We start from the raw sequence: 904,951 nt of genomic DNA, 5'->3' as shown, positions 1-904,951 counted from the left end.
CCAGACCGAGCCGAGTTCCAGGCCGATGACGCCGCCGCCGATGACGACCATGTGCTCCGGCACCTTTTCCAGCGCCAGGGCGCCGGTCGAGGTCACGATCTTCTTCTCGTCGATGGTGAGGCCGGGCAAGGGCGTGGAATCGGAACCGGTCGCAATGACGATGCTCTTGGCACTGACCGTCTGATTGGCCTCGCCCGTCACCTGCACCTTGCCGCCGCCCAGCAAAGCGCCTGCACCTTTGAGATAGGTCACCTTGTTTTTCTTGAACAGGAACTCGATGCCCTTGGTGAGTTCGCCCACCACCTTGTCCTTGCGGCCCATCATGGTGGGGAGATCGAGCGCGACCTTGTCGACCTTGATGCCATGGAGCGCCAGATGATGGCCGGCTTCCTCGAATTTCTCGGACGAAGCCAGAAGGGCCTTCGAGGGAATGCAGCCGACATTGAGGCAGGTGCCGCCCAGCGCGCCGCGCTTCTCCACGCAGGCCACTTTGAGCCCCAATTGCGCCGCCTTGATGGCGCAGACATAGCCGCCCGGACCACCACCAATGACGACGAGATCGAATGCTTCTTCCGCCATAACCTTACTCCCTTCGGGCCGGACGCCCGTTCACTTGCTGTCTAGAGATGCGGTCCCCGGATGAGGACCACGGCGCGCTCCTGGCGCTTGCCATATTTGGACATGTCGATGAAAGCCGCATGGCTTGCAGCACGGCCGGTCTGGGTACGCGCGGTCTGGCCCTTGTCGCGCGAGATCCAGGGATCGTTCAGATACACATTTTTATCGTCGGCGCCCGCAAAGACCAGCCAATGCGGCGTGTTGTCGCCGTGGAATGGCTTGGTCGTCACCAGCACGATGGGTACGGCGCCACCAGCACGGGCGGCGGCAAGATCAGCGACGCCCCATTTGCGCGTCGTGATCGGCAGGCCGAGTTCGGCAACCTCGGCGGCGTCCGCCTCCTGCACCAGCTTGCCGGCCTTGCGCCAATCGTCACGCGCTTGATAGTCGAGCAGGATGGCGCCTTTGTGGCTCAGCCAGATCTCCGGCACGAAGCCGCGCCGCCAGGCGGCAAGCGCGATGCCATAGGGCGACGATCCGGCATGTCCCTTGCCCATATAGACCGTGTTCGCCTCGCGCCAGACCTGCAGTTCATGAAGGCGGTCGAAGGGGGTCTCCGGATCAAGCCCCTTCATCGCCATCAGCAGCGAGGCAGCACCACAGGTGAAATCGGTCGACTGGTTGTAATAGGGCAGTCGCTGCCGCTTTGATTTCTTCGCGGCAGCCGCCTTTGCCTTGGCCTTCGTTGCGCGCGCCATCGGCTGTTAGAGCTCGATGAGCAGGCGCTGCGGATCCTCGAGGCATTCCTTGATGCGCACCAGGAAGGTGACCGCCTCGCGCCCATCGATGATGCGATGGTCGTAGGAGAGGGCCAGATACATCATCGGCCGCGCCTCGATCTTGCCGTCGACCACCATCGGGCGCTGCTGGATCTTGTGCATGCCGAGGATGCCCGATTGCGGCGGGTTGATGATCGGCGTCGACATCAGCGAGCCGTAGGTGCCGCCGTTCGAGATGGTGAAGGTGCCGCCGGTGAGGTCCTCGATGGAGAGCTTGCCGTCGCGGGCGCGCTTGCCAAGCTCGGTGATGCCGGATTCGATCTCGGCAAAGCTCAGCGCATCCACATTGCGCAAGACCGGCACGACCAGGCCCTGCTCGGTGCCAACGGCGACGCCGATATCGTAATGGTTCTTGTAGATGAGGTCGTCGCCGTCGATCTCGGCATTGACGGCGGGGATTTCCTTCAGAGCCTGCAGGGCAGCCTTCACGAAGAAGGACATGAAGCCCAGCTTCACCTTGTGCTTCTTCTCGAAGCCTTCCTTGTAGCGATCGCGCAAGGCCATCACGGCCGTCATATCCACCTCGTTGAAGGTGGTGAGGATGGCGGCAGTGTTCTGGGCCTGCTTCAGACGCTCGGCGATACGGCGGCGCAGGCGCGACATCGGCACGCGCTCTTCGCGCTCGGTGAGGTTGCGCGGAACGTGCGGCACAACCGGCGCCGGGGCAGGGGCCGGTCGCGCGGCGACTGGTGCCGCAGCCGGCGCCGCTTTCTGCTTCTCAAGATGCTCCAGCACGTCGCCCTTGGTAAGACGCCCGTCTTTGCCCGTACCGGCAATGGCGCCAGGATTGACGCCGCTCTCATCCACCAGCTTCTTCACGGCGGGGGAAAGGCGGTCGTCGCCATTGGCGGTCGGTGCGGCGGCTTTCACGGCTGGTGCCGGGGCGGCGGCTGCGACGGTCGATTTGGCCGCCGGTGCCGCGGCGGCACCGCCGGCGGCGATCGAACCGATGACGGCGCCGACATTGACGGTGGTGCCGGCCGGTGCGCTGATTTCACCCAGCGTGCCGGCGGCACTGGCAAAGACCTCCACGGTCACCTTGTCGGTTTCAAGCTCGACCAGCGCCTCGTCCTTTTTGACGGGGTCGCCGACATTCTTCATCCATTTGGCGATCGTCGCTTCCGAGACTGATTCGCCAAGGGCGGGGACCGTGATCGGGGTTGTCATTTCATTCTTCTCCCAAATACCGCTGATCGTGAGACTTTGCCGGTTGAAGCGACTCAGCTGATGCTGAGCGCTTCGTCCACCAGCTTTGCCTGTTCCTTGATGTGACGTTTATAGAGGCCCGTGGCCGGCGACGCCGAAGCCGGGCGCCCCACGTAACGCACGCGCCGCTGTTTGGTGTCCAGTTCTTCCATCACGGTGTCGATTTCCGGTGCAACGAAGAACCAGGAACCCATGTTCTTGGGCTCTTCCTGGCACCAGACCACTTCGGCGCCGGGGAAGCGCTTCAGCTCGGCCGCCAGCGCTTTGTCCGGGAATGGATAGAGCTGCTCGACGCGCATGATGTAGACGTCATCGATCCCGCGCTTCTCACGCTCCTCATAGAGGTCGTAATAGACCTTGCCGCTACACAGGACGACGCGCTTGATTTTCTTGTCGACCAGCTTGGCATTGTCGTCCCACAGCAGGCGGTGGAAGGTCGTGCCGGGGCCGAATTCGGCAAGCTTTGAGACCGCCAGCTTGTGACGCAGCAGTGATTTCGGCGTCATGATGATGAGCGGCTTGCGGAAGTTGCGGTGCAGCTGCCGGCGCAGGGCGTGGTAATAGTTGGCCGGCGTGGTGATGTTCGCCACCTGCATGTTGTCCTCGGCGCAAAGCTGCAGATAGCGCTCAAGACGGGCGGATGAATGCTCAGGTCCCTGGCCTTCATAGCCGTGGGGCAGCAGCATGACGAGGCCCGACATGCGCAGCCATTTCGATTCACCCGATGAGATGAACTGGTCGATGATGACCTGGGCGCCGTTGGCAAAATCGCCGAACTGCGCTTCCCACAGCACCAGCGTCTTCGGCTCAGCCAGGCTGTAGCCGTAATCGAAGCCGAGCACGCCGGCTTCCGAGAGCGGCGAGTTGATGACCTCGAAGAAGGCCTGGTCCTTGCGAATATGATTGAGGGGTACGTATTCCTCCTCGGTCTCCTGGTCGGTAAAGACCGCATGGCGCTGGCTGAACGTGCCGCGCTTGCAATCCTGGCCGGAGAGGCGGACGCCGAAGCCCTCATCCAGCAGCGTGCCGAAAGCGAGCGCTTCGCCGGTCGCCCAGTCGATGCCCTCGCCGGATTTGAACATCTCTTCCTTCTGGGCGAGCTGGCGGGCGATCTTGCGATTGAGATTGAAGGTGCCGGGCACCGTCGTCATGGCCTTGCCGATCATCTGCAGCTTGTCGGCCTCGACCGAGGTCTCGCCGCGGCGCTCGTCGCCCGAGGCGATGGCAAGACCCGCCCAGGCGCCTTCCAGCCAATCGGCCTTGTTGGGTTTGTAGGAAGTCGAGGCTTCGAATTCGGCATCGAGGCGCGCCTGGAAGGCGTTCATGATGCCGTCGACTTCGTCCTGGGTGATGCTGCCTTCTTCGACCAGCTGCTGCGCATAGATCTGGCGCACGGTCGGGTGCGTTGCGATCTTCTTGTACATGATCGGCTGGGTGAAGGCCGGTTCATCGCTCTCGTTATGGCCGTAACGGCGATAACAGAACATGTCGATGATGACGTCGTGGTTGAACTCGTGGCGGAAATCCATGGCGACGCGCGCCACATGCAAGGCCGCTTCCGGATCGTCGCCGTTGACGTGGAAGATCGGTGCCTGGATGGCCTTGGCGATGTCCGAGCAATAGGGGCCGGAACGCGAGGCCGTCGGGCTGGTGGTGAAGCCGATCTGGTTGTTGATGATGAAGTGGATGGTGCCGCCGACTTCGTAATCGAACAACTGCGACAGCTCGAGGCATTCCGGCACCAGGCCCTGGCCGGCAAACGCCGCGTCGCCATGGAGCAGCAGGCCCATCACCTGTTCGCGGTTCTTGTCCTTGCGCTGGTCCTGCTTGGCGCGAACCTTGCCGAGGACCACGGTGTTGACGCATTCAAGATGCGACGGGTTGGCGGTCAGCGACAGATGCACGATGCGCCCATCGAACTCGCGGTCGGCCGAGGTGCCGAGATGGTATTTGACGTCGGCCGAGCCTTGGACGTCCTCCGGGCTCGAGGCGTTGCCCTGGAACTCCGAGAAGATGGCGGCATAGGGCTTGTTCATGAAATTGGCGAGCATCGAGAGGCGTCCACGATGCGCCATGCCGATGACCACTTCCTTGATGCCGAGCTGGCTGCCGCGCTTGATGATCTGTTCGAGGGCGGGAATCGTCGTCTCGCCACCATCGAGGCCGAAGCGCTTGGTGCCGGTATATTTCTTGTCGAGGAAGTTCTCGAACATCTGCGCTTCGGTCAGTCGCTCGAGGATCGCGCGCTTGCCACGATCCGTGAAGTCGCGCTGGTTGCGGCTGCCTTCCATGCGCTGCTGCAGCCATTTGCGCTGGTCGGAATCCTGGATGTGCATGTATTCGACGCCGATCGACCCGCTATAGGTCTGGCGCAGGGCGTGGATGAGCTGGCGCAATGTCGCCGTCTCGAAGCCCATGGCACCGTCGAGGAAGATCTCGCGGTCGAGGTCGGCTTCGGTAAAGCCATGGGTGCGGTAGTCGAGTTCGGGATGCTTGGCGCGGGGCTTCAGATCCAGCGGATCGAGATTGGCCTCGAGATGCCCGCGCACGCGATAGACGCGCACCAGCATGATGGCGCGAAGGGAGTCGCGGGCGGCCGCGCGCTGCTCGGCAGCGCTGACATGACCGCCGGCAAAGGCGCGCCGGCCGGCATCGCTGTGGGTAAGGTCGGTGGCGCCGGCGGCCATGCCATTGCCGATCTCGACATCGCGTTCGCGCGGCGCCCAGCTGGCGCCGTGCAGATCCTTCAAGGCCGCGGCCGCTTCTTCCTTCAAATCGGCGAAGAAGGCCTGCCAGGAATCATCGACCGAATTGGGATCGGTCAGATATTTGGCATAGAGCTCTTCGATGAAGGGCGCGTTGGGGCCGGAGAGGAAGTTGGGGACCGGCTGAAGGTTCGGATTTGGCTGGTTCATGATTCACCCGTTTGGGCCGCTGCCCAGAAGAGGTCAAGCCACCAAAAAGTCTAGCATCGCTCGGTCCTGGCCCCTGCTCCAAGTCCTGACGCCACGATATCTCGGCGGCAATTGTCGTCGACGGTTGTTATGGTCGGTTTAGCCAATGTCCGGCGGATCTTCCGCCCGTCCGGTCATTGCAGATGTGTCGGGGAAGGGGCCAACACAGCCCATCGAAGGGGCGGTCTCGGCAACTTCCCCGACACATCCTGCTGCTCATTTGCGCATGGGATGGTTACCCAATGGTTACCGTTTCCCGCAGCTACTGGCTGGGGAAGGATTTTCTGGAGATAGCAACCGGGTCCCAGGATATCAACCCGGAACCCGGTAGGGTGTTTATGGACGCAAAAAAGAGCCCGTTTTGGGGGAACCCCGTCACTGGCTACTTGCCCATCGCCTTCAGCATGGAGGAGCCCAGCGCGGCCGGGGAATCCGCGACGACGAAGCCCGAGGATTTCATGGCCTCGATCTTGTCGCCCGAACCGCCCTTGCCGCCGCTGATGATGGCGCCGGCATGGCCCATGCGCCGGCCCGGAGGGGCCGTGACACCGGCAATAAAGCCGACAATGGGCTTTTTCTTCTTGGCTGCCTTGTAGAATTCGGCCGCGTCTTCCTCGGCATTGCCGCCGATTTCGCCGATCATGACGATGCCCTGTGTCTCGTCGTCGGCAAGGAACAGTTCCAGGCAATCGACGAAATTGGTCCCATTGACGGGATCGCCGCCGATGCCGATGCAGGTGGTCTGGCCAAGGCCCGCCGCCGTGGTCTGGGCAACGGCTTCATAGGTCAGTGTGCCGGAGCGCGAGACGATGCCGATCTTGCCCTTCCTGTGAATGTGGCCCGGCATGATGCCGATCTTGCATTCTTCCGGCGTGATGATGCCGGGGCAGTTGGGGCCGATGAGGCGGGTGGCCGATCCGGCCAGCGCGCGCTTCACCTTCACCATGTCGAGCACTGGAATGCCTTCGGTGATGCAGACCGCAAGTGCCACCTTGGCGTCGATCGCCTCGAGGATGGCGTCGGCCGCGAAGGGCGGCGGCACATAAATGACGCTGGCATTGGCGCCGGTCTTGGCGACGGCTTCGGCGACGGTGTCGAAGACCGGCAGATCGAGATGCTTGGTGCCGCCCTTACCCGGGGTGACGCCGCCCACCATCTTGGTGCCATAGGCGATGGCCTGTTCCGAATGGAACGTGCCTTGCGCGCCGGTGAAGCCCTGACAGATGACTTTGGTGCTTTTGTTGACGAGTACGGACATGATTCCTCAAGCCTCCTTCACGGCTTTGACGACCTTTTCGGCCGCGTCCGCGAGGTTGTCGGCGGACAGGATGGGCAGCCCGGATTGCGCCAGGATCTTCTTACCCAATTCGACATTGGTGCCTTCGAGACGCACGACGAGCGGCACGTGGAGGCTCACTTCGCGGGCGGCGGCGACCACACCCTCGGCAATGACATCGCAACGCATGATGCCGCCGAAGATGTTGACCAGAATGCCTTCGACATTCGGGTCCGAGAGGATGATCTTGAAGGCTGCGGTGACGCGTTCCTTGGTGGCACCGCCACCGACATCGAGGAAGTTCGCCGGCGATCCGCCATAGAGCTTGATGATGTCCATGGTCGCCATGGCCAGGCCCGCGCCATTGACCATGCAGCCGATCGAGCCGTCGAGCTTGATGTAGTTGAGGCTGTGCTTGGCGGCTTCCAACTCGGCCGGATCTTCTTCATCCGGGTCGCGCAGATCTTCGACATCCTTGTGACGGAAGAGGGCGTTGTCGTCGAAATTGATCTTGGCATCGAGCGCCAGCACGTCGCCGGCACCGGTCACGACCAGCGGGTTGATCTCGACGATCGAGCAGTCGAGGTCGACGAAGGCCTTATAGAGCGCCATGATGAACTTGGTCGCCGAGGCGATCTGGGTGCCGGTCAATTTCAGGAAGAACGCGATCTGGCGGCAATGAAAGGCCTGAACGCCGGTCACTGGATCGACCGCGACTTTGAGGATCCTTTCCGGGCTCTTGGCGGCGACCTCTTCGATCTCCATGCCGCCTTCTTCGGAGGCCATGATGGTGATGCGCGACGTGGCACGGTCCACCAGCATACCCAGATACAGTTCGCGCTTGATGTCGCAGCCGGCTTCGACATAGACCCGCTTTACGACCTTGCCCACCGGGCCGGTCTGATGGGTCACCAGTGTCATGCCGAGCATGGTTTTGGCGAGGGAGCGCACGTCGTCGGTGGTCTTGGCGACCTTGACGCCGCCCGCTTTGCCGCGGCCGCCGGCATGGATCTGTGCCTTTACGACACAAAGCCCGCCACCCAATTTCTGTGCTGCGTCGACCGCCTCATCGGCGGAGTAGGCGACGTGACCGTCTGGAACGGCGACGCCAAACTTCCTGATCAGGGCTTTGGCCTGATATTCATGGATGTTCATCCGGGCTGACCCGCTTGCTGCGTTGCGAAGGACTGCACCCCGGCGGTCGATTCGCGAGCTACCGGGCCGCGCGATTGTTTCCTAGGAAGTCTTTAAGAACTCTTTAGAAAAAAAGCGGGCGACAGCGACAGCCGACGATATGCTGTGGTGCAGCAGATCGCACTCTATCACCGTGCCGGGCGGGTTCAAGCCAATTGAACTGAAACCCGTCGGAACACAGAAATAGGACTGTCGCCGTCGCAGGCCGTTTTGAGCTTCTAATTAGAAGCCCAAACTTACTTCTTGGCCGACTTCTTGGCGGCCTTCTTCGCGGTCTTCTTCGCTGCCGGCTTCTTGGCAGCGGCCTTCTTCGTGGTCTTCTTAGCCGACTTCTTGGCGGCTTTCTTGGCAACCTTCTTGGCCGCCAGTTCGATGGTCTTCTTCATTGCTTCTCTCCTCTTTGAAGCTTCCTCACCACATCGATGAGGCCCCTTACGGCCGCGACCGACTTATCAAACATGGACTTTTCAGCCTTGTTGAGGTCGATCTCGACCACTCTCTCTACCCCGCCCGCACCGATGACAACCGGTACGCCGACGTAGAGTCCCTTAACCCCGTACTGGCCCGTCAGATAGGCCGCGCAGGGAAGCACGCGTTTCTTGTCTTTGAGATAGGATTCAGCCATCGCGATCGCGGAACTCGCCGGCGCGTAGAAGGCAGACCCCGTCTTCAAAAGATTGACGATTTCGGCACCGCCATCGCGGGTGCGCTGGACGATGGCGTCGAGCTTGGCCTGGGTGGTCCAGCCCTTCTTCACCAAATCGGGCAGCGGAATGCCGGCAACGCTGGAGTAACGCACCAGCGGCACCATGGTATCGCCATGGCCGCCCAGGACGAAGCCGGTGACGTCTTCGACCGAAACCTTGAATTCCTCGGCGAGGAAATAGCGGAAGCGCGCCGAATCCAGCACGCCCGCCATGCCGACCACATGGCTTTCCGGCAGGCCGGAGGCCTGCTGCAGAACATAGACCATGACGTCGAGCGGATTGGTGATGCAGATGACGAAAGCCTTCGGGGCATACTTCTTGATGCCCTTGCCGACCGCGTCCATGACCTTCGCATTGGTGGCGATGAGGTCGTCGCGGCTCATGCCCGGCTTACGCGGGATGCCGGCGGTGACGATGATGACGTCGGCGCCCTTGATGGCCTTGTAATCGGAGGCGCCGGAAAAAGTTGCGTCGAAACCTTCAACCGGCGAGGCTTCCGCGATGTCGAGCGCCTTGCCCTGGGGAACGCCGTCGACCACGTCGAACATGACGACGTCGCCGAGTTCCTTGATGCCAGCCAGCAGCGCCAACGTGCCGCCGATCTGACCCGAGCCGATTAGGGCTATCTTCTTCCGTGCCATTCTGTAATCCTGATGTCTCTTACGCATTGCCACGATTTTGCTTAGGCAATGTACCTGCGCTTGTAGCGCACTCCTCTAGATGTTGAGTTAATAACCTGAATTTGCCACAAGGGCAAGAGGCATTAACTCTTCTCGCGAAAATTCCCCCTCACCTCACGTCAAATGCGGTCGCGTCAGATAGTCGACCGACTGCATTTCGTTGAGCCGGCTCACCGTGCGTTCGAATTCAAAGGCACCATCGCCGGCGGGATAGAGACGTTCGGGTTTGTCGGCGGCGGCGATGATCGTCGTCACCTTGTGTTCATAGAGTTCGTCGATCAGCGTCATGAAGCGGCGCGCTTCGTTGCGGCGATCGGCATTCAAGCTGGGCACGCCATCCAGCAGCACGACATCGTAATGCGTGGCGATGGCGAGGTAGTCGGCGGCGCCCAAGGGTTTGGCGCAAAGCTCGTCGAAATCGAACCAGGCGACGCGGCCATGGGCATTGGCGACCTGGCGCGAGATGTCGAGGCGGCGCCCCTGCACCGTGAGATGACTGGCGATCGGCGGCTCGTTGTCGGTGAGGCGCGCGAATGCCTCGCGCATCTGGCGCGCCGAAAGGTCGCTCAAAGGGTAATGATAGACGCTCATGTCCTTGAGGCGCGCCAGGCGGTAATCGCGCCCGCCATCCAGTTCGAGGACGTCGAGCTTCTCTTTCAGAAGCGCGATGAAGGGCAGGAACTGGTCGCGCTGCAGGCCGCCCTTGTAGAGGTCGTCCGGCGCCCAGTTGGAGGTCGCCACCATCACCACGCCGCGCTCGAACAGCGCACTGAACAGGCGCCCCAGGATCATCGCGTCGGCGATATTGGTGACGTGGAATTCATCAAAGCAGATCAGCGAAACTTCATCGGCAAGCTTCTCGGCCAGCGCCGGGATGAGGTCGACTTGCTTGGGTTTTTCCTGGCGCCATTGATGCAGCTGCTCATGCACTTCCAGCATGAAGGCGTGGAAATGGACGCGGCGCTTCTTCTCGACCCGGACATGGGCGAAGAACAGGTCCATCAGCATCGACTTGCCGCGACCGACGCCGCCATAGAGATAGAGACCTTGCGGTGCCGGTTCGTCGCGATGGCGGCTGAGGCCGAGGCGATCGATCCAGGCGAACAGACCTGAGCCGTTGTCGCCTTCGAGGCGATAGTCCTTCAGCGCATTGTAGAGCGATTGCAGCTTCTCAGCGGCAAGCTCTTGCGCAGGATCATGGTGCAAGCGACCGCCACGCTGCATCGCGCGATAGGCGGGGAGCGGCCCGTCATCACTCATGGATGCGACCAACACATCGGTCGTTGCTGAAATCGCGACTCGGTCAATATGCATGTCACGCATATCACAACATATTTTTTTGCGCTTATCCACTGCGAAGTGATTCTTGCGTGGCATGACGACCACAGATTTCGCGCTCGGTGAGTCATCGGCGCAACAGTTCGCACATCATCGCATCGCATGTCGCAGGCCTCGGCCACGCCGTCGACGCGACAAAAAGAAACCGCGCCGATCACGTTCGATCGGCGCGGTTCTAACATCACGAAGGTGAAGAAAGGGTTCACATACCCGATAGCGACATGCCGTTGACCTTGGCATCGCCCGCGGCATCGATCTCCAGCTTCAGCTTGTCGACGGGCTTGCCGTCGCCGCCGGTTTCGCGCTTGGCCATCGACTGGATCATGGCAAGACCGCCGACGATCTGCGCCGCATTGGGCGAGCCCTGCGCCGCTTCATTGGCGAGTTTCATGGCTTCATCGAGGCCATGGAGCGCCACATCGAGGGCGCCGACGACGCCCAGGGTCGCTTCCGGCTTCACATCGAAATTGCCGGTGGCATCGAGCTGCATCACCTCGGAATTGAGGCCGGACGGGGCGACGGTGAGCTTCATCGGCGCCTTCTGCAGCAATTGCTGCAAAGCAATGAGCATGACGCCTGCCGCCGCATCGGAGCGCGCGGGGTCATTGGAGACGAGGTTGGGGAAGTTGTCGCCGACCAACGCCCAAAGCTCCTTCGACGGTACCTCAGTGAGGTTGATGTCGAGCTTGCCGGAGGCCGGCAGCAGCTTGGCAAAGAGCGGATCCTTGGCGAAATCCGGATCGTTGATGACGAGGCCGGCATGGGAGAGGCCCAGATTGACGGTGGCCTTTTCCTGGTCGAGACCCGTGAAGCCGAGGTTGAATTTGCCTTCGCCGAGATTGAACGGCGCGCTGCCATCCTTGTTCTTGAACGCCGCATCGGTGAGGGTGACGTCATAGGTAAGCCCGCCGATAAGGCTCGCCATGTCCTTGATGAGGCCGCCGAACTTCTGGGCCTGGGCGTCGTTGAGGCCGGTGGGTTGGGTCGGCGTCGCGTTGGTGGCGTCGCTGGTCGCCGCAGTCTGGGCGGCCTTTTCAGCTTTGGCGGCTTCTTCCGCAATCTCGCCCATCAGGCCCTGCAACGCGCGGGTCTTGGCCACATATTCCTTCAACTTGATGCCGGTCATCAGGCCATTGCCGCTGAGCTTGCCGATCTCGAAGCTGCCGCCTTCGGTATCGGTGGCCTTGAAGCCGGTCAGTTCGAAGATGCCGTTCTGATCGAAAAGACCATTGCCCTTATCGGCACTGGTCAGCTTGGTCCCGAAACCGGTCGCCGTGAAATTGCCGCCATGGGGCGTGCTGTCCTTGGCCGTGATGTCGGCCGCCTGCCAGTCCAGCGACAGGAAGGTCTGCAGGCTGCTCGACCATTCGCCGCTGAAGGCCTTGGTGGTGATGGAGAGCGATCCGACCGCCAGATTGTCCTTGTCCTTGGCCGGAATGAGCGTGGCGTGGGTCAGGTCGCTGGCGGTGAAGCCGTCCGTGCCCTTGGGCGTCAGCTTGTAGCCGATGGTGCCGATGTCGAGATAGGTGCCGTCCTTCTCACCGATGAAGACGCCGTCGATGGCGACGGCAAAGGAATCTGTGCCTGGGGTCACCTTGACGGCGGTATGGTGGATGATCCGCTGATCCGCTGGCCCCTCGGCCACCTGCAGGTAATCCTCGATCGCCTTCTGGATGACGGGTGCCTGGGCGGGATCGATGGCGGCAACAGGTGCCGCTGCCGAGGTCGCGGCCGCATTGCCGCCGCTGGCGGCGTTGTCTTCCTTGTCACCGCAGGCGGCGACCAGCAGCAGGGCTGCGACACTGCCGGCGGCAAGGCTGCTCTTGCAGACCGTGACGAGCCGGTCTGACTTCCACCATTTCCCCATCTTCCAAAACTCCTTCATGTGATCATGCCGCGGTCATGCTGACGCGCGCTGCGGCGAAACTTCTTTCGCAAAGCACCCGAACAAAGCGGGTGATTGCGGCCGAAACACGGCAGACCTGCGACCATCGCCGGCCCATCCCAGTTTTCGTGTCGCGCCGCCTATAACAGATAGCAAGCAGCGCGGTCATGTCCCGCTGACGATTATGTGATCGCCCGCACAGCGCGGACGCCGAATGCCGGACCCCTAGCGCGCTGTCGTCAGGGCGTCGGCACAAAGGGCTTGGGCGCCGGCTGTGCGAACGGGTCGGAAAGCGGGTCGGCCAGCGGATCCAGCGGCACCGTCGTGGCCGGCGTCGATTTCGGCAGCGGCACGGCCACAGCGGGCGCCGCGTCGCTGACGGCTGCTGCCGGGGCGGGTGTTGCTGCTGCTGGTGCTGGAACCGCGGCGGCCGGAAGTGTTGCAGCTGGCGCCGTTGCCGGCGCTGTTGCAGCAGGTACCGCCGCTGCGGGCGCCTGTTCCTCGAAGAGTGGCGGCAGATCGGGTGCCGGCGCTGCTGCCGGTGCCGCACTGGGTGCAGCAACTGGCGTTGCGGCGGGTTCCGCTGCCACGGGAACCGCTGCCGGCGCGGGCACAGGCGGTTCAGTCGCTGCCGGTTCAGTCGCAGCCGGTGCCGCGACCTCCTGGCCCTTGGGCTGCCAATTGTCGTGCAAGGTGATCGCCGAGGCGAGTTCCTGCGGCGTCATCCCTTGCGCGAGAGCCGCTGCCTTGGCACTGCCTTCCGCTGCGCCGTTATCGGTGGCAAGGCTGTACCAGGCGTGGGCCTGCACCTTGTCGGCGGGAACGCCCTGGCCGGTGGCATAAAGATCGCCCAGCGCCAGCATCGCCCGCGGGTCCTTCGCGTTGGCGCCGCGTTCGAAATGCTCGACCGCGCGCACAAAATCCGGCTGGCCGCTGACGCCGTTCTTGTAAAGCGTGCCGAGGCCGTATTCGGCGCTCACCGCACCACCCGCCGAGGCGATCTCGAACCACTTCACCGCTTCTTTGGGGTTCGGCGCCGTGCCGATCCCCGCCTGATAGGCGCGGCCAAGCTCGAGGGCGGCCGGGATCGAACCCATTTCCGCCGCGCGCTGCAGCCAGCTGGTCGAACTGGCAAGGTCAGGCGGAATGCCGGGCAGGCCTTCACGCTGGACGACGGCCAGTTTCAGCATCGCCTTGATGTTGCCAAGATCAGCCGCGCGCGTGTACCAGCCGATGGCCTCGTTATAATCCTGCGGCACGCCCTTGCCGGTCTCGTAGAGCCGGCCCAGTTCATACTGCCCATACATCTGGGCGGCGGAAATGAGCTGCGGCCCTTGGGCGCCGAGGGCTGCGCCATTATAGCGCGGTGCCGTGTCGATTTCGGCGGCGATCCTGAAATAGGTGGCAGCCTGGGTGAAATCCGGCGCACCGGCGGCACCGTCCAGATAGATCTTGCCGAGGTTGAACGCCGCCACCGGATTGCCGAGCTTGGCCTCCTCGGCCAGCAGCGGCACGGCGCCCGCGACATTGCCGGCCTGAAGGGCTGCTTCCGCGGCGGCGTAATCGGCCCGGGCGGGTGCGCTCATCAGCATCTGCGCTGAGACAAGGAGGGCGGCGGTCGAAAGCAGCAGGCGGCGCATCATCATCTCATATCGGGTGGATCCGGGCCGCAATCTACAGAAAGAGCTTGAAAATTGCCAGCTTGGGCCCGACCTTGCGCCGCCTTTACCTCGTTGGGAACCCTGAACCTTGAGCCATACGCTGTTCGTCTGCACCACCTGCAAGCGCGGGGCCGGGGATGCGCCGTTGGGGCCGGGCTTCATCGACGCTTTGGGGGCGGCCGATCTGCCGGCGGATATGGCCGTCATCGGGACGGCCTGCATGTCGAACTGCGCGCGGCCCTTGAGCGTTGCTTTGGCGGCGCCGGGCAAGGCCACCTACATGCTGGCGGAAATCGACCCCGCCGCCGATCTCGAACCGCTGGTCGAACTGGCAAAACTCTATGCCGAGAAGCCCGACGGCCAGACCAAGCTGCTGGAACGCCCCAAGGCGATCCGGCGCAAGATCATCGGGCGGATACCGGGAATCCTTATCGAATAGAGATCATCGTCATGCCCGGGCTTGACCCGGGCATCCACTCTCTCAAGCGGCACCAGTGGATCCCCGGGTCAAGCCCGGGGATGACGTCACAAGGGGGCGCGTTTTAAAACGAACTGCCCGGCGTTTTCAGGAACGCGATTTCATTCTCGGTCGAAGGCCGGCCCAGTGCCTCGTTGCGGTGCGGATAGCGGCCGAAGCGCTTGATGATGTCGCGGTGACGATGGGCGTAATCAAGCTGAACCTCGGCCTCGGCGCGTTCGGCCGGCGTTGCTGCCTCGAACAACTGGGTGAACAGCATGATCGAACGCTCCTGATGGACCATGTCCTCGGCGTGCTCGAATGGGATATAGAAGAAACGCCGCTGGCTGAACGGCAGTCCTTTGTCGAAATCGCGGGCGATGGCGGCGTCGGCGATGGCAAGCGCGCGCGGATCACCCAGGAACGCCTTCGCCGCGCCACGATGGATATTCCGCGCCATCTGGTCGAGCAGGATGAGGAGGGCAAGGCAGCCGGTCGGGCTTTCCTCCCAGGCCCGCAGCCCACCCATCTGCGCCTCATGGATGGCCGCGCCAAAACGCACCCGGATCTCCTCGTCAAAGGCGCGGTCCTTTTCGAACCACACCGCCTTGGCGCGGGGCGAGAACCAGAAATCGAGAACGGCGCGGGGATCGGTCATGACGTGCTCGGTGTAAGTTTGGCTCGCTCAGCGTCGATCTGCCTCACCAGATCATGTGCCTTGGCAACATGATCAGGATGAATTTCGAACTCTGCAGCCTGACCCGTGTTATCGGAAAGCCTCAAAATGGTCCGTTGCTTCAGCGGCCGGCCAAGAATTCGCTGCAGCGAATTCGAGATGCCTCGCGTCGGCGTGCTCAAAAGCGCGATCTGAGGCGCCATCTCCAGCCCGAAAACATTGTCGATCCACAACTCGTCGCGGAGCGGATTTCGCTGCACGTAGCGCGCAAATTGGCCCTTTGGATCCATTCCAATTGCGATTCCGCCTTGCTTCAACCAAATCGCGCCGGCCGGGTGAAATTCGCCTTTCTGCCCATTGGTAAATGCAAGTCCGTTGGCCGGGCTGCCGGCGCGTTCCAAAATCTGGCTCCTGAGCCGCTGTCGGCGCCGGGAAGCGCGATGTATGTCCAGATACCAATAGACTCCGACGAAGACGCCAATTCCCAGGATATAGATAAGCAGCGAGTCTTCGATCAATTGCCAGGAGCCGAGCGCGAGAACGATGGCGACGGCCAAGGCAAGCGATGCGCACATGAAGATGGTTGTGCGAAACAGCATCGTCAGAACATGTCTGATGCCTAGCCATCGCGACGGTCGTTCAGGCTCTATCAGCGAGACTGTACGAACCGAGTCTGCTTCAGTCGCGGCAAGAGGGGCGAGTATTTTCGTTTGGCTCACGCGGCGACTGGTCCCACCTCGTTCAGCTCCGCGACGCGGGCGATTGCTGGACGGGCGCGGACCTTTTCCGCATGACGCCGGACGCTGAGGAAGCGCTTGTAGAGGTCGGGGCAGCATTCCTGCCAGGTGGAGAGCATATAGAGGAGCGGGTCGGCGGCCGAGAAGGTATTGCCGAGGAGGTAGGGGCCGCTCTTGGCCAGGTGATCGTCGATGCGCGACCAAAGCATGGCGATCTCTTCCTTGGCCTTTTCCTGGACCGCCCCGGTACCGGCGGCCTCGGTCGTGATGCGGTCGGGGTAGTAATAGCGCAGCATCGCCGGCTGCAGCGTGTTGTTGAGGTGGAAGAGCCACATCAGAAAGGCGCCGCGCTTGGGATCATCGGCGGCGGGGGCGAGGCCCGATTGCGGGAAGCGGTCGGCGATGAGGAGGGTGATCGCCGCGCATTCGCTGATGATGCTGCCATCGGGCAGCTTCAAGGCGGGCAGCTTGCCGGCCGGGTTTACTTTGAGGAAGTCGGGCTTCTTATGTGCTTCCTGCGCCATGTCGACCAGGATCAGGTCGTAGGGTGCGCCCGCCTCTTCCAGGCAGTAATGCGACACGATCGATGCCGAATTGTGCGACCAATAGAGCGTGTACATGGCTGTTTCCTCCCCAAGATTTCGCACGGCGTTGCACCGCGTTTTTTCCGGAAGGTTTATAGCCCGGGCGAGGCGCCTGCGCCAATGCCCAGCATGCATGATCGCAATACCTAGGCGGCGGGCTTCTGTCCGCGGCGCAGCAGGAATTGCGACCCGATCAGCATGATGAGCGAGACGACCAGCACCGCCGTGCCGATGGCGTTGATCTCCGGCGTCACACCGCGCCGGATCGAGGCGAAGACATAGATCGGCAAGGTGACGCGGCTGCCGGCCACGAAGGAGGCGATGACATAGTCATCCAGGCTGAAGGTGAAGCTCAGCAAAAAGCCCGCAAGGATGCCGGGCAGGATCTGCGGGAAGGTCACTTGCCGGAACGTGCCCCAGGGATCGGCATAGAGATCCATCGAGGCTTCGATGAGGCTGCGGTCCATGCCCATCAGGCGTGCCCGCACGATGACGATGATGAGTGCCATGGCAAAGAGCGAATGGGCACAGATGAGAGAGCCGAAGCCCAAGCCCAATTGCGGCGCCGATGCCGGGTCGCCCGGCCAGAAGGCCAGGATCTGCGGATTGATGAAATTGAAGGCCGTGACCAGCGCAATGAGGGTCGAAATGCCGATGACGATGCCCGGCACCATGATGGCGACATAAGTAAGGCCGTCGAAGATGATGCGCGGGATGCCCTTGACGCGCGGCAGCATGATGGCCGCGGCCGTGCCGAAGACCGTCGCCAGTGCCGATGACGTAAACGCCACCAGCAGCGAATTCATCAGGGCTTCCTTGACCAGGCGATTGTTCGCGGCCGTTTCATACCACTGCAGCGAGAAACCATGGAAATCGCTGGCGCTGCGCCCCGCGCTGAAGCTGAACAGCGCGATGATCGCCAGCGGCGTGTAAAGGAAAATATAGACGCAGAATGCATAGAGCCGCATGGCGCGCCGACCCCTTTAAACCAAAGACTGGTCGCGGAATCCGCGACGGTTGAGGGTCAGGCGCAAATAGAGCGTCACCGTCACCAACATGATGGCGACGAGGCTGACGGCAACCGCCGAACCGAACGGCCAGTTGCGCGATTGCAGGAACAGGTCCACCAGCGCATTGCCGATGAAGAACACCTTGCCGCCGCCAAGCAGAGCGGGGATGAGGTATTCGCCCATCAGCAGAATGAAGACCAGCATGCAGCCGGTGGCGACACCCGGTGCCGAGAGCGGCAGCGTCACCTGGCGGAAGGTCGCCCAGGGCGAGGCGCCGAGATCTTCCGAGGCTTCGAGGAGGCGCTTGTCCAGTTTTTCGAGGCTGACGAAAATCGGGAACACCATCAGCGGCAGATAGGCATAGACGATGCCGAGCAGCACGGCGAAGGGCGTGTTGATGAGCCGGACATCGGGAATGCCGACCCAGTCGAGGAGAGCCGGAATGCCCTTGCCGCCAAGGATGAAGATCCAGGCATAGGTGCGGATGAGAAAACTGGTCCAGAAAGGCACGATGACCAGGATGAGGAGCAGCAGCTTGCTGCGCGGGCTGGCCTTCACGGCGAGGAAATAAGCCAGCGGATAGGCGGCGAGGAGACACAGGATGGTGCCCGTCGGCGCCAGCGACAGCGTGTTGCGGAACGCCGCCCAGCGGGCCGGCAGGTTGGCGTATTGGGCTAGCGTGAAGGCCGCTTCGTAACCGCCGGCCTCCGCGCGCTCACCGAAACTTAGGACCAGGACGACAATGATGGGCAGCACCAGCAGGGCCAGGAAGATGGCAAAGGACGGCGACATCAGAAGAATTGCCGTCCAGTCCCATTTCCTTGCCCGTGCCATGTGCTGCCCGTTCCGATCGATGGTCTATTAAGCGGCTTTGAAGCGCGCCAGGATTTCGGCACGCGCCGGGTTTGTGAAGGTCGCGGCCGAGCCGAACTCCAGCGCCGACAGCAGATCGGCCGCCGGATACATGATCGGATCGTTCAGCATTTCAGCCGGCAGCAGCTTATTGGTGCGGCTGTCGGTCGAGGGCTGGCCGTGGAACTGCACTTCCGTCGCATTGACGGTCGGATCGAGCAGGAAGTTGATCAGCGCATAGCCGCCTTCGCGGTTGGGCGCCGATTTCGGGACGGCGTAGAAATCGGTCCAGACCTCGCCGCCTTCCTTGCCGAGCACGTAGACGATTTCCGGAATATCGCGGTGCAGCTGCTTGCCGTCGCCGGTCCAGCAGATGCCGAGCCACGCATCGCCGTTGCGGAAGGCCGGCTGATAATCCGAGGTGATGGCGAAAAGATGGGGCTTCGCCTCGAGCAGCAGCTTCTCGGCATCGGCCAGTTCCTTCTCGTCATTCGAGTTGAAGGAGTAGCCGTAGTATTTCAGCGCATTGCCGATGGTGGTGAGCTGGTAGTCATGCACCGTGACGCGGCCGCTATAGGCACCGCGGGTCAGGTCCCAGAATTCCTTCCATGTGGTCGGGTTCTCCTTGACCTTCGCCGTGTTGACGGCAAAGCCCGTGGTGCCCCAATCCTTGGCGGCGCCATAGACGGTGCCCTTCACGGTGCCTTCGCCGATCAGCTTCGCATCCTGCGCGGCGATGTCGTAATTGGGGATCTTCGAAAGATCCAAGGGCTCGATCAGGCCGAGATCGGCATGGGTGGAGACGGTGTAATTGGTGGGGACGAAGACGTCCCAGCCGGTGCCGCCGGCCTGGAGTTTCGCCAGGAATTCTTCATTCGAGCCGAAGACGCTGACCTCGACATCGGCGCCGGTCAGTTCCTTGAACTTCTCGAAGTTCTTGGGGTCGTGATAGTTCGGCCAGGTCGCCAGCGACACCTTGTCGCCGATATTGCCGGCATAGGCCTTCCTGGGCAGCAGGCCGGGCATGGCGGCACCCATCACCGCCATCGCGGTGCCGAGGCCGGTAACGCCGAGGAAATGGCGGCGCGAGATCGAGCCCATCTGGTAGCGACGCAGCTGGGCCATGAACTCCTTGCGTGGATCGATCATCTTGGTCTCCTTGAAAGACGTGAAAGCCTCAAAACCTGTTGGCGGCGTTGTTGTCATTCTAAGAAGGCGTGTCCGCCACCGCCGGCGGCACGTCTGAAAATTCTGTTCCGTCTCAGCCTTCGGCGAGAGCCAGCGCGCGGTCCTGCTGCCAGCCCATGATCACCTGATCGCCAGGCTGCAACGCCTGGCCCTCGGTCGAATGCTTGGGCAGGCGCACCAGCACGGCACCCAGCCCCTCGGCCTCGACCTGGAATTCGCTGTGGTCGCCAAGATAGATGCGGTTGAGGAGGCGTGCCGGACAGGCGATGTCGAGCCCGGCCGGCTGCCGGCCCGGCTGCCACAGGCCGATGACCTCGGGGCGCACGGCGATGATGCCGGATTCGCCCGGCTGCAACTTGGCGCCGAGCCGGCTGAAGGGCGCCTGCAGGGTCAGGCCGCCGGCCGTGGTGATGGCGGCACCGCGCGCATCAGAACTGGCGACGGCACCCCTGAAGAAATTCGACTCGCCGACGAAATCGGCGACGTAGCGGTTGACCGGGGCGTCATAGAGTTCTTCCGGCGTGCCGAATTGCACGACCTTGCCGTCCTTCATGATGCCGATCGTGTCGGACATGGAGAGGGCCTCTTCCTGGTCATGGGTGACGAGGACGAAGGTGATGCCGACTTCGCGCTGCAGGTTCTGCAGTTCGATCTGCATCTCGCGCCGCAGCTTGCGATCGAGTGCTGCCAGCGGTTCATCGAGCAGAAGCACGGTCGGCCGGTTGATCAGCGCCCGCGCCAGGGCCACACGCTGCTGCTGGCCGCCGGAAAGTTCCCAGATGCGCCGCTTGGCCAGTTGCGGCAGGCGCACCAGTTCCAGGGCCTCGGCGACACGCTTGGCGATTTCCGTGTCGTCGGGGCGGGGTTTTCGTTGCCTGAGGCCGTAACCGACATTCGCCGCCACATCCATATGCGGGAACAGGGCGTAATGTTGGAAGACCATGTTGACCGGGCGCTTATGGGCGGGGACGCCCACCACCGATTGACCCGCGATCTCGACAGCACCGCTATCCGGCTGCTCGAAGCCGGCGATGAGGCGCAAGGATGTGGTCTTGCCGCAGCCGGACGGGCCTAAGAAGGAATGGAACGACCCTTGCCGCAGGCCGAAGCTGACGTCGTCGACGGCTTTGACGTCGGCGAAATGTTTGACGACCGATCGAAACTCGACGTCGAAGGCCTTCTCGGATGCGTTTGCCACCAAGATCGCCGTACTCCCTGTTCCCGTGGCGGTCGTGTCGGCACCCATTGGATGCCGCTGCCGCCTTAACAGGGAGTCTTACTGCGTTTGGTTCGCAATGAAAAGGACCGATCTAATTTTCATTCTGGGACGGGCGCAAAAAGAAACGGCGGCATCACCAGGATGCCGCCGCAGGCTGAAAGTACTCGAAAGAACTGGGCTTAACGGCGGTCGCCGACGAAGCGCAGAAGCATCAGGAACAGGTTGATGAAGTCGAGATAGAGGGTGAACGCACCCATGATCGACTTCTTGGCAGCGATATCGGCGCCATCGGCATCCCAGTACATCTCCTTGATCTTCTGGGTGTCGTACGCCGTGAGGCCGGTAAAGATCAGCACGCCAAGGACCGAGATCGCAAAGCCAAGGCCGCTGGAGCCGAGGAAGATGTTCACGATCGAGGCCAGGATGATGCCGAACAGGCCCATGATCAGGAAATTGCCCATGCCGGTGAGGTCACGCTTGGTGGTGTAACCCCAAAGGCTCATCGCAGCGAAGGTGCCGGCCGAGATGAAGAAGGTCCGGGCGATGGATTCACCGGTATAGACCATGAAGATCGGCGCCAGGCCGAGCCCCAGGATGAAGGCATAGGTCCAGAACAGCGCCTTGGCGGTGCCGACCTGGATGGCATGGATGCGGAAGCTCATGAAAAAGGCGACGCCCAGCGCCACCAGCATGAGAATGAGGTTGTTGCGGATGATGCCCTCGAACAGGGCCGGCGCGAATTCGGCGCTGCGATAGACGCCAAAGGCGACGCCGCCGGTAATGCCGAGGCCACCCGCCATATAGGCGTAGACCTTCTGCATGTGGGCGCGCAGGCCGGCGTCGATTTCGGCCGACTGGGCTTGGGCATAACCGCGCTGGATTGTGCGGTTTACATTGGGTCTATCGACCATCTCGTTCACTCCCCGTTCTAGATCCCTGCCGCGAGGTGTCGCGGATGGTAGAGAATTTAGGACAGAAGGGCCCCGTTTCAATAGGGGATACGTGCATCCGTAAAAGGATTCTAAAGGGGAAACCCATTGCCGAACGGGCTTTTAGAAGCCATAAACCCGGCCGACCTCTGCTTAAGGGAATTAGGGGACCATGAAGGGCCGCATTTTTTCCGGCGTCCAGCCGACCCACACGCTGCATCTCGGCAATTATCTGGGCGCCGTCCGCAATTGGGTGCGGATGCAGAAGGAATATGAGTGCATTTTCTGCGTCGTCGACATGCACGCCATCACGGTGTTCCAGGATCCCGCGGAACTGACCAAGAACACGCGCGAAGTGACGGCGGCGTTCATGGCCTCCGGCATCGACGTTTCGCATTCGATCATCTTTGCCCAGAGCCAGAACCGCGTGCATGCGCAGCTGGCCTGGATCCTCAATTGCGTGGCGCGGGTGGGCTGGCTCAACCGCATGACCCAGTTCAAGGAAAAGGCCGGCAAGGACCGCGAGAACGCCTCGGTCGGCCTCTACACCTATCCGGTGCTGATGGCGGCGGACATTCTTGGCTATCAGGCAACGCATGTGCCGGTCGGCGAAGACCAGAAGCAGCATCTGGAACTGGCCCGCGACATCGCCCAGAAGTTCAACACCGATTTCGGTTCCGATTTGCTGGTGCCGCCCAATCCGGTGATCGGCGGTCCGGCGGCGCGCGTCATGTCCTTACGCGATGGCGCGAAGAAGATGTCGAAATCCGACCCCAGCGATTACAGCCGCATCAACATGACCGACGATGCGGACACCATCGCCTTGAAGCTGCGGAAGGCCAAGACCGACCCCGAGGCCCTGCCCGGGCCGGAAGTCCTCGACGAAAAGGGCCAGGTGAAGGCCGAGGAAGACGCCAAGCGGCCCGAGGCCTATAACCTCCTCGCCATCTACGCGGCCCTCTCAGATAAAGAGTTGGCGCAGGTCATTACCGAGACGGCCGGCAAGGAGTTTTCGGCCTTCAAGCGCGACCTCACCGATCTCGCGGTGTCGGTCCTGGGCCCCATCGGCGGCGAAATGAAGCGCCTGCTCGATCATCCGGCCGAAGTCGACGCCGTGCTCAAGGCCGGTGCTGAAAAGGCCCGCGCCATTTCCGAGCCGATCCTGAAGAAGATCGAAAACGCGGTGGGTTTCCTGTCGGCCTAGGGAATCCTGAAGGCCGAAGGACGAGAGCCCAGCCATACCTGATCCCCGGCTCAAGCCCCGGGGCGGACGGTGTTGTGCCGGGGAACACCCGCGCAGAGTCATTGTTTTGTGCGGGGAGATTGCTTATCTCCTGAAGCATCGACCACGCCGCAATGGCCAGCCGGGGATTGCCAGTCCATGAGTGACGATTTCGACCTTGAGCCCCAGCCCCAACCGGTGGCCAAGACCGGATGGCGCCGGTTTGTGCCAAGCTGGCCGCGCAGTGGCAGCAGCGATCTTGATGACGGACCGAGCTACACAGCGGCAGAAAGGTCGCGTATTGCCACTGCCCTGCGCTGGGGCGGTGGCGTGCTGCTGGTCCTCATCCTGCTCTATTACCCGATCGGCGCCGTCATCTCGCACAAGATCAATGACGATCCCGCTTTCACGGCACCGGCCATCCCGGCCGAGGCCAGCCAGACCGTGGCGATGGCATCGGCCCTGCTCGACCGCGAGGTGAACGGCACCACCTGGCCTGCCAATTCGCCCTGGTTCTTCCCCGGCGCCATTCTCGACAACATGCCGAACTTCCAATCGGGCGAAATCCAGGCGCTGCAGCGCGTCGTGACCGAGTTCCGCGACCAGATCGGTCGCGCGCGCGGCACCAGCAGCGCCGACCGGGCGCTGCAGGACGCTGCCGCCTATCTCAATAACCAGCCGGATATCTGGTATATCGACCTCAGCCGTTCCTGGGCGCCGATGAAGCCGTCGGAAAGTTATTACAACGACGCCATCAAGGCCCTCAATGACTTCAACGGCCGGCTGACGCGGGGCGATGCCGTGTTCGAGCGGCGCGCCGATAATCTGCTCTCGACCCTCGACCGCATCGGCAAGGATCTGGGGGCCGCCTCCGACGACATCGACCGCGAGATCGACGAGCAATCCGGCTCGTGGTTCGATCTCAACGCCGATGACGTGTTCTATCGCAACAAGGGCGAGCTCTATGCCTATGGCCTGCTCCTGAAGGCGCTCGGCCAGGACTTCCGGCAGGTGCTGACCGAGAAGGGCGCCGTGCGCATCTGGGACCGCATGGTTGGCTCAATGATGGAAGGGGCCGTGTTGCAGCCCTGGTTCGTCATCAATGGCGAGACCGCGTCAATGATGCAGCCCAATCACCTTGCCGAGCAGGGCTTCTATCTGCTGCGCGCCCGCGCCCAGCTGGAGGAGATCACCGACATCCTCCAGAAGTGAGAATTTTCTGGGCCCAGGCGGAAATGTACGATCCGTCACTTTCCCTTGGAATCGCTGTGATTTAGAGTGCCCAAAGTGCCGCAGCATCCCGAGTCGCGGTGCCGAATGAGCGAGCCTAAGCGGCGGCGGCGTAGATAGATCAGGGTTTCGGTCACGCTCCCGTCCATGAAGGGGAAAGCGGTGACCTGGGCGACAGCCATCCTCGATTGGTTTCTGGGCCTCCAGATCTATCTGCCGATCGCGGAAGTGGCGCTCAATGTCTTCCTGCTGCTGGGCCTTGGCGCCGGTGTCGGCGTGCTCTCAGGCTTGTTTGGCGTCGGCGGCGGGTTCCTCCTCACTCCCTTGCTGATTTTCGTCGGCGTGCCCCCGGCGGTGGCGGTCGCCACGCAATCCAACCAGGTCGTTGCCTCATCCGTCTCTGGCGTTCTCGCCCATTGGGCGCGTGGCAATGTCGATGTGAAGATGGGCGCCGTCATGCTGACGGGCGGCATGCTGGGCTCCAGCATCGGCGTGCTGCTGTTCACCCTCCTGAAGACCCTTGGCCAGATCGACCTCGTCATCGCCATTGCCTATGTCATCACGCTCTCCGGCATCGGCATCATGATGGCGGTGGAATCGATCCGGGCACTCAGGCGCGTGCGCCGTTCCATGGCGCCCAAGAAATTGCATCAGCACAATTGGGCGCAAGGCCTGCCGTTCAAGATGCGCTTCAGGAAGTCGCGCCTCTATATCAGCGCGCTGCTGCCGGCCGGCATCGGCTTCATCGTCGGCATCATGTCGGCCTTGATGGGTGTGGGCGGCGCCTTCCTGCTGGTGCCGGCGATGATCTATCTCCTCGGCATGGCGACCGGCGCCGTCATCGGTACCTCGCTGTTCCAGATCATCTTCGTCCAGGCCTGGGTCACCTTCTGGCAGGCCAATACCAACCAGACGGTCGATGTCCTCCTCGCCCTCATCCTTACCATCGGCGGTGTCGTCGGCGCTCAGGTCGGTGGGCGCTTGGGCGCCAAGCTGCCGGGCGAGCAGCTCCGCTTCCTGATGGCGATCGTCATCCTCACCACCGCCGGTGGCCTGCTCTACCAGCTGGTGGCGCATCCGGCCGATCTCTACACCATCGTCATCGCCGGAGGCGGGCATTGAGAGGCGTCCGACTCCTCTTCGCGCTGGCCATTCTTGTGTTGGCCGGACTTCGTCCGGCGGGGGCGCAGGCACCGCTCATCGCCGATCTCGACGACCATCTCATCGCCATCACCACGGGGTTTGCCGGGGCCGATGTGCTGCTCTTCGGCACGACCGATGGGCCGGGCGATGTCATCGTCGTGGTGGAAGGCCCGGTGGGCGAGGTGGATGTGCGGCGCAAGGAGCGGGTGGGGGGTATCTGGATCAACCGCAAAACACTCGGATTTCAGAACGTGCCTGCGGTCTACATGCTGGCGGCCTCGAAGCCGCTCGACCAATTGCTGCCAGCCGATCAGCGCGCCTATTACCAGATGGGCATCGAGAACATCCGCTTGGTGCCGGTCGACCCGCGCGATTCCGACCTCAAGACGTTCACGTCGGCACTCGTGCGCGCCAAGCAGCAAAGGGGTCTGTTCTTCGATCAACCAGCGCGCATTCTGTTCATTAGCGACCGGTTGTTCCGCGTGAATTTGCGCGTCCCTTCGACTGTGCCGACCGGGACCTATCTTGCCAAAGTATTCCTCGTGCGCGAGCAGAAGGTCGTCGGGGCCTTTACCACGCCGCTGGTCATCAGCAAGATCGGCTTTGGCGCCGATATTTACGACTTTGCGCACCGGCACAGCGCTGCCTATGGTGTCATCGCGATCCTGGTCGCACTCTTTGCCGGCTGGATGGCGCATCTCGCCTTCCGCCGTCGCTAAAGGTTGTTTTGGGGAGTTGTTTGGGATGAGCGACGAAAAACCCGTGACCGAGAAGCCAACCTTGGGCCGCGTCTTCCTGGTCATCGTCGATGAATCGGCCGAACTCAAAATCGCGCTCCGCTATGCCTGTCGCCGTGCCGCCAAGACCGGCGGCCGTGTCGCCATGTGCTATGTCATGGAGCCGTCGGACTACCAGGAATGGGTCGGCGTCTCGAATCTCATCCGCGACGAAGCGCGTACCCAGGCCGAGGCCATCATGCAAAAGATGGCGGGCGAGGTGCAGAAGCTCTCGGGCAATTTCCCGATCCTCTATTTCCGCGAAGGCGAGCGGCAGGAGGAGGTGATGAAGCTCATCGACGAGGAGCCTACCATCTCGATCCTGGTGCTGGGTGCCGCCACCGGCGCCAAGGGCCCTGGCCCGCTCATTTCGGCCCTCACCGGCAAGTCGATCGGCAAGCTGCGCATCCCCATCACCATCGTGCCGGGCAACCTCACCGAAGCAGATATCGAAAATATAGCGTAAGGCCTCTCAAGCCGCCGCGGCTCCAGCACATCAGGGTGATAGGGGGCATTGGGGCGGTGTGACGATCGTCATTGCTGCGCTGTGCCGGCCGTCCCATTATCATGTGCAATCTGTTTTGAAAGGATTGTCCATGCCCGCCACGTTTAGCCGCCAGCAATTCCTGCATCTTGGCCTCGCCGGGATGCTGGCGCCGTTGGGGTTTGCGGCGCCTGGTTTCTTTAGCCCTGCCTTCGCCGCAATCGCTGCGGTGGGCTCGGTGGCCAAAGTGCGCGGCACCGCATCCCTGTTGCGGGATGGACAGCAGATCGTGCTGCAGGGTGGTGAGGAGGTGGCCGCCGGTGACGTCGTTACGACGCTGGCCGAAAGCCGCCTGCGCATCGCCTTGAAAGATGGCTCGCAACTCAATCTGGGCGAGCTTACCAAGATGACCATCGCCGCCTTCGACTTCACGCCGGAAGACATGAAACGCGCAGCGACCTTCGATCTGACGTCTGGCTTGGTGCAGGCCATCACGGCAAAGGCAGCACCCGGTTCCAGCTTCGTCATCCGCACGCGCAATGCGGTGGCGGCGACACGTTCCACGGAATGGATCGTGACGGCCGAGAAATCGCAGACCGGCGTCTATGTCACCGAAGGCAAGGTTGATGTGGCGCAATCCGCGCTGGGCTTTCGCAGCCTCTCCAGTGCCGAACAGGACAAGGCCATGCTGCTCAGCGCCGGCCAGTCGACAATCGTTGGCAAGATGACGCTGGGGGCCACACTCGCGCCGCAGCCGACCGACGCCAAGAAGCTGAAGGCGCTGAAGGCGGCGCTTGCTTTCGATTGAGGGTGGAACTCTTCAATCTATCGTCGTCCCCGGGCGAAGACCCGGGGATCCGCTGATTGCCTTGAGAGAGTGGATGCCCGGGTCAAGCCCGGGCATGACGAATGAAGGGGCGGGCCATGTAGCCCACTTTCGTCATGCGAATGAATATGGCCCCGGATAATTGCCGATCATGATGTGATGGGTGACGAGGCCGGTGTCCCCCTTCCAATGGTGCAACAGCAATGCCGGCGGCTCCAGATAGGTGGCGTCCGTCGCCGCCCTATCAAGCTGCAGGGCGATGGTGGTGGTCGTGCTGGGTGCCGTGCACAGTAACGTCCCACCGAAACGGATCTGCATCGCACGGTGCAAGTGGCCGCAGACGATGCGCTCTACATTCGGATACCGCGCCACGATCTCCGCCATCCTTGCCCCGTTGCGGCAGGCATAGGGATCCATATAGGGGATGCCGGTGTCGAAGGGCGGCTGGTGCATGACGATCAGCGTTGGCCGATCGGGTTCCGCCGCCAGCACCTGTTCCAGCCAAGCGGCGCGCTCGTCGTCGATGATGCCGTGATGGGCACCGGGAATCGTCACGTCGAGGGCCACGATCCGGACCGGTCCCCGGTCGCCAATCGTATAGCTGAGCGGGCCGGATGGCGGCAGATAGGCGTGATCGGCAAAGGCCGCGCGGAAGGCGTCGCGTTCGTCATGATTGCCGGGAATGACGCAGAGCGGCATCGGGATCCCCGCCAGAATCTCACGCGCCACCTCGTATTCCGCAGCCTCGCCCTTTTCGACGATGTCGCCACTCAAGATCACCAGATCCGGCCGTGGCGTCATGGTGTTGAGATGGCGGACAGCCGCCATCAGCATCGCGTTGGAATCGACAATGTCGTGATAGAGCACGCCGCGCGGCCGCACATGCGGGTCGGAAATCTGCGCAATCAACATCGGGTTGGTGGTCCGTCGTTATGGTCAAGCAATGCATGGTGCATGGCAGGGCCGCTGCTGTCACGCCTCAGATCGTGGTCAGGCTCGCCGGGTCGACATTGCCGCCACACAGGATGACGGCGATCTTCTCGCCCACCGCCGGTTTGTAGGCGCCGGACAACAACGCGGCCAATGCCGTGGCACCGCCGGGTTCGGAAGCGAGGCGCAATTCGCGCCACAGGGCGCCTTGCGCCGCGACGATCGCGTCATCCTCGACCAGAACGACGCCTTCGACGAAATCCTTGGCGATGGCAAAGGGCAGGGTGCCGATGCGCTTCGCGCCCAGCGAATCCGCGGCGACCCCGCCAACCTCGACATCGACCGGCGCCTTGGCGCGGAAGGCGCTTTCCAGCGTCGGGCAGTTCTTCGGCTCGACACCGACGACATTGACGCGGCCGCCGAACCAGGCAGCGATGCCGCCGATAAGGCCACCGCCACCCACCGCCACCAGCACGGTATCGAGCTGCGTCATCTGCGCATCAAGCTCGCGCGCCAGCGTCCCTTGGCCGGCGATTGTCGCCGGGGCGTCATATGCGTGGATGCCAATGGCGCCGGTTGCTGCCTGATGCGCCTCGGCGGCCTTCAGCGCATCGGCATAGGCGCCGGGAATGATATGGACCTTGGCACCAAAGGACTCGATGCGCGCAATCTTGGCCTTGGCAGCCAGGCTGGGGACGAAAATCTCCGCCACGTGGCCCAGGCTCTGTGCCGCGAAAGCAACGGCCGCCCCATGATTGCCGCCGGATGCCGCGACGACGCCGGCCTTGGGCACATCCATCGAGAGGAGCGCGTTGAAGGCGCCGCGCGCCTTGAACGAGCCGCTGTGTTGCAGCAGTTCCAGTTTCAAGGTGAGCTGGGCATGGCTGCCGAAGGCGCCGAGTTCCAGGGGCAGGATCGGTGTCCGCCGCACATGGCCGTGAAGCCGCCGGGCAGCTGCCTCGATATCGGGTCCGGTAACGCTCAAGCGCGCCGCTCGACCACCGTCGAGAGCAGGATCGACGACGTCGTGCGCTGCACACCAGGCAAATGCCCGATGCGCGTCAGGATCTCATCAAGATGGGCGGCGTTGCTGGCGCTGACGATGGCGATGGCGTCGAACGAGCCAGAGACGGTATAAGCCGATTGCACTTCGGGGAGCTTCTTCAGGGCGCCGATCGCCTGGTCATGCGCCTTGGGGTCGACCGAGAGCAGCACATGGGCGCCCACACCCGGCGCCTCGCCATCCTTGCCAACCACCAGCGTATAGCCGGCAATGATGCCGTCGCGCTCCAGGCGCTTCAGGCGTTCCTGCACGGCGCTGCGTGAAAGGGACAGTTGGCGGCCCAATGCCGCCGTCGGCGTGCGCGCATTGTTGCGCAGCAGGGAGAGGAGTTTTCGGTCGATATCGTCCAGGCTGCGTTTCGCCATTTTGTCCGTCGAAGTGCCGGTAAGTTTATTTCTTGTCGCCTTTTTGCGCGCGGAAGGCAAGCCGCTTTGCGCGCGTCTCTGTCGCTGCCCCGCAGCGCACAATTTCGCGCGGGGATTGCCGGTGCCAAGGCGCCCGTCAATGGCCGCTCCGCCCGTTTGTCACCCAAGCGTCATGCCGAATTGGACTCAAGCCATGCCGCTTCCGCTCGGGTGCCGGCCGCGGTGACATGCTATTCAATATGTATCGCCGCACCCCAAACACTCCCGCCCGCATCCCCTGATGGCCATCGAAACACCCAACGTCCCACTGGCCGGCCGCAAGCCCGGGGCGATGGTGTTTGCCATCCTCTACATGCTGGAATCGACGACGCGCGCCCTGGTGCTCACCGTCATGCCGCTGCAGGCCAAGGAGATCTTCGGTTCCGACGCACGTGTCACCGCGATCTATCTCTGCGTCACCATCTTCGGCCTCATCGCCGGCTTTGCCGTGCCGCTGCTCATTCATCGCTACCGGCGGCGCTGGGTCTATTCGATGGGCCTCGTCGTCGGCGGCTTGGCCGTGGTGGCGTTGGCTTTCGACGACCCCATCGGCCAATTCACCGGCCAGGTCCTGCGCACGCTGTCGGGCACCGCTTGCATCGTGGCGCTCACCCTCTATGTGCTCGACTTCATCCCGCGCGAAGACCTAGTGCGCTATGAGCCGCTGAAGCTGCTGCTGGGATGCCTCCCCTGGGGCTTCGGACCGATGCTGGGGATCTATCTCTATAACACTTTCGGCACGTTCTCCGTGGCAGCCGTCGGCATGGGGGTGGCGCTCGTCGCCGTCAGTCTCTTTGCCTATCTGCGCCTCACTGAAAACCCGGCCGTGGCCGCCGCCACCAAGCCGCCGCCCAATCCGCTGCACAGCATCGGCCGCTTCTTCGGCCAGCCGCGCCTGCGCCTCGCATGGACCATTGCCTTCGGTCGCTCCGGCTGGTGGTCGCTGTTCTTCGTCTATCCGGCACTCTATTTCCGCGACCGTGGCGTCGACGATTTCTGGTCTGGCTTCGTCACGGGTGCCGCCAACGTCCTCCTTATCCTGGCGCCGCTTTTCGGGTGGATTGCCCGCCGCGTCGGGGTACGGCTCCCCATCATGGTGGCCTTTTTCGGCGCTGGCCTGACGACCTTGGTCGTGCCCTTTGCCTTCGGCAGCCCCTTGGCGGTCGGCATCCTGCTGCTGATCGCCGCCTTCTTCGTCGTGATGCTGGATTCGCTCGGCAACATTCCCTTTCTGCGCGCGGTGCGACCGCTGGAGCGGCCACAGATGATGTCGGTCTTCCGCACCTATATCGATATCGGCAATCTGCTGCCCTTTGCCGTGTTTACCGCTCTGCTGCAATTCTTCGACCAACGCGTAGTATATATCGCCTATGGCCTCCTCATGTTGGTGGTGGGTTTCTTCGCGCGTTACTTGCCGCGGCGCCTTTAACGGACCCGGCTTGGCACGTAACCTCTAGGAGAAATCGGGCGAGGCGGTTAAGATAAGCCGTTGATTATCTTGGGAAGGACCTCTCCGCATGGGCGGGGCAGTACGGCGCGGATCACGGGTCAGATGAACGAAGACAGTAAAGAAAGCGAGATGGCGCGCCGTCTCGCGCGGGCCGAGGCGGCCGTGGCGGATCTCGCCAAAAGCTATGTCACCTGGGCCAGCGCCGATGTCGACAAATGCACCGAACACCTGGCGACCGCCCGGGCGGTCCAGCCCGTGGCCAATATTCCCGAAGGCGCCGTCGACGACCGCATGATCGCCGTCCAGGCCCTCTATGCCATCGCCCATAACATCAAGGGGCAGGGGTCGTCCTTCGGCTTCCCGCTAATGACGCGTCTTGGTGATTCGCTCTGCCGGCTGACACGGGCGAAACGCCCGATTCCCGATGCCGATCTCAATCTCATCCAGGCCCATCTCGACGCCATGCGCCTGGTGCTGGCGCAGAACATCCGCGGCGATGGCGGGGCAATCGGCGACAAGCTGGCCCAGCGCCTGGAAGCGATGGTGATGGAGATTGTCGGTCCCGTCCCGCAGCCGGACGCCGACCTCATCCGCTAGGCGTTCAGAACCGTTCTGCGAGCCAGATGGCCAGGCGCGAGCCGGCCTTGATGGCGCTGCTCAGCACCGGATAGGCCGGGGCCTGTTCGGCCCCGTGGGCGAGGCCCGTGTCGCGATGCTCGACCTCCTCGGCGCGGAAGACCTCGATCTTCTCGGTGAGGCTTGGTTCGGCTGTGCCGAGCTTTCCCAATTGCTCGCGGTAATGCTCGTCGATGACTTCTTCGACGGCGACGGTGCAGGCCATGGCGGCCTTCGGCCCCATCAGCGCCGTGGCGGCGCCGAGGGCAAAGCCCGCCACATGCCAGATCGGCAGCAAGACCGAGGGTCTGGCACGCCGCTCGACCATGAACTTCTCGAAGGCGTCGAGATGTTTGAGCTCCTGCTCCAGCATGTGCCGGATGACCGGCCCCTCATGCTTGCGCCCCAGGATTGCCAGCTGGCCCTCATAGATGCGCTTGGCGCCGTATTCGCCGGCATGGTCGACGCGGATGACGCGGTCGAGCAATGCGGCTGGCGTCGGGTCGCCGGGCAGGCGACGCGCCGTTGCGGCCCCTGGCGGGGTCGTTTGCGGCGTCATCGCGGATGGCTGATCGTCGGCCGACATCGAAATCCTTTAAGCCTTCAGCGCGCGCTGCGCCGGAAACCCCAGAAGGTGAAGACGCTGAGCGCCAGCGACAGCAAGCCATTATAGCCTGCCATGGAAAGCCCCAAGAATTCAAAGGACGCTTCGTCGCAGCGCGTGATCGGCGCATTCATGATGGCGTTCTCGAGATCGGCGCCGGTGAGGCCCGCCATGGCGCCGACACAGCTCTCGGCACCCACCCACCATTTCTGCTCGACGCCGACGTGATAGAGCGCGATGCCGGCACCGACCAGAAACGCAAGGCCGACCAGCCCCACCAGCAGCCGGCGGAATTTCGAACGTGCCCCGAGGGCGATGGCGATGACGGAGAGGGCGATCGCCGCCCAATAGGCGTCGCGCTGCAACAGGCACAGATGGCAGGGCGCCAGGCCGAAGCCGTATTGCGCCAGCCAGGCGACGCAAAGCGCCGCAAGGCTCATGCCGGCGGTCAGCCACGGCGTGTGGCGCGGGTCGATGAAGCTTTCCTGGGGGCGGGCCATGGCTGGACCTAGAACAGATATTTGAGGGCGATGAAGCCGCCGACGACCAGCACGACGAAAAGGGTCGTGACCAGGGTCAGGCGCTTCTCGATGAAAGCACGGATCGGCTCCCCGAATACATAGAGCAAACTGGCGACCAGGAAGAAGCGGGCGCCGCGCGTCGCGATCGAGGCCATGATGAAGATCTTCAGGTCGAATTCCGCCATGCCGCTGGCGATGGTGACAAATTTATAGGGGATCGGCGTCAGGCCCTTGATCAGGATGATCCACAGGCCCCATTCGGCGAACATCTTCTGGAACTCGGCCATCGCCTCCGGGTGGCCGTAGAAGGAGAGGATCGAGGTGCCGAGGCCCTCCAGCCCATAGCCGATGAAGTAACCCAGGATGCCGCCCAGCACCGAGGCCAGCGTGCAGATGGCCGCAAAGGTGAAGGCGCGGCGGCGATTGGCCAGCACCATCGGCACCAGCATCGGGTCCGGCGGAATGGGAAAGAACGAGCTTTCGGCGAAAGCAACCAGGAAAAGCGCCCAGAGAGCCTTGGGGCTTTCCGCGAGGCGCATAATCCAATCGTAAAGGCGACGCAGCAAAGGGCACCAATTTCTTGTCCAGCGGCCTAACCCTCTATCAGGTCGCCGGGACCTCCACAACCGGGCCTTTCCGCGCTGCAGCGAAGGTGGCGGAATGTCATCGGGCCAATGCCAATGGCCGCGGGCCACTGGCGTTCCGGCTTAGCAGGACGTGGGACTTTTTTGTCGCGGGCAATGTTCCGGCCCACTTTCCAGCGCAACCTTGTGGGGAAGTGCGTCGCTGCTTGCAACTGCGTGGACGATCGTTAAGTTAGGAAATGTATCCCCAACGCGTTGGAAGCGACCCGCTGCAATGAACTACGACGCCCAGAACCGTATTTTCCGGAATCCGAGCTACAAACGACATAACAGCCGCCGCCAGGAGCATCTCGCCACACTCGATCTCGACGTTTTCGCCCGCACGGTTCTGGAACTCGGGGCAGGCGTCGGGGACCACACGACGTTTTTCCTGGACCGCGGATGCACGGTCACCAGCGTCGAGGCACGCGCGGACAATTGCGATATGTTCGCCAAGATCATGACTTTCGTGGGTGAAAATGGATATGCGGCGGCCAGCCGCAGCCGCTTGATCCAGGCGGACGTCACGAAATTGCCGCCGGAGCTTGGCCGATACGATATCGTCTATGCCTATGGGATTCTCTATCACCTGTCGGATCCCGAGAAGGCCCTGCAAAGCTTCGCATCGCACACAGAAGATCTGCTTCTTTTGGAAACCTGCGTCTCCGTTGGCGACTACGAATCCCCGAACTATGTCGCGGAGGTTCAGAGCCATCAAAGCCAGTCGTTCCAAGGCATTGGTTGCCGGCCGACACGCCGGTGGCTGTTCAACAAACTAAAGACGTTGTTCCCCTTCGTGTATGTGCCGACCACGCAGCCGGTGCACGAAGATTTTCCGGTCGACTGGACGGTCGCTCCCAAGACCGAGTTCACACGCGCGGTCTTTATCGGTTCGCGCAAGCCGATCGCCAATAGCAGGCTGCTCGATCATTTGCCCGAGAAGCAGAGCTACCGTTAGCCAAGCGGCAGGCTTGATTGCACTGACGCGGCCTTCAACCGCGCCTATGGCGTCCCACCGGCCGCTTGGCGCCAGGCCGCTCAGCGCAGTTTAATGGTCGTTAGTGAACGCTGATCAGGGCCTCGGCGTGCCGCCATTCGCCCGGCGTGATGATGGACGACTTGGCGAGCTTCACCGAATGCAGCTTGCCGTCGAGGTTACGGGTCCAGAAATCGAGGAATTTGTGGAGGACGGGCAGGCGCGGGGCGAGGTCATAATCCTGCCAGAGGTAGCTCTGCAGCAGGCCGGGATGGTCCGGCAGGTGATAGAGGATTTCGGCGGTTACCAGGCGGTAGTCGCGTAGTTGAAGGTTGAGTGCGTTCGTACCCATTTACCCTCCTCTTCTTGTGTTGGCCGATTGATTTGGCAGGTCGGCCGTCGGTGAACCTTTGCTGATGGTTTGAAGTCCGATTCGTTAACGCCATGATGCCGCAACAGCTGCTAACGAAAAATAAAAATCTTCGTGATTACAGCAGCTTAGCACTCATATCGAGAGATTGCTGCCAGTGGGGTGGGCTGCGGGACAGGCTTGCTGCACGACCCAAGTACTTGCGGCGATTCGACTTTGTGGTGCGGACAGCGACAAATCCCGCCATGCCGCCCTTGACGGATAGGGGTATTGGGCCTAACTAGCTGGCACTCGTTTGCCTCGAGTGCTAACAGCCGCGTTAAGCGGCGCTGGTCCCAAGGCAGGCGCGCTAGGGAAACCATATTCGTTTCAGATATTTACGGAGGATCACCATGAAGTTCCGTCCGCTCCACGACCGCGTTCTCGTGCGTCGTATCGAGGGCATCGAAAAGACCGCCGGCGGGATCATCATCCCGGACACCGCCAAGGAAAAGCCGCAAGAGGGCGAAGTCATCGCCGCCGGCGCTGGCGTGAAGAACGAAGACGGCAAGATCACGCCGCTCGACGTGAAGGCGGGCGACCGCATCCTGTTCGGCAAGTGGTCGGGCACGGAAGTGAAGGTCGACGGTGAGGACCTCCTCATCATGAAGGAAAGCGACATCCTCGGCATCATCGAGGGCACCGCTTCCGGTTCGAAGAAGAAGGTCGCCTAAGCCGTTCCGGCTGGCGCCGCTTTCGTCGAAAACCTAACAGGAGTTATTCCACATGGCTGCTAAAGACGTACGTTTCTCCGCCGACGCCCGTGACCGCATGCTCCGCGGCGTCGACATCCTCGCCAACGCCGTGAAGGTGACCTTGGGCCCGAAGGGCCGCAACGTCGTCATCGATAAGGCCTTTGGTGCCCCGCGCATCACGAAGGACGGTGTCACCGTCGCCAAGGAAATCGAGCTTGCTGACAAGTTCGAGAACATGGGCGCCCAGATGGTCCGCGAAGTGGCTTCGAAGACCAACGACCTCGCCGGTGACGGCACCACCACCGCGACCGTGCTCGCCCAGTCGATCGTCCGTGAAGGCGCCAAGGCTGTGGCCGCCGGCATGAACCCGATGGATCTGAAGCGCGGCATCGACCTCGCCGTCGAAGCCGTCGTCGAAGACGTCAAGAAGCGCGCCAAGAAGGTCTCGACCTCGGAAGAGATCGCCCAGGTCGGCACGATTTCCGCCAATGGCGAAAAAGAAATCGGCGCCATGATCGCCAAGGCGATGCAGAAGGTCGGCAACGAAGGCGTCATCACCGTTGAAGAAGCCAAGGGCCTCGACACCGAGCTCGAAGTCGTCGAAGGCATGCAGTTCGACCGTGGCTATCTCTCGCCGTACTTCATCACCAACGCCGAGAAGATGATCACCGACCTCGACAACCCCTACATCCTTCTCCACGAGAAGAAGCTGTCGAACCTGCAGTCGATGCTCCCCGTTCTCGAAGCCGTGGTGCAGTCGGGCCGTCCGCTCCTCATCATCTCGGAAGATGTCGAAGGCGAAGCGCTGGCGACCCTCGTCGTCAACAAGCTGCGCGGCGGCTTGAAGGTCGCGGCCGTGAAGGCTCCGGGCTTCGGCGATCGCCGCAAGGCCATGCTGGAAGACATCGCCATCCTCACCGGTGGCCAGGTCATCAGCGAAGATCTCGGCATTAAGCTCGAGACCGTGACCCTCGACATGCTCGGCAAGGCCAAGAAGGTCGTGATCGAGAAGGAAAACACCACCATCGTCGACGGCGCCGGCAAGAAGAAAGAGATCGAAGGCCGTTGCGCCCAGATCCGCGCCCAGATCGAAGAGACCTCGTCGGAATACGACAAGGAAAAGCTCGCTGAGCGTCTCGCCAAGCTCGCTGGCGGCGTCGCGGTCATCCGCGTCGGCGGTGCGACCGAAGTCGAAGTGAAGGAGCGCAAGGATCGCGTTGACGACGCCATGCACGCCACCCGTGCGGCGGTCGAAGAAGGCATCGTCGCCGGCGGCGGCGTGGCCCTTCTCTATTCGATCAAGGCGCTCGACAAGGTGAAGGTGGACAACGACGACCAGAAGGTCGGCGTCGACATCATCCGCCGCGCGCTGCAGGCTCCGGTCCGTCAGATCGCCGAGAATGCCGGCGTCGACGGTGCGGTCATCGCCGGCAAGCTCCTCGAAGGCAAGGGTGCCAACTGGGGCTACAACGCGCAGACCGGTGAGTTCACCGATCTCGTGAAGGACGGCGTCATCGACCCGGCGAAGGTCGTGCGTTGTGCTCTGCAGGATGCCGCCTCGGTGGCCTCGCTGCTGATCACGACGGAAGCCATGATCGCCGACCGTCCGGAAAAGAAGCCGGCCCCGATGGGCGGCGCCCCGGACATGGGCGGCATGGGCGGCATGGACTTCTAAGTCCAGCCTACCCAAGCTTCTTCAAGCTAACGAAGACCCCGCGGCAGCGATGCCGCGGGGTTTTTGCTTCTGGACCCTATCGCGGAGAATTGACGGGTTGTATTCGTTATGTTCTATTCCTCCAATAAGAGCACGACGAATGAACCTGAACCCATCGGCCCTGCCGACAGACAAAAGCTCAAGATCAACGCGTCGGACCCATCCATGCCTATCCTCTCACTTGCCATTCTCGCCCTCGACATCTTCATGGCCGTGCATGTGATCCGCACCGGCCGGACCTGCTGGTGGATCAGCATCATTCTGATCGTGCCGCTGATCGGCAGCCTCGCTTATTTCTTCGTCGAGATTTTCCCGACGCTCGACTTCCAGGCCAAGCCCAAGGTCGTGCGGATGCAGAAGGCGCGCTGGCAGCGCGCGCAGGCTGAGTTGCGCCAGGAGCGGGAGGTTGGCGGCCGGCGCATCGACGATGTCGTCGATAGGGGCTCGATCAACGACAAGATCGCCTTGGCCGAAACCTGCATGGCGCGCGATCTCTTCGGTGACGCGGTGCGGCTTTATGAAAGTGCGCGCGAGGGCTATTTCGTCAACGCGGCCGATGTGCTGATCGGCCTCGCCCGGGCGCAGCTGGAGAACGGCGACTTTGCCAAATGTCGCCAGACGCTACGTGAGTTGGCCGAGGCACATCCCAGTTCCTTTGCCCAGGAGCGCGCCATCCTGACCGCCCGGGCGCTCGCCGGCGCCGGCGATTTCGCCACCGCCACGGCCGAGCTGGAATCACTGCTGGAACGCAAGGACAGTCTCGAAGCCCGGCGCCTGGAGGCCCGCTATTACTACGCCGAGTTCCTCTGGAAGCAGGGCATGAAGGACCGCGCCGTGGCCCAGCTCACCGAGATCGTCCGCCATGGCAAGCTCTTCAACATGACGGAAGAGGAAGAACGCTGGGTGCTACGCGCGGGCGAGGTGCAGGCGGCGTTGCGCTAGCCTTCTGTAAATCGAATTCGTCATCCCCGGGCTTGGCCCGGGGATCCACGAGTTACTTCGTTCAGATGATGACACACTCGCGGATAGTCAGCCTTCGCCGACTATGACGGGCAATATCGTGGCGATTCCTAATCACTCCACCCGGTGTACGTCGTGGGTCACGACGGCACGGCCGCCGCTGGGCCGGGCGAGGAACTCGGGGTGGGTGAGGGTGTCCTTGATGTCGTCCAACCCCTGGCGCCAATGTTCGCGCATGTTGAGGATGCTGAACTCGTAATCCTTGGCATGGGTCTCGTATTGCTTGTCGCGATAGATGAGCTGGACTGTGTTGTAGACCTTGGAACAGGCAAGTTCCTTGATTTTCACGACCTCAGGATCGTCCTGCAGTTCCGCCGGAATCTTGTCGATGGCCTTGCGCAGCGAATTCCTGAGATGCTGGATATAGCCGGCGACATCGGTGACCAGGCGCGTGCGGCTGGAATAGACGATGTCCTTGCGGCGCTCGTCTACGTCGAGCAGGTTCTGCGGCAACGGTCCCTTGGCCGACCACAGATCGACCTGGAAAGCCAGCGTGTCGCGCCGTGGCGGGCGGGACAGCACTTCCATCAAGGGCGTGTTGGAAACCAGCCCGCCATCCCAATAGAAGCGTCCGTCGATCTCGACAGCCGGAAAGCTCGGTGGCAACGCACCGGAAGCCATGAAATGCTCAGGCGCGAGCTTCCGGTTGGCATTATCGAAATATTCGAAATTGCCGGTCTCGATATCGACCGCGCCGACCGAGACGCGCTCGATCTTGGCATTGATGCGGTCGAAATCACACAAGCGCTCCAGCGTCTCCTTGAGCGGTGCCGTATCATAGAAGCTGCTGGCGACTGGCCCCGTCGCGGTGTTGAGGAAGGGTGTGGGGATTCGCGGCACGAAGAAGCCGCGCTGGCCCTCAACGATTGCCCGCATCGATGACCAGGCACCGGCCAATGTGCGCATGTCGCCATCGCCCAGCAGGCTGGCGACTTCGGCGCCCAAAGTGAAGGCCGGGAACAGCGCCGATTGGCAGATCGTGTCCCAGAATTCAGTCAGGCGCTCCAACCGCTTTTCCGGCGGATTGCCGCCGAGGATCGCAGCGTTCAGGGCGCCAATCGAAATGCCGGCGAACCAATTGGGCTCGATGCCGGCTTCGTGGAGGCCCTGATAGACTCCGGCCTGATAACTGCCGAGCGCTCCGCCGCCCTGCAGGACCAGGGCGACGGTCTCGTAGGGCGGCAGCTCGATTCTCGCGGCCATCCGGGGCTACTGCATATGCCAGCCATGGCTGACCGTGATCGATTGGCCAGTCAGGGCGGCACTCGGGAAGCTCGCCAGGAACAGCGCCGTCTGCGCGACGTCCTCAACGGTCGTGAAGATGCCGTCCACGGTCTCCTTCAGCATGATGGTCTTGATCACCTGTTCCTCGGTGATTCCGAACTGCGCCGCCTGTTCCGGAATCTGCTTCTCGACCAGCGGCGTGCGCACGAAGCCGGGGCAGATCACGTTGACGCGCACATTGTATTCGGCACCTTCCTTGGCGGCGACGCGCGCGAGGCCCAGCAGGCCGTGCTTCGCGGCAACATAAGGGGCTTTGAGCTTCGAGGCTTCGTGGCTGTGCACCGAGCCCATATAGATGATCGACCCGCCCTTTTTGTCCTTATACATGTGGCGCATGGCGGCGCGGGTGGTGAGGAAGGCGCCGTCCATATGGATCGCCAGCATCTTGCGCCAATCGGCAAAGGCGAATTCGACAATGGGTTTGACGATCTGGATACCGGCATTCGAGATCATGATGTCGAGCCCGCCCAACTTCTCGACGGCCAAATCCGTGCCCTTGTCGACAGCGGCCTCGTTGGTGACATCCATGGCGATGCCGATAGCCTTGCCGCCTGCGGCCACGATCTCGGCGGCGGCCGCATCGGCGCCGGCCTGGTTGAGATCGGCGATGGCAATGGCGGCACCCGCCTTGGCATAGGTTTCGGCGATCGACTTGCCGATCCCGCTCGCCGCCCCGGTGATGAGGGCCACTTTTCCGTCAAGACGCATCATGTTCTCCTGTCTCTATATCGGCGCTGTACCTTCTAGACTGCCATGGCGGCAGGGCGATGACAGCGCGAAAATCGGTGATAAAGCTTCACCCCACAACCACGTGGGCATCGCGGATAATGCAATCCTTGCCGTTGATCGGCAGCAGGTCCATGGGGCAGGCGGAAAAGACGGCGACGATGTCCATGTCGGCGCGGAAGGTCACGGCATCGCCGGCCATGCTCATCGGCTCGTTCCAGAAGAGATCGCCATTGGGCTCCCAGGGAATATTCATGAAAAGATTGAGTGGAGCCGGCGTTTCCGTGGCCTTGAGGCCCAGGGCGGCGAGTGCATCCCTGAGATTATCGGTGCAATTGTCGTGGTGCCCTTGATGGCCCAGCTGCTGGTAGCGATAGACGTCACAGGCGGCAACCAATGTGTCATGCCGCCCCGGCGAGGTATCGTCGGTCACGGTCACGATTGGCCGGCGTTTATTGGTGAGATAGGTGTCGCCGATCCGGCTGACAAGGCGGCGGAAGCCGGCGCGGCTGTGTTCCAGGGACATGAACTCGGCCATGTCGGCGGCATTGAACGCCCAGGTATCGACCACTTGGCTGCCATGGGTATTCACCACGCTGAAGGTGCAGCCCTTGGCCACTTTCACCGCAAGGCCTTTGCGCGCGGGAATGGTCCATTTTGTCGCAGCCATCGATCTCTTCCCATCTTCAGCCATCCGGGCTTGATTTGAATCAAGAACTGCCAGGCGGTCAACACTTAGCCTTGGGGCCATGATGATCACGGACCACCTCATCTCCGTCTACGATCGCCCGGTGCCGCGCTATACGTCCTATCCGACGGCACCGCATTTCCATGACGGTATCGATGCTGCGGTGATGACGGGATGGCTCGGTAACCTGCCTGCCGACGAGCCGCTTTCGCTCTATCTGCACATTCCCTTCTGCCGCAAGATGTGCTGGTACTGCGGTTGCAATACCCAGATCGTGGCGCGCCATCAGCCGATCGCCGATTTTGCCGCGATGCTGCTGAAGGAAATCGGCATGGTGGCCGACATCCTCACCTCCGGCAGCCACCGGCGGCAGGTAACCTCGGTCCATTTCGGCGGCGGTACGCCCAACAGCCTGGCGCCTGGTGAGTTCGAACGCATCATGGCGGCACTCGACCATCACTTCGCGCTCGATGCCGATCTCGACCTTGCCATCGAACTCGATCCGCGCACGCTGGATGCGGAATTCCTGGCCGCCATGCGCCGAACCGGCGTCAATCGCGCCTCGCTGGGCGTGCAGGATTTCGACGCCGTTGTGCAGACGGCGGTCAACCGGGTGCAGCCCTACGATCTGGTCGAACGCTGCGTCGCCGATCTGCGCAGCGTCGGTATCCGGGCGCTCAATCTCGATCTCATCTACGGCCTGCCGTTCCAGAGCGTCTCGGGCCTGCGGCGCACGGTGACACAGGCCGTGACATTGGCGCCGGACCGTATCGCCCTTTTCGGCTATGCGCATGTGCCCTGGATGAAGCCGCATCAACGCCTCATCGACGAACAGAGCCTGCCCGATGGGCATGCCCGCTTCCGCCAGTTCGAAGCGGCGTCGCAGGCATTGGCAGCCGCCGATTATGCGCGGATCGGCCTCGATCATTTTGCAAAGCCCGGCGATTCCTTGCGTGTGGCACGCGACAACCGCACGCTGAAGCGCAATTTCCAGGGCTACACGGTCGACCGTGCCGATACGCTGATCGGCTTCGGTCCTTCAGCAATTTCTGCGCTGCCGCAAGGCTATGTGCAGAACGCGCCGGATCATACGCCCTGGGCTCGCGACGTGGGGGAGGGCAGGCTGGCGGCGGTCAAGGGGGTGGCGGTGAGCCACGAGGATCGCCGTCGCCGCGCCATCATCGAGCAGATCATGTGCTTCGGCCGCGTCGACCTTGCCGATTTCGCGTTCGACGCCGGACAGGTGATGGAGCCACTGGCGCCGCTCTTGGAAGACGGCCTCTGCCATCTCACCGGCACGGTGCTCACCGTGACCGAACGCGGCCTGCCGTTCCAGCGCGTCGTGGCGGCGGTTTTCGACGCCTATCTGGTCCCCGCCGCCAAGCGGCACAGCCGCGCGGTCTGAAGGCCCCTCACCCCAACCCTCTCCCCACTTCGTGGGGCGAGGGAGTTTCGACCGAGGCCTTGCTTTAAGCCCCTCGCCGCGCTTGCGGGGAGAGGGGCGCTTGATTACTTCCTGAAACAGCCTTCAACGAACAGGCGGAAGGCCACGGCGCGGTGGCTCATCTCGTGCTTTTTTTCCGGCGCCATCTCGCCGAAGGTCTCGGTGTAGCCGTCGGGGCGGAAAATCGGGTCATAGCCGAAGCCGCGCGTGCCCTTGGGTGCGTCGACAATCTGCCCCCAGACATCGCCCTCGAATTCGTCGCAATGCCCGTCGGGCCAGGCCAATGCCAGCGCCGAGACGAAACGCGCGCTGCGATCGCTCTTGCCTTTGAGTAGATCAAGCACCTTCGCCATCGCCATGGCGAAATCCTTGGTGGGCCCCGCCCACCGCGCCGAATAGATGCCGGGATCGCGACCCAAGGCCATCACCTCAAGCCCCGAATCATCGGCGAGTGCTGGCAGTCCACTGGCGGTCGCCGCGGCTACCGCTTTCAATCGCGCATTGCCGATGAAGGTCTTCTCGGTTTCTTCCGGCTCCGGCAGGCCAAGCGCCCCTGCCGAGACGACATCGACCTTGTAGGGCGCGAGGAGTTCGGCGATTTCCTTGAGCTTGCCGGGATTGTGGCTGGCGAGAACCAGCTTTCCGCCGGTAAAGACCCTGGCCATTACTTCTTCTTTTTCTCGGCCGCGGCGGCCAGGGCCGCGCGCTGCATCTCGAATAATTCGGACGTTCCCTTACGCGCCAGGCTGAGCAGCTCGGCAAATTGCGGATCGGTGAAGGCTTCCTTTTCTGCCGTCGCCTGCACCTCGACCATGCCGCCCTTGGCGGTAAGGACGAAATTGGCATCTGCCTCGGCATTGGAATCTTCCGGGTAATCGAGATCGAGCACGGCATGGCCTTCGTAAAGGCCGCAGGAGATTGCCGCCACCTGGTCGCTCAAGGGAATCTGCTTGATGGCGCCCAGATCCTTCATCAGGCGGAAGCATTCGTGGAGCGCGATATAGGAGCCGGTGATGGCCGCCGTGCGCGTGCCGCCATCGGCCTGGATGACGTCGCAATCGATCTTGATCTGTTTTTCGCCGATGGCTTTGAGATCGGTCACGGCGCGCAGCGCCCGGCCGATCAGGCGCTGGATTTCCTGCGTGCGGCCCGATTGCTTGCCCTTCGCGGCCTCGCGATCGCCGCGGGTATGGGTGGCGCGCGGCAGCATGCCGTATTCGGCCGTAACCCAGCCCTTGCCGGAGCCTTTGAGGAAAGGCGGCACCTTCTCGTCCAACGAGGCGGTGCAGATGACATGGGTGTCGCCGAACTTGACGAGGCACGAGCCCTCGGCATGGCGGTTGAAACCGACGATGAATTCGATGTTGCGCAGCTGGTTAGCGGCACGGCCGGAAGGGCGCATAGGGGTCAACTTTCCTAAGATTTGGTTGCGCGGAACCTAACGCTGTCGCCCGCGCGCGGCAATGCTCCTGTTGTGGAGCCAAAGGGCGCGCCTTCACGGCCGCCGCCGCGCCCGGGACCATCTGCTGCGGTCCTGGTAATGCGCTGGTCGTTTTTTCACCCAGGCAATGAAGCGCGCGAGGGCCGGATGCGCGCGCAAGGCGTCGACGGTGCTGAAGTCGCGCGCCAATTCCGCCTCGCTCAGCAGGGCATGGATCGCCTGGTGGCAGATCTTGTGCAGTTCCACTTGCATCCTGCCGCCACGGCTGCGCGGCACCAAATGGTGTCGATCGGTGCTGCCATCCTGGGGGAGGGCGCGATCGCAAAGCGGGCATCGTTTATCGCTCATCGCCCGGAAACGGTACCGCCGCCAAGCGCGCGCCGCCACGAGAATTGGCAGCCCCTGCCGGATCGTGTAGACTGAATTCCTAGTCTCGTCATCGTCCGGACGGCCGGTGAAAACACCCGGATTTCGGCGCCCCAGCAGCAGCGAGGGCTAAGAAATCCTTAGCAACTTGGGTTCTATGGTCGATTTCCGGGCGATCCCCGGCAATTCATGAACCGGGACGCGAAGTCGGCATGTCGAGAGCGATGCAGAAGGCAGATCGAAATATCGGAGGCGGACAGTCTCCGCCGGCAGCGGTGCCGATGAGCGCCCATGAAGAGACCGCGTGTCTCTTCCAAGCCATTTTCGAACAGGCGTCGGTCGGCATCTGCTATTCCGATTTCGACGGCGTCTTCATCCGTGCCAATCCGCGTTTTTGCGAACTGACCGGTTACGTGGCCGAGGAGCTCGAAGGCCGCAGCTTTGCCGAGATCACGCATCCCGACGACGTCAGCATCGATGCGCGCCTTGGCGATGAGTTGATCGCCGGCACGCGCGGCCCCTACACGCTCGAGAAACGCTATGTCCGCAAGAACGGCGAGATCATCTGGGTTCGCCTCACGGTGGCCCTGTCGCGCCTGCCGGACGGGCGGCCCCATCAATTGGTCGGCATGGTCGAGGACATCAACCAGATGCTCCTCACCGAACAGGCCCTGCGCGCCAGCGAGGCGCGCCTGCGCGAGGCGCAGCGCACGGCGCGGATCGCCTCCTATGAAATCGATCACAGGGACGAATCGCGCAACTGGTCTGACGAGCTTTTCTCGATCCTCGAGGTCGAAGCTGCAGTACAGCAACCCACCTTTGACCTTTTCGAGCAGCGCGTTCACCCCCAGGACCGGGCGCTGATCCAGAAGACCAGTGCCGAGGCATTTGCCAATCGGCTGCCCTACGATCTCACCCACCGCCTGGTCATGCCGGACGGCCGCACGAAATATGTCGAGGTGCGCGGCAACACGACCTTTGCCGATGACGGCACACCCTTGCGATCATTCGGCACGGTGCAGGATGTCACCAGCCGCAAGCAATCCGAAATCGCCTTGCGCCAGGCCAAGGAAAGCGCTGAAAGCGCCAACCGCGCCAAGATGGATTTCCTGGCCAATATGAGCCACGAACTGCGCACGCCGCTTAATGCGATCCTCGGATATGCGCAGCTGCTGGAAACGGAGCACGCCGGGCCGTTGGAGCTCAAACAGCGCGAATACTTGCGCGACATCATGACCGGCGGGCGCCATCTCCTCGAACTCATCCAGGACATTCTGGAACTCGCCAAGATCGATGCCGGGCGCATCGGCCTGAAGATCGAGCCGATCGACGCCCTGGCCGTCATCACCGATGCCCTGCCGCTCATCGAGACCATGGCGACAGCGCGGGCGGTCACCTTGCATGTCGCCAGGCCCGCTTTGCCGCTGCCGCAGATGCTGGCCGACCGCGTGCGGCTGCGTCAGATATTCCTCAATCTGCTCAGCAACGCCATCAAGTACAACAAGATCGGCGGGCGTATCGACGTGACCTGCACTGAAATTCGGCCCGGCTATCTGCGCCTTTCCGTGCGCGATACCGGCATCGGCATCAGGCCAGATCGCCAATCGGAACTCTTCGTGCCCTTCAGCCGGCTGGGTGCCGAGACATTGGCGATCGAGGGCACGGGCATCGGCCTGTCGCTCACCAAGAAGCTTACTGAACTCATGGCCGGTAAGATCGGCTTCCAGAGTGTCCCGGGTGAAGGCAGCACGTTCTGGATCGATCTGCCCATCGCCGGTGCCGTCGCCGCCATCGAACCGGCAGCGGCACGGGATTATCCGGAAGTGGCCCCCGCGCGCGGCCGCGTCAAGCGCGAGCAGCGGCACATTCTTTATGTCGAGGACAACCCGGCCCATGTCCGCTTGATGGAACGGGCGTTGGCGCAGATTCCCCATGTCTCATTGACGACGGTGCATACGGCGGAGCTGGCCCTCGTCGCCATGCGCGCCGTGGTGCCGGACCTCATCCTGATGGACCTTGGCGACCCGGACCCGGCGCGCCAAGAATCACAGCGCCGGCTTGTGGCGGTGGCCGAGCAGCGGCGCATCGCGGTGCTCGATTTGGGTGCCGCCCAGCCGGGCGACCGCATGGCCGGGGGTGGTGATGCGATCGACCTGCCGCAACTGCTCGCCGAAATCGAGCGCCGCGTCGGCGGCACCCGCTAAACCCTGTGATTGCAAGGGTTTCCGTGGCGGTGGCAATTCGCCGCCCAGCGTCCTATATCTTACTGGCGTCCTAAATCCTGCTGACGCGCTTTTGCCCCAGACGCCTTCCGGAGCTTCCGCCCATGTCCAATATCGCCACCACCGATACCCTGTTTTTCGAACGCGCCGGCCTCGACCAGCGCAAGACCGAGACCCTGGTGGCCGATGCCTTGAACGGCGCCGATGACGGCGAACTCTATCTGGAATACCAGCAATCGGAGGCGCTGTCCTTCGATGACGGGCGCCTTAAAAGCGCCAGCTTCGACACCACGCAGGGCTTTGGCCTGCGGGCGATTTCGGGCGAAATCTCCGGCTATGCCCATGCCAGCGACCTCTCGGAAGGTGCCCTCGCGCGTGCCGCGCAGACGGTGAAGGCGGTCCATGCCGGCCATGACGGCAAGCTCGATGTGGGCCCCGTCGGCACCAACCGCCAGCTTTACGCGCCGGATAATCCGCTGGGTCTTCTGCCCTTCGAGAAGAAGGTGAAACTGCTCGAGGAAATCGACGCCTATGCCCGCGCCAAGGATCCGCGCGTGCGCCAGGTGATGTGCTCGATCTCAGGCTCCTGGTCCGCGATCCAGATCATCCGCGGCGACGGCCAGCGCATGGCGGACATCCGCCCGCTGGTGCGCCTCAACATCTCGGTCATGGTCGAGGAGAACGGCCGCATGGAAACCGGCTCCTTCGGGTCCGGCGGCCGCGTCACCTATGACGGCGTCGTCGACCCGGCGCATTGGCAGCATGGCGCCGACGAGGCGCTGCGCCAGGCCATCGTCAATCTCGCGTCGATTCCGGCGCCCGCAGGCGAAATGCCGGTGGTGTTGGGGCCGGGCTGGCCGGGCATTCTGCTCCATGAAGCGATCGGCCACGGGCTCGAAGGCGATTTCAACCGCAAGAAGACGTCCGCCTTTGCCGGGCTGATGGGTGAGCGGATTGCCGCCCCCGGTGTCACGGTCGTCGATGACGGCACGCTCACCGATCGCCGCGGCTCGCTCACCATCGACGACGAAGGCACGCCGACGCAGTGCACGACCCTCATCGAAGACGGCATCCTCAAAGGCTATATCCAGGACCGGCAGAACGCGCGCCTCATGGGCATGAAGCCCACCGGCAACGGCCGCCGGCAGAGCTTTGCCCATAACCCGATGCCGCGCATGACCAACACCATCATGCTGGGCGGCAAGCACGACCCGGCCGAGGTGCTGGCCAGCGTGAAGAAGGGCCTCTACGCCGTCAATTTCGGCGGTGGCCAGGTCGACATCACCTCCGGCAAGTTCGTCTTCTCGGCCTCCGAAGCCTATCTCATCGAAGACGGCAAGATCGGCCCGGCGGTGAAGGGGGCGACACTCATCGGCAACGGCCCGGATGTGCTGACCAAGGTCGGCATGATCGGCAACGACATGAAGCTCGACACCGGCGTCGGCACCTGCGGCAAGGAAGGCCAGGGCGTCCCCGTCGGCGTCGGCCAACCGACCCTGCGCATCGACGCCCTCACCGTTGGCGGCACGGCGGCCTGAGTTCCGCAGCCTGAGGTTCGCTGACTAGCTATTGCCATCGACAGTCCTGGGTGGCATCAAGGCATTTCGTTCGATGCCACCCAGGTTGTTTAATTGATGGACTCCGTCCTCTACCGGCGCAATGCTGCGCTCACGCCCAGCATGTTCGTGCCGGAATCGCGTTTCGGTGTCTGGTTCCTGAAGACCGAGACCTGGGCGGTGCATGTGCTGGCGCGGGCGCTCAAGGATCTGGAGCGGCTGATGCCGGAGCCGCCTCCGCAGGATCCGACCATTGTCGATGTCGGTTGCGGGCGCGGTCGATCGTTCAAGCTGCTGCAGGACAGATTCCGCCCCAATCGCATGATCGGCATCGATGTCGACGCGGCGATGCTGGAGATCGCGGCAGAGGAGACGGCGGCGGCAGGGCTGCGGGTTGAATTCCAGCAAACGACATCATCGCGCATGATGCTCGACGATCAATCCGTCGATATCGTGTTTTGCCATCAGACCTTCCATCATCTGATGGATCAGGAAGCGGCCCTCAGTGAATTTTACCGTGTGCTGAAGCCCGGTGGCCTGTTCCTGTTTGCGGAATCGACGCGCAAATACATCCATTCGCCGATGATCCGCCTGCTGTTCCGCCACCCGATGGATGTGCAGCGCTCGGCCGATGAGTATCTCACCATGATCCGCGCCGCCGGTTTTCGTGTCGACGAGGCTGCTATCTCGCTCCCTTATCTGTGGTGGAGCCGCAACGATCTTGGGCTGCTGGAACGCTGGTTCGGCATCAAGCCGCCGCGGAATCGCGAAGAGACGCTGCTCAACTGCGTCGCGGTGAAGGCTTAAGAGCCGGACATCAAGTCCTGCGGCGCAATTGCGGCGCCACCAGCACCAGGAACAGGGCCAGCACGACCAGCGCCAAAGACAGGATCTCGTCCCAGCCAACGGCATCGCCCGTGATCAGCGCCGATGAGATGATGCCAACCACCGGAATGGCCAGCGTGCCGATGGCGGCGACGACGGCTGGATAGATGCCGACGACCCTGAACCAGGCCCAATGGCAGAAGATCATCGGGATGAGGGCGGCATAGGCAACCGCACCCCAGCCGAGCGCGCTCACCGCGCTGGGATCGAAGCTGCCGTCGAACAGTGCCGCGCCGATGAAGATCGGCAGCCCGCCCAGCAGCATCTGCCAGGCGACCAGCGAGGTGGTGGGCATGCCGTAGCAATGCGTCTTCAAGGCGACCGTACCGAAGGCCCAGGAGATCGCGGCGAGCAGCATGAAGACCGGCCCCAGGGGCGCCGCGCTGATATTGGCGAGGTCGGGAACGACCAGGACGAGCAGGCCGATCATGCCGACGCCGAGCCCCGCCAGCCGCAATCCGTCGATCTTTTCTTTCAGCCAGAGCGCGGCAATGGGGGCAGCCCAGAGCGGCATGGTGAAGGCCAGGATCGAGGCACGGCCGGGCTGCATGTGCATCACGCCCAACGCCGAAAAGAGGTGCCAGCCGGTGATGTTGCCCAGGGCGGCGATGAGCAGCGGTCTGAGATCTTGTCGCGGGATGCGCAAGGGCAGTTTGGCTGCCGCCGCAATGGCAAAGAGACCGCCCGCCCCCGCCAACAGGCAGATAGTGCGGAAGGCCCAGACAGGCACTTCGTTGACCGACAGCTTGATCGCCGGCCAATTGACGCCCCAGAACAGTGTGATAAGCACGAGGAGGACGATGCCCGTCGTGGCATTATCCCCGGCAGGACGTTCAGCCGGCAGGCCGCGCTCGCTCATCGGTTCTTACCTTTCCGCGGCCTTGGCGCGACGTTCGGCGATTTTTGCAAGAATGGCGTGACGTTCGTCCGGGTTCGAGATGATCCAATCGCGGATCTCGTCGATGGTGCGGGTGCAGCCGATGCAATAGCCCGTCATCGGGTCCATCTGACAGACGCTGATGCAGGGCGAAGGCGGGCCGGAGGCGAGGAGACGCATGCGTTCCTCGCGCCGCTTCTGCCGCGCCAAACGATCGGCCGTGAGCTTGTCGTCGCTCATGCCGGCAGTACCGTTTCGGGTTTGATGCCCACCAGTTTTTCATAGAGTACGGGGTCGGTGGCACCTTCGCTGCCGATGATCAGCACCTTAGACTGCGGATCGAGCAGCAGCGCATCGCGTGCCGGCGCATCGATTGCCGCCGCGATCAGGCCGGCAAGGCCGCCCACACCGGCTTCGCCGCCTACCACGCGTTCATCACCGCCGATGCCTCTTGCCAAGGTCTTCATCGCAAAGACCGCGGCATCGTCCGGCACGGTCATGAAGGCAAAGCTCGCTTTATCAAGCAACGTCCAGGCGAGTGGCGAAACCTCGCCGCAGGCGAGGCCCGCCATCAGCGTGTCCAGCTTGCCGGTGACAGCGGTGGGCGTGCCCGCCTTGGCGCTCTGGTAATGGCAATCCGCCTTCTCCGGCTCGACCACCACGACCTTGGGGCGCAGCGCATCATATTCCAGCCACAGATAGCCGGCCGCGGCCGCCGGCAATCCGCCGACACCTGCCTGGATGAAGATATGCGTCGGCAATGCGCTGTCCGGCAATTGCGCCAGCATCTCGCCCATCATCACGCCATAGCCGTGCATGACGTGGCGCGGGATCTCCTGATAACCTTCCCAGGTCGTATCGGAGATCACCTGCCAGCCGTTCTTCGCGGCGTCCGCCGCACAGGCGCGGACCGAGGCGTCATAATTGTCAGGGATCCGGCGCATCTCGGCGCCGAAGGCAGCAATCGCCTGTTCGCGCCCGGCGCTCACCCCGGCATGGATATAGATCACCGCGCGGCAGCCGAAGAGCTTGGCACCCCAGGCGACCGATTTGCCGTGATTGCCGTCGGTCGCGGTACAGACGGTGATGTCCTTGGTCCGGTCGCGATACCTGCCGGCCAGCAGATCGCCGACACTCACAGTGCCCCCGGATTCGTGGGCAAGCTCGTTCTGCAGGTGCCGCAGCACCGCATAGGCGCCGCCGACGGCCTTGAAGGCGCCGAGGCCAAAGCGGCCGCCCTCGTCCTTGTAATAGATGCGTCCCAACCCCAGCTGGGCGGCCAGCCCGTCGAGGCACCGCAACGGCGTCGGCTGGTAACCGGGCCAGGCCTTGATCTCGGTGGCGGCACGGGCAAAGCCGTTGGCATCGACGACGCCGGGTGCTGCTTTTCCCAAGCTTTCCTCGGCCGGGCTGAGGCGCGGATTAACGAAAACATGGGGGGTGAGGCGGGGCGGTTTCCAATCGGTCATGGAGGCGACTATTATCAAACCGGCGAAACCGACGCAAACGACGCCCACGCGCGCGACCCATCCCGGAGAAGCATAGATTGCCCTCAACTCCTTCCTTCTTCGCCCTGGCCGCAGCCCGCGGCAATCGCTGGCTGGGGCGCGTGCGGCTGGTGACCGGTCTTATTCTCTTTGCCTATGTGCTGACACATAACCTCAATCATGCGCTGGGTATTGTCTCGCTGCGCTGGCTGGAAGCGGGCCGCTATGTCTTCCTCGCCTTCTGGCGCTTTCCGCCGATCGAATGGGCGCTCTTCATCGCGGTATTCCTGCATCTCACTGTGGCCCTCATCGCGCTTTATCGCCGCCGATCGCTGAAGATGCCGTTCTGGGAAGGGGCGCAACTGGTCCTCGGCCTCGCCACGCCGCCGCTCCTCATGCTCCATGTGCTGGGTACCGCCTATGCCAGCGAGCGTTTCGATTTCGAGGATTCCTACGCCTATGTGCTGCTCTCGCTCTGGGTGTTTCTGCCGGGCTATGGTGCGCTGCAGGCCCTGGCGGTGCTGACCACCTGGATTCATGGCTGCATCGGCATGGGCTATTGGCTGCGCCTCAAGCCCTGGTTCCCCAAGGCACGGCCTTGTCTTTTTGCCTTTGCCGTCGTCCTGCCGGTGCTCGCGCTCATCGGCTTTGCCGATGCCGGCCGCGCCGTGGCCGAGAAATTGGAAGATGAAACCTGGCTGCCGGCCTTGAAAGAGCGCGACCGCTGGCCAGACGCCACTGCCGCCACCGACGTGCACCAGCTCCAGATCATGGGCTTCTGGATCTGCGGCGCGTTGCTCGGCGGCGTGCTGGTGGCACGCGTCATCCGCGATCAGATCGGCCGCGCCCGTGCCATCGAGATCCAGTACGAGAACGGCGCCAAGGTCCGCATCCAATCCGGCATGACGGTGCTGGAAGCCAGTCGCAGCGCCAACATCCCGCATGCCTCGGTCTGCGGCGGGCGTGGGCGCTGTTCCACCTGTCGCGTCAAGATCCTCAAAGGTGCTGCACAATTGCCGATCCCCAGCGATGACGAGCGGCGCGTGCTGGCGCGCGTGGGGGCCGCCCCCGATACGCGCCTCGCCTGCCAGCTTCGCCCCAACGCCCCCCTCACCGTGGCGCCCTTGCTGCCGGCGCAGGCGGGACCGCAACAGGCGCATGCCCGGGGCGACTATCATTCGGGACGCGAGCTCGAAATCGCCGTGCTCTTTGCCGATCTCCGCGGCTTCACGCAGCTTTCCGAACAGCGCCTGCCCTATGACGTCGTCTTCCTGCTCAACCGCTATTTCAAGGCGATGGGCGAGGCGGTCAGCGGTGCCGGCGGCCATCTCGACAAATTCATCGGCGACGGCGTCATGGCGCTGTTCGGCATCGAAAGCGGTATGGCCGGCGACGATGGCCAGCGCGCCTGCACCCAGGCACTGGAAGCCGCGCGCCGCATGTCGGTCAATCTCGAAGAACTCAACCGGCATCTGGTGAGCGATCTCAAGCAGCCCTTGCGCATCGGCATCGGCATCCATTTCGGCCCCGTCATCGTCGGTGACATGGGCTACGGTGCCAACCAGCATCTGACGGCCATCGGCGACACCGTCAACACGGCAAGCCGGCTGGAAACGGCCACCAAGGAATTCGGTGCGCAGCTGGTGATCTCCGACCTGGTGGCGCGGCGCGGCGGCCTTGCCTTTGACCTGATGTCGCTTCATCAATTGCAGCTGCGCGGGCGGGAACAGACCCTGGGTGTCCTCGCCTTCCCCTCGGCGCAGGTGGAACGGGCGGACGCCGCGGAATAGGATGATGGTTGAAATCGACGCGACACCGGTGGAACGCGAGAATTCGGCCCAGGCGCTCAAAAACCTGGTGACGCGCAGCGATGCCGCCGGCCTCACGCAGCTTGCCCGTCATGCGGTGGTCCTCGTCGTGACGGCGACACTGATTATGGCGGCACGCCATTCCCTCTGGCTGTGGCCGGCGATGTTCGTCCATGGCGTGGCGCTGGTTTTTCTCTTTGCACCCTTGCACGAAACCATTCACCGCACGGCCTTTGCCACGCGCTGGCTCAATGACGCGGTGGCCTTCGTCATCGGCGTGCTGCTGGTTTTGCCGCGCGAATATTTCCGCGCCTTTCACTTCGCCCATCACCGCCACACCCAGGATCCGGCGCGTGACCCGGAACTCAGCACACCGCGCCCGGCCACCCGCCGGCAATGGCTGCTCTATGTCAGCGGCTTGCCCTATTGGTATTGGCAATTGCGCGGCTTGGTAACACGCGCCCTCGGCCAAGTGCCGGAAGATTTCTACGGCAATGACACGCAGCGGCAGAAGGTCATCGCCGAATCGCGCCTGATCATCGGCATCTATGGCGCAATTCTCACCCTATCGCTCGCCGCCGGATCGGATATCGCGCTCCGCTATTGGCTCCTGCCGGTCCTGCTCGGCCAGCCGATGCTGCGGCTCTATCTGCTGGCGGAACATTGGGGTTGCCCGCTCGCCCCCGCGCCGATGCTGCAGCGCTCGCGCACGACCTATACCCATCCCATCGTGCGCTTCCTTGCCTGGAACATGCCCTATCATGCCGAACATCACGCCAATCCGGCGGTCCCATTCCATGCTCTGCCCCAGGCCAATGCCTTGCTGGCGGGCGAGATCGGCACGACCAGCCCGGGCTATGTCGCGGCATCGTGCTGGATCTATGAAAGGCTCAGCTGATGGACAGCCCGAAGATATCAACGCTCTCGCGGCTCGCTACCGACAATGATTATGTGCGGCGAAACCCGGCGCCGAATTTCTGGGCGCTGATGCCGCATCAGCTGCACCAGCACACCGATTCATCCTGTTCGTTGGCCAGTGCCGTCATGGTGCTCAATGCTGCCCGCGGAGTTGAAGGGCAGAACCGCATCAGCGGCCTGGTGAGCGAGAAGCGCCTGCTGGATCTCTTCGACCACACCGATTGGCGCGCCGGCATCGCGCCGGAAGGCGGCGGGCGCAAATTGCTGGAGCTTGCCGATCATCTGGAGCAGGCGCTGGCGTATTACGCGCTTGCCGGTTGGCGCGTCGAGCGTAGGCCCGTGGCCCGCGCGGATGCCGCTGCTCTTGCCACCCTGCGCGCCGATCTCGCGGCGATGGAAGCAGGCGCCGGCAGCTTCCCCATCGCCAATTTCCATCTTGACGATTTCTACGGCGACGGCAGCGATATCGGCCATTTCTCACCGCTCGGTGCCTATGATGCAGCGACCGATCGCGTGCTGGTGCTCGATGTCTACAAGGCCGATTACGAGCCCGCCTGGGCACCGCTCCCGCATCTCCTCAAGGCCATGGCGCATCCTTGCGAGGATGGGATGCTGAGGGGCTATCTGGTGGTGACGCGGGGATAGTTTGCAGAATGCGTCATCCCCGGGCCCTGTCGGCGTATGCCGACATGCGTCGGCGAAGACCCGGGGATCCACATGTGACGCTTGTGAGAGTGGATGCCCGGATCAAGTCCGGGCATGACGATCTTTTTTGGTGGCAGCTGCGAGCCTGAAGCTAGCCCTCAATTGATGTTGTTGTCGTCCTTGTAATCGTCGATCGCTTCTTCCAGTGTGTCGAACTCGTCGCAATCGTCGCAGGCGGCCTTCAGCACCGCGAGCTGCTTCTCGGCATTGGGCAGATCCTTCTGCTCCAGATAAAGCTCGCCCAGATATTCATTGGCGCCGAGATGCTTGGGCTCCAGCGCCAAGGCTTTCAGGTAATATTCCATGCCGGCCTTCCAATTGCCCATCTTGCGGTTGGCAAAGCCCAGCTGGTTGAGCGCGTCGGCATACTCGCCCTTTTCCTTGATCGACTTCTGCAGCAGCGGAATGGCCGCCGCGTATTTCTCGTCATCGATCAGATCGACGGCTTTCTTGTAGTCGTCGGCCTTGGCGGCGGGTGCCGTCGAATCCGACCCCATGGAAAAAGCGTGGCTGGCGACGCCTAAGCTGAGGCCCGTCATCAGGGCGATCAACGTCATGCGGGTGAAGGATGGGCGGATGAAGGTTGGGCGCTGGCTTGTCATTTCTATCTCCTCTTCTCTCTCGTAAACGTCTTGATCCGGTTGATCATCTGTCGGGCGTCGTCGGACCTACCCAGTTCCCCGCGCCGTCCTGCCGATAATGGGCAGCTTCCGGACGGCACGCTGTGAACCGGGTCACACGGCACTTCAGCCAGCGGGTCAGTCTCGTTCTTCTTGTGGCGGGCAAGTATTTGGAAAGGCCCGCCAAATGTCTAACCACGAATTCGCGAGCGAGGTTGCGATTGTTACCCTACAGATAAGATACCCTGCAGCGCAGCAATCGCCTGCCTGCGACGGGAAAGCCCTTGCGCGCAATTGTTTGTGTACGAATAATAACCCCCGAGTGAGCCACCTAAATGCCGCGCGTTCAGTGTGTTATGAAGGAAGCCACCTGATGGATGATCTGGCGCTGCCGCACGGCCTGCGTTTCGACGATCTCTACGACCCCGCCGGCCTTGCCCGGCTGGATGACGCCTTTCTGACATATCTCGGCGATAGCGACCCGGCCTTGCTGGGCCGGCTTGGCGCCGCGCGGGCAACGCCCAGCGCGCTGGATGCCAAGGCGCACTCCCAGCTGATCCTCGATCTCGCCCCCTGGCTTGAGGATTTCATCGGCACGCTGTTCGGCATCACGCGCGAACTTCAAGCGCTGCAGGGCGCGCACAACCGCCTGGCGCCGCTCTATACCTGCAAGCGCCTTTTCGTTCAGCGCCGCGCCTTGAAGGCCTATGGCGCGGACAAGATCGCGCGAATCGATGCCGATGCCTTGCGCGTAGAATTGACGCCCCTCATCGGCGGCACCTTCGATGAACTGGCCTTTGCCACGGCCGTCGACGGCTGGTGCCAGGACGAAGCGGCGCATGCGGTGCCCATCGACCTTGCCCTGCAATACGCCGCCTGGGCGACGCAGAGCGAGGCGGGGAAAGAGCGCCATCGCGACGGCATCCTCTTCAAGGCACCACGGAAGATCGATCCGCTGCATCTGCTGCATCTCGAGACGGAAACGCGGGACGGTGTCACATCCTATAAGCTTGGCGCCGACAAGCTGCGCCACCGCGAAGGCTTCGCCCTCACCGATCACGGCACCGATCTCAAAGGGGCGCTCGATCACGCCAATTACTGCATCTGGTGCCACAACCAGGGCAAGGACAGCTGTTCCAAGGGCCTCCATGAAAAGGACGGCACGTTCAAGAAAAGCGTCTTCGGCGTGACGCTCGCCGGCTGCCCGCTCGAAGAAAAAATCTCCGAGATGCATGCGGCCAAGGTCGCCGGCCAGCCCTTAGGCGCGCTGGCCATCATCGCCATCGACAACCCGATGGTGGCGGCGACCGGCCACCGTATCTGCAACGATTGCATGAAGGCCTGCATCTATCAAAAACAGGAACCGGTCGATATCCCCCAGGCCGAAACACGGACGCTGAAGGACGTGCTGGCGCTGCCCTATGGGTTCGAGATCTACAGCCTGCTCACGCGCTGGAACCCGCTCAATTTCCATCATCCCGTCGCCAAGCCATCTTCGGGCAAGAAGGTGCTGGTGGTGGGCCTCGGCCCGGCCGGTTATACCCTGGCGCATTACCTGATGAATGACGGCCATATGGTGGCGGCGATCGACGGGTTGAAGATCGAGCCGCTGCCGCCTGAGATTTCCGGCGTCACGGCGACGGGTGCGCGCGTGCCCTTCCGCCCCATCCGCGACATCGCCGATCTTAGGGAAGAATTGGGCAGCCGCGCCATGGCGGGGTTCGGGGGTGTCGCCGAATACGGCATCACCGTGCGCTGGGATAAGAATTTCCTCAAAATCATCCGCCTGCTGCTGGAGCGGCGGCGGAGCTTTGCCATGTTCGGCGGCGTGCGCTTCGGCGGCACGATCACCTTAACCCAAGCCTGGGCGATGGGCTTCGATCATGTGGCCCTCGCGATGGGGGCGGGGAAGCCGACTTTGCTCGACATGCCGGGGGGCCTCGCCAAGGGTGTCCGCATGGCGTCGGATTTCCTGATGGCGCTGCAATTGACCGGTGCGGCCAAGGCCGATTCCATCGCCAATCTGCAATTGCGCCTGCCGGCGGTCGTCATCGGCGGCGGCCTCACTGCCATCGATACGGCGACCGAGGCGATGGCCTATTACCCGCTGCAGGTTGAAAAATTCCTGACGCGCTATGAGACGATTGCGGCCGAGAAAGGCGAGGCGGCACTGCGGGCTTCGTGGAACGCTGTTGAATTGCCCGTTGTCGATGAATTCCTCACCCATGGCCGCGCCATCCGCGCCGAACGCGCGCGTGCGGCCGCCGCAGGAACGCATCCCCGCATCTCGGAAATGCTGCAGGAATGGGGCGGCGTGACACTCGCCTATCGCCGGCGCCTCATCGACGCGCCGTCCTACACGCTCAATCATGAGGAGGTGGAAAAGGCGCTGGAGGAGAACATCCGCTTTGCCGAAAATCTGACGCCGACCCGCATCGATGTGGATGAGAATGGCTTTGCGACACGCATCCATTTCACCCATGCCGATGGCACGGCGCATGACCTTCCGGCCCGCGCTGTGCTGGTGGCGGCAGGGACGCGGCCCAACACGGTGCTGGCACGCGAAGACGCTGCCCATTTCGGCCTCGACGGGCAGTATTTCCGCGCGCTTGATGACGCGGGTGCCGTGGTGACGCCGGAAAAACTCGCCAAGCCCAACGAGGTCCGCGTCATCACGCTTGCCAAGGATGATGGCCGGGCAGTCAGCTTCTTCGGCGATCTGCATCCGAGCTTTGCCGGCAATGTGGTGAAGGCGATGGGCAGCGCCAAGCAGGGCTGGCCCGCAGTCGCCACGGCGCTGGAAAAACGCACGCGGCAAGACGATGCCGCCGCTTTCCTGGACGGCTTGAACAAGCGCCTGCGCGCGCGCGTTCGCGTCGTCAATCGCCTGACGCCCACCATCGTCGAGGTGGTGGTTGAGGCGCCCCAGGCCGCGGCCAATTTCCAGCCCGGCGAATTCTATCGCCTGCAGAATTTCGAAAGCCTCGCCCCCCGCAGTGGCGACACCGTGCTCGCCATGGAAGGTCTGGCCCTCACCGGCGCCTGGACCGATCCCGATGCGGGCCTGGTCGGCCTCATCGTCCTGGAGATGGGCGGCTCGTCATCACTTTGCACCGAGCTGGCCCCGGGCGAGCCGGTGATCCTGATGGGCCCGACCGGTGCGCCCACCGAAATTCCTGCCGGCGAAACCGTGCTGCTGGCCGGCGGCGGGCTCGGCAATGCGGTGCTGTTCTCGATCGGCCGCGCGTTGCGGGCGGCGGGGTCGAAGGTGCTCTATTTCGCTGGCTACAAGAAGCTGGAGGACCGCTACAAGGTCGCGGACATTGAAGCTGCCGCCGATATCGTCATCTGGTCATCGGATGAGGCGCCGGGATTTGCGCCGACACGGCCGCAGGACAAAACCCATGTCGGCAACATCATCGACAGTATCGTCGCCTATGCCGATGGGAGGCTTGGTCCCGTCCCGATCCCGCTCGGCGATGTCGACCGCATCATCGCCATCGGCTCCGACGGCATGATGGCGGCGGTGCAGCGCGCAAGGCATGAGGTGCTGAAACCCTATCTGAAACCCGCGCACTGCGCCGTGGGCTCGATCAACTCGCCCATGCAATGCATGATGAAGGAAATCTGCGCCCAATGCCTGCAGCCGCATAAGGACCCGGTGACGGGGAAGGAAAGCGTCGTCTTCTCCTGCTTCAACCAGGACCAGGACCTCGACCGCGTCGATTTCGCAGGCCTCAGGCAGCGCCTGGGTCAGCAATCGGTGCAGGAAAAACTGACCCGCCACTGGATCAGTCACACGCTGCAAAACCTCGATCGCGACAAGGCGGCGGAATAGGGGAAAGGCTGGGTCGTCTGCGCCAGCCCACCTTTGCCGGTCAGTACATCCGTGATCCGGCGAAAGGGTTGGGCGGCGGGCTGAAGCGCGCTTGCAAACGGGGTTGCAGTTGCGGGCCTTTCGCCTATTTCGACCAGGACGGCCACTGGGGTGCGGCTCCATCCGTCATGGAATTGAGATGGGGTTCAGCCCATTCCTTTTCAATGTGTCGCGTGCCACATTTTGTGCGTAACACAAGCACGCGCGCGTAAAGAAATGCCGCTTAGTAGAGGCGGATACGGGAAAAGGCGACCGGATCGATGCCGACGCGGCGCAGATCGGCAGGTGCTGGCTGGCGACCGAATTCCAAGGCGCTGGCGCAGGCACGGGCCGCGGCCCAAGCGCCAAAAACAGCCGCTATGGTGCTCCAGGGGCTCGGCGTGGCGGCATCGCCACTGAGGGATTGGAGTAACATGTGGCTCATATCCGGTCTCCTAGATTGATGGACTGGATATGGGTTTCATGCTGCGGCGCAACCAGGTGACATTGCGCCGCAGCACGGATGCCTCAAAGGCTGCGCACCTTGTGCAGGAAGGTATCGACCTCGCGCTTCAGGCGTTCGCCGTTATGGGCCAGTTCGCTGGCGGCGCTCAGCACCTGGGTCGAGCCGGCACTGGTCTGCTGCGAGGCTTGTGTCACACCGACGATGTTGCTGGAAACCTCGGCGCTGCCGGCTGCCGCCTGCTGGACGTTGCGTGAAATCTCCTGGGTGGCAGCCCCCTGTTCTTCCACGGCCGACGCGATGCCGGTCGAGATTTCGTTCACACGGCCGATGGTCTGGGTGATGGTGCCGATGGCTGTCGCCGATTGATCGGTCGCCTCCTGGATCGAGCGGATCTGTGCGGCGATCTCGTCGGTGGCGCGTGAGGTCTGTGTCGCCAGCGTCTTCACCTCGGACGCCACGACGGCAAAGCCCTTGCCGGCCTCACCCGCGCGCGCTGCCTCGATGGTGGCGTTGAGGGCGAGGAGGTTTGTCTGGCCGGCGATGTCGTTGATGAGGTTCACGACCTCGCCGATCTTCAGCGCGGCCTCCGACAGGCTCTTCACTTTGGCATTGGTGTCGTTGGCCTGGTCCACGGCGTTGCCGACGATCCGGGTCGATTCCGAAACCTGACTGGAGATCTCGCTGATCGAGGCCGAGAGCTCTTCGGTGGCCGAGGCCACGGTCTGCACGTTCTGCGACATTTCTTCGGTGGCGGCAGCGACCGCGGTCGATTGCTGCGCCGTTTCCTCGGCTGTGGCGGAGAGGGTCTGCGCCGTCGATTGCAGCTCAGTTGCGGCGGCGCTCACCACGGCCACCACTTCGGTGATCACGGTTTCGAAGGCGGTAACGGCCAGTTCCACTTGACGACCGCGCTCGGCCTGGCGTTCGGCCTCCTGCTTGGCTTCCTGGTCCAGCTTGCGCGCCTTGATCATGCCTTCCTGGAAGACAAGGCTCGCTTTGGCGATATCGCCCATCTCGTCGCGGCGATCGGTTTCTGGCACCTTGATGTCCAGGTTGCCGGTTGCCATGGTCTGCAAGGTGCTGGCGATGGCGGTGGCCGGGCCGCTGATGCCCCGTACCAGGACGACGGCGGCGACGACGCCGAAGAGGATCGCCACGACCAGACTGACGATGACGATCATGCGCGACGAGGCATAGATGGCATCGCCCGTGGCGCTGGCGGCGCTGGCACCATCCTTGTTGAGCTTGGCGAGGGCCGTCAGCGTGGTGGAGGCATCGTCAAAATGCTGGCGCGCCTCACCCTTGAAGAGCGCCGACGCTTCGTCGTTCTTGTTCTGGCGCGACAGTTCGATGACTTGCTTGCTCTTCTGCAGATACTCATCCCATTGCTGGCCGAACTTGTCGTAGAGCGCTTTCTCCTCGGGCGAAGAAATCAGCGGTTCGTAGATCTGGCGATTATCGGCGATGATCTTGTTCTGCGCCTCAATATCGGCTTCCGCCTTGGCCATTTCTTCATCAGTCGTCGACATGATGTGGGTTCCCTGCGCGATGCGCAGATCCGACGTGTTCATGTTGAGCTTGTCGGTGATGTCGACGCTGGGCAGCCAGTTTTCGGCGATGATGGTCGACTGGTCGTTGACGGCGGCGAGACGGCCAATGGAAAGCACACCCATCGCCGCCATGATGACAAGCAACAAGCCCATGGCCAGCGAGAGCTTCACGCCGATGCGAAGATTCTTCATGATTTTCTCTTTCGATCTTTCAGTGTCCGCGATCACAAAGGACCGGCCCCTGCCGGAATTTCTCCGAATATTTCAATGACAGCCGCGTAAACAAATTGCTAAACCCGCGCTGCCTTCTACCAATGCGTGGGCGGTGATATACCTTCGTATAGTCCAATGCCGATTGCTGTGCGGATTGCTGTCTTAGCAAAGGCCAAATGTCCTATCTCGAACCTGCTGCCGCCTGCCGCAAATGACGGCTAGGCGCGCTGCGACAGGCTGTTCAAGAATCCCTCGACTTCATTTTCCAGCGCATGGGTCTGTGCCATCAGATCGGTAATCTCATGCGAAACGCTGTCGGCGATCCGGTTGGCGACACCGATGGAACTGGCCACCGCCGCCATGCGGTTGGTGACATCCGTCGTGCTGCGCGACACGGTCTCGACACTGCGCGCGATCTCGGTCGTGGCGGCACCCTGTTGTTCGACGGCGGCGGCAATCGCTGTCGTGGTATCGCTGATGCGGCTGATGGTGCTGGCGATGGTATGGATGGCCTGCGCCGATGTGCCGGTGGCGGATTGCATGGCCTTGATCTCGCTGGAGATCTGGTTGGTCGCCTCCGCAGTCTGGCGCGACAGGCCCTTCACTTCGGCAGCGACAATCTGGAACCCGCGGCCCGCATCGCCGGCGCGCGCCGCTTCGATGGTGGCGTTGAGGGCCAGCAGGTTGGTGTGGCCGGCAATGTCGTCGATGAGCCGCACCACATTGCCGATATGGCCGGCAGCCTGCTCCAGCGTCGCCACGGATTCGTTCGAACTGTTGGCTTCGCCGACAGCCTGCAAGGCGATGGTGCTGGCGCTGGCGGTCTGGCGCTGGATCTCGTTGATCGCGGCCGTGAGCTCCTCGGCGGCAGCCGAGACGCTTTCGACGTTCTGGGCGGTCACCAGCGAGGCTTGAGAGACGGCCTCGGCATCGGCAGCGGCCGAATGCGCGCTGCTGGTGAGCTCGGTCGATCCGGACTGCAGATGCTCGGAGACTTTTTTGAGCGCCACGATGACGCTACCGACCTTGCCGCGAAAATTCTCGCCGATGCGTTCGATGTCCAGACCGTGTTGGCGTTGCAATTCCTCGAAATAGGCCGAGACGGCGATGTCCATGTCGAGCATGGCAAGCTGGGTCATGGCCGAGACGATATCGCCGAGCTCGACCGTCGCGCGGTGGGCATGAAGGCGCGAATAGCAGGCGATGACGGCGCGACGGATGAGGTGGGACAGCGTGCGGTGATAGGCGGCGATGTACCAGCGCGGCTCCAGGCCGATCTTGGCGTGGATGAGGCCGATCTTCAGGGCAGACTCGAAATAGGCTTCATCGAGCGTGCCAGAGAACAACCGCTTCCAATGCGTCGTCTGGGCCGCTTTGGCATGTTCGATCCGCGCCGGGCTGGAGAACATGCCGGTGAGCTGCGGCCAGTGCGAAAGATGGTCATAAAAGGCGGCGACGGCACCAGGCAGGATGGCTTCGATTTCGCCACGGAATGAGCCGATGACACCAAGGACGTTGGCGTCGATTCCTGAAAAAGCGAGACGTTCGGCGATATGGAGATCAGGCTTGCGCTCGCTCATTCAAATATCCCCTCGATCACTATTGTTTTATGGCGGAATACATCTCAGCGTTGTGGGCCGTGTTGGAAATCTAGCAGGATGAAAACGAGCGAAATTTGATCTAGATCAGATTAAACCTAAAAAATGACTATATTTCAATGGATTAAGAAAAGATTAATGCTCCGACCGGTGTCCTATTCTCTCGGCCATTTAGGCTCTATAGACCATTAATACGAGGAAATGTGACAGATGACCTAGGCGGCACTCTGCGGACGATCATGACCCGACCTCACCTGGGCGTGAGAAAAGTTCAGTTTGCGACATGACGGCTAGTCGTTAATCGACTATCTGCAGTCGCCCCAATTGCAGCCATGTATGGGTAGAGGGCCTAGCAATAGGCCGATTGTTGGAGTGGGAATGTGTCGAACGCGGCCAAGTCGGGTTGCCTGATCATTGCCTGCGGCGCGCTGGCCAAGGAATTCGTGGCTGTGCGCGACGCGAACGGCTGGTCGGATGACCAATTGGCGGTGACCTGCCTGCCGGCAATCTGGCATAACCGCCCGGACAAGATCCCGGACGGCGTCAGGACAAAAATACGCTGGGGCAAGAAGCGCTTTAAAGAGATCTTCGTGCTTTATGGCGATTGTGGAACGGGCGGCTTGCTCGACGAGGTGCTGAAGGAGGAGGGGGTCGAACGGATCGAAGGGCCCCATTGCTACGATTTCTTCGCCGGGCATGCGGTCTTCGACGGGATGATGGAAGAGGAGTTGGGGAGCTTTTTCCTCACCGACTACATCACCCGCCATTTCGACCGGCTGATCTGGCAAGGGATGGGCCTCGACAAGCATCCGGAGTTGCGCGACGCCTATTTCGGCCATTACCGCCGTGTCGTCTATCTGGCGCAGATCGACGACCCGGCATTGACAGAGAAGGCCAAGGCCGCCGCCGCGCGACTGGGCCTCAGTTTCGAGCGGCGATATACGGGTTACGGCGAGATGGCCAGCTTCATGAAGCAGGCGGCCGCTGCGCAAAAACAGGATTGAAGAACGACATGGCTCAGCTGGTCACCGTCTACTGGCGCGATATCCCCGCCCAGGTCATCGTCAAGAAGGGGCGCGACAGCGCCAAGAAACAGCTCGACGAGCGCTTTGAAAAGGCGATCGACCGCGCCGCCATGCGCGCCAATCTGCGCGACACGGATTCATACCTGGCCGAATGGCGCCGTGCCGCCCCGGTCGAGGTGAGCGACGATCTCGAAGCCGAGGTGGCCAAGGCCGCGGCGGCGCTTGAAGCCGCGTTTCCGGAGGAGAAGCTGAAGGAACTCGTTGACACCGGCGGCGTTGCCGCCGCGAAAGCATAAGGGCGTCATCCCATGTACGCAGTGCGCCTCTGGTCGGTGCGCCACGCAAAGGGCCTCAACCGCTTTTATAAAGCCTTCGAGCGCGTCATCGTGGCCTTGCATCCGCTGTGGAACAAGATCGGCTATGAGAAGATCGAGCGGCCGTTCCAGGTGATGGAAAAGGCCACCAAGGGCCTGCTGTTCGATTGCCAGATGTGCGGGCAATGCGCGCTCTCATCGACCGGCATGTCCTGCCCGATGAATTGCCCGAAGACTCTGCGCAACGGCCCTTGCGGCGGGGTGCGCCCCAACGGCCATTGCGAAGTGAAGCCCGAGATGAAATGTGTCTGGGTCCAGGGCTGGATGGGTGCCGAGAACATGGGCGACCTCTCCAAGATCCAGGACGTGCAGCTGCAGGTCGACAACAAGATCAAAGGCCGTTCCTCGTGGCTGCGTGTCGTGCGCATGGAGAAGAAGGTCGGCGAGTTCGCGCCGAAACCACCCAAGGCACCGCCCGCCAAGAAGCCGGAAGCCGCCAAGCCCGATGCGGCAAAGCCCGCGACCCCGGGTGAGGGGAAGGCGGCATGATGGACCCGCAGATCGATCCAGCGGCACCGCTGCCCCATCTTCCCGGTCATTCCTCGGGCGGGCGCCTGGAGCGCATCCTGCGTGCTGGCAAGTTCGCCGTGACGGCCGAGCTCAACCCGCCGGATTCCGCCGATCCGCGCGATGTCTATGACCGCGCGCTGGTGCTCTCCGAAGTCTGCGACGCCATCAACGCGACCGACGCCTCCGGCGCCAATTGCCACATGTCGTCGGTCGGTATCTGCTCGCTGCTGACGCGGGCCGGCTATGCCGTGATCATGCAGATCTCCTGCCGCGACCGGAACCGCATCGCCATCCAGGGCGATGTGCTGGGGGCGGCCGCCATGGGTGTGCAGAACATCCTGTGCCTGACCGGCGACGGTGTGCAGGCCGGCGACCAGCCGGAAGCCAAGCCGGTCTTCGATTTCGATTCGACCTCGCTTTTGAAATGCATCCGCGGCATGCGCGATGAGGGGAAGTTCCTTTCTGGGCGCAAGATCACCGTGCCGCCGCGCGTATTCTTAGGTGGTGCCGCCAATCCCTTCGTGCCGCCGGTCCATCAGCGCGCCGTCCATATCGGCAAGAAGATCGCCGCCGGCGCGCAGTTCATCCAGACGCAATATTGCTATGACGTGCCGATGCTGCGGTCGTTCATGGACAAGGTGCGCGCGCAGGGCCTGCACGAGAAGGCCTTCTTCCTCATCGGCGTGGGGCCCTTGCCGTCTTCGAAGACGGCGCGCTGGATGCGCTCCAATGTGCCCGGCGTCCATATCCCCGACGCCGTGATCGAGCGAATGGAAAAGTCGAAGAACGAGAAGGCGGAAGGCAAGCAGCTCGCCATCGACCTCATCCAGGAGATCAAGGAGATCGAAGGCGTGCATGGCGTCCATGTCATGGCCTATCGCCAGGAAGAATTCGTCAACGAGATCATCCACGCCTCGGGCGTGATGAAGAATCGCCAGCCGCGACGTGCTCCGCGCCCAGCAGAGCCCGCGAGCGTCGTGGCATAGCCAACAACAATTGCTTCTCTAGAAAGGACTACCCGTTATGACCGATACCGTCGTCAGCTCGGCCACCAAGGAAATCGTGATCGGTTTCGATCGCCCCTTCTGTGTCATCGGCGAGCGCATCAACCCCACCGGCCGCAAGCTGCTGGCTGCGGAAATGGCGGCGGGCGATTACAGCCGCGTGAAGTCGGATGCCCTGGCCCAGGTCGAAGCCGGTGCGCATATGCTCGACGTCAATGCCGGCATCCCGATGGCCGACGAGCCGCGCATCCTCGCCGAAGCCATCCAGCTGGTGCAGTCCCTGACCGACACCCCGCTCTCGATCGACAGCTCGATCGTCGCCGCCCTCGAAGCCGGCCTCTCGGTCTATAAGGGCAAGGCGCTGGTCAATTCGGTGACCGGTGAGGAAGAGCGCCTCGAAGTCGTGCTGCCGCTGGTGAAGAAGTATGGCGCCGCCGTCGTCGCCATCTCGAATGACGAGACCGGCATTTCGGAAGATCCCGACGTGCGCTTTGAAGTGGCCAAGAAGATCGTGCAGCGCGCGGCCGATTACGGCATCCCCTATAAGGACATCGTCGTTGATCCGCTGGTCATGCCGATCGGCGCCCTTGGCAATGCCGGGAAGGCCGCCTTCAGCCTCATTCGTCGCCTGCGCGAGGAATTGAAGGTCAACACGACCTGCGGCGCCTCGAACATCAGCTTCGGCCTGCCGAACCGCCACGGCCTCAACCAGTCCTTCCTCGCCATGGCGATCGGTGCCGGCATGACCTCGGCCATCATGAACCCGCTGCATCCGGAAGAAATGACGGGCATCTGGGGTGCTGACGTGCTGATGGGCACCGACGCGCATTGCGCCCATTGGATCAAGCGCTTCCGCGAACCGGCCCCGGAAGGCGATGCCGGCGGCCGCGGCCGCCGCGAGCGCTCGGGCCGTCGCGGTGGCGGCGGTGCCACCGGCGGCAGCACCCCGGAAGCGGTGGGCGCGTAACGAGAAAGGCCCCCTCTCCCTAACCCTCCCCCACGTTGGGGGGAGGGGACTTGAGCAAGCCTGAGCGCGATCTTGATTGCGAACTCGGTGAGCTCCCTCCCCCCTACGTGGGGGAGGGTCGGGGAGAGGGGGAGCAACTGCACGACCTCTCCCTGAAGAGAGGAAACAGAAGACTTCCCCATCCTTGAGCCCGAGGATGGGGTTTGGCATTTTCAGGGCCTGTTAAAACCATACGAGCATTGCAGGAATACCCATCATGGCGGATGTCGGCACGGCCTCACTGGAAAATGGCAACGGCGCGGAGACTGGCGATCAGGCTTGGCTTGTTTTCATGCCGTCCGGCAAGCGCGGCCGCTTTACCAAGGGCACGCCGATTCTCACCGCCGCGCGCCAGCTTGGCGTTGATATCGATTCGGTCTGCGGTGGGCGCGGCATTTGCGGTCGCTGCCAGGTGGTCGTCTCGGAAGGTGAGTTCGCCAAGCTCGGTGTCACATCCGACGCGCATCACCTCTCCGATTTTTCCAGTGTCGAGCAGCGCTATGCCGACAAGCGCGGCCTGAAGCCCGGCCGGCGTCTTTCCTGCTCGGCGCAGCTCCTCGGTGATCTCGTCATCGACGTACCGGCCGACAGCCAGGTCCACAAGCAGGTGGTCCGTAAGCGCGCCGAGATGCGCGAAATCCGCCTCGATCCGGTCATCCGCCTGCATTACGTCGAGGTGCAGGAGCCGGACATGCATGATCCGACCGGCGATCTGCAGCGGCTGGAGAAGGCCTTGAAGGCGCAATGGAACCTGGAAGGGCTCGATTGCGACGTGCGCGCCATCCAGGGCCTGCAGCAGGCCTTGCGCAAGGGCGAGTGGAAAGTCACCGTCGCGGTGCATATGGGCCGGCAGATCACGGCGGTGTGGCCGGGCTTCCAGGACAAGATCTATGGCTTTGCGGTCGATGTCGGCTCCACCACCATCGCCGGGCATCTGTGCGATCTGGCGACCGGCGAGGTCGTGGCGTCCTCGGGCCTCATGAACCCGCAGATCCGCTTCGGCGAAGACCTGATGAGCCGAGTCTCCTATGTGATGATGAATCCGGGCGGCGATGCCGACATGACCAAGGCGGTGCGCGATTCCTTGAACGACCTGGCGCAGGCCGTTGCCAAGGAAGCCGGCTGCACGGTGCATGACATCCTGGAATGCACCTTTGTCGGCAACCCGATCATGCACCATCTGCTGCTCGGCATTAACCCGATCGAGCTCGGCTGGGCCCCCTTTGCCCTGGCGACCGACGGGCCGGTGCAGATCTGGGCGACGGAAATCGACCTCAAGGTCCATCCCAACGCCCGCATCTATGTGCTGCCCTGCATCGCCGGCCATGTCGGCGCCGATACCGCGGGCGTGATCCTGTCGGAGACGCCCTACGAGACGGAGGAGATGACGCTCATCGTCGATGTCGGCACCAATGCCGAGATCGTGCTGGGCAACAAGCACAAGCTGCTGGCGGCGTCATCGCCGACCGGTCCCGCTTTCGAAGGTGCGCAGATCTCCTGCGGCCAGCGTGCCGCCCCCGGCGCCATCGAGCGCGTGCGCATCGACCGCGACACGTTGGAACCGCGCTTCAAGGTGATCGGCTGCGATCTGTGGTCGGATCATCCGGATTTTGCGAAGGAAACGGAAGCCTTCGGCGTCACCGGTGTGTGCGGTTCCGGCATCATCGAGGCCCTGGCCGAGATGTTCCTGGCCGGCATCTTGACGCAAGACGGCGTCATCGATGGGGCGATGGCGGCGAAGAGCCCGCGCATCCAGGCGGACGGCCGCACCTTCATCTACATGCTGCATGACGGCCAGCCGCAGCTGAGGATCACCCAGAACGACATCCGCGCCATTCAGCTCGCCAAGGCGGCGCTCTATGCTGGCGCGCGCCTGCTCATGGACAAGCTCGGCGTCGACAAGCTGGACCGCATCACGCTGGCCGGTGCCTTCGGCAGCCATATCGACGTCAAATACGCGATGGTGCTGGGCATGATCCCGGATTGCGATCTTGCCAAGGTAACCAGCGCCGGCAATGCCGCCGGCACCGGCGCCCGCATCGCGCTCCTCAACCGCTCGGCGCGCGACGAGATTGCCCGCGTGGTGAAGCAGGTCGAGAAGATCGAGACGGCGGTCGAGGCGAAGTTCCAGGAACACTTCATCGGCGCCATGGCCCTGCCGCACAAGACAGCGCCCTATCCGCATCTCGCCAAGGCGGTGAACCTGCCTGAGCCCAAGATAGCTGCCGCCCCCGAAGGCGATGACGGCGGCCGCCGCCGGCGTCGGCGGGGGTAATTACTGGCCGCCCCCTCACCCCAACCCCTCTCCCGCGAGGGGAGAGGGGCTTCGTCACGCGGCGGAGTTCACATCTCTTTGCCACACCGCGTATTGCGGGCATAAACTCATTCCCTCTCCCCTCGCGGGAGAGGGTCAGGGTGAGGGGGTGGTGCAGTGGCAAAAACGGCTCTGGCAAGAGCGCTGCGGCGCAGTTCGACCGAAGCAGAAAAGAAGCTTTGGAACTTGCTGAGAGATAGAAGACTTGAAGGCTGGAAATTTCGTCGCCAAGTCCCTTTGGGAAGCTACGTCGTCGACTTCTATTGCGCGCAAGCAAAGCTGATCGTCGAGGCGGATGGCGGTCAGCACGCCGAATCGGCATCAGACGAAAACAGGACGGCATGGCTCGCCAGGAACGGTTATCGCGTGAAGCGCTACTGGAACAATGAAATCCTGGCGAACCCGGAAGGCGTATTCATGGATCTCCTCGAGAACTTGACGTGACCGAAGATCCCCGCGGTTTCGGCATCTATATCCATTGGCCTTTCTGCAAGGCCAAATGTCCTTACTGCGATTTCAATTCCCATGTGCGGGAGCGGATCGAGGAGGAGGTTTGGCGGGACAGCTACCGCAAGGAACTCGCGCATTACGCGGCGATGGTGCCCGGCCGGACCGTCAGCAGCATCTTCTTCGGCGGCGGCACGCCATCCCTGATGAACCCGGCAACGGCCGAGGCCGTGATCGATGCGGTGGCGCGGCACTGGCGCGTGGCCAACGATATCGAGGTGACGCTGGAGGCCAACCCGACCTCGGTCGAAGCGGAGAAGCTGCGGGATTTTCGCCGGGCCGGGATCAATCGCGTCTCCCTCGGCATCCAGGCGCTCGATGACGCCGATCTCAAATTCCTCGGCCGCCAACACAATCAGAGCGAGGGGCTCAACGCGCTGGCACTCGCCGCCAACACGTTTGAGCGCTTCACCTTCGATCTCATCTATGCGCGGCCGGGCCAGACAATCGAGAAATGGCGGGCGGAACTGCGACGTGCGCTGGGTTTTGCCGCAGATCATATTTCGCTCTACCAGCTGACCATCGAAACCGGCACCGTGTTCGAGCAGGCCTATGCCCGTGGCGATTTCGTCCTGCCGGAGGAAGACGTGCAAGCCGAGTTGTATGAAATGACCGCGGCGATTCTGGGCGATGCCGGCATGGCCGATTATGAAATCTCGAACTACGCCAAGCCCGGCTCGGAATCGCGGCATAACCTCACCTATTGGCGCTATGGCGATTATGTCGGCATCGGGCCGGGTGCCCATGGCCGCCTCACCATCGGTGGCAGCAAGTTCGCGACGCGCCAGCACCGGGCGCCGGAGCGCTGGCTGGAGATGGTGGCGGATGGCGGACATGCCACGCGCCAGCACGAGCGCGTAGACGTTGCGGCGCGCATTTCCGAGCTGACGATGATGGGCCTGCGCCTGGCCGAGGGCATTCCGCTGGCGCGGTTTGAAGCGGAAGCGGGACGGCCCTTTGCCGACTGCCTCGACGGTGCCGCCTTAAGACGCCTCGGCGAAGGTGGATTTCTTGAGGTGCAGGAAGGCCGCCTGATCGCCACTGCCGCCGGCCGCCAGCGGCTCGATGCCGTGCTCGGGGACTTGCTCGGCTGACGGGGGCCGCTGCAACTCGCTGCAACTGGGCGCCAGCATCTTGAGCCGCGTCGCCATGGCAATGGCGATTGCCTCATCGGAATAGGAACAGGCCCCGGCACTGGGTGTGAACGTGAATTCGCCGAAATAGACGCCTTGCGGCGTGTCATAGAGATCGATGCGCACGAAGTCGAAGCCGCGCGAGAGCTGGGCGGCGATCTCGATCATCTGCTCCAGATGTGGCGGGCGTTCGATATGTTCCGGGAAATCCAGCCCGCCACAGCGCACCGGGATGATGTTGAAATCCGGCACGGTGAACAAGGCGCGCCGATGCTGCGGCGTGAAACGGTCGACATCAAGCCTCCCGTGCAGCACATAGCCGTCGGAGCAGGCGAACTTGTAATCCTTGATGCGCTGGTCCGGGGCCAGGTTCTGTTCGACGATCAGTTTCTTTTCCAGATTCCGGTACTGTGCTTCGCGCCGGGCATGAAAGAAGTTCCGCTTGGCATAGCGCACGAATTGCGCCAGATCCCGCATGCTGATCGTGTCGTCGAGATAGAGAATGGCGCCGAAGCTGTGGGTGGGCTTCACCACCAGTTTGTGCCCGAGGAACGGTCGCAGCCAATCGGCCACATCGGCGACGGTGGTGGAGCGCTTGAGATGCAGCACGCTTTCGGTCATCGGAACCTTCACCTGGGGTGCCTTGGCGGTTGCCAGCTCCTTGGCGAATTCCTTGTCGATCGAGGCCTGCTGCAGCACCGACCACTCGTTGCGGATCATGCGGTGAAAGATGATGTCGTTGAGGGTCGCGCGCGGATCGGATGAGAAGCGCGGCATGCGGCCATTGCCACCGTAGAAGCGCGGCAATGCCAGGCAGTAATTGAAGAAAAGATGGCTCGGCAGCATTCGGCTGACCTGCCGATGAACCATGCCAAGTCCACGCTGCAACAATGCGTCTGTCGTAACAACCATCTCGAAATCCGCCTACCCGTCGGAAAAAACTGGGAGCGACTCTAGGTTGCGGAGGGTGAAATGCCAAACGAAAATAAGTGAACGCCGTGTCCGCCGGCGTTTTCGGGCAAAGAGATAGGAGAGCCTATAACGGCTGGGTTTTTGGCGCTTCGACCGTATGCCTGCGCGGCGCCTCACAACCCGGTATGGTTTAATTCCCCGTCTGCTGTGAAAAGCCCGTCTGCTGTGAAAAGAAGGTGGTGCTTTCACATCCGCGCGATTGCGGCGATCACGTCACCGCAGAGCTGGCGCAGCTGACCGACCTCGTTGGCGGTATCGTTGGCGGGGCTTACGGGCGCGCCGATGCGAACCAAGCCGCCGACATCAGGCCAGGCTGCAAAGCAAGTCTGTATCGCTTCCGTCGCGTGAAACGAATGAATGATGAGGCGAAGGCTGCAGAAGGGGGCGGATCCTCGGGGTTATTTCCTCATCCCGGCTGATTTGCCGGGACGACCGGTGCCGTGGCCGCAATGGCCCTGAGGCGCCTCGCCAGATCGATCGGCAGGCGTTCGTCGGAATAGGAGGTCGAGCCGGCGCAGGGTGTGAACGTCAATTCACCGAAATAGACGCCATCCGGCGTGTCGTAGAGATCGACGCGCACGAAATCGAATCCGCGCGACAGGGCCTCTGCGATCTCGACCATCTCGGCAAAATGCGGCGGCTTTTCGATCGCGGCGGGAATCTCCAACCCGCCATAGCGCACCGGGATAATGTCGAACGCCGGCACGGTGAAGAGGGCACGCTGGTGCCGCGCGGTGAATCGCCCGACATCCATCCGCCCATGCAGGATGTGGCCATTGGCACAGGTGAATTTGTAATCGTTGAGGCCGCTCGCAGGGGCGATGTTCTCCTCGACGATCAGCTTCTTCTCCAGGCCGTCATATTGCGTTTCGCGCGCGGCGTGGAAGAAGTTGCGCTTCGAGAACTGCACGAAAGCACCAAGGTTCTGCTCGGCCAGCGGCCGGTCGAGATAGAGGATGACGCCGCAGCTATGGGTGGGTTTCACCACCAGGCGTTGGCCAAGAAACGGCGTCAGAAAAGCCATGACGTCTTGGGCCGTTGTCGTTGCGGCAAGCGGCAGCACAGCGACGGTCCGGGCGACCTTCACCTGCGGCACCTTCTGCAGCACGATTTCTTTGACATGCTCCTTGTCAACGCAGGCGCGCTGCAAGGGCGACCAGTCGTCTTGGATCATGCGCCGGAAGATGAAGTCGTTGAGCGAGGCGGACGGATCATTGTCCCGACGCGGCAGGCGCTTGTTGCCGTGCCAGAACTGCGGCAAGGCGAGAAGGTAGTTGATGCCTCGGTGATTGGGCAGCGTCCGGCACAACACGCGATGTGCCCGCCGCAGCCCCCGCTGCGGGAAACTTGTCCCTGATCCGATCATGATCCGCTCGGCTTCGCCCTGGTATCGATAGCTACAGTATTGATACCAATAGGCTAGGGCTCATGTGACGACTCACGCAATCGCGGCCGTCACAATCGGGTGTGGTATTTGAGATTTATTTGCCCGAAAACCCCGCGATGCGGAAAAGAATCCTGTAGGGGCGCGTGGATAGCAGGATGCGGGGGGGATCAGTTGATCGCCGCGGCGAAGGTCGTCGGCGCCGGATCCTTCACGTTGAACGTTCCGCCACCCACCTCGAGCACGGCAAGGCCGCGCTCGGTCTTGCCGCCGGCATCCAGGCGGAAGACGCCGGTGACGCCGGCAAAACCTGAGGGATCCGTGATGCGGGTCTGGCTGAAATCGCCGCCTTCCTTCGATTGCGCCAAGGCAACGGCCAGGGTCACGGCGTCATAAACGATGGCCGCGCGGGGGTCGGGGGCGGTCCCATAGAGGCTGGTATAACGCTGCGCGAAGCTCTGGAATCTCTCGGGTGCCACGGCGGCAAACCAGCCACCGGCGAGGGCAGGCTCGGTGGCGATGGCCGGGTCCTGCCATTGCGCGGTGCCCAGCAGGCGGACCAGGCCAGTCGGCATTTCGAAGGCCGGCAGCATGGCGGCAAAGGCGCGGAGCTTCTGCCCGCCTTCGGGAATCATCAGCGCATCGAAGCCGCTGCGCTTATAGGCGTCGGCCATCTCGCGCACCGGCTGGGTAAGATCGAGCGACTTCGGGTCGTAAAAGGTGACCTGCGAAATCGTGCCGCCGGCCTTCACCGCCGATTCCTGATAGGCAGCCAGCACAAGCCGGCCATAGGCATTGTTGGGCGTCATGATGGCAAAGCGCTTGACGCCCTGGCTCGCGGCATAGGCGACGACGCGGGCGACCTGGCTCTCCGGCGTGATGCCGAGGATATAGACACCGGATTGGGCCTGGGAATTGTCGTTGCTGAAACTCACCATCGGTACGCGCGCCGCGATGACCGGGGCGGTCGCCTGCTTGAGCTCCGCGCCAAAAAGCGGGCCCAAGACGATGTCGGCCTTGTCGGCCAATGTCTCGCGCGCGGCGGCAGCCGGTCCGCCAGGGGTCGCCGTGTCGCGCGGGATCAGCTTGAAATTGTCACCGGCCACGTCGAAAAGACCCATATCGGCGGCCTGCAGCATGGCGCGCCCCAGGCTGCCCTGCTGGCCGGAAAGCGGCAGCAACAGCCCCACCTTGATGTCGGTATCGATCGGCTCGGCCGGGGTGGTGGGCGCCTGGACGACGGGCGGGGTGATGACCGGGGCCGGGGTCGGCTGGCTAACCTTGGGCGGGGGCGCTACGTTGGGGGCGCAGGCGGCCAGGGCCAGGAAAGCGAAGCTCGACATCAGGGCGCCCGCCAAGGCAGAAATGCGGCGCGTCGGCTTCGGTGCTGCGATCATGATAACTCCGGCAGATTAATCTTAGAGATTCGATGACAAAGCCTAACGATAGCGGCCCGGCAAGTAAACCTGACGCAGCGCCGGAAAAGGGCGAAACGGCGGCATTCTCGCGCAAACCCCGTGGCGAATTGGGTGGCGAATTGGGTGGCGAATTGGGCCTGGTGGCGACGCCGATCGGCAATCTGGGCGACCTGTCCCAGCGCGCGGCGGAATATCTGAAGGCGTCCGATGCCATCGCCTGCGAGGATTCGCGCATCACCATCCGCCTGCTGCAGCATCTGGGGATCAAGAAACCGCTGCTCAGCTATCACGACCACAATGCCGACGAGATGCGGCCCAAACTGATTGACCGCGTGACGCGCGGTGAGAAAATCGCCCTGGTATCGGATGCCGGCACGCCGCTCATCTCCGATCCCGGTTTCAAGCTGGTGCGCGAGATGGCGGCCCAAGGCCTCAGGGTCACGGCGCTGCCTGGGCCGTCGGCGCCGGTGATGGCCCTCATTCTCTCTGGCCTGCCCACGGACCGCTTCCTGTTTCTGGGTTTTCTCGATGCCAAATCGGCGGCGCGGCGCTCGGAGCTTGAGGAGGTGGCCGCTTTGCGCGCCTCGCTCATTCTTTTTGAGACGGCACCGCGTCTGGTAACGGCTCTCAGCGATCTGCGCGCGGTGCTGGGCGACCGGCCGGCGGCGGTGGCGCGGGAACTCACCAAGATGTTCGAAGAAGTGCGCCGCGGCTCGCTGCAGGAATTGCTCGACCATTACACGCAAGCCGGTCCGCCCAAGGGCGAGATCGTCATTGTCATTGGCCCGCCTTTGGCAGATGCCGGGCCCAGCGCCGACACGCTCGACGATGCCTTGCGCAAGGCGCTCCGAGCCATGCGCGTCAAGGAAGCCGCCGAGGCGGTGGCGGCAGCGACGGGTTTGCCCAAGCGCCAAGTCTATCAGCGTGCATTGGAACTGAAGCAGGAAACCAGCGACGATGCGTGACCGGCGCCAGCGGGGCTCGAAGGCGCGCCGCCGCGGGCTCTGGGCGGAGAGCCTCGCCGTCGCTTATCTGCGCCTTAAAGGCTATCGCATCGTCGAGCGCAATTGGCGCTCGAAGCTTGGCGAGATCGACATCCTGGTCCGCAAGGGCCATGTCCTGGCCCTGGTCGAGGTGAAGACCCGGGGCGATGCGGCGCTCGCCCGGGGCGCCGTCATGGGCCCGCAACAGCGCCGGCTCGCCCGGGCGCTGGGCCATTACCTCAAGACCCGGCCGGAACTGGCGGGGTTGGATCTGCGCTGTGATGTGGTCGCCTTTGCCAAGCTGGGCTGGCCAATCCATCTGCTGGACGCCTGGCGCCCAGAGGCCTTTTGAGGGTCGATGTCGCTTTCTGACTCAAATCTCACAAACACTTAGCGCCAATCGTTAAGACTTCTCTTGAGCCCGAGTCGGAGTTCGGGCATGATTCGCCCCATGACCCCGGTCTTGCCGCGATTTGCTGGTTTTATGCCGTTACGCCCGTTGCGCCTGGTCGCCGGGGGGGTGGCCGGGCTGTTTCTCGCCGCTTTGCTGCCGGCCTGTTCCCCCGTGGGTACCGCCGTCGGTGTTGCTGCCACCACCATCAATCTGGCGACCCAGGAACGTGGCCTGGTGACCGGCGTCGACGACAACCTGACTTGGGTCACCATCAACGAACGGCTGCTGCGCCACGACCAATACCTGTTCCAGAAGGTGAGCCTCCAGGTGCATGAGGGGCGCGTGCTGCTGACCGGCTTCGTGCAGAAGCCGGAGGACAAGCAATTGGCGACCGAGCTGGCCTGGCAGCCGAGCGGCGTGCGCGAGGTCAGGAACGAGATCAAGATCGGCCGTTCGCTCGATCTTGGCGATTACAGCGAGGATGCCTGGCTGATCCAGCGGCTGCGCTTGAAGCTGATGGCAGACCGACAGGTCCGCGCCAACAATTTCTCGATCGATTGCATTCGCTCGACCGTCTATCTGACGGGTATTGCACAGAACGACGTGGAGCGGCAGCGCGTCATCGATCACGCGCGCGACATTGCCTATGTGCGCCAGGTGGTGAGCTATGTGCGCCTGGTGAGCGACCCGCTGCCGCCCGTGCCGGCCACGAAGCCATATCCCAATCCGCCGCCTGGCCCGGCCAAGAAGAAGGCGGTCGAACAACCCGTCGTCGCCGCGACGGTCGACCGCCTGCCGTCCTCGCCGGCCGCATCGGCACCGGGTCAGCCGGCACCCGCCCAGCCGGCTTTGGTTGAAAAGACCGCCAGCGCCGAGGTGCCACTTTTACCGCGTTCCACGCAACCGGCGACATCGCAGAGCGTTCCGGTTACATTGCCTTAAAGAACGCCCCGCAACCGCCCCCGCGTCGCCCATGCCAGAAACGAATTCCCGCGCCGAAATCGAAGCGGATCTCAACCGGGTCGGCGCGTTGCCCGATGCCGAGATCGATCTTGCCGATACGGCGCTCGGTCTTGCGGCCAGCGATCACCTGGAAACGTCGCGCCATCCCTATCGCCTGCACCTCGCCGCCATTGCCGATGCGATGAAAATGGCCGCAGGCCTCCCTTCGCTCAACATGGCCGGACCCGAAGGGCTCGAGGCACGCTGCCGGCTGCTTGCAGACGTGATGGCCGGCGAATTTGCCTATCGCGGCGACCGCATGAATTATGACGACCTGCAGAACGCCGATTTGATGCGCGTCATCGATCGTCGCCAGGGCCTGCCGGTGGCACTCGCCATTCTCTATATCCATGCCGCGCGCAGCCAGGGCTGGCAGATCGAGGGCGTCAATTTTCCCGGCCATTTCGTCATCTGCCTGTTCCACGACGGGCGGGCCGCCATCCTCGATCCCTTCGACGGTGGCCAGATGCTGGAAACCGGCGATCTCAGGCAGCGGCTGAAGACGACCTTGGGCGAGAGCGCGGAATTGCAGCCCGGCCACTATGCCGGTATCGGCAACCGCGACATACTTTTGCGGCTGCAGAACAACATCAAGGTGCGCCTCATTCAGGAAGGCAATCTGCCGCGCGCGGCCGCCGTGGTCGAGCGCATGCTGATGATCGCTCCCGATGCCGCGGCCTTCTGGCGCGAAGCGGGCCTCATCCATTCGCGTCTTGGCAATCTGCTGGCCGCCAAGCATGCTCTGGCGCGCTTTCTGGAAACCGCCGACAATGACGCCCAGCGCCATCAAGTCGCGCGCCTGTTGCAGGACATCAATCAGCGCCTGCAGTGATATCCTTCTTTCGTCATCCCCGGGCGAAGTCCCGCGGATCCACTGGTGCGGATGAAAGACTGGATCCCCGGGTCAAGCCCGGGGATGACGTGGCATGAAGGCATTGCGTCAGCGCCAGCCGTCGTTACACTGCCCGCCAACCGACATTTTGCTTTGAGAGATTTTCATGAAGCTTGCCGTTGCCATTCAGATGGATCCCGTCGAAACGATCGATATCGACGGCGATTCCAGCTTCGTCTTGGGCCTTGCCGCACAAAAGCGCGGCTACACGCTCTATCATTATCATCCGCGTCAGATGTCATGGCGCGACGGCAAGGTGACGGCGCGGGCCCGGCCCGTCACGTTCCGTCGCGAGCGTGGCAATCATGCGACGCTGGGTGCCGAAGAGGTGCTGGATCTATCGACACTCGACGTCATCCTGATGCGCCAGGATCCGCCCTTCGACATGGCCTATATCACCGCGACGCATATCCTGGAGCGCATCCATCCGGAGACGCTGGTGGTCAACGACCCTGCTCATGTGCGCAACGCGCCGGAGAAGCTGTCGGTCACCGAATTCAAGAACGTCATGCCGCCGACCCTCATCACCAGCGACCGGCATGAGATCCTGGCTTTCCGTGCCGAACACAAGGACATCATCCTGAAGCCGCTCTTTGGCAATGGCGGCGCCGGTGTGTTCCATGTGAAGCCGGATGACGAGAATCTGGCATCGCTCCTCGAGATGTTCACCCAGTTCTACCGCGAGCCGATCCAGATCCAGCGCTATGAACCCAAGGTGCGCCTGGGTGACAAGCGCATCATTCTCATCGACGGCAAGGCGGTGGGCGCCATCAACCGCGTGCCGGCGCAGGGCGAAGCGCGTTCCAACATGCATGTCGGCGGCCAGGCGGTGAAATCGACGCTTACCAAGCGCGAAGAAGAAATCTGCGAGATCATCGGGCCGGAGCTGAAACGCCGCGGCCTCATCTTCGTCGGCATCGACGTCATTGGCGACTATCTCACCGAGATCAACGTCACTTCGCCCACTGGCTTGCAGCAGATCAACCGCTTCGACGGCGTGTGTCTTGAAGACCAGATCTGGGATGCGATCGAAGCGCGACTCTGAGAGAGTTCCCCCTCACCCCAACCCCTCTCCCGCGAGGGGAGAGGGGCTTGGTGCGTTAACTGCAACAGTCTTCAGTTTTGATAAATGCGCCAAGCGGCGCCTCATTCCCTCTCCCCTCGCGGGAGAGGGGAGAGGGTGAGGGGGCCTTCGCTCAAGCAAACTCGAAATTGGCCGAAGTCAGTCCCGGCGTCTCCACACCGAAACGCGTGATTGCCACGGCGGCCTCCGAGCCGGTGCCATCCGCATCCCACCAGACCGCACCTGTTGAGACCAGGAAGTAGCCGTGATCGGCGCCTGGTGCCGTGGGCAGGGTCTTGCTCGATGAGAACAGCACGTAATCCTCGATCGCCGCGTCGTCGCTGATTCCGAAGGCGGCGCGGTTGAAGGCGATGCTGTCTTCCGCGACGCTGAAGTCCTTGATCGTGTCGATGCCGGCGTCGTGTTCGAAGGTGAAGGTGTCGGCGCCTGTACCGCCGGTCAGCGTGTCGTTGCCGGCACCGCCGATGAGATTGTCATTCCCGGCATCGCCGAAGATTCGGTCATCGCCTTCGAAGCCCCACAGCAGGTCACCATCATTGCCGCCATAGAGCGAGTCGTTGCCGGCCTCGCCCACCAATTGGTCGGCGCCGTCGCCACCGGTCAGGCTGTCATTGCCGGTGCCGCCCAGCAGAATGTCATCGCCGGTGCCACCATCCAGCGTGTCATGGCCGTCATTGCCTTCCAGCCAATCATTGCCGGCATCGCCATTGACCTTGTCGGTGCCGTCTGATCCCCAGAGGTAGTCGTCGCCATCGCCACCCGACAGCGTGTCATTCCCGGCGTCGCCGACCAGGCTGTCATTGCCGGTACCGCCGGTGAGCGTGTCGATTCCGTCGCCACCCCACAGGCCGTCATTGCCCTCGCCGCCATCCAGCGTGTCATTGCCGGTGCCGCCGGACAGTTCGTCATTGCCGGCCTCCCCATACAACTTGTCGTCGCCGGCGTCGCCCCACATATGGTCGTCGCCATTGTTGCCATAAAGCTTGTCGTTGCCGGCCTCGCCGATCAGCTCGTCATTGCCCTCGCCGCCGGACATCTGGTCGTTGCCCTCACCGCCATAGAGCGCGTCCTTGCCGGTGCCGCCATTGACGAAATCGTCCCCGGCGCCGGCGGCGATGAAGTCATTGCCGTCATCGCCCCGCAGCGTGTCGACGCCGTCGCCGCCCCACATGTTGTCATTGCCGGACCCGCCGGAGACATAGTCGTTGCCGTTGTCGCCATAGAGCTGGTCGTCACCGGCATCGCCGCGCAGGGAATCGTTGTCGTCGCCACCCCAGAGGCCGTCATTGCCGTTGCCGCCGGAAAGCGTATCGGCGCCGATATCGCCGATCAGGAAGTCGAGGCCGTTGCCGCCGTTGATGATGTCGTTGCCGGCGTAGCCGAAGATGGTGTCGTTGTCGTCGACCGGTCCGTAATTGCCGGCCGCATTGCCGATGGCCCAGCCATTGATCGTGTCGGCCTCATTCGTGCCGTCGATCTGTTCCGGGCTGTTGGTGCCGAAAATTGTCGCCATTTTCACAATCTCCCCAAGACAGTTTGAATAGCCGAACCGTCAAGAAGTGTAGGAAATACGGGACTTTTCGTGCAAAAAATAAGTTGGCACTGATTCCTTTCGGAAAGTGCCGCGAAGCTTTGGTTTATGGTGTGGCCCGCGCAAGAAATGCACGGTCGGCAGCCCATTGCTTCCTATTCGACGACAGGAAGCGAGGGTAACGCCGCCTTGCGTCGGCGCGCGCGCGCCAGCACGGTCTCGCGGTGGATGATGTAGATGCCAGAGGCGACGACGACAACGCCGCCGGTGATGAGATATCGGTCCGGCGATTCACCGAAGACCAGGAAGCCAATCAGGAAGCCATAGACCAGCGCCATATAGTCGAACGGCGCCACGATCGAGACGGAGGCGCGGCGGAAGGCAGTGGTGAGGGCGATTTGCGCCGCCCCACCCATGGTGCCGATCAGCAGCAGCAGGCCGAACTCGACGCCACCGCTCGGCATGCGCCAGGCGAGATCGGGATTGAAATGACCGAAGGGCAGGGTGATGAGCGAGGCCAGCATGGCAAAGGCGGTGAAATAGAAGACGATCGTGGTCGGCGGCTCGTTGGCCGACATCTTGCGGATCGAGATCATGGCCAGCGCATAGAAGATGGCCGCGGCCAGCGGTATCAAAGCGTAGGGGTCGAAAACGCCGGAGCCCGGCCGGGTCATGATCACGACGCCGACGAAACCGACGACGACGGCGCTCCAGCGGCGCCAGCCGACTTTCTCGCCGAGCAGCGGTACAGAGAGGATGGTGAGGAAGATCGGGCCGGAGAGGCCAAGCGCAATCGCATCCGACAGCGGCAGCAGCTTATAGGACAGGAAGTAGCAATACATCGCCGACACGCCGAAGACGCCGCGCCAGAAATGCCCCCAGGGCTGAGTGGTGCCAAGGCGCAGGCGTTTCTCAACCACCAGCATGTAGCTGAGGAGCGGAATGAAGGCGAAGAGGTTGCGCACGAAGATCAATTCGCCGGTCGGGTAGCCATAGGTGTCGGAGGCATATTTGATCAGCCCGTCCATCGAGGTGAAGACCAAAACGGCCAGATTCATCAAAAGGATGGCAAATACCGGGCGGTCCGGGGCGCTGGCGGGGGCGGTCATGGATGGGGGCGATCTGATGAAATTGTGCGGGAAGAAGGTGAGCATAACGGGTCGGCGGCGAGAGAACCATCGCGGAAAACACGGGTCGGGTGCGCGCTGTCACAGGGCGCCCCATGGCCAAGGAACCGGCTTTCGCGCTAAGGAAGAAGGACCGGTGGGACGGCGGGCTCTCGTAAATGCAGGCTCTCACGAATAAGGGGTGGGTCGAGATGCTGTTTCTGTCACGCAATCCTTGGCACGTGCTGGCGACACTTGCGGCTGCGGCTCTTTTGCAACTTGTCGATCTTGCCGGTGCCGCAGCTGAGCCACGCATTGCACTGGTCATTGGCAATGCCGATTACGGCGGCGACCTGGGGCGCCTTGCCAACCCGGTCAACGATGCCAAGCTGATGGCGAAATCGCTCACGGCCGTCGGGTTCGACGTCATCACCGTGACCGACGCCGACCAGAAGGACATGAAGCGGGCGATCGGTACGTTCGGCGAGAAACTCACGGCTGCCGGTTCGGACGTGACCGCGCTGTTCTATTACTCCGGCCACGGCCTGCAGGTGGGCGGCGAGAACTATCTCATTCCGGTTCATGCCGACATCACGCGCGAAGCCGACGTCGATCTCGAGGCGGTGTCGGCCGATACCGTCTTGAAGCAGATGCAATTCGCCGATGCGCGGGTCAACATCATCATTCTCGATGCCTGCCGCAACAATCCATTGCCGCGCAGCTTCCGCTCGGCGCAGATGGGCCTGGCGCGGATCGAGGCGCCCCGCGGATCCTTCGTCGCCTACTCGACCGCACCGGGCGATGTGGCAAGCGACGGTCAAGGCAGCAACAGTCCCTACACCGCTGCCCTGGCCCAGGCCGTCACGACGCCCGGCCTCAGCATCGAAGAGGCGTTCCGGGACGTGCGTGGGAGCGTGCTGAGCGAAACGGGCAACGCGCAGACGCCGTGGGAATCCTCCTCGCTCACCGCGCCGTTCTTTTTCATGCCGGCCAAGACCGCAGGCGAGGGCGCGGCACAGGCCACGCCACTCGCCGGCGCCGCGGCGCCGGCCGGGGCCGATCAGGGCGCGCGTGAAGTCGAGCTTGCCTTCTGGAATTCGGTCAAGGACAGCAAGGATCCGGCCGATTTTGTGGCCTATCTGGAGCAATATCCCAAGGGCAATTTCGCACGGCTGGCGAGCAACAAGCTCAACCTGCTGACTGGCACGACCGCGCCTGCGGCAGCACCCCGCGACGCGCATGCGGCCGATGCCGGCGGCGCTGAAAGCACGCCCGAACAGACGGCTGCGGCACCGGCGGCGCCATCTGCAGACACACCCCAAGACCCCGCCGCCGCGGCCGCCATGTGCCGCGATGACAAGGTGCCGGCCGATACCCGCCTCGCGGCATGCCAATCGGCCCTGAGGGCAAGCGGGCTCGATGCGGCGGCCCGCGCCGATCTCAACAACGAGGTCGGTCGTGCGCAGAATGAACTGCAGCGGTATGACGCGGCCGAAGCCGCCTATCGCGAAGCCGTGAAAGACGATTCCGCCAACCCGACCTATATCGGCAACCTCGCGGCGCTGTTGCTGGACACCAGCCGCTATGACGAGGCGATCGCTGCCTACACCAAGGCCATTGCGTTGGAGCCCAAGAACAACTGGCATTACTACAATCGCGGCAATGCCTATCTCTATGCCGGCGAGCCGGCCAAGGCGGGTGCGGATTTCGATGCGGCGCTGGCCATCGACGAGAATTTCGACACGCTGGCCACGCGTGGCTATATCGCGCTGGCCGAGGGCAATGACAAGGCGGCCGTCGAGTTCACCAACCGCGCTATTGCCTATGACGGGTCACAGAACAGCCTGCAAAGCATCGCCGTCCTCTATCTTTCGGGCCGCGACAAGGATGCGATCGACATGGCCGACCGGATGATCGCCGAAGACGATGGCTATGGCTATGGCCAGATCTGGAAGGCGATGCTGCTCATGCGTGACGGCAAGTCGGGCGCAGCGCGGACCCTGCTTGGGAGCACATTGGAGGATCATCGCGAGGACTGGCCCGGCATGCTGATCAAATGGATGCTGGGCAAGTTCGATGACGAAACCCTCATCACCAAGGCAGGTGAGGGCGCGGAAGAAGACGTCCGCAACCAGCTCTGCGAGGCGCATTTCTACATGGCGGCGCGGGCCTTCGACCAGGGCGACAAGGATAGTGCCTTGAGGCATGTCAAGGCGGTGCTGGAAACCGGGGTCTACCATTACATCGAGTATTACGCCGCCGCTGCTCTGGGACGGTTGGCGGAGGCCGGGCAATAAGGGTCTGCGATGCTGTCCCGATCGCGGTCTTGAGTGATTTTAGAATTCGGCTTTTCACCCTGATCGGCTTGGATTAAGATTCTTCGCATGGAAACCCAGCGCCCGTTCACCTCGATCCTGGCCAAGCTGAAGGAAGCCGGCCTGCGGCCGACCCGTCAGCGTCTGTCGCTCGCCAAGCTGCTGTTCGAAGGTGGCGACCGGCATGTGTCTGCCGAGGATCTCCATGCCCAGGCGCTCGCCAGCCGCATCCAGGTGTCGCTGGCCACCATCTACAACACGCTGCACCAGTTCACGACGGCCGGCCTGCTGCGTGAAGTCGTGGTCGAGCCGGGGCGTTCCTATTTCGACAACAACGTGACACCGCATCACCATTTCTTCGTCGAAGGCGAAGGGCGGCTGATGGATATTCCGGCCGACAAAGTAGCCTTGAGCCAACTGCCCGAACCACCCAAGGGCATGAAGGTGGCGCGTGTCGACGTGATCGTGCGGCTTGCGAATAACTCTTAAAATCCGCATTGTGATCAGTCACTAAACAATCTCATTAAAACTATTCCAATCTGTTGACAGGCCCGAGTGGCGAGGCCTAGCATCGCCGTCAATAACGAGCTTGTCCGCGGCCCTTCCTTTCTGCCGACGGCAGTGACCGAGGCGCCGTACCAAGAAGCCCACGCAACCCATTTAGCTAGGGAGACGAAAATGGCTGCTTTGAAAGGCTCCAAGACGGAAGGCAATCTGAAAGACGCCTTCGCTGGCGAAAGCCAGGCTAATCGCCGCTACCTCTATTTCGCACAGAAGGCCGATGTCGAAGGTTATAACGATGTCGCCGCCGTGTTCCGCTCGACCGCGGAAGGCGAGACCGGCCATGCCCATGGCCATCTCGAATTCCTCGAAGAGGTGGGTGATCCCGCCACGGGCCTCCCCATCGGGTCGACCGCGCCGAATTTGAAGGCCTCGATCGCCGGCGAGACGCATGAATATACCGACATGTATCCCGGCATGGCGCGCACCGCGCGCGAAGAAGGCTTCGACGAGATCGCCGACTGGTTCGAGACGCTTGCCAAGGCCGAAAAATCCCATGCCGGCCGCTTCCAGAAAGCGCTCGACACGCTGGGCTGATCGACTGGCCTGAAAGAGACGGATCGCAGTCACTGGTCTCCCATGGGGCCGGCGGCTGCGATCATTGATTGCGATCGTTCCTGCAACCCAGCGTACGAGGGACATCGATGCGCGAAGGCAGCCTGGAAGCCCCGACCCGCCACAAGATCGACTGGCGCAACCCCGATTTCTACGACATGGACAAGATCAATGCGGAGATGCATCGCGTCTTCGACATCTGCCATGGCTGCCGGCGTTGTTTCAATCTGTGCGATTCCTTCCCGCGCCTCTTCGACCTCGTGGATGCCAGCCCCGATGAAGTGGCAGGGGTAAAGACCGAAGACTACAAGCAGGTCGTCGACGCCTGCACGCTGTGCGACCTCTGCTTCATGACCAAATGCCCCTATGTGCCGCCCCATGAATGGGCGCTCGATTTCCCGCATCTGATGCTGCGCTACCGGGCGGCCGAGCTCAAACAGGGCAAGAACGACAAGGTCTATGCCCAGCTCACCGAGACGGACCGCAACGGCAAGGTCGCCGGCATGGTGGCGCCCATCGCCAATGCCGTGGCCGGCAATGGTGCGGCGCGCCAAGTGATGGAAAAGGTCGTCGGCATCGACCACCGCGCCCATCTGCCGAAATTCCATGGCCGCACGCTGGTGCTGCGCGCGATGGAGAATAAGCCAGAGGTCAACACGGCGGCCCCTGCCTATGGCCGCAAGGCGGTCATCTATGCGACCTGCTTTGCCAATTACAACAATCCCGATATCGGCATGGCGACGCTCAAAGTGCTGGCCAAGAACGGTGTCGCGGCCGAGGTCGTCTATCCGCGCTGCTGCGGCATGCCGCAATTGGAACAGGGCAATGTCGCGCGCGTCGCCGAGCATGCGCAATCGGTCACCGAGGCGCTGCTGCCTTATGTCGAGCAGGGCTACGATGTCATCGCCCTGGTGCCGTCCTGCGCCTTGATGCTGAAATTCGAATGGCCGCTGATTTTACCCGAGGATGCCAATATCAAGCGTCTTTCCAACGCGACCTTCGATGTCGCCGAATATGTCGTCGACATCGCCAAGCGCGAAGGCCTGGCGCCGGGGCTGCAACCGCTCGACGGCGGGGTGGCCCTCCACATCGCCTGCCATGCGCGCGCCCAGAACATGGGCCAGAAGGCCACCGAAATGCTGAAGCTCATTCCCGGTGCCGATCTTGCCGTGATCGAGCGGTGTTCGGGGCATGGTGGCGCCTGGGGCGTGCTGGCCGAGAATTTCGAGGTGGCGTTGAAGATCGGCAAGCCCGTGGCGCGCCAGGCGATCAAGGCCGCGAAGAAACACGTGTCGTCCGAATGCCCATTGGCCGGCGCCCATATCCTGCAAGGGATGGGTGCCCTTGAACCGGGTGAGCAACCGGACGCACAGGCACCGCACCCCATTGAACTCTTCGCCCGCGCGTATGGATTTTAAGGGACGTCATCCCCGGGCTTGACCCGGGGATCCACAATTCGCCTGGAGAGAGTGGATGCCCGGGTCAAGCCCGGGCATGACGTCTAGCAAAAAGACAAGGATCGCGACCATGACCGCAACACGCAAAAGAGAAATCACCAAGGCCGACGTGTTGCCGGCGGCGGACTATGCCAGACAGCGCAAGGAGAAGCGCCAGGCCGTCGTTGCCTTGAAAAAGAAGCGCCGCATCGAGGTGGGGCCGGTCGCCACCTTCTATTTCGAGAATTTCGACACCATGCTGCAGCAGGTGCAGGAGATGCTGCATATCGAGAAGGGTGGCGACGCGCAGCTGGTCGATGAACTGCGCGCCTATAACCCGCTCATTCCGCAGGGTCGCGAATTGGTGGCGACGGTGATGTTCGAGATCGACGATCCGGTGCGGCGCGCGAATTTCCTGAGCCGCCTCGGCGGTGTCGAGCACACGGCCTTCATCAAGATCGGATCCGAGACGGTGAAGGGCGTGCCGGAGGAAGACCAGGACCGTACCAACGAGGCCGGCAAGGCCTCATCGGTCCAGTTCATCCACTTCCCCTTCAGCGAGGCGGCGGCAGCGGCCTTCAAGCAGGCCGGCGCGCAGGTCATCCTGGGGTTCGAACATCCCGCCTATGGCCATATGGCGGTGATGAGCGAGGAAACGCGCACGGCGCTAGCGGGGGATCTCGACTAGTCTTCCAGCATTTCCTGCGGATAGACGCCCCAGAACTCGGTCTTCATCATCCAGCCCTTATAGCCCTGGACCTCCAGGCGGCACCAATCGGCGCTGCATTCCAGAACCTTGAGGACAACGCCGGGATCGACCAAGGCCACCGGTTTGGCGCCGGCCTCGGCCGAGGCGCGCAAGGGGCGCTGGCTGTCGCGCACGATGACATGGCGCTTGCCCACCAGCAGGGTCGATTTCACCCAGCCGACGACGCCGTCATGGTCGCGGATGCGGCGCCAGATATCGAATTCCTCGATGATCTCGACCGGCAGGCCCGCGCGCTGATAGGTCCACATGATGGGATAGGTCTCGCCGGGCCCAGCACGCATGTTGACCTCGCCCGATTGCAGGCTGGCAAAGCGCGGCAAGGGCAGCTTGTCCTCGGCTGCAGCAAGGCTGCTGCCAAGCCCGAGCAGGGCCAGGAACGTGAGGATGACGGTCCTCTGCAAAACGCTCGAAAATGTCATGACCGGTCCGATTCGCATGGTTCTTCACGCGATATAGGGGCAAGCGACCCTGGTCAAGCCATTGAAACCCCGGGACCTCTTGCAAACGGCGCCTTTGCGTCAATTGCCGCCGCATTTGGGCCAGGAAAGCCCCGTCGCTGCGACGCATCCGCGCCTTGATGGCTACGTTCCAGACCACCCCCTCGACAACGAACCCAGCGGCTTGGTACGACTTGCACCAAGAAACGGAGGCCCCGAAAAGCGGGCGACCCGTGCCGGGAGAAAGCAAAAGCGATGAGCAACAAGCCTTTGGTGGTGGTGACGCGGAAACTGCCCGATGTCATCGAGACGCGGATGATGGAGCTGTTCAATGTGAAATTGAACCTCGACGACCATCCGCTCTCTCAGGCTGAGCTGATCGAGGCGGTGAAGATTGCCGATGTGCTGGTGCCGACCGTCACCGACCGCATCGATTCCGGCGTGCTCTCCCAGGCGGGTGAAAAGCTGCGCCTCATCGCCTCCTTCGGCACCGGTGTCGATCATATCGATCTGGCGACTGCCCGCCAGCGCGGCATCACCGTCACCAACACGCCGGGCGTCCTCACCGAGGATACGGCCGACATGACCATGGCGCTGATCCTCGCCACCGCCCGCCGCGTCTCGGAAGGCGAACGGCTGATCCGGTCGGGGAAGTGGCAGGGCTGGGGTCCGATGAGCATGCTGGGCCACCGCATCTATGGCAAGCGCCTCGGCATCATCGGCATGGGCCGCATCGGCCAGGCGGTCGCGCGGCGCGCCAAGGGCTTTGGCCTCTCGGTCCATTATCACAACCGCCGCCGCGTCAACGCCTCGGTCGAACAGGCGCTGGAGGCCACCTATTGGGAAAGCCTCGACCAGATGCTGGCGCGGATGGACATCATCTCCGTCAACTGCCCGCACACGCCGGCCACCTATCATTTGCTCTCGGCGCGGCGCCTGAAATTGCTGCAGAAGCATGTCTATATCGTCAACACCGCGCGTGGCGAGGTCGTCGACGAGAATGCGCTGACCCGCATGCTGGACAAGAACGAGATTGCCGGCGCCGGCCTCGATGTCTTCGAACATGAACCGGCGCTCAATCCGAAACTCTTGAAGCTCGACAATGTCGTGCTGCTGCCGCATATGGGCTCGGCCACCATCGAAGGCCGCACCGATATGGGCGAGAAGGTCATCATCAACATCAAGACCTTCGTCGACGGCCACAAGCCGCCGGACCGGGTGCTGGAAGCTCTGCTGTAATAGCCTATCTGTTGCGTCATCCCCGGGCGAAGACCCGGGGATCCACCGATTGCCTGCAGATAGAGTGGATGCCCCGGTCAAGCCCGGGCATGACGTATCGTTGCGTAGGCTCCCGCGTCAGTTCAACGCCACCGCGATATCGGTCTCGATATTCAGCGCGACCGTCTGGCCGTTTACCTGCGTTACGTAATGGTCGAAATTGTGGCCATTCTCCTGGATGCTGCCCTGGAGCGTCCAGCCGAAGCCGGTAGAACTCACGTTGTCATCCGCGCCGCCCAGGATGAAGAGGCTGCCGTCATCGGTCATGTCGAGAATATCGGCAGCATCAAGCTTGATGTCCATCGGCGCGAAGCTGGCGTCGATTTTCTCGATGCCGTGGATATGGCCGGCCTGTTCGTGAAGATCGAGCGCTACCTGGGCGGTGAGGACCAGCGTGTCCTCCCCGGCACCACCCTCGATCTTGTCCTCGACCAGGTCATTGGCGTTTACATAGATGCTGTCGTCGCCGGAACCGCCATCGACCGTGTCGTGGCCGGATCCGCCATAGAGCTGGTCTTGCCCGAAACCGCCACCCAGGATGTCGTCGCCATCGCCGCCAAAGAGCGTGTCCCAATCGGCGCCACCTTCCAGCTGGTCGTCACCGGTGCCGCCGATCAGCGTGTCCTCGCCGAAGCCGCCAAATAATTTGTCATTGTCATCTTCGCCGTTGAGGCTGTCATCGCCGTCGCCGCCAAAGAGCGCATCATCGCCGGTGCCGCCGGCCAGCGTGTCGTTGCCGGTGTCGCCAAAGAGCTGGTCGTTGCCCGCGCGACCTTCCAGATAGTCACGCCCCTCGCCACCATGCAGCTCGTCATCGCCGGTATTGCCAAAGAGCCAATCATTGCCACCGCCACCTTCGATATAGTTTCGCGTGATGCTTTCGCCGGCGATGCTGTTGTCGGCCGCGTCGCCGTAATATTCCTTCGGCCAGAAGATAATGGCCGGTCGCATGAAGCTGAACATCGGACCCTCCTCGTTAACCTGGCCGGCGGGCGATATGCCCGTCGCTCTGCAAGTTCCGTCGTGGTGGCGGGAGCGATCGTTGCGGAGGAAATCGGCTTTTGTGATGCGCTGTGCCTCGTTAACCGATTTCGCACAACCCGGTGTTTCTCGCTGGCATGAGCCGTTAGGCAGCGGGGGCTAAAAAGGCGGCAAATGAGGCCCAACCCACGGCCAGAAAGGTGCCGCGCCCTGACCTATTCTTCGCCGCTAGGGCTGTGATCGACGGCACGTTTCACCGCATCTATCTGACGATTGCGTGACCGGGTCGAACGCACCGCGCAGACCCAGCGACTGCTCCCTGAACCGATCCGCGCCTTGCCCGGGAATCCTCCCGCCAGGGCGGATCGATAGGAGGCAGGTCATGTTGAAGTATCGACTTCTTGCGCGTACCGCCACCACAGCTCTCTTCTTCTTTACCGCCGGTGCGGCGGCTTTGGCGGACATCTATACGCCGACCTCGGAATCACTGTCCGATCCGAAGATCGGCCCCGCCCTCGATGAGCAGGCGGCAGCATTGGGCACGCAGAACGGCATCATCGTCGTGCCCGACAAGAACGATTACGCCTTCGCCAAGCCCGGGAGTCTCAATTTGCCGTTTCACCTCCGTACCGAGGTCAGCAAGGACAAATGGCGGATCAAGGAATCCTACATCGTCATCGGTATCGCCCCGATCGAATCTGGCGGGCAGACCGGTTCCTGTTGCGGGGCGCTGAACGAGTTCGACCCCGCCAACTTTGCAAGCCCGGTTGCGCACGCACCCAAGAAGAAGATCGACATGGATGGCTGGTGGACGGCCGCCGTCGGCAATAACAGCCTCGGCACGCGGGCGCGGAATGCCTGCCGCAACCTCCGTCAGGATCTGGCACAACAGGGGCTCAGCCACGACGAAATATTCGGCCAGGATCGCCAGACGATCCTGCCGACGTCCTTCCGCTATGTGGCCCGGGTCGGGCACAAGAACGACACCCACGACGTGACGGAGATGGGAACGGCCTCGCGCGAATGGAAACAGTCGCAGGAGACCTGGTACAACATCGCGGTCATCTGCCAGCATGAAGCAACCCGCGATGTTGCTGGCGATCCGACACGGGTCCCGACCGGTAGCGACGACATCGCCCTGGGTTTCCAGGTGAGCCAGGCAGCCCTTGCCATCACGCCCAAGGCTTATGAAGCGAGCTGCCCGGCCAAGCTGCATCTCAATCCGACCATCGAGGCCACTGGCAAGGGTGTCGTGCGCTATCGCTTTGTGAACGAACTGGGCCACCACTCACAGGAGTTCCAGGTCAACTTCACCAAGCCGGAGGTGAAATTCCTCGATCATGTCATCAGCATCGATGCTCAAGGGAAACCCACCGATCTCGGCTTCAAGGCGCCCAAGGCCCAGGGCGGCGCCTTCGGCTTGGTGGCGCCGACTGACCCGAACCTCAAACAGGGCTATTTCCAGCTGGAGGTGCTGTCACCACACAAAAAGCTCTCCAACATCGCCGACTATTCGGTGAAATGCGTGGCGGAGACGGTGGGCGATCTCGCACCCAAACCCGATCTCGCCGATCTGGTGGTCGAGGACGTGCAGCCGGCCGGCAATCTCCTCAGCAAGGTCTTTGTCAAAGTCACCAATGTCGGTACCGGCCCGTCGACGCCGACCAATCTGAAAGCGACCAGCTTAAAGAACGGGCAGACGATCATCCGCGGTACGCTGGTGCCGGCGGTGGAACCCGGCCAGTCGCAAGTCGTGATGGCGCAGCTTGGCACGACGATCAGCTCAGCCGAACAGATCGCGATCCAGGTCGACAGCCCCAACCGGATCAAGGAAGCCGACGAGAGCAATAACGGCTTCCAGTTCAAATAAACGGCTGAACTTCTGGGGTGCCGCTCGACTCATGGGCCGGGCGGCACCTTCAATCCGTCTCGCATGCTGGAGGTTGTGGACTGCGGGTCGCGATTGACGCACCATCGTTTCCAATTCCCTGGCGTACCGCTTCAATCTTCGCAAGATTTATCAATCGTCCTGGCGCTATTCTGAGCAGCAACGGATGGAAGGGTTAGGGATGGCGAAAAGCTGGAACGACAAGCGGACCGATCCGGCGCCGCATCAGGTGAAGGTTATGGACGTCACCCGTGCCGGGGTCGAGAAGGGTGGGCGCATGCTGCTCCCTTCCGTCCGGCTCATCGACGATTTTATCCGCGCCGTGCCGACGGGGCGCTCGATTGGCAATGCCGAGATGCGCGCGGCACTTGCCAAGCGCCACAAGGCCGATGGCTGCTGCCCCGTCTATACCGGCTATCACTTGCGCACCTGCGCCGAGGCAGCCATTGAAGATCACGAACGGGGCGTGCCGGTGGCGAAGTTGACACCTGTGTGGCGCGTTCTCGACGACAATGCGCCGACGCTGAAGAAGCTGAGCGCGCGGGGGCGCGCCTTTATCGAAGCGCAGCGGAAGAAGGAAGGGTTGTGATCAATGCCCGCAGGTCGGGCAGTGCGGGTCGCGCTTGAACCTCACCTCGCGGAAGGCCATCGAAAGCGCATCGAATAGCACGAGGCGACCGGACAGGGTGTCGCCGATGCCCAAGATCTCCTTCAGCACTTCCGTTGCCTGCAATGACCCCATGACCCCTGCGACGGGGCCAAGGATGCCGGCCGTCTCGCAGCGGGGAATGAGGTCTTCCGGCGGCTGTTCGGGGAAGAGGCAGCGATAGCAGGGGTGGGGTTCCCCGAGATGCGCCTTGAAGGTCGATATCTGTGCCTCGAAGCGCAGGAGTGCCGCCGAGACCAGCGGCTTCTTCAGCAGGTAGCAGAGATCGTTCAAGAGATAGCGCGTGGTGAAATTGTCGCTGCCATCGGCCACCAGATCGAAGCGCGCGATAATGGCTTCGGCGTTATCGGCGTTGAGGCGCGCGGCGATGGGCTCAATGACGATATCGGGATTGAGGGCGCGGAGCCGCCGCGCGGCACTTTCGACCTTCGCCTGGTCGACAGAGGCATCGTCATGAATGACCTGGCGCTGCAGATTGGTGACGTCGACCGTGTCGTTGTCGATGACGCCGATGGTGCCGATGCCGGCCGCCGCCAGATAGAGCAGCAGCGGCGCACCCAGGCCCCCGGCGCCGACCACCAGCACCTTGGCAGCGAGCAGCTTCAACTGCCCTTCTTCACCCACTTCATCGAGGATGACGTTGCGGGCGTAGCGTTCCAGCTGGCGGTCGGTGAGTTCGTCCATAAGCGTCTCGTCTTTCTAACGCCCCCTCTCCCCGACCCTCCCCCACCGTCGGCGAATGCCGACATTCGTCGGCGGGCGGGGGGAGGGAGCTCACCGAGTTCGTTGCGGCGTCTAGGACAGGTAGGCTCTAGTCCCCTCCCCCCAACGTGGGGGAGGGTTAGGGAGAGGGGGCTTCCTTACTCCAGCCCCTCGAACAGCGCCGTCGACAGGTAACGTTCGGCGGAGGAGGGGAGGACCACCAGGATGCGCTTGCCGTCATGGCCGGGGCGCTGGCCGATCTCGATACCGGCGGTGAGCGCCGCTCCCGACGAGATGCCGACCGGCATGCCTTCGATCTTGGCCACTTTGCGTGCCATGGCGAAGGCGTTGGCGTTGGAGATGCGCAGCACCTCGTCGATGATGCCGCGGTTCAACACTTCCGGGATGAAGCCGGCGCCGATGCCCTGGATCTTGTGCGGGCCGGGCTGGCCGCCGGAAAGGACCGGGCTGTCCTCGGGTTCCACGGCGATAATCTTCACGCCGGGAATTTCCTTCTTCAGGATCTCGCCGACACCCGTGATGGTGCCACCGGTGCCGACGCCCGAGACGAAATAGTCGAGCTTGCCGCCACAATCGGCGATGATTTCCTGCGCCGTGGTGTGGCGGTGCACTTCCGGATTGGCAAGGCTCTTGAACTGCTGCGGGATGACGGCGCCGGGGGTGGCGGCCGCCAATTCCTCGGCTCGCGCGATGGCGCCCGACATGCCGCGGGCGGCCGGCGTCAATTCAAGTTCGGCGCCCAGCAGGCGCAGCATCTTCCTGCGCTCCAGCGACATGCTTTCCGGCATGGTGAGGATCAGGCGGTACCCCTTGGCGGCGGCCACGAAAGCAAGGGCGATGCCGGTGTTCCCCGAGGTCGGCTCGATGAGCGTACCGCCCGGCTGCAGCTTGCCCGAGGCTTCCAGCGCCTCGATCATGGCAAGGCCGATGCGGTCCTTGACCGAGGAGAGCGGGTTGAAGAATTCCGCCTTGCCCAGAAGGTCGGCCTTCACCCCTTCGGCGCGCGCCAGCTTGCCCAGGCGCACAATCGGCGTCGCGCCGATGGTGGCGAGGAAGTTGTCATAGATCTTGCCGCGGAAGGTAGCTTTGCTCATGGGTCTTGTCCTTGTCTAGCAGTCGAGAGCCCGTTTGCCGGGCCGTTATTGGGTGGCCGTTTATTGGGTGGCCGTTTGTTGGGTATCAGATGCTGAAATCGAGACGCTGCAGCGCGTCGGTCTGGATGCCGGCGGCCTGCGCCTTCTGGCAGAGATCTTCCAGCGTCACGTCATCGAGCTTGGAGAGCATTTCCTGCTGCAGTTCGCGCCAGACCGGTCGCACGATCTCCAGCGCCACGCGCGAACCCGAGGCCGTCTGCACAGGGTCGGGCGAACCTTCGAACTGCCGCACGGCGCGCACGATCTCGCCCAGATTGATGCGGCGCTTCTCGCGCGCCAGCAGATAGCCGCCTTTGGGGCCGCGATGGCCGGCCAGGATGCCGGAGCGCACCAGATGCTGCAGCACCTGTTCCAGATAGCGCCGCGGGATCCCCTGGCGCGTCGAGATATCGCCCGATTGCACCGGCTGCGAGCCACCGTAATAGGCGATGTCGAGCACGGCCTCGATGGCGAACAGCAATCGCTTGGATGGATGGAGCACGAAAGCTTCCCCGTCTCTGTTTGAACGTCTCTGTTATGAACCCTTCGCGGCAACACCCGTCGAGCCGAAGCCGCCGGCACCGCGCGATGTTGTTGGCAAAGCCGCGACCTCGTCCCAGGCAAGCCGCTCCACCCGCGCCAGCAGCAGCTGCGCGATGCGGTCGCCGCGCTGCAGGGTTACGGGCGTGTCCGACAGATTGACCAGGATGACGCCGATCTCGCCGCGGTAATCGGCATCGATCGTGCCTGGCGCATTGAGCACGGTGACGCCCTGTTTCAAGGCAAGGCCCGAACGGGGACGCACCTGCGCTTCATAACCCGCGGGCAAGGCGATGCTGATGCCAGTTGGAATCAGCGCGCGGCCCAGGGGCTGCAGCGTGACCGGAGCCGCAAGGGCTGCAACCAGATCGAGGCCGGCTGCCTGGTCGGTCGCATAGGCCGGCAGCGGCAGATCGGCGCCATGCGGCAAGCGGGTCACGGCAACGCGCACGGCGCTCATTTGCTCTTGTCCTTCAGGGTTGCCGCAATGCGCGCCACCAGGCGCTGGGCGAGATCGGTCTTGGCCAGGCGCGGCCATTCTTCGGCGCCATCGGCGGTGATGAGATGGACCTTGTTGTCGCTGCCGCCGAAGGTTCCGGTCTCGGCCGAGACATCATTGGCGAGAATCCAGTCGCTGTTCTTCTTCTGGCGCTTGGCGGTCGCGTATTCCACGACCTTCTCCGTTTCGGCGGCAAAGCCGATGACGAGTCTCGGCCGCTTTGGTCCGGGCGCTGCGATCGTCGCCAGGATGTCCGGATTGGTGGCAAGGTCGATGCGGGGTGGTTCGCCACCGTCGCGCTTCTTCATCTTTTGCGCGGCCTCGGCGGCGGGGCGCCAATCGGCCACCGCCGCGGCAGCGACGAAGATGTCGGCCGGCAGGGCTTTCTGCACGGCGGCCAGCATCTCGGCAGCACTTTCAATGCGGACCGTCTTGCACCCCGTCGGGTCGGCCAAGGCCGTAGGCCCCGCCACCAGCGTCACCTCGGCACCGGCGGCGGCGAGCGCCAACGCAATGGCATGGCCCTGCTTGCCGGAGGAGCGGTTGCCGATGAAGCGCACGGGGTCAATCGCTTCGTAGGTAGGTCCGGATGTGACCAGCGCTTTCAGCCCTTTGAGCGGCCCATCGCTTAAGATGCGCAAGGCGGCGTTGACGATGTCGAGCGGCTCGGCCAAGCGCCCGTCGCCCACTTCGCCGCAGGCGAGATCGCCAGCACCTGGGCCGACGGTGGCAACGCCGCGCGCCCGCAGGGTCGCGACATTGGCCTGCACCGCCGGGTTCAGCCACATCACCGCATTCATGGAAGGGGCAATCAGGACTGGCCGGTCATTGGCAAGGAGCGCGGTCGAGGCAAGGTCGTCGGCAAGGCCGTGGGCCATCTTGGCGATGAGGTCGGCCGTGGCCGGCGCCACCAGCACCAGATCGGCCTCCCGCACCAGGCGGATATGGCCCATCTCGGCTTCGTCGGTGAGGGAGAAAAGCTCGGTATAGGCCTTGGAGCCAGCGAGCGAGGCGACCGAGAGCGGCGTTACGAATTCGGCCCCACCCCTGGTCAGGATGACACGGAAATCGAGCCCACGCTCGCGCCCACGCCGGATGACATCCAGCGCCTTATAGGCGGCGATCCCGCCCGCGATGATGAGAAGAACCCGTTTTCCGGCGCCCACGGCCCCAAATCCACTGCAAGGTTATTCCACAGTAAGCCATAGTATTTACTGTTTGCAGTGGAGAAATTCAAGGCGGGGACGGCCCCAAGCCGCCCCCGCCCGCTCTAAAGTCTCGCGCCGTCAGAACACGAAAACGTCGTCCGCGCTGAGTTCCTGCGGCATGTTGGAGAGCGTCGCCACCAATTGGGCGTCGTCATGGGCGCCACCCGTGGCGTCGTAATAGAGGTTACCGGTCGCCTTGTCGTAAAGAACATGCGTATCGGCCGTGGCGGTGCCGCTCCAGCTGCCGAAATTCGCTGCCGACAGCTTGCCGATGGCCAGCGTGTCGAAGACCGCGTGATCGAGGCGGATCGTGTCACCGGGCACCGAGAAATCGCGGATGAAGTCGGCATTGGCGGCGGAGGGCGTCTGGTCGAAGACGAAGCTGTCATTCCCCGCACCGCCATACATGATATCCGTGCCTTTGCCGCCGCTGATGGTGTCGTTGCCATCCTCGCCATAGAGGTAGTCGTTGCCATCACCGCCATTGAGCTGGTCGCTGCTGACGCCGCCATAAAGCTTGTCGTTGCCGGTGCCGCCATAGAGCGTGTCACAGAGATTGTCGCCATAGAGCGTGTCGTTGCCGGCACCGCCATTGAGGACATCATTGCCATCCCAGCCATGCAGGCTGTCGGCGCCGGTGCCACCCGTGATGGTGTTGGCCAGCGAATTGCCGGCACCGGTGAAGCCGCTGGTGCCGGTATAGGTCAGGTTCTCGACATGCGAAGTGAGGGTATAGCTGGTGAGGCTGGTCTTCACCGTGTCGATGCCGGAATCGACCGTTTCCGTCACCACATCGCCCTTGTTGTCGACGGTATAGGTGTCGTCGCCGGCAAAGCCTTTCAGCGTGTCGGCGCCGGTGGTGCCCTTCATCAGATCGTTGCCGGCGGTGCCGTTGCCGCCTTCGATCATGTCGCGGACCGAGATGGTGAAGGTTTCGCTGTGGGCGAGGCCACCGTTATCGGTGGTGGTGATGGTGAGGTCGTGATGAGTGGTGGTCTCGAAATCGAGCGATGCACCGGCCTTCACATGGATTTCGTTGCCGACGATCTCGAAATAATCGGCATGGGCGCCGCTCAAGGTGAAGGTATGGGTGTCGGCGGCATCCGGATCGATCGCCGTGAGCGTCGCCACCACCGTGCCGGCCGCCGCATTCTCATCTACCACACCACCGCTCAAGGTAATGCCGGTGGGTGCTGCGTTGCTGGGGGTGACGACCTGCTCGATGACCGAGCCGTTGAGCAGCCAGATCAGGTTTTCATAACCGGTCGGAATGGTGGTGTCGACCAGCGTCAACGTGGCGCCGCCCTTGGAGAGGTCGAACAAGGTTTGCGGGGTGAGGCCGTCGCTGAAGTGGAAGTTTTCCAGCGTCGCGGTGGCGCCGGCGCCCAGCCAGACATGGGCCGTCCCCGCATTGCCGCCGGCGTGGGTCGGGTTGAGGCTGATGCTGTCCTGCAAGGTAATCGAGTCGCTCCACAGGCGGAACGAGCGGTTGTTCTCTTCCGCGACCGCATTCACCAGCACCGTGTCGCTTGATTTCAGATCATAGCCGGCATCGGTATTGCCGCGTGCCACCGTATTCTCGAAGCGAATGTTGTAGGTGTTGCCCTCCGTCGTGAAGCCGTCGCCGTTCCAATAGCTGTTGGCGGCACCCACCGCCTTGCTGTTCGACACCTCGACATCGCGCAGGATGATGTCATGGGCCGTGCCTTCGATCAGCACGCCGGAAATATAGGGGTCGGTGGTGGCGACATTGCCGTCGGCTGTGACGCCCTCAATCAGGATGTCGTGGCTGTTATAGCCGATATGGATCGCATTCTTGGAATAGCCGGCGATATCGACATCGCTAATGGTGAGACCGCTGACGCTGGCCGACGTGTTGGTACCCGAAACCAGCGTATCAACGAAGCGATAGACGTTGGTGGCATCGACATGATCGATGGTCAGGTTGGAAATATCGGCGCCGATGCGGAAGGCGCCGTTGCCGACATTGCTGATGTCGAGATCCTGGAAATGGAGATTGTTGGCGCCGCCCAGCAGGCGGAACAGTTCCGAACCCTCGCTTTGGCCCGTCGACCAGTTCTCCGGCCGCGTGCCGCTGATATCGGCATCCATCGCATTGCCGGCGCTGTCGACGCCGCGAATCGTGACCGGGTGGCCGTCCGTGCCGCCGGTCGTGATCGAGATCTGCCCCGTGGGGTTGTAGCTGCCCTGATCGGCGATGAGCCGCACCTCGCCATCCGGACCCGCCTGGCCGATGAATTTCGACAGGCTGGTGAGCGTGCCGGCATTTTCCGGGGAAGACCCGTCCATGAGACCGGAACCGGTGGGCGAGATATAGCGGACAGCCATGAGCGCTTTTCCCTGTCTGGGGCAGGCGACCGGCCCATCCGGTTGCACTGCGTCATGACAAGAAAATGCGCCTGCAAGTCTTAACGAAATCTAATCGTGAATCAAAATTCGTATTTTATATCAATGAGTTATAAGGCTTTCGCGCTAAATGTCTGCGGCATTTGATGTAGCCTGTAGCGGCAGTAAAAATCCCCGATACCGCACGACCAGCGGACCCCAGGGCAGGGCAATCTCGACGTCGAAGGTGAAACGCCCCTCTGCCACGCGCTCCTGCGCCCGCACGACCGGGGCGAGGCTTCGGGGCAGCGGCAATCCGATTAAGCGCCAGCCGCGGATATGCATGTCGAGTCCATCTGCCGCGCCATCGAGGTCGAAATCGAAGGTGAAGGGCCAGAAGGTCTCGGTGAGGATGGGCCGCCCGTCCTTGATGCGCGACGACAGGCGGCTGCCAAAACGATGACCGCCGAAATCCCGTCGCCAACTCTCGGCACCGGGACGGATATCGAAGGTAACGGCGACGGGGATATCCGATCGGACCGGCGGGAAGCGGAACAGGTATCCAACCAAGCGTGCCAGCGGATGATTGCCGCGGCTGACGCTGCCCCGCCCGACCACTTGCGTCGACGCCGGGTGGCTGTGCATCGCCTGCACCTCGGGCGGCATCGCTGCAAAGGCTGCACCCATCACCTGTGCATATAAAGGCTCCGGCAGCACGCCGTGCCGCGTCTCGGTGAAAAGATGGAAGCGCTGCGGAAGATCGGTGAAATCGGCGAGTTGCAGTACATCGCTTGCGGTAAAGGCGCCGGCCGGCATGTCGCCCCGCAGCAACTTCCCTGCGGCGATCACCGCGGCAAAGCTCGGGACCCAGGGGCCATGGCCACCCTCGGCGATCAGTGTCCAGATGGCTTGCCTCGCCGTGCCGGTCTTATCGCGTCCGATAACAGTGACCGACATCGCCGACCGGTCGGTGCCGAGCCGGCGGAAAAGCCGCTGCAGCCGTGTGAGGAACGGACTGAGCGCGCTCAAATCACGAATAAGGCGCCAGCGCACGGCAAAGCTCAGCAGCCACAATGCCAGATTCTGGATAGCCAGTTCGGCACCGGCGCGAAAGGTCACGTTGGCAAGTGTGGGATAACGGCGGGGCAGCAGGTCCAGATCCGGCACGTCGCACAATCCCACCCAGCGATTTTGGATGCTGGTTCGGCCCGTGACCTCGAACGATTTTCGCACCAGTTCCTGCCAGCCATAGCCTTGCCGCCAGGTGCCGCTTTTCTGCAAGCCGATCGGCTTGCCGACATAGCTGAGGATCGCCTGTGTCACATTGGGTCCTGCCGTCGCCCGGTTGCTGGCGGAAAGCGCGATATCAATGGCGTCGATGGTCTCAAGCTCCCGTGCCAGTTCCGCCACGACCGCCATGCTCAGCCCCGGCACGCTGCTGGCCCCGCTGATGACGGTAACCTCTGCATCGCGCGCGGCATCCTTCAGCGCCCCGATGTCGGCCACAAAGCGGCGGCTGTCGGCCAGATCAACATAGTGAATGCCACGGGCGATGCAGGCCCGGGGCACCGCATAGGGTTGCACATCGTCGAATTGGAAGGGGCCGGCCGCATCGATCACCAGCCAGGGCTGGATCACGCCAAGCTGGGCGGCGACGTCCTTCACGCGATCAAAAGGCTGGAAGCGGGCCTTGTCCCCCAGTTCTGTCAGCAAGGCTGCGGCGCGCGCCGGGTTACGCCCGCCGACAAGGATGTGGCAGTCATCGCGCGCAGCCAGCAGGCGCACCACGCGCGCGCCGAAGGTGCCGGCGCCGCCGATGACCAGAATCTTTCTCATACGCTCAAGAACCGGTCGGCAAGGGCTGGGTCCGGCACGGCGCAATAGGCGTGCTGCCCGAACCAGCGATAGCGGTTCGCGGCAATGACGTCATAAAGGCCGTCGCGCCAGGAGCGCGGGAGGGCGCGCAACACCCGCAACAAGCGCCACAGGCCGCCGAAACGACTGATGATCCCGATGGCCGCCTCGCTGCGCAAGAAAAGCTGGCCATCGGCGATCAGCAGGTTGCTTTCCCAGTTTTCGGGATCGAGGCCGTAATGGCGATAGAGCGCTGTGCCCAGCGCCGATTGCGCCGGGGCGAAGCGGAACTGCCCTTGCGGATCGTGCCGCAGAACGAAGCGCACGAAGCCCGAACACAGGGCGCAGACACCGTCGAATATGACGAGCGGCCGGTCATCGGGAAAGGACGGAACGGCGGGATCGTCGCGATAGCTGTAGGCCGGCGCTGTCAGCATGGCCCCGTTTTAGCATGCACCAGCAGGCCACGCCAATCAGGCGGCGGCAGCCAGCGTTGCCCAAGCGAGCACGCCGTAGCGCGCCGCCTTGCCGATGAGGATGAGGATCAGGCTGGGCAGGAAGCGCGCGCGCAACACGCCAGCCGCCAAGGTGATCGGATCGCCGATGATCGGCAGCCAGGACAGCAGCAGCAGCGGATAGCCGTATTTCTGAAAGAGCCGGCTCGCTTGGGCGAGATGCTTGGCGCTGACCGGAAACCATGTGCGATCCTGCCAATGCAGCAGGAAGCGCCCCAGCACCCAATTGGCGATGCCACCCAGCGTGTTGCCGGCCGTGGCGACGATCATCAGCACCGGCCAATCCTGCGGTGATTGCAGCAGCAAGGTCGCGAACGCCACCTCGGAAAAGCCCGGCAGGATCGTGGCCGCGCCAAAGGCGGTGAGGAAGAGTGTCAGATAGGCGAGGTGGGTCATGGTCGGGTGGACTATAGCTGCGACCAAAACCGGTGGGAAAGACCCGCTTCCCACCGGTGCGTCAGCGACGGATCAGAAATTGTTGGGATTGCCGGGCACAATCGTACCGCTCCCGCCAGACTTGCCGTCCTTCAGCCATTTCACCTGGTCGCCGGAAATTTCAACCGACCAGCAATCCTTCGGCGTGCCGTCATATTCAAAGCACATGGTGTCGCCCTCGATCGTCCACTTGCCGGCGTAATCCTTGCCCTTGATCACGCCGTCTGCCTGGTAGAATTCGGCATAGGGGCCGCTTGAATCCATGTTGCCCTGCACGCTGTTGCCGCCGATCGCGGCTTTGATGGCATCCCCCGTCGCTGGGGCCGCATTGGCGGTGCCGATGGCCATCATGGCGACGGCGGCGGCGAGGCAGAATTTGCGCATGATCATGGTCGGTTCCTTCCCTGCGGTTATCGTTTGGTGGCTCTCAGATACGAGATCGGCGGTGGCTTGGATCGTTGTCAAACGAGGCGGTCTCGCGGAACAGCAGCCGCCAGTCACGCGAAACGGGCGAGGGTCGCCAAGAGATCCGCCGGGCGCTGGCACAAATCATCGGCACCCGCGGCAAGCAGCTCGGCTTCATCGCCATAGCCATAGAGCACGCCGATACTGCGCAACCCGTTCTTGCGCGCACCGATGATGTCGTGCTCGCGGTCGCCGATCATGATGGCGCGGACGGGATCGACGCCATGGCTGGCCAGGACATGGGCGATGACCTCGCCCTTGTCGGAGCGCGTGCCATCGAGTTCGGCACCTTCCACGGCGATGAAATAGGGATCGAGGCCGAAATGCGCAACGATGGGTCGCGCAAAGACATGGGCCTTCGATGTAGCAACGAAAAGCCGGATCCCCTCGCCCTGCAGCGTGGCAAGGGTCGTATCGATGCCGGGAAACATCTCATTCTCGAACATGCCGCCGGCCGCGTAGCGCTCGCGGTAGAGCCTGACGCCCTCGACCGCGTTGTCCGGCCCCAGCAGGCGCTCGAAGCTGCGCTGGATCGGCGGGCCGATGCACCAGGTGAGATCGTCCACCGGATCATGAACGACCCCAAGCTTATCGAGCGCGTAGCGGATCGAGGTGGTGATGCCGACCTTGGGGTCGGTCAGCGTGCCGTCGAGATCGAAAAGAACGGTATCGAAGCCGGCCATCAGCGGAACAACAGGGCCGCCGTCAGCACGGCGATGATCAGCCACAGCCACCAGTTCGATCCCTGCCGGTTGATGACGCGCAGGGCTTCCGGGTCGAGCTTCAATCCACCATCAGCGAGATGGCTCACCAGCCGGTCGACATTCTTGAGGACGCCTGGCCCGCGCTCGATCACGTCGAGGAAATCGGTGACGCCCTGCTCGATGCGGGCGCGGGGCCCGCGGTTTTCGATCATCCATTCTTCAATGAGCGGCCGGGCGAGGGTCCAGATGTTGAGCGTCGGGTTCAACTGGCGCGACACGCCTTCGGCCATCAGCATGTTCTTCTGCAGCAGCAGCAATTGCGGCTGCACTTCCATATCGAAGGTCTCTGCGATGGCGAAAAGCTGGCCCAGCATGCGGGCAAAGCTGATCTCATGCAGGGGCCTGCCCTGGATCGGCTCGCCGATCGAGCGCAGGGCCAGCGCAAATTCATCGATCGACTGCGTCTGTGGCAGATAGCCCGCCTCGATATGCATCTTGGCGACGCGGATATAGTCCCGCTCCAGGAAGCCCAGCAGCATGTCGGCCAGATAGAACCGGGTCTTCTTTTCCAGCCGGCCCATGATGCCGAAATCGACCACCTGGATGGCGCCGTCATAGCCGACGCTCATATTGCCGGGATGCTGGTCGCCATGGAAATAGCCGTCGCGGAACGCCTGGTTGAAGAAGATGTTGGCGGCCTTGGTGAGGACGTCGTCGACATCAAGGCCGGCCGCACGCATGGCCGGGCCGTCATCCATCGGGATGCCGGTCATGCGCTCTTGCGTCATGATGCGCTTGGCGGTGCGTGCCCAATCGATTGCCGGCACGCGGTAGGTGGGATCGCCTGCGAAGTTATCGTGGAGTTCCGAAGCCGATGCAGCTTCCAGGCGCAGATCCATTTCGATGCGTACGGTGGCGGCGAAGGTGCGCACCACCTCGACCGGCTTCAGGCGCCGCAGTTTCGGCTGCGTGCGCTCGATGATCTCGGCGATCCACAGCAGCAATTCGATATCGGCCTGGAAGGCCTCCTCGATGCCCGGGCGTAACACCTTCACCGCCACCGGCCGGCCATCGGGCGCGTCGTATTCCGGCGTCGTGATGGCGAAATGCACCTGGCTGATCGAGGCTGCCGAAACCGGCTCGTCATCGAAGCTGGAAAAGAGGCTGGCAATCGGCGCACCCAATTCCGCCTCGATGCGCGATTTGGCGGCGAAGGAGGAGAAGGCCGGCAACTGGTCCTGCAATTTCGCAAGATCCGCCGCCACCTGCTCGCCCAGGAGATCGGAACGGGTGGAGAGCACCTGGCCGAGCTTAATGAAGGCCGGGCCCAATTCGGAGAGGGCTGCAGCCAGGCGCTCGCCCGGCCGCTTGCCGTCGACCTCGCGGCCGAACAGCACGCGGGCGAAGAACAGCAGCACGGGGGTAAGGCCGGCATTGGAGAGGGCCGATTCGAAGGGTGTCAGCGCACCATGGCGCGCAAAGACCCGGGCGATGTCGAACAGGCGATAGATTGAACGCAGCGATCGGAACATCTAGACGCGCCAGCCCGAATGAATGGCGGCGATCCCGCCCGTGAGATTGCGATAGGAAACGTTCTGGAACCCGGCCTTCGCCATCATGCCGGCCAGATTGTCCTGGGTCGGGAATTTGCGGATCGATTCCACCAAATACTGATAGGAATCGCGGTCCTTGGCGACCACTTCACCCAGCCAGGGCAGCAGCTTGAACGAATAGACGTCATAGAGCTTGGCCAGCGCCGGCAAGGCCACATGACTGAATTCCAGGCACAGGAACCGCCCGCCCGGCCGCAACACCCGATAAGCTTCCTCAAGCGCCCGCTGCTGGCGCCCGACATTGCGCAAGCCAAACGCGATCGTATAGCTGTCGAACTTCATGTCCTCGAAGGGCAGATCCTCGGCATTGCCGCTGACCCAATCGAGGCCGGTGAGGATGCCCTTGTCGATCGCGCGGTCGCGGCCGACTTCCAGCATGGCCGGGGTAAGGTCGCAGACCGTCACATGGGCGGATGGTTGCCGCTCCAGGAGGCGAAAGGCGATGTCACCGGTGCCGCCCGCCACATCCAGGCTGTTCCAGTTGGCGCGCGGATTCAGCCAATCCAGCATCGCGGCCTTCCACAGGCGGTGGATGCCGCCCGACATCAGATCGTTCATCAGATCGTATTTGCCGGCGACCGAGGAAAAAACCCCCTGCACCAGATGCGCCTTGTCCCTGGCCGCGACTTCGCGGAAGCCGAACCAGGTGGTCTCGGCGCTGTTGTCCTTGGGGGCGTGGGAGGTCTCGACAGGCATCTAAATCTTTCCTCTTTTGCCGGGACTTTAGCCGTTGCGGCGCGGGGATGCCAGCGTTGTAAGATCAACAACTTGACGACTTCCCTGCGGCCCATTACCGCTAGTCACATGCCCGAATTACCTGAAGTCGAAACGGTCTGCCGTGGTCTTGCCCTGAAGCTTTTGGGGCGGCGCCTTGCCGCCGTCGAGCAGCGCCGGCCAAACCTGCGCTTTCCCTTTCCGGAAGGGTTCGCGGCGCGCCTCACCGGCCGGCGCATCGATGCCATCCGCCGGCGCGCCAAATACATCGTCATCGACCTTGATGACGGCACCATCCTGCTGGTCCATCTCGGCATGTCCGGCTCGATGGTGGTCAATGAGAGACGCCCGACGCTGCTCGACCGGCATGATCACGTCGTCTTCGATATCGACGATGGCACCTGCGTCCGCTTCAACGATGCGCGCCGCTTCGGCCTCATGGATCTGGTGGCGGCGGATGCCTTTGAGGAACACAAGCTCATCAGGGGCCTGGGGTTGGAGCCGCTCTCCGACGCCTTCGACGGACCGGCCTTGGCGGCCATGCTGAAGGGCAAGAAGACCTCGGTGAAGCTTGCCATCATGGACCAGCGCCTGGTGGTAGGGGTCGGCAACATCTATGCCTCCGAAGCCCTGTTCCGCGCCGGCATCAGCCCCAAGCGCCGCGCCGGCACGATCACCGGCGAGCGCGCCGTCAAACTCGCTGCCGCGATCAAGAAGGTGCTCACCGAAGCGATCAAGGCCGGCGGTTCCTCCTTGCGTGATTACGTCCAGGCCAATGGCGAACTCGGCTATTTCCAGCATCGCTGGAAAGTCTATGACCGCGAAGGCGAAGCCTGCCGGAAATGCGGCGGCCCGGTAAAGCGCATCACCCAAGGCGGCCGCTCGACCTTCTATTGTCCGGCGGATCAGAAGTAAGCCCCCTCTCCCCGACCCTCCCCCACAGCCGACGAATGTCGGCATTCGCCGACTGTGGGGGGAACTCTATCCAGCCTGAACGCTGGCATCACAGCGAGCTCAGTGGAACGCCCTCCCCCCAACGTGGGGGAGGGCCGGGGAGAGGGGGGCGGTTCGACCGGGTTCGATGACACATCCGCGTCACTCCCGTGACGCCCCCATGAAATCATTCACAGATTCGCCCTGGCGCCTCCCGCGTCATCATCCTGCAATCGCTTCATCGCTATTGAGCGGCCAACTGAACGAGGCTTCTCGAGTCGAGTCAAAGGCAGCAGATGAACGCGATGTCCCAGATGAGCCATGAGACCGCACGCTACCGCGCGATCTTCATCTCCGACGTCCATTTGGGCACGCGCGGCTGCAAGGCCGCATACCTGCTCGACTTTCTGCGCGCCAATGAAGCGGACTATGTCTACCTCATTGGCGACGTCATCGATTGCTGGCGCCTATCCAAGGGCTGGTTCTGGCCGCAAAGCCATAACGACGTGGTGCAGAAGCTGCTCCGCAAGGCGCGCAAGGGCACCCAGGTCATCTATGTGCCCGGCAATCATGACGAACCCTTGCGCGACTATGACGACCACGCCTTCGGCGATGTCATGGTGATGAACGAGGCTGTGCACGAAACCGCCGACGGCAAGCGCCTGCTCATCATCCATGGCGATGCCTTCGACGGCATCGTGCGTTATGCGCCCTGGCTCGCCAAACTGGGTGATTCCGCTTACACGATGGCGCTGACGCTCAATCACTGGTTCAACCGGGCGCGTATCGCCTTCGGCTATCCCTATTGGTCGCTCTCGGCCTGGCTGAAATCGCGCGTCAAGGACGCCGTCAAATTCATCGGCGATTTCGAGAACACGGTTGCGGCGGAAGCCAAGCGCCGCGGCTTCGACGGTGTCGTCTGTGGCCATATCCACCAGGCGGCCTTGAAAGAGATCGACGGTGTCATCTACGCCAATGACGGCGATTGGGTGGAAAGCTGCACGGCGCTGGTCGAGCATCGCGACGGAAGGCTCGAGATCATCCACTGGGCGCAGCAGAACCAGCTTTCCATGCTGCCGGTGAAGAAGCTCGAAGCGGTGCCCAGCCTGTGAGCGCCTCGCTCAACATCGCTATCGTGACCGATGCCTGGGCACCCCAGACCAATGGCGTCGTGCGCACCATCGGCCGCACCATGGACGAACTGACCGCGGCCGGCCACCGACCGACCATCCTGTCGCCACAGAGCTTCCGCTCGGTCGCGTGTCCCACCTATCCTGAAATTCGCCTGGCGGTTTTTCCCTATCGGCGCCTCGCCGCGCGGCTCGACGCATTGGCGCCCAATGCCATCCATATCGCCACCGAAGGGCCGCTGGGGATTGCCGCGCGCCGCTATTGCATCCGACGCGGTCTCCCTTTCACGACAGCCTATCACACGCGTTTCCCGGAATATGTGGCGGCCCGTTTCGGCCTGCCCGTCCGGCTGACCTATGCCTGGCTCCGCTATTTCCATTCGGCGGCCCAGGCCACTATGGTGGCGACGCCGTCGATCGAAGCGGATCTCCGCGCCCGTGGCTTCCAACGCATCAAGCGCTGGTCGCGCGGTGTCGATACCAGGCAGTTCCGACCGCGCCCACAGACAAACGCGGCACCGCCCTTTGCCGACCTGCCAAGGCCCGTCCATCTCTATGTCGGGCGCCTCGCCGTCGAGAAGAACATCGAGGCCTTCCTGGCGCTCGACCTGCCGGGATCGCAGGTCGTCGTGGGTGACGGGCCGCAGCATGCCGATCTCAAGGCGCGTTTTCCCAAGGCGGTCTTCCTGGGGCAGAAAGTCGGCGAGGATCTGGCGCAGCTTTACGCTGCCGCCGATGTCTTCGTCTTCCCCAGCCTCACCGACACATTCGGCCTGGTGATCCTCGAAGCCCTGGCCTCCGGCGTGCCGGTCGCGGCCTTCCCGGTGGCAGGGCCAAAGGACATTCTGCAGGAAGGCGTCTCCGGCGCCCTCGACCGCGATCTCGGTCGCGCCATCGCGCGCGCCCTCAAGATCCCGCGGAAGCAATGCCGCAATGAGGCGGAGCGCTTCTCCTGGCGCGCCGCCACCGAGCAGTTCCTCTCCAACCTCGTCCTGATCCCGGTCCGGCTCTTTACCTAAAGCGCCAGCACGCGCCGCGTATGGCGGGCGATCATCAGCTCTTCGTCGGTCGGGATCATCAGCACGCGCGGACCCGTGGCTGACTTGCTGAGATCGGTCCGGCGCGCCGCATTGGCATCGGCGTCCAGGCTCAACCCCAGCCAGCTGGACGCCGCGACGATGCGAGCGCGGAGATCGGCCCCGTTCTCGCCGATGCCGGCGGTGAAGACCAGGGCATCGATACCCTGCAGGACCGCCGCCAGCGCACCGATTTCCTTGGCGATGCGATAGACGAAATGGTCGAGGGCAAGGCGCGCCTGCGGTTCGGTGCTGGCTTCGAGCACGCGCACATCGTTGCTGATGCCGGACATGCCTTTGAGGCCGCATTGGTGATAGAGGAATTTTTCCAGCGCCGCCGCATCCATGCCCTTTTCCCGCATCAGGTACAGCACAACACCAGGATCGATGGCGCCGGGGCGCGTGCCCATCGGGATGCCGTCAAGCGCCGTAAAGCTCATCGTGCTGTCGACACTGCGCCCGTCCTGCATCGCGCAGAGCGAGCAGCCATTGCCGAGATGGGCGACGATGACGCGGCCCCTGGCGATGGCGGGCGCGACCTCGGTCAGCTTCTCGGCAATGAATTCATAGGAAATGCCGTGGAAGCCATAGCGCCGCACACCTTCCAGGTAGAGCGCCTCGGGGATGGCGAAACGCTCCGCCACTTCCGCATGGCCGCGATGAAAAGCGGTATCGAAACAGGCGATCTGCGGCAGGTCCGGCCGTCGCTGTCGCCAGGCGAGAATGGGCGCGAGGTTCTTGGGCTGGTGCAGGGGGGCGAGATGGGTGAGGGCGGTGATGCGTGCCAGCACCGCGTCGTCGATCTGCGCCGCAGCGCTGAAATCGGCGCCGCCATGAACGACGCGGTGACCGATGGCGCCGATCGGGCCGCCGATCAGCCTGGCTGCATCGTCGCTCTGTAGCCAATCGCCCACGATGCCTTCGCCGGCCTCGACGCTGGGAGCCGCTGCCTGGCTGAGATTGTCGTTGCGCAAGGTCGCACCCGCGCCGTCCTTGATGAGCAGGCGCGGCTGGCTGCCGATCCCCTCCAGCAGGCCCGAGACGCGCCGCTCCAGATTGTCCCCGGCCCCGACCACGCCTTCTGTCGCAAAGGCCTGGAACTTGATGCTGGACGAGCCGGCATTGATGGCAAGGATGACGCGATTCATGGTGGGGCGATCCTAGTCCATGTCCGACCACCTCTGGCAAGGGCCAATGGGCGGGTGCGCGCCGGGCCAGGAAAGAGGCCAGAGGGGCGGCCGGTTGAGGCAACTCGGCCTATCCGCCCCGACGGCCCTTCGGCTAGGATGCGGGCCATGCGAATCACGACCCTTCCCGACCTTGCCGATTGGCGCCGCAGCTGGCCGCAGGCAACGGCCGCCGCCAAGGTGCTCGATGCCCTGGCGGCTGCGGGCGGCGAGGGGCGGTTCGTCGGTGGTTGCGTGCGCGATGCGCTGCTGGGGCGCGGGATTCGCGACATCGACATCGCCACCAATCTTGCCCCGGAAAAGGTCATCGCGGCGCTGGCCGCGGCGTCGCTGAAATCCGTGCCGACCGGCATCAAGCACGGCACCGTGACGGCGATTGCCGACCATGTCGGCTTCGAGGTAACGACCCTGCGCCACGATGTCGAAACCGATGGGCGGCATGCGACCGTCGCTTTCACGGACGATTGGCAGCAGGATGCGGCGCGCCGCGACCTCACCATGAATGCGCTGTTCTGCGATGCCGCCGGCAACATCCACGATTATTTCGGGGGCCTCGCCGATCTGAAGGCCGGCCATGTGCGTTTCGTCGGTGATCCGGCGCAGCGCATGGACGAGGATTACCTGCGCATCCTGCGCTTCTTCCGCTTCCATGCCGATTACGCAGCTGGCGATTTCGACGCGGCGGCGATTGCTGCGGCGACGCAGCGCCGGCACGAGCTGAAGCGCCTTTCCGGCGAAAGGCTGCGCCAGGAGACGCTGAAGCTGCTCACCGCGCGGCGCGGCGTCGCGGTCTGGGGTGAGATGCTGGGCCGCGATTTTGCCGGCGCCTATCTGCCCTGGGCCACCACGCAGGACCGCCTGGTCAAAGTGGCAGCCCTCGAGACGCGTTTGAAGCTTGCCCCCGATGCCGTCCGCCGTCTCGCAGCACTCACCCTCACCGGCAGCGGCAATGACATCGCCGAGACGCTGAAGCTTTCCAATGCCGATCGTGATCGCCTGCTCAGTGCCAGCGACGCCCGGCCGGTCTTCGATGTCGCCGGCGATGCGGCGGTCCGACGCCAGGTCTACGCCCTTGGCAATGACCGGGCGCGCGACCGCATTCTTCTCGATTGGGAACCGGGTGCCGATGACGGCCAATGGCACCGGGCCTTCGACATTGTCGAAAGCTGGCCGCGCCCGGCATTCCCGCTTGCCGGCCGCGATCTCATCAAGCTAGGGATCGCCGCCGGGCCTGAACTTGGCGCCAAGCTCGCGGAGTTGGAAAATTGGTGGGTCGCTGGTGATTTTGCGGGCGATGCCGCTGCCTGCCTCGCCGAGGCGAAGCGGCGTCTTAGCAAAAACTAACCGTCATGCCCGGGCTTGACCCGGGCATCCACTCCCTCAATCGCACCTGTGGATCCCCGGGTCTTCGCCCGGGGATGACGAGGGAGAACGCTACGCCTCAACCAGGTCCAACAACTCGCCCTTGGGGTCGAGGAGCGCCGCCACGGCCTTGCCGCCATAGCCGCAACCGCCATCGAGAGTCATGGTGAAGGCGCTCATGGCGGGGCCGCCATGCTGGCGGTCATAACCGCGGATGACCTTGAGGAACTGGCCGTAAGGGTGATCCATGTTGCCAAAGGCGCTGCCGCCCCACCACAGGCTGTCGCCCTGCGCCGAGAGCGGACGTTCGGGGTCGATCCCGGCATGGACGAACAGCAACCCCAGATCATCGGTATAGGCGGCGCGGCGGATGGCGGACATCAAGGCCGCGTGGCCCGGCCGCGCCTGCTGGGCGGCGCGCAGCGAGTTGGTCCAGCGCGTAATCGCCAGCGCCCCTTCGCGGCAATGGATGATGCCCTCCGCCGGGTCACCGCCATAGGCCGTGATGGTCGGGCCGACGCCCTGCTGCAACAGCCAAGGCAGCACCTCGCGCGGGTTGGGCGCGAATTGCAGCTGCAGCAGCTTCATCCACATTTCTTCCTGCTGGCCGCGCAGGAAAACGATGTCCTCGGGGAACATGCAGCGCCGCGCCAGGATCTGGCGGCGGAAGGTGATCATCTCGTCGAGGGTACCGGCAACGTCCGGCCCGCGCCCCAGGAAGCCGCCCAGATAGACGATGCGGTCCATCGGGTCGAACTGTTCGTCGATATAGGCGTGCAGCGCGCGCAGGCGCGGCATGTCGCCATGAACGGGAGAGATCGCCCAGATGCGGCTAGGCTTCTTCAGAATGGCGAATTTCTCTCGTTCTTGCATGGGCACTGATGTTTGCGCGACTCGGAACCTCTCGCCGGATCATAGCATGTGCGACAAAACGATGACGCCCCGGCCAGCTTGTTTGGGTCAAGCCGGCCGGGGCGTCGCGTCGGTGCTGATAAAAGTCCGGTTCAGTTGACCACGGTGTAGTCGATATTGAACCCGGCATTCTGCAGATCCTGGATCGACGCCCAGCCCTGGTTGTGGACGCCGTCCAGTTCGACCGTGCTGGAACCGAAGGTGATCATCACGTCGCCATCAGCGCTGGTGCCGACACCGACATTGGGCGAACCGTTGCCATAGGGGTCGAGCAAGTCGAGTGCGTCCTGGAGCGGGTCGAAATCGGTGATGATGTCATGGCCGTTCGCCACGTCGACCTGCCAGTGGAAGGTATCGGCGCCCGAACCACCCGTCACAACGTCCTTGTAGTTGCCGGCACCGGCATGGATGTGGTCGTCGCCATTGCCGCCATCGATGATGTTGGCGCCTGTGCCGCCGAACAGATAGTCGTTGCCGTCCTCGCCGTAAATCGTGTCATTGCCGGCACCGCCCCAGAGATTGTCGTTGCCGTCGCCGCCCTTCATCAGATTGGCGTCGTCGCTGCCGTCGATATCGTCGTCGAAATCGGAGCCGATGAAATCCTCGATGCCGCTGACATTGTCATTGCCGCCGAAGTTTCCATCGCTCATGTCGATATAGATGCCGTGAGTCGATTTCGAATAATCGACCGTGTCATGGCCGGCGCCGCCGACCAGGGTGTCGTAGCCGGCACCGCCATCGAAATAGTCGTCGCCGTCGCCGCCCAGCAGCGTGTCGTTCCCGTCACCGCCGAACAATTTGTCGTTGCCAGTGCCGCCATCCAGCTTGTCATTGCCGGTGCCACCGTCCAAAAGGTCGTTGCCTGCATAACCGTTCAGCGTGTCGTTGCCGCCATTGCCATAGATCGCATTGGCATGGGACTCGCCATCCAGCACGTTGGAGGCATCGCTGCCCTGGGTGGTGCTGTAATACTGCTGGCGATAGACCTGCCCGAAATTGAGCGCGCTATCCAGTGTGTTGAGGTTCGTCAGGCGCTTGGTCGGATCTTCGAGCATCGTCGTTTCCTCAGGCTAGTTCGGTTGCTGCGGGATCGCATTGACCGGTAGTCGTGAGGAAAGCGCGGATGGTTCGCTTAAGGGCGCCACTCTGTGATCTGGCGCACCCGCTTGCCGGGGCAAATGACAGAAATGCTCGGGTTCTTTTGAAATGCAGCCCGGAAGGGGAAGGGCGGGGCTATGAGAACACCCCCGACGGATGGACCGGAAGGGGATCCGGGGACCATCCGTCGTTAGCGGTCGATGCCGCTCGGGGAGCCTCTCTGAGGAGAGAGCTGGTGTGCGAAGGTGGCGCCTTACGCCGCCTTCATGACCTGGTGCAGGCGCTCGGTCGCGGCCTGTTCGTCCATGCCTTCGATGGCGGCAAGTTCGCGGACCAAGCGGTCGAGGGCGGCCTGATAAATCTGCCGTTCGCTGTAGGACTGGTCCGGCTGGTCGGCATTGCGGTGCAGGTCGCGCACCACTTCGGCGATCGAAACCGGGTCGCCGGAATTGATCTTGGCTTCGTATTCCTGGGCCCGGCGCGACCACATGGCGCGCTTCACGCGCGACCGACCTTTAAGGGTCTGGAGGGCGGTTTCCATCACCTTCTTGCTGGACAGCTTGCGCAGGCCCGAATTCTTGGCCTTGGCGACGGGGACGCGCAGCGTCATGCGGTCCTTGTCGAACAGAATGATGATGACCTGCAGCGCGTGGCCCGAGATTTCCTGGCTTTCGATGCCCATGACCTTGCCCACGCCATGGGTCGGGTAGACGACGAAGTCACCCTTCTTGAAGCCCAGATCCTTGTCCTTGGCGACAACCGGCTTCTTCGCAATGATTTTCTCGACAGCTTTCTCGACCACAGTCAGCTCCATTTCATCCGATCACGTCACATCACAAATCCGGTCTCGAACCCCAGGACCCCGTGCGGGGACCGCTCAAGGGGCGAAATGGGATCACTTACCGTGCCCGTCCCAACAGGAACGAGGTCGCACTTCCCGGAAAACAACCTCAAATCATGAGGAAGTTGCTCCACAAACCTCGCCTGCCAGGGCTCTCATTTATCTCACTCCAGATCCTGGAGTGCCGCCGCTGGCTTTCCCCGCTTTAGGTCCTTCTGGCGGGACCCGAAACCGTCGCAATTCCTGACTCAAAGCCGCAACAAACCTTTCCCGGCTCCATGGAGATTCCGAGTCTGGTCCGATATTAACTTTTAGGCTTGGGCGGGACTGAAAAGATTAATCTTTCCAATGGATTCCGCCCCAACGACCTTCCCCATTTTTATAGCAAAAATCGGGCTCGAATTCAAGGAAAGGCAGTCATGCGCTGGACGCAGTGACATTAACCACCGGGTGTAGCGCTCTGGCTCAGGTGGCCATCAAAATATGGATTCACCAGCGCGACATGACGTCGCGTTAGGACAAATAACCCAAGAACAAACATGGAATTCGGATTCTAAGCCCGCATTCGGCTCACGACCAGCACAGGAATTTGCCGATCTTAATGCTTTCCCGCTGTCAGGCGCCGCGCCTTAAGACTTTCCGGGCGCCGGGTCGAAATGCTTCTCGAACTTGTCGGCCACACCCTTCCACTGATCGGCATCGGCCGGGGATTCGCCCTTGCGGGTGATGTTGGGCCAGATCTGGGCGTATTGCCGGTTCATTTCCAGCCATTTTTCCGCCTCGGGCTCGGAATCGGGCAGGATGGCATCGGCCGGGCATTCCGGTTCGCAAACGCCGCAATCGATGCACTCATCCGGGTGGATGACCAGGGTATTGGCGCCAACATAGAAGCAATCGACCGGGCAGACTTCGACACAGTCCATATACTTGCACTTGATGCATGCCTCGGTAACGACATAGGCCATGGCGACTGCTCCTGATGGCGTAAATGTTTCTTCCGCTTTCGGGCTAGCTACCATAGGCCGAGGGAAGGGTGCAACTGGCCCTACCCGCGCAGACAGCCGGTAGGGTTTTTTTAAAGGCCCGTGGTGCTAATCGGTCTCATCCTCATTCATCAGGTGGTCGAGGGCCCGGCGCTCGCGCTTGGTGGGGCGGCCGCTGCCGGCTTCCCGCTGCGGCGGCGCACCGTCCGGCGCCGCCTTGGCCCCCTTTTCACGGGGTGGCGGCGGCGACAGGTCTTCATAAAGGGTCTGCGCCTCTGGCGCCGGGCCGCGCCTGGTGCCCGGGTCGAGCACCTTGATGACGCGGATATGTGGCCCCAGCGGAAAGGTCAGCACGTCGCCGGCCTTCACCTGTTGATGTGCCTTGGCGATGAGCTGCCCGTTGAGGCGCAGCCTGCCGCTGGCAGCGAGCGTGGTGGCGAGCGACCGGCTTTTCAGGAACCGGGCGAACCACAGCCACTTGTCGATGCGCTGCGTCTCGCTCATGTCGCATCCGGCTTCTGCGGCGCGTTCGCTGTCGGCGCACGATGGCGGCGACGGCGCCGCTTGGCTGGCCGCGCCGCCGGCACGTCCTTGGCGATGAGGCGGTCGTGCAAACCGGCCAGTGCCGCGAAGGGCGAGTTGGGATCGATCTTGGGTTCAGGTCGCGGTGGTTTTGGCGCCGTGTTTGGCTTGCCGCGCTTGGGCCGCGCCGGTGCGCGCACGCCCCCTGGCAACGTCGCCCGCACGCCCAGCTGGCGCATGGTCTGGCCGAGTTCTTCTGGCGTCATGTTGAATTTCTCGGCATTGGCGGCGTCGGCGGAGAGCGACTTCGCCTGGGCCGCCTCGCGCAATGTGAGTGCCAGCCGTTCCAATTCGCCAAAGGCATAGCTTCTGCCGGCCACCACGCGTTTGCCGCCGGCCATCTGCCAGGCTTCAAGGCCCGTGGCGTCGAGGCGCGCCGGATCGGGCTTGCCCTCGGCATCAACCGCCAGGCGCTGCCACAGAGAGGCAAGGAGGCCAAGGAGCCGCCGCTGCCGCCGGTCCTCCAGCCGCGCCATCCAGATGGTGACGGCGCCGATGCGGACGCCGAGTGCGGCCAGCGCCTTGCGGTCCTCGCTGCTGAGCGCGCCGAGCTGCCCCCGCACCGCCTCGCGGTTGAGCGCGCCAAGGCCCTCGCCCAATTGGTAGACCAGCCCGCGCGCCGCCGGTTCGAGCTTGGCGCCCTGCGCCATGAAAATAGGCCGCAGACGATGGCGCAGCAGGCGGTCCAGCCAATGCCGCAAGCGCTGCTCGATCGCTTGGCGCTGGCGACCGTCGATGAGGTCGATCGATTTCAGCTCGATCATCGGCCGCAACGGCTGGTCGCCGCGGATGAGGCGGGCAAGCGGCGTCTCGCGCCAGGTGATGGCGCCGACGGCATCCAGTTTGAAATCGCCATCGGGCGAAGCGACGAGATCGGTGACGCGCTGGCGCAGCGCCGGGCCCAGCACGCGTCTCGCCGCGGCCAGCAACGGCCGCGCGTCTTCGGCATTCGCGTCAACGGCCGGGAAGAAGTCGAGGCCTTTCAGCTGCCCGACCTCATGGCCCTCGACCGTGACGCTGCCATCTTCGCCGAAGACGGCGTCAAGCTTGGTCCCATCCGTCATGCGGCGGTGAAGGGCGGCATGGCGCCGGTCGACGAAGCGCTGGGTGAGGGCCTCATGCAGCGCGTCTGACAGCCGGTCCTCGATCTCCTGGGCGCGGCCCTGCCAATGCGGCGCGTCGCTCAGCCATTCGCTGCGTTGCGCGATATAGGACCAGGTGCGGATATGGGCGATGCGCTGCGTCAGGTGATCAATGTCGCCATCGACGCGGTCGAGGCGGCTCATCTGGTCGGCGATCCAATCCGTGGGGATGCGGCCGATGGCGATGCCGCCGGTCGCGAGATGCCGAAAGATCTGCGCCACAAGCCGCAGATGCGCATCGGTCATCAGTTTCCTGAAATCGGGGATCTGGCACACCTCCCACAGCAGGGCGACGCGGCCCTTGCCCTGGGTGAGGGCGCGGATCTCATCGTCACGGGCGAGGGCCGCCAGCGATTGGTGGTCGATCGCCTCCTGCTGGCGCACCAGCCCCGGATGCGGCGGTCGCGCGTCGAGGCTCTTCAAGAGCCCGTCGATGCTGCGGAAGTCGAGATCGGCATTGCGCCACATCAGGAAGTGGATGGGATCGACGCGGTGGTTCTCGACCGCCTCGATGAGATCGGGGTCCATTGGCCCGACATCGGCCGTTGTGCCAAAGGTACCATCGGTCATGTGCCGCCCGGCACGACCCGCGATCTGCCCGATCTCGGCCCGCGACAGAGCGCGTAAAGATCGGCCGTCGAACTTCTTCAAGGCGGCGAAGGCGACATGCCCCACATTCATGTTGAGGCCCATGCCGATGGCGTCCGTCGCCACCAGGTAATCGACCTCGCCCGCCTGGTAAAGATCGACCTGGGCGTTGCGCGTCCGTGGCGACAAGGCGCCCATGACGATGGCGGTGCCACCCCGTTGCCGCCGAATGAGGTCGGCGATGGCGTAGACGTCAGCTGCCGAGAAGGCGACCACGGCCGAACGCGGCGGCAGGCGGGTGATCTTCTTGGTGCCGGCATAGGAAAGGGTCGAGAAGCGCGGCCGGTTGACGATCTCGATCCCCGGCGCCAGCAGCTTGACCCAGGGGGTGGCGGCATCCGAGCCCATGAACATGGTCTCGTCCATCCCCCGCGCGCGCATGAGGCGGTCGGTGAAGATATGCCCACGTTCGGTATCGGCCGCCAATTGGATCTCGTCGACGGCGATGAAGGCCACGGGGCGATCGAGCGGCATGGATTCGACGGTGCAGAAGAAATAGCGCGCCCCCCGTGGGACGATCTTCTCTTCGCCCGTCACCAAGGCGCAGGCTTCGACGCCCACCGATTTCACAGCCCGGTCGTAATTCTCGCGCGCCAGCAATCGCAGGGGAAAGCCGATCATCCCCGAGCGATGGCCCAGCAGCCGTTCCATGGCCATATAGGTCTTGCCGGTATTGGTAGGCCCAAGGACTGCAGTAAGGCGTTGTGCGCTCATGATCCAACCAGAATTGGCCAGGGACGGGGCGGATTGCAAGGGCGCTCAAAGAACTCCGATATGCCAGGAAATGACTCTCCTCCCTCTCCCCTCGCGGGAGAGGGTCGGGGTGAGGGGGTGCCGGCGCCGAATCCGCTCAATCGACCCCCTCACCCTATCCCTCTCCCGCGAGGGGAGAGGGGATGAGTGTGTCTGGCAGTAATCGCGGGCTTGCCCATTTGACCTTGCCCCCGATCGGTCTTAGATAAAACTCATGATGAAACTTTCCGCGCAACGCGACATGAACAACCGCGCCATTCCGCTCCATGATGCGGAGGGGTTTGAAGGCATGCGCCGGGCCGGGCGCCTCGCCGCCGAGACATTGGATTTCATCGGCCCGCATGTCCGCCCCGGTGTGACCACCGCGGCCCTCGACAAATTGTGCGAAACCTTCATGCGCGATCATGGCGGCGTGCCGGCGACGATCGGCTATAAGGGCTATCAGCACGCCAGCTGCATCTCGGTGAACCATGTCGTCACCCACGGCATTCCCTCCGACAAGAAGGTGCTGGCCGAGGGCGATATTCTCAATATCGACGTGACACCCCTGGTCGACGGCTGGCACGGCGATTCATCGCGTATGTTCATTGCCGGTTCCCCCAGCGTGAAGGCGCGGCGGCTTTGCGACGTCACCTACCAGTCCCTCATGGCGGGTATTGCCATGGTGAAGCCTGGCAATACCTTGGGCGATGTCGGTCATGCCATCGAAACCCTGGCGCACAAGAACCGTTTCTCGGTGGTTGAGGATTTCTGCGGCCATGGGGTGGGGCGCGTGTTCCACGACGCGCCGCAGGTCTTGCATTACGGCAAGCCCGGCACCGGTGTCGTGCTGGAGCCCGGCATGATCTTCACCATCGAACCCATGCTCAATGCCGGCAAGGCCGACGTGAAGATCCTGGGCGACGGCTGGACCACGGTGACACGGGATCAATCCCTCTCCGCCCAGTTCGAGCACTCGGTGGGTGTGACGGAGACGGGCGTCGAAATCTTCACGCTGTCGCCGAAGGACATCTACTGGCAGCTGGCGGCGTGAACCAAGAAAAGCAGCCGAGCTTCAGGGAAATCCTGCGCGCCATTTCCACGATTGCTCTCCCAACTCGACGCGACTGGATCAAGCTTCTCGCTAATACAATTGCGCTGGCCGCAGTCTTTATTTGGATCTTCTGGGAGAGAGTCTCGTCGTGGCTTTTGTCCTCCCTAGCGAGTATCGGGATTTCCTAGTTTCTTGGAACATCAGACCCGCTTGAACCTGAAGTAATGCGGCACGCGGCCTTGGCGGATGGCTTTCTGCTCGTAGCGTGAAGCGGGCCAGTCGTCGGGGCGGATGGCCCAATCGGCGGCGCTTGTCGCCAGCCATTGGAACGCCTTGTGGCGCGTGGTGTGGGCCAGCGACCAGCCGATATAGACGGGATCGTCGCTGCCGATGCGGAACTCGCCGCCGGGCTTCAACAGGTTTGCCACGATATCGAGATTGGCCTGATTGACGAAGCGCCGGCCCGCGTGGCGCGCCTTGTGCCAGGGGTCGGGGAAGAGCAGGAAGATCTTGGTGAAAGACTGCGGCTTCAAGGCCGGCAACAGATCGCGCACGTCTTCGGGATAGATGCGCACATTGTCCAGCTTGTCGGCATCGATATGCGACAGCGCTGACGCAATCCCATTGAGGAAGATTTCGCAGCCGATGAGGCCGGCCTGCGGATTGGCCTTGGCCTGGGCAGCCAGATGCTCGCCACCGCCGAAGCCGATCTCCAGCCAGTACTCGTCCTTCGGCGATGTGAACAGTGCTGCTGGATCGATCGTCTCGTTCGGGCGCACGGCGACGGTGATGGAAGGCAGCAGCGTTTCCATCAACTTCTTGCGGTTCTCGCGCAAGGGCCGGCCCTGGCGGCGGCCATAAAAGTTTCGCCGCGGCCCGGTGGTCTCCGGTGCCGCGGCGTCTTTGTCGGTCATCGACGCTGGTCTCGTCCTGGTTACGCCATCGCCGCCTGGAGCTTGGCGACGAGGTCGAGCTTCTCCCAGGAGAAGCCGCCATCGGCATCCGGCTCACGGCCGAAATGGCCGTAGGAGGAGGTGCGGGTGTAGATCGGCTTGTTGAGGCCGAGATGCTGGCGGATGCCGCGGGGGCTGAGATCCATCACCTCGCCGATCGCGCGCACCAGCTTCTCTTCATCGACATTGCCGGTGCCATAGGTGTTCACATAGACCGAGAGCGGCTTCGAGACGCCGATGGCATAGGCCACCTGAATCACGCACTTCTCGGCGTAACCCGCAGCTACCACGTTCTTGGCCAGATAGCGCGCGGCATAGGCAGCCGAACGGTCGACCTTGGTCGGATCCTTGCCGCTGAACGCACCGCCGCCATGGGGCGAGGCGCCGCCGTAGGTATCGACGATGATCTTGCGGCCGGTGAGGCCGGCGTCGCCGTCCGGGCCACCGATCACGAACTTGCCGGTCGGGTTGACGTAGAACTCGTCTTCCTTCGGGAACCAGCCCTTGGGCAGGACCTTCTCGACATAGGGGCGCACCAATTCGCGCACCTGTTTCTGGTCCAGGTTCTCGGCATGCTGGGTTGAAACGACGACCGACGTCGCCTTCACCGGCTTGCCGTTCTCGTATTGCAGGGTCACCTGGCTCTTGGCGTCGGGGCCAAAGCCCTTGACCTTGCCGCTGTGGCGATCGTCCGCCATGAACTTCAGGATCTGATGCGAATATTGCAGCGGCGCCGGCATCAGCTCCGGCGTTTCCTTGCAGGCGTAACCGAACATGATGCCCTGATCGCCGGCGCCTTCATCCTTGTTGCCCGCGGCATCGACACCCTGGGCGATGTCGGCCGATTGCGAGTGCACGTAGCATTCGATGTCGGCGTTCTTCCAGTGGAAACCTTCCTGCTCGTAGCCGATTTCCTTGATGGCGCGGCGGGCGGTTTCGACCAGCTTCTCATGGGTGATCGAGGCGGGCCCACGTACCTCGCCGGCAAGGACGACCTTGTTGGTCGTGGCCAGCGTTTCGCAGGCGACGCGGGCGTCGGGCTGGGCTGCCAGATAGAGGTCGACGATGCTGTCCGAGATGCGATCACAGACTTTGTCCGGATGGCCTTCGGACACACTTTCGCTGGTGAAAAGATAGGAGGATTTCGACACGAGGCTATTTCCCGCAAAGATGAAAGGTTCGACAAGTTCACGTGCTGCGGGAGGGGGCGTTCGAGGGGTTTATCCCCGGGGATAAACCCCTGAGTCGGACAGCAAAAAACCCGGCCGCGGTGCGGCCGGGATCATGGTTGAGCGGGATTCCCCGGTCAAGCGGGTTTTATTGCTTACCAAAGTGTGAAAAGGCCCAAAACGGGCCTTTTCCGGTCTTCCGAGAGGCGGTGGACGCCCTTATTCGGTCTATCGCTTGCGCCAGACTTCAGTCTTCATCCGAGGTCGAGCTCTTGGCCAGCGACTTGGTCAGTTCGAAGATGCGCTTCCTGACCGAGGCCTGGGGAATCTTGTAGTAGGCGCGGACCAGTTCCAGCGTTTCGCGCTTGGCCATGGGATCGGGCTCGTAATCGACCGGCGCCGGCGTGGCGACGCCCATCAACTTGGAGGGGCTCTTCTCCTGGACCGCATTCGGCATGTCTTCGAAGAAATAGGAAATCGGCACATCGAGCACACGGCCGAGATCGAAGAGGCGCGAGGAGCCAACGCGATTGGCGCCACGCTCGTATTTTTGAACCTGCTGGAAGGTAAGGCCGATGGCCTCGCCAAGCTTCTCCTGGCTCATGCCGAGCAACGTGCGGCGCAGGCGGATGCGCTGACCCACATGCACGTCGATCGGATTGGGGAAGCCCTTGCTGGCCATGCGGCCGGACGATTTGCGTCCCTTCGGGGCGCTCCCTTGCTTGGTCGATTTAGCCATTTTCTCTCATTCTCCTCGAACCAGCGATGTCGATCATTCTGGCGAGACCAGATTTACATCGCCGCAGCTTGTTTCGCGATTTGCAATTCGCCACCGGGCAAATGTATGCCGCGGCCGTTGTCCCGGCGTTTCGCATTTTCTACCGTCATGCTGACGGTTTTGTCTTGTCATACCAAACAAGGCGGGTCAATTGCTTCGTCCGGTCCTTTACGCGCAGGCATTTCTGCCGCTCAACCCACGGGCGAAGAAGTGGTTCATCTTACGCAGATCGGCGCCACCGGACCATAGGAATGAGTCCAATGAGTGCAAGTAATACCGGGATTACCAAACCGAAACGCGCGAAATAAGTCGGCGCCAGCGCCAGCGGCAGATCTGCGTCGATGACAGCGGTTTCACCGAGGCGCGACTGTGTCTCGATGCGTCCATAGGCATCGACAACGCCAGATATACCTGTATTTGCAGCACGAACCAGAGGAATGCCTTCCTCCACGGCGCGATACCGCGCCGAGGCGAAATGCTGATAGGGACCTGTCGAATTGCCGAACCAGCCGTCATTGGTGATGTTGACGAGCCACGCCGGCCGCTTGGTCTCGTCTACAACCGCACCGGGGAAAATCACTTCGTAGCAAATCGATGGGCCGACATCGGGTGCGCCCGGTATCGGAATTGTCACAGGGCCAGGTGCTGCGGAAAAGTCCATGGCACCCGGTGTCAGCTTGCTGATGAAGGGGAACAGCTTGCGCATCGGAACATATTCGCCGAGCGGCACCAGATGCGATTTGTCTGCCGTCGCGCGAATGCTGCCAGTGGCGTCGAGGACGACCAGCGAATTCCAGACCTGTTCCAATTCGCCGCTCGACGGTTCGCCGCGGATGGTGCCGGCGAGCAGCGCCCCGTTCGGCGGCACAATGGCTGCGGTCATCTGACGCAGGGCCGGTTCGCGGTCGATCAGGAAGGGAATTGATGATTCCGGCCAGATGACATGGGTGATTTTATCAAGCCCCGGTGTGTCGCGTGTGAGTTCCAGATGTTTGAGGAAATGCTGTTCGCGAAAACCGCCATCGAGCTTTTCCTTCTGGCTGACATTGGCCTGCACGATGCGCAGCTTGATGCCGGGCACATGTTCCCCGGTGTCGCCCGACAAGCGCCACTGGCCGCCGGCAAACAGGATGACGAGTCCGACGAGGGCGCCGATGCACGCGCGGCAGGCGCGCTTCTTTTCAGTTGCAGCAAGAGACGCAGGCAAAGTGAAAATGGCGGTGGTGACCAACCCCAGGCCCCAGCTGCCCCACAGCGCCGCCGATTGCATCATGGCCGGGCTCCAATCCCAGACATAAGCGGTGAGGTTCCAGGCATAGCCGGTGAGCACATGACTGCGCAGCCATTCGCCGATGGTCCAGATGGCGGCAAAGGCCACGATGCGGCCGGGCGACAGGTCCCCGCGGCGCCACACGACCAGCCCGGTCAGGGCGGCATAGAGGGCGAGGAAGGCAGCAAGGCCGGAAATGACCGGCGGCATCATCCAGCCGAAGCGGGCCGCATCGATCATGAAGGAATTGGCGATCCACAGATTGCCGGCCATGAAATGGCCGAAGCCCCAGAACCACGCGACGTTGAAGGCCCGGCGCCGCGTCGGTGCCGCCTGGATCAGCCAATAGAGGCAGATCAGCGACACCAGCATGGCCGGCGCGAATTGCACCGGCGCGAAGGCGAGGCCCGAGAGGGCGCCGATGATGGAAGCAAAGCCACGCCGACGCCAACCCTCAAGCCCGCCGACCCAGGCGTTCAGCCGCGCCATCATCTGCATGGTGGATTAGTCCTTTGCGGCCGCTTCGGGCGCTTTCGTGGTGTCGGGAACATTGCGCACGCGCAGACGCTTGATGCGCCGGGGATCGGCATCCAGCACTTCGAAGGTGATGCCGGAGGCATGCGTCACCAATTCGCCGCGCAGGGGCACGCGGTCGGTCAGCGACATCACCAGGCCGCCCAGCGTATCGATATCCGCCTCGCGCTCTTCCTCGGTCAGCACGGGGCCGACTTTGTCTTCGAAGGTCTCGATCGTGGTGCGGGCATCGGCCAGCAAGGTGCCATCGGGGCGGCTGACCAGATGCGGGCCCTTGACCACGTCATGCTCGTCCTCGATCTCGCCGATGATCTCCTCGACCAGATCCTCGATGGTGACGAGGCCGTCGATGCCGCCATATTCGTCCACCACCAGCGCCATATGGGCGCGGCTGTGGCGCATCTGCAGCAGCAGATCGAGCACGGGGATCGAGGGCGAGATGAACATCGGCTCGCGCAGGATCTTCTTCAGCTGGAACTTCTCAGGGTCCGGAAAAAAGGTCAGCACGTCCTTGGCGTGGACGATGCCGACGATATCGTCGAGATCCTCGCGGTAGATCGGCAGGCGCGAATGGCCGAATTCGCGCACCATCTGGATGATGCCTTTAAGGTCGATATCCTCGGGTGCCGCCTTGATGTCGGCGCGCGGCACCATGACGTCATAGGCCGTAAGGTCACCGAGTTTGAGGACGTTGAGCAGCAGCGACGATTCATTGGAATCGAGCGGCGCTTCGCCATCATCGCCGGATTCCGATTCCTCGATCAATTCCTCGATGGCGTCGCGCAGGGCGTTTTCGCTGGATGCCTTCTTGCGGAAGAGCCGCATCAGGCCCTTGAAGCCGAGGCGCGGCTTGCCGTTGTCTTCAGCCGCGCCGCTTCTAGATGGTATGTCGCTCATGACCTTCTCAAACTCATTTCAGGTGATATGGATCGGGCCAGCCAAGGCCGGCCAGGATGTCCCGTTCCAGTTTCTCCATGGCGCGGGCCTCGCGATCGTTTTCGTGATCGAAGCCCAGCAAATGTAGCACACCATGGACGACCAGGTGGCAATAGTGCTGGGACAAGTCTTTCCCCTGTTCCTTGGCTTCGCGCTTGACCGTGCCGAGGGCAAGGACGACGTCGCCCAGGGCCCAGGGATAGCTCGGCGGAACGCCCTTTGGCGGCAGCCCGGCATCGAGCGCCGCGAAGGAAAGAACATTGGTCGGCTTGTCCTTGCCCCGATAGTCGCGGTTGAGATGGCGCACGCCCCGGTCGTTATCAAGGGTGATGTCGAGAACAAATTTTCCCGCTTCCTTCAAGCGCTTGCGTGGCAATGCACGCGCTGCGAGGGCGCCCAAGATCGCCCGTCTCGTTACCTTGCGGGCGATCTTGGCGGCATCGGGCAGGGCCTTTTCCCAGGCCTTGTCCGCGACGACGATGCCGATCTTCAGCGAAGGGGCGGCGCTGGTCACCCTTTGCCGGCCGCTTTCCGGTCGCGGGCGTCATAGGCGCCGACGATGCGGGCAACCAGCGGGTGGCGCACGACGTCCACTTCCGAGAAACGCGCGACGCTGAGGCCGTCAATGCCCTCGACCGCTTCCAGCGCGTCCTTGAGGCCGGATTTGGTGCCGCTGGGGAGATCGATCTGGCTGAGATCGCCGGTGATCGCCATGCGCGAGCCTTGGCCGAGACGCGTCAGAAACATCTTCATCTGCATCGGCGTCGTGTTCTGCGCCTCGTCGAGAATTACGAAGGAATGGGCGAGCGTACGACCGCGCATGAAGGCAAGTGGCGCCACCTCGATTTCACCCGAGGTCATGCGCTTGACGACCTGGTCGCCCGGCAGCATGTCGTTCAAGGCGTCATAGAGCGGGCGGAGATAGGGATCGACCTTCTCGCGCATGTCGCCGGGCAAGAAGCCCAGCTTCTCGCCCGCTTCGACCGCGGGGCGCGACAGGATGATGCGATCGACCGCCCCCTTGGTCAGCATCGCCACCGCGACGGCGACGGCGAGGTATGTCTTGCCGGTACCGGCCGGCCCAAGCCCGAAGACCAACTCATGCTCATGCAGCATGCGCATGTATTTGGCCTGCATCGCCGAGCGCGGCGTGATGTGGCGCCGCGCCGTGCGGATCGCCATGCCGTCCTTGCCGTTGCCGCCCTCGAACAGATTGGGCTCCAGCCGGTCATCCTCGCGGGTCATCCGCAAGGCCGCATCGACCTCGCCGGCATCGACCTCCAGCCCGCGTTTCAAACGCTGGTAGAGGCCGGTGACGACCTGCTTTGCCGTGGCGACGGCATCGGTCGGGCCGGATATCGCCAGCTGGTTGCCGCGCGGGACCATGGATACGCCCAGTTCCTGCTCGATGCGGGCAAGGTTCTGGTCGTGTTGTCCAAAGAGCTGCGGCAGCAGCCTGTTGTCTTCGAATTGCAGGTGAATGGGTGCGGCGATCGGGGCGAGGGGGGTGGCACTCACGCGATGGCTCTCTCCGGTTGAAGCTCAGCGACGTTCCCCGCCGCCGGGTGGGACGCGGCGGCCTTGGCCGCCAGGATACCGCCCAGGGTGTAATGCCCGAGGTCGGTGATTTCGACATCGGCCACCGTGCCGATGAGATGATCCGGCGCATCGACATGCACCGCCTGCAAATAAGGCGATTTCCCAACCAGCTGGCCCTCGTCGCGACCGCGACGTTCAAGGAGAACCGGCACGGTTTTACCAAGTGTGGCGCGGTTGAAATCGATCAGCTGTTTCTCCAGCAGTGCCTGAACTTCCTGGAGGCGTGCGTTCATCACATCCTGCGGAACTTGTGCCGCCATCACGGCGGCGGGCGTTCCCGGGCGCGGGCTGTAATTGAACGAGAAGCTCTGGGCGAAGGTCACATCCTCGATGAGCTGCAGCGTCGCCTTGAAATCGGCATCGGTCTCGCCGGGAAAGCCAATGATGAAATCCGACGACAGCGCGATATCCGGCCGCGCCGCTTTGAGCTTGTCGATGAGGCGCCGATAGTGATCGGCCGTGTGCTGCCGGTTCATTTCAGCAAGAATACGGTCCGAACCGGATTGCACCGGCAAATGCAGGAACGGCATCAGGCTGGGCAGGTCGCGGTGTGCGGCAATGAGGTCGTCATCCATGTCACGGGGATGCGAGGTCGTGTAGCGCAGGCGCGTGATCTGCGGCACCTTCTCGGCCAGATGGTGGCAAAGCCGCGCCAGATTCCAGGTGCCGCCATCGGGGCCTTCGCCGTGATAGGCGTTGACATTCTGCCCCAGCAATGTGAGTTCGCGCGCACCGCCTGCTGCCAGCCGCTTTGCCTCGGCAACGATCTGTGCAACGGGACGCGAGAATTCGGCGCCGCGGGTATAGGGCACGACACAGAAGGTGCAGAACTTGTCGCAACCTTCCTGGATGGCGAGGAAGGCCGAGATACCCTGCGATCCCGTTTCATCCGGCAGATGATCGAATTTCGATTCGGCCGGGAAATCGGTGTCGAGGACGCCGGCACCTTTATGCTTGCGGATGAATTTGGCACCGCGCCGCTGGTCGCGCGCACGCGTCGCGCGCGCCACCATTTCCGGCAGGCGGTGATAGGTCTGCGGCCCCAGCACGATGTCGATCTCAGGCACGCGGCGCATGATCTCCTCGCCCTCGGCTTGCGCCACGCAGCCGGCGACGGCGATGATCATGTCGGCGCCTTCGGCCTGGCGCCGCGCCTGTTCGACGCGCAGGCGGCCGATCTCGCTGAAGGTCTTTTCCGAGGCCTTCTCGCGGATATGGCAGGTGTTGAGGACGACCATGTCAGCCTCGGTTGGGTCGTTGGTCGGGCCATAGCCCAAAGGCGCCAGGACATCCGCCATGCGGGCGGAGTCATAGACGTTCATCTGGCAGCCATAGGTCTTGATGAAGAGCTTCTTAGCCAAGGCGGATTCCGGTCCTCAATGTCTTCGGACCATGGCGCGCGATCGGCAGGGCATTACTCAATGCGGCTCGATTCATGAAGAAAGGATAGCACGGTCCAGCAGCCTGGGTGTACCCAATTCCGGGCGTCTGTGCAAATGTCACTAATGCATTGAAATAAAAATGAAATATCGGGCGATTGCAGGGCCATCACGGCATCGTTAATGTGCCCGCCATCATGACCGAGCAAATCCCCTATCTCAGCCCCGAAATCATCGACCGGAATCTCGACTATAAGAGCCTGGTCGGTGCCCTCCGCGACGCCTTTGCCGGCGATTGGACGGTGCCCGTCCGCCACCATCACGGCATTCCGGTGCCGGGCGAGGAGGACCAGACCCTGCTGCTCATGCCCGCCTGGGATGCGGGCAAATCGGTCGGCATCAAGATCGTCACCATCACGCCGGGGAATGGTGGGCGCAATCTCCCCGCCGTCCAGGGCATCTATCTGCTGCTCGATGGCCTGACCGGTGCGCCCAAGGCGCTGATGGACGGCAAATGCCTCACCGTGCGCCGCACGGCTGCGGCCTCTGCGCTCGCCGCCTCATACGCGGCACGCCAGGATGCCAAGGTGCATCTCATGGTCGGTGCCGGGGCACTGTCACGGCCCTTGATCGAAGCGCATCGCGCGGTGCGGCCCATCACACGGTCGCTCCTCTGGGCCCGCGATTTCGGCAAGGCCCAGGCGGCCGTCGCCGACATGGGAAAGGCCGGGATAGCCGTCGAAGCGGTTAAGGACCTCGAAGCCGCCGTGCGGCAGGCCGACATCGTCAGCACCGGCACCCTCTCGCGCGAAGCCCTGGTGAAAGGCGCCTGGCTGAAGCCCGGCACCCATCTCGACCTTGTCGGCGCGTTCCTGCCCGAGATGCGCGAAAGCGACGACGAAGCGGTGAAGCGCGCGACGGTCTTCGTCGATACGCGTGAAGGGGCGCTGAAAGAAGCAGGCGATATCGTGCTGGCGATCAAATCCGGCGCACTCACCGCAGATCGCATCGCCGCCGATCTCTTCGACCTCGCGCGGGGCAAGCATAAGGGTCGCCAGAGCGATGACGAGATCACCCTCTTTAAATCGGTGGGGACGGCGATCGAAGATCTGGCCGCGGCACGGTTGCTGATGGAGCGGGTCTGAAACGGCCCCCCACCCAACCCTCCCCCCTGAAGGTGGGAGGGCTTGGAAGCTGAGTTGGATCGATCAACCTCGCTCTCATCCCCTCCCACCTTCAGGGGGGAGGTCGGGAGGGGGGCGCCAAGTGACGGGCGCTACTTACTCAAATCCAGCTTCAGCCCTTCATGGCTCGCCTTGAAGCCCAGCGATTCGTAGAAGCGCAAGGTGTCGGTGCGCGTCTTGTCCATGGCGAGTTGCACCAGCTCGCAGCCCTTGGCCCGGCATTGCGCGATGGCCCAATCGAACATCTTGTGGCCAAGGCCGCTGCCGCGACGTGATGTCTTGATGCGGACACCCTCGATCTGCCCACGCCACATGCCGAGCCGCGCGATGCCGGGAATGAAGGTGAGCTGCAGCGAGCCCACGATCTCACCGTCCTCTTCGACCACGGCCAAGAACTGGTTCGGATCCGCCTCGATCGCCGCGAAGGCGGCGACGTATCTCGCATTCAACGGCCGCGACCCGTCCTCACGCTTGGCGCCGATATAATCATCGACCAACATGTCGACGATGGCTTCGAGATCGGCGCGCGTGGCGCGGCGGAAGATGAGTTCAGGCATGCGCGGCCTCTCTCTTATCGTCATGGTACGCGAAGGCGTACCATCCACGAGTTTGCTCGCCGCTGATGGAAGCAACTCGTGGATGGTCGGCCTTTGCCGACCATGACGGGTAAGAGACGGGTAGAAAAGCCCCTAAATCGCCTTCGCGAGCAGCGTATTCAGCCGCTTCACGAACAGCGCCGGATCCGCCGGCGGTTCGCCGTCCTGGATCTTGGCCTGGTCGAGCAGCAGCCAGGCGGCTTCGGCAAGCTCATGCCAATCACCGTCCTTGGCAGCCTGCTTGGTCATGGCGGCGACCAGCGGATGGCGGCCGTTGATCTCGAGAACGCGCGGCAGGCTCGCTTCCAGGCGTTTATGTTGCCGCAGCAGGCGCTCGAGATGCATGTCCATGTCGCCCGAATCCGCCACCAGGCAGCAGGCGCTGTCGGTGAGGCGTTCAGAGAGGCGCACATCCTTCACGCTGTCCTTCAGCGTGATTTTCAGGAAGGAGATGAGGCTGTCGACATTCTCGGCGACCGGCTTCTTCTCTTCCTCTTTCTCACCTTCGGATGCCTTCACTGTATCGAGATCGGATCCGCTACGCGTGACCGAGCGGAACTCCGCCTCGCCGAATTTCTCGACCGCCGGGATCCAGAACTCGTCGATGGGGTCGGTCAGGAGCAGGACCTCGATGCCCTTGGCCTTGAAGCCTTCGAGCTGGGCCGAGCGCGCCACCGTGTCGAGGCTGTCGCCGGTGATGTAATAGATCGACTTCTGCCCTTCTTTCATGCGGGCGACATAATCGGTGAGGCTGACCCAGCCATCGCTCGCGGTGGTGCGGAAGCGCACCAGCTTCAATATCTCGTCGCGCTGGGTGACGTCCTCATAAAGGCCTTCCTTCAGCACGGGGCCGAAATTGTCCCAGAAGCTTTCATAAGCGGCCTTGTCGTCGTCATTGGCGCGTTTGTTGAGGTCGGAGAGGATGCGCTTCACGAGGGCCGCGCGGATCTTGGCGATGACCGGGCTTGCCTGCAGCATCTCGCGGCTGATGTTGAGCTGCAGATCCTCGCTATCCACCAGGCCTTTCACGAAGCGCAGCCAGCCGGGCAGGATCTCGTCCGACTGATCGGTGATGAAGATGCGCTTGGCGTAAAGCTTCAGCGATTGCTTACGCTCCGGCGTGAAGAGATCGATCGGCCGCTGGCTGGGGATGAAAAGCAGGGCCGTGTAGTCGATCTTGCCTTCCGCCTTGAAATGGATCGTCGCCCAAGGCTCGTCCCAGGCATGGGCGATGTGGCGATAGAAGTCGCGGTACTGCTCGTCGGTGATCTCGGATTTCGACTTGGTCCAGAGGGCGGCCTGCTGGTTGACGTGGCGTTCCTCGGCGCCATCCTTCAAATGGATCGGCAGGGCGACATGTTCCGAATGCTTGGCGATGACATGCTCAAGCCGCGCCGCCTCCAGCCATTCGCCCTCTTCTTTCTTGAGGTGCAGGACGATGTCGGTGCCGCGGCTGGGCTTGTCGACCGCTTCGACCGTGAACTCGCCCGTCCCGTCGGAGACCCAGCGCCAACCTTGGCTTTCGCCGGCCTTCCTCGAGATGACCTCGACCTTGTCCGCCACCATGAAGGCCGAATAGAAGCCGACGCCAAACTGCCCGATAAGGCTGACCTTCTGCTCCTGCGTCTTGGCATTGCTGAGCTCTTCGGCGAACTTGGCCGAGCCAGAGCGGGCGATGGTACCGAGATGGCTGATGAGATCGTCCTTGTTCATGCCGATCCCGTTATCGGCGATGGTGAGCGTCTTCTTCTCCTTATCGGTGGTCAGCGTCACCGCCAGATCGCCGCCGCCTTCCAGCAATTCCGGCTGGGTGAGCGCCAGATAGCGCAGCTTGTCGCAGGCGTCCGAGGCGTTGGAGATGAGCTCGCGCAGGTAAACGGACTTATCGCTGTAAAGCGAATGCGCGACGATGTGCAGCAGGCGCGAAACCTCGGCCTGAAAACCATGGCGTTCCAGCGTCATGATGACTGGTCTACTCCCAACTGAATTGTCCCTTTGGCCGCTCATATGCGGCGAGTCGGGGGGAGAATCAAGAGGGACACTGAGACTGCGGCCACCCCCCTCTCTAGCTCTCCCCCTCAAGGGGGGAGAGGACTGGAGCGAGATTGTCTTCGACGTTGCAGCAAACCCGCTCTAAACCCCCTCCCCCCTTGAGGGGGAGGGTCGGGGAGGGGGGTGTCAGCGAAGATGATCGCCCCGATAGAACGCGGTCATGGTCGGCGAAGGCCGACCATCCACGAGTTTAGCGGCGGCGCGAAGAAAGCAACTCGTGGATCCCCCGCCTGCGCGGGGGATGACGAACGAGATTCAAAGCCCCTCACCCTGCTTGCGGGGTCAGGGGTTGGGGTGAGGGGCGCCTACTTCCGCAATTCCCCGCCGGTCGCCTTGTTGACCGCCGCCACAACCTTCGCCGACAGTGCCTCGATCTCGGCATCGGTCAGGGTCTTGTCGCGGGGCTGCAGGGTTACCGAGAGGGCCAGCGACTTCTTATCCGCCGGCAGGGATCCGCCGGCGAAGAGGTCGAACAGCTTCACCTCGGTGATGAGCGCCTTGTCGGCGCCCTTGGCGGCCTTCACCAGTTTTTCCGCCGGCACGTTGGCATCGACGATGAAGGCGAAGTCGCGTTCCAAGGGCTGCAGGGCCGAGGCGTTGAGCAGCGGCCGGGCCGTGCCTTTCGACCGCGGTGCCGGCAGGCGTTCCAGGAACACGTCGAAGCCGATTGCGGCGCCTTTGACACCCAGCGCCTGCGTCACCTTCGGGTGGATGGTGCCGAACTGGCCGAGGATCGTGGGGCCCAAGCGCAGCACGGCCGATTGGCCGGGATGGTAATGCGCCGGCGCCGTCGCTTCGAGCTGCAGGTTCTCGACCGGCACGCCGAAGGCAGAGAGGATCGCGAAGGCATCGGCCTTGGCGTCGTAGGCATCCAAGGGCCGCTGCTTCACCTGCCAGTGACGGGGCGTGTTGCCGACGCGCAGGCCCGTGGCGGTGAGCACCTGATCCTTCGCGGCCTCGCCGAGATAGGTGGGGCCGACTTCGAACAGGGCGATGTCGCTGAAGCCGCGCGCGGCGTTGCGCTCCGCCGCCATCAGCAGATTGCCGAGGATGGAGGGGCGCATCACGTCGAGATCGGCGCTGATCGGGTTGGCAAGCGGCACCAGGGCGTTGCTGCCGGCGAACATCGCCGCCACACCGCTCGGCATGAAGCTGAAGGTCACGGTCTCATTGAGGCCGCGCACTGCCAGCAAACGCTTGGTCTGCTGGACGCGCTTTTGCCCCAGGGTGACCGCCACCGGCGGCATGGCGCCGACGCGCGGCATCGACGTCGCGGGGATGTGATCGAAGCCATGCACGCGCATGACCTCTTCAACAAGATCGGCCTCGCCTTCGACATCGGCGCGGAAGCTCGGTGTGGTGACGTTCCAGCTCTCACCGTTCGTCTCGACAACCTTGAAACCAAGATCCACCAGGATCTGCTTCTGCTTGGCGGGTGCCACCTCGACACCGCCCAGGGCCAGCACACGGGCCGGACGGAAGGTGATCTCGCGGGTACCGCTCGGCAAGGTGCCGGCGCTGGTGATTTCCGACGGCTCGCCGCCGCAGATCTCCAGGATCAGGCGCGTTGCCACATCCATGCCCCACAGCTCCGATTGCGGGTCGAGCCCGCGTTCGTTGCGATAGCGCGCATCGGAGAGGATGCCGAGCTTCCTTCCCGTCTTCGCCGTCACGGTCGTATCGAAGAGGGCCGCTTCGAGGAAGACATTTGTCGTTGCCTCGGTGCAGCCGGAAGCCTCGCCGCCCATGATGCCGCCGATGGCCTCGGGCCCCTGATCGTCGGCGATGACGACCATGCCGGGCTCAAGGTTGTAGGTCTTGCCGTCGAGCGCCAGGATCGTCTCGCCAGCCTTGGCCTGGCGCATGGTGACATGGCCCTTCACCTTGTCGGCGTCGAAGACGTGCAAGGGTCGGCAGAGATCGAAGGTCACGAAATTGGTGATGTCGACCAGCGCCGAAATGGGTCTGAGGCCGATCGAGGTCAGCCGGTCCTGCAGCCATTGCGGGCTGGGACCGTTCTTGACGCCTTTGAAAAAGCGGCCGGCGGTATAGGGCACCAGATCCTTGGCACTTTCGTCGATCTGCCATTGGATCGGGCTCTGATAAGTACCCTTCACCGGCTTCTCGGCAATCGGCTTCAGCTTGCCCAAGCCCGCTGAGGCCAGATCGCGTGCCACGCCGAAAACGCCGAGGCAATCGGCGCGGTCCGGCGTGATCTTGATCTCGATCACCGGGTCGCCGAGCTTCCGATACTCGACGAAGCTGGCACCCACCGGCGCGTCCTCGGGGAGCTCGATGATGCCGTCATGATCCTGCCCCAGACCCAGTTCGCGGGCGGAGCACAGCATGCCGTTCGAGGCTTCGCCGCGGATATTGCCGGCTTTCAGATCGAGGCCGGTGCCGGGCACATGCGTGCCGACCGGGGCAAAGACGCCTTTGAGGCCCGTGCGCGCATTGGGGGCGCCGCAGACGACCTGCAGCACGCCCTTGCCGGTATCGACCTGACAGACGCGCAGGCGGTCGGCATTCGGGTGCTGCTTGGCTTCGACCACATAGCCGACGACGAAGGGCTTCAGGCTTTCCGCCTTGTCCTCGACGCCTTCGACTTCGAGGCCGAGATCGGTGAGCTTCTTGGTGATGGTCGCAAGGTCCGCATCGGTGTCGAGATGCGTCTTCAACCAGGAGAGCGTGAATTTCATCGTGTCAATCCTCCCACAGCGGTGGGGATGTCGAGGGGTACGAAACCGTAATGGCGCAGCCAGCGCAGATCGGTTTCGTAGAAGGTCCGAAGATCGGGGATGCCGTATTTCAGCATGGCGATGCGCTCGATCCCCATGCCGAAGGCAAAGCCCTGGTATTTCGCAGGATCGATGCCGCAATTCTTCAGCACGTTGGGGTGCACCATGCCGGAACCAAGGATTTCCAGCCAGTTCTTGGCATTGCCGTCCTTGTCGCCGCCGAGCTTCAACTCACCGCCCGAGCGGTCGCAGCCGATATCGACCTCCGCCGAGGGTTCGGTGAAGGGGAAATAGCTGGGGCGGAACCTGACCGGCAGATTGTCGATGCCGAAGAAGGCGCGCACGAAATCCTGCAGGCAGCCTTTGAGGTGACCCATATTGGTATGCGTGTCGATCACCAGGCCTTCGACCTGGTGGAACATCGGCGAATGCGTCATGTCGCTATCGACGCGGTAGGTGCGCCCCGGGCAGATGACGCGGATGGGGAGATCGCCCTTCAGCATGGTGCGGATCTGCACCGGCGAGGTATGCGTCCGCAAGACCATCTGGCTGCCGTCTTCCTTCTGCGGCAGATAGAAGGTGTCCTGCATCTGGCGCGCCGGGTGGTCGGCCGGGATGTTGAGCGCCGTGAAATTGTGGAAATCGTCCTCGATATCCGGCCCTTCCGCGACCGAGAAGCCCATCTCGCCGAAGATGGCGATGATTTCGTCGATGGTCTGGCTGATCGGGTGGATGCGGCCCTCGTATTCCGGACGCACCGGCAAAGTGAGGTCGAGCGTTTCGCGCGCCAGCTTGGCGTTCAAGGCCGCGTCGCCGAGATTGGCCTTCTTTGCATCGATGGCGGCGGTGACCTCATCCTTCACGACGTTGATCTTGGCGCCGAATTCCTTGCGGGCGTCCGGGCTCATGGTGCCTAAGGTCTTCATCAACCCGGAAATCTCGCCCTTCTTGCCCAGCGCGTCGACACGCACCTGTTCCAGCGTTTCGATGCTGGCGCTGGCAGAGACGGCGTCGAGCCATTTCTTCTGCAGCGCTCCAAGATCCTGACCACTCTCACTCATCGTTCGATCCCTTTTGATCGGCGGTTTCTTTTGATCGCTTTTTGGGCGGAAACAAAAAAGGAGGCTCGGGATGAACCGGCCTCCTGGCATGTATCGCCTTATCGGCGTAACAGGAGCCGGTTAGTCCAATTGCATCATAAACAAGGCCAAGGCGCCGCCCAGCAGGGTTTGCGGCTTGCCGTCGATAGTGGCCTGCTCGAACGCAACCTTGCGGGTTTCGCGGTTGTTGACGAATTCCAGTTGCACTTTGTGCGTGGCGCCCGACTGGCCGACGCGCTCGATATCGGCGGTCACCAAGGCGATGGCGTCGTTGTTGTAGCGCGCGGCCTTTTCGCCCTTCCAGGCGACCGAGCCACGGGCACCGGCGATCTCGCGCGCCACGGCATCGTTCGTCTTGCCGGGGACGACGCTTTCGGCGGCCTGCACCGTCGCCACATCTTCCTTATAGGAATCGCAAGCCGTCACCGCTGGCAAGGCCAGGGCGACGGTTGCAATCACGTAAAGAGTTTTCAGGCGAAGTGCCGGCATGGCCGTGCTTACTTCGCCAGCGCCTCTTGGGCCTGCTTCACCAGCGCCGCAAAAGCGGCCGGCTCGTGGATGGCGAGATCGGAGAGGACCTTGCGGTCGACTTCGATGCCGGCCTTCTTCACGCCGTTGATGAACTGCGAATAGGTGAGGCCGTGCTCACGGACACCGGCATTGATGCGCTGGATCCACAGACCGCGGAAATCGCGCTTCTTGGCGCGGCGGTCGCGATACGCATACTGCAGGCCCTTTTCGACCTTCTCGATGGCGATGCGGAAGTTCGTAGAGGAACGCCCGACATAGCCCTTGGCCATCTCGAGCACTTTTTTGTGGCGGGCGTGCGATGTAACGCCCCGCTTGGTACGTGCCATTTTAGTTCTCCGTCAAAAAGCGTCTTAAAGACCGTTGGGGATGAAGAATTTGATGACCTTCTTGGCATCAACATCGGCCATGACCTCGCCGCGGCGGGCCTGGCGCTTCATCTTCGTCGGCTTGCTGATAAGGCGGTGACGCTTCTGGGACGGCTTGAACTTGACCAAACCAGAGGCAGTGAGCTTGAAGCGCTTTTTGGCGCTGCTCTTCGTCTTCATCTTGGGCATTTCAGTATCCTATTGAAATGATTATGCTTTCGGCTGCGTTTGGGCATGCCCTATGGTTCGCCTTGGACGCATTCTTAGGCCGTGCGGGGCGGGTTATATAAGGGTGGCCCGCGGATGACAAGTCCCCGCCAAGTCCTGTAACCGGCAAAACCGATTTAGCCGGTTACAAATCCACAGGCCTGCAACGCCCGGATCATGTGGGCGGGGGGCGGCGCCTCGACCCGGATCGGGTCCTTTTTCGGATATAAAGGGACAACCAGGGCGCGGGAATGGAGGTGCAGTTTGGCCGTGGGCTTCGCCGAGCCTTCGGGCAGGTATTGCGGCTCACCTAATATAGGGCATCCCAAATGGGCGAGGTGGACGCGGATCTGGTGCGTCCGCCCGGTCTTGGGGTTGAGCTCCAGCCACCAATAGCCGCCCCCCGATCCCAGCACCTTATAGTAGGTGACCGCCTTCTGGGCGTCCTTCTCATCGTCGCCGACAACGATCATGCGCCAGCCGCCGGCGCGGGTGGTGAGCTTCTTCAAGGCCGCCGATATCGTGCCGGAGGCCTCGGGCGGGGCCGCGCTGGTGATGGCCCAATAGGTCTTGCCGATGCGGCCTTCCTGGAACAGCTTCCCCAGCTTGGAGAGGCCCTTGTGCTGGCGACCCAGCGCCAGGCAGCCGGAGGTATCGCGGTCGAGGCGGTGCGCCAAAGCGGGCGGCTTGGGCAGGCCGAAGCGCAGATGCTCGAAGCTGCGCTCCAGATTGGGCCCGCCGCCGGGACCGGCATGGACCGGCAGCCCCGCCGGCTTGTCGATGACCAGCATCAGCGCATCGCGGTAGAGGATGCGGGCCTGGATCTCCTGGGCGTTCATGGCGCCTTCGGTTCGGGCGCATCCGCGATGTTGGATTCGACCAGCGCGCCCAGCGCCCATTCGCGAAAGGCGGCGATGCGGGCAAGGTCCGTCTCGTCGGGACGGCAGACCAGTGTATAGGTGCGCCCTGTCATGATGCTGATATCGAAAGGGGCCACCAGCTGGCCGCTCTTGACCTCGTCGGCGCAAAGGCGCGGGTCGACCTCGGTGACGCCACCCCCCGATAGCGCCACTTGTACCGCCTGATCGGCGGTTTCCACCACCACGCCGCGTTCGACGGGGACACCGGCAAAGCCCACCTGGCGCGCCAGCATCCGCCAGTCATGCCAGGAATCATTCCCCTGGCGGATATGGAGCAGCGGCGCCTTGGCGATCATGGTCTTCACATCCGGCCAGGCCGATTTCTTGAAGAGATCGGGGGCGCAAAGCGGCGAGGAGCGCTCGCGCATCAGCACGTCGGCGATGAGACCGTCGGCCTCTATCTCGCCAAAGAGGATGGCGAGGTCATGGCCGGAATTGCGGAAATCGGGATTGACCGGCGGCGTTTCCAGCCGGATCTCGAGATCCGGATTGGCGCGCTGGAATTCGGGCAGGCGCGGCAGCAGCACGCGCCGGGCAAAGGTCGGCGGCACAGCCAGGCTCAAGGGCGGCTTCTTCGATTGGCGCCGGAACGAGCCGATGATGCCGTCCATGCGATCGAAGCTGTCGGTCAGCACGGGCAGCAGGCGCTTGCCTTCCTCGGTTAGCTCCAGCTGCGCTTTCCGCAGAATGAGGGCCACACCCAGGATGTCTTCCAGGTTCTTCACCTGGCGGCTGACGGCGCTTTGCGTCACCAGCAATTCGTCGGCGGCCTTGGTGAAGCTCAGAAACCGCGCCACGGCTTCGAAGGCGCGCAAGGCATTCAAGGGCGGCAATTGCCGTCTGTTCTTGTTTCGGTTCGTGCTCATCGATGGGTCCGCAGGTGCCGGTAATATGTCATGCGGCGCGCAATCTAACAGTGTCGCCCGGAAAACGCGCTAGCGATCTCGTTTGCGCTCATTGACCGAATGGATGGAGTTCCGAAAGCGCGCAGGTTCGTTCGCGCGCCACCCGAAGGCCAATCGAAACCGCAACAGGCCGAAACATCGACGGGGGAACTCGATCATTGGATTGCGCGTCCTGGGCGTATGCAGATGCATGCTGTGATGAAAACAGGTCAACAAATTTCACTTTTGTGCAACGCCGCGATTGACCTTGCCACCCGAATGCCTAATCTTGGCGCCGCGCAAAATCCTGGCCGGATAAGGCCGAGCCCACGGAAAGCCCCATGTAGAAGGGCTTCATAAGGGGTGTGTGGCGGATGGCGCAAACCAGGACGGGGGCTATCTATCGTGTCAGCTGCTGTAGCTGTCGAAGCTAAGAACGTAAGCAAGATTTTCGGGGCGCCCGGCGCGGAAGTTCGCGCCCTCGACAATGTCTCGGTCACAATCCGCCAGAACGAATTCTTCACGCTGCTGGGCCCGTCGGGATGCGGCAAGACCACCCTGCTGCGCCTCATTGCCGGGTTCGAGATGCCGAGTGACGGCTCGATCCTCCTGGAAGGCGAAGAGGTGGCGCATCTGCCGCCCTATAAGCGGCATGTGAACACGGTTTTTCAGTCCTACGCCCTGTTCCCGCACATGACCGTGGCGCAGAACATCGCCTTCGGCCTCGAAATGCTGGGCAAGCCCAAGGCCGAAGTGCAGCAGACCGTCACCGCCATGCTGAAGCTGGTTCGCATGGAGGAGCTCAAAGACCGCCGCACCAGCCAGATTTCCGGCGGCCAGCAACAGCGCGTGGCGCTGGCCCGCGCGCTGGCGCCCAAGCCGAAGGTGCTGCTGCTCGACGAACCGCTTTCGGCCCTTGATTTGAAGCTCCGCAAGGAGATGCAGATCGAGCTGAAGCGCATGCAGATGGAAACGGGCATCACCTTCATCTTCGTGACCCACGACCAGGAAGAAGCCCTCACCATGTCCGACCGCATCGCGGTCATGTCGAAGGGCAAGATCCTGCAGATCGGCTCGCCTGCCGAGATCTACGAGCATCCGACCGTCCGCTTCGTCGCCGATTTCATCGGCGAGACCAATTTCATCGAAGCCGAAGTCACCCAGCGCATCGCCAATGAAGGGCAGATCAAGCTGCCGTCCGGCATCGTCATCAGCCATCCGGTGGCCGAGAATGTCGGCGTCGGTGCCACGGTGACCTTGGCAATCCGGCCGGAACGCATCGATCTGGTGCGGCCCGACGCGGAAGCGCATCTCAAGGGCAAGATCTCCAACGTCGTCTATTTCGGGACCGACACGACCTTCCATGTCGAGATCGACGGCACCAGCAAGCATGTGACGGCGCGCGTGCAGAACCGCCGCGGGCACCAGGAAGTCTTGAAGGCCGGCGACGCCGTTGGCCTGCGCATCGCCCCCGAAGCCATGCAGATCCTGAAGGATTAAGGGATCATGGCGGACGGGAAATCAGTTTCAAATCCGGCCGCTGCGGCAGCTGCGGCGGCGGACAGGCGCGACACGCGCAACCGTTGGCTCCTGTCGGCGCCGGCCCTCATCATCCTGCTCTTTGCGGCGATCGGGCCGCTCATCATCGTCGTCATCTATTCCTTCCTGAAGAAGGGCGATTACGGCGGGGTGGAATGGCAATTTTCGACCGACGGCTGGTACAGCGTCATCCTGCAAAAGGATATCTTCACGGACGCCGTGAGCATCGCCGATGCGCACATCTCAATCCTGTTGCGCTCGGTCAAGTTGTCCTTCTTCACCACCATCCTGGCCTTGCTGTTCGGCTTTCCGACGGCCTATTTCATCGCCACGCGGAATGAAAAGTCGCGCGAATTGTGGCTGTTCCTCATCACCATCCCGTTCTGGACCAACCTCCTCATCCGCACCTTCGCGGTGATGGAAGTGATCCGCAATGAGGGTATCGTGAACTCGCTGCTCCTGGGCCTCGGGATCATCGACACGCCGCTGCAGATCATGTTCACCGATTTCGCGGTCATGATGGGCCTGCTCTATGTCTATCTGCCGCTGATGGTGCTGCCGCTTTACGCCAGTATGGAGCGTATCGACTTCCGCTTGGTCGAGGCGGGATACGATCTTTATGCGACGCGCTGGCGTGTGCTGCGGCATGTCATCTTCCCGCTGGTGAAGCCCGGCGTCATTGCCGGTTCGATCCTGGTCTTCATCCCCTCGCTCGGTGCCTATGTGACGCCGCGCGTGCTGGGTGGCGGGCGCAATCTGATGCTGGGCAACCTCATCGAGATGCAGTTCGGCCAGGGCCGCAACTGGCCGCTGGGGGCCGCACTCTCGATCACCTTGATGGCCATCGTCATGATTGCGCTGCTGTTTTATGTCCGCAACGCCTCGAAGACGGAGGCACGTCATGGCTGATATCGCGCAAGGGAAAAATCAGGCGCCCGTCCGGAAAAAATGGGGCCGCGGATTCGACGTCAAGCAGCAGAACGGCTTTACCACCATCGCGATGATCTGCTTCGTGATGCTCTATGCGCCGATCCTCACGCTTGTGGCCTATTCCTTCAACGCCGGCACTTCGGTGGCGATCTGGGCCGGGTTCTCGTGGCGCTGGTATGAATCGGCCTGGGCCAACCAGCAGGTCTATGACGCCTCGGTCCGCTCGCTCACGATCGCCGCGTTCGCGGCGGTGGTCTCGACCATCGTCGCCACCATGGCGGCACTGGCGACGACCCGCACCAAGCCTTTCCCGGGCCTCACCTTCATCTACGCCTTCATCAACCAGCCGCTGATGGTGCCGGAAATCGTCACCGGCATCGCGCTCCTGATCTTCTTCGCGGCGATCAAGGTGGCGACCGGCTACACCGGTCTTGGCTATCTGCTGATCGCCCATACGGCCTTCTGCATCCCGTTCGCCTATCTGCCGATCCGGGCGCGCCTCGAAAACATGGATCTCAGCCTCGAGCGGGCGGCGGCCGATCTTTATGCGACGCCGTTCAAGACGTTCCGCTACGTCACGCTGCCTTTGCTGTGGCCGGGGGTGCTGGCCGGCGGCATGTTGGCCTTCGTCATCTCGCTTGACGATGTTGTGATCACCGAATTGGTGAAATCGGGCGGGCAGGATACGCTGCCGACGTATATGCTGGGGCAGTTGCGGCGTGTCGTGACGCCGGAAATGAATGCCATCTCGTCGGTCTTCCTGGCGATATCGATCGTGATGGTGACGATCTTCTTCCTGCTCAACAGGAAGAAAACATGACCGACCGGCCGGCTCGGTAGCGGGCCGGTGACCAGGTCGGCGCCAGAATTTGGACTGGTTGGGTTTGGACGACGAAGACGCTCTGAAGCCGGAAAATCTGGCGGGGCAGTGCAGCAGCAAGTTGGAGGATCAAGTGACATATCTACAGGCATTCAAGAGCACGGCCATGGCCGTCACCATCATGCTGGCGCTGAGCGCCTGCGGCGAGAAGAAGGAAGAAGCCGCCTCGGAAGGCGCTTCGACGGCGACCAGCGAAGCTGCTTCGACCGCCACCAGCGAAGCGGCGCCCGCCGCATCGACGGCGACCAGCGACGCGGCCGCTGCCGCAGCACCGGCCGGCGGTTCGCTCAACATCTACAACTGGGGCAACTACACCAACCCCAAGCTGATCGAGAAGTTTGAGAAAGAGAACAACGTCAAGGTGACGGTCACCGATTACGACTCGAACGACGTTGCCCTCGCCAAGATCAAGGCTGGCGGCCATGGCTTCGACATCGTCGTGCCCAGCAACAACTTCGTCTCGGTCTTCATCAACGAAGGCCTGCTGGAAGAGACCAAGCCGAACACCATGTCGAACTTCAAGAACATGGATCCGCGCTGGGTCGATGTCGATTTCGACAAGGGTCGCAACTACACGGTTCCCTGGCAGTGGGGCACCACGGGCCTGACCGTCAACACCGGCGCCTATAAGGGCGATCCCAATACCTGGGCGATCCTGTTCGACACCCCGGCCGAGCTCAAAGGCAAGACCAACGTCGTTCCGGAAATGAACGATGTGATCGCGGCCGCTCTTGCGTATAAGGGCTTCAGCCCGGTCTGCAACGGCAACAAGGACGAGCTGAAGCAGGCCCGCGACTTGCTGATGGCCTCGAAGCCGAACTGGATCTCGATGGATTACGGCAATGTCGAGAAGTACGCCAAGGAAGACATCATGGCGGGCCTCAACTGGAACGGCGCTTCGATGCGCGCGCGTCTCCAGAACCCGAAGATCGTCTATGGCTATCCGAAGGAAGGCGTCGCCGTCTGGATGGATAACGTCGCGGTCATCAAGGGTGCTGCCAATATCGAGAACGCGAAGAAGTTCCAGAACTTCATCATGGACCCGGAAAACGCCGCGCTGATTTCGGACTTTGCGAAATACGCCAACGGCATCGCCGGTTCGGAGAAGTTCCTCGACAAGGAATTTGCCGCCGCGCCGGAAATCAACCTGCCGGAAGGCCAGAAGACCTTCATCCAGGCGGCCTGCCCGCCGGAAGTGACGGAACTCTATACGGCTATCTGGACCGAACTGACGAAGTAAGCTGAGTTGAGCCGGCTGCAGTGCTCGTTAGCCTTAGGGCGCGGCGCACTGTGGCCGGTTTTCTTTATCGTCATCCCCGGGCTTGACCCGGGGATCTGGTGCGACGGGGCTCGGCATCTATCAGTCGCCAGCTGACCCCGGGTCAAGCCCGGGGATGACGGCCTGACATATGGCGATAACGCTATGACGACCGCAGCACCGCATTCCCCACGCATTCCCCGCGCCGATTGGGATCGGCCGCCCCATAATCGCTGGGCTTTCCACCACATCCGCGAAATCCTGCCGACCGCCGAGGTCTGGCGTGGGTCTGGCCCGGTGAGCGCTCTGCCACGGCGTCCCTTCCGCCTCGACGATGTCCGTTTCCAGGCGGCACGCGGCGAACTCACCATCCGCCAGTTCCTCGACGACAGCTTCACCGATGGATTCATCGTCCTCAAGGACGGCGCCATCGTGTTCGAGCGCTACATGAACGGGATGACCGAGCGCTCGGCGCATCTGTCGCAATCGGTCGCCAAATCGCTGACCGGGGCGCTGATCGGCATTCTCAGCCATCGCGGCGCCCTTGATCCCAACGGTTTGGTCACCGATTACCTGCCGGAGCTCAAGGCCACCGGTTATGACGGCGCCACCTTGCAGCAAATCCTCGATATGAGTTCGGGCGTCGCTTATGACGAGACCTATACCGATCCCTTCTCCGATGTCGGGCAGACCGATGTGGCGTCGGGCTGGAAGCCGAAGCCTGCCGGCGACACGCGGGCCTGGCCCAGATCGATCTGGCAGCAGATCCTGGGACTGAAGCAGTGCAACGCCGAACATGGCGCCCGCTTCAACTACCGCTCGATTGAAACCGATGTGCTGGCTTTCGTCGCCGAACGCGTCACCGGGCAGCGATTGCCGCAGCTCATCTCTGCAGAGATCTGGCAGAAACTGGGCTGTGAGGAGAACAGCTACTACACCGTCGATGCCGAAGGTTATGCGCTGGCCGATGGCGGTTTCAACGCGACATTACGCGACTATGCGCGCTTCGGCCTGATGATTGCACAAGATGGCGTGATTGACGGCCGTCAGGTCGTGCCGGCCGCGTGGATCGCCGAAACGCGCCGCGGTGACCCCGATCAATTCGATGCCGACTACCGTGCCACCATGCCGTTCGGCGCCTACCGTAACCAGTTCTGGCTGCCGGACTATCGCGGCCGCGCCACCAACTGCCTCGGCGTGTTCGGACAGTGGATTCATGCCGACCCGGACACAGGCATCGTCATCGTCAAACTGTCGTCCTGGCCCGATTTCCTGGATGATGCGCGTTTCGTCGAACAGGAGGCCGCCTGCGCCGCCGTGAAGAGGGCCCTCGTTCATGCTTGATCACAGCAATCTCAACTATCCGCCGCGCGATGGATGGGACCGGGCGCCCTGGAACCGCTGGTCGTTCCGGCATGTGCGTGAGATGGTGCCGACCGCCGAGGTCTGGCGCGGGCGCGAGGCCCCCAGCCGTTTCACGCGTGAACCACGCCAGCTCGATGCCATCCGCTATCGCGGCGAGAACGGCGAGAAGTCCATCGGCCAGTTCCTCGACGAGTCCTTCACCGACGGCTTCATCGTGCTGCACAAAGGCGCCATCGTGCTCGAGCGCTATATGAACGGCATGAATGAGCGCACGCTGCACCTCTCGCAATCGGTCGGCAAGTCGCTGATCGGCATCCTGGTCGGCATCTACCAGGCGCGTGGCTGGATCGATATCGCCTCGCCGATCACGCGCTATCTCCCCGAACTGGCAGCGACCGCCTATGCCGGTGCGACCGTGAGCCAGATTCTCGACATGCAATCCGGCGTCGCCTTCGATGAAACCTATACCGATCCCTTCTCGGACATCGCCAAGATCGATGTCGCCTGCCAGTGGCGGCCGCGCCCCAATGACGGTCGCGACTGGCCGGAGACCTGCTGGGATGTGGTGCTGAGCTTGAAGAAGCGCGCCTTCGATCACGGCGCGCAATTTTCCTATCGCTCAATCGAAACCGATGTGCTGGCCTTCGCGCTCGAACGCATTGCCGGGCGGCGCCTGCCCGACATCGTCAGCCGCGACCTGTGGCAGCCCTTGGGTGCCGAAGAAAGCGCCAACTACACCGTCGATGCCGCCGGCTATGCGCTGGCGGATGGCGGCTTCAATGCAACCTTGCGCGACTACGCCCGTTTTGGCGAGATGCTCACGAATGACGGTCTCTTCAACGGGCGGCAGATCGTGCCGGCGGAATGGGTGCAGGCCTGCCGCGTTGCCGAGCATGACAAGTTCACCGGCGATTATCGCATCGCCACACCGGAAGGTGCATATCGCCGCCAATTCTGGCTGGAGGATCACCGCCGGCCCGTGCTGATGTGCCGGGGGGTTTTCGGGCAGCTCATTTATTCCGATCCGGCCTATGCCTTCACCGCCGTGAAGCTGTCATCCTGGCCGGATTTCAGGAACAATACGCTGCTCAAGGAAACATTGGCGGCCCTGAACGCGCTGAAGCGTGCGGTGAATGTGTGAACTAAACGCGTCGTCATCGCCGGGCCTTGTCGGCGGATCCCGACATGCGTCGGCGGGACCCGGGGATCCACTGGTGCTGTTGAGGGTTTGGGTGCCCGCGTCAAGCGCGGGCATGACGGTGGAAAGAGTAAACAAGGGGGAACACCATGAAGAACGATGATCTCATTTATATGAGCGCCACCGAAGCGGCGGCACTCTTCCGCAAGCGCAAGCTCTCGCCGGTCGAGCTGATGTCGGCCGTGATCGAGCGCGCGGAAACGGTCGAGAAGAAGATCAACGCCTTCACCTTCAAGCATTATGACGAGGCCATGGACCTTGCCAAGCAGGCGGAAGCGAAATTCATGAAGCGCGACGGCAAGGTCGGTGCCCTGGAGGGCCTGCCCATTGCCATCAAGGACGAAAGCTGGATCGCGGGCAAGCCAACCTCCTACGGCTCTTTGACCACCAAGGATTTCGTCCCCGACAAGACCTCGGCCAATAACGAGCGCATCCTCAAGGCCGGCGGCATCGTCCATGCCCGCACCGCGACGCCGGAATTCTCCTGTGCGTCCTGGACCCATTCCAGGCTTTGGGGTGTGACGCGCAATCCGTGGAACCGCAAGTTCACCACCGGCGGCTCCTCGGGTGGGTCTGGTGCCTCGCTCGCGGCCGGCACAGCACCGCTCGCCATGGGTTCCGATATCGGTGGCTCGATCCGCATCCCGGCCGCGGCCTGCGGCGTCGTCGGCTTCAAGCCGCCTTATGGCCGCAACCCGGACGATCCGCCCTTCAACCTCGATCCCTATTGCCATACCGGACCGATGACGCGGACGATCGCCGACGCCATTCTGCTGCAGAACGTCATCTCCGGGCCCAGCCCGCTCGATATCGCCTCGCTGCGGCCCAAGCTGCGCCTGCCCACCGATTACAAGCCGATCAAGGGCTGGAAGATCGCCTATTCCTTCGATCTTGGCCTCTATGAGGTCGACAAGGATGTGGTCGCCAATCTGAAAAAGGCGCTGCGCGTATTCAAGAGCCTCGGCGCCACGGTCGAGGAAGTGGATCTGGGGTGGACGCGTGACGCCATCGACACCGGCATGCGCCATCTCGAACATCTCTTCGGCACGCAGCTCAACCAGACGGCCAAGAAATACGGCCATCTCATGACCAATTATGCCCGCAACTTCGCCCGCAAAGGGGCGAAGTCGACCGCCGACCAGTATTTCAAGTCGATGGAAGGCGCGGTGAAGATGTACGCGACCTTCGGCCCCATGATGGAGAAATACGATCTCTTCATCTGTCCGACGACCGCGCTCCCGGCCGTGAAGGCCGATTTCAACGAGAACAAGGACGTGGTCAGGATCAACGGCAAGGTCTCGCCGCTGCCCAAGGTGCTGGCCTGGTGCATGACGACACCGTTCAACACGCTCAGCCGCTGCCCGGTGCTTGCGGTGCCGACGGGGCATGCGACGAATGGTGTCCCCACCTCGATGCAACTCATCGGCCGCACCTATGCCGATGCCGACGTCTTCCGCGCCGGCATGGCCTTTGAGACGGCGGTGGGTGGCTGGTACAACGCGCGCCGCTCGCGCCCGGATCTCTGAACGATCATGCGTACGGTTTACAGCGAAGATCATCGCCTGCAGGACGGCAAGTTCGAACTGCTCGAAGGGCAGTTCATGAAGGCCCATGAGATGCCGCGTCGGGCCGAGATCGTCATCGACCGGGTGCGCTCGACCAAGCTCGGCGAGGTGCTGGGGCCCCAGGACTTCGGCCTCGATCCGATCCTGAAAGTGCATGACCGGGGCCTGGTCGAGTTCCTGCGCGTTGCCTGGGACGAATGGGCGGCGACGGGCCGTACCTTCGATGCCCTGCCGCATGTCTGGCCGGTTCCCGGCTTGGGGCGCCGGCTTTCCGACAGCATCGATGGCAAGCTCGGCTATTACGCCATCGATGCGGGGACGCCGATCACGCCGGGGACCTGGCGCGCCGTACTCTCATCGGCCAATGTGGCTCTCACCGCGCAGAAGCTGGTGGCGACCGGCGAGAAATCGGCCTTCGCCCTTTGCCGCCCGCCGGGACACCACGCCGGCAGCGACTTCTATGGCGGCTATTGTTTCTTGAACAATGCCGGCATCGCGGCACAAGCCTTCCGCGACCAGGGGGCAAAGCGTGTCGCCATCCTCGATGTCGACTATCACCATGGCAACGGCACCCAGCAGATGTTCTTCGCGCGTGACGACGTGCTCACCATCTCGCTCCACGCCGATCCGAAGCAGGAATTCCCCTATTTCCTCGGCTATGCCGATGAGATCGGCGCGGGGGCCGGCGAGGGTTATCACATGAACCTGCCGCTGCCCTGGGGCACCGATTGGCAGCGCTATACGGAAGCACTCGACCATGCCTTGAAGCGGATCGCGCAATATGGCGCCGAGGCCCTGGTCATCTCGCTCGGCCTCGACACTTTCGAGCATGACCCGATCTCGCGCTTCAAATTGGCCGAGGCGGATTACCATCGCCTTGGCGAACGCATCGCGTGGGCCGATCTGCCCACGCTTTTCGTGATGGAGGGTGGCTATGCCGTCGAAGCCCTGGGCGTCAACACGGTGAATGTGCTGATGGGTTTCGAGCAGCGCTAGAGGTGAGGGGATGGCTGGCAGGGCAATGATCGACTGGCTGCGGCGGCCTGGTGTCCTTCTGGTGCTGGTGGGTCTTGTCCTGCCCAATGTCGCCTTCGTCGCCCTGTCGCTGGCCGGCATCAGCGTGCCGCCCAGGTCGCTGCCGATCATCCTTTACCTGCTGGCGGCGATCAGCATCCGCTTCCTGCCCGGCTGGGCCGTGGTCGCGGCCTTCATCGCCGCCTTTTCCTTCGATGTCATGTTCTGTGCGACACAGCTTTTCGGGCTGACCCTGACCGAGGCGGTGTTCGCCCTGCGCTTCATCAACGAACTCGATATCCTCAGCTCGAAACTCTATATCGTCCTCATCCTGCTCCTGGGCGGTATTTTCGCGCTCATCTCCTATCTGTTGCTCAAGCAAGGCGCCACGCTGCGCCGCGCCCGGGCGACGATCATGCTGTGCCTGGGAATCGTGGCGCTGCCCGTCGACCTCTGGCTCAACACACCGCGTGATTCGACCGTGTGGCTGAAGCTTGGTCAGGATCTGCCCTTCGATTCCGCGATCGGCAATTCCGGTTTTATCAAGCTGGTCGAACAGCCCAACGGCCGGCACATGCTGGTCGTCATTGTCGAGGCGATGGGGCATTTTGCGGATCCAAAAATGCAGGGCCTGTTGGAGCAGGCGATCCGTGCCGGCGGCGTCGAGCAGCGCTATACCGTCACCAGCGGCACCAACGGCTTCATCGGTGGCACGACGTCGGCCGAGATGCGCGAGTTCTGCCAGACGCGCGACTCCTATCTCGACAACCTCGACCGGCCCCGGCCCGATTGCCTGCCGTTCAAGATGTCGGCGGCCGGCTATACCACCGGCGGCTATCACGGCTTCTCCGGCGAGATGTTCGAGCGGTCGAAATGGTGGCCGCATATCGGCTTTACCCAGCGCCATTTCGGCGAGGACCTGATGCAGCCCGGCGACAAGCTGTGTGGCGACGTCTTCGTCGGCATCTGCGACCCGAAGCTGGTGCGCGATCTCGCCGCACAGTTCAAGGCGGCCACGAGCCCGCAATTCAATTATCTGCTGACCTTCAACACCCATGTGCCGGTGATCGTCGACCAGGGCTATCACCACCTCGATTGCAGTCGGCGCGGGTCAGTGGTGCCGGAGCGCGAGGTCTGCATCATGACCGATGCCTGGATCGAACTGCTGGAAACCATCGCCAAGGCGTTTGCGGCGGCGGACGTACCACCGACCGAGATCCTGATCGTTGGCGACCACGCCCCGCCGCTCTGGTACCGCAAGGCGCGCGATCTTTTCACGCCGCGCCAGGTCAGCTGGTTCCGCCTCAGCCCGAAGGGCTGAATCCCGCAAAGCTGTGCCCGAAGGGCTGAATTCCTTAAAGCTGTGCCCAAAAAGCTGATCTGCTATCAGCCCTTGACGTAGCTGTCGCCGCCCAACCGTTCCAGGAAGATGCGGGCGAGGTTGTATTCCAGGAACTGGCGCATGTCGGTGTCGACGACATGCTGGAAATAAGTCTTGGCCTTCTTCTTGTCGCCCTGCAGCATGGCCTGGGCACCGAGATAGAAATGCCAGTCGAAATCCTGGTATTTGCGCAGCACTTCGGTGCCCGCCATCGCCGCCTTCTTCAGCTCCGCTTCCGAATTCTCACCGAGCAGATGTTCGGCAAGCGGGCTCGGCCATTCGGTGGTCGGCCAGCGCTTCAGCAACTGGCGCAGTTCTTCCTTGGCCTCGTTCATCCGCCCGGCTTCGCCCAGGGCGATATAGAGCATCAACGCGTCGAAGGGCTCGGTCGGATTGAGTTTCTCCGCCTCGCGGTAATCGGCGATCGCGGCGTCGAGATCGCCCTTGATGTGGTGAATCGTGCCACGCAACGCGATGTGGCCGCTCGACGGATCCGGGTCGAGGCCGATCGTGCGGTTGGCATCGATCAGTGCCTTGTCGATCTCACCCAGATCGAGATGGACGATGGCGCGGGCATTCAACGCCGTCGGCATGTCCGGCTCGATCTTCAGCGCGGCCTCGATGTCGTCGAAGGCGCGTTTGTGATCGCCGGCCCTTAGCTGATAATTGGCGCGCTCGACCAGCAGATAGGCATTGTCGGACCGGGCCGCGATGGCGGCGTCGAAATCCGCCTTCGCCCCCTTCATGTCGCCCAGCTCCACCCGGGCATTGGCACGGGTCAGGCGGGCCGAGATGTTGCTGGGGTCGAGCTTCAGGGCGGCATCGTAATCGACCAGTGCCGCACGATAATCATAGGCGCCGGACAGCAGGGCGCCGCGGGTGATACGCAGGCTGGGATCATCCGGAAAGCGCTTGATGAGCACCTCGAGATCGGCAAGGGCCGCCTTGGCATCGCCTTGCATCTTGTCATCGCGATAGCCGCGGAGCTGCGCCCGGGCATAGAGCGCCGGCGCGAATTTGGGATCAGCGCGCAGGGCCGCCGAATAATCGACCAGTGCCGCCGCCTCGTCCTTGGCCGCCTCCAGCCACGAGCCGCGCAAGGTCAACAGCAAGGCCGAGCGCGGCTTCTTGGCAATGGCCGCGGTGAGGTCGGCAATCGGCTCCTTGGTGTTGTCGATGCTGTAGCCGCGATCGGCATTGGGATGCTTGGCAAGATAGGCGGAGACCACCGGGTCTTTCGGGAGATAAGGCGCGATCTTGTCGATGAAGGCGGAAACCGGCACGGCGGTCGGCAGATTGCCGAGATAGTCAGGCGCCTCCGGGTCGTTGATCATCGGCTTCAATTCTTCCGGATGCTCGCTGGTCGAGATCACGGTGATGCCCATGACCCGCGGCCATTTCTCATCACCCTCCGGCTTGGCGGCAAGGATCGGCCCGCCGGAATTCCCCGGCATGCTGGTGCAATCATGCTGCCAGCCGGTGCTGTCGACCTGGCCGAAGAGCGTGCAGGCCGGGTCGATGGTGAGCTTCTCGTTGTTGTGGTCGGCCGGCAGGCCGATCGAGGTGATCGGCCGGGTATTGCCGTCACGCGTGAAATCCCTGGTGGCGATGGGCAGCAGGTTGAGATAGCCGTAGCCCTCGTCGCCCAGGCATTTGTCGAGCTTGAGGAGCGCCCAATCGTCCCAGCCGGCCTTCTGCCAGGCTTCGCGCCGGTCGGCGGTCGATCCCTTGTGCAGCTGCCGGGATTCGCCCCAGACCACGGGGCGCGCCGGGCTCAATTCGGCAAAGGAATTGGCTTCGTAATATTCCGGCCCCAGATTGCCGCTGCCGATGAAGAACAGCAGCACCTGATCTGCCGAAATGCCTTCCGGCTCCGAGACGACATGGGCGGCGGTCAGCACATGGCAGGGCGATACCAGGAAACCGGTGCCAAGCGCCGAGCCATCGGCACCCAGATGCAGCACCATGCCAACAGCCCCCATCGGCGTGCCTTTTTCGCGCGGCAGGGTGACCCGGTCGTCGGCCACCTTGGCCGTGGCTGCATGGCACAGCATGAACAGGCAAGCGAGGGTGGTCAGGAGGGCGCGGGGAAGGGTTGTGGGGCGCATCTAGGTTTCCGGTGTCTGGCGTTGAGGCGGAATCGTGCCCTGGTTTCGTGGCAGAATTGGGGCTGCCTTGTTGGGCCAAGCGCGCATCAGCCCCGCTTCTCGGCCATGAAATAGCGCCCGGGTCGAACACCCTCGGGCAAGGGGAGTGCAGCAAGGTCCGGTGCCTCGACCGGCTGGTCACTGACCAAGACCGCCCGTGGCGCCATCAGGGCGGCGATATCCGGGGCAAGGCGCGCGGCCAGCGCCAGGCTTGCTGCCGCATCGCCGCTGCCGAGATCGACATGGATCATGGCGGCGGCGTTGTCGCCCAATTTTGCCCGGGCATCTTTCAGCGTCTGGGTAAAGTCGCCAAGGAACATCCGGTCGGGCGCCGGGATGCAATCGGGATGGGCAGCGACCTGGCGGTCGAAGACATAGATGTCACGCCCAGCGCAGATTTCGCGCAGATGATCGAAGGTGCGGCCATTGCCGAGGCCGAGTTCGAGGACAACACCCCTGGTCTCCCGTGACCGCCTGGCGGCATCGGCGAGGCAGCTGCGCTGCGCTTCCAGGCGGCGGATGAAACTGTCCAGGCGGCTCATCCTTCCAGGCCCTCCCGGCCGAATCCAGGCCCGCTCACTTCCTGGCCGCCACCGCTTCGCGCAGCTGGACGTTCATATGCTCGATGCGTTGTGCAAGGACGCGCATGACCTCGATGCCGATCGAGGGGAAATCCGTCACCATGCGGAAGAACAGCTCCTTGGTGATCTTGAGGACGGTCATCTTCTCGGTAGCGCGGATGGTGGCGGTGCGCGGCACATCCATCAGGATGCCGATCTCGCCCACGAAGGCGCCGGTGCCAACATCGGCCACCTTCAGCGGGCCGTTCTCGGTCTCGACCAGAATGTCGGCGGCACCGGCCAGGATGATGTAGGCGGCATCGGCCGTATCGCCTTGATGGAACAGCAAATCGCCCGGCTGATATTGCGCGCGCTCGCTGGCGAAGGCCATCAGCTTCAACTTGGCCGGCTCCACCTTGGCGAAAAGCGGTATGCGCTTTAGCGCCTCGACGTCTTCCTGAATACTCATCGCATCCATCCCGATAGCAACGTAACACGTCAATCTAACCCGGCAGTCCCGATAAGGATGCCGGCGCGAATTATCCCACGGCCTCCGGCGCACCCAACAGCGCCTGGAATTTTGAATTTGCCCGATCGAGATCGGCGGGCTTGCCCGTTTCGACGATGCGCGCGTTCTGCATCACCACGATCCGGTCGAAGCTGCGCGCCAGGGCCGCCGTATGGGTAATAAAAACCAGGGCGGCGCCCTTTAGATCCGCGCGGATCCCAACCAGAAGCCGGCGCTGGCTCGCCTCGTCAAAGGCCGACAATGTGTTGTTGAGAATGACAAGCTGCGGGCGTTTCAGCAAGGCGCGGATCAGCCCCGCCTTCTGGCGCTGGGCAAAGGACAGTTTCTTGCCGGCGGCCCCCACATTGAAGGTCAGGCCCACGGCGATCACTTGGGGTCGCAGGTCCAGGCTGTCGATGACCTCGGAAAGCACCGCGCCGATCTTCTGTGCGGCCTGGGCCTGGCCGTAAACCAGACGCCCGAAGAGGATGTTGTCCTGTACCGTTGCGGCGGCGTTGTAGCGGTCCGGGCCATAGAATTCGATCGCCTCGGCCTGGGCCTTGGGCAGCAATTCCCGGAACAGCTGGCGCGCCTTCAGCAGCTTTCCCTCCAGCGCGTCGTCAATGAGCCCCAAGCGGTGCCGCGCCTCGATATAGGGGAAGGTGAGGGCGATCAGCCGGCTCTTATCCTCCGCCGTTGCGGCTTCAACGCCAGTTCGCTGCAGGCGTGTCACCAATTGCTGGAAGTGCGGCAGATCCTCGGCCGAGATGAAGCTGAACTGCTCGAAGAAGGGATGACCCGCCGGCAGGTCGGCAAAGAGTTCCACCATGGTCGAGGCGATCTGCTGGCCAAGGGCGATGAGGTTGTTGGTCACCTCCGCGGCACTCAGCACGCCGGAAAGATGGGTGTTCGTGGCCAGTGCATCCGGTGCGAAGGTCGCATCGAGCGCGGTGCCGAAAAGGATATTCTCGGCCACCGTCATGTTGCGGTTGTAGTGCGCTGGGTCGAAGGGCTCGACCAGGCTGGCAAATTGCGGTTCGGCAAGACGCGCACGCACCGCAGCGCGGGCTTCCAGGAACTGCCCCGTCAACCCGTTATGGCTCTTTGATTCGATCCGGCCGCGCAGGCCGAACTGATAGACATCTTCCTCGAACTCGACCGTGATCAGCAGGGCGCGGACGCGCTCCTCCAGCGCGGCGCGGTCGGCCACGCCTGCGCCGTCATAATCGATCCAATCGGCGAAATAGTCGAAAGTCGGGCTACCGGCGCGCTTGGTCTCGTAAAGGCGCCGTTCATAAGCCACGAGATCGGCGCCTTCATAGACGGCTTGGCGCACTGGCCGATGCTTCAGGCTGTAAAGGAGGTTTTCCTCCAGCGACACCGGCAGCAGGTAGGTCTCCTCGCCAAGATAGGCAAAGCGCCGGCCGGTGATGGATTCGGGAAGATCGAGCAGGTCCCGCTCGCCATACCGCAGATTGCCGCTGAATGGGCGCACCAGCCGCGCCAATAGGGCGGCGACCGCCTCCTTGCCGCTGTTGTTGCCACCGACGATGGCCAGATGCTCGCCCGGCGCAATTTCCAGCGAGATGTCCTCGGCGAGTGCTGCACCACTTTCATCATGATAGGTGACGCGCTCCAGCTTCACCGGCGCGGGGTCGATCGCGTTCTCGTTGTCGATGTGCTGCAGGCGCGCGTCCATCATGCCCGGCGGCGTGAACTGCTCGATCACCTGGTCATATTTGATCTGCACATCCTGGCGCTGCTGGTCCCAATCGATCAGTTCCTTGATCGGTGACGGCAGGTCCTTATAGGCGCTGATGACGGCCAGCAGCGTACCGACATCGAACTCGCCTTTCAGCGCGTAATAGCCGCCGATCAGGAAATAGAGAAACGGCGTCGTCTGCGCCAACATGTTGTTGATGTATTTGACGAAGAACTTCCGCTGATAGAGCTCGAAGCGGATCTGGAAGATGCGGCCCAGGCGATGAATGATGTCGGCGCGCTCGTAGTTCGACGTGTCGTTGGCATGGATCTCGATGGCGCCGTCGACGCTTTCGGCAATACGACCGGCCAGTTGGCGTGCGGTGATCTGGCGCTGCTTGCCCAGCATCAGGATTTTGACGCGCAGTTTCGGGATGACGACGATCTGCACCGCCAGCATGGCGATGGTCACAAAGCCCATCGACATGTTCTGCATGAAGATGAACAGCAATGCCGTGGCGGCAAGACCGCCGAGATAGGCCGGGGTGATGAAGGCGTCGCCGATGAAGCCGCCCAGCGGCTCCACCTCATCCTTGATCATGGTGGCGATCTCGGCCTGTTTCACCTTGCGGAATTGCAGCAGCGGAAAGTGAAGGACGCGGTCGAACAGTTCGAAGCGCAGGCGGCGCAGCATGCGCTCGCCCAGGCGCCCTTTTTCCGTGTTGACCGTCTGCTTCAGCCAGCCATTGAGGACGACGAAGAACAGGTAGGAAAAGCACAGCGCGAAAAGGTAATGGAGCTGGTCGAACTGAAATCCGGAGAAGAGGCGCACCGGCCCGCCGAGGAAATCCGGCAAGGGCAGGGTGAGTTTCAGAAAGTCGGCAACCGCTTTGCCCTCGAAGGCCTTGCCCTGGATGGCATCGTTCACAATTCGCTTGGGCAAATCGAGTGAGACGAGATACATCACCTGCGCAACGACGACGATTGCCAGGATGGGGATCTGATCGCGCCAGGAATGGCGCCAGATATATTTAAATAGTTTTGGCTCCATGACCCCGGCTTTTCCCCGAAAGATGTCCCCAGCCCACCCCGGCCATCCAGCAATGGAGCCGAATTATCCCGCCATGTCAATGTCTTGGGCTGCGCGACCATTCGCGTGCAGTCACCAAACTTTGCCTTTCGAGGCTTATTTCTCCTGTGCCATACTCGCCCCGTCGGGTGGGTTGGTGCCCGAAAACACGGCGCACAGTGTTCGGGGGGATCGGGCCGCGTGCAAATGGAAGACGCCATGACCAGGGGCGCCCGCGTCCTTATTTATTCGCATGACACGTTCGGTCTCGGCCATTTGCGCCGCTGCCAGACCATTGCCCATTGGCTGGTCGAGCAGAACAAGGACATGTCGGTCATCATCCTGACCGGGTCGCCCATCATCGGCAGCTTTAATTTCCGGGCGCGCGTCGATTTCGTCCGCATTCCCGGGGTCATCAAGCTGCGTTCTGGCGATTACACCTCGCTGTCGCTCCTGATCGATACCGAAGAGACGCTGGCCCTGCGTTCCTCCATCATCAAGCATACCGCCGAAATCTTCGATCCGGACATCTTCATCGTCGACAAGGAACCCCTGGGCCTGCGCGGCGAGGTGACCGAGACGCTGGAAATGCTCAAGGAGCGGGGCACGCATCTGGTCTTAGGGCTTCGCGATATCATGGACGAACCGGCCGCCCTGGTGCCGGAATGGCGGCGCAAGAATGTCGTGCCGGCGCTCCGCGACCTTTACGACCAGATCTGGATCTATGGCCTGCCGCAGATATGCGAGCCGCTGGAAGGGATTGATCTCCCGAAATCGGTCCAGCGCAAGATGATCTATACCGGCTATCTGCACCGCTCGCTGCCGCAAGGCCCGGGTGCGCCCATGCCGCTGCAGAAGATTGACGCCCCTTATCTGCTGGTCACGACCGGTGGCGGCGGCGATGGCGAGGACGTGGTCGATTGGGTCATCCGCGCCTATGAAAACGACAAGCGCCTGCCTTATCCGGCCCTCCTCGTGCTGGGGCCGTTCATGCATTCCGACCGCCAGGCGGAATTCCTGGCGCGCGCCGCCAAGCTCGACAAGGTCGAGGCCATCACCTTCGACGCGCAGATGGAACATGTCATGGACCGTGCCATCGGCGTCGTCGCCATGGGCGGCTACAATACCTTTTGCGAGATCGTGTCGTTCGACAAGCGCGCCCTCATCGTGCCGCGCACGCGCCCGCGCATGGAACAGTTTATCCGCGCTGCCAAGGCCGAGGAACTGGGCCTCGTTGGCATGCTGGAAGACGACGGGGTGCGCGACTGGCGCAAGATGGCGACGGCTCTGCGGCAATTGCCGCAGCAATCGCTCCCGTCCGAGGTGGTGGTCCCGGGCCTGCTCGACGGCCTCAACAACGTCAACCGCCTCGCTCAGCAGGCACTCGAACGCGGCCGCCGCCCGGCCTCGCTCCGCCTCGCGCAACGCAAGCGCTAACTTTCGACTGATCCTGTGACCGGCAAAATCCTTTTCCTGCTGAAAGGCTATCCGCGCCTTTCCGAAACCTTCATCGCGCAAGAGATCAAAGCGTTGGAGCAACGCGGCATTCCATTGGAAATCTGGAGCCTGCGCTTCCCGACCGACAAGTACCGCCATCCGGTTCATGACGAGATCAAGGCAAAGGTCACCTACCTGCCGGAATATCTCTATCAGGAGCCGGGGCGCGTCTTTCGTGGACTGTTGCGTGCCGTGCGTCTCCCTGGATTTGGCCGCGCCCTGTGGCAATGGCTGAAAGACCTCATCCGCGATCCGACACCCAATCGCGGCCGCCGTTTCGGCCAGGCCTGCGTGCTGGTGGCGGAAATGCCGGCCGATACCGTGCGCCTCCATGCCCATTTCATGCACACGCCGGCGGCGGTCGCCTATTACGCCCATCTGATGGCCGGCACCCCCTGGTCCTGCTCGGCCCATGCCAAGGATATCTGGACCTCACCCGAATGGGACAAGCGCGAAAAGCTCCAAAGCCTCGACTGGCTGGTGACCTGCACGGCCAGCGGGCATGCCCATCTTGAGACCCTGGTCGACGACAAGGCCAAGGTGGCGCTGGTCTATCACGGTCTCGATTTCCGCCGCTTCCCGGAACCGCCGCCGCGCGATGCCCGCACAGGCCCGGTCGAGATACTGTCCGTCGGCCGCCTGGTCGAGAAGAAGGGCTATCCGACGCTGCTCGATGCCCTGGCGCAGCTGCCGCCGACAAGCGATTGGCGCCTCACCCATATCGGCGGCGGTCCACTCGATGGAGCGCTCAAGGCCCAGGCCGAGACATTGGGCATCGCCGCGCGCATCCAGTGGCTGGGCGCCTTGCCGCAGGAACAAGTGCTCGCCGCCTATCGCCGCTCCGATCTCTTCGTGCTGGCCGCCCAGATCGCCGCCGATGGCGACCGCGATGGCCTCCCTAATGTCCTGATGGAAGCGCAAAGCCAGCGCCTCGCTTGCATCGCCACCAATATCTCCGGCATTCCCGAACTGATCCGTGACGGCGAAACCGGCCTCCTCGTGCCGCCGGAAGATCCGGCAGCTCTTTCAAACGCGCTGCAATCCCTCATCAGCGACCCCGCGCGGCGCCAGCACCTTGCCGATGCCGGCTTTGAGCGCCTCCACGCCCATTTCGCCATGGATGCCGGCATCAACGATCTCGACCGGCGCTTCTGCATGGACCTCCGCTAATCACTTTTTCCTGGACCCTGGCCGCATCGCAAGGGCACCATCCGGGCCATGAAAATCGCCTTTTATGCGCCTTTGAAGGCCCCCGATCATCCCGATCCCTCCGGTGACCGTACCGTGGGGCGGCTGCTGTTGGCGGCATTGCGCCGGGGTGGCTTCACGCCGGTTATCGCCAGCCGCCTTCGATCACGCCTCAGTGGCGACAGCCTGGCCGAGCAGAAGAAATTCGCCGCCAAGGGCAAGGCCACGGCGGCGCGGCTCATTGCCAAATACAGGAAGCTGCCCAAGGCGGCGCGGCCCCGGGCCTGGCTCACCTATCATCTCTATTACAAGGCGGTGGATTGGATCGGGCCAGAGGTCGCCTCCGCCCTCGACATTCCTTATCTGGTGGCCGAGGCAAGCCATGCGCCAAAGCGCGCTAAGGGCCCGTTCCTCTTCTCGCATGACGCCGCCGAGGCAGCGATGAAGCAGGCCGCGGCGATCTTCTGTCTCAATCCCGTCGACAAGGAATGCCTGCACGGCATTGTCGCTGCCAAGAAATTGATCGACCTGCCGCCCTTTCTCGATATCGATGCCTTTCTTGCCGGCAATCCGCGCGGGCCGGACCGGGGACTGGGGCGCCTCAAACTCTCGCAGCAGTACCGGCTCGATCCCGATATGCCCTGGCTGCTGGCCGTGGGCATGATGCGCAAGGGCGACAAGCTCGCCTCCTACCACGCATTGGCCGAGGCATTGCGGCATGTGACCCGGGCCTATCAGGTGCTGGTGGTGGGCGACGGGCCGGCAAGGGCCGAGGTCGAGGCGGCTTTCACGCCGATCGCCAAGCGCGTGGTCTGGCTGAGGCAGAAGCCGGCTGAACACCTTCCCGAGATTTATGCCAGTGCCGATCTCTTCGTCTGGCCGGCGATCAACGAAGCCTTCGGCATGGCGCTCCTTGAGGCGCAGGCCTGCGGCACGCCGGTCATCGCCGGTGCCTCCGGTGGTGTTCCCGGCATCGTGGCGGATGGCGAGACCGGCTGGCTGTCGGCACCCGGCGACACCACGGCCTTCGCCGCCGATGTCGATTTCGCGCTGGAGCGGGAAATGGCCCCCATCCGCCTGGTGACCGCCGCGCATGCGCGCAAGTTCCACGATATCGCCGCGGCCGCCGCGACGCTGAAGAAGACGCTTGAGAAAGTCACTGGTGAAAAGGTGACCACATGAGCGTGCGCTGCGCGATCATTCGCCATGCGCCGACCAAATGGAATGTCGAGAAGCGCTTGCAGGGGCGGACCGATATCGGCCTCGGCCCGGAAGGGCGCATCGCTGCCGCCAGCTGGTCCGTGCCGGCGGACTGGCAGGATTGGCGCGTGCTCACCAGCCCCTTGACCCGCGCGCGGGAGACGGCGGCGATCCTCTTTCCCACCGCAACCGCCGAGATCGAACCGGCCTTGCGCGAGATGAGCTTCGGCGATTGGGAAGGACAGAGTCTCGATGCCCTGCGCGGGGCACCGGGGTCCGACGCCGAAAGTCGCGAGGCGATGGGCCTCGATTTCCGTGCGCCCAATGGAGAAAGCCCGCGCGAGGTGCAGCAGCGTCTCTTGCCCTTGCTCTCGCGTCTTTGCGGGGAGGGACGCGATGTCGTGCTGGTCAGCCACAAGGCGGTGCAGCGGGCGCTCTATGCCCTTGCCACCGGTTGGCAAATGACGGAAAAGCCGCCGGTCAAATTGAAGGACGGCCGCGCGCATCTCTTTCACCTGGGTAGTGACGGCAGGCCAGATGTCGTCGAACTGAATATCGATCTGGGTCACCATGGCTGAGGCACCGCGCATCGCCCTTTATGTCCAGCACCTGCTCGGCATCGGTCATCTGCGCCGGGCGGCGGCGCTGGCCCGCGCCTTGAGCGGGGTCGGTGCCAAGGTCCTGGTCCTCTCCGGTGGGATCAAGGTCGCCGATGTCGATTTCGGCGCAGCGCAGGTGCTGCAGCTGCCGCCCTGTCTTGCCGCCGATTCGGCCTTTTCCGCGCTGCTCGACGAAAGTGGCCGCGTCATCGACAGCGAGTGGAAGGACCGGCGCCGCGAATTGCTGCTGAAGGAGACCGCGGCCTTCAAGCCCGATGCGCTCATCATCGAAATGTATCCCTTCGGCCGCCGTCAATTCCGCTTCGAGCTGCTGCCGCTGGTCTATTGGGCGCAGAATGGCGGCCTGTTGGTGGTGAGCTCCGTGCGCGACATCCTGGTCGACAAGGGCCGCGACGACCGCGTGCTCGAGGCGGCGGATCTGGTGCGGCGCTACTTCGACCTGGTGCTGGTGCATGGCGATCCGCGCCTGGTGCCGTTCGAGCGTACCTTTCCGCGCGCCCCATCCATTGCCGACAAGCTCACCTATACCGGTTATGTGGTCGAAAGACCGGCAGCGGTCCCGGCGGCCGATCGGGCCAATGGCGAGGTGCTGGTCTCGGCCGGTGGCGGCGCCGTGGGCGGCCCGCTGTTCAAGGCGGCCCTGGCGGCGCGGCGTCTCTCCACTTTGAAGGAACGGCCCTGGCGCTTCGTCGCCGGGCGCAACCTGCCAGATGCGGATTTTGCGTTGCTCGAGGAAGCGGCGCGGATCGATCCCGGCATCGTCGCCGATCGCTTTCGCGCCGACTTCACCCTATTGCTGGCGTCCTGCCATGTATCCTTGAGCCAGGGCGGCTACAACACGGTGATGGAGTTGCTGGCATTGCGCACGCCGGCGGTCATCATCCCCTTTGCGGAGGGGCAGGAAAGCGAGCAGGCCTTGCGCGCAGCGCTGCTCGCCGAACGCGGTGCGCTCGACATGCTGGATGGCGACAATCTCGACCCGGCCCTGCTGGCGGCAACCCTGACGCGCCGGGCGCAGGCGGGGGCGCTGCCGATGGACCTCGATCTCGACGGAGCGCGGCATTCGGCCGAGATCACGCTGGCCGCCCTGGTGAAAAAACGTGGTCAGCATGGCGGATAAGCCCGTGGCGGATTGGGATGCGCTGGCCCGTGAATGGGACCTGTGGCGCGCGGATGATCGTCAGCCCACCCTGTGGTGGCGGGATGACGACGCCGTCGATGTAACCCCGGCCCTCGATGAGTTGCGCCGCGTGGCGCGGGTGCCGCTGGCATTGGCCGTCATTCCGATGGCGCTGGAGCGGCCCTTACAGGAACGGCTCGGCCCCTATCTGCGGAACTGGGGGCAGGTGCGGGTGCTGCAACACGGCGTCGGGCATCTTAACCATGCCCCGGCAGGCGCCAAGAAAAGCGAGTTTCCGGCGACCCGCGCCTTGGGCGAGATCGAACTGGCCCTCACCGTCGCCGCCACCTTCCTGCGCGACACCTTGGGGCCGGACGTGCTGCCGGTCCTGACCCCGCCCTGGAACCGGATTGGCGCGCCTGCTTTGGAATTGCTGCTGCGCCTGGGCTTTCACGGCGTGAGCCGGTTCGACGCGTTTCCCTATGTGGCAAAGACCCCGGAACTGCCGCGACTTCCCCCGTTTCGCGAAATTAACACCCAGATCGATGTCATTGACTGGCGCGGCACCCGGGGCTTCGTGGGCGCGGAGCCGGCTTTGGGTTGGCTGGTGGCCCATCTGTCGGCACGGCGCCAGGGCGTCGTTGACCCCGGCCTGCCCACCGGAATCCTCACCCATCACCTCGTTCATGATACCGCCACTTGGCGATTTCTTGAGAACCTGCAAGATTGGCTCGCCCGGCGGGGGGAACTGGGTGTATTCCAGGATCCCCGCGCCTTGTGGCCGTTGCCTTGAAGCGGCGAAAATGGGGTTAGGGGTTGGCGTTCCATGCTTGAGTTCCGGTATCCGCTCTCGGCATTGGTCAAGGATTACCTTCTGGGAGTTCTGGGCCTTGCCGCATCCGTCCAGATATTGTCCGCCACCGAAATGGGTACCGGCATCTTCTGGTTTTTCTGCGGTCTTGCGGCCTTCTTCGTCATCGTCACCGGCAACGCGGCCAATCGGCATGTGACGCGCATCACAGTCGGTGAAGATGGCATCCGTTCCGGGCCCTGGATGTCCCGTTTCATCGCCTGGCAAGACCTCAAAGGGTTGAGTTTGCGCTTTTACGCGGTACGATCCGTGCTGGGGCGCAATAAGGGGGGCTGGATGACGTTGAAGCTGAAATCGGGGAATGGGAGCACCATCAGCGTCGATTCCGATCTGCCGCATTTCCAGAGCCTGGTCACCAAGGCGGCCCTCGTCGCCAAGCAAAACGGCGTCCTGGTCGATGCCTATACGGCGCATAACCTGCTGTCGCTGGGAATCGAGGTGCCGGCATGACCGATCTGCTCTCCGTCCGCAATCTGGCGGTGGATTTTGCGCTGGAAGGCGGCAACGTCCATGCCGTGCGCGGCGCCAGTTTTCGCGTGCCCGCCGGCAAGACCGTGGCCCTGGTGGGCGAATCCGGCTCCGGCAAATCGGTCTGCGCGCAGGCGATCATGGGCCTGCTGCCGAAATCGGCCGCGATCCGCTCGGGCGAAATTCTGTTCGACCGGCGCGCTGGCAGCGGCGGCGATTGGGGCGCCAAGGGCGGCATCGTCGACATCGCCAAGCTTGACCGCAACGGTCCGGAGATGCGCGCCATTCGTGGCGGCTCGATCTCGATCATCTTCCAGGAACCGATGACCTCGCTCTCGCCCGTCCACACGATCGGGCATCAGATCTGCGAGGCGCTGCACCTGCACTCGAAAATGTCCGACGCCGAAGGCAAGGAGCGCGTCGCCGCGATGCTGCGCGCGGTCGGCTTCCCGGACCCGGAGCGGGCGCTCAAGACCTATCCCTTCGAGCTTTCCGGGGGCCTGCGGCAGCGCGCGATGATCGCGATGGCACTGGTGTGCAAGCCGGCCTTGCTCATCGCCGACGAGCCGACCACGGCGCTCGATGTCACCATCCAGGCGCAGATACTGAAATTGATGGCCGATCTGCAATCCGAACTCGGCATGGCCATGCTGATGATCACGCATGATCTCGGCGTCGTCGCCAACATCGCCGATGAAGTGGTGGTGATGTATCAGGGCGAGGTGATGGAATCGGGATCGGTCGAAGATATTTTCCGGGCGCCGGAACACCCCTATCTGAAGGCGCTGCTCCACGCCGTGCCGCGCTTCGGCATGCGCGCGGACGAGCGCCTGGTCCCCATTCGCGAGATCAAGAGCGAAGCCGGGCCGCTCTTTGCCGACAAGAAACCCTGGCCGCAGAATGCCGACGAGGCCGGGCCGCTGCTCAGCGTCAGCCATGTGTCCAAGGCTTTTACGATACGCAAAAGCGGCTTCTTTTCCGGACCGTCGCAAAAATCGGTGATGGCCGTCTCGGATGTCAGTTTCGACGTGCAGCGCGGCGAGTGCTTGGGGCTCGTGGGTGAATCCGGCTGCGGCAAGACCACGCTTTCCAAGATCATCATGAAGGCGCTGTCGCCCGATAGCGGGGAGATCCGCTTCAACGACCGCGGCCGCTCGCTCGACGTGCGGCACATGAAGGCCGCGGACCTCGCCGAATACCGCAAGCGCGTGCAGTTCGTGTTCCAGGATCCGATCGGCTCGCTCAATCCGCGCATGACGGTGTTTGATATCATCAGCGAGCCATTGGTCATCCATAATGTCGGCACGCCGGAATCGCGCAAGGAGATGGTCAAGGAGTTGATGGCACTGGTCGGCCTCGATATCCGGCATCTGCGCCGCTATCCGCACAGCTTCTCCGGTGGCCAGCGCCAGCGCATCGGCATCGCCCGCGCGCTGGCCCTCAGGCCCGATCTCATCATCTGTGACGAGCCTGTCTCGGCACTCGACGTCTCGATCCAGGCCCAGGTCCTCAATTTATTGCGAGATTTGAAGGCCAAGCTGGGCCTCACCTACATCTTCATCTCGCACAATCTGGCGGTGGTCGATTACGTCGCCGACCGCATCATGGTGATGTGCGCCGGGCGCGTGGTGGAACTGGCGCCCACCGCCGAATTGTTCCGCAACCCGGTCCATCCCTATACCAAGGCGTTGCTCGCCGCCGTGCCCAACCCGTCGCTCGACAATCCGCTCGATTTCAACCGCGTCATGGAAGGCAAGACCTCGCTGCCATCGGCTTGGGCCGCACCTTTCACGATCGACGCCGACAATCAGCCGACCCTGGTCGATATCGGCAATGGGCATTGGGTGCGCGCCGCGCTCTCGATCCGGAGCATTGCAGCATGAAGAGGATCCTGCTGACGGCCGGTCTCGCGGCTGCATGGGCGTTGATGGCACCGCTGGCATCCGCGGCGGAAGTCGGCAGCTATGTGAGCCCGCCTTACTTCGCGGACGCCGAGGCCAAGGGCGACCTGCCGCCGGTGAACGAACGCCTGCCAGATCACCCGTCCGTCGCCACGATGGACGAGCCTGGCCGCCAGGGCGGCGAGATGCGCATGTTGATGGCGAGCCCCAAGGACAGCCGCATCCTCGTCGCCTATTCCTACGCCCGTCTCGTCGGCTATGACCGCCAGTACAAGATCGTCCCGGACCTGCTGGAAAGCTACGACGTCCAGGAAGGCCGCATCTTCACCTTCCATCTCAGGAAGGGCCACAGATGGTCCAACGGCAAGGCCTTCACCAGTGAGGACTTCCGCTTCTGGTGGGAAGATGTCGCCAACAACGCCGATCTGATGCCGGCCGGCCCGCCGCGCATCCTGCTGGTGGATGGCGAGAAGCCCAAGGTCGAAATCATCGACGAAACGACGGTGCGCTATAGCTGGTCCAAGGCCAACACGGATTTCCTGCCGGCGCTTGCCGCCGCCGGCCCGCTCTACATCTACGCGCCGTCGAAATATCTCAAAAAATTCCATCAGAAATATGCCGACCCGGCCGAGCTTGAGGCCGCGGTGAAGGACAGCGGCCAGCCGAGCTGGGCAGCGCTCCTCAACCGGCGCGGCAATCAGTACCGCAACGACAATCCAAAGCTGCCGACACTCGATCCATGGGTCCTGCGCGTGAAGCCGCCGGCGGACCGCCTGGTCTTCGTGCGCAATCCCTATTACTACCGGGTCGATGCGCAGGGCCAGCAATTGCCCTATCTCGACCAGGTCGTCTTTGATGTGGCCGAGGGCAAGCTCATTCCGGCCAAGGCCGGTGCCGGCGAAACGGATCTCCAGGCGCGCTACATCCGCTTCGACAACTATACGTTCCTGAAACAGGCGGAAAAGAACGGGCGCTTCAAGCTCTATCTGTGGGACGACAGCCGCGGCTCCAATTTCGCGCTCTACCCCAACCTCAACTGCAACGATGAGGGCTGGCGCGCGGTCAACCGCGATGTGCGTTTCCGCCGTGCCCTCTCGCTGGGTATCGACCGTCACGAAATCAACCAGGCCATCTATTACGGTCTGGGCAAGGAAAGCGCCAACACGATCCAGTCGCTGTCGCCGCTGTTCAAGCCGCATTACCAGACGGCGTGGTCGAGCTATGACGTCTCGACCGCCAACCGCCTGCTCGACGAGATGGGCCTGACCCAGCGCGACGACGAGAATTTCCGCACCCTGCCCGATGGCCGGCGGATGACAATCATCGTCGACACGGCGGGTGAGTCGACCGAGGAATCCGACATCCTCGAACTCATCAAGGACAGCTGGCGCGAGATCGGCATCGACATGTTCGTGAAGCCGTCGCAGCGCGAAGTGTTCCGCGATCGCGTCTTTGCCGGCGACAGCGTCATGTCGGTCTTCTTTGGCGTCGATAACGGCCTGCCCACCCCCGACATGAGTCCGCAGGAATTCGCCCCCTCGACGCAGCAGCAGCTGATGTGGCCAAAATGGGGCCAGTATATCGAGACCGGCGGCATGAACGGCACGGATATCGACCTGCCCGAGGCGCAGAAGCTGGCCGCCTTGCTAAAGGCATGGCGTGAATCGACCGACACGCAGGCCCGGGCTGGAATCTGGGGCGAGATCCTGCAGATCTGGTCCGAGCAGGTCTTCACCATCGGTACCGTCGCCAATATCCCCCAGCCCGTGATTGTCGCCAAGGGCTTCCACAACGTTCCGGCCAAGGGCATCTGGTCCTGGGAGCCGGGGGCGCATTTCGGCCTCTACAAGCCGGACAGTTTCTGGGAAGAGAACCCGAAGGAACTGAGCCCCGTCGAAAACCGGCTGCAATAGGAAACCGGCACTCATGCTTCGCTATCTCATTCAGCGCGTGCTGGTCATGGTTCCGACCCTGCTCGTCATCAGCATGCTGGTCTTCGCCATCATCCAGGCCCCGCCCGGCGACTTCCTCGAGACCATGATGGCCGAGATGCAGTCGCGCGGCGAGAACATGGACCAGGACAAGATGGATTTCCTGCGCAAGACCTATGGCCTCGACGAGCCGACATATGTGCAATACGTGCATTGGATGTTCGGCCGCTGGGAAGGCTTCGAGCACAAGAGCGGCGGTCTGCTGTTCGGCGACCTTGGCTATTCCTTCGAGCACAACCTGCCGGTTTCCGAAGTGGTGGGCGACCGTCTGATGCTCACCGTCGTCGTCTCGCTGGCGTCGATCCTGTTCGTCTGGATCGTCTCATTTCCGATCGCCGTCTATTCCGCGACGCATCAATACTCGATCTTCGACTACGTCTTTACCTTCCTCGGCTATATCGGCCTCGCGACACCCAGCTTCCTCATCGCCCTGGTGCTGCTCTATTTCGCCAATATCTATTTCGGGACGTCGATCGGTGGCATGATGGATGCGGCCTATGTCGGCCAGCCCTGGTCGCTGGCCAAGGTGATGAGCGTGCTCGAGCATATGTGGATCGCCGTGCTGGTGATCGGCCTGCCCGGGACTGCCGGCATGATCCGGCGCCTGCGCGCCAACCTGCTCGATGAACTCAACAAGCAATATGTGACGACCGGGCGCGCCAAGGGCCTGCCGCCGCTCAAACTGCTGTTGCGCTATCCGCTGCGCATTTCATTGAATCCCTTCATCGCCGATATCGGCTCGCTGCTGCCGGAACTGATTTCCGGCTCGGTCATCGTCTCGGTGGTGATGTCGCTGCCCATCACCGGGCCGATGCTGCTCTCGGCCTTGCGCTCGCAGGACATGTATCTCGCCGGCTCGTTCCTGATGTTCATGGCGTTCCTCACCGTCATCGGCATATTCGTCTCCGACGTGCTGCTGGCCTTGCTGGATCCCAGAATTCGCTTGGGCGCGGGGGCCGAAAAATGACCGACCTTACCAACCGCTCCGGCGCGCCTGCGGGCGGCGGCCTGCCGCATTTCGTCAGCCAGGCGCCGTTCGACCCTTACGCCATCGACAGCGTCAATCCGGCGCTCGAGAAGATCTACATGGCGTCGCAATGGCGCATGATGTGGCTGCGCTTCCGCCGCCACAAAGTGGCGGTCGCTGCCGGTCTCGTGCTGGCCGTCATGTATGCGGCCATTCTCTTCGTCGAATTCCTGGCGCCCTATGGCCAGCATTCGCGCAATGTCGACTATATCTATGCGCCGCCGCAGAAGGTGCATTGGGTGCATCAGGGCGAATTCGTCGGCCCCTTTGTCTATGCGCTCGACTACAAGCTCGACATGGAGAATCTGCAGCGCATCTACACCGAAAACGTGGTCGAGCCGCGGCCGCTCCGCTTCTTCTGCGAAGGCGATCCTTACAAATTCTGGGGCCTCATCGAGGGTAATACGCATCTCGTCTGCCCGCCGGACAAGTACACGCCATTGTTCTTCTTCGGCTCCGACCGTCTCGGGCGCGACATGCTCTCGCGCGTTCTCTACGGCATGCGCATTTCGCTCACCATCGGCCTTTTTGGCGTGGCGGTCAGCTTTATCCTCGGCATGACCTTCGGGGGTCTCGCCGGCTATTACGGCGGCTGGGTCGACGATCTGCTGCAGCGCTCGATCGAGGTGCTGCGCTCCATCCCGCATCTGCCGCTGTGGCTGGCGCTGGCGGCGATTCTGCCTGTCACCTGGTCGCCGATGTTGGTCTATTTCGGCATCACCATCATTCTCGGCCTCATCGATTGGACGGGCCTGGCGCGGGCCGTGCGCTCGCGGCTCCTCTCCTTGCGCGAAGAAGATTTCTGCGTCGCGGCACAATTGATGGGCGCCTCGCCCGGCCGCATCATCTTCCGCCATTTGATGCCGAGTTTCATGAGCCATCTCATCGCCTCGGCCACGCTGGCCATTCCCGGCATGATCCTCGGCGAGACCGCGCTGTCGTTCCTGGGGCTCGGCATCCGCGCGCCGATCACGTCCTGGGGCGTGCTCCTCAACGAGGCGCAGAACATCAATGTGGTGGCGCTCTATCCCTGGCTGATGCTGCCGATCCTCCCCGTCATCATCGTGGTGCTGGCCTTCAACTTCCTCGGCGACGGCCTGCGCGATGCGGCGGATCCCTATCGCTGATCACAGCAGCAAAAGCGCTTGGCAGGCTGCGCGGAAAATGCGAGCGTCCCATGGGTAACTAAACCAATGGGGCGCAAGAATTGACGAAAATTGCATTGATCGTTGCCATGCTGGCGACAGCGGTCGCCGGGTGCCAGCCACAGGAAGGCCGCGTCCAACTGAAGCCCGATGAGAAGTTCGTTATCGCGCGCGGGACCTGGGACTATTACCAGAAGTATCTGCAGGACATCGCCGGCGGCGGCCGTGGTGCCTTTGCCGTATCCGAGGATGGCTATTATGCCACCTATCACTACTGCGTCATGGCGCAAGGCTGCTACTACAACATCAACTATTCGAACGAAGCGATCAAAAGCTGCCAGTCCAAGGGCTATAAATGCATCGTCTTCGCCAAGGACGACGACGTCGTCATTCCCTTTGAGATCGCGGAGTAGCACGTCATGGTCCTGACGCGATCAAGCCGCCTCCTGCCAATCATGGCCCTGATCTGCGGCGCAATGCTCGCTGCCTGCACGCCATCGCCAACGCGCGTCAATGTGGCGAATGACGAGACGCTGCGCATCGCCCATTCGGTGTGGGAGAATTTCGAGGCCTACAAGCTGAAGCTCGGCCGCGGCGGCGGCGTCTTCGTCGTCACCGAAGACGGCCTCGCCTCGGGCTATTCCTATTGCCCGGGCGATCGCTGCCGTCCCGGCAGCTTCACCCAGCATGCGCTGCAGCTGTGCGAAAATGCCGGCATGAAATGCATCGTTTTCGCCTTCGGCACCACGATCAAGGTCGATTACGAAATCGTCGATTGAGGCGCCGTCTCAATCCGTGATGCGGATGTGGCCGGGCTGCGCGGCCACGCGCTTCAGCCAAGCGCCGATCGCCGGATAGCGGCCGAGGTCGAAGCCGCCCTCATGCGCCACGTGGCTGTAGGCATAGAGCGCGATGTCGGCGATGGTATAGCTGTTGCCAACGAAATAGTCGCTGCGCTGCAGCTGGTCTTCCATCACGTCGAGGGCCAGGTAGCCAGCGGCGATCTTGGCGGGCAGGGCCGGCTCGCTCTCCGGCGTCTTCCCCAGATGCGCCACCCAATGCCGCACCACGGCGATGGTCGGTTCGTGGTTGTACTGCTCGAAGAACATCCATTGCAGCACCCGCGCGCGACCCAGCCTGTCGCTTGGCCAATAGCGCGTACCCTCGGCGAAGTAATAGAGGATGGCGTCCGATTCCGAGAGCGCTGTGCCATCTTCCAGCACGATCGCCGGCACCTTGCCGTTGCGATTCACTTTGAGGAAATCCGGCGTGCGGGTGGAACCATCATCTACATTCATCTCGATGCGCTTCAGGGGGATGCCGAGATGGCTGAGAAGCAGCCTGACCTTATAGGCGTTCCCTGAAATGGCACTGTCGTAGAGCGTCAGCATCGCGTTCCCTCGTTGGCAAGATCACCGCGCGCCGTTCATGGCGTGTCGCGCGCGGAGGTGCAACCGATCAAATGGAACAGCAGCTGTGAATCCTGCTCACAGCTGCTGGCAGTGACTCAGTGCGGCAGGCTCAGAAGCGGCCCCAAACGCTGGCCGCCTAGCAGATGCAGGTGGTAATGCGGCACTTCCTGATGGCTGTCGGCGCCGCTATTGGCGATGGCGCGGTAGCCTGTGACGGCCACCCCCAACTCGGCCGTGATCTTCGGAATGGCGCGGTGAAAGGCGACGATTTCCGCCTCGGAGGCGCGGGCCGAAAAATCCTCGAGCGACACATAGGGGCCCTTGGGGATCAGCAGCACATGCACCTTGGCATGGGGGCGGATATCGCGGAAGGCGAGGACATGGGAATCCTCATAGACCTTGTCGCAAGGGATTTCGCCGCGGAGGATGCGGGCGAAAATATTATTGCTGTCATAGGCCATGGTGGGCGCCTTCCATCAGGTGAATTCCGTCGAAACTGGCCGATTCCGAGCCGTGGCGTCAAGTCCCGACCAAACTAACCCATTGCAGATGCGTCTTTTTATCGGGTTCATCAAGCTGTAACATTAGTGTCGTACTCAGCCGGCAATGACAAGGGAGAGAGCTTCCATCATGTTGCCAGCGCGGGGGGCCCAAGGACGGGCCGGGTTGGGTTTGCCGACCGTTTCAGCGGTCGTCTTCGGAGCGGTTTTGGCGCTGGGTGCCCTGCTGCCGCAGGGGGCGGCGGCGCGCGAACAGCTGCATATCGTCGGCTCCTCGACCGTCTATCCGTTTGCGACTGCGGTCGCCGAGCATTTCGCCCAAAGCGGCTTCAAGGCGCCGGTGGTCGAGGCGACCGGCACCGGCGGCGGCCTGAAGCTCTTCTGCGGCGGGGTCGGCGAAGGCTTCCCTGATATCGCCAACGCCTCCCGCCCGATCAAGGAAGGCGAGGTCGCGACCTGCAAGCAGAACGGCGTCACCGACATCGTCGAGGTCGAGATCGGCTATGACGGCATCGTTCTGGCGTCCGGCAAAGGCGGCGCATCGCGCGCCCTTAGCGTGCGCGATCTCTATCTCGCGCTGGCCAAGGAAGTGCCGGTCAACGGTGTCCTTCTCGCCAACCCCTATCAGCTGTGGTCGGAAGTGAACCCCAGCCTGCCGGCCCAGAAGATCGAAGTCCTCGGGCCGCCCCCCACCTCCGGTACGCGTGACGCCTTCCTGGAACTGGTGATGGACAAGGCCTGCCACACCTTCCCGGAAATCACAGCACTCACCGACGACAAGGTGAAGAAGGCCAAGTGCCAGACCCTGCGCGAAGACGGCGCCTATATCGATGCCGGCGAGAACGACAATCTCATCGTGCAGAAGCTCGCCGGCAATCCGGATGCCTTCGGCATCCTCGGCTATTCCTTCCTCGCCGATAACCAGGACATGCTGCAGGGCAGCGCCATGGATGGCGTGGCGCCCACGGAAGAAAACATCATCAACGGCTCCTACGAAGTCGCCCGCAAGCTCTATCTCTATGTGAAGAAGCAGCACAGCGACGTTGTGCCGGGCCTCGCCGAATTCGTCGCCGAATTCATGAGCGAGAAGGCATCCGGCACCCAGGGCTATCTGACCGACAAGGGCATGGTGCCGATGCCGGAGGCCGAGCACGCCGCCGTCTCCACCGCGGTCCTCGCCGCTTTGCCGATCGCCAGCTCGCTCGGTGCCGGCATCGATCTTGGCGCCACCTCGGCGCTCCTTCCCTGGATCGCCGCCGGCCTGTTGCTGCTCTTGAGCTCGGTCGGCTTCCAGCTCGGCCGCCGTCGCGCCTTTGCCAGCGTCCGCGGTGCCACGCGCGAGCTGCATTCGCTGCCCAGCTATCACGGCGTCTATGTGGGCCTCGGCGCCTTCCTGCCCGGCGCCCTGGCACTGCTGCTCGGTGCCGTCATCGCCCATTTTTTGCCGGGCGATCCCAAGGCCGGCCATGACGTGATCTGGGCCGCCATTGCCGCGGCCACGCTTGGCGCTGCCGCCATCGGCCTTGGCTGGGCGCAGCGTCATATCAGCGCCAATTTCCGCGCCCGCAACGCGGTCGAACGGATGACCATGGTGCTGCTGGTCGTCTGCTCGCTGCTCTCCATCCTCACCACCGTCGGCATCGTCCTGTCGCTGGTGTTCGAAGCCATGCGCTTCTTTGCGCAGATCTCGCCCTTCGAATTCCTCTTTGGCCTGCAATGGTCGCCGCAGATGGCGATCCGCGCCGACCAGGTGGGCCAGTCGGGTGCCTTCGGCGCCATCCCGGTCTTTGCCGGCACCATGCTCATCACCGTCATCGCCATGGCGGTCGCGGTGCCCGTGGGCCTCATGTCGGCGATCTACCTCTCCGATTATGCCAGCCGCAAGACCCGCGCCTGGGCCAAGCCGCTCATCGAAATCCTCGCCGGCATTCCGACCGTGGTCTACGGCTTCTTCGCGGCCTTGACCGTCGCCCCGCTGATCCGCGGTGCCGGTGCCGCCGTGGGCCTCGACGTGGCGTCCGAATCGGCGCTCGCCGCCGGCCTCGTCATGGGCGTCATGATCATCCCCTTCATCTCGTCGCTCTCCGATGACGTGATGAACGCGGTGCCGCAGGCGATGCGCGACGGTTCCTTCGCGCTCGGTGCCACCAAATCCGAAACAATCCGCCAGGTGGTGGTGCCGGCGGCACTCCCCGGCATCATGGGTGGCGTTCTGCTGGCCGTCAGCCGCGCCATCGGCGAAACCATGATCGTGGTGATGGCGGCGGGTCTGACCGCCAACCTCACCGCCAATCCGCTGGAAGCGGTCACCACCGTGACCGTGCAGATCGTCACCCTGCTGGTGGGCGACCAGGAATTCGACAGCCCGAAGACACTCGCGGCTTTCGCCCTGGGCCTTGCCCTCTTCGTCGTGACGCTGATCCTCAACATCGTCGCCCTGCGCATCGTCAAGAAGTATCGAGAGCAATATGAGTGATACATCGACACAGGTGATCCGTCGGCCCGATCTCAGCGAAGCGCGCATCCGGCGTCGCTACGGGGCCGAACGCCGCTTCCGCTTCTACGGCATGTTTGCAGTGGGCCTCGCCATCGCCATGTTGGGCGTGCTGCTGGTCTCTGTCTGCGGCAAGGGCTACAGCGCCTTCTTCCGCACCGAGATTGTGCTCGATGTCGTGCTGGACCCGGCCGTCATCACGCCGGACGGCAAGACCGATGCCGATACGCTGGCCGCCGCCGACTATCAGGGCCTGGTGAAGGAAGCGCTGAAGACCGCCTTCCCGGAAGTGACCAGCCGCGGCGACCGCAAGCTGCTCTATGCCCTGGTCAGCAACGGCGCCGGCGACGTCATTCGCAAAGCGGTGCTGGCCAATCCGGCCATCATCGGGCAGACCCAGCGCTTCTGGGTCGTGTCCTCCGACGACATCGACATGCTGAAAAAGGGCTATATCAAGCGCGACCTGCCGGAAGCGGAGCGCGTGGTGCCTGACACCCAGATCGCCTGGTTCGACAAACTCGTGGCCAACGACCAGGTCAAGACCACCTTCAACAGCACCTTCCTCTCGGCCGGCGACAGCCGCGAGCCGGAACAGGCGGGCATCCTCGGCGCGCTGATGGGTTCGATCTTCACCATGCTGGTGACGGTCATCCTCGCTCTGCCTTTGGGTGTCATGAGCGCCATCTATCTCGAGGAATTCGCCCCGAAGAACCGCCTGACCGAGATCATCGAGGTCAACATCAACAACCTCGCCGCCGTCCCCTCGATCGTCTTCGGTCTGCTGGGTCTCGCGGTCCTCCTCGGCGTCTTCGGCCTGCCGCGCTCGGCGCCGCTGGTGGGTGGCATGGTTCTGGCTTTGATGACCTTGCCCACCATCATCATCGCCACCCGCGCCGCGCTCAAAGCCGTGCCGCCCTCGATCCGCGAGGCCGCCTATGGCATCGGTGCCTCGCCCCTCCAGGTGGTGACGCACCACGTCCTGCCGCTCGCCACCCCGGGCATCATGACCGGTGCCATCATCGGTCTCGCCCGCGCCTTGGGTGAATCGGCGCCGCTCTTGATGATCGGCATGGTCGCCTTCATCGTCGACGTGCCGCATGGACCGACCGATCCGGCGACCGTGCTGCCGGTGCAGATCTATCTCTGGGCCGACAGCCCGGAACGCGCCTTTGTGGAAAAGACCAGCGCCGGCATCATGGTGCTGCTCGCCTTCCTCATTTCCATGAACGCCATCGCCATCTTTGTTCGTCGCCGCTTCGAGCGGCGCTGGTAGGAGTTGCCATGAACGCCATCTCTCCCTCACTCGCGAAAATGCATGGCCGCAAGGTGACCGTGCATTACGGTCAGAAGCAGGCCCTGTTCGACGTCGATCTCGACGTGCCGGAACGCATGGTGACCGCCCTCATCGGCCCGTCGGGCTGCGGCAAATCGACCTTCCTGCGCTGCCTCAACCGCATGAACGACGTCATCGACGGCTGCAAGGTCGGCGGCGAGATCACGCTCGATGGCCAGGACATCTACGACCAGAAGCTCGATGTCGTCATGCTGCGGGCCCGGATCGGCATGGTGTTCCAGAAGCCCAATCCCTTCCCGAAGTCGATCTATGATAACGTCGCCTATGGCCCGCGCATCCACGGCATGGCCGGCACCAAGGGCGAGCTCGACGAAATCGTCCGCTCCAGCCTTGAAAAAGCGGGTCTGTGGAACGAAGTGAAGGAACGCCTGGATCAGCCGGGTACCGGCCTTTCCGGCGGCCAGCAGCAGCGTCTGTGCATCGCCCGCGCCATTGCGGTCAGCCCCGAAGTGATCCTGATGGACGAACCCTGTTCGGCCTTGGATCCGATCGCTACGGCCAAGATCGAGGAATTGATTGACGAACTCCGGGAAAACTTCACCATCGTCATCGTGACCCATTCGATGCAGCAGGCTGCCCGCGTCAGCCAGAAGACCGCCTTCTTCCATCTCGGTCATCTGATCGAATGGGGCGATACGGAACAGATTTTCACCAGCCCGAAGGACGAGCGGACCCAGGGCTATATCACCGGCCGGTTCGGCTGAGGAGTAGAGCAGCATGCCCCAGAAAGCCACCGACCACATCGTCAAGAGCTTCGACGAAGAACTCCGGCGCTTGCGCGACCAGATCCTCGCCATGGGCGGCCGCGCCGAAGCCCAGCTTGGCGACGCCATCCAGGCCTTGGCCAGGCGCGATTCCGACAAGGCGGTGCGCGTCATTGAAAGCGACAAGGGCATCGATGCGCTGGAAATGACGGTCGCCCAGGATTCGCTCAAGATCCTGGCGCTGCGCCAGCCGATGGCCAAGGACCTCCGCGAAGTCATCGCCGCCATCAAGATCTCGGCTGATATCGAGCGCATCGGCGATTATGCCAAGAACATTGCCAAGCGCACGCTGCAGCTCAACCAGCAGGCGCCGCTGAAGCCCACGGGGTCGATCCCGCGCATGGGCGAACTGGCGATCAAGCTCATCAGCGCGGTTCTCTCGGCCTATGCCAATGACGATGCCGAAGGGCTGATCGCGGCCTGGCGCTCGGATGAGAGCATCGACGAGATGTACAACTCGCTCTTCCGCGAACTGCTCACCTATATGATGGAAGACCCGCGCAATATCGGCGCCTCGACCCATCTGCTGTTCATTGCCAAGAACATCGAGCGTATCGGCGACCACGCCACGAACATCGCCGAAACGGTCCATTTCCTGGTGCATGGCAAGCCGATCGACGAGACCCGACCCAAGGGAGATACGACCAATGTTGCGATCCATGGCTGAACGCACGCGCCGCGCCGACATGCCGCGCGGTGACGCAGCAACTGACGGGCGTGCCAAGCCCGTCGTGCTGGTGGTCGAAGACGAACCGGCCCTGCTGACGTTGCTCAAATACAACCTCGAAGCCGAAGGCTACCGGGTTGTGGAGGCAATGAATGGCGAGGAAGCGCTGGTGAAGGCGCGGGAAGAAACGCCCGACCTCATCCTCCTCGACTGGATGCTGCCGCTGGTCTCGGGCATCGAAGTGTGCCGCCAGATCCGCCGCACGCCGGATTTGAAATCCGCCGCCATCATCATGCTGACGGCTAAGGGCGAGGAAGCCGACAAGATCCGCGGCCTCGAGACCGGCGCCGATGATTATGTGACCAAGCCCTTCAGCCCCTCCGAGCTGATGGCCCGCGCCAAGGCGGCCCTGCGCCGTGCCCGGCCGCAATCGGGTGACGAGAACCTCACCTACGCCGATCTCGAAATGGATCTCGCGACCCACCGTGTCCGCCGCGACAACAAGGATCTGCATCTGGGGCCGACGGAATTCCGCCTGCTGAAGTTCCTGATGGAAAACCAGGGCCGCGTCTTCTCGCGCGAGCAGCTCCTCGACCATGTCTGGGGCCGCGACATCTATGTCGAGCCGCGCACGGTCGACGTCCATATCCGGCGCCTGCGCAAGGCCATCAATGTCGACGGCCTGCCCGACCTCATCCGCACGGTGCGGTCGGCCGGTTACGCCCTCGATATCGAGGATTAAGTACCCCTCACCCCGACCCTCTCCCCACTTCGTGGGGCGAGGGAGTTCTGACCGAGTGTGGCACTAAGCCCCTCGCCCCGCCCGTCGGCAAAGGCCGACATTCGTCGGCGGCGGGGAGAGGGGTTGGGGCGAGGAGGCCTTCGTTTACCCACCCTTCGTCATCGCCACATAGACGCCGTCCCAATCTTCGGGTGGCGGATTGGCGGCGTATTCGGCGATGCGGGCTTCGTACATGTCATAGAAACGGCCGAGCGATTCTGGTGCCGCCTCGCGTGCCAGCGCCAGCGACGCCTTGGCCGATGACCAGGACTGGTGGCGATAGGCCGCCAGCATCGCGTCGTGCAGGCTCTTCAAGGCGACGAAGCTGTTGGACTGCGCCACCTTTTCATCACCCAAACCGGTATAGATGCGCACCGGCACGTTCTTGCCTTTGACACGCACCTGATCCAGCTCCAGCAGGGCGAAATCGGGCGCCGCCGCTGCGGTTTCCTCGCCCAGCACCAGATCGACGAAATAGGCCGGTGACAGGCTCTCCAGGCGCGAGGCGGTGTTGACCGTGTCGCCCAGCGCCGAATAGCCGAAGCGCTGCTTCGACCCCATATTGCCGACGCAGGCGATGCCGGTGTTGAGGCCGATGCCGATCTTGATCTCGATCTTCTTGGCGCCCGTCGCCGCCGCCTCTGCCGCCAGCGTCTCGTTCAATCGCACCAGTTCGCTGCGCATGCCATAGGCGGCCAGCACGGCTTTGCGCTCATGCTGCGGAATGTCGAGCGGGGCGTTCCAGAACGCCATGATGCAATCGCCGATATACTTGTCGATCGTGCCGCCATTGGCCTGGATGATATCGGTCATGGGGGTGAGGAACTGGTTGATCACATGAGTCAGCTGCTGTGGATCCAAGCCTTCCGACATTTTGGTGAAGCCGCGGATATCGCAGAACATCACAGTGAGATCGCGATTCTCGCCACCCAGCTTCAACTGCTCGCGGTTCTTTGAGACCTGGTCGACCAGCACCGGCGACAGGTAAAGCGAAAACGCCCCGCGCACCTGCGCCTTCTCCTGCTCGGTGCGGACATAACCGATGAGCGTCGCGGTCACGAAGATCAGGAAGGCAGCCCCGGCGGGATAGAGCGGGTCGAGCAGGAACCCCTGATACTGAAACATGTAATAGGATGCGCCAAAGGATCCGAGGATGCCGAAGGCCGCTATGCCGAAGCCAACAAGTGCTCGCCGCAACTGCGCGAGGATTGTGAGAACGGCACCAAGAACGGTGAGGGTGACCCATTCCAATCCATCCGCCCAATCTGGTCGCTGCAGATATTTGCTGCTGAAAATCTGCTCGGCAATCTGGGCATGGATCTCGACCCCGGTCATCGACTCGTCGTTGGGTGTCGGTTTGTAATCCTTCAAACCTTCGACCGAACTGCCGATGAAGATGATCCGGCCAGCGACGATGCTGGGATCGAAATCCGGCGACATCAGATCGGCCAGCGAAAAGAAACGCTCGGCCTGATGGCCGGAATCATAGAGAATTACAGCGCCCTGGGGCGTGGTCGGCACCAGGGCCTGGCCGATTTTCACGACCGAGATCCCGGTGTGTTCGCCGAAGGATATCACCCCGCTGGCACCAGAGGATTTGATGGCATAGGTCGTCTGCCCTTGCGCGATGCGCAGCGTTTCGGCGGCCATCGACGGATAGTAAGGCGTCGGGTTGCCCGGATCCGGCAGCTTCAGGAACAGCGACACCTGGCGGATGATGCCGTCCGGGTCCGGGTCGGCATTCACCGAGCCGATGCCGGCGGCGGTCTTTTCGAGTTCCGGCAGCGACGACACCCAATACCGCCAGGGCGCGATGAATTGATCCGGATTGTCGCCCGCGAAGGCATAACCCGCTTTGCGCAATGGAAGCATCTGCGGCCGTTGCGGATCGGCACCGAGGGCCGCGAAGGGAACCACCGTCGGAATCTGTGCCAGCGACTGGGCGAGATCCTGGTCGGGATCCGGCAGTTTCAGCAGCATCTGCTTGGCTGCGTCGAAGCTGCCGTCATCCGGCAGGTTCTTGGCGACCGCCGCGGGTGCGGTGCGATCCGATTCGGCATAGATGATGTCGAGTGCCACAACGGCGGCGCCAAGCTCGCGCAGGCGATCGATGATGCGCGCCATCTGCGAGCGCGACCACGGCCATTGGCCAAAGATATTGAGGCTTTTTTCGTCGATATCACCGATGCGGATTGGCACGGTCGGGTCATAAGGGCGCGGCGTGATGCGCTGATAGTTGTCGAACACGATATTGCGCATCTGCTGAACCATGGGCGGGTCGTAGGTGCGCAAGGTCAGCGCCGCCATCAGCAGGGCAATGGGGATGATGATGCCTTCAATACGGCCGAATTTCGCGCGCGCGATGCGCCCGAAGAAGCTGCCGATGCTGTTCACGAACCCCATGCGCCGTCTTCCCCCGGAAAGGACGGGCGAACTCTAGCATTACGGCTCAGAGTCTTGAAAGGCCGCCTTATTTCAAGGCCTTGGTAATGAGATCGACGGCCGCCATGCCGCTGTTATAGGCGCCGTGCGCGGTCGAGAAGCCGTCGCTGGAGGCGGCCTCGCCGGCAAAGAAGACGCGGTTCTCGATCGGCTGTGCGAGTTCCGCCCGGGCCTCGCCGCCATGGGGCGAGAGGACCGAATAAGCGCCAAGGATATAGGGGTCGTTGACCCAATTGGTGGCGCAGGCGGTGACGATCTCCTTCTGGATGTCGGCGCCGAAGACCTTGGTGAGCAGGGATCTGGCCTCCGCGATGGCAGCATCGGACCCTTGCGCGAAAAGATCGCGCGCAAAGGGGCCGCTCGCGAACATCGTCACCATGGGCCGGTCGAAGGGCTTGCACAGGAAACCGGCGGTGGGGGCGTCTTCCCAGTTCAGCATGGCGAAATGCGGATCCATGCCGGCAAAGATATCCCGCTTCAGCCAGAAGCCGGCCTTCTCCGCATGGCCCATCTGCAGGCGGTCGAGCGCATCCAGCTTCCAATCCGGTAGCAGCGGGAAAAACTTGATCCGCTCGGCCTTCAGCACGGCAATGGACACCGTGACCAGCACAGCCCGGCAGAAGATCATGCCGCGCGCCGTGCCGACCATCACCTCGTTGCTGCCCCAATCGATCGATTTCACCGGGCAGTCGAGATTGACCTCGATATCGGCACCTTCCGCGGCGATGAGCGCGCCATAGCCGTCCTCGACCGGCCAGTCCTCATCGGTGAAATGGAAGCGCGAGGTGTCGTAGGTCGAGACCTCCTCGGGCGGCCAGGCCATGTAACCGGTATAGGCGCGGCGGAAGAGGGGGGCCCAGTCATCCGCCGGGTCGATGGAACGGGCCGCCGGTCCGTCATCTCCGGCAGCACCCGCGGCGGCGATGCGGTCATAGGTGGCGGCGAGGCTCTGACCGAATTCGTCGACAAGCCGCTCGTTCAGCCACCATTTGCCGTCATGGATGCGGTAGTTGAAATTGCTCTTGCGGTAGCGGAAGCCGAGGCGGTCGGCGGCCTTGGTATAGGGGTTGATCGTCGCGGCATGCAGCCATTGGCAACCCAGGTCGAAGGGTGCCGGAAACGTGGTCAGGTCGGTATACCCGCGCCCGCCGATGCGCGACGCGGCTTCGACGACTTCGATATTGAGCCCGGCGTCGCGGGCGGCTCTCGCGGCGGCCAATCCCGCAGCACCCGCGCCGATGATGACCAAATCACATGAAGATTGCATGGCGTGAGATTAGCGGAGGGAGATGGTGCGGGCTAGTCCGGACCTTCAATTGGATAACGCCGCCACGATGGTGTTGACGGCGTCGATACCGCTCTTGCGCGCGCCATGAGCGGTCGTGAAGGCATCCGGCGAGGTAGCTTCGCCGGCAAAGAACAGGCGGTTGTCGACGGGCTTTGCAAGATCCGCTCGCGCTTCGCCGCCGCCGGGCTTCAGTGATGAATAGCCGCCGCCCACCCAGGGATTGGCAACCCATTGCGTTGCCTTAGCCGCGGCGATATTGCCGGCAATTTCGGCCCCGAACGTATCACCCAGTAGTTTTCTCGCCGCGACGATAGCCGCCTCTTCGCCCTGAACGAACAGGTCGCGGGCATAATCAGCGCCGGCGAAGAAGGTGATCATCGGTCTTCCATAGGGCTTTACCAGGAAGGCGGCGTCGGGTGCTTCGGGCCCGTTCAGCATGGCGTAATGCATGCCGATGTCGGGGCAGGGGTCGCGCTTCAGCCAGAATCCCACCTTTTCGGCATAGCCCATCTCGATACGCTCGAGCGCGTGGCACTTCCAGCCGGGAAGCTGCGGGAAGAATTTGAGGCGGCCGGCTTTCAAAACCCGGATCGATACCGTCACGAGGACGGCGCGACAGAGGATCTTGCCATTGGTCGTGCCCACCATGATCTCTGTTCCGCTCCAGTCGATCGACTGCACGGGGCAGTTGAGGTGGACCGGTACATGCGCGTAGGTGGCGGCGATGAGGGCGCCATAACCGTTTTCGACCGGCCAGTCCTCGTCGGTGTCGGTGTAGCGACCACTGTCATAGGTCGCAGAACGCTCCGGCGCTACGGCGAGAATGCCGGCGTAATTGCGTGCAAAGAGCTGTGCCCAGGGATTGTTCCGGTCGATGAAGGCCGCCGCCGCCCCATCGTCACCGGCCAAAGCGGCTGCATCAATCTTGTCTGAGGTCGCATCGGAAAAGGCCGCGTATCGCTGGTTCGCGTCATCGTTCAGCCATCCGTTACCGTCATGGATGCGGATCGGCAACGGGTCGGTCCAGTAGCGGAAGCCGCGCTTGTCGGCCTCCTGCCGGAACGGATTGATGCCGGCCGAATGCAGCCACTGACAGCCATGGTCGAAAGGGGCTGGGAGGCTCAGGGTGTCGGTAAAGGCACGGCCGCCGATGCGGTCCATCGCCTCCAGCAGCTCGACATTGAGCCCGGCCTTGCCCGCAGCATCTGCCGCGGCAAGCCCCGCAGCCCCGGCGCCGACGATGACAAGATCACAGGTCGATTGCATGGGGCGAGATTATCGAAGACGACTGTGCTCGGCTAGAGCGCGCGGTGCGGCCCCTCACCCCAACCCTCTCCTCGCTATCGCGGGGCGAGGGAGTTTTCACCGAGTTCGCTATAAAGCCCCTCGCCCCTCCGGGGAGAGGGGTTGGGGTGAGGGGCCGCTTTCTCACCCCACCACATTCGTCCACACCACCGTGGTCTCGGTATCGGTGTTGTTGGCGAAGCGATGCGGCGTCTGGCTCTTGAAGCGGAAGGAATCGCCGGTCTTCAAGGTGAAGACGCGGTCTTCGACCTCCAGCACCATCTCGCCGGCCATCACATAGCCGCCTTCCTCGCCCTTATGGGTATAGAGCTCCGGCCCCGACGAGCCGCCCGGCGCGATGGTGACGAGATAGATTTCAAGTGCCCCCGAGACGGCGGGCGTCAGCAATTCCTTCTGCACGCCGGTGGTGTTGAGGCTGAGCACCCGGCGACCTTGCGCCCGCACGATGCGGCCCAACTCCTCGACCGGCGGATATTCGCCCTCGTGGAAGAGCTGCGACATCGGCACGTTGAAGACCTCGGACAGGCGCCGCAGCGAGCGCATGGTGGGCGAGGTGATGCCGCGCTCGATCTGCGAGAGCGCCCCCACCGACAGGCCGCAACGCTCGGCCAGCTGTTCCAGCGACAGCTCATGCATCTTCCGGAGGCCGCGCAAATGCTGGCCCAGCCACAGATCGGCGATCTTGGTCGCCGGCACGGCTTCCGGGCTGGATTTCGGTGCCTTGGCGGCTCTCTGGGTAGCTTTTGGCATGCCTGACTGGAGACTCGTTCGCTGAACTAGGATCGAGTTCAGAACATTTCAGTGAAATTAGTCAATGGATTTTTCATTTTTCTATTGACGGCCTCCGGGGCCAGCCGTGATGCTGATGGCTCGCACGCGATGGTGCTGGGAGCGCCGCGCGGGCCAAACAGGGAGGTCAAAAATGATCCGGAAGACATTGGCCCTCACCATGATGCTGGCGCTCGGCGCCTGCGGTGAGAAGAAGGAAGAAGCGGCCTCGGAGGGCGCTGCCCCCGCAGCAACCAGCGAAGCGGCCTCGGCTGCCACGAGCGAAGCGGCCCCGGCGGTGACCAGTGAGGCGGCGGCCACCGCGCCCGCCGGCAAGAAGATCGTCATCTCGAACTGGGACGGGTACATGCCCAAGGACCTGCTCGAGAATTTCACCAAGGAGACCGGCATCCAGGCGGAAATGACCGTCCATGCCACCAATGAAGAAATCATGGGCAAGGTCGTGGCCTCCGGCGGCAAGGGCTATGACGTGCTGTTCGTCTCCGGCCAGTTCGGCGAGGCGCTCCATAAGCTCGGCCTCGCCGCCGAACTCGATCATGCCAAGATCCCCAACCTTGCCAATCTCTACCCCGAGGCGATGAAGCTCAGCCATGACGAGGGGCTGCACTACTCGGTCCCCTATGCCTGGGGCACCACCGGCCTGTGCTATCGCAGCGATATCATCAAGGAGGCGCCGACCTCCTGGAACGACCTCCTAAAGCCCGCCGATGCGATCAAGGGCAAGACCACGATGCTCGCAACCGATCGCTGGCTGATGATGCCGGCGCTGCTGGCCGCGGGCTATTCCGTCAACACCGTCAAAGAAGACGAGATCGCAGCCGCCAAGGCGCAGTTGATCGAGACCAAGAAGACCCTTCTCGCCTATGACGACACCACCTTCTACACCAAGCTGGTCAATGGCGAGGCCGTGATGGTCGAGGCCTGGGATGGCTGGTGCAATTACGGCATCACCGAGAAGCCGGAGATCAAATATGTCGTGCCCAAGGAAGGCAGCGACATGTGGGTCGACACCATGGTCGTGACCAGCGCCTCCGAGAACAAGGAAGCGGCCGAGGCCTTCATCAACTACGTGCTGAAGCCCGACGTGCACCGCTGGGTGGCCGAGAACATCCTCTACAAGGTGCCGAACAAGGCGGCCATGGATGCGCTCGACCCCAAGCTCATCGCCCAATATCCCAATCTTGGCATCACGCCAGCGGAGTTGCTGAAATATGAGCAGCTGCGCGATCTTGGCGACGGCCAGAAGCTGTGGTCGAAGACGGTAACCGAGATCACCAGCTCGAACTGATCGACTCGTTCAAGCATGGCGGGGCCGGCCTCGGTCCCGCCATTTCTGCGTCTTACTATAAGGTCGTCATGGTCGTTTCGCGCCGCATCGTACTGACGGGCCCAGGCATCTGTTGGATCCTGGCGCTGCTGGTCGTCCCTTGCGCCCTGCTGCTGGTGAACTCGTTCTTCGAGCGCGGCGTCTATGGCGGCATCGACTACGTCTTCACCGCCGAAAACTATATTCGTGCGCTGGACCCGCTCTATGCCGAGATCTTCTGGTCATCGGCCCGCGTGGCGCTCATTACCACACTGGTTTCCTTGGCCCTGGGGTACCCCGCGGCCTATTGCATCGCGCTCATGCCCAAGCGCCGGCAACTCGCCTATCTCATCCTCGTCATGCTGCCGCTGTGGTCGAATTATCTCATCCGCACCTATGCCTGGATGGTGCTCCTCAACAGCGAAGGGCTCATCAACAAGACGCTGCTGGCGCTGGGGTTGATCGATGCGCCTTTGCCCCTGCTCTATAACGACTTTGCCATCATCATCGGCCTTACCTACGCCTATGTGCCGTTCATGATCCTCGCCCTCTTCAGCTCGATCTCGAAGCTGGGGCCGGAACTCCGTGAAGCCTCAACCGATCTCGGTGCCTCGCCGCTCATGACCTTCTGGCGGGTGACCCTGCCGCTGACCCTGCCGGGCGTTGCTGCTGGTTCCGTCTTCGTCTTCGTCCTCTCGGTCGGCAATTTCGTGACGCCCGATCTCTTAGGCGGCGGCAAGCGCACCATGCTCGGCAACCTTATTTACGATCAGTTCCTGACCGCCCGCGACTGGCCCTTCGGCTCGGCCATCGCCGCCATCGTCATCGGCATCATGATGCTGCTCCTCACCGTGCAGGCCATCCTGGTCAACCGCCGCGACCGCGAGGGGCCGGCCGCATGAACGGGTCCCCACTCAAAAGCTGGCTCGGCGCGCATCTGGGCCTGGTCTATGTCTTTCTTTACGGCCCGATCCTGGTGCTGGTCGTGCTCTCCTTCAACAAGGCCGGCATGCCCACGGTCTGGTCCGGCTTCTCGCTCGAATGGTACGGCAAGCTGTTCGAGAACCAGAAGATCCTCCATTCCGTCGGCAATTCCCTCTTCATCGCCGCCGTGGCGACCGTCATTTCCACAATCATCGGCACGCTGCTGGCGATGGGCCTGGAAGAACGCCGCCCGCGCGTCGCGACCGAGGCACTCATCGCCGCACCCATGATCATCCCGGACATCGTGATGGCGATCAGTCTTTTAAGCTTCTATTCGCTGATCAAGCTCACCCTGGGTGCCCATTCGGTGATTTTGAGCCACTCCGCCTTCATGATTTCCTTCGTCTGTGCCGTGGTCCGGACGCGTTTCAAGCATTTCGACCGCTCGATCATCGAAGCCTCGATCGATCTTGGCGCCAGCGAGATCACGACCTTCCGCCGCGTGACACTCCCCGTGATCGCGCCGGGCGTCATCGCCGCCGCCTTGCTCGGCTTCACGCTGTCCTTTGACGAATTCATCATCGCCTATTTCACCAGCGGGCCTAGCTCCGCTTCCATCACCTTTCCCATGCAGATTTACGCCATGATCCGCTTCGGTGTGACGCCGGACGTCAATGCGGTGGCCACCATCGTGATGCTCGTCTCCTTCTTCCTCATCTTCCTCTCGCAACGCATCAACCGCGAGGTGGAGGCATGACGGCCCTTCTCGAAGTCGTCGGCGTCACCAAGGCCTTCGGCCCGATCAAGGCGGTCGACAACCTCTCCATCTCCGTGGGCGGCAATGAATTCTTTGCGCTGCTCGGCCCCTCCGGCTGCGGCAAGACCACGCTCTTGCGCATGATCGCCGGTTTCGAGAAGCCCGATCAGGGCCGCATCCTGCTGGATGGCATCGACATCACCGATATGAAGGCCAATAAGCGGCCGATCAACCTGATGTTCCAATCCTATGCGCTGTTCCCGCATATGACGGTTGCCGGCAACGTCGCCTATGGCCTCGAAATGGAAGGCCTGCGCGGCGCCGAGCTCAGCCGCCGCGTCGACGAAGCCTTGGCATTGGTGCAGTTGTCGTCGCTCAGCGCCCGCAAGCCCGCCCAGCTCTCCGGCGGGCAGAAGCAGCGCGTGGCGCTGGCGCGGGCCCTGGTGAAGCGGCCGAAACTGCTGCTCCTCGACGAACCCTTAGGCGCCCTTGATAAGAAGCTGCGCGAGCAGATGCAGATCGAACTGAAGCGCCTGCAGCAGGAAACCGGCATCGCCTTCCTGGTCGTGACCCATGACCAGGAAGAAGCGCTCACCATGGCCGACCGCATCGCCCTCCTGCGCCAGGGCTATATTGCCCAGCTGGGCGAGCCGCGCGCCCTCTACGAACGGCCCGATAACCGCTTCGTCGCCGATTTCATCGGCCAGATGAACTTCTTCGAAGGGCAGCGCGGGGCGAATGGCTTCGAGGTGCCGGGCCTCGGGCTCTTCGATGCCGCCAATATCGCCGCCATTCCGCTGGGCACCAAGGCGGCGCTGGCCGTGCGCCCCGAACGCGTCGTGATCAGCGAAACCGAACAGGCCGGGGCGCTGCCGGCTGAAATCGACGGTCTCGCTTATCTCGGCCAGGACCTCATCCTGCATCTCAAATTGCCCGGCCAGGCCAAGCCGCTGGTGGCGCGCATGCCGGCCGCCAACCCGCTCACCACGCATATCGCGCGCGGCAGCCAAGTCTGGTGCGGCTGGTCTGCGGCAAATTCTTTGATTCTGTCCGAATAAGCTGACCTGTTCAGGGAGACAAAAATGAGCAAAGGCAAAACCATCGTCCTCTTTCCGGAGGCGGCCTTCGGCCCCGCCCTCAATTGCGTCGGCATCGCCCAGCGCTTGAAGAGCATGGGCCACAACCCGGTCTTCGTCTGCGACAAGGGCTTCAAGGGCGTCTTCGAGAAATACGGCTTCGAGGAGAACCTGGTCGATATGTCCGGCGGCATGTCGGATGAGGAGATCGCCAAGTTCTGGGCCAATTTCATCGCCGAGAAGCAGCCGCATTTCCGCCTGTCGCCGATCGACCAGCTGCCGACCTATGTCATCCCGGTCTGGGAAGCGATCGTCGATTCCGCGATCATCGCCGAAGACGGTCTCAAGAAGCATCTCGACCGCATCAAGCCCGATCTGGTGGCCGTCGACAACGTCATCCTGTTCCCGGCCATCAAGAAGGCCGGCTGCCCCTGGGTGCGCATCATTTCCTGCTCCGAGAACGAGATTCCTGACGAGGATATCCCGCCGCATCTCTCCGGCTGCCACGAGAACGACAAGGCCGGCTTCAAGGCCTTCGACGACCGCTTCCTCGAACTGGTGAAGCCCACCCACGCCCGCTTCAACGAATTCATGGTGAAGCAGGGCGAGAAGCCCTATCCACTGGGCCAGTTCTTCGAAGCCTCACCCACCATGAACCTGCTGCTTTACCCGAAGCCCTTGGCCTTCAAGCGCCGCGTGCCGCTGAGCCCGGCGCAGTTCCAGTATCTCGAAGGCTGTGTGCGCGACGAAGGCACCTACACCGTGCCGCAATTCAAGGCGCATAACGACAAGCCGCTGATCTATGTATCCTACGGTTCACTGGGTGCGGCCGATGTCGATCTCTACAAGAACCTCATCAAGGCCTTTGCCAAGCTCCCCTACCGCTTCCTGATGAATGTCGGCGACTATATCGGCGAATACAGCGACGTGCCCGGCAACGTGCATCTCGAAAGCTGGTATCCGCAGCCGGCCGTCATCCCACATGTCGATCTCTTCATCCATCACGGCGGCAATAACAGCTTCAACGAGGCACTGTTCTTCGGCAAACCCGCCATCATCATGCCCTTCTGCTGGGACGGCCTCGACAACGCCGCCCGCATCCACGACACGGGTTATGGCGATCAATTGCCGCGTTATACCTGGACCGAAGAGCAGTTGAGCGCGATGATCGCGCGCTTGCTTGCCGACAAGGCGATGAAACAACGCCTCAACGAGGTGGCCAAGCATATGCAGGCTGCCAAGGGCACCGAGAAAGCCGCCAATATCCTCGCCGAGATTGCCGAGACGGGAAAGTTCAAGCCGTGAGCAACAAATCGAACCTCGCGTCCTCGGCGCCGCATATCTACGACGCCACCAACTTCAACGACCTCGCCGATTGGGGCGAACAGCCGGATTGCCTGGCCAACCATCCTGTCGGCCCGTCGAAATCCTCCGGCCGCCTGCTGTTCAAACGGCCGGATGCCAGCGTCGGCGGCAACTCGCCGGAAACCGGCCTCTGGGTGGTGACGCCCGGCAAGTGGCCGCTGTCGATCCCGCGCGACGAGTTCTGTCACTTCATTGCCGGCCGCGCGACCTATGTCCGCGACGACGGCGAGGTGATCGAGGTTCGCCCCGGTACCTGTGTCCATTTCACCGCCGGCTGGACCGGCATCTGCACGGTCCACGAGACCCTGCGGAACGTCTATATGCTGCGATAGGAGTGCATGCGCCATGACGACACCCGTCATCTACAACCCGAAATCCGTGACCGAGGTGAAGGATTGGGGCCCGATACCGACCATGATCGAAGGCCAGTCCATGACCTCCGGTGTGCTCCTCCACAAAGGCCCCAATGGAGAGAACGAGACCGGTATCTGGATCTGCACGCCGGGCTTCTGGAACTGCCACGTCACCCGTGACGAGTTCTGCCATTTCATGCTGGGCCGCTGCACCTACACCCATGAAAGCGGCGAAGTGATCGAGATCTACCCCGACACCATCGCCTTCTTTCCCCAGGATTGGAAAGGCACCTGCCGCGTCCACGAGACCGTGCGCAAGGTCTATATGATTCGATAAGTTCTTCTACGCCGCGCAAATAATTCTCGTCATGCCCGGGCTTGACCCGGGCATCCACTTTCGAAAGCGGCACCAGTGGATCCCCGGGTCAAGCCCGGGGATGACGTTTCAGAGTATCAGGTGATGCCCATGCCAGCCTTCGACCCAACCCTCGGCCAGATCTTCCTCGGCAACGATCACGTCGCTGCACCCGGCGCAGCGCTCGCCGCGGTGAAGAACCCGGCCGATCTCTCGACCGTGGGCCACGTGGCGCAGTGTGGGCAGGCGACGCTCGACGCCGTGCTAACCCAAGCCAAGGCCGCGCAGAAGGATTGGGCGAAGCTCGACGGCAAGAGCCGCGCGGCCGCCCTTCACCGCCTCGCTGACGCCATGGAGCACGCGACGGCCGGCCCCGCTGCCGAGCTGATGACGCGCGAGATGGGCAAGCCCTTCACCGAATCCGTCGGCGAGCTCCTCAATGTCGGCCCGATCTTCCGCTACTACGCCGAATTGGCACGGGAAGATGGCGGCTTCGTCGCAGCGCCCACGGTGCCGGGGTCCCTCCAATATGCGCGCTGGTACCCCTACGGCGTCACCGCGCATATCGTCCCCTACAACTTCCCCATCATCCTGATGGCCTTCACGGTGGCGGCGTCGCTCGCCGCCGGCAATGCCGTGGTGATCAAGCCGGCACCGGCGACCTCGCTCTCGACACTCGCTTTCATGGAGCACTTCAAGGCGCTCCCCGCCGGAATCGTCTCCTGTGTCACGGGTGGCGTTGAGACGGCCAAGGCCCTCATCAACGACGCGCGCATCGCTGCCGTGGCCTTCACCGGTTCGGTCGAGGCCGGCCGCGACGTGGCGGCTGCCTGTGGTCGACTGCTGAAGCCCTGCGTCATCGAGGCGGGCGGGTCCGATCCCATGATCGTCATGGACAGCGCGGACCCTGAGATTGCCGCCGCCGCTGCGGTCACCGGCGCCTTTCATCTCTCCGGCCAGATCTGCACCTCGACCGAGCGCATCTTCGTGCATGAGAAAGTGCATGACGCCTTTGTCGGCGCCATGGTGAAGCGCACGCAAGAACTCCGCATCGGCCCCGGCCTCGGCAATGTCGAGCTGGGCCCCCTGGTCTCCGAAGCCGCGCGTGCCAAGGTGATGCGCCTGGTCGACCAGGCGGTGGCGCAGGGCGCCAAGATCGCGTACGGCGGTCGCATTCCGCCCGCCCACAACACCGGCTGGTTCTACGAACCCACCATCCTCACCGGTGTGACACCGGATATGGATTTGATGCAGGCGGAAATGTTCGGTCCCGTCGCACCCATCATCCGCGTGCGCAGCTTCGACGAGGCCATCGACCTCGCCAACGCCTCGCGCTTTGGTCTCGGCGCCTCGATCTTCACAGCGAAGCTCGATGAAGCCATTGCGGCAACGGACCGCCTTGAGGCCGGCATGGTCTGGGTCAACAATGTGCTGGGCGACAACGACGCGCTGCCCTTCGGCGGGTGGAAGCTCTCCGGCCTCGGGCGCTCGTTAAGCCGTCTGGGCCTCAACGCTTTCCGCCAGTCGAAGATGATCATGCTGGACCCGAAGGCGGAACTGCAATCCTGGTGGTATCCTTATTCCGAGGATTTCTATACTGAGCGCGGCGGCCGCTGGGCTTAAGGACGGACATATCATGAAGCACCTCTACCATCCGAGCGCCCTCGACCCCAACAATCCGGTCAAGAGCTGGTGGCGCGACTCGAAGACGGATTTCCCCGACTACCCGCAGCTCGAGGCCGAGATCGAAACCGATGTCGCCATCATCGGCGGCGGCTTCACCGGTCTCTCCGCCGCCTATCACCTACAGCGCGATCACAATGTAGAGGCCGTGGTGCTGGAGCGGTCCTATATCGGCTGGGGTGCCTCGGGCCGCAATGGCGGCTTCTGCTGCATGGGCTCCTCGAAGATGCCGTGGAGCAAGATGATCGAGAAATTCGGCCTTGAGGAGGCGCAGACCTTTTGGCGCAGCCAGAAGGCGTCGGTCGAACTGGTGGCCGACATCGTCGAGCGCGAGAATCTGGACATCGACAAGACGGGTGTCGGTGAAATCTCGCTCGCCCACAAGACGACGCTGGTCGATGCGCTGAAGGAAGACGCCGCCTTCATGGCGAAGAATTTCGGCGCGCAAGAAGTTTTCGTCAGTAAGGAGGAACTGGTCGAGCGCGGCCTCAATTCCCCCGGCCTGCATGCCGGCGTCGCCAATCCGGTCGGCTTTGGTCTCAACCCGTGGAAATATGTGAACGGCCTCGCCGCCGCCGCCTCTCGCGCGGGCGCCAGGATCTACGCCAGGAGCGAGGTCATCAACTGGTCGCGCGAGGGATCGAAGCATGTCCTCGTGACCCCGCGCGGCCGCGTGAAAGCCAACAAGGTGCTGATCGCCACCGCCGCCTATACCGCGGAAGACCTCCATCCCGATTACGGCGGCCGCATCATGCCGGCCCTGTCGTCGATCGTGGTGACGCGGCCGATGAATAAGAACGAGCTGGGTGCGCAGGGCTGGACCAGCACCACGCCGGTCTACGACATCCGCTATCTGCTGCATTACTTCCGCCTGTTGCCCGACGGCCGCATGATGTTCGGCGGCCGCGGTGGCTTGTCGGCTGAACCCGGCGCCCTCGATCGGCAGTTGGACAATATCGAGGCGGCCTTCCGCGCCTATTACCCGGAATGGCGCCATGTCGAGATCACGCACCGCTGGTCGGGGCTGCTGTGCCTGGCGCAGGATCTGGTGCCGCATGTGGGTAGCTGGGACGAGCAGCCGGGTGTCTATTTCGCCATGTGCTATCACGGCAATGGTGTCGCCATGGGCACTTGGTCGGGGCGTGCTGCCGCACGCGCCATGGTCGGCGGGGTGGAGGAGCGGCCGAACTTCATCCGCCGCCCGCCGCCCAAATTCCCGCTGCCCTTCCTGCGCCCGCTCTATTTGCGCGGCGCCTATCTAACCTACGGCATAAAGGACGCGCTTAAGTAACCGGCGGGGTGAACCCGGCATCTTGTGAGGGCGACCAAGGCGTGACACCCTTCGTTTCAGGGGACAAGCCATCCATTCACAAGGTGCCTTATGCGCAAGCTCATCCTGGCGGCCGCCCTCCTGCTGCCGCTGCCCGCGTTCGCGGACCCACTGGTTCAGGAATCCGCGCCCTCGACCATCTCGGTCGACAGGCAAGGCGAGAATTTCCGCGTCGTCAATGACAGCCGCCGCTACCAGACCAATATCCTCGCCTCGGTGCAGGCGAAGAACCTGCTGCTCTATCAATTGCTCGAGATCGAGCAGCACCAGGTCTCGACCGAAGGGCCGCAGACCGAACAGTCGTTCGAGGAATCGACCGCCAAGGTCACGGTCTATCCGCTGACCGAGAAGGGCAAGGGTGCCGCCGCCTTCACCATCGAAGGCAAGGCCGACGCCGTCACGGCGATGGGCAATTACCTCACCCTCACGCGCTATGGCTGCTGCGTCGAGATGCCGACTTACGCCGTCTATTCGCTGGAAAGCGGCAAATACCTCTTCAACGCCACGGGCGAGGGCCAGTCGGGCCAATGGACCACGATGGGGGCCCAAGGCGGCTGGGCGTTCGAGCGCATCTTCGCAATCCACGCCCGGATCACCGCAGCCGATGACGATCTGTTCGGCGACGAGAAGAACGGCGCCGTCATCCTCACCTATGCAAAGGAGAACGAGCCGCTGCAGCGCGTGATGCTGATCGCGAGCGCGGACGACATGGCACACGATCAGCCGCTGGAATGGATGCCGAAGATCGACCTGGTGAGTGCCGCCTACCCGAAGGGCATCGACCGCATCTTCATCGACCGCTTCGACAAACCGGAAAACCTCTTCACCGACGCGACGCTGCGCCTGACGTTGGATGAAGGAACGGTGGTGGAAATCCCCCTGGTCGCCGACAAGCTCGACCTCAAAGCAGCCAAGCTGCCCCAGGGCTACAGCCTCAAAGAGATAAAGCTGTAGCAGGCTTCACGCCTTCGCGGAGACACCCCTCACCCCACCCTCTCCCCACTATCGTGGGGCGAGGGAGTTTCAACCGGGCTAGATGGATAGCCCCTCGCCCCGCTTGCGGGGAGAGGGGTTGGGGTGAGGGGTCTGCCCCTACCGATCGTTCGCCGGGCGCGGCATCAGGCAGCTGGCCCGCACCGAGCGGAAGCCGCTCTTGATTTGCGCCAAAGGCTGGAAATACCAGCCGCGCACGCCGATCAACACCGGCTTCACACAGACGTCATCACGTTTGGCGGCGACGCTCATGACTGAACTCTTGATCGTTGGATCTGCATCATTGGCGACAATCATTGCCGGATCTTTCTGGCAACAACATGACGGCTCGGTGACGCTTTTGCGGGGAAGGACATCTGCGAGGGGAGGAAAGGGGTCGCCGGCGGGTAAGGTTGGGGGGCATGAAGTCCCGCCGGCGGGGTGTTTGAGGGGTGGGGCATCAGGGCCCTGTCCGATAACACCCAAAGTCATATTCAATCGCAAACTAAGGGAAACTCTCGACGGGTGCCCTTAGGGGAAGGGTAGCGCCGTCGACCGACTAGATATTGGGACGACGGCGCCGGTTTTGCAGTGATTGGGGTCACATGGTCGCGCCAAGGCCCGAAATGACCTAATGCACTGGAATCGGCAGGGGATTCGGCAGGGATGCGGAATCGGGGGGGCGGGAACCCGAAAAAAGAGGGGCTGCCGGGGCCGCTATTGCGCCTTGACGATCTCGCCATTGCCGGCAAAGCCGGCTTCGGCGAGGGCCACGAAGGGGGCCATGATCTCGTCCGGCGTCTTCAGGCTCATCGGGTCTTCCCCGGGATAGGCCTTGGCGCGCATGCGGGTGCGGGCGCGGCCGGGGTCGATGATATTGGCCCGGACCTTGGTCTGCAGGATTTCTTGGGCATAAATGCCCACCATCATCTCCAAGGCCGCCTTGGAGATGGCATAGGTGCCCCAATAGGCCCGGGGCCCCCGGGCGGCACCCGAACTGACGAAGATGGCGCGCCCCGCCTCCGACTGGCGCAGCAAGGGGTCCATGACCCGGAGCAGGCGCCAATTGGCGGTGAGGTTGAGGTCGATGACCTCCTGGAATTCCTTCGGGGAAATATGACCGAGGGGCGAGAGGGTCCCGAGCACGCCGGCATTGCCGACCAGGATATCGAGGCGCCCATAGCGCTCGTAAAGAGCAGCGCCCAGCCGGTCGATGGCGTCAAAGTCCTTGAGGTCGAAAGGCACCAGCAGGCTGGTCTTGCCGCTGATCTGCCGGATCTCGTCGTCGATCTCTTCCAGTCCGCCGGTGGTACGGGCGGTCAGGATCATCTCGGCCCCTTCGCTCGCATAGGCCCGGGCGATGGCGGCACCGATCCCGCGCGAGGCGCCGGTCACAAGCGCAATTCTCCCGGCCAACCGGCCGGTTCCGGCGATGTCGGTCATGATCTACGCGCTCTTTTCGGCCAGCAGTGACAGCTGCGTGATCTTGTCGTTGTTCTGGTCGGTGAGCTCGGTCGGGTAATCGCCGGTGAAGCAGGCATCGCAATATTGCGGATTGGCCTTGTCCCGGCCCTCATGGCCCATGGCGCGATAGAGGCCGTCCAATGAGATGAAGGCGAGGCTATCGCAGCCGATGAAATCGGCCATTTCCTGGACCGTCATGTTGGCAGCGAGCAGCTTGCTGCGCTCCGGCGTGTCGATGCCATAGAAGCAGGAATAGGAGGTGGGCGGGCTGGAAATGCGCATATGCACTTCCGTGGCACCGGCCTGGCGCATCATCTCGACGATCTTCTTCGAGGTGGTGCCGCGCACGATCGAATCGTCGACCAGGATGATGCGCTTGCCGGCGACCTTCGCCCGGTTGGCATTGTGCTTCAGCTTCACGCCGAGATGCCGGATCTGGTCCGTGGGCTCGATGAAAGTGCGCCCGACATAATGGTTGCGGATGATGCCGTATTCGAACGGGATGCCGGACCCTTCGGCATAGCCCAGTGCTGCCGGCACGCCGGAATCCGGCACCGGGATCACGACATCGGCCTCGACGCCGCTTTCCTTGGCAAGCTCGGCGCCGATGCGCTTGCGCGCATCATAGACGCTGACACCCTCCATCACCGAATCGGGCCGGGCGAAATAGATGTATTCGAACACGCAGAAGCGATGCTTGGTCGGCGAGAACGGGCGCATCGAGGTGACGCCGTTCTTGTCGAGAATGACCATCTCGCCCGCTTCGACGTCGCGGATATACTCGGCGCTGACGATATCGAGGGCGCAGGTTTCTGAGGCAAGGATATAGCCGTCGCCGAGCTTCCCCAGCACCATCGGCCGGACCCCTAAGGGATCGCGCACGCCGATCACCATGTCCTTGGCGATGGCGACGATCGAATAGGCGCCTTCGACCTGGTGCAGCGCGTTGATCAGGCGGTCGACCACGCCACCGCGCAAATGCGTCGCCATCAGGTGCGGAATGACTTCGGTGTCTGAGGAGGCCTGGAAGATCGAGCCGCGCTTCACCAGCTCGCGGCGAATCGCCGAGGCATTGGTGAGGTTGCCGTTATGGGCGACGGCGATGCCGCCGAAGGCGAGCTCGGCAAAGAAGGGCTGCACATTCCTGAGCGCCGTTTCACCGGTGGTGGAATAGCGCACATGGCCGATGGCGGCGCGGCCCTTCAGCGGCCCCACGACACTTTCGGCGGAAAAATTGTCGGCGACATGGCCCATCGCGCGGTGGGCATGGAAGTCCTCACCGTCATGGCTGACGATGCCGGCTGCTTCCTGACCGCGATGCTGCAGGGCATGGAGTCCGAGAACGGTGCGGGTGGCGGCTTCTTCGACACCAAATATGCCAATAATGCCGCACTCCTCCTTCAAATGGTCGTCATCGAAGGGGTGTGTCGTAAGCATCGGCAGTTACCTTTTTCCGGCCGGGTTATTCGGAACCCTGGATTAGTCGGTTTAGGTCGTTGCGTTCGGCGTCCTTATACCCCGATCCGGCGTCTTGTCCACCCGGTTCTTGGGCACCAGCACCTCCGTTTGTGCTGCTAGGCTCTGTGCCCTGCGCATTGGTGCTATTCGAGGCGCCGTTCGGCGCGATCGTCTGCAGCGCATTGCCCAAGGCCTGGCCTTGCTCGACCGCATCCAGCGAGCGGTTGATGGCGTCCTCGCCGGTCTTGAGAATATCGTCGGGCAACAGCTTCAGCATGAAAGCCGCCCCTCGTTCCACAACCGGCAGGAACCGCGCTTCGTTCACCATATCTGGGCGCTCGGTCGGGTTTGGCAAGGCCCAGACCATCAGGATATAGGCGGCGCAGACGACGACCGAGCCGCGCACCAGGCCGAACACCAGGCCCAGCGACCGATCGAGGGCACCCAGGCCATTGCCGCGCACCTGGGCGGAAATCCAATGATTGAGCATGCCGCACAGAACCAGCGTCACCACGAAGATGCCGATGCCGGCGGCGATGTCGGCCAGCAGCGGCTCCGCGATGTATTGCCGCACGACGGCCCGGGCCGGGGTGAAGAAGGCGACGGTCGCGATCACCGCGCCGATCCAGCCCAGAATCGACAGCAATTCCTTGATGAAGCCGCGCGAGAAGGCGAGCAGCGTCGAGAGCCCGATGACACCCAGGATGATGAGGTCGAGGAAGTTCAACGCGTTTTCTCTCCTGCCCGCCCCTGATGTTGCTGTCCCTGATGCTGCTGCCGGCTGGCCGTCACGGTTGCGGCCAGCGCATTGGAACGCACTTCATTATAGAGCCAATCGATCATCTCTTGCAGATGCCCGATTTCAATCAGCTCGATTCCCGGAACTTTCAGTGGCTTGCCGCCGGCCTGGCTGAGGCGCTTAGGGAGAATCGCCCGCTTGAAGCCCAGCTTCGCCGCTTCTTTGAGGCGCGTTTCCGCCTGCGCCACCATGCGCACCTCGCCCGAAAGGCCGATCTCGCCAAAGGCGATGAGGTCCGAGGGCGCCGGCCGGTCGGAGAGCGAGGAAATGAGAGCGAGAGCGACCGAGAGATCCGCGGCCGGCTCCGAGATGCGCAGGCCCCCGGCGATGTTGAGATAGACTTCGCTGCCGGCCAACCCTAAGCCGCAGCGCGTCTCGAGGACGGCGAGAATCATCGCCATGCGGGCGCTGTCCCAACCCACCACGGCCCGGCGCGGTGTGGCGAGCGGCGAGGGCGAGACCAGCGCCTGCACCTCGACCAGCACGGGCCGCGTGCCCTCGATGCCGGCAAAGACCGAGACGCCGGAGATATTGCCGTGGCGCTCGGCGAGGAACAGGGCCGACGGGTTGGGCACTTCGGCCAAGCCCCGGTCCGACATCTCGAAGACGCCGATCTCATTGGCGGGGCCGAAGCGGTTCTTCACCGAACGCAGGATCCGGAAATGATGTCCGCGCTCGCCTTCGAAATAGAGCACCGTATCGACCATGTGCTCCAGCACGCGCGGACCGGCGATCTGGCCTTCCTTGGTGACATGGCCGACCAGCAGCAAGGTGAAACCGCGCGATTTGGCGAGGCGAATGAGTTCGGCCGAACAGGTCCTGACCTGCGCCACGGTGCCGGGTGCCGAATCGAGGCTGTCGAGATAGAGCGTCTGGATGGAATCGATGACGACGATCTCCGGGCAATCCGGCCGGTCGAGGCTCGCCATGATGTCGCGCAAGGATGTAGCGGCGGCGAGTTCCGTGGTGATATCGCTGACCTTGCGGTTTTCGTCGACGCCGACGCCCAAACGCTTGGCGCGCAGCTGCACCTGCTCGATCGCCTCTTCGCCCGAGATATAGGCGACGCGCACATCGCGCAGCATCGTCGCCACCTGCAGCATCAGGGTCGATTTGCCGATGCCGGGATCGCCGCCGATGAGGACCGCGGAACCGCGCACCAACCCGCCGCCGGTGACGCGGTCGAACTCCGCCATGCCGGTCGGCCGCCGAATGGTCTGCGGCACGTCGCCATCGAGGGCGACGAAGGTGACACCCTTGCCACGCCGCCCCGACAAGCCCTTCGGCACATCGCCGCCGGAGACCGGCTCCTCGACGATCGAATTCCACGCCCCACACGCCTCACACTTCCCCGCCCATTTCGGGAAAGCGGAACCGCAGGACTGGCAGACATAATTGCGAACGGGCTTAGCCATGCAAGATACCCCTCACCCCCGCCGACGCATGTCGGCATTCGCCGACTGGCCTCTCCCCACTTCGTGGGGCGAGGGAGTTTAGAGCGAGACCGGCCTCAAGCCCCTCGCCCCTCTGGGGAGAGGGGTTGGGGTGAGGGGAAGCCTTCAGACAGATTCCCACCGTCCGCCTCAGAGCGGCCGGACGGGCATGCGGATGGGACCCTCAGCGCGGCCTTGCACGAATTGCTCGACATGGGCGTTGCCGGAATGATCGACCGATTTCGCATCGCCCGACCAGATGATGCGGCCCTCATAGATCATGGCGGCATGGTCGGCGATGGCGCGCAAGGAATGCATGTCATGCGTGATGGAGAGCGCCGTGGCGCCCAGCGAGCGCACGCATTTGACGATGAGCTCGTTGATCACCTGCGCCATGATGGGATCAAGGCCGGTGGTCGGTTCGTCGAAGAAGATGATCTCCGGCTCGACCGCGATGGCACGCGCCAGCGCGACACGCTTCTGCATGCCGCCCGAAAGCTCCGCCGGAAACAGTTCGCCCACTTCCGCGCCAAGCCCCACGGCGGCCAGCTTGCGCAAGGCCACGTCCTTCGCCGATTTCCGGTCCATGCCGCGCCCGGAGATCAGGCCGAAGGCGACATTCTCCCAGACCGGCAGGCTGTCGAACAGCGCCGAACCCTGGAACAGCATGCCGAACTTGCGCATGATGTCTTCGCGCTGGCTGGTCTTCATGCCGACCACTTCCTGGCCGTCGATCTCGATCGAGCCCGAATCCGGCTCGATGAGGCCAAGGATGCATTTGATGAGAACGGATTTGCCGGTGCCGGAGCCGCCGATGATCACCAGCGACTGGCCCCGCGGCACGTCGAGATCGACGCCGTTCAAGACCTGCTTGGCCCCGAATGCCTTCTTTAACCCGCGCACCTTGATCTTGAGATCGGTCATCGGCTGAAGAAGATCCCGGTGATGATGAAGTTGGCGGCGAGAATGAGGATCGAGGCGCTGACCACCGCATCTGTCGTCGCCTTGCCCACACCCTGCGCACCGCCCTTGGATTGGAAGCCGTTATAGGTGCCCATCAGTGCGACGATGAAGCCGAAGGCCGCGGCCTTGACGAGGCCGGAGACGATGTCGATCGTCTCGACGAAATCGACCGTGTTCTTCAAGTAGATCGACGGGCTGAAATCCAGCTTGTAGACGCTGACCAGATAGCCGCCGAAGACGCCGATGATATCGGCGATGCCGACCAGCACGGGCAGCATCAGAACGGCGGCGATAAGCCGCGGGGCAATCAGGTATTTGAAGGGGTTGGTCGAGAGCGTGCGCAAGGCATCGATCTGTTCAGTGACGCGCATGGTGCCGATCTCGGCTGCCATGGCGGCGCCGACGCGCCCCGCCAGCATCAGGCCGGCCAGCACCGGGCCCAATTCGCGGGTGAGCGAAATGACGACGACATAAGGGATCGTCGCCTCGGCGTTGAGGCGCGACACGGCGACATAGGTTTGCAGCACCAGCACCATGCCGGTGAAGACCGCGGTCATGCCGACAACCGGCAATGAATAGAAGCCGATCTCGATCATCTGCCGCACGATGAGGCGCGGATAGATCGGCGGCGTCAGGCAATGCAGCAGCGATTTCAGCGTGAAGAGCGCCAGGCGCCCGATCGATTCCAGGCTCCCCAGGAAGGTCCGCCCGACCGGCTGCAGGACCGGTACGGTCATGCCCACATCCTCATGCCGGACACCGCGCTCATTGCGCGCCCACATAGCGGCGCTGGAAGCGTGTGCCCAGATTGGTGAGAATTTCATAGCCGATCGTGCCGGCATCGCGCGCCACGGCGTCGACATTCTGCTCCGGGCCGATCAAATCGACACTCATGCCCGGAGAAACGCTCCCCCGCGGCAAGTGACCGACATCGATTGTGATTAGATCCATCGAGACGCGACCCACAATCGGGGCCCGCTGGCCAGCCACGAAGACCGCACCCCGATTGCCCAGTGACCTGAAAATCCCGTCCGCATATCCGGCCCCGATCGTGGCCAGGACGGACGGCCCCCGAAACTGATGCGAGGCACCATATCCAACGGTCATATTCAAGTCAACCTCGCGTAATTGCAGGATTTTTGCCTGCAACCGCACGACTTGACGCAGGGGGTTTTCAGCCCCCAGAACCGGGTTGATGCCATAGAGCGCTGCCCCCGGCCGGGCGAGGTCGAAATGATAGTCGGCGCCGAGGAAGATCGACGAGGAGGCGGCCAGCGATCGCAAGGTCCGGCCAATACTGCCCACGCGCGGGGGCAGTCGCAGGCTGCCGGTGATTTCGCGGAAGCGCCGCAGCTGCGCCCGGTTCTGCGGATGCTCGGGATCGTCGGCGCAGGCGAGGTGGCTCATGATGAGGACCGGGTCGATGCCGTCGAGGAGATGCGGGTCGGCAATGAGCCGCACCGCTTCGTCGTGGGAGAGGCCCAACCGGTTCAAGCCGGTGTCGAATTGCAGCCCGGCGGGCCTTGCCCCCATGCCGCGGCTGGTCGATTGCCAGCGCTCGATCTCCGCCATGGAATTGAGGATGGGGATAAGCTCGTTTCCGGCCACATCCCGCTCCGATCCCGGCGGCAGGCCGTTCATCAGATAGATCCGGGCCCCCGGCAGCAGCGGTCGCAGGCCGAGGCCTTCATCGACCGTCGCCACGAAGAAGTGGTTGCACCCGGCCCGCCTGAGATGCGGGGCGATCATGGCGGCCCCTAGGCCATAGCAATCGGCCTTGACCGCCGCCCCGCAGGCGGCTGGCGAAAGGCGGCCGGCCAGCAGCCGGTAATTGGCGACGATCGCGCCGATATCGATGGTCAGCGCCGCAGAATAGGAATCGGGCATCTTGGGTTGGGCCCGCCTATTCGGATTGTGCCGGGACGTAATCGCTGCGCAGCAGATCGCTGAACTTGGTCAGCATGCCCTCGAACTGCAGCGGCACGGTGCCGATCGGGCCATGGCGCTGCTTGGCGATGATGACTTCGGCGACGTTATGGACGCGCTCCATTTCGCGCTGCCATTCCATCATCTTGTCGGTCTCGTGGTCCCCGGGCTTCTTGCGCTCGTGATAGTACTCTTCGCGATAGACGAACATGACGACGTCGGCGTCCTGCTCGATCGAACCCGATTCACGCAGATCGGCGAGCTGCGGGCGCTTGTCGTCGCGTTGCTCGACGGCACGGCTGAGCTGCGACAGGGCGATGACGGGAACGTTCAGTTCCTTGGCGATGGCTTTGAGGCCGCGGGTGATTTCCGAGATTTCCTGGACCCGGTTCTCCGACCGCGCGTTGGCCGAGCGCATCAGCTGCAGGTAATCGATGATGATGAGATCGAGCCCATGCTGGCGCTTCAGGCGCCGGGCGCGGGTGCGCAGGGCCGGAATGCTCAAGGCCGGCGTGTCGTCAATGAAGAAGCCGGCCGAGCTCATCTCATTGGCGGCCTCGACGACGCGGATGAATTCCTCGTCCCCCTTGATGTCGCCACGGCGGATGCGGTCGGACGCGACGCCCGACTTTTCCGCCATGATACGCAGGGCCAGCTGTTCCGATGACATTTCCATCGAGAAGAAGGCGACCTTGTAGCGCGTGCCGGTATTCTCTTCCTTGAAGGCGGATGCGGCGTTGAAGCCCATATTCGTGGCCAGCGCCGTCTTGCCCATGGAAGGACGGCCGGCAAGGATGATGAGATCGGAGGGCTGCAGACCGCCGAGCTTGCGGTCGATATCGGTCAATCCCGTCGTCACACCGGTCAGATGGCTGTCGCGTTTGAAGGCGGCTTCGGCCATCTGCAGCGCCGAGACGACGATGGTCTTGAAATCCTTCGGGCCGCCCTCGGTCTGGCCGGTTTCGGCGAGCGCAAAGAGCTTGCCTTCGGCGGCTTCGATCTGCTGCACCGCGCTGACGTCGGTGTCGTGGATATAGGCCTCGTTGACCGTGATCTCGCCGAGGTCGATCAACTGGCGACGCAGATACAGATCATGGATCGTGCGGCCATAATCCTCGGCATTGATGACGGTGACCACGGATTGCGCCAGCTGCACCAGATAGGTAGCGCCGCCGATTTCGGAAAGCGCCCCATCCTGATCGAACAGGTTCTTCAGCGTCACCGGGTTGGCGATCTGCCCGCGTTCGACCAGCTTTCCTATGGCGGCATAGATGCGGCCATGCAGCGGATCGGCGAAATGCTCGGGCCGCAGGAATTCGTTGACCCGGTCATAGACCAGATTGTTGGCCAGCACCGCACCCAGCAGCGCCTGTTCGGCTTCGAAATTGACGGGGGGGGTGCGCGTCGGCGCATTACCGCTGCCGGGCAACCTGGTGACGTTGTTTGTATTCGTGGCTTCCATGGCGGCGACCCTAGCAGAGTATCGCCCACGATCATCTGTGGAACGCTGTGGATAACGTGGATGATAGCATTATCTTATGATTCGCCACGCGCTCCTCGTCGTCATGGTCCGCGCAGGCGGACCACCCACGAATATGTTTCTAACTAACGGATATCGGCCAGAAACTAGTAGGTCCTCCGCCTTCGCGGAGGATGACGAGAGAGGGCGTATTGGTGCCTAAAGCCTCAGTGTTCCTCGCCCATATCGTCGACCTTGCCGACGACGATCTGCAGTTCCACCTTGCCGGCCTTGGCGAAGGTGAGGGTGACGGGGAAGGTGTCGCCCTCGGCCAGTGGCTTCTTCAATCCCATCAGCATGATATGGAGGCCATGGGGTTTCAGTTCCACAACGCCATGCGGGGGAATGTCGACGGCGCCGGCCGGTGCCATCTTCATCATGTCATTCTCCATCGACATCTGATGGACCTCCGTCATGGCGGCAATGTCGGAGGAGGCACTCAGCAGCTGGTCCGGCGAATCGCCGGTGTTCTCGATCTTCACATAAGCGGCACCGGTCTTGGCACCGGCCGGCGTCGCCCGCGACCAGGCGTGATGGAGGATGAGCGCACCCAGCTTCTGTTCATGGGCTGCGGCAAAAGTCGTCAGGGCACCGGTGGCGATCAGCGCGGCGACGAGGAGGGAGATAAGTTTCTGCATGATGATCAAGCTCCTTGAGCCAGAAGTTCTTTGAGCCGGGTGACCATTTCATCCGGCTGCATGTTGCCGGCGAGAACGCCGGCGTATTCAAAATCGGGGTTCATGACGATGATCGCCGTGCTGTGATCCATCAGATAGAACTCGCCCTCGCCCTGTTTGGCGTAATAGACGCGGAATTTCTTCGCCGTTTCGGCGATCTCTTCCGGCGTGCCGGTGAGGCCCATGATGCGCGGATCGAAGGAGGTGAGGTATTCCTTCAAGACCGCCGGCTTGTCGCGCTCGGGATCGATCGAGACGAAGACCGGCTGGATCTTGTCGGCATCGGCCCCAAGTTTCGACAGCACCAAGGTGAAGGTGTTGAGCGCTGTCGGACAGGCATCCGGGCAGAAGGTGAAGCCGAAGAAGAAGAGCGAATATTTGCCCTTCACCGCGGCTTCCGTCACCTCTTGTCCGTCGGTGCCAATGAGCTTGAACGGCCCGCCGACGGCGAGGCTGTCGGCGACATGGCGGTTGTTGAGAACGTAACTGGCGCCGAGCCCGCCCAGGGCCGCAACGGCCACAGCGGAGACCAGCAGAGCGCGCCGGTTCATGGGATTTCTCCTGATGGAATTCAGATCAAACGCAAGGCCGGTTGGGCGGTGCGTCAGCAGCAAGCGATGGATCAGGCGATGAAAGCCGGCGGTGCCTGCGGATAAAAGGCGCTCCCGTCGGTATCTGCTGGGGCCGATATCTCGGCGAGCGGTACCGGCAGGGCCCGGGTCCAGGCCGTGACAACGCTGAAGGCCACATCGGGTGCCGCGAAACCATGCGACTGGGCGAGGGTGAAGCAGACCGGGCAGGAAGCGTGCTGGCCCGGCTTGGCAGGCTCGCCTTTCGCCGGCATGCCGAAGCCAAGGCAGGTCGCGGCAAAGCTCTGCGCTTCCTCAGAGGTGAGGGCAGCCGCGCGCATGGCGCCTTGCATCGCCTCGGCCGGCATGATTTGGGCGCCAAGCTGCAGGCAGAGCGCCAAGAGCCCCGCCGCGAGGGCGATCCAGCGGCGCTTGAAACGCAACGATGAGGGGCGGCTCGGCATGGGGGCAGTCTAACCTCTGTACCGGCCGGGCGCCAGTTGGGGGAGCGGATTGCGACGCATCGCCCCAGTCCCTCAAAAGAAAACGGCCGCCCTGGTTAAGGGGCGGCCGTTCCGATCACGCTGAAAGTTGCGTGACTTACTCTTCGGTCTTCGCTTCGTCGGTCGCTTCCGCGGCCTCGGCGAGGAGCTTGTCGAGATCGGGCGTATCGTCGTCGTCCGTCTTGGCGACGAAGCCGCCGGCCTTCTCCTGCATCGCTGCTTCGTCTTCCGACTTGGCAACGTTCGCCGTCACGGAGACGACGACTTCCGGATGCAGGGCAACGCGGACCGGGTGCAGGCCCAAGGTCTTGATCGGCTTGTCGAGGACCACCTGACGGCGGTCGACGGTGAAGCCGGCCTTGGTGACACCTTCGGCCACGTCACGACCCGAAACCGAACCGAACAGGATGCCGGTTTCCGACGCCTGGCGGATGAGGACGATCTTCAGACCATCGACCTTGCCGGCAATCTTCTGCGCTTCTTCTTTGAGCTTCAGATTGTTGGCTTCGATCTGGGCGCGCTGGGTTTCGAAACGCTTCTTGTTCTCTTCGGTGGCGCGGAGCGCCTTCTTCTGCGGCAGAAGGAAGTTGCGGGCGAAGCCCGGCTTCACATTCACCACATCGCCGATGTGACCAAGCTTTTCGACGCGCTGGAGCAAAATGATTTCCATGGTGAAGTACTCCTTACTTCAACACGTAGGGCAGCAGGCCGAGGAAGCGGGCGCGCTTGATCGCCTGGGCGAGAACGCGCTGCTTCTTGGTGCTGACCGCGGTGATGCGGCTGGGGACGATCTTGCCACGCTCGGACACGAAACGGCCGAGGAGCTTGACGTCCTTATAGTCGATCTTCGGGGCATTCGGGCCCGAGAACGGGCACGACTTGCGGCGACGGAAGAACGGACGACGGCCACCGCCGGCGCCACCACGGCCACCTTCGCGGCCACCCTCACGACCACCTTCGCGGCCGCCTTCACCACCACGACCGCCTTCGCGGCCGCCACGATCAAACTCGCTCATGAACGGTCTCCTTCACCTTCGGCAGCAACAGCCGGGCGTTCGCCACGGTCACGACCACCAAAACCACCTTCGCGGCGCGGGCGATCGTCACGATCGCGACCGCCGAAACCACCTTCGCGACGCGGACGATCGTCACGGCCGCCTTCGCGGTCGCGGCCCTTGGACTGCAGCATGGCGCTGGGGCCAGCTTCCAGTTCATCGACGCGCACGGTCAGGTAACGCAGCACGTCTTCGTTGAGGCGCATGTTGCGCTCGACTTCGACGATGGCGGCAGCCGGGGCATCGATGTTCAGGAGAACATAATGGCCCTTGCGGTTCTTGTTGATGCGGTAGGTGAGACCCTTGAGGCCCCAATATTCCTTCTTAGTCACCGAACCGCCCTGGGCGGTAATGATGCCGGTGAAGGTTTCGGCCAAGGTGTCGACCTGCTGGGCCGTGACATCCTGGCGCGCAATAAAGACGTTCTCGTAGAACGGCATTAAGCAACTCCCTTTGGCTCTTAGCGGCCCGCTGCTGGTCTGCCGGGAATCGGCAACGCATCAGCTGAACTGGTTGGAAAATCCAATCATTTCACGGGCCTAGCCGATCCCCTCGCACCGTCAGCGGGTGGCACTCGAAAGAGTGACGGAGGGTCGGCAGGGCTATGGACGGGCGGGTTATACACAGGGGGTGCCGGTTGGGCAAGGGTCGGGGCAATGGCCCCTCAGGTCTTCCGGCCATCATAGGGGATGCGGGTAACCTTCGTCAGGTCGATTCCTTCCAGGCAGCGGACATTGATGGCGGCCGTTGCCGTCCCATCCGGCGCCGTACCGAAGCCGAAGGGGGCGCAGCCACAGGTCGGGCAGAAATGGTGGTCGATGACGTGCTTATTGAACTTATAGGTCGCCATCTGGAGCTCAGGCGCGCCAAGGCGCAGCTTGGCGCGCGGCACGAACCACAGCAGATAGCCTTTGCGGCTGCAATGCGAGCAATTGCACTCGATGACGTCGCCGAAGCTACCTTCGACCTCGAATCTGATCTGGCCGCAATGGCAGCTGCCGTTTTGGATGGTTTTGTCCATGATTTGTTCCTTCCGTGAACTTGTTGTATCGCGCCCCGACAGGTCGGCCCGGTGCTTGACGAGCGGGCCGGTCCTGGGCTCTAAGCCCCGCACTCTATCTCCCCAAGATCTCCCAGAGGAGGCAAACCTGATGCGCGCTTTCGTGTTCCCGGGCCAGGGGTCGCAGGCCGTCGGCATGGGCAAGGCTTTGGCCGAGGCGTTCACTTCCGCGCGGCTCGTCTTCGAGGAAGTCGACGACGCGCTGGGGCAGAAGCTCTCCAAGCTGATGTTCGAAGGGCCGGAAGGCGACCTTACCTTGACCGAGAATGCGCAGCCGGCGCTGATGGCGGTCAGCCTTGCCGTGTTGCGCGTGCTGGAGACGGAAGGGAAATTCCGCCTCGCCGACAAAGCGAGCTTCGTCGCTGGTCATTCCCTGGGCGAATATTCGGCGCTGGCCGCTGCCGGCGCCTTTACGCTCGCTGATACGGCGCGCCTCCTTAAACTGCGCGGCCAGGCGATGCAGAAGGCCGTGCCAGTGGGCGAGGGTGCCATGGCAGCGCTCCTCAATTTCGATCTCGAGCGCGCGCTGAAGGTGGCGGCGCAAGCGGCGGAGGAAACCAAGCTGGTTTGCGCGGTCGCCAATGACAACGATCCAAGCCAAGTCGTCGTCTCCGGCGCCAAGGCCGCGGTCGAGCGTGCCGGTGCCTTGGCGCTGGAAGCCGGCGCCAAGCGCTCGGTCATGCTGCCGGTCTCTGCGCCCTTCCATTGTCCGCTGATGCAGCCGGCGGCCGACGCGATGGCGGAAGCCTTGGGCAAGACCGATATCAAGATGCCGGTGGTGCCGGTCATCGCCAATGTGACGGCGGCACCCGTGTCCGATCCTGCCACCATCCGCCAGCTGCTGGTCGACCAGGTCACCGGCACCGTGCGCTGGCGCGAAAGCGTCCAGAAGATGAAGAGCCTCAATGTGTCTCACGTCTTCGAGCTGGGCGCCGGCAAAGTGCTGAGCGGCCTGGTGAAGCGCATCGACAAGGAAATCGAGGCGCAATCGGTCGGTCAGCCGGCCGATATCGAAGCGGCGCTGAAAGTCTTGATATAAGAGCGCAAGCCGCGCTTGCGGATACACCCCTCACCCCGACCCTCTCCCCGCCAGCGGGGCGAGGGGGTTTCTACAGGAGTTCACGAACATGTTCGATTTGACCGGCAAGACCGCGCTCGTGACGGGCGCTTCGGGTGGCATCGGCGGCGCCATCGCCACGGCGCTGCACGCGCAGGGTGCCACGGTGGCGCTCGCCGGTACGCGGCGTGACGCCCTCAACAAGCTCGCGGGCGAACTCAAAGACCGCGTCCATGTCTTCACCGCCGATCTTGGGGATGCCGCCTCGACCGAGGCGTTGCTCAAAGATGCCGAGGGCGCCATGGGCAAGCTCGACATCCTCGTCAACAATGCGGGCCTGACGCGCGACAACATCGCCATGCGCATGAAGGACGAGGAATGGCAGAAGGTGATCGACGTCAATTTGACGGCCGGTTTCCGCCTGGCGCGCGCCGCCATGCGCGGCATGATGAAGCGCCGCTTCGGGCGCATCATCGGCATCACCTCGGTCGTGGGTGTCACCGGCAATCCGGGCCAGGCCAATTACGCCGCCGCCAAGGCCGGCATGATCGGCATGTCGAAGGCGCTGGCCCAGGAACTGGCCAGCCGTTCCATCACGGTCAATTGCGTGGCGCCGGGCTTCATCGAAACGGCGATGACCGATGCCCTCACTGACGACCAGCGCAACCAGATCCTGCCCAAGGTTCCGGCCGGGCGCCTGGGCCATGCGGGGGAAATCGCCGCCGCCGTGGTCTACTTGGCCAGCGACGAGGCCGCCTATGTGACTGGCCAGACGCTGCATGTGAACGGCGGTATGGCCATGATCTGATTACATTTTTATGTGATCGGGTCGGAGAGCATTGGGGCTACTGGTCAAGTCCACGAGAGTTGTGTTAAGTGACCGCTGACTGACACTTTCTGATTCACTCGAAAGCGGGGCGAAAGCCGGGCCGAAGGCCAGAACGGAACCGTTCGTCGGGTGCGGAATTCGGGTAACAATTGCAAGGACCGTCGGCCGAGGAAAACGGCCGGCTCAAACAAGGGAAGACATAGAGATGAGCGACGTTGCTGAGCGCGTGAAGAAGATCGTGATCGAGCACCTCGGCGTGGAAGAAGCCAAGGTCACCGAAGGTGCGAATTTCATCGACGATCTGGGCGCGGACAGCCTCGATACGGTCGAGCTGGTGATGGCGTTCGAAGAGGAATTCGGTTGCGAGATTCCGGACGACGCCGCCGAGAAGATCCTGACCGTCAAGGACGCCATCGACTATATCAAGTCGAAGTCTGCCTAAGATTTTTTCCGGCCGATGCTGTTGATCAAGTATTTGATCACCAAATATTTGATCTCTGGCGGCGGCCGGAACGATTGAGAAATCACGTGCGGGCCCCGGTTTCGGGGCCCAAACGATTTCTAGCGATGAGCATTTTCGGGACATTTGCGTCGCTTGTGGCGGCGCATGCGTGGACCGAGGCGTGAAGTTAAACGGCAAAGAGTGAGCGAGGACATCATGCGTCGCGTGGTCGTCACCGGAATGGGTATCGTATCGCCCCTGGGTGTTGGTGTGGAACATGTCTGGAAGCGGCTATTGAATGCCGAATCCGGTATCAGCGGCATCCAGAGCTTCGATGTCTCCGACTTACCCTGCAAGATCGGCGGCCAGGTGCCGCTCGGTGACAAGTCTTCGGGCAAATACAACCCGGACGAATACGTCTCCACCAAAGATCAGAAGAAGATGGAGCCGTTCATCATCATGGGCATCGCCGCGGCGACCGAGGCGGTGGCGGATTCCGGCTGGGCACCGACCGAGCAGGAAGACCTGGACCGTACCGGCGTCCTCATCGGTTCGGGCATCGGCGGCCTCAATGGCATCTACGACACAGCGCTGATCCTCAAGGAAAAGGGCCCGCGCCGCGTCAGCCCGTTCTTCGTGCCGTCCTGCCTCATCAACCTCGTCTCGGGCCACGTCTCGATCAAATACGGCTTCCGCGGTCCCAATCATTCCGTGGTCACGGCCTGTGCCACCGGCACCCATGCCATCGGCGATGCGGCGCGCATGATCATGCTCGATGATGCCGACGTGATGGTTGCCGGGGGTGCCGAAGCCACGATCGGCCGCATCGGCTATGCCGGCTTCTGCGCCGCGCGTGCCATGTCGACCTCGTTCAATGACGACCCCACCGCTGCCTCGCGCCCCTGGGACAAGGACCGCGACGGCTTCGTCATGGGTGAAGGTGCCGGCATGGTCGTGCTCGAGGAATACGAACACGCCAAGAAGCGCGGCGCCAAGATTTATGCCGAGGTCGTCGGCTATGGCCTCTCGGGCGATGCCTATCACATCACGGCGCCGTCGGAAGACGGCAATGGCGGCTTCCGCGCCATGACCGCCGCCCTGAAGCGCGCCAAGATGAACCCCGAGGACATCGACTACATCAACGCCCATGGCACCTCGACGCCGCTCGGTGACGAGATCGAGCTTGGGGCGGTGAAGCGGCTGTTCGGCGATTCCGCCTATAAGCTGACCATGTCGTCGACCAAATCAGCGACCGGCCATCTGCTGGGGGCCGCCGGTGCGGTCGAAGGGATCTTCTCGATCCTCTCCATCCGCGACCAGGTGGCGCCGCCGACCCTCAACCTCACCAACCCCAGCGAGGGCTGCGACATCGATCTGGCACCCAAGCAGGCCAAGCCGCGCAAGATCCGCGCCGCCTTGTCGAATTCCTTCGGCTTTGGCGGGACCAATGCCAGCGTCATCTTCACCGGTGTGAACTGAGCCGGCGGCCTTTGGGGCGCACGCCATGACCGGCCACCTGCCGATGCTGGCACCCGTCATCGTCCTGGTGATGATGATGCTGTCGGTGTTGTCATGAGATTGAGCGGCAAGACGCTGGCGGAGATCGTCGGCGGGTTGCTGTTCCTCGTTCTGCTGGTGGGCGGCGGCGGCGTCGCCTGGTTCTGGAACGCCTTCAACGCCAACGGCCCGTTGCAGGACGAGACGGTCCTGGTCATCCCCAAGGGCAGTGGTGTCGGCGCCATTGCCGATCTGCTGGCCAAGGAACGCGTCATTGAGAGCGCGCTGGTCTTCAAGATCGGGGTCAAATTCTTCTCCGACAACCAGCCGCTCCATGCCGGCGAATTCCGCTTCCCGACCGCGGCCTCCCCGCGCGGCGCCATGCAGGTGCTGATCGACGGAAAATCGGTCCTCCACCGCATCACCTTTGCCGAAGGCTGGACGGTGAAGGAAATCTTCGACGTCCTTGAACAATCACCGCTGCTCGATGGCCCGCTGCCGCCCATGCCGGCCGAAGGCACGCTGCTGCCGGAAACCTATTTCTTCGTGCGGGGCGACAGCCGCGGGGCGCTCGTCGATCGCATGAAGACCAACATGACCGACACGCTGGCAGCCCTCTGGGCCAAGCGCGACGAGGGCCTTGCGGTGGAGACGCCGAGCGACGCCGTCATTCTGGCCTCGATCGTCGAGAAGGAAACCGGACAGAAGGACGAGCGCGCGCGCGTCGCCGCGGTGTTCCACAACCGCCTCAAGAAGGGCATGTCGCTGCAGTCGGACCCGACCGTGATCTATGCGGTGACGCTGGGCAAGGCGCCCTTGGGCCGCGACCTTACCTATGCCGATCTGAAGATCGACAGCCCCTATAACACCTATGTCGTTGCCGGCCTGCCGCCGGCGCCGATCGCCAATCCGGGTGTCGCGGCCCTGACCGCCGTGCTGCACCCCAAGAAGACCAAAGAGCTCTATTTCGTTGCCGACGGCTCGGGCGGCCACGCCTTTGCCGAGACCATGGATGGCCACGTCAAGAACGTCGCCAAATGGCGCAAGATCCAGAAACAGAACAAGCAGGCCAATTGATGTCGACCCAACAAGATCCGAGCCCGGCCAGGGACGCAAGCGCCGGTGCCGATCAGAATCCGATCGCCAACCGCATGGAGCCGGTCATGAATGTCGGCAAGCAATGCGCGCTCTATCTGGGTATCGTCGCGGCCCTGGCGGCGGGTGTTGCCTTCTTCGGCCCGTTCGATCATGTGCCGGCGATCGCCCAGGAACAGACCAGCACGACGCTTGAGGGCGAATTCGATATGCTGGCGCCGCTCGATGCGCCGGACGGCGCACCCAAGGATATCGCGGTCTTCTATGTGACCGGCGATGCGGCGCAGCGGATGTGGGATGCTTTCCCGATGCAGCCGATCGAGGATGAATGCGTGGGGCGCCTCTCGAAATACGGCAACGGCATTGTCTGCTACGGAGCCAATGGCGATGGCTCGCCGGCGGAGCATCCCTATGAGTGCAGCTTCGGCATCGACATGAAGAAGCAGTCGCTGACCCTGCCGCAGGATTGCTGAGGCAACGTTTCAGCTCGTCGGCAAGACGACCACAGGCATGATGAGCAGGAACAGCAGGCTGCGCGACAGCGCAAAATCGACGATGGCGATCAGTCCGGCGCCGACATAACCGACTCCAATGACGACCTGCAAAAGAAAGACCTCATAGATCAATGAGATGATGATAATGGGCCATGTCAGGTCGTCTATGAGGCTGCCGATTTGCGGCACCAGCGACAGCAATGTCAGCGTACAGGACAGCAGCCCAAGGAAGAAATTGTACCAGATGAACGGCGTGATCGCGCCGATCGTCTGCGATTCACGACGGATGGCTTGGCCGATCACGATCAAGATGAGCGGGAACATGACCCAGCTCAGCACATACCAGACGAGAACATGGGCGATGACCGCAAGCCAGCCATCGTCCAGCTTGGCATCAAGCGGCACAAATAGATTGAACAGGGACATCGGCAGCATCGGCAGCATCAGCCAGAATGCGCGCCGGGCGCCACTCGGTCTGCCGTCGAACCAGTTGACGAAGCCGGCGTCGAAGCGCAGGAGCCGTTTCAATCCAGTGATTGCCGCCTGCGCTTCGATCCAGCTAGGCATCTAGGTAGCAATCCAAGACGCGCTCATAGATGCGGCTCAGCGCCTCGATATCGGCCACCGGCACATGCTCGTCGACCTTGTGCATGGTGGCGCCAGCGAGGCCGAATTCGATGACCGGGCAGTAATTCTTGATGAAGCGCGCATCCGAGGTGCCGCCGGTGGTCGAAAGCTCCGGGGTCAGGCCGGTTTCGGCCTCGACCGCCTCGACCAGCAGGCGGGAGAGATCGCCCGGCGGCGTCAGGAAGGATTCGCCCGAGCATTCGCAGGTGAGGTCATAGCGCCCGCCCACGGTGTCGAGGCGGCGGCGGATCTCCGTCTCCAGGCTCGCCGCCGTATAAAGATCGTTGAAGCGCGCGTTGAAGACGGCCTTGGCTTCGGCTGGGATGACGTTGTTGGCCGGGTTGCCGACATCGACGGTCGCAAACTGCAGGGTCGTCGCCGGGAAATGGTCCGAGCCGTTGTCGAGGGGCTGGGTCAGGACCGCGATCATCTGGCCCAAGCGATGAATCGGGTTGTCGGCGAGATGCGGATAGGCGGTGTGGCCTTGGATGCCATGCACAACGAGGCGCCCGGTGAACGACCCGCGCCGGCCGATCTTTGCCATCTCACCCAGCTTGGTGGGATTGGTCGGCTCGCCGACGATGCAGGCGTCGAGCTTTTCACCCTTCGACTGCAGCCAATCCAGCACCGGTTTCGTCCCATTGACGGCCGGGCCTTCCTCATCGCCGGTGATGAGCAGCGAAATGGCGCCGGCGAACTTGCCGTTCCGCTTCGCCGTGAAACGCGCCGCCGCAGCCGCGAAGGCCGCGATGGCGCTCTTCATGTCCGAAGCACCGCGGCCATAGAGCTTGCCGTTCTGGATCTCGGCCGCGAAGGGATCGACGCTCCAATTCTCAACGCGGCCCACCGGCACGACATCGGTGTGGCCGGCAAAGCAGATGTTCTTCCCCGGCCGGTCGCCCTTCCGGACGGCGTAGAGATTCTGAATCTCCGCCGTGCCGGGGGCGGCGAAGGCCAGGCGGTGATTGGTGAACCCGGCTGTCTTCAAGGCCGCCTCCAGGACACCGATGGCGCCTTCGTCCTTCGGGGTGACGGAAGGACGGCGGATGAGGTCTTGGGCAAGCTTGACGGGGTCCACGATGCTTTAGTCCCGCAGCAGATCGTTGATCGAGGTCTTGGAGCGGGTCTTTTCATCGACGCGCTTGATGATGACCGCGCAATAGAGGCTGGGGCCGGGTGTGCCGTCGGGCAACGGCTTGCCCGGGAGCGAGCCGGGGACGACGACCGAATAGGCCGGCACGCGCCCGTAATGCACCTCGCCGCTCACGCGGTCGATGATCTTGGTGGAGGCGCCGATGAAGACACCCATCGAGATGACCGAGCCGGTCTCGACGACGACACCTTCGACCACTTCCGAGCGGGCGCCGACGAAGCAATCATCCTCGATGATGACAGGGCCGGCCTGCAGGGGTTCGAGCACGCCGCCGAGGCCGACGCCGCCGGAGATGTGGCAGTTCTTCCCCACCTGTGCGCAGGAACCGACGGTCACCCAGGTATCGACCATGGTGCCGGAATCCACATAGGCGCCGACATTGATGAAGCTCGGCATCACGACGACGCTGGGGGCGACATAGGCGCTCTGGCGCACGACGGCACCGGGCACGGCGCGGAAGCCCGCGGCCTTGAAGCGCGCCTCGTCCCAGCCGGCGAATTTCGAGGGCACCTTGTCGAACCAGGCGGCGTCACCGCCCGGGAAATCGCCGCCGCCCGGCACCAGATAGGAATCATTGAGGCGGAAGCTGAGCAGCACGGCTTTTTTGAGCCACTGGTTGGTCTGCCACTTGCCGTCGATCTTTTCGGCCACACGGCGCTTGCCGGCATCGAGATCGGCCAGCGCCTGGGTCACCGCATCGCGCACTTCGCCCTTGGTGGCGCTGCTGATGTCGGCGCGCTTTTCCCAGGCGGTGTCGATGACTTGGATGAGATCACTCATTGAATTTCCCCCTTAGATTTTGGCCGTGCCGAAGGGGGCGAGGAAGCTCGCCAGATCCTCGGTCACGTGATGGATATAGGTTGGATCGCCCGCGGGACCTGCCCATTCATCGTCGGTCTTGACCAGCACCGTGGTCATGCCGAGGTCATGGGCCGGTACCAGGTTGCGCGGCATGTCGTCGATCATGACAGCGCGGCTGGGGTCGATTTGGTAGGTCTCGCAGAGGCGCCGGTAGACGCCGATATCGGGCTTCGGCACGAAATCCGAGGCGACGATGTCGAAGACGGCCTCGAAATGATGGCCGATGCCGACCTTCTTCATGACGCGTTCCGCATGCGGGACGGAGCCGTTGGTGAAGATCACCTTCCGGCCGGGCAACGCGGCAATGGCCGCATCCAGCGCCGGATTGGCATGGAGGCCGGAAAGATCGATTTCATGGACGAAATCCAGGAAGTGATGCGGATCGATCCCGTCATTGACGATGAGGCCACGCAAGGTCGTCATGTGCTCTTGGAAATAGCGCTTCTGCAGGGCCAGGGCTTCCGTCTCCGAAAGCCCTAGATTTTCGCGGATATACTGCCGGATGCGGAGCTGCACCTGGTCGAACAGCCGACACGAGGCAGGATAGAGCGTGTTGTCGAGGTCGAAAATCCAGGTACCGACCGCTTTTGTCCCCAGTCCCGCATTTTTCGCCGCTAACGACATGACGCCCAAAGACTTTCCACAGGATTCCCAGGGCATCCCTTGCCCGGATCGGACCTTATGGCCTCACCGCTTTGCCTGCAAGCGCGCGGGGCCGGAACGGGCGCGGTTTAACACCCTATTAATCCTAAACGCGGCAATCTGCCGGCCATCATGGCCAGCTCGTCCGAACCGCCATCCGACCTCGACCGCACGCCCTTCGGCGCGGCGCTCGCCCTGTTTGCGCCTGAGGGTCCCTTGGCGCTCGATCGCAACCCGGCCTTGCTGGTCGGACCCGATGGCGCCGTCGCCGCCGCCAATATGGCGGCGGCACCGCTCCGCGCGCTGCTGGCGGGGTCTGCCGGGCCGGATCTCCGGGCGGCCATAGCCGGGGCAGCCGAGGGAAATCCCGGGCGGATCGCCGCCCTTGAGGCCACCGGCGCCGACGGCAAGCCGCAATTCCTCGATATCACCTTGCTGCCCTGCGGCCCGGAATCGCACCGCGGCGTGCTGATCCTCGGGCGCGATATCAGCCTGGAACGGGCCTTGCGCGGTGCCCTCATCGATTCCCGGCAGCGCTTCAAGGAACTCATCGACGCTGCGGCCGACTTCACCTGGGAGGTCGACGCGGCGGGGAAATTCTCGTTCGTCTCCGGCCCGCTTGCTTTGGGCTATCCGCCCAGCGACCTCATCGGCCGGGCACCCCAGGATTTTGCCCTGGCGGAAGGTGCCGACATCATCTTCAACGGCAGCGGCCCCCATGGCGGCGCCGAGCTGTGGATGCGCGATGCGACCGAGCGGCCGGTCTGCCTCCTCGTCCAGGGCCAGCCACTGACACCCGGCGGACCTTTCCGTGGTGCAAGGGGGCTGGCACGCGACATCACGGCCCAAAAGGCGCGGGAGACCGAACTGGCCGAGGCGCGGCATCGCGAGCGGCTGGTGGTGCATCTCCTGCGCTCGCTGCGGCGCGCGATCGACCCGGCCGAGGCGATCGCCATGGCGCTCAACACCGCGATCCAGGCAGTCGGCGCCGATATCGGCCGCGTCGCTGAGCTGTCCCCGGACGGCTCGGTCAAGGCGCTGGGCGGCGAGGTGACACCGGCCGACCCGGTTCTCATCCAGGCGGCCAGCACGGCACCCGAAGGTGTCGCCATCACCCAGGACGGCCATCGCTTAGGCCTCGCGTTCATCTGCCGACATGAGACCCGGCGCGTCGGCCTCTTGATGCTGTGGCGCGACATGGCGCGGGGCGATTGGCTGGCCGATGATCTTTTCCTGCTCGGCGAACTTGCCGAACAGCTGGCCGTGCTGATCGAGCAATTGAAGGGCCATGAGGCGCTGAAACATCTTTCTACCACCGACGCGCTGACCGGGCTCCTCAACCGGCGCGGCTTCGAGACAACATTGGCACGCGTGGTCGAGCGTGCGCGCCAGGAACAGCAGGGTGGCGCCCTGGTCTATGTCGATGTCGACAATTTCAAGCAGATCAACGATCACTTCGGCCATGCCCAGGGCGACGCCGCCCTGGTCGCCACCGCCGACATCCTGCGCGGTCAGCTCCGCGCGCGCGATCCGGTGGGGCGCCTAGGGGGCGATGAATTCGTGGCCTGGCTCGACGGCATCGACCGCGAGGAAGCAGTGGCGCGGGCAAAGGCGCTGCAGGCGGCGGGCCGGGATCTGACGCGCTTTGCGCCGGGCACCGAGAAACCGGTTGGCTTTTCGATCGGCATCGCCATGCTGCGCCGGGATGAAGCCGACAGCCTCGATGCGCTGATGACGCGCGCCGATGAAGCGATGTACCGCATCAAGCATGGCGGCAAGGGCAGTTACGTGGTGGTGGATTAGGGGCATGGAATACGAAGAGGCAAAACGCCTGGCAGCGGCCGGCAGCGACGCACAGCGCCGGGCCCTGGCCGCCAGCAAGGATGCACGGCCGGAAATTCTCTATTTCCTGGCCGAGGACAAATCCGCCGATGTGCGCCGCGCCATCGCCGGCAATGAGAAGACGCCACGCCAGGCCGATCTGTTGCTGGCCCGCGACAGCGACCTCAGTGTGCGCGAATTGCTGGCGCAGAAGATCGCGCATCTCGCCCCGCAGCTGTCGCAGGAAACGCGCGCGCAGATTCGCGACCTCACCATCGAGGTGCTGGAGACGCTGGCGCGCGACGAAGCCATGAAGGTCCGGCGCATCGTTGCCGAAGCATTGAAGGATCTGACCGACGCGCCGCCGCATATCATCCAGGAACTGGCGCGCGATCTCGAGATCAAGGTCGCCGGCCCGGTCCTGCAGTTTTCGCCCATCCTCACCGATGACGATTTGCTGGAAATCATCAGCAGCGGGCCCATCCGCGGTGCGCTCACCGCTATCGCCAAGCGGCGGCGGGTGGGCGACCGGCTGGCCGACGCCATCGTCTCGGCAGCGGTCGAGGTGCCGGAGGAAACGGGCACGATCACCGATCTCCTCAACAACCGCTCGGCCCAGATCCGCGAGGAAACGCTGGACCTCATCCTGGAAAAGGCGCCCGCCATCGAAGAATGGCAGGAACCGCTGGTGAAACGGCCGCTCCTGCCGATGAATGCGGTGAAGCGCCTCGCCGAGTTCGTCTCGACATCGCTCTTCGATCTCCTCACCTCGCGGCCCGATCTCGACAAGTCGACGGCGAAGGCCGTGGCGAAGGCCGTGAAGAAGCGCCTTGCGGCCGAGGCCAAGCAGAAAGCGACGGCTGACAGCCCGGCGGCACCGCCACCCGGCGATGAGGAAGCGATGAACGCCGCCATCGCCGGCGGCAAGCGCGAGCAGGTGATGGAAGCGCTGGGGCGCGATGCCAAGCTCGACGGCGTCATCGTCAAGAAGATCATGACCTCGATGAGCGCCAAGGCGGTCACGGCGCTGGCATGGAAGGCGAAGCTCAGCATGCGCCAGGCGCTGCAATTGCAGTTGAAGATCGCCGGCATCCCGCCGCACCAGGTGCTCAACCCGCGCGGCGGCACAGACTACCCGCTGACCGACCGCGAGATGGAGTGGCAGCTGGAGCTGTTCACGGGGTGAGTGCGGGCTTGATTGACCCCTACATCTCTTGCGGGTAGCATCGTCCTCAGCGCGGGGGAAGCGACATGAGCGTTGCTGGAGAGATGATGCGTCCGGTCGGCCAGCCCTGGCTGGCGCCGCTTCATCTTTGGCGCGAACTCCTGGTTTCAATGCTGATGGCAGGCATGAGCTTTGCGCTTGGCCTTGGGCTGATCCGGTTGGGCTTCCATCCATCCCTGTTGGATGTGGCACTCATCGTGAAGGACAAGCCGCTGATCGCGGCTTATCTTTTCAACGGGGCCTTTGCCCTCCTGATTCTCGACGCGGGCTGGAGTGCCAGCCTGCTCGGTGCCAAATGGCGCGACCTGCTGGTCTCGCCGCTGCACCCTCGTTTCTGGCAGTTCGCTTTTGCCTGGATCCTCATTGACCTGCTTTTCATCGGCGCCTTCATCCTGATCTCGCATACCTTCGATGGGTATCAGAATGATGAAAGCCGGCCGTTCGAGTTGGCTCCGTTCATTGTCGTGTGCTTGATCGGTGCGCCTGCTTTTCTCCTGGGCTGGATACGCTATCGCCTGGTGTTGTGGCCGATCCATGTCCTCGCCACGGGCCGTCTATTGGACCTAGAGACGGCTTGGCGGGCGACGGCAGAACGCAACAATGCGCTCTTTGATATGTCGCTCGGCATCGGCGTGTTATGCGTCGGGGTGCTTGTCGTCGGTATCGCAGTCTTCGCCGTGGTGACGGATTTCGCGGCACTCCTTGCTGCGGCACTGGGTGTCGCTATCTTGCCGCTTATCTTCCGCCTGCTGCAGCTCGCTGCCTTCGTCGATCAGTATCGGCGCGCGGGCGAAGGCGCCTGACGGCCGCTTAGAACGTCGTGCCTTTCAGCAGACTGAGCAGGCGATAGCGGCGGCCGGTTTGCATCGGTGTGGCTTCGGCATCGTCTTTCGCCGATTCGGCCAATGGCAGCGGATGATGCTTCTGCTGCTGCTGCTGCTCGGCGCGATGGCCTGTGAGGCCGAGGCCGACCATGCCGGCCACGAAGCTGATGCGTCCTGAAATCATGTTTCCCCTGTTTATAGCTCGCCGCCGGACGGGCGGTTCGTGCGATCGGTCTAGGGGCATCGGCCGAATAGGTCAGTGACGGCGCGCACAGGCGATTCAGGCGCTGTAGCGCTTAGCGTTCTTTTAGGGTCGCTTGCTGCCGGCGGGTGCGAGGAAGCGCGCCAAATCCGGCGCCTTGGCGTCTGCCGGCATCTTGCCGTCGATATAGAGATGGGCAAAGCCGTGGGCGTTGGACCAAATGAGGCGCTGCAGCGCGGCGCGGTCCGCGTCGCTCTTCAGGCCCAGCTGGTCGGCGAACGGTGCCGTGATATCGGTGAGCTGCTGGAAGCTGGCCGTTGCCGCGTCTTTAAGTGCCGCATCGGACCAGTCGAGCTGGCTGGCCGCGAACATCAGGCGAAAGAGGGCGGGGTTGGCGCGCGCGAATGCCAGATAGCCGTCGCCCGCGGCCCGAACCTGTGCCGCAGGATCCGCTGGGGCCGCCCGACGTGCTGTTGCCATGGCATCGTGAAAACGCTCGAAGGCAATGGCGGCCAAGGCGGTTTCCAACGCCTTGATGGTCGGGAAATGATGCGCGGGTGCGGCATGGGAAACGCGCGCCTTCGCCGCCACCTTACGCAAGGTGAGGCCCGACAGACCCTCGCGCTCGAGGATCGCCAAGGCGGCATCGAGCAGGGCTGCTCGCAGATTGCCGTGATGATAGCTGGCCTTTGCCGCCGGTTTCCTGGCCATGATCCTCTCCATTCCCAGCCCGGCATAGCGCGGCGACCGGATTCCGGTCAAATGGTATCTTGACACTGACTAGATTTCTCGATAGATGATCTAGTCAGTGTCAAGATATCGAGCGAGGCCGCCATGGATTGGAATATCGTTTTCAAGGGGGCGAGCAGCCTGGCGCTGGTGGCCTGGGGCGCCCTCGTCCTGCTGCCGCGTTGGCGGAGGTTGGTCGACATCTTGCGTTTCGGTGTTCCGGGCGTCCTGGCGCTGCTCTATGTGACGCTGATCTTTGGCTTCTTCTTCGGCGTCGACGGTGGCGGATTCCAGTCGATTGCCCAGGTCCGCGCCTTGTTCGCCAGCGACCCGGTGCTGGTCGCCGGCTGGGTCCATTATCTCGCCTTCGATCTCTTCGTCGGCATCTGGATCGCACGCCGTGCCGATGCGATGGGCCTCAACCGCTTCCTGCAGGCGCCGATCCTGATTGCCACCTTCATGTTCGGGCCGCTCGGCCTCGCCCTGTTCTATGCCGTGCTTGCCGCCGACCGCGTCGGTCGGCGTGGCGCTGCCCTCGCTTGATGGAGAAATCCCGATGATCTCGATGCTGGCCGCGCCGACGCGGGCACAAGTCCCGCAGCCAAGCGCACAGAACGATGCCCGCCTCTTGGCCCTGCAAGGTGTTGCCTTGATGCTGGTCTTCCTGTTGCCGGCCCTGGTGCTGCAACAACTCGACCCGCGTACGCTTAACGATATCAGCGTCTGGGTGAAGCCGACGAAATTCGCGCTGTCGCTGACACTGCATTTTGCCACGCTGGCCTGGGCCGTCGGCCTGCTGGCCCCGGAATGGCGGCACGGCATCTATATGCGGCGCAGTTTCCTGCTGGCGCTTGGCGCCGGCATTTTCGAGATGGCCTATATCAGCCTGCAGGCCGCGCGCGGCCGCGCTTCGCATTTCAACCACGCCACGCCCACAGAATCGATCCTTTACGCGGTCATGGGCGTGGGCGCCGTCCTGCTGGTGGCGGTCAGTTTCGATCTGGGGTGGCGAATCCTGAAATCGCCGCGGCCGGGCTTGGGGCTGGGTGTGCGCCTTGGCGCCGGCATCGGCCTCACACTAGGATCCGCAGCCACCCTGGTGACGGCGGGACTGCTGGGTTCCGGGGCCGTGCCGCTGGCCTTGGGCTATCCGGAAGGCCATTGGGTGGGCGGCAGCTTGAGCGATGCCGGCGGCCTGCCGCTCCTTGGCTGGTCCACCAACGGCGGCGATCTGCGCGTTCCGCACTTCTTTGCCACCCATATCATGCAGGCCTTGCCACTCCTCGGCTGGCTCGCGGACCGGTGGCGACCCCATGACGCGCGGCGCCTGGTCTGGGGCGAGGCGGTCCTTCTGCTGGCATTGGTCGCAGCGACCCTCGCCCAGGCGGCCCTTGGCTATCCCTTTCTCCGTCTCTCCTGATGTGCGCCGAAAAGGAATTCTGTCAGCACACACTATAATATAGGCACGTTAATCTCTGATTCAGATTCGGTTGGCTATAAAACGGGACCCGATCCTTTCCGACCGGGGAAGATTCGTATCTTGGGACACCCTGATCAGGCCAAGCATGTCGCCGCTCTTCGAGACGATAGCTGCCGAACCGTTGGTTCCGGCCCTCTGTTTGGCGATCATCCTCGCGATCGTCGCGGTGTGCTGCCTGCTTGTCCATTTCATGCTGCGTTCGGCGCAAGCCAAGGCTGAGACCGCGGCGTTGCGCGAAAGCGAGGCGCGGCTGCGCTCCAGCGAAGGCCGGTTCCGGCAATTGGCCGACGCGACCTTCGAGGGCCTCATCATTCACCGCGATGGTATCGTGCTGGACGCCAACACCGCGATGGCGGCGATCACTGGCTGGCCGCAGGCATTGCTGATCGGGCGCAGCCTCTACGACCTCTGCCCGCCGGCGACCCATGACGCGCTGCGCGCCGAGCTCTTCGAAATCCGGTGCGGGCGCGGTCCCGAGGCCGGCGACGCGCCGGTCGAGTTTCAGCTGCGCCACGCCGATGGCAGCACCATTCCGGTCGAAGTCCATGCCCGCACCCTGCCGTTCGAGACGGGCGATGCGCGCGTGATCGCCGTGCGCGACATCCGCGAGCGCAAGGCCGCCGAGGAACGCATCCTGCATCTGGCGCATCACGACGCGCTGACGGGCCTGCCCAACCGCAACCTCTTTCGCGATCGCTTGGCGCAGGCCATGGCACGGGCGCGGCGCAGCGGCTCGACCGTTGCCGTTCTGTGCCTCGATCTCGACCGCTTCAAGCCGGTCAACGATCTGCTGGGGCCGGAGATCGCCGATGAACTGCTGCGCCAGGTAGCACTCCGCCTCACCCAATCGACCCGCGCCGACGACACCGTGGCGCGTCTCGGCGCCGATGAATTTGCCCTCATCCAGGTGGGGCTCGCCCATCCCGATGGTCCAGCCTTCATGGCCGACCGGCTGGTGAAAGCGATCTCGGAACCCTTCGTCATCTGCGGCCATCACATCAACATCGGCACCAGCATCGGCATTGCGCTCTTTCCCAGCGACGGCATGAGCGGTGACGAATTGCTGCGCGCTGCCGACACGGCACTGGGCCGTGCGAAGGAAGCCGGCGGCAGCGCCTATCGCTTCTTCGAATCAGAAATGGACCTGCGGCTGCAGGAACGCCGTCGGCTCGAGCGCGATCTCAGGCATGCGGTCAATAACGACCAGCTTGAGCTCCACTACCAGCCGCTGGTCGATTGCGCGCATCTCACCGTCACTGGCTGCGAGGCGCTGTTGCGCTGGCACCATCCGGAACGCGGCCCCATCTCGCCATGCACGTTCATTCCGCTGGCGGAAGAATGCGGCCTCATCATGCAGCTCGGCGAGTGGGTATTGCGCACGGCCTGCCGCGAAACGGCCAGCTGGCCCGACGACAAGATCGTCGCCGTCAATCTGTCGCCCATACAATTCCGCCAATCCGATCTCGCCGACCAGATCCTGGGGATCCTCGCCGAGACCGGCCTCGCGCCCCATCGGCTCGAGCTTGAGATCACCGAAGGCGTCCTCATCGAGGATACCGAGCGCGTGCTGGCGACGCTGAAGGCCCTGAAGGCCCACGGCATCCGCATCTCGCTCGACGATTTCGGCACCGGCTATTCATCCTTGAGCTATCTGCACCGCTTTCCGTTCGACAAGATCAAGATCGACCGCTCCTTCATCTGGGCGATGGAGGAGAACTCGGATTCGATGTCGATCGTCCGCGCCGTCATCGCGCTTGGCCGGTCGCTGCGCATCACCGTCACGGCGGAGGGTGTCGAGACACCCACCCAGCTTGCCTGGCTGCAGGCGGAAGATTGCGACCAGGCCCAGGGCTATCTGCTCGGCAAACCGATGTCGCGTGCCGACATTGCAACACTCTGGGCCAATGCCCAGGGCCGCGCCCAGGCCGAACTGCCGCTCATCCAAGTGAAAGCCGCCGAGTAAGCGGACCGCCGCGGGATGCGCCCCGGACGGCATCTGCCGCCCGGGGCTCCCGCCCGTCAGGCCGAGACCGGGTCCAGAAAGCCGGTGACCTGTGCGATCCGGCCGTCATCGCCGAGGGTGACGAAATCGGTCCCGTGCGCGATCGCCGCACTCCCCGGCGCATTGTTGTCGCCAAGGCTCCAGGAAAAGCGCACACGGCCGTTATGACCGTCGGCGCCGTCCTTCAACGTGAAGCTGTGACCGGGAAAGCGTGCCTGCACGGCGGCGATGAGGGCGTCGATCTCGAGGAGATTGCGCCCCACCATCAGCGGATCGACATAGCCCGCTTCGGCCTGCCAATGCGTTTCAAGGAGGGCGCGGCGGCGGTCGATATCGATCTCGTTCCAGCAGGCGATATAGGTGCGGGCAACGTCCAGGGCGTTCGTCGTCATCGTATCTCTCCATTCACAGGAAGGTTGGACGAGAGGGAAGATGTGCCGGAAGGGGAGGCGGGTCGATTACGTCGGAGGTAATGGCGGCGCTTATTTGCACCCGCTATGATCCCGCCATGCAGATAGCAACGCTCCCCCGCACCACCGGCGATCACCTGCGACATTGGCGCCAGCAGCGGCGCCTCAGCCAACTCGACCTCGCGCTCGATGCCGAGATTTCCGCCCGGCATCTCTCGTTCATCGAGACGGGACGCGCCATGCCCAGCCGCGAGATGCTGCTGCGCCTGGCCGAGCGGTTGCAGATTCCCTTGCGCGATCGCAACCGCCTGCTGTTGGCGGCGGGCTTTGCGCCGCTTTATCCGGAGCGCGGGCTCGACGATCCGGCGATGGCGTCGGCCCGCTCTGCCGTCAAGGCGCTACTCACGGCGCATGCTCCTTTTCCAGCCCTCGCCATCGACCGCCATTGGCAGATCGTCATGGCCAATGACGCCGTGGCGCCGCTCCTTGCGGGCGCGGCGCCCCACCTCATGGCGGGGCCAGTCAATGCGCTGCGCGTCAGCCTGCATCCGGACGGGCTGGCGCCGCGCATTCTCAATCTTGGTGACTGGCGCCATCATCTGCTGGAACGGCTCAAACACCAGATCGCGGAGACCGGCGATACGGTTCTTGGCGCCTTGCTGGCTGAATTGACCGCTTATCCGGCGCCGGCACCTCATGCGTCACCGACTGAAAATGCCATCGCCGTGCCGTTGCGGCTGCGCACGACGGAAGGCGATCTCTCCTTCCTCAGCACCACGATGGTCTTCGGCACGCCACGCGATATCACCCTGTCGGAATTGGCGATCGAGACCTTTCTGCCGGCGGATGCCGCAACCGCTGCGGCCCTGCACCGCCTGTCCGCAATGTGAATCACTCTCCCACTCGTGCTCTTCAGCACGCGCTGGTTGGCCGCCATACTTCCTTCATCGCCAAGGCTATGGAGGAAACGATGCCGTCGACCGAGGGTGGGATCATCTCGATCATCCTGCAAGGATACGCCGCCTGCTGGCCGGCAACGCTGATGTTGGCGCTGGGCCTCATCGGCAGTGCCATCGTGGCGCTGCGCTGTTTCCTGCGCGACCATCACGCCCGCCGCGAGGTGATAGACTATCGACAGCTGAAACGACCAGACCGCCGCTGAGCGCCCCTTACCCGTGCCGCTTCAGGCCCTTCACCACCTAGACGTGTTTTATCTGCGCGCGGCCTCGATATAGGTGCGGGCGGCCTTGTCGAGCGTCTGCCATTGCGGCAGCAGCGCGCTGGGGAAGAAGACGCGGTAGCCATACCGCGGTCCGGGATCGGGGCGCAGGGCGCAATAGGCGCCGACATTCTTGGACGGTGGCACGTCTGCGCGGCATTCGATGACGCGGTCGACGGTGTTGCCGTCGAGATGAAGGAAGAAGGACGGCGCGTCGGCACCGCCGGTCGGCAACAGCGCGATGAGGTCCGCCGGTCCCATATCGCGCCGATACGTCTGCCGGCCGCCATTGGCTTTCAGCTTGGAGCGGGGGTCGTAATGGTAACCGCTGCCGACGGGCGCTGCCTCGCGCCCGCGCCAATCGGTGAAGACCGCTGCGAGTATGCCGGAGGGGAGCGGACTTTGCTGCGGGCCAAGGACATCGATCTGGATCGGTCGGGCTGCCGTGAGGGCGGGATCCAGCGCATCTGCCGGCATCTGCAGGGCGATGCGCGCATAGCGCAACGGCTCCTGCCGGGGCATGAGCGGCCAGGTCTGGAGCACGGCGCCCGGCACAAAGGTGAACGCCGTCTCGCCGACCAGATAGGTCTGGTCAGGCCCGAAGGTTGCGGCGGCCGCGGTGGTCCGCTGCGGCGCATTTTCGGCGCAGCTGCCAAGCGCGAGCAGGCAGGCGGCGAGAACAATCCGATGTTGCAGGCGCATGGCGTAGCCTCTCAATGGGAGAAGCCCGATCCTAGCACGAATGGGGGCGGTTACAGCCCGCGATAGCGCTCGAGGCCGAGGCCGCTGATGTCCACCTCTGGTCGCCGGCCGGAAAGGAGATCGGCCATGATGCGGCCCGACCCGCAGGCCATGGTCCAGCCCAGGGTGCCGTGGCCGGTGTTGAGATAGAGGTTGGCGTAGCGCGTGCCACCGATAATGGGTGGGCCGTCCGGCGTCATGGGACGGAGGCCGCACCAGAAGGCGGCCTCGGCGGCATTGCCGCCTTGCGGGAAGAGATCGCTCACCACATGGGTGAGGGTCTCGCGCCGGCCATCGCGCAAGGCGAGGTTGAAGCCAGCGAGTTCCGCCGTGCCGCCGACACGGATGCGGTCACCCAGGCGCGTGATGGCGACCTTATGCGTTTCGTCCATCACGGTCGATTGCGGGGCGCCACCATCATCCCGCACCGGCAAGGTGAGGGAATAGCCTTTGACCGGATAGACCGGCAGCTGCAGTCCCAATGGGCGCAACAGCTGCGGCGAATAGCTGCCAAGGGCCACGACATAGGCGTCGCCGGTAACGCGGCCGCCGGTGGTGTCGACGGCGGTGACGCGGTTGCCGTCATGCACCAGGCCGTTGATCGTCACCTGGTAACGGAAGACGGCGCCGGCTTGTTCGGCGAGCTGCCGCAGGCCTTGCGTGAACTTGAAGCAATCGCCGGTCTCGTCCATCGGCAAACGCAGTCCACCGACGAATTTCTCGCGCACATGCTTCAGGCCTGGCTCGACCTTCAAGCAGCCATCGACATCGAGCACTTCGTAAGGAATGCCGGTCTGCGCCAGCACGGCCGTGTCGGCGGCGATGCCGTCCATCTGCTTGGGCAAACGAAAGAGCTGCAGTGTCCCCTGCATGCGCTGGTCATAGGCGATGCCGGTGTCGCGGCGCAGTTCCTGGAGCACGTCGCGGCTGTAATGCGCAATGGGCAACATCAGGCTCTTGTTATGGGCGTAGCGCGCGGCGGTGCAGTTCCGCAGCATGCGCAGGCCCCACAGCCACATGGCGGGGTCGAGCTTGGGCCAGATCACCAGCGGCCGATGGCGCATGAACAGCCATTTCAGGGCTTTCACGGGAATGCCGGGCGCTGCCCACGGTGCCGAATAGCCAGGCGACACCTCACCCGCATTGGCAAAGCTGGTTTCGAGGGCCGGGCCTTCCTGCCGGTCGAGCACGATGACCTCATGCCCCGCTTGCGCCAGAAAATAGGCATTGGCCACGCCAATGACGCCGCTCCCTAAGATGATGATCTTCACGACACGGAACTCCCGTCGATACCCATAACGATCGAGCGTGTTTTAGCCGATCGCATTGCCAAGGCCCAGGGGGCCAAGCCGTCGCCACCGGCATGACAGGCATGCCGCGAGATGAATTGTGGCAACCCGCCGCATCCGCTACCAAGGTGGGCAAAATATCAGGGGATAAAGTCACATGACCATCGGTTATGACAGCCGCTATGCCTGGGGCCGGCTGCTGGCCGGCCTGGTCATCGCCACCATCGGCGGCGTCGGCCTGTGGTCGCCGGTGGCGGTTCTGCCCACCATCGAGGCCGAATTCGGCCTGGGGCGTGGTGGCGCGTCGCTGCCTTATACCGCCACGATGATCGGATTCGCCGCGGGCGGCGTCTTGATGGGGCGCTTGGCCGACCGGCGCGGCATCATGGTGCCGCTGGTCTTGGGCAGTTTCATGCTGGCCCTGGGCTTTGTTGCCGCGTCCCTCTCGCAGACCTATTGGCAGTTCATCCTGGCGCAGGCATTGCTCATCGGCATGCTGGGCTCGTCCAGCACCTTCGGGCCGATGGTGGCCGATATATCGCTCTGGTTCATGCGGCGGCGGGGCATCGCGGTCGCCATCGTCGCCAGCGGCAATTACCTTGCCGGCGCCATCTGGCCGCGGCTGCTGTTGCCGGCGATCGAGGCTTACGGCTGGCGCGTCGCTTATGCAGGCATCGGCATCATCTGCCTCGTCACCATGCTGCCGCTTTGTTACCTGCTGCGCCGGCGCCCGACTTTCGAGACGGCCGTGCCGCGCGACACGCCCGCCGCCAAGCCGATCGGTTCAAAAAAAGAAGCGCCGTTCTACTTGCAGGGCCTCCTCATGTTCGCCGGGATCGCCTGCTGCGTCGCCATGTCGATGCCGCAAGTTCACATGATCGCCTATTGCGGCGATCTCGGTTACGGTGCCGCGGCGGGTGCCCAGATGCTCGGCATCATGCTGCTGACCGGCGTCATCAGTCGCCTCGCCTCCGGCATGATCGCCGATCGGATCGGTGGGCTCGGTACCCTCATCCTGGGTTCCACCCTGCAATGCCTGGCGCTCATCTTCTATCTGCCCTTCGATGGGTTGATGTCGCTCTACATCGTCTCGGGGCTGTTCGGCCTCAGCCAAGGCGGCATCGTGCCGAGCTATGCCCTCATCGTGCGCGACAATTTCCCGGCCCATCAGGCGGGCGTGCGCGTCAGCCTGGTGCTGATGGCGACCGTCGTCGGCATGGCACTGGGTGGCTGGATGTCGGGCGCCATCTACGATCTGACGCATTCCTATCACATGGCTTTCTTGAACGGCATTGCCTGGAACGTGGTCAACATGGCGATCGCCTTGTGGCTGCTCATGCGCCGCTCGCCAGGGCGGCTGGTCGCGGCTTAGGATAACCACCGACCAGATCAACCAGAAGGGTTTGCACGATGGCGACCGCACCATTCGATTTCCGCAGCGCCGATGGCCATCATCTCTCCGGCCGGCTCGACCTTCCGGATGGCGCGCCACGGGCCTATGCGCTTTTTGCCCATTGCTTCACCTGCACCAAGCAATCGATTGCCGCCGTGCGCATCGCCCGGTCGCTGACCCAGCGCGGCATTGGCGTCCTGCGCTTCGATTTCACCGGATTGGGCGAGAGCGAGGGCGATTTTGCCGACAGCACCTTCAGCGGCAATGTGCGCGACGTCGTGGCGGCGGCGGCAGGCATGGCTGAAAAGGGCATGGTGCCGCGTCTTCTCATCGGCCACAGCCTGGGCGGCGCCGCAGTCCTCGCGGCAGCCGGCGATATCGCCAGCGTCGCCGCAGTCGCCGTCATCGGCGCACCCTTCGACGTCAAGCATGTGACCTTGCAGTTCGGCGACCGGTTGCCGGAGCTGATGGAGAAGGGCGAGGCGGAGGTCGATCTCGGCGGCCGGCCCTTCAACATGCGCCGATCGTTCATCGACGATCTCGATCGGCACGACCAGAAATCCCGCATCGCCGACCTGCGCCGTGCCTTGCTGGTGCTGCATTCCCCGGTCGACCAGACGGTTGGTGCGGAGAATGCCGGCGCCATCTTCCAGGCCGCCAAGCATCCCAAGAGCTTCGTCTCCCTCGACACGGCCGATCACCTGCTGACCAGGCCCAGTGACGCGGCTTACGCAGCCGATGTGATTTCGGCCTGGGCCTCGCGCTATCTCGGCGCCGATCTGGCCACCGGTTCAGAATGGGCGGAAGAGATGCCGGAGAAGAACGTGGTGGTCGAAGAGACCGGCGGCGGCAAATTCCAGGTGGCGGTCAAGACCGGCCACAGCCGCTTCATCGCCGACGAGCCGAAGGATGTGGGTGGCTTGGGCTCCGGGCCCAGCCCACATCAATTGGTGGCGGCGGGGCTCGGTGCCTGCACCACCATGACCCTGCGCATGTATGCCGAGCGCAAGGGCTGGCCGGTGGCGCATATCCGGACCGAGGTCAGGCATGTGACAGAGAAGGGGACGACACCGCCCGATCTTTTTACGCGCGACATCACCATCAGCGGCGATCTCGATGCGGAGATGCGCCAGCGCCTCATCGAGATCGCCGAGAAATGCCCGGTGCACAAGACATTGACGGCCGGCGCCCGCATCACCACGCGCGAATCTGGACGCAATTGATGACGGATCAACGCCTGCAGGCCCCGGCCGTCCAACGCAACCGCGATCCCATTCTCGATGTGCTGGGGCGCGTGCTGCCCAAAGACGGCACTGTGCTGGAAATCGCCAGCGGCAGCGGCGAGCATGTCATTCATTTTGCCCGTGCCTTGCCCGACTTGACCTTTCAGCCGAGCGACATGTCGCTCGAGAGCTTGAAAAGCATCGCCGCCTGGGTCGCCTCCAGCGGCGTCCCCAATATCTTGCCACCGCTTCATCTTGACGTGACGCAGGATATTTGGCCGGTAGATGCCGTGCAGGCGGTTCTGTGCATCAACATGATTCACATTTCGCCCTGGGCCGCGACCGCAGGACTGATGCGCGGCACAGCCAAGCTGTTGTCGGCGGGCGGCGTGCTTTACCTCTATGGCCCCTACAAGCGCGGGCAGCTACACACGGCCCCCAGCAACGCAGCCTTCGACGCGGATTTGCGCGCGCGGGACCCGGCATGGGGCGTGCGGGATCTCGACGATGTTGCAGCTTGCGCCGCATCTGCCGGGTTTTCGGTACCGGACGTCTTGGAGATGCCGGCCAATAATCTCAGCGTCGTGTTTCGCCGCCGTTAGTGACTTGCCGGCCGTCCGAGGCGATAGAGCACATGCGGTCGCAGCCAATGGCCGGCATCGAAGCGCGGATCCTCGAAATCGCCTGCCAGATCGCGCCGCATGCCGAGTTTTTCCATGACGCGGTGCGAAGGGGTGTTTTCGACATGCGCTGCCGCAACGATTTCGGCGGCGTCCGTGCGCGACCAGCTTGCGGCGATACAGGCTCTGGCAGCCTCGGTGGCATATCCTTGCCCCCAATAGGCGCGGCCGATGGTCCAGCCGGCTTCGAGCGCCGGGGCGCCGCGCATGACGGCCCGGCTGGCATCGTCGATGACGCCGACGCCGGCATCGCCGATCAGCGCGCCGTCCGATTTGCGTATGATTGCGCGCCAGCCCAGGCCGGTCGCGTCAAGCGTGTCGATATAGCCGTCGATCCAGGCGGATGCGGTGGCCGCGTCGATCACGCCGCGAAAAAATTTGCGCAGGATGGGATCGGCCAGAAAGGCGGCGTAGGGCGCGCGGTCTTCATCCCGCCAATTGCGCAACAGCAGTCGCGCCGTTTCGATGGGCTGGAGGGGCAACGCCTTCAGCGCGCTTCGCCGATCAATCGCTCGACCGAGGTGAGGACCATCAGCGAACGGCGATGCATCTTCCAATCGCCTTCGCCCTCGAACTGCGCAACGCGGTTCTTGGCGATCATCAAGGCGCTTTCGCGATAGCGAGCAATCAGTTCTGCGGCGGCCTTGTCATAGGTCTCGACGGTGTCGATGCTCATATCCCTACCCTTTGTCTGACACTGATCTGTGTCTTTGCACGCGCAACGCCCAGTCATCCCCTACTGGTTGTCATCATCGCTTGTGCTTGGCCGGATCTTTTTTCGGAACGCACGGTCCCGTTTCAGGTGCCATTCCCGGCTCATGGCCTCGCGTCGTGTCGCATATTGTTCGTGATAGAGCAATGTCCAAACGTGGCCGCGGGTCGACTTGGCGCCGCTGCCGTTATTATGTTGCGCGAGACGCCGTTCCAGATCGAGCGTCCAGCCGACATAGGTTCGGTAGCCACGTGGGGTCTCGCAGCCTAGAATATAGACGAAACAAGGCGATGGCTCTTTGACGGCAACCATGATGCAATCTGCGGACCTGGACCTGTGGATAACATCTAGCGCGTTTTGCATGGCGCGCACCAGCTTGATGCATGGCTGGCCGGAACCGGCGGCAGTCGATTCCGTTATGCACGCGGTGCAGCAAGGATGACCTGTCTCATGGCGGACTCGGCGGTGCGCCAGCACCTCCCGCAGCGCGACGCAGCGGCGCTGGCGGAAGCGAATATCGAAAAACTTCTGGCGCGACTGCCGTCTTGGCTGGCGCGCGCGATCCGTGGTCTGCGCCGCCCGCATGCGCGCTGGGTGCGCTTGCCTGTTGCGGCGCTGCTCATTCCCGGCGGCTTCCTCAGCTTCCTGCCTGTGTTCGGATTGTGGATGCTGCCACTGGGGCTGCTGTTGCTGGCGGTCGACATTCCACTGCTCAAACACTTGCTCTATCGCTTCATCAACTGGCTCGCGGTGAAGCGGCCGCAGTGGTTCCCATGAACGATCAGATTTTTCGCAGCATCGGCGAATGGCTCTCGGTGGTGCACATACCGCTGGCGCTGATCGTCACCTTTCATGTCCTCCTCTATAAACGCGACGTGCGCTCTGCGGTGGGGTGGATGGGCCTTGCCTGGCTCTCACCCATCATCGGCTGTCTGCTCTATGCGCTGTTCGGCATCAACCGGGTGCAGCGCAAGGCCTTCCGCATCAAGCGACGGCGTCGCCGCGCCTTGCACAAGCATCCCTATCTCGAGTCGCCGCCACGGCGTGACTATCTTGCCCCACTCCAGCAGGCGGTCGCCCGCATCACCGAGCGGCCCACCCAATCTGGCAATAATATCAAGCTGTTAAGGAATGGCGACGAAGCCTATCCAGCGATGCTGGCGGCGATCAACGGCGCCAGCAGCAGCATTGCGCTGTCCAGTTACATCTTCGATGACGATGCGATCGGGCGGGCTTTCATTGCCGCCCTTTCGGACGCAAAACAGCGCAAGGTCGATGTGCGCATCATCGTTGACGGCGTCGGCAGCGGCTACCTGTTGTCACCGGCCTATCATCGCATGCGGGCCGAGGGCCTGAAGGCCGCGCGCTTCCTGCATTCCTTCGTGCCGTGGCGCATGGCCTTCCTCAATCTGCGCAGTCACCGAAAGATTCTCGTCATCGACGGCCGCCAGGCCTTCATCGGCGGCATCAACATCAGCAGTGACAATCTGCTGGCGCACCAGACTGACAATCCGATCCGCGACGAACATTTCTCGGTCGAGGGTCCGGTCGTGGCGCAGATCATGGAAGCCTTCGCCACCGATTGGATCTTCACGACAGGCGAAGAGTTGAAAGGCCCGCTGTGGTTTCCGGTCATCGATCCCGCCGGCCGCGCCGAGGCACGTGTCGTCACGTCAGGCCCCGACCAGGATATCGACAAGATCGAATTCATGTTCCTGCAGGCGATCAGCACCGCGCGCGCCTCGATCAAGATCGTAACGCCCTATTTCCTGCCCGAGGACCGGCTCATCACCGCGCTTTCACTTGCCGCCATGCGGGGCGTTTCGGTCGATGTCGTCATTCCGGCGGAATCCGACCATGCCTTCATCGATTGGGCGACGCGGGCGCATGTCGAGCCGCTGCTGGTGTCGGGTGGGCGGCTGTGGCGGGCGCCCAAGCCCTTCGAACATTCGAAGCTGCTGACCATCGACGGCCGCTGGTCGCTGATCGGCAGCGCCAATTGGGATGCGAGGTCCATGCGTCTCAATTTTGAAATCAATCTCGAGATCTACGACCGCATCTTCGCCCGCCAGATCGAGGCGGAGTTCGAACGCAAGCGCGGCAAGGGCTTCACCCTGAAGCAATTGCGCCGGCGGCCGTTCCTTGTCCGATTGCGGGACAGGGCGGCGAGGTTGCTGCTGCCGTATCTTTAATTTCGCCGCTTCTTGCGCAATCCAGTCTTGTCATCCCCGCTTTCGCGGGGATGACAAATAAGCGGGGATGACAAGTAGCGGCCGTAGTGACAGAGAAAAATGTCGCTAAGCCCGGCTTAGCAGCACCTCGATCGGGTGATGATCAGAGGGACCCCGTCCCAGCACGCGGGCCTGGGTGCAATGCAGGTCGCGGATGAGGCAGCGGTCGAGACGGGTTTTAAGCTTGTGTGTCGGGTTGCGCGGGCCCACTTCGGCAAATCCACCCAAGGCGATCGGCCCCACGGCATTGCAATCGCCGATGATGACCGTGGGGCCATGCGTCGCCTCGGCTATGGCCTTGAGCTGCCGGCGATTGAGCACCTGCCCATGGGAAAGATGCACATTGGCGATGGAGATGCCGTCGAGTTTCAGAATCTGCGCCAGACGTGGCGGCACACGGATGGGAAAGGGTGAGATGGGCAAGGGAATGGAGTAGCCCTCACCCAGTTCATGGCGCGACCAGAAGGCCAGGCCATAGACGCGCTTCTGCATTTCCTGCCAGTGGAAGTGGCCGCCGACCAGCTGCGGCAAGGCCTCCAGCGGGCGCTTGGCCTCCTGCATCAACAGCAGGTCCGGCTGTTCCGCCTCGATGAGGCTGGCAAGGTCGCCGACCAGCGCGCCCCCGCGATGCCACAGATTCCAGCTGATCACCTTGATGGGCTTGGACATTCTTTGGGATGGTCCTCCTGCTTGCCGATTCTAGCAAGGAATGCGCCGGACGCGACCCCGTTCCTTCGCTCACAAGGGTCGCCTTCAGTCTTTTTCTGTTCTAGAAGATGGAAGCTCGCGGCCAGCCGGCCCGCTATCCCTGGAGTCCTATCGCATGACCCCCATGGCGCTGCTCATTTTTTCCGGCGTTTATGCCCTGGCTGTTCTCTCGCCGGGACCGGGCGTCGCTGCCGTGGTGGCGCGGGCACTAGCCACCGGGCATCGCCGCACCATGCCCTTCATCGCCGGCATCGTCTGCGGCGATCTGTTCTGGTTCGGCCTGGTGGTGAGCGGCCTCACGGTGCTGGCACACAATTTCTATTACGTCTTCGCCGCCATCAAATATGTCGGCGCCGCCTACCTCCTCTATCTCGCCTGGAAGCTGTGGCGGGCGCCCGCCAAGATGCCGGAAGACCAGGATTATGCCCGCGGCGAGGGCCTGCGCCTGGCGCTCTCGGGCTTTTCCATGACCGTCGGCAATCCGAAAACCATGGTGTTCTTCCTCGCCATCCTGCCCCAACTCGTGGTGCTGGAAGAGATGCGCTGGCCCGCCATCCTCGAGCTCTGCGTGCTGATGCCGCTCATCCTCTTTGCCGTCATGATGGTCTATGCCGTGCTGGCGGCGAAGGCACGGGCCTTCATCGCCTCGCCCAAGCAGATGAAGATCGTCAACCGCACGACCGGCGGCGTCATGGCCGGCGTGGCCGTCGCCGTGGCCACGCGCTGACATCATGAGCCTGCGCCCGATAGCCGAGATCGCCAGCTACCACGCCCACATCTATTTCGACGGGCCGGAACAGCGGGCCATTGCGATGGATTTGCGTGACCGCATCGCCGAGCGCTTCACGGTGGCACTGGGGCGCGTCCATGACCGCCGCATCGGTCCACACGCCCGCGCGATGTATCAGGTCAGCTTCGACGTGCCGACCTTTGCCCTGTTCGTCCCCTGGCTGATGCTGAACCGGCAGGGCCTTGCCGTGCTGGTCCACCCCAATACCGGCCGCGAGCGCATCGACCATCTCGAGCAAGGCCTGTGGCTCGGCGAAATCCTGCCGATCGTCAACCAAGACATGTTGCAGGAAGAGACTGAGGCGGAAGAAGCGCGCCCGCCCAATACCGCACCCACGCTGGTTCCCTAATAATCGCGCATCTCGTAATCGGCGACGATTTCATCGCGCACGGCGAAGATCACGCAGTCTCGGCTGGGCGGCGAGATATCCTCGCAGCGCTTCAATGCCTCTTCACGGGTGGCGCCGGCCTTGCCCGCACTGGGCAGGCATTTGGTCAAGGCGCAGCCCGACGGCGCACCGCCTAGTCCATCCTCGGTCACCGCATAATAGGCTTCGTCGCTGCCAAGATTGTTGAGGTAGATCTGGTAGTCTGCCCAGATGGCGGGGGCGAGGTCGACCTTGTCGTCGCCGGCATCGGCCGGCAAGGCGGCAATCCCTACAACGACGGGTGAGAACCACAACAAGGCGATAATGCCGTCGGCGATCCAGCGCATGACTAGCTTCCCTCATGGGTGGGACCCGCATCCCGGGCCACGCCAATCAACGCCCGGAAAATCCCCCGGTTCCCGGCCTCAGGGGCCATTATGCCATTTCCAGCAAGACTGACTTCCCGCCAGCGCGGCTACAGCGCGCAGGGCCCCATCCCTTACTCATGGAACACCACCACCCACGCCATCAGGAGAACCGATCATGAGTGAGAAAGTCATTGTCATTACAGGCGCTTCGCGCGGCATCGGTGCCGCTTTGGTCGCGGGGCTTCAGGCCGATGGCCACCGCATTGTCGCCAATTCCCGCAACCTGCAGCCGGCCAACGATACCCATATCCTCAGCATCGCCGGCGACGTTGCCGACCCCGCCGTGGCAGACCGTATCGTGGCGGCGACACTGGAGCGCTGGGGGCGCATCGACACGCTCGTCAACAATGCCGGCATCTTCATCGGCAAGCCGTTCGTCGACTACACGGCTGAGGATTACAACGCCGTCATGTCGACCAATGTCGCTGGCTTCTTCCACATCACCCAGCGCGTGGCGCGCCAGATGCTGAAACAGGGCAGCGGCCATATCGTCAACGTGACGACCTCGCTGGTCGATCAACCGATCGGTGCGGTGCCCACGGGTCTTGCCGCGCTCAGCAAGGGCGGGCTCGCCGCCATCACCAAATCGCTCGCCACCGAATATGCAACCAAGGGCATTCGCGTGAATGCCGTCTCGCCGGGTATCATCAAGACGTCGATGAACGAAGGTGCGGACCGCAACTTCCTGGCCAAGCTCCAGCCCATGGGACGGCTTGGCGAAACGGACGAGATCGTCGAAGCTGTGCGCTATCTCGACCGCGCCGCTTTCGTGACCGGTGAGATCATCCATGTCGATGGCGGCGCCCATGCCGGCCAATGGCAGATCGCCAGCTAAAAGAAGAAGGGGAGAATGTGAATGCCTTACGTCAACGTCAAGATCACGCGCGAGGGTGGCACCACGCGCGAACAGAAGGCCCAGGTGATCAAGGGCATCAGCGAAGTCCTGCGCGATGTCTTGGGCAAGCCGCTCAGCGCCACCTTCGTCGTCATCAACGAGGTGGAGCTTGAGGATTGGGGTGTGGGCGGCCTGCCGGTCGAAGACTATCGCCGGCAGGCCGGCGAAAAGAGCTGACCCCGCGCCTCAGAGCTTTGCCATACGCGCCAGATCCGCCTTCAGCCGGGGCACGGCGAAGTCGAAGAAGGCGCGCACTTTGGGAACGCCGAGGCGGCCCTCCGGTGTCAGGAGATGCACCGGCAGGGCCGCTTCCGGCGGATCGACCAGCACATGGACGAGCCGGCCGGCGCGGACCTCCTCGGCGACCTGGTAGGAAAAGACCCGTGTCAATCCATGCCCTTCGACGGCGGAGGCCACCGCCGCCTCGACCGTGTTGACCACGAGGCGGGGGGCGATATCGATGCTTTCAGCCTTCCGCCCTGGCCTCCCTTGCGGAAAGGCCCAATTGTCGGCGCCGAACACCGTCATGGCGATGCATTGATGGTCGGCCAGATCTTTGGGCAATCGGATCCTGGGGCGGCCCTGCAAATAGGCAGGCGATGCCGCCACGACCCGCCGCACCTCGCCGAGCCGGATCGCGATCAAACTCGAATCCGGCAGATGCGCGATGCGCAGTGCCACGTCGATGCCTTCCTCGATCAGCGACACTTTCCGGTCCATCAGATGGAGCCGCGCGCGGATCTCCGGATGTGCGTCCAAGAACGCATCGAGCACTGGGCGCAGCACCGTTCCGCCGCTGGACAGCGGACCGGTCAGTGTGAGGAGCCCGCGTGGCGCGGCACCTTCGCCGGATGCCAGCAGATCGGCCTCGTCGAGTTCAGACAGCACGCGGCGGCAGGCGGCGGCATAGCGCTCCCCCGCTTCGCTGAGGCGAATGGAACGTGTGGTGCGGTGCAGCAGCGGCGTCCCGACATGGCTTTCCAGGAAACCGATGGCACGCGTGACAGCCGCCGCCGAATGGCCGAGCTTACGGCCCGCCCCCGCAAGACTGCCTTCATCGAGTGCCGTCACGAAGACGCGCATCGCATCGATCCTGTCCATCCGGCGCTCCCGCTTGTCGTTCCTGCGGCATTATGGCGAAAGTTGATATCTGCGCCAGCGCAAGAGCCCCCGCACAAGAACCCCAGCACAAGAACCGGAGTGCGTGTCGATCGCCCGTTCGCCAGATTAAGGTCCATCACCTTCGCGACTGAAAGGACGAGCGATGACCAGGACCGAAAAGACAGATCGCGCTGCAGCGACCCTCAACGATCCGCGCTGGGCCGCTGTCGTGGCGCGCGATGCCACGGCCGATGGCCGTTTCTTCTATTCCGTCAAGACCAGCGGCGTCTATTGCCGGCCGGGCTGCAAGGCCCGACCGGCGCGCCCGGAGAATGTCGCCTTTCACGACCATGCGGCGGCGGCCGAGGCTGCCGGCTTTCGCCCCTGCAAACGGTGCAAGCCGGATTTGCTGCGGGCAGTGACGCGCTATGCGACGGCACAGATCGATCTTGGCATCTTGCTGGTGGCTGAGAGCGACAATGGCATCTGTGCCTTGACCCTGGGCGATGACAAAGCCGCGTTGATTGAGGACCTGCAGCAGCGTTTTCCGAAAGCGCAGCTGGTTGAGACGCTTGGTTCGGCATCGCTGGCGCTGGCGCTGGCCTTGCTGGCCGATCCAGCGGGCACGGCGATGGGGCGGCTCGATCCGCAAGGCACGCCCTTCCAGCGCAGGGTGTGGCAGGCATTGCTGGCGATCCCGGCTGGCAGCACCGCAAGCTATAGCGAACTTGCCGCCGCCATCGGCCGGCCGCGCGCGGTGCGGGCCGTGGCACGGGCCTGCGGTGCCAATCCGATCGCCGTCGCCATTCCCTGCCACCGTGTCATCGGCAGCAATGGCGCGCTCACGGGTTATCGCTGGGGTGTCGCACGCAAGCGCGCGCTGCTGGCACGAGAGTGGGCTTCATGAAGCGCATTGACTGGCAGGCGGTCGGCACTGCGCTCGATTCCGACGGCCATGCCGTGCTGCCTGGTTTCCTGGCGGCGGCAGATTGCGCCGCCCTCATCGCCGGCTATGACGATGAGCGGCATTATCGCAGCCGCGTGGTGATGGAGCGGCATGGCTTTGGCCGCGGCGAATACAAATACTTCAGCTATCCGCTGCCGCCGCTCATTGCGCAACAGAGGGCGACGCTCTATGCCCAGCTGGTTCCCATCGCCAACCGCTGGAACGCGGCGATGGGGCTGGGTCTGCGCTATCCGGAAACCCATGCCGATTTCCTCGGGCAATGCCACCAGGCCGGGCAGGTGCGGCCGACGCCGCTCATCCTGCGCTACAACCCTGGCGACTATAATTGCCTGCACCAGGACCTATATGGTGCGCTTGCCTTTCCGCTGCAGATCGCGGTCCTGCTGTCGCAACCCGGTGCCGATTTCGAGGGCGGCGACTTCGTGCTGACTGAACAGCGCCCGCGCCAGCAATCCAGGCCGATGGTCGTGCCGCTGCAAAAGGGTGACGCCGTGCTCTTTGCCGTGCATCATCGGCCGGTGGCGGGTACGCGCGGCACCTATCGCGTCAACCTGCGCCATGGGGTGAGCCGTGTCACCGCCGGGCAACGTTATACGATGGGCATCATTTTTCACGACGCGACATGATCCAGGACCTTTTCTCCGACAGCACCGAACAGCTCGACGACGGCGCCTGGCTCCTGCGCGGCTTTGCGCTGGAGAAGGCCGTGCCGCTCATCGCGGCGATCGAGGCGGTGGCAAAGGCGGCACCCTTTCGCCATCTGGTGACGCCGGGCGGCTTTCGCATGTCGGTCGCGATGACCAATTGCGGCGCCTATGGCTGGGTCTCGGACCGGCGCGGCTATCGCTATGACGCGGTTGATCCCGACACGGGTCGGGCCTGGCCGGCGATGCCGTCTTCCTTCCTCGATCTCGGGCGGGAAGCGGCGCAGGCCGCCGGCTATGCCCAGTTCAATCCGGATGTCTGCCTGGTCAACCGCTACACCCCCGGAACAAGGCTGACCTTGCACCAGGACCGGGACGAGGGCGATTTTGCGCATCCCATCGTTTCCATCTCCCTCGGCGTCCCCGCCACATTCCTGTGGGGCGGCTTGGCGCGCGGCGACAAGACCCGGCGTTATGCACTCTACCATGGCGATGTCGTCGTCTGGGGCGGTCCGTCCCGGCTGCGCTTTCACGGTATCGCCCCGCTCAAATCGGCGGATCATCCGCTCACCGGCAATCTCCGCTTCAACCTCACCTTCCGTCGGCAGGGTTCTTAAGGACGGCACTGGCGCCAGCTACAGGGTCCGCATGGCCCAGATGAAGGCGCCGCTGGCCGCGAGCGACGCCACGGTCCGCACATGGTTCCACATGACCCAATCCTTGAGATAGCGGGGCCAGAACAGGGCGGCATCGGCGCTGTCGGGTTGGAGCGGGACCAGCGCCTCGTTCAGCGGCACATTGCCGAAGACAGTGACGGCGAAGCTGCCGATCACGTAGAGCACGCTCCCCAAGGCGACATAGCCCATGCCTGGCATCGACAGGTGGCTGAGCGCATACCCCGCCACCAGCAACGCCAGCAAGGCCGTGCCCATGAAGACGCCGAGGAAGATCGGATTGATGACGACGACATTGATCGATTGCATCGCGGCGATGCCCTGGGCTGCCGGCAAGCGGCCGAGCGCGCCCATGACAAAACTCGAGAATGCGAAGAACACACCGGCGATCAGGCCGGACCCCAGGGCCAGCAGAAAGGTGAGGGATGTGGTGAGCCAATCCAACATGGTCGTTATCCACCCGTTCAAGGTTGCAGGGTTTTGAGATAGGCGATGAGGTCGGCCCGGTCTTGTGCGTCCTCGACCGAGACATTCATGTCCTGGCCCGGCAGCAGGGCTTCGGGGTCGGCAAGCCAGGCATCGAGCAATTGGTCGCTCCAGATAAAGCCTGCACCGCGCAAGGCATCCGAATAATCGAAGCCGGGGACCGAGCCGGCTTGCCGGCTGAACAGGCCGCGATGATGCGGCCCGCGCTGGTCCGTGTCTGCCGCGTGACAGGCGCTGCAATCCTCGGCGTAAAGCGCGGCGCCGCGCGCCGGATTGCCCGCCGCTTCAGCCGACGGCGCCTGCAAGGCCATGAAAAGGAACAAGATTGCCGCCAAAAACGCCCGTTTCATCAGTCTCTCCAAAATATGAGCAATCCTCATATTGCAGAAAGTGATAAACCCTCATATTATTCCCGGCAAGCAGAATCTGGAGACGGGCGATGAGCGACGCGATGACGACGGCAGGACGGCGCCAGCCGACGCAGGCCCGGGCCAAGGAGCGGGTCGAGCTGATCTTGTCGATCGCGCAGGCGCGCATCGCGGCATCAGGCAGCGATGCGCTGCGCATGAGCGACATCGCGGCTGAGGCCGGCATCTCGATCGGCTCGCTCTACCAATACTTCCCTGACAAGGCCGCCATCATCGGGACGTTGGCCGAGCGCTATAACGCCGAAGGGCAGGCCTGCGTGGCGGCGATCTTCGCTGGCGTCACGGAGCCTGCCCATCTTGAAGCGGCGCTCGTTGCGACACTCGACGGCTATTACCGCATGTTCTGCGCGGAGCCGGTGATGCGCGACATCTGGTCGGCGACCTTGGCCGACAAGGCGCTGCAGGAAATCGACGCCGCCGATTGCCGTGCCCATGGCGAACAGCTGGCCGATCTGCTGCACCGCCTGAAAAGCGCCAAGCGGCAGCGCGACGAACGCGACCGCGCCGCGTTTCTCACCATGCAGCTGATCGCGGCCATCGTGCGTGCGGCCATCGCGCAGCCGCGGCAAGAAGGCGACGCCCTGATCGAGACGGCAAAGCGCCTGCGTCCCTGGGCCGGGCTCGTCGATCAGATCGTCGCGCAGTAGTTTTGTCCCCGCGCGACGTTTGACAACCGGTCAATATGTTGATATCAACCTTTTATCGCAGCGGCAGGCCGCCGACCGCGGACGTGCAACAGACCGCCCAAACCCAAGTCGGAGGAAACGATGCGTTACATCGAAGCTTTCGTGCTGCCCGTGCCGAAGAAGAACCTCGCCGCCTATCAGAAACTCGCCCGCAAGACGGCCAAGATCTTCAAGAAGCATGGTGCGCTGGAGGTCTACGAATATGTCGGCGACGATCTTGATGTCACATACGCCGTTCCCTTCCCAAAGCTTGCCAAGATAAAAAAAGGCGAGACCGTGATCTTCTCCTGGATGGTCTTCAAATCGAAGGCGCATCGCGACAAGGTCAATGCCGAATTCTTCAAGGATCCGCTGACGTCCGGCATGGACATGTCGAAGCTGCCCTTCGACGTGAAGCGCATGTGCATGGGTGGCTTCAAGCTCCTCGTCGCGGGCTGATCCGATTCACGATGCTGCTGCTTCTAAGCGCCGCCGCGCGGCAATCCTGCAACAAGACCGCTAAATGGGAGACGATGATGAAGCTCAACCCCTATCTGACCTTTCACGGCAATGCCCGCGAGGCGTTCGAGTTCTATGCCAAGGTCCTGCGCGGCAAGATCGTCATGATGCTGACCAATGGCGAAACGCCGATGCGCGACCAATGCTCACCCACCGGCCTCGCGCGCATTGCGCATACGCGCCTTGTCATCGGCGACCAGGTGCTGATGGCCTCCGACAGCCCGGAAGGCATGGAGTGCCAGACCCAGGGCATGATGGTGTCGCTGAATGTCGACACGCCGGCCGAGGCGACGCGGATCTATAACGAGCTCGGCGCGGGCGGGAAGGTGACCATGCCGCTCGCCGAGACCTTCTGGTCGCATGCCTTCGCCATGTTCACCGACAAGTTCGGCATTCCCTGGATGGTGAACTGCGAAAAGCCGATGTAGGCGCCCAGCGCGCCTAAGGCTGGTCGAGCCGGCCCGCGCGCATGATGTGCCAGTACATGAGATCGGGGTAGCGCGTCTCGCTGAGCGGTGCCCGGTGGCAGCGCTGGATGATATCGGTGTCGGAGGCGGCGTTGCCTTCGATGATGACGAGACCCTGGTCGGTCAGCGCCACGTCCCAGCCGATGATGGCGCGGTCGGCGAAGGCTTGATGGGCATCGAGGACCAAGGCCAACATCTCCGGCCAGTGCGGCAGGACACGGTCCTTGATCAGGGCGCCCGAAACCGGATGCCGGTCGACCCAGCCGACGCTTTTCAGGAAACCCTTGTCTGTCGCGGCACCCAACCTGCCGGTCGTCAGATCGACGGCCGCGGCAATGCCGCCGGCATGATAATTGTCGACGATGCTGCCCTTGCGGCTCGGCATGCGAAAGACCGCGCGAATGGCTTCCGCGGCACCCTCCTCGTTGATCGCCGTCACGACGCGCACGGTGGCCAAGGCATCCTGGGCGAGGTCGCGCAAGGCCGGGTCGTTCACCAAGCGCTCCTGCACCAGATAGGGTTCGCGCTTTGACAGTGTCGAAAGACGCGACAGCAGGCCCGCCGCGTCGCATTCCAACCCATCCTGGTGCCGATAGCGGCCATCGGCATAGCGCCATAGTTCGGCCCGGCTGCCACCCCGCCCGCGCGTGCGCTTGATGAACAGATCTTTGGGCGGCAGGTCGCGGCTGGTGCCGACGATGCGACCCTTCGCAAAGGCCGCAATCACCGGGGCCACCTTGATGCCCTTGCTGGCGGCATATTGGGCAAAGCCGACTTTGTCGCTGAGCGGGGTCGTTGTGCCAGCAGGCGGTTTCAACAGACGATAGAGCGTGTCCTTGGTCGCAAAGCGATGCACATAGCCGGCGGCGCGCGCATAGCATTGCGGCAGATAGAGTTCCAGCTTGTAGTAATAGTCCGGCCGAAAGCCGAACCGTGCCGCCAGCACCAGTTGCTCCCAGGCCTGGCGCAGGATGCCCTTGCCGCTTGCCGCCCGTGCCATGCCGGCATGGGGAACGGTCGCGAGGATGATGCGCACCAGCGTGAAGACCGGCCACAGGGCCAGCAGCGCCACGATCATCAGACGATCGAAAATTCCCCGACTTTGCCAGATGGCGCGGTAATGCGCGTGATGCAGGGCGTCGACCGTGCCGGTGGCGTTGGCCAGCGGCACCCAGGCCAGCGGTAAAGGTGGCGGCATCATCTGCGCCGTGATCTTCGTGCCGTTCAGTATCTTCGTCGTCATGGCAGCCCTGGGCGGTTAACGCGGTGTCGATGTGAGGGCCGCCAAGATATGGAGGTTATGTGGCACTTTTGGGTCTGCTGTCCTGATTTGAACTGAACGAAACCCATGTATTTAACAGAACCTTAGATATTTAGTGGTAAATCCCCCTGAGCATTCATTCTTTCGTCCCTGAGGTCACGCTCATGAAGTCGCTCACCATTCGTACCGCCTTGCTGGCTGTTTCATCGGCAGTCCTGCTGCTGTCGCTCGCTGTGGGCGGCATCGTGATGACAAGCATCAAGACCCTCAATGACGGCGCCAACACGCTCTATGACGATATTCTGCCGGGCATCCAGGCGGCCGAGGAAATGAATGTCGCCTTCGGCGATCTGCGCATCGCCGGCGCCGAGCATCTGATGGCCTCGACCGATGCCGAGCAGGACACGGCCGAAAAGGACATCACCGCGGCCGGTGCCACCTTCGACGAATGGGCGAAGAAATATGAGGCGACCCTCACCGGAGACACCGCCGCTGCCTCGGATGCGGCCGATCTCGCCGGCGAAAAGGCGACCCTCGATAAAATCACCGGCGGCTTCGAAACCTATGAGCAGCTGAATGAAAAATTTGTGGCGTTGTCGCGTGCCAGCAAGGACGATGAAGCCGGCGCCCTGTTTCGCGGCGAGATGAAAAAGATCTACGATGAAGTCGGCACCGAACTTGACGGCCTCATCGATGACAACAATGGCGATGCGGACGGCGTCAACGATGACAACGACGCGACCTATGCCAGCACCTGGTGGACCGTCGCTGGCCTGGTGGGCGCGCTGATCTTGCTCGTTGCCGGTCTCATCATCTTTGCCATGGCCGGCGTCGTGAAGCCGATCCAGCGCGTTGTCCGCGCCATGGGTGATCTTGCCGGCGGCAACAAGCAGGTCGCCATTCCCTATACCGACCGCCGCAACGAATTGGGATCCATGGCAGCCGCCATCCAGGTCTTCAAGGACAACATGATCGAGGCCGATCGCCTGCGCGCCGAACAGGAAGAGGCGAAGGCCCGCGCCGAAGCCGAACGGCGCCGTTCCATGCTGGAGATGGCCGACAAGTTCGAGGCCAGCGTGGGTGGCGTCGTCAGCGCCGTGACCGCCGCCGCCACCGAACTGCAGAAGACGGCACAAACCTTGTCGGCGACGGCCGAGGAGACCTCGCGCCAGTCCGGCGTCGTCTCCGCGGCGGCCGAGGAAATGACTCAGAACGTCCAAACCGTGGCATCCGCCACCGAGGAGCTTTCCGCCTCGATCCACGAGATCAGCGGCCAGGTGACGGAATCGACCCGCATCGTCGGCGACGCCGTCGCCCAGGCCGACGAAACCAATGCCAAAGTTCAGCTGCTCTCAGCCGCCGCGCAGAAGATCGGCGAGGTGGTGACGCTCATCAATGACATTGCCGGCCAGACCAACCTGCTGGCGCTTAACGCGACCATCGAGGCCGCCCGTGCCGGTGATGCCGGCAAGGGCTTCGCCGTTGTCGCCTCCGAGGTGAAGAATCTCGCCACGCAAACGGCCAAAGCCACCGACGACATCGCCGAACAGGTGCGCTCGATCCAGGATTCGACCGACAGTTCGGCCCAGGCCATCCAGGGCATCACCCAGACCATCGGCCGCGTCTCGGAAATCGCCACCACCATCGCCTCGGCGGTGGAGGAGCAGGGGGCGGCGACGCAGGAGATTTCCAGGAACGTGCAACAGGCGGCGACCGGCAGCACCGAGGTTTCCACCAATATCGCCGGTGTTACCGAAGCCTCGCAGCAGACCAGCGCCGGTTCGACCCAGGTCTTGAGTGCCGCCAGCGAATTGGCGCGCAATGGCGCGTTGCTGCAGCAGCAGGTCAGCGACTTTCTGCGCCAGATCCGCGCCGGCTGACGATCAATCTAGAGCTTGCGTGCAGCGAGGATGTGCCCGCCAGGGCCATCCTGCACCAGGATGGCGCCGGCTAATTCACGCCCTTCCTGCGCCGGCGGCAGATCGAGGCTCAGCGCAGCACCTGACCAGGTGCCAAGACGCGTCAGTTCCCGCACCGCATGGCCGATCTGCAGCACGCGCCGGCGATTCTCGCCGCGCGCCACGGGTACCTCGGCAATGCCAGGGTCGTAACGCACCAGCCACACATCGGCGGCCCGTGCCGGCGATGCCGCAGCCGCGACGACGATCTTCTCGCCCGCCACATCGATCGCTGGTTCACTTGATTGCGCAGCGGCGGCGCGGGTGACCAATGCTTCCACTTCAGACAAGTCATGGCCAACGCTGTCGGCAGTCCCATCGATCACCATCTGCGGCGTGTAGGCGCTCTGGCGGCCAAGCGGCCCTTCATAGGCGAATTGACGGTCGGTGAAGGCCTGCTTTGAGAATGTGTCGTCCCAACCCAGATCGTTCCAATAGGTGACGGCGAAGCTCAGCGCCAGGATATCCGGCCGGTCCATCAAGCGGATCAGATTGGCATCCGCCGGCGGGCAGGACGAACAGCCCTGGCTGGTGAACAACTCGACCACCACCGGGCGTGTCTCGGCCACGGCCGGGCCAGCGAACAACCCCGCAAAAGCCAGGGCCATCAACACTTGCGCCCGAAACACCTGCCTTTGCCACATGGCAAATCTCCCTGATGCATGCCTGATGGCGGTTACGTGTCGTTGTCGGGCTTTGTTACGTGGCCTTGCCCGGGCCGTGCTTGGCGCTGGGTTGATCCGGGGCCCGCTTCGCTCATAAGATGCGCCCCTTCCGCACCGGGGCGATGGCGCCCCGCTGCTGCCACCTCGTTCCATGTGATTTTCTTGACCGACGCGACTTCCCCGAACGGCCATGCCAAGCCCGGCCGCCCCGAACAATTGGCGACCCGCCTGTCCTTCTTTTTCATTGGCGTGACGCTGGCCAATTGGGCGGCGCTGGTCCCCTTCGCCAAGCTGCGCACCGGGCTTGACGATACGTGGCTGGGCTTCCTGCTGCTGTGCCTGGGTGCCGGGTCGATCATCGCCATGCCGATTTCGGGGGCGCTTTCCACCCGCTTCGGCTGCCGTGCGGTGATCCTGGTGTGCGGCTTGGCTGTTGCCCTGCTGCTGTTGCCGCTCAGTTTTCTTGCCAGCGGCGTGCTGATGGCGGTCTCGCTCTTTGCCTTCGGTGCCGCGGTCGGTGCCTGCGAGGTGGCGATGAACATCCAGGCGGTGATCGTCGAAAAGGGCGCCGACCGGCCCTTGATGTCGGGCTTTCACGGCTGCTTCAGCCTGGGTGGCTTTGCCGGTGCCGGCAGCATGAGCCTGCTGCTCTCGCTGGGTGTGGCACCTTTCACCGCGACCTTGGCGATCGTCATCGCCCTCATCGTCATCCTGGCGCTGGCGCATCGGCGCAACATCGCTTACGGCAACGAAGGTGGCGGCGGTTCACCGCTCTTCGTCCTGCCGCATGGCATCGTCCTCTTCATCGGCTTCCTCTGTTTCGTCATCTTCCTCGCCGAAGGGGCGATGCTGGATTGGAGCGGCCAGTTCCTGGTCAGCCAGCGCGGCTTCGAGGCGACGGCCGCTGGCACCGGCTACAGTGCCTTCGCCATCGCCATGACCGTGGGGCGCTTCGCCGGCGATTGGATCGTGGCGCATCTCGGGCGCTCCCGAATTCTGCTGCTGGGCGGCTGCGGCGTGACGCTGGGTTTCCTCCTTGCCGTGCTGGCGCCCGTCGACGAAGCCGCCTTGCTCGGCTTCGTGCTCATCGGGCTCGGCGCCTCCAACATCGTGCCGGTGCTCTATACCGCCGCCGGCGCGCAAAAGGTGATGTCGCCAAGCCACGCGGTCGCTGCCATCACCACCATCGGCTATGCCGGCATCCTGGTGGGGCCGGCGGCGATCGGCCCGGTTGCCGACTGGACCAGCCTCAGCTTCGCCTTCGGCCTGATCGGTGCGCTGGTTCTGGTCGTTCCGCTAAGTGCCCGGGTCATTGCCGCGCAGATGCGCTGAGGCGGCAAACGCTGGAACGATAGGATGGGGACAATTCCCCATTTTAGCCTGCTGCCATTTACGATGCAGCCGCTGCGGCATAGGGTCGCGAACGACAGCCACGTCCCCATCTCCCGGAGTTTTCCGCGTGCCCGTCCCGACCACGCTTACCTGGCGCATCGCCTGCCTTGCGAACGTCGCCATGCTGGCCTTTGCCGCCAATTCGCTGCTGTGCCGCTTGGCGCTGGGCGCCGGCAGCATCGATGCCGCGAGCTTTGCCAGCCTGCGCATGGTTTCAGGTGCCGCTGTCCTGGCGCTCATCCTGCGCCTGCGTGGTGGCTCGGTGACGGCGGGCGGCGTCATGGCATTGCGCGCTGCCGCGCGCCCGGCACTGATGCTCTTTCTCTACATGGCCTGTTTTTCCTTCGCCTATCTGTCGTTGGGCGCCGGCACGGGCGCCCTCATTCTCTTTGGCGCCGTGCAGCTCACCATGTTCTCGGTGGCGCTGCTCGGCGGCGAACGTTTCTCCGCCCTCTCCTGGGGTGGCCTTGCCCTGGCCTTTGCCGGCCTCGTCTATCTGGTGCTGCCGGGTCTCCATGCGCCCGATCCTCTTGGCGCGCTGCTGATGGTCATCGCCGGCCTCGGCTGGGGTTTCTATTCGCTGCTCGGCCGCCACGCCGCCGATCCACTGCTGGCGACCGCGCGCAACTTCCTCATGGCCGTGCCGCCGGTGCTTGCCGTCAGCCTGGCAAGCCTGCTGCTGGCGCCCGGCATAGCGCATGCCCAAACGCGGGGCGTGCTGCTGGCATTGGCGTCCGGTGCGCTCGCCTCTGGCTGCGGCTATGTCGTCTGGTACGCGCTGCTGCCGCATCTCAGCGCCATGCGCGCCGCCACCTTGCAGCTCTCGGTGCCGGCCATCGCCGCCCTGGGCGGCGTGCTGTTCCTGGGCGAGATGCTGACCCAGCGCCTCATCTTCGCCGCCATGGCCACCTTGGGCGGTGTCGCCATCGTCCTCATGCAGCGCCATCGGCCGAGGGGCTGACGCAAGGCACGACAGACCGGCATGGCGCCTTGTCGGCACGCATCTCAACCCTGTACGATAGCGGGTAGGCGCTGGGCAACACGCGAAGCGAGGGCCATGAACAGCTGGTATCTCCCGGCAGGCGACGAGGTCGACCCGCGCATTGCCTCAGCGCGCGTCCGCGCGCTGTTCAACTATTGGCGCAGCCTGGGCGTGCCCGGCACCGTCCCCGCCCGCTCTCTGGTCGATCCGGCGGCAATCAAATCGCTGCTCCCCAATCTGATGATCGTCGACCTCAGCCCGGAACCCTTGCGCATCCGCTATCGCCTGGTCGGCACCGAGGTCGTGCGCTTCACCGGCATCGAAATCACCGGCCACTATCTTGACGAATTGGAGATCGACGACTTCAGCGAAGCGGAACTGCTCGCTGTCTACCGGAAGCAACGCGACGATGGCTGGCCGGTCCAGGGCGTTGCCGAATATGCGATCCAGGGCAAGCGCCTGCTGCGCACCGAATACATCATCTGCCCGCTGCTCGATGCGCAAGGGAAGCCCAGCCAGGCCATTGTGCTGGAGGACTACCTCCTCTCCCACGGCATCGACCTGCGCACATTGCCAACGGCCCGACTGCGCGGCTGACCCCCAGAAATCGCCCAGCGCATCCAGGCCCACGCATGGCTCACGCGCCGGATCGGCATGGCCCTTGGCGCCACTCTTGCCCTAATATTCCGCCCCGGAAAGCGGCAGGAGCGACAAGGACATGGGCAAGGGTTCGGATCTGTTGGTGGCGGCGCTGGAGAATGAGGGTGTCGAGCGCATCTTCGGTGTGCCGGGCGAGGAGAATCTCGATGTCGTCGAGAGCTTACGCAAATCCAAGATCCAGCTGGTCCTCACCCGCCACGAACAGGCGGCGGCCTTCATGGCGGCAACCTATGGGCGCCTCACCGGCAAGCCCGGCGTCTGCATCGCGACCCTGGGTCCCGGCGCCCTCAATTTCACCACGGCTGCAGCCTATGCGCTGCTGGGCGGCATGCCACTGGTGATGATTACCGGGCAGAAGGGTGTGAAATCCTCGCGCCAGGCGCGCTTCCAGATCGTCGATGTGGTGTCGGCGATGCGTCCCTTGACCAAGCTCACGCGCCAGATCGTCTCGGTGCGCACCATACCCACCACCGTGCGCGAAGCCTTCCGTGTCGCCATGGACGAGCGCCCGGGCCCGGTACATCTGGAACTCCCCGAAGACGTGGCGGCGGAGGAGGCGGATGCCGCCATCATCCCGCCCCATGCGCTGGAACTGCCCGTGGCCGGCGCAGAAGCCCTCGACCGCGCGGCGGCGATGATCAAGGCGGCGAAACGCCCGCTGGTGATGCTGGGGGCCGCGGCCTCGCGCCCGCGCGCCACAGCCGATCTCGCGCAATTCGTCATCCGCACGCGCATTCCCTTCTTCACGACGCAGATGGGCAAGGGCACCGTCCCCGGCGGGACCGAACTCTATATGGGGACGGCCGCCTTGTCGGAACGCGACTATGTGCACGACGCCATCGACCGCGCCGACCTCATCATCACCATCGGCCATGACACGATCGAAAAGCCGCCCTTCATCATGGGGCCGCAGGGACCGCAGGTCATTCACGTGGGCTACCAGCCGGCAACTGTCGAGCAGGTCTATTTCCCGCAAGCCGAGGTGGTGGGCGATATAGGCCCCAGCCTGCGCCTCCTCGCCGACCGTCTTGAGGGCAAGCTGCCGCAGGCCGGCGCGCTATTGCCCCTGCGCCAGACGATTCTGGCACGCCTCGCCGACCGCGCGACCGAAGATCGTTTCACGCCGCAACGCATCGTCCATGACGTGCGCCAGGTGATTCCGGCCGACGGCATCGTCGCCCTCGACAACGGCATGTACAAGATCTGGTTCGCGCGCAACTACCGCACGACCATGGCGAACACGCTGTTGCTCGACAATGCGCTGGCCACGATGGGCGCGGGGCTCCCCTCGGCGATGATGGCCGCCATTCTCTATCCCCAGCGCCGGGTGCTCGCGGTCTGCGGCGATGGCGGCTTCATGATGAACAGCCAGGAAATGGAAACGGCTGTGCGCCTGAAGCTCAACCTTGTCGTCCTCATCCTCGAGGACGGCGCCTATGGCATGATCCGCTGGAAGCAATCGGTCGACGCCTTCCCCGATTTCGGCATGACCTTCAACAACCCGGATTTCGTGCGCTATGCCGAAAGCTATGGCGCCAAGGGCCACCGGGTGACGGCGATTGGCGATTTCGTGCCGACTTTGGAGGCGGCCTTCAAGGCCGGCGGCGTGCATCTTGTGACGGTGCCGATCGATTACAGTGAGAACACCCGCGTCCTCAATCAGGAACTCGCCAACCACGTGCCGGCCAGCCTCGACTAATCATCCCGCGCAGAAAGTTGTCCTGATGCCCACCGCGCCGCAAAAGCCCGGCTTCTTCCTGCCGATTCTCGCCGGGGCCACCTGGCGCGACCGCGTCATCGCCTGCCTCGGTGCGTTTGCCGGCATCTGCGTCACCTATCTGCTGTGCCGCCTCACCCCGGGCAGCCTCACGGGTGACATGGCGCATCTCCCTTACCTGGTGGCGCCGATGGGGGCCAGTGCCGTGCTGCTCTTTGCCGTGCCGGCCAGTCCCCTCGCCCAGCCCTGGCCGATCATCGGCGGCAACACCATCTCGGCCGCCATCGGCATTCTGGTGGCGCTTCTCCTGCCGGATCCGATCCTCGCTGCCGGCATCGCCGTGGCACTGGCCATCGCCGTCATGTCGCTTTGCCGCTGCCTGCATCCGCCGGGCGGGGCGGCAGCACTCCTCGCCGTGCTGGGCGGGCACAACGTCACCGATGCCGGATTGCTCTTCGCGCTCGATCCGGTGGCGATCAATGCGGTGCTGATCACGCTGGTGGGTCTTGGCTATCACCGGCTGCTGAAGCACAACTATCCGCACAAGCCCTTGGCGGCGCCGGTCAACACCCATGGTACCACGGATGCCGTACCCGGCCTGCGCATCGGCTTCACCGCTGGCGATATCGACGGGGCATTGGCCGATCTCGGCGAAGCCTTCGACATCGACCGCGCCGATCTCGACCAGCTGCTCTCGCGCGTGGAACTGCGGGCTCTCGAACGCAGCCATGGCAACCTCACCTGCGCCGATATCATGTCGCGCGACATCGTCCATGTGGCGCCGACGACAGCGATCGACGAGGCGCGCGCCTTGCTGCTGCAGCGGAACCTGCGCATGCTGCCGGTCGTCGATTCTGCGGGAAAGGTCTTAGGCACCGTGGGCCTACGCGAATTGCTCAAGGCAGATGCCGATGTCGCTGCCGTCATGTCGGCGGCCTGGACGACAACCGCGGAAAAGCCGGCCATCGACCTCATCGCCCCCTTGACCGATGGCAAGACCCACGCCGCCGTCATCACCGATGCGGCGCATCATCTGGTCGGCGTGGTGACGCAGACCGATCTTCTGGCCACCCTCGGCCGTGTGCCAGTCGCCGACTGAACAGCTTAGACCCAGGAACCGATCCATGACGCATCCCGCTCTCACATCCGATTCCGTCGCCGTCATCACCGGCGGTGCTGCCGGTATTGGCCTCGCTATCGCCAAGCAGTTTGCGCAACTGGGCCTGCGCATCGTCATCGCCGATCTCGGGGCCGACAAAATCGCCCGCGCGGTTGCGACGATCGCGGCTGAGGCGCCCAAAGGGACCGCCGCCGTGCTGGGTGTCGAGACGGACGTCTCGAAGCTCCCCGATGTGCAACGTCTTGAGGTGCGGGTGAAGGCGGCCTTCGGCGGCACGGATGTGCTGGTCAACAATGCCGGCATCCAGCCCGGCAGCACGATCCTGGACGGCACCGACAACTGGCAGCGGATCCTCGGGGTCAATCTCTGGGGCGTCATCCATGGCGTGCAGACCTTCGTGCCGGCGATGATCGCGCGTGGCCGCCCCGGCCTCGTCATCAACACCGGCTCGAAGCAAGGCATCACCACGCCGCCGGGCGATCCCGCCTACAACACCTCGAAGGCCGGCGTGAAGGTGGTGACGGAAGCGCTGCAGCACCAGCTGCGCAACACGGCCGGCTGTCGCATCAGCGCACATCTCCTCATCCCCGGCTTCGTCTTCACCGAACTTGCTGCGCAAGGCCGCACCGAAAAGCCGGCCGGCGCCTGGACGCCCGATGAACTCGCTGCCTTCATGATGACGCGCCTCGCGGCCGGCGATTTCTACATCCTCTGCCCCGACAACGACGTCCCGCGCAGCCTCGACGAACGCCGCATCCTCTGGGCCGCCGGCGACATCGTGGAGAACCGCCCGCCGCTCTCACGCTGGCACCCTGATTACGGCGCGGCGTTTGCGGAATTTGCCAAGAAGGGGTGATCACCCCACCAGCACCTCGTCGAAGAGTTCCAGCATCGCGGCCCAGGACCGGGCGTCGGCGGCGGCGTCATAGCGGACGACGTCGGGCAACTGGCGTTTGGCGGCCTGTTTGTTGGTGAAGCTGTGGACGGTGTTGCCGTAGAGGTGCATCTGCCAGTCGGCACCGCAGCTGCGCATCTCGGCTTCGAATTCGGCGCGTTCTGCCGGGGGAATGAAGGGGTCGTCCGCGCCGATACAGGCGAGGATGCGCGCCTTGACCCCGCCGGGCGCGGCCGGCGCCTTGCTCTCCAGGCCGCCATGGAAACAGACCGCCGCCTTGATATCGGCGCCGGCGCGCGCCAGTTCCAGCGACATGGTGCCGCCGAAGCAAAACCCGATCGAGGCCATCCGTGCTGGGTCGACATCCGGTCGCGCAGCGAGGGCCGCCAGCGCTGCAAGCCCGACCCCGCGGAAATGCGCGACGTCGTCGTAGAGCGGCTGCAGCTTATCGACCGCGGCATTGATGTCGTCGAACAGGAAGCCCTCGCCATGAATATCGCAGGCCAGCGCCACATGGCCCAGCTTGGCGAGGCGTTCGGCGCGCTCGCGCACATGATCGCCCAGCCCGAAGACGTCGGGGAAAACAAACACGGCCGACTTACGGCCGGGGCCTGCCGGCAGATAAAGCTCGCTGCGCAGGTTCAGCCCGCTACCCGTATAGTTGATGATTTCGCTCGGCATCGCCTCATCTCCTCAAGCCACGGTTTTATCTTAAGGCCGGGGCGCTGCCCGGTGAAGGTTCGCTAGACCGCCCCCAGCACGGGCGCATGCGGGCGGCGGAGTTCGGCGAGGATGTGGCCGAACAAGGCCACCAGCACGATGGCGCCGCCGATGAGGGTCGCTTGTGACGGTGCGTCATTCATGAAGATCCAGGTCCAGAGCGGCGTGAAGGGCACTTCGAGCGCGGTGATGAGGCTGGCGGAGGCAGCCGAGATGCGCCTTGCACCCACCACATAGAGGGCGAGGCCGCAGGCATTCTGCACGATGCCGAAGAGGAGGATGAGGCCGAAATCGGTCGGTGTCACGGAACCCAGATGGATGAACGGCACCGCCGCCAGTGCGCAGATGAACGATCCGCCGGCCATGGCGGGGAGCATCTGGATGTTGCGGTAGTGGCGCATGACGGTGGCAAGGCCCGCAACGGCGAGCGACATCAGCACGGCGAGGATCTTGCCCAGGAGTGAGCCGCTGCCGCCATCGCCCGTCACCATGAAGAGGACGCCGCAGACAGCCACACAGCTGGCGATGAGCGTGGCGAGGCTCGCCTTCTCGCGGATGAAGAGATAGGCGATGCCGGCGGTCATGAAGGGCGCGGTGGCATAGATCACCATCGCCTCGGCCACCGAGGCATAGTGAATGGCGCTGAGGCCGAAGATCATGCTGGCACCGGCAAGAACGGCTGCCGCCAAGGTCGGCCCGCGCATCGCCTTCAGTGTAGCAAGGGCCTGGCGCTTCTCGACCAGGGCGAAAATCGCCATGATGGCCGTGCCGGAAACAAGACCACGCAGGAAGATGATGGTCATGAGGTCGGCCTTGATCGACAGCATGAAGAGGCCCGAGAGCGACCACAGCAGGGCCGAAAGGGCGACATAGGCGAGGCCCAGCCGGTGCTGCCTGGCGTGGTCGGTGGTCATGATGGATCCTGGATCGGCCGATCTTGCGCGACATCCACTAGCATTCATTGGCGCATAAGAAAACGGTCAGCAAAGAAACGGCCCGCGCGCCGAAGCGCTGCGGGCCGTCTCCCACCCAACCTGAAACGAAGGGCTTTATTCGGCGGGAACCGTGTCGGCTTCCGGGACGTAATCGGGCTCTGCGTCACCCTGGCGTCGGCTCAGCCACAGCGAGAAGAGGCCGGTGAGGCAGGCGGCGAGGGCGACGATGGCGCCGACCCAGGGGATCGTCTGGTAGCCCAGGCCATATGAGATGGGGAGGCCGCCGAGGAACGCCCCCGAAGCGCAGCCGATATTGAAGCCCGCATGATTGAGGACCGAGACCAGGTTCGGCGCCCCCTTGGCTTCCTTCACCACATGCATCTGCAACGGCGCCACCACGGCAAAGCCCGCCATGCCCCAGACGATGAGGGTGGCGATCGCTGCCGCCGGATAGGCCGAGGTGACGGTGAAGAGCGCCAGCAGGCCGGCGATGAAAAGGAACAGGCCAATGAGCGAGGGCATCAGCTTCCAATCGGCAAGACGCCCGCCGATGAGATTGCCGATGGTGAGGCCGATGCCAAACACCACCAGCACATAGGTGACCGAGCTGACGGCGATGCCGGTGACATCGGTGAGGATGGGGCGGATATAGGTATAGACCGCGAACATCGCTGCCGCCGACATGGCGCTCATCGCCATGCCGATAACAACCTGCGGCCGCTTCAGCACGGCAAATTCGCGCAGCATCGACTGGGCCTTATGCGCCTTCATCTTCGGCACCATCAGTGCCACGGCGAGGGCGGCGATGCCGCCGATGACGGCAACGGCGACGAAGGTGAAGCGCCAGCCGAAGGCCTGGCCGAAGGCCGTGCCGCCGGGAACGCCCAGCACATTGGCGACGGTGAGGCCGGCCATGGTGAGTGCCATCGCCTGGGCGCGTTGATGCGGTTCGGCAAGATCGGCGGCCACCACCGCGGCGATGCCCATGAAGGCCGCATGCGCAAAGGCGGTGAAGACGCGGGCGGCCATCATCAGCTCATAGCTCGGTGCCAGCGCGCAGAAGATGTTGCCGAGCATGAAGATGCCCATGAGGCCGAGGAGGGCGCCCTTCCGGGGCAGGCTGGCGGTGAGGATGGCGAGGATCGGTGCGCCGATGATGACACCCACGGCATAGCCGGTGACCAGCAGGCCCGCCTGCGGGATGTCGACCTGGAGGTCCCGCGCCACATCGGGCAAGAGTCCCATGACCACGAATTCGGTCGTGCCGATGCCGAAGCATCCGGCGGAAAGGGCGAGGATGGAACGCGGCAGGGCCATGGCGGGTCGGCACTCTTAAAGGGGTGCTAGGGAGCAGAACATAGATTTCGCATGTGCAGCAAAATTGGAAAAGTTAATTCGTCATACCAAAGCTGCGGGGTGCCCTGCAAAGCGCGCAGATTGTTAGCTAACCACTTGTCGCTTGCGACCGGGGACGGGTTATGAAAAAGTCCGGCAAAACGTATAGCTAATCGATTAGCTATACGATTAGCTGGCGAAAAACAGCCATTTCGGGAGAGACGCGGATGTACACCAAGAGGGCCCTTCACAGCCTCGGCGTCACGGGCGCCGATTTCACGGAATCGGAACGCCGGCAGCTCGACGAACAGGGCTTCTATCTGCGCACCAACATGTTCACCCCGGCCGAGTGCCGCGAGATGGCCGAGGCCTTCGACAAGCTCTCGGCCGCCGAGGGCGAGCAGGGCGGGCATGAGGTCCATATCGAACCCGGTGCTCCCCGCGTCTCCAACATCTTCAACAAGTCGACCGCCTTCGACCGTTGCCTCGAGATCAAGCCGGTGCTGGCCTCGGCCGCCTATCTCCTGGGCGAGATCAAGGTACATGGGGCCAATCTGCGCGAGCCGTTGCAGGGCAAGGGCCAGCAGGATCTCCATGTCGACGTGCCCAAGCATTTCGACGGCGATTGGTGGGTCCTCAACGCCATCATCTGCTTTGATGACATGACGCTCGACAACGGTCCGACGCGCGTCGTGCCCGGCTCGCATCACTGGGCGCCTTTGAACTGCTCGATCGTCAACCGATTCGACTGGCAGCCGCAGCCCTTGTCGGCGCAAGACCAAGCGCGTGTGCCGCAGGATGCCGGGGCGCCCTATCCCGGCGAGGTGCTGGTGACCGCCCCGGCGGGTTCGGTCATCATCTGCAATTCATCGATCTGGCATTCGGGCACGCGCAACAAGGATGGTGCGCGCCGCCGCGTGCTGCACTTGACCTATACCCGCCGCGATCTGCCGCAGCAGCTGGTGCAGCGCGAGCATCTCCTCCCCGCGACCTATGAGCGGATGAGCGACGTGCACCGCTATCTCCTCGACATCGAGCCGATGGCGCCCGGCGCCATCCTGCAATCGGCGCGCGCCCCCGGCGCCTCGAAGGATTGGTGGGCGTAAGAGCAACTCATGGCAACGATGCGCGATGTGGCCCAAGAGGCCGGTGTCTCGGTGGCGACGGTCTCGGCCAGCCTCTCCGGCCGCCGCTTCGTCAGCCCGGAGCTGAAGGCCCGCATCACGCAAGCGATCTCGAGCCTCGGCTACCGTCCCGATGCGGTGGCGCGGTCATTGCGCACCGGCAGCACCGATCTCCTAGGGCTGGTCATCCCCGATATCAGCAATCCCTTCTTCACCGAATTCGTGCGCGAAGTGGAGCTGATGGCCAAGGCCTATGGCTATGCGACGATCCTGGGCGACAGCGGCTATGACGTGGCGACCGAACGCAAGATGCTTGATCTGATGCGCCAGCAGCGCGTCGACGGCGTCGTGCTGTGCCCGGCAGGCGGACGCGACGACTATCCCTTCGACGACTGGCCGGAAAACTTCCCGCTGGTCGTCGTCGACAATGCTTGGAACGACACGCCCTTCGACACGGTGGCCCTCGACAATGCCGGCGCGGGGCTTGCCATCACGCAGCACATCATGGGCCTCGGCCATGCCGAGATTGCCATCATCGCCGGGCCACGAGGCAATTTTGCGAGCGATGATCGCCTCAATGGTTTCCTGCAGGCGCTGCGCAAGGGCGGCCTAAACGCTCCCGCCGATTTCATCCGCCATGCCGACTTCCGCGAAGCCGGTGGCTACGATGCCGCCAACGCGCTCCTCGACCTGCCGCGCCGGCCCAGCGCCATCTTCGTTGCCAACAACAACATGCTGATCGGCGTGATGCGCGCCCTCCATGACCGCCGGTTGAACGTGCCGGATGACATCTCGGTCGCCAGCATCGACGACTTCCCCTGGGCCGGTGCCTTCCGCCCCGGCCTCACCGTCGCGCGCCAGCCGGTGGCAGCCTTCGCCCAGCATGCGCTGCGCCTCATCCGCAAGCGCCTGGCGGAAGAAGAGGAAACAGCGCGCGAACAGGTCAAGCTTGCGGCCGAATTGGTGATCCGCGAATCCGTGCGCAAGCGCTGACGATGCGCTAGGATCCCGCGCCGGTCCGCACCACCAGTCGCGCAAGGGGATATCATGACAAGAAGGTTGGAGAGCAAGGTCGCGCTGATCACGGGCGCCACATCGGGCATCGGTCTTGCCATCGCCGAGAAGTTTGCGGCCGAGGGTGCGAAGCTCATCCTCACCGGGCGCAATGCGGCGGCGGGCGAAGCCTTGGCGGCAAAGACCGGCGGCATCTTCGTGGCCGGCGACGTGACGCAGAAGGGCCTTGCCGAAAGAATCACGGCGCTGGCTGTCGACAAGCTTGGCCGTCTCGACATTCTCGTCAACAATGCCGGCATCGTCCATCGGGGCAACATCCTCGAAACCACCGACGATGATTTCGCGCGCGTCATGGGCGTCAATGTCGACGCCGTGTTCCGCTTCAGCCGAGCCGCCGTGAAGCAGATGGTGGCGCAGTTCGATGTCGGCGGCAAAGGCGGCGCCATCGTCAACATCGCCTCCGACTGGGCCTTCGTGGCAGGGCGGGGTGAACTTGCCTATTGCACCTCGAAAGGGGCCATCATCATGCTGACCAAGGCGATGGCCATCGACCATGCCAGGCAAGGCATCCGCGTCAATGCCGTCTGTCCGGGTGACGTCGAGACGCCGATGCTGGTCGGCGGGATCTTGCATCGCGGCGATGAAAAGCAAGCGGGCCTCCAGAAAAACGGCGAAGGCATTCCCATGGGCCGCGTCGGCCAGCCCCACGAAATCGCCAACGCCGTCACCTTCGTCGCTTCCGACGAAGCCAGCTTTATCACCGGTCACGCCATGCTGGTCGATGGCGGGAATACGGCACAGTAGGGCGCGCAGGGATTCCGGTTTCGCGGCGTGACATACTTCAAGTCGTACCATTCATCACTCAGGGGACAGGCCTGATGAAACCGCTTTGTGCCGCATTTCTCGCCGCTTTCCTGGGCCTTGCCGCCCCGGCCCTGGCAGACAATCTGCCGGCCGGCGCCAAGCTCGAGAAGGACATCGCCTACGGCACCGACCGGGCGCAGAAACTTGATGTCTATCTGCCGGCTCATGCCAAGAATGCGCCGATTCTGTTCATGGTGCATGGCGGTGGCTGGCGCAGAGGCGACAAGGACATGGACCGCGTCGTCGACAACAAGGTGGCGCGCTGGTTGCCGAAGGGCATCATCTTCGTCACGGTGAACTACCGCATGGACGAAACCGTGACGCCCGTGATGGAAGCCGACGATGTCGCGGCGGCGCTGGTCAAGGTGCAGCAACTGGCGCCGGGTTGGGGTGGCGATCCCGGCAATGTCATCCTGATGGGACATTCCGCCGGCGCCCATCTGGTGACGCTGATCAACAGCGCGCCCGAGATCGCCACTGCGAAGGGCGCGCGGATGTGGCGGGGCACCATCTCGCTCGACAGCGGCGCCATGAACGTGCCGGAGATCATGCAGGGGCGCCATTTCAGGCTCTATGACGACGCCTTCGGCAAGGACCCCGCTGCGTGGGAGGCCGCCTCGCCCTATCACCGCCTCAAAGGGCCGACACAGCCGCTGCTCGGCATCTGCCGCCAGCGCTCGGCCGATGCCTGCCCGCAGAACCGGCAACTCGCCCGCAAGGCCGTCCAATTCGGGGGCAAGATGGAGGTGCAGCCAGAAGCCATCACCCATGGCGAGATCAACAGCACGCTCGGCCTCCCGGGTGCCTATACCGAGCGCGTCGAGGCCTTCATGCGCGCGCTGGGTTGGCCGGTCTGAGGCGGTTCGCCCGCGGCATCCATGGCGGCCAATCTTAAGTCGCGCTGTTGAGCGCCGCGATGGGCAGCGAGACGATCGCTTTGGTGCCGACCCCATATTCGCTTTCCAGCCAGATCTTGCCGCCATAGGCTTCGACCAGGCGCCTGGCATTGACCAGGCCAAGGCCGACACCGCCATACTGGCGGCTGATGGCCTTTTCGACCTGGCCGAACGGCTGGAAAAGTTCCGCCATCGATTCTGGCTTGATGCCGATACCTTCGTCCGCGACGGTGATCTGCAGGTCTCCCTTCGGCGTGACGACGGCCGAGACATCGATACGGCCACCGGCATGGGAGAATTTTATCGCATTGCCGATGAGGTTTATGATGACCTGCCGCAGATGGACCGGTTCCATCCGGACAGGCGGCAGGTCCGCCATGTCGCCGCACACAATATCGATGCGCCGTTCCGCCGCCTTGCCGAACAGCAATCTCTGGCAGGCCTCGATATTCTCGCCGATATCGGCCGGCGTCTGCGTATCGGCAAGCGTTCCTGACTCGAGCTTGGCCATGTCCAATATCTGCGTGATGATGCCCAGCAGGTGGTGGCCGGCGTCGGTGATGTCCTTGGAATACTCGCGATACTGCGTGACGCCCAAGGGGCCATAGATCTCCTTTGAAATGACTTCCGAGAAACCGATGACGGCGTTGAGCGGCGTTCGCAGCTCGTGGCTCATATTGGCCAGGAACTGCGACTTCGACTCGTTGGCGGCCTCTGCCTTGACGAGGGCTGCTGACAGCTCTGCCGATCTGCGCGCCTGACTGACCATCAGCTTCATGACCCAGCTTCCCAGCAATGCGATGACGATTGTCGTCAGGCATGCCAGCAGCGTCGGAAATGCCAGTGTAGCCAGGAACAGCGCGTGGAGGTCAGCGCGCTTGATCGCGGCGAAGACGTGAAGCGGCTCTTCCGGTACGGGCCCGAACGCGGCCAGCATTTCCCCGGAGCCATCCGGCGACGGCAAACTGGCTGCCATCAGATCGGTCTGGTTCTTCACGATCACGTCGCTGAACCCCGCGATGAGGTTTCCTCTTTGCGCGTCATTCGGCGGCCAAACGAACAGGATTCTGCCGTCGCTCCGCGTTATGCCGACCACGGCAGGCGCAATATCTGTGAGATGCGAAAAGGCGTCGTTGAAGGTCTTTTCGGTGATATAGGCGCCGATATATTTGACCCCCGCGTCATTTGGCTGGGCCCGCATGGCAATGGGTACGGTCCTCAATCCACCGCCACGACCAAGGATGGGCAAGCCGATGAATTCCTGGCCGGCCGGCTTGTCGCGCAAGGCCTCGATGTAATCGCGATCCCCCAGATAGATCCTGTCGGCAAAGACCTTGCCCAGGGTCAATCGCCAGAATCCGTGATCCTCTGCGTCAACCAGGCCAAGGGTGACGAGTTGCCGGCCGTTGCCCTGAAGCTTGGCGAGAAGATTGCGAAGCTCGTCGAGCGGATGTTGCTGGGCGATCGAGAAGTCTTCCGCGAGCCAGTGATCCGTAACGCTCTGCATGGTACGCGCGGCTCGAAACACAGCGTTGGTATGGGCACCCATGACGTTCTTGGCGCCATAGAGTTCCTGATTGGCCTCATCTTCGATCGAGTACCAGACATTGATCGCGTAGGAGGCGAACGTCACCCAAATGGCGACCAGGACGGTGAGGGTGAAAACGGCTGCGGGTCGTCCCGGCTTGCGCCACCACTCAACGCCGGCAAGCCGATAGAGAAGTCGGTACGCCAAGATGCCTCCTCCGCCCGACCCTATCCACGCATCGGCGATTGCCCCGCAAATGGTCGGTGTGGAAAGATTTTTATAGTCTCGTTCCGTTAACGGCGCCTTACTCTCGACATCGCGGCCTTGGCGCCGCGACGCGCTTCGCCTGCCGCCAGCATGCGATGTGCGTGTTAGGAGCAGTATCCTGTTGTTGTTGCGATCGGCCGCCAGACGAGGTCTTCCCCAACGCATATCCCTGGGCGTGCATGCGCCACGAAGATGCAAGACCCATGGTTGAAGAGGTCGGTCGGCGGGCTTATCCTTCGAACAAGAATCGAAGGGATGACAACTGGACGGGTGTATGGGCGGATTTGATGCCGATGCGTTTGCTGCGGGAATCCACCATCCGCATCTCCAAAGATTCTTTGCCTATTGGCGTGCCAAGGCCGGCGGTCGCGACATGCCGACGCGCGCCGATCTCGACCCGATCGATTTCCGCTACGCCCTCGGTTATGTCGTGCTGGTCGATGTCGAGCGGCACCCGTTGCGCTTCCGCTTCCGCCTCTATGGCAGCGGTCTGGTGAATTATTTCGGCGATGGCGACTATACCGGCAAATATGCCGATGAATTGCTGCCGGCCGATTATGCGCCTTTCGTGGTGGAGGCCTACACTGCCGCCGTCGAAGGTCGCGTACCGCGTTACGCGGCGCGCGACCTGGTGATGAACCAGCAGCGCCTCATCTATAAAGTGCTCACGCTGCCGCTTGCCGATGCCAAACAACCCGACGAGATCGGCATGCTTGCCATCGTCATGCTGCCGATCGAACGCAAGCCCGTGACGGCGCCCTAGCGCCGCTTCTCGGTGGCGAAATAGAGCATGGCCGCGACCGGCAGGCCGAGGCCGATCCAGGCGGTCAAGGACCAGCCGCCTTGCGCGAAGGCCCAGGCACCCAGCGCCGAGCCTGCCGCACCTCCCATGAAGAAGGTCGCCATATAGAGGCCGTTGAGGCGGCCGCGATATTCGGCACCCAGGCTGTAGATCATGCGCTGGCCCAGCACGACATTGGCGGTGACACCGAAATCGAGCACGACCGCCGCCGCAACCAGAAGGCCCAGCGACAACGTGCTGCCGGGCGCCACGATCTCGGTCATCAGGAAAGCGATGGCGACGGATGCCATGGCGCAGGCGGTGGCCGGCCGCGTCAATCCGCGATCAGCGAGGCGCCCGGCAATGGGAGCCGCCACGACGCCGGCGACGCCGGCCAGGGCAAAAAGCGCGATGCCGGCCTGGCTGATGCCGAAAGCAGGGCTCGCCAGCAGCAAGGGTGTCGCCGTCCAGAACAGGCTGAAGGCGCCGAACATAGAGGCCTGATAGAGCGCGCGGCGCTGCAGCACCGGCGTCTTCAAGGCGAGATGCGCCATCGAGAGCAGCAAATCGCCATACTTCATCTGCGAGGCCGGGAAGCGTTGCGGCAACGCGCGCGAGAGGAGGAGGCCGAGCGCCACCATCACCGCGATCGAATAGAAATAGACCACATGCCACGAGCTCACTTCCGTGATGAAGCTGGCAATGGGCCGCGCCAGCATGATGCCGAACATCAGCCCGCTCATGACATTGCCGACCACCTGGCCACGCTTGGCTTCAGGTGCCAGATGGGCGGCAAAGGGCACCAGGATCTGCACGGCGCAGGAGCCGATGCCGATAAAGAGCGCCGCCGGCAGGAACTGCGCCGCATGGGTCGAGAAGGCAGCGGTGACCAGGGCCAGCGTGCCCAGCGCCATGACCCCCAGGATGAGGCGCCGGTTCTCGATGAGATCGGCCAAGGGCACGATCAGCAGGAGGCCGATGCCATAACCAATCTGCGTCATGGTGACGAGGAAGCCGGCGATATGCGGCGACAGGCCAAGGCTCTCGCTGATCGGCTTCACCAATGGCTGCGCGTAATAGAGATTGGCGGCAATGAGCCCGCAGGACATCGCCATCAGGAACGTCATCCAGCGCGAGATGCCGGTGCCGTCCTTATGTGACGTCAGGTCATTGGTCGCGTGAGTTGGCGGTTCCGGGCGCATCGCTGACTGTTCCATCCTTGGATGCGCTGCAACATAGGTGGCGATGCATGCTGGCGGAACCCACGCCAACGCATCGCTTGCATGCCGAAACGAGGGAACCGGCGCCTTGCCGGTGTGAAATGGGGCGCCGGCGTAACCCCGCCGCTCAATCCTTGGGCGCGGCAGCGTCCTTCACCGGGTCTTGCGTCGGGATGCCGTCATCGGCGATATCCGGCGGGAAACCGGAATAGTCCTCAATGGCGAGGCATTGCTCGATCTTCTCGCCAACGCGCAAGGGGAACATGCCAAAGCGCACCTCCAGCGTATAGCCGGCCCGGGTCGGCCAGGTATAGCTGCCAAAGACCGGCGCGCCGGTTTCGAAGGCGCGTTGATAGCAGGCGAGCAGCGTGTGGTTGGCGCTGTTGCGATCGACCGGCAGGAACTCGTCGAGATAACGCCCCGTCAGGCTGAGGTCGTTCCACCGGTCGGCCTCGGTGCCGACCAGCATGTAGCGCACGCGAAAAGGATCGGTCTCGAATTTGACGATGTAGAGATAGGGCAGCAATTGCTTGATCGCCGTCGGATCGACATCGCTGCGTTGTGGTACCGCGCCACCGGCGAGGCTCCGCCAATAGCTGTGCAGAGCTTCGATGCTGCCGGCAAGAATGCGCACAGTCGCCATGTCCCCAGCATGACCTCAGTCACTGACTCTGTCGAGGGTCGGGGCGTGGGAAAAATACCCGAAGGAGCGCAAGCGGCGTGTGCGCGCTGGATGGCCGCAGCCATCCAGCCTCTAGCGGTCCGGCGTCATCTGGTCGAGGATCGTCTCCGCCACCAGATGCCCCGCCTTGGCACGGAAGGCGGCCAGGGCCGGTGCCTTCATGTGGTCCTGCCACAAATCGAAGCTTTCCCAGCTTTCGACAAAGATGGTGCGGCCCTTTTTCTCGTTCGAGACATGGAGCTCATAGCGGATGCAGCCCGGCTCCTTGACGACGCCGGCCACCAGCTCCCGCTGGGCGGCGAGCAGTTCGTTTTCCTTGCCGGGATGGGCCTGGACCTGGGCGATGATGGTGAGGGGTTTTTGCGCCATGTGTTCTTACTCCGCGTAGAGGTGGGACAGCTTGTCGTAGCCCCAATCGATGTCGGCGATCTGCCAGCCCTTGGCCGTCTTCTGCAGCATCAGCGTCAGGTTCTTCTCTTCGCCGTAGCTTTTGAGATGGACCTTGGCAGTGGTCGTGTCAGGGGTCGATGACTTGCCGACGGCGGTCGCCAGTTCGGTGATCTCCCAATCCTGGGAATCGACGAAGGGATCGCCATCGAGGGCCGGTATCTCATTGGCGGCGGCAGCCTTGGCATCGTCGGCCACGATCTTGGCCGCCAGTTCCGGCGTGAAATATTTTTCGATCATCTTCTGGTCGCCCAGATCGACACCACTGCCGGCGGGCTTGCCGGCGTAATGGCCATAAAGTTCCTCGAGCAGCGCCTGCGGGCTGTCGAAGCCTTCCTCGGCAACACTGGCGGCACAGCCGGCGATGAGAAAGGCGGCGGCGATGAAAACGGGACGCAGATTGAACGACATGGCGGGATCCTTGCGACTTGAATGACGAGTCAGCGGCCATTCTAGCGGCAGTGACGTGCGCAACACTAGGGCGAGCGCGACGTGAAGTGGGTTGCTGGTGATGGCCGTCACGCGCCACCAGCCCTCCTCCCTATCCTCCCCCTGAAGGGAGAGGGTTTTCTAGCGAGGGTGTTCGATCAAGCTTGGCGCCAACGCCCCTCTCCCTTCAGGGGGAGAGGTTGGGGAGGGGGGCGCCGAGTGACGGGTCCCGCCGCTACACCCCGATCCTCTCCAGCGCTTCCACTGCAAGCTTCCGTGTCAAATCCGCCGCACCCAGCGGCTGTTGCGGTCTCTTTCCCAGGGCCACCGCCTGCCCCGCCCAGAGCGAGCCGAAATCGCCGGAACCGGCCGCTTCCGCCTTGGCCTTGAGCGGCGTCAGGGCGCCGCCCGCCAGCGGAAATTCCGGGACGTCGCGGCTCAACGGCCCCAACTCGCGCATGGCGCGGTTCATGAGGCCCCGCGCCGGGCGCCCGGTGAAGATGTTGGTGAGCGCCGTCTGCCCGTCCTTGGCACCCGTCAATGCCGCCCGGTGCGGCGCGCTGATGCGCGCTTCCGGCGTGAAGAGATAGGCGGTGCCGATCTGTACGCCGGATGCGCCCAACGCAAAGGCCGCGGCGATCCCGCGCGCATCGGCGATGCCGCCGGCGGCGATCACCGGCACTTTCACGGCATCGACCACCTGCGGCACCAGGGCCATGGTGCCGGATTGCGTCAGCGCCACGTCGAGCGGATCGCCGTTCAGGAACATGCCGCGATGGCCGCCGGCCTCGGCTCCTTGCGCGATGACGGCATCGGCGCCCTGCGCCTCGATCCAGAGCGCCTCGTCGACCGAGGTGGCGGAGGCAATGACTTTGGCGCCCGTTGCCTTGACGCGCGCCAGCAGCGCCTTTTCCGGCAGGCCGAAATGGAAGCTCACCACCGCGGGGCGGAACTCCTCGACCATGCGGCAGAGGCCGTCATCGAAGGGCGTGCGGTTGCTGGTGGGAATGGGGACAGTGGGATCGATGCCGAACTCCCGGTAATAGGGTGCCAGCCGCTGGCGCCAGGCCGTTTCCCGCGCGGCGTCGACTTTCGGTGCCGTGTGGCAGAAGAAATTGAGATTGATCGGCTTATCGGTCTGCTGACGGATGATCTGCCATTCCGCGCGGGCCTGGTCGGCGCTGAAGGTCGCCGTCGGCAGGGAACCGAGACCGCCCGCTTCCGCGACCGCAATCGCCATGTCGGCATAGCACGGCCCCGCCATCGGACCCTGCAGAATGGGGTGCTCGATGCCGAACAATTGGGTGACGCGCTGATCCGGCCAAGTCTTGCCAGCGTCGGGCTTGCTCATGTCACGCCGCCTTCTCCGGTTGCAGGTCGAAGTGAAACACCTTCGCCATGATCTGCCAACGCCCATCGAGCTTCACGAAGGTGAGGAGATCGGTGAAGAATTTGGGGCCGATGGCGCAATTGACGGTGGCGAGCGCGGTGACCGGCCCGGCAAATTGGATCGAGACAATGCGGTCGGCGCGCGGCGCGTTGCTGGCCGCGGGCGCCGGCCTGGCGGCAACGATCGGGAAATAGCTCGCCATCGTGTGATAAGTGAGCGTGCCATCGGTGGCGCAGGCATAGATCGCCTGCGGGTGGAAGACCGCGCCCAGCCGCTTGATGTCGGAGTGATAAAGGCCGTCGAAATAGGTCTCTAAGGCGGCGGCGACTTCCTGAAAGCGCGGATCCATTTTGACAAAACTCCGACAGGGCTGTTGCTGAAAAAGAGAGCTTAGAGGGATATGGTAACCGATGTATACTATGTCACCACCGCGGTCTCATTTTCAGGTAACCGAACGGTAACCGCGCCAACATCGCCCGAGGCCCGCCATGGCTTTGAAACAACGCCGCAGCACTGCCGCACCGGTTCCGGAAAAATGCGCGGTCGGTGAATGCATGGCGCTGCTGGGCGGTGCCTGGACGCCCAATGTCGTGTGGCATCTCTCCGGCGGGCCGCGCCGCTTTGGCGAACTCCGGCGTGATATGCCGCCGATCTCGCCCAAAATGCTGAGTGCGCGCTTGAAGGATCTCGAAGCCAAGGGGGTCGTCACCCGCATCGCGCGCCCGACGTCGCCGCCCTCGGTCGATTATGCGCTGACCGATCTCGGGCGCGAATTGGTGCCGGCGATCGAGGCCATCGTCGCCGTCGGCCACAAACTGAAGGCGCGCGGCCATGCCCTGCGCCCGGCGGCGGAATGATGCGCGCCGCTGTCATCGCTGCCTGCGCGCTGATGCTGGTGTCGTTGCCGGCGCAGGCGCGCATGTATCCGCCGATCTTCAATTCCAAGGAATTCGCCAACCAGGGCATCAAGAAATTCCCCAAATGGGGCGATATGCTCAAACGCTGGAACAACGCAGCACCCTGCGACGACGATGAATGCACGGTCGACGGCTGGGCGGATCTGCTCGACGAATTGAAGGGCAAGGATCGGATGACCCAGATCAAGGAGGTCAACCGCTTCTTCAACGGCGAGCGCTACATCATCGACATGAAGAACTGGGGCATCGAGGATTACTGGGCGACACCCTACCAGTTCCTGAAGATGGACGGCGATTGCGAGGATTACGCCATCGCCAAATTCATGGCGCTGAAGGCGCTGGGCGTGCCCACGGAAGACATGCGCGTGCTGGCCCTGCGCGACCTCAATCTCGATGTCGGCCATGCCGTGCTCATCGTCTATGACGGCGACACGCCCTTGCTGCTCGACAACCAGATCAAGACCGTGGTGCCGGCCAACAGCGTCAAACACTACATGCCGATTTTCTCCTTGAGCGAAACCGGCTGGTGGCTGCACCGGAAGTGAGGGGGGTGAGAGTCGTGCCCCCCACCCAACCCTCCCCCCTAAAGGTGGGAGGGCTTTGGATCGGGGACCGGTCGAACTCCCTCGCGTCAAACTCCTCCCACCTTTAGGGGGGAGGTAGGGAGGGGGGCAGAAGCGACGGGTTTCACCTCACCTCACCGCCGCCACCAACTCCACCAGCCGGTCCACTTCCGCTTCCGTGTTGTAGTAATGCGGGCTCGCGCGCACCAGCATGGGCAGGCGGCGGCGTTCGGCGTCGATGCGGGTGCTGGCGGGGTCCGAGGCGCCGATGATGATGTTGTTTGCGGCCGCCTGTTTCACAATATCGGTCGCCTCCACCTTGTCATGGGTGAAGCTGACAATCGCCGACGGGTTCGGCCCCAGATCGCGGACCGTGACGTGGGGGATCGCCTGCAGGCCATCGCGCAGGCGGGTGCTGAGCAGGCGGCAGCGCCGCTCGATTGTCTCGAGGCCGATCGCCAGCGCATAGTCGACGGCAAGGCCGAGACCCAGCCTCGCTGCATAATTGTTCTCCCAATTCTCGAAGCGGCGCGCATCGGGGCGCAATTCATAGCGATCCCGCGCCACCCATTCGGCGGCAAAGTGATCGAGCATCGGAGGCTCGAACGTCTCCATGAAGGCGCGCCGGATATAGAGGAAGCCCGACCCGCGCGACCCGCGCAGGAACTTGCGTCCCGTCGCCGACAGCATGTCGCAACCCAGGGCCTGCACATCGACCGGCATCTGCCCCACCGCCTGGCAGGCATCGAGCAGATAGGGGATGTTGTGGGTGCGGGTGATGCGCCCGATCGCTGCCGCCGGGTTGGCAAGGCCGCCATTGGTGGGGACCCAGGTGACGGCAATCAACTTTACCCGGTTGTCGATCATCCGCTCCAGCGCCGCGACATCGAGCGCGCCGCTGGCATCGGAGGGCACGACATCGATGACGACGCCACTGCGCTTGGCGATCTGCAGGAACGCCACGTAATTGGCGCCGTATTCGGCTTCCGCCGTGAGGATGCGGTCACCGGCCTTGAAACTTTGCGCCAGGCCATAGAAGGCCATCTGCCAGGCCACCGTCGCGTTCTCGACCAGCGCGATCTCTGCCGGGGCCGCATTGAGGAGGCGCGCCACCGAGGCATAGACGCCGTCGAGCCTTGGCGCTTCGCGCGTTGCCGCGGCATAGCCGCCGATCTCGGCCTCAAGGTCGAGATAATCCTTCATCGCGGCGACGATGGGCGCGGGGGTGAGGGCGGCGCCGGCATTGTGGAGATAGGCGCGACGGGAAGTGGCCGGCGTCTCGGCGCGGATGCGGTCAAGATCGAGCATGTTCTTCCATCCCAGCGGTCGTTTTTCTTGGCATTCTTCATAGCGAGGCCGACCCGCCTTGCATATTCGGATTTTCCGGCACGACCGGTTAACGTCTTGGCAAGCGACCACCCCCGACAATGTCACCGCATTCCGCAGCGGTTCCCCGGGGGAAGGATGCGTGTATACCGTCGACTGGCAATGGCGTTACTCCTTGGCACCGTGGCATCGTTGCCGCTGGCCGAGGGCCGCCTATATCCATCGCTCTTCGGCTCGCAAGAGTTTCAAGGGCCGGACCTCGGCAAGTTTCCGAAATGGGTGTCCATGCTGTCGCGCTGGCGCAAAGGCGCATGTGAAGCGCCCGATTGTGCCGTGGCCGCTTGGGATGCGATAACCGCGTCTCTGCTGGGAAAGGACCGCGCCGCGCAGCTTCGCACGGTCAATGCCGCCTTCAACCAGCGCCGCTATGTCGGCGATGCCAGGAATTGGGGCCGCGACGATTACTGGGAAACACCCTATGAATTCCTCGCCCGCAACGGTGATTGCGAGGATTACGCCATCGCCAAATTCATGGCGCTGAAGGCAGCGGGCGTGCCGTCATCCGAGATGCGCATTGTCGCCGTGCGCAACATGGCCCTCGGTGGCGAGGGCCATGCCGTGCTGGTGGTCTATGACGGCGGCACCGCTTATCTCCTCGACAACCAGATCAAGGATGTGGTGCCGGCGGACCTGGTCACCGCCTACCAGCCGGTCTATTCGATCAACGACCAGGCCTGGTGGCGGCACCGGAACGGGCAGATGCCCGAGATCAAGCCGGCACAAGTGCTCCCGGCGTCGCCTTGAGCCGGTTGGCGTCGCGCAAAGGCGGCGCACCGAAGAGCCGGCTGTATTCGCGGCTGAATTGCGAGGGCGATTCATAGCCGACCTGGTGCCCCGCACTCGCTGCATCCGATCCCTGGATGAGGATGAGTCGCCGCGCTTCCTGCAGGCGCAGCTGCTTCTGGTATTGGAGCGGACTCATCGCCGTCACCTGCTTGAAATGGTGATGCAGTGCCGAGGCGCTCATGCGCGCTTCCGAGGCGAGGAGTTCGATCGAGAACGGCTCGGTGAAATGCTGCTTGATCCAGGCGATGGCGCGGGTCACACGCTGCAGCTTGCTGTCGACCTGGGCGATCTGGCGCAGGCGCGCGGCATCCGGGCCGTTGAGCAGGCGATAGAGAATCTCCCGCTCGGCCAAGGGCCCCAGCACGGCGATGTCGCGGGGCTTGTCCAGCAGGCGCAGCATGCGCATGACGGCATCGAGCAGTTCCGGCGTCACGGTGGCAAGGCTCAGCGATGTGCTCAGCGTCCCACCCGCCCCCTCGCGCTCGATCTCGTCGGTGAGGCCGGTCTCCAGGATCAATTCGCTGATGAGATGCGGATCGAGGTTGAGCTTGAAGCTCAGATAAGGCTTCTCCGGCGTGGCCTCGACCACTTGGCCCACCACCGGCACGTCGACCGAGGCCACCAGATATTGGCTGGCGTCATAGAAATAGATGCTGTCGCCCAGGATCACCTGCTTGCGCCCTTGCGCAATGATGCACAAGGCCGGCTGGTGAACGCCGTGCATCGGCTCGGACGGTTTGCTCAATTTGGCCAGGGCCACCCGGGGCAGGGCGGTCTCCAGCATCCCGTCTCCGCTGGTGTATTGTTCAATCAAGGCGGCGAATTCGGCCTGTCGGTCCATGAATATGGTCCTTTTAGATCTAATAATTTTACAACAAATCAGTAGGTAAGAGCCCGACGGCTCCCTAAACCATATAGGGCGCTCCCTTTGGGGGAGAAGTGACAATTCTCAATCCTGGAGGATTAGGCAAGAACGAAACAGTTCTGGTCTACCGCTTGGGCCCTTGCCGCCCCCATCTTCCCAGCCATAGGGCGACCCGACCCCGGTCCCGTCGACCCTGATCCCCGAAAAGATGGTCCCCACGTGAAGGAGAACAAGATGGCTGGCAAAGAGAATGTGCCCGGTAAGGAAAATGTCCTGGGCAAGGTCGTCCTGATCACGGGGGCCAGCAGCGGCATCGGCGAGGCCACTGCGCGCGCGTTGGGGGCAGAAGGCGCCAAACTGGTGCTGGGTGCCCGCCGCACCGACCGGCTGGAGAAGATTGCAGCGGAGATCAAGACGGCCGGCGGTACGGTGGAATGGCGCAAGCTCGACGTCACCGACCGCGCCGATGTGGCGGCCTTCGTCGATTTTGCCAAGGCCACGTTCGGCCGGGTCGATGTCATCGTCAATAATGCGGGGTTGATGCCGCTCTCGCCCTTCACCGCCCTCAAGGTCGATGAATGGGACCGCATGATCGACGTCAATCTGAAGGGCGTGCTCTATGGCATCGCCGCCGTCTTGCCGCTCATGAAGGCGCAAGGCATGGGGCATATCATCAATATTTCCTCCATGGCGGGCCGCCGGGTGATGGCGACGGCTGGCGTCTATTGCGCCACCAAATTCGGCGTGCATGCGCTGTCCGAGGCGCTGCGCATCGAAAACAATGACATCCGCGTCACCGTCATTTCGCCTGGCGCTACAGAATCGGAACTAGCCGACACCATCACCGATCAGGCTACAAAGGCGGCGATCACCAACCTGCGCAAACAGGCGATGGGGGCCGATGCCGTGGCGCGGGCGATTGCTTTCGCCATCGCCCAGCCGGACGACATCGATGTTGGCGAGATCATGGTGCGACCGACCATCACGACTCACTGACGGCTGGCAGATCGCCGTCACGCAAACTCAAGGAGATGACACATGGCAGTTCATGCCGAGGCTCGCTTCGAGCCGATGCCGACACCGCTCATAGACAACCCGGCCGTCGAGCCGAGCGGTGAATGGATCAGCCTGCGCAACACCGGCGTGCGGCTGTTCCTCACCAGCGACGGTCGCTATGCCAAGCACCAGGGCGTGCGCATGGCGACCCATAGCGGCCGCTACAGCCGCCGCGGCCGCGAAATCCGCTTCGTCGATGAATTCGACTTCATCATGGTGGGCGAAATCAGCAACGACACGCTTAAGATCGGCGAATACGTCTATCGCCGCGGGTGAGGCGAGCGACCCAACCCCCCGTGCCGGGGTTACTTCTCGGCGCGGGGGTGCGTTGCCACGAAATGGTGAAGGACCGCCTCCAGCACGGCGGCATGGCGCTTGTCGCCACGGCGCTTGGCCGCGGCGATGTCATCCAGGATATAGCGGCGAATGCAGCGCTCGCCGGCCTCGTTCTCGCACAGATAATTGGCAAGTTCCGCCGCCGCCATTTCCGGGATGTGCTCATGTTCGGCGATGGCGGCGACGACGCCGCGGCTGGCACCGCACAGGGCCTGGCAATCCTCGAATGTCAGCATGCCAACCTCCATCCCGTGCGGGCCAAGTGCAGCGCCGATTCAGGTCACCGACACCACCTTGAATGGCCGCGTGATGCCGTCATGCTCGGTGATCGAGACATATTCGCCGACGGCAAAGCGATGCTTGTCGAACTTGAACGCCGGCTCGTCATCGTCCTTGCCCGGCGCATAGGAAAACACCCAGCGGTCGGGACCCAGATGACGCAAGATCCCCTGCTGGTACTTTTCGCCCGTCCAGAAGCGCCGCACGGTGCAATCAGCCTTCACCGCCTTGAAGGCTTCCGCGTCGAGATGCCCGTCGGTGGTGAGGGGTGCCGTGAACTCATAGCCGCACCCCGCATCCCCTTCCGGGCGCTCCTTGGTGCGGCCGAGTTCCAGCCGGATAACCTTCAGTGCCGTCATCTCGGTCAGCCGTTGGCCGCGCGCGGTGCGCTGAAGCCCGGTTCCATCGCGGCGACATTCTTGTGATAGACGCTGTAGACGAAGACCGGGATGTCGAGCCCGCCCAGATGCTTCTCGACCAGCAATTTCACATCGCTCCAATCCAGCCCACCGACGCCGGTCGCAAGACGCGGCAGTGCCAGGCTCTGGACCTTCTCCTTCACCACCAGCTTGGCCAGCGCTTTCAAGGCATGGTGCACGTTCTCCAGGGTCGCCTTGCCGGGGCGGTCGCCCGGACGGGCGGCTGGTTCCTGCACCATCAGATTGATGATTTCCGGGCCACCGGCCCCGGCCCAGAACCAGATCGAACCGGCTTCCGGATGGGTCGTCTGGCAGTAATGGCGGAAGTCCTTCACCATCGCCGGCCAGCGTTCGCGCAAGGCCAAGGCGAGGCCGCTGTCGAAATGGTCGCCCGGCGCCACGCCATGGGCCACCACCTGGGCCTTGGAGAGCAGGATATCGCCTTCGACGTCGCGGATCATGATGTTTCGTCCTCAAATACGGTGGCTGAATGGGATGGATCCCGATGAAAGCCTAGACCTGTGACAGGCGCCGTCTTTGATTTAGGTCAAGACCCGCTGCGGTCCGGCGTTTTCGATTTCCAGCACCGGCGATTTGTGATCCGCTTCACCGCAACGACGACGCGCCGGCGGTATGAAGCGCCGGGCGCTGCGGCAGGAGGGAGATGATGATGGGATGGCGGTCTGGCGGCACAAGATGGGGTTATCCCTGGCAGGTATTGGCGTTGCTCGCCGGCTTCTGGCCCGTGCCCGCATCGGCCGACGCGGATTGCGTCGCCGTGCCGGGGATATTGGGCCAGGTTGAAAGCTTCCTCACCCATTCCGCCACGGCCCAGGCCGCAGGCAGCGGCGCGATGCCGATCCGCGAGGTGCTGTTCGGCGTCACCGATATCGATGCCGAAGACAATGGCAAACTCGACGCGCGCCAAGAGGTGCAAATGACGCGGCGCACGGCCAATGGCGGCGACTACAGCAACCAGGGGCCAAAGAAGGTCACAATCGAAGGTATCTTCGCCGGGCGCGAGACGCTGTTCCGCCTGCCCAAGCGCATCGCGGGCAGCTACCGCCTCGATGACACGGGGGCCACACTCACCTATGACCCGGACTTCGCCGTCGATGTCGGCGAACGCATCATCGGCATCCCGCTTTTCATGTCCGTCCACCGCATGACCGTCTCGCGCGAAAAGCTCGCCTTCTATTTCGCCGGCAATGACGGCACCGACCCGGACCGCTGCTATCTGGTCCAGTGAACCATAAAATGGAGAAGATGATGATGAGCGGAAAATTCGCCGCCGGCCTGCTGCTGTGCCTGTGGTCAGGCGCTGCTTGGGCCGAAGACGCAAAACCGGTCACGGTGACGCCGATCCTCGCCACGGAATCGACCGCCAGCGGCCAGCCGATCACCTTCCCATCCGGCCACCTCGCCTTCACCGCCAGCGCTTACGACATCGCCCCGGGCGCCTCCTTGCCCGAACACAAGCACCCATTCCCGCGCTACGCCTATGTCGTCGCCGGCACCATCGCCGTCACCAACACGGTCACAGGCAAGACCACCACCTATAAGGCCGGCGATGTCATCATCGAAGCGGTCGACCAATGGCACAAGGCCGCCAACACCGGCAGCGATGCCATCAAACTCATCGTCTACGACTTCGCCCCGAAGGGCGCACAGAACGTGGTCCGGAAATAGCCACTGTCACATCAGGCGTGTGCCCGTGGTCCAGCGTCTTTGTCAGCGACAATCATAGTGGCGGCCATCGTTGTGATGTGATCTCCTCGACGATAGCTATCGCAGCCAAGAAACCTATGCGTTCCTGACAGCCGAGGACCCCGAACGGCAAAAACAGGTTTAGTTCGTGAAGAATGACGATGTTCCTGATCTGAATTTGACGTTCAACTCTTAGGAATCCGTGGAGATAACATGGACCTGACTGCCGCACTCGTAGCGTTGGTCGAACGAACGGAGCCGGACCCTGGCCCGGAGCCGGGCGCGACAGAACACACCGACGCAGATTTTGCGCAAATGGCGGACGATCTGCTGGCGCAGTTCAATGCCGATGACCTTTGGGTTTTCGCCTACGGATCGCTGATTTGGAACCCGGAGTTCGAGGTCGTGGAGCAGCGCCGCGCTGTCGCAAGAGGATGGCATCGGGCTTTCTGCCTGACCCTGACACGATGGAGGGGCACGCGCGAATTGCCCGCGCTGATGCTGGCGCTCGATCGGGGCGGAACCTGCGTTGGCATCGCCTATCGTCTTCCAGCCGGCGATACCCATGGGCAGGTCGTCCAGTTGTTGCGCCGTGAGATCGACGCCAACCCTCCCACCAATGTCCCGCGGTGGATCAGCGTGGCGACCAGCGATGGGCCGATACGGGCGCTGACGTTCGTGGCGCTGCCGACGGGCAATGCCTATGCCGGACGACGCCCCCTTCCTGAGGTCGCCAACGTACTGTCACGAGCTGCGGGTCATTGGGGATCCGCTGCGCAGTATGTTTTCAATACCGTCAGCAAGCTTGAGGAGCATGGCATCCGTGACCGGAATCTCTGGCAAATTCAGAAGCTGATGGCGGCCGAAATACGCGCCAATCACGCTATGCCCCGAGACGCCAACGTCGACTGATATCCGTCGCTGTAAGAACACGGGGGGCGCCGATCGGGAGGCCCGGCCCACATCGCGACATGGTCACAAAGGGCGAAAAAAGAAAAACGGCCCGCTAAGGGGCCGTTTCTGGCGACGTCTTCGGCCAAACTGGAGCGGGCGAAGGGATTCGAACCCTCGACCCCAACCTTGGCAAGGTTGTGCTCTACCCCTGAGCTACGCCCGCACTCCGTTTGGTCCGCCCGCTTCGGCCTTGGCCTCACGAGCGCGGCGCATCATACGCATCAGCGCCGCATTTGCAAGCGTGCATATTATCTAATCTCGACAAATATTTAAGCTGAAAATGGGGCATCGCCGCAAATCGGGAATCGGCGCTCTTTCGCCGATATCGCGGCCCCGACCGTTGCCGCCGGGTGGCTTCCCCGGCTATACCCGGCGCCGACCGCGTTAACGAGAGAAATGCCCCATGCCAGCCGATTCCGCGACACCCGATATCCAGGCCGCCCAGGCTGATGCCCAGGCCGCAGCCCTGGCCGCTGCCCTGACCGCCCAGGCCAATCTGCCGACCAGCCCCGACCAGTTGCTGGCGCGCCTCGCTGAACTGGGGATCACCACCCAGACCAAGGATCACGCGCCGGTCTTCACGGTCGAGGAAAGCCAGTCTTTGCGGGGCGAACTGCCGGGCGGGCATATCAAGAACCTGTTCCTCCGCAACCGCAAGGAAGACATGTGGCTGGTGACGGTCGAGGAAAGCCGCCGCGTCGATTTGAAGGCGCTGGGCGAGAAGCTCACCGGTGAGACGGGCGGGGCGGCAAAGCTCTCCTTCGGCTCGGCCGACAGGTTGATGACGTATCTGGGTGTCGTCCCCGGTGCCGTCACCCCCTTTGCCGTGATCAATGACAAGAACCGCCGCGTCAAGATGGTCCTCGACAAGCATTTGCTCGATTGCCATCCCGTGAACGCGCATCCCCTGGTGAATTTCAAGACCACGGCGATTGCACCGCAGGATCTCCTCAAATTCCTCGAAGCCGAGGGGCATAAGCCGCAGCTTCTGGATTTTGCCTAAGACCTTCTGCGGGCAGGGGGTTTTTCCGGGAACGCGCCGGACCCCGCGGCTGTTGATTTGATCGCCGGAAAGGCCCATCTATAGGGCCAAATCCGGGTTTTTGGGAGTTCGAGAATATGGACAATCTGATCGGCGCAAGTCTTGCCGGGAATGCCGCCGCCGCGGCCGACCTCGTGAAGGACGGCAGCCAGCAGACGTTCAAGGCCGATGTCATCGATCCCTCGATGCAGGTGCCTGTCATCGTCGATTTCTGGGCGCCCTGGTGCGGCCCCTGCAAGCAGTTGGGGCCGCTCCTCGAAAAGGTCGTCAAGGAAGCCCATGGCGCCGTGCGCATGGTGAAGATCAATGTCGACGAGAACCAGCAGCTCGCCGGCCAGCTGCGCATCCAGTCGATCCCCGCGGTCTTTGCCTTCTTCCAGGGCCGTCCGGTCGACGCCTTCCAGGGCGCACAGCCGGAAGGCCAGTTGAAGCAGTTCGTGGCGCGCCTCACCAAGCTCGGCGGCGAAGCCCCGGCAAACCCCATCGACGAAGCGCTGGAACATGCCGAAGCCGCTATGGAAGCGGGCGATCAGGCGACCGCTGCCGACATCTTCGGCCAGATCATCGAGCACGAACCCGGCAATGTGAAAGCCATCGCCGGCATGGTGCGCTGCCTGGTGGCGCTTGGCGAGTTGGAGCAGGCCGCCGAATTCCTGGGCCAGGCGCCCAAGGACAAGCAGAACGATCCCATCATCGCCGCCGCCAAGGCGCAGCTCGAGGTGGCGCAGAGCGGTCAAAAGGCCGCCGGCCAGTCGGAGGCGCTGAAGGCGCGCGTCGCCGCTGATCCCAAGGACCACGAGGCGCGTATTGAGTTGGCTCAGGCCTTGTTCGCCACCGGCGACAAGGAAGGGGCGATGGACCAGTTGCTGGAAAGCATCCGCATCAACCGCGCGCATAACGAGGAAGCGGCCCGCAAGCAGCTCGTCACCTTCTTCGAGGCGCTGGGCCCGATGGATCCGCTGACCCTGAGTGCCCGGCGCCGGCTTTCCTCGCTGCTCTTCTCGTAAAACAAACGTCGCGAGAGGTTTAAAGATCATGCGCTCAGGCCCCAGCCATCTCGGTCCCTTCGATCCGGGTTTTGCGGAACTCCCCGCCGAACTGCCGATCTTCCCGCTGACCAATGCGCTGCTGCTGCCGGGCGGGCGCTTGCCCTTGAACGTGTTCGAGCCGCGCTATCTCGCCATGGTGCGCGCGGCGCTCGCCACACCCGAACGCCTCATCGGCATGGTGCAGCCGATCGACGCCAATGCCGATCGCAAGCTGCAGGCCGATTTCGTCCCAGCGGTGCATCGCGTGGGCTGCGCCGGCCGCATCGTCTCGTTCGAGGAAACGCCGGATGGGCGCTACCAGCTCATCCTCTCTGGCCTTATCCGCTTTCGCATCCACCAGGAACTGCCGCTCGACCAGCAGGGCTTCCGCCGCGTCGTGCCGGATTTCGATGTCTTCGCCCACGACATGGCCGAGCATGAATTCCAATTGGCCGACCGGCCGCGCTTCCTCGCCGTGCTGCAGGAATATCTGAAGACGCGCCAGGCGCGGCTCGACTGGAAGGGTATCGAGGAAGTGGCCGATGACGAGTTGGTCGTCGCCATGGCGCAGATGTCGCCGCTCGACCCGGAAGAGAAGCAGTCGCTCCTCGAATGCGAAGACCTCGATGCGGTGGTCGAAATGATGACCGCGATGTTCGAGGTGCATGGCGCCACCGCTGCCGGCGGCGAGCATCGCCTGCACTGATCAAGGGGATATGACTTGGGCGACAACGACAATCTCATCGACCCGAAGCTGCTAGAGATTCTGGTCTGCCCGATCAGCAAGACGACGCTGATCTATGACCGGCAGAAACAGGAACTGGTGAGCAAGGCGGCGGGTCTTGCCTTCCCGATCCGCGACGGTATCCCGATCATGCTGGTCGATGAAGCGCGCCCGCTCGAGGTCGAGGAATGAGCGCCGAGACATTCGGCACCGAGCATTGGCCGGTCGAGATCCGCCACAAACAGGCGGAAAAGCTGCTCGAAATCGAATTCGATGACGGCAAGACCTTCCGCTATCCGGCGGAACTCCTGCGTGTCGAAAGTCCGTCGGCCGAAGTGCAGGGTCATGGGCCGAACCAGAAGACCATCGTGCCGGGCCGTCAGCATGTCGGCATCATGAAGATCGAGCCGGTCGGCCATTACGCCATCCGCATCGAATTCGACGACATGCACGATACCGGCATCTATTCGTGGCGCTATCTCTATGATTTGGGACGCGACCAGGATCAGATCTGGCAAGGCTATCTCGATGGCCTCAAGCAACACGGCCTCAGCCGCGATCCGCGTGCAGCGAAAACACCCAAGCCGCATGATCACGGCGGTTGCGGCTCCGGCGGCTGTGGCTGTCATTGATTGTCGCTTAGCTAACCAACCTCTCTCTTCGCTTACCCCCTCTCCCCGACCCTCCCCCACGTAGGGGGGAGGGAGTCCGCCCGTGTCTGCCTCATAGATTGCGCTCATGCTCGCTCCAGTTCCCTCCCCCCTACGTGGGGGAGGGTTAGGGAGAGGGGGCTTCGCGGAACCAACTTGCGCTCGCCGCATTCCTTTCCCCGCAATCATCATGCGGAGAGAAAGATGGCGCGCATTCTGTTGGGGGTGGCGGGGCTCTATTTCATGCTGGGCGCGGCGCTGGCCCTTCATATGGGCCTCATCGCCGATTATCGCTTAGGGGTGGTCTATGCCCATATCGGCGGCCTTGGCTTCTTGGCGCTCGGCCTCGTCGGCGCCATCTATCTCGCCCGCCCCGATCTCGGCAGCGGGATCTTTGCGTGGGCGCATTTCTGGCTGCACATGATCGGCCTGCCCGTGCTGCTCATCGGCCTCACGATGACCCAGCTCGACGCCTTCATGACCGGCCACACCATCGCGATCATCGGCATGGTGCTGTTGCTCGTCGGCGCCGTGGCCTTCACCATCAATGTCGTAACGCGCACGCGGGTGGATGTCAGAGTCTAGCTTCTTTCCCTGCGCTCCCTCGTCATCCCCGGGCGAAGACCCGGGGATCCACCAGCGCGGTTGATGGACTGGATGCCCGGGTCAAGCCCGGGCATGACGTCGAAAGGGCGGTGCAGGCCTCACCCGTGCACGCTGACGCTGTCCTCAGGTGCCTGCGCGCGCTCGGTCATGCCGTAATCGCGTGAGACCGACGCCACCCGCAGCCGGTAATTGGCAAAGAGCCCACCGCGCCCCGCCTCTTGCGCGCGGCGATGGGTGGCGAGGTTGCGCCAGGCCTGCACCGCCTGCTCGTCGCGGAAGAAGGAGAGGGACAGCATCTTCCCCGGATGGGTGATGCTCTGGAATCGTTCGACCGAGATGAAGCCGTCGATCTTCTCCAGTTCCGGCTTCAGTTTGGCGGCGATGTCGAGATAGGCGTCGCGATGTTCAGCGACCGGTTCCACTTCGAAGATGATGGCGATCATGGCTGGCTCCCGGGATTTGGCGGCTGGTGATGCGTTCTCGTGAGGTCTCAGAAGGATGTCTCTTCCGCGCGCCGGTTGAAACGCCTTTCCCCGCGCCATCGTGACATGACCCCTTTTTATGGTGCCAGGCGGGATCGATGCTTCGTCGGGGCGCGAAATATGCCATCTTCGCTGTGACCGCGGTCACTGCCGGGGAGGGCAGGCGCGGGCTAAGACAGAGCTATCCACCGCCAACCGCCAAAGGGGATCGCAAAATGGCGCACCGCTTGCTCAAAATTGCTGCCGTCTATTTCGTCATCGCCGTTTGCATGGGCACCTATATGGGTGCCGCGCAGGATTTGAGCCTCGTGCCTGTCCACGCCCATCTCAACTTGCTGGGCTGGGTCAGCCTGGGGATCATCGGGTGCCTCTATCTCCAGAAGCCAGCGCTTGCCACGACCCGCCTCGCCAAGCTGCATTTCTGGCTGCACAATATCGGCACGCCGCTCATGATGCTGGGCGTCTGGCTGCTGCATAGCGGCGTCAATCCAGAACTGGGCGAACCCTTGGCCGGCATCTTCTCGATCGTCACTGTCATCGGTATCATCGCTTTTGCCGTCAATCTGTGGCGCGGGATCGATCGCGCCTGAAGGGGGAAGTTTCATGATTACTGCCGATCTTTCCGGCAAGGTGGCCTTCGTCACCGGCGGGGCCTCGGGCATCGGCCTTGCCGTGGTGGAACGCCTGGTTGCCAACAAATGCCGGGTGGCGATCAACGATCTGGCCACGTCGCCGCGCCTCAACGCCGAGGTCGAGCGGCTGACAAAAGCCGGTCACGACGTCATCGCCTGTCCCGGCGACGTCTCGCAACAGGCGGATGTCGACGCGGCCGTGGCGCTGGCGGTCAGTCATTTCGGCCGCCTCGATTTTCTCGTCAACAATGCCGGCACGCCGGGGACGTCCGCGCCGATTCCGGTCGACGACTTTGCCCGCATGGACGAGGCCTTCTGGCAGAAGCTGGTCAGCATCAACCAGATCGGCCCCTATCGCTGCCTCAAGGCCGCGGCACCGCATTTGAAGAAGGCCGGCGGCGCCGTCGTCAACGTGGCCTCGACCGCGGGGCTCGGCTATGGCGGCTCCTCCAGCGTCTATGCCTCGACCAAGGCCGCGATCATCCTCCTCACCACCGAATGGTCCTATGCCATGGGCCCGGAGGTGCGCGTCAACGCCATCGCTCCCAATGTGGTCGATGGCTCCGGCTGGGATTGCAAATTCGATCCGGCCCAACTCAAGGACTATGTGGGCAAGCTGCCGCTGCGGCGTGCCGGCAAACCTTCGGAATACGCCGAGGCGATCTTCTATCTGCTGGCCGGCGCCCCCTACATCACCGGCCAGACCATCGTCATGGATGGCGGCGGGGCAAGGTGATGGTGAAGTGAAAAGCCCCTCTCCCCTCGCGGGAGAGGGTTACTTGGTTCAATCCCGCTCGCTGTCATAGGGGTTGTCGGTGCGGCGCATGACGATGCGGATGGGCGTGCCAGGGAGATCGAACACGTCGCGCAAAGACTTCACCAGATAACGGTGGTAGCTGTCGGGCAGGTCATCGGCCTTCGAGGCGAACAACGCGAAGGTCGGCGGCCTGGTCTTGATCTGGGTGATATAGCGGATCTTGATGCGGCGGCCGGCGACGAGGGGCGGCGGATGCATCGCCGTCACTTCCGAAAGCCAGCGGTTGAGCTTGGCGGTCGAGACGCGGCGGTTCCACGTTTCGTAGATGTCGAGCACCGCCTTCATCATCTTGTCGAGGCCGCGCTCGGTCATGGCGCTGACGGTGAGGATCGGCACGCCCTTGATCTGCGGCAGCGACCAGTCGATACGGTCGTTGAGTTTCTTGATCGCGGCGTTCTTGTCCTCGACCGCATCCCATTTGTTGGCGACGATGATGAGGGCGCGGCCTTCCTCGACGATCTGCCTTGCGATGGTGAGGTCCTGCTTCTCCAGCATGTCGTTGGCATCGAGCACGAGCACGACGACATGGGCGTATTGGATGGCGCGCCGCGTATCGGCGCCAGAGAGGCGCTCCAGCTTTTCAGTGACGCGCGAATGGCGCCTGAGGCCCGCCGTGTCGATGAGGCGGATCGCCTGGCCCTGCCAGCTCCAGTCGATGGCGATGGAATCGCGGGTGATGCCGGCCTCGGGGCCGGTCAGCAGCCGATCTTCGCCGAGCAGCGCATTGACCATGGTCGACTTGCCGACATTGGGCCGGCCGACAATGGCAAGCTGCAGGTGCTTAGGGGCAGGCGGCGCCTCGACCACGTCTTCCTCACCCGCATCTTCGTCAAGATCGAGCGAGGTGACTTCCTCGAGATCGGCATCGAGCTGTGCCGCTGACGCTTCGCCCGCCTTCTTGAGCGCGAATGGCTCCAGCGCGTCGTAGAGGTCGCCCAATCCCTCGCCATGCTCGGCCGAGAGCGGCAGCGGCGTGCCGAGGCCCAAGGAGAAGCCTTCCCGCGCCGCATCGAGGCCGGCACGTCCCTCGGCCTTGTTGGCGATGAGGATGACGGGCCGCTTGGCCTTGCGCACGATGCGGGCGAAATGCTCGTCCATCGGGGTGATGCCGGCGCGGGCGTCGAACACCATCAAGGTCACGTCGGCAGCGGCGATGGCGGCATGGGTCTGCTGGCGCATGCGCCCTTCCAGACTATCGTCGATACCTTCTTCGAGGCCGGCCGTGTCGATCACCGTGAAGGTGAGATCGCCCAGATGCGCTTCGCCGTAGCGACGGTCACGCGTCACCCCAGGCGTGTCGTCGACGATGGCGAGACGCTTGCGGATGAGGCGGTTGAAAAGCGTCGACTTCCCCACATTGGGGCGGCCGACGATGGCGACGGTCAAAGACATCGTTGGTTCAAGCCAATTTCTGGCGAGGTGCCACGCGGGCACCCGCTTTCTGTTACTTCAGGGCGATCAGGTCGGCGTCATCCGACAGCATATAGACCATCTCATTGGCCACGATCGGCGGCAGATGCGAGCGGTCGGGAAGTTCCTGCTTGCCGAGCAGCGCCCCGGTATAGGGCGAAATCGACAAAGCGAGGCCGTTGGAACCGGTGACCAGCAGGCGGTCGCCGACCAGCACCGGGCCCGACCAATAAATCGGATCCTCGCGCGTCTCCATGTCCTCGAACGGCGGCAGCGGCGTCAGCCATTTGATCTTGCCGTCATCGCGGGTCAGGCACACGACCTCGCTCTGCGAGGTGACGACGTAGATGTAATCGCCGGCGGCCCAGGGCATTTGCGTGCCGCCCAGATCCTTGTCCCAATAGCGCTCGCCGCGGCGCAGCTCGATGGCCGCCATCACGCCGCCATTGCCGATGGCAAGGACGCGGTCGCGGTCGATGACCGGCTTGCCGCGAATGTCGGTGAGTGCGGCGACGGAGGAGGTGCGGGCCTTGCCGGCCAGGCTGTCGGTCCACAGCGAATGGCCGTTGACCACGTCGAAGGCAAGGAGCTCGCCCGAGGTATAGGCGGCAACGACGACATTGCCGAGGACGGCCGGGGTCGATCCGCCAAGGAGGCCCGCCGCTTCTTCGACGCCCGCATTCGACCACAGCCGGCGCCCGTCATCGACGGCAAAGGCCACCAGCTGGTTGTCGATGGTGGTGGCAAAGACGCGGCCATCGCTCACGGCTGGCGCCGCGCGCATCGGTGCCGGGGCCTTTGCTTCCCAGATGAAATTGCCGGTCTTGGCATCGAGCGCATAGACCTTGGCATAAGGGGTGGTGACGAAGATCTTGCCCTCGGCCACCGCCATGCCGCCGCCAAAGAGGTCGTCGTCCTCATCGTCCGGCGTGAAATCCGCCTGCCACAGGCGCGCACCCGTATTGGCATCGAAGGCGCGCACCAGGGATTCGGCATCGAGCGTGTAGATGATGCCATCGGCCACGACCGGTTCCGCGAGCAGCCGGTTGGCGGAATCGGCTGACGAACCGATATCGGCCGACCACACTTCGGTGAGCACGTCCGAGCTGACCTGCAGATGATACATCGCATGGGCCTGGTTGCCGCCGACCTGCGCCCAATCCTTGTTCACGTAGGGCTTGGGCAGGCGCACGGCCATTTCGGTCAGTGTCGGATCGGCCGCGTTCTCGCTGCTCTGCTGCAGCACCGAGACGCGCTCGCCGGGCAGCGGCACCTTGGTCTTGTCGCAAGCGGCGATCAGCACGCAGGCAGCGGCACAAAGCAGTGCCGCACCACGCCGCGCCGTTGCCAATGTCGTTTGGGTGCGGGTGCCGTGCTGCGCCATCATTTTCTCAAGACTGTCCATTGGCATGACCTGTGGCCGGATTGTTCGCAACTACCCAGCCAGGCGGTCGAGCATGATGGAGACGCGGTTCTGCAGATTGGCGGGGACGCTGGTCGTCCCGGCTTCCGCCGCCTTCTTCAACTCTTCGTCGAGCTTGGTGAAAATTTCCTTGGCCTTCGTCTTGTCGCCGCTGGCATAGGCGGCAAGGCCGGTGATCTCGGCGGCCGACAGGCGATAAGGCTGGCCGTCGCCGGTGAGCGGCGTTGCCAAAGCGAGGGCGGCGTCCGCCTTGCCGAGGTCGAGGGCGACATAGCCACCCATCAAGGCCGCGGCACCTTTGAGCGGCGCTTCCAGTTTCGCGTCACCGGCCATCGCGCTCAGCTGCGCCAGGGCACCTGCCTTGTCGCCGGCCTTGATCGCCTGATGCACCAGGTCGAAGCGGGCGAGGCCCGCAAACGGACCACCTTCATGGATAAGTGTCCCCAGCACGTCGCCGGCGGCCTTCGGATCCTGGTCGGCGCGCTGCAGCGCCTGCAGGTACTCGATCCCGGCCTTTTCCCGCGCGTTGCGGTCATAAATCTGCCAGCCGGTCACACCGGCCGTGCCCAGGATGACCAGCGCCACGGCGCCGTAAACCAGATTCTGGTATTTCGCCCACAAGGCAGCCGCACTGTCTCGGCGCAGATCCTCGTCGACTTCTTCAAAAATATCAGCCACTTATGACCCCTGGAGCCCGTCGGGTAATTTTATGCGGACCCGGCCTTTGGGCGGCCGGACCTTGGATTGCGGGCTAACATACAGGCAAGGCCCGCGCCTTGCCAACCAAGCCTTTGCCGCGGCTTTCCCAGGCCTGGCAGGGTGTTGGAACGGGAATTGCTTGTATCCTGCCCAGCTAGGCCTGGTTGCGAGGATCGACGATGAGGACGCTGTGGATGAGGCGTGGCCGCTTGGCGGCTCTGACGGTGGCGGCCATGGCCCTGGCCGGCTGCAACACGACGACCATTCCTACCTGGATTTCCGGCACGACCGCCTATGCCGCGGTCGAGGGCATCTCGCTCAACCAGACCGGCAAGACGGCGTCCGACCACCTCGCTTCGCTGGCGACCGGCGACGATTGCTCGATCCTCGATTACACCAAGACCGGCAAATACTGCCGGACCGCCGCCGAAATGGCGCAGGAGCAGGCGGAAAAGAACCGCCCCTATCCGGGCTATTGCTACCGCCAGCGGGCCAGCGTCGTCTGCTACAAGACGCCCGATCCCACCGCCACCGACCCGCTCGAGATTTATCCCGAGGCCAAGGGGTATTAAGGGCGCCATCCGACGGGCCCGGGGCTGGCGATCCGCGCTTTACGGATTCATGAAGTTGGGCGACACTTTCCCCAAGGCTTGGGGGCGACCCGAGTCGCCCCATGTGATCATAGGACCGAATGGCGCAGCTCGTTCTTCTTAATGATTACCGCCGCCAGGGCCGCCGGGTCTATTTCAACCGCGACGAACTCAATCTTCTGCTCGGGATCTACAGCCGCAAGGTGGCGCACGCCGTCTGGCGCGACTACGCCATCGACCATCGCTCCAACATGGCGATCTTTTCGGTCTATCGCCGGGCACAGGAGCAGCCGACCTTTGCTGTGACCAAGGTCCTGCTGCGCGGCGATAAGGATGCCAACTACATCCTCCTCGCCGGCAAGCGGCAGCTGAAATCCTCCCGGCGCCTGCCCGAACTCATCGACTTCCTCGACCGGCAGCTGAACTTGGTGGACTAAAGCCCGCATCGTCCGGGTGGGCGCTGATGTCGCGCCGGGCTTCGCGAAGTTCGGCTGAGCACCCGATTATGTGCATGACCACTATATGTTCCGATAGAATCTGCTTTTATCCACAACATTTTGAGTTTTCCCTGTTGCCTCCCCGCATCTTGTAGGGTGAAATAATCCTCACTCAACATCTTGAGCCGGCGCCGCCTTTGTGGCTTATGGCGCCAGCCAAATCGCCAGCAAAGAACCGGTGGGGAGAAGACATCATGGAATGGACCGAACAGCGGATTGAGATGCTGCGCAAGCTCTGGGGCCAGGGCCAGACGGCAAGCCAGATTGCGACCCTTTTGGGCGGCGTCACCCGCAACGCGGTGATCGGCAAGGCACATCGTCTGGGCCTCACCGGCCGCCCCTCGCCGATCAAGCGCGAAGGCACCGAAGCTGCGGCACCGCGCCGCAAACCCGCCGCCCAGCGCCGCCAGCAGCCGGCCGTTGCCGCCATGCCGGCGCCGCGCCATGTGGCGCCACAGGCCAGTGCCGCGCCGGCACCGACCGCCCAGGCCGAACCCCGCTATGCAGCGCCCGCTCCAGATCGCGGCGAAATCCGCGTCGAAGCGCAGGTGGCGGCCCCCAAGGCGCCGAGCGCACCGCGCGTTGCCGCCCAGGCGGGGTCCAAATCCTGCTCCTGGCCGGTGGGTGACCCCAAGCAGCCGGGCTTCCATTTCTGCGGCGATGCCGCCGAAGCGGGCCGGCCCTATTGCGCCCATCACTGCGGCATCGCCTATCACCGCAAATCCGAAGCGGCGTAAACGAAGACCCAAGCCATCAGGGGACGGCAGCCGGCAACAGGCGCCGATCCGGTGGGGGCCAACCTGGGGCGGTTCGCAAGGCGGACCGCCCCTTTTGCTGTCTCAAGTTCGGTCCCAATCGCGCGGACCGCGTTTCCCAGGCTCACGTGGCCGGCAGGATGAAGCCGCCGTTCTTGATCAGGCGCGGATTGTCGGGTTCCAGTTCCAGCGCCTTGGTCAGCCAGTCGCGCGCCAAGTCGGGCTGCCGATTGTAATAGGCGCAGATGCTGCCGATGTCGTAGGGGCCGATGCCCCAGGCCTTGGCATCGCGCGTATGGTCGGTCGGCACGACGGTGATGGCCAGTGCGCGCGTTACCGCCCAGATGCCGCCGGTCCAGTCCTGCTCGTCCAGGCAGAATTTGGCCAGGTCATGCCAGGGTTCGCGCGCGTCCGGCATTTCTGCGCAGGCCTGCAAGTAAGCGCTCCTCGCCTCGCTCTTGCGCCCCAGCGATTTCTGGCAACGGCCGATGAAGCGCAGCGATGCCGATCGCTCGGCCTTCCAGGTGGCGCGCGGCAGGCCAAGATGCCGCCGCAACTCCACGATCGCTGCCTCATATTCATGCCGGAACATCAACTCGCGGCCATAGTAATGCGCCAGCCGGTCGTCATCGGGGGCCTCGGCCGTGGCCGAAGCCAGCATCGGCAGATATTGCGCGCGCGATTTCGCGTCATCGGGCAGATGCCGGATGCGCAGCCGGTCGCAAAGGACCGTCTTCTCCACCGTCCCGGGTGCCGCGGACAGCAATTCATGGATCGGATATTTCCACTGATAGCCGAAGCGCTGGTGAATGCGGCTGGAATAGAAATAGCGCCGCGCCACGCCATCGGCGCCGATATCGATCTCCAGCGGATTGCGCAGTCGCGTCGTTCCCGGTGCCCAGGCGTCGAGCAGCGCCTCGCGCCAGCCCGGCTGCAGCACCTCATCCATGTCGACCGAAATGCAGATGTCGATATCCGTCGGCAGCAAGGCCAGGGCGGCATTGCGCGCATGGTCGAAACGCCAGGGCTTGATGGCGATGCTGCTGACGGCGACACCGGCGGCGATCAGTTTCTCGACCGTGTCATCGCTCGAACCGGTATCGGCCACCAGGCGATAATCCGCCGGTGCCGCGGCCGCGGCCCAGCGTTCGACGAATTGTGACTCGTTGAGGGCGATGGTGTAGACGGCGATCTTCATGGCGCACAATCTATCCAGCACGCGCGGCACTGGCAAAGGGAACGCGCGTCAAGCGGCAAGCGCCTCGGCAAGGGTCTCAAGCGCGCTGGCGAGGCGCGCCGCGATTTCGGCATCGGCCAGGATCGCGGCAGGATCCCCATGGGCCCCCGCCAGTGGGACCGTCACCGAAGCGGGTTCGACGATCTCCATCGCCATGGTTGTCAGCACCAGGCGCAGGGCATCTTGCGCCGCCGTGGCGCGGGCTGAGGCATTGAGGAGCGCCACCTTCTTGGCGCCGAAATCCTCGCAGCCTACCAGCCAGTCGAGTGCGTTCTTGAAGGCACCTGGAATCCCCCGCGCATATTCCGGGCAGGCGATCAGCAGCGCATCGGCTTGCGCCGCACGGATGAGGAACGCCGTCACGTTCGGGAAGGCACGCGGATCGAGATCGGGATTGAACAGCGGCAACGCGCCAAGCCCCTCATATATCTCGATCGTCATGCCGGCCGGTGCCAGCGCTTGCGCCGCGCGCAGCAAAGCCGTGTTAAGCGACGCGGCCCGCAGGCTGCCGGAGAGTGCGAGAATGTCGAGCATCGATGATCTCAAAATTGCCACGCGCAGCGGACCTGATTCGCTGTCGGATGGCAAGGTCACGACGGGCGATGTGCGCGCTCTTGAGCGACCCGTCTACTTCCCCGCGTCCATTTCCAGCAGCCATTCGGCGTGGCGGATCAATGTGGCGATGGGGCGGCTTTCATGGCCGATGGTCTGCAGCGAGACGCCGGCGCCATCGAGCAGCAGCAGCAGCTGTTCGCCGATCATCTCGGCCCGCTTCAATCCGGCGCGTTTGGCGTTCTCGGCAAAGCGGCGGCGCATGCCGCGCTTGTGTGCCTCGATCACCTGGCGCCCGGGATGCGTGGTGTCGGGGAGCTCAATGGCGGCATTGGTGATGGGGCAGCCGCGGCTCTCTGGGCGCTCCATCTGCCGCCCCATGTCTTTGAGCCAGGCGATGATGTGGCCCTTGGGGTCGTCCGCATGCTGCCGGCCGATCTTCTCCCAGCTTGCCTCGATCTCGGCGGCGACGTCGCGCAAATATTCGGCGACCAGCTCGTCCTTCGAACTGAAATGGCGATAGAGCGTCATCTTATTGGTGTCGGCGGCGGCGGCCACCGCCTCGACGCCAACGCCGCGGATGCCGTGGCCATAGAACAGGTCATGCGCGGATTTGAGGATGCGGGCCCGCGGCGGCAGTTCCGTCGCGGTTTCGGCGGGGTCCGCTTTCCTGTTGATCGCGCGCGTTTTTCTCGTGCTCATGAAATGTCACTTGACGAAATGTTACCGGTCGGTAACATAGCGAACGTTACCGATCGGTAACATACATCATCTGTGCGGGCAGGCGAAGCCTTTTTCCGCATTCTTTCATGGAGCGAAGTCATGACCATCGGCGTCACGGGTGCAGGCGGACAATTGGGCGGCCTGGTATTAGATAGCCTGCTTGCCAAAGGTGTTTCCCCAAAGGACATCGTGGCGCTGACGCGCGATCCGGCGAAGCTTTCAGGGTATGCCGCCAAGGGCATCACCGTGCGTGCCGGCGATTTCGACAAGCCTGTGGAACTTGAGGCATCGTTGAAAGGCGTCGAACGCCTCCTCATCATTCCGGCCTCGGATCTGCGCCCGGGCATCCGCACGCCCCAGCACAAGAATGCGGTCAACGCCGCCAAGGCCGCGGGCGTCGGCCACGTCATCTACATCTCGACCACCGGCGCCCATCGCGGGCAGGATCTCTTCGCGTCGCATTTTGCGACCGAGCAGGCGATCTTCGCCTCGGGCCTCGCCTGGACCATCCTGCGCATGGGCATGTATTACGACAATCTGTGGATGGGCGGCATCGCCTATGCCCTCAGCCAGGGCGTCTATGCAGCGACCGGCCCAGCGGGCGAGGGCAAGGTCGCGCGCAGCGATGTGGCCGCAACCGCCGCGGCCCTGCTCGCCGCCAAGGGTCATGACAGCCACATCTATCACGCGACCGGCCCGGCTTCGCTCACGCCTGCCGACGTCGCCAAGGCAATCGGCGATGTGTTCGGGAAAAAGGTCGACGCCGTCACCGTGACCCAAGCTGATTACAATGGCGGCCTTGCGGCGGCGGGCCTGCCGGATTTCGTGGTCGACGCCATCGGCGGCATCGAAGCCGCCCGCGCCAAGGGCCTGCTCGATGTCGTCACCCACGACGTCGAACACCTCACCGGCAAGAAGGCGCTGACCCTTACCGACTACCTCACCGCCACCAAGCATCTGGCGACGGCGAAAGCGGCGGCGCATTAACCGAGTACGACCCCTCACCCCCGCCGACGCATGTCGGCATTCGCCGACTGCCCCTCTCCCCACTGCGTGGGGCGAGGGGCTTAGAAGCAAGCCTCGGTCGAGACTCCCTCGCCCCGCTTGCGGGGAGAGGGGCGGGGTGAGGGGCTAACTGAAAAACCTATCCAAGAAGCCTACCGCTCCCAATCTCTAAAATTCGCTCCGGCCTTGACCGCGCGCCAGGCGGCGATGATGGCGTCGGCGGCGATCTCGGCCTCTGCCTCGGTCGTGTACCAGGAGATGACCGAGAGCCGCATCACCTGCGACCCGCGCCAGGCGGCACCGCCGGCAAAGCAGATGCCGTCGGCCTGCAGGCGGGCGATGGTGCGGCGGGTGAGGTCGTCGGCACCCGCCCCGTCGCCGCCGAAGCGCAGCAGCATCTGGTTGAGCGTCACCTCATGGAGCACGGCAATGCCGGGCTCGGCTACAACGCGCGCGGCGATGATCCGCGCCACGCGGCAATGGCGCGCCACCATGGCGGCAATGCCCTGGCGTCCCAGATGCCGGATGATGGCATAGGTGGCAAAGCCCCGCGCCCGGCGCGACAGTTCCGGCACATAATGGCTGGGGTCGCGTTCACCGGCCTGTGCAGGCGGCAGGTAGCTCGCGGCGATCGTCATGGCGCGGCGATGCGCCTCCGGGTGCCTGACGATGGCATAGCCGCAATCATAAGGCGTCTGCAGCCATTTATGGCCGTCGGTTGCCCAGGAATCGGCTTGCTCGATGCCACCGGTCTGCCCCTTCAGCTCCGGCTCGGCCCGCGCCCACAGGCCGAAGGCGCCGTCGACATGCACCCAGGCGCCTTTCGCCCGCGCCAGCGCTATGATCTCGGCAAAGGGATCGAAGGCCCCGGTGTTGATCTGCCCGGCCTGGCAGATGACGATGATGGGACCGCTGAGTGGTGCGATCGCGTCACGAAAGGCATCGGCGCGCATGCGGCCCGCCGCATCGGTCGCCACACGAATGACGCGGTCATGGCCCAGGCCCAGAAACTGCAGCGCTGAAAAGACCGTGGTATGCGCATCGTCGCCGATCATCACCGAGATCGGCGGCGCCCCGAACAGACCCTGCGCCTCAACGTCCCAGCCGGCGCGCCGCAACACCTCATGGCGCGCGGCGGCAAGGCCGACGAAATTGGCGACCGTGGCGCCGGTCACAAACCCGACCGAGCATTCGCGCGGCAGATCGAGAAGGTCGAGCAGCCAGCCGGCGGCCACCGCCTCGACCGCCGCCGCCGCCGGTGTCGCCACATGGTTGCCGGTATTCTGTCCCCAGGCGCTGGTCAGCCAGTCGGCGGCGACACCCACGGGATGCGAGGCACCGATGACCCAGCCGAAGAAGCGCGGGCCGGTCATGGCATGGAGGCCCGGCTCCGCATCGCGCGCGAGCTGGTCGATGATCGCCGGACCTTCCGCGCCCGTCTCGGGCAGCGGTGCGGCAAAGGTCGCCAGCATCGCCATGAAATCGCGGCTCGGCCGCTGCGGCGCCTCGGCCACATGGGAACGGTAGCGCAGCGCATGTGCCGCCGCGGTTTGAAACAAGGGTCCGAGTGCCACGTCGCGCATCGGCTCGGGTGTCGTCTTGCCGGAATTCATTCGTGCCTCCCTGGGATGGCGTATCGCATAGCATCCTGGGTACCCTCCCCGGCAAGGGCAAGAAAGTCCTGGAACTGTAGCGCTGCGTCAATTGGCGACGATGCGGCGGATGTTGCGCAGGTCATCGAGAAATTCCGCATACGCCGCCTTCTTGGCCGCTGCTTCTGGAATACGCAGCAGATAGGAGGGATGCACGGTGATGAACCCTGGCCAGTTCTCAAATTTGGCCGGCCCGCGCGCCCGTGTCACTGAAACGGCATGACCGGAAAGGGCCGCCGCCGCCGTGCCGCCCAAGGCCACGACCAGGCGCGGCTTGACCAAGGCCAATTCCTTCATCAGCCACCAGCGGTAATGTTTCACTTCGCCCATGGTCGGCTTTTGGTGAATGCGCTGCTTGCCGCGCGGCTCGAACTTGAAGTGCTTCACCGCATTGGTGAGGTAGACCTCGCCGCGGTCGATGCCGGCTTCTTCCAGCGCGCGCGTCAGCAACTGCCCGGCCGGACCGACGAAGGGCCGCCCCTGCACATCTTCCTGGTCGCCCGGCTGCTCGCCGACAAAGACGAGTTCGGCATCGGCCGGCCCTTCGCCCAGCACCGCCTGGGTGGCACCCGGCACCAGCGGTGCCGATGCGGCGATGATCTTGTTCAGCGCCTCAAGCGTGGTCGGGTCCTGATCGCCCATCGCGGCCACGGCCTTTTGCGGATCGCGCTTTGTCGGCACGCTCGCCTCCTTCTCCACCATCGCTGCGACGCGCTGCGGCGCCGCGCGCAGCAGGCCGGCGATCGCGCGCGCTTCCGGCATGTTCTGCCAGTACTTCTTCGGCATCTCCTGGCGCATCATGCGCGGGTTGGCGCGCGCCGGGTTGAAGGTGCTCTCGTAATAGCACAGCCAGCCCGCTTCAAAGGCGTCGCTTTCCGGCACATCGCCGCGCCGGCCCGCTGGTCCGACGGTTAGCGTGTCGCGATCCCAGTGCAACGAGCCGACCGGGGTGATGATCGACCAGTGCAGGGCTTCGAAACGGCGCACGAAGAAATCGGCGACCGCCTCCAGGATGAAATGCTCCGGCTCGAACCAGGCAGCAAAGCGCTCGGTTCCATCGCTGCTGTCGATGCGGCGAAACCGCACGAAGGCGTGCATCTTGTGAATGTCGCGGCTGACCGATTTGCGCAGCATCGTCAGGCGGTGCACCAGCGGATCGGCGGCCGCCGCCAATAGCGACCGCTCGCCATTGACGATGCGCCACACCAAGCTGTGAAGCAGCGTGAAGCGCTCCGGATCGCGGTGGCAGATGACGTCACCGATCAAGTCGCTCACCGCGCGGGGCAGGGCGACAGGCGGCGCCTCAGCTGGCGGCGCGGCACCGAAAAGCGCGTCCTGGCCGCCGGCAATCCAGGCGACATCCGTGGGCCGGGCGCGCACGGCGATGAGGCGCCGCAACGCGGCGCGGAAACCGTCGAGATCGGCGCCTTCCCGCAGGGTGACGCGATACATCAGAAGAGGCTCAGCTGCTGCGCCGGGGCGACCAGCAAGGACCTCAGGTCGTCGGCGTCGAACTGGCGCGCCGGCCGGTAATCCGGCGTCACCAGGAAAGCGCGGGCGCGCTTCAAATGCGGGCTGAGGCGGATGAGATCGCCGTAACGCAAGGTGGCATGCCGCCGGGCCGCGATCAGCTTGTCGACCACCCGCACACCCAGACCCGGCACGCGCAGCAGCATCTCGCGTGGTGCCGCATTCACATCCAGCGGAAAGAGCTGCCGGTTCTTCAATGCCCAGGCGAGCTTGGGATCGATCTCGAGATCGAGCATGCCAGCTTGCGCACCTTGCGCGATCTCAGGGACGGTGAAGCCGTAAAATCGCAACAGCCAATCGGCCTGATAAAGGCGGTTCTCGCGCTGCAAAGGCGGCGGCTTCACCGGCAGGACGGCGCTCGCCTCCGGAATGGGGCTGAAGCCCGAATAATAGACGCGGCGCAGACGGTACCCCTTATAGAGATGATCGCTGGTCTCGAGGATGCCGGTATCGGTGGTGGCATCGGCCCCGACAATGAGCTGCGTGCTCTGCCCGGCCGGCGCAAAGCGCCGTCTCTCGGCCTTGGCTTCGACGATGCGCTCGCGCATCTGATCCATGGCGCCGGCGATGTTGGCGCCGTCCTTTTCCGGCGCCAGCCGCTTGAGGCTCGCGCGGTCGGGGAGTTCCAGATTGATCGAGAGACGATCGGCAAACAGTCCCGCCTGTTCAATCAGCCAAGGACTGGCCTCGGGGATCGTCTTCAGATGGATGTAACCGGCAAAGCCGTGATCCTGCCGCAGCTTCTTTGCCACCAACATCATCTCCTCCATCGTGCGGTCAGGCGAGCGCGCGATGCCGGAGGAGAGAAACAGTCCCTCGATATAATTCCGCTTATAGAACGCGATGGTCAGCGCCACGACTTCGTCGACGGTGAATCGCGCCCGCGCGACGTTGGACGAGCGCCGGTTGATGCAATAGGCGCAATCGAACAGGCAGTAATTGGTCAGCAGGATTTTGAGCAGCGAGATGCAGCGGCCATCCGGCGTATAAGCATGGCAGATGCCGTTGCTGGTCGAGCCCAGCCCATTCTTGCCGGCCGATCGCTTCGGCGCGCCGGAGGAGGCACAGGACGCGTCATATTTTGCGGCATCCGCCAGGATGCGCAGCTTCCCCACCAGTTTCTTGTCCATCGCCGCGCCCTCCCGCTCGTTCATGATATGTTCTATTACTTCGCGGAGCAATGACGCGGCGGGCCGATTTTGCGGCGAGAGATCGGAGCCGATGCGCGCAGATTCCGCTTGAAATACCGCCTAGGAGTATTCAAACTACAACCAGTTGCAAAAGAAAATCAGTTTCTGGGAGTTGAATATGACCCTCTCGCTCTTCGCGCATCCGCTGTCGTCCTATTGCCAGAAGGTGCTGACCGCCCTTTACGAGAACGGCACGCCCTTCACCTATCGCCAGCTTTCCTTCGACGACAGCCAGACCGGGGCCGAATTCGCAGCTCTCTGGCCAATCCAGCGCATGCCGTTGCTGCGCGATGGCGCGACCAGCGTCATGGAATCCACGGTCATCATCGAGCATCTCGACCTCTATCACCCGGGGAAGACGCGGCTGCTGCCGGCAGATGCGAAGGCCGCGCTGGAGGCACGATTCCTCGACCGCGTCTTCGATTGCTATGTCATGACGCCGATGCAGAAGATTGTCTTCGACGCCATCCGGCCCGCTGAGAAGCGCGACCCCCAAGGCGTCGCCGACGCGCGGGCGTTGATCGAGAAGAGCTATGCCTGGCTCGAGGAAAAGCTCAAAGGCCGCGCCTGGGCGGCGGGTCCCGACTTCAGCCTGGCCGATTGCGCGGCGGCACCCTCGCTCTTCTATGCCGATTGGGTGCAGGAAATGGGCCTGCGCTATCCGACCCTCAAGGCCTATCGGCAGAAACTCCTCGCGCGGCCGAGCTTTGCCCGCGCCGTCGATGAAGGGCGCCCGTTCCGCCACCTCTTTCCCCTGGGCGCGCCTGATCGCGACTAAGGACTATTTGAAGAGGGCCGCATATTCCTCGGGCTTGAAACCGGCCAGGCGTTTCTTCGGCGTCTCCAGGATCGGCCGCTTGATCATCGAGGGCTGCTGCTGCATGAGCGCAATGGCCTTGGCCTCGCTGATATTCGCCTTGTCGGCCTCGCTCAGCGCGCGGAACGTCGTGCCGGCGCGGTTCAAGACCTTCTCCCAGCCGAGCTCCTGGCACCAGGCGGTAAGATGCGCCTTGTCGATCCCCTCAGCCTTGTAGTCATGGAAGCGATAGGCAACGCCATGTGTATCGAGCCATGTCCGCGCCTTCTTCATCGTGTCGCAATTCTTGATGCCGTAAAGGGTGATGCTCATCTCTTCCTGCTCAGGCGGGTGGAATGAAGGGTTGCGCGATGTCCTTGAAGACCGGCAGCGCTTCGCACGTGGCGGCATGGGTCTTGAGCTTCGGATAGGCCGTCATGTCAACAAGGCCCGGGTGCGCCTCGCCGATGAAGCGCAGCACCGCTGCCACCGCGATATCGGCATGACCGATCGTGGGCCCGAACCAATAGGTACCCGCTGGGCGTTCCCGCTCCAGCACATCGAGCACGGCACCGATCTGGGCGCGGCAACGCGTCACCCAGACATCCGACGCCACGTCATGAAGGCGCTTCTCATAAAAGAGGCTCACCGCCTTGTCGCCCAACCCGCAGGCGAGGGCCGCGATGCGCAGCGCCTTGTGCCGGGCCGGCTCGGCGCGCGGGAACAGGGCCCGCTCTCCCGGCATCAAGCCGTCGAGGTAATCAAGGATGATATGGCTCTCGATCAGCGCCGTGCCGTCATCCAGCACCAGCGTCGGAACACGGGTCAGCGGGTTATAGGCGCGCAACTTGTCGGCATCGCTGAAGGCCGACCACGGGCGATGCTCGAAGGGCAGGCCGTAAAGCGCCAGCGCAATGCCGACGCGCCGCACGAAGGGGGAATCATACTGGCCGATGAGAATCATGGGGAACCGCCTCAGCATCTCGACCCAAACCGCATAGCGCAAACCGGGGCGCCCTGTCACCCGGTCCGGATTCCGTACCGCGCCCTCCTGCCCGCCGTGCTAGACTGTTGCCATGACCGGATACGGACAATTCTGCGCGATTGCGCGCGCACATGAAGTGCTGGGCGGACGCTGGACGCTGCTGATCGCGCGCGAACTGTTGATGGGCAGCCGCCGCTTCAACGACATCCGCCGCGGCATCCCGCGCATCTCCAAGACCGTGCTCTCCGAACGGCTGCAGGAACTGGTCCATATCGGCGCGGTGACGCGCACCGATGGGACCCATGGTCCCGAATACGACCTCACCCCGGCGGGCCATGAACTCTTCGACGTCATCGCCGCCTTGGGGCGATGGGGCCAGCGTTGGCTCGGGCGTCAGGCGTCGCAGGAGGACGTCGATCTCGATCCGCTCCTTCACGACATGGCGCGGCGGGTCGAGGTCAAGCACCTGCCTGCCGAACCCACCGTCATTCGCTTTGCTCTCGAGCGCCAGCCCCTGCGCTTCCTCCTCCTCAAGGCTGGCGAGGTCTCGGCCTGCGGCGAAAATCCCGGCTTTCCGGAAGCCCTGACACTGCGCGGCAAGTTTGCCGCTCTCGTCGCCTGGTGGCGTGGTGACTGCGACCTGGCATCCGCGAAGCGGGCGGGACTGCGCCTCGAAGGATCGCGGGCCGCGATCCGCGCCTTTCCATCCTGGTTCCAGCTTTATCTTCTGGCCGGCATCAAGCCCGCCGCCGCGATCAAGGGGAAATCATGAGCGCCCATATCGTCCGCCTCGGCACAGCGCGCCTCAAGAACGAAGGCACCCGGATCGGTACCGTGCGGCGACCGCCCCGCGGTGTCGCCAAGGCGCGTTTCGCTGCCGACAATTGGTACGATGTCTGGTATCCGGAGCTTTCACCCAGCGCCGATCTCGTCGCCAAGGCGCTCGGTGCCGAGACGCCGAAGGACTGGGCGGCGTTTGAGCGCGCCTACCGCGCCGAGATGAACGCGCCCGCAGCCAAGCGCACGCTGGAGCTCCTCGCCGCCCTCTCGCAGCACGCCGATTTCTCGGTCGGCTGCTATTGCGAAGACGAATCCCGCTGCCACCGGTCGATCCTGCGCGCACTCTTGCAGGAGCACGGCGCCAGGATGGCGTGATGCGTTAGCCGAAGGTGAAGGCATAAGCCCGCACACCCGGTTCCTCGAACGCGATCCGGAAGGTGCGATCCGTCACCTCAGCTGATTGCCGGACCAGCTGATAGAGCCGGTCGGCATCGAGCGTGCCCCAGCCTTGCGGATCGGTATCGGCACCGTGATCGGCACCCGGCGCCTTCCCGTCCAGCGTGACGCGGAAACGGATCGGTTTCTCCGGGCTTGCCGGCGCCATCACCAGATGCAGATCGCGGGCATGAAAGCGATAGGCGATGCTGCTCTGCGGCGCACTCGATGTCGCGAATTCCGCCCCCACCAGCCAATCGCCGCCAAGGCCCCATTCGTTGACCCAGGGATTGTCGGGGAGCGTGTACGTGCGCGTCCGGTCGCTGGCAAAGCTCTCGGGGCTCGCAAAGCCGCTTGCCTGGCCGTAGCCGATATAGGTCTCACCGGAGCCGAGTGTGGCAAGATCGGGCGCCGCCTGCGCGCCGCTGCCGGCGATGGGCGTGATGGGCAGGGCGACCTTCAGGCTGCCGGCCTCTTTCAGCAGTGCCTGGATGCGCGCTTCTGACGCCTCGTAATCGCCTTCGCCCAGCTGTTCATGCGCCACGGCCCCGTCGGCACCGATGAAATAGAAGGCCGGCCAGCCGCGATTGCCAAAGGCGTGCCACAGGCGGAAGTCATTGTCCTGCGCCACCCGGTACGGCACGTCCAGCTGATGCAGTGCGCGGGTGACATTGTCCGGCACTTTCTCGAAGGCGAATTCCGGCGTGTGGATGCTCACCACCACCAGCCCCTCTGCGCGGTACTTCTCCGCCCAGGCGCGCAAGTAAGGGAGTGTGCGCACGCAGTTGATGCAGGAATAGGTCCAGAAATTGACCAGCACGACCTTGCCGCGCAGATCCTGCGGGGTGAGCGGCGGCGCGTTCAGCCATGTGGTGGTTTGAAGGAGGGCGTTGAGCGGCGGCGACAGCTCCGCCGCCTCAGAGCGCGCGATGGCAGGGGACATCGAAAAGCTCCCGGGTTTGTCGCTGAGGGTAACGGCGATCGCGGCACCGGCCGCCACCACCGCCAGGCCCAGCACAAATTTGAGTTCGCGGCGTTTCATCATCTCACCTCACATTGCGTCCACGTCGATGACGGCCTGTGCGAAGTCGCGCGGCGCTTCCTGCGGCAGGTTATGGCCGACGCCCTTCAGGATGCGGTGCTGGCGCGGCCCCGCAAAACGCTTGGCCTGGCCGCTGCCATCGGTCGCCGGCACGACGCCATCCGAATCGCCGTCGATGGTGATGCTCGGCACCGTGATCGCCGGCCCGGCGGCGAGCTTGGCCTCGAGATCGTCGAGTGCCGGGTCGCCATCGGCAAGGCTGAGGCGCCAGCGATAGTTATGGATGACGATCGCGGCATGGTCCGGGTTCTCGAACGACGCCGCCGTGCGGGCGTAGGTATCGGCGTCGAATTTCCAGCTCGGCGAGTTGTTGCGCCACATCAGCTCGTTGAAGTCGCGCGTGTTCGCCGTGTAGCCCGCCTTGCCGCGCTCGGTCGCGAAATAGAACTGGTACCACCAGCCATGCTCGGCCTTGGGCGCCAAGGGCAGCTGGTTGCGTTGGCGGTTGTTGATGAGATAGCCGTTGACCGAGACCATGGCTTTGACGCGTTCCGGCCACAGGGCGGCGATGATGTTGGCCGAGCGCCCGCCCCAGTCATAGCCGGCGAGGATGGTCTTCTCGATTTTGAGCGCGTCCATCAGCGCCACGACGTCCAGCGCGATCTGCCCCTGCTGGCCGTTGCGCATCGTCGCGTCGGAGAGGAAGCGCGTCGTGCCGAAGCCGCGGTTGTGCGGCACGATCACGCGGTAGCCGCGCGCGCTAAGCATCGGTGCCACGTCGACATAAGAATGGATGTCATAGGGCCAGCCATGGAGGAGCAGCACCGGCTGGCCATCCGCCGGCCCCATCTCGGCATAGCCGACATTGAGGAGGCCGGCATCGATCTGCCGGATCGCGCCCAGCGACGTGCCCGCCTGCGCCTGCGCCTGCGCTTGCGCCTTGCGGGTGAAGCCCACCGACAGGGCCGCGGCGGTCAGGGCGCCGAGGCCCAGGAAGCCGCGCCGCGTGGGGTCGATTTGGGGCAGGGCGGTGGTCTCGCGCATGTGTTCCTCCTCGTTACGCATTCGATTAGATCGGATACGATGTAAATAAGCATGCGTGGCAAAGCTGTCAAGGCCTTCCGATTTAATCGCATCCGACTTATATAAGGGAGAAAGCGAAAGGATGACGGCCATGAAAGCCCAAGCAACGCCCCAACCCCGCGAACCTCGCACCCCGCAAGCCGGCGATCCGCGCCTCGCCGACTTCCTCTGTTTCGCGATCTATTCGGCCAACCTCGCTTACGGCAAGGCCTATAAGCCGATCCTCGAGGAACTGGGCCTCACCTACACGCAGTACATCACCATCGTCGCCCTCTGGGAGAATGACGCCCAGACCGTGAGCGGGCTCGGTGAAAAACTGTTCCTCGAATCCAACACCCTCACCCCCATCCTCAAGAAGCTCGAGGGGCTGGGCTACCTCACCCGCCAGCGCGACCCCAAGGACGAGCGCCAGGTGGTGGTGACCCTGACCGATGCCGGCCGGCATCTGCGCGAAAAAGCCCTGCCGATGAATCTGGTGAAGGAATCCGGCCTGCCGCCGGAGGATTTCAAGAAGGTGCAGAAGATGATCACCACGCTCCGCGACAATCTCTTGAAGGCCGCCGCGCAGCAGGCCTGATCCGGTCCGGATTCCGGACCGGTCTTCCTTCCCGACGCACGCTAATCATCACGCGGCGCCACCACCATGCATCGGCGGGTGGGGGCGCCGCGTGACGGCTCTCGCGGAAAGGACACGCCCATGCCCAATATCCTCGACCATATCGGCAACACGCGCCTGCTGCCGCTCAACCATATCGGCCGCATGACCGGCGCCCGCATCGCGCTCAAGATGGAAGCCGAAAATCCGACCGGCAGCATGAAGGACCGCATGGCGCTCGCCATGATCGACGCGGCTGAAGCGGACGGCCGCCTCAAAGCGCACGGCACGGTCATCGAATATACCGGCGGCTCCACCGGCATCTCGCTGGCGCTCGTCTGCGCGGTCAAAGGCTATCATTGCCACATCGTCACCGCCGACGCGTTCGCGCCAGAGAAGCTCGCGCATATGCAGGCACTGGGCGCCGAGCTGACGGTGCTCCAATCCGATAACGGCCGTCAGACCGAAAAACTGGTGAAGGACATGATCGCCCGCGCCGAAAGCATCGCCGCGGCGACCGGCGGCATGCTTACCCACCAGATGCAGAACCGCGACCAGCTCGTGGCCTATACGAAAATGGCGGATGAGATCTGGGCGCAGACGAATGGCCGCCTCGACGCCCTCGTCCAGGCCGTCGGCACCGCCGCCAGCATCAGGGGGATGGCCACGCGTCTGCGGCAACTCAAACCCGACATCCAGATCATCGCCGTCGAACCGGCGGAAAGCGCCGTCCTCTCAGGTGGTGCCACCGGCGCCCACAAAATCGACGGCATCGGCGCCGGCTATGTGACACCGCTCTGGCAGGAAGGGTTGGCCGATTCCATCGAACCCGTCTCAACCGCAGACGCCAAGGCGATGGCGGCACGCCTCGCCAAAGAAGAAGGCATCCTCCCCGGCCCCTCCACCGGCGCCAATGTCACGGCAGCGTTGCGCGTGGCCGAGCGGATGGAGGAGGGTGCGGAGATCGTCACGGTGATGTGCGATGCGGGGGTGAAGTATTTGAAGGAATGAGCTAGCGAGACCGCGACAATTAGAGCTACTGGTTGGGTAAGTAAAATTCTTCAAATATGTCTATAAAGCGCTTCCAACTGCCAAAGACACTCTCATACATGTCTCTACCAAACAGAAGGCCCCGATCAACATCCTTCTTTGTCGGCATTCGGTCAAGCCGACGTCTCAGCCTCTCATATTGGTAGATGAGAATTCGAGAGATGTTTTGTCTAGTGGCTGTTCGAGGGTCCAACCCCTCACGAGCGAAGATATCGAGAACTCTATCCTCGAATTCAACTTTGCAACCGATCGGCAAGTCTAGAATCTCCCGAAGACTGCGCAGACCGCCTACCCGCGATTCTGTCTCTTCCGGCCGCAAGCCATGGAATTCGACCAACCTATGCGCATTTCTGAAATTGCCGATGAAATCTATGACTATGCACTGTGTCTTCCCCACGTCTTTGCGCAGCCCGCGACCCAATTGCTGAAAGAATATGCGCTTCGACTCTGTCGGACGCAGGAAGAGCAGGCATTCAACAAAACGAATATCAGCTCCTTCATTTAGAATGTCGACCACGCAGAGCACCTTGGTTTTGCCTCTTTCCAAAGCGCTGACCATTTGTTTCCGCCGAATGCTCGGGGTTGACGAAATGTATACTTCGGCTCTGATACCTTGGTTATTGAACTCTTCAGCCACCTTCTCAGCATGTCTGTGAGAGCAACAAAAAGCCAAACTCGGCTTGCCGTCAGCCTTTTCTCGCCACTTTCGAACTATTGCTTCGTGGCGCTCCTTGATGATTAGCTTTCGCTCCAAGTCACGCACGCTGTATTTTCCGTTGCTGAAGCTCAGACTACTGTAGTCCACATCATCGAAGCAGCCGTAGTAGTGATATGGTGAGAGAATGCCTGCATCCACGCCGGCTCTCAGCTCATAATTGACTACGACATTTTGATTGCATATCTGCGCAATGTCTTGCCTGTCTGACCGGAATGGAGTTGCCGTTAAGCCAAGTAGGAACCCAAAATTCAATCGATCGATGGTTGCTTGGTAGGATTTCGCAGCGGCGTGGTGAAACTCATCTATCACTAGATAGTCAATCGGTTTCGCTGATAGCTCATCGAGATGTCGTGCCAAATACTGAATCGTAACCAGTGAGACAGGCGCTTCTCTCGTCTCAAGAGACACTTGCTCCACACCGAAGATAGCGGAAAACTCAGACTCGGCGACCTCTAGAATCTCATGAGTATGTGCAACGTATAATACGCTTTTCGCGTCCACATTTCGCGCATCATTAGCCGCTATGCGTGTCTTTCCGGTACCTGGTGGCAGTATCACCAGCCCCCTTGGTTGCCGCAGCTCGTGTACTCGCGACAACTCCTTCAGCGCTTCAGTTTGAAGAACGTTTAAGTTAGCTGATTTTGGTGCATACCCGCACGTACACCGACCACCGGAAATGCGACGCCCATCCCTCGGGCAAAGAAATCCGTAAGCCCAGAACAACCGGGCGAAATCGTCAACGTCCATAAAGCAGTACTGAACGCCGAGTCTTTCGCACGTAGAGGAAAACTGTTCCTTTACTCCATCGAGGACGACGCCAGTTGCTCCCAGAATGGCGACCTTTAGGCCCGCGATCTTCTCGATCCGATAAATCTGATGCGAGATATCTGCTGGTCGCACTGTCTTAAAAGACCGTCCCTTCAGTATGAAAGCTGCCCAACCGGAGGTGCCCGAAATTTCAATTCTGTGTGTGAGGATGTCCACAATTTCCGCGGGCCCATGTGGCGTCGCAGCTCTATCGCTTAGAATGGCGCGGACGAATTCTTCGATATCTTCGCTTTCATGAAGCGCCTTCACCGAAGCGCGAAGTTGGTCGGTGACTTCGTTCGGAGAGATGTCGCCAGCCTTGGCGAACAGGGGAATTTGCTCAAGTCCTATTAGCTGCGCAGTCATATGAGCTACGACGCAATCTCTGTTTGAGACGAAATTATTGTCAACATACATGAGTAGCCGTTAAGCATCAATATTCACTAAAAAGTTGATGCACTTTTACGACTGGAGGGATAACGCACAACAGTGAAGTTTAGGCTGAAGTCACCCACAAACCTCCCGCACCACGCCCCGCAGCCACCGATGCGCCGGGTCGGCGTCCTGCCGTGGATGCCACAGCATTGAGATCGTGATCTCCGGCGCCTTGAAGGGGAGCGGGAAGCGGATGAGGCCTTTGGCGAGGCTCGCGGTGTAGCGTTCCGGCACGGTGGCGACGAGGTCGGTGTGGCGGGCCAATGCCAGCGCCGCGCTGAAGCCGCCGACGATGGTGGCGATGTCGCGGGTGATGCCGATCTCTGCCAATATGTCGTCGATGGGGCCGCGCTCCAGCACGCGGCGTGAGACGAAGATGTGGGATTGCGCGGCATAGCGCACGGGCGTCACCTTGCCCTTCGTGAGCGGATGGCCCTTCCTGACCACGCCCACCAGCCGATCGCGGAAGAGGGCTTGGACGCGGAGCTCCGGGCCTTGCGCGGCACCCACCACGCCGGTCTCGAGATCGACCGAGCCGTCGCGCAAGGGGCCAGAGTCCTTGGCGATCTTGGGGATGAATTGCAGGCGCACATTGGGTGCCTGTTTCTTCGCCCGGGCGATGAGGGCGGGGCCGAAATTTTCCACGAACCCGTCCGAGGCGCGCAAGGTGAAGCTGCGCGTGAGGCTCTTGATGTCGAGCAAGGCAACCGGGCGCAGCAGGTTCTGCGCCGCCGCCACCAGCGGCGCCACTTCCGCCTTCAATTCCGTGGCACGCGGTGTCGGCACCAGCCCGCGCCCGGCGCGCACCAGCAGCGGATCGCCCGTCGCTGCGCGCAGCCGTGCCAATTGCCGGCTCATGGCGGAGGGGCTGAGGCGCAGGCGCCGTGCGGCCGCCGCCACGGAGCCTTCCGAGAGCAGCACGTCGAGCGTCACCAGCAGGTTGAGGTCGGGCAGGTTGAGGTGAGCATTCGCCATGGCGCGATGGTAGCACGGCGGGATATGGCGTCAAATGCACGAATAAAATGCAAATGCTGCGTCTTCCGCCATGGGTGGGTTTGGGGGCACGCTGGGGGCAACTCAGCTATCCCCCGAGGTTATGCCATGAACCAGATCGTCCCACCGCCGCGCGGAACCGAACCCAGACCAGCCCCCCTCCCGGCCTCCCCCCTGAAGGTGGGAGGAGAGGCCGCCATCACCACCTCGCTTCAAAGCCCTCCCACCTTCAGGGGGGAGGGTGGGGTGGGGGGCCGCAGCGAGTCCGTTGCTGGAAAACGAAACCCCCGCCTCGCCCTCGCCGCCCTCTCGCTCTCCATGCTGATGCCCTCGCTCGATGCGTCAATCGCCAATATCGGCCTCCCCGCGCTGAGCCATGCCTTCGCAGCGCCCTTCCAGACGGTGCAATGGGTGGTGCTCTCTTACCTCCTCGCCATCACCTGCCTCATCGTCAGCGCCGGAAGGCTCGGGGATCTCATCGGGCGGCGGCATCTGCTCCTCATCGGCATCGTCCTCTTCACCGTCGCCTCGCTTGCCTGCGGCCTTGCCCCGACGCTCCCCATCCTCATCGCCGCCCGTGCGGTGCAGGGCATCGGTGCCGCCATCATGATGGCCCTCACCATCGCGCTGGTGAGCGGCACGGTGCCGAAGGAACGCACCGGCCGCGCCATGGGCCTCCTTGGCACCATGTCGGCCATCGGCACGGCGCTGGGGCCGACCCTGGGCGGGCTGCTCATCGCCGCTTTCGACTGGCGCCTCATCTTCCTGGTCAATGTGCCGGTGGGGCTCATCAATTTCGCGCTCGCTTACACGTCGCTCCCCGCCGACAAGCCGGCGGCGACGGCGAAGAAAGGCCCGCGCTTCGATCCCATCGGCACGGTGTTGCTGGCCGCAAGCCTCGGCGCCTATGCGCTGGCGCTGACATGGGGCGAGGGGCATTTCGGCGCGCTCAATATCGGCCTCGTCATCGCCGCTTTCATCGGTGGCGCCGTCTTCATCCAGTCGCAGCGCCTGGTCGCCGCCCCCTTGCTCCGCCTTGCCATGTTCCAACGGCCAGGCCTCGCCTTGAGCCTTGCCTTGAGCATCGCCGTCGCCGCGACCGTGATGGGCGTCTTCGTCGTCGGGCCGTTCTATCTCGGCCACGGCCTTGGCCTCTCGGCGGGTGCGGTGGGTCTCGCGCTCTCAGCAGGACCGGCCGTCTCGGCGCTGGCCGGTGTGCCCGCCGGTCGCCTGGTCGATCGCTTCGGCACGCGGCGCATCATGCTTCTGGGCCTCGCCGGCATGGTGCTGGGCCTCACCGGCCTCTCGACCTTGCCGATGCTGTTCGGCGTCGCCGGTTACGTCGCACCCTTGATGCTGCTGACCGCCCATTACGCGCTGTTCCAGGCCGCCAACAACACCGGCATCATACAGGGGATCGGTGCCGATGAACGCGGGGTCGTCTCCGGCATGCTCAGTCTCTCGCGCAATCTCGGCCTCATCACCGGGGCGGCCTTGCTCGGCGCCGTCTTCGCCTATGGCGCCGGTGGTGCCGTGACCGAGGCGGTGGATCCGGCCGCCCTCACTCATGGCCTGCGCCTCACCTATGGCCTCATCGGCGGCGTGCTGGCTCTCGGCCTCATCGCGGCGCTGCGCGCCAAGCCCGTAAAGGCGTGAGTTCCCATTTTGTTCTTGACAAAAGCCAGGGCGATGGCTAGGATGAAAATTGGGCGCCTTCGCCGCCGATACGGGGCAACCGGGACGCCGGTCTCGATGGCGTGAAGGACTCAAACCCAGCACCACATCTGCAATCGCTTGGCTGTCTGATCGGCGCAGGCTCTCGATGTTTCGAGGGCGCAGGCCGATGGATCGTGCGGGATCACGCCTGGTCCCCGTCCGGTCGGCTGCGTGAAGCCGGCCCCCCGGATCGTCAGGGTCACGCGATCCCCGCTTGGAATGGGGCGGTAGGCGCCATCCCCCGTGCGCCGTCCTGGGGACATACCGGCGCTCCGAGCGGCGCGTTGGATCAGCGCCGTCCCGTGTCGGCCGGGTGACGCCGCCACTGCCAGCCGTCAGACATACGGTCGGCGCCCATCGGGTGGTTCGTTGCGCCTAAATCCACCCAAGCTGCTCAAGCGATTGCAGATGTGGCGCTCAAGGTTGAACGACGGAAGGGTTTGAAGGTGAAGGCCATGATGGTGGCGCCCAACCCCATGCCCCAGGCCCCGATATAGAGCCAGCTATAGCTGGCAAAGGTGTCGTAGATGAAACCGCCCGCCACGGGTCCCAACGCCATGCCCAGGCTCCCGGCCATCGCCGTGCCGCCGATGACGGTCCCCATCATCTTCAAGGGGAAGTTTTCGCGCGCCAGCACGGCATAGAGCGGCATGACGCCCGCATAGATGAAGCCGAAGAGGGCCGCCACCACATAGAATGCCGCGAGTTGGCTGACGAACACATAAGCGAGTGCCCCGAAGGCTTGGGCGAGCAGGCCCGCGACCAGCACGCGCTTGGCGCCGAACTTGTCGCCAAGGATTCCAAAGGCGATGCGCCCGCCCATGCCGGCCAAGCCTTCGACGCTGTAGATCGAGACCGCCATCAGGAGCGGGATGCCGCAGGTCACCGCATAGCTCACGGTATGGATGATCGGCCCCGAATGTGTCGCACAGCAGAAGAAATTGGTGGCGCAGAGGACAAGGAATTGCGGCGACTTCATCGCCTGCGCCATCGACATCTCACCATCCGCAGTGCTGCTTGGCGTGGCGACTGGCATCGCTGCCTGTGCGGCGAGCGCCGGCGGGCGCCGGATGAGGAACGAGACCGGGATCATCACCGCCGCCGTGACGGCGGCGATGATCATCATCGATGTGCGCCAGTCATGCCGCTCGATCAGCCAGGCGGCCAAGGGCGACATGGTCATCGGCGCCATGCCCATCCCGGCCGAGACCAGCGAGACGGCGAGGCTCCTCTGTGTCTCGAACCAGCCGGTCACACACGCCATCATCGGCGCAAAGATCGCGGCAACACCGATGCCGACGAAGAGGCCGAAGATCACCTGGAAGGCGATGAGCGAGGTGGCGTGGGCGGCAAGGGCAAGGCTCCCCGACAGCAGCGCCGAACCGATCAGCACCACGGGGCGCGGGCCGATGCGGTCGGAGAGATTGCCCCAGGCCATGCTGCCGAAGGCCATGGCGAGGAAGCCGATGGTCATGGCGCTCGAAATGCCGGTCATCGACCAGCCGGTCTCGGCGGCGACCGTGCGCAGGAAGACGGGGAGGGCGAACATGCCGCCGACCGCCATGCAGCCCAGCAATCCGCCGGCCGCGACGATCACCCAGCGATACCGTGGTTCCGACATGTCTACGCTCCCCGTCTTATCCTACTTGCACTTTGCAATCAGATTATGTTGATATCAACCATAAGGTCAATCGGGCATTTTCTGAAAGGCCGGTAAGCCCGAATCGAGCCTGTCCCAGAGCAAGGCGCGCGCGGCATAGGTGATTGCCTGCGCCCTGAACCGCGCCGGTTCATCGAGGCTCCCCGCTGCCACGGTAAAGATGTCCGGCATCGCCGCAAAGGTGAGGTAGACCGGCGAGCCGCAGATGGGGCAGAAGCCCCGCGTCTTCTGCTGCCCGCTATCGGCGACGCTGCTCCACAAGGTGGCCTCGCCTTTCAACGTCACCGCCTGCTTGCTGGGAAAGGTCAGGTACGAGCCATGCCCCGTGCCGCTCACCGCCTGGCAATCCAGGCATTGGCAATGGTTCATGAACATCGGTTCGCCCGCGATCTCATAGCGGATGCGCCCGCAGGCGCAGCCGCCGGTATAGGCCTTCGTCATCTCATAGCTCCTGAAGTTTGTGAGGCACAGCAGGCACATCAAGCGGCGCCGTATTCATCGTGACGCCGGAACCAGGGCCCCGTTTCATTCCGCCCCAAGGGTGCCCGGTCGAGCCATTGATAGCTGCCCCACAACACGTCGAGCCCGCGGGCATAGGTTGAATAGGTGTGATAGACGGCCCCCTCGCGCATCACGAACGCACTCATCCCCGGCCGGTCGCGCGCGTAGGACGGTCCCGTGGTGCCGCAGGATTGCGCGAACTGCACCACCGGCCCCGGCAGCGGCTCCATATCCATCGCATGGCCTTTCTTGAGGTAATTGTACTCGATCCCCTGGCGCTGCTGTTCCTCGGTGAAGGAAACGTTGAAGTCGAAGTTGAACGCACCATCGCCGGATGAGGCCCAGGGGAAGGACCAGCCCATGCGCGCCTTATAGCGATCGAGTTTCTCAAGCCGCGCGCGTGAGACCGCCATCAAGGTCACGTCATGATTGGCCAGATGCACATGATAGCCATCGAAGCCATCGGCGATCATCGAGCAGGACGGGCAACCCGCCTGCCAATCCGGCCCGAACATGAAGTGATAGACGAGAAGCTGCGAGCGGCCCTGGAAGAGATCGGGCAGCGACGCGATCCCTTGCGCCGTTTCGAAGCGGTATTCCTTCTCGACCCTGACCCAGGGCAGCGCCTGGCGCTGGGCAGCGAGCGCATCGCTCTGCCGCGTCAATTCCTTCTCGGCGCGATAGAGCGCCAGCCGCGCCTGCAGCCATTCCTCGCGCGTCGCCACGGCGTGGCCGACATCTTGCGCATCCGACTTCGCTTTGAAACCTACCGGCATGTCATGTCCTTTCGGGTTGATGGCTAGGCGTCGCTGCCTGCCCTGGGTTAGATTGGCGCCGCTCCCGCGCCAGGTGGGAGTGACAAGTGTGTCGGGATTTGCCATGGACTCGCTCATCACCGCAGCAGCGCGTGCCCTGGCGACCGGTGATCCGCTGGGGGCGCTCAACCGCGTTGCCTTGCGCGATGATGCACCGGCGCTGGCACTGCGCGGCATTGCCATGGCGCAGCTCGGCGATCTCCCCCGCGCCAAGATGCTGCTGCGCCGCGCCGCGCGCGCCTTCGGCCCTAGGGAAGCGGTTGCCCGCGCCCGCTGCGTGGTGGCGGAGGCGGAGGTGGCATTGGCTGCCCGCGATCTCGCCTGGCCGGCCAAGTCGCTCGATGCCGCGCGTGCCGTGCTCGATGATCATGGCGACCGTATCAACGCCGCCCATGCCCGCTATCTGGAGCTTCGTCGCCATCTGCTGCTGGGGCGCCTCGATGATGCCGAGCGGTTGTTGCACTCCCTCGATCCCACGGCGCTCCCGCCGGCCTTGCGCGCGGCGCATGAATTGATCAGTGCCGGCATCGCGATGCGGCGCCTCCAGGCCAAGCCCGCGCACGAGGCTCTCGCGCGGGCGGCCCGTGCTGCGGACGCAGCGCGCATTCCGGCCCTGGCGGCGGAGGTCGCGGCCGCCCAGGCATTGCTGGCGGCACCGGCGGCTAAGCAAGTGACGCCGCAACCGGAACGCCTGCTCGATCTCGCCGGTGTCGAGGCGGTGCTGGCCTCGAAGGCGCTGGTGATCGATGCCTGCCGCCTCATCGTGGTGCAGGGAACGACGCGCGTTCCCCTGGCGCGGCGGCCGGTGCTCTTTGCCCTCGTGCAGGCGCTGGCTGAAAGCTTCCCCACTGCCGTCGCCCGCGATGTGCTGGTGGCCCGCGCGTTTGGCGGCCGCGAAGCCGACGATTCCCACCGCGCGCGTTTGCGGGTCGAGATCGGACGCCTGCGCGCACTGCTCAAAACCCTTGCCGACATCACCGCCACGCCGGACGGCTTCGCCCTGCAGCCCAAGGCCCGGCGCGTCGTGGTGCTGGCGCGCCCGGTCGCGGAGAAATACGCGGCCGTGCTGGCCTTTCTTGCCGATGGCGAAGCCTGGTCCAGCTCGGCCCTCGCCTTGGCGCTGGGCGCCAGCCAGCGCACAGTGCAGCGCGCGCTCGATGCCCTGAGCGCCGAGGGCAAGGTGCAATTTTTCGGATCGGGGCGCGCCCGGCGCTGGCTCACGACACCCATGCCCGGTTTCACGACAACCTTGTTACTCACCGCCCCGCTGCCCGGCGATTAAGTTCGTGGCACACACCGAGATTTGAGGAGAGCGAGATGAAGCGCAAAGCTGCCGAAGTCACCCGCGAATACGGGCCCTTCCCGGGCGTCGAGAAGATTCATGGCGTGAGCTTCGACGGAAAGGACGTGTGGTTCGGCGCCGGCGACAGCCTGCATGCCATGGACCCGGCGAGCGGCAAGCCGCACCGAAAGCTCGACGTCGCCGCCCATGCCGGCACGGCCTATGACGGCAAGCATCTCTTCCAGATTGCCGAGAACCGCATCCAGAAGATCGACCCCGCCAGTGGCAAGATCCTCCACAGCATTCCCGCCCCCGGCAACGGCACCGATTCCGGCCTCACGTGGGCCGAAGGCACGCTGTGGGTCGGCCAGTACCGCGACCGCAAGATCCATCAGATCGATCCCGAGACGGGCAAGATCCTGCGCACGATCGAGAGCAACCGCTTCGTCACCGGCGTCACCTGGGCCGATGGCGAACTGTGGCACGCCACCTGGGAAAACGAGGAGAGCTCCTTACGCCGCGTCGACCCGAAGAGCGGCGAAGTCCTTGACCAACTCGACATGCCCCAAGGCCTCTTTATCTCCGGCCTCGAGATCGGCGGCGACAGCTTCTATTGCGGCGGCGGACCGAGTGGGAAGATCAGGGCGGTGAAGCGACCAGCACGGAAAAACTAGGCCAAACGCAGACGCCGCTGGGGAAGAAGAGTCACCCAGCGGCGCGCGTTTGAGTCCGCTCAGTGACCGAGCGGGATCGGGTTGTCGACGACGCTCTGGTTGAAGCCATGGACCAGCGCGTGTTCGTTGGCGCCGGGATTGTCGCGCAAGGCCTTCACCCCTTCGACGATCACCTCCGGCGCGTCGCTGGCAAGGGCCGCCATCGTCTCGGCGATGAAGGCATCCAGCGGCATCGCCCGCGGATCGCCGCTCTTATAGATGAGGTCGGTGTCGACCCAGGGCGGCGCAATTTCCTGCACCCGGACGCCGGTGTTGCGCAGCTGGAAGCGCTGCGACAAGGCATAGGAGTGCAGCGCCGCCTTGGTCGCCGAGTAGACCGCGTTGCTGGCGAGCGGCACGAAAGCCAGCACGCTGCTGGTATAAAGGATCGTCGCTGCCGGCTGCGCCTTCAGATGCTCGATGAGGGCCGAGGTCATGCGGATGGGGCCGAGCAGATTGGTGGTGATGACCGATTGCGCGGCGGCATCGTCGATGGCCGAGGCCGCATCATCGAACGGCATGATCCCCGCATTGTTGAACAGCACATTGGTCTTGGGGAAATCGCGGCGGAGAATCCGCGCCGCCGCGTCGATGCTGGCCGGGTCGGTGATGTCGAGCGGGATCGCGGCCATGCCCGGATTGGCGGCCGTCACGTCATCGAGCAAGGCGCGGCGGCGCCCGGAGATGATGACCTTGTTGCCGCGCTTGTGCAGGGCTTCGGCAAGGCCGCGGCCGATACCGCTGGTGCCGCCGGTGATGAAGATCGTATTGCCGGTGAGTTTCATGGTCTCTTTCTCTCGGGTGTCGGTGACGGGGAAAGCGGGGCGAGGTCTGGCCGGCAAACCGCTGGGGACCGCCGGCAAGGCCCTCGCTTCGAGACCAGATTTAGCGCTGGTGCCTCGTGTCTTAAATGACGTATAACATACGTATTCAGGACACGGATCACAGGCGAGGCCCACCCATGCCCCATGTTGCGATGGTACTGACGCCGGGCTTCCAGTTCCTGGCGCTGGGTATCCAGGCCACGTTCGAACTGGCCAATCTGGTGACGGGCGACAAGTTTTATTCGCTCGGCCTCTATTCCGCGGGCGGCGGGCCGATGCTGTCGTCGAGCGGCTTGCCTGTGCCGACGGCACCCCTTGCCGAGTCAGGACCCATCGACACGCTGCTGCTGATGGCGGGCTTGACGCCGCCGGCGCCGCAAAGTGCCGCGGATCTGGCAGCCCTTCGGACGGCGGCCCAGACGGCGCGGCGCGTGGCCGGTCTTTGCACCGGCGCGTTCCTGGCGGCACAGATGGGGCTCCTCGATGGGAAGCGCGCCACGACGCATTGGGTTCACGCGCCGCGGCTGCGCGCGGCCTTTCCAGCGGTTCGCGTCGAGGAAGACGCCATCTTCATCAATGAGGGAAACGTCTGGACCTCAGCCGGGCTGAGCGCCGGGCTCGATCTCGGCGTCGCCTTGGTGGAACAGGATCTCGGCCCCGAGGTCGCCCGTTCCGTGGCCAGGCGCATGGTGATGCATCACCGGCGTGCTGGCGGCCAGTCGCAGCATTCGGAACTGCTGCAGCTTGGCCCCAGCAGCGACCGCATCCAGAAGGCCTTGATGCACGCCCGCACGCATCTTACCAATCTGCTGTCGGTCGAGGAACTGGCGGCCGTCGCCGCCCTCTCACCGCGCCAGTTCAGCCGCGCCTTCCGCGCCGAAACCGGCCAATCGCCCGCCAAGGCGGTCGAGCGCTTGCGCCTGGAGGCGGCAAGACTTCTGCTGGAGGATTCACGCCACAGCCTGGAAACCGTGGCGCGCGAAACCGGGTTCATCGATCTGCGCCGCATGCGCGAAGCCTTCATGCGCCAATACGGCCAGCCCCCCCAAGCGCTGCGCCGCCTGGCGCGGGCGGGGTGAAGTAATGGCGGTGCCGCCGGCAGCGGCGAGGTCCTCGACCAGTTCGACATGCCACAGGGCTTCTTCATCTCAAGATTGCCGATCGGCGGCGACAGTTTCTATTGCTGCGGCGGCCCGAGTGGGAAGATTAGGGCAGTGAAGCGGCCGAAGAGGTAGCTCTGTCGGTCTTTTATCCCCCTCGGCCACTGGATTTTAGGACAAGTCGAATGAAGGAAAACAATCGACCAAACATGTAGTCAATTTGCTCTGCGCTAGTCAGCAACTCCTGACTGGCTTCGGAGTGACGAATGCGAAATGTATTCCCGATCTTTGTCAGTACTACGGCTTCGTCTGCCATCAGCTGCCTTAGCTTTGAGCCTGCCGGCGCTACTCGATCAAGAAGCGCATCCGCCTGCCGCTTCTTATCGGCGCCGGGTTCCAGCGTTTTTATTCGCTCGAAGGCGTCCCATAGCTTTTCAAGCGCATCTTGCCGATCAATCAATCTGGGAGAGGTGATACGAGTACGAGCTAGTTCAAGAAGTCGGTCGGTTTCACCATCACCTGTAGCAAATAATGCTGACGCTAATGCATCGGTCATGGGTTGCGGTAGTAGCCTTCGAATTCGACCTGTCGAATCTAGCTCGTACGCCAATCCATTTCGGGCAAAGAGTAGATTTACGTCTCTGCAGAAACGCCGCAGGCCCTCCTCTCTCTCCCAGTCCAAGTGGTAGTGTCCGAAGTATGAATGGTATGTGCCATTGACGGGTTGACCTATGGCTGATGCACAGAACTCTAGTAGGTCCAGGATCGCTGGCGTGTCGAGAACGCGATCGGCCGATAGCGGCCAGTCAACGCCATGGATCTCTGCAACAAGCGTTCGCCTAAATGCTTGTCTGTCGCATCCGCATGGCCCCATACGATCCGGACACTGTTCGGGAAAGCGATATCCAAAAGAGCCATCGTCTATTCGTGCCACAATCAGCGAATAGATGCCTCCCCATAAACGCTCGTCAACAACCTCGAGAGTCCTGGCACGTGTACCGAACTCACGATCAGTAAAGTAATCCTTCATTGGTTATCGGCCTGGCTTCTAAGTTGCGGATACGATTCCTGCTTCGGGTTCATCTGAATTGCATTTTCTTGCCGACCATCAATTCGTCAAGTTCTGTACCCTTTTTGCTAACGACGAGATAAGCAATGTTTAAAGGCATTGGCGTCTTGTCGACCCATGCAGGATTGAGAACATGTGTGTTGCGGAATGCAGAATGAACAACCGCATCTGCTTCTCGGATTGCGTGGAGGAGCTCATCAATACAGCGATAGGCATCAAGCTTCTGACTTGCTGAATAGCAGTCATCAAAGTCCCCGTACTCGCGCAAGAAATCGAACAGCTCGGCAGCAGCAGACTTGGCTTCCGTACTTAGATCTTCATCCCACTGAAAGTTGCTTGCGTTGCAATTCTCTGCCATCAATCCAAGTTGCTCGCCGCTTCTTACGGACGCGGCTGGCAGCTTAATCATGTGGGGAAAACGATTGGATATAGTTTCATTATTGATATGTTCAACGTTCTTGCGAAGCTCAGAAATTGAGTGAATGAAATTCGGATCCTCAAATACATCCGGATCGTCATACCCCAGGCCCACAGACAGCAGGCGACGGGTCAAGATTGTTGTAGATTCAGCCGACTCTATGCGCTGTATCGTGCGGATATTTAATCCGGCGTTTGCCGCTAGCGCATCTTGAGAAAGGTTGGACGTCTCGCGAAGAAGCTTAGTCCACCAAGCCAGGATATGAGGAGACAGGCGTTGCATCGCTACTGCACTCTAGTTTGTTGCCGCTAGCGATAAATCTAGGAGTTTGGCTGACACTTCGCTACGGCAGCATAATGACAGTAGCCCGACAGAAACCAGCTATCAGCTGTCTTGGGTAGTGAGCACTGATGTAAAAATTAAACGAATCAATATGTTATGAAATCGTGCCTGCCATTTACGGAAAGCGGGATGCAGTCCTGTAGATATAGGCATCGGTAAAGCGCCACCGTTCGGGCTATCCCCTCACTCCACCATCTTCGCCAGCTGTGCGGCACAGGTGCCCCAGCCTTCTTGGAAGCCCATCTCGTTGTGTTGGTCGCGGTCGCCGGCGTTCTTGTGCATGACGTGGGCGGTGTAGTCGGTGGCGCCATCCTTGTCCGATAGCGTGATGATCGCGGTGAGGGCGTTGGGGTAGTAGGTTTCCGCTGGGCGCCAACCGGCGGTGAGGGCGTTGGTGAAGACGATCTTGTGTCCCACCTCGATCGCGAGGAAGCAGGCGTTGATGTGGGGCGTGAAGGTCTTGCCGTCTTCGCTCATCTCGGTGATGAAGGCGCCGCCGGGCTTCAAGTCCATCTCGATGACGCGGCAGTGATAGGGTGCGGGGATCCACCATTGCTCGAATTGGCGGGGATCGGCAAAGGCGTTCCAGACCTTGGCGCGCGGTGCCTTGATGAGGCGGGTGAGGGTGAGGTCGAGATCGGGCTTCACGGTGCTGGCCATCATCACTTGTCCTTATTTCGCGTGGGCGGCTTGCGGGTGCTTCGCCCACGTGCATTGGCGGGCCGCGCGGTGACGAAGGCTTCGAGGCGGTCGGCGCGGCCTTCCCAGATGGCGCGCTGGGTGGCGAGCCAGGCATCGGCGGCGCGGAGCGCCTTCTTCTCAATGGAACAGGTGCGCACGCGGCCCTGCTTTTTAGTGACGATCCAGCCGCTCGCCTCGAGCTGGTGGATATGCTTCATGAAGGAGGGAAGGGCCATCTCGAACGGGGCTGCCAGCTCGCTGATGCTGGTGGGGCCCTTGGCAAGGGCGCCGAGGACCGCGCGCCGGGTGGGATCGGCGAGGGCCTGGAAGATGTCGTTCAAGCGTTCCGGATACTGTTCCATAAGGCTAAGTATTCCAGAACGGGACACTTAGCGCAAGGGCTAAGTGTCCGTTGGCAAGTCAGCCTTCGAAGTAATGCGGCTGATCGAGATCGGCCAAGAGGCCCGGGTGCTGCGGCTGCCAGCCGAGCTTGGCGCGGGTGAGGGCGCTGGAGGTCGGGTTGTCGAGCGCGGCGAAATGCGCGAACCAGCCGAAATGGGCGGCCGCTTCATCGCCGGATTGACTGACGACGGGAACCCCTAAGCGCTTGCCGATGACGGTCGCGATGTCGCGGAAGGGGACGCCTTCCTCGGCATTGGCGTGATAGTGCGGCATCTGGGCGCCGCTCTCCAGCACCAGGCGATAGGCCCTGGCTGCATCGAGGCGGTGCACCGCCGGCCAGCGATTGGCGCCATCGCCGATATAGGCGGCGACACCTTTCTCGCGCGCAAGATTGATGAGGAGCGGCACGAAGCCGTGATCGCCGGCGCCGTGGACCGAGGGCGGCAGACGCATCACCGAGACGCGGACACCCATGGCGGCGACGGATGCTGCCGCCTCTTCCGATGCCACGCGCGGCAGGGCCGTCTCACCCGTCGGTGTCACCAGCGCTTCGGTGGCGAGGGCGCCCGTTGCCGGCACCTGGCCGCTCACCAGCGCCGTGCCGGAGGTGACGATGAGCGGGCGTTCCGTGCCGCGCAGGGTTTCGCCCAAGGCTGTCACCGCGCGCCGGTCGATCTCGCACACTTCCTTGAAGCGCGCGAAGTCGTGGATGAAGCCGCAATGGACGATGCCGTCGCAGCTTCCAGCACCCGCCTGGAGGCCGGCGAGGTCGGTGAGGTCGCCGCGATGCACCTTGGCCCCCATGGCTTGCAAACTTTCGGCCGCCGCATCGCTGCGCGCCAGGCCCAGCACCTGATGGCCGGCCTCGATGAGATCGCGCACCACGGCGGACCCCACGAAGCCGCTGGCACCGGTCACGAATACACGCATGTTTCTCTCCTCTCGCGTTTGGAACGAGGGGAGAGATAGGCGATGGCGCACAGACGATCTATGCGCTATCGTCTGCAATATCTTCGCGATCGTCCGGGAATGCGACCCTATGGATCCTCTCTCCGACCTGCTGGCGCTGCTGCGCCCGCGCAATTACATGTCGGCCGGCTTCGATGCGGGTCCCAGCTGGTCGGTCCATTTCCCCGACCAGACCGGTACCATCAAGACCGGGGCGCTGATCGCCGGCTTCTGCTGGCTCGCCGTCGAGACGGTGGCCGAACCGGTGCGGCTGGCGCCAGGCGATTGCTTCCTGCTGCCGCGCGGGCTGCCCTTTACGCTTTCCAGCGATCTCACGCTGACGCCCACACCGGCGCGGGAACTTTTGCCGTCGCCCAGCCATGGCCGCATCCTCACCATCGATGGCGGCGGGGAGACGCTGATGGTGAGCAGCCGCTTCGCGCTCGACGGGCCGCAGGCGGAGATGCTGCTGGGCCTCCTCCCACCGATCGTGCATATCCGGCCAGATGCTGGCCGCGGGAATGGCGAGGCGGCGCTGCGCGGTGCCATCGAGCGGACGATGCAGGAGTTGCGCGATCCGCAGCCGGGCAGCACGCTGGTCATGCAGCATCTGGCGCATATGATGCTGATCGAGGCGCTGCGTCTGCATCTCGCGCAAGCGAGCGCCGAAAGCGGGTGGCTCGCCGGGCTTGCCCACCGGCAGATCGGTGCCGCACTCCGCGCCATGCATGACGACCCGGCGCAGCGCTGGACGCTGGAGGCGTTGGCGGCAAAGGCCGCCATGTCGCGCTCGACCTTCGCGCTGAAATTCAAGGAGACCGTCGGCATGCCGGCGATGGATTACCTGACGCGCTGGCGCATGCTGCTGGCGGGTGACCGGCTGATGCATTCGGGGCAATCTGTTGCCAGCATCGCGCTGGGCCTCGGCTATGAATCGGAAGCGGCCTTCGCCACCGCCTTCAAACGCGAAATGGGCCTGACCCCCCGCGCCTATGGGAAGCAGCGCCTGACGGCGGCGCAGTGAAAAAGGCCCGGCCCGGCGCCTCTGCAACCATCCGGCTACGCCTTGAACCTTGCCGTCTCAGCGCGCGTTCTGCGGCCGCAGCAGCAGTCGCACCAGCGGATTGGGGAAGCGCCGTGCCATGGTGACCGCATGGAAGGTCTCGACGATGCCCGGCAATTGATCGCCGGCGACCAGAACACCGCCGGCGATCTCGTCCTTGACGACGATGGGCGGCAGGACGGCGAGGCCGATATCTTCGCGGGCGAGAAGACGCATCATTGCCATGTCCTCCACCTCGGCCACGATCTGCGGCCTGACACCGAGGCGGTCGGCCATCGCGTCGAAGCCGATGCGGATACTGCTGTCCACCGTCGGCAGGATGATGGGGTGCTTGCGCAGCCGATCGGCGAGGCTGGCGGCATCACGCAGGCGTTTGGGTGTTCCGACCAGGCTGACCGAGCGCTCGGCGAGGCGATGGGTGACAAGTGAGGTGAGGGCGTCACCCGCCGGCGCCTGATTGAGGAGCACGACGTCGAGATTGAGGGCTTCGAGTGCCCGCAGCAATTCGCCGGCGCTGCCGGAGCGGAGAATGAGATCGATGTCGGTGCGGCCCAGCACCGGTCGCAGGAACTCCATCTGGAAGTTGCGCGAGAGGGTGGCGAGCGAACCGACGCGCAACGCCTGGCGTGCCGCGCCCGACTGGCGGAGCGTCCCCAGCAGTTCATCGCCGGTGGCAAAGATGGCGTCGGCATGGTCGAGAACGATCTTGCCGGCTTCGGTGAGGTGTAGCTGCCGACCCCGCCGCTCGAACAGGGCATGACCAAGCTGCGCCTCGAGCTTGCGGATCTGCACCGACAGGGCGGATTGCGTGAGGTTCAGCCGCTCAGCCGTGCGGGTGAGGTTGCCGTCATGGGCGACCGCCCAGAAATAGCGCAAATGGTTGTAATTGAGCGCTGCCATAATGTTCGATAATAACGAACGATTTAGCGCAAACAATGAATTTTTGTCGCGATCCCCGGCTTGCTACCTAAGGCATCGGCCCCTGCCATCGATCCTGAGGACTTGCCGTGTCGCTTTACCTGCTCCCGCTTTCCGCCCCGCTCCTGCTGCTCCTGGCGGCCCTTTTGGGATTTCTGCGCCAGGGTCGGCGACCCGCCTTGGCGCCAGCCTTCGCCGAGGGCGCGGCGCTGGGCGCGCTGCTGATCGCGATGGCTTCCTTCGCCATCCTGATCCAGCGCGGTGCCGGCGATAGCGGGCTCATCGGCTGGGGTGGCGTCGGCCTCTCGGTGCGGCTCGATGCGGTGAGCGGCACGATGCTCCTCCTCGTCGCCTTCATCGGTTGGATCGTGCTGCGCTATGCCCGCAGCTATCTCGATGGCGAGGCGCGGCAGGGCTATTTCATCGCCTGGATTTGCGTGGCGCTGGCGGCCGTTCTTCTTCTCGTCCAGGCCGGCAATCTCGTCCAGCTGGTCGCCGCCTGGATCGCCACCAGCTATGCGCTGCATCGCCTGCTGCTGTTCTATCCAGAGCGTGTCGCGGCCCAACGTGCCGCAAGCAAGAAGCGCCTGTTCTCGACCCTTAGCGCCAGCGCCCTGATCCTTGCCGCTGGCCTCATCTGGATGAGTGTGGGCACGAGCGACATCGCCACGATCAACGCGCTGGCCAGGAGCGGCGATGCATCCTTGCTGATCATCCTGGCCGCCGCTTTGCTGGCGATCGCCGCGGTGCTGAAGTCGGCGCAGTTCCCGACCCATGGCTGGCTGACCGAGGTGATGGAGGCGCCGACGCCGGTCTCGGCCCTGCTGCATGCCGGCGTCATCAATGCCGGCGGCTTCCTGCTCATCCGTTTTGCCGATGTGATGCTGCTGGCCCCCGGCGTGCTTGCGGTGCTGGCGATGGTGGGCGGCTTTACGGCGCTGTTCGGGGCGCTGGTCATGCTGACGCAGCCAGCGGTCAAGACATCGCTTGCCTGGTCGACGGTCGCCCAGATGGGATTCATGATGCTGCAATGTGGGCTGGCGCTCTTTCCGTTGGCGCTCCTCCACATCGTCGCGCACTCGATCTACAAGGCGCATGCCTTTCTCGCCTCCGGCGGGGCGGTCGAGCAGGTGGCGGCCATCGGCCGGCCCGGCCCCGTTGCCGTTCCCAACGGGTCGGCGGTGGGCCGCGCCTTTCTGATCGCGCTTGCGATCTATGCCGGGATCGGCGCGGCGTTTGGCGTCACCTTCGGCTTTGACCACAAGTCGCCGCAGGCGCTGGCGCTGGGCGCCATCCTCATTTTCGGTGTCGCCTATCTGCTGGCCCAGGGGCTTGCCGATGCGGCACCGCGTCCCCTCACACGCCGGACCGCGCTTTATGCCAGTGCCACCGCTATCGGCTATTTCGCGCTGCAGACGGCGGCCGAATGGCTGACGGCCGGCATTCTGCCGGCGACACCGGCGCCGGGTCGGCTGGAGTGGACGCTGATGGCGCTGGCGGTGCTGAGCTTCGGGCTGGTGGCCGTGGCCCAGGCGCTGTTCCCGCTCTGGGCGACGCATCCGGCGGCGGCTGGACTGCGCGTCCATCTTGCCAATGGTCTTTACGCCAACGCCACGATGGATCGCCTGCTCGGCGGCTGGTCCGTTCGCAAGGCACCGTGAGCAGATGAGAGCAAGGATCACGCCATGCTGATGACCGCCATCAAAGCGCCGCTCATGACCCCCAGCGCCATCGCCGAGGCGGCAGATTGTGCCGCGCGCGCCATTCCCCCGCTGTGGCCGCTTGCCGCAAGCGTCGCGGTCAATCCCTTCCTGGGCCAAACGGGCGAGCCGCTGGCGGTGGCGGCAGCACGCCTGCGCCGCGCGGCCGGAATATCGCTCACCATGCCGCGGGCCTGGTATGCCGCGCGGCTGCGATCGGGCGAGATCGCCGAGGCCGATCTGCACGCGGCCTTCTTGAGCGCTCCGGCAGCACTTAGGCCGGCGAGCTTGGCGGTACTGAAGCACGCCATAGAAGTCGAACGCCCCGCGCCGCAAGCGCTGCCCACCGTCGCCGATCTGGCGCGCGATGTCTCCGGGACCGACTGGGGAGGCATCGTTGCCGAGCGCATCGGCCATTGGGCGTCCGGCTATTTCGACCAGGGCCAGGCGCTCTGGGCCAGTGGACAATCGCGCAATGCCTATGCGGCCTGGCGCACGGTCGCCAGCCACGATTTGACGCCGGAGATCGCCGGTCTCGCGGGGTTCGCCCAAAGCGTGGCGGATGCGCCGGATGCAGCCGAGGCCGCATTGGTCGCCTGTGTGGCGCGCCTCGGTCTCCCCGAGGCGGCGCTCCAAGGCTATTTCCACCGGCTGCTGACAACGCTTGGCGGCTGGGGCCAGGTCGCGCGCTATCGGCTCTGGCAGGCGGAGCTGGGCGGCGGGACCGATGCGAGCGTGACCGACCTTTTGGCGATCCGCATGATGTGGGAGGTGGCGCTGCTGCGCCAATATGGTTCCGTCCTCGAGCCGGCGTGGCAGGCGGCACTCGCTGCCTATGCCGAGCCGGTTTTTGCCACAGCGGATGATGTCGTCGACAGCATCCTCCAGGAGGCTGCCGAACGCGCGGCCCAGCGGCGGCTCAGCACGCTGTTTTCCGCAGCGTCTGCGACGGCTGCAGTACCCGGTCGTCCCGCTTTACAGATGGCCTTCTGCATCGACGTTCGCTCGGAAGTCTTTCGCCGGGCGTTGGAAAGCGTCGATCCCGGCATCCGGACGTTGGGCTTTGCCGGTTTCTTCGGGCTGGGCATCGGCCATCGCCGCTTTGCCTCGGATGTGGTCGAGGCCCGCCTGCCGGTCTTGCTGACGCCGCGTCTCTTCACCGCATCGGGCGCGGCGACGCTAGCAACGGAACGGGCGGATCGCTCAGCACGGATCAGGGCGCGCGCGACGCGGGCCTGGGGCCGCTTCAAGCTTGCCGCCATCTCCTCCTTCGCCTTCGTCGAGGCGACGGGGCCGATCTATGTGGCAAAGCTGCTTTGTGATGGATTGGGCCTGAAGCGCCATGCCGCACCGAACGATCCGGCGCCGCGTCCGGCCGAGACCCTCGATCTCGATGCGCGGATCGGGATGGCTGAGACCGTGCTGAAGGCGATGTCGCTGACGGCGGGCTTTGCGCGGCTCGTCCTCCTCACCGGCCATGGCGCCAATGTGGTCAACAACCCGCATGCGAGCGCGCTCCATTGCGGTGCCTGCGGCGGCTATTCGGGCGAGGTGAACGCGCGGCTGCTGGCCTCGCTCCTCAACGACCGCGATATGCGGGCGGGTCTTGCCGCGCGCGGCATCGCCATTCCCGAAGACACGCTGTTCTTGGCCGCCTTGCACGACACGACCACCGATAAGGTGACGATCTACAGCGCTGATCACCCCTCGCCATCGCATGCCCGGGATCTGGATCAGGCGACGCGTTGGCTGGCATCGGCCGGCGCCTTGACCCGCGGCGAACGGGCGCTGCGCCTGCCGCGTGCGCGGCGCGGGCGCGACATTGCCCAGCGTGCCCGCGACTGGGCGGAGCTCCGCCCGGAATGGGCGCTGGCCGGCTGCGAGGCCCTTGTCGCGGCGCCACGCGCGCGAACGGCCGTGCGCGACCTTGCGGGCAGGGCCTTCCTGCACGACTATGATTGGCGGCGGGACGATGGCTTCGGCGTGCTGGAGCTGATCCTGACGGCCCCGGTCGTCGTCGCCAGCTGGATCAGCCTGCAGTATTACGGCTCGACGGTTGCGCCCCAAGTTTTCGGGGCAGGCAACAAGCTGCTGCACAACGTCACCGGCGGCATCGGTGTGGTCGAAGGGAATGGCGGCCTGCTGCGCGGTGGATTGCCGTGGCAATCGGTCCATGACGGCGAGCGGCTGGTACATGAACCGCTGCGGCTTGCCGTGCTGATCGAGGCACCCTGCGCGGCGATCGGCGGCATCCTCGAACGTCACCCAGAGGTGCGCGCCTTGTTCGATAATCGCTGGCTCCACCTCTTCGCCCTTGATGATGAAGGCCGCATGGCCTGGCGCTATCAAGGCGGCCTGCGCTGGGAGAGCAACATCGGCGACACGACACAGGCGCCATGAAAAAGGCCGGGCGTGATGACCCGGCCCTTTTTGCCGTCAGCTCACTCCCACTCGATCGTTCCCGGCGGCTTCGAGGTGTAGTCGTAGACGACGCGGTTGATGCCTTTGACCTCGTTGACGATGCGGGTGGCGACACGGCCGAGGAAGGCGGGCTCGAAGGGGTAGAAATCGGCGGTCATGCCGTCGGTCGAGGTGACGGCGCGAAGGGCGCAGACGAAATCATAGGTGCGGCCATCGCCCATGACGCCCACGGTGCGCACGGGCAGCAGTACGGCGAAGGCCTGCCAGATCTTCTCATAGAGGCCGGCCTTGTCGATCTCCTCGAGATAGATCGTGTCGGCCTTGCGGAGGATGTCGCACTTCTCCTTCGAGACGGCGCCGGGAATGCGGATGGCAAGACCGGGGCCGGGGAAGGGATGGCGGCGGATCATCTTTTCCGGCAAGCCCAGTTCGCGCCCCAGCACGCGGACTTCGTCCTTGAACAGCTCACGCAAGGGTTCGACCAGCTGCATGCGCATGCGGTCCGGCAGGCCGCCGACATTGTGGTGGCTCTTGATGGTGACGCTTGGTCCACCCGTGAAGGAGACGCTTTCGATCACGTCCGGATAGAGCGTGCCTTGCGCCAGGAAATCGGCGCCGCCGAGCTTCTTTGCTTCCTCCTCGAACACCTCGATGAAGAGGCGGCCGATGGTCTTGCGCTTGGTCTCGGGGTCGGAGACGCCGTCGAGTTGGCCGAGGAACAGATCGGACGCGTCGCGATGCACCAGCGGGATGTTGTAATGGTCGCGGAACAGCGCCACCACCTGGTCCGCCTCACCGGCGCGGAGCAGGCCGTGATCGACGAAGATGCAGGTGAGCTGGTCGCCGATCGCCTGGTGGATCAGCACGGCGGCGACGGCTGAATCGACACCGCCGGAGAGGCCGCAGATGACGCGGCCCTTGCCTACCTGGGCGCGGATCTTGGCGATCTCGGCATCGCGGAAGGCCGCCATGGTCCAATCGCCCTTGCAGCCGCAGACTTTATGAATGAAGTTTGAAATAAGTTTCGCCCCGTCGGGCGTGTGCACCACTTCCGGGTGGAACTGCACCGCGTAGCGCTTGTCCTTGATGTTGGCGATGGCGGCAAAGGGGGCGCCATCGGAGACCGCCACCACTTCGAACCCGGCGGGGAGCGCCACGACGCGGTCGCCATGGCTCATCCACACCTGGTATTCGCCGCCCTGTTTCCACACACCTTCAAAGAGCGGCGTCTCCTTCTTCACGGTGATGAGGGCACGGCCGAATTCGCGGTGGTCGGAGCCGGCGACTTCACCGCCCAGCTGCGCGCACATGGTCTGCTCGCCATAGCAGATGCCAAAGACCGGTTGCTTCGATTCCCAGACGATGGCCGGCGCCCGGGGGCCGTCCGCCGTCGTCACCGAATGCGGCGAGCCGGAGAGGATGATGCCCTTCGGGTCGAATGCCTTGATACGCGCGGGATCGACGTTGAACGGGAAGATCTCGCAATAGACCCCAGCCTCGCGCACGCGCCGCGCGATCAGCTGTGTCACCTGCGAGCCGAAATCGAGAATAAGGATGCGGTCGGTCATTCGGTCTCCTTAGGTCATACGCCCTGTAAGGGTGCGTAGATGGCTTGTCGTTGGCGGATCGACTCAGCGATGTCTTCTGGGGTCGATCGAAGAAGATAGGGACTGAGCCTCAGCGTAGCTTTGTTGAGGCCGTATTTTAATGGGTCAATTAGGTCCACTGCGACTTGCGGGGAGCCAAGTATTTGAGTGATCCTGACGTCGCGAATGTCCTGCCAGGAAATGGTGCGATTACGCCAATTGCTGATCTTGATGCCATCACTCGCAAGCCGAACTCCATAAATCGGGCGAACGAGATTGATGATCGCTACCAAAAGAAGCGCACACCAAAGTGCTACCGGAAATGCGCCGAACCAAGATGATGTCACGGATCGGTCGGCAAGCAGTGTCGAGATCGTCGACCCGGTTGCGACTGACAGAAATGAGAACACGGACAGAAGCCGATCCTCCGGCGCCTCGGCGAAATCGATGTCCTTTCTATAGTCTCGATCCCATCCCTCTTTCGGCGCTATCCCGCGCCGTTGCCAATTCGCCAACAGTAATGGCAAAAAACATACCATCTGCGCGAACCGGCCAACGTCTTGCGGATCAATCGCTTCACGCAAAAAATAAGATCGAAATAGCAGAGCCCCCTCAATTACGCTTGCGCCGCCGATGGTCGCAAGACCGATACCAAAAATCCATTTCGCCGCGATCGAATTCTCCAGCCAGTAACGAGTCATGCGATCTCCAATCTATGTCTGATTGCAGATAAATCAGCGAGGCTCCGCCAGCCATAGGCGACATCCGGGATGCCGTCGTCGATGCCTTCGGCGATGAGGTGGCCGCCGATCTTTTCGTAGAACTTCCGGTAGGCGTTGTCGCTATAGGCCCAGAGCATCAGGGCGTGCTTGCCGGCGGCGGACCAATGCGTGGCGGCGGCGCTGATGAGGGCGCGGCCGAGGCCCTTGCCTTGCACATGGGCGCGGCAATGTAGCGAGTAGATCTCGCAATCAAAGCCGTCGGTGCTGCCTTTGCGGATGTCGTGATCTTTGACCGGGCCGCCGAGGAGGAAACCATCGATCTCGTCGCCGATGCTGCCGACGAGGATCAGTTTCTTCGGGTCACTGAGCCAAGCCTGCCACAGCGGCAGGCGCTTCGCCGGCTGCATGGCGGCCAGTTGATCGGCGGGGAGGAAGGCGCCATAGGCGAGTTCCCAGCCCTTCAGGTGGATCTCGGCGATCGTGGTGAGATCGGCTGCCGTGGTGGGGCGGATCTGGGTCATGGCTTCTGCCCCCACAGTGCCACCAAGCGATGCGGCACGGGGATGGGATCGCCGGGGAAGTCCTGCGCCAGCAGCGCGCCGAGCTCGGCATCGAATTTTTCGACGGCCGCTGCGGGGAGGCTTGCCGCCACGCCGGCCGAGCCGCGGATGCGGCCGCGCCAGGCTTCGGGGCTGTAGGGGATGTCGTAATCGACCGAGGCGCTCTCGCGTGCCACGAAGCCGCCCTCGATGAGGTGGCGCTGCTGGTCGGCGCTGTGCCCCTGCCAGCCGCCCAGATGCCAGCTGGGGTTATAGGCCTCGATCAATGCTTCCGTGCGCGCCACCACATTGCCGGGCAGCGGCAGCCAGACGAGGTTGGCGATGAGGAGATGCCCGCCGGGTTTCAGGAGGCGCATCGCCTCCGCCATCACTTTCGGCGCATTGAACCAATGCCAGCAGGTGCCGGCACTGATGAGATCGAAGCTCTGCGCCGGCAGGCCGGTGGATTCCGCCGGGGCGGTGACGTAGTCGGTGGCAAGGCCCGCCGCCTGGTCGAGTGCGCGGGCCGCGTCCAACATGGCGGTGGCGACATCGAGGCCGGTGACCTTTGCGCCGCGCTGGGCAAAGCCGCGGCCGAGGAATCCGGTACCGGTGCCGATATCGAGGATTTGCGTGCCGGGCCGGAACAGCCCGCGCTCAGCCACCCGGTCGTAGAACCAGTCCGGAAAGCCGGCCCGGTGGCGGGCGTAATCGGCGGCGGTCCTGTTCCAATCGGGGGCCAGTTTCATGCGGCCTTATAGCCGCTGGACATCGCCTGCGTAAACCGGGATTGTGCCAGCCATGACAGACTCGCATACCACACCGAATGGGCCAGCAAAGACAGGCACTTACCCGCTGAATACCGCGGTGCCAGCGCGCGTTCCGCTTTCGAACGCAGGTCCTGCCGAAACCGAAATCTTGATTGTCGGCGGCGGGCTCGTCGGCATGGCCATGGCGGCGGCGCTGGGCGGGGCGGGAATCCCGGTGACGCTGGTCGAATCGGAAAAGCTGCCCGACATCACCGCCGAGACCTTTGACGGCCGTTCCTCGGCCATCGCCTATGGGTCGCAGCAGGTGCTCTCGGGCATCGGCGCCTGGGATTATATCGCCGCCGCCGCCGAACCCATCCGCGATATCCGCGTCTCCGATGGCGGCTGGCAGTACCGGGAAGCGAGCCCGTTCTTCGTCCATTACCATTTCGCCGATCTTAATCCAGACACGGTACCGGGAGCGCACGGCGCCCAGCCGCCCTTCGGCTGGATCATCGAGAACCGCGCGGTGCGCGTCGGGCTGCTGAAGCGCCTCGCCGAGATTGCCGCCGTCACGCACCTGCCCGGCACGCGTGTGCGCGAGATTGCGTTTGAGGGCAGCTTCAATGTGGTGACCCTCGATGACGGCACCCTGATCCGCGCGCGCCTCGTCATCGGCGCCGATGGCCGCGCCTCCGCGGTGCGGCGCATGGCGGGCATCACGACGCAGGAACTGGGCTACAAGCACAGCGCCATCGTCTGCACCGTGACGCATGATCGGCCGCATGACGGCGTGGCGCATGAGCATTTCCTGCCCGTCGGTCCCTTCGCCATGCTGCCGATGACGGATGATGCGGAAGGCCGCCACCGCTCCTCCATCGTCTGGACCGAAGACCCGCGCATCATCCCGATGCTGCTGGCCCTCAGCGATGATGAATTGGGGGGTGAGATCGAGCGCCGCTTCGGCCCGACGCTCGGACGCATTCGCCCGGTGGGGCCGCGCTTCAATTATCCGCTCAAGATGATCCTCGCCTCGACCTATATCCGCGAGGGCCTGGCGCTGGCCGGCGATGCGGCGCATGGCATGCACCCCATTGCGGGGCAGGGCTTCAACATGGGCGTGCGCGATGTCGCGGCCCTTTCCGAAGTGCTGGTCGATGCCTGGCGCGGTGGTGCCGATCTCGGCAGCTTGGCCGTGCTGGAACATTACGCGCGCTGGCGGCGCTTTGATAATCTGATGATGCTGGTGGTGACGGACGGGCTGACGCGCCTCTTCTCCAACGATATCGGGCCCATTCGGCTGGCGCGCGATATCGGCTTCTTCCTCTTCAACAAGGCGAAGCCCTTGAAGCGCCTCGCCATGCGCCATGCCATGGGGATCGTCGGCACCTTGCCGCGCCTGGTGCGCGGCGAAAAGCTTTGAGCCGATGAAACCCACCCTCGTCATCTTCGATTGCGACGGCGTCCTCATCGACAGCGAGCATCTCGGCTGCATCGCCGAGACGCGCGTCTTTCGCCGCCACGGCCTCGACATGCCGGACGACTTCATCGTCAACCACTGCATCGGCTTGAGTTTCAAGAGCAGCATGAAGCTGGTCGAGGAACACTTCAACTGGCCGGTTACGGACGCCTGCATCGCCGACATCCTCGCCGAGACGAAGTCGATTTTCGAAACCGAGCTCACCGCGACGGCGGGGATTGCCGATCTGCTCGACCGCCTGACCCTGCCGCGCTGTGTCGCCTCGTCGAGTGCGCCGGAACGCCTGCAGCACAGCCTCAGCCTCGTTGGCCTCTATGACCGGTTGGCGCCCCATATCTTCAGCGCCACCATGGTGAAGAACGGCAAGCCGGCCCCCGATCTCTTCCTCTATGCCGCCCGGAAAATGGGCCATGCGCCGGAAACCTGCGTCGTCATCGAGGACAGCGTCGCCGGGGTCACGGCGGGGAAGGCCGCCGGCATGACGGTCATCGGCTTTACCGGCGGCAGCCATGTGCTGCCCGGCCTCGGCGCCCGCCTCATTGAGACGGGGGCCATGACCGCGGTCGACGACATGCGCGAAGTGGCAAGAATCCTAGGGGTTTAGCAGGAAACCTGGGTTTCTTACCGCCTTGGCAGGGGCGGAGTCGGTTTTATACCCTCGGCGGCAGCCCGCCCTCCGGCGGATGCCAGTTTGCGGACCGCTTTGAGGCCGCATAGATGAGGGGACCCGCCATGGCTCTCAGCTCCCAACTCAATTCCTGGGCACCACGCGTGCTCAGCATCGTCCGCATCGTCGCCGGCCTCGCCTTCATGGTGCATGGCCTTGGCAAGCATTTCGGCTTCCCCGATCTCGGCATGGTCTTCGATCCCGGCTCGCCGCCCTGGATCGCCGGCTGGATCGAGCTTGTCGGCGGCGCGCTGATCGCCGTCGGTCTCTTCACGCGCCTTGCCGCCTTCATCTCGTCGGGCACGATGGCGGTCGCCTATTTCATGGTGCATGCGCCGCAGAGCTTCTATCCGGCCGTCAATGGCGGCGAAGCGGCGCTGCTCTATTGCTTCCTGTTCTTCTACCTCGTCTTCGCCGGCCCGGGCCCCTGGAGCGTCGATGCGAAGATGGGGCGGTCCTGATACTCCGTCATGCCCGGACTTGTTCCGGGCATCCACTCTCACCGGCTAGCAGTGGATCCCCGGGACAAGCCCGGGGATGACGCTCACTAAAACCGCTAGATTTAAATCAACTGAAAGACGCCCGTCTCGCGGAAGCGCAGGTAGGCGGTGACACTGGCCGGCACCGAGGGCATGACGTCGGCGGGGAGTGCCTCCGGCTTGAACCAGCCGAATTCGAGCGATTCCTCGGACGTCACGGGGACGGCGCCCGCCGGCCAATCGGCATAGAACAGCATCACGAAATACTGGCAGCGATGGCCGTTGGGATAGACGATGGTCTTCGTCTTGGGGTCCGAGCCGAAGCCATAGGGGATGACGCGCGCGGGCAACACGCCGGTCTCTTCCAGCATCTCGCGGCAGACGGCGGTGGCGATGTCTTCGCCCGGCTCCGGTGAGCCAGCTGGCACGCCCCAGATCTTGAAGTCGCTGCGCCGCTCCAGAAGAATCTCACCGCCCTCATTGACGAAGAGGCAGGAGGCACCGGGCAACAGCAGCAGGTCGCTGCCGACCTTCTGGCGGATCGGATAGAGATAGCTGTCGCGGAAGCTCATGGGTGCGCCTCGAAGGAAATTGCCGTCATCCCCGGGCGAAGACCCGGGGATCCACTTTCGAAGTTGATGGAGTGGATGCCCGGCCAGTGGGATCAACGCTGGGCCCGGGCATGACGAAAGTGTGAGACGTGGCTTAGGTCGAACGGACTTCACGCCCTGGGCGCGTATTTGGCGAGGATCCGCTGCAGGGTGCGACGGTGCATCCGGAGGCGTCTTGCGGTCTCCGAGACGTTGCGGTCGCATTGTTCGTAGACGCGCTGGATGTGTTCCCAGCGCACGCGGTCGGCGGTCATCGGCTGTTCCGGGGGCGGCGGCAATGCATCGCGATGCTCGAGCAAGGCCGCTTCGACCTGGTCGGCATCGGCGGGCTTGGGCAAGTAGTCGATGGCGCCGGATTTGATGGCGGCCACGGCGGTCGCGATATTGCCATAGCCGGTGAGGATGACGACGCGGCAATCCGGGCGGCTCTTCTTGATCTCCGGCACGACGTCGAGGCCGCTGCCATCGGCGAGCCGCAGATCAACGACGGCATAGCGCGGCGGCTGCGCCTTGGCGGCCGCAATGCCGGCCTCGACGCTTTCGGCCTGGGTGACGGCAAAGCCGCGCTTCTCCAGCGCCTGCGCGAGACGCTGCCGATAGGGCGCGTCGTCGTCGATGATCAGCAAGGTCTTCTCGGCCACCTGGGTTTGCGGAATATCGTTCATGTCGTCTTACCCTTCACTCCTTATGCGCTTCGGTGAGCGCGCTCCGGGGCCAGATCACCTTGACCTCGGCGCCGCCGAATTCGTTGTTGTCGAAATGGACATTCCCGCCCGAGCGTTCCAGCAGATTCTGGGCGATGAAGATGCCAAGGCCCATATGGTCGCCCTTGCGCCGGTCCGGACTGCTCTTGGGCCCACCCACCGCGCTCCTGACCAGTTTGCCACCATAGCGCCCGAGGGCCGCTGAAATATAGGGGTCGCCAAGGCGCGCCAGCAATTCCTGCGGGAAGCCCTGACCGTCATCGGTGATGGTGATGGCAAGCTCGGTGCGCGACCAGCTGATCACCACCTGCACTTCTTCCTTGGCGAATTCGATGGCGTTCTGCAGCAAATTGCCAAGGCCGTGCATGATTTCAGGCCGGCGCGGCATGACCGGCGGGTCCTGCTCGCCGCCCTCCGATTTCGCCTCGATGCGCAGGGCGACCGAGGGGCGCAGGAAGGGCTCGGCCGCCAGCTCGACAAGGAGCGGTGCGGCGAGGACATGAAAATGATCCTTCGAGGATTGCTCGGGCCGCGCCGCGATTTCAGCCAGAATATGCCGGCAGCGTTCGGCCTGGCTTAAGAGCAGTTCGGCGTCGGGGCGATAGGGTGAGTCCGCCGGTAGATCGCGCGTCCATTCCTTGGCGATGAGCGAGATGGTGCCCAAGGGCGAACCCAGCTCATGGGCGGCGGCGGCGGCCAAGGCACCCACCGAATTGATGCGCTGCTCGCGATCGAGGGCCGATTGCACGGCCATGAGGGCATCGGTGACGCGGCGCGATTCCTCGGCCACCTTGAAGACATAGACCGAGATGAAGACGACGGCGAGGCCCAGCGCGATGGCAAGGCCGAAGACGAAGATCGGCGGCAGGTCGAAGAGGCCGCCCGGCCAGGGCAAGGGCAGGTGAAAGAAGGCAAGGACGTTGACGCAGGTGATGGCCAGCGCCGTCAAACCCAAGGTCGAACGATAGCTCAAGGCTGCGGCCGAGACCGTGACGGGGGCGAGCAGCAGCAGCGAGAAGGGGTTGTGCAGCCCGCCGGTCAACCCCAGCAGCACCGTCAGCTGCACCATGTCGAAGGCGAAATAGAGCGCGGATTCCCGGTCGGTCAAACGCGCATTGGCCTTGCGCTTCACTTGCGGGACCAGGGTCGCCACGGCCAGCGCGGCAATGACCAGGGCGGCGGGTACGAGTTCGATCGGATAGCCCAGCACGACGTTGACGAAGAACAGCGAGGCCGCCTGGCCCACCACCGCCACCCAGCGGATGGCAAGGAGCGTGCGCAGCCGCACATGGCCGCGCGCCGGGCGGCGGGCGGGCTGGAATTCGGGCCGAAGACCGGCCACGGGGGCAGTAACCTCACTCATCAGGAGCCATTCAAGACATTAAAGCCCGATTTGCAACCCGGCAGTTTTACAGGTGCGGCCCGGATGGGCTATCAAGGCGCTGAAAGTCATACCGAATCTGCGCCTCCGATGCGCGCAATCCTCTTCCCTTGGGGCCCGAGCCTTAACATGCTTTCCCAGCCCATCATTGACGTGGATCAGCTTCAGAAACGCTTTGGCGATCTTAAGGCCGTGGACGGCCTCACTTTTTCCGTGGCGGCGGGGCAAACCGTGGCCTTGCTGGGCGGCAATGGCGCCGGCAAGACCACCACCATCTCGATGCTGCTGGGATTGCTGGTGCCGACCGCCGGGCGCATCTCGCTCTTTGGCCTCGACATCGCCAGGCACCGCCACAAGGTGCTGGGGCGGATGAATTTCTCCTCCCCCTATGTCGATTTGCCGCACCGTCTGTCGGCGCGCGAGAACCTCATCGTCTTCGGGAAGCTCTATGGCATCAAGGATGTCGCCACGCGCATCAAGGAAATTGCGGCGGCCCTGGATCTCGGCGCCTTGCTCGACCGCAAGACCGGGTCGCTTTCGGCCGGGCAGAAGACACGGGTGGCCCTGGGCAAGGCGCTGCTCAATCGCCCGGAACTGCTGCTGCTCGACGAGCCTACCGCGTCGTTGGACCCCGACACGGCAGACTGGGTGCGTCACTACTTGGAGAGCTATCAGCGCCAATCCGGTGCCGCCATTCTGCTCGCGTCCCACAACATGAACGAGGTCGAGCGCCTGGCGCATGAGGTGTTGATGCTCAGGAAGGGCAAGATCGTCGATCGCGGCACGCCGGACGATCTCATCTATCGCTTCGGCCGCCAGAATCTCGAAGAAGTCTTCCTCGACATCGCGCGCGATCGCCGCAGCGGCGAACCGGCGAAGGCGGAGGTGTGAGGATGGCAAAGTTCGCGCAGTCGCTCCCCCTCACCCCAACCCCTCTCCCCGCAAGCGGGGCGAGGGGCTTAAGGCAGAACTCGGCGACAACTCCCTCGCCCCGCGATAGCGGGGAGAGGGTCGGGGTGAGGGGCGCTTTGTCATGACCTTCTCCTTCGCCCGTGTGGGCGCCATGTGCCAGCGGCATTTTTATGTCATGCGGCGGTCCTGGCCGCGCATTGTCGAGATGGCGTATTGGCCAACCATGCAGATGGTGATCTGGGGTTTCCTCTCCCAGTTTCTTGCCACCAATTCATCCTATGTGGCGAACGCATTCGGTGTGCTCATCGCCGGCGTCATGCTGTGGGACGTGCTGTTTCGCGGGCAACTCGGGTTCTCGCTCTCGTTTCTGGAAGAGCTGTGGTCGCGCAACCTGGCCAATCTTTATTGCTCGCCGCTGACACCGCTTGAGCACATCATCTCGCTCGTCGCCATGTCCTTCGTGCGCGCCGTCATCGGCGTGCTGCCGGCGATGCTGCTGGCCATCCCCTTCTATCACTTCTCGATCTTCACGCTGGGGATCCCGCTGCTCGCCTTCTTCTTCAACCTCCTGATCATGGGCTGCGCCTTGGGGCTGATCGTCACCGCCATGATCCTGCGCTATGGCCTGGCGGCCGAGAACATGGCGTGGTTCCTCGTCTTCCTGCTGGCGCCGTTCTCTTGCGTCTATTACCCGGTGACGGTCCTGCCCGGCTGGGCGCAGGTGATCGCGTTCGCCCTGCCTTCGACCCATGTCTTCGAAGGCATGCGCGAGATGCTGTTCCACCAGGTGTTTCGCTGGGATCATTTCGCCGCGGCCCTGGCCTTGAACGGCCTTCTTTGCCTGATCGGCGTCGGGATCTATCTGATCAGTTTTGCAAAGGCGCGCAAGCTGGGTCTGCTGCTTCAGGTGGGCGAGTAGCGGCGGGCAGTTCGATCGGCTGACCGTCGATCAGGATCTGCGGCGGCAGGATCATCACCGCCACCGTGCCGGCGCCGAGGTCGGATTCGAGATGCAGCGTGCCGCCATGGAGGCTCATGATTTGGCGCGACAGCGGCAGGCCCAGCCCCGTGCCCTCGTTCTTGCGGTTCAAGTGGCTTTCGACCTGCACGAAGGGCTCGAACACGCGTTCGAGATCCTCGGCGGCGATGCCGACGCCGCGGTCGACGATTTCGATCACCGGTGCCCCGGCCAGGTCGCAATGGGCGCGCAAGGTAACGGTCGAACCGGGCTTCGAGAACTTGATCGCGTTGGAGATGAGGTTGATCACCACCTGCCGGAGGCGCCGCTCGTCCGCCAGCATCTGCAGGCGCGGCATGGGATCAAGCTCCAGCTTCACGTCACGCGCCGCCGCCTGGCCGCGCGCGACACCGACGGCCGAATGCAGCATCTCGGTCAGTTCGAATTCATGGGCGTTGAGGGTGAGGGCGCCGGCCTCTAGCTTCGAATAATCGAGGATGTCGTTGATGAGGCCGAGAAGATGCTTGCCGCTCTGGCCGATGTCGCCGATGTAATCGGGGAGCTGCGGCGCGTCGCGCCCGGCGCCGGGAAGACCCAGCAGCAATTCGGAAAAGCCGATGATGGCGTTGAGCGGCGTCCGCAGTTCATGGCTCATCGTGGCGAGGAAGCGGGCGCGGGAACTGGCGGCGAATTCCGCGGCGTGGCGTGCCTCATCGAGCTCGACGATGCGCTTTTGCGTCTGCTCGACGGTGAGTTCAAGGAGCTTGCCCATCGTGCCGATGCCGCTGAAGCGGCCGCGGCGGGTGACCAGGAAGCCGGCCTGGATGGCGTCAGGATAATCGGCGGTGATGAGGCGCTTGATCTCATCGAGCGGCGTCGCCTCATCAACGACCAGCGGCTGGCGGTTCATGAGCGCCAGGATCGGGCGCTTGAAATAGACGTCGAACCACAAGGGCTGGGCAAAGACCGAGAGCAGCCGGTCGCGTTCGACCGCGCCATAGACGATGCCGTCGGCATCGGTGACCGCCACCAGCGGCAGCGCGTTGTTGGAGCGGAAGAGGTCCAGCACCTTGGCACCGGTCGTCTGGGGCCGGATGGTGGGTGCGTCCGTCACCAGATCGCGGGCGAGCAGCGTGAAGGCGCGCGTGAGCGAGCCTCCCTCGGCGGCCGCAATTTCCGCCGGGCGTAGCTCAGCTTCGCTCCGTTCCAGCGGTTCCGGCCTCATATCCACCTTCGTCTGCAACATGGGCGGGTTTGTGCCATGGCATGTGTGACAGGCGGATGACACCGCGATGTCGGCTTTACATCAGGGGGTAAGATCCCTGGTATTTCGTCAATCGCAGCAGGAATTTTTTGCTTCTTTATCCCCGATCTGCGCCACGACCGACCCGTGCTGGGGGCCGTCGGCGGCCGGTTTGGCGACCCCCACCAGATCGAGCGGGCCCGCCCCGGCGCTGGGGCCGTCCAGGTAACGCCCCTCGGCCGACCAGCGGCAGGCACCAAGCACGGGCACGGTGCCGGTGATTGTGCCGTCGGCGTTCAGGGCAAGACCGGCCACGTCGCGCCGGTCGCGGGTGCGGACGCGCTGGCCGGTTTTGATGAGGGTGGCGATGTCGGTCATGGTCTGCAGACTCCCGTCACTTGGCGCCCCCCTCCCGACCTCCCCCCTGAAGGTGGGAGGAGTCGCTGTTGCGGCCATCTCGCTCTAAAGCCCTCCCACCTTCAGGGGGGAGGGTTGGGTGGGGGGCCGTGAGCGATGACTTCAGAAAAGGCCGCTACCTCTCCACCTTCCCCAGCAACGCCGTCCGCTGCGCCTTCGACAGTCCTGGCGCCGCGATGATCTTGTCGCACCCCGCGATGCGGGCGAAACGGTGCACGGCGTTGCGCAGGTGCTCGAGCGGCAGGTCGTGATAGAGCTCGAGCCCGGTGATGCGCCAGGCACCTTCTTCCTTGCGGCCGTCAATGAGCCCCACCGCGCGATCGCGATAGAGGATGGGCATGGCGAAATAGAAGCGGCGCTGATCTTCCGGCGTATAGGCTTCGAATTTGTAGGTGAAGCCGAAGAGTTCGGTGAAACGCCTGCGGCTGAACATCAGATTGTCGAGCGGGGGGACGAGGCGCACGGTGTCGTCCTGCGGCGGCACGCCTTTCATGAAGCGGTCGAGATCGGAGCGCAAGGCGAGATAGCGGTGCTGCGTATCGCCCTCGATGGATTCGATCCAGTCGATCAGGTTGTGATCGAGCGCGTCCTCGATGAGCCGCTTCGCCACCGCCATGCCGCCGCGCCAGGTGCCGACGTGATGCGAGACGCGCTCGGCCAATTGCCGCGGCGTCGCCAGTTTCAGCACCGAGAGCGCCGAATGCACGAAGAAGGATTTGTGCGCGGTGCGGTAATCGGCCACCGGATTCAACAGTTCCGGCGCCACGCGCTCCGTGAGATCGAACAGGCGGTGGAAATTCTTCGAGCGGCCGCTGATCTGCACCTGCCCCGTGTGATAGAGATATTCGAGCGCCCGGGTCGTCGCCTTGATGGTGTTGAAGCCGCCGATGACGCGCTCTGAATCGAGATCGGCCGGCGAGACCGGGCCGTTTTCCGCGATATGCTTCTTCACCTGGCGCATCAGCGGGCGGAATTCCTTCAGCCGCTCCTGATTGACGGCCTTGTTGAAATCCTTGAGGAAGAACGGCACCCAGTCGCGCCGTGTTGCAAACAGCGGGTAGTGCGTCTCCAGCATCGCCCGGTCGCGGTAATAGAGGTCGTAGAGGGCGGGGATGGGCGCGTCCGTGCGCGTGATCCAGGCGATCTCGTGATTGCGCAGGCCGGTCGAGCGGATGCTGTCGATCTGCATCATGCCGAGGCCCACGGCCCTGGCACCCGCTTCCTCGGTTTTCCAAAATGGGCCCCGGAGGCCGAGACGATCGAGCAGAAAGGCGCGGGCGAGTTCCTGGGACATGCTCTCTTTCAACCGTCATGCCCGGAGCTTCGCCCCGGGATGACGGCGAAGAGGTGGGCCCTAATCCTTGTCGCTCACACCCGCTTCGGCGAAGGTCGCCATGCCGGTGTGGCAGAGCGCCGCCGCGCGCAGAATCGGAATGCACAAAGCAGCGCCGGAAGCCTCGCCCAGCCGCATGCCGAAATCAAGCAGCGGCTTCTTGGCAATTTTCTCCAAGAGTTTGCGATGGCCGGGCTCGGCCGAGCAATGCGCGACGACGCAGTGATCGAGGGCGTGTGGATCGAGCTTCAACAGTATGGAAGCAGCGACGGTGGTGGCAAAGCCATCGAGGATGACCGGCACGCGGGCGATGCGCGCGGCGATGACGGCGCCGGTGATGGCCGCCAGTTCATGCCCGCCGAGGGCCGCCATGATGGCGAAGGGGTCGTCGAACACGGCGCGATGTTTGGCAAGACCCATGTCGATCACCTCGGCCTTGCGGCTGAGCTGCGCGCCGTGGACGCCGGTGCCAGGCCCCGCCCAATCGGTGCCGGTGCCGCCGAAGAGGGCGGCGGCGATGGCCGAGGCCGCCGTGGTGTTGGCGATACCCATCTCACCCACGCAGAGGAGATCGACACCAGGCTCGACCGCCATCATGCCATAGGCCATGGCGCGCGAGGCTTCGGCTTCGCTGAGCGCCGGGCCTTGGGTGAAGTCCTGGGTCGGCTGGTCGAGCGACATTTCATAGACGCGCAAGTCGGCATCGGCGTTCTTGCACAGCTGGTTCACCGCCGCACCGCCATGGGTGAAGTTCAAGACCATTTGGCGAGTCACTTCCGCCGGGAAGGCGGAGACACCCAAGGCCGCCACACCATGATTGCCGGCAAAGACGGCGACGCGCGGGTGATTAACCGCGGGCTGCTTCCCCTGCCAGGTGGCAAGCCAGGCGGAAAGCTCCTCAAGCCGCCCCAAGGCACCGGCCGGCTTGGTCAGCTGCCCTTCGCGGGCGGCGGCTTCCCTAGCGGCTTCGAGATCCGGTCCCGGAAACTCCGAGACAATGCGCCGCATCTCCGCAAAGCTGGCAATCGACTGGCTGTCCAACATAACCTTCAAACTCCACAGGCCCCTTTTGGGGGCGATCCAAGCGTCCCTATATCCCAGGGGCGGTTCTTGTTACAACGTCAAGGTCCCTTGCTGCCGATCTGACGGCGGCCGGCACCCCAGGAAGCCACATGAGCGAAGCCAACCAGTCCTTTCCCGACGAACCCGATGACGAACCAGCCGCCAACGGCGCATCGGCGCAAGTCCCGCCGCATGAGAGGCCCGGTTTCGGTGCCGGTCTTGCCGCCTGGCGACGCGATGTGTTCCTGGCCCTAGGGTTTTTCACCCGGTTGCCGATTCCGGCCGTGTCCGGCCATCTCGGGAATGCGGCCCGCGCCTTTCCCTTCGCCGGCCTCATCGTCGGGCTGATTGGTGCCCTGGTCTATTTTGTGGCGATGGAGATCGGCCTCTCTGGCCTGCTCGCGGCATTGCTTGCCGTGGCCGCGACCGGCATCGTGACAGGTGCCTTGCATGAGGATGGCTGGGCCGATGTCTGCGACGCGCTGGGCGCCCGCGGCGGGGTGGAAAGGCGCCTGGAAGTCCTGCGTGACAGTCGGCTGGGCTCCTATGGCGGCCTCGCCCTCATCTTTTCGACCTCGATCAAGGTGGCGGCCATCGCCAATCTGGGGGCGCCGGAACTGGTGGCGGGTGCCCTCATCGCCGCCCACACCCTGGCGCGGGGCGTGCTGCCGCTGGTGATGGCGCGGATGCCCTTGGCCCGCAATAACGGCCTCGCCGTCGATGCCGGCCGGCCCAGCATCACCGCCGCCAATTGGTCGCTGATCATCGCCCTCATCATCGCGGTCGTGGCGGTGGCGCCCGTGGCGGCGTTGGTCGCCTTGCTGGCGGCCTTGGCGGCCACCTGGGCCGTCGCCAAGCTGGCGCAGGCAAAGTTCGGCGGCTATACCGGCGACGTGCTGGGTGCCGTCGAGCAGGTGGCGGAAATGGCGATCCTGGTCAACCTCATCACGCTGACCTAAAGCGAAAAGACCATGGCGTCCGATCACACTGAAACGCGACTGTGGCTGGTGCGCCACGCACCGGTCATCGGCTCACTGGGCCGCATCTATGGCCAGGACGATCTTGAAGCCGATTGCAGCGACGACAAAGCGTTCGCAGCGCTGGCAGGTTTTCTGCCCGTCTCGCCGGTCTGGGTCGCCACGCAACTCAAACGCACGCATCAGACCCTGGCCGCCGTGCAGCGCGGACGCGGGCTCGATCCTGCCTCACCGCTGATCGAACAGGATCTGGTCGAACAGCATTTTGGCGACTGGCAGGGCCTCACTTATGCCGAGCTCGATGCCAGCCGCGACGGTGCCTATCATCGCTTCTGGCACGCGCCGGCGACCGAGCGGCCGCCCAATGGCGAAAGCTTCGCCGACGTCGTGGCGCGCGTAGAAAAGGCGCTGCTGCGCCTGACGCTGGCCCATGCGGGGAACGACATCGTCGTGGTGGCGCATGGCGGCTCGATCCGCGCAGCCCTTGCCGCCGCCCTCGACATCGAACCGGAAAGGGCGCTGGGCTTCTCGGTCGACAACCTCTCGGTGACCCGCCTCGACCACATCGAAGGCCAAAGCTTCGGCGCCGCCTGGCGCGTGGCGTTTGTGAACAGACGGTTGTGAGAGTCTGAGGCACGTTGTGAGATTCTGAGACTGGCATCGGCCCCCCTCCCGGCCTCCCCCCTAAAGGTGGGAGGAGTTTGGAGCACGGACGAACGATCAAGCGCAGACTAAAGCCCTCCCACCTTTAGGGGGGAGGGTTGGGTGGGGGGCCGCAAGTGACGAAATCTTTCCGCACACGTATCGACACGCTGCCAAAAGCCAAGGCCCTGCGCCGCGACATGACAGCGGCGGAAAAGAAACTCTGGTCGCATTTGCGCAATCGTCAAATTGACGGCGCGGTCTTTCGCAAGCAGGTGCCGATCGGCCCTTACATTGCCGATTTCTGCTGCCTCAAGGCGGACCTCGTTGTCGAAGTCGACGGTGGCCAGCACGATGAGTCGAAATCAGATAGCGTGCGTGATGCGTGGCTGAATAAGGCTGGATATCGCGTGCTGCGAGTCTGGAACAACGAGGTGACTGACAATATTGAAGGGGTGCTGCAGATCATTGCGGCGACACCGGAAGAACAGCGCCGACGCTGACACTGGCCCCGGCCCCCCACCCAACCCTCCCCCCTAAAGGTGGGAGGGCTTCTGGCCGCAACTGATCGTTCAAGCTCGCTCCACTCCTCCCACCTTCAGGGGGGAGGTCGGGAGGGGGGGCTGCAAGTGACGGGTTCTCCTTTATGCCACCGCGAAAACTTGCGCGGGGTCTTCGAAGGATTTGAATTCGAGGGCGTTGCCGCTGGGGTCCTTGAAGAACATGGTGGCTTGTTCACCGACCTCGCCCTTGAAGCGGACATGCGGTTCGATGATGAAGGTGATGTTGGCGGCCTTCAGGCGGTCGGCGAGGCGGTGCCAGTCGCCCCAGGGCAGGATGGCGCCGAAATGGCGGACCGGCACGTTGTCGCCATCGACCTGGTTGGTGCTGGCGGCGGCCGTTTCCTCGGGCTTCACATGGGCCGAGATCTGGTGGCCGAAGAAGTCGAAATCGATCCACTTTTCCGCCCGCCGCCCGGTCTTGCAGCCGAGCAACCCGGCATAGAATGCCTCGGTCGCCGCGATGTCGTTGACCGGGAAGGCCAGGTGAAAGGGCGGGATGGTCATGACGTCTCCTTGGGCGCACGGTTTAGGTCAGAAACGTGTCAGCTTCGCCTGACAGAAACCTGACGGATCAGGCATCGGCCATGCAGGTCCGCCCTGATCGGCGTATCTTAGCTTCCCGGCGCAAGACCCGGATAGCGGGCGCTGTGCCGACGCTCTATCTCCTTATGCCAGGATGATATGGCAGGAAAGCGACCGGACATGCCGGAAGGAAGCCTGATGGTGCGGGCGAAGAACCAAGGCGGCGACAAGACGGACCTGGTCAAGCGCGCCGCCGCTTATATCGAGGCGCGCCAGGAGAGCGAGGCGGATGGGCCGATCACGCTGGAGGAACTGGCACGCCATTGCGGCCTTTCGCCCTGGCACCTGCAGCGCCAGTTCAAGCGCGTCATGGGTGTCTCCCCCCGCGATTATGAGGAAAGCCTGCGTCTGGCGCGGTTCAAGAAGGGCCTGCGCACCGGTGCCGGCGTGGCGGCAGCGACCTTCGATGCCGGCTTCGGCTCGTCCTCCCGCGTCTATGAACGATCGGGGGCGGCGCTGGGCATGACACCGGCCTCCTACGCCAGAGGCGGCAAGGGTGCCGATATCCGCTATGCGCTGGCAAGCTCCGCCCTGGGGCGCATCCTGGTGGCGGCGACCGGGAAGGGCCTCTGCCGCGTCGAGATGGGCGCGGATGACGCGACGCTGGTCAGTGAACTCCACGACGAATTCCCGGAAGCCGACAGCATCGTCGCCGACGAGACGGCGCTTGGCCCCTATGTCAGCGAAATCCTCCATCGTATTTCAGGCCGGGCGCCGCGGGCGGACCTCCCCTTGGACATCCGCATGACCGCCTTCCAGCGCCAGGTCTGGGCGGCGCTGACCCGAATCCCCGCCGGCGAGACCCGGACCTATGGCGAGGTCGCTTCCGCCATCGGCCAGCCCAGTGCTGCCCGGGCGGTGGGCAATACCTGCGGGCGCAACCCGGTGGCTGTTGCCATTCCCTGCCACCGTGTTTTGCGTAATGACGGGGCTATCGGCGGCTATGCCTGGGGTCCTGAACGAAAACAGGCCCTTATCCGGGCGGAATCGCAATCGTTAACGACGCATAGCGGGTCTGCTGGCAAAAAAAGAGTAACCGGTTGAAGTCGTCACGAGCGGCGCCGTAAAGTGGTCGCCAGGGGAAATTGGGTAACCCTGGGGATATGTGGATTGTTTTTGACCACCATGCGGAAAGTCGCGAAAAACCTAGCTAAGTCGTTAAGCGCGGGGCGCGTGCCGGCAGTTGATAAGCCGCGCGCCAAGCGTCGCTCCATGCCCGAAGTGAGCGACATCCACATGCTCAATTTCGCCACGCGCAAAGTGCCGCTGGTGTTCAAGCAGAACAAGCGCGCGCAACGCATCATCCTGCGCTTGGATCACGGCAATTCATCGATCATCGTGGTGCTGCCGAAACGCACTTCGCGCGATGAAGGCAAGCGATTTGCGTTAAGCAACAAGGATTGGATCGAGCAGCATCTCGATCAACTGCACGAACCGGTGCCGTTCCTCCACAACAACATCATTCCCATTCTGGGGACACCGCATCGCATCAGCCACAAGCCGAATGCGCGCGGCGTGGTGTGGTGCGAATCGGAAGAGATCCATGTTGCAGGCCATGAGGAGCATGTCTCGCGCCGCGTCCAGGACTGGCTGAAGGTCGAGGCCAAGCGCGAGATCGAAGCCCGCGCCTATGCCAAGGCCGAGGTGGTGGGAAAGAAGATCAAGAAGATCACCATTCGCGATACCAAGAGCCGCTGGGGTTCCTGCACCAGCGAGGGCGAGCTTGCGTTCTCCTGGCGCCTCATCTTCGCGCCCAAGCACGTCATGGACTATGTCATCGCCCATGAGGTGGCGCATCTGCGGGAAATGAACCACGGACCGAAATTCTGGAAACTCTGCGGCGAGATCTGCCGCAACATGGATTCCGCCCGCCGCTGGCTCGAGACCCATGGGACCGATCTTTATCGGTACGGGCGGTTCTAACGAGCTCGAGAGAGTCTTAGCTACCTCGGCGCGGCCGCCCGGGTCAGGCGATCGTTGATCGCAATGCCCAAACCCACCTGCGGGATCGGCATGATGGCGATGCCGGTGACATCCGGCCGGTCGAGCGCGCGCAGCATGGCAAAGAGATTGGCGGCGGCCTCGTGGAGATCGCCGCTGGCGCTCAAATTCAGCACCACTTTGGCGGCCGGGACCGATGGCCCGAAGGCGAGCAAGGCTTCACCGGGCAGCACCGCCGTGGCCCCGAGGCGCACCGGCCGGTCCGGGGCATAGTGGCTGAGCAGGCGGCCTGGGCCGTGCAACCCGGCCTCGACATCGCCAATGGGTGCAGCGATCGCGACCGGCTTGCCGATGACCGCCGTGATGTCATCCGGCGCGATGCCGCCGGGACGCAGCAGGGCCGGCTTGCCGTCGAGCAGGCTCAGCACCGTCGATTCAACGCCGATGCGGCAGGGGCCGCCATCGAGGATCATCGCCACCTTGTAGCCGAGGCCGTCGGCCACATGTTGCGCCGTCGTTGGGCTGATGCGACCCGAGGGATTGGCGCTGGGACCGGCGAGCGGCAGGTTGCTGGCGGTGAGGAGTGCTTGCGCCACCGGATGCGCCGGGATGCGCAAGGCGACACTGTCCATCCCGGCACTGACCAGCAGCGAGAGCGGGCAAGCCCGCGCGCGCTTCACCACCAATGTCAGCGGCCCGGGCCAGAAGGCCTTGGCAAGCTTGACGGCATCGTCGCTGAAGTCGCCGAGCGTCCTTGCCGCGGCCAGCGTCGGCACATGAACGATGAGCGGATTGAAACTGGGGCGGCCCTTGGCGGCATAAATGGCGGCGACGGCGCGGTCGTTGGTGGCATCGCCGCCCAGGCCATAGACGGTCTCGGTCGGGAAGCTCACCAACTCGCCGCGCCGCAGGGCGCCGGCGGCCAGGGCGATGTTGCTATCCTCGGCCGGAGCGATGCGCGACATCGGCGTTCCCCTCAGTCAACGCCGGCCGCGGGCGATGAAATGCGGGTTCTTGAGGCCGGGCTTGCCATAGACGAGCGGCGTGCCGTCGAGCACGGCAACCGAGCCGCCGGCCGCCAGCAGCACGGCGTGGCCCGCCGCGGTATCCCATTCCATGGTGGGGCCGAAGCGGGGATAGAGATCGGCCGCACCTTCAGCGATGCGGCAGAATTTCAGCGACGAGCCGGCGACGATGGTGCCGCTGACATGCTCGCCCAATTCCTCGACCTTCACCAATTCCTTGGCAGCATGCGAGCGGCTGATGGTCATGACGGCACCGCTCTTGGGCAGGGGCCGTGCCGCGATGGCGCACTCCTCGCCGTCGCGGCGGCGGATGGCACTGGTGCCGTGGCCGGCATACATCTCGCCCAAGGCCGGCAGATAGACGACACCCAGAACGGGCACGCCGTTCTCGATGAGGGCGATGTTGACCGTGAACTCGCCATTGCGGGCGACGAATTCCTTGGTGCCGTCGAGCGGATCGACCAGGAAGAAGCGCTTGGCGATATGCTGTGGCAGGCCTTCGGCCGCGGCCTGTTCCTCGGCGATGACCGGGATGTCCGGGGCGCAGATGCGCAAGGCGGCGAGGATCAGTTTCTCGGCCGCGACATCTGCTTCGGTCACGGGGGAGTGGTCGGCCTTCTTGCTGGCCGCGAAATCGCTGCTGTAGATGGCCATGATTGCGGCCCCCGCCTCATAGGCGGCGGCGATCAGGTGGTCGCGCAAGGGGGCAAGGTCGCTCGGCATCGGGATTCCAGCAGGCGGCAAGAGGCAAGGGCGTTTCGGGCCGCCTTCTAGCCTGTTTCCCTGCAAAAGGCCACCCGGCCCGCCAGCCCGCTCCGGCCCGCTCAACTGCCCTGCGCCCCGGGAGTGGGGGGTGGCGCCGGATCGTTGGCGGTCGCCGATTCCAGCGAGGACAGCAGGCTGGAGAGCGCATCCTGCTGTTCCATGGACAAGGGGGCGATGGCTGCCGCCGCCTCATGTGCGGCGGCGCTGCGGCGCGCCGCCTCGCCCGCGATCAACGGCACCTTGGCGTGCAGGGCGATCTTCTGGACCAGGTCGTCGGCATCGATCGGCTTGGCCATGAAATCGTTCATGCCGGCCTCGAGGCAGCGGCGGCGATCTTCCTGGGTCGCATTGGCCGTGAGTGCGATGATGGGGACGCGCGCGGGCACGCCACCCAGCTCGCGGATGCGGCGCGTCGCTTCCAGGCCGTCGAGCTCGGGCATGCGCATGTCCATCAGCACCACGTCATAGGACCTGGAGCGCATCGCTTCGATCGCCTCCAACCCGTTGCCGGCGATGTCGGCGCGGGCGCCGGCGCGTGCCAGGATCGCCGTCACCAGCATCTGGTTGACCTGGTTGTCCTCGGCCAGAAGGATGCGCAGCGCCGAGCCGTCGGCAAAGACGGCGGGGCCGTCGCCATACCCACCGCGGCGCAGGGTCGAATGCCGCGCCCCTTCGAGCAGCGCCATCATGCAGGCGAGGAACGAGGAGCGGCGCACGGGCTTGGGCAATTGCGCATCGATCCCTTCATGCACCTCGTGCTGGTCAATGAAGAGGGCCGAGGAAGAGAGCACGATGTTCTCGACCGTGACGCCCGGCAAGGCGCGCAGGCGCTTTGCGAACTCGACGCCGGGCATGTTCGGCATCACCTGATCGACGATGGCGAGCGCAATGGGTTCGGCGGGCGGATGGTCGCGCAATTCGTCGAGCAGGATCTCAGGTTCGCTGGCGACATGGGCGCGGGCGCCGATGCTGACCACATAGCGCTCGAAGATCTCGCGGTTGATCGGGTTGTCGTCGACGATTAGGACGTGGCGATCCTTGAAGGCGGCGCTGATCATCGCCTGGTCCGGCGCCGGCGTCTGGGTGGTGCCGGTGAGCTGGCCGAACCAGGCGGTGAACCAGAAGGTCGAGCCGGTCCGCTCGCCGGTATGCGAGTCGACGCCGATCGCGCCATGCATCAGATCGACCAGCTGCTTGCAGATGGCAAGGCCCAAGCCGGTGCCGCCGAAGCGGCGCGTGGTCGAGGCATCGACCTGGCTGAAATGGTGGAACAGGCGGCTTTGCGCCTCGGCCGGAATGCCGATGCCGGTATCGCGCACGGCAAAGCGCAGCTTGGTGCCGTCCTCGGTCTGGTCGGCCAGTTCGACGATAAGCGAGACGCCGCCGCGCTCGGTGAATTTCACCGCATTGCTGAGGAGGTTGAGCAGGATCTGGCGCAGGCGCCCCGGGTCGCCGTTGAGTTTTGCCGGCACATCGGGCGCCACGAAGCAGGCAAGCTCGATGCCCTTGGCATGGGCGCGGCTGACCACCAATTCGAGGACGGAATCGATTTCGGTCACGATGTCGAAATCGATATGCTCGATCTCCAGCTTGCCGGTCTCGGCCTTGGCGAAATCGAGGATGTCGTTGATGATGGCAAGCAGCGCCTCGCCCGATTGATGCAGCACGTCGACGTAATGGCGCTGGCGCTGGTCGAGCGTGGTGTCTGCCAGGAGACCCGCCATGCCAAGGACGCCGTTCATCGGCGTGCGGATCTCGTGGCTCATCATGGCGAGGAACTGGGTCTTGGCGATCGAGGCCTGCTCAGCCACGTCCTTGGCTGATCTGAGATCGCTGGTCATCCCCCGTGCGATCGCCTCGGCCCGGTAGCGTGCCGCCACCATGAACCACAGGGCAGCACCGAGCAGGATCGAGGTGAGCGACCCGCCCAGCATGACGAGGACCGGCAGCGTCGCGGCACCAGGCGGTTTCAGCGAGGAATGCGAACGGTATTCGAGGGCGAAGCTTTGTCCGGCCAGGATCATGGTGTGGGTGCGGCGATAGATATTGCCGTCACGCGCGGCGCGGCGCGCAGCCGGATCGATGATGTTGCGCCGCCGGCTGTCGAAGACGAGGCGGTTGGAATCGACATTGGCGCCGAGATAGAGCACGACGTCGAGCTCGTTGCCGATATCGAGCACCGCATCTTCGACCGCGACGCCGACCGCGATCGGCATGATGACCCAACCCTTGAGGTTCTCGCGGCGCTCGAGATAGGAGGCCGGGGCGGAGTCGCGCGTATAGACGGGCGAAATCAGCAGCAGGCCGGGCTGGCTCTGCTTGTTGATGATGAGCGGGATGATGCTGCTCATCGTCACTTCGCCATTGAGCATGGCCCAGTCCAGCACACGCTTGCGGGCCGGTTCGCTGGCAAGATCGAGGCCGACGAGCGCGCCATCCTTGGATATCGATTCCGAGAGCCGGATCACATAGAGCTCGTCGGACGAGAGATTGCTGAGCGTGCGGATCTTCAGGGTTTCGCCATTCAGGATGCTGGCGCGGGCGATGTAGCGATCGAGATCGGCGCGTTTCACCCGTTCGACGTAATTGAGGCCCATGGCGCCAGCCATCTCGCGCCAATCCAGGCCCGAAACCAGGCGCTGCCAATCGCGGTGCGTGATCGCGTCGGTCAGCGTCGCCATGCCGGTGCCCATGTTGACGACCAGACTATAGGAGGAGAAACGGTCGCTGAAACGTTTCTCGAAGCGCTCGATGAGATAGTTGAAGCGCTGCCAGGATGCCTCTTCCGACTGCCGGTAGAGCAGCAGGGCGACATAGCAGCAGAACAGGATGCCGACCAGCCCGACCGCGACGCTCCAGGCCCAGGCGCGCCCGCGCGCAAAGACAATGCCGTGCCCGGCAAGGCCTTGCACCGTCGCTCTCGCCTTTCGCGCTGTGGTCTTTCGCTTCAATGGGGCCTCTGTCCAGGTCAGCCGCATTGTTGCGCAAAGATGGTGAAATAAAGGTTAAGTGCCTATTTCTTAAGCACTGTTAACGCATTGGAAATATGTGACAATCGTTAAATGAATGACGGGCAGGGCATGGCGATAGCCATCTCTGGCCCCGCCCCCACGCTCAGGGCAACAACGAATCCAGCTCCTTCTGGAGCTCAGCGCGCTGGGGGGCGTCGGGGGGAAGCTGGTCGAGAACGTCGTTCCAAAGCCTGCGCGCCTCCGCCTTGTCGCCGGCAACGCGGGCGACCAGGCCGCCGTAATAGAGGCCCAGCGGATTCTTCGGATCGAGCGTGCGCACGCGCCCGACGGCTTCGACGAATTCCGGCGGCAGATAGCGGTCGAGATCGGAGCGGCCGGCGATGATCGCATCGGCATAGTCGAGCTGCACGTCGAGGCGCGCAGGGGCGAGGGCCGCGGCCTTGGCCCAGGCGTTGCGAGCGTCGTCGCTCCTCTGCAGGACCTGATAGGCACGCGCGAGGCGCACCCAGCCGTCGAGATCGTCGGGATTGGATTTGAGCTTTTCCGCCAGGCGTCCGACCATGTCGTTGATGAAGGTCTGCTGCTGTTCGGGCGACATCGCTTGCGCGGCTTCGATATCGGCGGCGCTGGGCCCGGGGGCCGTTGCAGCGGCACCTGAGGCGGCATCGGCGGTACCCGCCGGCGCCGGCTTGCCGAGGCGCTCGGCGGCCTTGGCAATGTGGGCCTCCAGCGTCGCGCGCCAGGGGGCGTCCTGGGGGGTATCCTTCTCCAGCGCCATCCAATCGGTGAGTGCCCCCTCGACCTCGCCGGCCTGGGCCTTGCCGAGTGCCAGGAAGAAGCGCGCGGTGGGATTGGTGGGATCGACCGCGAGCGCGCGGTGGAAGGTGGCGGCGGCAGCGTCGTTCATCTCGCCCCGATTGGCGATGAGCTGGGCCTGGCCGTAGGCGGAGAGAGTGGCCGCGTCCTGGGCACCCAGTGCCACCGCCTTGCCATAAGCCGTGGCCGCATCCTGGGCGCGGCCGGCAGCGTCATAGCCGGCGGCAAGCGCCACCCAGGCCTTGGCGTCGGTGGGCTTGGCCGTGACGTCCGCTTCAAGCGCCTGCAATTCGGGGCTGGTCGCGGCGGGTGCCGCGTGTTCGGCAATGAAGGGCTGCGCCGGGAGATCCGGGGCGCCGATGAGGAGATAGAAGCCGAAGCCGAGCAGCGGCAGCACGACGGCCGCCACGATGAGGAGGCCGTGCGAGGGTGCGCGGCCGGGCTGCCATTGCGGGTTGTCGGTCAAAGCCAGCACGCGCCGTTCGATTTCGATCTGCGCCAGGCGCGCCTGGTCCGGGGCGATGAGCCCCGCTTCGGCATCGCGGCCAAGCTCGACCATCTGGTCGCGATAGACCGCCAGGGCAAAGCCCGCCTCGTTCTTGACCTTGCGCGTATAGAACAGCGGCAGCGCCAGCAGCACCGCCGTCACCAACGTCATCACGGCAAAGACCAGCCATACCAGAATCATGCATCCCTCCGCTCGGCGGAGTTTGTGGCCTCTGGCGCCGGCGATGGCAAGCCTTCGGCGCCCAAGGCCGCATTGATGCGCGCAAGTTCGGTAGCGCTCAGTGCCGCTATGGGCGTTGCTGAACGGCGGCGAAAGAAGAAGACGATGATGAGGCCGCCGATGACGAGCAGGACGAAAGGCCCGGCCCACAGCAAGGCGGTTGCTGCCTTGAAGGGCGGCTTGAACAGCACGAAATCGCCGTAGCGGTCGGAGAGGTAAGTGAGGATCGCCGCATCGCTCTCGCCCGCCGCGATCTGCTGGCGGATGAGGCGGCGCATGTCGCTGGCGATACCGGCATCGGATTCGTCGATCGATTGCGCCTGGCAGACGACGCAGCGCACCTGCTTCATCAGCGCGCGGGCGCGCGCCTCGAGCGCGGGATCGGTGAGGGGCGCGTCGGCGACCTGCACCTGGGCGTGGGCAGGCTGCGGCAGCGCCAGGCCGGCGAGGCCGAGGCCAGCCACGGCCAGCAGCACCCGGATATGCCGGGCCAAATTCACTTCGTGAGATCCGCGAGGAGGGGTTTCAGCTCCTTCTCCAGCCGGCCAGGATCCAGGGGCTGGGCCAAGCGATAGCGGATGATGCCGTCCTTATCGATGACATAGGTCTCCGGCACGCCGCTCAAGCCGAATTCGATGCCGGCGCGGCCTTCATTGTCCATGCCGATCGCCTGATAGGGGTCGCCGAGTTCGGCAAGGTATTTTTCGGAATCGGCGGGGGCATCCTTGAAGGTGATGCCGACGACGCGGATGCCCGGCACATCGCGCAGGCTCTTGATCAGCGGATGCTCGGCGCGGCAGGGCGCGCACCAGGAGGCGAAGAAATTAAGGACCGTGATCTGCCCCGCGAAATCCGCCGACTTCACGCCGGGGCGGGCGCCGAGACCGGGCAGATCGATCTCGGCCATCTTCTTGCCGATGAGGGCCGAGGGTATTTCCTGTGGATTGCGCTCGGGATCGAGGCCGCGCCAGAAGAGGGCGATGAGGGCCGCGAGGATCAAGGCGGGGATGACGAAGAGAAAACGGCGCATGGGTCGAGACGCTTTCGTTATTCAGCGGCAGCGGGCTGTGCCGCCGTGGCACGGCTGGGCGCACCCACACGGTAGCGCCGGTCGCTCAACGAGACGATGCCGCCCAAGGCCATCAGCGCCGCGCCGGTCCAGATCCACGGCACCAGCGGCTCCTGGTAGATCCGCACCGTCCACGAACCCTTGCCGTCGCCCTCGCCGATCACGGCATAAAGATCGCCAAAGACATGCGATTGGATGGCGGCCTCGGTGGTGGGCATCGGCTGCACCATGTATTGGCGCCGCTCGGGGTATAGGTCGGTATAGGGCTGCCCGTCTTTCAGCACTTTGAAATGCGCCCGCTCGGCGATGTAGTTTTCGCCCCGCTCGGGGCCGACGCTTTGCAGCACATAGGTGAAATCACCGACCGTGATGCTGTCACCCTGTTTCAGCTGGCGCACTTCCTCGGCCTTCCAGGCGGAGGCCGCGGTGATGCCGATAATGGCGATGGCCAGGCCGCCATGGGCGAGGCTCATGCCATAGGCTGCGCGCGGCAGATGCACGGCGCGGCGCAGGCTCGCCAGAAGGCCGATGCGGAAGAGCTTCACGCGGTCGGCCCATTCGGTGAAGGTGGCGATGAGCAGCCAGGCACCGAGGCCAATGCCGGCCGCTGCCAGCGCTTGGCGGCCGAAATCGATCCACAGCGCCACGCCGAGCGCCGCCACGGCGATGATGCCAGCACCCCAGAGGCGCTGCAGCGCGCCTTTCAGATCGCCGCGCTTCCAGCCCAGGAGCGGCCCCAAGGCCGTGAGGGCGATGAGCGGCATGACGATGGGGATGAAGGTCGCGGTGTAATAGGGCGTGCCCACTGAAACCGACCCACCGCCGAGGATGTCGAGGATGAGCGGATAGAGTGTGCCGAGAAGCACGGTGGCGGTGGCGGTGGCGAGCAGCAGGTTGTTGAGCATGAGCGCGCCTTCGCGGCTCACGGGCGCAAAGAGCCCGCCGGCCTTCAAGGTGGGTGCGCGCCAGGCAAAGAGGGTGAGCGACCCGCCGAGTGCCAAGGCGAGGATGCCAAGGATGAAGAGGCCGCGCGCCGGGTCCTGGGCAAAAGCATGGACCGAGGTGATGACGCCGGAGCGGACCAGGAAGGTGCCCAGCAGCGAAAAGCCGAAGGTGAGGATGGCAAGGAGCAGCGTCCAGGCTTTCAAGGCATCGCGCTTTTCAACCACGATGGCCGAATGCAGCAGCGCTGTGCCCATCAGCCAGGGCATGAAGCTGGCGTTTTCGACCGGGTCCCAGAACCACCAGCCGCCCCAGCCAAGCTCGTAATAGGCCCAGCGCGCACCAAGGGCGATGCCGGCGGTGAGGCAGATCCAGGAGAGCAGCGTCCAGGGCCGCACCCAGCGCGCCCAGGCGGCATCGACCTTGCCTTCGATCAAGGCCGCCACGGCAAAGGAGAAGGCCATCGAGAAGCCGACATAGCCGACATAGAGCATCGGCGGATGGAAGGCGAGGCCGGGATCCTGCAGCAGCGGGTTGAGTTCCTGCCCCTCGATCGGCGCCGGAAAGAGGCGCGCGAAGGGGTTGGAGGTGAGCAGCGTGAAGAGGATGAAGCAGACGCCGATCATCGCCTGCACCGCGAGTGCGCGTGCTTTGAGGCGCGGTGGCAGGTTGTCGCCGAACATCGCCACCAGGGCGCCGAAGAAGGCGAGGATAACGACCCAGAGCAGCAGCGAGCCTTCATGCTGACCCCAGGCGGCCGAGATCTTGTAGATGAGCGGCGTCTGTGAATGCGAATGCTGATAGACGACGGCGACCGAAAAATCGCTCACCACGAAGGCATGGATGAGGGCTGCGAAAGAAAGCAGCAGAAAGACGAACTGGCCGATGGCGGCAGGCTTGGCGAGCGCCATCCAGGCGCGGACACCCAGTTGCGCGCCAACCAGTGGCAGTGTCGCCTGTGCAATCGCCAGCACCAGCGCGAGGACGAGGGCGTAATGGCCGATCTCGGTGATCACTGGGTTGCCCCGCTCGTTGCTGAAGAGGTGGCGGGCGGCGTTACCGCAGGCGTCGCCGGGGTCCCCGCACCTTCCTGCCAGCGGCCGGAGGCCTTCAAGGCCTTGGCGACTTCCGGTGGCAGGTAGTTCTCGTCATGCTTGGCCAGCACCTGCGTCGCCACGAAATTGCCGCTGTCGTTGAAGGCGCCCTCGACGACGACGCCCTGGCCTTCGCGGAAAAGATCGGGCAGCACGCCGCGATAGGCGATCTCGGTCGCGGCCTTGAGGTCGGTCACCTTGAAGCTGACCGTGGCACCGTCGCCAAGCTTCTTGACCGAGCCGGTCTCGACCAATCCCCCTAAGCGGATGACGCGGCCGGGTACCGGCTTTTCCGCCATGATCTCGCTGGGGCTGAAGAAGAACACGATTTCGCGGTTGAAGGCATTGAGCACCAGCGTGGCGGCGATGCCGAGCAAGGCGAGGCTGATGAGGACCAGATAGAGTCGCAGCGTCTTGCGCTTCATGATTTATCGTTCGTCTTTGCGCTGCTGATCGAGCTTGGCCAGGGCCTGGTCGACGGCGCGGCGCCGGCGCTGGCCGTCGATCCAGATGGCCGCCAGGATCACCACGGCCGCGCCATAGGCGGGCCAGACATAGGCCGCATAGCCGCCCATGGCGAGGAAGCTGCCGAAATCGCTCATTCGCCGACCCTCGGCTGCGGTGTCATGCGCTCGAAGGCGGCCAGGCGCTGGTTGCGCAAGCGCGCTTCGAGCAGCAGCGTGCGCATGCGCTCGATGACGGCTGCCAGCATGAAGAGGTGGAAGGTGCCGGCCATGATGAAAAGCGGCCACAGCATGGAAGGATCGATCGAGATGCCGCCCATGCGCACGATCGAGGCCGGCTGATGGAGCGTGTTCCACCAATCGACGGAGAATTTGATCACCGGCAGGTTGATGAGGCCGACGATGGCCAGCACCGCCGCCGAACGCTGGCCGCGGGCGCGGTCGTCGAAGGCGCCAAGGAGCGCCATGTGCCCGAGATAGAGGAAGAACAGCAGCAGGAACGAGGTCAAGCGCGCGTCCCAGACCCAATAGGTGCCCCACATCGGCTTCCCCCAGAGCGATCCGGTGATGAGGGCGATGAGGGTGAAGGCGGCGCCGACCGGCGACAGCGCCTCAGCCGCGATATCGGCCAGCGGGTGCCGCCAGATGAGGGCTGACGCCGAGGCGAGGCCCAAAGCCAGATAGGTGAAGAGCGCGATCCAGGCGGCCGGCACATGCACATACATGATGCGGACCGTCTCGCCCTGCTGGTAATCGGGCGGCGAGCCCCAGAGGGCGAGATAGAGGCCGGCCACAAAACCCACCGCCGTCAAGGCCTTAAGCCACGGCTGGATCCTGTTGGCCAAGCGCAGAAAGCGGCCGGGATTGGCGAAGCGATGCATGCGCTGGGTTATACAAGGCCGGCTGGCGCGGTGCCAGTGGCACTGTGAAGCAGGAGAGTGAGGGAAAACCCTTATACGGGGAAGGCTTACCCCCACAAACGCCAAGGGCGCCGACCTTGCGGTCGACGCCCTTGGTTTAACGCGGTAGCCGAATGACCGGAAGTCGGTCGGTCGGATCCTCGTCCGGAGCTTACTGGCCCTTGTTAAAGGTGCCATGCGGCTGGACGATGATGTCGACGCGACGATTTTCCTGGCTCTCGGTGTTGTCCGAACCATCGGCTTCGCCAACGGCCTTCACCGAGACGTCGGCCGCGAGCGGCACGCCGGCATCGCTGAGGGCGTCCATGACGGCCTTGGCACGACGCTTCGCCAGCGCCTTGTTGGCGTTGGCCGAACCGACGGTGTCGGTGTAGGCGTCGATCTGGACGTGGGCGATCGGATACTGGCTGAGGAAGTTGCCAGCGTCGGTCAGCGCAGCACCTTCGCTGTCACGGACCTTGGCGCTGCCGGTGTCGAAGTAGACCGAGGTCTTCTGCGGGCCGACATCCTGCGGGACGTGCAGCGACTCGAGATACGCAAGGCGCGCACGGATCGGGTCGAGGAAGCGGTTCAGAGCGGCTTCGGCCTTGGCGCGATGCTCGGCGGCTTCTTCCGCGAGCTTCACGCCTTCCTGGCGCAGCGGCAGGTTGGTGTAGAGATACGGCGCATCGGCATCGATGCTGGCCTTGATTTCCTCAGCGCGAGCGGCCTTATCGGCGCCAGCATTGAGGTTATAAAGCAGATCGCCGAAGTCACCTTCGTAGGTCTTGTCGACGTTCGCCTGGATGTTGGAAAGGTCCGGCTCACGATTCGGCGCGGCGCAAGCGGTCACGGCCAACAAAGCCGAACCCAGCAACGCGAATTTGAAATAACGGTTCATGGTATGAAACCCCCTGGGACGTTCACGTGAAGAGGTGCGATGACAGCGGATCGCGACCGCCCGGCATTTCAGGCGCCGGATGATTAAACATATGCCGATTCAACTTTGGGAATCCACGTTGATTCGGGGTGTTTACGCGACCTGTGTCAAAATGCCCGCAGCCTGTTGCACGGATGCCACAGCGCGGATCATTCGACTATTTCGTCGTTTCTATGACGTTTCGGTTCAGCCAAGACAGCAATCCTGTGCTTTCGATCACACGCAAGGGGTCGCGGCGTGACGGGGAAAGCGGCGGCCCTTTACCGCAGCACCTGGCGCAGCGCCGTTGCCATGGCCCAAGGCACCAAAGCGAGCAATCCCAGGTCGAGTGCCGCCAGCAATTCCAGGGCCCCCAATGCGCTTTGACCTTCCGCCGCGGCCGATACCGCCCCCATGCCGAGGATGAGAATAGGAATAAATAGCGGCAGAATGAGGAAGGCCAAAAGCACCCCGCCGCGCCTGGCCCCCAGGGTCAGCGCCGCCCCCAATGCGCCCAGAAGCGAGAGGGCGGGGGTCACCAGGACCAGGCTGAGGAGCAGAATCGGGTATTGCCCGGGGGCAAGGTTGAGAAGGAGGCCCAGCACCGGGGCTGCTGCCAGCAGCGGCAGGCCGGTCATCAGCCAATGGGTTGCGACCTTGGCCAGCGCCACCAGTTCCAACGACAAGGGCGACAAGGCGAGGCCATCGAGGCTGCCATCCTCGTAATCGGCGGTGAACAGCCGGTCGAGGGAGAGGAGCGAGGCCAAGGCCGCCATGCTCATGACGATGCCGGCGGCGATGCGGGCCAGCAATTGCGGCTCCGGCCCCAAAGCGAAGGGGAAGAGGGCGCCGGCTGCCAGGAAGAACAGCACGACCACCAGCGCATCGATGCCCTGGCGCAGCCCCAAGCCCAGATCGCGCTTCAAGAGCGCGCGGAAGGCCCTCATGCGGCACCTCCCAATTGCAGTGTCGTTACCTGGCCGACCGCCAGATCGTCATGGCTGGAGATGATGGCGATGCCGCCAGCCGCCTGGTGCCGGGCGATGAGGTCGAGGGCGAGCTTCTGGCCATGGGCATCGAGCGCTGTCGAGGGCTCATCAAGCAGCCAGATGGGCACGGGCTTCAGCAACAGGCGCGCCAAGCCAAAGCGCCGCCGCTGTCCGGCCGAGAGATGCTGCGCCGGAAAATCGGCGCAAGGCCCGAGGCCCACTTTGGCCAGGGCATTCTCGACCGGCACCGTGGCGCCGATGAGGTCGGCCCAGAACTGCAGATTCTCGCGCACCAGCAATTGCGGCTTCAAGGCATCGAGATGGCCGAGATAGGCGAGATCCGCTCGGTAGGCCGCGCGGTCTTCGGCGACGGGCCGACCCCGCCAGGTGAGCGTCCCTTCCGCCATGGGCAGGAGCCCCGCCAGCAGGCGCAGCAGGCTCGACTTGCCGCTGCCATTGGGCCCGCGCAGCATCAAGGCTTGGCCCGCGCTGAGCGTGAAATTGAGTTCACGGAACAGCAAGCGCTCCGACCGGCGGCAGGCAATGCCGCTGGCGATGAGCGTGTGATCAGGTCCCTTGCCGCTCATGATGAATAAGGCATCCGCGCTTCTCCCCCTTGCGCGCCTTTATAGCAGCTTTACGCGCCGGCGAGGGTCATGCCGTCGATGCGCAGGGTGGGAGCGTTGGTGCCGTATTTGAAGACGAGGTCGTCGGCCGGTGTCACGGCCTTGAACATGTCCTTGAGATTGCCGGCGATGGTGACTTCGGACACCGGATAGGTGATCTCGCCCTTCTCGATCCAGAAACCGGCAGCACCCCGGCTGTAGTCGCCGGTGACGCCATTGACGCCGGAGCCGATCATCTCGGTCACATAGAGGCCCTGGTCGATCTCCTTGATCATCTGCGCGCGGCTGATCTTGCCGGCCGCCATATGGACATTGCTGGGGGCCGGCGATGGCGGGCTCGATGTCCCGCGCGAGGCGTGACCGTTCGACGTCAAGCCCAACTGCCGCGCGGAGCGGCAATCGAGCAGCCACATGGTCAGGCGCCCGTTGTCGATGAGCTTCGCGGCGCTGGTGGCGAGTCCCTCGCCGTCGAAGGGGCGCGAGCGCAGGCCGCGCTGACGGTGCGGATCGTCGATGATGTCGATGCCGGGGGCGAACACATCCTTGCCCAGGAAATCCTTCAGGAACGAGGTGCCGCGGGCGATGCCGGCACCATTAATGGCGCCCACCAGATGACCGACGATGGAATTGCTGATGCGCGGATCGAGGATGATCGGCACCACGGCGGTCTTGGCCTTCCTTGGGTTGAGCCGCTTCACGGCCCGCTCGCCGGCGGCCTTGCCCAGTTTCACCGGATCATCGAGGTCGGCCAAGTAGACGGTCGAGCTGTAATCATAGTCGCGCTCCATGCCAGTGCCTTCGCCGGCCAAGACCGAGACCGACAAACCGAAATGCGAACTGGCATAGGCGCCCTGGAAGCCGTTGCTGGCGGCGATGGCGATGTCGGAGCGGCCATAGCCGGCTTCGGCACCTTCAGAATTGGTCACACCCTTGACGCTGCGCGCGGCATCTTCGGCCGCGCGGACGAGATCGGTGAGCAGGGCTTCCGAGGGTTCGGTCGCATCGCAAAGGTCGAGCTTGGGCCAGGATTTGGCAAGCTCATGGGCGCCGGCGAGGCCGCAATGGGGATCTTCCGGCACGACCTTGGCCATGGCGACGGCGCGGGTCGTGAGTTCCTCAAGTGACGCTTTGGTGAAATCGCTGGTCGAGACGATCGCCTGGCGTTTGCCGACGAAAACGCGCAAGCCCAGGTCTTGGGCTTCGGCCCGTTCCAGTTTTTCCTTGGCACCCAAGCGTTCACCCAGTGAGAGCGAGATGCTGGTGCCGATCACGGCATCGGCGGCATCGGCACCGGCCGCCTTGGCCTTGGAGAGCACGGTATCGAGAAGGGCGAGCTGGTCGGTGCTGTTCATGCTGGCTTTCGGGACTCTGGCAGGTGTCTGGAATTTGGACGGGTCACCTGAGATGGGTGCCGCCGCGCGGTTCCGCAAGCTGGGACAAAGCGTCCAAAAAAACAAGCCCAGCGCAACGCTTGCCGTGGCGGCGGTTCCCCCGGGCGGATAAATCGCCTAAACATGGTGTCAGCGCCGGTCGGTCGGGGGCTGATCGGGGCCGATAGGGTGGCCCGGTATCAAGGGCCGGCATATTGGGGTTGGGGCATGAACAGGGAATCCAGTGGCGAGGAGGGAGCGGCCGCCGGCACGCTTGCCGGGACGGCGCAGCTTTTTCCCGTGCGGCTCTCGTCCTTGATCTTCGCCTTTGCCGCAGCTCTCATCGTGCTGTTCGCCTGCGCCATGGCCTTTGTCGGCCTGCGGTCGTCCGAAGAGGCGGACCGGCAGGCGCGCAACAACGACCTGGCCTTGTTCGACAACACGCTCAACAGCCGCTTCATGCTGCTGGCCCGCGACCAGCACGCGCTGGTGTCGTGGAAGGCCTATCTCGACCAACGGTTCCCCGGCGACACGACCAGTTCGCATCTCGATGCCATGATCGAGGGGCTGTGGTACCAGTTCGGCCATGACCGCACGCTGTTGATCGCACCCGATGGCAGGCTCATGGCCTATGCCCATGAAGGGATGGTGTCGCGCGATTCCGATGCGCTGCCCGTCGATGCCGATCTGCGCCTGCTGGTGCAAAAGGCCATGGCCGGGTATCGCGCCGCGCCCGGGGCACCGGCCGGCACCTTGTTCGAAGCTGCCTTCCAGCGTATCGAGGGTACACCGGCGCTGCTCAGCGCCATGGTGCTGGCCGAGCCGGCCGATGCAAGCCAAGTCACCGCCGTGCTGGTCTCGGTCAAATTCATCGACGGCGATCTCCTTGAATATCTCAACGCGCAACTCTCCTTCAACGCGCTCAACTTCAATGCCAACCCGCCCCCCGACTTGCCGCGCCCGCACCGCTTCGTCACCACCTTGAGCGGCGAGAGCCTGGGTGCATTCCTGTGGGCGGACAACTATCCGGGGGCAGCGATCTGGTCGGTGATCTGGCCGCTGATCCTGCTCATCGGCCTGGTCATGGCGCTGGCCGCGATGCTGGTCGCGCGCAAGCTCGGCGGCATGAGCAATGTGGTCGAGCACAGCGAGCGGCGCACGCGGCACATGGCACGCCACGATTCCCTCACCGGCCTTGCCAACCGGCTGCATTTCGGCGAGGAGCTGAAAGCGGCGGTCGACCTGCTGCCGCAACCCTTCGCCGTCATCGCCTGTGACCTCGACCGCTTCAAGGCAGTGAACGATACCTTTGGCCATGCCGCCGGCGACACCGTCATCCGCACCGTGGCCGAACGCATGCGCGAAACCGTGGGCAGCGCCGGCTTGGTGAGCCGCACCGGCGGCGACGAATTCATCGTGCTGGTGCGCGCCTATGCCGATGCGCCGGCCCTCGCCGCACTGGGACACAAGCTCATTGCCGCCGTCTCCGCGCCGATCGCGCTGGAGGGCGGTCGAACGACCGATGTCGGCGTCAGCCTCGGTATCGCCCAGGCGCCGGCCTGCGGCGACAATGCCGCCAGCATCATGCGCGCGGCCGACGAAGCGCTTTATGAAGTCAAGGCGACCGGGCGCGGCCGCCTGGTCTTTGCCGGCGACCGGCTGCTGCGCCAGGGTGATTTGCAGGCGGGCGATTCACATTCAAAATCCTCATAGGAAATCCAGTATGCAGTTCTTCAGACTTCCCAGCGCGCCGCTCTTGGGCATGCTTGCAACCCTCGCCTGGACGGCCGCGGCCGTGGCTGATGTCGGTGTCGGCTCGACCGTTGGCGGTTTCGTCCATGTCAAAGGCAATGTAACCGGCGCGCTGCCCGACCAGACACCCGCGAACAAGAACGAGAAGTCGCCGGCTTTGTTCGGCGAAGTGGTGACGACGGGCAGTGCCAGCTCAGCGACGATCGGCTTCATCGACCGCTCGCATCTGCTCATCAGCCAGGATGCCAGCATCACCATCGACGCGCTGGTCTTCAACCCGAAGACCGGCATGGAGGAAGCGGTCTATACCCTGACGCAAGGGGCGGCGCGGCTTATCTCAGGCGCCATCAAGGGCGATTCCTTGCGCATCAACACGCCCACCGCCACGCTGGTCGTGCGCGGCACCAATCTGAAGCTGAAGGTCGACGCGTCCGGCAACACGCTGGTCTCGGTCAATTCCGGCATGGTCGAGGTGAACGCGTTGTCGGGTGGTGACCCGGTGCGCCTGGGTGCCGGTCAGAATGTGCGGGTGGGGCGCGATGGCACCAGCGATGTCGGCGATGGCGAGGTCGATGTGGACGAGGCGGATATCGACGACCCCTCGCTCGACGGCGAGCCTGATTTGCCGGAAGCGGATCTGGCCGAACTCGGCTTCTCGGAAGAGGATATCGCCGAAATCGACGACGCGGTTGATGACGCCGACGATGCCGATGCCGACGCCGATGCGGACGCGGATGCCGATGCCGACGCGGATGCCGATAGTGACGGCGGCGACAGTGATGGTGGCGGGGATGGTGGCGGGGATGGTGGCGGGGATGGTGGCGGCGATGGCGGTGGGGGCGACTGACCGTTCGGCCGCAAGCAGGTCAATGGCACCGCCGAGCCGGACAAGATGGCGCAGCGCATGCCGATGGATTGAGTTCGTCGTTCCTGGCAGTGGATGCCCGGGTCAAGCCCGGGCATGACGAAAACAGTGCTGGCGATAAAAAAATCCATCATCCCCGGGGCGACGTCCCCGGGGATTCACGCTTGCCGACGATCTGCTTACGCCAGCTTGCCCTCGAGCGCTTTCTTGATCAGCTCAATTGAGTTCTTGCGGCCGTAGAGGGCGAAGAAGGAACCCATGCGCGGGCCGGTTTCCTGGCCGAGCAGCGTTTCATAAAGCGCCTTGAACCAGGCACGGAGTTCCGGGAACGGGTGCTTCTTGCCGACCTCAAAGACGATGTTCTGCAATTCGGCGGCGTCGGCCGTCTCGGGCGCTGCTTCAAGTGCTGCGAGAAGTTCGGCAAGGGCCGCGCGTTCCATCTCGTCCGGCGCCTTGTACTTTTTGCTGGGCTTCACATGGTCGCGGTAATAGTTGATGGCATAGCCCACCAGCTTGTCGAGGAAGGGCGCCGTCGTGGGCGTCGCGTCCGGCTGGTACTTGCTGATGAAGCCCCACAGCGTGTCCTTGGTCTCGGCATTGGCGACCGAGGCGAGGTTGAGGAGAATGCCATAGGTGAGGGCGGAGGCAGCCTTGGGCGGCTGGCCGTTATGGATATGCCAGGCGGGATTTTCGAGCTTCTGCGCCGGGGCTTCGCCGTCGAACTTCTCGACGAAGGTCAGATAGTCGTCGACCGCGCGCGGGATGACGTCGAAATAGAGGCGCTTGGCGGCACGCGGCTTCTGGTACATGAACAAGGCGAGGCTCTCTGGCGGCGCATATTCCAGCCATTCTTCGACCGAGAGGCCATTGCCCTTCGACTTCGAGATCTTCTGGCCCTTGTCATCGAGGAACAGCTCGTAATTGAAGCCGTCCGGCGGCGGTGAGCCGAGGATCTCGCAGATCTTGTTGCCGAGCTGGACCGAGGGGATGAGGTCCTTGCCGGACATTTCATAATCGACGCCCAAGACATGCCAGCGCATCGCCCAATCGGGCTTCCATTGCAGCTTGCAGTGACCGCCGGTCACCGGCGTTTCGACCTTCGAGCCGTCCTCGTCCTGATAGACGATGGTGCCGGCGGCGACGTTGGTCTCCAGCACAGGCACCTGCAGCACGCGCCCCGTTTTGCGGCAGACGGGCAGGAAGGGCGAGTAGCTGGCGGCGCGCTCCTCGCGCAAAGACGGCAGCATCACGTCCATGATCGCCTGGTAGTGCTTCAGCACATCGAGGAGGCCCTGGTCGAAGACGCCCGCCTGGTAGAGCTCGGTCGAGGATTTGAATTCGTATTCGAAGCCGAAGCCGTCGAGGAAGCCCCTCAGCATGGCGTTGTTGTGATGGCCGAAGCTCTCATGCGTGCCGAAGGGATCGGGCACCTTGGTCAGCGGCATGCCGATGAACTTCTGCAGCATCTCCTGATTGGGCACATTGGTCGGCACTTTCCGCAGGCCGTCCATGTCGTCGGAGAAGGCGAAGAGGCGCGTCGGGATGTCCGAGAGGCGCTGGAATGCCTGGCGCACCATGGTGCAGCGCACGACCTCGCCGAAGGTGCCAATATGCGGCAGGCCCGAGGGGCCATAGCCGGTCTCGAACAGCACATAGCCTTTTTTCGGCGCACCGGCCTTGTAGCGGTCGACCAGCTTCCTGGCCTCCTCGAACGGCCAGGCACGCGCGGCTTGGGCATAGGTGCGATCGTCGGTCATTTGGTCTCTCTAGGCGTCAAAAATGGCAAAAAGCCGCCGGAGACTAGGGACTAAGAAGACCTCCCGCAAGCGCGAAAGGCCGAAAACGTGAAAGCTGGGCGCATGGAAGCCATGCGCCGGGAAATGGGTGGTTAACGTGGCGGTAGCGCGATGGTGGCCACCAGCGGCAGGTGGATCGAACCGACATAGGGGCCGCTCGCCAGCGAGACGATCTGCAGGCCGCCGCTGACCCGCACCTGGTCGATGGCCAGCTTCAAGGGCGAGCCGGCCGGAAAGGTCCCGGTCCATTGCGCGTTATCGGCCCCCATGGCGGCGGACAGGGTGTCGAGGATCTTCGACCAGGGGAGCGCGTTGAAATCGCCGGCAAGGATGATGGGGCGCGGAATTTTCTGCAATTGCCCGGCCAGGCGCTCGACCTGCGCCACCTGCCGCCCGAAGCCGGAGAGCGGATAGGGCCGCGTGAAATGCACCATGGCGAGGGTGAGCTCGGTATCGGCGAGGCGCACATCGGCCACGAGGGCGTAAGATCCCACCCGGGCCTCCCGCACGCGGACGCTGTCGATGTCGGTGGCGCCGGCCTTGATGAAGAGGCCCATGCCATCATTGGTCTTCAACAGCCACGGGCGGTAGAGCTGTGTGAGCTGCGGCAGGGCTTCGGCCAGCTGCGGCACCGCCAGGGGATCGGCATGGATGACCCGCTGCACGCCCAGCGCCGTGTCGGTCTCGTCGCTGAAATCGGGAATGAAGAGCAGGTCCGGCTGCTCCTTGAGCGCGTAATCGAGGGCTTCGGGATCGGAGCTCGGCAGCACGATGAGCTTGACCTGCTTCATGTCCTGCGGGACCGGCAGGCCGCCGGTGCCCGCCCAGGGGCCGATGAGGCAGAGGACCAGCAGCAGGCTAAGACCACCCGTGCGCCATTGCCGTTGCCAGAACTGGAAAACGGCGACGGCCAGGCTCGCGAGGATCACGGGCAGGCGCAGGCTGTCGAGAAGGGCCAAATGCAGGAAGAAGGGTGCCAGCAGCACGCCCAGGGCCAGGACCAGCCACAGGATGAGGAGGGGGCGACCCAGCCGCATTCCGAGACGCATTCAGGGCAAGCTCAACGCAATGACCGCCTCGACCGGCCGGTGGTCGGAACCGACATCGGGGCCGGCTGCGAGGGTGAGGATCTGCGGGTTCCCCCGCGTCATGACATGATCGATGGGCAGGCGTATGAAAGCGGGCGCCCAAGACGGCCAGGAGGGGACGAGGTCGCCCTTGTTGTCGAGCCCCGTCGCCCGGCGCAGATATTGCTGGGTACGGCTCCAGGGCGCCATGTTGAAATCCCCCATCAGGACCAGATTGCTGCTCAAGCGGTCGAGGGCGCCGGTGAGTGTCAGCGCCTGTTCGGTTTGTAGCAGCCGGGGCAGGCCCTTGGGTAGGGAGTGGCGTTGCGGATTGAGCGAGGGTTCGGCGGGTGGGCGGATTTTCTTGAAAGGCCAGGCGAGATGCGTGACGGCGATGGTGAGCGGCGGGCCTTGCGGCATCGGCCTGATCTCGCCCCAGACCAGCACCGGCAGTTCGCCATTGATGCGCCCCTTGCCCGAAGCGGTGAAGGGATATTTGGAGAGCAGCAATTCCTGGCAGATGCGCGCGACCGAGACGCATTCCAGGCGATAGGGATAGAGATCGTTGAGGGCCGCAAGCTCCGGCAGCATGCGGTCGCGCACCTCGACCAATCCCACCACGTCGGCGTCTGTGTCACGCAGGTAATCGATGACCGCAGGCAGGTTCTGGTTGTGATACCAGACATTGAGCGAGACCAGCTTCAAGCGCTTCTCGGCGGCCATCGGCGTCACCAGCACCGTGTCGCTCGGCCAATAGGGATGGATGGTCCAAAGCTGGATGAAGGCGATGCCGCCGATGACGCTGAGCCAGCGCCAGCGGCGCAAGGCGAGAGCCAGGGCGCCGAGCATCACCGCCGCCAGCAGGATCTGCAGGGCGAAATGCTCGGCCACATCCGCGAGCGGCCAATAGGGATGGACGAGTGGCAGGAAGGTCGCGAACAACAAAGCGAGAGACCCGGCGACCAGACCGGCATGCAGGCCTTTCAGGAAGGCGCTGCGTTGGCGTCGATCGCTTGGCGCGGCCTGGCCATCCAGGGCCGGCAGTTCCGTCACATAGTCTTCGGGCAAGGTCACCTCGGGCGCCGGATTCCCCGGCTCTCATCAGGATATCACATCATGGCCCCAGGGTTATGCCGGGGCGCGATGGCGAGATTGTGGCAGGGGGCGTGCAATCCCGGGGCAAATCATGGCATGCTGACGCGGGCGAACAGGGGCAGTAACGGATTTCCGCATGCGGTTCGGGGCGATCATAGTCGGTGCGGCGATGGCGGCAGGCACCGCCGGGGCGCAGGCGGCCGAGATCGATGACCAGGTGATCCTCGGCGCGTTGGTGGCGGAATTCCACATCAGCGTCGCCGCCTCGCTGTTGCCCGAAGCGCCGGCGCCGACCGATGTCTTTCCGGACGAGGCGATTATCGGCGCCGCCCAGCTCATCGCCCTGACCGGGATCGCGGAGAAGCCGCAAAATGCAAGCGAGGCGGATTTGGGCAAGGCGCTCGATGCGTTCCTGGCCTTCGCCGCGACTTTGGACAAGAAGGATGCGCCACTGTCGCCCAAGCTCGCACGGCTGCTCGCCTGCCAGTTGATCGGGCAGGATGCCAATGCCCATGCAGCCCTGGGTGCCGCGCTGAAGATCGACGCCAACGCCGCCAAGGCCTGTGCCGATGACGCCGCGAAGGCCGCCGCGCAATGGAACGGGCGGCTCTCACCCTATCGGCGCGGTCCCGGCCTGACGCCGCCCGAAGGTGCCGGTCCGCTTTATGTCGAGATCGCGCCGGTGATCGATGAAGCCAATGAGGCGATCGCCACAAGCCTGCGCCGGAACGGCCTCTATGACAGCCTCGCCGAACGGCTGAATGCCGAACTGGCGCTGCCCTATGGCCGCATGCTGCTGGTCACCGAATGCGGCGGGCCCAATGCCTTCTTCAATCCCGACCGGCGCGAGATCGTGCTGTGCGACGAACGCATCGCCGCCTGGATCGCGGCGCAAGGGAAGGGGACGTAACCCCCCGTCGCCTGCCTGTTCTCAGGCCCGTTTCGCCAAATATTCGTCGCAGAGTTCAACGAGGCGCTCGCGGCCGAAGCTGGGGTCGTGGCCGGCATGGACCACGCGCACCGGCAACTCGCGGAGGCGCTTCATCGTCTTTACATAGGTCGGGATGTCGGCGCCGTCGATCTCGTCGAGCAACGGGCCGTCATAAAGGGCATCGCCGGAAAAGAGCGTACCGCTCGAGGCGTCCCACAGGCCCAGGGAGCCCGGCGAATGACCGGGCAGGTGCAAGACCTCAAAGCGGCGGTTGCCGATATCGACCCTGTCGCCTTCCTCGACGATCTCCGTGACCGGCGAAGGCTTTATCTGGTAGCTCCGCAAATCATAGTCGGCATGCGGCAGGGCCGTGATGAGATCGCCGTCGATGGCATAGCCGGCGACGCGGATCTTGATCACTTCGTCCTGGCTGAAATCCGAATAGAGCAGCGTGCCTTTTTCGCTGGGTGAGGCCAGGTTCTGCGCCTCGTCTTTATGCACCAGGCAGTGCTCGAACTCGCAATGCCCGCCGATGTGATCGGCATGGGTATGGGTGGCGACCGCCGTCACGGGCTTTTCCAGCAGGTGTTTCGCTGCCTCCTTGAGGCTGGCAATACCCATGCCGGTATCGATCATCAGATCGCGGGTCGAGCCGCGCACATGCCAGATATTGCAGCGCATGAGCGGGATGACGTGCGGTTCCCACAGCAGGGTGATGTCGTCATCGATCTTCTTGATCTCGAACCAGCGGTCGGCGATTGGCAGCATGGGTCAGAACCCCTTGAAAGTCGGTGCGCGCTTGCCCAGGAAAGCGCTGAGGCCCTCCTGGAAGTCCTCGGTATCGGCCGCTTGCGATTGCAACTCGGCTTCCAGCGCCAATTGCTGTTCCAGGCTGTGATGGCCCCCGGCATGGAACGCTTTCTTCATCAGCGCGATGGCCTTGGTCGGTGCCGTTGCCAACCGCGCCGCCAGGGCGTCGACGTCCTTCCCAAAATCGGCATCGGGAACCGCGCGCCAGATGAGGCCGAGGTCCGCCGCCTGTCTGGCGCTGAGCTTTTCGCCCAGAATTGCGAGGGCGAGCGCCCGGCCCGGCCCCAGCAAGCGTTGCAGCGTATAGGTGGCGCCGGCATCGGGGATGAGGCCGATGCGCGCGAAGGCGAGATCAAAGGTGGCACTTTCCGCGGCCAGCGTGATGTCGGCCGAAAGCGCCAACGACATGCCGGCACCGGCGGCGATGCCGTTGACAGCCGCGATCACGGGCAAATCCAGGCTGCGCAGCTGCCGTATGACGGGATTGTAGTATCGCTCGACCGTGTCGCGCACGACGCGGCCGTCTTCGACAGCGCCCTTGTCACCCAGATCCTGGCCGGCGCAGAAACCGCGGCCCGATCCGGTGAGGACCAGCACGCGCGCCTCGTCATCGGCGGCAAGATCGGCAAGGGCGTCCGAGAGCGCGCCGAGCAGGCTGCGGGTCAGCGCATTGAGGCGTTGCGGGCGGTTGAGGGTGATGCGGCGGATGGCGCCTTCCTTGGCGACGAGGATTTCGGCTTCACTCATGTTGCTTTCACGGCATCTATGATGTTGCGGGCAATTGGTCGCAGTGGGCGGGGTCGTAAGGTCGCCGATGATGCCATATCGCGCCGCCCGTGCGATAGTTCCCGCGGAAAGGCACACAGGAGTTCAGGATAATGCGCAAATTTCTGGCGGCGGCGGGATTTCACGGCGCCATCGCGGTCGGCTTCGGCGCCTTTGCGGCGCATGGCGCGCAAGCGGTGCTGCCGCCGCAAGCCGTCGATTGGCTGAAGACCGGCGCTTCCTACCAATTGTGGCACGCCTTGGCATTGCTGGGGATTGCCGCCTGCCTCGACGCCGCCTCGCCAAAACTTCCTGTGCGTCTTGTCACAATCTCCGGCCTCGCCTTCTTCCTGGGCGCGCTGCTATTTTCTGGTAGTCTTTATGTACTTGCGCTCTCGCCCCTGGACGGAGGGGATGGAGCATCCTGGTTGGTCTATCTCACGCCGCTCGGCGGTGCCTTGCTGATTCTGGGCTGGGCGCTGCTGTTCCTGGCGGGATTGAAGAAAGGGTCCGTCTGATGTTTCGTTTCACGCTCGCTGCGGCGGCGCTGCTCCTTGCTTTCGGTTTGCCGGCCCTAAGTTCATCGGCGGCGGCACAGGATGCGCAGCCGAGCTTCGATTGCGCCAAGGCGGCGGCGCCGATCGAGCATGCCATCTGCGGCGACGCGGCGCTGGCCAAGCTCGATGCCGATCTTGCCATTCGTTACACGGAAGAACTGGCAAAGGCCGCCGACCCTGATGCCTTGCGCAGCGAACAGCGCGCCTGGGCGGGGGAGCGTGCCAATGCCTGCGGCATCCTGCCGGGCGCCGACGACGATGTGCCGGATTTCAGCGCCGACCAGATCGGCTGCCTGAAGGATATCTACGCCACGCGCCTTACCGCGCTCACGGCCGCAGCACCGGTGCCGCAGGAAGCGCCCGATGCCGCGCAATTGCTGAACGGATTGTGGCAATTGGCCGAGATGGTCGATGCGGCTGATCCAGCGTTGAAGGATGTGGCTCAGCAGGGCCGCCTCATCCGCCTCGACCGGCATGGCCTCACCAGCCTGGGTGGGCAGGGCTGCGCCGGGCCAACTCTGGAGCCGATGGCCCAAGCCCGCGCCCGGCCGCTCGATGCCGATGAGCAGGCGTTGATTGCCCAGGTTGACAAGGCGGGGGCCGACAAGGCCGGCGCCATGGCCCAGGGCAAGGACGGCATCGCCGGCTTCTGCCTCGGCCGCTTGTTTGCGCTCTATGTGCCGGCAGCGGACGGCACGCTGCTGGTGGCCGATGCCAGTGCTGTCTATCGCCTGCAGCGACTGAAATGACGGGTCGATGAAATGACAACCGGGCTTTATACGCACCAGGCCTGCCTTGCCCATGATACCGGGCACGGTCACCCTGAGCGTATCCAGCGCCTGGTTTCCATCCTGCGCCTGCTCGACGATCCGATCTATGCAGCGCTCGAGCGGCGCGAGGCGCCGCCGGCGACACGCGAGCAGCTGATGCGCGTGCACGCCGAGAATTATATCGACGCGGTCTTCGCCGCCATTCCGTCGCGGGGCTTTGGCGAGCTTGATGGCGACACGGTGCTGTCGCCCGGTTCCGGCGAAGCCGCCTTGCGCGCGGCCGGCGCCATGACGGCAGCCGTAGGCGCCGTGATGAAGGGCGAATTGAAGAACGCCTTCTGCGCCGTGCGCCCGCCGGGGCATCATGCCGAGCGCGACATCGCCATGGGTTTCTGCATCTTCAACAATGTGGCGGTGGGTGCCGCGGAAGCCATCGCGGCGCATGGGGTGCAACGCGTGGCGATCTTCGATTTCGATGTTCATCACGGCAACGGCACGCAGCATATCTTCGCCGCCGATCCGCGCGTGCTCTATGCCTCGACCCATCAGAGCCCGCTTTATCCAGGGACGGGGGCGAAAACGGAAAAGGGTGTCGGCAAGATCGTCAACGCGCCGCTCGCCCCTTACGCCGGCTCGGCAGAATTCCGCGATGCCTGCGAGAACGTGATCCTGCCGGCGATCGCCCAATTCCGTCCCGAATTGCTGCTGATCTCGGCCGGCTTCGATGCCCACCGCGCCGACCCTTTGGCCAGCCTCGAATTCGAGACCGAGGATTTCGCCTGGATCACCGACGAACTGGTGAAGCTCGCCGCCGAACATTGCGGCGGGAAAATCGTCTCGACCTTGGAAGGCGGCTATGACCTCAACGCGCTCGCCGAATCAGCGACGGCGCATATCTATGCGCTGCAAAGGGCGTAGGCTGATTCCCAACTAATCTCCTCCCACCTTCAGGGGGGAGGTTGGGAGGGGGGCGGCGCAGTCTCGGTGTGGGACAATCATTGCTTCCGGCCCCCACCCTAGCCCTCCCCCTAAAGGTGGAGGGAAATGATAGCGAGGATTAGGCCTTCAGCGCTTCCGATGCGAGCTGGTGGCGGCGGCGTTCCATGCGCTTCTCGCGCATGTGCCGATAGGCGGTGACCACTTTGAGGCTCCAGCGATAGCCGAGCCAGCCGCACAAGGCGCCCCAGGGAATGAAGCCCACCCACATGGCGACCGCCCAGTCGAGGAAGAGCAGCCGGGTGATCATCTTGACCTGGTCCCAGAGGCCGAGGTCCTCATTCACCAGATCGCGCGAGAGGGAGACGAAACGGTCGAAGCCGGAAAGATCGTCCCAATGCCCCATCATCACCTGGCCGGTGACATAGAAGCCGTAGAACATCGGCGCAGTGGTGAGCGGGTTGCTGATGAAGGTCCAGAGTGCCGCCACGACGACATTGAAGCCCCAGTTGAAGCGCCGCGCCACCAGCCAGACCGCGAGCACGACGGTCGATTGCCCGATGATCGGCATCAGGCCGCAGACCACGCCGACCAGCACGGCCCGCGCCGAATATTCGGCCGGGTGCTTGGCGCGCAGCATCGGGGTGATGAGGCGATAGCGGATGTAACGGCTGGAGCGCCGCAGGAAACCCGCTGGCTTGGGTCGCATCGGCTGGCGCATGGGGGCTGGATCGTGACGCGCAGAGTTCATTTCGTTTTTGTCTTACATCCCTGTTGCCGACATTTGGCTAGATCGGCCTTCAAATTGCAACGCCTGCAGGTTCGGCCCCGACCAAGGTCTGGGGTGGCGATTCGCCGGGCTGCTTTTGCCAAGTATCTGAAACATCACACTTCCCGCCTATTGTCCGAGGGCGAACCCGTCAGTAGAATGCGCGCCATCGGCGCCGCGCGGCCGCCTTGCGACAGAAGGCCGCGCCGGCGCCATTTTGATTAAAAGGTAGGCACCGCCGATCGCTGCCCATGCTGGCATGCGTTCGATGACGAAAGTCTTACCGAAAGTATCGGGGAAACGCCGCATGGCTGAGAACAAGACGGAGAACGCGAAGCTTGGTGCCATTGCCGGCATGAGCTTCGAGGAAGCCTTGGCCGAACTCCAGGAACTGGTGAAGCGGCTCGAGCGGGGCGACAACAAGCTCGACGAGGCGATCAGCGCCTATGAACGCGGTGCGGCTCTCAAGCAGCATTGCGAGATGAAGTTGAAGGAAGCGCAGCTGAAGGTCGAGAAGATCGTCCTCGGCGCCGACGGAAAGCCAACGGCCGTGCCGGCCGATATCGACTGAAACAACGAATCCAGATCATGCAAGCCGAGGTCAAAGTGTCCATCGAGACAGCCCTGAATGATGCCGCCATGTCGGTCAACCGCAAGCTCACCGAGCTCATCAAGCCGGTGGAAGGTGCCGAAGCGCGCGTCATCGAGGCGATGCGCTATGCCACCATGGTGGGCGGCAAGCGCATCCGCCCCTATCTGCTGATGAACAGCGCCGCGATCTTCAACGTGCATGACGAATACGCGCTGCGTGCCGCAGCGGCCATCGAAATGCTGCATTGCTACAGCCTGGTGCATGACGATCTCCCCGCCATGGACAACAGCGATCTCAGGCGCGGCAAGCCGACGACGCACAAGCAGTTCGACGAGGCGACGGCGATCCTCGCCGGTGACGGCCTGCTCACCATGGCGTTCGAGGTGCTCTCGCATCCCGACACCCATCCCGATGGCGATGTGCGTGCACAGCTCTGCCATGCGCTCGCTGTCTCGGGCGGCGCCAACGGCATGGTCGGCGGGCAGATGATCGACTTGCTCGCCGAGAACCAGCAGCTCGATATCGGCGCCATTACGCGCCTGCAGCGCATGAAGACCGGCGACATCATCGCCTTCTCCTGCGAAGCCGGCGCCATCCTGGGCCATGCGTCGAAGGAACAGCGCCACGCCCTCATCGGCTATGCCCATGATCTGGGCCTTGCCTTCCAGATCGTCGACGACCTCCTCGATGCCGAGGGCGATGCGGCCGAAACCGGCAAGCCCACGGGTGCGGATGCCGCGGCGGGGAAGGCCACCTTCGTCTCGATCTTAGGGCTGGATCGCGCGCGCCAGCAGGCGAAGTTGCTGGGCGACCAGGCGAAGGCCCATCTCGAGATCTTCGGCCAGAAGGCCGATGCGTTGCGCTGGATGAGCGACTTCGTCATCAACCGCAAGAGCTGACGACAACAGGATAAAAGACATGACGACCCTTTCCGCTGGCCCCCGGAAGGGCGCCGCGGAAAGCCGGTTGCCCCTCCACCAGGACATTTTTGCTACCATCGGTTTGGCAGCGCCCATCGCTGTTGCGCTGCTGGTTGAAATGGCCATGGGTGTGACCGAATACGTCATGGCGGGTATGCTCGGTACCGACGCGTTGGCGAGCGGCGGGTTTGGTGCGCAGTTTCTCTATGTGCCCAAGATCCTTGCCATGGGCGTCCTCTATTCGGTGGCGGCCATGGGCTCGCATGCTCATGGCGCCGAGAAGCCAGATGAACTGCTGCGCATCCTGCGCCAGGGCTTGCGGCTGGCCACGATTCTTTCCATCCCGGTGATGCTGATCATGCTGGGCCTCGCCCCGGTGCTGCGGCTGCTTGCCGCCCATCACAGCCTGGATATCCCGGCGATCGAGCAATTGATGTGGTGGGCGCTCCCCTCAGTGGTGCCATTCCTGTGGTTCCAGGTGATCCGTAGTTTCGTCACCATTTTGGGTAAGCCCGTGGCCATCACCGTCATCGGCCTCACGATCCTTCCCGTCTTCATCGGCGTGCTCTATCTGCTGATGTTCGGTTTCGGCGGCTGGGGCGGCATGGGCGTGCCGGCGATCGGGCTTGCCACCACAATCATCTGCTGGGTGCAGCTGGCACTGGGCATTCTCTATGTCACCCGCGCGCGTCCCTTCAGCAACTATCCGATCTTTGCGCATCTCATGCGGGGCGATGCCAAGCTGACCAGGGATATGCTGGTGGTGGGCGCCCCCATCGCCGGTGCCTATCTCTTCGAATCCGGCATGTTCTTCGGCTCGACCTCGGCGATGAGCGGCTTTGGCGGTGATACGCTGGCGGCGCATAACGTCGTTCTCAACATCACCAGCATCACCTTCATGATCCCCTATGCCATGGGCCAGGCGGGCACCGTGCGTGTCGGCTATGCCCTGGGCGCCGGCCGTCCTTATGACGCCAGGCAGGCAGGCTTTACCGCCATCGGTCTCGCCCTCACCTGGATGCTCGTGGCGGCCATTGTCATGTGGCTGGCGCCGCGCTGGCTCACCGGCTTCTATCTCGATCTCGACGACCCGGCCAACGCGACCGCCATCGCGGTTGCCATGACGCTCTTTCCCATCGCCGCCATCTTCCAGTTCTTTGACGGCCTGCAGGTCTCGGCGCTGGGCGCCTTGCGCGGCTACAAGGACACGCGCGTGCCGATGGCCATCGCTTTCATCGGCTATTGGCTGCTCGGCATCGGCGGCGGCATCGGGTTGGCCTACGTGCTGGACGTGCGCGGCCCCGGCGTTTGGTGGGGGCTGGCGATCGGTCTTGCCGCGTCCGGCTCCATGCTGCTCCTGCGCTTCCTCTATCTCTCGCGCCGCCGCCTCGTGCTAGATTGAACCGATGGCAAAGGAACGCGTCGATAAGCTCCTCGTGGACCGGGGGCTGGTGGAAAGCCGCGCCAAGGCGCAGGCGCTGATCCTGGCTGGCCTCGTCTATAGCGACACCAAGCGCATCGCCAAGGCCGGCGACCAGATCCCGCTCGAAGCACCCCTCAATGTGAAGGGCCAGGAACATCCCTGGGTCAGCCGCGGCGGGCAGAAGCTCGCCAAAGGGATCGAGGCCTTCGATCTGCCGGTGAAAGACATGATCGGCGCCGATATCGGCGCCTCGACCGGCGGCTTCACCGACGTGCTGCTGCATCATGGCGCCGCCAAGGTCTATGCCGTCGATGTCGGGCACGGGCAATTGGCGTGGAAACTGCGCCAGGATCCCCACGTCATCGTCCTGGAAAAGACAAATGCGCGGCATTTGACCAACGCGCAAATTCCCGACCCGCTCGACATGGTGGTCTGTGACGCCAGCTTCATCGGCCTGGAAACGGTGCTGCCGGCAGCCCTTGCCTTGACGCGCGACAAGGCCTGGTGCGTCGCCCTCATCAAGCCGCAGTTTGAAGTTGGCCCGGACCGGGTAGGAAAGGGCGGCGTCGTGCGCGATGCGGCCTTGCATGACGAAGTCTGCGCCCGCATCCGCGGCTGGTTCGAGAACCTGCCCGGCTGGACGGTGCTCGGCATCGTCGAAAGCCCGATCCTGGGGCCGGAAGGCAACAAGGAGTTTCTCATCGCCGCGCGCAAGGGTGACGCATGATCTCAACAACGCTATGCCAAGCGGCACCTGCTTCCCCCTCTCCCCTCGCGGGAGAGGGTCGGGGTGAGGGGGCCTTAAGAGCGGACTCGTTGTGCGACCCCCTCACCCGCTCGGCTACGCCTCGCACCCTCTCCCGCGAGGGGAGAGGGTTGGCAGGTGACGCATGAGCGAGCCTCTGACCGTCGAACTCGCCATCGAGGCACTGGGCGCGCAGGGCGATGGCATCGGCCATCACCATGGCGCCACGGTCTTCGTGCCCTATGCCCTGCCCGGTGACCGCGTGCGCGTGCGCCTGCAGGAGAAAGGCAAGAACGCCTTCGCCGGTCGGCTGATCGAGGTGCTGCAGCCGGCCCCCGGCCGCGTCGTGCCGCCTTGCCCTGTCTTCACCCAATGCGGCGGCTGCGCCATGCAGCATCTGTCGCTCGCCGATTATGCTGCCTGGAAGAAGGCGCAGGTCGCAGCGACCCTGGCGACACGCGGGATCCCCCTGCCGGAGAAGACCGAATGCGTCGGCACGGAGCCGGGTGCGCGGCGCCGCGCCGTCTTTGCCGCGCATAAGGAGAAGGACCAGGTCACACTCGGCTTCCACGCCGTGATGAGCCATGAGATCGTGCCGCTCGACGATTGCCTGCTGCTCACCGCCGCCTTGCGGGCCGGCCTGCCGTCTCTTCATGCGTTGGCGGCAGCGGCCCTTCACAACAAGCAATCGGCCGATCTGCAGGTGACGGAGACGCTGTCCGGCCTCGACATCCTGATGCAATCGGGCGACGCGTTGCCCGAAGCGCGGCGCCAGCCGCTGATCGCAGCGGCCAGGGCTGCCGATTTTGCCCGCGTCTCTTGGGCACATGGCAAGCGCCAGCCGGAACCCATCGTCATGGCGCGCGTGCCGCAAGTGCGCTTTGCCGACGTTGTTGTCGATCTCCCCATCGGCGGCTTCCTGCAGCCGAGCCTGTCCGGCGAGGCAGCACTGGTCGCAGCGGTGAACAAGGGCGTTGGCAAGGCCAAGCGCGTGGCCGATCTCTTCGGCGGCTGCGGTACATTCAGTTTTCCGTTGGCGCAACAGGCGCGTGTCTTGAGCGTCGACAGTGCCCGGCCGGCAACTGCGGCACTCGTCGCCGCCGTCAACCGGGCGCAACTCTCCGGCCGGGTCGAAGGCCTGACGCGCGATCTCGAACAGTCGCCGCTGCCGCCGCAGGATTTGAAGCCCTTCGATGCGGTGGTGTTCGATCCACCGCGTGCCGGTGCGGAGATGCAGTCGAAGATGATCGCGAAATCGATCGTCAAGCGCGCCGTCGCGGTGTCGTGCAACCCGGCAAGCTTCGCCCGCGATGCACGCATCCTCATCGATGCCGGCTTCGCGATGACGAGCCTTGTCATCCTCGATCAATTCCTGTGGTCGCATCACGCCGAGTTGGTGGCGGTCTTCACGCGCAAATAGATCAGACCAGTTCCAGGCGCGCGAAGGCGCACAGGACGAAGCCGACCTTTGGTCGCGTCTCTGCCGTGTCGGTTCTGGCGAAGGGCAATACCAGCATTTCCAGCGGCAGGTATTCATAGCCGGTGCCGAACGGAGCGCCGGTGAAGTAGTGCGGCTGCTGCCGGCGGATCACCGCGTCATAGACGGCGAACCAGCGTTCGGTATAGGGCGGCCCGACGCTGCTGAGATGCGCGCGGGTGAGATTGCTCGCCTTGAAATAGCGTTCGAACTCGCTGCCGAGATAGCGGAACAACACGTCGTAGCTGCGCGGGCCGGCGGTCGCGGGCGTGATCTCGCCCAGCAGAATCCAGGGCAGCAATTCGGGAAAATCCATCGGGTCGAAGCGGGCGCGGGTGGGCAGTTGGCCGCCCTCACCCCAGCCGCGCCACGCAGCTTCGAGCGCCTGCAAGGCGTCAGTCGAGATGCGGGTCGTTTCCTGCCAATGCATCTGCTGCTGCATGCCCCAAGATTTCCCCCGAAATCAGCCGATTGGGCTTATCCCAGCTGTATGCTAGGAATAATTAACTAACAGAAGATGAAGATTGTGTCCCGTGGGCGGCGCTCAGCCGATTTGGCCTCGGTGGCGGAGAAGGTGGTCGGCCAGCACGATGGCCATCATCGCCTCGCCCACCGGCACCGCGCGAATGCCGACGCATGGGTCGTGGCGCCCGGTCGTCACCACATCGACGTCCTCGCCGGTGGTGGTAACGCCCTTGCGCGGCGTGTTGATGGAGGAGGTGGGCTTCACCGCGAAACGCACGACGACGTCCTGGCCAGTCGAAATGCCGCCCAGGATGCCGCCCGCCTTGTTGCTGAGGAACGATACCTTGCCGTCCTTCATGCGCATCTCGTCGGCATTGTCCTCGCCGGTGAGTGTCGCTGAATCAAAACCGGCGCCGATCTCGACACCCTTCACCGCGTTGATGCTCATCATCGCCGCGGCGAGATCGGCATCGAGCTTGCCATAGAGCGGCGCGCCCAAGCCTACCGGCACGTTCCTTGCCACCACCTCGATGACGGCGCCGGTCGAGGAACCGGATTTACGGATGCCGTCCAGGAATTCCTCCCACACCACGGCCGTCGCGGCATCGGGTGACCAGAAGGGGTTGTTCTCGACCTCGGCCCAGTCCCAGGCGTGGCGGTCGATCTTGAGATGGCCCATCTGCACCAGGGCGCCCTTGATCTCGATCCCGCCGGGAACGAGGTGGTTGAGCACTTTCCGCGCCACGGCACCGGCCGCGACGCGCGCGGCCGTCTCGCGCGCCGACGAACGCCCGCCGCCGCGATAGTCGCGAATGCCCTGATACTTGGCCCAATAGGTATAGTCGGCATGGCCGGGGCGGAACTGGTCGGCGATACGCCCATAATCCTTGCTGCGCTGATCCTCGTTGCGGATCATCAGCGAGATCGGCGTGCCGGTCGTCTTACCCTGGAACATGCCGGAAAGAATCTCGACCGTGTCCGGCTCGCGGCGTTGGGTCACGAAGCGCGACTGGCCGGGCTTGCGGCGATCCAGCCAATGCTGGATTTCAGCGGCGTCGATGCTGATGCCCGGCGGCGTGCCGTCGACGACGCAGCCCAAAGCGGGGCCGTGGCTTTCGCCCCAGGTCGTGAAGCGGAAGAGATGTCCGAAGGTATTGTGCGACATTCGACTTTTTAAGATTCGGTCTTCGAGAAATTGCGCATCATCTCGCCGATCTCCGCGGCCGATTCCGGCCGCAGCATGCCGACGACGTTATAGCCGGCATCGACGTGGTGCAGTTCGCCGGTGACACCCTTGGAGAGGTCGGAGACGAAATAGAGACCGGCGCCGCCGACATCCTCGATCGTCACGTTACGCGCCAGCGGGGCATTGAGTTCGTTCCAGCGCAGGATCTGGCGGAAATCGCCGATGCCGGACGCGGCCAGCGTCTTGATCGGCCCGGCCGAGATCGAATTGACGCGGATGCCCTGGTCGCCGAGATCGGCGGCGAGATAGCGCACCGAGCATTCGAGTGCTGCCTTGGCCACACCCATCACGTTGTAATGCGGCATGACGCGCTCGGCGCCGAGATAGGTGAGGGTCACCAGCGAGCCGCCATTGGGCATCATATCCTTGGCGCGCTTGGCGACGGCCGCGAAGCTGAAGCAGGAGATGTCGAGGGTGCGCGCGAAATTGCCGCGCGTGGTGTCGACATATTTACCCTTCAGTTCGTCCTTGTCGGAAAAGGCGATGGCATGGACGACGAAGTCGAGGCTGCCCCAACGCTGTTTCAGCGTGGCGAAGGTGGCATCGATACTGGCATCGTCGGTGACATCGCAAGGGACAACGATATCGGCGCCGATCGAGGCGGCGAGCGGCTTCACCCGGCGCTCCAGCGCCTCGCCCTGATAGGTGAAGGCCATTTCGCCACCCTGGGCGGCGACGGCTTTGGCGATACCCCAGGCAATCGACCGGTCGTTGGCAACGCCCATGATCAGGCCCCGCTTGCCGGTCATCAAGCCTTTCACATCACTCATCTATTGACCCCAATTACTTGATTAACAAAGGTTATGGCCGGCATCCTACACCATAACACGCATGGGTCAATTCGGCCGCATCGCATGGGCGGCGTGCGGGAATGAGGTGGCAAAACCGGCGCGATTCTTCAGCCTCCCGCAGGCTTCGGGGGCGAATCTGCCTCCCGTTGCTGCCAATCCGGTTGCCGGCCGCCTAGATCGCGGCGCTGGCGCGATGGCCGGCGCAGCCAGATCCTTTGCGCCCCGGGGAATGGAACCTGGCGCCAGCCGTGTCGCCATCGGATACCCGCACCTTTTCTGGACGGGATGAGGCGTGGCCCTCTAGGGGGGCTGGCGGTCAGCCTGCCATGCGCGGGTGGCCGAGGCCTCAGCGCCCGCTCTTCTTTTTCTTGGCGTGCTCGCGGCGCACGACCTTGGCCTGCTCTTCGCAGCGCGTGCGCAATTCTTCGAGTTCGTCTTCGGTGAGATGCTCGACGCCGATGAAATCATTGCTGGCCGGGCGGTGCGAGCGCAGCAATTCGTCAAGCTTTACCTGGATCGCGGCGCTGTCGCGGTTTTGCGTGTTCTGGATCAGGAACACCATCAGGAAGGTGATGATGGTGGTGCCGGTGTTGATGACGAGCTGCCAGGTGTCGGAGAAGCCGAAGACCGGACCGCAGGCCGCCCAGATAACGACGACGGCGCAGCAGGTGACGAATGTCAGCGGCCGGCCGGTGGCATGGGCCGTGGCGTTGGCGAATTGGGTAAAGCGCTGGGCAAGGCTCATGATGTTCCCGCGATACGAAGGTCTCATCCGGCAGGACCAAACCGCGCATCACGAATTTTGTTCCCTTACGCCGCAGACCGAGCGCGGATCAGCGAGGCAAAAAAGATTGTTGCCGTGCATCCGCCGGTGGCAGGCGGGCGTAGGGAAGGTCAGTGAAGCGCAAAGGGGCTTCACGGCAATCAATTCAGAGAGGCAATGCAATGAAAGCGAAGATGCTCGGCACGCTGCTGGCGTGCGTGATTGCGACCGGCTGCGCGGCGCAGGCCGATAGCGGCGGCTCGATGGCCAACCCGATGGTGGGCGGAGCGCCGATGTATCAGTCGAAGAACATCGTCGAGAATGCGGTGAATTCAAAGGATCACACCACCCTGGTCGCAGCGGTGAAGGCGGCCGGCCTGGTCGAGACGCTGCAGGGCCCCGGCCCGTTCACGGTCTTTGCGCCGACCAATGCGGCCTTCGACAAACTGCCGGCCGGCACGGTTGAAACGCTGGTGAAGCCCGAGAACAAGGCGACGCTGACGCAGATCCTCACCTACCACGTCGTCCCCGGCGCGCTTGATGCGAAGACCTTGGTGGCCGACATCGCCAAGGGCGGCGGCAAGGCGATGCTGAAGACCGTGAATGGCGAGGACCTGACGCTGGAGCAGAAGGGACAAGGCATCGTCATCACAGACATGAAGGGTGACAAATCGATGGTGACCATCGCCGATGTGCGCCAGTCGAACGGCGTCATCCATGTCGTCGACACCGTGTTGTTGCCGTAACAGCGGTTTAGGGTTACGCGCAAACTCCGAAACGACGCGCCGCGGCCGGATTATCCGCCGCGGCGCGGAACGTTGCCCCGCCATCGGGCATTCATCCGGCAAGTCGTTCATCTTCCTTCAGAGAGACGGAGATTTGCCATGAGCCGAACCGTGAGTGCGCTTTACGACAAATATGACGAGGCCGCAGCCGCGGTGCGGGAGCTCGAGGATGCCGGCATTCCCGCCGCCGATATCAGCCTGGTCTCCAACAATGTCGACAACCACTACCGTGTCGAGGCGGACAAGGAGACGGCCGGCGATATCGCAGCCGATGGTGCTGGCGCTGGTTCGCTAATTGGCGGCGGTGCTGGCTTGCTGGCGGGCCTCGGGGTGATCGCCATTCCCGGCATCGGCCCGGTGGTGGCAGCTGGTTGGCTGGCGGCGACCGCAGTTGGTGCGGCTGCCGGTGCGATTGCCGGTGCGATCGGCGGCGGCATCGTGGGCAGCCTGACCCGCTCGGGCGTCAGCGAAGAAGATGCCCATCTTTACGCCGAGGGCGTGCGCCGCGGCGGCAGCCTGGTTTCCGTGCGCGTCGAGGCGGACCGCGAGGCCGCGGTCGAACAGATTCTTCATGCCCACGACCATGTCGACCTCGCCGCGCGCGGCGGCGCATTGCGCGACAATGGCTGGCGCCAGTTTGATGAAAGCGGCCGCGCCTTCAGCGAAGAGGAACTCGCCCGGGCCCGACAGGATCCACGCCAGCCCTTGATCTAACGCGCGGCTCATCTACCTGTCTCGGGCCGAAGCCGGTCCTGGCGTCTCTTAGATCGAGTCCCGCGATGTGAGCGACGTGACCGGCAGCGAACCGAGACAGTATGAGGGCGCCTCCCACCAGAGGCGCCCTCATTGCTTTGATCCGCCATGTCGCGGGTGCGGGGAACGCCCGCTTTGACCAGGTGTTGGATGGATCATGCAAACACTTCTTGTTCATAACAAATCAGCCGGTGCCGGCCATCTGACGCCCGCCGAACTCACCACCGCGCTCGAAGCCGGCGGCCTCACCGTGCGCCATTGCGCGCCACAGGACGCGCAGCTCGACCGCTGCCTTGCCGAACCTTCCCAGATGGTCGTGCTGGCCGGCGGCGACGGCACCGTCGCGCGCATCCTTGCCAAGCTTCCCTTCCAGAAGCGTGTGGTGGCCATCGTGCCGCTGGGCACAGCCAACAACATCGCCCAGTCCTTGGGCATTCTCGATCCAGCGCAACCCGGTTCCGGCAATGAGATCGTCACAGCCTGGCGCCATGCCGACCGGCGTGGCCTCGATATCGGTCGCGTCAGCGGTCCCTGGGGACAGACGCGTTTCGTCGAAGCGGTGGGCATCGGACCACTGGCCAAGACCATCCTGCAATTCAAAACCGAAGGCGTCACGGCGGCCGACAGCATCCGCTTGGGCCGAGAGGCCTTCCGGCATGCGCTGGCCCATGCCGAGCCGTTGCGCTCGACGATTGCGCTCGACGGCGTGCCCGTGCCGGCACCCTTGCTGCTGGCCGAGGCGATGAACATTCAGCATGCAGGGTCGCGCCTGCATCTGGCGCCGGCGGCCGAAACCGATGACGGCTATTTTGATGTCGTCACCGTGGCGCCCGAACAGCGCGACGATATGCTGGCATGGATCGATGGCGGGTGCAGCGGTGTTGCACCCCTGAGCGTGACCAGGGCGCGGTCGGTCGAGATCGACTGGCGCGGCGACCCGCTGCGCATTGATGATTACGGGCCCGAAATGCGGGTACATGAGGGGCGGGTCAGCGTGAACTTCCTTGCCGAGCGGCTCGAGGTTCTCGTGCCATCGGAACGCGATCGCACAAATGCGGCCGCTGCAGCCCCCGGCAGGGGCCCGGACATCGAGGTGGCGTCATGAACATGCATCTGGTGCGCGGCGATCCGGCCTTCGACCCCGTCGCCGCGGCCGCGGTGGGTATTCCCGATCTCGATGCCGCGTTGCTGCGGCGGATCGAACACACCGCGCTCGATCTCGCGCATCTCGCCGGTGCCGAGATCGTGCAGCAGCTGGGCCGCAACGTCACCATTCGCTACAAGGCGGTCGATCCGGCCAAGGTGGTGGCGCAGGCAACGAAGGAACAAACCGCATCAGCGGCCCACAATCCAACGCAACCGATCAACCTCTTTCGCGACCCGGTCTCCGAAGTCGATCAGAATGTCGAGCGCATGATCCGAGCGCGCCTTGCGGTGGCCTTTCCCGCCCATGACGTGCTGGGCGAGGAGATCAGCGACGCCCCAGGCGGCGACAGCGATTTTGTCTGGGCGATCGACCCGGTCGACGGCACGACCAATTTCATCAACGGTTTCCCGCTCTTCGCCGCCTCGATCGGCGTGCTGCATCGGGGCCGACCGATCGCCGGCGCCGTCTGGTGTTCGGCCAGTCATGCGCTCTATGCCGGTGTCTATCACGCCTGTCTTGGCGGCGATGTCTGCTTCGATGGCGAGGCGCTGCGGCCACGGCTCAATCCCGGCATCCGCCGCCGCCTGGCCGGCGAGCCGCAGGCGGTGCCGGATGTCGATCTGCCGTGGGAGGTCCGCAAGACCGGATCGGCGGCCATTGAATGCGCCTTCGTAGCAGCGGGGCTGCTGCGGGTCGCGCGATTCGAGCGACCGAACATCTGGGACGTGGCGGGCGGCCTTGCCTTGGTGCAGGCAGCCGGTGGCGCCGTGCTGACCTATGCCGAGCGAAATTGGGCGAATTTCACGGCGTTCGAGGCGCCGGCGGCGGCGCAAGGCCGTGCCCCGCATTTGCGGCAATGGCACCGCCCCATGATCATCGGCGATCCGGAAGGCGTCGCCTTGCTCGGCGCACGCTACGGCGCGCCCGTCCATAATTGATTCCGCCCATAAGTGATTCCGGCCATCACTGATTCTGTTTTTTGATGAAGGGCGGCGGCAGGGTATGCGGCACGCGCGGGTCGGTCGGGAAGGGATCCTGGCCGAGGGGGCGCAAAGAGGGTGGTGTCACCGCCCCCGAGGGCGGCTTGTTGATGATCTCCCGCGGATTGGGGCGCGGGTCGAAGGCATCGATGCAGGCGCTGCGGCGCGGTTCAATGAGATCGCTGCATTTGGTGCCGCTGGGATAGCCGGTGTTGTTCTGGGCGATGGCAGATCCCGTCGCCAACATCAGAAAAGCGGCGGCGAGCCAAGCCCGCCGCCATATCTGATGCCGCGCGCCTGTCACTCCTTGATGCCCAAGACATTGCCGACGGAATCGACGGTGACGTCATAAGTCGCACCATCGGAGACGGCCGTGCCCTGATAGATGCCGGGCGTCACGCTTTCCAGCCCGGAGACCTGGTCATAGCCCGCATTGAGGATCCACAATTTGGCCTCGTCGGGCGAGACCGGCTGCGGCACCGTGGCCGTGTCGCGCGCATTCGAGAGAAGGATGTTGGCAGCGTCGACGTGTCCGCCACCGATCGCCGCAGCCGAGCCGCTGAGGCCCGCTACCAGGACCCAGGTGCTGATCACAAGATGTCGTTTTCGCATCACGAACCCTCCACCGAAAGATGGCCCCGAACAAGCGGGGGCTCGTGTCAGAAACGGGATAGCGGCAGAACCGGTTCCCCCTGCCAGCGTCTATGTCTTGACCAATCAGGGTTAATGCCCGGCGTGATATCAGTGCCCGACCGACTTCTTCTTCGGATAGGGCGTGATGCCGGTCGACCCCTTGTCGAGGCCGGTCGACCCCGGCGCATCCGGATTGCGCTGCAGGCCTTCGCTTGGCAGCGGCGAGGTATGCATCAGGCCGGGCTTGTCGCCGTCATTGCGGCGCGTGTCGGATGGGAGGCGCGGTTCGTTGCGCCGCGTGTCGCTTGCGGTTGGCGGCAGCTTGCGGCAATTCGCTGGACCCGTGCCGCAGCGCGTCGGATCGCGCAATTGCCCGCTATCGGCCAAGACCGTTCCAGGTGCCAGCAGGGGCACCAACAGGGCGGCCGTCACGGCGTAGATCGCTGCTCGTTTCATGCTGCCCTCCCGCCTCGCTCACGTTTTCCCATAAAGCCAGGAAACAGCGCCGGGGACTGCCGGTTGCATAACAGAACAGATTTAGGTCGGCGCGGCTCTGCTTCAAGCCTTGCCACGTGCGGCTGATCGCGCCGATGCGTGCGTCGGGCCGATATGCTTCAGGCCCTTATGCGTCAGGCCCTTATGCGTCAGGCTGGCCGCGCCAGGCGCAGGCGGCCGATGTCCATGCCTTCCTTGGCCACATAGTCTTCCAGCACCAGGCACTGGGCAACGGTGCCAGCCGCATCGACCAGCGGGCAGATCAGGTATTCGACATCGAGCGCCGTGTGATGGTTGAGCTGCGCAAAGGCCATGCCGATGCCCGGCTGCTTGGCGTCGCAGACGGCGCGGTAGGCGTTGACCAGATCGCTCGTGGCGCAGATATCGAAGGCCAGTTCATCCAGGAACGTGCCGGTGAAATCGAGACCGGAAAAATGCACCACCGCCGTGCCCACCAGGCGGTAATAGATGCGGAACGGATCGCGGTGAATGTCGACGATCAGCACATAGGGCAGCAGCGATTTGATGTCCGCCGGGTCGATATCGGCACGGGTCGGCAGCGCGTCGTTGCGGCGCGACAGCCAATAGCGATAAAGCGCATCCACCCGCAGCGAGCGGAAGCTGGGTGCTTCCGTCTCTACCAGGCTGAACGACGCGCGATCCGGTTTGATGACATCGACGCCCATCTCGGTCGTCATCCTTTCGCTCACCCAGAAGCCGGCCCCGCCCGCGATAGCACCCTCAGGTCAATCACGGGTTGCGCCGACATGGCCACCAACACGTGGAAGTGTGGTGGGGGAAGTTTGGCGGCGCAGGTGTTAACGGATGGTGAAGATGGCCTGCGACCAAGCTGGGACGAAACTGTTACTTGACGCTGCCTTGGCCATTTCCGGGGCTTTCCACCAGCAGGGCGACAACACGTCGGACAATCGGCATCACCATTAGGGCTGCCGGAAACGCGATCATGTAGGAAACGCCCCAGGCCTGCAGCAATCGCCCGGCCGTCACATCGGCAATGCCGATTGCCTTGATGGTCGAGATGCTGGAAACGATGCCCGACATCAGCAGCGACAGGATCATCGGCATGACGACGAAATGGGCGCGGGCCGGCAATTTGCGCCAGCGAAAGCGCGTTGCATCTGTGGCGATCCTAGTGCTCATGACAGCCAGTCCTTCCCCATCGCCTCGATCCGTTCGACCAGGTTGCGTGCAAAGAAGGCACGGGTATGGGGCTGCTGCATGTGCGCTTCGAGATCGGCAGCGCCGACGAAGTCTTCGATCAACAGGAAATGATCTTCGGCACTCAATGCCTGAAAGAATGTGAAGCTGACGCAGCCGGCTTCGCGCCGCGTCGCCGTTTCGAGATCGGCGAGGGCGGCGCGCAAGGCAGCGGCCGTGCCCGTCTTGCCGGTGATATGCACGATCTTGCGCAAGGTGGCGCGGCTGGCATAGGTATTGGCGTGGTTGATGTTGCGTTCCGACATGGTTTCTCTCGCGTCCAAGGAGATATGCCCCTAACTTGCCCGTGTTGGTGCCCGTGTTAAATTCCCCATCGATTCCCATCGACTGTGCAGAAATCGAGGATGGCCGGTGCGCGCGAACGACATGAAGCAATGGATGGCAGGACGGGCGGGCTGATGCTCGATTGGGACGATCTGCGCTATTTCATGGCGCTGGCGGATAGCGGTAGCCTCGCCGCCGCAGCGCGCAAGCTCGGCGTCGAACATGCGACGGTCGCGCGGCGTGTGGCCGCGCTGGAAGATCGACTGGGCACCGCTTTGGTGGATCGGCGCACGCGCCGCACCCAACTGACCGAGGCCGGGCGCAAGGTTGCTTCCCGCACCCGCGCGATGGAAGACGAGGCCTTTGCCATCGAGCGCGATCTTTTGGGCAATGGGCCGGAAGCGGCGATCGAGCTTGCCGTCAGCGCGCCGCCGCAATTGGCCGTGCTGGTCGCCCGCCGCCTCGTCGCATTTCAGTCAGTCCAGCCGACCCTTCGCCTCACCTTGCTCGGCCAGACGCGCAATGTCTCGCTGCAGCGACGTGAGGCGGACATCGCCTTGCGCCTGTTCCGCCCGCAGGATGACGGCCTCATCATTCGCAAGGTCGGGACGCTTTGCTATCGCCTCTATGGCTCCAGCGCCTATCTCAGTGCCCATCGTCAGAGCGACCGTGACTTCATCGGTTTTGACGAGGGGCTGGACGACCTGCCGCAACAGGTGTGGCTGAAGGCGCAGATGGGTGACAAACCCATGGTTCTGCGCAGCAACGACCTCGGCGTCCAGGCCGAAGCGGCCGCAGCCGGCATCGGCCTGGCCGTGCTGCCAGCCTTCGCCGCCAAGGCACATCAACTGAAAGCAGCCGATCCCAAGGCGCCGGTCTTCATGCGCGACATCTGGCTTACCTTTCATCGCGATCTGCAAAAGAACGCGGCGGTGAAGGCAACGGCAGCGTTTCTCGCGACGTGCATGCCGCAGGAAACAGGGTAGGGTGGTTGGAACGAGACTGAACGCGGCCCCCCACCCAACCCTCCCCCCTGAAGGTGGGAGGGCTTTGGAATGAGGTGGCCGCAGCTGCTACTCCTCCCACCTTCAGGGGGGAGGCCGGGAGGGGGGCGCCAAGTGATGTTTCTGAGAAACCCGCGCACGGAACCCGCCAACTCACGCCACCAGTTCCGGCCCCTCGTTCTTCACATTGTTGACCAGCGTCGAGACGACGCGTTCTTTCAATACATCTTCAGGAGCTGCGCGCATCAAAGTCGCCGCTTCATCCGGTGTACCGTTCAGCCACAGGTCGAAGGCCTCAGGTGCTAGAATCACCGGCATGCGGTCGTGATAGAAGGACATCCAGCGATTGGCGGTGGTGACGACGATGGTGAAGGATTGCACCTGCTCGGTCCCATCCTTCGACCGCCAGGTTTCGTGGAGGCCCGCCAGCGCCAGCGGTGCGCCGTCGACGCGCGCAAAGAGATGCGGGATCTTCCCGCCCTTAGGTCCGGTCCATTCATAGAACCCATCCGCGGGCACGATGCAGCGGCGCTGCTGGAAGGCGCGGGCGTAAGTGGGTTTTTCGCGCACCGATTCGGCGCGCGCGTTGAAGGTCGCGAATTCGGCCTTGCCCGCTTTCGACCAGGCGGGAATGAGGCCCCATTTCTTGACGGCGATCTCACGGTGCTGCGGTCCCATCACGATGACCGCCACATCCTGCGTCGGCGCCACATTGTAGCGGGCCTGGAAGTTGGGCGGCGGACCCTTGATGTCGAAATAGCTCTGCAACTCGGTGATCGCCTTACCCTGCACAAATCGCCCGCACATGCCGCGAGATGGCTCCTTCCCGGCCGGTATCAGATTTTGGCTAAGCCATCTTTGCGAGGTGCTACGCCGCGAGGCAAGCGGATGGCGACGCGGGGCTTTAAGCCCAATTTCCTAGAGCCCTGATGGGCATTCACCGCGGACGGGCATTCACCGCGGCAGCCGCTTTCGGCCTGCCCGCGGGATGTCATGCCCCGGCGAGATCGCCGGTTAGGGATTCTTGAGGTCGTGTTCCGTGCCTCGCCTTAGCACTCTCTTTAGAGTGCGAAAACGCTGAGGGCGAGTAACCCGCCACCCAGAAAAAGCAGAGAAGCGACCCAGAGTCCCACCATGGTCATATTGGTCATGGTCTCTCCCTATCGCCCCTGACGGTTGCTCAATTCTGCGGCAGAAAATTCTGCCTCGTCCCACCCATCGTTGCCGCCATCTGCTTCCACCGCTTCTTGCGAGCGGTTTCGGACTAAACGCGTGCTAGGTGCCGTACTCCCAATCGGTATTCGACTGGTTCGTTCCCGGCAATTTCTCCGATACCTCACAAACATGTCACCGCGCTAGTGCATTTCTCCCAGCCTTGCCACTTTTCACATCGATATGTGACATGCGGGGAAAAGAGCTTACGAAATGTGCAGATTGTTGCCGCTACTGCTCAATCGAACAGCAATCAGCGCGCGTCGCCTGTGAAACCCGCAATGATGTCTGCGCTCAGGCCCGCTTCGCGCCCGATGCGCCTGGCGAGTGCGCGCGCGGCATCGCGCATCGCGCCATGCGGGCGGTCCAGCCAATAGGATGAGGGGTTGATGACCGTGCGTTTGTCGAGAGCCACAAGTTTTCCTTGTTTGACGAGGCTTTCTGCAAGGGGCGGTCGCGCCAGCGCGATGCCGAGGCCACTCATCGCCGCATCGAGCACAAGGTTGTAATCCTCGAAGCGCCGGTCATGCGCGCGCGGTCTGAAATCGAGGCCAAGTGCCCCGAACCAGCTGCGCCAACCTGTCGCATCCGAATCATGGATGAGCGTCTGATCGAGGAGCCGCGCCGCATTGCCATGGAGGTCGATCTCGCGCGCAAGCTCAGGTGACCCGATCGGATAACACTGTTCCTCGAAGAGCTGCAGCGAGATGCGATCAGGGATGGCACCGCGGCCGCAGCGGATGGCGAGGTCGATGCCCTCATCGGCAAGATCGACATGGCGATGCTCGACCGAGAGCGTGATGCGCAAGCTGGGTTTCCCGTTCTCGAGTTGCTTCAGGCGCGGCATCAGCCACAGCCCGCAGACCGAGGGGATCGACGAGAGGCGCACGACGGCCGGGCCCCGCTGCTCGGTCCAGCGTTCCGAGGTATCGGCGATGAGGGCGAAGGCCTCGCTGGTGCGCAGATAGAGGCGCTGCCCTTCCGGTGTCAGAGCGACACCGCGCGCCTGGCGTTCGAAGACCTTCAGGCCCAGCCAGTGTTCAAGCTTGGCGATCTGCCGGCTGATGGCGCCATGGGTGAGATTGAGGGCGCTGGCGGCGGCCGAGAACGAGCCGCCACGCGCGGCTGCCTCGAAGGCGCGCAGGGTGTCCAACGGGGGCAAGGAGCTGTGATCCATGCTCACAGCTGGGGGTTTAATTGTTCGTTTGTCAAGGAGCTCAGCCCCATAGAGACTGTCGGCCACGTACCCCATTGGCAGATAATCCTATGACCAGCACCACGCTCTCGCCCGCCAAAATGCCCGTGTTGGGGTCCGAAAAGGGCCTCTCACGCGGCACCTTGGTGGCCCTCTTCGTGACCATTCTCTCCTGGGCCTCGGCCTTTCCGGCGATCCGGGCGGGCCTCCAGGGCTTCGGGCCCATCGAGCTCGGCGCCGCGCGTTTTGCGATCGCCGCCGTACCAGCCGCCCTGTTCCTGATCGCGACCCGGCCGGCTTGGCCCAAGGGTGCCGAGATCTGGCGCTTTGCGACCGGCGGCATCGTGCATGTGGCGCTCTACACCGTGTTGCTCAACATCGGCGAGCGAACCGTCTCGGCCGGACCGGCGAGCTTCATCATCAACGTCAACCCGATCATCACCGCGCTGCTGGCCATCATCATCCTGCAGGAGCGGTTCGGCAAATGGGCCTGGGCTGGCACGTTGCTCTCCTTCACCGGCATCGGCCTCATCGCGCTGGGCGAAGGCTCGGCGATGAAGATCGATTTCGGCGCCATCCTCATTCTGGGCGCCGCGATGTGCCAGTCGGTGACGGCGATCGTCCAGAAGCCGCTTTACGCCAAGCACAAGCCACTCACGGTTTCCGCCTGGAACATGATCGTCGGCGCCCTGATGCTGGCCCCGGCCTTGCCCTCGGCCGTTGCAGCGGCACCGACCGTCCCCACGGAGGCCCTGTTCTCCGCGATCTATCTGGGGCTGGTGCCGAGCCTCATCGCCTATGGCACCTGGTCGATCGTGCTCTCGAAAATGCCGGCCAGCCGTGCCTCCAACTTCATGTATTGCGTGCCGCCGGTGGCAACGCTGATCGGCTTCGTCTGGCTTGGCGAAGCGCCGACACCGCTCGGCATCATCGGCGGCTTGCTGGCACTGGGCGGCGTGGCGCTGGTCAATTTCAAGAAGTGAACGTCAAGAAGTGAATTTGGACCGCACGTCGTAGGCGTGCGTCTTCGCCCATTCGCCGATGGCTTTTTCGAGATCGGCGTCGCCGTTCTTCGGCAGCGTCACGACAAAGCGCACATACTGATCGCCGCGCTGCTTGGTCTTCGCATTCAGGATGCCCTTGCCTTTGAGGCGCAATTGCGTGCCTGAATTGCTGCCGACCGGCACCTTCAACGCCACCCGCCCGTCGACGGTCGGTACCTCGATGGTACCGCCCAGCACCGCTTCAGGCAGCGAGATCGGGCATTCCAGCAGGATGTCGAAGCCGTCGCGCTCGAAATAGGGATGCGCCTTCACGCTCACCTCGACGAAGGCATCGCCATTGGCGGCACCGCCCTGGCCGGGCATGCCCTGGCCTTTCAGGCGCAGCTGCGCGCCGTCCTCGGTGCCGGCCGGCAGCGTCACGTCGATGGTCTTGCCGTCGGTCAGATTGACGCGCTTCTTCGCCCCCACCGCCGCATCGATGAAATCGACTTCCAGGCGATAGGTGACGTCGGCGCCGCGCATCTTGAAATTGGCGCGGCCGCGGCCGAAGCCGAAGAAGTCCTTGAAGATCTCGTCATTGTCGCTTTCGTCGAGCCCGAAATCCTTGGCCGTGCGGGCCCTGCCGGCACCCGCCGCACCACCGGGGCGGGCGCCCCAGGGATGGCCGCCCTGGAAGCCGGGCCGCGGATTGCCGTTGTCGTCGAGCTCGCCGCGATCATAGCGCCGCCGCTTCTCGGCATCCGAGAGCATGTCATAGGCTGCCGAGACTTCCTTGAACTGCGCCTCGATCTTCTTGTCGCCGGGGTTGAGGTCTGGGTGCAGCTTCTTCGCCAGCTTGCGATAAGCCTTTTTCAACTCGTCCGCCGTGGCGAGGCGGCCGACGCCGAGCGTCTTATAAGGATCCGGCATGGAATGTTCCGCCACGAGAATTCATCTGCATGGCGGAAAAATAGGGGCTAGCGGATGATTTTCCAAGTGCCATCGGGCTGGCGGCAGGCCGTGCCGGTGCCGGTGCTGCTTTGTCCCTGCGCGGTCACACCAGTCTGGAACTCGCGGCAGGTCTGGCCCGAGGCCGTCTTGGTGGTCTCGATCGGCTTGGTGTAGCCGCTGGTCTGGTTCTGCGGGTTGGACCAGGTGGCCTTTTGCCCATCCGGCACCTTGTTGAGCGCGTAATTGGCATTCTGATAGGAGGTCTGCTGGTCCCGGCGGTCGAGATAGGCGCCGACCTGGTTGCCAACGACACCGCCGGCCAGGGCACCAAGCCCAGCTGCCCACCACCAATTGTCCTTGCCGCCGATGGCGGCACCCGCCGCCGCACCGCCCAAGGCCCCCAGCACCGTGCCGGTGTTCTGTGACGAACCGCCATAGGAATTGGACGAGCAGGAAGCGAGCGGCAAGGCAAGGCTCGCCACCAGCAACAGGCTGATCGGCTTGAGCATCAGGCGGGTGGGGCTTTGCGTCGGCATCTGGGGACCCGTGTCAAAATGGCGCGTGATTCGGCAGCGCAATCGCAATGAAAATGGCGCCGTCCGGTTCCAAATTCAATGCTATAGCTTGCAGTCAAAGGAATGTGATGTTGGGGATTGTGATGTTCCGGGATTGTGATGGAAAGCCAAGACCATGAGTGAAACCGTTATCGATCAAGCCGAAGGCGCCCTCGACCCCCGCGCCCATCATCCCTGGGGCGAGCCCTTCGCCAAATTCGCCGCCTGGTTCGAGGAAGCCAAAACCTCCGAGCCCAATGACCCCAACGGCATGGCGCTGGCGACCGTGGGGCCTGACGGCATGCCCTCGGTCCGCATGGTGCTCTTGAAGGATTGGGACGAGCAGGGCTTCGTTTTCTACACCAATTTCGAAAGCAAGAAGGGCACGCAGATCTTGGCCACGCGCAAGGCCGCCATCGTGCTGCATTGGAAATCTCTGCGCCGCCAGGTGCGCGTCGAGGGCGAGGTCGAGGTGGTGAGCGACAAGGAGGCTGACGATTATTACCACTCGCGCCCGCGCTCCAGCCAACTCGGCGCCTGGGCCTCGATCCAGTCGCGCCCGATGCAGAACCGCTTCGATCTTGAAAAGCGCGTGGCGCTGTTCACCGCAAAGCACCCCATCGGCACCATCCCGCGCCCGCCGCATTGGTCGGGCTTCCGCATCAAGCCCAGCTATATCGAATTCTGGGAAGACCGCCCCTTCCGCCTCCACGACCGCGCCGTCTACACCCCAGCGCCGGGTGTCGATTGGGGCAAGGCCTGGGTGACGGAGAAGCTCTATCCGTGAGGGACGATCGATCATTCTCTTTTTCTCCTGTCATCCCCCGCGAAGGCGGGGGATCCACGCGTTTCTGTCGTCACATTGCTGACAAACTCGTGGATACCCCGGCCAAGCCGGGGCATGACAAGTTGATGCAGCGAGCGCGACCATGACCGCCACCCCCATCACCCGCGAGCAAGCCGCGCGGCTCATGAAGTTCGCTTCGGGCGCGGCGGTGGCGGCGGCCTTCGTTATGATCGGCATGAAGTTCTATGCCTATCTCGCGACCGGGTCAGTCAGCCTGCTTTCGACGTTGTTCGATTCAGCGCTCGACGTCGCGGCGTCCTTCGTCAATCTGCTGGCCGTGCGCCATGCGTTGATGCCGGCCGATGCCGAGCATCGCTTTGGCCATGGCAAGGCGGAACCCTTGGCCGGCCTGATGCAGGTGGCCTTCATCCTCGGCTCCTCCCTGCTGCTGCTGCTCGAGGTCTACGACCATTTCATGCACCCGAAGCCCGTGACCAGCCCGGGCCTCGGCATCGCCATCATGCTGGGCTCGATCGCCATCACCGGTGGCCTCATCCTGCTGCAGCGCCATGCCGTGCGGCAGACGGGCTCGGTCGCGATCAAGGCGGATTCGGCGCATTACGCCAGCGACTTCCTGGTCAATATCAGCGTCATCGCGGCATTGCTGATCTCGGCGCAGTTCGGCCTGTGGTGGACCGATCCGCTCTTCGGCCTCTGCGTTGCCGTCTACATCGCCTGGACCGCGATCTCGATCGGCCGGCAGAGCTATGACATGCTGATGGACCGCGAGATGGACAATGACGAGCGCCGCCGCATCATGGAGATCGTCCGCGCGCATCCCGAAGCAGTGAACCTCCATGACCTGCGCACCCGCATCGCCGGCCAGGACCGCTTCATCCAGTTCCATCTGGAACTCCCCGACACCATCTCATTGATCGAGGCGCATCGCATCTCCGACGCGGTCGAGGCCAAGCTGCAAGCGGCCTTTCCGGGGGCCGAGATCATCATCCATCAGGACCCGCATTCAGTGGTGACGCGCCGCCAGGACATCAAGGCCCGCATGGACCAGACCCATATCGACAGCAAGATATTGAGCCGCGTCGAACTGCTCGATGAAGATGAGAAGCAGGGGTGAGCGAAGACATTGGCGGGAATTGCGCGAGCGGGTATGAGACCTGTAACACCCCCTGCCCCCCCCAGCCACCGGGCTCGCAACAAAGGTGGAGTTCAAACCGGAGGGAGTCCCCTCCCCCCAACGTGGGGGAGGGTTAGGGAGAGGGGCATATGATGACAGATCGATTTGAAGCGAGACGAAAATGACCGACAGAAAAACCGTGATCCTCACCGGCGCCAGCCGCGGCATCGGCCACGCGACCGTGCAGCGCTTCTCGTCGGAGGGCTGGCGCATCATCACCTGCTCACGCGAAGCGGTGCCGGAGGAATGCAAGCGCGATCCCAACTGGACCCACCACATCACGGTCGACCTCGCCGAACCCGGCGACGCGCCGCGCTTCGTCGAAGAAGCCTTGGCCGTGCTGGACGGCGCTCCCGTCCACGCCCTCATCAACAACGCGGCGATATCGCCGAAGACCTCGTTCAAGGAACGCCTCGGCACATTGAACGGCGAAATCGCTGCCTGGCGCGAGGTCTACGAACTCAACCTCTTTGCCCCGGTGCAACTCGCCAAGGGCTTTGCCAAGCCGCTCGCCAAGGGCAAGGGCTCGATCGTCAACATCACCTCGATCGCCGGGCATTCGATCCACCCCTTCGCCGGCTCCGCCTATTCGACCTCGAAGGCAGCCCTCTCCGGCTTGACGCGCGAAATGGCCGGCGAGTTTGCACCGCTCGGCGTGCGCGTCAATGCCGTGGCCCCGGGCGAAATCGAAACCGCCATGATCGGTCCCGAATACGAAGCCCTGATCCCCCGCATCCCCATGGGCCGCATGGGCACCCCGGCCGAAGTCGCCGGCGTCATCTTCCAACTCTGCGGCCCCGACTTCGCCTATGTCACCGGCACCGAAATCTTCCTCACCGGTGGGCAGCATTTGGTTTAGAGGTTGGCGCGCCTGATCGTCGCCGCGCGGTTGACGAGTTCCTGAAATGCCGCCACACTTATGGCGAGTATTATTGCCACATCAACGTCCATGGAGCAAAAATGCGCCAATTGTGCCGAAACGCAACCGTCGTCGCCTTCGCCAGCATGAGCTTGGCGATATTGGCGGGTTGCCAAGGAAGCAAGCCGCAGCCGCTGGCGCAATCAGCGGGTGCAACAGCACCTCAATTGCCGCCGAGCAACTACGAATTTGTGGCGCCCGGCACAGTCATTGTGTGGCGCGATCTCAACTCCGGCGATGTATTCGAGGAGCATGTGAAGCAGCCAAAGGGCCGGATGATGGAATCGACGATCGGCGCGCGGCGCTCTTACGCCTATGTGCCCGATCCTTGGGCTGACAACGAGAACACAAGAGCCGCCGACATCGAGCCGCTGTTTCCGCTGGAGGTTGGCAAGCAGGTGACCTTTAAGCGCAATCCGCCGGCCGGCATGGCCACTGATGTGGTGAAAGTGGTGCGGACTGAGACATTGCAGCTGGCGATGGGGCCGGTCGACACCTATGTCATCGAAACCCGCTCGGAAATCCCATCGGACAATTGGGTGGGCGAAGCGACATTCTGGTACGCGCCATCGCTCAAGTGGCAAGTACAGATGACAATCAAAGATAACAAAGGCGACGATCGGCGTCGCCAGGTCGTCGAGATAAAGGCGCCGTAACGGCGCTGCGGGGGTGAACTTTGAATCTCTGTCCGCATTGCGAACAGCCGACGATATCGACGCTGCGGCGATTGCTCTTCTGGCCGATCCTTGGCGGAAAATGTCCTGCTTGTGGGGAGCGCTTCACCATACCGTTGCGGCGGCAATTGATTGCCGTCATTCCACTGGCATTCGCCGGCTGGTTTCAAGGGATGATGGGCGATGCGATGGTCGAAAGGGCGATGGCATTAGCGGCTGTCACCATTGTCGCATTGCTGCAAGTCTATTGGGGCACATGAGTGAAGAAGCGGGAAGGGGAGTTCTGGTAACTCAACGGTTGTCGCCGAAGAATGACGCTCGAAGTGCCGTACGTGGCACCACTCCCGATGTTGCGCTTTTCTCGGCCAAACAAGGGGCCCGCCAATCGTGAAAATGACTGATATCCCGTTCGGCACCACCGATTGGGCTGAAGTGCCTGTCACCGAGCACAAGGGTGAGACCGGCACGGCCCTGTGGCGCACGCGGCAGTTTGGTGACATCCGGGTCCGTCTGGTCGACTATTCGCCGGGCTATCTTGCCGACCATTGGTGCGAGAAGGGCCATATCCTCTTCTGCCTGTCGGGTGAGCTTCTGACCCAGCTCAAGGGCGGCCGCACCTACACCCTGAAGCCCGGCATGAGCTACCAGGTCGCTGATCAGGCCGAGCCCCACCGTTCTTCAACGCCAACGGGCGCGCGGCTGTTTGTGGTGGATTGATGGGGCGGCAGCTTAGCGGCTGAGGCGCTTCTGGTTCGCCCGCACTTTGCGCCTGACATGGGCGACGGTGGCGCGGGGGGTGAGTTGCGGGCTGAGACCCATCCAGCCGGTGAGGGCACGGGTCTGGAGGGCGCTGAGCGCTTCCATTTTCTCGCGCACCATCAGCTGCGATTCCGCCAGCGCCGCCTGGTCACCCAGTGCGATTTTCATCAGCCGCAGGGCGATCACCGTCTGTGCCTCGACAGCGAGCGTCATCGCATCAAAGCCGAGGCGCAGCCAGGTTTTCTGATTCATAAGGGTTTCTCCGGGTCCAGGCCCTCAGCCAAATGGATAAGGAGCAGGGCAGCAACAGGACGCGCGGCGTTATGTTCCCTTGCGCCCCTGCGCCTATCTGTCGGCCAAGGCGAGCTTTGCCCCCAAGGCCACGAAGGCGGCGGCGAACGTCCGGCGCATCCAGGCGATGACGCGCGGGCGGGAGAGGATGTGCTGCCGCGCCGCCGCCGCGGCGATGCCATAGAGCGCGAAGACCACGAAGGTCATCGCCATGAAGATGCCGGAGAGCTCCAGCATCTCACCCATGGGATGCGCCGTATCTGCCTTAATGAATTGCGGCAGGAAGGCGAAGAAGAAGATCGAGAGCTTGGGGTTGAGGATGTTGATCAGCACCGCCTCGACGGTTACCTGCAGCGCGGAGCGCGCGCCGATCTCGCGCGTGAGCGATAGGGCCCCGCGCTCGCGCCAAGTCATCCACGCCATGTAGAGGAGATAGGCGACACCCAGATACTTCACGGTATTGAAGGCGAGGGCGCTGGTGTGGAGGAGGGCGGCGAGGCCCAGGATCGCGGCCGCGAGATGCGGCACGATGCCGAGCGTGCAGCCGAAGGCCGCCACGACACTCGCCTTGCGCCCGCGCGAAAGACCCGCTGCCAGCGTGTAGATAACGCCCGTGCCGGGCGAGGCGACGATGATGAGAGATGTCAGCAGGAATTCGATCGTCATGGGGCTCCGCTACCTCGTCAGGGGTGTTGCGCTATCTCATAAGCGAGATCGTGGCGCAGGTTAGCGATATCCGCATCGCTGAAGCCTCCATTGGCATCGCGCGAAAAAGCGATCTTGTCGGCACCGGAGAAGAAGCCGTCCACCATATGGTAGCCGAGCGCCCGGTAGGCCTCGAACTGTTCTTCGCTGAAGAACTGGTCGCCGGTCGTTTCATGCGGAAAGGCCGGGAAGCGTTTGCGGTAATCGAGCACGTAATCCTTCTCGTCGCCGGTGATCGAGGATTTGAAATAGATGATGACACCGTTGACGCCGTTCTCATAGGTGATGCGCCCCACAGCGCAATGCGGCCCTTTGCGGCAGAGATCCTGCGCGTCGCGCGTCGCCATCGACCGCGCGATCTGCTCCCAGGGCAGGCTGATGCGCACGCCAAGGTCGATGCGCGCATAACGCTCCATCTTGAGGAGCGAGCCGAAAGACATGCTGGGATCGGATTCGGCGTCGAACACGACGATGGTGCGGCAGCCGCGCTTCAAGAGTTCATAGACGCCGAGATTCTCGATGTGTCCGCCGTCTGAGAGATAGACATAGCGGCTGGTCTCATCGAGAAGGTTGAGCATCTCGACCATCAGATAGAACTTGTCGAACACCCAGCGCAAGGGGTTGCGCGTGCGCTGCGCCGCCTGCCGGCTGCGCGCGACATGGCGCGGATTTTTGAGCCAATAGCCAAGGCGGATGTTGAGCAACGCCAGGGTCGGCGACAATGGCCGGATCGTGTTCGACCCCATATTGGCCGAGACGGCGGCCCCTGAGATCGCCATGGCGGTGGCCAAATTGAGGCGCTTGTCGACCCGCTCCATATCGGCGGTGCCTGCAAGGCTGCTCTGCGTGCGGCCATAGAGGGTGAGGTCGCTGCCGATGAAATCGGGCGAGAACATGAAGAAATCCGCGTCGCGCCCGCGCCTGTTGGCCTCGGCCGAGCCCTGCACATTCATCGCCGTGTTGACGATATGATAGGGCCCGTCGCAGTGGCGCAGCGCCGAAAGCTTCAACTCGTCCCGCGCCACCGGCTCCAGCGCGCCTGTCTGGTAGCCGAAAATGAAGGCCTTGCTCAGACGGTCGCGATAGAGGCGGTGGAGCGAATAATTGTTGGGCTTCAGCCAGAAGAAGAAGATCACCAGCGGCACCAGCGCCAGCGCATAAAGGCAGGCAATGCTCATCTTGTACCCGAAGAGGGTGATGTCCGTGGTGCCCACCGTCGCCACCGGCACCAGCAGCACCGCCACCAGATAGAGATAGAGGAACCAGATCGCCAGCGGCAAGGCGAGCGCTGCCAGCAGCAGCAGGAATTGCGTCGCGATGCGCAGGGCGATGGTCGACCAATTGCTCGAACGCTCGCTCTTCTTGAGGAAATGGGCAAGAGCGCTGCTGGCGGCCGACACCGCGCCGCTGAAGGCGGTCAGAATCGGCACCAGGCTTTGCAGCCAGGGCAGGAGCGCCACACCTTCATCGCTTTGCAGATGCTTGATCAGCGTCGCGATCGCCAGGGGCTGCAGATCGAGCAAGGCCAGGATCAGGATGGCGATGATGAGAAGGCGTGCGACCTTCAGGCAATGGCCCGACGTGTCGCTGGTGAGGCGGTCGAGCTGGTGATAGGTGCGCAAGGCCGCCCAAATCACCAGCCATGCGCCGAGAATCGCGATGGCCCAGAGCGTCAAAGCGAAAGGATGCCGGCCGACGATGTCGGTGAGTGAGCGGAAGACGATGCCGGCATGGGCGTGGATGAACGCGGTCGCGGCATCGACCAGCTGTGTCACGAAACTGCCGTCATAGAGGGCGAAGAAAGTGGGATAGGCAAAAACGGTGATCAGCGCCAGGATGAGCATGAGGGTGACGACCTGCACCACATTGGCCAGCAGCCCGCGCAGGATGACCGCCGCCGCCTCGGCATAATTGACGATCGCCTTGCGCCCACGCGGCAGCAGATAGTTCGAATAATTGCGCAAGTGCCCAATCACGGCATTGTCGGCGATGTCCTCGCCGAAGGGGAAAGGTGCCGCGGCCCCGCCGGCGCTGCGGGTCATCGCTGCACTGAGGCTGGCGCCGATATAGCCGCCGCCCGACACGGTCGAGAGATAATCGATGGCCTCCAGCTGGTGGCGCCGGTTGAGGGCCTGCAGCCCGCCCAGGCACACCGCGGCCGAGCGGATGCCGCCGCCCGAAAGCGCTAGGCCGATCATGTCATTGGGGCGCGGCCTGGGGCGCATCTTGTTGCGGTCGGGACGCTCCGGGTCGATGGGGTCGCCGCCGCGGCGGATATTGTCGGGATCATAATGCCCGCGCGTGAAGGGCGAGACCGGCCCCGGCCCGGTTCCGTCATCCTCCGGCCCGCGCGGGGAGACATCGCCCCGTGCCGGTTTCTCGCGCTTTCGCCGTTCTTCGTCGGTGCGTTTGCGCCGCTGGTTGATGCGCGCGATCTCGACCGGCAGCACGTCCTCGAAATAGTGGAGTTCCAGGCGGCTCACCTCCTGGGCCTCGTCGCTGTGCTGCGTTTGCCGCGTCGCCACGGCGGCAACCGCTGCTTCTTCGCCGCCGGGAAGAATGTCGGTCATCGCCGCCCTGCGCTCCGGGCGCCGGCTAGGCATGCAAGCAAGCGCATCAAGATCGCCCCCAAACGGCTGGCCCAATCGCGGGCCTTGAGCTTACGCCTTCGCGACAACAGCTACCAAGAGCGGTAGCCGTCTATTCGGTGTTTCTGGCGATTGACGAAATACCAACCAGTTGGTATGTATTTGTCCAGCAAGTGGACAATGGAACAGCGACCGATGAGCGAGCGGAAAAAACCAAGCAATAAAAGCGGGATAGCCCGGGGTGAGGCGCGCCTGCGTCTCCTCGATGCCGCCCTGCAGGTGATCCGCGAAAAGGGTTACGCGGCCTCGAGCGTCGACGACATCTGCCAAGCGGCCGGCGTCACCAAGGGGGCCTTCTTCCACCATTTCGCGGCCAAGGAAGACCTGGCCGTTGCCGCCGCCGACCATTTCGCCGCGATGGCGGAGGGCATCTTCGCCACGGCGCCCTATCGCGCCCTGCCGCGCGCCAAGGACCGCGTCATCGGCTATGTCCGCTTCCGCCAGGCGATCATGGACCGGGCGCTTGCCGAGTTCACCTGTCTGCTCGGCACCATGGTGCAGGAAGCCTATGACACGCACCCCGTTATTCGGACGGCCTGCGACCGGCATATGAGCGATCATGCGGCGATGGTGCAGCGTGATATCGACGCGGCGATGGCGGAAGAAGGCCTCTCACCCGACTGGACCGCGGAGAGCCTCGCTTTCTACATCCAGGCGGTGATGCAGGGCTCGTTCATCTTCGCCAAGGCCAAGCAAGGCCCCGCCATCGCAAAAGCCAATCTCGACCACCTCATCACCTATCTCGAAATCGCCTTGAGCCAGAAACCCTAAAAAGCCTGCCAGGAGGATACAAATGAGTGCTCAACCCCAGAAGACCGACGACACCGCGACCGAGCTCGTCCTCGACCGCCTGCTCGACGCACCGCGTGAAAAGCTGTTCAAGCTCTGGACTGATGGCAGCACCTATCCCAACTGGTTCTGCCCCAAGCCCTGGACCGTGGCCGATGTCGAGATCGACGTGCGGCCGGGCGGCAAGTCGCAATTCGTGATCAAAGGGCCCGAGGGCCAGGAATTCCCCAATCGCGGCATCTTCCTCGAGGTCGTGCCGAACGAGAAGATCGTCTTCACCGACGCCTTCGTCGACGCCTGGACCCCATCGAGCCGCGCCTTCATGGTGGCGACCGTGACCTTCGCCGATGAAGGCGGCAAGACGCGCTACCGTGCGACGGCACGCCATTGGTCGCCGGACGCTCGCGCCGAGCACGAGAAGATGGGCTTCCACGAAGGCTGGGGCATCGTCGCCACGCAGTTGGAAGCTTTGGCAAAGAAGATCTGAGTTATTCCGTCATCCCCGGGCCTAGCCGACGCATGTCGGCATTCGCCGACGGGACCCCGGGGATCCACTGGTGCCGTTGAGAGAGTGGATGCCCGGGTCAAGCCCGGGCATGACGAAAACTGAAAGCCCCGGAGGAACCCCATGGCCACCACGCAGAAAGTCGTGACGCATCTCTGGTTCGACGACGATGCCGAGGCAGCGGCGAAATTCTATACCTCGCTGCTGCCCAATTCGAAGATCGAGTCCGTGACGTATTTCGATCGCGCCAAGAATCTCTACGGTGTCGTCTTCACGCTTTCGGGTCAGGAATACCGCGCCCTCAATGCCGGTCCGACCTACAAGCTCAGCCCCGCCGTTTCGCTCTGGGTCAAATGCGACGACCAGAAGGAGCTGGACCGCATCTGGAACGCGATCCTCGAAAACGGCGGCAAGGAGCAGGCCTGCGGCTGGGTGCAGGACAAATGGGGCCTCTCCTGGCAGGTCCATCCAGCAGTCCTCGACGCGATGATCAGCGATCCGGATGAAGAGAAGCGCAACCGCGTGCTGCAGGCGGTCTGGGGCATGATCAAGATCGATCTCGCGACGCTTGAGAAAGCCTATCGGGGTGTGGCGGCCTGATCGGCCGCTCTGCATCGGGGCCCATGCGCCGCATGCTGAAGTGTCGTACGCGTTAGGACTGAAGGTTATTGGCAATGTCTCGATAGGACTCTATTGGCGTTTCTTTCTGCCTCGGCACTTTTCGCGTGCTTTATCGCTCTGGAAAGTGGATGGTCGTCTGCAGCAGTGAGCTCCTTGGCACGGTCGTTAAAGCTGGGTCAGTGCGGAGCGCCGAGGGAGAGCTGCGGTCGATGCAAATGGAGGGCAACACCGTCGCTGCCGGCAAGCCACAAGTTGGCATCGTCAAGGTCTCGCCCGAAGGGTTGATTGTTGCCATCAATGCCATCATCTCGGAAATGCTGGGCTGGTCACCGTCGGAGGTGATCGGTCGGCCCTGGGACATGATGATCCACCCGGAAGACCGCGGCGAGATCGGACGCCGCATCCACGAACCCGCTGCCGATCATCTTCCGCACGCCATCGGCCGCCGGCTGTTGCGCAAGGATGGCACGACCTTCGACGCCGACTTATCCATACAGCGCGTTGAAGGTATCGAAGACCACAGCAGGAACACGATCGTCCTGCTGCACGAAAGCGCCCAGCGGGAAATGCTGCAGCATGCGGTCGAGGCCAGCGAATCATTGAGTAGATCCGTGCTCGATTCTCTCCCCGGCAGTGTCGCTGTCATCGACGGTGCTGGGTGGATCGTCGCCGTCAACGAGGGTTGGCGGCAGTTTGCGCGCGAGAATGGCGGATCCAGCCAAGACATCGCCGGCGTCGGCCTCAATTATTTCAAGAGCTGCGAAGCTGCTTCCTCGGACGAGGAAGGTTCGAGCGGCGCTGCCATCAATGCCAATATCCGCATGGTTCTGGAGGGAAAGTCGCCCGCCTATTCCCTGGAATACCCCTGTCACTCGGCCACGGAGCAGCGTTGGTTCCTGATGTCGGTTCACAGGCTGCGCGGCTCGCTGGCCGGCGCGGTGATCTCGCATCAATCGATCACACAGCGCCGTGTGGCGGAGGACAAATTGCGGGCGAGCGAGGCCCGCCTTTCCGCCATCCTGGACACGGCGATGGTGGGAATTCTCACCGTCGACCATCGCTTTCGCATCATCGCCTTCAATGCGGAAGCGGAAGTGATATTCGGCTATCGCGCCGATGAAGTACTCGGTCAGCCGATCGACTGCCTGATCCCGGTCTCGCAGAGGAGCGTCCACAGCCGGCATGTTGCTGCCTTTGCAGAAGGCCAGTCCACCCACATGGCGATGCGCAACTGGCGTGAGGTGAACGGGTTGCGAAAGGACGGATCACTGGTCCCGCTGATGGCTGGTCTGTCGAAGGTGACCGTCGAAGGGGTCACCACCATGACGGTCATCTTTCGCGATATGACGGATATCAGCGATGCCGAACGCGAGCAGGTGCGGCTGACGAACGAAAGGGCGCTGGAACTGCTCAAGGCGGAAACGGCAAATCTCGCCAAATCGAAGTTCCTGGCGACGATGAGTCACGAACTGAGGACGCCCCTCAACGCGATCATCGGCTTTTCCGCCCTGATGCGGAGCGAAACGTTCGGACCGATCAACAACCCGACCTACAGCGAATATGTCGCCGACATCAATACCAGCGGCACGCATCTCTTGTCTTTGATCAACGACATCCTCGATCTGTCGCGCATCGAAGCCGGCAGGTTCGAGTATGAATTGCAGCCACTGGATCCCACACTGCTACTGCACGAAGCGGGCAGCCTCCTGAAGTCACTCGCCATCGAGAAATCGGTTGAACTGGTCGATCCGGACAGCGCGCCCTTGCCTTCGATCCACGCTGACCGGCGTGCCACGCACCAGATTCTGACCAACATCATCGGCAATGCCATCAAGTTCACCAATGCCGGGGGCCGCGTGCTGCTGCAGGCCGAATCCGCTGACGACGGCATGGTGGCGCTGTGCGTCTCGGACAATGGCCGCGGTATCCCAGCCGAGAAAATCGCCGAACTGGGGCAACCCTTCGTCCAATTGGGATCGGCGCATACCCGCGACCAGGGAGGGACTGGTCTCGGCCTTGCCATCTGTAAATCGCTTGCCAGGGGCATGGGCGGCAGCATCTCCCTTGAGAGCGAGGTTGGTCAGGGAACGACTGTGCGCTTGCTGCTGCCGCGGGAGCGCCTTCCCTGAGAGCGGCGGGGGGCGCGCTGGGGCGAGAAGGATGGGCAGGAATTCAGGGTCGGCATGCATTCGCCCTGCGGCAGCTTGACACGCTGCTGCCTGCGCCCTTAGTCTCCCGCGCTATGAGCCAGATGCGCAAACATCAACAAGTAACCACTACCTGGACCGCCGACCGGCGGCCGAGGGGTGTTGGCTTGTGCTGATGTAACGCACGATCTGACTGCTACCCAAGGCCCCGCCGGTTCCGGACGGGGCTTTTTCTTTCAGGCCTCCGTCCGTCTGCTTCTCGACCCTAGACGCACGGAGACTGACATGGACGCGTTCGATCATCGAAGTATCGGCCACAGGCTGGACCTCTTCCATATCCAGGAAGAAGGGCCGGGCATGGTCTTCTGGCATCCCAAGGGTTGGGCGCTTTACCGCCTGATCGAGGATTACATCCGCCGCCGCATGAAGGCCGCGGGCTTCAACGAGATCAAGACGCCGCAGATCCTCTCGCGCGGCCTGTGGGAGAAAAGCGGCCATTGGCAGAAATTCGGCCCCAATATGTTTGCGCTGGAGGATGGCGAGCGGCAATTCGCGGTGAAGCCGATGAGCTGCCCGGGGCATCTGCAGGTCTTCAATGCGCGCTTGCGGTCCTATCGCGATCTGCCCCTGCGCTATGCGGAATTTGGCGCCTGCCATCGCAACGAACCTTCCGGGGCGCTGATGGGCCTGATGCGCACGCGTGCCTTCGTGCAGGATGACGCCCATGTGCTCTGCCGCATGGATCAGATCGTCGACGAGGTGAAGCGTTTCTCGCAGCTGCTGCGTGCGGTCTATCGCGATTTCGGCTTTGCCAATTTCGGCGTCGCCTTCTCGACGCGGCCGGCGGCGCGCGAGGGCAGCGAGGAATTATGGGATACGGCCGAGCGCGTGCTGCAGAACGCAGCCCGCGCCGCCGGCCTCGATTTCGTGACGCAACCCGGCGAGGGCGCGTTCTATGGGCCAAAGCTTGAATTCATCCTGGAAGACCGATTGGGGCGGCGCTGGCAGTGCGGCACGATCCAGCTCGATCTGGTGCTGCCCGGGAAGCTCGGCGCGCATTATATCGACGAAGCCGGCAACCGCGCCGTGCCGATCATGATCCACCACGCGGTGCTGGGCAGCCTGGAACGCTTCATCGGCATGCTGCTGGAACATTGCCAGGGGCGTCTGCCGCTATGGCTGGCGCCTGACCAGGTGCTGATCGCCGCGGTCTCCGATCAGCATCTGGGCTATGCGGAAGAAGCGGCGATCCAACTGGAATCGGAGGGCTACCGCGTCGTCATCGATGCCAGCAACGAAACGCTGCCGAAGAAGATCGTCAACTGGCGCGACCGCGGCGTGCCGATCCTGGGTGTCGTCGGCGCGCGCGAGGCGGAAAAGTGCCGCATCAGCCTGCGCACATTGGCCGACGATGTGCGTGCCGATCTGCCCCTGGGCGAGGCGGGGGTGTGGATCAAGCGGGTCGCCGCACGGCACTGCGCAGTATCAGCCATGTCGTCATGACGGCCACGAGCGGCAGAAGGAGCGCCCAGAATCCGACATGCACATAGCCGAGGCCCCCGGCCAGGGCACCTGAGGCAAAGGCCAGGACCGGCGGCAACATCTTCCGAAGGCGTGTTTTTGCTTCCGGTGCTTTGGCCGGTGTCGCGATGAGATCGACGACGTCGATCACGATCTGCGTCACATTGCCGGTCATCACGGTGGTGGGCGACAAATTGGCAAAGACGGTGCGCGCGCCGGCATTCTGGATCGCCATGGCCGTCACCGCCAGCATGCCGGTGGCGATGGCGACCGGGCTGTCGGAATTCGTGAAGGGGCCGGCGGCAAGGCCCGCCGCCATGAAGGCCGCCAGGAAGAAGGCCTCGAACAAGGTCAGTGCGGCGATCGGATTGGCGTCACGCCGCTGCCGATGCGTCACGTAGAGATGCGTCAGCGCCACGACCAGGATGAATACCGGCAGCGCGATCAACTTGGCGATGATCCCGCCATGGAATTCAGCAATCGACGCGCCGATCAGCACGAAGTTGCCGGTGACGTGGGCGGTGAACAGGCCAAAGAGGGCGACAAAGCCGACCGTATCGACGAAGCCCGCCGTGAAAGCGCGCAAGGGGGCGAGATAGGGGGACATATACGAAACTCCTCCCGCTTCAATCGTCATGCCCGGGCTTGACCCGGGCATCCACTCTATCAACTGCAACAGTGGATCCCCGGGTCTTCGCCCGGGGATGACGCATTACCATGTTATCTTAAACCGCCCAGCACCCGCACCCCAACGCACTCCAGAACTCGTTGCCCGAAACCGGCACGTCGGACGCCCAGGCCTTGGCATGCGCATGGCCGTGGACATTGCAAGAGTTGGCGCAGCCGCAGCTGACCGAGACCTTCTGGAACTGTGTTTGCGCGCGGTCCTGATAACCGCCGAAGAGTTTCACCGGCGACCAATCCGGCGTGGGCGGCGGCAAAGCCGGGGCGAGCTTGGTGAAATCGCCCGCACCATGCACGATCTTGCCGCCGAGCAAGGTGAGGACGGAGGAAAGATGCGCGATGTCGTCCTCGGCGACGGTGAGGAAATCACCCGACAGCACGGCGAGATCAGCGAGTGCCCCCACTTCGATGCGGCCCTTCTTGCCCTGTTCGCGTGAGAACCAGGTATTGGCCTCGGTCCACAAGCGCAAGGCTTCCAAGCGGTCCATGCGGTTGGGCGTCGGATAGAGGCGCAGGCCGCCCACCGTCTTTCCCGTCACCAGCCACGCGAGCGAGACCCAGGGGTTATAGGAGGCGACACGCGTCGCATCGGTGCCGGCACCGACCGGCACACCGGCGCTGAGCATGCGCTTGATCGGCGGCGTCGCTTCGGCGGCCTTGGCGCCATAGCGTTCGACGAAATATTCGCCCTGGAAGGCCATGCGATGCTGCACGGCGATGCCGCCGCCCAGTTTTGCGATACGGTCGATGTTGCGATCGGTGATCGTCTCGGCATGGTCGAAGAACCAGTGCAGCTTGTCGATCGGCGTGTCGCGATGCACCTTCTCGAACACGTCCAATGCGCGGTCGATCGTCTCGTTATAGGTGGCGTGCAGGCGCCAGGGGAAATTGCGCTCGGCCAGCAGGCGCACCACGCGCTCCAGCTCGCCTTCCATGCCGGCATCGAGATCGGGCCGGGCCTCGCGGAAATCCTCGAAATCGGCCGCCGAGAAGACCAGCATCTCACCCGCCCCATTGACGCGGTAGAGATCGTCGCCTTGATCCGCTTTGACCATCTTGGTCCAGCGGTCGAAATCCTGGACTTCCTCACCCTTCTTCTGGGTAAAGAGGTTGTAGGCGATGCGCAGGGTCATCTCGCCGTTTTTGTGCAGCTTCTCGATGACGTCGTAATCATCCGGATAATTCTGGAAGCCGCCGCCGGCATCGATGACGCTGGTGACGCCCAGCCGGTTGAGCTCGCGCATGAAATGGCGCGTCGAATTGATCTGCTGCTCCGGTGCCAGCTTCGGCCCCTTGGCGAGCGTCGCATAAAGAATCATGGCATTGGGCTTGGCGAGCAGCAGGCCGGTCGGATTGCCTTGCGCATCGCGTTGGATCTCGCCACCCGGCGGGTTCGGCGTGTCCTTGGTGTAACCCACCGCCCGCAAGGCCGCGGCATTCAGCAAGGCGCGGTCATAAAGATGCAGGATGAAGACCGGTGTATCGGGGGCGGCCGCGTTGATCTCGGCGATGGTCGGCAGGCGCTTCTCGGCAAACTGATGCTCGGTAAAGCCGCCCACGACGCGCACCCAATGCGGCGGCGGTGTCACCTCCGCCTGGCGCTTCAGCATCGCCATGGCGTCGGCAAGGCTCGGCACCCCATCCCAACGCAATTCCATGTTGTAGTTGAGGCCGCCGCGAATGATGTGGAGATGGCTGTCAATGAGGCCCGGAATGACCCTGCGCCCGCCAAGGTCGATGACCTCGGTCTTTGGACCCTTGGTCGCCATGATGTCCTTGGCGTCACCGACGGCGCTGAACTTCCCGTCCGCGATGGCCACCGCTTCGGGGTTCGGGTTGGCGCGGTCGAGGGTCGCGAACTTGCCGTTGAGGAGGATGAGATCTGGTTGCATGGCGGGGGTTCCTGTCGGTTCGGTTTATTCTTGGACGCGGTCGGCGTCGGTGGACGGCGTACTGGCACTCGCTGGGGGCAGTATATAGCGCAAGGTCAGCGGCAAAAGCTGTTCCCCGATCAGCATGCCAAGGAGGCCGATAAGGGCGATGGCCGGCGGTGCGGGGGAACGGACCTTGAGGGCTGCATAAAGCACGCCCACCAGCAAACCGACAGCGAGGGAGATCAGATATGGTTTCATGGAAGGGCTCCGTGATGCTGGACGCGACCTGGTTGAACCACACCCCCCGCCCCGACCCTCCCCCTCAAGGGGGGAGGGGGTGGACTTAGAGGTGGCGACCATCTCGCTACCGTCCTCTCCCCCCTTGAGGGGGAGAGTTAGAGAGGGGGGTATCGAACGACCGGGCTCGCTGCTTACTTCTTCGCACCCGCTTCGCTGGCATGTTCGCCAAGCACGGCGCGGGCGTAGGAGATGCCGATGCCGTAGGCGCCACCGAAGCGCATCGCGGTGCGGTTGGTGTGGTCGTAGGTTTCCGACCGCGCCCAGTCGCGCTGCAATTCGAGCAGGTACTGGAGTGACGTCATCGGACGGGCGCCGGCCTGGACCATGCGGGTCACCGCCTGGTTATGTGCTTCCTCGGTGATGTCGCCGCTGGCGTCGGTGATGACATAGACCTCGAAACCCTGGTCGAGCGCCGAGAGCGCCGGGCCGACGATGCACACACTGGTCCACAGACCGGCCAGAACGATGCGGCCCTTGCCGATCTCGTTCACACGCACGGCGATGCGCGGGTCTTCCCAGGTGTTCATGCTGGTGCGGTCGATGGCGACCACGTCCGGGAAGGCTTCCTTGATTTCCGAGAAGATCGGACCGGAGAAGGTCTTCTCGGCGACGGTGGTGAGGATCGTCGGCACCTTGAACTCGGCGGCGGCATGGGCCACCAGGGCGGCGTTGTTCCGCAGGATGGTGGTGTCGATCGACTTGGTGGCGAAGGTCATCTGCGACTGGTGGTCGATCATGATGAGGGTGTGGTCGGCGCCGTTGAGCAGGGTCTTGCCGGGGGTCGCGGTGGCGGTCGGAACTTTCTGGCTCGTCATCGTAAATTCTCCATGTCTTTCAGTTGGTTGAGTTTGTTTCGAGAACCTCGTTGGCTCTGGAGGGAAACTTACCCTTGACCCGACCGTGCAACAATCATGTATGATTTCAAAAGACTGTTGCAGAAGGAGCGACAATGGATCGTCTGGCCACCATGGAGGCCTTCGTCAAGGTGGCGGAGACCAAATCCTTTTCCGAGGCGGCGCGGCGCCTGCGCAGCTCGAAATCCCTGGTCAGCCGCCAGATCTCCGATCTCGAGGCGCATCTTGGCGTGCGCCTGCTGCAGCGGACGACCCGCTCGCTGACCCTCACCGAAGAAGGCCGCGCCTATCATGAGCAGGTGACGCGCATCCTAGGCGAGATCGATGAAGCAAATGCGGCCGTCAGTCAAAGCACCGTGGCACCGCGCGGGCGGCTGCGCGTCAGTGCGCCGATGAGCTTCGGCATCCTGCATGTGGCCCCCGCCGTCGGCCGTTTCCTCGCGCGATTCCCGGAAGTCGAACTCGATCTCAGCTTGAATGATCGCTATGTCGATCTCATCGACGAGGGCTTCGACGTCTCCATCCGTGTGGGGCGCCTTGCTGAATCAAGTCTGGTCGCCAGGAAACTGGCGCCCTTCCGCATGATCCTTTGCGCCAGCCCCCAATATCTTGAAAAGCACGGCACGCCCACAACGCCGGACGAACTGAAGAACCACAACTGCCTCTGCTATTCGACCAACAGCCTGACGCCGGAATGGCGCTTGCAGAAGCCGGATGGTTCAGCCTGGTCGCTCCAGATCGCCGGCCATTTGCACGCCAATAACGGCGACGTGCTGCGCACGGCGGCGCTCGACGGCGTCGGCATCACCTATCTGCCAAGCTTCATCGTGGGGGCCGATCTGCAGAATGCGGGGCTGGTATCGATTTTGAGCGATTACGTGCCGACGGATGCCGCGATCTACGCGGTCTACCCGCATTCACGGCATCTCTCGCCCAAGGTCAGGGCCTTCATCGACTTCATGCTGGAACATTTCGGGCCCCGTCCCAGGTGGGATCTGCTGGGGTAGGGGCCGAAATTGTGTGCCGACGAATCGCATTTTGGAAAAGACGTCATCCCCGGGCTTGACCCGGGGATCCACTGTTTGGCGGATAGAGTGGATGCCCGGATCAAGCCCGGGCATGACGCATCAAAGGCAGGCCGCAGTAGGCGCAGCCCGCATTTCGACTACATGTCTTCCTGGACATCCTCGGCACCGTCCTGGATCGCCTCGCCGCCTTTTTCGATATCCTTGCCGGCACCCTTGACGGTGTTGCAGGCGGCGAGCGACGGCAGCAAAAGGGCAGCACAAAGGGCAAGCACGATCTTTCGCGAAACCGCGTTCTTGTCGGTCATTTGAATTCTCCCGAATGAATATGGCCCGCTGGCGGGCGTTCGGATGACATAACGCGACAGGCCCGACTTTGGTTCCGGCGCGGAAACGGAGATGGCGTGACTTGAACCCTTTGCCGGATTAGGCTCGGCCCCCATCCTTGAGAGGGGAAATCATGCGCAGCGCCGCTGTGGCCGATACAAGCGACCTCATCTGGGACAGCCATGCCGGCTTTGCCTACATGCAGCCCGACGATCTCGCCGAGCTGTCGCGCTGGCTTGAAACCGGCGTGGATTTCGTCTCGGTCAATATCGGCTATGACGTCGAACCCTGGACCAGATCGGTCGAGGCCGTGTCCGGCTACCGCCATTGGCTGCGCCAGAACACCGACCGTTTCGCGCTGGTGACGGAATTTGCCGATGTCGTGGCGGCGAAGCAGGGCGGCAAACTTGCCGTCTCCTTCGACATCGAAGGCGCCGATTCACTCAATGGCGATCTCGGCATGGTCGATTTCTATTATCGGCTCGGCGTGCGGCAGATGCTCTTCGTCTACAACCGCAACAACCTGGTGGGCGGCGGCTGCCATGACGGCAATCAAGGCCTCACCGATTTCGGCCGCCAGGTGGTCGACGAGATGAACCGCGTCGGCATGGTGGTCGATGCCAGCCATTGCAGCCACCGGACCAGCATGGAGCTGATGGAACGCTCCAGTGCCCCGGTCGTCTTTTCGCATTCGAATGCGCGGGCGCTGCACGACCACGAACGCAACATCGCCGATGACCAGATCACGGCCTGTGCCGCGCAGGGCGGCGTCATCGGCATCAACGGCGTGGGGCTGTTCCTCGGCGCAGGCGATGCGACCGAGCGCATCCTTGCTCATATCGATTACATGTGCGAACGCGTCGGTGCCCGCCATGTCGGTCTCGGCCTCGACAGCATCCTCGATTGCCAGCCGGCGGACGCGCTGTCGGAAGCAGAACTTGGCCCCCGCGCCAAGGAATACTGGCCGCCCCGCCAATATCCCGCGGGACCCATGGCCTTCGCGCCAATCGAGGTCATCGCGGCCCTGCGCGCCGGCATGCAGGCCCGGGGCTATAGCGCTGCCGACATCGCCGGCATCCTCGGGGGCAATTTCGCCCGCATCGCGGCCGAGGTCTGGAAGCCGGTCCTGCCGTGAGGTAATAAGAATGAATGCCTGTCGCCCGAGGTAGATTTGCCTTGGGACAGGCGCGCAAGGCGCTATGATCCGGCAGATCGCAAAGTAAGAAGCCGTGGCCGCATGACGACAAGCACGCGTATCCCCAAACCCCGCCCGCCTTCAGCCGGTATGCCGTGGCGCATCCTTCTGGCGGACGACCATGCCATGGTACGCGAGGCGTTGTCGCAGATGCTGGAGGGGTTGGATGCCCAGCTCAGTGTCACCCAGGCCCCCGATTTTCCGGCCGCCGCTGCATTGCTGGAAAAGGACCGCGACTTCGCGGTCGTGCTACTCGATTACAAAATGCCGGGGATGAAAGGCGCTGCCTCGCTCCGTGAACTGGCGGATCGATATCCGGGGCTGCAGGTCGGCATCATCTCAGGCTATCTCGGCAGCAGCGAGCTGGAGCCGCTGGTGCAGGCCGGCGCGATCGGCGTCTTTCCCAAGACGATGACCGGGCCGGCGCTGATCATGGCGCTGAAGCTGGCCTTGTCGGGACAGACCTATGTGCCCTGGAGCGGCGATCTCGGCCATCCGGATCAACCGGCTGCCCCCGCTCATGGCGCGCCGCCTCCCGACCTCACCAAGCGTCAGATCGATGTGCTGCAGCTTCTGGTGAAGGGTGCCGCCAATAAAGAGATCGCTCACCATCTCGGCCTCAGCGAAGTCACCATCAAGGTGCATGTTGCGGCGCTGTGTCGCAAATTCGGCGTTGCCAACCGGACGCAGCTCGCCATGACCGTTTTCCGCGTCGGCATCGGCCGGGACGAACCTGGCGCAACCTGAGGCCTGGCGCAACCTAAGCGTTATCCTTCGCGGCGATTCTCCTGATCCTGCACCACCACCCCGGACAAGGGCGTCACGTGCATGTGGGATGGGGTGGCAAGCGACATGCGTGCTTCTGCGGCGACCCGGGCCACGAGTTCCCCGACCTCGCGCAGGACGAACGGCTTGCCGAGCACACCGTCGATCCGCACCCTGGCACGCTCCGCCCCAGACACATCCTGCAGTCTTCCGCTCGTCAGAATGACCGGTCGGTCAAAGCCACTGGCCCGCAATTGCGCCACAAGTTCCAGGCCGTTCATATGCGGCATCAGGTAATCGGTGATGACCATGTCGAACAGATTGGGTTCATCCCTCAGCAGCGCCAGCGCCTCATCCCCGCTATCGCAGACCGACGTCTCGCAGCCCAGCGCCTCCAGCGACAGATCGAGCGCCTCGCGGGCCTGTGGGTCGTCGTCCACCAGCAGGATGTGCAGGCCCGTCGTGGGCAGCAGCAAGGCGGTTGGCAGCGGTTGCGCATGCTCGGTCTCGCCCGCCGCCAGCAGCGGCAGGACGATGTCGAAAGTGGTCCCTTTGCCGACGATGCTGTCGACGGCCATGACGCCGTGATGCGCGGTCACGATGCCAAGGACCGAGGAGAGGCCAAGGCCGGTCCCGTCACCGAACTGCTTGGTGGTGAAGAAGGGCTCGAACATGTGCCGCATGACGTCTTCGCTCATGCCGGTGCCGGTATCCTCGACACGGATGCGCAGATGTTCGCCAGGGGCGTTGTCCAGCACGCCGATCAAGACCCGCGTATGCTGCGGTCCGATCTGTTCGATCAGCAGCGGGGCTTCGACGGCCGACATGCCCGCCGTGCCGCGCATGCCGACCGCGCGACCGCCATCGATGGCAACCTTGCGCACTTCCAGTCTGATCTTGCCGCGACCATCGACCAGGGCATCCACCGCATTCATGCACAGATTGACCACCGCGCTGTCGATCTGGGTGATGTTGCCCAGTGCCGGCAACGGTCCTTCCGCGATGTCGACCTCGAAGACGGCCGCCCCGGTAATTGAAACGCCGACCATGGTGGCTGCTTCGCGACAGATTTCACCGATATCGATGCGCCGCCGCTCCACCTGCTCGGCGCGGCTGAAGGTCATGATGCTCTTGACCAGTTCCTTGCCGCGATTGGCGGCGGCATTGATCTGCTGCAGCATGTGCAGCTGCCGCGGCTTGTCCTGCAGGCTGATCTCCAGCAGCGTGGTAAAGCCGGAAATGGCGGCGAGAATGTTGTTGAAATCATGCGCGACACCGCCGGCGACGCGACCGATAGCGCTCATTTTATCCGCCCGGTGCAAGGTCTCCAGCATCTGCTGGCGCTGCTGATCCGCCTGGTTTCTTTGCGTCAGGTCGCGCAGCAGGGCCACGTAACCACCTTCATCGCGCGTCATGATATGCACTTCCCAGGCGCGCGACTGCCCCTGCAGCGTCCGGCCGGTGACTTCGCCGCGCCAGGCATGGCCGGGGCCGCTGAATTGCCGGGCAATGGCCAATGCCGAGCGGCGCGACAGCAGCTTGCGCCAATCGATCAGCGTCAGGTCGCGCCCGTAATCGTCTTCGATCAGGCTGTGGAAGGCCTCGTTCGAATAGCGCAGGCGGCCGTGCTGATCAAAGATCGCGATGCCCTCGCCGCTGCTTTCGATGGCGGCAAGCTGGGTTGCCCGCTCCCGCTCGGTGGCCCGGTTGCGCTCGTAGAGTTGGCTCATGCGCTGGGTCTTCATGATATTGCCGGCAATCAGCGCCATGCCGGCCAGCAGCGCCACGGCCAGCGCGCCGAAGGTCAGCCACATCCCCTGCCGGATTTCTCCCGACCGATAGCGCTCCTCGTCCTGCACCAGCAGGCGTTGCACCATCCTTTCAAGCGGCTCCTCCGCCCTGCGGAAGATGTCGATGAAGGGCTCGATACTGTCGGCATCCCCGACCTTGGCCAGCGCCAGCTTTTCCTCCATGCGCGGCAGCATGGCAGATATCTTCTCGGTCCCCTGCTTGATGTCGGGCATCTCGCGCACGCCGGCGCTTTCGCTGGATTCGAGGATGATGGGAATGCGGCTCCAGAAGACCTCGAAACGGAGTTTGATCGCGTCGAGCGACTCCTGGCTGGGATCATTCTTGAAATCCGCCGCGGCGAGGCGGGTCGTATGCAGTTCTTCCTGCGCCTCGACGACGGTCCAGGTGCCGGTGCGATAAGCCAGCAGGATCGTCGACATCGTGTCGAATGTCCGGGCAACACCGATGACTGTCGCGGGCATGAAGACGATGATGGCGATAACCAGCCACAACTCGCTGAGAGATTTCCTGCGGCTGAGCAAGCTCATTCTACTTGATCGTCAATTGTCGCAATTGCCAGATCATCTTGGAGTAGGTCGCCTCTCCATCCAGTTCCGGCTGGTTGCTGATCGGATAGATGATCCAAAGCGGTCCCTTGTCGCGGATCGGCATCAACGATCCGTTCTTGCGGTCGGCAATGATGACGTTGTCGTTTGCCGCATCGGCCATTGGAATGTCGACGGCATAGTCGTTGAGGGCGATCGCGCTGATCGTCGTGCCCTTGGCGCCAGCCAGATCCAGCACAGCCTTCAGCGACACGCCGCTGAAATCGGCAGGTCCTGGTGTCCAGGGTGTCCCGGTCCTCACCACCCGGTGCGGAAGGCGGTCCAGCATGACCTGATCGAAGGCGAGGCCCGACTCAGTATTCTTTTCACTGATGGCACCGGTCACCAACAGCAGCACCGGACCCTGCGGCGGATCGATGGCCCAGGCCCGTGGCGCGGCCAGCCACAACGGCAAGCACAGGCACAGGGCTATACTTCGGTGTAATCCGGCCATGACAGCATTCCTCCAGTATCGCACACCAGATTGAACACGGCGGGAACGGCTTGTTACAAATCTGCATCGGTTTGGGCGGTTCAATACCTTCGTATAGGGGTGAGATCGCGCGCCTGCGGCGCTTAACACTTTTGCAGATTCGCCTCCCCACAATGCTTCGGGCAATTATTTGACCATTGAGCAAAATATCGAAGGAAGCGGACATGTCGCCGGTCGAATGGACTGTCATGGACGAGGAACGGCGTTCTCGCCCCTGCGCGCTGGTCATCGAGGACGATTCAATCGTTCGGGCCCTGGTGGCCGAAATCCTGCGGACTGCTGGCTATCGCGTTTATGAAGCCGAAGACGGGGCCGATGGCATCGTCCAAGCGCGGGTGCTGTTCCCGGCGCTTGTGGTGACAGACATCTTCATGCCCGTGCAGGACGGCATCGAGGTGCTGCGTCATCTCAAGCGGGAGATGCCGCAGACCCGGGTGGTGGCGATTTCTGGCGGGTCGCCGCGCGTCCCGTTGCTCGACATGCTGGCCGTCGCTACGAAGCTCGGCGCCGATGCCATCGTCGCCAAGCCATTCACGCCGGTCGAGCTGCTGACGGCAGCGTCGGCCGACGATCGTGGCCTGGCGGACAATGTGGTCAGTCTCAATGCCTTCCGGCGCAAGCCGTCCGGCCGTCCGGCTCAGTTGCCGTCGAAGGTATAGGCGGTCTTCACCGTCGTGTAGAACTCGGCAGCGTAGCGGCCCTGCTCGCGCGGGCCGTAGCTCGACCCCTTCCGGCCACCGAACGGCACGTGATAATCGACGCCGGCGGTCGGCAGGTTGACCATCACCATGCCGGCCTCGGCATTGCGCTTGAAGTGGCTGGCGTGTTTCAGCGAGCTGGTGCAGATGCCCGACGACAGCCCGAATTCGGTGTCGTTGGCGGCGGCAAGGGCCGCCTCGTAATCCTTCACCCGCGTCACGGTGGCGACGGGGCCAAAGATCTCCTCACGCGCGATGCGCATGTTGTTGCTGACCTCGGTAAAGAGGGCCGGCGACAGATAGAAGCCAGGTGTCGCCCGGTTGAGGAGCTCGCCGCCCGCCACCAGCTTGGCGCCTTCATCGCGGCCGATCTTGATGTAGTTGAGATCCTGGTCGAGCTGCGACTGGTCGACCACCGGGCCGATATGCGTGCCGTCTTTGAGCGCGTCGTCGATGACCAGGCCCTTCATGCGCTCGGTCATGGCGGCGACGAACTTGTCGTGGATGCCTTCGGTGACGATGAGGCGCGACGAGGCCGTGCAGCGCTGGCCGGTCGAAAAGAAGGCGCCGTTGACGCAGGCTTCGACGGCGGTCTTCAAATCGGCGTCATCCAGAACCACCATCGGGTTCTTGCCACCCATCTCCAGCTGGATCTTCTTCATCGGGTCGGTGCCCACACAGGTCGCGGCGATCTTGCGCCCCGTGCCGACCGAGCCGGTGAACGAGATGGCATTCACATCCTTATGCTTCAGCATCGCCTCGCCAACGACCGAACCACGGCCCATGACCAGGTTGAAGACACCGGCGGGCAGGCCGGCCCGCGCGATGATCTCGGAAAGCGCATGGGCCGAACCGGGCACCAGATCGGCCGGCTTGAAGACGACGCAATTGCCGTAAGCGAGGGCCGGCGCGATCTTCCAAGCCGGAATGGCGATCGGGAAGTTCCACGGCGTGATGAGGCCGATGACGCCCAGCGGCTCGCGTGTGATCTCGACATCGACGCCCGGGCGCACCGAGCCCAGCTTCTCGCCGGCCTGGCGCAGGCATTCGCCGGCAAAGAACAGGAAGATCTGGCCGGCACGCACCGTCTCGCCGATGCCTTCGACCAGCGTCTTGCCTTCTTCGCGCGACAGCAGGCGGCCAAGCTCGTCCTTGCGGGCCATGATCTCGTCGCCGATCTTCTTCAAGACGTCATGGCGCTGCTGCACGGTCGAGCGCGACCAAGCCGGAAAGGCGGCCTTCGCCGCGGCGATCGCGGTCTCGGCATCGGCGGCACTGGCCTGCGGAAATTCACCCACCACGTCGCCGGTGTTGGAGGGGTTGATGTCCTTCGATGCGTTGGCCGCTTTGCTCCAGGCGCCGGCGATGAAGTTCTGGGCTTGGATCATGGGTGAATTCTCCTGAGAATTTTGTGCGATGAAATGTCGTCAAAAATGGGCCAGCGAAAGCGGCCTTGAGCGGGCGACATTATCAGCTTCGTATTTGTCCGACAAAATATAAAATTGTTCTGCCGGATCAATGCACTTGCAGCAGATTCCGGGCGATGATGGTGCGTTGAATCTCGGACGAGCCCTCATAAATCCGCATGATGCGCAGGTCGCGCACATGCCGCTCCAGGGGCAGTCCGCGGGTGAAGCCATAGCCGCCATGGATCTGCAAGGCGAGGTCCGCGACCTTGGCCGCCGTCTCCGAGGCAAACAGCTTGGCCATCGAGGCCTCCATGGAAAAGCGCTGACCGCTTGAGCGCTTCATCACCGCATCCTCGGTGAGGAGCCGCGCCGCCTGCAATTGCGTTGCCATGTCGGCGATCATCCATTGGATGCCTTGATAGTCCGCCAAAGGTGACCCACCGATCTGCCGCGCGCGCGCCCAAGCGACAGCGGCATCGAGCGCTGCCTGCGCGATGCCGAGGCACATCGCCGAAACCTCGACGCGGCCATTGTCGAGCACCTTCATCGCCGTGCGAAAGCCGCTTCCTTCCGCGCCGAGGCGGTGGGTCGCCGGCACCAGGCAATCGAAATTGAGCTCAAACACATGGCCGCCTTTGAGGCCCATGGTCTTCTCCGGCGGTGATGCCGCGATGCCGGGCGTCCCCTTCTCGACCACGAAGGCGGAGATGCCCTTATGCGCGGCCCCAGGATCTGTCACCGCAAAGACGACGATGAAATCGGCGATGCCGCCATTGGAAATGAAATGCTTGGTGCCGGTCAGGCGATACCCGTCACCTTCCCGCACAGCCCGACAGCGCATATCGGCGGGATTGGAGCCGGCGCGCGGTTCGGTCAGGGCGAAGGCGCCGAGCTTCTCGCCAGACGCGGCATTGGGCAGGAACCGCCGCCGCAGATCGTCATCGCCGCCGATCAGGATCGCATCCGTTGAAAGGTAATGCGCCGTCAGCGCCGAGGCCGTGCTGGCGCAAGCACCCGCGATGGCCTCGACACCGGCTGCTAGTGCCGCCGCCGACAACCCCGGCCCGCCCCAGTTTTCCGGCAGGTTGAGACCCCAGACGCCAAGCTGCGCGAGCGCTGCAAGTTGCGCCCTTGGGAAGGACGCCGTCTCGTCAATTTCGGCCGCGGCCGGCGCCAGCACAGCGGCACAGACGCGGCGAATGGACTCGCATGCGGCCTGTTCATCCGTGTTCAAGGACCAGCTCATGCCTCAACCTCCTCATGTCCCAGCCAGCGTTCGAGGATCGCCGCATTGTGTTGGCCAAGCCCCGGCGCCGGACGCTGCTGCCCGCGTGTCATGCCGCTGAAATGCACCGGCTGCTCCATCACCGGGATGTCGCCCAGCTTGGGGTGCGCCACGTTAGGCATCAGCCCACGCGCGGCGACATGGGTGCCACCCAATACATCGGCCGCAGTCTCGATTGCGGAAGCCGGAATCCCGGCAGCACTCAAGGCCGCCACCGCCTCGGCAACATCGACTTCCCTCAGCCATGCCTCGATCGCGGCGCGGCAGGCCGGCTCGTTCTCCGTGCGCAAACTGTCGCTGGCAAAGCGCGGATCCTGCGCCAATTCAGGCCGCCCGATGCACTCGGCGAGCCTTGCGAACTGCCCGTTATTGAGCACGCAGATCACCAGATGCCCATCGCGCGCCGGGAACGCGCCGAAAGGCGTCGACAGCGGATGCCGGTTGCCGGTCCGCATCGGCGGTGAATTGCCGAACATGAACTGCGCCATCGCCGTCGGCAGCAGGGCGATCAGGCTGTCCACCATGGCGATGTCGAGCTGGCGGCCCCGGCCGTTGCGCTGCCGTTCGACGAGTGCGGCGAGGATCGACCAGGAGGCGAACAGCCCGGCCGCCAGGTCGCCAAAAGAATCGCCCACCTTGGTCGGCGGGCCGTCGGTGCTGCCGGTCATCGCCATCAGCCCGGACATGGCCTGCGCCACCAGATCGAAGGCCGGCAGATCCGCCTTGGCGCCGCTCTGCCCGAAACCGGAGATACTGGCATAGATGAGGCCCGGATTTCCGCGGGCCAGATCCTCATAGCTGAAGCCCAACCGTGCCGCGACCCCGGGGCGGAAATTCTCCACCACCACATCGGCCTTGGCAGCCAGCGCCCGGGCAAGCTGCTGGTCGCTTGGCGCTTTCAGATCCAGCATCAGGCCCCATTTGTTGCGGTTGACCAGCTGGAAGAGGGCGCTCTCGCCGTCACGGAACGGTCCCACATGCCGGTAGTCGTCGCCGCCGGGGCTCTCCAGCTTCACCACATCGGCGCCGAGATCGGCCAGCAAGGCCGTGCAATAGGGGCCGGAAAGGACCCGTGTCAGGTCAAGGATGCGGATGCCGCTCAAGGGGCCCGATTTCATGTCGTCACCGTCAGGATGGCTCATCTCCTGGCCATGATCGGTAAAATGCCCTATAAGAAAAAATACTGACTTCTAATTCTTAGTATAGGTATGGACTATATCCATCTCGCTCCGCCATATCCGCGCCTATCTCGCCGTGGCCGAGGCCGGCAGCACGGCGGGTGCTGCCCGCGCGCTCAATCTGTCGCAGCCCAGCGTCTCGGTGGCGATCAAGGAGCTTGAGGAGATTCTCGGCCAGGCCCTGTTCCAGCGCCAACCGGCGCGGGGGCTGACGCTCACCCCCTTCGGCCAGCGCAAATTGCCCGAGGCGCGGGGCCTTGCCGCCGCTCTGGCTGCTTTCGAGACGGCGCCAAGCGGCGCCGAACCCGCAGGCCATGTCGCCTTCGGCTATTTCACCACGCTGGGGCCGCAATATGTGCCGGGCATTCTGAAGCGCATGGCGCGCGACTTTCCCAAGGTGAGCGTGCAGCCGATCGAGGCCGATCTCAACGAGATGAACCAGCATCTGGCCGCCGGCCGCATCGAACTGGCGCTCTCCTATGATGTCGAGATGGGCGGCCGCATCGTCGCCGAGACCGTCGCCGAGCTCATCCCCTATGCCCTGCTGCCGGCCGGCCACCGGCTTGCCAAGAAGAAGTCCGTGACGGTGGCAGCACTCGCCGCCGAGCCCTTCATCCTGGTCGATCTGCCCTTGAGCCGCGATTTCCTGCTCTCGGTCTTCCGCGCCGAAGGGGTCGAGCCGCGCATCGCCCATCGGACGCGCTCGCTGGAAATGGTGCTGGGCCTGGTTGCCAACGGCCACGGCATTTCGGTCCTGGTGACGCGCCCGGCCTCGACCCTTGCCTATGATGGCAAGAAGATCGCGCGCCTGCCCATTGCCCAAACCCGCGTGCGCCAGCGCGTCATCCTGGCCCGGCCCGAGGCGGCGCCGCTCACCGCCCCCGCCCAGGCGCTGGCGCGCTGCATCCGCGCCGAGCTTGCCGCCAAGCGCGCATGAGCGAATTGCCGCAGGGGGTGGTTGCACCGCAAGGGCCAAGGCTAGACTGCAAGCTGGGTGGCCGGCCGGAATCGGCCCCTGGAAGGATCACCCCCCAATGATGCCGCGCTCGCTTCTCGTCTTCATCTGGCAGGTCAGCGGCAGGCGGCAGATCCTGCTCTGCGGGCTGACCGTCATCGTCTCGCTGCTCACCACCCTGCCGCTGGAATTGCAGCGGCGCATCGTCGATGACGCCATCCACGGCCAGGCGGTCGATCTGCTGCTTCTGCTTTCCGCCGCTTATCTCGGCGTGCTGCTGGTGCAGGGTGGCCTCAAATATGTGCTCAACGTCTATCGCGGCTATATGGTCGAACACGTCGCCCGCGATCTGCGCCACCGCATCTTCGACGGCACGCAAGGGAAGGAGGGCGCCCATCTGGTGAAACAGGGCGCCATCGTCTCGATGGTGGCGGCCGAGGTCGAGGATCTGGCCGGCTTCGTCGGCGACAGCGTCTCCTTCCCCCTGCTGCAGGCCGGCACGGCGCTCTCCGCCATGGGCTATCTCATCTGGGTCGAGCCGCGCATCGCCCTCTTTGCCATCCTCCTTTATCTGCCGCAGCTCTTCGTCGTGCCGCTGGGGCAGCGGCGTATCAACCGCTGGGGCAACATCCATGCGCGGCTGCTCCGGAAGATGGGCGACACGATTGTCGGGACGAGCGTCGGCGGCGCATTCGACCGCCATGGCCGGCCGAAATTCCGCCGCCGCTTCATGCGCCTCGTCATGGGCGCCTACCGCACGCGGCGCGCTGTCTACCGGGTGAAGTTCTTCCTCACCTTCTTCGGCAATTTCCTCGATGCGCTGGCGCCGCTCATTGTGCTCTCGGTCGGCGGCTGGCTGGTGATCAAGGGCGAGGTGGAGGTCTCGACCCTGGTCGTCTTCATCACCGGCTTCCAGAAGGTGGCCGATCCCTGGGACCAGCTGCTCACCTTCTATCGCACCGCGTCCAACGCCAAGGTGAAATACCGCCTCATCGCCGATGCCCTGCCGCAACCGGTCTCGGCCTGAAGTTGAAGCTTAAAGCGCGGAAGATCCGCTCCCACAGGTTGGGTCGCTCCAACTCGACCCGATGCATCGGGTCCTCCGCGAGCGCAAGGCCCCCATCGGCGGTGCGGATCAGCCCCATATCGGCCAGCAAATGCGTCTCATGGGGCTGCTGGTCGGGATGGGGACGGTAGGTGAAAAACAGGGAATCCCAATCGCTTTGCATGCTGTCCTCCTCGGATAAAATTAAGGCCTGATTTACGGCTCTTTGGGTTTCCACCAGGCCTGATACTGGCTATATTGGCGACAAATGGAGTGAAGTCAGCTTAGTTACCGTGCAAAGCGGATTAAGCTCTGATTAACAGGAACGGTGATGTCCGAGCGCATGCCGATGCTGCCCGCCTTGCGTGCCTTCGAAGCGGTGGCGCGGCTGGGCAGCGTGCGCGCGGCGGCGGCCGACCTCCATGTGACGCCGGCGGCGGTCAGCCAGCAGGTGAAGGCGCTCGAAGCCGATCTCGGCCGCCCCCTCATCCGCCGCCGCGGCAACGCCCTTGAACTCACCGAAACAGGTGCCGCCGGCAGCGATACCTTGCAGGCCGCCTTCCGCCTGATGGCCGAGGCGGTGAAGCAGATGCGCGAGCATCAGGCCCAACCACAGATCCGCTTGAGCGTCGATCCGACACTGGCGGCCAGCTGGCTCATCGGCCGCCTGCCGCGCTACCGGGCACTCCCCGGCAGCGTCGATCTGCTGCTCGACGCCAATCGCCGCTATGCCGATTTCGCCCGCGATCAGGTCGATGCCGCGATCCGCTTCGGCATCGGGCGCTTCCCCGGCCTCGCTGCGCATTTCCTGTTGGCCGAGGAACTCTTTCCCGTCTGCAGCCCCAAACTGCTGCGCGGTGACCATCCGCTGAAAGTTCCAGCCGACCTCCGGCACCACACCTTGCTGCACAACGACTGGTCGACGCGCCTCGGCAACTGGCCCAATTGGCAGGATTGGCTCAGCGCCGCCGGCGCCAAAGGCGTCGACGCGAAGAGTGGCCTGCATTTCAATGACGGCCTCGTCGTGCTCGAAGCAGCGCTAAGCGGCCAGGGTGTCTTCCTCGGCAACACCACCGCCGTGCAGGATCTCATCGCCGCCCGGAAACTGGTGGCACCTTTCCCGCTGCGACTGAAAAGCGATCTCGGCTATTATTTTGTCTGCCCGGACCATGCGACACGGCGCCGCGAGATTATTGTCCTGTGCGACTGGCTGAAGGCGGAAGCGAACGTGCCTAGCTGACCGGCCAGAAGAACAGCAGGGCCGGCACCGCCACCACGATGACGATCAGCGACAGCGGCCCGCCGAGCCGCGCGTAATCGCCGAAGCGATAACCGCCCGGCCCCATCACCAGCGTGTTGCACTGATGCCCGATGGGGGTAAGGAAATCGCAGCCCGCCCCGATCGCCACCGCCATCAGGAAGGCTTCCGGCTGGTAGCCCAACGTGTGTGAAAAGCTCGCGGCGATTGGCGCCATGATCAGCACCGTGGCGGCGTTGTTGAGGAAAGGTGTCACCATCATCGCCGCGGCGAGGATCAGGCCCAGCGCGCCATAGGGGGGCAGGCCGGTGGCCACATGCGACAGGCCGTCGGCAATGAGATCCGTGGCCCCCGTCGTATGCAGCGCCTCGCTCACCGGGATGAGGGCCGCCAGCATCAGGATGATTGGCCATTCGACGATCTGATAGACTTGGCGCAACGCAATCGCGCGCGCCACCACCATGGCGACGGCCGCGCCAAAGAAAGCGATGGCAACCGGCAGGATACCGAATGCCGTCAACCCCATCGCCGCCAGCAGGATCGCAATCGGCAGCCAGGCGATGCGCGGCCGGCCGAGGTACAACTCGCGTTCAGCCAGCGGCAGGCAGTTGAGAGCGCGCAATTTCTCTGGGATCTGCCCGCCATTCCCCTGCAGCACAACGACGTCGCCTACCTCCAACTCGATTGTGCCAAGGCGGTCGGTGAGGCGCTGGCCCGTGCGACTGACCGCCAGCAGGTTGATCTCGTAACGTTGGAACAGCTGCGAATCCTGCGCCGACAAGCCGATGAGCGGCGAGTTCAACCCGATCACGGCCTCAATGCTGCGAACTTCTCCTTGCGGCTCCGCCGCCTCCGGTTGGCGATGGCCTGATTCCAGCTGCAGCTTACCGCGCGAGACGATCCGCTCCAGCGCCTCGTGATCGCCTTCCAGGATCAAGGTCTGGCCGGCCTTCAGCAGCGCATCCGGCAGCGGTGTCATGTGCCGGTCGTCGGCGCCCAGAATGGCGATGATCTTGGTCTCGCCATCACCCAGTTCCTTGAGATCCGCGACGGTTCGACCGATGAGCGGCGAGTTCTCCGGGATCTCTGCCTCGGTCACATAGTTCTTGATGTCGACAGCGGCGTCGAGCGAGACGGTGGTACGCGTGCGTTCCGGCAGCAGCCGGTGGCCCACCATCAGGAACAGCAGGCCGACGCAAGCCAGCACGACGCCGACCGGCGTAAAATCGAACATCGTGAACGGTGTGCCGCCGAGATCGGCCCGCACTTCCGAGACGATGATGTTGGGCGAGGTGCCGATCTGCGTCGTCAGCCCGCCCAGCAGCGCACCGAAGGACATCGGCATCAGGAAGCGCGACGGACTGACTCCGGATCGCCGTGCCATCTGGAACGCAACCGGAATCATGATGGCCAGCGCGCCGATATTCTTAACGAAGGCGGACAGCACCGTGACGGTCCCCACCAGCACCAGCAATTGCAGCTGGAAGGAATGGCTGCTTGGCAGCACGCGCTTGAGGGTTGCCTCGATGATGCCGGTCTGCGCGATGGCGCTGGAGACAACCAGGGCGCTCGCCACGATGATGACGATATCATTGGAGAAACCGGCAAAGGCATCTTCCGGCTTCACCAGCCCCAAACCGACCGCCGCCATCAAAGCGAGACAGGCGGTGATGTCATAGCGCGGCCGGCCCCAGACGAAGAGTGCCATCATGATGGCGACGATGCCGAAGGCCAGGCCCTGCTCGGTGGTCACAATATATATCTCTCCAATTGATCCGGCGGCCCAACCCGCCACGATCGGCATTGGTTCCCAAGCTTGCCAACTTCCCCCAGTGCCGCCATTTTGTCTCCGCTAACATGGCAGCAAAGCGGGTTCGCGAAGGGGAAAGATCAGGAATGGTCAATATTCAGAACGTCGTCGTACCGCGCCTGCGCGATATTGGCGATTTCTCAGTCATGCGCGTACTGCCCGTGGCCGCGCGGCGCATGGTCGGTCCGTTTGTCTTTCTCGACCAATTCGGCCCCGTCACGCTGCCGGCGGGCAAGGGCATGGATGTGCGCCCGCATCCGCATATCGGCCTCTCGACGGTGACCTATCTGCTGACGGGCAGCATCGTGCATCGCGATTCGCTGGGCAGCGAACTCTCCATCAATCCCGGCGACGTCAATTGGATGACGGCGGGCCGCGGCATCGTGCATTCCGAACGCTCGGATGTCGATCTGCGCAAGCGCCCGCAGGACCTCTATGGCCTCCAATCCTGGGTGGCCTTGCCGCGAAAATATGAGGAGACCGATCCCGCCTTCGTCCATTACGCCAGCGCGGTCCTGCCAGAAATGTCGGGCGAGGGCATCGATCTCAAAGTCATCGCCGGCACGATCGACAACCTCGTCTCGCCGGTCGTAACGCTTTCACCGCTGTTCTATGGCGATGTCGCCTTGCGGGCCGGCGCCAGCTATTGCCTCGAAGCCGCCTATGAGGAACGCGCGGCCTACTTCATCGAAGGCACGGTCGAGATCGACGGTGTCCCTTATGAACAAGGCCGCCTCGTTGCTTTCGGCCCGGGCGAGATCGTCATCAAGGCGCGGACACCGGCGCGCTTCGTCGTGCTGGGCGGCGAACCGCTCGATGGTCCGCGCCACATCTATTGGAACTTCGTCTCCTCCTCGCTCGAGCGTATCGAGCAGGCCAAGGCCGATTGGCGCCGCGATCAGTTCGGCTTGCCCATTGCGGGCGAGCATGAATTCATTCCGCTGCCGGACTAGCGGCAAGCATGACCCAATCGGTGCAGGTCGACCCCGACGATGCCAACGCTCTCGCCGCTGGCATGGCGGCGCTCGACATGGTCTCGCCCCTCATCGTCGCCGGATTCAATTACTGGAATGCAAAACGCGCTGGTCGACAGATGCCGGCGCGGGCCGATATCGACCCCGTCATCGAGATCCCCAGGCTGCTGCCCCATATCATCCTCATTGATGTGCGCCGCGAGCCGCTTGATTTCCGCTTCCGCCTGGTGGGCTCCTATGTGCGCCAGAATCTCAGCCGCGATTATGTGGGGCTGTGGTTCTCGGGGCTTGTCAATTACAATCCGCAAAGCACGATCTGGCCGCAGCACAAGAAGGTGGCGCTCCATGGCCTGCCGATGTTGCAGCGCCCGACCTATATCGGCCCGCATCGCGATTTCATCGCCGTCGAAAACGTCCTGCTGCCGTTGACCGTGCCGGACAAGAATGCGGCCATGCAGATCATGTTCTTCGACTTCGTCCGCCGCCGCCTGGATGAGGATCCGGTGGCGGGATAGACTGCTCACGAAATCGCCCAACCTCAGTCGTCATCCCCGGGCCTGGCCCGGGGATCCACGAGTTTCCATCAACTGCCGCAAACTCGTGGATGCCCGCACCAAGTGCGGGCATGACGGTCGGGTACTGCCATAATTGCCGGGCACGCCTTGGCCTGATATGGAAGACGGCAGCGCTCCCTATCCGAAAGTCCCTATTCCATGGTCAAGCTTGACGGTCCCTCGCATCCGCCCCTCAACGGCTCGAAGCCCGAGCAGGTGGTGGTATTCCTGCATGGCTACGGCTCCAATGGCGACGATCTCATCAGCCTCGCGCCCTATCTGGCGCCGGCTTTGCCGGAGGCCGAGTTCCTTTCGCCCAACGCGCCTTACCCTTGCGAGATCAACCCTTTCGGCGGCTATCAATGGTTCGGCCTCGAAGAGCGCAGTGCTGCCAACCGCCTCAAAGGTGCCCGCGAAGCCGGCCCCATTCTCGACGCCTATCTCGACGCGGTCTTGAAGGAACGCGGCCTCACCGAAGCCGATCTCGCTTTGGTGGGTTTCAGCCAGGGCACCATGATGGCCCTCCATGTGGGCCTGCGCCGCGCCAATCCCGTGGCGGGTATCGTCGGCTATTCCGGCATGCTGGTGGCGCCAGAACTCCTGGGCGCCGAGATCAAGTCGAAACCGCCGGTTCTCCTGGTCCATGGCATGGCCGACGAGGTCCTGCCCTTCGCCGCGATGGCCGAGGCCGAGGCGGCCTTGAAGGCCAATGGCGTCCATGTCCATGCCGAAGGCCGCCCGGGCCTCCCGCATTCGATCGACCAGCGCGGCCTCGAACTCGGTGCCTCCATGCTGCATCAACTGATGTGCAAGCATCACGACCATGGGCACCATCACCACTGACCGCACGCCGGCCGGTCCGTCGTCCCCGGCCCACGCCCAACTTGTCATGCCCGCGCAGGCGGGCATCCATGGCCCGTTTCGACCGGGTCGCTGCAACTTCCATGGATCCCCGCTTTCGCGGGGATGACAGCCAATGTGGCGTTCCGGTTGAACTGTCATTTTCGGCCCCGATTCACGTGGAATGACAACATCGTGAAAGATCACGCCGGCTCTACCGCTACATCTTGAGTTTTCCCGACAGCCCGGCTATTCCTTAATTGTTGGCGTGCGGGTTTCCGCATGATCGCGGTAACCTGCAAGGCCTTTTGGCAATGCGGGAGTTGGCATGATGATGGCCTCGCCCGAGGCATGTCCGGCCCTGGTACTCAACGCCGATTTCCGGCCGTTGAGCTACTTCCCGCTGTCTCTGTGGCCCTGGCAGGAAGCGGTCAAGGCCGTGTTCCTCGACCGCGTGAACATCCTTTCCGAATATGACGAGATGGTGCACAGCCCCAGCCTCGCCATGCGGCTCCCGTCGGTTATTTCGCTCAAGGAGTACGTGCCGCAGGAACGCCGCCCCGCCTTTACGCGCTTCAACGTGTTCCTGCGCGACCGTTTCCGCTGCCAATATTGCGGCCGGCATTCGGCGGCCCATGATCTGACCTTCGACCATGTCGTGCCGCGCGCCCGCGGTGGCCGCACCTCGTGGCAGAACGTCGTCGCCGCCTGCCAGGGCTGCAATCTGCGCAAGGGAAGCAAGCTGCCGCATCAGGTCGGCATGTTCCCCAAGAGGCGGCCGATCCAACCCACGACGTTCGAACTGCAGGAAAACGGCCGCGCCTTCCCGCCAAACTATCTCCACCAGAGTTGGCGGGATTTTCTTTACTGGGACAGCGAACTCGAAACCGGCTGAACTCGTCGCGCACCAACCCCCGTCACGATCGCACCGCCAGTTCCTGCCGCTGCAGGGCCAGGGCCATTTCCAGCATGCGTTGGCGCTCGGTGCTGTCGCGCGCCGTGGCGGCGATGGCGTTGTGGATCTGGGCGCAGCGTCGCCCGAGATGCGCCCGTGCCGGCTTCAAGCCCAATTCGGCACAGAGCGACAGCATTGCCATCATCACCTGGTCCAGCAGTTCGGCGTCGATCGCGACCGCGTCCTCCGTCTGGAATGATGCGCCACCGCTTCTGCCCGTCACCAGCCAGGCGATGTCGCGTTTCAAAACCTGCGCCAGCACGGCGAGGGCGGGGCGCTTTGGCTCCGAGCGGCCGGCCAGATAATTGTTGAGCGTGGTGAGCGGAATGCCGCTGACCTGGGCCACGCGTGTGGCGCCCCCCGCCTCTCCAACCGCCCCTCGCAGCCGTTGCGCGAATCCATCCGTCGCCGCCATGTCATCCCCCCGGGTCAAGGAGAGCCGGTCCCGGCCGGCCTCAGTCGGCCGCCACCGGGCGCGCTAAGGACGGTTCCCTCCCGCAACTCCCGGCGGTGGCACGATCGTATGAATATTGTCTTGAAGTGGTCATCCATTTCTGGAATGATAGGAATATGAGCAGAGGACTTGACGGGGGGTTGGGTAGCGATGCGGCACGCGAAAACGGGGCGAAAGCTTCTATTATCGTTCATAAATTCTAAGATTCTCCCAGCGCGGCGGGCAGCGTGACCATGTCGGTGCCTGGTCGAGAAAGGGATGTCTACTATCCATTTCTGGAACAACAGCCAATGACGTGGGGCCTGCATGAGGCCGACGCCGACGCCCAATCGATGCCCGGATATTGCTGCCGCAGCCCCGTCCCCAACGGATCGCCCTGATCATGCGGCGCGCCGATCCGGCACCGCCGCCATCCTAACACGGGCGAAATCGCCTGCCATTGGCAAAACCCGAATCGCTTCACGGGCTTAGGACCGAATTCAGCCCGTCCTGCCGCGCGCCGCAGACCCTTTGGCGCGCCTCTTTTTCGCAAGAAGGTGCACCGATGAACCTCGGCAATTTTCGAATCGCGACCAAAGTGCTCTCCATCATCGGCCTGCTCGGCCTGGTTGCGGCTCTCATCACGGCGGCCGGCATCTACAGCCTGCACTCGCTCCATGTCGCCACCACCGAGCTTGCCGAGGCAGCCGACAAATCGGTTCTCTCCGCCCGCATGCGCCAGAACATCATCGCGCTCAACCGGAGTGAGTTTCGCATCACGGTCGATCCGTCGGGCGCCAACTTCGCCGAGGCGATGGCCTTCATCGATAAGCAAAAGGCTGAGCTGGAGGAGCGCCTGACATCGGCGGAAGCTCTAGCAGATGCCAAGCAGGCACCGGCCTTGAAAACGGTGCGCGACGCCTACGCGGCCTATCTCGCCTCGCTGCAGCAGACCATTGATCTCGCGCAAAGCAGCAGCAGTGCCATCTCGATCGGCGAGGTGCAGCGCACCCTGCTGGCTCAGACCATGGCCAGCCGCAAGAATGCAGAAGCCGTCGAACAGGCGCTCATCGCCAATACCAAGATTGTCAGCGACCACGCCGAAGCCGTGACGGCGGAGGCCGGCGACCTCTACGACTTCGCCAGCCGCAGCATGATCATCGGTGCCGCCAGCGGCATCCTCATCGGCCTTATCCTCGGTTTCTTCGTCTCGCAGAAAGGCATCGTGCAGCCGATCCGGCGCATGGTCGACTGCCTGCGGGGCCTCGCCGATGGCCATCTCGAAACGGTGGTCTTCGGAACGACCCGCAAGGACGAGATCGGCGACATCGCCGCCACCACCCAGGTCTTCAAGGAGAACATGGTGAAGGCGCGGGATCTTGCGGCCGAGCAGGAAGCCTTGAAGAAAAAGGCCGCCGAGGATCAGCAACGCGCCATGAACAAGATGGCCGATGAATTCGAAGCCTCGGTCTCCGGCATCGTCAGCACAGTCTCATCTTCAGCGACCGAGCTTGAGAAATCGGCACAGGGCATGTCGGCCACCGCCGAGCAGACCAACCGGCAATCGACCGCGGTGGCAGCGGCTGCCGAACAAGCCACAGCCAACGTCCAGACCGTGGCGGCGGCGACTGAGGAATTGTCCTCATCGATCACCGAGATCGGCCGCCAGGTGGCGCAATCGGCGGCGGTGGCGCGCAAGGCGGTCGATGAGACCACGCGCACCAACCAGGTGGTGGTGAGCCTTTCCACCGAGGCCGAGGCGATCGGCGATGTCGTGAAGCTGATCAGCGAGATCGCCAGCCAGACCAATCTCCTCGCCCTCAACGCCACGATCGAAGCGGCCCGCGCCGGCGATGCCGGCAAAGGCTTTGCCGTGGTGGCGTCCGAGGTGAAGAACCTGGCGACGCAGACGGCGAAAGCGACGGACGATATCGGCGCCAAGATCACCGCGATCCAGCAGGCGACCGGACAATCGGTCGAAGCCATTCAATCCATCGCCCGCATCATCGACGAGATGAGCAGCATCTCCGGCACCATCGCTGCGGCGGTCGAGGAGCAGGGCGCGGCGACGCAGGAAATCTCCCGCAACGTGCTGCAGGCCAGCCAAGGCACCAGCGAGGTTTCGACCAACATCGCCGGCGTCACCACGGCGGCGGGCGAAACCGGCCATGCCGCCAGCCAGGTGCTGACCGCCGCCGCCGATCTCGGCAAGCAATCGGAGTTGCTGCGCGCCCAGGTCGGCACCTTCATCGCCACCGTGCGCCAGCAGGGCTAAGGGGGCCGCGTCCGATGTCGACCGAGGGGCTTCATTTCCTCAGCGAGGCGCGGCTGGCCCAGGCGCGGCGGTTTGTTGAGGCCAGCACGGCGGCCCTCGCGCGCCTCGCCATCACACCCCATGCCGCCAGGCTCGATCCGGCCTTGCTGCGCCGCTTTGCCGAGACGGCGGTGACGGCGCGGGAATTGCGGACGCGGATCCTCACTGATCTCGCCCCGATTCTTGAAGCCGACGGGCCGGCCGCGTCCTTGCGCAACGACCCGGCGGCGCAGCGCCTCGTCACCGCCACCCAGCAGGTTGCCGACAGCCTTGCCGACATGATCGCCCGCCTCGAAGGGCTGCAGGAAGGCAGCTTGGCGGCCGGCGAGATCGGCGCTTAAAAATCCGCATTGTACCCAGACACTCCTGCCGCATGACGGTCATGCGCCCGCCCGCTGTTGCCAAGCCGCGGTGGCTCCCCTAAAGCAGAACCTGCAGCTTCAGGGGTTCCATGACCGATCTCATCTTCAAGCGGCTGACGCCGCTCCTTATCGGCTTCGTCATCTGGGGCTTGGCCGTTGCCTTGCAGGTGCGGGCCGATCTCGGCCTCTCGCCCTGGGACGTGTTCCACCAGGGTCTCGGCCATCACTTAGGGATCGGCATCGGCTGGGCCGGCGCCGTCACCAGCATCGGCGTGCTGCTGCTGTGGATCCCGCTGAAGATGAAGCCCGGCATCGGCACCATCCTCAATGCGTTGGTGATCGGCCCCTCGGCCGAGTTCTTCCTGAAATTCGTCGAGACCCCGGACAACATCGTCATCCGTTGGGCCTTCATGCTGGGCGGGATCGTGCTGATGGCGCTGGGTAGTGCGCTTTATCTGCCGGCGCGCCTTGGCACCGGCCCGCGTGACGGTGTGATGGTGGGGCTCAACAAGAAGTTCGAATTCTCGATCCGCCTCTCGCGCACTATCGTCGAAGTGGCGGCCCTCATCATCGGCTTTTTCCTTGGCGGTACCGTCGGCCTCGGCACCCTCGTGATCGCCGTGGGCCTCGGCCCCACCGTGCAGGCGATGCTGCAGGCGCGGCGCTGGCTGGTCGAACGCGTGACCGGCGTGCCGCAGAGCGTGTTGTAGGGTATCCTCATAGAACCGTCATGCCCGGGCCCAGCGTTGGTCCCTATTGGCCGGGCATCCACTCTCTCCAGGCAATCAGTGGATCCCCGGGTCAAGCCCGGGGATGACGTGAGTGGGGGCGAGAACGATCAACCCAACTCCTTATAGAAGACGACATTGTCCTCCAGCACGCCTTGGCCGTTCCTGGCATAGCGCGGGATGACGCCGACTTGCCGGAAGCCCAAGCTCCCATAAAGATCGACCACCGGATCGCCGCGCCGCGCATCGAGGGTGAGAAGCGTGCGGCCCAATCGCTTGGCCTCCGTTTCCGCAGCCAGCATCAGCGCGCGCCCCAATCCCTGCCGGCGATGATCGCTGTGGACCAGCAGCTTGGCGATTTCCGCCCGGTGCTGCATGCTGGGCCAGGGGCTGAGGATCAGCTGCACCGCGCCGAGAACTCGGCCCACCTCATCGCGCGCGACCAGGATAGTGCGGTGCGCAAGATCGGCAAAAGCCTTGTCCCAGAAGGCACCTGCCTCGCCCTCTGAGAGCGGCGGCACGAAACCCACCGCCGCACCGTCATCCACCGCATCGATCAACAGCTCGATGAGCGCGAAGCGGTCCTTGGCCGAGACAGGGGCGGTCAGGCTGGCGATCTGGGGCATGGTTCCACTTTCAAGGCGAGGGTCATCTCACGTGAATCTGGCAAGCCAGCCGCCGCAAGGCAACGAGACGAAACGCCGCTTCCTGAACCCTACCGATGCATCGTGCTCAACGGGCTGGTGGCCAGTGAGGCAAAGGCCGCGGCCGTCACCAATTCGTTCACCGTGGCGCCCGTCTGCACGATCTGCACCGGCTTCGAGAGACCGACCAGCACGGGCCCGAAGGACGTGCCGCCCAGTTCCTGCATGAGTTTCGCGGCAATGTTGGCCGAATGCAGCGCCGGCATGATGAGGATGTTGGCGGGGCCTGAGAGGCGCGTGAAGGGATAGAGCTCCTTCATCAGCCCGTAATTCAAGGCGACGTTGGCCTGCATCTCGCCTTCATATTCGAAATCGACCCGACGCTGGTCGAGCACCAGAACGGCCTCGCGGATACGCACCGCCTTCTCGCGCGGCGGGTTGCCGAAATTGGAGAAGGAGAGCAGGGCCACGCGCGGTTCATGGCCCAGCTGTCTTGCAATCGCCGCCGTCTGCACGGCAAAATCGGCGAGCTGCTCGGCCGAAGGAAGTTCATGGACGTTGGTGTCGGCGAGCAGAACCGTGCGCCCGCCAGCCACCAGGATGGTAAGGCCCATCAGGGTCTGGCCCGGACGCGGGTCGATGACGCGCAGCGTGTCATCGAGGCACACATTGAAGCTGCGGGTGACGCCGGTCACCATCGCATCGGCGTGCCCAGCGGCGACCATGCTGGCGGCGAACACGTTGCGGTCCTGGTTGACCATGCGCTGCACGTCGCGGGAGAGGATTCCTTTGCGCTGCAGGCGTTCATAGAGCATGTCGTGATATTGCTGCCGGTGCGGTGTGGTGGCGGCGCTCACCACCTGCAGCCCCTCGGCGTCATGCAGGCTCTGGGCCTTTATCACCTCGGCGATGCGGTCGGCACGGCCGACCAGAACCGGCGTGCCGTAGCCGGCCGAGCGGTAGGCGATGGCGGCGCGGATGACCTTTTCTTCCTCGCCCTCCGCAAAGACCACGCGCTTGGGGTTGTGGCGCACGCGCTCGAAGATGAGCTGCAGCGAATTGGCGGCCGGGTCGAGGCGGCTGGCAAGCGAGGCCACATAGGCGTCCATGTCGATGATCGGCTTCCTGGCCACACCGCTATCCATCGCCGCCTTCGCCACCGCCGGCGGCACATGAGTGATGAGCCGGGGGTCGAACGGCACGGGAATGATGTATTCCGGGCCGAAGCGCAGGCGGCGCCCGGAATAGGCGGCGTCCACTTCATCCGGCACGTCCTCGCGCGCCAGTTCCGCGATCGCATGGGCGGCGGCGATCTTCATCGCGTCATTGATGGTCGAGGCGCGCACGTCCAACGCGCCGCGGAAGATATAGGGGAAGCCCAGCACATTGTTGACCTGGTTGGCATAGTCGCTGCGACCGGTCGCCACGATGGCATCGGAGCGCACGGCATGCACTTCCTCCGGCGTGATCTCCGGGTCCGGATTGGCCATGGCAAAGATGATCGGCTTGGTCGCCATCGCCTTCACCATGGCGGGCGTCACGGCACCCTTGGCGGAGAGACCGAAGAACACGTCGGCGCCGCTCATCGCCTCTTCCAGCGATCGCGCCTTGGTCCTGACCGCATGGGCGGATTTCCATTGGTTCATGCCCTCGGTGCGGCCCTGATAGATGACGCCCTTGGTATCGCAGAGAATGGCATTCTCATGGGGCAGCCCCATGGCCTTCACCAGTTCGACGCAGGCGATCGAGGCGGCGCCCGCGCCGTTCACGACCAGTTTCACGTCCTTGATGTCGCGCCCGGTGAGGTGGATCGCGTTGAGAAGCCCGGCGGCGGCGATGATCGCGGTGCCGTGCTGGTCGTCATGAAAGACGGGGATGTCCATCATCTCGCGCAATTGCTGCTCGATGATGAAGCATTCCGGCGCCTTGATGTCCTCAAGGTTGATGCCGCCGAAGGAGGGGCCGAGATAGCGCACCGAATTGACGAACTCGGTCACGTCCTTGGTGTCGACCTCGAGGTCGATGGAATCGATATCGGCAAAGCGCTTGAAGAGGACGGCTTTGCCTTCCATCACCGGCTTCGAGGCCAACGCACCCAAATCACCCAGGCCGAGGACGGCCGTCCCGTTCGAGATGACCGCGACCAGATTGCCCTTGGCCGTGTAGTCATAGGCCGTGTTGGGGTCCTTGGCGATGTGGAGGCAGGGGTAAGCAACACCCGGCGAATAGGCGAGGCTGAGGTCACGCTGCGTGGTGAGCGGCTTCGAGGCGATGATCTCGATCTTGCCGGGACGCCCGTTCGCATGGAACTGCAGCGCATCTTCTTCGGTGATCGTCGGCTTCTTCGTGTTCATGACCCGGCAAACTCCCTGACCTATTTCGGTAGAGGCTCGCACGAAACGCCGCCAATTTAAAGAGGAACGGCGCGAAGAACAAAGAAGTGAGCGCTGTGGGGATAGTTGCGTCGGCGATGACGCGTGCCATCCCTCCGCCGTCACGGTCGGCGCACTCATCCGTCATGCCCGGGCTTGACCCGGGCATCCACTCTCTCAACTGCTACAGTGGATCCCCGGGTCTTCGCCCGGGGATGACGGCATTCAGTCACAAGGAACGCGTCTGTCTTCCCTACGCGATGTCCAGCACCATGCGGCCGACGATTTTGCCGCGGCGCATGTCGTTGAAGATCTTGTTGATCTGTGTGAGCGGCGCCTTCTGGATCTTGGCCTTCACCAGGCCATTGAGGGCGAACGCCACCGCTTCGTTGAGATCGAGGCGCGTGCCGACATTGGAGCCGGTGACCGTCAGTTCCCAATTGGTGATCTGCGAGATCGAGGTGCGGATCTGGTCGGATTTGCCACCGGGGAGGCCGATATAGGCAACGGTGCCGGCCGGGCGCAGCACGCCGATCGCCTGCTCGAATGCCTGCGGTGCGACGGCGGTGACGACGGCGCCATGGCTGCCGCCGATCTTCGCCTGGATTTCGGCCACGGGGTCGACCTTCTTGGCGTTGACCACCATCTCGGCGCCCAGCTTCTTGGCGAGCTTCAGCTTGACGTCATCGACATCGACCGCGATCACGCGCATGCCCATGGCCACCGCGTATTGCACGGCAATGTGACCCAGGCCGCCGATGCCGAAGATGGTCATCCATTTGCCCGGGCGCACCTTCGTGCGCTTCAGGCCGCGATAGGTGGTGACACCGGCGCACAGAATCGGCGCGATCTCGTAGAGGTTCGCGGTCTTGGGGAGCTTCGCCACGAATTTGGCGTCGGCCACCATGAACTCGGCATAGCCGCCGGGTTTGGTATAGCCGCTGGCCTCGCCGGATTTGCAGATCGTCTCCATGCCGGCCTGGCAGAACTCGCATTGGCCGCAGGCGCTGTACATCCATGGCACGCCGACCGCGTCACCCAGACGAAAGCCTTTGACACCGGCGCCGATGGCGGCGACATGACCCGCCACTTCATGACCGGGAATGAGGGGCAAAGTGGGGCCGGGATTCCAGTCGCCGTCGACCGCATGCAGGTCGGAATGGCACACGCCGCAGGCCGTCACCTTGATCAGGATTTCGCCGGGGCCGGCCTGCGGGATCGGCAGTTTCTCGATCTTCAATGGCGTGCCGGCCTTGCGCTGGATGGCGGCCTTCATGGTCCCTTGCATGTTCCCCTCCGGAAATTTGGCGACATTGACAGCCTTCCGCGGCGCTGGGCATTCTCGGCACCAGCGGCGGATACTTTCGCTGCATGACCCGGAGTATAGACCCTGACTCTTGCCCGACCCCATATCTCCAAAGCGATAGCGGCCGATACGGTGGATTCCGGGCCCCATATCTCCGGCCGCCGCGTGCCGATGACCCGCTCGACCCAGCTCCTCGAGCAATGGAACCGCGGCATCGCCGACATGCTCAGCGCCCTCGACCAGGAAAGCTTCGCGCCGCGTCTGCTGCAATCGGTGACGCGCCTCATCCATTTCGACTTCCTGATGGTCTTTGCCTATCGCGGCGCTGGCAGGCCCTTGGCGCTGGGCGACACGCTTCCCGATCCGCAGCGCCAGGTGGTGATCAACGCCTATTGCGCGGCACCCTATGTGCTCGACCCCTTCTTCCAGCGCGTGGCGGCGGGCGTGCAATCGGGCTGCTATCGCCTGCGGGACATCGCCCCGGACCGCTTCCGCCAGAGCGAGTATTTCCGCACCCATTACAGCCTCACCGGCATCCGCGAGGAGGTGGGGTTCTATTTCCCATTGGGGGATGCGACCGGCGTGCTGTCGCTGGCGCGCTGGGAAGCGAGCCCCGGTTTGGGCCGATCCGACATGGACCTCCTCGAGGCCCTGGCCCCGGCCATTTCCGGCCTTTGCGCCCGGCATTGGGCGAGCGTCGCGGCCCCCGCGAGCCTCACGCGCCCGCGCCTCCGCGATGCCGCCCAGGTCAATGCCGCCTATACCGAATTCGGCGCCAAGCAGCTCTCCGACCGCGAACGCCAGATCGTCTCGCTGATCCTCCAAGGCCATTCCACCGGCTCGGTCGCCCATCTCCTCGACATCTCGGCCGGAACGGTGAAAGTGCACCGCAAAAACATCTACCGGAAGTTAGGCCTCTCGACCCAGGCCGAGCTGTTCGCCGCGTTTCTGAGCTTCGTGGGCTAAAGGCCCCCCTCTCCCTAACCCTCCCCCCACCGCCGACGAATGTCGGCATGCGCCGACTGCGGGGGGAGGGGACTTGATCCAGCTTGAACGCAGTCGTCGTTGCGAACTCGGTAGGACTCCCTCCCCCCAACGTGGGGGAGGGTGGGGGAGAGGGGGCGCGAAGCGCGGCTTCCTGAAACCTCTATCACCCCGGGGATATCGCCAGATGTGCGGAAAGGGGCCACTATGCCACCGGCTTGGCGGGGGCACAGAAGACGCAAGCGCGCGCAAACCAGCCGCCCGCAACTCACCTAAGGGAGGTTGGGATGTCCTGGTATAGCGATCTACCGAAATTCTATCAGAACCAGATCAAGGCGATGGGCCTTGACGATGAAGGCATGTCGCGTCGTCGCCTGTTGAAGACGGCTGGCGCCGCGGCCGGTGCCGCCGCGATGAGCGGCCTTACCTTCGGCCGCTCGGCGCGTGCTGCTGCCCAGATGAGCTATATGTGCTGGGAAGGCTATAACGACGCGCGCATCATCGATCCCTTCAAGGCCGCCAATGATGTCGACATCGCCTTCGACCTCATCGTCGATTCACCGGGCGGTTTTGCGAAGCTCCAGGCCGGCGCCTCGCGCGAGATCGATTTGGTTTCCAGCGACATGCCGTGGGTGACGCGCATGGGTCCGGCGGGCCTGGCGCTGGAACTCAACCCGGATGACTACGCCGACGTCTATGCGACCTTCTACGACCAGTTCAAGCCGCCCTTCGAGCCCTTGATGAACGAGGGCAAGACCATCGGCGTCGCGACACGTTGGGGCTGGGTCGGCGGGTGCATCAACACCGACATCACCGATCCCGACACCTGGCGCTCCTACGATCCGGTCTTCGACGCAAAGAACAAGGACAAGATCTGCGTCATGGATTGGGGCGATTGGCCGATCCTGCCCATGGCGCTCCATGCCGGCATCGACCCCTATCAGGAGCTGGATGCCGCAGCGCTTGATGAAGTGCGCAAGGTCTTGCGCGCCATGTTCAAGAACACCCGCACGCTGGTGGCGGACCTCACGCAGGCACAAAAGGGCCTGCTCGACGGTTCGCTGCTGGGCTGCATCGGTGCCGGTTCCTACCTCACCTCGGCTGTCAGGAAGCAGGGGCACAAGAACATCATCGCCACCGTGCCCGATCCGAAGAACGGCCTGAAGCAGGGCATCATCTGGGTCGAAGCCACCGCGATCGTGAAGGAAACCGACCAGCCGGAACTGGCGCAGAAGCTCCTGAAGCACGTCGTCTCCAAGGAAGCCGGCCACATCCTCTCTCTGCTCGACACCACCTGCAATGTGGTGACGAACAAGGCGGTGGAAGCGCTCTACACCGATGAGGAAAAGAGCATCCTGCAGACCGACTACATGTGGCATGCCTGGGACAATTCCCAGATGCACCGCATCGCCCCCAACATCGACGAGATGCTGGCGATCTGGCAGGAAGAACTGGCGGCGGCGCAGTAAGCTCGCCGACGCTCTATAAATACTTGCGCCCCCGGATTCGGCCCTTTGCGGCCAGTTCGGGGGCGTTTATCTTCAGACGACTCTTGTTGTCATCCCCCGCGACGGCGGGGGATCCACGAGTTTGTCGGCAAGCGAAAAAGCAACTCGTGGATGCCCCGGCCAAGCCGGGGCATGACAAGAAAGAACGAAAAGACGGACAATGGCTGGCGATACGATCCTTGAAATCCGCGACATCCGGAAAAACTTCGGTGCCTATCAGGCGCTGAAAGGTGTGTCGCTCAGCGTGCGGCAGGGCGAATTCATCGCCCTCGTGGGTCCGTCGGGTTGCGGGAAGACCACGCTGTTGAAACAGATCGCCGGTTTCGAAGAGCCGGACAGCGGCAGTCTCTCCATTGCCGGCCAGCCGATGCTGGGTGTGCCGGCCGCCGAGCGCCCGACCTCGATGGTGTTTCAGAAGCTGGCGCTCTTTCCGCATATGACGGTTGCCGACAATATCGGCTTTCCGCTGAAGCTCCGCAAAGTCGACCCGGCCATCATTGCCAAACGCGTCGAGGAGATGATCGAACTGATGCAGTTGAAGCGCGAATATCTGACGCGCTATCCCCGCCAGCTCTCGGGTGGCGAGCAGCAGCGCGTGGCGCTCGCCCGTTCGATGATCTCGGAACCCAAGCTTCTGCTGCTCGACGAACCGCTCTCGGCGCTTGATGTCAAATTGAAGAAGGTGCTGCAGGCGGAACTGAAGCGCCTCCACCGCAGCGTCGGTGTCACCTTCGTCCATGTGACGCATGACCTTGAAGAAGCCATCATGCTGGCCGACCGCATCTGCGTCATGCGCGCGGGTGAGATCCTGCAGGTGGGTGGTCCCAACGACATCTATTACCGCCCGGCGGATACGTTCGTTGCCGGCTTCATCGGCGATACCAACCTCATTCCGGTCGAGCTGCGCGGGCACGCCGTGAGCGCCCCCGGCCTGATCGCCGCCGACCCGACCGTGCCGGCGCAATTCGTGGCGCCGGGCCTTGGTGACGGTCCGGCCTTGCTGATGGTGCGGCCCGAACTCATCACGCCCCTGGCGTCGCATGAGAATGCGGATTTCATTCTCGACGTCACCATCACCGAGGTCTTCTGCAAGGGCGGCACGGTACAGTTCCGCAGTGTCATGACCAACGGCGCGCCGCTCGTCTTCGAATTGCCGGGCGCCTCACGGCAGCCCGCCGATATCGGCGACAAATTGCGCTTAGGCTTCCCCAAGCGCGACATCTATCTCTTCCGCGAGAAGGGTGCAGCATGAACGGCGAGATCGACCGTTCCTGGCGCGACCCGGAATTGCTGGTGAAGGCGCTGCCCAGCGTCATCCTGCAGACGGCGTTTTTCCTGGCGCCGCTCCTCATGACGGTGGCGCTCACCTTCCAGCAGACCAAGAACTACCAGCTGCAATGGACCTGGTCGCTCTTCGTCTGGACCGACATTTTTTCAAAAGGTCATTACTGGACGATCCTGGGACACACGCTGTTCATGGCGATTTCCTGCGTGATCCTGTGCCTCGTCATCGCCTTTCCCGTGGCCTATGCGCTGGCAACGCGTCTGCGCGCCTATCAGAATCACGTCAAGGTGCTGATCACCTTCGCGTTCCTGACCGATGCGACCCTGAAGACCTTCGGCTGGGTGCTATTCCTCGACAAGAACGGTGCCGCTAATTACCTGCTGCAGCAATGGGGCTTCCCGCCAGCGATGGTCGACATCCTCTTCACCGATTGGGCGACGATGCTGGGCATGGTCTATAACCTGCTCTCCTTCGCCATCTTCACCATCTACCTCTCGATCGATGCCATCGACCGCTCGTTGATCCTCGCCGCCTATGATGCGGGTGCCAGCAAGTTCCGCGCCTTCTGGGAAGTGACCTTGCCGCTGGCGCGGCCCGGCATCTGGGCGGCCTCGGTCCTCATCTTCCTGCTCGCCGTCGGCGTGTTCCTGGAACCCAAGGTGCTGGGCGGCGGCAAGTCGCCGATGTCGGCCGAGCTCATCCGCCAGACCTTCGAGACGCGCGTCAACTGGCCGCTGGGGGCAGCGCTCACGTTGGTCCTCATGACGGTCGCGGTCTTCGTCGTGCTCCTCTTCAACCGGGTCTATTCCCTGAAGCGGCATATGGGGCCGGTCTGATCATGGCCTATCCGACACCCACCCCGTGGATGAATGCGCGCGCCGAGGCGCGGCTTGCCAATGTGCTGCTCTATGGTTCGGTGGCAGCCGTGCTCGTCTTCTTCTATCTGCCGATCTTCACCCTCATCGCCTTCTCGTTTCAGGAAGGGCGCTATCCAACCCTGCCCTTCGAAGGCGTGTCGCTGAAATGGTATGGTGCGCTGTTCGAGAATTCGGGGGCGCGGGATGCGCTGTGGAACTCGACCGTCATCGCGATCGCTGCGACCGTTTTTGCCACCGTGATCGGCTCCGCCGCCGCCATCGTTGCCGTACGCTATAAATTCCGCTTCCGGCTGCCCTTCACGGGCCTCAGCGCCGCGCCGCTCGCCTTCCCGCAGCTGCTGCTGGGGATCGTGCTGCTGTTGTGGTTCTCGGTGCTGGGCCGGACGTTCAACTTCAATACCGGAATCGTCACGGCGATCATCGGCCACATCGTCTACATCACGCCCTTTGCGATGGTGATCGTCGCGGTGCAGGTGTTCAATTTCGACAGCACCCTTGAGGATGCAGCGCGCGATTGCGGCGCCACGACCTTCGAAGTCTACCGCTATGTCACGCTGCCGCTGCTCTGGCCGGGCATCTTCTCGGCCGGCATCTTCGCCTTCCTGCTCAGCTGGGGCAATTTCTACCTCACCTACAGCCTGGCTGGTTCGACGCGGACCTTGCCCACCTTCGTCTTCTCAGGGATAGCCACCGGGTCCTCGCCGCTTTATCCGGCGATCGCCACGGTGGTCTTCATTCCCGGCATCCTCCTCGTGATCCTCGCGGACCGGGTGCGGCGGAAGGCAACCTAGAACCACTCGATCTCGAAGCGGCCGATCGGCTGCGTGCCATGATAGATGATGCGGCAGTCCTTGCCGCAGGTGTCGAGGGCCCGGCGTTCGGAGACGAACTCGCCGGCGCAGCCTTCGGACTTCCAGCCGTATTTCCGGATCGTGCACCGCGTCGAGACGCCAAGCTTGTCGCCGGCATCATTGACCGCCAGATAGCGATACTTGTTACTGTTCCGGGAGTTGGTCAGGAAGTTCTCGACGTCCTGGCGCAGGGCGCTGGAGATGCGCAGCTTGGGCGGCGGCGCGCTGACGACCGGCGCCGCCGGCGCGGTATCGACCTGAGACAGCTTGGCGGTTTTCTCGATCTCGTAATCGACCAGGATGTCGCCACGGAACGCGAAGATGACGCAGTCCGTGCCATAGCGTTCGCAGGCAATCAAGGCGTCACGCTTATAGGTGGGGCCGCCCATGCACTGCAATTCGCGGCACCAGATGTAATACGAATTGCGACCGTCGACGCTGACGGCAAAGGCACCGGGCCGGTTGGGTTTGATGGCCTCGGCATATTGCTGGTAGCTGCCCCAGGTTTGGTTGGTGAGGGTGATCTTGCCGACGTGTTTGGGGGTGCTGGTGCAGGCAACGAGCAGGAGGAGGAGGGGTAGGAGGATTCTTTTCATGATTCTGGCCTAGCCTTCTTGCATTCATTGGCGAGAGATAGTCTACTTATCCGACTTTCTTCCTGCGATGTATTTGTATCCATTTATAGTTATTATTTCTATTCATCGATCCCGTATTACGCGCAGAAAAACCCTTAAACCGTCAAGCATTAAAACCGGCTGCGGCATCCGGTAGCGAATCCCCGGGGCCGGTGCTAAGGCTCACGACCATGGACACTCAGCCCTCTCCCGAAACCCCGCAATGGGCGCGCGACACGGCAGATGCGACGCCGATGATGGCGCAGTATCTGGCGGCCAAGCGCGAGCATCAGGACGCGCTGCTGTTCTATCGCATGGGCGATTTCTACGAGATGTTCTTCGAGGACGCGGTGAAGGCCGCGGCCGCCCTCGACATCGCGCTGACCAAGCGCGGTCGCCATGCCGGCGAAGAAATCCCCATGTGCGGCGTGCCGGTGCATGCCCATGACGCCTACATGTCGAAGCTGGTGCGCCAGGGCTTCAAGGTCGCCGTCTGCGAGCAGATCGAGGACCCGGCCGAAGCCAAGAAGCGCGGTTCGAAATCGGTGGTGAAGCGCGCGGTGACGCGCATCGTCACACCCGGGACACTCACCGAGGATGCGCTCCTCGAGGCGCGGCGGCACAATTTCCTGGCCTGCATCACGGAGGCCGGCGGCGAGCTGGGCCTCGCCTGGGTCGATATCTCGACGGGCAGTTTCTTCGTGCAGAAGGTCTCGGAGCGGGATCTGGCCGCCGCCATGGCGCGGCTCGATCCGACCGAGATCCTGATTGCCGACCGGCTCCTTGCCAGGCCCGAGCTTTTCGAATTCTTTGCCGATTACAAGAAGCGCCTGTCGCCGCTCCCCTCGGCGCGTTTCGACAGCGACAATGCCAGGAAGCGTCTCACGGCCTTCCTCGGCACCGCCACGCTCGATGCCTTCGGTGCCTTTACGCGTGCGGAAGTGGCGGCGGCCGGCGCGGTGCTCGATTACGTCGAACTGACCCAGCAGGGGAAGATCCCGCGCCTCTCCGCCCCGCGCCAGGTGGTCGACGGTGCCCTCATGGAGATCGACGCGGCGACGCGGCGTAACCTGGAACTCATCCGGTCGTTGAATGGCGAGCGGCAGGGGTCGCTCCTTGCCACCATCGACCGCAGCCTCACCGGTGCCGGCGGACGGCTGCTGGGCGATTGGCTGTCGGCACCACTGACCGAGGCGCAAGCGATCCTCGCCAGATTGGATCTGGTCCAATATCTGGTGAGCGAGGATGCCTTCCGCGACCGGCTGCGTGACGCCTTGCGCCGCGTGCCGGATCTCGAGCGCGCCTTGTCGCGTTTGACGGCGGGGCGCGGTGGACCGCGCGATCTCGCCAGCATCCGCGACGGTTTGAAGGCGACCGCCGATTTCCGCGCGCTCATCGATGGTCAGCAGGCGGCGGTGCCGGCGCTCCTGCAGATGGCCGCCGCCGATCTTGGCCATCATGCGGAACTGGTCGATCGCCTGGCGCGGTCGCTGGCCGAAGATCTGCCGCTGCTGACACGCGATGGCGGCTTCATCGCCAAGGGCTATCACCCGGAACTCGATGAATACCGCAGCCTGCGCGAGGATTCGCGCACCCTCATCCTGGAACTGGAAGCGCGGCTTAAAAACGAGACCGGCATTCCGGCCCTGAAGATCCGACACAACAATGTCATCGGCTATTATATCGAGGTAACACCGGTTCATGCCGACAAGCTGAAGGGTGATGCGCGCTACATCCACCGCCAGAGCATGGCGAATGCGATGCGCTTCTCGACCGGCGAGCTTGCGGAACTGGAAAGCAAGATCGTCCATGCCGGCGACCGGGCCATTGCCCTGGAGCAGCGCCTCTTCGACGATCTCGTCGCCGAAACCATTCAGCGCGCCGAGCCGATCGCGAAGGCGGCGGGGGCTTTGGCGCTGATCGATGTCGGTACGGCCCTTGCCGAACTGGCGCGCGAAGGCGATTGGGTGCGCCCCGAAATCGATGACGGTGCCGAGTTCATCATCAGCGGCGGGCGTCACCCGGTGGTCGAGGCGGCGCTGGCGAGATCCCAAGGCGGCAGCTTTGTTGCCAATGATTGCGACCTGTCGCCGGATAAGCGCCTGTGGCTGGTGACCGGTCCGAACATGGCCGGTAAGTCGACCTTTCTGCGGCAGAACGCGCTTATCGCGATCCTGGCGCAAATGGGTAGCTTCGTGCCGGCCAGGGCCGCCAAGATCGGCATCGTCGACCGGCTGTTCAGCCGGGTGGGGGCGGCGGACGATCTGGCCCGCGGCCGTTCGACCTTCATGGTCGAGATGGTGGAGACGGCGGCGATCCTCAATCGTGCCACACCGCGCTCGCTGGTGATCCTCGATGAAATCGGCCGCGGGACCGCAACCTTCGACGGTCTCTCGATCGCCTGGGCGTGCCTGGAGCATATCCACGAGATCAATGCGTGCCGCGCGCTCTTTGCCACGCATTACCATGAACTGACGCATCTTGCCGGCACGTTGCCGGCGCTGAAGCCGCAGACGATGCGGGTGATGGAGTGGCAGGGCGAGGTGAAATTCCTGCACGAGATCGGGCCGGGTGCCGCCGACCGCTCCTATGGCATTCATGTCGCCAAGCTCGCCGGCTTGCCGGCTGCCGCCTTGCGTCGCGCCGAGGAAGTCCTCGGCATCTTGGAAAAAGGCGAGCAGGCGGGGGCGCTGTCGCGCCTTGCCGACGATCTGCCGCTGTTTTCGGTGCAAGCGCCAGCAGCGCCGGCATTGCTGAAAGGCAGCGCCGTCGAGGAACGGCTGAAAACGGTCAACCCCGATGAACTCTCGCCCAAGGCAGCGCTCGAGGAACTCTACCGGCTCAGGGGATTGCTCAGCGATTAGCCGTCACTTGGCGCCCCCTCTCCCTAGCCCTCCCCCACGTTGGGGGGAGGGGACTAGAGCCAGTCTGGCGCCGTTGCCACAGCAAACACGGTGAGCGCCCTCCCCCCAACGTGGGGGAGGGTCGGGGAGAGGGGGTTAGCGATGGTTCTCTCCAACTTCCTCGATCTACTTTCGTCTTTCCCTAGGTCCCCATACGGCGCCGCTCGGACAGGTGAGCCGGCCGTGCGTTTCGGCCGTGACGGGCGGAGCTTCCTGCTGCGCCGAAGGGGAATCCGGTCACCGCATCGGATCCGGCGGGGATGGGTGTTTCCTCGACCATCCGCAAGGACGCCCTTGTCACCCCATGGCGCTCGGGGGATCGCTCATCCGTCCGATCCGGGAGGCCGGTTTGAAGCCACCGGCCGGGGCCGCCCCCACAATAAAGGGGAGCCGATATGGTCGGCCTGCGCCTTGGCAAGGCTTGCGCCGATCGACAACCGAGCGGTCCCGGATGGGCACCGGGGAGAATTTGTGTGCACATCTCAACTAGTATCAAATTCCTAGCCGCTTGTCAAGAACAAATTGGGAACTTCTTCAAGGGGCCACAGTCCGGCAGACCCATGGATCCCCGCTTTCGCGGGGATGACAAGTTACTGGATTGGGTGGAGCCGCCCTCCACTGTCATCCCCGCGAAAGCGGGGATCCATGGAAATGACAGTTTACGTCTATCGGGGTGTGAAAACTGAAACTCACGACTTAATAATTAAAATACATATATAACAGATAGATAACTCTGCAGAACCTACCGCGCGTGAGAAAAATCGACAGAGGTTCGAGTTATTCTCGCTCATTTAGCAGTCGGAGACAGTTGAATTGCCGGGCACGGGTGATTATTCATTGTGTAATTCAGTTTCGGAGATTTACACCATGACTTTGCGAAATCTAGCGCGGCTTGGGCTGGCGCTGCTGTTGCTGACGGGTCTGCTGGCGGGTGGCGTCAAGGCCCATGCCGCAGCGCCCGCGGCCATCATCACGCTCTCTTAAAAATAAAAAGCCGGCGCAACCCGCCAGCAGCGGTTTGTCCGTTTGGCGGATCCGGAATCTGAACTGGCCAGGGCCATCAGCGCCTTGCTTCGCGACACGGTCTCCGCCCGACCGATCACGCGCATCCCCATACTCCCGACGTCCGTACCGGCGTCCACATCACCGGCGTCCGTGCCGACGCGCCCCCTACCAAGGGCGTAGTTCCACGCGTGTTGACCAAGGCTCGATTGGCTGCAATGGTCGATGACAGGTGATGCGGGAGGGGAGAGCGCCCGCATTGGCCGAACGTAAAAATAGACGCCAGGCGCCTTGGGGAGGGGCCATGCGCGTTGAGGCTATTTTTCGGGAGGATTCCATGAACGATTTTTCGCGCCGCCAGGTCTTGAAGACCGGTGCCGCTCTCGCTGCCATCTCCGCTTTCGGCATCGGCACCTTACTGTCGCGCGACGCCTTCGCCGCGATCGAGCAACTGACTCTCGTCGCCCCGGCAAAACCCGGCGGCGGCTGGGACCAGACCGCGCGCTCGATGCAGGAAGTGCTGCAAGGGGCCGGCATCGTCTCGGCCGTGCAGGTCGAGAATGTGGCCGGTGCCGGCGGTACCGTCGGCCTGGCGCAGTTTGCCAACCGCAAGGGCGATGCCTCGGCCTTGCTGGTCGGCGGCCTCGTCATGCTGGGCGCCATTCTCACCAACAAATCGCCGGTCTCACTCAAAGACGTGACGCCGCTGGCACGCCTCACCGGCGAATATGAAGTGATCGTCGTGCCGGCCGCCTCCGAGTTGAAGACGATGGGCGATCTGGCGGCGAAGCTCAAAGCCGATACCGGCGCCGTCTCCTGGGGCGGCGGTTCGGCGGGCGGCACCGACCATATCCTGGCCGGGCTCGTCGCTAAGGCCGTGGGTGCCGATGTCACCAAGCTCAATTACGTCGCCTTCTCAGGGGGGGGCGAAGCGCTGGCCGCCATCGTCGGCGGGCATGTGACCTGTGGCGTCAGCGGGCTTGGCGAATTCGAAGCGCAGATCAAGGCGGGCGAACTCCGCGCGCTGGCGATTTCATCGCCGGAGCGCCTGGCCGGCCTTGAGGCGCCGACGCTGAAGGAATCCGGGATCGATGTGGAGCTTGCCAATTGGCGCGGCGTGTTCGGTGCCGGCGAACTTGCCGATGAAGACAAGAAGACCCTGCTGGACGCGGTCGATGCCATGGTGAAATCGGACGGCTGGAAGAAGACGCTCGAAACCAAAGGCTGGATGGATACCTATCTGGCCGGTGATGCCTTTGCCACCTACCTCACCGAGGAAGAGGCGCGCGTCACCACCGTGCTCAAGGAAATCGGTCTGGTTTCGTGAGCGCCGACAACAAGGCGCGGCCACAGCATTGGCAGGAGCGGGGCATTGGCCTCGTCCTGCTGCTGCTGGGCGCTGGTATCATCTTTGGCACATTCAGCGTCGGTGCGCTCCCGGGCCAGGACAGCCTGGGACCGCGTCTGTTTCCGGCGCTGATCGGCGGCGGGCTCATCCTGCTGGGCCTGGCGCATTTTCGCCCCGGCCGCAGCGACACGCGGGAAGGCCATGCCGATGAAGGGCATTGGCCGAGCCTGCTGTGGATGATGGGTGGGCTGGTGCTGGGGGTGATCTGCTACAAGCCGGTCGGGTTCATCCCGGCGGCGCTTGCGGTCTTCGTGCTCACGGCGCGCGGCTTTGCCGGCAGATGGGATTGGCGCCATGTGGTGGCCGGCCTCATCGTGGCGCTCATTGCCTTCTTTGGTTTCACCAAGGGGCTGGGGCTCAATCTCCCGACCGGGATTCTGAAATTCATGCTCGGGGGACATTGACCCGATGGGTACCTTTGACGCCCTGCTGCAGGGCTTTGCCGTCGCGTTCACGCCGGTCAATCTGCTGTGGTCGCTGCTCGGCGTGACGCTGGGGACCGCGATCGGCGTGCTGCCGGGCATCGGCCCGGCGCTCACCATCGCGCTGCTGCTGCCCGTCACCTATCACCTCGACCCCACTGCCGCCTTCATCATCTTCGGCGGCATCTATTATGGCGCCATGTACGGGAGTTCGACGACCTCGATCCTCCTCAACGTACCGGGCGAGACGGGATCGATCGTCACCGCCATCGACGGGCATATGATGGCCAAGAAGGGCCGCGCCGCGGCGGCGCTCGCCACGGCGGCCATCGGATCCTTCGTCGCCGGCACCTTGGCCACGGTAGGCCTCAGCTTCGTCTCGCCGATCATGGTCAAGATCGCGCTGCTGTTCGGCCCGGCGGAATATTTCAGCCTGATGCTGCTCGCTTTCGTCACCGTTTCGGCGCTGCTCGGCTCGTCGATCCTGCGCGGCATGACGTCGCTCTTCATCGGCCTGGCCATCGGCCTCATCGGCATCGACACCCAGACGGGCCAGGCGCGCTTCACCTTCGGCCTGCTGCCCCTGCTGGACGGCGTCGACGTGGTCGTCGTCGCGGTCGGCATCTTTGCGCTCGGCGAAGCCTTCCACGTGGCCTTCCGGGAAGCGCGGCGGCCGGAGGAGATCTCGAGCGTCACGGGCAGCCTGTGGATGTCGCGGGAGGATTGGAGCCGGTCCTGGAAACCCTGGTTGCGCGGGACCGTGCTGGGCTTTCCGCTGGGCGCGCTGCCGGCGGGTGGGACCGAGATTCCGACCTTCCTCTCATATCTCATCGAGAAGCGCCTCTCGAAACGCCCGCAGGAATTCGGGCAAGGCGCAATTGAAGCGGTGGCGGGGCCAGAGGCCGCCAACAATGCGGCGGTGGCCGGTGTGCTGGTGCCGCTCTTGTCCTTCGGTCTCCCCACCTCGGCCACGGCGGCCATTCTGCTTGCCGCCTTCCAGCAATACGGCATCCAGCCGGGGCCGCTGCTCTTCACCAGCAATTCGGCACTGGTCTGGGCGCTGATCGCCAGCCTTTATCTTGGCAACATCATGCTGCTGGTGCTCAATCTGCCGCTGGTGGGCCTGTGGGCGAAGCTGCTGCTGATCCCGCGGCCGATGCTCTATGGCGGGATCATGGTCCTCTCCATGCTGGGCGTCTATTCGCTCAAAAATTCGGTCTTCGATTTGTGGCTGCTGGTCGGCATCGGTGGGGTCGGCTTCCTGATGCGGCAGTTCGAATATCCGGTGGCGCCTTTGGTCGTGGGGCTCATTCTGGGGCCGATGGCGGAAGAACAGTTCCGCCGCGCCTATGCCATCGCGCAAGGGGATATGAGTGTGTTCGTGACGCATCCGATTTCGCTGGTGCTGCTGATCCTCACAGCTGCCTGCGTCATCGGCCCGGCGATCTTGAAGCGGCGGAAGGTCGCCACACCTTAGAGTGGCGGCGGCGGGACCATCTGGAACGCGCGGCGGTTGACGCCGTCGTCGAGATCGACGGCCAGCTTGTAGCGCTGCCAATTGAGGCGATAGGCCGCCATATCGGCAATGCGCAGGCGGATGCGGCTTTCGGTGACGCGGTGGGTTGCCGTGCCGCTGCCGGACCCGAAAAGCGGGAAGCCGATGCCGATGCCGGTCGATACACCGCCGCTCGAGCCGCCGGTGACGCCGACCCCGACATTGGGCTTGAGGCCGCCGCCATCCGAATAAGTCGCGCGGTCAGTGTCGATGGCGAAGGCCTCGGTGGCTTGGCCGGCGGGATCAATGAGCCGCGCCGACTTGACCGGCAAGGGATCGCGCACGGTGACGACGATGACGCTGGCGTCTTCCGGGCTGATGGCGGCAGCCACGGATTCGTCGATGCCGCCGGGCTGCGCCGAATTGTAGCCGCAGGCGGAAAGGGCGAGGAGAGCGAGGATTGTCAGGGTACGTTTCATCATGGATGCAATGGTGGCGCAGAAAAAGCGAGCGGCCTAGTGCAGACACGAAAATGTGAAGTGCTTTCTCCTCCCCCCTGAAGGTGGGGGGCTTTAGAGCGAGGCAGCATTGCACCCACTATCCCGCTGTGATCCACTGCGGGCCGAATTTTTAAGGACACGAAGCGGGGAAAATGCAGCTTATCGGCCTCATTGGCGGGCTTTCGTGGGAATCGACTGCGGAATACTACCGCATCCTCAATCAGGGCGCCCAGGCGCGCCTGGGCGGGGTTCATTCGGCGCGTTCGCTGATCTATTCCTTCGATTTCGGCGAGATCGAGGCTCTGCAGAATAGCGGGAAATGGGATGCGGCCGAGGCGGCGATGGTAGATGCGGCGCGGCGCCTGGAGCGGGGTGGGGCGGATTTCCTGGTCATCTGTTCCAACACCATGCACCGCATGGCGGGTGCAATCGAGGCGGCGGTGAAGCCGCCCTTGCTTCACATCGCCGATCCCACCGGGGCGGCGATCAAGGCGGCGGGGTTGAAGCGCATCGGTCTCTTGGGTACCGGCTTCACCATGGAGCAGCCCTTCTATCGCCAGCGCCTCATCGACAAATTCGGCCTCGACGTGCGCGTCCCCGACGCAGCGGGCCGCAAGGTGGTCCATGACATCATCTATAGAGAACTGGTGAAGGGCATCGTGCGGGATGAAGCACGGGCGGCCTATCGCGACGTGATGGCAAGGCTCGTTGCCGATGGTGCCGAGGGCATCATCCTGGGCTGTACCGAGATCATGCTGCTGGTGGGCGAGAAAGACTCCACCGTGCCCTTGTTCGACACGACGACCATCCATGCCGAGGCGGCGCTGCAACGCGCCCTCCAACAATAGCGAGAGAAAGGACGAGCCATGAAACCGGTCAAATGGGGCATCATCAGCACCGCCGATATCGGCGTGAAGAAAGTGATTCCGGCAATGCTGCGATCGAAAGGCGTCGAGATCGTGGGCCTCGCCTCGCGCGACGAAGCGCGCGCCAAGGAAGCGGCCGTGAAGCTCGGCATTCCGAAATCCTACGGCTCCTATGAAGCACTGCTGGCGGATCCGGAGATCGAAGCGGTCTATAACCCGCTGCCGAACCATCTTCATGTGCCGGTGACCTTGCAGGCCCTCTCGGCCGGCAAGCATGTGCTGTGCGAGAAGCCGATCGCGATGAATGCCACGGAAGCCGGGCAGCTGACCGACGCCGCCAAGAAGGCCGGCAAGCTGGTCACCGAGGCCTTCATGGTGCGCTATCACCCGCAATGGCGCCGGGCGCGGGAGCTGGCGCAATCGGGGAAACTGGGTGCGGTCAGCCTCATCGCCTCGGTCTTCTCCTATTACAACGTCGATCCCAATAATGTGCGCAACATGGGCGATATCGGCGGCGGCGCCCTTTATGACATCGGCTGCTATCCGATCGTCACCTCGCGCTTCGTCTTTGGCGCCGAACCGACGCGCGTCACGGCTGTCATCGACTGGGACCCGACATTCAAGACCGATCGCTTGTCGTCGGCGATTGCCGAATATCCGGGCGGCAAGCATCTGATCTTCTCGACCGCCACCCAATTGGTGCCGCGCCAGCATGTGCAGATTCTGGGGACCAAGGCGCGGGCCGAGGTGATGATCCCCTTCAACGCGCCGCCCAACCAGACCACCACCTTGCGCATCGATGACGGCACGGATCTGACCGGCGCCAATATCGTGACCGAGGTTCTCCCCGCCTGCGATCAATACACGCTGCAGGGCGAGGTGTTTTCGGCCACCATCCGCGGCGAGGCGACGCTGGAATTCGGCATCGAGGATGCGATTAAGAACATGCGCGTCATCGATGCGATGTTCAAAGCGGCGAAGAGCGGGAAATGGGAGACTGTGTGAGGGGGCGATAGGCACCCCTTGAATGAGTTTGTCATCCCCCGCCTTCGCGGGGGATGACAAGTGAAATCGGGGACGACAAAGGAAGTCAGCGCTGCCACTCCAACCGGTTGAGATGATGCCGCAACAGCGGTGCGAGCGGGCTTTGGCCGATGGGCTGGCGGTGCACGCGTTGCAGGAAGGCGACGTCGGGCATGGCATTGCCTTCGACGATGACGATGCCTTCCGGCGTGACGGCGATGTCCCAGCCGAGCAGGATGCGGTCGGTGAAGGCCGCATGGGCCCGGATCGCCGCCGCCTGCACGTCCGGCCAGGCTTTGAGCAATCGACCGCTGACCGGGGCGCCGGTCACCGGGTGGCGGTCATGCCAGCCGAGGACGCCCGCCAATTTGTCGCCGGTCATGGCACCCATGCGCCCGGTCATGAGATCGATGGGGGCGGCGTATTCGGTGCTGTCATTCCACGAGCGTTCCAGCTTGCCGATGACGCGCAGCATGCCGTGCGTCACCTGCGGCACGCCCGCGGAATCGAGGCAGGTGATGACGCGGATGACGATGAGCGATTGGGTCGCGAGATCGGCGATGTCGGCATGGTTCACAAGGCGGGGCTGCACCAGGTAATCGGCCTTCTCGGAGCGGCGCGCCAGCTCATCAAGATAGGCATCGAGCGACAGGACACGGCCATCAGGCAGGCGATAGGCACCAGCCCCTGCATAGCGCAGCAAGGTGGTGTCGCGGGCACCCTTGCCGTGGCGGGGTTTGACGAAGAGATCTTGGCCCGCGGCGATGCCGCTCTGGACCATGGCGAGCTCGCCGCGGATGGCAGTGAGGTAAACCGGCACCGCCGCAACCTGGTGGCGGCGGCAGCGGGTGTGGAAGGCGAGCTTGTCACCGAGCGGATGACGCTCGGCGGCGTGGCGTGGGGCAAGGCGTTTCAATGCGGTGAAGAGGCCGTTCTTGGTTTCGTATCTGGTGAGTGTCTCGGCCGCGCGCCGGTCACGGCCCGCCCGGTAAAGCTCCTGCATGTAATAGGTCTGGGCGTCGAGCCCTTCGCGCCAGGCGAGGCGGGCGATGTCCCAGGCTTGTGCTGCCGCCGTGCGACGGTGGGCGCGTGCCACGGCGGTGGCGAGTTTCGCCCAGCAATAGCCGGCATGGGCGGCCAGCGCCACCTGCCGCAGTAGCGGCCAATGCAGCAGCGGCACAGCTGGATGGCGCGGCTTGTCATAGAGATGGAAATCGCGAAAGAGGCGCCGCGCCTGCCGGCCCAAGCCTTCGGGCGCATGGGCGTGGCCCACGATCGGCCGGGCGCGTTCGCTGGCGATGAAATCGCGCCAGGCATCGGCCGGGGAGCCGATGCGGCCGTCGCCATCGATGACAAACCGGCGGGTGAGGGGTGCGTTCATCGCGGTGTCTCCGCATCCTTCACGATCGTGCCGTCATAGGGGTTGAGCTTCAGCTCGATCTCGGCGCCGTGCTTGTCGGTGCCGGAGAGTTCGTAGCAGCCATGCTCGCTTTCAATCTTGGTGATGCGATAGCCGAGCGTTTGGCCGAACTTCGCCGCCGCTTCATGGGACATCGCGGCAATTCCTTGCGGGGCGCGGCAGACATGATCGTCGCTGGCGACGGCGAGGCCCACGGCGACCGGCAGCGAGCTCAGACCGAAAAAGACGACAGCCGAACTGATTGTTTTCCACATGATGCTCTCCCTCAAATAATGCCGCGGGAACTGGAGTCGGGCGGTGCGATGGGAGGAAGCTAGCGCGATGGCGCTGACGGCTGGGTAACGGCACCTGTCAGCGATCTGTCAGCTTGTTTTTGCCATCAAGGGGCTGAAATGTTACCGATATTTTCATGAGCCTGGAGACCATGACCCATTTCCCCATCACCTTGCGCCTGCTGGCCGTTGCCGGCGTCCTCGCGCTGCCATTGCTGGCATCGCCGCCGCCGCGCGCTTTTGCCCAAGCGGCGGAAGACGAGGCCGGGGACCAGGAAGTGGCGCGCAAGGCGCTTGAGAACAAGGAGATCCTGCCGCTCGGCGCCGTGCTCGCCAAGGTCGAGGGCGAACTCACCGGCGACGTGGTCGAGATCGAGTTGGAGCGCAAGAAGGGGCAGTGGATCTATGAGATCGAGGTGATCGGCGAGGATGGCCGCGTGCGCGACATCGACGTCGACGCCAAGACCGGCGCCGTCATCAACGTGGCGCTCGACGAATGAAGATCCTGCTGGTCGAAGACGATATCCGGATCGCTGCCGAGGTCGCCGAGGCGCTGGTCGGCGCCGGCTACATCGTCGATGCGGTCAAGGATGGCGAGGAGGCCTGGTTCAAGGGCGATACCGAGGAATATGACGCGGTGGTGCTGGATCTGGGCCTGCCCGGCATGGACGGCCTTTCCATCCTGAAGAAATGGCGCGCCAATGACCGGCGCTTTCCGATCCTGATCCTGTCGGCGCGCGGCAGCTGGAGCGAGCGGGTCGAGGGCATCGACAGCGGGGCGGATGAATATCTGCCCAAACCCTTCCACATGGCGGAATTGTTGGCGCGGCTCAGGGCGATCATCCGCCGCTCGGCCGGCAACGCCAATACGGTCATCAGCATCGGCGGGCTGGCGCTCGATCCCCGGCAGATGCGGGTCAGCCAGGACGGCCAGCCCATCAATCTCTCACCACAGGAATACCGGCTGCTCTCCTATCTCATGCATCACGCCGGGCGCGTGGTGACGCAGATCGAGCTCACCGAACATCTCTATGCCCAGGATTTCGAGCGCGACAGCAACGCGATCGAGGTGCTGGTCGGGCGCGTGCGCAAGAAGCTTAAAGTGGACATCATCGAGACGCGGCGCGGCTTCGGCTACATTGTCAACGGCCAGACCATATGAGGAATCGGTCGCTGCGCCTCAGGCTGCTGCTGGCGGCGGCGATCTCGGTGGGTTTTGCTTTGGTGCTGGCGGGGCTCGGCCTCGTGGCGCTCTTTGACCGCCATGTCGAGCGGCGGGTGAATGCGGAACTCCATACCTTCGTCAACCAGATCGCGGCTGGAATCGATTTCTCGGGTGGCGGCGTGCCGCAGCTCAACCGGCCCTTGGCCGATCCGCGCTTCGAGCGGCCCTATGGCGGGCTCTATTGGCAGATCGTCGATGAACAGGGAAACGCGCAACGCTCGCGCTCGCTCTGGGACTTTGTGCTGCAACTGCCAGCCCCGGAAGGCGAGATCGGTCACCCGCAGCGCTACGAGATCGACGGTCCGCAGGGCAAGGTGCTGCATGTCTATGAGCGGCGCATCGTCTTTCCAGTGACAAGCGGCGATCGCACGCTGCGCATCGTCGTCGCCGTTGACCAGCGCGAACTCAACAATGCCCGCGACGAGTTCGTCGAGGACATTGCCCCCGCCTTGTCGGTGCTGGCGCTGATCCTGGTGGCAGCGGCCTGGGTGCAGGTGAATGTCGGCCTGAAGCCTTTGGAAGCGGTGCGCCAGGGTGTGGCGGCCATCCGCACGCGCCGCGCCCGCCGGCTCAGCGACGACTTCCCGGACGAGATCATGCCGCTGGTGGCCGAGGTCAACGAGCTTCTTGACGTGCAGGACCAGACGGTGGAGCGGGCCCGCATGCGCGCCGCCGATCTGGCCCATGGCCTGAAGACGCCGCTCACCATCCTGGCGCATGACGCCGAGAAACTGCGCCGCAAGGGCGAGGCGGAGATGGCGGGCGAGATCGAGGGGCTGGTGAAGGCGATGCAGCGCCATGTCGATCATGAACTGGCGCGGGTGCGGGTGGCCGCCAACAGCCGGCGGCAGGCGGCAAGCGCCGATCTCGGGAAAACCCTGCGCGGTATCGTCGCGGCGATCAAACGCTCGCCCGATGGCGAGAAATGCGGGTGGGACGTGGTGGCCGATGATTTGCCCGCCGTGGCGATCGATGCCAACGACCTTGCCGAACTGCTCGGCAACCTTGTCGACAATGCGGCAAAATGGGCCAATGCCGAGATCCGCATCCATGCCCTAGCGGACGGCGCCATGGCGTTGGTGCGGATCGAGGATGACGGGCCGGGCGTGCCGCCGCAGGCGCTGGCGGAGCTTGGCAAACGGGGCGTCAGGCTCGACGAACGTGTGGCCGGCACGGGTCTCGGCCTTGCCATCGTGCGGGAGTTGATCGAGGCCTATGGCGGATCCCTGACCCTTGCCAACCGCGCCGAAGGCGGCTTTCGCGCCGAGATCCGCTTGCGCCTGGTCGGCTGACCGGCGAGGTTATGCCTGCCGCCAGCCTTGGGGTCGGCTGCAATAGATCTGTCATATCAAGGGCCTGGGTGATGCGACGCAGCGCAGGGGCCGTACCCGCCCGCTGGCGAATCTCCTTGCATCGCGCCTTGAAATCCCTATATTCCGGGCAAATCCCAGGGTCCAATGAGGCCCAATTCAAAAGGGTGGGCCCAACGGCCCGCCTTTTTTGTTGGGCGGGTTTTTTCATTGGGCCGGTTTCAGGCGATTTTTTCGCCGGGGCCACCGGATTGCAACCTTCGAACCCTAAGATACGCCGCCGCCCGAACGCATGAGCTTGACTGACAACATCGCCGATTTGATCGCCCCCAGCATCGATGCATTGGGCTATGAAGTGGTGCGCGTGACCCTGGCGGGCAACACGCGCAAGGTGTTGCAGATCATGGCCGAGCCCAAGGATGGGCGCGTCATGGCGGTTGAGGATTGCGCGCGCGTTTCCCGCGCCGTTTCCGCGATCCTCGACGTCGAGGATCCGATTTCGGGGGCCTATTCGCTGGAGGTTTCGTCGCCCGGCATCGACCGGCCGCTGACGCGCCCCAAGGATTACGACCGCTTCAAGGGTCACGAAGCGAAGATCGAGACACATGAACCGGTCGATGGACGCAAGCGCTTCAAGGGCATCTTGATGGGCGTCGCGGACGAAGCCGTGAAGATCGACAGCGAAGGGGCCGAGGTTGCCCTGCCGCTGTCGCAGATTGCCAAGGCCAAGCTGGTGCTGACCGATGCGCTCATTGCGGCGCATGAGGCGGCGGCAGAAGCCGACGAAAACTGATTTCCGCCAACCGAGGACAACATGGAAACGATTGCCATTCCCCGTATGGAGCTCTTGCAGGTCGCCGATGCGGTCGCCCGTGAAAAGGGCATCGACCGCGACGACGTGCTGACGGCCATGGAACAGGCCATTCAGAAGGCCGGCCGCTCGAAATACGGTCATGAGCACGACATCCGCGCCCAGATCGACCGCAAGACCGGCGAGATCAAGTTGATCCGCGTCCAGGAAGTGGTCGACGTGGTCGAGAACGAAGTGACGCAGATCCCGGTGAAGGCGGCGCTGCGCCGCAAGCCCGACGCCAAGGCCGGCGATTTCCTGATCGACGAATTGCCGCCCATCGATTTCGGCCGCATCGCCGCCCAGACCGCCAAGCAGGTCATCGTCCAGAAGGTGCGTGAATCGGAGCGCAAGCGCCAGTTCGACGAGTTCAAGGACCGTAAGAGCGAGGTCATCAACGGTCTGGTGAAGCGCGTCGAATTCGGCAACATCACCGTCGATCTCGGCCGTGGCGAAGCCATGCTGCGCCGTGACGAGCTGCTGCCGCGCGAAACCTTCCGCACCGGCGACCGTGTGCGCGCCATCATCTTCGACGTGCGCGAAGAGCAGCGGGGCCCGCAGATTTTCCTCAGCCGCACCCATCCCGATTTCATGGCCAAGCTCTTTGCCCAGGAAGTCCCGGAAGTCTATGACGGCATCATCGAGATCAAGTCGGTGGCCCGTGACCCCGGCAGCCGCGCCAAGATCGCCGTCATGTCCAATGACAGCGGCATCGATCCCGTCGGTGCCTGCGTCGGTATGCGCGGCAGCCGCGTCCAGGCGGTCGTCCAGGAATTGCAGGGTGAAAAGATCGACATCATTCCCTGGAGCCAGGACCAGGCGACCTTCGTGGTGAACGCGCTGGCGCCGGCCGAAGTCTCCAAGGTCGTCATCGACGAAGACACCGGCCGTATTGAAGTCGTGGTGCCGGATGACCAATTAAGCCTGGCGATCGGCCGCCGCGGCCAGAACGTGCGTTTGGCGTCCCAGCTGACTGGCTTCGACATCGACATCTTGACCGACGCGCAGGAATCCGAGCGTCGCCAGGAAGAGTTCAAGTCGCGCTCGCAGACCTTCATGGATGCGCTCGACGTCGACGACGTCATCGCCCATCTGCTGGTGACCGAGGGTTTTGCCTCGGTCGAGGAAGTGGCCTTCGTGCCGACCGAGGACCTCGCCGGGATCGAAGGGTTCGATGCCGACGTGGCGGAAGAGCTGAAAGCCCGTGCCCAGGCCTGGATCGAGGCGGAATCGGAGCGTTCGACCGCCAAGCGCAAGGAAATGGGTGTCACCGACGAAGTGGCCGCCATCGACAAGCTGACCCCGCCGATGCTGGTGGCTTTGGGCGAAAAGGGCGTCAAGACCCTCGACGACCTCGCCGACCTCGCCGCCGACGAGCTGGTCGACCCGAAGGACGGCATCTTGAAGGAATTCGACCTCACGGCCGATGACGCCAACGCCATCATCATGGCGGCGCGCGCCCATTGGTTCGAGGACGGGAAATAAACGAGGCGGCATGGATCTCGCGGGACGGCAGGACAGCGTGATGGCAGCTTCGGACGATATCGATCCGATGGCGGCTGAAGACGCACTGCCAGAAGACGCCTTGGCGGGCACGAAGGCGCCCGAGCGGACCTGCATTGTCACAAGGCAGATCCGCGCCAAGGAGCGGATGATCCGCTTCGTGGCGGCGCCCGATGGCACGATCGTCCCGGATTTGAAGGGCGATCTGCCGGGGCGGGGCCTGTGGGTGACGGCCGAGCGCGGGATTTTGGACGAGGCGATCAGACGACACGCCTTCACCAAGGTCACGAAGGGCAAGGCCAAGGCCGATGCGGGACTGACTGACCGGGTGGCGGGGCTGCTGGAACGGCAGTTCCTCGACCAGCTGGGCCTGGCCAAGAAATCGGGCCAGCTGGTGGCCGGTTTCGACAAGGTCGAGGCGGCCTTGCGGGCGGGACAGGTGAAATTCCTGCTCGAAGCCAGCGATGGGACGGCTGACGGCCGGGGGAAGCTGGCCAGACTGGCCGGTCCTGGAGTAGAGATATGGGCCCCGCTGCCTTCGGAGGCGCTGGCGCCGGCCCTTGGCCGGCAGCATGCGGTCCATGTGGCAGTGAAACCCGGCGGCATGGCCAATCGCCTCAGCATCACTTTGCGGCGCTTGGCTGGCTTTGCCGGGGCCGGAATTGCCCAAAGCGGCCAAAAGCTATAGACAGACGACGATTTTACGAACGGAAACACGCGCAGCATGTCCAGTGATACCGATACACCGACCCGCAAACCGCTGAAGCTTTCTTCGCCCGGCAAGCTCGAGCTGAAGAAGACGGTGGATGGCGGCCAGGTGCGCCAGAGCTTCCCGCATGGCCGTTCGAAGACGGTGGCGGTCGAGGTGAAGAAGAAGCGCACCTATACCACCGGTGCCACCGGCAAGCTGGCCGAGGCCGTGCCCGAGGTGGAGACCAAGGTCCACACCCCCGCCCCGCCGCCCCCGGTGGTGGAGGTCGAGGAGCCGCGCTCGACCCATCACACGCTGACCGACCAGGAACGGCAGAACCGCCTCAAGGTGCTGGAGCAGGCCAAGAAGGACGAGGACGTCCGCAAGATCTCTGCCGCCGAGGAAGCCCGTCTCGCCACCGAGCGCTCTGAGCGCGAGAAAGCCGAGCTGGATCGCCGCCGGCGCGAGGAAGAAGAACGCAAGGCTGCCGAAGAAGCCGCCAAGAAGGCGCGCGAGACGCCGGAAGCGGCACCCAAGGCCCAGCCAGAAGCGCCCAAGGCCGCCGAGGCCGGGACGACTGCTGCCGTGCCGCATACCGGCCGCATGCATCTCTCCAAGGCGACGACCGTCGAGGCGGAAGAAGAAGAGAACCGCCGTCGTGCCACGACCGGGCATCGTCCCCCGGCGCCCAAGCCCGCCACGACCCGTGGTCGCGGCGACCAGCGCCGCGGCGGTGGCAAGATGTCGGTGACGCAGGCGCTCGATTCCGAGAGCAGCGAACGCCAGCGTTCCGTGGCGGCATTCCGCCGCCGGACAGAAAAAGAAAAGCGCGCCATGATGGGCAGCGCTCAATCACAGGCCAAGGTCTTGCGCGAAGTAACATTGCCAGAAGCGATCACCGTCCAAGAACTCGCCAGCCGCATGGCCGAACGCGGCGCCGACGTCATCAAGGCGCTGATGAAGATGGGCGTCATGGCGACCATCAACCAGACCATCGATGCGGATACCGCCGAACTGATCATCGGCGAATTCGGCCACACCGTGCGCCGTGTGTCGGCGGCGGACGTCGAAGTGGGCCTGGAAGGCGATAGCGATGCGGACGAGACCTTGCTGTCGCGCCCGCCGGTCGTCACCATCATGGGCCATGTCGATCACGGCAAGACGTCGCTCCTCGATGCGCTGCGCCAGACCGATGTCGCCGCGCACGAAGCCGGCGGCATCACGCAGCACATCGGCGCCTATCAGGTGACCCTGCCCACGGGCAAGAAGATCACCTTCATCGACACGCCGGGCCACGCCGCCTTCACCGAGATGCGCGCGCGCGGTGCCAACGTGACCGATATCGTCGTGCTGGTGGTGGCGGCGGATGACGGCATCATGCCGCAGACGATCGAAGCCATCCATCACGCCAAGGCGGCCAAGGTGCCGATCATCGTTGCCATCAACAAGATGGACAAGCCGGGTGCGGATTCGCAGCGCGTGCGCCGCGAGCTCCTCAACCACGAGCTCGTGACCGAAGATCTGGGCGGCGACATCCTCGCCGTCGAAGTCTCGGCCAAGGCCAAGACCAATCTCGACAAGCTCGAGGAAACGCTGCTCCTGCAGGCCGAAATCCTCGATTTGAAGGCCAATCCGGAGCGTCAGGCGGCCGGTGCCGTCGTCGAAGCCAAGGTCGAGCGTGGCCGCGGCACGGTGGCGACGCTGCTGGTGCAAAAAGGCACGCTCAAGGTCGGCGACATCTTCGTGGCCGGCGCCGAATGGGGCCGCGTCCGCGCGCTCCTCGACGACCGCGGCCGCAACATCGAAAGTGCGGGTCCGGCAACCCCGGTCGAAGTGCTGGGTCTCCAAGGAACGCCGCTGGCCGGTGACGTCTTTGTCGTCGTCGACAGTGAAGCCCGCGCCCGCGAGATCACCGAGTTCCGCCTGCATCGTCAGCGCGAAAAGCTGGCGGCTGCCGCCGGCCGCTCGACGCTGGAGCAGATGTTCTCGAAGATCCAGGCCGGCGAAGCCAAGGAAGTGCCCGTGGTCATTAAGGCCGACGTGCAGGGTTCGGTGGAAGCCATTTCCGGCAGCCTCCGTCAGCTCGGCAACGAAGAGGTCAAGGTCCGCATCCTGCATGCGGCCGTGGGCGGCATCAACGAAAGCGACATCACGCTGGCCCGGGCCTCGGGCGGCATGATCATCGGCTTCAACGTCCGTGCCAACCCGCAGGCGCGCGAGATGGCGCGGCGCGACCATGTCGACATCCGCTACTATTCGATCATCTACAACGTGGTCGACGACATTAAGGCGGCGATGTCGGGCATGCTGGCGCCGACCTTGCGCGAAAAGTTCCTGGGCAATGCCGAGATCCGCGAGATCTTCAATATCACCAAGACCGGCAAGGTCGCCGGTTGCATGGTCACGGAAGGCATGGTCAAGCGCGGTGGCAAGGTTCGCCTGCTGCGCGACAACGTGGTGATCCACGAGGGCACGCTCAAAACCCTCCGCCGCTTCAAGGACGAAGTCCGCGAAGTGAAGGAAGGCTTCGAATGCGGCATGGCCTTCGAGAATTACGACAACATCGAGAAGGGCGACGTCATCGAGTGCTTCGAGATGGAAGAAGTCGCCCGCGAATTGGCGTAAGCGACGCTTCGTATACCAACATCCCCCTCTCCCCAACCCTCCCCCACGTTGGGGGGAGGGAGTCCGATAGAGTTCGCTGAGGCAATTGCGTTCAGGCTGGCTCAAATCCCCTCTCCCCTACGTGGGAGAGGGTTAGGGAGAGGGGGGCATTGGACAATCGCATCATGCCACGCAAGAAAACCATCACGCCTAAGGCCGGTCAGCGGCAATTGCGCATTGGCGAGGAACTTCGCCATGCGCTGGCCGAGATCATTGCCGACAACAACCTCTCTGACCCCGACCTTGCCGGGCGGATGGTCACGGTGACGTCGGTCAGGATCAGCCCGGATCTGCGCAACGCCACGATCTTCATCCTGCCCTTTGGCGGTGGCGATGCCGAAACGGTCGTGCGCGCGCTCAACCGCGCCGCTGGCTATTTCCGCGGCGAAATCGCCCGCGCGGTCGACATGCGGGTCAGCCCGCAGCTCCGCTTCAAGATCGACGACAGCTTCGACGAGGCGAGCCGCATCGAAAGCCTGCTGCACGACCCGGTCGTGCGGGCGGACATCGCCAAGAAGCCGGAACCCGAAGCCCCGGAATCCGAATCCGACGAATGAGCCGGCGCAAGAAGGGCCAGAAGGTCGACGGCTGGCTGATCCTCGACAAACCGCTGGGTATCACCTCGACGCAAGCCGTGAACGTGGTGCGGCGCCTGTTCGACGCGCAGAAGGCAGGGCATGGCGGCACGCTCGATCCGCTGGCGACCGGCATCCTGCCGATTGCCTTGGGCGAGGCGACCAAGACGGTCCCCTATGTCATGGACGGCACCAAGACCTATCGCTTCACGCTGAAATTTGGCGAGGCGCGCTCGACCGACGATGCCGAGGGCGAGGTCATTGCCCGGTCGGAGAAGCGCCCGAGTGCCGCCGAGATCGAAGCGGCGCTGCCCAGCTTCATCGGCGAGATCAGCCAGATCCCGCCCCAATTCTCAGCCATCAAGGTCGCCGGCGAGCGGGCCTATGATCTTGCCCGCGACGGCGAAAAAGTCGATCTCGCCCCCCGGATCATCCGGGTCGAGGACTTCCGGCTGACCGAGATCCTCAGCGCGGACGAGGCGGTTTTCGAGGTTCGCTCTGGCAAGGGCGCCTATATGCGGAGCCTGGGACGTGATCTGGCTCAACATCTTGGGTCCCAGGGCCATATTTCGGCCCTGCGGCGTCTATCTGTTGGGGGTTTCACGGAAAAACAGGCGATTTCGCTGGACGCCCTCAAGGCACTGGGGCATATTCCGGCCGCTTTTGAGCATTTACTGCCGATAGAGACCGCGCTGGACGACATCCCGGCCCTGGCCTTATCGGCCACCGAGGCGATACGCCTTCGGTCCGGACAACCGGTTGGATTACTCCACCGCCAAGACCGCGATCGATTTCGGGAGTTCACTCCCGGCGGCATGGTTTGCGCCATGTCGGAAGGCAAGCTCCTGGCTCTCACCCGTTATGAGGCAGGAGAACTCGTCCCGGTGCGCGTCATCAACCATTAGGACCATAAAGGAGAAGGTCGATGTCGATCACTGCCGATCGTAAGCAGGAAGTTCTGAAGGAATTCGCCCAGGCCGCCAACGACACCGGCTCGCCCGAGGTACAGGTCGCGCTCCTCACCGAGCGGATCAAGAATCTGACCGAGCATCTGCAGAGCCATGACAAGGATTTCCATTCGCGTCGTGGTCTGCTGGTCATGGTCGGCCAGCGCCGCCGACTGCTCGACTACTTGAAGAAGAAGAACAACAAGCGCTACCTGGACATCGTGTCAAAGCTGGGTCTGCGCCGCTAACCCCACCGGGGATCCCGCCCAGGGCAGAATGCCCGGGGCGGGATTGTCGTATTGGGGTTCATGTGACAATCCCGATACGCCATCCCCATTCATCCCAACGGCCGGCGCGGTTCATCGACCACCACGCCATCAGCCGCAACGCGCCGGGCCGACGCAAGCAACGTCATCGTTCCATGATCACGTTGCTTTCGCGGGTCCGGCATCCCATCGGTCGAAGATGTGTGGCAGCCCAATAGAATGTGGCGGCCAGAAAGGACCATTCAAATGTTTAAGATCTATCGCAAAGAACTGATGTGGGGCGGCCGCAAGTTGACCCTCGAGACCGGCCGCATCGCGCGCCAGGCTGACGGCGCCGTGCTCGCCACCTATGGCGAAACCGTCGTGCTGTGCACCGCCGTCGGCGCCAAGTCGCCCAAGCCCGGCGTCGACTTCTTCCCGCTGACCGTCAACTACCAGGAAAAGACGTTCGCTGCCGGCAAGATCCCGGGCGGCTTCTTCAAGCGCGAGGGCCGTCCGACCGAGAAGGAAGTGCTGACCAGCCGCCTGATCGATCGCCCGATCCGTCCGCTGTTCCATGAAACCTATCGCAACGAGACCCAGGTCGTCTGCACGACCTTGTCCCATGATCTCGAGAACGATCCCGACATCGTCGCCTTGATCGGCGCCTCGGCCGCCCTCACCATCTCCGGCATCCCGTTCCTGGGGCCGATCGGTGCGGCGCGCGTCGGCTACATCAACGGCGAATATGTGCTCAACCCGAAGCGTTCGGATCTGCCGAACTCGAAGCTCGACCTCGTCCTCGCCGGCACCTCGGAAGGCGTGCTGATGGTGGAATCGGAAGCCCAGGAGCTTTCGGAAGACGTCATGCTCGGTGCCGTCAATTTCGGCTTCAAGGAATTCCAGCCGGTGATCAACGCGATCATCGAACTGGCCGAGCAATGCGCCAAGGACCCGCGCGAGCTCACCGCCCCGGATGCCGCCGCCGTCGAGATCTTCGGCGCGCTGAAGGCGCAGTTCAGCGACAAGCTCGCTGAAGCCTATCGCGAGACCGCCAAGCAGGCGCGCACCGACAAGGTCGCCGCCGTGAAGGACGAAGCCAAGAAGACGCTGGGCACCGACGACAAGAAGGTCGAGCTGGTCGGCAAGCAGTTCAAGGAACTGGAAAAGGACATCGTTCGCGGCAACATCCTGAAGACCGGCCTGCGCATCGACGGCCGCGACACCAAGACCGTCCGCCCGATCACGGCGGAAGTCGGCGTCCTGCCGCGCGCCCACGGCTCGGCGCTGTTCACCCGCGGTGAGACCCAGGCCCTCGTGGTCACCACGCTCGGCACCGGCGATGACGAACAGATCATCGACGCGCTGGACGGCGAATACCGCGAAACCTTCATGCTGCATTACAACTTCCCCCCCTATTCGACCGGTGAAGCCGGCCGCATGGGTTCGCCGGGCCGCCGCGAAATCGGCCATGGCAAGCTCGCCTGGCGCGCGGTGCATCCGCTGCTCCCGGCCAAGGAAGCCTTCCCCTACACGATCCGCGTCGTTTCCGAGATCACGGAATCGAACGGCTCGTCGTCGATGGCGACCGTTTGCGGTTCGTCGCTGGCGATGATGGATGCGGGCGTGCCGCTCAGCCGTCCGATCGCCGGCATCGCCATGGGCCTGATCAAGGAAAAGGACGGCTATGCCGTTCTCTCCGACATCCTGGGCGACGAAGATCACCTCGGCGACATGGATTTCAAGGTGGCTGGTACCAGCGAGGGCATCACCGCCCTGCAGATGGACATCAAGATCACCTCGATCACGGCCGAGATCATGAAGATCGCCCTCGCCCAGGCGAAGGACGGTCGTCTCCACATCCTCGGCGAGATGGCCAAGGGCCTGACCGGCGCCCGCGAAGGCGTCAACGAGAACGCCCCGCGCATCACCGTGATCAACATCCCGAAGGACAAGATCCGCGAAGTCATCGGCCAGGGCGGCAAGGTCATCCGCGAAATCTGCGAAGTGACCGGCGCCAAGGTCGACATCGAAGACGACGGCACGATCAAGGTTGCGGCGGTCGATTCCAAGGCCGGCGAAGCCGCCATCAACTGGATCCGCGGCATCGTTGCCGAGCCGGAAGCCGGTGTCATCTATGACGGCAAGGTCGTCAAGCTGATGGATTTCGGTGCCTTCGTGAACTTCCTGGGCAGCAAGGACGGCCTCGTCCATATCAGCGAACTTGCCGCGCACCGCGTCAAGCAGGTCTCGGACGTCGTCGAGGTCGGCCAGGCGGTGAAGGTGAAGGTGCTGGGCATGGACGATCGCGGCAAGGTGAAGCTGTCGATGCGCGTCGTCGATCAAGCGACCGGCGCCGACATCTCGGAGGACATCGCCAAGGCCGATGCCGAGCGCCGCGCCCAGCGCGATGCCGAGCGCGGCCCGCGCTCCGAGCGCGCCGATTCGTAAGGCTGAAGGGGACGGCGGTTTTTTCAACGCCGTCCCCCGCCTGCGTTTCTGATAGACTAGCCCGATGCCAATACGCGCACTTTCCCTGCCAAAGGTGATCGGCCATCGCGGTGCTGCCGAGGCGGCGCCCGAGAACACATTGGCAGGCTTCCGCGAAGCCAAGCGCCAGGGTGCGACCTGGGTCGAGTTCGACGCCAAGCTGTCGGCCGACAACCGCGCCTTCCTGCTCCATGACGACAACATCGACCGCACCAGCAATGCGGCGGGCCCAGCACGCGCCCTCTCCTATGACGAGATTCGCCTGCTCGATGCCGGCAGCTGGAAGAATGCGCGCTTTGCCGGCGAGAAGATGCCGCTGCTCGCCGAAGCGCTGTCGCTGTTTGCGCAGGAAGACATCCAGTTCAATCTGGAATTGAAACCCTGCCCCGGTCGTGCCCGCGAAACAGCCAAGCTCATTCTTGAAGAACTGGCGCATCTGTGGCCGGCGGGCAAGCCCAAGCCGCTGATTTCGAGCTTCGTGCTCGAATGCCTGGAGATCGCCCGCGACACGGCGCCGGAACTCCCGCGTGGCCTGCTGCTGGAGGATCACGCGGCCAATTGGCTGGATCTGGCGCAGAACCTCAAGGCCGATACGGTGAATATCTGGGATCAGACGGCGACAGCGGAATGGGTGGCGGAGATCAAGGCGGAAGGCTATGGCCTGCTGGTCTACACCGTTAACGACGCCGCCCGCGCCAAGCAATTGATCGGTTGGGGCGTCGACGGCGTTTTCACCGACGCGCCGGCCCGCATCTTGGCGGCGGTCGGCCAATAATTATATAAATCAGGGTATCGCCGCGGGTCGGACCTCGCGGATATTGGGAGGGTTGGGTGAAAGCACTGAAGCCGCTGCTGATTTCGGGACGCGAAGTCCTGCCGCTCATTGAAGGCGGCAAGGGCATCTCCGTGTCGAACGGTCAATCGTCGGGCGCCTGGGCGCTCGCTGGCGGTGTCGGTACTTTTTCCGGCGTAAATGCCGATTCCTATGACGAGAACGGCAAGCCCATCCCGCAGCTTTATCACGGCAAGACCCGGCGCGAGCGCCATGAGGAACTCCTCAATTACGCGATCAAGGGCGGCATCGCCCAGGCCCGGATCGCGCATGACTGCATGGGCGGCAACGGTCGCCTGCACATCAATGTGCTGTGGGAGATGGGCGGTGCCGAACGCGTGCTGCACGGCGTGCTCGAAGGCGCCAAGGGGCTGATCCACGGTGTCACCTGCGGCGCCGGTATGCCCTATCGCATCGCCGAGATCTGCGCGCAGTACAATGTCCATTATTACCCGATCGTCTCCTCGGCCCGTGCCTTCCGGGCCCTGTGGAAGCGCGCCTATCACAAGTTCAGCCATCTGCTGGGTGGTGTGGTCTATGAAGACCCGTGGCTGGCCGGCGGCCATAACGGTCTGTCGAATGTCGAGGACCCGACCAAGCCGCAGCCGCCCTATGAGCGCGTGCGCGAGCTCCGCCAGACCATGCGCGACGAATGCGGCCTTGCCGAGACGCCGATCATCATGGCGGGCGGCGTCTGGTGCTTGCGCGAATGGGAAGACTGGTTGGAGAACCCGGAATTGGGGCCGATTGCCTTCCAGTTCGGCACGCGGCCTTTGCTCACCCAGGAAAGCCCGATATCGGATGCCTGGAAGAAGCGCCTGGTGACGCTGAAAAAGGGCGATGTGTTCCTCAATCGTTTCAGCCCCACCGGTTTCTATTCGTCGGCGGTCAATAACGACTTCATCCAGGAACTGCGGCAGCGTTCGGAACACCAGATCGCCTATTCGCAGCACAAGGTGGGCGAGCATGACTGGCCGCTGGCCATCGGTGCCCGCGGCCGCGAGGTGTTTGTGACGGCGGCCGACAAGCTCCGTGCCGAGGAATGGATTCGCGCCGGCTTCAGCGAGGCCTTGCGCACCCCGGAATCGACCCTCATTTTCGTGACACGGGAAAAAGCCGACGAGATCTTGAAGGACCAGATCGATTGCATGGGGTGTCTCTCCGCCTGCAATTTCTCGAACTGGGCCCAGAACGAGGCCGGGACGACGGGCCACAAGGCCGATCCCAGGAGCTTCTGCATCCAGAAGACGCTGCAGGAAATCAGCCATTCCGACAAGTTCGAGGACCAGTTGATGTTCGCCGGCCACAACGCCTATCGCTTCCGCGACGATCCCTTCTATGCGAACGGCTTCGTGCCGACCGTGAAGCAGCTGGTCGAGCGGCTGGTCACGGGCGACTGAGATAAGACCCCTCACCCCAACCCCTCTCCCCGCAAGCGGGGAGAGGGGCTTATTGCCAGAACTCATTAGGAACTCCCTCGCCCCGCTTGCGGGGAGAGGGTCGGGGTGAGGGGCCTTCCTCGTAAGCGATGCATTCCACGCAAGGCCCGCGCGTGAAATTTTTCGGCGCCAGCGGTGGGCGAAGCCGTTAGTCTGCGGCGCATGACGCAATCCGCCCCTCTCCCCCGCTGGCAAGCGCTGGCCCTTATCGCTGCCCTCTCGCTCATCTGGGGTTATAACTGGGTGATGATGAAGGTGGCGGTGACCTATGCGCCACCCTTTGCCTTTGCCGCCTTGCGCTTCCTGGGTGGCGCCGTCGTGCTGATGGCGACCTTGAAGCTGATGGGTCGCTCGCTGCGCTTTCGCGAGCTGGCCCCCCGCTGGCGCGTCATCACGTTGATCGGCCTGCTGCAGACGGCCTTCTGCTTTGGCCTGATCACCTGGGCGCTGTCGACGGGGACCGCGGGGCGCAGCGCTGTGCTCAATTACACCATGCCGCTTTGGGTGCTGGTCTTCTCGGTGCTGCTGCTGAAGGAAAAGGTGCCGGGCGCGCAATGGGGAGCGGCGGCCTTGGCTCTTGTCGGCATCGTGTTGATCTCGATCGCCGGCGGCAAGTCCGGCTCGCTCCCGGCCGTCATGCTGGCACTGGGGGCCGGGCTCACCTGGGGTCTTGGCGTCGTCGTCACCAAGCGGGCGATGCGCGTCGCCCCCATGGATCCGCTGGCGCTTACCGCCTGGCAGATGCTGGCGGGCGCCATTGCCATGTGCGCCGTGGCGCTGATCGTGCCGGAAGGGCCGATCGACTGGTCGCCGGGCTTCATCACGGCGCTACTCTATAACATCGGGCCGGCGACACCGCTCGCCTATGTCATCTGGTTCACGCTGCTCAATCGCCTGGATGCGGGGCTGGCCTCGCTCGGCATCCTGCTCACCCCGCTCCTTGGGCTTCTTCTCTCGACCCTGCAACTGGGTGAGAGGCCGGGGCTTGTCGAAGGGGTGGGGATGGGGCTTATCCTGTTGGCGATTGCCGGGTTGGGCTGGGTCAGCGGGCGGCAGGCGCGGAAGAACCGCCCCGCCTGAACCACCCAGCCTGAACCGACCGCGTCGCAGTTGGCACGAGTTGGGGGAGGGGCATGGAGATATCGCTGACCGGTGGTCGCCTGCTACTGGCCGCCACCGCGCTGTGGCTTGGCACCGCCACGGTGTGGGCCGATGACGCGCCCTCGATCGCGACGCTGGAAAAGCAGGCGACCGACGCCGTGATCGCCGGCGAATTCGGCGCCGCCGATGAGAAGATTCGCGCCGCGATTGCCCTGGCTGACAACGACACCTTCATGCGCCTCGCCTTGCTGCAGGGCCTCATCGCCACCTATATGGGCGGGGACGGGCGCAGCCTGATGGGTGCCGCAATGGCGGCACATCAGAGCAATGCCTGGCCGCGGCCCGTCATCAGTTATCTGTTGGGCGAGCGGAAGTTGCAGCAGGTGGCAGATGGCATCCGCATTTCGGGCGTGCCGATCGCGGAGAAGACACAGCGGATTTGCGAACTCTCCTTCTTTGCCGGCGCCTTCGCTGCCAGTGATGGCGAGGCCCGCTTTGCCGAGAAACTCCTTAAAAAAGCCGCGGAGACCTGCAGCAGCGACCCCACAATGACGGCGCTGACCGCGGCGGAGCAGGCAAGGCTGCCAAGCGCGCCCTGAGGGCGCCGCATCCGGTTTCAACAGTGACTGACACGGACCGCGTTGTGATGGCCATCACATGTCCTGGTGCTCCAGGTGGCGACAGAGAAGTGGGCATCCCTGGATGCCGCATTCTCTTTCGCAGGAGGCGATCATGGCGGCAGGTTCGCGGAAGCTGATCAAGCAGACGATGTACGATCTGGATATTGGCGGCACGACGACGTTTGCTGCCGGTGTCATCGACTGGGGCGAGGGTGGTGATGATCTGCTGGTCGGCGGCAATCGCACCAATGACTGGCTTTATGGCGGCGCCGGCGACGATGGCATCACCGGCAACGGCGGCAACGATACATTGATCGGTGGCGATGGCGCCGATCTCCTCCATGGCGGTTCAGGCAGCGACACGATCGTCTATGCGGGTTCGGATGAGGCCGTCTCCATCGATCTGCAAGGGCATAGCGGGGCCGGGGGCGAGGCCGAGGGCGACACCATCTGGGAGGTCGAGAACATCGTCGGCTCGGCCCATCACGACTGGCTGATGGGTGACGGGCTCGGCAACTATATCCAGGGTGGCGACGGTCACGACACCATCTATGGCCGCAGCGGGGACGATTATCTCGATGGCGGCGCCGACGATGACACGTTGCAGGGCGATGCCGGCAACGACACGCTATGGGGCGGTGATGGGGCCGACACCATGCGCGGCGGCAGCGGTGACGACACGCTCTATGGCGGCGCCGGCGACGATAGGATCTATGGCAATGACGGCGCCGACCTCATCATCGGCGGCGCCGGGTTCGATGAAATGAGCGGCGGTGGCGGCGCTGACACCTTCGTATTCCACGGCGATGCCCTCGACGGTCTCGACATCATCACCGATTTCAATCCGGCGGAGGACATCTTGCGTCTCGTCGGCGTGAGCGGCCCCGACGATTGGCAGGACGCGCTGGTTCACACCGACCAGGACGGCTTCGTCGTCATCACCTTCCCCGGCAGCAGTGTCACCTTGGAAGGTACCAATCTTGGCCAGGTCGGCACGCTGGCCGAACTCGATGCGCTGATCAATATCGAATACGCACCCTGAGCGATGCGTCGCGCAAGATCAGTCGCGGACGGCGAATGGAGAGAAGCGGGTTTGGGTGTCGTAGACGTCGATGCCCTCGGCGCGCTTCAGCTTCCCCACGATGAGATAGGTGAAGGGTGTGGCCAGCGTCTCGTAGCCGACCTTGAAGAGCCACTGGTTGAGGATGACGGCATAGAGCAATTCGCTCGGCCAATCGCCATAGAAGGCGATGGTGAGGAAGATCGCCGTGTCGCACCCTTGCCCGAAGAGCGTCGAGCCGATGGTGCGGGCCCAGAGGAAGCGACCCTTGGTCCAGACCTTCATCTTGGCAAGGATGTAGGAGTTGACGAACTCGCCCACCAGATAGGCGGCGAAGGAGGCGGCGAGGATGCGTGACTGTGACCCCAGGATCGCGTCATAGGCCGATTGGTCGGTCCAGCTGGGATCGGCGGGGAGCGCCTGGCCAAGCGTGATGGCGGCCACGGCAAAGAGGTTGCAGCCAAAGCCGACCCAGATCGCGCGGCGCGCCCGGGCATAGCCATAGACCTCGGTCAGTACGTCACCGAGGATATAGGTGATGGGGAAGATGAGGTCTGCCGCCTGCAGCGAATAGCCGGCGATATTGATCGCCTTCACGGCGATCACATTCGAGATGATGAGGTCGGTCACGAACAGGGCGACCACGACGACGAACAGGGTCGAGTGGCGGTTGGAGAGCGCGCCGGGCGCGGTTGCGGTCATCACGCGGGTCTTTCAAAAAAGGCTGGATTTTCCGGGGTTATAGCGCCGGCTGGCCCCAGGGCCAAGCGGCGATTTTGGTGGCGGGCGGGGCGCTCGCTGGCTAAAAACCGGCCCATGCGCCTCTCCGATTTCGACTTCGACCTGCCCCCTGACCGCATCGCCCTCCATCCCCTGGAGCCGCGCGAGGCGGCGCGGTTGCTTCATGTCCAAGAGGGCGGGTTTTCCGACAGGATCGTGCGCGATCTCCCCGATCTGCTTAGGGAAGGTGACGTTTTGGTCTCGAACGACACCAAGGTCATCCCGGCTCAGCTGGAGGGCAGGCGCGGCGAAGCGCGGATCGAGGTGACCTTGCTCACCCAAATTCCGGGAGAAAACACGGTTAACTGGTGGGCCTTCGCCCGGCCGGGCAAGAAATTGCGGCTGGGTGAGCGCGTCGAATTCGCGCCCGATTTTGCAGCGACTGTGCGGGAAAAGGCCGATGACGGCCAAATCCGCCTCGATTTCGGCATGGATGAGCCGACCTTCCGCGCCGGCCTGGCCCGCCATGGCTGGATGCCGCTGCCCCCCTATATCCGCAAATCCCGCGCCGTCGAGCGGCGGGATGACACCGATTATCAGACCATCTTCGCCACACGCGAAGGGGCCGTCGCGGCGCCGACGGCGGGCCTCCATTTCACCCCCGACCTGCTGGCGCGGCTCAAGGCCAAGGGGGTCGAGCAGCAGCGGGTGACGCTCCATGTCGGGGCCGGGACCTTCCTGCCGGTCAAGGTCGACGATGTATCCCAGCACAAGATGCATGCCGAATATGGCGAGATCGTGCCTGAGACGGCGGCTGCCATCAACCGCGCCAAGGCCGAGGGGCGTCGCGTCATTGCCATCGGCACCACATCCTTGCGGCTCCTCGAAAGTGCTGCGCAAGACGGCCGGCTTTTGCCCTTTGCCGCCTCCACGGATATCTTCATCACGCCCGGATTCAGGTTCCAGATCGCCGACATGCTCATGACCAATTTCCACCTGCCGAAATCGACCTTGTTCATGCTGGTCTGTGCCTTCGCAGGCGAGGCGCGCATGAAGGCCGCCTATGAACATGCGATTGGCAGCGGCTATCGGTTCTTCTCCTATGGCGATGCCTCATTGCTGGAGCGCGCATCATGAGCGGCAAGTTCGACCTCATCACCACCGACGGCAAGGCACGGCGCGGGCGCATCCACACGGCGCACGGCATCGTCAACACGCCGGCCTTCATGCCGGTCGGCACCGCCGGCACGGTCAAGGCGATGCTGCCGGAATCGGTGAAGGCGACGGGCGCCGAGATCGTGCTCGGCAACACCTATCATCTGATGCTGCGCCCGGGGGCCGAGCGCGTGGCCTCATTCGGTGGCTTGCATAAATTCATGAACTGGCCGGGGCCGATCCTCACCGATAGCGGCGGCTTCCAGGCGATGAGCCTTTCCGACTTGCGCAAGATCAACGAGAACGGTTGCGAGTTCCGCTCGCATATCGACGGCTCGAAGCACATGCTGACACCCGAGCGCTCGATCGAGATCCAGGATCTCCTCGATTCCAACATCACCATGGTGCTCGATGAATGCACCGCCTTTCCGGCGACACCCGATGAGGCGGCGTCCTCGATGCGCCGCTCGATGCGCTGGGCGGAACGTTGCCGCAAGGCTTTTCGCGACCGCGACGGCTATCTGCTGTTCGGCATCGTGCAGGGCGGCATCTATCCGCATTTGCGCGAGGAATCGGCGAAAGCGCTGATCGATATCGGCTTCGATGGCTACGCGATCGGTGGTTTGGCGATCGGCGAAGGCCAGCAGCAGATGTTCAGCGTGCTGGACTACACCCCCGATTTCCTGCCCGCAGATCGCCCGCGCTATTTGATGGGTGTGGGCAAGCCCAGCGATCTGGTGGGATCGGTCGCGCGTGGCATCGATATGTTCGATTGCGTGATGCCGACGCGCTCCGGCCGCACCGGCCTCGCCCACACGCGCTATGGCGATCTCAACATGCGCAATGCGCGGCATGCGACCGATGACCGGCCGATCGATCCTTTGTGCACGTGTCCTGCCTGCACATCCTATGTGCGCGGCTATATTCACCACCTGATGAAGACCAAGGAGATCCTGGGCGCGATGCTGCTCACCTGGCACAATCTCCATTACTATCAGGAACTGATGCAGGGAATGCGGCACGCCATCGAACAAGGCGGTCTTGCCGCCTTCACCGATGACTTCCATCGCCAACAGGCGCTGGGCGATATCCCGAACTGAAGGAGGCCTTCAAGATGGCCAAGAAAGCAGCTTATGCCGATTTGACGCAGCTCGGCGCCAAGGTCGAGACGGCGGCCTCGCCCGAGCTCGCGGTGCTGGAGCGGGTGCCCAATCCGCATCCGGGCACCATCTATGTCGCGCGCTATACGGCGCCGGAATTCACCTGCCTCTGCCCCGTGACCGGCCAGCCGGATTTTGCGCATCTCGTCATCGACTATGTGCCGGACAAGTGGCTGGTTGAATCGAAATCGCTGAAGCTCTATCTGACCGCGTTCCGCAACCACGGCGGTTTCCACGAAGGCACCACCATCGATATCGCCAAGAAGTTCATCCGTGTCGCCAAGCCCAAATGGCTGCGCATCGGCGGCTATTGGTATCCGCGGGGTGGCATTCCCATCGACGTCTTCTTCGAACACGGCAAGCGCCCCAAGGATTTCGTCATCCCCGACCAGGCCGTGCCGCCATACCGGGGCCGTGGATAAGAGATGAATGCGGCGGACATCAAAGCCGCCATTCGCGCGCAGGCGTTGGCGGCGGGATTCGATGCCGTTGGTTTTGCGCCGGCGCAGCTTGCACCCGAGGCCAAGGGGCGACTGCAGGAATTTCTGAACGCCGGCCGCCATGGCGACATGGGCTGGATGGTGGAGAAGGCCGATCGCCGCGGTGATCCGCAGACCCTGTGGCCGGCGGCGCGGAGCGTTGTCGTCCTCGGCCTCAATTATGGGCCCGATCAGGATCCGCTCAGCATCCTCGCGGCACGCGACCGGGCGGCGATCTCGGTCTATGCGCGCCATCGCGATTACCATGACGTGGTGAAGAAGCGCCTGAAACAATTGGGGCGCTGGATTGCCGCGACCTATGGCTGCGAGATCAAGGTCTTTGTCGATACGGCGCCGGTGATGGAGAAACCTCTCGCCGCGCAAGGTGGCATCGGCTGGCAGGGGAAGCATACCAATCTGGTTTCTCGCGCTTTCGGCTCGTGGCTGTTCCTCGGCGAAATCTATCTGGCGCTCGATGTTGAGCCAGATGCGGCGGAAGTGGATCATTGCGGGGCGTGCCAGCGCTGTCTCGATGTCTGTCCGACCGCGGCCTTCCCGGCGCCGTATCAGCTCGACGCGCGGCGCTGCATTTCCTATCTCACCATCGAGCATGCGGGGCCGATCCCGCTTGAGTTTCGGCCGCTGATGGGAAACCGCATTTATGGCTGCGACGATTGCCTCAGCGTCTGTCCGTGGAACAAGTTCGCGCAGGCAACGCCGCACGCGCCGCTCGTCGCCCGCGAGGATCTGACGGCACCACGCCTTGCGGCCCTTGCAGCGTTGGACGATGCTGCCTTTCGCGCCTTGTTCTCCGGCTCGCCGGTGAAGCGGATCGGCCGCGACCGCTTCCTGCGCAACGTCCTCATCGCCATCGGCAACAGCGCTGCTGCGGAACTTTTGCCAGCCATTGAGGTTCTGCTGTCAGATCCGGCGCCCATCGTCCGCGGGGCCGCGGTCTGGGCGCTCTCGCGTCTCGACCCGGGCAATTTCGCGGCCCGTCAAATACTTGCCTTGCGCGAAGAATTCCATCCTGACGTGCGGTCAGAATGGACCGCCGGGATACCCATTTCTACATTGTAGTTTTTCCAGGATACCGCCGATCCTTTTGTTGCAGCGCAATCATTCGCGGCCAGCGTTGTCCAATTAGGAAGCTGGTATGCGCGCGCTGCAATTGACGGCCCAGAGAAACCTTACCTATTCTTAACCAAGATGACAGTGCCGGTCGCGGGATGGGTACCGGCATAACCAAGGGGGTGGGCGATGCTTTTTGCCAGACTCTTGCAGGCCGGGATCCGACAGGGACATATCGCGGTCATCGATCATCAGGGCAGGCGCCAGGATTTCGGCAGCGGTGCGCCCTCCGTCACCTTGCGTCTGCACGATCCGGCCTTGAACTGGAGCCTGGGCCTCAGCCCGTGGCTCAAGGTCGGCGAAGCTTACATGGACGGCCGCCTGACGATCGAGGATGGGTCGCTCTACGACTTCATCGACATCGCCATGCGCAACACCGAGGGGCTGAGCAGCCTGCAGTCGCAGAAGGTGTTCAAGGTCATCAATCGCTGCTTACGCTGGTGGCATCAGCGCAATCCAGTCGGTGCGGCACAGCAGCATGTTGCCCATCATTATGATCTCAGCCGCAAGCTGTTCGAGCTCTTCCTTGACGACAGCATGCAGTATTCCTGCGCCTATTTTGCCACGCCAACGCTGACATTGGCGGAAGCACAGCAGGCCAAGATGCGCCACATCGCGTCGAAATTGATCCTGCAGCCGGGCCAAAAGCTGCTCGATATCGGCTGTGGCTGGGGCGGGCTTGGCATCTATCTTGCCAAGACGGCCGGCGTCCATGTGACGGGTGTGACACTCTCGAAGGAGCAACATGAAATCGCCTGCGCCCGTGTGAAGGCCGCCGGCCTCGAGGGCCAGGTCGACTTCAAACTGCAGGACTATCGACTGGAACCGGGGCGGTTCGACCGCATCGTCTCGGTCGGCATGTTCGAGCATGTGGGTCTCAAGCACTTCCCGGAATTCTTCGCCAAGATTGAGGAATTGCTGGTGCCGGGCGGTGTCGCCCTTTTACACGCGATCGGCCGGCGCGATGGGCCGGGTCATACAAACCCCTGGTTGAGAAAGTATATTTTCCCAGGGGGGTATTCGCCGGCGCTATCTGAAGTCCTGCCGGTGGTCGAGGAGACGGGGCTGTGGGTGACCGATATCGAGATCCTGCGCCTCCATTATGCCGAGACGCTGAAGCATTGGCGGGCGAATTTCGAACAGAACCGAGCTGCCATCCAAGCGCTTTACGACGAGCGTTTCTGCCGCATGTGGGAGTTCTATCTGGTGGGCAGCGAATTGTCGTTCCGCCACGATTACAACATGGTGTTCCAGATGCAGCTGTCGCGCGGCATCGCGGCGGTGCCGATCACGCGCGACTACATGTTCGACTGGGAGCGCGCCGAAGCGGCACGGCCGAAGACCAAGATGATCTGGAGCAACGGCCAGGCCGCCGAGTGAGCGTCAACCGGGGCTGTGCGCCCCGGCGCGCAGCACGGCATTCTCCGGCAGGCTGATGGTGATGCGCGTGCCCTGGCCCACTTCGCTTGTCACATCCAGCGAACCATTGTGGCCCTGGATCAGCTTGCGGCTGATATAGAGCCCCAGGCCGCTGCCGCCATATTTGCGGCTATAAGCGGCTTCGCCCGAGCGGAAGGGTTGGCCGAGATCGCGCATGATTTCCGGCGGGATGCCGGGGCCGGTATCGGTGACGGTGAGACGCAGACCCGGGCCTGTGCAATCGGCGGCAATATCGATGCGGCCATCGGCCGGTGTGAACTTTGCCGCATTGCCGACGATGTTGAGGATGACCTGGCGGAAGCTGCGCGTGTCGACCAGCAGGTCGGGGCATTCCGGCCCGATGTTGATATAGATCGGGGCCGCGTCGGGAAAGGCGTGGCGCACCAGATCGATCTGCTCGGCCAGATTGCTGCCGAGATGGAAACGCTGGCGGTTGAGCTTGGCGGTCCCAGACTCGATGCGGCCGACATCGAGCAGATCGTTGATCAGTTCCAGCAGCTGTCGCCCGCTGCGATGAATGTCGCGGGCATATTCGCGCGTCTTTTCCGGATCCAGCAGCAGGCGATCGATTGCTTCGGAAAAGCCCAAGATGGCATTCAACGGCGTGCGCAGCTCATGGCTCATATTGGCCAGGAATTCCGACTTCGCCCGGCTTCCCGCTTCGGCCTTTTCCTTTTCGGCGATCAAGGCTTCGTCGAGCAGCTTGCGCTGGATGGCGATGGCGGCGGAGGCGGCGAGGCGCCAGGCGATGTCGAGTTCGCGCTGGCTCGGGCGATAGGTTGTGCGGTGATAGGTGGCAAAGGTGCCAAGGACCGCGCCGCCTTTCGACTTCAGCGGGATCGACCAGCAGGCGCGCAGGCCATGCGGCATCGCAATCTGCTTGTAATCAGCCCAGAGTGGGTCGGTCTCGATATCTTCGACCACCACCATCTCGCCGGTATAGGCCGCGGTCCCGCAGGAGCCGACGGCGGGCCCGATGGGGGCGCCGTCGATCGCCGCCGAATATTCCGTGGGCAGATGCGGGGCCGCGCCATGGACCAGATGTTTGCCGTCGGGTGAAAGCAGCAGGACAGAACAGAGTGCCTCGCTCAGCACACTTTCCAGCGCACGGCAGGCGAGGTCCAGGATATCGCACAGGGGCACGTCTTCAACGATCGCCCGCAGGATGCGCTGTTCGGCGTCCTTCAGCGTTTCTTCCTGCCTGCGTTCCGCCATCAGCTCGATGAGCTCGGTACTCGACGCCATGCCCTGCCGCCCCATTACGCTGTCACGCCGCCGCCAGCCCCAGTCTGGAGCCTGCACCGGTTGAACATTCTTTATTTTTGACGGTTCTGGTCTTGTGACAGCTTCAACATCACGCGGGGTTTGTTAGCTAATCCCGCATCTGTCTCGCTATTCTCTGGTTGCAGAACTCACTAAAGCAAGTCGCCCCAATCAACAAGCTTGCTGAATGGTGAATAAATCATAAATCACACGTTTTTCGTGTTAACGAACACGGATATCAAGCTGGTAACAAAACGCGGGCGGTCAGGCCGGCAATGGTGCCGTCGGGCGCCATACGATTGTGTAAGTCGATCTCCCCGCCTTGGGCGAGGACGGCGCTGCGGGCAATGGCAAGACCCAGACCCGTGCCGCCGGAATCGCGGTTGCGGGACCCTTCGATGCGATAGAAGGGACGGAAGACCCGGTCCATCTCAGCCGCAGGAATGCCGGGGCCGCGATCATCGATGCGGATTTCGAACCGGGGGTGGCCGTCGGCATCCTGCCCACGTGCAAGGTTCACTGTGGCGTCGCTGCCGTATTTGACGGCGTTATCGATGAGATTGGCGACCGCCCGTTTCAGGGCCAAGGGTTGTGCCACGACCTCCCAGGGGCCGGTGCCGGCGATGCCCAGGCGCATGGCCGGCTGATGTTCGCCGGCCTCCTTCACAAGCGCGCGCAGATCGATGCTGCGGGCAGGCTCGGGGTTTCCCTCTTCGCGGGCGAAAGCGAGGGTGGAGCCGATCATCGCCTCCATCTCGTCGAGGTCTTTGAGGAGCTTGCCCCGCATCTCCTCGTCATCCATCAGCTCGGCGCGCAAGCGCAGCCGCGTGATGGGTGTTTTAAGATCGTGCGAGATCGCGGCAATCATCTGCAGCCGGTCTTCGATGAGGCGGCTGATGCGGGCCTGCATCTTGTTGAAGGCGCTGGCGGCGCGGCGCACCTCGCCGACGCCGGATTCCGGCAGCGGCTGCGTGGTACCCGATCGACCGAGCGATTCGGCAGCGCGGGTGAGCCGCTCCAATGGCCGCATCAGGCGTAGCAGCGCATAGAGGCAAAGACCCAGGACGGCGACGACCGATCCCGCGGTAAGGCCCAGGAACTGGGGCGACGCCCATGGGAGGCTCGCCACCATCAGGAATTCGAAATTGAGCCACGAGCCATCGAAAAGGCCGATGGCCACCCGCATGGGAACCAGGTCATTGGCCCGTTCCTTCTCGCCGGGCTGGCCGGTGCCGACGCGGATCTCGCGCCAATTGACGCCTTTGAGGCGATCGGCGATGGCGGCGGCGAGCGGTGCCAGTTCGCGCGGCGCCTCGGTGGTAGCCACCAGCGGACGATTGGACATGCGCACATCGAGCGACGGACCGCTCATCGCCTCGGCGACGCCGTGCCGCAAGGGTGGCGATGTGTGATCAAGGAACACGGCCAAGGCGGCGATGCGCTCGGCCGCGCGCTGGTCTTCGAGACGGAGCAGAACCTCGTTGCGGTTGAGGTTGTGGAGCAGAACCGTGACGGCCTGGCTCGCCAGCACGCCGGTGAAGAGGATCAGCAGCAGCCAGGCGAGGATGCTGTCGGGGATGAGGCGGCGGCTCATGGCCTGCCGGTTTCGCGCGTGACCTTGGCAGCGAACATGTAGCCGCCACCGCGCACGGTGGTGATAAAGCGGGGTTGCGTCGGGTCGCTTTCGATCTTGCGCCGCAAGCGCCCGACCTGCACGTCGATGCTGCGGTCGAAAGGCTGGGCCGTGCGACCCTTGGTGAGGTCCAGGAGTTGATCGCGTGAGAGGACGCGTTGCGGCCGTTCGGCGAGCGCCACCAACAGATCGAATTCACCGGTCGACAGCTCGACTTCGCCGGCGGGGCCATTGACGCGACGGCCGGAAAGATCGATGCGCCAATCCTCAAAGACCAGGAGTTGCACCGGCTCACCTTCGCCCGCCGGTGCCTCATACCCACCACGCCGCAGCACGGCGCGGATGCGGGCCAGCAATTCGCGCGGGGAGAAGGGCTTGGGCAGGTAATCGTCGGCGCCCATTTCCAGGCCGATGATGCGGTCGGTCTCCTCGCCGGCGGCGGTCAGCATGATGACGGGCAGGCGTGACAGCGCCGTGTTGCGGTCGGCGCGAAGCTGGGCACAGAGCTGCAGCCCGGTTTCGCCGGGCATCATGACATCGAGCACCAGCAGGTCGATCTTGGCATCCGCGAGGACCCGGCGCATGTCGCGCCCATCGGCGGCCTGGCTGCAGCGGAAGCCATGCTTTTCCAGAAAGCGCGACAGCAGATCGCGGATTTCGCGGTCGTCGTCCGTAATGAGGATGTGAGGCGTTTTTTCGCTCATGGATGAGATTTATCCGCGGATTCCGGCGGGCGCCAGCCTATTTGGTAACATCTTGTAACAACTGGCGCCCTGGTCGCAAAGCGTTGCCAAATAGCATGCCGGCCGACATGGCGCTGTGACAGGGCAAGAACAATATCCTCTCCAACGCGGCCTTCCCCAGAAACACCATCGGGGGCCCGAGAATGGAGATAGAAATGACCGAGAGAGTTTCCGTGAGCGCGTCCCCCGCGCCCGAAAGCAGCCGCAGCCGGTTATTCGTGACGGTCGGCCGCGCGGCCCTGTTCATGGGGGCGCTGGCCTTCGTGCCGCCCGCCCTGAGCCTTGCCCATGTGGCCGAAGCGAAGGCCGATCAGAATCTGACCAATTCGGGCGTTGCCGACCAGACACGCCCGGCGAGCTTTGCCGATCTTGCCGCCAAGGTGACGCCGGCGGTGGTCAACATCTCGTCCTCGCGCAAAGTCGCCGAGAGCGATGGCGCCGAGATGCCGTTCAACTTCCCCAAGGGCTCGCCCTTCGAAGACCTGTTCAAGCAGTTCGAGGAACAGCAGGGCGGCGGCCACAAGCAGATGCATAAGGCGATGTCGCTGGGGTCGGGCTTCATTATCGATCCGGCCGGCTACATCGTCACCAACAACCATGTGATCGAGGATTCGACCGACATCACGGCGACATTGCCGGACGGGACCGAATATCCGGCCAAGCTGATCGGCACCGATCCGAAGACCGATCTGGCACTGCTCAAGGTCGAAGCCAAGAAGCCGCTGCCCTCGGTTCCCTGGGGCGATTCGGACAAGGCTCGTGTGGGCGATTGGGTGATGGCCGTCGGCAACCCGTTCGGCCTCGGCGGTTCGGTCACGACCGGCATCGTCTCGGCCCGCAGCCGCGACATTCATGAAGGGCCGTTCGACGACTTCCTGCAGATCGACGCCGCCATCAACCAGGGTAATTCCGGCGGCCCGACCTTCGATATGAGCGGCCATGTGGTCGGCATCAACACGGCGATCGTCTCGCCCTCGGGCGGTTCGGTCGGCATCGGTTTTGCTATCCCCAGCAACCTTGCCAAGACCGTGGTGGCCGAATTGCGCGAAAAGGGATCGATCGAACGTGGCTGGCTCGGCGTCGAGATCCAGCAGGTGACGCCGGACCTGGCGCAAGGGATCGGCCTTGATGAACCCAAGGGTGCGCTGGTCGCCAATATCGATCCCAGCTCGCCGGCGGCCAAAGCCGATCTCAAACCCGGCGACGTGGTGCTGGCCTTCAACGGCAGCAAGGTCATGGAAATGCGCGATCTGCCGCGTCTTGTCGCCAATGCCGATCCGGGGTCGAAGGCGACGCTCGACATCCTGCGCGATGGCCATGAGAAGGAGATTTCGGTCGAGATCGGCAAGCTGAAGCCGGAGAAGGTCGCCGCCAATGACAATGGCGATGACAGCGGCAATGCCGGCGACGGTTCGGAAAGCGCCGTGTTGGGTGCCAAGCTCGCGGCCCTGACACCAGAGGCACGCCAGGCGTTCAACCTGGATGACAAGACCAAGGGTGTCGTCATCGTCGACTTGACCGAGGATTCGCCGCTGGTCGATCAGGGCTTGAAGCCCGGCGATGTCATCGAGCGCATCGGCAACAGCGACGTGACGGAACCAGCCGAAATCACGCGCCTCGCTGAGGCGGCGAAGAAAAGCGACAAGCCGGTCCTGGTCATGCTGGTCAACCGCGACGGCCGCGATCACTTCATCGCCGTCAATTTGAAGGCGTAACAAGAGACACGGTTCTGACGAATTCGGAACCGAAGCACTAAAGGCCGGGCGCCGTCACCGCCCCTGTCCCCGCAGGAACTGCCTCCTGCAGCGGCGCCCGGTCAGGCCGACGTTGGTACCCCATCCCCCACCGACGTCGGCCACCCCTTTCACCTTAAGACTTCCCTGTTGTTCCTCCGACTGAACCGGGGTGCCGCTTGCGGCACCCCGTCTTTCTTTGTGCTAGGCTGCGGCCACACCCGCGGAGAAGCGATTTGGCCAAGCTCGAGGTTTATTACAACAGCGCCTGTCCGGTCTGCAGAGCCGGCATCGAGAACCAGCGCGACCGCATGGCGCGCCAGCAATCCGACGCCGCTTGGAAGGATATCGCCGCCGACAGCAACCTGGTCTGCGAGATCGGCGCCGATCTCGACACGGTTCGCCACAGCCTGCATGTACGGGATGACACGGGGACGGTTTTTGTGGGCGCCGATGCCATCGCGCGGCTGATGCTGGAAACGCCGGGGCAGGCGTGGCTGGGGCGGCTGATGATGTGGCGCCCGCTGCGCCCGGTCAGCCGCTGGCTTTACGACCGCTTTGCCGATCAGCTCTTTGCCTGGAACAAACGGCACGGCCGCTGGTAGGTCTTCCGCAAAAGAAAAACGCGGGAGATTTCTCTCCCGCGTCGGTTTCTCAGGCGAAGGCGAGGTTCAGGCCGCGCCCACTTCCTTCAGATAGTCTTCGCGCATCAGCTTGGTCATCGGGCCGGGCGTGAATTTGTAGTCGCCGATCTGGCCGACGGGCGTCACTTCGGCCGCCGAACCCACGAGGAAGACTTCGTCGGTCTTCCCCAGTTCTTCCGGCTGAATGGCACGCTCGACGACCTTGATCTGGCGGCGCTGGGCGAGCTCGATCACGGTCTGGCGGGTGAGGCCATTCAAAAAGCAATCCGGCGTCGGCGTGTGCAATTCACCGTTCTGGACCAGAAACACATTGGCGCCGGTCGCCTCGGCCAGAAGGCCGCGGTAATCCAGCATCATGGCGTCCTGGAAACCATCGCGCTCGGCCTCATGCTTCGAGATCGTGCAGATCTGGTAGAGGCCGGAGGCCTTGGCGGCGGTCGGCGCCGTGTCCGGGGCCGGGCGGCGGTACTTGGCCCATTTCAGGCGGATGCCGTTCGCCAGCAGGTTGGGCGAGAAATAGGACGGCCATTCCCAGGCGGCAATGGCCACGTGGATGGTGTTGTTCTGGGCCGAAACCCCCATCATTTCGCTGCCGCGCCAGGCGATCGCCCGGACATAGCAGTTCTTGAAGCCGGTGCGGCGCACCAGCTCGGTCTTGGCCTTTTCCAGCTCATCGACTGAAAAGGGGATCTGGTAGCCGACGATCTCGGCCGAGCGGTGCAGGCGCTCGGTGTGCTGCCGGGACTTGAACACCTTGCCGTTATAGGAGCGTTCGCCTTCGAACACGGCTGAGGCATAATGGAGGCCATGGGAGAGGACGTGCAGCTTCGCTTCGCGCCAGGGCACGAATTTGCCGTCCATCCAGAGCTCACCGTCACGGTCGTCGAAAGGCACTAAACTCATGAATTCCTCCACAGGGCTTCACATCGGGTTATAAAGGAACCCGGAATGAGCTCGTTTTAAAATATTTGGTTAGATAAGTCAACATGGCTGACATAAAAAATGCCTGATTTGAAATCAGTACCTAACCCCTTGTTCCTGCGGGACGATGAATTGCGGCAGGGAATCGAGCTGCTGTTTTTCGGCTATCGCGATTTTACCGCCCGCGCCGACCAGACCCTGGCCGCCTATGATTTTGGCCGCGCCCATCACCGCGTCATCTATTTCGTCGGCCGCAATCCCGGGATGACCGTCTCGGACCTCCTCGACATCCTGAAAATCACCAAGCAGAGCCTCAGCCGCGTTCTCTCCCAATTGGTGCGGGAGGGCTTCATCGTCCAGCGCCCTGGGACCACGGATCGGCGGCAGCGGCTGTTGAGCCTGACCGACAAAGGCGCGGAACTGGAACGGCGCCTGACCGAGGACCAGCGGGCCCTGGTTGCCCGCGCCTATAAGGCCGCCGGCGCCGAGGCGGTGGAAGGCTTCAAGAAGGTGTTGCTCGGCCTCATCAACGAGGAGGATCGCAGCCGCTTCCGCATGCAGAGTCCAGCGGGGCCTGGGGGAACGGTGCCCGGCGGCGGCACGGGTGGGACGGGTCCTGGCGGATCGCGGTGAGCCATGAGCGCCCACGCCCATATCCTGGTCGTCGATGACGACAAGCGCCTGCGCGACCTCATCGCGCGCTATCTGGGCGAACAGGGTTTTCGCGTCACCGTGGCGATCGACGCGGCGGATGCGCGCGCCAAGCTCAAGAGCATTTCCTTCGATCTCCTCGTCCTCGACATCATGATGCCGGGGGAAAGCGGCCTCGACCTCACCCGCGCGCTACGCCTGGAGAGCAGCGTGCCCATTCTGCTCCTCACCGCCATGGGCGAAGTGCAGGACCGCATCAACGGGCTGGAGACGGGAGCCGACGATTATCTCGGCAAGCCGTTCGAGCCGAAGGAACTGGTCCTGCGCATCAATGCGATCCTCAAGCGCGCGCAGCCGCGCGTGGCGCCGCCGCCGGTTGCGGCCGGCACGGTCAAATTCGGTGCCTTCGCCTTCGAACTCGAGCGCCGCCGCCTCTACAAGGGCGGCGACATCGTGCATCTAACCGAGGGCGAGAGCGAGCTCCTCACCACCCTGGCGCGCCGTGCCGGCCAGCCGGTGAGCCGCGACGAATTGCAGACAAGGGGCGTGGGGGAAGGGGACGAGTTCGGTGCCGAAGCGCCCGACGGCAATGTGGTCGAGGTCGGCGCCTCGCGCCTCATCGACGTGCAGGTCACGCGGCTTCGTCGCAAGATCGAAGACGACCCGCGTTTCCCGCGCTATCTGCAGACCGTGCGCGGCATCGGCTATGTGCTGCGGCCGGATTGAGCGCCCATGAACGCGCTTTTGCAGGATTGGCTGGTGGGGATCGAGCGGGTGCTGCCGCGCTCGCTGCTGGGGCGTTCCATCCTCATCATCGTGACGCCCATTGTCCTGCTGCAGGTGATTTCCGCCTGGGTCTTCTATGACAGCCATTGGAACACGGTCACCAAGCGCCTGGCGCAATCGGTTGCCGGCGAGATCGCTGCCGTCACACGGCTGATGCCGCGCATGGGCGACGCGCCTGACGACAACCAGGTCGCGATCCAGTCCCTGTTCCAGACCGCGCGGAACGACATGGGCCTGCAGCTCGAATTCAAGCCGGGCGAGATCCTGCCCAACGATCCCACCATCATGCGGCAGAACCTGGTCGACCGGCAGCTTGCCAAGGCGCTGGAGGATCTGGTGCAGCGCCCCTTCATCATCGACAGCCGCAGTCTTGAAAAGTACATCGAGATCCACGTGCAGCTGGCCGATGGCGTGCTGCATGTGGTGGTGTTGCGCCGACGCCTGTTCAGTTCCACCACCTATGTCTTCCTGCTGTGGATGGTCGGCACCTCGCTGGCGCTCCTCGCCGTGGCGACCTTGTTCATGCGCAACCAGGTGAAGCCGATCAAGCGCCTGGCACAGGCCGCCGACGATTTCGGTAAAGGTCGCGAGGTGCAGGATTTCCGCACCGACGGCGCCACCGAAGTGGTCCTGGCCGGCCAGGCCTTCAATCAGATGCGCAACCGCATTCGCCGCCAAATCGGCCAGCGCACCGAGATGCTGGCAGGCGTCAGCCACGATTTGCGCACGCCCCTCACGCGCATGAAGCTGCAGCTGGCCATGATGGGCGACCATCCCGAGATCGCCGATCTCAAGAAGGATGTGGCGGATATGGAGCGCATGATCGGCGCCTACCTTGCCTTTGCCCGCGGCGAAGGCATGGAGCAGCCGGCGCCCACCGACCTCGCCGAGGTCGTGGCCGATGTCGCCGGCGATGCGCGGCGTCAAGGTGCCAAGATCGATTTGAAGCTGCCGGAACGGCGTGTCGTGGTGCCGCTGCGCCGTGATGCCTTTCGCCGCGCGCTCGACAACGTCATCGGCAACGCCCATCGCTATGCCGGTGCCATCGGCGTCACCATGGCGTTGAAGCCCAGGCATGTCGAAGTGATGGTCGACGACGACGGGCCGGGCATTCCGGCAGAAGCGCGCGAAGATGTCTTCAAGCCCTTCTTCCGCCTGGAGCAATCGCGCAACCAGGAAACCGGCGGCACCGGCCTTGGCCTCACCATCGCCCGCGACATCATCCGCGGCCATGGCGGCGATCTGGTCCTTTCCGAGGCACCGGGCGGTGGCCTGCGCGCGGTCCTGCGCCTGCCGCTTTAACCGCGTGGACGTGACGGTCGTCACGCTGATTGCGCTGTCTTAGCGAAAACTTACGGTTCCTGAGGGGGAAATTAGCATGCGTCGGCCGGGTGCCGGGCGCACTTATGGGCGCGTCGCCGGCGCCTCAGGTCTGCCGGCTCCCAACCCAAGGATACCGACATGAACGCTCGTACTCAGGTTGAAGCCTTTCCGCTGGTTCCGGGATACCAGCCGCGCCCGGCCGTCCCGGCCGCATCCTCGCCCGACTTCATCGCCCGCATGGCCGCCAATGACGCGGCGGCGGCGCCCAAGCGGCACGAGATCTACCATGCCGTCCACAAGGGCCTGCGCGCGGCGATGAGTGATGCCGTGGTCCGGCTGGGCCGCGTCGATCTCGACAGCATTACCCATCGTGCCGAGACGCTGGCTGCCATTGCCGATCTGCTGCAGCTCTGCCGCGAGCATCTCGAGCACGAGAACAATTTCCTCCACACGGCGATGGAAAGGGTCGTGCCGGGTTCATCTTGCACCTGTGCCGACGACCACAGGCATCACGTCAAGGCGATTGACGCGTTGACGTCGCGCCTGGACGAGGCAGCGGCGGCTGACCCACTGGGGCGCGAGCGCGCCTTCAAGGTGCTCTATCGGCTGTTGGCGACCTTCGTCGCCGAGAACTTCGCGCATATGGAGATCGAGGAGAGCGCCAATACCGAACTGCTGTGGCAGCATTATTCGGATGCCGAACTCCTGGCGATCGAGCACCAGATCCACGCCCATATCAAGCCGGAGCGCATGATGACCTGGCTGCGCTGGATTCTCCCCAATGTGACACGCCAGCAGCGCGCCGCCATGATGCGCGGCATGCAGGCCGGCATGCCGCCCGAACTCTTTGCCGGCGTGCTCGACATGGTGAAGCCGCATTTGAGCGCGTTCGAGCGGGCGGCCCTCGTCGTCGATCTCGCTTAGGGTGCTGCGGGCACCGCGTGCCCGCAGCCGTCAGCCTTCGGCTTCGACCAGTTGCACCGGGCGCGCAAGGGCCAGGCGGAGGCGGCCGCGCCCGGCCTTGTCGAGGGTCAGGTGCTGGCTGCGTTCGGCAAGACGGCGGCGCAGCAGGATGAGGCGCGCTTCCAAGTTCTCCGAGAATTCCGGCAGACGAATCTGCGGCGCCAGACGCAATTCCTTGTTGGTGAACTCGATCCGGCCGGTGCGGGCGTACTCGCCGAGCAGAAACCACAGAATGGCACCGGCGACACCTTTGATCACATATTCGTCGTCGATGAAGACGCTGTCATCGGCGGCATAGTGGCGGATGACGAGCGGCGTGCCGCTACCCGTCGTGACGTCGCCCTCGCTCGGGGCGACGCTGTCGTCGGCATCACCCTGCAAGCCCTGGATGGCGATGCCGGCGGCGCTGGCAAGGATCATCAAGGCATCCTCCTCGTCATAGCCGAAGCGGCCAGGCTCCGGACTCTCGGCATAGATAACCCCCATCAACTCGGTGCCGTTCAGGATCGGCACGGCCAGTTGGCTGCCGCTGTCGGCCAGACCAGGGAGCGGAATTTCCGTCTCCAATCGCGCCGCCATGGGACTGGCGCGCAAGGCATCGCGAATGGCGCGGCCGTAAAGATATTCGCGCGTCGCATGGGCGATGCGGATCGGCGTCTGCTCGCGCGCCGCCACGCCGATGACGCCCTGGCCGGGCAATATCTCGGCGCCAACACCGGATTCCTCATAGCCCTGGCTCGCCACCGTATAGAGGCGACCACATGCCATGTCGGCCATCAGCAGCATGACATGGGGCAGTCGGAAGTCGCTGCGCAAAGATGACAGCAAGGTCGCGACCAGGCTGTCGAGATCGCGCGCCGCGCGCAGGCGCGGCAGGGTCTGGCGCAAGGCGGCCAGCAGCGGTGCGTGCGGCGGCGGCAATGGCAGCATGTCGGCGCGCACGATTTCAGCCTCTTCGACGTGATAGATGTCAGCACCCAATAGTTTGAATATGCCGGACATGCCTTCATGCGACGCAATGCCGGCGAGCTTGGCGCGCATGGTTTCGAACAGCGGTCCCTCCATCTCGGTGCGCAGATAGGCAAGATGCAGCCGGTACTGCGCACAGGTGGCGGGATGCTTCAGCAGGACCGTGGCATGCGGGTTGATGAGGATATTGGCGCGGGTCTTGCTGAAGAATTGATAGGAAATCGCAACGTGCTGGGCGTCGACATAGTGAACGTCGGAAATGACGCTGACATTGGGAATGCCGCCGGCATCGCAGGTGGCGATTTCGGATGGAATGGCGCCTTCGAGTGCGGCGCGCAGATCGGCCAGGGCGACGCGGGTCATCTGCGGCCTCCATCGGTATTCTTGGCGGCCGTCAATCGGTCGCCGGCGCCAGGCCCAGGTGTTTGCTGGAAAATGTCATGTGGCGTAAAGGCAACGGCCACCAGATCCGATTTGTTCGGCGCGCTGAAATAGCCATGTGCCAGGGGCGCCGCATAACCCAGCGCCACCAGTTCCGCCGCGGTGATGCGATGATGCTTCACATGGGCTGCAGCATCCTCGGCATCGAATGGTTCGATCACGGCGTCGCTGCCCTTGATCTGCAATGAGCGGAACGACCGCACGTCGCTGTAGACGGTTGCCACCTCGCCATTCGCGGCGATATCGGCAAGCAGCTGGCGTGCCTCATCGCGCAGGACGAAGAGGCGCAGCCGTTGACCGTCGCCGACGACACGACAGCCATAGGCGTGCACCACACTGGGGCGCAGGCCGGCGTCGCGGCTGGCGATCGATATGGCAATCGGTCCCGCCAATAAGGCAAGGAGTGATGGATCGATGATCATGATGAATGAACGATGTTGTCCCTGCCCGAAAAGATAGGCGGGGGCCGGGGGACCGTCCAGTGCGCGCCATCACGCGCCACCGATTATGTCATGAACCTTTTCCTGGGTGCCTTGTCGGCGCCTATTCCTGCGCCACCAGGTCCAGCATCTGGCGTGCGGTGCGGCGGGTATGACGTTCTTTGATCGGCGCTTTCAGGAAGCGGTTGAGTGCGCTGGCCAGCAAGGGCGCCAGATGGGGTTGGCCCGACGCCAGGCGTTCTGCGGCCATTAAGGTCTTGGTGAGATGTGCCGAAATAATGAAGCGGCCACGCCCATGGTCAAGCAAGCCCAACCGCGCCTCGCGCCAGAAAAGGCCAGGGTCCTCAACACGATAGTGCGCCACGTCACATTCGGGATCGACGAAGGCCGTGTTGCGGCCGACGAAGCAGGCAAGCTGCAGCTGGATCGCCGGCCAAAGTTCTGGTGAAAGGGTGGCCGCCTGCCAGCCGGCATCGGCAAAGGTCAGCGTATGGGTGAGATCCAGCCAATTGGCGTTTTCCGAGAGACGCTGGTCAACGCTCCAGAATCGGGCTTCGTCAGCATGGAGCAATTGCCAGGCGGCGGTTTCAAGCAAAGCCGGCCAGATCACCTGCCGCCCCGCAGTGGCCGACCAGCCGCGAACAAGCGCCATCGCCGATTTGGCGGAGCCACGCCGCAACATGTCGATGCCGATCGATGCCGGTCCTGAATCCGCTTGGCCCCAGCGGGCGAGTTCGGCCGCATAGCTGCGGAATTCCGGCAGTAGGTCTTCGCGCGTGCTGTAGCAGAGCGCACGGACATAGGGGCTGAGCAGCGGTTCCGCCACTGCCGGCCCCAGCAAGTCGACAAGGTCCATCGATTTCACGGCATAGATCAGCGCGTGTCCGAAATCGGCGTAATGGGCGAGGGCGATTTTCGTCAGCACGCGGCGCCAGATGTCCGTGGAAAGCGGGCGGGCAAGGCCACCGCGCATCAGGCGCAGGGCCACGGCTTCGTCCTGGGCCTCGACAGCGGCGGCGAATTTGGCTTCGTCCCAATCCGCGGTGCCCGCGGCGAAGGGGTAGCGCGTCCGATCGCGCGCATCGTCGGAGAGATGCGCCAGGATTTCGCCCAGGGCGACGAGGCAGTCTTCGGCGGGTACGTCTCGCGCCAGCGTCAGCCAGTCGGGTGCCGCGCCGATGGCATGGGTGGTGCCGAATTCCAAACGGTCGCTGGCCCAGATGAGCGCCTGGCGGACGGCATCGAGCGGATCGAGCTTCAAGCGCATCAGGCGCGCGATCTCGCGGCTCTGGCGCTGTGCGTCGTCGTCGTAAAGAGCTTTCTCGATCCCGGCGAGGATGGTGGCGCGCCTGGCGGTGGCGTCATCGGCGGTGATGTCGATTTCGATGCGCGTGTCGGTTCGGCGGATGGGAAACCGGCGCAGCTTGTCGCCGCCGACCAAGGTTTCGCCGCTCATCAGATCGAATTTCCAATTATGCCAGTTGCAGGTGAGGACGCAGGTTCCGGCGTCACCACTGAGGCTCCCTTCGCGTAACGGATAGCCTTCATGCGGGCAGCGATTGACGCAGGCGAAGAGCCCGGCCGCGGTCTCCAGCAGCAGGATCTGGCGGCCCTCATGCCGGACCACCAGCTTCTTCGCGGCCGCCAGTTCATCGGCCGCCGCCACATCGATCCACGCCATCGCCATGCCTCCTTAAAGAGGGCCATGGTCCCGCTGGAAATTAGAAAAGTAAATACTTGTTAAAGTCAGTAAAGGCGGCCGCCATTGGGGATGCCCAGGGTCGGGCTGATGAGCACGACTTCGCCATGTTCGTCCGGGAAGCCAAGCACCAGTACCTCGGACATGAATTTGCCGATCTGCTTCTTGGGGAAATTGGCGACGGCCGCGACCTGGCGCCCAACCAGTTCATCCAAGGTATAGCGCTTGGTGATCTGGGCGGAGGATCGCTTCTGCCCGAGCTCGGGCCCGAAATCGATCGTGAGCTTATAGGCCGGCCGCCGCGCTTCTGGGTAGGGCTCCGCCGCCACGATCGTGCCGACCCGGATGTCGACCTTGCGGAAATCGTCATAGGTGATCTCGGCGGCGATGGGCTCAGGCGCGGTCGACATATCAGCGGCTCATGCTTTGGTTGGCGTTGCCACGATGTAAGCGGGGGATTCGTCGCGGCGCAAGCTGTCGCCGATGGCGCGTGTCACGTCGGCAATATTGTCTTGAGCGGACCGGTGTGCCGCGATTGTCGTCGCGGCATTGATGCGCCATTTGCGCGCCGGCATGAAAGCGTCTTCGAATGCAGCCAGCGCCGCGAAGGGAACCGACAGATCACCATCGACCAGCAGGCAGGCATGGGCGAGGACCGCCTGGCCGCCATCGGCAGTGCGGCGCCGGCGCTGAGCGAGACCGGCAATCTTGCGCCCGCCCAGGCTGAGGTCGTAGCGGCCGGGGCAGAAGGCGTCGGCGATCTCGCCGGTTTCCGCGGCAAGGCCAAGTTGCCCCAGGGAGGTTGTCAGCACATGGGCCAGATGCCGATAGCCATCGTCCAGCGACCAGGGCCGGTCGGCATCCAGCCGGTAGGCCAACGCGAGATTGAGCATGCCCGGAAACTGCGGCACCGGCGCGCCGCCGGTCGCACGGACATGCACCGGCCAGCCCCGTGCCTCGGCCGCTGCGGCAGCTTCGGTGAAGCCCGGCAAGGACGCGACGCGCGACGGCACGGCGAGGCAAGGCGTCGTCTGCCACAGGCGCGCCAAAGCCGGCGTGCCGACACTCAATTGATCGAGAAGCCGTACATCGCCGTCGATATCGCCGTCGGAAATCGTCTCAAACTGCCAGATAAGCGCCGTCCTCAGCCGATCGCGGCAATGATGGCGCCGCGCTTGAAGGGTTTTTCCGCCGGAATGCGGATCTGCAGCATACCATCGGCAGGGGCGGTCACGTCATAACTGGTTTTCTCGACCATCACCTCGGCGATGAGGTCGCCGGTGCGCACAGGATCGCCATCGGCGAACAGCCAGGCAGAGACAGCGCCTTCGATCTCCCCTTCCCAGAGGTCGGGCGGAATGACCACCGGAATCATCGGCCGCCCCGCATCATGGCGGTGGCCGCCGCCACGATCTTCTCGGCGCTGGGCAAGGCTGGGCGTTCCAGCGCCGGGCTGAAGGGAATGGGAATGTCCGGAAAGGCGATGCGCCGTGGCGGCGTTTTGAGGCTGGTCCCGGCCTCGACCACCGAGGCGATGATCTCGCCCGAGACGCCGTAGCTCAAATAATCCTCGTCCACCACCAGCAGCCGGCCCGTCTTGGCGACCGAGGCATTGACCGTGACGCGATCCAGCGGCACCAGAGAGCGCAGATCGACCACTTCCGCATCGATGCCTGCCGCGATCAGTTCCTGCGCTGCGTCGAGGGCGAGATGCACCGTGGCGCCAAGGCCGACGATGGTGACATCCTTGCCCACGCGGGCGATGGCGGCCTGGCCGAAGGGTACGGTGTAATCGTCTTCCGGCACGTCATTGATGCTGCCCTGGACGGTACCCAGCCAACCCATGCCCTGCAGGGCCTTGTGGAACATGAAGATCACGGGATTGTCGTCGCGAATGGCGGCGAGCATCAGCCCCTTGGCGTCATAGGCATTGCTGGGCACCATCACTTTCATGCCCGGCAGGTGGGCAAAGGTACCGTAAAGGCATTGGCTGTGCTGGCCGGCATCGCCATAGCCGCCACCGACCGATGTCATCAGCACCATCGGCACCCCGGCCTGGCCACCGGAGAAATAACAGTTCTTGGCAGCGAGGTTATAGATCGCATCCATGCAGACGCCGAAGAAATCGACGAACATCAGTTCGACCACCGGCCGCATGCCGACCGCCGCCATGCCGACGGCGGCACCGATGAAGCCGGTCTCGGAGATGGGCGTGTCGCGGACGCGCGCTGGCCCGAACTCCTCCAAGAGACCGCGGGTATTCCCAAAGACGCCACCCAGCTGCCCGATATCCTCGCCCATCACCAGCACGGAGGAATCGCGCCGCATTTCCTGGGCGAGGGCCTCGGCCATCGCCTTGGCGATGGTGAGATTGCGCTTGGCGCGGTTGGGGAGAATCGTGGCTGTCGCAGTGGCGGTCATGTGGTGCACTCCGGATCAGGCAAAGACATGGTCGAAGGCTTCCGCAGCAGCGGGGAAGGGTGCGGCACGTGCCTTGGCAATCGCCTGCTCGACGGCGCTTTCGGCCCGCTTCACGGCAGCCAAGTCATCGGCCTCGCTCATGATCTGCTCGGCCAGCAATTTCTCACGCAGAACCACGATGGGGTCGCGGGCGAAGAGTGCGTCTTTTTCGCCCGCTGGACGGTAGCCCTCGGCATCGCCGATGAAGTGACCGGCAAGGCGCGATGTCTCGATCTCGATGAGGCTGGGGCCAGCGCCGGCGCGCGCGCGGGCAATGGCCTCGCCAGCCACGGCGAAGATGGCGGCCGGGTCGTTCCCGGCCACACGACGCCCCGGCATGCCATAGGCCGCGGCGCGGCTGTCATTATGGGCGATGGCGGTCGATTGCGCCTTGGCCACCGAAATGCCCCAACCATTGTCCTCGATCACGAAGACGACCGGCGCCTGCCATACGGCGGCGAGGTTCAAGGATTCATGGAAGGCGCCCTGATTGGCGGCACCTTCGCCGATGAACGCGACCGCGACGCGCGTCTCATGCCGCAATTTGAAGGCGGTGGCAGCCCCCACCGCCGGGCCCATTCCCTGCGCAATGATGCCGGAACAGGCGAAATTGACCCGGGCATCAAAGATATGCATGTGCCCGCCGCGGCCGCCGGAGAGGCCGGTCTTCTTGCCGAAGATCTCCGCCGCCATGGCGTCGAGATCGACGCCCTTGGCGATGGCGATGTGATGCGGCCGGTGTGTCGCGGTCACGAAATCGGCGGCGGTGAGATGCGCACAAACACCCACTGCGCAGGGCTCCTGGCCGTTGGAGAGATGCATCTCGCCGGGGATCGGCCCGTTGGCCATGTTGAAGACCGGCGATTTTCCCTCGAAATAGGCAGTGGCGATGCGCTCCTCGAAGGCGCGCGATTTGACCATGGTCTCATACATCCACAGCCATTGCTGCCGTGTCGGCATAATGACGGTCTCCCCCGCGATTGTGATGATCGGCTGGTGTCAGGCGGCCAGCGCCTGCTTGGCCTGAGCGTCGGCGAAGAACTTCCAGTCGAGCATCATCAGGATCGACTTGTCGGGATTAACGAACGCGACCGGCCCGTGATTCGAGAACCACAGCACCGTGTCTTCGACGAATTCGGTGCGTTCGTGATAGACGCCGAGGGGTTCATAACCATAGTCGCCGGCGCGCGCGATGCCGGCGCGGTAATCCATGACACCCTTCAGCATCAGATATTCGCCGGCACCATAGTGAAAATGTGGCGCGAAGCTGGAGCCCTTGTCGCATTTGAACAGAACCGTCCAGGTGCCTGTTTCCGCGCTGGTCCGCAGCACCTTGTAGGAAATGGCATCCGTGAACGGGATCCATGCCATCTTCTCGGTCTGGCACATGATGTCGGCGGGATTGCTATCGGCGGGCGCATGGGTACCCGATTGGCTACCGGCCATTTTCGTCTCCTCCTGAAGCTCCGGATACTCGTTGAATTGACTGGTCCCGGATTCTAAGGGACAGTATGCGACGGTCGGTCGCCGCCATCTTGCCCGACCCTGCCCAATTACTTGCTTCACCGTGCCAGCCAGATGTGTGACCGCGATGCAGCTAGACGCCACCACCATTCACTCCAGCGATCATCTGCCGGGTGCTCGCCAATATGATTGGTGGCGCGATGCGGTCAGCGCCACGCATCTACCCTGGGATCTGCCGCGTCGCCTGGAGGGAGATTATCGGGCGCGCTTTCGCCAGCAGGCGATCGGCCAGGCGCAGATCGTGCATTGTGCCTGCGACCCGTGCGAGGGGCGTCGCGGCAAGGCGGAGATCGCGCAACTGCAGCAGCCGCTCTTTGGCATCCTCTATGTCCTCAAGGGCCGTGAGAAACTGACCCAGGGCGGTCGCGAAATCATGCTGGAGCAGGGTTCCTTCACCCTGTGGGACAGCACCCGGCCGATTGCCTTTGGCCTGCCGCAGGATCTGGAAAAGATCACGCTGCTGCTGCCCCACGAACTGGTGGCCGAACGCCTGCCACAGGCGGAGGATCTCGTGTTGCGCCCGGTCAGCGGGCGACGCGGTCCAGGGGCGTTGTTTGCAACGCATCTGCGTGCGCTGGCGCGCGAGGGTGCTGCCTTACCCTTGAGCGGCACTGCGCCGATCCTCCGTGCGACGCTCGACCTCCTTGCCACCTCGCTGAGCGCGGTCGAAGACGATGCCGATGGCGGCTATCACCGCGCCATGCGGCGGCGCATTCAGGATTTCATCCTGCAAAATCTGGCCGATCCGGATCTGCGGCCAGACGATATCGCCCGGGCTGCTGGGATTTCGGAGCGGCAGCTGCACCGGCTGTTCCAGTCGGGCGGACACACCGTCGAACGCTGGATCTGGCAGCAGCGTTTGCAACGCTGCCGCGACGACCTGCTGGCGCGGCCAACCGCGCGCATATCGGAAATCGCCTTTGCCCACGGCTTCAGCGACGCGGCCCATTTCAGCCGCAGCTTCCGCGACATGTTCGGCGTGTCGCCGCGGCAGTTCCGCAAGACCGCAAACTAAAACGCCTCCCCTCACCTCGGCAAGGGAAGGCGTTCTCAGCGACAGACAAGATTACTCTGCCGCTTTCTTCGCCTGTTCCGGCTTCCAGCGCAGGATCGGCTGGCGGGCGGCCAGGGTTTCGTCGAGGCGCCGGCGCGGCGTGTGGTAGGGAGCGCCCTGGAAATAGGCGGCGTCGCCACCCTTGGCCCGGCGTGCCAGACCCTGCACCACCTCGATATAACGATCGAGGCCGATCTTGCTCTCGGTCTCGGTGGGCTCCATCAGCAGCGCGCCATGAACGACCAGCGGGAAATACATGGTCATCGGGTGATAGCCCTCGTCGATCATCGCCTTGGCAAAATCGAGCGTGGTGACACCGGTCCCTTCCAGGAAGTCGTCATTGAACAGCGCCTCATGCATGCAGGTGCCGGGGAAGGCGGCGGTGAGGTCGCTGCGCAAAGTGGCCTGCAGGTAATTGGCGTTCAAGACCGCATCCCCTGAGACCTGGCGCAAGCCATCGGCGCCATGGCTGAGGATGTAGGAGAGGGCGCGGGTGAACATGCCCATCTGGCCGTGGAAGCCTTTCAGGCGCCCGAAAGACGTACCGCTGGCGTCATGCTCCACGAGGTCGAAGCCGTTCTTGCCATGCGTCACGTATGGGATCGGCGCGTAAGGGGCGAGGGCTTCCGAGAGGACGACGGGCCCCGCACCCGGACCGCCGCCGCCATGGGGCGTCGAGAAGGTCTTGTGCAGATTGATATGCATCGCATCGACGCCGAGATCACCCGGTCGCACGCGGCCGACGATGGCGTTGAAATTGGCGCCGTCGCAATAGAAGTAGCCACCGGCCCCGTGGATCGCATCGGCGATGTCGATGATGTCGTTCTCGAACAGGCCGCAGGTGTTGGGGTTGGTGATCATGGTGCCGGCGACATCGGGACCCAGCTTGGCCTTGAAGGCCGCAAGATCGACGCGGCCACGGTCATCGGCCGGCACCGGATCGACGTCATAGCCGATCGATGCTGCCGTCGCGGGGTTGGTCCCATGGGCCGATTCCGGTACCAGGATGCGCTTTCTGGCATCACCCTTCGCCAGATGCGCGGCGCGGATGGTCAGCATACCGCAGAGTTCGCCATGAGCGCCGGCCGCGGGCGACATGGCGACGGCCGGCATCCCGGTCAGCGTTTTCAGCCAATGCGCCAGCGTATCGATGATCTCCAAGGCGCCCTGCACGGTGGAGACCGGCTGCATCGGGTGGAGATCGGCAATACCGGGAAGTCGCGCGATCTTCTCATTAAGGCGCGGGTTGTGCTTCATCGTGCACGAGCCCAGCGGATAGACCGACATGTCGATCGCATAGTTCTTCTGGCTGAGCTTGGTGTAGTGGCGCACGACCTGGCTTTCGCCCAAGCCCGGCAGGCCGACCTCGCCTTTGCGCTTCATTCCCCCTAAGCGTTCCTTATGCGTGGGGATCGCCGGCAGATCGACGCCGGAACGACCCGGGGCGTCCATCTCGAAGATCAACGGCTCTTCGATCTGCAGACCGCGATTGCCGGAGATGGTGTTGGTGAGGGGATTGGGTGTGGTCATTTCAGGACCTCTTTCAGGCCGGCCTCGAGGGCATCCATTTCGGCCTCGGTGGTGAGCTCGGTTGCGGCGACGAGCAGCAGATTCTCCGCCGCCTTGTCGTTGACGAGGCGCGCCACCGGGACGCCGCCGAGGATGCGGCGCTGCGCCAAGGCCTCGACAACGGAGATCGCCGGCTTGGGCAATTGCAATGTGAACTCGTTGAAGAAGCTATCATTGATGAGCTTCACGCCGGGAATGGCGGCAAGGCGGTCGGCCAGCACACTGGCATAGGCGTGGTTGAGGCGCGCCAGATGGTTGAGCCCCGTTTCACCGAGCAGCGACATGTGAATGGTGAAGGCCAAGGCGCAAAGGCCGGAATTGGTGCAGATATTGCTGGTGGCCTTCTCGCGCCGGATATGCTGTTCGCGGGTGGAGAGCGTCAGCACCCAACCGCGTCGCCCGTCGACATCGACGGTCTGACCGGCAAGGCGGCCCGGCATCTGGCGCAGGAATTTTTCACGTGCCGCGAAGAGGCCGACATAGGGACCACCGAAGCCCAGCGGATTGCCGATCGACTGGCCTTCCGCGGTCACGATATCGGCGCCCATTTCGCCGGGCGGGGTGATGAGGCCCAGCGAGACAATTTCGGTCACCACGACGATGAGGAGCGCGCCAGCCGCATGGACGGCATCGGCGAGGGCCTTGAGGTCGTGGACATGGCCGAAGAAGCTTGGATTCTGCACGACGACGCAGGAGACGTCTGGGCCGAGCAGTTGCCCGAGGTCTTCCTTGCCCGTTGCATCGAGCGGCGCCGAGACGGTCTCGAAGCCGGTGTGGCGGCCATGGGTTTCGACGACTTCGCGGTAATGCGGGTGCAGCCCGCCGGAGAGGATCGCCTTTTTCCGGCGTGTGACGCGGTTCGCCATGGCGACGGCCTCGGTGGTCGAGGTGGCGCCGTCATACATCGAGGCGTTGGCGACATCCATGCCGGTAAGGAGGGCTACCTGCGTCTGGAACTCGAACAGGTATTGCAGCGTCCCTTGAGCCACTTCCGGCTGGTAGGGCGTATAGGAGGTGAGAAATTCCCCGCGCTGGATCAGATGGTCGACCGAGGCTGGGACATGATGGCGATAGGCGCCGGCGCCGAGGAAGCTCGGTACATCATTGGTGCCGACATTCTTCCTGGCCATGGCGCCGATGAAGCGTTCGACCTCCATTTCCGCCATGTGGTTGGAGAGGCCGGCGATGGGCGCCTTCTGCAGCGCGCCATTCGGCACGTCGGCATAAAGACTTTCGACCGAGGGAACGCCGATCTTCGCCAGCATCGCCTGGCGATCGACCTCGGTCATCGGCAAATAGCGCATGTCAGTGCAGTCCCCAGTTAATGTGAATTGGCACAGAAGGTCTTGTAGGCGGCGTCGTCCATCAAGCCGTCGAGCTCGGCCTTGTTCGACATCTTCACCTTGGCGAACCAGCCTTTGCCGAGCGCGTCTTCATTGACGGTGCCGGGTGCATCGCCCAATGCATCGTTCACTTCGACCACTTCGCCGGAAACCGGGGCGTAGACTTCGCTGGCCGCCTTCACGGATTCGACCACGGCCAGTTCCTTGCCCTTCTCGACCTTCTTGCCGATGGCCGGCAGGTCGACGAAAACGACATCACCCAGCTGTTCCTGGGCATAGGGGCTGATGCCGATGGTGGCGACATCACCGTCGACCTTCACCCATTCATGATCCTTCGAAAAGCGAATGCCGCTCATGAAACTCTCCTCGTTTTTGTTGCGGCGCTTCGACGGATCGTCGCGCCTCTCTCCGGTGAAGCTGACCACGACGGGTCAGCGCTGATAACGATGGGCGACGAAAGGCATGGCGGCGATTTTCGCCGGCAATGCCTTGCCGCGGACCATCAGATTGACGCTCGTGCCGATCGTGGCATGGGCCTTTTCGACATAGCCCATGGCAAGCGGCGCCCCCAGCGACGGACCGAAGCCGCCCGAGGTGATCTCGCCAATGACGCGGCCGCCCGCATCGGTGATCTCGGTATGGGCGCGGGCCGGGGCTTTCCCTTCCGGCAGGATGCCGACACGCAAGCGCGACGGGCCTTCGGCGAGCTGGCGCTGGATGATGCCGGCGCCGGGGAAGCCGCCTTCCTCGCGGCGGCGCTTCTGCATCGCCCAGACAAGGCCGGCCTCGACTGGGTTGGTTTTTTCCGTGATGTCGTTGCCGTAAAGGCAGAGCCCGGCTTCAAGCCGCAGCGAATCGCGCGCACCAAGACCGATCGGATTTACTTCCGGCTCATCCAGCAGTTTCTTGGCAAAGGCCGCGATATCGGCATTGGCGACCGAGATCTCGAAACCATCTTCGCCGGTATAGCCGGAGCGCGTGGCGATGACGTCAAATCCTGCAGCCTTCAGCGCCGCACCGTTCATGAATTTCAGCTTGGCGCTGTCCGGTGCAAGCCGCGCGAAGACGGCCGCCGCCAGCGGTCCTTGCAGCGCGACGAGGGAGCGGTCGGCAAGCACCTCAATCTCGCAGCGCGCGCCGAGATTGGCCTTGAGATGCGCGATGTCGGAATCCTTGCAGCCGGCATTCACGACCATGAACAAGTGATCGCGGTCGTCGCCGGCGCCCAGGCGCGTGACCATGAGGTCGTCGAGGATGCCGCCGCTGTTATCGGTGAAGAAGCTGTAGCGCTGCTGGCCGGGCTTCAGGGCCTGGAAGTCCGCTGGACACAGGCGCTCGACCGCTGCGGCCGCTGCCGCAAAACTCTCGGCACGGATGCGGATCTGGCCCATATGCGAAACGTCGAACAGGCCTGCGCCAGCGCGGGTGTGGAGATGCTCGGCCAGGATCCCGGCCGGGTACTGCACGGGCATGTCGTATCCGGCAAAGGGCACCATTTTGGCGCCCAAGGCGATGTGAAGATCATGCAGGGCAGTGACGAGAAGGGGTGCGTCGACCCCGGAACCGGAACTCAAGAGATGAACCCTCCGACGAATGGCGACCGCGACCGGGCAACGTTTCCGTTACCCGCGCGACCCCCCTCTGTCTTCGGGACCTGAGAGATTGGCCGTCGGCCCTGGCGCGCGACGAGGCGCGCCGATCAAGGCTGGCGGTTTACTCCTTCGGTGGGATGAAGCCCAGGTGTGGGGCCATCCGCTTTCCAGAGTTTTTCCCCGTGTCGGTCCTTTTGCCTGAGAGTTTCCGGGGGCGGTTGCTCCTTCGGCGCCTGACCCCAGTCACTCTGGCTGGGGCGAGGTCTCTCCCGACGACGGGTTTTGCCGCGCGCAACATGGGCCTGTGCGCGACTATCCGTCAAGCGGCATTTTTATGTGCAGATGCGGCATACCGAGTCGCTACGCGGCCGGGCCTGGAGCGTCAGAACTGGGGATTGCGCCGGTTGTAGTCGAGCTCTTTCTCGTTGACCGCGAGGCCGATATAGATGCGATAAAAATCGCCGGTCTCACCCTTCTTGAGGGGGGTCAGGATATTGACCTGGTCCTGCGCCGTCGCCTGCACCTTGGCCGCGGTGAATGGGATTTCGACATCCAAAGTCTGACTGGAAAGCTGGCTGTTGCCAGGCCCCACCACGCGAACCCAGTAGTTGAACTTGGCGGCACTGTCCGGATTCTTAGGCCCGCGCGAGGCTGCGAATTCGATGCTGAGTTCGCTGCGGATCGTCGTCTCGCCGGTGTCCGTGTTGATCACATAAGTGCAAAAGGACTTCGATCGCCCGATGCGCGCCTCGAACGACGTCTCAGCGAGATCCTCGGCCTCGCCGGCAAAGCGGGTGAGATAGGCCGCGTCCTGGATCACCTTGACCATCGGGCAGGGGCGCGATTGTTGTGCAATCGGGTCCACACAGGCGCTCAGCAACAAGCCGGCGCCCATGAGGCCAAGAAGATTGCGCCCCAATGTGCTCATCGAGTTCATCGTCATCCTTTCCGTGCGACCGGTGCCGCTGTTCAGAGATTCGCGTGCGTGCCGTCGCAAAGCGGTGCTTTCTGGGAATGCTTGCAGCCGCAGAAAAACACGGCCTTGGCTGCAGTGGCGTCGAATTTGATGGGGCTGAGGCCGGTGCCTTTATGCGAGCCGTCGCAAAAAGGCTGCTTTTGGCTGCGCCCACAGGCGCACCAGAAATAGGATTTGCCAGCTTCGACATCGATCTTGAACGGCGCTTTCTGCGCGATCTGCGGATCCGTCATCTTGGCCATTTCCCCTCAAGCGGTCCAAACCGGTCGCTCCGTGACGGCGCGCCATATCTCGACCAAATTAACCCTGTTGGACGACTTTAAATGAGCGGCCGGCCTTCGACAAGACGGCGACCCGGCTGTGGCGTGCGGGAATTCGATGGCTTCATTCCGCCCTTTGGCATTGCACGGCAAACCGAAAACCCTATATTCCAGGCACATTCACCAGCCAAACCCACCCGCTACTGGGCCTGTCGATGAGCAAAAGCAAGCTGACCGTCTATCTGGCCGCCCCCCGTGGCTTCTGTGCGGGCGTGGACCGTGCCATCCAGATCGTCGAGCGGGCTTTGGAGCGCTATGGCGCCCCGGTCTATGTGCGCCACGAAATCGTCCACAATCGTCATGTGGTCGAGGCGCTGGAAAAGAAGGGCGCCGTCTTCGTCGAGGAGCTGGACGAAATTCCGGGCAAGTTCCCGGTCGTGTTCTCGGCCCATGGCGTCCCGAAATCCGTGCCGGAAGATGCCGAGCGGCGCGAGCTCATGTATCTCGATGCCACTTGCCCGCTGGTCTCCAAGGTGCACCGCGAGGCGGAAGGGCATTATGCCACCGGCCAGCACATCATCCTCATCGGCCATGCCGGCCATCCGGAAGTGATCGGTACCATCGGCCAATTGCCCGAGGGCGCGGTGTCGCTGGTCGAGACAGCCGAAGACGCTGAAAAGATCGAGGTGAAGGACCCGCGTAATCTTGCCTTCATCACGCAGACCACGCTGTCGATCGACGATACGATCGGCATCATCGCCGTGCTGAAGCGCCGTTTCCCGGACATCCACGGACCGCGCAAGGAAGACATCTGCTACGCCACCACCAACCGCCAGCAGGCCGTCAAAGCCATCGCCGAGAAATGCGATTTGATGCTGGTGATCGGTGCGCCGAACTCGTCGAATTCCCGCCGTCTGGTCGAGGTGGCGCGTGTCGCCGGCTGCCCGGAGGCCCATCTGGTGCAGAAGGCCGCCGAGATCGACTGGTCCTGGTTCGATGGCGTCAAGACGGTCGGCATCACGGCAGGCGCCTCGGCGCCGGAGATTCTGGTGCAGGAAGTGATCGGTGCCCTGCGCGACCGCTATGACATCGACACCGACGAGGTTTCGGTCACGACCGAGACGACGCATTTCAAGCTGCCCCGCGCTCTCACCGCCTAACCAATCCGGAACATCACCATGGCTGTTTATACCGAAGTGCCGGATGGGGAGCTTGCAGCCTTCGTCAAAGCCTATGACATCGGTGAGGTTGTTTCCTGCAAGGGGATTGCCGAGGGCGTCGAGAATTCGAACTTCCTCATGCGCACGACCAAGGGCAGCTACATCCTGACCCTTTATGAGAAGCGAGTGAACCGCTCTGATCTGCCGTTCTTCCTGGGGTTGATGGAGCATCTGGCCGCCAAGGGGTTGAGCTGCCCGACGCCGATCAAGGCCAGGGATGGGGAAGCCTTACGCGAGCTGTGCGGCCGGCCGGCGGCGATCATCTCGTTTCTTGAGGGCATGTGGCCGCGCCGTCCGACCGAGCGCCATTGCCAATTGCTCGGCGGCGCCATGGCCGATCTCCACATCAAGGGCCGCGATTTCGCCCTGAAGCGGCCGAACAACCTGTCGCTCGCCGGCTGGCGCACCTTGGTTGCCAACACCAAGGACCGGGCTGACGAAGTTTCGCCGGGTCTGGCCGACACCATCCAGGACGAGTTGGCGTTCTTGGAGAAGAACTGGCCGCAGGATCTCGAGGTCGGCGTCATCCATGCCGATCTCTTCCCCGACAATGTCTTCTTCCTTGGCGACCGGCTCTCGGGCCTCATCGATTTCTATTTCGCCTGCACCGACTTCCTCGTCTACGACGTCGCCATCTGCCTCAATGCCTGGTGCTTCGAGCAGAAGGGTGAGTTCAATGTCACGAAGGCGAAGCTGATGATCGAGAGCTATGCCAAGTTGCGGCCTCTGCCGGAGGCCGAGCTGGCGGCGATGCCGGTATTGGCGCGCGGCGGCGCCCTGCGCTTCCTGCTGACACGCCTCTATGATTGGCTCAATCACCCCCCGGGCGCCTTCGTCAGTCCCAAGGATCCGCTCGAATATTTGAAGAAGCTCCGCTTCCATCAGCAGGCGAAAAGCGTCGCCGCCTACGGCCTATGACCGATCTCAAGACGGTTGATGTCTTCACCGACGGTGCCTGCAGCGGCAATCCCGGCCCGGGCGGCTGGGGGGCCATCCTGCGCTATGGTACGACCGAGAAGGAACTTTCGGGCGGCGAGCCGGCCACGACCAACAACCGCATGGAATTGATGGCGGCCATCGCGGCGCTCGAGGCACTGAAAAGTGCCGTCAATGTGCGCATCCATACCGACAGCCAATATGTGAAGAACGGCATCACCGCCTGGATCCATGGCTGGAAGAAGAACGGCTGGAAGACGGCCGACAAAAAACCCGTGAAGAATGTCGATCTGTGGCAGCGTCTGGACGCGGCGCTGAAAGGTCATAAAATCGAATGGATCTGGGTCAAGGGCCATGCCGGCCATGACGAAAATGAGCGCGCCGATGCGCTCGCGCGTGGTGCCATTCCGCGCTGAGAGATAGGAGCTGCCGATGACGACCGCCTTGCTGATTATCGACGTGCAGAAGGCGATCCTCGCCGGCGCCGGAGCGCCGGACCGCCAGCCCGTTCTCGACCGGGCGCTCGATGTCGTCGTGGGCCGCCTCCATGATCTGCAGGAGAAGGCGCGTAAAGCAGGCGTGCCCGTCGTCGTCGTGCAGCACAATGACCAGGGCGATCATCGCCTCGCCAAAGGCCTGCCGGGCTGGGAGCTGCGACCGGAGATTGCGCCGTTGCCGGGCGAGGCGCTGGTCCACAAGACAGCCTGCGATTCATTCTATGAAACCAGTCTGCAGGACGAACTGCAAAAGCGCGGCATCACGCATCTGGTGGTGGGTGGCTGCATGACGCAGTATTGCGTCGACACCACGACGCGGCGTGCCGTGACTATGGGCTATGACGTGACGCTGATCAGCGATGGGCATATGACGGGTGACAGGGGTGCTCTCACCTACGACCAGATCATCGCTCATCACAACATGTTGCTCGATGGCTTCGACGCCGGGCCGAAGGCGGTCAGTGTCAAGAAGGCGGCCGAGATCGCGTTCTGACGCCCCCTCTCCCTAACCCTCCCCCACGTGGGGGGAGGGAATTTGAGCCAGCTTATCGTCGCTGTCGCTGCGAACTCGATGGGACTCCCTCCCCCCAACGTGGGGGAGGGTGGGGGAGAGGGGCTACCGAAACGCCGCCAGCACTTCCAGGAAATCGGCGCCGTAGCGCTTCATCTTCCGTTCGCCGATGCCGGGGATGTGGAGAAAATCCTCCAGCCGCGCGGGCTTTGCCTGGGCGATCGCCAACAGCGTCGCATCATGAAAGATGACATAAGGCGGCAGGTTCTGCGCGGTGGCAAGGTCGCGGCGCCGGTCCCGCAATGCCTCCCACAGATCCGGTGGCACATCGGCACGGGTGAGGGCAGCCGCCACCGTCGCTTCGGTCGACCCGCGCGGGCGGCGATTGCCGCGGCCCATCTTCACGGTCGGGCGGCGCATCATGAAGGTGGTTTCGCCCTTCAGCAATGGTCGCGCCGTCTCGCTCACGGCCAGCGTGTTGAACTGTTCGGTGTCGACAATGAGATAGCCCAGCGAGACCAACTGGCGCCCGAGCGTCTTCCACACCTGCGTGTCGACGTCGCGGCCGATGCCGAAGACCGGCAGTTGCTCATGGGCAAAGCGCGTTACCTTTTCGGTCGTCTCGCCGCGCAGCACATCGATCAGATGGCCGATGCCGAAACGCTGCCCCGTGCGCCAGCACGCGGAGAGCAGCTTCTGTGCCGCCACGGTCGCATCCCAGGTGTCGCCGGGCTCGAGGCATATATCGCAATTGCCGCAAGGCTGTGATGTTTCGCCGAGATAGGCTAGCAAGGCCACGCGTCGGCAGGTCGTCGCTTCGCAGAAAGCGAGCAAGGAATCGAGCTTGCGCCGGCTCACGACCTTACGCTGGTCGGAAAGCTCGGATTCCTCGATGCGCCGACGCAGCAGCACAACATCGGCGAGGCCGAAGGCGAGCCACGCTTCGGCCGGGGCGCCATCGCGCCCGGCGCGGCCGGTCTCCTGGTAATAGGCTTCGATGGAACTTGGCAGATCAAGATGCGCCACAAAGCGCACGTCCGGCTTGTCGATGCCCATGCCGAAGGCGATGGTGGCCACCATGACGACACCATCCTCGCGCAGGAAACGCTCCTGGTTGCGGCGTCGTTTCTCGGCATCCATGCCGGCATGATAGGGCAGCGCTTTGATGCCCTTAGCCGCCAGCCAGACAGCGGTTTCCTCGACCTTCTTGCGCGACTGGCAATAGACGATGCCGGCCTCGCCCTTATGTTCGCCCTCGATCAGCGCCAGCAATTGGCGCTTGGCATCGGTCCGTTCGGTGACGCGGTAGCGAATGTTCGGCCGATCGAAGGAGGTGAGATAGACTTCCGCCTCTTGGAGCGCGAGGCGCTGGCGGATTTCCTCCCGCGTCTCGCGGTCGGCGGTGGCGGTGAGGGCGATGCGCGGCACATTTGGGAACTGCTGGTGGAGCACTGACAGCTGAATGTATTCAGGGCGGAAGTCATGCCCCCATTGCGAGACACAATGCGCCTCGTCAATGGCGAAAAGCGCGATCTTCAAACCGTGCAACAGGTCGAGGAAGCGCGGCGTCAACAATCGTTCCGGCGCGACGTAGAGCAGCTGCAAGGCGCCACGGCGCAGCTGCCCCTCGACCTCGCGCATCTCATCGAGCGTCAGGCTGGAATTGAGTACCGCCGCCGCGACACCCATCTGTTGCAGCGCCGCCACCTGGTCATGCATGAGGGCGATGAGCGGCGAAACGACGATGCCGACGCCATCGCGCAGCATGGCCGGGATCTGGTAGCAGACCGATTTGCCGCCGCCGGTTGGCATCAAGACCAGGGCGTCGCCACCGTTGGCCACGTGATCGATGATGTCGCTTTGCCGTCCACGGAAACGTTCATGGCCGTAGACGCGCTGCAGGATCTCCAATGCAGCATGCGCCGGTGCGGGGGAAAGCTGAAGATGCGGCGAATCGGCCGTCATGGAACCCGTGAGCAAAAGAGAAGGGCGGCAGCTTGCGCTACCGCCCTGTCGTCGAGCAAGCGATTAAAGGCTTTAGAGCGCCTTCATGATCGATTCGGCACTGGAGACTTCGAAGGCGCCGGGCGCTTCGACATTCAGCGCCTTCACCACGCCGTCATCGACCACCATGGCATAGCGGCTGGCGCGAATGCCCATGCCGTAACCCGTCCCGTCCATGGTGAGGCCGACCGCCTTGGAAAAGTCGGCATTGCCGTCGGCCAGCATCAGCACGTTTTCGCCGGCATTCTGCGCCTTGCCCCAGGCGTCCATGACGAAGGCATCGTTGACCGACAGGCAGGCGATGGTGTCGACGCCCTTGCCTTTGATGGCGCCGGCATTGGTGATGAAGCCCGGCAGATGCTTGGCCGAGCAGGTCGGCGTGAAGGCGCCGGGCAGCGCGAACAAGACGACTTTCTTCCCCTTGAAGATGTCGTCGGTGGAAAGCGTCTGCATGCCGTCCTTGTCCATGGTCTTCAGCGAGACCGCGGGGATCTTGTCGCCAATCTTGATCGTCATGAGTGCGTCCTTTCCCAGATTTCCAAGCCTGCGTGACCATCGTCATGGCAATAGCCGGCGCAGGCCGATACGCGTCTAGATATAGGCCTGCCGGGCGCCCATTGCCAAGCACGCAAAGCCAAGCCGAAAGTTGCGGTTATTTGGCCTGTTTGAGGGCCGTCATGACATCGTCACTGGACAGCAATTCGGGCAGCAGAATGCCCTGCGGTGCCTTGGGGCCATAGACAACATTCATGGGAATGCCGAAGCGGCCGAATTCGGCCAGATAGGCGCTGATGGCCGGATTCGGCCTGGTCCAGTCGGCGAGCATCGGCATGGTTTCACCCAAGGCACCCGCAACCGGCGCCTTGGTGAGCACGAATTCCTTGTTGGCCTTGCAGGTCAGGCACCATTCCGCGGTGACATCGACGAAGACGACCTTGCCCTCGGCGACGAGGCCGGGAATGGCGGCGGCATCGAACTTGGTCCAGGCGATGCCGTCGGCCCGTTGCGTCGCGGCAAGCAAGCCGGTCTGCTGCGCCAGGATGAAGCCGAGCCACAGGCCGGTTGCGGCGAGAGAGAGGCCGAGTGCCCGCTTCAGCCACAGCATCCAGGCACCTGGGCGCGGCAGCCAGGCAACCAGGCCCGGCATGGCGGCAATGGCGAGATAGGGAAGGGCAAGGCCGGTTCCCAGGGCGATGAAGATCAGCGCGATCTCCTGCGGTCCCCGCGCCAGCGCAAAACCGACGGCCGTGCCGACGAAGGGCGCCGAGCAAGGCGTGGCAAGGATCGTCGCCAGCACGCCGGAAAGGAAACTCGCCAACAACGGCCGCCTGGGCTCTGCCCGGTCCGTGAGATTGCCAAGCGCACCGGCAATGGCCGGCACCTGAATCTGGAACCAGCCCCAGGTGTTGGCGGCAAGAACGAGGCACAGCAGGGCAAGCGCGCCAAGGAATAGCGGTTGCTGGAACTGGATGCCCCAGCCGATCGTGGCGCCACCGGCCTTGATGGCGATGAGAATGCCGGCCAGCACGCCAAAGGCCGTGACGATGCCGGCGGCACTGGCAACGAAGCTGGCGCGCAAGTGATTGCGCGCGGCACCGGCGGATTCCAGCACATGGCTGAGCTTCAGCAGCAACACCGGCAGAACGCAGGGCATGACGTTGAGGATGAGGCCGCCGAGCAAGGCCACCAGCAGCATCGGCCCTAAATTGGTGGCAGGCTGGGTTGCCTGAACGCCGCCGGCTGGTGCCGCGAACAACGCCGGCACGATCTTCTGCTCCAGCGCGCGCATGCCGTCGAAGACGGTGAGGGTCAGTGCCGTGCTTGCCGGATCCGGCCCGCCGGGATCGCGCTGGATGGGCAGCGACAGCCTGGCCTCGTGGCCATCGCCCAGCAACTCGACCTTCGGCTTGTCGAAATAGAGCCCGCTTGGCGCCTCGACAACGGCGTCGGGTTTGGCGAACGGCAATCCATCGGAGCGGAGCGTGACGGAGAGTGTTTCGCCAGCAACGGTGAGGCCGGTCAAGGCGAAGCGTGCGCGTGCGCCGGCATCCGGCACCAGCGCCTGGAAACGGCTGATGAGGGCGGCGTCATTGCTCACCTGCGCGGGACCAGCCGGCAGGTCGAGGGAGAGATCATGCTCATAAGGGATGCAGACCTGCTCGCAGACCAGATAGCGCAGCCTGGCATGGAGGCTCACCGGCGCGCCCGGGTTCGCCACCGTCAGCGTCAAGGGGAAGACAACCTCTTCGCCATAGCCGAAGGTCTGCAGGCCAAAGAGTTCGAAGCGGTGCGGCACGGGATAGGCGATGCCGAGGGCCGCCACATTCGTCGATCCCGAAATGTCGATGCTGGGGGCAAAGCCCGCATCGCCGGGGCTGCGCCAATAGGTCTTCCAGCCCGGCTTCATGGCGATGGAGACACCGAGCGGTACATTCTTGAGATCGCCCGTTGCGGTGACGGCCGACATCAGCCGCACATCGGTCTGCTCGGTCCGCGCCGAATCCCCGGCCATGGCTGGCTGGAGGAACGTGCAGAGCGCCAGCGCGCTCAACACCATGATGTGCCAACCGGGTCGCGAAGGATTGATCTCAGCCAAGGGATTCACTATTTGCCAACTTTCCGGCGCAATTATACCCTTAAGGTACTACGAATGGCGCACTTGGCTTGTTTCATCGGCGGCGCGTCATTTTGCCGCCACCAACGAATGGGTCGCCATGCATAAAGGTCTTTTACATCAAGGCTTTATGACCGGGCAATTGCTCGTCGCGATGCCGCAGATGCGCGATGCCCGCTTCACGCGCACGGTGATCTATCTTTGTGCCCATACCAGCGACGGTGCCATGGGGCTGATCCTCAACCGCCTGGTCGGCGCGCTCAGTTTTCCGGACCTCCTCAGCCAGCTCGGCATCGACTCGGTGCAGAATGCCGAACATATCCGCATCCGTTCCGGCGGGCCGGTGGAAACCGGGCGCGGCTTCGTGCTGCATTCATCGGACTACACCGAAGACGCCACGCTGAAGGTCGGTTCCGACATCGGCCTCACCGCGACGCTCGATATCTTGCGCGACATCGCCGCCGGCAACGGTCCGCGTCGTTCCGTACTGGCACTGGGATATGCCGGCTGGGGACCGGGTCAGCTCGATGCCGAAATGCAGGCCAATGCCTGGCTCAACGTACCCGCCGACGAAGCGCTCATCTTCGACGACGATCTCAACGACAAATGGGAACGCTCCATCGGCAAACTCGGCGCCAGCATCACGGCTTTGTCGGGCGACATCGGCCACGCGTAGCCATCATTGCGGCTGTCTCCGGTTGTTGATGTAATCGGATATGGCGTCCGCAATTGCCGGGCTTAGTGGTAGATTTGGATCGCCGTACGCGGCCAAATTCGCCGCCCGGTCATCCGTAGTTACTGTCTTCAAGACATGGTTGACGCCAGGCGGAATAAGAACGTCGACGCCCGGGCGTGCCGCGGCAAGAAGGCAGGCGTCCTCAGTATCGACCTGGAGATCCTTGTCACCTTGAAGCACGAGAACGGGCACCGCCACACGACGCAAGAGGTCGATCGGATCATAGGACAGTGCATCAATCAAAAACGATTGCACTTCTCCTCTGAAGAGCGGCATCAAAGCCGGATGCAGTGTTGTATCGTCAACGTGGACGCCGCGCTCTAATGCATCAATCGCCTGCATGGCCTGATCGAGCAACGCGGCGTTGGCCGGGTTGGCCATCAATTGGGATCGGAGGATGGCGCCAAGTCTTCGCCCCGGCGTGGCCAACAATATCAGGCCGGTGATGCGGCGACATGCCAGTGCCGTGGCAAGAGCAATCAATCCGCCCTCGCTGTGACCGATAAGCCAAATGTCCTTGGCGTCGGTCACCTGCCCAATGCGGTTCAGCCATACGCCGGCATCGTCGACGTAGTCCGCAATGGTCACCGCATTGGCATCGGCCGTTGCTCCAGCGCTGGAGAACAGGCCGCGCTTGTCGATCCGAACCGAAGAAATGCCGCGGTTGCCGAGTGCATGAGCAAGGAGGCGATAGGGTGCCGCCTGTATGCCTAAGGGATTGTTGCCGTCCCGGTCCGTCGGCCCCGATCCCGGGAGGATCAATGCGATCGGCCTGGCTGCCGCGTCGGGGACGGCAACCAAAACCCCACCTAGCGGGCCAGCGTTTATCTCGCTCTCGGTAAACAGAGCGCCAGCTTGCATGCGACTATCCCTGATCTCACCCGTGCCATCGGGTGACAGAGCTATTTTCTGGAGTCCCGAACCTTGCAAAGTCCTCAGCCAGCAACTGGTGGCAGATGTGGTCGCGCCAGGTGCCGTTGATCTTCAGATAAGAGGGCGCGAGGCCAATTTCATGGAAGCCGCAACGGCGCAACAGGCGGCGGCTGCGGTCATTGCCCGGAATGCAGGCGGCGTCGATGCGGTGCAGCCCCAGACCGGGGCGGTCGTCATCGGGCGTGGCAAAGGCAAAGGGCAGCAGCAATTCAAGTGCCGCGCGCATCAGACCGAGGCCCGCATAAGGTTCGCCCATCCAATAGCCGAGATTGCAGCTTTGTGCCGAGAGGCGCCGGACGTTGTTGAGATTGACGCCGCCGAGCAGCGTGTCGCGGGGCAGGTTGTCGCGGCCGGTCGCAAAGATGTGGAAGGAATAGCCGAGATCGCCGTTCCATTCGCGCACCACGCGGCTGATGCGGCCGCGGAAACTGCCGCGCGAGAGGGCATTGTCGCCCCAGAGCGGCTCCCAGGGTTCAAGGAAGGCGCGGCTCATTTCGCGCAAGGTCGACCAGGCGCGATAATCGGCCAGCAAAGGTGGTCGCAAGTAGATACTGTCTCCGGCCAGCACCGGCGGTTGCGGCCGATAGACCGGCTCAAACAGGAACATGCACAATCCTTGACCAACGCTCCCGACCGTCATGCCATGGCGCAGTGGCGATGGCGATAGCGGCTCCCCGGGGGTCAAGCCTGCAGGCGGCCGCGCAAAGATGCAAGGTCCATGACCTGGCCGACAGGCCCCATGGCGGTCAGGGTCGGTGTGCTGGCAATGAGGCGCCGGGCGACGCGGGCGAGGTCCTCGATGCCGACGGCGTCGACCTTGGCGACGATCTCGGCCGGGGTCATGACCCGGTCATGGATCAGGATCTGTGCCGCCAGATGTTCGCAGCGCGCACTGGTCTTTTCCCGCGCCATCAGGATCCCGGCCTTGAGCTGGGCGGCGGCGCGGCGGAGTTCCTCTTCCGAGATATCGTCCGGCAGCTTCAACAGCTCATCGCAGACGATGGGCAGCAATTCGCCGGCTTCCTTCTCGCCCGTGCCGGCATAGATGCCAAAGAGGCCGGCATCGTTCCAGGCGCTGGCAAAGCTGTGGATGCCGTAAACCAGGCCGCGCTTCTCACGCACTTCCTGAAAGAGGCGCGATGACATGCCGCCGCCGAACAGCTGCGACAGCACGGCGCTGGTGTAATAGTCCGGGTCGTGAATGCCGATGCCGTCGAAGCCCAGCAGGATATGGGCCTGTTCGAGATCGCGATCGAAGCGCGATTCACCGCCCTGATAGCGGGCGGCTTCCGGCACCCCGCTATTGCCACGCGGCAGGTTGTCGAAGGCTTTGAGGGCGAGGTCGACCAGCCGCGCATGCTCCAGATTGCCGGCGGCCGAGAGCACCATATTGCCGGGGCGATAGCGGCTGCTTTGATAGGCGGCGATTTCTTCGGCGCTCAAGCGTTCGATGATGTCGGCGCGACCCAGCACCGGCCGGCCCATGCTCTGTCCCGGAAAGGCCGCTTCCTGGAAATAGTCGAAGACGATGTCGTCCGGCGTGTCCTCGGCCTGGCCGATCTCCTGCAGGATGACGCCACGCTCGCGCTCCAATTCGGTCGCGTCATAGGTCGAGTGTTGCAGGATGTCGGCGATGATATCTACGGCAAGCGGCAGGTCTTCGGCGAGCACCTTGGCGTAATAGGCGGTCTGTTCGCGCCCGGTATAGGCGTTGAGGACACCGCCCACATTCTCGATCTCGACGGCGATATCGCGGGCGGAGCGGCGCTTGGTGCCCTTGAAGGCCATGTGTTCCAAAAGATGCGAGACGCCATTTTCAGCCGCATCTTCGTGGCGGGTGCCGATGCCCACCCAGACGCCCAGAGAGACGGTCTCGACCGATGCCATGCGGTCGCTGGCGATGCGGAAGCCGTTGTCGAGCGTGGTGATCTCGACGCTGGCATCCGCCTTGTTGGTGATCATGTCCAATGCGTGTGGGTCCTAGCGGTTATGGCCGAGCCGAGTATGGGCAAGGACGTAGTCTTGCACCTTCCCGAGGTCATTGGGTAGCTCCGAAAGCCGTTCCTTGCGCGAAAGGAGGTCCGCAAGGTGTGCCGGCAAAGCAGGGCGAATGCCAGTGGCCTTCTCGACGGCGTCGGGGAACTTGGCCGGATGCGCCGTCGCCAGGGCGATGGTCGGCGTGGCGCTGCCTTTACCGGATATGCGTGCTTCCAGGGCCGCGGCGAGGCCGATCGCCGAATGCGGGTCGACCAGCATGCCGGTGCGCTTGTGGACATCGCGCATGGCGGCCAGCGTCTCGCGGTCGTCGAGCTTATACGCCTTGAAGAGCTTGGCAGTGGCGGCCCAGCCCCTCTTGGGTGCCGCAAAGCTGCCGGTCTCGCGGAAATCGGTCATGGCTTGGCCGAGCTTCTTGCCCTGGCGGTCGAAGAGGTCGAACAGCAGGCGTTCGAGATTGCTGGAAACCTGGATATCCATCGAGGGCGAGAGCGAGGGGGCGACCTTGCTCATCTTCATCGCTCCTGAATTGAAGAAGCGGGTCAGGATGTCATTGCGGTTCGACCCCACGATCAACTGGTCGATCGGCAGGCCCATCGCACGGGCGGCGTAGCCTGCAAAGACATTGCCGAAATTGCCCGATGGCACGGCAAAATTGACGGCGCGGTCCGGGGCGCCCAATGCCAAAGCACCGGTCACGTAATAGACGATCTGCGCCATCACGCGCGCCCAGTTGATCGAATTCACCGCCGACATGTTGACGCGGTCGCGGAATTTCGGGTCATTGAACATGGCCTTGACCATGTCCTGGCAATCGTCGAACGACCCGTCGATGGCGATGTTGTGGATGTTGTCGGCTTCGATCGTCGTCATCTGCCGGCGCTGCACGTCGGAAACGCGGCCCTTGGGGTGCAGGATGAAGATGTCGATCGACTGGCGGTTCTTGCAGGCCTCAAGCGCTGCCGAGCCTGTGTCGCCCGATGTGGCACCCACCACGGTGATGCGCTCGCCGCGCTCTTTGAGCACGATGTCATAGAGCTGGCCGAGGAGCTGCAACGCCACATCCTTGAAGGCCAGTGTCGGGCCGTGGAACAGCTCCATCAGCCACAGGCTTTCATCGACCTGCACCAGGGGTGCGACGGCCTGGTGGCGGAAGGTGCCATAGGCGGCTGCAATGGCCTTGTCCAACTGCGCGGTTTTGAGGCTGCTGCCGATGAAGGGCTTGGTCACCGCGGCGGCCACTTGCTCATAGGGCTTGCCGGCCAGTTTGCGGAACTGCCCGGCGCTCCACTGCGGCCAGGTCTCGGGCACATAGAGCCCGCCATCGCGGGCAAGACCCGTGAGCAGAGCGGCCTCGAAATTGAGCTTGGGCGCCTGGCCGCGGGTGCTGATGTAACGCAAGGGAACCTCGTTAGAAGGAAATGCGGGCTAAATCGGCCTCAAATTAGGAGGGTGAGGGACGCCTGACAAGCAAAGCCCGCACGTTCCTGCGGGCTGGGGCCTTGCGAAATTGTCATGCGGGCCAATCCGCGATGGCAAATGCGGCTAACTCGTTGCCTGCAGGGCGGTTTCCAGCTGGTGCAGGCGCACTTCGGGCAGGGTGAGGGTCACCGTCGTCCCTTCGCCAAGGCCACTTGCGATGCTGATCCGACCGCCATGCATTTCAGCGAGCTTCTGCGAGATGGCGAGGCCGAGGCCGGTTCCCTCTCGCTTGTGGCGGAAATCGGCGTCGGAACCCTGGAAGAAAGGCTCGAAGATGCGGGCCAGGGTCTCCGGCGCCATGCCGATGCCGCGATCCCTGACTGCGATCGCAAGGCCATCGCCTGCCCCTTCCGGCGGCCGGTGGACGCTGACGCTGACCACGCCGCCGGGATGGCTGAATTTGACGGCATTGGAAATGAGGTTGATGAGGATCTGGCGGATGCTGCGCTGGTCGGCAAAGACGCCAAGACCCCGCACCGGATTGTCGATCTCGATGGTCACACCGCGCTTGGCCGCCTGGCGCTCGTTGAGGCGCACGGAGCCAGAGATCAGCGGCACCAACTCGCCCAGCTCCTCGTTGAGTTCGAAGCGCCCGGCCTCGATCTTCGACATGTCGAGGATGTCGTTGATAAGGGTGAGGAGGTGCTGGCCGGATTCGGCAATGTCCTCGATATATTCGCGTTGCTTGGGCGTCAGCGAGCCGAAGGCCTCGGCGCTCAGGACCTCGGCAAAGCCGATGATCGAGTTCATCGGCGTACGCAGTTCGTGGCTCATCGACGCAAGGAAACTCGATTTGGCGCGGTTGGCCTGCTCGGCATGGCGGCGCGCTTCCTGCAATTCATGCTCGCGCTGGGCCAGGGCCAGTTCGCGGCTTTTCAGGACCGTGACGTCGGTCATCATGCCGCGCAGCTCCAGCGAACCGTCGACCTTGCGGTCGATGCGGAAGAGATCGCGGATCCACACCGTCGAGCCGTCGCGATGAATCAGGCGGTATTCCCATTCGTAGTCCTGGTCGGGCTTGAGGTCCCGCCCGGTGATGACTTCCATGCGCGTGCGGTCTTCCGGCGCCATGAAGCCGAACCAGGCCTTGGGCCGGTGCCATTCTGTGACCGAATAGCCGGTCATCGCCTCGATGCGGTCGCTGATGAAACTGTAGGTGATGAATTCCGGTCCCGGCATCGCATAGGGCGAGACTTTGTTGTTGTCGATCAGGATCTTGAGGCGCGATTCATTCTCGGCGATGCGGTCTTGCTGGCGGTCGTGCTCGGACCGCGCCACGGCAACGGCGATGAGGCCCAGTTCGCAGCTAAGTAGAAACATCACCAATGCGGCATGCTCATAGGTGGCGGTGACATGATGGAACAGCACCGCGCCCTGATTGGCGCCGGTTGCCAGCACCAGGGCAAAAGCCAGGGCAGCAAGGCTCGCCCCGCGCCGGCCATAGCGGGTCAGCACATAGAAGACGGCGGGCAGGCCGATGGCGCAGAAGAAGACCAGTTCCCCGATGACGGGGAGGGGTGGCCACAGGGTCAGCCAGACGAACAGGCCAATGGCGAGGAGCGCCCAGCCATATTCGGCGGGGTAGGGTGGGCGCGACTGCACCTGCGTCGTCCAGATCAGCATGAAGGGGGCTGCCGACAGCAGGGCCACGGCATTGGTGGCGAGCAGCAGCAGCGAGCCGGAGACGGGGTCGAGTTCGACCTCGAACAGCGGTGCCAGAAAGGCTGTCGCCACCGCGATGCCGACCGGCACCACCAGGGCCGCAAAGAGCAGGAACTGCCACAAATCGCGCTGGCGACGCAGTCTGAGATCGATCGGCGACCAGCGGGTGAGAGCGACGCTGACCAGTGCTGCACCGGCAAGATCGGCGCACCCGGCCACGATGGCGAGACGCCAATCTTGCTGCAGCAGATATTGCGCCAAGATGGCTGTTCCCAGCAGAAATGGGGCGCTGCGTCGACCAAAGAGCAGCAGCGGCGCCAGCAGGAAGGCCGGCGCCCCCCACAGGACCGGCGCGATGCCTGGCCAGCAATCGGCGATGTTGTAGGCGGTGCGATAGGCGAAGGCGACACTGATCAGCGCCAGCAGCGCCACATAAGGGCGCCGTGCCGGTTCAATCGTTTGCCAAGATCTGCCGCCGCTTTTCTTCATTCATCCCGTCCGGCTGCCATGCTGCCAAGGCGGGACGACTCACTCAAGCGATTAAGTGATTTCCGGAACACCTTACAGATGTAGGTGTGCGCCCCTTTACCAATCGGCCCGATTTTAGGCGGTTCCGAGATATCGCCGCGCCAAATGCTGGCGGAAAATGCCGGCATCGAGGGGGCGGCCGGTCGCGGCCTTGATGATGTCCGGGGAACTGAGACTCGAGGCGCGGGCATGGACATGGGTCCGCAGCCAACCGATGAGGGGCCGGAAATCGCCCTGCTCGATCGCCGCCGGGATGCCGGGCTCGGCGGCGGTCGCCGCCGCAAAGAACTGGGCCGCCGTCATGGCCCCCAGGCTATAGCAGGGGAAATAGCCAAAGGCCCCATCGAACCAATGGATATCCTGCAGGCATCCCTCGCGGTCGTTGGTGACGGTCAGGCCCAGGAGCTGCTGCATCCCCTCGTTCCAGGCGCCCGGCAGATCGACGAGCTTGAGGTCGCCACCAATCAGCGCCTGTTCCAGGCGATAGCGCAGGATGACATGGGCGGGATAGGTCACCTCATCGGCCGAGACGCGGATGAAGCCGGGCTCGACCCTTGTATAGAAGCGGGCGAGGTTTTCCGGCGTGAAGGCGGCCTCGTTGCCGGCATAGGTGGCATTCAGCAGCGGCGACAGGAAGCGGCAGAAGGCGGGGCTGCGCGCCGCCTGCATCTCGATGATCAGCGACTGGCTTTCATGCAATGCCATGCCGCGCGCCTGGCCGACGGGCTGGCGCCGCCACGAAGCGGGCAGGCCGCGCTCATACATGGCATGGCCGGTTTCATGCACAACGCCCATCATGGCGTCGGCGAACTGCGCCTCGTTATAGCGCGTGGTGATGCGCACATCGTCCGGCGTACCGCCGCAGAAGGGATGGAGGGAGGTATCGAGCCGCCCATGGTTGAAGTCGAAGCCGATGACGCCCATCAGCTTCTCGCCGAGCTTTTTCTGCGTTTCGATGCTGAAGGGCCCTTTAGGCTCGACGATCGCCGGCTGGCGCTTCTGATGCTCCAGCACGCGCCCCAGGAATTCCGGCAGGAAGGCCGCGTAATCGTCGAAGATCGGCGTGATGTCGGCAGCGCGGGCGCCGGGCTCAAACTCGTCCATGAGCGCGTCATAGGGCGAGAGGCCGAGCTTTGCTGACTTTGCGGCCGCCGCCTCTCGGGTGAGGTCCAGGACCGTCTGCAACTGGGGGAGAACCAGCTTGAAATCGCCCTTGGGGCGCGCCTCGCGCCAGGTCTTTTCGCAGGCGGCACGCGCCTTGGTGCTGGCTTCGACGAAATCGGGGGTGAGGGCCGTGGCATGGCCATGCACCCGGCGCATCTCCTTGAGATTGGCCCGCTGCCAGTCATCGAGGCCATGATCCTGCGCCTCGGCCAGGAGGTCCGCCGTCTCCGCCGCTGTCAGCAATTCGTGGCTGATGACATTGAGCGTCGCCAGCTGTTCGGCGCGCGATTCATGCCCGCCTTCGGGCATGACCGCCGCCATGTCCCAATGCAGCATGCCGGCCGCTTCGCTCAAGGTTCCCATGCGGTGGAAGCGTTTCTCCAACCGGGCATAGGCGTTGCTGGTCATGGCGTTCACTCCTTCGGCGCGGTTGCTGCCTTGAAGCCATGAATGCCATAGATCACGGCGAGCGCCAAGGCGAGGGCGCCCCAGGTAATGGCATATTGCAGATGATCATTGGGCAACTGGATGCGGGTCTGCCCGCCCAGCGGATAGTTCCCCGGAATCTCCGTCTTCACCGCGTCGAGATAAAGATCGGTGCGGAACGGCAGGCCGCTTGCTTTCGCCATTTCGGCCGGCGCCAGATAGAACCAGCGGTTCTTGTCCGGTTCATTGTCCGGCTGGAACCAGGCTTTGACCTGCGGCAGGCGCAAGATGCCGTCGAAGGATACAGGCCCGGCAAGCTGCCCGCCCATGCGCTGCGCCGGATCCTGGAATCCGTCCGGCACCCAGCCGCGATTGACCAGCACATCGCCACCGCCTTCCTGATGGAACGGCGTCACGATCCAGAAGCCGACATTGCCGTTCTGCGAGCGCGCCGGCATCAGAAATTCGTGGGCATGGTCGAACTGGCCGCTCAAGGCCACGCGGCGGAACTCGACTTCATCCAGCGTGCTGCCCACCGGCGGCAGTGCAATGGGGGCGGCTGTCGTGCGCTCGACCCGCTCGTTGATCAATCCTTCCTTCCAATAGAGGCGCTGCACCTGCCAGACGCAGAGCGCCACCATGAACAGCACGGCGGGGACGGTGAAAAGGGTCGGCCATAGGCCTGGTTTGAACGTGCCGGGTCGGAAGGAGCGTGTCATATGAGGCAATCTATTCGTTACGATGTTCGGCGGCCTGGTGATGGAATTGAAGGGCGATCAGCACGCCCTTCATCGGCCGCAGCAGGCCGATGGCGCCACCCAGGACGACGACCGGCCACAGCAAGATATGGACCCAGATGGGTGGCTCGAGCGCGAATTCCAGCCAAATCGCCAGCGGTGCGACAATGGCACCCAAGATCATGATGATGAAAACGGCCGGCCCGTCGCCGCTATCGGCGCTCTTGAGGTCGGCGCCGCATTGCGGGCAGGTCTCGTTGAGTGACAGTACGCCACGAAAAAGCCTGCCTTGCCCACAGCGCGGGCAACGGCAGGCTAGTCCGGTCAGGACGGGTGAGGGAAGCATCGGCACCCCTCACCCAAACACGACAGCTTCGTTCATCAATAGTTGGAGCCGGAGCCCCAGATATAGACGAAGGTGAACAGGAACAGCCAAACCACGTCGACGAAGTGCCAGTACCAGGCGGCAGCTTCGAAGCCGAAGTGATGGTCTGGTGTGAAGTCGCCCTTGATACCGCGAATGAGGCAGACCAGCAGGAACAGGGTGCCGACGATGACATGGAAGCCGTGGAAGCCGGTCGCCATGTAGAAGGTCGACGAATAGATGCCGTCCTTGAAGGCAAACGGGGCATGCATGTACTCGAAAGCCTGCAGGCTGGTGAAGATGAGGCCGAGGATGACGGTGATGGTCAGGCCCTTGATGAAATCCGCGCGGTTGCCTTCGCGCAGGGCGTGATGCGCCCAGGTCACCGTGCAGCCCGAGAGCAGCAGGATGAGGGTGTTGAGCAGCGGGATTTCCAGCGGGTCAAGGACCTGGACGCCCTTGGGCGGCCAGACGCCGCCGATCGCTTCCTTGGGGAAGAGCGAGGAATCGAAGAACGCCCAGAAGAAGGCGACGAAGAACATCACTTCCGAGGCGATGAAGAGGGCCATGCCATAGCGCAGGCCAATCTGCACGACCGGGTTATGCGCCTTGTCGATCTGCGCCTCGCGCACCACGTCGCGCCACCAGCCATACATCGTGCCAAGGATCATCACCAGGCCCGGGGCAATGGCCCAGAGGGGCAGTTTGTCGTGCATATAGAGCACCATGCCCATGAAGAACACGCCGCCGGCAAGGCTGCCGACCAGCGGCCAGGGGCTCGGGTTGACGAGATGATAGGGATGGTTTGGCTTATGGGCCGCGTCGCTCATGGCTTCTACTCTCTCTTTCAAAACGACCGATCACCCCGGGCAACTTTCCCCTGATCGACCGGATTTCCGCGATAATCTACTTAACTGCCGCTACCTTGGCCAGCTTCCGCCGGCTTGATCTCAGTCTTCGTAACGCTCTCGCCCGCCGCCACATCCGGGTCATTGGGCACCTGGAAGAAGGTGTAGGCCAATGTCACGTCGCGCAGCTTGGTGAGATAGGGGTCTTCCTCGAGCTTGGGGTCGAGGAAGAAGACGACGGGCATTTCCACCCGCTCGCCGGGTTTCAGCACCTGCTTGTCGAAGCAGAAGCACTGCACCTTGACGAAATACTGGCCGAAGATATCCGGCGACACGTTGAAGGTGGCCGATCCAGTGATCGTCCGGTCGGTCGGGTTCTCGGCGATGAACAGCGCCTTGTAGGTGACGCCGGTGCGCACTTCCATCTTGCGGACTTCGGGCTGGAAATGCCACGGCATGCCTTGCCCCAGATCCGTGCTGAAGCTCACCGTCATGTCGCGGGTGCCGACCATGCTCTTGTTCTCGGCCGCGCGCTGCGGTGTGCCACCAAAGCCGGTCGCCTTGCAGAAGAGGTCGTAAAGCGGGACCGAGGCGTAGGCGAGGCCGATCATGCCGGCAACGACGCCGACCAGCATCATCATGGTGTTGCGATTGCGCTGGCTTAAGGTTGGCTTGGCCATCACGCACCACCCATCTTCACGATGGAGACGACGAAAACCAGTACCACGAACAGGACCAGGGCGCCGGCCAATGCCCAGTTGCGCTGCTTCAGGCGCTTCTGGCGCTCGATGTCGATTTTGTTGGCGTCGGTCATGATCAAATACTCCCGCCGATGAGGGCGACCAGGCCCGGAATTAGACCAGGCGCGCGGTCGATCATCAGGACGGCAAAATGCAGGAACAAATAAAGCAGCGAGAAGCCGAACATGCGCTTGGGCCACTTCATGTCGCCGGCCTCGCTCTTGAGGACCCGCACGGCGTGATAGATGAAGCCGAGATTGAGCGCGATGGCGGTTGCGCCATAGATCCAGCCGGCAACGCCAAGATACACGGGGGCAAGCGCAATGGGCGCCAGCAGCAGCGTGTAGACCAGCATCTGCTTCTTGGTAGAGTCCATGCCGGCCACCACCGGCATCATCGGCACGCCGGCCTTGGCGTAATCCGGGTTGCGCCACAAAGCGAGCGCCCAGAAATGCGGCGGCGTCCACATGAAAATCAGCAGAAAGAGGGCGATCGAGGCGATGTCGATGCGGCCGGTGACGGCTGCCCAGCCGATCATCGGCGGGAAAGCGCCCGAGGCGCCGCCGATGACGATGTTCTGCGGCGTGCGGCGCTTCAGCCACATCGTATAGATGACGACATAGAAGAAGATCGTGAACGCCAAAAGGACGGCAGCGGCGAGGTTGACCGCAAGGCCCATCAGCATCACGGAAAAGATCGAGAGGGTGAGGCCAAAGGCCAGGGCCTGTTCCGGCGCCACATAACCCTTGGGGATCGGGCGGCCGCAGGTCCGGCTCATGATGCTGTCGATGTCGCGGTCGTACCACATGTTCATGGCGCCGGAGGCGCCGGCGGCAACGGCGATGCACAGAACGGCGACAGCGCCGATCAGCGGATGAATATGTCCGGGGGCCACATAAAGCCCAGCGAAGCCAGAGAAGACCACCAGCGACATTACCCGCGGCTTCAGCAAGGCCCAGAAATCGCCCACGCGTGCGCCAGCCAGCACCAATTCAGATGCGGCTTCGCTCTCAAGCGACAGGTCGAGCGCGTTGTGGCGCACTTTAGGCATTCGAAAAATTTCCGTCCAAAACCAATCTGGCCAAAAACCAATCGGGCGGCGGAGGATCGCTCCGCCGCCCGCTTCGTAACACTTAGTGGTGCTTGGCCGGCTCGATCACCGGCAGGTCTTCAAAGGTGTGGAACGGCGGCGGCGAGGGCAGCGTCCATTCCAGGGTCGTGGCACCCACGCCCCACGGATTGGCGGCGGCCTTCTTACCGGCGAAGGCCGAATAGAGCGCCATCACCACGAAGAACAAGGTCGAACCGAAGGCGATGAAGGCACCGTACGACGAAACCTCGTTCCAGAAGGCATAGGCGTCCGGATAGTCCGGATAGCGGCGCGGCATGCCGGCCAACCCCAAGAAGTGCTGCGGGAAGAAGGTCAGGTTGACGCCGACGAAGGTCGTCCAGAAGTGCAGATGACCCGCCCAGGCCGGATGCTCGCGCCCCGTGATCTTGCTGATCCAATAGTAATAGGCAGCGAAGATCGAGAAGACCGCACCCAAGCTCAGCACGTAGTGGAAGTGGGCGACGACGTAATAGGTGTCGTGCAGGCTCTGGTCGAGACCGCCATTGGCCAGCACCACGCCCGTCACACCGCCGACGGTGAACAGGAAGATGAAGCCGAAGGCCCAGACCATGGGCACCTTGAACTCGATCGACCCGCCCCACATGGTGGCGATCCACGAGAAGATCTTCACACCCGTCGGCACGGCGATGACCATGGTGGCGGCGGTGAAGTAGGCGCGGGTGTCGACATCAAGGCCCACCGTATACATGTGGTGCGCCCAGACGACGAAGCCGACGAAGCCGATGGCAACCATCGCGTAGGCCATGCCGAGATAGCCGAACACCGGCTTCTTCGAGAAGGTCGAGACGATCTGGCTGATGATGCCGAAGCCCGGGAGGATGAGAATGTACACTTCCGGATGGCCGAAGAACCAGAACAGGTGCTGGAAGAGGATCGGATCACCGCCCTGGTCCGGCTTGAAGAAGGCCGTGCCGAAATTGCGGTCGGTGAGCAGCATGGTGATGGCGCCACCGAAGACGGGCAGCGACAGCAGCAGCAGGAAGGCCGTCACCAGCACCGACCACACGAACAGCGGCATGCGGTGCAGCGTCATGCCGGGTGCGCGCATGTTGAAGATGGTGGTGATGAAGTTGATGGCGCCCAGGATCGACGAGGCACCGGCAAGGTGCATCGAGAAGATGGCCATGTCGACCGCCATGCCCGGCTGGCCTTCATCGGAGAGCGGCGGATAGAGCGTCCAGCCGCCACCGACGCCGCCATCGACGAAGGACGAGCCGACGAGAAGGGCGATCGAGGGGATCAGCAGCCAGAAGCTGATGTTGTTCATGCGCGGGAACGCCATGTCGGGCGCACCGATCATGAGTGGCACGAACCAGTTGCCGAAACCGCCGATGAGGGCCGGCATGACCGTGAAGAAGATCATGATCAGCGCGTGGGCCGTGATGAAGACGTTCCAACGCTGGCCGTCGACCTGGGCGTCGGTGCCGAAAATCTGGATGCCGGGATGCATCAGCTCGGCGCGCATATAGACCGAGAAGAGGCCGCCGATGAGACCGGCGCAGATCGCGAAGATAAGGTACATCGTGCCGATGTCCTTATGGTTCGTCGAGAACAGGTAGCGGCCCAGACCGGTCGGATGATGGTCGTGATGGGCTTCTTCGTGATGGTGTGTACTGACGGGGCTCATGGCTCTTGTCCCTACTCGGATTAGCTATGTTCTCAATTGGCCGGCTGGGTGGCGACCGGGGCTGCGATCGCGACGTCGGTCGGATTGCTGCCCGGGGCGGTGACCCCGTCTACCTTGGCGAATTTCTTCTGTGCTTCGGCGATCCAGGCCTGGAATTCTGCCTCCGGCACAGCGCGCACCTTGATCGGCATGAAGGCATGGGCGGTGCCGCACAGTTCCGAGCACTGGCCGTAATAGATGCCGGGCTTGTCGGCATCGACGTTGAACCAGCTTTCGTTCACCCGACCCGGCACGGCGTCGTGCTTGATGCCGAAGCTGGGCACGGTCCAGGAATGGATCACGTCGGTCGAGGTGATCTGGATGCGGATGTTCTTGCCGACGGGAACGACCACTTCGTTGTCGGTCTCCAGCAGGCGCAACTGGCCCGGCTTCAGATCGGCGGTCTGGATCATGTTGGCGTCGAAGGTGAAGTTGCCATTGTCCGGATACTCGTAGGACCAGTACCACTGGTGGCCGATCGCCTTGATGGTGAGGTCGGTCTTGGGCAAATCGAGCTGCTTGTAGAGCAGCTTGAAGCTGGGGATCGAAATGACGATCAGGATCAGGATGGGGATGACCGTCCAGGCGATCTCGAGACCGGTATGATGCGTCGTCTTTGACGGCACCGGGTTCTTCGAGGCGCGGAAACGGAACATGATATAGAGCAGCAGCAGCATCACGAAGACCGTGATGATGGTGATGATCGGCAGCAGGATCATGTTGTGGAAATGATGGCTGTCGGCGGCGATCGAGGTCGCTGCTTCCTGCATGCCAAGCTGCTCGGGCTTCGCAGCGCCGATGACGGCTTCCTGGGCAAGGGCCGAACCGGCACCTCCCAGCATGGTGGTGCCCAGCAGAGCCGAGGCAATCGTCAGACGGGTTCCAGTGGCGGACACCCAGTCGTTCATGCGCGTGAGAAACATATCGGTCCCATCCGTTGTGGCTAGGGTGTTGGGATTATTATCCTTGAAGCTGGATTTGGTCCCGACAACCCTGGCATGATCAATCTCGCGATCAAAGGCGGCCGACCCCCGGCTACCCCCGCATCGCGCATCCCCTACAAGATTTCGTGCTCCGGAATCCAGTATGCTGGAAATACACCGGAAGCAGGTTGAAACTACACGGGGTCTTGATCTAGCTCAAGCTTCGCCAGGGGTAAGATGTCGCAGGAAGTGCCTGAAAGAAGACGCTGAAATCCCCCGGAGCGACGCGTAACGCCAAAACCCTGGGCCGAATGCGGCAATACGCCGCAATTTACGCTGCGGTTGCGCATCCCAGGTTTGGTTAATATTCGTTAACGCTTGATTCCAACGCGTCGGGGATTTGCTGCCGGAACATTGAGCCTGCATAATGGTAAACTCTGTTGAACCTGGTCGCAGGGCCGCATAGATAGAGTCGGAAACCTTTGGCAACGCCATGCAATATAAACCAAATTCCGCTCTGACGTCCGTCCAGCACCGACCGGTGCTGAGCGAAATGTCGGCCCGCTCGCGCGATATCTTTCGCACCATCGTCGAGGCTTATGTCGAAACCGGCGAGCCGGTGGGGTCGCGGACCCTCTCGCGCCGCCTTGGACAGCTGGCCGGCGGGCAATTGTCGCCGGCGACGATTCGCAACGTCATGGCCGATCTCGAGGAATTGGGCCTTCTGTTCGCCCCCCACACGTCGGCGGGGCGCCTGCCGACCGATCTCGGCCTGCGGCTCTTCGTCGATGGCCTGATGGAAACCGGCGGCCTCACCGAGGACGACCGCGCCTCGATCGATGGACAATGCGCGGCGAGTGGCCGCTCGCTTCCCGAAGTGCTCGATCAGGCGACCTTGATGCTCTCGGGCCTCTCGCGCTGCGCTGGCATGGTCCTGGCACCCAAGACCGACAGGCCCTTGAAACATATCGAATTTGTTCATCTGGGGCCTGGTCGCGCGCTGGTCGTCATGGTGACCGAGGGCGGCATGGTCGAGAATCGAATCATCGACGTACCGCTGGGCCTGCCGTCATCGGCGCTGGTCGAAGCGACCAACTACCTCACCACCCGCCTCTCGGGCCGCACGCTTGTCATGGGGCGCGACCAGATTCTGGGGGAACTCGAAGGTGAGCGCGCGGTTCTCGATGAGCTTGCCAAGAAGGTGGTTGCGGCAGGTCTCGCCTCCTGGTCGCGGGAGGATAACACCGGGGCCCTCATCGTGCGCGGGCAGGCGCATCTCCTTGAGGACGTGACCGGAATCGGCGATTTGGAGCGCCTGCGCTCGCTTTTTGCCGCCCTTGAAACCAAGGAGCAGTTGCTTAAATTGGTCGAAGCGGCGGAAGTGGCCGATGGCGTGCAGATCTATATCGGCGCCGAAAACGACCTCTTCGGCCTCGCTGGCTGCTCGGCCGTGATTTCACCCTATCGCGACAGCCAGCGACGGCTGATCGGCGCCATCGGGGTCATCGGCCCCAGCCGCATTAATTATGCGCGCATCATCCCCATGGTGGATTATACCGCCAAGGTCATCGGCCGAATCCTCGGCTGATCCACCCATTTGTTTTCGTGATTTAGGAGTTCGACGTCGTCATGACGGGTTCAGAAGAAAAAGACTTTGTGGAAAATCCCGTCAGCGGGAGCGATGAGGGTGCGGCCGCACCGGAAGGTGCGGTGGACCTTGCCGCACTCCAGGCCGACTACCTCGCCATGAAGGACCAGCTGCTGCGCGCGGTGGCGGAAACCGAGAACACGCGCCGGCGCCTCACCCGCGAACGCGACGAGACGGCGAAGTACGCCGCCTCGACCTTCGCCAAGGAAATGCTCGACGTCGCCGACAATCTGCACCGGGCGCTGGCGGCCATTCCGGCCGACGCACTGGCCGGCGATGGGGCGCTGAAATCGCTCCATGACGGCGTCTCGGCGACCGAGCGCCAGTTGGATGCCGCCTTTACCCGCCAGCATATCAAGCGCATCTGGCCGGAAGGCGAGAAGTTCGACAGCAACCTGCACCAGGCAATGTTCGAGGTACCGGGGACGGCGCATCCCTCCGGTACCGTCGTCCAGGTGCTGCAGGCCGGCTATGTCATGCATGACCGCCTGCTGCGCCCGGCCCTGGTCGGCGTCGCCAAGGGCGACCCGAAACCGGCCGGCGATGCCAACGGCCATGTCGATACGGTTGCGTAACACCCGTCACTAAGGCCCCCACCCCAACCCCTCCCCCTGAAGGGAGAGGGGCTTTGGGGCCGAGTTTGGATCGATACCTCGCTTTGAAACCCTCTCCCTTCAGGGGGAGGGTAGGGAGGGGGGATTTCACCCTCACTTTCGCCCAAGAACGCCATGCCCGCCGCCCAACGTCTGCTTGCCCTTCGGCTCCTGCTTTCGACCGGCATCCTGCTGGGGCTGAACGCGCCATTGGGCAAGTTGGGGCGCGAGAGCGGCATTTCGGCGGCCGGCTGGTCTTTCGCCATCGCCGCCGGCGGTGCCTTGGTGCTGCTTGCCGTCATTCTGCTGCGACGCCAGCCTGTGCATCTCAACAGGCGCCATTTGCGCTATTACGTCGGCACGGCGCTGCTCTCCTACGTCATTCCCAATCTCGTCATCTATGCGGCGATTCCGCATCTGGGTGCCGGCATGGCGGCGATCTATTTCACGCTATCGCCGATCATGACGCTCACCTTCTCGATCGTGCTGGGTACGAAGCGCCCGGGCGCACTCGGCGTCTTCGGCATCCTCCTCGGCTGCGTCGGCGCGCTCATCGTCGTCTTCTCGAAGGGGCAGGTGGGCCGCCCGGCTGATCTCGCCTGGGCGCTGGGCGCCCTTGTCATTCCCTTGAGCCTTGCCGCCGGCAATATCTATCGCACGGTCGACTGGCCCGAAGGCGGCGCCCCCCTCGTGCTTGCCATGGGCAGCAACGCGGCAGCGGCGCTGTTTCTCATCGCGGCAGCGCTGCTCTTCGACGGCGGATTGCCTTTCGCAGCACTCGCCAACGCACCCGGTCTGGTCGTGGCGCAAATTGCCATCGCGGCGCTGATGTTTGCACTCTTCTTCCGCCTGCAGGTGGCAGGCGGTCCGGTCTATTTAAGCCAGATCGGCTATGTCGCGGCGGGTACCGCGCTGATTATCGGCACGTTCTTTTTGGGCGAGCATTACGGCATCGCCACCTGGGGCGGGGCACTGGTCATCGTCGCGGGTGTCGTTGCCACGACCCTTGATGGCGGGCCGAAGACTCAACGATAAGGCAGCAGGTCCCGGTCCCAGGGCGGCGTGCCCTTGAAGGCGGCACCCAGGAAGTCGAGCATCACGCGCACCTTGGCGCTGACATGGCGGCGGCTGGGATAGAGTGCCAGCAGATCGGTGTCGCTGATCTGATAGTCCGGCAGCAGCCGCACCAGCCGCCCGGCGCGGATGTCCTCGCCCACCAGAAAGGCCGCCGGCCGGATGATGCCATGCCCGGCAAGCGCTGCCGCACGCAAGGTCTCGCCGTTATTGGTGTGGAAGGGGCAGGTGATGCGGACGCGCTGGGCCTTTCCGTCCGGCCCGGTGAAATGCCATTCGTCCCCGGTGGCGGCGTAGGAAAAGCCGAGGCAGGTGTGCTCTCTCAGATCCTGCGGTGTCTTGGGCATCCCGCGCCCCTTGAGATAGGCCGGCGCCGCGCAGACCAGGTTGCGCGAGGTCGCGAGCTTCTTTGCCACCAGATTGGCCGGGCTCACGGCCTGCGAAACGCGGATGGTAAGGTCGTAGCCTTCCTCCACCATGTCGACGACGCGGTCGATGAGATCGATGTCGAGGTTGATCTCGGGATACTTCTTCATGAAGACGGGCCAGAGCGGGCTGAGATGCTTGATGCCGAAGGTGACGCCGGCATTGATGCGGAGGCGCCCCCGTGGGTTGAGGCCGGTGTGGGAGGCGATCGCCTCTGCCTCCGCCACATCGTCGAGGATCGCCCGGCAGCGCTCATAAAGCGCCGTGCCGCTTTCGGTCAGCGACAATTTCCGCGACGAGCGGTTGAGGAGGCGGGTGGCGAGATGCCCCTCCAGCTCGTTTACATAGCGCGTCACGTTGGCGGGCGAGGTGTCGAGCGCGTCGGCTGCCTTGATGAAGCTGCCCTTCGCCACCACGGTCGCAAAAACCTCGAAGGCGCGCAGGCGGTCCATCGGTTCTGCTCATTATTCATAAAAGCTGAATAATATGACCATCTTCGCTGCCTTCATTCAAGATCGATTTGCGCCTAGCTTCCTTCTCATCAGGCGAGGGACATCGGGTCCCGCCGACAAGACAAACAGGAAGGTGCGTCATGGATCGTCTCAAAGGGAAAGTCGCCATCATCACGGGTGCGAGCTCCGGCATCGGCCGCGAAACGGCCAAGCTGTTCGCTGCCGAAGGCGCCAAGGTCGTCGTCGGCGCCCGCCGCCAGGGGGAACTCGACAGTCTGGTTGCCGAGATCAAGGCCGCCGGCGGTGCAGCCGTTGCGGTCGCTGGTGACGTCGCCTCGGAAAGCTATCAGCAGGCGCTGGTCGCCGCCGCCGAGACGCATTTCGGCGGCCTCGACATCGCCTTCAACAATGCCGGCACGCTTGGCCCGGTCGGCCCCAGTCACGAGGTAACCGAGGCGGACTTCAACAATGCCATCGCCGTCAACCTCACCGGCTCGTTCCTTGCCGCCAAGCATCAGATTCCGGCGATGGAAAAGCGCGGCGGCGGTTCGGTACTCTTCACCTCGACCTTCGTAGGTTACAGCGCGTCGTTCCCCGGCATGGCGGCCTATTCCGCCAGCAAATCCGGTCTCATCGGCCTCACCCAGGCGCTGGCCACGGAATATGGCGCCAAGAACATTCGGGTGAACTCGATCCTTCCCGGTGCTGTCGACACGCCGATGTACCGTGAGAAGAACAGCACCGAGGCCGAGCAGACCTATCTCAAAGGCCTTCATGCGCTGAAGCGCGAAGGCAAGCCCCAGGAACTGGCACGGGCGGCACTGTTCCTTGTCTCGGACGATGCCAGCTTCGTCACCGGGACGGCCTCACTGGTTGATGGCGGTCTCTCCATCAATCGGGCCTAAAGAGCACGTTTACGCCATCTCTGCCTTGGGCTTGGGCGCCGCCGGTGTCGGCCGCGTCGGGCCCGGTTTGCCTTCGAAGGCGCTGCGGTATTGTCGCGGCGTCTTCTGATAGGTGGCTCGAAACAGCCGGCTGAAATGTGCCTGGCTGGTGAAGCCCGCACCCAGCGCGATTTCGCCAATCTGGCGCCGCGCCGCGCCCCGATCCTCCAATTGCCGGCGACAGCGATCGAGCCGCCGCTGGCGCAGGAAATCGCTGAATGTTGTGCCGTCGGCGCGAAACAGCATGGCGAGGTATCGCGTGCTGATGCGGTATTTGGCAGCCACCGTTTCCACACGCAGCAGCGGCTCGTGCAGGTTTTCCTCGATGAAATCCTTGATCCGGCGCAGCAGGTTGGCGCGATAGGGCGACGGGTTGGGCCGACTGTCGATGACATCGGCCAGGGCGATGCCAAGCAGATCGACCGCATGGCCCGCAATGCGGAGCGACGTCGGCGGGTGCAAGGCGGCAGTGCCGGTGGTGCTGAAAAGATTGTTGAAGAAGCTTAGCGTAATCGGTTGCATCGGCTGGCTGGCGGGCAGTTTGATGCCGGCAAAGTCCGCGCTTTGCGGCAATCTTTCCGCGACCGACTGCCGCGGCAGGTTGAGCGCCAGAACAAGGATCTGCTCCGGAATATGGTAGTCGAACGGCTCCTGCAGATCGATCATCGCAATGTCGTGGCGTGATAGGGAAAAAGCGCGCTGGCCCTGCCGCAATTCGACATACCCGTCCAAATTGATCAGCAGCAGGCAACGCTCCTCCTCACCCATCAATGCAGTGGACGGCAATTTCCGGGCGCGATGCGCCGTCATGCTGGCCTTTATCACCATCATGTCATGGAGTGGGTGCGCCTCCAGTGCGGCATGAAACGATCGCTCGGGTGACAGCTCGATCGCCATGGCGAGGTGGACCTCGGCGAGGCTCGCCTGCCAATAGGCGCGGCGCCGCGGCGGCGGCACATCGTCGGTCGAGAAGGTAATCGACCGAGGAGGCCCATTATGTCGTAACGGCATCAGCGCGGTCCCAAAGACTGATGGCCCCGCCATCTGTCATGGAACGGCCACATCGGCCGATTCAGTCGCCCAAATCTGTTCTTGTCCGGCATGCCGCGGTGCAGCCTCAAATAACGCCGTGCGCCACACCCATGTGACCACAATCCTGTCTGGGGCATTTTCGAACAGGCCAGTGGCGACGGTTTGACGTGGGAAGAAGTAAATTTTGACCGTAGAAGAACAATCATGCCGTGCATCGTCGTTCCCAGTACTCAATCAATAAAGAATTAATAAATGAGGACGATTTTCTTATGCACGGATAATGTTCCCAAGTTTTCAATACTTGGCACTGGCGCTGTTGATTCGCCTGAGCTGGATCCGTCGTGGGTCGCCGACGTTACGGCGGGGCGGGTAACCGGCTGGGGGGCCGATGCATACGCGATTGAAAATGCGTCGAAATGCGGTGTTGGCAGCGCGCAGCGAACAATTGGCCGCTGCCGCAGAACGGGCGATTGACGATCTCAACGATTTCGCAGTGGCGGGCGATGCGCCGCACCTTTCGGCCCTCGCCGTTGCCTACAGCCGCGCCATCGACGATCTGCGCTACGCCATTCGCGCCGGCACCGATCTGCCGCCAGTCCTTTTTCAGTTCGAGGCCATCGGCCGTGACATCGTGGCCGCATTGGCAGATCTGCAGTCCCTGATCGCAGCGCGAGGGGAAAGCCCGCCTGCGTCCAGGTCTCCGTCATCACAGGTTTAGCCGTTCCGTCCATTCACAGCGTGGCCGGGGCAAGAAGCATCCGGCCGTCGGCGATCCAGGAGGCGCCGTAACCATGAAACTCAGCAACTGGAAGATGCGTTCGAAACTGATTCTGTTGGTCGGCGTGATGGCCGTCATTATCGGAACCGTGGCCGGTGTGGGTGTCACTTATCTCCGCAGCGCCGCGACCGATCTCAATAACGTAACGGTGAACGGAGTTGAAGGCCTTACCAGCGCCCGGCTCAATCAGAACGTCATCGCCCTCAACCGGACAGAATATAACCTGGCGCTGGACCCATCTGAGAAAGGCATAGAGGCGCGCTTGAAGCGCGTTGCCGAGGAGCGCCAACTTTTTGCCGAGCGCTTGGCGAAACTGCGTGGTACCGCGGGTGAAAACCGCAACAAGCTTCTCGACGAAGTCGAGGCAAGCTTCGCCGACTACAATGCGGGGCTCGAAAGCACATTCGCCCTCGCTAAGCAGATCGGGGCCAGCGTGCAATTGGGCCAGGCGCAGCAAGCCCTCATAGATCAGTTGACAGCGACACGCCCTAAAGCCGACCAGCTGCAGAAAACCGTCCGTGCCTATTCCGATTACGTCAGCAAGCAGGCGGAAGAGACCTCTGCCCAGGCTGCAGCCGACGCGGCCTTTGCCCAGACGCTCATGATCGTGGTGGCGGTCGCTGGTGTCGTGGGTGGTCTCGCTTTCGGCTATCTGCTGGCCACGATCGGCATCAGCAAGCCGCTCAGCGGGTCAATCGATAACCTCAATCGCCTGTCACAGGGCGATCTGACCATCGACATCACCGGCGGTACCCGCGGCGATGAGATCGGCGACATTGCCCGGGCGCTCCAGGTCTTCAAGGACACGGCGACGGCCGCCGAGGCGCTTCGCGCCGAACAGGCCGAGGAACAGCGTGCCAAGGAACGCCGCCAGGCGGTGGTCGACGGCCTGATCCGCACCTTCGACGACACCATGGCGAGCGAGCTCAGCCAATTGACCTCCGCCTCGACCGAGTTGCAGGCGACGGCGCAGAGCATGTCCTCGACAGCCGAGGAAACCAGCCGGCAGGCGACCGCCGTCGCTGCCGCCTCCGAGCAGGCTTCTGCCAATGTGCAGACGGTGGCTGCCGCCGCCGACGAATTGTCGGCCTCGGTCGCCGAAATCAGCCGTCAGGTCGAGCAATCGACCCAGATCGCGGGGAGGGCCGTGGCCGATGCCGAGCGCACCGACGCCGCCGTCCGTATTCTTGCGGAAGCGGCGCAGAAGATCGGTGCGGTCGTTGGCCTCATCAACGAGATCGCCAGCCAGACCAACCTGCTGGCCCTCAACGCCACCATCGAGGCAGCACGCGCGGGCGAGGCCGGCAAGGGTTTTGCGGTCGTGGCATCGGAGGTGAAGAACCTCGCGACGCAGACCGCAAAAGCGACCGACGACATCAGCGCCCAGATCAGCGGCATGCAGGCCAGCACGGACGAGGCGGTGGGTGCCATCAAAGGCATCTCCAACATCATCGGCCAGATGAGCGAGATCACGACGACCATTGCCTCGGCGGTGCAGGAGCAGGGGGCAGCGACACAGGAAATCGCCCGCAACGTGCAGCAGGCGGCACAAGGCACGCAGGATGTCTCGACCAATATCGGCGGTGTCACCCAGGCCGCCGGGGAGACGGGTGCCGCGTCCAGCCAGGTGCTTGGTACAGCCTCGTCGCTCTCGCGCCAGGCCGATACCCTGCGTCAGTCGGTGACGCAGTTCCTGGACGGCGTGCGATCAGCTTAATGGGGGAGTGTGGAGTAGGGGCGCGCTCGACTGCGCGCTCCTACTTGTTCTTTTATCCGACTTTCGGTTGGAAAGGTCGCGCCTGTTTCTGACGCCAATACCTGCTATAACGCGCCATACTTGAAGCAAGGCGGGTTGGGCATGACAGGCGACGAAGCGGACGCGGCGCAGCATGCACAATTGCTCGACACACCGGATCTGGCCGGAGCTCTTGGCAGTGACCAGTTCAAGCAGTTCCTTGATCACATGCCCTTTGCCATCGCCGTGGCAACCTTGCAGGGCCCGGAGGTCATTACCTACGCCAATATGGAATTTGAACGGCTGATCGGCAAGACGGCGGCCGAAATCGTGGGCCAACCATGGAGTGTCCTGCCAGGCGATGCCGTCGCCACTTTAGACGGGCGGGGCCTGAGTGATGCGATCAGAGGCGACGAGGATTTTGTCGGCGCCTTCGAGATCAATATGCAAGACAACGCCGTCCAGATCGACGCCTGGTCCAACATCATCCAGGACGAGGACGGGAGAGCGGCCTTTCGGCTTGTGGCGCTGGCCGAAGTCAATCGCAGCAGCCAGTCCGAGCATGAAGAGCTGCAAAAGCGGATCGCTGCCAAGGACACGCAACTTCTTGAACTGCAGCATCGGGTCAAGAACAACCTGCAGATGATCACGGCGCTCATCCGGCTGGAGGCCCGCAGCATCCATGGTGACGAGACCGGCAAGAAGTTCGAGCGGCTCGCCGGCCGCGTCGATTCCCTGGCCCTGCTCTATCGCTCACTCTCCAGCGAAGGCCAAGGCGACAGCGTCGATCTCGGGATCTATCTCAGCCAGATCGCTACGGCGGTGATGTCAGCCCATGCCGTCGAAGGCATTCGCCTCGACCTCAAGGTCGACACCTGGCCGGTATCGGTCAATGTCGCCATGCCAGCCGGGCTGGTGGTCAACGAACTCCTCACCAATGCCCTCAAACATGCCTTTGTCGGCCGCGACGGCGGTACCATCAAGCTGCACAGCCTGGTCAACGATAAGGGCTGCCAGGTCACCATCGCCGATGATGGCATTGGCCTCAGCGACGGCGTCGTCTGGCCCAAGCCCGGCAAGCTCAGCGCCCTCATCGTCCAGTCCCTGCGCCAGAACGCCAGGGCCAGTGTCGACATCCTCTCCATCCCCGGCAAAGGCGTCGCCGTCACGCTGCTCTTTGCCCGTGCCAGCGCCGCTCCGGTCGCGGCCTAGGCTCTTCGCCTTATCAAGGTGCGTTATTAACGGCAGGCGGCGGGAAACTTGCCGGCCAGAAATCGGGATCGTGCAGCAGGTCCTGGATGCCGTTGATGACGAATTGCACGCCGATGCAGACCATCAGGAAGCCCATGATGCGCGACATGGCGGCGATGCCGTTGGCGCCCAGCACTCGATTGAGGAGGCCGGCGGCGCGCAGGCAAAACCAGATGATGATGGCGGTGATGACGATGCCGATCGAGATCACGACATAGGTCATCGTCGTGGAGAGGGCGCCCGATTGCTGCACCGTGGTCGACATGGTGATGACCAGGGCGATCGATCCTGGCCCGGAAAGGCCCGGCATGGCCAAGGGCGTGAACGAGATATCCATCTTCTGCCGCGCTTCGATATCGGAATCCGTATCGAGCGCATTCTCCTGCGGGAACAGCATGCGGAAGCCGAGGAAGGCTGGATGTCTCGACCAATGTCGGTGGCGTGACGCAAGCGGCCGGCGAAACCGGTGCCGCGTCCAGCCAGGTGCTCGGCACGGCCTCGTCACTCTCGCGCCGGGCCGACACCCCGCGGCAACCGGTGACGCAGTTCCTCGAAGGCGTAAGGCCGGCGTAAAGGACTTCAGCGGGGAGTGCAAACGGCGGCGCGACGATCTCTCGTGTCGCCGCTCTTTTACTGGAACGAGCATCACCCGGAGGATGACAAATTGTATTCCCTTGCCCTCCAAGGATGCTTAGGCAACCGCAAGGCGCGACAGCAGAGCGGGACTACCCAAAAAATTGTGTCCAACCGAACTTTGCGCGTGTTCCTAACGCTGCGAGATTAAGAGCAACCATTTGGACGCCTGTTGCGAATGAGTTGACGTTCATCCCGCTTAGAATGACGTGCCCATAGTAGGCATCCTGATCAATAGACAATGATTCAGGCGTTAGACACAATTCACGCTGATGATCGCCGATTGGATAGTAGGGATGAACTCTCGGGTCTTTGGCGGCTTCGAGTCTTTTCGCCATCAGCTTGTTAGTCTCGGTCGCCCACCTAGGCCATAGGGGCAGAGCATTCATGCAGCAATCGAGGAGGGCCTCCGAATAGGCTGTATTCTCGGTCCCACCATAATCCATGACCTCCCAATGTGCGCCGAATGGGAAGAACCTGTTTACGTAATAGCATTGTTTCGATTTGCCGGCCTCCCAATGGGGTTTGCTGAGTTTATTTACTCTCATGCGTTCTTGATGCGATGTGCTTAGTTTTATGCGATCCCGATAAGTCAGCTTGGATAGGTCGATTGAAGGCGGAACGATCTTGCCAGGCTCGGAATACGTCGCGATGGTCAAATCAGGCAACCGAAAACTGAATGTGTGTGCCTTATCTTCGCGGCGGTATGTGAGCTTTATTTCACCTCCAAGCCCGACCTGCCCCTTTGCGCTATGCCCGCTACTTTCTAAGGACAGTGTTGCGCCGTCTGCATCGTTGACCATGAACTGCTCTGAGGTGTCCAGCGGAAAGTCGGCGCCATTAAGCTGGCCACCTTCAGGTCGCCACTTCGATGGTTGTCTATCGGCGTCCAACCCAAAGAACGGCACCCTTCGAGGATAGAAATAGCTGGTCTTCTTTAGGAACTGCACTTCTCCAACACGGCGCAGAAGCTCGGAATGCCATTTGCCGTTGTGCCAGCCGCCAATAGTCGCCACTTCACGAGCGCGCCGCATATGATGGCCGATCCCGCCTGGCGCGGTAATTCCGCTCATTGCAACTTCGACTATCGCTCTGTCGATCTGGCGCCAGAGGCTGTAAGCGGGAAACAGAGATGATCCAGTCTGGGCAAGCTTCCACAGCGCAGCAGACTTGTTGTGGTCAATTCTCCATACGAAACTTGCAATTGTTTCTCGCGGAGCATCTTCCCAGTTGAGCATCAGGCCAAAATTTGGATGTGGATTCGGATAGAGGATTTCGCCCGTATCGATTAGCAATGGATAGGTTACATCGTGATACTCATAGTCGAATCGTAGCGTGAATTTCTCGTTCAGCTTGATCACGACTCGACTCGGGTAGTTGAAGTCGTGTGCGCCTTCCCTCGCCAACCCCCTGAATACAATTCGCTCTCGTGTCTTAAAATGGGTCCAAGCGGTCTCGGCATCGTTGAATACCCAGTACCCGGTATCGTAGCCATAGGTCGGTCGTTCACTGGCAGGGATATCTGACATCGTCCGTTTTTGTCCTCAGTGAGTGTCGCTCGCCGCGGGCGGGAAACTTGCCGGCCAGAAATCGGGATCGTGCAGCAGGTCCTGGATGCCGTTGATGACGAATTGCACGCCGATGCAGACCATCAGGAAGCCCATGATGCGCGACATGGCGGCGATGCCGTTGGCGCCGAGCACTCGGTTGAGGAGGCCCGCGGCGCGCAGGCAGAACCAGATGATGATGGCGGTGATGACGATGCCGATCGAGATCACCACATAGGTCATCGTCGTGGAGAGGGCGCCGGATTGCTGCACCGTGGTCGACATGGTGATGACCAGGGCGATCGATCCTGGCCCGGAAAGGCCTGGCATGGCCAAGGGCGTGAACGAGATGTCCATCTTCTGCCGCGCTTCGATATCGGAATCCGTATCGAGCGCATTCTCCTGCGGGAACAGCATGCGGAAGCCGAGGAACGCCACGATCATGCCACCCGCGATGCGCAGGCCCGGGATCGAAATGCCGAACAGATCCATGATGAGGACGCCGGCCAGCAGGAAGGCCAGCAGGATGCCCGTCATGTAGATGCAGGCCATGGTGATCTGGCGATTGCGTTCGACAGTCGTTAGCTGGCCGGTAATGCCGATCAGCATGCCAGCGGCCGAGATCGGGTTGATGATCGGCAGCAAGGTTGCCACCGTCCAGCCGATGTAAGAGAGGAAGTTGCCGGTCATGGTTGGTGAGTGTCCTCTCCCGATACATCCGTCACTTGGCGCCCCCCTCCCCAACCCCTCCCCCTGAAGGGAGAGGGGCTTGGCGCCGCGTTCGCACGATCACCTCGCTTGGAAACCCTCTCCCTTCAGGGGGAGGGTAGGGTGGGGGGCTGCCACCCTCGCTCTCTCAACATCTTCCCAGAAACCGGGCGCGCGTCAAAGCCCGCGCTTACATTGTCTCGCGACATGATTCAACTTGGGCCGGTATTTCCCGGTCGCTAGGATCGGACCATCCCAAGCGATCGGAGCCCGCGGATGGACACACTGCATCACCTGTTCATGGTCTATGCCGTCTATATCATCGGCACGGCAAGCCCCGGCCCCAGCAACATGACGATCATGGCGGTCGCCATGCAATATGGCCGCCGCGCGGCCCTCACCTTGGCGGCCGGCGTCATGACCGGCTCCTTGAGCTGGGCGGCGCTTGCGGCGACCGGGCTTTCCGCTGTGCTCGCAACCTATGCCGATGCGCTGCTCGCCATCAAGATTTGCGGCGGGCTCTATCTGCTTTACCTAGCCTGGAAGTCGGGCCGTGCCGCGCTGCGGCCCGCACACAAAGCCGCCATCACGGCTCCCAAAGCGGCGCTCTATCGGCGCGGGCTCCTCATGCATCTCACCAACCCGAAGGCGATCATGTCCTGGCTCGCGGTGATGTCCCTGGGCCTGCAGCCGGACTCACCAGCCTTCATCCTGCCTGCGATTCTTGCCGGCTGCGCCACCTTGGGCGTCATCATTTTCGGTGGCTATGCCGTGCTGTTCTCCACGGCACCGATGGTCCGCGCCTATACCCGGATGCGCCGCTGGATCGAAGGGTCGCTGGCTTGTCTGTTCAGCTATGCGGGATTAAGGCTGCTGCTGTCGCGGGGGTAAACACCCTCGACGTTCTGCGTTGGAAACTACCCCTGCCGTTTCCAATCGATCCCCAGCAGCAGGCAGCCTTTCTCGGTGCGGCTGTTATGCACCGTGCCCGGCTCGTACATCACGAAATCGCCGGTCTTCAACACGGTGCCGTCGCTCTCGATCAGCTCGCCTTCGAGGATCATGAATTCCTCGCGGAAGGGGTGTTCGTGGGCGATGGTCTCGGCACCCGGTTCCATGCGGATGAGATAGGCGCCCTGTTTGTTGCCGCGATCATAGGATAGTTCGATCACCGACATGTCGTGCTGCACCGGGCCTTCCATGTCGTATGGCGCGAAGGGCTTGGTCCGGGTGTGGACGATGCGGCGGCCTGGCTTCTGCTCTTCGTGCTGGGCTGACATGGTTCCTCCTGATATCCCGCCTCTAGACGAGGCCGATCACCGAAACTTGCCGCCCGTAATCCGGCTCGTTGCGCTTGGTCTTGCGGCGATAGCTGAAGAAATCGTCTTCGAGCGCGCAGGTGTCGTGGCCGGTGACGACGACGGCGCCCAGCCCCAGCTTCTCCAACTGCGCCTGGCAATAGCCGGCAAGGTCGAACTGGAACTTGCGGCAGGCATTGGCGGCGAAGAAACGCGCATTGCCGGCGTCCTGTTCGATGAAGGGCGTCGGGAATTCCGTGCCGACCTCATACGACTCTTGTCCGATGCAAGGACCGATGGCCGCGATGATATTCTGGCGCCGGGCGCCCAGCGTCTCCATGACGCGGACGGTTTCCTGCAGCACGCCGCCGACGGCACCCTTCCAGCCGGCATGGGCTGCGCCAACGACACCAGCCTCGGCATCGGCGAACAGCACCGGTCCGCAATCGGCGGTAAGGACGCCGAGATTGACGCCGCGCGTGCTGCTCACCAGGCCGTCGACTTCGGGTCGATTGGTCTGGTCAAGCGGTGCGTCGACGACCAGAACCTTGGCGGAATGCACTTGGTAGGCGGTGCTGAGGGGCGTGTCGGAAAGCCCAGCCGCCTTCACCGCGCGGGCGCGGTTTTCCATCACATGAGCGCGGTCGTCGGTGGTGCCGAGGCCGCAATTCAGTGAATCATAGATGCCGTTGCTGACGCCGCCTTTGCGGGTCAGGAAGCCGTGGCGGATGCCGTTCAATCGCTCCAATTCATGCGCGGTCACGATCATAATCCGGCCAATCCTCCTGATCTGTCGGTGTCGAGCGTCGGGCTGGCGAGGCCCAGCGCCTTGAACAGCCTGCCCATTTGTTCCGGCGCGATCAAGCGGTGCACTTGTCGGTGCAGGATCTCGGCTGTCCCTGCATCGGCCTTCTGGGCCAGCATATTGGCCCTAAGTTCAATGCCGAGAGCGCGCAGGAAATCGCCTTGCGCCGTCGGGCCGAATACATTGGCCCCAGCCTCTTCAGCCGCGGCCTTGAGGGCGCCGAAATCGACATGGGCGGTCAGGTCCGCCTCGCCCAGGGCCTCCAGCGGCAGATGATATGTGTGCCGCTTCAGCGCCTGGAAAGAATCGCCGAGGCCGCTCTCCGCCGGCCCGTAATCGATGATAAGGGCGGCGCCGGCATCGGCCACCAGACGGCGCGCAATCGTGTCGATGAGGGCGATCGAGGCGGGGCTCACTTCGGCGATGGCGCCGTCATGAGCTGTACGGTGCGCGGGGCGCAGCAGGCCCAGCGCTGCACCGGGGGCTGCCAGGCCGAATTGCAGATGCTCGCCATCGAGAGCCACGACGCGCTCGCGCCAGCCTTGCGCCGTCATCTGCAATTGATGGACGGGTAGGGCGTCGAACAATTCGTTGGCGACGAGAATCATCGGCCCTGCCGGCACGCCGTCAAGGTGTTCATGCCAGACCGGTTGATGATCGGCCAGGCGTTCGGCCTGCTTGGCCCGCAGCGCCGCATTGATCTCGACCAAATGCAATTGCTTGGCGGCAAGGAAGCCGGCCGAGACGCGTGCCGCCCGCAGGGCGTCGGCCATCAGGGTGCCGCGGCCAGGCCCCATTTCGACAAGATTGAAGGCTGCCGGCGATCCCAAACGCTGCCAGGTGTCGACGCACCACAGGCCGATCAGCTCGCCGAACATCTGGCTCACCTCCGGCGCGGTGATGAAGTCGCCCTCCGGCCCCAGCGGATCGTGATCGCGGTAATAGCCGTTGCGCCCTGCCAGTGCCTCTTCCATCACGGCCGCCAAGGTGAGCGGCCCTTCCAGCGCAATGCGGCGGCGGATGCTCTGAAGGGCCGGGTGCATGGAGCGCAGATCAGGCGCTGTGGCTGATGGCGGCTGTCCGGCGCCCGCGCCAGACGAGATAGAGGCCGTAGACCAGCATGGGCACGCTCAGCCACTGACCCCAAGTCGTCTCGACCAGTGTGCCGGTCAATGCCTCCGGTTCGCGGAACATCTCAGAGAACATACGCGCAAAGGCATAGCCGATCAGGAACACGCCGGAGAGTGTGCCGAGCCGCTCGCGGATTTTTTGTCGATGTGCCAGCACGGCGAGGATCGTGAACAGTAGCAATCCTTCGGTCAGCGCTTCATAAATCTGGCTGGGATGGCGCGGTAAATTGTCGACATGCGGGAAGACCATCGCCCACGGTACGTCGGTCGGCCGGCCAACCAACTCGCCGTTGATGAAATTGGCCAGGCGACCGAGGCCCAATCCGATCGGCGTCGCTGCCGCAGCGAGATCGGCAAGTGCGAAGAACGGGATGCTGGCGCGGCGCGCATAGATGACCATCGCGACGATGACGCCGAGGAGGCCGCCATGGAACGCCATGCCACCTTTCCACACCATCAGGATTTCCAGCGGATGGCTCAAATAATAGCCGGGGTCCCACAACAGGACATGGCCGAGGCGCCCGCCGATGATCGTACCCAGCGTCGCCCAGGTGATCATGTCTTCGCAATGATTGGGCTTCACGATCGCCGGCGGCTTCTTGGCGAGGTGGAGCATGTAGCGCCAACCGATGAGGATGCCGAAGATGTAGGCCAGCGCATACCAGCGCACCACAATCGGCCCCAGCGCGAATGCTACCGGATCAAATTCCGGGAAGATGAAGTAGTTGGACTCGGGCGACATTCTTGGGCTCTCGTCAGGGGCCGTTGGCTCGGTTATATAGGCCCCTGGGGAACGACCCACAAGCTTGAGGTAGGATCATCATGCAGAGCGACAACCGTATTCTCGACGACATGGCCAAGGTGGCAACCGGCGCCCTGGGATCACTGACGGGCCTGCGCTCCGAGATCGAGGCCAAGGTGCAGCAGCAGCTGGAACGCCTCCTCTCCAAGATGAACCTGGTGAGCCGCGAGGAATTCGAGACCATGAAGTCCGTGGCCCAGGCCGCGCGCGAAGAGCAAATCAAGCTTGAGCGGCGCCTCCAGGAAATCGAGGCAAAAATGGCCGAAAAGAGCGTCGGCTGACCGATCGGCCGGCGCGACCCGGTCGCGAATTGCGACAGGGCCATTAAACTTCGTAAATGCCTCTTGCACTGCACCCCTAAATTTGCGACTCTAAATGTGGTGGGAAATTAACCAATCCCATCAAGCCTTAGGGGTCGCGCGCCCCATGAGTGGCGGCTCCAACGGCAGCGAGTTCTGGTCGATCACGGCGGCCGGGCCAGCCCGGTAGCCACCCGCATGGAGGGCGCTTCCGATGCAGTTGAATCACGAATCTCCCGTGGCCCCGACCTCTAACCCCCTCGACATGATGGAAGAATTGGTCAACGCCAATGAATGGCGTTACGACCGTTCGACCGACGAGGAGATGATCGTCGAATTCACCGGTCAGTGGTGCGAATACCGCATGTTCTTCGTCTGGCAGGAGGATCTGGGGGCGCTCTATTTCTCCTGTCTCTTCGACACCAAGATCACGGCCGGGAAGCGCGCCGCGGTCGCCGAATTGCTGAGCTACATCAACGAGCGTTTATGGCTGGGGCATTTCGACCTCTGTTCGGAGGAGCTCGCCCCCATGTTCCGCCACACGATCCTGCTGCGCGGCACGGCGGGCGTTTCGGCCGAGCAGCTGGAAGACCTGATGGAAGCGGCGATCAACGAGTGCGAACGCTTCTACCCTGCCTTCCAATTCCTGCTGTGGGGCGGTAAGAAACCGCAGGAGGCGGTCGAAGCAGCGCTGCTCGACACGGTCGGCACTGCCTGATTTCATCACCGCCCGAGAGACGTTCAAACGGGCGGGGATGACATGGCGAAACTTGAATTACCGGGCGCGCTGCTGCTCGTCGGCTGCGGCAAGATGGGCGGTGCGCTGCTGCGGGGCTGGCTGAAGCAGGGTGTCGCGGCAAAATCAGTCTATGTGGTCGATCTTGCGCCCAAGGACCTCGACGACGTCAAGGCAGCCGGCGTCCATATCCTGACCAGCCCCGACCAATTGCCGGCGGACCTCAAGCCAGCGATCATCCTCCTGGCGGTGAAGCCGCAATTCATGGACGAGGCGCTCGGCCACTACAAGAAATACGCCGGGGCGGACACGACCTATCTCTCCATCGCGGCCGGCAAGACGGTTGCCTATTTCAAGCGGGCGCTGGGCGAGAATGCCTTGATCGTCCGCTCGATGCCGAACACGCCGGCCGCGGTCAGCCGCGGCATGACGGTGATCTGTCGCGACAAACAAGTTCCCGCTAGCATTCTCGATCTCTGCGGCCAGTTGCTGACGGCGGTGGGCGAGGTTGCCTGGATCGATGACGAGCAATTGCTTAATCAGGTGACGGCGGTCTCGGGCGGCGGGCCGGCCTACGTGTTTCTGCTGATCGAAGCGCTGGCGGAAGCCGGCCGCGTCAACGGCCTGCCGGCAGATCTTGCCATGCAGCTGGCGCGTTCGACGGTCTGCGGCTCAGGTGAGCTTGCCTATCAGTCGAGCGAATCGGCGACCGCCTTGCGCCAGGCGGTGATGAGCCCCAAGGGCACGACGCTTGAAGCCATCAACGTGCTGATGGCCGATGACGGTATCCAGCCCCTCATGAACCGCGCCATCGCCGCGGCGACGCGCCGGTCAAGGGAACTGGCGGGCTGATCGATGAGCAGCGTCGAGCGGGTGCGCGCGGCACTGGCTGCCGCGGGCTTGAACGCCGAGATCGAAGAATTCGACGCGTCGACCCGCACCTCGGCGGACGCGGCGGCAGCGATCGGCTGCGAAGTGGCGCAGATCGCTAAGTCGCTGGTCTTTCGCGCTAAGGAGAGTGGCAAAGCGGTCATCGTCATCGCCTCCGGCACCAACCGGGTCGATGAGAAGAAGGTGACCGCGTTGATCGGCGAAAAGATCGGTAAAGCCGATGCCGATTTCGTTCGCGCCGAGACGGGCTTTGCCATCGGCGGCGTGGCGCCGGTCGGTCATACCGGGCCGGTCGTGCTGCTGATCGACGCCGATCTCATGGCATTCTCTGAAATCTGGGCCGCCGCGGGCGCACCCAATGCCGTCTTTCGTCTAACGCCGCAGCAATTATCGGCGATGACCGGCGGCAGCATCGCCGACGTCAAGCAAAGCGCGTGACTTTTTCAGAGCGTTGACGATCAGCGCGGCGCCAGCCTTTGGCGCTGCGGCGTGCGCAATCCAGGCGTCAATCCGGATGGCATGTCGACACCAGTGACATTGGCAACAAGCGTTGCCAGGGCGTAGCGGTCTGCGAGTGCCGTGCGCCAATCAGGATGATCGCCCGGATCGATGATCAGCTTGCCGAAGTTGGGGGGAATATGCTTCAGATCGATATCCTTGATCTTCCGGGCGCATTGCGCGACATCCTGATGATACTCGTCGTTCATTTCCAGACTGACCGCGACGATATCGAGATCGGCGGATCGGTCGTAACCCAAGGTGAACAGCTCATTGATCGGTGTCGCCGGCGGCGGAAACAAGGAAGGGTCGCCGGCAAAGCCATAGAGCGCCCTGACCTGCCCGTAGAAAACGCCGTCACCCCCTTGGTTCGAGACTTCAAGAACATTGCCGGTGACGCGGCATTTCAACTGACTGGGACCGCCCGTAAAGAAAACCGACAGCGCGTCAAGCGGTGCACCGAAATGTTTGCTGGTGGGATCGAACGTCACCGTCTGCAAACTGTCGCCGGCGGGCAGGGGCAAATTGTCGATGAACCAGCGAATTTCCGTCGGCGCTTCGCCGAGCAAGGTGCGCAATTCGTAGCGCAGTGAGGTCGTCACCCGGAAGGCTTCGGCCCAATAGAGTTTTTCCGGTCCCCAGCAGACGCGGCGCCACAGACCGACGGCGCGGTCGGGGTGTCGTTCTATGCCGCTGACGACACTATCCAGTATGGCGCGGTGAACCGGAAATGCGGTGACCTGCCCGCGGGCGGTGTAGTTGGCATCATCATCCGTGAACGTCAGTGAGTAGTTCTTGGTGCCGCTGAGTTCATTGCCGGTGTAAACCTGCGCGCTGACACCGAGCAGATCATCGGGGTCGAGTAATTCGTCCCAGCCGGCGGCGTCGACAGCGGCATCCTCGACCGGGCCGCTGATGATGTTCTTCACATTGGCGGTGATGGCGTCGATGGCATGCTTGCGACCGCCGGCATCGGCAAGGCGCGCAAAGCGCCATTTCAAGCTGCGTCCTTCCGGCCCATCCGGTACCACATTTCCATTGATGTCCTTGGCAAGCTCATTGTCGTAGTCGCCAGCGACCAGGCGATTAAGTTCGCCGGTCAAGGCCGGGCCGAACACGGCCTTGAACTTGGTAAAAGCCGCTTCCGACGTGCTGGGCGCAAAACCGTCTTCGTCCCACAGCAGGCAAATCGTACCGGCAATTCCTGGGAACCATCCCATGAGCGGAATGAAAGCCGGTTTCAGTCGCATCGTCCGTGTTCCAAGATTTGGGGCGATGGCTGGGCCTGGGTTCGGACTCGAATGGACATGGCTGGCACCGACCACATGACGAAAATGCGGCGGGCCTTCGATCACGCGTACATTGAGCGAGGGCACCAGCGACCCGGACGGTGGCGGCCCGAGGGTTTCGGCGTCGACCTTGAAGCCGAGATGCCACATGTAAGGTTCATCGCCATCGGCGGCGTCCTCGGTGGCAGAGCAATCCAAATGATGCAGAACGAATGTGACGTCGAGTTCCGGCGGTCTCATATTCTACCTCATCTTCTATGCATGGACGCGAGACGGGTCGATAAGAGCAGTCTGGAAGGGGCGAGCCTCAGCGCGGCGAACGCCAGAGACCGACAATTTTGCGGTATCTAGGATGGACGAGAAGGTCGGATGACGTCGTCGGTCGCGGACGGGGGTGCCCAGCGACTAACGTCATGGCGCCCAGCCGATGTCCAGGTATATCTCGGCACCAGCAAGCGACGTTACCGAATGCATGCCAACCGCACGAGGATGTGGTGGGCGGGGTGGTTGCAGCGGTGCGAAATGGACCCGCCGGATTGGGCGGCTGCAGCAACTGGCCAAGATCTCCGAAATCGTCTATGTCGGCAGTGTCGTGGACAAGGGAATGCGATCGGCCGATCTGCCGGTCGAACGGGACGTGTGCGCAAATGACGGATGCAGCGGTGGCGGATCGCAGCGGTTGGGTGGCCCTGGCGGGGACTTATAAAAACTTCCCGGCATTGGCGGGCGCCAGCAAGGCGGACTGGCTGGTCATCGGCGGCGGCTTTACCGGGCTTGCGGCCGCACGGCGCCTGGCGGAACTGCATCCCAACCACCGCATCGTGCTCATCGACCGCAAGCGGCTGGGGCAGGGGGCGAGCGGGCGCAATTCAGGCTTTGCCGTCAGCCGCGAGATGCCGGGGCCGAGCGAACTCGAAAAGCCGGCGGGACGCGCTGCTTACCTTGCCCAAGCTGCCATTCATCAGGCGGCGGGCGCCGAGGTGAAGCGCCTGATAGATGAACTTAGGATCGACTGCGATTATGACCCCAACGGCTATATCTTTGCCGTGCACGAGCGCGACAAGTTCAAAGCGCTGGAAGAACGCGTCAATGCCATCAACGATCTGGGTGGCGAGGCAAAGCTGCTGGATGCGGCGGCGCTCAGAAGCCGGCTCGGCATCGCCTTCTATAACCATGGCTTGTGGATCGGCGGCGGTAACGCCCTGCTGCAGCCGGCACGCTTTGCCAAGGGCCTCATCGACGCATTGCCGGCCACGGTCGAATGTTATGAGAATACCGAGGCGGTGAAGATCACCCATGAGCCGGGTGGCGGTGCGACGGTGTCTTTACGTGACGGTCACATCCGGGCCGCGCGCGTGATCATTGGGCTCAATGCCTTCATGCCGCGTCTCGGCGTGAAGCGGGGCAGGGTGTTCCCGATCTCGCTCACCGCCAGCCTGACGCGACCGCTGACGCCAGCGGAGGAAGAGGCGATCGGGCACGCTGGGCCTTGGGGCGGCCTCTGCCCCATCGAAGGTGGTGCCACCGTGCGCCTCACCAACGACCGGCGCATTCTGATGCGCAACACCGCGGAGTATGAACCGGATGGCATCAGCCAAGCGATGCTGGCCAAGCGGCGGGCCTGGCATGAGATGGGATTGCGGCATCGCTTTCCGTTCCTGGCGAAGGACGCCATCGAATTCACCTGGTCGGGGCATATGTGCGCCAGCCGCAATTGGAGCTTCGTGTTCGAAGAATTGTCACACGGCGTATTTGCGGCCGGCTGCTATAACGGCGCGGGACTGGCGCGTGGCACGCTGCTTGGCAGGCTCATCGCGGAACACGCCAGCGGCGAGACTTCGCCCCTCATCGAGAATGCCCTCGCCCGGGAAAAGCCGAGCTGGGTACCGACCGGCCCCCTCTTCACCCTCATCGCCAAGATACGCCTGGCGCACGAATTGCAGGCGGCGAAGTCAGAACACTGAGCAAAGGCAGCCGATGACTGTCGCCCGGCGGCTCAATCCGCCAGCCAGCGCGGCAGGGTGACGGTCACCTTCGTGCCTTTGCCGAGTTCGCTGTCGATGGCGATGCGCCCCGACATGGCTTCGACATGGGATTTGCAGATGGCGAGCCCCAAGCCGACGCCGCCCGTGTCGCGGACGAAGGCATCGGAGACCTGCACGAAGGGCTTCAAGACATCGGTCAGGCGGTCGGTGGGGATGCCGCGCCCGGTATCGCGCACAAAGAACGAGGCAATTCCGTCGCGGTCAACCGTGCCGATCTCGACACGTCCACCGGCCGGCGTGAACTTGATGCTGTTGGAGATCAGGTTGCTCAAGACCTGTGCCACGGATCTGATCTCACCAGCGAAGGCGGGCTGATCGGCCGGTTCCAAGATGGCGAGGTTGATGCCCTTTGCCACGGCCAGTCCGGTCAGGGTGCTGCCGACATGAGCCCAGGCGGCGGCCAAGGTGACGCGACTGATCTTGAGATCGTGTTTGCCAGATTCGATGCGTGACAGATCGAGGATGCCGTTGACATGTTCCAGCAGCAGCCGGCCGCTGCGGTAAATGTCACCGACATACTGCCGATACTTTTCATTGCCAAGCGGTCCCAGCATTTCCCGCTCCATCAACTCGGAGAATCCGATGATGGCATTGAGCGGCGTGCGCAGTTCATGGCTCATGACGGCGAGGAAGCTTGACTTGGCGCGGTTTGCCTCTTCGGCGCGCTCCACCGCCAGCTCGCGCTCTGCCAGCAGCTGACGCAGATCGTCCTCAGCCTTCTGCGCCTCCGTCATGTCGCGCATGATGGCGGTCATGGTCACCTTGCCGGCGACCTCGACCCGCGAGATGATTGTCGCCAGCGGTACAAGCCGCCCATCGCTGGTGATGCCCTTGACGGCACGCCAATCCCCCATCGCCCGACTGGCATATCCGGTTTTGCCGAACTGGCGCATCTGTTGCTGATGCTCGTAAACGCGGGCCGGCGGAATGAGGCGATCGAGGGTCGTGCCGACCATGACGGCGGCGTCATAGCCGAAAATCTTCTCGGCCTCGCGGTTGAACGAGATAATTCGCATCTGATCGTCGACGGTGACGATGCCGACAGCTGCGGTGTCGAGAATGGCGGCAAGGCGCTTTTCGCTTTCCGCGAGGCGCGCATTGGCGCTTGCGATCTCTTTCTCTGCGCGCTTCAGGTTGCTGATATCGACCATGACACCGCGCACGATGGTTGGCCGACCATGCAGCGCGATGATCGAGACGGCCTCATGAAGCCAGACGATCTCGCCGCGCGCGTCGATCATGCGGTAGGTTGCGTCGTAAGACTGCCCGGCCTGAGTCGCAAGTCGATATTGTGCGATGGCCTGGGCACGGTCATCCGGGTGGAGGTGGTTTTCCCAGAACATCGGGGTGGATATCCATTCGGCGGCGGTATAGCCCAGCACCCGCTCGGCGCTGTCGCTGACATAATTGAGCATGTCGCGGCGCAAATCCGATTCCCAGATGATACCGCTGATGGTGGAGATGAGGTCGCGGTAATTCTGCTCGGAGCGGCGCTGTTCTTCCTCCGCTTCTTTCGACGCCGTGATGTCGCGCACGACACCCAGCAGGCGCCGGCGCCGATCGACCTCGCCGGAGAAGGTCTTGCCGATGACCCGAAACCAACGCGTGTTTCCGGCGGCATCATCGCGGCGAAATTCCACCTCGCACAGCTCGCCATGGGTTGTCATCGCGCCGAAGGCTTCCTTGACCAGGGATCGGTCGGCTTCGTGCACGCTGGGGAGGAAGTCGCGGAAGCTTTGGGCGACGAGGCGGGGGGACGTTTCCGTCAGCCAGCCTTCATAATCCTTGCAATAGATGCGTCCGCTCTCGGGTTCGATCTCCCAGGAACCGAGCTCGGCTGCGGCCAGGGCAAGACGCAGCCGCTCCTCGCTTTGCCGCACCGCGACATCGCTTTCGCGCCGCTGCAGGGCCATCGTAATGGTGGCGTGCAGCTCCCGCTCGGAAAACGGCTTTACCAGATAGCCATAGGGTCTTGTTAGCCGCGCCCGTTCCAGCGTCGCATCTTCGGAATAGGCGGTGAGGTAGATGACCGGCAACATCATGTCGGATGGGATGCGCGCCGCCGTTTCGATACCGTCGATATCGCCCTCGATATGGATGTCCATCAGCACGACATCGGGCTTCATCTCGCCGATGCTACGCAGGGCTTCGGCGCCGCTCGAAACCACCGTGTCGGCGTGATAGCCCAGGCGGTTGAGTGTGCGGCACAAATTGAGTGCCACGATGCGCTCGTCTTCCACCACCATGACCCGCGGTGCATTCATCTTGGTTATCTTCCCTCGTCCGGGCGCGGAAAGCGCAAGCTAAAACGCGTCGGCGCGCCCTGTCCGATGTCTAGCGTGCCGCGCAACTGTGCAGCAAGAGTCGCCACCAACTGCAGGCCCAGCGATCCGCTCGTACGAATGTCGAGGCCCGGCGGCAGCCCGACCCCGTCGTCACTGACGACCAGGATCAGATTGCGATCATTACCTGCCTGGAGTTCAAGCATGATCTTCCCCTGCCGGTCATTGGGAAAGGCGTGCTTCAGGGCATTGGAGACCAGTTCATTGACGATGAGGCCGCAGGGGATCGCCGTGTTGATCGGCAGTGCCACGTCATGCGTGGCTATTTCGAGCGTGATGTTGTTGCTGTGCAGGGCATAAGATGAAACGAGAACCGGCACGAAGCTGTCGAGAAAGACGCCGAAATCGACCTGGGCGAAATCCTGCGATTGATAGAGTGTCTGGTGAATGAGCGCCATGGAATGAATGCGGTTCTGACTATCGCGCAGCATGGCGAGAACCGCTGGGTCGGATATTTGGCCTGATTGCAGATCGAGCAAGCTGTGCACGATCTGGAGGTTGTTCTTGACCCGATGGTGAATCTCACCCAGCAGCACGTCCTTTTCCTTCAACGCCTGCGCGATCCGGTTCTCTTTCTGCTTGCGGTCGGAGATGTCGACAATGGCTGATAGCACCATGACACCGTCTTCGGTTTCGATCGGGTTGAGGCCGATCTCGACAGGAAACTCGCTGCCGTCCTTGCGGCGAGCGAAGAGATCGCGGCCGGCGCCCATCGGCCGCGCTTCGGCCGCCCCGCCGAAGGACTTGCGCAAGGCGGGGTGATGGCTACGGAAGCGCTCCGGCACCAGCATCTCGACCGGCTGGCCCAGCATCTCGGTACGGGCATAGCCGAAGACACGCTCGGCCTGGGCGTTGACCATCTCAATCTCGCCACGGCCGTTGATCATGACCATGGCATTGGGGGCAGCTTCGACCACCAGACGAAATCGCTCCTCCGACCGCTTGCGCTCCGAGATGTCGACGATGGCGGAGAGCACCATGGTGCCTTCGTCGGTCTCGATGGGGTTGAGGCCGATCTCCACCGGGAACTCACTGCCATCCTTGCGCCGGGCGAAGAGGTCGCGCCCAATACCCATCGGGCGCGATCGCGGGTTCGTAAAGAAAGTGCGGCGCAGGTCGGGATGGTGGTCGCGCATGCGCGCCGGCAGCAGCATCTCGACCGGCCGACCGATCATCTCACTGCGACTATAGCCAAAGACGCGCTCGGCTTGCAGGTTCACCATCTCGATGCAACCGGCAGCGTCGACCATAACCATGGCGCTGGGGGCCGCTTCGACGACCAGGCGGAAGCGGGAATGCTCGCCCGAGGTCACTGGCGCTGGGTCAATAGACGCGCTGCCTGCATCCGACAATCGCCGTCTCCCATGATATCCCTATCCCCACCCTTATAGTGGCGCGCGCCACGCCGGAACTGCAAGCCCTGATATCAGGGGTACCGTGCCTTGCAACCATAACAAGCTCATGTTGACGTGCCCGCCGAAGGGAATAAAAGCGCAGACCCACCGGCATGCCCCCGAATTCACTGATGCAAAGCCCACACCTTCGCCACGGCCGGCCGCGCCGCCATACGCGTGCGATGGGCAAGAATCTTGGGGAAGCGTGCTGGATCCACGCCATCACCTTCCAGCCAGGTCGCAAGCGTGAAAAGGTAAGGATCGGCGATGGTGAAGGCATCTCCCATCACGAACGGGCCTTCGAACATCTCCGCCTCGATCAGCGCAAAGCAGTCGCCGACGGTCTGCGGCACCTTCCGCTTCATCTCGTCGATGGCCGCCGGGTCATCGGCCCAGCGATACCCGCGCATCCTGTGGGCATGGGCGACATGCACGGTCGAGCAAAGATAGGCGTTAAAGGCCTGCAGGCGGCCGAGGTCAAAGGGATCCTCGAGCGGTGCGAGCTTTGCTGCCGGATGCGTCTGGGCGATGAAGAATAGAATGGCCGGTGTTTCCGTCAGGACACCGCGGTCGGTGGCGAGGGCCGGCACGCGTCCTTTGGGATTAATCTTGAGATAGGCGGCACCGCGCTGCTCGTTCTTCGAAAAGTCGACGCGGACGGCCTCATAATCGGCGCCGGCTTCCTCCAGTGCGATATGCGAGGCCAAAGCGCAGGATTGCGGTGAGAAAAAGAACTTCAGCATGAGCAACTCCCCTGGTTTGCTGGGCGGAAGGCTACCACTCGACAGCGGCTGCCGTCATTCCTAGACTCCCTCTCAGCCAAGCGCCTGCGGGAGGACCCATCGATGAAGCTGCCCGGCCCCGACCATCCCATCGACATCGCGCCCACGGCGGGCCGCGTCACCGTCAGGCGAGGCGGCATCGTCATCGCCGACAGCCGGCGCGCGCTGACGTTGAAGGAAGCCAGTTACCCACCTGTGCAATACATCCCGCGCGGCGACGTCCGGATGGATCTGCTGGCGCGCTCCAGCCGCGTCACGCATTGTCCCTATAAGGGCGACGCTGCCTATTATAATTTGTTGGATGGCGACGAAAACACGGTCTGGAGCTACGAAGCGCCATACGCCGCCGTCGAAGTGATTGTCGGGCACATTGCCTTTTATCCGAACAAGGTTGATTCCATCGACATTGCCCCGTAAGCGAAGGCGGAAGACGGATTTATCGGAAGGGTTACCGACGCCATGGCGCTCTCGCATCTGCCGGACCAAAAGCCGGTCACCATCTTCGGACCCGATTTCCCGTTCCCGTTCGACGACTGGATCAAGCACCCGGCGGGACTGGGGCAGATTCCCGCGGCCAGGCACGGGCAGGAAGTTGCCATCATCGGCGCCGGCATTTCCGGCCTGGTCGCCGCTTATGAATTGATGAAGATGGGCCTGAAGCCCGTCGTCTACGAAGCCTCGCAGCTTGGTGGGCGACTGCGCTCGCAGGCCTTCGAAGGCGCGCCGGAAGGCATCATCGCCGAGCTTGGCGGCATGCGCTTCCCGGTTTCCTCCACGGCCTTCTATCATTACGTCGACCGGCTGGGTCTCGATTCGAAGCCCTTTCCCAATCCGCTGACGCCGGCGGCCGGCTCGACTGTGATCAATCTGGAAGGCGAGACCTATTACGCGCGGACCCTCGATGATCTGCCGCAGCTCTTTCGCGACGTGGCTAACGCCTACCATGCGGCACTCGAGGAGCATGCGCATTACGGTGCGCTGCAGCAAGCAATCCGCAACCGCGACGTACGCGGCATCAAGGAAATCTGGAACCCGCTGGTCAAGGAATGGGACGAGCGGACTTTCTATGATTTCGTGACGCGCTCCTCTGCCTTCTCCAAGCTTTCTTTCCATCACCGCGAAGTGTTCGGCCAGGTCGGCTTCGGCACCGGCGGCTGGGATTCGGATTTTCCCAATTCGATGCTGGAAATTCTGCGCGTCAACGTGACGGAATGCGACGACCATCAGCGCTATATCGTGGGTGGCGTCGAGCAGGTGCCGCAGGGCATTTGGCGCCGCCAGCCGGTACGCCTGCAGCACTGGCCCCAGGGCACCTCGCTCTCCAGCCTTCATGGCGGTGCGCCACTGCCGGGGGCGGCGCAAATCCGTCGCCGCACCGATGGGGATTTCGACGTGGTCGACCGCTGGGGCCGCACCAAGCGCTACTCGGCGGTCGTTGCCACCTGCCAGTCCTGGCTGCTCACCACCAGCATCGATACCGATGAATCGATCTTTTCGCAAAAGATCTGGATGGCGCTCGACCGCACGCGCTACATGCAATCGTCGAAGACCTTCGTCATGGTCGACCGGCCGTTCTGGAAGGACAAGGACCCGGTCACCGGCCGCGATGTGATGAGCATGACGCTGACCGACCGGCTCACGCGCGGTACGTATCTGTTCGACAATGGACCGGACAAGCCGGGCGTCATCTGCCTTACCTATAGCTGGATGTCCGATGCACTGAAGATGCTGCCGCTTCCGGTCGAGCGGCGCGTGGAACTGGCGCTGTCGGCGCTTGGGAAGATCTACCCCAAGGTCAATATCGCCCAGCACATCATCGGTGATCCGATTACCGTTTCCTGGGAAGCGGATCCCCACTTCCTTGGCGCCTTCAAAGGGGCGTTGCCCGGCCACTACCGCTATAACCACCGCATGTATGGACATTTCATGCAGAAGAATTTGCCGCCGGCCGAACGCGGCATCTTCCTTGCCGGTGACGACGTGGCGTGGATCCCGGCCTGGGTCGAAGGTGCGGTGCAGACCGCCCTCAACGCGGTCTGGGGCGTCATGACCCATTTCGGCGGTGAAACCTTCAAGGAAAACCCCGGGCCGGGCGACGTATTTGCCGAGATCGGCCCGGTGGCCCTGCCGGATTAAGGCGGGACCGTCTCTGTCGCTTGTCGCTGCCGTCCGGAAACCTATATCATGTGGCGGGACGACGAAATGTCGGAGGCAGGCATGGCAAAACGCGCGACCAAGAAGGCGGCATCAGCAAAGCGTCCATCGGCCAGGGACCGGTCCGGCAAGCGGCCGAACGATCCGGCAGCGGCCTTGCGGGCGGCCCTGCTCCATCTCATTGCCACGCAGGGCTGGCGCGACCTGTCGCTGGCCGAGATCGCGCAAAGCGCTGGTCTGGACATGGCGACGGCCCACGGCATCTATGCGACGAAGGCCGCTATCCTGTTGGGCCTGGCTCGGACGAATGATGCGGACATTCTCGGCTCGCTGCAAAGTGATCCACTCGATGGTTCGGCCAAGGACCGGCTGTTCGACCTGCTGATGCGGCGCTTCGACCGGCTGCAGCAGGACCGCGACGCCTATCTCACCCTGCTGCGCGAACTGCCGCAGACACCGTTCGAGGCGGCATGCCTCACGAAGCAGATGCGGCGGTCGCTGGCTCTGACGCTGGAGACGGCCGGCATCAGCGCCTCGGGTCTCAAAGGTCTGGTGCGGTTGCAGGGGCTCATCGGCATCTATCTGGCCGGGCTCCATGCCTGGCGCCGCGACGACAGCGCCGATCTCTCCAAGACTATGGCCGAGATCGACAAGCGCCTCACCCAGGCGGTCAAGATCACCGAGATGTTCAACCCGCGGCGCGCGGCGGCGTAAGCGACGGGCGGCTGTTGAGCGTCTCCTTGTCGAAGCCGGCCATGATCTTGTAGCGGCCGGCGATCTCTTCCAGTTCGCTGCGCGGGATCACGGCGCCGATATCGTTGAAGCCGCCGGGTGCCCGCTCATGGGCGATCTGCATAACCTGCTCCGGCCCGTTGCCGCGATTGGCCAGCACAATTTGCGATGTGGCCGGGCGGCGCGCCGCTTCATATTGCGCGAGGGCCGCGTCGATATCGGTGCTGGTCGCCAGGGCATAGGCGATGTGGCGGGCGTCGAGGATCGCCTGTGACGCACCGTTGGAGCCGATCGGGTACATGGGGTGCGCCGCATCGCCCAGCAGGGTCACCCGCCCGAAGGTCCAGCGCGGCAGTGGATCGCGGTCGACCATGGGATATTCGAAGACGCGGGTCGCTGCACCAATGAGGGCCGGAACATCCAGCCAGCCGAACCGCCAATCGGCAAAGGCCGGCAGGAAATCGTTGAGATCGGCCGACCGGTTCCAATCCTCGCGCCGCCACGGATGGCCTTCGGCAAAGCTCAATTCGGCGATCCAGTTGATCTCGGCGACGCCATCATTTTCGGCAATCGGATAACAGACAAACTTCTGTGCTTGATGGCCTGCCATGACCATGGCGCGGCCGCCGGCAAAGGGGGCGGCGTGGCTGACGCCGCGCCACAGGATGCGGTGGTTCCAGATCGGGGCTCCTTCCTGCGGGAAGAACTGTGCCCGCGCAGCCGAATGGATGCCATCGGCAGCGATGACGACATCGGCGGTGACGGCGTCCTTCTCGAAGAAGGCGGTAGCTGACCCGGCGCCGGCCACGACCCGCATCAGGCGCTGGCCCAGATGGAGGCGTGCGCTGCCTAGTCGCGCACGCGCGGTTTCCAGCAACAGCAATTGCAATCGCCCGCGATGCAGCGATATCTGGGGCCACAAATAGCCGGCGGCGCAGCCGCGCTGTTCCCGCCAGATCTCCTGGCCGAACCGGTTGACGTAGATGAGTTCTTGCGGCGGCAGGCCGATCTTGGCCAATGCCTCGCCGAGGCCCAGTTCCGTCAGCTCCCGCACGGCATGCGGCAGCAGGTTGATGCCGACCCCAAGTGGTTGCAGTTCCGCCACCGATTCGAACAGTTCAACCTCGATTCCCGCGGCATGCAGGCTGAGCGCCGTCGTCAGCCCGCCGATACCACCTCCGATGACCGCGACCCGCACTTGTGCCTCCCTGGGTTTTATGTATGGTTATCGTACAATCATGGCGCGACAGGGAAATGAGTCAAGGGATGGCGGACAGTTTTGAGCAATGGCCGGCCGATATCGCCTTTGGCCTGCTCGGCGACCTCATCGGCTATGCCATCCGGCGGGCGCAGATCGGCATCTATAAGGATTTCGATGCCAGCGTCACAGGCCTCACGCCGCCTTTGTTCGCCGCCCTCATCCTGATCGACGCCAATCCCGGCATCAACCAGTCGCGGCTTGGCCAAGTGATGGGCGTCAACCGGGCGGCGATGATGGCGCTGCTGGACCGGCTCTCGGCGCTGAAACTGGTGCGCCGCGTACCGTCGCCGAGCGACAAGCGTGCCAATGTGCTGCAATTGACCGCGCTGGGGCAGAAGTGCCGGGCAGAGGCCAGCGCCGAAGTACGCGCCCATGATGCGCGCATCGCGCGGAATCTGACCACGGCAGAGCTCAAGACGCTGCGCCGGTTGTTGAAGAAATTCTAATCCTGGGGAGGAAACATGTCGTTCTTTGCCGAAAACGAAGCCGCCGCCGAGATCTACCGCGCCGCGCAAACCAAGGCGCCGGCGACGGCAGCCGAACTTGGCTTGATGCAAGGCTTCCCGGCATCGGCCGAGGCGCGCGTCACCTGGGCAAGCTGGATCCGGGCGCCGTACAACCGATGGGGCTTTCAGCATGTCGGACAGTTGCTGCCCACGCTGACGGTCCATGGCGGCGGCACGGCCACATCACCCCTTGCCGCAGCGGCGCTGTCCCTCGACAGCTTTGAATTCGGCAGTTTGAGTGGCGCCAAGCAGACCATGGGCGACCACCTCATCGCCACCTATACTGATGCCTGCTTGGTGCTGCAGGGCGGCAAGATCCGCTACGAGCGCTATTGGAACGGGCAGACACCCGCCACCCGGCATATCATGTTCTCCTGCACCAAATCGGTGATCGGCCTGGTGGCGGAGGTTCTGGTCGATCGCGGCATACTGGATGAGAATGCGGCGACTGCGCATTACCTCCCGGAACTCATTAACAGCGCCTTCGGTGATGCGACCATCCGCCAGGTGCTCGATATGGCGGTCGGCATCGACTATGTCGAGAAATACGACGATCCCGATTCCAGTTCGTCCCATTACGGTTACGCGAGCGGCCTGCTGCCGGCGCCAAGCGGCCTTGGCCGCTATGCCTCGCTTTATGAATACCTGCCGTCCTTGCAGAAGCGCGACAGCCATGGCGGCCTCTTCCATTATGTGACGGCGGTGACCGAGGTCCTCGGCTGGGCCATGGAGCGGGCCAGCGGCAAATCCAGCGACAAGCTGGTCGAGGAAATGCTGTGGTCGAAGATCGGTGTCGAGCGCGACGCCTATTTCGCGGCCGATCCCTGGGGGCGCGCCATCACCGGGGCCGGCTTCAATGCGACCTTGCGCGATCTTGCCCGTTTTGGCCGGCTGGTGCTGCAGGAAGGCCGCATCGAGGGCGCTGAGATCCTGCCGGCCAAGGCCATCCGCAAGATCGCGGCGGGCGGCGATGCTGCTGCCTTCGCCCGCGACGCTGAATTTGCTGCCTGGGCGCCCGGCGCCTCCTATCGCAGCCAGTGGTATGTCTTCAACGATGGCAGCCCGTCCATCATGGCGTGCGGCATCCACGGCCAATACATCTTCATCGACTTTGCCGCCGATCTGGTGGTGGTGAAGCAATCCTCCTTGCCGGCTGCCGAATCGCCGATCGGGGCCGACACCGTGCGCTTGCTGCGCGCCTTGGCGCAGCATTTCCGCGGCCAGCGTTGAAGGGGGCGCTACGATGTCACCTGCGTTGGAGACCACCTGGCTGTTTGACATCGATGTCCTGATCGGGCCGGCGCAGCCTGTGGGGACCGGGCCGGCTGGCGAGCGTACCGACTACCCCATCATCGGGGGCAGTTTTGCGGGGCCTGAAATCGGCGGCGTGGTGCTGGCCGGCGGGGCCGATTACTTCCTGCTGCGTCCCGACGGTGTCGGCGTCCTCGATGCGCGTTACCAACTGCGGACCACCAGCGGCATCGTCATCGACATTCACAACCGCGGCCTTTGGGTCCCGAATGACGCCGGCCTTGCCAAGGTGAAAGCGGGCGGCGAGCCAGCGGCAGATGAGCTCTATTGCCGCTGTACGCCGGTGTTCCATGCACCAGAGGGGCCTTGCGACTGGCTAAATCGCATAGTGTGCACCGGCCGCGTCACCTATCCCCGGGCGGACCTCGTGAGGGTCGCCTGTTTCAGGCTTCTTTAAGACCGTCTTCATCGACGCCGGAGAGATGGTCGGCCTTGCGCAGCTTGGGGAAGAGATACATCCACATCAAGGTGACGCCCAGTGTGCAAATGCCGCCCAGCACCGTCGCGATGACGGGGCCGAAGAGATCGGCCGAGGCACCGGCACGGAAGGTGCCGAGTTCGTTGGAGGCGGAGACGGCCACGGAGTTCACCGCGGTGACCCGGCCGCGCAGCGAATCCGGCGTCCAAAGCTGCAGCAGCACCTCGCGGATATAGACGCTGATCATGTCGCTGGCGCCCATGACGATGAGGGCGCCGACCGACAGGACCAGCGAATGCGACAGTCCAAAGACCACGGTGCCGACACCAAACACGGCGACGGTTGCGAACATGATCGGTCCGGCGTTGCGGCGCACGGGAAAGACACCGAGGAATAGCGCCATGCCAAGGGCGCCGATACCGATCGCCGAGCGCAGCACGCCCAGCTCGAAAGCGTCAGCAAGCAGGATGTCCTTGGCAAAGATCGGCAGCAGGCCGACCGTGGTGCCGAGCAGCACGGCGAACAAGTCAAGCGTCGTGGCGCCCAGCACGATCTTCTCTGCCTTCATGTAGCGGAGGCCGCCCATCAGTGCATCGATCATGCTTTCTTCCTGCACCGGCTTTTGCGGCGCCTTCCGGATGAAGAGCGAGGCGAGGCCGGCGCAGAAAACCATGACCAATGCCGTGCCGTAAGCGATGTCAGGAGAGAAGCCATAGAGTAGGCCGCCCAGGGCCGGACCGGCGATCGAGCAGAACTGCCAGGTGGCGGTGGAACAGGAAACGGCGGCGCCGATCTCTTCGCGCGTGACAAGCGTCGGTGCCAAGGCGCGCGAGGCTGGCGCCAGGAAGGCGCGGCCGGCGCCCAGCAGGACCAGAAAGGCGAGGATCGGCCAGATATCGCCCGCCGGCAAATGGGCAACCAAGGCAATGCCCAGCATGGCGGCGAACTCGACCACCATGCAGATGGTGACGATGCGGCGGCGCGAATAGCGGTCGGCAGCGGTACCGGTCAGAAAGACCAGGAGCGGCATGGGCAGGAATTGCGCGAGGCCCACGAGGCCCAGCGCGAAAGCATCGCCCGACATTTCATAGATCCGCCAGCCCATGGCGACCGTGAAAATCTCGGCAGCGATCGTGGCGAAGAAGGCATTGAGTTCGAGGAAGAAAAAATCCCTGTTCCTGAGAACAGAGAACATATTCGGCTGGGCGGACATGCTGATCCGGTGTGGCGGCGGTATGGGGCCGCCATACTGCCGGAAAGCCGGACCATAGGATAGCGCTTAGCCTGCACGTCTTTTGCGGGTGGCGGCTGCCTTTTTCGCAGATGCTTTGCGGGCGGCCTTGGGGCGGGCGGCCGACGCTGCACCGCCGATGCGCCCACCCTTACGCGCCGGTGCCTTGTTTTCCGCTTTGCCGACGCCGGAGCCGCTCTTGTTGCCACCACCGCTCATCTTGTTGACCGTCGCCCAGGCCCGGGCCTCAGCCTCGTCCTTGGCGACGCCGCGTTCCTCATACCCTTCTTCGATATGCTCAGCCTGCCGTTTCTGCTTCGAGGTATACTTGTCCTTGTCACCACGGGGCATCTTTCGCTCCTATTTCTGTCGGGTCAGGGGTTTCTTGCCACGGGCCGGCTGCCGGGTCGCTGGCCGGTTCCGCCGCGGATCGTCGGCCACGTCGGCGCGAACGTGGCCCGGCTTGGCATTGTCGCCGCGTGCCAGCGACTTTCCGGCGCCCGGCCGCTTGCTTTCGGCCGCCTCAAGCTCAAGGCCCAGCTTCGCAGCCTTGCCCTCGGCATCTGCCTTGGCCGCAGGATCGCCATCCTGCAGCGATTTGCGGTAGGCCCGCACATTCTTGGATTCCGCCATCGCTGCTCTCCTCAACAGGTTGATTTCAATGCAATTCGGTCATGGGCCCTCGGTTCCAACATGAGCCACGATGTTAGGAATATAACAATTTCGGGTTGACGAACCTGTCCGGGGCGTCGCATGCTGACCCCGATGCCCGGTCCAGAGAGCCGCGCCAAATCGGTCCAATCGTGCATCGCCGCCAGGGGAGTGTGATCCGAATGTCCAGCCGCAAATCCGAGCGCACCAATCTGCTCGCCGAGGCCTTGGCGCAGCGCGGTGTGTTGCATCTGCGAGATGCGGCCGCGCTCCTGGGCGTCTCGGAAATGACCGTGCGGCGCGATGTCAGCGCGCACCCTGAGCGCTTTGCCTATCTTGGCGGACATATCGTCAGCGCGGATGATATTGCCGGCGGCTACGAGCTGGGACGCGAGGCCGACAGCCACGCCAACGCCAAGTTTCGCGCCTGCAGCCACGCCCTCGAATTGATCGCGCCGGACGACACGGTCTTCATCGATTGCGGTTCGACGCTCGATCATTTGGCCCAGCAAATACCGGCAGATCTCAGCATCACGGTCATCTGTTATTCGCTTAACGTGGCGGATCGATTGGCGCAGAAACCCAATTTGCGCATGATCATGCTGGGCGGGCTTTTTCACGCCGCCTCGGCGACGTTTTCCAGCGGCGAATGGCTGGAACCCTTGGGCCGGTTCGGTATCAACAAGGCCTTCATCTCGGCCGGTGGTGTCGATGTGGAACGCGGGGCCAGCTGCTCCCATTTCCATGAAGTGCCGATCAAGCAGAAGGCGATTGCCAGCGCGCTGGAAAGCCATCTGGTGGTGGATGAGAGCAAGTTCGGCACCGTGAAGCCCGCTTATTTCGCGCGGCTCTCCGACTTCCGCTCGATCATTACCGAAGACGGGCCGCGGAGCGCTTGACGGCTCTCCAACCCGATGTCATAAAGTGATCAAAGTTTGATAGAATATTAACAAGCGCCGCAAAGAGCGCCGAGTGGGAGGAGACGGCCCGGACCGGGCCGAAGATCGCCTGTTCGGCTGCTTTGCGCGGATGCCTTTCCAGAGACGGTGTCGGCATGGCTGATCTCAAGATCGCGCCCATCGGTGGCCACGCAACGCAGGCTGGCCACAATGCGATCGCCCGCAATGTGGCCCAGCCGCTTGATCTTGGCTGGGTGCAGGGCGTGCGCGTCAATCTGTCGGCGGCCGAGCGTCGGGTGGCGACCCTGCCGGGTCGGCGTACGGTGAAGAAGGATGCGCAGGCCGCCTGGCTTCTCAAGGCCATCACCTGCATCGATCTCACCACGTTGAACGGTGACGACACGGCCGAGCGCGTCAAGCGCCTCTGCGCCAAGGCGAAGGCGCCGGTGAGGGCCGATCTGCTCGATGCGCTGGGCATGGCGGATCGCGGTCTGACCACGGGCGCCATCTGCGTCTATCACCGTTTCGTGGCGACCGCCGTCGAGGCACTGGCCGGCACCGGCATTCCGGTCGCCGCCGTTTCGACTGGCTTTCCCGCCGGCCTCATTCCCCATGATCTGAAGCTCAAGGAAATCGAGGCCTCGGTCAAAGACGGCGCCGAGGAAATCGATATCGTCATCACGCGCGAGCACGTGCTGACCGGCAATTGGCAGGCGCTCTATGACGAGATGCGCGACTTCCGCGCCGCCTGCGGCCAGGCGCATGTGAAGGCAATCCTTGCGACCGGCGATCTCAAAACCTTGCGCAATGTGGCCCGGGCCTCGCTGGTCTGCATGATGGCCGGCGCCGATTTCATCAAGACCTCGACCGGCAAGGAAAGCGTCAACGCAACGCTTGCCGTCACCCTGATCATGATCCGCATGATCCGCGAATATCAGGAACGGACCGGGTTCAAGATCGGCTACAAGCCGGCTGGCGGTATCTCTGCCGCCAAGGACGTGCTCAACTACCAGTTCCTGATGAAGGAGGAATTGGGCCGCGAGTGGCTCGAACCCAATCTCTTCCGCATCGGCGCGTCGAGCCTGCTTGCCGATATCGAACGCCAGCTCGAACACCACGTGACCGGCCGCTATTCGGCCTATAACCGGCATGCCGCAGGATAAGACCATGAGTGTCGCCCGCTATTTCGACGAGATGTCCTATGGTCCGGCGCCGGAAGCCGATGGCGAGGCGCGTGCCTGGCTGAAGCGCCACGAATCCGGCTTCGGTCATTTCATCGGCGGCAAGTTCGTGCAGCCCGCCGCGGGCGTTCATTTCGATGCGATGGATCCGGCGACGGGCAAGAAGCTCGGCCGCGTCGCCCAGGGCGATGCGGCGGATGTCGATGCGGCTGTCGTCGCTGCCCGCAAGGCGCAGGGCTCCTGGGCCAAATTGCCCGGTCACGCGCGCGCCCGTCACCTTTATGCGCTGGCGCGCGCGGTTCAACGACATGCCCGCCTCTTTGCCGTCATCGAGGCGCTGGACAACGGCAAGCCGGTGCGCGAAACGCGCGACATCGACGTGCCGCTCGTCGCCCGTCACTTCTATTATCATGCCGGCTGGGCGCAGCTGCAGGCGACCGAATTTGCCGACCAGGTTCCGGTCGGCGTCGTCGGCCAGATCATTCCGTGGAACTTCCCGCTGCTCATGCTGGCCTGGAAAGTGGCGCCGGCTCTGGCGCTAGGCAACACGGTGGTGCTGAAGCCCGCCGAATTCACGCCGCTCACCGCTCTGCTCTTTGCCGAGATCGCGGCGGCGGCGGGTCTGCCGGCCGGTGTCCTCAATGTGGTGACGGGTGACGGCCGCACGGGCGCCGCCATCGTTGGCCATGCAGGTGTCGACAAGATCGCTTTCACCGGGTCATCGGAAGTGGGCAAGCTCATCCGCGCCGAGACGGCGGGTTCGGGCAAGTCGCTGACCTTGGAGCTTGGCGGCAAGTCGCCCTTCATCGTCTTCGATGATGCCGATATCGACGGTGCCATCGAAGGCGTCGTCGATGCCATCTGGTTCAACCAGGGCCAAGTGTGCTGCGCCGGGTCGCGCCTCCTGGTGCAGGAAGGCATCGCTGACAAATTCCATGCGCGCCTCAAGCGCCGCATGCAGAACCTGCGTGTCGGCAACCCGCTCGACAAGGCGATCGACATGGGTGCCATCGTGGCCCCGGTGCAGCTCGAGCGCATCAAAGCACTCGTCGCCACCGGTGTTGCCGAGGGGGCTGAGCTGTTCCAGCCGGAGATCGACTTGCCCACCGGCGGCAACTTCTATCCCCCGACCTTGCTGGCTCACGTGCAGACGGCGGCTACCGTCGCGCGCGAGGAAATCTTCGGCCCCGTGCTGGTCTCGATGACCTTCCGCACGCCGGACGAAGCCGTGATGCTCGCCAACAACACGCGCTATGGCCTTGCCGCCAGCATCTGGAGCGAGACGATCGGCTTGGCCCTCGATATCGCGCCGAAGCTGCAGGCCGGTGTGGTGTGGATCAATGCCACAAACCTCTTCGATGCCGCGGTCGGCTTTGGCGGCTACCGGGAATCCGGCTACGGCCGCGAGGGTGGCAAGGAAGGCGCCTACGAGTATCTGAAGCCCAAGGCCTGGGCGGGCCGGAAAGCCCGCGTCGCTGCGGAACTGCCGGAACCCCAGGAGAATGTGGCCGGTTTCGATCTGCCCGATCTCGACCGCACCGCCAAGCTCTTCGTCGGCGGCAAGCAGGCGCGTCCCGACGGCAATTACTCGCGCCCCGTGCTGTCGCCCAAGGGCGTGCGCCTGGGCGAAGTGGGCGAGGGCAATCGCAAGGACATCCGCAATGCGGTTGCGGCCGCCCGCGGCGCCGAAGGCTGGTCGAAGGCGACCGCGCACAACCGTGCGCAAATCCTCTATTACATGGCCGAGAACCTCTCGGCCCGCGCCGACGAATTCGCGGCCCGCATTGCGGCGATGACGGGTGCCTCAAAGGCCAAGGCGGTGGCCGAAGTCGATGCCAGCATCGGGCGCCTCTTTGCCTATGGCGCCTGGGCCGACAAGTTCGAAGGCACGGTGCATGCGCCGCCCTTGCGCGGCGTGGCGCTCGCCATGAACGAGCCGATCGGCGTCGTGGGGATCGTCTGCCCCGACGAAGCGCCGATGCTTTCATTCATTTCATTGCTGGCGCCGGTCATTGCCATGGGCAACCGTGCCGTCATCGTGCCGTCGGAGCGTCATCCGCTGGTCGCCACCGATTTCTATCAGGTCCTGGAAACCTCCGATGTGCCGGCGGGCGTCGTCAATATCGTGACCGGTGCCGCCAAGGATCTGGCCAAGACCTTGGCCGATCATGACGACGTCGATGCGATCTGGGCCTTCGGCACAAAGGAGATTGCGACCCTGGCCGAGAAGCTCTCGGTCGGAAATCTCAAACGCGTGCTGACCGATCACGGTCTCGTGACCGATTGGTTCGACCAAGCTGCTGCCGAAGGGCCGATCCTGCTGCGCCACGCGGTGCAGGTGAAGAACATCTGGATTCCTTACGGCGAGTGAATAAAGTGGTGACCCAAGGCGGCGATACGAACCGCCGATGGGTTAGCTAACGGGGAGGGACGGGACGTGCTGAAGAATGTCAATCCGCTGCTGAATGCGGACGTGCTCTATGCCTTGCGCGCCATGGGTCATGGCGACCGGCTGGTGCTGTGCGATACCAACTTCCCGGCCGATTCCGTGGCACGTGAAACCGTGCTCGGAAAATTGCTGCGCATCGATGCCGTGACAACGGCCGAGGCGACACGCGCCATTCTCTCGGCCATGCCGCTCGACACCTTCATCCCCGACGCAGCCATGCGTATGGAAATCGTCGGCAATCCGACCGAGGTGCCGGCGGTGCAGAAGGAAGTGCAGGCCGAGATCGACAAGGCCGAGGGCAAATCCTGGCCGCTGGTGCCGGTCGAGCGCATGGCCTTCTACGAGATCGCCAAGAAGTCCTATTGCGTGATTGCCACGGGTGAGCGTCGCTTTTATGGCTGCTTCATGCTCACCAAGGGCGTCATTCCGCCGGAAGTGAAGTATTGATTTAGGAAGCACGAATCATGAGCGCGGGACAGCAGGGCGTCTGCATTCTGGGGATCTTCGTCGCCGACCTCGCCTTCATGGGCGACCGGATGCCGAAGATCGGCGAAACCATTGCCGGTTCCGGCTTCAAGATGGGGCCTGGCGGCAAAGGCTCGAACCAATCAGTGGCCGCCGCCCGTGCCGGCGCCAAGGTGACCTTCATCTCCAAGATCGGCCGCGACACCTTCGGCGACGTAGCGCAAAAGACGTGGAGTGCGGAAGGCATTAACGCGCAAGTCGGCATCTCGGACCAGGATCCGACTGGCGTTGCCTTCATCTATGTCAACGACAAGACCGGCGAGAACGCGATCATCGTCTATCCGGGGGCTGCCGGCACGCTGTCGCCTGCCGATGTCGACGCCCACGCCGCCAGCATTCGCGGCGCCAAGGTTTTCGTGACCCAGCTCGAGCAGCCGGTGGCGGCTGCCCAACGCGGGCTCGAGATTGCCCGTGCGGCCGGTGTCACGACCATCTTCAATCCAGCCCCGGCAGAACGCTTCCCCGACGCCTTCTATCCCTTGTGCGACTACATCGCCCCCAATGAGAGCGAGGCCGCGGCCATCGTTGGCTTCCAGCTCGATTCCATGGAAGCAGCCCGCCGCGCCGGTGACGCCATCCTTGCCAAGGGCGCCAAGAATGCGCTCATCACCTTGGGCGAACGCGGGGCACTTCTTCACAGCAAATCCGGTTCGGTCCATGTACCGGCGGTTTCGGCCGGCAGCGTCATCGACACGGCTGGTGCCGGCGACGCCTTCGTCGGCGGTTTCGCCGCAGCGATCGCCAATGCCGTGGCACCCGCCGAAGCCGTGCGCTTCGGCTGCACGGTCGCCGGCATTTCAGTGACGCGCCGCGGCACGGCGCCAGCGATGCCGTCGCGGGCCGAGATCGACGCGCTCCTCGCCAAGGTGGCGTGATGCGGAACGACCCGATCAAATATTTCTTCATCTGGCCGGCGCTCTTTGTGGTGCTGGCGATCTCGATCTTTCCGCTGATCTATTCGCTGACGACCAGCTTCATGAGCTTCCGCCTGGTGCCGCCGTCGCCGCCGCATTTCAACGGCCTCGACAACTACATCAGCCTGCTCACCAATCCGCGCTTCTGGCATGTGACGGTCACCACCAGCATCATCGCTTTCACCTCGGTCGCCATCCAATATGTCATCGGGTTCGGCGTGGCGCTGGCGCTCCATGCCAAGGTGCCGGGCGAAAAGCTGTTCCGCGTCGGCTTCCTGCTGCCCATGCTGATTGCACCGGTTGCGGTCGCCCTCATTGCGCGCCAGATCTTCAACCCGACGCAAGGTCCCTTGAACCAGTTCATGACCTTCCTCGGCTTTCCCAATCTGCCTTTCCTCACCGAGACGCATTGGGCCATCGGTGCCCTCATTACCGTCGAAGTGTGGCAGTGGACGCCCTTCATCATCCTGATGTTGCTGGCCGGCCTCGCCACCTTGCCGGATGACGTCTATGAGGCGGCCTCGCTGGAGAACGCCAGCCCGTGGCGGCAGTTCTGGGACATCACCTTTCCGATGATGCTGCCCATTTCGGCCGCCGTCGTCTTCATCCGCCTCATTGAGAGCTACAAGATCATCGACACCGTCTTCGTGCTGACCGGCGGCGGTCCCGGCATCTCGACCGAGACGCTGACCCTGTTTGCCTATCAGGAAGGCTTCAAGAAGTTCAATCTTGGCTATACCTCCGCTCTCTCGTTCCTGTTCTTGATCGTCATCACGGTGATCGGCGTGGTCTATCTCGCGATCCTCAAACCCTATCTGGCGAAGCATCGATGAGCACTCGCACTCTCAAAGGCGCGCCGCGCTATTTCGCCCTCCTCGGAATTCTGTTCTGGGCGGCCTTCACGCTGTTCCCGCTCTATTGGGTGATCGTCACATCGTTCAAGACCTCGATCTCGGTCGTGGGTCGCGCGACATTCATACCTTTCCTCGATTTCGACCCCTCGCTGCAGGCCTGGAGCGAGCTTCTTTCTGGCGAGCGCGGCGAGTTCTTCAATAATGTCATCGCCTCCACCGTGATCGGCCTTTCGTCGGCGGTGCTCGCCACCGCCATCGGCGCCATGGCGGCCTATGCGCTGGTGCGCTTCCCGTTCAAGGTGAAGCTCGCCTCCGGCGTGGTCTTCTTCGTCATCGCCTGCGGTGGTTATCTGCTCGGCGCCAATGTGTTCGGCTTCGGCCGGGCGACGGCCATGATCATTTCCTTCCTGGTCGCACTCGTCCTGTCGCTCCTCACCAACCGCTTGCGTGTGCCGGGACCGATCCTCGGCAATGAGGACATCATCTTCTGGTTCGTCAGCCAGCGCATGTTCCCCCCGATCGTCGCCGCTTTCGCGCTGTTCCTGATGTACAGCGAAATGGGGCGCTTGGGCTTCAAGCTGATCGACACCTATTTCGGCATGGTGCTGGCCTATATCGCCTTCTCTCTACCGATCGTGGTGTGGCTGATGCGCGACTTCTTTGCCGCGCTGCCGCTCGAGGTCGAGGAAGCCGCAATGGTCGACAACGTACCATCCTGGCGGATTTTCACCGGTATCGTCCTGCCGATGTCCGTGCCGGGTCTCGTTGCCACTTTCATGATCACCTTGGCCTTCGTCTGGAACGAGTTTCTCTTTGCACTCTTCCTCACGAATGCCAAATGGCAAACCCTTCCCATCCTCGTTGCCGGCCAGAACAGCCAGCGTGGTGACGAATGGTGGTCGATATCCGCCGCCGCCCTGGTTGCCATCGTTCCGATGATGGTCATGGCGGCGTTGCTGAGCAGGCTCATGCGGTCCGGTCTGCTGATCGGGGCCATCAAATGACCGCGACAAGAGTTCAACACTGAAGTCGAACCAAGCTAACCAACGAGAGAAACGGGAGTGATAACATGAGGAAGCTTCTACTTGGTGCAACGGCGATGGCAGCGCTTTCGCTCAGCACCGGCGCGGCACTCGCTTGCGATCCGGATTATACCGGCGTCACGCTGACCGCCGCTTCGCAGACCGGCCCCTACATCGCTTCGGCCCTGCAAAGCGCCGGCGAAGAATGGGCCAAGAAGACCTGCGGCAAGGTGAACGTGGTTGAGTTCCCCTGGTCGGAACTCTATCCGAAGATCGTCACGTCGCTCTCCTCGGGCGAAGAGACTTTCGACGTCATCAGCTTCGCCCCGGCCTGGTCGCCGGACTTCACCGACTATCTGTCGGAAGTGCCGGAAGCCATGCGCAAGGGTAAGGCCTGGGACGACATCGCGCCCATCTATCGCGAGCAGCTGATGGTGTGGAACGGCAAGACCCTGTCGCAGACCATCGACGGCGACGTTCACACCTATACCTACCGCATCGATCTCTTCGAGGATCCGAAGGAGAAAGAGGCATTCAAGGCGAAGTACGGCTACGACCTCGCCGTGCCGCAGGATTGGAAGCAGTATCTCGACATCGCCGAATTCTTCACCCGTCCGGACAAGGGCCTGTGGGGCACGGCGGAAGCCTATCGTCGCGGCGGCCAGCAGTTCTGGTTCTTCTTCAGCCATGCGGCGTCCTACACCAACATTCCGGGTCAGAAGGGCGCCATGTTCTTCAATCCGGAGACGATGGATGCCGAAATCAACAACCCGGGCTGGGTCCGTGGTCTCGAGGAATATGTGAAGTCCTCGAAGCTGGCACCACCCAACGCGCTCAACTTCTCCTTCGGTGAAGTGAACGCGGCCGTGGCTGGCGGCCAGGTTGCCCAGTCGATCGGCTGGGGCGACACGGGCGTCATCGCCGCCGATCCGAAGCAGTCGAAGATCTCAGGCAATGTCGGTTCGGCCGTGCTGCCGGGCTCGAACGAGATCTGGGACTACAAGACCAAGGAATGGAAGAAGTTCGACCATATCGTCAAATCGCCGTTCATGGCGTTCGGCGGCTGGCAGGCGGCGGTCCCCGCTTCCTCGAAGAACCAGGAAGCTGCCTGGAACTACATCGAATTCCTCTCCAGCCCGGAAGTCTCGGGCAAGGCGGCGATCACCGGCGGTACTGGTGTCAACCCCTATCGCATCTCGCACACGACCAACCTCGACCTGTGGTCGAAGCTGTTCAGCCCGCGCGAAGCCAAGGAATACTTGGGCGCCCAGGCAGATTCGCTCGCCGCTGAGAACGTCGTGCTGGATATGCGTCTCCCCGGCTACTTCTCCTACACCGAAGTCGTGGAAATCGAACTCTCCAAGGCTTTGGCCGGCGAAGAGAGCGCCCAGGAAGCGCTCGACAACGTGGCCAAGGAATGGAACCGTCTCACCGACGAGTTCGGCCGCGACAAGCAGCTTGCTGCCTATCGCGCCGCGATGGGCCTGCCGGCGAAGTAATCGCCCAGGCTGTTTAAAGTTGAGTTATCTGGACTAACGCTGTCCCGCTCCGGCCCTTGAAAAGGCCGGGGCGGGATTGCCCAACAAAGAAGAATTTGCCCATGGCCCGCGTAAGCCTCGAACGCATCACCAAATCCTTTGGCGACGTCACTGTCATTCCGCCGCTGGATCTCGAAATCGCCTCGCGCGAATTCGTTGTGCTGGTCGGACCCTCGGGCTGCGGCAAGACCACGACCTTGCGCATGATTGCGGGATTGGAAACGGCGAGCAGCGGCGTCGTTCGCATCCGCGACCGCGACGTCACCAATCTGCGCCCCGGCCTCAGAAATTGCTCGATGGTGTTTCAGAACTACGCGCTCTATCCGCATATGACGGTCGCCGAGAATATCGGCTATGGCATGAAAGTGCGCGGCACCTCGGCTGGCGACATTGATACTGCCGTCAAGAATGCCGCCCGCATCCTCAACCTCGATCCCTATCTTGCGCGGCGCCCCAAACAGCTCTCCGGCGGTCAGCGCCAGCGCGTGGCCATCGGCCGCGCCATCGTGCGCAACCCGGATGTGTTTCTGTTCGACGAGCCGCTCTCCAATCTCGACGCCAAGCTGCGCATCGAAATGCGCACCGAGATCAAATCGTTGCATCGTCGCCTGCAGACGACCGTCGTCTACGTGACCCATGACCAGGTCGAAGCCATGACCATGGCCGACCGGGTCGTCGTCATGAATGGCGGCCGCATTGAACAGGCGGCGGACCCCATCACGCTTTATGAAAAGCCGCGCAACCTCTTCGTGGCGGCCTTCATCGGTGCCCCATCCATGAACTTCATCGAAGGTGAACTGATCGGCGGTCAGGGTGGTTTGAGCTTCCGTGCCGAGGGTGGCGTCGAGATCGCTATTCCCGCTGCGCGGCAGGCGATCTACGGCGCCCATGTCGGCGCCCGCGTCGTGGTTGGCATTCGCCCCGAACATACGGTGGCGGCAGGCAAGCCGCTGCCGATGATCGAACTGAAGGTGCGCGATGTCGAGCCGCTGGGGCCGCACACGCTCCTCATCGGCACGGCTGGCGGCGCACCGTTCACAGCGCAAGTGGCGGCCCATACCAAGGCGGCGGCTGACGATACCGCCCTGGTGCCAATCGATACCGACAAGATGCACCTCTTCCGCAAGGACAGCGGCGAAGTCATCGCCGTCTGATCTCCCGCATTAAAGACAAAGTTGAAAGGCCGGCGCCGCAAACGCCGGCCTTCATTTTTTGTACCTGCTTTCGACGGTATGCGACGCGGGCACTGTGATGCGCGTCATAGTCGGATGCCCGCGCCCTGAAAAATAGGGAGAACTCCCGATGCTCTGTCTGGGTACCGCATTAGGTTGAACCATGACATTCGCGTGCTGGCATCGGTCGCACGCTATCCCAGAAACCAAGAGAGCGCTCGGGCGGGCTGTGGCCCTGTACGGGTGCCAGAGGCGGACATCATGGCGATCATCGCAGGTACCCCCAACAATGACACGATCCGCGGCAGCGAAAGCGACGATGTGATCTCCGGCGCCGCCGGCAGCGATGTGCTGCTTGGCGGCCATGGCGAGGACAGCCTCAATGGCGGCGATGGCGAGGATTATCTCGATGGCGGCGATGATGCTGACAAGCTGACTGGCGGTGCCGGCAACGACACCTATATCGTCGATAATGCCGGTGATGACGTCGCGGAAGACAAGACTGCCGGTACCGACACGGTCGAGGCGCGGATCGACTATATGCTCACCGCGAATGTCGAGAATCTGACCTTGCGCGGGTCCGGCGATATCGCGGGTACCGGCAACGCGCTCGACAACATCATCACCGGCAATGACCGGGACAATGTGCTGTCCGGTGCCGGGGGCAACGACACGCTGGCGGGCGGTGCCGGCAACGATACCTACATTCTCGAGGCGGGTGATGCCGCCGACAAGATCGTCGAGGCCGCGGATGGCGGCCACGACCGGGTCGTCTCGCATCTTGCTGCCTATACGATGGCCGCCAATATCGAAGATCTGGCGTTGGACGCGACCGAAGGGGTGAATGCCACCGGCAACGCGCTAGACAATGACATGACCGGCAATGGCCTCGCCAACACGTTGGATGGCGGCGCCGGCAACGATACGATCTTCGGCGGCGATGGCAACGACACCATAATCGGGGGGGCGGGGGACGATACGCTCAATGGCGGTGTTGGCAACGACCAACTTGTCGGTGGACTCGGCAATGACACCTATCTGATCGGCAATGCCGAAGATCGTATCGTCGAGCTTGCCGGGCAAGGCATCGATACGGTACGAGCGACGAGCTCGTTCGATCTCTCGCTTCATGGCGAGAATGTCGAGAACCTTATCTTAATCAACAATTCGATCGGCAGCGCCCTGGATGGCACCGGGAACAAGATCGACAATGTGCTCACCGGCAATACGTTCGAGAACATCCTCAGAGGTGGTGATGGAAACGATACCTTGCTCGGCAATGGTGGCGATGATGAACTCCACGGTGACGCCGGCAACGATACTCTCGACGGCGGTGCCGATGACGGTCAGCACAATCACGAAATACTCGATGGTGGCGCGGGGAACGACCTATACATCGTCCATGCCGGCACCACGGTAGAGATCATCGAAGCGCTGAATGGTGGGATCGATACGGTGCAATCCGCCGACAGCGATGTCGATATCTCCGATTTCGACAATGTCGAGAATATCACGCTGCTCGACGTCGCTAAAAATGATCCGTTCGCCAACGCTCAGATCAATGCGACTGGCAACAATCTTGCCAACGTCATCACCGGCAATTCCGGCGACAACTTGCTCGACGGCGACGGCGGCAACGACACATTGATCGGCGGTCTTGGCGGTGATGTTTATGTTGTGGAGGATGCCGGCGACAAGGTTGTCGAGGCTGTGGGCGGCGGATACGACACTGTACGATCCAGTCTGACGAGCTACACACTCGCGGCGAATGTCGAGGAACTCGCCCTCACATTCAAGACCGGCGCAAAATTTGGTACGGGCAACGCTGCCGCCAATCAGATCTTCGGCAATGAGCAAGACAACACGCTCGACGGTGCTGCTGGGGACGACGTGCTTTGGGGCGAAACCGGCAATGACACGCTGATTGGTGGGATTGGAAATGACTCGCTGAATGGCGGCGAAGGCACTGATACGCTCGATGGCGGCGCCGGTAACGATACCTATTGGATATTTGACTCGGTCGATAAGATTGTCGAGAAGGCCGGTGGCGGCATCGATACCATCATTTCCGCACTGAGTTTCGATATGTCCGTGCGTGGCGTCAATGCCGAAAGACTCATCGTCAATGGCGGCGGAAATTTGACGGTCATTGGCAATGACCTCGACAATGAGATCTTCGGCGGTGGTGGCGACAACAAGCTCCAGGGCGGCAAGGGCCACGACACGCTGGATGGCGGCGCCGGTAACGACACACTCATCGGTGGCCTCGGCAATGACGTCTTCGTCGTCGATAGCGCCGATGACAAGGCCATCGAAGCGAAGGGCGAAGGCGTCGACGTCGTCAAGAGCAGCGTAAGCTATATTCTGGCCTTTGGCGAAGAGATCGAGGGACTGACTCTGACCGGCACGTCCAACATCGACGGCACGGGCAATGAGTTCAACAACACGCTCACTGGCAACAGCGCCAACAACACGCTCACCGGTGGCAACGGCGACGACGTGCTGGTGGGCGGCCTTGGAGACGATACCTATGTCATCACGATCAATGACGGCAAGGACAAGGTCGTGGAGGCTGCCAATGGCGGAATCGATACCGTCGACTCCGCGCTCGCGACCTACACGCTCGCCGCCAACGTCGAGAATCTCGTCCTCAATACCAATGCTGGCAACATCGAAGGCGTCGGCAATACCCTCGACAATGCCATCACCGGAAACAGCAGTGACAACAAGATATCAGGCCTCGGCGGTAACGATGCGCTGAGCGGCGGCCTTGGCAACGATATCGTCAATGGTGGCGACGGCTCTGATCAGGTCTTTGGCGGCAGCGGTGACGATACCCTGATAGGTGGTACCGGCAACGACGATATCGAAGGCGGGATCGGCAACGACACGCTGCAGGGCGATGCCGGTGACGATGTCCTGGCCGGTGGCGCCGGCAGCGACATCTTGCGGGGCGGCAGCGGCAATGATCATTACGTCATTGACGACAGCAATGACATTGTCGTCGAGAACAAGAATGAGGGCATCGATCTGATCGATGCCAAGAGTGTCAGCTTCGATTTGTCGAAGAACGGTCAGAACGTCGAGGTGTTGAGCCTGAGCGGCGTCGGCAATACCAACGGTTTCGGCAACGACATCGACAACATCATTACCGGCAACTTCGACAACAACATCCTGACGGGTGCCGGTGGCAATGACAAATTGTCCGGCGACGCGGGCAATGATTTGCTCGATGGCGGCGCAGGTGATGACGTCATCCACGGCGATGCTGGTGGCGACTTCATCTCGGGCGCCGATGGCAACGATGTTCTGGACGGCGGAACCGGTGACGACCAAATGATTGGCGGCTTCGGCAACGACACCTTCTATGTCGACAGCGCGCTCGATACGGTCACTGAGGCCGTCGGCCAAGGCATCGACCTGGTTCGGACCAGCAAGGTCAACCTTGATCTGCGCAATTACGGCGAGGTCGAGAACGCGCTTCTGGAAGGGAGCAGCAATTTCAACGTCACGGGCAACGCCGTGGCCAATATCCTGACCGGCAATACCGGTGCCAATACGCTCAATGGTGGCGCTGGCAACGACACGTTGATCGGCGGCAATGGCGAAGACACCTATATCCTTGGCGTGGACGATGCCAATGACAAGATCGTTGAAGGGGCGGGGCTCTTCGGCGAGCGGGACAAGGTCATTTCGACCCTGGCGAACTATACCTTGGCGCAGAACGTCGAAACGCTGCAACTGGGCGGTATGGACAACATCAACGGCAAAGGTAACGCGGCCGACAATGATGTCGCGGGCAATTCCGGCAACAATCGGATCGATGGTGATGCCGGCAATGACATCCTTCATGGCGATGCGGGCAGTGACGTCCTGATCGGTGGCGCCGGCTTCGATTTCCTGGACGGTGGCACCGGTGCTGACGAGATGACCGGTGGTGCCGGCAGCGATGGCTATATCGTCGACAATGTCGGCGACAAGGTGATCGAACTGGCAAATGGCGGGACTGATACCATCGTCAGTAACCTTACGTCCTTCGACATGTCGGTCAACGGCCAGAATGTCGAGAACCTGACGTCGAATGTCAGCGCCGATTTCGTCGGCACCGGCAACAACCTCAATAACATGATCGGCGGTGCCATCGGCAACGACACGCTCGCGGGCAATGCCGGCGACGATCTGATCGACGGCGCCGGTGGCAACGACACGATCTATGGCGGCGACAAGGACGGCCTCCTGGTCGCAGATGGCAATGACTTCCTGCGCGCCGGCTCGGGCAACGATACTCTCTTTGGCGGCAGCGGCAATGACAGGCTGCAAGGCGATACCGGCGATGACAAACTGTTTGGTGGCACCGGCAATGACGAGTTGGATGGTGGCGACGGTGCCGACAAGATGGATGGCGGCGCCGGCAACGACGTCTATATCGTCAACAATGTCGGCGACCAAGCGACCGAGGACACTGACCTCCCCGCGGGCGGCGTCGATCTGGTGAAATCCTCGGTGAGCTTCGTCCTGGGCGCCGGAATCGAGAATTTGACCCTGACCGGCGAGGCCACCACCGGTACCGGCAATGGCCTTGCCAACATCATCACGGGCAACGATGCCGACAACACATTGTCCGGCGGCGGCGGCAACGATACGCTGATCGGCGGCGCCGGCGACGACACCTATATCATCGATCTCGGCGATGCTGGCGACAAGATCGTCGAGACGACCACGGGTGGTCACGACACCGTTCAGTCCTATCTCGAAAGCTACACGCTCGCCGCCAATGTCGAAGATCTCGTTCTCGCCTTCGGCGGCGGTATCACCGGCATCGGCAATGCTTTGGGAAACCGCATCCAAGGCAATGCGCTCGATAACAACCTCCAGGGCATGGCGGGCGATGACAACCTCTCTGGCGGCTCTGGCAATGACGTTCTCGACGGTGGCGCCGGCAATGATCAATTGTCGGGAAATCAGGGCGCCGACGAGATGCGTGGCGGGGCCGGCGATGATTTCTATACCGTCGAGGACAATCTCGACACTATCGTCGAAGCGGCAGGCGGCGGCACCGACACCGTGTTCAGCCGCGTCGACTATGTGCTCGGCAACAATCTTGAAAATCTGTTCCTGGGTGCCGAAAGCGGCGACAAGCTGACCGGCACCGGCAACGCTCTCAACAACGTCATCGGCAGTTCGGGCGACGAGGACAACCATTTGTTCGGCCTCGCCGGCAATGACACGTTGTCGGGCGGGAATGGCGACGACATCCTGGAAGGCGGCATCGGCAATGACGCCTATCTCATTGGCCTTGGTGACGGCGATGACCAGATCGTCGAGAAGGCGGGCGAGGGCGTCGACACAATCATCGCCGCCATCGACTACGAATTGAGCGACGACCAGGACATCGAGAATCTGACACTCACGGGCGATGACGACCTCGGCGGGTTCGGCAACAGCCTCAACAACATCATCACCGGCAATGCCGGCGACAATTTCATGTCGGGCGGTAACGGCGTCGACACGCTGATCGGCGGTGCCGGCAATGACACTTATATTCTTGGCCGCAATGGCGACGACGATGCCTTGGACAAGATTGTCGAGGCTGTGGGCGGCGGTCGTGACCGGTTGATTTCAAATTTCCACGACACGACACTCGGCGCCAATATCGAGGATCTGTTGCTCGATTCACCCAATGCGTCACTGGCTGCCGCCGTGCCGACGGCGGTCAATGGCACGGGCAATGCCCTCGACAACCGCATCGATGGCAATGAGATCGCCAACCGGCTGCAAGGCCTGGCCGGCAACGACATCCTGGATGGACGTGGTGGCGGCGACACGCTGGAAGGCGGTGCCGGCAATGACACCTACTTCGTTTGGGAGGCGGGCGATCAGGTGAAGGAAACGGCCGGCGCCGGCATCGATCTGGTACGCACTGCGCTCGACAACTATGTCCTTGCCGACAATGTCGAAAACCTGATCCTGACATCAACCAAAGCCGGCCAGCACGCCACCGGCAACATCCTGGGCAATGACATATCCGGCACGCAGCAAGATGACACGATCGATGGCGGCGCCGGCAACGACTATCTGCGCGGCGGTAGTGGCGATGACGTCCTGATCGGTGGTGCCGGTGACGATACCCTCGATGCCGGCGATCTCGGCAGCGACAGCAGTTCCGGCAATGACACGCTGGTGGGTGGCCTCGGCAACGATACCTATATCGTGCATCCGGGTGGCGCCGACGGCCTCATCATCACGGAACTGGCGGGCGGCGGCATCGATCTCATCAAGAGCGATTGGGACTTCTCGCTGGCCGATGCGGTCAATGTCGAAAACCTCACCTTGCTCGGCACCGGCGACAGCGAAGGCGTCGGCAACGAGCTTGCCAATGTCATCACTGGCAATGCCGGCGACAATTTCCTGATCGGTGGCGGCGGCAACGACACGTTGATCGGCGGTGCCGGCGACGATCTCTATTTCCTCGATATCGGCGATGCCGCCGACAAGATCATCGAGACGGCCAATAACGGGCTCGATTCCGTCATCTCGAATCTCCACGACTATACCCTCGGCGCCAACGTCGAAAATCTGTTCCTGTCGGCGGCGGTGGCCCTGACCGCCGGCGGCGGCGAGGGCGGCGTCAACGGCACAGGCAACGCGCTGGACAATGAGATCCGCGGCAACGGCGCAGACAACCGTCTGGATGGCGCCGCCGGCAATGACCTCCTGGATGGTGGCGCCGGTAACGACACCCTCATTGGCGGTGCCGGTAACGACCGGCTGCTGGGCGGTACCGGCAGCGACACAATGACGGGCGGCGCCGGCGACGATGTCTTTGCCTATCGTGCCAACAATGCCGGCGACATTCCGCTCTTGGGGGGTGATCTCATCACCGATTTCCAACGCGGCCACGACAAGATCGATATCCACGATCTGCTCGCCGCCATTGGCAACCGCGAACCGGATAAGGCTTTTGAAGACGGCTTCGTCTCCCTCGTCGATGACGGCGCCGGCAACACGCTGCTGCGCTTCGATGCCGATGGTGCCACCGGTGCGGGTGATGCCATCACATTGGCCAAGGTCGTGGGCGTGCACCTGACGGAAACGGATCTGATCCACTGATTTCTGTTCACCGATCCTTTGGCCTGCTGGGAAAGTGTCCCGTTCCCAGCGGGCCCGGCAGCCGATCTTCGCCCCCGTTGATCGGCTGCCGCTTTTATGGGCAAAAAGTTCTTCGCCAAGTCATTGAAATGAAACAGATTTGATATATATTATTGCGGTGCAGCAAAAAACTGCTTGATTTCGCGCCTACCCTCCCGCATATAGACAGTCAGATTGTGCGGTGCACAAAAACCAATTGCCCTAAACAAGTTTGACCTGAGGAGACGCCACCATGGCCAAGGCCCAGAACACGTTTGAGAGCACCCCGACTGCCGCTTTCCCGGACTTCACCAAGTTCGACTTCACCAAGATCCAGGCCGATTTCGGCAACTGGTTTGGTGACTACAGCAAGGCTTTCACGAACGGCAAGAACCTGTTCGACATCGACGGTGTCGTTGCCGCGCAGAAGAAGAATTTCGAAGTCCTGACCGCCGCCAACCAGGCCGCCTTCGAAGGCGTCAAGGCCGTGGCCCAGCGCCAGGCTGAGATCGCCCGCAAGGCCGTCGAAGAGTTCAGCAAGGTCGCCAAGGAATTGGCCGCGCCGACCAGCGCCGAAGAGAAGCTCGTGAAGCAGGCCGAGATCACCAAGGCCGGTTTCGAGCAGGCCGTTGCCAATCTTCGCGAGATCACCGACCTCGTCCAGAAGTCGGGTTCGGAAGTTGCCGAGTTGATCCAGGGCCGTTTCGTCGCCCAGATCGACGAAGTGAAGGCCGCGATCGCCAAGACCGCGAAGAAGTAAGATAGCCACGGATTGCGCGCTGTTGGCCTGACCGGCCGGCAGCGCTCCCGGCTGAAACCGCCTTGAATCGCCTGATTCAGGGCGGTTTTTCTTTGCTTTGACGATGCCTTGTTAAAAGAGGCGGCGCAGCGCCTTGTGGTCCTTGCGCGGCTGCATCGGCTGATGATCGGCGGGGTCGGAATGCCGCCCGGCGATGCGATCGCACAGGGCGGCGATGGCAAGGCTGATGAAGCCAAGCGTCACCGAGGCACCGGCGGCGACCAGCACGGCCTCGACGGCATCCAGTGTCGAGGGACCCAGCGCCCAGAGAACGACGACAAAGGCGGCAAAGCCGCAGACGGCAACCCGGACCGGGGTCCGAAGCCGATTGCGCTGAACATGATTGGTCCCGAACGGATTCTGCCGGGTGCCGCCGTTGAAGCGCTGCAGCCCGCGATCGATCGCGCGCCGATAGAGCGCCCGGCGCAATTCGTCCTTGATGCCGGTTTCGCGCAGCCGGTTCGCAATGACTTCCTCGACAAGCCGCTGGGTCTCGTCGCGGGAATATGAATCAGGAGTGCGGCCGGCTTGCGGCTCGGTCGGCAGGGACTCATCCAGGGGCAAGGTCATCAGCATCACAACCCCGCATGGGCCGCTGGCAGCGCGCCCATGCTAGCCAGCAACTGAAGCTTAGCGGGCCCAATGCCCGATCAACTCCAGGTCTACGCCGCAAGAAGTTAAGGAAGGCCCCCCAAGAACCATCCTTAAGAGTGCAATTTACCCGAATATTTCTAAAATACCCACAATTTTCAGAGAATATCTTTTCGTGTGAGGTTCAGCCCGGCCGGAATAAATGAAAAAGGCCCGGTCCTGTGGGACCGGGCCTTTCCAAGACGATGACTTCCCGCCGGCACTCAATGCAGGCGCTGGTTGACGTCCTTGATCGCCGCATCGATGAGGGCGCTGGCCCGGGCATCGTTGAGGCTGGCGGCAATCAGCTTGCGGGCGGCGGCACCGGCGACATCAACCGCTTCGCGGCGGACTTCGGCGATTGCGGCGGCTTCCGCCTGGGCAATCTTCTCCAGCGCCAGCTTCTCGCGACGAACGAAAGCCGCCTCAAGACCGGCCGCGGCTTCCTTGGCCTGATGTTGGGCCGTGGTTTTGGCTGTCTCGATGATCTCGCTCGCCTCTTTCAAGGCGTCCTTCTGCTTGCGCTGATACTCGCCGAGCAGCGCCTGAGCCTCATCTTTGAGCTTCTGCGCCTCATCGAGATCGGCTTTGATCTTGATCGCGCGCTGGTCGAGCATCTGGGTGAGGGCCTTCCAGATCTTCGGGCCGGCGAAGGCGAGGAAGATCAGGCCGCCAATATTGACCCAGGTATGCGGATTGGCGAAGAAACCGACTTCATGTTCCATCGCTCAACGCTCCTTGATCGCGGCTTCGACAGCGGCACCGGCCGAAGCCTGGTCGACGCTGGCGCCGGTCAGCTTGGTGGCGATGCCGGCGGCAAGGTCGCTGGCGATTGCCCGGACCTGGGCCATGGCGTCGGCCTGGGCCGATTTGATGCGGCCTTCGGCCGCTCTGGTCTGTTCGCCAAGGCGCTTTGCAAAATCGGCCTCGCGGCGAGCCGTCTCGGCGGCGATTTCAGCGGCGGCCTTGGCCAGTTCAGCCTGGGCCTGGGCCTTCGCATCGGCGATCGCCTTCTCATAAGCAGCAAGCACCGCAGCGGCGTCGGACTTCAACTGCTCGGCCTTGGCAAGGTTGCCCTCGATGCGCTCGGAACGCTGATCGATGATCGTCGCCACCTTCGGCAGCGCGAATTTCGACATCAGCACATAGAGCGCCACGAAGGTCACGACCAGCCAGACCAGGAGCGGCGAGAAAATGGCGGGATCGAATTGGGGCATTGCTCCCCTCCCAACTTCAAACTTGTTTTACGGACTGGCCGGCATCCCATTTCGGGAAGCCGGCCGGCCGCAATATCGCAACGTTAGTCAGATCGTTCGGTCCGGCGCTTAGCCGAACAGGATGATCATGGCGATGACGAAGCCGAACAGGCCGGTGGCTTCGATCAGCGCGAAGGCAAGCATCGGGTTGACCTTCAGCTTGCTCTGGGCTTCCGGGTTGCGGAACGCGCCCTGCATGTAGCTGCCGAACAGGTTGCCGAGACCGACACCGGCGCCACCGAGGGCCAGCGCTGCGATACCGGCGCCGATCATTTTCGCGGCTTCGAGTTCCATGATGAGATCCTTTCTTGGGATTAACGTTGCTTGATGTTGACGAAAAACGATTACTTCCAGACCACCCGCCTCAATGCGCCAGGTGAATGGCGTCGTTGAGATAGATGCAGGTGAGGATGGCGAACACATAGGCCTGCAGCAGGGCGACCAGTACCTCAAGCGCGAAGATCATCGGGATCGCGACGAGAGGAATGGCGCCGAGCGCGAAGAACAGACCGCCGAGGCCCACGACAAAGGTCCCGAGCACGCCCAACATCACGTGGCCGGCCACCATGTTGGCAAACAGTCGGACCGAGAGGCTGATCGGGCGGATGAGATAAGAGATGACTTCCAGCGGAATCATCAGCGGCATCAGCCACATCGGCGCACCGGCCGGGGCGAAATAGCTGAAGTAATGCGTGCCGTGCTTCACGAAGCCGACGACCGTAACTACCGTGATGACCATGAAGGCCAGGGCAAAGGTGACGATGATGTGGCTGGTGACGGTGATGGCGCCAAAGAGGCCAATGAGGTTGGCGCCCAGGATGAACATGAACAGCGAGAAGATCAGCGGGAAGAACTGCTTCCCGGCGCTGCCGGTGTTTTCCTTCAGGAGATTGGCGATGAATTCATAGAAGAACTCGACCATGCCCTGGAAACGGCCGGGGACGATGGTGGCATTGCGCATGCCGGCGACGATGAAGAGGGTGATGAGGCCCACCACCACTACCATGATCAGCGAGGCATTGGTGAACGAGGCGTCGATGCCGCCCAGATGAAAATCCGCAAGCGTCTTGATTTCGAACTGGGCGAGCGGTGAATGGGCTTCGGCCACGATGTCATCCCCGGTTGATGCCGCCCGCGAACCGAGGACAGGGCGCAGTCAGAATTGCATGCGCTCACCAGACCAGGTCCGAAGGGTCGACGCTTAACGTTGATCCTTCTTGGAAGCTTCCAGCTGCTCCATCTGCCGCGTCACGCGCATCACATTAAGGACGCCCGCGCCGAGACCCAGGATCATGAAAACCAGCATCAACCAGGGACGTGTACCCAGCCATCCATCGATGACATAGCCCATCCCCAGACCCACCAGCAGGCCCGCCAGCAATTCGACGCTGAGGCGGAAGCCATACCCCAGGGACGTGCCCTCACGGGCCAATTCCTGGGTCCCCGACCCCTCGATCCGGTCGCGCGCTGCTTGGAGCTTCGCGTTGAACTGATCGAGCTTATCGGGCTGCTGTTCGGTCATCGTTGCCGATCCTCAAGGTATCCCCCGAGCAACAAGCCGCTACTGCCGCCAATCGGAGGATCGGCGGAAGCGCGCGCAACATAGGCAAGGGGTTAAGGGCTGTCAAGGTGATTTGGGTATATCTAACTATTTGAAGAATAATAACAAAATCGACGCGGGGATGGTGTCGGCGCAAGGTGCTTGTTAACGTCTTAGAATCGCACCTGCACCATCAACCCAGAGAGCCGCCGCAGGTTTCGCACCAGGATGACGGCAGGGTGGGTCAATAGGACCATGTTCACAACGCGGGACGTCCTGGATCCGACCGGTGAATCGACCTGGCTCCGCCCTTGGCGCTGGCCATTTTCTCCGACAGTCTCCGGTCGAGCCTGCTGGCGAATGGACGGCGGTGATTCGGCGGCAAAATAGGGGGCAGTGCGGTGCGGAAAATGGGTGCATGGTTGCTGGCAGCGGCAATCGGCCTGGGCGGCATGGTGCTGATGGGTGTGGCTGGGCTGATGGCGCTGCTGATCACGGACCCCTATTATCCATTCCTGCCGGCCTTCCTGCCGTTGGCGCTTCTGGTCGTCTGGCTTGATGCCTGGGCGATGGGGCGGGTGCCCCGTTGGCTGTTCCGCGACCACCCCGACCGCCGGCGCTGGACCCATATTGGCTGGGCGGTCGCGATCCTGGGCCTCGCAGCCTGGGGCGCTGGCATCTACCACCTCTGCACCATGCAAATTCACTGGCAGTGATGACCAATCATTTCCGCCGCGCCGGGCCGCATGATGCCGCCCTGGTCGAGGCCATCACTCATCGCGCCTATCAGAAATGGGTCCCCGTGATCGGTCGCGCACCTAAGCCGATGACGGCGGATTACGCCCTGGCGGTCCGGGACCATGTCATCGATCTGCTGATCGAAGGTGACGTTGTCGCGGGCTTGGTCGAACTTATCCCGATGACGGATCACTGGCTGATCGAGAACGTTGCCGTCGATCCAGCACAGCAAGGCAAGGGCTACGGGCGCATCCTCGTCGCCCATGCCGAAGAGCTCACGCGCGCCGCCGGCTTCGACACGATTCGTCTCTATACCAACAAGCTCTTCGCCGCGAACGTGACGCACTATCAGAAGCTGGGCTATACGCACGACCGCGAAGAAGACTTCCGCGGCGGCATCATCGTGCATATGAGCAAGAGGTTGTGAGAAGAAACGCCATGGTTATGGTCGGCGTAGGCCGACCATTCACGACTTACCCTATCCCGTAGCGTGGAAAACTCGTGGGTGGTTCGCGATCGCGTTCCATGATGTTGGAGTGCTGGCTATGAGACGTATCAATCAGCGATCAGGCGACGCGCCAAAATTTGTTGCAGGTCGCGCCGACCATCGACGATCAGCAGAATGCGGACATTGCCGCCATCGATGCGATAAACAATGCGATAAGGCTTGAAGAAGCGCTCTCGGATCGATTGGTATCCGTATTCTGCCAGTTCCGGCACCGCACGGCCCCGTTCGGGCATGGTTTCAAGTGTGCCAACAATATCAAGGATGCCTGTCAGGAGCCGATCCGCTGCCGTAACGGATGTCTGATCGGCGACGAAGTGCGCAATGTCTTCCAGATCTCGCAGCGCGCTCCTGGTCAGCTCGACGCGAAAATTCACGGATGATTTTTCTTCGATGTGTCCGCCGCCGATGACTTCAAGTCGGTCCGCAGCGCCTCGATGGCCTGGCGCGCCGGAACGATTTCACCACGCGCGATCTGCGCATCGCCCAGCGCAATGATCTTCAACAGCGCTAACGTCTCCTGCGTCTTCTCGTACGACGCAAGATCCTGCAGCACAGCCTTGGCTTCGCCATTCTGCGTGATGATCATCGGTTGCTGGTTTTCGGCCAATGCATCGAGAACCTCGGCCGCATTGGCCTTGAGGTAGCTGATCGGCTTTACCTGGCTGGACAATTTCATGTCGGCGTCTCCATTTCCGGACCGAATATAGTCCGATAATGGTCCGATGACAATATTGCGCCCTTAAGACGCCGCGCGCAGTTCGCCGATTTCCTGGAGGTCGACCGAGACCAGCTGGCTGACGCCGCGCTCCGCCATGGTGACGCCATAGAGGCGGTCCATGCGGGCCATGGTCAGGCGGTGGTGGGTGATGACCAGGAAGCGCGTGCCCGACGCTTCGGCCAGTTCCTGCACCAGATTGCAGAAGCGTTCGACGTTGGCGTCGTCGAGCGGGGCGTCGACCTCGTCCAGCACGCAGATCGGTGCGGGGTTCACGAGGAACACGGCGAAAAGGAGCGCCAAAGCGGTCAGCGCCTGTTCACCACCCGAGAGCAGCGACAGAATCTGCAGCTTCTTGCCCGGCGGGCTCGCAAAGATTTCCAAGCCCGCATCGAGCGGGTCCTCTGCCTCGGTCAATTGCAGATGTGCCTTGCCGCCGCCGAAAAGCCTGGTGAAGAGCGAGGTGAAATGCCCGTTCACCAGTTCGAAGGCGGCGAGCAACCGCTCGCGGCCTTCGCGGTTGAGCGAGGCAATGCCCTGACGGAGACGCGAAATGGCGTTGATGAGGTCGGAGCGCTCGGTCTGCATCCCGGCCAGCTGCTGGTCGAGCTCGTTCGATTCCGTCTCGGCGCGGAGGTTCACCGGGCCGATATTCTCCCGCTCGCGCAGCAGCTTCGAAAGGCGCTGCTCGGTCTCGTCACGGGCCGGCAGCGGCTCGCTGGGATCAAGCTCGGCGAGCGTCAGCACCTCCTCGGGCGAGCATTCCAGCTTTTCGCGGATGCGCTCGATCAGCGTGTCGGCGGCTTCCTTCGCCTGGGCAATGGCGGCCTCGGCACGCACGCGCTGCTCGCGCGCTTCGATCAGCTTATGCTCTTCGCCTTTCAAGCCGCGATCCGCCTCGTTGAGGGCCGTCTCGGCCGCGGCCAGCGCATCGGCGGCATCGCGGCGCTTCGCCTCGGATGTTTCGAGGAGGTCCATGAGGTCCAGACGCTGCTGGGCGATTTCCTCTGGCAGCGCAGCGAGGCGCTCGATTTCCGCCTCGATATGGGCGCGGCGCTCGACCAATTCATTCAAATGTTGCTGCGCGCGCTGGCCGCGGTTTTCCCAGGAACGCAATTCGTCGGCGATGGCGAGCAGGCGCTGCTGGCGCTGTTGCGCCTCGCGCTGCAGGCGATCCAGGGCCGAACGCGCCTCGACCAGCCGCGTGCGCCGTTCGGCCACTTCCGGGCGCAGGGTGTTGATCTGCAGGCGGGCCTGCTCAAGGTCGGGGAGTTCCGCGCGCTCGGCGGCCGCTGCTTCCAACTGGCCTTCGATTTCCGCGATATCGCCGGCAACCGCTTCCGCCTGTTCGGCGATGGCGGCAAGGCGCGACTGCATTTGCGTCGCGCGCTGCTCGACGCGGGCCGCGGCATCGCGCGCCTGGCGCGCGCTGTTATAGGCGGCCTGCAGGGTCTGGCGCTGACTGCGCTCGCGGTCGATCAACCCTTGCGCCTCGTCGCGCGCCGAACCGAACTGCGCCTCGACCTCGGCCAAGGCGCCTTCGGCCGTTTGCAGCATACCTTCCAGCTCGCGCAGGCGGTTGCGTTGCTTCAGGCGCGTGGCGGCGGCGGTTTCGGTGCCGGCGGCGATGGTGAAGCCGTCCCAGCGCCACATGGCGCCGTCTTTCGAGACAACGCGCTGGCCCTGGCGCAACTGGGCGCCCAAGGCACGGCAGGCGGCTTCGTCGCCGACGACGGCAATCTGGGCGAGGCGGCGCAGCAAGGCGGCCGAACCGGTGACATAGCGCGACAGCGGTTCGGCGTCGGCCGGCAGACCGGGTGCCGCGGGATCGGTCTCGCCCTCGCGCCAATGGGTCGGCGCGCCGAGATCGGTCGAAGCCTGCAGATCATCGCCGAGGGCTGCGGCCAACGCCGTCTCATAACCCGGCGCCACGGTCAGGCTGTCAATGAGTGGCGGCCACATGTCGGCATCGGAATTGGCAAAGATCGACGACAGCGCATCGACCTCGGCCTTCAGGCGCTGGCGCTGGTCCTGGGCTTGTTGCAGCTGGGCGCGGGCCTGCGTCTCGGCCTCGCCGGCAAGGCCGCGCTGCGCCTCGATCTCGGCCAGGATGGCCTGGGCTTCTTCAAGGGCCGCTTCCGCTTCGGCGACGGCCGCGCGCGCTGCCTGCGTCTCGGCATCGTTCTCGATCTCGGCCGACAGGCGCTGGCGCTCGGCATCCACTTCCTGGGCGCGGTTCGAGAGGCGCTGGCGGCGCTGCTGCAATTCATCGAGGCGCCGGGTCAGGCTCTGGGCACGGGCTTCGGCAGCGGCCATGTCCTGGGTGAGGCGGCCGAGTTCCGCTTCGCTCTCGTCGACTTCCGCCTGCGCTGCTTCGACGCGGCGCTGCGTCTCTTCGCCGATCGCCGCTTCCTCGCCGGCAGTCGCTTCGATGGTGGCGCGCTCTTCGTTCAGGCGCTCGGCGGCGGCAATGGCGTCGGTGGTCAGCGCTTGCTCGCGGCCATGATCGGCCTCGTTCTCGCGCAGCTGACGGTCGGCATCGTGCCGCGCTTGTTGGATGCGCTCCTCTTCCTTGTCGAGCGCGCCGCGCGCGATGGTGAGGCGCTGCAATTCGGCGGCGGCTTCGGCTTCCGCCTGGCGCAGGCTGGGGAGGATCGTCGCCGCTTCCGTCTGGCGCGTGGCGGCAATGGCCGCGGCCGAGGTCAGCGAGACGACGGCGGTTTCCGCCGCCATCAGGGTCTGTTCGGAATATTCGAGGCGCTGGCGCGCATCCAGCCATTGCAGATGGAAGATGATCGCTTCGGCGCGGCGGATATGATCCTGCAGATTCCGGTAGCGCGACGCCTGGCGGGCCTGCTTCTTCAACTGTCCCAGCTGGCTTTCCAGCGTGATGATGACGTCGTCGAGCCGCGCGAGATTGGCTTCCGCCGCTTTCAAGCGCAACTCTGCTTCATGCCGGCGGGTATGGAGGCCGGTGATGCCGGCGGCTTCTTCGAGCAGCGAGCGGCGGTCGGTGGGCTTGGCGTTGACGATGGCGCCGACGCGGCCCTGGCTCACCAGGGCCGTCGAATGGGCACCCGCCGAGATATCCTGGAACAGGAGCTGCACGTCACGGGCGCGCGCTTCCTTGCCGTTGACCTTGTAGGTCGAGCCCTCGCCGCGATCGATGCGGCGCGAGATTTCCAGATCGTCGCTTTCGTTGAACTGGGCTGAGGCACGGCGGTCGGCATTGTCGAGCGTCAGGACAACTTCCGCGACGTTGCGCGCTGGTCGGTTGCCGCTGCCGCCGAAAATGACGTCATCCATTTCGCCGCCGCGCATGCGCTTGGCCGAGGTTTCACCCATCACCCAGCGCAGGGCTTCGACCAGGTTCGACTTGCCGCAGCCATTGGGGCCGACGATCCCGGTCATGCCCGCCTGAATCGAGAGTTCAGTGGATTCGACGAAGGATTTGAAGCCGGTCAGGCGAAGCTTGTTGAACTGGACCAAGGCTAGGGCTTCCCTAAAGAATTCGGATGATCAATTGGCCTTCGGCGCGAGCGCGTCGAAAATCTTGGCGAAATCGGCGTAGGTCTTCTCGCCTTTGACGACGATGCCGTTGACGACGAAGGTCGGGGTCGAATCCACCTTGAAGGCCTTATCGGCATTCTCGGCCGAGGCGATGATCTTGTCCTTCGCCGCCTTGTCATTGAGGCATTGCTGGAAATCCTGGCCGTTGATGCCGGCGGCCGCCGCCATGCTGGCCAGAACCGGCAGCGACTGGTCGTTGACCCATTGCGCCTGCGTCGCAAAGAGCTGCTCGGTCATGCCCCAATAGGCCAGCGGCGAGACGCAATGCGCCAGGAGGGACGCCTGCACGGCCGGGCCATTCAGCGGAAAATCGCGCACCACCAGCTTCACCTTGCCGGTATCTATGTAGTTCTTCTTGATTTCGGGGAGAACTTCCTTGTGATGCCGGGCGCAATGCGGGCAGGAGAGCGAGGAATATTCGATGAAGGTGATGGGGGCATTGGCATCGCCCAGCACCATGTCACCGTCCATGACCTTCGCGAACGGGCTGTCGACCGGGGCGGGGAGACCGGCCAGTGCCGGATCATCGCTCAAGGCCGGTACCGCACCGGGGCCGTAATGCGTCCAGCCATAGAAGCCGCCGACGCCCACCACCGCCAGAGCCACGACACCGATCACCAGATTGCGCGCGTTCAACATTGCCTCCATTTCCGGACCCTACCCCGCGTTTGGAGAGGCGCCCGATTTCGCCGCTATTTGGCAGGATTCAGAAGGGCATGCAAGAACGGCTTCGGCCACGGCCAGGGCGGCCTGTGGATGGTTTATCGAGGCCCCCTGGTAAGCCGTTGGATTCGGGCGAGTCGCGTCCTGTCCAGCCGGAATTTCATGGAAATGCCATGTTTTAGTGATGTTCTCAGTGCTTCGCCAAAGGCTTAACGCCGCTTGGCGCGGGCCTCACCGAGTCGCGCCAAGGCCTCGCGTATGTCGGGGTCTTTGACATGCGAAAGGTCGGCCTGCGCCAGGGGACCGAGCAACGGCCGGCGCGGTTTGGCGGTCTTCTTCCGGTCGCCGATTTCGATCTTCAGCTCGGTAATCAGCGGATAGCCGAAATAGCGCTGGATGCGCTCCAGAATGCGCGGCTTCAGATGTTGCACTTCAAGGCTCGCCGAGGGCGAAGCGCGCAAGGTCAGGGTTCCGCCCGCGACATTGGCGGGGACCGAACCGGCCGCCGGCTTTTCGTCCTTCTTGGCGCGGGGCAAGCGCATCTTCACCGGGATGCACAGGCGCGCGATATCGGCACCCACGATCGTCGGCCATTCGCCGATGAGGCTCGCCTCGGCAAAGCCCTTGCGGCCCAAGGCAAGTTTGGTGAGGGAGGGGACATTGCTGGCGAGTGCCGAGAGGCTGTTGCGCCGGTCGGCCTCGATCTTTGGCTTGGATTGGGGCTTGGGTTTTTCCGCTTGGGTGCTCATGGCCATGCAGTCTAAGGTCGCGCGCCATGACTAGCAAATCCGGGTCGCGCCGACAGCCCACAGCCATTTCGTCGCCGGCCGAGCGCCTGCTCGCCTGGTACGACCGGCATCGCCGGCACCTGCCGTGGCGCTCTGCCCCGGGCGAGGCCGCGGACCCCTATCATGTCTGGCTCTCCGAAATCATGCTACAGCAGACCACGGTGGTGACGGTTGGCCCTTATTACACCGACTTCCTCACCCGCTGGCCGCGCATCGAGGATCTCGCTGCAGCGCCCCTCGACGACGTGCTGACCGCCTGGGCGGGTCTTGGCTACTACGCCCGCGCCCGGAACTTGAAGAAATGCGCGGAAGTCCTCGTGGCCGACCATGGCGGCCGCTTCCCGGATACCGAGGCGGGCTTGCTGGATCTCCCCGGTATCGGCCCCTATACGGCGGCAGCGATTTCCGCCATCGCCTTCGACCGCAAGGCCACCATCCTCGACGGCAATGTCGAACGCGTCATGGCGCGCCTGCACCGTGTGGAAACGCCTTTGCCCAAGGCGAAGGAAGAGCTCCGCGCTCTGGCAGCGCGCTACACGCCGGATCTCCGCCCCGGCGATTACGCCCAAGCGATCATGGATCTCGGCGCCACGATCTGCACGCCAACGAAGCCCAAATGCTTCCTGTGCCCCTGGCGTGAAGATTGCGCAGCCCATGCCGCTGGCGACATGGAGGTCTATCCGAAAAAATCACCCAAAGCCGCGAGGCCTCAGCGCTTCGGTTTCTGCTTCGTGATGATCGACAAAGACGGCCGCATCGCGCTGGAAAAGCGGCCGGAGAAGGGACTGCTGGGCGGCATGGTCCAGGTACCCACCAGCGATTGGCTGGGCGCACCGCTTGATGTGACAGACGCTACTTCACTCGCACCCGTGAAGGGCAAGTGGCGCCAGCTCGACGGCAGCGTCATCCACGTCTTCACCCATTTCGCTTTGCACCTGACGGTATTCGCCGCGACGTGTGTGAAGGCGGACCCGCGCTATCAATGGGTCAGTGTCGATCAGCTCGGCACCGTGGCCCTCCCCAGCGTCATGCGCAAGGTCGTTGAGCATGGGCTGGGAAAGTTGAGTTAGGTGGCGCTAGTGGTTTGCGATGAAGTAGCAAACAAGAAAAGCCATACCTTCCATGGCAAGGCAGATGAAAAACATTCCTGCCGGACAGCTTCTATCTGTTTCTACGTCAGAGAATATAGCTGTATCGGCTAGAGCAAGTATCGCTAGCGCGCCAAAAGGTGCAGCTTCGTAAGCCCAGTACTCCGGACGCCAGCTATAGAATTCAGCAATCCCGAGGCCAGTGCCAGCGCCTATGTAGAGTGGCACGCGCAGCAGCATGGACAGAAAAAATCGACCTGTGAACGACATGGGCACTCCCAAATCTGCCATGGGGGGAACATCCAGGGGGCAGCCTGCCCTCGCAACTGCGCAGGGGAGAGACTCGTTCACATTGGGCTGCGCGCTATAGGCGCATCGCCGGATCATCATCCTCACCCGTCATGGTCGGCGCAGGCCGACCATCCACGAATTCGTTTGAGTTTGATCAAAGAAATTCGTGGATGGTGCGCCTTCGCGCACCATGACGAGATTATTCTGTGACGTCGGCGGCGTTAATGCAGTTCCGCGCGCAGCTGCTGGCGATAGTAGTCGATCGGGATCAACTGGCCTTCGCGGGGGACGCACCAGAACTGCCAGCCATTGCAGGCGGGTGCCCCTTGCACGGCCGCACCCACCTGATGGATCGAGCCGCGATGGTCCGATGAAATCAGCGTGCCGTCGGCGCGCACCTTGGCGGTGAAGCGGCCATTGGTGCTGGTCAGCACGGTCCCGGGCTCGAGCAGCCCGCGCTCGATGAGCCAGCCGAAGGGAATGCGCGGTTCTTCGCGCTTCGAGGTGATCTGCAGCATTTCTTTCTCGGGCACCGGCTGCACCTTACTGATGCGGGCGCGGGCCACCTTGATGTAATTGGGGTCGCGCTCGATACCGATGTAATGTCGGCCCAGTTTCTTCGCGACAGCACCGGTCGTGCCGCTGCCGAAGAAGGGATCGAGCACCACGTCGCCGGGCTTCGTCGCTGCCATCAGGATGCGATAGAGCAGGGCTTCCGGCTTCTGCGTTGGGTGGCTTTTGACGCCGTCCTCACCCTTCAAACGTTCCGAGCCGCTGCAGATCGGCATCAGCCAATCGGAGCGCATCTGCAGATCGTCGTTGAGCGTCTTCATCGCCTCGTAATTGAACTGGTAGCGGCTCTCCGCCGACTTCGCGCACCAGATCATGGTTTCGTGTGCATTGGTGAAGCGGCGGCCGCGGAAATTCGGCATCGGGTTGGTCTTGCGCCAGATGACGTCGTTGAGCATCCAGTAGCCCAGGTCCTGGAGCTTGGCGCCGACGCGGAAGATGTTGTGGTAGGAGCCGATGACCCAGAGCGAGCCGTCATCCTTCAAAACCCGGCGCGCGGCTTTCAGCCAATCCACCGTGAAGCGGTCATAGGTCGCAAAATCGGCGAATTTGTCCCAGTCGTTGTCGACGCCGTCGACACGGCTGTTATTCGGGCGGTGCAGCTCGCCGCTCAACTGCAAGTTGTAGGGTGGATCCGCGAAGATCATGTCGATCGACGCTTCCGGCAGCGAGTTGAGGGCTTCGATACTGTCCCCGCCGATGATGGAATCGAGGGGGAGAGTGGTGAGGTGTGGCTTCGGCGCTTTCTTTGTCATGGCGACAACCTTGAGTCACGCGACTCGGGCTGTCAACAAGAAAGTGTTATGAGTCAGCAGGTTATCTGAATGTTCTCAGAGATCGGTCTAAAAGACCTACGGTGATGTGGGGTGATCCCATGGGCGCGGATGGCACTCAGGTGCTCGGCCGTTCCATACCCCGCATTACGCTCCCACCCATATACGGTATGGCTGCGGCTGAGCTCACTCATGATCTTGTCCCGCTCCACCTTCGCGAGAATCGAGGCGGCGGCGATGGAGAGGGATTTGGCATCACCCTCGACGATGCAGGTGGTGGGGCAGGTGAGTTGCGGTGCCCGGTTGCCGTCGATGAGGGCATGGGTCGGTTTTTGCGCCAAGCCCTCCACCGCGCGCCGCATGGCGAGGTGCGTTGCTTGCAGAATATTGATCGCGTCGATCTCCTCGACACTCGCCTCGGCGATGCAAAAGACCGCGATCTCGCGCAAGGCGGCAGCGAACTCGTCGCGCAACGCCGCCGACAACTTTTTGGAATCATCGAGGCGCCTTTGCAGTGCCCTCGGCACGCGGGCGGGATCGAGGATCACGGCACAGGCCATCACCGGCCCGGCCAGCGGCCCGCGCCCCACCTCGTCCACCCCGCAGACGAGCGTGCCGGCGTCCATGCCGGCGGCGATTTCAAAGGCCCAATTGGGCATGGCGACTCACAACGCACTGTTCGAAGACAGCGCATTGTGCCTCCACCACCCCGGCAGCTCAAAAGAAAACCCTCTCCCCCGTCGACGACGTCAGCATTCGCCTCCCGTGAGCAGGAGAGGGTGAGGTGGGGGTAACCTCGGCGCAATGAAGGGTCAGTTGCCTTCCGGCATCACCTCGCCGGTGGGGGAGAGCACGATATTGCCGCTCTGCCCGCCTTTGGTCCCGGTCGCATGCCAGAAATTGTCGCAGCCCTTTTCCAGGATCTGCACGTCGCTATAGCCCGCGGCCTTGAACTTGGCGATCGCCTGCTCGGCGGTCGAGCCGTCGATCTGCTCACCATTCGTGCAGTTGTTACCGCTTTGGGTGCCAAGATCGGCGGGCTGCGTCGCAGTAGCATTGTCGGCCATCGCCGGTGCCAGCGCCCCCCCGATGCCCATCGCGGAAAGGACCGCAATGGAAATGACAATGGTCCTGATCGTGGTCATGGACAGACCTCATGCGTGATGGATGCTGCCGGTCATAACAGGCAGTCGTCGGCCATGTTCCAGGTGTTGTGCGCGTCTTTTGGCGTTAACCAAAGAAAGTTTGGTGAGGGCAACACCCCCTCTCCCCGACCCTCCCCCACGCTGGGGGGAGGGAGCTCACCGAGCTCGCTGAGGCGGCGGTGACAGGCTGGCTGAAATCCCCTCCCCCCAACGTGGGGGAGGGTTAGGGAGAGGGGGCGCCTCAAGCGGCTCTCACCCAAACAAACTCAACTGCGCCTTTTCGCCTTCCGCCTCCGGTCCCGTCATGCGCCCGGCGGGTGCCTTGAACTGGGTGCCGTCTACATCCCAGCGATAGTTGTTGAGGCCGAGCTTCTTGGCCATCGCCAGCACACGCTGGCGGATGAGCGTGGCGTAGGGGCCGCTGCCCTTCATGCGCTGGCCGAATTCGGCCTGATAGAGGGCGCCGTCGCGGCATTCGCGCATCAGGTCCAGCACGCGTTTGGCTTTCAACGGATGATGCTCTTCGAGCCATTCGCGGAACAGATCCTTGATCTCCAGCGGCAGGCGCAGCAGCGTCCAGTTGACGCTGCTGGCGCCCATTCCGGCCGCCGCCTCAATGATGGCCTCGATCTCGTGATCGGTGAGGCCCGGAATGATCGGTGCTACCGAGACGCCCACGGGAATGCCGGCCTCGCTCAACCGCTTGATCGCCTCAAGCCGCTTGGTGGGCGTCGAGGCGCGCGGCTCCATGACGCGGGCAAGATCGCGGTCGAGCGTCGTCACCGAGATATAGACCTTGGCGAGATTCTTCGCCGCCATGGGCGCGAGGATGTCGATGTCGCGGCAGACATTCGCCGACTTCGTCGTTATGCCGACCGGGTGATTATAGGCCGACAGCACATGCAGCACTTCGCGCGTGATGCCATAGCGCTTCTCGATCGGCTGGTAGCAATCGGTATTGGCGCCGAGCGCAATGACGCTGGGCTTGTAGCCGGGCTTGCGCAACTCCTTCTCCAGGAGCTTTGCGGCATCGGCCTTCATATAGAGCCTGGTCTCGAAATCGAGCCCCGGCGAATGGCCGAGATAAGCGTGGGTCGGGCGCGCATAGCAATAGATGCAGCCATGCTCGCAGCCACGATAGGGATTGATCGATTGATCGAACGGGATGTCGGGCGAATTGTTGCGGGCGATGATCGAGCGCGCGGTGTCGAGTGCCACCTGCGTCTTCAGCGGCGGCAATTCGTCCTCGTCGCCGCCTGTCGGCATCGGTTTAGGTGAAAGATTGAGGGCCACGCCCTTAAAGGTCAGGCCGGTGAAGCTCTCGCCCTCGCTGCCACTGCGGGTCTCATCCCAGCCATCCTCCTCCAGCGGGCGCTCGCCGGGCTCGAAACGGCCGGCGCGGTTGCTGGCGGCGCCGCGGCCCTTGCGGGCGAGGTTGGGCCGGGGGGAATCGGCGAATGGGTCGACGGGATCACGTTCGTAGCGCATGGCAAAATCCTGCCATGGCGAATAGAACATTTCAAGAACGAACTCTATTTAAGATGTTCGAGCAGGCGCGGCATCAGCTCGACCAGATTGCACGGCAAGTGCCGGTAATCGAGCTGCCATTTCAGGATCTCCTCCCAGCCATCGCGGCAAGCGCTGGGCGAGCCGGGGAGGGCGAAGAGATAGGTGCCGCCGGCAACCCCGCCCACGGCCCGGGATTGGATCGTCGAGGTCTTGATCTTCTGATACGAGATCCAGCGGAACAATTCACCAAAGCCGTCGATCTTCTTTTCAAAGATGCTCTCGAAGGCTTCCGGGGTGACGTCGCGGCCGGTGACACCGGTGCCACCAGTCGAGATCACGACATCGACTTCCGGATGATCGATCCACGCCTTCAGCTGCGCGATGATGGCGCCGACATCATCCTTGACGATGTTGCGGGCGGCGAGCTTGTGCCCGTCGCGGGTCAGCAGTTCCACCAGCGTGTTGCCGGATTTGTCGTCGGAAGCCGTGCGTGTGTCGGAGACGGTCAGCACCGCGATGCCGACGGGCAGGAACGGACGCGTGTCGTCGATCCGCGACATCGGAGATTAGTTGGAAGCAGCCGAGACGTTGTCGCTGCGCTGATAGCTCGGCCAGGCACCATTGGCGACGGCTTCAAGCGAGCGCGCCGGCTGGCCGAGGCGGGCTTGATAGACCCAATAGCCGGCCATCACACGCTCGACGAAGTTGCGCGTCTCGCGCGAGGGCATGCTCTCGATGAAGAGCAGCGGATCTTCCGAGCCACGGATACTCTTCTTCCACTTGGCGAGATTGCCTGGGCCGGCGTTATAGGCCGCGGCCATCATGAAGAGGTCACCCTTCACGGCGGAATCTTCGAGCAGGCGCTGGATGTACTTCTGGCCATAGGCGAGCGACGTCAGCGGATCCTTCAGGCGCGCGCCATCCGGCGCGCCGATGGCCGCCGCCGTGCCCGGCATCAACTGCATGAGGCCAACCGCACCCGCGCCGGAAACGGCGCTGGGGTTGAAACCCGATTCCTGGCGCATCACCGAGAACAGCAGGGCCTGGTCGACGGTGAAACCATTGGTCGGCTTCCATGAGGGCAGCGGATAGAGGGCCGCGTCCATGCGGGTGCCACCCTTAAGGGTGCGCCAGGCGCCGATCTTTAGGGCCAGCGACGGCAGACGGTAAGCCTGGCTGATGGCAACTAGCGCGTCGCTCACCTGCGCGCCGGCGTCGTTCTGCAGGATCAGCAGTTCTTTCTCGGCCAGATCCACCTCGCCGACCTGAAGCAGGGCCAGCGCCCGCTTGCCGATGCGCGATGTCATCAGCTGTGCGCCATGGCTGCCGGTCAGGGTGGGCACGCGCCAATCGAATTGCGGTTCCAGACCCAGCGCCCGGGTCGCCAACTGGCCATAGAAGGTGTACGGAAATTCCGAAGCCAGCTTCAGCCAATGGCTGACCTTCTCGGGATGCTTCGCCCGCACATGCGCACGGCTCGCCCAATAAGCGGCAGCCGAGCGGTCCCAGCCCGAAGACGCGGTACGGACAGCGGCTTTCTCGAATTGCGCGGCGGCCTCGTCGTAATTCTTGGCGCGCCAGGCATTGAGGCCGGCATGCCAATTGGGATCGTTGTCGTTCGAATTCTCGTCCGGCGAGCCCACACGGGTGATGTCGAATTTCGGTTTGGTGAGGGCTGCCTTCTTGGCGCCCTTCTTGGCGGCGAGGGTATAGATCGCCTCGGCCTCCGGCAGTGCCGAATAGGATTTCAGCCAGTCGGTGAGTTCCTTGGGCTTGCTCTTATAGCCCGGCGCCAGATAGCGATCGGCCAGCACATGACCCAGCAGGACGGGATCGGTGAGGTCGCTGATGAGGCGATCCGAATTGGTAAAGTCGCCCGCGGCCTGCAGGCGGAAAATCTGGCGATAGCGGTCGGCGTTAACGGCATCAAGGGGCTGCGGCAGCGACGCGCCAAACACGTCCGGACCCGTCTGCAGCGATGCTGTCGTGCTGCCGACCTTGCCCAGCGTGGCACCGGAGAGATCGTCATCGGCCTTGGCCAGTGTGGCACCCAGCACCAATACCGGGGACAGCAACACCACCGCCGCGGTCGACGCCAAAACCCGGCGCCAGCCGTGTTGTGAATTCTTAATCTGCAATCTTTCGCCCCCCTCAGAGCGAGCCGCCTTCGAGGTCCCCCGTTGGACCTGCCTGCGAATGCGGAATTAACGACTTGTGGTTTCTTCTGGTTCCCAGCGTTACCGATTCGAGCCAGCCCCGTCCAGAAAAAACGCCTGTGTAGATCTACAGATATGGTGTCGCAGGCAATGTTAACCACTATATATTGATTTGATCGGTAAAATTTTACGTGACCTGGCAAAGGGTCGCGGCTTTATCACAAAAGCGCCGCAATGATTAACGGGCGCGATATGTCCGACTCCCGGCGTTTCGCCGGTCCCGTTAACCAAGTTCGGCGAGCCGGCTTTTCAGTTTGAGGAGGTCCGCCCAGGTCTCCCGCTTCTGCGCCGGCTGGCGCAGCAGGAAGGCGGGATGGAAGATCGGCAGGGCCGGAACCGCGTTGGCGAGGCCCGCCGATTTATAGTCGAACCAGCGCCCCCGTAGCCGCGTGATGCCGTCATTCGTGCCAAGAAGGGCATGCGCCGACGAGGCGCCGACCAGGACCAGCACCCGGGGTTTCACCAACTCGATATGGCGCTGCACGAAGGGCGCCTGCGCCACCAATTCGGCCTCGGTGGGTTTCCGGTTTCCGGGCGGGCGCCAGAAGCAGATGTTGGTGATGTAGAAACTGGTCCGGTCGAGGCCGATCGAGCCCAACATGCGATCGAGAAGTTGGCCGGAAACCCCGACGAAGGGCTTGCCCAGGCGATCTTCATCCGCCCCCGGCGCCTCGCCCACCAGCATCACCCGGGATTCCGGATTGCCATCGGCAAAGACCATGTTGGTGGCGCGCCCGCGCAGGCTTTCGATGCCCTCGAAGCGCTGCAGGATCTCTCTGAGTTCGTCCAGCGATCCGGCCGATGCTGCCGCGGCCCGCGCCGATTCCGCCAGTGCCCGGTCATTGGCGCCCAGGATGGCGGCCGTCGGCACGGCCGGCGCGCGTGGCGCCGTGACGTTGGCCGGGGCTGGATCTGTCGCCCGCATAGGTGCCGATGCCTTGGGCGCCGCCGTCTCCAGCCGAACGCCGGCCAGACCGAAGCGGCTGATCGGCGCTTCCTCGATGGCGGCATCGGCGCCGGCATCCAGGTTGAAGCGGAGCAATGCCAGGGCGGCATTGGCGTCGGAAATGGACGCGGAAATGTCGGAAACTGGGCCGGATAGAGTCATGCCCCAAGGCTAGCATCGCGCGGCGGTGCCGGTCCAGTTGGCACGCCGGCCGAACTGACCACACTATATATACATGGCGGCCGGTTGCGCGTGGGGCACCGGCCGTTGTAAGCAACCACGCCGCCTGGGCCTGATGACTTGGCGCCCGGCATGCCGCGTAAAGGAGGGGAGGGGCCCATGGACCGGGAAGTAATGGAATATGATGTGGTGATCGTCGGCGGCGGCCCCGCTGGCTTGAGCGCCGCCATCCGCATCAAGCAGCTTGCCGCCGAAACCGGCAAGGATGTCTCGGTCGTCGTCCTGGAAAAGGGCTCGGAAGTGGGCGCCCATATTCTTTCGGGCGCCATCATGGACCCGAAGGCCCTCACCGAACTCATTCCGGATTGGAAGGAACAGGGCGCACCGCTCACCTGCCCGGTGACCGAGGACCGCTTTCTCTTCCTCACCAACGACACCAATTCGTTCCAGTTGCCCAATGCCCTGCTGCCGGAGAGCCTCCATAACGAAGGCAACTACATCATCAGCCTCGGCAATGTCTGTCGCTGGCTGGCGACACAGGCCGAAGGCCTCGGCGTCGAGATATTCCCAGGCTTCGCCGCTGCCGACCTCGTCTTCGACGACGACAAGAAAAAGGTGCTCGGCATCGTCACCGGTGATATGGGCCGCGCCAAGGATGGCAGCGAGAAGGCCGACTTCCAGCCCGGCATGGCCCTCATGGGGAAATACACCCTGTTCGCCGAAGGCTGCCGCGGCTCGCTCGGCAAGCGCCTCATCAAGCACTTCAACCTCGATGAAGGCCGCGACGCGCAGAGCTATTCGATCGGCATCAAGGAGCTTTGGGACATCGACCCGGCCAAGCACAAGCCGGGCCTTGCCATGCACACCGCCGGCTGGCCGGTCGATACCAGCACCTATGGCGGGTCGTTCCTCTATCACGGCGACAACAACCAGGTGATGGTCGGCTTCGTCATCGGGCTTGGCTACCAGAACCCCTATCTCTATCCGTTCGAGGAATTCCAGCGTTACAAGCACCATCCGGAAATCGCACAGTTCCTCGAAGGCGGCCGCCGCGTCGCTTACGGTGCCCGCGCCATCGTCACGGGCGGCCTGCAGGCTTTGCCGAAGCTCACCTTCCCGGGTGGTGCCCTCATCGGCGACAATGCCGGTTTCTTGAACGTGCCGCGCATCAAGGGCAGCCATGCCGCAATCAAGACCGGCATGCTCGGCGCCGAAGCGGCCTTTGCCGCCGTCACCGCCGACCGTCAGCATGATGAGCTCACCGCCTATCCCGAGGCCTTCGAAAATTCCTGGCTCTATGACGAGCTCTACAAGGCCAGGAACTTCAAGCCGTGGATGAACAAGGGCCTCATCGTCGGCACGCTGATGGCCGGCATGGACCAGAAGCTTTTCGGCGGCAAGGCGCCCTGGACGCTTCACAACAAGACGCCGGACAATGCGAAGACCAAGAAGAAGGATTCGTTCAAACCGATCAATTATCCCAAGCCGGATAACAAGATCTCCTTCGATCGCCTCTCTTCCGTCTTCCTCTCCTCGACCAATCACGAGGAAGACCAGCCCTGCCATCTGACCCTGAAGGACCCCAAGGTTCCGATCGAGGTCAACCTGCCGCTCTACGATGCGCCGGAACAGCGTTATTGCCCGGCCGGCGTCTATGAAATCGTGCGCGAAGCAGATGGCTCGTCCCCGCGTCTCCAGATCAACGCGCAGAACTGCGTCCATTGCAAAACCTGCGACATCAAGGACCCGACCCAGAACATCAACTGGGTCACCCCGGAAGGCGGCGGCGGCCCCAACTACCCGAATATGTAAGGCAACTGCCGGAAAACAATATCGTAGGGGCCGCCATCGCATTGTGATGGCGGCCCCTTTCTGCTTTGGGCACTTCCTGCTAAGAGTGTTGTTGGAACTCGACAATTCATCAGTTGAAGGCTGTTTCCGCCCATGAAAATCCGTCTTTCGGTGCCGCGTCTCAGACCGGCGGTGTTGGCCCTGGCCCTGTTGCCGGCGATGATCGCCTGCGCCGGGAAGGAAGACGGCAGCGGCACCGCGCGGGCGGATTCCTCGACTGGCAACGCGACGGCAACCAGCACAGCCGAACCGCAATGGACCCTTGCCGGCGCCTTGCTCGCCGGGCGCCTTGCTTTCAACGAGGGCGACGACGTCATGGCGGCCAAGCTCCTAGGGCTGGCGCGGGAGGCGGCCCCCGGCGATCAGATGCTCGCTACCAGCACCCTCTCGGCTCTTGTCGGCAGCGGCAACTTTGCCGAGGCGGCGAAGCTCGCGGCCGAGATCAAGCAACAGGGCGCCAAGACCCAACTCATCGGCTATGTCGAACTGGTCGACCGCGCCAAGGCCGACGATTGGAAGGGCGCCAAGACCGCCCTCGACAGCATTTCCGATGACGGTGTGGGACGCATCGCCAAGCCGTTCATCGCCGCTTGGATTGAATTGGGTGCGACCGGCAAGCTGGATGCGGCCGTGGCAGCGCTCGGGCCGCTCTCCGAATTCAACGGCCTGGGCTCGGTCGTGACGCAGCACACCGCGCTGATGGAAGACCATCTCGGCCGCACGCAACAGGCGCTCGATCGCATGAAGGGGGCGGCCGATGCTGGTGCCGCCAGTGCGCGCTTCATCGAGCTCTATATCGAGTTCCTGCGCCGCGCCGGCGACAAGGGTTCGGCTGCGGCCTTCCTCGATCTTTTCCGCTCGGCCAATGCGGGGATTGCCGGGGCCATTGCCGATCCGCTGGCTGACCGCCTTGGCCAACCGGTCGAGAAGGGGCCGATCATCCAGAAGCCCGTCGAGGGTCTGGCGGAGGCCTTCTTCGATCTCGGCTCCATCCTGCAATCCGAGAATGCCGGCGACCAGGCCAAGGTCTTTGCCCGCATGGCGCTTGAGCTTGACCCTCAACTCGACATCGCGCGCATGCTGCTTGGCAACATCATGCAGCAGCGCGAACGCTGCCCCGACGCGATCGACATGTACCGCACCATTCCGGAAAGCTCGATCTTCCGCTGGTCGGCCGAGATTTCGGTCGCCGATTGCCAGCAGAAGCTCGAAGACACCAATGGCGCCATCGCCACGCTGGAAGGCTTGGTCAAGGCGCGTCCCGGCCGTACCGAGGCGGTGGTCGAGCTCGGCGATCTTTATCGCCGCGAGAAACGCTTTGCCGATGCGGTGAAGGCTTATGACATCGCCATCGGCACGATCAAGGAACCCAAGGCCGACGATTGGTCGCTGTTCTACTCGCGCGGTGTCGCCCACGAGCGCAACAAGGAATGGGACAAGGCCGAGCCGGATTTCAAGAAGGCGCTGGAACTCTCACCTGACCAGCCCTATGTGCTCAACTATCTAGCCTATACCTGGGTCGAGCGCCGCGAGAACCTCGATGAGGCGCTGAAGATGCTCAACAACGCCGTCGAGCAGCGGCCCGAGGAAGGCTTCATTGTCGACAGTCTGGGCTGGGCCTATTTCCAACTCGGCGATTTCGAAAAGGCGGTTACCTATCTCGAGCGCGCGGTTGAACTGCAGCCGACCGATCCGGTCCTCAACGATCACCTCGGCGATGCCTATTGGCGGGTGGGGCGCAAGAACGAGGCGCGCTTCCAATGGCACCGCTCGCTCTCCTTCAAGCCGGAGGCGGACCAGATCGGCCTCATCCAGGAGAAGCTGAAATCGGGGCTGGGTGCGGTAAAGCCCGACGCCGCGGTACCGTCGGGCGGCTGATTCCTCAATTCTGACGCACGCATCATGCTCGCCCGCGCCAAGGTCAATCTTTATCTGCATGTCGTCGGCAAACGCGCCGACGGCTACCATCTCCTCGACTCGCTTATCGTCTTTGCCGAGACCGGCGATGACATCCGCGTGGCGCCCGCAGAAACGCTGACCCTCACTATCGACGGTCCGTTCGGGCGCGGGCTCGATACCGGTACCGGCAATCTGGTGATGCGCGCAGCGCTGGCCTTGCGTGAATTGACCGGCAGCAAGAGGGGTGCCGCCATTCATCTCACCAAGAACCTGCCGCTCGCCTCCGGCATCGGCGGCGGCTCGGCCGATGCAGCGGCGACCTTGCTGGCGCTGATCGATCTCTGGCAGGTGACGCCGGAACGCGCGGCACTCTACCAGCTTGCTGAAAGACTCGGCGCCGACGTGCCGGTTTGCCTCGACGGCCGCCCCGCTTTCGTGGGCGGCGTGGGCGAGGATATTGTCCCCGCCGGCACCTTGCCGAGGATGCATATCCTATTGGTCAATCCGCTGGTCGAGACGCCGACCCCTGCCGTCTTCAAGGCGCGCCGGGGCGATTTCTCAAATCCGGCCCGCTGGGCGAGACCGCCGGCGACGCCGCAGGATCTCGCTGCCTATCTGCTGGGGCGCCGGAACGACCTGACCGATCCGGCGATTACCGTGGCACCCGCCGTCGCCGCTGTGCTGGACGCGATTGCCGCCACACCGGATTGCCTCCTTGCGCGCCTTTCCGGCAGCGGCGCCACCTGTTTCGGTCTATATGCCGATGCCGCCAGGGCAGCGCAGGCCCGGGCGGCCGTGCTGGCTGGGCACCCCGATTGGTGGGCCCAAGAAGCCCCGATCTCCTGACAACGCAACCCAGGTTGCCGGGCGAACGACCACGCCTGTGCGAGCGACGCGCTTGGCAAGTCCACCTTAAAGGCCATAGGCTTGCTTTCGCATAGCTGACAGGCCACATGCACATGGATGAACTCAACCACCCGAACGGGCCGGCGCGCGGGCAATCGACCGACCCCGCCGATGCCCGGTTGGCAGCGGACACGCTGAACGCGCTGCCGATTGCCGTCTGCGTCGTCGATGCAGACGGGCGGGTGCTGTGCACCAATCCCGCCTGGGTGCGGCTCGCCGATGTCGATCATGGGCGCACCAATTTCAAGATCGGCGACAATTGCTTCGACCATCTGGCGCGGGTGGCTGCCGCCGGCGATACCATGGCGGCAGAAATCGCTGCTGGGTTGCGTGCGGTCATCAATGGCGAGAGTACGGAGTTCGTGCGCAAGGATGTGCGGTGCCTGTCGCAGCCGCATGACTGGTTCGATGTGTTGATCAAGGCCATCGATGGCGACGGTCCACGGCGCTGCCTGATGATGCTTGACGATGTCAGCGAGCGGCAGCGGGCGCTTGGCATCATCAGCGAAAGTGCCGCGCGACATCGCCATGCGGAACGCATCGCGCGTCTTGGCCACTGGCGGCTCGAGCATCGCGGCGATGACTGGCGCAAGGGCTGCATCGAGTACTCGGAAGAAGCCGCTGCCATCCTCGGGCTCGAGCCCGGAATCACCAACCACGATTTCGATGACATCAAGCGGCGAATTCATCCCGACGACCTCGCCCGGGTCCTGGCAATCTACGAGGCCGACCACCCCGAAGGCTATGTTGTCGAATACCGGGTCAGGCGCTCGGATGGCACCTGCCTGACGGTTCAGGAAACGGGTGAAAGCGTCGAGACCGGCAGATACGCCAGTGGCGTCGAGTTCGGCACGATCCAGGACGTCTCCGCGCAGCGCCAGGATGCCGACCGGCTGCGCCGCCTCAATGACGAGCTCGAGCAACTGGTGGCAGAACGGACCGCTGCGCTGGCCGAGCGGGAATCGCAATTGCGACGCGCCCAGGCTTTGGCCAAGATCGGGCATTACACTTGGCACCACGGCCCGTCTGGCGAACAGCTCAGCGATTGGCCGCAGGGCCTCAACTATTCCCAGGCGATTGCCGACATTTTCGGCGTGACGCCGTCTGAGCTCGTCGTTTCGGACGCAGCCTATATCGAGCGCTTCGTCCATCCCGACGACCGCGCGCATGTGCGCGATAGTTACCGGCAGCAGGACGAGGCGAAGCTCGCCAACTGCCCGCCGCTCGAATACAGGATCCTGCGGCCGGACGGTGCGGTGCGCCATGTGGTCGAGATCATCGAAACGGTTGCGGGCGGTGGCGACGATGTCGTCCAGGTGCTCGGCATGATCCAGGACATTACCGCGTCAAAGGCTGCCGAACTGGCCCAGCATGACAGCGAGGCGCGCCTGCAGGCATTCCTCGACAACGCCCCCTTCATCATGTCGATCAAGGATGTCGAAGGTCGCCTGCTGATGATCAATCGCGAAGGCGCCGAGAGCTATGAGGTTCCGCAAGAGAATTTGCATGGCCATCTGACCGAAGAACTGTTGCCCGACGCCGCCGGCCGCACCATTACCGCCATGAGCCGCGAGGTGATGGCGACCGGCAGAGTGGTCACCAAGGAGGTCCAGCTTCCCACGTACGAACGCTACCATTGGAGCCTCGAGATCGAATTTCCGATCCGCGATTCGGCGGGCCGTATCAACGCGATCGGTGGCTTTGCCGTCGATATCAGCGAGCAGAAAAAGGCCGAACTGGCCCTACGCGAGAGCGAGGCGCGGCTGCGGGCCATCTTCGACCATGTCCCCGTGACCTTGTCCCTCAGCAACCCGGCCGGCCGCTATACCATGATCAACCGCCGTTTCCTCGACAAAGTTGGCAAAGGCGAGGATGAGGTCATCGGCCATACCGCCGAGGAGGTCTTCGGTCCCGATGGCGCGCGGTTGCTGGTCGAGCGCAAGGCGCAGGTCCAGCGCACCCTGGCGTCCGTGACCTACGAGGCCCGCACGCCGACCGAGATGGGCGCGCGCGATTGCGCCTTTACTCATTTCCCAATCATTGACGACGGTGTACTGACGGCGATTGGCACAATCTCCCTCGACCTTACCGAGCAGCGCACGGCCGAGGCTGCGTTGCAGCAGGCCCAGAAAATGGAACTGGTGGGCCAGCTGACCGGCGGCCTGGCGCATGACTTCAACAATCTGCTCGGCGCCATTATCGGCAATCTGGATTTGCTGGCGCTCGATATCAAGGAAGAGCGAGGCCGAACGATCCTGCAGCGGGCAGTCTCGGCAGCCGAACGCGGCGCGTCGCTGATCCACCGCCTGTTGGCTTTCTCGCGGCGCCAGACGTTGTCGCCGCGCCTGGTCGACGTCAACCGCCAGATTCAGGAAATGCGGCCGTTGCTCGAACACAGTCTGGGCAGCGGCCTGACCATCGTGGTCCGCGGATCGGCGCACTATGCCTTCGCCCGTGTCGATCCGGTGCAGCTCGAGGCAGCCCTGCTCAATCTCGCGATTAACGCCCGCGATGCCATGCCCGATGGCGGTCGCCTTGTCATCGAAACCGCGAACGTCACCATGGCCGTCCGCGACCTGAGCGGCAACGAACCCGGCTCCTATATCATGATCGTCGTCTCGGACCAGGGAACCGGCATGACGCCGGAGGTTCTCGAAAAATCGATCGAGCCCTTCTTTACGACCAAACCGGTGGGAAAGGGGACGGGCCTTGGCCTCAGCATGGTGCATGGCTTCGTCAAACAGTCGGGCGGCAATATCCATATCGATAGCCAGGTGGGTCGCGGTACCACGGTCGGCCTGTTCTTGCCTTGCGCGAATGAGGGCGCCGAGGAAGCGGATTGGGAATCCGATGCATCAGTCGCCTTGCGCCGTGGCAAGGGCGAGAAGATCCTGTTTGTGGGGCGGGGTGGGCCAGTGCAGAGCGAATGCATGGCGACGCTGCAGAAGCTTGGCTATGCGTGCCTGGTCGCGGGTGACGCGAACATGGCCCTGCTGGCCCTGTCGGAGAATGCCGACATCAAGCTGCTGATCACGGACATGCTGCTGCCGGGCAGTATGCATGGCGCAGATCTTTCCGGCGCGGCGCGGCGCAGCCAGGATGGCCTCAGGGTACTCCAGCTCGCGGGCCTCAGCGACGCCGAGGCGCGGTTGGAAAGCAGCTTGCCGCCTGACGACCTGTTGCTGACGATGCCCTTTCGCGCCCGCGACCTGTTGGCGCTGGTAACCGATCTGATGTCCGAGGTGCCGGCATGAAGACCGACCCCAAACGCATTCTGATCATCGATGACGATCAGGGCTTCCGCGATTTCGCCCGCGATGCCGCCGCCACACAGGGCTGGGTGGTGGAAACAGCCGCCAACGGCCGGGAGGGGTGCCTCGCTTTTGCCAATTTCAATCCCGACGTGGTGATCCTCGACATCGTCATGCCTAAGATGGATGGTTTCGAGGTCCTGGACTGGCTATCCGAGGCGCGGGCACAATGCCGGATCATCCTGCTCACGGGCTACAATCCCAGCTATGCAACCATGGCCGAGCAACTCGGCGAGGCAAAGGGCCTGCCCGCGGTGACCATGCTGACCAAACCCGTCCGCCTGACGGCCCTTGTGGCAGCCATCGCTACCTGAGCCGGCAGACCCCGGCTTAATCAATCGCTGAGCAGCGTGCCGCCCTTGCGGTGGGCGAGCTTGGCCGTGCCGACGATCATGGCGATGCCATCGCCGGGCGAGACCAGCTTGCGCAAGCATCGCGACAGGACCAGGCCGTCAGTGAGGGCGCGGATCGGCTGGCGCGCTTTGTTGGCATCATCGGCCAGCGGGTCGACCAGCTCGGCGATGAGGTCGCCTTTTTTCACCTGGGCGCCCAGGGCGACCTTGTAGGCGATGACGCCGGCCTTGGGTGCCCGCACGATGTCGGTCGCCTCCAGATCCGTGCCCTCGCATTGCAGTTCCGGCACCTTGCCCGGGTCGCCCGCCAGGACGCCATGGCGCTGCAGGAAGCGATAGAGCCCGGCCGCATCTTCACTGGCCATCTCGTCGAACACATCGGCCTGGCCGCGAAATTCGACCGTGGTGGCAAAGCAGGCATTGGGGATCGGGAACTTGTCGCCGATCGCATCCTGCAGCTTGCTCCAGGGCAGCGAAAAGGTTTCGTCAAAGCTCTGCGCCTTTGAATCGACACAGAGGAGGCTCGCTCGCGCGCCGAGCTCGGCCGCGATATCGCTGAAATCCTGCCAATGCATCGGCTGCATGTAGACATGCATCAGGGCTTCGTCGTCGCAATGCAGGTCCAGCACCATGTCGGCATCATGGGCAAGGCGCGCCAGCTCGACCTTGAGCCGCGAGAGTTCCGTATCCGGCATCATCTGGTTGATCTTGGTGCCGATCGCCGCCCGCACGACGGCGACATTGGCGGCTTGATCGGCACTCAGCTTGGTGCGCACCGCATCCAGCAAGCCATCAAAGAGATCGGGCCATTGGCGGTTGAAATTACCGCCGCCGCGCAATTCATAGCGGCCGCTATGGCTGCCATTGACGATCTGGCCAAGACCGATCGGGTTGGCGACGGGGACGACGACGATCTCGCCCTTGATCGCGCCCTTTTTGTCGGCTTCATCCAGCAGGCGCTGCAGGTGATGCACCGCCAGCATGCCGGGAATTTCATCCGAATGCAGCGAGGCCTGGACATAGGCCTTAGGCCGCGCACCCTTGGTGCCATAGCGATGCACGGCCAGGAAGCGCTCGGTGCCCGGGCTCATCGCCCCCAGCGAGATCCGCTCGATCGTCTTGGTCATGATTAAATTCTCTCCAAATGATGTGGCATGGCCGACATTCTGCGGCCGCTGCACAAATTTCGGCGGCATTGGGCAGGTCCAGACCGTGCCTGTCAAGATTGCGGAAATTCTTGCCCGCAGCGCGCGCGAAATCGCGATCCCGGTGCTATAAGGACGCATGACCGAATCGACCGATATATCCGCCCTTAATGCCCCCTATCTCGGTGGGCTCAACGATCGCCAGCGCGAAGCCGTCCTGGCGTTGGACGGCCCTGTTCTGGTGCTGGCTGGCGCCGGCACCGGCAAGACGCGCGTCCTCACCACGAGGCTGGCGCATATCCTCACCTCTGGCCTTGCCTGGCCGTCGCAGATCCTCGCGGTGACCTTCACCAACAAGGCCGCCAACGAGATGAAGGAGCGCATCGGCCGTCTCATCGGCCGCCCGGTCGAGGGCTGGTGGCTGGGTACCTTCCATGCCCTGGCGGCGCGCATCCTGCGCAGCCAGGCGGAACTCGTTGGCTTGAAGCCCAACTTCACCATCGTCTCCACCGACGACCAGCTGCGTCTCGTCAAGCAATTGATCGAAGCGGAAGGTCTCGATTCACAGCGCTGGCCCTCGCGCGTCGTGCTGGGGATCATCGAGCGCTGGAAGGATCGCGGCCTCGCGCCCGACAAGGTCAGCCGTGCCGAATTGGCCGAGGTGGCCTCGGGCCGCATCCTCGACCTCTATCACGCCTATCAGCAGCGCCTGCTCACCTTGAACGCCTGCGATTTCGGCGATCTGCTGCTGCATAACCTCACCATCTTCCGCACGGCGCCGGACCAGTTGGAGCGTTACCAGCAGCAGTTCCGTTACATCCTGGTCGACGAGTACCAGGATACCAACGTCGCCCAGTATCTGTGGCTGCGCGCCTTGGCTCAGGGGCACAAGAACATCTGCTGCGTCGGTGACGACGATCAGTCGGTCTATGGCTGGCGTGGCGCCGAGGTTGAAAACATCCTGAAGTTTGAAAAGGATTTTCCCGGCGCCAAGGTCATTCGTCTGGAACAGAACTACCGCTCGACGCCGCATATTCTTGCCGCGGCCTCCGGCCTCATCGCCCATAACGAAGGGCGCCTTGGCAAGACGCTCTGGACCGACGTGCCGGAGGGCGAAAAGGTGCGCGTCATCGGTGCCTGGGACGGCACGGAAGAAGCGCGCCAGATCGGCGACGAGATCGAAACGCTGCAGCGGCGCGGCAGCGAACTCAAGGACATCGCCATCCTGGTGCGCGCCGGCTTCCAGACCCGCGAATTCGAAGAACGTTTCATCACGCTAGGTATTCCCTACCGCGTCATCGGCGGCCCGCGCTTTTATGAACGGCAGGAAATTCGCGATGCGCTGGCATATCTCCGCCTCATCCACCAGGCAGATGACGGCCTCGCCTTCGAGCGCATCGTCAACACGCCGCGCCGGGGCTTAGGCGATACGACGCTGAAGCAGCTCAACGAGATTGCCCGCGCGCAATCGCTCTCGATCCCGGAAGTCGCGCGCCAGATCGTCTCGACCGATGAGCTCAAACCCGCCGCCCGGCGCGCGCTCGGGTCCTTCATGAATGACGTGGCCCGCTGGCGGCAGATGGCAAGCGCCACGCACCATGCAGAACTGGCACAGATTGTCTTGGACGAAAGTGGCTACACGGCGATGTGGCAGCAGGACAAGTCGATCGAAGCACCGGGCCGGCTCGAGAATTTGAAGGAACTCGTGCGTGCGCTTGAGGATTTCGAAAGCCTCGAAAGCTTCCTCGATCACGTGTCGCTGGTGATGGAGAATGCCGAAAGCGGTCCGCGCGACCAGGTCTCGATCATGACCCTCCATGGCGCCAAGGGCCTCGAATTCGATACCGTCTTCCTGCCCGGTTGGGAGGAGGGGCTTTTTCCCCACCCGCGGGCACTCGACGAGAACGGCATCAAGGGGCTGGAGGAAGAACGGCGTCTTGCTTATGTCGGCATCACACGCGCAAGGAAACTGGCGATCATCGGCCATGCCGGGTCGCGGCGCATTCATAACCAGTGGCAGAACTCGCTGCCCTCGCGCTTCCTTGCCGAATTGCCCAAGGAAAACATCGACCGACAGGACCATGTCGGGTTCACACCGCCCAAGCCATCCGGTTTCGGTGCCCAGACCTGGGGCGGCAATGCGGGGGGCGGCAACGCCCATCCCTGGACCAGCAATGGCCGCTCGTTCAGCCAACGGAAGCCGCAGACCATCGACGTCGAGGCCGAACTGCTGCCCAGTTCGTCCGGCGTCTATCCGTCCGGCACGCGGGTCTTTCATCAGAAATTCGGCTACGGCAAGGTCTTGACCGCCGATGGCGACAAGCTCGAAATCGCCTTTGACAAGGCGGGCGTCAAAAAGGTCATGGCCGGCTTCGTGCTGCCTGCGGAAAAGGCGGGGTGATATCTTCTGCGCCGTCATCCCCGGGCTTGACCCGGGGATCCACTGGTGCCGTGGTGAGAGTGGATGCCCGGGTCAGGCCCGGGCATGACGAACCTATTTTTGGGGGCCTACATGCAAGCCAAAGTGAAACTCTATGCGGTGACGGTCGATTTCGACTTCAAGCCGGAAACCGCCTGGCGCCTGGCGCTGGAAGAAGCCCTGGAACCCTTCGGGGCGGCCCTGGTCAGTTTCGAGACCGATGGCGGCAAGGGCTGGCATATGGAAGTGATCGGCGAGGAGAAGCCGTCGGCTGCGGCCGTGAAATCCGTCCTCAAACCCTTCGGCAATTTGAAAGCCGTCATCGGCCTGGTCCCGGACAAGGATTGGCTGGCCGAGAGCCGCAAGGGCCTGGCGCCGATCAAGATGGGGCCGTTCTTCATTCATGGCGAACATGACCGCGGCAAGGCGCCGAGGAACGTCATCCCGCTCGAGATCGACGCCGGCATGGCGTTTGGCACCGGCCGGCACGAAACGACCAGCGGCTGCGTCAAGGCGTTGCTGAAGCTCTCGAAGACGCTGAAAGTGAAGAAGGCACTCGATATCGGCACCGGCACCGGCATCCTGGCCTTCGCTGCCCATCACCTGTTCGATATTCCGGTCATGGCCGGCGACAACGACAAGGACGCGGTGCGCGTGGCACGTGAGAACGCCGCCATTAACGGCCTCAAGAAGCACATTCGCATTGTTGCCTCGGACGGCTACCGGGCGAAGGCGATCCGCGACAATGGCCCTTACGACCTCATCACGGCGAACATCCTGGCCAATCCGCTCATTTCACTGGCGCCTGATCTGGCCAAGAGCCTCGGGCGCAATGGCCGCGCCATTCTTTCCGGCCTGCTGAAGACACAGGAAAAGGACGTGCTGGCGGCGCATCACGCCGTGGGCCTCGAGCTCGATTTCCGCATCCGCCAGAACGACTGGTCGGTCCTGGTGCTGAAGAAAAAGGCGCGGCGCTAACTCCCCTCACCCCAACCCCTCTCCCCAGAGGGGCGAGGGGCTTTCTAACGAGCTCGCTCGAACCTCCCTCGCCCCGCTTGCGGGGAGAGGGTCGGGGTGAGGGGCCTTTGGCTAAAGCCGCACAAACTGAAACGGCGGCCCGGGAGGGACCCGGACCGCCGTTTCGGCGCACTACTTAGGGGAAACTCGAGTGTCGAACTTTTACGCGGCCTTCGGGGCGAGGGCGTTGCTGTTGGCAGCAAGGCCACGCTCGGCGAGGTTGCCGGCCAACTCGTCGATATCGCCGCGGATGACACCGATATCCATCAGCTGGCGATCGGTGAGGCGCGACAATTCCTTCGCGGTGGCACGGGCCGCAGACCAAGCCTTGAGGGGCGCGGTCACGTCTTCTTCCATCGCCTGGACGGTCGCGGGGAGCGCGCCGTTGATGGCACCGGAGAGACGGGCCACATGGGCCTCGATCTCGAAACGGGCGAGGCCGATATCGGCCAGCAACCGGTCATCGAGGGCTTCGAGGGTCGCACGGGCCTTGCGGCGACGGTTCCAGTCGATCGCCGGACGGAGAACACCGTTGACGACGAGGCGGCTGAATTCCGCGAAGAGGCTCTCGTCACCGGCCGGCAAGGCCTCGCGGGCCAGCGCCGGGATGGAGCCACGGCCCACACCGATGTCGTTCAGCGAACGATCGTCGAGGGCGTAAAGTTCGTTTTCCAGCTGGATGCGCGCATAGGTGCGGCGCACGGCGCTGGAGATGGCACGGCCAAAACGCGCAAAGGCAGCGAGGCCGATTTCCTTGGTGGCGGAGGCCGACAGGGCCTGGCTCGACGCCACGTTCTGATTGATCACGATCCGATTCATAGTAACCTTCCAATCCGGCTTTCAAGTTCAGATGGCACCGTTGCCATCGCTTCTGTTGTGCGGACAGGCAGAACATAATCTTTACCCCACCCGTTTAGTAGTGGTTTCGCCGCATCGCAGCAATGCACGCGGCGCATGCAAAACGGTCAAGATGGCAGTGTGATGCATATCACTAAGAACTAATTAAGACGGTATAGTGACTTAGCTGTCACACAGTTTATGGTTAATTTGGAGATTGAGATGGTAACTTCCCCGGATTCAGCGTGCCGAGAGACCTATCAAGGGGATGAAGCACTTAGCGGATTGCTCAAAAAGCATCAGGCGCATTTAAGTGTTAACGCCCTTGCCGACCTATTGCCGGGGATCGCCGCGGCGCCGGCGGGTGAGCGGCCGGATTCCTGGATGGACCTGGTGGCGGACAATCCGAGCCCTGCCTTGGTCGCCCAGCTGCAGGCTTTCCGGCGTGAGAAAGAAAGCCGCTTTGCCCAGACGCAGAGCCAGCCGATCGCCGCGCGCCTCACCCTTCTCCGCGAGGCGCTGAAGCGCCAAGGCCTCGACGGCTTCATCATCGGCCGCGCCGACGACCACCAAGGGGAATATGTTCCCAAGAATGCCGAGCGCCTGGCTTATATCTCCAACTTCACCGGGTCGGCCGGCATGGCGGTTGTCCTCGCCGACAAGGCCGCGATCTTCGTCGACGGGCGCTACACCATCCAGGTGAAGGACCAGGTCGACCCCGCTCTCTATATATATCGTCATCTGGTGACGGAGCCGGCCGACCTCTATATCGCCACCGAGTTGAAGCCGGGGCAGAAGATCGGCTTCGACCCCAGGCTCTTCACACCCGACCAGGCCGGCCGCTTCCGCGCCGCGGCCAAGCGCGCCGGGGCGGAGCTGGTCGCCGTCACGAAGAACCCGGTGGACGAGATCTGGGCCGGCCGTCCCGCCGATCCCATTTCCCCCGTCCTGCCGCATGACATGAAATTCGCCGGCGAGGGCTCGGCCGAGAAGCGCCGCGCTCTTTCCGCCAAGCTGAAGGCCGAGGGGAAGGCCGCTGCCATCATCTCGGGCCCGGATTCCCTCTGCTGGCTGCTCAACATCCGCGGCGCCGACGTGCCGCGCACACCCTTTGCGCTGGGCTTCGCCGTGCTCCATGACGATGCCCGCGTCGATCTCTATATGGACCGCCGCAAGCTGACGCCCCAGGCGCTGACCCATCTTGGCAACGAGGTCGCGGTAGCGGCCCCTGATGCCTTCGAGGCTGGCCTGCAGGCACTGGGCGCCAGCAAATCGGTCATCGCCATCGATGCCGCGACCACCTCGGAATGGGTTTACGACAATCTGGCCAAGTCCGGCGCCCGCGTGCATGTCGGCGAATGCGTCTGCGCCTTGCCCAAGGCGGCCAAGAACGAGGTCGAGGTGCAGGGCTCCCGCAACGCCCATACCCGCGACGGTGCGTCGGTCGCCCGCTATCTCGCCTGGATCGCCGAGCGTGCGCCCAAGGGCGGGTTGAAGGAGATCGAAGCCTCGGACCAGCTGGCGGCCTTCCGCCACGGCAACGACTATTTCCGCAATCTTTCCTTCGACAGCATTTCAGCAGCCGGCCCCAACGGCGCCATCTGCCATTACAAAGCGATGCCGGAAACCCAGCGCGAGATTCCGGTCAACTCCCTCTACCTGATCGATTCCGGTGGGCAATATCTCGACGGCACCACCGACATCACGCGGACCATCGCCATCGGCACGCCGACGCAGGAGATGAAGGAATGCTTCACCCGCGTGCTGAAGGGCCATATCGCCCTGGGCACCGCGCGTTTCCCCAAAGGCACCACCGGCTCGGCGCTCGATGCCCTGGCCAGGAAGCCGCTCTGGGATGTGGGTCTCGATTACGACCATGGCACCGGCCATGGTGTGGGCTCCTATCTCTCGGTGCATGAAGGGCCGCAGCGCATATCGAAAGTGCCCAACCGCGTCGCCCTCGAACCCGGCATGATCATCTCGAACGAGCCCGGCTATTACAAGGAAGGCGAATTCGGCATCCGCATCGAGAACCTCGTCGTCGTGCGGGAAGTGACGGGTAATCCGGACTGGCTGGAATTCGAAACCCTGACCCTGGCGCCGATCGATTTGAACGCGATCGAGAAGAAGCTCCTCACCGCGGAAGAAACCGCTTGGCTCAACGCCTACCACGCCCGCGTCCGCGCGGCCTTGGCGCCACAGCTTTCGGGCAGCGATCTCGCTTGGCTAAACGAGGCGACGAAGGCGATCTAAGTATCCCCCTCTCCCTAACCCTCCCCACCGCCGACGAATGTCGGCATGCGCCGACTGCGGGGGGAGGGAACTCGAGCCAGCTCGAACCCAGTATTTCAGCAAACTCGGTGGGACTCCCTCCCCCCAACGTGGGGGAGGGTGGGGGAGAGGGGGCCTTTCCTCAGATCTACCGATTATCCTCACCCAGCAGGAACGCCGCACCCTTTTCGGCCACCATCATCGTCGGTGCGTTGGTGTTGGCCGAGGGGATGCTGGGGAAGATCGCGGAATCGATCACGCGCAGCGACTGCAGGCCATGCACGCGCAGGCGTGAATCGACAACCGACTCCGCTGCATTCGTCCCCATGCGGCAGGTGCCGCTGGGATGAAAGATCGAATAGGTCGATTCCTTCACATAAGCCTCAAAATCCGCATCCGATTGCGTGCGCGGCCCCGGCTTCGTCTCCAGCCGGATGACACTGCCCAATGCCTTGGTATTGGAGAGGCGCCGCATCAGATGCGCCGCTTCGATGATCTCCGCCATGTCATCGGGATGCGACAGCAGATTGGGCTGGATCTCCGGGGCGACACTGGCGTCGCGCGATTTCAAGCGCAAATACCCGCGGCTCTTCGGCCGGCAGGGCGAGGCGCTCAAGGAGAAGGCCGGCGTCGAGCGCACGATGATCAGCTCGCGGCTGTCGGGCGAGGCCTTCTCATAGGCCAGCGGACAGAAATAGAGCTGGATGTTCGGCCGCGCGCGCGATGGCGACGAGCGCACGAAACCGCCGGCCTGGTTGAGACTGCCGGCCAAGGGGCCTCGCCGCAGCAGCGCATATTGGGCACCAGCCTTGATCTTGCCGAACCAGTTGCCGAGCTCGGAATTCAGTGTCGGCACGGTCGCTTCGAAGTAATGATCATAGCAGATGTGATCCATCAGATTCTGCCCGACCATCGGCAAATCATGGACCACATCGATGCCTTGCGCCTTGAGATCCGCCGCCGGCCCGATGCCGGAAAGGAGCAGCAGATGGGGCGAGCCGATGGCACCGGCGCTGAGGATCACCTCGCGCTGCGCCCGCACGTCTTGCAGGATGCCGTCGCGGCGCAATTGCACGCCCACGGCGCGCTTCCCCTCGACGAGGACTTTGAGCACCTGTGCGCCGGTGATGACCTCAAGATTGCCGCGCTTCAAGGCGGGCCGCAGATAGGCCTTGGCCGAGGAATGCCGCTGCCCCTTTTTGATATTGACCTGGTAATGCCCGACGCCTTCCGCCTCGGCGCCGTTCAAATCACTGAGATGCTTGAAGCCCAGTTCCTCGGCCGCCTTGAAGAAGGTCTCGCAGATGGGATGCGTGTCGCGGCCCATCTGCGTCACATGCATCGGCCCGTCGCCGCCATGGAGATCGCTGGCGCCGAAATCATGGGTCTCCATCTTCTTGTAGAAGGGCAGCACGTCGCGCCAGCCCCAGCCCTGATTGCCGACCTTCTCCCAATCCTCGAAATCTTCCGCCTGGCCGCGGGCAAAGACCATGGCGTTGATCGAGCCCGACCCGCCCAGCACCTTGCCGCGCGGGTAATAGACGACACGGTCCTTGAGCGCGGGCACCGGCGCGCTGTTGAACATCCAGTTGACCCGCGCGTCGAAATAGGTGCGGGCATAGCCCACCGGCACGTCGATATCGAAGCGCCGGTCGCTGGGACCAGCCTCGATCAGCAGCACCTTGTGTCGGCCGTTTTCCGACAGCCGTGCCGCCATCACGCAGCCGGCCGACCCGCCGCCGACGATGATGTAATCTGCGCTATTCATATCATTAGCCATGCGATCTCCGTCGGCGACCGGTCGCGGCCGCCTTGCCTTTCATCTGTTGTGCCGCTTCCGTCGCCAGTTCCTGGCGCAGCCAATCGGCGAAAAGCAGCGCTTCGGCGCGCGGGGCGTCCGAACTCTGCGTGGTCAAAAGGTAATGCGATTGGTCGTGCGGCAGCTCGACGCCCTTGACGCGCACGACCTTGCCCGTTGCCTCAAAGGCCTCGGCAAAGCGCGACAGCACCAGCGCCGCGCCATGTCCCGAGGCGACGATCTCGAGCGCCGCCAGGCTGGTGTCGACCGAAATGCCGGCGCCGCCTTTGGGGAGTTCCATGCCGGCCGCCTCATAGAGATGCAGCCAGTCGCCCTCGACGCCCATGATCTGCACCATTTCGGTGCTGCCGATGTCGCGCACCGATTTGATGCGCGAGCCTGGCGCCGTCACCAGCACGATGGGGTCGTTGACCAGCAGCTGTGCGGCCGATCCCGGCCAATTGCCATAGCCGAAGCGGATGTCGATATCGGTCTTGTCGGCGGGCAGGGCATCGGCCCAGATCGCCGAGAAGAGGCGCAGGCGGATCCCCGGATGCGCCTGGGCAAACCGGTGGAGGCGCGGCGTCATCCACAGCACGGCAAAGGAAACCGGCACGCGCACATTCAGTGTCGTCTCGCCGGCCGGTCCGAAGATGCTCAAGGTCGAGATCGACAATTCGCTGAACGCCTGTCTGACCGGCACCAGATAGGCCTTGCCGAGATCGGTGAGGCGCAAGCCCCGCGCCAGGCGCTCGAACAGCGGATAGCCCAGTTCCTGCTCCAATGCCCGCATCTGGTGGCTGACCGCGGCCGAGGTCAGGCCCAACTCGTCCGCCGCCGCCGCAAACGACCCCCGCCGCGCCGACGCTTCGAAGGCGCGCAACCAGGGGAGTGGGGGCAGGCGATAGGACATGGGGTTCAGGAGCGACAAATAAAATGAGGTCTTAGGCCCATAATACATCGTTTGATTTTAGGTTCTGTCAAGCGCTGCAATGGGCGTCAGCCGGCCCGCATCGCCGCCCTTTCTGATAAGGCGGCGAAGCGGGCGCGTGCCAATTCAGAAACCGCAAACGCAGGGGAGAAAAGCTCCATGGATATCAAGTCGATGAACAAGTTGGCGGCGAAGGGCAAGATGTCGCGCCGCGATTTCGTCCAGCTCGCCATGGCGGCCGGCATCACCGCCGCCACCGCGCAGACCATGTTCACCAAGGCCGCTCGTGCCGAACCCAAGAAGGGCGGTCGCTTCCGCATGGCCCTGGGCAGCGGCGCCACCACCGATACGCTTGATCCCGCCACCTTCCCGGACACCTTCAACGGCGTCTATGGCTGGGGCTCGCTGCGTTCCAGCCTCACCGAAGTGACGCCGGAAGGCAAAGTCGTTCCCGACCTTGCCGAGGGCTTCGAGGCCTCAAAGGACGCCAAGACCTGGGTCTTCACCTTGCGCAACGGCACGCAATTCCATTCCGGCAAGTCGGTCGATGCCGATGACGTCGTCGCCTCGATCAACCATCACCGCGCCCCGGAATCGAAATCGGCCGCGAAATCGCTGCTGACCACGGTCACGGATGTGAAGGCCGACGGCAAGAACAAGGTCGTCATCACCCTGAGCGAAGGCAATGCCGATTTCCCCTTCGTGATTTCCGACTACCACATGCCGATCCTGCCCGCGAAGGACGGCAAGGCAGATTGGCAATCCGGTGACGGCACCGGTCCTTATGTCATGGGCCGCTATCAGCCGGGCGTCAGCGCCGAAGGCAAGCGCTACGCCAACTATCACCGCGAGACCTATTTCGACGAAATCGAGATCAAGGCCATCACCGATGTCGTGGCGCGCAGCAACGCGCTCTCCAGCGGCGATGTCGATTATATCGACCGCGTCGACATCAAGACCGTCGACATGATGGCCCGCGCCGGCACTGTCGACATTTCCGAGGTCGCCGGCTTTGCCCATTACGTGGCGCCGATGAACTGCACCGTGGCACCCTTCGACAATGTCGATGTGCGCCTGGCGCTGAAATACGCGATCGACCGCGAGGAGATCGTGAAGAAGGTGCTGCGCGGCCATGGCTCGGTCGGCAACGACAACCCGATCGCCTCGGGCGTGCCCTACCACAAGGACCCCAAGGTCAAGCACGCCTACGACCCGGAGAAAGTGAAGTTCCACCTCAAGAAGGCGGGCCTTAGCAGCTTGAAGGTCGATCTCTCGACCTCTGATGCGGCCTTTGCCGGTGCCGTGGATGCCGCCAGCCTGATGAAGGAATCGGCGGCCAAATGCGGCATCGACATCAATGTCATCCAGGAGGCGGGCGACGCCTATTGGGATGCGGTGTGGATGAAGAAGCCCTGGTGCATGTCCTATTGGTCGGGCCGGCCCACGCCGGATTTGATGTTCTCGACCGCCTACGCGGCCGATGCCGCCTGGAACGACAGCTTCTGGAAGAACGACCAGTTCAATAAGCTGCTGGTCGCTGGCCGCAGCGAGCTCGACCAGAAGAAGCGCGCCGACATCTATGGCGAAATGCAGGACATCGTGGCCGAAGACGGCGGCGTCGCTGTCCTCATGTTCTATAATTACATGAACGCATGCGCTAAAACCGTTGCACATCCTGACGTCATCGCTCCAAACTGGGACGTCGACGGCATGAAGATCACCCAGCGCTGGTGGTTCGCCTAAAGACCCGGATGACCGGTTGCGGGCCGATCGGTTATGCGGCCCGCAACCGCCCTTATCACTCGGTCAAGCAGCTCTCATGAAAATCACCGGTCTCAAGACGTTCGTCGTCGGCAATCCGCCGCCTTCCTTCGGCGGCCAATATTTCATCTTCGTGAAGCTGGTCACCGATACCGGGATCGAAGGCCTGGGCGAAGTCTACGGCACCGCCTTCGGGCCGAAGACGATGGTGGCGGCGATCGAAGACATGTATCAGCGCTATGTCGAAGGGATGGACCCCTTCCATATCGAAAAGCTGTGGCGCCTCGCCTATGGCTCCGGCTATACGCTGCGCCCCGACGTGACGGCGATGAGCGTCTTGTCGGCCATCGAGATCGCCCTCTGGGACATCAAAGGCAAGGCAACCGGCAAGCCGGTCTATGAATTGCTGGGCGGCAAGGTGCATGACCGCCTGCGCTCCTACACCTATATCTATCCCGATGTCGCCAAGGGCCAGGACAGCTCCATCTATTGGAATCCGGAAGCCTCGGCCGAGCGCGCGGCGCATTACGTGAAGATGGGTTTCACCGGCATCAAATTCGATCCGGCAGCACCCTATTCGCCCTTCGACCCGCGCCAGCCCTCGCTGGAATCGATGGATCTCTGTGAGAAGTTCTGCAAGCTCATTCGCGAAGCGGTGGGCTCCAAGGCCGATCTCCTCTTCGGGACCCATGGCCAGTTCACCACGGCGGGTGCCATCCGCTTTGCCCAGCGCATCGAGAAATACCAGCCGCTCTGGTTCGAAGAACCGACGCCGCCGGAAAAGCCGGAAGACATGGCGCTCGTAGCACGCGGCACCAAGATCCCGATCGCCACTGGCGAGCGCCTGGTCACCAAATACGAATTCGCCCGCGTCCTCGAACAGCGCGCCGCCTCCATCCTGCAAATGCAGGTCGGCCGCGTCGGCGGCCTGCTGGAAGCCAAGAAGATCACCAGCATGGCCGAAGCCTATTACGCCCAGATAGCGCCCCATCTTTATGCCGGTCCCGTCATCGGCATGGCAAATGTCCATCTCGCCACCTGCAGCCCCAACTTCCTCATCCTCGAGAGCATCGAAACCTGGGGCGGCTTCCACGGCAAGATCATCAAGAAGCCGGTGCAATGGGAAGCGGGCTATGTCATCCCGCCGACGGAACCGGGTCTCGGTATCGAACTCGATGAGGATGTCGCCAAGGCGCATCCCTACACCGGCAAGAACCTGCATCTGGAAATGACCAATAAGGTGATCCAGTAGAGATCTATTTGTCCCCGTCATGGTCGGCGAAGGCCGACCATCCACGAGTTTTGTCCAAATGAAGAAAGTAACTCGTTGAAGCCCCGGCCAAGCCGCGGCTTCAACGAGGCAAGAAGACGAAGAATAAGGGAGAAGGCTACATGCGTTACGGCTTCATCGGTCTCGGACATATCGGACTGCATCTGGCGACCAGCCTGCAGCGCGGCGGCTTCCCGCTCGTCGTCCATGATTTGCGTCCGGAATCGGCCAAGCCCCTGCTGGCGCAGGGTGCCAAATGGGCGGATTCGCCAGCGCAACTGGCCGAGCAGGTCGATACCGTCATCACCTGTCTGCCCAGCCCCGGTGCCACCCAGGAAGTGCTGGCCGACAAGGACGGCATCCTTGCCGGTCTCGACGAAGGCGGGCATTGGATCGAGATGGGCACGCTGGGCCGTGACGAGATTCTGCGCTTTGCCGAGATGGCGAAGCAGCACGGCGTCCGCACCCTGGAATCGCCCATTACCGGCGGTATCCATCTGGCGGCCACTGGCGATGTCACTGTGCTGGCCGGGGGCGACAAGGACCTCTTTGACATTCATCAGCCTGCCTTGGCCAAGATGGGCCGCAAGATCTTCCACATGGGACCGCTGGGTTCCGCGGCGGTGATCAAGGTCATCACCAACATGCTGGCCTTCATCCATTTGAAAGCCGTGGGCGAGGCACTCATGCTGGCCAAGCGCGGTGGCCTCGACCTCACCCAGGCCTATGAGGCGATTGCCGCGTCCTCCGGCAATTCCTTCGTCCACGAAACCGAGGGCCAGCTCATCCTCAACGGCTCCTACGATATCGGCTTCTCGATGGACCTCGCCTTGAAGGATCTCAGTTTCGCCCTCAATTTCGGCCGGGAATTCGGCGTGCCGCTGGAGCTTGCCTCGATCACCAACCAGACCTATGTCGAAGCCAAGGCCGTCTATGGCGGCAAGGCGGAATCGCCGATGATCGTGAAGCTGCTGGAAGACGCGCTGAAGACCGATCTCAGGGCGCCGGGTTTCCCGGCAAAGCTGCTCTAAGCCAGCGGCGTTGGATCGGTTCGCACTCTCAGCGGGGCACCCGCATATGAAGGCGGTCGTGACCACCGGCCCCGGTGGTTACGACCGGCTCGATTTTCGCGACGTGCCCATCCCTGTGCCGATGGCGGGCGAGGCTTTGGTCAAGGTCCTTGCGGCCGGTATCAACAACACCGACATCAACACCCGCCTCGGCTGGTACTCGTCGCGCGTGACGGCTGGGACGGCCGAAGCCGCCGGCGCCATGCCGGCCGCGGATGGCGGCTGGAATGGGGCCAGCCCATTTCCCTTCATCCAAGGGACGGATTGCTGCGGCAGGGTCGCTGCCATCGGTCCCGGTGGCGATGCATCGCTGCTCGGGCAGCGCGTGCTGGTGCGCCCCTGCATGCGCCCCCAGGGCTTCTCCAGCCTGGACATGAAGTGGCTGGGATCGGATTTCGATGGTGCCTTTGCCGACTATGCCGTCGTGCCGCAAGCCGAGCTCTTTCCCATCGCCAGCCAATGGAGCGATGCGGAACTGGCGACCATTCCCTGTGCCTACGGCACGGCGGAGAACATGCTGCACCGCGCCGGTGTCAGCGCGGGCGAGAGAGTGCTGGTGACCGGCGCTTCCGGCGGTGTCGGCTCGGCGGCCGTGCAGCTTGCCAAGCGGCGGGGCGCCTGGGTGGCGGCCGTGACGACGGCGGATAAAGCCGCGGCACTTCTTCACCTCGGCGCCGATCACATCATCGATCGCGCATTGGGTATCCCCGCGGATCTTGCCGGCACCTTTGCCGTCGCTGTCGACAATGTGGCTGGGCCAGGTTTCGGCGGCGTGCTGACGGCCCTTGCACGCGGTGGCTGCTATGTCACTTCCGGCGCCATCGCCGGCCCGGTGGTGGCGCTCGATATGCGGGATCTATATTTGCAGGATCTTACCTTGATCGGCTGCACCGCCTGGGACGCGCCCGTCTTTCCGAATTTGATCGGCTATATCGAACGCAACGAAATCAGGCCGTTGGTCGCAGGCACTTTCCCGCTGCAGGAGATCGCCGAGGCGCAGCGCGCCTTTCTCGAGAAAAGGCATGTCGGCAATTTCGTGCTGATACCGCCCGGCGCCGCCTAGAGCAGCAGCTTGCCGATTCGCTGCGCTTCCTTCTGCAACATCGAAAGCAACCTTGGCCGCCGCGCGGCGCCGAACCGCGCGCCCGGTCCGTGCAGGCTCAGCGTCGCGCGGATCTTTCCGCCCTGGTCGAGGATCGGCACGGCGAGCGCCACGGTGTCGGCGGTGTATTCATCCTCCTCCGTCGCATAGCCGGCCTTCCGGATCTTCGCGAATTCTTTCTCCAGGCGCTTGGCATCGCCGATCGTCTTCTGCGTCGTCTTGGTGAAGGTGAGTGCACTGAGCACTTGGCGCTGTACCGCGTCCCCTGAGAAAGCGAGGAAGCACTTCCCCGATGCCGTGCCGTGCATGGGCAGGTCGCGGCCTTTCAAGGGCGTGGCCTTTAGGAACACCTCGCCTTCCAGGCTCTCGACCACGACCATGGTGGTGGCGGCTGGGACCAGCAGATTGACCATCTCCCCCGATTGCTGGCAGAGGCGCACCAGCGCGGGGCGGGCAAGCGCAATGATGTCGAGCCGCGCCTCGACCTTCCGCCCCAGTTGCAGCAGGCGCGGCCCCAGCCGGTAGCGGCCGCGCTTGCCCACTTGTTCCGCGAGCTTCAATGCGACCAGGCTCTGCAGCAAGGTCAGCGCCGTCACGGGCTTCAGGCCCGTGCGCGCCACGACGTCCTGCAGGCGGCACCCTTCCGCCGGTTCCCGGGCAAGCGTCTCCAGGATCTGATCGGCGCGGGCCAGGGATTGGATTCGGACCTGTCTCATGATGTCATATTCTACAATGTAGAACAGAAGTCACTTCTAGATTTGTGCCGGGGGCGGGCCCATGGTCTTCTTTGGCCACATCGCCAGCAAAGCCGGAGTTTCACATCATGTCGCTGCACTTCACCCGCGAGGAATTCGCCGCCCGCCGTAAGGCCACCATCGCCGCCCTTGAGGCGCGCGGCCTCTCCGGACTGCTGATGTTCCGGCAGGAGAGCATGTATTACCTCTCCGGCTACGACACCTTCGGCTATGTCTTCTTCCAATGCTATTACCTCGGCGCCGATGGCCGGCAGTTCCTCCTCACCCGCGCGCCCGATCTCCGGCAGGCGCAGCTCACCTCGGACATCGCCGATATCCGCGTCTGGGTCGACGGGCCGGACGCCAATCCGTCCGCTGAACTCCGCGATATGCTGAAATCCTGGGGACTTTCGGGGAAGAAGCTCGGCATCGAATGGGATGCCTATGGCTTGACCGCCAAGAACGGCATGCGGATGGCGGCGGCGTTCGAGGGTTTTGCGACGCTCGTCGATGCCAGCGACATCGTCTCCAAGCAGCGTCTGGTGAAGTCGGCCAGCGAACTTGCCTATGTCGAGAAGGCGGCGCACCTTGCCGATCTGGCACTTGATGAGGCGCATCGCCTGGCAGCCCCCGGCGTGCATGGTGCCGAAATCCTCGCCGCCATGCAGAGCATCATCATCCGCAACGATGGCGACGATCCGGCCAATGAATTCATCATCGGCTCGGGTCCGGAAGCGCTGCTGTGCCGATATCATTCCGGCCGCCGCGTGCTGGAAAAGGACGACCAGCTCACCCTCGAATTCGCCGGTGTCTTCCGCCACTACCATTCGGCCCTGATGCGCACCATTCCCATCGGCAAGGTGCCGCCGCGCCAGGTCGAGATGCACAAGGTCGCCGTCGATGCGCTGGAGGCGTGCAAGGCAGCCCTCATCCCCGGCCGCCCGATCGGCGAGGTGTTCGACGCCCATTCGCGCGTGCTCGATGCCGCCGGTTATCAAGCCTACCGGATGAACGCCACCGGCTATTCCCTCGGCACGACCTTCGCGCCCAATTGGATGGATTATCCGATGTTCTATCACGGCAATGCGGAGCTGGCGGCACCCAACCAGGTGTTCTTCATCCACCTCATCATCTTCGACTCTGAGCGCGGCCTCGCCATGACATCCGGGCAAACGGTCGTTGTGACCGAGACCGGCTGCCGCGTACTATCCAAGCGCGGCACGGAACTGGTGACGCGCTAGTTTTAGAATGCGTCATCCCCGGGCGAAGACCCGGGGATCCACTGGTGCCTCGGATAGACTGGATGCGCGGGTCAAGCCCGGGCATGACGAGACAAAATGGGCGGATATCGAAGTGGCTAACTCCTGGCAGTTCTGGATCGATCGCGGCGGCACATTCACCGACATCGTGGCAAAGGCGCCGGATGGGCGGCTCATCACGCATAAGCTGCTCTCGGAAAATCCGGAACGCTACAAGGACGCAGCAATGGCTGGCATCCGCGCCATTCTGGGTCTGGCACCCGACGCAGCACTCCCCGCCGATGTCGCCGCCATCAAGATGGGCACCACCGTCGCCACCAACGCGCTCCTCGAGCGCAAGGGCGAGGCGGTGGTGCTGGCGGTAACCCGGGGCTTCAAGGATGCCCTGCGCATCGCCTATCAAAACCGCCCCAAGATCTTCGCCCGCCGCATCGATCTCCCCGAACTCCTCCACCGCGACGTGATCGAGATCGAGGAGCGCGTCGATACGGCTGGCCGGGTCCTGACGCCCCTCGACCTCCACAAGGCGCGTGCCGATTTCAAGGCGGCCTACGCCAAGGGCTACCGCGCCATCGCCATCCTCTTGATGCACGGCTTCCGCTACCACGCCCATGAACAGGCCCTAAAAAAGCTGGCCGAGGAAACCGGCTTCACCCAAATTTCGGTCAGCCACGAAGTCTCGCCGCTGATGAAATTGGTGAGCCGCGGCGACACCACGGTGGTCGATGCCTATCTCTCGCCGATCCTGCGCCGCTATGTCGATCAGGTGGCAGGCGAGATCGGCAACAAGACGACGCGCCTCATGTTCATGCAGTCGAATGGCGGCTTGACCGACGCCGCCAAGTTCCAGGGCAAGGACAGCATCCTCTCTGGCCCCGCCGGCGGTATCGTCGGTGCGGTGGAGACGGCGCGGCAAGCGGGTTTTGGCGAGATCATCGGCTTCGACATGGGCGGCACCTCGACCGACGTCTCCCATTTCAACGGTGCGTTCGAGCGCACTTACGAAGCGCAGGTGGCGGGCGTGCGGATGCGCGCCCCCATGATGCTGATCCACACCGTGGCGGCTGGCGGCGGCTCGATCCTGCATTTCGACGGCAGCCGCTATCGCGTCGGCCCGGATTCCGCCGGTGCCAATCCGGGGCCGGCCTCCTACCGCCGCGGCGGGCCGCTCGCTGTCACCGACTGCAATGTCATGATGGGCCGGCTTCATCCCGATCATTTCCCCAAAGTATTCGGCCCGAATGGCGATGCGCCCCTCGATCGCGACGTGGTGGTGGCGAAGTTCAAGGCGCTCGCCGCCGACATCGCCAAGGCGACCGGCAAGGCGCCGAAGCCCGAAGACATCGCCGAAGGCTTCCTCGACATCGCCGTCGCCAACATGGCCAACGCCATCAAGGAAATCTCGATCCAGCGCGGCTATGACGTCAGCAAGTATGCCCTCGCTTGCTTCGGCGGCGCCGGTGGCCAGCATGCCTGCCGTGTGGCCGATGCGCTGGGCATGACCAAGATCTTCCTGCACCCGCTGGCCGGCGTGCTCTCGGCCTATGGCATGGGCCTTGCCGACATCCGTGCCATCCGCCACAAGACGGTCGAAGCAGCACTCGACCAGCATCTCGTGACCGGTCTTGCGACCGAACTCGAAACAATGGCGCAAGCGGTCCGGACCGAAATCGCCGCGCAAGGCATCGCGCCTGCCGAGATCGATCTGCGGCGCCAGGTGCATGTCAAATATGCCGGCACGGACGCCCCGCTCATCACCGATTTCGGCACCGCCGCCGAGATCCAGGCGGGCTTCGAGGACGGGCATCGCCAGCGCTACGGCTTCATCGTGCCCTCAAAGTCCCTCATCGTCGATTCGATCTCGGTCGAGGCGATCGGCAAGACCGAGCAGGTGGTCGATCCCTTGCTGACACCCATGGCGGGCGATGCAAAGCCGCTCGCCACCGTGCCCTTCTGGGCGCATGGCGAAGCCCTGACCGCCCCCGTCTTTGACCGCGCGGCCTTGCGCCCCGGCCAGCAGATCGATGGCCCCGCCATCATCCTCGAGCCGATTTCGACCAACGTCGTCGAACCCGGCTGGCGCGGCGTCTTGAACGAGCGCGGCCATCTGGTGATGGAGCGCTATGTCGCCGCCCGGCGCCAGCATGCGGTCGGTACCGAAGTCGACCCGGTGATGCTGGAGATCTTCAACAACCTCTTCATGTCGATTGCCGAGCAGATGGGCTCGACGCTTGAGAAGACCAGCCATTCGGTCAACATCAAGGAGCGGCTCGATTTCTCCTGCGCGCTCTTTGATTCAAAGGGCCATCTCATCGCCAACGCGCCGCATATGCCGGTGCATCTGGGCTCCATGGGCGAGAGTGTCGAGAGTGTCATTGGCACCCATGCGACAAAGGATGGCGGCACCGATATGCGCCCCGGCGATGTCTATGTGCTGAACGCGCCCTATAACGGCGGCACGCATCTCCCCGACATCACCGTGGTGACGCCGGTCTTCGACGATGGGGGGAGCCGCATCCTCTTTTATGTGGCAAGCCGCGGCCATCATGCCGATATCGGCGGCCTCACGCCCGGCTCCATGCCGCCCTACAGCCGCACGGTCGAGGAAGAAGGCGTCCTCATCGACAATGTGAAACTGGTCGATCAGGGCGTCATGCTGGAGAAGGAGATGCGCAAGCTGCTCGCCTCCGGCAAATACCCGGCGCGCAACCCCGACCAGAACATCGCCGATCTGGGTGCACAAATAGCCGCCAATGAAAAGGGCGTGCAGGAACTCCACCGCATGGTGGCGCAGTTCTCGCTGCCCGTGGTCGATGCCTATATGGGGCATGTGAAGGCCAATGCCGCCGAACAGGTCCGCCGCGTGCTCGACCGCCTCACCGACGGCAGCTTCGCCTATGAAATGGATGACGGCGCCGTCATCAAGGTGGCCGTCACGGTCGATCACCAGGCGCGCCGCGCCAAGGTCGATTTCACTGGCACCTCGGCGCAGCTGGGCACCAATTTCAACGCGCCTTCCGCCGTCGCGAAGGCCGCCGTGCTCTATGTCTTCCGGACCCTCATCGATGACGAGATCCCGATGAACCAGGGATGCCTCGACCCGCTCGACATCGTCATCCCCGATGGCTCGATGCTCAAACCACATTATCCGGCGGCGGTGGTTGCCGGCAATGTCGAGACCTCGCAATGCATCACCGATGCGCTCTATGGCGCCATGAATGTGATGGCGGCGGCGCAGGGCACGATGAACAACTTCACCTTCGGCAATCAGCGCCATCAATATTACGAGACCATCGCCGGCGGTTCCGGTGCGGGTGCGGATTTCGACGGCACTGATGCCGTGCAGACGCATATGACCAATTCGCGCCTCACCGATCCCGAAGTGCTGGAATTCCGCTTCCCCGTGCTGCTGGAGGATTTCCACATCCGCAAGGGCAGCGGCGGCAAGGGCCGGCACAAAGGCGGCGACGGCGTCGTGCGTCGCGTCCGCTTCCTGGAGGAGATGACCGCCGGCATCCTCTCCGGCCATCGCCGCGTGGCGCCTTACGGCTTGCAGGGCGGCGGGGAAGGGGCGCTGGGCAAGAACAGCGTCATCCGCGCCGATGGCAAGGTCGAAATCTTAAAAGGCACCGACGGTGCCGAGATGCAGCCAGGCGACGTCTTCCTGATCGAAACCCCCGGTGGCGGCGGTTTTGGGCGGGCGTAGACCGGCTCTTTTCGGGGGCGCCTCCCGCACAGAATCCAGGACAGCGGCAAGGGGCCTTGTGCTAGGCTCCGAGTAAGACGTTGAGGCACGAAGCGCCCCTCACCCCGACCCTCTCCCCGCAAGCGGGGCGAGGGAGTTCGAGCGAGCTGAGTGGAAAGCCCCTCGCCCCATGAAATGGGGAGAGGGGTTGGGGTGAGGGGCCTTCACGCCCAGACCTAACGTAAGGACACTGCCCATGACCGCCGCAGCTCCCCGCCCGCAACGCAATCTCAACGTCCCCGGCCTCGTCGCGGCGTTGCAGAAGATCCTGAAAGCCGATCAGGTCTCGACCAATGCCGGCATCCGCGACCGGCACGGGCATGACGAATCCTATCACGAGAGCCATGCGCCGGATGTCGTCGTGTTTCCGGAATCGACCGAAGAGGTTTCTGCCATCGCCAAGGTCGCGGCCGAGTTCGGGGCACCCGTCATTCCCTTCGGTGTCGGCACCTCATTGGAGGGCCATGTGGCGGCACTCGATGGCGGCATCAGCATCGACATGGGCCGCATGAACAAGGTGATCGAGGTCAATGCCGACGATCTCGACGTCAAGGTCCAGGCCGGGGTGACCCGGAAGGCGCTCAACGCCTATATCAAGGACCAGGGCCTCTTCTTCCCGATCGATCCCGGCGCCGATGCCACCATCGGCGGCATGACGGCGACGCGAGCGTCCGGCACCAATGCGGTGCGCTACGGCACCATGCGCGAGAACGTGCTGGGCCTCACCGTGGTGCTGGCCGATGGCCGCATCATCCAAACCGGCGGCCGGTCGCGGAAATCGGCGGCGGGCTATGACCTGACGCGCCTCTTCGTCGGCTCCGAAGGGACACTCGGCATCATCACCGAGATCCGCCTGCGCCTTTACGGTGTCCCGGAAGCGATGGCGGCGGCGGTCGCCAATTTCCCCGATATCGGGTCGGCGGTGAACACCGTCATCCGCACCATCCAGGCCGGCGTCCCCGTGGCGCGCATCGAGCTCCTCGACGAAGTGCAGATCGACGCCATCAACAAATATTCCAAGCTCAATTTCGCCGTGCGCCCGACCCTGTTCTTCGAATTCCACGGCACCGAGACCGGCGTTGCCGAGCAATCGGCGCTGGTGAACGAGATCGGCGCCGAGTTCGGCATGAGCGATTTCAACTGGACCTCGAAGGCCGAAGACCGCAACAAAATGTGGCAGGCCCGCCATGACGCCTTCTATGCGGGCCTGGCCCTTCGCCCCGGCGCCAAGGGCTGGCCGACCGATGTCTGCGTGCCGATCTCGAGGCTTGCCAATTGCATTCTGGAAACCAAGGCGGATGTGGCGGCCTCCGGCCTGCTCACGCCTTTGGTCGGCCATGTGGGTGACGGCAATTTCCACCTCTGCATCATCTTGAACCCGGATGATGCCGAAGAAGCCGCCCGTGCCAAGGCTTTGACCGACCGCCTCGCGCATCGCGCCATTGCCATGGGCGGCACCTGCACCGGCGAACACGGCATCGGCTATGGCAAGATCCCTTTCCTCGAGGCCGAACACGGCTCCGCCGTCGCCGTCATGCGCCAGCTGAAGACGACCCTCGATCCCGACAACCGCATGAACCCCGGCAAGATTTTCAGGGCGTAAGCCCTGCGGGTTCGTCCGTCACACGCGCCCTACCCTCTCCTGTCACGGGGGAGGGCGGGGTGGTGGGCGCCAAGTGACGGGTATCAGATGTCCTTCACCAACAGCTTGGCACTTGCCGGGCACAGGGTGGTGAATTGCAGCGACTGGGTCACCACGCTGGGTGCCGCCTCGCGCGCGGCATCGGCAAAGCCCAGATGCCGGAAGAAATCCATCGCATCCGTGGTCATCAGCCAGACGCGTGCCGCGCCGTCGTTACGGGCTTGCGCCAGCAGCGCATCGACCAGCGCCCGCCCGTGACCGCGACCGCGCGAAGCCGGGGCGATGACGACCGAGCGCAACAATTGATCATTGCCGCTGCCCTCGAACCCGCCATAGCCGATCACGCCGCCGCCCGCCTCGGCGGCGCGGAAGAAGCGCCGCCCCGCGGCATCGAGATCGCCGGTGGGGAGATCGGCTTGCCTCAGCGCGGTGGCAAGTTCCTGCAACTCATGGAGCGGTGCGAGTGACAGCATCCTTGGCCTCATACCAACCCTTGCTCGCGCGCACGATGCGCACGACCGACAGCATCACCGGCACTTCGACCAGGACGCCGACCACGGTGGCAAGGGCTGCACCCGAATTCAAGCCGAAAAGGCTGATCGCCGCGGCGACCGCCAGTTCGAAGAAATTGCTGGCGCCGATGAGGGCTGCCGGTCCCGCCACACACCACGCCACGCCTAAGCGCCGGCTCAGGAGATAGGCGATGCCGGCATTGAGATAGACCTGAATGAGGATCGGCACGGCGATGAGCGCGATGGTGAGCGGCTGGGCAATGATCTCGCGGCCCTGAAAACCGAACAGCAGCACCAAGGTCAGCAGCAGCGCGCCCAGCGACAAGGGTCGCATGGCGGCAAGTGCGCGGTCGAGGCCCCCGCTTTGCAGCAGCCAGCGCCGCAGCACCTGCGCGACCACGACCGGAATGACGATATAGAGCACGACCGACAGCAGCAGCGTCTCCCACGGGATGGTAATCGAGGCGACGCCCAGCAGCAGCGCCACGATGGGGGCAAAGGCAACGACCATGATGAGATCGTTGAGCGCCACCTGACTCAGGGTGAAATGCGGCTCGCCATCCACCAGATTGGACCAGACGAAGACCATCGCCGTGCAAGGGGCGGCGGCCAGCAGAATGAGTCCAGCGATGTAAGACGAGATCTGCGATGGGTCGAGCAGCGGCGCGAAAAGGGTGCCGAGGAAGAGTGTCCCCAGCAGCGCCATCGAAAACGGCTTCACCGCCCAATTGACCAGCAGGGTCACACCGACGCCGCGCCAATGCGCGCGCACGCCGCCAAGGGCCGCGAAATCGATCTTCAACAGCATCGGCACGATCATCGCCCAGATCAGGATGGCGACCGGCAGATTGACCTTGGCCAGTTCGGCGCCGGCCACCAGGCTGAAGAAACCCGGCATCAGATAGCCAAGGATGATCCCGGCGCCGATGCACAGCGCCACCCACAGGGTCAGGTAACGTTCAAAAAGTCCCATATCCCACGCTGATTCTCTCAGGCCACGTCCGGGCGTTTTTTCGAGGCACCCTGACTGGCGCCGATCTCGCCCAGTTTTGCGCCCAAGGTCAAGCGGTCGAGGCTGGCAAGCGGCAAGGCGGTGAAGGCGCCGATGCGGTTCTTCATATAGCGCAGCGCCGCGACGAAGGCCGCCTCCTGCTCCATGGGCGATGACGTCACTGCGGCCGGATCCTCGATGCCCCAATGTGCCGACATTGGCTGGCCCGGCCAGACCGGGCAGACCTCGCCCGCGGCGTTGTCGCAGACCGTGAAGATGAAATCCATCTGCGCTGCGCCAGGTGCTGCAAACTCTTCCCAGCTTTTCGAACGGAAACCGTGGGTCGGGTAGCCGGCATCGCCGAGGACCTTCAGTGCCATCGGATGCACCTCTCCCTTTGGCATGTTCCCCGCCGAGAAGGCGTTGAAATGCGGCGCACCGTCCTTGCGCAAGATACTCTCGGCAAGGATCGAGCGCGCCGAATTGCCGGTGCAGAGGAAAAGGACGTTGTAGGTTTTCGTCGTCATCGTCTCATCTCACGCGCAGCAGGCCGAGCCGGCCGGTGCATCCGCGGCTTTGGTGCCGCAAGGGTTGTCGCCGCAGCAGGCACTGGCGGCGCTCGTTTCAACCGGCCCAGTTTCGACCGCTGCCGTCTTGCCGTCACCGCCATAGACCGTGCTGCCGCCATGGGTCAGGAACGTTTCCCAGGAAATGCCGGCGGGATCGGTGATCCAGCTCTTGGTCGATTGGGCATAGCAGCAGGTGACATTCCCCTGGTCGACGACCGGGCGGTCGGCCAGCTTGAGGCGGTCGTAGACTTCGCCCAGTTCCGCCTCGTTCTCCACCTGGATACCGAGATGGTCGAGTCCCGCCACGCGGCCGCGCGCCGTGATGGCGAAATTGACGCGCGGATCATCCAGCATCCACTTCGCATAGTCGGTCTTGGCGACCGATGGCTGGGCGGCGAACAGCGTCGAATAGAAGCGGATCGCTTCCTCCAGATTTTCAACGGCAACGTTGACGTGCAGGCGCTTCATTTTCGGTCTCTCCTTTGGCCACGGACTCTTTGGGATCGGGATCGCAGACAGGGGCGCAGGCCTGGCCGCCACAGCAATTCTCGGTGAGATAGGCAACCAGGCGGTTCATGTTGGCAAAATCCGCGGCATAGATGATCTGCCGCCCCAACCGCCGCTGGGTGACCAGGCCTGCCTGCAGCAATTGCTGCAGATGAAAGGTGAGCGAGGAAGGCGGCATCGCCATCGTCTCGGCGAGGCTCCCGGCGGCGAGGCCCTCCGGCCCCTTTGCGACCAGCAGCCGATAGACCGCCAGCCGATGCTCATGCGCCAGGGCTCCCAGGCTGGTGACGATCTGCTGCGCCTCTTGCACCATCGCGCTCTCCATCATTTCGACGTTTATCGAAATATCAGGGCGCGCCAGTGCCGGTCAAGGACATTTTGATGATTGTCGAAATGAAGTGGCAGGCACTCTCGCTCGAAATGCCCTCTCCCTTCATGGTGAGGGAACGGTGGGGGCAACTGACGGACCTTTCTGGTGTCAGGCTGTGTCATACGGACACATTCGTGCCCCGCTGTCAGCACTAAGGAAGATGCCGCACCAGCGGACGCGTCCATGTCTCCTGCGCCACCGGGTCGGTCCAGGCGGAGCCCAGCGGCTGCAGGATGACCCATGTCTCGGCAAGCAAGCCATCTTCGATGCGGTAGCTCTGCAGTCCGGCGCGGCTGCGCATCTCGCCGCTCTCTTGATCGCTCCATTGCATCGTGAAGCGATACCATGCGGCCTTTTCCTGCAGCACATGGTCATAGACGACAATGCGAATATCCGGCCGGGCCGCCTTAAGTTTGGCGAGTTCGGCGGCATATGCTTCGCGTGTTACCACGCGGTCGCCCGCTTCGTCATGGCGGATGTAATGCGGCGCCACGCAAGCTGGAATGAGATCGAACCTGCTCTCATGCCAGACCCGTTCCCAGCGGTCGAACAAGCGGCGCAGATCAACATTCTTAGGCATCGCCCCATCCCCCCTCATCCATTGTGTTCACATGATACATCGAATCATGGATATTTGTTCTTGAAATGTTCTTAGCACACGCCTAGGAATGCAGTAGCAATGTAGAGGCGCTCATCTCATTCGGACCGGCCACACAGCGGCCATCTGCAATCAGCCGGTTGTTGGCTGACGCAAGCCGCTCTACCGCTCGCAGAGAGGGGAAGGCGTGGGCGCAGGTCTGTTGCTCTTGGCCGGTAGCCTGAACCGGCCCGATTGGAAATCCCGGGTGATACATAGACCCTCGCCTGGGCAGGCCGGCGGAAATGGCTGCTCCCCGTCGCACCGGCCCCGGGAAATGCCGGTGTCCTGCGATGCCGCCTGAGAAGACCGGCATCCACTCTCGAGAGCAATCAGTGGATCCCCGGGTCTTCGCCCGGGGATGACGGCCTCAGCATGCGGTCGCGGGGCGACGAAACTCAGTCCTCTTCCGGCGCCGCGAGGCGGTCGACCATCACCTTGTCGATGCGGCGGCCGTCGAGATCGACGACTTCGATGCGGAAGCCGTTAAAGGTAACGCTCTCACCCACCTTGGGCACGCGGCCCAGGCGGTGCAGCACCAGGCCGGCGATGGTGGCGTAATCGGCGTGAACGAAACCGGTGGCGCCGATGCGGCGTTCGACGTCGATGAGGCGGGTGCGCCCGTCGATCAGCCACGAGCCGTCGGCGCGCTGGGCGATGGATTCGTCTTCCGCTTCGTCTTCGGTCATCTCGCCGGCGATCACCGTGAAGATATCGGACTGCGTGGCGATGCCCTCGACGCTGCCATACTCGTCGAGCACCACGGCCATGTGGCTCGGCGATTTGCGGAAGAGTTCGAGGAGCCGCAGGATGGTCGTCGTCTCATGCAGGGTCATCGCCGGCTTTGCCACTCCTTGCGGGTTGAGCGGTTCACCGGCGGTCATTTGATGCAGCAGGTCCTTGGTGTGGACGACACCCACCACTTCGTCGACGCTGCCTTGGCATAACAGCAGGCGCGTATGCTTGCTTTCGCGGATCTGCGCGGTCACGGCCTCGATCGGGTCGTTGAGATCGATCCAGTCGATATCGGGCCGCGGCGTCATGATCGAGCGAATGGTGTAGTCCGCCAGATGCAGCACACGGTCGATCATGTGCCGCTCCTCCTCCTCGAAGACGCCCGTCTCGGCGCCCTCGGCCACCATTGTCTTCACTTCCTCTTCCGTGACCGCCGTGTCGCGGTCGGCGCTGAGGCCGATGAGGGTGAGGAGCGCGTTGGTGGAAACGCGCAGCACGAACACCAGCGGTGCGCCGATCTTGGCAATGAGCGCCATCGGGCGGCTTACGACCATGGCGATCGATTCGGCGTGATTCATGGCGATGCGCTTGGGCACCAGTTCGCCGACGATAAGCGACAGATAGGTGATGGTGGCGACCACCAGCGTCACCGCGATCGGATAGGCATAGGCGGAAATCAGGGCAAAGTCGTCAAGCTCGGCTGCGAGCGGCGCCGACAGGGTGGCGCCGGAATACGCACCGGCCACGATGCCGACCAGGGTGATGCCGATCTGCACGCTGGAGAGAAACTGTGTCGGGTCTTCGGCGAGTTCCAGCGCTTTCCTGGCGCCGCGGTGACCGGCATCGGCCAGCGGCTTCAACCGCGCGCGGCGCGCCGAGACGATGGCAAGTTCCGACATGGCGAAGAAGCCATTGAGCAGAATCAGCAGGAAGACGATGACGATTTCAAACCAGAGGGACGTGTCTTCTATAGGAACGTCGGACATGGGGGGTTAGGCGCTCTCTTCCTTCACTTTGCCGCGGGCGGATAGCCCGGCACTGTCGCGCACCACGATGCGGCTGCCCTTGGTGGCGATCAATCCGCTTTCGGCGAACTGCTTCAACTGCTTGTTGACCGCCTCGCGCGTCACACCCAGCAGCTGGGCGAGCTCGCTCTGATTGAGCTTGGCGGTGATGACGATGCCTTCGGCCGATTCCTCGCCATGGCCCATGGCCAGCGCTTCCAGCGTCTTCGCAAGCCGCGTGCCGAGATCGAGGAAGGCGGCGTCGCGGATGCGGTCGGTATTGTGGCGCAGGCGCTCGCACAGCAGCTCGATGATGTGGAGCGCCAGCTTGGGCTCCGATTTCATCAGCTCCAGGAACGCAGCGCGCGGCACGCTCAGCATCTCGGTATCGGCAAGCGCGCTGGCGCTCGCCGTGCGCGGCAGCCCGTCGAGAAGCGCGATCTCGCCGAAGAAGTCGCCGCTCTCCATCAAATTGAGCGTCAACTCGCGTCCGTCGGGACCATGCACCCAGATGCGGATGAGGCCCTTGGCGACGCCGTAAAGCGCATCGGCCGGCTCATCCTCCCAGAACAGCGTCTCACCGACATTGAGGCGCCGCGGCTGACAGAGGCGTGCCACGCGTTCGAGGAGACCCTGTTCCAGCCCGCGGAACAGGAAGCTCTTGGCCAGCAACTGCGCGCGCGCGGCGAGAACGGCGAGGCCGCCGCCTGCGGTCGGGGCGTTGGGTGCGTCGGTGCTGATGAAGGCCTCCCCAATGGGTCCTGTGAAGCGGTTCACAACCTAGCCGAAAGGAATGCCCAGGTTAAGGGCATCGCCGGTCGCAAAGCCGATGGTCGGAAAGCGGGTGCCGGTACTTCGAAAGGGTTGGAAAATGTCGATTTTTGCCAAATATATCAAGTCTCTGACAGTTCTGGCGCTGCTCGCTGGCAGTGTTTCGGCCTGTTCGGCTGCGGGCAGCCCCAATCTCGGTGCCTATAATCAGGTCGATCGCCTGATGCAGGTGGGCTGCACGGATCGCATCGGGGGCAAGGATTAAGCGGCCGCCGAAGCGCTGCCTTCGCCCCGTTCCAGGATGGCAGCGTGGAGGGCGAGGAGGCGTTCGGCATCCTCGACATGCAGCTTCTCGATGAGCTTGCCATTGAGGACACAGATGCCCTTGCCGGCGGCCCGCGCCTCGGCCCAGGCGGCAACGATCGCCTTCCCTTGCTCGATCTCGGCGACACTCGGCGCAAAAGCGGCGTTGGCACCGGGAATCTGCTTGGGGTGAATGAGTGTCTTGCCGTCGAAGCCCAGATCGCGCCCCTGTTCGCAGGCGGCGAGATAGCCAGCATCGTCGTTCATATCGAGATGCACCCCGTCGAGCGCATCAAGCCCATGGGCGCGCGCGGCGATGACGATGATGGAGAGCGCCGAGATGACGCCGATGCGACCCGGCGCTGGGCGTGCGCGGAGGTCGCGGCTGAGATCCGATGTGCCGGCAACCAGGCAGGTGAGGCGCGGACTGGCACCAGCGATTGCATCCATGCCCATGATGCAGCGCGGCGTCTCAGCCATGATCCAGATGGGGAGATCCGCAGGGGCCCCGGCGGCATCGAGGGCGGCGACGGCCTTCAAGACATCTTCCGCCGTGTTGATCTTGGGGAAGAGGATCGCATCGGCGCCGAGCTTGGCCACCGCCGCCACATCATCGGCGCCCCAGGGCGTCTCCAGCGCATTGACGCGCACCACCACTTCACGCTTGCCGAAGCCGCCTTCCTGCAGGGCTGCGGCGAGTTGATCGCGCGCCATCTCCTTGGCCTCCGGCGCCACAGCGTCCTCGAGATCGAGGATGAGGGCGTCTACAGGCAGGGTGCGCGCCTTCTCCAGCGCACGGGCATTGCTGGCCGGCAAATAAAGCACCGAGCGTCGCGGACGGATGGTCATCAGTGATGCAGCTTCCAAATTGCTCATGCTGCAGATGCTAACAAGGCCGGTGAAACCCGATCAAGCGGTAAAAATGCAAGGATGATACGACCTTAGTCCCGGTCCACCCTTGCGCCGAAGTCGGAGATTTGTTAACCATTCTTTATCTGGATTCCTATCCGGGATGGAAAAGAAACGAAATTTTAACGGGTCTGGGCTATGGTCCAGACTTGAGCCAATAAGTGGCCGCTAGGTTGAAGCGCGGCCAGGGAGGTGATCATGGAAATCTCTTCATCCAGCGCCATCAACACCGCGATCGAAGGCCTGAAGAAGGCCCAGAGCGACGTCGAAAAGAGCGCTCAGAACATCGCCTCGGGCTCCCTCGACCCGGAGGATGTCGTGTCGCTGAGCTTGGCTGCCACCAGCTTCAAGGCCAATGCGGCGGTCATTCGCACGGACGCCCAAAACACCCAAGCCCTCCTCGACATCACCGCCTAAAAGACCAGGACCCGCTGTCATGGACGTCGCCGCCGCCGGTTTTGCCGCCTCCCAGATCGCCAGTGCCCAGCGCGGGCAGCAGGCTGCCTTTGCCGGCATCCGCAGCCAGCAGAACCAGGACCAGAATGTAGCCAATCTGCTGACCCAGGCCGTGAGTGCCGCCAAGCAGGTGGCCGGCGCGTCGCCCAGCGCCCCCCAGGCACCTTCCGCCCCGGCCCTCGACAATGGAAATGGCGGCACGACACCGACCGCCTCGGGCAATACCCCGGCTGGCGGCCGTGGGTCGTTGGTCAATATCCTCGCCTAAAGCCCACCTTTTTCCCTGACATCTGGGCCTTATTGCGCCCCGAATCGACGCCTAAACTGGCGTCATCCCGATTCTGCGCGTTAGACTGCCTGCAAAATTGCGGAGCGGAAGGCTGAAGGTCATGAAATCTGCCGAAGAACGGGCCCAGTCCATCGAATCGGTCATGGTTGCCGTCGAGAACGGCCAGTTGGGTGAAGCCAGCGCCATCTGTGCCGATCTCGTCGCCCGCGAACCGGACAATGCCGATGCGGTGCACCTTCTTGGTGTGATCGGGTTCCAGGGCGGGGCGGATGCCGGGCAGTCGCTTGACCTCATCGACCGGGCGATCGCCATTGACCCGACCTGGGCCCAGTTTCACAACAGCCGCGGGGCGCTCCTTTATGCGCTGGGCCGCAACGGCGATGCCGAGGTGAGCTTCCGCCGTGCCACCATGCTGCGGCCCGACGACAGCATGGCTTGGAACAATCTCGGTAACGCGCTGCTGCGCCTCGACCAGGTCGAGGAGGCGGAGAACGCCTTCCGCCAGGCATTGGCGCGACCGCCGGTGCAGGTGGCGGCGATCAACAATCTCGGTATCGTGCTGAAGCGGCGCGGTCAGTTCGACAAGGCGCTGATCTGCTTCAACGAGGCGATCCGCCACGACGCCGATTTCGTCGACGCGCATTTCAATGCCGGCGAGATCCTCTACCAGCTCGACCACATGCCGGAGGCGGAGAACTGTTTCCGCGAGGCACTGCGGCTCGATCCCAAATGCGCGCCGGCCTACGCGTCGCTGGCACAGGCGCTGCATGACCAGCAGCGGCCCGATGACGCCATGCTTGTCATCCAGGAGGGCCTGGCGCAGCTGCCCGAGGACGAGGATCTCAACTTCGCCTTGCGCCTGCAATTATCGTCGATGGTGCCGGCCTGGCACATCCCGATGATCAATGACGAGGAGCGCAACGCGGCTTACGACACGGCGCTTGCGCGCGCGGTGCGACCGGGCGATTTGGTGCTGGAAATCGGCACCGGCTCGGGCATCGTCTCGATGATGGCGGCGCGTGCCGGGGCGGGAAAAGTCGTCACCTGCGAAGTGCTGCCGACCATCGCCGATGCCGCGCGCCAGATCATCGCCCACAATGGCTATGGCGATAAGATCACGGTCGTTACCAAGAAGTCGACCCAGCTGCGCCTCGGCGAGGATCTGCCCGAGAAAGCCGATGTCTTCGTTTCCGAACTTCTCAATGTCGGCATGCTGGCGCCGAACATGCTGCCGATCATCCGCCATGCGCGCGAGAATCTGGTGAAGCCTGAGGGGCGCATCGTCCCGGAAGCTTCGACCGTCTATGGCGTGCTCCTGGAATGCGAACATCTGGCGCGGATCAACCCGGTGCGCAATATTGCCGGCTTTGATATGTCCGGCATGGATCGCTTCCGCTCGCCGGGTTATGCCGTGATCGATTTCGCGGCCGACCCGCACCGCCGCCTCTCGGATCGGTTCCAGGCGCTGGCCTTCGATTTCCGCATCGTCATGAAGGAAATGGACAGCCACCGCATCGTCGTGCCGGTGACGGAAGCGGGCCTTTGCCACGGCGTCGCCTTCTGGTTCGACCTCCACATGTTCGAGGATATCGTCTACCGCTCCGACAGTCATTCCCGCACCAATCACTGGAAACAGGCGGCGCATTTCTTCAAGGAGCCGGTGGCCGTCCAGCCCGGCGACCGCCTGACGCTCGCTGTGGGCTACGACAACACGCGGATCTTCTTCAATCTGGTGGATTGACGGTTCGGTTCGCCCCCATTGTCATGGCCCGCTTCAGGCGGGCCATCCACGAGTTGCTTTCTTTGTGTGAGTGACAAAACTCGTGGATGCCCCGGCCAAGCCGGGGCATGACATATGAGAATGTCACCCCACCTTTGTCTCCACACATTGCCCCTTGCATGACCCGCATGCGGCATCGGCGATTGTCGCGCCGCCGTGCCCGAACTAGCGTCGGTGCTTCCGTCGAGGGGAGTGTCGCCGCATGCCCGTCTGGGCCCTCTACACGATCGTGGTGCTGATCTGGGGCTCGTCCTGGTACGGGATCGAGCAGCAATTGGGCGTGGTGGCGCCGCAGGTGTCGCTCAGCTATCGCTTCCTGCTCTCTGCCGTCATCCTGATCGGTTTCTGCGCCGTGACGCGGCGCTCGTTGCGTTTTCCCAAGCCCGCTGTGCTGCTGATGGCGGTGCAGGGCCTGTGTCTCTTTTGCGGCAACTACATCCTCTTCTATTTCGCAGGCGCGCATCTGGTCAGCGGGCTGCTCGCGGTGTGCTTCTCGACCATGTCGATGATGAATATTCTCAACCTGGCGCTGTTCTTTCGGCAAAAGATTGACCGCCGTGCCTTCGTGGCAGCGCTCATCGGCCTGACCGGTCTCTGCCTCGTCTTCTATCCAGAACTGGCCAGCAGCGGCCTCGGTTCCGAGCCGGCGCTGGGCCTCGGCCTCTCGCTCCTGGCCACCTATCTCGCCTCGCTCGGCAACATGGTGAGCGTGCGCCTCAAAGCGCTCGAGATCCCCGTCATCCAGTCGAACACGATCGGGATGAGCTTCGGGGCATTGTTCTGCGTAGGCTTTGCCTTGGCGGCCGGCGCCAGTTTCAATTACGATCCGCGCCCGGCCTATATCGTCTCGCTCATCGGCCTTGCGCTCTTTGCCACCGTCATCGGCTTTGGCTGCTATCTGCATCTGGTGCAGCGCATTGGTGCCGCGCGCGCCGCCTATACCAGCGTCATGTTCCCGATCGTGGCGCTGACCCTTTCCACCTTCCTCGAAGGCTATCGCTGGTCGCCTCTGGCGGGATTGGGCTTTGCTTTGGTAATGTCCGGCAACCTTCTGGTGCTGTGGCGCCCGCGCGAGAAAAAGCCGGATGCCGCTGCAATCCCGCAAACGCCTATATCCTGACGAGACTTTCCCATCATGACCGCTCTTAATCTTCGCCCCGCCATCGCCACCCTCGAGGATTCGCAGATCGTCGATGTGTGGAGGATGGGTTTCAGCGTGCCCGACGTGATCGGCCTGTGGGTGGGTGAGGGCGATCTGCCGACCACGAAATTCGTCTGCGACGCCGCTGCTCAAGCGCTGCAGGAAGGGAAGACCTTCTACACCTATAAGCGCGGTATCCCGGAACTGCGCGACGCGCTCATCGACTATCACCGCCGCCTCTACGGGGTCGAACTGACCGAGGATCGCATCGCGGTGACGTCGAGCGGCATGAACGCGATGATGCTGATCGTGCAATCGCTGATCAGCGCCGGCGACAACATGGTCTGCGTTAGCCCGGTCTGGCCGAACATCTACCGCGCCGTCACCATTCTGGGCGGCGACGCGCGCCAGGTGCCGTTGAAGGGCCGGGATGACGGCTGGCATCTCGATCTCGAAAAGCTGTTTGCCGCCTGCGACGCGCGGACGCGTGCCGTCTATGTGGCCTCGCCCGGCAATCCGACCGGCTGGATCATGCCCGAGGAACAGCGCAAGGCGCTGCTCGATTTCTGCAGGACGCGCGGCATCGCGCTCATCGCCGACGAAGTCTATAACCGCCTCGTCTATAATCGCCCCGTGGCACCCTCCTTCCTGGAAATCGCGACGCCGGACGATCCCGTCTTCGTGGTCAATTCCTTCTCCAAGACCTGGGCGATGACCGGCTGGCGTGTTGGCTGGATGGTGATGCCGCGTGCGGCCACGACCGCTTTCGAACGCCTGCTGGAATTCAACACGTCGGGCGGGCAGCCCTTCCTGCAGGCGGCCTGCGTCAAGGCTATCACCGATGGCGAGGATTGGGTGAAGTGGATGGTGGCGCGCTGCAAAAGCGGGCGCGATCTGGTGCTGGAGCGTCTTTCCCGGATGAACCGCGTGCGCGTCATCCCGGCCGACGCCTCATTCTATCTGATGCTGCAGGTGGCCGAGCTGGGGACCGAGCCTGAGGCAGCGCTCAATTTCTGCAAGCGCCTGGTGGTCGAGGGGCGGGTGGGGCTGGCGCCGGGTACCGCCTTCGGTGCGGGTGGTGAGGGCTATTTGCGCCTCTGCTACGCCCAGTCCAACGAGCGGCTCTCGGAGGCCATGGACCGATTCGAGGCTTTCCTCGGCAAGGCATGAGCGGTGAGGGGTTTCCGGCGATTTGAGGGTTAACGCCGGCAAATGACAGGGCTTTCTCACGCGGAATTGTCTGTTTGACGCCTGTATCGCTGCTACCCAAGCCGAATTCGCCTGTGCTAGTCTTTTTCCCGAGCCGATCCTTTACCCCCGCCTCAAGGCCGACATCAGAGCGGTCAGCGGTACGGCAGCAAGAGGACCGGTATCAAAGGTTTGAACAGGGCAACTTTGACCAGGGAATGATCATGAAAAAGAGCTTGTTTGGGAGCATCGTCGCCGGTGCGATCATGGCCGCCACCGCTTTCGCCGCGCAGGCGGAAGACAAGGTTTACAAGGTCGGTATGGACCAGACCGACTATCCGCCGTTCGCCACCAAGGACACCAGCGGCAAGTGGACCGGCTGGGAAGTCGACCTCGCCATGGCCGTGTGCGAAGCGGCAAAGATCAAATGCGAACTGTTCCCGACGGCGTGGGACGGAATCATCCCGGCACTGCAGGAAGGCAAGATCGATTTCATCTTCGCCTCGATGACGATCAACGACGACCGCAAGCAGCAGGTAAACTTCACGCATTTCTACTATGACTCGACCACCATCATCATCGGGCCGAAGTCGGATGCGACCAAAATCGATTTCGACAATCCGGAATCGATGAAGGGCAAGATCATGGGCGCGCAGAACGCCACGATCCACTCGAAGTTCCTGCAGAAGCGCTTCGGCTCCGCCGCCGAGATCAAGACCTATGACGGTCTCGACACGGCGCTGGCCGATCTCGCCGCCGGTCGCGTCGACTACGTCCAGGAAGGCCGTTCGACCCTCTCCCCGTTCCTGAAGTCGGACGCGGGCAAGGATTACGAAGAAAAGGCCGTTGTGCCCCAGGACCCGATCATGGGTGAAGGCGTCGGCGCCGCCGTCCGCAAGGACGACCAGGACACGCTCGACAAGCTCAATGCCGCGATCAAGGAAGTCGTTACCAGCGGCAAGTATGACGAGATCACCAAGAAGTATCCGGAACTCGACGGCATGCTGATTAAGCCGACCTTCTAAGGCTGGCCCAAGATCACGTGACAAACCGCCCGGTCCAGATGGATCGGGCGGTTTTGCTTTGGGGGCGGTGGCATCCCCCCCCCACCCCATCATGCCCGGGTCAAGCCGGGGCATGACGACTTGAGAAATTGGCGCAATGCGGTATTGCTGCCGGCGGGGGGCGGGGGGTACGATCCTGCATAGCTACGAGCCGGGAAAACCGGCCGGCCCAGAAAATGGGTTGCGGGGAACAGGGCTTTACGATGGGGGCCAGCTTTGGCGGCGGAACAATCTTTGTGGGCAAGCCTAGCCTGGGGTGACGCGGGCTATGGCGACGAATTCTTCAAGGGCATCTACACGACGCTCTTCATCTCGGCCTGTGCCTACACGATCGCCTTCGGCATCGGCATGCTGGGCGCCTGGTCGAAGCTGTGCCACGTCAAGGCGCTGAACCGGGCCGGCGAGGTCTATACGACGGTGGTCCGGTCGGTGCCGGAACTGCTGCTCATCATCCTCATCTTCTATGCCGGTACCTCAACCCTCTCCAGCGTGCTGGTGGGTCTGGGCCTTGCCGAGCGTGGCGTCGAGATCAATCCGTTCGGCGCCGTCATCTCTGCACTGGGCATCATCTATGGTGCTTATCTCACCGACGTGCTCAGGGGTGGCATCCAGGCGGTGCCGAAGGGACAGATCGAGGCCGCCAAGGCCTTCGGCATGCATGCGCCACAGCGCTTCATCCGCATCATCCTGCCGCAGATGGTGCGCTATGCCATCTCGGGTCTCGGCAACCAATGGCTCAACATCACCAAGGACAGCGCCTTTGTCAGTGTGGTGGCGGCGGTGGGCGATATCATGTCGGTGGGGCGCGGTGCGGCCAACCAGACCAAGCATTTTCTGTTCTATTACGGCGCCACTGCGGTCGTGTTCATGATCGTGTCGGGCGTTTCGATGTATGTCACCGGCCGTCTTGAGAAGCGCGCCAATCGCGGCGTTCGGCGCGCCTGACGGCCGGGAGAGATCAGAAGATGAAATTCGATCCGATCTATATGTTCACTGTGGTGATGCCGCAGCTCATCTGGGCGCTGCCGCTCACCTTGCTCCTCACCATTTCCTCCAGCGTTATCGGAAACATCTGCGCCGTGCCGGTGGCGCTCGCCCGCCTCAGCCCCAACCCGCTGCTGTGGATCCCGGCACGCACCTTCATCTTCATGATGCGTGGCACGCCGTTCCTCATACAGCTCTATTTCATCTATTACGGCCTGGGGCAGCTGATTCCCGGCTGGATGATGCGCGGCTATCCGTTTTTGAAGGACGGCATCTATTACGCCATCTTCGCGCTGTCGCTGAACACGGCTGGCTATACCGGCGAGATTCTACGTGGCGCCATACTGGCCGTGCCGCATGGCGAGATCGAGGCGGCGCGCGCCTTCGGCATGAACCGATTCCAGGTGTTCTGGCGCATCACACTGCCGCGCGCGGTGCGCATCTGCCTGCCCACCATGAGTTCGGAAACGATCCTGCTGTTGAAAGCGACGTCGATCGCGTCGCTGGTGACGGTCTATGAGGTGATGGGCACGGCGACGACGATTCGCGTTGACACCTACCGCGTCTACGACACGCTCATCGGCGCCGGCATCGTCTACTTCGTCACCGTCTATTTCCTGACCCGAGGCCTCAATTGGGTCGAGCGCAGGCTCAACAAGGACCGCCTGGCGATCCCGGTATCGGGCAAGCCGCTATCGGCGCAAGCATGATCCTCTCGGGCATGATCGTCTCTGGCATGATCAACTCTGGCATGAATGTGAAAGCGTGAAGTTGCCTGCCTATCTCGGCCTCGGGTTGGTTCTGATCCTGGGTGGCGCCTATACCGGCTACTGGTTCTTCGTGGCGGCAAAACTGCAGGCGGGGATTGAAGCCTGGGTCGCCGAGCAGCGCGCGGCCGGGATCGGTCTCACCTTTGCCGACGGCAGCATCAGTGGCTATCCGTTCGCTTTCCGTCGCAATTTCGGGGCCGCGCGGATCGACATTCCGGGGGCGTCGCCGGTGTCGCTGGCGACAGGATCGCTGGTGGCCGAGATGCGGCCCTGGAACATCAACCAAGTGACGTTCGCCGCCAATGCGCTCGATTTGACCCTCGGCGCCGATAGCTATCGTGCGGCCGAGGCGCAAGGGTCTGTCGACATTCCCAAAGCGCCACCGGCCGACTACCACCAGCCCTTCCTGGGCTTCGCGGTGAGCATGGGCGATCTGGCGTTGCCGGCGGGCAAGCGCGCGGTGACGGCGGGGCCGATCGAGCGGCTGACGGTCCAAGGCGCCATCATGGGGCCGGTGCCGGTGGCGCCTGATCTTGGGCAGGCACTCAGCGGTTGGGCATCGGCGGGCGGCGTGCTGGAGGTCAAGGCCTTCGCCTTCAGCCAAGCCCCGCTCCAGGCAACCGGGGACGGTACGCTGGCGCTCGACGAGGCGCTCCAGCCCCTTGGGGCGCTCAGTTTGCACGCTTACGGCGTTGCTGAGACGGTCGAATTGCTGGCGCAGGACGGCCTTTTGGATGCGCGCAGCGCCAAGACCGCAAAGATCATGGCCCAGGGCCTCGCTAAGACCGACGACAGTGGCCGCCTCCGCGTCGATCTCAGCCTCAGCCTGCAGCAGGGCTATCTGTGGCTCGGGCCGCTGAAGCTGGCGCGGCTGCCGGCATTGCGCTGGTAGCTCGGCTTATTCTTCCCACCTGCAGGGGGGAGGGCTATTCAAAAAGGCCCGCTCCGAGGAGCGAGCCTTATTTAAAGCTCTTTCATTGTCATGCCCCGCGCAGGCGGGGCATCCACGAGTTTGTTAGCACGGGACGAAAGCAACTCGTGGATCCCCCGGCCAAGCCGGGGGATGACTAACGAGGCAATCGCTTACCGCCGCACGCGGAAGTTCTCGAACTGCCAGGGGTCGGTGAGATCCAGATTGGTTTCCTTGAAGAGGACGTTGCGGTCCTTCAAGGGCGTCCAATCGGTGTAGCAGCCGACCACCGGACCCAGATAAGGGCGGCAGATATCGAGGATGTAGTCGTGGTCGATTTCTTCCGGTTCCACGACCCCGCGGTTCGGATTCTCAATGAGCCACATGGCACCGGCGAGCACCGGCGAGGCGATCTGCGGCGAAGTGGCGTTGTATTCCGGGCCCATGATGCGGCGCGCTTCATGGATCGAGAGCTGCGATCCATACCAATAGGCGCCGAAATCGCCCATCAGCAAGGCGCCCAATTCGTCGATGCCTTCGACGATCTCTTCGCCCAGCAGACGCACGTCCTTCTGCATGGTGAAGTTCTTTTCCTGGAACTCGCGCACCGAGAGGACGGCGTCGTCGCAGGGGTGATAGGCGTAATGCACCGTCGGGCGATAAGTCACCTTGCCCTTCTCGACGACCGAGAAGTAATCGGCGGTGGTCACCGATTCACCATGGGTGATGAGATAGGCGATCATCGGCCCGCCATGTGGCGTCCAGGAGCGCACTTCGGTGGTGCAGCCCGGCTGGCGCAGGTAAATCGCGGCCTTGGAACCCACCTTATGCTCGACCGCGTTCTCGGGCAGCTTCTTCTCGTGGGTACCCCAACCAAGCTCGGCCGGCTGGCAGCCTTCGCCGACGAAGCCGGGGATCGACCAGGTGTTGACGAACTCGCCCGGCATCTTCGGCACGTCGGTGACCTGCAGGTCATGCTCGGCGACGTGGATCACCTTGACGCCCGCATCGCGCATCAGCTTCGCCCATTCAGCGCGGTTGTTGGGCTTGGAGAATTTGAGGCCGCGCATGCGCGCGATGTCGAGCACACCCTGCTTGATGAAATGGGTGATGAGGCCCGGATTGGCGCCATGCGTGAGCAGCGCCGAGGGGCCGTTCTTGGGGAATTTCTTCGCCGCTTCCAGGGCGCGGTGGCGCAGGAAATAGTTCGTGCGCTGCTCTTCCGGAATGGCGGTGTTGTCGTAGTAATTGGCCCAGGGTTCGATGCAGGTGTCGATGTAGAGGACACCGGCCTTCTGGCACCAGGCGATGAGGGCCAGCGAATCGACCTCGACCGAAAGGTTGATCAGAAGATCACCCTTCGAGAGCTGCTTCGACAGCACCTTGATATAATTGCCCTCGTGCAGGGGCTCGACGATGTAATTGACACCCTTCTCGATGAAGCGGGCGGCGTCATCCGAATGGTCGTGACCGTCGACCACCGTGACGCGGCTCAAAGGCATGTCAAAGTGACGCTCGATCAGCGGCATCGTGCACCGGCCGACCGAGCCATAGCCAATCATTACAATACGGCCCTTATAGGGGAATTTTGCCATCATCTACCTCATGTCAGAAAAACAGCGGTCGGTGTTGCTGCGTCAAATTGCGCAGCCGGCTTTGCCCGAATAAGGACGCCGCAAACGCGGGATTGTCGACCGAAAAGCCCCGAACCTCGGCACTTACGGAAAATCGGGAGGGATCGCAAGTGAATTTTACAGGGTGCCGTGTGTGGTTCGGCCAGGCCCGGAACGGGGCGCGCTAGCCAGCGCGCCCGCCCGCCAGATGTTCCAGGAAGTTTCCTGCTTCAGACCGGAATCGCTGGGTTTCGACAAGGAGCTGGTCGGTCTCGCGCCGGATGATGGTGGCGGCTTCCCGCGTCAGCGCGGCGGAACCGGAAATGCCGAGCACACTGGTGTGGACTTCCTGCGTACTGGCGGCGGCATCCTGCGCGCTACGGGCGATTTCGGCGGTGGCGGTCTGCTGCTGCTCGACCGCGTTGGAAATCGTGCGCGCCAGGCCATCGATCTCGTGGATGCCGTCGATGATGATCTTGATCGCGTCAACCGTGCCGGCGGTCGCCTGCTGGACGGCATCGATCTGCTGCGAAATGTCGCCGGTGGCACGGCCCGTCTGGGTCGCGAGGTTCTTCACCTCCTGCGCCACGACGGCAAAGCCCTTACCAGCCTCGCCAGCGCGCGCCGCCTCAATCGTGGCGTTCAAGGCGAGGAGGTTGGTCTGACTGGCAATGTCGCTGATGAGCTGCGCCACCTGGCCGATCTTGGCGACGGAGGCGTCGAGGCTGGCGATCTTCTCGTTGGATTGTTCGGAGCCGGCGGCGGCTGTACCGGCACGGCGCGCGGATTCGCCTACCTGGCGCGAGATCTCGCTCACCGAGGCCGAGAGTTCCTCGGCGGCGGCGGCGACGGTCTGCACGTTATGGCTGGTCGCTTCGGCGCCGCGCACGGCGACGGCCGATTTGTTTTCCGTCTCGTCGGCGGCGGTGGCCAGGCGGTCCGTCGTCGTGCGAACCTGGTCGATGGCCGCAGAGAGCGCTTCGGCGACCGATACCACCGTGTTGCGGAATTCGTCGGCGAGACGATTGGCCGTCTCGGCGCGCTCGCGTTCGGCCTGCGCCTTTGAGGCTTCCTGGGCCTGGCGCAATTCGGCAAGCTCGGCATCGGCGCGGTGAAATTCGGTGAGGGCGCGGGCGATATCGCCGATTTCGTCAGCGCGCGCGGTGATGACGCCAAGCTGGTTCTGCAGCTGCTCGACCGAATCCTTGGTGCCGATGAGGCTCGCCACCCGTACCAGCGGCTTGCTCACCGTGGCACGGATGACCCACAGCACAGTGGCCAGCAGCAGAACCATGACGCCGAGCGCGATGCCGACCGTCTGCAGCAACTGCTGATGGAGGGCCGCTTCAAGCGGAGCCGTCGCCCAGGCGAGGCCGACCAGGCCGATGCGGCGCGCCTTGTCGCCGGCACCTTCCATCACTGGGACGAAGACGATCTGATGATCGGCGGTAAGGTCGGTGTAGATGCTGTCCTGTTCGACCTTCGCCTTGGCTGCAGCTTGCAGGGCGGCAAGGTCGATCTTCGGCAGATTGGCGTTGTCGGCCGCGGAAATCTTGGCATCGTCGACCGTGAACACGGCGATGGCCGCCAGCGCCGAACTCGGTTCGTCGAAATAGCCCTGATACCCCTTGGCGACGGCATCGGCCTTCTTGAACTTGACGCCGCCGGCGACCTGGCCGGCGATGAGCCTGGCGATGGCGACGCGGTTGATGCCGGCTTCACTCAAAGCCATCTGCCGCTGTGCCACGGATTGCAGTGTCAGGACCACGGCGAAGCCGACGATGACGCCGATGGCAATGATTGCCGCCAACCGTCGGCCGATGGTCCAAAGCCGCGCCTGGCGCACCGGTGCGCTATCTGCCGGCATCTGCATGATCAACTCTCCTTGAAGACCCATTCACGCGGCCCGGACGGCATGTGCCGGCCGGGCCAAGTTCGCTCATTAGGCCGCGTCTTACTGAGCCATCAAACCTTCGGCATCGAGACCAACGGTCAGGGCGCCGATCGGGGCACCGCTGGCGTCGACCACGGTGACACTGGTCTGCAGCTGGAAGCGCTGGGTCGATTCATCCTGCTCGACATCGTCGGCGAAAACGGCGCCGGCACCAGCCTGGAAAGTCTTTTGCCACTTGCCTTCGTCACCCTGCCAATAATCGCTGGTGGCATCGCAGACGCCGACATTAAGGCCTTTGTTGTCCATCAGGATCATCTCGGTGACGAGGCCGTTGGTGCCTGTGCACTTCTCCTTCAGCTTGGCAGAGACGGCGGCATTGACCACGGAATCGATCAGCGGATGTGCCGCAGCGCCCACTTCCGATTTCCATTGCGCATCGAGTTCGTCGATCTTGGCTTGGTCGTAGGCAGCGTGTTCGGCATTGGCGGCTTCGACAGCAGCGACGATCGCCGGATCTGCCGCCCATTGCGCGATATCGCTTTTGGCGAAGGCTTCGGCCTTGGCTTTCGTCTCCGCATCATCGGCAAAGGCGCTGGTCGCAGCAGCCGCGACAAAGGCGGCGCACAGAATGGATGTCCTCAACATGGTTTTCCTCGCATCTACGTTTGGCACAGGCTTGCGCGCGGCCTTGGTTGTTGCGGTCGTCATCACAACGAGTGAGATCGCTGCGATCCTGACCGACCGATCAAGCGTAGTGGGAAGAAACTTAAGTGCGCGTTAAACACCGCGCAGATTTTCGTTGATCTAAATCCTAGTGCTGGGAATGTGTTCGTGTGTCGTCACACTGTCAGCGCGACGGCTTGATACCGTGGCGCTGGTCGAACAAGGCGAGCTCATGCGCGATCGAACGCTCGACAAGATCGCGATAGAGCGGCTCGATAAAGTCGGGTTCTATGCCGCTGGTCGTTGCGGCGGCACGCACTTTTGCAATCACATCTTCGATCCGCGCCTCATCGCGCACCATCGCACGCTGCGGCTTGATGCGGGCCGCTTCGCCGATGAAGTGCAGCCGGTCGGCGAGGAGTGCGACGATCGCGCGATCGAGCGCGTCAATCTCGGCGCGGACTTCAGTCATATCGCGGCAGCTTTTACGCCGCGCGTTACTTTTTTCGGACGCCGTCATTGCGCCTGCCCCGTCACGCCTGTTTTGCATCGATGATGCCGCGGCGCACGGCGCGGGTGCGGGTGAAGGTCTCGAACAGCTTGTCGCCCTCGCCCCAGCGGATGGCCCGCTGCATGGCGGTGAGGTCTTCGGTGAAGCGACCGAGGATCTCGAGGACAGCCTCGCGGTTGTTCAAGAAGATGTCGCGCCACATGGTGGGATCCGATGCGGCAATGCGGGTGAAATCGCGAAAGCCGGAGGCCGAGAATTTGATGACCTCGGATTGCGTCGAGGTTTCGAGCTGTGTCGCTGTGTCGACGATGGTGTAGGCGATCAAATGCGGGAGATGCGACGTGATCGCCAGCACCTGGTCATGGTGGGCGGGTTCCATCACCTCGACCATCGAGCCGACGGCGGACCAGAGCGCCTGCAGCTTCGCCGTCGCCGTGGGGTCGCTGCCGGGCACGGGCGTCACGATCGCCCAGCGCCCCTTGAACAGGTCGGCAAAGCCGGCGCGGGGACCGGAATGCTCGGTGCCGGCAATCGGGTGGCCGGGAATGAAATGGACACCTTCCGGAACATGGGGCCCGAGGTCGCGGATCACCGCCTGCTTGACCGAGCCGACGTCGGTGAGGATGGCGCCCTTCTTCAAATGCGGCGCCAGGGCCGGGCCGATATCGGCATAGGCGCCGATGGGTGTGGCCAGGATGACCAAGTCCGCATCCTTGGCGGCGGCGGCCAGACTGTCGACGACCTGGCCCAGCGTCAACTCATGGGCGGCAGCACGCGCTTCCGCGCTGGCATCGAAGATCGCGATTTCGCCTGCCAATTTTTGCTCGGCGATGGCGCGCGCCAACGACGAGCCGATGAGGCCGATGCCGATAATGGCGATGCGCTGAAAGAGCGGATCTGTCATTGCGTGGCCGCTCCCGCAACAAAATCGCCCAGCGCCTGCGCGCAGGCCTTCACGGCGGCTTCCTCGGCGATGGTGATGCGCAAATAGTCAGGCAGACCGTAGGCGCCCATCTTGCGCACCAGCACGCGGCGCGACTTCAAGAACTTCTCGGCGGCATCGGCATTGAGTTTCGGATCGGTCGGGAAACGCACCAGCAGGAAATTGCCGACCGAGGGGCAGGGGTGGAGGCCGATGCGCTTCACCTCGGCCACGAACCAGGGCAGCCAGTAATCGTTATGCGCCTTGGAGCGTTTCACATGGTCCTTGTCGGCGAGACCAGCGACACCGGCGAGCTGTGCCGGGGCGGCGACGTTGAAGACGCCGCGAATGCGGTGCAGCACGTCGATGATCGACTTGTGGCCATAGGCCCAGCCGAGACGCAGAGCGGCCAGGCCATAGATCTTGGAGAAGGTGCGCGACATGATGACGTTGTCGTATTCCTTCACCAGTTCGGACCCGTCGGTGTAGTCGGGCTTGTCGACATATTCGGCATAGGCTGCGTCGATGACGAGCAGCACATTGGCCGGCAGGCCTTCGCGCAGGCGACGGATTTCCGAGGCCGGGATATAGCTGCCGGTCGGGTTGTTCGGGTTGGCGACGAAGCAGATCTTCGTGCGCGGGGTCACTGCGGCCAGCAAGGCATCGACGTCGGTGGTGAGGTCTTTTTCCGGCGCGGTCACCGGCGTCGCACCCACCGATTGCGCGGCAATCGGGTAGATCAGGAAGCCGTGGCGCGAATAGAGCACCTCGTCGCCGGGGCCGGCATAAGCACGGGTGATGAGGACGAGGATGTCGTCGGAACCGGTGCCGCAGATGATCTCATCTTCCTTGGCGCCGATTTCGCGCGCCAGGCCGGCGCGCAGCACGTGACTGGCACCATCGGGATAGCGATGCAGATCGGCGGCACCTTGAACATACGCCTCCATGGCGAGCCGGCTGGCGCCCAAGGCACTCTCATTCGACGACATTTTATAGATCGGGCCGGATCCAGGCAGGTCATGCTCGCCCGGCACATAGGCGGCGATGTCGAGAATTCCGGGACGCACGTGCAAAGTCATGATGTCAGCTCCAGAGGCGCGCGGTGCGGCGCCGGTCTCTCTCAATGGCCGGACGGTTCGTCGGCCAGTTCTTCCTTGGTGAGCGGTTCGGCATAAGAGCCGATGCTGTGCAGCCGGGCGCCCTTGCCGAGCGCGCTGGCAACAAGGCCGAGGCGCGGGTCATGCCCGTCGATATAGCCGGCGACCTCGGCCAGATTGAGGTCGGCCTCCAACTGGTCGCGCCCGCCATGAATGAAGCTGGTGGTGAGCCCGACGCCGGCCAGGGCCTGGCGGAAGGTCGAGCGGCTGACCGGTTCGGCAGTCTCGAGGACCAGCAGCGAATGGTCGCGGTCGGTGGGCTCGGTCGGCGTGCGCCCGACGACCAGGGCCTGCAAATCCGGGTTGCGCTGGTTGCCGGGGTCGCCGAAGGGCAGCCTGGCGATGACATGGGGCAATTGGGCCGAGCCCACCAGGCGGCGCCACCAGGGGCCGGTTTCGTCTTCGCGCGGGAAGGGCAAGACGGCAACGGTGGCCGAGCCGTCCATGACCGCCGAAAGCGCGCGGTCGACGCGGCTGAAGGTGAGGAGCTTGACGCGGCTGCCGTAATGGTCGCGCGCCACGTCCCAGAACCCGGGCTGGCTCGCCGGGGCATAGACCGCGACGGCAAAAGGCCCTTCGACCTGGAGGAGGGCCGAGATCATCTCGCGCCACATGCGCACGACGACGGATTTGGGCAGCTTGCCCTGATGGCGGGCGGTAAGGCGCCGGAGAATCTTGGCTTCACGGGCCGGGCGGATGAACTTCGCCCCTTCGGCCGGTGAATCGCCGGTGAGCGGCTGCTTGGCCGCCTTCGCGGCACCCACCGCCACCGCCAATTCGGTGCGCTGCATCAAGAGGTCGTGGAGCTGGCTGTCGATGGCATCGATCTTGTGCCTGAGCCGAACCAGCTCATCACCAGAGTTACCCCCGCTCCCATCCCCAGTGCCGTTCGGCCCCTGCATGTTCCAAAACCGTCCAATGAGTTTTAAAGGCCGCGCCTCAAACCCCATCCCGGGCGGCGGCGGACCGGCGCCAGTGATAGCCGCCAAGGGACGGAAAAGCAAAGAAAACCTTGAAAGAACGCGGCTCCGGAGGGGGCTTCGGGTCCACGGACCCCACCCCCCGGCCGGCGGTCACGGCAAATCTCGCTTCCGGCCCGTCCGAGGCGGCTTCAGGCGCCGGGCGGCATTTGCAGGGCCTGGGGGAGCCCCTGGGCCGACCCTATTCGCCGACCTTCTCGATCTCGAACGGGGTGGTCTGGTAGATCTCGTTGATCCAGTTCGAGAAAAAGAGGTGGGCGTGCGGGCGCCAGCGGTTGAGCGGCGCCTTGGTCGGATCATCGCTCGGGAAATAGCCGTGCGGCAGCTTGATGGGGACCTGGGCCGCGACGTCGCGCGCATACTCGTCGCCCAGCGACGTCGCGTCATATTCCATGTGATCGAGCACATAGAGACGGCGCGTGCCACGGCTCTGGGCGATGCACACACCCTTCTCGTCGGAATAGGCCAGCACATCGACGTCCGGGCAGGCGGCCACATCTGCGGTCCTGATCTCGGCCCAGCGCGAAATCGGAATCACGAAATCGTCCGAGAAGCCGATGAGGAAAGGTGACGACGGCTTCATGATCTTCTGGGCGTAGACGCCGAAGGCCTTTTCGGCGAGCTGATGCTTCGGCACGCCGTGAAAATGATAGAGTGCCGCCATGGCACCCCAGCAGACATTGATGGTCGAATGCGCGTTGGTCGTGGTCCAGTCGAAGATCTGCTGCATCTCCGGCCAATAGGTCACGTCCTCATAGGGGATGGTCTCGACCGGCGTGCCTGTGATGATGAAGCCGTCGAACTTGCGGTGCCGTGCATCCTCCCAGGTCTGATAGAAGGTGCGCAGATGGTCTTCGGCCGTGTTCTTGGAGGCATGGTTGCCGACGCGGACCAGCGAAAGCTCGATCTGCAGCGGCGTGGCGCCCAGCAGGCGCGCGATCTGCAGCTCTGTCTTGATCTTGTTCGGCATCAGGTTGAGGAGGCCGATCTGCAGCGGGCGGATGTCCTGGCGGATCGCCGCCGTCTCGGTCATCACGCGCACGCCCTCGTTCTGGAGGGCGCGGAAGGCTGGTAGCTTATCGGCAATCTTGATCGGCATGTGCGGTCACCCAAAAATCGGCAAATGGCTCGCCGGGGCCCGCAGCCTTGGGATTCCAAATCTAGAAACCTCAGGCGGCCCTTTAGCGAGTTTTTTTACGTGGCTGCAAGCCGGCCGGCCAAATCACCACGGAATGGCCCTATTTAACCGATCCGGTGCCCCAGCTACAATACGATTTATCGGGCCTTGAACGCGGTGCTGGGTGGCGCTTTGCGCATGTTGCGGGGCATTTTGCCGCATAAAGGGCGAAACTGCCCGGCTGGTGGCAGGCCCCAGCTGGCGAAGTGGGGCGGCCTAGTTGGCCATTCGCAGCTTGAGCCAGCTGGTCAGCTCGAAATAGTACTGTGTCGTCTGTCCCCCGCGCTCCCAGACAACGGCTAAAACGTACTTGTCGTCAGCACGCGAAATCAGCTTAAAGGAGCGGTAGTCACCTTTCTGCTGGCGCTCATACACATAAGATGCCGCCTCGTGAATAATATCGGCATTCGCATTGGAAAGTGGTGGTAGAAGCGGCTGCTCTATTCTGTGGCCATCGCCGCCTTTGAACTCGAGGTTCGCCTTCTTGGCGCTGCCATCGACAGCGCGCAGGACGGCGTCCATGAATGCGCGGCAGACTTCTTCACCCTTCTCCCCCAGCTCGACTGGCCGGCCGGCGTCCATGCTGACGCGATTGGGTTCGACCAGTACGTCACAGGCGACGACGTCGCCACCACTGCGAGCATTGGCGGATACAATGGTTGGTGGGGCCCATAACCACAAGGCGACCAAGAACGTTCGAAGCGGCAAACACTTCACTGGCGGATATCCATGAGTTGACAGCGTCAACGTAATGTAGCTGCAAGATCGCAGAACTTCACGTATAAAGAGATTTGATGCTATCTCGCGTCGCTCAGGCGGCTGCTCTCGTTGCCAATGGCCTACAGCTTTGTTGAAGGAGCCGGGTAAGCGAGAACTCTCTTTTGTCATGCCCCGCGCAGGCGGGGCATCCACGAGTTCCTGTGCTGCCTGAAGAAAGCAACTCGTGGATCCCCCGGCCAAGCCGGGGGATGACAGTTTCAGTTAGTAGCAATGACGGAGGAGCCATCGTGACCGATTTCATGTCCATCCTGGCCATCATGGCGGCGATGCTGATCGGGGCGATTTCGCCGGGGCCGAGCTTCCTGCTGGTGGCGCGCACCTCGCTGTCGCAGTCGCGGCCGCATGGCCTGGCGGCGGCGCTCGGCATGGGGGTGGGCGGCATGGTGCTGGCGACACTGGCGGTCGTCGGCCTGCAGGCGCTCTTCATGCAAGTTGGCTGGCTCTATATCGGCTTCAAGATCGGCGGCGGCGCCTATCTGGTTTATCTAGGCTTCTGCCTGTGGCGCGGCGCCAAGGAACCGCTGGCGGCGGCGACCGAGATGGCGGGCGGCAACCGCAGCCTGTTCCGGACCTTCCTGCTGTCGCTGGCAACGCAGCTCAGCAACCCCAAGACGGTGATCTTCTATTCCAGCGTGTTTGCGGCCCTGCTGCCGGCCCAGCCCTCGCTCACCCTCATCCTCGCCTTGCCTTTCGTGCTGTTCCTCATCGAAGGCGGCTGGTACAGCGCGGTGGCGCTCGCTTTCTCGACGGCGAAGCCACGCGCCGCCTATTTGAGCTTCAAGGCCTGGATCGACCGCGCCGCCGGCGCCGTGATGGCATCCTTGGGCCTGCGGCTGATTTTTGGCGGTGTGAAGGTTTGAGGCGAGCGCTCCACACCCTCTTCGGTCATCCCCGGGCTTGACCCGGGGATCCACTGATTGCCCTGAGAGAGTGGATGCCCGGGTCAAGCCCGGGCATGACGGTTTTGAAGAGAGCGGTCAGTCCAACAAGCTCCGCAACGCGCGGTTGGCCACGGCCAGCATGGCAAGTTCGAGCTTTGCTGTCTGGCGGAGATCATTGAAAAGCGCTTCGGCGCGCGGCAGGGCCCCGGAGCGGCCGGCTTTCCAACCCTCGATCGCCTTTTCGCCGGTCTGTGCCAGATCGTTGGCAAGGACCGCGCCGGTGAGGTCGCGCTGGTGGGTGTTGAGATCGTCGATGATCGCGAACACCGCCAGGCGCTGCCAGTGGCTGTCGCCGATGAGGCCCTTGGCGCCGTTCCGCAGCCAGTCGATGTTGAACTGGTCGCCGATGGCGAAATAGGTCGCCGCCACGTCCTCGACCTTGATCTTGGTCTGCGCCGCGATCTTCACCACGTCGAGAATGGTGCCGAGCGAAGCGAGCTGCGAGATGCGGCGCGCCAGGGCCTCCGGCACGCCGGCCGATTGCAAGGCCCCTTGGCGCTTCTGGTTGGCCGCCTGGTCGGCGCCAGAGACGATCTTCGGGAGTGCCGCTTCGATGGCGGCAATGCCCGGGGCGCTGCCGGCGATGTTGGCGGCGATGTCGAGCGGGTGCTCGCCATTGCGCAGGAACCACAGGGTCGCGGCTTCGGCCAAACGGTTGATCTCGATCAGCATCGAAGTCTGGACGCTGGCCGAGACCTTGTTGTCGAGCGCCTGGATCGCCGCCCACATGTCGCGCAATTTGAAGGCACCGCGCGTGATGGCATAGGCGCGGGTGATGGCGGAGGCCGACTGCCCGGTCTTTTCCTTGGTCACATGGATGAAGGTGGCACCCATCCGGTTGACGAGGCTGTTGGTGACCACGGTCGAGATGATCTCGCGCCGCAGGCGGTGCTTGGCAATGAGCGGCTGATAGCCTTCCTGCAGCTTCTTGGGAAAGTAGGTGACGAGGTCGTCGGCGAGTTGCGGATCGTCGGGAAGATCCGAGGGCAGCAGCTCGTCATAGAGCGCCATCTTGGAATAAGCGAGCAGCACGGCGCTTTCCGATCGGGTGAGGCCGATGCGCTGTGTCAGGCGGTGGCGCATGGTCTCGTCATCGGGCAGGAACTCGATGGCGCGGTCGAGCCGGCCGGCGCGCTCCAATCCGCGCATGAACCGGCCCTGCTGGTCGAGGAGCGTATAGCTCTGCGCCTCGGCCACTGAGAGCGCCTGGGATTGCAGGTAGTTGTCGCGCAAGACCAGGGCGCCAACCTCGTCGGTCATTTCAGCGAGCAGCTTGTCGCGCTGCTTCAGTGTCAGATCGCCCGCCGCCACCGCCTCGTTGATGAGGATCTTGATATTGACCTCGTGATCCGAGGTGTCGACGCCGGCGGAATTGTCGACGGCATCGGTGTTGAGGCGCTTGCCGGTGAGGGCCGCCTCGACACGGCCGCGCTGAGTGCAACCCAGATTGGCGCCCTCGCCGATGACACGGGCCCTGAGATCCGCGGCATTGATGCGCACGGCGTCATTGGCGCGGTCGCCGACATCGGCATGGGTCTCGTCGCTCGATTTCACATAGGTGCCGATGCCGCCGAAGAACAGCAGGTCGATCTCGGCCTTCAAGAGCAGCTGGATGAGCTCGTTGGGCGTCACCTGGTCCTGGGTGAAGCCGAAACGCTGCTTCACCTCAGGCGTCAGTTTGATCGACTTCGCCTTGCGCTCGAAGATGCCGCCGCCGGCGGAGATGATCTTGGCATCATAATCGTTCCAGCCCGAGCGCGGCAGGTTGAAGAGGCGCTGGCGCTCGGCAAAGCTCTTCTTCACGTCCGGGTTGGGGTCGAGGAAGATGTGCATGTGGTTGAAGGCGGCAACGAGCTTGGTGTGCTCGGACAGCAGCATGCCGTTGCCGAACACGTCGCCCGACATGTCGCCGACGCCCACACAGGTGAAGTCGACATTCTGGATGTCGTGGTCGAACTCGCGGAAATGGCGCTTGACGCATTCCCAGGCGCCGCGTGCCGTAATGCCCATCTTCTTGTGGTCGTAGCCGGCCGAACCGCCCGAGGCAAAGGCATCGTCGAGCCAGAAGCCATAATCGCGCGAGACCGAATTGGCGATGTCGGAGAAGGTCGCCGTGCCCTTGTCGGCGGCGACGACCAGATAGGGGTCGTCGCCGTCATGGCGCACGACCTTGAGGGGCGGTTTCACCGCGCCGCCCACCAGATTGTCGGTGATGTCGAGGAGGCCGCGCATCAAGGTCTTGTAGCAATGCACGACCTCGGCCATCACGGCGTCGCGGTCGCCCTGGACCGGGCGCTTCACCACGAAGCCGCCTTTGGAACCCACCGGCACGATGACGGCGTTCTTCACCATCTGGGCCTTCATGAGGCCCAGGATCTCGGTGCGGAAATCCTCGCGCCGATCCGACCAGCGGATGCCGCCGCGGGCAACCTTGCCACCGCGCAGGTGGATGGCTTCGGCGCGCGGGCTGTAGACGAAGACCTCGACCAGCGGTCGTGGCAGCGGCAGCTCCTCGATCTTTGCGGAATCGAGCTTGAAGGAGACGTATTCCTTGGGCCCGCCATCCGCCGCCGGCTGGTAGAAATTGGTGCGCAAGGTCGATTGCACCGCGTTCAAATAGCGCCGCAGAATCCGGTCCTCGTCGAGATTGACGACGGCATCGAGCTTCTGGCCGATCTTCTCGACGATCTGCGCCGATTTCTCGTCCCGCTGATCGCCGAAAGCCGGGTCGTTGCGCACGTGGAACAGCTGCACGATGTTGCGCGTGATGCCTGGATTGGCATTAAGAGTCGCTTCCATATAGGCTTGGCTGAAGGCGATCGCCGCCTGGCGCAGATATTTGCAATAGGCGCGGACCAAAGTGATGTCGCGCCAACCCAGGCCCGCCGTGATGACCAGGCGATTGAAGCCGTCATCCTCCATCTGCCCGTCCCAGATCTTGGCATAGGCTTCATGGAACTTGTCGCGGATGGCGGCGATGTCGACCTCGCGCCCGTCGGCCGTGACCATGGTGAAGGCGTGAATCCAGATCGGCTGCTCCTGGCCGACCGGACGCACGTCGAACGGATTTTCGCTGATGACCTTGAGGCCGAAATTCTCCAGCGAGGGCAGCACGTTGGAAAGTGCAATCTTGTCGCCGGATTTATAGAGCTTCAAATGCAGCTCGTTCGAACCGGCCTCGACCGGGCGGTAGAGGTTGATCGCGGTCTTGTTGAATTTGAGCGCTTCCTCGACGCGGTCGATATCGCTGACTGCGGCATGGGCATTGAAGTATTCCTCGAAGCCCAGCGGGAAGGCGTCGCCATAGCGGCGCTGCAGGGCGAGGCCCTCGGCTTCGCCCTTGGCCTCAATGAGCGCATCCTTCAGATGGTCGGCCCAGGAGCGGCAGGCATCGGCCACCAGCTGTTCCAGTTCCTTGACGTCATAGGGCGGAATCTCACCCGGCTTGGTGGCGATGATGAGATGGACGCGCGCCAGCGGACTGTCGGTCAGATGGACGAAATAGTTGGAGACGCGACCGTTGAACGCCTTGCAGAGGATGTTCTGGATGCGCTGCCGCAGCTCCGTGGTCTGCCAGTCGCGCGGCAGGTAGACGAAACAGGAGACGAACCGTTCATAAGGATCGCGCCGCACGAACAGGGCGACACGCTGGCGGTCCTGCAAGTTGAGGATGCCGAGCGAGGTTTCCAACAGTTCGTCGATGCCGACTTGAAAAAGCTCGTCGCGCGGATAGATCTCTAGGATGTTGGCCAGCGCCTTGCCGTCATGGCTTTGCGGGTTGAAGCCGGCGCGCTTGGAAACGGTCTCCACCTTGTGGCGCAGCAGCGGGATGTCCCAGGGCGAGCGGTTATAGGCGACCGAGGTGAAGAGGCCGGCAAAGAGATGTTCGCCGACGACATCGCCCTTGTCGTTGAAGATCTTGATGCCGATCGTGTCGAGATGCACGTTGCGGTGCACGGTCGAGCGCAGATTGGCCTTGGTGACCAGGATCATCTTGGGCTGGGTCAGGAAGCTGCGCACATCGGGCGGCAGGGCATCGAGATTGCGCATGCCCTCGAAGACCCGAGTCTCGGGATCAGCCAGCACGCCGAGGCCGGCTTCCTTCTTGATATGATAGGTGACGCTGTCGCCTTCGCCGGCAAAGGTGTATTCGCGGTAGCCGAGGAAGGTGAAGTGATCGTCATTGATCCAGTCGAGGAAGGCCGAAACCTCGGTCACTTCCTCCTTGGGCAGCGGCAGCTTGCGCTTCTTGGCATCTGCTATGACGGTCGCAAGCTTGGCTCGCATCTTCTGCCAGTCGGTGACGGCCGCGCGGACGTCACGCAGCACGATCTCCATCCGCGCCTTGACCGTATCGAGCTGTTCCTGCGTCGCCACCTGGTTGACGCGCAGCTGCATGACGGATTCAGCCACTGTCGCGCCCGATTGGCCATCTTCGGCACCGATCGCCGTCAGCTGGCCCTTGGCGTCGCGCGTCGCTCGCAGGACCGGATGGATGACGAGATGGACGCCGAGATCGAGGCGGTTGAGTTCGGCCGTGAGCGAGTCGACCAGGAACGGCATGTCGTCATTGACGACCTCGACCACCGTGTGGGTCGAACGCCAGCCATGTTCGTCGATGCGCGGGTTGAAGACGCGCACCTTGGCCTGACCGGGGGCGCGCACTTGCGCGAAATTGGCCAGCGACAGGGCCGCGCTGAAAAGATCCTCAGGGCTCTCTCCGGCAATGTCGGATTGGGGCACGTTGGCATAGAACTGGCGGATGAAGGTTTCGATGAGCGCGGCGCGCTTGCGCTCAATTCGTTCACCGACAAAGCGCACGACTTCGTCGATCAGCTGGGTCTTCAGCTTTTCCGCTCGCATGATAGCAATATCCCCGATGACAGTGATTGGTGATTAGTTGTTGTTATTATTTGCGATTCTAGCCGAACCGGCGGCAAAGAGCCAATCCGGCACAAGGCCGGAAAGGACATGCAAAAAGACGCCTAATTGATTGTTTCGTGGGTCTTTGGACCCGTTTTCACGCTTCTAGTCCTGTTTTGGTAAAGAAAATTTAAACCATCAGGCGTCATTCTCGGGAAAAGCGAAGTCGGAGATAGCTGGGGCGCTGTTAGCGCTGTCTCCGTTTGGAACCTCTAGGAGATAAGCCATGCTGATGGACGAAGTCCGCGGCGAAGCCTTTTTGCGCAAGCTGCCGCAAGACATCCGCGACAGCCTGACCCCCGCCCAGACGCAGGCGATCAGCCGGGTGGCGCAAGGGACGATCCAGCGCCGGCATCCGGTCGACTTCCGGGTCTCGGTGCCGTTGCCGTTCGGCGAACGGGCTTATCTGGTGTTCCTGCTGGGCAAGGAAAAGCGCTCGAGCGCCCGGCGACAGCTCGACCGGCAACTGCGCCCGACCGATCGGTTGAGCCAGATCGTGGTGTTCGGCCTGGGTCTTGCGGCCTTCACACTGGCGGCCTTCATCGCACTCCTGTTTCATAACGCGGTGCTGGCTCCTTAAACCGTGCGCCTCGCTCATGTTTGGCTGGCGGCACTCATCGCCATCGGCGCAAGCCCGGCCCTGGCGCAGACGTCCGGCCTGCCGCCGCTCCCCAAGATCGGTATCGAGGGCGAGGACAACCGCATCCGGGTCGATTCGAAGGTCTGGCCATGGATCGCCATCGGCCGCATCAACCGCGAGGTGGGCGGGCATTGCACCGGCACGCTGATTGCGGCCGATAAGGTCCTGACCGCCGCCCATTGCCTGTACAATCAGAATGACGGGCGTTGGACCGTGCCCTTCGAAGTGCATTTCGTGGCTGGCTACGACCGCGGTTCTTTTGCGGCCCATGCGCGGGGGAGGAGCTTCACGCATGACCCACAATACGATCCGACCAATGCGGCCAGTCTCCAGCAGATGACACATGACTGGGCGATCATCACGCTGGACCAGAAGCTGAAACTGAAGCCGGTGCCGCTGGCGCCGGGGGCGGCGCAGGCGATCATCGGCGGACAGGGCAAAGCCGGGGTCAGTGCTGCCGGCTATAACGGCGACTGGTCGGAAATCCTGATGACACACCAGGGCTGCCGCCTGCTGGGGACGCTCGCCGAGCGACCGCTGCTGATCCATGACTGCGACACGACCTTTGGTGCCTCGGGCGGGCCGCTGCTGCGGATCGAGGACGACAAGGCCGAGATCGTCGGCGTGCTCTCGGGTGTCCTGACGCTGAAGGACAAGAGCGAGAAGGGGGCCGCGGTGCCCGTCTGGACCTTCAGGTCTTTGCTGCCGAAGTGAGGCGCAGCACGACAAAGCCGAGCACGGCCGAGAGCAGCGAGCCGCCGATGACGCCGAGGCGAATTTCCGCCGCCAGGGCCGGATCGGGAAAGGCCAACCCGCCGATGAAAAGCGACATGGTGAAGCCGATGCCGGTCAGGAGCGCCACGCCATAGATCTGCGCCCAGCTTGCGCCACTGGGACGCTGGCACAGGCGCAAGGCAACGCCGATGAGAACGGCGCCGAGCACCCCCGCCTGCTTGCCGAGGAAAAGGCCCAGCGCGATGCCGAGGGTGAGCGGGTGCAGCAGGGTCTCCGTCGAGACACCGCTCAGCGAGACGCCCGCGTTGGCGAAGGCGAAGATCGGCATGATGGCGAAGCTGACCCAGGGGTGAAGGCCATGCTCGGCGCGCCGCAGCGGGCTGTGTTCGGTATCCGCCTCGCCCTTGAAGGGGATGAAGAAGGCGACGGCGACACCGGCCAAGGTCGCATGCACGCCCGATTTCAGCACGCAAACCCAGATGAAGATGCCGATGAGGACATAGGGCGTGATGCGCCGGACATTCATGCGGTTGAGGACGAGGAGGCCGGCAAGGCCGATGGCGGCAAGGCCCAATGATATCAGCGACAGATCGGCAGTGTAGAACACCGCGATGATGATGATGGCGCCCAGATCGTCGGTGATGGCAAGCGCCAGCAGGAAGACCTTGAGGCTGGCGGGCACACGGTCGCCAAGCAATGTGAGGACGGCAAGGGCGAAGGCGATGTCGGTGGCGGCCGGTATGGCCCAGCCGGCGAGATATTCCGGGCTCGCCCGGTTGACGAGGCAATAGACGAGGGCGGGGAGGGCCATGCCGCCCAAAGCGGCGATGCCGGGGAGGCTCGCCTGGGCTGGTGACGACAACTCGCCTGCCAGAACCTCGCGCTTGATCTCCAGCCCGACCAGGAAGAAGAAGATCGCCATCAAGCCGTCATTGATCCACAGCAGCAGCGGTTTCACCAGCCCGACCTGGCCCAGCGTCACGCCGAAGGGCAGATTGAGAAACCCCTGATAGAGCCCGGAAAGCGCGCTGTTGTCGCAGATGAGGGCAAGGACGGCTGCCAGGAGCAGCAGGATGCCACCGCTCGATTCAAGCTGCAGGAACTGGCGCAACGGATTCATGCGGCCCCTCAGAAAAGCGCGGCGTTGACGAAACGATGAACCAGGATCGAAGCGCCATAGCCGGCCGCCACCGCCCAGCTCCATTTGAGATGGGCAAAGAAGGTATAGCTGCCGCGCGCCTGGCCCATCAGGGCGACGCCGGCCGCTGACCCTATGGAGAGGATCGAGCCGCCGACACCACAGGTCAGCGTCACCAGCAGCCATTGCCCGTTGGTCATGGCGGGGTCCATCTTGAGGACCGCGAACATCAGCGGGATGTTGTCGACGATGGCAGAGAGGGCGCCGATGACGATATTGGCCGTCGTGGGCCCCAGGCCCGCATAGAGGATCTTCGATGTGACGGCGAGATAGCCCATGGCGCCAAGCCCGCCCACCGCGAAGATGATGCCGAAGAAGAACAGCAGGGTGTCAAACTCCACCCGCTGAATCTCCTTGAAGGAATCAAGCAGCATGTCCGAATTGTCGCGGCGCTTGCCTAGGCGGTTGAGGTAATAGGCCCAGATCTGCAAGTAACCGAGCCCCAGCATCATGCCGATGGCGGGCGGCAAATGCAGGAAGTTCTTGAAGGCGACGGCGGTGGCGATGGTGGCGGCAAAGAGCAGGATGACGCCGATGGACCCGGGCTTCGGTCGCACCCGTTCCTGCCGCGGCGCGGGCTTGCCCGGCGGCAGGGCAAAATGCATCAGCGCCGCCGGCACCAGCCAGTTGACGAGCGAGGGCAGGAACAGATCGAAGAAATCCCAGAAGCCGAGCTTCCCCGCCTGCCACACCATCAATGTGGTGATATCGCCGAAGGGCGAAAAGGCGCCGCCGGCATTGGCCGCCACGACGATGTTGATGCAGCCCAGGGCGATGAAGGCACGGGAGCCAGCCCCCACAGCCAGCACCACCGCCCCCATCACCAGAGCGGTGGTGAGGTTGTCGAGCACGGCCGAGAGGGGAAAGGCGATGGCCCCGGTCAGCCAAAAGAGCGCGCGGTAGCCAAGGCCCAGCGCCACGAGCCTGGCCCTCAGCACATCAAAGACGCGCCGTTCCTCCAGCGTGTTCACATAGGTGATGGCGACCAGCAGGAAGAGCAGCAGTTCGCCATATTCGAGGATGATCTGGTTAACCGCGACATGCGCCGCCTCCGCTGCCCCGGCGGCGTCGTAGCCGATCGCGACCAGCGCCCAAATGAGGCCCGCCGCGACCAGGACGGGCTTCGATTTGCGCATCTCGATCACTTCCTCGCAGATCACGAGGAAGTAGGCGGCGGCGAAGATGAAGAGAACGGCAAGGCCGCTCCAATGCGTCGTCAGATCCATCACAGCAGCGGGGCCTTGTTCATTCTATGGCGCTCTGGGCGCCAAGATAACGAAAGCCCCGCGATTCTGTCGCCCCCAATGGGTCCGCAGAAAGCTGAAATCAACCTAAGGCATTGTCAAAAATAGATATTAATCGCCCCGGCCAAGCGCCGAAGCGCCGCCTCAAGCCAAGCTGGGCAGTGCCAGAATCAACATCATGAGGGCGGAAAAAGCGATCGCTTCGATGGCATTCTTGAGGCCGTAGGCCATGATCCTGCTCCCGTTGTATCGTCTATGGACCCTTTATGTTCCATTCTTGTTCCAACGTCAAGGGGCATTCCGGAGGCATTCAGTTGAGCCGCGTTTCCTTGCGGTGATAGGCGCCGGCTTCCGGCCCGAAGAACAAGTCGCGGATCATCGGATGCCTGCAGGGCTTGCCGCTGTCGTCTGGCAGCAGGTTCTGCTCAGAGACATAGGCGACATAGGTCGCCTCCGCGTTCTCGGCGAGGAGGTGATAGAAGGGCTGGTCGCGGCGCGGCCGGATCTCGGCCGGAATGGATTGCAGCCATTCCTCGGTGTTGGCAAAGACCGGGTCGACATCGAAGATCACGCCCCGAAACGGATAGACGCGGTGTTTGACGATGTCGCCGATCTTGAAGCGGGCAAGGCGCGCCGCCGTGGGGGAATCTGTCATGGGACTAGAGATCGTATGCCTGGCACTGCGGGTCAAGTCCCTGCAGGACGGCTGGCAGCAATCTGGGCATCGATGGCCCCCAGCAATTCCCCGCGGGTGAAAGGCTTGGCCAGAATCCTGCTGGCGCCCAGCTGGTGGGCCAGATGCAGCACATCGTCACGATTGCTGCGCCCGCCGCCGGAAATGGCGATGATCGGCAGGTCCGGCAACATGGCCCGCAGATTGAGGATGACTTCTATTCCCTCCATTCCCGGCATGATGATGTCGGTTATGACAAGATGCACGGCACGGTGGCCGAGATCGTCGAGGGCCGCCTGGGCGTCGCTATAGGTCAGGCAGTGATAGTCCGATTCCGCCAGCATGCGAGCGATCATGCGCAAGATGGCTTCGTCGTCATCAATGACCATGACGGTCTTCTGCTTTACTTTGGTCTCTTCGTTCATCTTGACGCCAGCGATTGAAATCAAGAATTGTCGAGTAACGCGCGCAGGCGTTCGGCCAGTTCATGGCGGCGGTAGGGCTTGCTCATCAGTGCCACGTTGCGCGCCTTGGCGACGCTGGTGCGGACAGCTGCCTCGGCAAAGCCCGTCACGAGGAGAACCTTGAGGCGCGGATACAGCTGCTCCGCCTGGGAAGCAAGATCGAAGCCGCTGATCCCACCCGGCATGACGACGTCCGAGAACAGCACGTCGATGCCGCTCTCGCGGGCGAGAATCTGCAGAGCTTCGGGACCGCTCGCCGCCTCGGTCACCTGATAGCCGAGATCGGTCAGCAGGCGGGCGGCCGTCTTGCGCACGGCTTCATTGTCGTCGACCAGCAGAACGCGCTCGGCACCCTTGGGAGCCGGTCGCTCGATGCTGTCGATCGTCGCGGCTCGACCGGGCGACATGGCACGCGGCAGATAGAGATTGACCGTCGTGCCGTGGCCCGGTTCGCTATAGACCTTGAGATGTCCGCCGGATTGCTTGGCGAAACCGAAGGCCATGCTGAGGCCAAGACCGGTGCCCTTGCCGGGTTCCTTGGTGGTGAAGAACGGCTCCATGATGCGGCCAAGGAGTTCTGGTGGAATGCCGATGCCGTCATCGGTGACGGCGATGCGGACATATTCGCCCGACGCCACCTCGGCATTGCTGTCGGCATAATGCGCATCGAGCACGGCATTGCCTACCTCGATGGTGAGATGGCCGCCTTCCGGCATCGCATCGCGGGCGTTGATGGCGAAATTGAGCAACACGTTGTCGAGTTGGCCGGCATCGACCAGGCAGGCCCAAAGATCCGGCGAATAATGCGTCGTCACCACGATGTTCTCGCCCAGAGTCCGGCGCATCATGGTGGCGATCTGCGGCAGATGCTCACCCAGGTTGAGAATCCCCGGATTGAGCGCCTGGCGTCGGGCGAAGGCCAGCATCTGCCGCGTGAGTGCCGCGCCGCGCAAGGCGCCATTGAGAGCCTCATTGGCGAGGTCGATGTCGTCGGGTTTTGAAAGGTGCGGCATCAGCGTGTCGATGCTGCCGATGATGACGCCTAGCAGATTGTTGAAATCATGGGCGATGCCACCGGTGAGCTGGCCGATCGCCTCCAGCTTCTGCGATTGGCGCAGGGTGGCTTCGGTCGCGCGCAAGGTGGTGATGTCGCGCACCGCCAGAACGGCACCGACACGCCGGCCATGCTCGTCGACGATCTTCTGGCCGTTGAGGAGGTGGGTGAGGATTGAGCCATCCTTGTTGATGCGGACGTTGATCTCGGCATTGACCACCGTCTCGCCGTTCATGACGCGGACGATGGGGATCTGCTCAAACGGGAGCGGCACGAGGTTGCGGTCGAGCAGCGCATCGGTTGCCGAGATCAATTCCCGATAGGTGAGCGCATCCTCTGGCAAGCCCAGGGCGCGGGCGGCACCATTCATGAAGACGACACGCCCGTCCGTGTCGAAGCAGAATACCATCTCCGACATGTTGTCGAGGACGGCGCGCATGTAATCCTGCTGCTCCTCAAGTTCAGCCTGGTGGCGCTCCAGTTCGCCCGCCATGCTGTCGAGGCTTTTGGCAAGATGGCCAAACTCGCTGCTGTCATGCGCCAGACCGCTGCGCACGCTGAAATCGCCGCCGGCAATGCGCGAACTGAGATCGACCAGGGTCTGAACCGGGCGTGAAATCATCCGCGTGCTTGTCAAGAAGGAGAAGGCCGTGATCGCCGCGGCCGCTGCCAGCAGCAACGCGACCTTGATGGCGATATTGTGGTTGATCGACGCCAGCTCCGGACCGAGATCGAGGCCGACCGCCAGATAGATCGGTGCCGCTCCTGGGCTACGCTGCGATTTGACCAGATGAAAGAATGTGCTGGACCCGTCCAGGTCGGCCACGGCGATGTCGGTCGTGTTGGCCGTCGCCTTGAGGGCGGCAAAAAGGGATGTGTCCGCGATCGATTTCGATGCCCAATTGCCGTCATCCGGATAGCGCACCATGACCACGCCATTCTGGTCGATGAGGGTGAAGGTCGCATTGGCGGGCAGACCTTCGGCGATGTCGTGCGCGCCGAACCAGCCGAGGTCGAGCGAGGCATAAACGACGCCGGTAAACTCATTGCCGGCATTATAGAGGGGGGCGCCGAAACCCAGGATCGGCCGGTGCGAGACGCGCCCGATCGCATAATCGCCGATCGTGAAGCTGCGCGTCGCCAGAACCTGCTGGAACCATGGCCGGTCGGCAGCGGAAACGCCGACCGCCTTCGGGTTGCTGGCACAGACCGCGTCACCCTGGGGATTTGTCGCGATGATATTGGCGTAACGGGGCTGGGCTTGGGCGACCTGGGTGAGGAGCGTGGAGCAGGCGGCTGTCGAGAGGTTGCGTACCTCGGGCAGCTGCGCCAGCAGATCGAGCGTGCCTTCGACATGGGAAATGGCGCGGTCGAGCGTGCCGGTGATGGATTGGGCGAGTTGCCGGCCCTGCAACTCGGCGGCCTTCACCTGACGGGTGCGGACCTCGATGACGTCGAAGGCAATGATGATGGCTGCCGGCAGCAGCACCAGCAGGATAAGGATCAGGAGACGATGCCGTAGTTGCGAAACCCAGCTCACTCGGTCATCCCGGCAGTTGTTCTTTACAATGACAGATGTACCTAAAGCACGGCCAAGTTCAAGCGTTTATCGGGTTTCTCTGATATTCTCGTTTTCCCTGCGCAGAGCATTTCGCCGGAAAATTTTGACATTGTGGAATAGAAGCCTGGGTGCGGCCACGATCTGTCGCGTGTCGCGCGGGTGCCGCCGGCAGATCAGGGCAATTTGGTCATTTCTTGATCCCGATCCGGAAGCCGGTGATTATCGCCGCCGTACATAGGATTTTTGCAATGGCATTTCAGGGAACATCGATGACCAGGCCCGCCAAGTTCACCGGTACCGACAGTTATATCACGACCCGCGACCTGGAGATTGCGGTGAATGCGGCGATGACGCTGGAGCGGCCTTTGCTGGTCAAGGGCGAGCCGGGGACGGGGAAGACCGTGCTGGCGCGCGAGGTGGCGCAGGCCTTGGGACTGCCGCTCATCGAATGGCATGTGAAATCGACCACCAAGGCGGCGCAGGGGCTTTATGAATATGACGCGGTCGCGCGCTTGCGTGACGGGCAACTGGGCGAGGCCAAGGTTCATGACATCGCGAACTACATCGTCAAGGGCAAGCTGTGGGAGGCGTTCGCCGCCGACCGTCAAGTCGTGCTGCTGATCGATGAGATCGACAAGGCGGATATCGAATTCCCCAACGACCTGCTGCAGGAACTCGACCGCATGGAATTCTTCGTCTACGAGACGAAGGAGACGGTGAAGGCAAAGTTCCGCCCGCTGGTGATCATTACCTCGAACAACGAAAAGGAACTGCCGGACGCCTTCCTGCGCCGCTGCTTCTTCCATTTCATCCGCTTCCCCGATCGCGCCACGATGGAGAAGATCGTGGCGGCGCATCATCCCAACATCAAAAACGATCTGGTGCGCGAGGCGCTCAATCTGTTCTTCGATATCCGCGAGGTGCCGGGCTTGAAGAAGAAGCCGGCAACGTCCGAATTGCTGGATTGGCTGAAGCTGTTGATGGTCGACGACATTCCGGCCGAGATCCTGAAATCGAACGATCCCAAGATGGTGGTGCCGCCCCTCTATGGCGCACTCTTGAAGAACGAGCAGGACGTGCATCTCTTCGAGCGCGTCGCGTTCCTGGCGCGCCGCGGTCAATGATGGGCGGTCGGTAGCGGCGATGTTCGCGGGCTTCATCACCTCCTTGCGCAATGAAGGTGTGGCGGTCAGCCTCACCGAATACCTGACCCTGCTCAAGGCCATGCGGCACCAGGTGGCGGTGCTGGATGTCGAGGATTTCTATTACCTCGCTCGCGCCACATTGGTGAAGGACGAGCGGCTGGTCGATCGTTTCGACCGCGTCTTTGCGCTCTATTTCCAGGGCCTTGCCGGCGTCTCAGAGGATCTGCTGGCCGAAATCCCCGAAGAATGGCTCAAAAAACTGGCCGAGAAGTATCTGAGCGCGGAAGAAATGGCGGCGATCAAATCGCTGGGCGGCTTCGAGAAGCTGATGGAGACCCTGCGCCAGCGCTTGGCAGAACAGCAGAAGCGCCATGAGGGTGGGTCGAAATGGATCGGCACCGCCGGCACCTCGCCTTTCGGCGCCTATGGCTATAACCCGGAAGGTGTGCGCATCGGCCAGAAGGAATCGCGCCATCGCAGCGCGGTGAAGGTCTGGGACAAGCGCGAGTTCAAGGATCTCGATGGCGAGGTGGAGCTGGGCACGCGCGGCATCAAGCTGGCGCTGCGGCGCCTGCGCCGCTGGGGCCGCGAGGGCGAGGCGAGCGAGCTTGATCTCGGTGGCACGATCCGCGCGACGGCCGCCAATGGCGGCGTGCTTGATCTCCACTTGCGCCCCGAACGGCGCAACAAGGTGAAGGTGCTCCTCCTCCTCGATATCGGCGGGTCGATGGACGACCATATCGAGGAATCGGCGCAGCTGTTTTCAGCCGCGAAATCGGAGTTCAAGCATCTCGAGACGTTCTATTTCCACAACTGCCCCTATGAGAAGCTGTGGCGCTCCAATCGGCGGCGCTATGACGACTTCACCGCGACGACCACGGTGATGAACACCTACGGGCCCGATTGGTGCCTGATCATCGTCGGCGATGCGACCATGAGCCCCTATGAGATCACCCATGCCGGCGGTTCGGTCGAGCATTGGAATGAGGAGGCTGGCGCCGTTTGGATGGAGCGGCTGCTGAAGCATTATCCCAAGGCTGCCTGGATCAACCCCAAGGACACGCATCACTGGGGCTATACAGCGTCCTTGAAACTGCTGAAGCAGATGATGGGGGAACGCATGTTCCCGCTGACGCTGGATGGACTGGATGGTGCGCTGAAAGAACTGCGCCGGCCGCATTGAGCTTGTCGGACATTGCCCCTCACCCCTCTGGGGTTGGGGTGAGGCGGCTACTCGTCAGTCTTGCCGCGCATCTTCTTGATCTTGGCATAGGCCTCGTTGGCCTGGGCGGACATGCGATTGGCCAGCGCCACGAAATCCGGCGGCAGATCTTTTGAGGCGATGTTGTCGGGATGGATCGGCATGATCGCCTTGTGGTAGGCGGCCTTCACCTCGGCGTCGCTGGCATTTTCGGCAATGCCGAGGATGTCATAGGGGCCGCGCGCGGCCCTGGCGTTGCTTTCCATCGGCACGATGCGGCGGATGGCGTCCTTGCGGATGATCTCGACCGACCCATCGGCGGCTTCGAAAGGCAGGAACTGGCGGTTGTCGTTCAATGTATCGCTGACGCGGGTGCCCGGAGCGACGAACAAGGCCATGAGCCGCTCGGCACCGTCATCCAGCTCGACCGTCATCATCACCTTGTGACGCGTCTTTTTGGTATTGGAACTGTCGAACATCCGCGCCCGCTACAACCAATGCTAAACGTTTCGACGACACTGCGCTGAAACGGTTAAAAAATGGTAGCGATTGGGAAATTGAGCGGTGGCGCTAGGCCGGGCGCCGCGCGAAGGCCAGCATCACGCCAAGGCCCATCAGCAGTGCGCCCGAAGCCTTTTGTACGCGCGTCATCAGGCGGGGCCTGGCGAGCAGGCCCCGGCGGACCCGACCGGCGGAGAAGGCGATGATGATGTCGGGTGTCGTGTTGAGTGTCACCGAGATGGCGCCCAAGGCAATGAATTGCAGCGCCACACGGCCATGGGCCGGATCGACGAACTGGCTGACGAAGGCGAGGAAGAAGGCGGCCGTCTTCGGATTGAACACTTCGACCACGATGCCTTCGAGGAAAGCGCGGCGGATGCCGGCCGGCTTGACCGCGATGTCGGTAAGATCGAAGCCGGCCTGGCGCCAGGTGCGCAGGCCCAGCCAGACAAGGTAGACGGCGCCCGCGATCTTCAAGGCGGTGAAGATCTCGGCGCTCGCCATCAGGATGGCGGAGACGCCGACGGCGCCGCCGATGACATGGACGAAGCCGCCCAACGCCGTGCCGAAACTCGACGCCAGCCCCTCGGCGCGACCGCCGGCGATGGAGCGCGCCGCCACATAGAGCATGCCCGGCCCCGGCGCGATGGCGAGGGCCAAGGCCGCGCCGAAGAAGATCGCGAAATGCAGCGGATCGAACATCGGTCATCCTTTCCAATCCGTCATCCCCGGGCGAAGACCCGGGGATCCACCGGTGCCGTTGAAGAGTGGATGCCCGGGTCAAGCCCGGGCATGACGGGTTCTGGGCGAACTCAGTACGCAAACTCCTTGAACACCGGATCGACGCTGCCGCCCCATTTGCCGTGATAGAGGTCGAGCTTCAACTCGGCCGAGGTCTTGCCGGTGTCGGCGATGATCTGCAGCGGATTGAGGAAGCCGGATTCGTCCATGCCACCCAGATCGGCGGCGCCACGCTTCTGCAAGCCGGCGCGGGCGATCTTCAGCACTTCAAGCGCCACGTCGCGCACGGTGCCGCCACGGAACGGCGTGTTGAGCGCCAGGCGCGGCACGTCGCGGCGAAGCTGCTCATGCTCGGCGATGGTCCAATCCTTGACCAGATCCCAGGCGGCATCGAGCGCCGTCTGGTCGTAAAGGAGACCCACCCAGAGGGCGGGCAGCGCGCATAGGCGCTCCCATGGGCCGCCATCGGCACCGCGCATCTCGAGGAAGCGCTTCAGGCGCACTTCCGGGAAGGCGGTCGTCATGTGATCGGCCCAATCGCCGGTCGTGGGAATCTCGCCGGGGAGTGCCGGCAGCTTCCCTTTCAGGAAGTCGCGGAAGGACTGGCCGGAGGCGTCGATATATTTGCCGTCGCGATAGACGAAATACATCGGCACATCGAGCATGTAATCGACATAGCGCTCGAAGCTCATGCCCTCTTCGAAGACGAAGGGCAGGATGCCGCAGCGGTCGGGATCGGTATCGGTCCAGATATGCGAACGGTAGGAGAGGAAGCCGCTGGGCTTGCCTTCCAGGAAAGGCGAATCGGCAAAGAGGGCCGTGGCGATCGGCTGCAGCGCCAGTGACGTGCGGAACTTCTTCACCATGTCGGCTTCGGTGGAGAAGTCGAGATTGACCTGCACGGTGCAGGTCCGGAGCATCATGTCGAGGCCGAGCTTGCCGACCTTTGGCATGTAATCGCCCATGATCTTGTAGCGGCCCTTTGGCATCCACGAGATGTCGGCGCGCGACCATTTGGGATCGAAGCCCATGCCAAGGACGCCGATGCCGAGTTCCTGCGAAACTTCCTTCACCTGTTTCAGGTGCTCGCCGACCTCGCGGCAGGTTTCGTGAATCGTGCGCAAGGGCGCGCCGGACAACTCGAACTGGCCGCCGGGTTCCAGCGTGATGCTCTCGCCATTCTGGGCGAGGGCGATCGTCTTGCCGTTTTCGTCGATCGCTTCCCAGCCATAGCGGGTGAGACCTTTGAGGAGCGCGCCGATGCCATTGGGGGCATCATAGCTGACACGGCGCAGCGATTTGAGGTCGTAGACGAACTTCTCGTGCTCGGTGCCGATGCGCCAATCGGATTTGGGCTTGTTACCCTCGGCGATCCATTCGATGAGCTGGCTCTTAGCCGTCACCGGCTCGCCGCGCGATTTGGGCGGTGCTGACACTTGCGTTTCCCCTTTGGCACGTAACGCTTCTTAGGCCGGCGATTGACCGATCGGCAGAAGGGGTGCCGGTGGCCGATGGGCGCCGTCGCCCAGGATACTTTGAAAGACCGCGAGCGCTGCGAGAGCGGCGGTGTCGGCACGCAGGATTCGAGGTCCCAGCCCAACTGGCGTAACAAATGGCAGTTTTGAAAGGAGGTCAAGCTCGGAACGGGCAAATCCCCCTTCTGGCCCACAAAGTATGGCCCATGCGTTAGTTTGTCTCACATCGGACTTTAGGTTGGATAACGCTTCCGCGATGGGAAGGGCCGGGCCCGCCTCGGCGCAGAGGATGATGCGCCGGGCTGGGTCCCAGCCGTCGATGAGGTCGCTCAGCGAACGCGGCTCGTGAATTTGGGGCAGCGTCAGGCGCTCGGTCTGCTCGGCCGCTTCGATCGCATTGGCGGCGAGGCGCTCCAGATTGAGGCGGGTCGCAGCGGTGTGCTTGGTAAAGACCGGCTGAAAGGCGGCGACACCCAGTTCCGTTGCCTTCTCGACCAGGAAATCGACCGCGTCCTTCTTCAACGGTGCAAAGCACAGCGAGATGTCGGGCACACCCATTTGCGGCCGGCGCAACGCGGCGATCTCGATCTCGACGGTCTTTTTGGCAACATCAGCGAGCGTGGCGTTGAACTCGCCGTCCCGGCCGTTGAACAGGATGACGGGATCGCCCACCGCCCGGCGCATGACGTTCTTGAGGTAATGCGCCGTCCGTTCATCGGCCGCAAAGCGGGTGCCGGGCTTCAAATCGATCGTCACGTAAAGGCGTGGGATCATGTTCTTGAGCAATTCCCTGTGGGTCACTATGGTTTGGCGCAAACTAGCGGCATTTGATGACATGATAAACCGATGAACGACGCCAGCAATATCCGCGCGCTTGATTGGGTCGACCGGTACCTGCCGGCCAGCTTGCGGCCCTATGCGCGCCTGGCCAGGCTCTCCCGGCCGATCGGCACCTGGCTGTTGCTCTTTCCCTGCTGGTGGTCGATCACCCTTGCCGGCCCGAAAGGCTTCGCGCCGGATCTGAAGCTCGTCGTCCTTTTTGCCATCGGCGCGCTGGTCATGCGCGGGGCGGGGTGCACGGTCAACGACATCGCCGACCGCGATTTCGATGCCAAGGTGGCGCGCACGGCGACCAGGCCGCTCGCCTCCGGTGCCTTGAGCCTCAAACAGGCGCTGGTGTTCCTGGCGCTGCAGCTGCTCGTCGGCTTCGTCATTCTCATTCAGCTGCCGTTTTTTGCCATCCTGCTCGGCGTCGCGTCCCTGGCGCTGGTCGCTGCCTATCCATTCATGAAGCGCATCACCTGGTGGCCGCAGGCGTTCCTGGGCCTCACCTTCAACTGGGGGGCACTGCTCGGCTGGGCTGCCGTCACAGGCGACCTCGCCGCGGCGCCGGTCTGGCTTTATGTCGGCGGCCTTTTCTGGACGCTGTTCTACGACACGATCTATGCCCACCAGGACAAGGATGACGACGCCCTGATCGGCGTCAAATCGACCGCGCGGCGTCTTGGCGCCGATACCAAGAAATGGCTGAGTGGGTTTGGCGCGCTGGTGGTGTTGTGTTTTGGTGCGGCACTGCTCTCCGCCGGGAGCGGCTTTGCCGCTTATCTCGCCCTTGCCGGCGTTGCCATGCATCTTGCCTGGCAGCTTTACGATGTCGATATCGATGATGGGCCCGATTGCGATGCCAAGTTCCGCTCCAACCGTTTCATCGGCTGGATCTTGTTTCTCGGCATCATCGTGGATCGGCTCTGACCCGGTGAGCGATCCCACCAGCTTCATCCGCGCCCAGACGAAGATCGCAAGACCCAGCCTGGTGCCGGAGCTGAAACTGCATCTCGCCACCGAGATCAGCCCGATCTGGCGCGCAACGCAGAAGGAGCTCGATGATCTGGGCCTGCCGCCGCCTTATTGGGCCTTCTGCTGGCCGGGTGGGCAGGCGCTCACACGCTACCTGATCGACGATCCCAAATCGGTGAAGGGCAAGCGCGTGCTGGATTTTGCAGCCGGCAGCGGCCTTTCCGGCATCGCTGCGGCGCGTGCTGGCGCTGCTTCGGTGATCGCGGCCGAAATCGACGATTTCGCAGCCGAGGCGATCCGCCTCAATGCCGATCTCAACAAGACGCGGATCGAGGTGGTGACACAGGATCTGGTCGGGCGGATGGATCTCGGCCTCGATCTCGTTCTCGCCGGCGACGTGTGTTACGAGCGGCCGATGGCGGAGCGGGTCTTTGCCTGGTTCGAACAATTGGCTGAAGCCGGTGTCACCGTGCTGATGGGCGATCCGGGTCGCGCCTATCTGCCGCGAAAAGGGCTTACCGAGGTCGCACGCTACCAGGTGCCGACCTCGATCGAACTGGAAGACAAGGACATGCGACTGACACTGGTCTGGCGTATCGGCAAAGGAGATGTGGCGTGAGCGTGAGAGTGAGCGGTCTCTATCGCTATCCGGTGCAAAGCGTGCGGGGCGAGGAATTGCCGCAGGCGACATTCGGCCCGCGTGGCATGCCCGGCGACCGGGACTTTGCGATTGTCGATCTGGAACTGGGCGCCATCGCGCATTCCAGCCGCGCCAAGAAGAATTATCGCCCGCTCATCACCTGGCATGCGCGCTTTGTAACCGATGTCGATGCTGCCGCACCGGTGGTGGAGCTCGACTTTGCCGATGGCAGCACGATGCGCAGCGACGATACCCAGCTCGACGCCGTCATCAGCGAGCGCCTCGGCATGCCGGCGGCCTTCGTGAAGAATGACGGCAGGCGTGTGCCGAAGCTCTATGAGCTCAGCCATTGCCATCTGCTGACCACCGCCACCTTGAAGCGCTTGCAGCAGGAGCATGCGCGCGGCAATTTCGCGCCGGCCCGCTTTCGCCCCAACATCATGCTGGATGCCGGTGACGCCGTGGGTTTCATCGAAGAGGATTGGATCGGCCATCCTGTCGCGATCGGCGGTGCGACCTTCAACGTGAACGACGTCTGCAAGCGCTGTGCGATGACCACGCGCGCGCAAGGCGATCTGCCCGACGACCCAGGTATTCTCCACGCCACCGCTGCCAACAAGACGAATGCCGGCGTCTACAGCGCGATCGCCAGCCAAGGCACTGTGAAGGTCGGCGACGCCGTGAAGGTGGTCGCGTAACCGGCGACAGTGGATCCCCGGGTCAAGCCCGGGGATGACGAGATCTTCCGGTTCGCTCTTTTTTCGTCATGCCCGGGCGTGACCCGGGCATCCACAGCCAACCAAAAAAGCCCCGCGGGTTTCCTCGCGGGGCTTTTCACATTTCAACGCCGCTTACTTGTTCGGCTGCGGGGTGATGCGCAGATACGGTTTGATCTTCTTATAGCCCTTGGCGGCGAACAGCTTGTCGGCTTCGGCGTCGGGAATGCTCGGCGGGATGATGCAATCATCGCCATCGCGCCAGTTGACCGGCGTCGCCACCTTGAAATTGGCGGTGAGCTGCAGGGAATCGAGGACACGGATGATCTCGTCGAAATTGCGGCCCGTGCTCATCGGATAGGTGATCTGCAGCTTCACTTTCTTGTCCGGGCCGATGATGAAGACCGAGCGCACGGTGGCGGTTGCATCGGTATTCGGGTGGATCATGTCGTAAAGCTCGGAAACCTTGCGGTCGGCATCGGCCAGCAGCGGGAAGTTCAGGGCATGGCCCTGCGTTTCCTTGATGTCGCCGATCCAGCCCTGGTGTTCCTTCAAGCCGTCGACCGACAGACCGATCACCTTGGTGTTGCGTTTGTCGAATTCCGGTTTCAGGCGCGCCACTTCACCCAGTTCGGTGGTGCAGACCGGGGTGAAGTCCTTGGGGTGCGAAAAGAGGATCGCCCAGGAATTGCCGATCCAGTCGTGGAACTTGATCTTGCCGTCGGTCGAATCCTGCTCGAAATCCGGGGCGGTGTCGCCAAGTCGAAGGCTCATATCTATCTCCTCTGTCGCTACTTGTTTTTCAAAGAAATCATTCGCCGGCGGCGCTGAGCGCGCCCTGCGGTTTGGTAAAGCTGCGGTCATGGGTCAAGGCGGGCACGGCGTGGCGCGCCTTGGTCACCAACGCTGGGTCGATCTCGGCGGTCACGACACCGACCTCGCTGCCGGCATCGGCCAGCACCTTGCCCCAGGGGTCGATGATCAGCGAATGGCCATAGGTGCCGCGGCCATCGGCATGCATGCCGGTCTGGGCCGCTGCAAACATGAAGCAGCCGGTCTCGATGGCGCGGGCACGCAACAGCACATGCCAATGCGCTTCTCCCGTCGGCACGGTGAAGGCGGCGGGGCCGGTCAGATATTTGGCGCCACCTTGCGCCAGGGCCCGGTGCAGATAGGCAAAGCGCACGTCGTAGCAGATGGTGAGGCCAAGGCCGCCCCAGGGCGTGTCGGCGACGACGGCCTCGACGCCGGGGCGCACCTGCGCCGATTCGCGGTGGCTTTCGCCCGTCGGCAGGTCGACATCGAACATATGGATCTTGTCGTAGCGCGCCACGATGTCGCCCGCCGGATTGAACACGAATTGCCGATTGGCGATGCGCGTCGGTTCCGCGCGCACCGGCATCGAGCCGATCACCAGCCACGCGCCCAATTCCTTGGCGAGCGCACTGAAAGCCGGCAGGCCGGGATGCTCGGCCTCGACCGGCGTCTTGGCAAGCGAGGCTTTCTTGTCAGGCTCAAGGATGGTCGTGTTCTCAGGCGTCACGATCAGCCTGGCACCCTTGGCATGGGCGGCGCGGATGAGGTCGGTCGCGGCCTTGATGTTGGGTTCGACATCGCGCTGCGCATTCATCTGCACGCAGGCGGCGGTGAAGACGGCGGATGTGTTTTCCGTCATGATTTTCGTTCCCCTCATGTCAAATGGCCGGTGGCAATACAGGCAGCCGGTCCTGGGCGATGCTCGGTTAGTGGCTGGCCTGGAGCAGCGGCTTCAATTTGCCGGCCTGGTCGAGGGCGTAGAGGTCGTCGCAGCCGCCGACATGTTCGCCGTCGATGAAGATCTGCGGAACCGAGGTGCGGCCACCGGCGCGCCGGCGCATTTCATCGCGCAGCTTGCCGTCGGTCATGACGTCGATTTCGGTGAAGGCGGCACCACGCTCTTCCAGCAGTTTCTTGGCGCGGTAGCAGTAACCGCACAGCATGGTCGTGTAGATTTCAACCTTGGCCATTGACGCACCGATAGGAGATGAACCCGGCGGCGACCGGTCACCCGGCAATGCCGCCCACTGGGGTAATGTCAGGCTTCGCCGTGCCGTTGACAAGGGGGTGGTCCCGGAGCCGGCACAAGCTTTCCTTGCCAAAAGACGCAGAATTTTTGCTGGAACAGGGGTTTACCCGTCAATCCGCCTGAATGACCCTGGCAATGGCCAGGACATTGACCGCGCCGGCACCGCCCTGGCGCAGGACCTTGGCGCAATTGGTGACGGTGGCCCCGGTCGTGATCACATCGTCGATCAGCAGGATTCGCTTCCCCGGCAGCGCGGCCAGGCGCCGCGGATGGAGTGCAAAGGCACCGGCGACATTGCGTTGGCGGGCAAGGCGACCAAGATGGCCCTGTTTTTGGGTGGCCCGGCGGCGGATGAGAAGATCGGGGATGACGGGCTTGTCCGACAGACTGCCCAGTTCTTGCGCCAGGAGTGCCGCCTGGTTGTAGCGGCGGGCGAACAGGCGCGACCAATGCAGCGGCACCGGCACGATGAGGTCGCTCTCCGCCACCAACTCGCGTCCGGCCCGGCCCAGCCATGCGCCGAAGGTGGGGGCGAGCGAGGTGCGGTCGGCATGCTTGAAGGCAAGGACCAGGTCGCGGCTCGCCTCGTCATAGCGCAGCACCGCGCGGGCGCGATCGAAGGCCGGGTGATTCTGCGTGCAGGCACCGCACAGAGCATCCGGCCCCAGGTCGAAATCGAAAGGCTGGCCGCAGCAGGCGCAACAAGGCGGCGACAGGAAGCTCAGCTGTTGCCAGCAGGTGGGGCAAAGGGCGCCGGCAGCCGCCACCACCTCGCCGCATTTAAGGCAGCGCGGTGGCAGGACGGCATTCAGCACATGCGCAAGGCTGCGCTTCAAGGGCGGGATGAGCCGTTGTCCAAGATCTTGCGTGACGGTCATAAAGCCATTTGACGAATTGCTGAACGGTTCGTCAATCTTGGCGCGCAGGGCGAAAGGCGGTTGCGCCGCGGCACCCCATCGGCATACTCCGGCGCCATGACCGATGACCGTCTCATCTTCGACCGCGCACAACTGCGCCGGCAACGCCGGCGGGCAGCATCTGGCTTTGGCGGCCACGACTTTCTGTTCCGAGAACTGGCGGAGCGGCTGCTCGATCGGCTGGCCGATATCCGCCAGGGCTTTCCGCTGGCAGCAGATATCTCACCGCAGCCGGGTTTCCTTGCCGCCCTGCGGCGCGAGATCGACCCGGCCCTGGGCGGCATCGAGCGGATGCTCGCGGCCGGCCCCGTATCGCCACCCCCCGGCGCTGTCGGTGTGGTCTGCGAGGAGGAGGCCTTGCCCTTCCGTCCCGGCAGCCTCGACCTCATCCTCAGCTGTCTGGGGCTGCATTGGGTCAACGACTTGCCGGGCGCCTTGGTACAGATCCGCGATGCGCTGCGGCCCGACGGCTTGTTCCTGGGCGTGCTGCTGGGGGGCGAGACCCTGACCGAATTGCGGCAATGCCTGATGGAAGCGGAACTGGCGGCGAGCGGCGGGGCGAGCCCCCGCGTTTCCCCCATGGTCGGCATGCGCGACGCGGCGGGGCTGCTGCAGCGCGCGTCCTTTGCCCTGCCGGTCGCGGATTCCGAGACGATCACCGTCACCTATAAAGACGCGCTCGCCTTGATGCGCGAATTGCGCGGCATGGGCGAGGGCAATGCGCTGGTGGCCCGCCCGCGGCGTCCGGCCCGCCGCGAAGTGATCGCCCGGGCCAGCGCCCTTTATGCTGCGCGCTTTGCCGAACCCGACGGGCGCATCCGGGCAACGTTCCAGGCGATCTTCCTCACTGGCTGGGCACCGGCCGCCAACCAACAGCAGCCAGCGCGGCGCGGCAGCGGCGAGGTCAATCTGCGGGACGTGTTCGGCAGCACGTGCTGAAAGGGGCGTGCGCGCCTAGTTGTTGCCGCCGCCACCTTCGCTGTCGCCGTCGCGGGCGCGGCTCGAATTGTCGCGGCCTATGGCATTGAACCAGCCGTCATCGACGATGGCATCGGCGACCGAGATCACATCGTCGATAATTTCGATGCCGTTCGATGTCACGCGCGCACTTTGTCCGGCGCTGAGCTTGGCGCTGGCGCCGGTACCCTTGGCGCGAATGTCGACCTCGCCATCGACGAGGCCCAGCAGCGTGTCGCCATTGGCGCGCACGCCGAGCTTCAAATTGGTGCCGCGAATGGTGATGGTGGCAGTCGGCGTCTCCAACGAGACACCGCCCTTGGGCATCACGCCCGTGATCCAGCGGAAGGCGCCACGGGTCAGGGTCAAGACCGCCTCGCCACTATTGGCGCCGGCATCGAAGGCGAAACGGTCGATCGTCACCTTGGCCTCGGCGCCGATGACTAGGTCGGAGCCATCGATGAAGCCGATCTCGATGGCGCTGTGCTGGGTCGTTTCGATGAGCTCGTCGGCGACGATGCCGTCGCGCCGTTGCTTCGGCGTCCGGCTGCCCTGCGGCTCGGTCCCATAGACGGCATTCTGTACGCGCTGCACCAGACCGACCGGATCGGCCAAGGCCGGCTGGGCGGCGCTCAGCAACAGCACGGCGAGGCTGCCGGCGGCGGCGCAGATCTTGGTCTTAGATCGCATTTTATGATTCCCCGGTGTCGCGTCGGGGTATCTCACAGCAAATCGCAGATCATGGCAATGAGCGGCTTGTCGGCGGGCGGCATCGGATAGTCGCCGAGGCGCGTCGGGCGCACCCAGGCCAGTTGCTGGCCTTCCATCCCGCGCACCTGCCCCTCCCAACGCCTGCACACATAGAGCGGCATCAGGAGATGGAAGGTCTCGTAGGTATGGGAGGCGTAGGTGAGGGGTGCCAGGCAGCTTTCCTTGACGTCGATGCCAAGCTCTTCCTGGAGCTCGCGGATGAGCGCCGCTTCCGGTGTCTCGCCTTCATGGACCTTGCCGCCGGGAAATTCCCACAGGCCAGCCATGCTCTTGCCCTCGGGGCGTTGGGCCAGCAGCACGCGGCCATCGGCATCGACCAGGGCCACGGCAACCACCAGAACCATTTTCTTGGTCGTCATGCGGCGCGGCCCGTGGCACGCAGCCAATCGTTGCGCTTCAAGCGCCGATGAATGACGGGGAGGTGGCCGTTCTGGGCGCGGGAATGAATCTCGCCCGTACCGCAGATGGTGAAGCCGATCTTTTCAAGGACACGGTGCGAGGCGTCATTGACCGTGACGGCCGAGGCGATCAGTTCCGGCAAGGCGAAGTTCTCGAAGGCGAGGCGCACGAGGCGGCCGGCGGCTTCCGAGGCATAGCCCTGGCGCCAGTGCTCGCGGCCGATCCAATAGCCAAGCTCCGGACCTTCCGGCGTCTTCTGCAAGCCGACGCAGCCGAGCAGCTGGTCATTGTCCTTCTTGGCGATGGCCAGCACCAATGCCGCTTCCGGATCGTCGATGAAGCGGGAGGCGGCCTCGGGTGCCGCCTCGGGCGTGGCGATGAAATCGAGCGCCATCTTCAGATCGTACGGATAGGGAATGGTGGCGGTGTAGCGCGCCACTTCGAAATCGTCGACCAGGCGCACGACTTCCGGCGCGTCGGCAACCGTCAATGGGCGCAGGCGCAGGCGTTCCGTAACGATCTCAGGAACGATAATCGGCATTGATCTCGATATAGCGATGGGTGAGGTCGCAGGTCCAGACGCGGGCCTTGCCGCTGCCGATACCGACATCGACGCCGATATGGACGTCACGCGTCTTGATATGGGCGGCAACCGGTGCCTCGTCGTAATCGGGGCGGCGCTGGCCATTGCGGGTGATCTCGACGCCGCCGATACTGATCGACAGTTTGTCACGGTCGGCCTTTTCGCCGGACTTGCCGACGGCCATGACGATGCGGCCCCAATTGGCGTCTTCGCCGGCAATGGCGGTCTTGACCAGCGGCGAATTGGCGATGGCGAGGCCGATGCGGCGGGCGGCGGCCGCACTGGCGGCACCCGAGACGTCGATGGTGACGAGCTTTTCCGCCCCTTCGCCATCCTGCACCACCTGCACGGCAAGATCGGTAAGGAGCGATTCAAGGGCGGCGCGGAATTCCTTGAGGATCGGGTCGGTGGCCGATGCCGGCTTCTTGTGCTTGGGCCCTTGCCCTGTCGCGACCAGCAGCAACGTGTCGCTGGTCGAGGTGTCGCCATCCACCGTGATGCAGTTGAAGGATTTGTCGGCTGCCTTGGCAAGCAATGTCTGCAGGATGGCGGCCGGGATCTTGGCGTCGGTTGCCACAAAAGCCAGCATCGTCGCCATGTCCGGCGCGATCATGCCGGAACCCTTGGCGATGCCGTTGATCGTCACTTCTGCATCGCCGATTTTGGCCGTGCGGGTCGCCACCTTTTCGAACGTGTCCGTCGTCATGATGGCGCGGGCGGCATCGTTCCAGGCATCTTCCTGCAGGTCCTTGATGAGGGCCGGCAGATTGTCGGTGATGCGCTTGTCGTTGATCGGTTCGCCGATGACACCGGTCGAGGCGATGAAAATCTCGGAGACCTTGCAGCCCAGAGATTTGGCCGTGGCTTTGAGGCAGCGGTCGACCGCCTCGATGCCGACCTTGCCGGTAAAGGCATTGGCATTGCCAGCATTGACCAGGATGGCTCGCGCCTTGCCGCCTTTCAAATGCTTGCGGCAGATATCGACCGGGGCCGAGCAGGTGAGCGACTTGGTGAGGACGCCGGCGATGGTGCTGCCCGGGGCAATCTCCATCAGCATCACGTCCTTGCGGCCCTTATAGCGGACGCCGCATTCGCGGGCGGTAAGCCTGACCCCGGGAAGGGCCGGCAACGGATGAATCACATTCGGTGCAAGCGGCGAGACCTTAGAGGCCATCTGTTGTCGGCCTTTCCTGGGATCGTTGGTGGGATGGGTAGGTTACGGCTGGGCCGGCTTCAGGCCGCCATTGGGATCAACGATGTCGAGCTTGGCGGCATCCTTCAGATCCTTGGCAACCTGCTGGCGCAGTTCTTCGACCAGGTCGAGGCGCACGTCTTCCTTCGACTTGTCGAAGGTGGGCAGCGGCTTGGTGCGGTCGCCCGTGATCTTGATGACGTGATAGCCGAATTGCGACTTCACCGGGGCCTTGCTGACCTCGCCATCCTTCATGGCGAAGGCGGCTTCTTCGAATTCCTTCACCATCATGCCCTTGGCGAACCAGCCCAGCGCGCCGCTATTGCTCTTGGCGCTGGGGTCGATCGACTTTTCAGCAGCGATCTTGGCGAAGTCGCCGCCCTTTTCCAGATCGGCGATGATGGCTTTTGCCTCATCCTCGGTCTTGACCAGGATGTGGCTGGCCGAGATCTCGCGCTCTGGCGGCAGCTTCTTCACATCGTCGTCGAACTTCGCCTTGAGCTCGTTGTATTTGGCATCGACCTGGGCGTCGGTGACCTTTTCCTCGATCAGCTTCTTGAAGAAGACCTGACGGATGGCGTTGTCCTCGATCTGGCGGACCGAATCATCGACCAGCTTGGTGACTTCCGGGTCCTTGTCGAGACCGTCGGCGCGGCCCTTGGCGGCGACCAGTTTGAGGAAGATGTAGCGGTCGAGCAACTGCGGGAAGAACTGGTCGACATTGTTGCGGATCTGCGGGTCGAGGCCCGAGGCGGACTCGATGATGTCCTGGCGCGTGATGTCGACGCCGTCGAGCTTGGCTACCACCAGCTTGGGGTCTGGCTGGCCGGCTTGCGCCGGGGCGGCGGTCGCCGGTTGGGTGGTGGTGGAATTGTCCTGCGCCCAGGCAAAGCTGTGGCTGAGGGCGAGGAGGACGCTGGCCGTCAGGGCCTGGCGGAAGGTCGGAGTGGCCATGGGATTAGGGGTATCCTTTGGTGCCTGAAAATGCCCGGGGCGGGGTGGGCCATTTTGGGTCGCCAAGCCGCCAAGCGCCGGGGACTATGCCGCGCGTTTCCTGCCCTTACAAGCGGAAAGGTCAAGGATTTCCGGTACTTCACCCCAAGTTGACAGGGGAACGCCCGCGACCTATCTGTTGCGCAACCACATTCAGGATTTTTAAGGGTTTCTCAGCATGTTCGCGGCGTTGGCGAGGCGGGTCTTCGGATCCGCGAATGACCGTTTTATTAAGACCTTAGACAAGACGGTCGAAGCCGTGAACGCCCTGGAGCCCGCCGTCCAGGCCCTCTCCGACCAGGACCTGCGCGCCCGGACCGATTGGCTGCGCGGCCGTCTGGAAAAGGGCGAGACCCTCGACGACATCCTGCCCGATGCCTTTGCGACCGTCCGCGAAGCAGCAAAGCGCACCCTGGGCCAGCGGCATTTCGATGTCCAGATCAAGGGCGGCATCGTCCAGCACCAGGGCAAGATCTCGGAAATGAAGACCGGCGAAGGCAAGACGCTGGTGGCGACCCTTGCGGTCTATCTCAATGCGCTCGAAGGCAAGGGCGTGCATGTGGTCACCGTCAACGACTACCTTGCCAAGCGCGACGCCAGCTGGATGGGTCAGGTCTATCAGTTCCTGGGCCTCAGCGTCGGGTCGATCGTCCATGGCCTCAACGACCAGGAACGCCGGGCCGCTTATGCCTGCGACATCACCTACGGCACCAATAACGAATTCGGCTTCGATTATCTGCGCGATAACATGAAGCACCGCGTCGAGGACATGACGCAGCGGCCGTTCAACTACGCGATCGTCGACGAAGTCGACAGCATCCTCATCGACGAGGCGCGCACGCCGCTCATCATCTCAGGTCCGACCGAGGATAATTCCGACCTCTATTACAAGGTCGACAAGCTCATTCCGCATCTGGTCGATGCCGATTTCGAAAAGGACGAGAAGTCGCGCCATGTGACGCTGACCGATGCCGGCAATGAGCATATCGAGCAGCTGTTGCGCGGCGTGGGTCTCATGAAGGCGGGGACACTTTACGACACGGCCAATATCAGCCTGGTCCACCATGTGAACCAGGCCCTGCGCGCCCATAAGCTCTTTGCCCGCGATGTCGACTACATCGTCAAGGATGACAAGGTGGTCATCATCGACGAATTCACCGGCCGCATGATGGAAGGCCGCCGCTATTCGGAAGGCCTGCACCAGGCCTTGGAAGCCAAGGAAAACGTCTCGATCCAGAACGAGAACCAGACGCTGGCCTCGATCACCTTCCAGAACTATTTCCGCATGTATCCGAAGCTCTCCGGTATGACGGGTACGGCGATGACGGAAGCGCCGGAATTCTCGGACATCTATGGCCTGGACGTGGTCGAGATCCCGACCAATGTGCCGGTCAGCCGCAAGGATTACGACGACGAGGTCTATCGGACTGCGGCCGAGAAATTCAAGGCGATCAGCGAACTGGTCGAGGAATGCCGCGCCCGCAACCAGCCGGTGCTGGTCGGTACGGTGTCGATCGAGAAATCGGAAATGCTCTCGGAGCATTTGAAGAAGAAGAAGATTCCGCATTCGGTCCTGAACGCACGCTATCACGAACAGGAAGCCTATATCATCGCCGATGCCGGCGTGCCGGGCGCCGTCACCATCGCCACCAACATGGCGGGCCGCGGCACCGACATCCAGCTGGGCGGCAACGTGAAGATGCGCGTCGAGCGCGAGCTCGCCGATGTGCCGGCGGGCCCCGAGCGCGATGCCAAGATTGCGGCCATCACCGCCGATGTGGAAGCCAAGAAGAAGATCGCGCTTGAAGCCGGCGGCCTCTTCGTCATCGCGACCGAACGTCATGAAAGCCGCCGCATCGACAACCAGCTGCGCGGCCGGTCGGGTCGCCAGGGCGATCCCGGCGCCTCGCGCTTCTTCCTCTCCCTCGAAGATGACCTCATGCGCATCTTCGGCTCGGAGCGCATGGACACCATGTTGAAGCGCTTAGGCCTCAAGGAGGGCGAGGCGATCGTCCATCCCTGGATCAACAAGGCGCTGGAGAAGGCGCAGCAGAAGGTCGAGGCGCGCAACTTCGAGATCCGCAAGAACCTGCTGAAATTCGACAACGTCATGAACGACCAGCGCAAGGTCGTCTACGAACAGCGCCGCGAGATGATGGCGGCGGATGACCTCAAGGAAGAGGTTCTCTCCATGCGCCATGAGGTCGTCGAAGACCTCATCGGCCGCTATGTGCCGGAAAAGGCCTTTGCCGAACAATGGGACACCAAGGCCCTGCATGAAGAAGTCCTGCGCATCTTCGCGCTCGACCTGCCCTTTGCCGATTGGGCCAAGGAAGAAGGCATCGCGGATGAGGCAATGCGCGAGCGCCTGGTCGAGGCGATCGACCGCAAGATGGCGGAAAAGGCCGCCAATATCGGCCCGGATCTGATGCGCGCCATCGAGAAGTCGCTGGTGCTGCAGGTCTTGGACCAGAACTGGAAAGAGCATCTCCTCAACATGGATCACCTGCGCCATGCCATTGGCCTGCGTGCCTATGGCCAGCGCGATCCCTTGAACGAGTACAAGCGCGAAGGCTTCGAGATGTTCGAAGCGATGCTCGACCGCCTGCGGGAGCAGGCGACCTCGATGCTCTCGCATATCGAAGTCCGGGCTGAAGCGCCGCAGCAGGCGGCCCCCGCAGCTCCCGCCGGTCCAGTGATCGAGAACAGCGGTATCGACAAGAACAACCCGGCGACCTGGACCAACCTCAACCGCAACGCCGAATGCCCCTGCGGTTCGGGCAAGAAATACAAGCACTGCCACGGCCAGCTGACAGCGTAGAGCGCTTAACGGTCTGATGAAAAAAAAGCCCGCCGCATTCTGAATGCGGCGGGCTTTGTTCTTAATTCGTCATGGTACGCGAAGGCGTACCATCCACGAGTTTGTCAGAGGCTGATGAAAGCAACGCGTGGATGGTCGGCCTGCGCCGACCATGACGGGTTTGGGATTGCCGGGAACGAAGCGGTTTCCCACTTACCCCGCGAACTTGTCGGTGGCGCTGATGAGCTGGTGCATGATGCCTGGCTCGTCGAAGGCGTGGCCGGCATCGTCGACAATGATGAATTCGGCTTCCGGCCAGGCCTTGTGCAATTCCCAGGCGGTGATCGCCGGGGTGCAGACGTCGTAGCGGCCCTGGATGATGACGCCGGGGATGTCTTTGAGCTTGCCCGCATCGCGGATGAGCTGGCCGTCATCCATCCAGCCGCCATGGGTGAAATAGTGGTTCTCGATGCGGGCGAAGGCGAGGGCGAACTGGTCCTGGCCATAGGACGTGCTGTTCTGCTTGCTGGGCAGCAGCTTGATGGTGCTCCCCTCCCAGATGCTCCAGGCGCGCGCGGCTTCGATCTGCGCCTTTGGGTCACTGCCGGTGAGGCGCTTGCGATAGGCCGCCACCAGATCGCCGCGCTCGGGCAGCGGAATGGGAGCAAGGAAAGATTCCCAGAGGTCGGGAAAGAGGTTCGACGCACCTTCCTGATAGTACCAGTCGATCTCGCGCTTCTTCAGCGTGAAGATGCCGCGCACGATGAGTTCGCTGACGCGGGTGGGGTGCGTCTCGGAATAGGAGAGGGCGAGGGTGGCGCCCCATGAGCCGCCGAAAACCAGCCATTTCTCGACGCCCATGATCTGGCGCAGGGATTCGATATCCTTCACCAGATCCCAGGTGGTGTTGTTCTCAAGGCTCGCATGCGGCTTCGAGCGGCCGCAGCCGCGCTGATCGAACAGCAGCACGCGATATTTCTTCGGATCGAACAGGCGGCGATGCGCGGGGCTGCAACCGGCGCCCGGGCCGCCATGCAGGAAGACCGCGGGCTTGCCGTCGGGATTGCCGCTTATCTCCCAATAGACTTGGTGGCCGTCGCCCGTGTCGAGATAGCCGGTGCGATAGGGTTCGATCGCCGGATAAAGCGTGCGCATGATGGAAATCCGTCCTGAAGGCTGGTGGAGAGTGGTTCAGTCAGCCTTCAGGATTAGGCGATCTTGCCGGAACGGGCAAGGCGGGCGCGCAAAGGCTGAACGATTACTCCGCCTTCACGCCGTCCAGGGCCAGATCGCCGTTTTCGATAGCCTGGCGCAAGGCGGCGAGGCCGAGCTCCACTTCCTCGGCCATCTCACGCGCGCGCCGGATGTCGACCACATCCAGCTCACCGATCGGTCCGCGCTTACCGCTTGCCAGATCGACGATCTGGGCCAGATACCGGCCCTTCAGTTTGGCAAGGAGTCGCGCCACGCGCTGCACCTCGATCGGCGTGCAGGAGCTCACCGCATGCGCCGTTTCGGCGCGCGTAAAGGCGCGGATGTCGGAATTGAGGTGGTAGAGATACTGGCCGACGCTCGGCACGTTCTCGAAAATCTTGGCCCGTCCTTGCGCCAGCCCCTGGGGCTGGGCCGCACGCGGTGGGCGCACCTCGGCAAAGCCTGCCTGCGGCACTTTGAGCGGTGTCACATTGCCGGCTGCGTCCGGCCGCCCGAGGCTGACCTCTATACGGCTGCGATCATTCGGTTTTTCAGGCTCGGCACGCTTCGAGAACATGGACAACATGGGCAGAATCTTCCCCTTGCTCGTGAGGTCATGCCCAGACGATGCAAGGGGTGTGCCGTCCTATCCCGCGTCAGGCAAAGACGACTCTCAGGCAAAGACGACTCTCAGGCAAAGACGAAGAGATTGCTGCCGTGATCGCGCGCCTGCAGCATGGCGTCGGTGGCGCGCGACAGCAGCCCCTCGGCACCGGTGGCGCTGGTCGGATAGAGCGAGATGCCGATCGCCACATTGACCGAGAGCGGACCCCCGCCCGCGTCCAAGGGCTTGACGAACTCTTCGATGATTTTTTCGGCGACGATCTGGATGTCTTCGACGCGGGGCATCGATTCGGCCAGGATCGCCAGCTGCTGCTGCTCGAAGCGCGCGATCGTATCGCTGCTGCGCAGGATCGGCGTGATGCGCTCGGCCAGCTCGCGCATGGCAAGGTCGCGATAGGGGCCATCCTCGCCATGGCCGTCGGGCAGGTTCTCGATATCGACCAGCAGCACGGCGAAGAAATCTCGGTTGCGCTTGGCGCGCCGCACGGCCAGCGACAGGATCTCCCAGAACAGGATCTGGCTGGGCAGGCTGGTGATGGGATCGAAGAGGCGCAGGCGCGTGAGCTTGCGTTCCGATTCCCGCCGCGCCAGGGCATAACGCACCGCGCGGCGCAGCAAGGGACCGGACAAATCGGCAATGGCCAGCACATCGGTGGCGCCGGCAGCCAGCGCCCCTTGCGCCACCTGCGAGGCTTCGCTGTCGACCAGGCCGATGACCGGGCCGCTGCGCGAGATGATAGGAATGGCGGCGAGCAGATTGTGATGGTTGGTGCCGCCGCCGCGCAGATCATAGAGGGCAACGCCCAGGATGCCGGCTTCCGCCAGCGCCCGCGATGCCTTTTCCGGGTCACCCACGACCGACAGCGTCAGTGGTTCCTGGGCCGCATCCTGCGCATATTGCTTGATCCGCCCCGCCAAGTCGGCATCGCCGGTGAGGGCCACCAGCGTCACGGCTGTGTCGACCATGGAAAAGGCGGGGGTGTCGCTGGCCATCAGGAACTCGCTTGGCGGTTAGGCAAGCCCGAACGGTGACAGAGGCCGGCGCCCCTGGCAAGACTGCTGCACAAGCCCGGCTTGCCAAATCCGGCGGCGCTGGGCTAAGCGGACAGCATGCAACTCGACGACGACATCGAACATTTGTTTACGCACGTGCCGCTGCTGGCGGGGGTGCCGCGGGCGGCGTGGCGCATGTCGCCTTTGGGCGGCATCACCAATCGCAGCTATCGCCTTCAGGCCGATGGGCAGGACCTGGTCCTGCGCTGGCCCGGTGCCAGTGCCTCGCGCTATCTCGATCGCCGCGCCGAGCCGCTCAATGCACAGGCCGTGGCAGGATTGGGTTTGGCACCGCCGGTGCTGGCCGCGGATCCGGATGCCGGCTGGTACATCACCGCCTTCGTCACCGGTGCCGAGACATTGAATGCCGGTGATGTGGCCGACCCGGAGACCTTTGCCGGCATGCTGAAGCTGCTCACCACCTTGCACCGGTCGGACGTGGCCTTTCCCTTTCAGCAAGGCCTCTTCAAGGCGATCGATCTCTATATCAAGCTGGCGCCGACGCAGCTGATGCAGGACGTGCGGCGGGCGCTGGAGCCGCTGCGCCTGGCGCTTGCGCGCCATCCCTTGCCGCGCGTCGCCTGCCATATCGATCCCAACCCGGCGAACTTCCTGCGTGACGGCGCGGGCCGGCTCTTTTTGATCGACTGGGAATTCGCGGCGACCGAGGAACCGCTGTGGGATCTCGCCGCCGTGACGATGGAGGCAGGCGTCGACCCCGCGATGGCACAGGTGCAAATCGAGCCATTGATCGGGTCCGCGCAATGGCCGCGCTTCGAACTCTATAAGACGGCGCTCAATCTGGTCGCCGCTAGCTGGTGCGAGGCGGAGCTGGTGGCAGCCAATGATTCCCCGGACCTCGTCGCCTTGCGCGATGACCGGCTTTTGCACCTCAAGCAGCGCCTGGGTGATCCGCGATACCAGGACTGGCTGCGGAGCGCTTGAGCGCCCCCTCACCCCAACCCCTCTCCCCACTAACGTGGGGCAAGGGGCTTTTTGCCGAAGCCGCTGGAAACTCCCTCGCCCCGCTTGCGGGGAGAGGGTTGGGGTGAGGGGCCTTGCTTGCGGGTACCGGCACCCCGCTTGACAAGTCACCCGAAGCTGACGACATTGGCCGCCACTCAACGGGGTGCCCCAGTTTGCGAGGGGCTGAGAGAAGCGAGAGCTGCGCTTCAACCCGCGGAACCTGATCCGGGTCATGCCGGCGGAGGGATATGAGTCAGCGATTTGAGCGCATCAGCCCCAATCACGACTTTCAGTCTCTTCCGGCGCCCTTGCGGAGGAGATGACGTCATGCGCTTGCACCCCTTGTTGCTTTCGACCCTGTTCTTGTCCATGGCGGCCATGCCCGCAGCGTTGGCGGCGGAGAAGCCGGTTCTCACCATCTACACCTACAATTCCTTCACCAGTGAATGGGGTCCAGGTCCGGTGCTGGAGAAGGCCTTCGAAGGGACTTGCGGCTGCGACATCAATTGGGTGGCGCTGGAAGATGGCGCGGCGCTTCTGGCGCGGTTGAAGCTCGAAGGCAAGAACACCAAGGCGGATGTGGTGCTGGGTCTCGACACCAACCTCACGGCCGAGGCAAAGGCCACCGGGCTCATTGCCCCGCATGGCACGGATTTGTCGGCGCTGACATTGCCGATCGCCTGGAACGATGCCGAATTCGTGCCCTATGACTGGGGCTATTTCGCCTTCGTCTATGACAGCGAAAAGCTCAAAGACCCCCCGAAAAGCCTTGCCGATCTCATCGACGGCAAGGATGCGCCAAAGGTCATTCTCGAAGATCCGCGCACCAGCACGCCGGGCCTTGGCCTGGTGATGTGGCTGGGCGAAGTCTATGGCGACAAGGCCGGCGAAGCCTGGGCAGGGCTGAAGCCGAAGATCCTTACCGTCAGCAAGGGCTGGAGCGAGGCCTATGGCCTGTTCACGCAAGGGGAAGCGCCGATGGTGCTCTCCTACACGACCTCGCCCGCTTATCACCAGATCGTCGAGAAGACCGACCGCTACAAGGCGCTGGTCTTCCCGGAAGGAAATTACATGCAGGTCGAAGTGGCGGCGGCGATCGCCGGTTCGGCGCAGGCGGATCTTGCCAAGGCCTTCCTCGCCTTCCTGGTTTCGCCGGAGGCCCAGAAGGTCATCCCGACCACGAACTACATGTATCCGGTGCGCGATATCGGCGCCGATCTGCCGGCGGAATTTGTCGCTTTGCCCAAGCCGGAAAAATCGCTGTTGCTGCCGGCAGACGAGGCCGCCAAGCATCGCGACGACTGGATCAAGACATGGGTCGAGGCGGTCAGCCAGTAACGCCGATGTCGCAGAGGACCACCGCAAACGGGCGCCAGCCTGCAGCCTTCCTCATCGGTTGCGGGCTGGCGCTCGCCCTGGCGGCAGCGGCGATCGCCGTGCTTGTCTTGCTGTGGCAGGCGGGTGGAGATATCGCCAGCGTCTCGTTCCGCTATCTCGGCAAGGTGCTGGCCTTCACCTTGTGGCAGGCCTTGCTGTCGACAGTGTTGTCCCTGGTGGCCGCCGTTCCAGTGACTCGCGCCTTGGCGCGGCGGTCCGAATTTCCTGGCCGCGCCTGGCTGCTGCGCCTCTGCGCCTTGCCGATGGTGATGCCGACCATCGTTGGCATCTTCGGCGTCGTCGCCGTGTTCGGCGGCAGCGGCTATCTGGCGGCAGTGGCGGCGCTCGCCGGATCGGATTGGCGCCCGCGCCTCTATGGCCTTCAGGGCATTCTCATCGCCCATGTCTTCTTCAACCTGCCGCTCGCCATCCGCCTGCTGCTGCCGGCCTATGCCGCGGTGCCCGCGGAAAGCTGGCGCCTTGCGGCACAACTCGGCATGACGGGGCGCGATGTCTTCCGCTTCATCGAAATGCCGCTGCTGCGCCAGCAACTGCCGGGCATCGCCGTCATCATCTTCATGCTGTGCTTCACGACCTTTGCCGTGGCGCTGACATTGGGCGGCGGTCCGGCGGCGACGACGCTGGAAGTCGCGATCTATCAGGCGCTGCGCTTCGATTTCGACTTGAGCCTTGGCGCCCTGCTGGCGATCCTGCAGGTGGTGCTTTGCGCCGGTGGTGCCTTCGCGGTCTGGCGCATGGGGCGCGAGATGACGATGGGGGCCGCCACCCGTCTCGTGATCAGGCGCTATGATGGTGCGACCACCGGAACGCAACTGATGGATTACGGCTTCATTCTGCTGGCGGCGCTGTTTCTGGTCCTGCCGATCGCGGCTTTGGTGCAGAAGGGCATCGCTGGCATCAGCGCCGCCGCTTCACCTGCCAGCCTGTCGAGGGCCGGCATCGTCAGCCTGGCACTGGGTCTCGGCGGCGGCGGGCTCGCGACGGTTATCGGCTATCTGCTGGCACAAACAAGGCAGCGGCTGGTCGCACTGGGCCACCCGCGTGCTGCCATGCTGATGGCGCTCACTGGCCGGCTCGGCCTCTTCGTCTCGCCGATGGTGATCGGCACCGGCATCTTCCTCGCCGCTACGGGCCACGTCGATCTCTATGCGCTGGCCGTTCCCGGTGTCATCGTGCTGAACGCCGTCATGGCCTTGCCCTTCGTCCTTGGCCTGCTGGAACCGGCCATCGCGATGGCGGCCGAACGCCATGATCGGCTGTGCGCGGCGCTCGGCATCAAGGGGTGGCACCGCTGGCGCGAGATCGACTGGCCGGTCTTGCGCCGGCCGCTCGGCAGTGCCTTTGCCTTTGCCAGCGTCATCGCCATGGGCGATCTGGGCGCCATCGCCCTCTTTGGCAGCCAGGATCTCACCAACCTCACACTGCTGCTCTATGGCCAGCTCGGCGCCTATCGCCTGGACGGTGCCGCGAGTACCGCGCTGTTGTTGCTGGCCCTGACTTTGGTGACATATGCCGCATTGGAACGCTGGGTGGGTGGACGTGAGCTACGTTGAGATCAAGGGTGTCGAGTTCACCTATGAAGATCTGCTGATGCATTTCGATCTGGCCGTCGAACGGGGCGAGGTCATGGCCGTCATTGGCCCGAGCGGGGCGGGGAAGAGCACGCTTCTCGCCCTGGTCGGCGGGTTTGAGACGGCGCAGGCGGGCCGTATTCTGATCGACGGCGCCGATATCACCGATCTGCCGCCAGAGGTGCGCCCCGTGACGACCCTCTTTCAGGACCACAATCTCTTCGCCCATCTCACCGTCATCCAGAATGTGGGCCTCGGCCTCCATCCGGGTCTGCGCCTGATGCCGGCGGAGAAGGAACAGGTGACCTGGGCCCTCAACGAGGTGGGCCTCACCGGCTTCGAGGAACGCCTGCCCGGCCAGCTCTCCGGCGGCGAGCGCCAGCGTGTCGCAATCGCGCGCTGCATCCTGCGCCGGCGTCCCGTGCTGATGCTGGACGAAGCCTTCGCGGCGCTGGGGCCGGCCTTGCGCAAAGAGATGCTGGAACTGGTTCTTTCCTTGAGGACGCAGAAGGATCTCACCGTGCTGATGGTGACGCATGATCCGGCAGATGCGCTCTTTGCCGCCGATCACACGGCCTTCATCGCCGCGGGCAAGGTCGTCACCAGCGGCCGGACCGCCGCGGTGCTGGCATCAGAGCACCCAGCGATCCGCGACTATCTCGGGACGTGAGGGGTTCTACGCTGCCAGCAGCGGCTTGCGCGAGGTGATGAATTCGTCCGTCTGGGCGACGAAGCGGTCGATATCGCGATCGGTCAAAGCGAGGCTCAGCGCCATATAGCCGCGGCGCGCGAAGAACAGACCGGCGGCGATGAAGTCAAGATGCATCAGCTTGTGGATCTTGCTTTGCCGCGCTTCCTCCTCGGCGCTGTCATGGACCGGGCGATCCATGACGTCCTGGGTGAAGTGTATGCCAATGAAGGAGCCGACGCCGGTCGCGGTGAACGGCACGCCGTGTTTCTCGCCCAGCGCATTCAACCCGTCGCGCAGCCGGTCGCCCTTGGCGTTGAGCGACATCGCCGCTTCCGGCGTGTAGATATCGCGCAGTCCCGTGAGGCCGGCGGCCATCGACAGCACATTGTTGTTGAAGGTACCGGCATGGGGCCAATAGCCGGGCTTTTCCGGGTCGTAATGGCCCATGATGTCGGCGCGCCCGCCGAAGGCACCGAAGGACGAGCCACCGCCGAGATATTTGCCCAGCGTCGTCATGTCCGGCGTCACGCCCAAAGCTGCCTGCAAGCCGCCGGAGGAGAGGCGCGAGGTCATTACCTCGTCGAAGATGAGGATGATATCGAGCTCGCTTGCCGCCTGGCGCAGGGCGCCGAGGAAGTCCTGGCGCGCCGGCAGGCAGCCGCCGCTGCCCAGCATCGGTTCAATCAGGATGGCCGCCAGTTCGGCGCCGTGCTGGCGGATGAGACCCAGTGTGCCCTCGACATCGTTATAGGGCGCGATGACCCAATCGAGCGGCAGGTTGATGGGAATGCCGCCATGGCCGAAATAAAGCACGCCGCCATGATAGCCGCCGTCGAACACCATCACCTTCTTGCGCCCTGTGTGCGCCTGGGCGGTCATCAGGGCAAAGACATTGGCCTCGGTGCCGGAATTGCAGAAGCGCAGGGCTTGCAGCGACGGAAAGCGGCTCTTCAGCAGCCCTGCCAGTTCCGCCTCATAGACATTGGGCCCGCCGAGCACCGTGCCGTCATCGATGGCTCTCTTCAATGCTGCCTGGATCTTCGGGTTGGAATGGCCGTAGAGCCCGGCCGAATACTCGCCGAGATAATCGGTGTAGCTGTGGCCGTCGAGGTCGGTGAGCGTGGCGCCTTCGCCCTTGCTCCAGGCGAGCGGGAAAGGGGAATAGTGCAGGACCGTGCGCGTGTTGCCGCCCGGCATCGCGCTGCGCGCGGCTTCGTGGCGGGCGAGGCTCGCCGGATTGGCGGCCGTGTAGCGGCTTTCGGCTTCGGCAAGGGCGGCATCGAGCGAGACGTTCATCGTTAACCTCAATATCGGCGGCGCGAAATCGGTGGGGCAGCTTGACAGCGCCCCCACTTCCTCGACTAGAGTGGGTGCACAAGCTGTATACAGCATGCCATAAGGCCTTGTTGCGGCGCAACATTGGCGGCTGGCAGCCTCTTTTAGCCCATTTGTGCAATTCGGGCGAGGGGCGCTAGGGTGGCGGAACCAGATCGGGACAACCGGTCGGTGCGTGACAGGACAGGCATGAAACGATCGGGAGAGAGACAACATGATTATCAGGAAGTTGGCGCTGGCGACCAGCATGGCTGCGCTGCTCGCGTTTTCGGCTGCTGCTGCCAGCGCCGAAATGGTCCTCAATCGCGGCATCGGCGCCACCATCGGCACGCTCGATCCGCATATCAACTTCCTCGCCTGGGAAGGCTGGATCCTTGACGACGCCTATGAAGGCCTGGTCGCCAACGATGCCGGCGGCGCCGTCATTCCGGGTGCCGCGGAAAAGTGGGACATCAGCGATGACGGCCTCACCTATACCTTCCATCTGCGTGACGGCCTCAAATGGTCGAACGGCGATGCGCTGAAGGCGCAGAATTTCGTCGACGGCATCGTCCGCACGATCGATCCGGCGACCGCCTCCGACAAGGCCTATATCTTCACCTCGACCATCCGTGTGGCTGGCGCCCAGGATTTCGTCGATGGTAAGAGCAAGGACGCGAAGTCGGTCGGCATCTCGGCCCCGGACGACAAGACCGTGGTGCTGAAGCTGGCGGCACCCGCGCCGCACGCCCTCTTCGTGCTCGGCTCTTTCTATGCGCCGCCACTCCATAAGCCCAGCCTGGAGAAATTCGGGAAAGACTTCATCAAGCCCGGCAACATCGTCAGCAACGGCGCCTATATCCTCACCGAGAATGTGCCGCAGAGCCATGTGACCCTGGAGAAGAACCCCAATTACTGGGATGCCGCCAACGTCAAGATCGACAAGGTCGTCTACCGCGTGACCGAGGACGACAGCACGGCGGTGAAGCTGTGGCGCGCCGGCGAACTGGACGCGACGGCCGACATCCCGACCGCGCAGATCGATGCGCTGAAAAGCGAATTCGCCGACCAGGTTCATATCTCGCCGTCGACCGAAACCAATTACATGAGCTTCAACATCACCAAGCCGCCTTTCGACAACATCAAGCTGCGGCAGGCGCTCTCCATGGCGATCGACCGCGACACGCTGGTCAACAAGGTGGTGAAGGCGGGCTATGTCGTGAACTATGGCTATGCGGTGCCGATCCCCGGCTATGACGCGCCGAAAGTCGCCGAGGCGACCATGAGCAAGGAAGACCGCATCGCCAAGGCAAAGGCACTTTATGCCGAGGCAGGCTTCGGTCCCGACAAGCCGGTCTCGCTCACCATCGAATCCAGTAACAACGACGTCTATAAGAAGCAGGCGGAAACGGTCGCCGTCATGTGGAAGCAGGTCCTGGGCGTCGATGCCAAGGTCAATGCGCAAGACCGCGACGGTTGGCTCGCGGCCTTCAATGCCGGCGGCTGGGATGTGTTCAATGACAATCTCATCGGCGATTTTCCCGGGCCGGAAACCTATTTGGCCTATATGGATCCCCGCGCCGAGGTCGGTTACCACTGGAAGAACCCAGCCTTTGAAGCGGCCTTCGACAAGGCGATGCCGCTCACCGATCAGAAGGAACGCTGGAAGGTGCTGGCCGAGGCGGAAAAGGCGCTGCTCGACGATTATCTCGTAGCCCCTATCGCCTCCAGCCCGAACCGGCATCTGGTCGCGTCCAAGATCAAGGGCTGGGTCGACAATCCGGCCGACGTCCACGCGACGCGCTTCATGTCGATCAGCCAGTGACAGAGTGACGGGCGGTGCCTGCAAGGCGCCGCCCGCCCTCACGTCCAGCCCGGTAGCCAGACGCCATGTTCGCCTATGCCATCCGCCGCATTCTCGGCGCCCTTCCGACGCTGGTGGCGCTCGCCATTATCAGCTTCTTCATGATGCGCGTGGCGCCCGGCGGGCCGTTCTCCGGCAACCGCCGCGTGCCCGACGAAATCCGCGCCAATGTCGAGCGTGCCTTCCATCTCGACGAACCCTTGTGGATGCAGTTCGGTCGCTGGATATGGGGCGTCCTCCATTTCGATTTCGGCCCGTCGATGAAGTACCGCGACTATAACGTCTCGGAACTCATCGCCATCGGCCTGCCTACCTCGCTCGAAGTCGGCCTCTGGGCGATGATCATCTCGACCGTCATCGGCCTGGCACTCGGCATCGCCGGTGCCTTGCGGCGCAACACCTCGATCGATTACGGTGCCGGCGCCATCGCCATGCTGGGTCTCGCCATCCCGGTCTTCGTCATTGGCCCGGTGCTGCAATTGGTGCTGGGGCTGGATCTACGCTGGTTGCCGATCGCCGGCTGGGATGGCAGCTGGACCTTCAAGATTCTGCCCATCATCACCCTGTCGCTCCCTGGCATCGCCTATGTCTCGCGGCTGATGCGGGCCAGCATGATCGAAACGATGCGCAGCAATTACGTGCGCACCGCGCGCGCCAAGGGTATCGGCGCAAGGCGTACGATAGTCCGCCATGCCCTGCGCGGCGCCATCTTGCCGGTCGTCGCCTATCTGGGGCCGGCCACAGCCATCACCATCACCGGCTCGATCGTCATTGAGAAGATCTTCCAGATCCCCGGCATCGGCCGCTATTTCGTCGAAGGGGCGACGGGGCGTGACTATCCGCTGGTCATGGGCGTCACCATGTTCTACGGCGCCATCGTCATCGGCGCCAATCTGGTGACGGATATTGCCCGCTCCTGGCTCGACCCGAAGGTGAGCTATGACTGAGGTCGCGCAAAGCACAGGTGCATCGGCGGCCGCCCGCGGACTGTCACCCTTCCGCGCCTCGCTCTATCGCTTCACGCGCAACAGGCTTGCCGTCGTCAGCCTCGTTGTCCTGGTGCTCATCATCCTCGCCTGCTTCGTGGCGCCGTTCTTCATGCCGTTCTCGGTAGAGGACGCCGATTTCGACAATATCTCGGCACCGATCGACCTCCTCTCGTTGCATCCCTTCGGCACCGATGATCTGGGACGCGACCTGCTGCTGCGCGTCCTGGATGGCGGCCGCGTCTCCCTGGCGCTGGGCTTTGTCGGCGCTTTGGCCTCGGTCGCCATCAGTGTCGTCTATGGCGCCGCCGCCGGCTATCTCGGCGGCCGCGTCGACGATCTGATGATGCGCTTCGTCGACATCCTCCTCAGCGTCCCATTCATGTTCCTGGTGATCATGATCAATGTGAGCCTCGGCGACCTCCTCGGCATGAAGAACGTCTCGCTGTTCATCGCCGTGGTGATCACATTATGGCTGACACCCGCCGTTATCGCCCGCGGCCAGGCGGTCAGCCTCAGGAACCGCGAATTCGTCGAGGCGGCGCGTGCTGGCGGCATGAGCTCGTGGCAGATCATCTGCCAGCATGTGGCGCCCAATTCGGTCAATGTCGTCATCGTCTATTCAAGCCTCTTGGTGCTGGAAGCGATCCTGACCGAGAGCTTCCTCTCCTTCCTCGGCATCGGCGTGCAGGCGCCGGCGGCCAGCTGGGGCACGCTCATCAACAGCGGTGCCGACAATCTCGAAACCGACCCCAGGCTGCTGCTGCTGCCCGGTGCGTTCCTTGCCTTGACGCTCTTCTGCCTCAACTACATCACGGATGGCTTGCGCGATGCCTTCGACCCCAATGAGCGCTGAGCCGGGTATTCCCGGGGTGCCCCTCCTGGCGGTCGAGGATCTCTCGGTCCGCTTCAAGCTGCCGCAAGGCTGGGTGACGGCGGTCGATGGCGTCGGCTTCGAGATCCGTCCTGGCGAGGTGGTGGGCATCGTCGGCGAATCCGGCTCGGGCAAGAGCCAGATCCTGCTCTCAGTCATGGGATTGCTGGCCAGCAACGGCCGCGCGTCGGGCAGCGTGCGTTTTCGCGGCACGGAACTGCTCAATCGCCCGACTGCCGAACTCGACGGCATTCGCGGCTCGGCTCTCTCCATGATCTTCCAGGACCCGATGACCTCGCTCAATCCCTATATGCGGGTGAGCGAGCAGTTGACCGAGGTGCTCACCATCCACCAGGGCCTATCGGAGGTGCAGGCCTTGAAGGTTGCGGTCGAGATGCTGGAGCGGGTGCGCATTCCCGATGCCCGCCGCCGCATCCAGCTTTTCCCACATGAATTCTCGGGCGGCATGCGCCAGCGTGTCATGATCGCCATGGCCTTGCTGTGTAAGCCAATGCTGCTGCTGGCCGACGAGCCGACGACCGCACTCGACGTCACCGTCCAGGCGCAGATCCTGGAGTTGATGGCCGAACTGGGCCGCGATCTTGGCACCGCCATCGCCATCGTTACCCACGATCTTGGGGTCATTGCCAGGCTCTGCGACCGGGTGCTGGTGCTTTACGGCGGGCGGGTCATGGAGGAAGGGGCGATTGACGATATCTTCCATGATACGCGCCATCCCTACACCACCGGCCTGCTCGCCGCGACGCCTCGGCTCGACGCGGCAACGCATGGCGAGCTGCGTACCATTCCCGGCCAACCACGGGCCGCCATGGGCGATATTACAGGCTGTCCCTTTGCGCCGCGCTGTGGGCTGAAGCAACCGGTCTGCAACGAAACGCCGCCGTTGAAGGCGGGCGCCGCCGGCCACCGCCTCGCCTGCCATCTGCGTGAGGTGCGGGCATGAGCGAGACATTGCTGAAGGTCGACGACCTAAAGGTGCACTTCCCGATGCGGGCGGCACACCTCTTTGGCGGTCAGGGTGCGCCGGTTCGCGCGGTCGACGGTGTCTCGCTTGAGCTGAAGGCCGGTGAAACGCTGGGCATCGTCGGTGAATCCGGCTGCGGCAAGACGACGCTCGGCCGCGCCATCCTGCGCCTCATCCAACCGACGGATGGCCGCGTGCTGTGGATGGGCAATGACCTCCTTGCGCTCGATACCCGCGCCATGCGCGAAGCACGCCGGCACATGCAGATTATCTTCCAGGATCCATTGGCCTCGCTCGATCCACGCATGTCGGTCGAAACCATCATCGGCAAGCCCTTGCGCATTTTCCATCCGGAGCTTGGCCGGGCAGAGGTGAAACGCCGCGTATTGGAGACGATGGCGCTGGTTGGCCTTTCACCCGCCATGGCCAACCGCTTTCCCCATGAATTCTCCGGCGGCCAGTGCCAGCGCATCGGTATCGCCCGCGCCATCATCCTCAAACCCAAGCTCATCGTCTGCGACGAACCGGTCTCGGCGCTCGATGTCTCGATCCAGGCGCAGATCATCAACCTCTTGATGCAGATCCAGCGCGAGCTGGGCCTCTCCTTGCTGTTCATCTCGCACAATCTGGCGGTGGTGCGGCATATCAGCCACCGCATCATGGTGCTTTATCTCGGCAAGGTGATGGAGGTGGCCGAGCGCGACGATCTCTATGCGCGGCCGCTCCATCCCTATACCGAGGCGTTGATTTCAGCCGTGCCCATCGCCGATCCAAGGCTGGAGCGGGGGCGCGAGCGGCTGCTGCTGGAAGGTGATTTGCCCTCGCCCATCAACCCGCCCGCCGGCTGCCGCTTTCAATCGCGCTGCCCCAAGGCGAGCGCCATTTGCGGGCAGGCGGAACCGCCGCTGTTGCGCTATGCTGAAGGACATATCGCCGCCTGCCACCATATCGATCAGCCGCCCCTATGATGCAACCCGACCTTTCCGCCCAGGATGCCTTCCTCGATCGTCTGCTCGATCTGCCGACGATCTATTCCGCCGGCCTGTCGCCGGACGGCACAGAGCTCGCCTGGATCTGGGCGAAGCTCAGCCCGACGACGCAGCTCTGGCTGCAGCCATCAGATGGCAGCGTGGCACCCCGCTGCCTGGTCGATGACGGGCTGGATTGCGACTACTTCATCTGGGCACGCGACGGAAAGTCGATCGTCGTCGGTCAATCGAGTGGCGGCGATGAGCGGACCACGCTGCTGCAGGTCTTCCTCGATGGTCGACCGCCCCGCCGGCTGACGCCGGAGGAACCCGACTACTATATCCATGGCGGGCAGCTGCTGGCCGACAACCGAAGGCTCGTTTACGCGGCCAATGTCGATCCGGTGAGCGGGGAGGAGATCGAGCCGGCCCTGATCTATGTCCACGACATCGAAACCGGTGCGAAGTCGGTCATCGCGCGGCCGGAAAAGGCCGCCTTCATGTGGCCGCTGGTCTCGCCGGACGACAAATATGTGCTTTACGAGCGCAAGGATCTCGACCCTGCCGGCACGCAATTGTGGCTGGCAGCGATCGATGGCAGTTCCGACCGCGAAATCGTCAATGTCGGTGCCAAGGCCAAGGTCGACGGCGCCTGGTCGCCGGATGCGCGGTCGGTCGTGCTGGCGGCCGAGGGCAAGCCACACCGGCGGATCGGCCTGTGGCACTTGGCGAGTGGGGAGATCGACTGGCTGGTCGATGATCCCCATCGCAATGTCGAGGATGCCGTGTGGTTGCGCCGCACCAATGCCCTCGTCATCGAAGAAGTGCGCGCCGCGCGCACGCATATGTCCTTCCTCGATCCCGCCACCGGCCAAGAGACGGCGTTTGCGCCCGGCCCCGGCAGCTATGATCCGATCGGTCTGACGCCGGATGGCCATTGGATCACCTGGCATTACGATGCACAGACGCCACCGCGCCTGTTGCGCTTGACGCAGGCTGCTCCCTATCGGCTGGCTGGTGTCCTCGCCCAGCATCCGACCCGGCCCGGCATGGCGCCAGAGGAATTGGCGCCGGCCGAGGATTACCGCTGGAAATCTGACGATGGGCTGGAAATTCAGGGCTGGCTGTTCCGCACCAGGCAGCCGGTGCGCGGCACCATCCTGCTGGTTCATGGCGGACCGACGCATCACGACGAAGACGCCTATGACCCGGAGATCCAGTATTATCTCGCCTGCGGCTTCCATGTGATGACGCCCAATTACCGCGGCTCGACCGGCTTCAGCCTGGCCTTCGAAGACTCGATCAAGGTCGAAGGGTGGGGCGGCATGGAGCAGGCGGATATCCGCACCGGCGCCGAAGCCTTGATCCGCGACGGCATCGCATCGAAGGGCCGCATCGGCATCACCGGCACCTCCTATGGCGGCTATTCCTCCTGGTGGGCGATCACGCATTTCCCGACCGAGACGATTGCGGCTGCGGCACCAATTTGCGGCATGACCGATCTGGTGGTGGATTTCGAGACGACGCGGCCGGATCTGCGGCCCTATTCCGAAGAAATGATGGGTGGTTCGCCCACCACCGCGCCGCAACGCTTCCATGACCGCTCGCCCATTCATTTCGTGGGCGATATCAGGGGCAAGCTGCTGATCGTCCAGGGCGAGAACGATCCCAATGTGACGCCGCAGAACGTGATCGACGTGGTGACGCGCCTAAAAGCCGCTGGCATCGATTACGAACTGCTCACCTTCGACGACGAAGGCCACGGCATCGGCCGCCCGGCCAACCAGCGCGTCCTTTATAAGCGCATCGCCGCCTTCTTTGCGGTCGCCTTTGCATGACATCCCGGTTTGCCGACCTCGCCGCGCTCTGGTCGCGCTACCCGATCATCGGGTCGCCGCATGTGTCGGCAGATGGCAATTGGCTGGCCTGGTCCTGGACTGGCCTTGCCGACACCGCCAATGTCTGGATCGTGCCGACCGATGGCAGCGCGGCACCGCGCCAGCTGACGGACGGCACCGATCATTTCAATGTCAACGGCATCGCCTCCGATGGCAGCCGCCTCATCGTCGCGCAGAGCCGCGGCAGCAACGAACACGACCGGCTGTTTCTGCTCACGCGAGAGAGCGGCGAATTGCAGCCGCTGACGCCGGAACAATCCGATCACTATGTCTTTGGCGGCAGCTTCCATCCCGACGGCCGCTCGATCCTCTATACGGCAGATGTCGATTACGCCTCGGGCAAGACCACGGCTGGTTCCTGGCTCTATGTGCAGGACTTGGCCACGGGCACCCGCCGCGTGATCGCTCGCGCGCTGTCGATGGTCGAACGCGCCCCCGAGATCAGCCACGATGGCCGGCGCGTGCTCTATCACCGGGGCGATCTGCACCCGGCCGGGACGCAGGTCTGGATGGCCCATTGGGATGGCAGCGACGACAGGCTCCTGTTCAGCGCCGGGGATCGTTTCCGCGCCTATGGGCACTGGCTCGATGACGCGCGCCTTCTCATCCAGGCGGAAACGGAAACGCATGCGCGGATTGGCGTGCTCGACCTTGAGCGCGGCGACATCCGCTGGCTGGTGGATGATCCGGCGCGCAATATCGAAAACGTCGTCGTGGGCCACGGCGGCCATCAGGCGATGCTGTGCGAGGTCAACGCGGCCCGTCTGATGCCACGCCTGCTCGATTTCGAGAGCGGTCGCGAAACGCCGCTGCCGCAGATGGGCGTCAGTCTGTTGCCGCTGCAGCAGCATCCTGGCGGTGACTGGATTTTTGAAGCCTATCGCTCGACGGCGCCCCACGCCTTCTGGCGCATCGGCCCGGCGGGGTCGAATGTGCAGTCCCTGGCGGTCTCGGCTGCCGAAGGAGCGCCACGAGATTTCGCGGCGGCGCAGGATTTCCGCTGGGCGTCGAGGGACGGCATCCCGGTCCAGGGCTGGCTCTACGAGCCTGCGGGCGCAAGCCGGGGCCTCGTCGTCTGGGTGCATGGTGGTCCCACCTGGCACAGCGAGGATTGGGTCAACCCGGTGGTGCAGTTCCTGGTTGCTGCTGGTTTCACCGTGCTCGATCCCAATTACCGCGGCTCCACCGGCTTCGGCATACCCTTCCGCGAGGCGATCAAGCAGGATGGCTGGGGTGGTCGTGAACAGGAAGACATTCGCGCCGGCATCGAGGCGCTGATCGCTGCCGGCAAAGCGAGGACCGGGCGGATCGGCGTCGCTGGCTTGTCTTACGGCGGCTATTCGTCCTGGGTGGCCATCACGCGCTTCTCAGACCTGGTCGATGCGGCCTGCGCCATCTGCGGCATGTATGAGCTTGGCATCGATTACCGCAATACCGAGATGCCCCATGGCCGCGCCTATAGCGAGGAGATGATGGGCGGCACGCCGGAAGAGTTTCCGGAACGCTACTTCAATGCCTCACCGCGCAACTTCGTCGACCGGATCAAGGGCCGGCTCATGATCGTCCATGGCCTCGCCGACAGCAATGTCTCGCCAGCCAACACGGACATGGCCGTCAAGGATCTTGATGCCCGCGGCATTCCCTATCGGCTGCTGACCTTCCCCGACGAAGGCCACGGCATCTACAAGGCTGGCAACCGTGCCCGCTGGCTCACCGAGATGGCGGATTTCTTCGCCGACGCTTTCGGGCCATGAGGCGTCAGGTTTCGGCCCACATGCGCAACAGGTTGGTGTAAAGGCGCGAGGCGGTATCCGCTTCCACCATCTTCGGGTCGATCGTGTGCAGCTTGTCGCGCACCTCCAATGCGTCCGACAGGAACTGCCGGTGCCGCTCGTCGCGGACATAGGATTGGATCCAGGTGACCGCCACCAGGCGCTCGCCCTTGGTCACCTCGGCCACCTCATGCAGCGTGCCGGACGGGTAGATCACGGCATAGCGCGCGGGCAGTTTCACTTCCTGGACGCCGAAGGGGGAGTGGATGACAAGCTCGCCGCCCTCATACTCCGAGGCGTCATTGATGAAGACGGTGCAGGAGACATCGGTGCGGTCACGGCTGGTGGCCGACCCCATCAATGCGTCATCGATGTGGGGGCCATAGGTCATCCCTGGCCGGTAGCGGCTGATCAGCGGCGGGCGGATGCGGAAGGGGATGGCGCCGCGGCGGAAATCCTTCGACCGGTTGAGTGCCGCGACGACAATTTCCTGGAGCTGCCGCTTGTTGGCGGCGTCCTTGGCGACCTGCTCGTTGTTCTTGACCATCTTGGCCCGGAACCCGGCCGTCTCTTTGCCATCGACGAAGTTCGACTGCGAGGCCAGCAAGCGAAGCTGCGATTGTTCGTCCACGGTGAGGACGTCGGGAATGATGACGATCATGGAAGCTTACTCACGCGAATTGTCGAAGGTGTCAGCGCAGCATCTGCCGCACGCGGGCAAGGCTGTCAACCAGCCGGTCGACATCCTGGGTTGTGTTATGGACGCCGAAGGAAGCCCTGGCCGTGCCGGTAACACCGAAATGCTCCATCAGCGGCTGCGCGCAGTGGTGGCCGGCGCGAATGCAGATGCGGCTTTCGCCCAGCAGCGTGCCGATGTCGTGCGGGTGGATCCCATCCAAGGTGAAGGACAGGATGCCGATGCGGTGCTGCGGACGCCCCAGGATCTTGAGGCCGGAAATCTCGGCCAACCGACCAGCGGCATAGTCGGTCAAGGCGGCATCATGGGCTGCAATGGCCCCAAAGCCGATCTCGTCGATGAAGTCGAGCGCGGTCGCCAACGCGATGGCAGCGCCGATCGCCGGCGTGCCGGCCTCGAAGCGGCGGGGTCCGGCGGCATAGTCCGTGTGATCGATGCTGACCGAGCGGATGATGCCGCCGCCGCCCATGAAGGGCGGCAGATCGGCCAGCAGCTTTTCCTTCACATAGAGGGCGCCGATGCCATCGGGGCCGTAGAGCTTGTGGCCCGTGATGGTGAGGAAATCGCAGTCGAGATCCCTGACATCGAGGCGGAAATGCGGGGCCGCCTGCGCCGCATCGACCATGACCAAGGCCCCGGCCCGGTGCGCCATGGCGACGATCTCTTTAAGCGGCGTCACCGTGCCGATGGTGTTGGCAGCGGCCGTGACGCAGACCAGTTTCGGCTCGCGCGACAACAACATCTCGAACCGCTCGAGGTCGAGATCGCCATGGGCATCGATCGGCACCGCCGCGAGACGCAGGTGCCGGCGCTCCTTGAGGAGCTGCCAGGGCACGATATTGGCGTGGTGTTCGAGGAGGGTCGTGAGGATGAGGTCGCCGGGCCTGAGATTGGCGTCGCCGAAGGCATGCGCCACCAGGTTTGTCCCCTCGGTCGCATTATGGGTGAAGATGACCTCATCCCGGCCGGCATTGAGGAAGCGCGCGACCCGCGTCCGCGCCGCGTCGTAATTTTCCGTCGCAATCTCGCTTAAGGGGTAAAGCCCACGATGGATATTGGCATATTCACCCGTGTAGAAGCGCGTCAGCCGGTCGATGACCACATCCGGCTTCTGGGCGCTGGCGGCGCTGTCGAGATAGACCAGGTCCGGCTGGTTGCGGAGCAACGGGAACCGGGTCCGCGCCACCAGCGGCGCCCCGTCAGCTTGGGGCGTCCCGACCCCGCTGGGAAGATGCTGCGGATGCGACATGGGCGTTTCCGAATCCTCGTGAATGCGACTGCCAGCCATCACGGCGGCGGCCCTGGCTTTAGTCAAGTGCGGCGGCGGCGCGCTTCGCTGCAGTGCAAAAATCTGTGCATCCGGTCAACCTAACGATTGCGCCCCGGCCCCTCAAGCAGAGGTGACCGGAAGATTGTTTGCATGCAAACGATCTTCCCTTGAATGTGACCATAAACCATGTTTTGCTCGGTCCCGAAGGCACCGCTTCGTGTGCCCGTGAGGAGGACGAAAAATGACTGGGAAGATGCGTGGGCTTAATGCTGGCCTCGGCACTGTGTCGCGGCGCAAATTTGTGGCGGGGGCCTCGGCCCTGGCCCTGGGTGCCGGTGTGGCGCCCTTCGTCAGCCGCCTTGCCATGGCGGCCGGCGAAGTGAAGGTCTTGAACTGGCAGGGTTACGGCACGGACGAGAAATGGGCGCTTGAGATCTTCAAGAAGGCGACCGGCCTCGATGTCGTGCACGATTATTACAACTCCGAATCGGAGATGATCACCAAGCTGCAGACCAATCCGGGCACCTACGACGTCATCGTCACCAATTCCGCCTGGAACGATCGCGCCTCGGAACTCGGCGTCATCCAGCCGATCGATACCGCGCAGATCAGCCATTACGGCGATCTCAACCCGGCCTTCCGCGACTCGCCGCTCTTGGAAGCCGACGGCAAGGTCTATGGCGTCTCTTGGGTCTGGGGCATCACGGCGATCGGCTATTCGACCGAAGTCTTCAAGGAAGCGCCGAAATCGCTAGAAACCCTTTGGGATTCGAAGCTCGCCAAGCGCGTTTCGTTCCGCGATGACGCGATCGAGGCGGTCAGCTTTGGCGCCATCGCCACGGGCCAGGACATGAACCACCCGAAGGACCTTGCCAAGGTGAAGGAAAAGCTCCTCGCCCTGAAGCCCAACATCGCCATGCTGTGGACCTCGGAAGACGAGTGGAACAAGTCGTTCCAGGCCAAGACCTTCGACATCTCGGTCTACTGGTCGGGTTCGGCCCTGCGCTCGAAGAACAATTTCAAGCTGCCGGTCGGCTTCGTCGTGCCGGATGAGGGTGCTGTCGGCTGGTTCGACGGCCTTGCCATCGGCAAGGACGCGCCCAATGCCGAAGGTGCCCATAAGTTCATCGATTTCATGATCGACCCGACCTTCTATGTCGAATGGGCCACCAAGATCGGTGCTCCGGCCTCGGCCAACAATGCGGCGATGGCGGCGATGCCCGAAGGCGACGACAAGACCCTTTATTCCGACCAGGCAGCCATCAAGCGGCTGCAATTCATGGCGCCGCTCACCGATAAGGAGCGCCAGGATTTCTCTGATCTTTGGACCGAAGTTAAGACCGAGTTCGCGAAGTAACGAACTTGGGGTGAACGCAGGGACGCCGCCCCGAACCTGAAAGGGTGGGGCGGCGTCTTTCGTTCAAGGGGAATAGGATGACACCGACGACGCGCACACGCTGGGCCATTTTGACCCTCACCGGGCCGGCCTATCTGTGGCTCGCCTGCACGATTTTCCTGCCGCTTCTGGCCATGCTGGCCTTGAGCTTCCTTGATAAGTCGCCGCTCATTCCGAAGCCGGCCAGTTTCACGCTCGACAATTACCGTGCCTATTTCACCAAGGGCTTCTACTGGCCGCTGACCATGTGGTCGGTACAGTTGGGCTTGTGGGTTACCTTGTTCTGCCTGCTCATCGGCTATCCGGCGGCCTATGCGCTGGCCAAGCGCATCAAGGGGCGCTGGCGCGAGGCGATCTTCCTCCTCATCGTGCTGCCCTTCTGGTCGAACGCTCTGGTGCGCATCTTCTCCTGGACCATGGTGCTGCGCTCGAACGGCATCGTCGATATGAGCGTCCAGGCGATGTTCCCGGGGGCACCCACCTTCGATCTTCTCTACAGCTATCCGGCCGTCATCATCGGCCTCACGCATTCATATCTCCCTTACATGATCCTCACCTGCTACATCGCCTTGCAGGCGATCGATGACAGCCTCATCGAGGCTGGGCGGTCGCTCGGCGCCACGGCATTCACGACGTTCTGGCGCGTGGTGCTGCCGTTGAGCCTGCCCGGCATCATTTCGGGCGCTGCCCTCATCTTCGTGCCGGTCATCGGTTCGTTCATGGAACCCCGCATCCTCGGCGGCACCAAGGGGGCGACACTCGGCATGAATATCGAAGAGCAGTTCACCGTGACGGCCAATTGGCCGCTGGGCTCGGCCTTGTCCTTCATCCTGCTCGCCATCGTGCTGATCATCTTCGGGCTGCTCTATCCCTTCCTTCGCAAGCAGGGAGGCAATGCATGAAGCGGCTTCTCGACGGCGGCATCCGCTTCTATCTCCTCCTGGTGCTGGTCTTCCTCTATTTGCCGATCCTGGTGATGGCGCTCTTCGCCTTCAACAAATCACCGCTCTACGCGCTGCCTTTCGAATTCGACCTGGTCTGGTTCAAGGCGCTGGCTGAAAACGACAAGCTGCTGAAGGCCGGCCTCAACAGCCTGCTCATAGCGCTGGCCAATACGGTGATCGCCACCTCGTTCGGTACCATGGCGGCGGTGGCCTTTGGCCGCTACACCTTCCGCGGCAAGACCCTGCTGCAGGGATTGCTGTTCCCGCCCATTGCCATTCCATGGCTGGTCATCGGTACGGCGATGCTGGTGTTCTTCTTCTGGACGGCGAAGGCCATGGGGGTGCCCGGCATGGCGCGCGGCCTCCACGCCATTCTGCTGGGCCACGTGGCGCTGTCGCTTCCCTATGTGATCTTCGTCGTGGGTGCGCGCCTCAATGATTATCCCAAGGCGCTGGAGGAAGCAGCGGCGACGCTGGGGGCGACACCCTGGCAGGTCTTCCGCCGCGTCTCGGTACCGATCCTGGCGCCGGGCGTCGTGGCGGCAGCGCTCTTTGCCTTTGCCGTCTCCTTCGACCAGTTCGTTATCTCATACTTCCTGGCCCCGCCCGGCGTCACGACCTTGCCGGTCGAGATCTATACCTCGATCCGCAAGGGCTTCACGCCGGAAATCAACGCCATCTCGACCATCATCATCGCGGTTTCGATGGGGTTGATGCTGATCGTGGCCAGGTTCTATCGCTTTGGTGGGGAAAGATCCGGAAATGAGTGAAGTTGCCGTCAATGGCGCGGCCAAACATTATGGCCCGGTCGCAGCATTGGATGGGGTCGACCTGACCTTCGCCGATGGCGAATTCTTCGGCCTGCTGGGACCCTCCGGTTCCGGCAAGACCACCTTGCTGCGCTCGATCGCCGGCTTCATCGAACTCGATGCCGGCGAGATCCGCATCGATGGCACCGACATTTCCCGCATCCCGGTGCACCGGCGCAATATCGGCATGGTGTTCCAGAATTACGCGCTTTTCCCGCATATGAATGTGGCCGAGAACGTGGCCTTCGGGCTCGACGTGCGCAATGTGCCAGCGGCTGAGATCCAGCAGCGTGTCGCCGAGAGTCTCGACCTCGTGCAGCTTCGCGGCTACGAAGCGCGCCGACCCAAGCAGCTCTCCGGCGGCCAGCAGCAACGCGTGGCACTCGCGCGGGCACTGGTGACGCGGCCCAAGGTGCTGCTGCTCGACGAGCCGCTCTCGGCGCTCGACAAGCACCTGAGACAAGAAATGCAGGTGGAACTCAGGCGCATCCAGCGCCAGATCGGCATCACCACCATTTTCGTGACCCACGACCAGGAAGAGGCGCTGACCCTTTCCGACCGCGTCGCCATCTTCAACAAGGGCCAGGTCGTGCAGGCGGGTGCGCCGCGCACCGTCTATCAATGGCCGGTCAACCGCTTTGCCGCCGGCTTCCTGGGCGAGGCCAATTTCCTGGAAGGAAAAGTGGTGGGCGTGCTGGGTCACGAGGCGCGCGTCGCCATGCCGGATGGCAGCGAGATCGTGGTCACCCATCAGGGCATCGCCAATGGTGCCAATGTGCTGGTGGCCCTGCGTCCGGAAAAGATCAGCATCGAACCCGGCGGCAGCCAGGCGCCGCGCCTCAACCGCGTCATCGGACGCGTCCAGGCGGCGATCTTCTCAGGCTCCAGCCTCACCTACCGCATCAGCGTCGGCGACCGGCTCTTCGTCGTGTTCGAGCAGAACAAGAACCGGGCACCGCTGCCGGAGCAAAGCGCCGTTACCCTGGAATGGGAAACGGCCGACAATGTCGTGGTGCAACCGTGACCGACCACGCCAGGCTTCCGCTCAGCGCCCGCAGCCAGCATATCGTCGTCGACATGCAGGAAGTGTTTGCGACCAACCCGCAATGGGGCTTTGCCGGCATCTATGAGATCGTGCCGGCGATCTCGCGCCTTGCCAAGGCGAAGCCGAAGAACACGCTTTGGACGCGCTTCATCTCCGCCCATTCAGCCGAGGAAGCGGAAGGGGCCTGGGCTGCGCTCTATCGCATGTGGCCCGGGGCGACGCTTTCCGCCGGCGCGCAAATGGACATCCTCGCCGATCTGCTGCCGCTCACTGATCCCACGGCTGTTTTCGACAAGCCGACCTATTCATCCTTCCACAGCGCAGCGCTGGTCGCCGAGCTGAAACGCCGCCAGGCCGACACATTGATTCTGTCCGGCGTCGAAACCGATGTCTGCGTCCTGGGGACGCTGATGGAAGCTGTCGATCGCGGCTATTTCGTGGTCCTGCCGACCGATGCGCTGACCAGCAGCGATCCCGACGGTCATCGCCAGATTCTCGACGTCATCCCACGGCGCCTCAAATCTCAAGTCTTCTGCGCCACCGTCGATGAAATCCTGGAGCAATGGTCATGACGTCGCGTTACCCCGGTCTTGCCAAAGACCGGCATTGGAATACCTGGCGCGCGGAATTCCCGGCGCAGATGATGCACCTGCCCTTGGGTCTCACCGTCACCATCTGCGCCTATTCCGGCGCCAAGAACAGCTTCACCGATTTTCCGGCCAATGCCGGCGGCGTTGCCTACGGCCCGCGCGATGTCGGTGCCCGGCAGATCACCTTCGACGCGCAGCATTGCGGCACGGCGTTCAGCTGGCAGTGGGACCGGCCGACGGGATTGGGCTTGCGCGGTACGTGGCGCAACACCGAAAACGCGGAATGGGGCCTGCGCTTCTGGGTGCAGCCAGTCTTCGAAGTGGAAGGCCGCCCCGATATCCAATGGCAGTATGACGAGCTGAGCGGTGTGCTGACGACCAGTATCGACGGCACCCATGTCGCGGTCGTCGGCGATGAAAAGCCGCTGATGGCGACGTTCCATGCCGACCGCGCGCAGCTGGCGCAAGAATATCACGTCAAAGGCTATTTCTATCTGGCGTCCCGCGGCACCCGCGGCCGCGTGCCGGCCCTGCGCTACAATTTCGACGAAACGCCGACGATGCGCTTTGCCATTGGCCTCGGCGACACCGTGGGCGAGGCGCTGGCGCAGGCGAAGGCAACCTTGGCGGCACCTGCAGCACCCGCTCTGACGCAACGCCAAACCGGCCGCGACGCCGGCAACCTTGATGCCATCCGCGACATTGTGGGGTGGAACTCGGTCCACGATTTCATCAATGACCGGCCCTATATGTCGCTGAGCCGCGCCTGGGTGGCGCAGAAATTCGGCGGCTTCGGCCTGTGGCTCGACGACATCTGCTATCACGCCTTGGGCACGGCCTTGTTCGATGCCGAGATGGCCAAGGAAAGCGTCAAGGCGGTGCTGGCGACCGAGACGCCGGACGGCAATCTTGCCTGCCTCATCACCGGCAATGACGCCTGGATCGACCGTTCGCAATTGCCGGTCTGCTCTTTCGTCATCTGGAAGATCTGGCAACACACCGGCGATGACAGCCTGATCGAGCCGAGCTTCCGACGTCTCCTCAAGAATCACGATTGGTGGTGCGAGCGCCGCTCCGGGGCACCCAAGGCGTCGCCGGTTCAGGGTCTCATGGGCTGGGGGACCTCCGCCCATGTCGGCAGCGGGCTTTACAAGGGCACCAAGCTCGGCGCCAAGAACGAATCCACCATGGACAACTCGCCGCTCCATGACGAGACGGTGTTCGATGCCAAGACCGGCTGCCTCGACGCGGTCGATGTGGCGCTGAACTCGGCGCTGGTGGTGGATGCCGAAGTGCTGGCGCTCTTTGCCGACAGGCTTGGCGAAACGGCCATTGCCGAACGCCTGCGCCAGCGCGTTGCCGCCTTGCGCCAGCGCATACATGACGACCTCTGGGACGCAGATCGCAAGATCTTCGCCAACCGCCGCTGGTCCGGTGCCTTCGTGAAGCCGCTCGCCCCCACCAGCTTCTATCCGATGCTGGCGGATGCCGCCGACAAGGGGCAGCAGCAGGGATTGCTCACGGCGCTCAATGACCCAAAGAAGTTCGGCGGTAAATGGCGCCTGCCGTCGATCACCCGCGACGATCCGGCCTATCATGACAACGTCTATTGGCGCGGCCGTGCCTGGCCGCCGCTCAACTATCTGACCTATCAGGGGCTGAAGCGCGCCGGCATCGACCAGGAAGCGACGAGCCTTGCTGCCGACAGCGCAGCCCTGTTCGGCACCGCCTGGGCGAAGCGCCAATGCCCGGAAAATTTCAACGCCGATACCGGCCTTGCCGACGACCAGCCGGACACGGACCTTTTCTATGGCTGGGGTCTGCTGCTGCCGCTCTTGGCCGTCAACGAGATCGTCGACGTGACGCCATGGGGCGGCTGGGAGTTGACCCATCAGCCCGGCGATTGGCAGCTGGGCCCGCTGAATGCCTTCGGCGGCAAGGCGCTGATCGCAGCGAAGGGCGGCCGCATGACGCTGACGGTCAATGACCGTGTCATCTTTGCGACCGACATCCCTGGCCGTTTCCGCCATATCGAGATCACGAAGAACGGCTTGGCCCTTGATGTGCCGGCCGCTGGCGGTCGCCTCTTCGTGCCGGGCAACGTTCGTGCGGCGAAACTTGGCGATCAGCCGCTTGACCTTATCGAGGTGACAGGCGAAACCGTCATTGAATTGCCGGCGGCAACTGTGCCACGGGTTTGCGTGATCGAGGTCCAGCAATGATCGTCGTCTTCGGATCGCTCAATGTCGATGTGATGATCGCCGTCGATCATCTGCCGCTGCCGGGTGAAACCGTGTTGGGGCCGGGTTATCAGCTGACCGCGGGCGGCAAGGGCGCCAACCAGGCGCTGGCCGCAGCCCGTGCCGGCGGTGCCGTCACCATGATCGGCTGTGTGGGCGGCGACCCGTTGGCGGAAACGGCACTCACCGATTTGCGGGCGGCGGGTGTCGACCTCAGCCACCTCACCACGGTCGCCGATCCCACGGGTCTCGCTGCCATCTGCGTCGACAAGCTTGGCGAGAATCATGTCGTCGTCGCCTCCGGTGCCAACCGCCAGACCAAGGCGTCGCAACTGTCGGACAGCTTGCTGGGGCCAAAGACACTGCTGGTCCTGCAGATGGAAGTGCCGCTCACCGAGAATTGGGCGATCATTCGCCGTGCCAAGGTCAAGGGCACGCGCGTCCTCCTGAACGTGGCGCCAGCCGCGCCGATCCCGACCGACGTGCTGCCGCTGGTCGATTGGCTGATCGTCAATGAAAATGAAGCGCGGCAGATCGCGGCAAGCCTGGGCAATCCGATCGACGATGCGCGCACTGCGGCGAAGTTCATTGCCGGGGCCAGCAAGACCACCGTCATCGTGACATTAGGTGCCGCCGGTGCCGCCGCCTATCTCAAGGATGGCAGCGATCTATCGGTCGGCGCCTTGAAGATCCAGCCGGTCGATACCGTGGGGGCTGGCGATTCCTTCGTCGGTGGTTTTGCAGCGGCCATCGATCGCGGCAAGGATCTCGCCGAAGCTCTGCGCTATGCCTCGGTGGGCGGCGCACTCGCCTGCCTCCATCCCGGCGCCCAGCCCAGCCTGCCGCTGCAGGCCGCCATCGAAGCGCGCCTCGCCGATTTGCCGGCTTAACGAACAATATCTTCACGCACCAATATCGTCATGCCCGGGCTTGACCCGGGCATCCACTCTCTCCGGCAAGCAGTGGATCCCCGGGTCAAGCCCGGGGATGACCAATTTGATGTTGCGCAATTGAGAGGGATCACCGCGCCAAACTATCCGGCGCGTAGCGGAACTTGTAGTGCTGCAGCGAGGCGGCGGCCGGCCCCGGCGCATCGCATTCGATGATGGTGCGCGTGAGTGGCGTGAAGCCGGCGCGGAAATGGTTCTTGGCTTTGACGCAGAGTAGGCCCACTTGCGCCAGATCGATGCCGTGCAGCGTGAAATAGGCGGGGTCATTGGGTGTCTGGCAGCTGGAGGTCACGATCACCTTGATGCCCTCGACATCGAACAGCGCCGTCTGGCCGACATCGATCGCAAGATTGTTCTCAAACGGCCCGACATTGCGGAATTTGCCCTCGGTCAAGGCCAGCACCGTGGCGCTGATGCGCGCCGGCTTGCCGAAGGCCGGGCTGACACGCCCGCCGAAGGCGACGTCGAGCTTGGCGCCGATGCCGGCACGGCGCGCTTCCGTCACCAGATCGGGATCCCAGAAGAAGGCGAAGACGCAAGGCACATCCGGCCTGGCGTCGAGCAGGGCGCGGAACAGGGTCGGCGTATCACCGATGCCGCCGGAAAGCGGATTGTCGGCGGGGTCCGTGATCGCCGCCGGTTTGTTGCCGGGCGTGCGCAGGGCCTCGGCGATCGCCTCAGCCGGGCTCGGCAATTTCAACTGAAAACGCTCGCGCCGGCTCGCCATGTCATGGGCGAGGGCCTTCGCCGCACGCTGAGCCAGCATGCGGTCGCCATCGGCAAAGACCATGGCCGTGGGGCCGGCAAAGGGTGAATCGCCATAGGCGAAACCGCCAAAGACGGTGGCTTCCAGGACGCCGTCTTCACCGCGCCATTTGGCGGCGGCTGATGCCACTTCCGCCATCGGCCCGTCGGTCGTGCGCATGTTGAAGCTGGTAAAGATCGCCGGCACCTTGGCGATGGCGCCGACCGGCTTGACCTTGCCCTGGGCCATGTCGGTGACGAGTGTCACGGCGCGCGCTGCCACCTGATCCATGTCGACATGCGGATAGGTCTTGTAGCCGATGGCGATGTCGACCAGATCGATCATCGGCTGGCCGAGATTGGCGTGGAGGTCGAAGGTGACGGCGAGCGGCGTCCTGCCGATCACGCTGCGCACATCCGTCAGCAGATCGAGTTCCGGCGTCGGGTTGCCGCAGGTGATCATGGCGCCGTGGAGCGACAGATAGACCGCGTCCCATTTCTGCCGCTGCAGCCCATCGAGGATATCGCCGCGAATGACAGCAAAGGCATCGTCCGTGACCGGCCCGCCCGGTGGGGCGGCGGCACAGCGCAGGAACGTCACCTCCCATTCCTCATGCGCATCGGCAAAGGCGATGACGGCGCCCATTTCCGTCGCCGTGTCGCGGTAGAGCGGCAAGGCCGCCTCGCCCTCGACCCATTCGCGCGCCTCGAAGATCTCAAGCCCGGTGGTGAGGGGCGAAAAGGAATTGCCCTCATACCACAGCCGCGCAACCGCCAGTCTCTTCTTCATTTCATCTGACATTTGTGGCTCACGAAGCGCTGAAAATAGCCGCAAAGCACGGCTTGCGTCTATCTCGCCCGCACGTCTACAGTCCGCCCAAAACCCGCATACCCATATCTTAAGGCAAGGGGAAGACCATGGCCCGCGACCCGCGTTACGATATCCTGTTCGAGCCGGTGAAGATCGGCCCGGTCACGGCCAGGAACCGCTTCTTCCAGGTGCCGCATTGCAACGGCATGGGTCATCAGCATCCCCATGGCCACGCCGCCATGCGCGGCATGAAGGCCGAGGGCGGCTGGGCCGTGGTCTCGACCGAGGAATGCGAAATCCATCCCAGCGGCGACGTCACACCCTATGTCGAGGCGCGCATCTGGGACGACCACGACATCCCCTATCTTTCCATGATGACGGAAGCCGTGCACCGCCACGGCTCGCTGGCGGCGGTGGAATTGGTCCATAACGGCCCGTCCTCCTCCAACCTCTACAGCCGCGAAGTGCCGATCGGCCCGGTGCATCAGCCGACCAGCTACTACCCCTTCCAGGCCCGCGCCATGGACCGGCAGGACATCCGCGACTATCGCCGCTGGCATCGCGATGCCGCGATCCGGGCGAAGAAGGCGGGCTTCGACATCGTCTACGTCTATGCCGGCCACGACCTTTCCATGCCGATGCACTTCCTGCAAAAGCGCCGCAACCAGCGCATCGACGAATATGGCGGCAGCCTCGAAAACCGCATCCGCCTGTTCCGTGAGGTGATCGAGGACGCGAAATCCGCCGTCGGCGACACCTGCGGCATCGCCGTGCGCTTTGCCGTCGATGAAATGATGGGGAAGGATGGCATCGCCGCCGATGGCGAGGCCAAGGACATCGTCGCCATGCTGGCGGAACTCCCCGACCTCTGGGACGTCAACCTCTCGACCTGGAAACATGACAGCCAGACCTCGCGCTTCTCGGAGGAAGGCTTCCAGGAGCCCTTCACGGCGTTTGTGAAGACGCTGACCACCAAGCCGGTCGTCGGTGTCGGCCGCTACACGTCGCCTGACCGCATGGTCTCGCTGATCAAGAAGGGCGTCCTCGACATGATCGGGGCGGCGCGGCCCTCCATCGCCGATCCCTATCTGCCGAAGAAGATCGAGGAAGGCCGTCTCGAAGACATCCGCGAATGCATCGGCTGCAACATCTGCGTCTCCGGCGACTACACCATCACGCCGATCCGCTGCACCCAGAACCCGACCATGGGCGAGGAATGGCGCAAGGGCTGGCACCCGGAACTGATTTCGCCGAAAGCCTCGAACGACCGCGTCCTTATCGTCGGCGGCGGCCCGGCCGGGCTGGAAGCCGCGCGTGCGCTGGGCCTGCGCGGTTACGACGTGGCTTTGGCCGAAAGTTCGACCGAGCTTGGCGGCCGCGTGAACAAGGAATCGCGTCTGCCCGGTCTTTCCGCCTGGGGCCGTGTCCGCGATTACCGCTTGGGCCAGATCGGCAAGATGACCAATGTCGAAACCTATCTCGACAGCCGTCTCAATGCTGCCAACATCCTCGAATACGGTTTCGAGCGCGTGGTGCTGGCGACTGGCTGTCATTGGCGGAAAGATGGCGTGGGGCGCTCGCATGCCTACCCAATCCCCGGCCTCGACAAAGCCAACGTCTTCTCGCCCGACGGCATCATGGCGGGTCGCCTGCCGGGCTCCGGCACGGTCTTGGTCTATGACGATGATCTTTTCTACCTCGCCGGTGTCCTGGCCGAGCGCCTCGCCAAGGCGGGCCTCAAGGTCATCTATGTGACGACCGGTGACACGGCTTCCAGCTGGACCACCAACACGCTGGAACTGCTGGTCATCAACAAGCATTTGCGCAAGCTCGGCATCCGCGTCATCCCGTCCCGCGATCTGGTTGGCGTCAAGGACGGTGTCGCGCAGTTGGAGCATTCATACGGCGAGGAACCCGAATTCATCCCCGTCGACGCAATCGTGCCGGTCACCGCGCGCCTGCCGGAAGAAGCACTCTATCAATCACTGATCGCCAACCCGGATGCCCTCAAGGACGCCGGCATCAAATCCGTGACCCGCATCGGTGACTGCCTCGCCCCCGGCCTCATCGCCTACGCCGTCTACAGCGGCCACCGTTACGCCCGCGAACTCGATGCTAATGATATGGGCGAAGTGAAGTTCCGGCGGCCTTTGCCGTTGATGGCGACGTCGTAAGCCCCCTCACCCCAACCCCTCTCCCCAGAGGGGCGAGGGGCTTATAGGCAAGGCTCGCTTAAAAACTCCCTCGCCCCACGAAGTGGGGAGAGGGCCGGGGTGAGGGGTGTTTCAATCCGGCATAGGCTTCGCCCCCACATGCGGCATGTGTTCGCCGCGGGGGTCGAGTTCCGGAGCGCCGTAAGCGCCTTGCACGGCGGGAACGGCGACGAAATTGCTCTGCTCTTCCGGCGTCTTCGCCTTGCGCCGCAGCACACGATAAAGCGCGAAGGCAGCAATGAGGCCATAGCCGCAGCCGACGAACAGGAAGAGCCCGCGCGGCCCCAGCTCGTTCATGGTGACGCCGGCCAGCGACGGCCCGATTGAGGCGCCGAGCCCCCAGGCGAAAAGCAATCCCGATGACGCCGCGACGAATTCCTTCTTCGCCACGTAATCGCTGGTCTGGCCGATGCCCAGCGCATAGAGCGGCGATTGGAAGGCGGAGAGCAGGAAGAAGAGGCAGAGCAGGAAAATATAGGGCAGCTCAGGTGTTGCGAAGATGATGAAGCAGAGGAGACACGAGGCGGCGACCGTCCCGATGATGATCGGGCGGCGGCCATAGACGTCGGCGGCATGGCCGATCGGGAATTGCGACAGCAGCACGGCGATGGTGCCAATGAGAATGAGGAAGGAAAGCTCCTTCTCACCCATCGCGAGCCCGTCGATATAGTTGGGCAGCAATCCGTAAAGGGCGCCGTTCAAGAAACCTGCTCCGAAGCAGCACACGACGCCCAGGGGTGACGCCTTGAAGAGGCGCGGGATGGAGAGGTGAACGTGCTCGGCGATCACCGGATTGCCGATCTTGGTGAGGCCGAGGGGGATCATGGCACTTGCCATGCAGACCGTGCAGAGCGCAAAGAGCAGCACGCCGGTCGGATCGTCGATGTTGAGCAGCAAGGGCGAGATGCCGGAAGCGCCCCAGCTCACCACGGTATAGATGGCGAAGATCTTGCTGCGGGTATCGTCGCTGGACTTGTCGTTGAGCCAGGATTCGATGACGACGAAGCCGCCGGCGAGTGCAAAGCCGGCAATGGCGCGGAAGGCGATCCAGAAATAGGCGTCCTGGATGACGAGGTGCAGCACGGTGGCATCCGCCGCCAGCACGACGAAGACGCCGAAGGCACGGATATGCCCGACGCGCTTGATGATTCGCTGGCAGAAGAGGGTGCCGGCCAGGAAGCCGACGAAATAAGCCGAGGCGGCGATGCCGACGACGATCGACGAGACGCCCCAGCGGGAGAGCTGGATGCCGATGAGCGGCATCAGCACACCCAGCGCCGTCTCGATCAGCGTGATGCCGATGAGAACCGGCAGAACCGGCTGCATCGCCCGCCATACGCCCTGAAGCATGGTAATTACCCCTGAAATCCGCCCGTCCCCGGCGCGGACTGTAGCTGGGGGCATGGGGGTTTGGCTAGGGCAGGGGGCACCACCCCTCCTTCGTCATGGTCCGCGAAGGCGGACCATCCACGAGTTTGCCGGCAACCGAAGAAAGAAACTCGTGGATCCCCCGCCTGCGCGGGGGATGACAATTAGTGAACTACTTAACCCACCAAACTCTGCGTTCCGCGCTTCAGCAGGCCGTTGGCAATGATGATGCGCTGGATTTCGCTGGCACCTTCCCAGATGCGGTCGACGCGGAGTTCGCGGAAGAAGCGCTCGGCGACGTTTTCGCGCATATAGCCGCGGCCGCCGAAGATCTGCACGGCACGGTCGGCGACGCGGCCGGCCATCTCGCTGGCATAGAGCTTGGCCATGCCGCATTGGGCATGCGCCGTCTTCACATCCGCGCCCGTATCGATGGCCCGCGCCGTCTCATAGGTCATGAGGCGAGCGGCGAACAACTCCGTGACACTGTCCGCCAGCATGAACTGCACCGCCTGGGTGTCGGCCAAAGGGGCGCCAAAGACGATGCGCTGCTTGGCAAAGGTTGTGGCTTCATCGATCAGCCGCTCGGCGGCACCGCAGCAGCGTGCGGCGATCATCAGGCGTTCGTGGCGGAACCAGGCATAGGTGAAGCCCATGCCGTCGCCTTCTTTGCCGATCAGGTGATCCGCCGGCACGCGCACATCGGTGAAGCGATAAATCGGGTGATGCGCCCGGTAGTTATGGGTATAGGCCGGCGTGCGCACGATCTCGACACCCGGCGTGTCATTGTCGACGAAGAACAGCGCATGGGTGCCGGCATTGGGACCGCCGTCGATCTTGGCCTGGAAGAACATGTAATCGGCGAGGTTGGCGCTGGTCACATGCCACTTCTCGCCATTGAGGATGTAATGCTCGCCGTCGCGGCGCGCGGTTGACTTGATAGCATCGACATCGGAGCCCGCTTCGGCCTCGGTGATGGCATAGCATTCATGGCGCGCATCGCTCATCAGCGGCTTGATCCAGCGCTCTACTTGCGCCGGCGAGCAGGCTTCCAGCATCCATTTCTGCGGGTTGTTGGCGCACCAGCCCAGCGCATTGGTGACGCGCCCGGTCTGTTCCTGCGCCACCACCTGTTCGAGCGTCGAATAGCCGCGCCCGCCCATCTCGACCGGCATGTCCATGTTGTCGAGCCCGGCCTCGCGCGCCTTCGTCTTCATTCGCGCCCATACATCGTCCGGCACCAGCCCCTCATGCATCTCGGCATGGACCTCCCAGGGAATGAGCTCGGCATCGACGAAGGCGCGGACGCGCGCCTGAATCTCGCGGGCACGGGGCGGCAAGGGCAGGGACATCAGAAGCTCCGGCGATAAGGGGTCAGGCGGCGGCGTTGCCGTTGGCGGCGACCTTGCCGCCGAATTCGCGTGGGAACAGGCCAGAGAGGAACACGCGGACGCTGGCCTTGGCGGCATCGCGGTCGGTCTGCTTCGGGTTCAAGAGCATGTCGAGCCACAGCCCGTCGATCATGGCGTTGAAGCCGCGGGCGATCAGCCCCGCATCGAGGCCCTGATAGCCGCCCTCGTCGATCAGCGCCTGGAAGCTCGTGGTCGTCGATTTATGGAAGGTGGTCGACAGATCGGCGCACAATTTGAGGAATTCGGGGCGCCAGCGCGTCTCGCCCCAGAACGCGTACCAGACCGTCACATGCTTGCGATTGGCATGGGTGCGGGCGAAATCGGCGTCGATCATGGCATCGATCTGCTCGGCCGCCGTCTTGCCGGCCTTGCTGAGGATGACCTGCATGTGCTGCTCGTAATCCTCAATGAGATGCTTGAGGGTCGCGATGAGGAGCGCGTCCTTGCTCTTGAAATAGAAATTGACGATGCCGACGGAGAGGCCCGCCTCGGCCGCCACGTCGGCAATCTTCAACTCGGCGAAGCCCTTGCGGGCGATGCCGTCAATGGTGGCTTCGATGAGCTGCCTGCGCCGGGCCTCTTTGGCCAATTCGCGGCTCATGCCGGTCCCACTCCCTCTCAAGGGCGGCAGAACCCTCCAGGCGTTGACATCCATGCCAGGCCGGACCGTTGGGTCAGGCTGCCGACCGGGCGTCGCCGCGCAGAGCGTCGTTCCGCTGCCGCATCGTGCCGGAGACCGGCGCCTTGGCATCGTTGACGACGGGGCAGGCGGCGCGAATCCGATTGTGGAAATCTACCACCGCATGCTCGTAATTGGAAAGCGGGCCTGGCTCGTAGCCGTGTGACCCCATGCCCGCCTGGACCCGCTCGCACAGTTCGCGATCCTCAAGCCCCACCTGGCGATTGATGCGGGCGTTCAAATACTGCATCGCCTTTTCCTCCCGGTTGGCGTCCGGGCGGACAAAGATGGGATAGCGCATGACGCAGGTCGTGCCGCTCTGGGGCAGGATCTGGAAGATGTCGAAGCTGTCCGGATAGATATCGAGGCCGATATTGGGGACCAGCGAGAAGAAGGTCCAGGTGCGGCGCGCCGCTTCCGGCAGCTGGGTGAAGGCATTCTTGGCGAGGTGCTGGTACATCCGCTCGGCCCGGTTGGGCGACGGGATGCCCTTCAGCACGCTCTTGCTATAGGCGACGCCATGCTCGTTGAGGACGCCGGTCAGATCGCTGTCGAACATGCGGTTGAGGCCCGGATGGCCGACCGTGATGTGATAATTCTCAAGGTTGTTGTCGACCGCGATCTTCCAATTGCAGTCCCAGGTGTCGATCCAGGGCTCGCCGCCCGGCACCATTTCCTCCAGCCGGTATTCGGCGATCACATCGGCCATGGCGCCGAAGCTTTCGCGCAAGGTAGGTCCCCCGGGAACGACCCGGGCGAAGACCATGCCGGCAAGGATCTCGATCTCGATCTCTTTGAGGCCCAGCTTGTCCTTCTCGACGCCGGGGAAGGTCTTTTCGGCAGGCAGGCCCTTAAGCTCGCCCGAGAGGTCATAGCTCCAGCCGTGATAGGGGCAGGTGATCCGGGCGCGGCAATTGCCGGCGCCGGTCAACAGCTTTGCGGCCCGATGGCGGCAGACATTCATGAAGGCGCGCAAGACATCGTCCTTGCCGCGCATGACCAGGACCGAATCCTTCTTCATGTCGAGGGTCATGTAGTCGCCGGGATTCTTCACCTGCGACACGTGGCAGACGAACTGCCAGGAAGGGAGGATGACATGCTCGTATTCGAGATCGGCCAGCTCGTCGCTGGTATAGGCCCAGGCCGGCAGGCTGACCGGCAGGCCGCCATGGCGCTGGCTCTGCTTGGCGATCGGGGTCCCCGATTTGATTTCCGTCATCATCGACATCATCCCACTCCGATTTGTCATTGGCGTTTATATGAGATGATTTCTACATCACTAAATCAATAAAGTCAATGTTTTCATATCAATAAGGTTCATATACTGAATGATGGTTCAATCAAAACTCCGCTGAATCAAGGGGTTGCGCGGCCGGTCCTAAGAGGAGTCTGGAGGCTGGTCAGGCAGTCGGGATTGTCCCGCCATCGATCACATATTCGGTCCCGGTGATGGCGGCCGCGCGCGGGGAAATGAGGAAGGCGATGAGATCGGCCACTTCCGCCGGCTTGGCCGGCCGGCCGAGCGGGATACCACCCAGGCTGCGCATGATGATTTCCTTGCCGCCGGCGTAATCGGTGCCGGTTTCCGTGGCGAGACGCTCGGCCAGCGCCACGGCCGCCTCGGTCTCGATCCATCCGGGTGCGACACTGACGACGCGGACCCCTTTGGGCGAGACCTCCTTCGAGAGGCTCTTGCTGTAGGTCGAGAGCGCCGCCTTGGCGGCGGCATAGGCCGTGGTGGCCTCCGGGAGCGGCAGGCGCCGCTGGATCGAGCTGACATGCACGATGACGCCGCCGCCTTGCGCGATCATGCCGGGCAGCAGCGCACGGTCGAGGCGCACCGCCGGCATCAGGTTGAGCGCCAGTTCCCGCGCCCAGACGTCGTCGTCGAGCACCGCGAAGCCCCCGGCCGGTGCCTTGGAGCCGCCCAGAACATTGACGATGGCATCGACCCCTCCCAGCAGAGATTGCGCTGCCTGCACGGCCGTGGCGCAGCCCTCGGCGGTCGTGAGGTCGGCGGCGACATAGTGAAGATCTGCGGCACCTTCGACCGGCACCGAACGCGCCGTCGCAATGACGCGCATGCCGTTCCGGTGCAGGATATCGACCACGGCGGCACCGAGGCCCTTGGTGCCGCCGCTGACGATGGCGCGACGGCCGGCGAGTTCCAGCGGGAAGGTCATTGCTCTATCTCCATGCGGATATTTTTGGCTGGCACGGGCCGGAATGGCCCGCCTTGTCTGCTGCGCAAGATGGTGGCTATCATCCGCACATGACAAGAACGCACGAGAAAGTAAGTCCCTTACCCGCAGGTAAGCTGGAGGGCGCATCCAGCAGCGGCTATACGCGCGAGACGGCGGCCGATGGTGTCGAGCAGGCCAAAAAGCTGTTCGAGGGACGCTGGAAGCTCGTCATCCTCTTTCACCTCTTCGGTGGGCGCGTGTTGCGCTTTTCGGATCTCGAGCGCGCCATTCCGGCTATTTCACAGAAGATGCTGGCGCAGCAATTGCGGCAGTTGCAAAGCGACGGCCTGGTGCACCGCACGGTCCATCAGCAGGTGCCACCCAAGGTCGAATACGCCCTTACCGAATGGGGTCAGGCTCTGTGCCCAGCTCTCGATTCAATGCTGACCTGGCTGACGTCGCGCCCCGAAACGGAGAAGCAGGTCTAGCCCGCCAGCGCCACGGCAATGGCCGCCCCTAGGCGCGCATTGTTGCGCACCAAAGCGATGTTGGCGGTGAGCGAGCGCCCCTCGGTCAGGGTCGCCACATGCTTCAGCAGAAAGGGCGTCACGGTCTTGCCGCGATAGCCCAGCGTGTCGGCCTCGATCAACGCACCCTGGATCTGGCGGTCGATCTCTTCCGCCGGGATTTCGTCTTCGACCGCGATCGGGTTGGCGATCACCATGCCGCCTTTAAGACCCATCTCCCATTTCGCCCGGGCGATGGCAGCGACCTCCGCGGCATTGGCCACCGTGAACGGAGACTTGTGCCCGCTCTCGCGCGAATAGAAGGCGGGGAAGGTCTCCGATCCCACCGTGATCACGGGGACGCCGGCGGTTTCGAGGTACTCGAGCGTCAGGCCGATATCGAGGATCGATTTGGCACCCGCGCAAACCACCGCGACATTGCTCTCGGCCATTTCTTCAAGGTCGGCCGAAATGTCGAAGCTCTTGGCAGCGCCCCGGTGCACGCCACCGATGCCGCCGGTGACAAACACATGGATACCCGCCATGGCGGCGATGCGCATGGTGCTGGCGACCGTCGTGGCGCCGTTGCCGCCCGACGCCACCAGGACGGCCAAATCACGGATGCTGGCCTTCACCATGTCCGGCGACTGCGCGACACGCTGCAACTCATCAGGCGACAGGCCGACCTTCAACCGGCCGTCCAGGATGGCGATGGTCGCCGGCACTGCGCCACCCTCGCGGATGATGCTCTCGACGATCTGCGCCGTCTCCAAATTCTGCGGATACGGCATGCCATGGGCGACGATGGTGGATTCCAGGGCCACCACCGGCTGGCGCGCTTGCAGCGCGGCCGCAACTTCCGGCGCGATGTCGAGATACTGGTTCATCCGCGTCCCCTTTTTTGACCCGCACCACTCTCCATGGAACGCACGACCCGCGCTGCCAGTTCCTGGCCCGCACGCGCCGCCTGCAGCGCCGTAATGTCCTTGGCAAGGCCAAAGGCCAGGCTCGCCACCATCGCATCGCCGCCGCCGGTCACGTCCTTGATAATGCTTTTCTTGCGCACCGGGATCAGATGCTGCCCTTCATCGGCGGTGGAGAGGAAGCAGCCCTCGGCACCGAGACCCACCAGAACATGGGTGACACCGCGCTCATGCAGGCGTTGCGCCGCCTTTGTCAGATCGCGCGCGTTCTTCACCGGCAACCCGGTCAGTTCCGCCAGTTCATCCCGGTTGGGCGTCAGCGCCGCAATCGGCAAGCCTTCCTGCAGCAGCGGCTTCAGCCGCTTGGCCTTGGGCACCGAGACCGGCTCCAGCACCAGCGGTATCTCCGCGCGCTTGGCGATCTGCAGCAGCGCCTTCAAGCAGGGCAGCGGCAGGTTGCCGTCCGCCACCAGCAGATCTGCTACCGCCAGCACGTCTTTATGCTGCGTGATGTCGCTGGTCTTCATGCCATCGATGAGGCTCATATCGCTGACCGCGATCAGCATCTCGCCCTCGGCATTGAGGGTGGCGCTGTAGGTCCCGGTCGACCCCTTGCGCCGCATCATCAGCGAGGTGTCGATGCCGACAGCCCGCGCACTGCGGCGTAAGCGATCGCCGGTGGAATCCTCGCCGATCAAGGTGAGCAATCCGACCTTGGCGCCCAGCCGGGCGAGATTCTCGGCGATGTTGCGCCCGACGCCGCCAGGGCTTGTTTCCGTCCAGCCCGGGTTGGAGGTGCCGGGAATTGTCTTCCCCGCGATCCGGCTCTTGATATCGAGATTGGCGCCGCCGGCGACGATGATCGAGGGGTTCTTCTTGCTCACGCCGCCGCCTCCGGCTCCGATTTCTTGGGCTGATCGAACTGCAGTTCAGCCAGGCGCGCATAGAGGCCGCCCTGGCGGATGAGCTCGGCATGGGTGCCGATGGCGTCAATACGGCCCTTGTCGATGACGACGATGCGGTTGGCCTTTAAGACCGTTGCCAGGCGGTGGGCGATGACCAGCGTCGTGCGCCCGACCATCAGCTTGTCGAGCGCTGCCTGCACCAGCTGCTCGCTTTCGGCATCAAGGGCCGAGGTGGCCTCATCAAGGAGCAGCAGCGTTGGATTGCGCAGAACGGCGCGGGCGATGGCGATGCGCTGGCGCTGGCCGCCGGAAAGGCGCACCCCGCGTTCGCCCAGATGCGTGTCGAAGCCCTGCGGCAACCGGTCGAGGAATTCGGTGGCATGGGCCGCATCGGCTGCCTGGCGGATGGCCGTCCTGTCGGCATCCGGCCGACCATAGAGAATGTTCTCGGCTGCACTCGAGGAGAAGATCACCGGGTCCTGCGGCACCAGCCCCATGGCGCTGCGCAAGTCTTGCGGCACCACGTCGCGAATGTCGATGCCGTCGAGCGTGATGCGCCCCGCATCCGGATCATAGAAGCGCATCAGGAGCTGCATCACCGTGGTCTTGCCGGCACCCGACGGGCCGACGATGGCGACCGTTTCGCCGGGCTGGATCTCCAGGGTGAAATTCTCAAGCGCCGTCTGCTCGGGGCGCGAGGGATATTGGAACGAGACGCCCTCGAACTTGATGCGGCCGGTGAGCGGCTTAGGGAGATATTTCGGCAAGGCCGGCGCGGTGATGATCGGCTGGGTGTTGAGGAGCTCGATGATCCGCTCCATGGCACCCGCCGCCCGCTGCAGGTCGCCGACGACTTCGGTGATGGCGCCGAGCGACCCAGCGACGACGATGGCATAGAAGACGAAGGCCGAGAGCTGGCCGGCCGAAATACTGCCCGCCAGCACATCGGCGCCGCCGATCCACAACACGATCGAGATGGCGCCGAAGACCAGCAGGATGACGAGGGCGGTCAGAAGTGCCCGGGCGCGGATGCGGTCGGTGGCGGCATCGAAGGATTCCTCGACCCGGCTGCCAAAGCGCTTCCGTTCCTCAGTCTCATGGGCAAAGGCCTGCACCGTGCGGATGCCATAGAGCGATTCATTGGCATCGGCCGAGACTTCGGCGATCTTGTCCTGCGACAGGCGCGACAGCACCCGCACCTTGCGGCCATAGATGATGATCGGCGCCACCACGAAGGGCACCACCAGGAAGACGAGGCCGGTGAGCTTGGGGCTGGTGATGAACAGCATCACGGTGGCCCCCACCATCATGATGGTGTTCCGAAGTGCGATCGAGGCGGAGGAGCCGACCACCGTCTGCAGCAAGGTGGTGTCGGTGGTGAGGCGCGAGACAACCTCGCCGGTGCGGGTGATCTCGAAGAAGCCCGGCGACAGACTGACGATATGGTCAAAGACCGCCTTGCGGATATCGGCCACCACCCGCTCGCCGACCCAGGTCACGAAATAGAAGCGGGCATAGGTCGCAACCGCCATCACCACGGTAACGGCGAAGAGGGCAGCGACGGTCTGGTCGAGGATATGCGGATCGCCGAGGCCAAAGCCGCGATCGACGAGGTAGCGCATGCCGCTGCCCAGTGCCAGGACCGTGCTGGCGGTGACCAGCAAGGCGAGCGTCCCGCCGATGACGCGCCAGCGATAGGGACTGACGAAGCGTAGGAGATCGCTGAGGCGCCGGATCTCGCGCGAGGTCGGCCGGTCGGGCAGATTGGCGCCACCACGGGCCATGATGTCAGGCCTCCAGGCCCAAGGGCGCACCGAGCACGGCGCTCAGCTCCGCCTCAAGGCGCGCATGCAGATTGTCACCGCCCCGCGTCGGCAGCCACGCCCCACTGGCATCGGGCTTGAAATGCGCCGCGCCGCTCTTGGGGCTGGAGAGCCAGATCTCCTGGTTGGCGGCGTGCTTGTTGATGACATAGGTACCGCCCTCGCTCAGCTCGATGGTGAGGACCGAGCCCTGCAGGTCGATATCCTCGACCTTGTCCCCCATCCCGTCCTCGATGGCGATCATCAGGCGCTTCAGGGTTTCGCTGGCGCGGCGGTCGAATTCGGCGGCATCCATGAGCGGCATCTTCCGGAAAAGAGTCCTGGCGCCCGTCTTTCCGGGCTGAAGGTCTTGGAATAACCGGCCCGGTGGGGGGCCGCAATGGCTAATCTGGGTGTCGGATTAACCATTTTGTCGCGGTTTTCCAGGCATCTAGGCGCCAGCATGCGGGTTTGATATCGGTTCTTGCGCAATTAGAGGGGCTTGGCTATAACCCGGCCAACTTTAAGCCCGTGGGTCGCTACCCAAGGGTCCTTTACCCATGGGTTTTAGCGCAGGAGATTTTGCCATGAAGGCCACTGGTCATCCGGACTACCACGAGATCAATGTCGTCATGACCGACGGCACCAAGTTCAAGACCCGCAGCACCTGGGGCAAAGAGGGCGACACGCTCAACCTCGACATCGACCCCAAGTCGCACCCGGCCTGGACCGGCGTTCATCGCCTCCTGGATTCGGGCGGCCAGCTCGCGAAGTTCAACAAGAAGTTCGCCGGTATCGGCCTCAAGAAGTAAGCGCTCCGCTTCTTCTTCGTGCCAGTCAAACGAAACGGCCGCCCTTTCGGGCGGCCGTTTTGCTTTTCTAAAAAAAACCTTCACCCCAACCCTTCTCCCCACCGCCGACGCATGTCGGCCTTCGCCGACGGGCGGGGCGAGGGGCTTAAGGACAGGCTCGCTCGGAACTCCCTCGCCCCCCGAAGTGGGGAGAGGGTCGGAGTGAGGGGACTTTGTTCAGTTCAGGCGGCCTGGACCTCCGACTGCGCAGGCGCGCGGTCGGCAGCGGTGCCTGTGGCACGGCGGTCAGCCATGCGGCGGTCGCCGGCACGGCGATCAAAGGCGCGCCGTTCGCCAAAGCGCTGATCCTGGCCCATGGCGGCCATCGCGAAGGCGTTGCTGCGCTGCTCATTCCCGCGCCGGTCGGCGGCACGCCGATCGTTGCCACGACGGTCCGCATCACGACGATCGCTGGCCCGCCTGTCGCCGACGCGCGCCTCAACGCGCGGGTCCGCCCGGTGATCTGTATGCCGACGGCCGGGATGGGTGAGGGCCGCCAGCAGGGATTCGCCCGACAGGGAATGCAGCATTTCGGCCTTGGCGCCGACATGCTGCGGCAGTTCTGCCTCGCAGGCGGTCAGCACGTGGTAGTCCTCACGCGGATGGATGGCGCCGGGCATCGGCTCCAGCGAGCCGAAGACGCCGACGCAGGTGGAACCTGAACATTCGATCGGGTGGTCGCCGAAACGATCGACCTTGCCGCCGCTCGCCACCGCGACGCGGTCCCAGAACTGCTCAAGGCCCAGGACGGAATAGCCGATGAAGCGGCGATAGCCCTTCATGCGCGCCAGTTTGAAGCCGAAGGTCGCCAGCGCATAGGCAACGCCGCGCTCGCCATAGCGGCCCTTGCGGAAGGCCGGCAACACGGCGAGGCGTTCGGGGATCACGAAATCGGCGAAGTAGCGCAGGCGCATCGTACCGGCGGGCTCGCCGCCCACCTTGGCGATGATATGCGTGGCGCTGAAATCATTGCCGTCGAATTCTTCGTCATGGCCGCAGCCGAACTCGCCGATGAAGACGGCCGAGCGGATGGCCATCGCTTGCATCAGCGCGCCCATGTCCTTGATGACAGAGACGTCGATCTGAGAGCGCCTTTCGATAACCCCCATGGAACCTCCACACGCCGCCCGTGGCGACCGATCCATACAGCTTAGGAAGAATATTGATAAAATTTTACACGAATAAGATTAAAGCAAATCCTAACAGGAAACGGGAAAATGTCCCGTGAAATAGGAATGACGGGCTAGATTCAGCCTAAAATGGCGATCCGTTTCGAACAATGGGAATGATTATCTATTTTTGGTTGTAGCTATCTCGATCCCGGATGGGCTAACGGTCTTCCCCCGGGCGGCCCCGCCGTTTCCTTCCGGGAAATAGTCTGTTGCGCCGGCTCCACTCGATTCTGTCGCGGCAACCGCTTAGCTTCTCCACCGGAATCACCTCGCGCGAAGGATATGGACCGATCATGACGCAGCGCCTCCCGACCTATTTCATTTCCCATGGCGGCGGTCCCTGGCCCTGGCTCGACGACTGGCGCCAGATGCTGCAGGGACTGGAGCGTTCCCTGGCCGACATGCCGCGCCAGATCGGCAGCAAACCGAAGGCCGTGCTGATGATCTCTGGCCATTGGGAGGAAGACTCATTCGCGGTGATGAGCAGCCCCAAGCCACCGATGGTCTATGACTATTACGGCTTCCCGAAATACACCTACGACATCGTCTATCCGGCACCGGGCGATCCTGCGCTGGCCAGGGAAGTTGCCGACCTCATCGCGGCGGCCGGGCTGCCGACCAGGCTCGATCCGACCCGCGGTTTCGACCACGGCACGTTTGCACCGCTGGCCATCATGTATCCGCAGGCCGACATGCCGGTGATCCAGGTGGCCCTCAAGGGCAATCTCGATCCGGCCGAACATCTGGCGCTGGGCCGCGCGCTCACCCCCTTGCGCGATCAAGGCGTCCTCATCGTTGGCAGCGGCTTCAGCTTCCACAATCTGCGCCTGATGGGACCGCAAGGGGCGGCACCCTCGGCGGCCTTCGACGGCTGGCTGCAGGAAACGGTGGTGGCTGCAAAGCCATCGGCGCGCGAGGCTGGATTGATCGCGTGGGAGAAGGCGCCGTCAGCGCGCCTCGCCCATCCGCGCGAGGAGCATCTGTTGCCGCTGATGGTGGCGGCCGGTGCTGCCCAGGGCGACCGGGCGAGCTGCGTCTATCACGAAAACACGGTGTTCGGCGCCATCACCGCCTCAAGCTTCCGCTTCGACGCCGCTGCCTGAACTCAGTCGGCGACGACGAAGCGCTTCAGGGTAATACGCTCGGCGACGAACAGGTCGCGCCAGTTCTTCGCCAGCGTCTCCGCTTCCTTTTCCGTCAACGCCGCAAAGACGATATCGGAAACATCGCCATCCGCGTTCTTTGAGAGCTTGGCCTTGAAATCGCCCTTGGCGATTGCGGCCTCGAAGGGGGCGGCGGCGGGCTTCCAGGCCAGCACGATCTTGTCGGGCGTTGCTTCCTCGACAACGAACAGCATCCAGGGCCCATCGGCCTTGTCGCGCACGTCAAGGAACAGTTGTTGGCCCACACGGCGCAAGTGCATCTCCATCTTGTCGCCCGTCGCGTTGCCGTCCGCATCTGCCTCCTCGACCGCGAAGATGCCCTGCGCCGGATCGACATCGTTCACGTGGAAGAAGCCGGGCTCCTCGCCATCGCGATTGGGCTCGGCGACCCAGGCACCGCTCCATTGACCAGGCTCGACCGTTTCCGCGGCGCCGATCAATTGCGGATGCTGCACGAAACAGGCGGCAAGCCCTAAGGCAGCGGCGAGAGCGAGAAAACGCAGGCAACGCATCTGATGAACTCCCCGTGGGCGACAGTCTGTGGCCAACTGACGGCCTTCATGTTGCGGATCTTAGAGCGTCCCGCCATCGCCCGCTATGATGGCGCGCACACGCGCCACTCCCTCCCCCCTTGAGGGGGAGGGTCGGGGAGGGGGGTACCTCTCCGCTACGTGACGGAAGTGAACCCAGCCAATCCACACCCCCCGCCCGCGCGTGCCGCGCGACCTCTCCCTCCCCGCCGACGCATGTCGGCACTCGCCGACAAGGGGGAGGTCAAACTTGCCCCGCGCCCAACTTCCTCACGCCGCCCGCACGGCTTCGCGCTCGAGGGCTGCCATTTCCTCGACCAGCCAGTTGCGGAAGGCGCGGACGGCCGGGCGCTCTAGGGCCTCCGCCGTTGCCACCAGGTAATAGCCGAAGCGACTGGGCCAGCTGACGTCGAGGGCGCGGACCAGGCGCCCAGCCGCCAATTCTTCCGCCGCGTAAAACTCCCGCACCAGCCCCAGTCCTTGCCCCGCCACCGCCGCGCGCACGATCAGCGTGCCGTCGGAAAAGGCCGGACCTTTGAGGCGCTCGGGCGTCGCCACGCCATGGGCCTCGAACCACAGCCGCCAGTCCTGGCGCGTGTGGTCGTGGAGCAGGGGTAGAGCGAGGCAATCGCCGGCGCGCTTCAGGGGCCCATGCTTCTCGATCAGCGCCGGACTGCCCACCACGATCAATGCCGGCGAAAGGAGCGGTGTCGCCACCAGGCCGGGATAATCGCCAAGGCCGTGGCGAATGGCGATATCGACCGGCTCCGTATGGAGATCGACTACGCGCAGATCGGTTTCGACGGTCACCTCGGCCTGCGGGAACAGCTTGGCAAATCTCCCCAGGCGCGGCACCAGCACGAAATTGGCAAAGCTCGGCATGGTGCTGACCGTGACCCGCTGGCGCGCCGTCGCCGCGGTGCCGTCGATCCCGGCCCAGGCATGGGTCAGTGCGTCGAAGGCGGGGCCGATCTCGGCCAAGAGGCGCTCTGCCTCCAGGGTGAGGGCGACGCCGCCGGCTTGGCGCCGGAACAGGCGATAGCCGGCACGCTCCTCCAGGGCCCGCACGCGCTGGCTGATCGCACCGGCGCTCAAAGACAGCGCTTCAGCGGCGCCCTTCATGCTTTTGAGGCGCGCCACCAGGACGAAGGTTTCCAGCCAATCCAGCCTGATCTGCATGAAGCAACTTTAGCACAGCTAAAGTCACGCGCCATATTGCTGGTTTGCCGCCAGGATCCGGCCGGGCCGATATGGGGCAATCGCAATGCCAGCAGAATCAGGCCCGCCATGATCGCCACTCGACGCACATCCCTGCTGCCCTGGCTGGTGGTGGGTGCCGCCTTCCTGGCGCTTGCCATCTCCTTTTCCGCCCGCGCCAGCATCGGCCTCGTCATGCCGGTCTGGGATGCGGAACTCGGCTGGTCGCGCGGCTTTGTCTCCAGCACCGTCGCTGCCACCCTCGTCGTCATGGCCGCCCTGGCGCCGATCGCCGGGCGCATGGTCGACCGACATGGCGTGCGGCCCCTGCTCAGTTTCGGTCTGGCCGTGAGCGGCATCGGCAGCCTCGTCATCGCCTTCACCGACAACCGCTTTCTCTTCGCCATCGCCTTCATCGGGATCTGCGGCCCCGGCTTCAGCGTGGTGGCAACCCATGTGGTCTCAACGGCGATTGCGCGCCTCTTCGAGCAGCGTCGCGGCCTGGCGCTGGGGATTGCCACCTCCGGCTCGACGGGCGGCCAATTCCTGATCATGCCGGTGGTGGCCTTCATCCTTGCCGCGATGAACTGGCGCTGGAGCTTCATCGGCTTGGGTGCGCTCTCGCTGCTGCTGGCACCCTTGCTCTGGATCATGCTGAAGCCGCAAGGCATCGCGGCGAAGGCCGACCGTCCGACGCCAGCGAGTTTCGCCACCGATCTCGGCTTCATCATCCGCCGGCCGGCGTTCCACATTCTCTTCTGGAGCTTCTTCCTCTGCGGCTTCACCACAACCGGAATCATCGAAACCCATTTCATGCCCTATGCGCAGTTCTGCGGTTTCGGGCCGGTGCCGAGTGCTGCCGCTTACGGCCTGCTCTCGGCTGTCAACATGGCGGGCATGATCGGGGCGGGGTGGCTCACCGACCGTGTCAACCGCGTGGTACTGCTGGGCAGCATCTACGTGCTGCGCGGCTTCACGTACATTTTGCTGCTCAATATCGGCGGCGATCTTGGCAATCTGCTGCTGTTTGCGGCCCTCTTTGGTGTCGTCGATTACGCCACCGTGCCGCCCACCGCCAGCCTCGTCGCCTCGCATCTGGGCCTGCGGGTCATGGGCCTCGCGATGGGCCTCATCTCCGCCGGCCATTCGCTGGGCGGCGCCCTCGGTGCCTATTTCGGCGGCTTCATCTTCGACCGCTTCCAGGTCTTCGACTGGATCTGGCTCAGCGCCATCGGCCTCGCCATCCTCGCCGGAATCATGGTGTTCGTGTTGAAGGACAAGGGACAAGCGCCGGAACTGGCGGCGACTTGATTCCTCACTTCGCAAAATCGCGACTGGGCACAAGCCTGCTAAGTGTGCCAAGCTTACTCACAACCTAGGAGTGGAAGTGAGAGGCGATGGACAATCGAGAGAGGTACTCAAGGCTGAAGCAGCTGATCGCTGACATGCCAGATATGATGAACAACGAACCGGACATGAGAACTTTTCAATGGCTTGCCGCGGCTCATGCGGTAGCAGTCGATCCAGGCAACGTGATGGATACCGCCGACCACGCTACACTCACTACGCAAATACCGCATATTCGCGAGGCGGATGATCGAGCTTCTTTTCTCATCAGGAAGCAAGCGATCTCGGCGGTTCAGTCGGTGCTTCTGAGGCGTTTGGCTGCCCTAGAATTGAAGATCGCTCCTTCGGAATCTGGTGCATTTATCGCAGCCGGCAACGCCTTTGATGCTTTTGCGGCAGTGTCGAAAGTCTTCGCCGAGGCGAAGCTTGAAATACTGATTGTAGATCCGTATCTCGATTCTAAAGTACTAGAGGTATTTGCTGTTGGGGCGCCGGAGGGAGTCAGGATGCGGCTAATGGCTGACAGCCGTGACGTGAAGCCGACGTTTAAGCCTGCGGTAGAATTGTGGGTGAAGCAGTATGGTGCCAAACGCCCCGTCGAAGCTCGGTTATCGCCGCCGAGGACTTTGCATGACCGCGCTATTTTCGTCGATCAGAAGCGGGCGTGGAGTCTCACACAGTCATTCAATCACTTGGCGGAACGCTCACCAGCGTCGATCATCGAAGTAGGTGACATTGGCACACTAAAAATCGCCGCCTATGAATCGATCTGGGCGGCGGCAACCCCTATCTAACTTTCCTGACGGCGTCTGGTTTTCCAAATGCTTCGCGGGCGTTCTTTCGGCGCCTGGAAAGGGGAAAACAATAAAGGCCTATGTTTCACTCCGTGCCAACCACCCCTGCCAGGCGATGTTGGCGCGCACGCCGAGACCCAGGAACGGCTCCGGTGGCACGCGGCTGGGTTGGCCGAGGGCTTCGATGTCGGCGATCAGCGGGTTGTCGATGCCGCAGGCGAGATCGGCGATGAGGATGCCGGATTGCGTGCCCTTGGTGACGCCGACACCGTTCTGGCACACCGCCGAGAAGACATTCGCCTGATGGCGGCCAAAGCCCGGCGCCAGATTCTTCGAAAGACACAAGAAGCCCGACCACGTCGCCTCGAAAGGCACATGCTTCAACGCCGGGAAACGTGCGTCGAACTTGCGGCGATGAATCTGTGCGATCCGGTCATTGGTCGCCGCATCGGCCTGCATCGACGGCTTGTAGGCATAGGATGAGCGGATCAGCAGCCGTCCATCCTGCGTATAGCGCAAGGTGCCGCCACCGAAGCGGGCTGCCGGCAGGATGCCCCATTCGGGCGCCGCGCCCAGCTCGGCGCGTTCGGCAGCACTCAATGGCCGCGTGATGCTGGCAAAGATGCGCAGGCCGAACAGCCGTTGGCGATAGATATCGAACTGCGGCGCGAAACCGTCGACGCAGAGAATCACCTTGGCCGCGCGAACCTCGCCGGTCGCTGTCGTCGCGGTGACGGTGACACCGTAATCGATCGCCAGCACCGCGCTGTTCTCATAGAGCGTCACATTGGGCGGCAGCGTGTCGGCAAGGCCGCGCACCAATGCCGCAGGCTGCATCAGGACCGTCCCCGGCGTGCGCACCGCCTCGGTGTAAAAGCTGGTGCCGAGCAGGGCCGCCAATGCCGGCCGGTCCAACCTCTCATAAGGTTCACCAAGTGCCTCCAGCATGGTGCGAAAATGCGCCAGCTGTTCCTCGCCAAGTGCGGCACTGGCCGCCATGACCTGGCCTTGGCGGCTCCATTGGCAAGGAATGTCATGCGCCTTCACGCTGGCCTCGAGATAATCGATCGCAAGCTGGTTGAGGCGCAAGGCGCGCCGGGCGCCCTCGAGATGGCGCAGATCGCCACTGGTATGATGCGGCAGGTCGATGGCAAAGCCCGAATTACGTCCCGACGGCCCATCGGCCACGGCGCGTGCATCGAGCAGCAAGATCCGGTCGTTGGGACGGTTCTCGGCCAGGCGACGCGCCGCTGCCAGGCCCGCAAAGCCGGCGCCGATCACCAGCCAATCCGCTGCGATGCTCCCCTGCAGGGCCGGTCTCGGCACGCGCGGGGCCAAGTGTGTCAGCCAGCCATTGGTCGCATCATCGGCCGGCAGCAGGCGGATCTTGGGCAAGGGAAACCACTCCAAAGCGTCGTGCGAGGGCGGCAATATGCCATGAAATCGCGGCCCCGGGGCATGGCTTGCCGCGTCACGCGGCATCTGGGCAAGATCGCGTGCGCCTATCATCCTGCCGAGGTCTCGCCATCTTGTCCGCCATCCACGCTGGTCCCGATCCGCGCCGGTCACCGCGCCTGCTGGTGCCTGTGCTGGGCATCGCGCAGATCCTCGCCTGGGGCTCGTCCTATTATCTGCTGGCGGTGCTGGCGCGCCCGATTGCGACGGATACCGGTTGGTCTTTCTCCTGGATCGTGGCCGGCCTGTCGCTGGGCCTGCTTGCTGCAGGCTTCGTGGCGCCGCGCGTCGGGCACATCATCAAGGCGCGAGGCGGGCGGCCGGTCCTCATCGCCGGCAGCCTGCTGTTTGCGGCCGGCCTCCTCATCATGGGTCTTGCCCCCAATATCGTCGTCTTCCTCATCTCCTGGGTGGTGATGGGGCTCGGCATGGCGGCGGGGCTCTACGACCCCGCCTTCTCGACGCTGGGGCGGCTCTATGGCCATGGCGCCCGCAATCTCATCACCGCGCTCACCCTCTTCGGTGGCTTTGCCAGCACGCTCGGCTGGCCGCTCGCTGCCTTCTTCGTCGAAAGCTTCGGCTGGCGCGGTGCCTGTCTTTGCTTCATGGCCATCCATCTTGGCATCACCCTGCCACTTCATCTCTTTGCCGTGCCGAAGGAGACCGCCGATCTCGCATCGGAGCCGGAACCGGCCGGCAGAAATGAAGCACCGGCCCATCTGCCGCCGCGCCGCCTTTTCATCCTGCTGGCGCTCACCACGCTCCTCTCGGCGTTTCTATCGACCGTCATCTCGGTCCATCTCCTCACCATGCTCCAGGCCGATGGCATTTCGCTCAGCGCTGCTGTCACCTTCGGCGCACTGGTCGGGCCATCGCAGGTCGGCGCCCGCTTCATCGAAAGCCTCATTGGCAAGTATCATCACCCGATCTGGACGAAGCTCGCCTCGGTGCTGTGTGTCGCCTTGGGATTGGGCCTTTTATGGCTGGGCTTTCCGCTCGTCGCGGTGACGCTGGTCTTCTACGGCGCCGGCATCGGCCTCGAATCCATCGCCCGCGCCACCCTGCCGCTGTCGCTCTTCGGCCCCGCCGATTACGCGCCGATCATGGGCAAGCTGGCGCGCCCCAGCAATTTTGCCCAGGCCGCAGCCCCCTCGATCGGGGCTTTCCTGATTGAACACGCCAGCCCAGAAACAGCTTTGGGCGCCGTGGTCATCGGCGCCCTGCTGAATGTGGCCCTGGCTGCGGGCCTGATCGCGTTGACGTCGCCGCTGCGGAAAGCGGCGACGTCTCGCAGGTAGGTTAGTTCTTATTGGGGAACAGCGCCGACAGATCGCCCCAGCGCGACTGGCTGCCTTCGTCGCCGCTCGGCTGGTCGTGATGCTCTTCCGGCAGTTCATGGCCGGGCAGGGGGTCGAGGGTCGCCGGCTTGCCGGCGGCCTTCCGCGCCTTGAGGATCGCGGCGTTGAGATCGGTCTGGGTGCAGAGGCCGAGCAGGACGGGATCGCGCGGGCGCAGATTGGCGGTGTTCCAATGGCTGCGGTCGCGGATGGCGGCGATGGTCTGCTTGGTCGTGCCGATGAGGCGCGAGACCTGCGCGTCCGACAATTCCGGGTGATGGCGGATGAGCCAGGCCACCGCGTCGGGCTTGTCCTGACGCTTCGAGACCGGCGTGTAGCGCGGGCCCTTGGTGCGGGTGAGCGGCTGCGGGATGTCGGACTTTGCCATCTTCAGATTGGCGTTGGTGTCGCCCTCGCAACGCTTGATCTCTTCCGCCGTCAGCTGGCCGTTGGCCGTGGGGTCCTGGCCGACGATGCCGATCGCCACTTCGCCGTCGGCGATGCCCTGGACTTCCAAGGGATGCAGGCCGCAAAAGGCACCGATCTGCTCGAAGGACAGCGCCGTGTTCTCGATCAGCCAAACGGCCGTGGCTTTGGGCATCAGGATCTGGGTCATGACTACTCCTCTTCGCCAACGGGGCGGCAACCCCGTCGGGCGGTCAAGCAACGACTTGACCATGTTGGTAAAACGGCCGGGCTGCGCGAATGGTCGCGCCGAAAGCCCTGGCCCTCAACAAAGGCACATACCATCCGCCCCTAAAACTGCCAAGGGCAATCTTTGCCGGAACCGGCGTTGGCGAATTTAAGTTATTGAAAAAACGTGCTAAACGGTCAGCACGATCTTTCCTGTATGAGCACTCGATTCCATCAGGCGATGGGCCTCGGCGGCCTCCGCCAGCGGGAAGGTCTTGTAGAGAACCGGCTTCACCTTACCAGCGTCGAGGAGGGGCCAGACCTTGGCCTTGAGCTCCGCCGCGATCTCCGCCTTTTGGGCGACCGTGCGGGGGCGCAAAGTGGAGCCGGTGATGGTCTGCCGCTTCATCATGACCTGCGCGAAATTGACCTCGGCCTTCGCTCCTTGCAGAAAGGCGATGAAGACCATCCGCCCATCGACGGCGAGGCAGGAGAGATTGCGGTTGATGTAATCGCCGCCCACCATGTCGAGGATCAGGTCGGCCCCCTTTTTGTCGGTTGCCTTCAACACCTCGGCCGCGAAATCGGTGGTGCGGTAGTTGATCGCGAGATCGGCGCCGAGATCGCGGCAGGCCTTGGCCTTCTCTTCACTGCCCACGGTCGTGATCACCTTGGCGCCGAAGTGGTAGGCGAGTTGGATCGCCGTCGTGCCGATGCCGCTCGATCCACCATGGATCAGGAACGTCTCGCCTTGTTTCAAAGCACCGCGCTGGAAGACATTGGTCCAGACCGTGAAGAACGTTTCCGGCAGTGCCGCCGCATGCACCATGTCGAAGCCTTTCGGCACGGCAAGGCATTGCGGTGCCGGCGCTGCGGCGTATTCGGCATAACCGCCGCCTGCCACCAAGGCCGTCACCTTGTCGCCAACCTTCCAGGCGCCGACATTGCCCTTCACCGCCACGATCTCACCGGCGACTTCGAGCCCCGGCAGATCCGAGGCACCTGGCGGCGGCGCGTAGCCGCCGGTGCGCTGCAAGACGTCGGGACGGTTGATCCCGGCCGCTGCCACCTTGATCAGCACCTCGCCCTCCCCCAAGACGGGCAGCGGTCGCTTGGCCGGCTTCAACACCTCGGGGCCGCCGAAGCTGGTGATCTCGATGGCCGTCATCTCGCTGGGCAGGGCAGTCATGTGGGTATTCCTCGTCAATGGGTCCCCCGAGGTACCCGCCCGCCATGGCAATTGGCAAGCCCTGCCGCTAAAGTCACGGCCAAGCAGACGCTGGGAGGCCGCCGATGGACATGGACGATCTGGAACCCAAAACCAAGAAACCGCAGAAGCGGAATCTGGAGCCCCTGGGGGTCGAGGAACTGGCGGCCTATATCGAGGAATTGCGGGACGAGATCACCCGGGTCGAAGCCGACATGGCGAAGAAGAAAAAGCACCTCGCCGCGGCTGAAAGCCTGTTCAAAAGTTGAACGATCGTTCAGGAAAATAAACCGGCCGGCGGAAGTCGGAAAAAAGATTGCGGCGTTAACTGTTTGTTCACGCGCGGGGCCTATTTTGGCAGTCAGGAAGGACCTGGTCCTTCCTCTCCTGGATCTCTCTGATCCAGTTTCATGCCTCCCTGTCTAACTTGCCGCCGGCCTTCGTGCCGGCGGATTTGTTTTTATACAAACAAATTTTGGGCGTTTGCGGTGCGTTCAAATCACGACGCGATCGCTTAGGATTTCACAATCGCATCACGAAATCGCGCGCGATCATGTCAAGCGATGAATCATGCTTGACGGGTGTCCTAACCCCTCCTAACTTTCGGCTGCGACAAGTTAGACAGGTCTGAGGCTTTACAAAAATGAGAGGGCCGCAACCGGGAAACCGGTTAGCGGCCCTCCGCTTTTTCAGGCTCTCGCTTTTCAGGCGGCCTTGTTCTCGATCACCTGCGGCTGGGCTTTGCTGCCGCTGTTGATGGCGATGGTGCGGGGCTTCATCGCTTCCGGCACTTCGCGCTTCAGATCGATATGCAGCAGTCCATTGACCAGCTCGGCACCGGTGACGCGAATGTGGTCCGCGAGCTCGAAGCGGCGCTCGAACGCGCGCCCGGCGATGCCGCGATGGAGATAGCTCTTGCCCTCATCCGTTTTGGTCGGCTTGCCGGAAACGACGAGCTGGTTCTCCTGCGCGGTGATGGTCAATTCGCTGTCGGTGAAACCCGCGACCGCCATGGTGATGCGATAGGCATCCTCGGCGCTCTGCTCGATGTTGTAGGGCGGGTAGGCGAGTTGGGCTTCATCGACGCGCGAGGCAGAATCCATCAGGCGCGACAGGCGATCAAAACCAACGGTCGAGCGGAAAAGGGGGGAAAGATCGTAGGAACGCATAGCCATATCCTCCAGTGAGCAACATGGAAATTTTTCATGGGCCATCACACGGATCGACCCGGCGAATATCGAAGCCCGCGCATGGCGGCGCCCCGACGCCTAGGGATTTAGGTCCTGAAAATGCCACTTCAAGCCCCGGTCATCACTTTTTCTTAACCGGTTAGATTGTCTGTTAACGGTGGGTGCACAACCATGCTCTGATGAACCTGTCAGCGGCCAACGAAAAGTCCGGGGGGACACGGCCGAGGACGACATGAGCAGCCACGAGGAGTTGGCGATCGATGGCCACGATCGAATTCTATGACCGCACCATGTCGGAGACGATGGGTCTCCTCGTGGAGGCGCGTCGCTATCTGAGCGATCGTGCTGAAGCCGATGCGCGCAACCTTACCATCGATCAGGGACTTGCCAGTTCGGTCGAAACGATGCGCCTGGTGTCGCGCCTGACCGAGGCGCTGGCCTGGCTGCTGACGCACCGTGCCGTGCTGACCGGCGAGTTGACGCTGGATGAAGCGCTGGCGCCGGAGCGGCGATTGGGCGGGCATGTGCTGTGCGGGCGCGACACCACCGAAGACATGCGCACCATGCCGCAGGATTTTCAAAAGCTGATGGCACGCAGCCTGGACCTCTATCAGCGCGTGGCGCATCTCGATGCGCAGGTCAGCGACCGCGTGACCCAGCCGCCCGAAACCGGCGCCTGGCCGCCCCAGCGCGGCGGCCGCGCCTGAGGCACCAACGCCTCCGACAACACAACCGGGCCCCGCAAGGGAACGCATCGATCCAGGACTCGTTTGGTGCAGACGAGCCACTGTTGACGGATATCTGCAATGCACCGGCCTTCCCTTCGATCGACTTCCTGCTGTCTAATCCTGGCAACGACGTTTTTGGCTGGCTGCGGCCACGAAGCGGCGATTCCACAGGAACAAACCACGGGCCCAAACCCCGACTTGCCAGCGCCTACCACATCCGTCATTCCGACGGTCCATGTCGCCGAAGCGGTCGGCTGGCGGGAAGGCGGGAAGCCGGTAGCGGCTGAGGGGTTCGAGGTCAGCGCCTTCGCCGACAGTCTCGATCATCCGCGCTGGATCTATGTGCTGCCCAATGGTGACGTGCTGGTCGCCGAAACCAACGCGCCAGAGAAGCCAGACGACAACGGCGGCATCAAGGGCTGGTTCGTCGGCCTCTTCATGGCCAAGGCCGGTGCCGGTACTAAGAGCGCCGACCGCATCACGCTGCTGCGCGATACCGATAGCGACGGCGTCGCCGATCTGCGCGGCACGTTCATCGACCGCTTGCATTCACCCTTTGGCATGGCGCTCGTCGACAATGATTTTTATGTCGCCAATACCGATGCCGTGATGCGTTTTCCCTACGCACCGGACGACAAGAAGATCGACGCGGCGGGCGAGAAGATCGCGGATCTGCCGGGAGGGACCATCAATCATCACTGGACCAAGAATCTGATCGCCAGTCCGGATGGGCGGTTCCTTTATGCGACGGTGGGCTCGAACAGCAATGTCGGCGAGAACGGCCTGGAGGTCGAAAAGGATCGGGCCGCCATTCTGGAGATCGACCGTGCCAGCCATCAGACGCGGGTGTTTGCCAGCGGCCTGCGCAATCCCAACGGCATGGCCTGGGAGAAGGACGGCGGTGCCTTGTGGACCGTCGTCAATGAGCGGGACGAGCTTGGCAGTGATCTGGTCCCGGACTATCTGACTTCGGTGAAGGACGGCGCCTTCTATGGCTGGCCGTTCTCCTATTACGGCCAGCATGTCGACGACCGCGTGTCGCCGCGGAACCCCGAACTGGTCGCCAAGGCGGTGAAGCCGGATTACGCGCTGGGCAACCACGTCGCCCCGCTGGGGCTCGCCTTTGGTACCGGTGAACTGTTCCCCAGCGCCTACCGGTCCGGTGCCTATATCGGACAGCATGGGTCCTGGAATCGCTCGCCGCGCAGTGGCTACGACGTCGTCTTCGTGCCCTTCAAGGATGGCCAGCCCAATGGCAAGCCGACCGAAATCCTGAGCGGTTTTGTGAGCGAGAGCGACGAGGCCTATGGACGCCCGGTGGGGGTCGCGTTCGACAAGCAAGGGGCGCTGCTCGTCGCCGACGATGTCGGCAATGTCATCTGGCGGGTGACACCCAAGAGCAGTGCGGGCCAATAACCAGCAGCTTTGGCGGTTCCCGTCCAGCCGGACAGGAACCGCCATTCCGTGCCGCTAGACAGCGTGTTGCGGCGTGAGATCGATTGACCACAAAGCCGTATCGGCGGTATCGCGCAGCGTCACGGTCATGACGCCGCTGTCGCCGACAATCTTCACGTGGCCGAAGAACTGCAGCCCGGCAGCGGGGCCGACCTTCTCCTGGCCAGGCTCCGGCGCCTTCACGAACTTCACCTCCGGCCCGAAGGTCATGTCGATATCATTGGGGCCATAGGTGCCGGCATGGATCGGGCCGGAGACGAATTCCCAGAACGGTTCGAACTCCTGGAAGGCGGCCTTGTTCGGATCATAATAATGGGCGGCGGTGTAATGCACGTCGGCGGTGAGCCAGACCGTGTTCTTGATACCAGCCGCTTTCATGAAGCGCAGCAGATCGGCAAATTCCAATTCGCGGCCGAGCGGCTTGCCCGGCTCGTTATTGGCGATCGCCTCGAAGCCCTTCTTGTCGGCGGCGTTGTTCCACACCAGCAATGAGAGCGGCATGTCGGCCGCGATCACCTTCCAAGTTGCTTTTGAGGTGAGCAGTTCGCGCTTCAGCCAGGCGAGTTGCTCGGTCCCGAGGAAGGCCGCGGTGCCGCCGGCGCTGGTTTCCAGATTGTCGCCATTGGGGCCGCGATAGCTGCGCATGTCGATCATGAAGACGTCGAGATGGGGGCCGTAGGCGATCTTGCGATAGACGCGCTGCGGTTCGTCAAGCGAGGTCGCGATCGGCATGTATTCATGGAAGGCCTTGGCCGCCCGCGCCGTCAGCGTCGCGATCGACTTCTCCTTGTAGGCGTCACCCAGCTGCTTCGAATCCGACCAGTTGTTCGTGACTTCGTGGTCGTCCCACTGGGTCAGCACCGGAACCTGCGCATAGAGATCGCGCACGTTCTTGTCGAGGAAGTTGTATTTATACTGCCCGCGGAATTCATCGAGGGTCTCGGCCACCTTCGACTTCTCCGGCGTCACCAGATTCTTCCACACGGTACCGTCGGCGAGCTTCACCTCCGCTTCCATGACACCGTCGGCGTAGACGTTGTCGCCGGAATGCAGGAAGAAATCCGGATCATGTTTCAACATGGTGGCATAGCCCTTCATGCCACCCCGGGCCTCGTCAATGCCCCAGCCCTGGCCGGCGGTGTCGCCCGACCAGACGAAGGAAACATTCCGGCGCGTCGCCGGTGCCGTGCGGAAATGGCCCGTGAGCGGCTCGCTCTCGACATGGACGTCGCTGAGATCCTGGAAGCGCACGCGGTAGAAGATATCCTGGTCCGAGGGCAGGCCGGTCGCGAGAATTTTCGCGGTGAAATCGGATTCCGGCAAAGCGGCGATCTTTGGCAGGCGCGTCACTTCCTTGAAGCTGTCGCTGGTCGACCATTCGAAGATCGCCTGCGCCGGCCGGTCGGTGCGCGACCACAGCACGCCGCGATCGGCGCCGATATCGCCCGATTGCAGACCGTGGGTGATGGTCGGGCGCTGCGCAGCGTAAGAGATGCGCGGGGCGACGCCCGCTGCGCCGATGACACCGGCGGCGGTGCTGACGCGCAGAAAGTGGCGGCGAGAGAGGCGGTTTTCGGAGAATTTAAAAGCCATTATGCGACTCCATCTGGCTATGGGCTGGGCTCTTTCGAGGTCGCGCAGCTTGCCGCCGAAGCGTGACAGAATCTTAGGCGATCGATGACGAACATGCGACAGCGCCGGCACTGTGGCTGCAATGCCGCAGAACTGGCGAGAGGCTTGGCTCAGGGCAGGGAGACGACGGCCTCGAATCCATCCGCCGTGCCCTTGGCCGGTGAACTGAGGGCGAGCGTACCGCCGGCCTGGCGCAGGATCGTCTCGACGATGGCAAGGCCGAGACCCGAACCCGGCGCCTCGGTGGCGCCACGGCGGAAGCGTTCGGTGAGCTGGTGCAGCTTGTCGGGCGCCACAACCGGACCGCGATTGACGACGTGCAGATCGCCGGCCGCATCGAGGAAGATATTGACGGGATGCGATGGGTCGCCGTGGATGAGCGCATTGTCGACCAGATTGCGCAGGACGATGCCGAAGGCGTCGATGTCGATGCGCCGCGGCCACTGCGTGATGTCCGGCTCGGTGAGGACGATGCGGCTGGAACCGCCGCTGCTGCGGCGCAATTCATCAACCAGCAAAGTGAGGACAGGGAGCAGGTCGGCGCTTTCGCCGGTGATGGCGATGCCGCTGTCGGCGCGGGCCAGCTGCAGCATTTTTTCGACCATGTTGCCAAGCCGGCGCAGCGAGCCGAGGATGAGATCGATCCGCGCCTTGTGCGCGGTGCCGCCGAGATCGGCGGAGAGGCGCTGCAGCTGGGCCAGGGCGGCGGCGATTGGGGTGCGCAGCTCATGGGCGCTGTTGGCGGCAAAGGCACGTTCGCCCGCCAAGGCAAGATCGAGCCGGTCCAGCAGCCGGTTGACGTCGGTGATGATCGGCTGCAGCTCGATCGGCAAGGCGGCGCCATCGATGGGGGCGAGATCGGTGCCGCTGCGGGTGCCGATCGCCTGGCGCACGGAGTCGATCGGGCGGACCAATTGGCGCACGGTCCAGTAGACGGCGATGCCGGCCAAGGGTAGCACCAGGACGATGGGTAGCAGCAGGCCAACGACGCTGTCGAGAATGGTCTCGAAGCGGTGCCCTGGTTTCTCGGTCACCTGCACGGCGATGCCGGTCGCGGCCGACATTTCGGTATAGAAGCGGCGGCCGTCGATGGTGGCAAAGCCCGGCGCCAGCGGTACGGGCAGGGCCTCGGCCGGCGCATCATGCGAGCGCAGGACGACGCGTCCGTCCGCATCGCGCACCTGATAGAGGATGTATTCGCGGTGCCCTTCGACCGCGTCGCCGATGGTGCGCTCGCCCTCCGTCTCGTCATGCTCGCCGAGGTCGGCGACCACCAAGGGCAACAGGCGCTGGGCGGTTTCCTGCAGCGCGCTATCCAGCACTTCGTCGATTTCATGCCAGACCAGGCCGGTGGAGATGCCGACGGCGGCGAGCCATAGCACGCCGAGCCCTAGGGTCAGCAGGGTGACAAGGCGTCGGGCCAGGGACCATCGGCTGGGCATGGTTTGTGGCATCAGTTGTCCTCGAGCCGGTAGCCGACGCCGCGGATGGTCGAGATCACATCCTTGCCGAGCTTCTTGCGCAGGCGGCTCACATGCACCTCGATCGTGTTGCTCTCGACCTCCTGGTCGAAGGAATAGAGCGCGTCTTCCAGCTGTTCCTTGCTGATGATGGCGCCGGGGCGACGCAGCAGGGCTTCGAGGATGGCCCATTCACGGGAGGTGAGGTCGACGCGCTTCCCATCTATCTTCAGATGGCGCGCCGCCGTGTCGATCTCCATATCGCGCAGGCGGATGATGGTGTTGGGGTTGCCGCCGCTGCGCCGCGCCACGGCGGCGACACGGGCGGCGAGTTCGTCAAGGTCGAAGGGCTTCACCAGGTAATCATCGGCCCCGGCATTCAACCCGTCGATGCGGTCGCGCACCTGGTCGCGGGCGGTGAGGATGATGACCGGGCGCGCGTCGCCGGCGCGGCGCATTGCCTTCAGTAAGGTGAGGCCGGAGCCGTCCGGCAGATTGAGATCAAGGAGGACCAGCCCGTAATCGACGGCGCGCAAGGCGGCTTCTGCGTCATCCAGCCGCAGCACGCGGTCAACGGCGTGGCCGGACTCGCGGATGTGTTCCTCGACTGCGGCACCCAAAGCCGGTTCGTCCTCGATCAAAAGCACACGCATGGTCCAAGGCCCCGTTATCTGCGGCGCGCATCGTGCCGGACCCAGATTACGCGAAGCTGAAGAAAAAAGTGCTATCCCTTCAGCCTGGCGTCAGCTTGACCCGCGATGGTCCTCCTCGTTCGACAACCCCATCACGAGGTTCTTCAAAATGAAACGCGTTCTCATCACCACCTTGTTCCTCAGTGCGATCGGCGCCGGTGCCGCCAGTGCCGCCGATCTGTGCAGCGTCCCGGAAAGCGAATGGCAGCCCCAGGACGCCCTGCAGAAGCAGCTGGAGAGCGAAGGTGTGACGATCAAGAAGATCAAGATCGACGAAGGCTGCTACGAAGTCTACGGCACCGACAAGGACGGCAAGCGGATCGAGAACTATTACGACCCGAAGACCTTCTCCCTGGTCAAGGCGCAAGAGGATTGAGAGCATGTCGGCGACGGTAAAGGTGTGGGACCCGTTCGTGCGGGTGTTCCATTGGTGCCTGGTGGCGAGTTTCGCCATCGCTTGGGCGAGTTCGGAAGACGGGCGCAATCTGCATCAATGGGCGGGCTATGCCGCGGCTTCATTGATTGCGCTGCGCCTCGTCTGGGGTGTGGCGGGATCGCGCTATGCCCGCTTCGGCCAGTTCCTGCGCACGCCCCGATCCGTCGCCGGCTATCTCATCGATATCCTGAAAGGACGCGAGGCGCGCTATCTCGGCCACAATCCGGCAGGCGGCCTCATGATCCTGGCACTCATCACGGTGATGGCTGGCCTGTGCCTCACGGGTTGGCTCTATACCACCGACGCCTTCTGGGGTGTCGACTGGGTCGAGGAAACGCATGAGGCGCTGGCCAACATCCTGCTGGCCCTGGTCGGGCTGCATGTGGCCGGTGTCGTCGTCGCCAGCCTGCGCCACCGCGAGAATCTGGTGCGCGCCATGTTCACCGGCCGCAAGCGCGCGCCGGGGCGTGGTGACATCACGGCCTGACGCTCGGTCTATGCCGGCAGGGCGTTGGCGAGCAGCTCATCGAAGCGGCGGGCAAGGTCGGCAATGGTCTGCGCCTTGTCGTGGCCGTTGATGATGGTGCGGGCGTCCTCGTAATTGGGCGGGGCGCCCGGTTTGAAAAACTTTGCCAGCTTGGCGCCGGTGAACCAGCCCTTGGTCATGCCCTCCATCGCAATCTCGTAAGCCAGTTCCGGTTCCTTGGCGCGGTCCGGATTGCCGATGAGGTCGACTTTAAAGAACTTGCCGGCGCGGTCGTAATTGAAGCGCCCGGTCAATTGCACGAAGCCGCGGCCGTGATAGCGAGCGCCGTCGCCGGGCTGGGTATTGCCGACATTGGTGCCGGCCGTCGTTCCCGGTGCATAGCGCTTGTTGAAATAGGCATCGCCGCCATGCTCGTCGATCGGGCGCAGGGTGTGTGCCGTCTCCCATTTGAAGGTGGCAAGGCAATAGGCGATCTTCCAGCGATCGACCGGGTTCTCGGTAAAGCGCGTGTCGGCCTCGATCTTGCCGAGCAGGAATTCGATGGCGCCGGCGAGGTCTGCGGTGACCGGGCCGAAGCGCTGCTTGTAGCCATCGATGAATTTCGCGTTGTCGAAATCGAACATGACCGCCTGCCCCTCATCACCAAAGATCCCCATGGGTCAGGTCACTCTAGTTCTTTTGATAGGCCGCACAAATGGAAATGCAACCAATGGATCAGGGTATGAGCCAGCGACGAATATGTGGCTGGTAAAAATACAAGAGGGGGGCTTGCAACGCGCGGGTCCCCGCCCCATATCGCGGGTCGCGGGCCGGGCCCCTCTGGCGATATCTCTTTTTTGGACCATGTTCTTATATGGACGATGGTCTTGGATATCGTGATGTCGGACCGCATCGGGGTAAGCTCGATGTTGGGTCCGGACGATTTCTCGACCGTTTCCAGCCGTGCTCCCCAGGCAATTCATATCGGGGAACGTCATGGAAACCTTCTTCACCTCTCTCTTTCTCGGCCAGCCACTGTGGATGTGGTTCGGCTTCATCGGCATCGTCATTGCGCTGCTGGTCTTCGACCTCGGGGTTCTGCACAAGGGCAAAGGTGGTGCTGGCCACGAGATCGGCGTGCGCGAAAGCCTCGCCCTCTCCAGCCTCTACATCGTGCTGGGCCTCGCCTTCGGTGGCTTCGTCTGGTGGCAGCTCGGCGCCAAATCGGGCTTCGAATATCTGACCGGCTTCGTGGTCGAGAAGAGCCTGGCGCTCGACAATGTCTTCGTCATCGCCCTCATCTTTACCTTTTTCGCAGTGCCGCGCGCCTATCAGCACCGCGTGCTGTTCTGGGGCATCCTGGGTGCCATCACCTTGCGTGCGGTGATGATCGGCTTTGGTGCCGCCCTCGTCAGCGAATTCCACTGGGTGCTTTATATCTTCGCCGCCTTCCTCATCGTGACCGGCATCAAGATGCTGTTCATCAGCGAGAAGGAGAACAACCTCGCTGACAACCCGCTGCTCAAATGGATGTACAAGCATCTGCGGGTGACCCGCCAGCATCATGGCCAGAACTTCTTTGTGCGCCAGACGGATGAGAAGAGCGGGCGCCTGGCGACATTCGTGACGCCCCTGTTCCTGGCCCTCGTGCTTATCGAGATCGCCGACGTGATTTTCGCGGTGGATTCGGTGCCGGCGATCTTCGCCATCACCACCGACCCCTATATCGTCTACACCTCGAACATCTTCGCGATCCTCGGCTTACGCGCGCTCTATTTCGCGCTGGCTGCCGTGCTGCACCGCTTTGCCTATCTCAAGCAGGCCTTGGCGATCCTGCTGGTCTTCATCGGTTCGAAGATCTTCGTGGCCGACCTCCTCGGCTGGGAGAAGTTCCCGGCGGGCTGGTCGCTGGGCATAACCTTCGGCATCTTGTCGGCCGGTGTCGTCTATTCCTTGTGGCGCACGCGCACGACGGCGAACCGGCTGACGCCTTGAAAATGGGAAGACGGAGCGAGGCCTATTGGTCGGCGAGCGCCTTGATGAGTGCGCCGAAGGGCAGCATCACGCAGTCGCGGCGGGACTTCGCCGTGATGACCGGCGTGAAGATGTCGAGTGCGGGCTCAGGCGGTGCGATGCCTTCCTTCATCATGCGGGTGACGGCGGCGGCAAGGTCGCGCGCCTCATCCGGCGATTTGCCGGGGGCGAGTTCGGCAATGGTGGCGGCTGCGGCTTCGCAGAGCAGGCAGCCCTTCACCTCGTGGCCGACTTTCGTGATGCGGCCATTTTGGAGATGGAGGTCGATGGTGACACGGTCGCCGCAAAGCGGGTTGTCGAGCCGGGCACTGGCTTGCGGATCGGCAAGGCGGCCCTTGCCGGTGCCGCTCCGCGCCTTGGCGACGAGGGCTTCGTGGTAGAGGGCGTTGCTCATGGCGTGGTGCCGGCCAGAAGCTGCTGATAGGCTTCCGGCGTGTCGACATCGATGAAGATCTCCTGCGCCGGGGCCGGCACTTCCGCCACCAGTTCGGCATTTCCGCCGATGATATGGCGGGCGCCGACATCGCCTTCGAGCAGCAGCATCTCGGCGAAGAAGCGCCGGTCGAAGAGGACCGGGTTGCCGCGCTTGCCATCGGCCACGGGCAGCACGATGGCGCGGCCTTCGAGCGGCTGATAGGCGGCGATGAGACGCTTCAGCAGATCGGCCGAGATCTGCGGCATGTCGCCGAGAATGACCAGGGCGGCATCGCTGCCGGGGGCGAGGGCCTTGAGGCCGGCTTTCAGCGAGGCCGCCATGCCGCTGGCGTAATCGCGCGCCTCGACGATCTTGAGGCCGGGCCGGTCGCTCAACGCCGCCTTCACCTTGCCGGCCTGGTGGCCGATCACCACCACCGTCTCGGCAAAGCCGATGCCGGCAAGCTTGTCGAGCACATGGGCGACGATCGGCTTGCCGTTCCAATCGAGCAGCAGCTTGTTGCGGCCCATGCGGCTGGAACGGCCGGCGGCCAGCACGATGGCGGCGACCTTGGGCTGTTGCGCCTGCGGCCGGGCCTCGCGCGGCAAGGGGCGGCTGGGGATTTCAGCGAGCAGGCCGCCGATGCCGAGCGCCCGGATATCGGCAGGGCCGACAGAGAGGCCAGCGAGGAGCCGCTGCATCACCCAGTCGCAGCCATTGAGGCGGGCCGAGCGCGCGCAGCCGGGAAGGCCGAGGACCGGCACCTTGCCCATATGCGCCAGCAGCAGCAGGTTGCCGGGATCGACCGGCATGCCGAAGTGATCGATCGTCCCGCCCAGTGCCGTGATCGCTGCCGGGATGACGTCGCGGCGGTCGCTGATCGCGGAAGCACCCACCACCAGCACCATCTCGGCACCGTCATCGCGTGCGCGCTGCAAGGCATCGGCAAGGGCCGCCTGATTGTGCGGGCAGCGCGCGGTGGCGGGTTCCGCCTGGCCCATCGTGGCTAGCCGCTCCGCCGTGACGCGCTCGGTCTTGTCCAACACGCTGGCCTTGATCCCTGCCAATTCGGTCTGGATGAGCACCACGCGCTGTGGGCGATAGGGATGGAGGCGCAGGAGCGGCGCCGGGGCCGCGGCGATGCGCGCCAAGGCCTTGTCCAGCACATCGCCCGCGACGGCATAGGGGATGATCTTCAGCGTCGCCACCATCTGCCCCGCCGTCACCGCGCTGAAGGGCGGCAGGGTGGCCAGCGTTACCGCCTCGTCAACCGCGTTGAGGGCGTCGATGGCGGTGGGTGCCAGGGCAACCACGCCGGCGGCGGCTGCGTGAATGTTGACGCGCCCCGCAAAGGCGGGGTCGAGGCGCAGATCGCCGGTCTTGCCGATGAGGGAAGCGGCGAGCCGATGCGCGGCGTCGTCCTCGCCGATATCGCCGGGTTCCAGCTTGGCGACGGTGAGTTGCGTGAGGCCGGCCGCGCGCAGGGCGTCGATATCGGCGCCCCCGAGAATGCGGCCCTTGCGGAACATCTCCGCGCCCACGCGCTGCGAATGGGCAAGCAGCGCGCCTTCACATTCATCGAGCGGCAGTTCGGCAAAGATCATCGCTGGGTCGGCTTCTGATGCCGCGCGGCGGTCAATTGCGCCAGCACCGCGACGGCGATCTCGGCCGGCGATTTGGCGCCGATATCGAGGCCCGCCGGCCCGTGGATGCGGGCAATCTCGTTGTCGCCGAAACCCTGTTCCTTGAGGCGCGCCAACCGGCTGGCATGGGTCTTCTTGCTGCCCAATGAGCCGATATAGAAGGCTGGGCTGCGCAAGGCGACGATGAGCGCCGGGTCGTCGAGCTTGGGGTCGTGGGTCAGGGTCACCACGGCCGAGCGCGTATCGGGCTTCAAGGCATTGAGGGCGTCATCCGGCCAATCCTGCGACAGGGTCGTGCCGGGAAATCGCTCAGATGTCGCAAAGGCGCCGCGCGGGTCGACGATGACGACATCGTAGCCGGCAAGCGCCGCCATCGGCGCCAAGGCCTGGGTGATGTGGACGGCGCCGACGATGATGATACGGGGAGAGGGGTTGCGGATGAGGGCGAAGCACTTACGCCCGTCGCTCTCGATCTCGCCGCTTCGGTCGGCGGCGATGGCCTCGGCGACCGCGCCGGTGGCAGTTGCCGCGGTTTCGATCCGCTGCGCGCCGCTGGCGAGATCGGTGATCAGGGCCGCCGGCTGGCGCCGGGCGGCAAGGTCCGCCAGTTCCTCGATGAGCGCCAGTTTCATTCGACGCGCTCGACATAAATCTGCAGCTTGCCGCCGCACGCCAGGCCCACTTCCCAGGCCTGTTCATTGGTGATGCCGAAATCGAGGAGGCGCGGCTTGCCGTCAGCCATGATCTCCATCGCCTCGCGCACGACGGCGCCTTCGACGCAGCCGCCGGAGACGGAGCCCAGCATGCGGCCCTGATTGTCGACAATCATCTGGCTGCCGGCCTGGCGTGGGGACGAGCCCCAGGTGGCGGTCACGGTCGCCACGGCGACATCATGTCCAGCGCGTTTCCAATCGCCGGCGACCTGCAGCAGGTCTTCGTCCTTGTGCATCATGCGGCCCTCATTTCGAGACGCGCGCCGCCGGGATTGGCAAGGCTCTGCGTCAGATCCTGCATGGAATTGAGATTATGGATGGCGCGGAAATCGTCAACATGACGGATCATCACGCGCGGACCCTGGCTGATCGGCTGATAGGCTTCGAAACGCAGCAGAGGGTTGAGCCAGATGAGGCGCCGGCAGGATTTATGGAGCCGCTCCATCTCGGCCTCCAAGACCTCGATCTGGTCGCGGTCGAGGCCATCGGTGATGAGGAGCACCAGCGCCCCCTGGCCCAGCACGCGCCGGCCCCATTTGCGGTTGAACTCGGCGAGGCTCGGCCCAATGCGCGTGCCGCCGGACCAGTCCTGCACATGCTTCGATACCCGGTCGAGCGAGACATCGATGTCGCGTGCCTTTAGATCGCGGGTGATGTTGGTGAGCCTGGTGCCGAAGAGGAAGGTATGGACCCGGTCGCGGTCGCTGGTCACGGCATGGAGGAAATGGAGAAAGAGACGCGAATAGCGGCTCATCGAACCGGAGATGTCACAAAGAACCACCAGCGGCGGATGACGGCGCTTGGGGCTTTTGAATTTCAGCGGAATCGTCCCGGCGCTGCGCAAGCTGGCGCGCAAGGTCGCGCGGAGATCGACCCTGCGGCCGTTGGGATCGGGCCGGTGGCGCCTGGTCGGCACTTCCATGATCGGCAGGCGGAAATTCTTGATGAGGCGCTTGGCTTCGACAATCTCGGCCGCCGTCATGCGCTCGAAATCCTTGGCCTGCAGCAATTCGCGTTCGGAATAGGTGAGGCTGGCATCGAGCGTCAGTTCTTCCTGGTCGGCGGCGTCCGGCACCTGCATGGGGCGATCACCCGCAAGGGCGTCGGCGACCCGGGGCGCCAGCGCTTCGTCCTCATCCGGCGGCGTGTCGTCCTTGAAGCGCGGCAGCAACAGGCCCAGCACCTTGTTGAGCAGTTGCGGGTTGCGCCAGAAGACATGGAAGGCCTGGTCGAACAACTCGCGCTGGTCGCGGCGGTTGACGAAGACGGCATGGAGCGTCCAGTAGAAATCGGCACGGCTGCCGATGCCGGCCGCTTTCACAGCGGTCAGCGCCTCGACCACCTGGCCGGGGCCGATGGGCAGGCCCGCACCACGCAGCACGCGCGCGAAATGCATGATGTTCTCGAACAGCTTGCTTTCGCGGATTTCGAGCGACATGGCGCGTCAGGCCTGGCGCGCGGCCTGGACCCGGCCGGCGGCGATCTCCAGCTTGATCTCGTCGAGGATCTTTGCCGCCTCGCTGCCGCGGATTTTCGCGATGTCGTCCTGGTATTTGAGCAGGGCGCCAAGGCTGTTATCGACCATTTCGGCGCTGAGCGAGGTTTGATTGAGTTGGAGAAGGGCGTCGGCCCAGTCGATCGTCTCGGCGACACCCGGCAGCTTGAACAATTCGCGTGCGCGCAGGCGCTGCACGAAAGCGACGATTTCTTCCGCAAGATCGCGCTCGGCCGCTGGAACCTTGGTGCGCAGGATTTCCAGTTCGCGCGCGGCGCTGGGGTAATCGACCCAGTAATAGAAGCAGCGCCGCTTGATCGCGTCGTGAATCTCGCGCGTGCGGTTCGAGGTGATGATGACCAGCGGCGGTTCGGCGGCCTTCACCACGCCAATTTCCGGGATCGTCACCTGGAAGTCCGAGAGGATCTCGAGGAGGAACGCCTCGAACGGCTCGTCGGTCCGGTCAAGCTCGTCGATGAGGAGGACTGGCGGGCCCTTGGGGTTTGGCTCGAGAGCTTGGAGGAGCGGGCGTTTGATCAGGAAGCGTTCGGAGAAGATGTCGGCCGCGATCTTGTTCTTGTCCCCCTCATGCGCTGCTTCGGCGAGGCGGATCTCGAGCATCTGGCGCGCATAGTTCCATTCATAGACGGCCGCGGCGACGTCGAGGCCCTCATAACATTGCAGGCGCACCAGATCGCGGCCCAGGGTCTGGCTCAACACCTTGGCGATTTCGGTCTTGCCGACGCCGGCCTCGCCTTCGAGGAACAGGGGGCGGCCGAGTTTCAGGGCAAGGAAGATAGCTGTGGCGAGGGCCCGATCGGCAACGTAACGACCCTCGCCCAGGAGAGCGAGGGTCGCGTCGATATCGGCTGGCAGACTGCGCTGGCTCATCTTGCTGGACATCCCCTTCCAGGCCCGGCTTTAGCCGGGCGGGTAAGCGCGTTACTTCTGCTTCCAGCTGCCGCTGGCATCCATGTAGTACATGCCGGGCGTCAGGATCTCGCGGATGATCTTCTCGGCCGCGATGGCGGCGATCTGCTCGGTCGGCACGCTCTTTTCAGCAGCGATCTTCTGATAGGCAGCGCGGCGCTTGGCGTTCACCTCGTCGACCAGTTGCTTGACGTTGGCGGGTGCCCCGGCATCGACCAGTGCCACATAACCATCGGCACGTTCGCCGATTTGACCGGCCGCACGGGCGTCGTCGAGCGGGTCGGCATGGGCCGGCAGGCTGGTGGCGCCCAAACTGCCCACCAGCAACAGGGCGACCATCAGGTTGCGAAGAATGTTGCGCATCGTCTTTGCTTTCCGGATCAGAAAATATTGGGGTTCGAGGTGACCAGATTGTCGACATCCTTGTCGACCTTGATCCGGACCTCCTGCTCGATCTTGACGTTGAGATTGATCACGATCGGCTTGTCGGGTGCCTCGACCTTGACGGTCGGGTTGCAGGCGGCAAGGCCAAGCCCGAGCAGGGCTGTGGCCAGTAAAGCCTGCTGTGAAGCCCGCGGGATATGTGGACGGCCAGTCATCATGCGAACCTTTATAGTTGTCCCCTCAGGGAGAGAGCTTTTCCAATTGCTGCTGGATCATATCTGGCACCTGATAGCCGGCCAAGCCTTCCTTCAACGCCTGGTCGAGCCGTCCCTCGACCGAGAGGTTGAATTCGACCGGATAACCGTCATAGAAGCTGGGATTGCGGCCGCTGATATGCAAGCCCAGGTTGACATCCCCGGTCAGGTTCCGGGTCAAATCCAGCATCAACTTTTCGTAATGGAAGTCGGCCAGGGCCTCCAGAGCCATGGCGACCGACTCCCCGGCGCTTTGCAGGGCGAGCGGCGCCTGGGCGCGATCATAGCGCAGAACGCCCGGCGCCGTCGCCGCCAGCTTGGCATTCGGGATGGCGATGCCGCCGGGGAAGATCGTGACCGGCACCGCGCCCGAGACATCGCCTTCGCCGGAGAGGCCCGCGATACCCAGCGTGTCGAAAAGCTTGGCCACCGAAATCCCTTCGACGCGCAGCATCAGGTTCTGGGCCGGCGCGTCAAAGCTGAGGATGGCGGGATCGAGCGTCACCTTGCCGCCGGTCATCTCAAGGCGTGATTCCTTGAGGTCCAGAGTCTTGCCGTCGCTGACCTTGAAGCGGAAGAGAACGTTGGTCAGCGGCAGGCCGATATCGGCCAGTTCGACCGCCAACACTTGATCCGGCTTGGTGGAGAGCGGCCAGGGCCGATCGATATTGATGACCGAGTTGACATTGGTGAGCTGCACCGGGCCGACCTTGCCGGAAATCTGCGTCAAGCCCAGCTTGAGATCGGAGGTGAAACCACCGCTATCGAAACGCACGGGTCCTTCGAGCTCGACACGACCCGAGATGTCGTCAAGATAGTCGCGCAAGGGCGGGAACAGGTTGTAGGGCTGCAGCCCGCCAATGGCGAAATCGAGTGGCGCCAGCTTGAGATCGACCGCGCCGCTCTGCTTGGCGAGATCTGCCTTGCCGGTGAGGCTCAGATCGAGCGGCTGATCGTCGCCCTGGAAGCGCGCCTTGAAGCTGGCCTTGTCGCCCACCAGCGTTGCCTCGGCCGTGCCCTTCACCGGCGTGAAGGCGCCGAGACCGGCCAGCGCCCCGGTCGAGAGCTTCGCCCTGAGGCCATTGGCATCGCTGGCGAGACTGACGGCGACCTTGCCGAGGGTGAGGGCACGCGCGGGTACTGCCACCTGCGCGTTCTTGACGTCGAAGGTGTAGGCAAGGGGGGCATCGGCCGCATAACGGCCTGTGAGCTTGGCTTCTGGCATAGCCACAAGCAGTCGTTCGCCCGCGGCCTTTGGTTCGACCGTGAAGCTCGATTTGGCGATGGCGAGGCTGAAATCGGCCGCAATGGGGGCTGCATCACGCCAGGCAAGGTGAATCGTGCTGGCCCCGTCGCCTTTGAAGGTAAGATTTGTCGCCTTGGGCAACGTCACCGATCCGTCGCCCACGGCCAGTTTCTGGAATCCCAATGTGCCGGGCTTGGTCAGCGCGATATCGACCGTGGTCGCGCCGCCCGCGCGTTCGGCGGAAACGGAGACCGGCAGGGCCAAGGTGAGGCCGGTCACGTTGACGCCGGGAAAAGTGAAATCACCGCCGTTCAACTTGAGGTCGAGGTCGCCGGCAAGGGCTTGCGTCCCGGTGAGCGGCGAGGCGCGCAAATTGCCGCTGACCTTTGCCGTGAAGGCGGCACTGATGCCGCCCTTGATGTCGCCAGCGAGTTTTTCGAGCGACAGCCAATCGGCGCCATAAGCAGCCGTGCCGCCCAGCGTGCCGTTGAGCGGCGCGGTAAGACCCGGATAGGTGAAATTGACGGCTTCTGCCTGCCAATCGGCCAGCGCGATGGGCGCATCGACGGCACCACCCGGTTCGGGCATGCGCAGATGGGCGCTGGCCTTGATGTTGCCAGCCGTCGGCTGCGCCAGACCCAGCAACGGCCACAGGGCGGAATGGGCATCCATATTGAGTGTCACGTCGCCCAGCGGCGGCTTGCCGTCCTTGGTCAAGGGGGCGGCAAGGCTGATATCGACGCGGGCATAATCCTGCTGCTCGCGCAGGGTGAACTGGGCGATGACAGCCTGGGCGTTCACATTGGCCTGGCCGCTGCCGTTGATGAAGCCGGCGGGCGACGCGAGGCCGATCTCGAAAGATTTCACCAGCATATCGGGCAGTGGTGCGCTGGCTGCATCCGGATCGCCGGGTGCGCTTGCCATCGCGCGCAGCCTTTCGACCAGCGGGTCAAGATCGCCCAAGCTGATGCCCGGCCCCTTCCCCGGGTCGTAGCGTGCAAGGAGGGCGACGCGGCCGATCTCTACCGATTGCAGGCGCGCGCTTAAGGGATCGTAGGTGAGCGTCACATCCTCGACCACGATGTCGCGCTGGCTGCCGAGGATCAGGCGGTCGATATGCGATTGGTTCCAGTCGAACCGGGCAACGCCGAGCTCAACCGGCACGTCCAGCTCGCGCGCCAGCAGCCAGGGTCCGGCGCGATTGACCAATTCCAGGCGAAAAAAGGTGGCAAGGGTGGCGGCGATGATGAGGAGCAGGGTCAATCGCAGCATGAATCGCGCGAACCGCCGCCGGCGCGGTCGCAGGGGTAACGCGACCTCAGCCGTCGCCTGCGCGGCGGTATCCGCCGCGGGGGGCGGCAGATCGCTGGGGGAATCCGAAGGCACCATCCCTGTATCTTTTTCCGCAAGACGCCACCGCAGCCGGACGGTCCGGCAGGCCACGACCCGCATTAGGTTCTAAATTGGGCGCCAGTCTAGCCATGCCGGGACCGCTTGACCACAGGTCGGCGCACAACAAGACTGGCCACCGCTCCCGCTGGCGCAAGACGCCGGCTCAACGAGATAGAATGTAACGATGCAGAACGTTGTGTGGTTCCTCCGGATCGTCTGTCCCTGTCTGTTTGGTATTGCCGCAGCCCCCATGGCGGCGGCCGAAGCGCCACATCTTGCCAAGGCCGATTGCTGGTTCGATGCGCCAAAGGAACGGACGGTCGATTGCTATCGCCTGACGGTCCCGGAAACGCGGGCATCGGATGTTTCGGTCGGCCCGGGCAAGAGGCTGGGCCTGCCGGTCGTCGTCATCCGCGCCAGCGAGACCGGCGAGGAGGCGCGGCCGGACCCCGTCATCTACCTTGCCGGCGGGCCGGGCGACGGTGCCTGGCTGGATCGTGAGCGGATCGGCTGGTGGTGGGATTTCGTGGCCTCGACCGATTGGACAAAGAAGCGGGACCTCATCCTGTTCGACCAGCGCGGCTCTGGCCTTGTGGACCCCCGCATCGATTGCCCGGAGATCGAGAAGATCGCCATCGATGTTCTGGCCACCACGGACGATGTGGCGGCGACGGCGATGCAAAGCCAGGCGGCGGCCGCGTGCGGCAAGCGCCTGCTGGCAGAAGGATTCAACCCCGGCGCCTATACCAGCCACGACGGGGCGGCCGATCTCCACGACATCTTCACGGCCCTCAATGTGCCGGCCTGGAATGTCTATGGCCTGTCCTATGGCACGCGCCTGGCACTCGAATACATGCGGCAATATCCCGGCGACATCCGCTCCGTGCTGCTTGACTCCGTCTTGCCGCCGGAAGCCCAGTTCCTGGAAGACGATGCGGCAACGACCGACCGCGCCTTCCGCATGATCTTTGCCGCCTGCGCGCGGCAGCCGGATTGCGACGGGGCCTATGGCAATCTGGAGAAACGGTTGACCGCGCTGGTGCAACGGCTGGATGCCCAGCCGCTGGTGCTGGAGCGGCCCTCACCCGAGGGTGGGGGCCAAATTAAGGTGGCGGTCAATGGGGCGTTGCTGATCTCGCGCCTTTTCAATCTGCTCTATAACCGGGCCGATATCGAAAGCGTGCCGCAACTCATCGACGTTTACGATCGCGACAGGCGCGACGAGATCGAGCGCGATATCGACAGCTTCATCGCCGACTATATCGGCCGCGCCGATTTCGGCGACGCCATGTTCATGTCGGTGCATTGCCAGGAGGAAGTGCCCTTCAACGACATGGCGAAGGCCGTTGCCGCCTATCGGCGCTATCCGTTGCTGACGGGCCTTGCCGCGGGCGGCGAGGCGGGGAGTTTTGCCGCGACCTGCGCCACCTGGCGCCAGACCCTGCCGCCACAACCCTTGCGCCAGACGGATACCGAACCGGTCGTGAGCGATCTCCCGACCCTGGTGTTCAGCGGCCTCTTTGATCCGGTGACGCCGCCGGTCTATGGCCGCATGGCGGCGTCGCATCTGGTCAATGGTTTCTATCTGGAGTTCGACGGCTACGGCCACGACCTCATCGGCAACGATCCCTGTGCCAATGCGCTCTATGAGAAATTTCTGGATGATCCGCAATCACCGCCGCGGGATTCTTGCCTTGGCCGTGAAACACCGCCGGATTTCCTGCTGCCGCTGAAATGAGAAGGGCCGGCACTTGGCCGGCCCTTTCGTTCTGCGCTGATGGAGCTTTCTACTGCCGTTCCAGCTCCGCGCGGCCACCGTGGTTGTCGATATAGCTGACGAGGGCGGCGACGACGCGGCGGTCGAAGGCCTTGCCGGCCCCCTTCATCAGATTCTCGATCGCGTCATCGACGCTGAGCGCCGAGCGGAAGGCACGGTCGCTGATCATGCCGATGAAGGCGTTGGCGACGGCGATGACGCGGGCGGTGACGACGATGTTGTCGCCGGCGAGGCCAGCCGGCTGGCCGGTGCCGTCCCAATTGGCCTGGGCCTGGCGCAGTGTCGGCACGACCGGGCCATCGAATTCAATGCCCTGCAGCAGGTCGGCGCTGGTCTGGATCGAATTCTTGATCATGTCGCGCTCGGCCTCGGTCAGCTGGCCGGTCTTGGAGAGTACCTCCGAAGGGATGAGGATCTTACCGAGATTGAGCAGATTGCCGGCGATGTCGGCGGTTTCCACCTCGACCTCGGTCAGGCCCATTTCCTTGGCGACGGAGCGCGCCACCTTGGCGACGCGCGAGGAATGCTGGGCGGCGAAGGGATCGCGCTTGTCGACCACGTCGACCAGCGTTTTCACCAGCTGGTTGAGGGTGCGGGCGCGGCGTTCACGCTCGGTCACGACATCGGTGATGTCACGCTCGACGGTGAGGACCGAGCGGGCATTGCCACTGGCATCCTTCAAGGGGATGTGTTCGGACTGGACGACCTTGACCTTGCCGCCCTCGTCGAGGCGGGCGACGTTGGAAACCTCGTGCTTCAGCTCGATGGCTTCGTGGCTCAGCGTCACATAGCGCTTGGCAGCCTGGGGACCCAGCACGTTGACGATCGGCTTGCCGATCATCTCGGTATTGGGAATGCCGGCGGCCTTGGCGGCCTGGCTGTTGGCGAACTGGTACTGATCCTTCTCGTCGAGGATGAAGATCTGCGTGGGCTGGCTGTCGGTCACCAGCTGCAGCAGGTTCTTCTGGCTTTCGAACTTGGTGGCGAGTTGCTGGGCATGGCTTGCCGCAAGGCTCGCGCGCCGCGACGACCCATGGCGCCAGACGGCGATGATGATGACGCCGACCAGGCCGACCACCAGCAACAAGACGATGGTGAGGTTGCGGAAGCGGGCCTCGGCCGCCCCCAGCGCCTCGTCATAATCGATGGTGTAGGCGATGGCCCAGGGGACTTGCTGGAAGGCGCGGCCGGTGACCAGTACCCGCTCGCCGCTGGCACTGCGCTTGTCGGTCGCGAAGGCGCCCGGTTTCTGGGCGGCGAAGGCCGTGTCGAGGTTCGGGGTCGAGGCGTCAAGCTCGGGCTGCATCGGCTTGCCGTCAGGCCCCGGCGACAGATAAAGGATACGGCCGTCCTTGAAACGCACCAGCGTCGTCTTGGCGGTGCTGCTGGTCTCGCCCGGCTGCTTCAGCAGGGGGAAGATCTCCTCTTCCACTTCCTTGACGCCGAGGATGATGCCGATCTGGGTCGCCTGTGCGCCTTCTGTTTGCGCAGCGAGGATGGGAACGACGAAGGCCATGCTGGGCTTGCCGCGGGAATTCAATGCCATGTCGCTGACCGCGCGCTGGCCCTGGGTCTGGGCGCTGACGAAGGTCTGCAATTCGCCGCTATAGGGCGGGGCGCCGGGCGAGGCCGCAACGACGTTCCCCTTGGCGTCGATGATCATGAGGCCGGCAAGGCCCGCTTCGGCGACATTGGCGGGGACATCGCCGCTGGCAGGTGCGGGCAGCGCGAAGCCGGTGCGGTCGGCGGTGACGGTGAGGAGGTTGCGCAGGTAATCGCGCAGCGCCTCGACCTGGTCGCTTTGCGTGGCATCGGCCGAAAGCTCGGCGATCTGGTCGGTGTAGATCTGCAAAGATTCGTTCTTGGCAAGGCCGGTCAGTTCATCCAGCTGGCGATTGAGCCAGCGGTCGACATCGCTGAAGCGGCTGTCGGCGACGATACCCATGCGCAGCTGCCACTGCGTTTCCTCGCGCTGGCGCTCCTGATCGACGAAATAACTGACGGCAATGACACCGATGACGGCGATCAAAATCAGCACGATCGCCGGGAAGATCACTTTCAGGTCGAACTTGCGCCCGGTTTCTTCTGGCAGGGTCTCGCTGGGGGTGGTCCCCGGAACTGGTTCGGCCACGTTAGATCTCCCCCTTCATGGGCGCTGAATCAATGGGTTGGCAGATATATTCAATTTGATACATTAGCACGGGATTCGGGCGCCGCCAATCGAGCCTTTGCCAGGGTCCAAACGCGCCGGGGGTCGATTAGAGTTGCCATAGATATTTGCCGGTCACACGCTGCGCGTAGGGTCGGGGGCCGAGTGGAGATAGGTGACAGGATGGGACCAGGGGAAAGGCCAGGGCAAGCGCAAACGCGCCGGCCGCGCCGGGGGGCCGCGCGAGGGTGCAGCAACCTGCTGCCGCTTGCCGTCTGCCTGGCGTTGCTCCTGACGCTTGGCGCGCTGCCGCAGCGGGCCGAGGCGCGCACCTATCCGAAGATTTTCAGCTCGATCGAACTGCCGTCGAAGAATTTGAAGAAGTTCCCGAAATGGCTCGACATGCTGGGACGCTGGAAGGGCGGGGCACCTTGCGAGTCCGAGACCTGCACGACGAAAGGCTGGAAGGGCTTCATCGACGACCTCAAGGGCAAGGACCGGTTGACCCAGATCAAGGAGGTCAACAAGCTGATGAATTCCAAGCGCTACATCATCGACATGAAGAACTGGGGCGCCGAGGATTACTGGGCGACGCCTTACCAGTTCCTCAAGAAGAACGGCGATTGCGAGGATTACGCCATCTCGAAGATGATGGCGCTGAAGGCGCTGGGCATCCCGATCGAGGACATGCGCGTGGTGGCGCTGCAGGATCTCAACCTTGGCGTCGGCCATGCCGTGCTCATCGTCTATAACGGTTCCGATGCCTTGCTGCTCGACAACCAGATCAAGACGGTGGTGCCCGCCAACACGATCAAGCACTACCAGCCGGTCTATTCGATCAACGAAAACGGCTGGTGGCTGCATCGGCGCTGAGGCGCAATTCCTGAAACTAGCGTATAAGATTTGAACAGCCGTGGTTAACGCGGCGCGACGTCGGAATAAATGCCGCAAAGGGGGGTGGCGATCGCGGTCACCTGCCATGATTTGCAAGTCGGTACCCGCCGGTGCGACCGGCCGGGATAATTTGGGGGTTGGGGGATGAACGAACGCGCCAAGGATGGGCGAACGACGACCGACGAAGAACTGCTCGTCGACTATGCCGAGCGGCTGGAGCGCCACCGCGCCGGCCGCCGCGCCGTGCAGATCCATCTATCGCAGCTGAGGCCCTATAACCAGCGGCCGCACCATATTCGCATCGTCAAACAGGTCCTGGAGCCGCTGGTGCAGCGCTTCGAGGCCGGGATCTACCAGCTGTGGAACAACGATGTCATCGCGCTCACCAAGGGTGCCAGCGAAGACGACATCGACACCTATGTCCGCCACGTCAAGCAGATGTTCAAGGACGACCCGCTGTTCTCCCTGCCGCCCAGCCCATCGCGCCGGCCGCCGGCTTTTGCCACCTGGTTCGACATCGAGACGGAATGGGAACAATTCGTCGGCGCCGCGCGCGGTCATATGGAAGACCGGCGCAAGGCCAGCGCCCAGGCAGCGGCGGCGGCCAAGAGCGGCTCGCTCGACGACGGCCGCGGCCAGCTCATCAGCCCAGCCGTGCTTGAGAAGTTGGAGAAGGCCATCATCAGCGCGGACCTTGCCAACGTGCTGCGCCGCCAGCAGGTCTTTGCCATCATTCCCGGTGCCAAGCCCGCACCGATCCTGACCGAGCTTTTTTTCTCGATGCCGTTCCTCGCCCAGACGGTGACGCCGGGTTACAACGTCACCGCCGACAAGTGGCTGTTCCAGCATCTGGCGCGCGTGCTTGATGCGCGCATGCTGGCCCTGATGCCGCGGCAGGATTATCAGCCGATGCTGAAGAATGCGAGCCTCAACCTGTCGTTGGCGACACTGCTGACGCAGGAGTTCCTGGACTTCGACCGCGCCACCAACAACAAGGATCGCGGGCCGCTCGCCATCGAATTGCCGGCGATCGACTTCTATAGCGAGCCCGAAGATTTCTTCTTCGCCCGCGATTTCCTGAAAGAGCGCGGCTACAAGATCATCCTCGATCAGGTGAAGTATCAGCAGCTGCCGCAGCTCGACCGCGACCAGCTCAATGTCGATCTCATCAAGGTGATCTGGACCCCGGCGCTCTATGACGAGTGCGAGAACTCGCAATTGGAGCGGATGCAGGCGGCGGTCGAGCGCTTCGGCCGCGAACGCATCATTCTGTGCCGGGTCGATTCCGAGCAGGGATTGGAGATCGGCGGCAAGCTTGGCATCTCGCTGTTCCAGGGCCGCCTGCTCGATGCCATGGCGCAGGGGAAAGCGCCGGCGGCGTGATTCTGGCGGTGCCAGCCGGGGCTGGGCAAGTCGGGGCCGGGAAGGGACACTGAAACGAACAAGGCCTGATCGATCCGATCAGGCCTTGTTTCATGTCGTCCTTTAAGCGCGCGCTACTCGATGAGGCGCCGCCACCAGCCGCGCTTCTTGGGCTGGTTGGGGTCATCCTCGACCGAGGCGGCAACGGCTTCCCCGCTATCCTTGACCTCGATCACCGTGACCGAACGCTCCGCCAAGGCCAAATCCTGGGCGGGAGCTGCGACCGGTGCCGGCGGGACCGCAGGCGCTGGTGCAGCCGGCGCCGCGACGATGGCCGGTGCTGTCTCGGCAAGCCGGGGCTCGGCCGGCGTCTCGCGATCGCGGCGCGGGCGGCGGGGACGGCGCGGCCGTTCCGCTGTCGCATCGCCAGCCTCGCTGGTGTCAGCCGCGGCACCTTCCTGGGTGTTGCCGGATTCCTCCGCGCGCCATTGCGGTGGCAGAGCTGCGGCATCACCCGGGACATATGGCTGCTCGCCAAAGCCCGGCGCGTCGTTGCCTGACGCATCGGCAGCTAGACCTTCATTGCCCTGACCTTCATTGCCCTGGCCGTCATTCGCCTGGCCGTCATTCACCTGGCCATCCTGCGCTGCACCGTCCTGCGGGCGGCGAGAGCGGCGACGGCCGCCACGACGACCACGGCGGCGGCGGCGGCGTGCTTCCCCGTCACCGGCGGCGTTGGCGTCGTCCGTGGCTTCGTCACCGTCGGCCTGATCCTCGCCCTCTTCGGATTCGTCATCGTCCTCGGCATCGTCCGCTTCCGCCGGACGGCGGGCTTGGGCGTCGCCGTCGGCCTCGCCTTCGCTGGGGGCCGCTTCCGCCTGGTCGGTGAATTCATCGGCCTGGAATTTGCCGCCGCGGCCACGCCGGCGACGACGCCGGCGACGGCCCTGGCGCTCGGCGCCATCTTCGGCCGCAGCTTCCTCGCCCTCGGCTTCCCCGGCATCGCTTTCGGCTTCGGCAACGGCTTCGACTTCATCCGTCTCCTCGACGTAGTTGTCGTCCTCGCTCTCGTCGAAATCGATTTCGATCGGCTGCGCCTCGGGCGCCGGCGGCAGTTCTTCGCCCGGCGCCAGCATCTTGATGCGTTCCAGGCGATAATCCGGCGGCGTCAGTTCGTCATCGGCATTGAGATAGATGCGCACGCCGCGCCGCAGCTCGAGCTGGGCCAGGGCGTGGCGCTTCTGGTTGAGGATGTAGAGCGCCACGGATGACGGCACGAAGACCGACACGCCGGCACTGGCATTGCGCGTGATTTCCTCCTCGACCATGCGCAGCACATGAAGTGCCGTCGAATCCACCGAACGCATGCGCCCGGTGCCGTGGCAATGCGGGCAGAGTTCGGTCGAGGCTTCCTGGAGGCTGGCATGCAGGCGCTGGCGCGACATCTCCAGCAGGCCGAAGGACGAAATACGGCCGATCTGGATGCGCGCGCGGTCGTTCCTCAGCGCGTCCTTCATGCGACGTTCGACGGCGGCGTTATTGCGCCCCTCGTCCATGTCGATGAAGTCGATGACGATGAGGCCGGCAAGGTCGCGCAGGCGCAACTGGCGCGCCACCTCTTCGGCGGCCTCCAGATTGGTGCGCAGCGCCGTTTCCTCGATATTGCGCTCGCGTGTCGAGCGGCCCGAGTTCACGTCGACGGCGACCAGCGCTTCGGTCTGGTTGATGACGATGTAGCCGCCCGACCGCAGGTTGACGACCGGGTGATGGATCGCCGCGATCTGGCTTTCGATCTGGTACCGCTGGAACAGCGGCACCGACGGGTCGCGATAGAACTGCACGCGCTTGGCATGGCCCGGGGCCAGCATGCGCATGAAGGAACGGGCCGATTTGAAGGCCTCGCCGCCCGCCACCACGATATCGCCGATGTCGCGGGTGTAGAGGTCACGGATCGAGCGCTTGATGAGGCTTGCTTCTTCGTAGATGAGCGAAGGCGCCGAGGACCGCAGCGTGTTCTCGCGGATCTCGTCCCACAGGCGCAGCAGGTATTCGAAGTCGCGCTTGATCTCGCTGCGCTGGCGTTCCATGCCGGCGGTGCGGACGATGACCGCCATCCCTTCCGGCGGATCCAGTTCATCGACGATCGACTTCAGTCGCTTGCGGTCGGAAACCGAGGTGATGCGGCGCGAAATGCCGCCACCGCGATCGGTGTTGGGCATCAGCACGCAATAACGCCCGGCCAGCGACATGTAGGTGGTGAGCGCCGCACCCTTGTTGCCGCGCTCTTCCTTGGTGACCTGCACCAACAGAATCTGGCGGCGCTTGATGACTTCCTGGATCTTGTAGCGACGCAGGTGACGCTGCCGGCGGCGGCGATCGGAATCGTCGTCTTCCTCGTCCTCCTCCTCGGCGTCGTCGCCGTGGCTCGCTTCTTCGCCGCCCACGGTGTCGATGACCTCGGGCGGCTGAACAACCTCGACAATATCGCCCTGCGGCGCGGCCGGCACCTCGGCATCAAGGACATCGCCATGACTGGCGTCGGCGTCGGTGCCCTCGGCCACTGCGGCGGCCGGGAAGTCACTCACCTCAGCAAAGGAAGCTTGGGCAAAGGAAGCTTGGGTAAAGGATTCTGGCTGAGTTGTTTCGGCCGGTTGGGCCACCGGCTCGCTGCGCAGGCTGTCATGGCCGGCGGAAAGCGGCATGACCTGCGTGGTGCCGGAACGGTCGTCATCCGCAGCAACATTGGCGCCGCTGTCGGCGCCCAAGGTCTCGGCCGCTGCCACCCCGGCGTGCGACTCTTCGGCATGGTCATGATCGTCGTGGTCATGATCGAGATCGTCGTGATCATGGTCGATATCGTCGTGATCATGCGCGTGATCGTCGTGATGATCCTGGTCGTGGCCCAGATCATGCTCATGCTCATGCTCATGCTCATGCTCATGCTCATGCTCTGGCTCGCCGGCAGTCCCCGCTGGGGCGCCATCTTCGCCGGCATGGCCTTGGGCAGCCCCAGAGCGTGCCCGGTCGCGGCGGCGGCCGCCACGGTCACGGCGACCACGCCCACGGCGCTGTTCTTCTTCTTCCGCCTCCTCGATATCCTCGCGCATCAAGGCTTCGCGATCGGCGACCGGGATGCGGTAGTAATCGGGATGGATTTCGCTGAACGCCAGGAAACCGTGGCGATTGCCGCCATATTCAACAAAGGCGGCCTGCAGGGACGGTTCGACCCTGGTTACCTTGGCGAGATAGATGTTGCCTTTGAGCGGGTGCCGGCTGGCGACTTCGACGTCGAACTCTTCAAGCCTGCGGCCATCCACCACCGCAACGCGGGTTTCTTCCGGGTGGGTGGCGTCGATCAGCATAATTTTGGTCATAGATGCATAGCTCCGTGACGCGCCCAGCGTCGATCGCTCTCACAGCGGTCGGCGGCGCGAAAAGGGTTGTTGAATGGCAGGGTGGCGTCATGTCAACCTGTTGGTTTTGCTACAGAACAAGCCTCGGCTCCGGTCCGTCTCAGGTCGGGAGCGACCTTGTCCTGCGTAAGCGGTGCCTGGTTCTCGTCCGGCCCCGGAAATCCAATATTCAGGGCTGTTGGCGGGCGATAGCCAAGTTCACGACCAACCGTCGATTCGATCCCCAGTCGGCCAATTTGGGCGATTTGGAGCGATCCGAACGGTCGCGGAACGTCACCATACTGGCCGTCGACCAGCAACACAACTGCAATTGCCCGCTTCCTGGGCGATCTTTGTCGGCCGTCCCGTTCCTGACGCGGCGGATGCCCAATTTTCAGGCAAATTCAATATCTTGTTGCTTTTCAGCTAGTTGCGGCACTATATTGCGAGAGATTCACGCGACGAACCGGCAACATGCGGAAGAGCCACATTTTTAATGCGCCGCAGCGCTTCAGCTTGAAATTTGTCGGGCTGGTTTTGGCTGCGCTTGTGCTGGCCGCGATTCTGCCGGTGGGGCCGGGTGCCTGGGCCAAACCCGCTGTCACCGACGCCAAGCTGGGTGTGGAGCCGGACCTCACCCGGGTCGTCCTCGACCTCAGCGCCGCCACCGGTTTCAAGGTCTTTGCCCTGGCCGACCCGCAGCGCGTCGTCATCGACCTTGATGAGGTGGACTGGCAGATACCGGCCGGGCGCAAGCTGCAGGGGCGGGGTCTGGTTGCCGCCATGCGCTATGGCCTGTTCAAGGTCGGCACCTCCCGCATCGTGCTCGATTTGGCCGCTCCGGCGACCGTTTCCCAGGTCGCCCTGGTGGACAAGACCGAAAAGCTGCCCCGTCGCCTGCTCATCGATTTGAAGCCCAGCGACGACGCCAGCTTCCGCGGCCAGATCAAGCGCACCCTCTTTGCCAGCGACGGTTCGACCGTGCCTGCGCCTGATGCCATGAATGTGGCGGCGGCGAAGCAACCGGCGATCGTGCAGGAAGGCCCGGTCGAAAGCGGCAATGCACCCAGCGCCGATCCCGACCCGATGGCGGTCCAGGTGGCTGCCAAAAGCAGCGACGAGATCGTCATCCCCAAGGCCGAGCCCAATGACGCCGCCATCCTGGTGCCGACGCTCAAGCCCGGCGATCAGGCGCTGAAGAAGAACGTCAAGCGCAAGCCACTCATCATCATCGATCCAGGCCATGGCGGCATCGATCCTGGCGCCATCGGCAATGGCACGATGGAAAAGACCATCACCCTGGCTGTCGCCAAGGCGCTGAAGAAGGAATTGCTGGCGACCGGCCGTTTCCGGGTCGAACTGACCCGCGACAAGGACGTCTATATCCCGTTGCGCGACCGTTTCAAGCTGGCGCGCGACGATGCGGCCGAGCTGTTCATCTCGCTCCATGCCGACAGCCACGCCAATTCGAAGACGCGCGGCGCCTCGGTCTATACCCTCTCCGAGAACGCCTCCGATTCCGAAGCCGAGGCGCTGGCGGCCAAGGAAAACAAGTCGGATGTGATCGCCGGTGTCGACCTCACCAATGAAAGCAAGCTGGTGACCGGCATTCTCATCGACCTGGCCCAGCGCGAGACCACCAATCTCTCGGCGCGTTTTGCCAAGATGCTGGTGAAGTCGCTGAAAAAAGACACCCTTATGCTGGAGCAGAGCCACCGCTTTGCCGGCTTTGCCGTGTTGAAGGCCCCGGATGTGCCGTCGGTGCTTCTGGAGATGGGCTATATCTCGTCCAATGAGGACCAGCGGCTCTTGACCAACAAGACCCACCAGAAAGGCCTCGCTAAGGCCATTTCGCGCGCAATCCAGGCGTTCTTCGACTGGCAGGACAGCATCAAACGGACCTGATTCCAGCCGCTTCGCTTTCAAGCTATTGCCAGGCAAGGGTTAATTGAAATCTGCGGAGCGCCCGCCCGGACCTTGATCCGGATCGGGACAGCCTGCGCCCAAAGGTCGTAAAATTGCCTTGATCTTGCGGCATGCCTGCCTTACCCGAAGCGGCTTACCAGGGCCGTGGAATTCGCAAACCCGCCAGACCTCGTGACGAAAAGCCGATTATGAACCGATTGACGCGTCTCCTATCCTTCTTCGTCGGCATCTTCATGGTGCTGGCCACCATCGGCGCCATCGGTGCCTGGCTGGTTTACGAACACTACTCGCAAGGCCTGCCGGACTATTACCAGCTGGCTGCCTATGACCCGCCCGTTACGACCCGCGTCTATGCCGGTGACGGCCGGCTGCTGGCGGAATACGCGGTCGAGAACCGCGTTTTCGTGCCGATCAAGGTCATCCCAAAGCGCGTGATCAACGCCTTCCTCGCCGCCGAGGACAAGTCGTTCTACAGCCATGCCGGCATCGACATCCCGGGCCTCATCAACGCCATCCTGGTCAATCTGAAGAATTACGGCTCGGACAAGCGGCCGGTCGGCGCCTCGACCATCACGCAGCAGGTGACCAAGAACTTCCTGCTCACCAACGAGCGCTCGATCGACCGCAAGATCAAGGAAGCGATCCTGGCCCTGCGTATCGAAAAGGCGTTCTCAAAGGACCGCATCCTCGAGCTCTATCTCAACCAGATCTATCTGGGGCAGGGGAATTACGGCGTCGCTGCCGCCGCCCTCAATTATTTCAACAAGTCGCTCGACGAACTCAGTGTCGCGGAAGCCGCCTACCTTGCGGCGCTGCCCAAGGCGCCCAACAATTATTCGATGACCAAGTTTCCGGATGCCGCCAAGGAGCGGCGCGACTGGGTCATTTCGCGCATGCTGGAAGACGGCCACATCACCGACCAGGAAGCGCAAGAGGCGACAGCCACCCCGCTGCAACAGCGCGCGCGCAGCACCGGCGAGCGCTTCGAGGCCGATTATTTTGCCGAGGAAGTACGCCGCGAACTGGTGCAGCGCTTCGGCGAGGACGGGCTCTATAAAAAGGGTCTCACCGTCAAGGCAACCGTCGATGCCAATCTGCAGGAGATCGCCGACAAGGTGCTGCACAAGCACCTCGTCGCCTATGACCGCACGCAGGGCTATCGCGGGCCGCTCGGTCACAGCGACAGCCTGGATGATTGGCCAAAGACGCTCGCCAAGCTCGGCAACGTGCCCTGGCTCTATGACTGGAAGCCGGCGATGGTGCTGGCCCTTGAAAAGGGCGAGGCGAAGATCGGCTTCATCGACGGCAGCCAGGGATTGGTAAAGCTCGAGGATCTCGCCTGGGCACGCCGCCGCTCGCCCGAAGGCAAGGTCGGCCCGGCGGTGAAGAGTGTTGCCGACGTCTTCAAGGTGGGCGACGTCGTGGCGGTCGAGGCCAAGGTCTCGGACAAGGACAAGGCGGATGACGTCGAAGACCTCGACACCACCACGGGCAAAGGGAAGCAGCAGAAGGAAGAAGGCCTCGCGGTCTATCTGCTGCGCCAGGTGCCGGAGATTTCCGGCGCGCTCATCGCCATGGACCCGCATACCGGCCGCGTTCTCGCCATGACCGGCGGCTGGTCCTACAAGCAGAGCGAATTCAACCGTGCGACGCAAGCGATGCGTCAGCCGGGCTCATCGTTCAAGCCGATCGTCTATCTCGCGGCCCTTGAAGCCGGCTATACGCCCTCGACCATCATCCTCGATGCGCCGATCGCCATCGACCAGGGCCCGGGCCTGCCGCTGTGGCAGCCGGAGAATTTCGAGAAGAACTTCCTGGGGCCGGCCACCATGCGGCAAGGCTTGCAGCATTCCAGGAACCTGATGACCATCCGCATGGCGCAGACCATCGGCATGGCCAAGGTTGCGGAAGTGGCCGAGCGTCTGGGCGTCGTCGACAAGCTGCAGCAGACGCTGGCCATGTCGCTGGGCGCGCAGGAGACCACGGCACTCAGGATGGTCGGCGCCTATGCCGAGATCGTCAATGGCGGCAAGAAGGTGGTCCCCACCTTCATCGACCGCGTGCAGGATGCGCAGGGCTGGACCATCTATCGCCATGACGAGCGCAAATGCGAGGGCTGCCAGCTCAGCACTTATGATGGCTCGCCGCCGCCCGAACTGCCGGACGACCGCGCGCAGGTGCTTGATCCCGCCAACGCCTATCAGATGGTCTCGATGATGGAAGGTGTCGTGCAGCGCGGCACGGCCTCGGCGGTGAAGGCCGTCGGCAAGCCATTGGCCGGCAAGACCGGCACCACCAATGACGGCCGCGATGTCTGGTTCATCGGCTTCTCGCCCGATCTGGTGGCGGGTGTCTATCTCGGCTTCGACCAGCCGCGCTCATTGGGGGCCAAGGCCACCGGTGGCCGCCTGTCGGCGCCGATCTTCCGCGACTTCATGATCGAGGCCTTGAAGGACAAGCCGGCAACACCCTTCCGCGTGCCGCCCGGCGTGCGCCTGGTGAAGGTCAATGAGAAGACCGGCGAGCGCTGGGTCGCCGGCGACGAAGGCCTCGCCATCTGGGAAGCCTTCAAGCCAGGGACCGAACCCACGGGCCAGCAGCAGATCATCGAAGGCTATGCCAATTACGGCCAGGATGCGGGCTATGGCTCGGTCATTCCGACCGGTCCCTTTGGCAATCCTTACGGTGACCAGGGCGTCTATAACGACAGCGGCACGACGATCATCGATTCGACCGGCGTCTATCAGGGTGGCCAGCAGCAACAGCAGCCGGCCTATGGCCAGCAGCCGGCTTACGGGCAGCAGCCGGTCTATGGCCAGCAGCCGCAGCCCGATTACCAGCAGCAGCCGCAATATCAGCAGCAGCAGCCGATGGTGATTCAGCCCGGCCAACCGGTTCCCGTGAACCCGGTGCCGGGCGCGGTGCCAAATCAACAGGTGCCGGCCCAGCCGCAATATCCGGTCCAGCAACAGCAGGCGCCGGTCCTGGTACCGCCGCCCGCCAGCTCGGGTGGCGATTCCGGCCTCTACTGAGCCAATTCGCAGGCGGCAGCGATCTGGTCGGCTATTGTCCCTCACCCGGCAGAGGTCGGCCGCACGCTGCGGCCTGCCTTCTTTCTCGAGTGATCACAGCGTCTTGGCCGCCAAAGGTTGACGTCCCAGTCACCCTGCGGCATGTTCCGGCCCCGAACGCTCTATCCGGTAATTTGAGGCACGAACATGCGCGCTGAGATCGAGGCGGCGGCGGGGGAGATTCGCTCTTCCCTGGCCCTGCTGAGGAGGCATCTTTGACTGGGACAACGCCCTGCGTCGTCTCGACGAACTGAACGCCCTCTCCGAAGACCCGACCCTCTGGGACAAGCCCGAAAAGGCGCAGAAGGTGATGCGCGAACGCACCCATCTGCAAAGCTCGCTCGACGGCTACAAATCGCTGGAGCGCGAGCTTGACGACGCGCTCACTCTGGCCGAACTGGGCGAGATCGAGGGCGACAACGCCTCGATCGACGAGGCCGAAAAGCTGATCAAGGAATTGAAGGCGAAGGCCGCACAGCGCGAGCTGGAAAGCCTGCTTTCGGGCGAGGCCGACCAGAACGACTGCTATCTCGAAGTCCATGCCGGTGCCGGCGGGACCGAGGCGCAGGACTGGGCGCAGATCCTGTTGCGCATGTATACGCGCTGGGCCGAACAGCATGGCTACAAGGTCGAATGGCTGGAAGAGAGTGCCGGCGAAGAAGCGGGCCTCAAATCCGCCACCATCGAGATCAAGGGGCCCAATGCCTATGGCTGGCTGAAATCGGAAAGCGGCGTCCATCGCTTGGTGCGCATCTCGCCCTTCGATTCCAACGCGCGGCGCCACACCTCGTTCAGCTCGATCTGGGTCTATCCGGTGATCGATGACAATATCGAGATCGAAATCCTCGATAAGGACCTGCGCGTCGATACCTTCCGTGCCTCCGGCGCCGGTGGCCAGCATATCAACAAGACCGACAGCGCCATCCGCATCACGCACGAGCCGACGGGCATCGTCGTCTCGTGCCAGGCCGATCGTTCGCAGCATCGCAACCGCGCCATGGCGATGGATATGTTGAAGGCCCGCCTTTACGAGCGCGAACTGCGCATCCGCGAGGAGAAGGCGCAGGCGATTGCCGATTCCAAGACCGATATCGGCTGGGGCCACCAGATCCGCTCCTACGTGCTGCAGCCCTATCAGATGATCAAGGACCTGCGCACGGGCGCCGAAACCAGCGACAGCCAGGGCGTGCTCGACGGCGATATCGACCTGTTCCTCTCTGCCTCACTCGCCGCCAAGATCCATGGCGGCGAAGCGGAGAACGCGTGAGCGACCACCCGCGCGTCATCGGCGTATCGCTGGCGCGCGGGCACCACTTCTCCAAGCAGCCGGCGCTTGAAATCCGGCTGCTCACCGGTCTCGGTGTTGCTGGCGACGCGCATATGGGCGAGACGGTCAAGCACCGAAGCCGCGTCGCCAAGGATCCGACGCAGCCCAATCTGCGCCAGGTTCATCTCATCCAGAGCGAGCTTTTCGACGAACTGGCCGCACGCGGTTTCAACGTGCAGCCAGGCGACATGGGCGAGAACATCGCCACGCGCGGCATCGATCTGTTGCGCCTGCCCGAAGCAGCGCGCCTTGAGATCGGGGGAGAGGCAATCGTCGAGATCACAGGCCTGCGCAATCCATGCGTCCAGATCGACCGCTTCCAGCAAGGCCTGATGCAGGCCGTTCTCGACCGGGACGCCGATGGCGCTCTTATCCGCAAGGCCGGCGTCATGGCGGTCGTCATTCGGGGCGGCGATATAAGGGTCGGCGATCCCATCCGCATGCGCCTGCCAGAAGGTCCGGCGCGCCCCTTGAAGCCGGTCTAGCACCGACCCGAGCGGCCGCAATTTTTGCCAAGTCCGCCGTTGTGATTTGCCCGATGCTGTCCGGCCCATTAGGCTTCTCGGGCCCATTAGGCTTTGGATCATCATGCTTGCGACCAAACTGACGCAAACCCCGCATCTGTCGGCCACCCTCTATCGCTGCGAAGCGGGGCCGGGGGCGAAGCCTTACGCGGAAGCGCATGATTCCTATTCCTTCGCTTTCGTGCGCAAAGGCAGCTTCGGCTACATCAATCGCGGTCGCCATTTCGACATGGTGCCGGGCGCGTTCCTGATCGGCCGTCCGGGCGAGGAATATACCTGCACCCACGATCACCATGACGGCGGCGACGAGTGCCTGTGCTTCAAGCTGGCCCCGGCGTTGGTCGAGGAAGCCGGTGGTGCCAGTCAATATGGCGGCTGGCAACATGGCGCCCTGGCCCCCAGGGCCGATTTCATGGTGCTGGGGGAACTTGCCGATGCAACCGCTGCCGGCAAGACCGATCTGGCGCTGGAGGAAGTGGGCCTTGCCATCCTCGGGAAAATGGCGGCGGCCGGGCGCGATGACGGCCATGGCTGCGAGCGCATCCGGGCGCAGGACCGCAAGCGCATCGTCGATGCGGCGCATTGGATCGATGCGCGGGCACATGAGGACATCGACTTGGCCACGGCGGGGCGCGAGAGCGGACTTTCCGCCTTTCATTTCCTGCGGCTCTTTGCCCGGATCGTCGGCGCGACGCCGCATCAGTATCTCATTCGTGCGCGCCTCCGGCGCGCGGCGCGGCTGCTTGCCGAAAGCGACCAGCCGATCACCGACATCGCCTATGATATCGGCTTTGGCGATCTTTCCAACTTCGTGCGCACCTTCGGCCGGGCCGCCGGCCTCTCCCCCCGCGAATTCCGCCGCCGCGCGCATGCGGCCGGCACCGGCCAGCGCAAGATCCTCCAAGATCGAGTCCGCACCGCCGGCTAAAGCATGCCTCCCGATTCAACTGGAGGCATTCAATGTTCGATCATCTGGGTTTGCATGTGAAAGACGTGGCGGCGAGCGTCGCCTTCTATAAGGCGGTGATGGCGCCGCTCGGCGCCAAGGTCTGCTCGCAGGATGAAAATGGCGCCGGTCTCGGCCCCGATGGCAATGCGGTGCTGTGGCTCTATGCGCATAAGGGTGCCAAGGGGCCTGGCAGCCACATTGCGTTCACGGCGCCCGATCGCAAGGCGGTCGAGAAGTTCCATGCCGCGGGCTTGAAGGCCGGTGGCAAGGACAATGGCGGGGCGGGCCTCCGCGCCGATTACAGCCCCACCTATTTCGCGGCCTTTCTGATCGATCCCGACGGCAACAATGTCGAGGCCGTCTATATGGGCGCTTGACGGCTGCTGCCGCTCCGGCAGGATGGTTTGCAGTCCGATCCTGCCGGAGGTCTTTTCCCAAGATGCCCATTACCAAAGGCTATCAACAGCTGCTCGCGGAAGCCAATGCCGCCATAAAGGCGGTGGAGCCTGTGGCGGCCATTGCCGATCTGGGTGGGGAAGACGTCGTCTTTGTCGATCTGCGTGACCCGCGGGAACTGGAGCGCGAGGGCAAGATCCCTGGTGCCTTTCACTGCCCGCGCGGCATGCTGGAATTCTGGATCGATCCCGAGAGCCCCTATCACAAGCCGATCTTTGCGGAGAAGAAGCGCTTCGTTTTCTATTGCGCCAGCGGCTGGCGCTCGGCGCTGGCCACTAAGACCGCGCAGGAGATGGGCCTCGCCCCCGTTGCGCATCTGAAAGGCGGCTTCACCGCGTGGAAGAATGCCGCGGGGCCGGTCGAAACCGTGCCAGCGCGCTAGATTCCTGCCGCAGCGCGCGCGAAGACGCGCAGGTCGTTTTCCTTGTAGCGCACGCCGGCAATCTCGCCATAGCCGCACTTTTCGGCCACCCGCACCGAGGGGACGTTGGCCGGGTTGATGATGCAGATCGTGCGCGCGCCGCCAAAGTGACCATCGGCCCAGCGGGTCATCGCCTGCACGGCTTCGGTCGCAAGCCCCTGGCCGTGATAGGCAGCGCCCAGAGCCCACCCGATCTCGCGCGTGGCATCCTGGGCCGTGACACAGGCGGGCCAGGTGATGTCGCGGCGGAAGTCGCAGATCCCACCCTCGCCGATGAAACGACCGCTGGCCTTCTCCTCGATCGCCCAGAAGCCATAGCCCAGCAATTTCCAATGCCCGACATAGCGCAGCAAGCGGGTCCAGACTTCTTCCGATGTGAAGGGGCGTCCGAGGAAACGGAAAACCGCCTCGTCGCTCCAGATTTCGGCAGCGGTGGCGAAATCCGCTTCCATGTGGCCACGCAGCTTCAGGCGGGCAGTTTCCAGCACAGGTATTTGGGCCATGGGGCTGATCGAGACTCGTCGTTTGGCATTTGGTTGCCCTTATCTAGCAAACTGCTGCAACCAGGGCGAGATTTGACCGCTGTATACAGCTTATTATACAAATGTAAAAACGAAATCATGCGGAGCGCACACCATGGCCTATATCGAAACCGAAAATGCCCGGCTTTTCTTTGAGCAGACGGGTCCGGAAGGCGCTCCTGATATCGTCTGGGTGGGTGGCGGCGGCACCAAGGGCCGGGACTGGCAGCGATTCCAGACGCCCCATTTCGACGCGAAATTCCGCTCGACCGTGTTCGACAATCGCGGCATCGGCCTGACCACCAGCCAGGCGCCGATGCCCTGGACCATCGAGGATTTTGCGGCCGACGTGGCCGCGATCATTCGCGGCGCCTGCGGCGGCCGGAAAGTGGCGCTGGTCGGCTCAAGCCTGGGCTCGGCCATCATCCAGCAGGTGATGATCGACTATCCCGCGTTGGTGCGCGTTGCGGTGCTGATGGGCTCAGGCGCCTGGTCGACGGGCTGGGGCTGGGACTACCAGGAAGCGGAGATCGACTTTCGCAAGAAGGGCGGCCGGCTTGACGGCCTGATGAGCGTCACCCATTACGCCGCCATGCTCTATCCGGCACGCGCCCTGGGCGACCGCGAACTCTGGCCCAAGCTGAAGGCGCTCATGCTGGAATGGATGGAGGATGACAGCAACGAGACCTCGCTCATCCCGCAATGGGATGCGAGCCTCCGTTTCGACCAGCGCGAAGCCCTGAAGACCGTCCGCGTCCCCGCCCATGTCTTCGCTTTTGAGGAAGACATCGAAGCCCCGCCCCAGGACGGCGAAGAACTGGCGGCCCTGATCCCGGGCGCGAAGCTGCATCTATTAGCGGGAATGGGGCACGGGTCCTGGTATGGGCATAAGCATGAGGAGATCAATCGGCTGATTGAGCGAGTGGTCACCTAGAACATATTTATGGCTGCTTTTGCAGTACTTCTCTGAAGTGCCGATATGTGGCGTCGTAGGTTGGCGTTGCGACACCGTAGAGCGCGCCGAGTGCTGAAGCATCCCAGTCGGTCAAAATGAGCTTTGGACGTTGGCTGCAACGCACCGATACGCAGATGCCCTGTGGCAAAGATTCAACCCGTCCGCGAAAGCCAGCAGACTCAAGCAATGAGTAAGTGATGCAGTAGTGAGCTATTTCTCGCTTCTCGTTGGGTGGAATGACCAGAATGGCCGCAAGTGCCGAAGACTTGTTGCGGAAGATATAGAGCCCACAGCGATCGTAGACCGAATGCGTTTCGACGTTGAGATCCGGCTCTCGTGACAGCACATTCTGGTACGCCTGCTGGTTCGCCGCGTAGAGAGCTTTCTCGTCCTTTTCGATATCCGCAAATATAACGGCAAGGCGATTGTTGCCTAAGTCCCGTGGATTAAAGACCTGCAACCTCGCGTCGACGGTGAAGGCGAACTTCGCCTTCTTGAAACTGACAAACTTGCTGTAAAGGGAGCCTGGGAACGCGAGGTCGTGCGCCCTTTTCGACAAGGCGGCCATTTCCTCAGCCCCATAACTGATGGCGTCGAGCCGATAGAAGCTGACCGCAAGCTCGGGGGTGGGCAGCAGCAGCGGTGGCGCGCCCCATACCCCCTCTCTGAAGAATGTATCGGCTGGGTCCTCTGCGGTCGCTCGCGAGACTAAGGCCCCGAAAAGCATCAATCCAAGCACCAGGCGTCGAAAGGATCGAAGGGCTGCGCGAACTCTCATCGTTATAGAATGGCCCAACAGCATCAGGGACCGTCAGCTTAGGCGATTGAAGTGTGCTTGCAAGTTGCTACCGCCGCTTGTTTCCCCTCAAAGTGATGTCCGACCTCGATGGTGCCGGGAAACCGGAGGCGCATCTCGGGGGGGGATATCCCAAGCGCATCGCCCAAAAAATAGGCAAAGCGTCGGCAAGTGATGACGTTTTAGGCGACGTTCCGCCGGCGGCGGCTAGATTCTTGTTTTGAATCAATAAATCTTACAATTGGCACGGCGGTTGCTCTCCTGACGCTGCTTTGCAGCAAAATAGTGGTTCAATCAGGAGAGGGCGCATGCGCACCATTGGGGCAATCGGGGCCGAAGCAAACGGGGATTTGCCGGCTCACAAGGCGGGTGAGGCGTTCGGGGCCTCCCGCGCAGCTATTTCGAAGGCTGGTAAGTTTGGTGCTGCCACGCTGGCGGCGCTGCTGATGCCGGTGGCGGCTTTCGCGCAGGATGCGGTGCCGACGGTCGACAAGGGCGATACCGCCTGGATGCTGACCTCCTCGGTCCTCGTCCTCATGATGACGGTGCCGGGCCTGGCGCTGTTCTATGGTGGCCTGGTGCGCAAGAACAACGTGCTGACGGTCCTGGCGCAATCGCTGGCCGCCTGCTGCGTCATCACGCTGGTCTGGTTCGTGGCCGGCTACAGCCTGGCCTTCAGCGGCGACAACCCCTTCATCGGCGATCTATCGAAGGCGTTCCTTGCGGGCGTGGCGCCCGACACGCTGTCGGGCACGATCCCCGAGACGGTCTTCTTCTTCTTCCAGATGACCTTCGCCATCATCACGCCGGCGCTCATCACCGGCGCCTTCGCCGACCGCATGAAGTTCTCGGCGCTGATCCTCTTCTACATCCTGTGGTCGCTCATCGTGTACGCACCGATCTGCCACATGGTCTGGGCGGGTTCGGGCTATTTCTTCAACCTCGGCGCCCTCGACTTTGCCGGCGGCACCGTCGTGCACATGGCCTCGGGCATCTCCGGCCTCGTCATCGCCCTCATGATCGGCAAGCGCCGTGGCCACGGCAAGGTGCCGTTCACGCCGCATAACCTGGTCTATTCGGTGATCGGTGTCGGTCTGCTGTGGGGCGGCTGGTTCGGCTTCAATTCCGGCTCGGCCCTCTCGGCGGGCACCACGGCGGGCATGACCGCCGTCACCACGCAGATCGCTGCGGCCGGTGCCGGCGTCTCCTGGGCCGCGATCGAGTGGCTGGTCCACAAGAAGGCCTCGGTGCTCGGCATCATCTCCGGCATCGTCGCTGGCCTCGTCGGGATTACCCCGGCGGCCGGTTTCGTGACCCCGGGTGGTGCGCTCATCATCGGCCTTGCCACCGGCATCGTGTGCTTCTTCGCCTCGACCACGATCAAGAACAAGCTCGGCTATGACGACGCGCTCGATGCCTTCGGCATCCATGGTGTCGGCGGTACGCTGGGTGCGCTCCTGACCGGCGTCTTTGCCACGGTGGCGATCAAGGGCGGCGATGCCCCGGTCGGTGTCATCGACGGCAATATTGGCCAGCTGTGGATCCAGATCCAGGCCATCGTCGTGACCTTCCTGGTCGCTGGCATCGGCTCGGCCATCATCTACAAGGTCGTCGACCTCATCATCGGCTGCCGCGTGCCCGAGGATGTGGAGCGCGACGGTCTCGATCTCGGCCTGCATGGCGAGGCCGTGCAGTAACCTCAAATCGTTATCCCAGAGCGAAAGCCTACGCCGCCGGGGTTGGGACGCCCCGGCGGCGGTTTCTTTTTGGGGGGTGATTGCTTGCGAAGATCGTGCGGCGGCGCCCCCCACCCCACCCCAACCCCTCCCCCTGAAGGGAGAGGGGCTTTAAGCGAAGCCGTCGGAGCGAACTCGCTGGGAAAACCCTCTCCCTTCAGGGGGAGGGTAGGGTGGGGGCGGAAGCGAAGATTTTTGCCGTCTTGAACCCATGCCCCCCATGCGCCCCGCGCGGGTACTAAAGCGGGTCGCCTTCGGTTAAACAGGAGCCCCGCCGCCCTGTTCTCCAGAGTCGATCATGCTTGCCCGCCACGTCGCCCTGCTGGCCTTCTCCCAGATCCTGTGGGGGGCGAATTTCGCCGTCGTCAAATGGGGCTTGGCCGATTGGCCGCCGCTGTTCTTTGCCGGCCTGCGCATGGTGGCGGTGGCGGCCCTCATCTGCCCCTTTATCGGCCTGCCGAAGAAAAGCGATTTGAAGGCGCTGCTGCCCCTGGGCCTGACGCTGGGGGTCATCCATTTCGGCGCCATCTTCCACGGTATCAACCGGGTCGATGCCGCGACCAGTTCCATCATCATCCAGATCCAGGTGCCGCTCTCGGCGCTGGCCGCCGCCTGGATCTTCGGCGACAAGATCGGCTGGCGCCGCTGGAGCGGCATGGCGCTGGCCTTCGTCGGCATCGTCGTCCTGGTCGGGCGGCCGTCCTTCACCGGCGGCTGGATCGGTACGGGCCTCATGATCCTTGCGGCCGTCTCCTGGGTCGGCTCCAACCTGCTCATCAAGCGGTTGGCGGAGAATATGGATGGCTGGCGCATCAATGCCTGGGTCGGCCTGGTTGCCGGTCCCCTGATGCTGGGCCTGTCCTTCGCGACGGAAAGCGGGCAAATCGAGGCCGTCAGCCAGGCGAGCCTTGCCGGCTGGGCCGCCATGGCCTATCAGGTCCTCATCGTCACCGCCCTCTGTTATGGGATCTGGTACGCGATGATGGGCCGCTATCCGGTCAGCCAGGTCATGCCGTTCACGCTGCTGGAGCCGATCTTCGGCGCCACCACGGCGGTGCTGCTGCTGGGCGAAAGCTGGGACATGCGCCTGGTGCTTGGTGCGCTGCTCACCATGTCGGGACTTGCCATCATCATCCTGCGGCGGCCGCAGGCGGTCGAACAGCCGGTGGGGCCGGGGGCGTGAGGATGTCCGGTCGATTTTCACACACAACGTCATCCCCGGACTTGACCCGGGCATCCACTCTCTTCAGGCGGACAGTGGATCCCCGGGTCAAGCCCGGGGATGACGTGCTGGGATGGTGCTTAGAATCAACACGAGTGAGCATTCAATGAAACCGCAACATCTCGCCCTCATGCTGCTGTGCCAGCTCCTCTGGGGCGTCAATTTTGTTGCGGCCAAGATCGGCCTGCAGCATTTCCAGCCGCTGTTCTTCGTGGCCCTCCGCTTTTCGCTGGTGGCCTTGTTGCTGCTGCCTTTCGTCGGCCTGCCGCGGCGCAAGCTGAAGCAGCTCATTCCACTTTCCATGACCATGGGGGTCATGCATTTCAGCCTGATCTTTACGGGCATGCGCTATCTCGATGCCGCCACCAGTTCGATTGCCGTCCAGCTGCAGGTGCCATTCGCGGCGATCCTCGCGGCATTCTTCTTCAAGGAGAAGCTGGGCTGGCGGCGCATCACCGGCATGCTGGTGGCCTTTGCCGGCGTGGTGCTGATCGCCGGCGAGCCGCGCTTCGTCGGCAATCTGTGGCCGCTGCTCTCGGTGATCGGCGCCGCCCTGGTCTGGGCCACGGCCAATGTGCAGGTGAAGGCGCTGGGCGACGAATTCGATGCCGTGCAGCTCAATGGCTATATCGCCATCCTCGCGGCGCCGCAGCTGCTCATCGTGTCTTACCTGCTCGAAGGCAATCAATGGCCCTCGGTCGTCGACGTGCATTGGATGGGCTGGGCCGCCTTGCTGTTCCAATCCGTCGTCGTCGCGATCTTCAGCTATTGGATCTGGTACAACATGATGCGGCGGTATCCGGTCAATCAGGTGATGCCCTTTACCCTGCTGCTGCCGATGATCGGCGTCTATTCCGGCCATCTCTTCCTTGACGAGGTCGTCACCTGGCAGATGCTGCTGGGTGGCTTGGCGACGCTCGCCGGTGTCGCTATCGTCGTCATCCGCCGCCCAGCCGTGGTGGCGCCATCGACCAAGACAGGCATCTGAGCTGGCCTATGATCGACGCCCCATCCCCCAATCACGATGATCGCGGCGGCCATCCGGTCGATATCCTGCTGATGCATTATACCGGGATGCAGAGTGGGCCTGAGGCGCTGGCGCGGCTGCGCGACCGCGACGCCAAGGTCAGCGCGCATTACGTGGTGGAGGAAGACGGCCGCATCTTCCACCTGGTGCCGGAAGAACGCCGCGCTTGGCATGCGGGCGTATCCACCTGGCAAGGGGCCAATAACATCAACCAGCGCTCCATCGGTATCGAGATCGTCAATCCCGGCCACGAATTCGGCTACCGGCCCTTTCCGGCCGTGCAAATGCAGGCGGTGAAGGAATTGTCGCTGGGCATCATCGCGCGCCATGCCATCCCCGCTTCCCGCGTCATCGGTCACAGCGATGTGGCGCCTAAGCGCAAGGAAGATCCGGGCGAGTTCTTCGACTGGCAGGGTCTTGCCACTGCCGGCGTCGGTGTCTGGCCGCGCGCCAAGGCACCCGATTGGAGCGACGGCGCCTTCTTCACCCATCTCGAGCGCTATGGCTATGACATCGGCGACGAGGCGGCGGCCGCCCGGGCTTTCTGCCGCCATTTCCGGCCGACGCATATCGCCGATGTGCCGGATGCCGAGATGATGGCGCTCCTCAACGGCCTGCTGATCGGAGACATTTGATGCCGACACCGCGTCCCAGTGTTTCACCCGGTGATCCGGTCGCGGCCATCGAGACGCCGGCGCTGATCGTCGATCTTGACGCGTTCGAGGCCAATCTCACGGCCATGGCCGACTATGCCAAGGCCAAGGGTGTTCGGGTGCGGGCCCATGCCAAGACGCATAAATGCGCCGAAATCGCCAAGCGCCAAATGGCCTTGGGTGCCGTCGGCGTGTGTTGCCAGAAGGTGAGCGAAGCCATCGCCTTGGTTGCAGGCGGCGTCACCGATGTGCTGGTCAGCAATGAAGTGCTGCACCCGGCCAAGCTCGCGCGCCTTGCGGCCCTGAGCGGAGAGGCGCGCATCGGCATCTGCGTCGACAGCGATCTGGGGCTCGACCGGCTGCTGGTGGCGGCGGCCGGTGCGGCGGCGCCGATCGATGCCTATGTCGAACTGGAAGTGGGCGGCAATCGTTGTGGCGTCACCTCGACGGCCGATGGCCTCGCCTTGGCACGGCGTATCGCCGCCAGCAATGTGCTGCGCTTTGGCGGCATCCACGCTTATCACGGCGGCGCCCAGCATCTGCGCACACCGGATGCTCGCAAGGCCGCGATCGATGTCGCCATTGCCCGGTCGGCGGAACTCGCTGCGGCGCTTGTGCGGGACGGCATCGAGGTGCCGGTGGTGACAGGCGGCGGCACCGGCACCTTCATCAACGAAGCCGGCAGCGGCGTCTATAACGAGATCCAGCCCGGCTCCTACATCTTCATGGACCGCGACTATGCCGACAACGCGGCCGATCCGTCGGCCCCGCGCTTTCGTCACAGCCTGTTCGTGCTGACCTCGGTCATGAGCCGGCGGGCCGATTTTGCGGTGATCGATGCGGGGTTGAAGGCGCATTCGATCGACAGCGGCTTTCCGGCGGTGGCCGGGCGGCCCGATCTCGCCTTCGATAATCCCTCGGACGAGCACGGCATCATCCGCGGCAGCGATCTGCCGGCGCTGGGCGACACTTTGCGTCTCATTCCCGGTCATTGCGACCCGACGGTCAATCTTTATGACTGGATTGTCGCCGTGCGCGGCGAGAAGGTGGCGGAGATATGGGCGGTGGAGGCGCGCGGCGCGGTAACGTGATGCGCGTCACTGCGCCGAGGTTGAACCTTTGGCACTCTGGCAAAATAGTGATTCCGCGCCATTAAACAGGGGACACCTGATGCGCCATCATCTCGCCACCACGCTTGCCGTCCTTAGCCTGCCGTTTGCTGCAAGCCTTGCCGAGGCCAAGGGCCCGGTGCCGGAAGGCACCAAGGCCACCATCCACATCACGATGAGCGTCAAGGAAAAGACCAAATCCGAATGGTCGAGCACCGCCATAGACCGCGTCTTGAAGGCACAATGCCTGATGGTGGCCGGCCCGGCGATGAATGTGGGCATGGCAGGCCCGACCGCCCAACAGCAGGCGGCGATCGCCCAGTCGCAGGTCAATGCCCAGGCCTTCCAGCAGAATTACGCCGACGAAACCATGATGCAGAACGCGCAGGCGATCTTCGACAAATGCGGCGAGGACGAGGCCTGTGTCACGGCCGAAGTCATGAAGATGTCGCAGACGCCGGAGGCCCAGGCGATGGCCGGCAAGCAGGCGCAAGCCAAGAAGGACATGGCCGGTCTCACCCCGGATCTCGGGCCGCTGCGCTATCAGAGCTGGTCGGCGCAAAGCTGCAGCGGCGAGATGCGTGTGAACGACACCTATGTCACCAGCGACCCGGGCGGCGAGGGTGGTGACGGCGCCTATACCGACACCACCACGGTGAAGGGGACCAGTCCCATCGACCCGCAGGCCCTGACCCTGATCGCGGAGACCGACACGGTCGGCAATACCACGACCTACCAATTGGGCACCGCCGTCCAAGGCACGTTCCAGGGCCAGAGCTCGATGAAGGGGGCCGTCCCAGCCAAGGTCAGTCTGCTGGCCAGTACCGCTTTGCCGCCACAAATCGGCCCCTTGAAAGGCGTTCTGGGCAAGCAGTCGACCACTGTTTCGGGCGATTCCGGCAGCATCAAGCTGTCGTTCCAAGGCAAATAACGCCCTTAAAACGGCATCGTTGCATTTTGCCGCGGGGGCCTGCACAAGGGGGTATTCCATACCCAATTCCCCCGCGGACAAAATGACGACAGCCAAACTCGATCCGGCTCAAATTCTGGCCGATGCGACCATTCCGGAACTGCCCCATCATTATCGCGGCAAGGTGCGCGACAATTATGACCTGCCCGATGGGCGGCGCATCATCATTGCCAGCGACCGTCTCTCGGCCTTCGACCGGATCCTCGCCAGCATTCCCTTCAAGGGCCAGGTCCTCACACAGACCGCGCGCTATTGGTTCGAGGCGACCAAGGACATCTGCCCCAATCACGTGCTCGACTATCCCGACCCCAATGTGGTGATCGGCCAGCGCGTCACCATCCTGCCGGTCGAGATCGTGGTGCGCGGCTATCTTGCCGGCACGACGGGGACGTCGATCCTCACCCAATACAAAAAGGGTGTGCGGACCATGTACGGCTTCACCTTCCCCGATGGGATGAAGGACAACGAGAAGCTTCCCACACCGATCATCACGCCGACCTCGAAGGCCGAGATCGGTGCCCATGACGAGCCGCTGACGCCAGACGAGATCGTGGCGAAGAAACTGCTCTCGGCCGAGCAATGGGCGACCCTCTCCAAATATGCCTTGGCGTTGTTCGCGCGCGGTCAGGACATGGCGGCAAAGAACGGCCTCATTCTGGTCGACACGAAATACGAGTTCGGGGTCGACAAGGCGGGCAAGATCATCCTGGCCGACGAGATTCACACGCCGGACAGCAGCCGCTATTGGGTGGCGGCGAGCTATGCCGAACGTTTTGCCAAGGGCGACAAGCCGGAGAGCTTTGACAAGGATTTCGTGCGCAATTGGGTGGCGGCGCGCTGCGACCCTTACAAGGACGATGTCCCTGAGATCCCGGCCGACCTCATCCTCGAGACCTCGGCCGTCTATATCCGGGCCTATGAGATGATCACGGGCCGCACGTTCGAAAGGCCGGTCGCCGGTGAAAAGATCATCGACCGCGTCCGGCGCAATCTGGCGCCGTTTTTCGCGAAAGCTTGACTCCAGCAGGCCAACAGCCTACGTCCACCCGCAGCCAGATGGCCGGATGGCCGCTCTTGCCCCAGCGATGGGACGAGGGAGGAAAGTCCGGGCTCCACGGAAAAACGGTGCCGGATAACGTCCGGCGGGCGTCAAGCCTAGGGACAGTGCCACAGAGAAGAGACCGCCTCGCCCTCGGGCGCGGCAAGGGTGAAACGGTGCGGTAAGAGCGCACCGCGCGACCGGCAACGGAAGCGGCACGGCAAACCCCACCGGGAGCAAGACCAGATAGGAGGACGCGTCTGAGCCAACCAGGAAACTGGGGCAACTCGGACAGGTGCTTTTCCGCATCGATCCTCGGGTAGGTCGCGCGAGGCGTCCGGTAACGGGCGTCCCAGATGAATGGCCATCCAGGGGCCGAACGCGCGTGAGTGATGGTGGCAACACCATATCGTGCGCGGCTGCGGCCCCGGACAGAACCCGGCTTACAGGCCGTCTGGCGCTTTTGCTTCTGTCCGTGAGCCGCTATGGGCGCACGGACAGGGCATGCGTGTCCTTGATGGAATCAAGGGCGATGGTGGTGAAGGTGCGGGTCACCTTCAGCTTGGCCTTCAGTTCGTCGGAGATGAAACGCTCAAGTTCTGCCGTCGTGCGCACGCGCACCTTGAGCAGGTAATTCCACTCGCCCGCCAGATGATGGCATTCCTGGATTTCGGCGTACTCGCCGATCGCTGCGGTGAAAGTGGGAATCGCCTCCGATCTGTCGATGAGAACGTTGACGAAGGCGAGGAGATGGAGACCGAGTGCCGCCGGGTCGATCGTGGCAGCCCAGCTGGTGATGGTCTTGTCGGCGACCAGGCGGCGGATGCGGTCATTGACCGCCGAGACGGAGAGGCCGATCTGGCGGCCGATTTCCGCATGGGACCAATCGCCATGGCGTTGCACCAATTCGAGGATCGCCAGATCCTTGGCATCCAGTTCATTTCTCGTCGACGGCACCGGCGGCTCCTTTGTCCTCTACTTTCGGTTTCATACAGACAATGGTCCCACGCAGCTGGGACCTGGGTCGACCGTCAGGCTCAACATGCCGGGCCGCGCTGAAAAGGGCCACCCCAATCCTATCTGCTCCCTGGCGGCAGATCAGTGAACCTTGCCGGCGTTCACTTCGGCACCACTCCAGCGGCGACCGCTTCGCGCAAGAAACGGGCCTGCGGGTCGCCCAATGCGTCGGCGCGGTCGAGATAGGCGAGGGCCGTATCGACATTCTGCGCCATGCCGTGGCCGCGGACGGCCATCACGCCCAGCATCATGGCAGAGCTTCGGCAAATCTCTCTTGCTCCAACAGGCGTGACGCATCCCCCTTGCCAGGTGTCGCCGACGCAGCCTCTTCCGGCGCCATGTTTTGTTTCTCCAGAACCTGCGGGCGCCCCCCTAGGAGGAACCAGAGGGCGGCACAGATGCCGATGCCAAGGGCGACCTTGCCCCAGTTGGCGATGCTGGCTGCCGATCTCCGGGACCGGTCGAGGCGGCTCAATTTGCGGCGCCAGGGATCCATGCCACCAAGGCCTTCAGTCGGCACTTTTGAAGCTGGTTTTTGACCGGGCGCGCCAGGACGATCGTCCGGGCAGGGCCTGCAGCCGCACGCAGTCGATATGATTTTCGTCCAACAGGAATCGCAATACGCGCCGTTTCGGCCAGCATCGATCTTTCCTCGGCGTTACACACCCGGCGGCAGTGCCGCGCACGCTTGCTCGAATCCTTTCACGGACTTATCACCCCTGCGGAGCCGTCAACATTAGGGAACGAATGGGAACATTATGCAAACAAAAAGCGTTTCCGGGGGAAGTGCCTGATATAGCTCGTTAACTTTCCTTATCAGGGGTGCCCGCCAAGCCCTTGTTAACATTCATATCGGGATTCTGCCGAAATGGGGAAAATCGGAAAAATCCAATATTTTCCATAGCTTTACAGCTCATTCCCATTGACGCCCATGTCATCCCATGATATCCCATTGCCAATAGGAGATTTCCCACGACCGACCGGCAAAGCCGGGCCGGACGTGCGGGGACCTGAGTGACTGGCCGGTCACGCGCGCAAATTGGCCTAAAGGGGTTACTGGCGTCCGATGGCTCTGTTCATCGACACATTCGTCAACCGGATCGACAAGAAGGGCCGTGTCTCGGTCCCGGCGACGTTTCGTGCTGCCCTCACGGGTCAGAACTTCAACGGCATCGTCGCGCTGCCGGGTTTCCGCTACGACGCCCTGCAATGCGCCGGCATCGACTGGATGCAGAAGCTCGTTGAGAAGATGGGCAGCGTCGATCTCTTCTCCGACGCCCATGACGACCTCTCCATCACATTGTTTTCGGAAGCCAAGCAGCTCGCCTTCGATGGCGAGGGGCGCATCGTTCTGCCCGAGGGCCTGATCGCCCACGCCAAGCTCGTCGACGAAGCAGCCTTCGTCGGCCGTGGCGAGATCTTCGAGATCTGGCAGCCGGCGGCGCTTGAGGCGCATCGTGCCGAGGCCCGTCGTCGCGCGCTCGAGAAGGGCATGACGCTCAAGAATGGCGGCGGTGCGCAATGAGCGGCCAGCGTCATCAACCGGTGCTGCTGGCTGAAGTAGTCGCAGCCCTTGGCGCCGACAATTTGGGTCCGCAGGACGGCGCCATCTATGTCGATGGTACGTTTGGTGCGGGTGGTTACTCCCGTGCCATCCTGCAGGCCGCCAATTGCACGGTCTTCGCGATCGACCGCGACCCCAATGCCATTGCCGGTGCCGGCGATCTGGTGAAGGAATTCGCCGGGCGCCTGCATGTGATCCAGGGCCGCTTCGGCGACATGGTCGAGCTGCTGAAGGATCGCGGTATCAGCGCGGTCCAGGGTGTGACGCTCGATCTCGGCGTGTCCTCGATGCAGCTCGATGAGGCCGAGCGCGGTTTCTCGTTCCGCTTCGACGGCCCCTTGGACATGCGCATGGAGCAGGCGGGCGAAAGTGCCGCCGATATCGTCAATTCCATGGCCGAACGGCCGCTGGCGGACCTCATCTTCACCTTCGGTGAGGAGAAAAAGGCGCGCCGGGTGGCCAAGGCCATTGTTGCCGCCCGCGCATTGGCCCCGATCACCACGACAGCTGGCCTTGCTGAAATCGTGCGCCGGGCCGTTGGGCCCAGCGGCCCGGACCGGATCGACCCTGCCACCCGCACCTTTCAGGCCCTGCGCATCGCCGTCAATGATGAACTGGGCGAAATCGACCGTGGCCTCGATGCCGCCGAAATGCTGCTGGCGCCTGGTGGGCGTATGGCGATCGTCTCGTTCCATTCGCTGGAAGACCGCCGGGTGAAGCACTTCATGCGCGAGCGTGCCGGGCGCAACCCGAAGGGCTCGCGCCATCTGCCCGATATTGCCGAGACGCCGGCGACGCTGCGCCTTGTTTCCGCGCAAGGAATCACGCCGTCGGATGCCGAGATCGCCGCCAATCCGCGCGCGCGCTCGTCGCGCCTGCGTGTTGCCGAGAAGCTGGGCGAGGTGGCGGCATGATCCGCATCGGCACCATCGTCTGGTTTGTGGTCCTGGCGCTGCTGGGCGTGGGCCTCTTCCAGGTTAAGTACGCTGTGCAGGCGAAGGAGCGCGAGCTCAGGAAGGTCAACCGCCAGATCGCCGCCGATCGCGACGCCATGCGCGTGCTCGAGGCCGAGTGGAGCTATCTCAACGACCCGGTCCGCCTGGCCGACCTCACCCGTCGCCACACGGATCTGACACCCGTGATGGCGAGCCAGATTGCCACCTTCGACAGCCTGGCGCCGCGCCCGGCCGATGCGCCGGAAGCAGCGCCCGCCCTGCCGCCGATCGCCGCGGCCCCGCAGGCCGATGTGGTGGCAACACCGGTTGCCGCGAAGTCGATCGAACCCGCGCCGGCTGCCGAAAATGACCCGGTCTTCAGCACCTCGTCGGCAAAGGCCGCCGAACCTGCTGCGGCGGAGGAAGACGACGCCACCATCCGCGCCATCCTCCAGGACATGCAATCCAACCAGGGCACCGATGCGCAGCCCGAAGCCGGCAAGGGCAAGACCGAACCCGCCAATGAAACAGGTGTCGAATGATCCGGCGCCTGCGCAGCGGGACCCCGCAGCCGAGCTATAAGGCGCAGCGCGCCCAGCCGGTCATCAATCCGATTGCCCTGCAGCCGGAACCGGATGGCCTGCAGCGCAAGGCACTGGAAGTCAGCCACACCCGCCTCATGCTGGGCCTCGGCCTCTTTACCGTGGCCTTCGTCGTCATCGCGGCGCGCCTCGCCATGGTCACCCTGATGCCGGGCGAGCATGACACGATGCGTGTCGCCGTGGCGCCCAGCGCCGACCGTGCCGATATCCTCGATCGCAACGGCGTCGTGCTGGCGACCTCGCTCACCACCGCCTCGCTCTATGCCAATCCGCACCAGATCCGGAACCCGGACGAGGTCGCCGTGCAATTGGCCGAGGTGCTGGCCGACCTTCCCGAGGCGTCGACGGCAGCCAAGCTCGCGGCCGACAAAAGCTTCATCTGGCTGAAGCGGAACCTGACGCCGAAGCAGCAGCAGGCGGTCAACCGCCTCGGCATTCCCGGCCTCTATTTCCAGTATGAGACCAAGCGCGTCTATCCGCAGGGGAACCTGACCGCCCATGTGGTCGGCTTCACCGATGTCGATTCACGTGGTCTTGCAGGTGTCGAGCGCTCGTTCGACGACGTGCTGGCCGGCGGGCAGCGGCCGCTCACACTCTCGATCGATGTGCGTATCCAGCACATCCTGCATGAAGAGATCAGCCGCGCCATGACGGACTTCACCGCCATCGGCGGTGCCGGCATGGTGATGGATATCCAGACCGGCGAGCTGCTCGCCATGGTCTCGCTGCCCGATTTCGACCCGGCCCGCGCCGGCGAGGCGACGGCGGATGCGCGCTTCAACCGTGCGACGCTCGGCACCTACGAAATGGGCTCGACCTTCAAGCTGTTCAACACGGCGATCGGCCTCGATACCGGCACCACGACGCTGGCCGGCGGCTATGACGCGACCCATGCCATCAAGATCGGCCGCTTCTCGATCGATGACTATCATGGCAAGCATCGCTGGCTCAGCATCCCCGAGATCTTCACCTATTCCTCCAATATCGGTTCGGCCAAGCTTGCCGACGCGTTCGGGGCGGAAGTGCAGCGCACCTATCTGCAGCGCTTGGGCATGCTGGTGAAATCGCCGGTGGAACTCGCCGAAGTGGGCGAGCCGCAATATCCGAAGAACAATTGGAAGCGCATCAACACCATGACCATCTCCTATGGCCATGGCATTTCGGTGGCACCGATCCAGGTGCTGCCGGCCGTTGCAGCGATCGCCAATGGCGGCATCATGCGTGCCCCGACCTTGCTGAAGCGCGAGAGCCACGAAGTGGCGACCGGCACCAGGATCATTTCCGAACAGACCTCGGCCCAGATGCGCCAGTTGATGCGCCTCGTCGTCCAGGTCGGCACCGGCAAGAAGGCCAATGCCCCGGGCTACTTGGTGGGCGGCAAGACCGGCACCGCCGACAAGCAGGTCGGCAAGGGCTACAGCGACAACGCCCGCATGGCGGCCTTCGTCGCCGCCTTCCCCATGAGCGCGCCACGCTATGCGGTGGTGGTCCTGGTCGATGAACCCAAGCCCAACGCGCATTCTTACGGTTATGCGACGGCGGGCTGGGTGGCGGCACCGGTGGTGGGCGCCCTGGTTCAGCGCATGGCGCCCTTGATGGGCATCTCGCCCATTCCGGATGATTCACCCGTGGCGCAGAACCCGTTGGTTGCGATGGTCGCCGATTACGATTCGGCCGCCTCAAAAAAGGCAAAATCGAAAGTCATTCAGGTCTCCGCGCCGACAAAAGAGTCGCCTGCCGCCGATTCGGATAACGATGATGCGGCGCCGGTCTTCAAGGCCAAGCCGTTCGGCGCCACCCCTGTATCGGCAACCAGCAATGACATGACGACTCCGCCGGCGCCGGAGGCGCCTTTGGAGACGGAAGGACTGCCCCTTGCTGTTGAATGATCTCATCGGCGGCCATGCCCGCATCGTGCAGGCCGGTTCGGATGGCATGACCATCTCGGGCCTGGCGCTCGATTCGCGCAGCGTTGCCACCGGCAACCTCTTTGCAGCCCTGCCCGGCGCCAAGGTCGATGGCCTAAGCTTCGTGCCGGCGGCGATTGCTGCCGGCGCCGTGGCCATCCTGGTCGGAACCGGCCAGCGTCCGCCGGTGCCGGCCAATGTGGCACTCATCGAAGCCCAGCATCCGCGTCTCGCTTTGGCCAAGATCGCGGCACGTTTTTATGGCCGGCAGCCCAAGAACATCGTGGCTGTCACCGGGACCAGCGGCAAGACCTCGACCACAGTCTTTGCCCGGCAGCTGTGGTCGCTGCTGGGGCACCGGGCGGCCAGCCTCGGCACCATCGGCCTCATCGGTCCGGACGTGCATTATCCCGAATCGCTGACCACGCCGGACCCCTTGAAGCTGCACCAGCTCCTCGCCGAACTCGCCGAGAAGAACATCGACCATCTGGCGATGGAGGCCTCCAGCCACGGGCTCGATCAGTTCCGGCTGGACGGGGTCGAGGTGTCGGCGGCGGCCTTCACCAATCTGACGCGCGACCATCTCGACTATCACCTGACGATGGACGCCTATCTCACGGCCAAGCTGCGCCTCTTTGCCGAACTGCTGCCGGCGGGCGGGGCGGCGGTCATCAATGCCGATATCGCCGAGAGCGAGAAGATTCTCAGTCTCGCCAAGGCGCGCCATCACCGCGTCATCACCTTCGGCCGCAAGTCGGGCGACCTCAGGATCCTCAACCAGCAGCCGCTCGCCACCGGCCAGCAATTGTCGCTTTCGGTCTTTGGCGAGCGCTATGACGTGACCTTCTCGGTCGCCGGCCTCTTCCAGGCGGAGAACCTCCTGGCGGCAATGGGCCTCGTCATCGGCGAGGGCGAGGAGCCGCGCATGGTCCTGCGCATGGTCGACCGCCTGACCGGTGTCCATGGCCGCATCGAGCGTGTCGCAACCACGCCCTCGGGTGCCGCGGTCTATGTCGATTACGCGCACAAGCCCGCTGGCCTTGACGCCGTGCTGTCCACCCTGCGCCCGCACACGACCGGCCGCCTGGTCGTCGTCTTTGGCTGCGGCGGCGATCGCGACAAGGGCAAGCGTCCGGAAATGGGTGCGCTGGCCACGCGGCTTGCCGACCGGGTGATCGTCACCGACGACAACCCCCGCTCGGAAGACCCGGCCCAGATCCGCCGTGAAATACTGGCTGCAGCGCCTGGCGCCATCGAGATCGGCGACCGTGCCGCTGCGATCCGTGCCGCCATGCAGGATTTGAAGAACGGCGATCTTCTGGTCATCGCCGGCAAAGGCCACGAGACCTATCAGATCGTCGGCGACAAGAAGTTCGATTTCGACGACAGCGAAGTGGCGCGTGGGTGCGCCGCCGAACTATCCAAGGGGGCCGCATGAGCGAGATCCTCTGGACGGCAGCGGAAGTGGCGGCGGCCGTGAAGGGCCAGGCGCTGGCTGATTTTTCGGCAACCGGCGTCTCCATCGACACGCGCAAGATCGCCAAGGGCGATCTGTTCGTGGCGCTGCAGGGACCGAATTTCGACGGCCACAATTATATCGCCGCGGCCTTGAAGGCGGGTGCTGCGGGCGTCATCGCGCACCGCCTGCCCGATGACGTCGCCAAGGACGCGCCCTTCGTGCTGGCGCAGGATACGCTGCAGGCGCTGCGGGATCTCGGTGCCGCCGCGCGCAACCGCTCGCAGGCGAAGTTCGTTGCCGTCACCGGCAGCGTCGGCAAGACCTCGACCAAGGAAGCGCTGAAGACGGTGCTGTCCACGCAGGGGAAGACCTTCGCCTCGGAGGGCAATCTCAACAATCATTGGGGGGCGCCCCTCTCGCTCGCCCGCATGCCGCGCGATACCGAAATCGGCATTTTCGAACTTGGCATGAACCACGCCGACGAAATCCGTCCCTTGGCGAAGATGGTGCGCCCGCATGCCGCCATCATCACCACGGTCGAAGCGGTCCATATTGAGTTCTTCGATTCTGTGGCCGGCATCGCCGACGCCAAGGCCGAGATTATGGAAGGGTTGGAGCCCGGCGGCACCGCGATCCTGCCCAGGGACAACGAGCATTTCGCCCGCCTGGCGGCACGCGCGAAGGTATTGGGTATCCAGCATATCGTCGGTTTCGGCGCCGATGCTTTGAGCGATGTGCGCCTCATTTCCTGCGTGACCAAGCCGGACGGCAACGAAGCCGTGGCCGACGTCTTCGGCGCGCGGATCGAATTTGCGACCGGCCTTGCCGGACGGCATCAGGCGATCAACGCGCTCTCGGTTCTTGCCGCGGTCCAGGCGATCGGTTGCGACGTGGCACAGGCCGCCCGTGACCTCAGCGCCGCCAAGGCGCTCAAGGGTCGCGGCTATCGCGAGACGATCACCCTTGCGAACGGTGGCTTCACGCTGATCGACGAATCCTACAATGCCAGCCCCGCCGCCATGCGCGCGGCCTTTGCCGTGCTTTCCGGCCTGCCGATTGCGGACGCTGGGCGCCGCATCGCCATCCTGGGCGACATGCGCGAACTGGGCAAGGAAGGTCCCGCCCTGCATCGCGGACTGAAGGACGATCTCATCGCGGCTGGCATCGATGCCGCCTATCTGGTCGGCCCGCTGATGGCCGAGCTCTTTGCGCTGCTGCCGGAAGAGATCCGCGGCGCACACACACCGGATTCGGTGGCGATGGCGAGCATGGCATCCAAGGGCATCCGCGCCAATGACATCGTGCTGGTGAAGGGATCGCTGGGGACGCGCATGGCGCCGATCGTCGAAGCCATCCGCGACATGGACATCAATGCTGCCGCACGGCCGAAAGCCGCCAACGGCAACTCAAGGGGATAACAAGGGGAACATGCTTTACAATCTGCTCGCACCATTGGCCGAAGACCTCCGCGTCTTCAACCTGTTCCGGTATCTGACGTTCCGGAGCGGCGGTGCGATCCTGTTCGCCTTCTTCCTGACCCTGGTCATCGGCCCGGGCATGATTCGCTGGCTGAAGAAACTGCAGCGTGACGGCCAACCGATCCGCAGCGACGGGCCGGAAAGCCATCTCCTCACCAAGAAGGGCACGCCGACCATGGGCGGGCTCATGTTCCTGCTCTCGGCCAGCATCACCACGCTGCTTTGGGCGGACCTCACCAATGTCTATGTCTGGGTCGTGCTGTTCGTCACCATCGGCTATGGCAGCATCGGCTTTGCCGACGACTTCCTGAAACTCACCAAGCGCAATACCAAGGGCCTCAACGGCCGCTTCAAGCTGATCGGCCAGGCCGTCATCGGCATCGTTGCGACCATCGTCGTCGTGTCGCATCAGCCGGCCTCGATCGGCACCAGCGTGGCGCTGCCCTTCTTCAAGGACGTGCTCATTCCCTTGGGGTTTGGTTTCATCGTCTTCGGCGCGCTTGTCATGATGGGCGCCTCGAACGCGGTCAACCTCACCGACGGCCTCGACGGCCTCGCCACCGTGCCGGTGATGATCACGGCGGCCTGCTTTGCGCTCATCGCCTATCTGGTCGGCAACCAGATCTTTGCCGAATATCTGCAGCTCCATTTCGTGCCGGGTTCCGGTGAGCTTGCCGTCTTCTGCGGCGCGCTTTGTGGTGCGGGTCTCGGCTTCCTGTGGTTCAACGCGCCGCCGGCCATGGTCTTCATGGGCGATACCGGCTCGCTCAGCATGGGTGGCGCCTTGGGCGCCATCAGCGTCATCACCAAGCACGAATTGGTGCTGGCCATCATCGGCGGCCTCTTCGTCCTTGAGACGGTCTCGGTGATCGTCCAGGTGATGAGCTTCAAGATGACCGGCAAGCGCGTCTTCCGCATGGCGCCGCTGCATCACCATTACGAAAAGAAGGGCCTGGCGGAGCCGACCATCGTCATCCGCTTCTGGATCGTCGCCGCCGTTCTGGCGCTGATCGGCCTTGCCACGTTGAAGCTGCGTTAAGGGAAAGATGAGCGAGCTCAGCCTCCATATCCCGGGTATTGCCGGCCACACCTATGCGGTGCTGGGCCTCGGCCGTTCGGGTGCCGCGACGGCCGAGACGCTGATCCGTTCGGGTGCGCGCGTGCTGGCCTGGGACGATTCCGAGACGGCGCGGGCGATGGTCCCGGCCGACATCCTGATCGACCTCAAGACCGTCGATTTTGCGGAAATTGATGCCCTGGTGATGAGCCCCGGCATTCCGCTGACGCATCCCGTCCCGCATCCGGTGGCTCTCGCTGCCAAGGCAGCGGGCAAGCCGATCATCTCCGATATCGAATTGCTGGCGCTGGCGCAGCCCCAGGCACGTTTCGTCTGCATCACCGGCACCAATGGCAAGTCGACGACGACGACCCTCATCGCCCATATGCTGAAGGCGGCGGGGCGCAAGGTCGAAGTGGGTGGCAATCTCGGCCAGGCGGCGCTGAGCCTCGCGCCGGTCGGGATCGACGGCATCTATGTGCTGGAACTCTCGTCCTATCAGCTCGACATCACGCCGACGCCGATCGCCGACATAGCACTCCTCCTCAATATCACGCCCGACCATCTCGACCGGCATGGCGGGATGGCGGGCTATATCGCCGCCAAGGAACTGATCCTGCGGGCGAAGGGCAAGTCGAGCCTCGGCATCGTCGGCCAGGATGACGAACCCTGCCGCCAGCTCTTTGCCAAGCTGAAGGGCGGTGAGCGCCGCCTCATTCCGATCTCGGTCGAACAGCCGGCATCGGGCGGCGCCTATGTCGACAAGAACGGCCTGCTGATCGATGCCGTTCGCGGCGCCGCGACGACCGTGCTCGATCTGAAGTCGATCGCGCGCCTGCCGGGCAAGCATAACTGGCAGAACGCGGTTGCGGCCTATGTGACCGGCAAGGCCCTGGGCCTGTCGGCGGAAGCAATTGTCGCCGGCTTCGAGAGCTATCCGGGCCTTGCCCATCGGCAGGAACTGATCGCCACGGTGAACGGCGTCCGTTACATCAATGACAGCAAGGCGACCAATGCCGATGCCGCCGAAAAGGCGCTCGCCTGCTATGACAACGTCTATTGGATCCTCGGCGGCAAGGCGAAAGAGGGCGGCCTGGCCGGTCTCGAACCCTATTACAACCGCATCCGCCATGGCTTCCTGATCGGCGAAGCGGCACCGGCGTTCCTGAAACAGATCAACCGCGCCTTTCCGACGACGATCAGTGGCACGCTCGACAAGGCCGTGGCTGAGGCGCATGCCCTGGCCCAGCGCGAGAAGAAGCCTGGCGCCGTGGTGCTGTTGTCGCCGGCCTGTGCCTCGTTCGACCAGTACCCGAACTTCGAAATCCGCGGCAGCCGCTTTCGTGCCCTCGTCGAGCAAGCCACCGGCGTGAAGGGGGCAGCATGATCAGGGGTTTCGCCCGCACCGATCGCTCGATGGTGGCCCAGTGGTGGTGGACGGTCGACCGCTGGATGCTGGCGGCGGTGATCGCGCTCGCTTTCATCGGCGCCATCCTGGTGCTGGCGGCAAGCCCCGCGGTCGCCACCCGGATCGGCATGGACAGCTTCGCGCTCGTGCGCCGTCATTACGCCATGCTGCCGCTGGCGCTGGGCACCGTGATTTTCGTCTCCATGCTGTCGGCCAAGCAGGTGCGGCGCTTGGGCGTCATCCTCTTCTTCGTCTTCTTCGGCCTCACGGCACTTACCCTCTTCGCGGGCGTCGAGATCAAGGGCGCCACGCGCTGGATCTCGCTTGGGCCATTGTCGCTGCAGCCTTCCGAATTCCTGAAGCCCTGCTTTGCGATCTTCGCCGCCTGGATGTTCGCGCTGCAGAAGACATCGCCCAATATCCCCGGCAACATCATCGCCATCGGCGCCTATCTTGCGACCATCGCCCTGCTGTTGAAGCAGCCGGATCTCGGCATGACGGCGGTCGTCACCGCGACTTGGGCGGCGCAATTCTTCATTGCCGGCCTGCCGATTTTCTGGGTGCTGCTGCTGGTGGGTCTCGGTGCCGCCGGCCTCGTCGGCGCCTATTTCGCGCTGCCCCATGTCACCGAGCGTGTCGATCAGTTCTTCAATCCGGAAAGCGGCGACACCTACCAGATCGATCGCGCTCTTGAGGCCTTCCAGAACGGCGGTCTCTATGGCAAGGGTCCGGGCGAAGGCTCGGTGAAGCTGGTCCTGCCCGACGCCCATGCCGATTTCGTCTTTGCGGTGGCGGGCGAAGAATTCGGCCTCATCGTCTGCCTGATCCTGGTGGCGCTCTTTGCCTTCATCGTGCTGCGCGCGCTGTCGCGGCTGCTCGGCGAGCACAACCATTTCATCATCCTGGCCGCCACCGGCCTTGTCACCTCGTTCGGCCTGCAGGCCATCGTCAACATGGCCTCGACCCTGCATCTGATGCCGACCAAGGGCATGACCCTGCCGTTCATTTCCTATGGCGGCTCGTCGATCATCGCCATCGGCCTCGGTGTCGGCATGCTGCTGGCCCTCACGCGCCGGCGCTTCCCGGGGAGCGTCGAGCCATGATCGCAAACGACAACCGCGTGCAGATCGTGCTCGCCGCCGGCGGGACCGGCGGCCACATGTTCCCGGCCGAGGCGCTGGCGACGGAATTGCTGCGCCGTGGCTGCCGCGTCGACCTCATCACCGACGAGCGCGGCCAGGGCTTCGGCAATCGCCTGCCGGAAGTGAACGTGCACCACGTCGCAGCCGGCGGCGTCGCCGGCAAGGGTTTGGTGCCCAAGATCAAGAATCTCGCCCGCCTGGCGCTGGGTTATCTGCAATGCCGCAAGCTGATCAAGCGCCTGGATCCGGTGGTAACGGTCGGTTTCGGCGGCTATCCCTCCGTCCCGCCGCTCCTTGCCGCGCAACAGCGCGAAAGCCGCACGGTGCTGCATGAGCAGAACGCGGTCGCGGGCCGCGCCAATCGGTTCCTGATGAAGCGCGCCAGCAAGGTGGCTCTGAGCTTCGACAAGGTGCGCTTCTTCGAGGAACTCCCGGCCGACAAGATGATCGTCACCGGCAATCCGGTACGCCCGGCGATCAGTGCCCTTGCCAACCAGGCCTATCGCGCGCCGCGCGGTTTCGAGCCGATCAATCTGCTGATATTCGGCGGCAGCCTGGGGGCGCGGTCGTTCTCGCGTCATATCCCGGCTGGTGTGGCACTCATTTCGCCGGAACTGCGCAGCCGCCTTAAGATCGTGCAGCAATGCCGCCCCGAGGATATCGACGAGGTTGCCGCCGCCTATAAGGCGACCGGGCTCGCGGTCGAACTTAAATCCTTTTTCGACGACATGCCGCAGCGCCTCGCGGCAGCGCATCTCATCGTCTCGCGCGCGGGTGCCTCGACCGTGACGGAACTCACCGCCGCCGGCCGCCCCTCGCTGATGATCCCACTCCCCAACGCGATCGACGATCACCAGCTCGCCAATGCCCGCGCTCTCGAAGGGCCTGGCGCCGGCTGGGTGCTCACCGAATCCGCCATGTCCCCGGCCTCGATCGCCGAGCGATTGACGACAATCTTGAGCCATCCCGACCGGCTCGATCTTGCCGCCGCTGCTGCCAAGAAGCTTGGCCGGCGCGATGCGGCGGAGCGCCTGGCCGATGTCGTGATGAGCCTCGTGCCGGCCAGCCGGAAACCCCATTTGCAGACGGAGCCAGCGTAATGCGCGCCCTTCCACTCGACATCGGCGTGATCCATTTCGTCGGCATCGGCGGTATCGGCATGAGCGGCATTGCCGAGATTCTGCACAATCTCGGCTACAAGGTGCGCGGCTCGGATCTCGCCGACAGCTACAACACCAAGCGCCTCAAGGACAAAGGCATCCCGGTCGAGATCGGCCATCGCGCCGAGAATCTGGCCGACGCTGCCGTCATCGTCATTTCCTCTGCGGTGAAACCGGATAATCCCGAAGTTCTGGCCGCGCGCGCCAAGCTGCTGCCCGTCGTCCGCCGTGCCGAGATGCTGGGCGAATTGATGCGTCTCAAATGGTCGGTCGCCATCGGCGGCACGCACGGCAAGACGACGACGACTTCGCTGGTCGCGGCCCTGCTCGAGGCCGGCGGCTTCGATCCGACCGTCATCAATGGCGGCATCATCAACAATTACGGCACCAATGCGCGCCTGGGTGCCGGCGACTGGATGGTGGTCGAGGCGGATGAAAGCGACGGCACCTTCGTCAAGCTGCCGGCGACCATCGCCATCGTCACCAACATGGACCCGGAACATCTCGACCATTACGGCTCGGTCGATGCGATGAACCGGGCCTATGAGGAATTCGTCAAGAACATCCCGTTCTATGGTTTTGCGGCCCTGTGCATCGATCACCCGGTGGTGCAGGCGATGATCCCGCGTCTCGCTGACCGGCGCATCATCACCTATGGCTTCTCGCCGCAGGCCGACATCCGCGCCATCGATATCGAAATGGCGCCCACGGGCTCGACCTTCACCGTCGTCGTCAGCGACCGCTTCCGGGAAACCGAGCGCGAGATCAAGAACATGAAGCTGCCCATGGTCGGGCAGCACAATGTGCAGAACAGCCTCGCCGCCATCGCGGTTGCCAATGAGATGGGCGTCGATGACGACACGCTGCGCAAGGGTCTTGCCGGCTTCGGGGGTGTCAAACGTCGCTTCACGCGGACCGGCGAAGTGGCTGGCGTCACCGTCATCGACGATTACGGCCATCACCCGGTCGAAATCTCGGCGGTGCTGAAGGCAGCGCGCCAGGCGACGCAAGGATCGGGCGGCAAGGTCATCGCCGTCATGCAGCCGCACCGCTATTCGCGCCTTGGCAATCTGTTCGAGGATTTCTGCACCTGCTTCAACGACGCCGATCACGTCATCATCGCCGAGGTCTATGCGGCGGGTGAGGCGCCGATCGAGGGCGTCAGCGGCCAGGCCCTGGTCCAGGGCCTGCGCGAGCGTGGCCATCGCCATGTCGAACACCTCAGCGATCCCAAGGATCTGGCCGGGATGGTGGCGCCGATCGCGCATAAGGGCGATCTGGTCGTGTGCCTGGGTGCGGGCACCATCACCACCTGGGCGCATGCGCTGCCCGGTGAACTGAAGCCGTTGCTCGAGGGCAAATGATGAGGCCAGCCATGACCAGACAGTCATCGCTCATCGACAGGTTGCCAGCCGTCCGTGGCCGGCTGACCGAGGGTGCCAGTCTCGCGAAGGTCACCTGGTTCCGCGTCGGCGGGCCGGCCGAAGTGCTGTTCAAGCCGGCCGACGTCGCCGACCTGCAGGCCTTCCTTGCCGGCTGCCCCGCAGACGTGCCGCTCACGGTGCTGGGCGTCGGTTCCAATCTCCTGGTGCGCGACGGCGGCATTCCGGGCGTCGTCATTCGCCTCGGCCGCGCCTTCGCGGAAATCCGCACGGATGGCCGCAAAGTCTTCGCTGGGGCCGCGGCGCTCGATCTCAACGTGGCCTTGGCAGCACGGGCGGCTGGTATCGGTGGCCTCGAGTTCCTCTCCGGCATTCCAGGAACGATCGGTGGCGCAGCCCGAATGAATGCCGGCGCCTATGGCAGCGACCTTGCCGCTGTCTTCGCGTCGGCGACGGCGCTTGATCGGCAAGGCGTCATGCATCGCCTCGACAAGGACGGCATGGGCTTCACCTATCGCCACAGCGCCATTGCTGAGGATTGGATTTTCTGTGGCGCCGAGTTGGAAGGACAGCCGACCGACGCGGCTCTCATCCAGCAGCGCCTCAACGAAATTCAAGCGGCGCGCGAAGAGAGCCAGCCGGTGCGGGCGCGGACCGGTGGCAGCACCTTCGTCAATCCGACCGGCCACAAGGCGTGGCAGTTGGTCGACCAGGCGGGCTGCCGGGGTTTAAGCGTCGGCGGCGCCATGGTCTCGGAAAAGCACTGCAATTTTCTGATCAATACAGGCGCCGCCACGGCGGCCGATATCGAGACTCTGGGCGAGACGGTGCGCCGCCGCGTCAAGGAAACCAGCGGCATCGAGCTCGCCTGGGAAATCAAGCGTATCGGCGTCACCGCGGACTCACCGCTGGCGATCGCCGCAAAGTCTGAAGCGTAAGTGGAGTTGGTTGTAGTATGAAGCGCGTGACGGTCCTGATGGGTGGTTTGTCGGCAGAGCGTGAGGTCTCCCTCGCCTCCGGGGCCAATTGCGCGTCCGCTCTCAAGGAAGCCGGCTATGCCGTCGAGACGCTCGATGCCGGGACCGATCTGGGGCATCTGATCGCGCAGTTGCAGCAGCAGAAGCCGGACGTGGTCTTCAACGCGCTGCATGGCCGCTATGGCGAGGACGGCAACATCCAGGGCGTCCTCAACCTGCTGAAGATTCCCTATACGCATTCCGGCCTGATGGCGTCCTCCATCGCCATGGACAAGACCATGGCCAAGCGCCTCTTCACCGATGCGGGCCTGCGCGTGCCGGAAGGCAAGCTGCTGAGCCGTGCCGAGGTGATGGCCGGCGATCCGATGCCGCGCCCTTATGTGGTGAAACCCTATAACGAAGGTTCCAGCGTCGGCGTCAACATCATCCGCCCCGGCGACAATGCCAAGCCCTTTGCCGGCATCGACTGGCCCTATGGCGAGTTCGTCCTGGTCGAGCGCTTCATTCCTGGCCGCGAGCTCACCTGCGGCATCATGGGTGACGAGGCGATGGCGGTGACCGAATTGCGGCCGAAATCCGGCTTCTACGATTACGCCAACAAGTACACCGAAGGCTTCACCGAGCATCTCATTCCGGCGCCGCTGCCGGCAGATGTCTATGCCGAATGCCAGCGCATGGCGGTTGCTGCCTACAAGGCGGTCGGTTGCCGGGGTGTTGCGCGCTGCGACTTCCGCTACGACGATACCGGCACCGGCGGCGTGGGTGAGGTCTATCTGCTGGAGATCAACACCCAGCCCGGCTTCACGGCCTTGAGCTTGGTGCCGGAAATGGCCCGCCATGCCGGCATTCCGTACCCGAAACTCGTTTCCTGGATGGTGGAGCGCGCGCAATGCGACGTGTAAGCGCGCATAAGGGTGCCGCCGCCGCCAGCCTGTCGATGGCGGGGCCGATGCCGCGCAAGCGCCAGCTCAGCGCTACCCAGCGCGTGCCGGTCAGGAAGCGTCCGCGCTCGGCGATCGAGCGTCACCTGACCACGTTTGGGCTGGTCGTGGGCATCAGCGCTGCCGTCGGTGGCCTGGGCTATTGGAGTTTCAGCAGCGGTTGGGTGAGCTATCTCACCGCAAGCGTGAGCCAGCATTTCGTCTCCGCGACGGCCGATGCCGGCTATGCGCTGTCGACGCTGGAAGTCGACGGCCGCAAGGAAACGCCCAAGGACGACATCATGCTGGCCTTGGGCGCCATGAAGGGCGATCCGATCCTCGACATCGATCTCGAAGCGGCGCGCCAGCGCATCGTCGATCTGCCCTGGGTCACCAGCGCCGTGGTCGAACGGCGCCTGCCAGGCACGCTGCGCGTCACCTTGACCGAAGCCGAGCCGCTGGCGCTGTGGCAGAAGAAGGGCGATTTCTATCTGGTGAGCGATACCGGCGATGTGCTGGCGGTGAAGGATGTCTCGCGCTTCGGCAAGCTGCCGGTCATCGTTGGCGACGCGGCGCCCCAGAAAGCCGGAGCGCTCTTTGCCATGCTGAACCTCGCGCCGGACCTGCAGAAGCGGGTGACCGCGGCCGTCCTCATCGGCAACCGGCGCTGGAACCTGCGCCTCGACAACGGCGTCGATATCAAGCTGCCGGAAGTGGCGGCCGACACCGCCTGGCAGAAATTCGCCGCGCTCGAGAAGCAGCATCATCTGCTCGACAAGGATATCAGCATCATCGACCTGCGCCAGGACGACAAGCTGGTGGTGCGCCAGGCGCATCCCGCCGTCGCCGAGGACGCAGCCGGCGATGGTGCCAAGAAATCGACCAAGACCCAGGACAAGACTGAGCCGGAAGCGAATCCGGTCCTGACGCCGGCGGCGACGCCGGTTTCGGCCCCGGGCGCGAAGAACAACGCGACCTGAGGCGGGAAGACAAAGAGATGAAGAAGCCACGTATCGCGCCCAAGAACGGATTGATTGCCGCCATCGATGTCGGCAGCAGCAAGATCTGCTGCTTCATCGCCCGTGTCGCGGATGACGGGCGGCCGAACGTGGTCGGCATCGGCCATCAGGTTTCGCGCGGTGTTCGCGCCGGGACGATCGTCGACATGGAACAGGCCGAGATGGCGATCCTTTCGACCGTCCACGCCGCCGAGCAGATGGCCGGTGAGACGATCCAGGAAGTGGTGCTCAATCTTTCGGGCGGTTACCCGGCCTCGCAGACCGTCGGCGTCGAAGTGCCGCTGTCGGGGCGCGAAGTGGCCGAGCATGATCTGGAGCGCGTGCTGATGCATGGCAGCCAGATCAACGGCAATGCCGAGCGGCGCCTCATTCACTCGATCCCGGTCGGCTATTCGATCGATGGGTCCAAGGGCATCCGCGACCCGCGCGGCATGTTCGGTGAGCGACTCGGCGTCGACATGCATGTCATCACCGCTGCCGCCGGTGCCGTGCGCAACCTCACCAATTGTGTTGCGAAATGTCACCTCGATATCAAGGCGCTCGTGGTATCGCCTTTCGCCTCGGGTCTCTCGACTCTGGTGGATGACGAAATGGATCTCGGCGTCACGGTGATCGACATGGGTGCCGGCACCACGTCGCTTGCCGTCTTCTTCGATGGTCACGTCGTCTATACCGATTCGGTGCCGATCGGCGGTGGCCATGTCACCAACGACATCGCCCGCGGCCTCTCCACGCCGCTCACCCATGCCGAGCGCATGAAGACGCTCTATGGCAATTGCCTGGCCACGCCGGCGGACGAGCGGGAAATCATCCAGGTGCCGCAGGTGGGCGAGGAAGAGAATGGCCTGATGAACGCCATTCCGCGCTCGATCCTCATCGGCATCATCCAGCCGCGGCTGGAAGAAACCTTCGAACTGGTTCGTTCGCGCTTGGAGAGCTCCGGCTTCGACAAGGTGGCGGGGCGCCGCGTCGTCTTGACCGGCGGCGCCAGCCAGCTTTCCGGCGTGCGCGAACTGTCATCCCTCGTGCTCGACAAGCAGGTGCGCATGGGCCGTCCCTTGCGCGTCCACGGTCTTGCCGATGCGACCAACGGGCCGGCCTTTGCCACGGCATCCGGCCTGCTCTCTTACGCCCTCGAAACCGACGCCGAGGCACTTCACCCCGGCAAACCCCGCGAACAGGCATCTGGCGGCTTCATGGGCCGTTTCGGTACCTGGCTAAAAGACAATTTCTGATCATGCGTACGGAATAAGCGACCTTAAAAAAGGAGGCACCTCAATGACGCTCAATCTCTCTCTGCCCCAAGACCCGTTCGATATCCGCCCGAAGATCACTGTGATCGGTGTGGGTGGCGCCGGCGGCAATGCCGTTTCCAACATGATCCGCTCGAAGCTGGAAGGCGTCGAGTTCATGGTGGCCAATACCGATGCCCAGGCTCTGCAACAATCCTTGTGCGAACGTCGCATTCAGCTTGGCAACACCGTCACCAAGGGTCTTGGTGCCGGTGCCCGACCGGATATCGGCCGTGCATCTGCCGAAGAAGCGGTGCGTGAAATCGCCGAGCAGCTGGCCGGGTCCAACATGGCCTTCATCACCGCCGGCATGGGCGGTGGCACGGGTACCGGTGCGGCCCCCGTCGTTGCGCAGATCGCCCGCGAACAGGGCATCCTTACCGTCGGCGTGGTGACCAAGCCCTTCCATTTTGAAGGTGCGCATCGCATGCGCCTGGCTGATTCCGGCATCCAGGAACTGCAGCAATACGTCGATACCCTCATCATCATCCCCAACCAGAACCTGTTCCGCATCGCCAACGAAAAGACCACCTTCGCCGACGCCTTCAAGATGGCCGACGAAGTGCTCTATTCGGGTGTGCGCGGTGTCACGGATCTGATGGTCATGCCGGGCCTCATCAACCTCGACTTTGCGGATATCCGCGCTGTCATGAGCGAGATGGGCAAGGCGATGATGGGCACCGGCGAAGCCACCGGCGAAAACCGCGCCATCGCCGCGGCCGAGGCGGCCATCTCCAACCCGCTGCTGGATGAAGTCAGCATGAAGGGCGCTCGCGGCGTCCTCATCAACATCACCGGCGGCATGGACATGACCCTGTTCGAAGTCGACGAGGCGGCCAACCGCATCCGCGACGAGGTCGACCCCGATGCCAACATCATCTTCGGTTCGACCTTCGACCAGGCGCTCGATGGCAAGATCCGCATCTCGGTGGTGGCGACCGGCATTGAATCCATCGCCCAGGTGCAGCCGCGCGGCAACGGCATGTCGAGCGGTCTTTCGATCGTCGCCCGCAATCCCAACCCGCAGCCCGGCAGCTTTGCTGCTAACCCGCAGTCCGGCGGCTTCACCGCCGAGCCGCGGATGGATGCAGTTGGGTCAGGTTCGCTTGCGGCACAGTCGGTCGGCGTCCAGGCCGTGAACGCTTCGGCGCGCTCGGCCACGACGATGGGCCACCCGCAGATGGGTCACACGGCGATGATGACCCCGACCATGGGGGCCACTGCCCTGCAGGCCCAGCCAGTCCGGCCGATCCTGAAGGACGAGATGACGGCACTGGAAGTCAGTGTCGGCCAGAAGCAGCCGGAACGTCAGCCCGATCGGCCCTCGTCCAGCGCTTTCATCGCCCCGCCGGCGATGGAAGCCCGGCAGCAGCCGATGATGGCCCAGCCGGTGGTGCAGCCGAGCGTCTCCGCCTCCAGCCTCAACCTGTCGGCGCGGCCGGCGTTTGAACAGCCGCGGGCGGAAACGGTGCCGGCCCAGGCTTTGCAGAACGCCATGCAGCAGCCGACCGGGCAGGGTGAAGCGCGCAAGAAGGCACCGACGCTGTTTGAAAAGATGACCAGCCGCTTCGCTGGCCAGGGCAAGACCGCCATGCCGACCCGCGATGCGGTCCCGGCCGGTGTGCAGCGTCCGGAGCCGCGGGTGACGCGTCCGGAAGCGCCGGTCCAGCCCTCGCTTAACCTCGATCCGACGGAGCGCCTGACGCAGATCCGTCATGAGGAGGAAACGCTGGATATTCCGGCCTTCCTGCGCCGCCAGGCGAACTGAGCCTGGGGCAAGCTGAGCTTGTTCCGAGCGGGAAGGGGGCAATTCGGCCTCTTCCCGAGGTGCCTATGAACTGATCAGGGCCTGGGTGGCGATGGCTGCCCGGGCTCCTTTTTTGCTCCGATAACAATCACTTGGGTAAAGTGACCCGACCCCACCCTTATACTTGAGCGGGACGCGCCGCCCGCCTATAGTCGAGCCGCTTCGGCCCGGGGAAATGGATCTATGGCGACTCGAAACAGTTTGAAATCAAGTGCTTGGCGCCGCATTCCGGTCGGAGCGATGGCCACCCTGCTGACGGCGGGCTGGCTTGCCGCCTGTTCCACTCCCGACCCGGAAATTCCCGATACCCCGGTCGAGACGCTTTATAACAACGCCAAGGATTCGCTCGATTCCGGCCAGCCGGAAAAGGCTGCGAAGCTGTTTGACGAAGTCGAGCGCCAACACCCCTATTCGAAATGGGCGACACAGGCCCAGTTGATGTCGGCCTATTCCTATTACCAGGTCGACAAATACGACGATGCCATTCCAGCGCTCGAGCGTTTCATCGAATTGCATCCGGGCAATCGCAGCGCCGCCTATGCCTTTTATCTGCGTGCGCTCTGCTACTACGAGCAGATCGAGGACGTGACTCGCGACCAGGGCAATACCGAGTTGGCGCAGCGTGCGCTCTCAGACGTGGTGGCGCGCTTTCCGAACACGCCCTATTCGCGCGATGCCACGGTGAAACTCGATCTGGTGCGCGATCATTTGGCCGGCAAGGAAATGGATGTCGGCCGCTATTACCAGAAGCGCGGCCAGTATCTGGCAGCGATCAACCGCTTCAAGACCGTGGTCGACAAGTTCCAGACCACCAGCCATGTGCCGGAGGCGCTGGAGCGCCTGACAGAATCCTATGTGGCACTCGGTGTCTTCGCCGAAGCGCAGAAGACGACGGCGGTACTCGGCTACAACTATCCGGGTTCGCAATGGTATCAGGATGCCTACGCCCTCATCACCAGCAAGGGCCTGACGCCCGAAGGGAGCGAGGCCGACGCGCCGATCGCGCTGGTCGACCCTGCCACGGTCAAGGGCCTGGGTGGAGCAGCGACAACGGAAGCGACGCCTGACGCGCTGACAGCACCGCCTTCGGATGTGGCGCCGGCGCCTGACGCCGTGCCGGTCGACCCGGTGACGGGCCTGCCCTTGTCCGATGCCAGCGCGGCACCCGTGCCGGCGGCTCCGAGTGACGGCGGTCAGGGCCCGGCGCTTTCGACTAATTCGACCGAGGATTTGATGGCTCCGGAGCCGGGGAACGATCCTTCCGGCGAGCAGGTCCTGCTGCCGCCGGGTGAAACCCCGGCTCCGCAATAAGCCTGGGCCGGCGGACCATGTTGGTCGGCCTCACCATTGGCAATGTCGTTCTCATTGAAAAGCTGGAACTCGGCTTTGCGCCTGGCTTGACGGTGCTGACCGGCGAGACGGGCGCCGGCAAATCGATCCTGCTTGATGCCTTGGGACTCGCGCTGGGTGCCCGCGCCGAGAGCGGGCTGGTGCGGGCGGGTGCGGCACAGGCCGTCGTCACGGCGGAATTCCATCTGCCCACCGACCATGCCGCCCTCAATCTGCTCGACGCGCAAGGGATCGAGCGCGACGAGAACCTCATTCTGCGCCGGCAACTGGGCAGCGACGGACGCAGCCGCGCCTTCGTCAATGACCAGCCGGTGAGCGTCGCCTTTCTGAAGGCGCTGGCCGAGCACCTGATCGAAATCGAGGGCCAGTTCGAGACCCATGGTCTGCTCGATCCGGCGACGCATCGGGACCTCTTGGATGGCTTCGGCGGCCATAAGATCGAACTGGCGCGCACAGTCGAGGCCTATCGCCAGTGGAAGGCGGCAGATAACGCCCTGGGCGAGGCACAAGCCGTGCTTGAAAAGGCGCGCGCCGACGAGGATTTTCTGCGCCACGCCGTGGCGGAACTGGAACTGGCCGATCCGCAGGCGGAAGAAGAGACCAAGCTTGCCATGGAGCGGCAGTTGCTGCTGGCCGGTGCGCAGGTCATCGACGCCGTCAACGCGGCGCATCAGGATCTCGCCGGTGACAAGGGGGCCGACCGCGCGCTGATCTCGGCCGAACGCCGCCTGCAACGCCTCGGCGATAAGCTCGGCGAAGCGCTGGGTGCGGAACTCGCGGCCATCGCCGGTTCGCTCGATCGTGCGGGCGTCGAGCTCCGCGATGCCATCGCCGGCATCCAGAATCTGCAATCCTCGCTCGATGCGGACCCGGCGCGATTGGAGCGGGTCGAGGAACGGTTGCATCTGCTGCGCGATCTTGGCCGCAAGCATCGCGTGCGCGCCGACACGCTGCCGGACTTGCTGGCCGATTTGTCCGCACGCCTGCAAATGATCGACGGCAAGAGCGGCGACATTGCGGGCCTTGCGGCGCGGGCGGCGGAAACGCGCAAGGCCTATCTCGCGGCGGCCGGTGCGCTGACGCAGCTGCGCCAGAAGGCCGCCAAGACGCTGGACGCCGCCGTGACGAAAGAACTGGCGCCGCTGAAGCTGGAGAAAGCACGCTTTGCCACGCGGATCGAGGCCTTGCCCGACGCGCAGCTTGGCGAAAACGGCGCCGATCGCATCGCCTTCGAAGTGGCAACCAATCCCGGTGCCGAGCCGGGGCCGATCCAGCGCATTGCCTCCGGCGGCGAGTTGGCGCGCTTCATGCTGGCGCTCAAGGTATCGCTGTCGCGCGCACAGCCGGTGCCCACGCTGGTGTTCGACGAGGTCGATGCCGGAATCGGCGGTGCCACGGCAGCGGCGGTGGGCGAGCGGCTGAAGCGCCTGGCCGAGCAGTTGCAGGTCCTGGTCATCACCCATTCGCCCCAGGTGGCAGCACTTGGCGCGCAGCATTGGCGGGTGGAAAAAAAGGTCGCCAAAGGCGTGACCTCGACCACCGTGGCGACCCTGACGAAAGAGCAGCGGCGCGAGGAAATCGCCCGCATGTTGTCGGGTGCTACCATCAGCGACGAGGCCCGCGCGGCAGCCGACAAGCTGCTGAAGGGTGCTGCATGACCAGTAAGAAGGCGCCGGTCCAGAAACCCGTCGATGAACTCGACGTGATGGAAGCGTCTTTCGAACTGGCGCAACTGGCCAAGGACATCGAGCATCACCGCAAGCTCTATTACCAGAAGGACGCACCCGAGATTACGGATGCGGATTTTGATGCGCTGATGCAGCGCAACGAGGCGATCGAGAAACGCTTTCCCAAGCTGAAGCGGACCGACTCGCCCAGCGACAAGGTGGGTGCCGAAGCGGCGCAGGGTTTTGCGAAGGTCGCGCATCTCACGCCAATGCTCTCGCTCGACAATGCGTTTGCGCCCGAGGACGTGACGGATTTTGTCGACCGCATCCGCCGTTTCCTGGGCCTGCCTGCCGAGACGCCTGTACCGCTCGCCGCCGAGCCGAAAATCGACGGTCTCTCTGCCAATCTTACCTATGAAGACGGCGTTTTCGTGCGCGGGGCCACGCGCGGCGACGGTGCCGTGGGCGAAGACATCACCGCCAACCTCAAACATGTGGCCGGTGTGCCGTTGCGACTGAAAGACGGCAACCATCCCGCGCGGATCGAGATCCGCGGCGAAGTTTACATGTCGAAGGCCGGCTTCCTGAAGCTGAATGACGCGCAGGAGGCAGCCGGCAAACCGGTCTTCGCCAATCCGCGCAATGCCGCTGCAGGGTCGTTGCGCCAACTGGATGCCAGCATCACCAAGTCGCGGCCGCTGCAGTTCTTTGCCTATGCCTTTGGCGCCGTCGAAGGATTGAAGAAGCGTCCCGAAAGCCAGCATGGCCTCAACGAGCAGCTCATGGCCTGGGGTTTCAGCGTCAATCCGCGCCGCAAGGTGACGCATGATCTGGCCGAGACGCTGGCCTTCTATGAAGCTGTGCAAAGCGACCGCGCGACACTCGATTACGATATCGACGGTGTCGTCTACAAGGTCGACCGGATCGATTGGCAGGAGCGCCTAGGCTTCATCGGTCGTGCGCCGCGCTGGGCGATCGCCCATAAATTTCCGGCCGAACAGGCGCAAACGACCCTCAAGTCGATCACGATCCAAGTCGGCCGCACCGGCGTGCTGACGCCGGTCGCCGAATTGGAACCGGTCAATGTCGGTGGTGTCATGGTCGGCCGCGCGACGCTCCACAACGAAGACGAGATCGCGCGCAAGGACATCCGGGTCGGCGACCGGGTCATCGTGCAGCGCGCCGGTGACGTGATCCCGCAGGTCGTCGCCGTGCTCGATGCCGAGCGCAAGGGCCGCAGCGCGCCGTTCAGGTTCCCGACGGCTTGCCCCGTCTGCGGCAGCCATGTCGAACGCGTGCCAGGTGAAGCAGCGACCCGCTGTACCGGCGGCTTGATCTGTCCGGCGCAGGCTGTCGAACGGCTGCGCCATTTCGTGTCGCGGATGGCCTTCGATATCGATGGCCTGGGTGGCAAGCATATCGAAGCGTTCTTTGCCGACGGACTCATCAAATCGCCGGCCGATCTCTTTCGCCTGAAGGACAAGCGCGACATCCTGCTAGATCGCGAGGGCTGGGGCCAGCTCTCGGTCGACAACCTGTTGCGCGCCATCGAGACGCGCCGGCAGATATCGCTGGAGCGATTCATCTATGCCCTCGGCATCCCGCAAATCGGCGAGGAGACGGCCAAGTTGCTGGCGCGTCACTATTTGACCTTGGATGCCTGGCGCGCGGCGATGCTGGCTGCCAAGGACCCTGAGAGTGCCGCCTATCAGGATCTCGCCACCATCGCCCGCGTGGGGCCGTCGATCCGGGCCGACCTCATCGAGTTCTTCGACGAAGCGCATAATCGTGCGGTGGTCGAAGATCTGGCCGGTTTCGTTGCCGTGCAGCCTTTCGTGCCGCCCAGAGTGGGCGATTCAAAGGTGGCCGGAAAGACGGTTGTCTTCACCGGAACCCTGGAACAGATGACCCGCAACGAGGCCAAGGCGCGGGCCGAGAGCCTGGGCGCCAAGGTGGCAGGGTCGGTGTCCAAGAACACGGATTACCTCATCGCCGGCCCTGGCGCAGGTTCCAAGGCCACCAAGGCGAGCGAACTTGGTATTGTGGTATTATCGGAACAGGAGTGGCTTGATCTGATCGGGGGCTAGCCCATCGAATGTTCGATCGGGGTGACATAAGATCCGCGAGCGTCCTGGCCGGCTATGACTACTGGCTTGGCAAGCAGCGTGCGCTCGGCGACCCGGACATGTTGCCGGCGCGTCGCGACCTCGATCCCGTCCTCGATGTTCCGCGCCTGCTACCGCATCTGATGCTGATGGATGTGCAGCACGATCCGCTCGATTTTCGCTACCGCCTGGTGGGCTCCGCCCTGCGCCGGCACATGGCCGAGGACTGGACCGGCCGCTATCTGAGCGACATTCCCTTCCAACGCCAGGGTTCGACCGTCTGGGACAATAATCTTCGCGTGTTGAAAGAGCGGCGTCCATTGCTGGCGCGGCCGCCTTATATCGGCCCGCACAAGGATTTCCTCTTTGTCGAGAGTGTGATCCTGCCGCTTGCCGCTGATGGCCAGTCGGTCGACATGTTGCTGTTCGCCGTCGACTTCATCGGCAGTGCCGCCATGGCCGCCAAGTCTGCAAGATAAGACAGGTTCACGCCATGTTCGATGCCCCGCGCGCGGGTGTCTTTGCCGCCAAGACATCGGCGGATCGTCAATCGGCGGGTGAGGGATCAGCGCGGCGCCACAGCTTGGCTTGATCGAGCAATTCCCGCGACCTGGCGCGATGGGGGCCGTAATCTTCCAAGGCAATGAACTGGCTGACCTCAGGCCCACCTTTCGTGAGCGGCCAGATGCCATATTCATAGCTGAAGGATCCGCCGACCAGCGTCTTCACGGTGCTCAGTCCATAGACTGGCTGCGCCGTCTCGAAGCAATGCCGGTAATGCGCCAGCCAGCTTTCTTCCTCGCCGGGCGGAATGAGCTGGTCGAGATAGTGGCCGGTGAAGTTGAGGCCGGTCACATGCACCACTTCGGTGCCGACCAACCGATAGCGCACCCGGAAAGGGCGCTCGACTTCCGAGATGAGGATATAGGGCAGCAGGAGGGGAATGGCGGCCGGATCGAGATCGGCCCTGTCGGGCAATGGGCGGTCGAGGGCGTTCTTGCGCCACCAAGCATCAAGTTCCCTCACCCGCGCCGATTGGGATCGCTTGATATCCAGCCACGCCGTCATGCCACCTTCCGAGCGCTATGATGGCAGGAGGGTAGAATGTCCGACGGTTCTTCACAACTGAAAGAGATAAATCGATATATTTAAGTATGTGTTCTTGGGCAAAATTAGACCTGGTCGCTCAGTTTTCCTTGGCGTCGGGGCGCGGTGCCGTTGGCAAATGTGGTGTTGTGGCTTGGCTCGATATCCGCTCGCGGAACGAGCGCACATAGGTGGCGACGGGGTCGTCCCTATCCGGCAGGGTGATGACTTCGGCCGCTGAGTTCATTGCGGCCGCCATGCCTAGCCGGTCGTTTCCATAATCGCCGACTTCAAATTCCAGCACGGCATCGACTGGAATGCGATAGAGACTGCCGATCCGGAAATGACGCAGTTTGCCGGCTGCACAAAGCTTGCGCACATGACTGCCAGAGCATTCCCAGCGTTCGGCCAGTCCGTCGAGTGTGAAGGGGCGCCCGCCATTCATGATGTCTTGTGGGTCAGGCGTTTTCACATCTTCTTCCGACATTTTCATTTCTCCCTGTCGGGCCGCGGCTGCCCGCCATCATTTGGCTGAGCTTGCGGATAAGGCCCCGATGAGAGTTGAAATGGCGGCCGGCCACTTAAGTTTCATGGCTCGAGTTTCAACGGCAAAAAAAAAGCGGCCCCGTCGACAGCGCGCGGGAATGCGGACAAACTATTCGGATCTAAGGGAAAGATGGTGCCGCCTCGCGGAATTGAACCGCGGACCTACTGATTACGAATCAGTTGCTCTACCCCTGAGCTAAGGCGGCGCCGGGCCTTGTTGGCGCGGGCCGGAAGCTAGTTTATCAGCCGGGCGGCGTCAACAGAGGCGGCATCGGAATTCGCACCGGCCTCCGTCTTTCGCCCAGCGTCGCTGCCGGCGGTCAGAATCGTGATTTCCCTTGTCCGATCAACAGGTTCTGCTCCGCCAGCGGGCTTTGCAGCAAGGCTAAGAGCGGCGCCACCCAGCCGGGCGGCGGCGCCATGGCGCCATTCCAGGCTGTCGATCGCCTGGCATTGCGGACAAACCAGCTGCCAATGACCGCTTTCCGGGCCGGCCTCGCCGCGATGGCCGCACTGGCGGCAAATCCAGGCAGCGTCCGGCCGTGCAGCACTGGCGGCGTCGAGCCAATGGTGCGCCGTCACCGGATCGTGCCGCTCTCGCTCCTCGAGCACAGCCAGGGCCCGGCAGGTGGCGCGGGCCGGGCCACCCAGCTGCTCGGTTTCGATGGCGGCAAGGCGGTCGACGTGACGGCGGGCTTCGCCCCAAAGCTCGGCGGCGATATCGGCCTCCGCCAGGATGCGATGGCTTTCGACATGATCCGGGTTCTGCTTCTGCAGGCGTTCCAGGCGCTGTGTGCGCTCCAGCGGCTTCTCGTTCTCGCCCAGGGTCAGATAAAGCTCGCCCAGGATTTCGTGTGGATGATCGTCCCAGATCTGCTCGACGAGGCGCATCGCCTCCTTGCGCTTGCCCTGGCGCAACATCAGGCGCACCAGCACATAGCGCGCCGGGGCGAAATCACCGGCAAGCTTCACGGCTTCGCGCGCCGCACTCATGGCGACATCGACCGAGACGTCTGTGCCGTCCGGGATGAGCGCCTGCCGCGCTTTCTCGGTCAGCAGAGCGGCGCGGCGGCGCTGCCCAATCTTGGCGTCGATAGCGCCGGCCCGCACCAGGGCCTTCAGGCTTTCATCGGCGGAATCGAAGCGGCCCGCCTTGGCCTGCAGGCGCAAAGCCGTTTCCGCCGCCCATTGCGCATGCGGGTTGGCGGCAAGCGCGCGTTCCGCGAGGCGCCGCGCTTCCGTCTCGTTGCCTTCTTTCATCGCCGCATGGGCAAGTCCGCGCAGGCCGAGGATCGCGGTTTCCGGCGTCTCGGCCAGCGCTTTGAAATGGGCGTGGGCCGCCACGTCATCGCCTTCAAGCTGTGCTGCCTGGGCCGCCAGCAGGCGCGTAATGGGTGGTTCGCCATCCCGTTTGGCGAGCAGTTTGCGGGCCTGCAGGGACAGGCGCTTCGCCTCCCGCGCATCACCGGCCGCGGCAGCCGCAAGACCGCGCGTCAGGATCTGGTAGCCCTTGGCTTCCCGCGCCGCCCCGCGCATGGCGCCGATATCGCCGGGCACCGCGATGATGCGCGCGACGATGCGACCGACCGCATAAAGCAGCACCAAGCAGACCAGCACTCCCAGTAGAGACAGCGCGATCGGGTGCAGGTCGATGCGATAGCCGAACCAAACCAGGGACAGATTGCCGGGCTGGTTGGCAAGGTAGACGGCGACCGTGACCAGGATGGCCAGCTTGATGACGAACCAGAGGACGCGGAAGAAGGTCATCGCCGCTTGCCTCTCAGTTCGACGGTTCAGCGGCTGGCGCGCCGACCGCGGGCGCCAGCGCCTCGGCGGAGATCACCGCGAGATCGGCCCCCGCCGCATCGACAGCGAGCCTTGCCTCGGCCTGGCTGAGCCAGACCTTCGCCGCTTCGCCGGCCTGGCCGGTCAGTGCCTTGATCTCGGCAGCGGCGCCGGCAAGGTCGCCGCTGCTAAGCCGCGCTTCGCCACGGGCAAGATGTGCGAGCGCACCATCCCCTTCGACCTCGCCCACCGGCCGCACGGTCACGAGTTCGGAGAGGCGCGCAAAGGTCTTCTGCAGCCAGGACGTCTCGATGCCGACCGATTCACCGGCCGTGTCGGCAGCGGCACCTTGCGCGATCTTTTCGGCCGGGAACGCGGCCTGGAGTTGCGCCAAGGTCGGCGCGCCGTCATTGGCAAAGGGCTTCAGGGCGCCAAGGGTGGGGGCAAGCCTTGCCGCCAGATCGGCATCGGCGCGGCCCAGATCCTCGGTGGCCGCAAGCTCCGCGGCGAACGGTGCCTCGCTCCCCAGCGCAGCGCGCAGCTGGCCGACCGTCAGCACCAAGGCCGCAGCGCGCTGACGCTTGAAGCCGGCTTCGGCATTCTCCTGCGACAGGTTGCCAAGATCGACGCCGAGGGATTTGGCCTGGGTCTCGAGTGCGGTGAGCCGGTCGCCGAGCGCGCTGACATTGTCGAGCTTGGCCTTGGTCGTTTCGATCTGCGCCTTTTGCGCTGCCGTCTCGTTGCTGAGGAAATCGAGCCGCGTCGTCGTGTCGCCGAGGGCGGCGAATTTACCTTCGAGCTCGGCGATGCGTGCGGTGAGCGCGCTGACATCGGCGGCCGGCACTTCCGGCATCGCGGCGCTGGTGGCATCGGATGTGCTGGCCGCGGCGGCAGCTTCCGGCGCGGGCAGGTTCTTTAACTGGTCTTCGAGCGCCGCCAGGCGCATCTCGATGGGCCCAAGATCCAAGGGCGTTGCCGTGTTGGCCGTATTGCCGGTCGCCTGGGCCAGCTGGTCTTTCCAACTGGTGATCTCGCTCTGCAGCGCTTCGATATCGTGGCGCGCTTCGCTGTCCACCGCCTCGCGATTGCCCAGCGCGTCCTTCAATGCGGCGACATCGGCCTGCAGGGCCGTGAGCGCATTTGCGTCGGTTGCCGGTACGGCGGCGATCGGCAGATAGGGGCGCCAATAGGGTTCGGCGACGACCATGCCGGCCCCGGCGACGGCGCCGGCGATGAGGCCAAGGACAAGGGCGCCGCCCCGGCCGGTGCTGGCCGGCTTGGGCATGGCGGCGACGATGGCGGCGCCGGCCACGGCATCGCTCGCTGCAGCAGCGCGGGTCTTCTCGTCGATTTCCGCCGCCGTGCCGGGAGCGCGGCCGTCTTTGCCTTCGGTCGCTGGATGGGACATTTCCGTCTCTCTCCTTTTCTGCTCCGCATCGACCAGGGCCAGCAGGGCCGCGATGTCGGGTTGCGCCGCGATTTCGACGCGGCGCCAATCGAGATCCTTGAGTTCGCGCGCCACGGCGGCACTGAGGCACAGCGCCGTCACATCCTTCAAGCCGTCCTTGGCGCCACCGGCCTTGCGCCAGAGATCGACGAAGGTGCGGGCCGAGCGCGGCGAGAACAATGCCACGGCATCGATCCCGCCCAGGCGCAGATTCATCAAGGTGCCGGGTGGCAGTTCGCTGGCAGGCACCGCGTCATAAAGCGTCACGCGCCGCACCGTGAAGCCCGCTGCTTCCAATTGGCCTTTGAGATCGCCAGCAAGACTGGATCCCGCCGCATGCAGCAAGGCGCCGTCGCCGGCCTTGAGGCGATCAGCCACAAGTGTGGCAAGGCTCGTCACGTCGCCGGCGGCACTTTCGATATCGGTGAAGCCCAGCGCCCTTGCGGTCGTTGCGGATCCGTCGCCGACGGTGAAAACCTTGATGTCGCGGCGCGCCTCGGCTGCCGCAAAGCAGCGGGCGCCATTGGCGCTGGTGAACAGCACGGCCTGGACATTGCCCAGATCGATTGGCGGATTGGGCACCGGCTGGATCGTCAGCAGCGGTTCGACCGCGACATCGATCCCGCGCGCGGCAAGGCTCGCGGCGAAGCTGTCGGCGTCTTCCCTGGGTCGCGTGATGAGGATGCGCATGGGGTGAAAATTAAGCCAGGAAGTCCGGCCCGGCTAGTGACTTAAGGGCACGCCCCGAGTCGCGCCCGAGTTTCTCGGCATCCTGGACCGATCCCTGCCGTTCATCACGATGCACGGTGGCACCGTTTGGCAGCGCGATCAGGGCCGTCAGGTGCAATTGGTCCCCAGCGATCTCGGCATGGGCTGCAATCGGCGTGCGGCAGGACCCTTCCAGTTCCGCCAGGCACGCCCGCTCGGCCGCGACGGCCGCCGCGGTCGCCGCATGGTGCAGCGGCGCCAGCAGATCCTGTATGCGGCGATCGGTCGCGCGGATTTCAAGGCCGATCGCCCCTTGCGCCACGGCCGGCAACATTTCCGTCATATCGAGGATGGCCGTCGCCACATCCGCCTTGCCGAGCCGCTTCAATCCGGCCAGGGCCAGCAATGTCGCGTCGGCATCGCCATTGGCAAGCTTCGTGAGCCGCGTCCCCACATTGCCGCGCAAGGTCACGACCTTAAGGTCCGGCCGCAGCGCCAGCAGCTGCGCCTGGCGGCGGAGCGACGCCGAGCCGATCACGGCGCCTTGCGGCAATGTCGCGATGCTGTTGCCCTGGCGGCTGATCAGCACGTCGCGCGGATCCTCGCGTTCCAGCAGGCAGGCGATGACCAGCCCATCTGGCAGTTGTGTCGGCACATCCTTCATCGAATGCACGGCCACATCGATGCGGCCGTCGATGAGGGCTTCCTCGATCTCTTTCGTAAAGAGGCCCTTGCCGCCGATCTCGGACAGCGCCCGGTCCTGGATCTGGTCGCCGGTCGTCTTGATGATGACGATCTCGACCGCCCCGGGGGCAGCCAGGGCTTCATGGGCGGCACCCAGGCCGGCTTTCACCATTTCCGCCTGGGCGAGCGCCAGGGGCGACCCGCGCGTGCCGATGCGCACCGCCGCGGCGCTTTTGGGGGTGCTGCTCTGGTTGATCCCTGGTTCCGAACCGGCCATAACTACCTCAATTCTGCTGGCCCTTTCCTAGCGGCCCGGCGGGGCGATTGCAAATGGCGGAAAACGCGCAAAATGGTCGTTCTGGGTATCGAATCTTCCTGCGACGAGACGGCGGCGGCGATTGTGACCGACGACCGGCGCATCCTGGCTGACACGATCTTTGCCCAAATTGCCGAACACACCCCTTTCGGGGGTGTGGTCCCAGAAATTGCCGCCCGCGCCCATCTCGACCATCTCGACGACACCATTGCCGCTGCCATGCGCCAGGCGGGCATGAAATTCGCCGATCTCGACGCCGTCGCGGTGACCGGCGGTCCCGGGCTCATCGGTGGCGTTATCGTCGGCGTGATGATGGCCAAGGCCATCGCCCTTGCCCACAAGAAGCCCTTCATCGCCGTCAACCATCTGGAAGGTCATGCGCTGACCGCGCGCCTCACCGACGATGTGGCCTTCCCCTATCTGCTGCTGCTCGTTTCCGGTGGGCATTGCCAGCTGCTCGTCGTCGAAGGTGTCGGGCGCTATCAGCGCTTGGGGGCCACCATCGACGACGCGGCGGGCGAGGCCTTCGACAAGGCGGCCAAGCTCATGGGTCTCGGCTTCCCCGGTGGCCCAGCGGTCGCCAAGGCGGCGGCTGGTGCCACCGCGCCCTTTCGTAACCTGCCGCGGCCGATGAAGGGTCGCCCCGATTGCAATTTCTCCTTCAGCGGCCTGAAGACGGCCTTGCGCCAGCGCGTCGACGCGCTCAAAGCCGAGCATGCCTTTGACGACGCGACGCGCGCCAATCTGGCCGCCGGCTTCCAGGCGGCCGTGGTCGACTGCCTCATCGACCGGACACGCCATGCGCTTGAACTGGCGCAAGCCGCGCATCCGACTTTAAGCGCGCTGGTCGTCGCGGGCGGTGTCGCCGCCAACCAGCATCTGCGCGAAGCCTTGCACAAGCTCGCCGCCAAGCATGGCATTCCCATCGTGGCCCCGCCGCCGCGCCTCTGTACCGACAATGCCGCCATGATCGCCTGGGCCGGCATCGAACGCCTCCATGCCGGTGAGCGCAGCGGCTTCGATTACGCCCCCCGGCCGCGCTGGCCACTCGATTCCGCAGCCCCGGCCTTGGCCGGCGCTGGCGTCAAAGCCTGACCTCTCACGCATAAGGATAAAGCCATGGCCTTCATGATCTTCTGCCTCGATAAGCCCAACCATGTGGAAACGCGCCTCGCCAACCGCCCGGCCCATGTCGAACATCTGACCAAGCACGAAAGCCATCTCATCTCGGCCGGCCCGCTCCTGACCGATGATGGCGAGACCATGATCGGCAGCCTGCTGGTGGTCGATTTTGCCGACCGGGCCGCGGTCGATGCGTTCCTCGCCGCCGATCCCTACAGCAAGGCGGGCTTGTTCCAATCGGTCACCGTGAAGCCCTATCGCAATGTCTTCCCGCGGAGCGGCAAATGAACCATTGGTTGGTGAAATCGGAACCCGTCAAATATGCCTGGGACCAGTTGGTGAAGGACGGCAAGACCTTCTGGAACGGTGTCCGCAATTACCAGGCCGCCAACAACCTCAAGGCGATGAAGAAGGGCGATGAAGCCTTCTTCTATCATTCCAATGAGGGACTGGAGATCGTCGGCATCTGCGAGATCGCCAAGGAATACTACCCGGACCACACCGATGAGAGCGGCAGGTTCGGCATGGTGGATGTGAAGCCGTCGCGGCCCTTGAAGACGCCTGTGACCTTGCAGGCAATCAAGGCCGAGCCGGCCTTGGCCGACATCGCCCTCATCAAGCAATCGCGCCTATCCGTGATGCCGATCACGCCGGCACAATGGAAGCTCATCTGCAAGATGGGCGGCGTGAAGCCCTGAAATCCAACTATGGCCCCGATCTTGCCATGATCCCGTCCCCGGTCTGACAGGATCCAAAGCGACAAAGCCCCTGTTCACGCAACTGACAGGGGTTTTTCATGACTGATTCCACATTCGCCGACCAACCGCCCGAGCCAATCTCGGCCCCCAATCCCTGGGCCAGGCGCTGGCGCGGCTCCGGTTTCGAGGCCGCCAAGCGCATTCTTTTTCTCAGCCTGCTCATCCTGGCGATGATGATCCCGCTCGGCATGGTGGAGGGCGTAGTGCAGGAGCGGGCGCAGCGCAAGCTCGATGTCATCGCCGAGGTGGGCGAACAATGGGGGCCGCTCCAGGCCGTGAGTGCCCCCGTGCTGGTAATCCCCTATGACACGATGGAAATGCGGCCCAAGGCCGATGGCACCGAGCTGCTGACCCGCATCCGGCATTATGCGACCTTCCTGCCGGCCGCCAATCACATCGTTGCCAAGACCAAGGTCGAGAAGCGCCACAAGAGCATCTATGAGGTGCTGGTTTATGGCGCCGACCTCACCATCAACGGGCATTTCGAGGCGCCGGATTTTACGCGCTGGAATGTGTCGCCGGACCAGATCTATTGGAACGAGGCGAGCCTGGCCATTCTGCTGCCGGGTGCCCGTGCCTTGCGCTCGATCGATCTCAGTGTTGATGGCAAGGCACAGAAGGTCGATGCCGGTCTCCTCCCGCAGCATCCGCGCGGGCAGGGCCTCCGCGCCGACCTTGATCTTGGCGCCGGCAAGCCCTTCGATTACTCGATCAAGCTGGCGCTGAACGGCCGCGATTCATTGAGCATCTGGCCGCTGGGTGGCCAGAGCGAGATCGATCTTTCCAGCGATTGGCCGCATCCCAATTTCATCGGTTCGCCGCTGCCCGCGTCGCGCGAGATCACCAAGGACGGTTTCAGCGGCCATTGGTCGATCAATCACCTGGCAACGGGCATTCCGCTGGCCTGGCGCGACGGCGAGTTCAGCCTCGATACCGCCGGCATGAATGTCGTCGGCGTGGCGCTGACCGAACCCGGCGATGTGCACCAGCAGACCGACCGCATCGTCAAATACGGCATGCTGGTGGTGGCGCTCACTTTCGGCACCATCTTCCTCATGGGTTTGCTGAAGCGCGACCGCGTGCATCTGGTGCAATATCTGCTGATCGGCGCGGCGATCTCGCTCTTCTATCTGCTGCTGCTGTCATTGGCCGAGCAAATGTCGTTCGGCGGCGCCTATCTGATCGCCAGCCTGGTCGATATCGCCATCGTCGCCACCTATGCCGGTGCCACCATCCGGCGTTTCATCGGCCTGCTCACCGGCCTCATCCTCGCGGCACTTCATGGATACATGTATGTGCTGTTGCAGATGGAAAGTTATGCGCTGCTTTCCGGCACGATCGGCCTGCTGCTGATCCTGGTCCTCACCATGGTGGCGACCCGGAAAGTGGATTGGTACGCCATCGGCGAAGACGCCGCCGCACGGGCATAGGAACACACGGACATTACAGTAATGAGCCTATGAATATTTACCTTTGGGAGATCTAATCTTGAATTTAAGCCTAGATCTTCCAAAGGTTTATTCTCGTGGGTTAACTAAATACACAGGTTTTGCGCACGATAATCGTCAGACATTTGCATCGATAATCGTGAGGCCAACCGTGTTCAAATCGTCGATTTCGAATCTGCTCATCACACTGCAGGTCATTATTTTAACGGGCCTGGTTGTGGCCATGGGTATTTTTGCGATTAACGCTTGGCACGATTACTCCGCCTCGAGCTTTGCGCTGCAGGCGGTGAACACCGACCGCACTGTGTTCCAGGCCGTCATTGATGTGCGCGGCCAGATCGGCACGACGCAAACGGCTATTCAGACCGAAGACGATCCCAAGGCAACAATCGATGCCGTCGTGGCGAAGGCAGATGCCAGCGCCCAAGCAGCGATCGAGGCGGTGAGGGGCCTGGAACTCGACGGCAAGGACCAGTTTCTCGCCAATGTCGATGCCAAGCTGAAGGCGGTGAAGGACATTCAGAAAGCCATCTACGACGAAGCGGCGCTCCCCAAGGACCAACGCGATCTCAAGCGCACGATGGATTGGCGTACGGCTGTCTATGGCGGCTTTGGCGCCTTTACGGAAATTTCGACGGCGATGGGCAATCTGGTGCGCCTGCAGGATCCGTTCCTGGCGGAGATGGTTCAGGTGCGGCGTATCGGCTGGATGCTGCGCGACAACTATGGACCGCAATGCACCTTGTTGCGGACACCGGCGGCCAAGAGCGAGCCGCTTACCCCGGAAAAGACCAACGAATGGCACGAAGGTATCGGCGTTTATAAAGGCGCCTGGATCGTCCTCGACGAATTGCTGGCGACGCCCGGCACACTGCCGGAGATCAAAGAGGTCGTTGAGAAGGCACGGGGTGTTACCGAGGATACGCAAAAGCAGATGAATGATCTGGTCGCCAAATTTGACGGCAGCGGCAAGCCGGCCATGGAAGCCAAGGCGTTCAGCGACCTTTGCAACGCGCCGTTCAAGCCGATGCTGGCAATCAGCTTTACGGCTTTCGACCAATCGAAGGCCCATGTCGAAGAGAGAAAGAGCGCCGCGCTGCTGACGCTGGTCGCGGCCCTCATTGGGTTGGGTGTTGCCCTGCTTCTTGCGGTCATCGGCATCTGGTCGGTTCTCAACCGGTTCTCGCGCCCCATTCACAAACTGATGATTGCCGTCGGCAAGCTGACCGACCGCAACTTTGTCGACCCCGTCCCGGCACCGGTGCAGCCCGACGAACTGGGCAAGCTCTCGACGGCACTTGAAAGCCTGCGCATCAGCGCCCTTGAGGCCGAGCGCCTGGAGGCTGAAGCGCAGAAGCGTTCTGCGGCAGAACTGGAAAAGGCGCGCGAGTTGCAGGAGCTTTGCCGCCAGTTTGACAATCAGGTCAAACAATCGTTGGTGACGATCAGTCAGGCCACGGACTCGTTGCGCAGCACCGCAGACACAATGCGCGACACCGCGACCAATTCCAGCACCCAGGCCCAGACGGTCGCCAATGCCGCCAATCAGGCAGCGGGCAATGTGCAAACCGTGGCCGCAGCGACTGAGGAACTTTCGGCTTCCATCGCCGAGATCTCGCAACGCGTGACCAGCAGCGCAGATGGCTCGAAGGCGGCGGTGTTGAAGGCCGAGGAGACCAACCGGACCTTCGACGCGCTGGCGAAATCGGCCCAGCGGATCGGCGACGTGCTGGGGCTGATCAGTGAGATCGCGGCCCAGACCAACCTTCTGGCCCTCAATGCCACCATCGAGGCGGCGCGCGCTGGCGATGCCGGCAAGGGTTTCGCGGTTGTCGCCTCCGAGGTGAAGAACCTCGCCGGCCAGACCTCCAAGGCCACACAGGAGATTTCTGAACTGGTGACCGAGATCCAAACGACCACCAATCAGGCGGTCATCGCGATCCGCGACATCACGGTCTCGATCAACGCCATCAGCGAAGGTGCCACGGCCATCGCCGCTGCTGTCGAAGAACAGGGTGCGGCCACCGGTGAAATTGCCAGCAGCGTCCAGCAGGCGGCGCAGGGCACCCAGGAAGTGACCCATACCATCGCCGTGGTGGCGGAATCGAGCCACCGCACAGGGTCGGCTGCAACCGATGTGACCAATTCGCTTGAAGGCATGCTGCGCGAGCAGACCAATCTCAGGCAGGCAGTCGAAGCGTTCCTCACAAAGGTGCAGGCGCGCTAGCAATCGCTTCGCATTTGCGCGGCATGGCCGCGCGTCCCCTACGCCTTTTGTAGGGATATCTTTTCCGGCCCGGCCGGGGTGCACTCGCATCCCGGCCGTTCCTTTGTCGCAATGCGGCAAAGTCTTGTAACGGCCATGCGATCTGTCGATAATCGATCTTGATAAGGCGTTGGCGGATACGCTCCGACGCCTTGAAAAACAAGACGATTTCTCGGGTTGGGAGGCCCGGCGGGTATGAGTGATCAGCAGGTTTTCGATGTGCCGGCGAGTTCCGCCGCGCGCGCTCTCGTCAATGCGGCGCAATACGATGCCATGTACAAGAAGTCGGTCGAGGACAATGCCGGCTTCTGGGGCGAGCAGGGACGCCGCGTCGACTGGATCAAGCCCTATACCCAGGTGAAGGATGTCGACTATACCGGCGCGGTCCGAATCCGCTGGTATCACGACGGCACCCTCAATGTGGCCGCCAATTGCATCGATCGCCACCTCGCCAAGCGCGCCAAGCAGACGGCGATCATCTGGGAAGGCGACGACCCTTCTGAATCAAAGCACATCACCTATGGCGAACTGGCCGAGCATGTCGGCCGCATGTCCAATGTGTTGAAGGCCAAGGGCGTCAAGAAGGGCGACCGCGTCACCATCTACATGCCGATGATTCCCGAGGCTGCCTACGCCATGCTGGCCTGCGCCCGCATCGGTGCCGTGCATTCCGTGGTCTTCGGCGGCTTTTCGCCAGACAGCCTGGCTGGGCGCATCGTCGATTGCGACTCCCGTGTCGTCATCACGGCCGATGAGGGCCTGCGCGGCGGCAAGAAGGTGCCGCTGAAAGCCAATGTCGACGCCGCGTTGAAGCAGTGCCCGGATGTCTCGGCCTGCATCGTGGTGAAGCGTACCGGTGGCAATGTCGAGATGAAATCGGGCCGCGATGTCTGGTATCACGAGGAAGCGGCCAAGGTTTCGCCCGACTGCCCGGCCGAGGCGATGAATGCCGAAGACCCGCTCTTCATCCTCTATACGTCGGGTTCTACTGGCAAACCCAAGGGCGTGCTCCACACCTCGGGCGGCTATCTGGTCTATGCCTCCTTCACCCATCAATACGTCTTCGATTATCACGAGGGCGATATCTATTGGTGCACGGCGGATGTGGGCTGGGTGACCGGGCACAGCTACATCGTCTATGGCCCGCTCGCCAACGGTGCCACGACGCTCATGTTCGAAGGTGTGCCGAACTATCCCGATTCCTCGCGTTTCTGGCAGGTCTGCGACAAGCACAAGGTCAATATCTTCTACACTGCCCCGACCGCGATCCGCGCGCTTATGCGCGAGGGCGAGGCACCGGTGCAGAAATGCAAGCTGGACAGCCTGCGTCTCCTCGGCTCGGTGGGCGAACCGATCAATCCCGAAGCGTGGCTGTGGTATCACCGCGTCATCGGCAAGAACCGCTGCCCCATTGTCGATACCTGGTGGCAGACGGAAACCGGCGGCATCCTCATTTCGCCTTTGCCTGGTGCCACGAAGACGAAACCTGGTTCGGCCACCAAGCCGCTGCCCGGCGTGATGCCGCAGATCGTTGACGCAAATGGCAACGTGCTCGAAGGGGCATGCGAGGGCAATCTGTGCATTGCGGATTCCTGGCCGGGGCAGATGCGCACGGTCTATGGCGATCACAAACGCTTCGCCGAGACCTATTTCAGTGCCTATCCGGGCAAGTACTTCACCGGTGACGGCTGCCGGCGCGATGCCGACGGCTATTATTGGATCACGGGCCGCGTCGACGACGTCATCAATGTCTCCGGCCATCGCATGGGCACGGCGGAAGTGGAAAGTGCCCTCGTGGCGCATCCGCAAGTCGCCGAGGCCGCCGTTGTCGGTTATCCCCACGACATCAAGGGGCAGGGCATCTACGCCTATGTGACCTTGAAGACCGGCGTCACTGCGACCGAGGAATTGCGCAAAGAGTTGGTGCTGTGGGTGCGTAAGGAGATCGGGCCGATCGCAGCCCCCGACCTCATCCAATGGGCGCCGGGCCTGCCCAAGACGCGTTCGGGGAAGATCATGCGCCGAATCCTGCGCAAGATCGCCGAAAACGAATACGGCGCCCTCGGCGATACTTCGACGCTCGCCGATCCCAACGTGGTGACCGATCTGGTCGACAACCGGATGAACAGGTAGGCCACATATCAGTCGTCATCCCCGGGCGAAGACCCGGGGATCCACTGTTGCAACGGAGAGAGAGTGGATGCCCGGGTCAAGCCCGGGCATGACGTCTTCTGGGAGTTGTTACCCCACCAAATGCCCAAAGGCACTGACCACCTGCTCATAGAGCGGGCGCTTGAAGGCGACGATGAGATCAGGCGTTTTTTTGAAATCGGCCCAGCGCCACTCGCTGAATTCCGGGTGCTCGCCGTTGATGTTGATCTCGGCATCGGTGCCGGTGAAGCGGAAGGCGAACCATTTCTGCTTCTGCCCGCGATAACGGCCCTTCCAGATATGCGGCACGAGCTCGCGCGGCAGATCGTAGCGCAGCCAGTCCGGCGTCTCGGCGATCAGCACCGCTGATTTGACGCCCGTCTCCTCATAAAGCTCGCGCCAGGCGGCGGCGATCGGTTCCTCGCCCTTGTCGATACCGCCCTGGGGCATCTGCCAAGCAGGTTCCGGGCTGTCGAGGCGCTGTGCCACGAAGACCAGGTCGTGCCCGTTTAACAGCACGATGCCAACACCTTTGCGATAAGGCAGCTGGTCAATCTCGATATCGGTGATTGCGCTCATGGGGCCGTTCCTTGTCTGTTGAGGAAGGCAGTGGCCGGGACCAGCGCCATGCCCCGATCCTTGGCTGCCGCCGTGAGGCTCGTCAAGGCGGCGATGGAAAGCGGATAGGCCGGAACGGCCGTCAGCACTTTTCCCTTCGCCTTGGCGGCGGCGAGCAGACCTTCGATCTCTGCCGTCAGCGCCTGGCGCGAGGCATCCTGCGGCAGCATTTCGTCAACGCGAATATGCAGGGGTGCGTCGGCCATGCCGGTGGTCGCATCAGCCAGGTCGGCGCTGGTGACCAGTCCCAATCCGCGCTGACCCAGTTCCGAAAGGATCGGGCGCAGGGCCGTCTCGTCGGCAAGGAACCGGTCGCCGAATTGCGTGGCCAGTCCAGCAACGCCATCCGATTCTTTCAGGAGTTCGCCGAGGCGGCGCAGATTTTCCTCCGCGTTGAGGGCGGTGAGCAGCCCCAGCGGCCCCGGATCATCCTGCGGATAGTTCCGCGGCTCCAGCGGCAGGTCGAGCAGCACCTCGTGGCCGTAAGCCTGCGCGGCGTCGATCCAGGCAGCAAGCTCCGGCGCATAGGGGCTGAAGCTCAAGGTGATTTCTGGCGGCAGATCGGCGATAGCCGCCGCCGTGACACCGCGATTGAGGCCGAGGCCCGTGACCAGCACGCCGATGCGCGCGCGGGTGCCGAGGAACAGGGCTGGACGCGAGAAGCGCAGGACCGGCGGCTGGTCGAACTCGCCCGGCACGAGGCGCAATGATTTGGGCGGCGGACGCTTCTCCAGCAACTCGGCCGGGCCCATCGCCGCCAGCACCAGCGGCTTCACCGGTGCCGCCGGGGCTGGCGCCGCATCCATCGACGCCATCGACTGCAGTGCCGGTCCATCTTCCGAGGCTGATGTCGTGGCCGGATCCGGCGTGCGGCCAAGATCGATGATCTGGCCGCCTTGTGCCAGCAGGCCAGCCAACTGGCCGGTCGCCTGCAGATAGAGCCCTGCGCCAGCAAGGATCAGCAGGATGAGGACGAGGAAGATAAAGCCTGGGCCGCCGATCCAGCCACCACGCCCGCTGGTCACGGGTGGGTAGGGATCGAGCGGCCCAGTATCGCGACCCGGCATGTCACCGGGCTCGTCTCGCTTGGCGCGCATCTGTCGCGCTGGCGGGGTCAGTTCGCCGCTGACTTTCCTTGGATGAGGTTGAGACCCCGGAGCAGATCGAGCGCACGCGCCAGCTGGAAGTCGTCATCCGGGCGCGCGATCTGCTCACGTTCCGAACCGACGAAGGGTGTCGCGTCTTCCTTCTTCTCGCCGTCCTTCTTGGTGTCGGTGCCGGGCGCCTGGTCAACCGCTTGCGCCGGCACGGTGTCCTTCTTGCCTTCCTGGCCTTCGCCCGTGCCCGGGTTGGCAAGGGCGCCCTTGAGATCGGATTCATGCGGCCGGTTCTCGGCGCCGAGCTTCTCGACCTTGGCCTGCTCCACCAAGATGTCGGGGTCGATGCCAGTGGCCTGGATCGAGCGGCCCGACGGCGTGTAATAGCGCGCCGTGGTGAGGCGCATGGCGCCGTGGCCGGGGATCGCCATGATCGACTGTACCGAGCCTTTGCCGAACGACTTGGTGCCGATCAGCACGGCACGGCCGTGATCCTGCAAGGCGCCGGAAACGATTTCCGAGGCCGAGGCCGAACCGCCATTGATGAGCACGATGATCGGCTTGCCACCGATGATGTCGCCGCTCTCGGCGTTCCAGCGCTGGGCATCATTGGGATCGCGGCCGCGGGTCGAAACGATCTCGCCCTTTTCAAGGAAGTCGTCAGAGACCGAAATCGCCTGGTCGAGCAGACCGCCCGGGTTGTTCCTGAGATCCAGCACCAGGCCTTGCAGGTCGTTCTTGGTCGCCTTCTTCAGTTCGTCGATCGCGGCGCGCAGGCCGCTATCGGTCTTCTCGCTGAAGGAGGTGATGCGGACATAGCCGATATTGCCGTCCTCAAGTTCCCAGCGCACCGACTTCAACTGGATGACGTCGCGCTTCAGGGTGACTTCGAACGGATCCTGGTCGCCACGCAGCACGGTGAGGGTCACACTGCTGCCGATTTCGCCGCGCATCTTCTCGACCGCTTCGTTGAGCGACAGGCCCTGTACCGGCTGGCCGTCGATCTGGGCGATGAGGTCGCCGGGCTGCATGCCGGCCTTGGCCGCGGGCGTATCGTCCATCGGCGTCACGACCTTGATGAGGCCGTCCTGCATGGTGACTTCGATGCCGAGACCGCCGAATTCGCCTTTGGTCTGCACCTGCATGTCCTGGTATTCCTTCGCATTCATATAGCTCGAATGCGGGTCCAGCGAGGTCAGCATGCCATTGATGGCGGATTCGATGAGCTGGTCGTCCTTCACCGGCTCGACATAGGCGGCGCGCACGCGCTCGAACACTTCGCCGAACAGGTTCAGCTGCTCATAGGTGTTGACCGGCGGCGCGTCGGTCGTGGCGTTGGATTCTGCCTGGACCAGTGCAGGGCCGAAAGCGACGGTGCCGATGATGATGCCGGCGGCCAGCGCGGTGGCGACGAGGAGCGATTGGCGGAACATGTGCGTAAATGACCTTTAGTTGCTGTTGTTGGTTTTGAAAATCGGCGCCGGATCGAATGGCTGGCCGTTATGGCGCAGTTCTACGTAAAGCCGAGGCCGCCCATCTCCCAAATTACTGCCGCTTCCGTCCCCGGCCGATCCTGCCTCGGCCGCCGACGCGGTTTCCAGTCTACCTGCTGCGCCCATGCGACCGATCGGTTCGCCGGCTTTCAGCCATTGGCCGACCTCGACGACCACCCGGTCGAGACCCGCCAAAATCGTATGATACCCACCCGTATGCTCTATGATCAATATTTGCCCATAGCCGCGAAACGGGCCTTCGAAAACAATCTGGCCGTCAAATGTGGCCACAATTTGGGCGCCGGGTCGGGTCTCGACCTCGGTCCCCTTCATGCTGCCGGCGGTTTCCGTGGCGGACCCGAACTTGGTCACGATTTTACCGCTGACCGGCCGTGTCAGCTTGCTGATATCCTTGGGAAAAGCGCGCAAATCGGCCGGTTTCTTGAGGCGCGCTGCCTTTTTGGGGGGATCCGGAGTGAGGGCCGCCACCTGGGCGTCATCCGATTCGGCGGGCTCGGCGTCGTCGTCGGACCCCTGATCTGTCGGGTTTTCCGCCTGGGTGTGCTCCAGGCGGGCAATCAGGTCCTGCAGATTCTTGGCCTGATCCGCCAGGCGCTGCAGGCGCTGCTTGGTGGCATCTGTCTCGGCCAGGGTCGATTGGCGCAAGCCTGACTTCTTGGCGACGAGGTCCGAAAGGCGCTTGTTCTCCCCCGCCAGCTGAGCCAGCGCCGCCGTGAGGTCATCGCGCCGGAGCGCCATCTCCTGGCGCAGCTCCTTGATCTCGTTGAGCTCGCTCTGCAGCGATCGGGCCCGCGCATCGAGCACCGGCGTGGTAAGGCTCAAGAGCCGCGCCGAGCGGGCCATGTCGATGGGCTTCTCCGACCCGAAGAGCAAGGCCTGGCGCGGCATGGTGGAAAGGCGCTGCAGCGCCACCAATGTGGCCGACAGTTCTCTGCGACCGCGCATCAGGGCGGCTTCCTTCTCCTGCTCGGATTCGCCCAGACTGCCCAACGTCTCCTCGATCTCGGTCACCTCGCGCTCGCGCTTCTGCACATCTGCGGCGGCCGAGATCAGCGCTGTCTGCAGGTCGGCCACTTCCTTGTCGAGGGCTGCGGCCTTGTTGGCCAATTCCTCGGCCTTCTTCTGGTTGGATTCCATCTCTTGCTGCACGTTCTTCAAATCGTTGGTGCTCTGGGCCATTGCTGCCGGGCAGGCAGCACCGAGCGCCAGCACACAGGCTGCCGTGAAGAGTCGATGCAGGAAGATGGGCGAGGTCACGCCGAAGCCGCACCGGCATTGTGGCCGTCTGGTGCGGGATCCGTCACCAGCGACTGGCCGGTCATCTCCTTGGGCTGGATGATGCCGAGCAGTGCCAGGATGGTCGGCGCCACATCGGCCAAGCGCCCGTCATGCAGCTTGTGGACCCATGCCGGCGCATTGACCAGGATGAAGGGCACGCGGTTGAGCGTATGGGCGGTGTGCGGCTCGCCGGTGATGGGGTCCTTCATCATTTCGCAATTGCCGTGATCGGCGGTGATGAGCAGGGCGCCGCCTTGTTTGACGACGGCCTCGCGCACGCGGCCCAAGCACGCGTCGACGACTTCGACGGCCTTCATCGCAGCCTTGAGATTGCCGCTGTGGCCGACCATGTCGCCATTGGCGTAGTTGACGACGATGAGGTCGAACTTGCCCGAACCGATCGCCTCGACCAGCTTGTCGGTCAGCTCATAGGCGGACATTTCCGGCATCAGGTCATAGGTCGCAACCTTGGGGCTCGGCACCAGGATGCGTTCCTCGCCGGGAAAGAGGCTTTCCTCGCCGCCGTTGAAGAAGAAGGTGACATGGGCGTATTTCTCGGTCTCCGCTATGCGAAGCTGCGTCATGCCATGGTCGGCGATGATCTCGCCCAAGGTGCGCGTCAGTTCCACCGGCGGGAACAGGCAGGGCATCAGCTTGGCAAGCTCGGCTGAATACTCGACCATGCCCAGGATCGCGGAGAAGCTCGTCACCTTCTTGCGCGCAAAATCCTTGAACGCCGGATCGATGAGGGTTGTCAGCAATTGCCGCGCGCGGTCGGCGCGGAAATTTGCCATCAGCAGCCCGTCGCCATTGCGAAAGCCTGGAAAGTTGCCGATGAGCGTCGGCTTGATGAACTCGTCCGTTTCGCCGCGCGCATAACCTTCGTCGATCGCGGCCTGCGCGGTGGCGACACGCGGTGCATCGCCGTGGAAGGCGTCATAGGCCAGGGTCACCCGTTCCCAGCGCTTGTCGCGGTCCATCGCGTAATAGCGCCCGCCCAGCGTGCCGATGCGCACATTGGGCAGGTTCGCAATCTTCGCCTCGAAATCGGCGACGAAACCCTTGGCGCTCTGGGGCGGCGTATCGCGGCCATCAAGAAAGCCGTGCACAACGACGCCCAGGCCCAGGCCCGACAGGATCTTGCACAAGGCCACCATGTGGTTCTGGTGCGAATGCACGCCGCCCGGCGACAACAGGCCCAGCAATTGCACATCGCCCTTGGCGGCACGTACCTTGGTGACGAAATCTTCCAGTTCCGGAATCTTGGCGATCGAGCCGTCGGCGATGGCGCGGTCGATGCGCGGCAAGTCCTGCATGACGACGCGGCCGGCACCGAGATTCATGTGGCCGACCTCGGAATTGCCCATCTGGCCCTCGGGCAGACCCACATAAAGCTCCGACGCGTCGACCAGGCTCCAGGGATTTTCCGCCGTCAGCCGGTCCCAGTTCGGCGTGTCGGCGAGGACAACGGCATTGTCCTCATGCTCATGCCGATGCCCCCAACCATCCAGAATGCACAGGACGACGGGTTTCGGGCGCTTGTCGGTCATCGGGCGGGAACTCATCTTGGCTGAAAGTTGCGTGGCCCCAGATGTAACCCGAACAGGTCCCTTTCGCCAGTGCGTTGACGGTGGCACGGGCCGGCGGTGGCAGAACATTACTCAATTGATTCAGGTAATTGACACCCTATCAAATAGCTTCTTCGTCATGCCCGGGCTTGACCAGGGCAGCCAGTCTTTCCAGGTAATCAGTGTATCCCCGGCTCTTCGCCCGGGGATGACGACATCAGGGGCCTTCAATCCCGATGATAGGGATGTCCGGCGATGATGGTCTGGGCGCGGTAGATCTGTTCCATCAGCAGCACCCGTACCAGCATATGCGGCCATGTCATGGCGCCGAAGGAAAGCAGCAGGCCGGCGCGGTCGCGAATGGCGGACGCCAGGCCATCGGCGCCGCCGATGATGAAGGTGATCTCGCTATAGCCCTGGTTGCCCAGTGCCGTGATGCGCTTGGCGAAGTCGCGGCTGGGGAGATTCTGTCCGCGTTCATCAAGGGCAATGATGACGCGCTTTGCGCCGCCCTTGGCATTCAGCGCCTTCTCGATAAGATCGGCCTCGGCTGCCATCAGTTCCGCACCGCTGATGCCTTTCTTGGCCTCCAGCTCGACGATCTCGCTGGGCCAGGTGAGGCGCTTCATATAGGTCTCGACCAGCGATTTCTCGGGGCCGGCCTTGGCGCGGCCCAGCGCGATGATGCGAATCTTCATGGAGGTGTCGGCTTTCCGGGCGGTGGCGTCGTGGTGGCGAAGGCGGCTATAGTGCGACGACTATCGGCCAAGCTCAATGATGTGGCCCTACGAATGCACGTTTTCCGGTTTCTGCCGCGCCTGATCCTCACGTTATCGCTGGCGGCCTGTGCCAGTCTGCCGCCGCGCAACCTGGCGCCGCCGGCCGACATCCGCAGCAACATCCTGCGCCTCGCTGATCAGGAATGGCAGGCCTTTGGCAGGCAGACCGTTTATCGGGCACCCGACCGGCATGAAATCATCGACCCCGTCGGCGTCTGGGAGGATGACCGCAAGGGCTCGGCGCTGGTTGCCAAATACTGGCGCGGCATCGGCGAGGATTGGACGGGCGTCGATGGCGACAAGCCCTGGTCTGCGGCCTTCATCTCCTGGGTGATGGCCCAGGCCGGCGTCCCGCCGGAAGAGATGCCGGCTTCCGCCACGCATGCCAGTTACCTGCGTGCCGCCATCGGCGCTGATGACAGCCATTGGCGGCCGCATCCGCCGGCCGATTACGCCCCGCAACCCGGCGATCTCATCTGCGCCACACGGGCCGGACAGAAGGTCGCGCGCTATGACGACGTGCCCTTGGGTGCCACACTCCATTGCGACATCGTTGTACATGTCGGCGCGGGGTTTCTTGAATCGATCGGCGGCAATGTGCGCAACTCGGTCTCGAAATCCGAACGCAAACTGGGCGCCGATGGCCGCCTCGGCACCAATGCGGATCGGCCCTGGTTCCTGGTGCTGGAGAACAGGTATCCGTGAGCGATTGTTCGCCGTATTCTTCGTCTCCGTCGTCATGGTCGGCGCAGGCCGCCCATCCACGCGTTTCATTTAGCGGGATTGTGCCTCGCTGCGACAAACCCGTGGATGGTACGCCTTCGCGTACCATGACGAATTGCTAGGGTCGCACGACATGCAACGCCTCTTCCTCGGTACTGTCTTGCACTTCCTGTCGGATCCCGGTGCGGAACCCGCCCCCGGCAGCTGGCAGCTGTTCGAAGACGGCGCTCTCCTGGTCGAAAACGGCAAGGTGATGCGTGTCGGCGATGCGGCGACTTTGCGCGCGGACCAGGCGCCAAGCACCGAGATCGTCGATCACCGCGGCAAGCTGATCCTGCCGGGCTTCGTCGATACCCATGTGCATTCGGCGCAGCTTGATGTGATTGCATCTTATGGAACACAGCTGCTCGACTGGCTGACGCGCTATACCTTCCCGTCGGAGCGGCGCTTCGAGGACGCCGATCACGGCGCCCGCATGGCGAATATGTTTCTCGACCGGCTGCTGGCCAGCGGCACCACCACGGCCTCGGTCTATCCGACCGTGCACAAGCAATCGGCGGAAACATTCTTCGCCGCAGCTGATGCCCGTAACATGCGCATGCTGGCCGGCAAGATCCTGATGGATCGCAACTGTCCGGGCTATCTGCGCGACGATGTCATCAGTGCCGAGGTCGATTGCCGGGACCTCATCCAGCGCTGGCATGGCAAGGGGCGTCTTGGCTATTCGCTGACGCCGCGTTTTGCGCCGACATCGACGCCTGCGCAATTGGCGATGGCGGGACGTCTTTTCAATGAGGTGCCGGGGCTGCATCTGCAATCACATCTCGCCGAGAATGTCCATGAGATCAAATGGGTGCACGAACTGTTTCCCGACCGGCGTTCCTATCTTGATGTTTACGACCATTTCGGCCTGCTCGGCGGGCGGGCCATTTACGGCCACTGCATCCATACCGATGCGGCCGATCGCGCCCGGATGGCGGAAACACGCACAGCCATCGCCTTCTGCCCGTCCTCCAATCTCTTCATCGGGTCCGGCCTCTTTGATTTCGAACAGGCGAAGGCAGCCGGCATTCGCGTCGGCTTGGCGAGCGATGTCGGCGGCGGCACCTCGCTCTCCATGCTCCAGGTCATGGCGGACGCCTATAAGGTGCTGCAGCTCAAAGGCCAGCATCTCAATCCGTGGCGTGCCTTCTACCTCGCCACCTTGGGCGGCGCGGAGGCCCTCTCGCTCGATGCCCATATCGGCAATTTCATGCCCGGCAAGGAAGCGGATTTCACCGTGCTCGATTTTGCCGCCATCCCGATCCTGAAGCACCGCGCCGACATCGCCCGCGACTTCGCCGAGCGTCTCTTTGCGCTGATGATTCTCGGCGACGACCGCGCGGTGGCTGCGACCTATGTGCTGGGAGAGCGGGCCTTTTAGCGGTTGAGAGGCCCCTCACCCCAACCCCTCTCCCCGGAGGGGCGAGGGGCTCAAAGCAGATCTCGCTGGAAACTCCCTCGCCCCACGAAGTGGGGAGAGGGTCGGGGTGAGGGGTCTTTTAGTGATCTGCGGCCGCAGGTGCCCCGCGCGGGCGTTGCATGATCGGCACCAGGACGATGGCGGCAAGGAAGATGGCGCTGAGCAGGAATTGGGCATCGGCCATCGTCAAAACCTCGGCCTGCATGTAAACCGTGTTGGCCAGCATCTTGATGGCGGCATTCTCGGCAACGCTGCCCATGGCGCCAGCCATGCCGTGACGCGCATTTTCCAGGAAGCTCTGCACCACCGGGTCGCCTGCCGGCATGTTCTCGACCAGGCGCGTCCAGTGCAGCGACATGCGCTCGGTCAGCACCGTGTTGATGGCGGCAAGGCCGATGGCCCCACCCAGATTGCGCATCAGGTTGTAAAGGCCGCTCGCATTCTTGATACGCTCCGGCGGCAGCGTGCCAAGAGCCGCGGCATTGACGGGGATGAACAGGAACATCAGCGCGAAGCCGCGGCAGGCCTGCGGCACGAAGAATTCCCAGAAGCCCCATTCCGACGTCATGAGGGATTGAAGATGCGTGCCGAGGCCGAACATGCCGAGGCCGAAGGCCAGCATCAGTCGCGGATCGAGCACGCCGGCAAGGCGTCCGGCGATCGGCGCCGACATGAACTGGAAACAGCCAGTCACGAACATGACCAGGCCGATATCGAGCGCCGTGTAATCGCGCACGCGTCCAAGGAACAGCGGCATCAGATAGGTCGAGCCATAAAGGCCGATGCCGATGATGAAGCTGAAGGTACAGCCGATCAGGAAGTTCCGATTGGCGAAGGCGCGGATATCGACGATGGGCTGACGGTAGCTCAAGACGCGCCAGGTAAACAGCACGCCGGCGATCGCTGCCACGACGGCGAAAGTGAAGATCGTCCGGTCGTCGAACCAATCGTCGCGCGGGCCTTCTTCCAGCACGAATTCGAGCGAGCCCAGGAATATCGCCATGAAGGCAAGGCCCAGGTAATCGAAGCCCGGCAGCAGTGACCAATCCGGCTTGTCGAAATCAACCAGGGTCCAGACGGTGATGGTGACGATGGCGCCTGGCAGCAGGTTGGCCAGGAACAGCCAGTGCCAGCTGGAAATCTCGGTGATGTAGCCGCCGAGCGTCGGACCCAAGGTCGGCGCCATGGTGGCAACGAGGCCCATCAGCACCGAGAGCATGTTGCGTTTGGACGGCGGAAACACGGTGTAGCAGGCGGCAAAGACGGTGGGGATCATCGCGCCGCCGATGAAGCCCTGCAGGGCGCGGAAGATGATCATCGAATTGATGTCCCACGCCAGGGCGCAGAGCATGCTGGTGATAGTGAAGCCGGCGGCGGAAATCGTGAACAGCACCCGCGTCGATACCAGGCGCGTGAGGAAGCCTGAGAGCGGGATCATCACCACTTCGGCGATGAGGTAGGACGTCTGAATCCAGCTGGCCTCGTCGGAACTGGCGGCGAGGCCCGCCTGGATATCTGAGATCGAGCTTGAGACGATCTGGATGTCCAGGATCGCCATGAACATGCCGACGACCATGGTCATGAAGCCGATCCAGTCGCGGCTCGTCAGCGGTCTTTCCATGATCGTCAGGCCTTGTTCGGTCGTTTGTTACGGCTGCTTGGCCTTGGGTGCCGCATTGGCCGCACCGAACAGCCAACCGCCGGCCTGCGCCAGGGCGGGTGCTGCGACCGTGGCGGTGTCAACGGCCACCTCGACCGACAGGCCGGGGCGCAGCAGGCCGTGCAGTGTCGAGTCTTGCGGCAAGGCGATGCGGACCGGGACGCGCTGCACGATCTTGGTGAAGTTGCCGGTAGCGTTCTCGGCCGGGAGCAGGCTGAATTCGGCACCCGATGCCGGCGAGAAGCTGTCGATCGTGCCCTCGAGCTCCTGGCCCGGAAAGGCGTCGATCTCGACCTTCACCTTCTGGCCCGGCTGCATGTGGCCGATCTGCGTTTCCTTGAAATTGGCAACGACATGGACGTCATTGGGGACCAGCGACAAAAGCTGGGTGCCGGGGCTCACGAACTGGCCGACGCGCACGGCGCGGTTGCCGATGACGCCGTCGATGGGCGCGCGGATGACCGTCTTGTCGAGATCGTTCTGCGCCAGCATCAGCTCCGCCTTGGCTTCGGCAAGCTTGGCCACCGCTTCGGCACGGTTGGCGTTGAGAACGCCGATCTGCGCGCGTTCGGCCACCAGTTCGGCATTGATACGGCTCGATTCCGCTTCCGCCTTCAGCTTGTCGGCGGTGGCGTCATCCATTTCCTGCGTGCCGATGATCTTGCCAGAGACCAGCTTCTTGTAGCGGTCGAACATCTGCCTGGCGCGGTTGAGTTCGGCACCGGCCGACCCTTGCGCCGCTACCATCTGCGCGATGCGCGCGTTCTGATAGGTGATCTGGCTGTCGATCGTGGCAAGGCTGGCCTCGGCGCCGGCGACGTTGGCTTGCTTCTGGGCCACCTTGGCGCGGAAATCGGAATCCTCGATGGTGAGGAGGACGTCACCAGCGCGGATCGCCTGGTTGTCGCCGACTGCCACCACCGCCACATAGCCTTCGATGCGCGGGCTGATGATCGAGATGTCGCCCTCGACATAGGCATTGTCGGTCGATTCAATAAAGCGCGCGGTCTGCCACCAGTACCAGCCACCGGAGACGGCGGCGATGGCGGCGAGAGAGACGACGGATCGCAGGATCAACTTGCGCATGGGGCAATTCCTCATTCAAATTCTGCCGGCAAACACGTGCCGGAGAGGGTCGCTTCGGGGTCTGTCAGCGGTCCCAAATCGCCCCTTGGCGGAGCCAGACCGGCCTTTGACAAGGCTAGACTAGACTGTCCAGTTCAATTCGCCTTGAAAATGGATTGCCTTGGCCTACCTGTCAAGGGTAAACTGAACCGATCAGTCTAGTTTCGAGAAGAATTGATGACGAAGCCCATTGCCGCTTTAGCGATCCCCGACCCGTCCGCCGCCTGCTTCGAGCATGTGCGCGACCCGGAGACAGGGGAAGAAATGCCTGCCAAGGCCGCGCAGGTCATGGAGGCAGGGTCCAAACTCTTCACCGAGCACGGTTTCGGCGCCGTGAGCATGGACCAGGTGGCCAAGACCGCTGGCGTCTCGAAGGCCACCGTCTACGCCCATTTCCAAAGCAAGGAGCAGTTGTTCGTCGCCATCGTGCGCGCGGCCTGCCTGTCCTATGCCGAGAACGTCATGCCGGAAGTGCGCGATGCCATGGATATGCGGGCAGCGCTGACCCGGATCGGCAGGTCCATTGCCGGTTTCCTCACCGCGCCCCGCACCATGGCGATCTATCGCGTCATCGTGGCGGAGGGGCCGCGTTTCCCCGATCTCGCCCGGCGCTATTACGAGACCGGCCCGCGCACCTTCAAGCGGTTGCTCACCCAATATCTGACCGAGGCGGTTGGCCACGGCGATCTCAAGATCGACAACCCACGCCTTGCCGCCGAGCAATTCTGCCAGATGGTGCGCGGACCGCTTTACATGCAGGTCCTGCTGGGGATCGTCGATGACCCGGAATCGCTGTCGGTCGACACAGTGGTCGATGGCGCGGTCGAGGTATTCCTGCGTGCCTATGGTCCCGACAGCCGGCCAGCTGCTTAAGCAGCGCTGACATGGTTCTGCAGGCTGCTGGGGTCCAGCACCTTAAAGAAGCTGTCGATCCTCGTGCCGTTGCGAGAAAGCGGCGCGATGAGCCGCACATATGACCACAAGCCGCCGTCCAAATTCACATATGTCCGTTCCGCAAGACTTGGAATGCCCAACTGAGCAACCGTCAGCGCCGCGTTGACGACATGGCGCGCATCGGTCGGGGAGAAGAAGTCGTCGGTGGTCCGGCCGCGCAATTCGCCGCCATATTTCTGGCAAACATGCGTGCCGGCCAGACGCACGCGCAGTCGGTCTGGGTTCTCTTCAAGATCGAGCAGCATCACATAGGGCAACAATGCCTTGGGCATCGCCCCTGGATCGATGCTGCGCGGCGCGCGCCGTCCATCGGATTGCTGCCAAGCCTGCAATGCATCGGCAAGATCAGGATAGCGCCCGATCTCTGTCAGCGGGATGTCGCGGTGTTGTCGCACTGACTGGGCGAATTCGGCTTGCAACATGTTCGGTCCTGTTAACAATTTGCTGTTCGACTTGGTACGCGCCGAAATCGATGCTGGATCCCCAGTTAATCATAGTATCGTGTGTGTTTTTTGGGAATAATTTACGCCCCCACCGCGTTGGCATAGACCCGGCGCGGCGGCGCCTTCAGGCATGTCTTTCCCGCCGAAAGGGTTGAGCCTGACAGCCTTCCGTCCAATGCCCTCCGTCTGATGCAATCGGTTCGGGCGGGGCGCGCAAAAATTCTGTTAATAGTTTCCCATTAGCTTTAGCCCGGGAGACATCATCGAAAAGGGTCTGGGGCCGATGCTCGATTGGTTGGCGAATTTCCGTATACGCACCTGGCTGCTGGTCGGCTTCAGCAGTGTCTCTGGTCTGCTGGTCATCGTCATCGCCGTCAATCTCTGGCAGGTGCGCAGCAATGCCGACATAACGCAGCGCATGGTGGCCGAGCGCCTGCCGACGACGACGGCCGGCAATGCCCTGGTCGCCAACGTGCAAAACTCATTGACTGCCTTGCGCGACTGGATGCTGACCGGCAACGAGGTTTTCAAGCACGACCGCGCCGATGTCTGGACCCAGATCAACACCAATGTGAGCCAGATCGACGCGCTGGCGGCGGATTGGGATGAAGCCCGCGACCGAGATGATTGGAACCAGGTGAAGGCGCTGCTGACCGGCTTTGCCGAGGCACAAGGGAAAGCCGAGGCACTGGCCAACAGCAAGGACGAACAGCCGGCCCTCAAGCTCATGAACGAGCAGGGCGAGAAGCTGATCCAAACCATCGTCAAGAGCGTCTCCGGCATGATGAACGAGGAGCTCGCCCAAGCGGCCACGGAAGAGCGCAAGGAACTCCTTATTGCGCTTTCTGATCTGCGCAACGCTTTCTCGCTGGCGCAAGCCTCGCTTCGCGCCATGGTGATGACCGGCAACGAGCAGTTCCAGAAGGAGTTCGAGAAGAACTTCAAGGTCAGTGGCAGCCGTTTGAAGACTGTCGAGAAGATGGCGGCCTTGTTCACCATCGGCCAGAAATCGGCCTTCGCGACACTGAAATCGAGTTACGAGAAATTCACGCCGCTGCCCCCACAAATGATCGAGATCCGCAAGTCGCCCGGCTGGAACCTGGCGCAGGAACTGCTGAACGGCACGGTGACGCCGCAGGGGAACCAGATTCTCGATCTGCTTTCCGGCACGCGCGGCGATGATGGCGTTCGGCGCGGTGGCCTGGTCGACCGACAGGTGACGTTGCTGGGCAGCGACGGCAGCAGCGCGCTTTCGGCCGCCCGCAACCTGCAGGTCGTGATGCTGATCCTGCTGCTGGTGGGCCTCGTCGCGGGCTTCGGCATCGCGGTCTGGATCATCCGCGTCACGTCGCGCCCGATCGGCCGCATGACGGCGGTGATGGGCGAACTGTCGCAAGGCCATCTCGACGTGGCCGTGCCGGATACCGAGCTCAGGAACGAGATCGGTGCCATGGCGCAGGCGGTCAGCGTCTTCAAGGACGGCATGATCCAGGCCCGCGACCTGGCCGCCAAGGAAGCAGCCTCGCAGGCGCTGCGCGAGGCGCGCGTCAAAAAAATCAACACGCTCACCGAGGATTTCGAGACGGCCGTGAGCGGCATCCTCGAAACGTTGGCCAACGCTGCCCAGCGCATGCAGGGCACTGCCAATTCGATGACCGAGACGGCCAGCGACACCTCGGCCCGCGCCGGCGCGGTGGCGACGGCCTCGGCGGAAGCCACCACCAATGTCCAGACTGTCGCCTCGGCGACCGAGGAACTCAACGCGTCGGTTGCAGAGATCTCACGCCAGGTGAATGAATGTGCGCGCATCGCCGGTGACGCGGCGAGCCAGGCCGCGGCCACCAACCAATTGGTCGAAGGGCTTTATGCCGCCGCCGACAAGATCGGCGCCGTCGTGCAACTGATCAACGACATTGCCGGCCAGACCAATCTGCTGGCGCTCAATGCGACGATCGAGGCGGCACGGGCCGGGGATGCCGGCAAGGGCTTCGCGGTCGTGGCGTCGGAGGTGAAGAACCTTGCTACGCAGACCGGGAATGCGACCGATGAGATCGCCGGGCAGATCCAGGCCGTGCAATCGGCAACCTCGGAAGCCGTGAATGCCATCCGCACCATTGCCGGCACGGTTTCCAGCATTAACGAGATTGTCGGTACCATCGCCTCGGCCGTGGTGGAGCAGGGAGCCGCGACGCAGGAGATCGCCCGCAATGTCCAGGAAGCGGCCGACGGGACCAACCAGGTCAATGCCAACATCTCGGGCGTCAACCAGGCGGCCGACATGACAGGTGTCGCGGCACAGCAGGTCCTCAGTGCCGCCAAGGAGCTGACCGACAAATCCGACGCTTTGCGCCAGCACGTGAAGCACTTCCTGGAAGGCGTGAAGGGCGCGTAAGGGGCGGCGGATCAAAGCAAGCTTGGTCGCCCTCACCGCCAAAGGCTACACCGCCGCCCGTGCCGATTGACGGTAGCTGCGGACGGCCTGGACGGCGATGAAGAGGACGAAGACCAGGAACAGGACCGCCGGGAAGCCGTGCGGACCGAAGAAATCCATGGCAGCACCGCACATAACAGATCCGAGCAGGGCGCCGAAGCCCCACATGGTGGAGAATGCCGAGGTGCCGGCGATGAGATCGGTGCCGCGGAAGCGATCGCCGAGCTCGGAGAGGCCCACCGTATAGATGCCGAAGCCCGCGGCGCCGCTGACCATGATCAGCGGCCAGGCAAAGATCGTGGTAATGGCGACGGGCAGCAGCCCCATGCACAAGGCTACGGTCAGGAAACAGCCGATCATCGTCTTGCGTTTCGAGGTGTGGTCGGCGATCCAGCCGATCGGTATCTGGAAGAAGACGTTGCCAAGCGACAAGGCGGTGATGGTGAGTGCCGCGACGCTCTCGCTCATGCCCATCTGGGCACCATAGACGGCGAGAAGCGCCAGCATGCCGCCGTCGAACATGGCGTGGACGCCGATGGCGAGCAACAGCAGCGGGGCCTTGCCGAAGAAGGCGAAGATCGAGACATGCGGGTCGTCCTCATGGCCGCCAGCCGCATCGGTCGAAACGCGCGAGATCGGAATCGTCGCCAGGCACAGCACCACGGCGCCGATCAGGAAGGGCAGATAGCTGCCGATGCCCGTCCAGGCGACGATGATAGGGCCAATGCCGAAGGTCGCCGAAATGCAGGTCGCATAGATGCCGACAACGCGCCCGCGCGAGCGGCCGGACGCGTTGGCCAGCACCCAGGCCTCGCTCAAGGCAAAGAGGGTGGCAACGAAAATGCCCTGTGCCAAGCGCAACGGGAACCAGGCGAGAAGAGTTGGAAAAACCGGATAGAGCAGAAACACCCCGGCAGTCGCCAGCGCCATGAAGATGGCGACCGGCTTGGCGCCAAAGCTGTGCGACAGCTTCGGGATGATCAGGCCGGCAATGAGAATGCCCACCGGCGCCATGGCGGCGTTGAGGCTGTTCACCGTCTCGCTCACACCCCAACTGCGCATGGTGAGTGCCAGCAGCGGAAACATCTCGCCCAGCGAAAAAGCAAAAACGCACACGGCGGCGCAGGCGGCAATCAGGTTGCGCCAGTTGATGGTGTCGGATGTGTTGTGGTCGGTCACAATGCTGCACTGCCCCATAAACGAAATGCCTGCGCCGCCTTGACGTCGGCGCAGGCGCGGCACACTGCCGGAAGTATGGGGCGCGTGCCAGCGCCATGAATGCAATGCTACTGCGCTGATGAAACACTGCTCGCCCCCGCAATCAGGACGTGTTGATGCGCAGCGTTTGCGTGCAGCGATGACATTTTGCCGGCATGTCACGTGAGATTGGGATTTTCTAACGGCTTCCGCTTGCCTAGACTAAGGCACGTCGGTTGGGGGTTAGGAGGGGGCTTATGGCGCAGTCGGTCTGGTCGCGCTGGCTTTGCGGGCGCCGTCACGCGCGATCTGCCTGGTTCGCCATCGCATTGGCAGCGATGTCGCTGTTCGGCCAAGCGGCCCATGCGGCGTGCAGCGGCCTCATCGCTTCCGGCAATCCGGATTACCCGCCCTATCTGTGGCGCGACCCTGCCAATGGCAATCGATTGATCGGCGCCAATGCCGCATTGATGACGCTGCTGTCGCAGGAGATCGGTCTGCCGATCGAGGTGCGCTATATCAGCTCCTGGGCACGGGTGCAGGAGGAGATGAAGAACGGCCGCATCGATCTCATCGCCGGCGCCTTCCTGACCCAGCCGCGCCTCGACTACATGGACTATGTCCACCCCATCATCGCAACCACGCGCTCGGTCGTCATCACGCGCGAGGACAGCCGGCTGAAATATGCCAAGTGGCCGGACCTCGTTGCGCATAAGGGGGTCACCGTCATCAACAACAGTTTTGGCGAGGCCTTCGACCGCTACGCCAAGGAAAACCTGAAGATCGAAGAAGTCGGCAAGCTCGACAACGCGCTGCAACTCCTTTCGCATGGTCGCGCCGATTACCTGGTTTATGAGGATGCCCCAGCCCGCGCCTTTGCCGCCCGCCTTGGCATCAAGCACCTCAAGGAGGCCAAGGCCTCGATCAGCAATGAAGACCTCTACCTGACCCTCTCGCACCGCTCGGCCTGCAATGACGGCGCGATGCGCGGCAAGCTCGCCAAGGCGATGATGAAGTTCCGTGATGCAAAGGTCATGGACGGGCTGATTGCGGAGGCGATCAAGGCCTGGCAGGGGCAATAGGCGCCCGACCAAGAAAAGGCCCATAAAAAAACTGCCGGGCACGAGGCCCGGCAAGTTAAACAGGGAGGCTTTACGTCTGGGAGACGTAGGGTCCGAAGACCCCATCCGGGCGTCGCGCCCGAATTCAGTGTGAAGCTATCGCTTCGAAACTCTGTGATCGGTGATCACCATGTCTGCCAAATAAGGCGCCATCGTGACCATTCAACCACCGGCGGATTGAAACGTTCCGTCTGTTGCTTTTATGCAACAGTGTGGCTGCCCGGCACAGGGGGAGAATAGAGGAATTGGCGGTGGCCACCAGAGTCAAATTCACAGATAGGGCATGCATTGGCTGCATAGCGTACAAAGCTATATATTTCATACATTTAGGTTGTTTGCTGCACTGCCGAAGTGGGGGTCGTGCGAATCTGTCGCAGGGTGCGCGATTGCACTTTTCCCGGACCTCTGACAGCGCGATCACTGTTGCAAGCTTGATTTCCCTATCGAGTCGGCAGGGTTTTCAAGCAGCGACGTCCGTGTCGCGATAGCGCAGAAATGCCTGATTTTGCTGCATCGCAGCGCCCGTTGAATAGGCAGAAATGCCGCCCACCGCACAGGTCGCTGCCGGTTGTGTCTCTCTGTTGACGGCCGGGTTCCGGGGGCAGACGGATTGCGCAGGGCGTTGGGCGGCCTATCTAATGATGCCGTCCCACGAAGGAGTGATGCGCCGATGATCTACCTCGTTGCCCTGGTCCTGCCGCCGCTGGCGCTGCTGCTCTATGGCAAGGTGTTCCAGGCCATCATCAACCTGGTCATCTATATCCTTGCCTGGGTGGTCTTCGTCTTCAGCCTGTTCCTGGGCGGGTCGCCCGGTTTCGTGCTGTGGCTCATCGCGGCATTGCATGCGATTCTGGTGGTCAATGACGCCAAGAAGAATGCTCGGGCGGCGGCGATCCTGGGTAGCGGCCAGCGCGGCTGATGGATTGGCGCCGTCCCGCGTTGATGCCTGGACAGTGAGGTTGCGCCCAACTGGCCAGAAGCTGACCGCAAGGCGACCGATGTGGTGTCATCACCGATGAAATGTGCGTTCTCGGAGAAATGACGCGGAGCTGTCAGCGTGACGTCACGAAGGGCGGGTAGGAAAGCGGGCTTAGCGTATTCATCGCGGGCCGAATTTTCATATGTCTCTTTTGCGTCGCGGCGCTGGCCGCTGCTTTCCCAATCCCTGGTGGCTCGGTGCCCTTCGTTTGGCGGGTGGCCTCGTTGCCTTGCTGGCGCTGGGCTGCGCTGCCATGGCGATCGAGGACGAGCTCGACGAGGCCCATGCCATTGCCGAACTACAGCGGGGCGGCAACGTCGTTTATCTGCGCCATGCCGCGCGCTTCGCCGGGCCGCGAGAAAAGCTGGATCGCTGGTCGAGCGCCGCCCAATTTGCCGATTGCCGCAGGCAGCGCAATTTGACACCCGAAGGGCAGGTACAGGCGCGCGAGATCGGCGCCTATTGGCGCATGTTGCGCATCCCGGTGCAGCGGGTCATTGCCAATGCCCCCTGCCGCACCCGCGACACGGCGATCCTGGCCTTTGGTGCAGCGGAAGTCGATCCGCGCCTGTTCGATGTCGATTTTCTAAGGCAGCTGACGCTGCAGCCAGTGCCGGCCGGCACGAATACGGTCATCGTCGGCAGCGATTCACAGCTGCGCGATCTGACCGGTGTCGATCTCGGTTTTGCCGAGGTGGCGCTGCTGAAGCCTGACGGCAAAGGCGGTGTTACCGTGGTGGCACGGCTGGATGTTGATGACTGGGCGGACGCGGCCGAACCGGGCTGGTGGTAGGCCGTCAGCTCTGCATCTTGCTTTCGGCGACTTTGCGCAGCAGGAAGTCGCGGAAGACCTGGATGCGCTTCGAATTGCGGAGTTCTTCCGGATAGACGAAATAGGCGTCGATGCGCGGACCCTGCAGTTCCGGCAGCACGCGCACTAGGCTGGTGCCTTCCGTGATCATGAATTCGGGAAGGCTTGCAAGACCAAGGCCCGATTGCACGGCACGCAGGATCGCATAGACCGAATTGACGCGCAGGATCGGCCGACGCGGCTTGTCCTTGCGCGTGCCGGCGCGCAGCAGCCAGTCGATATCCTCGACCGGCGGGCGCATGTCGTTGCCGTAGACGATGACGCGGTGCTGGTCGATGTCCTCCGGCACCTTGGGGATGCCGTGGCGCTTCAAATACGAGGGTGCGGCATAGATGTTGAGATGCACCGTCATCAAATGGCGCTGGATGAGTTCCGGCTGGCGCGGCGGCGCCATGCGGATGGCAACGTCGGCTTCGCGCATGGAAAGATCGAGTTCGCGGTCCTCAAGCACCAGGTCCACCTCGACATCGGGGTAGAGGTCGATGAATTCGAGGAGGACGGGAGTGAGCCAGGATGAGCCGAAGGCCTGCGTCGCCGTGACCTTCAACTGACCCTTGGGGCGATCCTTCGACTCTGCCAGCTGCGCCTCGGCCATGGCGAGCTTCGAAAAGACTTCGTGTGCCGTGCGATAGAGCAACTCGCCCTGCTCGGTGAGGATCAGGCCGCGGGCATGACGGTGGAAGAGGGCGACGTTGAGGCTCTCCTCCAGCGAGGAGATCTGGCGCGATACGGCCGATTGGCTGAGGTTCAGCACCTCACCGGCATGGGTGAAGGAGCCGGCTTCGGCCACGGCGTGGAAGATTCTGAGCTTGTCCCAATCCATCGACATCTGATTTCACCGGTGGCGGCTGTCCGCGAAAACCGGCGTCCCCTTTCACGCTATGGCGGCGGCCCCCCGGGCAGCCGCGTGGCAGCTGCCTTATTCGGCAGCCAGTTACTCAGCAGCTTGGGCAGTTTCGTGTTCGTGGGCGGCGATAAAGCGTTCGGCCTCGAGTGCCGCCATGCAGCCCATGCCGGCGGCGGTGACCGCCTGGCGGAAGACCTTGTCCTTCACGTCGCCGGCGGCAAAGACGCCGGGAATGTTGGTGGCGGTGCTGTCCGGCTTGGTGATGAGGTAACCCTCATTGTCCAATTCCAGCTTGCCCTTGAACAGCGCGGTCGCCGGCGAATGGCCGATCGCCACGAAAAAACCGTCGGCGGGGATGGTCGACAGCTCGCCGGTGATGACGTTCTTGACCTTGACGCCCGTGACGCCGATGGGATCGCTGTCGCCGACCACTTCCTCGACCACCGAATTCCAGACCAGCTTGATCTTCGGATTGCGGAACAGGCGGTCCTGCATGATCTTCTCGGCGCGCAGATGGTCGCGGCGATGCACCAGCGTCACCTTGCTGGCATGATTGGTGAGGTAGATCGCCTCCTCGACCGCCGTGTTGCCGCCGCCGACGATGACGACCTCCTTCTCGCGGAAGAAGAAGCCGTCGCAGGTGGCGCAAGCGGAGACGCCGAAGCCCTGGAACTTCTTTTCCGATTCAAGACCCAGCCAGCGGGCCTGGGCGCCGGTCGCGATGATCAGCGTCTCGGCCACATAGGTGTCGCCGGAATCGCCCATGGCGCGGAACGGGCGGCGCGAGAAATCGACCTCGAGGATGGTGTCGAAAATGGTCTGGGTGCCGACATGCTCGGCCTGTTTTTGCATCTGCTCCATCAGCCAGGGGCCCTGGATGACGTCGGCAAAGCCCGGATAATTCTCGACATCGGTGGTGATGGTCAGCTGCCCGCCCGGCTGGATGCCCTGGACCAGGATCGGCTTCAGATTGGCGCGCGCGGCGTAGATGGCGGCGGTGTAGCCGGCCGGGCCAGAGCCGATGATGAGAACTTTGGTTTTGATTTCCTGGGTCATGGCGCGTTCCTTGGGCAAAATCGAGGGCAGAAAGCCGATTTTCGCCATATGTCAGGCGCCAGACTCGGAATCCCGCTGAAAAGGTCTCTCAAGAATAGGGGTTGGAACCCCCAATTCCAAGCCATGCGTTGCTGTCATGGGGCAAAAAGAGGCCTGCTAACCTGCGGAAATTCCCCCCAAATCAGCTATGTCATTGGTGGATAAGGGCGCATTGGATCGCTCGCATTTTATCGATTTCAGAAATCGATTTTGAGGGCCTCTAACGCGCTGGCCTTGAGGATTTGGGGGCGATAACCCCGCCATCCATCCGGTTTCTCTAGCCAGTCGCGATAATTGGCGAAGGTAACGCTGGCGGCGCTGTTCAGTCGTGCCAGTTGATTCCAGGAAACCGGCCAGGCGACCGGCGCGCCATCGCGGGCGCGCGGCGAATAGGGGGCGATGGCGGTTGCACCCCGCTCGTTGCGGAAATGATCGATGAAAATGCGGCCGCGCCTCTTGGCCTTGCTCATGGTGGCGACAAAGTCATCCGGGGCATCGGCGGCAATGCGCGCTGCCAATTCCCCCGCAAAGGCTTTCACGACGGGCCATTCATGCCGCGGCCGGATGGGGGCGACGACATGGATGCCCTTGCCGCCCGTGATGAGTGGATAGCTGGTGAGGCCGAGCGCATCCAGGAGATCGCGGACGCGGAGCGCTGCCCGTTTGACCGCTGTGAAGTCCAATCCCTCGTCGGGATCGAGATCGAAGACGACGCGCTCCGGCTTCTCATGGTTTTTCACCCTAGAGCCCCAGACATGAAACTCCAGAGTGCTGATCTGCGCGGCGGCAACGAGGCCTTTGGCGTCCTTTAAATAAAGGTACTCGTCGGTGCCGCCGTCCTTTTCCTTCACTTTGAGGCGGTGGAATTCTGCCGACAATCCCGCGCCGGCATGGCGCTGGAAAAAGCATTGCTTCGTTTGCCCCTCCGGGCAGCGCACCAGGCTCAGCAGGCGGCCCGCAAGGAAAGGCAGCATGCGGGGGCTTGCCGCCTCCAGATACGTGGCAAGGTCGAACTTGGTGACGCCTTGCTTCGGGAACAGGATCTTGCCCGGGTGCGACAGCGCGATGCCAGCGACCTTGTTGCCGACAATCTTGCCACCGGTCAGTTTCTTTGTCGGCTTGGGCATTTCGGCCACCACTTCCTTGGCCTTCTTGTCTGCGCGCAAAGCGACGAAGCGGCCCTGACGCACCACACGGTCGCGCGTGAACTCGGCAAAGGCGATATGAGCAACGAGCTTCGGATCCAGCCAATGTGCGTGGCGCTTGATGGCCGCCGGCACCTCTCCCGTGAAAGCCGGCTTGTCACGCGCCAGTTTCTTGAACCGGGCGGCGAGATCGGCCAGGTCCTTGTCGCCGAAACCGGATCCGACCCGACCGGCATAGCGCAGTTCGCCGCCTTCATGGAGCCCCAGCAGGATGGATGAGAAGCTGCGGCCGCGACTGGAGGGCGACCAGCCGACAATGACGAATTCCTGCGCCTTCTCGCATTTAATCTTGAGCCAGGACGTGCTGCGGCCTTGCGGGTAGGTGGCATCGGCACGTTTGGCGATGATGCCCTCGAAGCCTTTGTCGCACAGTGATTTCAACATCTCCTGCCCATGATTGCGGACATGATCGTTGAAGAAAACCGGCCCCTGGCGCGGCGCGGAATTGAGAAGCTTCTGCAACGCAGCTTTGCGCGCCGTCAGCGGCTCGTTGCGGCGGGATTTACCCGCGAGTTCCAGAAGGTCGAACACGAAATAAGCGAGCGGGACATTGCCTTCCTTGATGCCCTGCTGCAGCAGGCTGAAATCAGCGCGGCCATCCTCGTTTATGGCGCAGATTTCGCCGTCCAGCAGCGCACCGTCGAGATCGAGTGCTGCGAGGGCGTCAGCGACACCACCGAATTTCCGCGTCCAATCGAGGCCATTGCGGGTGAAGATCTTGACGTTGTCGGCCGAGACAGCAGCAATGGCACGGTAACCATCGAGTTTCATCTCGTAGAGCCAATTGCCCGACGTGGGGACCTCGTCGACCAGCGTGGCCAGCGCTGGGGCATGAAAGGCGGGCAGCTTTGCGTGGCGGCTCTTCCGCGCCTTGGCGGTCTTGCGCGCGGCACCTTTCTTCCACATCGCTTCGGGTGCCGCTGCGATCTCCTTGAGGCCGCGCCCGCTCGCCACGCTGTTCTGGTGATCCTCGGTGATTTCGGGCCGATCGCGTTCGACATTGTTGTCGTGTTCCTTGATCAGCAGCCAGTTTTCGCGCTTTTCCTTTTTCTTCGGTCGCATCCGGACCAGCGCCCAGCGGCCTTTCAAGCGCTCGCCGCGAAGGGTGAAGGCGAGCTTGCCTTCCCTGAGGCCCGCTTCGGCATCGCCCTCAGGCTCCCAACGGCCCTTGTCCCAGAGCAGCACGGTGCCGGCCCCGTAATTTCCTTCCGGAATGCGCCCTTCAAAAGTCGCGTAGTTCATCGGGTGGTCTTCGGTGCGGACAGCCAGCCGCTTTTGCGAAGGATCAAGGCTGGGGCCGCGGGTGATCGCCCAGCTTTTGAGGACTCCATTCAGCTCAAGCCGCAGATCATAATGCAGGCGAGTGGCTTCATGTTTCTGGATGGTGTAGAGGCCGCCCTGAGCTTTTCGCGGCTTGCCTGCTTTTCCGCGCGGCTCGGGCGTTTCATTGAAGCGGCGCTTGGCGTTGTAGGTCGCGAGAGTGTCGGTGGCGCGGCCCAAGTCAACCGGCCTTTCGCTTCGGTGCGGCCTTGGCTCTGCCGGATTCAGCGCTGCGCACACTGCGCTTCAGCACTTCGACCAGATCGATCACCTTGGCGCCGCCGCTCGGCGCTTCCTCCTCGTCGATCTCCACCGGCGCCTTGCCCTTGCGTTTGCGCTCAATGAGTTCCTGCAAGGCTTCGGTGTATTTATCCTCGAACTTCTTCGGATCGAAGGGGGCGCTTTTGCGGTCGATGAGCTCGGTCGCGAGATTCAGCAACTCGCTATCCGGCTTCTCGACATCCATTTCGGCGAAATAGGGCGCCGCGCTGCTCACTTCGTCGGCAAAGCGCAGCGTTTCGAGCAGAATACCTTTGCCGCAGGGCTTCAGCGCGCCAATGTATTCGCGGCCCCGCATGACGAACTGCCCGAGCCCGATGCGGCCGGAAGACCGCAGGGCATCGCGGAGGACCGCGTAGGCCTCTTCCGCAGGCCCTTCCTCGGCGACGACGTAGTATGGGCGTTCGAACCAGATCGGATCGATGTCACCCTGTTTCACGAACTGGATGAGATCGAGCGTCTTCTTCGCCTCGAGTTTCACGGCATCGACTTCATCTGGCTCCAGCAGGACATAGTGGCCTTTGGAGATTTCGTAACCCTTCACGATCTCGTCGGCATCGACGGCGCCTAGGCCCGGCACGACTTTTTCGTAGCGGATGCGTTTGCCGCTGGGCTTATGCACCTGATGAAAGCTGATGCGCGCGCCGGATTTGGTGGCGGGATAGATATTGACCGGCACCATCACCAGCGCGAGGCGCAGATTGCCACTCCAGACCGGCCTGCCGCCGCCCTGGGGCGCGGCCGTGCGCTTGGACCGCGCGCCGTGGCGAGGCGGCGTTGCCTTGGGCTTTGCCGATTTTGCGGCGGATTTCTTGTCGGCGGAGCGCTTTCCAGCCGGTTTGGCGGTGGTTTTTCGGGTGGCCATGGGGCGGATGTCCTTGCCGTTCGCGGTCTCAGTCTCCAATTTTCAGAAACCCGCTCATCTGAACACAGTTCCCATGCCCAATATGAAACCAACGTCTTGGTCATCCTTATCGGCCGAAATCATGCAGTGCCGCTTGTGCAGCGATCGGCTGCCGCTGGGGCCGCGGCCGGTCTTTACCGGCAGCCCGACGGCGCGCTTGCGGCTGATCGGACAGGCGCCGGGGCGCCGGGCTCATCTTGCCGGCATCCCGTTTGCCGATGCGTCCGGCGACCGGTTACGGGCCTGGATGGGTGTCGAGAAGGCGATCTTCTATGACGCGGCGCGTATCGCCGTGACCCCCATGGGCTTCTGCTATCCCGGTAGCGGCAACGGTGGCGACAAGCTGCCGGACCCGATCTGTGCCCGCACGTGGCAGGCGAGATTGCAGGCAGCCTTGCCCCATGTCGGCCTGACGCTGCTGGTGGGCGGGCTTGCCCAGAAAGCCTATCTGCCGGCTTTCACCGACGTCACCGCGGCGGTTTCCGCGTGGCGGCGCCACCAGGGTGACATGGTGCCGCTTCCGCATCCCAGCTGGCATAATAATCGCTGGCTGAAACTCAATCCCTGGTTCGAAGAGGAGATGCTGCCGGTCTTGCGCCAGCGCATTGCGGCGCTGCTCGCCAGTTGACCGACTCGTCGCGATGGCGGCTGGATCGCGGGGAGGGACATGGACAGAATGACTTCGATCTCCGACAGCAACCGGAACCTGGCGGCCTATTTCAATCGCATCGGCTATGGCGGCGCGGCAGGTGCCAGCGCGGCGGTCTTGGCCGATGTGCACTGGCACCATGTCAGCAGCATTCCGTTCGAGAATCTCGACGTCATCTTGGGCCGCAAGGTCGATCTCGACCCGGCGGCGATTGCGGCCAAGCTGATTGGCGCCCGGCGCGGCGGCTATTGCTTCGAGCAGAACGGCTTGTACCTCGCCATGCTGCAGCAACTCGGTTTCAAGGCAGAGGCCCTGGCGGCGCGGGTGTGGTGGGGGCGAACCGACCCAAGCCTGCCACCGCGCACGCATATGACCTTGCGCGTCGGGATCGGCGACGACGCCTATCTTTGCGATGTCGGCTTCGGCGGCATGACGCCGGTCAGCCCGTTGCGCTGGGTGCTCGATCTCACACAGCCAACGACCCATGAGACCTATCGCCTGCGCGAGATGCGCGACGGGCCGGCGGCGGGCGAGACCCTCTTGGAGGCCGAGATCGATGGTGGCTGGCAGCGGCTCTATTCGTTTCTGCCGCAGCCCGTCCCCTTGCCCGATTTCAACCTCGCCAACTGGTATGTCTCAACCCATCCGGCCTCGTTCTTCACCCAGGCCATGATCGTGGCGATGCCCTTCGGAGAGGGGCGCCATGTGCTGCAGGACCGGAAATCGACCCGGCGCGCACGGGACCGCAGCGAGGCGGTGCGCCTGCTGGGCGACCGCCGGGATCTCGGCGCACAGCTGGAAGAAATCTTCGGTTTGACGCTTACCAGCGGGGATTTGGACCGGCTTTGGGGACGTCTAGCCACGTTGTGAGCAGCCGCAACAGACTCTGGCGAAATAAAATGTCCTGCAATATAATTGCGTGATCAACTCCGATTCGAGGGGGATCATTGCATGCGGCGCGCGAAACTCGACAAGATCGACCTGAAAATCCTGGCCGATCTGCAGGCGGACGGCCGCATGACCAATGTGGATCTCGCCAAGCGCGCCGGCATTTCGGCCCCGCCATGCCTGCGTCGTGTCCGTGCGCTCGAAAAGGCCGGCTTCCTCAAAGGCTATCATGCCGACGTCAATGCCGAGGCGCTGGGCTTCGGGGTCACGGTCTTTGCGCAGGTCGGTCTTTCAAGCCAGGCCGAAGCGGATCTCAAAGCCTTCGAAGCGCGCGTCCTCACCTGGCCGCAGGTGCGCGAGTGCCACATGCTGGCCGGCGAAACGGATTTCCTGTTGAAGATCGTCGCCCACGATTGGGATTCATATCAGCGGTTTCTGACCACCTGCCTCACCGCGGCGCCCAATGTCAGCCATGTGAAATCGGCGCTGGCGATCCGCACGGCGAAGAACGAACCCGGCGTGCCGATCGATATCGAAGGCGGCGAAGAGCCCAAGGGCGAGGATATCTAAGCGGCGCTCTCGAAGCCGAATTCTGCCAGACGCGACCGGCCGCGATAGACGCCGCCGAGGTCGATCAGCGTGCCGTCAGGCAGGGCCGCTTGCGTGTGGCAATCGACCCCCTGAAACAGGCGGACATCGCAGCCATCGATGAAGAAGTCGGCAAAGCGCAGGATTGGGCTGCGTTTAGGTGCCGGCGGCAGGCTGGCCAGCGAGGCATTCAGACTGGCGCTGTTCATTGCCTGCGGCAAGCGCGGATCCGCCATGAAATCGACCGCCATACCCATCATGCTCTCCACTCTTTGTTTGCTGAGCTTCCGGGTGATCTTCCGGGTGGCGACAGCAAGAACGACTTGTCTTATGAGTGGGGGTGAGGGGCGTTTAGGTTTGTGATCTCCTTCACAGTCCGGGCAGGAGCGACGGTTAGACATGAGCACGGAAGCCTGGTTAAGCCTGCTGAACGGCATCGCTGCGCGGCTCGGAGGCCACGCGGGATTCGCCGACAGCTTCACCGTTCTGCGTGAACTCGCCCCACAGGTTTCCCGTGGCGATCAGTCGATCCTACCGGTCCAGCGCTTCTGGCCGGCAGCAGGGAGCAGCGACCCGCTCGGTCGCTTGATGGCGGAGATCGAAGGCGCCCTCGGGGAAGGCTGGCGGCAGAATCCCAATTACCGCGCCAAACCGCCCAGCGCCCGCTTCCTGGACAGTTACGGCTATCTCGAATGCGCCGGGCCGGGAGCCCCTTATCGCTCGCCGGCCCTGCGAGTGGGCCTGTTGCTGCTGGGGCCGCACACGCTCTATCCGACCCATCATCATCCGGCCGAGGAAATCTATCTGCCGCTAGGCCCAGGCCGCTGGTGGAAGGAAGGCCAAGGCTGGCAATCGCGGAACGCCGGCGATGTCATCCATCATCCGCCCATGTGCGGTCATGCGACCGAGAGCGGCGATGCCTCCCTGGCCGCCATCTATCTTTGGCGCGGGGAAATCGCCAAGGCAGCGGAGATCGGCTGATGCGGGTTGCCCCTCACCCCACCCCTCTCCCCGCAAGCGGGGCGAGGGAGCTTTAGCCGAGCCTTGTCTCCAGGCCCCTCGCCCCTCCGGGGAGAGGGGGTGGGGTGAGGGTGTGTTAGCGTCCTTCGCGGCGCCAGGCGGCGAGCACTAGGCCGATGGAAAGGGCGAGGGCGGCCCAGGGCGGCAGCAAGGGCGCCTGGCTGATGCCTGTCACGATGTAGTCTTCATTGCGGGTGAGACCCAGCCAGTTGTTGCCGGCGCGCTCGCCCTTCTTGCCGACGCGGCGTATGTCGGGCAAGGCGTGATCTGGCAGGATGCCGACACCACCACCCGATGCGGCGATGAGGGCGCTGAGCGGCTGGGCGCTGGCGCGCGGATCGTTGAACTCCTTGGAATTGATTTCGCCCAATGCCGCGAAGGCATCGCGCGTGCCGTCATTGACGCGGTAGAGACCCTGATCGACGGCCGGCACGGTGGCGGTGGCGCGGCCGCGGCCGATATCGGTGAGGCGCACGGTCTCGTTCTTTTCGTCCGGGCGGAAGACGGTGACGTTGACATTGTCCTGGGGCGAGAGCGAACGGCGCTCGATTTCCAGCTTGCCGTCGATCGCGGTGGCGCGGAGGTCTTCTTCCTCCAGATCCGGTTCCTGCATCAGCCAATGGGCCGTGCGGCGGACGAGTTCGGCTTGCGGCCCGCCGCCTTCGAAGCCTTTCGACCACAGCCACATGTGATCGGAGAATATCTGTGCGACGCGGCCCTTGCCGACGCGGTTGAGCACCAGCAGCGGCAGGTCGCGTGCCCCGTTCATCAGCACTTCACCGTTGTCGGTCGTGGCGGCGATCTGGCGGAACCAACGGCCCCAATTCGGCGGCACATTGAGATCCGCGAGAAGATCGGCGGTCACCGGGTGACGCTTGCCGACATCGCTTAAGGCCGGTTTGAAGCCCTGTTCCAGGATTTCGCCGGTAGGCATCGCGGCAAAGATCGGTGCTAGGGGTGTGCGATAGAGGCTGAACTGCCCGACAGCGGTGGGGCCAGCCGCTTCGAGGACGGCGCCGCCATTCGCCACGTAATCGGCGATATGCGTGAAATATTCGTCCGGCAGGATGCCAAGATGTTCGAAGCGGTCGAAGATGATGAGGTCGAATTCCTTCAGCTTGACGTCGAACAACTCGTCATAGGGGAAGGCGATCAGCGCCAACTCGTTGATCGGCGTTGCGTCCTGCTTGTTGGGCGGCCGCAGGATGGTGAAATGGATGAGGCTGACGGAAGGATCGGATTTCAGGAGGTTGCGCCAGCTGCGCTCGCCGGGATAAGGCTCGCCGGAGATCAGCAGGACCTTCAACTCGCTGCGCACGCCGCTGACGGACAGGACCGCGCGGTTGTTGATGCGGGTGAGTTCGGCCGGTCCGTCATCGGCCTCGATCTCGAATACGGTCTGGCCGCCATGCTCCAGGCCCAGTGACAAGGTGGTCTCGCGACCGGTCACCACCGGCACGGGATCGAGGGCGACACCATCGCGCTTGATGCGGATATTGGCGGCGGCGCCGGGATTGGCGCCGAGATCGTCGACGCGGAGCTTCACCTCGACCGGCTTGCCGACCAGGCCGAAGCTCGGCGCCTCGATCAACGCGATGCGGCGGTCGCCCTTGGCCGGGTCGTCGCTCAGGAGCAGATGCACAGGCGCATCGATGCCAAGGTCAGCGAAGGTCTGCGGCACGTCATGCACCTGGCCATCCGAGACGATCATGATTCCAGCGATGCGTGCCAGCGGCAGATCCGCCATGCCGCGGCGCAGCGCCGTGAACAGCTCGGTACCCTTCTCAGCCGTATCGGGACCGGCGCCGGCATCGATCACCTTGATTTCAAGATCGCCGAACTTGCCGAGGCGCTGATTGAGTTCGCTCACAGCCCGCGCTGTTTCCTCAGCCCGCGCGCCGATCGATTGCGAGGGCGAGTGGTCGATGAGAATGACGGCAATGTCTTTCTGATAGGCGCGCTTCTCCTGCACCATGCTGGGGTCGAGCAGCGCCGCGAACAGGCTGAGGACAGCGAGCAGGCGCAAGACCGACCCCCGTGCCCGGCGCCAGAGCGAGAGCAGAAAGAGGGCTGCAAAGAGCACTGCCAGCGCCACCAGCAAGGGCTTGGGCAGCAGTGGGTTGAGGACGACGGAGAGGCCGTTCCAGCTGAAATCGCTCATTGCCCCAGCCTTTCGAGGATGGCCGGGACATGGACCTGGTCTTCCTTGTACTTGCCGGTCAGCGCGTACATGACCAGGTTGATGCCGAAACGATAGGCGAATTCGCGTTGCTTCTCGCCGCCCGGCGTCACCGGAAAGAGCGGCTGGCCGTAGTCATCGGTTGCCCAGGCGGCGGCATAGTCGTTACTGCCGACGATGACCGAGGCGACGCCGTCATTGAGGCGGTTCTGCGCGCTTTCGACCCAGAGCGTGCCGCCGACCCAGCGACCGGGAAAGTCCTTCAGCAGATAGAAGGAACGCGTGAGCACATGCTCCGGTCCGACCGGCGCCAGGGTCGGTATGTCGAGCCCACCGGTCAGTTCCTGCAGACGCATGGCGCCTGGACCGAGGCCGCCGGTGATGCCGACGACATTCTGGTCCGCCGTGTCGAACAGGATCATGCCGCCGCCGGCAAGATAGCGGTTGATCTCGGTAACGGCGCGGTCGCTCAAGCTACCGCTGGAGCCGGCGATCGGCCAATAGAGGATGGGATAGAAATCGAGCGTGTCGACATCAAGATCGATGCCGACCGGTTCGCCCATATCGGCCGAAGTTCGTTCCAGCAGCTTGGTGGTGAGGCCGAAGAGACCGGCGCGGCTGGTGGCATCGACATTGGGGATGCCGGTCCGCACATAAGCGAGATGCGTCGTGTCGGCGGCCGCGATGATCTCGTCATCCGTCATCGGCTGCACGGCCGCTGGCGGCGTGGTGCTGTCCTGCGCCAGGGCGCGCGGGCTGGGCGCCAGGATAACGAGGCATGCGACCACCAGGCTCATCGCCGTCGCGGCGCGATGGCGCGACAACAATCCGCGCATCGCGAGGCCGATCGCGATATCGGCGGCAAGCAGCATCGCGGCGAGCAACAGCAGCCAGGGTTTCCAATCGATCGCGGTCGAGGGGGCCAAGGGGTCGAGCGAGAGGGCAAGCGGCGTGACGGCCGGCAAATGCGCCGTGAGGTTGAGCGCGCGGCGCCCTTCCGGCGGGCCATAGAGCCCCGGCGGATGCAACGGGCCGCTGATCTGATCTTTGAGATCCGCGGCGGAGAGCGGCGTCAGGCTGGACGGCGCCGGCATCAGACGACCGAAGCCGTCGATGATCTGGGCGGGCGGCAATGGCGTCGCCTTGTCCTGGGCGGTGCCGGGAACGCCGGCTGCCAGCATCAGCAGGCGGTTGAGCATGTCGACATAGAGGCCAGAGAGGGCAAGGTTCGACCAGGCGGTATTGGCGCTGACATGGAAGAGGACGATGTAGCCGTCGCCGCGCTTGGTGCCGGTCACCAGCGGCGTTCCGTCGCTGAGCCGCGCCCAGGTCTTGGCGCCGAGGTCGATGTCGGGCTGCGCCAGCACCTGGCGGTTGACTGTCACATCCTTTGGCACATCGAGGCCGATGAAAGGCGAGGCCGCCGGGAAAGGGGCGAGCGATGCCGGCTTCGACCAGCTCAAGGCGCCGCCCAGCACGCGGTCACCCTGGCGCAGGCGCACCGGCAGCAAGCTGTCATCTGCCGCCAGCGCCAGCCGGTCGCCGGCAAAGCGGATCAGCGTGCCGCCGTCTTCGACCCAGGCGGCGAGCGTTGCGCGCTCACCATCGCTGATCTTGCTGCCATCGGGCAGGATCATGACAGAGAGCGGCTGCTTGGCCAGCGTCGCCACGGTGCCGACGCGAAGTTCGTTGCCGGGCTGCAGGGCACGCTCGACATAATAGAGCTCGCCCAGCAAGGGCTGGCGCGCCGCCGCGGCATTGTCTGTGATGACGCCGATGGGCTTTGATCCGGCGCTGTCATCCAGCAGAACGATGCCACCGGCCTGACCGTTATCGCCTTCAACAACGGATTGCAGCATGACCGCGCCCACACGGCCGCGCAGTTCGAGTGGCAGCGGCACGTTGGCCTCGACGGCATTGCGGCTGGCGGCGAACCCGGCCTTGCCAAGGCTGATGGTGCGGCCGTCGTGATCGAGGATGCGCAGGGCGATGCTTTGGGCAGCCCCGACCATCGGCCGTTCGACATTGATCTTCAGGCCGGCGGCGTCGATCTTGGCCGGCCGCAAAATGACCGGCAGATCGCGCGGGCCGACGATCTTGAGGTCGCCCAGTTTCTCGAGCCGGGCCGCCAGTTCAGCATCAGCGTCGCCGGGAAGGCCGACACCGTCACTGAGCCAGGTGGTGTTGAGATCGGTCGGCAGGGCATTGCTGCCGGCCGTCCGCTCCAGCATGGCCAGCACCAGGTCGCGCCGGCCCGGCCAGGGTTGCGGCGCCAAATTGGCCAGCGCTGCCTTGGCCTGCGCGGGGGCGAGGCGGTCGGGCGGGTTAAGGCCGGTCTGCCCCAGTCCTGGCGCGGTCGGCAGCAAAAGCACGTCGCGGCCTTCGCGCGCCGCCTGGTCGATGAGGTTGTCGGCGGCAAGGTTGGCTTCGCGCCAATGCGGTGCCGCCGACCAGCCGTTGTCGACCAGCAGCAGCAGCGGGCCGCTGCGGCCGAAATTGGCGCCGGCATTCCAGACCGGATGCGAGAGCGCGGCAATTACCAGCGCAGCGATGACGACGCGCAGCAGGATGAGCCACCAGGGCGTGCGATGCGGCGTCTCCTCATGCGGGATGAGGCCGAAGAGCAGGCGGATGGCCGGGAAGGGAATGCGCTTGGGACTTGGCGGCGTCAAGCGCAGCAGCCACCACAGGATGGGAAGCGCCAGGAAGGCCGCAAGCAGCGCCGGGGCGAGGATGCTGAGGCTGCCGATATTCATCGCCGCATCCCGCGATCGGCGGCGAGCCATTGATAGAGCTGCAGCACGGAGGTTGCCGCCGGGCCATCGGTCACATGCACCGTCATGCTCCAGCCGGCATGGCGGGCGAGATCGCGCAAAGCCTGCTGATGGGCGGTGAGGCGTTCGAGATATTGGTCGCGGATACCTTCGGCACGGCTCATCAGCACGTCGCCCTCACGCTCGAGACCTAAGAATCTTACGCGGCCGGTGAAGGGCATGCTCTGTTCTGCCGGGTCCAGCACTTGCAGCAGGTGACCGTGCACATTGCGCGCGGCAAAGCGGGCGATGACCTCTTGCCAGGCATCGACCGGCGACAGGAAGTCGCTGATGATGAGCGCATGGGCATGGGCCGGCAGATCCGCCTGCGGCGGCACGCTGGGCGCCTTGGCCGGATCGCGCGCATCGACAAAGAGGCGTTCGGCGATGCGCTCGGTGACACCGCGTCCGGCGCTGGGCGGTTCAGGGTGACCGAGCAGGCCGACGCGTTCGCCGGCGCGCGCCAGCACACTAGAAAGGGCCAGGGCCAGCACCTGTGCCCGCGCCAATTTGGTGGGGAGATCGCGCCGGCTGCCATAGGTCATGGAGGGCGAGTGATCGCACCACAGATAGACGCTTTGCGAGGCCGACCATTCCAACTGGCGCAGGTAAAGCTTGTCGGTCTTGGCGGAGGCGCGCCAGTCGAGGCGCTTCAGTTCATCGCCGGCGTAATAGGGACGGTATTGCCAGAACACCTCGCCGGACCCAGTACGCCGGCGGCCATGTACCCCCTGCTCGACGGTCGCAGCAATCCGTTCGGCCGCCAGCAGCAAGGGCGGCAGACGTTCGGCGATCGCCGCCGCTTCCGCCTTCTGGCGGTCGCGCGCGATCTGCAGGGTGACGTTCGGGTCGGTACCGGTCAGCGCCACGCGATCGCTCAGTTCAGTTGCTCGGTCAGTTTATCGATGATGCCGCCCAAGGTGACGCCCTCGGCGCGGGCGCCGTAATTGAGTGCGACGCGGTGGCGCAGCACCGGATGGGCAAGGGCCGCGACATCGTCGATCGAGGGGCTGAAGCGGCCCTGCATCAATGCACGGGCGCGGCTGGCCAGCATGAGGGCCTGGCCAGCGCGCGGTCCGGGGCCCCAGGCGAGGCTCGATTTCACGGCATCGATCTCGCTCGTCTCAGGCCTTCCGGCGCGCACCAAACGCAGAATCGCCTCGACCACCTTGTCGCCGACAGGAATGCGGCGCACCAGGCGCTGGGCGGCCATCAATTCGGCTGCACTCAGCACCGTCTCCGGTTCGGCATCGGCGGCACCGGTGGTGACGATCAGCATCTGCCGCTCGGCCTCGACGCTGGGATAATGTACGTCGATCTGCAGCAGGAAGCGGTCGAGCTGTGCTTCGGGCAGAGGGTAGGTGCCTTCCTGCTCCAAGGGGTTCTGGGTGGCCAGCACATGGAATGGCTGCGGCAGGGCGTGGGTTTGGCCGCCGACCGAGACCTTGTGCTCCTGCATCGCCTGCAGCAGTGCCGATTGCGTGCGCGGGCTGGCGCGATTGATTTCGTCGGCCATCAGCAGCTGGCTGAAGACGGGACCCTTGATGAAGCGGAAGGCGCGCTTGCCGGAATCGCTTTCCTCCAGCACTTCCGAGCCGATGATGTCGGCCGGCATCAGATCCGGCGTACACTGAACGCGCTTGGCATCGAGGCCCAAGACCTTGCCCAGGCAGTCGACGAGGCGGGTCTTGGCAAGGCCCGGAACACCCACCAGCAGCACATGGCCGCCGCCCAGCAGGCTGATGAGCGATTGTTCGACCGTTTCTTCCTGGCCGAAGATGATCTGGCCGATATTGTTGCGCACTTGACCGAGTCGGCGGCTCAGTGTCTCGATCTCCGCGCCAAGGTCGGCGCCGGGATTGCCGCCTGGCTGGCTGGAAACGGCGCCGGGATTAAGGCCGGGGGTCGCGGAAAGGCTGGAATCGGTACTTGCCAAGTCGGCCTCCTTGCACTCGTATGATAATGGCTTATCTTTTCTTTAGATTTCAGAAGCGTAGCGCCAGGCACCGGGCGATGTCCAACCTCGATTTGAGCAATCCCGATTTCAGCAAATTGCCCTCCTGCGGCGATTTCGATTTTCGCATCGCCCGGGACGGCACCTGGTTCTATCGCGGCTCGCCGATCGGACGTAAACCTTTGGTACGGCTATTTTCCACGGTATTGCGGCGAGAAGATGACGGTTCCTTCTGGCTGGTGACGCCGGTCGAACGCGGGCGGATCACGGTCGACGATGCCCCCTTCGTCGCCGTGGAGATGGAGGTTCGGGGTTCCGGCCAGGAGCAGCACCTGGCATTTCGGACAAATGTCGAAGAGTGGGTGACGGCGGATGCGGCGCACCCCATTCGGGTCGATCTCGGCGCAGATGGCGCTCCCAGCCCCTATATAAGGGTGCGTGGTGCGCTGGATGCACTCATTTCTCGGCCTGTTTTCTATCAGTTGGTCGACCTCGCCGAAACCCGCGCCGATGGCGGCCGCTCGGAACTGGGCATCTGGAGCGCTGGCACGTATTTTCCGCTCGGCTTTGCCGAGGCCGCCTGATGCCGCGCGATCTGGTTCTCACGCGCTTTCGCGATGTCGTCCCCGGACTGGTTCCGGGGCGCCGCGGCGCGCCGACGCCGCGCGGCGATGACGATCTCAACCCCGAGATGCGCGCCGACATGGCCGGGCGCAAGCTGGTGCCGGCCGCCGTCCTGGTGCCACTGGTCGATCGGCCGGAGGGCATGACCGTGCTGCTCACCAAGCGCACAGATCATCTTCATGACCATGCCGGGCAGATCAGCTTTCCAGGTGGCCGGGTCGATCCCGAAGATGCCGATGCCGTTGCCGCCGCCTTGCGTGAGACGGAAGAGGAAACGGGCTTGCCGCGGGCACATATCGACCTCGTCGGGCAGCTCGACATTTATGTGACGCGCACCGGTTTCGAAGTGACGCCCGTGGTTGGCCTGGTACGCCCCGGCTTCACTCTCAATCCAGACACGTTCGAGGTGGCGGAAGTATTCGAGGTGCCGCTGGCCTTCTTCCTCGATCCCGCCAATCGCCGCATGGAAAGCCGCGAATGGCAGGGTCGGCGGCGGTATTTCTATGCCTATCCTTATGCCGATTATTATATCTGGGGGGCTACGGCCGGCATGCTCAACAATCTCGCCGAAGTCCTGAGTGCCGCCTGATGCGCGCCATTCTCGAAATTGCCATTCCACTGCTGCTGCCCGCGCTGCTCTACTGGCTCTATCTGCGCCTGCAGGAGAAGCGTGGCCGGCCTGTCCGGGAAGTGCCGGTCTCGTGGCTGGCGGCAATCGGTGTCTTTTTCGTGCTGATCGTGCTCGGCGCTGGCTGGCTGGGGGGCAGCGAGCCGCCCAGCGGGAAGTACATTCCGCCCAGCGTCGTCGACGGCAAGGTCGTGCCAGGCCATTTCGAGGAAGACGGCCAGAGCCAATAATGTCGCCGGCAGCATTATCTAGCGTTGCTTGATAATGTTTATGAGCAGTTTCCGAGATGATGGCTCGACCGGCTGTGCCATGCTGGCCAGCAAAATGGCGGAACGTCGCCACCGAAGACGGCAGGAGACGGGCATGGGGCGGCTCACCACCCACGTTCTGGACACGGCGCATGGCGTGCCGGGTGGCGGCATGCGGGTGATCCTGTGGCGCGTCGCTGGATCGCGCCAACAAATGGCGGATGTCACGACCAATGCCGACGGCCGCTGCGACCGGCCGCTGCTGGACGGCGCTACCTTCGTTGCCGGCACCTATGAACTCGATTTTCACGCCGGCGACTATTTCGCAGCGCGCGGGATCGCCCTGCCGCAACCCCGCTTCCTCGACGTCGTGACCTTGCGCTTCGGCGTCAGCGATCCGGCGCAGCATTATCATGTGCCGCTGCTGGTATCGCCCTTTGCCTATTCGACTTATCGCGGGTCGTGAAGAAGGGTCTCTCGATGGCGATCCGCTATCTCCTGGGACAAGAACTGCGTTCGGTCGAACTGGCATCGCCGACCGAGACGGTGCTCGACCACTTGCGTCTCGGCTGCCACCGCACCGGCACCAAGGAAGGCTGCGCCGAGGGGGATTGTGGCGCCTGTACCGTGGTGCTGGGGGAACTGCAGGGCGATGCGATCGCCTATCGTGCGGTCAATGCCTGCATCCAGTTCGCGGGCACGCTTGATGGCCGCCAGTTGATCACGGTGGAGGATCTGCGGCAGCCGGATGGCAGCCTGCATCCGGTGCAGCAGGCGATGGTCGATGCCCATGGCTCGCAATGCGGCTTCTGCACACCAGGCATCGTCATGTCGCTCTTTGCGCAATATCGCAACCGTCGCAGGGGTGACGCGCAGGAAACGGCCGATGCGCTGGCCGGCAATCTCTGTCGCTGTACCGGCTATGGGCCGATCCTCAAAGCGGCAGAAATAGCGCTGGCGCAGCGCCAGGATGATTCATTCGATGCCCAAAAAAACGAAACGGTTGCGATGCTGAAGCACATCAGCGCCGCTGGATCAGCCAGCGGCTACTTTGCGCCGCGCCGTGCGGACGAGTTGGCCGAGGTCTACGCGGCCCACCCACAGGCGACTTTGGTTGCCGGTGGCACAGATGTCGGGTTGTGGGTCACGAAACAACATCGCAACCTGGCTGAGGTGATTGCGCTGAGCGGCGTGGCCGATCTGCAGAATATTGTCGAGACATCGACCCATCTGAGCCTTGGCGCCGCGGTCACCTATGCGCAGTTGTTGCCGGTCCTGGCGCCGCTGTGGCCGGATTTCGCCGAGGTGGTGCGGCGGTTGGGTTCGGCGCAGATCCGCAATGTGGCGACCATCGGCGGCAATATCGCCAACGGTTCGCCGATCGGCGATGGCCCGCCCTGCCTCATCGCCCTCGACGCGGCGCTGGTCCTGCGACAGGGCAAGACGCGCCGCTCGCTGCCGCTTGAAGATTTCTTTATCGCCTATGGCAAGCAGGACCGCCGGCCGGGCGAGTTTGTCGAATGCATTGAGTTGCCCAAGCCACGGCGCGGCTGGGCTTTTCGCGCCTACAAGATATCGAAGCGTTTCGACCAGGATATCTCGGCGCTCTTGGGTGCCTTTCACGTGAAGATCGAGGGTGGCGTGGTTGCCGATCTGCGCATTGCCTTTGGTGGCATGGCGGCGATACCCAAGCGTGCCCGCGCCACGGAGGCGGCATTGCGGGGCAAGCCCTGGTCGGAAGCATCTATCGTCGCCGCGATTCCGGTACTGGCCGAGGATTACCAGCCGATCGGCGATATGCGGGCCAGTGCCGCCTATCGCCAGAAGGTTGCCGGCAACCTGTTGCGCAAATGCTTTCTCGAACTCAGTGCGGGTGGCGGCGAGACGCGCATCACCTTTGCGGGCAGGCGGGCACATGGCTGATATCGGCACGGCCCGCATTCATGGTTCTGTCGGCGATGCGCTGGCGCATGATTCGGCGCGCAAGCATGTGACCGGTGAGGCGCTTTACATCGACGACCTGCCGGAGCCAGCGCGCTGTCTGCACCTCGTCGCCGGTGGTGCAGCGCGTGCGCATGCGCGTGTCGTTGAAATGGATCTTGCCGCTGTGCGGAAGGCCCCTGGCGTGGTCTGTGTGCTGACGGCTGCGGATATTCCCGGCGTTAACGACATCAGCCCCATCCATGCCCATGACGACCCGCTCTTATGCGCGGGCGAGGTCATGTTCTGGGGCCAACCGCTGTTCTGTGTGGCGGCCGAGACACGCGCGGCGGCGCAGGCGGCGGTGAGGCTGGCACGAACCGTCTATGAGGATCTGCCGGCCATCTTGAGTATCGACGCGGCACTGGCGGAAAAGAGCTATGTGCTTGAGGACCAGCGGCTCACCAAGGGCAATGCCGCTGCTGCCATCGCATCTGCCCCGCGCCGGCTGTCCGGCCGTTTCCGCCATGGTGGGCAGGATCATTTTTACCTTGAGGGGCAAGTCTCGCTGGTCGTGCCGAGCGAAGATGGCGACGTCCATATCTTTTGTTCGACGCAGCACCCGACCGAAGTTCAGATGAATGTCGCCCAGGTGCTGGACAGGCCTGCCAACGCCGTCACGGTCGAAGTGCGGCGCATGGGCGGTGGTTTCGGCGGCAAGGAATCGCAAGCGACGCAATGGGCCGCCTTGGCAGCGTTGGCGGCGTTGAAGACAGGACGCCCAGCCAAGTTCCGCCTGGACCGCGACGACGACATGGTGATGACCGGCAAGCGCCACGACTTCATCATCGACTGGCAGGTGGGGTTCGATGAAGACGGTCGCATCCAGGGGATCGATTTCGTGCAATCGGCGCGAGCCGGCTTCTCGGCCGACCTCAGCGGCGCCATCGCCGACCGGGCGATGTTTCACGCCGACAACGCCTATTACTTTCCCCATGCCAGCATTCTGTCGCATCGGTGCAAGACGCATACCGTGTCCAATACCGCGTTCCGCGGCTTCGGCGGGCCGCAGGGAATGCTGGGCATCGAAGAGGTGATCGATGCCATCGCCCGCGAACTCGGGCGCGATCCCCTTGATATACGGCAGGTGAATTTCTACGGCACGGATGAGCGCAATATGACGCCGTATCACATGACCGTGGAAGACAACATCATCGACGAATTGGTGCGGCGCCTGGAGGAGAGCAGCAACTACCGGCACCGCCGCCTGGTGATCGCGGCGCAGAATGCGGCCAGTTCCATCGTCAAACGGGGCCTTGCCTTGACGCCGGTCAAGTTCGGCATCTCCTTCACCACCAGTTTCCTCAATCAGGCCGGCGCGCTGCTCCATATCTATAACGACGGCTCGGTCCACCTCAATCACGGCGGTACCGAGATGGGGCAGGGGCTGTTCCAGAAAGTGGCGCAGGTGGTGGCCGCGGAGCTTCAGATCGATCTGGACCGGATCAAGATTTCGGCGACACATACGGGGAAGGTGCCCAACACCTCCGCCACTGCCGCGTCGTCCGGTTCCGACATGAACGGCAAGGCGGCGCAGGCGGCTGCCATTATCCTGAAGGAGCGGTTGATCGACTTCGCCGCCCGCCATTTCAATGTGCCAGCAGCGGACGTCGCTTTCCTGCCCAACCGCATCCGCGCGGGTGCCGAGGAGATCACGTTCGATGCCTTGGTAAAGCTCGCTTATCTCGATCGCGTTTCTCTTTCGACCACCGGCTTCTACAAAACGCCCAAGATTGACTACGACCGCAAGACGGCGCGCGGTCGGCCCTTCTACTACTTCGCCTATGGTGCAGCGGTGAGCGAGGTCGCGGTCGATACGCTGACCGGTGAGTACCGTGTGACGCGCGTCGATATCCTTCACGATGTCGGCCGCTCGCTCAATCCGGCGATCGACCTCGGCCAGATCGAAGGCGGCTTCATTCAGGGTATGGGCTGGCTGACCAGCGAGGAATTGTGGTGGGACGAGAAGGGGCAACTCAAGACCCATGCCCCCAGCACCTATAAGATTCCGACGGCGAGTGATCGCCCGCCGGATTTTCGTGTCCAGCTGCAGGATTTTGCCGAGAACCGGGAGGACGCCATCCATCGGTCCAAGGCCGTGGGCGAACCGCCTTTGATGCTGGCGATCTCGGTGTTCCGCGCATTATCCGATGCGATCGCCAGTGTTGCCGATTATCGATACCTGCCGGAGCTCGCGGCGCCGGCAACGCCGGAGCGTGTCCTGGCCGCGATCGACGCCTTGCGTGAGCGTGACGCATGAGCGGCCGGCCGGCCGATCCTGTTCTGGCTGCGGCTCTCAAGCGACTGCAGGAGGGGATGCCGGCTGTCTTGGCGACCATCGCGGCAACCCGTGGGTCGACACCGCGCGTTCCCGGGACGCGCATGCTGGTCGATGCGACCGGGATCGTTGGTTCGGTGGGTGGCGGGCAATTGGAATTCGAAATCATCGCCAGCGCGCGCGACTTGCTGGCTTCCAATGCTTCCGCGACACGCTGTCAGCATTTCATCTTGGGTCCCGATCTGCGCCAATGTTGCGGCGGCGCGCTCGACATCGTGCTGGAGCGGCTGATGCCGGAATCGCTCCCTTGGCTAAAGCAAGTACTGGATTGGGAGTTTGAGGGTGCGTTCTGGGAGGGGCGCCTGGCAGTGGGGGATCCGAGTTCCGCCCGGCGCCTCCACCGCCTCGAAGGTGCCCCGTCGGAACCCGGCACGGCCCGGCTGGTGAAATCGGTGGACGGCGCTGAGCTGGTTGAGATGTCGGGTCGGCCCTGGCCGCAGCTCTATCTGTTCGGCGCCGGCCATGTCGGGCGAGCGCTGGTCCGACTCCTTGGCGATCTGCCGTTCCACGTCACCTGGTGCGATGGGCGGGAGGACATATTCCCAGCCGAGATCCCGATGAACACGCGCTGCGATGCTGCCGCCGATATTGACGCGTTGATCAAAGGCGCGCCAGCGGATGCCCATTTTCTGATCATGACCCACAGCCATGCGCTCGATTTCGACCTAGTGGCGGCGGTCCTGGCCAAGGAACGCTTCGGCAGCCTGGGCCTCATCGGCAGCGACACCAAGAAGGCACGATTCCTGCAGCGATTGCGCGCCGATGGCGTGGCGCCTGGGGATCTGGCCCGTCTGCAATGCCCGGTCGGCATCCCGGGCATCAAGAGCAAGGTGCCGGCGGCGATCGCCATTGCCGTGGCGGCGGAATTGCTGGTTCTGACGCAGGCGAGGGAGCAGGAGGGGGCCGTGACGGGGGTGCAATCGGTCGGCTGATCGCCTATAAGATCGCTGGAGCGAAGACCCGGGCCGGCACCGTCGCGTTGGATGGTAAAATCGGCGAATCGGGCGGAGGATCGGGGATGGTTTTGGTCGGGCAGACAGGAGCGGGTGGGGCGCCGGGCGCAGAGCCTTTGGCGCGTCAGTCCCTGCTGTCCCTTTCCGGCATCGTCAAGCAATTCCCCGGCTGTCTTGCCAATGACCATGTCGATCTCGCCATCCGGCCGGGGGAGATTCATGCCCTGCTGGGCGAGAACGGTGCCGGCAAATCGACCCTGGTCAAGATCATCTATGGCGTCCAGCAACCCGACGCCGGCGAGATCGTCTGGCAAGGTACACCGACGGTCATCGGCAGCCCATCGGTGGCCCGCGATCTGGGCATCGGCATGGTGTTCCAGCATTTCTCGCTGTTCGAGGCTTTGACGGTTGCCGAAAACATTGCGCTCGGCATCAACGACAAGAAACTGCGCAAAGACCTGACCACGCGCATTGTCGAGGTCTCGGAGGCTTATGGCCTGCCGCTCGATCCCAACCGCGCCGTGCACGACCTTTCGGTCGGCGAGCGCCAGCGCATCGAAATCGTCCGCTGCCTGCTGCAGAAGCCCAAGCTGCTGATCATGGACGAGCCGACCTCGGTGCTGACGCCGCAGGAGGTCGAGAAGCTTTTTGCGACGTTGCGCCGCCTCGCCAGCGAAGGCTGCGCCATTCTCTATATCAGCCACAAGCTCGACGAGATCCGGGCCTTGTGCGAGAAGGCCACGATCATGCGCCTCGGCAAAGTGGTGGCTGAATGCGACCCGCGACAGGAGAGCGCCAAGCACCTTGCCGAACTCATGATCGGCATGTCGCTGAAGGCGCCCATCCATGGCCGCCAGGCGGATGAAGGGGCGGCGACGCGCCTCGAGGTGCGCGATCTGTCGGTGAAATCGGATCAGCAATTCGGCACCGACCTCAAAGGCATCAGCTTTGCGGTCAAGGCCGGCGAGATCCTGGGGATCGGCGGCATTGCCGGCAACGGGCAGAACGAGTTGATGGCGGCCCTCTCGGGCGAGACCCTGGCGCCAGCGCCAGATGTGATCTCGCTCGACGGCGTGGCGGTGGGGAAACTCGGCCCCGACGGGCGGCGCGCCAGTGGCGGCTGCTTCGTGCCGGAAGAACGCAACGGCCACGGCGCGGTGCGTGACATGACGCTGGCCGAAAACGCCCTGCTGTCCGGCTACCGCCGGCGCGGCCTGGTGCAGATCGGCGTCATCGATGACAGCCGCACGACAAGTTTTGCCGGCGAGGTCATCAAGGGGTTCGACGTGCGCACCACCGGGCCGAAGGCGGAGGCACGTTCGCTGTCCGGCGGCAATCTGCAGAAATTCATCGTCGGTCGCGAGATCCTGCAAAAGCCGGCCCTGCTGGTAGTGGCGCAGCCGACCTGGGGGGTCGATGCCGGCGCTGCTTCGGCCATTCATCAGGCGCTGCTCGATCTGGCGGCGCAGGGTGCAGCGATCGTGATCATCTCGCAGGACCTCGACGAGATCATGACGATTGCCGACCGCATCGCGGTCATTGCCGGTGGGCGCCTGTCCCCCGCCATGCCGGTAGCGAGTGCCACGGTGGAGGAAATCGGCCGGCTGATGGGCGGCATTCCGATGGCGGCTGGCGCGGAGGCAGTCGATGCGGCTTGAAGTGGTCCCGCGCGGCGAACGTTCCAGATGGTGGGCCTATGGCTCGCCGATCCTTGCCATCGCCCTCACGCTCCTGACCACGCTGGTGATCTTCGCCGTGCTCGGCAAGGATCCGCTGGAATCGCTGCGCGTCATGTGGATCGACCCATTGACGGCCAAGCGCGGCATTTCCGAGCTTTTCGTCAAGGGCGCGCCGATCATCATGATCGCGGTCGGCCTGTCGCTGGGTTTTCGCGCCAATGTCTGGAACATCGGTGCCGAAGGGCAATACGTCATGGGTGCCATCTTCGCCACCGGTGTCGCCCTCTATTTCTATGACGTCGAAACCTTCCCCGTCTGGATGCTGATGATCCCGGCCGGCATTTTGGGCGGCATGTTCTGGGGCGCCATTCCGGCCTTCCTGAAGACGCAGTTCAATGCCAGCGAGATTCTCACCAGCCTGATGCTGACATATGTCGCCAATCTCGTGCTGCTTTATCTGGTGGTTGGCCCGTGGAAGGATCCGGAAGGTTATGGCTTTCCGCAGACAAGGCTGCTGACGGCAGCCGCCAGTTCGCCGCACCTCGTGCCGGGCACCCGCATTCATGTCGGCGTTGTGGCGGCTCTCATCATTGTGGCGCTGGGCTGGTTCCTGCTCTCGAAATCGCTGCTCGGTTTCAAACTCAAGGTCGCGGGCCAGGCGCCGCGTGCCGCCGCCTATGCCGGTTTCTCGACCAAGTCGCTCACCTGGCTGTCGCTGCTGGTGGGTGGCGGGTTGTCGGGCCTTGCCGGCATGTTCGAGGTGGCTGGGCCGATCGGCCAGCTCACCCCGGCATTGCCGACAGGCTACGGCTTTACCGCGATCATCGTGGCGTTCCTCGGGCGCCTGCATCCGGTTGGCGTGCTGTTCGGTGGGCTCGTGCTGGCGCTCTCCTATCTGGGTGGTGAAAAGGCGCAGATCGCCTTGGGCTTGCCAGCGGCGGTCACCAAGATCAACCAGGGCATCCTGCTGTTCTATCTCTTGGGCTGCGACCTTCTCATCCGCTATCGCTTGCGCGTGGTGCCGTCGAAGCGGAGGGCCGGATAATGGATAACGCCGTCTTCGTCTCGGTCGTTCTTTCTGTCATCTCAGCGGCGACGCCGCTCTTGCTGGCGGCGACCGGTGAACTGGTCACGGAGAAATCCGGCGTCCTCAATCTTGGCGTCGAGGGCATGATGCTGGTCGGCGCGGTCGTCGGCTTTGCGGTGACGCTCACCACCGGCAGCGCGCTTCTGGGCGTTGTTGCAGCTGCCCTGGGCGGTGCCCTGATGGCGCTGATCTTCTCGGTGCTGACATTGACCTTGCTCGCCAACCAGGTGGCGACGGGCCTGGCGCTGACCATCTTCGGCATCGGTCTCGCCGCGATGATGGGGGCGAGTTTCGTCGGCCAGCCGGTCGAGAAGCTGCCGTCGCTCTACATCCCGCTTCTCACCGATCTGCCGATCGTCGGGCGCATCTTGTTCGGCCAGGACGGCTTGGTCTACTTCTCCTTCCTCGCTCTGGGCGGGACGATCTGGTTCCTGTTTCACACCCATGCCGGCCTTGTGCTGCGCGCGGTCGGTGACTCGCATGACGCCGCCCATGCCATCGGCTATCCGGTGATCGCCATCCGCTACGGTGCGGCGCTGTTCGGTGGCGCCATGAGCGGGCTGGGCGGGGCTTATCTTTCGCTCTCCTATACGCCGATGTGGGCCGAGGACATGACGGCCGGGCGCGGCTGGATCGCATTGGCGCTGGTTGTCTTTGCCACATGGCGGCCGCTGCGTTTGCTGCTCGGCGCCTACCTCTTTGGCGGCATCACCATTCTGCAGTTCCATGTCCAGACCATGGGTTTCGGCATCCCGGCACAATTCGTTTCCATGCTGCCATATCTTGCGACCATCGCCGTTCTTGTCGTCATTTCCACCGACCGCTCCAAGATCCGTCTCAATGCACCGGCCTGTCTCGGCCGGTCATTTCATGTGACGGGTTGAGGTGCTGCGACTTTCCGCTTTGCCAAAACAAAAGGAGGCTTTCGTCATGCTGATCAAACGTAGAACTTTTCTTAAAGCCGGCGCGGCTGCCGGCACTTTGCCGTTGCTGGGCAGGACCGCTGCGGCGGACGAGTTCAAGGCCGGCTATGTCTATGTCGGTCCGATTGGCGATTTCGGCTATTCCTACCAGCACGATCAAGGGCGACTTGCGGCCGAAAAGGCGCTGGGAGTCAAGTCGACCTATGTCGAGAAGGTCCCCGAAGGCGCCGATGCAGAGCGCGTCATCCGCAGCCTTGCCGATGATGGCCACAAAATCATCTTCACCACCTCGTTCGGCTTCATGGACGCGACGCTGAAGGTCGCCCGCGATTATCCGGATGTCTATTTCGAGCATGCGACTGGCTACAAGCGCGCCGACAACATGGCGACCTATAACATCCGCTTCTATGAGGGCCGCTACATCCAGGGCATCATCGCCGGCATGATGTCGAAGGCCGGTGTCGTCGGCTATATCGGCTCGATCCCGATCCCCGAAGTCATCATGGGCATGAACGCCTTCATCCTGGGCATGCGCTCGATCAACCCCAATGCCAAGATCAAGCAGGTCTTCATCAACTCGTGGTACGACCCGGGCAAGGAAGCCGACGCCGCGAAGGCGCTGCTCGACCAGGGAGCCGACATCGTCGCCCAGCACACCGATTCACCGGCGCCGCTGCAGGTCGCGGCCGAGCGCGGGTTGAAAGGCTTCGGCCAGGCCTCCGACATGATCAAGTTCGCACCCAACGCGCAGCTCACCTCTTCGATCGACCAGTGGGACAATTACTATATCGACCGCACCAAGGCGGCGATGGACGGCACCTGGAAGACCGGCGACACCTGGGGCGGCCTGAAGAGCGGCATGCTCAAGATGGCGAACTATGCCAACATGCCGGACAATGTCCGCAAGGCGGCGATCGAGACCGAGCAGGGCATTCGCGACGGCAAGATCGTCATCTTCAAAGGCCCGATCAACGCCCAGGACGGCAGCGCCAAGGTGGCGGCCGGCCAAACTCTCAATGACGGCGATATCGCCGGCATGAACTGGCTGGCCGAAGGCGTCGAAGGCGATCTGCCGAAGTAAGCCAGAGTTCTCGTTTTGAAGGCCCGGCGCGCCGCCAAGCGCGCCGGGCCTTTCATTTGTCGAGGATCTTGGCCTTAAGCTTGCGCTCCCAGACCGGTTTTGGCCCGAAAGTCTCGACCAGAAAGTCGATGAAGGCCCGCACGCGCGCCGGCACATGCGTACCGTGCGGATAGAGGGCATGGATCGCATCGGAGACCGGCGGAAAGTCGCGCAGCACAATCTGCAGGCTGCCATCGTTGAGATGGTCGATGATCTCCCAGATCGATTTCAGCGCGAGGCCGTGACCGGCGAGGCACCAGTCGAGCAGGACTTCGCTGTTGTCGCTGTCCATGTTGCCGGCGACGCGCAGGGTCTGCGGCCCATCCGGGGCCTGGAGCGTCCAGCGATATTGCTTGGAGCCGGGAAAGCGCAGCAGCAGGCAGTTGTGCTCAAGCAAATCCTCAGGCGTCTTCGGCACGCCGCGGACCTTCAGATAGCGTGGAGAACCGACGATCACGCGCCGGTCGGTCGCGAGGTTGCGCACGATCGCCGTCGAATCCTCCAGCGGCCCGATGCGGATCGCCAGATCGATCCGCTCCTGGATGAGGTCGGAAAATCGGTCGGTCAGCTGTAGTCGTACCTGCATCTGTGGGTAACGGGCGAGGAAAGCGCCGATATGCGGCGCCACATATTGCCGCCCGAAGGCCACCGGCAAGGACACCTTGATCGGCCCGCGCGGCTCGTCCGTGCGTTGCGAGAGCAGATTTTCGACCTGTTCCAGCTCGTTGAGGATGGAGAGGCAGTGCTGATAGAAGGCGGCACCCTCCTCGGTCGGGTTCACCCGGCGGGTGGTGCGGTTGAGGAGGCGGGCATTGAGGTCGCCCTCCAGCCGGGCGATGCGGTTGGAGACGACGGCCGGCGACAGGCGCAGATCGCGCCCTGCGGCAGACAGGCTGCCCAATTCGACCACGCGGGCGAAGATGGAAAGGTCCTCGGTATGCGGCATGGGCCTCCTTGGCCTTTGGCGCCATTTTATCCGGTTTCTTGAAGATCATTATCCATGATTGCAGCGCTGGCAAGGGCGGCTGCTTTGATATCCTGCCCGTTCCCGACCGGACGAACGGAGCGCCGCATGGACCCGATCTTGGCCGAGTGGCTGAGCCTTGCCATACGCTGGGTCCATGTGATGACCGGCATCATGTGGATCGGCACCTCGTTCTTCTTCATCTGGCTGGACGCCAGCCTGCGCCATTACCAGACGCCAAAGCCCGGCATCGCCGGTGAAAGTTGGCTGGTCCACGGCGGCGGCTTCTATGCGGTCGAGAAGTTCCTGGTGGCGCCCGGCACGATGCCGGCGGAACTGCACTGGTTCAAATACGAAGCCTATTTCACCTGGCTGTCGGGCTTCCTCCTGCTGGCGCTCATTTATTATTACGGTGCCGAGCAGAATCTCATCGACCCGTCGGTGAGTTCGTTGACGGGGTCGCAAGCGATCCTGGTGAGCCTTGCCCTGCTGGCCGGGGGCTGGGTCATCTACGATCTGCTTTGCCGCTCACCCATCGGCCGCCATACGGGGGCCTTGGCCTGCGGCGTTTTCCTGCTGGTGGCGCTGGCGGCCTATGTCGCGACGCAGGCCTTCAGCGGGCGCGCCGCCTATCTCCATGTCGGGGCCTTCATCGGCACGATCATGGCGGCCAACGTCTTCATGATCATCATTCCCAATCAGAGGAAAGTCGTGAAGGCGCTGCTGGCTGGCGAGGCGCCGGACCCGGCGCTCGGCAAGCAGGCCAAGCAGCGTTCGCTCCACAACAACTACCTCACCTTGCCGGTCGTCCTGATGATGATCAGCAACCACTATCCGATCATGTATGAAAGCCCCTATCGCTGGCTCTTCGTCATGGGTGCCGTCATCCTGAGCGGGCTGCTGCGCGCCTATGCCAATGCCAGGAATGCGGGGACGCCATCGCGCAAAGTCGACCATCTGCTCGTTGTTGCCGCTGGACTGGGCCTTTGCCTGGCGGTTCTGCCGGCGTTGCAGGGCCAGTCCGGCGTGGCGGTCGCGCGCCGTGTCGATCTGACCGAAGCCGCCGCCATCATCCAGCAGCGATGTCTTGCCTGCCATTCGACCACGCCGACCGACGCGTTCTTCAAGGCGCCGCCCAAGGGCATCGCCTTCGACAGTGCCGCAGAGATTCGCCGCTATGCGCCGATGATCGAACGCGTTGCCGTCGCCACCAAGATGATGCCGCTCAGAAACAAGACCGGCATGACCGATGAAGAACGGGCGTTGCTGGGGGCGTGGATCACCGGTGCCGCCGATCACGGCGGGGGGCAGTAACATGGCTGCCCTGGAACCGGTGCCGACGTCGCTGACGCGCGATGCCTTTGTCGCGACCTTCGGGCGGGTATACGAGCATTCGCCCTGGATTGCGGAAGCGCTTTACGATCGCGGTCTTGCCGCTGCCCACGAGACGCTGGACGGTCTTGCCGCGGCCATGCGTGAGGTTGTCGAGGATGGGGGTGCGACACGGCAACTGGCGCTGCTGCGCGCGCATCCCGACTTGGCCGGGAAACTCGCGATGGCGGGCGAGCTGACGTCTGAGTCGCGCGGCGAGCAGGCGAGTGCCGGCCTCGATCGATGTTCAGCGGCCGAGTTCGCTCGCTTTCAGCAACTCAACACGCTTTATACGCGGCGATTCGGCTTTCCGTTCATCCTGGCGGTCAAAGGCAAGACGCGCGCGGAGATTTTGGCAGCGTTCGAAACGCGGGTCGCCCATGACCCTGCCGTCGAATTTCGCACAGCGCTCGATCAGGTCCACCGCATCGCCTATCTGCGTCTGGGCGATCTCTGTCGCTAGAGCTTGGAGAGCAGGGCCGAGAGCGCTGCTTCCTGTTCTGCCGAGGGTGATATAATCGGCTCTGGCTTTGCGGCCGGCGCCATGCCGCTGTGCAGGATGGCGACATCCTTGCCGCAGGTTTGCCGCAGCGCCAAAGACAGCAATTTGGAATCGATCGGCTTCGAGACATAGGCCGACATGCCGGCGTTGAGATAGCGTTCGCGATCGCCGGCCATGGCATTGGCCGTCAGCGCAATGATAGGCAGCGTCTTGAAATCGCCGCCCAAATTGCGAATTTCGCGCGTCGCCATGATGCCGTCCATGTTCGGCATCTGCACATCCATCAGCACGGCGTCGAAATCGCCGCGCTGGACCGCAGCCACCGCTTCGATGCCGTCGCTGGCGAGATCGGTCGTGTGGCCGACCGCCTCCAGCATCGCGCGGATGACTTTCTGGTTGATGAGATTATCCTCGGCCACCAGCAGGCGCAGCTTGCGCGTGCCGGGGTTGTCTAGCAATGCCTGGTCCTTGCTGCGCAGATGGCTTGCGGCCTCGGGAATCGTATGCGCTTCCTTCAATTTCAGACGCATCCAGAAATTGGACCCGCGGCCAATCTGTGAATCGACGCCGACCGCGCCGCCCATGAGTTGCATCAGTTCGCGGCAGATGGCGAGGCCGAGCCCGGTCCCACCATAGCGCCGCGTCATCGAGGCATCGGCCTGGGTGAATTTCTGAAACAGCCGCGCCTGGACGTCCTTCTCGATGCCGATGCCGGTATCGGCGACGCTGACATCCAATTCCCAGCTCATATCGCCCTGGGGCGTTGCATCGACCTTGACGACAATGGCCCCCTTATGGGTGAACTTCACGGCATTGCCGAGGAAATTGGCCAGCACCTGGGCGATGCGAGCGGAATCGCCATACATCGCCTTGGGCACATGCGGTGCGATTTCATAGGTAAGATCAAGGCGCTTGGAAATGGCCGATGGCCGCCACAAGGCGACCAGATCCTCGATCATCTCCGCCACCGAGAACGGGGCCAGATTGAGGTCGAGGCGCCCAGCTTCGATCTTCGAGATGTCGAGGATGTCGTTGAGGATGGAGAGCAGGCCGCGGGCCGAGCTTTCCAGTGTCATCAGCTGTTCCTGCTGGTCCTCGCTGAGCGGCGTGTTCTTCAGCATGTGGATCATGCCGATGACGCCGTTCATGGGCGTGCGGATCTCATGGCTCATCGAGGCCAGGAATTCGGATTTGACGCGGTTGGCCGTGTCGGCGACGTCCCGCGCCTTGCGCAGATCCTGGTTGAGGATCGCGAGTTCCTCGCTGCGCCGGGTCAAGGCTTCTTCGGCCAGCCGGCGCTCGATCGCGTTGCCGCGGAAGACCTCGAGCGCACGGGCCATGCGGCCGATTTCGTCCGTGCGGTCGGTATAGGGCACCAGGGAATTGAGATTGCCCGCCGAAAATCGCTGCATCAGCGCCGTCATCCGATCAAGCGGCCGGCTGACCAGATGGAGCGCCAGCAGGGTGAGGCCCAGCAACACGCCGGCGAGAGCCCCGTTCGTCACCAGCATAGAGCGCAGGTAGGCGGCGCGCGCAATTTCGAGCGGCGCTTTGGACAGGGTCACGCTGATATTCCCGACCGCGCGACCCTCGACAAGAATGTCGGCGCGTCCCAGTACGGTGCCGCCTGCGTCGACGGCAACCGGGCTGTCATTTTCCGTGGCGGCGTCGACGGAGACGAATTCAAGGCCGCTCGATTCCTGGATCACCGCCCTGGCAAAGCCGCCGACGACGCGCATGGCCTGCAACTGGTCGCGTGCCGCTTCGCGATCATATTCCCAGACCGCGTTGGCGACGGCGCCCGAATAGAGCAAGGCGAGATTGTCGGCGCTGTCCTGCAACGCCGCCGATTGCCGGTCCACGAAGCGCTGGTTTTCCAGGGCCACATAGGCAGCCTGAATCGCCAGGATGACGACGGCCAAAGCCAGCACCACCCTGGTCTTGAGTCCGAATCCTCGCCAGCGTTTGTTCATGGTCGGAGAATGAGCCGAACGCGGTTAACAGAGTATGTATTTTGACCTAAAGCCGCCCTATGCGCAGCATTTTCCATGTTTCCGGCGCGCAATCCAGGGTGGGCGCCCGCAAAGGTTGCTGGCAGGTGTGATTCCATCGGCCATTCCGGTCTTGGGGCGAATCGACACGCTTCGATAAAGTCACCGAAACAGGGGATTTGCCGATGTCAGAACGTTCCGTCAGCCGCCGTAGCCTGCTTGGGACCATGGCCGTAGGATCGCTTGCGGCGGCTTCCGGTCTGGGGCTGCCCTGGTCCAGTGCCGCCCGTGCCGAGAACGCCCCGCATTGGACCTATGAAGGTCCCGAAGGGCCAGCGCATTGGGGCCAGCTCTCGCCGGAATTCGGCGCCTGCAGCAGCGGTCAGCGGCAATCGCCGATCGACCTTGCCGGCGCCGGGTTGGACAATGCGCCGGACCTCAGCGTTGCCTGGCAGCCATTCGAGGCGGTCGTCGAGAACAACGGTCACACCTTGCAAGTTGCACCCGCTGACCATACCGACAGCGCGCTCACGCTGGGGGGCAAGAAATACGCCTTCCTGCAGTTTCATTTTCACCATCCCAGCGAGCATGCCGTCGGCGGCGGGCGCTGGCCGCTCGAAGTGCATATGGTCCACAAGAGCGAGGCCGGCGACCTGGCTGTGACCGGCATTCTCTTCCGACCGGGGCGCGAGAATGACGCGCTGGGCCGCGTCCTGGCGCAGGCCCCGGCCAGCAAGGGTAAAGCGGCCATTCCGCGAGCCATCGACATGACGCGGTTTCTGCCGACCTCGGCTGCTACCTATCGCTATGCCGGATCTTTGACGACGCCGCCTTGCAGCGAGATCGTCAGCTGGCTGGTCTTTCGGGAGCCGATCGAGGCGGCGGTCGGGCAGATCGAGAGCTTTGCTCGGATGTTCCCGATGAATGCGCGACCGCTGCAACAAGGTTTCCAGCGCGGCATCGCGCTGGACCTCTTCTGAGGACCGGCCGATGCGTCGCCTGCTTGTGATCACTGTTTCCCTGTTGGCGCTTGCCGGATGTGCCACGGCAAAGCGTGCCGATGCGCCGGCAAGCCCGGCCATCCCCGCGGACGGTGATACCGCCGCGGTACCGGCGCTCGATGCGCGTTTTGCCGGGACTTGGTATGTGAGCGGCGTGTTCCCGTCGGCGGCGCGTGCAGCCAGTGTCGCCGACCCGCATCTTGGCAGCGCGCTGGTGATTGGCGATGCCGAGGTCAGCGACGTCAACGGCCAGCGCTGCATCAGCCCGACCTTTGCAATGGACACTGTTGCCGCGGAATCAACGGGCGCCAAGCTCGGCGGCGATGCCCCGTGGGACCGGTTGTCAGTCACCTGCGACGGGCGCGCCTTTGCCACCTATCTGCGCCTGCCGGACCGGACCGGTGATGGCCCGGCCCTGCTGCAGCAACGCCCGGAAGGGCTCTATCTCCTCGAACAGGCGGCGGCGTTGCAGCATCGGCGCACCAATGAAGCGGCCGAGACGCAAACGGCTGCCGCCATGACGGCACCGGTTCACGAAGAGCCGGAGGCTGCGACGCCGGTTGCACATGCGGCACCGGTCGAACTGGCGCCCAAGGCCCATGAAACCAAGAAGGCTGAGGCCGCAAAAACAGCGCCGACGCCGATGACCGAAGGCCCAGTCGAGGCATCGACTGCCGAGCCGGCGGCAAAGACCGGTGCCAAAGCGGCGCATGGCAATCTGCCGGCAGCCGGCACGGCGATGCATCTTGCCAGTTATAAGGGGCAAAGTGCTGCCAAGCGCGGCTGGAAGATTCTGCTCGGCGAATATGATGAGCTGGACCCGTTGTCGCCGCTTTATGTCAATGTCGACGTGCCGGGTAAAGGCGAGATGATCCGCCTTTATGCGACTGGCGCCGAACCGGCTGAGATCGCCAAGATCTGCGCCGCCCTCAAGGCAAAGAAGGTCTATTGCGCGCTCAATCCTTGATCGGCGGCCGCTGATCTTCGTTGATCAGGTACGCCCCGGCTCGACCACTTCGGCGGCTGCGTCGTAAAGCGCAATTTCGCTGAGATCCTCCAGCGGCGCCGTCTCTGGCGGGGCTTCACCGGTGGCAGGTTGGTCTGCCGTCATTTCATCGATCGGCTCAAACTCGATTTCTTCCGACGCTGGACCGGCCGCGTCTTGCTGGGTTTCCGGTTCTCCTGCGGCAGCCAATTCGGGTTCGGGTTCGGGTCCCGGTCCCGGTTCGGGTTCCGGCTCAGGCTCAGGCTCAGGCTCAGGCTCAGGCTCAGGCTCAGGCTCAGGCTCAGGCTCAGCTTCCACGGCAGCTGTTTCCGGTTCAGACGGTGCCACTGCTGCTTCCGGCGCGGCCACCAGGGCGCTGACATTCTCTTCCAGCTTCTGCATGACGCTGGTGAGGGATGATTTCTGCCGCCCCTCGATCACGTCGAGGAGCGCCATCACCATGGTCTTCAACTCGCCGTTTTCTTTGGCGAGCCGCTCGGCCCGCGAGGCTTCGCCGAGCGCCTGCTCGGCCCGCGCCAGCGCCCGCCCCAGATCATCCTCGAGATCGGTGATCCGGGCCTTGGCCCCGTCGAGTTCGGCCGACTGCCGGGCCAGTGAACCTTCGACGATGCGCGCCAGATCATTGAGGCGCAGTTCAACTTTTTGCGCAAAATCAACGTCGCTTGCCAAACGGTCGCGTGCGGCGGCGACACGTGCCCGCAGATCGTCGAGATCGTCGCTCATGGCATGCTCCAGACATCAAAAAGGCCCGCTGCCATGATCGGCCGCGGGCCTTTGAGTGTCGAGGAAAAAGCCTAACGCCGCGTTACCAGTGACGGACGCGGCCGGTATCGACGTGGACGAAGTCCGATTTGGGATAGAAGCCGACGCCGCCCGCCTTCATCGCCATGGCATCGAGGCGGAGATCGGCGAGTTGGACGTCGCGAAGGCGGATATCGATCGCCTTGCCTTCCATGTGCATGCTCTTCTTGGCAACGCCATTGCTGGCGGCGGCGAGCTTTGCATTGGTCAATGGGCTGCGGTAGCCGGAAATGATCTCGAACGGCTTCTTGCTGTCGGTGCGCCGGTGGAGGGCGGTCAGCAAGTCAAACAGCTTCACATCCATGCCGAAGACTTCGCCATTGCGGTAGTCACGCAGGATGTAATTGATGTCCTGGACCGCCGCCCGGTCATAGGCGCCGTTCTGCCAATAGGTGGCTTTCAGGATTTCGTTCGTATGGGTGTTGAAGAAGCCGAGGGTACGGCTGTCGACAGCGGTCGTCTTCGCCATGACGGCGCGGGGCAGGAATGTAAGGGCGCACGTACCGACAAGACCGGCACCGAGGCTGAGGAAGGCGCGACGGCCAAGATCTGCGGCCGGTTGGTTACGTGATGACATTCTATCCAATCTCCCTAGGCGCCCGGATTGCCTCCGGAGGCCACTTTGATCGCGTTGCTAGGTAAGACCGGCGTGAATCGTCCCCACGAATTCAACGCCACTTTGCCTGGCCCAACCAGGCATCAACCTCATGAAATGACAATTATCCCCAAACGCCGCCCGGTTTTGGACACCGGTATGCAGCAAAGCTGACACAGCCTTGCTGCAAATGCAAAGTAAAATTCACGAAATCGCGCCATCCCCTTGGATTCAATCAAGAATCCAAGGGCGGGGAGGGGTCAATAACCGAGGGCGCAACCGTCTTTGCGGGGATCCGACCCGGCTACCAGCACGCCTTTCTGCCAGTCGATCCAGATGGCCTGACCGCCGCCCAGTGGGTCGGCGATGGGCTGAACCTTGTGGCCGCGGGCGGCGAGGCCCGCAACCGTGGCGGCCGGAATGCCGGATTCAACCCACAACGTCCCCTCGTCATAAAACGCCCGGGGGGCGTCGAGGGCTGCCTGCGAATCCATGCCGTATTCCAGCATGTTGGTGAGCGCATGAACCTGGCCGACCGGCTGGTAATCGCCGCCCATGACGCCATAGGGCATCACGGCCTTGCCGTCTTTGGTGACCATCGCCGGGATGATGGTGTGCATAGAGCGCTTGCCTGGACCGATGCAATTGGGGTGCTGGGGATCGACCACGAAGCAGGCGCCACGGTTCTGCATCAGGACGCCGGATTTCGGCGCCATGCGCCCGCTGCCGAAGCCGTAATAGACCGAGTTGATGAAGCTCACCGCGTTGCGATCCTTGTCGACGACCGTGAGATAGGTGGTGTCGGGATGCTTTGGGAACTGACCGATGGCGCCGAGGTCGATCGCCTTGTCCTGTTTGATGAGGCCGGCCAGTGCTTTGGCATGCGCGCCCGACAGCAGCCCCCCCACCGGTACTTTGGCAAAGGCCGGGTCGGCGATATGGGCGTTGCGCTCGCGGTAGGCAAGCTTTGCGGCTTCAAGCTGCAAATGGAAGCGATCGACGCCGAGGGGGTCGCTGCCGGCCTTCTCCGGGCCGTAGGCCGACAGGATGTTGAGCATGAGGAGGGCCGTGAGGCCCTGGCCCGGCGGCGGGCATTCCCACAGCTTCACACCCTTATACGCGGTCGAGATCGGCGTGACGTAATCGCCCTTGTGGCGCGCGAAATCCTCAGGCGCATGCAGGCCACCTTGGGCCGCCATGGCGCTGGCCATGTCTTCCGCGACCCAGCCTTGATAGAAGCCTGCGGCGCCTTTGGCGGCGATCTCGCGCAGGGTCTTGGCGAGCAGCGGCAGCTTCACGCGGTCGCCGATCTTGGGTGCCTTGCCAGCCACCAGATAGCTGCCGGCAGCGGCTGCATCGCGGGACAGTTTCTCTTCTTCCTGCGCCCAGTCATAGGCGACGCGCGGGGCCACCGGAAAGCCGTTCTCGGCATAATAAATCGCCGGCTGGAGCAGCTTGTCGATGCCGAATTTTCCGTGATCCTGCACCAGGCGGCACCAGGCCTCGATGGCGCCAGGCACCGTGACCGCATGAATGGAATCAGCGGCGATCTCGCCGATACCGCGTTCCTGGAAATAGCCGACATCCGCCTTCAAGGGTGCCGCACCATTGCCGTTATAGGCGATGATGTCGTCGCTGCCACCCTTTGACATCAGGACGAAGCAATCGCCGCCGATGCCGGTCATGGCCGGCTCGACGACGGCCAGCACGGCCGAGGCGGTGACCGCTGCGTCGATGGCGTTGCCGCCGGCGCGCAGGCAGTCGATTGCCGCGGCCGTGGCGAGCGGATGCGACGTCGCTGCCGCGCCCTCGCTGGCGTAGATCGGCGAGCGGCCGGCCTTATGAAAATCACGCATGATGTGTCCCGAAAAAGATGAGGTGGAAGAATTTGGTTATTGCACCAAAGGCGCGTCGCCGGAACCGGTCGATGGACCGAAGGCCGTACCGCCTGGACCATCGGCATCATATTGGAAGTTCGTGCCTATGGCGCTCTGCCCGAGCGTGTAGTCGAGCGTATAGGTGGCATTCGGATTGGAGGCGCTGCTGAGCAGGGCGCCCGGCACCCCGCCGGTGGCGCTGAAGCTCACGCCTTGGTCGAGCGATTGCGACGGCAAGGCGAATTGCGAGACGAAACCCTCGTCCTGATGGTTGATCGTGAGCGTGCCGTCCAGGCTGCGCGAGGCCAGGCTCAGCGTGGCGTTGAGGGAATATTCGCCATCGCCCGAGCCGCCGACAAATGCAATCGGTGCGCTGGCATAGTTGACCTCGCCCAGCGGCAGGTTGCTGGTGGTCTCGTTCAGGTCGAGGCCACCGATGTTGCCGGCGTCCTCGAATTCGCGCTGGTTGACCGCAAGTGGGCGACCGTCTTGTGTCGGCTGGCCAGACTGACCGATGACGCCGCCAGCGTCGGGACGGAAGTTCCCGGTGGGGCCACCCGGCGCATCCAGCGGTAGGAACAGACCGGCAAAGCGCTGATCGATGGCGTCGGTCAGAGCGCGCGGATCGCTGATCGTGCCGTCGGCGCCAATCTCGACGTAATAGCCGGCGCGCTTCAGCACGACTTCATTCTTGGCCGATTTCAATGTCACGGTGCTCGGCTTCTTGCCGGCCGTGTTGCCATCGCCCGTACCCGCCAAGGCCACCACGCAGGTGGCGGCGCAGGCACCCATCACGGTCGTGCCGCGTATGGTCAGCACGGCATTCGGCAATTTCAGCGAAGTCCCCTCGGGGTTCTGCCGCGCGATGGCACCCGTTACCAGGCGAAACACACCCTTGGCGATGCTGGCATTGAGGAGGGCGCTGTTGGCGTTATTGGGGTCGTAGACGAATTCGTCGATGGTGAGATTGGCGTCCGGGCCCAACGTGATGGCGGATTCATCCAGCAGCATGATCTGCAGCCGCGAGGCTGCCCCGGTGGTAACGCCGTCGCCCATGACCAGGCCGTCGCCCGAATTGACGGCCGTGGGTGTCGCAATCTGCTTGGCGGGCGATATGAGATCGACGGTACCCGAGACGGCCCCGGCGATGCCCGCTGGGGTTCCGACCTCGGCATAAGCGGGCATCGCCGCAGCAAGGCCCAGGGCCAGAACAGTCATCCATTGCATGCGTCGCATGTCAGCAACTCCTCAAAGCGGAGATTTGGCGGCCGTCCTGCCTGACTTCACAGTCTGGCAGAGCGAAGGCGATGGGTGCAAGCCTGGGCATGTTCAGAACTCCCAGCGCTTGCTGATGGTCATCCCGCCCCGTGTATTGTCGTATTCATAGTTCGTGATGTTTGAATCGGCCCGGTAATACTCGCCGTATATGGAGACGGTGAGGCCCTCCAGGGCTTGCGGCCATTCCTCGGCGCCGAACAGGGTCTGGACCGGCACGCCCAGTGTCATGCGGGCGCGATAGATCCAGTCGTCGCGATCATTCTCGCCCGTGATGGGATCGGCCTCGTCGTAATTGTCGTATTCCCCGAACAGGTCGGTCATCAGGAAGGCGCCGCCGCCGATCAGCCAGGTGTGGTTGATGTTGACGCGCTCGCCGACATAGCTCTCCCAATCAGAATCGGAGTTGAAGCCGTGATGGCCGGCGCTGATGGTCAGGCGGTGATTGGTGCCGATGTAGAAATCGGCGCCGACTGTAATGCCGACATCGCCGCCCGATTGCAGGTCGCCGGTCGGATAGAGGTCGGTGTTGTCGTAATCGATCCAGTTCATGTCACCGCGCAGCCACAGGTTGACGGGATCGTTGATGCGCATGTCGGCCCGCAGGCTGGCGCCGATGCTGTCGATATAGCTGTCGCGGTCGAGGAACAGGTGATCGTAAGTGATAGTGGGCGTGAGGAACACAGCGCCGAATTCGAAACGGCCGCCGGCCTGGGCCGTGATGTCCAGCGTGTCGAATTCGTCGAGCTTGAACTGATCCGCGCCATAGGCCCCCACCGACGCGAACAGCGTGTTGCGATTCTGGCCCGGCAGGTCATGTTCGATGTTGAAGCGCACCATGCTGGTGATGCTGTGGTCGTCTTCCTTCTTGCCACTGGTCAGGTCGAATGTGCCGAGAAAGGTGCGCACCTGTCCCGAATTGGGGGCGCCTGCGCGGTTGGTGTCGTATTGATAGCCGATGCTCGTCAAGACCGACATGCGCGTAACCTTGTCGCGCCGCTCCAGCTCGTCGGCGTAGCGCGCGATGCCGCGGCGCAGCGCCGGGTCGAGGTCGAGTTTCATCAACTCGGCGAATTCCTTCTGCGCCTCGCGCAGGTTGTCCAGGCGGTAAAGGACAATGGCGCGCAATGCCCGGATATTCGGTTCCTTGGGTGCCAGCAGCATCAGTCTGTCGAGCGTCGCCGACGCCCCCAGCAGGTCCGATTTGCGGATCTGGGTGATCGCATAAAGATAGCCAAGCTCGACATTGTCGGGATCGGCCAGGACCTGGTCATAGGTCACGTCGCTGGTGGTCGGCAACCCGTCTGCCGTTTCGGCGCAGGCCGGCCCGACGCTGAGGATGAAAAGGGGGAGAAGGAGCGTGGCGCCGATAACGGCCGGTCTGTTCGAACGAGTTTTCTCTCGTCGCTGCGGGCGAGCGCGCATGATGAAGCCATCCCCTGTTGCCGTGTCTCGACACCTGAGCCATCCGGCCGGCTCGTCCCCCGACCGAATCACCTTGTCCAGTGCCGATCCGCCCACTTTACGCGCTCGGTCGCCGCACCGCACCGGTTTTGCAAAGCCAAACAAGACTCTGGCCGTGAGCGAAGGCGGCCTATTTTGGCCAGATTGCGCCGCAGGACGGCTTGACCGACAAGCGGCTTTGCAGCCATATCCAGGCTATATCTGACCAAACTGCTCAACTTTCCAGAGGATTGATCGTGCCCATTCTGCTTGGCCTCGATACCGGTGGCACCTATACCGACGCCGTCTTGTTCGATCAGGCCCAGGGCATGTCGGGACCGGGGATATCGACGGCGGCCGATGCCGCGCACATCCACGGCGGTGTGTTGGCGACGGCCAAATCCTTGACCACCAAGCATGACCTGTCGATCGGCCTTAAAGGGGCCATCGAAGCCGTGCTGCCGCGTCTGCCGGAAGGCGTGCGTCCGGCCGATATCGCGCTGGTCTCAATGTCCACGACGCTGGCGACCAATGCCATCGTCGAGGGCCATGGTGCGCCGATCTGCCTCATTCTTCTCGGCTATGATGTGAAGTCGCTGGAGCGTGCCGGCCTGAAGCAGGCGCTGGGCACGGATCCCGTGGTGTTCGCGGCGGGCGGGCACAAGCCGACAGGTGACGAGCAGGCGCCGCTCGATGTCGCGACCGTCAAGGCGGCGATCCTGGAACACGCGCCCAAGGTCGCGGCCTTTGCCGTCTCGGGCTATTTCTCGGTGCGCAATCCCGCCCATGAGATCGCCGTCCGCCAGATGATCCGCGACTTGACCGACAAGCCGGTCAGTTGCGGCCATGAACTGACCTCGAAGCTCGATGCGCCGCGCCGGGCACTCACCGTTGCCCTCAATGCCCGCCTCATCCCGCAATTGCAGCAGCTCATTCGCGCTGTCGGCACGCTGCTGACCGAGAAAGGCATCAGCGCGCCGCTGATGGTGGTCAAGGGCGACGGCTCCTTGATCGACCAGCAGGTGGCGCTGACCTGCCCGGTGGAAACGATTCTGTCCGGCCCGGCCGCCAGCCTGGTCGGCGCGCGGCATTTGTCGGGTGCCGAAAGCGTCATGGTTTCCGATATGGGGGGTACCACCACCGATATCGCCATGTTGCGCGATGGCCGCCCGGTGCTGAACAAAGAAGGCGCGGTCGTCGGCGGCTGGCGCACGATGGTCGAGGCGGTGGCGGTCCATACCTATGGGCTTGGCGGCGACAGCGAAGTCCGCATCGACGAGCACCACGGCTTCCTCGTTGGCCCGCGCCGCGTCGTCGCCTTGAGCCTGCTGGCGCATCTCTATCCCACTGTGCTGGACAAGCTGCGCGCGCAATATGCCTCGGAAGACATGATGGCCTATCGCGGCCAGTTCGCCTTGCGCCAACGTCCGCTCGACACGGGTGCGGAGGGGCTGAGCGAGGGGCAGATGAAGGTCTGGGAGGCGCTGGCCGACGGCCCGGTGGCGCTCGCCGATCTCATCTTCAGTCCGGCGATCGGGCGGCATCTGGCGCGCCTCGTCGACCGCGGCCTTGTCATCATCAGTGGCTTGACGCCCTCGGATGCGGCGCATGTCCTCGGACGCCAGTCGAGTTGGTGCACCGAGGCAGCCGAGATCGGTGCCGAGTTGTTTCTGCGCCGTGCGCCCTTTGCCGGCTGGGTCCCGCCTGAGAACGGCCGGGCGCTGGCCGAGGCAATCGTCGAGCAAGTGGTCCTGCAATCCGGTCGCGTCATCCTCGAGACCTCGATCGCCGAGCAGGCGGGTATCGATCATCATCATTGGGGTACGCTGGGGCGTTATCTTGTCGATCGTTCGCTGGCGCCGTCGCAGGCGGATAGCGCCCTCGTCGACGTGGCGTTGAAGCTCAATTTTCCGCTGGTCGCCATCGGTGCGCCGGTGGGTTCCTATTACGGCGAGATTGCGCGGCGTCTGCGTACCGAGCTCATCATTCCGCCTCATGCCGATGTCTCCAATGCTGTTGGCGCCGTCGCGGGCGGTGTGATGCAGAAGGTCGCCATTACCATCACGCAGCCGATTGATGGCGTGTTCCGGGCCCATCTGCCCGGCGGTCTCAAGGACTTCACCGATCTCGAGACCGCTGCCGCCTTTGCACGCGACACGGCGGAAGCGGAAGCAGCTGCGATGGCGAAAAAAGCCGGGGCAAGTGATATCGAGCTTTCCCATGAGCGAGCCGACAAGGTCTTCGAACAGCCCGGCGGGCTGAAGATTTTCATGGAATCGCTGGTCTCTGTGACCGCGTTCGGCCGTCCGGCGCTCGCCCAGGGTTGATTCGGGGTGGCGCAAATCGTGCGATCCGTCACATCCGGTGACCTTGCCACTTTTGCGGCGTGAGCCGCATCACAAGGTCGCGGGGCTGGTGCTGACGGCCCATTCCTGCTCATATATAGCGGGGGACGACAAGCGACCGGGATATCCCGGCGCGTGACGTATCGTGGGATGACAGCATTATGACGCGTTGGATCAAATTATCGACTTCGGCCGCGCTTTTGGCCCTCACCGTGACGATGGGACTTGGCCAGCCCGCTTGGGCGGACCGCAAGGGTGAAAACCCACCTGCCCCCGTGACAGCGCCATCCGCGCCGGCCGGGACCGCGACGGTCGCACCAGCCCTGCTGCATATTCCCAATCTCGATGCTGCGATCACCGAACTGGCGAAGGATCCGCTCTTCGACGGTATGACGGTCGATTGGTCCGGCCTGCTCAACTTCTATGCCGAGAATGGTGGCCTGGCGCTCTTCACGACGCCGACGGGCCTATCGGCGCTCGGCCAGCAATTCCATGACCGGCTGCCGGTGGCTGCCTCTGCTGGCTTGCAAGTGCCGTCCGAGATCCTGACCGCGGTCGCCAATGCGCCGCTGCCGGCTTCGCAGGATAGCCAGGGCCGGATCGAGGCGCTGCTTGCGGCAGCCTTCGTCGCCACAGCCGTCGATGCCAATACGGTGCTGGGCGATGCGGATGCGCATGGCGCGCTGGTGATGAACCAGATCAGCGCCGCGCAAACCAAGGGCGATATCGGCATCAAGGACCTGCTCGACGAACAGCTGCCGACCTATTACCGCTTCTGGGCGCTCGCCAATTATCTGCCCAAGCAGGTTGCCTATCTCGAGCATGGCGGCTGGCCGCAGGTTCCAACGGTGAAGAAGCTGGAACCCGGCAATACCAACCCGGCCGTGAACGCTCTTCGTGCGCGCCTCAGCGTCACCGGCGAACTGGCGGCAGCGGATGTGGCCAGCGGCGACGTCTATGACCCGAAACTGGTGGCTGCCATCGAGCTCTTCCAGCGTAATCACGGTCTCAATGACGATGGCGTCATCGGTGGCCGCACGATCGAAGAGCTGAATGTCAGTGCCGAGGAGCGAGTCCGCCAGATTCTCCTTAACCTGGAGCGGATGCGCGCCGACGGATCAAACTTCGAAGACCGCCACCTCATTGCCAACATTCCCTCGCAGGAAGTGAAGATCATCGAGGACGGCAAGGTGACCTTCTATACCAAGGCCATCTTCGGGAAGCTCGAGCGCAAATCGCCGACCCTCTCATCGGTCATCCATACGGTGAAGCTCAATCCGGACTGGACCGCGCCTGCCAAGATCGCCGCGATCGATGAGGTGAAGCGCGAGCGGAACAATCCCGGCTTCCTGGAAGCCAAGGGCTTCACCATCTATGACCGCAGCGGCAATCCCGTCAGCCCCTATGCCATCGACTGGCATTCGGTCGGTCCCGGCAACTTCCCCTATACCCTGCGCCAGGCCCCGGGACCGGAGAATGCCCTGGGTCCGGTGAAGTTCGATTTCCCCAATGACCATTCGGTCTTCATCCACGGCACCCCGACGGTGAAGCTGTTCGACAAGCAGGATCGCTTTTTCAGCTCGGGTTGCGTGCGCACGCAGAAGCCGGTGGATCTTGCGAAATTCGTCCTCAAGGACGATCCGGAATGGCCGGCGGCACGCATCGACGAGGTGCTGAAGACGGCGAAGACCACGCTGGTCAAGTTGAAGAACCCGCTGCCGGTGCACATCACCTATGTCACCGCCTGGGTCGACGAGGATGGCGTCATGCAGTTCCGCAAGGATGCCTACAGCTATGACGACCTGCCCAAGTTGCCCAGCAACATCACCCAGCAGATGGTGGCGGTGAATCTGGTGCCGGCGGCCAAACTGAACCCCCCGGACCTGAACGAGGGCAGGGGTAAATGATGCTGCGCCAAGCAACGCTTGCAGCCCTTGCCGTCCTGGCACTCTCGACGCCGTCGGCGCAGGCCGACGGCAATGCCGGTCTGAAGGCCTATGAGGCGGGCGACTATGCGACGGCACTCAAGGAATTCGTGCCCCTCGCCGAAGCCGGCCAGCCCTCGGCCCAGGCTGCTATCGGCCAGATGTATCTCGACGGCCACGGCGTGCCGCAGGATCCGGCCCTGGCCGCGATCTGGTTGGAAAAGGCGGCTGGCGGCGGCAATGCGCGTGCCCGGGCGCAAATCGGCGCGCTCTATGCCACGGGAACGGGTGTAACGCAGGACGAGATGAAGGCATCCTATTGGCTGCTGAAGGCCGCCAATCAGAATGTGCGTCAGTCGCAGCGCTTCATGGCGCAACGCTTCTATGGCGGCCTCGGCGTGCCGCGCGACCTGGCACAGAGCTTCCTTTACGCCGCCCTCGCAGCCAAGCAAGGCGATCCGGAAGGGCAGCAGATGGTGAATGTCCTCGCCAAGGAAATGACTCCTGCCGAGCAGGCACGCGCGCAAGGCCTGCTACAGGCCTGGCAACCCACCAACAACTGACAAGCGCCATGTGAATCGCTCTCGCATTCACGCCATCATGGACGCCATGGCGGCGTGGTAGTGTTGCGGGAATCGAATCTGGTCCGGCGCAGGTGCATTCATGGACGACGCCTTGGAAATCCTCTTGGGGCTGATCGGCTTTGCCGTTGGTGGCTTTGCCATCTTCGTCATGCCCTTCGTGTCCTTCATCTCGTGGCGGCGCGGCGTGCGGTTGGACCGCGAACTTGCAGCCCTCCGCCAGGAAGTGGCCGTTCTCAAACGCGGCGTTGCCGCTGTGCCGGTTCCAGCGCCGGCGCCTGAAGCCGTTGTCGTGTCAGTCCCCGAGGTGCGGCCTGACGTGCCTCTGGACGTGCCCGCCGAGATCCCCGCCGCGGTAGCGGTCGCTGCTGTGGCCGCTGTCCCTCACGTCCCTAGCGTCGAAGAACCCGTGGCTGCGCCGGCGACTCCGGAACCCGCTGCCCCCAAGGATTTCGAAGGGCGCCTGGGTGGGCGCATCTATGGCTGGCTGGGCGGCATTGCCTTGGCGCTGGCTGGCATCTTCCTCGTCAAATATTCGATCGAGCAGGGATGGCTGTCGCCCGGCGTGCGTATCGGTCTTGGCATTCTTTTCGGCTTGGTGCTGCTGGGTGTTGCGCAGTGGATGCGCACGCAATCCAACAATCTCGGCCAGGCCCTCACCGCCGCTTCCGTCGCGGTCCTCTATGCCAGCCTTTTCTCGGCAACCGCCCTTTACGACCTGATTCCGCCCGCGCTGGCCTTCGTCACCCTGGCGGCACTCACCTTCGCTGCCATCGCCCTGGCACTGCGCGAGGGGCCATTCGTGGCACTGGTGGCCTTTGCCGGCGGTTTTCTCACACCACTCTTCGTCTCGAGCAGCGAACCCAATCTGCCGGTCCTGTTCGTCTTCCTCTATCTGCTGCAGCTGGGTGGCCTCACCCTTCTCAACAAGCGCGGCTGGTGGTACCAGGCGGCGATTGCCAATGCCGGCGGCCTCATCTGGGCCTTCGTCTCCATGGTCGGGCTCATCTTCGATCACGGCATCGTCCGCGCCTACAGCATCCCACTCTTTATCATCGCCACCTCCTGGACGGCGATCTGGGCGATGGAACGCGGCGGCGGCGCCGTGCGCTCGTCAGCCATGCTGTGGACCACCCGTGGCACCTCCATCGCCTGCTTCCTGGCTGTGGCCTTTCTGCTGGCCGTCACCGACTTCACGCTGCTCAACTGGGTCTTCGCGCTGACGCTCGTCTTCAGCCATCTCGTCGTCGCGCGGCTGTGGACGGCGGAGGATGTGCCGGCCTATCTCGGCACCGCGATCCTGATTGCGGCCTTTGCTCTGTGGCCGGGCAACAGCTGGGATTACGCGCTGGGTGCCGTGGCGACGCGCAGTGGCGAGATCATCGGTGTCGGTCTCGTTTTCGGTGGCGCCCTGTTGCTTGGCGGCTGGTACTTCATCCATGGCGCACGGTATCCGACCCGCTGGGCGGCGCTGTCCACGTTGGGGTCCGGCTTCGTCTTCGGTGCCGCTTATTGGGTGCTGCGCGACCAGCAATTCCTGCTGTCCTGGCCGGTTCTGGCCGTCGCGCTGGCTGCCATTCATATGGGGCTCGCCCAGCGCCTCGATCATCTGCGCCGCTCCGACGATCGCTATGTCGGCGCCTTCGCGCTGCATTGCCTGGCCGTTTCCGGTTTCATCGCCATTGCCATCCCGATGCAATTGGAGAATGCCTGGGTGCCTGTCGCCTGGTCGCTCGAGCTTCCCATCATCGCCTGGGTGGCGAACCGGCTTGATGTTGCCTGGCTGCGGCGGGCCATCTGGGTGGGTGCAGCACTTATCCTGGGCGGCATCTGGTTCTCCCATTTTCCGGCGGGCGACATGTTGGTTTTCAACTGGCTGCTCTATGGCCTGGGTTTGCCGATGGCAAGCTTCATCGTCACAGCCTACCTGCTGGCGCAGACGCCGGAACAAAAGCTGCGCCGCGTGCTGCAGGTCCTGGCAGCAGCGCTCGGTTTCGGCCTGATCGGGCTCGAGGTGGATCATTTCTTCGCCCATATCGATGTGGCGGATCCGGAATTCCTCGCCCATGGTGTGCAGGCAATCGCCTGGCTGCTGGTGGCGCTGGCGCTGTTCCCGATCGGCGACCGGCGTCGCGCGCCGGTGCTTTATGATGCCGCGCTGGTGGTGGCCGGCATCGCCGGCTTGTGGCTGCTCCTGTTCCCCCTCTTCTTCGAGCATCCGCTGTTCAACCACATTTACGTCGGTGACACGGCCTTCATCAATCGCATCAGCGCCATCTATGGCTTGCCGACATTGCTCAGCCTGGGATTCGCCGCCGTGCTGATGCGGCGCCCCGAACTGGGGTGGAAGGGCAGCATCGGCTATCGGGTGGCGGGGGTTTACGGCTTGGTCCTTGGCTTCATCACCGTCAGTCTGCTGGTGCGGCAGCTGTTCCATGGCGGCTACATCGCAATATCGTTCTTCAGCGGACCCACCACGACCGATGGCGAACTCTATGGCTATTCCGCCGCCTGGACGCTTTACGGCGTGGCGTTGCTGGGGCTCGGGGTCAAGATGCGTTCGCAACCGCTGCGCTATGCCTCGGCGGTTGTCGTGCTGCTGACCGTGCTGAAGGTGGGACTGGTCGATGCATCCGATCTCACCGGACTCTACCGTGTCGCGAGCTTCCTTGGCCTCGGTGTCGCATTGATCGGTATCGGATATCTCTACCAGCGGATTCTGTTCCGTGTGAAAGCGGAATAGGCCTTCTGTCGGAGGAGTTGATGTTGCCGCAGTCGCGGGGTCGCCACTAAAGTCACGGTATGACGGATCATTCACCTGATGCCGCGGTGCGTGCGCTCTATCGACGGCTGCTGGATTGCTGGGACCGGCGCGACGGGCTGGGCTTTGCGGCACTCTTTTCGTCCGAAGGCAGCATTGTCGGCTTCGACGGCAGCAGCGTGAACGGCCGTCGCGAGATCGCGGCCCATTTGGCATCGATCTTCGCCGATCATCCGACGCCCGTCTATGTCGCCAAGATTCGCGAGGTCCGGTTGCTGGCGGCCGATGTCGTGTTGCTCCGCGCCATCGCCGGTCTGATCCCGCGCGGTGCCGGCGACATCACCCCTGGCCTCAATGCCATCCAGTCGCTGCTGGTGCGCAACCAGAGCGACGGATGGCGGATCGAGTTGTTCCAGAACACGCCGGCGGCCTTCCATGGCCAGCCGGCGTTGGCGGCAGAGATTACGGCGGAACTGCGCGCCCTGCTCAGCTGACGCCTATTCTTCGACCCAGGCCACGCGCAGGATGTTGGTGGAGCCGGGCGTTCCCAAAGGCACGCCGGCGGTCACCACAATGCGCTCGCCGGCCTTGGCGAAATCCTCACGCAGCGCGATGCGGCAGGCCTTTTCGGCCATCTCTGAAAAGCGCTTGATGTCGGCGGTCACCACGCAATGCGTGCCCCAGACCAGGGCCATGTTGCGGGCGGTCTGCAGTTTCGACGTCAGGCACAGGATCGGCGCATCCGGCCTTTCGCGCGCCATGCGCAATCCGGTCGAGCCAGAGGTGGTGTAGGTGCAGATGGCCGCCGCCGACAATGTGTGCGCCACCTGGGCCGCCGCCTGGCTGATCGCATCCGAGGCTGTGGCTTCGTGGTCGAGGCGTTGCGCCTCGAGGATACGGCGGTAGAACGGATCGCGCTCCACGCGCTCGGCGATGCGATTCATCATGCTGACGGATTCCAGCGGGAACCGGCCGCTGGCGGTTTCCGCCGACAGCATCACCGCATCGGCGCCGTCATAGACGGCCGTTGCCACGTCAGAGGCTTCGGCGCGGGTCGGCGTCGGTGCGTTGACCATCGAGTCCAGCATCTGCGTCGCCACCACCACGGGCTTGCCGGCGAGGCGACAGGCGGCAATGATGCGCTTCTGCAGGCCCGGCACGTCTTCGGCCGGCATTTCGACACCGAGATCGCCGCGTGCCACCATGACGGCATCCGACAATTCGACGATTTCGTCCAACCGCTCGATCGCCGCGGGCTTCTCCAGCTTCGAGATGATGCGGGCACGACCCTGGATCAGCTTTCGCGCCTCGGCGACATCTTCCGGTCGCTGCACGAAAGAGAGGGCGATCCAATCCGCGCCGAGATCCAGCGCGAATGTGAGGTCGGTCCGGTCCTTCTTGGTCAAGGGCGACAGCGGCAAGACCACGTCAGGCACATTGACGCCCTTGCGGTCGGATAGCGTGCCGCCAATTTCGACCTCGCATTCGGCCGCATCCTTGGCGGCCTTGCGCACACGCATGCGCAGCTTGCCGTCGTCGAGCAGCAGCGTCACACCCGGCCGCAGGGCCGAGAGAATCTCGGGATGCGGCAACGGCGCACGATGCTCATTGCCCAAAGCGGGGTCGAGATCGAAGCGGAATTTCTGCCCCGGTTCCAGGGTGACCGAGCCATTCTCAAACTGGCCGACGCGCAGCTTTGGTCCCTGCAGATCGACCAGCACGCCGATCGGCCGCTTCGTCGACTGCTCGATATAGCGGATGATGTCATAGCGCTTTTTGTGATCGGCGTGGCTGCCGTGGGAAAAATTGAGACGGAAGACGTCGACCCCGGCCAGGAAGAGACCTTCGATCTCTGCTTGTGTTGACGTAGCGGGACCCAGGGTCGCGACGATCTTGGCCTTGCGCTGACGTCTCATGGTTCAAATCTCATGGGTTGGAACCGCTTCTTTCTTCTTACTTGATCAGGATGATACGGATATCATTGACATTGGTTCGCGTCGGCCCCGTGACAATCAGATCCCCCAGGCCCGAGAAGAATCCATAGCCGTCATTGTTGGCCAGCATGGCCTTTGCACTCAAGCCCTTATCGGCGGCCCGGGCGATACTGTCGGGGGTCAGCACGGCTCCGGCATTGTCCTCGGTCCCATCGATCCCATCACTGTCGCCGGCTGCGGCATAGATTCCCGCCTGCCCGCCCAGGGCGACCGCCAGGGCCAGCAGGAACTCGGCATTGCGCCCGCCGCGGCCTTGCCCCCGCACGGTCACCGTGGTTTCGCCCCCGGAAATGAGGGCAAGCGGCGGCTTGCCGGGTTGGCCGTGCTTGGCCACCTGCCGGGCAATGCCAGCATGGACCAGGGCCACATCCCGAGCCTCGCCCTCGAGATCGCCGAGGATGAGCGGCGTGAAGCCGGCTTCGGCGGCCACCTTGGCGGCTGCCTCCAGAGCATTCTGGGGCGTTCCCAGCATGCGTGTTTCGCAATTTGCTAAACGTTTGTCGCCGGGCTTGGGCGTTTCACAAGCCGGGCTTTCCAGATGCGCCTGCACGGCCGGCGGCATCTCCATGCCGTACTTCTTGAAGACCGCCATGGCGTCTTCGCGGCTTGAGGGATCGGCAACGGTGGGGCCTGAACCGATCACGGACGGATCGTCCCCCGGCACGTCGGAAATGAGCAACGTCACGACCTTCGCCGGGTAGGCGGCCGCTGCAAGACGCCCACCCTTGATGGCCGAGAGATGTTTGCGCACGCAGTTCATCTCGGCAATGTTGGCGCCCGATTTCAGCAGCGCCTTGTTGACCGCCTGCTTGTCGGCAAGGGTAAGGCCGTCGCCTGGTACAGCTAGCAAGGCGGAGGCACCACCGGACACGAGGCACAGCACCAGATCGTCGGGACCGAGGCCCTGGACCTTCTTGAGGATGCGGCGCGCGGCCTCCTGGCCTTGCGCGTCCGGAACTGGGTGCGATGCCTCGACCACCTCGATGGCTCGGCAGGGGAGGCCGTGGTCATAGCGCGTGACCACCAGCCCATCGATGGCCCCTTCCCAGGCGGCCTCGACCGCCCGGGCCATCGACGCCGCAGCCTTGCCGGCGCCGACCACCACGACGCGGCCTTTTGGCCGGGCCGGGAGGTGCGGGGCCAGGATCTTCAGCGGATCAACGGCGCCGATGGCGGCGGCGAACATGCGCCGCAAAAGGTCGATTTCGGTGGTGCTCACGGTTTTCCCCTTGCTCGAACGTGGGGCGACAGTAGGAATGCCGGAGGCTGGGGGTCAAGCAAGGCGGCGACGCCTTTGCGCCCTTCTGCGGCGTGAAAGGGCTATTCCGCGGGCGCCGCCACAGGCGGTTTGGCGAGGAAGATCCCTCCGAGGACGATGGCGCCGCCCAGGATCTGCCAGGGCCCCAGACCCTCGCCCAGCAGAATCCAGGCAAAGACCGCCGATGCCAGCGGGTTGATGAGCAAGGTCAGCGACGAGAAGGCCGCCGGCAGATGTGCTACCGCCCAGTTGATGAGACTTTGGCCGATGGTCTGGCTGACCAGCGCCAGACCCAACACAGCGCCCCAGCCATTAAGGCTCTGCGGCAGGATCTTGTCTTCGGTCAGGAGGCCGACCGGCAGCAGGATGAGGCTCGCCGTCAGTGACCCCCACAGCATTACCTCGGCCGTCGAGAGATGTGCCCGCGCCATCTTGCCGCCGCGCAAGTAACCGGCATAGGTGATGGCGCCGATCATGCCGAGGACGAAGGCCAGGCTGTCATGGACATCGAGCGGCTTCTCACCGCCCGCGAGCAGCAACCAAACACCGCCGAATGCCGCCGCCATCCCAAGAATGAAGCGCAGGCCGAACCGTTCGCCGAAAAACAGGAAGCCGACCAGCGCCACCCAGAGTGGCGCGGTATTGCCCATGAGGGTCGCGGCAGCGACGCTGGCGAATTGCAGGCACCAATGCCAGGCGATGAGATCGACCGCCAGCGAAAAACCGGCAAAGCCGGTGATCTTCAGCGCGCGCCGCCGCGCGTCACGGTTGGGGGCCTGTTTTGGCCGGTGCAGCAGCACCCAGATGGCAAAGACCGGTAGGGCCAGGAACATGCGGTAGAAGCCGGTCATGGTTGGGCCGACTTCCGACAGCTTCACGAAAATTCCGGAGAACGAGATCATGATCGCCCCCAGAATCAGGATGGGCAGGGCGAAGCGATCGGCGGAATGGCCTGTTTTCGTCATGAATTTTCTGGATCTGGCAATCGGTGCAGGGGAGACAGCATCCGGATGACAGGGCCCGGATGACAGATACTTCCGCCTCTTCTATGCTGGAGCCGAATGACGGTCAATTGCACGAAACGCATGGCGAGACCACGTCTTTGAACAGAGATTCCGAGCCCCTCCTGGGTCGTGGCGACCCACCACCCTTCACCCTGCTCAACGAAAACGGCCAGGCGCCGCTGGTCATCTTCTGCGACCATGCCGGGCGTGCCATACCGCGCAAGCTCGGCAATCTGGGGCTGACGCCGGGTGAGTTGGCACAGCATATTGCCTGGGATATCGGCATTGCCAATGTGGCCGCCATCCTCGCGCGCAATCTCGATGCCCCTTGCGTGCTCTCCAACTATTCGCGCCTGGTCATCGATTGCAACCGCCGGCTCGACGACCCCACCTCGATCGCCCAGGAATCCGATCGCATCGTTGTGCCTGGCAATCGCGGGCTCGACGGCCTTGCCCGTGCACATCGTGCGGAGGAGATCTTCAAGCCTTATCATTTCGCCGTCGCCGACCTCATCAAGAAGAAGCGCGAGGCGGGACCCGTGACAGCGATCCTGTCGCTGCACAGCTTCACGCCGGTGATGAACGGCTTCAAGCGGCCCTGGCATTTCGGCGTGCTGTGGAATCGCGACGCGCGCCTGCCGATTCCGTTGATGCAGCGGCTGGCTCAACTGCCGCATGTGGTGGTGGGCGACAACGAGCCGTATTCGGGTCGCGACGAGCACGGCTTCTCGATCATCTATCACGCCGAGGCGCAAGGGCTGCCACATGCCCTCATTGAAATCCGCCAGGATCTCATCAGCGACGAGGCGGGCGTCAACCGCTGGACCGCCAAGCTAGAGACTGCGGTCAAGGGATTGCTGATCGATCCCACAATTTTCCCGCAAAGGAAATGAGGCGCCGATGAGCGATCCGGCTTTCACGCTGGGGATCGAGGAGGAATACCTCCTGGTCGATCGCGTGAGCCGCGACCTGGTCGCTGACCCATCACCAGCGCTTTTCGAGGAGGCGCAGGCGGCTTTGGGCCTGCACGTCAGCCCCGAATTCATGCGCTCGCAGATCGAGATCGGCACGGGCATCTGCAGCAGCCTTGCCGAGGCCCGATCACAATTGAAACACTTCCGGGGAACGCTCGCCGAAGTAACGGCCAAACACGGACTTGCCATCGTTGCAGCTTCGACCCATCCCTTTGCCGATTGGGGCGGGCAAAAACATACCGACAAGGAACGCTACAACGCCTTGGCCCGCGACATCGGCGGACCTGTCCGGCGTCTGCTCATTTGCGGGATGCATGTCCATATCGGCATAGAGGATCCGGAACTGCGCATCGATCTGATGAGCCAGGCCAGCTATTTCCTGCCGCATCTGCTGGCCCTTTCGACGTCATCGCCCTTCTGGCGCGGCGCCGATACCGGGCTCAAATCCTATCGCCTCGCCGTCTTCAACGAACTCCCGCGCACGGGCCTGCCGGAGATATTCGACTCATTCGGCGAATATCAGCGCCATCTCGATGTGCTCATCAGTGCCGGTTTGATCGAGGATGGCAGCAAGATCTGGTGGGACCTGCGCCCCTCGGCGCGCTTCCCCACCTTGGAGATGCGCATATCCGACGCCTGCACGCTGCTCGAGGATACGCTCAGTATCGCGGCCATGTATCGCTGCATCCTGCGCATGCTCTATCGCCTGCGCCGCAGCAATCAGCGTTGGCGGCGCTATAACGCGATGCTGATCAACGAGAACCGGTGGCGGGCACAGCGTTACGGTTTGGACGAAGGACTGGTCGATTTCGGCAAGGGTCGCATCGTGCCGATGCACGATCTCATCGAGGAGCTGATCGATCTCCTGTCCGAAGATGCGGCGTTCTTTGGCTGCTCGGCGGAGCTGGCGCATGCCAGGGTCATTCTGCAGCGCGGTACCAGTGCACATCGACAATTGGCGGTCTATACTGCCGCCATCAAGGCCGGTCTCGAACCGCGCGCGGCGCTGCAGCGGGTGGTTGACCGCCTGATCGAGGAAACGACGACTTTTTGAAGGTGTGTGCCATGGATCAACCGACCAAGACCGAACTCGAAGCGGCTGCCTTCCGGCGCCTGGTGCAGCACTTGCGCGAACGAACCGATGTGCAGAACATCGACCTGATGAACCTCGCTGGCTTCTGCCGCAACTGCCTGTCGCGCTGGTACCGCGAGGCAGCCGAGGCAAAGGGCGTTGCCATCACCGATCCGGCGGCACGCGAAATCGTCTATGGCATGCCTTATGACGACTGGAAGGCGAAGTATCAGTCCGAGGCGTCGGCCGACAAGAAGACTGCTTACGAAAAGAACAAGCCCCAGCACTGAGGCCAAGAGTCAGTGCGTCGGCAGTGAGCGCAGGAACCGCTGCACTTCCTCCTGGAGGTGTGTTGATTGTGCGACAAGGCTCTGCACGGCGGTCGAAACCTCGGTCGCCGTGCTCCCGGTGTCGCTGGCAGCGGCCTGCACATTGCTGATGATCTCGGTCGTCTCGCCGGTACGTAGCGACACGCTCTGCGCCGAATTGGCGATCTCGCGGGTGGCTTGGTTCTGCTGCTCGACCGACGAGCTGATCTCCTGTGCGATGCCGCTGATCTCGCCAATGATGTCGGCGATGGAGCGAATGGCTTCGGCTGATTTGCTGGTCGCCACCTGGATGGCGCCGATCTGGGCCGAGATTTCTTCGGTCGCCTTGGCCGTCTGTCCGGCAAGGGACTTCACCTCGCCCGCCACCACGGCGAAACCCTTGCCGGCTTCACCCGCGCGCGCGGCTTCGATGGTCGCATTCAGGGCCAGCAGATTGGTCTGGCTGGCGATGTCGTTGATGAGATGGATGATGTCGCCGATTTTCTGCGCGGCGCTGGTAAGCTCCGCCACGGAGGAGGAGGTAAGGCCCGCCTGCTCCACGGCGCGGGCCGTGATCTCGTTCGACCGTTGCGCCTGGCGCTGGATTTCAGCAACGGAGGCTGTGAGTTCCTCAGCGGCCGCGGCGATTGCTTGCGCATCACCGGTGGTGGCGCCGGAGGCCTCGGCGGCCTGGGCGGCCTTTGCCGCATTGTCGCGGGCGACGAGTGTCATGCCATCGGCCATGGTGGCCGCCTGGCCGGTGCGCGCGGTCACTTCGTTGATCACCGATTGCACCGCGCGCTCGAAATCACGGGCGACGCGGGCGAGGATCTCGCGTTGTTCCTGCTTGGTGCGGGCCTCGGTTTCCCGCTCATGCTGGGCTGCGTGTTCGGCCTGCTGACGCGCCGATTCCGCCTGATCGAGCGAGATGGCGGCCTGGTCAAGGGCGCGCGCCAGATGCTGCGAGACCCAGATCAGCACACCCGCTTCGATGAGCACGATGACGGCATGAAGGACCACGCGGAAGAAATCAGCACCGCCAGGGAAAACGGCTTCGGGCAAAATAAAGTTGAGCAGCAGATGATGGAGCGCGATGGTCAGCGTCGCTGCAAGAATCGCCCGCCAGTCGCAGAAGGCTGTCAGCATGGCAAGCGCCGCGAAGAAATACATGTGAATGTCGATCTGCCAGACCTGGCCCTCCATGGCGGCAACGATGAGGCCGATCATCAGCATGAGTGCGGTCGAGAGCAGGAGATGGAGGCTCAATCCCGATGTCACAAGGCTCGCCACCGCGATGACGATGGTGACTGCCAGCGCGATACCGGTGAGCCAGCCGATGCCACCGCCGACCAGCCCTTCGATGGCGGCGATCAGCGGCAAATGCAGCCCGATATAGATGGCAAGGATCCGCGCCACGCGTGCGCGCAAGCTGTCGATGGAGTTCATGACCCGATCCTTTCTGCTGAGCAGCCGAGAGAGGCATCCGCGCGCAGCACGAGGCTGGCGCCGGACGCATAGAGGCGATTGGCAAAGTCAGGTGTGTCGCCGATGGCGATAATCGATCCCGGCAAGCCGCCCGGGCCTAGCATTCGCCCGCCGGCTCCGATGACGCTGGCCAGGGCATCGCCCTGCCAGACGAAAACGGCAACGGGTGCATTCGCCACCGCGCGCGGCATCATTTGCACGCCGGCAACCATGGCGAGTCCCAGCGCCGCCAGGGCGGCAGCAGGCAAGCAGCATCGCCATGTGTCTGTTCTGGAACGCATTTTCCCTCCCCCGACGCCGTTCTGGCTGTCCGTTATGGGAAAAGACTACACGTCAGGTACGAATACAGTCTTAACGGGGCGGAGATCCGGGCGGTTTATCCGGCGCCTTTACTGCGCGGGCGGGATGGGGGCGATCCGCGGCCGGCCGCGCCACACGATGATGCCAAGGCCCAGCAGGATGATGCCGCCGCCAAGGATAATTCCTTCGGAAAGCGGCTCGCCCAGGTGCCACGTGGCTGTCACCACGCCGAAGACCGGCATGAGGAGGGTGAAGGGGGTGAGCTCATCCACCCGGTGACGCATCAGCAGCCAATACCAGATGGAATAGGGAAGGGCGAAGCCGAAGGCCGCGATTCCCACCACGCCCAGCCAGCCCTGCAGCGGGATCGCCTGGATGGTGGGGATGAGGCCCTGCCCCTCGAGCAGGAGGGCCGCAACGATCATCTGCGGTGTCGCATAGCGGGCAAGGGCCGCATAGAGCGCGGTGCCGTGATCCTTGGCAACCACCGGGATGACCGCCTGGGTCGTTGCCCAGGAGATCGCACAGACCAGCATCGCGAAAATGCCGAGATAGGCGGATGTGGCGTCCGGCTTGCCCACCACGACAGCGACGCCGGCGAGGCACAACAGGGCGCCGAGGCCGTTCTTGAGATTGGGCTTGTCGCGCCCCAGCACCCAGGAGGCGACGATGGCGACGGGGACCGACAGCTGCATCAACAGGACCGCCATCGATGCCGGCAGCAGCTTCAGGCCGTAATAGACCGCGGTGCTTTGCAGGGTACAGCCGAAGAAAGCGAGAATGAAAAGGGTTCGCCGGGGCGTCTTGGCGCGCGGATAGAAGGGCGAGAGCAGCAGGGCCACGGTCGCATAGACGACTGTCACCAGAAGAACGGGCGAAAACCAGTCGCCGACCACCGGTTTGGCGAGGGTATAGATCGGGCCCCAGAGAATCTGGATGAAGACGGCCAGGGCGATATGGGTGAGTGGCATGGGAATCCGGGGCCAATTACGGCGGCACTCTGCCCGGAAGCTGGGCGCCCCGCAAGATGGCCCCGCAATCCACGTTATCCACAGGCTTTCCCGTCTTGTTCCACCCCCGAGGCACCGCTAAAGTCCCGCCCGATTCGACCGCGCCACGATTCCCGCGCGGCATCTGATTTTCAGGAGATATCCATGGCCGATTCCGGTGGCATTGCTGCAGACCACCTCAAATCCTTCATCGAGCGCATTGAGCGCTTGGAAGAGGAAAAGGCCGCCATCGCCGGCGACGTGAAGGAAGTCTATGCCGAGGCCAAGGGCAACGGTTTCGACACCAAGATCATGCGTCAGATCATCCGGCTGCGCAAAATGGAACCCAACGACCGCCAGGAGCAGGAAGAACTGCTCGACATCTACATGCGCGCCGTCGGCATGGTGGCCTGACGCGCTAGCTGATCGGCCCGGCATGGTGGCAGGCCACCATGTGATCCGGCCCTGCCGCAACCAGTTCCGGCATCTCCTGGGCGCAGATTTCCGTGGCGCGCGGGCAGCGCGTGCGGAACGGGCAGCCCGAGGGCGGATTGAGCGGTGAGGGCAGGTCGCCCTTCAGCACGATGCGTGCCTTGCTCTGCTCGATGTCGGGATCCGGCACCGGCACGGCCGAATTGAGCGCCTGCGTATAGGGATGCAGCGGATTCTTGTAGAGCGAATCCCGGTCTGCGATTTCCATCACCTTGCCGAGATAGAGCACCATCACCCGGTGGCTGATATGCCGCACGATGGCAAGATTGTGCGAGATGAAGATGAGCGACATGCCCATCTCCTTCTGCAGATCCATCAGCAGATTGACGATCTGCGCCTGGATCGAGACATCAAGGGCCGAGACCGGTTCGTCACAAACGATGAGACGCGGGTTGTTGATGATGGCGCGCGCGATGCCGATGCGCTGGCACTGGCCGCCGGAGAATTCATGCGGGTAGCGATTGACCTGGTTGGGCAGCAGGCCGACCTTGGCCATCATTGCCTTGACGCGGGCCTTGACCTCATCGGCACTGAGGTTCGGCTGGAAGGTGGTGAGCGGCTCTGCGATGATCTGCCCCACCGTCATGCGCGGGTTGAGGCTGGCCAGCGGATCCTGGAAGATGATCTGCATTTCGCGCCTTAAGGACCGCATGGCGTGGGTGTCCAGCTTGGCGAGATCCTGCCCCAGCCAGACGG

The 904,951-nt window shown here is 63.4% G+C and carries 865 protein-coding genes, 2 tRNA genes, 1 other RNA gene, 2 pseudogenes and 4 riboswitches (2 of these 874 running past the window's edge); of the genes and pseudogenes, 435 read left to right on the top strand and 435 right to left on the bottom strand.

The window, feature by feature from the left end:
• The 11 genes from lpdA to SMD31_RS08170 form a co-directional block, all read right to left on the bottom strand.
• On the bottom strand, positions 1–579 hold the 5' portion of the coding sequence (lpdA, locus tag SMD31_RS08220) for a dihydrolipoyl dehydrogenase (protein ID WP_320500329.1). The gene continues 825 nt to the left of window position 1, outside the view; only the first 579 of its 1,404 coding nucleotides appear in the window; its start codon is at positions 577–579; its stop codon lies off the left edge, out of view.
• Positions 580–620: 41 nt separating this feature from the next.
• Entirely contained in the window at positions 621–1,316 is a 696-nt protein-coding gene (locus SMD31_RS08215; RefSeq protein WP_320500328.1) for a peptidase C39 family protein, read from the bottom strand.
• Between the two features lie 6 nt (positions 1,317–1,322).
• On the bottom strand, positions 1,323–2,564 hold the full coding sequence (odhB, locus tag SMD31_RS08210; protein ID WP_320500327.1) for a 2-oxoglutarate dehydrogenase complex dihydrolipoyllysine-residue succinyltransferase: 1,242 nt from the start codon (positions 2,562–2,564) through the stop codon (positions 1,323–1,325).
• Positions 2,565–2,617: 53 nt separating this feature from the next.
• Positions 2,618–5,518, bottom strand: a complete 2,901-nt coding sequence (locus SMD31_RS08205; RefSeq protein WP_320500326.1) for a 2-oxoglutarate dehydrogenase E1 component — start codon at positions 5,516–5,518, stop codon at positions 2,618–2,620.
• 421 nt (positions 5,519–5,939) lie between these two features.
• A complete protein-coding gene (gene sucD, locus SMD31_RS08200; protein WP_320500325.1) occupies positions 5,940–6,815 on the bottom strand; it encodes a succinate--CoA ligase subunit alpha in 876 nt (291 codons plus the stop codon).
• A 6-nt stretch (positions 6,816–6,821) separates the two neighbouring features.
• Positions 6,822–7,988, bottom strand: coding sequence for an ADP-forming succinate--CoA ligase subunit beta (gene sucC / locus SMD31_RS08195; protein WP_320500324.1), 1,167 nt, complete (start codon positions 7,986–7,988; stop codon positions 6,822–6,824).
• 275 nt (positions 7,989–8,263) lie between these two features.
• A complete protein-coding gene (locus SMD31_RS08190) occupies positions 8,264–8,413 on the bottom strand; it encodes a hypothetical protein (protein ID WP_320500323.1) in 150 nt (49 codons plus the stop codon).
• Positions 8,410–9,375, bottom strand: a complete 966-nt coding sequence (gene mdh, locus SMD31_RS08185; protein WP_320500322.1) for a malate dehydrogenase — start codon at positions 9,373–9,375, stop codon at positions 8,410–8,412. The genes SMD31_RS08190 and mdh overlap by 4 nt, the downstream gene beginning before the upstream one ends.
• A gap of 153 nt (positions 9,376–9,528) precedes the next feature.
• Positions 9,529–10,728, bottom strand: coding sequence for a cell division protein ZapE (zapE, locus tag SMD31_RS08180; RefSeq protein ID WP_320500321.1), 1,200 nt, complete (start codon positions 10,726–10,728; stop codon positions 9,529–9,531).
• A gap of 226 nt (positions 10,729–10,954) precedes the next feature.
• Positions 10,955–12,637 carry a hypothetical protein gene (locus SMD31_RS08175; RefSeq protein ID WP_320500320.1) on the bottom strand — a complete coding sequence of 561 codons (1,683 nt, stop codon included), beginning with the start codon at positions 12,635–12,637 and terminating at the stop codon, positions 10,955–10,957.
• Between the two features lie 239 nt (positions 12,638–12,876).
• Positions 12,877–14,283 carry a tetratricopeptide repeat protein gene (locus SMD31_RS08170; RefSeq protein WP_320500319.1) on the bottom strand — a complete coding sequence of 469 codons (1,407 nt, stop codon included), beginning with the start codon at positions 14,281–14,283 and terminating at the stop codon, positions 12,877–12,879.
• Between the two features lie 103 nt (positions 14,284–14,386).
• On the opposite strand from SMD31_RS08170, the gene SMD31_RS08165 reads away from it, so the two are divergent.
• Positions 14,387–14,737 (top strand): DUF1636 domain-containing protein, encoded by a 351-nt coding sequence (locus SMD31_RS08165; protein ID WP_320500318.1) that lies wholly within the window; start codon positions 14,387–14,389, stop codon positions 14,735–14,737.
• Between the two features lie 103 nt (positions 14,738–14,840).
• On the opposite strand, the gene SMD31_RS08160 is transcribed toward SMD31_RS08165, so the two are convergent.
• The 8 genes from SMD31_RS08160 to SMD31_RS08125 all read right to left on the bottom strand — a co-directional run bounded on the left by SMD31_RS08160 (position 14,841) and on the right by SMD31_RS08125 (position 21,932).
• Entirely contained in the window at positions 14,841–15,413 is a 573-nt protein-coding gene (locus SMD31_RS08160) for a DUF924 family protein (protein WP_320500317.1), read from the bottom strand.
• Entirely contained in the window at positions 15,410–16,030 is a 621-nt protein-coding gene (locus SMD31_RS08155; protein ID WP_320500316.1) for a hypothetical protein, read from the bottom strand. Before SMD31_RS08155 ends, SMD31_RS08160 begins: the two co-directional genes overlap by 4 nt.
• A gap of 116 nt (positions 16,031–16,146) precedes the next feature.
• On the bottom strand, positions 16,147–16,788 hold the full coding sequence (locus SMD31_RS08150) for a glutathione S-transferase family protein (RefSeq protein WP_320500315.1): 642 nt from the start codon (positions 16,786–16,788) through the stop codon (positions 16,147–16,149).
• Between the two features lie 110 nt (positions 16,789–16,898).
• Complete coding sequence (locus SMD31_RS08145) at positions 16,899–17,720, bottom strand: ABC transporter permease (protein WP_320500314.1); 822 nt, start codon at positions 17,718–17,720, stop codon at positions 16,899–16,901.
• Between the two features lie 15 nt (positions 17,721–17,735).
• Positions 17,736–18,596 (bottom strand): ABC transporter permease, encoded by an 861-nt coding sequence (locus SMD31_RS08140; protein WP_320500313.1) that lies wholly within the window; start codon positions 18,594–18,596, stop codon positions 17,736–17,738.
• Between the two features lie 27 nt (positions 18,597–18,623).
• Entirely contained in the window at positions 18,624–19,763 is a 1,140-nt protein-coding gene (locus tag SMD31_RS08135) for an ABC transporter substrate-binding protein (protein ID WP_320500312.1), read from the bottom strand.
• A 112-nt stretch (positions 19,764–19,875) separates the two neighbouring features.
• Entirely contained in the window at positions 19,876–21,000 is a 1,125-nt protein-coding gene (locus SMD31_RS08130) for an ABC transporter ATP-binding protein (protein ID WP_320500311.1), read from the bottom strand.
• Positions 21,001–21,200: 200 nt separating this feature from the next.
• Complete coding sequence (locus SMD31_RS08125) at positions 21,201–21,932, bottom strand: Bax inhibitor-1/YccA family protein (RefSeq protein ID WP_320500310.1); 732 nt, start codon at positions 21,930–21,932, stop codon at positions 21,201–21,203.
• Positions 21,933–22,122: 190 nt separating this feature from the next.
• On the opposite strand from SMD31_RS08125, the gene trpS reads away from it, so the two are divergent.
• The 6 genes from trpS (at position 22,123) to SMD31_RS08095 (ending at position 27,613) form a co-directional block, all read left to right on the top strand.
• Positions 22,123–23,154, top strand: a complete 1,032-nt coding sequence (gene trpS / locus SMD31_RS08120) for a tryptophan--tRNA ligase (RefSeq protein ID WP_320500309.1) — start codon at positions 22,123–22,125, stop codon at positions 23,152–23,154.
• 177 nt (positions 23,155–23,331) lie between these two features.
• On the top strand, positions 23,332–24,384 hold the full coding sequence (locus SMD31_RS08115; RefSeq protein ID WP_320500308.1) for a DUF2333 family protein: 1,053 nt from the start codon (positions 23,332–23,334) through the stop codon (positions 24,382–24,384).
• A 180-nt stretch (positions 24,385–24,564) separates the two neighbouring features.
• Positions 24,565–25,524 carry a sulfite exporter TauE/SafE family protein gene (locus SMD31_RS08110; RefSeq protein ID WP_320500307.1) on the top strand — a complete coding sequence of 320 codons (960 nt, stop codon included), beginning with the start codon at positions 24,565–24,567 and terminating at the stop codon, positions 25,522–25,524.
• On the top strand, positions 25,521–26,264 hold the full coding sequence (locus SMD31_RS08105; RefSeq protein ID WP_320500306.1) for a TIGR02186 family protein: 744 nt from the start codon (positions 25,521–25,523) through the stop codon (positions 26,262–26,264). Before SMD31_RS08110 ends, SMD31_RS08105 begins: the two co-directional genes overlap by 4 nt.
• A 25-nt stretch (positions 26,265–26,289) precedes the next feature.
• Entirely contained in the window at positions 26,290–26,787 is a 498-nt protein-coding gene (locus tag SMD31_RS08100) for a universal stress protein (protein ID WP_320500305.1), read from the top strand.
• Between the two features lie 130 nt (positions 26,788–26,917).
• Positions 26,918–27,613 (top strand): FecR family protein, encoded by a 696-nt coding sequence (locus tag SMD31_RS08095; protein ID WP_320500304.1) that lies wholly within the window; start codon positions 26,918–26,920, stop codon positions 27,611–27,613.
• Between the two features lie 132 nt (positions 27,614–27,745).
• Here SMD31_RS08095 and SMD31_RS08090 read toward each other — a convergent pair whose 3' ends face one another.
• The 3 genes from SMD31_RS08090 to SMD31_RS08080 form a co-directional block, all read right to left on the bottom strand.
• Positions 27,746–28,543 (bottom strand): phosphodiesterase, encoded by a 798-nt coding sequence (locus SMD31_RS08090; protein WP_320500303.1) that lies wholly within the window; start codon positions 28,541–28,543, stop codon positions 27,746–27,748.
• 67 nt (positions 28,544–28,610) lie between these two features.
• Positions 28,611–29,546 carry a threonine/serine dehydratase gene (locus SMD31_RS08085; RefSeq protein ID WP_320500302.1) on the bottom strand — a complete coding sequence of 312 codons (936 nt, stop codon included), beginning with the start codon at positions 29,544–29,546 and terminating at the stop codon, positions 28,611–28,613.
• Positions 29,543–29,989 carry an Lrp/AsnC family transcriptional regulator gene (locus SMD31_RS08080; RefSeq protein WP_320500301.1) on the bottom strand — a complete coding sequence of 149 codons (447 nt, stop codon included), beginning with the start codon at positions 29,987–29,989 and terminating at the stop codon, positions 29,543–29,545. The genes SMD31_RS08085 and SMD31_RS08080 overlap by 4 nt, the downstream gene beginning before the upstream one ends.
• A gap of 280 nt (positions 29,990–30,269) precedes the next feature.
• On the opposite strand from SMD31_RS08080, the gene SMD31_RS08075 reads away from it, so the two are divergent.
• Both SMD31_RS08075 and SMD31_RS08070 read left to right on the top strand, forming a co-directional pair.
• Positions 30,270–31,457, top strand: coding sequence for an MFS transporter (locus SMD31_RS08075; protein ID WP_320500300.1), 1,188 nt, complete (start codon positions 30,270–30,272; stop codon positions 31,455–31,457).
• Between the two features lie 150 nt (positions 31,458–31,607).
• Positions 31,608–32,075 carry an Hpt domain-containing protein gene (locus tag SMD31_RS08070; protein WP_320500299.1) on the top strand — a complete coding sequence of 156 codons (468 nt, stop codon included), beginning with the start codon at positions 31,608–31,610 and terminating at the stop codon, positions 32,073–32,075.
• Between the two features lie 4 nt (positions 32,076–32,079).
• Here the strand turns inward: SMD31_RS08070 and SMD31_RS08065 are convergent, their stop codons facing one another.
• From SMD31_RS08065 to SMD31_RS08055, 3 genes are read right to left on the bottom strand one after another with little or no spacing between them, the layout of a single operon-like run.
• Positions 32,080–32,679, bottom strand: coding sequence for a demethoxyubiquinone hydroxylase family protein (locus tag SMD31_RS08065; RefSeq protein WP_407652104.1), 600 nt, complete (start codon positions 32,677–32,679; stop codon positions 32,080–32,082).
• 17 nt (positions 32,680–32,696) lie between these two features.
• Positions 32,697–33,197: a disulfide bond formation protein B gene (locus tag SMD31_RS08060; protein ID WP_320500298.1), complete on the bottom strand. Its 501-nt coding sequence runs from the start codon at positions 33,195–33,197 to the stop codon at positions 32,697–32,699.
• Positions 33,198–33,205: 8 nt separating this feature from the next.
• On the bottom strand, positions 33,206–33,757 hold the full coding sequence (locus tag SMD31_RS08055) for a YqaA family protein (RefSeq protein WP_456077526.1): 552 nt from the start codon (positions 33,755–33,757) through the stop codon (positions 33,206–33,208).
• 319 nt (positions 33,758–34,076) lie between these two features.
• Between SMD31_RS08055 and SMD31_RS08050 the strand changes: the two genes are divergently transcribed.
• Complete coding sequence (locus SMD31_RS08050) at positions 34,077–34,799, top strand: class I SAM-dependent methyltransferase (protein ID WP_320500296.1); 723 nt, start codon at positions 34,077–34,079, stop codon at positions 34,797–34,799.
• A gap of 100 nt (positions 34,800–34,899) precedes the next feature.
• Here SMD31_RS08050 and SMD31_RS08045 read toward each other — a convergent pair whose 3' ends face one another.
• Positions 34,900–35,169, bottom strand: coding sequence for an usg protein (locus SMD31_RS08045; RefSeq protein WP_320500295.1), 270 nt, complete (start codon positions 35,167–35,169; stop codon positions 34,900–34,902).
• A 410-nt stretch (positions 35,170–35,579) separates the two neighbouring features.
• On the opposite strand from SMD31_RS08045, the gene groES reads away from it, so the two are divergent.
• The 3 genes from groES to SMD31_RS08030 all read left to right on the top strand — a co-directional run bounded on the left by groES (position 35,580) and on the right by SMD31_RS08030 (position 38,577).
• Positions 35,580–35,900, top strand: coding sequence for a co-chaperone GroES (groES, locus tag SMD31_RS08040; RefSeq protein WP_320500294.1), 321 nt, complete (start codon positions 35,580–35,582; stop codon positions 35,898–35,900).
• Between the two features lie 52 nt (positions 35,901–35,952).
• Positions 35,953–37,596 (top strand): chaperonin GroEL, encoded by a 1,644-nt coding sequence (groL, locus tag SMD31_RS08035; RefSeq protein WP_320500293.1) that lies wholly within the window; start codon positions 35,953–35,955, stop codon positions 37,594–37,596.
• A 204-nt stretch (positions 37,597–37,800) separates the two neighbouring features.
• On the top strand, positions 37,801–38,577 hold the full coding sequence (locus SMD31_RS08030; RefSeq protein ID WP_320500292.1) for a tetratricopeptide repeat protein: 777 nt from the start codon (positions 37,801–37,803) through the stop codon (positions 38,575–38,577).
• Between the two features lie 132 nt (positions 38,578–38,709).
• Here the strand turns inward: SMD31_RS08030 and SMD31_RS08025 are convergent, their stop codons facing one another.
• The 3 genes from SMD31_RS08025 to SMD31_RS08015 all read right to left on the bottom strand — a co-directional run bounded on the left by SMD31_RS08025 (position 38,710) and on the right by SMD31_RS08015 (position 41,335).
• The gene (locus SMD31_RS08025) at positions 38,710–39,858 is read right to left on the bottom strand and encodes a patatin-like phospholipase family protein (RefSeq protein WP_320500291.1); all 1,149 of its coding nucleotides are present in this window, start codon (positions 39,856–39,858) and stop codon (positions 38,710–38,712) included.
• A gap of 6 nt (positions 39,859–39,864) precedes the next feature.
• Entirely contained in the window at positions 39,865–40,650 is a 786-nt protein-coding gene (locus SMD31_RS08020; RefSeq protein WP_320500290.1) for a 3-hydroxybutyrate dehydrogenase, read from the bottom strand.
• A gap of 85 nt (positions 40,651–40,735) precedes the next feature.
• Positions 40,736–41,335 (bottom strand): urea carboxylase-associated family protein, encoded by a 600-nt coding sequence (locus SMD31_RS08015; RefSeq protein ID WP_320500289.1) that lies wholly within the window; start codon positions 41,333–41,335, stop codon positions 40,736–40,738.
• Between the two features lie 79 nt (positions 41,336–41,414).
• On the opposite strand from SMD31_RS08015, the gene hemN reads away from it, so the two are divergent.
• Positions 41,415–42,758 (top strand): oxygen-independent coproporphyrinogen III oxidase, encoded by a 1,344-nt coding sequence (hemN, locus tag SMD31_RS08010; protein WP_320500288.1) that lies wholly within the window; start codon positions 41,415–41,417, stop codon positions 42,756–42,758.
• Between the two features lie 104 nt (positions 42,759–42,862).
• Here hemN and rdgB read toward each other — a convergent pair whose 3' ends face one another.
• The 3 genes from rdgB to SMD31_RS07995 form a co-directional block, all read right to left on the bottom strand.
• The gene (rdgB, locus tag SMD31_RS08005; protein ID WP_320500287.1) at positions 42,863–43,462 is read right to left on the bottom strand and encodes an RdgB/HAM1 family non-canonical purine NTP pyrophosphatase; all 600 of its coding nucleotides are present in this window, start codon (positions 43,460–43,462) and stop codon (positions 42,863–42,865) included.
• Positions 43,462–44,199: a ribonuclease PH gene (gene rph / locus SMD31_RS08000; RefSeq protein WP_320500286.1), complete on the bottom strand. Its 738-nt coding sequence runs from the start codon at positions 44,197–44,199 to the stop codon at positions 43,462–43,464. The genes rdgB and rph overlap by 1 nt, the downstream gene beginning before the upstream one ends.
• Before the next feature lie 93 nt (positions 44,200–44,292).
• Positions 44,293–44,484, bottom strand: coding sequence for an HNH endonuclease (locus tag SMD31_RS07995; protein WP_320500285.1), 192 nt, complete (start codon positions 44,482–44,484; stop codon positions 44,293–44,295).
• A gap of 401 nt (positions 44,485–44,885) precedes the next feature.
• Here SMD31_RS07995 and SMD31_RS07990 point away from each other — a divergent pair, with 401 nt between their 5' ends.
• From SMD31_RS07990 to SMD31_RS07980, 3 genes are all read left to right on the top strand, one after another.
• Positions 44,886–46,808, top strand: a complete 1,923-nt coding sequence (locus SMD31_RS07990) for a PAS domain S-box protein (protein WP_320500284.1) — start codon at positions 44,886–44,888, stop codon at positions 46,806–46,808.
• Between the two features lie 122 nt (positions 46,809–46,930).
• On the top strand, positions 46,931–48,364 hold the full coding sequence (tldD, locus tag SMD31_RS07985; RefSeq protein ID WP_320500283.1) for a metalloprotease TldD: 1,434 nt from the start codon (positions 46,931–46,933) through the stop codon (positions 48,362–48,364).
• Between the two features lie 96 nt (positions 48,365–48,460).
• A complete protein-coding gene (locus SMD31_RS07980) occupies positions 48,461–49,189 on the top strand; it encodes a class I SAM-dependent methyltransferase (RefSeq protein WP_320500282.1) in 729 nt (242 codons plus the stop codon).
• 10 nt (positions 49,190–49,199) lie between these two features.
• Here SMD31_RS07980 and SMD31_RS07975 read toward each other — a convergent pair whose 3' ends face one another.
• Genes SMD31_RS07975 through SMD31_RS07965 form a run of 3 tightly spaced genes read right to left on the bottom strand, consistent with a single transcriptional unit; the run spans position 49,200 to position 51,613 of the window.
• The gene (locus SMD31_RS07975) at positions 49,200–50,126 is read right to left on the bottom strand and encodes a DMT family transporter (RefSeq protein WP_320500281.1); all 927 of its coding nucleotides are present in this window, start codon (positions 50,124–50,126) and stop codon (positions 49,200–49,202) included.
• A gap of 6 nt (positions 50,127–50,132) precedes the next feature.
• Positions 50,133–50,384 (bottom strand): DUF1289 domain-containing protein, encoded by a 252-nt coding sequence (locus SMD31_RS07970; RefSeq protein ID WP_320500280.1) that lies wholly within the window; start codon positions 50,382–50,384, stop codon positions 50,133–50,135.
• Positions 50,381–51,613: a diaminopropionate ammonia-lyase gene (locus SMD31_RS07965; protein ID WP_320500279.1), complete on the bottom strand. Its 1,233-nt coding sequence runs from the start codon at positions 51,611–51,613 to the stop codon at positions 50,381–50,383. The genes SMD31_RS07970 and SMD31_RS07965 overlap by 4 nt, the downstream gene beginning before the upstream one ends.
• A 77-nt stretch (positions 51,614–51,690) precedes the next feature.
• On the opposite strand from SMD31_RS07965, the gene SMD31_RS07960 reads away from it, so the two are divergent.
• From SMD31_RS07960 to SMD31_RS07950, 3 genes are read left to right on the top strand one after another with little or no spacing between them, the layout of a single operon-like run.
• Positions 51,691–53,421: an adenylate/guanylate cyclase domain-containing protein gene (locus SMD31_RS07960; RefSeq protein ID WP_320500278.1), complete on the top strand. Its 1,731-nt coding sequence runs from the start codon at positions 51,691–51,693 to the stop codon at positions 53,419–53,421.
• Position 53,422: 1 nt separating this feature from the next.
• On the top strand, positions 53,423–54,337 hold the full coding sequence (locus tag SMD31_RS07955; RefSeq protein ID WP_320500277.1) for a fatty acid desaturase: 915 nt from the start codon (positions 53,423–53,425) through the stop codon (positions 54,335–54,337).
• A complete protein-coding gene (locus tag SMD31_RS07950; protein WP_320500276.1) occupies positions 54,337–55,002 on the top strand; it encodes a phytochelatin synthase family protein in 666 nt (221 codons plus the stop codon). The genes SMD31_RS07955 and SMD31_RS07950 overlap by 1 nt, the downstream gene beginning before the upstream one ends.
• Positions 55,003–55,160: 158 nt before the next feature.
• On the opposite strand, the gene SMD31_RS07945 is transcribed toward SMD31_RS07950, so the two are convergent.
• Positions 55,161–55,664: a tetratricopeptide repeat protein gene (locus SMD31_RS07945; protein WP_320500275.1), complete on the bottom strand. Its 504-nt coding sequence runs from the start codon at positions 55,662–55,664 to the stop codon at positions 55,161–55,163.
• A gap of 391 nt (positions 55,665–56,055) precedes the next feature.
• On the opposite strand from SMD31_RS07945, the gene SMD31_RS07940 reads away from it, so the two are divergent.
• Positions 56,056–59,520, top strand: coding sequence for an FAD-dependent oxidoreductase (locus SMD31_RS07940; RefSeq protein ID WP_320500274.1), 3,465 nt, complete (start codon positions 56,056–56,058; stop codon positions 59,518–59,520).
• 262 nt (positions 59,521–59,782) lie between these two features.
• On the opposite strand, the gene SMD31_RS07935 is transcribed toward SMD31_RS07940, so the two are convergent.
• The 3 genes from SMD31_RS07935 to SMD31_RS07925 all read right to left on the bottom strand — a co-directional run bounded on the left by SMD31_RS07935 (position 59,783) and on the right by SMD31_RS07925 (position 63,347).
• A complete protein-coding gene (locus SMD31_RS07935; RefSeq protein ID WP_320500273.1) occupies positions 59,783–59,974 on the bottom strand; it encodes a hypothetical protein in 192 nt (63 codons plus the stop codon).
• A gap of 92 nt (positions 59,975–60,066) precedes the next feature.
• Positions 60,067–61,746 (bottom strand): methyl-accepting chemotaxis protein, encoded by a 1,680-nt coding sequence (locus SMD31_RS07930; RefSeq protein ID WP_320500272.1) that lies wholly within the window; start codon positions 61,744–61,746, stop codon positions 60,067–60,069.
• A 239-nt stretch (positions 61,747–61,985) separates the two neighbouring features.
• A complete protein-coding gene (locus SMD31_RS07925) occupies positions 61,986–63,347 on the bottom strand; it encodes a globin-coupled sensor protein (RefSeq protein WP_320500271.1) in 1,362 nt (453 codons plus the stop codon).
• 398 nt (positions 63,348–63,745) lie between these two features.
• On the opposite strand from SMD31_RS07925, the gene SMD31_RS07920 reads away from it, so the two are divergent.
• The 8 genes from SMD31_RS07920 (at position 63,746) to hemW (ending at position 71,199) form a co-directional block, all read left to right on the top strand.
• Positions 63,746–64,369 (top strand): DUF1638 domain-containing protein, encoded by a 624-nt coding sequence (locus tag SMD31_RS07920; RefSeq protein WP_320500270.1) that lies wholly within the window; start codon positions 63,746–63,748, stop codon positions 64,367–64,369.
• Positions 64,370–64,377: 8 nt separating this feature from the next.
• A complete protein-coding gene (locus SMD31_RS07915) occupies positions 64,378–64,686 on the top strand; it encodes a virulence factor (protein WP_320500269.1) in 309 nt (102 codons plus the stop codon).
• Positions 64,687–64,698: 12 nt separating this feature from the next.
• Entirely contained in the window at positions 64,699–65,253 is a 555-nt protein-coding gene (locus tag SMD31_RS07910) for a methylenetetrahydrofolate reductase C-terminal domain-containing protein (protein ID WP_320500268.1), read from the top strand.
• Positions 65,250–66,260, top strand: a complete 1,011-nt coding sequence (locus tag SMD31_RS07905) for a methylenetetrahydrofolate reductase (protein WP_320500267.1) — start codon at positions 65,250–65,252, stop codon at positions 66,258–66,260. Before SMD31_RS07910 ends, SMD31_RS07905 begins: the two co-directional genes overlap by 4 nt.
• A gap of 37 nt (positions 66,261–66,297) precedes the next feature.
• Positions 66,298–67,245 (top strand): methyltetrahydrofolate cobalamin methyltransferase, encoded by a 948-nt coding sequence (locus SMD31_RS07900; protein WP_320500266.1) that lies wholly within the window; start codon positions 66,298–66,300, stop codon positions 67,243–67,245.
• A 256-nt stretch (positions 67,246–67,501) separates the two neighbouring features.
• Positions 67,502–69,559 carry an ASKHA domain-containing protein gene (locus SMD31_RS07895; protein WP_320500265.1) on the top strand — a complete coding sequence of 686 codons (2,058 nt, stop codon included), beginning with the start codon at positions 67,502–67,504 and terminating at the stop codon, positions 69,557–69,559.
• A 156-nt stretch (positions 69,560–69,715) separates the two neighbouring features.
• Positions 69,716–70,042, top strand: a complete 327-nt coding sequence (locus SMD31_RS07890) for an endonuclease domain-containing protein (protein ID WP_320500264.1) — start codon at positions 69,716–69,718, stop codon at positions 70,040–70,042.
• Positions 70,039–71,199 carry a radical SAM family heme chaperone HemW gene (gene hemW / locus SMD31_RS07885; protein ID WP_320500263.1) on the top strand — a complete coding sequence of 387 codons (1,161 nt, stop codon included), beginning with the start codon at positions 70,039–70,041 and terminating at the stop codon, positions 71,197–71,199. The genes SMD31_RS07890 and hemW overlap by 4 nt, the downstream gene beginning before the upstream one ends.
• Here hemW and SMD31_RS07880 read toward each other — a convergent pair.
• The 3 genes from SMD31_RS07880 to SMD31_RS07870 all read right to left on the bottom strand — a co-directional run bounded on the left by SMD31_RS07880 (position 71,089) and on the right by SMD31_RS07870 (position 74,991).
• Positions 71,089–72,150, bottom strand: coding sequence for an ATP-grasp fold amidoligase family protein (locus tag SMD31_RS07880; protein ID WP_320500262.1), 1,062 nt, complete (start codon positions 72,148–72,150; stop codon positions 71,089–71,091). The two genes, hemW and SMD31_RS07880, sit on opposite strands and share 111 nt — an antisense overlap.
• Before the next feature lie 466 nt (positions 72,151–72,616).
• On the bottom strand, positions 72,617–73,576 hold the full coding sequence (locus SMD31_RS07875; RefSeq protein ID WP_320500261.1) for an ATP-grasp fold amidoligase family protein: 960 nt from the start codon (positions 73,574–73,576) through the stop codon (positions 72,617–72,619).
• A 188-nt stretch (positions 73,577–73,764) separates the two neighbouring features.
• A complete protein-coding gene (locus SMD31_RS07870; RefSeq protein WP_320500260.1) occupies positions 73,765–74,991 on the bottom strand; it encodes a penicillin-binding protein activator in 1,227 nt (408 codons plus the stop codon).
• A 32-nt stretch (positions 74,992–75,023) separates the two neighbouring features.
• On the opposite strand from SMD31_RS07870, the gene rsmI reads away from it, so the two are divergent.
• The 5 genes from rsmI (at position 75,024) to gshB (ending at position 79,328) form a co-directional block, all read left to right on the top strand.
• Positions 75,024–75,977, top strand: a complete 954-nt coding sequence (gene rsmI, locus SMD31_RS07865) for a 16S rRNA (cytidine(1402)-2'-O)-methyltransferase (protein ID WP_320500259.1) — start codon at positions 75,024–75,026, stop codon at positions 75,975–75,977.
• Complete coding sequence (locus SMD31_RS07860; protein ID WP_320500258.1) at positions 75,970–76,347, top strand: YraN family protein; 378 nt, start codon at positions 75,970–75,972, stop codon at positions 76,345–76,347. Before rsmI ends, SMD31_RS07860 begins: the two co-directional genes overlap by 8 nt.
• Positions 76,348–76,479: 132 nt before the next feature.
• Positions 76,480–77,331, top strand: a complete 852-nt coding sequence (locus tag SMD31_RS07855; protein WP_320500257.1) for a BON domain-containing protein — start codon at positions 76,480–76,482, stop codon at positions 77,329–77,331.
• Between the two features lie 31 nt (positions 77,332–77,362).
• Positions 77,363–78,223, top strand: coding sequence for a SirB1 family protein (locus SMD31_RS07850; protein WP_320500256.1), 861 nt, complete (start codon positions 77,363–77,365; stop codon positions 78,221–78,223).
• A gap of 166 nt (positions 78,224–78,389) precedes the next feature.
• Entirely contained in the window at positions 78,390–79,328 is a 939-nt protein-coding gene (gene gshB / locus SMD31_RS07845) for a glutathione synthase (RefSeq protein WP_320500255.1), read from the top strand.
• Between the two features lie 151 nt (positions 79,329–79,479).
• Here gshB and SMD31_RS07840 read toward each other — a convergent pair whose 3' ends face one another.
• Together SMD31_RS07840 and SMD31_RS07835 are read right to left on the bottom strand one after the other, a co-directional pair.
• Positions 79,480–80,880 (bottom strand): calcium-binding protein, encoded by a 1,401-nt coding sequence (locus SMD31_RS07840; protein ID WP_320500254.1) that lies wholly within the window; start codon positions 80,878–80,880, stop codon positions 79,480–79,482.
• A 173-nt stretch (positions 80,881–81,053) separates the two neighbouring features.
• Positions 81,054–82,007 (bottom strand): DMT family transporter, encoded by a 954-nt coding sequence (locus SMD31_RS07835; RefSeq protein ID WP_320500253.1) that lies wholly within the window; start codon positions 82,005–82,007, stop codon positions 81,054–81,056.
• A 209-nt stretch (positions 82,008–82,216) separates the two neighbouring features.
• Between SMD31_RS07835 and SMD31_RS07830 the strand changes: the two genes are divergently transcribed.
• The 5 genes from SMD31_RS07830 to SMD31_RS07810 all read left to right on the top strand — a co-directional run bounded on the left by SMD31_RS07830 (position 82,217) and on the right by SMD31_RS07810 (position 87,559).
• Complete coding sequence (locus SMD31_RS07830; RefSeq protein WP_320500252.1) at positions 82,217–84,301, top strand: caspase family protein; 2,085 nt, start codon at positions 82,217–82,219, stop codon at positions 84,299–84,301.
• 87 nt (positions 84,302–84,388) lie between these two features.
• Entirely contained in the window at positions 84,389–84,808 is a 420-nt protein-coding gene (gene irrA / locus SMD31_RS07825) for an iron response transcriptional regulator IrrA (RefSeq protein ID WP_320500251.1), read from the top strand.
• 189 nt (positions 84,809–84,997) lie between these two features.
• The gene (locus SMD31_RS07820) at positions 84,998–85,417 is read left to right on the top strand and encodes a rubrerythrin family protein (protein ID WP_320500250.1); all 420 of its coding nucleotides are present in this window, start codon (positions 84,998–85,000) and stop codon (positions 85,415–85,417) included.
• Positions 85,418–85,524: 107 nt separating this feature from the next.
• Positions 85,525–86,853, top strand: a complete 1,329-nt coding sequence (locus tag SMD31_RS07815) for a (Fe-S)-binding protein (RefSeq protein WP_320500249.1) — start codon at positions 85,525–85,527, stop codon at positions 86,851–86,853.
• A 109-nt stretch (positions 86,854–86,962) separates the two neighbouring features.
• Positions 86,963–87,559, top strand: coding sequence for a DUF3501 family protein (locus SMD31_RS07810; RefSeq protein WP_320500248.1), 597 nt, complete (start codon positions 86,963–86,965; stop codon positions 87,557–87,559).
• On the opposite strand, the gene SMD31_RS07805 is transcribed toward SMD31_RS07810, so the two are convergent.
• Positions 87,556–88,059: an SH3 domain-containing protein gene (locus SMD31_RS07805; protein WP_320500247.1), complete on the bottom strand. Its 504-nt coding sequence runs from the start codon at positions 88,057–88,059 to the stop codon at positions 87,556–87,558. The two genes, SMD31_RS07810 and SMD31_RS07805, sit on opposite strands and share 4 nt — an antisense overlap.
• Positions 88,060–88,332: 273 nt before the next feature.
• On the opposite strand from SMD31_RS07805, the gene SMD31_RS07800 reads away from it, so the two are divergent.
• Positions 88,333–89,316: a 2-hydroxyacid dehydrogenase gene (locus SMD31_RS07800; protein WP_320500246.1), complete on the top strand. Its 984-nt coding sequence runs from the start codon at positions 88,333–88,335 to the stop codon at positions 89,314–89,316.
• A 117-nt stretch (positions 89,317–89,433) separates the two neighbouring features.
• Here the strand turns inward: SMD31_RS07800 and SMD31_RS07795 are convergent, their stop codons facing one another.
• A complete protein-coding gene (locus SMD31_RS07795; protein ID WP_320500245.1) occupies positions 89,434–90,318 on the bottom strand; it encodes a calcium-binding protein in 885 nt (294 codons plus the stop codon).
• 400 nt (positions 90,319–90,718) lie between these two features.
• Here SMD31_RS07795 and SMD31_RS07790 point away from each other — a divergent pair, with 400 nt between their 5' ends.
• Together SMD31_RS07790 and SMD31_RS07785 are read left to right on the top strand one after the other, a co-directional pair.
• Complete coding sequence (locus SMD31_RS07790) at positions 90,719–92,206, top strand: CARDB domain-containing protein (RefSeq protein WP_320500244.1); 1,488 nt, start codon at positions 90,719–90,721, stop codon at positions 92,204–92,206.
• Between the two features lie 199 nt (positions 92,207–92,405).
• Positions 92,406–92,813, top strand: coding sequence for a hypothetical protein (locus tag SMD31_RS07785; RefSeq protein WP_320500243.1), 408 nt, complete (start codon positions 92,406–92,408; stop codon positions 92,811–92,813).
• Here the strand turns inward: SMD31_RS07785 and SMD31_RS07780 are convergent, their stop codons facing one another.
• From SMD31_RS07780 to ubiE, 13 genes are all read right to left on the bottom strand, one after another.
• Positions 92,814–93,575, bottom strand: coding sequence for a HesA/MoeB/ThiF family protein (locus tag SMD31_RS07780; RefSeq protein ID WP_320500242.1), 762 nt, complete (start codon positions 93,573–93,575; stop codon positions 92,814–92,816). It abuts the gene before it with no gap.
• A gap of 176 nt (positions 93,576–93,751) precedes the next feature.
• On the bottom strand, positions 93,752–94,708 hold the full coding sequence (cysK, locus tag SMD31_RS07775) for a cysteine synthase A (protein WP_320500241.1): 957 nt from the start codon (positions 94,706–94,708) through the stop codon (positions 93,752–93,754).
• 85 nt (positions 94,709–94,793) lie between these two features.
• Positions 94,794–95,249 carry an RrF2 family transcriptional regulator gene (locus SMD31_RS07770; protein ID WP_320500240.1) on the bottom strand — a complete coding sequence of 152 codons (456 nt, stop codon included), beginning with the start codon at positions 95,247–95,249 and terminating at the stop codon, positions 94,794–94,796.
• 33 nt (positions 95,250–95,282) lie between these two features.
• Positions 95,283–95,747, bottom strand: a complete 465-nt coding sequence (gene dut / locus SMD31_RS07765) for a dUTP diphosphatase (RefSeq protein ID WP_320500239.1) — start codon at positions 95,745–95,747, stop codon at positions 95,283–95,285.
• Positions 95,744–96,952 (bottom strand): bifunctional phosphopantothenoylcysteine decarboxylase/phosphopantothenate--cysteine ligase CoaBC, encoded by a 1,209-nt coding sequence (coaBC, locus tag SMD31_RS07760; protein WP_320500238.1) that lies wholly within the window; start codon positions 96,950–96,952, stop codon positions 95,744–95,746. The genes dut and coaBC overlap by 4 nt, the downstream gene beginning before the upstream one ends.
• Positions 96,953–97,072: 120 nt before the next feature.
• The gene (locus SMD31_RS07755; protein WP_320500237.1) at positions 97,073–99,343 is read right to left on the bottom strand and encodes a cadherin domain-containing protein; all 2,271 of its coding nucleotides are present in this window, start codon (positions 99,341–99,343) and stop codon (positions 97,073–97,075) included.
• A 144-nt stretch (positions 99,344–99,487) separates the two neighbouring features.
• A complete protein-coding gene (locus SMD31_RS07750; protein WP_320500236.1) occupies positions 99,488–101,176 on the bottom strand; it encodes a DUF4166 domain-containing protein in 1,689 nt (562 codons plus the stop codon).
• Entirely contained in the window at positions 101,173–101,631 is a 459-nt protein-coding gene (locus SMD31_RS07745; RefSeq protein WP_320500235.1) for a thiol-disulfide oxidoreductase DCC family protein, read from the bottom strand. The genes SMD31_RS07750 and SMD31_RS07745 overlap by 4 nt, the downstream gene beginning before the upstream one ends.
• 36 nt (positions 101,632–101,667) lie before the next feature.
• On the bottom strand, positions 101,668–102,105 hold the full coding sequence (locus tag SMD31_RS07740) for a YqaA family protein (protein WP_320500234.1): 438 nt from the start codon (positions 102,103–102,105) through the stop codon (positions 101,668–101,670).
• Positions 102,106–102,177: 72 nt separating this feature from the next.
• Entirely contained in the window at positions 102,178–102,534 is a 357-nt protein-coding gene (locus SMD31_RS07735; protein WP_320500233.1) for a hypothetical protein, read from the bottom strand.
• Positions 102,535–102,641: 107 nt separating this feature from the next.
• The gene (locus SMD31_RS07730) at positions 102,642–103,343 is read right to left on the bottom strand and encodes an HAD family hydrolase (protein ID WP_320500232.1); all 702 of its coding nucleotides are present in this window, start codon (positions 103,341–103,343) and stop codon (positions 102,642–102,644) included.
• Positions 103,292–104,845: a 2-polyprenylphenol 6-hydroxylase gene (gene ubiB / locus SMD31_RS07725; protein WP_320500231.1), complete on the bottom strand. Its 1,554-nt coding sequence runs from the start codon at positions 104,843–104,845 to the stop codon at positions 103,292–103,294. The genes SMD31_RS07730 and ubiB overlap by 52 nt, the downstream gene beginning before the upstream one ends.
• On the bottom strand, positions 104,846–105,622 hold the full coding sequence (gene ubiE, locus SMD31_RS07720) for a bifunctional demethylmenaquinone methyltransferase/2-methoxy-6-polyprenyl-1,4-benzoquinol methylase UbiE (protein ID WP_320500230.1): 777 nt from the start codon (positions 105,620–105,622) through the stop codon (positions 104,846–104,848).
• Between the two features lie 108 nt (positions 105,623–105,730).
• Here ubiE and mutM point away from each other — a divergent pair, with 108 nt between their 5' ends.
• The 3 genes from mutM (at position 105,731) to SMD31_RS07705 (ending at position 108,722) form a co-directional block, all read left to right on the top strand.
• Positions 105,731–106,555, top strand: a complete 825-nt coding sequence (gene mutM, locus SMD31_RS07715) for a bifunctional DNA-formamidopyrimidine glycosylase/DNA-(apurinic or apyrimidinic site) lyase (RefSeq protein ID WP_320500229.1) — start codon at positions 105,731–105,733, stop codon at positions 106,553–106,555.
• A gap of 314 nt (positions 106,556–106,869) precedes the next feature.
• Entirely contained in the window at positions 106,870–107,685 is an 816-nt protein-coding gene (locus SMD31_RS07710) for a UDP-2,3-diacylglucosamine diphosphatase (RefSeq protein WP_320500228.1), read from the top strand.
• On the top strand, positions 107,682–108,722 hold the full coding sequence (locus SMD31_RS07705; RefSeq protein WP_320500227.1) for a glycosyltransferase family 4 protein: 1,041 nt from the start codon (positions 107,682–107,684) through the stop codon (positions 108,720–108,722). The genes SMD31_RS07710 and SMD31_RS07705 overlap by 4 nt, the downstream gene beginning before the upstream one ends.
• On the opposite strand, the gene SMD31_RS07700 is transcribed toward SMD31_RS07705, so the two are convergent.
• Positions 108,719–109,927: an acetate/propionate family kinase gene (locus SMD31_RS07700; RefSeq protein WP_320500226.1), complete on the bottom strand. Its 1,209-nt coding sequence runs from the start codon at positions 109,925–109,927 to the stop codon at positions 108,719–108,721. The genes SMD31_RS07705 and SMD31_RS07700 overlap by 4 nt on opposite strands.
• 147 nt (positions 109,928–110,074) lie before the next feature.
• Between SMD31_RS07700 and SMD31_RS07695 the strand changes: the two genes are divergently transcribed.
• Complete coding sequence (locus SMD31_RS07695; protein ID WP_320500225.1) at positions 110,075–111,310, top strand: CCA tRNA nucleotidyltransferase; 1,236 nt, start codon at positions 110,075–110,077, stop codon at positions 111,308–111,310.
• A gap of 90 nt (positions 111,311–111,400) precedes the next feature.
• On the opposite strand, the gene SMD31_RS07690 is transcribed toward SMD31_RS07695, so the two are convergent.
• The 6 genes from SMD31_RS07690 to SMD31_RS07665 form a co-directional block, all read right to left on the bottom strand.
• On the bottom strand, positions 111,401–112,201 hold the full coding sequence (locus tag SMD31_RS07690; protein WP_320500224.1) for a metallophosphoesterase family protein: 801 nt from the start codon (positions 112,199–112,201) through the stop codon (positions 111,401–111,403).
• A gap of 131 nt (positions 112,202–112,332) precedes the next feature.
• Positions 112,333–113,295 (bottom strand): calcium-binding protein, encoded by a 963-nt coding sequence (locus SMD31_RS07685; protein WP_320500223.1) that lies wholly within the window; start codon positions 113,293–113,295, stop codon positions 112,333–112,335.
• Between the two features lie 296 nt (positions 113,296–113,591).
• Positions 113,592–114,152 carry a CarD family transcriptional regulator gene (locus tag SMD31_RS07680; RefSeq protein ID WP_320500222.1) on the bottom strand — a complete coding sequence of 187 codons (561 nt, stop codon included), beginning with the start codon at positions 114,150–114,152 and terminating at the stop codon, positions 113,592–113,594.
• A gap of 656 nt (positions 114,153–114,808) precedes the next feature.
• Positions 114,809–115,144, bottom strand: coding sequence for a ferredoxin FdxA (gene fdxA, locus SMD31_RS07675; protein WP_320500221.1), 336 nt, complete (start codon positions 115,142–115,144; stop codon positions 114,809–114,811).
• 126 nt (positions 115,145–115,270) lie between these two features.
• Positions 115,271–115,666: an RNA-binding S4 domain-containing protein gene (locus SMD31_RS07670; RefSeq protein ID WP_320500220.1), complete on the bottom strand. Its 396-nt coding sequence runs from the start codon at positions 115,664–115,666 to the stop codon at positions 115,271–115,273.
• Positions 115,663–118,248 carry a helicase-related protein gene (locus SMD31_RS07665; RefSeq protein ID WP_320500219.1) on the bottom strand — a complete coding sequence of 862 codons (2,586 nt, stop codon included), beginning with the start codon at positions 118,246–118,248 and terminating at the stop codon, positions 115,663–115,665. The genes SMD31_RS07670 and SMD31_RS07665 overlap by 4 nt, the downstream gene beginning before the upstream one ends.
• A gap of 256 nt (positions 118,249–118,504) precedes the next feature.
• Between SMD31_RS07665 and map the strand changes: the two genes are divergently transcribed.
• Complete coding sequence (gene map / locus SMD31_RS07660) at positions 118,505–119,320, top strand: type I methionyl aminopeptidase (RefSeq protein WP_456077533.1); 816 nt, start codon at positions 118,505–118,507, stop codon at positions 119,318–119,320.
• A gap of 200 nt (positions 119,321–119,520) precedes the next feature.
• On the opposite strand, the gene trmB is transcribed toward map, so the two are convergent.
• The 8 genes from trmB to miaB all read right to left on the bottom strand — a co-directional run bounded on the left by trmB (position 119,521) and on the right by miaB (position 127,920).
• The gene (gene trmB / locus SMD31_RS07655) at positions 119,521–120,234 is read right to left on the bottom strand and encodes a tRNA (guanosine(46)-N7)-methyltransferase TrmB (RefSeq protein WP_320500217.1); all 714 of its coding nucleotides are present in this window, start codon (positions 120,232–120,234) and stop codon (positions 119,521–119,523) included.
• A 20-nt stretch (positions 120,235–120,254) separates the two neighbouring features.
• Entirely contained in the window at positions 120,255–121,424 is a 1,170-nt protein-coding gene (gene metK / locus SMD31_RS07650) for a methionine adenosyltransferase (RefSeq protein ID WP_320500216.1), read from the bottom strand.
• A 265-nt stretch (positions 121,425–121,689) separates the two neighbouring features.
• Entirely contained in the window at positions 121,690–122,181 is a 492-nt protein-coding gene (locus SMD31_RS07645) for a helix-turn-helix domain-containing protein (protein ID WP_407652101.1), read from the bottom strand.
• A gap of 259 nt (positions 122,182–122,440) precedes the next feature.
• Positions 122,441–123,988, bottom strand: a complete 1,548-nt coding sequence (gene lnt, locus SMD31_RS07640; RefSeq protein WP_320500215.1) for an apolipoprotein N-acyltransferase — start codon at positions 123,986–123,988, stop codon at positions 122,441–122,443.
• A 6-nt stretch (positions 123,989–123,994) separates the two neighbouring features.
• Positions 123,995–124,921 carry a hemolysin family protein gene (locus SMD31_RS07635; protein ID WP_320500214.1) on the bottom strand — a complete coding sequence of 309 codons (927 nt, stop codon included), beginning with the start codon at positions 124,919–124,921 and terminating at the stop codon, positions 123,995–123,997.
• A 13-nt stretch (positions 124,922–124,934) separates the two neighbouring features.
• Positions 124,935–125,474, bottom strand: coding sequence for an rRNA maturation RNase YbeY (gene ybeY / locus SMD31_RS07630; protein ID WP_320500213.1), 540 nt, complete (start codon positions 125,472–125,474; stop codon positions 124,935–124,937).
• A complete protein-coding gene (locus SMD31_RS07625) occupies positions 125,471–126,478 on the bottom strand; it encodes a PhoH family protein (protein WP_320500212.1) in 1,008 nt (335 codons plus the stop codon). The genes ybeY and SMD31_RS07625 overlap by 4 nt, the downstream gene beginning before the upstream one ends.
• A complete protein-coding gene (gene miaB / locus SMD31_RS07620) occupies positions 126,475–127,920 on the bottom strand; it encodes a tRNA (N6-isopentenyl adenosine(37)-C2)-methylthiotransferase MiaB (RefSeq protein ID WP_320500211.1) in 1,446 nt (481 codons plus the stop codon). The genes SMD31_RS07625 and miaB overlap by 4 nt, the downstream gene beginning before the upstream one ends.
• Before the next feature lie 215 nt (positions 127,921–128,135).
• Between miaB and lhpI the strand changes: the two genes are divergently transcribed.
• Positions 128,136–129,083, top strand: coding sequence for a bifunctional Delta(1)-pyrroline-2-carboxylate/Delta(1)-piperideine-2-carboxylate reductase (lhpI, locus tag SMD31_RS07615; protein WP_320500210.1), 948 nt, complete (start codon positions 128,136–128,138; stop codon positions 129,081–129,083).
• Between the two features lie 131 nt (positions 129,084–129,214).
• Here the strand turns inward: lhpI and SMD31_RS07610 are convergent, their stop codons facing one another.
• The 9 genes from SMD31_RS07610 to SMD31_RS07570 all read right to left on the bottom strand — a co-directional run bounded on the left by SMD31_RS07610 (position 129,215) and on the right by SMD31_RS07570 (position 138,497).
• A complete protein-coding gene (locus tag SMD31_RS07610) occupies positions 129,215–129,679 on the bottom strand; it encodes a GNAT family N-acetyltransferase (protein WP_320500209.1) in 465 nt (154 codons plus the stop codon).
• Positions 129,680–129,811: 132 nt separating this feature from the next.
• Entirely contained in the window at positions 129,812–131,680 is a 1,869-nt protein-coding gene (gene htpG / locus SMD31_RS07605) for a molecular chaperone HtpG (RefSeq protein WP_320500208.1), read from the bottom strand.
• 395 nt (positions 131,681–132,075) lie between these two features.
• On the bottom strand, positions 132,076–134,469 hold the full coding sequence (gene pheT, locus SMD31_RS07600; protein WP_320500207.1) for a phenylalanine--tRNA ligase subunit beta: 2,394 nt from the start codon (positions 134,467–134,469) through the stop codon (positions 132,076–132,078).
• Positions 134,466–135,569, bottom strand: a complete 1,104-nt coding sequence (gene pheS / locus SMD31_RS07595; RefSeq protein ID WP_320500206.1) for a phenylalanine--tRNA ligase subunit alpha — start codon at positions 135,567–135,569, stop codon at positions 134,466–134,468. The genes pheT and pheS overlap by 4 nt, the downstream gene beginning before the upstream one ends.
• 120 nt (positions 135,570–135,689) lie before the next feature.
• The gene (locus SMD31_RS07590; RefSeq protein WP_320500205.1) at positions 135,690–136,097 is read right to left on the bottom strand and encodes a hypothetical protein; all 408 of its coding nucleotides are present in this window, start codon (positions 136,095–136,097) and stop codon (positions 135,690–135,692) included.
• 8 nt (positions 136,098–136,105) lie between these two features.
• Complete coding sequence (gene rplT, locus SMD31_RS07585; protein WP_320500204.1) at positions 136,106–136,465, bottom strand: 50S ribosomal protein L20; 360 nt, start codon at positions 136,463–136,465, stop codon at positions 136,106–136,108.
• Between the two features lie 24 nt (positions 136,466–136,489).
• Positions 136,490–136,693 carry a 50S ribosomal protein L35 gene (rpmI, locus tag SMD31_RS07580; RefSeq protein ID WP_320500203.1) on the bottom strand — a complete coding sequence of 68 codons (204 nt, stop codon included), beginning with the start codon at positions 136,691–136,693 and terminating at the stop codon, positions 136,490–136,492.
• Between the two features lie 155 nt (positions 136,694–136,848).
• On the bottom strand, positions 136,849–137,550 hold the full coding sequence (locus tag SMD31_RS07575) for an RluA family pseudouridine synthase (protein WP_320500202.1): 702 nt from the start codon (positions 137,548–137,550) through the stop codon (positions 136,849–136,851).
• The gene (locus SMD31_RS07570; protein WP_320500201.1) at positions 137,547–138,497 is read right to left on the bottom strand and encodes a LysR substrate-binding domain-containing protein; all 951 of its coding nucleotides are present in this window, start codon (positions 138,495–138,497) and stop codon (positions 137,547–137,549) included. The genes SMD31_RS07575 and SMD31_RS07570 overlap by 4 nt, the downstream gene beginning before the upstream one ends.
• 423 nt (positions 138,498–138,920) lie before the next feature.
• Between SMD31_RS07570 and SMD31_RS07565 the strand changes: the two genes are divergently transcribed.
• The 9 genes from SMD31_RS07565 to SMD31_RS07525 all read left to right on the top strand — a co-directional run bounded on the left by SMD31_RS07565 (position 138,921) and on the right by SMD31_RS07525 (position 149,585).
• Positions 138,921–140,015: an ABC transporter ATP-binding protein gene (locus tag SMD31_RS07565; protein ID WP_320500200.1), complete on the top strand. Its 1,095-nt coding sequence runs from the start codon at positions 138,921–138,923 to the stop codon at positions 140,013–140,015.
• A 6-nt stretch (positions 140,016–140,021) separates the two neighbouring features.
• Entirely contained in the window at positions 140,022–140,963 is a 942-nt protein-coding gene (locus SMD31_RS07560; protein WP_320500199.1) for an ABC transporter permease, read from the top strand.
• Positions 140,956–141,804 carry an ABC transporter permease gene (locus tag SMD31_RS07555; RefSeq protein WP_320500198.1) on the top strand — a complete coding sequence of 283 codons (849 nt, stop codon included), beginning with the start codon at positions 140,956–140,958 and terminating at the stop codon, positions 141,802–141,804. Before SMD31_RS07560 ends, SMD31_RS07555 begins: the two co-directional genes overlap by 8 nt.
• A gap of 133 nt (positions 141,805–141,937) precedes the next feature.
• On the top strand, positions 141,938–143,104 hold the full coding sequence (locus tag SMD31_RS07550; protein ID WP_320500197.1) for an extracellular solute-binding protein: 1,167 nt from the start codon (positions 141,938–141,940) through the stop codon (positions 143,102–143,104).
• 183 nt (positions 143,105–143,287) lie between these two features.
• Entirely contained in the window at positions 143,288–144,466 is a 1,179-nt protein-coding gene (locus SMD31_RS07545) for a serine hydrolase domain-containing protein (RefSeq protein ID WP_320500196.1), read from the top strand.
• Positions 144,459–145,628: a serine hydrolase domain-containing protein gene (locus SMD31_RS07540; RefSeq protein ID WP_320500195.1), complete on the top strand. Its 1,170-nt coding sequence runs from the start codon at positions 144,459–144,461 to the stop codon at positions 145,626–145,628. Before SMD31_RS07545 ends, SMD31_RS07540 begins: the two co-directional genes overlap by 8 nt.
• A 146-nt stretch (positions 145,629–145,774) precedes the next feature.
• On the top strand, positions 145,775–147,211 hold the full coding sequence (locus SMD31_RS07535; RefSeq protein ID WP_320500194.1) for an amidase: 1,437 nt from the start codon (positions 145,775–145,777) through the stop codon (positions 147,209–147,211).
• 6 nt (positions 147,212–147,217) lie between these two features.
• Positions 147,218–148,246, top strand: a complete 1,029-nt coding sequence (locus SMD31_RS07530) for a histone deacetylase family protein (RefSeq protein WP_320500193.1) — start codon at positions 147,218–147,220, stop codon at positions 148,244–148,246.
• A gap of 10 nt (positions 148,247–148,256) precedes the next feature.
• Entirely contained in the window at positions 148,257–149,585 is a 1,329-nt protein-coding gene (locus tag SMD31_RS07525; RefSeq protein WP_320500192.1) for a sulfatase-like hydrolase/transferase, read from the top strand.
• 65 nt (positions 149,586–149,650) lie between these two features.
• Here SMD31_RS07525 and SMD31_RS07520 read toward each other — a convergent pair whose 3' ends face one another.
• The 4 genes from SMD31_RS07520 to SMD31_RS07505 all read right to left on the bottom strand — a co-directional run bounded on the left by SMD31_RS07520 (position 149,651) and on the right by SMD31_RS07505 (position 155,612).
• On the bottom strand, positions 149,651–151,753 hold the full coding sequence (locus SMD31_RS07520) for a tetratricopeptide repeat protein (protein WP_320500191.1): 2,103 nt from the start codon (positions 151,751–151,753) through the stop codon (positions 149,651–149,653).
• A gap of 86 nt (positions 151,754–151,839) precedes the next feature.
• A complete protein-coding gene (locus SMD31_RS07515) occupies positions 151,840–152,334 on the bottom strand; it encodes a class I SAM-dependent methyltransferase (protein ID WP_320500190.1) in 495 nt (164 codons plus the stop codon).
• 34 nt (positions 152,335–152,368) lie between these two features.
• A complete protein-coding gene (locus SMD31_RS07510) occupies positions 152,369–152,821 on the bottom strand; it encodes a cyclic nucleotide-binding domain-containing protein (RefSeq protein ID WP_320500189.1) in 453 nt (150 codons plus the stop codon).
• A gap of 70 nt (positions 152,822–152,891) precedes the next feature.
• Positions 152,892–155,612: an ABC transporter ATP-binding protein gene (locus tag SMD31_RS07505; protein WP_320500188.1), complete on the bottom strand. Its 2,721-nt coding sequence runs from the start codon at positions 155,610–155,612 to the stop codon at positions 152,892–152,894.
• Positions 155,613–155,849: 237 nt separating this feature from the next.
• Between SMD31_RS07505 and SMD31_RS07500 the strand changes: the two genes are divergently transcribed.
• From SMD31_RS07500 to SMD31_RS07440, 13 genes are all read left to right on the top strand, one after another.
• Positions 155,850–157,067 (top strand): glycosyltransferase family protein, encoded by a 1,218-nt coding sequence (locus SMD31_RS07500; protein ID WP_320500187.1) that lies wholly within the window; start codon positions 155,850–155,852, stop codon positions 157,065–157,067.
• 15 nt (positions 157,068–157,082) lie between these two features.
• On the top strand, positions 157,083–158,297 hold the full coding sequence (locus SMD31_RS07495; RefSeq protein WP_320500186.1) for a glycosyltransferase family 4 protein: 1,215 nt from the start codon (positions 157,083–157,085) through the stop codon (positions 158,295–158,297).
• A 48-nt stretch (positions 158,298–158,345) separates the two neighbouring features.
• Positions 158,346–159,497: a glycosyltransferase family 4 protein gene (locus SMD31_RS07490; RefSeq protein WP_320500185.1), complete on the top strand. Its 1,152-nt coding sequence runs from the start codon at positions 158,346–158,348 to the stop codon at positions 159,495–159,497.
• Entirely contained in the window at positions 159,494–160,093 is a 600-nt protein-coding gene (locus SMD31_RS07485; protein ID WP_320500184.1) for a histidine phosphatase family protein, read from the top strand. The genes SMD31_RS07490 and SMD31_RS07485 overlap by 4 nt, the downstream gene beginning before the upstream one ends.
• Positions 160,086–161,255, top strand: coding sequence for a glycosyltransferase family protein (locus tag SMD31_RS07480; protein ID WP_320500183.1), 1,170 nt, complete (start codon positions 160,086–160,088; stop codon positions 161,253–161,255). Before SMD31_RS07485 ends, SMD31_RS07480 begins: the two co-directional genes overlap by 8 nt.
• On the top strand, positions 161,245–162,048 hold the full coding sequence (locus tag SMD31_RS07475) for a polysaccharide deacetylase family protein (RefSeq protein WP_320500182.1): 804 nt from the start codon (positions 161,245–161,247) through the stop codon (positions 162,046–162,048). Before SMD31_RS07480 ends, SMD31_RS07475 begins: the two co-directional genes overlap by 11 nt.
• A 33-nt stretch (positions 162,049–162,081) precedes the next feature.
• Complete coding sequence (locus tag SMD31_RS07470; RefSeq protein WP_320500181.1) at positions 162,082–162,576, top strand: hypothetical protein; 495 nt, start codon at positions 162,082–162,084, stop codon at positions 162,574–162,576.
• A complete protein-coding gene (locus tag SMD31_RS07465) occupies positions 162,573–164,477 on the top strand; it encodes an ABC transporter ATP-binding protein (RefSeq protein WP_320500180.1) in 1,905 nt (634 codons plus the stop codon). Before SMD31_RS07470 ends, SMD31_RS07465 begins: the two co-directional genes overlap by 4 nt.
• Complete coding sequence (locus SMD31_RS07460; protein ID WP_320500179.1) at positions 164,474–166,408, top strand: ABC transporter substrate-binding protein; 1,935 nt, start codon at positions 164,474–164,476, stop codon at positions 166,406–166,408. The genes SMD31_RS07465 and SMD31_RS07460 overlap by 4 nt, the downstream gene beginning before the upstream one ends.
• A gap of 13 nt (positions 166,409–166,421) precedes the next feature.
• Positions 166,422–167,453 carry an ABC transporter permease gene (locus tag SMD31_RS07455; protein WP_320500178.1) on the top strand — a complete coding sequence of 344 codons (1,032 nt, stop codon included), beginning with the start codon at positions 166,422–166,424 and terminating at the stop codon, positions 167,451–167,453.
• The gene (locus SMD31_RS07450) at positions 167,450–168,640 is read left to right on the top strand and encodes an ABC transporter permease (RefSeq protein ID WP_320500177.1); all 1,191 of its coding nucleotides are present in this window, start codon (positions 167,450–167,452) and stop codon (positions 168,638–168,640) included. The genes SMD31_RS07455 and SMD31_RS07450 overlap by 4 nt, the downstream gene beginning before the upstream one ends.
• Positions 168,641–168,720: 80 nt before the next feature.
• Entirely contained in the window at positions 168,721–169,071 is a 351-nt protein-coding gene (locus SMD31_RS07445) for a hypothetical protein (protein WP_320500176.1), read from the top strand.
• A gap of 6 nt (positions 169,072–169,077) precedes the next feature.
• Positions 169,078–169,437, top strand: a complete 360-nt coding sequence (locus SMD31_RS07440) for a hypothetical protein (RefSeq protein WP_320500175.1) — start codon at positions 169,078–169,080, stop codon at positions 169,435–169,437.
• Between the two features lie 9 nt (positions 169,438–169,446).
• Here the strand turns inward: SMD31_RS07440 and SMD31_RS07435 are convergent, their stop codons facing one another.
• The gene (locus tag SMD31_RS07435; RefSeq protein WP_320500174.1) at positions 169,447–170,049 is read right to left on the bottom strand and encodes a glutathione S-transferase family protein; all 603 of its coding nucleotides are present in this window, start codon (positions 170,047–170,049) and stop codon (positions 169,447–169,449) included.
• Positions 170,050–170,165: 116 nt separating this feature from the next.
• Entirely contained in the window at positions 170,166–170,531 is a 366-nt protein-coding gene (locus tag SMD31_RS07430; protein WP_320500173.1) for a histidine triad nucleotide-binding protein, read from the bottom strand.
• Between the two features lie 145 nt (positions 170,532–170,676).
• Between SMD31_RS07430 and SMD31_RS07425 the strand changes: the two are divergent.
• From SMD31_RS07425 to phoB, 6 genes and pseudogenes are all read left to right on the top strand, one after another.
• A pseudogene (locus tag SMD31_RS07425) lies at positions 170,677–171,645 on the top strand (substrate-binding domain-containing protein); the annotation flags it as partial.
• A gap of 174 nt (positions 171,646–171,819) precedes the next feature.
• Complete coding sequence (gene pstC / locus SMD31_RS07420) at positions 171,820–173,046, top strand: phosphate ABC transporter permease subunit PstC (RefSeq protein ID WP_407652124.1); 1,227 nt, start codon at positions 171,820–171,822, stop codon at positions 173,044–173,046.
• Positions 173,039–174,337, top strand: a complete 1,299-nt coding sequence (gene pstA / locus SMD31_RS07415; protein ID WP_320500172.1) for a phosphate ABC transporter permease PstA — start codon at positions 173,039–173,041, stop codon at positions 174,335–174,337. The genes pstC and pstA overlap by 8 nt, the downstream gene beginning before the upstream one ends.
• Positions 174,338–174,345: 8 nt before the next feature.
• Entirely contained in the window at positions 174,346–175,122 is a 777-nt protein-coding gene (gene pstB, locus SMD31_RS07410) for a phosphate ABC transporter ATP-binding protein PstB (protein WP_320500171.1), read from the top strand.
• Between the two features lie 13 nt (positions 175,123–175,135).
• Positions 175,136–175,849 (top strand): phosphate signaling complex protein PhoU, encoded by a 714-nt coding sequence (gene phoU, locus SMD31_RS07405; protein ID WP_320500170.1) that lies wholly within the window; start codon positions 175,136–175,138, stop codon positions 175,847–175,849.
• 19 nt (positions 175,850–175,868) lie between these two features.
• Positions 175,869–176,591 carry a phosphate regulon transcriptional regulator PhoB gene (gene phoB / locus SMD31_RS07400; protein WP_320501012.1) on the top strand — a complete coding sequence of 241 codons (723 nt, stop codon included), beginning with the start codon at positions 175,869–175,871 and terminating at the stop codon, positions 176,589–176,591.
• A 144-nt stretch (positions 176,592–176,735) separates the two neighbouring features.
• On the opposite strand, the gene SMD31_RS07395 is transcribed toward phoB, so the two are convergent.
• The 4 genes from SMD31_RS07395 to SMD31_RS07380 all read right to left on the bottom strand — a co-directional run bounded on the left by SMD31_RS07395 (position 176,736) and on the right by SMD31_RS07380 (position 182,415).
• Positions 176,736–179,033 carry a CHASE2 domain-containing protein gene (locus tag SMD31_RS07395; protein WP_320500169.1) on the bottom strand — a complete coding sequence of 766 codons (2,298 nt, stop codon included), beginning with the start codon at positions 179,031–179,033 and terminating at the stop codon, positions 176,736–176,738.
• 67 nt (positions 179,034–179,100) lie between these two features.
• Positions 179,101–180,339 carry a flavin monoamine oxidase family protein gene (locus SMD31_RS07390; RefSeq protein ID WP_320500168.1) on the bottom strand — a complete coding sequence of 413 codons (1,239 nt, stop codon included), beginning with the start codon at positions 180,337–180,339 and terminating at the stop codon, positions 179,101–179,103.
• A 45-nt stretch (positions 180,340–180,384) separates the two neighbouring features.
• Entirely contained in the window at positions 180,385–181,626 is a 1,242-nt protein-coding gene (locus SMD31_RS07385; protein ID WP_320500167.1) for a flavin monoamine oxidase family protein, read from the bottom strand.
• A 162-nt stretch (positions 181,627–181,788) separates the two neighbouring features.
• Positions 181,789–182,415 carry a cupin domain-containing protein gene (locus SMD31_RS07380; RefSeq protein ID WP_320500166.1) on the bottom strand — a complete coding sequence of 209 codons (627 nt, stop codon included), beginning with the start codon at positions 182,413–182,415 and terminating at the stop codon, positions 181,789–181,791.
• A 172-nt stretch (positions 182,416–182,587) separates the two neighbouring features.
• Here SMD31_RS07380 and SMD31_RS07375 point away from each other — a divergent pair, with 172 nt between their 5' ends.
• The 10 genes from SMD31_RS07375 to SMD31_RS07330 all read left to right on the top strand — a co-directional run bounded on the left by SMD31_RS07375 (position 182,588) and on the right by SMD31_RS07330 (position 192,557).
• Positions 182,588–183,742, top strand: a complete 1,155-nt coding sequence (locus SMD31_RS07375) for a polyamine ABC transporter substrate-binding protein (protein ID WP_320500165.1) — start codon at positions 182,588–182,590, stop codon at positions 183,740–183,742.
• Positions 183,703–184,662: an ABC transporter permease gene (locus tag SMD31_RS07370; protein ID WP_320500164.1), complete on the top strand. Its 960-nt coding sequence runs from the start codon at positions 183,703–183,705 to the stop codon at positions 184,660–184,662. Before SMD31_RS07375 ends, SMD31_RS07370 begins: the two co-directional genes overlap by 40 nt.
• Positions 184,659–185,441, top strand: a complete 783-nt coding sequence (locus SMD31_RS07365; protein ID WP_320500163.1) for an ABC transporter permease — start codon at positions 184,659–184,661, stop codon at positions 185,439–185,441. The genes SMD31_RS07370 and SMD31_RS07365 overlap by 4 nt, the downstream gene beginning before the upstream one ends.
• Positions 185,438–186,499, top strand: a complete 1,062-nt coding sequence (locus SMD31_RS07360; RefSeq protein ID WP_320500162.1) for an ABC transporter ATP-binding protein — start codon at positions 185,438–185,440, stop codon at positions 186,497–186,499. Before SMD31_RS07365 ends, SMD31_RS07360 begins: the two co-directional genes overlap by 4 nt.
• Positions 186,500–186,523: 24 nt before the next feature.
• Positions 186,524–187,822, top strand: coding sequence for a glycosyltransferase (locus SMD31_RS07355; RefSeq protein ID WP_320500161.1), 1,299 nt, complete (start codon positions 186,524–186,526; stop codon positions 187,820–187,822).
• Complete coding sequence (locus SMD31_RS07350; protein WP_320500160.1) at positions 187,819–188,214, top strand: cupin domain-containing protein; 396 nt, start codon at positions 187,819–187,821, stop codon at positions 188,212–188,214. The genes SMD31_RS07355 and SMD31_RS07350 overlap by 4 nt, the downstream gene beginning before the upstream one ends.
• 13 nt (positions 188,215–188,227) lie before the next feature.
• Positions 188,228–188,572 carry a cupin domain-containing protein gene (locus tag SMD31_RS07345; protein WP_320500159.1) on the top strand — a complete coding sequence of 115 codons (345 nt, stop codon included), beginning with the start codon at positions 188,228–188,230 and terminating at the stop codon, positions 188,570–188,572.
• Between the two features lie 129 nt (positions 188,573–188,701).
• Positions 188,702–190,213: an aldehyde dehydrogenase family protein gene (locus SMD31_RS07340; protein ID WP_320500158.1), complete on the top strand. Its 1,512-nt coding sequence runs from the start codon at positions 188,702–188,704 to the stop codon at positions 190,211–190,213.
• A 13-nt stretch (positions 190,214–190,226) separates the two neighbouring features.
• Positions 190,227–191,564 (top strand): NAD(P)/FAD-dependent oxidoreductase, encoded by a 1,338-nt coding sequence (locus tag SMD31_RS07335; protein WP_320500157.1) that lies wholly within the window; start codon positions 190,227–190,229, stop codon positions 191,562–191,564.
• 90 nt (positions 191,565–191,654) lie between these two features.
• Positions 191,655–192,557: a hypothetical protein gene (locus tag SMD31_RS07330; protein ID WP_320500156.1), complete on the top strand. Its 903-nt coding sequence runs from the start codon at positions 191,655–191,657 to the stop codon at positions 192,555–192,557.
• 138 nt (positions 192,558–192,695) lie between these two features.
• Here SMD31_RS07330 and SMD31_RS07325 read toward each other — a convergent pair whose 3' ends face one another.
• From SMD31_RS07325 to SMD31_RS07250, 16 genes and pseudogenes are all read right to left on the bottom strand, one after another.
• Positions 192,696–192,848 carry a hypothetical protein gene (locus tag SMD31_RS07325; protein ID WP_320500155.1) on the bottom strand — a complete coding sequence of 51 codons (153 nt, stop codon included), beginning with the start codon at positions 192,846–192,848 and terminating at the stop codon, positions 192,696–192,698.
• A gap of 444 nt (positions 192,849–193,292) precedes the next feature.
• Positions 193,293–194,018, bottom strand: coding sequence for an SDR family NAD(P)-dependent oxidoreductase (locus SMD31_RS07320; RefSeq protein WP_320500154.1), 726 nt, complete (start codon positions 194,016–194,018; stop codon positions 193,293–193,295).
• Positions 194,019–194,021: 3 nt separating this feature from the next.
• The gene (gene purF, locus SMD31_RS07315) at positions 194,022–195,476 is read right to left on the bottom strand and encodes an amidophosphoribosyltransferase (RefSeq protein ID WP_320500153.1); all 1,455 of its coding nucleotides are present in this window, start codon (positions 195,474–195,476) and stop codon (positions 194,022–194,024) included.
• Between the two features lie 25 nt (positions 195,477–195,501).
• Positions 195,502–196,224 carry a CvpA family protein gene (locus tag SMD31_RS07310; RefSeq protein WP_320500152.1) on the bottom strand — a complete coding sequence of 241 codons (723 nt, stop codon included), beginning with the start codon at positions 196,222–196,224 and terminating at the stop codon, positions 195,502–195,504.
• The gene (gene radA, locus SMD31_RS07305; protein ID WP_320500151.1) at positions 196,221–197,711 is read right to left on the bottom strand and encodes a DNA repair protein RadA; all 1,491 of its coding nucleotides are present in this window, start codon (positions 197,709–197,711) and stop codon (positions 196,221–196,223) included. Before radA ends, SMD31_RS07310 begins: the two co-directional genes overlap by 4 nt.
• Positions 197,712–197,879: 168 nt before the next feature.
• The gene (locus SMD31_RS07300; RefSeq protein WP_320500150.1) at positions 197,880–198,653 is read right to left on the bottom strand and encodes an ABC transporter ATP-binding protein; all 774 of its coding nucleotides are present in this window, start codon (positions 198,651–198,653) and stop codon (positions 197,880–197,882) included.
• Positions 198,650–199,429, bottom strand: a complete 780-nt coding sequence (locus tag SMD31_RS07295; protein ID WP_320500149.1) for an MlaE family ABC transporter permease — start codon at positions 199,427–199,429, stop codon at positions 198,650–198,652. Before SMD31_RS07295 ends, SMD31_RS07300 begins: the two co-directional genes overlap by 4 nt.
• A 28-nt stretch (positions 199,430–199,457) precedes the next feature.
• Positions 199,458–200,579, bottom strand: coding sequence for an alanine racemase (gene alr / locus SMD31_RS07290; RefSeq protein ID WP_320500148.1), 1,122 nt, complete (start codon positions 200,577–200,579; stop codon positions 199,458–199,460).
• Positions 200,580–200,595: 16 nt separating this feature from the next.
• Positions 200,596–202,080: a replicative DNA helicase gene (locus tag SMD31_RS07285; protein ID WP_320500147.1), complete on the bottom strand. Its 1,485-nt coding sequence runs from the start codon at positions 202,078–202,080 to the stop codon at positions 200,596–200,598.
• Positions 202,081–202,304: 224 nt separating this feature from the next.
• Positions 202,305–202,775 (bottom strand): copper chaperone PCu(A)C, encoded by a 471-nt coding sequence (locus tag SMD31_RS07280; protein ID WP_320500146.1) that lies wholly within the window; start codon positions 202,773–202,775, stop codon positions 202,305–202,307.
• A 5-nt stretch (positions 202,776–202,780) separates the two neighbouring features.
• Positions 202,781–203,365, bottom strand: a complete 585-nt coding sequence (locus SMD31_RS07275) for an SCO family protein (protein ID WP_320500145.1) — start codon at positions 203,363–203,365, stop codon at positions 202,781–202,783.
• A gap of 71 nt (positions 203,366–203,436) precedes the next feature.
• On the bottom strand, positions 203,437–203,847 hold the full coding sequence (locus SMD31_RS07270; RefSeq protein ID WP_320500144.1) for a hypothetical protein: 411 nt from the start codon (positions 203,845–203,847) through the stop codon (positions 203,437–203,439).
• Between the two features lie 136 nt (positions 203,848–203,983).
• The gene (gene rplI, locus SMD31_RS07265) at positions 203,984–204,556 is read right to left on the bottom strand and encodes a 50S ribosomal protein L9 (protein ID WP_320500143.1); all 573 of its coding nucleotides are present in this window, start codon (positions 204,554–204,556) and stop codon (positions 203,984–203,986) included.
• 13 nt (positions 204,557–204,569) lie between these two features.
• Positions 204,570–204,791 (bottom strand): annotated as a pseudogene (gene rpsR, locus SMD31_RS07260) (30S ribosomal protein S18); the annotation flags it as partial.
• 107 nt (positions 204,792–204,898) lie between these two features.
• Positions 204,899–205,381, bottom strand: a complete 483-nt coding sequence (gene rpsF / locus SMD31_RS07255) for a 30S ribosomal protein S6 (protein ID WP_320500141.1) — start codon at positions 205,379–205,381, stop codon at positions 204,899–204,901.
• Between the two features lie 224 nt (positions 205,382–205,605).
• Positions 205,606–205,962 carry a GFA family protein gene (locus SMD31_RS07250; protein WP_320500140.1) on the bottom strand — a complete coding sequence of 119 codons (357 nt, stop codon included), beginning with the start codon at positions 205,960–205,962 and terminating at the stop codon, positions 205,606–205,608.
• 127 nt (positions 205,963–206,089) lie between these two features.
• On the opposite strand from SMD31_RS07250, the gene fabD reads away from it, so the two are divergent.
• The 6 genes from fabD (at position 206,090) to SMD31_RS07220 (ending at position 211,394) form a co-directional block, all read left to right on the top strand.
• Entirely contained in the window at positions 206,090–207,040 is a 951-nt protein-coding gene (fabD, locus tag SMD31_RS07245; protein WP_320501011.1) for an ACP S-malonyltransferase, read from the top strand.
• Positions 207,041–207,128: 88 nt separating this feature from the next.
• Positions 207,129–207,866, top strand: a complete 738-nt coding sequence (gene fabG / locus SMD31_RS07240) for a 3-oxoacyl-[acyl-carrier-protein] reductase (protein WP_320500139.1) — start codon at positions 207,129–207,131, stop codon at positions 207,864–207,866.
• 226 nt (positions 207,867–208,092) lie between these two features.
• Positions 208,093–208,329: an acyl carrier protein gene (locus tag SMD31_RS07235; protein ID WP_133613758.1), complete on the top strand. Its 237-nt coding sequence runs from the start codon at positions 208,093–208,095 to the stop codon at positions 208,327–208,329.
• Positions 208,330–208,545: 216 nt separating this feature from the next.
• Entirely contained in the window at positions 208,546–209,808 is a 1,263-nt protein-coding gene (gene fabF, locus SMD31_RS07230) for a beta-ketoacyl-ACP synthase II (protein WP_320500138.1), read from the top strand.
• 93 nt (positions 209,809–209,901) lie between these two features.
• Positions 209,902–210,903 carry an endolytic transglycosylase MltG gene (gene mltG / locus SMD31_RS07225; protein ID WP_320500137.1) on the top strand — a complete coding sequence of 334 codons (1,002 nt, stop codon included), beginning with the start codon at positions 209,902–209,904 and terminating at the stop codon, positions 210,901–210,903.
• A complete protein-coding gene (locus SMD31_RS07220; protein ID WP_320500136.1) occupies positions 210,903–211,394 on the top strand; it encodes a hypothetical protein in 492 nt (163 codons plus the stop codon). The genes mltG and SMD31_RS07220 overlap by 1 nt, the downstream gene beginning before the upstream one ends.
• A 9-nt stretch (positions 211,395–211,403) precedes the next feature.
• Here the strand turns inward: SMD31_RS07220 and SMD31_RS07215 are convergent, their stop codons facing one another.
• Genes SMD31_RS07215 through SMD31_RS07200 form a run of 4 tightly spaced genes read right to left on the bottom strand, consistent with a single transcriptional unit; the run spans position 211,404 to position 214,680 of the window.
• Entirely contained in the window at positions 211,404–211,982 is a 579-nt protein-coding gene (locus tag SMD31_RS07215; RefSeq protein ID WP_320500135.1) for a hypothetical protein, read from the bottom strand.
• Positions 211,975–213,123, bottom strand: coding sequence for a succinyl-diaminopimelate desuccinylase (dapE, locus tag SMD31_RS07210; RefSeq protein ID WP_320501010.1), 1,149 nt, complete (start codon positions 213,121–213,123; stop codon positions 211,975–211,977). The genes SMD31_RS07215 and dapE overlap by 8 nt, the downstream gene beginning before the upstream one ends.
• A gap of 3 nt (positions 213,124–213,126) precedes the next feature.
• The gene (gene dapD, locus SMD31_RS07205) at positions 213,127–213,975 is read right to left on the bottom strand and encodes a 2,3,4,5-tetrahydropyridine-2,6-dicarboxylate N-succinyltransferase (protein WP_320500134.1); all 849 of its coding nucleotides are present in this window, start codon (positions 213,973–213,975) and stop codon (positions 213,127–213,129) included.
• A gap of 12 nt (positions 213,976–213,987) precedes the next feature.
• Positions 213,988–214,680, bottom strand: a complete 693-nt coding sequence (locus tag SMD31_RS07200) for a pyrimidine 5'-nucleotidase (protein ID WP_320500133.1) — start codon at positions 214,678–214,680, stop codon at positions 213,988–213,990.
• 150 nt (positions 214,681–214,830) lie between these two features.
• Here SMD31_RS07200 and SMD31_RS07195 point away from each other — a divergent pair, with 150 nt between their 5' ends.
• The 3 genes from SMD31_RS07195 to SMD31_RS07185 all read left to right on the top strand — a co-directional run bounded on the left by SMD31_RS07195 (position 214,831) and on the right by SMD31_RS07185 (position 218,547).
• Positions 214,831–216,501, top strand: coding sequence for a sensor domain-containing diguanylate cyclase (locus SMD31_RS07195; protein WP_320500132.1), 1,671 nt, complete (start codon positions 214,831–214,833; stop codon positions 216,499–216,501).
• A gap of 4 nt (positions 216,502–216,505) precedes the next feature.
• Entirely contained in the window at positions 216,506–217,705 is a 1,200-nt protein-coding gene (locus SMD31_RS07190) for a DUF2336 domain-containing protein (protein ID WP_320500131.1), read from the top strand.
• A 65-nt stretch (positions 217,706–217,770) separates the two neighbouring features.
• Positions 217,771–218,547 (top strand): hypothetical protein, encoded by a 777-nt coding sequence (locus tag SMD31_RS07185; protein WP_320500130.1) that lies wholly within the window; start codon positions 217,771–217,773, stop codon positions 218,545–218,547.
• Between the two features lie 7 nt (positions 218,548–218,554).
• Here the strand turns inward: SMD31_RS07185 and SMD31_RS07180 are convergent, their stop codons facing one another.
• The gene (locus SMD31_RS07180) at positions 218,555–218,752 is read right to left on the bottom strand and encodes a hypothetical protein (protein ID WP_320500129.1); all 198 of its coding nucleotides are present in this window, start codon (positions 218,750–218,752) and stop codon (positions 218,555–218,557) included.
• Between the two features lie 123 nt (positions 218,753–218,875).
• Complete coding sequence (locus SMD31_RS07175) at positions 218,876–219,481, bottom strand: TetR-like C-terminal domain-containing protein (protein ID WP_320500128.1); 606 nt, start codon at positions 219,479–219,481, stop codon at positions 218,876–218,878.
• 123 nt (positions 219,482–219,604) lie between these two features.
• Here SMD31_RS07175 and SMD31_RS07170 point away from each other — a divergent pair, with 123 nt between their 5' ends.
• The 3 genes from SMD31_RS07170 (at position 219,605) to SMD31_RS07160 (ending at position 222,942) form a co-directional block, all read left to right on the top strand.
• Positions 219,605–220,042 carry an ABA4-like family protein gene (locus SMD31_RS07170; protein ID WP_320500127.1) on the top strand — a complete coding sequence of 146 codons (438 nt, stop codon included), beginning with the start codon at positions 219,605–219,607 and terminating at the stop codon, positions 220,040–220,042.
• A 13-nt stretch (positions 220,043–220,055) separates the two neighbouring features.
• Positions 220,056–220,919 carry a hypothetical protein gene (locus tag SMD31_RS07165; RefSeq protein WP_320500126.1) on the top strand — a complete coding sequence of 288 codons (864 nt, stop codon included), beginning with the start codon at positions 220,056–220,058 and terminating at the stop codon, positions 220,917–220,919.
• A 145-nt stretch (positions 220,920–221,064) separates the two neighbouring features.
• Positions 221,065–222,942, top strand: coding sequence for a putative bifunctional diguanylate cyclase/phosphodiesterase (locus tag SMD31_RS07160; protein WP_320500125.1), 1,878 nt, complete (start codon positions 221,065–221,067; stop codon positions 222,940–222,942).
• Positions 222,943–222,998: 56 nt separating this feature from the next.
• On the opposite strand, the gene SMD31_RS07155 is transcribed toward SMD31_RS07160, so the two are convergent.
• Positions 222,999–223,373 (bottom strand): nuclear transport factor 2 family protein, encoded by a 375-nt coding sequence (locus SMD31_RS07155; RefSeq protein ID WP_320500124.1) that lies wholly within the window; start codon positions 223,371–223,373, stop codon positions 222,999–223,001.
• Positions 223,374–223,489: 116 nt separating this feature from the next.
• Between SMD31_RS07155 and SMD31_RS07150 the strand changes: the two genes are divergently transcribed.
• Together SMD31_RS07150 and SMD31_RS07145 are read left to right on the top strand one after the other, a co-directional pair.
• Positions 223,490–224,281 (top strand): helix-turn-helix domain-containing protein, encoded by a 792-nt coding sequence (locus SMD31_RS07150; RefSeq protein ID WP_320500123.1) that lies wholly within the window; start codon positions 223,490–223,492, stop codon positions 224,279–224,281.
• An 80-nt stretch (positions 224,282–224,361) separates the two neighbouring features.
• A complete protein-coding gene (locus SMD31_RS07145; RefSeq protein ID WP_320500122.1) occupies positions 224,362–224,553 on the top strand; it encodes a hypothetical protein in 192 nt (63 codons plus the stop codon).
• A 48-nt stretch (positions 224,554–224,601) separates the two neighbouring features.
• Here the strand turns inward: SMD31_RS07145 and SMD31_RS07140 are convergent, their stop codons facing one another.
• Positions 224,602–225,312 carry a hypothetical protein gene (locus SMD31_RS07140; RefSeq protein ID WP_320500121.1) on the bottom strand — a complete coding sequence of 237 codons (711 nt, stop codon included), beginning with the start codon at positions 225,310–225,312 and terminating at the stop codon, positions 224,602–224,604.
• Positions 225,313–225,362: 50 nt separating this feature from the next.
• Positions 225,363–226,622, bottom strand: coding sequence for a D-amino acid dehydrogenase (locus SMD31_RS07135; protein WP_320500120.1), 1,260 nt, complete (start codon positions 226,620–226,622; stop codon positions 225,363–225,365).
• A gap of 175 nt (positions 226,623–226,797) precedes the next feature.
• Between SMD31_RS07135 and SMD31_RS07130 the strand changes: the two genes are divergently transcribed.
• Genes SMD31_RS07130 through SMD31_RS07120 form a run of 3 tightly spaced genes read left to right on the top strand, consistent with a single transcriptional unit; the run spans position 226,798 to position 229,858 of the window.
• Positions 226,798–228,012, top strand: coding sequence for an MFS transporter (locus SMD31_RS07130; protein ID WP_320500119.1), 1,215 nt, complete (start codon positions 226,798–226,800; stop codon positions 228,010–228,012).
• Between the two features lie 38 nt (positions 228,013–228,050).
• Entirely contained in the window at positions 228,051–229,256 is a 1,206-nt protein-coding gene (locus SMD31_RS07125) for a bifunctional alpha/beta hydrolase/OsmC family protein (RefSeq protein WP_320500118.1), read from the top strand.
• Positions 229,256–229,858: a DUF938 domain-containing protein gene (locus tag SMD31_RS07120; protein WP_320500117.1), complete on the top strand. Its 603-nt coding sequence runs from the start codon at positions 229,256–229,258 to the stop codon at positions 229,856–229,858. The genes SMD31_RS07125 and SMD31_RS07120 overlap by 1 nt, the downstream gene beginning before the upstream one ends.
• On the opposite strand, the gene SMD31_RS07115 is transcribed toward SMD31_RS07120, so the two are convergent.
• The 3 genes from SMD31_RS07115 to SMD31_RS07105 are packed head-to-tail and all read right to left on the bottom strand — an operon-like array spanning position 229,855 to position 230,960.
• Entirely contained in the window at positions 229,855–230,418 is a 564-nt protein-coding gene (locus tag SMD31_RS07115; protein WP_320500116.1) for a GNAT family N-acetyltransferase, read from the bottom strand. The genes SMD31_RS07120 and SMD31_RS07115 overlap by 4 nt on opposite strands.
• Positions 230,419–230,423: 5 nt before the next feature.
• Positions 230,424–230,612, bottom strand: coding sequence for a hypothetical protein (locus SMD31_RS07110; RefSeq protein WP_320500115.1), 189 nt, complete (start codon positions 230,610–230,612; stop codon positions 230,424–230,426).
• 60 nt (positions 230,613–230,672) lie between these two features.
• Positions 230,673–230,960: a GIY-YIG nuclease family protein gene (locus SMD31_RS07105; protein WP_320500114.1), complete on the bottom strand. Its 288-nt coding sequence runs from the start codon at positions 230,958–230,960 to the stop codon at positions 230,673–230,675.
• Between the two features lie 138 nt (positions 230,961–231,098).
• Between SMD31_RS07105 and SMD31_RS07100 the strand changes: the two genes are divergently transcribed.
• A complete protein-coding gene (locus SMD31_RS07100; RefSeq protein ID WP_320500113.1) occupies positions 231,099–231,425 on the top strand; it encodes a hypothetical protein in 327 nt (108 codons plus the stop codon).
• Positions 231,422–232,840: a cardiolipin synthase gene (cls, locus tag SMD31_RS07095; RefSeq protein WP_320500112.1), complete on the top strand. Its 1,419-nt coding sequence runs from the start codon at positions 231,422–231,424 to the stop codon at positions 232,838–232,840. The genes SMD31_RS07100 and cls overlap by 4 nt, the downstream gene beginning before the upstream one ends.
• A gap of 105 nt (positions 232,841–232,945) precedes the next feature.
• Here the strand turns inward: cls and SMD31_RS07090 are convergent, their stop codons facing one another.
• On the bottom strand, positions 232,946–233,548 hold the full coding sequence (locus SMD31_RS07090) for an endonuclease/exonuclease/phosphatase family protein (RefSeq protein ID WP_320500111.1): 603 nt from the start codon (positions 233,546–233,548) through the stop codon (positions 232,946–232,948).
• Positions 233,549–233,702: 154 nt separating this feature from the next.
• Between SMD31_RS07090 and SMD31_RS07085 the strand changes: the two genes are divergently transcribed.
• Complete coding sequence (locus SMD31_RS07085; RefSeq protein WP_320500110.1) at positions 233,703–234,314, top strand: LysE family translocator; 612 nt, start codon at positions 233,703–233,705, stop codon at positions 234,312–234,314.
• Positions 234,315–234,318: 4 nt separating this feature from the next.
• Positions 234,319–234,726 carry a DOPA 4,5-dioxygenase family protein gene (locus SMD31_RS07080; protein WP_320500109.1) on the top strand — a complete coding sequence of 136 codons (408 nt, stop codon included), beginning with the start codon at positions 234,319–234,321 and terminating at the stop codon, positions 234,724–234,726.
• On the opposite strand, the gene SMD31_RS07075 is transcribed toward SMD31_RS07080, so the two are convergent.
• Positions 234,723–235,091, bottom strand: coding sequence for a hypothetical protein (locus SMD31_RS07075; RefSeq protein ID WP_320500108.1), 369 nt, complete (start codon positions 235,089–235,091; stop codon positions 234,723–234,725). The two genes, SMD31_RS07080 and SMD31_RS07075, sit on opposite strands and share 4 nt — an antisense overlap.
• A 196-nt stretch (positions 235,092–235,287) precedes the next feature.
• Between SMD31_RS07075 and SMD31_RS07070 the strand changes: the two genes are divergently transcribed.
• Entirely contained in the window at positions 235,288–236,007 is a 720-nt protein-coding gene (locus tag SMD31_RS07070; RefSeq protein ID WP_320500107.1) for an SDR family NAD(P)-dependent oxidoreductase, read from the top strand.
• 21 nt (positions 236,008–236,028) lie between these two features.
• On the top strand, positions 236,029–236,244 hold the full coding sequence (locus SMD31_RS07065) for a tautomerase family protein (protein WP_320500106.1): 216 nt from the start codon (positions 236,029–236,031) through the stop codon (positions 236,242–236,244).
• A 9-nt stretch (positions 236,245–236,253) separates the two neighbouring features.
• Here SMD31_RS07065 and SMD31_RS07060 read toward each other — a convergent pair whose 3' ends face one another.
• A complete protein-coding gene (locus SMD31_RS07060; protein WP_320500105.1) occupies positions 236,254–237,168 on the bottom strand; it encodes a LysR family transcriptional regulator in 915 nt (304 codons plus the stop codon).
• Between the two features lie 163 nt (positions 237,169–237,331).
• Here SMD31_RS07060 and SMD31_RS07055 point away from each other — a divergent pair, with 163 nt between their 5' ends.
• Genes SMD31_RS07055 through alkB form a run of 3 tightly spaced genes read left to right on the top strand, consistent with a single transcriptional unit; the run spans position 237,332 to position 239,396 of the window.
• Positions 237,332–238,075 (top strand): methylated-DNA--[protein]-cysteine S-methyltransferase, encoded by a 744-nt coding sequence (locus SMD31_RS07055; RefSeq protein WP_320500104.1) that lies wholly within the window; start codon positions 237,332–237,334, stop codon positions 238,073–238,075.
• Entirely contained in the window at positions 238,072–238,761 is a 690-nt protein-coding gene (locus SMD31_RS07050; protein ID WP_320500103.1) for a 2OG-Fe(II) oxygenase, read from the top strand. The genes SMD31_RS07055 and SMD31_RS07050 overlap by 4 nt, the downstream gene beginning before the upstream one ends.
• Positions 238,758–239,396 carry a DNA oxidative demethylase AlkB gene (alkB, locus tag SMD31_RS07045; RefSeq protein ID WP_320500102.1) on the top strand — a complete coding sequence of 213 codons (639 nt, stop codon included), beginning with the start codon at positions 238,758–238,760 and terminating at the stop codon, positions 239,394–239,396. The genes SMD31_RS07050 and alkB overlap by 4 nt, the downstream gene beginning before the upstream one ends.
• 18 nt (positions 239,397–239,414) lie before the next feature.
• Here alkB and SMD31_RS07040 read toward each other — a convergent pair whose 3' ends face one another.
• Both SMD31_RS07040 and SMD31_RS07035 read right to left on the bottom strand, forming a co-directional pair.
• Complete coding sequence (locus SMD31_RS07040; RefSeq protein ID WP_320500101.1) at positions 239,415–239,900, bottom strand: anthrone oxygenase family protein; 486 nt, start codon at positions 239,898–239,900, stop codon at positions 239,415–239,417.
• Between the two features lie 17 nt (positions 239,901–239,917).
• Positions 239,918–240,289 carry a c-type cytochrome gene (locus SMD31_RS07035; RefSeq protein ID WP_320500100.1) on the bottom strand — a complete coding sequence of 124 codons (372 nt, stop codon included), beginning with the start codon at positions 240,287–240,289 and terminating at the stop codon, positions 239,918–239,920.
• Between the two features lie 89 nt (positions 240,290–240,378).
• Here SMD31_RS07035 and SMD31_RS07030 point away from each other — a divergent pair, with 89 nt between their 5' ends.
• The 3 genes from SMD31_RS07030 (at position 240,379) to SMD31_RS07020 (ending at position 241,979) form a co-directional block, all read left to right on the top strand.
• A complete protein-coding gene (locus SMD31_RS07030; RefSeq protein ID WP_320500099.1) occupies positions 240,379–241,014 on the top strand; it encodes a TetR/AcrR family transcriptional regulator in 636 nt (211 codons plus the stop codon).
• Positions 241,015–241,134: 120 nt separating this feature from the next.
• Positions 241,135–241,491 (top strand): DUF1428 domain-containing protein, encoded by a 357-nt coding sequence (locus SMD31_RS07025; protein WP_320500098.1) that lies wholly within the window; start codon positions 241,135–241,137, stop codon positions 241,489–241,491.
• An 11-nt stretch (positions 241,492–241,502) separates the two neighbouring features.
• Positions 241,503–241,979 carry a VOC family protein gene (locus tag SMD31_RS07020; RefSeq protein WP_320500097.1) on the top strand — a complete coding sequence of 159 codons (477 nt, stop codon included), beginning with the start codon at positions 241,503–241,505 and terminating at the stop codon, positions 241,977–241,979.
• Positions 241,980–241,992: 13 nt separating this feature from the next.
• Here SMD31_RS07020 and SMD31_RS07015 read toward each other — a convergent pair whose 3' ends face one another.
• Entirely contained in the window at positions 241,993–243,261 is a 1,269-nt protein-coding gene (locus SMD31_RS07015; protein WP_320500096.1) for a sugar-transfer associated ATP-grasp domain-containing protein, read from the bottom strand.
• Positions 243,262–243,443: 182 nt separating this feature from the next.
• Here SMD31_RS07015 and SMD31_RS07010 point away from each other — a divergent pair, with 182 nt between their 5' ends.
• Positions 243,444–245,159: a methyl-accepting chemotaxis protein gene (locus SMD31_RS07010; protein WP_320500095.1), complete on the top strand. Its 1,716-nt coding sequence runs from the start codon at positions 243,444–243,446 to the stop codon at positions 245,157–245,159.
• 8 nt (positions 245,160–245,167) lie between these two features.
• On the opposite strand, the gene SMD31_RS07005 is transcribed toward SMD31_RS07010, so the two are convergent.
• Positions 245,168–245,881 carry a DUF1223 domain-containing protein gene (locus SMD31_RS07005; RefSeq protein ID WP_320500094.1) on the bottom strand — a complete coding sequence of 238 codons (714 nt, stop codon included), beginning with the start codon at positions 245,879–245,881 and terminating at the stop codon, positions 245,168–245,170.
• 183 nt (positions 245,882–246,064) lie between these two features.
• Between SMD31_RS07005 and SMD31_RS07000 the strand changes: the two genes are divergently transcribed.
• The 6 genes from SMD31_RS07000 to SMD31_RS06975 all read left to right on the top strand — a co-directional run bounded on the left by SMD31_RS07000 (position 246,065) and on the right by SMD31_RS06975 (position 252,629).
• Positions 246,065–247,234 carry an MFS transporter gene (locus SMD31_RS07000; protein ID WP_320500093.1) on the top strand — a complete coding sequence of 390 codons (1,170 nt, stop codon included), beginning with the start codon at positions 246,065–246,067 and terminating at the stop codon, positions 247,232–247,234.
• A 127-nt stretch (positions 247,235–247,361) separates the two neighbouring features.
• A complete protein-coding gene (locus SMD31_RS06995; RefSeq protein WP_320500092.1) occupies positions 247,362–248,255 on the top strand; it encodes a DMT family transporter in 894 nt (297 codons plus the stop codon).
• A 96-nt stretch (positions 248,256–248,351) separates the two neighbouring features.
• Entirely contained in the window at positions 248,352–248,873 is a 522-nt protein-coding gene (locus SMD31_RS06990) for a PAS domain-containing protein (RefSeq protein WP_320500091.1), read from the top strand.
• Positions 248,874–248,994: 121 nt separating this feature from the next.
• On the top strand, positions 248,995–250,635 hold the full coding sequence (locus SMD31_RS06985; RefSeq protein ID WP_320500090.1) for an acetolactate synthase large subunit: 1,641 nt from the start codon (positions 248,995–248,997) through the stop codon (positions 250,633–250,635).
• 25 nt (positions 250,636–250,660) lie between these two features.
• Complete coding sequence (locus SMD31_RS06980) at positions 250,661–251,752, top strand: HPP family protein (protein WP_320500089.1); 1,092 nt, start codon at positions 250,661–250,663, stop codon at positions 251,750–251,752.
• 25 nt (positions 251,753–251,777) lie between these two features.
• On the top strand, positions 251,778–252,629 hold the full coding sequence (locus SMD31_RS06975; protein ID WP_320500088.1) for an SDR family NAD(P)-dependent oxidoreductase: 852 nt from the start codon (positions 251,778–251,780) through the stop codon (positions 252,627–252,629).
• Here SMD31_RS06975 and SMD31_RS06970 read toward each other — a convergent pair whose 3' ends face one another.
• The 3 genes from SMD31_RS06970 to SMD31_RS06960 form a co-directional block, all read right to left on the bottom strand.
• Positions 252,630–253,349, bottom strand: coding sequence for a dienelactone hydrolase family protein (locus SMD31_RS06970; protein ID WP_320500087.1), 720 nt, complete (start codon positions 253,347–253,349; stop codon positions 252,630–252,632).
• Positions 253,350–253,411: 62 nt separating this feature from the next.
• Complete coding sequence (locus tag SMD31_RS06965; RefSeq protein ID WP_320500086.1) at positions 253,412–254,302, bottom strand: DMT family transporter; 891 nt, start codon at positions 254,300–254,302, stop codon at positions 253,412–253,414.
• 135 nt (positions 254,303–254,437) lie between these two features.
• Positions 254,438–255,640 carry an MFS transporter gene (locus tag SMD31_RS06960; RefSeq protein WP_320500085.1) on the bottom strand — a complete coding sequence of 401 codons (1,203 nt, stop codon included), beginning with the start codon at positions 255,638–255,640 and terminating at the stop codon, positions 254,438–254,440.
• Positions 255,641–255,885: 245 nt separating this feature from the next.
• Here SMD31_RS06960 and SMD31_RS06955 point away from each other — a divergent pair, with 245 nt between their 5' ends.
• The 4 genes from SMD31_RS06955 (at position 255,886) to SMD31_RS06940 (ending at position 259,517) form a co-directional block, all read left to right on the top strand.
• Positions 255,886–256,764: a phytanoyl-CoA dioxygenase family protein gene (locus tag SMD31_RS06955; protein WP_320500084.1), complete on the top strand. Its 879-nt coding sequence runs from the start codon at positions 255,886–255,888 to the stop codon at positions 256,762–256,764.
• A 9-nt stretch (positions 256,765–256,773) separates the two neighbouring features.
• Complete coding sequence (locus tag SMD31_RS06950; protein WP_320500083.1) at positions 256,774–257,775, top strand: LacI family DNA-binding transcriptional regulator; 1,002 nt, start codon at positions 256,774–256,776, stop codon at positions 257,773–257,775.
• Positions 257,776–257,829: 54 nt separating this feature from the next.
• On the top strand, positions 257,830–258,600 hold the full coding sequence (locus SMD31_RS06945; protein WP_320500082.1) for an SDR family NAD(P)-dependent oxidoreductase: 771 nt from the start codon (positions 257,830–257,832) through the stop codon (positions 258,598–258,600).
• A gap of 74 nt (positions 258,601–258,674) precedes the next feature.
• Positions 258,675–259,517, top strand: a complete 843-nt coding sequence (locus SMD31_RS06940) for an alpha/beta hydrolase (RefSeq protein WP_320500081.1) — start codon at positions 258,675–258,677, stop codon at positions 259,515–259,517.
• A 34-nt stretch (positions 259,518–259,551) separates the two neighbouring features.
• Here SMD31_RS06940 and SMD31_RS06935 read toward each other — a convergent pair whose 3' ends face one another.
• A complete protein-coding gene (locus tag SMD31_RS06935; protein ID WP_320500080.1) occupies positions 259,552–261,291 on the bottom strand; it encodes a sensor histidine kinase in 1,740 nt (579 codons plus the stop codon).
• 334 nt (positions 261,292–261,625) lie between these two features.
• On the opposite strand from SMD31_RS06935, the gene SMD31_RS06930 reads away from it, so the two are divergent.
• Positions 261,626–262,114: a PAS domain-containing protein gene (locus SMD31_RS06930; protein ID WP_320500079.1), complete on the top strand. Its 489-nt coding sequence runs from the start codon at positions 261,626–261,628 to the stop codon at positions 262,112–262,114.
• Here SMD31_RS06930 and SMD31_RS06925 read toward each other — a convergent pair.
• The 6 genes from SMD31_RS06925 to SMD31_RS06900 form a co-directional block, all read right to left on the bottom strand.
• Positions 262,111–263,334: an MFS transporter gene (locus SMD31_RS06925; protein ID WP_320500078.1), complete on the bottom strand. Its 1,224-nt coding sequence runs from the start codon at positions 263,332–263,334 to the stop codon at positions 262,111–262,113. The genes SMD31_RS06930 and SMD31_RS06925 overlap by 4 nt on opposite strands.
• Positions 263,335–263,479: 145 nt before the next feature.
• On the bottom strand, positions 263,480–263,995 hold the full coding sequence (locus SMD31_RS06920; protein ID WP_320500077.1) for a PAS domain-containing protein: 516 nt from the start codon (positions 263,993–263,995) through the stop codon (positions 263,480–263,482).
• Positions 263,996–264,106: 111 nt separating this feature from the next.
• Positions 264,107–264,403, bottom strand: a complete 297-nt coding sequence (locus tag SMD31_RS06915; RefSeq protein WP_320500076.1) for a putative quinol monooxygenase — start codon at positions 264,401–264,403, stop codon at positions 264,107–264,109.
• Between the two features lie 6 nt (positions 264,404–264,409).
• On the bottom strand, positions 264,410–264,892 hold the full coding sequence (locus tag SMD31_RS06910; protein ID WP_320500075.1) for a DUF3828 domain-containing protein: 483 nt from the start codon (positions 264,890–264,892) through the stop codon (positions 264,410–264,412).
• A gap of 253 nt (positions 264,893–265,145) precedes the next feature.
• Positions 265,146–266,261, bottom strand: a complete 1,116-nt coding sequence (locus tag SMD31_RS06905) for an NAD(P)H-dependent flavin oxidoreductase (protein ID WP_320500074.1) — start codon at positions 266,259–266,261, stop codon at positions 265,146–265,148.
• Position 266,262: 1 nt separating this feature from the next.
• The gene (locus SMD31_RS06900) at positions 266,263–266,649 is read right to left on the bottom strand and encodes a nuclear transport factor 2 family protein (protein ID WP_320500073.1); all 387 of its coding nucleotides are present in this window, start codon (positions 266,647–266,649) and stop codon (positions 266,263–266,265) included.
• Between the two features lie 139 nt (positions 266,650–266,788).
• On the opposite strand from SMD31_RS06900, the gene SMD31_RS06895 reads away from it, so the two are divergent.
• Both SMD31_RS06895 and SMD31_RS06890 read left to right on the top strand, forming a co-directional pair.
• A complete protein-coding gene (locus SMD31_RS06895) occupies positions 266,789–267,157 on the top strand; it encodes a winged helix-turn-helix transcriptional regulator (protein ID WP_320500072.1) in 369 nt (122 codons plus the stop codon).
• On the top strand, positions 267,154–267,762 hold the full coding sequence (locus SMD31_RS06890) for a transglutaminase-like cysteine peptidase (RefSeq protein WP_320500071.1): 609 nt from the start codon (positions 267,154–267,156) through the stop codon (positions 267,760–267,762). Before SMD31_RS06895 ends, SMD31_RS06890 begins: the two co-directional genes overlap by 4 nt.
• A gap of 147 nt (positions 267,763–267,909) precedes the next feature.
• On the opposite strand, the gene SMD31_RS06885 is transcribed toward SMD31_RS06890, so the two are convergent.
• Positions 267,910–269,088 (bottom strand): aminotransferase class V-fold PLP-dependent enzyme, encoded by a 1,179-nt coding sequence (locus SMD31_RS06885; protein ID WP_320500070.1) that lies wholly within the window; start codon positions 269,086–269,088, stop codon positions 267,910–267,912.
• A 180-nt stretch (positions 269,089–269,268) separates the two neighbouring features.
• Here SMD31_RS06885 and SMD31_RS06880 point away from each other — a divergent pair, with 180 nt between their 5' ends.
• Positions 269,269–269,910, top strand: coding sequence for a transglutaminase-like cysteine peptidase (locus SMD31_RS06880; protein WP_320500069.1), 642 nt, complete (start codon positions 269,269–269,271; stop codon positions 269,908–269,910).
• Here the strand turns inward: SMD31_RS06880 and SMD31_RS06875 are convergent.
• Positions 269,876–270,793, bottom strand: a complete 918-nt coding sequence (locus SMD31_RS06875) for an AraC family transcriptional regulator (RefSeq protein WP_320500068.1) — start codon at positions 270,791–270,793, stop codon at positions 269,876–269,878. The genes SMD31_RS06880 and SMD31_RS06875 overlap by 35 nt on opposite strands.
• Positions 270,794–271,051: 258 nt before the next feature.
• On the opposite strand from SMD31_RS06875, the gene SMD31_RS06870 reads away from it, so the two are divergent.
• Together SMD31_RS06870 and SMD31_RS06865 are read left to right on the top strand one after the other, a co-directional pair.
• The gene (locus SMD31_RS06870; RefSeq protein WP_320500067.1) at positions 271,052–271,813 is read left to right on the top strand and encodes an SDR family oxidoreductase; all 762 of its coding nucleotides are present in this window, start codon (positions 271,052–271,054) and stop codon (positions 271,811–271,813) included.
• A 42-nt stretch (positions 271,814–271,855) separates the two neighbouring features.
• Positions 271,856–272,149: an Atu4866 domain-containing protein gene (locus SMD31_RS06865; RefSeq protein ID WP_320500066.1), complete on the top strand. Its 294-nt coding sequence runs from the start codon at positions 271,856–271,858 to the stop codon at positions 272,147–272,149.
• 29 nt (positions 272,150–272,178) lie between these two features.
• Here SMD31_RS06865 and SMD31_RS06860 read toward each other — a convergent pair whose 3' ends face one another.
• Genes SMD31_RS06860 through SMD31_RS06850 form a run of 3 tightly spaced genes read right to left on the bottom strand, consistent with a single transcriptional unit; the run spans position 272,179 to position 273,368 of the window.
• On the bottom strand, positions 272,179–272,445 hold the full coding sequence (locus SMD31_RS06860; protein WP_320500065.1) for a hypothetical protein: 267 nt from the start codon (positions 272,443–272,445) through the stop codon (positions 272,179–272,181).
• A 39-nt stretch (positions 272,446–272,484) separates the two neighbouring features.
• Positions 272,485–272,847 carry a hypothetical protein gene (locus tag SMD31_RS06855; protein ID WP_320500064.1) on the bottom strand — a complete coding sequence of 121 codons (363 nt, stop codon included), beginning with the start codon at positions 272,845–272,847 and terminating at the stop codon, positions 272,485–272,487.
• A 5-nt stretch (positions 272,848–272,852) separates the two neighbouring features.
• A complete protein-coding gene (locus SMD31_RS06850) occupies positions 272,853–273,368 on the bottom strand; it encodes a macro domain-containing protein (protein ID WP_320500063.1) in 516 nt (171 codons plus the stop codon).
• Positions 273,369–273,571: 203 nt separating this feature from the next.
• On the opposite strand from SMD31_RS06850, the gene SMD31_RS06845 reads away from it, so the two are divergent.
• The 3 genes from SMD31_RS06845 to SMD31_RS06835 all read left to right on the top strand — a co-directional run bounded on the left by SMD31_RS06845 (position 273,572) and on the right by SMD31_RS06835 (position 275,526).
• On the top strand, positions 273,572–274,156 hold the full coding sequence (locus SMD31_RS06845; RefSeq protein WP_320500062.1) for a hypothetical protein: 585 nt from the start codon (positions 273,572–273,574) through the stop codon (positions 274,154–274,156).
• A gap of 8 nt (positions 274,157–274,164) precedes the next feature.
• Complete coding sequence (locus tag SMD31_RS06840) at positions 274,165–274,596, top strand: cupin domain-containing protein (protein WP_320500061.1); 432 nt, start codon at positions 274,165–274,167, stop codon at positions 274,594–274,596.
• 231 nt (positions 274,597–274,827) lie between these two features.
• On the top strand, positions 274,828–275,526 hold the full coding sequence (locus tag SMD31_RS06835) for a gamma-glutamylcyclotransferase (RefSeq protein ID WP_320500060.1): 699 nt from the start codon (positions 274,828–274,830) through the stop codon (positions 275,524–275,526).
• Positions 275,527–275,656: 130 nt separating this feature from the next.
• Here SMD31_RS06835 and SMD31_RS06830 read toward each other — a convergent pair.
• Positions 275,657–275,731 (bottom strand) — tRNA-Gly (locus SMD31_RS06830).
• A 240-nt stretch (positions 275,732–275,971) separates the two neighbouring features.
• Between SMD31_RS06830 and SMD31_RS06825 the strand changes: the two genes are divergently transcribed.
• The 6 genes from SMD31_RS06825 (at position 275,972) to SMD31_RS06800 (ending at position 279,597) form a co-directional block, all read left to right on the top strand.
• On the top strand, positions 275,972–276,571 hold the full coding sequence (locus tag SMD31_RS06825; RefSeq protein WP_320500059.1) for a prolyl-tRNA synthetase associated domain-containing protein: 600 nt from the start codon (positions 275,972–275,974) through the stop codon (positions 276,569–276,571).
• A gap of 116 nt (positions 276,572–276,687) precedes the next feature.
• Positions 276,688–277,617, top strand: coding sequence for a thioredoxin (gene trxA / locus SMD31_RS06820; RefSeq protein WP_320500058.1), 930 nt, complete (start codon positions 276,688–276,690; stop codon positions 277,615–277,617).
• 28 nt (positions 277,618–277,645) lie between these two features.
• Entirely contained in the window at positions 277,646–278,344 is a 699-nt protein-coding gene (locus SMD31_RS06815) for an LON peptidase substrate-binding domain-containing protein (RefSeq protein WP_320500057.1), read from the top strand.
• Positions 278,345–278,359: 15 nt separating this feature from the next.
• On the top strand, positions 278,360–278,554 hold the full coding sequence (locus SMD31_RS06810; protein ID WP_320500056.1) for a Trm112 family protein: 195 nt from the start codon (positions 278,360–278,362) through the stop codon (positions 278,552–278,554).
• Entirely contained in the window at positions 278,551–278,994 is a 444-nt protein-coding gene (locus tag SMD31_RS06805; protein ID WP_320500055.1) for a DUF971 domain-containing protein, read from the top strand. The genes SMD31_RS06810 and SMD31_RS06805 overlap by 4 nt, the downstream gene beginning before the upstream one ends.
• Before the next feature lie 222 nt (positions 278,995–279,216).
• Complete coding sequence (locus tag SMD31_RS06800; protein WP_320500054.1) at positions 279,217–279,597, top strand: hypothetical protein; 381 nt, start codon at positions 279,217–279,219, stop codon at positions 279,595–279,597.
• Positions 279,598–279,716: 119 nt separating this feature from the next.
• On the opposite strand, the gene SMD31_RS06795 is transcribed toward SMD31_RS06800, so the two are convergent.
• Positions 279,717–280,061, bottom strand: coding sequence for an antibiotic biosynthesis monooxygenase family protein (locus SMD31_RS06795; protein WP_320500053.1), 345 nt, complete (start codon positions 280,059–280,061; stop codon positions 279,717–279,719).
• 254 nt (positions 280,062–280,315) lie between these two features.
• Between SMD31_RS06795 and SMD31_RS06790 the strand changes: the two genes are divergently transcribed.
• Together SMD31_RS06790 and SMD31_RS06785 are read left to right on the top strand one after the other, a co-directional pair.
• Positions 280,316–280,690, top strand: a complete 375-nt coding sequence (locus tag SMD31_RS06790) for a cytochrome-c oxidase (RefSeq protein WP_320500052.1) — start codon at positions 280,316–280,318, stop codon at positions 280,688–280,690.
• A gap of 13 nt (positions 280,691–280,703) precedes the next feature.
• A complete protein-coding gene (locus tag SMD31_RS06785) occupies positions 280,704–281,468 on the top strand; it encodes an SDR family NAD(P)-dependent oxidoreductase (protein ID WP_320500051.1) in 765 nt (254 codons plus the stop codon).
• Between the two features lie 48 nt (positions 281,469–281,516).
• On the opposite strand, the gene der is transcribed toward SMD31_RS06785, so the two are convergent.
• The 3 genes from der to SMD31_RS06770 are packed head-to-tail and all read right to left on the bottom strand — an operon-like array spanning position 281,517 to position 285,060.
• Positions 281,517–282,941, bottom strand: coding sequence for a ribosome biogenesis GTPase Der (der, locus tag SMD31_RS06780; RefSeq protein WP_320500050.1), 1,425 nt, complete (start codon positions 282,939–282,941; stop codon positions 281,517–281,519).
• A 52-nt stretch (positions 282,942–282,993) separates the two neighbouring features.
• Positions 282,994–284,364 (bottom strand): PQQ-like beta-propeller repeat protein, encoded by a 1,371-nt coding sequence (locus tag SMD31_RS06775; protein WP_320500049.1) that lies wholly within the window; start codon positions 284,362–284,364, stop codon positions 282,994–282,996.
• A gap of 30 nt (positions 284,365–284,394) precedes the next feature.
• Positions 284,395–285,060: a tetratricopeptide repeat protein gene (locus tag SMD31_RS06770; RefSeq protein WP_320500048.1), complete on the bottom strand. Its 666-nt coding sequence runs from the start codon at positions 285,058–285,060 to the stop codon at positions 284,395–284,397.
• A 215-nt stretch (positions 285,061–285,275) separates the two neighbouring features.
• On the opposite strand from SMD31_RS06770, the gene SMD31_RS06765 reads away from it, so the two are divergent.
• The 3 genes from SMD31_RS06765 to SMD31_RS06755 all read left to right on the top strand — a co-directional run bounded on the left by SMD31_RS06765 (position 285,276) and on the right by SMD31_RS06755 (position 286,905).
• On the top strand, positions 285,276–285,653 hold the full coding sequence (locus tag SMD31_RS06765; protein WP_320500047.1) for a hypothetical protein: 378 nt from the start codon (positions 285,276–285,278) through the stop codon (positions 285,651–285,653).
• 119 nt (positions 285,654–285,772) lie between these two features.
• A complete protein-coding gene (locus SMD31_RS06760) occupies positions 285,773–286,108 on the top strand; it encodes a DUF2794 domain-containing protein (RefSeq protein WP_320500046.1) in 336 nt (111 codons plus the stop codon).
• A 254-nt stretch (positions 286,109–286,362) separates the two neighbouring features.
• Positions 286,363–286,905: a GcrA family cell cycle regulator gene (locus SMD31_RS06755; protein ID WP_320500045.1), complete on the top strand. Its 543-nt coding sequence runs from the start codon at positions 286,363–286,365 to the stop codon at positions 286,903–286,905.
• 142 nt (positions 286,906–287,047) lie between these two features.
• Here the strand turns inward: SMD31_RS06755 and SMD31_RS06750 are convergent, their stop codons facing one another.
• From SMD31_RS06750 to SMD31_RS06740, 3 genes are all read right to left on the bottom strand, one after another.
• Complete coding sequence (locus SMD31_RS06750; protein ID WP_320500044.1) at positions 287,048–288,121, bottom strand: tetratricopeptide repeat-containing glycosyltransferase; 1,074 nt, start codon at positions 288,119–288,121, stop codon at positions 287,048–287,050.
• Positions 288,122–288,169: 48 nt separating this feature from the next.
• Positions 288,170–288,694, bottom strand: a complete 525-nt coding sequence (locus SMD31_RS06745; protein ID WP_320500043.1) for an NADPH-dependent FMN reductase — start codon at positions 288,692–288,694, stop codon at positions 288,170–288,172.
• A gap of 93 nt (positions 288,695–288,787) precedes the next feature.
• Positions 288,788–289,414 (bottom strand): TetR/AcrR family transcriptional regulator, encoded by a 627-nt coding sequence (locus SMD31_RS06740; RefSeq protein WP_320500042.1) that lies wholly within the window; start codon positions 289,412–289,414, stop codon positions 288,788–288,790.
• 120 nt (positions 289,415–289,534) lie between these two features.
• Between SMD31_RS06740 and SMD31_RS06735 the strand changes: the two genes are divergently transcribed.
• Positions 289,535–290,422 (top strand): NAD(P)H-binding protein, encoded by an 888-nt coding sequence (locus SMD31_RS06735; RefSeq protein WP_320500041.1) that lies wholly within the window; start codon positions 289,535–289,537, stop codon positions 290,420–290,422.
• A gap of 170 nt (positions 290,423–290,592) precedes the next feature.
• Here SMD31_RS06735 and SMD31_RS06730 read toward each other — a convergent pair whose 3' ends face one another.
• From SMD31_RS06730 to SMD31_RS06720, 3 genes are all read right to left on the bottom strand, one after another.
• Positions 290,593–292,053 carry a pyridoxal phosphate-dependent decarboxylase family protein gene (locus SMD31_RS06730; RefSeq protein ID WP_320500040.1) on the bottom strand — a complete coding sequence of 487 codons (1,461 nt, stop codon included), beginning with the start codon at positions 292,051–292,053 and terminating at the stop codon, positions 290,593–290,595.
• Positions 292,054–292,140: 87 nt separating this feature from the next.
• A complete protein-coding gene (locus SMD31_RS06725) occupies positions 292,141–293,544 on the bottom strand; it encodes a UdgX family uracil-DNA binding protein (protein WP_320500039.1) in 1,404 nt (467 codons plus the stop codon).
• Positions 293,544–294,776 carry a putative DNA modification/repair radical SAM protein gene (locus tag SMD31_RS06720; protein WP_320500038.1) on the bottom strand — a complete coding sequence of 411 codons (1,233 nt, stop codon included), beginning with the start codon at positions 294,774–294,776 and terminating at the stop codon, positions 293,544–293,546. The genes SMD31_RS06725 and SMD31_RS06720 overlap by 1 nt, the downstream gene beginning before the upstream one ends.
• A 154-nt stretch (positions 294,777–294,930) precedes the next feature.
• Between SMD31_RS06720 and SMD31_RS06715 the strand changes: the two genes are divergently transcribed.
• Positions 294,931–295,590 (top strand): glutathione S-transferase family protein, encoded by a 660-nt coding sequence (locus SMD31_RS06715; RefSeq protein ID WP_320500037.1) that lies wholly within the window; start codon positions 294,931–294,933, stop codon positions 295,588–295,590.
• 3 nt (positions 295,591–295,593) lie between these two features.
• On the opposite strand, the gene SMD31_RS06710 is transcribed toward SMD31_RS06715, so the two are convergent.
• A complete protein-coding gene (locus tag SMD31_RS06710; protein WP_320500036.1) occupies positions 295,594–295,941 on the bottom strand; it encodes an ArsC family reductase in 348 nt (115 codons plus the stop codon).
• 10 nt (positions 295,942–295,951) lie between these two features.
• Complete coding sequence (locus SMD31_RS06705) at positions 295,952–296,572, bottom strand: glutathione S-transferase family protein (protein WP_320500035.1); 621 nt, start codon at positions 296,570–296,572, stop codon at positions 295,952–295,954.
• Positions 296,573–296,684: 112 nt separating this feature from the next.
• Here SMD31_RS06705 and SMD31_RS06700 point away from each other — a divergent pair, with 112 nt between their 5' ends.
• Complete coding sequence (locus SMD31_RS06700; protein ID WP_320500034.1) at positions 296,685–297,365, top strand: winged helix-turn-helix transcriptional regulator; 681 nt, start codon at positions 296,685–296,687, stop codon at positions 297,363–297,365.
• The gene (locus tag SMD31_RS06695; RefSeq protein ID WP_320500033.1) at positions 297,362–297,748 is read left to right on the top strand and encodes a DUF488 domain-containing protein; all 387 of its coding nucleotides are present in this window, start codon (positions 297,362–297,364) and stop codon (positions 297,746–297,748) included. The genes SMD31_RS06700 and SMD31_RS06695 overlap by 4 nt, the downstream gene beginning before the upstream one ends.
• Before the next feature lie 4 nt (positions 297,749–297,752).
• Here SMD31_RS06695 and SMD31_RS06690 read toward each other — a convergent pair whose 3' ends face one another.
• Entirely contained in the window at positions 297,753–298,853 is a 1,101-nt protein-coding gene (locus tag SMD31_RS06690; protein ID WP_320500032.1) for a redoxin family protein, read from the bottom strand.
• 6 nt (positions 298,854–298,859) lie between these two features.
• Positions 298,860–299,894 carry an alpha/beta fold hydrolase gene (locus tag SMD31_RS06685; RefSeq protein ID WP_320500031.1) on the bottom strand — a complete coding sequence of 345 codons (1,035 nt, stop codon included), beginning with the start codon at positions 299,892–299,894 and terminating at the stop codon, positions 298,860–298,862.
• 130 nt (positions 299,895–300,024) lie between these two features.
• On the opposite strand from SMD31_RS06685, the gene SMD31_RS06680 reads away from it, so the two are divergent.
• A complete protein-coding gene (locus SMD31_RS06680) occupies positions 300,025–300,510 on the top strand; it encodes a MarR family winged helix-turn-helix transcriptional regulator (RefSeq protein ID WP_320500030.1) in 486 nt (161 codons plus the stop codon).
• Positions 300,511–300,630: 120 nt separating this feature from the next.
• Positions 300,631–301,539 (top strand): PLP-dependent cysteine synthase family protein, encoded by a 909-nt coding sequence (locus SMD31_RS06675; protein WP_320500029.1) that lies wholly within the window; start codon positions 300,631–300,633, stop codon positions 301,537–301,539.
• A 25-nt stretch (positions 301,540–301,564) separates the two neighbouring features.
• Here the strand turns inward: SMD31_RS06675 and SMD31_RS06670 are convergent, their stop codons facing one another.
• On the bottom strand, positions 301,565–303,520 hold the full coding sequence (locus tag SMD31_RS06670; protein ID WP_320500028.1) for a DEAD/DEAH box helicase: 1,956 nt from the start codon (positions 303,518–303,520) through the stop codon (positions 301,565–301,567).
• 90 nt (positions 303,521–303,610) lie between these two features.
• Complete coding sequence (locus SMD31_RS06665; RefSeq protein ID WP_320500027.1) at positions 303,611–304,513, bottom strand: LysR family transcriptional regulator; 903 nt, start codon at positions 304,511–304,513, stop codon at positions 303,611–303,613.
• Between the two features lie 264 nt (positions 304,514–304,777).
• On the opposite strand from SMD31_RS06665, the gene SMD31_RS06660 reads away from it, so the two are divergent.
• Positions 304,778–306,187 carry an MFS transporter gene (locus SMD31_RS06660; protein ID WP_320500026.1) on the top strand — a complete coding sequence of 470 codons (1,410 nt, stop codon included), beginning with the start codon at positions 304,778–304,780 and terminating at the stop codon, positions 306,185–306,187.
• A gap of 454 nt (positions 306,188–306,641) precedes the next feature.
• On the opposite strand, the gene SMD31_RS06655 is transcribed toward SMD31_RS06660, so the two are convergent.
• The 3 genes from SMD31_RS06655 to SMD31_RS06645 all read right to left on the bottom strand — a co-directional run bounded on the left by SMD31_RS06655 (position 306,642) and on the right by SMD31_RS06645 (position 309,184).
• Positions 306,642–307,868, bottom strand: a complete 1,227-nt coding sequence (locus SMD31_RS06655) for an MFS transporter (protein WP_320500025.1) — start codon at positions 307,866–307,868, stop codon at positions 306,642–306,644.
• Positions 307,869–307,934: 66 nt separating this feature from the next.
• Complete coding sequence (locus SMD31_RS06650) at positions 307,935–308,348, bottom strand: GFA family protein (protein WP_320500024.1); 414 nt, start codon at positions 308,346–308,348, stop codon at positions 307,935–307,937.
• 38 nt (positions 308,349–308,386) lie between these two features.
• Positions 308,387–309,184: a DUF899 domain-containing protein gene (locus SMD31_RS06645; protein ID WP_320500023.1), complete on the bottom strand. Its 798-nt coding sequence runs from the start codon at positions 309,182–309,184 to the stop codon at positions 308,387–308,389.
• Positions 309,185–309,287: 103 nt separating this feature from the next.
• On the opposite strand from SMD31_RS06645, the gene SMD31_RS06640 reads away from it, so the two are divergent.
• Both SMD31_RS06640 and SMD31_RS06635 read left to right on the top strand, forming a co-directional pair.
• A complete protein-coding gene (locus tag SMD31_RS06640; protein WP_320500022.1) occupies positions 309,288–310,505 on the top strand; it encodes a helix-turn-helix domain-containing protein in 1,218 nt (405 codons plus the stop codon).
• A gap of 35 nt (positions 310,506–310,540) precedes the next feature.
• The gene (locus tag SMD31_RS06635; protein WP_320500021.1) at positions 310,541–311,179 is read left to right on the top strand and encodes a Vgb family protein; all 639 of its coding nucleotides are present in this window, start codon (positions 310,541–310,543) and stop codon (positions 311,177–311,179) included.
• Positions 311,180–311,238: 59 nt separating this feature from the next.
• On the opposite strand, the gene SMD31_RS06630 is transcribed toward SMD31_RS06635, so the two are convergent.
• Positions 311,239–312,003, bottom strand: coding sequence for an SDR family oxidoreductase (locus SMD31_RS06630; RefSeq protein WP_320500020.1), 765 nt, complete (start codon positions 312,001–312,003; stop codon positions 311,239–311,241).
• Positions 312,004–312,179: 176 nt separating this feature from the next.
• On the opposite strand from SMD31_RS06630, the gene SMD31_RS06625 reads away from it, so the two are divergent.
• Positions 312,180–313,121, top strand: a complete 942-nt coding sequence (locus SMD31_RS06625) for a GlxA family transcriptional regulator (RefSeq protein WP_320500019.1) — start codon at positions 312,180–312,182, stop codon at positions 313,119–313,121.
• 169 nt (positions 313,122–313,290) lie between these two features.
• Here the strand turns inward: SMD31_RS06625 and SMD31_RS06620 are convergent, their stop codons facing one another.
• The 5 genes from SMD31_RS06620 to SMD31_RS06600 all read right to left on the bottom strand — a co-directional run bounded on the left by SMD31_RS06620 (position 313,291) and on the right by SMD31_RS06600 (position 316,984).
• A complete protein-coding gene (locus SMD31_RS06620; RefSeq protein ID WP_320500018.1) occupies positions 313,291–313,698 on the bottom strand; it encodes a hypothetical protein in 408 nt (135 codons plus the stop codon).
• 523 nt (positions 313,699–314,221) lie between these two features.
• Positions 314,222–314,911 carry a helix-turn-helix domain-containing protein gene (locus tag SMD31_RS06615; protein ID WP_320500017.1) on the bottom strand — a complete coding sequence of 230 codons (690 nt, stop codon included), beginning with the start codon at positions 314,909–314,911 and terminating at the stop codon, positions 314,222–314,224.
• Positions 314,912–315,154: 243 nt separating this feature from the next.
• Entirely contained in the window at positions 315,155–315,634 is a 480-nt protein-coding gene (locus SMD31_RS06610) for an SRPBCC family protein (RefSeq protein ID WP_320500016.1), read from the bottom strand.
• Entirely contained in the window at positions 315,634–316,014 is a 381-nt protein-coding gene (locus SMD31_RS06605; RefSeq protein ID WP_320500015.1) for an ArsR/SmtB family transcription factor, read from the bottom strand. Before SMD31_RS06605 ends, SMD31_RS06610 begins: the two co-directional genes overlap by 1 nt.
• Before the next feature lie 58 nt (positions 316,015–316,072).
• Positions 316,073–316,984 carry an SDR family oxidoreductase gene (locus tag SMD31_RS06600; RefSeq protein ID WP_320500014.1) on the bottom strand — a complete coding sequence of 304 codons (912 nt, stop codon included), beginning with the start codon at positions 316,982–316,984 and terminating at the stop codon, positions 316,073–316,075.
• Between the two features lie 109 nt (positions 316,985–317,093).
• Between SMD31_RS06600 and SMD31_RS06595 the strand changes: the two genes are divergently transcribed.
• On the top strand, positions 317,094–318,026 hold the full coding sequence (locus SMD31_RS06595; RefSeq protein ID WP_320500013.1) for an AraC family transcriptional regulator: 933 nt from the start codon (positions 317,094–317,096) through the stop codon (positions 318,024–318,026).
• Positions 318,027–318,083: 57 nt separating this feature from the next.
• Here the strand turns inward: SMD31_RS06595 and SMD31_RS06590 are convergent, their stop codons facing one another.
• Positions 318,084–318,965, bottom strand: coding sequence for a LysR family transcriptional regulator (locus SMD31_RS06590; RefSeq protein WP_320500012.1), 882 nt, complete (start codon positions 318,963–318,965; stop codon positions 318,084–318,086).
• A gap of 107 nt (positions 318,966–319,072) precedes the next feature.
• Between SMD31_RS06590 and SMD31_RS06585 the strand changes: the two genes are divergently transcribed.
• Both SMD31_RS06585 and SMD31_RS06580 read left to right on the top strand, forming a co-directional pair.
• Entirely contained in the window at positions 319,073–320,644 is a 1,572-nt protein-coding gene (locus SMD31_RS06585) for a proton-conducting transporter transmembrane domain-containing protein (RefSeq protein ID WP_320500011.1), read from the top strand.
• Between the two features lie 24 nt (positions 320,645–320,668).
• Entirely contained in the window at positions 320,669–323,083 is a 2,415-nt protein-coding gene (locus SMD31_RS06580; protein WP_456077525.1) for a YbcC family protein, read from the top strand.
• A 41-nt stretch (positions 323,084–323,124) separates the two neighbouring features.
• On the opposite strand, the gene guaA is transcribed toward SMD31_RS06580, so the two are convergent.
• Genes guaA through SMD31_RS06560 form a run of 4 tightly spaced genes read right to left on the bottom strand, consistent with a single transcriptional unit; the run spans position 323,125 to position 326,700 of the window.
• Complete coding sequence (gene guaA / locus SMD31_RS06575; RefSeq protein WP_320500010.1) at positions 323,125–324,672, bottom strand: glutamine-hydrolyzing GMP synthase; 1,548 nt, start codon at positions 324,670–324,672, stop codon at positions 323,125–323,127.
• 14 nt (positions 324,673–324,686) lie between these two features.
• The gene (locus SMD31_RS06570; RefSeq protein WP_320500009.1) at positions 324,687–325,391 is read right to left on the bottom strand and encodes an STM3941 family protein; all 705 of its coding nucleotides are present in this window, start codon (positions 325,389–325,391) and stop codon (positions 324,687–324,689) included.
• Complete coding sequence (locus SMD31_RS06565) at positions 325,388–325,933, bottom strand: GNAT family N-acetyltransferase (RefSeq protein ID WP_320500008.1); 546 nt, start codon at positions 325,931–325,933, stop codon at positions 325,388–325,390. Before SMD31_RS06565 ends, SMD31_RS06570 begins: the two co-directional genes overlap by 4 nt.
• A complete protein-coding gene (locus SMD31_RS06560) occupies positions 325,930–326,700 on the bottom strand; it encodes a class I SAM-dependent methyltransferase (protein ID WP_320500007.1) in 771 nt (256 codons plus the stop codon). The genes SMD31_RS06565 and SMD31_RS06560 overlap by 4 nt, the downstream gene beginning before the upstream one ends.
• A gap of 118 nt (positions 326,701–326,818) precedes the next feature.
• Between SMD31_RS06560 and SMD31_RS06555 the strand changes: the two genes are divergently transcribed.
• The 3 genes from SMD31_RS06555 to SMD31_RS06545 all read left to right on the top strand — a co-directional run bounded on the left by SMD31_RS06555 (position 326,819) and on the right by SMD31_RS06545 (position 329,308).
• A complete protein-coding gene (locus SMD31_RS06555; protein WP_320500006.1) occupies positions 326,819–328,123 on the top strand; it encodes a UbiH/UbiF/VisC/COQ6 family ubiquinone biosynthesis hydroxylase in 1,305 nt (434 codons plus the stop codon).
• 4 nt (positions 328,124–328,127) lie between these two features.
• Positions 328,128–328,784 carry an HAD family hydrolase gene (locus SMD31_RS06550; RefSeq protein ID WP_320500005.1) on the top strand — a complete coding sequence of 219 codons (657 nt, stop codon included), beginning with the start codon at positions 328,128–328,130 and terminating at the stop codon, positions 328,782–328,784.
• A gap of 128 nt (positions 328,785–328,912) precedes the next feature.
• On the top strand, positions 328,913–329,308 hold the full coding sequence (locus tag SMD31_RS06545) for a DoxX family protein (protein ID WP_320500004.1): 396 nt from the start codon (positions 328,913–328,915) through the stop codon (positions 329,306–329,308).
• Positions 329,309–329,409: 101 nt separating this feature from the next.
• On the opposite strand, the gene SMD31_RS06540 is transcribed toward SMD31_RS06545, so the two are convergent.
• The 3 genes from SMD31_RS06540 to SMD31_RS06530 all read right to left on the bottom strand — a co-directional run bounded on the left by SMD31_RS06540 (position 329,410) and on the right by SMD31_RS06530 (position 332,004).
• Entirely contained in the window at positions 329,410–329,898 is a 489-nt protein-coding gene (locus SMD31_RS06540) for an NUDIX domain-containing protein (RefSeq protein ID WP_320500003.1), read from the bottom strand.
• A 149-nt stretch (positions 329,899–330,047) separates the two neighbouring features.
• On the bottom strand, positions 330,048–330,602 hold the full coding sequence (locus tag SMD31_RS06535; RefSeq protein ID WP_320500002.1) for an ActR/PrrA/RegA family redox response regulator transcription factor: 555 nt from the start codon (positions 330,600–330,602) through the stop codon (positions 330,048–330,050).
• Positions 330,603–330,615: 13 nt separating this feature from the next.
• On the bottom strand, positions 330,616–332,004 hold the full coding sequence (locus tag SMD31_RS06530) for an ActS/PrrB/RegB family redox-sensitive histidine kinase (protein WP_320500001.1): 1,389 nt from the start codon (positions 332,002–332,004) through the stop codon (positions 330,616–330,618).
• Positions 332,005–332,151: 147 nt separating this feature from the next.
• Between SMD31_RS06530 and SMD31_RS06525 the strand changes: the two genes are divergently transcribed.
• Positions 332,152–332,913: an ABC transporter ATP-binding protein gene (locus SMD31_RS06525; RefSeq protein WP_320500000.1), complete on the top strand. Its 762-nt coding sequence runs from the start codon at positions 332,152–332,154 to the stop codon at positions 332,911–332,913.
• A gap of 142 nt (positions 332,914–333,055) precedes the next feature.
• Positions 333,056–333,853: an ABC transporter permease gene (locus SMD31_RS06520; protein WP_320499999.1), complete on the top strand. Its 798-nt coding sequence runs from the start codon at positions 333,056–333,058 to the stop codon at positions 333,851–333,853.
• Here SMD31_RS06520 and SMD31_RS06515 read toward each other — a convergent pair.
• The 4 genes from SMD31_RS06515 to cobT all read right to left on the bottom strand — a co-directional run bounded on the left by SMD31_RS06515 (position 333,801) and on the right by cobT (position 337,929).
• Complete coding sequence (locus SMD31_RS06515; RefSeq protein ID WP_320499998.1) at positions 333,801–335,117, bottom strand: sensor histidine kinase; 1,317 nt, start codon at positions 335,115–335,117, stop codon at positions 333,801–333,803. The genes SMD31_RS06520 and SMD31_RS06515 overlap by 53 nt on opposite strands.
• Positions 335,118–335,225: 108 nt before the next feature.
• A complete protein-coding gene (locus tag SMD31_RS06510) occupies positions 335,226–335,513 on the bottom strand; it encodes a hypothetical protein (RefSeq protein WP_320499997.1) in 288 nt (95 codons plus the stop codon).
• Between the two features lie 154 nt (positions 335,514–335,667).
• On the bottom strand, positions 335,668–336,846 hold the full coding sequence (locus SMD31_RS06505) for a DNA glycosylase AlkZ-like family protein (RefSeq protein ID WP_320499996.1): 1,179 nt from the start codon (positions 336,844–336,846) through the stop codon (positions 335,668–335,670).
• Between the two features lie 60 nt (positions 336,847–336,906).
• Positions 336,907–337,929 (bottom strand): nicotinate-nucleotide--dimethylbenzimidazole phosphoribosyltransferase, encoded by a 1,023-nt coding sequence (gene cobT, locus SMD31_RS06500; protein WP_320501008.1) that lies wholly within the window; start codon positions 337,927–337,929, stop codon positions 336,907–336,909.
• A gap of 128 nt (positions 337,930–338,057) precedes the next feature.
• On the opposite strand from cobT, the gene cobS reads away from it, so the two are divergent.
• From cobS to SMD31_RS06485, 3 genes are all read left to right on the top strand, one after another.
• Positions 338,058–338,906 carry an adenosylcobinamide-GDP ribazoletransferase gene (gene cobS, locus SMD31_RS06495; protein WP_320499995.1) on the top strand — a complete coding sequence of 283 codons (849 nt, stop codon included), beginning with the start codon at positions 338,058–338,060 and terminating at the stop codon, positions 338,904–338,906.
• 12 nt (positions 338,907–338,918) lie between these two features.
• Positions 338,919–339,548, top strand: coding sequence for a histidine phosphatase family protein (locus SMD31_RS06490; protein ID WP_320499994.1), 630 nt, complete (start codon positions 338,919–338,921; stop codon positions 339,546–339,548).
• Between the two features lie 155 nt (positions 339,549–339,703).
• Complete coding sequence (locus SMD31_RS06485) at positions 339,704–340,069, top strand: endonuclease domain-containing protein (RefSeq protein WP_320499993.1); 366 nt, start codon at positions 339,704–339,706, stop codon at positions 340,067–340,069.
• A 141-nt stretch (positions 340,070–340,210) separates the two neighbouring features.
• Here the strand turns inward: SMD31_RS06485 and SMD31_RS06480 are convergent, their stop codons facing one another.
• Positions 340,211–340,633 carry a VOC family protein gene (locus SMD31_RS06480; protein ID WP_320499992.1) on the bottom strand — a complete coding sequence of 141 codons (423 nt, stop codon included), beginning with the start codon at positions 340,631–340,633 and terminating at the stop codon, positions 340,211–340,213.
• A gap of 198 nt (positions 340,634–340,831) precedes the next feature.
• Between SMD31_RS06480 and SMD31_RS06475 the strand changes: the two genes are divergently transcribed.
• Together SMD31_RS06475 and SMD31_RS06470 are read left to right on the top strand one after the other, a co-directional pair.
• Positions 340,832–341,755 (top strand): bifunctional transcriptional activator/DNA repair enzyme AdaA, encoded by a 924-nt coding sequence (locus SMD31_RS06475; protein ID WP_320499991.1) that lies wholly within the window; start codon positions 340,832–340,834, stop codon positions 341,753–341,755.
• A gap of 129 nt (positions 341,756–341,884) precedes the next feature.
• Positions 341,885–342,634, top strand: coding sequence for a M48 family metallopeptidase (locus SMD31_RS06470; RefSeq protein WP_320499990.1), 750 nt, complete (start codon positions 341,885–341,887; stop codon positions 342,632–342,634).
• Between the two features lie 20 nt (positions 342,635–342,654).
• Here SMD31_RS06470 and SMD31_RS06465 read toward each other — a convergent pair whose 3' ends face one another.
• From SMD31_RS06465 to SMD31_RS06400, 14 genes are all read right to left on the bottom strand, one after another.
• Complete coding sequence (locus SMD31_RS06465) at positions 342,655–343,617, bottom strand: L-threonylcarbamoyladenylate synthase (protein WP_320499989.1); 963 nt, start codon at positions 343,615–343,617, stop codon at positions 342,655–342,657.
• Positions 343,618–343,632: 15 nt separating this feature from the next.
• Positions 343,633–344,400, bottom strand: a complete 768-nt coding sequence (gene cysQ / locus SMD31_RS06460; RefSeq protein ID WP_320499988.1) for a 3'(2'),5'-bisphosphate nucleotidase CysQ — start codon at positions 344,398–344,400, stop codon at positions 343,633–343,635.
• A gap of 101 nt (positions 344,401–344,501) precedes the next feature.
• Entirely contained in the window at positions 344,502–347,393 is a 2,892-nt protein-coding gene (locus SMD31_RS06455; protein ID WP_320499987.1) for a response regulator, read from the bottom strand.
• Between the two features lie 163 nt (positions 347,394–347,556).
• The gene (gene ccmI, locus SMD31_RS06450; protein WP_320499986.1) at positions 347,557–348,918 is read right to left on the bottom strand and encodes a c-type cytochrome biogenesis protein CcmI; all 1,362 of its coding nucleotides are present in this window, start codon (positions 348,916–348,918) and stop codon (positions 347,557–347,559) included.
• Positions 348,915–349,457, bottom strand: a complete 543-nt coding sequence (locus tag SMD31_RS06445) for a cytochrome c-type biogenesis protein (RefSeq protein WP_320499985.1) — start codon at positions 349,455–349,457, stop codon at positions 348,915–348,917. The genes ccmI and SMD31_RS06445 overlap by 4 nt, the downstream gene beginning before the upstream one ends.
• A complete protein-coding gene (locus SMD31_RS06440) occupies positions 349,454–349,987 on the bottom strand; it encodes a DsbE family thiol:disulfide interchange protein (protein WP_320499984.1) in 534 nt (177 codons plus the stop codon). Before SMD31_RS06440 ends, SMD31_RS06445 begins: the two co-directional genes overlap by 4 nt.
• A 17-nt stretch (positions 349,988–350,004) precedes the next feature.
• Positions 350,005–351,984: a heme lyase CcmF/NrfE family subunit gene (locus tag SMD31_RS06435; protein WP_320499983.1), complete on the bottom strand. Its 1,980-nt coding sequence runs from the start codon at positions 351,982–351,984 to the stop codon at positions 350,005–350,007.
• Positions 351,981–352,487, bottom strand: a complete 507-nt coding sequence (gene ccmE, locus SMD31_RS06430; protein WP_320499982.1) for a cytochrome c maturation protein CcmE — start codon at positions 352,485–352,487, stop codon at positions 351,981–351,983. Before ccmE ends, SMD31_RS06435 begins: the two co-directional genes overlap by 4 nt.
• 3 nt (positions 352,488–352,490) lie before the next feature.
• Positions 352,491–352,664 (bottom strand): heme exporter protein CcmD, encoded by a 174-nt coding sequence (ccmD, locus tag SMD31_RS06425; protein WP_320499981.1) that lies wholly within the window; start codon positions 352,662–352,664, stop codon positions 352,491–352,493.
• The gene (locus tag SMD31_RS06420; RefSeq protein WP_320499980.1) at positions 352,661–353,407 is read right to left on the bottom strand and encodes a heme ABC transporter permease; all 747 of its coding nucleotides are present in this window, start codon (positions 353,405–353,407) and stop codon (positions 352,661–352,663) included. Before SMD31_RS06420 ends, ccmD begins: the two co-directional genes overlap by 4 nt.
• A 190-nt stretch (positions 353,408–353,597) precedes the next feature.
• Positions 353,598–354,326 (bottom strand): OmpA family protein, encoded by a 729-nt coding sequence (locus SMD31_RS06415; protein WP_320499979.1) that lies wholly within the window; start codon positions 354,324–354,326, stop codon positions 353,598–353,600.
• A 299-nt stretch (positions 354,327–354,625) separates the two neighbouring features.
• Entirely contained in the window at positions 354,626–355,291 is a 666-nt protein-coding gene (gene ccmB, locus SMD31_RS06410) for a heme exporter protein CcmB (protein ID WP_320499978.1), read from the bottom strand.
• The gene (gene ccmA / locus SMD31_RS06405) at positions 355,288–355,920 is read right to left on the bottom strand and encodes a heme ABC exporter ATP-binding protein CcmA (protein ID WP_320499977.1); all 633 of its coding nucleotides are present in this window, start codon (positions 355,918–355,920) and stop codon (positions 355,288–355,290) included. Before ccmA ends, ccmB begins: the two co-directional genes overlap by 4 nt.
• A gap of 50 nt (positions 355,921–355,970) precedes the next feature.
• Positions 355,971–357,311 carry a TldD/PmbA family protein gene (locus SMD31_RS06400; RefSeq protein ID WP_320499976.1) on the bottom strand — a complete coding sequence of 447 codons (1,341 nt, stop codon included), beginning with the start codon at positions 357,309–357,311 and terminating at the stop codon, positions 355,971–355,973.
• A gap of 246 nt (positions 357,312–357,557) precedes the next feature.
• Between SMD31_RS06400 and SMD31_RS06395 the strand changes: the two genes are divergently transcribed.
• Positions 357,558–359,042, top strand: a complete 1,485-nt coding sequence (locus SMD31_RS06395) for a diguanylate cyclase domain-containing protein (protein ID WP_320499975.1) — start codon at positions 357,558–357,560, stop codon at positions 359,040–359,042.
• A gap of 10 nt (positions 359,043–359,052) precedes the next feature.
• Positions 359,053–359,928, top strand: a complete 876-nt coding sequence (locus SMD31_RS06390; protein WP_320499974.1) for a FecR family protein — start codon at positions 359,053–359,055, stop codon at positions 359,926–359,928.
• Positions 359,929–360,125: 197 nt separating this feature from the next.
• Here the strand turns inward: SMD31_RS06390 and SMD31_RS06385 are convergent, their stop codons facing one another.
• From SMD31_RS06385 to SMD31_RS06375, 3 genes are all read right to left on the bottom strand, one after another.
• Positions 360,126–361,703: a lysine--tRNA ligase gene (locus tag SMD31_RS06385; RefSeq protein WP_320499973.1), complete on the bottom strand. Its 1,578-nt coding sequence runs from the start codon at positions 361,701–361,703 to the stop codon at positions 360,126–360,128.
• A gap of 131 nt (positions 361,704–361,834) precedes the next feature.
• Entirely contained in the window at positions 361,835–362,779 is a 945-nt protein-coding gene (locus tag SMD31_RS06380) for an endonuclease/exonuclease/phosphatase family protein (RefSeq protein WP_320499972.1), read from the bottom strand.
• Positions 362,780–362,791: 12 nt separating this feature from the next.
• Positions 362,792–363,883, bottom strand: a complete 1,092-nt coding sequence (locus tag SMD31_RS06375) for an endonuclease/exonuclease/phosphatase family protein (RefSeq protein WP_320499971.1) — start codon at positions 363,881–363,883, stop codon at positions 362,792–362,794.
• A 157-nt stretch (positions 363,884–364,040) separates the two neighbouring features.
• Here SMD31_RS06375 and SMD31_RS06370 point away from each other — a divergent pair, with 157 nt between their 5' ends.
• Positions 364,041–364,814: a DUF4344 domain-containing metallopeptidase gene (locus SMD31_RS06370; RefSeq protein WP_320499970.1), complete on the top strand. Its 774-nt coding sequence runs from the start codon at positions 364,041–364,043 to the stop codon at positions 364,812–364,814.
• A gap of 21 nt (positions 364,815–364,835) precedes the next feature.
• Here the strand turns inward: SMD31_RS06370 and SMD31_RS06365 are convergent, their stop codons facing one another.
• A complete protein-coding gene (locus SMD31_RS06365; protein WP_320499969.1) occupies positions 364,836–365,603 on the bottom strand; it encodes an MBL fold metallo-hydrolase in 768 nt (255 codons plus the stop codon).
• Positions 365,604–365,606: 3 nt separating this feature from the next.
• The gene (locus SMD31_RS06360) at positions 365,607–366,392 is read right to left on the bottom strand and encodes an enoyl-CoA hydratase-related protein (RefSeq protein ID WP_320499968.1); all 786 of its coding nucleotides are present in this window, start codon (positions 366,390–366,392) and stop codon (positions 365,607–365,609) included.
• Between the two features lie 131 nt (positions 366,393–366,523).
• Between SMD31_RS06360 and SMD31_RS06355 the strand changes: the two genes are divergently transcribed.
• The 3 genes from SMD31_RS06355 to SMD31_RS06345 are packed head-to-tail and all read left to right on the top strand — an operon-like array spanning position 366,524 to position 368,655.
• Complete coding sequence (locus tag SMD31_RS06355; RefSeq protein WP_320499967.1) at positions 366,524–366,928, top strand: DUF423 domain-containing protein; 405 nt, start codon at positions 366,524–366,526, stop codon at positions 366,926–366,928.
• Positions 366,928–367,716: a lysozyme inhibitor LprI family protein gene (locus tag SMD31_RS06350; protein WP_320499966.1), complete on the top strand. Its 789-nt coding sequence runs from the start codon at positions 366,928–366,930 to the stop codon at positions 367,714–367,716. The genes SMD31_RS06355 and SMD31_RS06350 overlap by 1 nt, the downstream gene beginning before the upstream one ends.
• Positions 367,717–367,728: 12 nt before the next feature.
• Positions 367,729–368,655: a histone deacetylase family protein gene (locus SMD31_RS06345; protein WP_320499965.1), complete on the top strand. Its 927-nt coding sequence runs from the start codon at positions 367,729–367,731 to the stop codon at positions 368,653–368,655.
• A gap of 139 nt (positions 368,656–368,794) precedes the next feature.
• Here the strand turns inward: SMD31_RS06345 and SMD31_RS06340 are convergent, their stop codons facing one another.
• Complete coding sequence (locus SMD31_RS06340) at positions 368,795–369,424, bottom strand: DUF2062 domain-containing protein (protein WP_320499964.1); 630 nt, start codon at positions 369,422–369,424, stop codon at positions 368,795–368,797.
• 325 nt (positions 369,425–369,749) lie between these two features.
• Here SMD31_RS06340 and SMD31_RS06335 point away from each other — a divergent pair, with 325 nt between their 5' ends.
• From SMD31_RS06335 to SMD31_RS06315, 5 genes are all read left to right on the top strand, one after another.
• On the top strand, positions 369,750–370,013 hold the full coding sequence (locus SMD31_RS06335) for an exodeoxyribonuclease VII small subunit (protein ID WP_320499963.1): 264 nt from the start codon (positions 369,750–369,752) through the stop codon (positions 370,011–370,013).
• A 17-nt stretch (positions 370,014–370,030) separates the two neighbouring features.
• Positions 370,031–370,933, top strand: a complete 903-nt coding sequence (locus tag SMD31_RS06330) for a polyprenyl synthetase family protein (protein WP_320499962.1) — start codon at positions 370,031–370,033, stop codon at positions 370,931–370,933.
• A gap of 19 nt (positions 370,934–370,952) precedes the next feature.
• Positions 370,953–372,356 carry an MATE family efflux transporter gene (locus SMD31_RS06325; protein WP_320499961.1) on the top strand — a complete coding sequence of 468 codons (1,404 nt, stop codon included), beginning with the start codon at positions 370,953–370,955 and terminating at the stop codon, positions 372,354–372,356.
• Positions 372,357–372,360: 4 nt separating this feature from the next.
• Positions 372,361–373,104, top strand: a complete 744-nt coding sequence (locus tag SMD31_RS06320) for a TlyA family RNA methyltransferase (protein ID WP_320499960.1) — start codon at positions 372,361–372,363, stop codon at positions 373,102–373,104.
• Positions 373,105–373,267: 163 nt separating this feature from the next.
• Positions 373,268–374,542, top strand: coding sequence for a class I SAM-dependent RNA methyltransferase (locus SMD31_RS06315; protein WP_320499959.1), 1,275 nt, complete (start codon positions 373,268–373,270; stop codon positions 374,540–374,542).
• A gap of 1 nt (position 374,543) precedes the next feature.
• On the opposite strand, the gene SMD31_RS06310 is transcribed toward SMD31_RS06315, so the two are convergent.
• The 4 genes from SMD31_RS06310 to SMD31_RS06295 form a co-directional block, all read right to left on the bottom strand.
• Positions 374,544–375,041: a PAS domain-containing protein gene (locus SMD31_RS06310; protein ID WP_320499958.1), complete on the bottom strand. Its 498-nt coding sequence runs from the start codon at positions 375,039–375,041 to the stop codon at positions 374,544–374,546.
• Positions 375,042–375,143: 102 nt separating this feature from the next.
• Positions 375,144–376,229 (bottom strand): chorismate synthase, encoded by a 1,086-nt coding sequence (gene aroC / locus SMD31_RS06305; RefSeq protein ID WP_320499957.1) that lies wholly within the window; start codon positions 376,227–376,229, stop codon positions 375,144–375,146.
• A gap of 8 nt (positions 376,230–376,237) precedes the next feature.
• On the bottom strand, positions 376,238–377,080 hold the full coding sequence (gene fabI / locus SMD31_RS06300; protein WP_320499956.1) for an enoyl-ACP reductase FabI: 843 nt from the start codon (positions 377,078–377,080) through the stop codon (positions 376,238–376,240).
• Positions 377,081–377,447: 367 nt separating this feature from the next.
• Entirely contained in the window at positions 377,448–377,846 is a 399-nt protein-coding gene (locus SMD31_RS06295) for a low affinity iron permease family protein (protein ID WP_320499955.1), read from the bottom strand.
• Positions 377,847–378,046: 200 nt separating this feature from the next.
• Here SMD31_RS06295 and SMD31_RS06290 point away from each other — a divergent pair, with 200 nt between their 5' ends.
• The 4 genes from SMD31_RS06290 (at position 378,047) to SMD31_RS06275 (ending at position 381,487) form a co-directional block, all read left to right on the top strand.
• Entirely contained in the window at positions 378,047–378,610 is a 564-nt protein-coding gene (locus SMD31_RS06290) for a fasciclin domain-containing protein (protein WP_320499954.1), read from the top strand.
• 138 nt (positions 378,611–378,748) lie between these two features.
• On the top strand, positions 378,749–379,363 hold the full coding sequence (locus SMD31_RS06285; RefSeq protein ID WP_320499953.1) for a general stress protein: 615 nt from the start codon (positions 378,749–378,751) through the stop codon (positions 379,361–379,363).
• Positions 379,364–379,559: 196 nt separating this feature from the next.
• Complete coding sequence (locus SMD31_RS06280) at positions 379,560–380,507, top strand: diacylglycerol/lipid kinase family protein (protein WP_320499952.1); 948 nt, start codon at positions 379,560–379,562, stop codon at positions 380,505–380,507.
• Entirely contained in the window at positions 380,504–381,487 is a 984-nt protein-coding gene (locus SMD31_RS06275) for an inositol monophosphatase family protein (RefSeq protein ID WP_320499951.1), read from the top strand. Before SMD31_RS06280 ends, SMD31_RS06275 begins: the two co-directional genes overlap by 4 nt.
• Before the next feature lie 25 nt (positions 381,488–381,512).
• Here the strand turns inward: SMD31_RS06275 and SMD31_RS06270 are convergent, their stop codons facing one another.
• The 6 genes from SMD31_RS06270 to SMD31_RS06245 all read right to left on the bottom strand — a co-directional run bounded on the left by SMD31_RS06270 (position 381,513) and on the right by SMD31_RS06245 (position 384,141).
• Complete coding sequence (locus SMD31_RS06270; protein WP_320499950.1) at positions 381,513–381,776, bottom strand: hypothetical protein; 264 nt, start codon at positions 381,774–381,776, stop codon at positions 381,513–381,515.
• Between the two features lie 53 nt (positions 381,777–381,829).
• A complete protein-coding gene (locus SMD31_RS06265; RefSeq protein ID WP_320499949.1) occupies positions 381,830–382,144 on the bottom strand; it encodes a hypothetical protein in 315 nt (104 codons plus the stop codon).
• Positions 382,145–382,270: 126 nt separating this feature from the next.
• Entirely contained in the window at positions 382,271–382,618 is a 348-nt protein-coding gene (locus tag SMD31_RS06260) for a hypothetical protein (RefSeq protein ID WP_320499948.1), read from the bottom strand.
• Positions 382,619–382,806: 188 nt separating this feature from the next.
• The gene (locus SMD31_RS06255) at positions 382,807–383,355 is read right to left on the bottom strand and encodes a PAS domain-containing protein (RefSeq protein ID WP_320499947.1); all 549 of its coding nucleotides are present in this window, start codon (positions 383,353–383,355) and stop codon (positions 382,807–382,809) included.
• Between the two features lie 166 nt (positions 383,356–383,521).
• A complete protein-coding gene (locus SMD31_RS06250) occupies positions 383,522–383,818 on the bottom strand; it encodes a DUF2798 domain-containing protein (RefSeq protein ID WP_320499946.1) in 297 nt (98 codons plus the stop codon).
• A complete protein-coding gene (locus SMD31_RS06245) occupies positions 383,815–384,141 on the bottom strand; it encodes a putative quinol monooxygenase (RefSeq protein ID WP_320499945.1) in 327 nt (108 codons plus the stop codon). Before SMD31_RS06245 ends, SMD31_RS06250 begins: the two co-directional genes overlap by 4 nt.
• A gap of 129 nt (positions 384,142–384,270) precedes the next feature.
• Here SMD31_RS06245 and SMD31_RS06240 point away from each other — a divergent pair, with 129 nt between their 5' ends.
• Positions 384,271–385,146, top strand: coding sequence for a LysR family transcriptional regulator (locus tag SMD31_RS06240; RefSeq protein WP_320499944.1), 876 nt, complete (start codon positions 384,271–384,273; stop codon positions 385,144–385,146).
• Positions 385,147–385,317: 171 nt separating this feature from the next.
• Here the strand turns inward: SMD31_RS06240 and SMD31_RS06235 are convergent, their stop codons facing one another.
• Both SMD31_RS06235 and SMD31_RS06230 read right to left on the bottom strand, forming a co-directional pair.
• Positions 385,318–385,971: an SOS response-associated peptidase gene (locus SMD31_RS06235; protein ID WP_320499943.1), complete on the bottom strand. Its 654-nt coding sequence runs from the start codon at positions 385,969–385,971 to the stop codon at positions 385,318–385,320.
• Between the two features lie 658 nt (positions 385,972–386,629).
• Positions 386,630–387,538, bottom strand: coding sequence for a LysR substrate-binding domain-containing protein (locus tag SMD31_RS06230; protein WP_320499942.1), 909 nt, complete (start codon positions 387,536–387,538; stop codon positions 386,630–386,632).
• Between the two features lie 104 nt (positions 387,539–387,642).
• On the opposite strand from SMD31_RS06230, the gene SMD31_RS06225 reads away from it, so the two are divergent.
• A complete protein-coding gene (locus tag SMD31_RS06225; RefSeq protein ID WP_320499941.1) occupies positions 387,643–388,554 on the top strand; it encodes a DMT family transporter in 912 nt (303 codons plus the stop codon).
• Between the two features lie 3 nt (positions 388,555–388,557).
• Here SMD31_RS06225 and SMD31_RS06220 read toward each other — a convergent pair whose 3' ends face one another.
• The gene (locus tag SMD31_RS06220; RefSeq protein WP_320499940.1) at positions 388,558–389,484 is read right to left on the bottom strand and encodes a DnaJ C-terminal domain-containing protein; all 927 of its coding nucleotides are present in this window, start codon (positions 389,482–389,484) and stop codon (positions 388,558–388,560) included.
• 47 nt (positions 389,485–389,531) lie between these two features.
• Positions 389,532–390,041 (bottom strand): RT0821/Lpp0805 family surface protein, encoded by a 510-nt coding sequence (locus tag SMD31_RS06215; RefSeq protein WP_320499939.1) that lies wholly within the window; start codon positions 390,039–390,041, stop codon positions 389,532–389,534.
• Positions 390,042–390,195: 154 nt separating this feature from the next.
• Between SMD31_RS06215 and pdxH the strand changes: the two genes are divergently transcribed.
• The 6 genes from pdxH (at position 390,196) to SMD31_RS06185 (ending at position 394,351) form a co-directional block, all read left to right on the top strand.
• Positions 390,196–390,846, top strand: a complete 651-nt coding sequence (gene pdxH / locus SMD31_RS06210) for a pyridoxamine 5'-phosphate oxidase (protein ID WP_320499938.1) — start codon at positions 390,196–390,198, stop codon at positions 390,844–390,846.
• Positions 390,847–390,988: 142 nt separating this feature from the next.
• Positions 390,989–391,981, top strand: coding sequence for a cation diffusion facilitator family transporter (locus SMD31_RS06205; protein ID WP_320499937.1), 993 nt, complete (start codon positions 390,989–390,991; stop codon positions 391,979–391,981).
• A gap of 181 nt (positions 391,982–392,162) precedes the next feature.
• Positions 392,163–392,900 (top strand): SDR family NAD(P)-dependent oxidoreductase, encoded by a 738-nt coding sequence (locus SMD31_RS06200; RefSeq protein WP_320499936.1) that lies wholly within the window; start codon positions 392,163–392,165, stop codon positions 392,898–392,900.
• Positions 392,901–393,001: 101 nt separating this feature from the next.
• Positions 393,002–393,616, top strand: a complete 615-nt coding sequence (locus SMD31_RS06195; protein WP_320499935.1) for a hypothetical protein — start codon at positions 393,002–393,004, stop codon at positions 393,614–393,616.
• Positions 393,617–393,687: 71 nt separating this feature from the next.
• Positions 393,688–393,894 (top strand): hypothetical protein, encoded by a 207-nt coding sequence (locus SMD31_RS06190; RefSeq protein ID WP_320499934.1) that lies wholly within the window; start codon positions 393,688–393,690, stop codon positions 393,892–393,894.
• Positions 393,895–394,027: 133 nt separating this feature from the next.
• Positions 394,028–394,351, top strand: a complete 324-nt coding sequence (locus SMD31_RS06185; RefSeq protein WP_407652120.1) for a DHCW motif cupin fold protein — start codon at positions 394,028–394,030, stop codon at positions 394,349–394,351.
• Positions 394,352–394,363: 12 nt separating this feature from the next.
• Here SMD31_RS06185 and SMD31_RS06180 read toward each other — a convergent pair whose 3' ends face one another.
• The 3 genes from SMD31_RS06180 to SMD31_RS06170 form a co-directional block, all read right to left on the bottom strand.
• Positions 394,364–394,645: a hypothetical protein gene (locus tag SMD31_RS06180; RefSeq protein WP_320499932.1), complete on the bottom strand. Its 282-nt coding sequence runs from the start codon at positions 394,643–394,645 to the stop codon at positions 394,364–394,366.
• A gap of 93 nt (positions 394,646–394,738) precedes the next feature.
• Complete coding sequence (locus tag SMD31_RS06175) at positions 394,739–395,350, bottom strand: LysE family translocator (RefSeq protein ID WP_320499931.1); 612 nt, start codon at positions 395,348–395,350, stop codon at positions 394,739–394,741.
• Between the two features lie 17 nt (positions 395,351–395,367).
• Positions 395,368–397,959, bottom strand: coding sequence for a patatin-like phospholipase domain-containing protein (locus SMD31_RS06170; protein ID WP_320499930.1), 2,592 nt, complete (start codon positions 397,957–397,959; stop codon positions 395,368–395,370).
• A gap of 213 nt (positions 397,960–398,172) precedes the next feature.
• On the opposite strand from SMD31_RS06170, the gene SMD31_RS06165 reads away from it, so the two are divergent.
• The 5 genes from SMD31_RS06165 (at position 398,173) to thrS (ending at position 403,602) form a co-directional block, all read left to right on the top strand.
• On the top strand, positions 398,173–398,808 hold the full coding sequence (locus tag SMD31_RS06165) for a TetR/AcrR family transcriptional regulator (protein ID WP_320499929.1): 636 nt from the start codon (positions 398,173–398,175) through the stop codon (positions 398,806–398,808).
• Positions 398,809–398,830: 22 nt separating this feature from the next.
• Complete coding sequence (locus SMD31_RS06160) at positions 398,831–399,313, top strand: SRPBCC family protein (protein WP_320499928.1); 483 nt, start codon at positions 398,831–398,833, stop codon at positions 399,311–399,313.
• Between the two features lie 141 nt (positions 399,314–399,454).
• On the top strand, positions 399,455–399,931 hold the full coding sequence (locus tag SMD31_RS06155) for a VOC family protein (protein WP_320499927.1): 477 nt from the start codon (positions 399,455–399,457) through the stop codon (positions 399,929–399,931).
• A 230-nt stretch (positions 399,932–400,161) separates the two neighbouring features.
• Entirely contained in the window at positions 400,162–402,081 is a 1,920-nt protein-coding gene (locus SMD31_RS06150; RefSeq protein ID WP_320499925.1) for a PAS domain S-box protein, read from the top strand.
• A 303-nt stretch (positions 402,082–402,384) separates the two neighbouring features.
• Positions 402,385–403,602, top strand: a complete 1,218-nt coding sequence (gene thrS / locus SMD31_RS06145; RefSeq protein WP_320499923.1) for a threonine--tRNA ligase — start codon at positions 402,385–402,387, stop codon at positions 403,600–403,602.
• Here the strand turns inward: thrS and SMD31_RS06140 are convergent.
• The 4 genes from SMD31_RS06140 to SMD31_RS06125 all read right to left on the bottom strand — a co-directional run bounded on the left by SMD31_RS06140 (position 403,553) and on the right by SMD31_RS06125 (position 407,293).
• Complete coding sequence (locus SMD31_RS06140) at positions 403,553–404,227, bottom strand: YoaK family protein (protein WP_320499922.1); 675 nt, start codon at positions 404,225–404,227, stop codon at positions 403,553–403,555. The two genes, thrS and SMD31_RS06140, sit on opposite strands and share 50 nt — an antisense overlap.
• 118 nt (positions 404,228–404,345) lie before the next feature.
• Positions 404,346–406,196 (bottom strand): amidohydrolase, encoded by a 1,851-nt coding sequence (locus SMD31_RS06135; RefSeq protein WP_320499921.1) that lies wholly within the window; start codon positions 406,194–406,196, stop codon positions 404,346–404,348.
• A gap of 24 nt (positions 406,197–406,220) precedes the next feature.
• Complete coding sequence (locus SMD31_RS06130; protein WP_320499920.1) at positions 406,221–406,436, bottom strand: DUF1427 family protein; 216 nt, start codon at positions 406,434–406,436, stop codon at positions 406,221–406,223.
• A gap of 173 nt (positions 406,437–406,609) precedes the next feature.
• The gene (locus SMD31_RS06125; protein WP_320499919.1) at positions 406,610–407,293 is read right to left on the bottom strand and encodes a hydrolase; all 684 of its coding nucleotides are present in this window, start codon (positions 407,291–407,293) and stop codon (positions 406,610–406,612) included.
• 134 nt (positions 407,294–407,427) lie between these two features.
• On the opposite strand from SMD31_RS06125, the gene SMD31_RS06120 reads away from it, so the two are divergent.
• Positions 407,428–408,339, top strand: coding sequence for a LysR family transcriptional regulator (locus SMD31_RS06120; protein WP_320499918.1), 912 nt, complete (start codon positions 407,428–407,430; stop codon positions 408,337–408,339).
• Positions 408,340–408,497: 158 nt separating this feature from the next.
• Here SMD31_RS06120 and SMD31_RS06115 read toward each other — a convergent pair whose 3' ends face one another.
• Positions 408,498–408,665: an entericidin A/B family lipoprotein gene (locus SMD31_RS06115; protein ID WP_320499916.1), complete on the bottom strand. Its 168-nt coding sequence runs from the start codon at positions 408,663–408,665 to the stop codon at positions 408,498–408,500.
• A 152-nt stretch (positions 408,666–408,817) separates the two neighbouring features.
• Here SMD31_RS06115 and SMD31_RS06110 point away from each other — a divergent pair, with 152 nt between their 5' ends.
• Positions 408,818–409,819 (top strand): dipeptidase, encoded by a 1,002-nt coding sequence (locus tag SMD31_RS06110; RefSeq protein WP_320499914.1) that lies wholly within the window; start codon positions 408,818–408,820, stop codon positions 409,817–409,819.
• Between the two features lie 102 nt (positions 409,820–409,921).
• Positions 409,922–410,626 carry a response regulator transcription factor gene (locus SMD31_RS06105; protein ID WP_320499913.1) on the top strand — a complete coding sequence of 235 codons (705 nt, stop codon included), beginning with the start codon at positions 409,922–409,924 and terminating at the stop codon, positions 410,624–410,626.
• Positions 410,627–410,646: 20 nt separating this feature from the next.
• Here the strand turns inward: SMD31_RS06105 and SMD31_RS06100 are convergent, their stop codons facing one another.
• Positions 410,647–412,983, bottom strand: coding sequence for a hybrid sensor histidine kinase/response regulator (locus SMD31_RS06100; RefSeq protein ID WP_320499912.1), 2,337 nt, complete (start codon positions 412,981–412,983; stop codon positions 410,647–410,649).
• Position 412,984: 1 nt separating this feature from the next.
• Positions 412,985–413,494, bottom strand: coding sequence for a molybdopterin-dependent oxidoreductase (locus SMD31_RS06095; protein ID WP_320499910.1), 510 nt, complete (start codon positions 413,492–413,494; stop codon positions 412,985–412,987).
• A gap of 203 nt (positions 413,495–413,697) precedes the next feature.
• Here SMD31_RS06095 and SMD31_RS06090 point away from each other — a divergent pair, with 203 nt between their 5' ends.
• Positions 413,698–414,192 carry a response regulator transcription factor gene (locus SMD31_RS06090; protein WP_320499909.1) on the top strand — a complete coding sequence of 165 codons (495 nt, stop codon included), beginning with the start codon at positions 413,698–413,700 and terminating at the stop codon, positions 414,190–414,192.
• On the opposite strand, the gene SMD31_RS06085 is transcribed toward SMD31_RS06090, so the two are convergent.
• From SMD31_RS06085 to SMD31_RS06075, 3 genes are all read right to left on the bottom strand, one after another.
• The gene (locus SMD31_RS06085; RefSeq protein ID WP_320499908.1) at positions 414,171–415,619 is read right to left on the bottom strand and encodes an aldehyde dehydrogenase family protein; all 1,449 of its coding nucleotides are present in this window, start codon (positions 415,617–415,619) and stop codon (positions 414,171–414,173) included. The two genes, SMD31_RS06090 and SMD31_RS06085, sit on opposite strands and share 22 nt — an antisense overlap.
• Before the next feature lie 127 nt (positions 415,620–415,746).
• Positions 415,747–416,886 (bottom strand): acyl-CoA dehydrogenase family protein, encoded by a 1,140-nt coding sequence (locus tag SMD31_RS06080; protein WP_320499907.1) that lies wholly within the window; start codon positions 416,884–416,886, stop codon positions 415,747–415,749.
• On the bottom strand, positions 416,883–418,067 hold the full coding sequence (locus SMD31_RS06075) for a CaiB/BaiF CoA transferase family protein (protein WP_320499906.1): 1,185 nt from the start codon (positions 418,065–418,067) through the stop codon (positions 416,883–416,885). The genes SMD31_RS06080 and SMD31_RS06075 overlap by 4 nt, the downstream gene beginning before the upstream one ends.
• 73 nt (positions 418,068–418,140) lie before the next feature.
• On the opposite strand from SMD31_RS06075, the gene SMD31_RS06070 reads away from it, so the two are divergent.
• Together SMD31_RS06070 and SMD31_RS06065 are read left to right on the top strand one after the other, a co-directional pair.
• Positions 418,141–419,040 carry a LysR family transcriptional regulator gene (locus SMD31_RS06070; RefSeq protein ID WP_320501007.1) on the top strand — a complete coding sequence of 300 codons (900 nt, stop codon included), beginning with the start codon at positions 418,141–418,143 and terminating at the stop codon, positions 419,038–419,040.
• Positions 419,041–419,137: 97 nt separating this feature from the next.
• Positions 419,138–420,085 (top strand): ABC transporter ATP-binding protein, encoded by a 948-nt coding sequence (locus tag SMD31_RS06065; protein WP_320499905.1) that lies wholly within the window; start codon positions 419,138–419,140, stop codon positions 420,083–420,085.
• Here the strand turns inward: SMD31_RS06065 and SMD31_RS06060 are convergent.
• Positions 420,048–420,287, bottom strand: a complete 240-nt coding sequence (locus SMD31_RS06060) for a hypothetical protein (protein WP_320499904.1) — start codon at positions 420,285–420,287, stop codon at positions 420,048–420,050. The genes SMD31_RS06065 and SMD31_RS06060 overlap by 38 nt on opposite strands.
• Before the next feature lie 147 nt (positions 420,288–420,434).
• Between SMD31_RS06060 and SMD31_RS06055 the strand changes: the two genes are divergently transcribed.
• Positions 420,435–421,343 carry a LysR substrate-binding domain-containing protein gene (locus SMD31_RS06055; protein ID WP_320499903.1) on the top strand — a complete coding sequence of 303 codons (909 nt, stop codon included), beginning with the start codon at positions 420,435–420,437 and terminating at the stop codon, positions 421,341–421,343.
• Here the strand turns inward: SMD31_RS06055 and SMD31_RS06050 are convergent.
• Positions 421,336–423,114 carry an SLC13 family permease gene (locus SMD31_RS06050; protein WP_320499902.1) on the bottom strand — a complete coding sequence of 593 codons (1,779 nt, stop codon included), beginning with the start codon at positions 423,112–423,114 and terminating at the stop codon, positions 421,336–421,338. The two genes, SMD31_RS06055 and SMD31_RS06050, sit on opposite strands and share 8 nt — an antisense overlap.
• A gap of 143 nt (positions 423,115–423,257) precedes the next feature.
• Here SMD31_RS06050 and SMD31_RS06045 point away from each other — a divergent pair, with 143 nt between their 5' ends.
• The 4 genes from SMD31_RS06045 (at position 423,258) to SMD31_RS06030 (ending at position 426,434) form a co-directional block, all read left to right on the top strand.
• Entirely contained in the window at positions 423,258–424,124 is an 867-nt protein-coding gene (locus tag SMD31_RS06045; protein WP_320499901.1) for a pirin family protein, read from the top strand.
• Between the two features lie 8 nt (positions 424,125–424,132).
• Positions 424,133–424,660: a PAS domain-containing protein gene (locus SMD31_RS06040; RefSeq protein WP_320499900.1), complete on the top strand. Its 528-nt coding sequence runs from the start codon at positions 424,133–424,135 to the stop codon at positions 424,658–424,660.
• Between the two features lie 198 nt (positions 424,661–424,858).
• Positions 424,859–425,542, top strand: a complete 684-nt coding sequence (locus tag SMD31_RS06035) for an alpha/beta hydrolase (protein ID WP_320499899.1) — start codon at positions 424,859–424,861, stop codon at positions 425,540–425,542.
• A gap of 328 nt (positions 425,543–425,870) precedes the next feature.
• Complete coding sequence (locus tag SMD31_RS06030; RefSeq protein ID WP_320501006.1) at positions 425,871–426,434, top strand: HNH endonuclease; 564 nt, start codon at positions 425,871–425,873, stop codon at positions 426,432–426,434.
• 22 nt (positions 426,435–426,456) lie between these two features.
• Here SMD31_RS06030 and SMD31_RS06025 read toward each other — a convergent pair whose 3' ends face one another.
• A complete protein-coding gene (locus SMD31_RS06025) occupies positions 426,457–426,840 on the bottom strand; it encodes a hypothetical protein (protein WP_320499898.1) in 384 nt (127 codons plus the stop codon).
• Positions 426,841–427,492: 652 nt separating this feature from the next.
• On the opposite strand from SMD31_RS06025, the gene SMD31_RS06020 reads away from it, so the two are divergent.
• The 3 genes from SMD31_RS06020 to yczE all read left to right on the top strand — a co-directional run bounded on the left by SMD31_RS06020 (position 427,493) and on the right by yczE (position 430,313).
• Positions 427,493–429,202: a methyl-accepting chemotaxis protein gene (locus SMD31_RS06020; RefSeq protein WP_320499897.1), complete on the top strand. Its 1,710-nt coding sequence runs from the start codon at positions 427,493–427,495 to the stop codon at positions 429,200–429,202.
• Positions 429,203–429,216: 14 nt separating this feature from the next.
• Entirely contained in the window at positions 429,217–429,582 is a 366-nt protein-coding gene (locus SMD31_RS06015) for a hypothetical protein (protein WP_320499896.1), read from the top strand.
• A 110-nt stretch (positions 429,583–429,692) separates the two neighbouring features.
• Positions 429,693–430,313, top strand: coding sequence for a membrane protein YczE (gene yczE / locus SMD31_RS06010; protein WP_320499895.1), 621 nt, complete (start codon positions 429,693–429,695; stop codon positions 430,311–430,313).
• Between the two features lie 128 nt (positions 430,314–430,441).
• Here yczE and SMD31_RS06005 read toward each other — a convergent pair whose 3' ends face one another.
• The 3 genes from SMD31_RS06005 to SMD31_RS05995 all read right to left on the bottom strand — a co-directional run bounded on the left by SMD31_RS06005 (position 430,442) and on the right by SMD31_RS05995 (position 434,635).
• A complete protein-coding gene (locus SMD31_RS06005; protein WP_320499894.1) occupies positions 430,442–430,957 on the bottom strand; it encodes a GNAT family N-acetyltransferase in 516 nt (171 codons plus the stop codon).
• A gap of 89 nt (positions 430,958–431,046) precedes the next feature.
• A complete protein-coding gene (locus SMD31_RS06000; protein WP_320499893.1) occupies positions 431,047–433,329 on the bottom strand; it encodes an NADP-dependent malic enzyme in 2,283 nt (760 codons plus the stop codon).
• 271 nt (positions 433,330–433,600) lie between these two features.
• Positions 433,601–434,635, bottom strand: coding sequence for a zinc-dependent alcohol dehydrogenase (locus SMD31_RS05995; protein WP_320499892.1), 1,035 nt, complete (start codon positions 434,633–434,635; stop codon positions 433,601–433,603).
• 150 nt (positions 434,636–434,785) lie between these two features.
• Between SMD31_RS05995 and SMD31_RS05990 the strand changes: the two genes are divergently transcribed.
• From SMD31_RS05990 to SMD31_RS05970, 5 genes are all read left to right on the top strand, one after another.
• Positions 434,786–435,619, top strand: coding sequence for a helix-turn-helix transcriptional regulator (locus tag SMD31_RS05990; protein ID WP_320499891.1), 834 nt, complete (start codon positions 434,786–434,788; stop codon positions 435,617–435,619).
• 305 nt (positions 435,620–435,924) lie between these two features.
• A complete protein-coding gene (locus tag SMD31_RS05985) occupies positions 435,925–437,106 on the top strand; it encodes an ABC transporter substrate-binding protein (protein WP_320499890.1) in 1,182 nt (393 codons plus the stop codon).
• A 199-nt stretch (positions 437,107–437,305) separates the two neighbouring features.
• Positions 437,306–438,397, top strand: a complete 1,092-nt coding sequence (locus SMD31_RS05980) for an ABC transporter ATP-binding protein (RefSeq protein ID WP_320499889.1) — start codon at positions 437,306–437,308, stop codon at positions 438,395–438,397.
• Positions 438,394–439,266, top strand: coding sequence for an ABC transporter permease (locus tag SMD31_RS05975; RefSeq protein ID WP_320499888.1), 873 nt, complete (start codon positions 438,394–438,396; stop codon positions 439,264–439,266). Before SMD31_RS05980 ends, SMD31_RS05975 begins: the two co-directional genes overlap by 4 nt.
• Positions 439,267–439,268: 2 nt before the next feature.
• Complete coding sequence (locus SMD31_RS05970) at positions 439,269–440,099, top strand: ABC transporter permease (RefSeq protein WP_320499887.1); 831 nt, start codon at positions 439,269–439,271, stop codon at positions 440,097–440,099.
• Here SMD31_RS05970 and SMD31_RS05965 read toward each other — a convergent pair.
• Positions 440,096–440,755, bottom strand: a complete 660-nt coding sequence (locus SMD31_RS05965; RefSeq protein ID WP_320499886.1) for a hypothetical protein — start codon at positions 440,753–440,755, stop codon at positions 440,096–440,098. The two genes, SMD31_RS05970 and SMD31_RS05965, sit on opposite strands and share 4 nt — an antisense overlap.
• A gap of 209 nt (positions 440,756–440,964) precedes the next feature.
• Between SMD31_RS05965 and mutS the strand changes: the two genes are divergently transcribed.
• From mutS to SMD31_RS05945, 4 genes are all read left to right on the top strand, one after another.
• Positions 440,965–443,637, top strand: a complete 2,673-nt coding sequence (mutS, locus tag SMD31_RS05960) for a DNA mismatch repair protein MutS (protein WP_320499885.1) — start codon at positions 440,965–440,967, stop codon at positions 443,635–443,637.
• A gap of 1,378 nt (positions 443,638–445,015) precedes the next feature.
• Entirely contained in the window at positions 445,016–446,005 is a 990-nt protein-coding gene (locus SMD31_RS05955; RefSeq protein ID WP_320499884.1) for a Bug family tripartite tricarboxylate transporter substrate binding protein, read from the top strand.
• Positions 446,002–446,490 (top strand): tripartite tricarboxylate transporter TctB family protein, encoded by a 489-nt coding sequence (locus tag SMD31_RS05950; protein ID WP_320499883.1) that lies wholly within the window; start codon positions 446,002–446,004, stop codon positions 446,488–446,490. The genes SMD31_RS05955 and SMD31_RS05950 overlap by 4 nt, the downstream gene beginning before the upstream one ends.
• Positions 446,491–446,494: 4 nt before the next feature.
• Entirely contained in the window at positions 446,495–447,985 is a 1,491-nt protein-coding gene (locus SMD31_RS05945; RefSeq protein ID WP_320499882.1) for a tripartite tricarboxylate transporter permease, read from the top strand.
• Here SMD31_RS05945 and SMD31_RS05940 read toward each other — a convergent pair.
• Positions 447,982–448,485: a hypothetical protein gene (locus SMD31_RS05940; RefSeq protein ID WP_320499881.1), complete on the bottom strand. Its 504-nt coding sequence runs from the start codon at positions 448,483–448,485 to the stop codon at positions 447,982–447,984. The two genes, SMD31_RS05945 and SMD31_RS05940, sit on opposite strands and share 4 nt — an antisense overlap.
• A gap of 170 nt (positions 448,486–448,655) precedes the next feature.
• Here SMD31_RS05940 and SMD31_RS05935 point away from each other — a divergent pair, with 170 nt between their 5' ends.
• The gene (locus SMD31_RS05935) at positions 448,656–449,351 is read left to right on the top strand and encodes an aspartate/glutamate racemase family protein (RefSeq protein ID WP_320499880.1); all 696 of its coding nucleotides are present in this window, start codon (positions 448,656–448,658) and stop codon (positions 449,349–449,351) included.
• Positions 449,352–449,369: 18 nt separating this feature from the next.
• On the top strand, positions 449,370–450,374 hold the full coding sequence (locus SMD31_RS05930; protein WP_320499879.1) for a Gfo/Idh/MocA family protein: 1,005 nt from the start codon (positions 449,370–449,372) through the stop codon (positions 450,372–450,374).
• A gap of 85 nt (positions 450,375–450,459) precedes the next feature.
• Here the strand turns inward: SMD31_RS05930 and SMD31_RS05925 are convergent, their stop codons facing one another.
• Both SMD31_RS05925 and SMD31_RS05920 read right to left on the bottom strand, forming a co-directional pair.
• Complete coding sequence (locus SMD31_RS05925; RefSeq protein ID WP_320499878.1) at positions 450,460–451,773, bottom strand: sugar-transfer associated ATP-grasp domain-containing protein; 1,314 nt, start codon at positions 451,771–451,773, stop codon at positions 450,460–450,462.
• The gene (locus SMD31_RS05920; protein WP_320499877.1) at positions 451,770–452,066 is read right to left on the bottom strand and encodes a PepSY domain-containing protein; all 297 of its coding nucleotides are present in this window, start codon (positions 452,064–452,066) and stop codon (positions 451,770–451,772) included. The genes SMD31_RS05925 and SMD31_RS05920 overlap by 4 nt, the downstream gene beginning before the upstream one ends.
• 155 nt (positions 452,067–452,221) lie before the next feature.
• On the opposite strand from SMD31_RS05920, the gene SMD31_RS05915 reads away from it, so the two are divergent.
• The 16 genes from SMD31_RS05915 (at position 452,222) to SMD31_RS05840 (ending at position 469,618) form a co-directional block, all read left to right on the top strand.
• Entirely contained in the window at positions 452,222–452,584 is a 363-nt protein-coding gene (locus SMD31_RS05915) for a PepSY domain-containing protein (protein ID WP_320499876.1), read from the top strand.
• The gene (locus SMD31_RS05910) at positions 452,581–453,246 is read left to right on the top strand and encodes a response regulator transcription factor (RefSeq protein ID WP_320499875.1); all 666 of its coding nucleotides are present in this window, start codon (positions 452,581–452,583) and stop codon (positions 453,244–453,246) included. Before SMD31_RS05915 ends, SMD31_RS05910 begins: the two co-directional genes overlap by 4 nt.
• Positions 453,243–454,601, top strand: coding sequence for a sensor histidine kinase (locus SMD31_RS05905; RefSeq protein ID WP_320499874.1), 1,359 nt, complete (start codon positions 453,243–453,245; stop codon positions 454,599–454,601). The genes SMD31_RS05910 and SMD31_RS05905 overlap by 4 nt, the downstream gene beginning before the upstream one ends.
• Before the next feature lie 310 nt (positions 454,602–454,911).
• Positions 454,912–455,412 carry a ribosome maturation factor RimP gene (gene rimP / locus SMD31_RS05900; RefSeq protein ID WP_320499873.1) on the top strand — a complete coding sequence of 167 codons (501 nt, stop codon included), beginning with the start codon at positions 454,912–454,914 and terminating at the stop codon, positions 455,410–455,412.
• 21 nt (positions 455,413–455,433) lie between these two features.
• On the top strand, positions 455,434–456,954 hold the full coding sequence (gene nusA / locus SMD31_RS05895; protein WP_320499872.1) for a transcription termination factor NusA: 1,521 nt from the start codon (positions 455,434–455,436) through the stop codon (positions 456,952–456,954).
• A 10-nt stretch (positions 456,955–456,964) separates the two neighbouring features.
• Complete coding sequence (locus tag SMD31_RS05890; RefSeq protein ID WP_320499871.1) at positions 456,965–457,660, top strand: RNA-binding protein; 696 nt, start codon at positions 456,965–456,967, stop codon at positions 457,658–457,660.
• Positions 457,661–457,696: 36 nt separating this feature from the next.
• Entirely contained in the window at positions 457,697–460,288 is a 2,592-nt protein-coding gene (gene infB / locus SMD31_RS05885; RefSeq protein WP_320499870.1) for a translation initiation factor IF-2, read from the top strand.
• A 164-nt stretch (positions 460,289–460,452) separates the two neighbouring features.
• A complete protein-coding gene (gene rbfA / locus SMD31_RS05880; RefSeq protein ID WP_320499869.1) occupies positions 460,453–460,884 on the top strand; it encodes a 30S ribosome-binding factor RbfA in 432 nt (143 codons plus the stop codon).
• A complete protein-coding gene (gene truB, locus SMD31_RS05875) occupies positions 460,881–461,807 on the top strand; it encodes a tRNA pseudouridine(55) synthase TruB (RefSeq protein WP_320499868.1) in 927 nt (308 codons plus the stop codon). The genes rbfA and truB overlap by 4 nt, the downstream gene beginning before the upstream one ends.
• Positions 461,808–461,827: 20 nt before the next feature.
• Positions 461,828–462,097 carry a 30S ribosomal protein S15 gene (gene rpsO / locus SMD31_RS05870; protein WP_320499867.1) on the top strand — a complete coding sequence of 90 codons (270 nt, stop codon included), beginning with the start codon at positions 461,828–461,830 and terminating at the stop codon, positions 462,095–462,097.
• Between the two features lie 264 nt (positions 462,098–462,361).
• Positions 462,362–464,545: a polyribonucleotide nucleotidyltransferase gene (gene pnp, locus SMD31_RS05865; RefSeq protein WP_407652086.1), complete on the top strand. Its 2,184-nt coding sequence runs from the start codon at positions 462,362–462,364 to the stop codon at positions 464,543–464,545.
• 64 nt (positions 464,546–464,609) lie between these two features.
• The gene (gene ugpQ, locus SMD31_RS05860) at positions 464,610–465,359 is read left to right on the top strand and encodes a glycerophosphodiester phosphodiesterase (protein WP_320499866.1); all 750 of its coding nucleotides are present in this window, start codon (positions 464,610–464,612) and stop codon (positions 465,357–465,359) included.
• 56 nt (positions 465,360–465,415) lie between these two features.
• Entirely contained in the window at positions 465,416–466,816 is a 1,401-nt protein-coding gene (locus SMD31_RS05855) for an NAD(P)H-dependent flavin oxidoreductase (protein ID WP_320499865.1), read from the top strand.
• Positions 466,817–466,990: 174 nt separating this feature from the next.
• The gene (locus SMD31_RS05850; RefSeq protein ID WP_320499864.1) at positions 466,991–467,935 is read left to right on the top strand and encodes a DMT family transporter; all 945 of its coding nucleotides are present in this window, start codon (positions 466,991–466,993) and stop codon (positions 467,933–467,935) included.
• 53 nt (positions 467,936–467,988) lie between these two features.
• Positions 467,989–468,555 (top strand): hypothetical protein, encoded by a 567-nt coding sequence (locus SMD31_RS05845; RefSeq protein WP_320499863.1) that lies wholly within the window; start codon positions 467,989–467,991, stop codon positions 468,553–468,555.
• A gap of 133 nt (positions 468,556–468,688) precedes the next feature.
• Positions 468,689–469,618, top strand: a complete 930-nt coding sequence (locus tag SMD31_RS05840; protein ID WP_320499862.1) for a calcium-binding protein — start codon at positions 468,689–468,691, stop codon at positions 469,616–469,618.
• A gap of 18 nt (positions 469,619–469,636) precedes the next feature.
• On the opposite strand, the gene SMD31_RS05835 is transcribed toward SMD31_RS05840, so the two are convergent.
• Positions 469,637–470,338 (bottom strand): queuosine precursor transporter, encoded by a 702-nt coding sequence (locus tag SMD31_RS05835; RefSeq protein ID WP_320499861.1) that lies wholly within the window; start codon positions 470,336–470,338, stop codon positions 469,637–469,639.
• 114 nt (positions 470,339–470,452) lie between these two features.
• Between SMD31_RS05835 and queA the strand changes: the two genes are divergently transcribed.
• From queA to SMD31_RS05810, 5 genes are all read left to right on the top strand, one after another.
• Positions 470,453–471,493: a tRNA preQ1(34) S-adenosylmethionine ribosyltransferase-isomerase QueA gene (gene queA / locus SMD31_RS05830; RefSeq protein ID WP_320499860.1), complete on the top strand. Its 1,041-nt coding sequence runs from the start codon at positions 470,453–470,455 to the stop codon at positions 471,491–471,493.
• Positions 471,490–472,611 (top strand): tRNA guanosine(34) transglycosylase Tgt, encoded by a 1,122-nt coding sequence (gene tgt / locus SMD31_RS05825; protein ID WP_320499859.1) that lies wholly within the window; start codon positions 471,490–471,492, stop codon positions 472,609–472,611. Before queA ends, tgt begins: the two co-directional genes overlap by 4 nt.
• Before the next feature lie 14 nt (positions 472,612–472,625).
• On the top strand, positions 472,626–473,093 hold the full coding sequence (gene queF, locus SMD31_RS05820) for a preQ(1) synthase (protein WP_320499858.1): 468 nt from the start codon (positions 472,626–472,628) through the stop codon (positions 473,091–473,093).
• 3 nt (positions 473,094–473,096) lie between these two features.
• Positions 473,097–474,230, top strand: coding sequence for a tRNA epoxyqueuosine(34) reductase QueG (gene queG / locus SMD31_RS05815; RefSeq protein WP_320499857.1), 1,134 nt, complete (start codon positions 473,097–473,099; stop codon positions 474,228–474,230).
• Between the two features lie 180 nt (positions 474,231–474,410).
• Positions 474,411–475,661 carry a cyclopropane-fatty-acyl-phospholipid synthase family protein gene (locus SMD31_RS05810; RefSeq protein WP_320499856.1) on the top strand — a complete coding sequence of 417 codons (1,251 nt, stop codon included), beginning with the start codon at positions 474,411–474,413 and terminating at the stop codon, positions 475,659–475,661.
• Between the two features lie 3 nt (positions 475,662–475,664).
• Here SMD31_RS05810 and SMD31_RS05805 read toward each other — a convergent pair whose 3' ends face one another.
• The 3 genes from SMD31_RS05805 to SMD31_RS05795 form a co-directional block, all read right to left on the bottom strand.
• Positions 475,665–476,966 (bottom strand): GAF domain-containing sensor histidine kinase, encoded by a 1,302-nt coding sequence (locus SMD31_RS05805; protein WP_320499855.1) that lies wholly within the window; start codon positions 476,964–476,966, stop codon positions 475,665–475,667.
• A gap of 256 nt (positions 476,967–477,222) precedes the next feature.
• Positions 477,223–478,578, bottom strand: a complete 1,356-nt coding sequence (locus SMD31_RS05800; RefSeq protein WP_320499854.1) for an ATP-binding protein — start codon at positions 478,576–478,578, stop codon at positions 477,223–477,225.
• A complete protein-coding gene (locus SMD31_RS05795; protein WP_320499853.1) occupies positions 478,575–479,321 on the bottom strand; it encodes a response regulator in 747 nt (248 codons plus the stop codon). The genes SMD31_RS05800 and SMD31_RS05795 overlap by 4 nt, the downstream gene beginning before the upstream one ends.
• Positions 479,322–479,533: 212 nt before the next feature.
• Here SMD31_RS05795 and SMD31_RS05790 point away from each other — a divergent pair, with 212 nt between their 5' ends.
• Positions 479,534–481,075, top strand: a complete 1,542-nt coding sequence (locus SMD31_RS05790) for a DegQ family serine endoprotease (protein ID WP_320499852.1) — start codon at positions 479,534–479,536, stop codon at positions 481,073–481,075.
• A 254-nt stretch (positions 481,076–481,329) separates the two neighbouring features.
• The gene (locus tag SMD31_RS05785) at positions 481,330–481,698 is read left to right on the top strand and encodes a thiol-disulfide oxidoreductase DCC family protein (RefSeq protein ID WP_320499851.1); all 369 of its coding nucleotides are present in this window, start codon (positions 481,330–481,332) and stop codon (positions 481,696–481,698) included.
• 66 nt (positions 481,699–481,764) lie between these two features.
• Here SMD31_RS05785 and SMD31_RS05780 read toward each other — a convergent pair whose 3' ends face one another.
• Entirely contained in the window at positions 481,765–482,640 is an 876-nt protein-coding gene (locus SMD31_RS05780) for a branched-chain amino acid aminotransferase (protein WP_320499850.1), read from the bottom strand.
• Between the two features lie 99 nt (positions 482,641–482,739).
• On the opposite strand from SMD31_RS05780, the gene SMD31_RS05775 reads away from it, so the two are divergent.
• The 4 genes from SMD31_RS05775 to SMD31_RS05760 all read left to right on the top strand — a co-directional run bounded on the left by SMD31_RS05775 (position 482,740) and on the right by SMD31_RS05760 (position 486,342).
• On the top strand, positions 482,740–483,291 hold the full coding sequence (locus SMD31_RS05775; protein WP_320499849.1) for a MarR family winged helix-turn-helix transcriptional regulator: 552 nt from the start codon (positions 482,740–482,742) through the stop codon (positions 483,289–483,291).
• Positions 483,292–483,294: 3 nt separating this feature from the next.
• A complete protein-coding gene (locus SMD31_RS05770; RefSeq protein WP_320499848.1) occupies positions 483,295–484,035 on the top strand; it encodes a response regulator in 741 nt (246 codons plus the stop codon).
• Between the two features lie 6 nt (positions 484,036–484,041).
• On the top strand, positions 484,042–485,397 hold the full coding sequence (locus tag SMD31_RS05765) for an ATP-binding protein (protein ID WP_320499847.1): 1,356 nt from the start codon (positions 484,042–484,044) through the stop codon (positions 485,395–485,397).
• A 159-nt stretch (positions 485,398–485,556) separates the two neighbouring features.
• Positions 485,557–486,342, top strand: a complete 786-nt coding sequence (locus SMD31_RS05760) for a hemerythrin domain-containing protein (RefSeq protein WP_320499846.1) — start codon at positions 485,557–485,559, stop codon at positions 486,340–486,342.
• Positions 486,343–486,372: 30 nt separating this feature from the next.
• Here the strand turns inward: SMD31_RS05760 and SMD31_RS05755 are convergent, their stop codons facing one another.
• The 9 genes from SMD31_RS05755 to SMD31_RS05715 form a co-directional block, all read right to left on the bottom strand.
• Complete coding sequence (locus SMD31_RS05755) at positions 486,373–487,713, bottom strand: GAF domain-containing protein (protein ID WP_320499845.1); 1,341 nt, start codon at positions 487,711–487,713, stop codon at positions 486,373–486,375.
• Entirely contained in the window at positions 487,710–488,213 is a 504-nt protein-coding gene (locus tag SMD31_RS05750; RefSeq protein ID WP_320499844.1) for a pyridoxamine 5'-phosphate oxidase family protein, read from the bottom strand. Before SMD31_RS05750 ends, SMD31_RS05755 begins: the two co-directional genes overlap by 4 nt.
• A gap of 121 nt (positions 488,214–488,334) precedes the next feature.
• Positions 488,335–489,912, bottom strand: a complete 1,578-nt coding sequence (locus tag SMD31_RS05745) for a Rieske (2Fe-2S) protein (RefSeq protein WP_320499843.1) — start codon at positions 489,910–489,912, stop codon at positions 488,335–488,337.
• 65 nt (positions 489,913–489,977) lie between these two features.
• Positions 489,978–490,340: a tRNA-binding protein gene (locus SMD31_RS05740; protein ID WP_320499842.1), complete on the bottom strand. Its 363-nt coding sequence runs from the start codon at positions 490,338–490,340 to the stop codon at positions 489,978–489,980.
• Positions 490,341–490,349: 9 nt separating this feature from the next.
• The gene (locus SMD31_RS05735) at positions 490,350–491,000 is read right to left on the bottom strand and encodes a lipoate--protein ligase family protein (RefSeq protein ID WP_320499841.1); all 651 of its coding nucleotides are present in this window, start codon (positions 490,998–491,000) and stop codon (positions 490,350–490,352) included.
• 74 nt (positions 491,001–491,074) lie between these two features.
• Positions 491,075–491,305 (bottom strand): lipoyl domain-containing protein, encoded by a 231-nt coding sequence (locus SMD31_RS05730; RefSeq protein ID WP_320499840.1) that lies wholly within the window; start codon positions 491,303–491,305, stop codon positions 491,075–491,077.
• Entirely contained in the window at positions 491,302–492,351 is a 1,050-nt protein-coding gene (locus SMD31_RS05725) for an alpha-ketoacid dehydrogenase subunit beta (RefSeq protein ID WP_320499839.1), read from the bottom strand. Before SMD31_RS05725 ends, SMD31_RS05730 begins: the two co-directional genes overlap by 4 nt.
• A gap of 15 nt (positions 492,352–492,366) precedes the next feature.
• Positions 492,367–493,350, bottom strand: coding sequence for a thiamine pyrophosphate-dependent dehydrogenase E1 component subunit alpha (locus tag SMD31_RS05720; protein WP_320499838.1), 984 nt, complete (start codon positions 493,348–493,350; stop codon positions 492,367–492,369).
• A gap of 39 nt (positions 493,351–493,389) precedes the next feature.
• Positions 493,390–493,836, bottom strand: a complete 447-nt coding sequence (locus tag SMD31_RS05715; protein WP_320499837.1) for a 2,4'-dihydroxyacetophenone dioxygenase family protein — start codon at positions 493,834–493,836, stop codon at positions 493,390–493,392.
• Between the two features lie 145 nt (positions 493,837–493,981).
• Between SMD31_RS05715 and SMD31_RS05710 the strand changes: the two genes are divergently transcribed.
• Positions 493,982–494,929 (top strand): helix-turn-helix domain-containing protein, encoded by a 948-nt coding sequence (locus tag SMD31_RS05710; protein WP_320499836.1) that lies wholly within the window; start codon positions 493,982–493,984, stop codon positions 494,927–494,929.
• 51 nt (positions 494,930–494,980) lie between these two features.
• On the opposite strand, the gene gcvPB is transcribed toward SMD31_RS05710, so the two are convergent.
• The 6 genes from gcvPB to SMD31_RS05680 form a co-directional block, all read right to left on the bottom strand.
• The gene (gene gcvPB, locus SMD31_RS05705) at positions 494,981–496,498 is read right to left on the bottom strand and encodes an aminomethyl-transferring glycine dehydrogenase subunit GcvPB (protein WP_320499835.1); all 1,518 of its coding nucleotides are present in this window, start codon (positions 496,496–496,498) and stop codon (positions 494,981–494,983) included.
• On the bottom strand, positions 496,495–497,841 hold the full coding sequence (gcvPA, locus tag SMD31_RS05700) for an aminomethyl-transferring glycine dehydrogenase subunit GcvPA (RefSeq protein ID WP_320499834.1): 1,347 nt from the start codon (positions 497,839–497,841) through the stop codon (positions 496,495–496,497). The genes gcvPB and gcvPA overlap by 4 nt, the downstream gene beginning before the upstream one ends.
• A gap of 17 nt (positions 497,842–497,858) precedes the next feature.
• Positions 497,859–498,236: a glycine cleavage system protein GcvH gene (gene gcvH, locus SMD31_RS05695; RefSeq protein WP_320499833.1), complete on the bottom strand. Its 378-nt coding sequence runs from the start codon at positions 498,234–498,236 to the stop codon at positions 497,859–497,861.
• Between the two features lie 75 nt (positions 498,237–498,311).
• The gene (gene gcvT, locus SMD31_RS05690; protein WP_320499832.1) at positions 498,312–499,454 is read right to left on the bottom strand and encodes a glycine cleavage system aminomethyltransferase GcvT; all 1,143 of its coding nucleotides are present in this window, start codon (positions 499,452–499,454) and stop codon (positions 498,312–498,314) included.
• Between the two features lie 65 nt (positions 499,455–499,519).
• A riboswitch (glycine riboswitch) is annotated at positions 499,520–499,645 on the bottom strand.
• Between the two features lie 3 nt (positions 499,646–499,648).
• A riboswitch (glycine riboswitch) is annotated at positions 499,649–499,755 on the bottom strand.
• Positions 499,756–499,854: 99 nt separating this feature from the next.
• Positions 499,855–500,409: a hypothetical protein gene (locus SMD31_RS05685; RefSeq protein WP_320499831.1), complete on the bottom strand. Its 555-nt coding sequence runs from the start codon at positions 500,407–500,409 to the stop codon at positions 499,855–499,857.
• Between the two features lie 32 nt (positions 500,410–500,441).
• The gene (locus SMD31_RS05680; RefSeq protein WP_320499830.1) at positions 500,442–500,690 is read right to left on the bottom strand and encodes a CDGSH iron-sulfur domain-containing protein; all 249 of its coding nucleotides are present in this window, start codon (positions 500,688–500,690) and stop codon (positions 500,442–500,444) included.
• 233 nt (positions 500,691–500,923) lie between these two features.
• On the opposite strand from SMD31_RS05680, the gene ispH reads away from it, so the two are divergent.
• The 4 genes from ispH to SMD31_RS05660 are packed head-to-tail and all read left to right on the top strand — an operon-like array spanning position 500,924 to position 503,854.
• Positions 500,924–501,868 (top strand): 4-hydroxy-3-methylbut-2-enyl diphosphate reductase, encoded by a 945-nt coding sequence (gene ispH / locus SMD31_RS05675; protein WP_320499829.1) that lies wholly within the window; start codon positions 500,924–500,926, stop codon positions 501,866–501,868.
• Between the two features lie 18 nt (positions 501,869–501,886).
• Positions 501,887–502,846 (top strand): homoserine kinase, encoded by a 960-nt coding sequence (locus SMD31_RS05670; RefSeq protein ID WP_320499828.1) that lies wholly within the window; start codon positions 501,887–501,889, stop codon positions 502,844–502,846.
• Entirely contained in the window at positions 502,843–503,280 is a 438-nt protein-coding gene (gene rnhA / locus SMD31_RS05665) for a ribonuclease HI (protein WP_320499827.1), read from the top strand. The genes SMD31_RS05670 and rnhA overlap by 4 nt, the downstream gene beginning before the upstream one ends.
• Before the next feature lie 16 nt (positions 503,281–503,296).
• Positions 503,297–503,854 carry a cysteine hydrolase family protein gene (locus SMD31_RS05660; protein ID WP_320499826.1) on the top strand — a complete coding sequence of 186 codons (558 nt, stop codon included), beginning with the start codon at positions 503,297–503,299 and terminating at the stop codon, positions 503,852–503,854.
• A gap of 123 nt (positions 503,855–503,977) precedes the next feature.
• Here the strand turns inward: SMD31_RS05660 and recQ are convergent, their stop codons facing one another.
• The 3 genes from recQ to SMD31_RS05645 form a co-directional block, all read right to left on the bottom strand.
• Positions 503,978–505,837, bottom strand: a complete 1,860-nt coding sequence (recQ, locus tag SMD31_RS05655; RefSeq protein WP_320499825.1) for a DNA helicase RecQ — start codon at positions 505,835–505,837, stop codon at positions 503,978–503,980.
• A 72-nt stretch (positions 505,838–505,909) separates the two neighbouring features.
• Positions 505,910–506,392: a peroxiredoxin gene (locus tag SMD31_RS05650; RefSeq protein WP_320499824.1), complete on the bottom strand. Its 483-nt coding sequence runs from the start codon at positions 506,390–506,392 to the stop codon at positions 505,910–505,912.
• A gap of 136 nt (positions 506,393–506,528) precedes the next feature.
• Positions 506,529–508,433, bottom strand: a complete 1,905-nt coding sequence (locus tag SMD31_RS05645) for a protein-disulfide reductase DsbD domain-containing protein (RefSeq protein ID WP_320499823.1) — start codon at positions 508,431–508,433, stop codon at positions 506,529–506,531.
• A 187-nt stretch (positions 508,434–508,620) separates the two neighbouring features.
• Between SMD31_RS05645 and SMD31_RS05640 the strand changes: the two genes are divergently transcribed.
• Positions 508,621–509,166 (top strand): YqgE/AlgH family protein, encoded by a 546-nt coding sequence (locus SMD31_RS05640; RefSeq protein WP_320499822.1) that lies wholly within the window; start codon positions 508,621–508,623, stop codon positions 509,164–509,166.
• Between the two features lie 3 nt (positions 509,167–509,169).
• Here the strand turns inward: SMD31_RS05640 and SMD31_RS05635 are convergent, their stop codons facing one another.
• From SMD31_RS05635 to coxB, 14 genes are all read right to left on the bottom strand, one after another.
• Positions 509,170–510,087 (bottom strand): alpha/beta hydrolase, encoded by a 918-nt coding sequence (locus tag SMD31_RS05635; RefSeq protein ID WP_320499821.1) that lies wholly within the window; start codon positions 510,085–510,087, stop codon positions 509,170–509,172.
• A gap of 16 nt (positions 510,088–510,103) precedes the next feature.
• Positions 510,104–510,766, bottom strand: coding sequence for a GNAT family N-acetyltransferase (locus SMD31_RS05630; protein ID WP_320499820.1), 663 nt, complete (start codon positions 510,764–510,766; stop codon positions 510,104–510,106).
• Between the two features lie 74 nt (positions 510,767–510,840).
• A complete protein-coding gene (locus SMD31_RS05625) occupies positions 510,841–512,121 on the bottom strand; it encodes a M16 family metallopeptidase (RefSeq protein WP_320499819.1) in 1,281 nt (426 codons plus the stop codon).
• An 18-nt stretch (positions 512,122–512,139) separates the two neighbouring features.
• The gene (thrC, locus tag SMD31_RS05620) at positions 512,140–513,555 is read right to left on the bottom strand and encodes a threonine synthase (RefSeq protein WP_320499818.1); all 1,416 of its coding nucleotides are present in this window, start codon (positions 513,553–513,555) and stop codon (positions 512,140–512,142) included.
• A gap of 144 nt (positions 513,556–513,699) precedes the next feature.
• Positions 513,700–515,787, bottom strand: coding sequence for a sensor histidine kinase (locus SMD31_RS05615; protein ID WP_320499817.1), 2,088 nt, complete (start codon positions 515,785–515,787; stop codon positions 513,700–513,702).
• 114 nt (positions 515,788–515,901) lie between these two features.
• The gene (locus tag SMD31_RS05610; protein WP_320499816.1) at positions 515,902–517,398 is read right to left on the bottom strand and encodes a carboxypeptidase M32; all 1,497 of its coding nucleotides are present in this window, start codon (positions 517,396–517,398) and stop codon (positions 515,902–515,904) included.
• A 5-nt stretch (positions 517,399–517,403) separates the two neighbouring features.
• A complete protein-coding gene (locus SMD31_RS05605) occupies positions 517,404–518,135 on the bottom strand; it encodes an SURF1 family protein (protein WP_320499815.1) in 732 nt (243 codons plus the stop codon).
• 10 nt (positions 518,136–518,145) lie between these two features.
• Positions 518,146–518,499 (bottom strand): DUF983 domain-containing protein, encoded by a 354-nt coding sequence (locus tag SMD31_RS05600; protein ID WP_320499814.1) that lies wholly within the window; start codon positions 518,497–518,499, stop codon positions 518,146–518,148.
• Between the two features lie 35 nt (positions 518,500–518,534).
• A complete protein-coding gene (locus SMD31_RS05595; protein WP_320499813.1) occupies positions 518,535–519,347 on the bottom strand; it encodes a cytochrome c oxidase subunit 3 in 813 nt (270 codons plus the stop codon).
• A gap of 80 nt (positions 519,348–519,427) precedes the next feature.
• Entirely contained in the window at positions 519,428–520,045 is a 618-nt protein-coding gene (locus tag SMD31_RS05590; protein ID WP_320499812.1) for a cytochrome c oxidase assembly protein, read from the bottom strand.
• A complete protein-coding gene (locus tag SMD31_RS05585; RefSeq protein WP_320499811.1) occupies positions 520,045–520,179 on the bottom strand; it encodes a hypothetical protein in 135 nt (44 codons plus the stop codon). The genes SMD31_RS05590 and SMD31_RS05585 overlap by 1 nt, the downstream gene beginning before the upstream one ends.
• Before the next feature lie 2 nt (positions 520,180–520,181).
• Positions 520,182–521,156, bottom strand: coding sequence for a heme o synthase (cyoE, locus tag SMD31_RS05580; protein WP_320499810.1), 975 nt, complete (start codon positions 521,154–521,156; stop codon positions 520,182–520,184).
• Positions 521,157–521,238: 82 nt separating this feature from the next.
• Positions 521,239–522,864, bottom strand: coding sequence for a cytochrome c oxidase subunit I (ctaD, locus tag SMD31_RS05575; RefSeq protein WP_320499809.1), 1,626 nt, complete (start codon positions 522,862–522,864; stop codon positions 521,239–521,241).
• A 32-nt stretch (positions 522,865–522,896) separates the two neighbouring features.
• On the bottom strand, positions 522,897–523,826 hold the full coding sequence (gene coxB / locus SMD31_RS05570) for a cytochrome c oxidase subunit II (RefSeq protein ID WP_320499808.1): 930 nt from the start codon (positions 523,824–523,826) through the stop codon (positions 522,897–522,899).
• Between the two features lie 493 nt (positions 523,827–524,319).
• Between coxB and hrcA the strand changes: the two genes are divergently transcribed.
• From hrcA to SMD31_RS05555, 3 genes are all read left to right on the top strand, one after another.
• Positions 524,320–525,414, top strand: coding sequence for a heat-inducible transcriptional repressor HrcA (gene hrcA, locus SMD31_RS05565; protein ID WP_320499807.1), 1,095 nt, complete (start codon positions 524,320–524,322; stop codon positions 525,412–525,414).
• Between the two features lie 41 nt (positions 525,415–525,455).
• The gene (gene grpE, locus SMD31_RS05560) at positions 525,456–526,049 is read left to right on the top strand and encodes a nucleotide exchange factor GrpE (RefSeq protein WP_320499806.1); all 594 of its coding nucleotides are present in this window, start codon (positions 525,456–525,458) and stop codon (positions 526,047–526,049) included.
• Between the two features lie 153 nt (positions 526,050–526,202).
• Positions 526,203–527,102 (top strand): DMT family transporter, encoded by a 900-nt coding sequence (locus SMD31_RS05555; RefSeq protein ID WP_320499805.1) that lies wholly within the window; start codon positions 526,203–526,205, stop codon positions 527,100–527,102.
• On the opposite strand, the gene SMD31_RS05550 is transcribed toward SMD31_RS05555, so the two are convergent.
• Positions 527,093–528,019: a LysR family transcriptional regulator gene (locus tag SMD31_RS05550; protein WP_320499804.1), complete on the bottom strand. Its 927-nt coding sequence runs from the start codon at positions 528,017–528,019 to the stop codon at positions 527,093–527,095. The genes SMD31_RS05555 and SMD31_RS05550 overlap by 10 nt on opposite strands.
• A 140-nt stretch (positions 528,020–528,159) precedes the next feature.
• Between SMD31_RS05550 and SMD31_RS05545 the strand changes: the two genes are divergently transcribed.
• Positions 528,160–528,924 (top strand): SDR family oxidoreductase, encoded by a 765-nt coding sequence (locus tag SMD31_RS05545; protein WP_320499803.1) that lies wholly within the window; start codon positions 528,160–528,162, stop codon positions 528,922–528,924.
• A 9-nt stretch (positions 528,925–528,933) separates the two neighbouring features.
• Here SMD31_RS05545 and SMD31_RS05540 read toward each other — a convergent pair whose 3' ends face one another.
• Positions 528,934–529,974 (bottom strand): helix-turn-helix domain-containing protein, encoded by a 1,041-nt coding sequence (locus SMD31_RS05540; protein WP_320499802.1) that lies wholly within the window; start codon positions 529,972–529,974, stop codon positions 528,934–528,936.
• A 427-nt stretch (positions 529,975–530,401) separates the two neighbouring features.
• Between SMD31_RS05540 and SMD31_RS05535 the strand changes: the two genes are divergently transcribed.
• From SMD31_RS05535 to SMD31_RS05525, 3 genes are all read left to right on the top strand, one after another.
• Entirely contained in the window at positions 530,402–530,713 is a 312-nt protein-coding gene (locus SMD31_RS05535; protein WP_320499801.1) for a hypothetical protein, read from the top strand.
• A gap of 73 nt (positions 530,714–530,786) precedes the next feature.
• Positions 530,787–532,490, top strand: a complete 1,704-nt coding sequence (locus tag SMD31_RS05530) for a methyl-accepting chemotaxis protein (RefSeq protein WP_320499800.1) — start codon at positions 530,787–530,789, stop codon at positions 532,488–532,490.
• 141 nt (positions 532,491–532,631) lie between these two features.
• On the top strand, positions 532,632–533,720 hold the full coding sequence (locus tag SMD31_RS05525) for a sensor histidine kinase (protein WP_320499799.1): 1,089 nt from the start codon (positions 532,632–532,634) through the stop codon (positions 533,718–533,720).
• A 13-nt stretch (positions 533,721–533,733) separates the two neighbouring features.
• Here SMD31_RS05525 and SMD31_RS05520 read toward each other — a convergent pair whose 3' ends face one another.
• The gene (locus tag SMD31_RS05520; protein WP_320499798.1) at positions 533,734–534,156 is read right to left on the bottom strand and encodes a MarC family protein; all 423 of its coding nucleotides are present in this window, start codon (positions 534,154–534,156) and stop codon (positions 533,734–533,736) included.
• Positions 534,157–534,200: 44 nt separating this feature from the next.
• On the opposite strand from SMD31_RS05520, the gene SMD31_RS05515 reads away from it, so the two are divergent.
• Complete coding sequence (locus SMD31_RS05515) at positions 534,201–534,332, top strand: hypothetical protein (RefSeq protein ID WP_320499797.1); 132 nt, start codon at positions 534,201–534,203, stop codon at positions 534,330–534,332.
• 152 nt (positions 534,333–534,484) lie between these two features.
• Here SMD31_RS05515 and SMD31_RS05510 read toward each other — a convergent pair whose 3' ends face one another.
• Complete coding sequence (locus tag SMD31_RS05510) at positions 534,485–535,753, bottom strand: hypothetical protein (protein WP_320499796.1); 1,269 nt, start codon at positions 535,751–535,753, stop codon at positions 534,485–534,487.
• Positions 535,754–535,936: 183 nt separating this feature from the next.
• On the bottom strand, positions 535,937–536,629 hold the full coding sequence (locus SMD31_RS05505; RefSeq protein ID WP_320499795.1) for a MarC family NAAT transporter: 693 nt from the start codon (positions 536,627–536,629) through the stop codon (positions 535,937–535,939).
• A gap of 294 nt (positions 536,630–536,923) precedes the next feature.
• On the opposite strand from SMD31_RS05505, the gene SMD31_RS05500 reads away from it, so the two are divergent.
• A complete protein-coding gene (locus SMD31_RS05500; protein WP_320499794.1) occupies positions 536,924–537,538 on the top strand; it encodes a LysE family translocator in 615 nt (204 codons plus the stop codon).
• Positions 537,539–537,564: 26 nt separating this feature from the next.
• Here SMD31_RS05500 and SMD31_RS05495 read toward each other — a convergent pair whose 3' ends face one another.
• From SMD31_RS05495 to lgt, 4 genes are read right to left on the bottom strand one after another with little or no spacing between them, the layout of a single operon-like run.
• Positions 537,565–537,927 (bottom strand): cupin domain-containing protein, encoded by a 363-nt coding sequence (locus tag SMD31_RS05495; protein WP_320499793.1) that lies wholly within the window; start codon positions 537,925–537,927, stop codon positions 537,565–537,567.
• Positions 537,928–537,949: 22 nt separating this feature from the next.
• Positions 537,950–538,714, bottom strand: coding sequence for a peptidoglycan editing factor PgeF (gene pgeF / locus SMD31_RS05490; protein ID WP_320499792.1), 765 nt, complete (start codon positions 538,712–538,714; stop codon positions 537,950–537,952).
• Positions 538,711–539,793, bottom strand: a complete 1,083-nt coding sequence (locus SMD31_RS05485; protein ID WP_320499791.1) for a class I SAM-dependent methyltransferase — start codon at positions 539,791–539,793, stop codon at positions 538,711–538,713. The genes pgeF and SMD31_RS05485 overlap by 4 nt, the downstream gene beginning before the upstream one ends.
• Before the next feature lie 10 nt (positions 539,794–539,803).
• On the bottom strand, positions 539,804–540,622 hold the full coding sequence (gene lgt, locus SMD31_RS05480) for a prolipoprotein diacylglyceryl transferase (RefSeq protein ID WP_320499790.1): 819 nt from the start codon (positions 540,620–540,622) through the stop codon (positions 539,804–539,806).
• An 80-nt stretch (positions 540,623–540,702) separates the two neighbouring features.
• On the opposite strand from lgt, the gene SMD31_RS05475 reads away from it, so the two are divergent.
• The 4 genes from SMD31_RS05475 (at position 540,703) to SMD31_RS05460 (ending at position 543,046) form a co-directional block, all read left to right on the top strand.
• Positions 540,703–540,963 carry an accessory factor UbiK family protein gene (locus SMD31_RS05475; RefSeq protein ID WP_320499789.1) on the top strand — a complete coding sequence of 87 codons (261 nt, stop codon included), beginning with the start codon at positions 540,703–540,705 and terminating at the stop codon, positions 540,961–540,963.
• 256 nt (positions 540,964–541,219) lie between these two features.
• A complete protein-coding gene (locus SMD31_RS05470; RefSeq protein ID WP_456077524.1) occupies positions 541,220–541,699 on the top strand; it encodes a YbjN domain-containing protein in 480 nt (159 codons plus the stop codon).
• 42 nt (positions 541,700–541,741) lie between these two features.
• Entirely contained in the window at positions 541,742–542,569 is an 828-nt protein-coding gene (gene proC / locus SMD31_RS05465; protein ID WP_320499788.1) for a pyrroline-5-carboxylate reductase, read from the top strand.
• 3 nt (positions 542,570–542,572) lie between these two features.
• On the top strand, positions 542,573–543,046 hold the full coding sequence (locus tag SMD31_RS05460) for a YbaK/EbsC family protein (protein ID WP_320499787.1): 474 nt from the start codon (positions 542,573–542,575) through the stop codon (positions 543,044–543,046).
• 20 nt (positions 543,047–543,066) lie between these two features.
• Here the strand turns inward: SMD31_RS05460 and SMD31_RS05455 are convergent, their stop codons facing one another.
• Positions 543,067–544,635 carry a hypothetical protein gene (locus SMD31_RS05455; RefSeq protein WP_320499786.1) on the bottom strand — a complete coding sequence of 523 codons (1,569 nt, stop codon included), beginning with the start codon at positions 544,633–544,635 and terminating at the stop codon, positions 543,067–543,069.
• A gap of 407 nt (positions 544,636–545,042) precedes the next feature.
• Here SMD31_RS05455 and SMD31_RS05450 point away from each other — a divergent pair, with 407 nt between their 5' ends.
• Positions 545,043–546,359, top strand: a complete 1,317-nt coding sequence (locus tag SMD31_RS05450; RefSeq protein ID WP_320499785.1) for an NAD(P)/FAD-dependent oxidoreductase — start codon at positions 545,043–545,045, stop codon at positions 546,357–546,359.
• A gap of 32 nt (positions 546,360–546,391) precedes the next feature.
• On the opposite strand, the gene SMD31_RS05445 is transcribed toward SMD31_RS05450, so the two are convergent.
• The 3 genes from SMD31_RS05445 to SMD31_RS05435 all read right to left on the bottom strand — a co-directional run bounded on the left by SMD31_RS05445 (position 546,392) and on the right by SMD31_RS05435 (position 550,919).
• On the bottom strand, positions 546,392–548,704 hold the full coding sequence (locus SMD31_RS05445; protein WP_320499784.1) for a PAS domain S-box protein: 2,313 nt from the start codon (positions 548,702–548,704) through the stop codon (positions 546,392–546,394).
• 5 nt (positions 548,705–548,709) lie between these two features.
• A complete protein-coding gene (locus tag SMD31_RS05440) occupies positions 548,710–550,134 on the bottom strand; it encodes a PAS domain S-box protein (protein ID WP_320499783.1) in 1,425 nt (474 codons plus the stop codon).
• A 167-nt stretch (positions 550,135–550,301) separates the two neighbouring features.
• On the bottom strand, positions 550,302–550,919 hold the full coding sequence (locus tag SMD31_RS05435; protein ID WP_320499782.1) for a glutathione S-transferase family protein: 618 nt from the start codon (positions 550,917–550,919) through the stop codon (positions 550,302–550,304).
• 102 nt (positions 550,920–551,021) lie between these two features.
• On the opposite strand from SMD31_RS05435, the gene SMD31_RS05430 reads away from it, so the two are divergent.
• The 3 genes from SMD31_RS05430 (at position 551,022) to SMD31_RS05420 (ending at position 553,826) form a co-directional block, all read left to right on the top strand.
• Entirely contained in the window at positions 551,022–551,375 is a 354-nt protein-coding gene (locus SMD31_RS05430; RefSeq protein ID WP_320499781.1) for a DUF427 domain-containing protein, read from the top strand.
• A gap of 42 nt (positions 551,376–551,417) precedes the next feature.
• Positions 551,418–553,094, top strand: a complete 1,677-nt coding sequence (locus SMD31_RS05425) for a flavin monoamine oxidase family protein (protein WP_320499780.1) — start codon at positions 551,418–551,420, stop codon at positions 553,092–553,094.
• Positions 553,095–553,175: 81 nt separating this feature from the next.
• Complete coding sequence (locus tag SMD31_RS05420; protein ID WP_320499779.1) at positions 553,176–553,826, top strand: hypothetical protein; 651 nt, start codon at positions 553,176–553,178, stop codon at positions 553,824–553,826.
• Here the strand turns inward: SMD31_RS05420 and SMD31_RS05415 are convergent.
• Entirely contained in the window at positions 553,801–555,042 is a 1,242-nt protein-coding gene (locus SMD31_RS05415) for a flavin-dependent oxidoreductase (RefSeq protein WP_320499778.1), read from the bottom strand. The two genes, SMD31_RS05420 and SMD31_RS05415, sit on opposite strands and share 26 nt — an antisense overlap.
• A 68-nt stretch (positions 555,043–555,110) precedes the next feature.
• Between SMD31_RS05415 and SMD31_RS05410 the strand changes: the two genes are divergently transcribed.
• From SMD31_RS05410 to SMD31_RS05400, 3 genes are read left to right on the top strand one after another with little or no spacing between them, the layout of a single operon-like run.
• The gene (locus SMD31_RS05410; RefSeq protein WP_320499777.1) at positions 555,111–555,551 is read left to right on the top strand and encodes a MarR family winged helix-turn-helix transcriptional regulator; all 441 of its coding nucleotides are present in this window, start codon (positions 555,111–555,113) and stop codon (positions 555,549–555,551) included.
• A 15-nt stretch (positions 555,552–555,566) separates the two neighbouring features.
• A complete protein-coding gene (locus SMD31_RS05405) occupies positions 555,567–556,841 on the top strand; it encodes a serine hydrolase domain-containing protein (protein ID WP_320499776.1) in 1,275 nt (424 codons plus the stop codon).
• 13 nt (positions 556,842–556,854) lie between these two features.
• The gene (locus SMD31_RS05400; RefSeq protein WP_320499775.1) at positions 556,855–557,319 is read left to right on the top strand and encodes a DUF3237 domain-containing protein; all 465 of its coding nucleotides are present in this window, start codon (positions 556,855–556,857) and stop codon (positions 557,317–557,319) included.
• Here SMD31_RS05400 and SMD31_RS05395 read toward each other — a convergent pair.
• The 3 genes from SMD31_RS05395 to SMD31_RS05385 form a co-directional block, all read right to left on the bottom strand.
• A complete protein-coding gene (locus SMD31_RS05395; RefSeq protein ID WP_320499774.1) occupies positions 557,306–558,553 on the bottom strand; it encodes an MFS transporter in 1,248 nt (415 codons plus the stop codon). The two genes, SMD31_RS05400 and SMD31_RS05395, sit on opposite strands and share 14 nt — an antisense overlap.
• Positions 558,554–558,619: 66 nt before the next feature.
• Complete coding sequence (locus tag SMD31_RS05390) at positions 558,620–558,922, bottom strand: plasmid stabilization protein (RefSeq protein ID WP_320499773.1); 303 nt, start codon at positions 558,920–558,922, stop codon at positions 558,620–558,622.
• A gap of 9 nt (positions 558,923–558,931) precedes the next feature.
• A complete protein-coding gene (locus SMD31_RS05385) occupies positions 558,932–559,204 on the bottom strand; it encodes a hypothetical protein (protein WP_320499772.1) in 273 nt (90 codons plus the stop codon).
• 200 nt (positions 559,205–559,404) lie between these two features.
• Here SMD31_RS05385 and SMD31_RS05380 point away from each other — a divergent pair, with 200 nt between their 5' ends.
• The 11 genes from SMD31_RS05380 (at position 559,405) to SMD31_RS05330 (ending at position 577,664) form a co-directional block, all read left to right on the top strand.
• Positions 559,405–560,121 (top strand): DeoR family transcriptional regulator, encoded by a 717-nt coding sequence (locus tag SMD31_RS05380; RefSeq protein WP_320499771.1) that lies wholly within the window; start codon positions 559,405–559,407, stop codon positions 560,119–560,121.
• A gap of 155 nt (positions 560,122–560,276) precedes the next feature.
• Positions 560,277–561,284, top strand: a complete 1,008-nt coding sequence (gene deoC, locus SMD31_RS05375; protein ID WP_320499770.1) for a deoxyribose-phosphate aldolase — start codon at positions 560,277–560,279, stop codon at positions 561,282–561,284.
• A gap of 4 nt (positions 561,285–561,288) precedes the next feature.
• Positions 561,289–563,673, top strand: coding sequence for an aldehyde dehydrogenase family protein (locus tag SMD31_RS05370; protein ID WP_320499769.1), 2,385 nt, complete (start codon positions 561,289–561,291; stop codon positions 563,671–563,673).
• Between the two features lie 66 nt (positions 563,674–563,739).
• Positions 563,740–564,198 carry an RbsD/FucU family protein gene (locus tag SMD31_RS05365; protein WP_320499768.1) on the top strand — a complete coding sequence of 153 codons (459 nt, stop codon included), beginning with the start codon at positions 563,740–563,742 and terminating at the stop codon, positions 564,196–564,198.
• A 17-nt stretch (positions 564,199–564,215) separates the two neighbouring features.
• Positions 564,216–565,151 carry a ribokinase gene (gene rbsK, locus SMD31_RS05360; RefSeq protein WP_320499767.1) on the top strand — a complete coding sequence of 312 codons (936 nt, stop codon included), beginning with the start codon at positions 564,216–564,218 and terminating at the stop codon, positions 565,149–565,151.
• A complete protein-coding gene (locus SMD31_RS05355; protein WP_320499766.1) occupies positions 565,151–566,023 on the top strand; it encodes a carbohydrate ABC transporter permease in 873 nt (290 codons plus the stop codon). The genes rbsK and SMD31_RS05355 overlap by 1 nt, the downstream gene beginning before the upstream one ends.
• Positions 566,020–567,048: a carbohydrate ABC transporter permease gene (locus SMD31_RS05350; protein ID WP_320499765.1), complete on the top strand. Its 1,029-nt coding sequence runs from the start codon at positions 566,020–566,022 to the stop codon at positions 567,046–567,048. The genes SMD31_RS05355 and SMD31_RS05350 overlap by 4 nt, the downstream gene beginning before the upstream one ends.
• A 65-nt stretch (positions 567,049–567,113) precedes the next feature.
• Positions 567,114–568,565, top strand: coding sequence for an ABC transporter substrate-binding protein (locus SMD31_RS05345; protein ID WP_320499764.1), 1,452 nt, complete (start codon positions 567,114–567,116; stop codon positions 568,563–568,565).
• A 101-nt stretch (positions 568,566–568,666) separates the two neighbouring features.
• Complete coding sequence (locus SMD31_RS05340; RefSeq protein WP_320499763.1) at positions 568,667–569,758, top strand: ABC transporter ATP-binding protein; 1,092 nt, start codon at positions 568,667–568,669, stop codon at positions 569,756–569,758.
• 279 nt (positions 569,759–570,037) lie between these two features.
• Entirely contained in the window at positions 570,038–576,886 is a 6,849-nt protein-coding gene (locus tag SMD31_RS05335; RefSeq protein WP_320499762.1) for a hypothetical protein, read from the top strand.
• 271 nt (positions 576,887–577,157) lie between these two features.
• On the top strand, positions 577,158–577,664 hold the full coding sequence (locus tag SMD31_RS05330; RefSeq protein ID WP_320499761.1) for a phasin family protein: 507 nt from the start codon (positions 577,158–577,160) through the stop codon (positions 577,662–577,664).
• A gap of 111 nt (positions 577,665–577,775) precedes the next feature.
• Here the strand turns inward: SMD31_RS05330 and SMD31_RS05325 are convergent, their stop codons facing one another.
• The 6 genes from SMD31_RS05325 to SMD31_RS05300 form a co-directional block, all read right to left on the bottom strand.
• Entirely contained in the window at positions 577,776–578,273 is a 498-nt protein-coding gene (locus SMD31_RS05325; RefSeq protein ID WP_320499760.1) for a hypothetical protein, read from the bottom strand.
• Between the two features lie 284 nt (positions 578,274–578,557).
• Positions 578,558–579,058, bottom strand: a complete 501-nt coding sequence (locus SMD31_RS05320) for a F0F1 ATP synthase subunit B family protein (protein ID WP_320499759.1) — start codon at positions 579,056–579,058, stop codon at positions 578,558–578,560.
• Positions 579,059–579,061: 3 nt separating this feature from the next.
• A complete protein-coding gene (locus tag SMD31_RS05315) occupies positions 579,062–579,550 on the bottom strand; it encodes a F0F1 ATP synthase subunit B family protein (protein WP_320499758.1) in 489 nt (162 codons plus the stop codon).
• Positions 579,551–579,658: 108 nt separating this feature from the next.
• Positions 579,659–579,883 (bottom strand): F0F1 ATP synthase subunit C, encoded by a 225-nt coding sequence (locus tag SMD31_RS05310; protein ID WP_320499757.1) that lies wholly within the window; start codon positions 579,881–579,883, stop codon positions 579,659–579,661.
• 70 nt (positions 579,884–579,953) lie between these two features.
• Positions 579,954–580,697 (bottom strand): F0F1 ATP synthase subunit A, encoded by a 744-nt coding sequence (locus tag SMD31_RS05305; RefSeq protein ID WP_320499756.1) that lies wholly within the window; start codon positions 580,695–580,697, stop codon positions 579,954–579,956.
• A gap of 93 nt (positions 580,698–580,790) precedes the next feature.
• Positions 580,791–581,111: an AtpZ/AtpI family protein gene (locus SMD31_RS05300; protein WP_320499755.1), complete on the bottom strand. Its 321-nt coding sequence runs from the start codon at positions 581,109–581,111 to the stop codon at positions 580,791–580,793.
• Between the two features lie 428 nt (positions 581,112–581,539).
• Between SMD31_RS05300 and SMD31_RS05295 the strand changes: the two genes are divergently transcribed.
• Positions 581,540–581,845, top strand: coding sequence for a hypothetical protein (locus SMD31_RS05295; RefSeq protein ID WP_320499754.1), 306 nt, complete (start codon positions 581,540–581,542; stop codon positions 581,843–581,845).
• Positions 581,845–582,294 (top strand): GNAT family N-acetyltransferase, encoded by a 450-nt coding sequence (locus tag SMD31_RS05290; protein WP_320499753.1) that lies wholly within the window; start codon positions 581,845–581,847, stop codon positions 582,292–582,294. Before SMD31_RS05295 ends, SMD31_RS05290 begins: the two co-directional genes overlap by 1 nt.
• Before the next feature lie 128 nt (positions 582,295–582,422).
• Here the strand turns inward: SMD31_RS05290 and SMD31_RS05285 are convergent, their stop codons facing one another.
• The 5 genes from SMD31_RS05285 to SMD31_RS05265 all read right to left on the bottom strand — a co-directional run bounded on the left by SMD31_RS05285 (position 582,423) and on the right by SMD31_RS05265 (position 588,072).
• Positions 582,423–582,749 carry a type II toxin-antitoxin system RelE/ParE family toxin gene (locus SMD31_RS05285; RefSeq protein WP_320499752.1) on the bottom strand — a complete coding sequence of 109 codons (327 nt, stop codon included), beginning with the start codon at positions 582,747–582,749 and terminating at the stop codon, positions 582,423–582,425.
• Entirely contained in the window at positions 582,746–583,051 is a 306-nt protein-coding gene (locus SMD31_RS05280; protein ID WP_320499751.1) for a type II toxin-antitoxin system Phd/YefM family antitoxin, read from the bottom strand. Before SMD31_RS05280 ends, SMD31_RS05285 begins: the two co-directional genes overlap by 4 nt.
• 63 nt (positions 583,052–583,114) lie before the next feature.
• Positions 583,115–586,579 carry an AAA family ATPase gene (locus SMD31_RS05275; RefSeq protein WP_320499750.1) on the bottom strand — a complete coding sequence of 1,155 codons (3,465 nt, stop codon included), beginning with the start codon at positions 586,577–586,579 and terminating at the stop codon, positions 583,115–583,117.
• A 30-nt stretch (positions 586,580–586,609) separates the two neighbouring features.
• Positions 586,610–587,308, bottom strand: a complete 699-nt coding sequence (locus SMD31_RS05270) for a DsbA family protein (protein WP_320499749.1) — start codon at positions 587,306–587,308, stop codon at positions 586,610–586,612.
• A 224-nt stretch (positions 587,309–587,532) separates the two neighbouring features.
• On the bottom strand, positions 587,533–588,072 hold the full coding sequence (locus SMD31_RS05265; protein WP_320499748.1) for a DUF721 domain-containing protein: 540 nt from the start codon (positions 588,070–588,072) through the stop codon (positions 587,533–587,535).
• 26 nt (positions 588,073–588,098) lie between these two features.
• On the opposite strand from SMD31_RS05265, the gene mutY reads away from it, so the two are divergent.
• A complete protein-coding gene (mutY, locus tag SMD31_RS05260) occupies positions 588,099–589,181 on the top strand; it encodes an A/G-specific adenine glycosylase (RefSeq protein ID WP_320499747.1) in 1,083 nt (360 codons plus the stop codon).
• 6 nt (positions 589,182–589,187) lie between these two features.
• On the opposite strand, the gene SMD31_RS05255 is transcribed toward mutY, so the two are convergent.
• The 8 genes from SMD31_RS05255 to SMD31_RS05220 form a co-directional block, all read right to left on the bottom strand.
• Positions 589,188–589,490 carry a hypothetical protein gene (locus SMD31_RS05255; protein ID WP_320499746.1) on the bottom strand — a complete coding sequence of 101 codons (303 nt, stop codon included), beginning with the start codon at positions 589,488–589,490 and terminating at the stop codon, positions 589,188–589,190.
• A 221-nt stretch (positions 589,491–589,711) separates the two neighbouring features.
• Positions 589,712–590,815 carry a site-specific DNA-methyltransferase gene (locus SMD31_RS05250; RefSeq protein ID WP_320499745.1) on the bottom strand — a complete coding sequence of 368 codons (1,104 nt, stop codon included), beginning with the start codon at positions 590,813–590,815 and terminating at the stop codon, positions 589,712–589,714.
• 53 nt (positions 590,816–590,868) lie between these two features.
• Complete coding sequence (locus SMD31_RS05245) at positions 590,869–591,492, bottom strand: ribonuclease HII (protein WP_320499744.1); 624 nt, start codon at positions 591,490–591,492, stop codon at positions 590,869–590,871.
• 153 nt (positions 591,493–591,645) lie between these two features.
• A complete protein-coding gene (locus SMD31_RS05240) occupies positions 591,646–591,978 on the bottom strand; it encodes a hypothetical protein (RefSeq protein WP_320499742.1) in 333 nt (110 codons plus the stop codon).
• Between the two features lie 252 nt (positions 591,979–592,230).
• Complete coding sequence (locus tag SMD31_RS05235; RefSeq protein ID WP_320499741.1) at positions 592,231–593,466, bottom strand: PA0069 family radical SAM protein; 1,236 nt, start codon at positions 593,464–593,466, stop codon at positions 592,231–592,233.
• Between the two features lie 44 nt (positions 593,467–593,510).
• Entirely contained in the window at positions 593,511–594,047 is a 537-nt protein-coding gene (gene moaB, locus SMD31_RS05230) for a molybdenum cofactor biosynthesis protein B (protein WP_320499740.1), read from the bottom strand.
• 6 nt (positions 594,048–594,053) lie between these two features.
• A complete protein-coding gene (locus SMD31_RS05225; RefSeq protein ID WP_320499739.1) occupies positions 594,054–595,625 on the bottom strand; it encodes a lytic transglycosylase domain-containing protein in 1,572 nt (523 codons plus the stop codon).
• 301 nt (positions 595,626–595,926) lie between these two features.
• Positions 595,927–596,811, bottom strand: a complete 885-nt coding sequence (locus tag SMD31_RS05220) for a uracil-DNA glycosylase (RefSeq protein WP_320499738.1) — start codon at positions 596,809–596,811, stop codon at positions 595,927–595,929.
• 177 nt (positions 596,812–596,988) lie between these two features.
• Here SMD31_RS05220 and SMD31_RS05215 point away from each other — a divergent pair, with 177 nt between their 5' ends.
• From SMD31_RS05215 to SMD31_RS05195, 5 genes are all read left to right on the top strand, one after another.
• The gene (locus tag SMD31_RS05215; RefSeq protein ID WP_320499737.1) at positions 596,989–598,641 is read left to right on the top strand and encodes an electron transfer flavoprotein-ubiquinone oxidoreductase; all 1,653 of its coding nucleotides are present in this window, start codon (positions 596,989–596,991) and stop codon (positions 598,639–598,641) included.
• Positions 598,642–598,773: 132 nt separating this feature from the next.
• A complete protein-coding gene (locus tag SMD31_RS05210; protein ID WP_320499736.1) occupies positions 598,774–600,558 on the top strand; it encodes a tetratricopeptide repeat protein in 1,785 nt (594 codons plus the stop codon).
• A gap of 24 nt (positions 600,559–600,582) precedes the next feature.
• Positions 600,583–601,425, top strand: coding sequence for a 4-(cytidine 5'-diphospho)-2-C-methyl-D-erythritol kinase (locus tag SMD31_RS05205; RefSeq protein WP_320499735.1), 843 nt, complete (start codon positions 600,583–600,585; stop codon positions 601,423–601,425).
• Positions 601,426–601,538: 113 nt separating this feature from the next.
• Positions 601,539–604,739, top strand: a complete 3,201-nt coding sequence (locus SMD31_RS05200) for a PAS domain S-box protein (protein ID WP_320499734.1) — start codon at positions 601,539–601,541, stop codon at positions 604,737–604,739.
• Entirely contained in the window at positions 604,736–605,110 is a 375-nt protein-coding gene (locus SMD31_RS05195; RefSeq protein WP_320499733.1) for a response regulator, read from the top strand. The genes SMD31_RS05200 and SMD31_RS05195 overlap by 4 nt, the downstream gene beginning before the upstream one ends.
• Before the next feature lie 20 nt (positions 605,111–605,130).
• Here the strand turns inward: SMD31_RS05195 and SMD31_RS05190 are convergent, their stop codons facing one another.
• Complete coding sequence (locus SMD31_RS05190; RefSeq protein WP_320499732.1) at positions 605,131–606,276, bottom strand: succinylglutamate desuccinylase/aspartoacylase family protein; 1,146 nt, start codon at positions 606,274–606,276, stop codon at positions 605,131–605,133.
• Between the two features lie 157 nt (positions 606,277–606,433).
• Here SMD31_RS05190 and SMD31_RS05185 point away from each other — a divergent pair, with 157 nt between their 5' ends.
• On the top strand, positions 606,434–608,695 hold the full coding sequence (locus SMD31_RS05185) for an ATP-dependent helicase (RefSeq protein ID WP_320499731.1): 2,262 nt from the start codon (positions 606,434–606,436) through the stop codon (positions 608,693–608,695).
• 111 nt (positions 608,696–608,806) lie between these two features.
• Positions 608,807–609,691, top strand: coding sequence for a 50S ribosomal protein L11 methyltransferase (locus SMD31_RS05180; RefSeq protein WP_320499730.1), 885 nt, complete (start codon positions 608,807–608,809; stop codon positions 609,689–609,691).
• Between the two features lie 201 nt (positions 609,692–609,892).
• On the opposite strand, the gene SMD31_RS05175 is transcribed toward SMD31_RS05180, so the two are convergent.
• Positions 609,893–610,549, bottom strand: coding sequence for a DUF1127 domain-containing protein (locus SMD31_RS05175; RefSeq protein WP_320499728.1), 657 nt, complete (start codon positions 610,547–610,549; stop codon positions 609,893–609,895).
• A 240-nt stretch (positions 610,550–610,789) separates the two neighbouring features.
• Here SMD31_RS05175 and SMD31_RS05170 point away from each other — a divergent pair, with 240 nt between their 5' ends.
• On the top strand, positions 610,790–612,820 hold the full coding sequence (locus SMD31_RS05170) for an aminopeptidase P family protein (RefSeq protein WP_320499726.1): 2,031 nt from the start codon (positions 610,790–610,792) through the stop codon (positions 612,818–612,820).
• Between the two features lie 166 nt (positions 612,821–612,986).
• On the opposite strand, the gene SMD31_RS05165 is transcribed toward SMD31_RS05170, so the two are convergent.
• A complete protein-coding gene (locus tag SMD31_RS05165; protein ID WP_320499724.1) occupies positions 612,987–614,618 on the bottom strand; it encodes a GMC family oxidoreductase in 1,632 nt (543 codons plus the stop codon).
• Positions 614,611–615,549, bottom strand: a complete 939-nt coding sequence (locus tag SMD31_RS05160; protein ID WP_320499722.1) for a LysR substrate-binding domain-containing protein — start codon at positions 615,547–615,549, stop codon at positions 614,611–614,613. Before SMD31_RS05160 ends, SMD31_RS05165 begins: the two co-directional genes overlap by 8 nt.
• A 177-nt stretch (positions 615,550–615,726) precedes the next feature.
• Here SMD31_RS05160 and SMD31_RS05155 point away from each other — a divergent pair, with 177 nt between their 5' ends.
• The 4 genes from SMD31_RS05155 to SMD31_RS05140 all read left to right on the top strand — a co-directional run bounded on the left by SMD31_RS05155 (position 615,727) and on the right by SMD31_RS05140 (position 620,731).
• Positions 615,727–617,310 carry an ABC transporter substrate-binding protein gene (locus tag SMD31_RS05155; RefSeq protein WP_320499720.1) on the top strand — a complete coding sequence of 528 codons (1,584 nt, stop codon included), beginning with the start codon at positions 615,727–615,729 and terminating at the stop codon, positions 617,308–617,310.
• Positions 617,311–617,386: 76 nt separating this feature from the next.
• Positions 617,387–618,580, top strand: coding sequence for a mandelate racemase/muconate lactonizing enzyme family protein (locus SMD31_RS05150; RefSeq protein WP_320499718.1), 1,194 nt, complete (start codon positions 617,387–617,389; stop codon positions 618,578–618,580).
• Positions 618,581–618,720: 140 nt separating this feature from the next.
• Complete coding sequence (locus tag SMD31_RS05145; protein ID WP_320499717.1) at positions 618,721–619,629, top strand: NAD(P)-dependent oxidoreductase; 909 nt, start codon at positions 618,721–618,723, stop codon at positions 619,627–619,629.
• 58 nt (positions 619,630–619,687) lie between these two features.
• Positions 619,688–620,731 (top strand): alcohol dehydrogenase catalytic domain-containing protein, encoded by a 1,044-nt coding sequence (locus SMD31_RS05140; protein ID WP_320499716.1) that lies wholly within the window; start codon positions 619,688–619,690, stop codon positions 620,729–620,731.
• Here the strand turns inward: SMD31_RS05140 and SMD31_RS05135 are convergent.
• Positions 620,728–621,486 carry an IclR family transcriptional regulator gene (locus SMD31_RS05135; RefSeq protein WP_320499715.1) on the bottom strand — a complete coding sequence of 253 codons (759 nt, stop codon included), beginning with the start codon at positions 621,484–621,486 and terminating at the stop codon, positions 620,728–620,730. The genes SMD31_RS05140 and SMD31_RS05135 overlap by 4 nt on opposite strands.
• Before the next feature lie 107 nt (positions 621,487–621,593).
• Between SMD31_RS05135 and SMD31_RS05130 the strand changes: the two genes are divergently transcribed.
• The 3 genes from SMD31_RS05130 (at position 621,594) to SMD31_RS05120 (ending at position 628,111) form a co-directional block, all read left to right on the top strand.
• A complete protein-coding gene (locus tag SMD31_RS05130; protein WP_320499714.1) occupies positions 621,594–622,745 on the top strand; it encodes a M24 family metallopeptidase in 1,152 nt (383 codons plus the stop codon).
• Between the two features lie 112 nt (positions 622,746–622,857).
• Positions 622,858–626,469 (top strand): hydantoinase B/oxoprolinase family protein, encoded by a 3,612-nt coding sequence (locus SMD31_RS05125; protein WP_320499713.1) that lies wholly within the window; start codon positions 622,858–622,860, stop codon positions 626,467–626,469.
• Positions 626,470–626,704: 235 nt separating this feature from the next.
• A complete protein-coding gene (locus tag SMD31_RS05120; RefSeq protein ID WP_320499712.1) occupies positions 626,705–628,111 on the top strand; it encodes an FAD-binding oxidoreductase in 1,407 nt (468 codons plus the stop codon).
• Positions 628,112–628,194: 83 nt separating this feature from the next.
• On the opposite strand, the gene arsN2 is transcribed toward SMD31_RS05120, so the two are convergent.
• From arsN2 to SMD31_RS05080, 8 genes are all read right to left on the bottom strand, one after another.
• On the bottom strand, positions 628,195–628,623 hold the full coding sequence (gene arsN2 / locus SMD31_RS05115) for an arsenic resistance N-acetyltransferase ArsN2 (protein ID WP_320499710.1): 429 nt from the start codon (positions 628,621–628,623) through the stop codon (positions 628,195–628,197).
• A complete protein-coding gene (arsB, locus tag SMD31_RS05110) occupies positions 628,598–629,635 on the bottom strand; it encodes an ACR3 family arsenite efflux transporter (protein WP_320499708.1) in 1,038 nt (345 codons plus the stop codon). Before arsB ends, arsN2 begins: the two co-directional genes overlap by 26 nt.
• Positions 629,636–629,652: 17 nt before the next feature.
• On the bottom strand, positions 629,653–630,180 hold the full coding sequence (locus SMD31_RS05105) for an arsenate reductase ArsC (protein WP_320499706.1): 528 nt from the start codon (positions 630,178–630,180) through the stop codon (positions 629,653–629,655).
• A gap of 9 nt (positions 630,181–630,189) precedes the next feature.
• Complete coding sequence (locus tag SMD31_RS05100; RefSeq protein WP_320499704.1) at positions 630,190–630,690, bottom strand: ArsI/CadI family heavy metal resistance metalloenzyme; 501 nt, start codon at positions 630,688–630,690, stop codon at positions 630,190–630,192.
• Positions 630,659–631,042 carry an ArsR/SmtB family transcription factor gene (locus SMD31_RS05095; protein ID WP_320499702.1) on the bottom strand — a complete coding sequence of 128 codons (384 nt, stop codon included), beginning with the start codon at positions 631,040–631,042 and terminating at the stop codon, positions 630,659–630,661. Before SMD31_RS05095 ends, SMD31_RS05100 begins: the two co-directional genes overlap by 32 nt.
• 208 nt (positions 631,043–631,250) lie before the next feature.
• Positions 631,251–631,679: an ester cyclase gene (locus SMD31_RS05090; RefSeq protein WP_320499700.1), complete on the bottom strand. Its 429-nt coding sequence runs from the start codon at positions 631,677–631,679 to the stop codon at positions 631,251–631,253.
• Positions 631,680–632,134: 455 nt separating this feature from the next.
• On the bottom strand, positions 632,135–633,457 hold the full coding sequence (locus SMD31_RS05085; RefSeq protein WP_320499698.1) for a hemolysin family protein: 1,323 nt from the start codon (positions 633,455–633,457) through the stop codon (positions 632,135–632,137).
• A gap of 6 nt (positions 633,458–633,463) precedes the next feature.
• Positions 633,464–634,252 (bottom strand): Crp/Fnr family transcriptional regulator, encoded by a 789-nt coding sequence (locus tag SMD31_RS05080; RefSeq protein WP_320499696.1) that lies wholly within the window; start codon positions 634,250–634,252, stop codon positions 633,464–633,466.
• A gap of 94 nt (positions 634,253–634,346) precedes the next feature.
• Here SMD31_RS05080 and SMD31_RS05075 point away from each other — a divergent pair, with 94 nt between their 5' ends.
• Positions 634,347–634,511 (top strand): hypothetical protein, encoded by a 165-nt coding sequence (locus SMD31_RS05075; RefSeq protein WP_320499695.1) that lies wholly within the window; start codon positions 634,347–634,349, stop codon positions 634,509–634,511.
• On the opposite strand, the gene SMD31_RS05070 is transcribed toward SMD31_RS05075, so the two are convergent.
• On the bottom strand, positions 634,508–635,425 hold the full coding sequence (locus tag SMD31_RS05070) for an HpcH/HpaI aldolase/citrate lyase family protein (RefSeq protein WP_320499693.1): 918 nt from the start codon (positions 635,423–635,425) through the stop codon (positions 634,508–634,510). The genes SMD31_RS05075 and SMD31_RS05070 overlap by 4 nt on opposite strands.
• A 231-nt stretch (positions 635,426–635,656) precedes the next feature.
• Between SMD31_RS05070 and SMD31_RS05065 the strand changes: the two genes are divergently transcribed.
• From SMD31_RS05065 to SMD31_RS05025, 9 genes are all read left to right on the top strand, one after another.
• Positions 635,657–635,875, top strand: a complete 219-nt coding sequence (locus SMD31_RS05065) for a hypothetical protein (protein ID WP_320499691.1) — start codon at positions 635,657–635,659, stop codon at positions 635,873–635,875.
• Between the two features lie 19 nt (positions 635,876–635,894).
• Positions 635,895–636,182 carry a hypothetical protein gene (locus SMD31_RS05060; protein WP_320499689.1) on the top strand — a complete coding sequence of 96 codons (288 nt, stop codon included), beginning with the start codon at positions 635,895–635,897 and terminating at the stop codon, positions 636,180–636,182.
• A 121-nt stretch (positions 636,183–636,303) separates the two neighbouring features.
• Positions 636,304–637,944, top strand: a complete 1,641-nt coding sequence (locus tag SMD31_RS05055) for a tetratricopeptide repeat protein (protein ID WP_320499687.1) — start codon at positions 636,304–636,306, stop codon at positions 637,942–637,944.
• A gap of 241 nt (positions 637,945–638,185) precedes the next feature.
• Positions 638,186–639,103 carry a DMT family transporter gene (locus SMD31_RS05050; RefSeq protein ID WP_320499686.1) on the top strand — a complete coding sequence of 306 codons (918 nt, stop codon included), beginning with the start codon at positions 638,186–638,188 and terminating at the stop codon, positions 639,101–639,103.
• 15 nt (positions 639,104–639,118) lie between these two features.
• Positions 639,119–640,294 carry a pyridoxal phosphate-dependent aminotransferase gene (locus tag SMD31_RS05045; protein WP_320499685.1) on the top strand — a complete coding sequence of 392 codons (1,176 nt, stop codon included), beginning with the start codon at positions 639,119–639,121 and terminating at the stop codon, positions 640,292–640,294.
• A 242-nt stretch (positions 640,295–640,536) separates the two neighbouring features.
• Positions 640,537–641,337 (top strand): transporter substrate-binding domain-containing protein, encoded by an 801-nt coding sequence (locus tag SMD31_RS05040; RefSeq protein WP_320499684.1) that lies wholly within the window; start codon positions 640,537–640,539, stop codon positions 641,335–641,337.
• 273 nt (positions 641,338–641,610) lie between these two features.
• Positions 641,611–642,321 carry an ABC transporter permease gene (locus SMD31_RS05035; protein WP_320499682.1) on the top strand — a complete coding sequence of 237 codons (711 nt, stop codon included), beginning with the start codon at positions 641,611–641,613 and terminating at the stop codon, positions 642,319–642,321.
• A gap of 20 nt (positions 642,322–642,341) precedes the next feature.
• On the top strand, positions 642,342–643,070 hold the full coding sequence (locus SMD31_RS05030) for an ABC transporter permease (RefSeq protein ID WP_320499680.1): 729 nt from the start codon (positions 642,342–642,344) through the stop codon (positions 643,068–643,070).
• A 55-nt stretch (positions 643,071–643,125) separates the two neighbouring features.
• Positions 643,126–644,022 (top strand): DUF2125 domain-containing protein, encoded by an 897-nt coding sequence (locus SMD31_RS05025; RefSeq protein ID WP_320499679.1) that lies wholly within the window; start codon positions 643,126–643,128, stop codon positions 644,020–644,022.
• 191 nt (positions 644,023–644,213) lie between these two features.
• Here the strand turns inward: SMD31_RS05025 and SMD31_RS05020 are convergent, their stop codons facing one another.
• The 9 genes from SMD31_RS05020 to SMD31_RS04980 form a co-directional block, all read right to left on the bottom strand.
• Positions 644,214–645,638: a homospermidine synthase gene (locus tag SMD31_RS05020; RefSeq protein ID WP_320499677.1), complete on the bottom strand. Its 1,425-nt coding sequence runs from the start codon at positions 645,636–645,638 to the stop codon at positions 644,214–644,216.
• A 199-nt stretch (positions 645,639–645,837) separates the two neighbouring features.
• On the bottom strand, positions 645,838–647,526 hold the full coding sequence (locus tag SMD31_RS05015; RefSeq protein ID WP_320499675.1) for a methyl-accepting chemotaxis protein: 1,689 nt from the start codon (positions 647,524–647,526) through the stop codon (positions 645,838–645,840).
• A gap of 81 nt (positions 647,527–647,607) precedes the next feature.
• Positions 647,608–648,192: a hypothetical protein gene (locus tag SMD31_RS05010; RefSeq protein WP_320499674.1), complete on the bottom strand. Its 585-nt coding sequence runs from the start codon at positions 648,190–648,192 to the stop codon at positions 647,608–647,610.
• Positions 648,193–648,394: 202 nt separating this feature from the next.
• Positions 648,395–648,682 (bottom strand): chorismate mutase, encoded by a 288-nt coding sequence (locus SMD31_RS05005; protein ID WP_320499672.1) that lies wholly within the window; start codon positions 648,680–648,682, stop codon positions 648,395–648,397.
• A 61-nt stretch (positions 648,683–648,743) separates the two neighbouring features.
• Positions 648,744–649,625, bottom strand: coding sequence for a prephenate/arogenate dehydrogenase family protein (locus tag SMD31_RS05000; protein ID WP_320499670.1), 882 nt, complete (start codon positions 649,623–649,625; stop codon positions 648,744–648,746).
• Positions 649,622–650,722: a histidinol-phosphate transaminase gene (gene hisC, locus SMD31_RS04995; RefSeq protein WP_320499668.1), complete on the bottom strand. Its 1,101-nt coding sequence runs from the start codon at positions 650,720–650,722 to the stop codon at positions 649,622–649,624. The genes SMD31_RS05000 and hisC overlap by 4 nt, the downstream gene beginning before the upstream one ends.
• Positions 650,723–650,763: 41 nt before the next feature.
• Entirely contained in the window at positions 650,764–651,702 is a 939-nt protein-coding gene (gene pheA / locus SMD31_RS04990) for a chorismate mutase (RefSeq protein WP_320499667.1), read from the bottom strand.
• A gap of 259 nt (positions 651,703–651,961) precedes the next feature.
• A complete protein-coding gene (locus tag SMD31_RS04985; RefSeq protein ID WP_320499665.1) occupies positions 651,962–652,879 on the bottom strand; it encodes a homoserine O-succinyltransferase in 918 nt (305 codons plus the stop codon).
• Positions 652,880–652,941: 62 nt separating this feature from the next.
• A riboswitch (SAM riboswitch) is annotated at positions 652,942–653,019 on the bottom strand.
• A gap of 154 nt (positions 653,020–653,173) precedes the next feature.
• Positions 653,174–653,539, bottom strand: a complete 366-nt coding sequence (locus tag SMD31_RS04980; protein WP_320499663.1) for a hypothetical protein — start codon at positions 653,537–653,539, stop codon at positions 653,174–653,176.
• Between the two features lie 425 nt (positions 653,540–653,964).
• On the opposite strand from SMD31_RS04980, the gene SMD31_RS04975 reads away from it, so the two are divergent.
• On the top strand, positions 653,965–654,597 hold the full coding sequence (locus SMD31_RS04975) for a LysE family translocator (protein WP_320499661.1): 633 nt from the start codon (positions 653,965–653,967) through the stop codon (positions 654,595–654,597).
• Positions 654,598–654,714: 117 nt separating this feature from the next.
• Here SMD31_RS04975 and SMD31_RS04970 read toward each other — a convergent pair whose 3' ends face one another.
• Positions 654,715–659,541 carry an NAD-glutamate dehydrogenase gene (locus SMD31_RS04970; RefSeq protein ID WP_320499659.1) on the bottom strand — a complete coding sequence of 1,609 codons (4,827 nt, stop codon included), beginning with the start codon at positions 659,539–659,541 and terminating at the stop codon, positions 654,715–654,717.
• A 286-nt stretch (positions 659,542–659,827) separates the two neighbouring features.
• Between SMD31_RS04970 and SMD31_RS04965 the strand changes: the two genes are divergently transcribed.
• Positions 659,828–660,181, top strand: a complete 354-nt coding sequence (locus tag SMD31_RS04965) for a hypothetical protein (RefSeq protein ID WP_320499657.1) — start codon at positions 659,828–659,830, stop codon at positions 660,179–660,181.
• Positions 660,182–660,184: 3 nt separating this feature from the next.
• On the top strand, positions 660,185–660,955 hold the full coding sequence (locus SMD31_RS04960) for a trypsin-like serine peptidase (RefSeq protein WP_320499655.1): 771 nt from the start codon (positions 660,185–660,187) through the stop codon (positions 660,953–660,955).
• On the opposite strand, the gene nhaA is transcribed toward SMD31_RS04960, so the two are convergent.
• From nhaA to SMD31_RS04935, 5 genes are all read right to left on the bottom strand, one after another.
• Complete coding sequence (nhaA, locus tag SMD31_RS04955; RefSeq protein ID WP_320499653.1) at positions 660,933–662,096, bottom strand: Na+/H+ antiporter NhaA; 1,164 nt, start codon at positions 662,094–662,096, stop codon at positions 660,933–660,935. The genes SMD31_RS04960 and nhaA overlap by 23 nt on opposite strands.
• A gap of 8 nt (positions 662,097–662,104) precedes the next feature.
• Positions 662,105–663,400 (bottom strand): sodium:proton antiporter NhaD, encoded by a 1,296-nt coding sequence (gene nhaD, locus SMD31_RS04950; protein WP_320499651.1) that lies wholly within the window; start codon positions 663,398–663,400, stop codon positions 662,105–662,107.
• A 328-nt stretch (positions 663,401–663,728) separates the two neighbouring features.
• Positions 663,729–664,073 carry a heat shock protein HspQ gene (gene hspQ / locus SMD31_RS04945; protein WP_320499649.1) on the bottom strand — a complete coding sequence of 115 codons (345 nt, stop codon included), beginning with the start codon at positions 664,071–664,073 and terminating at the stop codon, positions 663,729–663,731.
• Positions 664,074–664,105: 32 nt separating this feature from the next.
• Entirely contained in the window at positions 664,106–664,516 is a 411-nt protein-coding gene (locus SMD31_RS04940) for a response regulator (RefSeq protein ID WP_320499647.1), read from the bottom strand.
• Between the two features lie 20 nt (positions 664,517–664,536).
• Complete coding sequence (locus SMD31_RS04935) at positions 664,537–667,149, bottom strand: ATP-binding protein (RefSeq protein WP_320499644.1); 2,613 nt, start codon at positions 667,147–667,149, stop codon at positions 664,537–664,539.
• 290 nt (positions 667,150–667,439) lie between these two features.
• Between SMD31_RS04935 and SMD31_RS04930 the strand changes: the two genes are divergently transcribed.
• Both SMD31_RS04930 and SMD31_RS04925 read left to right on the top strand, forming a co-directional pair.
• Positions 667,440–668,294, top strand: coding sequence for an AAA family ATPase (locus tag SMD31_RS04930; protein ID WP_320499642.1), 855 nt, complete (start codon positions 667,440–667,442; stop codon positions 668,292–668,294).
• A 19-nt stretch (positions 668,295–668,313) separates the two neighbouring features.
• The gene (locus SMD31_RS04925) at positions 668,314–669,498 is read left to right on the top strand and encodes a vWA domain-containing protein (RefSeq protein WP_320499636.1); all 1,185 of its coding nucleotides are present in this window, start codon (positions 668,314–668,316) and stop codon (positions 669,496–669,498) included.
• A 47-nt stretch (positions 669,499–669,545) separates the two neighbouring features.
• Here the strand turns inward: SMD31_RS04925 and SMD31_RS04920 are convergent, their stop codons facing one another.
• The 4 genes from SMD31_RS04920 to SMD31_RS04905 form a co-directional block, all read right to left on the bottom strand.
• The gene (locus tag SMD31_RS04920) at positions 669,546–669,995 is read right to left on the bottom strand and encodes a J domain-containing protein (protein WP_320499634.1); all 450 of its coding nucleotides are present in this window, start codon (positions 669,993–669,995) and stop codon (positions 669,546–669,548) included.
• A 91-nt stretch (positions 669,996–670,086) separates the two neighbouring features.
• On the bottom strand, positions 670,087–670,719 hold the full coding sequence (locus SMD31_RS04915; RefSeq protein ID WP_320499632.1) for a LysE family translocator: 633 nt from the start codon (positions 670,717–670,719) through the stop codon (positions 670,087–670,089).
• 110 nt (positions 670,720–670,829) lie between these two features.
• Positions 670,830–672,194: a glutamate--cysteine ligase gene (locus SMD31_RS04910; RefSeq protein WP_320499630.1), complete on the bottom strand. Its 1,365-nt coding sequence runs from the start codon at positions 672,192–672,194 to the stop codon at positions 670,830–670,832.
• Positions 672,195–672,224: 30 nt separating this feature from the next.
• The gene (locus tag SMD31_RS04905; RefSeq protein WP_320499628.1) at positions 672,225–673,007 is read right to left on the bottom strand and encodes a 16S rRNA (uracil(1498)-N(3))-methyltransferase; all 783 of its coding nucleotides are present in this window, start codon (positions 673,005–673,007) and stop codon (positions 672,225–672,227) included.
• 72 nt (positions 673,008–673,079) lie between these two features.
• Between SMD31_RS04905 and ubiA the strand changes: the two genes are divergently transcribed.
• The 3 genes from ubiA to SMD31_RS04890 are packed head-to-tail and all read left to right on the top strand — an operon-like array spanning position 673,080 to position 675,368.
• A complete protein-coding gene (ubiA, locus tag SMD31_RS04900; protein ID WP_320499626.1) occupies positions 673,080–673,985 on the top strand; it encodes a 4-hydroxybenzoate octaprenyltransferase in 906 nt (301 codons plus the stop codon).
• A 4-nt stretch (positions 673,986–673,989) separates the two neighbouring features.
• Entirely contained in the window at positions 673,990–674,649 is a 660-nt protein-coding gene (locus tag SMD31_RS04895) for a class I SAM-dependent methyltransferase (RefSeq protein WP_320499624.1), read from the top strand.
• Positions 674,646–675,368: an MOSC domain-containing protein gene (locus SMD31_RS04890; RefSeq protein ID WP_320499622.1), complete on the top strand. Its 723-nt coding sequence runs from the start codon at positions 674,646–674,648 to the stop codon at positions 675,366–675,368. Before SMD31_RS04895 ends, SMD31_RS04890 begins: the two co-directional genes overlap by 4 nt.
• Positions 675,369–675,521: 153 nt before the next feature.
• Here SMD31_RS04890 and SMD31_RS04885 read toward each other — a convergent pair whose 3' ends face one another.
• From SMD31_RS04885 to SMD31_RS04870, 4 genes are all read right to left on the bottom strand, one after another.
• Positions 675,522–676,160 (bottom strand): peroxiredoxin, encoded by a 639-nt coding sequence (locus tag SMD31_RS04885; protein WP_320499620.1) that lies wholly within the window; start codon positions 676,158–676,160, stop codon positions 675,522–675,524.
• Positions 676,161–676,197: 37 nt separating this feature from the next.
• Entirely contained in the window at positions 676,198–677,061 is an 864-nt protein-coding gene (locus SMD31_RS04880; protein ID WP_320499618.1) for a carbon-nitrogen hydrolase family protein, read from the bottom strand.
• Positions 677,062–677,128: 67 nt separating this feature from the next.
• Entirely contained in the window at positions 677,129–677,392 is a 264-nt protein-coding gene (gene grxC, locus SMD31_RS04875) for a glutaredoxin 3 (RefSeq protein WP_320499616.1), read from the bottom strand.
• A gap of 169 nt (positions 677,393–677,561) precedes the next feature.
• A complete protein-coding gene (locus SMD31_RS04870; RefSeq protein ID WP_320499615.1) occupies positions 677,562–678,329 on the bottom strand; it encodes a ComF family protein in 768 nt (255 codons plus the stop codon).
• A 96-nt stretch (positions 678,330–678,425) separates the two neighbouring features.
• Here SMD31_RS04870 and SMD31_RS04865 point away from each other — a divergent pair, with 96 nt between their 5' ends.
• Positions 678,426–679,307, top strand: coding sequence for a methyltransferase domain-containing protein (locus tag SMD31_RS04865; RefSeq protein ID WP_320499613.1), 882 nt, complete (start codon positions 678,426–678,428; stop codon positions 679,305–679,307).
• A gap of 15 nt (positions 679,308–679,322) precedes the next feature.
• On the opposite strand, the gene SMD31_RS04860 is transcribed toward SMD31_RS04865, so the two are convergent.
• From SMD31_RS04860 to SMD31_RS04840, 5 genes are read right to left on the bottom strand one after another with little or no spacing between them, the layout of a single operon-like run.
• Positions 679,323–680,015 (bottom strand): FecR family protein, encoded by a 693-nt coding sequence (locus SMD31_RS04860; protein ID WP_320499612.1) that lies wholly within the window; start codon positions 680,013–680,015, stop codon positions 679,323–679,325.
• Positions 680,016–680,047: 32 nt separating this feature from the next.
• The gene (gene mutT, locus SMD31_RS04855) at positions 680,048–680,455 is read right to left on the bottom strand and encodes an 8-oxo-dGTP diphosphatase MutT (RefSeq protein WP_320499611.1); all 408 of its coding nucleotides are present in this window, start codon (positions 680,453–680,455) and stop codon (positions 680,048–680,050) included.
• Entirely contained in the window at positions 680,452–681,036 is a 585-nt protein-coding gene (locus SMD31_RS04850) for a GNAT family N-acetyltransferase (RefSeq protein ID WP_320499610.1), read from the bottom strand. Before SMD31_RS04850 ends, mutT begins: the two co-directional genes overlap by 4 nt.
• The gene (gene argJ, locus SMD31_RS04845) at positions 681,017–682,252 is read right to left on the bottom strand and encodes a bifunctional glutamate N-acetyltransferase/amino-acid acetyltransferase ArgJ (RefSeq protein WP_320499609.1); all 1,236 of its coding nucleotides are present in this window, start codon (positions 682,250–682,252) and stop codon (positions 681,017–681,019) included. Before argJ ends, SMD31_RS04850 begins: the two co-directional genes overlap by 20 nt.
• Positions 682,253–682,294: 42 nt before the next feature.
• Positions 682,295–683,224, bottom strand: coding sequence for a peptidylprolyl isomerase (locus SMD31_RS04840; RefSeq protein ID WP_320499607.1), 930 nt, complete (start codon positions 683,222–683,224; stop codon positions 682,295–682,297).
• A 217-nt stretch (positions 683,225–683,441) separates the two neighbouring features.
• On the opposite strand from SMD31_RS04840, the gene secA reads away from it, so the two are divergent.
• The gene (gene secA / locus SMD31_RS04835; RefSeq protein ID WP_320499606.1) at positions 683,442–686,084 is read left to right on the top strand and encodes a preprotein translocase subunit SecA; all 2,643 of its coding nucleotides are present in this window, start codon (positions 683,442–683,444) and stop codon (positions 686,082–686,084) included.
• 192 nt (positions 686,085–686,276) lie between these two features.
• Here secA and pip read toward each other — a convergent pair whose 3' ends face one another.
• From pip to SMD31_RS04820, 3 genes are all read right to left on the bottom strand, one after another.
• Entirely contained in the window at positions 686,277–687,218 is a 942-nt protein-coding gene (gene pip / locus SMD31_RS04830) for a prolyl aminopeptidase (protein ID WP_320499604.1), read from the bottom strand.
• A 103-nt stretch (positions 687,219–687,321) separates the two neighbouring features.
• On the bottom strand, positions 687,322–687,843 hold the full coding sequence (locus tag SMD31_RS04825; RefSeq protein ID WP_320499603.1) for a hypothetical protein: 522 nt from the start codon (positions 687,841–687,843) through the stop codon (positions 687,322–687,324).
• Between the two features lie 104 nt (positions 687,844–687,947).
• Positions 687,948–688,874 (bottom strand): GGDEF domain-containing protein, encoded by a 927-nt coding sequence (locus SMD31_RS04820; RefSeq protein WP_320499602.1) that lies wholly within the window; start codon positions 688,872–688,874, stop codon positions 687,948–687,950.
• Positions 688,875–688,991: 117 nt separating this feature from the next.
• Between SMD31_RS04820 and SMD31_RS04815 the strand changes: the two genes are divergently transcribed.
• From SMD31_RS04815 to thiQ, 4 genes are all read left to right on the top strand, one after another.
• Entirely contained in the window at positions 688,992–689,879 is an 888-nt protein-coding gene (locus SMD31_RS04815) for a choline/ethanolamine kinase family protein (RefSeq protein ID WP_320499601.1), read from the top strand.
• 170 nt (positions 689,880–690,049) lie between these two features.
• Positions 690,050–690,165: riboswitch (TPP riboswitch) on the top strand.
• 62 nt (positions 690,166–690,227) lie between these two features.
• Positions 690,228–691,238 (top strand): thiamine ABC transporter substrate binding subunit, encoded by a 1,011-nt coding sequence (thiB, locus tag SMD31_RS04810; protein WP_320499600.1) that lies wholly within the window; start codon positions 690,228–690,230, stop codon positions 691,236–691,238.
• Positions 691,239–691,243: 5 nt separating this feature from the next.
• The gene (gene thiP, locus SMD31_RS04805; RefSeq protein ID WP_320499599.1) at positions 691,244–692,851 is read left to right on the top strand and encodes a thiamine/thiamine pyrophosphate ABC transporter permease; all 1,608 of its coding nucleotides are present in this window, start codon (positions 691,244–691,246) and stop codon (positions 692,849–692,851) included.
• Complete coding sequence (gene thiQ, locus SMD31_RS04800) at positions 692,838–693,539, top strand: thiamine ABC transporter ATP-binding protein (RefSeq protein ID WP_320499598.1); 702 nt, start codon at positions 692,838–692,840, stop codon at positions 693,537–693,539. The genes thiP and thiQ overlap by 14 nt, the downstream gene beginning before the upstream one ends.
• 6 nt (positions 693,540–693,545) lie before the next feature.
• On the opposite strand, the gene SMD31_RS04795 is transcribed toward thiQ, so the two are convergent.
• Positions 693,546–694,856 (bottom strand): aspartate aminotransferase family protein, encoded by a 1,311-nt coding sequence (locus SMD31_RS04795; protein WP_320499597.1) that lies wholly within the window; start codon positions 694,854–694,856, stop codon positions 693,546–693,548.
• 253 nt (positions 694,857–695,109) lie between these two features.
• Between SMD31_RS04795 and SMD31_RS04790 the strand changes: the two genes are divergently transcribed.
• The 7 genes from SMD31_RS04790 (at position 695,110) to SMD31_RS04760 (ending at position 704,203) form a co-directional block, all read left to right on the top strand.
• Positions 695,110–696,699, top strand: coding sequence for a peptide ABC transporter substrate-binding protein (locus SMD31_RS04790; protein WP_320499595.1), 1,590 nt, complete (start codon positions 695,110–695,112; stop codon positions 696,697–696,699).
• Positions 696,700–696,764: 65 nt separating this feature from the next.
• Positions 696,765–697,685: an ABC transporter permease gene (locus SMD31_RS04785; protein ID WP_320499593.1), complete on the top strand. Its 921-nt coding sequence runs from the start codon at positions 696,765–696,767 to the stop codon at positions 697,683–697,685.
• Complete coding sequence (locus SMD31_RS04780; RefSeq protein WP_320499591.1) at positions 697,678–698,580, top strand: ABC transporter permease; 903 nt, start codon at positions 697,678–697,680, stop codon at positions 698,578–698,580. The genes SMD31_RS04785 and SMD31_RS04780 overlap by 8 nt, the downstream gene beginning before the upstream one ends.
• On the top strand, positions 698,555–699,562 hold the full coding sequence (locus tag SMD31_RS04775; protein WP_320499589.1) for an ABC transporter ATP-binding protein: 1,008 nt from the start codon (positions 698,555–698,557) through the stop codon (positions 699,560–699,562). The genes SMD31_RS04780 and SMD31_RS04775 overlap by 26 nt, the downstream gene beginning before the upstream one ends.
• On the top strand, positions 699,559–700,551 hold the full coding sequence (locus tag SMD31_RS04770) for an ABC transporter ATP-binding protein (protein WP_320499587.1): 993 nt from the start codon (positions 699,559–699,561) through the stop codon (positions 700,549–700,551). The genes SMD31_RS04775 and SMD31_RS04770 overlap by 4 nt, the downstream gene beginning before the upstream one ends.
• Positions 700,548–702,389, top strand: a complete 1,842-nt coding sequence (locus SMD31_RS04765) for a S9 family peptidase (protein ID WP_320499585.1) — start codon at positions 700,548–700,550, stop codon at positions 702,387–702,389. The genes SMD31_RS04770 and SMD31_RS04765 overlap by 4 nt, the downstream gene beginning before the upstream one ends.
• Positions 702,386–704,203: a S9 family peptidase gene (locus SMD31_RS04760; RefSeq protein ID WP_320499582.1), complete on the top strand. Its 1,818-nt coding sequence runs from the start codon at positions 702,386–702,388 to the stop codon at positions 704,201–704,203. Before SMD31_RS04765 ends, SMD31_RS04760 begins: the two co-directional genes overlap by 4 nt.
• A gap of 4 nt (positions 704,204–704,207) precedes the next feature.
• Here SMD31_RS04760 and SMD31_RS04755 read toward each other — a convergent pair whose 3' ends face one another.
• Positions 704,208–704,882, bottom strand: coding sequence for a Fe2+-dependent dioxygenase (locus SMD31_RS04755; RefSeq protein ID WP_320499580.1), 675 nt, complete (start codon positions 704,880–704,882; stop codon positions 704,208–704,210).
• Between the two features lie 31 nt (positions 704,883–704,913).
• Positions 704,914–706,167 (bottom strand): aminotransferase class V-fold PLP-dependent enzyme, encoded by a 1,254-nt coding sequence (locus SMD31_RS04750; protein ID WP_320499579.1) that lies wholly within the window; start codon positions 706,165–706,167, stop codon positions 704,914–704,916.
• A 262-nt stretch (positions 706,168–706,429) separates the two neighbouring features.
• On the opposite strand from SMD31_RS04750, the gene SMD31_RS04745 reads away from it, so the two are divergent.
• The 7 genes from SMD31_RS04745 to SMD31_RS04715 all read left to right on the top strand — a co-directional run bounded on the left by SMD31_RS04745 (position 706,430) and on the right by SMD31_RS04715 (position 714,102).
• On the top strand, positions 706,430–707,545 hold the full coding sequence (locus SMD31_RS04745) for an ABC transporter substrate-binding protein (RefSeq protein ID WP_320499578.1): 1,116 nt from the start codon (positions 706,430–706,432) through the stop codon (positions 707,543–707,545).
• A gap of 77 nt (positions 707,546–707,622) precedes the next feature.
• Positions 707,623–708,486: an ABC transporter permease gene (locus SMD31_RS04740; protein WP_320499577.1), complete on the top strand. Its 864-nt coding sequence runs from the start codon at positions 707,623–707,625 to the stop codon at positions 708,484–708,486.
• Complete coding sequence (locus SMD31_RS04735; RefSeq protein WP_320499576.1) at positions 708,483–709,298, top strand: ABC transporter permease; 816 nt, start codon at positions 708,483–708,485, stop codon at positions 709,296–709,298. The genes SMD31_RS04740 and SMD31_RS04735 overlap by 4 nt, the downstream gene beginning before the upstream one ends.
• Complete coding sequence (locus SMD31_RS04730) at positions 709,291–710,361, top strand: ABC transporter ATP-binding protein (RefSeq protein WP_320499575.1); 1,071 nt, start codon at positions 709,291–709,293, stop codon at positions 710,359–710,361. The genes SMD31_RS04735 and SMD31_RS04730 overlap by 8 nt, the downstream gene beginning before the upstream one ends.
• A complete protein-coding gene (locus tag SMD31_RS04725; RefSeq protein ID WP_320499574.1) occupies positions 710,358–710,954 on the top strand; it encodes a cysteine hydrolase family protein in 597 nt (198 codons plus the stop codon). The genes SMD31_RS04730 and SMD31_RS04725 overlap by 4 nt, the downstream gene beginning before the upstream one ends.
• Entirely contained in the window at positions 710,951–713,194 is a 2,244-nt protein-coding gene (locus tag SMD31_RS04720) for an MGH1-like glycoside hydrolase domain-containing protein (protein ID WP_320499573.1), read from the top strand. Before SMD31_RS04725 ends, SMD31_RS04720 begins: the two co-directional genes overlap by 4 nt.
• On the top strand, positions 713,191–714,102 hold the full coding sequence (locus tag SMD31_RS04715) for a ribokinase (protein WP_320499572.1): 912 nt from the start codon (positions 713,191–713,193) through the stop codon (positions 714,100–714,102). Before SMD31_RS04720 ends, SMD31_RS04715 begins: the two co-directional genes overlap by 4 nt.
• A 130-nt stretch (positions 714,103–714,232) precedes the next feature.
• Here SMD31_RS04715 and SMD31_RS04710 read toward each other — a convergent pair whose 3' ends face one another.
• Positions 714,233–715,708 (bottom strand): M81 family metallopeptidase, encoded by a 1,476-nt coding sequence (locus tag SMD31_RS04710; protein WP_320499571.1) that lies wholly within the window; start codon positions 715,706–715,708, stop codon positions 714,233–714,235.
• 116 nt (positions 715,709–715,824) lie between these two features.
• On the opposite strand from SMD31_RS04710, the gene SMD31_RS04705 reads away from it, so the two are divergent.
• The gene (locus SMD31_RS04705) at positions 715,825–717,891 is read left to right on the top strand and encodes an oxidoreductase (RefSeq protein WP_320499570.1); all 2,067 of its coding nucleotides are present in this window, start codon (positions 715,825–715,827) and stop codon (positions 717,889–717,891) included.
• A 111-nt stretch (positions 717,892–718,002) separates the two neighbouring features.
• Here SMD31_RS04705 and SMD31_RS04700 read toward each other — a convergent pair whose 3' ends face one another.
• The 5 genes from SMD31_RS04700 to SMD31_RS04680 form a co-directional block, all read right to left on the bottom strand.
• Positions 718,003–719,280 (bottom strand): MFS transporter, encoded by a 1,278-nt coding sequence (locus SMD31_RS04700; RefSeq protein WP_320499569.1) that lies wholly within the window; start codon positions 719,278–719,280, stop codon positions 718,003–718,005.
• A 194-nt stretch (positions 719,281–719,474) separates the two neighbouring features.
• Entirely contained in the window at positions 719,475–720,650 is a 1,176-nt protein-coding gene (locus SMD31_RS04695) for an acyl-CoA dehydrogenase family protein (protein WP_320499568.1), read from the bottom strand.
• Positions 720,651–720,672: 22 nt separating this feature from the next.
• Positions 720,673–721,311: a transcriptional regulator BetI gene (gene betI / locus SMD31_RS04690; RefSeq protein ID WP_320499567.1), complete on the bottom strand. Its 639-nt coding sequence runs from the start codon at positions 721,309–721,311 to the stop codon at positions 720,673–720,675.
• Positions 721,312–721,384: 73 nt separating this feature from the next.
• The gene (locus SMD31_RS04685) at positions 721,385–722,611 is read right to left on the bottom strand and encodes an aromatic ring-hydroxylating oxygenase subunit alpha (RefSeq protein ID WP_320499566.1); all 1,227 of its coding nucleotides are present in this window, start codon (positions 722,609–722,611) and stop codon (positions 721,385–721,387) included.
• 178 nt (positions 722,612–722,789) lie between these two features.
• Positions 722,790–723,572: an SDR family oxidoreductase gene (locus tag SMD31_RS04680; protein ID WP_320499565.1), complete on the bottom strand. Its 783-nt coding sequence runs from the start codon at positions 723,570–723,572 to the stop codon at positions 722,790–722,792.
• Positions 723,573–723,661: 89 nt separating this feature from the next.
• On the opposite strand from SMD31_RS04680, the gene SMD31_RS04675 reads away from it, so the two are divergent.
• The gene (locus SMD31_RS04675; protein ID WP_320499564.1) at positions 723,662–724,060 is read left to right on the top strand and encodes a winged helix-turn-helix transcriptional regulator; all 399 of its coding nucleotides are present in this window, start codon (positions 723,662–723,664) and stop codon (positions 724,058–724,060) included.
• Here the strand turns inward: SMD31_RS04675 and SMD31_RS04670 are convergent.
• From SMD31_RS04670 to cyaY, 4 genes are read right to left on the bottom strand one after another with little or no spacing between them, the layout of a single operon-like run.
• A complete protein-coding gene (locus SMD31_RS04670; protein WP_320499563.1) occupies positions 724,057–724,965 on the bottom strand; it encodes a pseudouridine-5'-phosphate glycosidase in 909 nt (302 codons plus the stop codon). The genes SMD31_RS04675 and SMD31_RS04670 overlap by 4 nt on opposite strands.
• Positions 724,962–725,885, bottom strand: a complete 924-nt coding sequence (locus SMD31_RS04665; protein WP_320499562.1) for a carbohydrate kinase family protein — start codon at positions 725,883–725,885, stop codon at positions 724,962–724,964. The genes SMD31_RS04670 and SMD31_RS04665 overlap by 4 nt, the downstream gene beginning before the upstream one ends.
• Positions 725,882–727,690: an ABC transporter transmembrane domain-containing protein gene (locus SMD31_RS04660; protein WP_320499561.1), complete on the bottom strand. Its 1,809-nt coding sequence runs from the start codon at positions 727,688–727,690 to the stop codon at positions 725,882–725,884. Before SMD31_RS04660 ends, SMD31_RS04665 begins: the two co-directional genes overlap by 4 nt.
• 4 nt (positions 727,691–727,694) lie before the next feature.
• The gene (gene cyaY / locus SMD31_RS04655; RefSeq protein ID WP_320499560.1) at positions 727,695–728,024 is read right to left on the bottom strand and encodes an iron donor protein CyaY; all 330 of its coding nucleotides are present in this window, start codon (positions 728,022–728,024) and stop codon (positions 727,695–727,697) included.
• 271 nt (positions 728,025–728,295) lie between these two features.
• Here cyaY and rpmE point away from each other — a divergent pair, with 271 nt between their 5' ends.
• Positions 728,296–728,520 (top strand): 50S ribosomal protein L31, encoded by a 225-nt coding sequence (gene rpmE / locus SMD31_RS04650; protein ID WP_320499559.1) that lies wholly within the window; start codon positions 728,296–728,298, stop codon positions 728,518–728,520.
• 221 nt (positions 728,521–728,741) lie between these two features.
• On the opposite strand, the gene SMD31_RS04645 is transcribed toward rpmE, so the two are convergent.
• Positions 728,742–729,668, bottom strand: coding sequence for a GNAT family N-acetyltransferase (locus SMD31_RS04645; protein ID WP_320499558.1), 927 nt, complete (start codon positions 729,666–729,668; stop codon positions 728,742–728,744).
• Between the two features lie 356 nt (positions 729,669–730,024).
• Here SMD31_RS04645 and SMD31_RS04640 point away from each other — a divergent pair, with 356 nt between their 5' ends.
• A complete protein-coding gene (locus tag SMD31_RS04640; RefSeq protein WP_320499557.1) occupies positions 730,025–730,834 on the top strand; it encodes a DODA-type extradiol aromatic ring-opening family dioxygenase in 810 nt (269 codons plus the stop codon).
• A gap of 2 nt (positions 730,835–730,836) precedes the next feature.
• Here SMD31_RS04640 and SMD31_RS04635 read toward each other — a convergent pair whose 3' ends face one another.
• The gene (locus SMD31_RS04635) at positions 730,837–731,406 is read right to left on the bottom strand and encodes a hypothetical protein (protein ID WP_320499556.1); all 570 of its coding nucleotides are present in this window, start codon (positions 731,404–731,406) and stop codon (positions 730,837–730,839) included.
• Between the two features lie 288 nt (positions 731,407–731,694).
• Positions 731,695–732,603, bottom strand: a complete 909-nt coding sequence (locus tag SMD31_RS04630) for a LysR substrate-binding domain-containing protein (protein ID WP_320499555.1) — start codon at positions 732,601–732,603, stop codon at positions 731,695–731,697.
• Between the two features lie 108 nt (positions 732,604–732,711).
• Here SMD31_RS04630 and SMD31_RS04625 point away from each other — a divergent pair, with 108 nt between their 5' ends.
• Together SMD31_RS04625 and SMD31_RS04620 are read left to right on the top strand one after the other, a co-directional pair.
• Positions 732,712–733,932 carry an MFS transporter gene (locus SMD31_RS04625; RefSeq protein WP_320499554.1) on the top strand — a complete coding sequence of 407 codons (1,221 nt, stop codon included), beginning with the start codon at positions 732,712–732,714 and terminating at the stop codon, positions 733,930–733,932.
• An 86-nt stretch (positions 733,933–734,018) separates the two neighbouring features.
• Positions 734,019–734,762: a hypothetical protein gene (locus tag SMD31_RS04620; RefSeq protein WP_320499553.1), complete on the top strand. Its 744-nt coding sequence runs from the start codon at positions 734,019–734,021 to the stop codon at positions 734,760–734,762.
• 78 nt (positions 734,763–734,840) lie between these two features.
• Here SMD31_RS04620 and SMD31_RS04615 read toward each other — a convergent pair whose 3' ends face one another.
• Positions 734,841–736,157, bottom strand: coding sequence for an NAD(P)/FAD-dependent oxidoreductase (locus SMD31_RS04615; RefSeq protein WP_320499552.1), 1,317 nt, complete (start codon positions 736,155–736,157; stop codon positions 734,841–734,843).
• Positions 736,158–736,291: 134 nt separating this feature from the next.
• On the opposite strand from SMD31_RS04615, the gene SMD31_RS04610 reads away from it, so the two are divergent.
• Positions 736,292–737,515: an MFS transporter gene (locus SMD31_RS04610; RefSeq protein WP_320499551.1), complete on the top strand. Its 1,224-nt coding sequence runs from the start codon at positions 736,292–736,294 to the stop codon at positions 737,513–737,515.
• A gap of 1 nt (position 737,516) precedes the next feature.
• Here SMD31_RS04610 and SMD31_RS04605 read toward each other — a convergent pair whose 3' ends face one another.
• Both SMD31_RS04605 and SMD31_RS04600 read right to left on the bottom strand, forming a co-directional pair.
• Positions 737,517–738,170: a DUF1013 domain-containing protein gene (locus tag SMD31_RS04605; RefSeq protein WP_320499550.1), complete on the bottom strand. Its 654-nt coding sequence runs from the start codon at positions 738,168–738,170 to the stop codon at positions 737,517–737,519.
• A gap of 207 nt (positions 738,171–738,377) precedes the next feature.
• Positions 738,378–739,376, bottom strand: a complete 999-nt coding sequence (locus SMD31_RS04600) for an NAD(P)H-quinone oxidoreductase (protein WP_320499549.1) — start codon at positions 739,374–739,376, stop codon at positions 738,378–738,380.
• 104 nt (positions 739,377–739,480) lie between these two features.
• Between SMD31_RS04600 and SMD31_RS04595 the strand changes: the two genes are divergently transcribed.
• Positions 739,481–739,663 (top strand): DUF1192 domain-containing protein, encoded by a 183-nt coding sequence (locus tag SMD31_RS04595; RefSeq protein WP_320499548.1) that lies wholly within the window; start codon positions 739,481–739,483, stop codon positions 739,661–739,663.
• Positions 739,664–740,098: 435 nt separating this feature from the next.
• Here the strand turns inward: SMD31_RS04595 and SMD31_RS04590 are convergent, their stop codons facing one another.
• The gene (locus tag SMD31_RS04590) at positions 740,099–740,563 is read right to left on the bottom strand and encodes an Hsp20 family protein (RefSeq protein ID WP_320499547.1); all 465 of its coding nucleotides are present in this window, start codon (positions 740,561–740,563) and stop codon (positions 740,099–740,101) included.
• 281 nt (positions 740,564–740,844) lie between these two features.
• Here SMD31_RS04590 and SMD31_RS04585 point away from each other — a divergent pair, with 281 nt between their 5' ends.
• Both SMD31_RS04585 and SMD31_RS04580 read left to right on the top strand, forming a co-directional pair.
• A complete protein-coding gene (locus SMD31_RS04585) occupies positions 740,845–741,291 on the top strand; it encodes a DUF1465 family protein (RefSeq protein WP_320499546.1) in 447 nt (148 codons plus the stop codon).
• Positions 741,292–741,510: 219 nt separating this feature from the next.
• The gene (locus SMD31_RS04580; protein WP_320499545.1) at positions 741,511–742,728 is read left to right on the top strand and encodes a PQQ-dependent sugar dehydrogenase; all 1,218 of its coding nucleotides are present in this window, start codon (positions 741,511–741,513) and stop codon (positions 742,726–742,728) included.
• A gap of 54 nt (positions 742,729–742,782) precedes the next feature.
• Here SMD31_RS04580 and SMD31_RS04575 read toward each other — a convergent pair whose 3' ends face one another.
• From SMD31_RS04575 to SMD31_RS04565, 3 genes are all read right to left on the bottom strand, one after another.
• A complete protein-coding gene (locus SMD31_RS04575) occupies positions 742,783–744,360 on the bottom strand; it encodes an alkaline phosphatase D family protein (RefSeq protein WP_320499544.1) in 1,578 nt (525 codons plus the stop codon).
• Between the two features lie 149 nt (positions 744,361–744,509).
• Positions 744,510–745,841, bottom strand: a complete 1,332-nt coding sequence (locus SMD31_RS04570; protein WP_320499543.1) for a sensor histidine kinase — start codon at positions 745,839–745,841, stop codon at positions 744,510–744,512.
• Between the two features lie 11 nt (positions 745,842–745,852).
• Complete coding sequence (locus SMD31_RS04565) at positions 745,853–746,512, bottom strand: response regulator transcription factor (protein WP_320499542.1); 660 nt, start codon at positions 746,510–746,512, stop codon at positions 745,853–745,855.
• A gap of 148 nt (positions 746,513–746,660) precedes the next feature.
• Between SMD31_RS04565 and SMD31_RS04560 the strand changes: the two genes are divergently transcribed.
• Positions 746,661–746,927, top strand: a complete 267-nt coding sequence (locus SMD31_RS04560; RefSeq protein WP_320499541.1) for a PepSY domain-containing protein — start codon at positions 746,661–746,663, stop codon at positions 746,925–746,927.
• Positions 746,928–746,931: 4 nt separating this feature from the next.
• Positions 746,932–747,474, top strand: coding sequence for a cytochrome b/b6 domain-containing protein (locus SMD31_RS04555; RefSeq protein WP_320499540.1), 543 nt, complete (start codon positions 746,932–746,934; stop codon positions 747,472–747,474).
• Between the two features lie 8 nt (positions 747,475–747,482).
• On the opposite strand, the gene SMD31_RS04550 is transcribed toward SMD31_RS04555, so the two are convergent.
• Positions 747,483–748,130 (bottom strand): glycoside hydrolase family 19 protein, encoded by a 648-nt coding sequence (locus SMD31_RS04550; RefSeq protein WP_320499539.1) that lies wholly within the window; start codon positions 748,128–748,130, stop codon positions 747,483–747,485.
• A gap of 319 nt (positions 748,131–748,449) precedes the next feature.
• Between SMD31_RS04550 and SMD31_RS04545 the strand changes: the two genes are divergently transcribed.
• Complete coding sequence (locus SMD31_RS04545; protein WP_320499538.1) at positions 748,450–749,448, top strand: TerC family protein; 999 nt, start codon at positions 748,450–748,452, stop codon at positions 749,446–749,448.
• A 22-nt stretch (positions 749,449–749,470) separates the two neighbouring features.
• Here SMD31_RS04545 and SMD31_RS04540 read toward each other — a convergent pair whose 3' ends face one another.
• The 9 genes from SMD31_RS04540 to SMD31_RS04500 are packed head-to-tail and all read right to left on the bottom strand — an operon-like array spanning position 749,471 to position 757,839.
• Positions 749,471–749,881 (bottom strand): iron-sulfur cluster assembly scaffold protein, encoded by a 411-nt coding sequence (locus SMD31_RS04540; protein WP_320499537.1) that lies wholly within the window; start codon positions 749,879–749,881, stop codon positions 749,471–749,473.
• A complete protein-coding gene (locus SMD31_RS04535; RefSeq protein WP_320499536.1) occupies positions 749,878–751,506 on the bottom strand; it encodes a molybdopterin-binding/glycosyltransferase family 2 protein in 1,629 nt (542 codons plus the stop codon). The genes SMD31_RS04540 and SMD31_RS04535 overlap by 4 nt, the downstream gene beginning before the upstream one ends.
• Positions 751,503–752,177 carry an XdhC family protein gene (locus SMD31_RS04530; protein WP_320499535.1) on the bottom strand — a complete coding sequence of 225 codons (675 nt, stop codon included), beginning with the start codon at positions 752,175–752,177 and terminating at the stop codon, positions 751,503–751,505. Before SMD31_RS04530 ends, SMD31_RS04535 begins: the two co-directional genes overlap by 4 nt.
• A complete protein-coding gene (locus SMD31_RS04525) occupies positions 752,174–752,497 on the bottom strand; it encodes an XdhC family protein (RefSeq protein WP_456077523.1) in 324 nt (107 codons plus the stop codon). The genes SMD31_RS04530 and SMD31_RS04525 overlap by 4 nt, the downstream gene beginning before the upstream one ends.
• Positions 752,494–753,696: a vWA domain-containing protein gene (locus SMD31_RS04520; RefSeq protein ID WP_320499534.1), complete on the bottom strand. Its 1,203-nt coding sequence runs from the start codon at positions 753,694–753,696 to the stop codon at positions 752,494–752,496. The genes SMD31_RS04525 and SMD31_RS04520 overlap by 4 nt, the downstream gene beginning before the upstream one ends.
• Before the next feature lie 6 nt (positions 753,697–753,702).
• Positions 753,703–754,644: an AAA family ATPase gene (locus SMD31_RS04515; RefSeq protein ID WP_320499533.1), complete on the bottom strand. Its 942-nt coding sequence runs from the start codon at positions 754,642–754,644 to the stop codon at positions 753,703–753,705.
• A gap of 51 nt (positions 754,645–754,695) precedes the next feature.
• A complete protein-coding gene (locus SMD31_RS04510) occupies positions 754,696–755,046 on the bottom strand; it encodes a YdbL family protein (RefSeq protein WP_320499532.1) in 351 nt (116 codons plus the stop codon).
• 17 nt (positions 755,047–755,063) lie between these two features.
• Entirely contained in the window at positions 755,064–755,285 is a 222-nt protein-coding gene (locus SMD31_RS04505; protein WP_320499531.1) for a YnbE family lipoprotein, read from the bottom strand.
• Between the two features lie 22 nt (positions 755,286–755,307).
• Positions 755,308–757,839 carry an intermembrane phospholipid transport protein YdbH family protein gene (locus tag SMD31_RS04500; RefSeq protein ID WP_320499530.1) on the bottom strand — a complete coding sequence of 844 codons (2,532 nt, stop codon included), beginning with the start codon at positions 757,837–757,839 and terminating at the stop codon, positions 755,308–755,310.
• Positions 757,840–758,143: 304 nt separating this feature from the next.
• On the opposite strand from SMD31_RS04500, the gene SMD31_RS04495 reads away from it, so the two are divergent.
• Complete coding sequence (locus tag SMD31_RS04495; RefSeq protein ID WP_320499529.1) at positions 758,144–759,697, top strand: alpha/beta hydrolase; 1,554 nt, start codon at positions 758,144–758,146, stop codon at positions 759,695–759,697.
• Between the two features lie 49 nt (positions 759,698–759,746).
• Here the strand turns inward: SMD31_RS04495 and SMD31_RS04490 are convergent, their stop codons facing one another.
• Complete coding sequence (locus SMD31_RS04490; protein WP_320499528.1) at positions 759,747–761,867, bottom strand: HD domain-containing phosphohydrolase; 2,121 nt, start codon at positions 761,865–761,867, stop codon at positions 759,747–759,749.
• Positions 761,868–762,170: 303 nt separating this feature from the next.
• On the opposite strand from SMD31_RS04490, the gene SMD31_RS04485 reads away from it, so the two are divergent.
• Positions 762,171–762,758 carry a transglutaminase-like cysteine peptidase gene (locus SMD31_RS04485; protein ID WP_320499527.1) on the top strand — a complete coding sequence of 196 codons (588 nt, stop codon included), beginning with the start codon at positions 762,171–762,173 and terminating at the stop codon, positions 762,756–762,758.
• 165 nt (positions 762,759–762,923) lie between these two features.
• The gene (locus SMD31_RS04480) at positions 762,924–764,162 is read left to right on the top strand and encodes an EAL domain-containing protein (RefSeq protein ID WP_320499526.1); all 1,239 of its coding nucleotides are present in this window, start codon (positions 762,924–762,926) and stop codon (positions 764,160–764,162) included.
• A gap of 113 nt (positions 764,163–764,275) precedes the next feature.
• Here the strand turns inward: SMD31_RS04480 and SMD31_RS04475 are convergent, their stop codons facing one another.
• Entirely contained in the window at positions 764,276–767,515 is a 3,240-nt protein-coding gene (locus SMD31_RS04475) for an Rne/Rng family ribonuclease (protein ID WP_320499525.1), read from the bottom strand.
• A gap of 492 nt (positions 767,516–768,007) precedes the next feature.
• On the opposite strand from SMD31_RS04475, the gene SMD31_RS04470 reads away from it, so the two are divergent.
• The 7 genes from SMD31_RS04470 (at position 768,008) to SMD31_RS04440 (ending at position 776,168) form a co-directional block, all read left to right on the top strand.
• Complete coding sequence (locus SMD31_RS04470; protein ID WP_320499524.1) at positions 768,008–769,438, top strand: N-acetylmuramoyl-L-alanine amidase; 1,431 nt, start codon at positions 768,008–768,010, stop codon at positions 769,436–769,438.
• A gap of 209 nt (positions 769,439–769,647) precedes the next feature.
• Positions 769,648–772,491, top strand: coding sequence for a penicillin-binding protein 1A (locus tag SMD31_RS04465; RefSeq protein WP_320499523.1), 2,844 nt, complete (start codon positions 769,648–769,650; stop codon positions 772,489–772,491).
• Positions 772,492–772,677: 186 nt separating this feature from the next.
• A protein-coding gene (gene prfB / locus SMD31_RS04460; protein ID WP_320499522.1) for a peptide chain release factor 2 occupies positions 772,678–773,797 on the top strand; the annotation gives its coding sequence in 2 pieces (ribosomal slippage) (positions 772,678–772,746 and positions 772,748–773,797; 1,119 coding nt in all).
• Positions 773,794–774,342 (top strand): MOSC domain-containing protein, encoded by a 549-nt coding sequence (locus tag SMD31_RS04455; protein ID WP_320499521.1) that lies wholly within the window; start codon positions 773,794–773,796, stop codon positions 774,340–774,342. Before prfB ends, SMD31_RS04455 begins: the two co-directional genes overlap by 4 nt.
• 103 nt (positions 774,343–774,445) lie before the next feature.
• On the top strand, positions 774,446–775,309 hold the full coding sequence (locus SMD31_RS04450) for a helix-turn-helix domain-containing protein (protein ID WP_320499520.1): 864 nt from the start codon (positions 774,446–774,448) through the stop codon (positions 775,307–775,309).
• 32 nt (positions 775,310–775,341) lie between these two features.
• Positions 775,342–775,707, top strand: coding sequence for a VOC family protein (locus SMD31_RS04445; RefSeq protein ID WP_320499519.1), 366 nt, complete (start codon positions 775,342–775,344; stop codon positions 775,705–775,707).
• Between the two features lie 62 nt (positions 775,708–775,769).
• The gene (locus SMD31_RS04440) at positions 775,770–776,168 is read left to right on the top strand and encodes a rhodanese-like domain-containing protein (protein ID WP_320499518.1); all 399 of its coding nucleotides are present in this window, start codon (positions 775,770–775,772) and stop codon (positions 776,166–776,168) included.
• Here SMD31_RS04440 and SMD31_RS04435 read toward each other — a convergent pair.
• Positions 776,165–776,710: a GNAT family N-acetyltransferase gene (locus SMD31_RS04435; protein WP_320499517.1), complete on the bottom strand. Its 546-nt coding sequence runs from the start codon at positions 776,708–776,710 to the stop codon at positions 776,165–776,167. The two genes, SMD31_RS04440 and SMD31_RS04435, sit on opposite strands and share 4 nt — an antisense overlap.
• Positions 776,711–776,843: 133 nt before the next feature.
• Between SMD31_RS04435 and SMD31_RS04430 the strand changes: the two genes are divergently transcribed.
• Entirely contained in the window at positions 776,844–777,662 is an 819-nt protein-coding gene (locus tag SMD31_RS04430; protein ID WP_320499516.1) for an alpha/beta fold hydrolase, read from the top strand.
• A 7-nt stretch (positions 777,663–777,669) separates the two neighbouring features.
• Here the strand turns inward: SMD31_RS04430 and SMD31_RS04425 are convergent, their stop codons facing one another.
• The gene (locus SMD31_RS04425) at positions 777,670–778,410 is read right to left on the bottom strand and encodes a hypothetical protein (protein WP_320499515.1); all 741 of its coding nucleotides are present in this window, start codon (positions 778,408–778,410) and stop codon (positions 777,670–777,672) included.
• Between the two features lie 515 nt (positions 778,411–778,925).
• Between SMD31_RS04425 and SMD31_RS04420 the strand changes: the two genes are divergently transcribed.
• The 8 genes from SMD31_RS04420 (at position 778,926) to rnpB (ending at position 786,697) form a co-directional block, all read left to right on the top strand.
• On the top strand, positions 778,926–780,176 hold the full coding sequence (locus tag SMD31_RS04420; protein ID WP_456077532.1) for an ammonium transporter: 1,251 nt from the start codon (positions 778,926–778,928) through the stop codon (positions 780,174–780,176).
• 337 nt (positions 780,177–780,513) lie between these two features.
• The gene (locus SMD31_RS04415) at positions 780,514–781,398 is read left to right on the top strand and encodes a DMT family transporter (protein WP_320499513.1); all 885 of its coding nucleotides are present in this window, start codon (positions 780,514–780,516) and stop codon (positions 781,396–781,398) included.
• Between the two features lie 145 nt (positions 781,399–781,543).
• Positions 781,544–782,425, top strand: coding sequence for a DMT family transporter (locus SMD31_RS04410; RefSeq protein WP_320499512.1), 882 nt, complete (start codon positions 781,544–781,546; stop codon positions 782,423–782,425).
• Between the two features lie 8 nt (positions 782,426–782,433).
• Complete coding sequence (locus SMD31_RS04405) at positions 782,434–783,099, top strand: N-acetylmuramoyl-L-alanine amidase (protein WP_320499511.1); 666 nt, start codon at positions 782,434–782,436, stop codon at positions 783,097–783,099.
• Positions 783,099–784,208, top strand: a complete 1,110-nt coding sequence (locus SMD31_RS04400; protein WP_320499510.1) for a DSD1 family PLP-dependent enzyme — start codon at positions 783,099–783,101, stop codon at positions 784,206–784,208. Before SMD31_RS04405 ends, SMD31_RS04400 begins: the two co-directional genes overlap by 1 nt.
• 79 nt (positions 784,209–784,287) lie before the next feature.
• Positions 784,288–785,157, top strand: a complete 870-nt coding sequence (locus SMD31_RS04395; RefSeq protein WP_320499509.1) for a hypothetical protein — start codon at positions 784,288–784,290, stop codon at positions 785,155–785,157.
• An 82-nt stretch (positions 785,158–785,239) separates the two neighbouring features.
• Positions 785,240–786,214: a phosphoribosylaminoimidazolesuccinocarboxamide synthase gene (locus SMD31_RS04390; protein ID WP_320499508.1), complete on the top strand. Its 975-nt coding sequence runs from the start codon at positions 785,240–785,242 to the stop codon at positions 786,212–786,214.
• Between the two features lie 34 nt (positions 786,215–786,248).
• An RNA gene (rnpB, locus tag SMD31_RS04385) (RNase P RNA component class A) lies at positions 786,249–786,697 on the top strand.
• Positions 786,698–786,718: 21 nt separating this feature from the next.
• Here rnpB and SMD31_RS04380 read toward each other — a convergent pair.
• The gene (locus SMD31_RS04380) at positions 786,719–787,192 is read right to left on the bottom strand and encodes an Lrp/AsnC family transcriptional regulator (protein WP_320499507.1); all 474 of its coding nucleotides are present in this window, start codon (positions 787,190–787,192) and stop codon (positions 786,719–786,721) included.
• Positions 787,193–787,353: 161 nt separating this feature from the next.
• The gene (locus tag SMD31_RS04375; RefSeq protein WP_320499506.1) at positions 787,354–787,503 is read right to left on the bottom strand and encodes a hypothetical protein; all 150 of its coding nucleotides are present in this window, start codon (positions 787,501–787,503) and stop codon (positions 787,354–787,356) included.
• A gap of 815 nt (positions 787,504–788,318) precedes the next feature.
• Between SMD31_RS04375 and SMD31_RS04370 the strand changes: the two genes are divergently transcribed.
• From SMD31_RS04370 to SMD31_RS04275, 20 genes are all read left to right on the top strand, one after another.
• Complete coding sequence (locus tag SMD31_RS04370; protein WP_320499505.1) at positions 788,319–788,777, top strand: division/cell wall cluster transcriptional repressor MraZ; 459 nt, start codon at positions 788,319–788,321, stop codon at positions 788,775–788,777.
• Positions 788,774–789,730: a 16S rRNA (cytosine(1402)-N(4))-methyltransferase RsmH gene (gene rsmH, locus SMD31_RS04365; protein ID WP_320499504.1), complete on the top strand. Its 957-nt coding sequence runs from the start codon at positions 788,774–788,776 to the stop codon at positions 789,728–789,730. The genes SMD31_RS04370 and rsmH overlap by 4 nt, the downstream gene beginning before the upstream one ends.
• Positions 789,727–790,293 carry a cell division protein FtsL gene (gene ftsL, locus SMD31_RS04360; RefSeq protein WP_320499503.1) on the top strand — a complete coding sequence of 189 codons (567 nt, stop codon included), beginning with the start codon at positions 789,727–789,729 and terminating at the stop codon, positions 790,291–790,293. Before rsmH ends, ftsL begins: the two co-directional genes overlap by 4 nt.
• Entirely contained in the window at positions 790,290–792,242 is a 1,953-nt protein-coding gene (locus SMD31_RS04355) for a peptidoglycan D,D-transpeptidase FtsI family protein (RefSeq protein WP_320499502.1), read from the top strand. Before ftsL ends, SMD31_RS04355 begins: the two co-directional genes overlap by 4 nt.
• Complete coding sequence (locus SMD31_RS04350) at positions 792,229–793,698, top strand: UDP-N-acetylmuramoyl-L-alanyl-D-glutamate--2,6-diaminopimelate ligase (RefSeq protein WP_320499501.1); 1,470 nt, start codon at positions 792,229–792,231, stop codon at positions 793,696–793,698. Before SMD31_RS04355 ends, SMD31_RS04350 begins: the two co-directional genes overlap by 14 nt.
• Positions 793,695–795,137: a UDP-N-acetylmuramoylalanyl-D-glutamyl-2,6-diaminopimelate--D-alanyl-D-alanine ligase gene (locus SMD31_RS04345; protein WP_320499500.1), complete on the top strand. Its 1,443-nt coding sequence runs from the start codon at positions 793,695–793,697 to the stop codon at positions 795,135–795,137. The genes SMD31_RS04350 and SMD31_RS04345 overlap by 4 nt, the downstream gene beginning before the upstream one ends.
• A gap of 10 nt (positions 795,138–795,147) precedes the next feature.
• On the top strand, positions 795,148–796,236 hold the full coding sequence (gene mraY / locus SMD31_RS04340) for a phospho-N-acetylmuramoyl-pentapeptide-transferase (protein WP_320499499.1): 1,089 nt from the start codon (positions 795,148–795,150) through the stop codon (positions 796,234–796,236).
• Positions 796,237–796,243: 7 nt separating this feature from the next.
• The gene (gene murD / locus SMD31_RS04335) at positions 796,244–797,641 is read left to right on the top strand and encodes a UDP-N-acetylmuramoyl-L-alanine--D-glutamate ligase (protein ID WP_320499498.1); all 1,398 of its coding nucleotides are present in this window, start codon (positions 796,244–796,246) and stop codon (positions 797,639–797,641) included.
• Positions 797,638–798,765, top strand: coding sequence for an FtsW/RodA/SpoVE family cell cycle protein (locus tag SMD31_RS04330; RefSeq protein ID WP_320499497.1), 1,128 nt, complete (start codon positions 797,638–797,640; stop codon positions 798,763–798,765). The genes murD and SMD31_RS04330 overlap by 4 nt, the downstream gene beginning before the upstream one ends.
• Positions 798,762–799,904, top strand: a complete 1,143-nt coding sequence (gene murG / locus SMD31_RS04325) for an undecaprenyldiphospho-muramoylpentapeptide beta-N-acetylglucosaminyltransferase (RefSeq protein WP_320499496.1) — start codon at positions 798,762–798,764, stop codon at positions 799,902–799,904. The genes SMD31_RS04330 and murG overlap by 4 nt, the downstream gene beginning before the upstream one ends.
• Complete coding sequence (gene murC, locus SMD31_RS04320) at positions 799,904–801,328, top strand: UDP-N-acetylmuramate--L-alanine ligase (protein ID WP_320499495.1); 1,425 nt, start codon at positions 799,904–799,906, stop codon at positions 801,326–801,328. The genes murG and murC overlap by 1 nt, the downstream gene beginning before the upstream one ends.
• A complete protein-coding gene (murB, locus tag SMD31_RS04315; RefSeq protein ID WP_407652119.1) occupies positions 801,328–802,284 on the top strand; it encodes a UDP-N-acetylmuramate dehydrogenase in 957 nt (318 codons plus the stop codon). The genes murC and murB overlap by 1 nt, the downstream gene beginning before the upstream one ends.
• A gap of 17 nt (positions 802,285–802,301) precedes the next feature.
• The gene (locus SMD31_RS04310; RefSeq protein ID WP_320499493.1) at positions 802,302–803,225 is read left to right on the top strand and encodes a D-alanine--D-alanine ligase; all 924 of its coding nucleotides are present in this window, start codon (positions 802,302–802,304) and stop codon (positions 803,223–803,225) included.
• Positions 803,213–804,223, top strand: a complete 1,011-nt coding sequence (locus tag SMD31_RS04305; protein WP_320499492.1) for a cell division protein FtsQ/DivIB — start codon at positions 803,213–803,215, stop codon at positions 804,221–804,223. The genes SMD31_RS04310 and SMD31_RS04305 overlap by 13 nt, the downstream gene beginning before the upstream one ends.
• A 17-nt stretch (positions 804,224–804,240) precedes the next feature.
• Positions 804,241–805,497 (top strand): cell division protein FtsA, encoded by a 1,257-nt coding sequence (gene ftsA, locus SMD31_RS04300; RefSeq protein ID WP_320499491.1) that lies wholly within the window; start codon positions 804,241–804,243, stop codon positions 805,495–805,497.
• A gap of 43 nt (positions 805,498–805,540) precedes the next feature.
• Positions 805,541–807,322, top strand: coding sequence for a cell division protein FtsZ (gene ftsZ, locus SMD31_RS04295; protein WP_320499490.1), 1,782 nt, complete (start codon positions 805,541–805,543; stop codon positions 807,320–807,322).
• A gap of 279 nt (positions 807,323–807,601) precedes the next feature.
• The gene (locus tag SMD31_RS04290) at positions 807,602–808,672 is read left to right on the top strand and encodes an outer membrane protein assembly factor BamD (protein WP_320499489.1); all 1,071 of its coding nucleotides are present in this window, start codon (positions 807,602–807,604) and stop codon (positions 808,670–808,672) included.
• A gap of 17 nt (positions 808,673–808,689) precedes the next feature.
• Positions 808,690–810,369, top strand: coding sequence for a DNA repair protein RecN (recN, locus tag SMD31_RS04285; protein ID WP_320499488.1), 1,680 nt, complete (start codon positions 808,690–808,692; stop codon positions 810,367–810,369).
• Positions 810,366–812,465: an NAD-dependent DNA ligase LigA gene (gene ligA / locus SMD31_RS04280; protein ID WP_320499487.1), complete on the top strand. Its 2,100-nt coding sequence runs from the start codon at positions 810,366–810,368 to the stop codon at positions 812,463–812,465. The genes recN and ligA overlap by 4 nt, the downstream gene beginning before the upstream one ends.
• A gap of 8 nt (positions 812,466–812,473) precedes the next feature.
• Positions 812,474–812,962, top strand: a complete 489-nt coding sequence (locus SMD31_RS04275) for a PAS domain-containing protein (protein WP_320499486.1) — start codon at positions 812,474–812,476, stop codon at positions 812,960–812,962.
• A gap of 67 nt (positions 812,963–813,029) precedes the next feature.
• On the opposite strand, the gene SMD31_RS04270 is transcribed toward SMD31_RS04275, so the two are convergent.
• From SMD31_RS04270 to hemC, 6 genes are all read right to left on the bottom strand, one after another.
• Positions 813,030–813,551 (bottom strand): PAS domain-containing protein, encoded by a 522-nt coding sequence (locus tag SMD31_RS04270; RefSeq protein WP_320499485.1) that lies wholly within the window; start codon positions 813,549–813,551, stop codon positions 813,030–813,032.
• Positions 813,552–813,669: 118 nt separating this feature from the next.
• Positions 813,670–814,056: an excisionase family DNA-binding protein gene (locus SMD31_RS04265; RefSeq protein ID WP_320499484.1), complete on the bottom strand. Its 387-nt coding sequence runs from the start codon at positions 814,054–814,056 to the stop codon at positions 813,670–813,672.
• A 190-nt stretch (positions 814,057–814,246) separates the two neighbouring features.
• Positions 814,247–814,321 (bottom strand) — tRNA-Thr (locus SMD31_RS04260).
• A gap of 28 nt (positions 814,322–814,349) precedes the next feature.
• Positions 814,350–815,882, bottom strand: coding sequence for a heme biosynthesis protein HemY (locus tag SMD31_RS04255; RefSeq protein ID WP_320499483.1), 1,533 nt, complete (start codon positions 815,880–815,882; stop codon positions 814,350–814,352).
• Between the two features lie 13 nt (positions 815,883–815,895).
• Positions 815,896–818,037 (bottom strand): uroporphyrinogen-III synthase, encoded by a 2,142-nt coding sequence (locus SMD31_RS04250; RefSeq protein ID WP_320499482.1) that lies wholly within the window; start codon positions 818,035–818,037, stop codon positions 815,896–815,898.
• 10 nt (positions 818,038–818,047) lie between these two features.
• Positions 818,048–819,016: a hydroxymethylbilane synthase gene (hemC, locus tag SMD31_RS04245; protein WP_320499481.1), complete on the bottom strand. Its 969-nt coding sequence runs from the start codon at positions 819,014–819,016 to the stop codon at positions 818,048–818,050.
• A 72-nt stretch (positions 819,017–819,088) separates the two neighbouring features.
• Between hemC and tsaD the strand changes: the two genes are divergently transcribed.
• The 6 genes from tsaD (at position 819,089) to acs (ending at position 826,782) form a co-directional block, all read left to right on the top strand.
• Positions 819,089–820,150, top strand: coding sequence for a tRNA (adenosine(37)-N6)-threonylcarbamoyltransferase complex transferase subunit TsaD (gene tsaD / locus SMD31_RS04240; RefSeq protein ID WP_320499480.1), 1,062 nt, complete (start codon positions 819,089–819,091; stop codon positions 820,148–820,150).
• Between the two features lie 24 nt (positions 820,151–820,174).
• Positions 820,175–820,465 carry a YciI family protein gene (locus SMD31_RS04235; RefSeq protein ID WP_320499479.1) on the top strand — a complete coding sequence of 97 codons (291 nt, stop codon included), beginning with the start codon at positions 820,175–820,177 and terminating at the stop codon, positions 820,463–820,465.
• Positions 820,462–820,875 (top strand): EVE domain-containing protein, encoded by a 414-nt coding sequence (locus tag SMD31_RS04230; protein ID WP_320499478.1) that lies wholly within the window; start codon positions 820,462–820,464, stop codon positions 820,873–820,875. The genes SMD31_RS04235 and SMD31_RS04230 overlap by 4 nt, the downstream gene beginning before the upstream one ends.
• Positions 820,876–820,973: 98 nt before the next feature.
• Entirely contained in the window at positions 820,974–822,365 is a 1,392-nt protein-coding gene (gene creD / locus SMD31_RS04225) for a cell envelope integrity protein CreD (RefSeq protein WP_320499477.1), read from the top strand.
• A gap of 241 nt (positions 822,366–822,606) precedes the next feature.
• Positions 822,607–824,610, top strand: coding sequence for a methyl-accepting chemotaxis protein (locus tag SMD31_RS04220; RefSeq protein ID WP_320499476.1), 2,004 nt, complete (start codon positions 822,607–822,609; stop codon positions 824,608–824,610).
• A 234-nt stretch (positions 824,611–824,844) separates the two neighbouring features.
• On the top strand, positions 824,845–826,782 hold the full coding sequence (gene acs, locus SMD31_RS04215) for an acetate--CoA ligase (protein ID WP_320499475.1): 1,938 nt from the start codon (positions 824,845–824,847) through the stop codon (positions 826,780–826,782).
• 108 nt (positions 826,783–826,890) lie between these two features.
• On the opposite strand, the gene SMD31_RS04210 is transcribed toward acs, so the two are convergent.
• The 6 genes from SMD31_RS04210 to rlmH all read right to left on the bottom strand — a co-directional run bounded on the left by SMD31_RS04210 (position 826,891) and on the right by rlmH (position 833,573).
• Positions 826,891–827,379, bottom strand: a complete 489-nt coding sequence (locus tag SMD31_RS04210; protein ID WP_320499474.1) for an RNA pyrophosphohydrolase — start codon at positions 827,377–827,379, stop codon at positions 826,891–826,893.
• Positions 827,376–828,515, bottom strand: a complete 1,140-nt coding sequence (locus SMD31_RS04205; RefSeq protein ID WP_320499473.1) for a divergent polysaccharide deacetylase family protein — start codon at positions 828,513–828,515, stop codon at positions 827,376–827,378. Before SMD31_RS04205 ends, SMD31_RS04210 begins: the two co-directional genes overlap by 4 nt.
• A 17-nt stretch (positions 828,516–828,532) precedes the next feature.
• On the bottom strand, positions 828,533–829,948 hold the full coding sequence (locus SMD31_RS04200; protein ID WP_320499472.1) for a S41 family peptidase: 1,416 nt from the start codon (positions 829,946–829,948) through the stop codon (positions 828,533–828,535).
• 15 nt (positions 829,949–829,963) lie between these two features.
• Positions 829,964–831,286 (bottom strand): murein hydrolase activator EnvC family protein, encoded by a 1,323-nt coding sequence (locus SMD31_RS04195; RefSeq protein WP_320499471.1) that lies wholly within the window; start codon positions 831,284–831,286, stop codon positions 829,964–829,966.
• Positions 831,283–832,857, bottom strand: a complete 1,575-nt coding sequence (gene gpmI / locus SMD31_RS04190; RefSeq protein WP_320499470.1) for a 2,3-bisphosphoglycerate-independent phosphoglycerate mutase — start codon at positions 832,855–832,857, stop codon at positions 831,283–831,285. Before gpmI ends, SMD31_RS04195 begins: the two co-directional genes overlap by 4 nt.
• 245 nt (positions 832,858–833,102) lie before the next feature.
• Entirely contained in the window at positions 833,103–833,573 is a 471-nt protein-coding gene (rlmH, locus tag SMD31_RS04185) for a 23S rRNA (pseudouridine(1915)-N(3))-methyltransferase RlmH (protein ID WP_320499469.1), read from the bottom strand.
• A 93-nt stretch (positions 833,574–833,666) separates the two neighbouring features.
• Between rlmH and SMD31_RS04180 the strand changes: the two genes are divergently transcribed.
• Both SMD31_RS04180 and guaD read left to right on the top strand, forming a co-directional pair.
• Entirely contained in the window at positions 833,667–834,359 is a 693-nt protein-coding gene (locus tag SMD31_RS04180; protein WP_320499468.1) for a DUF2272 domain-containing protein, read from the top strand.
• Between the two features lie 151 nt (positions 834,360–834,510).
• Positions 834,511–835,800: a guanine deaminase gene (gene guaD, locus SMD31_RS04175; protein WP_320499467.1), complete on the top strand. Its 1,290-nt coding sequence runs from the start codon at positions 834,511–834,513 to the stop codon at positions 835,798–835,800.
• 118 nt (positions 835,801–835,918) lie between these two features.
• Here the strand turns inward: guaD and SMD31_RS04170 are convergent, their stop codons facing one another.
• Both SMD31_RS04170 and SMD31_RS04165 read right to left on the bottom strand, forming a co-directional pair.
• The gene (locus SMD31_RS04170; protein WP_320499466.1) at positions 835,919–837,460 is read right to left on the bottom strand and encodes a DHA2 family efflux MFS transporter permease subunit; all 1,542 of its coding nucleotides are present in this window, start codon (positions 837,458–837,460) and stop codon (positions 835,919–835,921) included.
• 27 nt (positions 837,461–837,487) lie between these two features.
• Entirely contained in the window at positions 837,488–838,585 is a 1,098-nt protein-coding gene (locus SMD31_RS04165; protein WP_320499465.1) for an HlyD family secretion protein, read from the bottom strand.
• Between the two features lie 216 nt (positions 838,586–838,801).
• On the opposite strand from SMD31_RS04165, the gene SMD31_RS04160 reads away from it, so the two are divergent.
• A complete protein-coding gene (locus tag SMD31_RS04160) occupies positions 838,802–839,497 on the top strand; it encodes a TetR/AcrR family transcriptional regulator (protein ID WP_320499464.1) in 696 nt (231 codons plus the stop codon).
• On the opposite strand, the gene SMD31_RS04155 is transcribed toward SMD31_RS04160, so the two are convergent.
• Positions 839,494–840,000 carry a PAS domain-containing protein gene (locus SMD31_RS04155; protein ID WP_320499463.1) on the bottom strand — a complete coding sequence of 169 codons (507 nt, stop codon included), beginning with the start codon at positions 839,998–840,000 and terminating at the stop codon, positions 839,494–839,496. The two genes, SMD31_RS04160 and SMD31_RS04155, sit on opposite strands and share 4 nt — an antisense overlap.
• A 304-nt stretch (positions 840,001–840,304) precedes the next feature.
• On the opposite strand from SMD31_RS04155, the gene SMD31_RS04150 reads away from it, so the two are divergent.
• Positions 840,305–842,413, top strand: a complete 2,109-nt coding sequence (locus SMD31_RS04150; protein ID WP_320499462.1) for a HAMP domain-containing methyl-accepting chemotaxis protein — start codon at positions 840,305–840,307, stop codon at positions 842,411–842,413.
• Positions 842,414–842,458: 45 nt separating this feature from the next.
• Here the strand turns inward: SMD31_RS04150 and SMD31_RS04145 are convergent, their stop codons facing one another.
• On the bottom strand, positions 842,459–843,631 hold the full coding sequence (locus tag SMD31_RS04145; protein WP_320499461.1) for an MFS transporter: 1,173 nt from the start codon (positions 843,629–843,631) through the stop codon (positions 842,459–842,461).
• A 275-nt stretch (positions 843,632–843,906) separates the two neighbouring features.
• Here SMD31_RS04145 and SMD31_RS04140 point away from each other — a divergent pair, with 275 nt between their 5' ends.
• From SMD31_RS04140 to SMD31_RS04130, 3 genes are all read left to right on the top strand, one after another.
• Positions 843,907–844,731, top strand: coding sequence for a substrate-binding periplasmic protein (locus tag SMD31_RS04140; protein ID WP_320499460.1), 825 nt, complete (start codon positions 843,907–843,909; stop codon positions 844,729–844,731).
• A gap of 709 nt (positions 844,732–845,440) precedes the next feature.
• Positions 845,441–845,689, top strand: coding sequence for a hypothetical protein (locus SMD31_RS04135; protein WP_320499459.1), 249 nt, complete (start codon positions 845,441–845,443; stop codon positions 845,687–845,689).
• Between the two features lie 202 nt (positions 845,690–845,891).
• Positions 845,892–846,542: a histidine phosphatase family protein gene (locus SMD31_RS04130; RefSeq protein WP_320499458.1), complete on the top strand. Its 651-nt coding sequence runs from the start codon at positions 845,892–845,894 to the stop codon at positions 846,540–846,542.
• A gap of 4 nt (positions 846,543–846,546) precedes the next feature.
• Here SMD31_RS04130 and SMD31_RS04125 read toward each other — a convergent pair whose 3' ends face one another.
• The 4 genes from SMD31_RS04125 to ku form a co-directional block, all read right to left on the bottom strand.
• Positions 846,547–847,443 carry a LysR family transcriptional regulator gene (locus SMD31_RS04125; RefSeq protein ID WP_320501002.1) on the bottom strand — a complete coding sequence of 299 codons (897 nt, stop codon included), beginning with the start codon at positions 847,441–847,443 and terminating at the stop codon, positions 846,547–846,549.
• A gap of 111 nt (positions 847,444–847,554) precedes the next feature.
• On the bottom strand, positions 847,555–848,523 hold the full coding sequence (trxB, locus tag SMD31_RS04120; RefSeq protein WP_320499457.1) for a thioredoxin-disulfide reductase: 969 nt from the start codon (positions 848,521–848,523) through the stop codon (positions 847,555–847,557).
• Between the two features lie 236 nt (positions 848,524–848,759).
• Positions 848,760–851,267 carry a DNA ligase D gene (gene ligD, locus SMD31_RS04115; protein ID WP_320499456.1) on the bottom strand — a complete coding sequence of 836 codons (2,508 nt, stop codon included), beginning with the start codon at positions 851,265–851,267 and terminating at the stop codon, positions 848,760–848,762.
• A 1-nt stretch (position 851,268) separates the two neighbouring features.
• A complete protein-coding gene (ku, locus tag SMD31_RS04110; RefSeq protein WP_320499455.1) occupies positions 851,269–852,231 on the bottom strand; it encodes a non-homologous end joining protein Ku in 963 nt (320 codons plus the stop codon).
• Between the two features lie 121 nt (positions 852,232–852,352).
• Between ku and SMD31_RS04105 the strand changes: the two genes are divergently transcribed.
• From SMD31_RS04105 to SMD31_RS04095, 3 genes are all read left to right on the top strand, one after another.
• Positions 852,353–852,898 (top strand): uracil-DNA glycosylase family protein, encoded by a 546-nt coding sequence (locus SMD31_RS04105; protein WP_320499454.1) that lies wholly within the window; start codon positions 852,353–852,355, stop codon positions 852,896–852,898.
• Positions 852,899–852,937: 39 nt separating this feature from the next.
• Positions 852,938–853,789: an arylamine N-acetyltransferase family protein gene (locus SMD31_RS04100; RefSeq protein WP_320499453.1), complete on the top strand. Its 852-nt coding sequence runs from the start codon at positions 852,938–852,940 to the stop codon at positions 853,787–853,789.
• A gap of 81 nt (positions 853,790–853,870) precedes the next feature.
• Complete coding sequence (locus SMD31_RS04095; protein WP_320499452.1) at positions 853,871–854,377, top strand: Lrp/AsnC family transcriptional regulator; 507 nt, start codon at positions 853,871–853,873, stop codon at positions 854,375–854,377.
• Here the strand turns inward: SMD31_RS04095 and SMD31_RS04090 are convergent.
• Positions 854,374–854,655, bottom strand: a complete 282-nt coding sequence (locus SMD31_RS04090; RefSeq protein ID WP_320499451.1) for a hypothetical protein — start codon at positions 854,653–854,655, stop codon at positions 854,374–854,376. The genes SMD31_RS04095 and SMD31_RS04090 overlap by 4 nt on opposite strands.
• A 139-nt stretch (positions 854,656–854,794) precedes the next feature.
• On the opposite strand from SMD31_RS04090, the gene SMD31_RS04085 reads away from it, so the two are divergent.
• On the top strand, positions 854,795–855,376 hold the full coding sequence (locus tag SMD31_RS04085) for a dimethylsulfonioproprionate lyase family protein (RefSeq protein WP_320499450.1): 582 nt from the start codon (positions 854,795–854,797) through the stop codon (positions 855,374–855,376).
• 115 nt (positions 855,377–855,491) lie between these two features.
• Here SMD31_RS04085 and SMD31_RS04080 read toward each other — a convergent pair whose 3' ends face one another.
• The 4 genes from SMD31_RS04080 to SMD31_RS04065 are packed head-to-tail and all read right to left on the bottom strand — an operon-like array spanning position 855,492 to position 862,241.
• Entirely contained in the window at positions 855,492–857,576 is a 2,085-nt protein-coding gene (locus SMD31_RS04080) for a hypothetical protein (protein WP_320499449.1), read from the bottom strand.
• On the bottom strand, positions 857,573–860,350 hold the full coding sequence (locus SMD31_RS04075; protein WP_320499448.1) for a DUF4159 domain-containing protein: 2,778 nt from the start codon (positions 860,348–860,350) through the stop codon (positions 857,573–857,575). The genes SMD31_RS04080 and SMD31_RS04075 overlap by 4 nt, the downstream gene beginning before the upstream one ends.
• Complete coding sequence (locus tag SMD31_RS04070; RefSeq protein ID WP_320499447.1) at positions 860,347–861,276, bottom strand: DUF58 domain-containing protein; 930 nt, start codon at positions 861,274–861,276, stop codon at positions 860,347–860,349. Before SMD31_RS04070 ends, SMD31_RS04075 begins: the two co-directional genes overlap by 4 nt.
• 8 nt (positions 861,277–861,284) lie before the next feature.
• Positions 861,285–862,241, bottom strand: a complete 957-nt coding sequence (locus SMD31_RS04065; protein ID WP_320501001.1) for a MoxR family ATPase — start codon at positions 862,239–862,241, stop codon at positions 861,285–861,287.
• A gap of 179 nt (positions 862,242–862,420) precedes the next feature.
• Between SMD31_RS04065 and SMD31_RS04060 the strand changes: the two genes are divergently transcribed.
• The 11 genes from SMD31_RS04060 (at position 862,421) to SMD31_RS04010 (ending at position 873,902) form a co-directional block, all read left to right on the top strand.
• Positions 862,421–862,945: a DUF1285 domain-containing protein gene (locus SMD31_RS04060; RefSeq protein ID WP_320499446.1), complete on the top strand. Its 525-nt coding sequence runs from the start codon at positions 862,421–862,423 to the stop codon at positions 862,943–862,945.
• On the top strand, positions 862,945–863,574 hold the full coding sequence (locus SMD31_RS04055) for a CoA pyrophosphatase (protein WP_320499445.1): 630 nt from the start codon (positions 862,945–862,947) through the stop codon (positions 863,572–863,574). The genes SMD31_RS04060 and SMD31_RS04055 overlap by 1 nt, the downstream gene beginning before the upstream one ends.
• Positions 863,574–863,843 (top strand): hypothetical protein, encoded by a 270-nt coding sequence (locus tag SMD31_RS04050; protein WP_320499444.1) that lies wholly within the window; start codon positions 863,574–863,576, stop codon positions 863,841–863,843. The genes SMD31_RS04055 and SMD31_RS04050 overlap by 1 nt, the downstream gene beginning before the upstream one ends.
• A 40-nt stretch (positions 863,844–863,883) precedes the next feature.
• Complete coding sequence (uraH, locus tag SMD31_RS04045; RefSeq protein ID WP_320499443.1) at positions 863,884–864,327, top strand: hydroxyisourate hydrolase; 444 nt, start codon at positions 863,884–863,886, stop codon at positions 864,325–864,327.
• A gap of 14 nt (positions 864,328–864,341) precedes the next feature.
• On the top strand, positions 864,342–865,784 hold the full coding sequence (xdhA, locus tag SMD31_RS04040) for a xanthine dehydrogenase small subunit (protein WP_320499442.1): 1,443 nt from the start codon (positions 864,342–864,344) through the stop codon (positions 865,782–865,784).
• Positions 865,777–868,101, top strand: coding sequence for a xanthine dehydrogenase molybdopterin binding subunit (gene xdhB, locus SMD31_RS04035; RefSeq protein WP_320499441.1), 2,325 nt, complete (start codon positions 865,777–865,779; stop codon positions 868,099–868,101). Before xdhA ends, xdhB begins: the two co-directional genes overlap by 8 nt.
• A complete protein-coding gene (gene xdhC, locus SMD31_RS04030) occupies positions 868,098–869,111 on the top strand; it encodes a xanthine dehydrogenase accessory protein XdhC (protein WP_320499440.1) in 1,014 nt (337 codons plus the stop codon). Before xdhB ends, xdhC begins: the two co-directional genes overlap by 4 nt.
• Before the next feature lie 86 nt (positions 869,112–869,197).
• Positions 869,198–870,790 (top strand): ABC transporter ATP-binding protein, encoded by a 1,593-nt coding sequence (locus tag SMD31_RS04025; protein ID WP_407652078.1) that lies wholly within the window; start codon positions 869,198–869,200, stop codon positions 870,788–870,790.
• Positions 870,780–871,856 carry an ABC transporter permease gene (locus SMD31_RS04020; RefSeq protein WP_320499438.1) on the top strand — a complete coding sequence of 359 codons (1,077 nt, stop codon included), beginning with the start codon at positions 870,780–870,782 and terminating at the stop codon, positions 871,854–871,856. Before SMD31_RS04025 ends, SMD31_RS04020 begins: the two co-directional genes overlap by 11 nt.
• The gene (locus SMD31_RS04015; protein WP_320499437.1) at positions 871,856–872,782 is read left to right on the top strand and encodes an ABC transporter permease; all 927 of its coding nucleotides are present in this window, start codon (positions 871,856–871,858) and stop codon (positions 872,780–872,782) included. Before SMD31_RS04020 ends, SMD31_RS04015 begins: the two co-directional genes overlap by 1 nt.
• A 46-nt stretch (positions 872,783–872,828) precedes the next feature.
• Positions 872,829–873,902, top strand: a complete 1,074-nt coding sequence (locus SMD31_RS04010; protein ID WP_320499436.1) for a BMP family ABC transporter substrate-binding protein — start codon at positions 872,829–872,831, stop codon at positions 873,900–873,902.
• 52 nt (positions 873,903–873,954) lie between these two features.
• On the opposite strand, the gene SMD31_RS04005 is transcribed toward SMD31_RS04010, so the two are convergent.
• Positions 873,955–874,887 (bottom strand): LysR family transcriptional regulator, encoded by a 933-nt coding sequence (locus SMD31_RS04005; RefSeq protein WP_320499435.1) that lies wholly within the window; start codon positions 874,885–874,887, stop codon positions 873,955–873,957.
• Positions 874,888–875,013: 126 nt separating this feature from the next.
• Between SMD31_RS04005 and SMD31_RS04000 the strand changes: the two genes are divergently transcribed.
• Both SMD31_RS04000 and uraD read left to right on the top strand, forming a co-directional pair.
• The gene (locus SMD31_RS04000) at positions 875,014–876,219 is read left to right on the top strand and encodes a urate hydroxylase PuuD (protein WP_320499434.1); all 1,206 of its coding nucleotides are present in this window, start codon (positions 875,014–875,016) and stop codon (positions 876,217–876,219) included.
• 1 nt (position 876,220) lies between these two features.
• A complete protein-coding gene (gene uraD / locus SMD31_RS03995; RefSeq protein ID WP_320499433.1) occupies positions 876,221–876,739 on the top strand; it encodes a 2-oxo-4-hydroxy-4-carboxy-5-ureidoimidazoline decarboxylase in 519 nt (172 codons plus the stop codon).
• On the opposite strand, the gene SMD31_RS03990 is transcribed toward uraD, so the two are convergent.
• Positions 876,736–878,709, bottom strand: a complete 1,974-nt coding sequence (locus SMD31_RS03990) for an ATP-binding protein (RefSeq protein ID WP_320499432.1) — start codon at positions 878,707–878,709, stop codon at positions 876,736–876,738. The genes uraD and SMD31_RS03990 overlap by 4 nt on opposite strands.
• A gap of 245 nt (positions 878,710–878,954) precedes the next feature.
• Here SMD31_RS03990 and SMD31_RS03985 point away from each other — a divergent pair, with 245 nt between their 5' ends.
• Complete coding sequence (locus tag SMD31_RS03985) at positions 878,955–879,749, top strand: carbonic anhydrase (protein WP_320499431.1); 795 nt, start codon at positions 878,955–878,957, stop codon at positions 879,747–879,749.
• Positions 879,750–879,759: 10 nt separating this feature from the next.
• Positions 879,760–880,737, top strand: a complete 978-nt coding sequence (locus tag SMD31_RS03980; protein WP_320499430.1) for a hypothetical protein — start codon at positions 879,760–879,762, stop codon at positions 880,735–880,737.
• Between the two features lie 24 nt (positions 880,738–880,761).
• On the opposite strand, the gene SMD31_RS03975 is transcribed toward SMD31_RS03980, so the two are convergent.
• The 5 genes from SMD31_RS03975 to SMD31_RS03955 all read right to left on the bottom strand — a co-directional run bounded on the left by SMD31_RS03975 (position 880,762) and on the right by SMD31_RS03955 (position 886,749).
• Positions 880,762–881,499 carry a hypothetical protein gene (locus tag SMD31_RS03975; RefSeq protein ID WP_320499429.1) on the bottom strand — a complete coding sequence of 246 codons (738 nt, stop codon included), beginning with the start codon at positions 881,497–881,499 and terminating at the stop codon, positions 880,762–880,764.
• An 82-nt stretch (positions 881,500–881,581) separates the two neighbouring features.
• Positions 881,582–882,154, bottom strand: a complete 573-nt coding sequence (locus SMD31_RS03970) for a DUF882 domain-containing protein (RefSeq protein WP_320499428.1) — start codon at positions 882,152–882,154, stop codon at positions 881,582–881,584.
• A gap of 278 nt (positions 882,155–882,432) precedes the next feature.
• Positions 882,433–884,028: a gamma-glutamyltransferase gene (gene ggt / locus SMD31_RS03965; RefSeq protein WP_320499427.1), complete on the bottom strand. Its 1,596-nt coding sequence runs from the start codon at positions 884,026–884,028 to the stop codon at positions 882,433–882,435.
• Between the two features lie 36 nt (positions 884,029–884,064).
• Positions 884,065–885,285 carry a FecR family protein gene (locus tag SMD31_RS03960; RefSeq protein ID WP_320499426.1) on the bottom strand — a complete coding sequence of 407 codons (1,221 nt, stop codon included), beginning with the start codon at positions 885,283–885,285 and terminating at the stop codon, positions 884,065–884,067.
• Positions 885,286–885,378: 93 nt separating this feature from the next.
• The gene (locus SMD31_RS03955) at positions 885,379–886,749 is read right to left on the bottom strand and encodes a tetratricopeptide repeat protein (protein WP_320499425.1); all 1,371 of its coding nucleotides are present in this window, start codon (positions 886,747–886,749) and stop codon (positions 885,379–885,381) included.
• A 275-nt stretch (positions 886,750–887,024) separates the two neighbouring features.
• On the opposite strand from SMD31_RS03955, the gene SMD31_RS03950 reads away from it, so the two are divergent.
• The 5 genes from SMD31_RS03950 to SMD31_RS03930 all read left to right on the top strand — a co-directional run bounded on the left by SMD31_RS03950 (position 887,025) and on the right by SMD31_RS03930 (position 894,873).
• A complete protein-coding gene (locus SMD31_RS03950) occupies positions 887,025–889,094 on the top strand; it encodes a hydantoinase/oxoprolinase family protein (RefSeq protein WP_320499424.1) in 2,070 nt (689 codons plus the stop codon).
• A 179-nt stretch (positions 889,095–889,273) separates the two neighbouring features.
• Positions 889,274–891,019, top strand: coding sequence for a L,D-transpeptidase family protein (locus SMD31_RS03945; protein WP_320499423.1), 1,746 nt, complete (start codon positions 889,274–889,276; stop codon positions 891,017–891,019).
• Positions 891,016–891,600 (top strand): tetratricopeptide repeat protein, encoded by a 585-nt coding sequence (locus SMD31_RS03940; protein ID WP_320499422.1) that lies wholly within the window; start codon positions 891,016–891,018, stop codon positions 891,598–891,600. The genes SMD31_RS03945 and SMD31_RS03940 overlap by 4 nt, the downstream gene beginning before the upstream one ends.
• 100 nt (positions 891,601–891,700) lie before the next feature.
• Positions 891,701–894,361 carry a DUF2339 domain-containing protein gene (locus tag SMD31_RS03935; RefSeq protein WP_320499421.1) on the top strand — a complete coding sequence of 887 codons (2,661 nt, stop codon included), beginning with the start codon at positions 891,701–891,703 and terminating at the stop codon, positions 894,359–894,361.
• A 59-nt stretch (positions 894,362–894,420) separates the two neighbouring features.
• Positions 894,421–894,873: an SgcJ/EcaC family oxidoreductase gene (locus tag SMD31_RS03930; RefSeq protein ID WP_320499420.1), complete on the top strand. Its 453-nt coding sequence runs from the start codon at positions 894,421–894,423 to the stop codon at positions 894,871–894,873.
• Between the two features lie 3 nt (positions 894,874–894,876).
• Here SMD31_RS03930 and pyk read toward each other — a convergent pair whose 3' ends face one another.
• The 3 genes from pyk to SMD31_RS03915 form a co-directional block, all read right to left on the bottom strand.
• Positions 894,877–896,295, bottom strand: coding sequence for a pyruvate kinase (gene pyk / locus SMD31_RS03925; RefSeq protein ID WP_320499419.1), 1,419 nt, complete (start codon positions 896,293–896,295; stop codon positions 894,877–894,879).
• Between the two features lie 37 nt (positions 896,296–896,332).
• Complete coding sequence (locus SMD31_RS03920; RefSeq protein WP_456077531.1) at positions 896,333–897,559, bottom strand: glycerate kinase type-2 family protein; 1,227 nt, start codon at positions 897,557–897,559, stop codon at positions 896,333–896,335.
• A 134-nt stretch (positions 897,560–897,693) separates the two neighbouring features.
• A complete protein-coding gene (locus tag SMD31_RS03915) occupies positions 897,694–898,596 on the bottom strand; it encodes a DMT family transporter (RefSeq protein WP_320499417.1) in 903 nt (300 codons plus the stop codon).
• A gap of 59 nt (positions 898,597–898,655) precedes the next feature.
• Here SMD31_RS03915 and SMD31_RS03910 point away from each other — a divergent pair, with 59 nt between their 5' ends.
• Genes SMD31_RS03910 through SMD31_RS03900 form a run of 3 tightly spaced genes read left to right on the top strand, consistent with a single transcriptional unit; the run spans position 898,656 to position 900,971 of the window.
• Entirely contained in the window at positions 898,656–899,528 is an 873-nt protein-coding gene (locus tag SMD31_RS03910) for an N-formylglutamate amidohydrolase (RefSeq protein WP_320499416.1), read from the top strand.
• A 7-nt stretch (positions 899,529–899,535) separates the two neighbouring features.
• Positions 899,536–900,663 carry a carboxylate-amine ligase gene (locus SMD31_RS03905; protein WP_320499415.1) on the top strand — a complete coding sequence of 376 codons (1,128 nt, stop codon included), beginning with the start codon at positions 899,536–899,538 and terminating at the stop codon, positions 900,661–900,663.
• A gap of 11 nt (positions 900,664–900,674) precedes the next feature.
• Complete coding sequence (locus SMD31_RS03900) at positions 900,675–900,971, top strand: DUF1244 domain-containing protein (RefSeq protein WP_320499414.1); 297 nt, start codon at positions 900,675–900,677, stop codon at positions 900,969–900,971.
• Positions 900,972–900,980: 9 nt separating this feature from the next.
• Here the strand turns inward: SMD31_RS03900 and SMD31_RS03895 are convergent, their stop codons facing one another.
• The 3 genes from SMD31_RS03895 to SMD31_RS03885 all read right to left on the bottom strand — a co-directional run bounded on the left by SMD31_RS03895 (position 900,981) and on the right by SMD31_RS03885 (position 903,745).
• A complete protein-coding gene (locus SMD31_RS03895; RefSeq protein ID WP_320499413.1) occupies positions 900,981–902,435 on the bottom strand; it encodes a methyl-accepting chemotaxis protein in 1,455 nt (484 codons plus the stop codon).
• Positions 902,432–902,722 carry a hypothetical protein gene (locus SMD31_RS03890; protein ID WP_320499412.1) on the bottom strand — a complete coding sequence of 97 codons (291 nt, stop codon included), beginning with the start codon at positions 902,720–902,722 and terminating at the stop codon, positions 902,432–902,434. Before SMD31_RS03890 ends, SMD31_RS03895 begins: the two co-directional genes overlap by 4 nt.
• Positions 902,723–902,863: 141 nt before the next feature.
• Positions 902,864–903,745, bottom strand: a complete 882-nt coding sequence (locus tag SMD31_RS03885; RefSeq protein ID WP_320499411.1) for a DMT family transporter — start codon at positions 903,743–903,745, stop codon at positions 902,864–902,866.
• A 183-nt stretch (positions 903,746–903,928) separates the two neighbouring features.
• Here SMD31_RS03885 and SMD31_RS03880 point away from each other — a divergent pair, with 183 nt between their 5' ends.
• Positions 903,929–904,177, top strand: a complete 249-nt coding sequence (locus SMD31_RS03880; protein ID WP_320499410.1) for a DUF2312 domain-containing protein — start codon at positions 903,929–903,931, stop codon at positions 904,175–904,177.
• Between the two features lie 4 nt (positions 904,178–904,181).
• Here SMD31_RS03880 and SMD31_RS03875 read toward each other — a convergent pair whose 3' ends face one another.
• Positions 904,182–904,951, bottom strand: the 3' portion of a protein-coding gene (locus SMD31_RS03875; RefSeq protein ID WP_320499409.1) for an ABC transporter ATP-binding protein. The gene runs 223 nt beyond the window's last position; 770 of the gene's 993 nt are visible here — the last part of the coding sequence; its start codon lies off the right edge, out of view; the stop codon is at positions 904,182–904,184.

The sequence above is a fragment of the Dongia rigui genome (genome assembly GCF_034044635.1).
Taxonomy (GTDB): domain Bacteria; phylum Pseudomonadota; class Alphaproteobacteria; order Dongiales; family Dongiaceae; genus Dongia; species Dongia rigui.
Note: the sequence above shows the minus strand (reverse complement) of the source record. Positions and strands in the feature narration are given on the sequence as shown.

Excerpts from the sequence above, each read along its gene's own strand:
- SMD31_RS08215 (WP_320500328.1), bottom strand. The coding sequence starts at position 1,316 with ATGGCGCGCGCAACGAAGGCCAAGGCAAAGGCGGCTGCCGCGAAGAAA.
- odhB (WP_320500327.1), bottom strand. The coding sequence starts at position 2,564 with ATGACAACCCCGATCACGGTCCCCGCCCTTGGCGAATCAGTCTCGGAA.
- SMD31_RS08205 (WP_320500326.1), bottom strand. The coding sequence starts at position 5,518 with ATGAACCAGCCAAATCCGAACCTTCAGCCGGTCCCCAACTTCCTCTCC.
- sucD (WP_320500325.1), bottom strand. The coding sequence starts at position 6,815 with ATGTCCGTACTCGTCAACAAAAGCACCAAAGTCATCTGTCAGGGCTTC.
- sucC (WP_320500324.1), bottom strand. The coding sequence starts at position 7,988 with ATGAACATCCATGAATATCAGGCCAAAGCCCTGATCAGGAAGTTTGGC.
- SMD31_RS08190 (WP_320500323.1), bottom strand. The coding sequence starts at position 8,413 with ATGAAGAAGACCATCGAACTGGCGGCCAAGAAGGTTGCCAAGAAAGCC.
- mdh (WP_320500322.1), bottom strand. The coding sequence starts at position 9,375 with ATGGCACGGAAGAAGATAGCCCTAATCGGCTCGGGTCAGATCGGCGGC.
- zapE (WP_320500321.1), bottom strand. The coding sequence starts at position 10,728 with ATGCATATTGACCGAGTCGCGATTTCAGCAACGACCGATGTGTTGGTC.
- SMD31_RS08175 (WP_320500320.1), bottom strand. The coding sequence starts at position 12,637 with ATGAAGGAGTTTTGGAAGATGGGGAAATGGTGGAAGTCAGACCGGCTC.
- SMD31_RS08170 (WP_320500319.1), bottom strand. The coding sequence starts at position 14,283 with ATGATGATGCGCCGCCTGCTGCTTTCGACCGCCGCCCTCCTTGTCTCA.
- SMD31_RS08160 (WP_320500317.1), bottom strand. The coding sequence starts at position 15,413 with ATGACCGATCCCCGCGCCGTTCTCGATTTCTGGTTCTCGCCCCGCGCC.
- SMD31_RS08155 (WP_320500316.1), bottom strand. The coding sequence starts at position 16,030 with ATGCTGTTTCGCACAACCATCTTCATGTGCGCATCGCTTGCCTTGGCC.
- SMD31_RS08150 (WP_320500315.1), bottom strand. The coding sequence starts at position 16,788 with ATGTACACGCTCTATTGGTCGCACAATTCGGCATCGATCGTGTCGCAT.
- SMD31_RS08145 (WP_320500314.1), bottom strand. The coding sequence starts at position 17,720 with ATGCGGCTCTATGCATTCTGCGTCTATATTTTCCTTTACACGCCGCTG.
- SMD31_RS08140 (WP_320500313.1), bottom strand. The coding sequence starts at position 18,596 with ATGGCACGGGCAAGGAAATGGGACTGGACGGCAATTCTTCTGATGTCG.
- SMD31_RS08135 (WP_320500312.1), bottom strand. The coding sequence starts at position 19,763 with ATGATCGATCCACGCAAGGAGTTCATGGCCCAGCTGCGTCGCTACCAG.
- SMD31_RS08125 (WP_320500310.1), bottom strand. The coding sequence starts at position 21,932 with ATGGTCGATAGACCCAATGTAAACCGCACAATCCAGCGCGGTTATGCC.
- trpS (WP_320500309.1), top strand. The coding sequence starts at position 22,123 with ATGAAGGGCCGCATTTTTTCCGGCGTCCAGCCGACCCACACGCTGCAT.
- SMD31_RS08115 (WP_320500308.1), top strand. The coding sequence starts at position 23,332 with ATGAGTGACGATTTCGACCTTGAGCCCCAGCCCCAACCGGTGGCCAAG.
- SMD31_RS08100 (WP_320500305.1), top strand. The coding sequence starts at position 26,290 with ATGAGCGACGAAAAACCCGTGACCGAGAAGCCAACCTTGGGCCGCGTC.
- SMD31_RS08095 (WP_320500304.1), top strand. The coding sequence starts at position 26,918 with ATGCCCGCCACGTTTAGCCGCCAGCAATTCCTGCATCTTGGCCTCGCC.
- SMD31_RS08090 (WP_320500303.1), bottom strand. The coding sequence starts at position 28,543 with ATGTTGATTGCGCAGATTTCCGACCCGCATGTGCGGCCGCGCGGCGTG.
- SMD31_RS08080 (WP_320500301.1), bottom strand. The coding sequence starts at position 29,989 with ATGGCGAAACGCAGCCTGGACGATATCGACCGAAAACTCCTCTCCCTG.
- SMD31_RS08075 (WP_320500300.1), top strand. The coding sequence starts at position 30,270 with ATGGCCATCGAAACACCCAACGTCCCACTGGCCGGCCGCAAGCCCGGG.
- SMD31_RS08070 (WP_320500299.1), top strand. The coding sequence starts at position 31,608 with ATGGCGCGCCGTCTCGCGCGGGCCGAGGCGGCCGTGGCGGATCTCGCC.
- SMD31_RS08065 (WP_407652104.1), bottom strand. The coding sequence starts at position 32,679 with ATGTCGGCCGACGATCAGCCATCCGCGATGACGCCGCAAACGACCCCG.
- SMD31_RS08060 (WP_320500298.1), bottom strand. The coding sequence starts at position 33,197 with ATGGCCCGCCCCCAGGAAAGCTTCATCGACCCGCGCCACACGCCGTGG.
- SMD31_RS08055 (WP_456077526.1), bottom strand. The coding sequence starts at position 33,757 with ATGCGCCTCGCGGAAAGCCCCAAGGCTCTCTGGGCGCTTTTCCTGGTT.
- SMD31_RS08050 (WP_320500296.1), top strand. The coding sequence starts at position 34,077 with ATGAACTACGACGCCCAGAACCGTATTTTCCGGAATCCGAGCTACAAA.
- SMD31_RS08045 (WP_320500295.1), bottom strand. The coding sequence starts at position 35,169 with ATGGGTACGAACGCACTCAACCTTCAACTACGCGACTACCGCCTGGTA.
- groES (WP_320500294.1), top strand. The coding sequence starts at position 35,580 with ATGAAGTTCCGTCCGCTCCACGACCGCGTTCTCGTGCGTCGTATCGAG.
- groL (WP_320500293.1), top strand. The coding sequence starts at position 35,953 with ATGGCTGCTAAAGACGTACGTTTCTCCGCCGACGCCCGTGACCGCATG.
- SMD31_RS08030 (WP_320500292.1), top strand. The coding sequence starts at position 37,801 with ATGCCTATCCTCTCACTTGCCATTCTCGCCCTCGACATCTTCATGGCC.
- SMD31_RS08025 (WP_320500291.1), bottom strand. The coding sequence starts at position 39,858 with ATGGCCGCGAGAATCGAGCTGCCGCCCTACGAGACCGTCGCCCTGGTC.
- SMD31_RS08020 (WP_320500290.1), bottom strand. The coding sequence starts at position 40,650 with ATGATGCGTCTTGACGGAAAAGTGGCCCTCATCACCGGGGCGGCGAGC.
- SMD31_RS08015 (WP_320500289.1), bottom strand. The coding sequence starts at position 41,335 with ATGGCTGCGACAAAATGGACCATTCCCGCGCGCAAAGGCCTTGCGGTG.
- hemN (WP_320500288.1), top strand. The coding sequence starts at position 41,415 with ATGATGATCACGGACCACCTCATCTCCGTCTACGATCGCCCGGTGCCG.
- rdgB (WP_320500287.1), bottom strand. The coding sequence starts at position 43,462 with ATGGCCAGGGTCTTTACCGGCGGAAAGCTGGTTCTCGCCAGCCACAAT.
- rph (WP_320500286.1), bottom strand. The coding sequence starts at position 44,199 with ATGCGCCCTTCCGGCCGTGCCGCTAACCAGCTGCGCAACATCGAATTC.
- SMD31_RS07990 (WP_320500284.1), top strand. The coding sequence starts at position 44,886 with ATGAGCGCCCATGAAGAGACCGCGTGTCTCTTCCAAGCCATTTTCGAA.
- tldD (WP_320500283.1), top strand. The coding sequence starts at position 46,931 with ATGTCCAATATCGCCACCACCGATACCCTGTTTTTCGAACGCGCCGGC.
- SMD31_RS07980 (WP_320500282.1), top strand. The coding sequence starts at position 48,461 with ATGGACTCCGTCCTCTACCGGCGCAATGCTGCGCTCACGCCCAGCATG.
- SMD31_RS07975 (WP_320500281.1), bottom strand. The coding sequence starts at position 50,126 with ATGAGCGAGCGCGGCCTGCCGGCTGAACGTCCTGCCGGGGATAATGCC.
- SMD31_RS07970 (WP_320500280.1), bottom strand. The coding sequence starts at position 50,384 with ATGAGCGACGACAAGCTCACGGCCGATCGTTTGGCGCGGCAGAAGCGG.
- SMD31_RS07965 (WP_320500279.1), bottom strand. The coding sequence starts at position 51,613 with ATGACCGATTGGAAACCGCCCCGCCTCACCCCCCATGTTTTCGTTAAT.
- SMD31_RS07955 (WP_320500277.1), top strand. The coding sequence starts at position 53,423 with ATGATGGTTGAAATCGACGCGACACCGGTGGAACGCGAGAATTCGGCC.
- SMD31_RS07950 (WP_320500276.1), top strand. The coding sequence starts at position 54,337 with ATGGACAGCCCGAAGATATCAACGCTCTCGCGGCTCGCTACCGACAAT.
- SMD31_RS07945 (WP_320500275.1), bottom strand. The coding sequence starts at position 55,664 with ATGACAAGCCAGCGCCCAACCTTCATCCGCCCATCCTTCACCCGCATG.
- SMD31_RS07940 (WP_320500274.1), top strand. The coding sequence starts at position 56,056 with ATGGATGATCTGGCGCTGCCGCACGGCCTGCGTTTCGACGATCTCTAC.
- SMD31_RS07935 (WP_320500273.1), bottom strand. The coding sequence starts at position 59,974 with ATGTTACTCCAATCCCTCAGTGGCGATGCCGCCACGCCGAGCCCCTGG.
- SMD31_RS07930 (WP_320500272.1), bottom strand. The coding sequence starts at position 61,746 with ATGAAGAATCTTCGCATCGGCGTGAAGCTCTCGCTGGCCATGGGCTTG.
- SMD31_RS07925 (WP_320500271.1), bottom strand. The coding sequence starts at position 63,347 with ATGAGCGAGCGCAAGCCTGATCTCCATATCGCCGAACGTCTCGCTTTT.
- SMD31_RS07915 (WP_320500269.1), top strand. The coding sequence starts at position 64,378 with ATGGCTCAGCTGGTCACCGTCTACTGGCGCGATATCCCCGCCCAGGTC.
- SMD31_RS07910 (WP_320500268.1), top strand. The coding sequence starts at position 64,699 with ATGTACGCAGTGCGCCTCTGGTCGGTGCGCCACGCAAAGGGCCTCAAC.
- SMD31_RS07905 (WP_320500267.1), top strand. The coding sequence starts at position 65,250 with ATGATGGACCCGCAGATCGATCCAGCGGCACCGCTGCCCCATCTTCCC.
- SMD31_RS07900 (WP_320500266.1), top strand. The coding sequence starts at position 66,298 with ATGACCGATACCGTCGTCAGCTCGGCCACCAAGGAAATCGTGATCGGT.
- SMD31_RS07895 (WP_320500265.1), top strand. The coding sequence starts at position 67,502 with ATGGCGGATGTCGGCACGGCCTCACTGGAAAATGGCAACGGCGCGGAG.
- SMD31_RS07880 (WP_320500262.1), bottom strand. The coding sequence starts at position 72,150 with ATGGTTGTTACGACAGACGCATTGTTGCAGCGTGGACTTGGCATGGTT.
- SMD31_RS07875 (WP_320500261.1), bottom strand. The coding sequence starts at position 73,576 with ATGATCGGATCAGGGACAAGTTTCCCGCAGCGGGGGCTGCGGCGGGCA.
- SMD31_RS07870 (WP_320500260.1), bottom strand. The coding sequence starts at position 74,991 with ATGATCGCAGCACCGAAGCCGACGCGCCGCATTTCTGCCTTGGCGGGC.
- rsmI (WP_320500259.1), top strand. The coding sequence starts at position 75,024 with ATGACAAAGCCTAACGATAGCGGCCCGGCAAGTAAACCTGACGCAGCG.
- SMD31_RS07860 (WP_320500258.1), top strand. The coding sequence starts at position 75,970 with ATGCGTGACCGGCGCCAGCGGGGCTCGAAGGCGCGCCGCCGCGGGCTC.
- SMD31_RS07855 (WP_320500257.1), top strand. The coding sequence starts at position 76,480 with ATGCCGTTACGCCCGTTGCGCCTGGTCGCCGGGGGGGTGGCCGGGCTG.
- SMD31_RS07850 (WP_320500256.1), top strand. The coding sequence starts at position 77,363 with ATGCCAGAAACGAATTCCCGCGCCGAAATCGAAGCGGATCTCAACCGG.
- gshB (WP_320500255.1), top strand. The coding sequence starts at position 78,390 with ATGAAGCTTGCCGTTGCCATTCAGATGGATCCCGTCGAAACGATCGAT.
- SMD31_RS07840 (WP_320500254.1), bottom strand. The coding sequence starts at position 80,880 with ATGGCGACAATTTTCGGCACCAACAGCCCGGAACAGATCGACGGCACG.
- SMD31_RS07835 (WP_320500253.1), bottom strand. The coding sequence starts at position 82,007 with ATGACCGCCCCCGCCAGCGCCCCGGACCGCCCGGTATTTGCCATCCTT.
- SMD31_RS07830 (WP_320500252.1), top strand. The coding sequence starts at position 82,217 with ATGCTGTTTCTGTCACGCAATCCTTGGCACGTGCTGGCGACACTTGCG.
- irrA (WP_320500251.1), top strand. The coding sequence starts at position 84,389 with ATGGAAACCCAGCGCCCGTTCACCTCGATCCTGGCCAAGCTGAAGGAA.
- SMD31_RS07820 (WP_320500250.1), top strand. The coding sequence starts at position 84,998 with ATGGCTGCTTTGAAAGGCTCCAAGACGGAAGGCAATCTGAAAGACGCC.
- SMD31_RS07815 (WP_320500249.1), top strand. The coding sequence starts at position 85,525 with ATGCGCGAAGGCAGCCTGGAAGCCCCGACCCGCCACAAGATCGACTGG.
- SMD31_RS07810 (WP_320500248.1), top strand. The coding sequence starts at position 86,963 with ATGACCGCAACACGCAAAAGAGAAATCACCAAGGCCGACGTGTTGCCG.
- SMD31_RS07805 (WP_320500247.1), bottom strand. The coding sequence starts at position 88,059 with ATGACATTTTCGAGCGTTTTGCAGAGGACCGTCATCCTCACGTTCCTG.
- SMD31_RS07800 (WP_320500246.1), top strand. The coding sequence starts at position 88,333 with ATGAGCAACAAGCCTTTGGTGGTGGTGACGCGGAAACTGCCCGATGTC.
- SMD31_RS07795 (WP_320500245.1), bottom strand. The coding sequence starts at position 90,318 with ATGTTCAGCTTCATGCGACCGGCCATTATCTTCTGGCCGAAGGAATAT.
- SMD31_RS07790 (WP_320500244.1), top strand. The coding sequence starts at position 90,719 with ATGTTGAAGTATCGACTTCTTGCGCGTACCGCCACCACAGCTCTCTTC.
- SMD31_RS07785 (WP_320500243.1), top strand. The coding sequence starts at position 92,406 with ATGGCGAAAAGCTGGAACGACAAGCGGACCGATCCGGCGCCGCATCAG.
- SMD31_RS07780 (WP_320500242.1), bottom strand. The coding sequence starts at position 93,575 with ATGGACGAACTCACCGACCGCCAGCTGGAACGCTACGCCCGCAACGTC.
- cysK (WP_320500241.1), bottom strand. The coding sequence starts at position 94,708 with ATGAGCAAAGCTACCTTCCGCGGCAAGATCTATGACAACTTCCTCGCC.
- dut (WP_320500239.1), bottom strand. The coding sequence starts at position 95,747 with ATGAGCGCCGTGCGCGTTGCCGTGACCCGCTTGCCGCATGGCGCCGAT.
- SMD31_RS07755 (WP_320500237.1), bottom strand. The coding sequence starts at position 99,343 with ATGGCTGTCCGCTATATCTCGCCCACCGGTTCCGGTCTCATGGACGGG.
- SMD31_RS07750 (WP_320500236.1), bottom strand. The coding sequence starts at position 101,176 with ATGAGAAAGATTCTGGTCATCGGCGGCGCCGGCACCTTCGGCGCGCGC.
- SMD31_RS07745 (WP_320500235.1), bottom strand. The coding sequence starts at position 101,631 with ATGCTGACAGCGCCGGCCTACAGCTATCGCGACGATCCCGCCGTTCCG.
- SMD31_RS07740 (WP_320500234.1), bottom strand. The coding sequence starts at position 102,105 with ATGACCCACCTCGCCTATCTGACACTCTTCCTCACCGCCTTTGGCGCG.
- SMD31_RS07735 (WP_320500233.1), bottom strand. The coding sequence starts at position 102,534 with ATGATCATGCGCAAATTCTGCCTCGCCGCCGCCGTCGCCATGATGGCC.
- ubiB (WP_320500231.1), bottom strand. The coding sequence starts at position 104,845 with ATGTTCCGATCGCTGCGTTCAATCTATCGCCTGTTCGACATCGCCCGG.
- ubiE (WP_320500230.1), bottom strand. The coding sequence starts at position 105,622 with ATGCCTGTCGAGACCTCCCACGCCCCCAAGGACAACAGCGCCGAGACC.
- mutM (WP_320500229.1), top strand. The coding sequence starts at position 105,731 with ATGCCCGAATTACCTGAAGTCGAAACGGTCTGCCGTGGTCTTGCCCTG.
- SMD31_RS07710 (WP_320500228.1), top strand. The coding sequence starts at position 106,870 with ATGAACGCGATGTCCCAGATGAGCCATGAGACCGCACGCTACCGCGCG.
- SMD31_RS07700 (WP_320500226.1), bottom strand. The coding sequence starts at position 109,927 with ATGAATCGCGTCATCCTTGCCATCAATGCCGGCTCGTCCAGCATCAAG.
- SMD31_RS07695 (WP_320500225.1), top strand. The coding sequence starts at position 110,075 with ATGCGAATCACGACCCTTCCCGACCTTGCCGATTGGCGCCGCAGCTGG.
- SMD31_RS07690 (WP_320500224.1), bottom strand. The coding sequence starts at position 112,201 with ATGCAAGAACGAGAGAAATTCGCCATTCTGAAGAAGCCTAGCCGCATC.
- SMD31_RS07685 (WP_320500223.1), bottom strand. The coding sequence starts at position 113,295 with ATGCTCGAAGATCCGACCAAGCGCCTGACGAACCTCAACACACTGGAT.
- SMD31_RS07680 (WP_320500222.1), bottom strand. The coding sequence starts at position 114,152 with ATGGAGCTGACTGTGGTCGAGAAAGCTGTCGAGAAAATCATTGCGAAG.
- fdxA (WP_320500221.1), bottom strand. The coding sequence starts at position 115,144 with ATGGCCTATGTCGTTACCGAGGCATGCATCAAGTGCAAGTATATGGAC.
- SMD31_RS07670 (WP_320500220.1), bottom strand. The coding sequence starts at position 115,666 with ATGAGCGAGACGCAGCGCATCGACAAGTGGCTGTGGTTCGCCCGGTTC.
- SMD31_RS07665 (WP_320500219.1), bottom strand. The coding sequence starts at position 118,248 with ATGAGCGCACAACGCCTTACTGCAGTCCTTGGGCCTACCAATACCGGC.
- map (WP_456077533.1), top strand. The coding sequence starts at position 118,505 with ATGAAACTTTCCGCGCAACGCGACATGAACAACCGCGCCATTCCGCTC.
- trmB (WP_320500217.1), bottom strand. The coding sequence starts at position 120,234 with ATGACCGACAAAGACGCCGCGGCACCGGAGACCACCGGGCCGCGGCGA.
- SMD31_RS07645 (WP_407652101.1), bottom strand. The coding sequence starts at position 122,181 with ATGGCTAAATCGACCAAGCAAGGGAGCGCCCCGAAGGGACGCAAATCG.
- lnt (WP_320500215.1), bottom strand. The coding sequence starts at position 123,988 with ATGCAGATGATGGCGCGGCTGAACGCCTGGGTCGGCGGGCTTGAGGGT.
- SMD31_RS07635 (WP_320500214.1), bottom strand. The coding sequence starts at position 124,921 with ATGAGCGACATACCATCTAGAAGCGGCGCGGCTGAAGACAACGGCAAG.
- lhpI (WP_320500210.1), top strand. The coding sequence starts at position 128,136 with ATGACCGAGCAAATCCCCTATCTCAGCCCCGAAATCATCGACCGGAAT.
- SMD31_RS07610 (WP_320500209.1), bottom strand. The coding sequence starts at position 129,679 with ATGCCTGAACTCATCTTCCGCCGCGCCACGCGCGCCGATCTCGAAGCC.
- htpG (WP_320500208.1), bottom strand. The coding sequence starts at position 131,680 with ATGACGCTGGAACGCCATGGTTTTCAGGCCGAGGTTTCGCGCCTGCTG.
- pheT (WP_320500207.1), bottom strand. The coding sequence starts at position 134,469 with ATGAAATTCACGCTCTCCTGGTTGAAGACGCATCTCGACACCGATGCG.
- pheS (WP_320500206.1), bottom strand. The coding sequence starts at position 135,569 with ATGAGTGAGAGTGGTCAGGATCTTGGAGCGCTGCAGAAGAAATGGCTC.
- SMD31_RS07590 (WP_320500205.1), bottom strand. The coding sequence starts at position 136,097 with ATGCCGGCACTTCGCCTGAAAACTCTTTACGTGATTGCAACCGTCGCC.
- rplT (WP_320500204.1), bottom strand. The coding sequence starts at position 136,465 with ATGGCACGTACCAAGCGGGGCGTTACATCGCACGCCCGCCACAAAAAA.
- rpmI (WP_320500203.1), bottom strand. The coding sequence starts at position 136,693 with ATGCCCAAGATGAAGACGAAGAGCAGCGCCAAAAAGCGCTTCAAGCTC.
- SMD31_RS07575 (WP_320500202.1), bottom strand. The coding sequence starts at position 137,550 with ATGAACGCCCAGGAGATCCAGGCCCGCATCCTCTACCGCGATGCGCTG.
- SMD31_RS07570 (WP_320500201.1), bottom strand. The coding sequence starts at position 138,497 with ATGAGCACGAACCGAAACAAGAACAGACGGCAATTGCCGCCCTTGAAT.
- SMD31_RS07560 (WP_320500199.1), top strand. The coding sequence starts at position 140,022 with ATGGCGGACGGGAAATCAGTTTCAAATCCGGCCGCTGCGGCAGCTGCG.
- SMD31_RS07555 (WP_320500198.1), top strand. The coding sequence starts at position 140,956 with ATGGCTGATATCGCGCAAGGGAAAAATCAGGCGCCCGTCCGGAAAAAA.
- SMD31_RS07545 (WP_320500196.1), top strand. The coding sequence starts at position 143,288 with ATGACGACCGCAGCACCGCATTCCCCACGCATTCCCCGCGCCGATTGG.
- SMD31_RS07540 (WP_320500195.1), top strand. The coding sequence starts at position 144,459 with ATGCTTGATCACAGCAATCTCAACTATCCGCCGCGCGATGGATGGGAC.
- SMD31_RS07535 (WP_320500194.1), top strand. The coding sequence starts at position 145,775 with ATGAAGAACGATGATCTCATTTATATGAGCGCCACCGAAGCGGCGGCA.
- SMD31_RS07530 (WP_320500193.1), top strand. The coding sequence starts at position 147,218 with ATGCGTACGGTTTACAGCGAAGATCATCGCCTGCAGGACGGCAAGTTC.
- SMD31_RS07525 (WP_320500192.1), top strand. The coding sequence starts at position 148,257 with ATGGCTGGCAGGGCAATGATCGACTGGCTGCGGCGGCCTGGTGTCCTT.
- SMD31_RS07520 (WP_320500191.1), bottom strand. The coding sequence starts at position 151,753 with ATGCGCCCCACAACCCTTCCCCGCGCCCTCCTGACCACCCTCGCTTGC.
- SMD31_RS07515 (WP_320500190.1), bottom strand. The coding sequence starts at position 152,334 with ATGAGCCGCCTGGACAGTTTCATCCGCCGCCTGGAAGCGCAGCGCAGC.
- SMD31_RS07510 (WP_320500189.1), bottom strand. The coding sequence starts at position 152,821 with ATGAGTATTCAGGAAGACGTCGAGGCGCTAAAGCGCATACCGCTTTTC.
- SMD31_RS07505 (WP_320500188.1), bottom strand. The coding sequence starts at position 155,612 with ATGGAGCCAAAACTATTTAAATATATCTGGCGCCATTCCTGGCGCGAT.
- SMD31_RS07500 (WP_320500187.1), top strand. The coding sequence starts at position 155,850 with ATGACCAGGGGCGCCCGCGTCCTTATTTATTCGCATGACACGTTCGGT.
- SMD31_RS07490 (WP_320500185.1), top strand. The coding sequence starts at position 158,346 with ATGAAAATCGCCTTTTATGCGCCTTTGAAGGCCCCCGATCATCCCGAT.
- SMD31_RS07485 (WP_320500184.1), top strand. The coding sequence starts at position 159,494 with ATGAGCGTGCGCTGCGCGATCATTCGCCATGCGCCGACCAAATGGAAT.
- SMD31_RS07480 (WP_320500183.1), top strand. The coding sequence starts at position 160,086 with ATGGCTGAGGCACCGCGCATCGCCCTTTATGTCCAGCACCTGCTCGGC.
- SMD31_RS07475 (WP_320500182.1), top strand. The coding sequence starts at position 161,245 with ATGGCGGATAAGCCCGTGGCGGATTGGGATGCGCTGGCCCGTGAATGG.
- SMD31_RS07470 (WP_320500181.1), top strand. The coding sequence starts at position 162,082 with ATGCTTGAGTTCCGGTATCCGCTCTCGGCATTGGTCAAGGATTACCTT.
- SMD31_RS07465 (WP_320500180.1), top strand. The coding sequence starts at position 162,573 with ATGACCGATCTGCTCTCCGTCCGCAATCTGGCGGTGGATTTTGCGCTG.
- SMD31_RS07460 (WP_320500179.1), top strand. The coding sequence starts at position 164,474 with ATGAAGAGGATCCTGCTGACGGCCGGTCTCGCGGCTGCATGGGCGTTG.
- SMD31_RS07455 (WP_320500178.1), top strand. The coding sequence starts at position 166,422 with ATGCTTCGCTATCTCATTCAGCGCGTGCTGGTCATGGTTCCGACCCTG.
- SMD31_RS07450 (WP_320500177.1), top strand. The coding sequence starts at position 167,450 with ATGACCGACCTTACCAACCGCTCCGGCGCGCCTGCGGGCGGCGGCCTG.
- SMD31_RS07440 (WP_320500175.1), top strand. The coding sequence starts at position 169,078 with ATGGTCCTGACGCGATCAAGCCGCCTCCTGCCAATCATGGCCCTGATC.
- SMD31_RS07435 (WP_320500174.1), bottom strand. The coding sequence starts at position 170,049 with ATGCTGACGCTCTACGACAGTGCCATTTCAGGGAACGCCTATAAGGTC.
- SMD31_RS07430 (WP_320500173.1), bottom strand. The coding sequence starts at position 170,531 with ATGGCCTATGACAGCAATAATATTTTCGCCCGCATCCTCCGCGGCGAA.
- pstA (WP_320500172.1), top strand. The coding sequence starts at position 173,039 with ATGAGTGATACATCGACACAGGTGATCCGTCGGCCCGATCTCAGCGAA.
- pstB (WP_320500171.1), top strand. The coding sequence starts at position 174,346 with ATGAACGCCATCTCTCCCTCACTCGCGAAAATGCATGGCCGCAAGGTG.
- phoU (WP_320500170.1), top strand. The coding sequence starts at position 175,136 with ATGCCCCAGAAAGCCACCGACCACATCGTCAAGAGCTTCGACGAAGAA.
- phoB (WP_320501012.1), top strand. The coding sequence starts at position 175,869 with ATGCCGCGCGGTGACGCAGCAACTGACGGGCGTGCCAAGCCCGTCGTG.
- SMD31_RS07395 (WP_320500169.1), bottom strand. The coding sequence starts at position 179,033 with ATGGGGTTCGTGAACAGCATCGGCAGCTTCTTCGGGCGCATCGCGCGC.
- SMD31_RS07390 (WP_320500168.1), bottom strand. The coding sequence starts at position 180,339 with ATGCAATCTTCATGTGATTTGGTCATCATCGGCGCGGGTGCTGCGGGA.
- SMD31_RS07385 (WP_320500167.1), bottom strand. The coding sequence starts at position 181,626 with ATGCAATCGACCTGTGATCTTGTCATCGTCGGCGCCGGGGCTGCGGGG.
- SMD31_RS07380 (WP_320500166.1), bottom strand. The coding sequence starts at position 182,415 with ATGCCAAAAGCTACCCAGAGAGCCGCCAAGGCACCGAAATCCAGCCCG.
- SMD31_RS07375 (WP_320500165.1), top strand. The coding sequence starts at position 182,588 with ATGATCCGGAAGACATTGGCCCTCACCATGATGCTGGCGCTCGGCGCC.
- SMD31_RS07365 (WP_320500163.1), top strand. The coding sequence starts at position 184,659 with ATGAACGGGTCCCCACTCAAAAGCTGGCTCGGCGCGCATCTGGGCCTG.
- SMD31_RS07360 (WP_320500162.1), top strand. The coding sequence starts at position 185,438 with ATGACGGCCCTTCTCGAAGTCGTCGGCGTCACCAAGGCCTTCGGCCCG.
- SMD31_RS07355 (WP_320500161.1), top strand. The coding sequence starts at position 186,524 with ATGAGCAAAGGCAAAACCATCGTCCTCTTTCCGGAGGCGGCCTTCGGC.
- SMD31_RS07345 (WP_320500159.1), top strand. The coding sequence starts at position 188,228 with ATGACGACACCCGTCATCTACAACCCGAAATCCGTGACCGAGGTGAAG.
- SMD31_RS07340 (WP_320500158.1), top strand. The coding sequence starts at position 188,702 with ATGCCAGCCTTCGACCCAACCCTCGGCCAGATCTTCCTCGGCAACGAT.
- SMD31_RS07335 (WP_320500157.1), top strand. The coding sequence starts at position 190,227 with ATGAAGCACCTCTACCATCCGAGCGCCCTCGACCCCAACAATCCGGTC.
- SMD31_RS07330 (WP_320500156.1), top strand. The coding sequence starts at position 191,655 with ATGCGCAAGCTCATCCTGGCGGCCGCCCTCCTGCTGCCGCTGCCCGCG.
- SMD31_RS07325 (WP_320500155.1), bottom strand. The coding sequence starts at position 192,848 with ATGAGCGTCGCCGCCAAACGTGATGACGTCTGTGTGAAGCCGGTGTTG.
- SMD31_RS07320 (WP_320500154.1), bottom strand. The coding sequence starts at position 194,018 with ATGACCGACATCGCCGGAACCGGCCGGTTGGCCGGGAGAATTGCGCTT.
- purF (WP_320500153.1), bottom strand. The coding sequence starts at position 195,476 with ATGCTTACGACACACCCCTTCGATGACGACCATTTGAAGGAGGAGTGC.
- radA (WP_320500151.1), bottom strand. The coding sequence starts at position 197,711 with ATGGCTAAGCCCGTTCGCAATTATGTCTGCCAGTCCTGCGGTTCCGCT.
- SMD31_RS07300 (WP_320500150.1), bottom strand. The coding sequence starts at position 198,653 with ATGACCGATCTCAAGATCAAGGTGCGCGGGTTAAAGAAGGCATTCGGG.
- SMD31_RS07295 (WP_320500149.1), bottom strand. The coding sequence starts at position 199,429 with ATGACCGTACCGGTCCTGCAGCCGGTCGGGCGGACCTTCCTGGGGAGC.
- alr (WP_320500148.1), bottom strand. The coding sequence starts at position 200,579 with ATGCCCGATTCCTATTCTGCGGCGCTGACCATCGATATCGGCGCGATC.
- SMD31_RS07285 (WP_320500147.1), bottom strand. The coding sequence starts at position 202,080 with ATGGAAGCCACGAATACAAACAACGTCACCAGGTTGCCCGGCAGCGGT.
- SMD31_RS07280 (WP_320500146.1), bottom strand. The coding sequence starts at position 202,775 with ATGCAGAAACTTATCTCCCTCCTCGTCGCCGCGCTGATCGCCACCGGT.
- SMD31_RS07275 (WP_320500145.1), bottom strand. The coding sequence starts at position 203,365 with ATGAACCGGCGCGCTCTGCTGGTCTCCGCTGTGGCCGTTGCGGCCCTG.
- SMD31_RS07270 (WP_320500144.1), bottom strand. The coding sequence starts at position 203,847 with ATGCCGAGCCGCCCCTCATCGTTGCGTTTCAAGCGCCGCTGGATCGCC.
- rplI (WP_320500143.1), bottom strand. The coding sequence starts at position 204,556 with ATGGAAATCATTTTGCTCCAGCGCGTCGAAAAGCTTGGTCACATCGGC.
- rpsF (WP_320500141.1), bottom strand. The coding sequence starts at position 205,381 with ATGCCGTTCTACGAGAACGTCTTTATTGCGCGCCAGGATGTCACGGCC.
- SMD31_RS07250 (WP_320500140.1), bottom strand. The coding sequence starts at position 205,962 with ATGGACAAAACCATCCAAAACGGCAGCTGCCATTGCGGCCAGATCAGA.
- fabG (WP_320500139.1), top strand. The coding sequence starts at position 207,129 with ATGTTCGATTTGACCGGCAAGACCGCGCTCGTGACGGGCGCTTCGGGT.
- SMD31_RS07235 (WP_133613758.1), top strand. The coding sequence starts at position 208,093 with ATGAGCGACGTTGCTGAGCGCGTGAAGAAGATCGTGATCGAGCACCTC.
- fabF (WP_320500138.1), top strand. The coding sequence starts at position 208,546 with ATGCGTCGCGTGGTCGTCACCGGAATGGGTATCGTATCGCCCCTGGGT.
- mltG (WP_320500137.1), top strand. The coding sequence starts at position 209,902 with ATGAGATTGAGCGGCAAGACGCTGGCGGAGATCGTCGGCGGGTTGCTG.
- SMD31_RS07220 (WP_320500136.1), top strand. The coding sequence starts at position 210,903 with ATGTCGACCCAACAAGATCCGAGCCCGGCCAGGGACGCAAGCGCCGGT.
- SMD31_RS07215 (WP_320500135.1), bottom strand. The coding sequence starts at position 211,982 with ATGCCTAGCTGGATCGAAGCGCAGGCGGCAATCACTGGATTGAAACGG.
- dapD (WP_320500134.1), bottom strand. The coding sequence starts at position 213,975 with ATGAGTGATCTCATCCAAGTCATCGACACCGCCTGGGAAAAGCGCGCC.
- SMD31_RS07200 (WP_320500133.1), bottom strand. The coding sequence starts at position 214,680 with ATGTCGTTAGCGGCGAAAAATGCGGGACTGGGGACAAAAGCGGTCGGT.
- SMD31_RS07195 (WP_320500132.1), top strand. The coding sequence starts at position 214,831 with ATGGCCAGCTCGTCCGAACCGCCATCCGACCTCGACCGCACGCCCTTC.
- SMD31_RS07190 (WP_320500131.1), top strand. The coding sequence starts at position 216,506 with ATGGAATACGAAGAGGCAAAACGCCTGGCAGCGGCCGGCAGCGACGCA.
- SMD31_RS07185 (WP_320500130.1), top strand. The coding sequence starts at position 217,771 with ATGAGCGTTGCTGGAGAGATGATGCGTCCGGTCGGCCAGCCCTGGCTG.
- SMD31_RS07180 (WP_320500129.1), bottom strand. The coding sequence starts at position 218,752 with ATGATTTCAGGACGCATCAGCTTCGTGGCCGGCATGGTCGGCCTCGGC.
- SMD31_RS07175 (WP_320500128.1), bottom strand. The coding sequence starts at position 219,481 with ATGGCCAGGAAACCGGCGGCAAAGGCCAGCTATCATCACGGCAATCTG.
- SMD31_RS07170 (WP_320500127.1), top strand. The coding sequence starts at position 219,605 with ATGGATTGGAATATCGTTTTCAAGGGGGCGAGCAGCCTGGCGCTGGTG.
- SMD31_RS07165 (WP_320500126.1), top strand. The coding sequence starts at position 220,056 with ATGATCTCGATGCTGGCCGCGCCGACGCGGGCACAAGTCCCGCAGCCA.
- SMD31_RS07160 (WP_320500125.1), top strand. The coding sequence starts at position 221,065 with ATGTCGCCGCTCTTCGAGACGATAGCTGCCGAACCGTTGGTTCCGGCC.
- SMD31_RS07155 (WP_320500124.1), bottom strand. The coding sequence starts at position 223,373 with ATGACGACGAACGCCCTGGACGTTGCCCGCACCTATATCGCCTGCTGG.
- SMD31_RS07150 (WP_320500123.1), top strand. The coding sequence starts at position 223,490 with ATGCAGATAGCAACGCTCCCCCGCACCACCGGCGATCACCTGCGACAT.
- SMD31_RS07145 (WP_320500122.1), top strand. The coding sequence starts at position 224,362 with ATGCCGTCGACCGAGGGTGGGATCATCTCGATCATCCTGCAAGGATAC.
- SMD31_RS07140 (WP_320500121.1), bottom strand. The coding sequence starts at position 225,312 with ATGCGCCTGCAACATCGGATTGTTCTCGCCGCCTGCCTGCTCGCGCTT.
- SMD31_RS07130 (WP_320500119.1), top strand. The coding sequence starts at position 226,798 with ATGACCATCGGTTATGACAGCCGCTATGCCTGGGGCCGGCTGCTGGCC.
- SMD31_RS07125 (WP_320500118.1), top strand. The coding sequence starts at position 228,051 with ATGGCGACCGCACCATTCGATTTCCGCAGCGCCGATGGCCATCATCTC.
- SMD31_RS07120 (WP_320500117.1), top strand. The coding sequence starts at position 229,256 with ATGACGGATCAACGCCTGCAGGCCCCGGCCGTCCAACGCAACCGCGAT.
- SMD31_RS07110 (WP_320500115.1), bottom strand. The coding sequence starts at position 230,612 with ATGAGCATCGACACCGTCGAGACCTATGACAAGGCCGCCGCAGAACTG.
- SMD31_RS07105 (WP_320500114.1), bottom strand. The coding sequence starts at position 230,960 with ATGGTTGCCGTCAAAGAGCCATCGCCTTGTTTCGTCTATATTCTAGGC.
- SMD31_RS07100 (WP_320500113.1), top strand. The coding sequence starts at position 231,099 with ATGGCGGACTCGGCGGTGCGCCAGCACCTCCCGCAGCGCGACGCAGCG.
- cls (WP_320500112.1), top strand. The coding sequence starts at position 231,422 with ATGAACGATCAGATTTTTCGCAGCATCGGCGAATGGCTCTCGGTGGTG.
- SMD31_RS07090 (WP_320500111.1), bottom strand. The coding sequence starts at position 233,548 with ATGTCCAAGCCCATCAAGGTGATCAGCTGGAATCTGTGGCATCGCGGG.
- SMD31_RS07085 (WP_320500110.1), top strand. The coding sequence starts at position 233,703 with ATGACCCCCATGGCGCTGCTCATTTTTTCCGGCGTTTATGCCCTGGCT.
- SMD31_RS07080 (WP_320500109.1), top strand. The coding sequence starts at position 234,319 with ATGAGCCTGCGCCCGATAGCCGAGATCGCCAGCTACCACGCCCACATC.
- SMD31_RS07075 (WP_320500108.1), bottom strand. The coding sequence starts at position 235,091 with ATGCGCTGGATCGCCGACGGCATTATCGCCTTGTTGTGGTTCTCACCC.
- SMD31_RS07070 (WP_320500107.1), top strand. The coding sequence starts at position 235,288 with ATGAGTGAGAAAGTCATTGTCATTACAGGCGCTTCGCGCGGCATCGGT.
- SMD31_RS07065 (WP_320500106.1), top strand. The coding sequence starts at position 236,029 with ATGCCTTACGTCAACGTCAAGATCACGCGCGAGGGTGGCACCACGCGC.
- SMD31_RS07060 (WP_320500105.1), bottom strand. The coding sequence starts at position 237,168 with ATGGACAGGATCGATGCGATGCGCGTCTTCGTGACGGCACTCGATGAA.
- SMD31_RS07055 (WP_320500104.1), top strand. The coding sequence starts at position 237,332 with ATGACCAGGACCGAAAAGACAGATCGCGCTGCAGCGACCCTCAACGAT.
- SMD31_RS07050 (WP_320500103.1), top strand. The coding sequence starts at position 238,072 with ATGAAGCGCATTGACTGGCAGGCGGTCGGCACTGCGCTCGATTCCGAC.
- alkB (WP_320500102.1), top strand. The coding sequence starts at position 238,758 with ATGATCCAGGACCTTTTCTCCGACAGCACCGAACAGCTCGACGACGGC.
- SMD31_RS07040 (WP_320500101.1), bottom strand. The coding sequence starts at position 239,900 with ATGTTGGATTGGCTCACCACATCCCTCACCTTTCTGCTGGCCCTGGGG.
- SMD31_RS07035 (WP_320500100.1), bottom strand. The coding sequence starts at position 240,289 with ATGAAACGGGCGTTTTTGGCGGCAATCTTGTTCCTTTTCATGGCCTTG.
- SMD31_RS07030 (WP_320500099.1), top strand. The coding sequence starts at position 240,379 with ATGAGCGACGCGATGACGACGGCAGGACGGCGCCAGCCGACGCAGGCC.
- SMD31_RS07025 (WP_320500098.1), top strand. The coding sequence starts at position 241,135 with ATGCGTTACATCGAAGCTTTCGTGCTGCCCGTGCCGAAGAAGAACCTC.
- SMD31_RS07020 (WP_320500097.1), top strand. The coding sequence starts at position 241,503 with ATGCTGCTGCTTCTAAGCGCCGCCGCGCGGCAATCCTGCAACAAGACC.
- SMD31_RS07015 (WP_320500096.1), bottom strand. The coding sequence starts at position 243,261 with ATGACGACGAAGATACTGAACGGCACGAAGATCACGGCGCAGATGATG.
- SMD31_RS07010 (WP_320500095.1), top strand. The coding sequence starts at position 243,444 with ATGAAGTCGCTCACCATTCGTACCGCCTTGCTGGCTGTTTCATCGGCA.
- SMD31_RS07005 (WP_320500094.1), bottom strand. The coding sequence starts at position 245,881 with ATGTGGCAAAGGCAGGTGTTTCGGGCGCAAGTGTTGATGGCCCTGGCT.
- SMD31_RS06990 (WP_320500091.1), top strand. The coding sequence starts at position 248,352 with ATGAACAGCTGGTATCTCCCGGCAGGCGACGAGGTCGACCCGCGCATT.
- SMD31_RS06985 (WP_320500090.1), top strand. The coding sequence starts at position 248,995 with ATGGGCAAGGGTTCGGATCTGTTGGTGGCGGCGCTGGAGAATGAGGGT.
- SMD31_RS06980 (WP_320500089.1), top strand. The coding sequence starts at position 250,661 with ATGCCCACCGCGCCGCAAAAGCCCGGCTTCTTCCTGCCGATTCTCGCC.
- SMD31_RS06975 (WP_320500088.1), top strand. The coding sequence starts at position 251,778 with ATGACGCATCCCGCTCTCACATCCGATTCCGTCGCCGTCATCACCGGC.
- SMD31_RS06970 (WP_320500087.1), bottom strand. The coding sequence starts at position 253,349 with ATGCCGAGCGAAATCATCAACTATACGGGTAGCGGGCTGAACCTGCGC.
- SMD31_RS06965 (WP_320500086.1), bottom strand. The coding sequence starts at position 254,302 with ATGACCACCGACCACGCCAGGCAGCACCGGCTGGGCCTCGCCTATGTC.
- SMD31_RS06960 (WP_320500085.1), bottom strand. The coding sequence starts at position 255,640 with ATGGCCCTGCCGCGTTCCATCCTCGCCCTTTCCGCCGGATGCTTCGGC.
- SMD31_RS06955 (WP_320500084.1), top strand. The coding sequence starts at position 255,886 with ATGTACACCAAGAGGGCCCTTCACAGCCTCGGCGTCACGGGCGCCGAT.
- SMD31_RS06950 (WP_320500083.1), top strand. The coding sequence starts at position 256,774 with ATGGCAACGATGCGCGATGTGGCCCAAGAGGCCGGTGTCTCGGTGGCG.
- SMD31_RS06945 (WP_320500082.1), top strand. The coding sequence starts at position 257,830 with ATGACAAGAAGGTTGGAGAGCAAGGTCGCGCTGATCACGGGCGCCACA.
- SMD31_RS06940 (WP_320500081.1), top strand. The coding sequence starts at position 258,675 with ATGAAACCGCTTTGTGCCGCATTTCTCGCCGCTTTCCTGGGCCTTGCC.
- SMD31_RS06930 (WP_320500079.1), top strand. The coding sequence starts at position 261,626 with ATGGGCGGATTTGATGCCGATGCGTTTGCTGCGGGAATCCACCATCCG.
- SMD31_RS06925 (WP_320500078.1), bottom strand. The coding sequence starts at position 263,334 with ATGCGCCCGGAACCGCCAACTCACGCGACCAATGACCTGACGTCACAT.
- SMD31_RS06920 (WP_320500077.1), bottom strand. The coding sequence starts at position 263,995 with ATGGCGACTGTGCGCATTCTTGCCGGCAGCATCGAAGCTCTGCACAGC.
- SMD31_RS06915 (WP_320500076.1), bottom strand. The coding sequence starts at position 264,403 with ATGGCGCAAAAACCCCTCACCATCATCGCCCAGGTCCAGGCCCATCCC.
- SMD31_RS06910 (WP_320500075.1), bottom strand. The coding sequence starts at position 264,892 with ATGTCGTTCAATCTGCGTCCCGTTTTCATCGCCGCCGCCTTTCTCATC.
- SMD31_RS06905 (WP_320500074.1), bottom strand. The coding sequence starts at position 266,261 with ATGAGCAAGCCCGACGCTGGCAAGACTTGGCCGGATCAGCGCGTCACC.
- SMD31_RS06900 (WP_320500073.1), bottom strand. The coding sequence starts at position 266,649 with ATGGATCCGCGCTTTCAGGAAGTCGCCGCCGCCTTAGAGACCTATTTC.
- SMD31_RS06895 (WP_320500072.1), top strand. The coding sequence starts at position 266,789 with ATGGCTTTGAAACAACGCCGCAGCACTGCCGCACCGGTTCCGGAAAAA.
- SMD31_RS06890 (WP_320500071.1), top strand. The coding sequence starts at position 267,154 with ATGATGCGCGCCGCTGTCATCGCTGCCTGCGCGCTGATGCTGGTGTCG.
- SMD31_RS06885 (WP_320500070.1), bottom strand. The coding sequence starts at position 269,088 with ATGCTCGATCTTGACCGCATCCGCGCCGAGACGCCGGCCACTTCCCGT.
- SMD31_RS06880 (WP_320500069.1), top strand. The coding sequence starts at position 269,269 with ATGGCGTTACTCCTTGGCACCGTGGCATCGTTGCCGCTGGCCGAGGGC.
- SMD31_RS06875 (WP_320500068.1), bottom strand. The coding sequence starts at position 270,793 with ATGGACCGACAGGCCGAATTCGCCGCCTTGATTGAACAATACACCAGC.
- SMD31_RS06870 (WP_320500067.1), top strand. The coding sequence starts at position 271,052 with ATGGCTGGCAAAGAGAATGTGCCCGGTAAGGAAAATGTCCTGGGCAAG.
- SMD31_RS06865 (WP_320500066.1), top strand. The coding sequence starts at position 271,856 with ATGGCAGTTCATGCCGAGGCTCGCTTCGAGCCGATGCCGACACCGCTC.
- SMD31_RS06860 (WP_320500065.1), bottom strand. The coding sequence starts at position 272,445 with ATGCTGACATTCGAGGATTGCCAGGCCCTGTGCGGTGCCAGCCGCGGC.
- SMD31_RS06855 (WP_320500064.1), bottom strand. The coding sequence starts at position 272,847 with ATGACGGCACTGAAGGTTATCCGGCTGGAACTCGGCCGCACCAAGGAG.
- SMD31_RS06850 (WP_320500063.1), bottom strand. The coding sequence starts at position 273,368 with ATGATCCGCGACGTCGAAGGCGATATCCTGCTCTCCAAGGCCCAGGTG.
- SMD31_RS06845 (WP_320500062.1), top strand. The coding sequence starts at position 273,572 with ATGATGATGGGATGGCGGTCTGGCGGCACAAGATGGGGTTATCCCTGG.
- SMD31_RS06840 (WP_320500061.1), top strand. The coding sequence starts at position 274,165 with ATGGAGAAGATGATGATGAGCGGAAAATTCGCCGCCGGCCTGCTGCTG.
- SMD31_RS06835 (WP_320500060.1), top strand. The coding sequence starts at position 274,828 with ATGGACCTGACTGCCGCACTCGTAGCGTTGGTCGAACGAACGGAGCCG.
- SMD31_RS06825 (WP_320500059.1), top strand. The coding sequence starts at position 275,972 with ATGCCAGCCGATTCCGCGACACCCGATATCCAGGCCGCCCAGGCTGAT.
- trxA (WP_320500058.1), top strand. The coding sequence starts at position 276,688 with ATGGACAATCTGATCGGCGCAAGTCTTGCCGGGAATGCCGCCGCCGCG.
- SMD31_RS06815 (WP_320500057.1), top strand. The coding sequence starts at position 277,646 with ATGCGCTCAGGCCCCAGCCATCTCGGTCCCTTCGATCCGGGTTTTGCG.
- SMD31_RS06805 (WP_320500055.1), top strand. The coding sequence starts at position 278,551 with ATGAGCGCCGAGACATTCGGCACCGAGCATTGGCCGGTCGAGATCCGC.
- SMD31_RS06800 (WP_320500054.1), top strand. The coding sequence starts at position 279,217 with ATGGCGCGCATTCTGTTGGGGGTGGCGGGGCTCTATTTCATGCTGGGC.
- SMD31_RS06795 (WP_320500053.1), bottom strand. The coding sequence starts at position 280,061 with ATGATCGCCATCATCTTCGAAGTGGAACCGGTCGCTGAACATCGCGAC.
- SMD31_RS06790 (WP_320500052.1), top strand. The coding sequence starts at position 280,316 with ATGGCGCACCGCTTGCTCAAAATTGCTGCCGTCTATTTCGTCATCGCC.
- SMD31_RS06785 (WP_320500051.1), top strand. The coding sequence starts at position 280,704 with ATGATTACTGCCGATCTTTCCGGCAAGGTGGCCTTCGTCACCGGCGGG.
- der (WP_320500050.1), bottom strand. The coding sequence starts at position 282,941 with ATGTCTTTGACCGTCGCCATCGTCGGCCGCCCCAATGTGGGGAAGTCG.
- SMD31_RS06775 (WP_320500049.1), bottom strand. The coding sequence starts at position 284,364 with ATGGACAGTCTTGAGAAAATGATGGCGCAGCACGGCACCCGCACCCAA.
- SMD31_RS06765 (WP_320500047.1), top strand. The coding sequence starts at position 285,276 with ATGAGGCGTGGCCGCTTGGCGGCTCTGACGGTGGCGGCCATGGCCCTG.
- SMD31_RS06760 (WP_320500046.1), top strand. The coding sequence starts at position 285,773 with ATGGCGCAGCTCGTTCTTCTTAATGATTACCGCCGCCAGGGCCGCCGG.
- SMD31_RS06755 (WP_320500045.1), top strand. The coding sequence starts at position 286,363 with ATGGAATGGACCGAACAGCGGATTGAGATGCTGCGCAAGCTCTGGGGC.
- SMD31_RS06750 (WP_320500044.1), bottom strand. The coding sequence starts at position 288,121 with ATGAAGATCGCCGTCTACACCATCGCCCTCAACGAGTCACAATTCGTC.
- SMD31_RS06745 (WP_320500043.1), bottom strand. The coding sequence starts at position 288,694 with ATGCTCGACATTCTCGCACTCTCCGGCAGCCTGCGGGCCGCGTCGCTT.
- SMD31_RS06740 (WP_320500042.1), bottom strand. The coding sequence starts at position 289,414 with ATGAGCACGAGAAAAACGCGCGCGATCAACAGGAAAGCGGACCCCGCC.
- SMD31_RS06735 (WP_320500041.1), top strand. The coding sequence starts at position 289,535 with ATGACCATCGGCGTCACGGGTGCAGGCGGACAATTGGGCGGCCTGGTA.
- SMD31_RS06730 (WP_320500040.1), bottom strand. The coding sequence starts at position 292,053 with ATGAATTCCGGCAAGACGACACCCGAGCCGATGCGCGACGTGGCACTC.
- SMD31_RS06725 (WP_320500039.1), bottom strand. The coding sequence starts at position 293,544 with ATGTATCGCGTCACCCTGCGGGAAGGCGCCGATCTCGACGGTTTCCGC.
- SMD31_RS06720 (WP_320500038.1), bottom strand. The coding sequence starts at position 294,776 with ATGAACGAGCGGGAGGGCGCGGCGATGGACAAGAAACTGGTGGGGAAG.
- SMD31_RS06715 (WP_320500037.1), top strand. The coding sequence starts at position 294,931 with ATGACCCTCTCGCTCTTCGCGCATCCGCTGTCGTCCTATTGCCAGAAG.
- SMD31_RS06710 (WP_320500036.1), bottom strand. The coding sequence starts at position 295,941 with ATGAGCATCACCCTTTACGGCATCAAGAATTGCGACACGATGAAGAAG.
- SMD31_RS06705 (WP_320500035.1), bottom strand. The coding sequence starts at position 296,572 with ATGATTCTCATCGGCCAGTATGATTCCCCCTTCGTGCGGCGCGTCGGC.
- SMD31_RS06700 (WP_320500034.1), top strand. The coding sequence starts at position 296,685 with ATGACCGGATACGGACAATTCTGCGCGATTGCGCGCGCACATGAAGTG.
- SMD31_RS06695 (WP_320500033.1), top strand. The coding sequence starts at position 297,362 with ATGAGCGCCCATATCGTCCGCCTCGGCACAGCGCGCCTCAAGAACGAA.
- SMD31_RS06690 (WP_320500032.1), bottom strand. The coding sequence starts at position 298,853 with ATGATGAAACGCCGCGAACTCAAATTTGTGCTGGGCCTGGCGGTGGTG.
- SMD31_RS06685 (WP_320500031.1), bottom strand. The coding sequence starts at position 299,894 with ATGCGCGAGACCACCGCCCTGCCCCAAATCGACCCCACGCGGCGCGGC.
- SMD31_RS06680 (WP_320500030.1), top strand. The coding sequence starts at position 300,025 with ATGAAAGCCCAAGCAACGCCCCAACCCCGCGAACCTCGCACCCCGCAA.
- SMD31_RS06675 (WP_320500029.1), top strand. The coding sequence starts at position 300,631 with ATGCCCAATATCCTCGACCATATCGGCAACACGCGCCTGCTGCCGCTC.
- SMD31_RS06670 (WP_320500028.1), bottom strand. The coding sequence starts at position 303,520 with ATGTATGTTGACAATAATTTCGTCTCAAACAGAGATTGCGTCGTAGCT.
- SMD31_RS06665 (WP_320500027.1), bottom strand. The coding sequence starts at position 304,513 with ATGGCGAATGCTCACCTCAACCTGCCCGACCTCAACCTGCTGGTGACG.
- SMD31_RS06655 (WP_320500025.1), bottom strand. The coding sequence starts at position 307,868 with ATGTCGGAACCACGGTATCGCTGGGTGATCGTCGCGGCCGGCGGATTG.
- SMD31_RS06650 (WP_320500024.1), bottom strand. The coding sequence starts at position 308,348 with ATGACGAAGGCCTATACCGGCGGCTGCGCCTGCGGGCGCATCCGCTAT.
- SMD31_RS06645 (WP_320500023.1), bottom strand. The coding sequence starts at position 309,184 with ATGCCGGTAGGTTTCAAAGCGAAGTCGGATGCGCAAGATGTCGGCCAC.
- SMD31_RS06640 (WP_320500022.1), top strand. The coding sequence starts at position 309,288 with ATGGACTCGCTCATCACCGCAGCAGCGCGTGCCCTGGCGACCGGTGAT.
- SMD31_RS06635 (WP_320500021.1), top strand. The coding sequence starts at position 310,541 with ATGAAGCGCAAAGCTGCCGAAGTCACCCGCGAATACGGGCCCTTCCCG.
- SMD31_RS06630 (WP_320500020.1), bottom strand. The coding sequence starts at position 312,003 with ATGAAACTCACCGGCAATACGATCTTCATCACCGGCGGCACCAGCGGT.
- SMD31_RS06625 (WP_320500019.1), top strand. The coding sequence starts at position 312,180 with ATGCCCCATGTTGCGATGGTACTGACGCCGGGCTTCCAGTTCCTGGCG.
- SMD31_RS06620 (WP_320500018.1), bottom strand. The coding sequence starts at position 313,698 with ATGACCGATGCATTAGCGTCAGCATTATTTGCTACAGGTGATGGTGAA.
- SMD31_RS06615 (WP_320500017.1), bottom strand. The coding sequence starts at position 314,911 with ATGCAACGCCTGTCTCCTCATATCCTGGCTTGGTGGACTAAGCTTCTT.
- SMD31_RS06610 (WP_320500016.1), bottom strand. The coding sequence starts at position 315,634 with ATGATGGCCAGCACCGTGAAGCCCGATCTCGACCTCACCCTCACCCGC.
- SMD31_RS06605 (WP_320500015.1), bottom strand. The coding sequence starts at position 316,014 with ATGGAACAGTATCCGGAACGCTTGAACGACATCTTCCAGGCCCTCGCC.
- SMD31_RS06600 (WP_320500014.1), bottom strand. The coding sequence starts at position 316,984 with ATGCGTGTATTCGTGACCGGTGCCAGCGGCTTCGTGGGGTCCGCCGTG.
- SMD31_RS06595 (WP_320500013.1), top strand. The coding sequence starts at position 317,094 with ATGGATCCTCTCTCCGACCTGCTGGCGCTGCTGCGCCCGCGCAATTAC.
- SMD31_RS06590 (WP_320500012.1), bottom strand. The coding sequence starts at position 318,965 with ATGGCAGCGCTCAATTACAACCATTTGCGCTATTTCTGGGCGGTCGCC.
- SMD31_RS06580 (WP_456077525.1), top strand. The coding sequence starts at position 320,669 with ATGCTGATGACCGCCATCAAAGCGCCGCTCATGACCCCCAGCGCCATC.
- guaA (WP_320500010.1), bottom strand. The coding sequence starts at position 324,672 with ATGACCGACCGCATCCTTATTCTCGATTTCGGCTCGCAGGTGACACAG.
- SMD31_RS06570 (WP_320500009.1), bottom strand. The coding sequence starts at position 325,391 with ATGACTCGTTACTGGCTGGAGAATTCGATCGCGGCGAAATGGATTTTT.
- SMD31_RS06565 (WP_320500008.1), bottom strand. The coding sequence starts at position 325,933 with ATGACCCAGATCCGCCCCACCACGGCAGCCGATCTCACCACGATCGCC.
- SMD31_RS06560 (WP_320500007.1), bottom strand. The coding sequence starts at position 326,700 with ATGAAACTGGCCCCCGATTGGAACAGGACCGCCGCCGATTACGCCCGC.
- SMD31_RS06550 (WP_320500005.1), top strand. The coding sequence starts at position 328,128 with ATGAAACCCACCCTCGTCATCTTCGATTGCGACGGCGTCCTCATCGAC.
- SMD31_RS06545 (WP_320500004.1), top strand. The coding sequence starts at position 328,913 with ATGGCTCTCAGCTCCCAACTCAATTCCTGGGCACCACGCGTGCTCAGC.
- SMD31_RS06540 (WP_320500003.1), bottom strand. The coding sequence starts at position 329,898 with ATGAGCTTCCGCGACAGCTATCTCTATCCGATCCGCCAGAAGGTCGGC.
- SMD31_RS06535 (WP_320500002.1), bottom strand. The coding sequence starts at position 330,602 with ATGAACGATATTCCGCAAACCCAGGTGGCCGAGAAGACCTTGCTGATC.
- SMD31_RS06530 (WP_320500001.1), bottom strand. The coding sequence starts at position 332,004 with ATGAGTGAGGTTACTGCCCCCGTGGCCGGTCTTCGGCCCGAATTCCAG.
- SMD31_RS06525 (WP_320500000.1), top strand. The coding sequence starts at position 332,152 with ATGCTTTCCCAGCCCATCATTGACGTGGATCAGCTTCAGAAACGCTTT.
- SMD31_RS06520 (WP_320499999.1), top strand. The coding sequence starts at position 333,056 with ATGACCTTCTCCTTCGCCCGTGTGGGCGCCATGTGCCAGCGGCATTTT.
- SMD31_RS06515 (WP_320499998.1), bottom strand. The coding sequence starts at position 335,117 with ATGAGGCCGGAACCGCTGGAACGGAGCGAAGCTGAGCTACGCCCGGCG.
- SMD31_RS06510 (WP_320499997.1), bottom strand. The coding sequence starts at position 335,513 with ATGACCGACATCGCCACCCTCATCAAAACCGGCCAGCGCGTCCGCACC.
- SMD31_RS06505 (WP_320499996.1), bottom strand. The coding sequence starts at position 336,846 with ATGTCCCAGGAACTCGCCCGCGCCTTTCTGCTCGATCGTCTCGGCCTC.
- cobT (WP_320501008.1), bottom strand. The coding sequence starts at position 337,929 with ATGTTGGACAGCCAGTCGATTGCCAGCTTTGCGGAGATGCGGCGCATT.
- cobS (WP_320499995.1), top strand. The coding sequence starts at position 338,058 with ATGAGCGAAGCCAACCAGTCCTTTCCCGACGAACCCGATGACGAACCA.
- SMD31_RS06490 (WP_320499994.1), top strand. The coding sequence starts at position 338,919 with ATGGCGTCCGATCACACTGAAACGCGACTGTGGCTGGTGCGCCACGCA.
- SMD31_RS06480 (WP_320499992.1), bottom strand. The coding sequence starts at position 340,633 with ATGACCATCCCGCCCTTTCACCTGGCCTTCCCGGTCAACGACATCGCG.
- SMD31_RS06475 (WP_320499991.1), top strand. The coding sequence starts at position 340,832 with ATGCCGGAAGGAAGCCTGATGGTGCGGGCGAAGAACCAAGGCGGCGAC.
- SMD31_RS06465 (WP_320499989.1), bottom strand. The coding sequence starts at position 343,617 with ATGTCGCGCATCGCTCCGGCCGAGGATAGCAACATCGCCCTGGCCGCC.
- cysQ (WP_320499988.1), bottom strand. The coding sequence starts at position 344,400 with ATGCCGAGCGACCTTGCCCCCTTGCGCGACCACCTGATCGCCGCCGCC.
- ccmI (WP_320499986.1), bottom strand. The coding sequence starts at position 348,918 with ATGATTCTGGTATGGCTGGTCTTTGCCGTGATGACGTTGGTGACGGCG.
- SMD31_RS06440 (WP_320499984.1), bottom strand. The coding sequence starts at position 349,987 with ATGCGCCGTTTTCTCTTCGTCATCCCCGCCTTGATCCTCGCGGCCCTC.
- ccmE (WP_320499982.1), bottom strand. The coding sequence starts at position 352,487 with ATGAAGCGCAAGACGCTGCGACTCTATCTGGTCCTCATCAGCCTCGCC.
- ccmD (WP_320499981.1), bottom strand. The coding sequence starts at position 352,664 with ATGAGCGATTTCGGCAGCTTCCTCGCCATGGGCGGCTATGCGGCCTAT.
- SMD31_RS06420 (WP_320499980.1), bottom strand. The coding sequence starts at position 353,407 with ATGCATCGCTTCGCCAATCCCGGCCGCTTTCTGCGCTTGGCCAACAGG.
- SMD31_RS06415 (WP_320499979.1), bottom strand. The coding sequence starts at position 354,326 with ATGAACCGTTATTTCAAATTCGCGTTGCTGGGTTCGGCTTTGTTGGCC.
- ccmB (WP_320499978.1), bottom strand. The coding sequence starts at position 355,291 with ATGAGGGCCTTCCGCGCGCTCTTGAAGCGCGATCTGGGCTTGGGGCTG.
- ccmA (WP_320499977.1), bottom strand. The coding sequence starts at position 355,920 with ATGAGCGGCAAGGGACCTGATCACACGCTCATCGCCAGCGGCATTGCC.
- SMD31_RS06400 (WP_320499976.1), bottom strand. The coding sequence starts at position 357,311 with ATGAACAGCACCGACCAGCTCGCCCTTCTCGATACCGTGCTCTCCAAG.
- SMD31_RS06395 (WP_320499975.1), top strand. The coding sequence starts at position 357,558 with ATGAACAGGGAATCCAGTGGCGAGGAGGGAGCGGCCGCCGGCACGCTT.
- SMD31_RS06390 (WP_320499974.1), top strand. The coding sequence starts at position 359,053 with ATGCAGTTCTTCAGACTTCCCAGCGCGCCGCTCTTGGGCATGCTTGCA.
- SMD31_RS06385 (WP_320499973.1), bottom strand. The coding sequence starts at position 361,703 with ATGACCGACGATCGCACCTATGCCCAAGCCGCGCGTGCCTGGCCGTTC.
- SMD31_RS06380 (WP_320499972.1), bottom strand. The coding sequence starts at position 362,779 with ATGCGGCTGGGTCGCCCCCTCCTCATCCTGTGGCTGGTCCTGGCCCTG.
- SMD31_RS06370 (WP_320499970.1), top strand. The coding sequence starts at position 364,041 with ATGCGGTTCGGGGCGATCATAGTCGGTGCGGCGATGGCGGCAGGCACC.
- SMD31_RS06365 (WP_320499969.1), bottom strand. The coding sequence starts at position 365,603 with ATGCTGCCAATCGCCGACCGCTGGTTCGAGATCAAGAAGATCGATGAC.
- SMD31_RS06360 (WP_320499968.1), bottom strand. The coding sequence starts at position 366,392 with ATGAGTGAAGCCGAAATCCTCGTCGCCAAGGAAGGCGCCATCCGCCGC.
- SMD31_RS06355 (WP_320499967.1), top strand. The coding sequence starts at position 366,524 with ATGCGCAAATTTCTGGCGGCGGCGGGATTTCACGGCGCCATCGCGGTC.
- SMD31_RS06350 (WP_320499966.1), top strand. The coding sequence starts at position 366,928 with ATGTTTCGTTTCACGCTCGCTGCGGCGGCGCTGCTCCTTGCTTTCGGT.
- SMD31_RS06345 (WP_320499965.1), top strand. The coding sequence starts at position 367,729 with ATGACAACCGGGCTTTATACGCACCAGGCCTGCCTTGCCCATGATACC.
- SMD31_RS06340 (WP_320499964.1), bottom strand. The coding sequence starts at position 369,424 with ATGAACTCTGCGCGTCACGATCCAGCCCCCATGCGCCAGCCGATGCGA.
- SMD31_RS06335 (WP_320499963.1), top strand. The coding sequence starts at position 369,750 with ATGGCTGAGAACAAGACGGAGAACGCGAAGCTTGGTGCCATTGCCGGC.
- SMD31_RS06330 (WP_320499962.1), top strand. The coding sequence starts at position 370,031 with ATGCAAGCCGAGGTCAAAGTGTCCATCGAGACAGCCCTGAATGATGCC.
- SMD31_RS06325 (WP_320499961.1), top strand. The coding sequence starts at position 370,953 with ATGACGACCCTTTCCGCTGGCCCCCGGAAGGGCGCCGCGGAAAGCCGG.
- SMD31_RS06320 (WP_320499960.1), top strand. The coding sequence starts at position 372,361 with ATGGCAAAGGAACGCGTCGATAAGCTCCTCGTGGACCGGGGGCTGGTG.
- SMD31_RS06315 (WP_320499959.1), top strand. The coding sequence starts at position 373,268 with ATGAGCGAGCCTCTGACCGTCGAACTCGCCATCGAGGCACTGGGCGCG.
- SMD31_RS06310 (WP_320499958.1), bottom strand. The coding sequence starts at position 375,041 with ATGCAGCAGCAGATGCATTGGCAGGAAACGACCCGCATCTCGACTGAC.
- aroC (WP_320499957.1), bottom strand. The coding sequence starts at position 376,229 with ATGTCGCACAATACCTTCGGACATCTCTTCCGCTTCACGACCTGGGGC.
- fabI (WP_320499956.1), bottom strand. The coding sequence starts at position 377,080 with ATGAGTGATGTGAAAGGCTTGATGACCGGCAAGCGGGGCCTGATCATG.
- SMD31_RS06295 (WP_320499955.1), bottom strand. The coding sequence starts at position 377,846 with ATGAGCCTTGCCCAGCGCTTTACCCAATTCGCCAACGCCACGGCCCAT.
- SMD31_RS06290 (WP_320499954.1), top strand. The coding sequence starts at position 378,047 with ATGAAAGCGAAGATGCTCGGCACGCTGCTGGCGTGCGTGATTGCGACC.
- SMD31_RS06285 (WP_320499953.1), top strand. The coding sequence starts at position 378,749 with ATGAGCCGAACCGTGAGTGCGCTTTACGACAAATATGACGAGGCCGCA.
- SMD31_RS06280 (WP_320499952.1), top strand. The coding sequence starts at position 379,560 with ATGCAAACACTTCTTGTTCATAACAAATCAGCCGGTGCCGGCCATCTG.
- SMD31_RS06275 (WP_320499951.1), top strand. The coding sequence starts at position 380,504 with ATGAACATGCATCTGGTGCGCGGCGATCCGGCCTTCGACCCCGTCGCC.
- SMD31_RS06270 (WP_320499950.1), bottom strand. The coding sequence starts at position 381,776 with ATGTTGGCGACGGGATCTGCCATCGCCCAGAACAACACCGGCTATCCC.
- SMD31_RS06260 (WP_320499948.1), bottom strand. The coding sequence starts at position 382,618 with ATGAAACGAGCAGCGATCTACGCCGTGACGGCCGCCCTGTTGGTGCCC.
- SMD31_RS06255 (WP_320499947.1), bottom strand. The coding sequence starts at position 383,355 with ATGACGACCGAGATGGGCGTCGATGTCATCAAACCGGATCGCGCGTCG.
- SMD31_RS06250 (WP_320499946.1), bottom strand. The coding sequence starts at position 383,818 with ATGAGCACTAGGATCGCCACAGATGCAACGCGCTTTCGCTGGCGCAAA.
- SMD31_RS06245 (WP_320499945.1), bottom strand. The coding sequence starts at position 384,141 with ATGTCGGAACGCAACATCAACCACGCCAATACCTATGCCAGCCGCGCC.
- SMD31_RS06240 (WP_320499944.1), top strand. The coding sequence starts at position 384,271 with ATGGATGGCAGGACGGGCGGGCTGATGCTCGATTGGGACGATCTGCGC.
- SMD31_RS06235 (WP_320499943.1), bottom strand. The coding sequence starts at position 385,971 with ATGTGCGGGCGATTTGTGCAGGGTAAGGCGATCACCGAGTTGCAGAGC.
- SMD31_RS06225 (WP_320499941.1), top strand. The coding sequence starts at position 387,643 with ATGACCAGCACCACGCTCTCGCCCGCCAAAATGCCCGTGTTGGGGTCC.
- SMD31_RS06220 (WP_320499940.1), bottom strand. The coding sequence starts at position 389,484 with ATGCCGGATCCTTATAAGACGCTCGGCGTCGGCCGCCTCGCCACGGCG.
- SMD31_RS06215 (WP_320499939.1), bottom strand. The coding sequence starts at position 390,041 with ATGCCGACGCAAAGCCCCACCCGCCTGATGCTCAAGCCGATCAGCCTG.
- pdxH (WP_320499938.1), top strand. The coding sequence starts at position 390,196 with ATGAGTGAAACCGTTATCGATCAAGCCGAAGGCGCCCTCGACCCCCGC.
- SMD31_RS06205 (WP_320499937.1), top strand. The coding sequence starts at position 390,989 with ATGACCGCCACCCCCATCACCCGCGAGCAAGCCGCGCGGCTCATGAAG.
- SMD31_RS06200 (WP_320499936.1), top strand. The coding sequence starts at position 392,163 with ATGACCGACAGAAAAACCGTGATCCTCACCGGCGCCAGCCGCGGCATC.
- SMD31_RS06195 (WP_320499935.1), top strand. The coding sequence starts at position 393,002 with ATGCGCCAATTGTGCCGAAACGCAACCGTCGTCGCCTTCGCCAGCATG.
- SMD31_RS06185 (WP_407652120.1), top strand. The coding sequence starts at position 394,028 with ATGACTGATATCCCGTTCGGCACCACCGATTGGGCTGAAGTGCCTGTC.
- SMD31_RS06180 (WP_320499932.1), bottom strand. The coding sequence starts at position 394,645 with ATGAATCAGAAAACCTGGCTGCGCCTCGGCTTTGATGCGATGACGCTC.
- SMD31_RS06175 (WP_320499931.1), bottom strand. The coding sequence starts at position 395,350 with ATGACGATCGAATTCCTGCTGACATCTCTCATCATCGTCGCCTCGCCC.
- SMD31_RS06170 (WP_320499930.1), bottom strand. The coding sequence starts at position 397,959 with ATGACCGACATTCTTCCCGGCGGCGAAGAAGCAGCGGTTGCCGCCGTG.
- SMD31_RS06165 (WP_320499929.1), top strand. The coding sequence starts at position 398,173 with ATGAGCGAGCGGAAAAAACCAAGCAATAAAAGCGGGATAGCCCGGGGT.
- SMD31_RS06160 (WP_320499928.1), top strand. The coding sequence starts at position 398,831 with ATGAGTGCTCAACCCCAGAAGACCGACGACACCGCGACCGAGCTCGTC.
- SMD31_RS06155 (WP_320499927.1), top strand. The coding sequence starts at position 399,455 with ATGGCCACCACGCAGAAAGTCGTGACGCATCTCTGGTTCGACGACGAT.
- SMD31_RS06150 (WP_320499925.1), top strand. The coding sequence starts at position 400,162 with ATGCAAATGGAGGGCAACACCGTCGCTGCCGGCAAGCCACAAGTTGGC.
- thrS (WP_320499923.1), top strand. The coding sequence starts at position 402,385 with ATGGACGCGTTCGATCATCGAAGTATCGGCCACAGGCTGGACCTCTTC.
- SMD31_RS06140 (WP_320499922.1), bottom strand. The coding sequence starts at position 404,227 with ATGTCCCCCTATCTCGCCCCCTTGCGCGCTTTCACGGCGGGCTTCGTC.
- SMD31_RS06135 (WP_320499921.1), bottom strand. The coding sequence starts at position 406,196 with ATGCAACCAGATCTCATCCTCCTCAACGGCAAGTTCGCGACCCTCGAC.
- SMD31_RS06130 (WP_320499920.1), bottom strand. The coding sequence starts at position 406,436 with ATGAAACCATATCTGATCTCCCTCGCTGTCGGTTTGCTGGTGGGCGTG.
- SMD31_RS06125 (WP_320499919.1), bottom strand. The coding sequence starts at position 407,293 with ATGACGAGCCAGAAAGTTCCGACCGCCACCGCGACCCCCGGCAAGACC.
- SMD31_RS06120 (WP_320499918.1), top strand. The coding sequence starts at position 407,428 with ATGGATCGTCTGGCCACCATGGAGGCCTTCGTCAAGGTGGCGGAGACC.
- SMD31_RS06115 (WP_320499916.1), bottom strand. The coding sequence starts at position 408,665 with ATGACCGACAAGAACGCGGTTTCGCGAAAGATCGTGCTTGCCCTTTGT.
- SMD31_RS06110 (WP_320499914.1), top strand. The coding sequence starts at position 408,818 with ATGCGCAGCGCCGCTGTGGCCGATACAAGCGACCTCATCTGGGACAGC.
- SMD31_RS06105 (WP_320499913.1), top strand. The coding sequence starts at position 409,922 with ATGACGACAAGCACGCGTATCCCCAAACCCCGCCCGCCTTCAGCCGGT.
- SMD31_RS06100 (WP_320499912.1), bottom strand. The coding sequence starts at position 412,983 with ATGAGCTTGCTCAGCCGCAGGAAATCTCTCAGCGAGTTGTGGCTGGTT.
- SMD31_RS06095 (WP_320499910.1), bottom strand. The coding sequence starts at position 413,494 with ATGGCCGGATTACACCGAAGTATAGCCCTGTGCCTGTGCTTGCCGTTG.
- SMD31_RS06090 (WP_320499909.1), top strand. The coding sequence starts at position 413,698 with ATGTCGCCGGTCGAATGGACTGTCATGGACGAGGAACGGCGTTCTCGC.
- SMD31_RS06085 (WP_320499908.1), bottom strand. The coding sequence starts at position 415,619 with ATGATCCAAGCCCAGAACTTCATCGCCGGCGCCTGGAGCAAAGCGGCC.
- SMD31_RS06080 (WP_320499907.1), bottom strand. The coding sequence starts at position 416,886 with ATGAGCTGGTCCTTGAACACGGATGAACAGGCCGCATGCGAGTCCATT.
- SMD31_RS06075 (WP_320499906.1), bottom strand. The coding sequence starts at position 418,067 with ATGAGCCATCCTGACGGTGACGACATGAAATCGGGCCCCTTGAGCGGC.
- SMD31_RS06065 (WP_320499905.1), top strand. The coding sequence starts at position 419,138 with ATGATGCCGCGCTCGCTTCTCGTCTTCATCTGGCAGGTCAGCGGCAGG.
- SMD31_RS06060 (WP_320499904.1), bottom strand. The coding sequence starts at position 420,287 with ATGCAAAGCGATTGGGATTCCCTGTTTTTCACCTACCGTCCCCATCCC.
- SMD31_RS06055 (WP_320499903.1), top strand. The coding sequence starts at position 420,435 with ATGTCCGAGCGCATGCCGATGCTGCCCGCCTTGCGTGCCTTCGAAGCG.
- SMD31_RS06045 (WP_320499901.1), top strand. The coding sequence starts at position 423,258 with ATGGTCAATATTCAGAACGTCGTCGTACCGCGCCTGCGCGATATTGGC.
- SMD31_RS06040 (WP_320499900.1), top strand. The coding sequence starts at position 424,133 with ATGACCCAATCGGTGCAGGTCGACCCCGACGATGCCAACGCTCTCGCC.
- SMD31_RS06035 (WP_320499899.1), top strand. The coding sequence starts at position 424,859 with ATGGTCAAGCTTGACGGTCCCTCGCATCCGCCCCTCAACGGCTCGAAG.
- SMD31_RS06030 (WP_320501006.1), top strand. The coding sequence starts at position 425,871 with ATGATGGCCTCGCCCGAGGCATGTCCGGCCCTGGTACTCAACGCCGAT.
- SMD31_RS06020 (WP_320499897.1), top strand. The coding sequence starts at position 427,493 with ATGAACCTCGGCAATTTTCGAATCGCGACCAAAGTGCTCTCCATCATC.
- SMD31_RS06015 (WP_320499896.1), top strand. The coding sequence starts at position 429,217 with ATGTCGACCGAGGGGCTTCATTTCCTCAGCGAGGCGCGGCTGGCCCAG.
- yczE (WP_320499895.1), top strand. The coding sequence starts at position 429,693 with ATGACCGATCTCATCTTCAAGCGGCTGACGCCGCTCCTTATCGGCTTC.
- SMD31_RS06005 (WP_320499894.1), bottom strand. The coding sequence starts at position 430,957 with ATGCCCCAGATCGCCAGCCTGACCGCCCCTGTCTCGGCCAAGGACCGC.
- SMD31_RS06000 (WP_320499893.1), bottom strand. The coding sequence starts at position 433,329 with ATGAACACGAAGAAGCCGACGATCACCGAAGAAGATGCGCTGCAGTTC.
- SMD31_RS05995 (WP_320499892.1), bottom strand. The coding sequence starts at position 434,635 with ATGCAAGGGACCATGAAGGCCGCCATCCAGCGCAAGGCCGGCACGCCA.
- SMD31_RS05985 (WP_320499890.1), top strand. The coding sequence starts at position 435,925 with ATGTCCTGGTATAGCGATCTACCGAAATTCTATCAGAACCAGATCAAG.
- SMD31_RS05980 (WP_320499889.1), top strand. The coding sequence starts at position 437,306 with ATGGCTGGCGATACGATCCTTGAAATCCGCGACATCCGGAAAAACTTC.
- SMD31_RS05975 (WP_320499888.1), top strand. The coding sequence starts at position 438,394 with ATGAACGGCGAGATCGACCGTTCCTGGCGCGACCCGGAATTGCTGGTG.
- SMD31_RS05970 (WP_320499887.1), top strand. The coding sequence starts at position 439,269 with ATGGCCTATCCGACACCCACCCCGTGGATGAATGCGCGCGCCGAGGCG.
- SMD31_RS05965 (WP_320499886.1), bottom strand. The coding sequence starts at position 440,755 with ATGAAAAGAATCCTCCTACCCCTCCTCCTCCTGCTCGTTGCCTGCACC.
- mutS (WP_320499885.1), top strand. The coding sequence starts at position 440,965 with ATGGACACTCAGCCCTCTCCCGAAACCCCGCAATGGGCGCGCGACACG.
- SMD31_RS05955 (WP_320499884.1), top strand. The coding sequence starts at position 445,016 with ATGAACGATTTTTCGCGCCGCCAGGTCTTGAAGACCGGTGCCGCTCTC.
- SMD31_RS05945 (WP_320499882.1), top strand. The coding sequence starts at position 446,495 with ATGGGTACCTTTGACGCCCTGCTGCAGGGCTTTGCCGTCGCGTTCACG.
- SMD31_RS05940 (WP_320499881.1), bottom strand. The coding sequence starts at position 448,485 with ATGATGAAACGTACCCTGACAATCCTCGCTCTCCTCGCCCTTTCCGCC.
- SMD31_RS05935 (WP_320499880.1), top strand. The coding sequence starts at position 448,656 with ATGCAGCTTATCGGCCTCATTGGCGGGCTTTCGTGGGAATCGACTGCG.
- SMD31_RS05930 (WP_320499879.1), top strand. The coding sequence starts at position 449,370 with ATGAAACCGGTCAAATGGGGCATCATCAGCACCGCCGATATCGGCGTG.
- SMD31_RS05925 (WP_320499878.1), bottom strand. The coding sequence starts at position 451,773 with ATGAACGCACCCCTCACCCGCCGGTTTGTCATCGATGGCGACGGCCGC.
- SMD31_RS05920 (WP_320499877.1), bottom strand. The coding sequence starts at position 452,066 with ATGTGGAAAACAATCAGTTCGGCTGTCGTCTTTTTCGGTCTGAGCTCG.
- SMD31_RS05915 (WP_320499876.1), top strand. The coding sequence starts at position 452,222 with ATGAGCCTGGAGACCATGACCCATTTCCCCATCACCTTGCGCCTGCTG.
- SMD31_RS05910 (WP_320499875.1), top strand. The coding sequence starts at position 452,581 with ATGAAGATCCTGCTGGTCGAAGACGATATCCGGATCGCTGCCGAGGTC.
- SMD31_RS05905 (WP_320499874.1), top strand. The coding sequence starts at position 453,243 with ATGAGGAATCGGTCGCTGCGCCTCAGGCTGCTGCTGGCGGCGGCGATC.
- rimP (WP_320499873.1), top strand. The coding sequence starts at position 454,912 with ATGAGCTTGACTGACAACATCGCCGATTTGATCGCCCCCAGCATCGAT.
- nusA (WP_320499872.1), top strand. The coding sequence starts at position 455,434 with ATGGAAACGATTGCCATTCCCCGTATGGAGCTCTTGCAGGTCGCCGAT.
- SMD31_RS05890 (WP_320499871.1), top strand. The coding sequence starts at position 456,965 with ATGGATCTCGCGGGACGGCAGGACAGCGTGATGGCAGCTTCGGACGAT.
- infB (WP_320499870.1), top strand. The coding sequence starts at position 457,697 with ATGTCCAGTGATACCGATACACCGACCCGCAAACCGCTGAAGCTTTCT.
- rbfA (WP_320499869.1), top strand. The coding sequence starts at position 460,453 with ATGCCACGCAAGAAAACCATCACGCCTAAGGCCGGTCAGCGGCAATTG.
- truB (WP_320499868.1), top strand. The coding sequence starts at position 460,881 with ATGAGCCGGCGCAAGAAGGGCCAGAAGGTCGACGGCTGGCTGATCCTC.
- rpsO (WP_320499867.1), top strand. The coding sequence starts at position 461,828 with ATGTCGATCACTGCCGATCGTAAGCAGGAAGTTCTGAAGGAATTCGCC.
- pnp (WP_407652086.1), top strand. The coding sequence starts at position 462,362 with ATGTTTAAGATCTATCGCAAAGAACTGATGTGGGGCGGCCGCAAGTTG.
- ugpQ (WP_320499866.1), top strand. The coding sequence starts at position 464,610 with ATGCCAATACGCGCACTTTCCCTGCCAAAGGTGATCGGCCATCGCGGT.
- SMD31_RS05845 (WP_320499863.1), top strand. The coding sequence starts at position 467,989 with ATGGAGATATCGCTGACCGGTGGTCGCCTGCTACTGGCCGCCACCGCG.
- SMD31_RS05840 (WP_320499862.1), top strand. The coding sequence starts at position 468,689 with ATGGCGGCAGGTTCGCGGAAGCTGATCAAGCAGACGATGTACGATCTG.
- SMD31_RS05835 (WP_320499861.1), bottom strand. The coding sequence starts at position 470,338 with ATGACCGCAACCGCGCCCGGCGCGCTCTCCAACCGCCACTCGACCCTG.
- queA (WP_320499860.1), top strand. The coding sequence starts at position 470,453 with ATGCGCCTCTCCGATTTCGACTTCGACCTGCCCCCTGACCGCATCGCC.
- tgt (WP_320499859.1), top strand. The coding sequence starts at position 471,490 with ATGAGCGGCAAGTTCGACCTCATCACCACCGACGGCAAGGCACGGCGC.
- queF (WP_320499858.1), top strand. The coding sequence starts at position 472,626 with ATGGCCAAGAAAGCAGCTTATGCCGATTTGACGCAGCTCGGCGCCAAG.
- queG (WP_320499857.1), top strand. The coding sequence starts at position 473,097 with ATGAATGCGGCGGACATCAAAGCCGCCATTCGCGCGCAGGCGTTGGCG.
- SMD31_RS05810 (WP_320499856.1), top strand. The coding sequence starts at position 474,411 with ATGCTTTTTGCCAGACTCTTGCAGGCCGGGATCCGACAGGGACATATC.
- SMD31_RS05805 (WP_320499855.1), bottom strand. The coding sequence starts at position 476,966 with ATGGCGTCGAGTACCGAGCTCATCGAGCTGATGGCGGAACGCAGGCAG.
- SMD31_RS05800 (WP_320499854.1), bottom strand. The coding sequence starts at position 478,578 with ATGAGCCGCCGCCTCATCCCCGACAGCATCCTCGCCTGGCTGCTGCTG.
- SMD31_RS05795 (WP_320499853.1), bottom strand. The coding sequence starts at position 479,321 with ATGAGCGAAAAAACGCCTCACATCCTCATTACGGACGACGACCGCGAA.
- SMD31_RS05780 (WP_320499850.1), bottom strand. The coding sequence starts at position 482,640 with ATGAGTTTAGTGCCTTTCGACGACCGTGACGGTGAGCTCTGGATGGAC.
- SMD31_RS05775 (WP_320499849.1), top strand. The coding sequence starts at position 482,740 with ATGCCTGATTTGAAATCAGTACCTAACCCCTTGTTCCTGCGGGACGAT.
- SMD31_RS05770 (WP_320499848.1), top strand. The coding sequence starts at position 483,295 with ATGAGCGCCCACGCCCATATCCTGGTCGTCGATGACGACAAGCGCCTG.
- SMD31_RS05765 (WP_320499847.1), top strand. The coding sequence starts at position 484,042 with ATGAACGCGCTTTTGCAGGATTGGCTGGTGGGGATCGAGCGGGTGCTG.
- SMD31_RS05760 (WP_320499846.1), top strand. The coding sequence starts at position 485,557 with ATGAACGCTCGTACTCAGGTTGAAGCCTTTCCGCTGGTTCCGGGATAC.
- SMD31_RS05755 (WP_320499845.1), bottom strand. The coding sequence starts at position 487,713 with ATGACCCGCGTCGCCCTGGCCGATCTGCGCGCCGCACTCGAAGGCGCC.
- SMD31_RS05750 (WP_320499844.1), bottom strand. The coding sequence starts at position 488,213 with ATGATCATCGATCCATCACTCCTTGCCTTATTGGCGGGACCGATTGCC.
- SMD31_RS05745 (WP_320499843.1), bottom strand. The coding sequence starts at position 489,912 with ATGGCGTGGATCGATGTGGCGGCGGCCGATGAACTGGCGGCCGCGAAG.
- SMD31_RS05740 (WP_320499842.1), bottom strand. The coding sequence starts at position 490,340 with ATGTCGACCGCGCCTGAGCCCATCGCCGCCGAGATCACCTATGACGAT.
- SMD31_RS05730 (WP_320499840.1), bottom strand. The coding sequence starts at position 491,305 with ATGATTCCGGTGGTCATTCCGCCCGACCTCTGGGAAGGGGAGATCGAA.
- SMD31_RS05725 (WP_320499839.1), bottom strand. The coding sequence starts at position 492,351 with ATGACCGCCACTGCGACAGCCACGATTCTCCCCAACCGCGCCAAGCGC.
- SMD31_RS05720 (WP_320499838.1), bottom strand. The coding sequence starts at position 493,350 with ATGCCGACACGGCAGCAATGGCTGTGGATGTATGAGACCATGGTCAAA.
- SMD31_RS05715 (WP_320499837.1), bottom strand. The coding sequence starts at position 493,836 with ATGGCCGGTAGCCAATCGGGTACCCATGCGCCCGCCGATAGCAATCCC.
- SMD31_RS05710 (WP_320499836.1), top strand. The coding sequence starts at position 493,982 with ATGCAGCTAGACGCCACCACCATTCACTCCAGCGATCATCTGCCGGGT.
- gcvPB (WP_320499835.1), bottom strand. The coding sequence starts at position 496,498 with ATGACCACACCCAATCCCCTCACCAACACCATCTCCGGCAATCGCGGT.
- gcvPA (WP_320499834.1), bottom strand. The coding sequence starts at position 497,841 with ATGCGCTATTTGCCGATGACCGAGGTCGATCGCCAGGCGATGCTGGCG.
- gcvH (WP_320499833.1), bottom strand. The coding sequence starts at position 498,236 with ATGAGCGGCATTCGCTTTTCGAAGGATCATGAATGGGTGAAGGTCGAC.
- SMD31_RS05685 (WP_320499831.1), bottom strand. The coding sequence starts at position 500,409 with ATGAACTCGATGAGCACATTGGGGCGCAATCTTCTTGGCCTCATGGGC.
- SMD31_RS05680 (WP_320499830.1), bottom strand. The coding sequence starts at position 500,690 with ATGGCCAAGATGACGGATCCGCAGATCGCGCAGAAAGCGCCGTTCAAG.
- ispH (WP_320499829.1), top strand. The coding sequence starts at position 500,924 with ATGAGCAAAAGCAAGCTGACCGTCTATCTGGCCGCCCCCCGTGGCTTC.
- SMD31_RS05670 (WP_320499828.1), top strand. The coding sequence starts at position 501,887 with ATGGCTGTTTATACCGAAGTGCCGGATGGGGAGCTTGCAGCCTTCGTC.
- rnhA (WP_320499827.1), top strand. The coding sequence starts at position 502,843 with ATGACCGATCTCAAGACGGTTGATGTCTTCACCGACGGTGCCTGCAGC.
- SMD31_RS05660 (WP_320499826.1), top strand. The coding sequence starts at position 503,297 with ATGACGACCGCCTTGCTGATTATCGACGTGCAGAAGGCGATCCTCGCC.
- recQ (WP_320499825.1), bottom strand. The coding sequence starts at position 505,837 with ATGACGGCCGATTCGCCGCATCTTCAGCTTTCCCCCGCACCGGCGCAT.
- SMD31_RS05650 (WP_320499824.1), bottom strand. The coding sequence starts at position 506,392 with ATGACGATCAAGATTGGCGACAAGATCCCCGCGGTCTCGCTGAAGACC.
- SMD31_RS05645 (WP_320499823.1), bottom strand. The coding sequence starts at position 508,433 with ATGGTGTTGAGCGCGCTGGCGCTCTGCACGTTCCTCCAGCCAGCCATG.
- SMD31_RS05640 (WP_320499822.1), top strand. The coding sequence starts at position 508,621 with ATGACCGGGCAATTGCTCGTCGCGATGCCGCAGATGCGCGATGCCCGC.
- SMD31_RS05635 (WP_320499821.1), bottom strand. The coding sequence starts at position 510,087 with ATGCAAGCTGGCGCTCTGTTTACCGAGAGCGAGATAAACGCTGGCCCG.
- SMD31_RS05630 (WP_320499820.1), bottom strand. The coding sequence starts at position 510,766 with ATGTTCCTGTTTGAGCCGGTCTATCGGCCGCAACCGCCGGTGCTGGCC.
- SMD31_RS05625 (WP_320499819.1), bottom strand. The coding sequence starts at position 512,121 with ATGATCACCAACAAGGCGGATGCCAGCGTCGAGATCACCACGCTCGAC.
- SMD31_RS05615 (WP_320499817.1), bottom strand. The coding sequence starts at position 515,787 with ATGAAGAAAAGCGGCGGCAGATCTTGGCAAACGATTGAACCGGCACGG.
- SMD31_RS05610 (WP_320499816.1), bottom strand. The coding sequence starts at position 517,398 with ATGACCAGCAACGCCTATGCCCGGTTGGAGAAACGCTTCCACCGCATG.
- SMD31_RS05605 (WP_320499815.1), bottom strand. The coding sequence starts at position 518,135 with ATGACACGCTCCTTCCGACCCGGCACGTTCAAACCAGGCCTATGGCCG.
- SMD31_RS05600 (WP_320499814.1), bottom strand. The coding sequence starts at position 518,499 with ATGCTTCCCTCACCCGTCCTGACCGGACTAGCCTGCCGTTGCCCGCGC.
- SMD31_RS05595 (WP_320499813.1), bottom strand. The coding sequence starts at position 519,347 with ATGAGCGACGCGGCCCATAAGCCAAACCATCCCTATCATCTCGTCAAC.
- SMD31_RS05590 (WP_320499812.1), bottom strand. The coding sequence starts at position 520,045 with ATGGCCAAGCCAACCTTAAGCCAGCGCAATCGCAACACCATGATGATG.
- SMD31_RS05585 (WP_320499811.1), bottom strand. The coding sequence starts at position 520,179 with ATGACCGACGCCAACAAAATCGACATCGAGCGCCAGAAGCGCCTGAAG.
- cyoE (WP_320499810.1), bottom strand. The coding sequence starts at position 521,156 with ATGCCTAAAGTGCGCCACAACGCGCTCGACCTGTCGCTTGAGAGCGAA.
- ctaD (WP_320499809.1), bottom strand. The coding sequence starts at position 522,864 with ATGAGCCCCGTCAGTACACACCATCACGAAGAAGCCCATCACGACCAT.
- coxB (WP_320499808.1), bottom strand. The coding sequence starts at position 523,826 with ATGTTTCTCACGCGCATGAACGACTGGGTGTCCGCCACTGGAACCCGT.
- hrcA (WP_320499807.1), top strand. The coding sequence starts at position 524,320 with ATGCAATATAAACCAAATTCCGCTCTGACGTCCGTCCAGCACCGACCG.
- grpE (WP_320499806.1), top strand. The coding sequence starts at position 525,456 with ATGACGGGTTCAGAAGAAAAAGACTTTGTGGAAAATCCCGTCAGCGGG.
- SMD31_RS05555 (WP_320499805.1), top strand. The coding sequence starts at position 526,203 with ATGCCCGCCGCCCAACGTCTGCTTGCCCTTCGGCTCCTGCTTTCGACC.
- SMD31_RS05550 (WP_320499804.1), bottom strand. The coding sequence starts at position 528,019 with ATGGACCGCCTGCGCGCCTTCGAGGTTTTTGCGACCGTGGTGGCGAAG.
- SMD31_RS05545 (WP_320499803.1), top strand. The coding sequence starts at position 528,160 with ATGGATCGTCTCAAAGGGAAAGTCGCCATCATCACGGGTGCGAGCTCC.
- SMD31_RS05540 (WP_320499802.1), bottom strand. The coding sequence starts at position 529,974 with ATGCCGTTACGACATAATGGGCCTCCTCGGTCGATTACCTTCTCGACC.
- SMD31_RS05535 (WP_320499801.1), top strand. The coding sequence starts at position 530,402 with ATGCGTCGAAATGCGGTGTTGGCAGCGCGCAGCGAACAATTGGCCGCT.
- SMD31_RS05530 (WP_320499800.1), top strand. The coding sequence starts at position 530,787 with ATGAAACTCAGCAACTGGAAGATGCGTTCGAAACTGATTCTGTTGGTC.
- SMD31_RS05525 (WP_320499799.1), top strand. The coding sequence starts at position 532,632 with ATGACAGGCGACGAAGCGGACGCGGCGCAGCATGCACAATTGCTCGAC.
- SMD31_RS05520 (WP_320499798.1), bottom strand. The coding sequence starts at position 534,156 with ATGCTGTTCCCGCAGGAGAATGCGCTCGATACGGATTCCGATATCGAA.
- SMD31_RS05505 (WP_320499795.1), bottom strand. The coding sequence starts at position 536,629 with ATGACCGGCAACTTCCTCTCTTACATCGGCTGGACGGTGGCAACCTTG.
- SMD31_RS05500 (WP_320499794.1), top strand. The coding sequence starts at position 536,924 with ATGGACACACTGCATCACCTGTTCATGGTCTATGCCGTCTATATCATC.
- SMD31_RS05495 (WP_320499793.1), bottom strand. The coding sequence starts at position 537,927 with ATGTCAGCCCAGCACGAAGAGCAGAAGCCAGGCCGCCGCATCGTCCAC.
- pgeF (WP_320499792.1), bottom strand. The coding sequence starts at position 538,714 with ATGATCGTGACCGCGCATGAATTGGAGCGATTGAACGGCATCCGCCAC.
- SMD31_RS05485 (WP_320499791.1), bottom strand. The coding sequence starts at position 539,793 with ATGCACCCGGCCCTTCAGAGCATCCGCCGCCGCATTGCGCTGGAAGGG.
- lgt (WP_320499790.1), bottom strand. The coding sequence starts at position 540,622 with ATGTCGCCCGAGTCCAACTACTTCATCTTCCCGGAATTTGATCCGGTA.
- SMD31_RS05475 (WP_320499789.1), top strand. The coding sequence starts at position 540,703 with ATGCAGAGCGACAACCGTATTCTCGACGACATGGCCAAGGTGGCAACC.
- proC (WP_320499788.1), top strand. The coding sequence starts at position 541,742 with ATGGCGAAACTTGAATTACCGGGCGCGCTGCTGCTCGTCGGCTGCGGC.
- SMD31_RS05460 (WP_320499787.1), top strand. The coding sequence starts at position 542,573 with ATGAGCAGCGTCGAGCGGGTGCGCGCGGCACTGGCTGCCGCGGGCTTG.
- SMD31_RS05455 (WP_320499786.1), bottom strand. The coding sequence starts at position 544,635 with ATGAGACCGCCGGAACTCGACGTCACATTCGTTCTGCATCATTTGGAT.
- SMD31_RS05450 (WP_320499785.1), top strand. The coding sequence starts at position 545,043 with ATGACGGATGCAGCGGTGGCGGATCGCAGCGGTTGGGTGGCCCTGGCG.
- SMD31_RS05445 (WP_320499784.1), bottom strand. The coding sequence starts at position 548,704 with ATGAATGCACCGCGGGTCATGGTGGTGGAAGACGAGCGCATCGTGGCA.
- SMD31_RS05435 (WP_320499782.1), bottom strand. The coding sequence starts at position 550,919 with ATGCTGAAGTTCTTTTTCTCACCGCAATCCTGCGCTTTGGCCTCGCAT.
- SMD31_RS05430 (WP_320499781.1), top strand. The coding sequence starts at position 551,022 with ATGAAGCTGCCCGGCCCCGACCATCCCATCGACATCGCGCCCACGGCG.
- SMD31_RS05425 (WP_320499780.1), top strand. The coding sequence starts at position 551,418 with ATGGCGCTCTCGCATCTGCCGGACCAAAAGCCGGTCACCATCTTCGGA.
- SMD31_RS05420 (WP_320499779.1), top strand. The coding sequence starts at position 553,176 with ATGGCAAAACGCGCGACCAAGAAGGCGGCATCAGCAAAGCGTCCATCG.
- SMD31_RS05410 (WP_320499777.1), top strand. The coding sequence starts at position 555,111 with ATGGCGGACAGTTTTGAGCAATGGCCGGCCGATATCGCCTTTGGCCTG.
- SMD31_RS05405 (WP_320499776.1), top strand. The coding sequence starts at position 555,567 with ATGTCGTTCTTTGCCGAAAACGAAGCCGCCGCCGAGATCTACCGCGCC.
- SMD31_RS05400 (WP_320499775.1), top strand. The coding sequence starts at position 556,855 with ATGTCACCTGCGTTGGAGACCACCTGGCTGTTTGACATCGATGTCCTG.
- SMD31_RS05395 (WP_320499774.1), bottom strand. The coding sequence starts at position 558,553 with ATGTCCGCCCAGCCGAATATGTTCTCTGTTCTCAGGAACAGGGATTTT.
- SMD31_RS05390 (WP_320499773.1), bottom strand. The coding sequence starts at position 558,922 with ATGCCCCGTGGTGACAAGGACAAGTATACCTCGAAGCAGAAACGGCAG.
- SMD31_RS05385 (WP_320499772.1), bottom strand. The coding sequence starts at position 559,204 with ATGGCGGAATCCAAGAATGTGCGGGCCTACCGCAAATCGCTGCAGGAT.
- SMD31_RS05380 (WP_320499771.1), top strand. The coding sequence starts at position 559,405 with ATGTCCAGCCGCAAATCCGAGCGCACCAATCTGCTCGCCGAGGCCTTG.
- deoC (WP_320499770.1), top strand. The coding sequence starts at position 560,277 with ATGGCTGATCTCAAGATCGCGCCCATCGGTGGCCACGCAACGCAGGCT.
- SMD31_RS05370 (WP_320499769.1), top strand. The coding sequence starts at position 561,289 with ATGAGTGTCGCCCGCTATTTCGACGAGATGTCCTATGGTCCGGCGCCG.
- rbsK (WP_320499767.1), top strand. The coding sequence starts at position 564,216 with ATGAGCGCGGGACAGCAGGGCGTCTGCATTCTGGGGATCTTCGTCGCC.
- SMD31_RS05355 (WP_320499766.1), top strand. The coding sequence starts at position 565,151 with ATGCGGAACGACCCGATCAAATATTTCTTCATCTGGCCGGCGCTCTTT.
- SMD31_RS05350 (WP_320499765.1), top strand. The coding sequence starts at position 566,020 with ATGAGCACTCGCACTCTCAAAGGCGCGCCGCGCTATTTCGCCCTCCTC.
- SMD31_RS05345 (WP_320499764.1), top strand. The coding sequence starts at position 567,114 with ATGAGGAAGCTTCTACTTGGTGCAACGGCGATGGCAGCGCTTTCGCTC.
- SMD31_RS05340 (WP_320499763.1), top strand. The coding sequence starts at position 568,667 with ATGGCCCGCGTAAGCCTCGAACGCATCACCAAATCCTTTGGCGACGTC.
- SMD31_RS05335 (WP_320499762.1), top strand. The coding sequence starts at position 570,038 with ATGGCGATCATCGCAGGTACCCCCAACAATGACACGATCCGCGGCAGC.
- SMD31_RS05330 (WP_320499761.1), top strand. The coding sequence starts at position 577,158 with ATGGCCAAGGCCCAGAACACGTTTGAGAGCACCCCGACTGCCGCTTTC.
- SMD31_RS05325 (WP_320499760.1), bottom strand. The coding sequence starts at position 578,273 with ATGACCTTGCCCCTGGATGAGTCCCTGCCGACCGAGCCGCAAGCCGGC.
- SMD31_RS05320 (WP_320499759.1), bottom strand. The coding sequence starts at position 579,058 with ATGGAACATGAAGTCGGTTTCTTCGCCAATCCGCATACCTGGGTCAAT.
- SMD31_RS05315 (WP_320499758.1), bottom strand. The coding sequence starts at position 579,550 with ATGCCCCAATTCGATCCCGCCATTTTCTCGCCGCTCCTGGTCTGGCTG.
- SMD31_RS05310 (WP_320499757.1), bottom strand. The coding sequence starts at position 579,883 with ATGGAACTCGAAGCCGCGAAAATGATCGGCGCCGGTATCGCAGCGCTG.
- SMD31_RS05300 (WP_320499755.1), bottom strand. The coding sequence starts at position 581,111 with ATGACCGAACAGCAGCCCGATAAGCTCGATCAGTTCAACGCGAAGCTC.
- SMD31_RS05295 (WP_320499754.1), top strand. The coding sequence starts at position 581,540 with ATGGGTGCATGGTTGCTGGCAGCGGCAATCGGCCTGGGCGGCATGGTG.
- SMD31_RS05290 (WP_320499753.1), top strand. The coding sequence starts at position 581,845 with ATGACCAATCATTTCCGCCGCGCCGGGCCGCATGATGCCGCCCTGGTC.
- SMD31_RS05280 (WP_320499751.1), bottom strand. The coding sequence starts at position 583,051 with ATGAAATTGTCCAGCCAGGTAAAGCCGATCAGCTACCTCAAGGCCAAT.
- SMD31_RS05270 (WP_320499749.1), bottom strand. The coding sequence starts at position 587,308 with ATGGAGGCAATGTTGAACGCGCGCAATCTGGTGATCGGTGTCGTGGCT.
- SMD31_RS05265 (WP_320499748.1), bottom strand. The coding sequence starts at position 588,072 with ATGAGCACCCAAGCGGAAAAACCCAAGCCCCAATCCAAGCCAAAGATC.
- mutY (WP_320499747.1), top strand. The coding sequence starts at position 588,099 with ATGACTAGCAAATCCGGGTCGCGCCGACAGCCCACAGCCATTTCGTCG.
- SMD31_RS05255 (WP_320499746.1), bottom strand. The coding sequence starts at position 589,490 with ATGGCAGATTTGGGAGTGCCCATGTCGTTCACAGGTCGATTTTTTCTG.
- SMD31_RS05250 (WP_320499745.1), bottom strand. The coding sequence starts at position 590,815 with ATGACAAAGAAAGCGCCGAAGCCACACCTCACCACTCTCCCCCTCGAT.
- SMD31_RS05245 (WP_320499744.1), bottom strand. The coding sequence starts at position 591,492 with ATGCCCAATTGGGCCTTTGAAATCGCCGCCGGCATGGACGCCGGCACG.
- SMD31_RS05240 (WP_320499742.1), bottom strand. The coding sequence starts at position 591,978 with ATGACCACGATCAGGACCATTGTCATTTCCATTGCGGTCCTTTCCGCG.
- SMD31_RS05235 (WP_320499741.1), bottom strand. The coding sequence starts at position 593,466 with ATGCGCTACGAACGTGATCCCGTCGACCCATTCGCCGATTCCCCCCGG.
- moaB (WP_320499740.1), bottom strand. The coding sequence starts at position 594,047 with ATGTCGCGGATCGACGACACGCGTCCGTTCCTGCCCGTCGGCATCGCG.
- SMD31_RS05220 (WP_320499738.1), bottom strand. The coding sequence starts at position 596,811 with ATGACTCTATCCGGCCCAGTTTCCGACATTTCCGCGTCCATTTCCGAC.
- SMD31_RS05215 (WP_320499737.1), top strand. The coding sequence starts at position 596,989 with ATGGACCGGGAAGTAATGGAATATGATGTGGTGATCGTCGGCGGCGGC.
- SMD31_RS05210 (WP_320499736.1), top strand. The coding sequence starts at position 598,774 with ATGAAAATCCGTCTTTCGGTGCCGCGTCTCAGACCGGCGGTGTTGGCC.
- SMD31_RS05205 (WP_320499735.1), top strand. The coding sequence starts at position 600,583 with ATGCTCGCCCGCGCCAAGGTCAATCTTTATCTGCATGTCGTCGGCAAA.
- SMD31_RS05200 (WP_320499734.1), top strand. The coding sequence starts at position 601,539 with ATGGATGAACTCAACCACCCGAACGGGCCGGCGCGCGGGCAATCGACC.
- SMD31_RS05195 (WP_320499733.1), top strand. The coding sequence starts at position 604,736 with ATGAAGACCGACCCCAAACGCATTCTGATCATCGATGACGATCAGGGC.
- SMD31_RS05190 (WP_320499732.1), bottom strand. The coding sequence starts at position 606,276 with ATGACCAAGACGATCGAGCGGATCTCGCTGGGGGCGATGAGCCCGGGC.
- SMD31_RS05185 (WP_320499731.1), top strand. The coding sequence starts at position 606,434 with ATGACCGAATCGACCGATATATCCGCCCTTAATGCCCCCTATCTCGGT.
- SMD31_RS05180 (WP_320499730.1), top strand. The coding sequence starts at position 608,807 with ATGCAAGCCAAAGTGAAACTCTATGCGGTGACGGTCGATTTCGACTTC.
- SMD31_RS05175 (WP_320499728.1), bottom strand. The coding sequence starts at position 610,549 with ATGAATCGGATCGTGATCAATCAGAACGTGGCGTCGAGCCAGGCCCTG.
- SMD31_RS05170 (WP_320499726.1), top strand. The coding sequence starts at position 610,790 with ATGGTAACTTCCCCGGATTCAGCGTGCCGAGAGACCTATCAAGGGGAT.
- SMD31_RS05165 (WP_320499724.1), bottom strand. The coding sequence starts at position 614,618 with ATGGCTAATGATATGAATAGCGCAGATTACATCATCGTCGGCGGCGGG.
- SMD31_RS05160 (WP_320499722.1), bottom strand. The coding sequence starts at position 615,549 with ATGTCCTATCGCCTGCCCCCACTCCCCTGGTTGCGCGCCTTCGAAGCG.
- SMD31_RS05155 (WP_320499720.1), top strand. The coding sequence starts at position 615,727 with ATGGATATCAAGTCGATGAACAAGTTGGCGGCGAAGGGCAAGATGTCG.
- SMD31_RS05150 (WP_320499718.1), top strand. The coding sequence starts at position 617,387 with ATGAAAATCACCGGTCTCAAGACGTTCGTCGTCGGCAATCCGCCGCCT.
- SMD31_RS05145 (WP_320499717.1), top strand. The coding sequence starts at position 618,721 with ATGCGTTACGGCTTCATCGGTCTCGGACATATCGGACTGCATCTGGCG.
- SMD31_RS05135 (WP_320499715.1), bottom strand. The coding sequence starts at position 621,486 with ATGAGACAGGTCCGAATCCAATCCCTGGCCCGCGCCGATCAGATCCTG.
- SMD31_RS05130 (WP_320499714.1), top strand. The coding sequence starts at position 621,594 with ATGTCGCTGCACTTCACCCGCGAGGAATTCGCCGCCCGCCGTAAGGCC.
- SMD31_RS05120 (WP_320499712.1), top strand. The coding sequence starts at position 626,705 with ATGACCGCCGCAGCTCCCCGCCCGCAACGCAATCTCAACGTCCCCGGC.
- arsN2 (WP_320499710.1), bottom strand. The coding sequence starts at position 628,623 with ATGCTGTCACTCGCACCGCTCCATGAGTTGCAGGAACTTGCCACCGCG.
- arsB (WP_320499708.1), bottom strand. The coding sequence starts at position 629,635 with ATGGGACTTTTTGAACGTTACCTGACCCTGTGGGTGGCGCTGTGCATC.
- SMD31_RS05105 (WP_320499706.1), bottom strand. The coding sequence starts at position 630,180 with ATGACGACGAAAACCTACAACGTCCTTTTCCTCTGCACCGGCAATTCG.
- SMD31_RS05100 (WP_320499704.1), bottom strand. The coding sequence starts at position 630,690 with ATGAAGCGCCTGCACGTCAACGTTGCCGTTGAAAATCTGGAGGAAGCG.
- SMD31_RS05095 (WP_320499702.1), bottom strand. The coding sequence starts at position 631,042 with ATGGTGCAAGAGGCGCAGCAGATCGTCACCAGCCTGGGAGCCCTGGCG.
- SMD31_RS05090 (WP_320499700.1), bottom strand. The coding sequence starts at position 631,679 with ATGCCTAAGAATGTTGATCTGCGCCGCTTGTTCGACCGCTGGGAACGG.
- SMD31_RS05085 (WP_320499698.1), bottom strand. The coding sequence starts at position 633,457 with ATGTCCGACGTTCCTATAGAAGACACGTCCCTCTGGTTTGAAATCGTC.
- SMD31_RS05075 (WP_320499695.1), top strand. The coding sequence starts at position 634,347 with ATGTCGATTTTTGCCAAATATATCAAGTCTCTGACAGTTCTGGCGCTG.
- SMD31_RS05070 (WP_320499693.1), bottom strand. The coding sequence starts at position 635,425 with ATGAGCAATTTGGAAGCTGCATCACTGATGACCATCCGTCCGCGACGC.
- SMD31_RS05065 (WP_320499691.1), top strand. The coding sequence starts at position 635,657 with ATGGAAATCTCTTCATCCAGCGCCATCAACACCGCGATCGAAGGCCTG.
- SMD31_RS05060 (WP_320499689.1), top strand. The coding sequence starts at position 635,895 with ATGGACGTCGCCGCCGCCGGTTTTGCCGCCTCCCAGATCGCCAGTGCC.
- SMD31_RS05055 (WP_320499687.1), top strand. The coding sequence starts at position 636,304 with ATGAAATCTGCCGAAGAACGGGCCCAGTCCATCGAATCGGTCATGGTT.
- SMD31_RS05050 (WP_320499686.1), top strand. The coding sequence starts at position 638,186 with ATGCCCGTCTGGGCCCTCTACACGATCGTGGTGCTGATCTGGGGCTCG.
- SMD31_RS05045 (WP_320499685.1), top strand. The coding sequence starts at position 639,119 with ATGACCGCTCTTAATCTTCGCCCCGCCATCGCCACCCTCGAGGATTCG.
- SMD31_RS05040 (WP_320499684.1), top strand. The coding sequence starts at position 640,537 with ATGAAAAAGAGCTTGTTTGGGAGCATCGTCGCCGGTGCGATCATGGCC.
- SMD31_RS05030 (WP_320499680.1), top strand. The coding sequence starts at position 642,342 with ATGAAATTCGATCCGATCTATATGTTCACTGTGGTGATGCCGCAGCTC.
- SMD31_RS05020 (WP_320499677.1), bottom strand. The coding sequence starts at position 645,638 with ATGATGGCAAAATTCCCCTATAAGGGCCGTATTGTAATGATTGGCTAT.
- SMD31_RS05015 (WP_320499675.1), bottom strand. The coding sequence starts at position 647,526 with ATGCAGATGCCGGCAGATAGCGCACCGGTGCGCCAGGCGCGGCTTTGG.
- SMD31_RS05010 (WP_320499674.1), bottom strand. The coding sequence starts at position 648,192 with ATGTTGAGGACATCCATTCTGTGCGCCGCCTTTGTCGCGGCTGCTGCG.
- SMD31_RS05005 (WP_320499672.1), bottom strand. The coding sequence starts at position 648,682 with ATGACTGAAGTCCGCGCCGAGATTGACGCGCTCGATCGCGCGATCGTC.
- SMD31_RS05000 (WP_320499670.1), bottom strand. The coding sequence starts at position 649,625 with ATGACAGATCCGCTCTTTCAGCGCATCGCCATTATCGGCATCGGCCTC.
- hisC (WP_320499668.1), bottom strand. The coding sequence starts at position 650,722 with ATGACTTTGCACGTGCGTCCCGGAATTCTCGACATCGCCGCCTATGTG.
- pheA (WP_320499667.1), bottom strand. The coding sequence starts at position 651,702 with ATGCAGGGGCCGAACGGCACTGGGGATGGGAGCGGGGGTAACTCTGGT.
- SMD31_RS04985 (WP_320499665.1), bottom strand. The coding sequence starts at position 652,879 with ATGCCGATCAAGATTGCCGATAAGCTACCAGCCTTCCGCGCCCTCCAG.
- SMD31_RS04980 (WP_320499663.1), bottom strand. The coding sequence starts at position 653,539 with ATGGACGCCGGCCGGCCAGTCGAGCTGGGGGAGAAGGGTGAAGAAGTC.
- SMD31_RS04970 (WP_320499659.1), bottom strand. The coding sequence starts at position 659,541 with ATGCGAGCGGAAAAGCTGAAGACCCAGCTGATCGACGAAGTCGTGCGC.
- SMD31_RS04965 (WP_320499657.1), top strand. The coding sequence starts at position 659,828 with ATGCTGATGGACGAAGTCCGCGGCGAAGCCTTTTTGCGCAAGCTGCCG.
- nhaA (WP_320499653.1), bottom strand. The coding sequence starts at position 662,096 with ATGAATCCGTTGCGCCAGTTCCTGCAGCTTGAATCGAGCGGTGGCATC.
- nhaD (WP_320499651.1), bottom strand. The coding sequence starts at position 663,400 with ATGGATCTGACGACGCATTGGAGCGGCCTTGCCGTTCTCTTCATCTTC.
- hspQ (WP_320499649.1), bottom strand. The coding sequence starts at position 664,073 with ATGACAGATTCCCCCACGGCGGCGCGCCTTGCCCGCTTCAAGATCGGC.
- SMD31_RS04940 (WP_320499647.1), bottom strand. The coding sequence starts at position 664,516 with ATGAACGAAGAGACCAAAGTAAAGCAGAAGACCGTCATGGTCATTGAT.
- SMD31_RS04930 (WP_320499642.1), top strand. The coding sequence starts at position 667,440 with ATGACCAGGCCCGCCAAGTTCACCGGTACCGACAGTTATATCACGACC.
- SMD31_RS04925 (WP_320499636.1), top strand. The coding sequence starts at position 668,314 with ATGTTCGCGGGCTTCATCACCTCCTTGCGCAATGAAGGTGTGGCGGTC.
- SMD31_RS04920 (WP_320499634.1), bottom strand. The coding sequence starts at position 669,995 with ATGTTCGACAGTTCCAATACCAAAAAGACGCGTCACAAGGTGATGATG.
- SMD31_RS04915 (WP_320499632.1), bottom strand. The coding sequence starts at position 670,719 with ATGTTCGATCCGCTGCATTTCGCGATCTTCTTCGGCGCGGCCTTGGCC.
- SMD31_RS04905 (WP_320499628.1), bottom strand. The coding sequence starts at position 673,007 with ATGATCCCACGCCTTTACGTGACGATCGATTTGAAGCCCGGCACCCGC.
- ubiA (WP_320499626.1), top strand. The coding sequence starts at position 673,080 with ATGAACGACGCCAGCAATATCCGCGCGCTTGATTGGGTCGACCGGTAC.
- SMD31_RS04885 (WP_320499620.1), bottom strand. The coding sequence starts at position 676,160 with ATGAGCCTTCGACTTGGCGACACCGCCCCGGATTTCGAGCAGGATTCG.
- SMD31_RS04880 (WP_320499618.1), bottom strand. The coding sequence starts at position 677,061 with ATGACGGAAAACACATCCGCCGTCTTCACCGCCGCCTGCGTGCAGATG.
- grxC (WP_320499616.1), bottom strand. The coding sequence starts at position 677,392 with ATGGCCAAGGTTGAAATCTACACGACCATGCTGTGCGGTTACTGCTAC.
- SMD31_RS04870 (WP_320499615.1), bottom strand. The coding sequence starts at position 678,329 with ATGACCGTCACGCAAGATCTTGGACAACGGCTCATCCCGCCCTTGAAG.
- SMD31_RS04865 (WP_320499613.1), top strand. The coding sequence starts at position 678,426 with ATGACCGATGACCGTCTCATCTTCGACCGCGCACAACTGCGCCGGCAA.
- SMD31_RS04860 (WP_320499612.1), bottom strand. The coding sequence starts at position 680,015 with ATGCGATCTAAGACCAAGATCTGCGCCGCCGCCGGCAGCCTCGCCGTG.
- mutT (WP_320499611.1), bottom strand. The coding sequence starts at position 680,455 with ATGACGACCAAGAAAATGGTTCTGGTGGTTGCCGTGGCCCTGGTCGAT.
- SMD31_RS04850 (WP_320499610.1), bottom strand. The coding sequence starts at position 681,036 with ATGCCGATTATCGTTCCTGAGATCGTTACGGAACGCCTGCGCCTGCGC.
- argJ (WP_320499609.1), bottom strand. The coding sequence starts at position 682,252 with ATGGCCTCTAAGGTCTCGCCGCTTGCACCGAATGTGATTCATCCGTTG.
- SMD31_RS04840 (WP_320499607.1), bottom strand. The coding sequence starts at position 683,224 with ATGGCCACTCCGACCTTCCGCCAGGCCCTGACGGCCAGCGTCCTCCTC.
- secA (WP_320499606.1), top strand. The coding sequence starts at position 683,442 with ATGTTCGCGGCGTTGGCGAGGCGGGTCTTCGGATCCGCGAATGACCGT.
- pip (WP_320499604.1), bottom strand. The coding sequence starts at position 687,218 with ATGCGCACGCTTTATCCGGCGATCGAACCCTATCGCACCGGCTATCTC.
- SMD31_RS04825 (WP_320499603.1), bottom strand. The coding sequence starts at position 687,843 with ATGTTGTCCATGTTCTCGAAGCGTGCCGAGCCTGAAAAACCGAATGAT.
- SMD31_RS04820 (WP_320499602.1), bottom strand. The coding sequence starts at position 688,874 with ATGGCCAGCGACACCCCCGCCTTTTCCATGGTCGACACAGCCGTGACG.
- SMD31_RS04815 (WP_320499601.1), top strand. The coding sequence starts at position 688,992 with ATGCAACTCGACGACGACATCGAACATTTGTTTACGCACGTGCCGCTG.
- thiB (WP_320499600.1), top strand. The coding sequence starts at position 690,228 with ATGCGCTTGCACCCCTTGTTGCTTTCGACCCTGTTCTTGTCCATGGCG.
- thiP (WP_320499599.1), top strand. The coding sequence starts at position 691,244 with ATGTCGCAGAGGACCACCGCAAACGGGCGCCAGCCTGCAGCCTTCCTC.
- SMD31_RS04795 (WP_320499597.1), bottom strand. The coding sequence starts at position 694,856 with ATGAACGTCTCGCTCGATGCCGCCCTTGCCGAAGCCGAAAGCCGCTAC.
- SMD31_RS04790 (WP_320499595.1), top strand. The coding sequence starts at position 695,110 with ATGATTATCAGGAAGTTGGCGCTGGCGACCAGCATGGCTGCGCTGCTC.
- SMD31_RS04785 (WP_320499593.1), top strand. The coding sequence starts at position 696,765 with ATGTTCGCCTATGCCATCCGCCGCATTCTCGGCGCCCTTCCGACGCTG.
- SMD31_RS04780 (WP_320499591.1), top strand. The coding sequence starts at position 697,678 with ATGACTGAGGTCGCGCAAAGCACAGGTGCATCGGCGGCCGCCCGCGGA.
- SMD31_RS04775 (WP_320499589.1), top strand. The coding sequence starts at position 698,555 with ATGCCTTCGACCCCAATGAGCGCTGAGCCGGGTATTCCCGGGGTGCCC.
- SMD31_RS04770 (WP_320499587.1), top strand. The coding sequence starts at position 699,559 with ATGAGCGAGACATTGCTGAAGGTCGACGACCTAAAGGTGCACTTCCCG.
- SMD31_RS04765 (WP_320499585.1), top strand. The coding sequence starts at position 700,548 with ATGATGCAACCCGACCTTTCCGCCCAGGATGCCTTCCTCGATCGTCTG.
- SMD31_RS04760 (WP_320499582.1), top strand. The coding sequence starts at position 702,386 with ATGACATCCCGGTTTGCCGACCTCGCCGCGCTCTGGTCGCGCTACCCG.
- SMD31_RS04755 (WP_320499580.1), bottom strand. The coding sequence starts at position 704,882 with ATGATCGTCATCATTCCCGACGTCCTCACCGTGGACGAACAATCGCAG.
- SMD31_RS04750 (WP_320499579.1), bottom strand. The coding sequence starts at position 706,167 with ATGTCGCATCCGCAGCATCTTCCCAGCGGGGTCGGGACGCCCCAAGCT.
- SMD31_RS04745 (WP_320499578.1), top strand. The coding sequence starts at position 706,430 with ATGACTGGGAAGATGCGTGGGCTTAATGCTGGCCTCGGCACTGTGTCG.
- SMD31_RS04740 (WP_320499577.1), top strand. The coding sequence starts at position 707,623 with ATGACACCGACGACGCGCACACGCTGGGCCATTTTGACCCTCACCGGG.
- SMD31_RS04735 (WP_320499576.1), top strand. The coding sequence starts at position 708,483 with ATGAAGCGGCTTCTCGACGGCGGCATCCGCTTCTATCTCCTCCTGGTG.
- SMD31_RS04730 (WP_320499575.1), top strand. The coding sequence starts at position 709,291 with ATGAGTGAAGTTGCCGTCAATGGCGCGGCCAAACATTATGGCCCGGTC.
- SMD31_RS04720 (WP_320499573.1), top strand. The coding sequence starts at position 710,951 with ATGACGTCGCGTTACCCCGGTCTTGCCAAAGACCGGCATTGGAATACC.
- SMD31_RS04715 (WP_320499572.1), top strand. The coding sequence starts at position 713,191 with ATGATCGTCGTCTTCGGATCGCTCAATGTCGATGTGATGATCGCCGTC.
- SMD31_RS04710 (WP_320499571.1), bottom strand. The coding sequence starts at position 715,708 with ATGTCAGATGAAATGAAGAAGAGACTGGCGGTTGCGCGGCTGTGGTAT.
- SMD31_RS04705 (WP_320499570.1), top strand. The coding sequence starts at position 715,825 with ATGGCCCGCGACCCGCGTTACGATATCCTGTTCGAGCCGGTGAAGATC.
- SMD31_RS04700 (WP_320499569.1), bottom strand. The coding sequence starts at position 719,280 with ATGCTTCAGGGCGTATGGCGGGCGATGCAGCCGGTTCTGCCGGTTCTC.
- SMD31_RS04695 (WP_320499568.1), bottom strand. The coding sequence starts at position 720,650 with ATGTCCCTGCCCTTGCCGCCCCGTGCCCGCGAGATTCAGGCGCGCGTC.
- betI (WP_320499567.1), bottom strand. The coding sequence starts at position 721,311 with ATGAGCCGCGAATTGGCCAAAGAGGCCCGGCGCAGGCAGCTCATCGAA.
- SMD31_RS04685 (WP_320499566.1), bottom strand. The coding sequence starts at position 722,611 with ATGATGACGGAAATCAAATCGGGGACCCCGATCGCCAAGCAGAGCCAG.
- SMD31_RS04680 (WP_320499565.1), bottom strand. The coding sequence starts at position 723,572 with ATGACCTTCCCGCTGGAACTCGCCGGCCGTCGCGCCATCGTCAGCGGC.
- SMD31_RS04675 (WP_320499564.1), top strand. The coding sequence starts at position 723,662 with ATGACAAGAACGCACGAGAAAGTAAGTCCCTTACCCGCAGGTAAGCTG.
- SMD31_RS04670 (WP_320499563.1), bottom strand. The coding sequence starts at position 724,965 with ATGAACCAGTATCTCGACATCGCGCCGGAAGTTGCGGCCGCGCTGCAA.
- SMD31_RS04660 (WP_320499561.1), bottom strand. The coding sequence starts at position 727,690 with ATGGCCCGTGGTGGCGCCAATCTGCCCGACCGGCCGACCTCGCGCGAG.
- cyaY (WP_320499560.1), bottom strand. The coding sequence starts at position 728,024 with ATGGATGCCGCCGAATTCGACCGCCGCGCCAGCGAAACCCTGAAGCGC.
- rpmE (WP_320499559.1), top strand. The coding sequence starts at position 728,296 with ATGAAGGCCACTGGTCATCCGGACTACCACGAGATCAATGTCGTCATG.
- SMD31_RS04645 (WP_320499558.1), bottom strand. The coding sequence starts at position 729,668 with ATGGGGGTTATCGAAAGGCGCTCTCAGATCGACGTCTCTGTCATCAAG.
- SMD31_RS04640 (WP_320499557.1), top strand. The coding sequence starts at position 730,025 with ATGACGCAGCGCCTCCCGACCTATTTCATTTCCCATGGCGGCGGTCCC.
- SMD31_RS04635 (WP_320499556.1), bottom strand. The coding sequence starts at position 731,406 with ATGCGTTGCCTGCGTTTTCTCGCTCTCGCCGCTGCCTTAGGGCTTGCC.
- SMD31_RS04630 (WP_320499555.1), bottom strand. The coding sequence starts at position 732,603 with ATGCAGATCAGGCTGGATTGGCTGGAAACCTTCGTCCTGGTGGCGCGC.
- SMD31_RS04625 (WP_320499554.1), top strand. The coding sequence starts at position 732,712 with ATGATCGCCACTCGACGCACATCCCTGCTGCCCTGGCTGGTGGTGGGT.
- SMD31_RS04620 (WP_320499553.1), top strand. The coding sequence starts at position 734,019 with ATGGACAATCGAGAGAGGTACTCAAGGCTGAAGCAGCTGATCGCTGAC.
- SMD31_RS04605 (WP_320499550.1), bottom strand. The coding sequence starts at position 738,170 with ATGACCCAGATCCTGATGCCCAAAGCCACGGCCGTTTGGCTGATCGAG.
- SMD31_RS04600 (WP_320499549.1), bottom strand. The coding sequence starts at position 739,376 with ATGACTGCCCTGCCCAGCGAGATGACGGCCATCGAGATCACCAGCTTC.
- SMD31_RS04595 (WP_320499548.1), top strand. The coding sequence starts at position 739,481 with ATGGACATGGACGATCTGGAACCCAAAACCAAGAAACCGCAGAAGCGG.
- SMD31_RS04590 (WP_320499547.1), bottom strand. The coding sequence starts at position 740,563 with ATGCGTTCCTACGATCTTTCCCCCCTTTTCCGCTCGACCGTTGGTTTT.
- SMD31_RS04585 (WP_320499546.1), top strand. The coding sequence starts at position 740,845 with ATGGCCACGATCGAATTCTATGACCGCACCATGTCGGAGACGATGGGT.
- SMD31_RS04575 (WP_320499544.1), bottom strand. The coding sequence starts at position 744,360 with ATGGCTTTTAAATTCTCCGAAAACCGCCTCTCTCGCCGCCACTTTCTG.
- SMD31_RS04570 (WP_320499543.1), bottom strand. The coding sequence starts at position 745,841 with ATGCCCAGCCGATGGTCCCTGGCCCGACGCCTTGTCACCCTGCTGACC.
- SMD31_RS04565 (WP_320499542.1), bottom strand. The coding sequence starts at position 746,512 with ATGCGTGTGCTTTTGATCGAGGACGAACCGGCTTTGGGTGCCGCAGTC.
- SMD31_RS04560 (WP_320499541.1), top strand. The coding sequence starts at position 746,661 with ATGAAACGCGTTCTCATCACCACCTTGTTCCTCAGTGCGATCGGCGCC.
- SMD31_RS04555 (WP_320499540.1), top strand. The coding sequence starts at position 746,932 with ATGTCGGCGACGGTAAAGGTGTGGGACCCGTTCGTGCGGGTGTTCCAT.
- SMD31_RS04550 (WP_320499539.1), bottom strand. The coding sequence starts at position 748,130 with ATGGGGATCTTTGGTGATGAGGGGCAGGCGGTCATGTTCGATTTCGAC.
- SMD31_RS04545 (WP_320499538.1), top strand. The coding sequence starts at position 748,450 with ATGGAAACCTTCTTCACCTCTCTCTTTCTCGGCCAGCCACTGTGGATG.
- SMD31_RS04540 (WP_320499537.1), bottom strand. The coding sequence starts at position 749,881 with ATGAGCAACGCCCTCTACCACGAAGCCCTCGTCGCCAAGGCGCGGAGC.
- SMD31_RS04535 (WP_320499536.1), bottom strand. The coding sequence starts at position 751,506 with ATGATCTTTGCCGAACTGCCGCTCGATGAATGTGAAGGCGCGCTGCTT.
- SMD31_RS04530 (WP_320499535.1), bottom strand. The coding sequence starts at position 752,177 with ATGAAACTGGCGCTCATCGAGGAACTGGCGGACCTTGCCGCCCGGCGC.
- SMD31_RS04525 (WP_456077523.1), bottom strand. The coding sequence starts at position 752,497 with ATGATGCACAAGGACGAAGACCTGCTGCAGGTCGCCGGCGATTGGAAA.
- SMD31_RS04520 (WP_320499534.1), bottom strand. The coding sequence starts at position 753,696 with ATGTCGCTCGAAATCCGCGAAAGCAAGCTGTTCGAGAACATCATGCAT.
- SMD31_RS04515 (WP_320499533.1), bottom strand. The coding sequence starts at position 754,644 with ATGAGCCAGCGCAGTCTGCCAGCCGATATCGACGCGACCCTCGCTCTC.
- SMD31_RS04510 (WP_320499532.1), bottom strand. The coding sequence starts at position 755,046 with ATGCGCAACATTCTTCGCAACCTGATGGTCGCCCTGTTGCTGGTGGGC.
- SMD31_RS04505 (WP_320499531.1), bottom strand. The coding sequence starts at position 755,285 with ATGATGACTGGCCGTCCACATATCCCGCGGGCTTCACAGCAGGCTTTA.
- SMD31_RS04500 (WP_320499530.1), bottom strand. The coding sequence starts at position 757,839 with ATGCTGCGATTGACCCTGCTCCTCATCATCGCCGCCACCCTTGCCACC.
- SMD31_RS04495 (WP_320499529.1), top strand. The coding sequence starts at position 758,144 with ATGCAGAACGTTGTGTGGTTCCTCCGGATCGTCTGTCCCTGTCTGTTT.
- SMD31_RS04480 (WP_320499526.1), top strand. The coding sequence starts at position 762,924 with ATGAACGAACGCGCCAAGGATGGGCGAACGACGACCGACGAAGAACTG.
- SMD31_RS04475 (WP_320499525.1), bottom strand. The coding sequence starts at position 767,515 with ATGACCAAAATTATGCTGATCGACGCCACCCACCCGGAAGAAACCCGC.
- SMD31_RS04470 (WP_320499524.1), top strand. The coding sequence starts at position 768,008 with ATGCGGAAGAGCCACATTTTTAATGCGCCGCAGCGCTTCAGCTTGAAA.
- SMD31_RS04465 (WP_320499523.1), top strand. The coding sequence starts at position 769,648 with ATGAACCGATTGACGCGTCTCCTATCCTTCTTCGTCGGCATCTTCATG.
- SMD31_RS04450 (WP_320499520.1), top strand. The coding sequence starts at position 774,446 with ATGCTTGCGACCAAACTGACGCAAACCCCGCATCTGTCGGCCACCCTC.
- SMD31_RS04445 (WP_320499519.1), top strand. The coding sequence starts at position 775,342 with ATGTTCGATCATCTGGGTTTGCATGTGAAAGACGTGGCGGCGAGCGTC.
- SMD31_RS04440 (WP_320499518.1), top strand. The coding sequence starts at position 775,770 with ATGCCCATTACCAAAGGCTATCAACAGCTGCTCGCGGAAGCCAATGCC.
- SMD31_RS04435 (WP_320499517.1), bottom strand. The coding sequence starts at position 776,710 with ATGGCCCAAATACCTGTGCTGGAAACTGCCCGCCTGAAGCTGCGTGGC.
- SMD31_RS04430 (WP_320499516.1), top strand. The coding sequence starts at position 776,844 with ATGGCCTATATCGAAACCGAAAATGCCCGGCTTTTCTTTGAGCAGACG.
- SMD31_RS04425 (WP_320499515.1), bottom strand. The coding sequence starts at position 778,410 with ATGCTTTTCGGGGCCTTAGTCTCGCGAGCGACCGCAGAGGACCCAGCC.
- SMD31_RS04420 (WP_456077532.1), top strand. The coding sequence starts at position 778,926 with ATGCCGGTGGCGGCTTTCGCGCAGGATGCGGTGCCGACGGTCGACAAG.
- SMD31_RS04415 (WP_320499513.1), top strand. The coding sequence starts at position 780,514 with ATGCTTGCCCGCCACGTCGCCCTGCTGGCCTTCTCCCAGATCCTGTGG.
- SMD31_RS04410 (WP_320499512.1), top strand. The coding sequence starts at position 781,544 with ATGAAACCGCAACATCTCGCCCTCATGCTGCTGTGCCAGCTCCTCTGG.
- SMD31_RS04405 (WP_320499511.1), top strand. The coding sequence starts at position 782,434 with ATGATCGACGCCCCATCCCCCAATCACGATGATCGCGGCGGCCATCCG.
- SMD31_RS04400 (WP_320499510.1), top strand. The coding sequence starts at position 783,099 with ATGCCGACACCGCGTCCCAGTGTTTCACCCGGTGATCCGGTCGCGGCC.
- SMD31_RS04395 (WP_320499509.1), top strand. The coding sequence starts at position 784,288 with ATGCGCCATCATCTCGCCACCACGCTTGCCGTCCTTAGCCTGCCGTTT.
- SMD31_RS04390 (WP_320499508.1), top strand. The coding sequence starts at position 785,240 with ATGACGACAGCCAAACTCGATCCGGCTCAAATTCTGGCCGATGCGACC.
- SMD31_RS04375 (WP_320499506.1), bottom strand. The coding sequence starts at position 787,503 with ATGATGCTGGGCGTGATGGCCGTCCGCGGCCACGGCATGGCGCAGAAT.
- SMD31_RS04370 (WP_320499505.1), top strand. The coding sequence starts at position 788,319 with ATGGCTCTGTTCATCGACACATTCGTCAACCGGATCGACAAGAAGGGC.
- rsmH (WP_320499504.1), top strand. The coding sequence starts at position 788,774 with ATGAGCGGCCAGCGTCATCAACCGGTGCTGCTGGCTGAAGTAGTCGCA.
- ftsL (WP_320499503.1), top strand. The coding sequence starts at position 789,727 with ATGATCCGCATCGGCACCATCGTCTGGTTTGTGGTCCTGGCGCTGCTG.
- SMD31_RS04355 (WP_320499502.1), top strand. The coding sequence starts at position 790,290 with ATGATCCGGCGCCTGCGCAGCGGGACCCCGCAGCCGAGCTATAAGGCG.
- SMD31_RS04345 (WP_320499500.1), top strand. The coding sequence starts at position 793,695 with ATGAGCGAGATCCTCTGGACGGCAGCGGAAGTGGCGGCGGCCGTGAAG.
- mraY (WP_320499499.1), top strand. The coding sequence starts at position 795,148 with ATGCTTTACAATCTGCTCGCACCATTGGCCGAAGACCTCCGCGTCTTC.
- murD (WP_320499498.1), top strand. The coding sequence starts at position 796,244 with ATGAGCGAGCTCAGCCTCCATATCCCGGGTATTGCCGGCCACACCTAT.
- SMD31_RS04330 (WP_320499497.1), top strand. The coding sequence starts at position 797,638 with ATGATCAGGGGTTTCGCCCGCACCGATCGCTCGATGGTGGCCCAGTGG.
- murG (WP_320499496.1), top strand. The coding sequence starts at position 798,762 with ATGATCGCAAACGACAACCGCGTGCAGATCGTGCTCGCCGCCGGCGGG.
- murC (WP_320499495.1), top strand. The coding sequence starts at position 799,904 with ATGCGCGCCCTTCCACTCGACATCGGCGTGATCCATTTCGTCGGCATC.
- murB (WP_407652119.1), top strand. The coding sequence starts at position 801,328 with ATGAGGCCAGCCATGACCAGACAGTCATCGCTCATCGACAGGTTGCCA.
- SMD31_RS04310 (WP_320499493.1), top strand. The coding sequence starts at position 802,302 with ATGAAGCGCGTGACGGTCCTGATGGGTGGTTTGTCGGCAGAGCGTGAG.
- SMD31_RS04305 (WP_320499492.1), top strand. The coding sequence starts at position 803,213 with ATGCGACGTGTAAGCGCGCATAAGGGTGCCGCCGCCGCCAGCCTGTCG.
- ftsA (WP_320499491.1), top strand. The coding sequence starts at position 804,241 with ATGAAGAAGCCACGTATCGCGCCCAAGAACGGATTGATTGCCGCCATC.
- ftsZ (WP_320499490.1), top strand. The coding sequence starts at position 805,541 with ATGACGCTCAATCTCTCTCTGCCCCAAGACCCGTTCGATATCCGCCCG.
- SMD31_RS04290 (WP_320499489.1), top strand. The coding sequence starts at position 807,602 with ATGGCCACCCTGCTGACGGCGGGCTGGCTTGCCGCCTGTTCCACTCCC.
- recN (WP_320499488.1), top strand. The coding sequence starts at position 808,690 with ATGTTGGTCGGCCTCACCATTGGCAATGTCGTTCTCATTGAAAAGCTG.
- ligA (WP_320499487.1), top strand. The coding sequence starts at position 810,366 with ATGACCAGTAAGAAGGCGCCGGTCCAGAAACCCGTCGATGAACTCGAC.
- SMD31_RS04275 (WP_320499486.1), top strand. The coding sequence starts at position 812,474 with ATGTTCGATCGGGGTGACATAAGATCCGCGAGCGTCCTGGCCGGCTAT.
- SMD31_RS04270 (WP_320499485.1), bottom strand. The coding sequence starts at position 813,551 with ATGACGGCGTGGCTGGATATCAAGCGATCCCAATCGGCGCGGGTGAGG.
- SMD31_RS04265 (WP_320499484.1), bottom strand. The coding sequence starts at position 814,056 with ATGTCGGAAGAAGATGTGAAAACGCCTGACCCACAAGACATCATGAAT.
- SMD31_RS04255 (WP_320499483.1), bottom strand. The coding sequence starts at position 815,882 with ATGACCTTCTTCCGCGTCCTCTGGTTCGTCATCAAGCTGGCCATCCTG.
- SMD31_RS04250 (WP_320499482.1), bottom strand. The coding sequence starts at position 818,037 with ATGCGCATCCTCATCACGCGACCCAGGGAAGACGCCGACAGCTTCGCC.
- hemC (WP_320499481.1), bottom strand. The coding sequence starts at position 819,016 with ATGGCCGGTTCGGAACCAGGGATCAACCAGAGCAGCACCCCCAAAAGC.
- tsaD (WP_320499480.1), top strand. The coding sequence starts at position 819,089 with ATGGTCGTTCTGGGTATCGAATCTTCCTGCGACGAGACGGCGGCGGCG.
- SMD31_RS04235 (WP_320499479.1), top strand. The coding sequence starts at position 820,175 with ATGGCCTTCATGATCTTCTGCCTCGATAAGCCCAACCATGTGGAAACG.
- SMD31_RS04230 (WP_320499478.1), top strand. The coding sequence starts at position 820,462 with ATGAACCATTGGTTGGTGAAATCGGAACCCGTCAAATATGCCTGGGAC.
- creD (WP_320499477.1), top strand. The coding sequence starts at position 820,974 with ATGACTGATTCCACATTCGCCGACCAACCGCCCGAGCCAATCTCGGCC.
- SMD31_RS04220 (WP_320499476.1), top strand. The coding sequence starts at position 822,607 with ATGGGTATTTTTGCGATTAACGCTTGGCACGATTACTCCGCCTCGAGC.
- acs (WP_320499475.1), top strand. The coding sequence starts at position 824,845 with ATGAGTGATCAGCAGGTTTTCGATGTGCCGGCGAGTTCCGCCGCGCGC.
- SMD31_RS04210 (WP_320499474.1), bottom strand. The coding sequence starts at position 827,379 with ATGAGCGCAATCACCGATATCGAGATTGACCAGCTGCCTTATCGCAAA.
- SMD31_RS04205 (WP_320499473.1), bottom strand. The coding sequence starts at position 828,515 with ATGCGCGCCAAGCGAGACGAGCCCGGTGACATGCCGGGTCGCGATACT.
- SMD31_RS04200 (WP_320499472.1), bottom strand. The coding sequence starts at position 829,948 with ATGTTCCGCCAATCGCTCCTCGTCGCCACCGCGCTGGCCGCCGGCATC.
- gpmI (WP_320499470.1), bottom strand. The coding sequence starts at position 832,857 with ATGACCGACAAGCGCCCGAAACCCGTCGTCCTGTGCATTCTGGATGGT.
- rlmH (WP_320499469.1), bottom strand. The coding sequence starts at position 833,573 with ATGAAGATTCGCATCATCGCGCTGGGCCGCGCCAAGGCCGGCCCCGAG.
- SMD31_RS04180 (WP_320499468.1), top strand. The coding sequence starts at position 833,667 with ATGCACGTTTTCCGGTTTCTGCCGCGCCTGATCCTCACGTTATCGCTG.
- guaD (WP_320499467.1), top strand. The coding sequence starts at position 834,511 with ATGCAACGCCTCTTCCTCGGTACTGTCTTGCACTTCCTGTCGGATCCC.
- SMD31_RS04170 (WP_320499466.1), bottom strand. The coding sequence starts at position 837,460 with ATGGAAAGACCGCTGACGAGCCGCGACTGGATCGGCTTCATGACCATG.
- SMD31_RS04165 (WP_320499465.1), bottom strand. The coding sequence starts at position 838,585 with ATGCGCAAGTTGATCCTGCGATCCGTCGTCTCTCTCGCCGCCATCGCC.
- SMD31_RS04160 (WP_320499464.1), top strand. The coding sequence starts at position 838,802 with ATGACGAAGCCCATTGCCGCTTTAGCGATCCCCGACCCGTCCGCCGCC.
- SMD31_RS04155 (WP_320499463.1), bottom strand. The coding sequence starts at position 840,000 with ATGTTGCAAGCCGAATTCGCCCAGTCAGTGCGACAACACCGCGACATC.
- SMD31_RS04150 (WP_320499462.1), top strand. The coding sequence starts at position 840,305 with ATGCTCGATTGGTTGGCGAATTTCCGTATACGCACCTGGCTGCTGGTC.
- SMD31_RS04140 (WP_320499460.1), top strand. The coding sequence starts at position 843,907 with ATGGCGCAGTCGGTCTGGTCGCGCTGGCTTTGCGGGCGCCGTCACGCG.
- SMD31_RS04135 (WP_320499459.1), top strand. The coding sequence starts at position 845,441 with ATGATCTACCTCGTTGCCCTGGTCCTGCCGCCGCTGGCGCTGCTGCTC.
- SMD31_RS04130 (WP_320499458.1), top strand. The coding sequence starts at position 845,892 with ATGTCTCTTTTGCGTCGCGGCGCTGGCCGCTGCTTTCCCAATCCCTGG.
- SMD31_RS04125 (WP_320501002.1), bottom strand. The coding sequence starts at position 847,443 with ATGGATTGGGACAAGCTCAGAATCTTCCACGCCGTGGCCGAAGCCGGC.
- trxB (WP_320499457.1), bottom strand. The coding sequence starts at position 848,523 with ATGACCCAGGAAATCAAAACCAAAGTTCTCATCATCGGCTCTGGCCCG.
- ku (WP_320499455.1), bottom strand. The coding sequence starts at position 852,231 with ATGGCCACCCGAAAAACCACCGCCAAACCGGCTGGAAAGCGCTCCGCC.
- SMD31_RS04105 (WP_320499454.1), top strand. The coding sequence starts at position 852,353 with ATGCAGTGCCGCTTGTGCAGCGATCGGCTGCCGCTGGGGCCGCGGCCG.
- SMD31_RS04100 (WP_320499453.1), top strand. The coding sequence starts at position 852,938 with ATGGACAGAATGACTTCGATCTCCGACAGCAACCGGAACCTGGCGGCC.
- SMD31_RS04095 (WP_320499452.1), top strand. The coding sequence starts at position 853,871 with ATGCGGCGCGCGAAACTCGACAAGATCGACCTGAAAATCCTGGCCGAT.
- SMD31_RS04090 (WP_320499451.1), bottom strand. The coding sequence starts at position 854,655 with ATGATGGGTATGGCGGTCGATTTCATGGCGGATCCGCGCTTGCCGCAG.
- SMD31_RS04085 (WP_320499450.1), top strand. The coding sequence starts at position 854,795 with ATGAGCACGGAAGCCTGGTTAAGCCTGCTGAACGGCATCGCTGCGCGG.
- SMD31_RS04080 (WP_320499449.1), bottom strand. The coding sequence starts at position 857,576 with ATGAGCGATTTCAGCTGGAACGGCCTCTCCGTCGTCCTCAACCCACTG.
- SMD31_RS04075 (WP_320499448.1), bottom strand. The coding sequence starts at position 860,350 with ATGAATATCGGCAGCCTCAGCATCCTCGCCCCGGCGCTGCTTGCGGCC.
- SMD31_RS04060 (WP_320499446.1), top strand. The coding sequence starts at position 862,421 with ATGTCCAACCTCGATTTGAGCAATCCCGATTTCAGCAAATTGCCCTCC.
- SMD31_RS04055 (WP_320499445.1), top strand. The coding sequence starts at position 862,945 with ATGCCGCGCGATCTGGTTCTCACGCGCTTTCGCGATGTCGTCCCCGGA.
- SMD31_RS04050 (WP_320499444.1), top strand. The coding sequence starts at position 863,574 with ATGCGCGCCATTCTCGAAATTGCCATTCCACTGCTGCTGCCCGCGCTG.
- uraH (WP_320499443.1), top strand. The coding sequence starts at position 863,884 with ATGAGCAGTTTCCGAGATGATGGCTCGACCGGCTGTGCCATGCTGGCC.
- xdhA (WP_320499442.1), top strand. The coding sequence starts at position 864,342 with ATGGCGATCCGCTATCTCCTGGGACAAGAACTGCGTTCGGTCGAACTG.
- xdhB (WP_320499441.1), top strand. The coding sequence starts at position 865,777 with ATGGCTGATATCGGCACGGCCCGCATTCATGGTTCTGTCGGCGATGCG.
- xdhC (WP_320499440.1), top strand. The coding sequence starts at position 868,098 with ATGAGCGGCCGGCCGGCCGATCCTGTTCTGGCTGCGGCTCTCAAGCGA.
- SMD31_RS04025 (WP_407652078.1), top strand. The coding sequence starts at position 869,198 with ATGGTTTTGGTCGGGCAGACAGGAGCGGGTGGGGCGCCGGGCGCAGAG.
- SMD31_RS04020 (WP_320499438.1), top strand. The coding sequence starts at position 870,780 with ATGCGGCTTGAAGTGGTCCCGCGCGGCGAACGTTCCAGATGGTGGGCC.
- SMD31_RS04015 (WP_320499437.1), top strand. The coding sequence starts at position 871,856 with ATGGATAACGCCGTCTTCGTCTCGGTCGTTCTTTCTGTCATCTCAGCG.
- SMD31_RS04010 (WP_320499436.1), top strand. The coding sequence starts at position 872,829 with ATGCTGATCAAACGTAGAACTTTTCTTAAAGCCGGCGCGGCTGCCGGC.
- SMD31_RS04005 (WP_320499435.1), bottom strand. The coding sequence starts at position 874,887 with ATGCCGCATACCGAGGACCTTTCCATCTTCGCCCGCGTGGTCGAATTG.
- SMD31_RS04000 (WP_320499434.1), top strand. The coding sequence starts at position 875,014 with ATGGACCCGATCTTGGCCGAGTGGCTGAGCCTTGCCATACGCTGGGTC.
- uraD (WP_320499433.1), top strand. The coding sequence starts at position 876,221 with ATGGCTGCCCTGGAACCGGTGCCGACGTCGCTGACGCGCGATGCCTTT.
- SMD31_RS03985 (WP_320499431.1), top strand. The coding sequence starts at position 878,955 with ATGTCAGAACGTTCCGTCAGCCGCCGTAGCCTGCTTGGGACCATGGCC.
- SMD31_RS03980 (WP_320499430.1), top strand. The coding sequence starts at position 879,760 with ATGCGTCGCCTGCTTGTGATCACTGTTTCCCTGTTGGCGCTTGCCGGA.
- SMD31_RS03975 (WP_320499429.1), bottom strand. The coding sequence starts at position 881,499 with ATGAGCGACGATCTCGACGATCTGCGGGCACGTGTCGCCGCCGCACGC.
- SMD31_RS03970 (WP_320499428.1), bottom strand. The coding sequence starts at position 882,154 with ATGTCATCACGTAACCAACCGGCCGCAGATCTTGGCCGTCGCGCCTTC.
- ggt (WP_320499427.1), bottom strand. The coding sequence starts at position 884,028 with ATGCGTGATTTTCATAAGGCCGGCCGCTCGCCGATCTACGCCAGCGAG.
- SMD31_RS03960 (WP_320499426.1), bottom strand. The coding sequence starts at position 885,285 with ATGCGACGCATGCAATGGATGACTGTTCTGGCCCTGGGCCTTGCTGCG.
- SMD31_RS03955 (WP_320499425.1), bottom strand. The coding sequence starts at position 886,749 with ATGCGCGCTCGCCCGCAGCGACGAGAGAAAACTCGTTCGAACAGACCG.
- SMD31_RS03945 (WP_320499423.1), top strand. The coding sequence starts at position 889,274 with ATGACGCGTTGGATCAAATTATCGACTTCGGCCGCGCTTTTGGCCCTC.
- SMD31_RS03940 (WP_320499422.1), top strand. The coding sequence starts at position 891,016 with ATGATGCTGCGCCAAGCAACGCTTGCAGCCCTTGCCGTCCTGGCACTC.
- SMD31_RS03935 (WP_320499421.1), top strand. The coding sequence starts at position 891,701 with ATGGACGACGCCTTGGAAATCCTCTTGGGGCTGATCGGCTTTGCCGTT.
- SMD31_RS03930 (WP_320499420.1), top strand. The coding sequence starts at position 894,421 with ATGACGGATCATTCACCTGATGCCGCGGTGCGTGCGCTCTATCGACGG.
- pyk (WP_320499419.1), bottom strand. The coding sequence starts at position 896,295 with ATGAGACGTCAGCGCAAGGCCAAGATCGTCGCGACCCTGGGTCCCGCT.
- SMD31_RS03920 (WP_456077531.1), bottom strand. The coding sequence starts at position 897,559 with ATGTTCGCCGCCGCCATCGGCGCCGTTGATCCGCTGAAGATCCTGGCC.
- SMD31_RS03915 (WP_320499417.1), bottom strand. The coding sequence starts at position 898,596 with ATGACGAAAACAGGCCATTCCGCCGATCGCTTCGCCCTGCCCATCCTG.
- SMD31_RS03910 (WP_320499416.1), top strand. The coding sequence starts at position 898,656 with ATGACAGATACTTCCGCCTCTTCTATGCTGGAGCCGAATGACGGTCAA.
- SMD31_RS03905 (WP_320499415.1), top strand. The coding sequence starts at position 899,536 with ATGAGCGATCCGGCTTTCACGCTGGGGATCGAGGAGGAATACCTCCTG.
- SMD31_RS03900 (WP_320499414.1), top strand. The coding sequence starts at position 900,675 with ATGGATCAACCGACCAAGACCGAACTCGAAGCGGCTGCCTTCCGGCGC.
- SMD31_RS03895 (WP_320499413.1), bottom strand. The coding sequence starts at position 902,435 with ATGAACTCCATCGACAGCTTGCGCGCACGCGTGGCGCGGATCCTTGCC.
- SMD31_RS03885 (WP_320499411.1), bottom strand. The coding sequence starts at position 903,745 with ATGCCACTCACCCATATCGCCCTGGCCGTCTTCATCCAGATTCTCTGG.
- SMD31_RS03880 (WP_320499410.1), top strand. The coding sequence starts at position 903,929 with ATGGCCGATTCCGGTGGCATTGCTGCAGACCACCTCAAATCCTTCATC.